860 protein-coding genes, 5 tRNA genes, 24 pseudogenes and 2 riboswitches (1 of these 891 running past the window's edge) are annotated in these 901,001 nt (G+C 71.9%); of the genes and pseudogenes, 412 read left to right on the top strand and 477 right to left on the bottom strand.

Annotated elements, in window-relative coordinates; genetic code table 11:
- Positions 1-864, top strand: partial view of a succinic semialdehyde dehydrogenase gene (locus L1857_RS27150; protein ID WP_249466667.1) — the 3' portion only. It extends 747 nt beyond the left edge of the window; 864 of the gene's 1,611 nt are visible here — the last part of the coding sequence; the start codon falls outside the window, past its left edge; its stop codon occupies positions 862-864.
- A 109-nt stretch (positions 865-973) separates the two neighbouring features.
- Here L1857_RS27150 and L1857_RS27155 read toward each other — a convergent pair whose 3' ends face one another.
- From L1857_RS27155 to L1857_RS27170, 4 genes are all read right to left on the bottom strand, one after another.
- Complete coding sequence (locus tag L1857_RS27155) at positions 974-3,985, bottom strand: helix-turn-helix transcriptional regulator (protein ID WP_116109936.1); 3,012 nt, start codon at positions 3,983-3,985, stop codon at positions 974-976.
- A gap of 63 nt (positions 3,986-4,048) precedes the next feature.
- Positions 4,049-4,225 (bottom strand): hypothetical protein, encoded by a 177-nt coding sequence (locus L1857_RS27160; RefSeq protein WP_167481465.1) that lies wholly within the window; start codon positions 4,223-4,225, stop codon positions 4,049-4,051.
- A gap of 166 nt (positions 4,226-4,391) precedes the next feature.
- Complete coding sequence (locus tag L1857_RS27165) at positions 4,392-4,592, bottom strand: DUF397 domain-containing protein (protein WP_094008286.1); 201 nt, start codon at positions 4,590-4,592, stop codon at positions 4,392-4,394.
- A gap of 55 nt (positions 4,593-4,647) precedes the next feature.
- The gene (locus tag L1857_RS27170; RefSeq protein ID WP_094008287.1) at positions 4,648-5,499 is read right to left on the bottom strand and encodes a helix-turn-helix domain-containing protein; all 852 of its coding nucleotides are present in this window, start codon (positions 5,497-5,499) and stop codon (positions 4,648-4,650) included.
- 194 nt (positions 5,500-5,693) lie between these two features.
- On the opposite strand from L1857_RS27170, the gene L1857_RS27175 reads away from it, so the two are divergent.
- Positions 5,694-6,059, top strand: a complete 366-nt coding sequence (locus L1857_RS27175) for a hypothetical protein (RefSeq protein WP_116109937.1) — start codon at positions 5,694-5,696, stop codon at positions 6,057-6,059.
- Between the two features lie 197 nt (positions 6,060-6,256).
- On the opposite strand, the gene tesB is transcribed toward L1857_RS27175, so the two are convergent.
- The 5 genes from tesB to L1857_RS27200 all read right to left on the bottom strand — a co-directional run bounded on the left by tesB (position 6,257) and on the right by L1857_RS27200 (position 11,875).
- The gene (gene tesB, locus L1857_RS27180) at positions 6,257-7,195 is read right to left on the bottom strand and encodes an acyl-CoA thioesterase II (protein ID WP_094008289.1); all 939 of its coding nucleotides are present in this window, start codon (positions 7,193-7,195) and stop codon (positions 6,257-6,259) included.
- 24 nt (positions 7,196-7,219) lie between these two features.
- A complete protein-coding gene (gene pyk, locus L1857_RS27185) occupies positions 7,220-8,644 on the bottom strand; it encodes a pyruvate kinase (protein ID WP_116109938.1) in 1,425 nt (474 codons plus the stop codon).
- A 143-nt stretch (positions 8,645-8,787) separates the two neighbouring features.
- Entirely contained in the window at positions 8,788-9,456 is a 669-nt protein-coding gene (locus L1857_RS27190; protein WP_094008291.1) for a DUF2461 domain-containing protein, read from the bottom strand.
- A gap of 72 nt (positions 9,457-9,528) precedes the next feature.
- The gene (locus tag L1857_RS27195; protein WP_094008292.1) at positions 9,529-10,722 is read right to left on the bottom strand and encodes a glycoside hydrolase family 18 protein; all 1,194 of its coding nucleotides are present in this window, start codon (positions 10,720-10,722) and stop codon (positions 9,529-9,531) included.
- A 127-nt stretch (positions 10,723-10,849) separates the two neighbouring features.
- Positions 10,850-11,875: a 6-phosphofructokinase gene (locus L1857_RS27200; RefSeq protein ID WP_094008293.1), complete on the bottom strand. Its 1,026-nt coding sequence runs from the start codon at positions 11,873-11,875 to the stop codon at positions 10,850-10,852.
- Positions 11,876-12,128: 253 nt separating this feature from the next.
- Between L1857_RS27200 and L1857_RS27205 the strand changes: the two genes are divergently transcribed.
- On the top strand, positions 12,129-13,214 hold the full coding sequence (locus L1857_RS27205) for a 3-deoxy-7-phosphoheptulonate synthase (protein ID WP_094008294.1): 1,086 nt from the start codon (positions 12,129-12,131) through the stop codon (positions 13,212-13,214).
- 229 nt (positions 13,215-13,443) lie between these two features.
- Here the strand turns inward: L1857_RS27205 and L1857_RS27210 are convergent, their stop codons facing one another.
- Positions 13,444-13,944: a polyadenylate-specific 3'-exoribonuclease AS gene (locus L1857_RS27210; RefSeq protein WP_094008295.1), complete on the bottom strand. Its 501-nt coding sequence runs from the start codon at positions 13,942-13,944 to the stop codon at positions 13,444-13,446.
- Positions 13,945-13,965: 21 nt separating this feature from the next.
- Complete coding sequence (locus L1857_RS27215) at positions 13,966-14,727, bottom strand: lysophospholipid acyltransferase family protein (RefSeq protein WP_116109939.1); 762 nt, start codon at positions 14,725-14,727, stop codon at positions 13,966-13,968.
- 188 nt (positions 14,728-14,915) lie between these two features.
- On the opposite strand from L1857_RS27215, the gene L1857_RS27220 reads away from it, so the two are divergent.
- From L1857_RS27220 to L1857_RS27230, 3 genes are read left to right on the top strand one after another with little or no spacing between them, the layout of a single operon-like run.
- Positions 14,916-15,686: an alpha/beta hydrolase gene (locus L1857_RS27220; RefSeq protein WP_094008297.1), complete on the top strand. Its 771-nt coding sequence runs from the start codon at positions 14,916-14,918 to the stop codon at positions 15,684-15,686.
- On the top strand, positions 15,683-16,156 hold the full coding sequence (locus L1857_RS27225; RefSeq protein WP_094008298.1) for a hypothetical protein: 474 nt from the start codon (positions 15,683-15,685) through the stop codon (positions 16,154-16,156). The genes L1857_RS27220 and L1857_RS27225 overlap by 4 nt, the downstream gene beginning before the upstream one ends.
- Positions 16,153-17,259, top strand: coding sequence for a glycerate kinase (locus tag L1857_RS27230; RefSeq protein ID WP_116109941.1), 1,107 nt, complete (start codon positions 16,153-16,155; stop codon positions 17,257-17,259). Before L1857_RS27225 ends, L1857_RS27230 begins: the two co-directional genes overlap by 4 nt.
- On the opposite strand, the gene L1857_RS27235 is transcribed toward L1857_RS27230, so the two are convergent.
- From L1857_RS27235 to L1857_RS27245, 3 genes are read right to left on the bottom strand one after another with little or no spacing between them, the layout of a single operon-like run.
- Positions 17,256-17,966 (bottom strand): MBL fold metallo-hydrolase, encoded by a 711-nt coding sequence (locus L1857_RS27235; protein WP_116109942.1) that lies wholly within the window; start codon positions 17,964-17,966, stop codon positions 17,256-17,258. The genes L1857_RS27230 and L1857_RS27235 overlap by 4 nt on opposite strands.
- Before the next feature lie 18 nt (positions 17,967-17,984).
- The gene (locus L1857_RS27240) at positions 17,985-18,740 is read right to left on the bottom strand and encodes a DUF427 domain-containing protein (protein ID WP_094008301.1); all 756 of its coding nucleotides are present in this window, start codon (positions 18,738-18,740) and stop codon (positions 17,985-17,987) included.
- Positions 18,741-18,768: 28 nt separating this feature from the next.
- Positions 18,769-19,344, bottom strand: coding sequence for a TetR/AcrR family transcriptional regulator (locus L1857_RS27245; RefSeq protein WP_094008302.1), 576 nt, complete (start codon positions 19,342-19,344; stop codon positions 18,769-18,771).
- 104 nt (positions 19,345-19,448) lie between these two features.
- On the opposite strand from L1857_RS27245, the gene L1857_RS27250 reads away from it, so the two are divergent.
- From L1857_RS27250 to L1857_RS27270, 5 genes are read left to right on the top strand one after another with little or no spacing between them, the layout of a single operon-like run.
- Positions 19,449-19,643, top strand: coding sequence for a DUF2795 domain-containing protein (locus L1857_RS27250; RefSeq protein WP_094008320.1), 195 nt, complete (start codon positions 19,449-19,451; stop codon positions 19,641-19,643).
- Positions 19,644-19,648: 5 nt separating this feature from the next.
- The gene (locus tag L1857_RS27255; RefSeq protein WP_094008321.1) at positions 19,649-20,659 is read left to right on the top strand and encodes a DNA topoisomerase IB; all 1,011 of its coding nucleotides are present in this window, start codon (positions 19,649-19,651) and stop codon (positions 20,657-20,659) included.
- A 28-nt stretch (positions 20,660-20,687) separates the two neighbouring features.
- Entirely contained in the window at positions 20,688-21,344 is a 657-nt protein-coding gene (locus tag L1857_RS27260; protein ID WP_094008303.1) for a HemK2/MTQ2 family protein methyltransferase, read from the top strand.
- On the top strand, positions 21,322-21,525 hold the full coding sequence (locus L1857_RS27265; RefSeq protein WP_094008304.1) for a CDGSH iron-sulfur domain-containing protein: 204 nt from the start codon (positions 21,322-21,324) through the stop codon (positions 21,523-21,525). The genes L1857_RS27260 and L1857_RS27265 overlap by 23 nt, the downstream gene beginning before the upstream one ends.
- 28 nt (positions 21,526-21,553) lie before the next feature.
- Positions 21,554-21,841, top strand: coding sequence for a hypothetical protein (locus L1857_RS27270; protein WP_094008305.1), 288 nt, complete (start codon positions 21,554-21,556; stop codon positions 21,839-21,841).
- A 2-nt stretch (positions 21,842-21,843) separates the two neighbouring features.
- Here L1857_RS27270 and L1857_RS27275 read toward each other — a convergent pair whose 3' ends face one another.
- From L1857_RS27275 to L1857_RS27285, 3 genes are read right to left on the bottom strand one after another with little or no spacing between them, the layout of a single operon-like run.
- Entirely contained in the window at positions 21,844-22,830 is a 987-nt protein-coding gene (locus L1857_RS27275) for an iron-containing redox enzyme family protein (protein WP_162830985.1), read from the bottom strand.
- A 41-nt stretch (positions 22,831-22,871) separates the two neighbouring features.
- Positions 22,872-24,008 carry a carboxylate-amine ligase gene (locus L1857_RS27280; protein ID WP_116109944.1) on the bottom strand — a complete coding sequence of 379 codons (1,137 nt, stop codon included), beginning with the start codon at positions 24,006-24,008 and terminating at the stop codon, positions 22,872-22,874.
- Positions 23,933-25,423, bottom strand: coding sequence for an FAD-dependent oxidoreductase (locus tag L1857_RS27285; RefSeq protein WP_249466670.1), 1,491 nt, complete (start codon positions 25,421-25,423; stop codon positions 23,933-23,935). Before L1857_RS27285 ends, L1857_RS27280 begins: the two co-directional genes overlap by 76 nt.
- A gap of 623 nt (positions 25,424-26,046) precedes the next feature.
- Between L1857_RS27285 and L1857_RS27290 the strand changes: the two genes are divergently transcribed.
- Positions 26,047-27,258, top strand: coding sequence for an IS256 family transposase (locus L1857_RS27290; RefSeq protein ID WP_429728364.1), 1,212 nt, complete (start codon positions 26,047-26,049; stop codon positions 27,256-27,258).
- A 295-nt stretch (positions 27,259-27,553) separates the two neighbouring features.
- Positions 27,554-28,783 carry an IS256 family transposase gene (locus L1857_RS27295; RefSeq protein WP_094008309.1) on the top strand — a complete coding sequence of 410 codons (1,230 nt, stop codon included), beginning with the start codon at positions 27,554-27,556 and terminating at the stop codon, positions 28,781-28,783.
- 181 nt (positions 28,784-28,964) lie between these two features.
- Here the strand turns inward: L1857_RS27295 and L1857_RS27300 are convergent, their stop codons facing one another.
- On the bottom strand, positions 28,965-30,026 hold the full coding sequence (locus L1857_RS27300) for a DNA polymerase ligase N-terminal domain-containing protein (RefSeq protein WP_116113894.1): 1,062 nt from the start codon (positions 30,024-30,026) through the stop codon (positions 28,965-28,967).
- Between the two features lie 66 nt (positions 30,027-30,092).
- Here L1857_RS27300 and L1857_RS27305 point away from each other — a divergent pair, with 66 nt between their 5' ends.
- Genes L1857_RS27305 through L1857_RS27325 form a run of 5 tightly spaced genes read left to right on the top strand, consistent with a single transcriptional unit; the run spans position 30,093 to position 36,218 of the window.
- Complete coding sequence (locus tag L1857_RS27305) at positions 30,093-31,376, top strand: ATP-grasp domain-containing protein (protein ID WP_205413385.1); 1,284 nt, start codon at positions 30,093-30,095, stop codon at positions 31,374-31,376.
- 6 nt (positions 31,377-31,382) lie between these two features.
- Positions 31,383-33,407, top strand: a complete 2,025-nt coding sequence (locus tag L1857_RS27310; RefSeq protein ID WP_116113899.1) for a CocE/NonD family hydrolase — start codon at positions 31,383-31,385, stop codon at positions 33,405-33,407.
- A 34-nt stretch (positions 33,408-33,441) separates the two neighbouring features.
- Positions 33,442-34,344 (top strand): alpha/beta hydrolase fold domain-containing protein, encoded by a 903-nt coding sequence (locus L1857_RS27315; RefSeq protein WP_116113902.1) that lies wholly within the window; start codon positions 33,442-33,444, stop codon positions 34,342-34,344.
- The gene (locus tag L1857_RS27320; protein ID WP_249466674.1) at positions 34,341-35,618 is read left to right on the top strand and encodes a cytochrome P450; all 1,278 of its coding nucleotides are present in this window, start codon (positions 34,341-34,343) and stop codon (positions 35,616-35,618) included. The genes L1857_RS27315 and L1857_RS27320 overlap by 4 nt, the downstream gene beginning before the upstream one ends.
- A gap of 36 nt (positions 35,619-35,654) precedes the next feature.
- Complete coding sequence (locus tag L1857_RS27325; protein ID WP_116113908.1) at positions 35,655-36,218, top strand: hemerythrin domain-containing protein; 564 nt, start codon at positions 35,655-35,657, stop codon at positions 36,216-36,218.
- 115 nt (positions 36,219-36,333) lie between these two features.
- On the opposite strand, the pseudogene L1857_RS27330 reads toward L1857_RS27325, so the two are convergent.
- From L1857_RS27330 to L1857_RS27350, 5 genes and pseudogenes are all read right to left on the bottom strand, one after another.
- Positions 36,334-36,974, bottom strand: a pseudogene (locus L1857_RS27330) (UdgX family uracil-DNA binding protein).
- Complete coding sequence (locus L1857_RS27335) at positions 36,974-37,438, bottom strand: SRPBCC family protein (RefSeq protein WP_094007568.1); 465 nt, start codon at positions 37,436-37,438, stop codon at positions 36,974-36,976. Before L1857_RS27335 ends, L1857_RS27330 begins: the two are co-directional and overlap by 1 nt.
- Positions 37,439-37,492: 54 nt before the next feature.
- Positions 37,493-38,170 carry a PAS and ANTAR domain-containing protein gene (locus L1857_RS27340; RefSeq protein ID WP_094007567.1) on the bottom strand — a complete coding sequence of 226 codons (678 nt, stop codon included), beginning with the start codon at positions 38,168-38,170 and terminating at the stop codon, positions 37,493-37,495.
- A 137-nt stretch (positions 38,171-38,307) separates the two neighbouring features.
- Positions 38,308-39,497, bottom strand: a pseudogene (locus L1857_RS27345) (zinc-dependent alcohol dehydrogenase).
- A 37-nt stretch (positions 39,498-39,534) separates the two neighbouring features.
- Positions 39,535-39,903: a cold-shock protein gene (locus L1857_RS27350; protein WP_094007565.1), complete on the bottom strand. Its 369-nt coding sequence runs from the start codon at positions 39,901-39,903 to the stop codon at positions 39,535-39,537.
- A gap of 133 nt (positions 39,904-40,036) precedes the next feature.
- Here L1857_RS27350 and L1857_RS27355 point away from each other — a divergent pair, with 133 nt between their 5' ends.
- A complete protein-coding gene (locus tag L1857_RS27355) occupies positions 40,037-40,297 on the top strand; it encodes a DUF4235 domain-containing protein (RefSeq protein ID WP_094007564.1) in 261 nt (86 codons plus the stop codon).
- Between the two features lie 266 nt (positions 40,298-40,563).
- On the opposite strand, the gene L1857_RS27360 is transcribed toward L1857_RS27355, so the two are convergent.
- From L1857_RS27360 to L1857_RS27370, 3 genes are all read right to left on the bottom strand, one after another.
- Positions 40,564-41,763 carry a PucR family transcriptional regulator gene (locus L1857_RS27360; protein ID WP_094007563.1) on the bottom strand — a complete coding sequence of 400 codons (1,200 nt, stop codon included), beginning with the start codon at positions 41,761-41,763 and terminating at the stop codon, positions 40,564-40,566.
- A 128-nt stretch (positions 41,764-41,891) separates the two neighbouring features.
- The gene (locus L1857_RS27365) at positions 41,892-42,368 is read right to left on the bottom strand and encodes a (2Fe-2S)-binding protein (protein WP_094007562.1); all 477 of its coding nucleotides are present in this window, start codon (positions 42,366-42,368) and stop codon (positions 41,892-41,894) included.
- A gap of 10 nt (positions 42,369-42,378) precedes the next feature.
- Positions 42,379-44,703: a molybdopterin cofactor-binding domain-containing protein gene (locus L1857_RS27370; protein WP_116113917.1), complete on the bottom strand. Its 2,325-nt coding sequence runs from the start codon at positions 44,701-44,703 to the stop codon at positions 42,379-42,381.
- A 264-nt stretch (positions 44,704-44,967) separates the two neighbouring features.
- Between L1857_RS27370 and L1857_RS27375 the strand changes: the two genes are divergently transcribed.
- Positions 44,968-46,353, top strand: a complete 1,386-nt coding sequence (locus L1857_RS27375) for a hypothetical protein (RefSeq protein WP_116113919.1) — start codon at positions 44,968-44,970, stop codon at positions 46,351-46,353.
- A gap of 33 nt (positions 46,354-46,386) precedes the next feature.
- Here L1857_RS27375 and L1857_RS27380 read toward each other — a convergent pair whose 3' ends face one another.
- The 9 genes from L1857_RS27380 to mftA are packed head-to-tail and all read right to left on the bottom strand — an operon-like array spanning position 46,387 to position 55,725.
- Positions 46,387-47,502, bottom strand: a complete 1,116-nt coding sequence (locus tag L1857_RS27380) for an NDMA-dependent alcohol dehydrogenase (RefSeq protein WP_094007575.1) — start codon at positions 47,500-47,502, stop codon at positions 46,387-46,389.
- Positions 47,503-47,543: 41 nt separating this feature from the next.
- Positions 47,544-48,221, bottom strand: a complete 678-nt coding sequence (gene mftE, locus L1857_RS27385; protein WP_249466677.1) for a mycofactocin biosynthesis peptidyl-dipeptidase MftE — start codon at positions 48,219-48,221, stop codon at positions 47,544-47,546.
- Positions 48,218-49,576 carry a mycofactocin biosynthesis glycosyltransferase MftF gene (mftF, locus tag L1857_RS27390; RefSeq protein ID WP_249466680.1) on the bottom strand — a complete coding sequence of 453 codons (1,359 nt, stop codon included), beginning with the start codon at positions 49,574-49,576 and terminating at the stop codon, positions 48,218-48,220. The genes mftE and mftF overlap by 4 nt, the downstream gene beginning before the upstream one ends.
- The gene (locus L1857_RS27395; RefSeq protein ID WP_249466682.1) at positions 49,573-50,358 is read right to left on the bottom strand and encodes a mycofactocin-coupled SDR family oxidoreductase; all 786 of its coding nucleotides are present in this window, start codon (positions 50,356-50,358) and stop codon (positions 49,573-49,575) included. Before L1857_RS27395 ends, mftF begins: the two co-directional genes overlap by 4 nt.
- A 38-nt stretch (positions 50,359-50,396) precedes the next feature.
- The gene (locus L1857_RS27400) at positions 50,397-52,322 is read right to left on the bottom strand and encodes a mycofactocin system FadH/OYE family oxidoreductase 2 (protein ID WP_249466685.1); all 1,926 of its coding nucleotides are present in this window, start codon (positions 52,320-52,322) and stop codon (positions 50,397-50,399) included.
- Positions 52,319-54,127: a mycofactocin system FadH/OYE family oxidoreductase 1 gene (locus tag L1857_RS27405; protein WP_249466688.1), complete on the bottom strand. Its 1,809-nt coding sequence runs from the start codon at positions 54,125-54,127 to the stop codon at positions 52,319-52,321. The genes L1857_RS27400 and L1857_RS27405 overlap by 4 nt, the downstream gene beginning before the upstream one ends.
- Positions 54,124-55,332, bottom strand: coding sequence for a mycofactocin radical SAM maturase (gene mftC, locus L1857_RS27410; RefSeq protein ID WP_116111356.1), 1,209 nt, complete (start codon positions 55,330-55,332; stop codon positions 54,124-54,126). The genes L1857_RS27405 and mftC overlap by 4 nt, the downstream gene beginning before the upstream one ends.
- Before the next feature lie 22 nt (positions 55,333-55,354).
- Positions 55,355-55,636: a mycofactocin biosynthesis chaperone MftB gene (mftB, locus tag L1857_RS27415; protein ID WP_116111357.1), complete on the bottom strand. Its 282-nt coding sequence runs from the start codon at positions 55,634-55,636 to the stop codon at positions 55,355-55,357.
- A complete protein-coding gene (gene mftA, locus L1857_RS27420; RefSeq protein ID WP_094007552.1) occupies positions 55,621-55,725 on the bottom strand; it encodes a mycofactocin precursor MftA in 105 nt (34 codons plus the stop codon). Before mftA ends, mftB begins: the two co-directional genes overlap by 16 nt.
- An 85-nt stretch (positions 55,726-55,810) precedes the next feature.
- Here mftA and mftR point away from each other — a divergent pair, with 85 nt between their 5' ends.
- On the top strand, positions 55,811-56,407 hold the full coding sequence (gene mftR, locus L1857_RS27425) for a mycofactocin system transcriptional regulator MftR (RefSeq protein WP_094007551.1): 597 nt from the start codon (positions 55,811-55,813) through the stop codon (positions 56,405-56,407).
- 4 nt (positions 56,408-56,411) lie between these two features.
- Here the strand turns inward: mftR and L1857_RS27430 are convergent, their stop codons facing one another.
- From L1857_RS27430 to L1857_RS27470, 9 genes are all read right to left on the bottom strand, one after another.
- The gene (locus tag L1857_RS27430) at positions 56,412-56,795 is read right to left on the bottom strand and encodes a hypothetical protein (RefSeq protein ID WP_116111358.1); all 384 of its coding nucleotides are present in this window, start codon (positions 56,793-56,795) and stop codon (positions 56,412-56,414) included.
- 3 nt (positions 56,796-56,798) lie between these two features.
- Positions 56,799-57,431: a TetR/AcrR family transcriptional regulator gene (locus L1857_RS27435; RefSeq protein WP_116111359.1), complete on the bottom strand. Its 633-nt coding sequence runs from the start codon at positions 57,429-57,431 to the stop codon at positions 56,799-56,801.
- A gap of 277 nt (positions 57,432-57,708) precedes the next feature.
- A complete protein-coding gene (locus tag L1857_RS27440) occupies positions 57,709-58,578 on the bottom strand; it encodes an NUDIX domain-containing protein (protein WP_116111360.1) in 870 nt (289 codons plus the stop codon).
- A 12-nt stretch (positions 58,579-58,590) separates the two neighbouring features.
- Positions 58,591-59,526, bottom strand: a complete 936-nt coding sequence (locus L1857_RS27445; RefSeq protein WP_116111404.1) for an ROK family protein — start codon at positions 59,524-59,526, stop codon at positions 58,591-58,593.
- A gap of 14 nt (positions 59,527-59,540) precedes the next feature.
- Positions 59,541-59,921 carry a hypothetical protein gene (locus L1857_RS27450; RefSeq protein WP_094007547.1) on the bottom strand — a complete coding sequence of 127 codons (381 nt, stop codon included), beginning with the start codon at positions 59,919-59,921 and terminating at the stop codon, positions 59,541-59,543.
- On the bottom strand, positions 59,918-61,060 hold the full coding sequence (locus L1857_RS27455) for an ArsA family ATPase (RefSeq protein WP_249466691.1): 1,143 nt from the start codon (positions 61,058-61,060) through the stop codon (positions 59,918-59,920). Before L1857_RS27455 ends, L1857_RS27450 begins: the two co-directional genes overlap by 4 nt.
- A gap of 13 nt (positions 61,061-61,073) precedes the next feature.
- Positions 61,074-61,517: an SRPBCC family protein gene (locus L1857_RS27460; RefSeq protein WP_094007545.1), complete on the bottom strand. Its 444-nt coding sequence runs from the start codon at positions 61,515-61,517 to the stop codon at positions 61,074-61,076.
- 27 nt (positions 61,518-61,544) lie between these two features.
- A complete protein-coding gene (locus tag L1857_RS27465) occupies positions 61,545-62,336 on the bottom strand; it encodes a metallophosphoesterase family protein (RefSeq protein ID WP_116111362.1) in 792 nt (263 codons plus the stop codon).
- Between the two features lie 20 nt (positions 62,337-62,356).
- The gene (locus L1857_RS27470) at positions 62,357-62,758 is read right to left on the bottom strand and encodes a polyketide cyclase / dehydrase and lipid transport (RefSeq protein ID WP_094007543.1); all 402 of its coding nucleotides are present in this window, start codon (positions 62,756-62,758) and stop codon (positions 62,357-62,359) included.
- 113 nt (positions 62,759-62,871) lie between these two features.
- Between L1857_RS27470 and L1857_RS27475 the strand changes: the two genes are divergently transcribed.
- Genes L1857_RS27475 through L1857_RS27485 form a run of 3 tightly spaced genes read left to right on the top strand, consistent with a single transcriptional unit; the run spans position 62,872 to position 66,368 of the window.
- A complete protein-coding gene (locus tag L1857_RS27475; RefSeq protein WP_094007542.1) occupies positions 62,872-64,668 on the top strand; it encodes an AMP-dependent synthetase/ligase in 1,797 nt (598 codons plus the stop codon).
- Positions 64,669-64,689: 21 nt separating this feature from the next.
- Positions 64,690-65,466, top strand: coding sequence for an MEDS domain-containing protein (locus L1857_RS27480; protein ID WP_240323253.1), 777 nt, complete (start codon positions 64,690-64,692; stop codon positions 65,464-65,466).
- On the top strand, positions 65,463-66,368 hold the full coding sequence (locus L1857_RS27485) for a sensor histidine kinase (RefSeq protein WP_249466694.1): 906 nt from the start codon (positions 65,463-65,465) through the stop codon (positions 66,366-66,368). Before L1857_RS27480 ends, L1857_RS27485 begins: the two co-directional genes overlap by 4 nt.
- A gap of 254 nt (positions 66,369-66,622) precedes the next feature.
- Here L1857_RS27485 and L1857_RS27490 read toward each other — a convergent pair whose 3' ends face one another.
- The 14 genes from L1857_RS27490 to L1857_RS27555 form a co-directional block, all read right to left on the bottom strand.
- Positions 66,623-67,123: a nuclear transport factor 2 family protein gene (locus L1857_RS27490; protein ID WP_249466698.1), complete on the bottom strand. Its 501-nt coding sequence runs from the start codon at positions 67,121-67,123 to the stop codon at positions 66,623-66,625.
- Positions 67,120-67,596 carry a hypothetical protein gene (locus L1857_RS27495; protein WP_116111366.1) on the bottom strand — a complete coding sequence of 159 codons (477 nt, stop codon included), beginning with the start codon at positions 67,594-67,596 and terminating at the stop codon, positions 67,120-67,122. Before L1857_RS27495 ends, L1857_RS27490 begins: the two co-directional genes overlap by 4 nt.
- Entirely contained in the window at positions 67,593-68,831 is a 1,239-nt protein-coding gene (locus L1857_RS27500) for an MCE family protein (RefSeq protein WP_116111367.1), read from the bottom strand. The genes L1857_RS27495 and L1857_RS27500 overlap by 4 nt, the downstream gene beginning before the upstream one ends.
- A complete protein-coding gene (locus L1857_RS27505) occupies positions 68,828-70,018 on the bottom strand; it encodes an MCE family protein (protein ID WP_116111368.1) in 1,191 nt (396 codons plus the stop codon). Before L1857_RS27505 ends, L1857_RS27500 begins: the two co-directional genes overlap by 4 nt.
- Positions 70,015-71,202 (bottom strand): MCE family protein, encoded by a 1,188-nt coding sequence (locus tag L1857_RS27510; protein WP_094007535.1) that lies wholly within the window; start codon positions 71,200-71,202, stop codon positions 70,015-70,017. The genes L1857_RS27505 and L1857_RS27510 overlap by 4 nt, the downstream gene beginning before the upstream one ends.
- Positions 71,199-72,230, bottom strand: coding sequence for an MCE family protein (locus L1857_RS27515; protein ID WP_094007534.1), 1,032 nt, complete (start codon positions 72,228-72,230; stop codon positions 71,199-71,201). Before L1857_RS27515 ends, L1857_RS27510 begins: the two co-directional genes overlap by 4 nt.
- On the bottom strand, positions 72,227-73,270 hold the full coding sequence (locus L1857_RS27520) for an MCE family protein (RefSeq protein ID WP_094007533.1): 1,044 nt from the start codon (positions 73,268-73,270) through the stop codon (positions 72,227-72,229). The genes L1857_RS27515 and L1857_RS27520 overlap by 4 nt, the downstream gene beginning before the upstream one ends.
- Entirely contained in the window at positions 73,267-74,589 is a 1,323-nt protein-coding gene (locus L1857_RS27525; RefSeq protein ID WP_116111370.1) for an MCE family protein, read from the bottom strand. Before L1857_RS27525 ends, L1857_RS27520 begins: the two co-directional genes overlap by 4 nt.
- Positions 74,586-75,449: an MlaE family ABC transporter permease gene (locus L1857_RS27530; protein ID WP_162831107.1), complete on the bottom strand. Its 864-nt coding sequence runs from the start codon at positions 75,447-75,449 to the stop codon at positions 74,586-74,588. Before L1857_RS27530 ends, L1857_RS27525 begins: the two co-directional genes overlap by 4 nt.
- Positions 75,449-76,243, bottom strand: coding sequence for an MlaE family ABC transporter permease (locus L1857_RS27535; protein WP_094007530.1), 795 nt, complete (start codon positions 76,241-76,243; stop codon positions 75,449-75,451). The genes L1857_RS27530 and L1857_RS27535 overlap by 1 nt, the downstream gene beginning before the upstream one ends.
- 99 nt (positions 76,244-76,342) lie before the next feature.
- Positions 76,343-77,104: a glucose 1-dehydrogenase gene (locus L1857_RS27540; RefSeq protein ID WP_116111373.1), complete on the bottom strand. Its 762-nt coding sequence runs from the start codon at positions 77,102-77,104 to the stop codon at positions 76,343-76,345.
- The gene (locus L1857_RS27545) at positions 77,104-78,618 is read right to left on the bottom strand and encodes an aldehyde dehydrogenase family protein (protein WP_116111374.1); all 1,515 of its coding nucleotides are present in this window, start codon (positions 78,616-78,618) and stop codon (positions 77,104-77,106) included. Before L1857_RS27545 ends, L1857_RS27540 begins: the two co-directional genes overlap by 1 nt.
- Positions 78,615-79,505, bottom strand: coding sequence for a 3-oxoacyl-ACP reductase (locus tag L1857_RS27550; protein ID WP_249466700.1), 891 nt, complete (start codon positions 79,503-79,505; stop codon positions 78,615-78,617). The genes L1857_RS27545 and L1857_RS27550 overlap by 4 nt, the downstream gene beginning before the upstream one ends.
- A 53-nt stretch (positions 79,506-79,558) precedes the next feature.
- Entirely contained in the window at positions 79,559-79,750 is a 192-nt protein-coding gene (locus L1857_RS27555; RefSeq protein WP_116111376.1) for a ferredoxin, read from the bottom strand.
- Between the two features lie 105 nt (positions 79,751-79,855).
- Between L1857_RS27555 and L1857_RS27560 the strand changes: the two genes are divergently transcribed.
- The 3 genes from L1857_RS27560 to L1857_RS27570 are packed head-to-tail and all read left to right on the top strand — an operon-like array spanning position 79,856 to position 83,620.
- Positions 79,856-81,037, top strand: a complete 1,182-nt coding sequence (locus L1857_RS27560; protein WP_249466701.1) for an acyl-CoA dehydrogenase family protein — start codon at positions 79,856-79,858, stop codon at positions 81,035-81,037.
- 10 nt (positions 81,038-81,047) lie between these two features.
- Positions 81,048-82,094 (top strand): acyl-CoA dehydrogenase family protein, encoded by a 1,047-nt coding sequence (locus L1857_RS27565; RefSeq protein WP_116111378.1) that lies wholly within the window; start codon positions 81,048-81,050, stop codon positions 82,092-82,094.
- Positions 82,091-83,620: a long-chain-fatty-acid--CoA ligase gene (locus tag L1857_RS27570; protein WP_249466704.1), complete on the top strand. Its 1,530-nt coding sequence runs from the start codon at positions 82,091-82,093 to the stop codon at positions 83,618-83,620. Before L1857_RS27565 ends, L1857_RS27570 begins: the two co-directional genes overlap by 4 nt.
- A 65-nt stretch (positions 83,621-83,685) precedes the next feature.
- On the opposite strand, the gene L1857_RS27575 is transcribed toward L1857_RS27570, so the two are convergent.
- On the bottom strand, positions 83,686-86,313 hold the full coding sequence (locus tag L1857_RS27575; RefSeq protein WP_116111405.1) for a bifunctional acetate--CoA ligase family protein/GNAT family N-acetyltransferase: 2,628 nt from the start codon (positions 86,311-86,313) through the stop codon (positions 83,686-83,688).
- A gap of 616 nt (positions 86,314-86,929) precedes the next feature.
- On the bottom strand, positions 86,930-88,099 hold the full coding sequence (locus tag L1857_RS27580) for an acetoin utilization protein AcuC (protein WP_094007522.1): 1,170 nt from the start codon (positions 88,097-88,099) through the stop codon (positions 86,930-86,932).
- Positions 88,100-88,203: 104 nt separating this feature from the next.
- On the opposite strand from L1857_RS27580, the gene L1857_RS27585 reads away from it, so the two are divergent.
- The 3 genes from L1857_RS27585 to galE all read left to right on the top strand — a co-directional run bounded on the left by L1857_RS27585 (position 88,204) and on the right by galE (position 91,144).
- A complete protein-coding gene (locus tag L1857_RS27585; RefSeq protein WP_020421072.1) occupies positions 88,204-88,899 on the top strand; it encodes an iron-dependent transcriptional repressor DtxR in 696 nt (231 codons plus the stop codon).
- Positions 88,896-90,068 (top strand): galactokinase, encoded by a 1,173-nt coding sequence (gene galK / locus L1857_RS27590; protein WP_249466706.1) that lies wholly within the window; start codon positions 88,896-88,898, stop codon positions 90,066-90,068. The genes L1857_RS27585 and galK overlap by 4 nt, the downstream gene beginning before the upstream one ends.
- Before the next feature lie 86 nt (positions 90,069-90,154).
- Positions 90,155-91,144: a UDP-glucose 4-epimerase GalE gene (galE, locus tag L1857_RS27595; RefSeq protein WP_249466707.1), complete on the top strand. Its 990-nt coding sequence runs from the start codon at positions 90,155-90,157 to the stop codon at positions 91,142-91,144.
- Between the two features lie 893 nt (positions 91,145-92,037).
- On the opposite strand, the gene L1857_RS27600 is transcribed toward galE, so the two are convergent.
- Complete coding sequence (locus L1857_RS27600; protein WP_249466710.1) at positions 92,038-93,117, bottom strand: DUF4192 domain-containing protein; 1,080 nt, start codon at positions 93,115-93,117, stop codon at positions 92,038-92,040.
- A 261-nt stretch (positions 93,118-93,378) separates the two neighbouring features.
- Here L1857_RS27600 and L1857_RS27605 point away from each other — a divergent pair, with 261 nt between their 5' ends.
- Both L1857_RS27605 and L1857_RS27610 read left to right on the top strand, forming a co-directional pair.
- A complete protein-coding gene (locus tag L1857_RS27605; protein ID WP_249466714.1) occupies positions 93,379-94,305 on the top strand; it encodes a serine hydrolase in 927 nt (308 codons plus the stop codon).
- 55 nt (positions 94,306-94,360) lie between these two features.
- The gene (locus tag L1857_RS27610) at positions 94,361-95,410 is read left to right on the top strand and encodes a DUF2293 domain-containing protein (RefSeq protein WP_116111384.1); all 1,050 of its coding nucleotides are present in this window, start codon (positions 94,361-94,363) and stop codon (positions 95,408-95,410) included.
- A 206-nt stretch (positions 95,411-95,616) separates the two neighbouring features.
- Here the strand turns inward: L1857_RS27610 and L1857_RS27615 are convergent, their stop codons facing one another.
- The gene (locus L1857_RS27615) at positions 95,617-96,045 is read right to left on the bottom strand and encodes a CBS domain-containing protein (protein ID WP_094007516.1); all 429 of its coding nucleotides are present in this window, start codon (positions 96,043-96,045) and stop codon (positions 95,617-95,619) included.
- Between the two features lie 35 nt (positions 96,046-96,080).
- Positions 96,081-97,505 (bottom strand): MocR-like pyridoxine biosynthesis transcription factor PdxR, encoded by a 1,425-nt coding sequence (pdxR, locus tag L1857_RS27620; protein WP_249466715.1) that lies wholly within the window; start codon positions 97,503-97,505, stop codon positions 96,081-96,083.
- 79 nt (positions 97,506-97,584) lie between these two features.
- On the opposite strand from pdxR (L1857_RS27620), the gene L1857_RS27625 reads away from it, so the two are divergent.
- On the top strand, positions 97,585-98,145 hold the full coding sequence (locus L1857_RS27625) for a TIGR03086 family metal-binding protein (RefSeq protein ID WP_116111386.1): 561 nt from the start codon (positions 97,585-97,587) through the stop codon (positions 98,143-98,145).
- A 29-nt stretch (positions 98,146-98,174) separates the two neighbouring features.
- On the top strand, positions 98,175-100,184 hold the full coding sequence (locus L1857_RS27630) for a prolyl oligopeptidase family serine peptidase (protein WP_116111387.1): 2,010 nt from the start codon (positions 98,175-98,177) through the stop codon (positions 100,182-100,184).
- On the opposite strand, the gene L1857_RS27635 is transcribed toward L1857_RS27630, so the two are convergent.
- Positions 100,133-101,440: an MFS transporter gene (locus tag L1857_RS27635; protein WP_116111388.1), complete on the bottom strand. Its 1,308-nt coding sequence runs from the start codon at positions 101,438-101,440 to the stop codon at positions 100,133-100,135. The genes L1857_RS27630 and L1857_RS27635 overlap by 52 nt on opposite strands.
- A gap of 297 nt (positions 101,441-101,737) precedes the next feature.
- Here L1857_RS27635 and L1857_RS27640 point away from each other — a divergent pair, with 297 nt between their 5' ends.
- Complete coding sequence (locus L1857_RS27640) at positions 101,738-102,565, top strand: LysR family transcriptional regulator (RefSeq protein ID WP_249466719.1); 828 nt, start codon at positions 101,738-101,740, stop codon at positions 102,563-102,565.
- On the opposite strand, the gene L1857_RS27645 is transcribed toward L1857_RS27640, so the two are convergent.
- Together L1857_RS27645 and L1857_RS27650 are read right to left on the bottom strand one after the other, a co-directional pair.
- Positions 102,547-103,311, bottom strand: coding sequence for an SDR family oxidoreductase (locus L1857_RS27645; protein ID WP_249466722.1), 765 nt, complete (start codon positions 103,309-103,311; stop codon positions 102,547-102,549). The two genes, L1857_RS27640 and L1857_RS27645, sit on opposite strands and share 19 nt — an antisense overlap.
- A 53-nt stretch (positions 103,312-103,364) precedes the next feature.
- Positions 103,365-104,252: a DNA-processing protein DprA gene (locus tag L1857_RS27650; RefSeq protein WP_116111391.1), complete on the bottom strand. Its 888-nt coding sequence runs from the start codon at positions 104,250-104,252 to the stop codon at positions 103,365-103,367.
- 135 nt (positions 104,253-104,387) lie between these two features.
- Between L1857_RS27650 and L1857_RS27655 the strand changes: the two genes are divergently transcribed.
- Positions 104,388-105,209: a ComF family protein gene (locus L1857_RS27655; RefSeq protein ID WP_162831108.1), complete on the top strand. Its 822-nt coding sequence runs from the start codon at positions 104,388-104,390 to the stop codon at positions 105,207-105,209.
- 128 nt (positions 105,210-105,337) lie between these two features.
- Here the strand turns inward: L1857_RS27655 and L1857_RS27660 are convergent, their stop codons facing one another.
- The 3 genes from L1857_RS27660 to L1857_RS27670 form a co-directional block, all read right to left on the bottom strand.
- On the bottom strand, positions 105,338-108,160 hold the full coding sequence (locus tag L1857_RS27660) for a vitamin B12-dependent ribonucleotide reductase (protein ID WP_094007509.1): 2,823 nt from the start codon (positions 108,158-108,160) through the stop codon (positions 105,338-105,340).
- Between the two features lie 29 nt (positions 108,161-108,189).
- Complete coding sequence (nrdR, locus tag L1857_RS27665; protein WP_027936105.1) at positions 108,190-108,672, bottom strand: transcriptional regulator NrdR; 483 nt, start codon at positions 108,670-108,672, stop codon at positions 108,190-108,192.
- A gap of 261 nt (positions 108,673-108,933) precedes the next feature.
- The gene (locus L1857_RS27670; RefSeq protein ID WP_116111393.1) at positions 108,934-109,398 is read right to left on the bottom strand and encodes a LysM peptidoglycan-binding domain-containing protein; all 465 of its coding nucleotides are present in this window, start codon (positions 109,396-109,398) and stop codon (positions 108,934-108,936) included.
- Positions 109,399-109,644: 246 nt separating this feature from the next.
- On the opposite strand from L1857_RS27670, the gene lexA reads away from it, so the two are divergent.
- Entirely contained in the window at positions 109,645-110,346 is a 702-nt protein-coding gene (gene lexA / locus L1857_RS27675; RefSeq protein WP_116111394.1) for a transcriptional repressor LexA, read from the top strand.
- Positions 110,347-110,541: 195 nt separating this feature from the next.
- Here lexA and L1857_RS27680 read toward each other — a convergent pair whose 3' ends face one another.
- Genes L1857_RS27680 through L1857_RS27690 form a run of 3 tightly spaced genes read right to left on the bottom strand, consistent with a single transcriptional unit; the run spans position 110,542 to position 113,522 of the window.
- On the bottom strand, positions 110,542-111,555 hold the full coding sequence (locus L1857_RS27680; protein ID WP_116111395.1) for an SdiA-regulated/phytase-like domain-containing protein: 1,014 nt from the start codon (positions 111,553-111,555) through the stop codon (positions 110,542-110,544).
- A gap of 37 nt (positions 111,556-111,592) precedes the next feature.
- Entirely contained in the window at positions 111,593-113,023 is a 1,431-nt protein-coding gene (hflX, locus tag L1857_RS27685; RefSeq protein WP_116111396.1) for a GTPase HflX, read from the bottom strand.
- Positions 113,024-113,066: 43 nt separating this feature from the next.
- On the bottom strand, positions 113,067-113,522 hold the full coding sequence (locus tag L1857_RS27690; RefSeq protein ID WP_116111406.1) for an ArsR/SmtB family transcription factor: 456 nt from the start codon (positions 113,520-113,522) through the stop codon (positions 113,067-113,069).
- Between the two features lie 101 nt (positions 113,523-113,623).
- On the opposite strand from L1857_RS27690, the gene L1857_RS27695 reads away from it, so the two are divergent.
- On the top strand, positions 113,624-114,943 hold the full coding sequence (locus L1857_RS27695) for an MFS transporter (RefSeq protein WP_116111397.1): 1,320 nt from the start codon (positions 113,624-113,626) through the stop codon (positions 114,941-114,943).
- Here L1857_RS27695 and dapF read toward each other — a convergent pair.
- Genes dapF through L1857_RS27710 form a run of 3 tightly spaced genes read right to left on the bottom strand, consistent with a single transcriptional unit; the run spans position 114,849 to position 117,271 of the window.
- Positions 114,849-115,682 carry a diaminopimelate epimerase gene (gene dapF, locus L1857_RS27700; protein WP_116111398.1) on the bottom strand — a complete coding sequence of 278 codons (834 nt, stop codon included), beginning with the start codon at positions 115,680-115,682 and terminating at the stop codon, positions 114,849-114,851. The two genes, L1857_RS27695 and dapF, sit on opposite strands and share 95 nt — an antisense overlap.
- Before the next feature lie 9 nt (positions 115,683-115,691).
- Positions 115,692-116,591, bottom strand: coding sequence for a tRNA (adenosine(37)-N6)-dimethylallyltransferase MiaA (gene miaA / locus L1857_RS27705; RefSeq protein WP_249466725.1), 900 nt, complete (start codon positions 116,589-116,591; stop codon positions 115,692-115,694).
- Positions 116,588-117,271, bottom strand: a complete 684-nt coding sequence (locus L1857_RS27710) for a class III extradiol dioxygenase subunit B-like domain-containing protein (RefSeq protein ID WP_249466728.1) — start codon at positions 117,269-117,271, stop codon at positions 116,588-116,590. The genes miaA and L1857_RS27710 overlap by 4 nt, the downstream gene beginning before the upstream one ends.
- 247 nt (positions 117,272-117,518) lie before the next feature.
- Between L1857_RS27710 and L1857_RS27715 the strand changes: the two genes are divergently transcribed.
- Entirely contained in the window at positions 117,519-118,829 is a 1,311-nt protein-coding gene (locus tag L1857_RS27715; RefSeq protein ID WP_094007500.1) for a DUF349 domain-containing protein, read from the top strand.
- A gap of 50 nt (positions 118,830-118,879) precedes the next feature.
- Here the strand turns inward: L1857_RS27715 and L1857_RS27720 are convergent, their stop codons facing one another.
- Positions 118,880-119,875 (bottom strand): glycoside hydrolase family 113 protein, encoded by a 996-nt coding sequence (locus tag L1857_RS27720; protein WP_249466731.1) that lies wholly within the window; start codon positions 119,873-119,875, stop codon positions 118,880-118,882.
- A 63-nt stretch (positions 119,876-119,938) separates the two neighbouring features.
- Between L1857_RS27720 and L1857_RS27725 the strand changes: the two genes are divergently transcribed.
- Entirely contained in the window at positions 119,939-120,538 is a 600-nt protein-coding gene (locus tag L1857_RS27725) for a TetR/AcrR family transcriptional regulator (protein WP_249466733.1), read from the top strand.
- Here the strand turns inward: L1857_RS27725 and L1857_RS27730 are convergent.
- Both L1857_RS27730 and L1857_RS27735 read right to left on the bottom strand, forming a co-directional pair.
- Positions 120,487-121,209: a DinB family protein gene (locus tag L1857_RS27730; protein ID WP_116111403.1), complete on the bottom strand. Its 723-nt coding sequence runs from the start codon at positions 121,207-121,209 to the stop codon at positions 120,487-120,489. The genes L1857_RS27725 and L1857_RS27730 overlap by 52 nt on opposite strands.
- Positions 121,210-121,213: 4 nt before the next feature.
- The gene (locus L1857_RS27735; RefSeq protein ID WP_233157416.1) at positions 121,214-122,398 is read right to left on the bottom strand and encodes an MFS transporter; all 1,185 of its coding nucleotides are present in this window, start codon (positions 122,396-122,398) and stop codon (positions 121,214-121,216) included.
- 503 nt (positions 122,399-122,901) lie between these two features.
- Between L1857_RS27735 and L1857_RS27740 the strand changes: the two are divergent.
- A pseudogene (locus tag L1857_RS27740) lies at positions 122,902-123,474 on the top strand (LysR family transcriptional regulator); the annotation flags it as partial.
- 329 nt (positions 123,475-123,803) lie between these two features.
- On the opposite strand, the gene L1857_RS27745 reads toward L1857_RS27740, so the two are convergent.
- The 3 genes from L1857_RS27745 to L1857_RS27755 form a co-directional block, all read right to left on the bottom strand.
- A complete protein-coding gene (locus L1857_RS27745; RefSeq protein ID WP_116115535.1) occupies positions 123,804-124,265 on the bottom strand; it encodes an Rv2732c family membrane protein in 462 nt (153 codons plus the stop codon).
- Positions 124,262-125,746, bottom strand: a complete 1,485-nt coding sequence (miaB, locus tag L1857_RS27750; RefSeq protein WP_249466736.1) for a tRNA (N6-isopentenyl adenosine(37)-C2)-methylthiotransferase MiaB — start codon at positions 125,744-125,746, stop codon at positions 124,262-124,264. Before miaB ends, L1857_RS27745 begins: the two co-directional genes overlap by 4 nt.
- A 78-nt stretch (positions 125,747-125,824) precedes the next feature.
- Entirely contained in the window at positions 125,825-126,061 is a 237-nt protein-coding gene (locus L1857_RS27755; RefSeq protein WP_094007494.1) for a hypothetical protein, read from the bottom strand.
- Between the two features lie 258 nt (positions 126,062-126,319).
- On the opposite strand from L1857_RS27755, the gene L1857_RS27760 reads away from it, so the two are divergent.
- The 4 genes from L1857_RS27760 (at position 126,320) to L1857_RS27775 (ending at position 129,608) form a co-directional block, all read left to right on the top strand.
- The gene (locus tag L1857_RS27760; protein WP_198958323.1) at positions 126,320-127,048 is read left to right on the top strand and encodes an amino acid ABC transporter ATP-binding protein; all 729 of its coding nucleotides are present in this window, start codon (positions 126,320-126,322) and stop codon (positions 127,046-127,048) included.
- A 56-nt stretch (positions 127,049-127,104) separates the two neighbouring features.
- Positions 127,105-128,016 carry a glutamate ABC transporter substrate-binding protein gene (locus tag L1857_RS27765; RefSeq protein ID WP_094007492.1) on the top strand — a complete coding sequence of 304 codons (912 nt, stop codon included), beginning with the start codon at positions 127,105-127,107 and terminating at the stop codon, positions 128,014-128,016.
- An 87-nt stretch (positions 128,017-128,103) separates the two neighbouring features.
- Complete coding sequence (locus tag L1857_RS27770; RefSeq protein WP_094007491.1) at positions 128,104-128,751, top strand: amino acid ABC transporter permease; 648 nt, start codon at positions 128,104-128,106, stop codon at positions 128,749-128,751.
- Entirely contained in the window at positions 128,748-129,608 is an 861-nt protein-coding gene (locus L1857_RS27775) for an amino acid ABC transporter permease (protein WP_116112582.1), read from the top strand. Before L1857_RS27770 ends, L1857_RS27775 begins: the two co-directional genes overlap by 4 nt.
- Positions 129,609-129,669: 61 nt before the next feature.
- Here L1857_RS27775 and ggh read toward each other — a convergent pair whose 3' ends face one another.
- The 5 genes from ggh to L1857_RS27800 are packed head-to-tail and all read right to left on the bottom strand — an operon-like array spanning position 129,670 to position 135,187.
- Entirely contained in the window at positions 129,670-131,061 is a 1,392-nt protein-coding gene (gene ggh, locus L1857_RS27780; protein ID WP_249466741.1) for a glucosylglycerate hydrolase, read from the bottom strand.
- Positions 131,062-132,138, bottom strand: coding sequence for an ABC transporter ATP-binding protein (locus L1857_RS27785; RefSeq protein WP_116112577.1), 1,077 nt, complete (start codon positions 132,136-132,138; stop codon positions 131,062-131,064).
- A gap of 9 nt (positions 132,139-132,147) precedes the next feature.
- Positions 132,148-132,996 carry a carbohydrate ABC transporter permease gene (locus tag L1857_RS27790; protein WP_094007487.1) on the bottom strand — a complete coding sequence of 283 codons (849 nt, stop codon included), beginning with the start codon at positions 132,994-132,996 and terminating at the stop codon, positions 132,148-132,150.
- Positions 132,993-133,868, bottom strand: a complete 876-nt coding sequence (locus tag L1857_RS27795) for a carbohydrate ABC transporter permease (protein ID WP_116112574.1) — start codon at positions 133,866-133,868, stop codon at positions 132,993-132,995. Before L1857_RS27795 ends, L1857_RS27790 begins: the two co-directional genes overlap by 4 nt.
- On the bottom strand, positions 133,868-135,187 hold the full coding sequence (locus L1857_RS27800; protein WP_116112571.1) for an ABC transporter substrate-binding protein: 1,320 nt from the start codon (positions 135,185-135,187) through the stop codon (positions 133,868-133,870). Before L1857_RS27800 ends, L1857_RS27795 begins: the two co-directional genes overlap by 1 nt.
- A gap of 77 nt (positions 135,188-135,264) precedes the next feature.
- Between L1857_RS27800 and L1857_RS27805 the strand changes: the two genes are divergently transcribed.
- On the top strand, positions 135,265-136,428 hold the full coding sequence (locus tag L1857_RS27805) for an ROK family transcriptional regulator (RefSeq protein WP_116112568.1): 1,164 nt from the start codon (positions 135,265-135,267) through the stop codon (positions 136,426-136,428).
- Positions 136,429-136,462: 34 nt separating this feature from the next.
- Here L1857_RS27805 and L1857_RS27810 read toward each other — a convergent pair whose 3' ends face one another.
- Genes L1857_RS27810 through L1857_RS27825 form a run of 4 tightly spaced genes read right to left on the bottom strand, consistent with a single transcriptional unit; the run spans position 136,463 to position 140,252 of the window.
- Positions 136,463-137,218 carry a succinate dehydrogenase/fumarate reductase iron-sulfur subunit gene (locus L1857_RS27810; RefSeq protein ID WP_094007483.1) on the bottom strand — a complete coding sequence of 252 codons (756 nt, stop codon included), beginning with the start codon at positions 137,216-137,218 and terminating at the stop codon, positions 136,463-136,465.
- The gene (locus L1857_RS27815) at positions 137,215-139,128 is read right to left on the bottom strand and encodes a fumarate reductase/succinate dehydrogenase flavoprotein subunit (RefSeq protein ID WP_116112565.1); all 1,914 of its coding nucleotides are present in this window, start codon (positions 139,126-139,128) and stop codon (positions 137,215-137,217) included. The genes L1857_RS27810 and L1857_RS27815 overlap by 4 nt, the downstream gene beginning before the upstream one ends.
- Positions 139,129-139,158: 30 nt before the next feature.
- Positions 139,159-139,965, bottom strand: a complete 807-nt coding sequence (locus tag L1857_RS27820; RefSeq protein ID WP_094007481.1) for a hypothetical protein — start codon at positions 139,963-139,965, stop codon at positions 139,159-139,161.
- Positions 139,962-140,252 carry a hypothetical protein gene (locus L1857_RS27825; protein ID WP_017983947.1) on the bottom strand — a complete coding sequence of 97 codons (291 nt, stop codon included), beginning with the start codon at positions 140,250-140,252 and terminating at the stop codon, positions 139,962-139,964. Before L1857_RS27825 ends, L1857_RS27820 begins: the two co-directional genes overlap by 4 nt.
- A 236-nt stretch (positions 140,253-140,488) precedes the next feature.
- On the opposite strand from L1857_RS27825, the gene edd reads away from it, so the two are divergent.
- The 5 genes from edd (at position 140,489) to L1857_RS27850 (ending at position 147,489) form a co-directional block, all read left to right on the top strand.
- Complete coding sequence (gene edd, locus L1857_RS27830) at positions 140,489-142,357, top strand: phosphogluconate dehydratase (protein ID WP_094007480.1); 1,869 nt, start codon at positions 140,489-140,491, stop codon at positions 142,355-142,357.
- Positions 142,358-142,365: 8 nt separating this feature from the next.
- A complete protein-coding gene (eda, locus tag L1857_RS27835; protein ID WP_205413343.1) occupies positions 142,366-142,989 on the top strand; it encodes a bifunctional 4-hydroxy-2-oxoglutarate aldolase/2-dehydro-3-deoxy-phosphogluconate aldolase in 624 nt (207 codons plus the stop codon).
- A 545-nt stretch (positions 142,990-143,534) separates the two neighbouring features.
- Positions 143,535-144,971, top strand: coding sequence for a lipase maturation factor family protein (locus L1857_RS27840; RefSeq protein WP_116112560.1), 1,437 nt, complete (start codon positions 143,535-143,537; stop codon positions 144,969-144,971).
- A 9-nt stretch (positions 144,972-144,980) separates the two neighbouring features.
- Positions 144,981-146,498: an aminotransferase-like domain-containing protein gene (locus tag L1857_RS27845; protein WP_116112557.1), complete on the top strand. Its 1,518-nt coding sequence runs from the start codon at positions 144,981-144,983 to the stop codon at positions 146,496-146,498.
- Complete coding sequence (locus L1857_RS27850) at positions 146,416-147,489, top strand: pyridoxal phosphate-dependent aminotransferase (protein WP_240323326.1); 1,074 nt, start codon at positions 146,416-146,418, stop codon at positions 147,487-147,489. Before L1857_RS27845 ends, L1857_RS27850 begins: the two co-directional genes overlap by 83 nt.
- On the opposite strand, the gene L1857_RS35465 is transcribed toward L1857_RS27850, so the two are convergent.
- Both L1857_RS35465 and L1857_RS35470 read right to left on the bottom strand, forming a co-directional pair.
- Positions 147,478-148,089, bottom strand: coding sequence for an MFS transporter (locus tag L1857_RS35465; protein WP_275895913.1), 612 nt, complete (start codon positions 148,087-148,089; stop codon positions 147,478-147,480). The genes L1857_RS27850 and L1857_RS35465 overlap by 12 nt on opposite strands.
- A 65-nt stretch (positions 148,090-148,154) precedes the next feature.
- A pseudogene (locus L1857_RS35470) lies at positions 148,155-148,607 on the bottom strand (MFS transporter); the annotation flags it as partial.
- A 65-nt stretch (positions 148,608-148,672) separates the two neighbouring features.
- Between L1857_RS35470 and L1857_RS27860 the strand changes: the two are divergent.
- Complete coding sequence (locus L1857_RS27860) at positions 148,673-149,662, top strand: ArsR/SmtB family transcription factor (protein ID WP_249466744.1); 990 nt, start codon at positions 148,673-148,675, stop codon at positions 149,660-149,662.
- Positions 149,663-149,922: 260 nt separating this feature from the next.
- Here the strand turns inward: L1857_RS27860 and L1857_RS27865 are convergent, their stop codons facing one another.
- From L1857_RS27865 to L1857_RS27875, 3 genes are all read right to left on the bottom strand, one after another.
- Positions 149,923-150,459, bottom strand: coding sequence for a regulatory protein RecX (locus tag L1857_RS27865; RefSeq protein ID WP_094007475.1), 537 nt, complete (start codon positions 150,457-150,459; stop codon positions 149,923-149,925).
- Between the two features lie 3 nt (positions 150,460-150,462).
- Positions 150,463-151,503, bottom strand: a complete 1,041-nt coding sequence (gene recA, locus L1857_RS27870) for a recombinase RecA (RefSeq protein WP_017983956.1) — start codon at positions 151,501-151,503, stop codon at positions 150,463-150,465.
- 205 nt (positions 151,504-151,708) lie between these two features.
- Positions 151,709-151,903, bottom strand: a complete 195-nt coding sequence (locus L1857_RS27875) for a DUF3046 domain-containing protein (RefSeq protein ID WP_094007474.1) — start codon at positions 151,901-151,903, stop codon at positions 151,709-151,711.
- 42 nt (positions 151,904-151,945) lie between these two features.
- Here L1857_RS27875 and L1857_RS35475 point away from each other — a divergent pair, with 42 nt between their 5' ends.
- Positions 151,946-152,071 (top strand): hypothetical protein, encoded by a 126-nt coding sequence (locus L1857_RS35475; RefSeq protein WP_255407935.1) that lies wholly within the window; start codon positions 151,946-151,948, stop codon positions 152,069-152,071.
- Here the strand turns inward: L1857_RS35475 and L1857_RS27880 are convergent, their stop codons facing one another.
- Positions 152,072-153,922 carry an Hsp70 family protein gene (locus L1857_RS27880; RefSeq protein ID WP_094007473.1) on the bottom strand — a complete coding sequence of 617 codons (1,851 nt, stop codon included), beginning with the start codon at positions 153,920-153,922 and terminating at the stop codon, positions 152,072-152,074.
- A gap of 111 nt (positions 153,923-154,033) precedes the next feature.
- On the opposite strand from L1857_RS27880, the gene L1857_RS27885 reads away from it, so the two are divergent.
- Complete coding sequence (locus L1857_RS27885) at positions 154,034-158,653, top strand: ATP-dependent helicase (RefSeq protein ID WP_249466747.1); 4,620 nt, start codon at positions 154,034-154,036, stop codon at positions 158,651-158,653.
- Positions 158,654-158,733: 80 nt separating this feature from the next.
- Positions 158,734-159,234, top strand: coding sequence for a peptide deformylase (gene def / locus L1857_RS27890; protein ID WP_094007471.1), 501 nt, complete (start codon positions 158,734-158,736; stop codon positions 159,232-159,234).
- 364 nt (positions 159,235-159,598) lie between these two features.
- Here the strand turns inward: def (L1857_RS27890) and L1857_RS27895 are convergent, their stop codons facing one another.
- The 4 genes from L1857_RS27895 to L1857_RS27910 form a co-directional block, all read right to left on the bottom strand.
- Complete coding sequence (locus L1857_RS27895) at positions 159,599-160,615, bottom strand: GNAT family N-acetyltransferase (RefSeq protein WP_249467490.1); 1,017 nt, start codon at positions 160,613-160,615, stop codon at positions 159,599-159,601.
- Between the two features lie 184 nt (positions 160,616-160,799).
- A complete protein-coding gene (locus tag L1857_RS27900) occupies positions 160,800-161,525 on the bottom strand; it encodes a VOC family protein (protein WP_249466750.1) in 726 nt (241 codons plus the stop codon).
- A gap of 40 nt (positions 161,526-161,565) precedes the next feature.
- Positions 161,566-162,330 carry a maleylpyruvate isomerase N-terminal domain-containing protein gene (locus L1857_RS27905; protein WP_094007468.1) on the bottom strand — a complete coding sequence of 255 codons (765 nt, stop codon included), beginning with the start codon at positions 162,328-162,330 and terminating at the stop codon, positions 161,566-161,568.
- Positions 162,327-162,839 (bottom strand): SAV_6107 family HEPN domain-containing protein, encoded by a 513-nt coding sequence (locus L1857_RS27910; RefSeq protein ID WP_116112544.1) that lies wholly within the window; start codon positions 162,837-162,839, stop codon positions 162,327-162,329. Before L1857_RS27910 ends, L1857_RS27905 begins: the two co-directional genes overlap by 4 nt.
- Positions 162,840-163,235: 396 nt before the next feature.
- Here L1857_RS27910 and L1857_RS35890 point away from each other — a divergent pair, with 396 nt between their 5' ends.
- Entirely contained in the window at positions 163,236-163,475 is a 240-nt protein-coding gene (locus L1857_RS35890; RefSeq protein WP_488153998.1) for a copper resistance protein CopC, read from the top strand.
- A complete protein-coding gene (locus tag L1857_RS35895; RefSeq protein ID WP_488153999.1) occupies positions 163,472-163,795 on the top strand; it encodes a copper resistance protein CopC in 324 nt (107 codons plus the stop codon). Before L1857_RS35890 ends, L1857_RS35895 begins: the two co-directional genes overlap by 4 nt.
- On the opposite strand, the gene L1857_RS27920 is transcribed toward L1857_RS35895, so the two are convergent.
- Together L1857_RS27920 and L1857_RS27925 are read right to left on the bottom strand one after the other, a co-directional pair.
- Positions 163,764-164,666 carry a DUF2268 domain-containing putative Zn-dependent protease gene (locus L1857_RS27920; RefSeq protein ID WP_094007465.1) on the bottom strand — a complete coding sequence of 301 codons (903 nt, stop codon included), beginning with the start codon at positions 164,664-164,666 and terminating at the stop codon, positions 163,764-163,766. The two genes, L1857_RS35895 and L1857_RS27920, sit on opposite strands and share 32 nt — an antisense overlap.
- 47 nt (positions 164,667-164,713) lie before the next feature.
- Entirely contained in the window at positions 164,714-165,283 is a 570-nt protein-coding gene (locus L1857_RS27925; protein WP_116112588.1) for a DUF5134 domain-containing protein, read from the bottom strand.
- Between the two features lie 147 nt (positions 165,284-165,430).
- On the opposite strand from L1857_RS27925, the gene L1857_RS27930 reads away from it, so the two are divergent.
- Together L1857_RS27930 and L1857_RS27935 are read left to right on the top strand one after the other, a co-directional pair.
- Entirely contained in the window at positions 165,431-165,931 is a 501-nt protein-coding gene (locus L1857_RS27930) for a YbaK/EbsC family protein (protein ID WP_094007464.1), read from the top strand.
- The gene (locus tag L1857_RS27935; protein WP_116112539.1) at positions 165,928-166,497 is read left to right on the top strand and encodes a GNAT family N-acetyltransferase; all 570 of its coding nucleotides are present in this window, start codon (positions 165,928-165,930) and stop codon (positions 166,495-166,497) included. The genes L1857_RS27930 and L1857_RS27935 overlap by 4 nt, the downstream gene beginning before the upstream one ends.
- On the opposite strand, the gene L1857_RS27940 is transcribed toward L1857_RS27935, so the two are convergent.
- The 4 genes from L1857_RS27940 to L1857_RS27955 form a co-directional block, all read right to left on the bottom strand.
- Positions 166,482-167,375, bottom strand: a complete 894-nt coding sequence (locus tag L1857_RS27940; RefSeq protein ID WP_249466753.1) for a DMT family transporter — start codon at positions 167,373-167,375, stop codon at positions 166,482-166,484. The two genes, L1857_RS27935 and L1857_RS27940, sit on opposite strands and share 16 nt — an antisense overlap.
- Before the next feature lie 363 nt (positions 167,376-167,738).
- Positions 167,739-169,400: a DUF885 domain-containing protein gene (locus L1857_RS27945; RefSeq protein ID WP_249466756.1), complete on the bottom strand. Its 1,662-nt coding sequence runs from the start codon at positions 169,398-169,400 to the stop codon at positions 167,739-167,741.
- 31 nt (positions 169,401-169,431) lie between these two features.
- Positions 169,432-170,316 (bottom strand): methylenetetrahydrofolate reductase, encoded by an 885-nt coding sequence (locus tag L1857_RS27950; RefSeq protein ID WP_094007460.1) that lies wholly within the window; start codon positions 170,314-170,316, stop codon positions 169,432-169,434.
- Positions 170,317-170,375: 59 nt separating this feature from the next.
- Positions 170,376-171,383: a bile acid:sodium symporter family protein gene (locus L1857_RS27955; protein WP_116112527.1), complete on the bottom strand. Its 1,008-nt coding sequence runs from the start codon at positions 171,381-171,383 to the stop codon at positions 170,376-170,378.
- Between the two features lie 72 nt (positions 171,384-171,455).
- Between L1857_RS27955 and L1857_RS27960 the strand changes: the two genes are divergently transcribed.
- The gene (locus tag L1857_RS27960; protein WP_094007458.1) at positions 171,456-172,322 is read left to right on the top strand and encodes a LysR family transcriptional regulator; all 867 of its coding nucleotides are present in this window, start codon (positions 171,456-171,458) and stop codon (positions 172,320-172,322) included.
- Positions 172,323-172,428: 106 nt separating this feature from the next.
- Here L1857_RS27960 and L1857_RS27965 read toward each other — a convergent pair whose 3' ends face one another.
- Together L1857_RS27965 and L1857_RS27970 are read right to left on the bottom strand one after the other, a co-directional pair.
- Positions 172,429-172,737, bottom strand: a complete 309-nt coding sequence (locus L1857_RS27965) for an AzlD domain-containing protein (RefSeq protein WP_094007457.1) — start codon at positions 172,735-172,737, stop codon at positions 172,429-172,431.
- A complete protein-coding gene (locus L1857_RS27970; RefSeq protein WP_094007456.1) occupies positions 172,734-173,396 on the bottom strand; it encodes an AzlC family ABC transporter permease in 663 nt (220 codons plus the stop codon). The genes L1857_RS27965 and L1857_RS27970 overlap by 4 nt, the downstream gene beginning before the upstream one ends.
- A 70-nt stretch (positions 173,397-173,466) precedes the next feature.
- Between L1857_RS27970 and L1857_RS27975 the strand changes: the two genes are divergently transcribed.
- The 3 genes from L1857_RS27975 (at position 173,467) to L1857_RS27985 (ending at position 175,245) form a co-directional block, all read left to right on the top strand.
- A complete protein-coding gene (locus tag L1857_RS27975) occupies positions 173,467-174,024 on the top strand; it encodes a helix-turn-helix domain-containing protein (protein ID WP_094007455.1) in 558 nt (185 codons plus the stop codon).
- A gap of 192 nt (positions 174,025-174,216) precedes the next feature.
- On the top strand, positions 174,217-174,471 hold the full coding sequence (locus L1857_RS27980) for a hypothetical protein (RefSeq protein ID WP_205413341.1): 255 nt from the start codon (positions 174,217-174,219) through the stop codon (positions 174,469-174,471).
- A 57-nt stretch (positions 174,472-174,528) separates the two neighbouring features.
- A complete protein-coding gene (locus tag L1857_RS27985) occupies positions 174,529-175,245 on the top strand; it encodes an alpha/beta fold hydrolase (protein ID WP_249467491.1) in 717 nt (238 codons plus the stop codon).
- On the opposite strand, the gene L1857_RS27990 is transcribed toward L1857_RS27985, so the two are convergent.
- Together L1857_RS27990 and L1857_RS27995 are read right to left on the bottom strand one after the other, a co-directional pair.
- The gene (locus L1857_RS27990) at positions 175,242-175,415 is read right to left on the bottom strand and encodes a hypothetical protein (protein ID WP_162831171.1); all 174 of its coding nucleotides are present in this window, start codon (positions 175,413-175,415) and stop codon (positions 175,242-175,244) included. The two genes, L1857_RS27985 and L1857_RS27990, sit on opposite strands and share 4 nt — an antisense overlap.
- A 29-nt stretch (positions 175,416-175,444) precedes the next feature.
- Positions 175,445-176,197: a helix-turn-helix domain-containing protein gene (locus tag L1857_RS27995; RefSeq protein WP_249466759.1), complete on the bottom strand. Its 753-nt coding sequence runs from the start codon at positions 176,195-176,197 to the stop codon at positions 175,445-175,447.
- Between the two features lie 10 nt (positions 176,198-176,207).
- On the opposite strand from L1857_RS27995, the gene L1857_RS28000 reads away from it, so the two are divergent.
- Positions 176,208-176,645 (top strand): VOC family protein, encoded by a 438-nt coding sequence (locus L1857_RS28000; protein WP_094004409.1) that lies wholly within the window; start codon positions 176,208-176,210, stop codon positions 176,643-176,645.
- Between the two features lie 93 nt (positions 176,646-176,738).
- Positions 176,739-176,962: pseudogene (locus tag L1857_RS28010) on the top strand (hypothetical protein); the annotation flags it as partial.
- 36 nt (positions 176,963-176,998) lie between these two features.
- On the opposite strand, the gene L1857_RS28015 reads toward L1857_RS28010, so the two are convergent.
- Positions 176,999-178,170, bottom strand: a protein-coding gene (locus L1857_RS28015) for an IS3 family transposase (protein ID WP_369806867.1) whose coding sequence is annotated in 2 segments (ribosomal slippage) — positions 176,999-177,882 and positions 177,882-178,170 — 1,173 coding nt in all. Because the reading frame shifts where the segments join, the coding sequence is not laid out codon by codon here.
- 269 nt (positions 178,171-178,439) lie between these two features.
- Between L1857_RS28015 and L1857_RS28025 the strand changes: the two genes are divergently transcribed.
- On the top strand, positions 178,440-179,651 hold the full coding sequence (locus tag L1857_RS28025) for an IS256 family transposase (RefSeq protein ID WP_429728364.1): 1,212 nt from the start codon (positions 178,440-178,442) through the stop codon (positions 179,649-179,651).
- 70 nt (positions 179,652-179,721) lie between these two features.
- Here the strand turns inward: L1857_RS28025 and L1857_RS28030 are convergent, their stop codons facing one another.
- Positions 179,722-180,687, bottom strand: a complete 966-nt coding sequence (locus L1857_RS28030; RefSeq protein WP_116115564.1) for an IS481 family transposase — start codon at positions 180,685-180,687, stop codon at positions 179,722-179,724.
- 150 nt (positions 180,688-180,837) lie between these two features.
- On the opposite strand from L1857_RS28030, the gene L1857_RS28035 reads away from it, so the two are divergent.
- Entirely contained in the window at positions 180,838-181,923 is a 1,086-nt protein-coding gene (locus tag L1857_RS28035) for an IS630 family transposase (protein WP_094009240.1), read from the top strand.
- On the opposite strand, the gene L1857_RS28040 is transcribed toward L1857_RS28035, so the two are convergent.
- The gene (locus L1857_RS28040) at positions 181,920-182,714 is read right to left on the bottom strand and encodes a PIG-L family deacetylase (RefSeq protein ID WP_094004408.1); all 795 of its coding nucleotides are present in this window, start codon (positions 182,712-182,714) and stop codon (positions 181,920-181,922) included. The two genes, L1857_RS28035 and L1857_RS28040, sit on opposite strands and share 4 nt — an antisense overlap.
- A gap of 79 nt (positions 182,715-182,793) precedes the next feature.
- Between L1857_RS28040 and L1857_RS28045 the strand changes: the two genes are divergently transcribed.
- Together L1857_RS28045 and L1857_RS28050 are read left to right on the top strand one after the other, a co-directional pair.
- Positions 182,794-183,864 carry a polyprenyl synthetase family protein gene (locus L1857_RS28045; RefSeq protein ID WP_249466765.1) on the top strand — a complete coding sequence of 357 codons (1,071 nt, stop codon included), beginning with the start codon at positions 182,794-182,796 and terminating at the stop codon, positions 183,862-183,864.
- 110 nt (positions 183,865-183,974) lie between these two features.
- Positions 183,975-184,760 (top strand): LLM class F420-dependent oxidoreductase, encoded by a 786-nt coding sequence (locus L1857_RS28050; RefSeq protein ID WP_094004406.1) that lies wholly within the window; start codon positions 183,975-183,977, stop codon positions 184,758-184,760.
- A 39-nt stretch (positions 184,761-184,799) separates the two neighbouring features.
- Here L1857_RS28050 and L1857_RS28055 read toward each other — a convergent pair whose 3' ends face one another.
- A complete protein-coding gene (locus L1857_RS28055; protein ID WP_094004405.1) occupies positions 184,800-185,168 on the bottom strand; it encodes an Rv2175c family DNA-binding protein in 369 nt (122 codons plus the stop codon).
- A 123-nt stretch (positions 185,169-185,291) separates the two neighbouring features.
- Between L1857_RS28055 and L1857_RS35800 the strand changes: the two genes are divergently transcribed.
- The 4 genes from L1857_RS35800 to L1857_RS28070 all read left to right on the top strand — a co-directional run bounded on the left by L1857_RS35800 (position 185,292) and on the right by L1857_RS28070 (position 189,424).
- Complete coding sequence (locus tag L1857_RS35800; protein WP_429727929.1) at positions 185,292-186,371, top strand: protein kinase domain-containing protein; 1,080 nt, start codon at positions 185,292-185,294, stop codon at positions 186,369-186,371.
- Complete coding sequence (locus L1857_RS35805; RefSeq protein ID WP_429727931.1) at positions 186,368-187,327, top strand: Stk1 family PASTA domain-containing Ser/Thr kinase; 960 nt, start codon at positions 186,368-186,370, stop codon at positions 187,325-187,327. The genes L1857_RS35800 and L1857_RS35805 overlap by 4 nt, the downstream gene beginning before the upstream one ends.
- Before the next feature lie 166 nt (positions 187,328-187,493).
- Entirely contained in the window at positions 187,494-188,813 is a 1,320-nt protein-coding gene (locus L1857_RS28065) for a wax ester/triacylglycerol synthase family O-acyltransferase (protein WP_275895932.1), read from the top strand.
- 32 nt (positions 188,814-188,845) lie between these two features.
- Positions 188,846-189,424 carry a 2'-5' RNA ligase family protein gene (locus L1857_RS28070; RefSeq protein ID WP_094004402.1) on the top strand — a complete coding sequence of 193 codons (579 nt, stop codon included), beginning with the start codon at positions 188,846-188,848 and terminating at the stop codon, positions 189,422-189,424.
- 7 nt (positions 189,425-189,431) lie between these two features.
- Here L1857_RS28070 and L1857_RS28075 read toward each other — a convergent pair whose 3' ends face one another.
- The 6 genes from L1857_RS28075 to gltB (L1857_RS28100) form a co-directional block, all read right to left on the bottom strand.
- Positions 189,432-190,823, bottom strand: coding sequence for a class II 3-deoxy-7-phosphoheptulonate synthase (locus L1857_RS28075; RefSeq protein ID WP_094004417.1), 1,392 nt, complete (start codon positions 190,821-190,823; stop codon positions 189,432-189,434).
- Between the two features lie 241 nt (positions 190,824-191,064).
- Positions 191,065-193,233, bottom strand: a complete 2,169-nt coding sequence (locus tag L1857_RS28080; protein WP_094004400.1) for an MMPL family transporter — start codon at positions 193,231-193,233, stop codon at positions 191,065-191,067.
- A gap of 93 nt (positions 193,234-193,326) precedes the next feature.
- Positions 193,327-193,860, bottom strand: a complete 534-nt coding sequence (locus tag L1857_RS28085) for a GNAT family N-acetyltransferase (protein ID WP_116114419.1) — start codon at positions 193,858-193,860, stop codon at positions 193,327-193,329.
- Positions 193,861-193,907: 47 nt separating this feature from the next.
- A complete protein-coding gene (locus tag L1857_RS28090) occupies positions 193,908-194,837 on the bottom strand; it encodes a trypsin-like serine peptidase (protein ID WP_116114421.1) in 930 nt (309 codons plus the stop codon).
- 112 nt (positions 194,838-194,949) lie between these two features.
- Positions 194,950-196,458, bottom strand: a complete 1,509-nt coding sequence (locus tag L1857_RS28095) for a glutamate synthase subunit beta (RefSeq protein ID WP_249466768.1) — start codon at positions 196,456-196,458, stop codon at positions 194,950-194,952.
- Positions 196,451-201,025 carry a glutamate synthase large subunit gene (gene gltB / locus L1857_RS28100; protein WP_116114426.1) on the bottom strand — a complete coding sequence of 1,525 codons (4,575 nt, stop codon included), beginning with the start codon at positions 201,023-201,025 and terminating at the stop codon, positions 196,451-196,453. Before gltB (L1857_RS28100) ends, L1857_RS28095 begins: the two co-directional genes overlap by 8 nt.
- A 522-nt stretch (positions 201,026-201,547) precedes the next feature.
- On the opposite strand from gltB (L1857_RS28100), the gene L1857_RS28105 reads away from it, so the two are divergent.
- The 3 genes from L1857_RS28105 to L1857_RS28115 are packed head-to-tail and all read left to right on the top strand — an operon-like array spanning position 201,548 to position 204,289.
- Positions 201,548-202,471: an ABC transporter substrate-binding protein gene (locus L1857_RS28105; protein ID WP_429727935.1), complete on the top strand. Its 924-nt coding sequence runs from the start codon at positions 201,548-201,550 to the stop codon at positions 202,469-202,471.
- A complete protein-coding gene (locus tag L1857_RS28110) occupies positions 202,464-203,492 on the top strand; it encodes a FecCD family ABC transporter permease (protein ID WP_094004395.1) in 1,029 nt (342 codons plus the stop codon). The genes L1857_RS28105 and L1857_RS28110 overlap by 8 nt, the downstream gene beginning before the upstream one ends.
- Positions 203,489-204,289, top strand: coding sequence for an ABC transporter ATP-binding protein (locus tag L1857_RS28115; RefSeq protein WP_116114427.1), 801 nt, complete (start codon positions 203,489-203,491; stop codon positions 204,287-204,289). Before L1857_RS28110 ends, L1857_RS28115 begins: the two co-directional genes overlap by 4 nt.
- On the opposite strand, the gene L1857_RS28120 is transcribed toward L1857_RS28115, so the two are convergent.
- Positions 204,255-205,103 carry a CPBP family intramembrane glutamic endopeptidase gene (locus L1857_RS28120; RefSeq protein ID WP_240323420.1) on the bottom strand — a complete coding sequence of 283 codons (849 nt, stop codon included), beginning with the start codon at positions 205,101-205,103 and terminating at the stop codon, positions 204,255-204,257. The two genes, L1857_RS28115 and L1857_RS28120, sit on opposite strands and share 35 nt — an antisense overlap.
- A gap of 69 nt (positions 205,104-205,172) precedes the next feature.
- On the opposite strand from L1857_RS28120, the gene L1857_RS28125 reads away from it, so the two are divergent.
- The 3 genes from L1857_RS28125 to L1857_RS28135 all read left to right on the top strand — a co-directional run bounded on the left by L1857_RS28125 (position 205,173) and on the right by L1857_RS28135 (position 207,730).
- Positions 205,173-205,808 carry a TetR/AcrR family transcriptional regulator gene (locus L1857_RS28125; protein WP_094004393.1) on the top strand — a complete coding sequence of 212 codons (636 nt, stop codon included), beginning with the start codon at positions 205,173-205,175 and terminating at the stop codon, positions 205,806-205,808.
- 75 nt (positions 205,809-205,883) lie between these two features.
- The gene (locus L1857_RS28130; RefSeq protein ID WP_116114429.1) at positions 205,884-206,666 is read left to right on the top strand and encodes an SDR family oxidoreductase; all 783 of its coding nucleotides are present in this window, start codon (positions 205,884-205,886) and stop codon (positions 206,664-206,666) included.
- Positions 206,663-207,730, top strand: a complete 1,068-nt coding sequence (locus L1857_RS28135; RefSeq protein WP_094004391.1) for an NAD(P)H-dependent amine dehydrogenase family protein — start codon at positions 206,663-206,665, stop codon at positions 207,728-207,730. The genes L1857_RS28130 and L1857_RS28135 overlap by 4 nt, the downstream gene beginning before the upstream one ends.
- Here L1857_RS28135 and L1857_RS28140 read toward each other — a convergent pair.
- From L1857_RS28140 to L1857_RS28185, 10 genes are all read right to left on the bottom strand, one after another.
- The gene (locus tag L1857_RS28140; RefSeq protein ID WP_116114433.1) at positions 207,723-208,025 is read right to left on the bottom strand and encodes a hypothetical protein; all 303 of its coding nucleotides are present in this window, start codon (positions 208,023-208,025) and stop codon (positions 207,723-207,725) included. The two genes, L1857_RS28135 and L1857_RS28140, sit on opposite strands and share 8 nt — an antisense overlap.
- A gap of 44 nt (positions 208,026-208,069) precedes the next feature.
- Positions 208,070-208,999, bottom strand: coding sequence for a prolipoprotein diacylglyceryl transferase (lgt, locus tag L1857_RS28145; protein WP_240323421.1), 930 nt, complete (start codon positions 208,997-208,999; stop codon positions 208,070-208,072).
- Between the two features lie 37 nt (positions 209,000-209,036).
- The gene (locus L1857_RS28150) at positions 209,037-209,204 is read right to left on the bottom strand and encodes a hypothetical protein (RefSeq protein ID WP_167481566.1); all 168 of its coding nucleotides are present in this window, start codon (positions 209,202-209,204) and stop codon (positions 209,037-209,039) included.
- Between the two features lie 274 nt (positions 209,205-209,478).
- Positions 209,479-210,156 (bottom strand): MOSC domain-containing protein, encoded by a 678-nt coding sequence (locus tag L1857_RS28155; protein WP_116115279.1) that lies wholly within the window; start codon positions 210,154-210,156, stop codon positions 209,479-209,481.
- A complete protein-coding gene (locus tag L1857_RS28160) occupies positions 210,153-210,656 on the bottom strand; it encodes a DUF3291 domain-containing protein (RefSeq protein WP_094004387.1) in 504 nt (167 codons plus the stop codon). Before L1857_RS28160 ends, L1857_RS28155 begins: the two co-directional genes overlap by 4 nt.
- 51 nt (positions 210,657-210,707) lie before the next feature.
- Complete coding sequence (gene trpA / locus L1857_RS28165) at positions 210,708-211,481, bottom strand: tryptophan synthase subunit alpha (protein WP_429728422.1); 774 nt, start codon at positions 211,479-211,481, stop codon at positions 210,708-210,710.
- A 14-nt stretch (positions 211,482-211,495) separates the two neighbouring features.
- Positions 211,496-212,719, bottom strand: a complete 1,224-nt coding sequence (gene trpB, locus L1857_RS28170; RefSeq protein WP_094004385.1) for a tryptophan synthase subunit beta — start codon at positions 212,717-212,719, stop codon at positions 211,496-211,498.
- A complete protein-coding gene (gene trpC, locus L1857_RS28175; protein WP_094004384.1) occupies positions 212,716-213,525 on the bottom strand; it encodes an indole-3-glycerol phosphate synthase TrpC in 810 nt (269 codons plus the stop codon). The genes trpB and trpC overlap by 4 nt, the downstream gene beginning before the upstream one ends.
- 145 nt (positions 213,526-213,670) lie before the next feature.
- Complete coding sequence (locus L1857_RS28180) at positions 213,671-214,222, bottom strand: Trp biosynthesis-associated membrane protein (RefSeq protein WP_116115285.1); 552 nt, start codon at positions 214,220-214,222, stop codon at positions 213,671-213,673.
- Complete coding sequence (locus L1857_RS28185; RefSeq protein ID WP_249466774.1) at positions 214,200-215,762, bottom strand: anthranilate synthase component I; 1,563 nt, start codon at positions 215,760-215,762, stop codon at positions 214,200-214,202. Before L1857_RS28185 ends, L1857_RS28180 begins: the two co-directional genes overlap by 23 nt.
- 94 nt (positions 215,763-215,856) lie before the next feature.
- On the opposite strand from L1857_RS28185, the gene L1857_RS28190 reads away from it, so the two are divergent.
- A complete protein-coding gene (locus L1857_RS28190) occupies positions 215,857-216,471 on the top strand; it encodes a TetR/AcrR family transcriptional regulator (protein ID WP_094004381.1) in 615 nt (204 codons plus the stop codon).
- Between the two features lie 244 nt (positions 216,472-216,715).
- Here the strand turns inward: L1857_RS28190 and hisI are convergent, their stop codons facing one another.
- Both hisI and hisF read right to left on the bottom strand, forming a co-directional pair.
- Positions 216,716-217,147 (bottom strand): phosphoribosyl-AMP cyclohydrolase, encoded by a 432-nt coding sequence (hisI, locus tag L1857_RS28195; protein ID WP_249466778.1) that lies wholly within the window; start codon positions 217,145-217,147, stop codon positions 216,716-216,718.
- Complete coding sequence (gene hisF / locus L1857_RS28200; protein WP_116115291.1) at positions 217,144-217,917, bottom strand: imidazole glycerol phosphate synthase subunit HisF; 774 nt, start codon at positions 217,915-217,917, stop codon at positions 217,144-217,146. Before hisF ends, hisI begins: the two co-directional genes overlap by 4 nt.
- Positions 217,918-217,951: 34 nt before the next feature.
- Between hisF and L1857_RS28205 the strand changes: the two are divergent.
- Together L1857_RS28205 and L1857_RS28210 are read left to right on the top strand one after the other, a co-directional pair.
- Positions 217,952-218,764, top strand: a pseudogene (locus L1857_RS28205) (DMT family transporter); the annotation flags it as partial.
- 54 nt (positions 218,765-218,818) lie between these two features.
- Positions 218,819-219,199, top strand: a complete 381-nt coding sequence (locus L1857_RS28210) for a PPOX class F420-dependent oxidoreductase (RefSeq protein ID WP_094004377.1) — start codon at positions 218,819-218,821, stop codon at positions 219,197-219,199.
- On the opposite strand, the gene priA is transcribed toward L1857_RS28210, so the two are convergent.
- On the bottom strand, positions 219,183-219,923 hold the full coding sequence (gene priA / locus L1857_RS28215) for a bifunctional 1-(5-phosphoribosyl)-5-((5-phosphoribosylamino)methylideneamino)imidazole-4-carboxamide isomerase/phosphoribosylanthranilate isomerase PriA (RefSeq protein ID WP_094004376.1): 741 nt from the start codon (positions 219,921-219,923) through the stop codon (positions 219,183-219,185). The genes L1857_RS28210 and priA overlap by 17 nt on opposite strands.
- Positions 219,924-219,974: 51 nt before the next feature.
- Positions 219,975-220,604: an imidazole glycerol phosphate synthase subunit HisH gene (gene hisH, locus L1857_RS28220; RefSeq protein WP_094004375.1), complete on the bottom strand. Its 630-nt coding sequence runs from the start codon at positions 220,602-220,604 to the stop codon at positions 219,975-219,977.
- A 163-nt stretch (positions 220,605-220,767) separates the two neighbouring features.
- Here hisH and L1857_RS28225 point away from each other — a divergent pair, with 163 nt between their 5' ends.
- On the top strand, positions 220,768-221,097 hold the full coding sequence (locus L1857_RS28225; protein ID WP_233157134.1) for a hypothetical protein: 330 nt from the start codon (positions 220,768-220,770) through the stop codon (positions 221,095-221,097).
- 442 nt (positions 221,098-221,539) lie between these two features.
- Here the strand turns inward: L1857_RS28225 and L1857_RS28230 are convergent, their stop codons facing one another.
- Positions 221,540-222,439: a transketolase family protein gene (locus tag L1857_RS28230; RefSeq protein ID WP_249466782.1), complete on the bottom strand. Its 900-nt coding sequence runs from the start codon at positions 222,437-222,439 to the stop codon at positions 221,540-221,542.
- Positions 222,440-222,442: 3 nt separating this feature from the next.
- A complete protein-coding gene (locus L1857_RS28235; protein ID WP_116115548.1) occupies positions 222,443-223,141 on the bottom strand; it encodes a thiamine pyrophosphate-dependent enzyme in 699 nt (232 codons plus the stop codon).
- Between the two features lie 52 nt (positions 223,142-223,193).
- On the opposite strand from L1857_RS28235, the gene soxR reads away from it, so the two are divergent.
- Positions 223,194-223,655, top strand: coding sequence for a redox-sensitive transcriptional activator SoxR (gene soxR, locus L1857_RS28240; RefSeq protein ID WP_116115551.1), 462 nt, complete (start codon positions 223,194-223,196; stop codon positions 223,653-223,655).
- Between the two features lie 75 nt (positions 223,656-223,730).
- Here the strand turns inward: soxR and L1857_RS35810 are convergent, their stop codons facing one another.
- On the bottom strand, positions 223,731-224,480 hold the full coding sequence (locus L1857_RS35810; RefSeq protein WP_429727944.1) for a DUF2695 domain-containing protein: 750 nt from the start codon (positions 224,478-224,480) through the stop codon (positions 223,731-223,733).
- A gap of 341 nt (positions 224,481-224,821) precedes the next feature.
- Here L1857_RS35810 and L1857_RS28245 point away from each other — a divergent pair, with 341 nt between their 5' ends.
- Entirely contained in the window at positions 224,822-225,250 is a 429-nt protein-coding gene (locus L1857_RS28245) for a GNAT family N-acetyltransferase (protein WP_094004369.1), read from the top strand.
- On the opposite strand, the gene L1857_RS28250 is transcribed toward L1857_RS28245, so the two are convergent.
- On the bottom strand, positions 225,243-225,824 hold the full coding sequence (locus L1857_RS28250) for a TetR/AcrR family transcriptional regulator (RefSeq protein WP_094004368.1): 582 nt from the start codon (positions 225,822-225,824) through the stop codon (positions 225,243-225,245). The genes L1857_RS28245 and L1857_RS28250 overlap by 8 nt on opposite strands.
- A 185-nt stretch (positions 225,825-226,009) precedes the next feature.
- Here L1857_RS28250 and L1857_RS28255 point away from each other — a divergent pair, with 185 nt between their 5' ends.
- Positions 226,010-228,181, top strand: coding sequence for an MMPL family transporter (locus tag L1857_RS28255; RefSeq protein ID WP_094004367.1), 2,172 nt, complete (start codon positions 226,010-226,012; stop codon positions 228,179-228,181).
- Here the strand turns inward: L1857_RS28255 and L1857_RS28260 are convergent.
- From L1857_RS28260 to hisD, 4 genes are read right to left on the bottom strand one after another with little or no spacing between them, the layout of a single operon-like run.
- A complete protein-coding gene (locus L1857_RS28260) occupies positions 228,178-228,336 on the bottom strand; it encodes a hypothetical protein (protein WP_167481565.1) in 159 nt (52 codons plus the stop codon). The genes L1857_RS28255 and L1857_RS28260 overlap by 4 nt on opposite strands.
- A complete protein-coding gene (gene hisB, locus L1857_RS28265) occupies positions 228,333-228,932 on the bottom strand; it encodes an imidazoleglycerol-phosphate dehydratase HisB (protein WP_094004366.1) in 600 nt (199 codons plus the stop codon). Before hisB ends, L1857_RS28260 begins: the two co-directional genes overlap by 4 nt.
- Positions 228,929-230,026 (bottom strand): histidinol-phosphate transaminase, encoded by a 1,098-nt coding sequence (locus L1857_RS28270; protein WP_094004365.1) that lies wholly within the window; start codon positions 230,024-230,026, stop codon positions 228,929-228,931. The genes hisB and L1857_RS28270 overlap by 4 nt, the downstream gene beginning before the upstream one ends.
- Positions 230,023-231,348 carry a histidinol dehydrogenase gene (hisD, locus tag L1857_RS28275; protein WP_094004364.1) on the bottom strand — a complete coding sequence of 442 codons (1,326 nt, stop codon included), beginning with the start codon at positions 231,346-231,348 and terminating at the stop codon, positions 230,023-230,025. The genes L1857_RS28270 and hisD overlap by 4 nt, the downstream gene beginning before the upstream one ends.
- 49 nt (positions 231,349-231,397) lie before the next feature.
- On the opposite strand from hisD, the gene L1857_RS28280 reads away from it, so the two are divergent.
- A complete protein-coding gene (locus L1857_RS28280) occupies positions 231,398-232,192 on the top strand; it encodes a carbon-nitrogen hydrolase family protein (protein ID WP_094004363.1) in 795 nt (264 codons plus the stop codon).
- A gap of 209 nt (positions 232,193-232,401) precedes the next feature.
- Positions 232,402-232,524, top strand: coding sequence for a hypothetical protein (locus L1857_RS35480; RefSeq protein WP_255407852.1), 123 nt, complete (start codon positions 232,402-232,404; stop codon positions 232,522-232,524).
- Between the two features lie 13 nt (positions 232,525-232,537).
- Here L1857_RS35480 and L1857_RS28285 read toward each other — a convergent pair whose 3' ends face one another.
- Together L1857_RS28285 and L1857_RS28290 are read right to left on the bottom strand one after the other, a co-directional pair.
- Positions 232,538-233,503: an IS481 family transposase gene (locus L1857_RS28285; protein WP_116115564.1), complete on the bottom strand. Its 966-nt coding sequence runs from the start codon at positions 233,501-233,503 to the stop codon at positions 232,538-232,540.
- Positions 233,504-233,656: 153 nt separating this feature from the next.
- On the bottom strand, positions 233,657-234,274 hold the full coding sequence (locus L1857_RS28290) for a LuxR C-terminal-related transcriptional regulator (protein ID WP_249466785.1): 618 nt from the start codon (positions 234,272-234,274) through the stop codon (positions 233,657-233,659).
- 84 nt (positions 234,275-234,358) lie between these two features.
- Between L1857_RS28290 and L1857_RS28295 the strand changes: the two genes are divergently transcribed.
- Complete coding sequence (locus tag L1857_RS28295) at positions 234,359-235,429, top strand: type VII secretion protein EccE (RefSeq protein WP_249466789.1); 1,071 nt, start codon at positions 234,359-234,361, stop codon at positions 235,427-235,429.
- 110 nt (positions 235,430-235,539) lie between these two features.
- On the opposite strand, the gene L1857_RS28300 is transcribed toward L1857_RS28295, so the two are convergent.
- Entirely contained in the window at positions 235,540-236,580 is a 1,041-nt protein-coding gene (locus L1857_RS28300) for an ROK family transcriptional regulator (protein ID WP_094004359.1), read from the bottom strand.
- Positions 236,581-236,678: 98 nt separating this feature from the next.
- On the opposite strand from L1857_RS28300, the gene L1857_RS28305 reads away from it, so the two are divergent.
- Positions 236,679-237,746, top strand: a complete 1,068-nt coding sequence (locus L1857_RS28305) for a dihydrofolate reductase family protein (RefSeq protein WP_116114913.1) — start codon at positions 236,679-236,681, stop codon at positions 237,744-237,746.
- A 7-nt stretch (positions 237,747-237,753) separates the two neighbouring features.
- Here L1857_RS28305 and L1857_RS28310 read toward each other — a convergent pair.
- A pseudogene (locus L1857_RS28310) lies at positions 237,754-238,233 on the bottom strand (FAD-dependent oxidoreductase); the annotation flags it as partial.
- On the opposite strand from L1857_RS28310, the pseudogene L1857_RS28315 reads away from it, so the two are divergent.
- A pseudogene (locus L1857_RS28315) lies at positions 238,234-238,500 on the top strand (TetR/AcrR family transcriptional regulator C-terminal domain-containing protein); the annotation flags it as partial. It abuts the pseudogene before it with no gap.
- 346 nt (positions 238,501-238,846) lie between these two features.
- On the opposite strand, the gene nadC reads toward L1857_RS28315, so the two are convergent.
- From nadC to nadA, 3 genes are read right to left on the bottom strand one after another with little or no spacing between them, the layout of a single operon-like run.
- Positions 238,847-239,695, bottom strand: coding sequence for a carboxylating nicotinate-nucleotide diphosphorylase (gene nadC / locus L1857_RS28325; protein ID WP_249466792.1), 849 nt, complete (start codon positions 239,693-239,695; stop codon positions 238,847-238,849).
- Positions 239,692-241,338: an L-aspartate oxidase gene (locus L1857_RS28330; protein ID WP_162831261.1), complete on the bottom strand. Its 1,647-nt coding sequence runs from the start codon at positions 241,336-241,338 to the stop codon at positions 239,692-239,694. The genes nadC and L1857_RS28330 overlap by 4 nt, the downstream gene beginning before the upstream one ends.
- Positions 241,335-242,342, bottom strand: a complete 1,008-nt coding sequence (gene nadA, locus L1857_RS28335; protein ID WP_094004357.1) for a quinolinate synthase NadA — start codon at positions 242,340-242,342, stop codon at positions 241,335-241,337. The genes L1857_RS28330 and nadA overlap by 4 nt, the downstream gene beginning before the upstream one ends.
- A 110-nt stretch (positions 242,343-242,452) precedes the next feature.
- On the opposite strand from nadA, the gene L1857_RS28340 reads away from it, so the two are divergent.
- The 3 genes from L1857_RS28340 (at position 242,453) to L1857_RS28350 (ending at position 244,343) form a co-directional block, all read left to right on the top strand.
- A complete protein-coding gene (locus L1857_RS28340; RefSeq protein WP_198958161.1) occupies positions 242,453-243,091 on the top strand; it encodes an NUDIX hydrolase in 639 nt (212 codons plus the stop codon).
- Between the two features lie 33 nt (positions 243,092-243,124).
- Complete coding sequence (locus tag L1857_RS28345; protein ID WP_094004355.1) at positions 243,125-243,838, top strand: LON peptidase substrate-binding domain-containing protein; 714 nt, start codon at positions 243,125-243,127, stop codon at positions 243,836-243,838.
- A 244-nt stretch (positions 243,839-244,082) separates the two neighbouring features.
- A complete protein-coding gene (locus L1857_RS28350) occupies positions 244,083-244,343 on the top strand; it encodes a WhiB family transcriptional regulator (protein WP_094004354.1) in 261 nt (86 codons plus the stop codon).
- A gap of 52 nt (positions 244,344-244,395) precedes the next feature.
- Here L1857_RS28350 and L1857_RS28355 read toward each other — a convergent pair whose 3' ends face one another.
- The 4 genes from L1857_RS28355 to L1857_RS28370 form a co-directional block, all read right to left on the bottom strand.
- Positions 244,396-244,992 (bottom strand): DUF2567 domain-containing protein, encoded by a 597-nt coding sequence (locus L1857_RS28355; protein ID WP_094004353.1) that lies wholly within the window; start codon positions 244,990-244,992, stop codon positions 244,396-244,398.
- Between the two features lie 119 nt (positions 244,993-245,111).
- Complete coding sequence (bioD, locus tag L1857_RS28360; RefSeq protein WP_249466795.1) at positions 245,112-245,828, bottom strand: dethiobiotin synthase; 717 nt, start codon at positions 245,826-245,828, stop codon at positions 245,112-245,114.
- 50 nt (positions 245,829-245,878) lie between these two features.
- The gene (locus L1857_RS28365; protein ID WP_116114899.1) at positions 245,879-248,191 is read right to left on the bottom strand and encodes a SulP family inorganic anion transporter; all 2,313 of its coding nucleotides are present in this window, start codon (positions 248,189-248,191) and stop codon (positions 245,879-245,881) included.
- Between the two features lie 484 nt (positions 248,192-248,675).
- Positions 248,676-249,302 carry a MerR family transcriptional regulator gene (locus L1857_RS28370; RefSeq protein WP_094004350.1) on the bottom strand — a complete coding sequence of 209 codons (627 nt, stop codon included), beginning with the start codon at positions 249,300-249,302 and terminating at the stop codon, positions 248,676-248,678.
- A gap of 88 nt (positions 249,303-249,390) precedes the next feature.
- Here L1857_RS28370 and L1857_RS28375 point away from each other — a divergent pair, with 88 nt between their 5' ends.
- Positions 249,391-249,789 carry a hypothetical protein gene (locus L1857_RS28375; protein WP_116114909.1) on the top strand — a complete coding sequence of 133 codons (399 nt, stop codon included), beginning with the start codon at positions 249,391-249,393 and terminating at the stop codon, positions 249,787-249,789.
- A gap of 4 nt (positions 249,790-249,793) precedes the next feature.
- On the opposite strand, the gene L1857_RS28380 is transcribed toward L1857_RS28375, so the two are convergent.
- Positions 249,794-251,014, bottom strand: coding sequence for a cytochrome P450 family protein (locus L1857_RS28380; RefSeq protein ID WP_094004349.1), 1,221 nt, complete (start codon positions 251,012-251,014; stop codon positions 249,794-249,796).
- Positions 251,015-251,085: 71 nt separating this feature from the next.
- Positions 251,086-251,492 (bottom strand): annotated as a pseudogene (locus tag L1857_RS28385) (SRPBCC family protein).
- 62 nt (positions 251,493-251,554) lie between these two features.
- On the opposite strand from L1857_RS28385, the gene L1857_RS28390 reads away from it, so the two are divergent.
- Complete coding sequence (locus tag L1857_RS28390) at positions 251,555-252,178, top strand: nucleoside/nucleotide kinase family protein (RefSeq protein ID WP_094004348.1); 624 nt, start codon at positions 251,555-251,557, stop codon at positions 252,176-252,178.
- A 240-nt stretch (positions 252,179-252,418) separates the two neighbouring features.
- Here L1857_RS28390 and L1857_RS28395 read toward each other — a convergent pair whose 3' ends face one another.
- The 4 genes from L1857_RS28395 to L1857_RS28410 form a co-directional block, all read right to left on the bottom strand.
- Positions 252,419-253,573 (bottom strand): glycosyltransferase family 4 protein, encoded by a 1,155-nt coding sequence (locus L1857_RS28395; RefSeq protein WP_094004347.1) that lies wholly within the window; start codon positions 253,571-253,573, stop codon positions 252,419-252,421.
- Between the two features lie 114 nt (positions 253,574-253,687).
- Entirely contained in the window at positions 253,688-254,743 is a 1,056-nt protein-coding gene (locus L1857_RS28400) for a C40 family peptidase (protein ID WP_249466798.1), read from the bottom strand.
- 1,009 nt (positions 254,744-255,752) lie between these two features.
- Positions 255,753-255,983: a hypothetical protein gene (locus L1857_RS28405; protein ID WP_094004345.1), complete on the bottom strand. Its 231-nt coding sequence runs from the start codon at positions 255,981-255,983 to the stop codon at positions 255,753-255,755.
- A 135-nt stretch (positions 255,984-256,118) separates the two neighbouring features.
- Positions 256,119-257,489 carry an NYN domain-containing protein gene (locus L1857_RS28410; RefSeq protein ID WP_167481493.1) on the bottom strand — a complete coding sequence of 457 codons (1,371 nt, stop codon included), beginning with the start codon at positions 257,487-257,489 and terminating at the stop codon, positions 256,119-256,121.
- Positions 257,490-257,573: 84 nt separating this feature from the next.
- On the opposite strand from L1857_RS28410, the gene L1857_RS28415 reads away from it, so the two are divergent.
- Together L1857_RS28415 and L1857_RS28420 are read left to right on the top strand one after the other, a co-directional pair.
- Positions 257,574-259,283, top strand: coding sequence for a DEDD exonuclease domain-containing protein (locus tag L1857_RS28415; protein WP_249466801.1), 1,710 nt, complete (start codon positions 257,574-257,576; stop codon positions 259,281-259,283).
- A 54-nt stretch (positions 259,284-259,337) separates the two neighbouring features.
- The gene (locus L1857_RS28420; RefSeq protein WP_094004343.1) at positions 259,338-259,625 is read left to right on the top strand and encodes an Lrp/AsnC family transcriptional regulator; all 288 of its coding nucleotides are present in this window, start codon (positions 259,338-259,340) and stop codon (positions 259,623-259,625) included.
- 59 nt (positions 259,626-259,684) lie between these two features.
- On the opposite strand, the gene qcrB is transcribed toward L1857_RS28420, so the two are convergent.
- From qcrB to ctaE, 4 genes are read right to left on the bottom strand one after another with little or no spacing between them, the layout of a single operon-like run.
- A complete protein-coding gene (gene qcrB / locus L1857_RS28425; RefSeq protein ID WP_094004342.1) occupies positions 259,685-261,355 on the bottom strand; it encodes a cytochrome bc1 complex cytochrome b subunit in 1,671 nt (556 codons plus the stop codon).
- A complete protein-coding gene (gene qcrA, locus L1857_RS28430; RefSeq protein ID WP_094004341.1) occupies positions 261,352-262,515 on the bottom strand; it encodes a cytochrome bc1 complex Rieske iron-sulfur subunit in 1,164 nt (387 codons plus the stop codon). The genes qcrB and qcrA overlap by 4 nt, the downstream gene beginning before the upstream one ends.
- 5 nt (positions 262,516-262,520) lie before the next feature.
- Positions 262,521-263,339: a cytochrome bc1 complex diheme cytochrome c subunit gene (gene qcrC / locus L1857_RS28435; protein ID WP_094004340.1), complete on the bottom strand. Its 819-nt coding sequence runs from the start codon at positions 263,337-263,339 to the stop codon at positions 262,521-262,523.
- A 54-nt stretch (positions 263,340-263,393) separates the two neighbouring features.
- Positions 263,394-264,023, bottom strand: coding sequence for an aa3-type cytochrome oxidase subunit III (ctaE, locus tag L1857_RS28440; protein WP_094004339.1), 630 nt, complete (start codon positions 264,021-264,023; stop codon positions 263,394-263,396).
- A gap of 96 nt (positions 264,024-264,119) precedes the next feature.
- Between ctaE and L1857_RS28445 the strand changes: the two genes are divergently transcribed.
- Genes L1857_RS28445 through trpD form a run of 3 tightly spaced genes read left to right on the top strand, consistent with a single transcriptional unit; the run spans position 264,120 to position 266,079 of the window.
- Positions 264,120-264,551 (top strand): hypothetical protein, encoded by a 432-nt coding sequence (locus tag L1857_RS28445; protein ID WP_094004338.1) that lies wholly within the window; start codon positions 264,120-264,122, stop codon positions 264,549-264,551.
- 41 nt (positions 264,552-264,592) lie between these two features.
- Complete coding sequence (locus tag L1857_RS28450) at positions 264,593-265,003, top strand: response regulator (protein ID WP_094004337.1); 411 nt, start codon at positions 264,593-264,595, stop codon at positions 265,001-265,003.
- Between the two features lie 50 nt (positions 265,004-265,053).
- The gene (trpD, locus tag L1857_RS28455; protein ID WP_094004336.1) at positions 265,054-266,079 is read left to right on the top strand and encodes an anthranilate phosphoribosyltransferase; all 1,026 of its coding nucleotides are present in this window, start codon (positions 265,054-265,056) and stop codon (positions 266,077-266,079) included.
- 1,000 nt (positions 266,080-267,079) lie between these two features.
- Here trpD and L1857_RS28460 read toward each other — a convergent pair.
- Both L1857_RS28460 and ctaC read right to left on the bottom strand, forming a co-directional pair.
- On the bottom strand, positions 267,080-267,499 hold the full coding sequence (locus tag L1857_RS28460) for a cytochrome c oxidase subunit 4 (RefSeq protein ID WP_094004335.1): 420 nt from the start codon (positions 267,497-267,499) through the stop codon (positions 267,080-267,082).
- A 52-nt stretch (positions 267,500-267,551) separates the two neighbouring features.
- Positions 267,552-268,493 carry an aa3-type cytochrome oxidase subunit II gene (ctaC, locus tag L1857_RS28465; RefSeq protein ID WP_162830552.1) on the bottom strand — a complete coding sequence of 314 codons (942 nt, stop codon included), beginning with the start codon at positions 268,491-268,493 and terminating at the stop codon, positions 267,552-267,554.
- A gap of 166 nt (positions 268,494-268,659) precedes the next feature.
- Between ctaC and asnB the strand changes: the two genes are divergently transcribed.
- Positions 268,660-270,594 carry an asparagine synthase (glutamine-hydrolyzing) gene (gene asnB / locus L1857_RS28470; RefSeq protein WP_116110485.1) on the top strand — a complete coding sequence of 645 codons (1,935 nt, stop codon included), beginning with the start codon at positions 268,660-268,662 and terminating at the stop codon, positions 270,592-270,594.
- Positions 270,595-270,669: 75 nt separating this feature from the next.
- Here asnB and L1857_RS28475 read toward each other — a convergent pair whose 3' ends face one another.
- On the bottom strand, positions 270,670-271,659 hold the full coding sequence (locus L1857_RS28475) for a carbohydrate kinase family protein (protein WP_094004332.1): 990 nt from the start codon (positions 271,657-271,659) through the stop codon (positions 270,670-270,672).
- A gap of 140 nt (positions 271,660-271,799) precedes the next feature.
- Between L1857_RS28475 and L1857_RS28480 the strand changes: the two genes are divergently transcribed.
- Positions 271,800-271,970, top strand: coding sequence for a hypothetical protein (locus L1857_RS28480; protein ID WP_167481492.1), 171 nt, complete (start codon positions 271,800-271,802; stop codon positions 271,968-271,970).
- A 61-nt stretch (positions 271,971-272,031) separates the two neighbouring features.
- On the opposite strand, the gene L1857_RS28485 is transcribed toward L1857_RS28480, so the two are convergent.
- Positions 272,032-272,403, bottom strand: a complete 372-nt coding sequence (locus L1857_RS28485) for a HesB/IscA family protein (protein WP_094004331.1) — start codon at positions 272,401-272,403, stop codon at positions 272,032-272,034.
- A gap of 174 nt (positions 272,404-272,577) precedes the next feature.
- Here L1857_RS28485 and L1857_RS28490 point away from each other — a divergent pair, with 174 nt between their 5' ends.
- The 3 genes from L1857_RS28490 to cobT (L1857_RS28500) all read left to right on the top strand — a co-directional run bounded on the left by L1857_RS28490 (position 272,578) and on the right by cobT (L1857_RS28500) (position 275,345).
- Positions 272,578-273,234 carry a DUF3043 domain-containing protein gene (locus L1857_RS28490; protein ID WP_162831030.1) on the top strand — a complete coding sequence of 219 codons (657 nt, stop codon included), beginning with the start codon at positions 272,578-272,580 and terminating at the stop codon, positions 273,232-273,234.
- A 62-nt stretch (positions 273,235-273,296) separates the two neighbouring features.
- A complete protein-coding gene (locus tag L1857_RS28495; protein WP_116110487.1) occupies positions 273,297-274,286 on the top strand; it encodes an aldo/keto reductase family protein in 990 nt (329 codons plus the stop codon).
- 15 nt (positions 274,287-274,301) lie between these two features.
- Positions 274,302-275,345, top strand: a complete 1,044-nt coding sequence (gene cobT, locus L1857_RS28500; RefSeq protein WP_094004328.1) for a nicotinate-nucleotide--dimethylbenzimidazole phosphoribosyltransferase — start codon at positions 274,302-274,304, stop codon at positions 275,343-275,345.
- 7 nt (positions 275,346-275,352) lie between these two features.
- On the opposite strand, the gene L1857_RS28505 is transcribed toward cobT (L1857_RS28500), so the two are convergent.
- Positions 275,353-275,835, bottom strand: a complete 483-nt coding sequence (locus tag L1857_RS28505; RefSeq protein WP_240323161.1) for a TipAS antibiotic-recognition domain-containing protein — start codon at positions 275,833-275,835, stop codon at positions 275,353-275,355.
- Between the two features lie 42 nt (positions 275,836-275,877).
- On the bottom strand, positions 275,878-276,153 hold the full coding sequence (locus L1857_RS28510) for a MerR family transcriptional regulator (RefSeq protein WP_240323162.1): 276 nt from the start codon (positions 276,151-276,153) through the stop codon (positions 275,878-275,880).
- Positions 276,154-276,285: 132 nt separating this feature from the next.
- Here L1857_RS28510 and L1857_RS28515 point away from each other — a divergent pair, with 132 nt between their 5' ends.
- Entirely contained in the window at positions 276,286-277,224 is a 939-nt protein-coding gene (locus tag L1857_RS28515) for an amidohydrolase family protein (RefSeq protein WP_249466804.1), read from the top strand.
- A gap of 239 nt (positions 277,225-277,463) precedes the next feature.
- On the opposite strand, the gene L1857_RS28520 is transcribed toward L1857_RS28515, so the two are convergent.
- On the bottom strand, positions 277,464-278,567 hold the full coding sequence (locus L1857_RS28520) for a branched-chain amino acid aminotransferase (protein WP_116110489.1): 1,104 nt from the start codon (positions 278,565-278,567) through the stop codon (positions 277,464-277,466).
- A gap of 60 nt (positions 278,568-278,627) precedes the next feature.
- Between L1857_RS28520 and L1857_RS28525 the strand changes: the two genes are divergently transcribed.
- A complete protein-coding gene (locus L1857_RS28525) occupies positions 278,628-278,936 on the top strand; it encodes a hypothetical protein (protein WP_094004326.1) in 309 nt (102 codons plus the stop codon).
- Here the strand turns inward: L1857_RS28525 and L1857_RS28530 are convergent.
- Complete coding sequence (locus L1857_RS28530) at positions 278,905-279,873, bottom strand: hypothetical protein (RefSeq protein WP_249466809.1); 969 nt, start codon at positions 279,871-279,873, stop codon at positions 278,905-278,907. The genes L1857_RS28525 and L1857_RS28530 overlap by 32 nt on opposite strands.
- A gap of 108 nt (positions 279,874-279,981) precedes the next feature.
- Here L1857_RS28530 and L1857_RS28535 point away from each other — a divergent pair, with 108 nt between their 5' ends.
- Complete coding sequence (locus tag L1857_RS28535) at positions 279,982-281,487, top strand: leucyl aminopeptidase (RefSeq protein ID WP_249466814.1); 1,506 nt, start codon at positions 279,982-279,984, stop codon at positions 281,485-281,487.
- Positions 281,488-281,579: 92 nt separating this feature from the next.
- The gene (locus L1857_RS28540) at positions 281,580-281,771 is read left to right on the top strand and encodes a hypothetical protein (RefSeq protein WP_205413225.1); all 192 of its coding nucleotides are present in this window, start codon (positions 281,580-281,582) and stop codon (positions 281,769-281,771) included.
- Between the two features lie 2 nt (positions 281,772-281,773).
- Here L1857_RS28540 and L1857_RS28545 read toward each other — a convergent pair whose 3' ends face one another.
- Positions 281,774-282,115, bottom strand: a complete 342-nt coding sequence (locus L1857_RS28545; protein ID WP_094004322.1) for an oxidoreductase — start codon at positions 282,113-282,115, stop codon at positions 281,774-281,776.
- A 138-nt stretch (positions 282,116-282,253) separates the two neighbouring features.
- Between L1857_RS28545 and lpdA (L1857_RS28550) the strand changes: the two genes are divergently transcribed.
- The 7 genes from lpdA (L1857_RS28550) to lipB all read left to right on the top strand — a co-directional run bounded on the left by lpdA (L1857_RS28550) (position 282,254) and on the right by lipB (position 289,389).
- Positions 282,254-283,627, top strand: coding sequence for a dihydrolipoyl dehydrogenase (gene lpdA, locus L1857_RS28550; protein ID WP_094004321.1), 1,374 nt, complete (start codon positions 282,254-282,256; stop codon positions 283,625-283,627).
- Between the two features lie 41 nt (positions 283,628-283,668).
- Entirely contained in the window at positions 283,669-285,480 is a 1,812-nt protein-coding gene (gene sucB / locus L1857_RS28555; protein ID WP_116110493.1) for a 2-oxoglutarate dehydrogenase, E2 component, dihydrolipoamide succinyltransferase, read from the top strand.
- Between the two features lie 66 nt (positions 285,481-285,546).
- Positions 285,547-286,617: a serine hydrolase gene (locus tag L1857_RS28560; protein ID WP_116110494.1), complete on the top strand. Its 1,071-nt coding sequence runs from the start codon at positions 285,547-285,549 to the stop codon at positions 286,615-286,617.
- Between the two features lie 16 nt (positions 286,618-286,633).
- Positions 286,634-287,086, top strand: a complete 453-nt coding sequence (locus tag L1857_RS28565) for an ArsR/SmtB family transcription factor (protein WP_094004316.1) — start codon at positions 286,634-286,636, stop codon at positions 287,084-287,086.
- A gap of 41 nt (positions 287,087-287,127) precedes the next feature.
- Complete coding sequence (locus tag L1857_RS28570; RefSeq protein WP_094004315.1) at positions 287,128-288,006, top strand: TIGR01777 family oxidoreductase; 879 nt, start codon at positions 287,128-287,130, stop codon at positions 288,004-288,006.
- Positions 288,003-288,635: a phosphatase PAP2 family protein gene (locus L1857_RS28575; RefSeq protein WP_116110496.1), complete on the top strand. Its 633-nt coding sequence runs from the start codon at positions 288,003-288,005 to the stop codon at positions 288,633-288,635. Before L1857_RS28570 ends, L1857_RS28575 begins: the two co-directional genes overlap by 4 nt.
- 10 nt (positions 288,636-288,645) lie before the next feature.
- Positions 288,646-289,389, top strand: coding sequence for a lipoyl(octanoyl) transferase LipB (gene lipB, locus L1857_RS28580; protein ID WP_429727963.1), 744 nt, complete (start codon positions 288,646-288,648; stop codon positions 289,387-289,389).
- A gap of 28 nt (positions 289,390-289,417) precedes the next feature.
- On the opposite strand, the gene L1857_RS28585 is transcribed toward lipB, so the two are convergent.
- A complete protein-coding gene (locus tag L1857_RS28585; RefSeq protein ID WP_116110498.1) occupies positions 289,418-290,350 on the bottom strand; it encodes an LLM class F420-dependent oxidoreductase in 933 nt (310 codons plus the stop codon).
- 182 nt (positions 290,351-290,532) lie between these two features.
- On the bottom strand, positions 290,533-291,126 hold the full coding sequence (locus L1857_RS28590; protein WP_094004311.1) for a TetR/AcrR family transcriptional regulator: 594 nt from the start codon (positions 291,124-291,126) through the stop codon (positions 290,533-290,535).
- 128 nt (positions 291,127-291,254) lie between these two features.
- On the opposite strand from L1857_RS28590, the gene L1857_RS28595 reads away from it, so the two are divergent.
- The 4 genes from L1857_RS28595 to L1857_RS28610 all read left to right on the top strand — a co-directional run bounded on the left by L1857_RS28595 (position 291,255) and on the right by L1857_RS28610 (position 294,511).
- Positions 291,255-291,752 carry a hypothetical protein gene (locus tag L1857_RS28595; RefSeq protein ID WP_094004310.1) on the top strand — a complete coding sequence of 166 codons (498 nt, stop codon included), beginning with the start codon at positions 291,255-291,257 and terminating at the stop codon, positions 291,750-291,752.
- Between the two features lie 19 nt (positions 291,753-291,771).
- Positions 291,772-292,716 carry an oxidoreductase gene (locus L1857_RS28600; RefSeq protein WP_116110500.1) on the top strand — a complete coding sequence of 315 codons (945 nt, stop codon included), beginning with the start codon at positions 291,772-291,774 and terminating at the stop codon, positions 292,714-292,716.
- A gap of 36 nt (positions 292,717-292,752) precedes the next feature.
- Entirely contained in the window at positions 292,753-293,754 is a 1,002-nt protein-coding gene (gene lipA, locus L1857_RS28605) for a lipoyl synthase (RefSeq protein ID WP_116110501.1), read from the top strand.
- A gap of 100 nt (positions 293,755-293,854) precedes the next feature.
- The gene (locus L1857_RS28610; protein ID WP_094004307.1) at positions 293,855-294,511 is read left to right on the top strand and encodes a DedA family protein; all 657 of its coding nucleotides are present in this window, start codon (positions 293,855-293,857) and stop codon (positions 294,509-294,511) included.
- Between the two features lie 181 nt (positions 294,512-294,692).
- Here L1857_RS28610 and L1857_RS28615 read toward each other — a convergent pair whose 3' ends face one another.
- The gene (locus tag L1857_RS28615) at positions 294,693-295,400 is read right to left on the bottom strand and encodes a copper homeostasis protein CutC (RefSeq protein ID WP_116110502.1); all 708 of its coding nucleotides are present in this window, start codon (positions 295,398-295,400) and stop codon (positions 294,693-294,695) included.
- A 19-nt stretch (positions 295,401-295,419) separates the two neighbouring features.
- The gene (locus tag L1857_RS28620; RefSeq protein ID WP_249466817.1) at positions 295,420-297,345 is read right to left on the bottom strand and encodes an acyl-CoA dehydrogenase family protein; all 1,926 of its coding nucleotides are present in this window, start codon (positions 297,343-297,345) and stop codon (positions 295,420-295,422) included.
- 154 nt (positions 297,346-297,499) lie between these two features.
- On the opposite strand from L1857_RS28620, the gene L1857_RS28625 reads away from it, so the two are divergent.
- The 3 genes from L1857_RS28625 to L1857_RS28635 all read left to right on the top strand — a co-directional run bounded on the left by L1857_RS28625 (position 297,500) and on the right by L1857_RS28635 (position 300,503).
- Complete coding sequence (locus tag L1857_RS28625; protein WP_094004304.1) at positions 297,500-298,369, top strand: patatin-like phospholipase family protein; 870 nt, start codon at positions 297,500-297,502, stop codon at positions 298,367-298,369.
- Positions 298,370-298,486: 117 nt separating this feature from the next.
- Positions 298,487-299,707: a L,D-transpeptidase gene (locus L1857_RS28630; RefSeq protein WP_162831031.1), complete on the top strand. Its 1,221-nt coding sequence runs from the start codon at positions 298,487-298,489 to the stop codon at positions 299,705-299,707.
- A 40-nt stretch (positions 299,708-299,747) separates the two neighbouring features.
- The gene (locus L1857_RS28635; RefSeq protein WP_249466820.1) at positions 299,748-300,503 is read left to right on the top strand and encodes an SIR2 family NAD-dependent protein deacylase; all 756 of its coding nucleotides are present in this window, start codon (positions 299,748-299,750) and stop codon (positions 300,501-300,503) included.
- Positions 300,504-300,836: 333 nt separating this feature from the next.
- Here the strand turns inward: L1857_RS28635 and L1857_RS28640 are convergent, their stop codons facing one another.
- Positions 300,837-302,237, bottom strand: coding sequence for an MFS transporter (locus L1857_RS28640; RefSeq protein WP_249467498.1), 1,401 nt, complete (start codon positions 302,235-302,237; stop codon positions 300,837-300,839).
- A 364-nt stretch (positions 302,238-302,601) separates the two neighbouring features.
- Positions 302,602-306,192, bottom strand: a complete 3,591-nt coding sequence (gene dnaE / locus L1857_RS28645) for a DNA polymerase III subunit alpha (RefSeq protein ID WP_094004301.1) — start codon at positions 306,190-306,192, stop codon at positions 302,602-302,604.
- Between the two features lie 138 nt (positions 306,193-306,330).
- Here dnaE and L1857_RS28650 point away from each other — a divergent pair, with 138 nt between their 5' ends.
- The 4 genes from L1857_RS28650 (at position 306,331) to L1857_RS28665 (ending at position 309,886) form a co-directional block, all read left to right on the top strand.
- Positions 306,331-306,903, top strand: coding sequence for a TetR/AcrR family transcriptional regulator (locus tag L1857_RS28650; RefSeq protein WP_116110506.1), 573 nt, complete (start codon positions 306,331-306,333; stop codon positions 306,901-306,903).
- Positions 306,904-306,972: 69 nt separating this feature from the next.
- Complete coding sequence (locus L1857_RS28655) at positions 306,973-307,728, top strand: SDR family oxidoreductase (protein ID WP_094004299.1); 756 nt, start codon at positions 306,973-306,975, stop codon at positions 307,726-307,728.
- A gap of 56 nt (positions 307,729-307,784) precedes the next feature.
- Positions 307,785-308,702, top strand: a complete 918-nt coding sequence (locus tag L1857_RS28660; protein ID WP_116110539.1) for an asparaginase — start codon at positions 307,785-307,787, stop codon at positions 308,700-308,702.
- Positions 308,703-308,707: 5 nt separating this feature from the next.
- Complete coding sequence (locus tag L1857_RS28665) at positions 308,708-309,886, top strand: aminotransferase class V-fold PLP-dependent enzyme (protein ID WP_162831035.1); 1,179 nt, start codon at positions 308,708-308,710, stop codon at positions 309,884-309,886.
- Positions 309,887-309,890: 4 nt separating this feature from the next.
- On the opposite strand, the gene L1857_RS28670 is transcribed toward L1857_RS28665, so the two are convergent.
- From L1857_RS28670 to L1857_RS28680, 3 genes are read right to left on the bottom strand one after another with little or no spacing between them, the layout of a single operon-like run.
- On the bottom strand, positions 309,891-310,307 hold the full coding sequence (locus L1857_RS28670) for an FtsX-like permease family protein (protein WP_249466823.1): 417 nt from the start codon (positions 310,305-310,307) through the stop codon (positions 309,891-309,893).
- Positions 310,280-312,190, bottom strand: a complete 1,911-nt coding sequence (locus L1857_RS28675) for an ABC transporter permease (RefSeq protein WP_249466826.1) — start codon at positions 312,188-312,190, stop codon at positions 310,280-310,282. Before L1857_RS28675 ends, L1857_RS28670 begins: the two co-directional genes overlap by 28 nt.
- Complete coding sequence (locus tag L1857_RS28680) at positions 312,187-312,894, bottom strand: ABC transporter ATP-binding protein (RefSeq protein ID WP_116110508.1); 708 nt, start codon at positions 312,892-312,894, stop codon at positions 312,187-312,189. Before L1857_RS28680 ends, L1857_RS28675 begins: the two co-directional genes overlap by 4 nt.
- 120 nt (positions 312,895-313,014) lie before the next feature.
- Between L1857_RS28680 and L1857_RS28685 the strand changes: the two genes are divergently transcribed.
- Together L1857_RS28685 and L1857_RS28690 are read left to right on the top strand one after the other, a co-directional pair.
- Positions 313,015-313,812 (top strand): sensor histidine kinase, encoded by a 798-nt coding sequence (locus L1857_RS28685; RefSeq protein WP_249466830.1) that lies wholly within the window; start codon positions 313,015-313,017, stop codon positions 313,810-313,812.
- Entirely contained in the window at positions 313,809-314,465 is a 657-nt protein-coding gene (locus L1857_RS28690; protein ID WP_116110510.1) for a response regulator, read from the top strand. Before L1857_RS28685 ends, L1857_RS28690 begins: the two co-directional genes overlap by 4 nt.
- Here L1857_RS28690 and L1857_RS28695 read toward each other — a convergent pair.
- Positions 314,432-316,744, bottom strand: a complete 2,313-nt coding sequence (locus tag L1857_RS28695) for a beta-xylosidase/alpha-l-arabinosidase (RefSeq protein ID WP_116110511.1) — start codon at positions 316,742-316,744, stop codon at positions 314,432-314,434. The two genes, L1857_RS28690 and L1857_RS28695, sit on opposite strands and share 34 nt — an antisense overlap.
- A complete protein-coding gene (locus L1857_RS28700) occupies positions 316,741-317,727 on the bottom strand; it encodes a LacI family DNA-binding transcriptional regulator (protein WP_429728426.1) in 987 nt (328 codons plus the stop codon). Before L1857_RS28700 ends, L1857_RS28695 begins: the two co-directional genes overlap by 4 nt.
- A 193-nt stretch (positions 317,728-317,920) precedes the next feature.
- Between L1857_RS28700 and L1857_RS28705 the strand changes: the two genes are divergently transcribed.
- From L1857_RS28705 to L1857_RS28715, 3 genes are read left to right on the top strand one after another with little or no spacing between them, the layout of a single operon-like run.
- Entirely contained in the window at positions 317,921-319,207 is a 1,287-nt protein-coding gene (locus tag L1857_RS28705; RefSeq protein ID WP_094004290.1) for an extracellular solute-binding protein, read from the top strand.
- Positions 319,204-320,136 (top strand): carbohydrate ABC transporter permease, encoded by a 933-nt coding sequence (locus tag L1857_RS28710; RefSeq protein ID WP_240323166.1) that lies wholly within the window; start codon positions 319,204-319,206, stop codon positions 320,134-320,136. Before L1857_RS28705 ends, L1857_RS28710 begins: the two co-directional genes overlap by 4 nt.
- Positions 320,136-320,954 carry a carbohydrate ABC transporter permease gene (locus tag L1857_RS28715; RefSeq protein ID WP_116110541.1) on the top strand — a complete coding sequence of 273 codons (819 nt, stop codon included), beginning with the start codon at positions 320,136-320,138 and terminating at the stop codon, positions 320,952-320,954. The genes L1857_RS28710 and L1857_RS28715 overlap by 1 nt, the downstream gene beginning before the upstream one ends.
- Positions 320,955-321,051: 97 nt before the next feature.
- Here the strand turns inward: L1857_RS28715 and L1857_RS35485 are convergent, their stop codons facing one another.
- On the bottom strand, positions 321,052-321,180 hold the full coding sequence (locus L1857_RS35485; protein WP_275895898.1) for a hypothetical protein: 129 nt from the start codon (positions 321,178-321,180) through the stop codon (positions 321,052-321,054).
- Positions 321,181-321,252: 72 nt separating this feature from the next.
- Positions 321,253-321,507 (bottom strand): helix-turn-helix domain-containing protein, encoded by a 255-nt coding sequence (locus L1857_RS28720; RefSeq protein ID WP_205413227.1) that lies wholly within the window; start codon positions 321,505-321,507, stop codon positions 321,253-321,255.
- A gap of 248 nt (positions 321,508-321,755) precedes the next feature.
- Between L1857_RS28720 and L1857_RS28725 the strand changes: the two genes are divergently transcribed.
- From L1857_RS28725 to L1857_RS28735, 3 genes are read left to right on the top strand one after another with little or no spacing between them, the layout of a single operon-like run.
- Complete coding sequence (locus tag L1857_RS28725) at positions 321,756-322,646, top strand: alpha/beta fold hydrolase (RefSeq protein WP_249466833.1); 891 nt, start codon at positions 321,756-321,758, stop codon at positions 322,644-322,646.
- Positions 322,643-323,794: a macrolide family glycosyltransferase gene (locus L1857_RS28730; RefSeq protein WP_116110514.1), complete on the top strand. Its 1,152-nt coding sequence runs from the start codon at positions 322,643-322,645 to the stop codon at positions 323,792-323,794. The genes L1857_RS28725 and L1857_RS28730 overlap by 4 nt, the downstream gene beginning before the upstream one ends.
- The gene (locus L1857_RS28735) at positions 323,791-324,639 is read left to right on the top strand and encodes an alpha/beta fold hydrolase (RefSeq protein ID WP_249466834.1); all 849 of its coding nucleotides are present in this window, start codon (positions 323,791-323,793) and stop codon (positions 324,637-324,639) included. Before L1857_RS28730 ends, L1857_RS28735 begins: the two co-directional genes overlap by 4 nt.
- Here the strand turns inward: L1857_RS28735 and L1857_RS28740 are convergent.
- From L1857_RS28740 to L1857_RS28765, 6 genes are all read right to left on the bottom strand, one after another.
- Positions 324,575-325,450, bottom strand: coding sequence for an ADP-ribosylglycohydrolase family protein (locus L1857_RS28740; protein WP_198958157.1), 876 nt, complete (start codon positions 325,448-325,450; stop codon positions 324,575-324,577). The two genes, L1857_RS28735 and L1857_RS28740, sit on opposite strands and share 65 nt — an antisense overlap.
- Positions 325,451-326,331: 881 nt before the next feature.
- Positions 326,332-328,479, bottom strand: coding sequence for a glycoside hydrolase family 15 protein (locus tag L1857_RS28745; protein ID WP_249466838.1), 2,148 nt, complete (start codon positions 328,477-328,479; stop codon positions 326,332-326,334).
- A gap of 74 nt (positions 328,480-328,553) precedes the next feature.
- Positions 328,554-329,270, bottom strand: coding sequence for an SAM-dependent methyltransferase (locus L1857_RS28750; protein WP_162831032.1), 717 nt, complete (start codon positions 329,268-329,270; stop codon positions 328,554-328,556).
- A gap of 254 nt (positions 329,271-329,524) precedes the next feature.
- Positions 329,525-329,596 (bottom strand) — tRNA-Val (locus tag L1857_RS28755).
- Between the two features lie 43 nt (positions 329,597-329,639).
- Positions 329,640-330,104, bottom strand: coding sequence for a peroxiredoxin (locus L1857_RS28760; protein ID WP_094004281.1), 465 nt, complete (start codon positions 330,102-330,104; stop codon positions 329,640-329,642).
- Positions 330,105-330,166: 62 nt separating this feature from the next.
- Positions 330,167-330,598: a DUF3052 domain-containing protein gene (locus L1857_RS28765; protein WP_094004280.1), complete on the bottom strand. Its 432-nt coding sequence runs from the start codon at positions 330,596-330,598 to the stop codon at positions 330,167-330,169.
- A 368-nt stretch (positions 330,599-330,966) separates the two neighbouring features.
- On the opposite strand from L1857_RS28765, the gene aceE reads away from it, so the two are divergent.
- Together aceE and L1857_RS28775 are read left to right on the top strand one after the other, a co-directional pair.
- On the top strand, positions 330,967-333,774 hold the full coding sequence (gene aceE, locus L1857_RS28770; RefSeq protein WP_116110518.1) for a pyruvate dehydrogenase (acetyl-transferring), homodimeric type: 2,808 nt from the start codon (positions 330,967-330,969) through the stop codon (positions 333,772-333,774).
- A 73-nt stretch (positions 333,775-333,847) separates the two neighbouring features.
- Positions 333,848-335,059 (top strand): alpha-hydroxy acid oxidase, encoded by a 1,212-nt coding sequence (locus L1857_RS28775; RefSeq protein WP_116110519.1) that lies wholly within the window; start codon positions 333,848-333,850, stop codon positions 335,057-335,059.
- Between the two features lie 249 nt (positions 335,060-335,308).
- Here L1857_RS28775 and L1857_RS28780 read toward each other — a convergent pair whose 3' ends face one another.
- The gene (locus L1857_RS28780) at positions 335,309-336,898 is read right to left on the bottom strand and encodes a restriction endonuclease (RefSeq protein WP_240323167.1); all 1,590 of its coding nucleotides are present in this window, start codon (positions 336,896-336,898) and stop codon (positions 335,309-335,311) included.
- A gap of 210 nt (positions 336,899-337,108) precedes the next feature.
- On the opposite strand from L1857_RS28780, the gene L1857_RS28785 reads away from it, so the two are divergent.
- Entirely contained in the window at positions 337,109-338,722 is a 1,614-nt protein-coding gene (locus tag L1857_RS28785) for an L-lactate permease (protein ID WP_116110520.1), read from the top strand.
- Here the strand turns inward: L1857_RS28785 and L1857_RS28790 are convergent.
- A complete protein-coding gene (locus L1857_RS28790) occupies positions 338,703-339,332 on the bottom strand; it encodes a nicotinamide mononucleotide transporter family protein (RefSeq protein WP_094004275.1) in 630 nt (209 codons plus the stop codon). The two genes, L1857_RS28785 and L1857_RS28790, sit on opposite strands and share 20 nt — an antisense overlap.
- Positions 339,333-339,578: 246 nt before the next feature.
- On the opposite strand from L1857_RS28790, the gene L1857_RS28795 reads away from it, so the two are divergent.
- From L1857_RS28795 to L1857_RS28815, 5 genes are all read left to right on the top strand, one after another.
- The gene (locus L1857_RS28795; protein ID WP_249466841.1) at positions 339,579-340,790 is read left to right on the top strand and encodes a PucR family transcriptional regulator; all 1,212 of its coding nucleotides are present in this window, start codon (positions 339,579-339,581) and stop codon (positions 340,788-340,790) included.
- Between the two features lie 373 nt (positions 340,791-341,163).
- On the top strand, positions 341,164-342,069 hold the full coding sequence (locus L1857_RS28800; protein WP_162831033.1) for an ACP S-malonyltransferase: 906 nt from the start codon (positions 341,164-341,166) through the stop codon (positions 342,067-342,069).
- Complete coding sequence (locus L1857_RS28805) at positions 342,066-343,043, top strand: beta-ketoacyl-ACP synthase III (RefSeq protein ID WP_116110523.1); 978 nt, start codon at positions 342,066-342,068, stop codon at positions 343,041-343,043. Before L1857_RS28800 ends, L1857_RS28805 begins: the two co-directional genes overlap by 4 nt.
- 62 nt (positions 343,044-343,105) lie before the next feature.
- A complete protein-coding gene (locus L1857_RS28810; protein WP_017984121.1) occupies positions 343,106-343,351 on the top strand; it encodes an acyl carrier protein in 246 nt (81 codons plus the stop codon).
- A 42-nt stretch (positions 343,352-343,393) separates the two neighbouring features.
- Positions 343,394-344,641, top strand: coding sequence for a beta-ketoacyl-[acyl-carrier-protein] synthase family protein (locus tag L1857_RS28815; RefSeq protein WP_094004271.1), 1,248 nt, complete (start codon positions 343,394-343,396; stop codon positions 344,639-344,641).
- Positions 344,642-345,242: 601 nt separating this feature from the next.
- On the opposite strand, the gene L1857_RS28820 is transcribed toward L1857_RS28815, so the two are convergent.
- From L1857_RS28820 to L1857_RS28830, 3 genes are all read right to left on the bottom strand, one after another.
- Positions 345,243-345,827, bottom strand: a complete 585-nt coding sequence (locus L1857_RS28820) for a hypothetical protein (protein ID WP_233157125.1) — start codon at positions 345,825-345,827, stop codon at positions 345,243-345,245.
- 994 nt (positions 345,828-346,821) lie between these two features.
- Positions 346,822-347,313: a DUF3145 domain-containing protein gene (locus L1857_RS28825; protein WP_027934727.1), complete on the bottom strand. Its 492-nt coding sequence runs from the start codon at positions 347,311-347,313 to the stop codon at positions 346,822-346,824.
- Between the two features lie 171 nt (positions 347,314-347,484).
- A complete protein-coding gene (locus L1857_RS28830) occupies positions 347,485-348,939 on the bottom strand; it encodes a S8 family serine peptidase (RefSeq protein WP_116110524.1) in 1,455 nt (484 codons plus the stop codon).
- 187 nt (positions 348,940-349,126) lie between these two features.
- Between L1857_RS28830 and L1857_RS28835 the strand changes: the two genes are divergently transcribed.
- Positions 349,127-350,470: a hypothetical protein gene (locus tag L1857_RS28835; RefSeq protein ID WP_116110525.1), complete on the top strand. Its 1,344-nt coding sequence runs from the start codon at positions 349,127-349,129 to the stop codon at positions 350,468-350,470.
- On the opposite strand, the gene L1857_RS28840 is transcribed toward L1857_RS28835, so the two are convergent.
- Both L1857_RS28840 and L1857_RS28845 read right to left on the bottom strand, forming a co-directional pair.
- The gene (locus L1857_RS28840; protein ID WP_240323168.1) at positions 350,467-351,294 is read right to left on the bottom strand and encodes an alpha/beta fold hydrolase; all 828 of its coding nucleotides are present in this window, start codon (positions 351,292-351,294) and stop codon (positions 350,467-350,469) included. The genes L1857_RS28835 and L1857_RS28840 overlap by 4 nt on opposite strands.
- 43 nt (positions 351,295-351,337) lie before the next feature.
- Positions 351,338-352,732, bottom strand: coding sequence for a dihydrolipoyl dehydrogenase family protein (locus L1857_RS28845; protein WP_116110526.1), 1,395 nt, complete (start codon positions 352,730-352,732; stop codon positions 351,338-351,340).
- Between the two features lie 36 nt (positions 352,733-352,768).
- On the opposite strand from L1857_RS28845, the gene L1857_RS35490 reads away from it, so the two are divergent.
- Entirely contained in the window at positions 352,769-354,031 is a 1,263-nt protein-coding gene (locus tag L1857_RS35490) for a histone-like nucleoid-structuring protein Lsr2 (RefSeq protein ID WP_162831034.1), read from the top strand.
- A gap of 280 nt (positions 354,032-354,311) precedes the next feature.
- Here the strand turns inward: L1857_RS35490 and L1857_RS28855 are convergent, their stop codons facing one another.
- On the bottom strand, positions 354,312-355,640 hold the full coding sequence (locus L1857_RS28855) for an NtaA/DmoA family FMN-dependent monooxygenase (RefSeq protein WP_116110528.1): 1,329 nt from the start codon (positions 355,638-355,640) through the stop codon (positions 354,312-354,314).
- Entirely contained in the window at positions 355,637-356,731 is a 1,095-nt protein-coding gene (locus L1857_RS28860) for an LLM class flavin-dependent oxidoreductase (protein ID WP_116110529.1), read from the bottom strand. The genes L1857_RS28855 and L1857_RS28860 overlap by 4 nt, the downstream gene beginning before the upstream one ends.
- 89 nt (positions 356,732-356,820) lie before the next feature.
- On the opposite strand from L1857_RS28860, the gene L1857_RS28865 reads away from it, so the two are divergent.
- Positions 356,821-357,231: a secondary thiamine-phosphate synthase enzyme YjbQ gene (locus L1857_RS28865; RefSeq protein ID WP_116110530.1), complete on the top strand. Its 411-nt coding sequence runs from the start codon at positions 356,821-356,823 to the stop codon at positions 357,229-357,231.
- On the opposite strand, the gene L1857_RS28870 is transcribed toward L1857_RS28865, so the two are convergent.
- Positions 357,216-358,253, bottom strand: coding sequence for an ABC transporter permease (locus tag L1857_RS28870; RefSeq protein ID WP_116110531.1), 1,038 nt, complete (start codon positions 358,251-358,253; stop codon positions 357,216-357,218). The two genes, L1857_RS28865 and L1857_RS28870, sit on opposite strands and share 16 nt — an antisense overlap.
- Before the next feature lie 109 nt (positions 358,254-358,362).
- Here L1857_RS28870 and L1857_RS28875 point away from each other — a divergent pair, with 109 nt between their 5' ends.
- Positions 358,363-359,061 (top strand): HAD family hydrolase, encoded by a 699-nt coding sequence (locus L1857_RS28875; protein WP_116110532.1) that lies wholly within the window; start codon positions 358,363-358,365, stop codon positions 359,059-359,061.
- Positions 359,062-359,108: 47 nt separating this feature from the next.
- Here L1857_RS28875 and L1857_RS28880 read toward each other — a convergent pair whose 3' ends face one another.
- Positions 359,109-360,860: a proline--tRNA ligase gene (locus L1857_RS28880; protein WP_094004248.1), complete on the bottom strand. Its 1,752-nt coding sequence runs from the start codon at positions 360,858-360,860 to the stop codon at positions 359,109-359,111.
- 106 nt (positions 360,861-360,966) lie between these two features.
- Here L1857_RS28880 and L1857_RS28885 point away from each other — a divergent pair, with 106 nt between their 5' ends.
- A complete protein-coding gene (locus L1857_RS28885; protein WP_116110533.1) occupies positions 360,967-361,317 on the top strand; it encodes a VOC family protein in 351 nt (116 codons plus the stop codon).
- Between the two features lie 232 nt (positions 361,318-361,549).
- On the opposite strand, the gene L1857_RS28890 is transcribed toward L1857_RS28885, so the two are convergent.
- Positions 361,550-362,287: an IclR family transcriptional regulator gene (locus tag L1857_RS28890; RefSeq protein ID WP_094004246.1), complete on the bottom strand. Its 738-nt coding sequence runs from the start codon at positions 362,285-362,287 to the stop codon at positions 361,550-361,552.
- A 111-nt stretch (positions 362,288-362,398) separates the two neighbouring features.
- Here L1857_RS28890 and L1857_RS28895 point away from each other — a divergent pair, with 111 nt between their 5' ends.
- Positions 362,399-363,703: an MFS transporter gene (locus L1857_RS28895; RefSeq protein WP_094004245.1), complete on the top strand. Its 1,305-nt coding sequence runs from the start codon at positions 362,399-362,401 to the stop codon at positions 363,701-363,703.
- Positions 363,700-364,590 (top strand): 2-hydroxyacid dehydrogenase, encoded by an 891-nt coding sequence (locus tag L1857_RS28900; RefSeq protein WP_116110534.1) that lies wholly within the window; start codon positions 363,700-363,702, stop codon positions 364,588-364,590. Before L1857_RS28895 ends, L1857_RS28900 begins: the two co-directional genes overlap by 4 nt.
- Here the strand turns inward: L1857_RS28900 and L1857_RS28905 are convergent, their stop codons facing one another.
- Together L1857_RS28905 and ku are read right to left on the bottom strand one after the other, a co-directional pair.
- Positions 364,591-364,794 carry a hypothetical protein gene (locus L1857_RS28905; RefSeq protein ID WP_094004243.1) on the bottom strand — a complete coding sequence of 68 codons (204 nt, stop codon included), beginning with the start codon at positions 364,792-364,794 and terminating at the stop codon, positions 364,591-364,593.
- 92 nt (positions 364,795-364,886) lie between these two features.
- Positions 364,887-365,744: a non-homologous end joining protein Ku gene (ku, locus tag L1857_RS28910; RefSeq protein WP_198958150.1), complete on the bottom strand. Its 858-nt coding sequence runs from the start codon at positions 365,742-365,744 to the stop codon at positions 364,887-364,889.
- A 180-nt stretch (positions 365,745-365,924) separates the two neighbouring features.
- On the opposite strand from ku, the gene L1857_RS28915 reads away from it, so the two are divergent.
- Together L1857_RS28915 and L1857_RS28920 are read left to right on the top strand one after the other, a co-directional pair.
- Positions 365,925-368,210: an ATP-binding protein gene (locus L1857_RS28915; RefSeq protein ID WP_116110544.1), complete on the top strand. Its 2,286-nt coding sequence runs from the start codon at positions 365,925-365,927 to the stop codon at positions 368,208-368,210.
- Complete coding sequence (locus L1857_RS28920; protein ID WP_116110535.1) at positions 368,207-368,839, top strand: DUF6226 family protein; 633 nt, start codon at positions 368,207-368,209, stop codon at positions 368,837-368,839. The genes L1857_RS28915 and L1857_RS28920 overlap by 4 nt, the downstream gene beginning before the upstream one ends.
- Here the strand turns inward: L1857_RS28920 and L1857_RS28925 are convergent.
- Positions 368,832-370,220, bottom strand: coding sequence for a sialate:H+ symport family MFS transporter (locus L1857_RS28925; RefSeq protein WP_094004241.1), 1,389 nt, complete (start codon positions 370,218-370,220; stop codon positions 368,832-368,834). The genes L1857_RS28920 and L1857_RS28925 overlap by 8 nt on opposite strands.
- Positions 370,221-370,313: 93 nt before the next feature.
- Between L1857_RS28925 and L1857_RS28930 the strand changes: the two genes are divergently transcribed.
- From L1857_RS28930 to L1857_RS28945, 4 genes are all read left to right on the top strand, one after another.
- Positions 370,314-370,979, top strand: coding sequence for a FadR/GntR family transcriptional regulator (locus tag L1857_RS28930; protein WP_249466844.1), 666 nt, complete (start codon positions 370,314-370,316; stop codon positions 370,977-370,979).
- 99 nt (positions 370,980-371,078) lie between these two features.
- The gene (locus tag L1857_RS28935) at positions 371,079-372,812 is read left to right on the top strand and encodes a pyruvate dehydrogenase (protein WP_249466847.1); all 1,734 of its coding nucleotides are present in this window, start codon (positions 371,079-371,081) and stop codon (positions 372,810-372,812) included.
- Between the two features lie 596 nt (positions 372,813-373,408).
- Positions 373,409-373,741, top strand: a complete 333-nt coding sequence (locus tag L1857_RS28940; RefSeq protein WP_094004238.1) for a YnfA family protein — start codon at positions 373,409-373,411, stop codon at positions 373,739-373,741.
- Between the two features lie 40 nt (positions 373,742-373,781).
- Positions 373,782-374,897, top strand: coding sequence for a glycosyltransferase family 9 protein (locus L1857_RS28945; RefSeq protein WP_205413427.1), 1,116 nt, complete (start codon positions 373,782-373,784; stop codon positions 374,895-374,897).
- 353 nt (positions 374,898-375,250) lie between these two features.
- Here the strand turns inward: L1857_RS28945 and L1857_RS35630 are convergent.
- Positions 375,251-375,355 (bottom strand): annotated as a pseudogene (locus tag L1857_RS35630) (hypothetical protein); the annotation flags it as partial.
- A complete protein-coding gene (locus tag L1857_RS28955) occupies positions 375,328-376,131 on the bottom strand; it encodes an acyl-CoA thioesterase (RefSeq protein WP_116115098.1) in 804 nt (267 codons plus the stop codon). The pseudogene L1857_RS35630 and the gene L1857_RS28955, both read right to left, overlap by 28 nt.
- A gap of 73 nt (positions 376,132-376,204) precedes the next feature.
- Here L1857_RS28955 and L1857_RS28960 point away from each other — a divergent pair, with 73 nt between their 5' ends.
- Both L1857_RS28960 and L1857_RS28965 read left to right on the top strand, forming a co-directional pair.
- On the top strand, positions 376,205-376,618 hold the full coding sequence (locus L1857_RS28960; protein WP_094004236.1) for a DnaJ family domain-containing protein: 414 nt from the start codon (positions 376,205-376,207) through the stop codon (positions 376,616-376,618).
- 2 nt (positions 376,619-376,620) lie between these two features.
- Complete coding sequence (locus L1857_RS28965; RefSeq protein ID WP_249466850.1) at positions 376,621-377,742, top strand: amidohydrolase family protein; 1,122 nt, start codon at positions 376,621-376,623, stop codon at positions 377,740-377,742.
- Positions 377,743-378,202: 460 nt separating this feature from the next.
- Here the strand turns inward: L1857_RS28965 and L1857_RS28970 are convergent, their stop codons facing one another.
- Both L1857_RS28970 and L1857_RS28975 read right to left on the bottom strand, forming a co-directional pair.
- Positions 378,203-378,568: an RNA-binding S4 domain-containing protein gene (locus tag L1857_RS28970; RefSeq protein WP_020422842.1), complete on the bottom strand. Its 366-nt coding sequence runs from the start codon at positions 378,566-378,568 to the stop codon at positions 378,203-378,205.
- Between the two features lie 2 nt (positions 378,569-378,570).
- Positions 378,571-379,860 carry an MFS transporter gene (locus L1857_RS28975; RefSeq protein WP_094004234.1) on the bottom strand — a complete coding sequence of 430 codons (1,290 nt, stop codon included), beginning with the start codon at positions 379,858-379,860 and terminating at the stop codon, positions 378,571-378,573.
- A 157-nt stretch (positions 379,861-380,017) separates the two neighbouring features.
- On the opposite strand from L1857_RS28975, the gene L1857_RS28980 reads away from it, so the two are divergent.
- The gene (locus tag L1857_RS28980) at positions 380,018-380,236 is read left to right on the top strand and encodes a hypothetical protein (protein WP_094004233.1); all 219 of its coding nucleotides are present in this window, start codon (positions 380,018-380,020) and stop codon (positions 380,234-380,236) included.
- Here the strand turns inward: L1857_RS28980 and paaE are convergent.
- The 6 genes from paaE to paaZ are packed head-to-tail and all read right to left on the bottom strand — an operon-like array spanning position 380,214 to position 385,924.
- Complete coding sequence (paaE, locus tag L1857_RS28985; protein WP_116115101.1) at positions 380,214-381,296, bottom strand: 1,2-phenylacetyl-CoA epoxidase subunit PaaE; 1,083 nt, start codon at positions 381,294-381,296, stop codon at positions 380,214-380,216. The genes L1857_RS28980 and paaE overlap by 23 nt on opposite strands.
- A 1-nt stretch (position 381,297) precedes the next feature.
- A complete protein-coding gene (gene paaD, locus L1857_RS28990; protein ID WP_094004231.1) occupies positions 381,298-381,789 on the bottom strand; it encodes a 1,2-phenylacetyl-CoA epoxidase subunit PaaD in 492 nt (163 codons plus the stop codon).
- Positions 381,783-382,667, bottom strand: a complete 885-nt coding sequence (gene paaC / locus L1857_RS28995; protein WP_249466854.1) for a 1,2-phenylacetyl-CoA epoxidase subunit PaaC — start codon at positions 382,665-382,667, stop codon at positions 381,783-381,785. The genes paaD and paaC overlap by 7 nt, the downstream gene beginning before the upstream one ends.
- Positions 382,668-382,674: 7 nt before the next feature.
- A complete protein-coding gene (gene paaB, locus L1857_RS29000; protein ID WP_017984160.1) occupies positions 382,675-382,962 on the bottom strand; it encodes a 1,2-phenylacetyl-CoA epoxidase subunit PaaB in 288 nt (95 codons plus the stop codon).
- On the bottom strand, positions 382,959-383,903 hold the full coding sequence (paaA, locus tag L1857_RS29005) for a 1,2-phenylacetyl-CoA epoxidase subunit PaaA (RefSeq protein ID WP_116115105.1): 945 nt from the start codon (positions 383,901-383,903) through the stop codon (positions 382,959-382,961). The genes paaB and paaA overlap by 4 nt, the downstream gene beginning before the upstream one ends.
- Positions 383,903-385,924, bottom strand: coding sequence for a phenylacetic acid degradation bifunctional protein PaaZ (paaZ, locus tag L1857_RS29010; RefSeq protein WP_249467499.1), 2,022 nt, complete (start codon positions 385,922-385,924; stop codon positions 383,903-383,905). Before paaZ ends, paaA begins: the two co-directional genes overlap by 1 nt.
- Before the next feature lie 82 nt (positions 385,925-386,006).
- Between paaZ and L1857_RS29015 the strand changes: the two genes are divergently transcribed.
- From L1857_RS29015 to L1857_RS29035, 5 genes are all read left to right on the top strand, one after another.
- A complete protein-coding gene (locus L1857_RS29015) occupies positions 386,007-386,798 on the top strand; it encodes an enoyl-CoA hydratase/isomerase family protein (protein ID WP_249466858.1) in 792 nt (263 codons plus the stop codon).
- Between the two features lie 89 nt (positions 386,799-386,887).
- Complete coding sequence (gene paaI / locus L1857_RS29020; protein WP_162830612.1) at positions 386,888-387,271, top strand: hydroxyphenylacetyl-CoA thioesterase PaaI; 384 nt, start codon at positions 386,888-386,890, stop codon at positions 387,269-387,271.
- A 13-nt stretch (positions 387,272-387,284) separates the two neighbouring features.
- On the top strand, positions 387,285-388,631 hold the full coding sequence (gene paaK / locus L1857_RS29025; RefSeq protein WP_116115111.1) for a phenylacetate--CoA ligase PaaK: 1,347 nt from the start codon (positions 387,285-387,287) through the stop codon (positions 388,629-388,631).
- 22 nt (positions 388,632-388,653) lie between these two features.
- Positions 388,654-389,268, top strand: coding sequence for a TetR/AcrR family transcriptional regulator (locus tag L1857_RS29030; protein WP_094004224.1), 615 nt, complete (start codon positions 388,654-388,656; stop codon positions 389,266-389,268).
- A 76-nt stretch (positions 389,269-389,344) separates the two neighbouring features.
- Entirely contained in the window at positions 389,345-390,529 is a 1,185-nt protein-coding gene (locus L1857_RS29035; RefSeq protein ID WP_249466861.1) for an MFS transporter, read from the top strand.
- Positions 390,530-390,944: 415 nt separating this feature from the next.
- Here L1857_RS29035 and L1857_RS29040 read toward each other — a convergent pair whose 3' ends face one another.
- Positions 390,945-391,607, bottom strand: coding sequence for an IS5 family transposase (locus L1857_RS29040; protein WP_429728429.1), 663 nt, complete (start codon positions 391,605-391,607; stop codon positions 390,945-390,947).
- Here L1857_RS29040 and L1857_RS29045 point away from each other — a divergent pair.
- Positions 391,591-392,874 carry an ISL3 family transposase gene (locus L1857_RS29045; protein WP_116115555.1) on the top strand — a complete coding sequence of 428 codons (1,284 nt, stop codon included), beginning with the start codon at positions 391,591-391,593 and terminating at the stop codon, positions 392,872-392,874. The genes L1857_RS29040 and L1857_RS29045 overlap by 17 nt on opposite strands.
- Before the next feature lie 15 nt (positions 392,875-392,889).
- Here L1857_RS29045 and L1857_RS29050 read toward each other — a convergent pair.
- A pseudogene (locus tag L1857_RS29050) lies at positions 392,890-393,228 on the bottom strand (IS5 family transposase); the annotation flags it as partial.
- A 297-nt stretch (positions 393,229-393,525) separates the two neighbouring features.
- On the opposite strand from L1857_RS29050, the gene L1857_RS29055 reads away from it, so the two are divergent.
- Both L1857_RS29055 and L1857_RS29060 read left to right on the top strand, forming a co-directional pair.
- Positions 393,526-393,933 (top strand): hypothetical protein, encoded by a 408-nt coding sequence (locus L1857_RS29055; protein ID WP_094004222.1) that lies wholly within the window; start codon positions 393,526-393,528, stop codon positions 393,931-393,933.
- A gap of 66 nt (positions 393,934-393,999) precedes the next feature.
- Positions 394,000-395,190: an RtcB family protein gene (locus tag L1857_RS29060; RefSeq protein ID WP_249466865.1), complete on the top strand. Its 1,191-nt coding sequence runs from the start codon at positions 394,000-394,002 to the stop codon at positions 395,188-395,190.
- Here the strand turns inward: L1857_RS29060 and L1857_RS29065 are convergent.
- A complete protein-coding gene (locus tag L1857_RS29065) occupies positions 395,180-395,620 on the bottom strand; it encodes an Lrp/AsnC family transcriptional regulator (RefSeq protein WP_116113938.1) in 441 nt (146 codons plus the stop codon). The two genes, L1857_RS29060 and L1857_RS29065, sit on opposite strands and share 11 nt — an antisense overlap.
- Positions 395,621-395,744: 124 nt before the next feature.
- Here L1857_RS29065 and L1857_RS29070 point away from each other — a divergent pair, with 124 nt between their 5' ends.
- Entirely contained in the window at positions 395,745-396,287 is a 543-nt protein-coding gene (locus L1857_RS29070; protein WP_094004219.1) for an RBBP9/YdeN family alpha/beta hydrolase, read from the top strand.
- 1 nt (position 396,288) lies between these two features.
- Here the strand turns inward: L1857_RS29070 and L1857_RS29075 are convergent, their stop codons facing one another.
- The 4 genes from L1857_RS29075 to L1857_RS29090 all read right to left on the bottom strand — a co-directional run bounded on the left by L1857_RS29075 (position 396,289) and on the right by L1857_RS29090 (position 398,559).
- Positions 396,289-396,849 (bottom strand): DUF4865 family protein, encoded by a 561-nt coding sequence (locus L1857_RS29075; RefSeq protein ID WP_094004218.1) that lies wholly within the window; start codon positions 396,847-396,849, stop codon positions 396,289-396,291.
- Between the two features lie 14 nt (positions 396,850-396,863).
- Positions 396,864-397,580, bottom strand: coding sequence for a class I SAM-dependent methyltransferase (locus L1857_RS29080; RefSeq protein ID WP_249466870.1), 717 nt, complete (start codon positions 397,578-397,580; stop codon positions 396,864-396,866).
- Positions 397,581-397,623: 43 nt separating this feature from the next.
- On the bottom strand, positions 397,624-398,004 hold the full coding sequence (locus L1857_RS29085) for a hypothetical protein (RefSeq protein ID WP_162831222.1): 381 nt from the start codon (positions 398,002-398,004) through the stop codon (positions 397,624-397,626).
- Between the two features lie 78 nt (positions 398,005-398,082).
- Positions 398,083-398,559 carry a MarR family winged helix-turn-helix transcriptional regulator gene (locus L1857_RS29090; protein ID WP_116113940.1) on the bottom strand — a complete coding sequence of 159 codons (477 nt, stop codon included), beginning with the start codon at positions 398,557-398,559 and terminating at the stop codon, positions 398,083-398,085.
- A gap of 38 nt (positions 398,560-398,597) precedes the next feature.
- Between L1857_RS29090 and pip the strand changes: the two genes are divergently transcribed.
- Entirely contained in the window at positions 398,598-399,572 is a 975-nt protein-coding gene (pip, locus tag L1857_RS29095) for a prolyl aminopeptidase (RefSeq protein WP_116113943.1), read from the top strand.
- Here pip and L1857_RS29100 read toward each other — a convergent pair.
- Both L1857_RS29100 and L1857_RS29105 read right to left on the bottom strand, forming a co-directional pair.
- Positions 399,553-400,539 carry an LLM class F420-dependent oxidoreductase gene (locus L1857_RS29100; protein ID WP_094004214.1) on the bottom strand — a complete coding sequence of 329 codons (987 nt, stop codon included), beginning with the start codon at positions 400,537-400,539 and terminating at the stop codon, positions 399,553-399,555. The genes pip and L1857_RS29100 overlap by 20 nt on opposite strands.
- A 443-nt stretch (positions 400,540-400,982) precedes the next feature.
- Positions 400,983-401,393 (bottom strand): MerR family transcriptional regulator, encoded by a 411-nt coding sequence (locus tag L1857_RS29105; RefSeq protein WP_116113946.1) that lies wholly within the window; start codon positions 401,391-401,393, stop codon positions 400,983-400,985.
- Positions 401,394-401,445: 52 nt separating this feature from the next.
- Here L1857_RS29105 and L1857_RS29110 point away from each other — a divergent pair, with 52 nt between their 5' ends.
- The gene (locus L1857_RS29110; protein WP_116113949.1) at positions 401,446-402,369 is read left to right on the top strand and encodes an SDR family NAD(P)-dependent oxidoreductase; all 924 of its coding nucleotides are present in this window, start codon (positions 401,446-401,448) and stop codon (positions 402,367-402,369) included.
- Here the strand turns inward: L1857_RS29110 and L1857_RS29115 are convergent.
- The 4 genes from L1857_RS29115 to L1857_RS29130 form a co-directional block, all read right to left on the bottom strand.
- Complete coding sequence (locus L1857_RS29115; RefSeq protein ID WP_249466873.1) at positions 402,356-402,988, bottom strand: HD domain-containing protein; 633 nt, start codon at positions 402,986-402,988, stop codon at positions 402,356-402,358. The two genes, L1857_RS29110 and L1857_RS29115, sit on opposite strands and share 14 nt — an antisense overlap.
- Before the next feature lie 7 nt (positions 402,989-402,995).
- Positions 402,996-404,393, bottom strand: coding sequence for an FAD-binding oxidoreductase (locus L1857_RS29120; protein ID WP_094004209.1), 1,398 nt, complete (start codon positions 404,391-404,393; stop codon positions 402,996-402,998).
- 69 nt (positions 404,394-404,462) lie between these two features.
- Positions 404,463-407,438 carry an ATP-binding protein gene (locus L1857_RS29125; RefSeq protein WP_249466879.1) on the bottom strand — a complete coding sequence of 992 codons (2,976 nt, stop codon included), beginning with the start codon at positions 407,436-407,438 and terminating at the stop codon, positions 404,463-404,465.
- Positions 407,439-407,484: 46 nt separating this feature from the next.
- Complete coding sequence (locus L1857_RS29130; RefSeq protein WP_249466887.1) at positions 407,485-408,873, bottom strand: aminotransferase-like domain-containing protein; 1,389 nt, start codon at positions 408,871-408,873, stop codon at positions 407,485-407,487.
- A 37-nt stretch (positions 408,874-408,910) separates the two neighbouring features.
- On the opposite strand from L1857_RS29130, the gene L1857_RS29135 reads away from it, so the two are divergent.
- Positions 408,911-409,792 carry a DMT family transporter gene (locus tag L1857_RS29135; RefSeq protein WP_094004206.1) on the top strand — a complete coding sequence of 294 codons (882 nt, stop codon included), beginning with the start codon at positions 408,911-408,913 and terminating at the stop codon, positions 409,790-409,792.
- Here L1857_RS29135 and ligD read toward each other — a convergent pair.
- The 4 genes from ligD to L1857_RS29155 form a co-directional block, all read right to left on the bottom strand.
- Complete coding sequence (gene ligD, locus L1857_RS29140; protein WP_205413387.1) at positions 409,779-410,735, bottom strand: non-homologous end-joining DNA ligase; 957 nt, start codon at positions 410,733-410,735, stop codon at positions 409,779-409,781. The two genes, L1857_RS29135 and ligD, sit on opposite strands and share 14 nt — an antisense overlap.
- Before the next feature lie 41 nt (positions 410,736-410,776).
- The gene (locus L1857_RS29145; RefSeq protein ID WP_249466890.1) at positions 410,777-413,638 is read right to left on the bottom strand and encodes a helix-turn-helix transcriptional regulator; all 2,862 of its coding nucleotides are present in this window, start codon (positions 413,636-413,638) and stop codon (positions 410,777-410,779) included.
- 23 nt (positions 413,639-413,661) lie between these two features.
- Positions 413,662-414,654, bottom strand: coding sequence for an NAD(+)/NADH kinase (locus tag L1857_RS29150; RefSeq protein ID WP_116113963.1), 993 nt, complete (start codon positions 414,652-414,654; stop codon positions 413,662-413,664).
- Positions 414,655-414,720: 66 nt separating this feature from the next.
- Entirely contained in the window at positions 414,721-415,098 is a 378-nt protein-coding gene (locus tag L1857_RS29155) for a hypothetical protein (protein WP_094004203.1), read from the bottom strand.
- Between the two features lie 173 nt (positions 415,099-415,271).
- Between L1857_RS29155 and L1857_RS29160 the strand changes: the two genes are divergently transcribed.
- Positions 415,272-416,807 (top strand): alkaline phosphatase D family protein, encoded by a 1,536-nt coding sequence (locus L1857_RS29160; protein WP_116113964.1) that lies wholly within the window; start codon positions 415,272-415,274, stop codon positions 416,805-416,807.
- 10 nt (positions 416,808-416,817) lie between these two features.
- Here L1857_RS29160 and L1857_RS29165 read toward each other — a convergent pair whose 3' ends face one another.
- From L1857_RS29165 to L1857_RS29175, 3 genes are all read right to left on the bottom strand, one after another.
- Positions 416,818-418,008 carry an RNA polymerase sigma factor gene (locus L1857_RS29165; RefSeq protein ID WP_116113967.1) on the bottom strand — a complete coding sequence of 397 codons (1,191 nt, stop codon included), beginning with the start codon at positions 418,006-418,008 and terminating at the stop codon, positions 416,818-416,820.
- Entirely contained in the window at positions 418,005-418,358 is a 354-nt protein-coding gene (locus L1857_RS29170; protein ID WP_116113969.1) for a YciI family protein, read from the bottom strand. Before L1857_RS29170 ends, L1857_RS29165 begins: the two co-directional genes overlap by 4 nt.
- A 204-nt stretch (positions 418,359-418,562) precedes the next feature.
- The gene (locus L1857_RS29175) at positions 418,563-419,564 is read right to left on the bottom strand and encodes an Lrp/AsnC family transcriptional regulator (protein ID WP_116113972.1); all 1,002 of its coding nucleotides are present in this window, start codon (positions 419,562-419,564) and stop codon (positions 418,563-418,565) included.
- Positions 419,565-419,675: 111 nt separating this feature from the next.
- Between L1857_RS29175 and L1857_RS29180 the strand changes: the two genes are divergently transcribed.
- On the top strand, positions 419,676-421,007 hold the full coding sequence (locus L1857_RS29180) for an MFS transporter (RefSeq protein ID WP_116113975.1): 1,332 nt from the start codon (positions 419,676-419,678) through the stop codon (positions 421,005-421,007).
- Positions 421,004-422,368 (top strand): CHASE3 domain-containing protein, encoded by a 1,365-nt coding sequence (locus tag L1857_RS29185; protein ID WP_249466894.1) that lies wholly within the window; start codon positions 421,004-421,006, stop codon positions 422,366-422,368. Before L1857_RS29180 ends, L1857_RS29185 begins: the two co-directional genes overlap by 4 nt.
- Here L1857_RS29185 and def (L1857_RS29190) read toward each other — a convergent pair.
- On the bottom strand, positions 422,340-422,957 hold the full coding sequence (def, locus tag L1857_RS29190; RefSeq protein ID WP_116113977.1) for a peptide deformylase: 618 nt from the start codon (positions 422,955-422,957) through the stop codon (positions 422,340-422,342). The genes L1857_RS29185 and def (L1857_RS29190) overlap by 29 nt on opposite strands.
- Positions 422,958-423,030: 73 nt before the next feature.
- On the opposite strand from def (L1857_RS29190), the gene L1857_RS29195 reads away from it, so the two are divergent.
- Positions 423,031-423,447, top strand: coding sequence for a CBS domain-containing protein (locus tag L1857_RS29195; protein WP_094004262.1), 417 nt, complete (start codon positions 423,031-423,033; stop codon positions 423,445-423,447).
- Positions 423,448-424,039: 592 nt separating this feature from the next.
- On the opposite strand, the gene L1857_RS29200 is transcribed toward L1857_RS29195, so the two are convergent.
- The gene (locus tag L1857_RS29200; RefSeq protein WP_094004196.1) at positions 424,040-424,255 is read right to left on the bottom strand and encodes a dodecin; all 216 of its coding nucleotides are present in this window, start codon (positions 424,253-424,255) and stop codon (positions 424,040-424,042) included.
- A 537-nt stretch (positions 424,256-424,792) separates the two neighbouring features.
- Between L1857_RS29200 and L1857_RS29205 the strand changes: the two genes are divergently transcribed.
- Together L1857_RS29205 and L1857_RS29210 are read left to right on the top strand one after the other, a co-directional pair.
- The gene (locus L1857_RS29205) at positions 424,793-425,428 is read left to right on the top strand and encodes a nitroreductase family protein (RefSeq protein ID WP_249466899.1); all 636 of its coding nucleotides are present in this window, start codon (positions 424,793-424,795) and stop codon (positions 425,426-425,428) included.
- 4 nt (positions 425,429-425,432) lie between these two features.
- A complete protein-coding gene (locus L1857_RS29210; protein WP_094004194.1) occupies positions 425,433-425,915 on the top strand; it encodes an NUDIX hydrolase in 483 nt (160 codons plus the stop codon).
- 511 nt (positions 425,916-426,426) lie between these two features.
- On the opposite strand, the gene L1857_RS29215 is transcribed toward L1857_RS29210, so the two are convergent.
- The 3 genes from L1857_RS29215 to L1857_RS29225 are packed head-to-tail and all read right to left on the bottom strand — an operon-like array spanning position 426,427 to position 427,690.
- Positions 426,427-426,921, bottom strand: a complete 495-nt coding sequence (locus L1857_RS29215; protein WP_240323390.1) for an SRPBCC family protein — start codon at positions 426,919-426,921, stop codon at positions 426,427-426,429.
- Positions 426,896-427,252, bottom strand: coding sequence for an ArsR/SmtB family transcription factor (locus L1857_RS29220; RefSeq protein WP_094004260.1), 357 nt, complete (start codon positions 427,250-427,252; stop codon positions 426,896-426,898). The genes L1857_RS29215 and L1857_RS29220 overlap by 26 nt, the downstream gene beginning before the upstream one ends.
- A 30-nt stretch (positions 427,253-427,282) precedes the next feature.
- On the bottom strand, positions 427,283-427,690 hold the full coding sequence (locus L1857_RS29225; RefSeq protein WP_116113871.1) for a RidA family protein: 408 nt from the start codon (positions 427,688-427,690) through the stop codon (positions 427,283-427,285).
- 94 nt (positions 427,691-427,784) lie between these two features.
- Between L1857_RS29225 and L1857_RS29230 the strand changes: the two genes are divergently transcribed.
- On the top strand, positions 427,785-428,189 hold the full coding sequence (locus L1857_RS29230) for an MmcQ/YjbR family DNA-binding protein (protein WP_094004192.1): 405 nt from the start codon (positions 427,785-427,787) through the stop codon (positions 428,187-428,189).
- The gene (locus L1857_RS29235) at positions 428,186-431,311 is read left to right on the top strand and encodes an ATP-binding protein (RefSeq protein ID WP_116113868.1); all 3,126 of its coding nucleotides are present in this window, start codon (positions 428,186-428,188) and stop codon (positions 431,309-431,311) included. The genes L1857_RS29230 and L1857_RS29235 overlap by 4 nt, the downstream gene beginning before the upstream one ends.
- Here the strand turns inward: L1857_RS29235 and L1857_RS29240 are convergent.
- From L1857_RS29240 to L1857_RS29250, 3 genes and pseudogenes are all read right to left on the bottom strand, one after another.
- A pseudogene (locus L1857_RS29240) lies at positions 431,289-432,067 on the bottom strand (ABC transporter permease). The gene L1857_RS29235 and the pseudogene L1857_RS29240 overlap by 23 nt on opposite strands.
- Positions 432,067-433,026: an ATP-binding cassette domain-containing protein gene (locus L1857_RS29245; RefSeq protein WP_116113866.1), complete on the bottom strand. Its 960-nt coding sequence runs from the start codon at positions 433,024-433,026 to the stop codon at positions 432,067-432,069. Before L1857_RS29245 ends, L1857_RS29240 begins: the two are co-directional and overlap by 1 nt.
- Positions 433,027-433,203: 177 nt before the next feature.
- Positions 433,204-434,628, bottom strand: coding sequence for an MFS transporter (locus L1857_RS29250; protein ID WP_116113863.1), 1,425 nt, complete (start codon positions 434,626-434,628; stop codon positions 433,204-433,206).
- Positions 434,629-434,713: 85 nt separating this feature from the next.
- Here L1857_RS29250 and L1857_RS29255 point away from each other — a divergent pair, with 85 nt between their 5' ends.
- Complete coding sequence (locus tag L1857_RS29255; protein ID WP_116113860.1) at positions 434,714-435,112, top strand: MarR family winged helix-turn-helix transcriptional regulator; 399 nt, start codon at positions 434,714-434,716, stop codon at positions 435,110-435,112.
- A 60-nt stretch (positions 435,113-435,172) separates the two neighbouring features.
- A complete protein-coding gene (locus L1857_RS29260; RefSeq protein WP_116113858.1) occupies positions 435,173-436,162 on the top strand; it encodes a YihY/virulence factor BrkB family protein in 990 nt (329 codons plus the stop codon).
- On the opposite strand, the gene L1857_RS29265 is transcribed toward L1857_RS29260, so the two are convergent.
- Together L1857_RS29265 and L1857_RS29270 are read right to left on the bottom strand one after the other, a co-directional pair.
- Positions 436,163-437,497: an MFS transporter gene (locus L1857_RS29265; protein ID WP_249466907.1), complete on the bottom strand. Its 1,335-nt coding sequence runs from the start codon at positions 437,495-437,497 to the stop codon at positions 436,163-436,165.
- A 465-nt stretch (positions 437,498-437,962) separates the two neighbouring features.
- Positions 437,963-438,754 (bottom strand): alpha/beta fold hydrolase, encoded by a 792-nt coding sequence (locus tag L1857_RS29270; protein WP_116113853.1) that lies wholly within the window; start codon positions 438,752-438,754, stop codon positions 437,963-437,965.
- A gap of 65 nt (positions 438,755-438,819) precedes the next feature.
- Between L1857_RS29270 and L1857_RS29275 the strand changes: the two genes are divergently transcribed.
- The 3 genes from L1857_RS29275 to L1857_RS29285 all read left to right on the top strand — a co-directional run bounded on the left by L1857_RS29275 (position 438,820) and on the right by L1857_RS29285 (position 440,754).
- Positions 438,820-439,776, top strand: coding sequence for a sigma-70 family RNA polymerase sigma factor (locus L1857_RS29275; RefSeq protein ID WP_249466916.1), 957 nt, complete (start codon positions 438,820-438,822; stop codon positions 439,774-439,776).
- 103 nt (positions 439,777-439,879) lie between these two features.
- Positions 439,880-440,296, top strand: coding sequence for a hypothetical protein (locus tag L1857_RS29280; RefSeq protein WP_249466919.1), 417 nt, complete (start codon positions 439,880-439,882; stop codon positions 440,294-440,296).
- A gap of 83 nt (positions 440,297-440,379) precedes the next feature.
- Complete coding sequence (locus tag L1857_RS29285) at positions 440,380-440,754, top strand: STAS domain-containing protein (protein ID WP_094004182.1); 375 nt, start codon at positions 440,380-440,382, stop codon at positions 440,752-440,754.
- Here L1857_RS29285 and L1857_RS29290 read toward each other — a convergent pair.
- Positions 440,751-441,209 carry a DUF2269 family protein gene (locus L1857_RS29290; RefSeq protein WP_094004181.1) on the bottom strand — a complete coding sequence of 153 codons (459 nt, stop codon included), beginning with the start codon at positions 441,207-441,209 and terminating at the stop codon, positions 440,751-440,753. The two genes, L1857_RS29285 and L1857_RS29290, sit on opposite strands and share 4 nt — an antisense overlap.
- Positions 441,210-441,339: 130 nt before the next feature.
- Between L1857_RS29290 and L1857_RS29295 the strand changes: the two genes are divergently transcribed.
- Positions 441,340-442,287 carry a GlxA family transcriptional regulator gene (locus L1857_RS29295; RefSeq protein ID WP_249466923.1) on the top strand — a complete coding sequence of 316 codons (948 nt, stop codon included), beginning with the start codon at positions 441,340-441,342 and terminating at the stop codon, positions 442,285-442,287.
- Between the two features lie 8 nt (positions 442,288-442,295).
- Here L1857_RS29295 and L1857_RS29300 read toward each other — a convergent pair whose 3' ends face one another.
- Complete coding sequence (locus L1857_RS29300; protein ID WP_205413384.1) at positions 442,296-442,502, bottom strand: SRPBCC family protein; 207 nt, start codon at positions 442,500-442,502, stop codon at positions 442,296-442,298.
- Between L1857_RS29300 and L1857_RS29305 the strand changes: the two genes are divergently transcribed.
- Positions 442,501-443,112 carry a TetR/AcrR family transcriptional regulator gene (locus L1857_RS29305; protein ID WP_094004179.1) on the top strand — a complete coding sequence of 204 codons (612 nt, stop codon included), beginning with the start codon at positions 442,501-442,503 and terminating at the stop codon, positions 443,110-443,112. The genes L1857_RS29300 and L1857_RS29305 overlap by 2 nt on opposite strands.
- Here the strand turns inward: L1857_RS29305 and L1857_RS29310 are convergent, their stop codons facing one another.
- The 3 genes from L1857_RS29310 to L1857_RS29320 are packed head-to-tail and all read right to left on the bottom strand — an operon-like array spanning position 443,113 to position 445,750.
- Positions 443,113-443,580 (bottom strand): flavin reductase family protein, encoded by a 468-nt coding sequence (locus L1857_RS29310; protein ID WP_094004178.1) that lies wholly within the window; start codon positions 443,578-443,580, stop codon positions 443,113-443,115.
- Complete coding sequence (locus L1857_RS29315) at positions 443,577-444,515, bottom strand: alpha/beta hydrolase (protein WP_094004177.1); 939 nt, start codon at positions 444,513-444,515, stop codon at positions 443,577-443,579. The genes L1857_RS29310 and L1857_RS29315 overlap by 4 nt, the downstream gene beginning before the upstream one ends.
- The gene (locus L1857_RS29320) at positions 444,512-445,750 is read right to left on the bottom strand and encodes an acyl-CoA dehydrogenase family protein (protein WP_094004258.1); all 1,239 of its coding nucleotides are present in this window, start codon (positions 445,748-445,750) and stop codon (positions 444,512-444,514) included. Before L1857_RS29320 ends, L1857_RS29315 begins: the two co-directional genes overlap by 4 nt.
- A gap of 215 nt (positions 445,751-445,965) precedes the next feature.
- On the opposite strand from L1857_RS29320, the gene L1857_RS29325 reads away from it, so the two are divergent.
- Genes L1857_RS29325 through L1857_RS29335 form a run of 3 tightly spaced genes read left to right on the top strand, consistent with a single transcriptional unit; the run spans position 445,966 to position 448,247 of the window.
- Positions 445,966-447,363 (top strand): APC family permease, encoded by a 1,398-nt coding sequence (locus L1857_RS29325; RefSeq protein WP_116113846.1) that lies wholly within the window; start codon positions 445,966-445,968, stop codon positions 447,361-447,363.
- Positions 447,364-447,374: 11 nt separating this feature from the next.
- Complete coding sequence (locus tag L1857_RS29330) at positions 447,375-447,773, top strand: cupin domain-containing protein (protein ID WP_094004175.1); 399 nt, start codon at positions 447,375-447,377, stop codon at positions 447,771-447,773.
- A 9-nt stretch (positions 447,774-447,782) separates the two neighbouring features.
- Positions 447,783-448,247: a GNAT family N-acetyltransferase gene (locus tag L1857_RS29335; RefSeq protein ID WP_240323389.1), complete on the top strand. Its 465-nt coding sequence runs from the start codon at positions 447,783-447,785 to the stop codon at positions 448,245-448,247.
- 381 nt (positions 448,248-448,628) lie between these two features.
- Here the strand turns inward: L1857_RS29335 and L1857_RS29340 are convergent, their stop codons facing one another.
- The gene (locus L1857_RS29340) at positions 448,629-449,270 is read right to left on the bottom strand and encodes a CoA transferase subunit B (RefSeq protein ID WP_037323002.1); all 642 of its coding nucleotides are present in this window, start codon (positions 449,268-449,270) and stop codon (positions 448,629-448,631) included.
- 2 nt (positions 449,271-449,272) lie between these two features.
- Positions 449,273-449,989: a CoA transferase subunit A gene (locus L1857_RS29345; RefSeq protein WP_094004162.1), complete on the bottom strand. Its 717-nt coding sequence runs from the start codon at positions 449,987-449,989 to the stop codon at positions 449,273-449,275.
- Between the two features lie 147 nt (positions 449,990-450,136).
- On the opposite strand from L1857_RS29345, the gene L1857_RS29350 reads away from it, so the two are divergent.
- A complete protein-coding gene (locus L1857_RS29350; protein ID WP_094004161.1) occupies positions 450,137-450,913 on the top strand; it encodes an IclR family transcriptional regulator in 777 nt (258 codons plus the stop codon).
- Between the two features lie 7 nt (positions 450,914-450,920).
- Here the strand turns inward: L1857_RS29350 and L1857_RS29355 are convergent, their stop codons facing one another.
- The 5 genes from L1857_RS29355 to L1857_RS29375 form a co-directional block, all read right to left on the bottom strand.
- Complete coding sequence (locus tag L1857_RS29355; RefSeq protein ID WP_094004160.1) at positions 450,921-451,610, bottom strand: IspD/TarI family cytidylyltransferase; 690 nt, start codon at positions 451,608-451,610, stop codon at positions 450,921-450,923.
- Between the two features lie 184 nt (positions 451,611-451,794).
- Entirely contained in the window at positions 451,795-453,270 is a 1,476-nt protein-coding gene (locus L1857_RS29360; protein WP_249466926.1) for a CYTH and CHAD domain-containing protein, read from the bottom strand.
- A gap of 15 nt (positions 453,271-453,285) precedes the next feature.
- A complete protein-coding gene (locus tag L1857_RS29365; RefSeq protein WP_116113841.1) occupies positions 453,286-454,566 on the bottom strand; it encodes an MFS transporter in 1,281 nt (426 codons plus the stop codon).
- 185 nt (positions 454,567-454,751) lie between these two features.
- Complete coding sequence (locus L1857_RS29370) at positions 454,752-456,566, bottom strand: glycoside hydrolase family 3 protein (protein WP_240323387.1); 1,815 nt, start codon at positions 456,564-456,566, stop codon at positions 454,752-454,754.
- A gap of 51 nt (positions 456,567-456,617) precedes the next feature.
- On the bottom strand, positions 456,618-456,869 hold the full coding sequence (locus L1857_RS29375) for a hypothetical protein (protein WP_162831218.1): 252 nt from the start codon (positions 456,867-456,869) through the stop codon (positions 456,618-456,620).
- 159 nt (positions 456,870-457,028) lie between these two features.
- On the opposite strand from L1857_RS29375, the gene L1857_RS29380 reads away from it, so the two are divergent.
- Positions 457,029-458,312 carry an ISL3 family transposase gene (locus L1857_RS29380; RefSeq protein WP_249466930.1) on the top strand — a complete coding sequence of 428 codons (1,284 nt, stop codon included), beginning with the start codon at positions 457,029-457,031 and terminating at the stop codon, positions 458,310-458,312.
- On the opposite strand, the gene L1857_RS29385 is transcribed toward L1857_RS29380, so the two are convergent.
- Genes L1857_RS29385 through L1857_RS29395 form a run of 3 tightly spaced genes read right to left on the bottom strand, consistent with a single transcriptional unit; the run spans position 458,276 to position 462,701 of the window.
- Positions 458,276-461,227, bottom strand: coding sequence for a P-loop domain-containing protein (locus L1857_RS29385; RefSeq protein WP_116111742.1), 2,952 nt, complete (start codon positions 461,225-461,227; stop codon positions 458,276-458,278). The two genes, L1857_RS29380 and L1857_RS29385, sit on opposite strands and share 37 nt — an antisense overlap.
- Before the next feature lie 59 nt (positions 461,228-461,286).
- Positions 461,287-461,769, bottom strand: a complete 483-nt coding sequence (locus L1857_RS29390; protein WP_094004158.1) for a DUF3237 domain-containing protein — start codon at positions 461,767-461,769, stop codon at positions 461,287-461,289.
- A gap of 14 nt (positions 461,770-461,783) precedes the next feature.
- Complete coding sequence (locus L1857_RS29395) at positions 461,784-462,701, bottom strand: LysR family transcriptional regulator (RefSeq protein WP_116111741.1); 918 nt, start codon at positions 462,699-462,701, stop codon at positions 461,784-461,786.
- A gap of 108 nt (positions 462,702-462,809) precedes the next feature.
- Between L1857_RS29395 and L1857_RS29400 the strand changes: the two genes are divergently transcribed.
- Genes L1857_RS29400 through L1857_RS29430 form a run of 7 tightly spaced genes read left to right on the top strand, consistent with a single transcriptional unit; the run spans position 462,810 to position 469,027 of the window.
- On the top strand, positions 462,810-463,775 hold the full coding sequence (locus L1857_RS29400; RefSeq protein ID WP_116111740.1) for a cyclase family protein: 966 nt from the start codon (positions 462,810-462,812) through the stop codon (positions 463,773-463,775).
- Positions 463,776-463,783: 8 nt separating this feature from the next.
- A complete protein-coding gene (locus tag L1857_RS29405; RefSeq protein ID WP_094004155.1) occupies positions 463,784-464,905 on the top strand; it encodes an FAD-dependent oxidoreductase in 1,122 nt (373 codons plus the stop codon).
- Positions 464,906-464,918: 13 nt separating this feature from the next.
- Complete coding sequence (locus L1857_RS29410; protein WP_094004154.1) at positions 464,919-465,857, top strand: VOC family protein; 939 nt, start codon at positions 464,919-464,921, stop codon at positions 465,855-465,857.
- Positions 465,858-465,867: 10 nt separating this feature from the next.
- Positions 465,868-466,818, top strand: coding sequence for a fumarylacetoacetate hydrolase family protein (locus tag L1857_RS29415; RefSeq protein ID WP_116111739.1), 951 nt, complete (start codon positions 465,868-465,870; stop codon positions 466,816-466,818).
- Positions 466,815-467,501 (top strand): SDR family NAD(P)-dependent oxidoreductase, encoded by a 687-nt coding sequence (locus L1857_RS29420; RefSeq protein WP_240323291.1) that lies wholly within the window; start codon positions 466,815-466,817, stop codon positions 467,499-467,501. Before L1857_RS29415 ends, L1857_RS29420 begins: the two co-directional genes overlap by 4 nt.
- 52 nt (positions 467,502-467,553) lie before the next feature.
- Positions 467,554-468,693 (top strand): alpha/beta hydrolase family protein, encoded by a 1,140-nt coding sequence (locus L1857_RS29425; RefSeq protein WP_116111738.1) that lies wholly within the window; start codon positions 467,554-467,556, stop codon positions 468,691-468,693.
- A gap of 16 nt (positions 468,694-468,709) precedes the next feature.
- The gene (locus tag L1857_RS29430; protein ID WP_094004150.1) at positions 468,710-469,027 is read left to right on the top strand and encodes a hypothetical protein; all 318 of its coding nucleotides are present in this window, start codon (positions 468,710-468,712) and stop codon (positions 469,025-469,027) included.
- Between the two features lie 199 nt (positions 469,028-469,226).
- On the opposite strand, the gene ybiA is transcribed toward L1857_RS29430, so the two are convergent.
- From ybiA to L1857_RS29445, 3 genes are read right to left on the bottom strand one after another with little or no spacing between them, the layout of a single operon-like run.
- The gene (gene ybiA / locus L1857_RS29435) at positions 469,227-469,766 is read right to left on the bottom strand and encodes a riboflavin biosynthesis intermediates N-glycosidase (protein WP_094004149.1); all 540 of its coding nucleotides are present in this window, start codon (positions 469,764-469,766) and stop codon (positions 469,227-469,229) included.
- Between the two features lie 18 nt (positions 469,767-469,784).
- A complete protein-coding gene (locus tag L1857_RS29440; RefSeq protein WP_240323290.1) occupies positions 469,785-470,255 on the bottom strand; it encodes a zinc-binding dehydrogenase in 471 nt (156 codons plus the stop codon).
- A gap of 35 nt (positions 470,256-470,290) precedes the next feature.
- Complete coding sequence (locus tag L1857_RS29445) at positions 470,291-470,785, bottom strand: alcohol dehydrogenase catalytic domain-containing protein (RefSeq protein ID WP_249466933.1); 495 nt, start codon at positions 470,783-470,785, stop codon at positions 470,291-470,293.
- A 71-nt stretch (positions 470,786-470,856) separates the two neighbouring features.
- Here L1857_RS29445 and L1857_RS29450 point away from each other — a divergent pair, with 71 nt between their 5' ends.
- From L1857_RS29450 to L1857_RS29460, 3 genes are read left to right on the top strand one after another with little or no spacing between them, the layout of a single operon-like run.
- On the top strand, positions 470,857-471,204 hold the full coding sequence (locus L1857_RS29450; protein WP_233157116.1) for a winged helix-turn-helix transcriptional regulator: 348 nt from the start codon (positions 470,857-470,859) through the stop codon (positions 471,202-471,204).
- A gap of 49 nt (positions 471,205-471,253) precedes the next feature.
- Positions 471,254-472,438 (top strand): MFS transporter, encoded by a 1,185-nt coding sequence (locus L1857_RS29455; protein ID WP_249466937.1) that lies wholly within the window; start codon positions 471,254-471,256, stop codon positions 472,436-472,438.
- A 36-nt stretch (positions 472,439-472,474) separates the two neighbouring features.
- The gene (locus L1857_RS29460; RefSeq protein WP_116111736.1) at positions 472,475-472,840 is read left to right on the top strand and encodes a hypothetical protein; all 366 of its coding nucleotides are present in this window, start codon (positions 472,475-472,477) and stop codon (positions 472,838-472,840) included.
- Between the two features lie 56 nt (positions 472,841-472,896).
- Here the strand turns inward: L1857_RS29460 and L1857_RS29465 are convergent, their stop codons facing one another.
- Complete coding sequence (locus L1857_RS29465) at positions 472,897-473,673, bottom strand: SAM-dependent methyltransferase (RefSeq protein WP_158224397.1); 777 nt, start codon at positions 473,671-473,673, stop codon at positions 472,897-472,899.
- Entirely contained in the window at positions 473,670-474,356 is a 687-nt protein-coding gene (locus L1857_RS29470; RefSeq protein ID WP_094004144.1) for a histidine phosphatase family protein, read from the bottom strand. Before L1857_RS29470 ends, L1857_RS29465 begins: the two co-directional genes overlap by 4 nt.
- A gap of 275 nt (positions 474,357-474,631) precedes the next feature.
- Between L1857_RS29470 and L1857_RS29475 the strand changes: the two genes are divergently transcribed.
- Both L1857_RS29475 and L1857_RS35815 read left to right on the top strand, forming a co-directional pair.
- The gene (locus L1857_RS29475) at positions 474,632-475,795 is read left to right on the top strand and encodes a hypothetical protein (RefSeq protein WP_094004143.1); all 1,164 of its coding nucleotides are present in this window, start codon (positions 474,632-474,634) and stop codon (positions 475,793-475,795) included.
- A 71-nt stretch (positions 475,796-475,866) separates the two neighbouring features.
- Positions 475,867-476,286, top strand: a pseudogene (locus L1857_RS35815) (IS982 family transposase); the annotation flags it as partial.
- A gap of 28 nt (positions 476,287-476,314) precedes the next feature.
- Here the strand turns inward: L1857_RS35815 and L1857_RS29480 are convergent.
- From L1857_RS29480 to L1857_RS29490, 3 genes are all read right to left on the bottom strand, one after another.
- Complete coding sequence (locus tag L1857_RS29480; protein WP_158224396.1) at positions 476,315-477,172, bottom strand: SAM-dependent methyltransferase; 858 nt, start codon at positions 477,170-477,172, stop codon at positions 476,315-476,317.
- Between the two features lie 149 nt (positions 477,173-477,321).
- Positions 477,322-477,873: a TetR/AcrR family transcriptional regulator gene (locus L1857_RS29485; protein WP_094004141.1), complete on the bottom strand. Its 552-nt coding sequence runs from the start codon at positions 477,871-477,873 to the stop codon at positions 477,322-477,324.
- Positions 477,854-478,906 (bottom strand): hypothetical protein, encoded by a 1,053-nt coding sequence (locus L1857_RS29490; protein ID WP_094004140.1) that lies wholly within the window; start codon positions 478,904-478,906, stop codon positions 477,854-477,856. The genes L1857_RS29485 and L1857_RS29490 overlap by 20 nt, the downstream gene beginning before the upstream one ends.
- Positions 478,907-479,069: 163 nt before the next feature.
- Between L1857_RS29490 and L1857_RS29495 the strand changes: the two genes are divergently transcribed.
- The 6 genes from L1857_RS29495 (at position 479,070) to L1857_RS29520 (ending at position 484,989) form a co-directional block, all read left to right on the top strand.
- Entirely contained in the window at positions 479,070-480,137 is a 1,068-nt protein-coding gene (locus tag L1857_RS29495; protein WP_094004139.1) for a sensor histidine kinase, read from the top strand.
- The gene (locus L1857_RS29500; RefSeq protein ID WP_094004138.1) at positions 480,134-480,898 is read left to right on the top strand and encodes a LytR/AlgR family response regulator transcription factor; all 765 of its coding nucleotides are present in this window, start codon (positions 480,134-480,136) and stop codon (positions 480,896-480,898) included. The genes L1857_RS29495 and L1857_RS29500 overlap by 4 nt, the downstream gene beginning before the upstream one ends.
- Positions 480,898-481,242 (top strand): hypothetical protein, encoded by a 345-nt coding sequence (locus tag L1857_RS29505; RefSeq protein WP_094004137.1) that lies wholly within the window; start codon positions 480,898-480,900, stop codon positions 481,240-481,242. Before L1857_RS29500 ends, L1857_RS29505 begins: the two co-directional genes overlap by 1 nt.
- Positions 481,242-482,981, top strand: a complete 1,740-nt coding sequence (locus tag L1857_RS29510; RefSeq protein ID WP_094004136.1) for a sodium/solute symporter — start codon at positions 481,242-481,244, stop codon at positions 482,979-482,981. Before L1857_RS29505 ends, L1857_RS29510 begins: the two co-directional genes overlap by 1 nt.
- A 77-nt stretch (positions 482,982-483,058) precedes the next feature.
- Complete coding sequence (locus L1857_RS29515) at positions 483,059-483,394, top strand: DUF485 domain-containing protein (protein WP_094004135.1); 336 nt, start codon at positions 483,059-483,061, stop codon at positions 483,392-483,394.
- On the top strand, positions 483,391-484,989 hold the full coding sequence (locus L1857_RS29520) for a solute symporter family protein (protein WP_116111733.1): 1,599 nt from the start codon (positions 483,391-483,393) through the stop codon (positions 484,987-484,989). Before L1857_RS29515 ends, L1857_RS29520 begins: the two co-directional genes overlap by 4 nt.
- A 268-nt stretch (positions 484,990-485,257) precedes the next feature.
- On the opposite strand, the gene L1857_RS29525 is transcribed toward L1857_RS29520, so the two are convergent.
- Positions 485,258-486,208, bottom strand: coding sequence for an ArsR/SmtB family transcription factor (locus tag L1857_RS29525; protein ID WP_116111732.1), 951 nt, complete (start codon positions 486,206-486,208; stop codon positions 485,258-485,260).
- Positions 486,209-486,395: 187 nt separating this feature from the next.
- Between L1857_RS29525 and L1857_RS29530 the strand changes: the two genes are divergently transcribed.
- Positions 486,396-487,010: an RICIN domain-containing protein gene (locus L1857_RS29530; protein ID WP_094004132.1), complete on the top strand. Its 615-nt coding sequence runs from the start codon at positions 486,396-486,398 to the stop codon at positions 487,008-487,010.
- 48 nt (positions 487,011-487,058) lie between these two features.
- On the opposite strand, the gene L1857_RS29535 is transcribed toward L1857_RS29530, so the two are convergent.
- The 3 genes from L1857_RS29535 to L1857_RS29545 are packed head-to-tail and all read right to left on the bottom strand — an operon-like array spanning position 487,059 to position 490,695.
- Positions 487,059-489,224, bottom strand: a complete 2,166-nt coding sequence (locus L1857_RS29535) for a xanthine dehydrogenase family protein molybdopterin-binding subunit (protein WP_116111731.1) — start codon at positions 489,222-489,224, stop codon at positions 487,059-487,061.
- Positions 489,221-490,213, bottom strand: coding sequence for an FAD binding domain-containing protein (locus tag L1857_RS29540; protein WP_116111730.1), 993 nt, complete (start codon positions 490,211-490,213; stop codon positions 489,221-489,223). Before L1857_RS29540 ends, L1857_RS29535 begins: the two co-directional genes overlap by 4 nt.
- A complete protein-coding gene (locus L1857_RS29545) occupies positions 490,210-490,695 on the bottom strand; it encodes a 2Fe-2S iron-sulfur cluster-binding protein (RefSeq protein WP_116111729.1) in 486 nt (161 codons plus the stop codon). The genes L1857_RS29540 and L1857_RS29545 overlap by 4 nt, the downstream gene beginning before the upstream one ends.
- 96 nt (positions 490,696-490,791) lie before the next feature.
- On the opposite strand from L1857_RS29545, the gene L1857_RS29550 reads away from it, so the two are divergent.
- On the top strand, positions 490,792-491,454 hold the full coding sequence (locus L1857_RS29550; protein WP_116111728.1) for a TetR/AcrR family transcriptional regulator: 663 nt from the start codon (positions 490,792-490,794) through the stop codon (positions 491,452-491,454).
- 261 nt (positions 491,455-491,715) lie between these two features.
- On the opposite strand, the gene L1857_RS29555 is transcribed toward L1857_RS29550, so the two are convergent.
- Positions 491,716-492,429 (bottom strand): FadR/GntR family transcriptional regulator, encoded by a 714-nt coding sequence (locus L1857_RS29555; RefSeq protein WP_116111746.1) that lies wholly within the window; start codon positions 492,427-492,429, stop codon positions 491,716-491,718.
- A gap of 158 nt (positions 492,430-492,587) precedes the next feature.
- Here L1857_RS29555 and L1857_RS29560 point away from each other — a divergent pair, with 158 nt between their 5' ends.
- Genes L1857_RS29560 through L1857_RS29590 form a run of 7 tightly spaced genes read left to right on the top strand, consistent with a single transcriptional unit; the run spans position 492,588 to position 502,861 of the window.
- Positions 492,588-494,189: an ABC transporter substrate-binding protein gene (locus L1857_RS29560; protein WP_116111727.1), complete on the top strand. Its 1,602-nt coding sequence runs from the start codon at positions 492,588-492,590 to the stop codon at positions 494,187-494,189.
- Positions 494,190-494,204: 15 nt separating this feature from the next.
- Positions 494,205-495,164, top strand: coding sequence for an ABC transporter permease (locus L1857_RS29565; protein ID WP_094004126.1), 960 nt, complete (start codon positions 494,205-494,207; stop codon positions 495,162-495,164).
- Positions 495,164-497,140: a dipeptide/oligopeptide/nickel ABC transporter permease/ATP-binding protein gene (locus L1857_RS29570; protein WP_249467504.1), complete on the top strand. Its 1,977-nt coding sequence runs from the start codon at positions 495,164-495,166 to the stop codon at positions 497,138-497,140. Before L1857_RS29565 ends, L1857_RS29570 begins: the two co-directional genes overlap by 1 nt.
- The gene (locus L1857_RS29575; RefSeq protein ID WP_094004125.1) at positions 497,137-498,093 is read left to right on the top strand and encodes an oligopeptide/dipeptide ABC transporter ATP-binding protein; all 957 of its coding nucleotides are present in this window, start codon (positions 497,137-497,139) and stop codon (positions 498,091-498,093) included. Before L1857_RS29570 ends, L1857_RS29575 begins: the two co-directional genes overlap by 4 nt.
- Positions 498,090-499,013, top strand: coding sequence for a dihydrodipicolinate synthase family protein (locus L1857_RS29580; RefSeq protein WP_094004124.1), 924 nt, complete (start codon positions 498,090-498,092; stop codon positions 499,011-499,013). Before L1857_RS29575 ends, L1857_RS29580 begins: the two co-directional genes overlap by 4 nt.
- Positions 499,010-500,983 carry a beta-galactosidase gene (locus L1857_RS29585; protein WP_116111725.1) on the top strand — a complete coding sequence of 658 codons (1,974 nt, stop codon included), beginning with the start codon at positions 499,010-499,012 and terminating at the stop codon, positions 500,981-500,983. Before L1857_RS29580 ends, L1857_RS29585 begins: the two co-directional genes overlap by 4 nt.
- 15 nt (positions 500,984-500,998) lie before the next feature.
- Positions 500,999-502,861: a sialidase family protein gene (locus tag L1857_RS29590; protein WP_116111724.1), complete on the top strand. Its 1,863-nt coding sequence runs from the start codon at positions 500,999-501,001 to the stop codon at positions 502,859-502,861.
- A 276-nt stretch (positions 502,862-503,137) separates the two neighbouring features.
- Here the strand turns inward: L1857_RS29590 and L1857_RS29595 are convergent, their stop codons facing one another.
- Complete coding sequence (locus tag L1857_RS29595) at positions 503,138-504,628, bottom strand: Glu/Leu/Phe/Val family dehydrogenase (protein WP_249466940.1); 1,491 nt, start codon at positions 504,626-504,628, stop codon at positions 503,138-503,140.
- A 109-nt stretch (positions 504,629-504,737) separates the two neighbouring features.
- Between L1857_RS29595 and L1857_RS29600 the strand changes: the two genes are divergently transcribed.
- The 5 genes and pseudogenes from L1857_RS29600 to L1857_RS35820 form a co-directional block, all read left to right on the top strand.
- Positions 504,738-506,213, top strand: a complete 1,476-nt coding sequence (locus L1857_RS29600) for a PucR family transcriptional regulator (protein WP_249466943.1) — start codon at positions 504,738-504,740, stop codon at positions 506,211-506,213.
- A gap of 104 nt (positions 506,214-506,317) precedes the next feature.
- Positions 506,318-507,184 (top strand): carbon-nitrogen hydrolase family protein, encoded by an 867-nt coding sequence (locus tag L1857_RS29605; RefSeq protein WP_198958144.1) that lies wholly within the window; start codon positions 506,318-506,320, stop codon positions 507,182-507,184.
- Positions 507,185-507,196: 12 nt separating this feature from the next.
- Positions 507,197-508,570 (top strand): APC family permease, encoded by a 1,374-nt coding sequence (locus tag L1857_RS29610; RefSeq protein WP_094004118.1) that lies wholly within the window; start codon positions 507,197-507,199, stop codon positions 508,568-508,570.
- A 466-nt stretch (positions 508,571-509,036) separates the two neighbouring features.
- On the top strand, positions 509,037-510,344 hold the full coding sequence (locus L1857_RS29615) for a hypothetical protein (RefSeq protein WP_162831142.1): 1,308 nt from the start codon (positions 509,037-509,039) through the stop codon (positions 510,342-510,344).
- A 197-nt stretch (positions 510,345-510,541) separates the two neighbouring features.
- Positions 510,542-510,979: pseudogene (locus L1857_RS35820) on the top strand (hypothetical protein); the annotation flags it as partial.
- Between the two features lie 51 nt (positions 510,980-511,030).
- Here the strand turns inward: L1857_RS35820 and L1857_RS29620 are convergent.
- The 7 genes from L1857_RS29620 to L1857_RS29650 form a co-directional block, all read right to left on the bottom strand.
- Complete coding sequence (locus tag L1857_RS29620; protein ID WP_162831141.1) at positions 511,031-511,366, bottom strand: hypothetical protein; 336 nt, start codon at positions 511,364-511,366, stop codon at positions 511,031-511,033.
- A 41-nt stretch (positions 511,367-511,407) separates the two neighbouring features.
- Positions 511,408-511,611, bottom strand: a complete 204-nt coding sequence (locus L1857_RS29625; RefSeq protein WP_116111721.1) for a hypothetical protein — start codon at positions 511,609-511,611, stop codon at positions 511,408-511,410.
- Between the two features lie 132 nt (positions 511,612-511,743).
- Positions 511,744-511,820, bottom strand: a tRNA-Arg gene (locus tag L1857_RS29630).
- Between the two features lie 82 nt (positions 511,821-511,902).
- The gene (locus L1857_RS29635) at positions 511,903-512,640 is read right to left on the bottom strand and encodes an SDR family oxidoreductase (RefSeq protein ID WP_116111720.1); all 738 of its coding nucleotides are present in this window, start codon (positions 512,638-512,640) and stop codon (positions 511,903-511,905) included.
- A 75-nt stretch (positions 512,641-512,715) separates the two neighbouring features.
- Complete coding sequence (locus L1857_RS29640; RefSeq protein ID WP_249466946.1) at positions 512,716-513,624, bottom strand: NADP-dependent oxidoreductase; 909 nt, start codon at positions 513,622-513,624, stop codon at positions 512,716-512,718.
- Between the two features lie 113 nt (positions 513,625-513,737).
- Positions 513,738-515,135, bottom strand: coding sequence for a dihydrolipoyl dehydrogenase (gene lpdA / locus L1857_RS29645; RefSeq protein ID WP_116111718.1), 1,398 nt, complete (start codon positions 515,133-515,135; stop codon positions 513,738-513,740).
- Positions 515,136-515,201: 66 nt separating this feature from the next.
- Complete coding sequence (locus L1857_RS29650) at positions 515,202-515,606, bottom strand: nitroreductase family deazaflavin-dependent oxidoreductase (RefSeq protein ID WP_116111717.1); 405 nt, start codon at positions 515,604-515,606, stop codon at positions 515,202-515,204.
- A gap of 169 nt (positions 515,607-515,775) precedes the next feature.
- Here L1857_RS29650 and L1857_RS29655 point away from each other — a divergent pair, with 169 nt between their 5' ends.
- Complete coding sequence (locus L1857_RS29655) at positions 515,776-516,828, top strand: LacI family DNA-binding transcriptional regulator (RefSeq protein WP_094004110.1); 1,053 nt, start codon at positions 515,776-515,778, stop codon at positions 516,826-516,828.
- A 303-nt stretch (positions 516,829-517,131) separates the two neighbouring features.
- Here the strand turns inward: L1857_RS29655 and L1857_RS29660 are convergent, their stop codons facing one another.
- Both L1857_RS29660 and L1857_RS29665 read right to left on the bottom strand, forming a co-directional pair.
- On the bottom strand, positions 517,132-518,361 hold the full coding sequence (locus L1857_RS29660) for an IS256 family transposase (RefSeq protein WP_094008309.1): 1,230 nt from the start codon (positions 518,359-518,361) through the stop codon (positions 517,132-517,134).
- A gap of 819 nt (positions 518,362-519,180) precedes the next feature.
- Positions 519,181-520,119: an MCE family protein gene (locus L1857_RS29665; protein WP_162831219.1), complete on the bottom strand. Its 939-nt coding sequence runs from the start codon at positions 520,117-520,119 to the stop codon at positions 519,181-519,183.
- Between the two features lie 117 nt (positions 520,120-520,236).
- Here L1857_RS29665 and L1857_RS29670 point away from each other — a divergent pair, with 117 nt between their 5' ends.
- Positions 520,237-520,854 carry a TetR/AcrR family transcriptional regulator gene (locus L1857_RS29670; protein ID WP_094004109.1) on the top strand — a complete coding sequence of 206 codons (618 nt, stop codon included), beginning with the start codon at positions 520,237-520,239 and terminating at the stop codon, positions 520,852-520,854.
- Here the strand turns inward: L1857_RS29670 and L1857_RS29675 are convergent.
- Entirely contained in the window at positions 520,841-521,503 is a 663-nt protein-coding gene (locus L1857_RS29675; protein ID WP_094004108.1) for a histidine phosphatase family protein, read from the bottom strand. The two genes, L1857_RS29670 and L1857_RS29675, sit on opposite strands and share 14 nt — an antisense overlap.
- A gap of 34 nt (positions 521,504-521,537) precedes the next feature.
- Entirely contained in the window at positions 521,538-522,710 is a 1,173-nt protein-coding gene (locus L1857_RS29680) for a S8 family peptidase (protein ID WP_249466949.1), read from the bottom strand.
- Positions 522,711-522,924: 214 nt separating this feature from the next.
- Here L1857_RS29680 and L1857_RS29685 point away from each other — a divergent pair, with 214 nt between their 5' ends.
- On the top strand, positions 522,925-523,830 hold the full coding sequence (locus tag L1857_RS29685) for a hypothetical protein (RefSeq protein ID WP_094004106.1): 906 nt from the start codon (positions 522,925-522,927) through the stop codon (positions 523,828-523,830).
- A 3-nt stretch (positions 523,831-523,833) separates the two neighbouring features.
- Here the strand turns inward: L1857_RS29685 and L1857_RS29690 are convergent, their stop codons facing one another.
- The 3 genes from L1857_RS29690 to L1857_RS29700 form a co-directional block, all read right to left on the bottom strand.
- Complete coding sequence (locus tag L1857_RS29690) at positions 523,834-524,187, bottom strand: hypothetical protein (protein ID WP_116113886.1); 354 nt, start codon at positions 524,185-524,187, stop codon at positions 523,834-523,836.
- Positions 524,188-524,356: 169 nt separating this feature from the next.
- Positions 524,357-525,529, bottom strand: coding sequence for an MFS transporter (locus L1857_RS29695; protein ID WP_429728432.1), 1,173 nt, complete (start codon positions 525,527-525,529; stop codon positions 524,357-524,359).
- A gap of 20 nt (positions 525,530-525,549) precedes the next feature.
- On the bottom strand, positions 525,550-527,178 hold the full coding sequence (locus tag L1857_RS29700) for an acyl-CoA synthetase (protein WP_116113928.1): 1,629 nt from the start codon (positions 527,176-527,178) through the stop codon (positions 525,550-525,552).
- Positions 527,179-528,046: 868 nt separating this feature from the next.
- Here L1857_RS29700 and L1857_RS29705 point away from each other — a divergent pair.
- Positions 528,047-529,705 (top strand): bifunctional 3'-5' exonuclease/DNA polymerase, encoded by a 1,659-nt coding sequence (locus tag L1857_RS29705; RefSeq protein WP_249466950.1) that lies wholly within the window; start codon positions 528,047-528,049, stop codon positions 529,703-529,705.
- Here the strand turns inward: L1857_RS29705 and hrpA are convergent, their stop codons facing one another.
- Positions 529,706-533,578 carry an ATP-dependent RNA helicase HrpA gene (hrpA, locus tag L1857_RS29710; protein ID WP_116114078.1) on the bottom strand — a complete coding sequence of 1,291 codons (3,873 nt, stop codon included), beginning with the start codon at positions 533,576-533,578 and terminating at the stop codon, positions 529,706-529,708.
- Positions 533,579-533,622: 44 nt separating this feature from the next.
- On the opposite strand from hrpA, the gene L1857_RS29715 reads away from it, so the two are divergent.
- Positions 533,623-534,498: a phosphotransferase family protein gene (locus L1857_RS29715; protein ID WP_116114076.1), complete on the top strand. Its 876-nt coding sequence runs from the start codon at positions 533,623-533,625 to the stop codon at positions 534,496-534,498.
- Here the strand turns inward: L1857_RS29715 and L1857_RS29720 are convergent.
- Entirely contained in the window at positions 534,431-535,594 is a 1,164-nt protein-coding gene (locus L1857_RS29720; RefSeq protein ID WP_249466952.1) for a lactate 2-monooxygenase, read from the bottom strand. The two genes, L1857_RS29715 and L1857_RS29720, sit on opposite strands and share 68 nt — an antisense overlap.
- Positions 535,595-535,664: 70 nt before the next feature.
- On the opposite strand from L1857_RS29720, the gene L1857_RS29725 reads away from it, so the two are divergent.
- Complete coding sequence (locus tag L1857_RS29725; protein WP_116114071.1) at positions 535,665-536,303, top strand: HNH endonuclease family protein; 639 nt, start codon at positions 535,665-535,667, stop codon at positions 536,301-536,303.
- Positions 536,304-536,337: 34 nt separating this feature from the next.
- Positions 536,338-537,312 (top strand): MerR family transcriptional regulator, encoded by a 975-nt coding sequence (locus tag L1857_RS29730; RefSeq protein WP_094004099.1) that lies wholly within the window; start codon positions 536,338-536,340, stop codon positions 537,310-537,312.
- Here L1857_RS29730 and L1857_RS29735 read toward each other — a convergent pair.
- The gene (locus L1857_RS29735) at positions 537,233-538,414 is read right to left on the bottom strand and encodes a cation:proton antiporter (RefSeq protein WP_116114065.1); all 1,182 of its coding nucleotides are present in this window, start codon (positions 538,412-538,414) and stop codon (positions 537,233-537,235) included. The genes L1857_RS29730 and L1857_RS29735 overlap by 80 nt on opposite strands.
- 71 nt (positions 538,415-538,485) lie before the next feature.
- On the bottom strand, positions 538,486-538,806 hold the full coding sequence (locus L1857_RS29740; protein WP_094004097.1) for a hypothetical protein: 321 nt from the start codon (positions 538,804-538,806) through the stop codon (positions 538,486-538,488).
- Positions 538,807-538,964: 158 nt separating this feature from the next.
- On the opposite strand from L1857_RS29740, the gene L1857_RS29745 reads away from it, so the two are divergent.
- Positions 538,965-540,179, top strand: coding sequence for a Bcr/CflA family multidrug efflux MFS transporter (locus L1857_RS29745; protein WP_249466955.1), 1,215 nt, complete (start codon positions 538,965-538,967; stop codon positions 540,177-540,179).
- Positions 540,180-540,216: 37 nt separating this feature from the next.
- Here the strand turns inward: L1857_RS29745 and L1857_RS29750 are convergent, their stop codons facing one another.
- The 5 genes from L1857_RS29750 to L1857_RS29770 all read right to left on the bottom strand — a co-directional run bounded on the left by L1857_RS29750 (position 540,217) and on the right by L1857_RS29770 (position 543,779).
- Positions 540,217-540,540: a hypothetical protein gene (locus tag L1857_RS29750; RefSeq protein ID WP_116114060.1), complete on the bottom strand. Its 324-nt coding sequence runs from the start codon at positions 540,538-540,540 to the stop codon at positions 540,217-540,219.
- A gap of 11 nt (positions 540,541-540,551) precedes the next feature.
- On the bottom strand, positions 540,552-540,938 hold the full coding sequence (locus L1857_RS29755; RefSeq protein ID WP_094004094.1) for a hypothetical protein: 387 nt from the start codon (positions 540,936-540,938) through the stop codon (positions 540,552-540,554).
- Between the two features lie 150 nt (positions 540,939-541,088).
- Entirely contained in the window at positions 541,089-541,916 is an 828-nt protein-coding gene (locus L1857_RS29760) for an NBR1-Ig-like domain-containing protein (RefSeq protein WP_249466958.1), read from the bottom strand.
- 182 nt (positions 541,917-542,098) lie between these two features.
- Positions 542,099-542,278 carry a hypothetical protein gene (locus L1857_RS29765; RefSeq protein WP_240323394.1) on the bottom strand — a complete coding sequence of 60 codons (180 nt, stop codon included), beginning with the start codon at positions 542,276-542,278 and terminating at the stop codon, positions 542,099-542,101.
- Between the two features lie 280 nt (positions 542,279-542,558).
- Positions 542,559-543,779, bottom strand: a complete 1,221-nt coding sequence (locus tag L1857_RS29770; protein WP_116114055.1) for an NAD(P)/FAD-dependent oxidoreductase — start codon at positions 543,777-543,779, stop codon at positions 542,559-542,561.
- 133 nt (positions 543,780-543,912) lie between these two features.
- Here L1857_RS29770 and L1857_RS29775 point away from each other — a divergent pair, with 133 nt between their 5' ends.
- The gene (locus L1857_RS29775; protein WP_017984299.1) at positions 543,913-544,113 is read left to right on the top strand and encodes a hypothetical protein; all 201 of its coding nucleotides are present in this window, start codon (positions 543,913-543,915) and stop codon (positions 544,111-544,113) included.
- Here L1857_RS29775 and L1857_RS29780 read toward each other — a convergent pair whose 3' ends face one another.
- A complete protein-coding gene (locus L1857_RS29780; protein WP_094004092.1) occupies positions 544,114-545,118 on the bottom strand; it encodes a glycoside hydrolase family 172 protein in 1,005 nt (334 codons plus the stop codon).
- A gap of 59 nt (positions 545,119-545,177) precedes the next feature.
- Between L1857_RS29780 and L1857_RS29785 the strand changes: the two genes are divergently transcribed.
- Genes L1857_RS29785 through L1857_RS29795 form a run of 3 tightly spaced genes read left to right on the top strand, consistent with a single transcriptional unit; the run spans position 545,178 to position 547,053 of the window.
- Positions 545,178-545,999 (top strand): ABC transporter ATP-binding protein, encoded by an 822-nt coding sequence (locus L1857_RS29785; RefSeq protein WP_094004091.1) that lies wholly within the window; start codon positions 545,178-545,180, stop codon positions 545,997-545,999.
- A gap of 11 nt (positions 546,000-546,010) precedes the next feature.
- A complete protein-coding gene (locus L1857_RS29790; RefSeq protein ID WP_094004090.1) occupies positions 546,011-546,667 on the top strand; it encodes an O-methyltransferase in 657 nt (218 codons plus the stop codon).
- Positions 546,664-547,053, top strand: coding sequence for an NUDIX hydrolase (locus L1857_RS29795; RefSeq protein ID WP_094004089.1), 390 nt, complete (start codon positions 546,664-546,666; stop codon positions 547,051-547,053). The genes L1857_RS29790 and L1857_RS29795 overlap by 4 nt, the downstream gene beginning before the upstream one ends.
- On the opposite strand, the gene L1857_RS29800 is transcribed toward L1857_RS29795, so the two are convergent.
- From L1857_RS29800 to L1857_RS29830, 7 genes are all read right to left on the bottom strand, one after another.
- On the bottom strand, positions 547,043-548,659 hold the full coding sequence (locus L1857_RS29800) for a transglycosylase domain-containing protein (protein ID WP_116114047.1): 1,617 nt from the start codon (positions 548,657-548,659) through the stop codon (positions 547,043-547,045). The genes L1857_RS29795 and L1857_RS29800 overlap by 11 nt on opposite strands.
- Before the next feature lie 39 nt (positions 548,660-548,698).
- Complete coding sequence (gene gcvT, locus L1857_RS29805; RefSeq protein ID WP_429728026.1) at positions 548,699-549,775, bottom strand: glycine cleavage system aminomethyltransferase GcvT; 1,077 nt, start codon at positions 549,773-549,775, stop codon at positions 548,699-548,701.
- A gap of 2 nt (positions 549,776-549,777) precedes the next feature.
- Positions 549,778-552,600 carry an aminomethyl-transferring glycine dehydrogenase gene (gene gcvP, locus L1857_RS29810; protein WP_116114044.1) on the bottom strand — a complete coding sequence of 941 codons (2,823 nt, stop codon included), beginning with the start codon at positions 552,598-552,600 and terminating at the stop codon, positions 549,778-549,780.
- Positions 552,601-552,724: 124 nt separating this feature from the next.
- Positions 552,725-552,817, bottom strand: a riboswitch (glycine riboswitch).
- Between the two features lie 33 nt (positions 552,818-552,850).
- Positions 552,851-553,615, bottom strand: coding sequence for a 3-oxoacyl-ACP reductase (locus L1857_RS29815; protein ID WP_094004086.1), 765 nt, complete (start codon positions 553,613-553,615; stop codon positions 552,851-552,853).
- Between the two features lie 32 nt (positions 553,616-553,647).
- Entirely contained in the window at positions 553,648-554,343 is a 696-nt protein-coding gene (locus L1857_RS29820; RefSeq protein WP_116114041.1) for a gamma-glutamyl-gamma-aminobutyrate hydrolase family protein, read from the bottom strand.
- Positions 554,324-555,655, bottom strand: coding sequence for a glutamine synthetase family protein (locus L1857_RS29825; protein ID WP_429728434.1), 1,332 nt, complete (start codon positions 555,653-555,655; stop codon positions 554,324-554,326). Before L1857_RS29825 ends, L1857_RS29820 begins: the two co-directional genes overlap by 20 nt.
- 44 nt (positions 555,656-555,699) lie before the next feature.
- Positions 555,700-556,167, bottom strand: a complete 468-nt coding sequence (locus tag L1857_RS29830; protein ID WP_094004083.1) for a hypothetical protein — start codon at positions 556,165-556,167, stop codon at positions 555,700-555,702.
- 25 nt (positions 556,168-556,192) lie between these two features.
- Here L1857_RS29830 and L1857_RS29835 point away from each other — a divergent pair, with 25 nt between their 5' ends.
- Both L1857_RS29835 and L1857_RS29840 read left to right on the top strand, forming a co-directional pair.
- Positions 556,193-556,792 (top strand): TetR/AcrR family transcriptional regulator, encoded by a 600-nt coding sequence (locus L1857_RS29835; RefSeq protein WP_249466961.1) that lies wholly within the window; start codon positions 556,193-556,195, stop codon positions 556,790-556,792.
- Entirely contained in the window at positions 556,785-557,597 is an 813-nt protein-coding gene (locus tag L1857_RS29840; RefSeq protein ID WP_116114033.1) for an amidohydrolase family protein, read from the top strand. Before L1857_RS29835 ends, L1857_RS29840 begins: the two co-directional genes overlap by 8 nt.
- A gap of 338 nt (positions 557,598-557,935) precedes the next feature.
- Here the strand turns inward: L1857_RS29840 and L1857_RS29845 are convergent, their stop codons facing one another.
- From L1857_RS29845 to L1857_RS29880, 8 genes are all read right to left on the bottom strand, one after another.
- On the bottom strand, positions 557,936-559,003 hold the full coding sequence (locus L1857_RS29845) for an FAD-dependent oxidoreductase (RefSeq protein WP_116114030.1): 1,068 nt from the start codon (positions 559,001-559,003) through the stop codon (positions 557,936-557,938).
- A 544-nt stretch (positions 559,004-559,547) separates the two neighbouring features.
- Complete coding sequence (locus tag L1857_RS29850; RefSeq protein ID WP_116110683.1) at positions 559,548-560,228, bottom strand: SRPBCC family protein; 681 nt, start codon at positions 560,226-560,228, stop codon at positions 559,548-559,550.
- A gap of 412 nt (positions 560,229-560,640) precedes the next feature.
- The gene (locus tag L1857_RS29855; protein WP_094004078.1) at positions 560,641-561,498 is read right to left on the bottom strand and encodes an FAD binding domain-containing protein; all 858 of its coding nucleotides are present in this window, start codon (positions 561,496-561,498) and stop codon (positions 560,641-560,643) included.
- Positions 561,495-563,933 carry a xanthine dehydrogenase family protein molybdopterin-binding subunit gene (locus tag L1857_RS29860; RefSeq protein ID WP_116110682.1) on the bottom strand — a complete coding sequence of 813 codons (2,439 nt, stop codon included), beginning with the start codon at positions 563,931-563,933 and terminating at the stop codon, positions 561,495-561,497. The genes L1857_RS29855 and L1857_RS29860 overlap by 4 nt, the downstream gene beginning before the upstream one ends.
- Position 563,934: 1 nt before the next feature.
- A complete protein-coding gene (locus tag L1857_RS29865) occupies positions 563,935-564,477 on the bottom strand; it encodes a (2Fe-2S)-binding protein (RefSeq protein ID WP_094004076.1) in 543 nt (180 codons plus the stop codon).
- Between the two features lie 212 nt (positions 564,478-564,689).
- Entirely contained in the window at positions 564,690-565,802 is a 1,113-nt protein-coding gene (locus L1857_RS29870; RefSeq protein WP_094004075.1) for an XdhC family protein, read from the bottom strand.
- Complete coding sequence (locus L1857_RS29875) at positions 565,795-566,904, bottom strand: vWA domain-containing protein (RefSeq protein ID WP_094004074.1); 1,110 nt, start codon at positions 566,902-566,904, stop codon at positions 565,795-565,797. The genes L1857_RS29870 and L1857_RS29875 overlap by 8 nt, the downstream gene beginning before the upstream one ends.
- 10 nt (positions 566,905-566,914) lie before the next feature.
- Positions 566,915-568,405, bottom strand: a complete 1,491-nt coding sequence (locus tag L1857_RS29880) for an FAD-dependent monooxygenase (protein WP_249466964.1) — start codon at positions 568,403-568,405, stop codon at positions 566,915-566,917.
- Between the two features lie 63 nt (positions 568,406-568,468).
- Here L1857_RS29880 and L1857_RS29885 point away from each other — a divergent pair, with 63 nt between their 5' ends.
- The 3 genes from L1857_RS29885 (at position 568,469) to L1857_RS29895 (ending at position 571,489) form a co-directional block, all read left to right on the top strand.
- Entirely contained in the window at positions 568,469-569,074 is a 606-nt protein-coding gene (locus L1857_RS29885; protein WP_116110679.1) for a TetR/AcrR family transcriptional regulator, read from the top strand.
- Positions 569,075-569,166: 92 nt separating this feature from the next.
- Entirely contained in the window at positions 569,167-569,790 is a 624-nt protein-coding gene (locus tag L1857_RS29890; protein WP_116110687.1) for a class I SAM-dependent DNA methyltransferase, read from the top strand.
- Between the two features lie 181 nt (positions 569,791-569,971).
- Entirely contained in the window at positions 569,972-571,489 is a 1,518-nt protein-coding gene (locus L1857_RS29895; RefSeq protein ID WP_116110678.1) for a 2-isopropylmalate synthase, read from the top strand.
- On the opposite strand, the gene L1857_RS29900 is transcribed toward L1857_RS29895, so the two are convergent.
- Positions 571,486-572,355, bottom strand: coding sequence for an AAA family ATPase (locus L1857_RS29900; RefSeq protein ID WP_094004070.1), 870 nt, complete (start codon positions 572,353-572,355; stop codon positions 571,486-571,488). The genes L1857_RS29895 and L1857_RS29900 overlap by 4 nt on opposite strands.
- Positions 572,356-572,440: 85 nt before the next feature.
- On the opposite strand from L1857_RS29900, the gene L1857_RS29905 reads away from it, so the two are divergent.
- Positions 572,441-572,824 (top strand): tautomerase family protein, encoded by a 384-nt coding sequence (locus tag L1857_RS29905; protein ID WP_094004069.1) that lies wholly within the window; start codon positions 572,441-572,443, stop codon positions 572,822-572,824.
- A 54-nt stretch (positions 572,825-572,878) separates the two neighbouring features.
- Here the strand turns inward: L1857_RS29905 and L1857_RS29910 are convergent, their stop codons facing one another.
- The 10 genes and pseudogenes from L1857_RS29910 to L1857_RS29955 form a co-directional block, all read right to left on the bottom strand.
- The gene (locus tag L1857_RS29910; protein ID WP_116110686.1) at positions 572,879-573,442 is read right to left on the bottom strand and encodes a nucleotidyltransferase family protein; all 564 of its coding nucleotides are present in this window, start codon (positions 573,440-573,442) and stop codon (positions 572,879-572,881) included.
- A gap of 65 nt (positions 573,443-573,507) precedes the next feature.
- Positions 573,508-574,305, bottom strand: a complete 798-nt coding sequence (locus L1857_RS29915) for an IclR family transcriptional regulator (RefSeq protein ID WP_094006286.1) — start codon at positions 574,303-574,305, stop codon at positions 573,508-573,510.
- 10 nt (positions 574,306-574,315) lie between these two features.
- Entirely contained in the window at positions 574,316-574,720 is a 405-nt protein-coding gene (gene pcaC / locus L1857_RS29920) for a 4-carboxymuconolactone decarboxylase (RefSeq protein ID WP_094006285.1), read from the bottom strand.
- On the bottom strand, positions 574,717-575,478 hold the full coding sequence (gene pcaD, locus L1857_RS29925) for a 3-oxoadipate enol-lactonase (RefSeq protein ID WP_116110676.1): 762 nt from the start codon (positions 575,476-575,478) through the stop codon (positions 574,717-574,719). Before pcaD ends, pcaC begins: the two co-directional genes overlap by 4 nt.
- Positions 575,475-576,809, bottom strand: a complete 1,335-nt coding sequence (gene pcaB, locus L1857_RS29930) for a 3-carboxy-cis,cis-muconate cycloisomerase (protein ID WP_116110675.1) — start codon at positions 576,807-576,809, stop codon at positions 575,475-575,477. The genes pcaD and pcaB overlap by 4 nt, the downstream gene beginning before the upstream one ends.
- On the bottom strand, positions 576,802-577,347 hold the full coding sequence (gene pcaG / locus L1857_RS29935; RefSeq protein ID WP_249466967.1) for a protocatechuate 3,4-dioxygenase subunit alpha: 546 nt from the start codon (positions 577,345-577,347) through the stop codon (positions 576,802-576,804). Before pcaG ends, pcaB begins: the two co-directional genes overlap by 8 nt.
- Positions 577,344-578,087, bottom strand: a complete 744-nt coding sequence (pcaH, locus tag L1857_RS29940; RefSeq protein ID WP_094006281.1) for a protocatechuate 3,4-dioxygenase subunit beta — start codon at positions 578,085-578,087, stop codon at positions 577,344-577,346. Before pcaH ends, pcaG begins: the two co-directional genes overlap by 4 nt.
- 19 nt (positions 578,088-578,106) lie before the next feature.
- Positions 578,107-579,282, bottom strand: a complete 1,176-nt coding sequence (locus tag L1857_RS29945) for a thiolase family protein (RefSeq protein WP_094006280.1) — start codon at positions 579,280-579,282, stop codon at positions 578,107-578,109.
- Positions 579,279-580,007 carry a CoA-transferase subunit beta gene (locus L1857_RS29950; protein ID WP_094006296.1) on the bottom strand — a complete coding sequence of 243 codons (729 nt, stop codon included), beginning with the start codon at positions 580,005-580,007 and terminating at the stop codon, positions 579,279-579,281. The genes L1857_RS29945 and L1857_RS29950 overlap by 4 nt, the downstream gene beginning before the upstream one ends.
- A gap of 122 nt (positions 580,008-580,129) precedes the next feature.
- Positions 580,130-580,936 (bottom strand): annotated as a pseudogene (locus tag L1857_RS29955) (CoA transferase subunit A); the annotation flags it as partial.
- An 86-nt stretch (positions 580,937-581,022) separates the two neighbouring features.
- Between L1857_RS29955 and L1857_RS29960 the strand changes: the two are divergent.
- From L1857_RS29960 to L1857_RS29980, 5 genes are all read left to right on the top strand, one after another.
- A complete protein-coding gene (locus tag L1857_RS29960; RefSeq protein WP_167481586.1) occupies positions 581,023-581,190 on the top strand; it encodes a hypothetical protein in 168 nt (55 codons plus the stop codon).
- Positions 581,191-581,225: 35 nt separating this feature from the next.
- Positions 581,226-582,200: a 2-hydroxyacid dehydrogenase gene (locus L1857_RS29965; RefSeq protein WP_116110672.1), complete on the top strand. Its 975-nt coding sequence runs from the start codon at positions 581,226-581,228 to the stop codon at positions 582,198-582,200.
- Between the two features lie 10 nt (positions 582,201-582,210).
- Entirely contained in the window at positions 582,211-582,903 is a 693-nt protein-coding gene (locus L1857_RS29970) for an HAD family hydrolase (protein WP_233157325.1), read from the top strand.
- Positions 582,904-582,954: 51 nt separating this feature from the next.
- Entirely contained in the window at positions 582,955-583,548 is a 594-nt protein-coding gene (locus L1857_RS29975) for an acyl-CoA-like ligand-binding transcription factor (RefSeq protein WP_249466970.1), read from the top strand.
- Positions 583,549-583,615: 67 nt separating this feature from the next.
- Entirely contained in the window at positions 583,616-585,064 is a 1,449-nt protein-coding gene (locus L1857_RS29980) for an FAD-dependent monooxygenase (protein WP_249466975.1), read from the top strand.
- A gap of 46 nt (positions 585,065-585,110) precedes the next feature.
- Here the strand turns inward: L1857_RS29980 and L1857_RS29985 are convergent, their stop codons facing one another.
- Both L1857_RS29985 and L1857_RS29990 read right to left on the bottom strand, forming a co-directional pair.
- Entirely contained in the window at positions 585,111-585,419 is a 309-nt protein-coding gene (locus L1857_RS29985) for a HesB/IscA family protein (RefSeq protein ID WP_094006275.1), read from the bottom strand.
- A 133-nt stretch (positions 585,420-585,552) separates the two neighbouring features.
- Positions 585,553-585,936, bottom strand: coding sequence for a hypothetical protein (locus tag L1857_RS29990; RefSeq protein WP_094006274.1), 384 nt, complete (start codon positions 585,934-585,936; stop codon positions 585,553-585,555).
- Positions 585,937-586,060: 124 nt separating this feature from the next.
- Here L1857_RS29990 and L1857_RS29995 point away from each other — a divergent pair, with 124 nt between their 5' ends.
- On the top strand, positions 586,061-586,507 hold the full coding sequence (locus tag L1857_RS29995) for a GtrA family protein (protein ID WP_116110669.1): 447 nt from the start codon (positions 586,061-586,063) through the stop codon (positions 586,505-586,507).
- Between the two features lie 293 nt (positions 586,508-586,800).
- Complete coding sequence (gene shbA / locus L1857_RS30000; protein ID WP_205413243.1) at positions 586,801-587,469, top strand: RNA polymerase sigma factor ShbA; 669 nt, start codon at positions 586,801-586,803, stop codon at positions 587,467-587,469.
- Here the strand turns inward: shbA and L1857_RS30005 are convergent.
- Genes L1857_RS30005 through L1857_RS30015 form a run of 3 tightly spaced genes read right to left on the bottom strand, consistent with a single transcriptional unit; the run spans position 587,466 to position 589,309 of the window.
- Complete coding sequence (locus L1857_RS30005) at positions 587,466-588,449, bottom strand: TIGR03557 family F420-dependent LLM class oxidoreductase (RefSeq protein WP_116110668.1); 984 nt, start codon at positions 588,447-588,449, stop codon at positions 587,466-587,468. The two genes, shbA and L1857_RS30005, sit on opposite strands and share 4 nt — an antisense overlap.
- Positions 588,428-588,757: a WhiB family transcriptional regulator gene (locus L1857_RS30010; RefSeq protein ID WP_094006271.1), complete on the bottom strand. Its 330-nt coding sequence runs from the start codon at positions 588,755-588,757 to the stop codon at positions 588,428-588,430. Before L1857_RS30010 ends, L1857_RS30005 begins: the two co-directional genes overlap by 22 nt.
- A 60-nt stretch (positions 588,758-588,817) precedes the next feature.
- Complete coding sequence (locus L1857_RS30015) at positions 588,818-589,309, bottom strand: GNAT family N-acetyltransferase (protein ID WP_116110667.1); 492 nt, start codon at positions 589,307-589,309, stop codon at positions 588,818-588,820.
- 60 nt (positions 589,310-589,369) lie between these two features.
- Here L1857_RS30015 and L1857_RS30020 point away from each other — a divergent pair, with 60 nt between their 5' ends.
- Both L1857_RS30020 and L1857_RS30025 read left to right on the top strand, forming a co-directional pair.
- Positions 589,370-590,524, top strand: a complete 1,155-nt coding sequence (locus L1857_RS30020; protein WP_116110666.1) for a saccharopine dehydrogenase family protein — start codon at positions 589,370-589,372, stop codon at positions 590,522-590,524.
- A 79-nt stretch (positions 590,525-590,603) separates the two neighbouring features.
- Positions 590,604-591,269, top strand: a complete 666-nt coding sequence (locus tag L1857_RS30025) for a TetR/AcrR family transcriptional regulator (RefSeq protein WP_116110665.1) — start codon at positions 590,604-590,606, stop codon at positions 591,267-591,269.
- A 22-nt stretch (positions 591,270-591,291) separates the two neighbouring features.
- On the opposite strand, the gene L1857_RS30030 is transcribed toward L1857_RS30025, so the two are convergent.
- Positions 591,292-591,792 (bottom strand): metallophosphoesterase family protein, encoded by a 501-nt coding sequence (locus L1857_RS30030; RefSeq protein ID WP_116110685.1) that lies wholly within the window; start codon positions 591,790-591,792, stop codon positions 591,292-591,294.
- A gap of 96 nt (positions 591,793-591,888) precedes the next feature.
- Between L1857_RS30030 and L1857_RS30035 the strand changes: the two genes are divergently transcribed.
- Positions 591,889-593,673: a VanW family protein gene (locus L1857_RS30035; protein WP_249466980.1), complete on the top strand. Its 1,785-nt coding sequence runs from the start codon at positions 591,889-591,891 to the stop codon at positions 593,671-593,673.
- Positions 593,674-594,088: 415 nt separating this feature from the next.
- Here L1857_RS30035 and L1857_RS30040 read toward each other — a convergent pair whose 3' ends face one another.
- The gene (locus L1857_RS30040; protein WP_094006267.1) at positions 594,089-594,811 is read right to left on the bottom strand and encodes a TetR/AcrR family transcriptional regulator; all 723 of its coding nucleotides are present in this window, start codon (positions 594,809-594,811) and stop codon (positions 594,089-594,091) included.
- 129 nt (positions 594,812-594,940) lie between these two features.
- Between L1857_RS30040 and L1857_RS30045 the strand changes: the two genes are divergently transcribed.
- Positions 594,941-595,129, top strand: coding sequence for a DUF5302 domain-containing protein (locus L1857_RS30045; RefSeq protein ID WP_094006266.1), 189 nt, complete (start codon positions 594,941-594,943; stop codon positions 595,127-595,129).
- A gap of 45 nt (positions 595,130-595,174) precedes the next feature.
- On the opposite strand, the gene L1857_RS30050 is transcribed toward L1857_RS30045, so the two are convergent.
- Positions 595,175-596,140: an MBL fold metallo-hydrolase gene (locus L1857_RS30050; RefSeq protein WP_116110663.1), complete on the bottom strand. Its 966-nt coding sequence runs from the start codon at positions 596,138-596,140 to the stop codon at positions 595,175-595,177.
- Between the two features lie 83 nt (positions 596,141-596,223).
- Here L1857_RS30050 and L1857_RS30055 point away from each other — a divergent pair, with 83 nt between their 5' ends.
- Entirely contained in the window at positions 596,224-597,180 is a 957-nt protein-coding gene (locus L1857_RS30055) for a LysR family transcriptional regulator (protein WP_249466989.1), read from the top strand.
- Here the strand turns inward: L1857_RS30055 and L1857_RS30060 are convergent.
- Together L1857_RS30060 and L1857_RS30065 are read right to left on the bottom strand one after the other, a co-directional pair.
- Entirely contained in the window at positions 597,132-598,040 is a 909-nt protein-coding gene (locus L1857_RS30060; RefSeq protein WP_116110661.1) for a serine hydrolase, read from the bottom strand. The two genes, L1857_RS30055 and L1857_RS30060, sit on opposite strands and share 49 nt — an antisense overlap.
- Positions 598,037-599,110 carry a Glu/Leu/Phe/Val family dehydrogenase gene (locus L1857_RS30065; protein WP_249466992.1) on the bottom strand — a complete coding sequence of 358 codons (1,074 nt, stop codon included), beginning with the start codon at positions 599,108-599,110 and terminating at the stop codon, positions 598,037-598,039. The genes L1857_RS30060 and L1857_RS30065 overlap by 4 nt, the downstream gene beginning before the upstream one ends.
- 154 nt (positions 599,111-599,264) lie before the next feature.
- Here L1857_RS30065 and L1857_RS30070 point away from each other — a divergent pair, with 154 nt between their 5' ends.
- Positions 599,265-599,981 (top strand): alpha/beta fold hydrolase, encoded by a 717-nt coding sequence (locus L1857_RS30070; RefSeq protein ID WP_094006261.1) that lies wholly within the window; start codon positions 599,265-599,267, stop codon positions 599,979-599,981.
- A gap of 6 nt (positions 599,982-599,987) precedes the next feature.
- Here L1857_RS30070 and L1857_RS30075 read toward each other — a convergent pair whose 3' ends face one another.
- Together L1857_RS30075 and L1857_RS30080 are read right to left on the bottom strand one after the other, a co-directional pair.
- A complete protein-coding gene (locus tag L1857_RS30075; RefSeq protein WP_094006260.1) occupies positions 599,988-600,734 on the bottom strand; it encodes a tryptophan 2,3-dioxygenase in 747 nt (248 codons plus the stop codon).
- Positions 600,731-602,083: a TrpB-like pyridoxal phosphate-dependent enzyme gene (locus tag L1857_RS30080; protein WP_116110659.1), complete on the bottom strand. Its 1,353-nt coding sequence runs from the start codon at positions 602,081-602,083 to the stop codon at positions 600,731-600,733. Before L1857_RS30080 ends, L1857_RS30075 begins: the two co-directional genes overlap by 4 nt.
- A 63-nt stretch (positions 602,084-602,146) precedes the next feature.
- On the opposite strand from L1857_RS30080, the gene mtnA reads away from it, so the two are divergent.
- Together mtnA and L1857_RS30090 are read left to right on the top strand one after the other, a co-directional pair.
- A complete protein-coding gene (mtnA, locus tag L1857_RS30085; protein WP_198958261.1) occupies positions 602,147-603,121 on the top strand; it encodes an S-methyl-5-thioribose-1-phosphate isomerase in 975 nt (324 codons plus the stop codon).
- A gap of 57 nt (positions 603,122-603,178) precedes the next feature.
- Positions 603,179-604,126, top strand: coding sequence for an aminoglycoside phosphotransferase family protein (locus L1857_RS30090; RefSeq protein WP_249466995.1), 948 nt, complete (start codon positions 603,179-603,181; stop codon positions 604,124-604,126).
- On the opposite strand, the gene L1857_RS30095 is transcribed toward L1857_RS30090, so the two are convergent.
- Complete coding sequence (locus L1857_RS30095) at positions 604,068-604,838, bottom strand: alpha/beta fold hydrolase (RefSeq protein WP_158224443.1); 771 nt, start codon at positions 604,836-604,838, stop codon at positions 604,068-604,070. The two genes, L1857_RS30090 and L1857_RS30095, sit on opposite strands and share 59 nt — an antisense overlap.
- 55 nt (positions 604,839-604,893) lie before the next feature.
- Between L1857_RS30095 and L1857_RS30100 the strand changes: the two genes are divergently transcribed.
- Complete coding sequence (locus L1857_RS30100) at positions 604,894-605,709, top strand: AraC family transcriptional regulator (RefSeq protein ID WP_158224442.1); 816 nt, start codon at positions 604,894-604,896, stop codon at positions 605,707-605,709.
- Here the strand turns inward: L1857_RS30100 and L1857_RS30105 are convergent, their stop codons facing one another.
- Together L1857_RS30105 and L1857_RS30110 are read right to left on the bottom strand one after the other, a co-directional pair.
- Positions 605,710-606,330, bottom strand: a complete 621-nt coding sequence (locus L1857_RS30105) for a response regulator (RefSeq protein ID WP_094006255.1) — start codon at positions 606,328-606,330, stop codon at positions 605,710-605,712.
- Positions 606,327-607,514: a GAF domain-containing sensor histidine kinase gene (locus L1857_RS30110; RefSeq protein ID WP_369806803.1), complete on the bottom strand. Its 1,188-nt coding sequence runs from the start codon at positions 607,512-607,514 to the stop codon at positions 606,327-606,329. Before L1857_RS30110 ends, L1857_RS30105 begins: the two co-directional genes overlap by 4 nt.
- A 158-nt stretch (positions 607,515-607,672) precedes the next feature.
- On the opposite strand from L1857_RS30110, the gene L1857_RS30115 reads away from it, so the two are divergent.
- From L1857_RS30115 to L1857_RS30135, 5 genes are read left to right on the top strand one after another with little or no spacing between them, the layout of a single operon-like run.
- Positions 607,673-608,461 (top strand): ABC transporter ATP-binding protein, encoded by a 789-nt coding sequence (locus L1857_RS30115; RefSeq protein ID WP_094006253.1) that lies wholly within the window; start codon positions 607,673-607,675, stop codon positions 608,459-608,461.
- The gene (locus tag L1857_RS30120) at positions 608,458-609,228 is read left to right on the top strand and encodes an ABC transporter ATP-binding protein (protein ID WP_094006291.1); all 771 of its coding nucleotides are present in this window, start codon (positions 608,458-608,460) and stop codon (positions 609,226-609,228) included. The genes L1857_RS30115 and L1857_RS30120 overlap by 4 nt, the downstream gene beginning before the upstream one ends.
- Complete coding sequence (locus tag L1857_RS30125; protein ID WP_094006252.1) at positions 609,229-610,107, top strand: branched-chain amino acid ABC transporter permease; 879 nt, start codon at positions 609,229-609,231, stop codon at positions 610,105-610,107. It abuts the gene before it with no gap.
- A gap of 7 nt (positions 610,108-610,114) precedes the next feature.
- A complete protein-coding gene (locus tag L1857_RS30130) occupies positions 610,115-611,254 on the top strand; it encodes a branched-chain amino acid ABC transporter permease (RefSeq protein ID WP_094006290.1) in 1,140 nt (379 codons plus the stop codon).
- A complete protein-coding gene (locus tag L1857_RS30135) occupies positions 611,251-612,501 on the top strand; it encodes an ABC transporter substrate-binding protein (protein ID WP_094006251.1) in 1,251 nt (416 codons plus the stop codon). Before L1857_RS30130 ends, L1857_RS30135 begins: the two co-directional genes overlap by 4 nt.
- 152 nt (positions 612,502-612,653) lie before the next feature.
- On the opposite strand, the gene L1857_RS30140 is transcribed toward L1857_RS30135, so the two are convergent.
- Together L1857_RS30140 and L1857_RS30145 are read right to left on the bottom strand one after the other, a co-directional pair.
- Positions 612,654-613,970, bottom strand: a complete 1,317-nt coding sequence (locus L1857_RS30140) for an ABC transporter permease (RefSeq protein ID WP_249466998.1) — start codon at positions 613,968-613,970, stop codon at positions 612,654-612,656.
- A 1-nt stretch (position 613,971) separates the two neighbouring features.
- Positions 613,972-614,727 (bottom strand): ABC transporter ATP-binding protein, encoded by a 756-nt coding sequence (locus L1857_RS30145; protein ID WP_116110654.1) that lies wholly within the window; start codon positions 614,725-614,727, stop codon positions 613,972-613,974.
- A gap of 66 nt (positions 614,728-614,793) precedes the next feature.
- Here L1857_RS30145 and L1857_RS30150 point away from each other — a divergent pair, with 66 nt between their 5' ends.
- The 3 genes from L1857_RS30150 to L1857_RS30160 all read left to right on the top strand — a co-directional run bounded on the left by L1857_RS30150 (position 614,794) and on the right by L1857_RS30160 (position 617,013).
- The gene (locus tag L1857_RS30150) at positions 614,794-615,336 is read left to right on the top strand and encodes a TetR/AcrR family transcriptional regulator (protein WP_094006248.1); all 543 of its coding nucleotides are present in this window, start codon (positions 614,794-614,796) and stop codon (positions 615,334-615,336) included.
- Positions 615,337-615,445: 109 nt separating this feature from the next.
- Positions 615,446-616,243 (top strand): 2-keto-4-pentenoate hydratase, encoded by a 798-nt coding sequence (locus tag L1857_RS30155; RefSeq protein WP_094006247.1) that lies wholly within the window; start codon positions 615,446-615,448, stop codon positions 616,241-616,243.
- Positions 616,240-617,013, top strand: coding sequence for a 2-keto-4-pentenoate hydratase (locus tag L1857_RS30160; protein WP_162830667.1), 774 nt, complete (start codon positions 616,240-616,242; stop codon positions 617,011-617,013). The genes L1857_RS30155 and L1857_RS30160 overlap by 4 nt, the downstream gene beginning before the upstream one ends.
- A 1-nt stretch (position 617,014) precedes the next feature.
- On the opposite strand, the gene L1857_RS30165 is transcribed toward L1857_RS30160, so the two are convergent.
- The 3 genes from L1857_RS30165 to L1857_RS30175 all read right to left on the bottom strand — a co-directional run bounded on the left by L1857_RS30165 (position 617,015) and on the right by L1857_RS30175 (position 620,682).
- Positions 617,015-619,021: a phage holin family protein gene (locus tag L1857_RS30165; RefSeq protein ID WP_094006246.1), complete on the bottom strand. Its 2,007-nt coding sequence runs from the start codon at positions 619,019-619,021 to the stop codon at positions 617,015-617,017.
- Positions 619,018-619,599, bottom strand: a complete 582-nt coding sequence (locus tag L1857_RS30170; RefSeq protein WP_094006245.1) for a DedA family protein — start codon at positions 619,597-619,599, stop codon at positions 619,018-619,020. Before L1857_RS30170 ends, L1857_RS30165 begins: the two co-directional genes overlap by 4 nt.
- 297 nt (positions 619,600-619,896) lie before the next feature.
- The gene (locus L1857_RS30175) at positions 619,897-620,682 is read right to left on the bottom strand and encodes an MBL fold metallo-hydrolase (RefSeq protein WP_116110652.1); all 786 of its coding nucleotides are present in this window, start codon (positions 620,680-620,682) and stop codon (positions 619,897-619,899) included.
- Between the two features lie 477 nt (positions 620,683-621,159).
- Between L1857_RS30175 and gltB (L1857_RS30180) the strand changes: the two genes are divergently transcribed.
- The 4 genes from gltB (L1857_RS30180) (at position 621,160) to L1857_RS30195 (ending at position 629,847) form a co-directional block, all read left to right on the top strand.
- Positions 621,160-625,689: a glutamate synthase large subunit gene (gene gltB / locus L1857_RS30180; RefSeq protein ID WP_249467001.1), complete on the top strand. Its 4,530-nt coding sequence runs from the start codon at positions 621,160-621,162 to the stop codon at positions 625,687-625,689.
- Positions 625,682-627,133 carry a glutamate synthase subunit beta gene (locus tag L1857_RS30185; protein ID WP_116110650.1) on the top strand — a complete coding sequence of 484 codons (1,452 nt, stop codon included), beginning with the start codon at positions 625,682-625,684 and terminating at the stop codon, positions 627,131-627,133. The genes gltB (L1857_RS30180) and L1857_RS30185 overlap by 8 nt, the downstream gene beginning before the upstream one ends.
- Positions 627,134-627,573: 440 nt before the next feature.
- Positions 627,574-628,968 carry a Dyp-type peroxidase gene (locus L1857_RS30190; RefSeq protein WP_116110649.1) on the top strand — a complete coding sequence of 465 codons (1,395 nt, stop codon included), beginning with the start codon at positions 627,574-627,576 and terminating at the stop codon, positions 628,966-628,968.
- Positions 628,969-629,061: 93 nt separating this feature from the next.
- Positions 629,062-629,847: a DeoR/GlpR family DNA-binding transcription regulator gene (locus L1857_RS30195; RefSeq protein ID WP_094006240.1), complete on the top strand. Its 786-nt coding sequence runs from the start codon at positions 629,062-629,064 to the stop codon at positions 629,845-629,847.
- 187 nt (positions 629,848-630,034) lie between these two features.
- Here the strand turns inward: L1857_RS30195 and L1857_RS30200 are convergent, their stop codons facing one another.
- Positions 630,035-631,510: a cobyric acid synthase gene (locus L1857_RS30200; protein WP_116110648.1), complete on the bottom strand. Its 1,476-nt coding sequence runs from the start codon at positions 631,508-631,510 to the stop codon at positions 630,035-630,037.
- Positions 631,507-632,439, bottom strand: a complete 933-nt coding sequence (locus tag L1857_RS30205; protein ID WP_162831046.1) for a cobalamin biosynthesis protein — start codon at positions 632,437-632,439, stop codon at positions 631,507-631,509. The genes L1857_RS30200 and L1857_RS30205 overlap by 4 nt, the downstream gene beginning before the upstream one ends.
- Before the next feature lie 36 nt (positions 632,440-632,475).
- Between L1857_RS30205 and cobU the strand changes: the two genes are divergently transcribed.
- From cobU to L1857_RS30220, 3 genes are read left to right on the top strand one after another with little or no spacing between them, the layout of a single operon-like run.
- The gene (gene cobU, locus L1857_RS30210) at positions 632,476-633,096 is read left to right on the top strand and encodes a bifunctional adenosylcobinamide kinase/adenosylcobinamide-phosphate guanylyltransferase (protein WP_094006237.1); all 621 of its coding nucleotides are present in this window, start codon (positions 632,476-632,478) and stop codon (positions 633,094-633,096) included.
- A complete protein-coding gene (cobT, locus tag L1857_RS30215; RefSeq protein ID WP_116110646.1) occupies positions 633,093-634,118 on the top strand; it encodes a nicotinate-nucleotide--dimethylbenzimidazole phosphoribosyltransferase in 1,026 nt (341 codons plus the stop codon). Before cobU ends, cobT (L1857_RS30215) begins: the two co-directional genes overlap by 4 nt.
- Positions 634,119-634,140: 22 nt before the next feature.
- Positions 634,141-634,872, top strand: a complete 732-nt coding sequence (locus tag L1857_RS30220; RefSeq protein ID WP_094006235.1) for an adenosylcobinamide-GDP ribazoletransferase — start codon at positions 634,141-634,143, stop codon at positions 634,870-634,872.
- Here L1857_RS30220 and L1857_RS30225 read toward each other — a convergent pair.
- Entirely contained in the window at positions 634,855-635,010 is a 156-nt protein-coding gene (locus tag L1857_RS30225; RefSeq protein ID WP_240323187.1) for a hypothetical protein, read from the bottom strand. The two genes, L1857_RS30220 and L1857_RS30225, sit on opposite strands and share 18 nt — an antisense overlap.
- Before the next feature lie 89 nt (positions 635,011-635,099).
- Here L1857_RS30225 and L1857_RS30230 point away from each other — a divergent pair, with 89 nt between their 5' ends.
- Positions 635,100-635,420 carry a hypothetical protein gene (locus L1857_RS30230; protein WP_240323186.1) on the top strand — a complete coding sequence of 107 codons (321 nt, stop codon included), beginning with the start codon at positions 635,100-635,102 and terminating at the stop codon, positions 635,418-635,420.
- Between the two features lie 83 nt (positions 635,421-635,503).
- On the opposite strand, the gene cobC is transcribed toward L1857_RS30230, so the two are convergent.
- The 4 genes from cobC to L1857_RS30250 are packed head-to-tail and all read right to left on the bottom strand — an operon-like array spanning position 635,504 to position 640,395.
- Positions 635,504-636,517, bottom strand: coding sequence for an Rv2231c family histidinol phosphate aminotransferase CobC (cobC, locus tag L1857_RS30235; RefSeq protein ID WP_116110645.1), 1,014 nt, complete (start codon positions 636,515-636,517; stop codon positions 635,504-635,506).
- Positions 636,510-637,844, bottom strand: a complete 1,335-nt coding sequence (locus L1857_RS30240) for a cobyrinic acid a,c-diamide synthase CobB (protein WP_249467004.1) — start codon at positions 637,842-637,844, stop codon at positions 636,510-636,512. Before L1857_RS30240 ends, cobC begins: the two co-directional genes overlap by 8 nt.
- Positions 637,838-638,452 (bottom strand): cob(I)yrinic acid a,c-diamide adenosyltransferase, encoded by a 615-nt coding sequence (gene cobO / locus L1857_RS30245; protein ID WP_116110643.1) that lies wholly within the window; start codon positions 638,450-638,452, stop codon positions 637,838-637,840. The genes L1857_RS30240 and cobO overlap by 7 nt, the downstream gene beginning before the upstream one ends.
- A complete protein-coding gene (locus L1857_RS30250; protein ID WP_249467011.1) occupies positions 638,452-640,395 on the bottom strand; it encodes a putative cobaltochelatase in 1,944 nt (647 codons plus the stop codon). The genes cobO and L1857_RS30250 overlap by 1 nt, the downstream gene beginning before the upstream one ends.
- An 83-nt stretch (positions 640,396-640,478) precedes the next feature.
- Positions 640,479-640,538, bottom strand: a riboswitch (cobalamin riboswitch).
- A 57-nt stretch (positions 640,539-640,595) separates the two neighbouring features.
- Between L1857_RS30250 and cbiE the strand changes: the two genes are divergently transcribed.
- Both cbiE and cobM read left to right on the top strand, forming a co-directional pair.
- Entirely contained in the window at positions 640,596-641,756 is a 1,161-nt protein-coding gene (gene cbiE, locus L1857_RS30255) for a precorrin-6y C5,15-methyltransferase (decarboxylating) subunit CbiE (protein WP_116110641.1), read from the top strand.
- Positions 641,753-642,532: a precorrin-4 C(11)-methyltransferase gene (cobM, locus tag L1857_RS30260; RefSeq protein WP_249467512.1), complete on the top strand. Its 780-nt coding sequence runs from the start codon at positions 641,753-641,755 to the stop codon at positions 642,530-642,532. The genes cbiE and cobM overlap by 4 nt, the downstream gene beginning before the upstream one ends.
- 565 nt (positions 642,533-643,097) lie before the next feature.
- Here the strand turns inward: cobM and L1857_RS30265 are convergent.
- Positions 643,098-644,165 (bottom strand): cobalt-precorrin-5B (C(1))-methyltransferase, encoded by a 1,068-nt coding sequence (locus tag L1857_RS30265; protein WP_249467016.1) that lies wholly within the window; start codon positions 644,163-644,165, stop codon positions 643,098-643,100.
- Positions 644,166-644,176: 11 nt separating this feature from the next.
- On the opposite strand from L1857_RS30265, the gene L1857_RS30270 reads away from it, so the two are divergent.
- Genes L1857_RS30270 through L1857_RS30280 form a run of 3 tightly spaced genes read left to right on the top strand, consistent with a single transcriptional unit; the run spans position 644,177 to position 648,811 of the window.
- On the top strand, positions 644,177-644,926 hold the full coding sequence (locus L1857_RS30270; protein WP_233157323.1) for a cobalt-precorrin-6A reductase: 750 nt from the start codon (positions 644,177-644,179) through the stop codon (positions 644,924-644,926).
- A complete protein-coding gene (bluB, locus tag L1857_RS30275) occupies positions 644,923-645,585 on the top strand; it encodes a 5,6-dimethylbenzimidazole synthase (protein ID WP_094006226.1) in 663 nt (220 codons plus the stop codon). Before L1857_RS30270 ends, bluB begins: the two co-directional genes overlap by 4 nt.
- Before the next feature lie 16 nt (positions 645,586-645,601).
- On the top strand, positions 645,602-648,811 hold the full coding sequence (locus L1857_RS30280; RefSeq protein ID WP_094006288.1) for an arabinosyltransferase domain-containing protein: 3,210 nt from the start codon (positions 645,602-645,604) through the stop codon (positions 648,809-648,811).
- Between the two features lie 37 nt (positions 648,812-648,848).
- On the opposite strand, the gene L1857_RS30285 is transcribed toward L1857_RS30280, so the two are convergent.
- The 3 genes from L1857_RS30285 to L1857_RS30295 are packed head-to-tail and all read right to left on the bottom strand — an operon-like array spanning position 648,849 to position 652,002.
- A complete protein-coding gene (locus L1857_RS30285; RefSeq protein WP_249467020.1) occupies positions 648,849-650,339 on the bottom strand; it encodes a precorrin-2 C(20)-methyltransferase in 1,491 nt (496 codons plus the stop codon).
- Positions 650,336-650,959, bottom strand: coding sequence for a precorrin-8X methylmutase (locus L1857_RS30290; RefSeq protein WP_249467025.1), 624 nt, complete (start codon positions 650,957-650,959; stop codon positions 650,336-650,338). Before L1857_RS30290 ends, L1857_RS30285 begins: the two co-directional genes overlap by 4 nt.
- Positions 650,956-652,002, bottom strand: a complete 1,047-nt coding sequence (locus L1857_RS30295; protein ID WP_116110635.1) for a nitrite/sulfite reductase — start codon at positions 652,000-652,002, stop codon at positions 650,956-650,958. Before L1857_RS30295 ends, L1857_RS30290 begins: the two co-directional genes overlap by 4 nt.
- A gap of 112 nt (positions 652,003-652,114) precedes the next feature.
- On the opposite strand from L1857_RS30295, the gene L1857_RS30300 reads away from it, so the two are divergent.
- The 5 genes from L1857_RS30300 to L1857_RS30320 are packed head-to-tail and all read left to right on the top strand — an operon-like array spanning position 652,115 to position 658,492.
- The gene (locus tag L1857_RS30300; RefSeq protein ID WP_116110634.1) at positions 652,115-653,020 is read left to right on the top strand and encodes an ABC transporter ATP-binding protein; all 906 of its coding nucleotides are present in this window, start codon (positions 652,115-652,117) and stop codon (positions 653,018-653,020) included.
- The gene (locus L1857_RS30305; RefSeq protein ID WP_094006287.1) at positions 653,017-653,862 is read left to right on the top strand and encodes an ABC transporter permease; all 846 of its coding nucleotides are present in this window, start codon (positions 653,017-653,019) and stop codon (positions 653,860-653,862) included. Before L1857_RS30300 ends, L1857_RS30305 begins: the two co-directional genes overlap by 4 nt.
- Complete coding sequence (locus L1857_RS30310; protein WP_094006221.1) at positions 653,859-654,092, top strand: helix-turn-helix transcriptional regulator; 234 nt, start codon at positions 653,859-653,861, stop codon at positions 654,090-654,092. The genes L1857_RS30305 and L1857_RS30310 overlap by 4 nt, the downstream gene beginning before the upstream one ends.
- A gap of 51 nt (positions 654,093-654,143) precedes the next feature.
- The gene (locus L1857_RS30315; RefSeq protein ID WP_249467028.1) at positions 654,144-657,737 is read left to right on the top strand and encodes a cobaltochelatase subunit CobN; all 3,594 of its coding nucleotides are present in this window, start codon (positions 654,144-654,146) and stop codon (positions 657,735-657,737) included.
- A complete protein-coding gene (locus tag L1857_RS30320; protein ID WP_116110632.1) occupies positions 657,734-658,492 on the top strand; it encodes a LamB/YcsF family protein in 759 nt (252 codons plus the stop codon). The genes L1857_RS30315 and L1857_RS30320 overlap by 4 nt, the downstream gene beginning before the upstream one ends.
- Positions 658,493-658,661: 169 nt before the next feature.
- On the opposite strand, the gene L1857_RS30325 is transcribed toward L1857_RS30320, so the two are convergent.
- Positions 658,662-659,897, bottom strand: a complete 1,236-nt coding sequence (locus L1857_RS30325) for a cytochrome P450 (RefSeq protein ID WP_116110631.1) — start codon at positions 659,895-659,897, stop codon at positions 658,662-658,664.
- Positions 659,897-660,643: an alpha/beta fold hydrolase gene (locus L1857_RS30330; RefSeq protein WP_116110630.1), complete on the bottom strand. Its 747-nt coding sequence runs from the start codon at positions 660,641-660,643 to the stop codon at positions 659,897-659,899. Before L1857_RS30330 ends, L1857_RS30325 begins: the two co-directional genes overlap by 1 nt.
- 85 nt (positions 660,644-660,728) lie before the next feature.
- Here L1857_RS30330 and L1857_RS30335 point away from each other — a divergent pair, with 85 nt between their 5' ends.
- The gene (locus L1857_RS30335; RefSeq protein WP_116110629.1) at positions 660,729-661,139 is read left to right on the top strand and encodes an NlpC/P60 family protein; all 411 of its coding nucleotides are present in this window, start codon (positions 660,729-660,731) and stop codon (positions 661,137-661,139) included.
- A gap of 149 nt (positions 661,140-661,288) precedes the next feature.
- Here the strand turns inward: L1857_RS30335 and L1857_RS30340 are convergent, their stop codons facing one another.
- On the bottom strand, positions 661,289-661,534 hold the full coding sequence (locus tag L1857_RS30340; protein WP_116110628.1) for a hypothetical protein: 246 nt from the start codon (positions 661,532-661,534) through the stop codon (positions 661,289-661,291).
- Between the two features lie 157 nt (positions 661,535-661,691).
- On the opposite strand from L1857_RS30340, the gene L1857_RS30345 reads away from it, so the two are divergent.
- The 4 genes from L1857_RS30345 to L1857_RS30360 all read left to right on the top strand — a co-directional run bounded on the left by L1857_RS30345 (position 661,692) and on the right by L1857_RS30360 (position 668,041).
- Positions 661,692-664,043 (top strand): Tex family protein, encoded by a 2,352-nt coding sequence (locus L1857_RS30345; protein ID WP_249467033.1) that lies wholly within the window; start codon positions 661,692-661,694, stop codon positions 664,041-664,043.
- 28 nt (positions 664,044-664,071) lie between these two features.
- Positions 664,072-664,515, top strand: a complete 444-nt coding sequence (locus L1857_RS30350; RefSeq protein ID WP_116110626.1) for a DUF6401 family natural product biosynthesis protein — start codon at positions 664,072-664,074, stop codon at positions 664,513-664,515.
- Positions 664,516-664,601: 86 nt separating this feature from the next.
- Complete coding sequence (locus L1857_RS30355; RefSeq protein WP_116110625.1) at positions 664,602-667,430, top strand: AfsR/SARP family transcriptional regulator; 2,829 nt, start codon at positions 664,602-664,604, stop codon at positions 667,428-667,430.
- Complete coding sequence (locus L1857_RS30360; RefSeq protein ID WP_116110624.1) at positions 667,427-668,041, top strand: SDR family oxidoreductase; 615 nt, start codon at positions 667,427-667,429, stop codon at positions 668,039-668,041. The genes L1857_RS30355 and L1857_RS30360 overlap by 4 nt, the downstream gene beginning before the upstream one ends.
- On the opposite strand, the gene L1857_RS30365 is transcribed toward L1857_RS30360, so the two are convergent.
- Complete coding sequence (locus tag L1857_RS30365; protein ID WP_094006209.1) at positions 668,035-668,502, bottom strand: Lrp/AsnC family transcriptional regulator; 468 nt, start codon at positions 668,500-668,502, stop codon at positions 668,035-668,037. The genes L1857_RS30360 and L1857_RS30365 overlap by 7 nt on opposite strands.
- A gap of 79 nt (positions 668,503-668,581) precedes the next feature.
- On the opposite strand from L1857_RS30365, the gene L1857_RS30370 reads away from it, so the two are divergent.
- Positions 668,582-669,595, top strand: coding sequence for a Glu/Leu/Phe/Val dehydrogenase dimerization domain-containing protein (locus L1857_RS30370; protein WP_240323182.1), 1,014 nt, complete (start codon positions 668,582-668,584; stop codon positions 669,593-669,595).
- 56 nt (positions 669,596-669,651) lie between these two features.
- Here L1857_RS30370 and L1857_RS35495 read toward each other — a convergent pair whose 3' ends face one another.
- Positions 669,652-669,804: a winged helix-turn-helix transcriptional regulator gene (locus tag L1857_RS35495; RefSeq protein ID WP_240323181.1), complete on the bottom strand. Its 153-nt coding sequence runs from the start codon at positions 669,802-669,804 to the stop codon at positions 669,652-669,654.
- Between the two features lie 132 nt (positions 669,805-669,936).
- On the opposite strand from L1857_RS35495, the gene L1857_RS30375 reads away from it, so the two are divergent.
- Positions 669,937-671,148 (top strand): IS256 family transposase, encoded by a 1,212-nt coding sequence (locus tag L1857_RS30375; RefSeq protein WP_429728364.1) that lies wholly within the window; start codon positions 669,937-669,939, stop codon positions 671,146-671,148.
- Positions 671,149-671,169: 21 nt separating this feature from the next.
- Here the strand turns inward: L1857_RS30375 and L1857_RS30380 are convergent, their stop codons facing one another.
- A complete protein-coding gene (locus tag L1857_RS30380; RefSeq protein WP_116115513.1) occupies positions 671,170-671,424 on the bottom strand; it encodes a winged helix-turn-helix transcriptional regulator in 255 nt (84 codons plus the stop codon).
- A gap of 56 nt (positions 671,425-671,480) precedes the next feature.
- Between L1857_RS30380 and L1857_RS30385 the strand changes: the two genes are divergently transcribed.
- Together L1857_RS30385 and L1857_RS30390 are read left to right on the top strand one after the other, a co-directional pair.
- Positions 671,481-672,101 (top strand): NAD(P)-dependent oxidoreductase, encoded by a 621-nt coding sequence (locus tag L1857_RS30385; protein WP_116115515.1) that lies wholly within the window; start codon positions 671,481-671,483, stop codon positions 672,099-672,101.
- 648 nt (positions 672,102-672,749) lie between these two features.
- A complete protein-coding gene (locus L1857_RS30390) occupies positions 672,750-673,316 on the top strand; it encodes an NADPH-dependent FMN reductase (protein WP_094006206.1) in 567 nt (188 codons plus the stop codon).
- Positions 673,317-673,784: 468 nt separating this feature from the next.
- On the opposite strand, the gene L1857_RS30395 is transcribed toward L1857_RS30390, so the two are convergent.
- The 5 genes from L1857_RS30395 to L1857_RS30415 form a co-directional block, all read right to left on the bottom strand.
- Positions 673,785-674,516, bottom strand: a complete 732-nt coding sequence (locus L1857_RS30395; protein ID WP_240323474.1) for an aminotransferase class III-fold pyridoxal phosphate-dependent enzyme — start codon at positions 674,514-674,516, stop codon at positions 673,785-673,787.
- A 113-nt stretch (positions 674,517-674,629) separates the two neighbouring features.
- Positions 674,630-675,841 carry an IS256 family transposase gene (locus L1857_RS30400; RefSeq protein ID WP_429728364.1) on the bottom strand — a complete coding sequence of 404 codons (1,212 nt, stop codon included), beginning with the start codon at positions 675,839-675,841 and terminating at the stop codon, positions 674,630-674,632.
- Between the two features lie 43 nt (positions 675,842-675,884).
- Positions 675,885-676,445 (bottom strand): aminotransferase class III-fold pyridoxal phosphate-dependent enzyme, encoded by a 561-nt coding sequence (locus L1857_RS30405; protein ID WP_240323245.1) that lies wholly within the window; start codon positions 676,443-676,445, stop codon positions 675,885-675,887.
- Positions 676,446-676,450: 5 nt separating this feature from the next.
- Positions 676,451-677,815 carry an FAD-binding oxidoreductase gene (locus tag L1857_RS30410; RefSeq protein ID WP_116111262.1) on the bottom strand — a complete coding sequence of 455 codons (1,365 nt, stop codon included), beginning with the start codon at positions 677,813-677,815 and terminating at the stop codon, positions 676,451-676,453.
- Between the two features lie 95 nt (positions 677,816-677,910).
- Positions 677,911-678,348, bottom strand: coding sequence for an Hsp20/alpha crystallin family protein (locus L1857_RS30415; RefSeq protein ID WP_094006203.1), 438 nt, complete (start codon positions 678,346-678,348; stop codon positions 677,911-677,913).
- A gap of 112 nt (positions 678,349-678,460) precedes the next feature.
- Here L1857_RS30415 and L1857_RS30420 point away from each other — a divergent pair, with 112 nt between their 5' ends.
- Positions 678,461-679,069 (top strand): hypothetical protein, encoded by a 609-nt coding sequence (locus L1857_RS30420; protein WP_116111261.1) that lies wholly within the window; start codon positions 678,461-678,463, stop codon positions 679,067-679,069.
- A gap of 261 nt (positions 679,070-679,330) precedes the next feature.
- On the opposite strand, the gene L1857_RS30425 is transcribed toward L1857_RS30420, so the two are convergent.
- The gene (locus L1857_RS30425) at positions 679,331-681,742 is read right to left on the bottom strand and encodes a DivIVA domain-containing protein (protein ID WP_249467038.1); all 2,412 of its coding nucleotides are present in this window, start codon (positions 681,740-681,742) and stop codon (positions 679,331-679,333) included.
- Positions 681,743-683,581: 1,839 nt separating this feature from the next.
- On the opposite strand from L1857_RS30425, the gene L1857_RS30430 reads away from it, so the two are divergent.
- Complete coding sequence (locus L1857_RS30430; protein ID WP_116111259.1) at positions 683,582-684,973, top strand: serine/threonine-protein kinase; 1,392 nt, start codon at positions 683,582-683,584, stop codon at positions 684,971-684,973.
- Positions 684,974-685,019: 46 nt separating this feature from the next.
- Here L1857_RS30430 and L1857_RS30435 read toward each other — a convergent pair.
- The 5 genes and pseudogenes from L1857_RS30435 to L1857_RS30455 all read right to left on the bottom strand — a co-directional run bounded on the left by L1857_RS30435 (position 685,020) and on the right by L1857_RS30455 (position 689,500).
- Positions 685,020-685,759 (bottom strand): annotated as a pseudogene (locus L1857_RS30435) (HAD family acid phosphatase).
- Positions 685,760-685,809: 50 nt separating this feature from the next.
- The gene (locus L1857_RS30440) at positions 685,810-686,955 is read right to left on the bottom strand and encodes a class I SAM-dependent methyltransferase (protein ID WP_094006188.1); all 1,146 of its coding nucleotides are present in this window, start codon (positions 686,953-686,955) and stop codon (positions 685,810-685,812) included.
- Positions 686,956-687,909, bottom strand: a complete 954-nt coding sequence (locus tag L1857_RS30445) for a class I SAM-dependent methyltransferase (RefSeq protein ID WP_094006187.1) — start codon at positions 687,907-687,909, stop codon at positions 686,956-686,958.
- Between the two features lies 1 nt (position 687,910).
- Complete coding sequence (locus L1857_RS30450) at positions 687,911-688,690, bottom strand: enoyl-CoA hydratase/isomerase family protein (RefSeq protein ID WP_094006186.1); 780 nt, start codon at positions 688,688-688,690, stop codon at positions 687,911-687,913.
- 45 nt (positions 688,691-688,735) lie between these two features.
- Positions 688,736-689,500, bottom strand: coding sequence for an ABC transporter ATP-binding protein (locus tag L1857_RS30455; protein WP_249467515.1), 765 nt, complete (start codon positions 689,498-689,500; stop codon positions 688,736-688,738).
- Between the two features lie 299 nt (positions 689,501-689,799).
- On the opposite strand from L1857_RS30455, the gene L1857_RS30460 reads away from it, so the two are divergent.
- From L1857_RS30460 to L1857_RS30470, 3 genes and pseudogenes are all read left to right on the top strand, one after another.
- The gene (locus L1857_RS30460) at positions 689,800-690,336 is read left to right on the top strand and encodes a cysteine dioxygenase (protein WP_094006184.1); all 537 of its coding nucleotides are present in this window, start codon (positions 689,800-689,802) and stop codon (positions 690,334-690,336) included.
- Complete coding sequence (locus L1857_RS30465) at positions 690,336-690,728, top strand: rhodanese-like domain-containing protein (RefSeq protein WP_116111257.1); 393 nt, start codon at positions 690,336-690,338, stop codon at positions 690,726-690,728. The genes L1857_RS30460 and L1857_RS30465 overlap by 1 nt, the downstream gene beginning before the upstream one ends.
- 309 nt (positions 690,729-691,037) lie before the next feature.
- Positions 691,038-691,142, top strand: a pseudogene (locus L1857_RS30470) (rhodanese-like domain-containing protein); the annotation flags it as partial.
- Positions 691,143-691,359: 217 nt separating this feature from the next.
- Here L1857_RS30470 and L1857_RS30480 read toward each other — a convergent pair.
- From L1857_RS30480 to L1857_RS30495, 4 genes are read right to left on the bottom strand one after another with little or no spacing between them, the layout of a single operon-like run.
- Positions 691,360-692,514 (bottom strand): glycoside hydrolase family 16 protein, encoded by a 1,155-nt coding sequence (locus tag L1857_RS30480; protein WP_116111256.1) that lies wholly within the window; start codon positions 692,512-692,514, stop codon positions 691,360-691,362.
- A gap of 29 nt (positions 692,515-692,543) precedes the next feature.
- Positions 692,544-693,860 carry an MFS transporter gene (locus L1857_RS30485; protein ID WP_094006181.1) on the bottom strand — a complete coding sequence of 439 codons (1,317 nt, stop codon included), beginning with the start codon at positions 693,858-693,860 and terminating at the stop codon, positions 692,544-692,546.
- 31 nt (positions 693,861-693,891) lie between these two features.
- Positions 693,892-694,824, bottom strand: coding sequence for an NAD-dependent epimerase/dehydratase family protein (locus L1857_RS30490; RefSeq protein ID WP_116111254.1), 933 nt, complete (start codon positions 694,822-694,824; stop codon positions 693,892-693,894).
- Positions 694,821-695,624 (bottom strand): IclR family transcriptional regulator, encoded by an 804-nt coding sequence (locus tag L1857_RS30495; protein ID WP_094006179.1) that lies wholly within the window; start codon positions 695,622-695,624, stop codon positions 694,821-694,823. Before L1857_RS30495 ends, L1857_RS30490 begins: the two co-directional genes overlap by 4 nt.
- Before the next feature lie 59 nt (positions 695,625-695,683).
- Between L1857_RS30495 and L1857_RS30500 the strand changes: the two genes are divergently transcribed.
- The 3 genes from L1857_RS30500 to L1857_RS30510 are packed head-to-tail and all read left to right on the top strand — an operon-like array spanning position 695,684 to position 698,436.
- Positions 695,684-696,850 (top strand): mandelate racemase/muconate lactonizing enzyme family protein, encoded by a 1,167-nt coding sequence (locus L1857_RS30500; protein WP_116111253.1) that lies wholly within the window; start codon positions 695,684-695,686, stop codon positions 696,848-696,850.
- A 3-nt stretch (positions 696,851-696,853) separates the two neighbouring features.
- Positions 696,854-697,741, top strand: a complete 888-nt coding sequence (locus tag L1857_RS30505) for a dihydrodipicolinate synthase family protein (RefSeq protein ID WP_116111252.1) — start codon at positions 696,854-696,856, stop codon at positions 697,739-697,741.
- Complete coding sequence (locus L1857_RS30510) at positions 697,738-698,436, top strand: SDR family NAD(P)-dependent oxidoreductase (RefSeq protein WP_233157315.1); 699 nt, start codon at positions 697,738-697,740, stop codon at positions 698,434-698,436. Before L1857_RS30505 ends, L1857_RS30510 begins: the two co-directional genes overlap by 4 nt.
- A gap of 159 nt (positions 698,437-698,595) precedes the next feature.
- Here the strand turns inward: L1857_RS30510 and glgP are convergent, their stop codons facing one another.
- Positions 698,596-701,154 carry an alpha-glucan family phosphorylase gene (gene glgP, locus L1857_RS30515; RefSeq protein WP_249467040.1) on the bottom strand — a complete coding sequence of 853 codons (2,559 nt, stop codon included), beginning with the start codon at positions 701,152-701,154 and terminating at the stop codon, positions 698,596-698,598.
- A 38-nt stretch (positions 701,155-701,192) separates the two neighbouring features.
- Here glgP and L1857_RS30520 point away from each other — a divergent pair, with 38 nt between their 5' ends.
- Complete coding sequence (locus L1857_RS30520; RefSeq protein ID WP_249467041.1) at positions 701,193-702,629, top strand: neutral zinc metallopeptidase; 1,437 nt, start codon at positions 701,193-701,195, stop codon at positions 702,627-702,629.
- A 4-nt stretch (positions 702,630-702,633) separates the two neighbouring features.
- Here L1857_RS30520 and L1857_RS30525 read toward each other — a convergent pair whose 3' ends face one another.
- Positions 702,634-703,134, bottom strand: a complete 501-nt coding sequence (locus tag L1857_RS30525) for a MarR family winged helix-turn-helix transcriptional regulator (RefSeq protein WP_094006173.1) — start codon at positions 703,132-703,134, stop codon at positions 702,634-702,636.
- Positions 703,135-703,211: 77 nt separating this feature from the next.
- On the opposite strand from L1857_RS30525, the gene L1857_RS30530 reads away from it, so the two are divergent.
- The gene (locus L1857_RS30530) at positions 703,212-703,511 is read left to right on the top strand and encodes a thiamine-binding protein (RefSeq protein ID WP_020420187.1); all 300 of its coding nucleotides are present in this window, start codon (positions 703,212-703,214) and stop codon (positions 703,509-703,511) included.
- Between the two features lie 70 nt (positions 703,512-703,581).
- Entirely contained in the window at positions 703,582-704,496 is a 915-nt protein-coding gene (trxA, locus tag L1857_RS30535) for a thioredoxin (protein WP_198958260.1), read from the top strand.
- Between the two features lie 96 nt (positions 704,497-704,592).
- Here trxA and L1857_RS30540 read toward each other — a convergent pair whose 3' ends face one another.
- The 3 genes from L1857_RS30540 to L1857_RS30550 all read right to left on the bottom strand — a co-directional run bounded on the left by L1857_RS30540 (position 704,593) and on the right by L1857_RS30550 (position 706,879).
- A complete protein-coding gene (locus L1857_RS30540; protein ID WP_094006171.1) occupies positions 704,593-704,955 on the bottom strand; it encodes a DUF3817 domain-containing protein in 363 nt (120 codons plus the stop codon).
- A 131-nt stretch (positions 704,956-705,086) separates the two neighbouring features.
- Complete coding sequence (locus tag L1857_RS30545; RefSeq protein ID WP_233157314.1) at positions 705,087-706,226, bottom strand: sensor histidine kinase; 1,140 nt, start codon at positions 706,224-706,226, stop codon at positions 705,087-705,089.
- Entirely contained in the window at positions 706,217-706,879 is a 663-nt protein-coding gene (locus L1857_RS30550; protein WP_094006170.1) for a response regulator transcription factor, read from the bottom strand. Before L1857_RS30550 ends, L1857_RS30545 begins: the two co-directional genes overlap by 10 nt.
- 86 nt (positions 706,880-706,965) lie before the next feature.
- On the opposite strand from L1857_RS30550, the gene L1857_RS30555 reads away from it, so the two are divergent.
- The 6 genes from L1857_RS30555 to L1857_RS30580 all read left to right on the top strand — a co-directional run bounded on the left by L1857_RS30555 (position 706,966) and on the right by L1857_RS30580 (position 713,213).
- On the top strand, positions 706,966-708,204 hold the full coding sequence (locus tag L1857_RS30555) for a retropepsin-like aspartic protease (protein ID WP_116111248.1): 1,239 nt from the start codon (positions 706,966-706,968) through the stop codon (positions 708,202-708,204).
- Positions 708,205-708,308: 104 nt separating this feature from the next.
- Positions 708,309-709,292 (top strand): LacI family DNA-binding transcriptional regulator, encoded by a 984-nt coding sequence (locus L1857_RS30560; protein WP_116111247.1) that lies wholly within the window; start codon positions 708,309-708,311, stop codon positions 709,290-709,292.
- Complete coding sequence (locus L1857_RS30565; protein ID WP_116111246.1) at positions 709,289-710,314, top strand: class I mannose-6-phosphate isomerase; 1,026 nt, start codon at positions 709,289-709,291, stop codon at positions 710,312-710,314. Before L1857_RS30560 ends, L1857_RS30565 begins: the two co-directional genes overlap by 4 nt.
- The gene (locus tag L1857_RS30570; protein ID WP_094006166.1) at positions 710,314-711,081 is read left to right on the top strand and encodes an ATP-binding cassette domain-containing protein; all 768 of its coding nucleotides are present in this window, start codon (positions 710,314-710,316) and stop codon (positions 711,079-711,081) included. Before L1857_RS30565 ends, L1857_RS30570 begins: the two co-directional genes overlap by 1 nt.
- 88 nt (positions 711,082-711,169) lie before the next feature.
- Entirely contained in the window at positions 711,170-712,204 is a 1,035-nt protein-coding gene (locus L1857_RS30575; RefSeq protein ID WP_116111245.1) for an ABC transporter permease, read from the top strand.
- Between the two features lie 34 nt (positions 712,205-712,238).
- On the top strand, positions 712,239-713,213 hold the full coding sequence (locus tag L1857_RS30580; protein ID WP_094006164.1) for an ABC transporter substrate-binding protein: 975 nt from the start codon (positions 712,239-712,241) through the stop codon (positions 713,211-713,213).
- 45 nt (positions 713,214-713,258) lie between these two features.
- Here the strand turns inward: L1857_RS30580 and L1857_RS30585 are convergent, their stop codons facing one another.
- Positions 713,259-713,969 carry an isocitrate lyase/PEP mutase family protein gene (locus L1857_RS30585; RefSeq protein WP_116111244.1) on the bottom strand — a complete coding sequence of 237 codons (711 nt, stop codon included), beginning with the start codon at positions 713,967-713,969 and terminating at the stop codon, positions 713,259-713,261.
- Positions 713,966-714,430, bottom strand: coding sequence for a carboxymuconolactone decarboxylase family protein (locus L1857_RS30590; RefSeq protein WP_116111243.1), 465 nt, complete (start codon positions 714,428-714,430; stop codon positions 713,966-713,968). Before L1857_RS30590 ends, L1857_RS30585 begins: the two co-directional genes overlap by 4 nt.
- Positions 714,431-714,475: 45 nt before the next feature.
- Here L1857_RS30590 and pdxR (L1857_RS30595) point away from each other — a divergent pair, with 45 nt between their 5' ends.
- On the top strand, positions 714,476-715,834 hold the full coding sequence (gene pdxR / locus L1857_RS30595; RefSeq protein ID WP_116111242.1) for a MocR-like pyridoxine biosynthesis transcription factor PdxR: 1,359 nt from the start codon (positions 714,476-714,478) through the stop codon (positions 715,832-715,834).
- On the opposite strand, the gene meaB is transcribed toward pdxR (L1857_RS30595), so the two are convergent.
- Together meaB and L1857_RS30605 are read right to left on the bottom strand one after the other, a co-directional pair.
- A complete protein-coding gene (meaB, locus tag L1857_RS30600; RefSeq protein ID WP_249467046.1) occupies positions 715,814-716,782 on the bottom strand; it encodes a methylmalonyl Co-A mutase-associated GTPase MeaB in 969 nt (322 codons plus the stop codon). The genes pdxR (L1857_RS30595) and meaB overlap by 21 nt on opposite strands.
- Positions 716,782-717,969, bottom strand: a complete 1,188-nt coding sequence (locus tag L1857_RS30605; protein ID WP_094006159.1) for an acetyl-CoA C-acetyltransferase — start codon at positions 717,967-717,969, stop codon at positions 716,782-716,784. Before L1857_RS30605 ends, meaB begins: the two co-directional genes overlap by 1 nt.
- 118 nt (positions 717,970-718,087) lie before the next feature.
- Here L1857_RS30605 and mce point away from each other — a divergent pair, with 118 nt between their 5' ends.
- Positions 718,088-718,531 carry a methylmalonyl-CoA epimerase gene (gene mce, locus L1857_RS30610; protein ID WP_094006158.1) on the top strand — a complete coding sequence of 148 codons (444 nt, stop codon included), beginning with the start codon at positions 718,088-718,090 and terminating at the stop codon, positions 718,529-718,531.
- Here mce and L1857_RS30615 read toward each other — a convergent pair.
- Both L1857_RS30615 and L1857_RS30620 read right to left on the bottom strand, forming a co-directional pair.
- Positions 718,528-719,118: a TetR/AcrR family transcriptional regulator gene (locus L1857_RS30615; RefSeq protein WP_094006157.1), complete on the bottom strand. Its 591-nt coding sequence runs from the start codon at positions 719,116-719,118 to the stop codon at positions 718,528-718,530. The genes mce and L1857_RS30615 overlap by 4 nt on opposite strands.
- 82 nt (positions 719,119-719,200) lie before the next feature.
- Positions 719,201-719,575, bottom strand: a complete 375-nt coding sequence (locus tag L1857_RS30620; RefSeq protein ID WP_094006156.1) for an SPW repeat protein — start codon at positions 719,573-719,575, stop codon at positions 719,201-719,203.
- A gap of 178 nt (positions 719,576-719,753) precedes the next feature.
- On the opposite strand from L1857_RS30620, the gene ccrA reads away from it, so the two are divergent.
- The 5 genes from ccrA to L1857_RS30645 all read left to right on the top strand — a co-directional run bounded on the left by ccrA (position 719,754) and on the right by L1857_RS30645 (position 724,638).
- Positions 719,754-721,091: a crotonyl-CoA carboxylase/reductase gene (ccrA, locus tag L1857_RS30625; protein WP_249467051.1), complete on the top strand. Its 1,338-nt coding sequence runs from the start codon at positions 719,754-719,756 to the stop codon at positions 721,089-721,091.
- Between the two features lie 14 nt (positions 721,092-721,105).
- Positions 721,106-722,167 carry a coiled-coil domain-containing protein gene (locus tag L1857_RS30630; protein WP_116111239.1) on the top strand — a complete coding sequence of 354 codons (1,062 nt, stop codon included), beginning with the start codon at positions 721,106-721,108 and terminating at the stop codon, positions 722,165-722,167.
- A gap of 556 nt (positions 722,168-722,723) precedes the next feature.
- Positions 722,724-723,173, top strand: coding sequence for a universal stress protein (locus L1857_RS30635; protein WP_017984484.1), 450 nt, complete (start codon positions 722,724-722,726; stop codon positions 723,171-723,173).
- Positions 723,174-723,179: 6 nt separating this feature from the next.
- Positions 723,180-724,133, top strand: coding sequence for an adenylate/guanylate cyclase domain-containing protein (locus L1857_RS30640; RefSeq protein ID WP_094006153.1), 954 nt, complete (start codon positions 723,180-723,182; stop codon positions 724,131-724,133).
- Between the two features lie 160 nt (positions 724,134-724,293).
- Positions 724,294-724,638, top strand: coding sequence for a DUF4190 domain-containing protein (locus tag L1857_RS30645; protein ID WP_116111238.1), 345 nt, complete (start codon positions 724,294-724,296; stop codon positions 724,636-724,638).
- Between the two features lie 259 nt (positions 724,639-724,897).
- On the opposite strand, the gene L1857_RS30650 is transcribed toward L1857_RS30645, so the two are convergent.
- The 3 genes from L1857_RS30650 to L1857_RS30660 form a co-directional block, all read right to left on the bottom strand.
- A complete protein-coding gene (locus tag L1857_RS30650; protein WP_116111237.1) occupies positions 724,898-726,139 on the bottom strand; it encodes an aldehyde dehydrogenase family protein in 1,242 nt (413 codons plus the stop codon).
- Between the two features lie 51 nt (positions 726,140-726,190).
- Positions 726,191-726,919, bottom strand: a complete 729-nt coding sequence (locus L1857_RS30655) for a M50 family metallopeptidase (RefSeq protein ID WP_094006151.1) — start codon at positions 726,917-726,919, stop codon at positions 726,191-726,193.
- A gap of 461 nt (positions 726,920-727,380) precedes the next feature.
- Complete coding sequence (locus L1857_RS30660; RefSeq protein ID WP_094006150.1) at positions 727,381-728,328, bottom strand: DNA-3-methyladenine glycosylase family protein; 948 nt, start codon at positions 728,326-728,328, stop codon at positions 727,381-727,383.
- 238 nt (positions 728,329-728,566) lie between these two features.
- On the opposite strand from L1857_RS30660, the pseudogene L1857_RS30665 reads away from it, so the two are divergent.
- The 4 genes and pseudogenes from L1857_RS30665 to L1857_RS30680 all read left to right on the top strand — a co-directional run bounded on the left by L1857_RS30665 (position 728,567) and on the right by L1857_RS30680 (position 731,188).
- Positions 728,567-729,345, top strand: a pseudogene (locus L1857_RS30665) (ribosomal RNA small subunit methyltransferase A).
- Positions 729,346-729,427: 82 nt separating this feature from the next.
- The gene (locus L1857_RS30670) at positions 729,428-730,348 is read left to right on the top strand and encodes a S1C family serine protease (RefSeq protein WP_429728072.1); all 921 of its coding nucleotides are present in this window, start codon (positions 729,428-729,430) and stop codon (positions 730,346-730,348) included.
- A gap of 84 nt (positions 730,349-730,432) precedes the next feature.
- Positions 730,433-731,040: pseudogene (orn, locus tag L1857_RS30675) on the top strand (oligoribonuclease).
- A gap of 72 nt (positions 731,041-731,112) precedes the next feature.
- Positions 731,113-731,188: transfer RNA gene (locus L1857_RS30680), tRNA-His, on the top strand.
- A gap of 518 nt (positions 731,189-731,706) precedes the next feature.
- On the opposite strand, the gene L1857_RS30685 is transcribed toward L1857_RS30680, so the two are convergent.
- A complete protein-coding gene (locus tag L1857_RS30685; protein ID WP_429728074.1) occupies positions 731,707-732,747 on the bottom strand; it encodes a L,D-transpeptidase in 1,041 nt (346 codons plus the stop codon).
- On the opposite strand from L1857_RS30685, the gene L1857_RS35825 reads away from it, so the two are divergent.
- A complete protein-coding gene (locus L1857_RS35825; RefSeq protein ID WP_429728476.1) occupies positions 732,662-732,922 on the top strand; it encodes a hypothetical protein in 261 nt (86 codons plus the stop codon). The two genes, L1857_RS30685 and L1857_RS35825, sit on opposite strands and share 86 nt — an antisense overlap.
- Positions 732,923-733,079: 157 nt before the next feature.
- Positions 733,080-733,152 (top strand) — tRNA-Lys (locus tag L1857_RS30690).
- A gap of 15 nt (positions 733,153-733,167) precedes the next feature.
- Here the strand turns inward: L1857_RS30690 and L1857_RS30695 are convergent.
- The 6 genes from L1857_RS30695 to L1857_RS30725 all read right to left on the bottom strand — a co-directional run bounded on the left by L1857_RS30695 (position 733,168) and on the right by L1857_RS30725 (position 738,443).
- Positions 733,168-734,388, bottom strand: a complete 1,221-nt coding sequence (locus L1857_RS30695) for a site-specific integrase (RefSeq protein WP_116111234.1) — start codon at positions 734,386-734,388, stop codon at positions 733,168-733,170.
- 208 nt (positions 734,389-734,596) lie between these two features.
- Positions 734,597-736,093, bottom strand: a complete 1,497-nt coding sequence (locus L1857_RS30705) for a replication initiator (protein ID WP_240323243.1) — start codon at positions 736,091-736,093, stop codon at positions 734,597-734,599.
- Positions 736,094-736,104: 11 nt separating this feature from the next.
- Positions 736,105-736,356 (bottom strand): hypothetical protein, encoded by a 252-nt coding sequence (locus tag L1857_RS30710; RefSeq protein WP_240323242.1) that lies wholly within the window; start codon positions 736,354-736,356, stop codon positions 736,105-736,107.
- 40 nt (positions 736,357-736,396) lie between these two features.
- The gene (locus L1857_RS30715) at positions 736,397-737,203 is read right to left on the bottom strand and encodes an FtsK/SpoIIIE domain-containing protein (RefSeq protein ID WP_116111233.1); all 807 of its coding nucleotides are present in this window, start codon (positions 737,201-737,203) and stop codon (positions 736,397-736,399) included.
- 11 nt (positions 737,204-737,214) lie between these two features.
- Positions 737,215-737,853, bottom strand: a complete 639-nt coding sequence (locus tag L1857_RS30720) for a hypothetical protein (RefSeq protein ID WP_240323241.1) — start codon at positions 737,851-737,853, stop codon at positions 737,215-737,217.
- Between the two features lie 254 nt (positions 737,854-738,107).
- Complete coding sequence (locus L1857_RS30725; RefSeq protein WP_094004792.1) at positions 738,108-738,443, bottom strand: hypothetical protein; 336 nt, start codon at positions 738,441-738,443, stop codon at positions 738,108-738,110.
- Between the two features lie 164 nt (positions 738,444-738,607).
- On the opposite strand from L1857_RS30725, the gene L1857_RS30730 reads away from it, so the two are divergent.
- Entirely contained in the window at positions 738,608-739,357 is a 750-nt protein-coding gene (locus tag L1857_RS30730) for a helix-turn-helix domain-containing protein (protein WP_116111231.1), read from the top strand.
- 5 nt (positions 739,358-739,362) lie between these two features.
- Positions 739,363-739,833, top strand: a complete 471-nt coding sequence (locus L1857_RS30735) for an NUDIX hydrolase (protein WP_094004790.1) — start codon at positions 739,363-739,365, stop codon at positions 739,831-739,833.
- Here the strand turns inward: L1857_RS30735 and L1857_RS30740 are convergent.
- Together L1857_RS30740 and L1857_RS30745 are read right to left on the bottom strand one after the other, a co-directional pair.
- Positions 739,802-740,380 (bottom strand): HD domain-containing protein, encoded by a 579-nt coding sequence (locus tag L1857_RS30740; protein ID WP_094004789.1) that lies wholly within the window; start codon positions 740,378-740,380, stop codon positions 739,802-739,804. The genes L1857_RS30735 and L1857_RS30740 overlap by 32 nt on opposite strands.
- Positions 740,381-740,395: 15 nt before the next feature.
- On the bottom strand, positions 740,396-740,695 hold the full coding sequence (locus tag L1857_RS30745) for a winged helix-turn-helix domain-containing protein (protein WP_233157174.1): 300 nt from the start codon (positions 740,693-740,695) through the stop codon (positions 740,396-740,398).
- 128 nt (positions 740,696-740,823) lie between these two features.
- On the opposite strand from L1857_RS30745, the gene L1857_RS30750 reads away from it, so the two are divergent.
- Positions 740,824-741,069, top strand: coding sequence for a helix-turn-helix domain-containing protein (locus tag L1857_RS30750; protein ID WP_116111230.1), 246 nt, complete (start codon positions 740,824-740,826; stop codon positions 741,067-741,069).
- Between the two features lie 152 nt (positions 741,070-741,221).
- On the opposite strand, the gene L1857_RS30755 is transcribed toward L1857_RS30750, so the two are convergent.
- The 6 genes and pseudogenes from L1857_RS30755 to L1857_RS30780 all read right to left on the bottom strand — a co-directional run bounded on the left by L1857_RS30755 (position 741,222) and on the right by L1857_RS30780 (position 747,263).
- Positions 741,222-743,159 carry a hypothetical protein gene (locus tag L1857_RS30755; RefSeq protein ID WP_162831105.1) on the bottom strand — a complete coding sequence of 646 codons (1,938 nt, stop codon included), beginning with the start codon at positions 743,157-743,159 and terminating at the stop codon, positions 741,222-741,224.
- A 1,115-nt stretch (positions 743,160-744,274) separates the two neighbouring features.
- Positions 744,275-744,592 carry a 2-oxo acid dehydrogenase subunit E2 gene (locus L1857_RS35830; protein WP_233157320.1) on the bottom strand — a complete coding sequence of 106 codons (318 nt, stop codon included), beginning with the start codon at positions 744,590-744,592 and terminating at the stop codon, positions 744,275-744,277.
- A gap of 198 nt (positions 744,593-744,790) precedes the next feature.
- Positions 744,791-745,309: pseudogene (locus L1857_RS35835) on the bottom strand (E3 binding domain-containing protein); the annotation flags it as partial.
- Positions 745,276-745,692 (bottom strand): hypothetical protein, encoded by a 417-nt coding sequence (locus L1857_RS30770; RefSeq protein WP_094006146.1) that lies wholly within the window; start codon positions 745,690-745,692, stop codon positions 745,276-745,278. The gene L1857_RS30770 and the pseudogene L1857_RS35835, both read right to left, overlap by 34 nt.
- Before the next feature lie 196 nt (positions 745,693-745,888).
- Positions 745,889-746,120 (bottom strand): annotated as a pseudogene (locus tag L1857_RS30775) (hypothetical protein); the annotation flags it as partial.
- A gap of 324 nt (positions 746,121-746,444) precedes the next feature.
- Positions 746,445-747,263, bottom strand: coding sequence for an MBL fold metallo-hydrolase (locus L1857_RS30780; RefSeq protein WP_116111229.1), 819 nt, complete (start codon positions 747,261-747,263; stop codon positions 746,445-746,447).
- Positions 747,264-747,354: 91 nt separating this feature from the next.
- Here L1857_RS30780 and L1857_RS30785 point away from each other — a divergent pair, with 91 nt between their 5' ends.
- Positions 747,355-747,963, top strand: coding sequence for a helix-turn-helix domain-containing protein (locus tag L1857_RS30785; RefSeq protein WP_116111228.1), 609 nt, complete (start codon positions 747,355-747,357; stop codon positions 747,961-747,963).
- An 83-nt stretch (positions 747,964-748,046) separates the two neighbouring features.
- Here the strand turns inward: L1857_RS30785 and L1857_RS30790 are convergent, their stop codons facing one another.
- Positions 748,047-748,634: a TetR/AcrR family transcriptional regulator gene (locus L1857_RS30790; protein WP_094006143.1), complete on the bottom strand. Its 588-nt coding sequence runs from the start codon at positions 748,632-748,634 to the stop codon at positions 748,047-748,049.
- Positions 748,631-750,055, bottom strand: a complete 1,425-nt coding sequence (locus tag L1857_RS30795) for an FAD-binding protein (RefSeq protein ID WP_249467054.1) — start codon at positions 750,053-750,055, stop codon at positions 748,631-748,633. The genes L1857_RS30790 and L1857_RS30795 overlap by 4 nt, the downstream gene beginning before the upstream one ends.
- A gap of 183 nt (positions 750,056-750,238) precedes the next feature.
- Here L1857_RS30795 and L1857_RS30800 point away from each other — a divergent pair, with 183 nt between their 5' ends.
- Positions 750,239-752,560, top strand: a complete 2,322-nt coding sequence (locus L1857_RS30800; RefSeq protein WP_116111226.1) for an ATP-binding protein — start codon at positions 750,239-750,241, stop codon at positions 752,558-752,560.
- Here L1857_RS30800 and L1857_RS30805 read toward each other — a convergent pair.
- Positions 752,544-753,755 carry a cytochrome P450 gene (locus L1857_RS30805; protein ID WP_116111263.1) on the bottom strand — a complete coding sequence of 404 codons (1,212 nt, stop codon included), beginning with the start codon at positions 753,753-753,755 and terminating at the stop codon, positions 752,544-752,546. The two genes, L1857_RS30800 and L1857_RS30805, sit on opposite strands and share 17 nt — an antisense overlap.
- A 162-nt stretch (positions 753,756-753,917) precedes the next feature.
- On the opposite strand from L1857_RS30805, the gene map reads away from it, so the two are divergent.
- Complete coding sequence (gene map / locus L1857_RS30810; RefSeq protein ID WP_116111225.1) at positions 753,918-754,697, top strand: type I methionyl aminopeptidase; 780 nt, start codon at positions 753,918-753,920, stop codon at positions 754,695-754,697.
- 13 nt (positions 754,698-754,710) lie between these two features.
- On the opposite strand, the gene L1857_RS30815 is transcribed toward map, so the two are convergent.
- Positions 754,711-755,676, bottom strand: a complete 966-nt coding sequence (locus L1857_RS30815) for an IS481 family transposase (RefSeq protein WP_249464895.1) — start codon at positions 755,674-755,676, stop codon at positions 754,711-754,713.
- A 432-nt stretch (positions 755,677-756,108) separates the two neighbouring features.
- Here L1857_RS30815 and L1857_RS30820 point away from each other — a divergent pair, with 432 nt between their 5' ends.
- The 4 genes and pseudogenes from L1857_RS30820 to L1857_RS30835 all read left to right on the top strand — a co-directional run.
- Positions 756,109-757,635 carry a TROVE domain-containing protein gene (locus tag L1857_RS30820; protein ID WP_249467057.1) on the top strand — a complete coding sequence of 509 codons (1,527 nt, stop codon included), beginning with the start codon at positions 756,109-756,111 and terminating at the stop codon, positions 757,633-757,635.
- Positions 757,636-757,771: 136 nt separating this feature from the next.
- Entirely contained in the window at positions 757,772-758,386 is a 615-nt protein-coding gene (locus L1857_RS30825; RefSeq protein WP_249467060.1) for an excalibur calcium-binding domain-containing protein, read from the top strand.
- Entirely contained in the window at positions 758,383-759,012 is a 630-nt protein-coding gene (locus L1857_RS30830) for a class F sortase (protein ID WP_249467063.1), read from the top strand. The genes L1857_RS30825 and L1857_RS30830 overlap by 4 nt, the downstream gene beginning before the upstream one ends.
- Before the next feature lie 297 nt (positions 759,013-759,309).
- Positions 759,310-759,402 (top strand): annotated as a pseudogene (locus L1857_RS30835) (hypothetical protein); the annotation flags it as partial.
- 141 nt (positions 759,403-759,543) lie between these two features.
- Here L1857_RS30835 and L1857_RS30840 read toward each other — a convergent pair.
- Both L1857_RS30840 and L1857_RS30845 read right to left on the bottom strand, forming a co-directional pair.
- Positions 759,544-760,164, bottom strand: coding sequence for an SAM-dependent methyltransferase (locus L1857_RS30840; protein WP_094006135.1), 621 nt, complete (start codon positions 760,162-760,164; stop codon positions 759,544-759,546).
- Positions 760,151-761,167 (bottom strand): NAD(P)/FAD-dependent oxidoreductase, encoded by a 1,017-nt coding sequence (locus L1857_RS30845; RefSeq protein WP_116114951.1) that lies wholly within the window; start codon positions 761,165-761,167, stop codon positions 760,151-760,153. The genes L1857_RS30840 and L1857_RS30845 overlap by 14 nt, the downstream gene beginning before the upstream one ends.
- Before the next feature lie 128 nt (positions 761,168-761,295).
- Here L1857_RS30845 and L1857_RS30850 point away from each other — a divergent pair, with 128 nt between their 5' ends.
- Entirely contained in the window at positions 761,296-762,372 is a 1,077-nt protein-coding gene (locus L1857_RS30850) for a carboxylate-amine ligase (RefSeq protein ID WP_116114953.1), read from the top strand.
- On the opposite strand, the gene L1857_RS30855 is transcribed toward L1857_RS30850, so the two are convergent.
- The 8 genes from L1857_RS30855 to L1857_RS30890 form a co-directional block, all read right to left on the bottom strand.
- Positions 762,359-762,964, bottom strand: coding sequence for a bifunctional 4-hydroxy-2-oxoglutarate aldolase/2-dehydro-3-deoxy-phosphogluconate aldolase (locus L1857_RS30855; protein ID WP_249467066.1), 606 nt, complete (start codon positions 762,962-762,964; stop codon positions 762,359-762,361). The genes L1857_RS30850 and L1857_RS30855 overlap by 14 nt on opposite strands.
- Positions 762,951-763,706 carry an IclR family transcriptional regulator gene (locus L1857_RS30860; protein ID WP_116114957.1) on the bottom strand — a complete coding sequence of 252 codons (756 nt, stop codon included), beginning with the start codon at positions 763,704-763,706 and terminating at the stop codon, positions 762,951-762,953. Before L1857_RS30860 ends, L1857_RS30855 begins: the two co-directional genes overlap by 14 nt.
- Positions 763,706-764,605: a sugar kinase gene (locus tag L1857_RS30865; protein ID WP_116114959.1), complete on the bottom strand. Its 900-nt coding sequence runs from the start codon at positions 764,603-764,605 to the stop codon at positions 763,706-763,708. Before L1857_RS30865 ends, L1857_RS30860 begins: the two co-directional genes overlap by 1 nt.
- 306 nt (positions 764,606-764,911) lie before the next feature.
- Complete coding sequence (locus tag L1857_RS30870) at positions 764,912-765,715, bottom strand: helix-turn-helix domain-containing protein (RefSeq protein ID WP_094006129.1); 804 nt, start codon at positions 765,713-765,715, stop codon at positions 764,912-764,914.
- 22 nt (positions 765,716-765,737) lie between these two features.
- On the bottom strand, positions 765,738-769,736 hold the full coding sequence (locus L1857_RS30875) for a SpoIIE family protein phosphatase (protein WP_249467069.1): 3,999 nt from the start codon (positions 769,734-769,736) through the stop codon (positions 765,738-765,740).
- A gap of 41 nt (positions 769,737-769,777) precedes the next feature.
- Complete coding sequence (locus L1857_RS30880; RefSeq protein ID WP_249467072.1) at positions 769,778-770,143, bottom strand: STAS domain-containing protein; 366 nt, start codon at positions 770,141-770,143, stop codon at positions 769,778-769,780.
- A gap of 87 nt (positions 770,144-770,230) precedes the next feature.
- Positions 770,231-770,644 (bottom strand): DUF6292 family protein, encoded by a 414-nt coding sequence (locus L1857_RS30885; protein ID WP_094006126.1) that lies wholly within the window; start codon positions 770,642-770,644, stop codon positions 770,231-770,233.
- A gap of 166 nt (positions 770,645-770,810) precedes the next feature.
- A complete protein-coding gene (locus tag L1857_RS30890; RefSeq protein ID WP_094006125.1) occupies positions 770,811-771,179 on the bottom strand; it encodes an STAS domain-containing protein in 369 nt (122 codons plus the stop codon).
- A 148-nt stretch (positions 771,180-771,327) separates the two neighbouring features.
- Here L1857_RS30890 and L1857_RS30895 point away from each other — a divergent pair, with 148 nt between their 5' ends.
- From L1857_RS30895 to L1857_RS30915, 5 genes are read left to right on the top strand one after another with little or no spacing between them, the layout of a single operon-like run.
- The gene (locus L1857_RS30895; protein WP_116114964.1) at positions 771,328-772,197 is read left to right on the top strand and encodes an STAS domain-containing protein; all 870 of its coding nucleotides are present in this window, start codon (positions 771,328-771,330) and stop codon (positions 772,195-772,197) included.
- Positions 772,197-772,574 (top strand): STAS domain-containing protein, encoded by a 378-nt coding sequence (locus tag L1857_RS30900; RefSeq protein ID WP_094006123.1) that lies wholly within the window; start codon positions 772,197-772,199, stop codon positions 772,572-772,574. The genes L1857_RS30895 and L1857_RS30900 overlap by 1 nt, the downstream gene beginning before the upstream one ends.
- Positions 772,571-772,996 carry an anti-sigma regulatory factor gene (locus tag L1857_RS30905; RefSeq protein ID WP_094006122.1) on the top strand — a complete coding sequence of 142 codons (426 nt, stop codon included), beginning with the start codon at positions 772,571-772,573 and terminating at the stop codon, positions 772,994-772,996. Before L1857_RS30900 ends, L1857_RS30905 begins: the two co-directional genes overlap by 4 nt.
- Positions 772,993-773,991, top strand: a complete 999-nt coding sequence (locus tag L1857_RS30910; RefSeq protein ID WP_116114965.1) for a SpoIIE family protein phosphatase — start codon at positions 772,993-772,995, stop codon at positions 773,989-773,991. The genes L1857_RS30905 and L1857_RS30910 overlap by 4 nt, the downstream gene beginning before the upstream one ends.
- Entirely contained in the window at positions 773,988-775,283 is a 1,296-nt protein-coding gene (locus L1857_RS30915; RefSeq protein WP_094006120.1) for a PP2C family protein-serine/threonine phosphatase, read from the top strand. The genes L1857_RS30910 and L1857_RS30915 overlap by 4 nt, the downstream gene beginning before the upstream one ends.
- 4 nt (positions 775,284-775,287) lie before the next feature.
- Here the strand turns inward: L1857_RS30915 and L1857_RS30920 are convergent, their stop codons facing one another.
- Positions 775,288-775,719, bottom strand: coding sequence for an ATP-binding protein (locus L1857_RS30920; RefSeq protein ID WP_094006119.1), 432 nt, complete (start codon positions 775,717-775,719; stop codon positions 775,288-775,290).
- A gap of 235 nt (positions 775,720-775,954) precedes the next feature.
- On the opposite strand from L1857_RS30920, the gene L1857_RS30925 reads away from it, so the two are divergent.
- The gene (locus L1857_RS30925; protein WP_094006118.1) at positions 775,955-776,320 is read left to right on the top strand and encodes an STAS domain-containing protein; all 366 of its coding nucleotides are present in this window, start codon (positions 775,955-775,957) and stop codon (positions 776,318-776,320) included.
- Positions 776,321-776,376: 56 nt separating this feature from the next.
- Positions 776,377-776,811 carry an SRPBCC family protein gene (locus L1857_RS30930; protein WP_094006117.1) on the top strand — a complete coding sequence of 145 codons (435 nt, stop codon included), beginning with the start codon at positions 776,377-776,379 and terminating at the stop codon, positions 776,809-776,811.
- A 25-nt stretch (positions 776,812-776,836) separates the two neighbouring features.
- On the opposite strand, the gene L1857_RS30935 is transcribed toward L1857_RS30930, so the two are convergent.
- The 5 genes from L1857_RS30935 to L1857_RS30955 form a co-directional block, all read right to left on the bottom strand.
- The gene (locus tag L1857_RS30935) at positions 776,837-778,426 is read right to left on the bottom strand and encodes a phytoene desaturase family protein (protein WP_116114357.1); all 1,590 of its coding nucleotides are present in this window, start codon (positions 778,424-778,426) and stop codon (positions 776,837-776,839) included.
- Positions 778,427-778,437: 11 nt separating this feature from the next.
- Positions 778,438-779,514, bottom strand: a complete 1,077-nt coding sequence (locus tag L1857_RS30940) for an NAD-dependent epimerase/dehydratase family protein (protein WP_249467075.1) — start codon at positions 779,512-779,514, stop codon at positions 778,438-778,440.
- 232 nt (positions 779,515-779,746) lie between these two features.
- Positions 779,747-780,391, bottom strand: coding sequence for a TetR/AcrR family transcriptional regulator (locus tag L1857_RS30945; protein ID WP_094006115.1), 645 nt, complete (start codon positions 780,389-780,391; stop codon positions 779,747-779,749).
- Positions 780,392-780,551: 160 nt separating this feature from the next.
- Complete coding sequence (locus tag L1857_RS30950) at positions 780,552-781,349, bottom strand: SDR family NAD(P)-dependent oxidoreductase (protein ID WP_116114353.1); 798 nt, start codon at positions 781,347-781,349, stop codon at positions 780,552-780,554.
- A gap of 37 nt (positions 781,350-781,386) precedes the next feature.
- Complete coding sequence (locus tag L1857_RS30955; RefSeq protein WP_094006113.1) at positions 781,387-781,806, bottom strand: CBS domain-containing protein; 420 nt, start codon at positions 781,804-781,806, stop codon at positions 781,387-781,389.
- Positions 781,807-781,926: 120 nt separating this feature from the next.
- Here L1857_RS30955 and L1857_RS30960 point away from each other — a divergent pair, with 120 nt between their 5' ends.
- Positions 781,927-782,355 carry a cupin domain-containing protein gene (locus tag L1857_RS30960; protein WP_094006197.1) on the top strand — a complete coding sequence of 143 codons (429 nt, stop codon included), beginning with the start codon at positions 781,927-781,929 and terminating at the stop codon, positions 782,353-782,355.
- Positions 782,356-782,666: 311 nt separating this feature from the next.
- On the top strand, positions 782,667-783,413 hold the full coding sequence (locus L1857_RS30965) for a GAF and ANTAR domain-containing protein (RefSeq protein WP_116114351.1): 747 nt from the start codon (positions 782,667-782,669) through the stop codon (positions 783,411-783,413).
- A gap of 7 nt (positions 783,414-783,420) precedes the next feature.
- Here L1857_RS30965 and L1857_RS30970 read toward each other — a convergent pair whose 3' ends face one another.
- Positions 783,421-783,897, bottom strand: a complete 477-nt coding sequence (locus L1857_RS30970) for a GNAT family N-acetyltransferase (protein ID WP_167481442.1) — start codon at positions 783,895-783,897, stop codon at positions 783,421-783,423.
- A gap of 32 nt (positions 783,898-783,929) precedes the next feature.
- Here L1857_RS30970 and L1857_RS30975 point away from each other — a divergent pair, with 32 nt between their 5' ends.
- Positions 783,930-785,030, top strand: a complete 1,101-nt coding sequence (locus tag L1857_RS30975; protein WP_116114349.1) for an FUSC family protein — start codon at positions 783,930-783,932, stop codon at positions 785,028-785,030.
- Here L1857_RS30975 and L1857_RS30980 read toward each other — a convergent pair whose 3' ends face one another.
- Complete coding sequence (locus L1857_RS30980; RefSeq protein ID WP_249467078.1) at positions 785,031-786,068, bottom strand: glycosyltransferase family 9 protein; 1,038 nt, start codon at positions 786,066-786,068, stop codon at positions 785,031-785,033.
- A gap of 153 nt (positions 786,069-786,221) precedes the next feature.
- Here L1857_RS30980 and rfaE2 point away from each other — a divergent pair, with 153 nt between their 5' ends.
- The 4 genes from rfaE2 (at position 786,222) to L1857_RS31000 (ending at position 789,470) form a co-directional block, all read left to right on the top strand.
- Complete coding sequence (gene rfaE2, locus L1857_RS30985) at positions 786,222-787,727, top strand: D-glycero-beta-D-manno-heptose 1-phosphate adenylyltransferase (RefSeq protein ID WP_249467081.1); 1,506 nt, start codon at positions 786,222-786,224, stop codon at positions 787,725-787,727.
- On the top strand, positions 787,724-788,524 hold the full coding sequence (locus tag L1857_RS30990; RefSeq protein ID WP_116114345.1) for a glycosyltransferase family 2 protein: 801 nt from the start codon (positions 787,724-787,726) through the stop codon (positions 788,522-788,524). The genes rfaE2 and L1857_RS30990 overlap by 4 nt, the downstream gene beginning before the upstream one ends.
- A gap of 5 nt (positions 788,525-788,529) precedes the next feature.
- Positions 788,530-789,243 carry a methyltransferase domain-containing protein gene (locus L1857_RS30995; RefSeq protein ID WP_116114343.1) on the top strand — a complete coding sequence of 238 codons (714 nt, stop codon included), beginning with the start codon at positions 788,530-788,532 and terminating at the stop codon, positions 789,241-789,243.
- 68 nt (positions 789,244-789,311) lie between these two features.
- Positions 789,312-789,470, top strand: coding sequence for a hypothetical protein (locus L1857_RS31000; protein WP_167481443.1), 159 nt, complete (start codon positions 789,312-789,314; stop codon positions 789,468-789,470).
- A 125-nt stretch (positions 789,471-789,595) separates the two neighbouring features.
- On the opposite strand, the gene L1857_RS31005 is transcribed toward L1857_RS31000, so the two are convergent.
- Positions 789,596-790,015 carry a MarR family winged helix-turn-helix transcriptional regulator gene (locus L1857_RS31005; RefSeq protein ID WP_094006107.1) on the bottom strand — a complete coding sequence of 140 codons (420 nt, stop codon included), beginning with the start codon at positions 790,013-790,015 and terminating at the stop codon, positions 789,596-789,598.
- A gap of 75 nt (positions 790,016-790,090) precedes the next feature.
- Between L1857_RS31005 and L1857_RS31010 the strand changes: the two genes are divergently transcribed.
- Positions 790,091-790,696: a maleylpyruvate isomerase family mycothiol-dependent enzyme gene (locus L1857_RS31010; protein ID WP_116114341.1), complete on the top strand. Its 606-nt coding sequence runs from the start codon at positions 790,091-790,093 to the stop codon at positions 790,694-790,696.
- Here the strand turns inward: L1857_RS31010 and L1857_RS31015 are convergent.
- The 3 genes from L1857_RS31015 to L1857_RS31020 form a co-directional block, all read right to left on the bottom strand.
- Positions 790,693-791,154 (bottom strand): DUF4383 domain-containing protein, encoded by a 462-nt coding sequence (locus L1857_RS31015; protein WP_094006105.1) that lies wholly within the window; start codon positions 791,152-791,154, stop codon positions 790,693-790,695. The two genes, L1857_RS31010 and L1857_RS31015, sit on opposite strands and share 4 nt — an antisense overlap.
- Positions 791,155-791,215: 61 nt before the next feature.
- Complete coding sequence (locus L1857_RS35505) at positions 791,216-791,344, bottom strand: hotdog family protein (protein WP_275895931.1); 129 nt, start codon at positions 791,342-791,344, stop codon at positions 791,216-791,218.
- A gap of 638 nt (positions 791,345-791,982) precedes the next feature.
- Positions 791,983-793,008 (bottom strand): glycosyltransferase family 4 protein, encoded by a 1,026-nt coding sequence (locus tag L1857_RS31020; RefSeq protein ID WP_249467084.1) that lies wholly within the window; start codon positions 793,006-793,008, stop codon positions 791,983-791,985.
- Positions 793,009-793,110: 102 nt separating this feature from the next.
- On the opposite strand from L1857_RS31020, the gene L1857_RS31025 reads away from it, so the two are divergent.
- The 3 genes and pseudogenes from L1857_RS31025 to L1857_RS35845 all read left to right on the top strand — a co-directional run bounded on the left by L1857_RS31025 (position 793,111) and on the right by L1857_RS35845 (position 795,258).
- A complete protein-coding gene (locus L1857_RS31025; RefSeq protein ID WP_240323417.1) occupies positions 793,111-794,313 on the top strand; it encodes an FAD-dependent oxidoreductase in 1,203 nt (400 codons plus the stop codon).
- A 364-nt stretch (positions 794,314-794,677) separates the two neighbouring features.
- A pseudogene (locus L1857_RS35840) lies at positions 794,678-795,067 on the top strand (DDE-type integrase/transposase/recombinase); the annotation flags it as partial.
- A 47-nt stretch (positions 795,068-795,114) separates the two neighbouring features.
- Positions 795,115-795,258, top strand: coding sequence for an integrase core domain-containing protein (locus tag L1857_RS35845; RefSeq protein ID WP_429728441.1), 144 nt, complete (start codon positions 795,115-795,117; stop codon positions 795,256-795,258).
- A gap of 252 nt (positions 795,259-795,510) precedes the next feature.
- Here the strand turns inward: L1857_RS35845 and L1857_RS31035 are convergent, their stop codons facing one another.
- A complete protein-coding gene (locus L1857_RS31035) occupies positions 795,511-796,104 on the bottom strand; it encodes a TetR/AcrR family transcriptional regulator (RefSeq protein ID WP_249467087.1) in 594 nt (197 codons plus the stop codon).
- Between the two features lie 48 nt (positions 796,105-796,152).
- On the opposite strand from L1857_RS31035, the gene L1857_RS31040 reads away from it, so the two are divergent.
- The 4 genes from L1857_RS31040 to L1857_RS31055 all read left to right on the top strand — a co-directional run bounded on the left by L1857_RS31040 (position 796,153) and on the right by L1857_RS31055 (position 798,070).
- Positions 796,153-796,626, top strand: a complete 474-nt coding sequence (locus L1857_RS31040; protein WP_094006102.1) for a hypothetical protein — start codon at positions 796,153-796,155, stop codon at positions 796,624-796,626.
- A 78-nt stretch (positions 796,627-796,704) separates the two neighbouring features.
- Positions 796,705-796,875 (top strand): hypothetical protein, encoded by a 171-nt coding sequence (locus tag L1857_RS31045; RefSeq protein WP_167481593.1) that lies wholly within the window; start codon positions 796,705-796,707, stop codon positions 796,873-796,875.
- An 80-nt stretch (positions 796,876-796,955) separates the two neighbouring features.
- Positions 796,956-797,861: a PfkB family carbohydrate kinase gene (locus tag L1857_RS31050; RefSeq protein ID WP_249467091.1), complete on the top strand. Its 906-nt coding sequence runs from the start codon at positions 796,956-796,958 to the stop codon at positions 797,859-797,861.
- On the top strand, positions 797,858-798,070 hold the full coding sequence (locus L1857_RS31055; RefSeq protein ID WP_143266202.1) for a hypothetical protein: 213 nt from the start codon (positions 797,858-797,860) through the stop codon (positions 798,068-798,070). The genes L1857_RS31050 and L1857_RS31055 overlap by 4 nt, the downstream gene beginning before the upstream one ends.
- A 229-nt stretch (positions 798,071-798,299) precedes the next feature.
- Here L1857_RS31055 and L1857_RS31065 read toward each other — a convergent pair.
- Both L1857_RS31065 and L1857_RS31070 read right to left on the bottom strand, forming a co-directional pair.
- A pseudogene (locus L1857_RS31065) lies at positions 798,300-799,576 on the bottom strand (erythromycin esterase family protein).
- A complete protein-coding gene (locus tag L1857_RS31070; protein WP_094006099.1) occupies positions 799,525-799,914 on the bottom strand; it encodes a hypothetical protein in 390 nt (129 codons plus the stop codon). Before L1857_RS31070 ends, L1857_RS31065 begins: the two are co-directional and overlap by 52 nt.
- Positions 799,915-800,061: 147 nt before the next feature.
- On the opposite strand from L1857_RS31070, the gene L1857_RS31075 reads away from it, so the two are divergent.
- The 3 genes from L1857_RS31075 to L1857_RS31085 are packed head-to-tail and all read left to right on the top strand — an operon-like array spanning position 800,062 to position 803,267.
- On the top strand, positions 800,062-801,267 hold the full coding sequence (locus L1857_RS31075; RefSeq protein ID WP_116114333.1) for a site-2 protease family protein: 1,206 nt from the start codon (positions 800,062-800,064) through the stop codon (positions 801,265-801,267).
- A 36-nt stretch (positions 801,268-801,303) separates the two neighbouring features.
- Positions 801,304-801,744, top strand: a complete 441-nt coding sequence (locus L1857_RS31080; RefSeq protein WP_094006097.1) for a hypothetical protein — start codon at positions 801,304-801,306, stop codon at positions 801,742-801,744.
- Entirely contained in the window at positions 801,741-803,267 is a 1,527-nt protein-coding gene (locus L1857_RS31085) for a glycoside hydrolase family 13 protein (protein WP_116114331.1), read from the top strand. Before L1857_RS31080 ends, L1857_RS31085 begins: the two co-directional genes overlap by 4 nt.
- Here the strand turns inward: L1857_RS31085 and L1857_RS31090 are convergent.
- Positions 803,259-803,579 carry a four-helix bundle copper-binding protein gene (locus L1857_RS31090; RefSeq protein ID WP_116114329.1) on the bottom strand — a complete coding sequence of 107 codons (321 nt, stop codon included), beginning with the start codon at positions 803,577-803,579 and terminating at the stop codon, positions 803,259-803,261. The genes L1857_RS31085 and L1857_RS31090 overlap by 9 nt on opposite strands.
- On the opposite strand from L1857_RS31090, the gene L1857_RS31095 reads away from it, so the two are divergent.
- On the top strand, positions 803,578-803,904 hold the full coding sequence (locus tag L1857_RS31095; RefSeq protein ID WP_094006095.1) for a DUF8129 domain-containing protein: 327 nt from the start codon (positions 803,578-803,580) through the stop codon (positions 803,902-803,904). The genes L1857_RS31090 and L1857_RS31095 overlap by 2 nt on opposite strands.
- A gap of 118 nt (positions 803,905-804,022) precedes the next feature.
- Complete coding sequence (locus L1857_RS31100) at positions 804,023-805,108, top strand: IS630 family transposase (protein WP_094009240.1); 1,086 nt, start codon at positions 804,023-804,025, stop codon at positions 805,106-805,108.
- Here L1857_RS31100 and L1857_RS31105 read toward each other — a convergent pair.
- Entirely contained in the window at positions 805,105-805,626 is a 522-nt protein-coding gene (locus L1857_RS31105) for an NUDIX hydrolase (protein WP_094006094.1), read from the bottom strand. The two genes, L1857_RS31100 and L1857_RS31105, sit on opposite strands and share 4 nt — an antisense overlap.
- Before the next feature lie 50 nt (positions 805,627-805,676).
- Here L1857_RS31105 and L1857_RS31110 point away from each other — a divergent pair, with 50 nt between their 5' ends.
- Positions 805,677-807,254, top strand: a complete 1,578-nt coding sequence (locus L1857_RS31110; RefSeq protein ID WP_249467094.1) for a RecQ family ATP-dependent DNA helicase — start codon at positions 805,677-805,679, stop codon at positions 807,252-807,254.
- Between the two features lie 43 nt (positions 807,255-807,297).
- Here the strand turns inward: L1857_RS31110 and L1857_RS31115 are convergent, their stop codons facing one another.
- Entirely contained in the window at positions 807,298-808,884 is a 1,587-nt protein-coding gene (locus L1857_RS31115; protein ID WP_094006092.1) for an IS1634 family transposase, read from the bottom strand.
- A gap of 147 nt (positions 808,885-809,031) precedes the next feature.
- On the opposite strand from L1857_RS31115, the gene L1857_RS31120 reads away from it, so the two are divergent.
- Entirely contained in the window at positions 809,032-811,623 is a 2,592-nt protein-coding gene (locus tag L1857_RS31120; protein WP_283258026.1) for a bifunctional FO biosynthesis protein CofGH, read from the top strand.
- A 67-nt stretch (positions 811,624-811,690) separates the two neighbouring features.
- On the opposite strand, the gene L1857_RS31125 is transcribed toward L1857_RS31120, so the two are convergent.
- Positions 811,691-812,203: an FBP domain-containing protein gene (locus L1857_RS31125; protein WP_094006090.1), complete on the bottom strand. Its 513-nt coding sequence runs from the start codon at positions 812,201-812,203 to the stop codon at positions 811,691-811,693.
- A gap of 47 nt (positions 812,204-812,250) precedes the next feature.
- On the opposite strand from L1857_RS31125, the gene L1857_RS31130 reads away from it, so the two are divergent.
- The 4 genes from L1857_RS31130 to L1857_RS31145 all read left to right on the top strand — a co-directional run bounded on the left by L1857_RS31130 (position 812,251) and on the right by L1857_RS31145 (position 816,307).
- Positions 812,251-813,069 (top strand): inositol monophosphatase family protein, encoded by an 819-nt coding sequence (locus tag L1857_RS31130; protein ID WP_249467097.1) that lies wholly within the window; start codon positions 812,251-812,253, stop codon positions 813,067-813,069.
- Positions 813,070-813,682: 613 nt separating this feature from the next.
- A complete protein-coding gene (locus L1857_RS31135) occupies positions 813,683-814,096 on the top strand; it encodes a pyridoxamine 5'-phosphate oxidase family protein (protein WP_233157309.1) in 414 nt (137 codons plus the stop codon).
- A gap of 19 nt (positions 814,097-814,115) precedes the next feature.
- Positions 814,116-815,621 (top strand): GAF domain-containing sensor histidine kinase, encoded by a 1,506-nt coding sequence (locus tag L1857_RS31140; protein ID WP_240323475.1) that lies wholly within the window; start codon positions 814,116-814,118, stop codon positions 815,619-815,621.
- The gene (locus tag L1857_RS31145; protein WP_249467099.1) at positions 815,618-816,307 is read left to right on the top strand and encodes a response regulator; all 690 of its coding nucleotides are present in this window, start codon (positions 815,618-815,620) and stop codon (positions 816,305-816,307) included. Before L1857_RS31140 ends, L1857_RS31145 begins: the two co-directional genes overlap by 4 nt.
- A gap of 800 nt (positions 816,308-817,107) precedes the next feature.
- Here the strand turns inward: L1857_RS31145 and L1857_RS31150 are convergent.
- Positions 817,108-818,268, bottom strand: coding sequence for a kynureninase (locus tag L1857_RS31150; protein WP_116115413.1), 1,161 nt, complete (start codon positions 818,266-818,268; stop codon positions 817,108-817,110).
- 132 nt (positions 818,269-818,400) lie between these two features.
- On the opposite strand from L1857_RS31150, the gene L1857_RS31155 reads away from it, so the two are divergent.
- Positions 818,401-820,188, top strand: coding sequence for an AMP-dependent synthetase/ligase (locus L1857_RS31155; RefSeq protein WP_249467102.1), 1,788 nt, complete (start codon positions 818,401-818,403; stop codon positions 820,186-820,188).
- A 4-nt stretch (positions 820,189-820,192) separates the two neighbouring features.
- Here the strand turns inward: L1857_RS31155 and L1857_RS31160 are convergent, their stop codons facing one another.
- Positions 820,193-821,086: an SDR family NAD(P)-dependent oxidoreductase gene (locus L1857_RS31160; RefSeq protein WP_249467105.1), complete on the bottom strand. Its 894-nt coding sequence runs from the start codon at positions 821,084-821,086 to the stop codon at positions 820,193-820,195.
- A 413-nt stretch (positions 821,087-821,499) separates the two neighbouring features.
- On the opposite strand from L1857_RS31160, the gene L1857_RS31165 reads away from it, so the two are divergent.
- A complete protein-coding gene (locus tag L1857_RS31165) occupies positions 821,500-822,717 on the top strand; it encodes an MFS transporter (protein ID WP_429728104.1) in 1,218 nt (405 codons plus the stop codon).
- Positions 822,718-823,162: 445 nt separating this feature from the next.
- Here L1857_RS31165 and L1857_RS31170 read toward each other — a convergent pair whose 3' ends face one another.
- Positions 823,163-823,426 carry a hypothetical protein gene (locus tag L1857_RS31170; protein ID WP_240323470.1) on the bottom strand — a complete coding sequence of 88 codons (264 nt, stop codon included), beginning with the start codon at positions 823,424-823,426 and terminating at the stop codon, positions 823,163-823,165.
- Between L1857_RS31170 and L1857_RS31175 the strand changes: the two genes are divergently transcribed.
- The 4 genes from L1857_RS31175 to L1857_RS31190 all read left to right on the top strand — a co-directional run bounded on the left by L1857_RS31175 (position 823,332) and on the right by L1857_RS31190 (position 829,744).
- Entirely contained in the window at positions 823,332-824,564 is a 1,233-nt protein-coding gene (locus tag L1857_RS31175; protein WP_429728444.1) for a GGDEF domain-containing protein, read from the top strand. The genes L1857_RS31170 and L1857_RS31175 overlap by 95 nt on opposite strands.
- A 549-nt stretch (positions 824,565-825,113) precedes the next feature.
- Complete coding sequence (locus L1857_RS31180) at positions 825,114-827,276, top strand: phospholipase (RefSeq protein ID WP_249467108.1); 2,163 nt, start codon at positions 825,114-825,116, stop codon at positions 827,274-827,276.
- A gap of 85 nt (positions 827,277-827,361) precedes the next feature.
- On the top strand, positions 827,362-829,080 hold the full coding sequence (locus L1857_RS31185) for an LCP family protein (RefSeq protein WP_249467110.1): 1,719 nt from the start codon (positions 827,362-827,364) through the stop codon (positions 829,078-829,080).
- A 190-nt stretch (positions 829,081-829,270) separates the two neighbouring features.
- A complete protein-coding gene (locus L1857_RS31190) occupies positions 829,271-829,744 on the top strand; it encodes a helix-turn-helix domain-containing protein (protein WP_094006079.1) in 474 nt (157 codons plus the stop codon).
- 365 nt (positions 829,745-830,109) lie between these two features.
- Here L1857_RS31190 and L1857_RS31195 read toward each other — a convergent pair whose 3' ends face one another.
- Positions 830,110-831,585, bottom strand: a complete 1,476-nt coding sequence (locus tag L1857_RS31195) for a flavin-containing monooxygenase (RefSeq protein ID WP_094006078.1) — start codon at positions 831,583-831,585, stop codon at positions 830,110-830,112.
- Positions 831,586-831,721: 136 nt separating this feature from the next.
- Here L1857_RS31195 and L1857_RS31200 point away from each other — a divergent pair, with 136 nt between their 5' ends.
- Positions 831,722-832,276, top strand: coding sequence for a TetR/AcrR family transcriptional regulator (locus L1857_RS31200; protein WP_094006192.1), 555 nt, complete (start codon positions 831,722-831,724; stop codon positions 832,274-832,276).
- A gap of 230 nt (positions 832,277-832,506) precedes the next feature.
- A complete protein-coding gene (locus tag L1857_RS31205; RefSeq protein WP_094006077.1) occupies positions 832,507-832,986 on the top strand; it encodes a hypothetical protein in 480 nt (159 codons plus the stop codon).
- Between the two features lie 273 nt (positions 832,987-833,259).
- Here L1857_RS31205 and L1857_RS31210 read toward each other — a convergent pair whose 3' ends face one another.
- Positions 833,260-833,496 (bottom strand): hypothetical protein, encoded by a 237-nt coding sequence (locus L1857_RS31210; protein ID WP_240323188.1) that lies wholly within the window; start codon positions 833,494-833,496, stop codon positions 833,260-833,262.
- 33 nt (positions 833,497-833,529) lie between these two features.
- Complete coding sequence (locus L1857_RS31215) at positions 833,530-833,751, bottom strand: DUF3618 domain-containing protein (protein ID WP_094006076.1); 222 nt, start codon at positions 833,749-833,751, stop codon at positions 833,530-833,532.
- Positions 833,752-833,852: 101 nt separating this feature from the next.
- Here L1857_RS31215 and L1857_RS31220 point away from each other — a divergent pair.
- Positions 833,853-833,926 (top strand) — tRNA-Leu (locus tag L1857_RS31220).
- A 22-nt stretch (positions 833,927-833,948) separates the two neighbouring features.
- Here the strand turns inward: L1857_RS31220 and L1857_RS31225 are convergent.
- The 6 genes from L1857_RS31225 to L1857_RS31250 all read right to left on the bottom strand — a co-directional run bounded on the left by L1857_RS31225 (position 833,949) and on the right by L1857_RS31250 (position 837,885).
- The gene (locus tag L1857_RS31225) at positions 833,949-834,146 is read right to left on the bottom strand and encodes a nuclear transport factor 2 family protein (protein ID WP_240323189.1); all 198 of its coding nucleotides are present in this window, start codon (positions 834,144-834,146) and stop codon (positions 833,949-833,951) included.
- Between the two features lie 261 nt (positions 834,147-834,407).
- Positions 834,408-835,199, bottom strand: a complete 792-nt coding sequence (locus tag L1857_RS31230) for an aminotransferase class IV family protein (protein ID WP_116110688.1) — start codon at positions 835,197-835,199, stop codon at positions 834,408-834,410.
- A 39-nt stretch (positions 835,200-835,238) separates the two neighbouring features.
- Positions 835,239-836,621: an alkaline phosphatase PhoX gene (locus L1857_RS31235; protein WP_249467113.1), complete on the bottom strand. Its 1,383-nt coding sequence runs from the start codon at positions 836,619-836,621 to the stop codon at positions 835,239-835,241.
- A 101-nt stretch (positions 836,622-836,722) separates the two neighbouring features.
- Complete coding sequence (locus L1857_RS31240; protein ID WP_094006072.1) at positions 836,723-836,935, bottom strand: KTSC domain-containing protein; 213 nt, start codon at positions 836,933-836,935, stop codon at positions 836,723-836,725.
- Positions 836,935-837,381 carry an SRPBCC family protein gene (locus L1857_RS31245; protein ID WP_116110690.1) on the bottom strand — a complete coding sequence of 149 codons (447 nt, stop codon included), beginning with the start codon at positions 837,379-837,381 and terminating at the stop codon, positions 836,935-836,937. Before L1857_RS31245 ends, L1857_RS31240 begins: the two co-directional genes overlap by 1 nt.
- Positions 837,382-837,396: 15 nt before the next feature.
- Entirely contained in the window at positions 837,397-837,885 is a 489-nt protein-coding gene (locus L1857_RS31250; protein WP_116110691.1) for a GNAT family N-acetyltransferase, read from the bottom strand.
- On the opposite strand from L1857_RS31250, the gene L1857_RS31255 reads away from it, so the two are divergent.
- Positions 837,878-838,297: a nuclear transport factor 2 family protein gene (locus L1857_RS31255; protein ID WP_240323190.1), complete on the top strand. Its 420-nt coding sequence runs from the start codon at positions 837,878-837,880 to the stop codon at positions 838,295-838,297. The two genes, L1857_RS31250 and L1857_RS31255, sit on opposite strands and share 8 nt — an antisense overlap.
- Before the next feature lie 37 nt (positions 838,298-838,334).
- Here L1857_RS31255 and L1857_RS31260 read toward each other — a convergent pair whose 3' ends face one another.
- Together L1857_RS31260 and sigK are read right to left on the bottom strand one after the other, a co-directional pair.
- The gene (locus tag L1857_RS31260; protein WP_116110692.1) at positions 838,335-839,057 is read right to left on the bottom strand and encodes an anti-sigma factor; all 723 of its coding nucleotides are present in this window, start codon (positions 839,055-839,057) and stop codon (positions 838,335-838,337) included.
- Positions 839,054-839,647: an ECF RNA polymerase sigma factor SigK gene (gene sigK, locus L1857_RS31265; protein ID WP_116110693.1), complete on the bottom strand. Its 594-nt coding sequence runs from the start codon at positions 839,645-839,647 to the stop codon at positions 839,054-839,056. Before sigK ends, L1857_RS31260 begins: the two co-directional genes overlap by 4 nt.
- 83 nt (positions 839,648-839,730) lie before the next feature.
- Between sigK and L1857_RS31270 the strand changes: the two genes are divergently transcribed.
- On the top strand, positions 839,731-840,072 hold the full coding sequence (locus L1857_RS31270) for an antibiotic biosynthesis monooxygenase family protein (RefSeq protein WP_116110694.1): 342 nt from the start codon (positions 839,731-839,733) through the stop codon (positions 840,070-840,072).
- Here the strand turns inward: L1857_RS31270 and L1857_RS31275 are convergent.
- On the bottom strand, positions 840,060-841,847 hold the full coding sequence (locus L1857_RS31275; RefSeq protein ID WP_249467116.1) for a bifunctional sugar phosphate isomerase/epimerase/4-hydroxyphenylpyruvate dioxygenase family protein: 1,788 nt from the start codon (positions 841,845-841,847) through the stop codon (positions 840,060-840,062). The two genes, L1857_RS31270 and L1857_RS31275, sit on opposite strands and share 13 nt — an antisense overlap.
- A gap of 65 nt (positions 841,848-841,912) precedes the next feature.
- Here L1857_RS31275 and L1857_RS31280 point away from each other — a divergent pair, with 65 nt between their 5' ends.
- Together L1857_RS31280 and L1857_RS31285 are read left to right on the top strand one after the other, a co-directional pair.
- Entirely contained in the window at positions 841,913-842,551 is a 639-nt protein-coding gene (locus tag L1857_RS31280) for a TetR/AcrR family transcriptional regulator (RefSeq protein ID WP_094006064.1), read from the top strand.
- Positions 842,552-842,663: 112 nt separating this feature from the next.
- Positions 842,664-844,001 carry an MFS transporter gene (locus L1857_RS31285; protein ID WP_094006191.1) on the top strand — a complete coding sequence of 446 codons (1,338 nt, stop codon included), beginning with the start codon at positions 842,664-842,666 and terminating at the stop codon, positions 843,999-844,001.
- Here L1857_RS31285 and L1857_RS31290 read toward each other — a convergent pair.
- Positions 843,998-844,276 carry a hypothetical protein gene (locus L1857_RS31290; RefSeq protein WP_240323191.1) on the bottom strand — a complete coding sequence of 93 codons (279 nt, stop codon included), beginning with the start codon at positions 844,274-844,276 and terminating at the stop codon, positions 843,998-844,000. The two genes, L1857_RS31285 and L1857_RS31290, sit on opposite strands and share 4 nt — an antisense overlap.
- A 111-nt stretch (positions 844,277-844,387) precedes the next feature.
- Between L1857_RS31290 and L1857_RS31295 the strand changes: the two genes are divergently transcribed.
- Positions 844,388-844,570: a hypothetical protein gene (locus L1857_RS31295; protein ID WP_240323192.1), complete on the top strand. Its 183-nt coding sequence runs from the start codon at positions 844,388-844,390 to the stop codon at positions 844,568-844,570.
- Between the two features lie 253 nt (positions 844,571-844,823).
- Positions 844,824-845,216 (top strand): DUF2237 family protein, encoded by a 393-nt coding sequence (locus L1857_RS31300; protein ID WP_094006063.1) that lies wholly within the window; start codon positions 844,824-844,826, stop codon positions 845,214-845,216.
- Here the strand turns inward: L1857_RS31300 and L1857_RS31305 are convergent.
- Positions 845,200-845,772 carry a hypothetical protein gene (locus L1857_RS31305; protein WP_249467123.1) on the bottom strand — a complete coding sequence of 191 codons (573 nt, stop codon included), beginning with the start codon at positions 845,770-845,772 and terminating at the stop codon, positions 845,200-845,202. The two genes, L1857_RS31300 and L1857_RS31305, sit on opposite strands and share 17 nt — an antisense overlap.
- A gap of 54 nt (positions 845,773-845,826) precedes the next feature.
- On the opposite strand from L1857_RS31305, the gene L1857_RS31310 reads away from it, so the two are divergent.
- On the top strand, positions 845,827-846,882 hold the full coding sequence (locus tag L1857_RS31310) for a J domain-containing protein (RefSeq protein ID WP_116110697.1): 1,056 nt from the start codon (positions 845,827-845,829) through the stop codon (positions 846,880-846,882).
- Here L1857_RS31310 and L1857_RS31315 read toward each other — a convergent pair whose 3' ends face one another.
- Positions 846,883-847,170 (bottom strand): winged helix-turn-helix domain-containing protein, encoded by a 288-nt coding sequence (locus tag L1857_RS31315; protein ID WP_094006060.1) that lies wholly within the window; start codon positions 847,168-847,170, stop codon positions 846,883-846,885. It abuts the gene before it with no gap.
- Between the two features lie 72 nt (positions 847,171-847,242).
- Here L1857_RS31315 and L1857_RS31320 point away from each other — a divergent pair, with 72 nt between their 5' ends.
- Positions 847,243-847,500, top strand: a complete 258-nt coding sequence (locus L1857_RS31320; protein ID WP_094006059.1) for a helix-turn-helix domain-containing protein — start codon at positions 847,243-847,245, stop codon at positions 847,498-847,500.
- An 812-nt stretch (positions 847,501-848,312) separates the two neighbouring features.
- Here the strand turns inward: L1857_RS31320 and L1857_RS31325 are convergent.
- A complete protein-coding gene (locus L1857_RS31325) occupies positions 848,313-848,744 on the bottom strand; it encodes a TIGR03667 family PPOX class F420-dependent oxidoreductase (protein WP_116110698.1) in 432 nt (143 codons plus the stop codon).
- A gap of 93 nt (positions 848,745-848,837) precedes the next feature.
- On the opposite strand from L1857_RS31325, the gene pepE reads away from it, so the two are divergent.
- Entirely contained in the window at positions 848,838-849,548 is a 711-nt protein-coding gene (pepE, locus tag L1857_RS31330; RefSeq protein WP_094006055.1) for a dipeptidase PepE, read from the top strand.
- Here pepE and def (L1857_RS31335) read toward each other — a convergent pair.
- A complete protein-coding gene (gene def, locus L1857_RS31335; RefSeq protein ID WP_198958257.1) occupies positions 849,517-850,164 on the bottom strand; it encodes a peptide deformylase in 648 nt (215 codons plus the stop codon). The genes pepE and def (L1857_RS31335) overlap by 32 nt on opposite strands.
- 46 nt (positions 850,165-850,210) lie before the next feature.
- On the opposite strand from def (L1857_RS31335), the gene L1857_RS31340 reads away from it, so the two are divergent.
- The 4 genes from L1857_RS31340 to L1857_RS31355 all read left to right on the top strand — a co-directional run bounded on the left by L1857_RS31340 (position 850,211) and on the right by L1857_RS31355 (position 852,288).
- Complete coding sequence (locus L1857_RS31340) at positions 850,211-850,618, top strand: winged helix-turn-helix domain-containing protein (RefSeq protein ID WP_116110699.1); 408 nt, start codon at positions 850,211-850,213, stop codon at positions 850,616-850,618.
- A 135-nt stretch (positions 850,619-850,753) separates the two neighbouring features.
- Positions 850,754-850,981 (top strand): hypothetical protein, encoded by a 228-nt coding sequence (locus L1857_RS31345; RefSeq protein WP_094006053.1) that lies wholly within the window; start codon positions 850,754-850,756, stop codon positions 850,979-850,981.
- Positions 850,982-851,031: 50 nt separating this feature from the next.
- Entirely contained in the window at positions 851,032-851,925 is an 894-nt protein-coding gene (locus tag L1857_RS31350; RefSeq protein WP_094006052.1) for a PaaX family transcriptional regulator, read from the top strand.
- Between the two features lie 195 nt (positions 851,926-852,120).
- The gene (locus tag L1857_RS31355) at positions 852,121-852,288 is read left to right on the top strand and encodes a hypothetical protein (RefSeq protein ID WP_240323193.1); all 168 of its coding nucleotides are present in this window, start codon (positions 852,121-852,123) and stop codon (positions 852,286-852,288) included.
- Positions 852,289-852,331: 43 nt separating this feature from the next.
- Here L1857_RS31355 and L1857_RS31360 read toward each other — a convergent pair whose 3' ends face one another.
- Complete coding sequence (locus L1857_RS31360) at positions 852,332-852,901, bottom strand: TetR/AcrR family transcriptional regulator (protein ID WP_167481481.1); 570 nt, start codon at positions 852,899-852,901, stop codon at positions 852,332-852,334.
- A 154-nt stretch (positions 852,902-853,055) separates the two neighbouring features.
- Here L1857_RS31360 and L1857_RS31365 point away from each other — a divergent pair, with 154 nt between their 5' ends.
- Positions 853,056-853,841, top strand: a complete 786-nt coding sequence (locus L1857_RS31365) for an SDR family NAD(P)-dependent oxidoreductase (RefSeq protein ID WP_094006057.1) — start codon at positions 853,056-853,058, stop codon at positions 853,839-853,841.
- Between the two features lie 56 nt (positions 853,842-853,897).
- Here the strand turns inward: L1857_RS31365 and L1857_RS31370 are convergent, their stop codons facing one another.
- Entirely contained in the window at positions 853,898-854,107 is a 210-nt protein-coding gene (locus tag L1857_RS31370; RefSeq protein WP_116110701.1) for a hypothetical protein, read from the bottom strand.
- An 88-nt stretch (positions 854,108-854,195) separates the two neighbouring features.
- On the opposite strand from L1857_RS31370, the gene L1857_RS31375 reads away from it, so the two are divergent.
- Positions 854,196-855,026, top strand: coding sequence for an alpha/beta fold hydrolase (locus tag L1857_RS31375; RefSeq protein ID WP_094006050.1), 831 nt, complete (start codon positions 854,196-854,198; stop codon positions 855,024-855,026).
- Positions 855,027-855,058: 32 nt separating this feature from the next.
- Here L1857_RS31375 and L1857_RS31380 read toward each other — a convergent pair whose 3' ends face one another.
- Positions 855,059-855,742 (bottom strand): TetR/AcrR family transcriptional regulator C-terminal domain-containing protein, encoded by a 684-nt coding sequence (locus tag L1857_RS31380; protein ID WP_158224440.1) that lies wholly within the window; start codon positions 855,740-855,742, stop codon positions 855,059-855,061.
- 82 nt (positions 855,743-855,824) lie between these two features.
- On the opposite strand from L1857_RS31380, the gene L1857_RS31385 reads away from it, so the two are divergent.
- Positions 855,825-857,207: an MFS transporter gene (locus L1857_RS31385; RefSeq protein ID WP_116110702.1), complete on the top strand. Its 1,383-nt coding sequence runs from the start codon at positions 855,825-855,827 to the stop codon at positions 857,205-857,207.
- A 54-nt stretch (positions 857,208-857,261) separates the two neighbouring features.
- Here L1857_RS31385 and L1857_RS31390 read toward each other — a convergent pair whose 3' ends face one another.
- Positions 857,262-857,453 (bottom strand): DUF2795 domain-containing protein, encoded by a 192-nt coding sequence (locus L1857_RS31390; protein WP_094006047.1) that lies wholly within the window; start codon positions 857,451-857,453, stop codon positions 857,262-857,264.
- A 104-nt stretch (positions 857,454-857,557) separates the two neighbouring features.
- Between L1857_RS31390 and L1857_RS31395 the strand changes: the two genes are divergently transcribed.
- Both L1857_RS31395 and L1857_RS31400 read left to right on the top strand, forming a co-directional pair.
- Entirely contained in the window at positions 857,558-858,175 is a 618-nt protein-coding gene (locus tag L1857_RS31395; protein ID WP_116110703.1) for a flavodoxin family protein, read from the top strand.
- A gap of 146 nt (positions 858,176-858,321) precedes the next feature.
- Entirely contained in the window at positions 858,322-859,293 is a 972-nt protein-coding gene (locus L1857_RS31400) for a zinc-binding dehydrogenase (protein ID WP_162831049.1), read from the top strand.
- A 735-nt stretch (positions 859,294-860,028) separates the two neighbouring features.
- On the opposite strand, the gene L1857_RS31405 is transcribed toward L1857_RS31400, so the two are convergent.
- Complete coding sequence (locus tag L1857_RS31405; protein WP_115944516.1) at positions 860,029-861,672, bottom strand: thiamine pyrophosphate-binding protein; 1,644 nt, start codon at positions 861,670-861,672, stop codon at positions 860,029-860,031.
- Between the two features lie 22 nt (positions 861,673-861,694).
- The gene (locus tag L1857_RS31410) at positions 861,695-862,696 is read right to left on the bottom strand and encodes a glutathione S-transferase family protein (protein ID WP_094008642.1); all 1,002 of its coding nucleotides are present in this window, start codon (positions 862,694-862,696) and stop codon (positions 861,695-861,697) included.
- A 95-nt stretch (positions 862,697-862,791) separates the two neighbouring features.
- On the opposite strand from L1857_RS31410, the gene L1857_RS31415 reads away from it, so the two are divergent.
- Positions 862,792-864,156 (top strand): WS/DGAT/MGAT family O-acyltransferase, encoded by a 1,365-nt coding sequence (locus L1857_RS31415; protein ID WP_094008641.1) that lies wholly within the window; start codon positions 862,792-862,794, stop codon positions 864,154-864,156.
- Positions 864,157-864,194: 38 nt separating this feature from the next.
- Here L1857_RS31415 and L1857_RS31420 read toward each other — a convergent pair whose 3' ends face one another.
- From L1857_RS31420 to L1857_RS31430, 3 genes are all read right to left on the bottom strand, one after another.
- Positions 864,195-865,169, bottom strand: coding sequence for an aldo/keto reductase (locus tag L1857_RS31420; protein ID WP_116110707.1), 975 nt, complete (start codon positions 865,167-865,169; stop codon positions 864,195-864,197).
- 396 nt (positions 865,170-865,565) lie between these two features.
- Positions 865,566-866,957 carry an amidase gene (locus tag L1857_RS31425; RefSeq protein WP_094008639.1) on the bottom strand — a complete coding sequence of 464 codons (1,392 nt, stop codon included), beginning with the start codon at positions 866,955-866,957 and terminating at the stop codon, positions 865,566-865,568.
- Positions 866,958-866,966: 9 nt separating this feature from the next.
- On the bottom strand, positions 866,967-867,953 hold the full coding sequence (locus tag L1857_RS31430; RefSeq protein ID WP_429728447.1) for a D-2-hydroxyacid dehydrogenase: 987 nt from the start codon (positions 867,951-867,953) through the stop codon (positions 866,967-866,969).
- A 99-nt stretch (positions 867,954-868,052) separates the two neighbouring features.
- Between L1857_RS31430 and L1857_RS31435 the strand changes: the two genes are divergently transcribed.
- The 4 genes from L1857_RS31435 to L1857_RS31450 all read left to right on the top strand — a co-directional run bounded on the left by L1857_RS31435 (position 868,053) and on the right by L1857_RS31450 (position 870,965).
- On the top strand, positions 868,053-868,793 hold the full coding sequence (locus L1857_RS31435) for a maleate cis-trans isomerase family protein (protein ID WP_116110709.1): 741 nt from the start codon (positions 868,053-868,055) through the stop codon (positions 868,791-868,793).
- 42 nt (positions 868,794-868,835) lie between these two features.
- The gene (locus L1857_RS31440; RefSeq protein WP_094008637.1) at positions 868,836-869,552 is read left to right on the top strand and encodes a maleate cis-trans isomerase family protein; all 717 of its coding nucleotides are present in this window, start codon (positions 868,836-868,838) and stop codon (positions 869,550-869,552) included.
- Positions 869,553-869,555: 3 nt separating this feature from the next.
- On the top strand, positions 869,556-870,221 hold the full coding sequence (locus L1857_RS31445) for a GntR family transcriptional regulator (RefSeq protein ID WP_094008636.1): 666 nt from the start codon (positions 869,556-869,558) through the stop codon (positions 870,219-870,221).
- Positions 870,222-870,302: 81 nt separating this feature from the next.
- Entirely contained in the window at positions 870,303-870,965 is a 663-nt protein-coding gene (locus L1857_RS31450) for a hypothetical protein (RefSeq protein ID WP_094008635.1), read from the top strand.
- Positions 870,966-870,993: 28 nt separating this feature from the next.
- Here L1857_RS31450 and L1857_RS31455 read toward each other — a convergent pair whose 3' ends face one another.
- From L1857_RS31455 to L1857_RS31465, 3 genes are all read right to left on the bottom strand, one after another.
- Complete coding sequence (locus tag L1857_RS31455; protein WP_249467131.1) at positions 870,994-875,295, bottom strand: HAD-IC family P-type ATPase; 4,302 nt, start codon at positions 875,293-875,295, stop codon at positions 870,994-870,996.
- 758 nt (positions 875,296-876,053) lie between these two features.
- Positions 876,054-877,112 (bottom strand): tartrate dehydrogenase, encoded by a 1,059-nt coding sequence (locus tag L1857_RS31460; RefSeq protein ID WP_094008633.1) that lies wholly within the window; start codon positions 877,110-877,112, stop codon positions 876,054-876,056.
- Entirely contained in the window at positions 877,109-878,572 is a 1,464-nt protein-coding gene (locus L1857_RS31465; RefSeq protein WP_094008632.1) for an NAD-dependent succinate-semialdehyde dehydrogenase, read from the bottom strand. Before L1857_RS31465 ends, L1857_RS31460 begins: the two co-directional genes overlap by 4 nt.
- Before the next feature lie 95 nt (positions 878,573-878,667).
- Here L1857_RS31465 and L1857_RS31470 point away from each other — a divergent pair, with 95 nt between their 5' ends.
- The 4 genes from L1857_RS31470 to L1857_RS31485 all read left to right on the top strand — a co-directional run bounded on the left by L1857_RS31470 (position 878,668) and on the right by L1857_RS31485 (position 884,093).
- On the top strand, positions 878,668-879,927 hold the full coding sequence (locus tag L1857_RS31470; protein ID WP_094008631.1) for an aspartate aminotransferase family protein: 1,260 nt from the start codon (positions 878,668-878,670) through the stop codon (positions 879,925-879,927).
- Positions 879,928-879,939: 12 nt separating this feature from the next.
- Positions 879,940-880,440, top strand: coding sequence for a DUF3830 family protein (locus L1857_RS31475; protein ID WP_094008630.1), 501 nt, complete (start codon positions 879,940-879,942; stop codon positions 880,438-880,440).
- A 717-nt stretch (positions 880,441-881,157) separates the two neighbouring features.
- Positions 881,158-882,531 carry an FAD-binding oxidoreductase gene (locus tag L1857_RS31480; protein ID WP_116110712.1) on the top strand — a complete coding sequence of 458 codons (1,374 nt, stop codon included), beginning with the start codon at positions 881,158-881,160 and terminating at the stop codon, positions 882,529-882,531.
- An 8-nt stretch (positions 882,532-882,539) separates the two neighbouring features.
- Entirely contained in the window at positions 882,540-884,093 is a 1,554-nt protein-coding gene (locus L1857_RS31485) for an acetolactate synthase large subunit (protein WP_116110713.1), read from the top strand.
- 627 nt (positions 884,094-884,720) lie between these two features.
- Here L1857_RS31485 and L1857_RS31490 read toward each other — a convergent pair.
- Both L1857_RS31490 and L1857_RS31495 read right to left on the bottom strand, forming a co-directional pair.
- Complete coding sequence (locus L1857_RS31490) at positions 884,721-886,883, bottom strand: 3-hydroxyacyl-CoA dehydrogenase NAD-binding domain-containing protein (RefSeq protein ID WP_162831051.1); 2,163 nt, start codon at positions 886,881-886,883, stop codon at positions 884,721-884,723.
- Positions 886,884-886,885: 2 nt separating this feature from the next.
- Positions 886,886-888,097: an acetyl-CoA C-acetyltransferase gene (locus L1857_RS31495; RefSeq protein ID WP_116110715.1), complete on the bottom strand. Its 1,212-nt coding sequence runs from the start codon at positions 888,095-888,097 to the stop codon at positions 886,886-886,888.
- 127 nt (positions 888,098-888,224) lie between these two features.
- Here L1857_RS31495 and L1857_RS31500 point away from each other — a divergent pair, with 127 nt between their 5' ends.
- Complete coding sequence (locus L1857_RS31500) at positions 888,225-889,400, top strand: TetR/AcrR family transcriptional regulator (protein WP_094008620.1); 1,176 nt, start codon at positions 888,225-888,227, stop codon at positions 889,398-889,400.
- Between the two features lie 6 nt (positions 889,401-889,406).
- On the opposite strand, the gene L1857_RS31505 is transcribed toward L1857_RS31500, so the two are convergent.
- A complete protein-coding gene (locus L1857_RS31505; RefSeq protein ID WP_233157516.1) occupies positions 889,407-890,045 on the bottom strand; it encodes a TetR/AcrR family transcriptional regulator in 639 nt (212 codons plus the stop codon).
- A gap of 81 nt (positions 890,046-890,126) precedes the next feature.
- Here L1857_RS31505 and L1857_RS31510 point away from each other — a divergent pair, with 81 nt between their 5' ends.
- The 6 genes from L1857_RS31510 to L1857_RS31535 all read left to right on the top strand — a co-directional run bounded on the left by L1857_RS31510 (position 890,127) and on the right by L1857_RS31535 (position 898,577).
- Positions 890,127-891,506 (top strand): MFS transporter, encoded by a 1,380-nt coding sequence (locus tag L1857_RS31510; protein WP_116110716.1) that lies wholly within the window; start codon positions 890,127-890,129, stop codon positions 891,504-891,506.
- A complete protein-coding gene (locus L1857_RS31515; protein WP_249467134.1) occupies positions 891,503-893,623 on the top strand; it encodes an MMPL family transporter in 2,121 nt (706 codons plus the stop codon). Before L1857_RS31510 ends, L1857_RS31515 begins: the two co-directional genes overlap by 4 nt.
- Before the next feature lie 115 nt (positions 893,624-893,738).
- The gene (locus tag L1857_RS31520) at positions 893,739-895,037 is read left to right on the top strand and encodes an acyl-CoA dehydrogenase family protein (RefSeq protein ID WP_116110741.1); all 1,299 of its coding nucleotides are present in this window, start codon (positions 893,739-893,741) and stop codon (positions 895,035-895,037) included.
- Positions 895,038-895,056: 19 nt separating this feature from the next.
- Positions 895,057-896,265, top strand: coding sequence for an acyl-CoA dehydrogenase family protein (locus tag L1857_RS31525; protein WP_094008617.1), 1,209 nt, complete (start codon positions 895,057-895,059; stop codon positions 896,263-896,265).
- 95 nt (positions 896,266-896,360) lie between these two features.
- Positions 896,361-897,134: a sulfite exporter TauE/SafE family protein gene (locus L1857_RS31530; RefSeq protein ID WP_116110718.1), complete on the top strand. Its 774-nt coding sequence runs from the start codon at positions 896,361-896,363 to the stop codon at positions 897,132-897,134.
- A 63-nt stretch (positions 897,135-897,197) separates the two neighbouring features.
- Positions 897,198-898,577, top strand: a complete 1,380-nt coding sequence (locus L1857_RS31535; RefSeq protein WP_116110719.1) for an FAD-binding oxidoreductase — start codon at positions 897,198-897,200, stop codon at positions 898,575-898,577.
- On the opposite strand, the gene L1857_RS31540 is transcribed toward L1857_RS31535, so the two are convergent.
- Both L1857_RS31540 and L1857_RS31545 read right to left on the bottom strand, forming a co-directional pair.
- Positions 898,564-899,421: an alpha/beta fold hydrolase gene (locus L1857_RS31540; protein WP_116110720.1), complete on the bottom strand. Its 858-nt coding sequence runs from the start codon at positions 899,419-899,421 to the stop codon at positions 898,564-898,566. The two genes, L1857_RS31535 and L1857_RS31540, sit on opposite strands and share 14 nt — an antisense overlap.
- A gap of 17 nt (positions 899,422-899,438) precedes the next feature.
- Positions 899,439-900,011 carry a TetR/AcrR family transcriptional regulator gene (locus tag L1857_RS31545; RefSeq protein WP_116110721.1) on the bottom strand — a complete coding sequence of 191 codons (573 nt, stop codon included), beginning with the start codon at positions 900,009-900,011 and terminating at the stop codon, positions 899,439-899,441.
- 88 nt (positions 900,012-900,099) lie between these two features.
- Here L1857_RS31545 and L1857_RS31550 point away from each other — a divergent pair, with 88 nt between their 5' ends.
- Together L1857_RS31550 and L1857_RS31555 are read left to right on the top strand one after the other, a co-directional pair.
- Positions 900,100-900,381 (top strand): ArsR/SmtB family transcription factor, encoded by a 282-nt coding sequence (locus L1857_RS31550; protein WP_116110722.1) that lies wholly within the window; start codon positions 900,100-900,102, stop codon positions 900,379-900,381.
- A complete protein-coding gene (locus L1857_RS31555) occupies positions 900,378-900,767 on the top strand; it encodes a VOC family protein (protein WP_094008612.1) in 390 nt (129 codons plus the stop codon). Before L1857_RS31550 ends, L1857_RS31555 begins: the two co-directional genes overlap by 4 nt.
- Positions 900,768-901,001: the final 234 nt, after the last annotated feature.

Raw genomic sequence — 901,001 nt, forward strand, 5'->3', positions numbered from 1 at the left:
ACCGGGTCGACGCCGACGGGCAAGGCGCTGGCGGAGAAGGTCGCGAAGCGGCTCACCGGCTACTCGCTGGAGCTGGGCGGCAAGAACCCGATGATCGTCCTGCCGGACGCGAACGTCGCCAAGGCCGCGGCGGGCGCCGTCTCGGCGTGCTTCTCCTCGGCGGGGCAGTTGTGCGTGTCGGTGGAGCGGATCTACGTGCACGAGAACATCCGCGCGGAGTTCACCCAAGCGTTCGTGGCGCGGACGAAGGCGTTGAAGCTGGGCGCCGAGCTCGGGTTCGGCGCGGACATGGGTTCGCTGACGAGCGCCGCCCAGCTGGCGGAGGTGAGCGCCCACGTGGAGGACGCGCGCGCCAAGGGGGCGACGATCCTCACCGGCGGCCGGGCCCGCCCCGATCTGGGGCCGCTGTTCTACGAGCCGACGGTGCTGACGGACGTGACCGAGGACGTGGCGCTGTTCCGGGAGGAGACGTTCGGCCCGGTGGTGTCGATCTACGGCTACACGGACCTGGACGAGGCGATCGAGCGCGCGAACGACACCGAGTACGGCCTGAACGCGAGCGTGTGGTCCGGCAGCGCGGCGGCGGGATGGGCGGTGGCGTCCCGGTTGAAGGCCGGGACGGTCAACGTGAACGAGGGCTACGCCGCCACTTTCGGGACCGTCGGGCTGCCCATGGGAGGCATGAAGGAAAGCGGCTTCGGGCGGCGCAATGGCAAGGAAGGGCTGCTGAAGTACACGGAGGCGCAGTCGATCGCCGTGCAGCGCGGCATCCGGCTGCGGCCGCCGCGGGTGGTGCCGGGGAAGGTCTGGGCCCGGGGGATGACGGTGGGGCTTCGGTTGCTGGGCAAGCTGCCGGGCCGCTGATTCTCCTTGTGCAGAAGCGTTCGGCCGACGTGAGGCGCTTCCACCCGCGGGGCGGGGACTGTTGTCGGCTCACCTCGGGTGGGTGGTCGCTGGGGTCACCGCCGGCGCGTCAGGTCAGCAGGCCCCTGTCGTAGGCGATGGCTACCGCTTCGGCTCTCCGGCTGGCTCCCAGTTTCGCCATCACGCGGGACAGGTGAACGCTCACCGTTTTCTCGCTGATGTACAGCTCTTCGCCGACCTGTCGGTTCGTTCGGCCCAGCGCCACTCGTTCCAGGACGGCTCGTTCGCGTTCGGTCAGCGGGTCGATCGTGGGACGGGTGGCCGGTTTCGGCTCCACGCCCGGGATCTCGATGCGGGCTCGCCGCGCGACCTCCCGCACCGCGTCGCGGAGGGGTTCGGCTCGCAGGCGGTCGGCGACGTCGTGGGCGGCCAGCAGTTCCTTCGCGGCCAGGCCCGCGTCGCCCTGGGCGGCCAACAGCGCTTCCGCGTGGTGCCAGCGGCAGATCGCCTGTTCGTACACCGCCCCGTAGTCGAACTCGGCCACCGCCGCGGCCCACAGCGCCGGGTCGGCCGGGCCCTCCAGGCCGCTCGCGGCGGCTTCGGCTCGCGCCAGCCACGCTCGCGCCTCCGGGCCGAGCGTCTGGGCCCGCGGCTTGCCGTTCTCGCCGGCGTACCGGACGTGCTCGATGAGCTTCCGGCCCGCGATGACCGCCTGCTCGGCCACGCCGTGGTCACCACGCTTCCGGGCGCTCACCGCCCACGCCGTGGCCGCCTCGACCCCCAGTGCGCCGAGGCGGACGGTGCCGAGCAGGTACCCCTCGTCGAACGACAGCAGGAACTCGGTGACCTTCCGCACCCACGCGATCGCCTGCTCGTACTCGCCTTCCCACAACGCCAGTTCGGCGCCCGTCGCGCCGCTCACGACCGCCGTCAGCGGCTCGGCCCGCCAGTGCGGACGCAACTCCCCCAGGTACTTCCGCGCGGTGTCCACCCGGCCCCGCGCGACCGCGAACGGCAGCCAGGACGACGTCATCCGCGCCGCCAGCACACTCGACACACCCCGGGCCGGCGCGTTCGTGCTCGCCATCGCCGGCCAGTCGCCGGTGAGATACCGCAGCGTCAGGTGCCGCGCGCGCATCTCCAGCCCGTAGATGCTCCACGTCAGCCCGGTCTGCTCGGCCCGCTCGATGCCGCGCTGGTAGATGTCCATCGCCGGGCCGTACTCGCCCAGGTCCTCGTAGCTGAACGCGAGGAAGCAGAGGGCGCGCAGCTCGACGTTCAGCGCGCCGGAGTCGCGGGCCTTGTTCTCGGCCTCGCGAAGACGCTCGCGCGCCTCGCCCGGCTCGCCCGCGCCGTCGGCCAGCGCGCCCAGCGTCACCAGGGCCGCGGCCTCCGCACCCGTGGCGCCGACAGCCTGCGCGTCGGCGACCGCGGCGTGCGCGTTCCACTGCGAGTCCTCGTGCGTGCCGGCGCTGCGCAGGATCGCGGCCCGGGTGGCCAGCACCCACGCCCGCGTCTTGCTCGGCTCGCCCTCCGCGACCAGCTCCCACGCCCGGTTGATGGCGTTCAGTGCCTCGTGCAGCGTCCCCTCGGCGTTGAGCAGCGCCTCGGCGAGCCGTCGCCACGCCTTGGCCGCCTTCTCCCGTGGCACCCCGTACAGGTTCTGCACCGACGACCGGGCGTAGGCGATCGCGCGCTCCGGCTCCCCCGAGGTGCCCGCGAAGTAGGACGCCTCCTGCAGCAGCCGCAGCTCGCTGATGTCGGCAGGCCGGTCCTCCTTCGGCACCGCGTCCCAGATCTCCAGCGCCTGCTCGGTGTGCCGCAGCGCCGCACCGGGCGCGCCCAGCCGCTCGGCCTCGTCGGCGGCCTGCAGCAACGCGGCCAGCGCCGTCTTCAGGTCCCGGCTGCGCAGGCTGTGGTACGCGAGCTTCGCGTCGTGGCCGCGGCCCTGCGGGATGCGGCGGATGCGTTCGGCGTAGGCCGCGTGCATCCGGACCCGCTCCCCCGGCAGCAGGTCCCCGTACACCGCTTCCTGCAGCAACGCGTGCCGGAACGTGTAGGCGCCCCGCTCGATGACCAGCACGTGGTGGTGCACCGCTTCGCGCAGCGCCTCGTCCAGCTCCAGCTCACCCAGCCCGGTGACCTCGGCCAGCGCCGCGTGCGCCACCGAGTCACCGGCCGCCGAGATCGTCCGGACCACGCGCCGGGCCTCGGGCGAGAGCCGTTCCAGCCGGGACAGCAGCACCTCGGCCAGCCCCGCAGGCAGGTCCTCGCAGTCCACCCCCGCGGCCATCAGCTCCTCGGCGAAGAACGGGTTGCCCTCCGACCGCTCCGCGACCCATCCGACGATCTCGGGCGACACCGGCCCGTCGGCCAGCGCCTCGACGAACGCCCGTGCTTCCGCCGTGCCGAACGGCCGCAGCTCGATCTGCTCGACCGCGGGCAGGCGGACCAGCTCCACCAGCATCGCCCGCAGCGGGTGCCGCCGGTACACGTCCTCCTCCCGGTAGCTGCCGACCACCAGCAACCGCTGCCCCCGCAGCCGGTTGAGCAGGAACGACAGCAGGTTCCGGCTGGACGAATCGGCCCAGTGCAGGTCCTCCAGCACGAGCAGCACCGGCCGGTGCGCGGCGACCTGCGTCAGGACGCCCAGCACCGCGTCGAACAGCTGCAGCTGCCCGAGGTCCTGCTCCGGGCGCACCCGGTACGGCACGTCCCGCTCACCGGAGGTGTCCGGCACCAGGTGGTCACCGCTCACCAACGGCGGCGTGGCCCCCTGTGGCAGCAGCCGCGCGAGCGCCGGCCGGACCCGGACGGCCTCGGCGACCTCGGGATCGTCGTCCAGGCTCAGCGGCGACAACGCCTCGGCGAACGGCAGGTAGGGCAGGCCGCCTTCCCGCACGTCCAGGCAGCGCCCGCTGAGCACGAGCGCACCGCGGGACGCGGCGTGCTCGGCCAGCTCGGTGAGCAGCCGGGTCTTGCCCACCCCGGCGTCACCCGATACGAGGACCGCGCCCGCCTCACCCCGCTCGGCGGCGGCGAAGGCGGCACGCAGCCGTCGCATCTCGTCGGCACGGGCGACCAGTGGGATTCCGGAACCTAGGCGGGGCACGACCATCATTCTGTCGCACTCCACCGACAAAACCGGCACACTTTTCGCCGTGGGCGGACCCACACCTGCCCCCTACCGGGCCTGTACCAGCTCGGCCGCGCTCGGACGGCGCTGCTCCGGCACGCGGACCCCGGCCTTGTTCCTGGCCCGCCCGAACCAGCGGGGGCCGGGCCGGCTCGCCTTCTCCAGCTGCTCCCGGCGGTAGGCCACCTCGGCCATGACTGCGTCGAACATCAACTCGTTGCGCATCGGGAGTTCCCTCTTCCGGCTCTCTCAGTTCCTCTTGTGAACCTCAGAGTCGTCCTGAGGGCCGCCTCCCGGCATCGGACGATCACCTCGTCCCGGACGCGAAACGACCCCTTACCCCGCCTCATCCCCTGCTCGGCGGCGTAAGGGGTCGTCCGTTCGGCTTACCTCAGGCGCGGTCGAGCGCGCCGACGGCGCGGAGCAGGCCGCGCCAGCTGTCGGCGGACACGTGCAGCTCGCCCGCGCCGGGATTCTTGGAATCGCGGACGCCGACACCTCCGGTGATCATCGCGACCTCGACGCAGTCGTTCCCGCCACCGCTGTGGCTGCTCTTGCGCCACACCGGGGCAAATCGCTCCACATGGGACATTTCTCCCCGCTCCTCACTTCCCAGGCACACGTTGGGTACGGCTCACCGGCAACCGTTATCCGGAAAAACGTTCGGCGGCCGCGGCGATCACCTCGACCGAGTCGTCCGGTTTCAGAGCCGTCGCACGCAAATGATCGAACATGAGGATATAGCGGCGCACATCGGGGGGCAGCTCGAGGAAAAAACCACCCGAAGTGCTGTCCACGTACACCACATCGGGGTCGGCCTGCTCCGGGAATCCGAGGATCAGGAACGGTCCCTCCATCCCCGGGTGGGCGCCCGCCCCGAACGGGACCACCTGGATGGTGACGTGCGGCAGCTGCGCGACGGCCAGCAGCCGTTCGGCCTGGTGCGCCATCACCTCCGGCCCGCCGACGACGCGGTGCAGCACCGCCTCGTCGATGACGGCCCAGTACTCGGGCGGGTTCGGGTCGGTCAGCAGCTGCTGGCGGGCGGTGCGGGCGGCGACCCGGCGCTGGATGTCGGACTCCCCGGCGTCCGGCCGCATGGCGCGGATGACCGCGCGCGCGTACGGCTCGGTCTGCAGCAGGCCGGGCACGAGCAGCGCCTGGAACGCCCGCAGCGAGCTGGCGTCGGCCTCCAGCCCGACGAAGGTGCCGGTGAAGACCTCCTTGTAGGCCTGCCACCAGCCCGGTTTGCGGGCCTCGCGGGCGAGCTGGACGAGCGCTTCCCGCTCGTCACCGGTCATGCCGTACAGCTCCAGCATGTCGCGCGCGTCGCGTGGCGTGACGCCGACGTGGCCGGTCTCGATGCGGCTGATCTTCGACGCGGAACACTCGAGCTTCTCGGCGACCTCGTCGATCGTGAGGTCCGCGGCCTCACGCAACCGGCGCAGTTCACTCGCCAGCCGCCGCCGGCGAATCGTAGGACCCTGACCCCGACTCATGTCCGCTCCTCCACTCCGGCCCGCGCATTCCCCCCGGCGGCTCGTGGACAACCCGTTCCATCTAACCAGCAGAATCCGAAAACCCAGCCGGGGCAGCTCACCCCGTTGAGGTATCTTCGGCAGTTAGCGGTCTGCAAATTGCATAATGCCGCGGTAATCTTGCCCGCGCGAACTGAACTTCCCCAGGAGGCGGCGTGCTCGACCGCGACACCATCGTCGGTCCACTACAGACGTCCGTGCAGCGCCGGCTGGACGATCTCAGCCGATCGGTGGATCTCGCCGGCCCCGCCCAGGCCGCCGACCTCGCCGCCCGGGAGATCCCGCTGCTGGTGGAAGCGCTGCGTGCCACGCTGGCCACGCACGCCCCGGACGCGCGCGGCCACTGCCCGGTCTGCCGCGGCCGCGTGTCGCGGCTGTTCTTCCGCCGCCGCGGGCGGACGCCGTGCCGCGCCTACCTCGCGGCGCAGCTCAGCCTGGGTCCGGGGATCGAGGACGTGGTGCGGCCGCGGACGAAGCACCTCCGGCGCCGGCGGGCAGCTTCGCTGAGCCCGCTGGGCTGAGGGGCGCGCGGCCGTCGGAGGTGGGATCGAGGCGGCCCCCGCTGACCGGCCGACGCGGGAAGGATCACTTTCAGCGCGCACCAGCTCAGCGCAGCCGGGGCACCTCCGGCGATGGCCGGGTGCGCCAGCCTGGTCCGGCCCCTTCGCGGCGGTTCGGTGCGCGCTCGGTGGGGCCTCACACGCCTGCGGTGCCAGCCTCAGTCTCGCTGCGAGGATTGGCCGTCGGGCGGCACGACCCTCAGCAAACCCTCCTGCACGACCGTCGCGATGAGGTGGCCCTCCCGGCTGAAGAAGCGGCCCGTGGCCAGCCCGCGGCCGCCCGAGGCCGACGGGGACTCCGTGTCGTACAGGAACCACTCGTCGGCTCGGAAGGGGCGGTGGAACCACAGCGCGTGGTCCAGGCTGGCGCCCAGCACGCGGTCCAGGTCCCAGTACACACCGTGCCTCGCCAGGGGCGAGTCGAGCAGGGTCATGTCCGACGCGTAGGTCAGGACGCACACGTGCAGCAGCTGGTCGTCCGGCAGCACGCCGTCCGCGCGCATCCACACCTGGTTGCGGCCCGGCCGCTCGCCGGTCTGCCGGGTCACCCACGGCGGGTCGTTGACGTACCGGATGTCGATCGGCCGGGGACGTTTGCGCACGTCCGGCAGCGCCTGCGGGAACTCGGCGAGCCGTTCGGCGTACGTCGGCAGCGTCTCCGGCTCCGGGACGTCCGGCATCGCGTCCGCGTGCTCCAGCCCCGGCTCCACCTTCTGGAACGACGCGGACAACGCGAAGATCGCCTTGCCGTGCTGCACCGCCACCACGCGGCGCGTGGTGAACGACCGTCCGTCGCGGATGCGGTCGACCTCGTACACGATCGGCACCCGCGGGTCACCCCCGCGGATGAAATACGCGTGCAGCGAGTGCACCCTCCGCTCCGGCGGCACGGTCCGCCCGGCGGCGACCAGCGCCTGCCCGGCCACCTGCCCGCCGAACACCCGAACCGGCGAGTGCGGCGGGCTGACCCCGCGGAAGATGTCCTCCTCGATGCGCTCCAGGTCGAGCAGCGCGACGAGGTTGTCGAGGACGGCCTGCCCGCCGGCGCCTTCCTGGACGTCCAGTCCCGCGGCAGCGTCCCGAGCCAGCTCAGTCATGCGGAGAAGCCTACGGGGCACCCCTCAGGCGTGGTCGTCCTCACCGAGCTTGTGCACGCGGATCAGGTTGGTCGACCCGACGGTCCCCGGCGGGGAACCGGCCACGATCACCACCAGGTCGCCGTCCTGGTAGCGCCCGGTCTCCAGCATCGCGCGGTCGACCTGCTTGATCATGCGGTCGGTCGAGTCCACCGACGGCACCAGCTCGGTGTGGGTGCCCCAGGTCAGCGCCAGCTGGCTGCGCACGCTCTCCTCCGGCGTGAACGCCAGCAGCGGCAGCCGCGTGTGCAGCCGGGCCAGACGGCGGACCGTGTCACCCGACTGGGTGAACGCGACCAGCGCCTTGGCGTTGAGCCGCTCGCCGATGTCCTTCGCCGCGTAGGAGATGACGCCCCGCTTCGTCCGCGGCACGTGCGACAGCGGCGGCACGGCCGGGGTGTCGGCCTCGACGGCCTCCACGATCCGCGACATGGTCTGCACGGTCTCGATCGGGTAGCGGCCCACGCTCGTCTCACCGGAGAGCATGACCGCGTCCGCGCCGTCGAGCACCGCGTTGGCCACGTCGGAGGCCTCGGCGCGGGTCGGGCGCGAGTTGTTGATCATCGAGTCGAGCATCTGCGTGGCGACGATGACCGGCTTGGCGTTCTCCCGGGCGATCTGGATCGCCCGCTTCTGCACCAGCGGCACCTGCTCCAGCGGCAGCTCGACGCCCAGGTCACCACGGGCGACCATGACGCCGTCGAAGGCCAGCACGATCGCCTCGAGGTTGTAGACCGCCTCGGGCTTCTCCAGCTTCGCGATGACCGGGCGGCGGCCCTTGCCCACGCGGTCCATCACCTGGTGGACCAGGTCGATGTCGGCGGGCGAGCGGACGAAGGACAGCGCGATGAAGTCGGCACCCAGTTCGAGCGCGAACTCCAGGTCCTCGACGTCCTTGTCCGACAGCGCCGGCACGGAGACGTCCATGCCGGGCAGCGAGACGCCCTTGTTGTTGCTGACCGGGCCGCCCTCGGTGACCTCGCACACCACGTCCGGGCCCTCGACGCCCTTCACGACCAGGCCGACCTTGCCGTCGTCGACGAGCAGGCGGTCGCCCGGCTTGGCGTCCTTGGCCAGGCCCTTGTAGGTGGTCGAGACCCGGTCGTGGGTGCCGGCGACGTCCTCCACGGTGATGCGCACGACGTCACCGGTGCGCCATTCGACCGGGCCGCCCGCGAAGGTGCCGAGCCGGATCTTCGGGCCCTGCAGGTCGGCGAGGATGCCGACCGCGCGCCCGGTTTCGGCGGCGGCCTCCCGGATCAGGTCGTACACCTGCTTGTGGTCGCCGTGGCTGCCGTGGCTGAAGTTCAGCCGCGCCACGTCCATCCCGGCGTCGACAAGGGCTCTCACCTTGTCCGCGGTGGCGGTCGCGGGGCCCATAGTACAAACGATCTTCGCGCGTCGGCTCACGTCCCAATAGCGTAGTCGCTTACCCCGCGCACGTCTGTACCGATCTCTCGAACGGTTCAGGAAACGTTCACCAGTGAGCCGCGTCACGGCTGCTCAGAGGCCGGACAACGGGATCGGAGCCGAGTTCACCCGAACCGGGGAGGTCAGCGGCGGGGCTTCTCGCTGACGCCGACGTGGTCGCGTGCCCACTCGTTGAACGGGCGGACCTGCCGCCAGGCCTTGCGGACCCGGTCCAGGCACGCGCGCTCGTGCAGGGTGTCGTCCGGGTCCCAGGACTTCACGGCGTACAGGGAGCGGTGCTTGAGCAGCTCCAGCCGCGGGTGGTCGTCGGGGTAGCCGCGGGGCTTGGTCTTCATCGCGTCGCCGGTGACGGTCCAGCCGGCGCGGCGCAGCTTCGCCAGGATGTCCTCCAGCGCCTTGCCGTGGATGTCGGTGTCGACCGCCTGCCGGAAGCGGGCCAGCTGGTCGGACTGGAGGTGGAAGCAGCCGCCGCCGACGCGCATCCCCGCCGACGAGACCTCCACGTAGTAGGCGCCGCCGCCGCGGCCCTGCTCGATGACGCCGCCGCAGTGCGTCTTGTACGGGGTCTTGTCGTTCGAGAAGCGCACGTCGCGGTAGGGGCGGAAGACCTTGCCCTCGCCGAAGCCCGGGCCGAACTCCGGGGTGAGCTCGGCGAGCAGCGCCTCCATCGGGCCGCGCACGTCGGACCGGTAGATCTCGACGTGGTCCTCCCAGTACGGCTTGGAGTTGTCGGCGCTCAGGCCGTCGTAGAACTCGACCGCGTGCTCTCCGAATCCGGCGAACTTCGTCACCGCGCCACGATAATCCCCGGCACCGGCACCCCCGGCCGGGTCCGCCACGGGGACGGACCCGGCCGGGCGGGCTCAGGAGTTCATCGCGGTGATGAGCTCGCCGTCGGCGGTGTCGCCGGACAGCTCCCAGAAGAACGCGCCGCCCAGGCCCTGGCTCTTGGCGTAGCTCATCTTCCCGGCGATGGTCGCCGGGGTGTCGTAGCTCCACCACTCCGAGCCGCACTTGGCGTAGGCGGTTCCGGCGATCGTCCCGGTGGACGGGCAGCGCGCCTTGAGGATCTTGTAGTCCTCGACGCCCTGCTCGTACTTGCCCGGCGCCGGGCCGGTCGCGCTGCCGCCCGGGGCCGCCTGGGTGACGCCGGTCCAGCCGCGGCCGTAGAACCCGATGCCCAGCAGCAGCTTGCTCGCCGGCACCCCCTTCGACCTCAGCTTCTGGATCGCCGCGTCCGAGTGGAAGCCGGCGACCGGGATGCCGTCGTAGGAGGTCAGCGGCGAATGCGGCGCGGTCGGGCCGGCCGGGGTGAAGCCGCCGAAGTAGTCGTAGGTCATCACGTTGTACCAGTCGACGTAGCGCGCCGCGCCGCCGTAGTCCGCCGCGTCGATCTTGCCGCCGGACGACCCGTCCGCGGTGATCGCGGCTGTCACCAGCTGGCCGCCGAAGCGCGATCGCAGCGCGGACATCAGGGCCGGGAACGCGCCCGCGCCGCTGGTGTCGCAGGTGGCGCCGCAGGCGTTCGGGTACTCCCAGTCGATGTCGATGCCGTCGAACACGCCCGCCCAGCGCGGGTCGTTGACCAGGCGGTAGCAGGACTCGGCGAACGCGGCCGGGTTCCGCGCGGCCTGGCCGAACCCGCCGGACCAGTTCCAGCCGCCGAAGGACCACAGCACCTTCAGGTTCGGGTACATCTGCTTGAGCTTGCGCAGCTGCCCGAAGTTGCCGCGCAGCGCGCCGGCGTCCCACGTGTCGGCCACACCGTCGACGCTGGTGGCGGCCGAGTAGGCCATGTCGTAGGCGGCGTAGCCGTCGCCCACGGCGCACTGGCCGTTGGTGACGTTGCCGAACGAGTAGTTGATGTGGGTCAGCTTGGCCGCCGACCCGCTGGTGTGGATGTTCTTGACGTAGTACGCCCGGTCGTAGACGCCCCACTCGGCGAAGTAGCCGAGCAGCTTGCCCACGGGCGCCGCGGTCGCGGCGGGCGGTGCGGCGGTGATCGTCATCAGGACCGCGGCGAACAGTCCGCCGAGTGCGAGGCCGAGTCTGCGCATGATGCCTCCCTGAGGGCCGGAGGGGACACCTGCGACGGTAGGAGGTCTGAACCAATCCGACAATGGTTCAGACCACTGAACACGACGAAAGTAGGGGCGCGGCGGTCGTCCGCCGCGCCCCGCGCGATCAGCCGAAGAAGACCTCGGCCTCCTCGTAGCGCTCCGGCGGCACGGTCTTCAGCTCGGCGGTCGCCTCGGCGAGCTTGACCCGGACGATGTCGGTGCCGCGCAGGGCGACCATCGTGCCGAAGTCGCCGTCGGCGACCGCGTCCACGGCGTGCAGGCCGAAGCGGGTCGCCAGCACCCGGTCGTAGGCCGTCGGCGTGCCGCCGCGCTGGGTGTGCCCGAGCACCACCGCGCGCGACTCCTTGCCGGTGCGCGCCGCGATCTCGTCGGCCAGCCAGGTGCCCACGCCGCCGAGCTGAACGTGCCCGAACGCGTCCTTCTCCCCGGTCTTGAGCACCTCGGCGCCGCCCTCCGGCACCGCGCCCTCGGCCACCACGATGATCGGCGCGTACATCTTCTCGAAGCGGCGCTCGACCCACTCCACGACCTGCTCGACGGAGAACGGCCGCTCCGGCACCAGGATGACGTTGGCGCCACCGGCCAGGCCGGCGTGCAGCGCGATCCAGCCCGCGTGGCGGCCCATGACCTCGACGACCATCGCGCGGTAATGCGATTCGGCGGTGGTGCGCAGCCGGTCGATCGACTCGGTGGCGATGTGCACCGCGGTGTCGAAGCCGAACGTGTAGTCGGTGGCGGCGAGGTCGTTGTCGATCGTCTTGGGCACGCCGACCACGCCGACGCCGTCGTCGGTCAGCTTCTTAGCGACCCCGAGGGTGTCCTCGCCGCCGATCGCGATGAGCGCGTCCACGCCCTGCTCGGCGAGGACGGACTTGATCCGCTGCACGCCGTCCTCCTCCTTGTACGGGTTGGTGCGCGAGGAGCCGAGGATGGTGCCGCCGCGGTTGAGGATCTCCTCGACGTCGGCGAGGCCGAGCGGCCGGCTGTCGCCGGTCAGCGGGCCGCGCCAGCCGGAGCGGAAGCCGACGACCTCCCACCCGTGCGTCTCGATGCCCTTGCGGACCACCGCGCGGATCACCGCGTTGAGCCCGGGGCAGTCGCCGCCACCGGTCAGCACGCCGACACGCATCTGATCAGACCTCCGAAAAGTTGTGCTGGTCACCTGGCGATCGCCAGAGTAGCGGTAGTCACCCTTGATCGGTAAAGCGGCGGGAGCGGGTGCTAGGGTGTCGGACGTGCAGCGCTATTTCTGGTTTAGCGGGCCGGCCCTGGGTGGGCCAGCCGGCGGCCTCGCTGCGCGCTGACCTTCCACCCTGGAGCCGGAGATCGACCGGCTCGTCAGGGACTCGTGCGGGCCGGTCACCGAAAGGAAACCCCCGTACATGTCTCTCAGCGCAGGCCCCGCGGACGTCACCGAAGGCCTCGACAACCAGCGCACCCTCGGCGTCAGCCCGTTGATCTCGCCCGCCCTGCTGCGGCAGGAGCTGCCGGTGGACGCGGCGATCGCCAAGACCGTCGCGCAGGGCCGGGCCGCCGCCGTCGACATCCTGAACGGCGACGACGACCGGCTGATCGTGGTCGTCGGCCCGTGCTCGGTGCACGACCCCGCGGCCGCCCTCGACTACGCCCACCGCCTGGCCGAGCACGCTGCCGGCCTGCGCGACGAGCTGCACGTGATCATGCGGGTGTACTTCGAGAAGCCGCGCACCACGCTGGGCTGGAAGGGCCTGATCAACGACCCGGACCTGGACGGCAGCTACGCCGTCAACAAGGGCCTGCGGATGGCGCGCAAGCTGCTGCTGGACATCTCGGCGCTGGGCCTGCCGGTCGGGTGCGAGTTCCTGGACCCGATCACGCCGCAGTTCATCGCCGACACCGTGAGCTGGGGGTCGATCGGCGCCCGGACCGCGGCCAGCCAGGTGCACCGCCAGCTGTGCAGCGCGCTGTCCATGCCGGTCGGGATCAAGAACTCCACCGAGGGCGACGTGCAGGTGGCGGTGGACGCGACCCGCGCGGCCGCGGCGAGCCACGTGTTCGCCGGGATCAACAACGACGGCCTGGCGGCGCTGTTCACCACGGCCGGCAACCCGGACTGCCACGTCATCCTGCGCGGCGGCTCCGCCGGGCCGAACTACGACGCGGCGACGGTGGCCGACACCCTCGCGCGGCAGGCGAAGGCGGGGCTGCCGGAGCGGGTGATCATCGACGCGAGCCACGGCAACAGCGGCAAGGACCACGTGCGGCAGGGCGTGGTGGCCGGGGAGATCGCGGACCGGATCGCCGCCGGGGAGCGCGGGATCGCCGGGATCATGCTGGAGAGCTTCCTCGAAGCCGGGCGGCAGGATCTCGTGCTGGGTCGGGCCGGGGAGCTGGCGTACGGGCAGTCGATCACCGATGCTTGCCTGGATTGGCGGAGCACTGGGGAGCTGCTGGACCGGCTGGCTTCCGCTGTGGCTGCGCGGCGGTAGGGCGCTACGCGGGTTTCTCAATCGCCGGCTTCGCTTCGCTACGCCCCGATTGGTGCCCTCCCGAACCCGATCTTTCAGTGTTCGGTTGCCGAGAAGTCGCGTCAAGGCGGGAAAGCGTGCCTTGACCCGACTGCTCGGCAACCGATTTGGCTGGGGATCGGGTTGCGGGAGAGGGGTGGCTCGGGCGGTGGGGCCGGTTGCGTTGCCGGGTGGCGGTGCGGTGTGGCTGTTAGGCGGGGTAGCCCTTGCGGCGTCGTACCTCGTCGATGATGCGCCAGCGCTCCAGGTTGAAGCGGGCGTCGGCCAGGGCGTCGTGCGCGTTTTGCGGGGGTAGGGGCAGCTTGGGCTTGCCCACGTCCTCCCACCGCTGCCTCAGGTCGCGCGTGAACCGGGGCAGCTGGCGCGGCAGCTCGGGCATCGTGCCCCACAGCTGGGCCAGCGCGACGTGATCGTAAGCCGCGTACCAGGCCCACAGCTCGATCCCGCCGGGCGGGCGCCCGAAGAACTCCAGCAGGTCTTCCCTGATCCGGGCCCGGCTGCGCCACGCCTGGTCCGCCGGCGAGGGCAGCTTCGGCAGGACGTTCTCGCGCACCCACGGGCCGGCCTTGGCGGGGTCGAAGTCGGTGGAGACGGCGTAGAACTCGCGTCCCCGCTCATCCACGACACCGATCGACACCAGGTCGATCGTCACGCCGTCCTCGATGAATTCGGTGTCGTAGAAAAACCGCACCGGAGCACCTTAGACAGGCGCCTAGCCGGCCTTGGTCTGCGGTACCCGGTCGACGTCGGGCACGCCACTCTGCGTCGGCACCACCGCGCGCACCCCGGCGGCCTCGGCGGCCATCAGTTCCTTGGCCCTGGCCGCGTAGATGTCGACGTACTCCTGGCCGGACAGCTCCATCAACGCGTACATGATCTCGTCGGTGATGGACCGCTCGACGAACCGGTCCCCGGACAGGCCCGCGTACCGCGAGAAGTCCAGCGGCTTGCCGAACCGGATCTCCAGCCGGCGCGGGATCCACATCTTGGAACCGATCGGGTTGACCTTGTCGGTGCCGATCATGGCGACCGGGATGACCGGGACACCGGCCTCCAGCGCGACGCGGGCGACACCGGTCTTGCCCTTGTAGAGGCGGCCGTCCGGCGAGCGGGTGCCCTCCGGGTAGATGCCGAGCAGGTTGCCCTCACGCAGCAGCCGGATCGCGGTGTCCAGCGCCGCCTGCGCGGCCGAGCCGCCGGAGCGGTCGATCGGGATCTGGCCCGCGCCGGTGAAGAACCACTTCTTGAGGGTGCCCTTGACGCCCTTCTCGGTGAAGTACTCCTGCTTCGCCGGGAAGGTGACGCGGCGCTTGACGCGCAGCGGCATGAAGAACGAGTCGGCGACCGCGAGGTGGTTGCTCGCGAGGATGGCGCCCCCGGTGTCGGGGACGTTCTCCACCCCGGTCACCTTCGTGGGCCACAGGAGCCGGAGCACCGGCCCGAGCAGCACGTACTTCAGCAACCGGTACAGCACGCGACGTGCCCTCCTACCTGCCCGAACAGCCTGCCGCGTCCAGGGTAGGAAACGGCGTCCAACCGCACAACGGCCGCACCCGCAGTGGGCGGGAGGTCACAGCCGGGGGACGGCGCGCGACGGGCGGTCCCGGAGCGGGCCGGGGCATGCGACGATGGGGCCGCGTTCGGAGGAGAGGGGCGGATGCCATGCCTGTGCTCGCCGGTGCGGAACCGTTCGCGCACACCGGTTCGGCCGAGGTCGGGGTGCTGCTGTGCCACGGCTTCACCGGCACGCCGCAGAGCCTGCGGGGCTGGGCCGAGCACCTGGCCGCGCGGGAGTTCACCGTGCGGCTGCCGCGCCTGCCCGGCCACGGCACGACGTGGCAGGAGATGAACAAGACCGGCTGGCCCGAGTGGTACGGCGCGGTCGAGCGCGAGTTCCTCGACCTGCGGGAGCGCTGCCGGTCGGTGTTCGTGTTCGGTCAGTCGATGGGCGGGACGCTCGCGCTGCGGCTGGCCCAGCAGCACGGGGACGCGGTCGCCGGGCTGGTGCTGGTCAACCCGTCCGTCACGCGGCTGAGCTGGGACACCAAGCTGCTGCCCGTGCTGTCGCGGGTGGTGCCGTGGTCGCGCGGCGTCGCCAACGACATCGCCAAGCCGGGCGTCACCGAGCTGGCCTACGACCGGGTTCCGGTGCGGGCGGCGGCGAGCCTGGCCCGGCTGTGGAAGCTCGTGCGGGCCGACCTGCCCCGGGTGACGCAGCCGCTCCTCCTGCTGCACTCGCTCGTTGACCACGTCGTGGAACCCGAGAACGCGCGCATCGTGCTGTCCGGCGTGCGCAGCCGGGACGTGACGGAAGTGGTGCTGGAGAAGAGTTTCCACGTCGCGACCCTGGACCACGACGCGCCGCTCATCTTCCGGCGTAGTGTCGAGTTCGTGGAAGCGGTCCGTGACCCGGGGCAGGTGGGGGCCCGATGAACTCACGCGTACCCGATCCCGAGGACGTCGACGCCACCTTCGCGGCGATCGTCGCGGACCTGCGGGCCGAGGGGGTCGGCCTGATCGACGACGAGGCCGAGCGGACGCCCGCGCGGCCCGAAGCGGCCGAGCCGGAGAAACCCGCGGAGCCGGAGAAACCGGTCGCCGACGCGGGCTGGCGCGGTGGCGGCACCCCGTGGGAGGACACCGTGCTGGGCGACGACCCGGCCGGGGACGACGAGCACTACGTGCCGCCGGAGCCGCCGCCGTTGCCGCGGCCGGGCAAGGGCGCTTTCGTCGTGCTGCTGTTCTTCGTCGCCGGGCTGCTGTTGCTGATCGTGCCCGGGGTGGTCGGCGTGAGCACCACCGTCGCGACCCCGCTCGGGATCCTGGCGCTGGCGACCGCGATCGCGTTGCTGCTGCTGCGGGTCAAGCAGGGCCCGCCGGACGGCGACGGGGCGCAGGTGTGACGCGGGTCGTCGTCGCTCCGGACAAGTTCAAGGGCTCCCTGCCCGCCGAAGCGGTGGCCGCCGCGATCGCGGCCGGGCTGCGGCGCGGGCGTCCCGGGGCCGAGGTGCTGGAGTGCCCGATCGCCGACGGCGGCGACGGGACGGTGGCCGCCGCGGTGGCCGCGGGCTTCGAGTTCGTGCCCGTGCGGGCGAGCGGGCCGGTCGGTGAGCCGGTCTCGACGGGTTACGCGCGCCGGGACGGCACGGCGGTGATCGAGCTGGCGGCGGTGTCCGGGCTGGCTCTGCTGGACGAGCTCGCGCCGCTGACCGCGACGACGCTCGGGGTCGGGGAGCTGATGCGGGCCGCGCTGGACGCCGGTGCGTCCCGGCTGGTGCTGGGGCTGGGCGGCAGTGCGAGCACCGACGGCGGGGCCGGGTTGCTGCAGGCGCTCGGTGCGCGGCTGCTGGATTCCGCGGGCGCGGAGCTGCCGCCCGGCGGGGCCGCGTTGCGGCGTCTGGCACGGGTGTACCTGGACGGGCTGGACCCGCGGCTGCGGGACGTCGAGCTGCTGGTGGCCAGCGACGTGGACAACCCGCTGCTGGGTGAGCACGGCGCGGCCGCGGTGTACGGGCCGCAGAAGGGCGCGTCGCCGGAGGACATCGAGCTGCTGGAGTCGGCGCTGCGGCACCTGGCGGAGGTCGTGCGGGCGTCGGGGCTCGACGTGGCGAACGTGCCGGGGGCGGGCGCGGCCGGCGGCACCGGGTACGCGCTGGCGCTGCTCGGGGCGTCGTTCCGGCCGGGGATCGACGTGGTGCTGGAGCTGACCGGGCTGACGGAGAAGCTGCCGGGCGCGGACCTGCTGATCACCGGCGAGGGCTCACTGGACGAGCAGACGCTGCGCGGCAAGGGCCCGGCGGGCATCGCGGCGGCGGCCGCCGAGCGCGGCATCCCGGTGGTGGCGCTGGCCGGGCGCAACACGCTGTCGCCGGAGGCCCTCCGGTCGGCGGGCTTCACCGCCGCCTACGGACTGACCGACATCGAGCCGGACGTGCGGCGCTGCCTGGCTGAGCCGGCGCCGCTGCTGGCACGCCTCGCCGAGCGGGTGGCGCGGGAGCACCTCTAGCCGCCGAACAGCGTGTGCCACTCGTCAAGGTTGCGGGGGCGGTAGACGAAGTTGTTCTCCTTCACCGAGGACAACGACGCCGACGGCGCGGCCGAGTACTGGTGCCCGGGGTAGACCACCGGGTCGCCCGGCAGCTCCGCCAGCCACCGCAGGCTGTGGTACATCGCCTCGGCGTCGCCGCCCGGGAAGTCCGTCCGGCCGCAGCCCTCCAGGAACAGGGTGTCCCCCGCGACGAGACGGCCGTCGACCAGGAAGCACTGGCTGCCGGGCGTGTGGCCGGGCGTGTGCAGCAGCCGGATCGGGATGGCGCCGACCTCCACGACGTCGTCGTGGTCGTGCCCGGTCAGGTCGGTCGCCGACACGCCGGTGACCCGCTGGACCCACTCCGTCTCGTCGCGGTTGACGTGCACCGGCACGCTCTCCCGCGCCAGCAGCTCGGGCAGCCCGGCCAGCGTGAACCCCATCATGCTGCCGCCGACGTGGTCGGGGTGGTGGTGCGTGGCCAGCACCCCGGTGAGGCGCATGTCGTCGGCCGCCAGCACGTCCAGCAGGTCCCCCACGGCGTACGCGGGGTCCACGACCACCGCCTCCCGGGCCTCCCGGTCGCCGATCAGGTAGGCGAAGTTGACCATCTGGGTGGCCACCGGATCGCCCACCGCGAAGTCGCGGCCGGACAGCAGCTGGCGGAAGTACAAGCGGTCGCTCATGCTCCGCAGGGTAGGCCGTCAGGCGAACTTGGTCTTCGGGCGCTCCTGCTTCACGCCGTCCAGGTAGACGTCGACCTTTTCGTCGTAGAACGCGACCAGCCCCTGCACCTTCTGGCTCTCCGGCAGCGGCGTCCGGTAGTACCAGACCACGTCCTCGTGCAAAGCGTCCCCGACGCGCACCGAGTAGTACTCCGCCTCGCCCTTGTACGGGCAGCGGGTGATGGTGTCGCTGGGTTCGAGCAGGTCCAGCCGCACGTCGGTCTTGGGCAGGTAGTAGCGGGTCGGCAGGCCGGTCTCGAACAGCAGCCGCGGGCTGCGGGATTCGGCCACGGTCACGCCGTCGATCTCGATGCGCACGTGCCGTGAGCTGGCGAGGATGTCGACGCGCGTCCGCGGGTCGCGCGGGTGCACGAAGATCTCCTCGTCCTCCTCGAACCAGGCGTCCATCGCCGCGAAGTCGAGCCGCACGTGCCCCTTCAGCGCCTCCAGCGGCGAGTCCTGGTACTCCAGCGCCGCGCCGGCCGCCTCGCGGCCGCCCACCCGCACGGTGAACACATCGGCGTCGCCCCGGCTCGGCGAATGCGCCGTCTCGCCGGTGGCGACCAGGTAATCGCCGCGCACGTCCGCCCGCGGGACGTAGTAGGCCGGGTAGTACGGAACCTCCCACACCATGAGCGGGCGCAACGTGTCGGCGACGACCTGCCCGCCGAAGACCGCCCGTACGCGCTTGGTGCCCGGCTCGGTCCGGACCCGGCCACGACCATCGGTTGTCATACCGGTCGCAACCACGCCGGTCGCGGGCTTATTTCCGGTGCCGGGCCAGCAGGTCGCGCGCCATGTCGCGGGCCCGGAGGGCGGCATCGGTGTCACCCTCCGCGGCGGAGACGATCGCGCCCTTCATCAGCAGGTGCCAGGAGCGGGCGAGGTCCTCGGGCTCGGCCAGCCCGGCCTCACGCGCCAGCCCGGCCACGATGTCCCGGATGGTGTCCAGGTGCCGGATGCAGGCCCGGCCGAGCGGGTGGTCGGCACCCATCTCGAGCAGGACGTTGACGAACGCGCACGCGTCGAAGTCCTCGGGCGAGCGGAACCAGTCGTCGAGCACGTCGAAGATCGCCAGCAGCCGGCCCTCCGGCGTCTCGCCGCGGGCGCGGGCCTGCCGTTCGATCAGGCCGACGGTCCACAGCTGCTCGCGCCGGTCGAGGAAGGCCAGCACGAGGTCGTCCTTGGACGGGAAGTGCCGGTACAGGGTCGCCTTGGCCACCTGGGACCGCGCGATCACCTCGTCCACGCCGACGGCGCGGATGCCGCGGCGCGAGAACAGCTCGTAAGCGGTCGTCAGGATCCGCTCACGGGCACCGGCGGGCAGCGTGGTGGTCATGGCGCGCCGATGATAGCCCCGCCGGACCGGGTGCGGAACCGGCCGGACAGACCGGTCTGCCCGAGCACCCGTTTGCCGCAGTGGACGTGGGGTATCCGGCGGCCATGACCACGCCCGACCCGGAACGACTCCGCGCACTGCTGTCCGATGTGGACTTCCCGTGCGATCGGGCCGAGCTGATCCGCCAGGCCACGGCCCACGGCGCGGACGACAGCACGCTCGGGCACCTGGGCGCGATCCCCGACTCCACCTACCCCGACCTCGACGCCGTGACCAGCGCCTGCGGCGAAATCACCTGATGGCCATGCGGCTGCGCAAGAGCAAGCTCTCCGAGCCCGGCATCCGGCGGCGGCGCAGTGGCCGAGGCTTTCGCTATTTCACCCCCGAGGGGGAGCCGCTGCGCGACGAGGAGACCCTGCAGCGGATCAAGAGCCTCGCGGTGCCGCCGGCGTGGCGCGACGTGTGGATCTGCCCGTATCCGAACGGTCACATCCAGGCGGTGGGCACCGACGACGCCGGCCGCCGCCAGTACCGCTACCACGACCGCTGGCGCCAGGAGCGGGACGAGGAGAAGCACGAGCGCGTCGTCGAGCTGGCGAAGCGGCTGCCGCAGTGGCGCCGGCGGGTCGCCGAGGACCTGGTCAAGCCGGGTCTGGGCTGCGAGCGCGTGCTGGCGGCGGCGCTGCGGATGATCGACCGGGGCGTCTTCCGGGTCGGCAGCGAGGAGTACGCCGAGAACAACGGCACCTACGGGGCCGCGACCCTGCTGCGCGAGCACGTCACCGTCAAGCGGGACGAGCTGACCTTCTGCTACCCCGCCAAGGGCGGGATCGAACGCAACATCACGCTGAGCGACGCCGAACTGGCCGCGGCGGTGAAGGCGTTGCGCCGCGCGCGGACGGGAAGCGACCGGTTGTTCGTGTACCGCACACCCAACGGCTGGCACGAGGTGCACGCCGACGAGATCAACGAGCGCTTCAAGGAGATGGTCGGGGACGACTTCACCGTGAAGGACCTGCGGACGTGGAACGCGACCGTGCTCGCCGCCACCGCGTTCGCGGCAGCCGAAGAGGTGAAGTCCCAGCGCGGGCTGAAACGCACGCAGGCCGCCGTGATGCGCGAGGTGTCCGAGGAGCTGGGCAACACCCCCGCGGTGTGCCGGAAGTCCTATGTGGACCCGCGGATCGTGGAGGCGCACGCGCGCGGCAGGACCATCGCCTCGGCGGTGCACCGGCTCGGCCACACCGGCATCCGCGGCGACGAGGACCGGGAGGTGCTGGAGCGCGCGGTCGTCCGCCTGCTGGACAACGTTTGACTTCTCCTCCTGGTGGTACCTGCAACAGGTGAAACTGCTCAGACTTCCCGGGGTGTACCGGCCACAGGCGGACACCTGGCTGCTGATGCGCGCGATGCGGGAAGCGCGCCTGCCGGCCGGCGCGCGGGTTCTCGAGGTGTGCACGGGCACCGGCGCGCTGGCGATCGCCGCGGTCCGCAATGGAGCGGCGAGCGTGACCGCGGTGGACCGGTACCTGCCCGCGGTGCTGAGCGCGCGGTTCAACGCGCGGGTGCGCGGGCTCCCCGTGGAGGTGCGGCACGGCGACCTCTCGCGGACCATCGAGGGCGCGCCGTTCGACGTGGTGCTGGCCAACCCGCCGTACGTGCCGTGCGAGTCGGGCGAGGACCCCGACGGTGCGGCGCTGGCCTGGGACGCCGGCGTGGACGGGCGCAAGCACCTGGACTGCCTGTGCGACCGGGCCTACGACCTGCTCACCCCCGGTGGGACGATGCTGGTGGTCCATTCGTCGCTGTGCGGTACCCGCCAGACGGTGGAGATGCTGCGGGACAACGGGTTGAAGACCTCCGTGGTGGCGCGGGCGATCGAGCCGTTCGGCCCGGTGCTGCGTGGCCGCGTCGACTTCCTGGAACGCTCCGGGCTCATCGCGCCGGGGCAGCGACACGAGGAACTGGTGGTGATCCGTGCCGATCGGACGGAACGCTGAGCCCCGCAAGGTGACGCTCGTCGACGGCGGGCCCGTGCTCGTGGAGGGCCCGGTGGAGCTGGAGATGCCCGACGGGACGGTCGCGCGCTCGGACCGGTTCGTGGTGGCGTTGTGCGCGTGCCGCCGCAGCAAGCGGTACCCCTTCTGCGACACGAGCCATCGCAAGCGCGTGCGGAACTGAGGTTTCCCGCCCCCAGTAGGATGCGGCCGTGAAACCGCCGCTCGCAGTCCTGCTCACCGCGATGTCGCTCTGCGGCGGGCTGGTGGCCTGGGCGGCGGTGACCGCTTTGGAGGCGAAGCGCTGCCTGGAGGGACAGGACTTCAGCGCCGCGATCAGCGCGCGGGGCTGTGAGATCGGCACGGCGGCCGGCGGGACCGTCGTGGAGCCGATCCCCGGGCCACCGTTCGAGGCGGGAGTGGCGGGAGCCGCCGGGTTCCTCGTCCTGACCGTGGTGCTGGTGCTCACCCGCCGCGCGCGGCGGGTGAGCACCGGGTAGGTCTACAACGGCTCGCGCAACGCGCTGCGGCCCTCCTGCCAGGCGCCCAGCACGTGGTCGGCGAAGCGCTGCTCCACCAGGTCGGTGGCCTGGATGCCGAACACGATGTCGCCGGCCAGTTCCGGCTCGGTCGCCAGCAGGCCGCCGAGGACGTCACGCCGCATGATCTGCTCGTGCACCGCGTCGGCCTCGATGTGCTCGGTGTAGAAGTACCGGCACCGTTCGTCGGCGTCCAGGCGCCGCAACGCCTTCTCCATGCGCTGGGCACTGGGCGCGGTGGTGATCTCGGCGGCGGCGAAGTGCCCGGCCAGCGCGGCGCGGAACCGGCGGTGCAGGCCGAACAGCGACATCATGTTGACCACCGCGAGCATGCAGGCCGGGGCGTGTTCCAGGTAGTGCAGGTAGTCGGAGTTCAGCCCGGCGCCGTCGAGCAGGTCGGCGTAGAGCTGGGCGTGCACCTGGTCGGCGCGGCCGCCGCCGTACTCGTCGAACTCCACGGCCACCAATGCCGCCTTCGGCTTGCCGCGCAGCCGCGGGATCACCCACGCGTGCGGATCGGCCTCCTTGTGGTGGTAGATCGAGCGCAGCACGAAGTACTCGCGGAGGTGGTCCCAGGTGCCCTCGGCGGCGAGGAACTGCGACAGGCCGGTGCCGTTCACCGGCTCGACGAGCAGCGGCGCGAGCGCCTCCTCGACGTCGTCGCCGCCGGGCGTGTGCGCGCGCAGGGCGGCCAGGAACACCCGCTCCATGGCGGCGCGCAGGCGCAGCAGGTCGGGGTCCCACTCCCAGTCCGGGTCGACCCCGGTGAACCCCTGGTAGTGCAGTTCGTAGCAGACGTGCAGGGCGAGCTGGAGGTCCTCGCCGAAGGGGTCGGCGGCCACCGTCTCGGGCAGTTCCGGGAAGTCCCCGCGCTCGTCTCGGCCGAGGGCCTCGATCACGGCCGCGGAGAGCGGTCCCCTGGCTGCCGGGAGGGCAGCCGAAAGCGTCATGGCAGTCGTCACGACGGACGGTTACCCCGGCCCGGTGCTGGTCAACCCTGGTGGGTGAGGGTGGCGAGCAGCGCGGGCAGGCCGGCCGCGGCGGCCTTGCGCTGCCGTCGCGCGCCGCTGCCCTCGCGGCGCAGGCGTTCCAGGGTGATCGCCACCAGCTCCCGGTCACCGGTTTCGTCGAGCGCGGGTGCGACGTGGTCGACCAGTTCGGTGACGAGCTGCCAGGCCGGCATCCGGGTGGCGCGCAGCGGGTGGACTCCCTCGCCGTCGATCCCGTCCCGGGCCGCGGCCCACAACGCGGCCGCGGCGACCTGTTCGGACATTTCCGGCGGCGCGGTGTCCTCGGCGAGGGCGCGGCGCACCAGGGCGCGGGACAGCACGGCCTGCAGAACCGCCTCGTCCACTGTGGACGCGGCATCGGCGACGCGGAACTCCAGCGTCGGGAACGACGAGGACGGGCGGACGAGCCAGAACGACATCGACTCGTCGACCAGCGCACCGCAGTCCACCAACCGCCGCACCTCGGCGCGGTAGGCCGCGTGGTCGCGGAAGCGCGGCGGGATTCCCGCGCCGGGGAAGCGGGACTGCTGCACCATCCGCCAGCTGCCGTAGCCGGTGTCGCGGCCGCGGTCGAACGGCGAGTTCACCGACAGCGCGAGCAGCGTGGGCAGCCACGGGCGCAGGTGGTTCATGACCGCGACGGCTGCCTCCGGGCCGGGCACGCCGACGTGGACGTGGCAGCCGCACGCCTCGTAGTCGGCGACCATGCCGCGGTAGATCCGGTCGATGTCACCGAAGCGGCCGTCCTGGTTCTCCGATGTGGACGGTCCGGACAGGACCGGGGTGCCGCAGGAGGCGACGACGGCGCCGTGCACGCGGGCCGCGTCGGTGAGGGCCGTGCGGTTCATCACGAGCTGTTCGCGCAGGCGGCCGGCCTCGGTGCACACGCCGGTCGCGGTCTCCACCTGGGTGGCGCGCAGCTCGCGGTGCAGTTTCGCGCCGGGCGGCAGGGGCGGGTCGGCGGCCAGGATCGCGGCCGCGCGTGGCAGGGTCGCGCCGGTGGCGGGGTCGAGCAGCAGGAACTCCTCCTCGACGCCGATGGTCAGGCCGGCGGCAGTGGCCGGGTCGCCGGGCCCTGGATCACCGAGCCGTCCGTGGCGAATCGCGATCCGTGACATGCGCAGTCCCAGGTCTTCTCGGCGTTGTTGAACGCGACCACGCAGCCCAGGTGGGTGCAGCGGGCGCTGACCTCCCGCAGCTGCCCGTCCTCGCCGCGGTAGGAGGCGACGACGTCGGCGCCGCGGCGGGACACCTTGGCGGTGCCCGGGGCGAGGTCGTCGGGGGTGGCGGTGAGGGCTCGGGAGTATCCGGTGACGTACTGCTTGCCGACCTTGACGCCGTCCTCGGCCAGGGTGACCGAGGACTTCAGGTCGAAGCGGTTCGGGTCGTAGAGGCTCGCGGCGGGGTGGTCGCCACCGGTGATCAGCTGGGTCAGGACGAGCCCGGCGGAGGTGCCGCCGGTCATGCCCCACTGGCCGAAGCCGGTCGCCACCCACACGTTGCGGGTGGCCGGGTGGTAGCGGCCGATGTAGGGGACGTTGTCGAGGGTGGTCATGTCGTGGGCGGACCAGCGGTGGGTGGCCTTGGTGACGCCGAAGGTCGCGGCGGCCTCGGCGAGGCGGCGGTAGCGGGCCTCGACGTCGACCGGTTCACCCGTGCGGTAGTGCTCGCCGCCGACGATGACGTAGTGGCGGTCGACTTCGGTGTGGCCGCGGATGGAGCGGTGGGTGACCGCGTCGAGGTACACCCCGGGCGGCGCCTGCCCGTCCCCGGCGACGACGAGGTCGCGGGTGATGTCCAGGCGGGCCCAGTAGAGGCCGCGGTCGAAGATCGGGTAGTGGGTGGCCACGACGACGTCGCGGGCTTTCACCTGGCCGCGGTCGGTGTGCACGGTGGGTGTGGGCCGCTCGTCCAGCTTGCGGGCGCGGACCCGCTCGACGATGCGGCCGCCGAGCTGCTCGATCGCGTCGGCGAGGCCCAGCAGCCAGCGGCGGGGGTGGAACTGGGCCTGGTCGACGAACCGGACCGCGCCGACGGTGGTGATCGGCAAATCGACGTGCTCGACGAAGTCCGCGGGCAACCCGGCCTCGGCGGCGGCCTCGGCCTCCTGCTGGAGCTTGCCGAGCTGGGCGGTGTCGGTGGAATAGACGAAGCTGTCCCGCCGGACGAAGCCGCAGTCGATGCCCAGCTCGGACGACGTGCGGGCCACCCACTCGATCGCCTCCAGCTGGGCGCGCCCGTACCGCGTGGCGGCTTGCCTGCCCTTGCGGGAGGTGAGGGTGGCGTACTTGAGGGCGTGCTGGGCGGAGAGCTTGGCGGTGGTGTGGCCGGAGACGCCGGAGGCCACCTCGGCGGCCTCGAGGACGACGACTTGCCGTCCGGCGCGGGCGAGCCCGTAGGCGGTGGTGAGACCCGCGATGCCGGCCCCGATCACGACGACGTCCGCCTCGGCGGGCAGATCACGCCCACCCCGGTCCGGCGCCGGAGCGGTCTCCACCCAGAGGGAACGGGGTTCAGGCAGCTCGATGCTCACGGCCCAGATTGCCCCGGAGCAACGAAACCGAAACGCACCGGAGGGCGCGCAGCGCGGATCTTCGAACCCAAGGTAGCTGGGTGGTCATCCCGTCGCCTGACACGTGACGATCACTTTGAGCCAGGGCCGCAACCCGGGCTCTCTCCGGCGGCCGACCATGCCAACCTTGCGGGCCTGGCTCAAAGTGATATGCACAAACCGGAAGGCGACGGGATGACCACACAGCGACCACCTCGCCAAGGCGAGACGAGGCACCCCTTGGTCATCCCGGAGCCTGCCCGTCCGGCGAGGACATCTTTTGATCTTTAGAGGTGACGTTGGGCAGGCGAAGAGCCCGCCCTACGGGCGGATGGCGCCTACGGCGCCAAAAGGTCACCTTCCGACCACCCCCGCCCCCGATGCCTGATTGTGTTTCAGTCGCCGAGCAGGCGTGTCAAGGCGGGAAAGAGTACCTTGACACGCCTGCTCGGCGACCAAAGGGACTGTTTCAAGATCGGTGTTTCTGGCCCGACACGCCGGGCTGAGGTCCGGCGGGATGGGCACTGTGAGTGATGACATCTGGGGCTGTGACTCCACGTAAGAGTGAGAAGCGGTTGTCACCGGAGCAGGCCGCTGCGGTGGCGATGGTGGCCGAGGCCCGGCAGCGGGGGCTGGAGCTGACCGGCCCGAACGGGCTGTTGAAGCTGTTCACCAAGAACGTGTTGGAAACCGCGCTGAATGAGGAGATGACCGAGCACCTCGGACATGAGAAGCATCGTGCCGAGCCGGGGCGTGATTCGGCGAATGTGCGTAACGGGACCCGGAAGAAGACGGTGCTCTCGGACGCGGCCGGCGAGGTGGAGATCGAGGTTCCGCGGGATCGGGAATCCACGTTCGAGCCGCAGATTGTGAAGAAGCGGCAACGTCGGCTCACCGATGTGGACGAGATCGTGCTGTCCCTGTATGCGAAGGGGATGACCACCGGTGAAATCTCGGCGCATTTCGCCGAGATCTACGGCGCCTCGGTGAGCAAGGAAACGATCTCCCGCATCACCGACAAGGTCGTGGCGGAGATGCAGGACTGGGCCAGCCGTCCGCTCGACGTCGTCTACGCCGCGGTGTTCATCGACGCGATCGTGGTCAAGGTCCGCGACAGCCAGGTGGCCAACCGGCCTTTCTACGCCGCCATCGGTGTCACCGTGGACGGCCGTAAGGACGTGCTCGGCCTGTGGGCGGGCAGCGGCGGCGAGGGCGCCAAGTTCTGGATGAGCGTCCTGGTCGATCTGAAAAACCGCGGCGTGAAGGACGTGTTCTTCCTCGTCTGCGACGGTTTGAAAGGCTTGCCCGAGGTGGTGGAACAAGTCTGGCCGGCCGCGATCGTGCAAACCTGCATCATCCACCTCATCCGCAATTCGTTCCGGCTCACCTCCCGGAAATACACCGACGCGCTCAAACGGGACCTCAAAGCCATGTACGAGGCCCCCAACGCGACAGCGGCGGAAGTGGCGTTGCAGGAACTGGACGACAAATGGTCTGCGCAGTATCCGGCGCTGGTCCGACTGTGGCGCAACGCCTGGACCGAGTTCGTGCCGTTCCTCGATTACGACGTCGAGATCCGAAAAATGATCTGCTCGACCAACGCGATCGAATCGCTCAATGCCCGCTACCGGCGGGCGGTGCGAGCCCGCGGCCACTTCCCAACCGAGCAGGCCGCCCTGAAGTGCCTGTACCTTGTGACCCGCAGCCTGGACCCCACCGGCACAGGCCGCGCCCGATGGACGATGCGCTGGAAACCCGTACTCAACGCCTTCGCCATCACCTTCGGTGACCGCTGGCCGGCCGCCGAAACCTACTAACCGAACCGCCAGAAACACCGATCACGGGATAGACCCCGACCAAAGACCGGCTGTGGATCGGGGGCGGGGGAGGTCTGGTTGGGGTAGTCGGTCCACTTGCGTTGCCGGCCGCCGGTCATGCAGAAGGCTTCGGCCCTGGGCGTAGCCGGGCCGCTTGCGTTGCCGGCTTCCGGTGGTCGTGTCCCCGGTGGTGGTGGAAGTTCGGGTCTGTTCGGCGTGGCTGGCCGCGTGGAGGGGGCCATCGCGTGAGTCTCTGCAGGAACCCGCCAAGGAACCCGTAGAGAGGTATCACGCGATGGCCCTGGACCAGTCTGCCCTGCTCGAAGTTCTGGATGCACTCAAGGTCGCCGATGTTGGGGATCGTGTCCGTCAGGCGGCGGAGACGATCTATCAGGCGTTGATCGAGGCCGAGCTCACCGAGACCATCGGCGCAGCCCTGCACGAACGCACCGAGCACCGCACCGCTCAGCGCAACGGGCACCGCACCCGCACGCTGTCGACCACGGCCGGGGATCTGGAGCTGCGGATACCGAAGCTGCGCACCGGCTCGTTCTTCCCGTCGCTGCTGGAGCGGCGCCGTCGGGTGGACCAGGCCCTGTTCGCGGTGGTGATGGAGGCCTACTTGCACGGCGTCTCCACTCGCAAGGTCGATGATCTGGTCAAAGCCCTCGGCGCGGACAGCGGCATCTCCAAGTCCGAGGTGAGCAGGATCTGCGCCGACCTGGACACCGAGGTGGGCGCGTTCCGCGACCGGTCACTGGCCGAGCAGCCGTTTCCCTACGTGTTCCTCGACGCCACCTACTGCAAGGCCAGAGTCAACCATCGCGTCGTGTCCCAGGCCGTGGTGATCGCCACCGGCGTCCGCGCCGATGGATGGCGCGAAGTGTTGGGCTTCGCCGTCGGCGATTCCGAGGACGGCGCCTTCTGGACCGCCTTCCTCCGCTCGCTCAAGGCCCGCGGGCTGGGTGGGGTGCAACTGGTCATCTCCGATGCCCACACCGGCCTGACACAGGCCATCTCCGCGGTCCTGCTGGGCGCGGCCTGGCAACGCTGCCGGGTTCACTTCCTGCGCAACGTGCTGGCCCAGGTTCCCAAAGGCAGCTCCGAGATGGTCGCCGCCGCGATCCGCACCATCTTCGCCCAACCCAAAGCCGACATGGTGCGCGAGCAGCTCCACGTGATCGCCGGCATGCTCGGACGGCAATCCGCCAAGGTCGAAACCATGCTGCGCGACGCCGCGCCCGACCTGCTCGCCTTCGCCGATTTCCCCGTCGCGCACTGGAAGAAAATCTGGTCCACCAACCCGCTCGAGCGACTCAACAAGGAAGTCAAACGCCGCACCGACGTCGTCGGCGTCTTCCCCAACCCCGCCGCCCTGCTCCGCCTCGCCGGCGCTGTCCTCGTCGAGGCCCACGACGAATGGCAAACCAACGACCGCCGCTACCTCTCCGACAACACCATGGCCCTGCTCACCAACCCCACCACCCAGGACGAGGTAGCCACACACGAGTTGATGACGGCATGATCTAACCCAGCAGAGCCTCACGCACCGAGTTACACCACTCCACGGGACGCGACCCTTCCGTTCGCAGGGCTGCCGCGCGGTCAGGTTGATTGCCCGGCCACCTGCGTTGCCGGCTTCCGGTTCGTAGGGCTGCCGCGCGGTCAGCCGGGTACCGGCCCACTCCCCTTGCCGGCCCACCACCCTACTTCGCCACGGTCCGCCAGGCCTCACTCCTTCTTCCCGGCTCATAAACCGAATCCAGCCGCTTCGCGGTCACTCCGCCGAGGCCGTTCGCCAGGCTCGCCGCCAGTACGTCCGCTCCGCCGCCCTCGTACGAATCCGGCGTTCGCCAATACTCCCCCGCCAGCTTCAGCTTTCGCAGGCGCGCGCGGCGTTTCCGGTACGGCACCTCCAGCAACGACTTTCCATCAACGTGCAGCACGTCGAACGGCAGGAACAGCACCGGCGATCGCTCGGCCAAGCGCTTCACCGATCGTGCCTCCGCCGACACCCGCGTCTTCAGCGCCGTCCGGCTCGGGCGGCCCTCCTCCAGCACGATCAGCTCCCCGTCCAGCAGGACCTCCGTCGCCCCCAGTGACTCGCCGAGGGCGCGCAGCTCGGGGTACCGCACGGTGACGTCCTCGCCCGTCCGATCACGCACCGTGATCCGCCCGCCCTCCACCCGGACCTGCACCCGCTCGCCCTGCCAGCGGAACTCGTACGCCCATCCGTCGTCATCCGGCGGCAGCGCGCCGGACCGCGCCTGCATCGGCTTCACGAACTCCGGCAGCTCCTCCCCGCTGCCCCGGTCCACCCGCCGCACCAGCCAGTCCCGCGACTCGGAACCCTTGTGGCTGTTCACGAACACGAACCGGCCCCGCACCCGCGACCCGTGCAGGTCCACCTCGACCTTGTGGTCGTTCCAGTGCAGCACCTCGTACGTGCCGCGGTCCCAGATCAACATCTTTCCGCCGCCGTACTCGCCCTTCGGGATCTCCCCTTCGAAGGCCGCGTACTCCAGCGGGTGGTCCTCGGTGTGCACCGCCAGCCGGGGCGGCCCGGGGCGTTGCGGCAACCCCTTCGGCACCGCCCACGACACCAGGACCCCGTTCCGCTCGAACCGCACGTCCCAGTGCAGCCGGCGGGCGTGGTGCTCCTGGATGACGAACACGTCGTCGTCGCCCCGCGGCACCACCCGGTCGGGCATCGGTTCCGGCGTCCGCTTCGGATCGCGTTTGCGCCGGTACTCGCTGAGATCGGGCACGTGGCCGAGGTTACCCGCCTCACCCGGCGGTGTTTACCGAACTCCGACAACGGGGATCAGTTCGTGGTGAGTGAAACCGACATCTTCGTGCTGGGACTCGACGACGCGAACCTGCGCACCCTGCGACGCGTGCCGGGAGCGGAGAACTACCGCTACCACCAGCTCCTCACGCAGGCAGACGTGCAGGAGGGCGAGATCCCGATCGCCGACCTCATCGACAGAGCCGTGGCCGAGCTGGACGCCTTCGACGGCGAGATCGGCGCCATCGTGGGCTACTGGGACTTCCCGGTCACCACCATGGTGCCCATCCTGGGCCGCCGCTACGGCCTGCCCACCCCGAACCTCGAAGGCGTGCTCAAGTGCGAGCACAAGTACTGGAGCCGCCTGGAACAGCGGAAAGCCACCGACGCGATCCCGAACTTCGCGCTGGTCGACCTCGACGGCGACCCGAAACCACCGGCGGGACTGTCGTTCCCCATGTGGCTCAAGCCGGTCAAGTCGTTCTCCTCCGAACTGGCCTTCCACGTCAAGGACGAGGACGACTTCGTCAAGGCCGTCGAGGAGATCCGCGCCGGGATCGGGCGCGTGGGCAAGCCGTTCCAGTACATCCTGGACCAGGTGACCGGCGTCGACATCCCGCCGGAGATCGCCGAGGCGGGAGCGCTCGCCGCCCTCGCCGAGGAGGAGATGACCGGCCAGCAGGCGGCCACCGAGGGTTACGTCCACGACGGCGAGGTCGTCGTCTACGGCGCGCTGGACTCGCTGAACTACCCGGACAGCTCGTCGTTCCTGCGCCACCAGTACCCCTCGCAGCTGCCCGAGCCGATCGTGGCGAAGATGCTCGACGTCTCCAAGAAGGTCATCGAGCAGATCGGCCTGAACAACTCCACGTTCTCCATCGAGTTCTTCTGCCGGCCCGACACCGGCGAGGTGAAGCTGCTGGAGATCAACCCGCGGCACTCGCAGTCGCACGCCGAGATGTTCGAGGACGTCGACGGTGTGCCCGACCACTACAACATGATCGAGCTGGGACTGGGCCGCCGCCCGGAGATGCCGCACGACGAGGGCGAGTACAAGATCGCGGCCAAGTGGTACCACCGCCGCTTCACCGACGGTATCGTCAAACACGTCCCGACCCAGGAGGAAATGCAGCGGCTGCAGCGGGAGATCCCCGGCGTCGAGGTGGACATCGTGCCCGCCGAGGGCCAGCGTCTGTCCGATATGGACGCCCAGGACAGCTACAGCTTCGAGCTGGCGTTCGTCTACGTCGGCGCGGACAGCGAGGCCGAGCTGAAGGACAAGTACCAGCGCACGATCGACTCGCTGGAGTTCGAGTTCGAGGAGGGTTGATCGGATATGCGGGAGGTCCGCTCCCTGCCGTACGAGATCACCGAGGAAGAGCACGTCTGGATACCGGTGTCGGACGGTACCCGGCTGGCCGCGAAGATCTGGCGGCCGGTGTCCGCCGACGACGAACCGGTGCCCGGGATCCTCGAGTACATCCCGTACCGCAAGCGGGACCTGACCGCGGTCCGGGACTCCGTCCACCACCCCTACCTCGCCGGGCACGGGTACGCGTGCGTGCGCGTGGACCTGCGGGGCACGGGTGAGTCGGAGGGAGTCCTGACCGACGAGTACGTCGAGCAGGAGCAGCAGGACGCCGAGGACGTACTGGCGTGGATCGCCGAGCAGCCGTGGTGCGACGGGCGCACCGGCATGATGGGCATCTCCTGGGGCGGGTTCGCCGCGCTCCAGGTGGCCGCGCGGAAACCGCCGAGCCTGCGCGCCATCGTCATCTCGTCGTTCACCGACGACCGCTACTCCGACGACTTCCACTACATGGGCGGCTGCATGCTGTCGGACAACCTCGGCGAGGCCGGGACGATGTTCGCCTACAGCACCCTGCCGCCGGACCCGGCGCTGATCGGCGAACGCTGGCGGGACATGTGGCTGGAACGCGCCGAGGGCGTCGGCCCGTGGGTGGACACCTGGCTGGAGCACCAGCGCCGCGACGAGTACTGGTGCCACGCCTCGGTGTGCGAGAACTACAGCGACGTGCAGGTGCCGGTGCTGGCCTCCAGCGGCTGGGCGGACGGCTACTCCAACGCCGTGACCCGCCTGCTGGCGAACCTGTCCGTGCCGCGCAAGGGCCTGATCGGCCCGTGGTCGCACAAGTACCCGCACCTGGGCGAGCCGGGCCCGGCGATCGGGTACCTGCAGGAGGTCGTGAAGTGGTGGGACCACTGGCTCAAGGACCGCGACAACGGCGTGATGGACGGGCCGATGCTGCTGACCTGGATGCAGGACAGCGTGCCGCCGTCGACGTCCTACGAGGAGCGTCCCGGCCGGTGGGTCGGTGAGCCGCAGTGGCCGTCGCCGCACATCGACTGGCGCACGTATCCCCTGGCGCGGCACCGGATCGGGCGCCCGGACGAGGACGTGCCGGACACCGCGCTGCACGTCGAGTCGCCGCTGTCGGTGGGACAGTTCGCCGGCAAGTGGGCCTCCTACAACGCGCCGCCGGACCTGCCCTACGACCAGCGCGAGGAGGACGGCGGGTCGCTGGTGTTCGACGGTGACGAGCTGACCGAGACGTGCGAGGTCCTCGGCGCGCCGAAGGTGCGGCTGGAGCTGTCGGTGGACAAGCCGGTGGCGATGGTCGCGGCGCGGCTGTCCGACGTGCACCCGGACGGGCGCGCGACCCGCGTCACCTACGGGCTGCTGAACCTGACCCACCGCGACAGCAACCACGAACCGGCCCCGCTGGAGCCGGGCAAGCGCTACCAGGTGGAGCTGGAGCTCAACGGTGTCGCGCAGGCGTTCCCGCCCGGCCACCGGATCCGGCTCGCACTGTCCACTTCGTACTGGCCGCTGGCGTGGCCGGCACCGGAGCCCGCACGGCTGACCGTCCACACGAAGGGCAGCTCCCTGGCCCTGCCGGTGCGGCCGATCCGCGAGTCCGACGAGGTGAGCGGCCAGGTGTTCGGTGAGCCGGAGGGTTCGCCGCCGAGGACCACCACCGTGCTGCGGCCGGGCGAGCAGCGCTGGACGGTGTCGCGTGACCTGGTGGAGTACCGGTCGGCGCTGGAGATCGTGAAGGACTCGGGCACCGTGCGGCTGGACGACATCGACCTGGAGGTCTCGCGGCGCGCCTACGAGCGCTACAGCTCGGTGGCCGACGACTTCGCCTCGGTGTGCGGCGAGACGAAGTGGAGCATGACGTTCGCGCGCGGCGACTGGGAAGCCCGCACGGAAACGCGCACCGTGTTGTCGTGCACGCCGGAGGAGTTCGTGCTGCACGCCACACTGGACGGTTACGAAGGCGCGCACCGCGTGTTCTCCCGCAACTGGCACCGCCGGTTCCCCCGCGACCTGGTCTAGTTTCGCCCCGGAGGAGCAGGGGTAACCGCACCCGGTGGTCGGAAAGACGAGCCTGCACGCCAGACTGCTGATCGCCGAGATGCTCCTGACCGGGCGCAAGCGCACGTTCGCCGACGTGGACGCACTGCACGAGAGCATGGGGCCGCGGCAGCAGCGGGAGAACGCGCTGCCGCCCCCGGCGGTGCGCAAGCAGGTCGACCTCGACCGCACCGAGGTGCACGGTCACCCCGTGTACACGTTGCGGCCGCGGGCGAACGCGACCGGGCGGCACGTCCTGTACTTCCACGGCGGCGCGTACGTGCACCAGATCCAGGGCGACCACTGGAAGTTCTTCGCCCGGCTGATCGCCCGCACCGGCTGCGCGGTCACCGCGCCGCTGTACCCGCTGGCGCCCGGCAGCCACTACGACGACACGCTGTCGATGATCCACGCCACCTACAAGGAGGTGCTGGGCGACGCCGACCCGGCCGACCAGGTCCTGATGGGCGACTCGGCGGGCGGCGGGCTGTCGCTGGTGCTGGCGCAGGCATTGCGCGACGAGGGGCGGCCGCAGCCCAAGGAAGTCGTGATGCTCTCGCCGTGGCTGGACATCACGATGACCGATCCGGCGCTGCCCGAGTACGACCGGCACGACCCGTACCTGGGCGTGACCGGCCTGCGGGAGGCCGGGCGGCTCTACGCGGGCGGCTTGGATCCGGCGAACGAGCTGGTCAGCCCCATCAACGGCGACCTGCGTGGGCTGGGCGCCCTGAGCTGCTTCATCGGCACCCGGGACGTGCTGCTGGCCGACTCGCGCAACCTCTACCACAAGGCGGCCGTACAGGGCGTGCCACTGGAGTACTGGGAGTACGGCGGGATGTTCCACGCGTGGATGATCGCGGACATCCCCGAGGCGAAGCACGCGCTGGACCGGATCGCGGAGCTGGTGACCCGGTGAGCGGGCTGCCCACGGCGTCGGTGCCGGAGACGGTGAAGGTGCTGACCGGCGTCATCGGGCCCGTTCTCGCCGGTGGCGTGATCAAGCGGCGGCCGCGGGTGATGACCCTGCTGGAGAAGATGCAGGCCGACGCCTCCGCCGTGCGGACCCTGCAGAAGCTGCGCGCCCGCCACGGTGACGGGCTGTTGCGCCTGGCGGTGCCCGGCCGGTCGTTCGCGGTGGTGCTCTCCCCCGACGACGTCGGGCGGGTGCTGGCGGAGTCGCCGGAGCCGTTCACGCCGGCGAACCTGGAGAAGCGGAAGGCGTTGGCGCAGTTCCAGCCGCACGGGGTGCTGATCTCCGCGGGGCCGGACCGCGACCGGCGCCGGGAGTGGACCGAGCGCGCGCTGGAGACGAGCCGGCCGACGCACCACCTGGCGCCGTCGGTGCGGGCGAAGGTCGCCGACGAGTTCGCCGCGCTGGGGCCGGGGCAGCTCGACTGGGACACGTTCGCGCCGGTGTGGTGGCGGATGGTGCGCCGGGTGGTGTTCGGCGACCACGCGCGTGACGACCAGGCCACGACGGACCTGCTGGAACGGCTGCGGCTGGCGGCGAACTGGTCGTCCCTGATGCCGCGGCGCGGTCGGCTGCGGGCGGAGTTCCTCGGCCGGGTCCGGCCGTTGCTGGCCCGGGCGCCGGACGACAGCCTCGCCGGCGGCCTCGCGGCGGACGACGAGGTGGCCAGCCAGATCGGGCACTGGCTGTTCGCGTTCGACGCCGCCGGGATGGTCACCTTCCGCACGCTGGCCCTGCTCGCCACGCATCCCGCGCAGCGGCAGCAGGCCCGGCAGGACCTCGCGTCCGGTACCGATCTGGGCTACCTGCGGGCGTGCGTGCTGGACACGGTGCGGTTGTGGCCCACGACGCCGGCGATCCTGCGGGACACGACGAAGGAGCTGGACTGGCACGGCCACCGGGTGCCGGCGGGGACGGGCCTGCTGGTGTTCACCCCGCTGTTCCACCGCGACGATTCACGGTTGCCCTACGCGCACAGCTTCGCGCCGGAGATCTGGCTGGACGGGCGGGCGCAGGAGGAGCCGTCGCTGGTGCCGTTCAGCGCCGGGCCGGGTGAGTGCCCGGCGAAGAACCTGGTGCTGTTCACCGGCTCGACCGTGCTGGCCGCCCTGATCGGGGACCGGGACTACACAGTGGACTCCTCCCCCAAGCCGGGCCCGGGCCGCCCGCTGCCGGCCACGTTCGACAACTTCTCGTTGCGCCTGACCGGGCATCCGTGAGATTAGCTCCCCGATCGGGCGGGTATCGCCAGACGCATGACTGCCGCAGAGAAACCGGACCTGATCGCTGTGATCCTCTCCGATCACCGCCACATCGAACGCGTCTTCGCCGAGCTGGAGTCGGGCGCGGGCACCCCGGAGCACCGCCGTGACCTGGCCGACCACGTGATCGCCGAGCTGGTGCGCCACTCGGTCGCCGAGGAGCAGTTCATGTACCCGGCGGCGCGGAAGTACCTGGACAACGGTGACGAGCTGGTCGACCACGAGCTGGAGGAGCACGCCGAGGCCGAGGAGGTCATGAAGCAGCTGGAGGACGTGCCGGCGACCGACCCCCGGTTCGACGAGCTGATGCGCAGCCTGATGGACGACATCCGGCACCACATCGAGGACGAGGAGCAGGACCTGCTGCCGAAGCTGCAGTCCGCCTGCTCCCCCGACGAGCTCCGCGACCTGGGCGACAAGGTGGTGAAGGCGAAGAAGGTGGCGCCGACCCGCCCGCACCCGAGCGCGCCGGACCGCCCGCCGATGAACCTGATCCTCGACCCGGGGGCCGGATTGATCGACCGGATCCGCGACCGCCTCTCGGGCCGCACCACCTGAGAAAAAAGGAGCCCCCACCACGCGGTGGGGGCTTCCTTCATTTTCTTGCCTGCGGAACCCCCGCCCAGCTCAATCTCCGCCGATGCGAAGCGAGGCGGCCCCCCGCCCCCCGAAGTCACATCACCGACGGCACCGCCCGCAGGTCGCTCACCAGCGCCGCGAACGCCTCGTCCCGGTCCGGCGCTCGCAGCACCGACGACGGATGCACCGTCGCCAGCACCCGCTCCGGCGTCCCGGCGAACTCTTCCGGCGCCGCCAGCAACTCCCCCGATGAGCCGTCACCCGGAACGACGGCCCCATCAACGACGAAGCCGCGGTAGCCCCCAGCAAAACCACCACCGACGGCTGCACGGCCTCCAGCTCGGCGACCAACCAGGGCCGGCACGCCACGATCTCCCCACGCGACGGCTTCTTGTGGATCCGCTGCTTCCCCCGCTCGGCCGGCACGAACTTGAAGTGCTTCACCGCGTTCGTCACATACACCTGCGACCGGTCGACCCCGGCCTCCTCCAGTGCCCGGTCCAGCAGGCGCCCGGCGGGACCGACGAACGGCTCCCCGGCGACGTCCTCCTTGTCGCCCGGCTGCTCGCCCAGCATCATGACCTTCGCCGGCGCGGGACCGTCCCCGAAGACCGTCTGCGTCGCGTCGCGGTAGAGGTCGCATCCCTCGCAGCGCGACGCCGCCGAGCGGAGCCGGTCCAGCGCGCGGCTGTCCGGCACGAACTCGGCGGCGGTCCGCTGTGTCTTCGTGGCCATCAGCTGCCGGGACGGTCCACGTCGCCCCGCCAGGCGCCGGTCTCCCGGCCGCCGCGCTTCTCGATGAACGCCTTGAAGCGCTCCATGTCGCCGTGCACGCGGCGGTCCAGGATGCCCAGCTTGTCGGCGGCGTTCTCGACGAAGCCCTCGGGGTCGATGTCCATCTGCGCGGTCACCCGCGTCTTGTGGTCGTCCAGCCGGTGGAACGTGATGACACCGGCGTGGTTCGGGCCGGAGTCGGACCGCCACGCGACCCGCTCGTCGGGGTGCTGCTCGGTGATCGTGGCGTCGAACTCGCGCTTGGCGCCACCGATCTTGGTCACCCAGTGCGTGTGCGTGTCGTCGAGCTGGCGGATCTCCTCGACGCCCTCCATGAACTGCGGGAAGGACTCGAACTGGGTCCACTGGTTGTAGGCCGTGCGCACGTCGACGTTCACGTCGACGGACTCGGTGATCGTGCTCATTTCGGCAGGTCTCCTTTCACCCGGTCACGCTCCGGGTACCTCGAGACGCGCCGGTTACACGTCCTCCGGCACCGCCAATCGCGCCAGAATCGTTTCCAGGTGGGCCCGCGCCTGGGCAGGTGGCTCACCCGAGGCCTGCACCGCGTCGACGAGCCGGTCGGCGAGGTCGCGCAGCTTGACGTTGCTCTGCTGGGAGGCGCGGATGAGCAGCTCGAACGCGGCCGCCGGGTCGTGCCCGTACGCCAGCATGATCATGCCCTTGGCCTGCTCGATCGTGGCGCGCGAGGCCATCGCGCGCTGCAGCCCGGCGGCCTCGCCGGCCAGCTCGGACAGCTGCTCGGCCTCCCGGACGCGGGCGGTGGTCAGGTCGACGTAGTACCCGTGCACCCCGACGGTCTCGCCGTCCTCCCGCTCGACGTCACCGACCACGACGACCGCGCGGGTGCTCTCGTCCGCGGCGAGGATGCGCTGCTGCGCGCTGAACGGCTGCCCGGTGCGGCGGGCCTCGTCGAACACCGCCGCCAGCTGGCGGCGGTCCGTGGGGTGGCCGTGCTTGGTGACCAGGTCCAGGCCCGGTTCGACCGCACCCGGCTGGTAGCCGTACATCAGGTAGATCTCCGCCGACCACGTCCACGTCGCGGCACGGATGTCCCACTGGTACATCCCGACCTGATCGGCGCTCTGGCCTGCGGGCAGGTCGGACAAGGGGTCCGGCTTCCGGGGCGTGGACATGCGTGTACGGCTCCTGCAGTGGAGTTGCTTCGAACACGGGTGCCACGCTGCTGGACAATCCCAGGGAGCCAGATCATAGCCGGGTGATCATCCGGGGCCACGCTCCGCTGTCCGGAAATCCTCGCCCGCCGCCTCCGTCACGCCGAAGGCTGGAGCAGGATCTTGATCGCCCCGTCCTGCTTCTGCTGGAACATGCGGTAGGCGCGCGGCGCGTCCTCCAGCGGCAGCTTGTGGGTGGCGAGGTCCACCACGCCCAGCGGGTCGGCGTCGTCGCTGACCAGCGGCAGGACGTCGTCGATCCACCGGCGCACGTTGGCCTGGCCCATCCGCAGCTGGATCTGCTTGTCGAACAGCTCCATCATCGGCAGCGGGTCGAGCATCCCGCCGTAGACGCCGGACAGCGAGATCGTGCCGCCGCGGCGCACCGTGGCGATGGCCTGGTGCAGCACCGCGAGCCGGTCCACGCCGCCCTTCTCCATCAGCGTCGCGGCGATCGTGTCCGGCAGCAGCCCGACCATCTGGTGGGTGAGCTTGCCCAGCGGCGCGCCGTGGGCCTCCATGCCGACCGCGTCGATCACCGAGTCCGAGCCGCGGCCCGAGGTCATCTCCCGCACCGCGCCCGGCACGTCCTTCTCCGCCCTGGCGTCGATGGTGGTGACGCCGTAGCGTCCGGCCAGCGCCAGCCGCTCGGGCACCAGGTCGACGCCGATCACCTGGCCGGCGCCCCGGTGCCGCGCGATGCGGCAGCACATCTGCCCGATCGGGCCGAGCCCGAACACCACGACGCTGCCGCCGTCGGGGATCGCGGCGTACTCGACGGCCTGCCACGCGGTGGGCACGACGTCGGAGAGGTAGACGAACCGCTCGTCGGGCGGCCCCTCGGGCACCTTGACCGGCCCGTAGTGGGCCTGCGGGACGCGCAGGTACTCGGCCTGCCCGCCGGGCACCTGGCCGTAGAGCTTGGTGTAGCCGAACAGCGCGCCGCCCTTGCCCTTCTCGGTGACCTGGGTGGTCTCGCACTGGGACTGCAGGCCCTGATCGCACATGAAGCAGTGGCCGCAGGAGATGTTGAACGGCACCACGACCCGGTCGCCCGGTTTGATGTCGGTGACGCCGGAGCCGACCTCCTCGACGATGCCCATCGGCTCGTGCCCGAGGATGTCGCCCTCCCCATGAACGGCCCGAGCACCTCGTACAGGTGCAGGTCGGAGCCGCAGATACCGGTCGAGGTGATGCGGACGATCGCGTCCGTGGGTTCCTCGATCCGCGGGTCCGGGACGTCCTCGACGCGGACGTCGCGCTTGCCGTGCCAGGTAACAGCCTTCATGGGTGTTCGTGTGCCCGCACCCAGGTCACCGAAACATTCAGCCGCCGAGCCACCCGTGGTCGCGGACGAGTTCGAGGACGACGCGGCGGACCCGCAGGACCTCCTCGGCGGTGAGCGTCGGGACGCCGGTGAGCAGCGATTCCGTCAGCTCCTCGCGGAAGTCGCGCGCCGGGAACGCGTCGTCGCGGTCGTCGTCGGCGGCCTGGCGCACCAGGCGGACGTCGGACGCCTTGAGCCCGCGTTCGCCGTCCTCGACCGTGAACTCGACGACCACGCCGGGCGTGATCAGGCGTTTGTCCACGTCGAGGTCGTTGACGTGCATGAAGACGTCCTCGCCACCCCCTTCCGGCGTCACGAACCCGTACCCGCGCATCTCGTCGAACCGGACGACCTTGCCCCTGACCACCAGTGACCCTCCCGGCGAAAGTATCGCGCCAAGGTACGCCCCTCGCCGCCGCCGCACAACGGCGGAGTGTCAGCCTCCGGAACTCCGGGTACCCGGACGGGTGGAGCCGGGTCCACTGTGGAGAGGTGACGGGATGAAACTGCTGTACAAGCCGCTGAGCCTGGCCGTGAGCGCACTGGGCGGGATCCTCGCCGGAATGCTGTTCAAGCAGGCGTGGAAGGCGGTCACCGGCGAGGACGACGCGCCGGAGGCCACGTCGGGCGACCACTCCACCAAAGCGGTGCTCACCGCGGCGGTGCTGCAGGGAGCGATCTTCGGCGGGGTGAAGGCGGCGGTGGACCGCGCAGGCGCCAAGGCGTTCACCAAGGCCACCGGCAAGAAGCTCGACGGTTGAGCTCTTCTGACGGCGCCTGCCAGCCGGCACCGCCGCGGGTTCTCAGGAGCCCCCTCGCGAGGACAGCGCCGACGTGGTGGTTGGCACTGTCGCGCGAAGCGCGTCCACCAGGGGTGGTGGTCGGGCCGGCGGGCGGGAATTCATGAGGAGGCGATCCCACAGCGGGGGGCTGAGTCGGCCCAGCCGCGCGGAGCGCGTCCGTTGAGGGTGGTGGTGGGCTGGCGGGAGGGGCCGCCACCCGCACCGCGAGCAAGGCGATACGGGTGTCAATTTCGCACGGCTCTGCGGGCGGACTCGCCGAACATGGCGAGTGCCCGCAGTGCCGTGCCCAGCTCCGCGATGTCCGACGGGTCGCTCAGCGAGCGGCCCAGCACGTCGGTGATCCGCTTCAACCGGTGCCGCACCGTGTTGGGGTGGCAGTAGACCCGCTCGGCGATCTGTTTCGTGGACCCGCCGCAGTCGAACCAGGCGCGCAACGTCAGCAGCAGCACGTTGCCCTCCTCGACGGGCAGCTCCAGGATCGGCCGCAGCACCTGCCCGGCCAGCTGGGCCGACGCCTCCGGGTCGCTGGCGACCAGCCCGGCCAGCGGCGACTCGTGGAACCGGGCCACGTCCTTCGTCCCGGCCGGCAGGCTGGACAGCGCGACCCGCGCGAGGTGCAGGGCGCGCGCGGTGTCGCCGAGGCCGGTGAACACCGGGCTCATCCCCACCCGCCCGCGCGGGTTCTCCCGCAGCAGCTCCAGGACCTGGCCCGGATCGCGCACCGACACGACCCCGATCTGCAGCTCCGGCGTGAGCCGCCACGCCGACGCGTGGTGCCGTTCCCGCAGCCGGACCTCGATCAGCGGCAACGCCTCCTGCCCCAGCCCGGGGGTTTCCGCGGCGACGACGACGAAGCTGCCCTCCAGCGGCAGGTCGAGCATGCGCGCGATGTCCCACAGGGTGCCCTCGGTCGCGTTGCCGCCGGTGAACAGCGCCTCCACGAGCGCGAGCCTGCGGTTCTGCCGGGTGCGGCTGATCTCGGCCATCGTCGCGCGGTAGGTCGAGGTCAGCTCCTCGATGTAGTCGTCCATCAGGTCCCAGATGGCGGTGGTCGCCGAGACCAGGGTGGCGACGTCCTGCGCGGGCGCGGTCAGCTCGACGAAGCACTGCCACACCTCGGTGAACCCGATGCGGAACGCCCGCAGCAGTTCCGGCAGCGGGGCGCCCATCAGCGCGCGCTCGCGCCCGGTCGCGCGTGCCTTGGACAGGTCGGGGGCGCCGGGCTCGGCCAGGGCGCGGACGAGGAACTGGAGGTTGTCCCGGCACGAGGCGAACAGGTCGTCATGCGAGACGAACCGTTCCTCGCGGTAGACGGCCATCTCCTCGATGATCTGCGCGTAGGTCGCCTTGGTCATCTCCGGCAACCGCGGCAGGGCACGGCCGGCCAGACCGGCCACGGCGGGTTCGGCGCCCGTGTACCTCATGAGATGTCCGTCCTCCCCGTCGAGGGCTCGCGAGTGGACATCTAACACGAAAGTGTCCCAGGTTGCGCAGTGGCATGAAACGGCCCCGCAATCGCGGAGGATTGCGGGGCCGTGGTGCCGCATATGCACTACATCTTGGCAGCCGCGCTCTTCACGGCCTCCCGGATCCGGGAGTAGGTGCCGCAGCGGCAGATGTTGCGGATCTCGTCGAAGTCGGCGTCGCTGATCTCGCGTCCCTCGGCGCGGGCCTGCTTCACCTTGGCGATGGCGGCCATGATCTGGCCGGGCTGGCAGTAGCCGCACTGCGCGACGTCCCGGTCGATCCACGCCTGCTGCATCGGGTGCAGCTCGCCGGTGGCCGGGTCGGCGAGACCTTCGATCGTGGTGATCTCGTCGTCCGGGCCGATCGCCGACACCGGCACCGCGCACGGGTTGAACGCCTTGCCGTTGATGTGGCTCGTGCACGCCTTGCACACGTTGATGCCGCAGCCGTACTTCGGGCCGGTGATGCCGAGCAGGTCGCGCAGCACCCAGAGCAACCGGACCTTGTCGTCGGCGTCGACGGTGACCCGCTCGCCGTTGACCGTGAAAGTGTGTTGGGACAACGAAAGCTCCTCAGTACGTGTGGGCCAGGCCGTCGACCGGCGATTCGGGCACCGGTGGCACCTTCGGCTTCGGCTCGAAGCTCAGCGTGCCGTGGTTGATCGGGAAGCGGGTCGGCATCTTCCCCACCGCCCGGCCGTAGGCGCAGGCGGCGGCGGCGAACGAGCTGGCGACGGCCAGCTCCCCGGCGCCACCGGGTTCACCGGTGGTCGCGGGCATGACCACGACCTCCATCTCCGGCGGCGTGTTCCACTGCCGGGTGTAGAAGTAGTTGTCCCAGCTCGCTTCCAGCGGCAGGCCGTTGTCGATGTGCAGGCTCGACGTGAGCGCCATCGCGATGCCGTCGTTGACGCAGCCGATCGTCTGCGCCTCCAGGCCCTTCGGGTTGATCGGCAGACCGGCGTCCACGACCGCGACGGCCTTGGTGACGCGCGGTCCGGCGACCCCGTTGCGGATCTTGCGGTTGACCGTCTCCGGGCGGCAGTCGATCTCCATCAGGACCGCGCTGACGCTCTTGTACTCGTAGTGCAGCGCGATGCCCTGCGCGGTGCCGGCGGGCATCTTCCGGCCCCAGTCGCCGACCTCGGCGGCCTTGTCGAGAACCTTGCGGATGCGGTCGTCCTTGAGGAAGTTCCGGCGGAACGTCAGCGGGTCCTGGCCCATCTTCGCGGCCAGCTGGTCGACGATCAGCTCACGCGCGCACACCACGTTGGGCGAGTACACGTTGCGCATGCTGGAGGTGTGGAACTTCAGCGGCACCTCGTTGAGCAGCTGCGTGGTGGCGCCGAAGTTGTAGGGCATCTGCGTGGACAGCATGAACACCGTCTGGGAGAACCCGATGTCACCGACCGGGAGCTTCGCGGCGACCGCGGTGAGGATCTCGCCGAGGCCGTGGCCGAAGTCGGTGGTGACGCTGGTGTGCCGCTGCTCGTAGCTGACGACGTTGCCCAGCGCGTGGTTGACCCGGACGCGGGAGATGCACATCGGGTGGGTGCGGCCGTGGCGGGCGTCGTCGGCGCGGTGCCACATGAGCTTGACCGGCTTGCCCATCTTCTTCGAGATCTCCGCGGCCTCCAGCGCGGCGTCGCCGAACAGCTTGCGGCCGAAGGAACCACCGCCGGTGACGACGTGCACCTTGACCGCCGGGATCGGCAGGCCGAGCTTGAGCGCGATCTGCTCCTGGGTGGTGATCGGCGACTTCAGGCCGGACCAGATCTCGGCGCGGTCGGCCCGCACGTCGGCGATCGCGCAGTTGGTCTCCAGCGCGCTGTTGCTGGCGAAGGCGAACACGAACTCGGCGTCGATCGACTGGGTCAGCACCGGCGGCACGGTCATCGGGAGCTCGGCGGCGCGCAGCTTCCGCTCGACCGAGGCGTCGGTCTCACCGTCCACAGTGCCCGGTCCCCAGTCCACCTTCAGCGCCCGGATCGCGTCGATGCACTGGCCGAAGGTCTCGGCGCGCACCGCCACGCCGGTGGAGATCGTGGCGACGTCGGTGACGCCGGGCATCGCCTTGACCTCGGCGAGGTTGCGGACCGCCCGCACGGTGCCGTTGATCGTCGGCGGGCGGCAGACCATCGTCGGCTTGGCGTTCGGGACCTGCAGGTCCATGGTGAACTGCTTGCGCCCGGTGACCGCTTCGAGCGCGTCGATGCGGCCGGTCGGCTTGCCGATGATGCGGAACTCGGAGGTCTCCTTCAGCGTGGCGCTGGTTTCCTCGGTGCGGGCGCTCGCGGCGGCTTCGGCGAGGGAACCGTAGGTCGCGGTGCGGCCGGAGGCGGAGCGGATGACGCCGTCGCGCGCGGTGAGCGTCGAGGCGTCGACCTTCCACTGCTCCGCGGCGGTGGCCAGCAGACGGGCACGGGCGATGGCGGCGGCGGTGCGGACCGGGTTGTAGAGCGAGCGCACCGAGTTGGACCCGCCGGTGAGCTGGTTGAACACCAGTTCCGGGCGGGCGTCGGCGAGGTTGACGCCGACCTTGCTCAGCGGGAGGTCCATCTCCTCGGCGATGAGCATCGCGACGGTGGTGGTGATGCCCTGGCCGACCTCGGCGCGCGGCACCGCGAACGAGACCGTGTCGTCGCGGTTGACCTGGATCGCGATGAGGTTGGAGGTCGGCATCGCCGCGAGCGTGAGCGCGTCGCCGAGGTCCAGGATGTCGGCGGGCCCGGGGAGGGTGGGGATCGCGGCGTCGGCCGGGGCCGGGGCGGCGAGGTCCCCGCCGAGCTTCGCCGCGACCGCGAGGGTGGGCGCCGCGAGGAGGTAACCGAGGAACCGGCGCCGTTCCAGAGACGGCGCCCCGTCCCCGGACGCGGCCGATCGCCGTTGATGCGCCATGGAGAGTGTCCTTCCGAGATCCACGTTGATCGCGGTCACGATAGGAATCGGGCCACGCGGGGGTCAACGATCCGTAGCCGCGTCGGCGCATCTCTGTGACCGGATGACAGTCGCGTGCCACACAACTGTGACGCGGACACAGCCGAACGTCGTACTAGCCTGCGCCGGATGGTCTACTGATCGCGACGGTCGATCAATCGAACCGGTGGCAGGTTCGTGCCGTGGCGGCACCAACGCCCGGCTGCTCCCCCGACACTGGCGATCATGGACAAGCCCGCCGATCCACTGGCCGTGACGCTCGCGAACGCCTCGCTGCTCGGCGCCGGATACCTGATGCTCGGCCGTCGGCGGCTCGCGGTCCTCACCGGCCTGGTGACGATCGCGCTGGTCGCGGTCCTCGCCCTGGCGGTGCGGACCGTGTGGTTCGAGATCGTCGTGCTCGCGTGGTGGGCGGCGATGACCGGGCACGGCTGGTACCTGGCGCGCCGGGCCGATCGCCCGCCGAACGCGGCCCGGCAGCGGCTGATCGGCCTCGCCGTCGCGCTCCCGGTGCTGCTGGCCGCCGGGCTGCTGCGTTTCGACGCGGCCCGCATCGAGGGCGACGCCACCGAGGCGCACGGCCGCGGCGACTGCCCGGGCACGCTGGCCGCGCTCGACGGGCTGTGGGCCGGGCACACGCTGGCCGACGCGCCACTGACCGTCCGCGCCGCGGAAACCACCCGGGCCTGCCGTCTGCTGCTGGCGGCCGAAGCCCAGCTGGGCAAGGCCCTCGGCGGCGATCCGGCGAACCTGGAGCGCGCGTTCGCGACCCTGGTGGAGGTGCGCGGGATCCCGGGTCAGGACCAGCGGATCCGGGAGGTGCTGGACCGCTTCACCGCTCGCCTGCCCGTCCCCGACCCGTGCGACACCGCCGCGATCACCGACTGGTTGCGGCAGGGCGTCCGCGGCCCCGTGCTGGACCACGCCGCTGCCGTGGTCCCCCGGGTCGCGCCCGCCGCCCTCGCCGGATGCGCGGACCGGCTGATGGCCGCGAACGACTGGCCGCGGGCCCGCGACCGGTACCAGCAGATCGTCGACCAGTACCCCGGGCACGAGCTGACCGCGCGGGCCGGTGACGGCGTCACCCGCGCCACCCAGGCGATCGAGCTGGCGAACGTGCGCAATCTGCTGGAGGTCTCCTACCCCGGCGCCGAACCCGAGTACTGCGACCACCCGGCGCCCTACAGCGCCGCGGCACCCTACGGCGACGGGCCGAACCGGGCGCTGGTCTTCGGCGACGACGAGCACCTGAGCCGGTTCCCCGCGGAGTGGCGGGCCGGTGGCCCCACCGACGCGGTGGCGGTGATCTGCGCGGGCACGACGGACTACGGCGCACAGGTGCGGTCGTGCCCCTACGAGTCGGGACTGAGCCCGTACGGCTACCAGGACGTGTCCTTCCGGAAGATCGCGATCCCGGTGCGCGTGTACGAGGTGAAGACGGGGCGGCTGGTCACCGACACCCGGGTGGAGATCGGCGGCGCCTCCTGCCCGCCGGTGCTGCACTACCGGACCTACATCGACCTGGCGGTCGACATCCCGCCGAGCCAGGTGTACGTGACGCCCTCGGACGCCGACGTGCGCGCGGCGTTCCAGCCGCTGGTCGACCCGTGAGGGCGGGCAGGCCCGCCCTCACGGGGAACGCACTCAGTCCGCCGAGTGCATGAGCACGCCGCGGATGTTCTTCCCGTCGCGCAGATCCTGGTAGCCCTCGTTGACCTCTTCGAGCGAGTACCGCTTGGTCACCAGCTCGTCGAGCTTCACGTGGCCGGCCTGGTACAGGCGCAGCAGGCGGAGGATGTCGTACTGCGGGTTGGCCGAGCCGAACAGCGTGCCCTTGACCGTCTTCTCGAACAGGGTCATCACGCCGCCGGACAGGTGCACCGTCAGCTTCTCCGGGTTGGCCAGGCCGGTGATCACGACCGTGCCGCCCTTGCCGACCACGTTGAACGCGTCCGTCACGACCTGCTCGTCGACCGTGCCGACGGTGATCAGCGCCTGGTCGGCCATCTGGCCCCAGGTCAGCTCGGCGACCTTCGCGGCGGCCTCGTCCGCCGAGGCGAACGCGTGGGTGGCGCCCAGTTCCATCGCCTTCTCGCGCTTGAAGGCGACCGGGTCGACCGCGATCACGTTCGCGGCACCCGCGTGCGCGGCGCCCTGGACGGCGTTGATGCCGATCCCGCCGATGCCGTACACGACGCAGGTGTCACCCGCGCGGACGCCGCCGGCGTAGTTGGCCGTGGCCCAGCCGGTCGGTACACCGCAGCCCACCAGCACCGCCGTCTCCAACGGCAGCCAGTCGTCCACCTTGACCACCGAGTGCTCGGAGATCGTGGCGCGCTCGGAGAACGTGCCGAGCATGCACATGGCGCCGTAGTCGGTGCCGCCGCGGTGGAAGCGGAAGGTGCCGTCGGGCATGTGCCCGTCGAGGATCGTCGCGCCCATGTCGCACAGGTTCGAGCGGCCAGTGGCGCAGTAGCGGCAGTGGCCGCAGTTCGGGATGAAGCTGCACACGACGTGGTCGCCCGGCTTGACCTTGGAGACGCCCGGGCCGACGTCTTCGATGATCCCGGCGCCCTCGTGCCCGCCCACGATCGGGAACCGCGGCACGAGGTCGTTGTCGATCAGGTGCAGGTCCGAGTGGCACAGGCCGGCGGCCGTGTACTTGATCAGAACCTCGCCTTCGCGTGGACCGTCGAGCTCGAGTTCCTCGATCTCGAACGGCTTGCCCGCGGAGTGCAGGACTGCGGCCTTGGTCTTCACACCGATCACCTCTTTGTGACAGGGGTCTCATGCACCGACTGCTACATGATGCCATCTCTGGCAAGCGCCGCGGCAGCTTCAAGTAGAGCGTCCGTCCATCGACTGAGGGTGGCGCGCCCCGCTTCCGCGCTCGCCCCCGCGGGGTCACCCAGCACCCCGTTCGGACTCACCCCACGCACACCTTCGTCACGCAACCGTCCGATGAGTTCCGGCAACGGCCGCGTCTGGCCGGGCTCGAACCGGTTCGTGCGCACGGCTTCCGGCCGCAACGCGAGCATCACCGACGTCTCCAGCCGCCCGGCGTGCGTGTCGTCGGCCGGGCCGTCCGGGCACCACGCGCGCACGTTCCGGCCCTCGTAACGCAGTTTCGCCACCGCGCGGCGCAGCGGGAACGCGTTGCCGCCGTGCGCGGACACCAGCAGCACCCCGGCGAAGGCGTCCGCGGACCGCACCAGCTCGACCACGAGGAGTTCGGTGGCTTCCTGACCGATCGAGAGCGTACCGGGAAAATCGGCGTGCTCCCCGCTGGAGCCGTAGGGCAGGGCGGGCGCGACGACGACCTCCGGCCGGGCCGCGCCGAGGCGGCGGCACAGCTCGGCCGCGATCTCGGTGTCCACCGTGTACGGCAGGTGCGGACCGTGCTGCTCGGTGGCGCCCAGCGGCACGGCCAGCAGGCGGCGGTCGCCGAGTTCGGGCCAGGCGAGATCGGCGAGGTTCATAGCCGTTTTCCCGGCCAGTTGGAGAGATCGGGAATCAGCGGGCCGGGTTCGTCCTCGCGCAGGCAGCCACGCCACACCCCGGCGCCGTAGGCGAGGTCGTCGGCGGCGCGGGCCAGCAGCCACCGGAGCGGGTCGATGTCCGGCCGGGTGCGGGCCCAGTCGAGGAGGTGCCGGGCGTAGGCCAGGGCCAGGACGCGGCGGCCGCGCCGGGACAGCGCCAGCGACGGGATCGCGGCCGGGCCCCACGCACGGGTCAGGGCGTCGGCGAGGAAGCGGCCCGCGGCGACGTGCCCGCGCAGGGCGATGCCGAGCGCTTCCTTCGCCGGCACGTCGAGGGGTTTCAGCTTGCGGGGCAACAGAGCGGCGGTGCCGAGTGCGATCGCGACGCCGGTCTTCGGCCGTCCGGCGGCGAGCGCGAGCCAGGCCAGCGCGGTCCAGCCGGACACCCGCACCGGCGCGAGCGCTCGCCGCCCATGCCGTTTCGCGAGTGGCGCGGCGGAGGTGCCGTAGTTGTACCGCTGTTTCAGCCAGGCGCGCCAGGTGGTGCGTGGTTCGTGCTCCACTTCGGACTCCGGTTCGTAGCGCACGGAGCCGCCGGCATCGACGAGGCGCCAGATCAGGTCGACGTCCTCGCCGAACCGCAGGTCCTCGTCGAAGCCGTGGATCGCCTGCAGCGCCGAGGTGCGCACGACGAGTGCGGCGGTGGGCAGGTAGGTGATGCGGCCGCGGGGGCGGACCTGCGCCGGGATGGCACCCATGTCCAAAGAGGACTGAAGTTGTTCGTAGCGGGACAGGGCTTCCGGGCCGGGCGCGCTGCGCACCCGCGGCGCGACGGCCACCACGGCGGGGTCCTGGAACTGCGCGAGCAGCGGCCCGAGCCAGCCCGGTGCGGGCCGGGTGTCGGCGTCGAGGAAGGCGACCAGCTCGGTGGTGACCTTGCGCCAGCCGGTGTTGCGGGCGGCGGCCGGGCCACGCGGGACGGGATGCCGGTCGACGGCGTGCGGCACGGGCACGGCGGACCCGTCGTCGACGACGAGCGTCTCGCGGACGTCGGCCAGGCGCGGGAGGAGCCCGGCGAGGCGGTCGGCGTGGTCGCGGACCGGGACGACGACGGTGACGTCCTGCGGGGTCAGGTGCGCCTCGGGGTAGGTGGGGTGGACCATGCCGGCGAGGACGAGTTTGTCCGCGAGCCGCCGGTGGTGGGGCTGGTCGCCGACCGCCGCGCCGGCCGCCCACTGGGCGAACAGGCGCGCCCCGGCGGCGGAGAGCTTGATGACGCGCAGGGGCGAGCCCCCGAGGAGAACGCGCCCCCCGGCGACGGCCTTGGTGGAGGGATCCAGGTGGAGCACCGTCATGCCGTGAAACCCCCGTCCGCGTGGAGCACCGTGCCGGTGATCGCGCTCGCGTCGGGGCCGCACAGCCAGCACACCGCCGCGGCCACCTCGTCGGGTTCCAGCAGGCGCTCGGCGAGCTGGTGCTGCGCGAACTCCTCGACGTCGTCCAGTTCGTACAGTTCGGCCGTCGCCTCCAGCATCGGTGTGCGCGTCGAGCCCGGGGAGACGGCCGTCGCGGTGATGCCGGTGCCGCGCAGGTCCGTGGCGAGGCCCCGGATCAGCCCGACGACCGCGTGCTTGGCCGCGTTGTAGCCGGCCAGCCGCCACAAGCCGGTGTGCCCGGCGGCCGAGGCGAGCGCGACGAACCGTCCACTGCGCGGCCGCGGGCGGCGCAGCAGGGCCGGCACCGCCGCGCGGGCCAGGTGGAAGACGCCGTCCACCCCGGCGCCGAAGAGCGATTCCCATTCGGAATCGGTGGTCTCCCACAGCGGCCGCCCACCGGCCATGACCGCCGCGGCGGCGACCGCCGCGTCCAGCCCGCCGAACTCCCGCTCGGCGACGCCGACGGCCGCGTCGAGAGCCCGCTGGTCCCGCACATCCCCGACGACGTCGATCACCTGGGCCGGCCATTTCGCGGCGACCTCGGCGAGCTGCTCCCGACGCGCGAGCGGATAGCCCAGCCCGGGCAAATCCTCGGCGACGTCCACGGCGACCACCCGCCAGCCCTCCCCCGCAAGCCGATGCACGACGGCCGCCCCGATCCCGCGCCCGGCCCCCGTCACCACGGCGACGCGCGGGGTCACGTGATCATCTCCACGCGGGGAGCGTGCCACTTCAACCGTCACAACGACACCCCCACCCGATACCCCTCCACCACCGCCGCGTGCGCTCGCCTCGGCGTGACGCAGTCCCCCACCCTCAACACGCGAAACGGCGCCTCCCGCAGGGCGTGCCACAGCGTGTCCTCCGGTTCCTGGTGCGTCGCGCACACCACCCAGTCGCAGCGGGCCTCCCTGGTCTCGCCGGTCGTGTGCTTCAGCATCCGCAACGCCACGCCCCCATCCTCCGTCGCCGCGGCGGTGAGCACCATCTCGTCCGTCCGCTCCGCGATCCCGAGCGCGTGCGCCCGCCGTGCGAACAGCTCCCGGTCCAGCGTGAGCCCGAGGTCCTGCCCCACCACCATCCCCGGCGTCGACACCGTCACCCGGCACCCCCGCGCGGCCAGCAGCTCCGCCACCGACGTCGCCGGGTGGAAGCCCACCTCGTCGATCACCACCACCTCACCCGACGGCGAAACCCCGCCCAGCACCTCCCGCGCGTGCACCACCCGCGGCGATACCGCCCACTCCGGCAGCACCGGCCGGGCCCCCGTCGCCAGCACCACGGCGTCCGGCGCCTCGTCCAGCAACACCGCAGGCGTCGCCGCGCACCCTGTCGTCAAGTCGACACCCGCGCGCCGGCAGTCGGTCAGCAGGTTGCGCACCAGGTCCCCCAGCTCGGCCCGCCCCGGCGCGGTCGCCGCCAGCGCGATCTGCCCGCCCGGCTCACCGCGCTCCAGCACCGTGACGTGGTGTCCCCGCTCCGCCGCCGTCGCCGCCGCCGTCAGCCCCGCCGGGCCCGCGCCGACGACCAGCACCCGCTTCGGACGCGGCCCCGGCGGCGGCAGCGGCACCGCCTCCCGCCCGGCGCGCGGGTTCTCCACGCACCCCAGCCACCGGTTGAGTCCCATCCGCCCCACGCACTCCTGGTTGCAGGACAGGCACGTCCGCACCTCCCGCCCGGCCCGCGCCTTCGCCGCGAACGACGGGTCGGCAATCTGCCCGCGCACCACCCCGACCAGGTCGCACCGCCCTTCAACCAGCGCGCGCTCGGCCTCCTCGGGCGACTTGATCCGCCCGATGCCGACCACCGGCACCGGCACCGCCCGCCGCAACGTCTCGGACACCGGCAACGCGTACCCGCGCGGCACCGCCATCGACGGCTCGACCAGGTACAACGTCGAGGTCGCGACCCCGATCGAGGTGTTCAGGTAGTCGATTCCGGGCGCGATCATCCGCGCCACCTCGACCGCCTCGCCGAGCGTGATGCCGCCCTGGACCAGGTCGTCGCCGGACAGCCGCACCCCGAGCGCGCGGTCCGGGCCGATCGCCGCGCGCACCGCCGCGATGATCTCGAGCAGGATCCGGGCCCGGTTCGCCAGCGGCCCGCCGTAGTCGTCGGTGCGCATGTTCGTCGCGGGCGCCAGGAACCCGCGCACCAGCGACGACTGCGAGCACTGGATCTCCACGCCGTCGAACCCGCCCGCGGCGCAGTGCCGCGCGACCCGCCCGAACCCGGCGACGACCTCGGCGATCTCCGCGGCGGACATCGCCTTGGGCACCTCGCGGAACAGCGGATCCGGCACCGGCGAAGGCGCCCACACCGCGCGCCGCGTGTACCTCGACGACGCCTGCCCGCCGTTGTGGTTGAGCTGCGCGAAGATCGGCACCCCGTGCGCGTGCACCGCGCCGGTGATACGGCGGTAGCCGGGCACGACCTCCGGCCGGTACCCGTGGATCACCTTCTCGTAGGGCCAGTCCGAGGGGTGCACCACGTGTTCCTCGGTGATGATCAGCCCGGCGCCGCCCGCGGCCCGCTCGGCGTAGTACGCCGCGTGCTGCTCGGTGGGCAGGTTGCCGGTGGCGTAGTTGGTCAGGTGCGCGGCGAACACGATCCGGTTGCGCACCTCGACCGGCCCCAGCCGCAACGGCTCGAACAGCAGGCTCACAGCGCCACCGCCGCCCGGCGACCGTCCAGAACGGCTTCGTGGATGGTCCGGGGCGCCACCGCGTCACCGACCGTCGTCCCGGACAGCGCGGCATCCGGCAACCGGTGTCCACAATGGATCACGACACCACACGGCAGCTCCCGGCGTTCCCCGGTGAGCACGTCCTCCACCACCACGTGATCCCGGCGCACCACGCGAAGACGCGACCGCTTGACGAGCGTGACCCCCGCCCGTTGCAGACGCGCGTTCACCCCGGCGATGTCGCGCACCTGCGTCGCGATCACCGGATCCGGGCCGGCGATCGCCACCGGACGCGCGGCGGCCAGCAGTTCCGCGACACCCGCGCCGGTCCAGTCGCCGAGCGGATCGTGCACCACGACCGGCCCGTCCGGCAGCGTCGCACCGTCCAGCACGGCAACCACATCGAGCACGCGACCGCCCTCGACGGCGTAGTCACGCGGGCCGGGCCGGCTGCCGGTCGCCACGATCACCGGCCGCCCGTCCCCGGCGCGGGTCTCCACCCCGGTCGAGATCCGCACACCCAGCCGCCGGACCTCGGCCTCCAGCCAGTCCACCAGTCGCGCCAGCCGGTCCCGCCCGGCGAGCCGCGCCGCGACGCGCACCATCCCGCCGAGCCGGTCGGCCCGCTCGGTCAGCTCGACGTCGAACCCCCGCAGCGCGAGCACGCGCGCGGCTTCCAAGCCGGCCGGCCCGCCACCGACCACCAGCACTTCCCCGCCACCCGCGCCGGCCACGAGGTCCTCGGTCTCGTGCCCGCTGCCCGGTTCGCCGATGCAGCTGACGATCGGGTTGCGCGGGTCCCGCACGCGGCAGTTCTGGTTGCACAGCACGCACGGCCGCGGCGCGGTCCCCGCCCGCAGATGCCGGACCAGGTCCGGATCGGCGATCTGCGCGCGGGTCATCTCGACCAGCCCGGCGAACTCCAGCGCCCGCTCCGCGAGTGCTGGATCGACCACGCTGCCCTGGCACACCGTCAAGGTCCGCCCGGACACCGTCCGGCACAGATCGAGGTTGAACCCCGGTTCCGTCCGCAGATCGGGCCGGGCATCCGCGAACGCCGAACCGCGCACCGGCACCAGGTAGTCGATCCCACCGGGCACGGGAGCGGTCTCCGGCGTGATCCCGCCCCACGGCGCACCCTCGTCGCACGCCAGGCGCAGCCCGAGGATCCGGTCCCCGATCGCCTCCCGGACCGCCGCCAGCACCTCACACAGCAACCGCCCCCGGTCACCGTAGGCGTCCGTGCGCCGGTTGGTCAGCCCGGAACAGAACTGCCGCAGCAGCGAGTACTGGCCGGCGTCGATCTCCACACCGTCCACACCGGACCCAATGGCCAGTGCGGCCGCGGCGCGGAACCCGTCGACCACCGCCGCGATCTCCGGGCCCTCCATCTCCATCGGCAGTTCCCGGCTCACCGGATCCGGCACGCGCGACGGTGCCCACAGCGCAGACTGGTGGTAGGCCGACGAGCCCTGCCCGCCGGCGTGCCCGAGTGACGCGATCACAAGCGTCCCGTGTGGACGGCAGGCGTCCACGATGGACGTCCAACCAGGACCACACGAAGCGGCCAGCGGGGCACGCTCGTACGGCCAGTCGGAGGGATGCACGCTCGCCGTCTCGGTCACGATGACCCCGGCGCCACCCTCGGCCCGCCGCCGGTAGTAGGCGACGTGCCGGTCGGCGAGCGCCCGGCCCCGAGCCAGGTTGGTTTCGTGCGGACCGAAGAGGACCCGGCTCGGGGCGGTGCCGCCGCCGACCCGGACGGGGCCGGCGAGCCTGCTCATCGCGCGGGCTGGAACCCCGCGAGCGGGCTGGTGTCGCAGGCCCGGTCGGGCCGGGTGCCGCCCTCCGGCGGGCCGAACCCGATGCTGACCGGCACCTTGCCGGTCTTGCGAGCCTGGCGGGTCGTGCGGTGCGAGTGGTCGATGTGCGAGCGCGGCGCCGCGCTGACCCCGGCCAGCGCCAGTTCGCCGTGTCCCTTCACGCATTCCGGGTCCGGGCCGTCCAGCGGCAGCCCGGTGAAGAACTTCGCCGCCATGCACCCGCCCTGGCAGGCGTCGTAGGCCGAGCACGACGTGCACGCACCGCCGATCTGCGGGCCACGCAGCCGCTCGAACAGCTCGGAGGTCCGCCACACGCCGGCGAACCCGCCCTCGTCGCGGACGTTGCCGGCGAGGAACTCCTCGTGGATCGCGAACGGGCAGGCGTAGACGTCGCCGACCGGGTCGATCAGGCACACCACCCGTCCCGCACCGCACAGGTTCAGACCGGGCAGCGGGTCCGAGCCGAGCGCGTTGAGGTGGAAGAACGAGTCGCCGGTGAGCACCTGCTCGCCGTTGGCGACCAGCCAGTCGTAGAGCTGCAACTGCTGGTCGGCGGTGGGGTGCAGCTCGTCCCAGGTGTCCGCGCCGCGGCCGGACGGGCGCAGCCGTGTGATGCGCAGCTGGGCGCCGTAGGTGTCGGCGATCGCCTTGAACTCGTCGAGCTGACCGACGTTGTGCCGGGTCATCACGACGGAGAGCTTGAAGCCGCGGAACCCGGCGTCGGACAGGTTCCGCATCGCCCGGATCGCCGTGTCGTAGGAACCCGGGCCCCGGACGTGGTCGTTGACCTCGGCGGTCGCGCCATCGAGGGAAATCTGCACGTCCACGTAGTCGGTCGCGGCGAGCCACCGCGCCCGCTCCGGGGTGAGCTTGACGCCGTTGGTGGAGAACTTGACGCCCACCTGGTGGTCCACCGCGTACTCGACGAGCTCCCAGAAGTCGGCGCGCACAGTCGGTTCGCCGCCGCCGATGTTGACGTAGAAGACCTGCATGCGCTGCAGCTCGTCGATGACGGCCTTGCACTCCGCCGTGCTCAGCTCCCGCGGATCCCGGCGGCCCGACGAGGACAGGCAGTGCACGCACGAGAGGTTGCAGGCGTAGGTCAGTTCCCAGGTCAGGCAGATGGGCGAGGTCAGCCCCTGCTTGAAGTGTTCGACGAGCTTCATCGCACGCCCTTCTCGTCTGCGGTCAGCGCGGTTCGATCGTGCCGTTCTCGGCCAGTCCCGCCAGCGCCGTCAGGTAGGCCGGACGCTGGTCGTCCGGGACGCCGGCGGCGTCGAGGGTGGTGTGCACGTCGGGCTGGTCCCCGAGCGTGCGCACCACCTCGACCAGGATCTTCGTCTTCAGGAACGCCAGCCTCCGGGTGCCGAAGTCGTAGGCGAGCGCCCCGAACGGTTCCGGCCGCAACGCGACGCGCGGGGAGCACCGGTAGGCCTGGTCCGGATCGAACACGGTCAGTAGACGCCGCACATGCCGTCGATGGAGACCTCTTCGACGAGCAGGTCCTCCTCGACGAGCGAGTCCTCCGCGGTGGGGGAAACATTCTTGCTGTCGGACATGGGATGCTCCCTTCGGCGATCCGGCCGCTCCGGTGCGGCCGCGCTTCTCGGACGATAATGGCACCCAGTGCCGAATGGAAGAGGGATGACCGAAAAGGCGGAGCCGGCGCCCAGGGCGGGGCGCAAGCCGATCACGTCGCGGGCGGAGGTCGAGCACGTGGCGTTCGAGCTGTTCGCCACCCGCGGCTTCGACCGCACGACGATCGACGACATCGCGAAGGCCGCCGGCATCGGGCGGCGCACGTTCTTCCGCTACTTCCCGTCGAAGAACGACATCGCCTGGGGCGACTTCGACGGGCAGCTGGACCGGATGCGCAAGCGGCTCGCCACCTACCCGCCGGACCGCCCGCTGCCCGGTGTGCTGCGCGAGGCGCTGGTGGACTTCAACCGGGTCGACCCGGACGAGGCGGTGTGGCACCGGCAGCGGATGGAGCTGATCCTGACCACCCCGGCGCTGCAAGCGCATTCCACGCTGCGGTACGCGGACTGGCGGCAGGTGATCGCGGAGTTCGTCGCGGACCGGCTCGGGGTGGACGCCTCGGCGCTCGCCCCGCAGACCGTGGCCTACACCGCGCTGGGCATCGCGCTGGCGGCGTACGAGCAGTGGCTGCGCGACCCGCGGGCGGACCTGGCCGATCTGATGGCCGCCGGAGTGGACCAGCTGACCGCGGCGCTGACCTGAGTGGTCAGCGGGGCAGGCGGAGGAACTCCGTGGCCCGGTGCCACACCTCGCGCAGGTCCGGATCGCTCGCGGTCCACGTCGTGGAGCGGATCTCGCCCCGCCCGCGGTAGGTCCGCATGATCCGGCGGTGCACGGGCAGGCCGACGAAGCCGCGCATGGCGTCCTCGCTCCGCCACAGTGAGACCGAGCCGGTTCTGCGCCGCGAGGGTTCGGCCCAGAGCCAGTGCCCGACCGCGCCGTCGAGGGCCGGCCACAGGCGCGCCAGCTGTCTGCCCGCGCGGTAGATCCCCGGCAGGTCGCGCAGCCGGTCGGCGGTGAAGCCGGTGACGCTGACGAGCACGAGCCCGCTCGCGGTGGCGGGCCCGGGTGTCCACGAGGTGCGCAGCACGGTTCAGTCCTCCGGCAGGGTGGCGGGATCGGTGGCCAGGGCGCGCAGCCGCTCCAGGACGGCGCGGCGGGCGCGGGCGTAGGTGACCTCGTGCCCGACGAGGCGCGAGTGGATCACGGCCGACTCGCCGAGCGCGTCGATCTCGTAGGCGAGCTGGTCCGGGTCGGCGTCTTCGGTCAGCTCGCCCAGCGCGATCGCCTCGTCGACGAGCGAGCGGATGAACGCGAGCCAGTCGTGCAGCGCCTGCGCCGTTTTCGCCTGGACCGCGCCGGGCCGGTCGTCGAACTCGGTTTGCGCGGCGAGGAAGAAGCACCCACCGGGCAGCACACCGCCGGCGTAGAAGGCCATCCGCGCCTCGTGCAGCGCGAACACCCGCCGGATGCCGGGCGGCGTGCGCAGCGCGGGTGCCATGACGCGGTCCGTCCACTGGCGGCGCGCCTGGTCGATCGCGTCGAGCTGCAGGTGCTCCTTGTCCTTCCAGTGCGCGAACAGCCCGGACTTGCTGGTGCCGAGGTGCTCGGCGAGCCGCCCGAAGGTCAGGCCGTCCAGCCCGTGCACCGAGGCCAGAGCCACCGCCGCGTCGAGCACCGTCTCCCGGGTGCGCCGCCCGCGCTCGCGCCGCCGATCGATGTGCATGGGACCGACCGTACACTAGAAAACCGATCGGTCGGTCTTATTTCTCAGTGACGTGGTGGGCCGCGGATGGCACCTGGCGGCCGCTCCGGGGCTGAGCACGAAGATCCATCGTGCGGTCGATGGGCGCGGGTTGCCGATGCGGGTGCTGCTTCCCGCGGCGGGCGTCCTCCCGCTTCCGATGCCGAGGCCTACCGGCAGCGGAACGTGGTCGAACGCCGCTGCAACCGGCTCACCACCGCCGCCATCGTCCTCTGGCCCCGATGACTTAGGACACTCCCTAGTCCGCCACCAGGCCCAGCAGCTTCGCCGGGCCCAGCACGTTCGCGCCCTCGGCCTCGACTCGGGAGCGCAGCTCCCGGTCCGCCGTCACCACCACCACGTGGTCCCGCGGCCGGGCGTCCCGCGCCTTGCGGACGCTCTCCACGATCTGCGAGTCGCCGTCGCGGACCGCGGCGATCACCTCCACGTCGTCGGCCGGGGACACGTCCCGGGCCTGGCCCTCGACGACCATCTGCACCCGCGGCCACCACGACCACTCCGCCCCGCCGAGCCCGACGTCCGCGCTGCGCACCCCGTCGCGCACCAGCCCGGACAGCCGGTTCCGCAACCGCTCCGCCGCGCCGGCCCGGTCCCGCCACCAGCCGTCCGGCCGGGACCCGACCACGTTGGCCGCGTCGACCACCAGCACCAGCTCGCGCCCCAGCTGGGCGTGCAGCGCCGGCCACGCGGCGGCGAAATCGGCGTGCAGCGGGAACGACCCGACCTCCTCCGGCGGCACCCACCGCAGCTCGGCGCTCTCCTCGTCGACCACCCGCTCCCGCACCGGGTGCCGGGTGTTCGCGAGCACCGTCGTGTAGCTCCAGCCGCCGTGGTCGACCACCGACTCCGCGGTGGGCCGCACCGCGCCGACCGGCACCGCGGCCTCCTCCTCGGCCTCCCGCGTCGCCGCCTCGCGCGCCGACTCGTGGCCGCGCCGCGCGCCGCCCGGCAACGCCCACGTCCGGCCGTGGTGGGTCCACCAGGCCCGGTGCTGCAGCAGCACCCCCCGCTCGGGATCGGTCAGCAACAGGCCGGCGGCGCCGAACAGGCCCCAGTGCCGATGGCCGCGCTCGCAGTACACGAAGCCGTCGCCGTCATCAGGGGTCATCAGTCCAGCTTGTCATACCGCCCGGGCTTCGAGCGCGAGCGCGGCGGCCCCCACCAGGGCGGCGTCGTCGCCCAGCTGCGCGGTCCGGATGCGCGCCAGCGGCCGGTGCCTGCCGCCGGTGATCGCGGCCGCGTAGTGCTCACGAGCCTCGTCGAGGAACAGCGGCGCCGACTCCGACACCCCGCCGGCGATCACCACGATCTCCGGGTCGAACACGTCCGCGACCAGGGCCAGCCCCTCACCGAGCCACTTCGCCAGCTCGGCCACCGCCCGCTGCGCGACCGGGTCGCCGTCGCGCGCCGCCCCCGCCACCCGGCGCCCGGTCAGCGCGCCGGGGTCCAGCGCGATGTCCCGGGACAGGATCGTCGAGGTGCCCGGATACCGGGCCAGCAGCTCGATCGCGGTCGCGGCCAGCGCCGTCCCGCTGCAGTAGCGCTCCCAGCAGCCGTACTTGCCGCACGGGCACGCCCGCCCGTCCGGCACGACCGTCAGGTGCCCCAGCTCCGGCGCCACCCCGTTCGCGCCGCGGTACAGCTGGCCGTCCAGCAGCAGGCCCGCGCCGATCCCGGTGCCGATCGCCACCAGCGCCGCGACCTTGGCTCCACGCGCCGCGCCGAAGCGGTGCTCGCCGACCGCGGCGGCGTTGGCGTCGTGCTCCAGCGTCACCGGCAGCCCGACGCGCTTGGCGATCCGGTCCGCCACCGGCGCGTTCCGCCACGCCAGGTGCGGCGCGAACATCACGGTGCGCCGGTCGTTGGCGACGAACCCGGCGACCGCGAGACCGACCCCGGTGACGTCCCCGTGCCGGTTGCGCAGCTCGTCGATCACACCGGTGATCGCGTCCTCGAGCGCGTCCTCGGCGCTCGGCGTGCCCGCCCGCGCGGTGTCCAGGATCGAGCCGTACTCGTCCACCACCCCGGCACGGACACTCGTGCCGCCGACGTCCAGGCCGATCGCACGCACTAGCCGTCCCGCCACTGGACCGGGATGCGCTGCACCCGGCCGGACTCCGGCCGCGGCCGCGGCGGCGGCTGGAAGCCGGGCATGTGCACGCCCTCCTGCGGCTCCCACCGGTCGGCCAGCACGGCCCGCAGCAACGCGATGATCTGCGCCGCCTGCTCCAGCACCCGAGCCACGAACTCGGGCTTCTCACCGCGCACCACGGCGACGATCGCGCACAGCGGGCACCAGCCGCAGTCGCCGTCGCCCTCGGGCGTCTCGGGCTTGCCGTGCCCGGCGGCGACCACGCCGTCCAGCCACGGCGCGGCGCGTTCGGCGACCATCTCGACGAGCAGCCGGATCTCCTCGGCCAGGCTCGCCGCGGTCACCCCTTCGGTCGTCATCCGTCCTCCCCCGGCTTGGTCAGCGAGACGACGAGACCGTCCGCATCGGACTCGGCACCGGTGATCCGGCACGGGCGCAACGGTTCCGGCAACGCGACCAGGCGGCGGAACCCGTCCACGGTGACGGCCAGGTCGTCGTCCACGCGCGCCAGGTCCAGCTCGGCGCCGCGGTCCAGCGGCAGCGCCAGCCGCAGCCGGTACCCACCGTCCACTTCGGTCACGTGCAGCAGCGGCGCGGACCCGGAACCGTTGCCCGCCAACGGATCCCGCTCGCCGTACAGCTCGGTGGCGATCTCGCGCAGCGCGGGCAGCCCGACCGGTTCGGCTGCCCGGTGCTCGACCCGGGCCAGCTCCCAGGTCAGCTCGCCGAGCACCTCGTCCTGCTGGCGGCGGCGGGTGCGCATCCAGTTCGCCGCCGCGCCCCGCCACACGCCGGGCGCGGGCATCAGCCGGTTCACGATCAGCCCGTCGACGCGGATGCCGCGCAGCGCCAGCGAGCTGAGCGTGCGGCGCGCCTCGGCGACCACGACCCGCTCCGGCGTCAGCACCAGCCGCACGGTGGTGACGGCCGGATCGGTCAGCAGGTCACGCAGGGCGGACACGTGCGCCGCGAGGTCGCGGACCGACCGGGCCAGATCGCGCGACCCGGTGAGCGTGAGCTGCCAGCCGAACACCTTGTCCAGGTACCCGGAAACGGCCTCGGGAAGCGCGAGCAGCCGCAGGGTTTCCGCGGTCGGCCCGCAGTCCACCACCACGACGTCCCAGCGGCCGGCCTCGGCCAGCCGCTGCACCTCGGTCAGCGCGAGCAGCTCGTCCACGCCCGGCAGGACGCTCAGCTCCTCGGCGTCCAGCGCGTCCACCCCGGCGCCGGCGAGCGCGCCCTTGAGCCGGCCGCGCAGGTCCTGCCAGATGTCGTCGACCAGGCCGCGCGAGTCGACCTGCGCCCCGTGCAGCCGGGTGTCCACGTCGGACGGTTCGCGGCCCAGGCGCTTGCCGAACGCGTCGCCCAGCGAGTGCGCCGGATCGGTGGACACCACCAGCGTCTTGTACCCGCGCGCGGCCAGGCCCGCCGCCGTCGCCGCGGCGAGCGTCGTCTTGCCGACGCCTCCCTTGCCGGTGAACAGCAGCAGCCGCGTCATCGCCGCCCCGCCCTCAGGCGAGGTCCTCCACGCGGCGCTTGAGCTCCTTGAGCGCGGTGTCCATGACCATCTTCTCCGCCTTGCGGCGCAGCAGCCCGATCATCGGCAGCACCAGCTCGACCGACAGCGTGTAGGTGACCCGGGTGCGGCCCTCGCCGACCGGGACCAGCTCGTAGCGGCCGTCCTGCGCCTTCTGCATCTGCCCGCGCACCAGGTGCCAGCTCACCGAGCGGCCGTCGGCGGCCCAGTCGTACTCCAGCGTGTAGACGTCCTTGATCGGACCGGCGTCCAGGGTCAGCTTGACCTGCTTCGCGCGGCCGGTGTCGTCGGTGGCGAGCACCTCGGTCTCCCGGACCTGCTTGGCCCATTCCGGGTACGACGCGAAGTCCGCGATCACCGCCATGACCTTCTCCGGCGGCGCGTCGACCTCGATGGACTGCGTGGACTGGTCGGCCATGGCGGAGAGGTTACCGCCTGTCCCGCGTCACCACCGCAGGACGTGCGGGCGCTCGGTGACCTTGAAGTGGCCGACGTTACGGCATTCGGTGCGGCCGACCCGCAGCCTGGCCGACAGCGGCTGGTGCACGTGGCCGAACAGCGACCACCGCGGCTGCTCCGCGTAGACCAGCGCGCGCAGGGCCGACGAGCCCAGTTCGTGCCGCCGCGCCACCACGTCGTAGGTCAGCTCGGGCAGCGCGGGTGGCTGGTGGGTGCACAGCACGTCGATGTCGGTGAGCTTGCCGACGGCCGCGTCGAACTCCTCCTGGGTGCGCAGGTAGGGCCGCCACACCGGGTTGGACCGGCGGATCGTGGCCCCGGCGGGCAGCACCACCCCGCCGGCGAAGCCGAACCGCAGGCCGCCGATCTCGACGACCTCGCCCTCGACGAGCCGCACGTCGTCGCCGGCGAACTCCGGCCACAGGTCCGGCGAGTCGACGTTGCCGGCGATCGCGTAGGTCGGCGCGGTCATCGCCGCGAACATCGCGGAGTACTGCTCGCGGACGGCCTCCTCGACGGCGGCGGCCGGGTCGTCCAGGCTCGACCACAGGGAGCGCGAGAAGGCGATCGACTCCTCGCGGGTGCCCTCGCGGCGCAGCCGGGCGAACGTGGCGACCTTCTCCGGGCCGAACAACGTGCCGAGGATGCCCCGGTCGTGCTGGTGGTAGTCGACGAAGTCGAGCAGATCGCCGAGGACGATCAGCGCGTCCGCCCCCTCACCGGCCCGGGCCAGGGCCTCGGTGTTGCCGTGGACGTCCGAGACGACATGAACGCGCATGATGCCCCAGTTTAGCGACGCTAAGAAGTCCTCGGGGGCACGCCGGGCTCGCGGCCGTCTTCGAGGATCTCCTTCAACCCCAGCGCCACGGCCTTGGCCGCGCGGGCTCGCCGGTCGAACTCGCGGCGCAGCCGGCGCGGGCTCATCTCCGCGGCCGGGCTCGCGCGCAGGAAGTAGTGCAGCAGCGTGCCGTCCAGCGTGCGCTCCAGCCAGACCTCCATCGTGCCGACCAGGGCGCCCCGGACCGTCCAGCGCAGCCCCTCGTCACCGCGGTCGGTGTAGACCTCGAGCACCAGGTCGGGCCAGTACCGCCGCCACGCGGCCGGGTCGGCGAACACCGCCGCCACGGTGGCGGGCGGCACCGCGAGGAACGTCTCGTCGACGATGTCGATGCTGGGCGGCGCACCGTTGAGCGTGCTCACGCCGAGCAGAATGTCATGCCCGTGTTACCGCCGGTCCGCCCCCTTGGTCGTAAGGTGTCACCGACGCTAAGTTGTGACTGGCGAGTAACACCCCTGAACCACGGAGGTCCACCGTGCGCGAGTACAGCGCCCCGGCAGTGCAGCCGGTTGCCGATGACGAGAACCTCGCCGACATCGTGTGGGCGAACGCCGAGCGGTTCCCCGACGCGATCAGCTTCCGGCGCCAGGTGGACGGCTCGTGGCTGGACGTCACCGCCCGCGAGTTCGCCGCCCAGGTCATCGGGATCGCCAAGGGCCTGGTCGAGGCCGGGATCGAGCGGGGTGACCGGGTCGGGCTGATGTCCAAGACCCGGTACGAGTGGACGCTGATCGACTTCGCCATCTGGGCCGCGGGCGCGGTCACCGTGCCGATCTACGACACGTCCTCGCCCGAGCAGGTCGCCTGGATCCTGTCCGACTCCGGCGCCAAGGGCGTCTTCGTGGAGACCAGCGAGCACCTGGCCGCCGTCGACGAGGTCCGCGACCGGCTGCCCGACCTGCGGTACACCTGGCAGATCGAGGCGGCCCGGCCCGCGGTGGACGAGCTGACCACGCTGGGCGCCGACGTCGCCGACGACACCGTGCACGAGCGGCGCCGCCTGGTGCGGGCCGGCGACCTGGCCACCATCGTGTACACCTCGGGCACCACCGGCCGCCCCAAGGGCGTCGAGCTGACCCACCGCAACCTGCTCGCCGAGATCCGGGCCGACATCAACGCCTTCCCGCAGCTGATGGAGCAGGGCAACTCGCTGCTGTGCTTCCTGCCGCTGGCGCACGTGCTGGCCCGCGCCATCGCCGTCACCGCCGTCACCGCGCGCGTCACGCTGGGCCACACCTCCGACGTCAAGAACCTGGTCGCCGATCTGGGCACGTTCCGGCCGACGTTCGTGGTGGCCGTGCCGCGCGTGTTCGAGAAGGTCTACAACGGCGCGAAGCAGAAGGCCCACTCCGAGGGCAAGGGCAAGATCTTCGACGCGGCCGAGCAGGTCGCGGTGTCCTACAGCGAGGCGCAGGACACCGGTGGCGCCGGGCTGGGGCTGAAGGCGCGGCACCTCCTGTTCGACAAGCTGGTCTACGGCAAGCTGCGGGCCGCGCTGGGCGGCCGCTGCATCGCCGCGGTGTCCGGTGGCGCGCCGCTGGGCGCCCGGCTGGCGCACTTCTTCCGCGGCATCGGCGTGCCGGTGTTCGAGGGCTACGGCCTGACCGAGACCTCGGCCGCGGCGAACGTGAACACCCAGGACGCGTTCCGCGTCGGCACCGTGGGCCGCCCGGTGGCCGGCACCTCGGTGCGGATCGCCGACGACGGCGAGGTCCTGCTCAAGGGTGACGTCGTGTTCGGCGCCTACTTCAACAACGAGACCGCCACCAAGGAGGCGCTGGAGGACGGCTGGTTCCACACCGGCGACCTCGGCGAGCTCGACGACGACGGCTTCCTCAAGATCACCGGGCGCAAGAAGGAGATCATCGTGACGGCGGGCGGCAAGAACGTCGCCCCGTCCGGCCTCGAGGACACCATGCGCGCCCACCCGCTGATCAGCCAGGCCATGGTGGTCGGCGACCAGCGCCCGTTCATCGCCGCGCTGATCACGATCGACGAGGAGTTCTTCCCGGCCTGGAAGTCGCAGAACGGCAAGCCCGCCGACGCCACGGTCGCCGACCTGGCGCAGGACCCGGACCTGATCGCGGCCGTGCAGGGCGCCGTGAACGAGGCGAACAAGCAGGTCTCGCACGCCGAGTCGATCAAGAAGTTCGTCATCCTCGGCAACGACTTCACCGAGGCCGGCGGCGAGATCACGCCGAGCCTGAAGCTCAAGCGCAACGTGGTGACCAAGAACTACGCCACGTTCATCGAGAGCCTGTACCAGAAGTAACGAGACTACTACGCTGTGTCAGTGCTGCACGATCACCGGTGCTGGGCCTTCGAGTCCGCCGACGAGTTCCGGGCCCGCGCGCGGGAGTTCCTGCGCGACGGGCTCGCCCAGGGCACGCAGGTCTGGTTCGTCGCGCCCGGCGAGCCCGAGCTCGACGGGCTGGACGAGGCGTTGCGCACCGGCGCCGCGCGCGTCGTCTCGCTGGACGACACCTACGCCGTGGGCACGGTGGTCGATCCGGACGAGCAGACCCGCAGCTACGCCGAGGCGACCGAGGCCGCGCTCGCGGCGGGTTACACCGGGTTGCGGGTCGCCGCGGACTGCACGACGCTGGTGGCCACACCCGAGCAGCTGGACGCGTTCGCGCGGTACGAGCACACGGTGGACCGGTACGCGGCCGCGGGGACGTTCTCGGCGATGTGCGGGTACGACCGCGGCCGGGTCGACGACGAGGCGGTGGCGAGGGTGGCGTGCCTGCACCCGGTGGGCAACGCCGATCCCGGGTTCCGGCTGTTCGGCTCGGCTTCGGCGGCGGCCGCGCTCGCCGGGGAACTGGACCTCTACACCGAACAGCTGCTGGCCGAGGCGTTGCGGCGGGCGAACCCGCGGCCGGTCGACGGCCGTCTGGTGCTCGACGTGAGCGGTCTGCGGTTCGCCGACTACCGGAGCCTGACCCGGCTGGCCGAGCACGCCGCGAGCGAGGGTGCGACACTGGTGTTGCGCGATCCCTCGCCGGCCGTCACCCGCCTGGTCGAAGTGCTGGGGCTGCCGTCGGTGCGGGTGGAGGGGGTCGCGTGAGCGCGTTCGTGCACCCCGCGCTGTTCTACCGCTCCGACGAGGAGTACCTGGACACGCTCGTCCCGTTCGTCACCGACGGTCTCGCGCGGCGGGAACCGGTCGCGGTGGCCGTGCCCGGCGACCGGCTGCGGGTGCTGCGCCCGGCGGTCGGCAGCGACGACGTGCTGTGGCTGGACATGAACGAGGCCGGCCGCAACCCGGGCCGGATCATCCCGACGGTGCTGCGCCGGTTCGCCGACGCGCACCCGGACCGGCACGTGCGCATCATCGGCGAACCGATCTGGGCCGGCCGTTCGGCCACCGAGTACCCGGCGTGCGCACAGCACGAGGCGCTGATCAACCACGCGTTCACCGGCCGGGACGTCACGATCGTGTGCCCCTACGACACGGTGGCCCTGGAACCGGACGTGGTCGCCGACGCCAGGGCGACGCACCCGGAGGTGTGGGAGGCGTCGCGGCGGTACGTCAGCGGGGAGTACGCGCCGGACGACGTCGTGTCGCGCTACAACCAGCCGGTGCCCGCGGCGGCGCCGGTCGTGTTCCCGGTGACGGCCGACGCGGAGGTCCGGCAGGCCCGGCGCTGGGCGGCCGAGCAGGCGCGACGCCTCGGCCTGGACGACGACCGGCTGCCGGATCTGGAGCTGATCGTCACCGAGCTGGTGACCAACAGCCTGCGCCATGCCGGCGGCTCGTGCCGGGTCGAGCTGTGGCCCGCGGACGGCCACGTGTGCTGCGCCGTCCACGACGACGGTCACCTGGCGGACCCCCTGGCCGGACGGCACCCGCGCCCCCACGGCGAGCCGGGCGGGCGGGGCCTGCTGATGGTGCACCAGCTGGCCGACCTGGTGCGCACGTACACCCAGCCCGGCCGGACGACGCAGTACGCGCTGCTGCGCTTGTAGCCGGCGCGGCGATGGTGCAGGCGGTGCACCGCGCACGCCGCCGCGCGCAACCTCGGGCCGCAGCCGGCTGCCGGCAAGGCGGCCACCCCGCCGCTGCACGCCGCCGGTGAACCCAGCGGCACCGGCCGCGATGGCAAGCGCTCCGCCGCGCACGCCGTCCGCGAGCGCTGCCGAGCACCGCCGCGCGCACGGGCATCCCGATGGGATCCGCGCTCGCGCCGGCCGGGCACCATCCCGACGCACGCCGCCGGTGGTCACAGCGGTGTCAGCGCGGCGATCTTCCACGTACCGTCCACTTTGCGCGCCGTCACCGACAACGCTGCCGACGACGAGGTCTGCTGGCCCGTCGTGGTGTTGAGCGTCTGCTGCTCCAGGAACGCCAGCACCCGCGCCGTGCCGCCGCTCAGGTCCTGCACCCCCAGGGACGCCACCGTCGTCGTGCGGATCAGCTTCTGCGCGGCCGCCTGCTCCTGCGCCGCCGCGAAGGTGTCCCGGTACTGGGCCACCGCCTCGTCGACCAGGACCGTCGCCGCGGCGCGCTCGGTTCGCGCCAGGTTGCCGTAGTCGTAGGAAAACACCGCCTTCAGGGCCGCGCTGATCTGCTCCGCCGCCTCCGTCGTCGCCGGTGCGTCCGCGAGCGCGGCGTTCGGCGTGTGCCACCGGCCGGCCTGCACCGCGGCCCACCCGGCGAACCCGCCGGCCAGCACGATCACCGCCGTGAGCACCGACACCCACGTCGCCACGCGGGGAGTCACGACGACCCCTGCACGGACGTGATCTTCCACGTCCCGCCGGCCCGCGCCACGTCCGCCGTCAGATGGCTGCGGCCCGGCTTCGGCTCGTCGCCACCGGAGGCGATCGACACGTCCAGCACCGCGATCACCCGCGCCGCGTCACCCGTCAGCTCCGTCACGGCGATCTGCCGCAGCGACGCCGTCGCCACCAGTTTCGCCGCCGTGGCCCGGTCCACCTGCCCCTGCCGGTCCCCGCTCAGCGACGTGCCCAGCTGCCCGCTCGTCACCGCGATCCACCGGTCCAGCGCGGCGCCGGCCTCGCGGTAGTCGATCGTGTTCAACGCGACCAGCGCGTCGCCCGCGGCCGCGATCACCGCGTCCCGGTCCCGGGCACGCACCAGCCCGTCGTCGTGCGCCGCGCTCCACCAGCTCCACCCGAACCACGCCGCGGCCAGCACCGCGACCGCCGCCAGCGCGCCCAGCAACCGCGTCATCCCGGCAGCCCCAGCAGCTGCCCGAGCGAGCTCGCGGTCCCGCTGACCAGTCCCAGCACCCCCGGCAGCTGAGGCGACGAGGACTGCTCCGGCGCGGGCGCGGGGCCGGACGGCTTCGCCGGGTTGACCGGCTTGCCCGCGTACGGCGCGTTCTGCGCGCCCCGCACGCCCGTCGCGCTGCCCGGCGGTTCGGCGCAGTACGCCTGCCGGTTCGCCGGGACCTCGCGGGTGTCGTTCGCCGGACGCTGCTGCGTCGTCTCGTAGCCCTTGGTGCACGAGTGCGGGTCGAAGAAGTTCAGCACCAGCCCGAGGTGCCCCTCGCCGTTGGACCACACGGACCGGGTGAACGCCGAGATCACCGGGTAGGCCACCAGCAGCTCCTCGATCGCGTCCGTGCGCACCGAGGTGATCTGCGCGGTGGTGAGCAGGTTCGCGATCAGCACGCCGAGGTCGGTGCCGGAGGTCGCGAGGATCGTGTCCAGGTCCCGCGCGAGCCCGGGCGTGGTGTCGATGACCTTCCGCAGGTCCGGGTCGGCGCCCTTGAGCTGCTCGGCGATCGTGCGCAGCCCGGTCGCCATCGACGTGATGGTGTCGGCCTGCCGCTGCTGGGTGTCCAGCACGGTCCGGCCGTCCGCGAGCAGCCGCGTGGTCTGCGGCAGGTTCTCCGTCGCGGTGGTGGTGAACGAGTTCGCGGTGTCGAGCAGCTGTTGCAGGTCGTGGCCGCTGCCCGCGAACGCGTCGTAGGTCTCGTCCACGACCGTCTTCAGCGACTGCGTGTCCACACTGGACACGAGCCGGTCGAGGTTGGCCAGCACGGTGTCCGGCGACAGCGGGATGGCCGTGCGGTCGCTGGTGATCACCGACCCGTCCGCCAGGTAGGGCCCGTCCTCGTGCTTGGGCCGCAGGTCGACGTATTGCTCCCCGACCGCCGACCGGGTCGCCACGACGGCCTCGGTGTCGGCCGGGATCTTCTCGTCGGAGGTGATGTCCAGGTCGACCGCGACCCCCTCCTCGGTCAGGTGCAGCTTCGTCACGCGCCCGACCGCGACCCCGCGGTAGGTCACCTCGGCGCCTTCGAAGATCCCGCCCGACTCGGTCAGGTTCGCCGTCACCAGGTAACCGCTGGTGCCGAACAGCCGGCCCAGCCCGGCGTACTCGCCGCCGGCGTAACCGACCGACGCGAGCGCGATCAGCAGGAACGCGATCAGCTGGATCCGGTGCTTGCGCGTGATCACGGCGTTCCTCCGAGCAGGTTGCCGAGCAGGTCGGACAGCCCCGGCAGCAGGCCGGTCGCCGGCTGCGGCTGGGTCTGGGCCCCCGACGTGCCCAGCTGCGGCTGCGGGATCGGCAGCGGCGGCGCCGTGGCCTGCGTGCCGGTGACGTTGGTGCTCGGCAGCTGGATCGACGGGAACTTGCCGGAGTTGGCGATGTTCTGGAAGATCGCGTCCAGGTTGAGGTCCAGCCGCGCGGTGACGTTCGCGTAGTCGCCCTTGACCACGTCACCGGCCACGTCGGGCAGCGGGTAGGTCGGCAGGATCTTCAGCGCCTCCGGCAGGTCCGTGCCCGCTTCGGCCAGTTTGGACAGGGTGGGCGCGAGCGCCCGCAGGTCCGCCAGCAGCGACTCCCGGCTGGCGTTGATCGTGTCCACGGCCACCCCGGAGAGCCGGTCGAGCGACTGCAGCATCCCGACGAGCTGGTCCCGCTGCTGGGTCACCACGTCCATGCCGGGCGCGAGATCGTCCAGGGCGGTGGTCAGGTTCGCGGTCTGCGCGACCAGCGTGCCGGACAGCCGGTTGAGCCCGTCGATGGCCCGGATGATCTCCGACTTCTGCCCGTCCAGTTCGATCGCGATCCGGTCCACCCGCGCCAGCAGCGCCCGGATCTCCGCCTCGTTGCCGGTGAGCGCGTGGTTCAGCTCGCGGGTGATGTCGGCCAGCTGGTTGACGCCGCCGCCGTTGAGCAGCAGCGACAGCGCGCCCAGCACCTCCTCCACCTCGGGGTTGCGGTTGGTGCGGGTCAGCGGGATCACCGAGCCCTCACGCAACGTCCCGGCCGCCGGTTCCCCGGCCGGCTCGGCGAGCTGCACGAACTTCTCCCCCAGCAGGCTCGACTGGCGCAGCTGGGCGAAGGAGTTCTCCGGCATCTTCAGGTCGCCGTTGAGGCTCATGGTGACGATCGCCGACTTCGTGTCCGGCGCCAGCGTGATGGTGTCGACCCGGCCGATCGGCACGTCGTTGACCTTCACCGCGGCCTGCGGGACGAGGTCGAGCACGTCGGCGAACTGCGCGGTGATCCGGTACGGGTGGTCGCCGAGGTCCGCGCCGCCCGGCAGCGGCGTGTTGTACAGCCCGGAGAAGCCGGCCGTCCCGCAGCCGGCCACGAGCAGCAGCACCCCGCTCAGCACCCCGGTCAGCCGCCTCACGACCCGGCCTCCGGGATGTCGACCAGCGGCAGCAGGGGCAGCGGCGGCAGCTTGCCGCTGTTGATGTCGGCCAGCAGCTGCGGGATCGACGGCACCTTCGCGATGCCCTCGACCACCGGGGCGATCGCCTCGCACACGTCGCTGACCGTGGTCGGCAGCCCGACCGGCGTGGACGCCTTGATCAGCCGGCACAGCGTGGTGATCAGCGGGTTGGTGAACTCGTTGGCGTTGTAGCGGATCGCGATGCTGCCCGACGCCGCGTCGTAGGAGTTGATGAAGTTCGTCATGCCGGTCGGGCCGACGTCGAGCACCTCGGCCAGCGCCGCCCGCTGGTCCACCAGCACCTGCGTGATGCTCGCCAGCTTGTCCACATTGGACGTCAGCAGGTCCTTGTTCTCCGCCACGAAGCTCTGCACGTCGCCGAGCGAGGAGCCGAGGGCGGCCAGCGCGGCGCTGACGTCGTCGGAGTCCTCGGCGAGGAAGCCGGTGACGTTGCCCAGCCGCTGGTAGAACTCGTTGAGCTGCGCGTCGCTGCCGGCCAGCGCGGTGGTGAACGACTGCAGGTTCCGCACGGTGCCGAACAGGTCGTCCTTGGAGTTGTCCAGGGTGCGCGACAGGTTCGCCAGCTCGGTGACGGTGCTGTTGAGGTTCAGCCCGTTGCCGTCGAGGTTGGCCGCGGCGGTGTCCAGCAGATCGGACAGCGCCCCGTTGGCGTTGGCGCCGTTGGGGCCCAGGCTGGTGGAGAGCTCGTCCAGCGTGCCGTAGAGGTCGTCCAGCTCCATCGGCGTCGCGGTGCGCTCCCGCGGGATCACGGCGCCGGACGCCATCACCGGGCCGCTGTCGTAGGCCGGGGTGAGCTGCACGTACCGGTCGCTGACCAGGCTGGGCGCGACCACCACGGCACCCGCGTCGGCGGGGATCTGCACGTCGTCGTCGACCCGCATGTCCACGCGCACCACGGCACCTTCCGGGGTGACCCCGGTGATCTCGCCGACCTGCACGCCGAGCACCCGCACCGACGATCCGGCGTAGAGGCCGACGGTCTTGTCGAACAGCGCGGAGATCCGCGTGCCGCCGGTGTCCCGGAACACCAGGAACAGCCCGGCGGTCACGAGCAGCGCGACCACGCACCCGGTCGCGACCCAGCGGTAGACGCCGCGCGAGGCACGGCTGTCGAGCGTCATCCGCCCCCCAATCCCTGGTCCGGCGCGGAGATCGGCGGCGTGCAGCCCTCCGGGTTGATGGACAGCCCACCCGCCTTGATCACCGGCGGCAGCAGCCCGCAGATGTAGCCCTCGAACCAGCGCCCGTTCCCGGTCGCGTTCGCGCCGACGCGGGTGAACGGCGCGAGCAGCTCGAGGCTGCGGTTCAGGTTGTCCTGGTTGTTCTGCAGGATCGTGGTGACCTCGCCGAGCCGTTCCAGCGTCGGCCGCAGCTGCGCGCGGTTGTCGGCGACCAGGCCGGACAGCTGGGCGGCGAGCTGCTGGGTGCCGGTGAGCAGCGCCTTGATCGCGTCCCGGCGCCGCTGCAGCTCGCCGAGCAGCAGGTTGCCGTCGTCGATGATCGCGGTGAGCTGGGCGTTGCGGTCGGCGAGCGTGCGCGACACCTGGCTGGTGTTCGCCAGCAGGTTCGCCAGCTCCTGGTCGCGGGAGGACACCGTGCGCGACAACGCGGACAGGCCGGACAGCGTGTCCCGCAACGGTTGCGGCGTGTCCTTGAGCGCGTCGGCGACCACGTCGAAGCTCTGCGCCAGCTGGCCGGTGTCGATCTGATCGACCGTGGTGGACAGCTGCTGGAAGGCGTCCTGCAGCTGGAACGGCGTGGTGGTCCGCTCGACCGGGATCGGCTCGTCCGGGTCCAGCGCGCCCTCGCCCCTGGGTTTCAGCGCCAGGTACTTCTCCCCCAGCAACGTCTTGATCTCGATCGAGGCGGTCGAGTCACGGCCGACGCGGGTGTTCTCCACCTTGAACCTGACCAGCACCGTCTTGCCGGCCAGCGACACGTCGGTGACCTGGCCGACCTTCACGCCGGCCACCTGCACCTCGTTGTCCGGCGCGAGACCGGCGGACTCGGCGAAGTAGGCCTGGTAGGTGGTCCCGGTGCCGAGCAGCGGCAGCTCGTCGGAGAAGTAGGACACCAGCGTCACCAGCACGACGAGCACGAGCGTCACCGCCCCGACGGCGGCCTGGTTGCGGTCCTTGAGCGGCTTCATGACGTCTTGCACCTCTCCGGAAGCTCGGTCGCCGGAAGGGGGAGCAGCGGCAGCGTGATGTTCAGCGAGGTCACGCCGATCGTCCCGGTCAGGCCGCAGAGGTAGTAGTTGTACCAGCCGCCGTAGCTCAGGGTCCGGGTGAACTTCTCCAGGTTGCCGGGCAGTTTCGTCAGCAGCTCGTCGATCAGCTGCCCGGAGTCGGCCAGGGTGCCGGACAGCGTGCCGAGCGCGGCGATGTCCTGCTGCACCGGCGGGCGGGCGTCGGCGAGCAGTCCGGCGGTGGCGTCGGTGAGGTCGCCCAGCGCGGACACCGCGTCCCCGATCGGGCCGCGCTGGGCGGCCAGGCCGGACACCAGCTGCTGGGTCTGGTCGATCAGGTTCGACAGCTGCGGGCCGCGGTCGTTCACCGTGGTCAGGACGGTGTTGAGGTTGCCGATCACCTGGCCGATCACCTGGTCGCGGTCGGCGATGGCCTGGGTGAGCGACGCGGTGTGCGACAGCAGGCTCTCGATCGTGCCGCCCTCGCCCTGGAACACCTGGATGATCTCGTAGGAGAGCTGGTTGACCTGCTGCGGGTCGAGCGCGGCGAACAGCGGCTTGAACCCGTTGAACAGCACGGTGAGGTTGAGCGCGGGCTGGGTGCGCTCCGGCGGGATCATGCCGCCCGCCGCGAGCCGGTCGTCGCCGGGGACGTTGGTGCCCAGCGACAGGTACCGCTGCCCGACCAGGTTGCGGTACTTGACGGTCGCGGTGACCGAGCCGGGCAAGCGGTAGGCCGACTGGACGGTGAAGTGCACGTCGGCGTAGCTGGCGTCGCCGTCCTGCTCGACGGTGATGCTGTCCACCTGCCCGACCTTCACGCCGACGATCCGCACGTCGTCGCCCTCGTGCAGCCCGGAGGCGTCGGTGAAGCGCGCGGTGTAGGTGGAGGTGACCCCGAAGTCGGTGTTGGCGATGGTCGCGCCGAGGATCCCGGTCAGCAGCACCGTGACGGCCGCGAAGATCGCGATCTTGATCAGCGACGGCAGGAACCGGTTCACTGGACCTCCACCTCCGCCCCGCGGTAGAGCGGCCCGGCGAGCAGGGTCGCCCACCCGGGCACGTCCTGCGGCGCGGCCGGGGACAGCAGCGCCGCGACCAGGTCCTGCTCGGCCGGCGAGTTCGCCACCGAACCCGTGGTGGAGGACCCGCCCGCGATGATCCCGTTGCTGGGCAGCGGCACGCTCGCGCCCGGGCCGGCCGGCGGGTGGGTCGAGCCGTCCTGGATGGGCCCGCCCGGCGGGTACTGCGGCCAGCGGCCCGGCGGCGGCACCATCGGGTAGCAGCGCGGGCCACGCTTGTCGAGGTACTCCGGTTCGTCCTTGCCCGGCTCGTACTTGGTGCGGTCGGCGATGAACCGGATCGTCACGTGGTTCATCTTGTCGGTGCCGGCGCCGAAGGCCTGGTACGCGCGCGGCACGGCCTCGGCCAGCTGCTGCAGCAGGCACGGGTACTCCGGCGCGTACTTCGCCAGGACCTCCAATGTGGACTGCGAAGTGACCGTGAGGTTGATCAGGTTGGCCCGGTTGACGCGCAGGAAGCTGTCCAGGTTGTCGCTCGCGCCGGTCACCGACGCCCACACCTGGGCGAGGGTCTGCTGCTTGTCCACCAGGGTCTTCGTGGTGGTGGTCAGATCGGCCAGCGCCTGCAGGAAGTCCGGCGCGGCCCGGTCGTAGGTGTCCGCGACGTCCGCCAGCCCGGTGATGTCGGCCTTGATGTCGGGCAGCGACGGGTTCAGCCCGGCCAGGTACTCGGACAGGTTGACCAGCGTGGCGCCGAGCTGCTCGCCGCGGCCGTCGAGCGCGGTGGACACCGCGCTGAGCGTGCTGGCGAGCTTCTGCGGCTGGACGGCCTGCAGCAGCGGCATGACGTTGTTGAGCACCTGCTCCAGCTCGATCGCGGAGCTGCTGCGGTCCTGCGGGATGACGTCACCGGCGGCGATGTGCTGCGCCGCCGGATCGGGCGGGATCTGCAGCGCCACGTAGCGTTCGCCGAACAGGGTCTTGGGCAGCAGCCGCGCCGACACGTTGGCCGGGATCAGGGGCAGCTGGTCCGGGTCCAGGGCCAGGTCGAGCACGGCGTGGTCGCCGAGCGCGTCGATCGAGCGCACCTCGCCGACCACGACGCCGCGGATCTTGACGTCGGAGCCCTTGCGCAGCTGGTTGCCGACGTGGTCGGTCTCCAGCCGCACCATCGCGACCGGGGTGAACTCCTTGTTGTAGGCGGCCACCGTGGTGGCGAAGAACAGCCCGCACACGACGAGGAACACCAGGCCGAGCACCTGGTACCAGAGTCGCCGCAGCAGCACCGCCCGTCTCATCCCGCGATCCTCACCGTCGTGGTCGCGCCCCAGATCGCCAGGCTGAGGAAGAAGTCCAGCACCGAGATCAGCACGATCGAGGTCCGCACCGCGCGGCCCACCGCGACCCCGACGCCGGCCGGGCCGCCGCTGGCGGTGTAGCCGTAGTAGCAGTGCGACAGGATCACCAGCACGCTGAACACGATCACCTTGCCGAACGACCACAGCACGTCCTCGGGCGGCAGGAACAGCCCGAAGTAGTGGTCGTAGGTGCCCGCGGACTGGCCGTAGAGCCACACCGTGACCTGCCGGGACGCCAGGTAGGACGACAGCAGGCCGACCGCGTAGAGCGGGATCACCGCACCGAGCCCGGCGAGCACGCGCGTGGTGACCAGGTACGGCAGGCTGGGCACCGCCATCACCTCGAGCGCGTCGATCTCCTCGGAGATCCGCATCGCGCCGAGCTGCGCGGTGAACCCGCAGCCGACGGTCGCCGACAACGCGAGCCCGGCGGCCAGCGGCGCCACCTCACGCGTGTTGAAGTAGGCCGAGATGAACCCGGTGAGCGCGGCCGTGCCGAGCTGGCTGAGCGCGGCGTAGCCCTGCAGGCCGACGATGAGACCGGTGAACAGGGTCATGCCGATCATCACGCCGAGTGTCCCGCCGATCACGGCCAGACCGCCGGTGCCGAAACAGACCTCGGTCAGCAGCCGCAATGTTTCCTTGCGGTAGCGGCGAAGCGTGCGCGGCGCCCAGGCGAGCGCGCGGACGTAGAAGGAGAGCTGGCCGCCCAGTCCCTCCAGGACCGCGCCCGGGCGCGCGATCATCTCGAGTGTCCGGTCGGACACCCCCGGCTGTCTCTCCAGGGTTTCGGCGGTCATCACAGCGCTTTCGGCGGAACGATCCGCAGGTAGATGGCGGTCAGCACGACGTTGATGAGGAACAGCAGCAGGAACGTGATGACCACGGCCTGGTTCACCGCGTCGCCGACGCCCTTCGGGCCGCCGGCCGGGTTGAGCCCGCGGTAGGCGGCCACCACCCCGGCGACGAACCCGTACAGCACCGCCTTGATCTCGCTGACGTAGAGGTCGGGCAGCTGTGCCAGCGCGTTGAAGCTGGCCAGGTACGCGCCCGGGGTGCCGCCCTGCATGACGACGTTGAAGAAGTAGCCGCCGAGCACCCCGACCACGCTGACCAGGCCGTTGAGCAGCACGGACACGACCATCGCGGCGAGCACGCGCGGCACGATGAGGCGCTGGATCGGGTTGACCCCGAGCACCTCCATCGCGTCGATCTCCTCGCGGATCTTGCGCGCCCCGATGTCCGCGCAGACGGCACTGCCGCCGGCGCCGGCGACGAGCAGGGCGGTGATCAGCGGGGCGGCCTGCTGCACGATCGCCAGCGCGCTGGCCGCGCCGGTGAACGACTGCGCGCCGATCTGCTGCGTCAGCGAGCCCAGCTGCAGCGCGATCACCGCGCCGAACGGGATGGCGACGAGCGCGGTCGGCAGGATCGTCACGCTCGCGAAGAACCAGCACTGCAGGATCCACTCGCGGAACTGGAAGGGCCTGCGCGGGATCGCCCGCAGCACCTCCCAGGCCAGTGTGGACAGGCGGCCGACCTGGGTGAGCGCGGCGGTGCCCGGTATCGTGAGCGTTCCCGTGCGTGACCCCATCACACCTCCGCGACCCCAGCCTCGTTGCTCTGAGTCTTACTCCCTGGCGGGAAACCGCTTTGCGTTAGCGGTGTTTACTTCGTATTCCCGTGAAGTCGATCACCCCTGGATGTTCAGTGCGTGGGTGGCGGTGGCCCCGCCGTCGGCGACGAACTCGGCGCCGGTGCAGTAGGAACTCTCGTCGGACGCCAGGAACACCGCGAGCTGCGCGATCTCGTCCGGCTCGCCGACCCGGCCCAGCGCGACCTTCTTGCCGACCCAGGACGTGTCGATCTCGGCCCCGCCCGCGGCGTCGGACACCATCTTGGTGTCGATCATGCCGGGATGGACCGAATTGACCCGGATCCCCTTGCGCCCCAGCTCCAGCGCGGCCACCTTCGTCATCCCCCGGATCGCGAACTTGCTCGCGGTGTAGGCGACGAGGAACGGCATGCCGGCCAGACCCTCCACAGAGGACACGTTGATGATCGAGCCGCCACCGGCCCGCGTCATCGGTTCAACGACCGAGCGCATCCCGAGAAACGCCCCGATCTGGTTGATCCCGATGACGCGTTCGTAATCGGCCAGTGATGTGTGCGCCAGCTCCGAGAAGTGCAGGATTCCCGCGTTGTTCACCAGCACGGTGAGCCCGCCGAACTCGTCCCCGGCCCGCTGGACCGCGGCGGCCCAGTCGTCCTCGCGTGAGACGTCCAGGTGCTGGTAGACCGCGCCGATCTCCTCGGCGAGCGCCTTGCCGTCGTCGTCGGCGACGTCGGCGACCATCACCTTCGCGCCCTCCTGCGTGAAGCGCCGCGCCGCGGCCGCGCCCTGTCCGCGGGCCGCGCCGGTGATCAGCGCGGCCTTCCCGTCGAGGCGTCCCATCACATCATCTCGTCGGTCAGCGGCAGGTACACCGACTTCAGCTCGGTGTAGGCCTCGATCGAGGACTTGCCGCCCTCCCGGCCCAGCCCGGACTGCTTGAAGCCGCCGAAGGGCAGGTGCGGCTCGATCTGGAAGCCGTTGATGCCGATCGTGCCGGCCCGCAGCTTGCGGGAGACCCGGAACGCGCGCTGGACGTCGGCGGTGAACAGGCCCGCACCCAGGCCGTACTCGGTGTCGTTGGCCAGCCGCACGGCCTCGTCCTCCTCGGTGAACGGGACGACCGCGAGCACCGGGCCGAAGATCTCCTCCTGCGCGATGGTGGCGTGGTTGTCCACGTCGGCGAAGATGGTCGGGGCGACGAAGTTGCCACCCGCCAAGTCGCCGCCGAGCCGTTCACCGCCGGTGACCAGGCGGGCGCCCTCGGCCTTGCCCTTCTCGATGTAGCCGAGCACGCGTTCCAGCTGCCTGGGGTTGATCAGCGGGCTGGCCATCACGCCCGGGTCGAACGGGTCGCCGTAGGTCATCGCCTGCGCCATGCCCTGGGCCGCGCCGAGGAACTCGTCGTAGACGTCGCGGTGCACCAGGGCGCGGGTGTTGGCGACGCACGCCTGACCGGACAGCCCCATGGTGACGGCGCCGACGACCGTGGCGGCGGCCAGCGCGACGTTGGGCGCGTCGGCGAACACCAGCGCCGGGCTCTTGCCGCCGAGTTCGAGCGAGACCCGCTTGAGCGTGCCCGCGGAGGCCTCGACGATGTGCTTGCCCACCGCGCGGCTGCCGGTGAAGCTGACCTTGTCCACGGCGGGGTGGGTGATCAGCGCTTCACCGACCGGGTCGCCGGGGCCGGTGACGACGTTGAGCGTGCCGGCCGGCAGCCCGGCCTCCACGAGCAGCTCCACCATGCGCAGCACGGTGAACGTGCAGTACTCCGAAGGTTTGAGCACGATGGTGCACCCGGCCGCGAGCGCCGGGGCGACCTTCTGCGCGAACAGCAGGAACGGCGCGTTCCACGGCAGGATCGCCGCGACCACGCCGATCGGCTCGCGGAAGGTCATCGCCAGGTGGTCGCCGCCCTGGTACGGGGTCAGGGTCTCGCCGCCGAGCTTGTCGACCCAGCCGGCGTGGTGGTCGAACACGTCCGCCGCGGCGCCGACCGAGGTCGCGTAGATCGTGCTGCTGAACGACAGCGGCACCGAGTTGTCCAGTGCCTGCAACGCGCGCAGCTCCTCGGCGTGCTCGCGCAGCAGGTCGGCGTACCGGTGCAGCACCGCGACCCGGGTGCTCGCGCGGGAATGGGACCAGGCGCCGGACTCGAAAGCCACGCGCGCCGAGGCGACCGCGGCGTCGACGTCGGCCTCGGTGGCGATGGCGAACTCGCCGATCTCCTCGCCGGTGGCCGGGTGCCGGTGGGTCCAGGACTCGCTGCCGGTGCCCGGGCCCCACTGGCCGTCGAGGTAGAGCTGACCGGTCTTGAGGCCGACGGATTCGCGGTGCGGCTGCACGGTGAGTGTCATGGGAGCTCCAGGATCTCGGTGGCGGCGAACATGGTCTCGGGGTCACGGCCGGCGAAGTGCGCGCCCACGGTGGTGTCCAGCTCCTCGGCCGTCCACAGCGGACCGGTGGTGTCGAACCGCTGCTCGACGGCGGGCGGTTTGAGCAACGCGACCATGCCGCCGTGCACCACGAACACCTGGCCGTTGATGCGCTCCGCCTTCGCCGACGCGAGGAACGCGACGAACGGGGCGACGTGGTCCACCGACAGCGGGTCGGTGCCGCCGTCCGGCGCGTCGCCGAAGACGTCCGCGGTCATCGCGGTGCGCGCGCGGGGGCAGATGGCGTTGGCCCGCACGCCGTACCGCGCGGCGCCCCGGGCGGTGGCGACGGTGAGGCCCACGATCCCCGCCTTGGCCGCCGCGTAGTTGGGCTGACCGGCGGATCCGACGAGGAACGCCTCGGAGGCGGTGTTGACGATCCGCGCGAACACCGGTCGCCCGGTCTCCTTGGACTGCTTGCGCCAGTGCGCGGTGGCGTTGCGGGACAACAGGAAGTGGCCCCGCAGGTGCACCCGGATCACGGTGTCCCACTCGTCGTCGGACATCGAGAAGAGCATCCGGTCGCGCAGCACCCCGGCGTTGTTGACGACGACGTGCAGCCCGCCGAAGTGGCCGAGCGCGGCTTCGACGAGGGCGTCGGCGGTGGCGCGCTCGCCCACGTCCCCGGTGACGAGCAGCGCCCGGCCGCCCTCGGCCTCGATCTCGTCGACGACGGTCTTGGCGGTTTCGGCGACGTCGTTGACGACCACCGCGGCACCCGAACGGGCCAGCGCGAGCGCCTCCGCCCGGCCCAGTCCCGCCCCGGCGCCGGTCACGATCGCCACCCGCGGTTCCCTCGCACCATCCACGACGGCCAGACTAGAATCTGTTCTCGTTCCGGACAAGCCCCAGTTTCTGCCGTTTACCCGACCGTGAAGAGCGCATTCTTCGGGCAGGCCGCGATCGCCTGCGAAACACGTTCTACTTCAGATTCCGGCACCGACGAGTGGATGATGCGCAACTCCTCGTCCTCGTCCAGCTCGAACACGGCGGGCGCGAACCCGATGCACACCTCGTTCGCCTCGCACAGCGACCGGTCGACGGCGACCTCCATGGCTTTCCTCCTCGGCGGCGGAACTGATAGAAATAGAACGTGTTCTAGACTAGCGCCATGGACCGGTCTGCTTCCAGCAACGACCGGGCGGGCCGGAGGTGACGCATGCGGATCGGCTACACGCCCGACCAGGAGGAACTGCGCGGCGAACTGCGCGACTACTTCGCCCGGCTGATGACCCCGGAGCGGCGGGAGGCGCTGGCCGGGGACGGCGGCGAGTACGGGGATGGCAAGGCCTACAAGGAAATCGTGCGTGAGCTGGGCCGGGACGGGTGGCTCGCGATCGGGTGGCCGGAGGAGTACGGCGGGCAGGCCCGGCCGATGCTCGACCAGCTGATCTTCACCGACGAGGCGGCCGTGGCCGGGGTGCCGGTGCCGTTCCTGACGGTCAACACGATCGGCCCCACGATCATGCGGTTCGGCACGTCCGAGCAGAAGGCGTTCTACCTGCCCCGCATCGCCGCCGGGGAGCTGCACTTCTCGATCGGTTACTCCGAGCCGGAGGCCGGGACCGACCTGGCGTCGCTGCGCACCCGCGCGGTCCGCGACGGCGACTCCTACGTGATCACCGGCCAGAAGATGTGGACGAGCCTGATCGAGTACGCCGACTACGTGTGGCTGGCCGCGCGCACCGATCCGGACGCGAAGCGGCACAAGGGGCTGAGCATCCTGGTGGTGCCCACCGACGCGCCCGGGTTCTCCTGGACCAAGGTGCGCACCGTCGCCGGGCCCGGCACGAGCGCGACCTTCTACGACGGCGTGCGGGTGCCGGTGTCCGCCCGGATCGCCGACGAGAACGCCGGCTGGCCGCTCATCACGAACCAGCTCAACCACGAGCGGGTCGCGCTGACCTCGGCCGCGCCGGTCATCGCGGCACTGGACGAGGTGCGGAGGTGGGCGCGGGAGACCAAGCAGCCGGACGGCAGCCGGGTCATCGACGCCGGGTGGGTCCGCACGCACCTGGCCCGCGTGCACGCCCACGCCGAGTACCTGAAGCTGCGCAACTGGCGGATCGCGTGGGCGGCCGGGTCGGGCGAGCTGGGCGCGGCGGAGGCGTCGGCGACGAAGGTGTTCGGCACGGAGCTGGCGATCGAGGCGTACCGGCTGCTGATGGAGGTCGTCGGGCCGGGCGCGGTGGTGCGTGCCGGCTCCCCCGGCGCCGTGCTGCGCGGACGGCTGGAACGCGCGCACCGCTCGGCGCTGATCCTGACCTTCGGCGGCGGCACGAACGAGATCCAGCGCGACCTGATCGCCGCGACCGCCCTGGCCCTGCCCGTGACCCGCTGAGGAGGAACCCGTGGACTTCGCGCTGAGTGAGGACGTCACCGAGCTGGCCGCGCTCGTCCGGCGGATCCTGGGCGAGCGGGCGACGCCGAGCGCCCACGGCTCGGGTGGGTTCGACCGGGCGGCCTGGGCGGAGCTGGCGCGGGCGGGGGTGATCGACGCGGCGCTCCCGGCCGCGGTCGGCGGCGGTGGCCTGGGTCTGCTCGGGCAGTGCGCGGTGCTGACCGAGATCGGCCGGGCGGTCGTCGAGGTGCCGTACCTGCCGACCGTGGTGGCGGCGTCCGCGATCGCCGAGGCCGGCGACGGGCGGCTGATCGAGCGGTGGGTGGTGCCGGCGGTGCGCGGCCGGGCGGTGCTGGCCCTGGCCCTGCCGGACGCGGGTGCGCCGTGCGGGTTCACGGCGGACGGCGACGGCGGCGGCTGGCGGGTCTCCGGGGCGCAGACGGCGGTGCCGTTCGCCGCGTTCGCCGACGCGCTGGTCGTGTCCGCGCACACGCCGGAGGGCACCGCGGTGTTCGTGGTGGACGCGGACGGGGTGCAGCCGCAGAGCGTGGTCGACCACGCGGACGCCGGCCTGGTCGAACTGGCCGGGGCCCCGGCTACGCGCCTGGCTCTTCCCGAGGCGTGGGTGCGCGAGCGGGCGACGGTCGGGTTGTGCGCGCAGCAGCTCGGGGTGCTGGAGAGCGCGTTGCACCGCACGGCCGAGTACGCGCGCTCGCGGGAGCAGTTCGGGCACGCGATCGGGGCGTTCCAGGCGGTGCGGCAGCGGCTCGCGGACGGCTACATCGACGTGGAGGCCGTGCGGCTGACGCTGTGGCAGGCCGCGTGGCGCCTGTCCGAGGGGCTGCCGGCGGGCGAGGAGGTCGCGACCGCGAAGTACTGGGCCGCCGAGGCCGGGCACCGGGTCGCGCACACCGCGGTCCACGTGCACGGCGGCGTCGGCATCGACACCGAAGGCGACCTGCACCGGTACTTCGTCGCGGCCAAGCGGCTGGAGTTCACCCTCGGCGGGGCCACGGCGCAGCTGCGGGTGCTGGGCGACCTGCTCGCGGCGTCATGACGGTCACCGATCTGCTGCTGGCCCGCGCCGAGGACGACGGCCCGGGGTTGCGGTTCGAGGACGCGTCGTGGACGTGGCGGGAGCACGTGCAGCAGTGCGCGGATCACGCGGCGGCGTTGCGGTCGCTGCTCACCGGGCCGGTGAAGCACGTGGGTGTGCTGGCGGACAACGTGCCGTCGTTTTCGTTCCTGCTCGGCGGGTGCGCGTTCGCGGGTGCGGTGCTGGTGGGGCTGAACCCGACGCGCCGGGGTGCGGCGCTGGAGCGGGACATCCGGCTCGCGGACTGCCAGCTGGTGCTCACCGAGGGGCGGCACGCGTCGCTGCTGTCCGGCATCGACGTCCCGGTGCTGGACCTGGACGGGCCGGAGTGGGCTTCGTTGCTGGCCTCGTGCGCGGGGTCTCCGCTGTCCCCGGTGGCCGCGACGCCCGCGGATCTGCTGATGCTCATCTTCACCTCCGGCACCAGCGGCGATCCGAAGGCGGTGCGGTGCACGCACGAGAAGATCGCGTTCCCCGGGCAGATGCTCGCCACCCGGTTCGGGTTGTCCACATCGGACTGCGTCTACCTGTCGATGCCGATGTTCCACTCGAACGCGATCATGGCCGGCTGGTCGGTGGGGCTGGCCGCCGGGGCGACGCTGGCGATGCGGCGGCGGTTCTCGGCGTCCGGGTTCCTGCCGGACGTGCGGCGGTTCGGCGCCACCTACGCGAACTACGTCGGCAAGCCGCTGTCGTACGTGCTCGCGACGCCGGAGTTGCCGGACGACGCCGACAACCCGCTGCGGATCGTGTACGGCAACGAGGGCGCGGAAGCGGATCTGGCCGAGTTCGGGCGGCGGTTCGGCTGTCACGTGGTGGACGCGTTCGGCTCGACCGAGGGCGGGATCGGCTTCGCCCGGACGCCGGACACGCCGCCGGGTTCGCTGGGCCGGCTGCCCGAGGGCGTGTCTGTGCTGGACCCGGAAACCGGCTCGGTGTGCCCGCCCGGCGTGGTCGGGGAACTGGTGAACACCGCCGGCGCGGGTGCGTTCGCGGGCTACTACAAGAACCCGGAGGCGGACGCCGAGCGCCTGCGCGACGGGCGGTACCACACGGGCGACCTGGCGTACGTGGACGAGAACGGGTTCTGCTTCTTCGCCGGCCGGCTGGGCGACTGGCTGCGGGTCGACGGGGAGAACCTGGGCACCGCGCCGATCGAGCGGATCCTGTTGCGCCACCCGGCGATCGCGGAGGCGGCGGTGTACGCCGTGCCGGACCCCGCGGTCGGTGACCAGGTGATGGCCGCGCTCGTGTTGTCGGGGCCGCTGACGCCCGGCGAGTTCGGCTCGTTCCTGGCGGCGCAACCGGACCTCGGCCCGAAGCAGCTGCCCCGGTTCGTGCGCCTCGTCTCGGAACTCCCCCGGACGTCGACGTACAAGGTGGTGAAACGGCGGCTGGCCGCGGAGGGGACGGGCTGCTCGGACCCGGTCTGGTCACGTACCGGCAAGGATTGCGTGTACGCCCCCCGGCCGACGGTGCGGCCGTAGAGTGGCGGTATCGGTGCGGTTCACGCACTGAACCTGTTCCCCACCGCGGGCCTCTCCCCGGCGGCTCAGAACCGCACGTTGATCGGCCGCAGGCGCCGGGGTCCGGTGTCCGGCCGGGCGGGCGGCGGGCCCAGCACGATGCGCGCGTTGGCGACGAACGCCCCCTCCGGCGAGGCCATCACCGGGTCCAGCGTCAGCGCCCGCACCTCCGGGTGGTCCTCCGCCAGCGTCGCCACCCGCAGCACCATGTCCTGCAGCGCGGCCAGGTCCGCCGGCTCGTCACCGCGGTACCCGGTCAGCAGCGGGGCGCTCTTCGGCTCCCGGATGAGCGTCGCGGCGTCCACGTCGGTCAGCGGCACCGCCCGGTACGCCCGGTCCCCGAGCAGCGTGCTCACCAGCCCGGACAGCCCGAACGACACCAGGCTGCCGAACGACGGGTCGTCCTGCAGCCCGATCAGGCACGAGATACCCTTCGGCGCCATCTTCTGCACGTAGACGTCCTGCTCGCCGGACACCTCGCTCAGGTCCTCGTACCCGCGCCGCACCGCGTCGGGCGAGGCCAGGTCCAGTCGCACGCCCGCGAGGTCCGGCCGTCCGCGCAACCGCTCGTCCACGGCCTTCACCGTCACCGGGTAGCCCAGCTCCTCGGCGGCCTCGACCGCGCCCTCGGCGCTGGACACCATCCGGAACGGCACCACGTCGATCCCGTAGCACCCGAGCAGCCGCACGATGTCGGCGTCCTCCAGCACGACGTTCTTGTCACCGCCGGCCAGGATGTCCCGCACGACCTGCTCCGCCTGCTCGACGTGCAGCCCGTCGGGGCGGATCAGCGTGCCCTGCGGCCGCTGCCGCCACGCCGCGTACCGCACGACCTTCGCCAGCGCGTTCACCGCGCGCTCGGGGCTCGGGTAGGACGGGATCGACCCGCGGCCGGGGGCGCCGTCCGGGCCGGGCACGGCCAGCTCGGCCGGCACGCCCTCGGCGGCCAGAAACGTCGAGACGATCGGTTTGCCCTGGTCCAGCTCCTGCGCCGCCTCGCGCAGCGCCCGCGCGTAGGTGCTGCCCGGGATCGACAGCGGCGGCACGAACACCGCGACCAGCGCGTCGGTCTCCGGGTTGTTCAGCGCCTCCCGCACCGCGGCGGCGAAGTCGTCCGGACCGGCCTGCGGCCCGACGTCGACCGGGTCGAACGCCAGCCGCAGCCCCTGCGCGCGGGCGGTGTCGGCGGCGAGCAGGCCGATCGCGCTGGAGTTGCCGACGATCCCGATCCGCGGGCCCGCGGGCAGCGGCTGGTGCGCGAACACCAGGGCGGTGTCGAACAGCTGCGCCAGCGTCTCCACCCGCACCACGCCGGCCTGCTCGAACAGGGCCTGCACGCTCGACTCGTCGACCTCGGCGGAGGTCGCGGCCAGCTGCGGGCGGACGGCGTGCCGGCCGGACTTCACCGCGACGATCGGCTTGCTGCGGCCCAGCCGCCGCGCCAGCCGCGCGAACTTGCGCGGGTTGCCGAACGATTCGAGGTAGAGCAGGACGAGGTCGGTGTTGGAGTCGGTCTCCCAGTACTGCAGCAGGTCGTTGCCCGAGACGTCGGCGCGGTTGCCTGCGGAGACGAACGTCGACAGGCCCAGGCCGCGCGCCTCCGCGTCGGCGAGGATCGCCGTGCCCAGCGCGCCGGACTGGCAGAAGAAGCCGGCGCGGCCGCGTTTGGGCAGGCGCGGGGCGAGGGTGGCGTTGAGCCGCACGGCCGGGTCGGTGTTGAGCACGCCGAGGGCGTTCGGGCCGACCACGCGCATGCCGTGCGCGCGGGCCTCGCCGACCAGGCGCAGCTCGGCGTGCAGGCCGTGCGGTCCGGCCTCGCCGAACCCGGCGGTGACGATCAGCAACGTCTTGACACCCTTGGCGAGCGCACCGTCCAACACGGACTCGACCTGGTCGGCCGGGACCGCGACCACGGCGAGGTCCACCGGGTCCGGGATGTCCACAACGGACGGATAGGCGCGCACCCCGCGCACCGATCGGTGCTCCGGGTTGACCGGGTAGACGGTGCCGGCGAAGTCCGCGCCGAGCAGGTTCGACAGGACCGAGTAGCCGACCTTGGTGGGGTCGGCGGAGGCACCGATCACGGCCACCGACCGCGGGTGCAGCAGGTTGTAGACGCTACGCGCCTCGGCGGCCTGTTCCCGCGCCCGGGCGACGGCGAGGGACTCCTCGGTGGGGTCGATGTCGAACTCCAGGTGCAGCACGCCCTCCTCGATGGCGCGGCTGACCTGGTAGCCGGCGTCGCGGAAGACACGCACCATGGCGGCGTTCTCGGCGAGGACCTCGGCGACGAACCGGCGCAGACCGCTCTCGGAGGCGGCCGCGGCCAGGTGTTCCAGCAGGATCGACCCGACACCGCGCCCCTGGTGAGCATCGTCGACGACGAACGCCACCTCGGCCGACGGCCCGTGCCCGAGCCGCTCGTACCGCCCCACGGCGATGATGTCGTCGCCGAGCAGGGCGACGAACGCGACCCGGTCGTGGTGGTCCACGACGGAGAACCGCTCGAGATCCCGCTGCGGGATGCGCGGGTAGGCGCCGAAGTAACGCAGGTACCGGGTGCGCTCGGAAAGCTTGCCGTGGAAGGAGACGAGGGCGTCGGCGTCACTGGGGATGATGGGTCGCAAGTGGACGGTGCCGCCGTCGCTGAGCAGAACGTCGGCCTCCCAGTGGCGGGGGTAGTCATAGGGATCGCGGGGCCCGTGCTTGTCACGGTTCGCGCCACCACGCTCGGCGTCGAGCTCAGCCGCCCCACGCTCAGCACCACCGCGCTCGGCACCGGGCTCACCCGCCCCACCCCCAGCACGAGGCTCAGGGCCACCACTGCCAACACCATCGCGCCCAGCACCACCAGGCTCGGCACCCGGCCCAGCCGCACCACGCTCGGCACCACCGCGCTCAGAATCGGGCTCAGCGCCACCGCTCCCAGCACCAGCAGGCCCACCGCCACCGCGCTCTGCGCCAGGCTCAGCCGCACCGCGCCCAGCGCCACCAAGTCCAGCACCACCGCGGTCGGCACCAGCGGGCCCAGCGCCACCGCTACCCCTGGGGCCGGTCTCGCCCGGCTGCTTCCGGTCGCCGCCACCGCTCCGGCTCTCACCGGGCGCGGCGGCCGAGGCCCGGTGCGCGCCGGCCTCGCCGCGGGGCCCGCCGGTCCACCGCTGCTCCGCCCCGCTCAGGCCGCGAGCGGTCCCGCCGGGTTCGTCCTCGTGCGCGCCGCCGGGCGTGTCGGTCCTGCTCATCTCACGTCTATTCCTCGGCTCGGTCGGGTCAGTCCCTCGGGTCGTCGGGGTCGAGGCCGTGCAGCGGGAACACCGCGCGGCGCGTGTCCCGGATCGCGACGTCGACCGGGTCGTCCACCCCGTCGCCCCAGGCGCGGAACGCGGTGTCCCGCCCGTCGGTCATCTCCGGCGGCACCTCGGCGCTCGGCGCGGCCCTCAGGACCGTGCTGACCCAGTTGGGCGGCAGCGGCGTCTCGGGCTTCACGTCGCGGTCGAGCACCGTCGCCATCAGGTGCGTCCACGACCTCGGCACCACCCGGATCAGCTGGTACCCGCCACCGCCGACGGCGAGCCACCGGCCCTCGGTGTGGCGCTCGGCGAGGTCACGCAGAGTAGCGTAGATCGTCCGGTGTCCGTCGACCGAGAGCGCGAGGTCGGCCAGGGGGTCCTCCTCGTGCGAGTCCACGCCGCACTGGGTGACCAGGATCTGCGGCCGGAACACCTCGAGCAGGGACGGCACGACCGCGTGGAAGGCGCGCAGCCACCCGGCGTCGCGCGTGCCCGGCGGCAGCGGGACGTTCACCGACGTGCCCTCGGCCTCGCCGGACCCGGTCTCCGCGCTGTACCCGGTGCCCGGCCACAGGGTGAACGGGTGCTGGTGCAGCGAGACGGTGAGCACGCGGGGGTCGCCGTAGAAGGCGGCCTGCACGCCGTCGCCGTGGTGGACGTCGGTGTCGATGTAGGCGATGCGGTCGAAACCGTGGTCGAGCAGCCAGGAGACGGCGACCGCGCAGTCGTTGTAGACGCAGAAGCCCGCGGCGTGGTCGCGCATGGCGTGGTGCAGGCCACCCGCGATGTTCACCGCGCGGCGCGCCTCCCCGTCGGCGATCTTGCGGGCGCCGAGCAGGGTCGAGCCGACCACCAGGGCGGAGGCGTCGTGCATGTCGCTGAACACCGGGTTGTCGGCGGTGCCGAGGCCGTGGCCGACGTCCCAGCCCGCGGTCGGCGCCAGCTTGACCGCCGCCAGGTACTCCTCAGCGTGGATGCGGTACAACTCGGTATCGGTGGCGGGCTCGGGCACGAGCAGTTCCACGCCGTCGAGGACCCCCAGCTCGGTGGCGAGCCGCACGGTGAGGTCGAGCCGGACCGGGTTGAACGGGTGCTCACCGCCGAGGTCGTAACCGAGGAGGGCGGGATCCCAGACGACGGCGGGCTGCATGACGTCCGATGGTAGCCGTGAGGAGCGGGATTATCCTCCCGGTCACCTGGGGTGACCGTCGCCCGGAACGACTACCATGGATTGTCGCGGACGAAGGGGACATCGTGAACGATCTCATCGACACCACAGAGATGTACTTGAAGACCATCTTCGAGCTCGAAGAGGAAGGTGTCGTACCGCTGCGCGCCCGCATCGCCGAACGGCTGCAGCAGAGCGGTCCGACAGTCAGCCAGACGGTGGCCCGCATGGAACGCGACGGGCTGGTGCGCGTCGCCGACGACCGCCACCTGCAGCTCACCGACCACGGGCGGGAGCTCGCCATCGCCGTCATGCGCAAGCACCGCCTCGCGGAGCGGCTGCTGCTCGACGTGATCGGCCTGGAGTGGGAGCACGTGCACACCGAGGCCTGCCACTGGGAGCACGTCATGAGCGAGGCGGTGGAGCGCAAGCTGGTCCGGCTGCTCGACCACCCGACCACCTCGCCCTACGGCAACCCGATCCCCGGTCTGGACAAGCTCGGCGAGGGCGGGCTGCCCGCGCCGCCGGCCGAGGCCGACCTGGTGCGGCTGGACGACTTCGCGCGCTCCGGCGGCGGCAAGGCGGAGATCCGGCGCCTGGCCGAGCACATCCAGCTCGACGAGAAGCTGATGGTCGACCTGAAGAAGGCGGGAGTCGCCCCCGGCAGCGTCGTGTCGGTGCGCCGCGCGGACGGCGGCGGCACCGCCGAGCTGACCGGTGAGCTCGGCGCGGTCCAGGTGCCCATGTCGGTGCTGCACGCGGTTCTGGCGCAGGCCAAGTGAGCTCCGCGAGCGAGGCCGCGGAGGCGTTCCGGTCCGTGCACGGGCGGGCCCCGGCCGGGGTGTGGTCGGCGCCCGGCCGGGTCAACCTCATCGGCGAGCACACCGACTACAACGACGGCTTCGTGCTGCCGTTCGCCCTGCCGCACCGGCTGGCCGCCGCCGCGTCCCCGCGGACCGACCAGGTCCTCACCGTGTCCACCCTCGGCTCCGACGGACGCATCCAGGAAGCCGAGCCGGTCACGATCCCCGACCTGCGTCCCGGTGGTGTCGACGGTTGGTCCGCGTACCCGGCCGGTGTGGCGTGGGTGCTGCGCGACCACGGCGTCGAGCGCGGCGCCGACGTCGTGCTGGCCGGTGACGTCCCCACCGGAGCCGGGCTGTCCTCCTCCGCCGCGCTGGAGTGCGCGGTGGCGCTGGCCCTGCTGGGGCTGGCCGGTGAGGACGACCCGGGGCTGGAACGGCGGGCCGAGATCGCCCGCTGGGCCCAGCGCGCCGAGAACGACTTCGTCGGCGTCCCGACGGGCGTGCTCGACCAGACCGCGTCGCTGTGCTGCGCCGACGGGCACGTGCTGTTCCTCGACGTCCGCTCGGGCGACATGGAACAGGTGCCCTTCGACGCCGCGGCCGCGGGCCTGCGCATCCTGGCCATCGACACGCGCGTCAAGCACGCCCACAGCGAGAGCGGCTACGGCGAGCGCCGCAAGGGCACCGAACGCGCCGCCGACCTGCTCGGCGTCAAGGCGCTGCGGGACGTGGGCCCGGACGACCTGGCCGGCGCGCTCGCGCGGCTGCCCGCCGACCTCGGCCCGCTCGTCCGTCACATCGTGACGGAGAACCAGCGTGTGCTCGACGTCGTCGCCCTGCTCCGCGACGGCCGGATCGGCGACATCGGCCCGCTGCTGGCCGCCTCGCACGTCAGCATGCGCGACGACTACCGCATCTCCTGCCCGGAACTGGACCTCGCGGTGGACGTGGCCAACGCCAGCGGCGCCCTCGGCGCGCGGATGACCGGCGGCGGGTTCGGCGGCACCGCGATCGCCCTCGTGCCGGAGTCCGCTGTGGACACCGTGGAGGCGGCTGTCATGGCGGCCTTCGACCGCGCGGGCTACCGCGCGCCGCGTGCCTTCGTGGCGGTCCCGTCCCCCGGCGCACGGCGCGACGAGCTGTAGCCCGGGCGGGCCGAGCCTGTGCGTGGCTCACAGGTCGATGGTCCACACTGGCGGACACCTCCTTTTCGTTCTCGAGAAAGGCTTCGATGGCTTCCGACTCCTCCCGCCTCAAGCTGATCGTCACGGGCGGTGCCGGTTACGTGGGCAGTGTGTGCACGGCCCGTCTGCTGGAGGCCGGGCACGAGGTCGTCGTGGTGGACGACCTGTCCACCGGCCACGCGGACGCCGTCCCCGACGGCGCGCGCTTCGTCGAGGGCGACGCCGCCGACGCGACGGCGTCCCTGCTCGGCGAGGGCTTCGACGGCGTGCTGCACTTCGCGGCGAAGTCCCTCGTCGGCGAGTCGATGCAGGACCCGGCCAAGTACTGGCACGGGAACGTGATCACCTCCATCCGGTTGCTCGACGCGATGCGTGCGCACGGCACGCCTCGCCTGGTGTTCTCCTCGACGGCGGCGACCTACGGCGAGCCGGAGCGCAGCCCGATCCCGGAGACCGCGCCGACGATGCCGACCAACACCTACGGCGCGTCGAAGCTGGCCATCGACCACGCGATCACCAGCTACGCGCGGGCCCACGGGCTGGCCGCCGTGAGCCTGCGGTACTTCAACGTCGCCGGCGCCTACGGCCGCTACGGGGAGCGGCACACCACCGAAACCCACCTGATCCCGCTGGTGCTGCAGGTCGCCACCGGGGACCGGCCGCAGGTCAGCATCTTCGGCGAGGACTACCCCACCGACGACGGGACGGCCATCCGCGACTACATCCACGTCGCCGACCTCGCCGACGCCCACCTGCTCGCGCTGACGCACGCGCGGGCCGGTGAGCACCGCATCTACAACCTGGGCAACGGCACCGGGTTCTCCGTGCGCCAGGTCATCGAGGCCTGCCGGGCGGTCACCGGGCACCCGATCCCGGCCGAGGTGGCGCCCCGCCGGGCCGGCGACCCCGCGATCCTCGTGGCGGCCAGCGACCGGGCGCGCGAGGAGCTCGGCTGGAAGCCCGAGCGCGCCGACCTGGAAGTTATCGTCCGCGACGCGTGGCGCTTCACCCAGGAGCGGCAGGCGCTCGGGGGCTGAGGCGCCCGGTTCTGCCGGTGGTGCCGCGGCTCGCGGGGCGTGGTGAGCGGGATGCGGCTGGGGTTGTGGCGGCCGGTTGCCGGTGGTGCCGCCGGTCGGGTTTCCGGTGCGGGGCTGGCCCTTGGGTGAGCATGCCTGCCGACGTCCGGCGGGACCTGAACTGCCGGAGGCTCCCGCGCTGGTGCCGCAGCGCAGTAGCTCCCGACCGGCAGGCCCCTCCGAGGGCTGACGCCCTGGGCCGGCCCCGCGACAGCAGCCATCGGCTCCCCCGTCCAGGGCGCATGTCCCGGTGGGTCCCGCAGCTGCTGCTCGGAGGGTGAGGCTCTCGGCCGTGCCGATGCTCCTGCGGCTGGTGCCGCAGGACAGTGGCTCCCGGTAGGCAGCCGGGAGCGGCTCACACGGGGGGAGTCCGGTAACGACCACGCCGCGCGCAACCCGACAGCGGCCCACGCCGTACGCAGCCGGGGACCGGCCCACGCCGTACGTAGCCGGAAAGCACACACCGTCGGCAACCCGACCCCTACGCAACCAGGGAGCGGCCCGCGCCGCGGGCAACCCGACAGCGGCCGACGCCGTAGGGAACCTGGGAGCTGCCCACCCCGGGCGACCCAGGAGTGGGCCACGCCGTACGCAGCCGGGGAGCGGCCTACGCCGCAGGCAACCGGTTAGCGGACCGCGCCGTAGGCAGCCGGGGAGCGGCTCACACCGCAGGGAGGCAGGCCCAGGCAGCCGCCGCTCAGAGTTGAAGGGGCTGGGCTTCCCGGTGCGGCTGCGCTGGGGACGCATCCGCTGTGACTCCCTGTCGTCAGTCGCGTGTTGCGGTGATGTCCTGGCTGCGGTCCTGGGTGCAGGCCGCCAGCTCGACATTCCCTCCGGGGCCGGCGCTGCCGGGCTTACGGGGGTGGCGGCATCAAGCCTCCCTCCTGGCAGTGGCTCAGTCGGCGTAGTGCGTCGGGTGGGAGTTGGCGCGTCAGGCAGATCTGGAGCAGCTCCGCGAGGCGGTGGCCGGGGTGAGCGGCGAGGGCGTTGTCGAACGCGAGGGCGGCCAGGACGCCGTCACCGCGGCGGTAGGCCGCGTAGCCGAGCAGCACGGCCGCCTCGGCGCGTTCCGGGGGCGGGGTGCGGCGCACCAGTTCCAGCCAAAGGCGTTCGGCCGCGGCCGCCGGGGGTTCGCCGGGTGGTTCGGCCGTCGTGAGGCAACGGTCGCGCACCCTGAGGTCCGACAAGGCCATCGCCAGGGACACGACGTCCTCGTCGCTCAGGTCGAAATCACCCGCCACGGCCCGGGCCAGCGCGGCACGGACCACGGCGACGTGCCCGGCCGGCTCCGCCACACCGGACGACCCCATCGCGGGCGCATCCGGCCTCGCGTCGGCCGCTGCTGCCAGCAACCGATCCCGGCGCTCGATCGCGGCCGGGTCGTCCGGGTCGAGTTGCCGCGCCAGCTCCTCCCGGCTGCCGTAGGTCACCTGGCCGTTCGTCGCCATGGCCGCGGCCAGCACCGTCTCCCGATCGTCCGGCAGGACGCCCGGCCGGCAGTCCTCGTGGTAGCACCGCCACGGCGCGCCGCCGCGGATCTCCGGCACCCACAGGGCGTGGTCGACCGGCCGCCCGGCGGCCTCGCACTCGGCGACGAGCCGGTGGGCCAGGCGGTGGTGCGGCAGCGTGCCCGGCGGCGCGCGGTGGCCGGGACGGCAGCCGACGATGAGGACCGTCACCCCGGCGCCGGGATGTCGGAGCACGCAGCGCACGAGCTCGCGCACCGCGTCCGGCTCGCACGTCTCGTCCGGCAGATCCGCGCGGATCACCGGGATGATCCTGCGCCTCCTGCCCCGGCTGTGGTTGAGCAGGACGACGGACGGCCCGGGCCGGTACGACAGCAGGTGCGGAACCGCCGCGATGAGTTCGCCGGGGTCGGAGATGCGGACGGTGATCCGGCCGTCCGTGCCGGTGCTGGTGGTCGTGGAAGTCATGCACCCACTATGCGGCAGAAAACAGGCCGGGAAAGAACAGAACGAGATTCTGTGGATGACTGAGGACGATGTGGACAACTCGCCGGCCCCTGGAGCAGACGGCGGATTCTTGTCGGGGGTATGGGGTAAGGTGCGCGCCCCCGTGCCCGGTCCACAGTAGACCCGACCCGGTATGCCGATGACCGGCACGACATCGTGTGGTTTTACCGTACGGTTACCCGAGCGGGGCACGAATCCGCTTAGCTGGACGTTATGCCGGGCATGAAATGGCGTGTCGTGCTCGCCGGGGTCGGCGCGGGCGTGGCCACGGCCGTGGTCGTGACGTCGCTGACCGTCGGCAAGGCGGACACCGGCTCGGTGCCCGTCGCGGCGCCGAGCGCGCTGCCGTCGGCCGGCACCACAACGACACCGTCCAGCGCCCCGAGCAGCACAGCCCACTCGACGCTGAGCGAGGACGAGCGCGTGCGTCTCGCCGGCGCCGCGACCCGCGCGGTGACCGGCGAGGTGCCCGGGACCACCGTCGGCCTCGCCCTCTACGACACCGCCACCGGTGAACTGCTGGCATCCGCCAACGGGGACCGGCCGTTCTACGCGGCCTCGGTGGTCAAACTGCTGATGGCGCTCGACGTGCTGCACACCGGCGGGTGGCACGCCCCGAGCGACGCGCAGCGCGAGCGCATCGTCGAAATGCTGTCGCTCAGCCACGACGGTGAGGCGGACTCGTTGTGGAACTCCGGCGGGCGCGGGTCGATCATCACGCGGATGGCTGATTTGATGAACCTGCGAGGCACCCAGCCGCCGCGGGTTTCCGACCAGTGGGAGATGACCAGGACCACCCCGAACGACCTGGTGGCCATCTACCGGTACCTGACGAGCCAGGTCCCGCCCGAGGCCCGGCAGCCGATCCTCGACGGGCTGGCCGGGATCCGGACCCCGGCCGCGGACGGGTTCCCGCAGTACTTCGGCATCCCGGACGGCCTGCCGGGGCTGCCGCGCGCGGTGAAGCAGGGCTGGATGGAGATCAGCCGGGCCGTCGTGCTGAACACGACCGGGCTGGTCGGACAGCACTACCGCTACGTCGCGGTGCTGCTGACCGAACTGCCGCTCGGGACGAGCTACGCGACGGGGCGCGCCGCGCTGACGGCCGGGATCAGCGCGTTGCGGCCGACCGTGGCCGGCCTGCCCTGACCCCCTTCCGGGCGTCGCGGTTGCGAGCGGGGAGCATGGCTAGACTTCCGGGCCGATGGCCGGGAAACTGCACAACCGCGTCGCTTCGGTGGCTTGCGCCGCGCTCGCGCAGCGCAAGTACGTCGCTCCTGTCGACCTGTTCACCGCGCTCGGCTGGGTGCATCCGTCCCGCGTCGAAGAGTGGCGTCGTGGGCGGTTCAGTCCGCTCGCGAAGGAACTGCCCGTCGACAACGCGCGCATCGCCGAAGCCTTGCGGTGCCTCGATGTCTGGGCGCGGGAGAACGGGCTGACGCGGTCCGACAGCGCTTACGTCGCCGGCACCCGCGATCGCCGCGATCTGCGGTTCACCGACGACGACGGGCTCGACCGCCTGTGCCGCACGCACTGGCTCGCGCCGGGTCTGACGGAGAAGCAACGGGAACGCCTCACCGAGCGGCAGAACAAGGCGCCGGACCTGGCCGTGACCGTCGCCGGTACCTCGTGGACCTGCGCGGGGTGCGCCGGCCGGGGCGAGGCCGGTGAGCTGCACCTGCCCGAGGGCGAGGGCCACCTGTGCCTGGCGTGCGCCGACTTCGACCACCTGGTCTTCCTGCCCGCCGGCAACGCCGCGCTGTCCCGCCGCGCCAAGCAGGAAAGCACCCTCGCCGTGCTGGTCCTGCGGTTCAACCGGCGCCGCAAACGCCACGAGCGCCAGGGGATCCTCGTCGAAGAGGCCGCGCTGGAGCGGGCCGAACAGCAGTGCCTCGCCGACGAGGACGTCCGTGCCCGGCGGCGGGAACGGGACGCGCACCGCCGCGCCGCGCAGGACGTCGAGTTCCAGGCCGGCTTCGCCGACGCCATCCGGCGGCTGTACCCCGGCTGCCCGCCGGACCGGGCCCGGGCGATCGCCGAGCACGCCGGGACGCGGGGCAGCGGGCGCGTGGGGCGGTCGGCGGCGGGGCGGGCGCTGGACGAGGAAGCGGTGCGGCTCGCGGTGATCGCTTCGGTGCGGCACCTGGACACCGGCTACGACCGGATGCTCATGGACGGTGTGCCGCGCGCCGACGCCCGTGAGCGCATCCGGCCGGATCTCGACCGCGTGCTGGTGCGCTGGGCGCGGGCTTGAGCGCGGGGCGTCGGCCGCACGGCTGCGGAGGCGCGCTGGGTGCTCGACGCCGGTGGGTCTCGACTACGGGTGGCGCGACGTGCGTTGGGGTGGCGGGTGCGCCCCCTGGGGCGGCACGGACGCGTGCGGCGCGAGGGGTAGCGCACCGCGTGTGGAGGCGCCGGGAGTTGCGTCCCGTGCACCGGCCGTGGCGGGTGCGAGCGACCTCAGCCCTGCGCGATGTACGCCGCCAGCTGCTGCTGCGTCGCCTCCAGCTCTTCCATCCGGGTCTTCACCACGTCGCCGATGCTGACGATCCCGGCCAGCCGTCCGTCCTCGAGGACGGGGACGTGCCGCACCCGGCGCTGCGTCATCAGCACGCTCAGGTCGTCCACCGAATCGCGCGGGGTGCACGTCGCCACGACCCTCGTCATGATCTCCGACACCGGCCGCTCCAGCAGGGCCGGCCCGTGTTCGTGCAGCTGGCGCACCACGTCCCGCTCCGAGACGATGCCCTCGATGCCGCCCTCCCCGGCCACGACCATCGCACCCACGTTGTGCTCGGCCAGCCCGGCGAGCAGATCGGTGATGGACGCCTCGGGCCGCACCGTGGCCACCCAGTTCCCCTTGCTCCGCAGTACGTCGGCGATCCGCATCGGCAGCCTCCCAGCTGGACGTGACCCGGCTCACATCAGGTTAGAGCCCGGTCGCTGTCCGCGAAAGCCCGCAGCTCACGCAGTCCCGCTTCGATGTGGTCACGCGGGATCGCGCCGAACCCGAAGACGAGTCCGTCCAGGGCATCCCGCACCGCCGTGAAGTCACCCAGCGTGTAGATCCGCACCCCGGCCCGCCGCGCGGCTCGCACCATCGGACGTACCGGCGTCGCGCTGAAAGCACTCAGATGGAGTCCCGCCGACGACGGGATCAGCCGCAGCTCCGGGAACTCCCGCGCGACGACCCGGGACACCAGCTCGCGCCGGGCGGCGTACTCGCGGCGGGTGCGCCGGATGTGCCGCGCGAACTCGCCGCTGTCCATGAACTCCGCCAGCGCCGCCTGCGTGACGCTCGCCGAATGCCAGTCGGTCAGGTACTTCGCCTTCGCCAGGGCCGGCCGCAGCCCCGGTGGGGCGACCAGGAACCCGAGCCGCAACCCGGGCAGCAGCACCTTGGAAAACGATCCGATGTAGAGCACGCGCCCGCTGGAATCGATGCTGCGCAACGGTTCCAGCGGACGGCCGGTGTAGCGGAACTCGGTGTCGTAGTCGTCCTCCAGGATCGCCGCGTCGTGACGGCGCGCCCAGTCGATCAGGGCCACGCGCCGCGCCATCGACATCGGCACCCCGAGCGGGAACTGGTGCGACGGCGTCACGTACACCAGGCGGCAGTCGTCCGGGATGGCGTCGACCACGATGCCCTCGTCGTCCACCGGCACCCCGACCGGGCGCGCCCCCAGCGTGGCGAACAGCTGACGCGGCGGCGGGTAGCCCGGGTCCTCGACCGCGACCCGGGCGCCCGGCTCGATCAGCACCCGGGCGGCGAGGTCCACCGCCTGCTGCGATCCGTTGGTGACCAGCACGTCGTCCGCGGTGGCCCGGACCGCCCGGGACACCCCGATGTGCCGCGCGATCGCCTCCCGCAGGCCGGGGTGCCCCTGCGGATCGCCGTAGGTGAGCAGGTCGTGCCGGGACCGGCGCAGCTGCTGGGTCACCAGGCGGCGCCAGGTGTCGAACGGGAACAGCGACACGTCCGGCGCGCCCGAGCGGAAGTCGAACCGCGGCCGCTCGCGGAACCGGTCCGGCGGGCGGGGCACGTCGTCCCACACCGCGGTCGCGGTCAGCGACTCCGGGCCGCCCCGCGGCGGGTGGCCGTCCCGCCGGGCGCCCGCGCCGACGAACGTGCCCGCACCGACCCGCGATTCCAGGAAACCCTCGGCGACCAGGCGGTCGTAGGCCGCGCTGACCGTGTTGCGCGACACCGCCAGCCGCTGCGCCAGCTCGCGTGTGGGCGGCAGCGCGTCCCCGTCGCGCAGGCGCCCGTCGAGGATCGCCTCGCGGATCTGGCGGTAGATGGCATCCCGCCGGCCGCGGCCGGCCCCCAGCTCGATCTGGATGTCCATCTCCCGAGTCTAATTGGCCCACCTCACTACGCCGAGTTTTGGCCCTCCAGCAGGGCCGCTTGCGGCATACGGTGACCACATGGACATCCGAGACCTCGACCGGCGGGTCCTCACCACCGTCGACAAGATCGTTTCCGGCGTCACCGACCTCGGGCTGCGCACGCCGTGCACGGGGTGGACGCTCGGCGACCTGCTCATCCACCAGGTCAGTGAGAACCACGCCTTCGCCGTGGCCCTGCGTGACGGCGCGGCGCCGGATTGGTCGAGCGGCACCCTCGGCGACGACCCGTACCGCGCCTACGCCGACTCCGTCGACGCCTTCCTCGCCGCCTCCGCCGACGACACCGTGCTGGACCGTCAGGTGACCATCCGCGAATTCGGCACCTTCCCCGGTCCGGTCGCGCTCACCATGCACCTGGTCGACTCGGTCGCCCACGGCTGGGACCTCGCCCGCACCCTCGACGCGCCCTACGACCCGGACCCCGAAGCCGTGCACGTCGCGCTGCTGTTCGCCGAGCGGATGCGCGCCCGGCCCCGTCCCGGCGACGACGTCTTCGCCCCCGCCGTCGAGATCGCCGCGGGCGCCGCGGAGCTGGACCGGTTCCTCGCGCTGACCGGCCGGGACCCCGCCTGGCGTTGAAAACCATCCCCACCTGGCAGGATGGGGACATGGCCGACGAAGACCCGTACCTGTGGCTCGAGGACGTGACCGGCGAGCGGGCGCTCGACTGGGTTCGGCAGCGCAACGCCGAATCGGTCGCCGAGCTCACCGGGAGCACGCGGTTCGAGCAGCTGCGCGACGAAGCCCGCGAGGTGCTCGACGCCGACGACCGGATCCCCTACATCCGCCGCCGCGGCGAGTACTTCTACAACTTCTGGCAGGACGCCGCGCACCCGCGCGGGTTGTGGCGGCGCACCACGCTCGCCTCCTACCGCACCGAGCGGCCCGAGTGGGAGGTCCTGCTCGACGTCGACGCGCTCGCCGCGGCCGAGGGCGAGAACTGGGTCTGGCAGGGCGCTGCGGTGCTGCGTCCGTCGTACCGGCGCGGGCTGGCGGAGCTGTCCCGCGGCGGCGCGGACGCGGCCGTCGTGCGCGAGTTCGACCTCGAGGCGCGGGAGTTCGTCACGGGCGGGTTCGAGCTGCCGGAGGCCAAGAGCCGGGTCGGCTGGATCGACGAGGACCGCATCTACGTCGGCACCGACTTCGGCCCCGGGTCGATGACCACGTCCGGCTATCCGCGGATCATCAAGGAGTGGCGCCGCGGCACGCCGCTCGCCGACGCCGTCACGGTCTTCGAAGGCAAGCCCGACGACGTCGCGGTGTTCGCCTACCACGACCCGACGCCGGGCTTCGAGCGCGATTTCGTCGGCCGCTCCCTGGATTTCTACCGCACGGAGAAGTTCCTGCGCACCGCGGACGGCCTGGTCAAGCTCGACGTGCCCGAGGACGCGCAGACCACCACGCGCAAGGAGTGGCTGCTGATCCGCACCCGCAGCGCGTGGAGCGTCGGCGGACGGGAGTACGCGCCCGGCACGCTGCTCGCCGCGCGGTTCGACGACTACCTGGCCGGCGATCGCGACCTCACCGTCCTGTTCGAGCCGGACGGGCGCACCTCGCTCGAGGCGTGGGACTGGACGCGGAACCACCTGCTGCTGACCACCCTGGCCGACGTGCACACCGAGCTGCACGTCCTCACGCCCGGCGCGGACGGCTGGCGCCGGGAACCACTGGCCGGGGCGCCCGAGCTGGGCACCGCGGAGATCATCGACACCGATCCCGACCACAGCGACGAGTACCTGCTCAACACCAGCGGCTTCACGCAGCCCTCGACGCTCTCGTACGGGCACGTCGGCGGCGGCACCGAGGTGCTCAAGCAGGCCCCGGCCCGGTTCGACGCCACGGACATCACCGTCGAGCAGCACTTCGCCACGTCGAACGACGGCACGCGGATCCCGTACTTTGTGGTGCGGCCCCGCAACGGGGACGGGCCGACGATGCTCACCGGCTACGGCGGGTTCGAGGTGTCCCGCCTGCCCGCCTACAGCGGCGTGATCGGCCGGGGCTGGCTCGCGCGCGGCGGCACGTACGTGCTCGCGAACATCCGCGGCGGTGGCGAGTACGGGCCCGGCTGGCACACCGGCGCGATCAAGGAAAACCGGTACCTGGTCTACGAGGACTTCGCCGCGGTCGCCGCGGACCTCGTCGAACGCGGCATCACCACGCCGCAGCGGCTGGGCATCCAGGGCGGCAGCAACGGCGGCCTGCTGATGGGCGTCATGCTCACCCGCTACCCCGAGCTGTTCGGCGCGATCGTCAGCCAGGTGCCGCTGCTCGACATGAAGCGCTACCACCTGCTGCTCGCCGGGGCGTCCTGGATGGCCGAGTACGGCGACCCGGACGACCCGGCCGAGTGGGAGTACCTCGGGAAGTACTCGCCGTACCAGAACGTCCACAAGGGACGGGCCTACCCGCCCACGCTGTTCATGACGTCCACCCGCGACGATCGCGTGCACCCGGCGCACGCGCGCAAGATGATGGCGCGCATGCTCGAACAGGGGCACGACGTGCGGTACTACGAGAACATCGAGGGCGGGCACGGCGCCGCGGCCGACAACGAGCAGCTGGCCTACAAGTGGGCCCTGCTGTTCGAGTTCCTCTGGCAGAAGCTCAGCAGCTGACCGCTCGCCGCCACCGCCGCGGCGAGCACGAACGCCCAGCCGAACGAGCCGGTGGCCACCACCGCGCCCATCGCCGCGACGCCGACGGTCGCCCCGACCTGGCGGACGGCGTTGAGCAGGCCACCGGCCGTTCCGGCGTAGCCCTCGGGGGCGGCGGTCACCACGCCGGTGACGAGCGCGGGCAGCGCGAGGGAGACGCCGAACCCGAGCAGCAGGAGGCCGCACGCCAGCAGCGGGTAGGGCGCGTGGACGGTGGCGGCCAGGACGGCGGCACCGGCGGTCAGCAGCGTCAGCCCGGCGACGACCGGCAGGCGCGGGCCGCGGGCGGCGACGATCCGGCTGGTCAGCAGCGGGTTGAACGCGGTGGGCAGCGTGAGCGGCAGGAACGCCAGGCCGGTTTCGACCGGGGTGAGGTGACGCTCGTCCTGCAGCAGCAGGGTCACCGCGAACAACGCGCCGGAGAGCACGAAGTTGACCGCCGCGCCGGCGAACAGGTTCACGGCGACGCCCCGGGTGCGCACCAGGACCGGCGGCACGGACGGGTTCGCGGCGCGGCGTTCCCGGTGCACGAACAGGGCCAGGACCAGCAGGGCGAGGACGGCCGCGACGGGCTGGGCGTCGACGATGGCCTCGGTCAGCAGGCCGAGGAACACGCACGCGGCGAGCTGGGACTTGACGTCGAACCGGCGCCCGGGCGGTGCCGTCTCGCGGCCGCGGGTGAGAGCCAGCCCGAGGGCCGCGAGTGGCACGTTGACGAGGAACACCGCGCGCCAGCCGGCGAGGTCGACCAGTACCCCACCGGCGATCGGCCCGGCGGCGAGCGCGACGCCGGTGATCGCGGCCCAGGCGCCGAGCGCCTTCGCGCGGGCGGCCGGGTCCGGGTGCAGGCGGCTGATCAGGGCGAGCGAGCTGGGCAGGCACGCCGCGCCCGCGACGCCGAGCAGGACGCGCAGCACGACGAGGAGGGTCAGGTTCGGCGCGGCGGCCGAGACCAGGGAGAGGACGCCGAAGCTCGCCACGCCCCAGCGGAACACGCGCAGCGGGCCGAACCGGTCCGCGAGCGCGCCGCCGCCGAGCAGGAACGCGGCGAACGAGACGGTGTAGCCGTTGACCACCCACTGCTGCCCGGCGACCGAGCCGCCGAGGTCGGCGCGGATGCCGGGCAGCGCGACGGTGAGCACGGTGGTGTCCAGCAGGACGAGGAAGTAGGCGAGGGAGACTCCGAGGAGGCTGCCCCGGGTGGAGGTTGTGGTCACGGCGGCGACTCTCCGGTTTTCGGGGCTGCTGCTCAACGGGCTGAGCCTGATGCGGCGTTCGGTTTTCCCGGATGCGGGGTGGTTAAGGTGATTTTCATGGGGGTGGGGGTCGGAGTCGCCTGCCCGGCGGCACCCACTCTTGGGCGGCGCCGGGGCCGGAGTCCCGTGGCCAGCGGTACCACTCGCGGAGCTGCGGCGGTGCCGGCACCACATCGCGGTCCACTCGAAACCACCCAGAATCCGGTCGCCGACCTGCGCGTTCGCCTTTTCCGAATGCCTTCTCGGTAGAGTGATCGCATGGAGTTGCGGCAGTTGCGGGCCTTCGTCGCGGTCGCGGGGGCCGGTACGGTCACCGGGGCGGCCGGGCGGCTCGGGTTGTCGCCCGCGACCGTGTCCGAGCACGTGCGCTCGCTGGAGTCCTCGCTCGGCGTGGTGCTGTTCGATCGGAAACCGACCGGGATGGTGCTCGGCGAGCGGGGGCGCGTGCTGCTGCCCGAGGCGCGGCGCCTGCTGGACCAGGCCGAGTCGATCCGGCGCCTGGTGAGCGACGAGCGGACCCGGTTCACCATCGGCGCGCTCGAAACGCTCGTCGCCACGCGGCTGCCCGCGGTGGCCGCCCGGCTCGGGGACCGGCGGCCGGACGTCGATCTGGCGGTGCGGTCGTTGATGCGGCAGCCGTTGCTGCGCGCGGTGTCGGACGGGTCCCTCGACGCCGGGCTGCTGCTCGACACCGGAACGGCGTTGGGCACGCTGGGTTTCGACGGCGGTGATCTGTCCTTCGTGGACATCGACACGGTGCGGCTGTTCCTGGTGGCCCGGCCGGGGTACGACGGCGACGCCCTGCTGGTCACCCCGAGCGGCTGTTCGTTCCGGATGGCCGCCGACCGGCTCCTGGGCACCGGCGGGAAACGGCTGGAGTTCGACAGCGTCTCGACGATCCGCGCGTGGGTGGCGCAGGGCCTCGGAACCGCCCTGCTGCCCGACTTCGCGGTCGGCGGTGACCTCGCGGAGGGCACGCTCGTCGCGCTGCCGCTCGACGACCCGGCCGAGCTGGCGTTGCGCGTGGTGTGGCGCACCGATCGCGAGGACGGCCTGCGCGAGGTCCTCTACGCGATGGCGGCCTGAGCGGCCAGGAACTCCTCGAACGTGACGCGGCCCGTCGCGTTCGGGGTCAGGTGGTGGCCCGCCCGGTAGGCGCGGCCGGTGGCGCCGGGGAACGGCACCGGCACCAGCGCACGGCGTCGTCCCTTGCCGCGCAACGAAGCCCGGGCCAGGTCGGCGAAGTCGCGGACCTCCGGGCCACCCAGGTCGGGTGCCCGACCGGCGGGCTCACCGAGGGCGAGGTCCGCCAGGCGCGCGGCGACCTCGCCGGCGTCGACGGGCTGGACGCGGAACCCGGCGGGGTACAGGACGACCGGCAGGAACCGCTGGACCTCCACGAGGCGGCACACCAGGTCGTGGAACTGCGTGGCACGCAGGATCGTCCACGGCAGACCGGACGCGACGACGGCCTCCTCCGCGGCGAGCTTGGCCCGGTAGTACGGGAGCGGGATCCGGTCGACACCGACGATCGAGATGAACACGAGATGCGGGGTGTCGTGGCGCCGGGCCGTGTCGAGGAGCGCTTTCGTGGTGGCGACGTCCTTGCCGCCGAGGGTCGTGGCGCAATGCACGATCACATCCGCGCCACGCACCGCCGCGTCGATGCCGTCGTGGCTGCGGAGGTCGCCGGTGCGCCAGGCGTAGGGCGTGGCCGCGGGCGCCGCACGACGGCTCAGCACGCGCACTTCCCGTCCCGGCGCGAGAAGCCGCCGGGCCACCTGCCGGCCGAGCACACCGGTCCCACCGGTGACGAGGATCGTTTCGCTCATACCGACAAGACTCGGTAGCCGACCGGAACGTGACAAGGTGCCAGATGAGTCCCTCAGTCGATCGGCAGCAGGGGTGCTTGCTCGACACGCAACTGTTGTAGTAACGCCCTCAGCTCACGACGGTCGGCCACGTGACGGCCCCCTGCCGAGATCAAGCGCTGATTACCCGGCGATGCGCTGCCCATGCTGTCGAGCACGAAGACGGGACGGCTTCCGCGAAGCGCGACCTCCCCGGCCTTCAGCGTTCCCCCGGTGTCCCGCGCCTCGACGACGACCAGAGCACGACTCAGTCCCACGATGACTTGATTACGAGTCATGGCCGCCCCGGCCGTCCATCGCTGGGCCGGCGGGAACTGCGAGACGACCAGCATGTTCGCGCCCACCGCCGTGCCGAGCTCTCGGTAGGGCGCCTTCATCCGGAAGTGATCGATTCCCTCCGCCAGGACCGCGATCGTCGTTCCCCCCGCTTCGAGCGCCGCGAGGTGACCCGCCGTGTCCACGCCTTTCGCATACCCGGACACGACTGCGATGCCGAGGCGGGCGGCTTCCGCTCCGCAGGCCCGTGCCGCGCGAATTCCCCCGTCGCTCGCGTCGCGGGAGCCGCACACCCCTACGGCAGGCCGCTCCAGCAGCTCCATCGGCCCCAAGCAGAACAAGGCCGGTGGGGCACCGCTGAATCGACGCAAAGAATCTGGATACCGAGGGTCGTCACAGAGCAACGGGCGTACACCGCGTTCCCACAAACGCGCAGCCGTCGCCTCGGCGTTCTCACGATCCGGAGCAGGAAGATGGGCGATCAAATCCAGAATCTGTGATCGCCCCGAGCGCAAGAGGCTGCGCGTCGCGCGGCGCGCGCCACCCGCAGCGGGCCCTGCCAACAGGGCGAACGCCAACTCGCGCTCGCCGGCCGCCTGATCGCCAAGCGACACTCCTGTGCTCATTCATTCCACAATCGCTCGCAGGGGTACCGCGACGAAGTATAGCCTGTGCCCCGTTAGCGGAATCGACCTCACGGACGACCGTTCTGTGGAATGATCGGGGCCGCAGCGACGTTCACTCCTGGGAGGTTTCCCGACTTGTCCGCTTCATCGGGAATCACGCGTTATCGGCCCGACCACCGCGGAAATCGACTCGACGCCTGGTCGATCGAGCAATCCGGGTCCACGACGTTACTGAAAATCCGCGGCTCAAAGGAGATCGCGGAACACATCCTCGGTGCGCTCCCCCGCGCGGAGGCGCAAACGCCTGGGCGCGACTCCGAATGGACCTGCCTCTTTCGGATGGACTTCCGTCCTCCTGACGAGCTGACCGATTTTCTGAGACTCCTCGAGGAGGTTCTCGTACTCAGGGTCCGGGGGAGGTACTACCTCGATGGGGCCGTCGCTTTCGACTTCTACAAGATTCCAGATACCGACGGAACCCTGCGGGATTCACCGACCGCGATACTGATGCGTGCCGCCAAAGACTACGGACCGCACAGCGACGAGCAACGGCATGAGACCGAGCGGTTTCTCTGCAAGAGACTCAGCCGGATCGTTCGCGAACACCTGTGGTTCGACAAGGCGACCAAGATAGTTCCCGTGCCAGGACACGACAGCAAGGAGGTAAGCGCAAGTATGCGGATCGGCACCGCCGTCGCGCGTGAAACCGGACGAGAAATTGTCGAGGTGAAACGTCGCATTTCATCACGGCCGCCTGCCAAGGAAATGTCCCGCGCCGATCGCGCCTCATTCCGCTGGGAGTACAGAGTCGACGAAGACCTGGAGGGGCAGACGGTCCTCCTGATCGACGACGTTTACGAGACCGGACAGACCATGGACGGGGTCGCGGCAGCGGCGAAATACAGCGGGGCCAAGACGGTGGTCGGGCTCGCCGCGCTTCGGACCCTGAGCAACTGATCCGCCGCCGGGAATGCCCCGCCGTGAAAGCCGCTGTGGGGTGGGACGACCGTCCCACCCCACAGCAGACTTCGTTCTCGGGCGCCCCGAGGTGGGTCTGCTACACCACCTCAAACCCGGTCATGCGATCAGCTGCAGCCGGACGTGGCGCCGCAGCCCTCGCAGGCGTAGCAGGAGCCCGCGGGGCGCATCTTGGTGCCGCAGGTCATGCACAGCGGCGCGTCGGCCGCCTTGCCGAGGTGCAGCTCCATCAGCTCGGCCGTGCTGTGCGCCGGGTGGGGCTGCTCGGCCGGCTCGGCCTTCGCCGGGCTCGAGTCGACCGTGCTGCGCAGCGCCTCCAGGTCGACCTGCTCGGCCGGCTGCGCGCCGTAGCCCGTCTCCACCTGGGCGGCGCGCTCGGCCGCCGTGAAGATGCCCAGCTCGGCCCGCTTCTCGTACGGCAGGTAGTCCAGCGCGAGACGGCGGAACAGGTAGTCCAGCACGCTGGTGGCGATCCGGATGTCCGGGTCGTCGGTCATGCCGGCCGGCTCGAAGCGCAGGTTCGAGAACTTCGAGACGTAGAACTCCAGCGGGATGCCGTACTGCAGGCCCACCGAGATCGACATCGAGAAGGCGTCCATGACACCCGCCAGCGTCGAACCCTGCTTGCCCAGCTTCACGAAGATCTCGCCCAGCCCGTCGTCCGGGTAGGAACCCGCGTGCAGGTAGCCCTCGGCGCCGCCGACCGTGAACGACAGGGTCTGGCTCGGGCGCTTCTTCGGCAGCCGCTTGCGGATCGGCTTGTACTCGACGACCTTCTCCGGCGCTGAAGCTTCGGCCACCTCGGCCTTCTTCTTCGCGCTGGACAGCGGCTGCCCGACCTTGCAGTTGTCGCGGTAGATCGCCAGCGCCTTGAGGCCCAGCTTCCAGCCCTGGAAGTAGATCTCCTCGATGTCCTCGACCGTCGCCGTCTCCGGCATGTTCACGGTCTTGGAGATCGCGCCGGACAGGAACGGCTGCACGGCGGCCATCATCCGCACGTGGCCCATCGGCGCGATGGACCGCTCACCGATGGCGCAGTCGTACACCTCGTAGTGCTCCGGGCGCAGGCCCGGCGCGTCGACCACGTGACCGTGCTCGGCGATGTACTCGACGATCGCCTCGATCTGCTCGTCCTGGTAGCCCAGGGTCTTGAGCGACCGCGGGATGGTCTGGTTGACGATCTGCATGGACCCGCCGCCGACGAGCTTCTTGAACTTCACCAGCGAGAAGTCCGGCTCGATGCCGGTGGTGTCGCAGTCCATCATGAAGCCGATGGTGCCGGTCGGCGCGAGCACGCTGGCCTGCGCGTTGCGCCAGCCGTTCTTCGTGCCGATCTCGATGCCGTTGCGCCACTCCCGGGTGGCCAGGTCACGGATCGTGGCGTCGTTGGTGTGCATCGTGCGGATCGCGTCGTTGGCCGCCGCGTGCTTGCGCATGACGCGCTGGTGCGCCTCGGCGTTGCGGCTGTAGCCCTCGTACGCGCCGACCACGCCGGCCATCTCCGCCGAGCGGCGGTAGGAGGTGCCGGTCATCAGCGACGTGATGCTCGCGGCGAGCGCCCGGCCGCCGTCGGAGTCGTAGGCGTGCCCGGTGGCCATCAGCAGCGCGCCCAGGTTGGCGTAGCCGATGCCCAGCTGGCGGAACTTGCGGGTGGTCTCGCCGATCGACTCGGTCGGGAAGTCCGCGAAGCAGATCGAGATGTCCATCGCGGTGATGACGAACTCGACCGCCTTGACGAACAGCTCACCGTCGAACATGCCGTCGTCCTTGAGGAACTTCAGCAGGTTCAGCGACGCCAGGTTGCAGCTGGAGTTGTCCAGGTGCATGTACTCGCTGCACGGGTTCGACGCGGTGATCCGGCCCGACTCGGGGCAGGTGTGCCAGTCGTTGATCGTGTCGTCGTACTGCAGCCCCGGGTCGGCGCACTCCCACGCGGCCTGGGCCATCGAGCGGAACAGCTTCTTCGCGCCGACGGTGTCGATGACCTCGCCGGTCAGGCGAGCCCGCAGGCCGAACTCGGCGTCCGACTCGACCGCGCGCATGAACTCGTCGCTGACGCGCACCGAGTTGTTGGCGTTCTGGTACTGCACCGAGGTGATGTCGGCGCCGGAGAGGTCCATGTCGAAGCCGGCGTCGCGCAGGACGCGGATCTTCTGCTCCTCGCGCGCCTTGGTCTGGATGAACTCCTCGATGTCCGGGTGGTCGACGTCGAGGACGACCATCTTCGCGGCGCGGCGGGTGGCACCGCCGGACTTGATGGTGCCCGCGGAGGCGTCCGCGCCACGCATGAACGACACCGGCCCGGAGGCCGTGCCGCCCGAGGACAGCAGCTCCTTGGAGGAGCGGATGCGGGAGAGGTTGATGCCCGCGCCGGACCCGCCGCGGAAGATCATCCCCTCTTCCTTGTACCAGTCGAGGATCGACTCCATGGTGTCGTCGACCGCGAGGATGAAGCAGGCCGAGACCTGCTGCTTGGAGGAGGTGCCGACGTTGAACCACACCGGGGAGTTGAAGCTGAACACCTGGTGCAGCAGCATCCAGGTCAGCTCGTGCTCGAAGATCTCCGCGTCGGTGGCCGTCGCGAAGTAGCCGTGCTCGGTGCCCGCCTTGACGTAGGCGTGCACGACGCGGTCGATGAGCTGCTTGAGGCTGCGCTCGCGCTGCGGGCTGCCGACCGCACCGCGGAAGTACTTGCTGGTGACGATGTTGGTCGCGTTCATCGACCAGAACTCGGGGAACTCGACGCCCCGCTGCTCGAAGTTGATCGACCCGTCACGCCAGTTGGTCATGACGACGTCACGCTGCTCCCAGGTGACCTCGTCGTACGGGTGCACGCCCTCGGTGGTGAACACCCGGCTGATCTTCAGCCCCCGCTTGCCCTTCTTGGCGGCCTTGCCGCCCGTCGTGCCGGCACCCACGGTCTCCGTCATGGATTCGTCCCTCCCGCCACGCGCCGGGCTCACGCCCCGGCCGCGCTTTCGTCGCCGTGCTTGTCTGCCATGGCCTTGCGCAGGTCCGCGATCTCCTTCTCGAAGTCCTCGACCGAGGAGAAGGAGCGGTAGACGCTGGCGAACCGGAGGTAGGCGACCTCGTCGAGTTCCCGCAGCGGCCCGAGGATGGCCAGGCCGACCTCGTGGCTCGGGATCTCGGCGACTCCGGCCGCGCGGATCGACTCCTCGACCCGCTGGGCGAGCTGCTGCAGCGCGTCGTCGTCGACCGGCCTGCCCTGGCAGGCGCGGCGCACGCCCCGGACCACCTTGTCCCTGCTGAACTGCTCGGTGACCCCGGAACGCTTGACGACCGCCAGCACCATCGTCTCGGACGTGGTGAACCGGCGACCGCAGGCCGAGCAGGACCGCCTGCGGCGGATGGCCTGCCCCTCGTCCACCTCCCGCGAGTCGACGACCCGGGAGTCGGCGTGACGGCAGAACGGGCACCGCATCTTCCGAACACCTTCCCCTCTCGTGCCGCGGGCGACATCCACCCCGGCCCGCGCCGCCACGCTACGACCCGGAACCTGGTGATCAACATGTGGATATCCGGTGGGCAGACACCCACCGCCTGTGGACAACTCGTCCTCAGTCTACCCCAACTTGTGGACCAACTACAGCCATGTAACTACTAGATATAGCGGTGGACCTTAGATCGCGCGCGGGCGGGGCGCAAGGCGACACGAGCGACCGATGAGGTATGGCGGCGCCCCTCACGGGCCGGTGATCACGGAGCCGGATTCGACCGGCACGGTGAGCAACAGACCGGGCACGACCGACTCCGCCGGCAGCTGGTTCAGCTCCTCGATGCGTTCGACCACGGCACCGGTGTCGCTCCCCGGCGCGTACTGCCGCGCCAGATCCCACAGCGTCTCCCCCGGCGCGACCGCGACCGTGGCCGTCCGCTCCGGGACGTCCGGCGCGAACGATCCGGCGAAAACACCCAACCCGGTGACGGCGAGCGCGATCGCGACCCCCACGGCGGCGAGCCACGGCCACCGCGGCGCGACCCGGCGCGGGCACGCGGCGACCGGACCCGGACGGCGCCCGGCGACCACCCTGGCCCGTGTCGGCGGGCGCCGCGCCTCGGGGCGGCGCGGGCGCGGCGGCACCCGCACGTCCGTCGTGCCCTCCGGCGCGCGCCGGACCAGCGACTCCTGGTGTGTCAGTACCGACATGGCGGAACCTCCTCGCAGACCCCGACCTCCGGCCAGGGGCGCCGTCGGTCGAACAACCGTTCTATCGAACCTCCGTGCGAATGTGTACCACCCGGGTACGACAAAATCGAGCGCGCCCCGGCGTGTCGTCGAACAGTTGTTTGATGTTTGCTGTCGGGTGCACTACTGTGGGTGACCAGCAGAGGCGGACAGCGCCGGCCGCGCGGGTGCGCGTTCCCGGCCGCTCCAGAGCTGGGAGGCAGCACGGTGTCGCAAGAGACGGGCGAGACGATCCGCAGGCCGGGTGGCCGGTTCGGGGACGTGCATCCCCTCCCCGACCCGGAGGACGTCGAGGAGGGCCTCAGCCCTCGCCAGCAGCAGATCCTCGAGGTCATCAAGGCGTGGATCGAGCGGTTCGGCTACCCGCCCAGCGTCCGCGAGATCGGCGAGGCGGTCGGGCTGACGTCCACCTCGTCGGTGTCGCACCAGCTGCGCACGCTGCAGCGCAAGGGCTACCTGCGCCGGGACGCGAACCGCCCGCGCGCGGTGGGGGTGCTGACCGCCCAGGCCGAGGCCGAGACCACGCCGATGCCCAAGCCCGCGTACGTGCCGCTGGTCGGCCGCATCGCCGCCGGTGGCCCGGTGCTGGCCGAGCAGTCCATCGAGGACGTCTTCCCGCTGCCGAAGGACATCGTCGGCGAGGGCGAGGTCTTCCTGCTCAGCGTCACCGGTGACTCGATGGTCGACGCCGCCATCACCGACGGCGACTGGGTGGTCGTGCGCCAGCAGCCGACGGCCAACAACGGCGAGATCGTGGCGGCGATGATCGACGGCGAGGCCACGGTCAAGACGTTCAAGCAGAAGGACGGCCACGTCTGGCTGATGCCGCACAACGAGGCCTACGACCCGATCCCCGGCGACGAAGCCACCATTCTCGGCAAGGTCGTCGCGGTCATCCGCCGCCTCTGAAACGAGGTTGCACAGCAGCTCGCGTAGCGGCGCGGGTGGCGGAACCTCAGACGGCCTCCCGCTGTGGGATCGCCTCCTCATGAATGCCAATTCACCACGTCGGCGCTGTCCTCGCGAGAGGCCGCCTGAGAACCCGCGGCGGTGCGAGTTGCTTGCCGCCACAAGCGCCGATGATCGATCGGTCGTTCGAAACGATCAGCGGCCGGAGCGCTTCCGCAGCTTCGTCCAGGCGAACACGACGCCGCCCGCGATGACCACCGCCAGCAGCAGCCCGGGCACCGTGTCCACCCCGCCCTCGCCGGACGGGCCGGCGGCCTCCCCGCCGGAGCCGGAGGACTGGCCGCCCTCGTCGGCCGGCTCGGCGTCCGCCACCAGGGCGGTGGCCCCGCGCACCACGCGGATCGGCCCGGTGCCCTCGGAGGCCGACACGAGCGTGCCGTCCGGGTCGAAGGCGATCGCCTCCCCCTGCTGCTCGTCCGGCAGCGGCACGCGCACCGGCTCGCGCCGCAGCGCGGCCGCGACGTCCCGGTCGGGAGCGGCGAACAGGTAGGCGTCGGTGTAGGTCCGCAGCGCGACGATCTTGCCGTCCGCGCTCACGGCTCCCCCGGTGACCAGCACGGACCCGAACCCGGCGACCGGCCCGCCCGGGGTGTCCGTGGACTTGATGGTGAGGGAGCCGACCCGCTCCAGCGGTGTCGGCCCCGGACTGGCCAGCTTCTGGGCCGGCCGGTAGATCCCCGCCTCGCCCAGCGGGTTCTTCGTGACCAGGTACGGCGTTCCCGACGCGTCGAGCAGCAGTGCCTCCGCGTCGTGCTGCCCGTCGGGGTAGGTCAGGCGGTGGAGCGTCACCTTGCCCTGCGGCGTGACGGCCAGCAGGGCGACGGTGTCGCGTTGCTTGCGGTTGTCCCCGGTGTCGGCGAGCCAGAACGTGCCGTCCGCGGCCCGCGCGAGGTCCTCGACGTCGTACGGGTCGGTCGAACCGGAGATCACGCGCTGCACGGCGCAGTCCCGGCCCAGCACGAAGATCTGCACCTTCGTGCCGCCGTCGTTGATCGCGTACCACCGCGACCCGTCGCTCACCAGGCCGGACAGCTCACCGAGCCGCTTGTCGGACACCGAGCACACCGGCTCCGGGGCGGGTGCCTGCGCCGCGCGCGCCGGTCCGGCCAGCCCCAGCGCGAGCAGGACGGACAGGACCGGCACCAGCACAGCTCTACCGAGGCTCACCCGAGCCACGGTACCGATTTCAGGCGGGTGAGCCGTGGACCGCGTAGTCCTCCAGCGCGGACGCCACGTCCGGGCGAACGCGTGCGCTCAGCCGGGTGCCTTCCGGCAGGTGCTCCTCGGTGAGGACCTCCCCCTCGGAGTGCACCCGCGCCACCAGCTCACCCCGGGTGTAGGGCACCAGGGCGTCGACGACCACGTCGGGCCGCGGCAGCCGCTCGGCCAGGGCCTCGACCAGCTCGGCGACACCCTCACCGGTCTTGGCCGACACCACGATCGCGCCCGGCAGCAGGTGCCGGAGGCGGACCAGCGCCAGCTCGTCGGCCGCGTCCGCCTTGTTGATCACGATCAGCTCCGGCGGCAGCGGGCTCTCGTGGCTCCGGGTGATCTCGGCGAGCACCTGGCGCACCGCGTTGACCTGCTCCTCCGGCGCCGGGTCGGACCCGTCCACCACGTGCAGCAGCAGATCGGCGTCGGCCGTCTCGTCCAGCGTCGAGCGGAACGCGTCGACCAGCTGGTGCGGCAGGTGCCGGACGAACCCGACGGTGTCGGTCAGCGTGAACGTGCGCCCGTCCGGGGTGGCCGCCCGCCGGGTGGTCGGGTCCAGGGTGGCGAACAGGGCGTTCTCCACCAGCACACCGGCCCCGGTGATGGCGTTGAGCAGGCTCGACTTGCCCGCGTTGGTGTAGCCGACGATCGCGACGCTGGGCACCTCGTTGGCGACGCGGCGGCCCCGCTTGGTCGCCCGGATGGTGTCCATCGCGGCGATCTCGCGGCGCAGCTTCGCCACGCGCTTGTTGATGCGCCTGCGGTCGGTCTCCAGCTTGGTTTCACCGGGACCACGCAGGCCGACGCCGCCGTTCGCGCCGCCGGCCCGGCCACCGGCCTGCCGGGACAGCGACTCACCCCAGCCCCGCAGCCGCGGGATGAGGTACTGCAGCTGGGCCAGCTCGACCTGCGCCTTGCCTTCGCGCGAGCGCGCGTGCTGGGCGAAGATGTCGAGGATCAGCGCGGTCCGGTCGATCACCTTGACCTTGAGCCGCTCCTCCAGCTGCCGCAGCTGGCCGGGCGAGAGCTCGCCGTCGCAGATGACCGTGTCGGCCCCGGTGGCGACGACGATGTCGAACAGCTCGCGCACCTTGCCCGAGCCGATGTAGGTGGCCGGGTCGGGCTTGGAGCGCCGCTGCACGAGACCTTCGAGCACCTCGGAACCGGCGGTCTCGGCCAGGCGTGCGAGTTCGGCGAGGGAGGCCTCGGACTGCTCCGCGGTGCCCTCGGTCCACACGCCGACCAGCACCACGCGTTCGAGGCGGAGTTTCCGGTACTCGACCTCGGTGATGTCCGACAGTTCGGTGGACAGGCCGGCGACGCGGCGCAGCGAGGCGCGGTCGGAGAGTTCCAGCTCACCCGTCGAGGGGTCTGCCACGAGGTCTGTGTAGGTCAGTTCTGTCATCGTCCTTCCATGGTCCCACGGTTCGCGGGATTGTCCGAATCCTTTAGCGGCTCGGGTACGTCGCGACGTAGACCGCGAACTGCTCGTCGCCCTCCGGCGTGGAGCGGTTCCGGAACTCGTCCAGCAGGCCCGCCAGCCGTCGCTCGAACTCGCGGCGCTCGCCCGGGGCCACCCGGATCACCAGGCGGGACTGGTCCAGCTCGCCCCGGTCCAGCTCGGCGACCTCGGCGAGGTAGGCCTCGAGCATGGCCTCGGCCAGCGCCTCGCTGTCCTTCCCGGACAGGTCCCAGGACTTCCCGGTGGACAGGTACGGGATCTCCTTCGCGCCGCGGTTGCCCCGGCGGACCGGTTGCGGAGCCAGGAATCCGGTGTCGACGAGCTTGCGCACGTGGTGCAGGGTGGTGGCCGGGTCGCGGCCGAGGCGCTGCGCGATTTCCTTGTTCGTCAACGCCTCCGCATAGGTCAACCGGATGATGCGCAGGCGTATTCCCGAGGCCAGGGCGGCTGCCTCGGCCTCGGTCGCGGGGCGGCGGTCTCGCACCGGGTAAGCGTAACGCGGAAGTGATTGACGGATTCCAATCACTGCGTCACCCTATCGGGGTGCGCCGAAGAGACTCCCTGTGGTTCCACGCGGGCTTCCGCCTCCTGTGGGCCGGCGACACCGTCAGCCAGGCGGGCACGTTCGTCGGGATCACCGTGCTGCCCCTGCTGGCCGCGACCGTGCTGTCCGCGACCCCTGGCGAGATGGGCCTGCTCACCGCGGCCGAGAACGCCGCGTTCCTGCTGATCGGGCTGCCCGCCGGGGTGTGGGTGGACCGGATGAAACGGCGTCCGCTCATGCTGCGCGCCGCCTTCGCGCGCGCCGCGCTGCTGCTGACCATCCCGGTGGCGTGGTGGACCGGCTGGCTGACGCTGACCCAGCTGGTCGTGGTCGCGTTGCTGGTCAGCGTCGGGACGGTGTTCTTCGACGTCTCCTACCAGTCCTACCTGCCGTCGCTGGTCGGGCGGCAGCACCTGGTGGAGGGCAACGCCAAACTGCAGGCCAGCCAGTCGGTCGCGCAGGTGGCCGGGCCCGGGCTGGGCGGCGGGCTAACCCAGCTGTTCGGGGCGGCCAACGCGGTGCTCGCGACCGGCGTGGGCTACCTCGCGTCCGGGCTGTTCCTGTTGCGGATCAAGACTCCCGAGCCGGAGCCCGAGCCGCACGACGGCACCCCGCTGCGCACGCAGATCGCCGAGGGCCTGCGGTTCGTGTTCGGCAACCCGGCGTTGCGGGCGATCACGCTGTGCACCTCGACCGGCAACTTCGCCGGGACGATCGTCCTCTCGATGCAGGTCCTGTTCCTCACCCGCGACCTCGGGCTGAGCCCGTCCGGCGTCGGTCTGGTGCTCGCCCTCGGCAGCGCCGGCGGCGTGCTCGGCGCCCTGACCGCCGGGTTCTGGACCCGCGTCATCGGGCAGGCCAGGGCGATCTGGCTGGTGCCGCTGACCACCTGGCCGCTCCAGCTGCTGCTGCCGCTGTCCCAGCCGGGCTGGTCGGTGGCGCTGGGCGTGGCGGGCCTGGTCGCCAGCGGCTACGGCATCGTCGTCTACAACGTGGCGCAGGTCAGCTACCGGCAGGCGATCTGCCCGGACCGGCTGCTGGGCCGGATGAACGCGACCGTGCGGTTCGTGGTGTGGGGCACGATGCCGCTGGGCGGGCTCGCGGGCGGCGGGCTGGGCGAACTGATCGGCGTCCGGCCCACGGTGTGGGCCGGGTGCTCGCTCATGGCCGTGACGATGCTGCCGGTGCTGTTGTCGCCGTTGCGGAAGATGCGCGACCTGCCGGTCAGCCCGCCTTCTCCCACCACCGCGGATCCAGCTGACCCCGCGCCACGAACTCCGCCGGGCCCGTCAGTGTCGACGCCCCCCGCTCCACACTGACCTCGACCCGGCCGCCGGGAATGTCCACTGCGGACTTCCCGGTGTCGGTGCCGGCCAGGTGCAGCGCGGCCGCGACGGCCGCCACGGTGCCGGTGCCGCACGCGCGGGTCTCGCCCACCCCGCGCTCGTACACCCGCATCTTCAGGCGCTGCTCGCCGAGCGGGTTGACGAACTCCAGGTTGACGCCGTCGGGGAAGAAGTCGCTGTCGTAGCGGGGCGGGCGGGACAGGTCCAGCTCGTCGATGTCCTCGTCCACAATGGACACCAGGTGCGGGTTGCCGACGTTCACGGCGACGCCGGAGAAGTTGTGCCCGTCGACGATGGCGACCGACGCGCCGGTGATCGCGGCCGGGCCCATCTGCACCGTCACCGAGAGGTCCGGGTGCACCACCACCGGACGGTCGCCGGCCCGGGTGCCGATGACGAACTCGCGGCCGGGCACCAGGCCCGCTTCGACGAGGTAGCGCGCGAAGACCCGCGTGCCGTTGCCGCACATCTCGGCGATCGACCCGTCGGCGTTGCGGTAGTCCATGAACCACTCCCCCGCCGAATCGGACGCGGCGGGGATGTCCACGGCTTCCCTGCGGACGACCCGGAGGACGCCGTCGGCACCGAGCCCGCGCTGGCGGTCGCACAGCGCGGCGACCCGGCTCGCCGTCAGGTCCAGCCGGGCGTCGGGGTCGGGAAGCACCACGAAGTCGTTCTGGGTGCCATGCCCCTTGAGGAACTCGATAACCACACGATCAGACTACTGGTCCACCACGGCGAGCACCCGCTCGGCCACGTCAAGATCGGCACCGTCGAACCACCGGATCCGGGCGTCCCGGCGGAACCAGGATCGTTGCCTGCGAACGAATCGGCGCGTCGCCTGCTTGGTCGCCTCGGCCGCGGCGGCGAAGTCCCGGTCGCCGTCCAGCTCGGCGAGCACCTGCTGGTAACCCAGCGCGCGCGACGCGGTCCTGCCCTCCCGCAACCCGCGTGCCACCAGGGACTCCACCTCGTCGACCAGGCCCGCGGCGAACATCCGGTCCACCCGCAGCTCCACCCGCCGGTCCAGGTCCTCGGTGTCCCGGTCGATCCCGATCAGCACCGCGCCGTAGCGCGCCGGACCGGGTTCGGGCAGGTTCGCGGAGAACGGTTGCCCGGTGATCTCGATGACCTCCAGCGCGCGGACGATCCGGCGCGTGTTGGTCGGCAGGATCGCGGTGGCCGCGGCGGGATCGAGCCTGCTCAGCCTGCTGTGCAGGGCCGCGGCGCCGGCCTGCGTCGCCTCGGCCTCCAGGCGCGCCCGCACCGCCGGGTCGGTGCCCGGGAAGCGGAGGTCGTCGAGCACGGCCTGCACGTAGAGCCCGGAGCCGCCGGCCAGCACCGGCACCGTGCCCGCGGCCAGCAGGCGCTCGATGACGGCCCGCGCGTCGCGCTGGTAGGCGGCGACGGAGGCGGTCTCGGTGACGTCGAGGACGTCGAGCAGGTGGTGCGGTACGCCGCGCCGCTCCGCCTCGGGGACCTTGGCGGTGCCGATGTCCATGCCGCGGTAGAGCTGCAGGGCATCGGCGTTGACCACCTCGCCGCCGACCGCGCGGGCGATCGTGATGGCGAGGTCGGACTTCCCGGTGGCGGTGGGGCCGACGACGGCGATCGGCTTCATCCGCGCTCCCACACCGCGACGTGGTAGCCGACGCCGAACGGCGCCGCGGAGTAGAGCAACTCGGCGCGCCAGTCGTCGCCGGTGCCGGCCAGGACCTGCCACGGCGCGCGCCCGCCGGCGCCGAGTTCGGCGGCCAGTCCGGGGTCGAGCGCCCGCAGCGCGGCGGTGTCGGCGCTGCCCAGCGCGCGGGCGACGGCGTCGTCGAAGGCGGGGGCGCGGTCGTCCTCGCTGCCCGGGGACCTGGGGCCATGCCGGTTCGAACCGTCGCCGAGCACGAGCAGGCCGGTCCGGTCGCCGTGGGCGAGGTGCTTGCCCAGGCGCTCGCACTCGGCCGGGTCGCCGCCGGCGAGGTGCACGCGCACCGACCCGGCGTCCGCCTGCTCGCGCAGCCAGGCCGCGACCAGTGCGGGCAGCGGGAGGTCGGCGGGGGTCGCGGGCCCGGCGGTCAGCGAGACCGGAACGTCGACCCCGTATCCGCGGAACGACCCGGACGTAGCGGGTTCGATGACCCGTTCGTGGTCACCGGCGCCGACCGCGACCCACTCCCGGGTGGCGGCGGCGAGACGCGCCACCGCGGTGCGGCAGGCCGCGCGCAGCGCCTCCAGCTCGGCGTTCGCACCCGGGGACAGGGCGGGCACGAGCAGCGGGGGCTGCGGTACCACCACGGCTTGCACGATCACACCCGTCGAGGTTACCGGCAGCCACTCTCGGGCAACCCGCGGACACGGAGCGCAGCGAGATCGACGATCACAACGATCCCACGTGGTCCGGAAGTAGAATCACCCGCTCCGACCCCCCAACCGAGTACCACGAGCGGCGCTGAACTGCTTGAATGCGGCCAGAGGGAACGAAACCCGCATGACCCGGCCCCGCGCGCCCGCGGGGCGCCCGCCACCAGGCGGGCCGACAGGCGATAAGGAGCCTGCGATGTCCGACGAGAACACCGGCACCCCGGCACCCCACCAGGTGCCCCACGGCCACACGCCCGCCGCCGGTCACGGCGCGCCGGTCCCGCCGGCCGAGCCGCATCCCTCCCGCTGGGGCCGCGTGGACGACGAGGGCAACGTCTACGTCCGGACCGCGGACGGGGAACGCACCGTCGGCGTGTGGCAGGCCGGCTCGCCGGAGGAGGGACTGCTGCACTACGCGCGGCGCTTCGACGACCTGCGCACCGAGGTCGAGCTGCTCGGCACCCGGCTGTCGTCCGGCGCGGGCGACCCGAAGCACGCGCTCGCCACCGCCACGCAGTTGCGGGAGAGCCTGCCGACGGCGGCCGTCGTCGGGGACCTCGCGGCGCTGTCGGCGCGGATCGACCAGATCGTCGCGCACGCCGAGACCGCGCTGGCGGCGGCGAAGCAGGAGCGCGAACAGGCCCGCGCGGCCGCGGTCGGGCGCAAGCAGGCGCTCGCCGAGGAGGCCGAGAAGATCGCCGCCGAATCGGTGCAGTGGAAGGCCGCGGGCGACCGGCTGCGCGCGATCCTCGACGAGTGGAAGACGATCAAGGGCGTCGACCGCAAGACCGACGACGAGCTGTGGAAGCGCTTTTCCAAGGCGCGCGAGGGGTTCAACCGGCGCCGCGGGTCGCACTTCGCCGAGCTGGACAAGCAACGCGCGGCGGCGAAGGCCCGCAAGGAGGAGCTGATCGCGGAGGCCGAGGCGCTCGCCGACTCGACCGACTGGGGCCCGACCGCCGGGCGCTACAAGGAACTGATGGCGGAGTGGAAGGCCGCGGGCCGGGCGCCCAAGGAGGCCGACGACGCGCTGTGGCAGCGCTTCCGCGCCGCGCAGGACGCGTTCTTCGCCCGCCGCTCGGCGACGTTCTCCGAGCGTGACGCCGAGTTCGCCGCGAACGCCACGCGCAAGGAGGAGCTGCTCGTCGAGGCCGAGAAGATCGACCCGGGCGCGAACCTCGACGCGGCGAAGGCGCAGCTGCGGCGGATCCAGGAGCAGTGGGACGAGATCGGCAAGGTGCCGCGGGAGCGGATCCGCGAGCTGGACGGCCGGCTCAAGGCGGTGCAGGACCGCATCCGCGCCGTCGAGGACAGCCAATGGCGCCGGAGCGACCCGGAGGCCCAGGCGCGGGCCGCGCAGTTCCGCGAGCGGGTCGAGCAGTTCGAAGCGCAGGCCGCGAAGGCCCGCGCCGCCGGCGACGAGCGGCGCGCCAAGAAGGCCGAGGAGCAGGCGGCCCAGTGGCGGGAGTGGATGCAGGCGGCGGAGCAGGCGGTCGCGGACCGCTGAGTCGTTCGTGGTGACGGCCCCTTCCCGGGTGGGAGGGGCCGTTCTCGTGCTCAGTGCTCCCCGTAGTACTCGCCGATCGCGGCGAACGCGGCCTTCGGTTCCCAGGGCAGGCCGTCGCGGTCGGCGAACACCTTCACCACGCCGTAGCTGGCCAGGTCCAGGTCCTGGCACGGGTCGCCGCCGGGGCGGTGGACGTGGTCGTACAGCGCGAAGGTGAACACGAACGCGCTGTCCACCCCGGCGGCGTCGAACGTCTCCAGCAGCTCGCGCAGGTACGCGGCCTGGCCCTCCTCGTCGCGCTCGTAGACGCCGTTGAGCCGGACCGGGCCGTCGTCGTCGTACTCCACCGCGTCCAGACCACTCGCCCCCAGATCGCCCGCGCCGCGGTAGGTCGCGGCGCCGAACTCGGTGATCGCGACCGGTTTGCCCTGCGCGACGAGGACCCGGACCCCGTCGGCGAAGCGGTCGGCGATCTCGGCCGTCCGGTACAGGTCCACCGAGACGAAGTCGAACGGCGTCCAGTCGACGCGCTCCAGCTGCACGGACGCGTACGTCACCGGGCCGCCGAAGCGTTCCCGCACGACGGCCACCGCCCGGGCGAGGAAATCGTTGATCCGGCTGGCGACCTCGCCGATGTGCTCCCGGTTGTCCAGCAGTGACGCGACGCGCTCCCGGGCTCCCTCGCCGGGCAGGAAACCCTTGTTCATCAGGCTCAGCTCGGCGCCGGCGACGAACACGACCTCGGCTCCCCGCCTGCGGATCCGCTCGGCGCGCTCGGCGCAGTCCGCGAACAGCTTCAGCGTCTCCGCCTCGGTCAGCTCCAGCGGATAGGGCGAGAACCAGACCTCGAGGCCCAGGTCCGCGGCGCGGGTCGCGGCGAACTCCAGCCGTTCCGGGTCGCCGCCCGTGATCCGCACGGCGGTGCAGTGCAGGTCGTCGCGGATGGTCCGCAGCTCGCGCTCGACCAGCTCCGGGTCGAATCGCGTCCGGGAGCACTTCCCGTTCTGCACGAAACCGGTGTCGTAACTGATGCCCTTGGCCCGCATGTGTCATCTCCTCCAATAAGGTACTGGCGGTACCCTAGCAGAGATAAGGTACTGTGCGTACCCGTGGAGTCCAGGACACGGCGGCGGGGGCCCGCGCTGGAGGACGCGATCCTGCGGGCGGCGGCGGACGAGCTGACCGAGTCCGGGTTCGCGGGGCTGACCATGGACAAGGTCGCCGCGCGGGCCGGCACCAACAAGAACGCGATCTACCGCCGCTGGCCGAACCGGCTGTCCCTCGGGGTCGCGGCCTACCAGCGGCTCACGAAGTCGGTGCCGCTGCCGGACACGGGCAGCCTGCGCGAGGACGCGCTCGAACTGCTGCGCGGCGCCAACCGCCACTGGAGTTCCCCGCTGGGCGCGATCCTGCGCGAGCTGATCTCCGCGGCCGGCGGCGCTGCCGAACTGCTGTCGCGGCTGCAGGACCCGGGCGAGGACGCGGCAGCCCCGTGGCTGACGATCCTCGAACGGGCCGTTCAACGCGGCGAAGCGGCACCGGGAGCGCTGCGCCCGAGGATCGCCACGGTGGCGATCGTGTTGCTGCGCAACGAGTTCGTGGTGCGCGGCGTACCCACCGCCCCGGACGACGTGCTGGTCGAAATCGTGGACGAGGTCTACCTGCCGCTGGTCCGCGCCTCCAGCGCGGCGAGGTCCCGCACGGCGTAACGGCGGTGCTCGCACTCCTCGTTCATCACCACGCGCAGACATTTGCCCACCGGGTGCGGCTCCGCGGGGTAGCCGGGCGCCGGTGATCGGCGGCAGGGCCGGGACAGCTCCCCGTCGGTGAGGCCGTCGACGATGCGCCGCACCAGCCCCATCCGGTCCGCGCGGACTTCCAGGACCTCGTCGAGCGCCGGACGCGCGCCGACGTCGACACCGAGCAGTGTCTCCGGATCCGGGTAGGACGTCTGCGGCAGGGCCAGCCGGTGGTAGGGCATCGGCTGGTCCAGGATCGTCCGGCTCACCCAGGCGTCCGTCGCGAAGACCAGGTGCCGCAGGGTTTCCACGAACGACCACTCGCCGTCGACGCGCTCGTGGAGCAGCTCCCCGGGGAGCCGGCGTGCGCGGGCGAGGGTGTCCGCCCACAGCGACTCGATGGTGCCCCACATCGCCCGGAAGTCCGCGGGCGTCTCCATCGTCCGCAGTTGCACGCGCTCGGGGTGGCGGCGGTCGAGTTCGGCTTCCACGAAGTCCGTGACGTCCACGTCGTTGACCACGAACCGGGCCAGGTCGCCCGAGATGGACACGTCGTACAGTCGCGAGTCGGCGATCTTCAGCCCGCTCAGGTCGCAGGTGCGGAAGGTGGAGCCGGTGAGGTCGGTGTCCGCGATGTCCACCCCGTCATGATGGCGCCGTCCGGTGGCGTAGCGCCACGCCCGCGCCGGTCAGGAACGCCAGTCCCGCCGCGCTGCCGAGGATCACCGGCGGCGTGGTCACCTGCGTGAGGAGCGCGAACACGTACGGCGCGCAGAACCCGACGTAAGTCAGCGCCCACCACACCGACGCGAGCCGGGCCAGGCCCTCCGGCGGGGCGATCCGCGCGATCTCCGTGAGGCCGAACGTCACGCACAGCCCGTACCCGCACCCCAGCACCGCGTCGGCCAGCAGCGCCACCGCCGGCTGTGCCGACACCGCCGCGGCGAGGCCCAGCAGCATCCCGGTTCCGATGGCGGCCAGCCCGATCAGCGCGGGCAGCACGACGGCGCGCGCCGCGAGTTGTCGGCCGACCGGCTGGATCAGCAGCCCGGCCCCCAGCACGACCGCGATCGCCACGCCGGCGAACACCGTCTCGGCCTCCCCGAGACGCGACTCCACCACCGACGGCAGCACCGCGAACCCGGTCGCGGGCGCGGCGAACACCCACGGCGCCACCGGCACCACCGTCCGCCGGAACCGCGGGTCGCGGATGCCGGTCACCCGCTTGCCCGGCACCACCCGCGGCGCGGTCTCCGGCACCTTGAGCGCCGCGACCAGGACGACGGCGGACAGCACGAGGTGCGGCAGGTACGCCACGTCCAGCGGCGCCCACTGCGCGATCAGTGCCGCGACCAGGCCCCCGATCCCGAACCCGGCGGACAGGAACAGGCTGGCCCGCCGCGCGCCGGTCCCCTCGGCGGCGTCGTCGTGCGGCGGGTGCGACAGCTCCTTCACCCACGCGCTGCCCGCCGCCAGCACCGCGCCCATGGCGAACCCGGAGCCGAAGCGTCCCACGCCCAGCCACGGCACCCCCACCTCGCCGAGCAGCAGGGCCCCCGTCGCGAGCACCGACAGGACGACCGCCCCCAGCACGACGGGCCGCCGACCGAAGCGGTCCGCGCCGGGCCCGCCGAGCAGCAGCCCGGGCACCAGCCCGACGATGTAGATCGCGAACAGCCCGGTCACGGTCGCCGCGGACAGGCCCATCTCGCGCCGGTAGGCCCCCAGCAGCGGCGAGAACTGGTTGGCGCCCCACCCGGTGGCGGTGATGAGCCACGCCGCGCGCGGCCACACCCGCCGGGTCACGGGCAGCACGGCAGACTCGGTCATGGCATCGGTTCTAACGCGCGCGGGCGCGCGGGAACGGGACGTTCAGAAATTCCGAACGGGGCTGGCCGCGCCGAACGGCGAGCACGGCGGGGCAGACACGTCGGCTCGGGTGGTGGGCACGGGGGCAGAGCGAAGCCGCAGCGGGGTGGGGTGGGGTGGGGTGGAGCACGCAACGCGGCGGGCGGGCGCAGCGCGACAGAGGGAAGCGGGCAGGCGGGCGCGAAGCGAAGAAGCAGCGCGGCACACGCAGCGGGCGCGAGGCGCGCCGGCACCCGTAGCGCAGCGGGCGGGCGCGCGCAGCGCGGCAGACGCAAAGCGGGCACGGCACCCGCAGCGCGCCACACGCAACGCGGCGCGCGCAGCGCGACGCGGTCGCGGCAAGCGCTAAGCGCGGCAGGCGGAGGCGACGCGGCCGCACCAGGAGCTTGGTCACCTTGGCGTGGGCCCTCTCCGGGGCTTACCGTCGAGGCGTGGATCTGCGCCGCCTCGCCTCGTTTCTGGCGGTGGCCGAGGAAGGGCACTTCGGCCGGGCCGCGGCGCGCCTCTTCCTCTCCCCGCCGGCCGTCACCGCCCACATCCAGCAGCTCGAGCGTGACCTGGGGGTGCCGCTGTTCGAACGGTCGCCGGTCCGGCTCACCCCCGCCGGGCACCGCTTCCTGGGGCACGCCCGCGGCCTGGTCGACGCCGCCAACGCCGCCCTCGCCGACATGGCGGACCTCACCGAACAGGCCGACACCCTGCGCGTCGGCGTCATGGGGCACGGCTCGGCCGAGCTGACCCCGGCCGTCATCGCCGCGTTCCGGCACCTGCGGCCGCACGTGGAGCTCAAGCTCGAAGCGCTCACCTTCACCGAGCACACCAGCGCCCTGCTGGAGCACCGCGTCGACGTGGCCTTCGTCCGCCCCGCGGTCACCGACGAGCGCGTCACCGTCGACGTCCTCACCACCGAGGCCCGCATCGTCGTCATCCCGGCCCGCTCCGACCTGGCCGCGGCCCGCGAGCTGCACCTCGCCGACGTCCTGGACCTGCCGTTCGTCGCGCTGCCGCCGCACACCCCGCGGCCCTTCACCGACTACCTGTACTTCACCGAGGCCCGCGGCGGCGAGGCCCCGCGCCCCGGACCGGACCACGCGGTCACGCCGCAGGAGGTGCTGATGAGCGTGGCCGCGGGACGTGGCGCGGGCTCGGCGCTCAGCTCGTTCGCGCGCTTCACCGCTGGCCCGGGACGGTCTGCGTGCCGGTCGTGGACGCGCCGTGGGACCACAGCGTGCTCGCCACCCGCACCGGGGACCGCGACCCGGACGTCCAGTTGTTCCGCGGCCTCGCCCGGTCACTCGCGCCGCGGTTCCACTCAGCTGCGGGACCGTACTCAGGTGCGGGACCGTACTCAGGTGCGGGACCGTACTCAGGTGCGGGACCAGGCGGTGCGCATCCACTGGGCGGCCAGCAGGATCGTCGCGACCAGGGCGATCACCATGCCGATGCCGGGGCCGCGGCCGGTGGCGCCGTTGGCGACTGACGACTGCTGCGACCAGATCGCCAGCAGCCCGTCGACGGAGGCGAACCAGCCGCCCATCGCGCACACCCACGACAGCCACCAGCGGCGCGTCATCAGCGTCAGCGCCGAGGCCAGCACGCCGATCACCGTGGACGTGACCGCGAACAGCTGCGGGATGCCGCCGCTCTGCCCGAGCAGCACCTGCCAGCCCACGTGCGGGCCGACCCACGGCAGCAGCTGGCCCACCAGCAGCACGAACACCAGCACCGCGATGACGAACCCGCGGCGGCCCAGCTCGACCGTGCGGGACGCCTTGGTCACGACCTCGTCGACGTCGGTGCCCAGCCGGTCGTAGTCGCTCTCACTCACAGCCCGCACCCGCCCGTCGTCACCGGCTGGGGCGCCGGGCGGCCGAACGAGGGCAGCCCGAGGCTCACCCCGTCGGTCTTGGGCCGGCGGCCCGCCTCCACGTTGTCACCGGCGCGGGTGCGCCGGTGCGACAGCAGGTCGCCGTCGGCGACGAGGTGGTGCGGCGCCCCGTAGGTGACCACGGTCTCCACGATGTCACCCGGCCGCACGGACCGGTCGATCGCGGACCCGGTGGGCGTGAAGTGCACCAGGCGCCCGTCGCGGGCGCGCCCGCTCATCCGCCGGGTCTCGGTGTCCTTGCGGCCCTCGCCCTCGGCGACCAGCAGCTCGACCTTGCGCCCGACCAGCTTCTTGTTCTCGTCCCAGGCGATCTCGTTGACCAGCTCGACCAGCCGGTCGTAGCGCTCCTGCACGACCTGCTTGGGCAGCTGGTCCGGCAGCTCGGCGGCCGGGGTGCCGGGGCGCTTGGAGTACTGGAAGGTGAAGGCGCTGGAGAACCGCGCCTGCCGCACCACGTCCAGGGTGGCCTGGAAGTCCTCTTCGGTCTCGCCGGGGAACCCGACGATGATGTCGGTGGTGATGGCCGCGTCCGGGATCCGGTCCCGCACCTTGTCCAGAATGGACAGGAACCGGCTGGACCGGTAGGACCGGCGCATCTCGCGCAGGATCCGGTCCGAACCGGACTGCAGCGGCATGTGCAGCTGCGGGCACACGTTCGGGGTTTCGGCCATCGCGTCGATGACGTCGTCGGTGAACGCGGCCGGGTGCGGCGAGGTGAACCGGACCCGCTCCAGCCCGTCGATGCCGCCGCACGCGCGCAGCAGCTTGGAGAACGCGTCCCGCTCGCCGAACTCGACGCCGTAGGAGTTGACGTTCTGCCCCAGCAGGGTCACTTCCAGCACGCCCTCGGCGACCAGCGCCTCGACCTCGGCCAGGACCTCGCCGGGCCGCCGGTCGCGTTCCTTGCCGCGCAGCGACGGCACGATGCAGAACGTGCACGTGTTGTTGCAGCCCACCGAGATCGACACCCAGCCCGAGTAGGCCGACTCGCGCCGCGCCGGCAGCGTCGAGGGGAACGTCTCGAGCGATTCGAGGATCTCCACCTCGGCCTCGGCGTTGTGCCGGGCGCGCTCCAGCAGCACCGGCAGGGCGCCGATGTTGTGGGTGCCGAACACGACGTCCACCCACGGCGCGCGCTTGACGATCTCGCCGCGGTCCTTCTGGGCCAGGCAGCCGCCGACGGCGATCTGCATGTCCGGGTTGGCGTCCTTGGCCGGGCGCAGGTGCCCGAGGGTGCCGTAGAGCTTGTTGTCCGCGTTCTCGCGCACCGCGCACGTGTTGAACACGACGAGGTCGGGCGCGTCGCCGGCGCCCGCCGGAACGTAGCCCGCCTCCTCCAGCTGGCCCGCGAGCCGCTCGGAGTCGTGCACGTTCATCTGGCAGCCGAACGTGCGGATCTGGTAGGTTTTGCCACCGTTCATCGGGCACCGTGTTCGCTGGTAAGACAAGCCATGACGGCTACCAGCGTAACTCTTCGGGGTTGCCCGCCTTCGCGCGCGTCAGGTTCGCAGCGCGACGTACCAGCCTTCCGGGATCGGCCCGGGCAGCAGGTCCGGGATGAACGTGCAGATGTGGCCCGGCCAGGACGGCAGCTGCGACTGGCAGTCCGCCTGGGTGCGGTAGGGGCCGGCTTTGAGGCTCACCCCGTCGGCGTGGGCGGGGGCGGCGGCGAGCGTGCACAGCCCCGCGCCCAGCACGAGCGCGGCGGCCGTCGTGCGGAGGTTGCGTGCGGTCACGAATCGAGTATCGAACGTGACGACACCGAGCGCAGCGCGATGCCCCGTTCGAGCGAAGCGACCCCCTCCGAGCTGGGCCGCTCGCCTGACTACAGTAACCGGCACCCGGGGTCACCGTGCGTCCGGAACCGGCCAAAACGGATGACACCTAGGTTGCGTTTGATTCGATTTACGGGCGCGGGGCCGCGTCACGGTGTTAGATCGCCGAGTGAGCCGGGCTATGGAGGGCAGATGAGCACAGCTACGTCAGCACCAGCGATGATCAGGGCTGCGGGCGTGAACAAGTTCTTCGGTGACCTGCACGTGCTCAAGGACATCAACCTCGAGGTGCCCAAGGGGCAGGTCGTCGTGGTGCTCGGGCCGTCCGGCTCCGGCAAGTCGACCCTGTGCCGCGCGATCAACCGGCTGGAGCCGATCAACTCCGGCGAGATCGAGGTGGACGGTCAGCCGCTGCCCGCGGAGGGCAAGGCGCTGGCCGCGCTGCGCGCCGAGGTCGGCATGGTCTTCCAGTCGTTCAACCTCTTCGCGCACAAGACCATCGTCGAGAACGTGATGCTCGCGCCGGTCAAGGTCCGCAAGATCGGGCAGGAGGAGGCGCGCAAGACCGCGATGCAGCTGCTGGACCGGGTGGGCATCGCGAACCAGGCGGAGAAGTACCCGGCTCAGCTGTCGGGCGGTCAGCAGCAGCGCGCGGCGATCGCGCGGGCGCTGGCGATGAAGCCGAAGGTGATGCTGTTCGACGAGCCCACCTCGGCCCTGGACCCGGAGATGGTCCAGGAGGTTCTGGACACCATGACCGGGCTGGCCAGGGAGGGCATGACGATGCTCGTGGTCACGCACGAGATGGGCTTCGCCCGTCGCGCCGCGAACCGCGTGGTGTTCATGTCCGACGGGGAGATCGTCGAGGACGCGTCGCCGGACGAGTTCTTCACGAAGCCGAAGTCGGACCGCGCCAAGGACTTCCTCGGCAAGATCCTGACGCACTAAGTGAGTTCCGCGGCGCCCGATCGGCGCCGCCCGATCCCGGGAGAACAGGAATCCAGATGAAGATCCGCACCCTGGCAGCGGGCCTGCTGGTCGGCGCACTGACGCTGACCGCTTGCGGTAAGGAGGGCGCCCCCTCCGGCGGCACCGGGGACACCGGAACCGACGCCGCCGCGCTGCCGACCTACACGGTGGCCCAGAACGTGGACGTGGCCGGCTCGCCGACCTTCGCCAAGATCAAGGGCGCGGGCAAGCTGACCATCGGCGTGAAGGACGACCAGCCGGGCCTGGGCCAGAAGAACGCGACCACCGGCAAGTTCGAGGGCTTCGACATCGAGATCGCCAAGCTGGTCGCCGCCGGCCTCGGCTTCGACGAAAGCAAGATCACCTTCACCACGGTCGACTCGGCCGCGCGTGAGGCCGCGATCACCAACGGCAACGTCGACTACTACGTCGGCACCTACACCATCACCGACAAGCGCAAGCAGCAGGTCTCCTTCGCCGGCCCGTACTTCATGGCCGGTCAGGACCTGCTGGTCCGCAAGGACGACACCTCGATCACCGGACCGGAGACCCTGAAGGGCAAGAAGGTCTGCTCGGTGACCGGGTCGACCCCGATCCAGCGCGTGCGCGACCAGCAGCTGACCGAGGCGGCGAACATCGTCGAGTTCCAGAAGTACTCGCAGTGCGTCGAGAAGCTCATCACCAAGGAGGTCGACGCCGTCACCACCGACGACGCGATCCTCAAGGGCTTCGCCGCGCAGGACCCGGACAACCTGAAGGTCGTCGGCAAGACGTTCTCGCAGGAGCCCTACGGCATCGGCCTGCCCCGTGACGACGCCGCGCTGCGCGGCAAGGTGGACGACCTGCTGCAGGCCGCCATCGACGACGGCACCTGGCAGAAGATCTACGACGCCACGCTCGGCAAGTCGGGTTCGGCCGCCACGCCGCCGGCGATCCAGCGCTACTGACACTCCCTTGTGGCCGGTGAGCGCGGGTGCGCTCACCGGCCACTCCCTTTCCACTAGTTCCACACCAACCGCGGCGGGGAAGGCCCGATGGACGTCCTGCTCGACAACATGGACCTCTACGGTCCGTTCTTCTGGACCACGATCAAGCTGTTCCTGATCTCGGGAGTGGCGAGCCTGATCTTCGGCACGTTCCTGGCCGGCCTGCGGGTCAGCCCGGTCCCGGTGTTCCGCGCGGTCGGCGCCACGTACGTGACGCTGGTGCGCAACACACCGCTGACGCTGGTGTTCGTGTTCCTGGTGTTCGCCTACCCACTGCTCGACATCATCGACCTGTCGTACTTCACCGCCGCGGTGGTGTCGCTGACCCTCTACACCTCGGCGTTCATCTGCGAGGTCGTGCGGTCGGGCATCAACACCGTCCCGGTCGGGCAGGCCGAAGCCGCCCGCGCGCTGGGGCTGACCTTCACCCAGATCCTCGGCCAGATCGTGCTGCCGCAGGCCATCCGCTCGGTGGTGCCGCCGCTGATGAGCATGCTCATCGCGCTGCTGAAGAACACCACCATCGCCGCCGGGTTCTCCGTCGCCGAGGCCGGCGCGATCCGGCAGTACCTGTCCGAGCGCGGTGACAACCAGCTGATCGGCCTGCTGTGGGTCGCGCTCGGGTTCATCATCCTGGTCGCGGTCCTGTCCTTCATCCAGCGGGCCCTCGAGAAGCGCTGGAGCGTGGCGCGATGAGCAACGTCCTGTTCGACATCCCCGGCCCGAAGGCCCGCGCCCGCTACCGGGCGCTGGCCGTGCTGGGCACCCTGATCGTCGCCGCGGTGATCGCCTACATCATCTGGCGCTTCATCGACAGCGGCCAGTTCTCCGCCCGCCGCTGGGAGTGGCTGCAGTACGCCCAGGTCCAGCGCGACCTGGTGGACGCGCTGCTGGCGACCCTGCAGGCCTTCGCGCTCGGCGCCGTGCTGGCGCTGGTCTTCGGCGCGATCTTCGCCGCCGGGCGGCTGTCGGATCACGCGTGGGTGCGCGGTGTCTCGACCGCGGTCGTCGAGTTCTTCCGCGCCATCCCGCTGCTGATCCTGATGTTCCTCTTCTACTACGGCGCTCCGGTGCTGGGCGTGGCCCTGCCGCCGTTCGCCGCGGTGGTGCTGGGCCTGACCCTGTACAACGGCTCGGTGCTGGCGGAGGTGTTCCGCGCCGGCATCCTGGCGCTGCCCAAGGGGCAGAGCGAGGCGGCCTACGCGCTGGGCATGCGCAAGACCCAGGTGATGACGCTCGTCCTGATCCCGCAGGCGGTCCGGTCGATGCTGCCGACGATCATCAGCCAGCTGGTGGTGCTGCTCAAGGACACCGCGCTCGGGTTCCTGGTCACCTACCCGGAGCTGCTGTACTACGCCCGCTACATCGGCTCGCAGGGCTCGTTCGGCCGGCCGATCGTCCCGTCGACCCTCGTGGTGGCGGCGATGTACATCGCGTTGTGCCTGCTGCTCACCGCGCTGGCCACCTACATCGAACGCCGCCAGCGGCGCAGCAAGAAGCACGTGGAAACCCGGCGCCCGCCGACGACGGAGGAGGTCGTGGGCGTGGCCTGATCCGCGCGACAGCGAAGAGGGGCGTGGCGAGCGATCGCCACGCCCCTCTTGTTCGTCCGGGTCAGTCCGCGTCGGCGCAGAGCCAGTCGAGCACCACGGCCGCCGTCCAGCTCTGGTCGGTGCTGCCGAGCGGCTCGCCGGTGAACGGTTCGTAGTACTCACCGAACGCGCCGTCGTCGGTCAGGCGCAGGCCGGCTTCGCGCAGCTTGCGGGCCCGCTCGTGCCAGCCGCGGCGTTCGAACGCCCATCCGAACAGCCAGTTCACGACCGGCCACTGTGGACCGCGCCAGTACTGGCGCGGGTTGAAGCCGGGCCGCATGGGCGACACCGACGGCGGCACCGGCGCCAGCAGGCCGGGGTGCCCGCACCAGCGGTCGCTGTCCAGCAGCGACAGCAGCCGCAGCTGCACCTCGTCCGGCGCGCCCCCGCACAGCAGCGGCGAGAACCCGGCGATCGTCTGGGTGTCCAGCCACCGGTTGGCACGCAGGTCGCGATCCCGCGCCATGCCGGACACCGAGTGGCAGCTGGCCGCGACCGCCTCGCGCGCCCGCGCCGCCCAGTCCGCCAGGTCCGCGAGCTGCGACGCGGGCTGGCCGAACTCGGTGCCCAGCTCGATCAGCACGTCGCAGGACACCGCGAACAGCGCGGTGATGAACACGTCCCCGACCAGGAAGCTGGAGCTGCGCACGATCTCCTTCTGGTCGTAGCCCGCGCGGCGCATCTCCTCGATGAGCCACAGGTAGCGGTCGTACTCCTTGTCGGTGGGCCGCTCGCTCGGGTCGCCGATGATGCGCACGTCCTTGCGCACGTACGGCGGCAGCTCCTCCCCCGGGTTGACCGCCGCGTAGGGCACGTCCCAGCGCGGCGAGTTGTCCATTCCGGACTCCCAGCCGTGCACGATCGCGACCAGCCCGCTCGCCCCCGGGGTGCGGTACTCGACCAGCCAGCGGTGCCAGGAGTACAGCGCGGGCCAGATCGAGCGAGCGAACCGCTCGGCGTCGGCGCGGTCCTGCGGCGAGGAGGCGCGGGCGATCTCCAGCATCCGCTGCACGGCGATCGCGTGCACCGGCGGCTGGCAGATCCCGGACGTGCGCACGTTCCGCGGCCCGTCGACCGCGGTGTCGGTGCCCCACCGGTCCGGACCGGGGAAGTAGGCGTCGTCGTCGGTGAAGACGATGTGCGGCACCATGCCGTTGCGCCACTGCGCCTTGAACAGGGTCTCCAGCTCGGCGACCGCGCGCGGCAGGTCCAGCCGCGCCAGGCCGATCGAGATGAACGCGGCGTCCCAGCTCCACATGTGCGGGTAGAGCCGCGGCGCCGCGGTGACCACGGCGCCGGTGTCGTTGTCCCTCAGCACCCGGGCGGCCCGCGCCGCCAGGGTGGGCCTGGCGTAGCGGACCGGTCTACTGCCGCCGGCGGCTCCTTCCGGGGGTCGGCTGACGTCGACGGTCATCTACTTCGCCTCCAACAGGAGCTGGGTTTCCGGGTCATACCACCGGCACTGCTCCGGCGGCAGGCCCAGCTTCAGGGTCTGGCCGGGTTCGGCGCGGAAACTCGCCGGTGCCTGGACTTTCAGTACCTGCCCGCACAGCTCCGTGGTGAGCAGCGTCGAGGACCCCAGCGGCTCGAAGACCTGCACGTCGCCACGCAGGCCGTCCGATGCGGGTTCGACGGAGATCGACTCGGGCCGGATGCCGAGCCGCAACCGTTTGCCCTGGAACGTCTTCAGCGCGGCCGGGACCGGCAGGGTCTGGCCGCCGAAGTCGATCCGCGTGCCGTCCTCGCTGACGGTCCCGGTGAGGAAGTTCATCGGCGGGCTGCCCAGGAACCCGCCGACGAACTCGTCCGCCGGTTCGGTGTAGACGGCGACCGGGTCGCCGCACTGGGCGATGCGCCCCTCGCGCATGACGGCGACCCGGTCGCCCAGCGACAGCGCCTCGACCTGGTCGTGCGTCACGTACAGCGTGGTCACGCCGATCTCGTTGACCAGCTTCTTCAGCTCGGCGCGGAAGGACAGCCGCAGCAGCGCGTCCAGATTGGACAGCGGCTCGTCCATCAGCAGCACGTCGGCGTCCATCACGATCGCCCGCGCCACCGCCACGCGCTGCCGCTGACCGCCGGACAGCTTCGCCGGGTACCGGTCCAGGTAGGGCGTGAGCTGCAGCAGCTCCGCGGCCCACTCGACCTTCTTGCGCACCTCGTCCGCGGGCACTCCGTGCACGCGCAGGCCGAAGCCGATGTTGTCGGCGACCTTCTTGTTCGGGAACACCGCGTACGACTGGAACACCATGGACAGGTTGCGCCGCCGCGGTTCCAGGTAGGTGACGTCACGGCCGCCGATGACGATCTGGCCCGAGTCCGGCGTCTCCAGCCCGGCCACCATCCGCAGCAGCGTGGTCTTGCCGCAGCCGGACGGGCCGAGCAGGACCATGAACTCACCGTCGGCCACCTCGAGCGACACCTCGTCGGTGGCGCGCGCGGTGCCGCCCGGGTAGGTCTTCACGAGCTCGTGCAAGACGACCTCAGCCATGGCGCTCCCTCATCGCAGCGTGGTCCCCCACATGTTCACCAGGTACCGGCGCATCACGAAGATGAACACCAGCGCGGGCAGGATCAGCGCGAAGCCGCCGGCGAACCGGTAGGCCTGCGGCGCCTCCCCGAGCGAGGCCAGCACCTGGGCGGGCAGTGTCCGGTGCCCGAGCGTGATCACGGCGGCGCCGAGGATCTCGTTCCAGGACAACACGAACGTGAAGATCGACGACGCCGCCAGTCCGGGCAGCGCGAGCGGGAACACGACCCGGCGCGCCGCCTCGAACCGGCTGCAGCCGAACACGCGGGCGGCCTCTTCGACGTCGGTGGGCACCGAGACGAAGATGCTCGCGCTGATCAGCACGGTGGTCGGCATGGCGAGCGTGGTGTGCAGCAGCGTCACCGAGAACACCGTGTCGTAGACGCCGAAGTTCAGGAACATCGTCGCCAGCGGCACGGACAGCACCACGATCGGCAGCGCGCGGGCCAGCAGCATGAACACCTGGTAGGCGTCCTTGCCGCGGAACACCTGGCGCGCCAGCGCGTACCCGGCGGGCGCGCCGACCAGCAGCGACAGCACGACCGTGTAGACGCCGACGAGCAGCGAGTTGCCCAGCGCCGGGACGGTGCCGGTGGCCTGGATGAACGCCAGCAGCGTGTCGGCGGAGAAGGCGCTCGGGATCAGCGGCTTCGGGAACTCCAGCAGCGCCTGCGGCGAGGACACCGCGGCCAGCCCGATCAGGATCATCGGCACGACCATGAACAGGCTGATCAGCACGCACGCGACCTGGACGGCGATCGCGCGGCGACGACGACGGCGCAGCGGCGCCCGGTCGATCGGTGGCAGGGTCGTGGTCACCTGGCCGCCTCCCGCTGCCGCATGGTGCGCAGGTAGAACAGCGCCGTGGCGAGGGAGAGCGCCAGCACGACCAGCGCGGCCGCGCTGGCGACGGCCGGGTTCTGCAGGTTGACGTACCACTGGTAGGTCTCCCCGACCAGCAGCGGGAAGTCCCGCCCGGTCAGCGCCTGCGCGACCGCGAACGCCTGCAGCGCCAGGATCGTGCGCAGGATCAGCGCGACCTGCAGGCTCGGCTTGAGCTGCGGCAGCGTCACGTGCCACAACCGCTGCCACGCGGTCGCGCCGAACACCTGCGCGGCCTCGTCGAAGTCCTTCGGCACCATCTGGATGCCGGCCACCACGATGACGAACACCAGCGACGTGGCGCGCCAGATCTCGGCGATCACCACGGCCAGCAGCATGGTGGACGTGTTGGTGTAGGTCAGCCACTGCACGCCGGTGCCGGAGATCCCCCACGACACCAGCAGCGAGTTGAGGTAGCCGCGGCTGTCGAACACCGACAGCCACACCAGGCCGGCGGCCAGCTCGGACACCGCGAGCGGGATGGTCCACAGGTAGAAGTGGCCGGACAGGAACCTCGGCCGGGCCTGCACGAGCAGCGCCATCGCCACGGCCAGCACGAGCTGGACCGGCACCACGATGACGATCAGCAGCAGGGTGTTGCGCAGCGCTTTCAGGAAGTACGGGTCGCCGAAGAGCCGGTCCCACGCCGCGAGCGTGAACCCGGAGCCGTCGGTGAACGCCGAGATCAGCGCCTGGATCACCGGCCAGCCGAACAGGGCCAGCATGAACACGACCGACGGCGCGAGCAGCAGCCACGGCGAACCGGCCAGGCGACGCCTCTTCGGTGCTTCCAGGACGGCCACGGCCATCAGGCCACCTCGCAACGCTCGGCGGGCGGATCGGGCGCCCAGCACGGCACCTTCAGATCGTCGAACACCTTCTGCAACACCCGGGCCTGACTGTCCAAAGTCGACCGGATGTCCGCTCCGTCGAGGACGATCGCCTGGAAGGAGTCCTTGAACGCCTTGGTGACCTCGCCCTCGCGGGTGCCCAGGCCGACCGGCAGCAGGGACAGGATCGAGCCGGGCGCGTCCCGCTGGCGCTGCACCGCGCCGGCCTCCATCTGCAGGGCGGGCGGCAGGTCGGCGGGGATCGGCGCGTCCACCACCGGGAAGAACCCGTTCGACCGCAGCAGCCCGGTCTGCGCCTGCGGCGCCGACAGCGCCTGGATCACCTGCTCGGCCTGGCGGCGGTCGGTGCTGCCCTTGGGGATCGCGAGCCCGAGCACGACGGCCATGTAGCCCAGGCCGCGGGGGCCGCGCGGCGCGGGCAGCATGCGCCACCGCTGCGGCTGGCCGCCGGGTGCGGACACCAGGCGCGCGACGTGGTCCCAGCCGATCTTCGCCGCGCCCGCCTGCAGCGGCTCCTGCATGAAGTCGTAGGTGGTGCTGGACGGGCTGGTGTTGGCCCACAGCTCCTTGAGGTACTGCCACGCGGTGACGGCCTCCGGCGAGCGGAACGTGGTGATCTGGCCGCCGGTGAACGAGGGCAGCAGGTAGCCCTGCAGGAAGCGGTGGATCAGGCCCTTCGGCCCGCACGGCAGGCCCAGCATCGGCTGGTTGCCGTTGGCGCGGCGGGCGGCGATCGCCCAGTCCAGGAACTGGTCGTAGGTGAGGGTGTCCGGGTCCGCGCCCGGTGGCAGGTGGGCCAGGGCGTCCTCGTGCGCGGCGAGCACGAAGCTGGCCTGCGCCCACGGGACGTACCAGGACTGCTGGGTGCCGGCCTTGGCCAGCGCCAGGAACTCGTCCGGGATCCCGTGGCCGGCCGGCACGCCGGAGACGTCCTCCAGGTACTCGCCGGCGAGCGGGGCGAGGTCGCTGTGCGAGCCGCCGAGCAGGCCGACCTGGGTGCGCCCGGCGCCGACCTGGCTCTGCACCTGGCTGGCGAACGGGCCCTCCTCGATGGTGACGTAGCTCACCGATCCGGGGAAGGTCCCGGCCAGGAACGTCCGGAAGCGTTCGGCCTCGGCTACCGGCCGGAACTGCGTGGACAGGAAGACCATGCCGCCGCCGCCCGTGGTCGCGAATCCGACGCACCCGGCGGCCATGGAGGCGGCGCCGGCCAGGAAGACCCCCCGGAGGACGGTACGACGGGTGGGGCCGCTGCCGGTCAGGCTGGCCGCGCGCATTCAGTTCCACCCCGATGTCGCCGTCTACACTTCTGTCTGGTCATTGAACATAAGTCCTCGCGGGAGATCCTGTCAACATGCCCCCGGCACGCACCGGCTCGCCCACCTCGGCCGGCCACATCCTCGCGATCCTGCGCGACGAGGGACCGCTGACGCGGCAGCAGCTGCAGGACCGGACCGGCCTGTCCCGCGCGACCCTGGTCGAACGGCTCGACGTGCTGCAGCGGCTGAAGCTGCTGCGCCAGGTCGGGCACCGCGCGTCCAGCGGCGGGCGGCCCGCCGAGATGCTCGCCGCCGACGACGTGGGCCGGACCGCGCTGGTGGGCGACATCGGCCAGCGGCACGCGACGATCGCCGCGGTGGACCTGCGCGGCACCGTGTTCGGGCAGGTGCGTCGCCCGCTGCAGGCCGGGCACCGGCCGGCGGAGACGCTGTCGTTCCTGCTGGACGCCGGGCGCAGGCTGCTGGCCGAGGCCGGGCGCGCGGACAGCCTGTGCGCGTTCGGGCTGAGCGTGCCGGGGCAGATCGACCACGACACCGGGACGACGATCGCGCCACCGTCGATGTCGGAGTGGCGGGGGGTCCGGCTGCGCGACCCCTTCACCGACGCGCTGTCGGTGCCGGTGTTCCTGGAGAACGACGCGAACGCGCTGGCGTTCGGCGCGTACTGCGAGATGAACCGGCCGCGCGCGGCGCTGGTCGGGGTGAAGGTCGGCACCGGGATCGGCGCGGGGATGGTGATCTCCGGGCGGGTGCACCGCGGCGAGACCGGGTGCGCCGGCGAGGTGGGGCACATCCGCATCGAGGGTTCCGACCTGCGCTGCGACTGCGGGCGGCGGGGCTGCGTGTCGGCGATCGCCAGCGGCCAGGCGGTGATCCGCACGCTGCGGCCGACGGGGGTGCGCAGCGCGGAGGATGTGCTGCGCCGGGTGCGCGCCGGTCACCCCGAGGCGGTCCGCGTGACGCGCGAGGCGGGCCGGCTGGTGGGCACGGTGCTGGCGACCGTGGTGACGATCGTGAACCCGCGGTACGTGCGGGTCGGCGGGGCGATCGGGGTGCTGCCGCCGTTCCTGGAGGGACTGCGCGAGGTGGTGCTGGCCGGCGCGCACACCAGTTCACTGGACAGCCTCGACATCGGGCCCTGCACGCTCGGCGTCGACACCACGCTGACCGGCGTGGCGGGCCTCGTCGCGGACGAGGTCCTGGCCCCGGAGACGGTCGATGCGATGGCGGCGCTGTAGCCACCACCGCATCCTCGCCGGGGAAGTGCGGCTCCTAATCCGCCTTCCGCCGGAAGATCTTGCTGCCCAGCCAGACCACCGGGTCGTACCGGTGGTCCACCACGCGTTCCTTCATCGGGATCAGCGCGTTGTCGGTGATGTGGATGTTCTCCGGGCAGACCTCCGTGCAGCACTTCGTGATGTTGCAGTACCCGAGGCCGTGCTCGTCCTGGGCGGCGTGCCTGCGGTCGGCCACGTCGAGCGGGTGCATCTCCAGCTCGGCGATCCGCATCAGGAACCGCGGCCCGGCGAAGTTCTCCTTGTTCTCCTCGTGGTCGCGGATCACGTGGCAGGTGTTCTGGCACAGGAAGCACTCGATGCACTTGCGGAACTCCTGCGAGCGCTCCACGTCGACCTGCTTCATCCGGTACTCGCCCGGTTTCAGGTTCGCCGGCGGGGTGAACGCGGGGATCTCGCGCGCCTTCGTGTAGTTGTACGAGACATCGGTGACGAGGTCGCGGATCACCGGGAACGTCCGCATCGGCGTGACGGTGACGACCTCGTCCTCGGCGAAGACCGACATGCGCGTCATGCACAGCAGCCGCGGGCGGCCGTTGATCTCCGCCGAGCACGAGCCGCACTTGCCCGCCTTGCAGTTCCACCGCACCGCCAGGTCCGAGCACTGCGTGGCCTGCAGCCGGTGGATGATGTCGAGCACGACCTCACCCTCGTTGACCTCGACCGTGAAGTCCTGCAGCCCGCCGCTGTTCGCGTCGCCGCGCCACACCCGGAACGAAGCCTTGTAGCTCACGACTGCCTCCCCGGGTGGCCGGCCAGCTCTTCGTCGGTGTAGTACTTCTCCAGCTCGCTCAGCTCGAACAGCTCCAGCAGCTCGGGCCGCATCGGCTCCTGGTCCTTCGGCGTGACCGTGACCTCCAGCGCCAGTGGATCGTCCCCGGAGGCGCTGCACACCAGCAGCTTGTTGCGCCACCGGGAATCCATCTGCGGGTAGTCGTCCCGCGTGTGCCCGCCCCGGCTCTCGGTGCGCATCAGCGCGGCCCGCGCGACGCACTCGCTGACCAGCAGCATGTTGCGCAGGTCCACGGCCAGGTGCCAGCCCGGGTTGAACTGCCGGTGCCCCTCGACGGTGACGTTGCGGATGCGCTTCTTGATCTCGTCCAGCCTGGCCAGCGCCTGCTCGATCTCCTCGGCCTTGCGGATGATCCCGACCAGGTCGTTCATCGCCTGCTGCAGCTCGTTGTGCAGGGTGTACGGGTTCTCCTCGACACCCTCGGCGGGCGGGTCGAACGGCACCAGCGCGGTGCGGGCCGCCTTGTCGACATCGGACTGCGCGACCGCGGGACGGGTCTCCAGACCCTCCACATAGGACGCGGCGCCGAGACCCGCGCGACGGCCGAACACCAGCAGGTCCGACAGCGAGTTGCCACCCAGCCGGTTGGACCCGTGCATCCCGCCGGAGCACTCCCCCGCCGCGAACAACCCGCGCACGCCGGAGGCCGCGGTGTCCGGGTCGACCTCGATGCCGCCCATCACGTAGTGGCAGGTCGGGCCGACCTCCATCGGCTCGGCGGTGATGTCCACATCGGCCAGTTCCTTGAACTGGTGGTACATCGACGGCAGCCGCCTGCGGATCTCCTCCGGCGTCAGGCGGCTGGCGATGTCCAGGAACACGCCACCGTGCGGCGACCCGCGCCCCGCCTTGACCTCGGAGTTGATCGCCCGCGCCACCTCGTCGCGCGGCAGCAGGTCCGGCGTGCGGCGGTTGTTCTCCTGGTCGGTGTACCAGCGGTCGGCCTCCTCCTCGGAGTCGGCGTACTGGCCCTTGAACACGTCCGGCACGTAGTCGAACATGAACCGCTTGTCCTCGGAGTTCTTCAGCACCCCGCCGTCACCGCGCACGCCCTCGGTGACCAGGATGCCCTTCACGCTGGGCGGCCAGACCATGCCCGTCGGGTGGAACTGGACGAACTCCATGTTGATCAGGTCCGCCCCGGCGCGCAGCGCGAGCGCGTGCCCGTCGCCGGTGTACTCCCACGAGTTCGACGTGACCTTGAACGACTTGCCGATGCCGCCCGTCGCGAGCACCACGGCCGGCGTCTCGAACAGGATGAACCGGCCGCTCTCCCGCCAGTACCCGAACGCCCCGGCGATCCGGTCACCGTCCTTGAGCAGCTCGGTGATCGTGCACTCGGCGAAGACCTTCAGCTTGGCCTCGTAGTCGCCGAACTCGCGGAGGTCCTCCTGCTGCAGCGAGACGATCTTCTGCTGCATCGTGCGGATCAGCTCCAGCCCGGTGCGGTCGCCGACGTGCGCCAGCCGCGGGTAGGTGTGCCCGCCGAAGTTGCGCTGGCTGATCCGCCCGTCCGGGGTGCGGTCGAACAGGGCGCCGTAGGTCTCCAGCTCCCACACCCGGTCCGGCGCCTCCTTGGCGTGCAGCTCCGCCATGCGCCAGTTGTTGAGGAACTTGCCGCCGCGCATGGTGTCCCGGAAGTGCACCTGCCAGCTGTCCCGCTCGTTCGCGTTGCCCATCGCGGCGGCGCACCCGCCCTCGGCCATGACCGTGTGCGCCTTGCCGAACAGCGACTTGCACACCACCGCCACCGACAGCCCGCGCTGCCGCGCCTCGATCACCGCTCGCAGACCGGCGCCACCGGCGCCGATCACCACCACGTCATAACTGTGCCGCTCGACTTCCGCCATTGCCTGCCCACCTAGTCCTTGAAGTCCTTGTCAGTCCACGAAACGCAGATCGGGGATGGCGCCGCTGGCCACGAGCATCACGTAGAGGTCGGTGACCACGAGCGTCCCCAGGGTGATCCAGGCCAGCAGCATGTGCCGGTTGTTGAGCTTGGTGACCTGGGTCCAGAGCCAGTACCGCACCGGGTGGCGGGAGAAGTGCTTCAACCGCCCGCCGACCACGTGCCGGCACGAGTGGCAGGACAGGGTGTAGGCCCAGAGCATGATCACGTTGCCGAGCAGGACCAGGTTGCCCAGCCCGAAGCCGAACCCGCCGGTCTCGCCGTGGAACGCGACGATCGCGTCGTAGGTGTTGATCACCGAGATCAGCACCGCCACGTAGAAGAAGTAACGGTGGGCGTTCTGCAGGATCAGCGGCAGCCGGGTCTCCCCCGTGTAGCGGCCGTGCGGTTCGGCGACCGCGCACGCCGGCGGCGAGAACCACACCGACCGGTAGTAGGCCTTGCGGTAGTAGTAGCAGGTCAGGCGGAAGCCGAGCAGGAACGGCAGCGACAGGAACGCCAGCGGGATCCAGCCCGGCAGCTCGCCGAACGGCGTGCCGAAGTGGGCCGACCCCGGCACGCACGAGTCGCTCAGGCACGGCGAGTAGAACGGCGTCAGGTAGCCGTACTCCGGCACGTAGTAGGCGGTGCGGACGAACGAGCGGATGCCGGCGTAGATGACGAAGGCGGCCAGTCCGAGCGTGGTGAACAGCGGCGGGACCCACCACCGGTCGGTGCGCAGGGTCCGTGCGGTGATCCGGGCGCGCCCGCTAGCGGCGTCGGTAGCGGGAGCGCTCACCGCTGGTCACGGTGGTATCCGCCGACCCCTTCGTCGTCGGCCCCCTGCCAGAGGGCCGGGTCGTACGGGCCGTCGGGGATCTTCACGACGGCCGAGGGGTCCAGCGGCTTGGGCTGGACCGGGACGCTGGGCTGCTCCAGGTCGCTCGCGTCGATGTCCAGGCGGTCGACGTCGTTGGCCAGGCGGCGGACCGCGGAGGCGTCACCGTAGCGCGATCGCAGGGCACCGACGCACTGCTTGAGCTGGCCGATCGTGCGGCGGAGTTCGGCGAGTTCGGTGGTGGTCATGACTACCTCCGGGTCAGTTCGGCGGCGAGCCGGGGCTGCTACCGACTCTGCCGCTCCGCGTGCAATGTGACAAGTAGCACACCCTAGGTTGATGTTGTGATCGGGGTCACCTGAAACGATCTTCTTAATCGATTTTGACCCGGCCGATCCGCCAGCTACTGTGTCCACTGTCACGACCGTGCGACGCCAGCGAAGTCGTCAGCCGGACCAGCCGACGAGTTCCAGGTGGTTCTCCCGTGCACACACCCCGAACACCCGTCCACCCCGTCGTCGAGGAAGTCACCGAGCGCATCGCCGCGCGCAGTGCCGCCACCCGCAGCGCCTACCTGGCGCGCATGGCCGCCGCCCGCGCCGAGGGGCCCGCGCGCGCCGGACTCGCGTGCAGCAACCTCGCCCACGGCTTCGCCGCGTGCGGCGGTGAAGACCGCATCGCGCTGCGCGGGCTGCGCAAGCCCGGTATCGCGATCGTGTCCGCCTACAACGACCTGCTCTCCGCGCACCAGCCGCTGGACGAGTTCCCCGCGTGGATCAAGGACGCCGCCCGTGAAGCGGGCGGGGTCGCCCAGTTCGCCGGCGGCGTGCCCGCCATGTGCGACGGCATCACGCAGGGCCGCGCCGGGATGGAGCTGTCCCTGTTCAGCCGCGAGGTCATCGCGATGGCCACCGCGATCGCGCTGTCGCACGAGATGTTCGACGGCGCGCTGCTGCTCGGCGTGTGCGACAAGATCGTGCCCGGCCTGCTGATCGGCGCGCTGTCCTTCGGGCATCTGCCCGCCCTGCTGGTGCCCGCCGGGCCGATGACGTCGGGCCTGCCGAACAAGGAGAAGGCCCGCGTGCGGCAGCTCTACGCCGAGGGCCGGGCCACCCGCGAGGACCTGCTGGAGGCTGAGTCGGCGTCCTACCACTCGGCGGGCACCTGCACCTTCTACGGCACCGCGAACTCCAACCAGCTGGTCGTCGAGGTCATGGGCCTGCACCTGCCCGGCGCGAGCTTCGTGCACCCGGGCACGCCGCTGCGCCGCGCGCTCACCGAAGAGGCGGCGCGGCGGGTGGTCGCGTTGTCGCGGGCGGACGAGTACACGCCGCTGGCCGAGGTGATCAGCGAGCGTTCGGTGGTCAACGGCGTGGTGTCGCTGCTGGCCACCGGCGGGTCGACCAACCACACGATGCACCTGGTCGCCATCGCCGCGGCCGCCGGCATCGAGCTGACCTGGGACGACTTTTCCGACCTGTCGGCGGTGGTGCCGCTGCTGGCCAGCGTCTACCCGAACGGCAGCGCGGACATCAACCACTTCCACGCCGCGGGCGGGGTGCAGGTGCTCATCGGCTCGCTGCTCGACGCCGGGCTGCTGCACGAGGACGTCCGCACGGTGGCCGGGGACGGGCTGTCGCGGTACCGGTCGGAGCCGGTGCTGGACGGTGGCTCGCTGACCTGGCGGGAGGTGCCGGCGCGCAGCCTGGACGAGGACGTGCTGCGGCCGGTGAGCAACCCGTTCGCGGCCGACGGCGGGTTGCGGATGCTGTCCGGGAGCCTCGGGCGCGCGGTGATGAAGGTGTCGGCGGTCGCGCCCGAGCACCGGGTGGTGCGGGCGCCGGCGCGGGTCTTCACGTCGCAGGAGGCGTTCACCGCGGCGTTCCGGGCGGGTGAGCTGGACCGGGACGTCGTGGTGGTGATCCGCAACCAGGGGCCGCAGGCCAACGGGATGCCGGAGCTGCACGGCCTGACGCCCGCGCTCGGGGTACTGATGGACCGCGGGCACCGGGTCGCGCTGGTCACCGACGGCCGGATGTCCGGCGCGTCGGGCAAGATCCCGGCCGCGATCCAGGTGACGCCGGAGGCTGCCGCCGGCGGCCCGCTGGCGCGGGTCGCCGATGGAGACGAGGTGGTGGTCGACGCGGTCGCCGGGCGGCTGGACGTGCTGGTCGACGAGGAGTCGCTGGCCGCGCGGCCGTTGCGGGACGCGCCGCCGGATGAGGCATCCTGGGTCGGGACCGGCCGGGAGCTGTTCACCGCGCTGCGCCGCGCGGTCGGGCCGGCGGACCAGGGGGCCGGCGTGTTCGGGCCGATGACGCCGGGCCATTTCGGGGCTCCGGCGCGAGTGTGAGGAGAGACGTGAAGACAGGGCATGACGTGCTCGAGCTGTCGCCGGTGCTGCCGGTGGTCGTGGTGGACGACGCCGCGGACGCGGTGCCGCTGGCGAAGGCGCTGGTCGCGGGCGGGATCCGGGCGATCGAGCTGACGCTGCGCACGCCGGCCGGGCTGGCGGCGATCGAGCGCGTGGCGGCGGAGGTGCCGGACATCGTGGTCGGGGCGGGCACGGTGGTGACGCCGGAGCAGGCTCGCCAGGCGGCGGACGCGGGTTCGGCGTTCCTGGTGACGCCGGGCTGCACGGAGCGCCTGCTGGAGGCCGTGTCGGGGACGGGGTTGCCGTTCCTGCCCGGCGTGAGCACGGTCTCGGAGGCGATGCGCGTGGCCGAGCACGGGATCACGGCGCTGAAGTTCTTCCCGGCGGAGGCCAGCGGCGGCGTCGCGTACCTGAAGGCGCTGGCCGGGCCGCTGCCGCAGCTGCGGTTCTGCCCCACGGGCGGTATTTCCACGTCGAACGCGGGGTCCTACCTGGCACTGTCCACAGTGGGCTGCGTGGGCGGTTCCTGGCTGACACCCGCGGACGCCATCACGGCGGGCGACTTCGGGCGGGTCGAGCAGCTGGCCCGGGAGGCGGCCGCACTGCGCTGACCCGCGCCTGTCCCCGGGGTCCCGCCACCCGCGCTCGCAAAGCCGGGCAGCGGGGCCCCGGCACCGCGGCCCGGCCACCGCGCGCCGCAAGCCGGGCAGCGGGGCCCCGGCACCGCGCGGCGAGACCGCCACCCGGCGTCGGCAACCGCTGGCTGCCCCGTCCGGCGCACCGCGAGCCGCCACGCGCCGCCTCTCGCCGGCACGGTGCAATCGCCGCCGGCCCTCGGGCCGCACAGCCCAACCGTCGCCGCCGACGGAAACCGCACGGCCGCCACCAGCGGCATCGCGCCGCCACCAAATCGGCACCGCACCGGCGCCTCCGGCGGCAGCCCACCGCCGCCACCGGCGGCAACCCACCGGCCCCACCGGCAGCCCACCGCAGCCAAGGCGGCACCACACCGCCGCCGCCAGCGGCATCGCGCCGCCGCCACCGGCGCGACCTCCCCGGCCACGCCGCCCGGCTCCGGTTGGGGGTCCGGCCCTCCGGGTACTAGCCTCACGGCACTCGTCTCCGAAACCTCCGAAATCCCCCGAAGGAGATCGCCGTGGGATGGGAGTGGGCCGCCGATCCGGGATACTGGGCGGCGCGGCTGCTGTTTCAGCGGGGGCTCGCCGCGATCTACCTCGTCGCCTTCCTCGCCGCGGCTCTGCAGTTCAAACCCCTGATCGGCGAGCGCGGCCTGCTGCCCGTGCCCCGGTTCACCCGGCGGGTGCCGTTCCGCCGCGCGCCCAGCCTCTTCCACTGGCGCTACTCGGACCGTCTGTTCGCGACCGTCGCCTGGGCCGGGGTCGTCATCTCGGCCGCGCTCCTGCTCGGGCTGTTCGACCACACCCCCGTGTGGGTGACCATGCTGGCGTGGCTGGTGCCGTGGCTGCTGTACCAGTCGATCGTCAACGTCGGCCAGATCTGGTACTCGTTCGGCTGGGAATCGCTGCTGCTCGAGGTCGGGTTCCTGGCGATCTTCCTCGGCCCGGCCGACTCCGCGCCACCCGTGCTCGTGCTGTGGCTGCTGCGCTGGGTGCTCTTCCGGCTCGAATTCGGCGCCGGGCTGATCAAGATGCGCGGCGACGCGTGCTGGCGCGACCTGACCTGCCTGTACCACCACCACGAGACCCAGCCGATGCCCGGCCCGCTCAGCTGGTACTTCCACCACCTGCCCAAACCGCTGCACAAGGTCGAGGCCGCGGCCAGCCACTTCACCCAGCTCGTGGTGCCGTTCGCCCTGTTCGCGCCGCAACCGGCCGCGAGCGCGGCCGCGCTGCTGATGATCCTCACCCAGCTGTGGCTGGTCGCCAGCGGGAACTTCTCGTGGCTGAACGTCCTCACGATCACCATCGCGGTGTCCGTTGTGGACAACATCCCGGTTCCGGTCCCGGAACTCGCCCGGCCGCCGGTGTGGCACCACGCGCTCGTGCTCGGCCTGACCGTGCTGGTCGTCGTGCTCAGCTACCGTCCCGCGCGGAACCTGGTGTCCCGCCGGCAGGTGATGAACACCAGCTTCGACCGGCTGCACCTGGTCAACACCTACGGCGCGTTCGGCAGCGTCACCAAGGTCCGGCACGAGATCGTCATCGAGGCGACGGACGATCCCGCGCCCGGCGCGGACACGGTGTGGCGCGAGTACGAGTTCAAGGGCAAGCCGGGCGACCCGCGACGGCGGCCACCGCAGTTCGCGCCCTACCACCTGCGGCTGGACTGGCTGATGTGGTTCGCCGCGCTGTCCACCCGCTACGCCGAATCGTGGCTGCCCGGCCTGGCGGAGAAGCTGCTCACGGCCGACCCGGACACGCTCAAGCTGTTGCGGCGCGACCCGTTCGACGGCAAGCGGCCGGCCTGCCTGCGGGCGCGGCTCTACCGGTACCGCTTCACGACACCGCGCGAGCGCGGGGAGACTGGGGCGTGGTGGGTGCGCGAACCGCGGGGCCGGGTGCTGCCGACCACGAAGATCGGGCCGCACGGCGCGGTGGTCGCCGTCGACTGAGGAGGACGGATGCACGCCGGCAGGCTCGCGGAGCTGCTCGGACGGTGGTCGAGCGGGAGCGAAGCGCTCTACCTGAAGCTGGCCGCGCGGCTGGAGGCCCTGATCGAGCGCGGTGAGATCCCCGCGGACGGGCGGCTGCCGACCGAGCGGGCGCTGGCGGCGGAACTCGCGGTCAGCCGCAACACCGCGGTCGCCGCCTACGACGTGCTGCGCGACCACGGGGTGGTCGAGCGGCGGCGCGGCAGCGGCACGTTCGTGCGGCGGCCGCCGCGGCCCGGGCGCGGGGTGATCGCCGAGTTCAACCCGATGTTCCTGCACCTGCTCGATCCCGTGCCGGACCTGATCGACCTCACCTGCGCCGCGCCGCCCCAGCCCGCGTGCCTGCCGGAGGTCGTCGCCGAGGCCGCGCTCGGCGACTTCGGGATCGGCTACCACCCGTCCGGCCTTCCCGCGTTGCGGCAGGCGATCGCCGGCTTCTACGCGGCGCAGGGGCTGCCGACCGACCCCGGGCAGATCGTGGTGACCTCCGGCGCGCAGCAGGCGATTTCGCTGCTGACGCAGCTGTTCCTGCGCCCCGGCGACGCGGTGGTGGTCGAGGAGCTGACGTACCCGGGGGCGCTGGACGCGTTCCGCGGGAGCGGGGCACGCGTCCTCGGGGTGCCGCTGACCGCCGAGGGCGTGTCGGTGCCGGGACTGGCCGAGGTCGTCGCCGGGGCGAAGCTCGTGTACCTGGTGCCGGCGTTCCAGAACCCGACGGGCTCGGTGCTGCCGTCGCACGCGGCGCGGCGGGTGGTGGCGCTGTGCGAATCGCACGGGGTGCCGCTGGTCGACGACCAGGTCCTCGCCGACCTCACGCTGGACGGCCCGCGTCCCGCGCCGCTGGCCCGTCACGGCGGCGGGGTGATCAGCGTGGGCTCGCTGAGCAAGCTGATCTGGGGCGGGGTGCGGATCGGCTGGGTCCGGGCCGATCCACGGACGGCGGCCGACCTGGCGCGGCTGAAGGCGGTCGCCGACCTCGGGACGGACGTCGTCGCGCAGGCGGTCGGAGTCGCGCTGTTCGCGCGGCTCGACCGGTTGCGGAAGGAACGGCAGTGCGAGCTGCGGGAGCGGCGGGACCAGGTGGTGCGGGACCTGCGTTCGGCGTTGCCGTCGTGGGAGTTCCGGACCCCGCCGGGCGGGCAGACGCTGTGGATCCGGCTGCCGGGGGTGGACTCGCGGCGGTTCGCGCAGTTCGCGTTGCGGTACGGCGTCGCGTTGCTGGAGGGCACCTCGCTGGCCGCGCACGAGTCCAGCAGCGAGCACATCAGGGTGCCGTTCACGCTGCCGCGAGAGGCGCTGTCCGAGGCGGTGCGGCGGTTGCGGCGGGCGTGGGAGGACTATCCGGGAGCCAATGGGGGCGAATTGGCTCTGTCGGGCGCGGCCGCGGCGGGCGATGGTGATGGGCATGCGACGTTTCCCGCCAAGCGCGATGACGAGCCTGCTGGACGAGACTCCCCGGTACCACCTGGGCGAGAGCACCTGCGGTGACCTGACGGTCGCCGACGTGGTCGACGTGGGCCGGCTGGCGAAGTTCCCGCTCGGCTACGGCACGTCCGCCGGCGACGAGGAACTGCGGACGCTGCTCGCCGCGCGGCTCGGGGTGGCCGCGGACGAGGTGCTGATCACGACGGGTGCGGGGACCGCGTTGTTCCTCGTCGGGCTGCTGACCGAGGGCGAGGTCGTGGTGGTGCAGCCGGGGTACCCGCCGATGGCCGGGCTGGCGCAGGGGCTCGCGGAGCGGGTGCGGACGGTGCGGCTGCGGTTCGAGGACGGGTACCGGCTGGATGTGGCGGCGCTGCGGGCGGCGCTGACGCCGCGGACGCGGCTGGTGATGCTGGCGACGCCGCAGAACCCGGCCGGCGTGGCGCTCACGCGGGACGAGATCGACGCGGTGCTGTCGGCGACGGCCGAGGTGTGCCCGGAAGCGATGGTGCTGGTCGACGAGACGTACCGGGAGGCGGCGTACGCGGAGATCGAGTCGTTCGCGACGGTGTCCCCGCGGGTGATCACGTCCGGGTCGTTCTCGAAGGCCCACGGGGCGCCCGGGTTGCGGATCGGATGGCTGACCGTGCGGGACGCCGCCTGGTACGAGGAGCTGCGCCGGGCGAAGTTCACGAGTGCCGTGGCGTGCGGCACGCTGGACGAGTTCCTGGCGCTGGAGTTGTTGCGGCGCGCGGACGAGGTGCTGGCCGGGAAGCGGGACCGGATGCGGGCCGGGCTCGCCGCGGTGTCGGACTGGGTCGCGGAGCAGGGCAGCCGGGTGTCCTGGATCCGCCCGGACGCGGGAGCTTTCTGTTGCGTGCGCGTGAATTCCGGCGCCGGAGAGTTCTACGAGCGGCTGGCGGCGGCCGGGGTGGCCATCGCCCCGGGAGACTGGTTCGGCGACGACCCGGCCATCTTCCGGCTCGGCTTCGCCCACGAACCGATCGAACGACTGCACGAGGCACTCGACCTGATGAGCGAGGCGCTACAGGCCTGACCGGAGAGCCAGGAAGGCGATGGCGCGCAGCAGTCCCGCGACCGGATACGGGGCGCGGAGGCCGAACAGGTGCGCGACGAGCCCCCCGGCGAGCGCCCCGAACGGCATCAGCCCCCAGCCCAGCATCCGGTAGACGCTGTTGACCCGGCCGAGGAGCTCGGCCGGGACGAGCTGCTGGCGGAGGCTGACGGTGACGACGCTCCAGAGCGTGGTGACGAAACCGTTGGCGGCCAGCAGGAGGGCCAGCACCAGCGCGTTCGGGCTCAGGCCGATCGCCACGTAGATCACCGCGTTCGCCGCCAAGGCGGTGCGCAGCGCGCGCCGGGCGGGGATGTCGAGCAGCCCGGCGAGCAGGCTGCCCACGGCGGCACCGGTGAGGAGCAGGCCGTAGGCGCGGGGGCCCAGGTGGAGCGTCTGCGTGGCGAGCAGGACGAGTGTCGCGTTGCCGAGCTGCGCGCAGAAGGTGTTGACGCCCAGCAGGACGGCGAGGGTGCGGAGCAGCTCGTGCCGGGCCAGCCAGCGCATTCCGCCGGTGATCGAGACGCTGGGTCGTTCGGCGGGTGCGTGGCGGGGCAGTGTGGCCAGGAGCGCGGCGGACACGCGAAGGTCACGGCGTCGAGGGTGAGCGGCAGGGCGGCGGAGACGGCGAACAAGAGGCTGCCCAGCGGTGGTCCGGCGAACTGCTGACCAGTCGTGGTGATCGCCTGCTGGTAGCCGTTCGCCTTCCGCAGCAACGGTTTCGCGACGAGGTCCGGCAGGACCGCCTGTGCCGCGTTGCCGAACAGGACCTCGCACGCACCCAGCCCGAAGGCGATGATCGCCAGCGCGGGCAGGGTCAAGGCGTGCGACGCGGCGAGGACGGCGGCGGCTCCGGCGAGCAACGCCTGCACCGTCTGGGTGCGCCGCATCAGGGTGGTCCGGTCGTGCCGGTCGACGAGCACACCGGCCGGGAGGGACAGCAGCAACCACGGCAGGTAGGTCGCCGCGGACAGGACCGCGATCAGCCGGGGATCGGGTGTGCGGGTGACGGCCAGCAGCGGGATCGCCGCGGTGAACACACCGTCGCCGAGGGCGTCGACGGCGGCGGCCCACCACAGCCGCCAGTAGGTCCCTGTCATGCGGCGAGGATCTTGGCTTCGGCGAACGGGCGACACCGTTGAGCGCTGCGCTACATACTCGGGTCATGCCACTGACGGTCGAACTCGGCGTGTCCGAGCTGGCGGCGACCCGGTTTTCGATCTCACCGCTGTCCGAGACGATCGCGGGGCTGCAGCAACTGGCGGGGCGCGTGCGGCGGGCGGTGAACCTGCGGTGGGTGCGCTGGGCGGAGGACGAACTCGCCCGTGCACCGCTCGATCTGCCGATGGTGTGGCCGCTGATCGCCGGTGACCGGGCGAGCTGGCCGTCGTTCCTCGTTCCGGCTCCGCCGGGCGTGGTCCCTTCGCTCGAAGACGATCTGGCGGCGGTGCGCCGGACCACGGCGGGCCAGGTGCGCGCGAGCCTGCGCCGCGTCTTCGGCGACGATCTTCCGGACGGCGCCGGGGCATTGGCCGCCCGTCCGCGAGCGGGTCTGGGCGTGCTCACGGAAGAGCTGCGCGCGGCGTATGTGCGGCTGATCGCGCCGCACTGGCCCCGGATCCGGGCCGTCCTGGAGGCCGACATCGCCTACCGGGCCCGGCAGCTGGCGACCGGCGGCGCGGCCGCGCTGTTCGGTGGCCTGCACCCGGACCTGCACTGGCGCGAGGGACGCCTCGTGATGGACGGCGCGGACCGGGTCGTCGAGCTGGGCCCGGGCGGTCTGGTGCTGATGCCCGTCGCGCTCGGCCCGGCGCACGTCATGATCAAGGGGCACACCACGACCCAGACGACGGTCCGCTACCCGGTGCGCGGGGCGGGAACGCTGTGGGCGGCGCGGCCACCGTCCGGAAGCGCGGTCCGGCTGCTCGGCCGGGCGCGCGCCGAGCTGCTGGAAGCGCTCCGCTCCCCGGCGACGACGACCGGTCTGGCGGGCACGCTCGCCGTGACTCCCAGCGCGGTGTCCCAGCACCTCCGCGTCCTGCGGGAGAACGGTCTCGTCGCGCGGGAGCGGTCCGGGCGCAGCGTCCTGTACGCGATCACGCCCCTCGGTGAGGCGTTGATCGATGTCGCCGGTGCACCAGAGGACCAGCGGTGACTGCGTGAGGTCGTCGTTTCGAACGGCCGCGAGATGCGCTTCTCGCGGGGGGCGAAGAGCATTGGCGAGGACGCACGAGAAGGGATCCGCGGCTCCCGGCGCAGCCAACGAGAAGACCCACCGCAGGCTGCCGTGCGCACGGAAACACCTCGCGCAACCGAAGCCGCGGCGCACCGAACGACAAAAGCCCACCGCAGGCAGGCTGCGGTAGGCTTTGCCACTCCAGGGTGGCACCGCACTGGCGGGCCGGGAGGTGGGTCTCAGTCCAGGGTCGCGTCGTCCAGGGGGGTTGTTTCGGCGCCGGCTTTGTGGAGTTCGTCGCGCACCACGGTGTACGCCAGGCCCTGCGGGTAGCCCTTGCGGGCGAGCGTGCCGAGCAGGCGGCGCGTCGCGGTTTGTTCGTCCAGCGTCGTCATCGAGCGCAGGCGTTTGCGCACCAGCTCGCGTGCCCGCTGCTCCTCCGACTCGCGGTCGATCTCGCCCGCCGCCTGGGCGGCCACCTCAGCGTCGACGCCCTTGCGCTTCAGCTCGGCGACCAGCGCGGTGCGCGCCAGGCCCTGGTAGGCGTGGCGCGACCGCACCCACTGCTCGGCGAACGCGGCGTCGTCGATCAGGCCGGCGTCGTCCAGCTTGCCGAGCAGCTGCTCGCGGATCTCGTCGTCGAAACCCTTGCGCCGCAACGCCTGCCGCAGCTCGTCCTTGGTGCGGGCGCGGACGGCCAGGAGGTCGAAGCAGACCTCCTTGGCCTTCTTCCACGCCTCGTCCCGGGACAGCTCCTTCGGGTCGAACCTGGGCATCGATCAGAAGTCGACCGGAGCGGGCTCGGCCGCCTCGGCGTCGACCTGCGGCCCGATGCCCAGCTTCTCCTTGATGCGCTTCTCGATCTCGTTGGCGATGTCCGGGTTGTCGCGCAGGAACTTCCGCGCGTTCTCCTTGCCCTGGCCGAGCTGGTCGCCCTCGTAGGTGTACCAGGCGCCGGACTTGCGCAGGATGCCCTGGTCGACACCCATGTCGATCAGCGAGCCCTCGCGGGACACGCCGACGCCGTACAGGATGTCGAACTCGGCCTGCTTGAACGGCGGCGCGACCTTGTTCTTCACGACCTTGACGCGCGTGCGGTTACCGACCGCCTCGCCGCTGTCCTTGAGCGTCTCGATGCGGCGCACGTCGAGCCGGACGGAGGCGTAGAACTTCAGCGCCTTGCCACCGGTGGTGGTCTCCGGCGAGCCGAACATGACGCCGACCTTCTCGCGCAGCTGGTTGATGAAGATCGCGGTGGTGCCGGAGTTGGACAGCGCACCGGTGATCTTCCGCAGCGCCTGGCTCATCAGCCGGGCCTGCAGACCGACGTGCGAGTCACCCATCTCGCCCTCGATCTCGGCGCGCGGCACCAGCGCGGCCACCGAGTCGATGACCAGGATGTCCAGCGCGCCGGAGCGGATCAGCATGTCCGCGATCTCCAGCGCCTGCTCACCGGTGTCCGGCTGGGACACCAGCAGCGCGTCGGTGTCCACGCCGAGCGCCTTGGCGTACTCCGGGTCGAGCGCGTGCTCGGCGTCGATGAACGCCGCGATCCCGCCCGCCTTCTGGGCGTTGGCCACCGCGTGCAGGGCGACGGTCGTCTTACCGGAGGACTCCGGGCCGTAGATCTCGATGACGCGGCCGCGCGGGAGCCCGCCGATGCCCAGTGCGATGTCGAGGGCGATGGCGCCGGTCGGGATCACGCCGATGGGCGGGCGGGTCTCCTCGCCCAGCCGCATGACGGAACCCTTGCCGTACTGCTTGTCGATCTGGGCCAGGGCGAGCTCGAGCGCCTTGTCCTTGTCGGGTGCTGCTGGCATGGAAATCCACCTCGTCGTCAGAGCCTGTGGGGCTGGTATTCGGGTTTGTGTTCGCTGTGGGCCCGAGACTACGGGCGGGGTCCGACAATTCCGGGCGCCGAGACGAGGCTGTGGATCGTTGACCCCGATGTGGACAACACAATAGCCGAACACGTGTTCGAGGCAAGAGCGACACACCCGGCCGCGTGGATTTTCCGGGAAGAGGTCAGCGGCGCTCCGGCGGCACGTCGAACTCGGCGCACACCGCCCGCCAGATCTCCTTCGCCGGGGTCCCCTCGGCCAGCGCCTGCTCGACGGTGCGGCCGCCCAGGCCGCTGAAGACGTGGTCCTTCGCCAGGATCTCCGCCCGGCCGGACCCGAACTCGTCGGCCATCAGCTGGCGGAACACGGTGATGCGCATCGAACCCAGGGTAGCGACCGGCGGGCCGGGTACCGTGACGGCATGACCTCCGCGCAGGAGATGCCGTCCTGGGGTCCGACCGTGATGGCGGTGGCCTCGGCCGCCGTGCTGATCGCCGCGCTCGTCGTGGCCCTGCGTGCGCTGTGGAACATGCGGAACCGGAGGTAGCTACTCCCCCGGCTGCACGTGCTGCTCGAAGTAGGTGGCCAGGTCACCGGCCGACAGCGGTGTCTGCCCGGTGCCCGCCTTCTGGTAGATCACGCCGGCCAGCGGGCGGTCGGCGACCGTGAACACCAGCACCGCCGCGGTCCGCGCGGAGGCCGCCGAGTAGCTGCCGTCCAGGCCGTTGCCCTTCCACGCGGCCCGCACCTGGTTGCCGCCGACCGCGCCGAGCAGCCGGTCGGTGTACTCCTTCACCTTGGCCGCCGACACGCCGTGCAGGTAGGTGACCTGCGCCCCGGCCAGCGCGGGCGCCGAGCAGGTGGTCAGCACGCCGATGTCGGCGTTCTCCGGCGGCGCGATGTCCCCGGCGCCCGCGCCCGGGGCGCACTGGCCGTCGGCGACGGTCCCGGCCAGCTGGCGCAGGCAGCCGGTGAAGCCCTCCGGATCGGCGGGGCCGGGCTGCCGGCACTCGGCGGCGCTGAACGTGGTCGCCGACGAGCTGGACGAGGGCCAGAACAGGTAGGTGGCGCCGGCGGCCAGCAGCACCACCACGGCCGCGGCGATGCCGGCGATGAGCTTCTTCCGGTCCTTCTTCGGCGGCGCGGCCGGGGGCAGGCTCGGGAAGTTCGACGGCGCCGGCTGGAACCCGGCCCGCGGGTACGGCGAAGCGCCCGGGTAACCGCCCGGCGGGGTGCCCGGCACGGTGGCGACCGGCGGCGGCGGGAACCCCGGCGGCGTCCCGGTGGCCGCGACCTGCCCCTCGACGTTCTGGGTGCGCATGCTGATGCCGTCGCGGGCCACGTGGTGCGCGCCCAGCGCGACCGCGGTCTCCGGCTGGTCCAGGCTGGTGGGCACGATGCCGAGCTTCTCCGCGATCATCGACCCGACCAGCGGCAGCCGGCTCGACCCGCCGACCAGGTAGATGCCGGCCAGCCGGTCCGGGGACAGCCCGGCCGCGGCGACCGTGCGGCCCAGCAGCTCGACGCTGCGCAGCAGCGCCGGGCGGACCAGCGCCTCCAGCTCGCCGCGCGTCACCAGGACGTCGCTGAACGGCTCGGGCATCGGCACCTCGGTCTGCGGCAGCCGGGACAGCGCCTCCTTCGCGGCCTTGACGTCCTCCTGCAGCGCGCGCCGGGTGCGCCGGTCGGCGGTGGACTCCGGGCGCAGCAGCCGCTGCCACCGCTGCGGGTCCGAGTGCGAGACCTCGCGGCCGACGTGCACCATCAGCGCCTGGTCGACGTCGAGGCCGCCGAGGTCGGGCAGGCCGTCCTCGGCCAGCACGGTGAACCCGTTCTGGGTGGCGCCGACGACGGCGACGTCGAAGGTGCCCGCGCCCAGGTCGTAGACCGCGAGCGCCTGGCCGGGCGCGGCCGCGCGGCCGGGGAAGGACGCGAAGTGCGCGGCCGCGGCGACCGGCTCGGGCACGAGCAGCAGCGGGCCGGTCAGGCCGGCCAGCCGGGCCGCGGACAGCAGCACGTTGCGCCGGGTCGGGCCCCACTGCGCCGGGTGGGTGAGGCGGACCTCGTCGGGCAGGTCGCCGCCGAGCTGGCGGGTGGTCTCGTCGAGCACGCGGCGCAGCACCGCGGCCAGCGCCTCGTTGACCGGCACGACGTCCTGGCCGAGCAGCAGCGTCTGCTCGTCGACGCGGCGCTTGGGGTTGGGCTCGAAGCGGGTGGGGTCCAGGCGGGCCCGGCGCTCGGCGTCCCGGCCGACGACGAGGGTGCCGCCCTCCTCGGCGAACACGGCCGAGGGCATGGTGGCGGAGCCGTCCACCTCGACCACGCGCGGCGGCCGCCCGTGCGCGGACAGCACCGCCACGGTGTTGGACGTACCGAGATCCACCGACAGGATGCGCACAGCTCTTCCCCTCACGATCCACCCAGGCCAGGACGTGATGCTGCCACGCGGCCCGGGACCACGCGTGCGGCACCCGCGAGAAATTGTCGTACCCCCGGTCATGATGGATGCGTGACCGACGTGCTCGAGCTGTTCTCGCCCGCCACCCGCGACTGGTTCGCGGGTGCCTTCGCCGCGCCCACGCAGGCGCAGGAGGGCGCGTGGCGGGCGGCGCAGGCGGGCGAGCACGCGCTGGTCGTGGCGCCGACCGGCTCGGGCAAGACGCTGGCCGCGTTCCTGTGGGCGCTGGACCGGCTGGCGGTCGAACCACCGGCCGCCGAGGCCCAGCACCGCTGCCGGGTGCTCTACGTGTCGCCGCTGAAGGCGCTGGCGGTGGACGTGCAGCGCAACCTGCGGGCGCCGCTGGCCGGCATCAGGCAGGCCAGTCACCGGCTCGGGCGCACGCCGCCGGACATCACGGTGGGCATGCGCACCGGCGACACCTCACCGGCCGAGCGGCGGGCGTTCCTGAAGACCCCGCCGGACATCCTGGTGACCACGCCGGAGTCGCTGTTCCTCATCCTCACCTCGTCGGCGCGCGAGTCGCTGCGCGGCGTGCAGACGGTGATCCTGGACGAGGTGCACGCGGTGGCCGGCGGCAAGCGCGGCGCGCACCTGGCGCTGTCGCTGGAGCGGCTGGACGCGTTGCTGCCGAGGCCGGCGCAGCGGATCGGCCTGTCCGCGACGGTGCGCCCGATCGACGAGGTCGGCTCGTTCCTCACCGGCGGCCGTCCGGTGCGGGTGGTGCAGCCGAAGACGGCGAAGACGATCGAGGTGCGGGTCGAGGTCCCGGTCGAGGACATGGCGAACCTGGACGCGCCGGCGCCGGGCCCGCTGGAGCGGCTGGACGCGATGCTGCCCGCCGACGACGGCCCGCCGGACGAGCCGGCGGCGGTGCGCAGGCCGTCGATCTGGCCGTCGGTCGAGCAGCGGGTGCTGGAGCTGATCCGGCAGCACCGGTCCACCATCGTGTTCGCCAACTCGCGGCGGCTGGCCGAGCGGATGACGGCGCGGCTCAACGAGCTGGCCGCGGAGCAGACGGAGCTGTCGGCCGAGCAGCGGTTCCCGGCCGAGGCCATCGGCGAGTCCGGGCTCACCACGGGCGCCGAGGCGACGGTGGCGAAGGCGCACCACGGTTCGATGTCGCGCGAGCAGCGGACGCGCGTCGAGGAGGAGCTGAAGTCCGGGCTGCTGCCGTGCGTGGTCGCCACGTCGTCGCTGGAGCTGGGCATCGACATGGGCGCGGTCGACCTGGTCGTGCAGATCGAGGCGCCGCCGACGGTCGCGTCCGGGCTGCAGCGCGTCGGCCGGGCCGGGCACCACGTGGGCGCGGTGTCCACGGGGGTGATGTTCCCGAAGTTCCGGGGTGACCTGGTGTCGTGCGCGGTGGTGTCGGAGCGCATGACGGCGGGGGCGATCGAGGCGGTGCGCTACCCGCGCAACCCGCTCGACGTGCTGGCGCAGCACATCGTGTCGATGGTGGCGCTGGAGCCGTGGTCGGTGGAGGACCTGGCCGCCACGGTCCGCCGGGCCGCGCCGTTCACCGCGCTGCCGGACGACGCGTTGCTGGCGGTGCTGGACATGCTGGCCGGCCGGTATCCGAGCGAGGAGTTCGGCGAGCTGCGCCCGCGCATCACGTGGGACCGGGTGACGGGCGAGCTGCGCGGGCGGCCGGGGTCGCAGCGGCTCGCGGTCACCTCCGGCGGCACGATCCCCGACCGCGGGCTGTTCACGGTGATGACGCCGGGCGGCGACGGCAGCCCGGGCTCGCGGGTGGGCGAGCTCGACGAGGAGATGGTCTACGAGTCGCGGGTGGGCGACACGATCCTTCTGGGCACGTCGTCGTGGCGGATCACCGACATCACGCACGACCGGGTCATCGTGGTGCCGGCGCCGGGCGAGCCGGCGCGGATGCCGTTCTGGAAGGGCGACGCGCCGGGCCGGCCGCTCGAACTCGGCCGCGCGCTGGGCGCGTTCGTCCGTGAGCTGTCCAGTTCGGACGACGAGAAGGCACGCGAGCGGGCCCGCCAGGCGGGTCTGGACGAGCTGGCGTGCGACAACCTGCTGACGTACCTGACCGAGCAGCGCTCGGCGACGCGGCACGTGCCCAACGACCGCACGATCCTGCTCGAACGGTTCCGTGACGAGCTGGGCGACTGGCGGGTGGTGCTGCACTCGCCGTTCGGCGCGCAGGTCAACGCGCCGTGGGCGCTGGCGATCGCGGCGCGGCTGCGGGAACAGCGCGGGGTGGACGCGCAGGTGATGCACTCCGACGACGGGATCGTGCTGCGCCTGCCGGAGGCGCTGGACAGCGAGGGCGCCGAGGTCACGATCGGCACCGACGACGTGCTGATCGAGCCCGAGGAGGTCGAGCAGATCATCGTCGCCGAGGTCGGCGGCTCGGCGCTGTTCGCCGCGCGGTTCCGGGAGTGCGCGGCGCGGTCGCTGCTGCTGCCGCGGCGCGATCCGCGGCGGCGCACGCCGCTGTGGCAGCAGCGCCAGCGGGCCTCGCAGCTGTTGTCGGTGGCCGCGAAGTACGAGCGGTTCCCGGTGGTGCTGGAGGCGATGCGCGAGTGCCTGCAGGACGTCTACGACGTGGGCGGGCTGCGCGAGCTGATGGCCGACGTGCGGGCGCGGCGGGTGAAGGTCGCGGAGGTGGAGACGCCGTCACCGTCGCCGTTCGCGCGCAGCCTGATGTTCGGCTACGTCGGCATGTTCCTGTACGAGACGGACGCGCCGCTGGCCGAGCGCCGGGCGGCGGCGCTGTCGCTGGACTCCACGCTGCTCGCGGAACTGCTGGGCACCGAGGCGATCCGGGAGCTGCTCGACGCCGAGGTGGTCGACGAGGTCGAGCGGTCGTTGCAGCGGCTGGAGCCGGACCGGCACGCGCGCAACGCCGAGGAGACCGCGGACCTGCTGCGGTTCCTGGGTGATCTGTCCGACGCGGAGGCCGCCGCCCGGGGCGTGCGGCCGGAGTGGCTCGACGAACTGGTCGCGCAGCGGCGGGTGATCCGCGTGCGGATCGCGGGTGAGGACCGGAACCTGTCCATCGAGGACGCCGGCCGGGTACGGGACGCGCTCGGGGTGGCGCTGCCGATCGGCGTGCCGGAGGCGTTCACCGAACCGGTCGCCGATCCGCTCGGGGATCTGCTGGCCCGGTACGCCCGCGTGCGCGGACCGTTCTCCGCGCACCAGGCCGCGGACCGGTTCGGGCTCGGGCCCGCCGTGGTGACGGGCGTGCTCGACCGGCTCACCGCCGAGGGCCGCCTGGTGCGCGGCGAGCTGCGGCCGGTGGGGCACCCGGAGACCTCCGGGGCGGGCACCGAGTACTGCGACGCGGCGGTGCTGCGGCGGTTGCGGTGGGCGTCGCTGGCGCGGCTGCGGGCCGAGGTCGAGCCCGTGGAGCCCGCGGCGCTGGGCCGGTTCCTGCCGTCCTGGCACGGCATCGGGGCGCGGATGCGGGCCGCGCCGAGCGTCGACGACGTGTTGTCGGTGGTCGAGCAGCTCGCGGGCGCGCCGCTGCCGGCGAGCGCGCTGGAGTCGCTGATCCTGCCGAGCCGCCTGCCCGGGTACTACCCGGCGCTGATGGACGAGCTGATGACCGCGGGCGAGGTCGTGTGGTGCGGCGCCGGCGCGCTGGCCGGTGGCGACGGGTGGGTGTCGCTGGCGCCCGCGGACGTGGCCGACCTGCTGCTGCCCGAGGCCGACGAGGAGGCGCCGACCAGCCCGTTGCACGAGGCGATCCGCTCCGCGCTGGAGGGCGGCGCGTTGTTCTTCCGGCAGCTGGTCGACCGGGTGACGCCGCTGCTGGACAGCGCGCCGAACGACGCGGACGTGGTGGGCGCGCTGTGGGACCTGGTGTGGGCCGGCTCGGTCACCGGCGACACGCTGGCCCCGCTGCGGGCGCTGGTGTCGGGCAAGGGCGCGGCGCACAAACCGCGTCCGGCGGCGCCGCGCAGCCGGTACGGGCGGATGCGGGCGGGCCGTCCGGCGATGCCGTCGCGCACCGGGCCGCCGACGGTGGCGGGGCGGTGGGCGCTGGCGCCGCTGCGTGAGTCCGACCCGACGCGGCGCACGCACGCGCGGACGGAGGCGTTCCTGGAGCGGCACGGTGTGCTGACGCGGGGCGCGCTGGAGACCGAGCGGGTCACCGGCGGGTTCTCCGGGATCTACAAGGTGCTGCGGGCGATGGAGGACTCGGGGCAGGTGATCCGCGGCTACGTCGTGGAGGGCCTGGGTGCCGCGCAGTTCGCGGCACGCGGTGCGGTGGACCGGCTGCGGGCGTTGTCCGATCCGGGCGGGTCCCGGCGGCCGGACGCCATGACCGACGCGGTGGTGCTCGCGGCGACGGACCCGGCCCAGCCGTACGGCGCGGCGCTGTCCTGGCCGGCCGCGCTGGGTGACACCAAGCACCGTCCGGCGCGCAAGGCCGGGGCGCTGGTGGTGCTGGTCAACGGGGTGCCGGCGCTGTACGTCGAACGGGGCGGGCGGTCGCTGCTGTCGTTCACCGAGGACGAGCCGACGCTGAAGGCCGCCGCGCACGCCCTGTCCCGCGCGGTGCGGGAGGGCTGGCTGGGGCAGCTGGCCGTCCAGCGCGCCGACGGCGAGCAGGCGCTCACCTCGGCGCTGGCCGACGTGCTCCGGGACGCCGGGTTCCGCGCGACGCCGAAGGGACTGCGACTACGAGCCTGAGATCACTCGACCCTCCGTTGGCTCACTCCGGGCGAACACGATTTACTTTTCGTGACCCGATCGAGTGAGAGGACGACCTGATGGCGTTGCGGGAGCTGCGGTACTTCGGCGACCCGGTGCTCAAGACGGTCTGCGAGCCCGTGACCAAGTTCGACAAGGGGGTCGAGCAGCTGGTGACCGACCTGCTCGACACGGTGCGGCCGGCCGGGCGCGCCGGGCTGGCGGCGCCGCAGATCGGGGTGAGCCTGCGGGTGTTCAGCTACGAGGTGGACAACCTGTTCGGGTACGTGATCAACCCGGAGATCGTCGAGCTGTCCGAGGAGACGCACGAGATCAACGAGGGCTGCCTGTCCGTGCCGGAGCTGTGGTTCCCGACCCGCCGGGCGAAGCGCGCGGTCGTGAAGGGGGTCGACCTGCGCAACGAGCCGGTCACCGTGGAGGGCGAGGGCGTGCTGGCGCAGTGCCTCCAGCACGAAACCGACCACCTCGACGGAACGCTCTACCTGGACCGGCTGGAGAAGGACCGGAAGCGGGAGGCGCTGAAGCAGGCGCGGGACAAGGACTGGTTCTGGAGCCGCTGACGCCACCCCGACCCCGGCGGAGCCGAGCCGACGCAGCACCGCGGCCTGGCCACCACCCCGGCAAGGCCCGAACCGACGCGGCATCAGCAGGCACCACCCCGGCGAAGCCGAGCGACCCGGCACCACGGCCATGACCGGCGGGCTGCGCCCAGCAGCCATACCCCGGCGCCGATCCCGGCGAAGTCGCGCTGACCAGCACCAGCAGTCCTGCCCCGGAGGGGGCAGTGGCCACCCCGGCTCCCGAACGGCACGGTTGGACGGCCGCCACCGGCGGCACACCTCAGCGCCGTGTGCCGTGGAGCGCCGCACAGCGTTTCCCACCATGGGCGACGCTTGAATGCCGCGTGCGCGAGGGCGGCCGAAGCTACACCTCACCCAGCACGCGGGCCCCCGCCGCCGCCAGGCCGATCCGCAACAGCCCCTCCTCCTCCGGGGGCTCCGGCGCCAGCCCCGCCCGCTGGGCGGTGCGGTAGATCCCGTCCCGGCCCGGCAGTGACACCGCCACCAGGCGCCGGCATCCCCGCGCCGTGGCGATCTCCGCCAGGCGCTTCATCAGCGCGGTGCCCACGCCGTTGCCTTGCCAGGCGTCCTCGACCAGCAGCGAGACCTCGGCGATCTCGCCCGTCGCGCCCGGGATGAGCTGTCCCACGCCGACCACCTCGCGTCCGCACACCGCCAGCAGGCTCAGGCCCCGCGGCGGCACCAGCAGGCGGTGCAGCCACCGGCGCGGCATCGTGCGCATCCCGGTGTGGTAGCGCGCGAAGAGCGTCGTCATCGAGCACCGGGCGTGCATCGCGGACACCGCCTCCGCGTCGCCGGGCTTGCCTTCGCGCAGCACGATCGCCGCGCCATCCGCGCAGGTCAGCGCCAGCGGGCTGGTCACGTTGCGCCGGGCGCGGTCCAGCAGCCCCAGCAACGCCTCCGCGCGGGCCAGTTCCAGCTGCACGAACGGCGCCCACCGCCGCCGCGCCACCAGCGCCGTCTCCCCGTCCACCGCGAACACCACGCGATGACCGCCCTCGACGCGGGCCGGGTTCGCCTCGGCCAGCGGGACGACCGTGACCAGGTCCGCGGCCAGCACCTCGCGCAGCACCTCGGCCCGGCGGGACGGATCGTCGACCGCCCGGCCGGCCGCGGTGAGCGTCGCGGCGGAGGCGTCCACCAGCTCACGCACGTCGGCGTCCGTGATGGACGCGCACTCGCAGCCCTCGGCCCCGATCGCCGTGACCAGCTGCTCCTTGGTCAGCCCCGTCGCGGGCCGGATCACCACCTCGTCGAGCACGCCGCCGGGCACCGGCAGCACGGTCAGGCCGAGGATGTTGCACTCCAGGTCGGCCATCCGGATGGCGATGCGCGCCAGCATGCCCGGGTGGTCGTCCATCCGGATGCGGACGCGCCAGATCACCGAGCCGTCCGCCTCGGCGATCACCGGCCGCGGCACCGTCTGCGCTCTTCGCGTGCGAATCTCCATCGGGTAACGATCGCGCGCGGTTGTTGCCGGCCGTGGGCGCGGGTGTTTCGCCCTTGTCAGGGTGCCGCGCCGGAAGGCAACGGCGCCGAAACACTCAGCGCGGCGACAACACGCAGAACTCGTTGCCCTCGGGATCGGTCAGGACCTCCCAGGTGACCTCGCCCTGCCCGAGGTCGATCCGCCGCGCGCCGAGCCCGCACAACCGGTCCGCTTCGACGGCCGTGTCGCCGTCCGCGAACGGGGCCACGTCCAGGTGCAGCCGGTTCTTGTGGTCCTTGGGCTCGTCGCTGCGCAGGAACTCCAGCCACGGCCCGCGCCCGGTCGGCGCGCGCAGCCCGACGATCTCCGGCTCCTGGCTGGCGATCCGCCACCCGGTGGCGTCCGCCCAGAACCCCGCCAGCGCCAGCGGATCCCGGGCGTCCACGACGACCGCCGCGACGGCCTCCGTCGTGGTGTAGCCGGGCCGCGGTTCGAGCACGCAGAACTCGTTGCCCTCCGGGTCGGCCAGCACCACCCAGGGCACCTCGCCCTGCCCGATGTCGATCCGCCGCGCGCCCAGGGCCAGCGCCCGGTCCACCTTCGCCGCCTGGTCCTCCGGTGAGGCGCTGGGCAGGTCCAGGTGCACCCGGTTCTTCACCGCCGGGTCCTTCGCCTCGGGGACCGTGACGAAGACGAGGTCGATGCCGTCCGCGGGCGCCTCGACGTCGACCTCCTCGTCGTCTTCGAAGGTGATCGGCCAGCCCAGCAGTTCCGACCAGAACTCCGCCAGCTGCCTGCGCCGGTTCGCGTCGATCACGAGACTGTCCAGTCGCGTCGCCATGACGGCGACGATATCCGGCAACGCTTCCCCACGCCCGGATTTATTTCGTCGCCAGCCGCAGCAACGCCCAGAACTGGCCGATCGGATCGTCGCTGCGCTCCCAGGTCACCGATCCGTGCCCGAGCCGGCCCCACAGCCACTGGTAGACCGCCATCGGCGAGCCGGTGACGATCCCGTCGGCCCGTTCGGCGTCGGCGTCGGAACAGCGCCACGCGACCGTCTCGCCGGGCCCGGCGCGGGCGATCCAGTTGTGGCCGCCGGTGCGGATGGCGACCGTCCCGGTGGACGTGCCGGACAGCCCGAGCATCGGCAGCCGCTGCCCGAACCACAGCGCCAGGACCTCGTCCACGCCGTCGATGGCCACGTCGTCGCCGACCTCGGCCACGATCACGTCCGCGGCGTTCTGGACGTCGATCCGGTGCACGGTGGTCTCGTGCGCCATGCGGCGGCACCAGAACCCGTACGTGCGGTCCGCCGGCCACCAGCTGGCCGCGTACTCGGCCGGATCGTGCGAGGTCAGCTCGCGGTGCAGCGCCGCGAGCCCCTCCCGCAGGTACTCCTCGCCGCTCTGGCCGTCCGCCGGGTTCTCCTGCCAGACCCGGGGGCGCCTGCCCTCGGTCATCCAGCCGGTGGCGACCCGGTAGACGCCGCCGACGTGCCGGACCACCTCGCCGATCGTGAGACCGGGCGTGGTGGGCACCGGCGTGTCCGGCGCCGCTTCCCGCGCCGTCGCGGTGAGCAGCTCGGCCTCGGCGCCCAGTACGTCCAGCAGGCGGTCGTGGCCGACGAGTGCTTGCCCGCTCATCGCCGCCGGGGTGCCTTCCCCAGGGCAGGCGGCGCGTCGCACTGCCGCGCCCGGCCCGGCCTGGTCACCGGCTCCCGCCCGTGCACGAGGTTGCGAGCCAGCTCGACGAACGACGCGGCCTGGCGCAGCAACTCCTCCGCCCGTTCGGCGGTGACGCGACGGGTGTTGCCGGCCTGGGCGGCGGCGCGGGCGGCCGAGTGCGCGGCGAAGTACGCCGTCCAGTCGGTCAGCTCGGGTGCCGCCGTCTCGAGCAGCACCCACACGCTGGCCGGGCGGGCCCGGCCGCGGTGCGGACGGCCGCGCGCGGCGAGCACCGCGGCGCCCGCGCGGAGCGCGGCCAGGTAGGCCGCGATGAACTTGGGTGCCGGCTGGGCGGCGTGCCGGGCTTCGGCGATGCCCCGCCGGGCGTCGGCGAGCAGGGCCGTGGCGGCGGGTGCCGCCGGCGGACGGACCGGTAGCGGCAGCGCCGGCTGCCTCTCCTCGGCGTGGGATGCGACGGCAATGGACATTGCCCCTCCCTTGCGGACAACGTGCGGTGGCGGCCACCCGGTGCCGAAACGCTTCCCCCGTTCCGGCACCGGGTGTCCTGACCGGCGAGCGCTCACCGGATGTCGAACTCTTGTTCGATCGACTTCCAGAGTAGCTTCGAACACCTGTTCGTTCAAGTCCTCGAATGACGTGGTGTGCCGCACTCGACCGCGTTCGATCACACGATCGGGGAATGCCGAATCTCCGCCGGAACCGCACCGGGTGACGCGGCGACCTGCAGGACGTCACGCCGGGCCGGTCCGCCCCCAGCCCACCTGCCCGGTGTCACTCGCCCCGGCGGCGGAACTTCTCCGCGGCTCCGGACGACCTTGACCCGGGGGCCTCCCCACACCCGATTCCCCACGGAAGGTGCGTCCATGCTGCTGCGGCGTCTGTCCGTCCTGGCCGGTGCGCTGATCACCGCTCTCCTGGTCGCCGCGCCGGCCGCGCTGGCCCACACCACGTTGCAGAGCAGCGACCCGGCCGAAGGCGCGGCGCTGTCCGCCGCGCCGAGCCAGGTGAGCCTCAAGTTCGGCGGCTCGTTCACCCTGCCCGCCGAGCCGATCCGGATCACCGGCCCGAAGGTGCGCAGTGGACGGTCGGCCCGGCGACGGTGACCGACCGGACCCTCACCGCGCCGGTCCAGCCGTCCGGTCCGGCCGGGGCCTACGTGCTCACCTGGTCGATCGTCGCGGCCGACGGCGACCCGATCACCGGCCGGATCAACTTCTCGCTCACCGCGCCGGCCTCCACACCGTCGCCCTCGGCGGCACCGTCGTCGGCGCCGGTTCCCCCGGCGACCCAGGCCCCGCAGGCCGCCGAGCCGTCCGGCGGCGGGTTCCCGGTGTGGGCCTGGGTCGTCATCGCGGTGGTCGTGGCCGCCGCCATAGCCGGCACCGTCGCGGTCATCGTCCGGGGGCGGCGCTCCGCGAGCTGAGGGCGGTGTCGATGACCTCCCGGCTGTCCGCCAGCAGTGCCTGCGCCGCGGTGCGTCCCGTCGCGGCCAGGTACGCGTCGACCAGCCGGTTGCCGACGGCGTAACCGGCGCCGGTGGGCAGCCCGACCGGGGTGGCGCCGTACCGGATCGCGTGGGCGTCGCCGTGCACCCACGCGGTGAAGTTCTGCATCCCGGTCACCTCCAGGCCGGACACGACCTTGTCGAACACCGCGTCGTCGTGCAGGTGCGGCACGCCGACGCGGGCGTAGCCGAGCTCGTCGCCGTACAGCTGGCGCGCGAACGCGTCCGCCAGCCCCTCGGACACCACCTGCTCCCCCACCGTGACCGTCGCCGGGTTCCACACGACACCGCCGCGGGAGTAACGGAGGTTGTGGTTCAGCTCGTGGACCGCCGTCGCCTCCAGCCGCGCCAGGTTCTCCGGGTACGGCCAGAAGTTCAGGAAGATGTAGCCGGACACGCTGCCGTTGGCCGTCATGCCCAGGCTCGGGCCCAGGAAGTGCTCGTCCCCGGGATCGCCGAGAACGATGAGCACGGTGAGGTCGGGCACCGTGATGTCCGGGGTCGCGTCCAGCTGCACGGCGACCGCGTCGTGCAGCGCCCGCTCGATCCGGCCCCACGCGTCGGCCTCGCGCAACGCCTCCAGCGCCTCCAGGCACCGGTCCTCGTCGCGGTCGATCGGGAAGCCCGAGCCCATGCGGTGCATGGCGACGAGGTCGACCTCGCCCGGGAAGTAGCGGTACATGCCCGCCGCGGGCCGCAGCATCGCGTCGAGCAGCGCGGGCCGCTCCACTCGCGGGGCGCGCAGGATCCGCCGCATGGCGGGGTAGGTGTCCAGAACCGTGATCGTCATACGCGGGACGCTAAAGTCTCCCGCCACTGGAGACTCAAACCGATTTCCTACAGCATCGGCACGAGCATCGCCGCCATGCCGGCACCCATCACCGCCCGGGTGGCTCCGGCCCCGCCGCGGATCACGCGCCAGCCGGACACGGCGGTGTCGGCGGCGAAGTAGACCACCAGGCCGGCCATCACGGCGGGCAGCAGGAACCCGGCGGACGCGGCGGAGTGCCCGCCGTGGTCACCGCTCGTCGCGGGCGCGCCGTCCATGGCGCTGACCATCGCGAGCATCGCGACCGCACCCAGCAGGTGGTGCGTCGCCGCCGAACGCCACCGGGGCACGCCGGGCGCGGCGCGGAACAACGTCGCCGCGAACCACGCCGCCATCGCCACGAACACGACCTGCCACGCGAGCGCCGGAACCGAATTGCCCCACGGCACGGACATCAGCGCCATCGCCACGGCCATCACCGCGTGCGCGAGCGCGGATTCCCGGTCACCGGTCACCCCGTCGCGGCAGGCCGCCCACGACCGGGCGCCGGGCGCGAGCACCTGGGCCAGCGCGCCGATCGCGAGCACCGTGAACAGGCCGGCCAGCGACCAGCCGAGCCACGCCGGGGAGGAGAACATCGGCACACGATATCGTTGGCGGGCAAGGAAAAGCAGGTTCGCCGGGTGGGCGTGAAAAGACCCACGCCCGGGAACTCCGGGCCCGCCGCGGACGACTGACCGGGGATACGCGTCGCCGCCCGTCGCGGCGCGTGATCTCATATCGGTATGAGCAGCCTGGACCATCCGGCGGTCGCCAAGGTCGCTGCCGCGCTCGCCGAGGCGGGCAGGCACGACGCCGCTGCCGGCATCCGCATCCTGCCGGCCGAGGTGCGCACGGCCGCGCAGGCCGCCGAGGCCCTCGGAGTCGAGGTGGGCGCGATCGCGAACAGCCTCGTCTTCCGCGCGGTGTTCGCCGACCGGACCGCCCCGCTGCTGTCGCTGACCTCGGGCGCCCACCGCGCCAACACCGCAACCCTGGCCGCGCTGATCGGCGCCGAGTCGGTCGAGAAGGCGGATCCGGCGTTCGTGCGGGAGCACACCGGCCAGGCCATCGGCGGCGTCGCCCCGCTCGGGCACCCGGCGCCGGTGCTCACCCTCGTCGACACCGCGTTGCGGGCCTACGACACCGTGTGGGCGGCGGCCGGGCACGCGAAGTCGGTCTTCCCGACCACGTTCGCCGACCTCGTGGCCGTGACCGGCGGACAGCCCGCGGACGTGGCGTCATGACCACGTCCCTGCACTACGCGCGGCTGTCCGCCGACGACTTCCGCGCCCGGTTGCGGGAGGCGCTGGCGATCTACGTCGAGGCGATGCGCTACCCGCCGGGCACGGCCGAGCAGCGCGCCCCGATGTGGCTGACGCACGCGCTGCGCGAGGGCTGGCGCTGCATCGCCGCGCTCGACGCCGAGGGCACGATGCTCGGCATCGCCTACGGCTACCGGGGCGCGCCCGGCCAGTGGTGGCACGAGCAGGTGCGGCGCGGGCTGACCTCGGCCGGCGGCGAGCAGCTCGCGCAGCGGTGGCTGGCCGACTACTTCGAGCTGACCGAGATCCACGTCCGCCCCGCGAGCCAGGCCCGCGGGATCGGTGAGGACCTGCTGCGCCGCCTGCTCGACGGCGTGCCCAACCGGCACGTGCTGCTGTCGACGCCGGAGGGGCCGAGCCGGGCGTGGAAACTGTACCGGCGCATGGGGTTCGTCGACGCGCTGCGCGACTACCACTTCGCCGGTGATCCACGCCCGTTCGCCATCCTCGGCCGCGCCCTGCCCCTGGAGCCTCAGGACCGCAGGTAACCGACCAGCAGTCCGGCGGCCAGCAGCCCGGCGCCGCACCAGCCCTGGATGCCGAGGTCCTCGTGCAGGACGACGGCGGACAGGATCGCCGCGGTGAGCGGTTCCAGCAGCGTCGCCAGCGCGGCGATCACCGGCCGCGCGGCACCGAGGACGCGGAAGTACAGCACGTAGCCGAGCCCGGTGGGCACGACGCCGAAGTACACCGCGACCGCCAGCACGTCGAGCCGCAGCGGCAGCGCCATCCCGAGGACCAGCCCGGCGGGCAGCAGCAGCAAGCCGCCGGTGAGCAGGCCGAACGCGGTGGTGCGCTGGTAGTCCAGGCCCGCGACGGGACGGCGCAGTGCCAGGGCCAGCACGCTGAACCCGGCGCCGGCGGCCAGCGCGAACGCCACGCCGCCGAGCAGCCGCCAGCCGCCCTGCCCGGGCGTGGCGGACAGCAGCGCCAGCCCGGCCAGCCCGAGGGCGACCGACACCAGGGTCAGCGGACCGGGCAGCTGCCGGGCCCGCACGGCCGTGGCGGCGGTGACGAACACCGGCACGCTGCCGATGGTCACCATGGTCGCGGTGCCGACCGAGGTCAGCGTGACCGCCGCGAAGTAGGAGGCCTGGAACGAGCCGAGGAGCCCGCCGGCCAGGGCGATCCGGCGGACCACCGGCTTGGTCCAGACCATTCCGCGCAGGTTCCGGGTGACCCACAGGAACAGCACGAGCGCGGCGCCGCCGATCAGCAACCGGTACGTGGCAACGGAAATCGGGGACAGGCCACCGCGGGTGGCGAGCAGGGACCCGGACAGGCCACCGGTGCCCCACAGCACCCCGGCGACCAGCAAGGTGAACGACGAACGAGCGCGCACGGGCGCGTCGACGGAAACGGACATGAAGGATTCGCTCCAGCGTCTGATGTGGACAGTGCCGCGGACGCGGGGCGATGCGGCACCACGGAACCCGTGGTGCTTGGTGAAGCCGCAAGTGTGCGGCGTGCAGCGACCGCCCCGCTAGGCCGGGGGCGGCGGCGTGACCAGGAAGACCCGGTGCATCAGCACATCCTTCAGTCGTTGTTCATAAGCGGCGGAGCCGCTTGCGGTGGGCTGTCAACCGGCACCGCCGCGGGTTCTGAGGTGGCTCCTCGCGAGGACAGCGCCGACGTGGTGAATGGGCATTCATGAGGAGGCGATCCCACAGCGAGGGGCCGCCTCAGGTTCTGCTACCCGCACCGCCACGCAAGCCAAAGTAAAACTCCCCTAGTCGAGTTCGGCGAGTTGTTCGCGCAAGGTGTCCAGGCCCATGCCGCCCAGGCGGAGGGCCTTCGTGTGGAAGTCCTTGAGGTCGAAGGCGTCGCCCTGGCGCTTGCGCGCGTCCTCGCGCGCCTCGATCCACAGGCGCTCCCCCAGCTTGTACGCCGGGGCCTGGCCGGGCCACCCGAGGTAGCGGTCGATCTCGTCGCGCACCAGCGGCTCGTCGGTGATCGTGCGGGTCAGCATGAACTCCAGGCCGAGGGCGGGCGTCCACCGCTCGCCCTCGTGGAACCCGGTGCCGGACGGGATCTCCAGCTCCAGGTGCATGCCGAAGTCGACGATCACGCGTGCGGCGCGGAACAGCTGCTCGGACAACATGCCCAGCAGGTCGCCGTCGTCGGCGAGGTAGCCCAGGTCCTGCATCAGCCGCTCGGCGTAGAGCGCCCAGCCCTCGCCGTGGCCGGAGGTGAACGCCAGCAGCCGCTGGAACCGGTTGAGCGACCGCTCGTGCACCGCGGTGGCGATCTGCAGGTGGTGGCCCGGCACGCCCTCGTGGTAGACGGTGCTGACCTCGCGCCAGGTGGTGAACTCGTCGCGGCCCGGGGGCAGCGACCACCACATGGTGCCGGGGCGGGTGAAGTCCTCGTTCGGGCCCGTGTAGTACGCGCCGGCGCCACCGCCGGGCGGCGCGATCCGGCAGTCCAGGGCCATCAGCGGGTCCGGGATGTCGAAGTGCTTGCCGCGCAGCTCGGCCAGCGCGTTGTCGGACAGCTGCTGCATCCACCGTTGGAAGGCGTCGCGGCCCTGAACGCGGTAGCGCGGGTTCGCGTCCAGCGCGGCGGCGGCGTCGGCGAGGGTGCCGCCCGGCGCGATGCGCTCGGCGACGGCCTTCATCTCCGCCTCCAGGCGCAGGAACTCGGCCCAGCCCCACTCGTAGGACTCGCGCGGGTCGAGCTTGGCGCCGATGAAGTACCGCGACCAGAGCCGGTAGGCGTCCTCGCCGACGGCGTCCTTCGTGCGGGCCTTCGGCGCCAGCTCGGCGCGCAGGAACCCGGCGAGCTCGGCGTAGGCCTCCTGGGCGGCGCGGGCACCGCGGTCGAGGTCCTCGCGCACGGCACCCTCGGGCGCTCCGGCGACCAGGTTCTGGAAGAAGCCGGTCTCCCCGGACAGCCCGGCCCACGTCTCGGCCTGCTCGGCGACCTTGGTGACCTGGCGCAGCGCGGGCGCGTTGCCGGCCTCGACGGCGGCCAGCAGCGACGCGCGGATACCGTCGACCGCGTCCGGGACCTTGGCCAGGCGCTGGGCGATGGTGGCCCACTGCTCGGGCGTGTCGGTGGGCATGAGGTCGAACACCATGCGCAGGTCCTGCACCGGGCTCGCGATGACGTTGAGCGACGCGACGTCCAGGCCGGCGTCGTGGATCTCCAGGTCCAGCCCGATCCGCTCGGTGAACACCGCCTTGGCCGCGCGCTCCCCGGCGTCGGCCGGCTCGGCGGCGGTGACGGCGTCCAGCGCCCGCCGCGCCAGGGCGGCGCGGGCGGCGTGGCCCTCCGGCGAGTAGTCGGTCAGCTGGTCGTCGTAGCCCGGGATGCCCATCTCGGTGGCCGCGACCGGGTGCGCGGCGGCGAAGTCCTCGACGAACTGGTCACAGATCTGGTGCACGCCCATGGATGCAACCTACCGAACGCGGCAACCGGGTTTACGCACGCGCGGGCACCAGGCCGAGCCTGCGAACCACCTCACGCGTCGCCTTGGAGCGGTTGAAGGTGTAGAAGTGCAGGTCCGGCACGCCTTCGGCGATGAGCCGCTCACACAGCTCGGTGACCACGTCCAGCCCTTCGGCGCGGAACGCCTTGGGGTCGCCGGCCAGCGGTTCGAGCCGGTCGAGCAGGCGCCGCGGCGCGGGCGCGCCGGACAGGCGGATCGTGGTGTGCAACGTGCGCGGCGTGGTCAGCGGCATCACACCGGGGATGAGCAGCGCGTCACAGCCCGCGGCGGCGACCCGGTCGCGCAGCCGCAGGAAGTCCTCGGCCTCGAAGAACAGCTGGGCGATGCCGAAGTCGGCGCCGGCGCGGAACTTGCGCACCAGGTACTTGGTGTCGGTGTCCAGGTCCAGCGAGCGCGGGTGGCCGTAGGGGAACGCGGAGACGCCGACGCAGAAGTCGCCCAGCGAGCGGACCAGCGCGACCAGTTCCTCGGCGTAGCTCAGGCCCTGCGGGTGCGGCACCCACTCGCCGTACGGGTCGCCCGGCGGGTCGCCGCGCAGCGCGAGGATGTTCCGCACGCCGACGGCGGCGTACCAGCCGATGACGTTGCGCAGCTCGGCGACGGAGTGGTCGACCGCGGTCAGGTGCGCCATCGGCACCAGCGTGGTCTCGGTCGCCACCCGCGCGATGCTGCGGATGGTGCCGTCCCGGCTCGACCCGCCCGCGCCGTAGGTGATCGACATGTACGCGGGGTCCAGCGGCTCCAGCTCGCGGATCGACCGCCACAGCACGGCCTCGTCCGCCGCGTCGCGGGGCGGGAAGAACTCAATGGAGAACGCCGGGGACTCCCCTCGCAGGCGCTCGATCACCGACGTCATGCGCGCAATGGTAACCGGTGTCCGAAAGGTGGGAAACGAGGTCCGCCACTTGGGAACGGCTAACGCACCCCGGCCGCGGCGGGTTGGCCGGCTTCGGCCTGGGCGCCCCACCGCCGCGCGAGCACCGCGCAGATCATGAGCTGGGCCTGGTGGAACAGCATCAGCGGCAGCACGATCAGGCCGACCGTCTGCGCCGGGAACAGGACCGCGGCCATCGGCAGCCCGCTGGCGAGGCTCTTCTTCGACCCGGCGAAGATGATCGCGACGCGGTCCGCGCGGTCGAAGCCGAGCTTCGGCGTGACCAGCTTGAGGATCCAGAACACCGCGTAGAACAGCGCCAGGTTGACCACCACCAGCGCGCCGAGCGCGAGCGGGGTCAGCTGGTGCCAGATCCCGGCGACAACACCTTCGCTGAAGGCCGCGTAGACCACCAGCAGGATCACGGTGCGGTCGGCGCGGCCGAGGATCTTCTTGTGCCGCGTGAGGAAACCGCCGATCCAGCGCCGCGCGATCTGCCCGGCGACGAACGGCACGAGCAGCTGCAGCACGATCGAGGTCACGGCGTCGAGCGAGAAGCCGTTGCCGGTGCTGTGCAGCAGCAGGGCGACCAGCAGCGGCGTGACGACGATGCCCAGCAGGCTGGAGAACGACGCGGCGCAGATGGCGGCGGCCACGTTGCCCTTGGCGATCGAGGTGAACGCGATCGAGGAGTTCACCGTCGACGGCAGCGTGCACAGGAAGATGACGCCGGCCACCAGCGCGGGGGTCAGCACGCCGGGTTCGAGGAGTTTCGTGGCGAGGCCGAGCAGCGGGAACAGCACGAAGGTGGAGACGAGGATCACCAGGTGCAGCCGCCAGTGCTTGAACCCGGCCACGGCCTCGGCGGTGGACAGGCGCGCGCCGTAGAGGAAGAACAGGGCGCCGACGCCGATCGAGGTGACCCAGGAGGCGACCTCCGCGCCCTGGCCGCGCGCCGGTACCAGGCAGGCGATCCCGACCGCGGCGAGGATGCCGAGGATGAACGGGTCGATGCGGAGCTTGGCGAGGAGCGCGGCTGGGCTTTTCACGTCTTCGATCGTCCGCTGAAGTGCGCCGATTGTGAAGTATGATGAAGGGCATAACTGCTATCGCGATTCGCGATGGAGGTCGCGGTGCTCGATCCGGTGTGGCTGCGGACGTTCCTGACGGTGGCCGAGACGCGTAGTTTCACGCGCGCCGGGCAGCGGCTCGGGCTGCGGCAGTCGACGGTGAGCCAGCACGTGCGCAAACTCGAGGAGGCCACGTCGCAGCAACTCCTGCTGCGCGACACGCACTCGGTTGCGCTGACGCCCGACGGCGAGGCGATGATCGGCTTCGCCGGGACGATCCTGGAGGACATCGAGCGGGCGCTGGCCTACTTCGCCGGGCCGGAGCTGCGCGGGCGGGTCCGGTTCGGCGCCTCGGAGGACTTCGTGGTCGGGCCGCTGCCGGAGATCCTGCGCGAGTTCCGGCGGCTGCACCCGCTGGTCGACCTGGAACTGACGGTGGACCTGTCCGGCGTGCTGCACGAGAAGCTGCGCGCGGGCGAGCTGGACCTGGTGCTGGGCAAGCGCCGCGCGGGTGACGAACCGGGTAGTCCGTTGTGGACGGACCCGCTGGTGTGGGTGGGGCGCGAGGGGTTCACGCTGGAGCCGGGCGCGCCGGTGCCGCTGATCGCCTACCCGCCGCCGAGCATCACCCGCGCCCGGGCACTGGAGTCGTTGCAGGACAACGGGAAGCCGTGGCGGATCGTGTGCACGAGCGGCAGCCTGAACGGCCTGCGCGCCGCGGCCCTGGCCGGGCTGGGGGTCGTGGTGTTCGCGCGGAGCCTGATCCCGGCCGGGCTGGTGGAACTGCCGCCCGGCCACGGCCTGCCCGACCCCGGCGAGGTGCAGTTCCTGCTGACGACCCGGTCGGCCACACCACGCGGCCCCACGGCGGCCCTGTCGGAGGCGATCCGCGCGGAGGCCAGCAGGCTGCACGGGTAGGCCCGCGCTACGGATGCCCCAGCTCCAGAGGTCTCCAAGCAGCAGCACGCGGTGGAGTGCTGCATCAACCGGCTCAAACGCAACCGGGCAATGGCCACCGGCGGGGTCAGGGCACGCCGGCCAGCCGCAGCAGCGCCGTGACCGCCGCGGCGGTCACGACCACCACCAGGAACGGCGCCTTCCGCCAGGCGAGGACGCCGCCGACCGCGACCCCGATCGGGCGGGCGAACCCGGCGAAACCGTGCCCCTCCGTCAGCGCGCTCGTCGCCACCACGGCGACCAGCAGGACCGTCGCCGAGATCGTCATCAGGTTCTGCACCCTGGGCGGCATCCGGGTCTGCAGCAGCGGCCCGGCGAACCGGAACGCGAACGTGCCCACGGCCAGGACCGCGATCGCGATCAGCAGGGTCGTCATCGCCGCCCCACCAGCACCAGCACGCCGGCCAGCGCGAGCAGCACCGGCAGGCCCGCGGGCAGGACCGGCGTCACGGCGAGCGCGATCACCGCGCCGGCCAGCGCCGCGTGACGGGTCGGCCGGTCCCGCAGCGACGGCAGCACCAGCGCGAGCAACACGGCCGGGAACGCGGCGTCCAGCCCGAACGCGTCGGTGTCGCCGATGGCCGTGCCCGCGAACGCACCCGCGACCACCCCGACGTTCCAGCACACGAAGATGCTGATCCCGCACGCCCAGTACGCGGCGCGGCGGCGCCCGGCGTCCTCCTCCGCCATCGCGAACGCCACGTTCTCGTCGGTCATCAGGTGGCTGCCCAGGACGCGCCCGCGGCGGCCGAGCACGTCGCTGACCGCCATACCGAACGGCAGGTGCCTGCTGTTCACCAGCAGCCCGGCGACTGCCGCCGCGAACGGGCTGCCCCCGGCGGCCACCAGCCCGACGAACAGGAACTGGGACGCACCGGCGAACACCAGCAGCGACATCACCACCGGCAGCCAGGCGCCGAAGCCGGATCCGGTGCTGATGGCGCCGTAGGACACGCCGACGACCCCGTCGGCGAGCGCCACCAGGGCGACGTCGCGCACCAGGCGACGGTCGAGTGTTCGGTAGATCGTACGCATCGCCTTCTATACTGAACAGACGCACGACTGTTCGTCAAGCCGAACAACCGGACTTCTGGAGCGAACAAGCATGGCCGAGCGCGGCGCACCACTCGACGTCATCGCGGCTTCCCTGCGGCGCGAACGCGCCCGCACTGGGCTGTCCCTCACGGAGGTCGCCAAGCGGGCGGGTATCGCCAAGTCGACGTTGTCCCAGCTGGAGGCCGGCGGCGGCAACCCGAGCGTGGAGACGCTGTGGGCGCTGAGCGTGGTGCTCGACGTGCCGTTCGCGCGGCTCGTCGAACCGGTGCGGCCGCAGGTGCAGGTCATCCGCGCCGACGAGGGCCCGACGTTCTACTCCGAGCGCTCGGACTACGTCGCGACGCTGGTGGCGTCCTGCCCGCCGAACGCGCGCCGCGACCTCTTCCGGATCGCGGCCGAGCCGGGCCCGCCGCGCCGCTCGGACCCGCACATGCCGGGCGTGGTGGAGCACGTGGTCCTCAGCGCGGGCCGCGCCCTGGTCGGCCTGGTCGACGAGCCGGTGGAACTCGCCCCCGGTGACTACATCGCCTATCCCGGCGACGTGGAGCACATCTTCCAGGCCCTGGAACCCGGCACGCGCGCGGTGCTCGTCTCCGAGCACAGCTAGATGACAGGTCGAAGAGGTGGATTGTCCAGCGCCACTTCGACTCCACCGTGGGGCACTTCTGATCGGCCGACCGGACGCTGGCCCGGCTGGTCGCCGACGGCCACGCGGAGGTGGCCGGGGACCGGGCGCCGGACCGGCAGGAGCACCGCATCACCGCGGCCGGCCGGGCGGCTCTCGCCGAGTGGCTCGCCAGTGAGCCGGAGCGCCACGTCGAACGGGACCCGTTCCTGGCGCGTGTGTTCTTCGGCGACGGTCTCGACGACGACGGCCTCCGGCCGCTGCTCGCCCGGCACGGGAGGAGGTCCGGGCGCGGCTGGCGCGTTTCGAAGACATGCGATCCGCAACCACCGCGGCGCCCGGCTCCGCCTGGCGACGCTGGACAACGGGATCGCGCACCTGCGCACCGAACTCGCCTGGCTCGACGCGGTCGAGGAGGAGATCGCGTGACCGGCTTCCCCGAGGTGCACCCCGCCCGCACGGACACCGCGCACCCCGCCGCTGGTGATGTTGCACGGCGGCAACGCGGCGAACTGGATGTGGGAGCCGCAGGTCGCCGCCCTGACGGATCGGACGGTGCTCACCCCGGACCTGCCCGGGTTCGGGGAGCGGGGCGGCGAGGACTGGCCGGGTCTGGACGCGGTGGCCGACGACGTGGTGGCCCGGGTGAGCGCGCGCCGCGTGGACGGCCCGTTCGATCTCGTCGGGCTCTCGCTGGGCGCGGTGACGGCGGTGCGGGTGCTGGCCCGGCATCCCGGCCGCGTGCGCTCGGCGTTCCTGACCGGGGCGCCGCTCGCGCGGCCCGGCGCGGCGGTGCGCCTGGTCGCCCGGCTGCAGCTGCTGTTCTGGCGGGCGCCGTGGTTCTGGCGGGCCCTGGCCGCGGGGTTTGGGCTGCCGGCCGGGGCCCGCGAACGCTATGTGGCGCACGGGTTGTCGGTGCGCCGCGAGACCGCGTCCGCGATGTTCGCCGACGTGTACGCGCGCGGCGTGCCCGCGGGCGTGGGCGACTACGCGGGCCCGCTGCTGGCGATCGCGGGTGAGAAGGAGGACGTGGTGGTGCGCCGCTCCCTGGCGACGCTGGCCCGCATCGCGCCGCAGGCCCAGGTGCGGCTCGCGCCGGGCATGCACCACATCTGGAACGTGGAGGACACCGCGCTGTTCAACGAGGTCCTGCGAGCCTGGCTGACCGGCACGACGGACCCGCGGCTCCTCCCGGTGCGCTAGAACACGGCCACCGCGGCCGCCGGGTCCGGGGCCGCCAGCCCGTGCCGCTCGCGGACCAGCACCGCCGGCGTCACCCCGGCCAGCTCACGCGCCAGGTGGGCCTGGCCGGCGTACCCCGGCGTCCGCGAACACTCCCACCACACCCTGCTCGACGACCAAACTCCAGCCACCCCTGAACCAACTCCACCGCACAGCACACCTAGAACACGGCCACCGCGGCCGCCGGGTCCGGGGCCGCCAGCCCGTGCCGCTCGCGGACCAGCACCGCCGGCGTCACCCCGGCCAGCTCACGCGTCTCACGCGTCAGGTGAGCCTGATCGGCAAACCCGGCGGCCGCCGCGGAGTCCGCCAGCGACGTCGGGCGGGCGGCGTCCGCACTGCGCAGGAAACGCTGGAACCGCGCCACGCGCTGCAGCGCCTTCGGCCCCAGGCCGGCCTGCTGAACGACCAGCCGGCGCAACTGGCGGCCGGTCAGCGCCACCTCCTCCGCCACCGAGTCCAGCGACGCGCCGCGCCAGATCCGGCTCACCGCGTGGCGGACGCGCGCATCACCCGGCCGGGGACGCAGCACCGACGGGAACGACCCGTGCCACACCGACTCCGCGACCGCCCGCGCGGCGGCGTCCGGCAGCACCGCGGTCAGCGGCACCACCGCGTCCCGCACCTCGTGCCCGGGCAGGCCCAGCACCGCCGCGATCGCCTCGGTGCGCAGCCGCAGCCCGCGCAGCTCCGCGCCGGGCGGCAACCGGTGCAGCGCCGGCGACAACGTCGGCCCCACCAGGTAGGCCGCGCCGGTCGAGGCCACGATCACGTCCGCCGCCGCGTCCGGCACCACCCGCTGCACGAACTCGCCCGGCACCCGCTGCGCCCACCAGCAGCGCACGACACCGGAACCCACCCATTCGCGGTAGGTGTCCGTTTCGTTCAAGGCGTCCCCCGTCGCGGCTGCCATGCTGCCGAGTATGGAACAAAGCGTGCAGATCATCACGGTGTCCACCCAGGACCTCGATGCCGCCAGGGGGTTCTACGTGGACGGGCTCGGCTGGCAGCCCTTGCTGGACGTGCCCGGCGAGATCCTGTTCTTCCAGGTCGCCCACGGGGTCGCGCTCGGCCTGTTCGACGCCGTGAAGTTCGCCGAGGACCTGAACACCACCGACGTCACCGGCCCCGCCGGGCTCACCCTGTCGCACAACCTGCCCGGCCCGGACGAGGTGGACCGCCTCCTGGCGGCCGCGGAGCGGGCCGGCGCGGAGATCCTCAAACCCGGGCAGCGCGCCGCGTTCGGCGGCTACCACGGCCACTTCCGCGACCCGATCGGCCTCATCTGGGAGATCGCGCACAACTCCGGCTGGGCCGTGGACCCCGACGGCACGGTGCGGATCGGCCTCATCGAGGCCTAAAGCGTGTCCTCAAAGTCGGTGGTTCGAGCTGGTTCGATCTTGGGTTGTGGTGCGTGGGCACGAGCTGCCTGATGAGCAGTGGCAGATGATCACGCCAACGGCCGGTCCCGCGGCGGACCCACCACCAAGATCCACCTCGCCTGCGACGGTCACGGACGGCCCTTGTCGATCGTGGTGACCGGCGGCGCCGCGGCCGGGCCGGTGGACGCCCACCGGCCTTCGACCGCGCCAGCCACAAACGCCGCAACATCGTCGAACGATGCTTCGACCGCCTCAAACAGTTCCGCGCCACCGCCACCCGATTCGACAAGACCTGAGCTTGCCCCCGTTCGCCGGACACTTCGGGTGTGGGGTCAGTGATCTTGGTCTGACTCCGTGTGCAGGGCTTCAAACGTGACGGGGCTGTGCATTCCGATTTTGGAATGTCTCCGTTTCGGATTATACCAGCATTCTATCCATTCGAAGATGGCATTGGCAAGTTCCTCGCTGGTTTTCCACTGTTTGGAGTCGAGGAGTTCGAGTTGCAGGGTGCCCCAGAAGGATTCCATCATGGAATTGTCGTAGCAGTCGCCGACGGTGCCCATCGAGGCGAGCAGGCCAGCTGATCGGAGTCGCTGACCAAACGCCCAGGATGTGTATTGCGCGCCGTGGTCGGAATGTAGGATTGTGGTTCCGGTTTCGGGGTTTCGGCGGAGAATGGCCATGCCGAGTGCGTCGGTGACCAGTTCGGAGCGCATGTGGTCGGCGATCGACCAGCCGATGATGAGCCGGGAATAGGCGTCCATCACTGCCGCGCAGTACACCTTTCCGTCCTCGGTGGGGTGCTCGGTGATGTCGGTGATCCACAGGCGGTTTGGCTGGTCCACCGTGAAGTTGCGGTTGACCAGGTCAGAGGCCGGTTCTGCGGCGGGGTCGCGCACGGTGCAGCCTCGTCGGCGGCGCCGGTAGAGGCCCTGGATGCCGGCCTGTCGCATGAGTCGTGCGACCCGTTTGTGGTTGACCGGCAGGCCCAGCCCGAGCGTGAGCTCGGCGTGCACCCGCGGCCAACCATAGGTGCCGCGCGACTCGGCGTGAATGGACCGGATGTGCTTGAGTAACAATTCGTTCTCCTCGTCACGAGCGGCGGGCGGCCGCGTGTGCCACTCGTAATAGCCGGAACGGGAAACCTTCAACACCCGGCAGGCCACCGCGACATCAATACCGTCGTCGGCTAACTCGCGGACCAGCGGGTAGATTACTTTGGGAGGATGTTTTCCCGGGCGAAATAGGCCGCTGCCCGTTTAAGGATCTCGTTCTCCAACTCGAGCTGCCGGTTCTTCTTCCGCAGCTCGGCCAGTTCCTTCTTCTCCGCACTGGTCAGCCGCGCCGAACTACCGTTCTCATCGGCGTCCGCCTGGGCCATCCAGTTCCGCAGACACGACTCGCTGATGCCCAGGTCCTTCGCCAGCGCAGCGACCGGTTTGTCGCCCAGACGGGCCAACTCGACGGCGCGCTGACGGAACTCAGGCGGGTGTGGTGCAGGCACCGCAACATCCTCCCCGGTAACCGACGGTCACCTCAGGTTAGGTGTCCGGGCCACAGGGCCAAGCTCAACCGCCACCTCCTACCGGAGCACGATCGACCTCGCCACACCGCTCATCTGGCTTTGCGGGACTGTTTCAAGATCGGTGTTTCTGGCCCGACACGCCGGGCTGAGGTCCGGCGGGATGGGCACTGTGAGTGATGACATCTGGGGCTGTGACTCCACGTAAGAGTGAGAAGCGGTTGTCGCCGGAGCAGGCCGCTGCGGTGGCGATGGTGGCCGAGGCCCGGCAGCGGGGGCTGGAGCTGACCGGCCCGAACGGGCTGTTGAAGCTGTTCACCAAGAACGTGTTGGAAACCGCGCTGAATGAGGAGATGACCGAGCACCTCGGACATGAGAAGCATCGTGCCGAGCCGGGGCGTGATTCGGCGAATGTGCGTAACGGGACCCGGAAGAAGACGGTGCTCTCGGACGCGGCCGGCGAGGTGGAGATCGAGGTTCCGCGGGATCGGGAATCCACGTTCGAGCCGCAGATTGTGAAGAAGCGGCAACGTCGGCTCACCGATGTGGACGAGATCGTGCTGTCCCTGTATGCGAAGGGGATGACCACCGGTGAAATCTCGGCGCATTTCGCCGAGATCTACGGCGCGTCGGTGAGCAAGGAAACGATCTCCCGCATCACCGACAAGGTCGTGGCGGAGATGCAGGACTGGGCCAGCCGTCCGCTCGACGTCGTCTACGCCGCGGTGTTCATCGACGCGATCGTGGTCAAGGTCCGCGACAGCCAGGTGGCCAACCGGCCTTTCTACGCCGCCATCGGTGTCACCGTGGACGGCCGTAAGGACGTGCTCGGCCTGTGGGCGGGCAGCGGCGGCGAGGGCGCCAAGTTCTGGATGAGCGTCCTGGTCGATCTGAAAAACCGCGGCGTGAAGGACGTGTTCTTCCTCGTCTGCGACGGTTTGAAAGGCTTGCCCGAGGTGGTGGAACAAGTCTGGCCGGCCGCGATCGTGCAAACCTGCATCATCCACCTCATCCGCAATTCGTTCCGGCTCACCTCCCGGAAATACACCGACGCGCTCAAACGGGACCTCAAAGCCATGTACGAGGCCCCCAACGCGACAGCGGCGGAAGTGGCGTTGCAGGAACTGGACGACAAATGGTCTGCGCAGTATCCGGCGCTGGTCCGACTGTGGCGCAACGCCTGGACCGAGTTCGTGCCGTTCCTCGATTACGACGTCGAGATCCGAAAAATGATCTGCTCGACCAACGCGATCGAATCGCTCAACGCCCGCTACCGGCGGGCGGTGCGAGCCCGCGGCCACTTCCCAACCGAGCAGGCCGCCCTGAAGTGCCTGTACCTTGTGACCCGCAGCCTGGACCCCACCGGCACAGGCCGCGCCCGATGGACGATGCGCTGGAAACCCGTACTCAACGCCTTCGCCATCACCTTCGGTGACCGCTGGCCGGCCGCCGAAACCTACTAACCGAACCGCCAGAAACACCGATCACGGGATAGACCCGGCTTTGCGGACAGGCCCTAGCTGTACTTGGCCGTTAGGTTGGTGGCAGTCGGCTGGTGGGTGGGTGGCCGCCGAGTGCGTTGTGGCGGCGTTGAGTGTTGTAGTGCTCGAGCCAGGGCGCAAGCGCGGCGGCTCGTTCGGTGTTGCTGGTGAACACCTGCCGGTAGGCCCACTCGGTTTGCAGGGTGCGGTTGTAGCGCTCGACCTTGCCGTTTTGCCAGGGGCAGTGGGGCTTGATGAACTTCTGCCGGATGCTGTGCTCGGCACAGACGTGCCGGAGTGACCAGCGATAGGCCCAGGCGTTGTCGGTCATCAACCGCTCGATTCTGGTGATGCCATGCTTGGCGAAGTAGGCGATGGCCCGGGCGAGGAAAGCGGCGCAGGTGCCGCCCTTCTCGTCGGGCAGGATCTCGGAGTAGGCCAGCCGGGAGTGATCGTCGACCAACGAGTGGACGAAGTCGAAACCGATTCTGGCGTTGCGGTCGCGCGTGGCGTCCCGGTGAGCGCGGCCATGCGCTCGCCAGCCGCCGCCCTCGGGGATCCGACCGATTTTCTTCACGTCCATGTGCACTAGCTCGCCCGGGGTATTGCGCTCATACCGCACCGCGGTGGTCTTGCTGGCCCGGATGACCTGCCCGGTGAGTGGGTCCAGCGCCGACAGCCGAGGCGCGTTGTGGCGGGCCAGCACGCGCGACACCGTCCGCGCCGGCACTCCCAGCTGCGCCCCCAGCCAGTCCGGACCGCGACGCTCCCGCTGCCGCAGCTCGAGGATCTGCCGCTCGGTCTCGGCACTGGTCCGCCGCGGTGAGGAATGGGGACGTGAGGACCGGTCGTGCAGGCCGGCTTCGCCCTCGGCGGCGTGCCGGTCCAACCAGGTCTTCACGCACTTGCGTGAAATGCCCATTGCCTTCGCGATATGTGCCTGTGGCCACCCCTGACGATGCCGCTGGACGATCAGCAACCTGCCCAAGAACGTCGTACGGGCATTACGGTGTGACACGAGAGCCTCCGGCCTGGCGTGGGTCCTAGACAAGCCACACCCCAACCGGAGGCTCTCCCCATGTCAACACCAGCCAGCCGCTACCAACGTCCTGGCCAAGTACACCTAGTGTCCTGAGTCGTTAATTCGAGTTCAGCTGTAGGGTGCGGCATGCCGAATCCGAAGCTGCCTGAGTTGGCCTTGTCCGTTGATGAGGCACAGACGTTGCGGAACTGGGTGCAGCGGCGGAAGACGGCTCAGGCGTTGGCGTTGCGGTCGCGGATCGTGCTGCGGTGCGCCGAGGGCGGCTCGAACAGCGAGATCGCCGCGGAGTTGGGCGTCGGGCGCGCGATGGTCGCGAAATGGCGTTCCCGGTTCGTGGCCCAACGACTGGACGGCCTGGTCGACGAGCCACGTCCGGGGCGCCCGCGCACGATCACCGACGAGCAGGTCGAGGCGGTGATCACCAAGACGCTGGAGTCCACGCCGGCGAATGCGACGCACTGGTCGACCCGGTCGATGGCTGCGGAGTCCGGGTTGACCCAGACCGCGGTGACCCGGATCTGGAATGCGTTCGGTCTGCAGCCGCATCGCCGTGAGGCGTGGAAGTTGTCCAAGGATCCGTTGTTCGTGGACAAGGTCAAGGACGTGGTCGGGCTTTACCTCGCGCCGCCGGAGCGGGCGGTGGTGCTGTGCGTGGACGAGAAGTCCCAGATCCAGGCGCTCAACCGCACCGCCCCGATCCTGCCGATGATGCCGGGAACGCCGCAGCGTGCCACGCACGACTACACCCGCCACGGCACCTCCAGTCTGTATGCCGCACTGGACATCGCCACCGGCAAGGTCATCGGCCGGCTGCACGCGCGGCATCGTGCGATCGAGTTCAAGAAGTTCTTGATCGCCATCGACAACGAAGTACCCGCGGACCTGGCAGTGCATCTGGTTATGGACAACGTCTCGACCCACAAGACCCCGGTGATCAAACGCTGGCTGGCAGCTCACCCGCGGTTCACCGTGCACTTCACTCCGACCTCGAGTTCCTGGCTCAACCTCGTCGAACGCTGGTTTTCCGAGCTGACGACCAAAAAACTCCAACACGGCAGCCACACCAGCGTCCACGCGCTCAATCGCGACATCCGCGCATGGATCGAGACCTGGAACAACGAACCACGGCCCTACGTCTGGACCAAGACCGCCGACCAGATCCTTGACTCCATCGCACGCTACTGCACGCGAATTAATAACTCAGGACACTAGAGCCCCGCCATCAGGTCGGTCTCGGTGATGCCCGGCCCCTGGCCCGCGCGGATGAACCACTCGGTGCCGAAGGCGTGGGCGAACGCGTCATCGGGCATCGCCAGGAACAGTGACTGCTCGCTGATCTGGCTGGCGTGCGCGCGCATCGCCGCGCGTTTGGCCTCCAGCCACGGCGTCACGTCGACCGCGGCGGTGATCTCCGCGGCCGGTGTGCCCAGCTCGCCCAGGCCGTCGACGGCGGGAACCTGCACCCCGGTCTCGGCGGCCCGCGCGGCGAACGCCTCCAGCCCGGCCCGCATGTGGTCGCTGTTGATCGTGTTCTGGTACACCCGCGGCGTGCCGGCCAGCTCGGCCGCGCGCATCCCGACGCGGTGCACCTGGATGTGGTCCGGGTGGCCGTAGGTGCCGTGGTCGTCGTAGACGGTCAGCACGTCGGCCCGCTCCTCGCGCAGGATCGCCGCGAGCCTGGCCGCCGCCTCCTCCACCGGGGCCCGCCAGAACGAGCCGGGCAGGTCGTTCTCCGGGGTGCCCATCATCCCGGAGTCGCTGTAGCCGAGGAACTCCAGCCGCTTCGCGCCGAGGATCTCGGCCGCCGCCCGGGTCTCCTCGACCCGGCGCTGCCACAGCGGCTCCCCGTCGGCGAGGAACCCGGGCGGGACCTCGCCGTGCTCCCCGCGGGTCGCGACGACCAGCACGACCCGGTGCCCCTCCTCGAAGGCCTTGCGCATGACCCCGCCGCAGGCGATGCACTCGTCGTCGGGATGGGCGTGAAACGTCACGAGGGTGGGCACGGAAACGAGCCTACGGGCGCCGATCACATCCCGGCCACCCCGGACGGCGCGCCGCGCGGTTGTCGTCGACGATAGGCGCATGGACTTCGACGCCGACCTGCCCCAGCACCTGGAACGCCACCTGGCCGCGTTCCTCACCGAGGCGGGCGCGGCCGTCCGGGCCGAGCAGCCCGCGTTCGGCTCCGGCGTCGACACGCTCACCGATTTCGTGCTCGGCGGCGGCAAGCGGCTGCGGCCGACGTTCGCGTGGTGGGCCTGGCGCGGCACGGGCGGCGACCCGGACGGCCCGGACACCGAGGGCGTGCTGCGGGCCGTCGCCAGCCTCGAACTGGTGCAGGCGTGCGCGCTGATCCACGACGACCTCATCGACTCCTCCGACTCGCGCCGCGGCCGCCCCACGGTGCACGTCTCCTACGCCCGCGAGCACCGCGCGAACGGCTGGCTCGGCACGCCGGAGACGTTCGGCCTCGCCGCCGCCGTCCTGATCGGCGACCTGGCCCTGGCCTGGGCCGACGACATGTTCACCGGCGCCCCGCTGCCCGCCGCGACGCTGGACGCCGCCCGCCCGGCCTGGCGCGCGATGCGCACCGAGGTGCTCGCCGGCCAGTACCTGGACGTGCGCACGCAGGCCACCGGCGACACCTCGCCCGAGGCCGCGCTGCGGGTGTGCCGCCTCAAGACCGCCGCCTACACCGTGCAGCGCCCGCTGCACCTGGGCGCCGCGCTGGCCGGCGCGGACGAGGCGCGCATCACGACGCTCCGCGAGTTCGGCGACGACCTGGGCGTGGCGTTCCAGCTGCGGGACGATCTGCTCGGCGTGTTCGGCGACCCGTCGGTCACCGGCAAGCCCGCCGGTGACGACCTGCGCGAGGGCAAGCGCACGCTGCTGGTCGCGCTCGGCCTGCAGCTGGCCGAGGACCCGGAGCAGCACAAGCTCATCGCCGACGCGATCGGCGCCGACCTCGCCGAGGACGAGGTGGACACGGTGCGGCGCACGCTGACCGAGGTCGGCGCGGTGGAGGCGGTGGAGGAGCGGATCACCGCGCTCACCGGCACCGCGCTGGCCGCGCTGGAGCGCGCCCGGCTGGCCGAGCCCGCCGCGACCCGGCTGGCCGAGCTGGCCCGGCTCGCCACCCAGCGCACGTTCTGACGCAGTACACAGTGGACCGACACCTGGAGTGTGATCCAGGTGGAAGTCCGTGTGGGGCAAGCCTTCCGCCGGGCCGCGCGGGCGCCCCGGGATGTGGCTAGGCTGGCGGCATGACCGACACCACCAGGCCGATCCGGATCGGGCTGCAGCTCCAGCCGCAGCACGCCGACTACCGGACCATCCGCGACACCGCGTCCGCCGCCGAGGACCTCGGCGTGGACATCATCTTCAACTGGGACCACTTCTTCCCGTTGTACGGCGACCCCGACGGCCTGCACTTCGAGTGCTGGACCATGCTCGCCGCCTGGGCGGAGTCGACCTCGCGGGTCGAGATCGGCGCGCTGGTCACCTGCAACAGCTACCGCAACCCGGAGCTGCTCGCCGACATGGCGCGCACGGTCGACCACATCAGCGACGGGCGGCTGATCCTCGGCATCGGCTCCGGCTGGTTCGAGAAGGACTACACCGAGTACGGCTACGACTTCGGCACCGCGGGCGGCCGGCTGGACGACCTGGCCGAGGCGCTGCCGCGCATCGAATCCAGGCTGAGCAAGCTCAACCCGGCGCCCACCCGCAAGATCCCGGTGCTGATCGGCGGCGGCGGCGAGAAGAAGACGCTGAAGCTGGTCGCCCAGCACGCCGACATCTGGCACGGCTTCGGCGACCCCGAGGTGGTCGAGCGCAAGGTCGGCATCCTCAAGCAGCACTGCGCCGACGTGGGCCGCGACGCGGGCGAGATCGAGATCTCCACCGGCGTGGAGGGCGAGCCGGAGGAGCTGGGCCCGAAGCTGCGGGAGCTGGGCGTCAGCCTGTTCACCGTGGGTGTGGGCGGCCCGGACTACGACCTGGGCCGGCTGAAGAAGTGGATCTCCTGGCGGGACGCCCAGAACGGCTGAACCCGGCGGGGCGGTGCGGTCGCCGCACCGCCCCTGCCGTCAGAACGCCATCGCCTGGGCGCGGCGCTTGACCTCGGTGCCGTGGTTGGTGCGCAGGGCGTTGATCGGGGTGCTGCCGGGCAGCGTGTCGTCCGCCTCGTAGAGCCAGCGCAGCATCTCCGTGCGGCTGAACCCGGCGTCGGCGAGCACCGTCAGCAGGCCGGTCAGTCCCTTCACGGCCTGGCCGTCGACGAAGAAGTCGGCCGGGACCATCAGGTCGCCGTCGCGGCGCACGGCGAGCAGCTGGCCGTCTCGCAGCAGCTGCCGGACCTTGTTCACCGACAGGCCGATCAGCTCCGCCACTTCCGCGAGCGGCAGCACGGCCACGTCGGCGTCGAGAACGTCATCAGCGACTGGGATCGCACTCACGCAAGACAGGGTGCCACATCCGGCCTGGTTGTCCGCAATGTCGCGCGAACGGCGTAACGAAACCTCAACCGCGCCGCCCGGGGCGGGTCCACCGACTCCGGCCAAGTCCGTACGATCGGGCGCGTGACGAGCACGGACACCAGCCTGGCCGGGGCGCTCCTGGAGCGGCGTTACCGGGTCGACGGCCTCCTCGCGCGGGGCGGCATGTCGGCCGTCTACCGGGGGTCGGACACGAGGCTGGACCGTCCGGTCGCCATCAAGATCATGGACCCGCGCTTCGCCGACGACCGGTCGTTCGTCGACCGTTTCGAGCGCGAGGCGCGGCTGGCCGCGAAGCTGCACCACCCGAACGTGGTCACCGTGCACGACCAGGGCGTCGACGTGGCCGGGGACCGCTCGCACGTGTTCCTGGTGATGGAGCTGGTCGACGGCGGCACGCTGCGGGACCTGCTGGACCAGCGGGGCAGGCTGGACGTGCCGCTGGCGCTGAGCGTGGCCGAGCAGATGCTCTCCGCCCTGTCGGCCGCGCACCTGGCCGGGCTCGTGCACCGCGACGTGAAGCCGGAGAACGTGCTCATCGGCTCCACCGGGCATCCCCCGACCGGGGTGGTGAAGGTCGCCGACTTCGGTCTCGTGCGCGCCGTCGCGAGCGCGGGCACCACCAGTTCGAGCATCATCCTGGGCACCGTCGCCTACCTGGCGCCCGAGCAGGTCACCACCGGCGTGGCGGGCGAACGCGGCGACGTCTACTCGGCCGGCATCGTGCTCTACGAGATGCTCACCGGCCAGGTGCCCTACACCGGCGACACCGCCATCTCGGTCGCCTACCGGCACGTGAACGACGACGTCCCGGCGCCCAGCACGGTCCAGCCGGGCATCCCCGCGGTGCTGGACGACCTGGTGCTGCGTGCCACGCGCCGCGACCCGGAGGCGCGGCCCGCGGACGCCGGCGCGTTCCTGCAGGAGCTGCGCCGCGTGCGGGCGGCGCTGGGGATCGCGCCCGCGCCGATCCCGGTGCTGCCCCCCAAGGCGGTGCTGCCCCCCAAGGCGGTGCTGCCCCCCAAGGCGGTGCTGCCCCCAAGGCGGTGCTGCCGCCCAAGTCGGTGCCGGTCGCCCCGGTGGACCCCGAGAAGACCGTGCCCGCGTTCTCCCCGGTCGCGGCCACGAACCCGGTCACGGGCCCGCGCGGTACCCGGGCGATGATCCGGCCGCAGGCCGCGCCCGTGCCGCCGCCGGAGGAGGAGGACCAGCGGACGCTGGTCCAGCGGCGGCCGGTCGTGCTGTGGGCCGTCATCGCCGCGCTGGTGGTGGCGCTGGTCGGCGCCGGGGTGTGGTGGTTCAGCGTCGGTGAGAAGGGCGCGGACACCATCGCCGTCCCGCCGGTGTCCGGCATGGACCAGGCCACGGCCGAGAAGACCCTGCACGACGCCGGCCTGTCGGTGACCGTGGTGCGCCAGTTCAGCGACACCGTCGGCGCGGGCAAGGCCATCGGCAGCGATCCGCAGGCCGGGTCGTCGGTGCCGAAGAACAGCGCGGTCACCCTGGTGCTGTCCTCCGGCCGCCCGACGGTGCCCGACATCAGCCCGGGCACCGAGCTGGCGCAGGCGGAGGCGGCCGTCAAGGCGGCCGGGCTGACGCCGCGGCGGGACGAGGCCATCGACGGCTACAGCACCTCGGTACCGGCCGGGAAGGTGCTCGTGGTCGACCCGCGGCCGGGTACGCAGCTGACCATCGGCTCGCCGGTGCGGATCGGCCTGTCGCAGGGCGCGCCGCCGACCCCGGTGCCCAGCGTCGTGGGGCTGAGCCGCAACGAGGCGTTCCAGCGGTTGAAGGAGGCCGGGTTCGAGCCCTACGATGCCGGCACCGAGTTCGCCGAGGACGTGCCGAACGGCAGCGTCACCCGCACCACTCCGGCAGCCGGCACCACGATCGACGGCCAGGGCAGCAAACGTGTCGGCGTGTTCACGTCCTCCGCGGTCGAGGTCCCGTCCGTGCTCGGGCGGCCCGTGCAGGACGCAATCCAGCTGCTGTCCGACGCCGGCCTGCAGGCCGACGTCCAGGGCCGCACGCGGAACTTCTCGATCGTCGTCGGGCAGGATCCCGAGCCCGGCGAGTGGGTGGAACGCGGCAAGAAGGTGAAACTGCAAGTATTTCCTTGATCAACAAGGAGATGAGCGCGTTTTCGCGTCCACAAAGGACCGATACCCCATTCGAGTGAGAATCGGGAGCCGTTAGCGCTGCGGAAACAAATGGACTACCGTTTCGTCACGTCCGTTTGCTCAAGTAGCAGGCAATCCCGTGTCACCGACCGTAGAGGGGTCGTCTATGGCTCGCCGTCAGCTCAGTGGGCTGGACGTGGCTTTCCTTTGCCTGGAAGGAGAATCGACGCCCATGCACATGGGGGCGGCGGTGATCTTCCAACCGGACGGACCGATCGATCCCCACGCGGTGGCCGAGCTGCTCGCGCGCCGGGCGGCGCGGATGCCGCGCCTGCGCCTGCGGGTTCGCCCGTCGCTCTTCCCGCCGGGCGGCGCGGCCTGGGCGCCGGACCCGGCATTCGACCCGCGCAGGCACATCCACGTGCACCGGCTCACCGGGTTCTACGCCGACGACCCGCTCGCGGCGCACGCGGCCGAGTGGATCGAGCAGCCGCTGCCGATGGACCGGCCGCTGTGGGACGTGCACGTGGTGACCGGGCTGGCGGAAAACCGGTTCGCGCTGCTGCTCAAGCTGCACCACGCGTTCACCGACGGCGCCGGCGCGTTCGCGGTGGCCGCCGGGCTGCTGGACGAGCTGCCGATCACGCGGATGCTCGTCGAGGCGGCCGACCGGCCCGCCGATCCGCGGTCGCCGCTGGAGGCGCTGAGGGACGGCGTGACGGAGGCGGTCAGCCAGGCCGGGGAGAACGCGGCGATCGCGTCGGCGATCCTGCGGGCCGCCCGGCCGTACCCGTCGTCGCCGCTGAGCGCGCCGGATTCGGCCAGCAGGCGGCTCGGGTTCGTCCAGCTGCCGGTCGCCGACATCCGCGCCATCCGGGCCGCGCACGGCGGCACCCCCAACGACGTGGTCCTCGCGGTGCTGGCCGGGGCGCTGCGCGAGTGGATGATCAACCGCGGTCAGCGGCCGGACGCGCGCACCCTGCGGGGCCTGATCCCGGTGAGTCTGCGGGCGCGGGAGGGCGGCTGGGGCGCCAACCAGCTGTCCGGGTACCTGTGCGATCTGCCGGTGCACCTGGACGATCCGGTGCGGCGGTTGCGGGAGATCCGCTGGTCGATGAACCGGAACAAGGCCGCGGGGCCGCAGCGCGGGGCGGGTGCGCTGCCGGTGCTGGCCGACCGGTTGCCCCCGGGGCTGCACCGGCTGGCGGCGAAGGTGGCCGGAAAGGCGGCGGGGGTCCTGTTCGACACGGTGATCACGAACGTGCCGCTGCCGAAGCTGGACCTGTCGCTGGACGGCGCGCGGTTGTGCGAGATCTACCCGTTCGTGCCGCTGGCGCCGCGGCACGCGGTGGGCATCGCGGCCGCCACGTACGGCGACCACGTCCACATCGGACTGCAGATGAACGGCGACGCGGTGCCGGACACCGGTTCGCTGCGGGACGCGGTGCTGAAGTCGGCCGCTGCTCTGTACGAGCGGTCGATCTAAACATCCGGGGCGGCTTCAGTCATGATGAAGCCATGCCGGTCCCCGACGCGCAGTGGCTTCGCCGTGCCACGAAGAGTGCCATCGTCGTGCCCGTCCCCGAGACGGACCACCTGGTCACCCGGCACCGGCGGAGCGTGCCCGCCCACGTGACCGTGCTGTACCCGTTCGTCGCGCCGCGGGACATCGACGCGCGGACGGTGGCCGACCTGAAGGCGGCGCTGGTCGGGATCGAGGCGTTCGAGTGCGAGTTCTCGCAGGTCGGGTGGTTCGGGTCGGAGGTGGTGTGGCTGGCGCCGGAGCCGGACCAGCACTTCCGGGCGCTGACGCAGGCGGTGTGCGAGCGGTTCCCGGCGCACCCGCCCTACGGCGGCGAGCACCCCGACACGGTCCCCCACCTGACGGTGGTGGACCACCGCACGGGCGACGCCCACACCCGCCGACGCGCCGCGGCGGAGCTGGCCACGGCACTCCCGGTGCGAGCCTGGATCGACCGGGTCCACCTGGTCGCCGGCGACGACGAACACGGCCCGTGGCGCACCGTGGCGGAATTCGAGCTACCCGCGCCGCTCCAACGCCCGCGGGAGGCGGCCGAGGACAGGTTCGCGGTCTGAGCGGGCGTCAGCCCCGAAGCATCTCCGCCACGAGAAACGCCAGCTCCAGCGACTGCTGCGTGTTCAGCCGCGGATCGCAGGCCGTCTCGTACCGCCCGGCCAGATCCGAGTCGGAGATCTCCTGCGCCCCACCCAGGCACTCGGTGACGTCCTCGCCGGTCAGCTCGACGTGGATGCCGCCCGGGTAGGAGCCCAGCTTGTGGTGCACCTCGAAGAAGCCCTGGACCTCGTCGATGATGCGGTCGAAGTGGCGGGTCTTGTAGCCGGTGGAGGACTCGTGGGTGTTGCCGTGCATCGGGTCGCACTGCCAGATCACCTTGTGCCCGGTGGCCTCGACCTTCTCCACGATGGCCGGCAGGACGTCGCGGACCTTGCCGTTGCCCATGCGGGAGATGAGGGTGACGCGGCCGGGCTCGTTGCGCGGGTCGAGCCGCTCGACGTACTCCACGGCCTGCTCGGGCGTGGTGGTCGGGCCGATCTTGACGCCGATCGGGTTGGCGAGCAGCTCGGCGAGGGCGATGTGGGCGCCGTCGAGCTGGCGGGTGCGCTCGCCGATCCACAGGAAGTGCGACGAGAGGTTGTAGAGCTTCGGGTTGGCCGCGTTGGCGTTGTCCATCCGCAGCATGGCGCGCTCGTAGTCGAGCAGCAGGGCCTCGTGGCTGGCGAAGATCTCGGTGGAGTGCAGCGAGGTGTCGCTGACCCCGCACGCGGACATGAACCGCAGGCCGCGGTCGATCTCGCCGGCCAGGGCCTCGTAGCGTTCGCCGGCGGGCGAGGTGCGCACGAAGTCCTTGTTCCAGTCGTGCACCTGGGCGAGGTCGGCCATGCCGGCGCCGGTGAGGGCGCGGACCAGGTTCATCGCGGCGCCGGAGTTGGCGTAGGCGCGGATCATGCGGCCCGGGTCGGGGACGCGCAGCTCGGGCTTGGCGACGAGGGAGTTGACGATGTCGCCGCGGTAGACGGGCAGGCCGAGCGCGTCGGTGCTGCTGGAGCGCGGCTTGGCGTACTGCCCGGCGATGCGGCCGACCTTGACGACGGGCAGGCTGGCGCCGTAGGTGAGGACGACGGCCATCTGCAGGAGCGTGCGCAGGTTGGCGCGGATGTGCGGCTCGGTGTTGGACTCGAACGTCTCCGCGCAGTCGCCGCCCTGGAGCAGGAAGGCCTCCCCCCGGGCGACCATCGCGAGGCGGCTCTGGAGCCGGTCGATCTCGGCGGGCACGGTGATGGGCGGCACGGCCTCGAGCAGGTGGCGGACCCGGTCGACCGCGTCGGCGTCGGGCCACTCCGGCTGCTGGGCGGCCGGGCGGGACAGGGCGTCGTCCAGCCGGGCACGCAGTTCCGGCGGCAGGGGCGGCAGCTCGGGAAGGGTGTCGACGGGCACGTCCACGGTCCAGTTCACCACCCCAGGATATGGGGTGCGCTGGGACGATCCGCCCCGAGGTGGCGGGGGCCACCCCGAACGCAGAACTCGCGCACCCGAGCGTGGAACTCGCTGCCCCGGACGTGGGACTCGCGCGCCCCAGCGTGGAACTCGCGCGCGGCCGCGAGTCCCACGCTCCCGTCGGCGAGTTCCACGCTCCCGTCGGCGAGTTCCACGTTCAGCGTCGCGAGTTCCACGCTCCCGTCGGCGAGTTCCGCGGTCAGCCCTGGGGCACGCGCTCCGGCTCGGGTTCGGGCTTCGCCCGGTCGCCGTGGCCGGGCCACCACGCGGCGCGCCCGATGAGCGCCGTCAGGCTGGGCACGAAGAACATCGCCATCACGAACGCCGCCACCAAGATCCCGAACGACAGCGCGAACCCCATCTCCGCCAGCAGCGCGTTGCCCGCCAGCATCAGCGCCCCCAGCGAACCGGCCAGGATGACGCCCGCCGCGGCGATCGTCGGGCCCGTGTGGCGCACCGCCAGCGCCGCCGCCTCCCTCGGCGAATGACCGTTCTTCGCCTCTTCACGCAGCCGCGCCATCATCAGGATGTTGTAGTCCGTCCCCAGCGCGACCACGAACATGTAGATGATCAGCGGGATCATGAAGATCAGCCCGGTCTCGCCGATCGCGTTCTGGAACAGCAGCGTCGTCGCGCCCAGCGTCGCCGCGAAGCCGAGCCCCACCGACGCCATCACGTACCACGGCGACACCACACTCCTCAGCAGCAACGCCAGCACCAGCATGATCAGCACCGCCGCCACCGGGAACACCACCCGGTAGTCGCGGTTCATCGTGTCCTGGATGTCGACGTACACCGCCGTCTCACCGCCGACCAGCGCCCGCGCGCCCGGCGGAGCACCCTCGTGCGCGGCCGTCCGCAGCGGGCCCGCCACCGTGTCGATCGCGGCGTCCGAACTCGGGTCGTCGGTCAGGGTCACCGCGAAGCTGGCCGTCGCGCCGTCGGTGCTGACCTGCGGCTGCCCGACCTGCCCCACGCCCGGCACGGCCCGCAGCCGCTCCCCGAACGACGGCAGCGCCGCAGCGTCCAGCACGCCACTGTCACTGTGCAGGTAGACGCTCGTCGGCGAGGTCGTCCCCGGCGGCAGCCCGCGTTCCAGCTGCCGCAGCCCGACCTGCGATTCGGCGGTGTCCGGCATCGACCCGGACGCCAGGTCGAACGTCGGGTTGAAGTTGACCAGCCCGGCCGCCAGCGCCGCCATCACGACACCGGACACGGCCGCGAAGATCGCCGGCTTGCGCCCCAGGCTCCGCCCGATCGCCGTGAACCGCGCTCCGGTCGGCTCGGCCCGCCACGACTTCGACGGCCAGAACACCTTGGCGCCCAGCAGCGACACCACAGCCGGCACCAGGGTCAGCCCGGCCAGCAGCGTCACCGCGACCGCGATCGCCAGCGACGGCCCCATCGAGCGGAAGAACCCGAACAACGACAGGGCCATCGACAGGAACGCGATGATCACGACGGCGGCCGCGGACGTGATCGCCTCGCCGACGCGGCTCACCGCGGTGACCATCGCCTGCCTCGGTTCGTCCCCGGCCCGCAGCCGTTCGCGGAACCGGAACATCAGGAACAGGATGTAGTCGGTGCCGACGCCGAACAGCACCACGATCAGGATCGACGAGATCGACGCGTCGGTCTGCATCCCGAACAGCTTCACCACCCAGGAGATGAGGCCGTTCGCGATCTGCGACACGATCCCGATCAGGACGATCGGCAGCAGCGCGATCACCGGGCTGCGGAAGATCACCAGCAGCAGCACGAGGATCAGCAGCACGGTCGCGATGCCGACGACGGCGTCCGCGCTGCCCGACGCCTCCTGCACGTCGAGCTGCTGGGCCACGCTGCCGGTGGTCGCCGCCTTCAGGTCACCGCCGCCGAGCAACGCCTGGAGTTCGCCGCGGAACTGCTTCGCCGACTCGGTCAGCTGCTGCGCGTTGGCCGAGGACAGCTGCGGCATCTTCACCGCGGAGATCTGCACGACGTTGTCGGGTGCCGGGACGGCCGGCGAGATCAGCTCGACGTCCGGCAGGCGCTTGCCGGTCAGGCCGGCCACGACTTCGCCGGCCTTCTGGGTGTCGGCCGCGGTCAGCGGCGCGTTGTCGCCGCGGTAGAACACGACGAGCATCGACGGGGTGAACGCGGCCGGAAACGCTTCCTGGCCCAGGGTCATGGCCTGGATGGACTCGTAGTCCCGGGGCAGGGCGTCGCTTTCGTCCGTGCTTCGGGGCAGCGCCGGCGCGGTGAAGATCACCACCACGGCCAGCACGACCCAGGCGGCGATCACCCACCAGGGCCGATGCACGACCAGCCGCCCCAGCCGGGCGAAGACGCCGCGTTCGATGACGGGTTCTTGCCTCGCGGAGGTCATGCCCCATTCAACCGCCGCCGGCCTGAGAACCGGGATCAGGGGCCGCGCGGAGCGCGTCCGTTGAGGGTGGTGGTGGGCTGGCGGGCGGGCGGCCTAATTCCCTTGCCAGTCCTCGGCGAGCAGCCCGAGCAGCACCTCGTCCAGGAACTCGCCCATCACCCAGGAGGAGGAACGCAGTACGCCCTCACGGACGAAGCCGTTGCGCTCGGCGGCGCGCAGCATCGGGAAGTTGTCCGCCAGCGTCTCGATCTGCAGCCGGTGCAGGCCGCGCACGACGAAACCGTAGTGGCACAGCACGGCGACGACGTCGGTGCCGTAGCCCTTGCCGCGCGCGGACGGCAGCAGCCCCAGCCCGATGTGCGCGGACCGGTGGTGGGTGTCGATGCCCCACATCGTCGCCGTGCCGATCAGCGTGTCGCCCGCCAGCTCCACCACGGAGAACGGCACGTGCCCCGGGTCGGTGTCGTCCCCCACGAGGCGCGGGTCCTTCGTGTCCGGCCGGAGCGGCCGCCAGGGCCGGCTGTCCGCTCGCGAGCCGGTCACCACGTCGTCGTACAGCTCCGTGCGCAGGACCGGGATGTCGGCCTCGTGCCGGGCGCGCAGCCCGACCAGGTCACCCTTCAGCATGCGGGTTTCCTATCGGACCGGCCCGGTCCGGGGCAACCGAATAGGACCTACCGCGACGCGGCCGCGTTGTAGAGCGCCTCCGCGTCCGCGCCGAAGTACGGGCCGAACATCACGCCGGGCAGGAAGGTGTAGCCGAAGCTGTTCACCGAGTTCTGGATTCCGGTCCCGGTCGAGGTGTCGAAGTTCAGGAACCACGGGCCGCCGCTGGAGCCGCCCGTCATGTCGCACCGCATGCCCAGGTCGCCGGAGCCGAGCGCGTCGTTGAAGGTGCGGCCGGCGCAGTAGGTCAGTTCGCTGCCGTCGTAGGGCGGCTCGGCGGGGTAGCCGAAGCTGTACATCACCTGGCCGCGCGGCTGGTTGAAGGCGATGCCCTGCGCGCCCACCACATCGGTGAGGTACCGGCCGTTCAGCGGCGCCACCACCGCGGCGCCGACGTCGTAAGCCAGATCTTCGCTGGCCTGCCACTGCGGCGTGGTGAGGGTGGTCGTCGCGGCCCATTCGCCGTACGGGGCGTTGCCGTTGTCGTAGCCCGGCACGAAGATCCAGTCGGTGTGCCAGCTGCCCTGGTACTTCACGCAGTGCCCGGCCGTGATGACCACACTGCGGTTGGCGCTGGTGACCGCGTCCCCGCTGCACGAAGCCGGGGAGCCGTTGAAGGTGAAGAAGACCCGGCCCGCGGTGTGCGTCACCGCGCCGCCGCCGGTCCACGGGTCGCCGGTGCTGGCCTTCGAGGTCCGGGACGGGAGCAGGCGCGGGACCGCGGTCCGCACGTCGGCGGTGACGTTGCGCGCGGCGGTGAGCAGGTTGTCCAGCGGCTTGGCCGAGCGCATCTTCTCGGGCGTCCAGTACTCGGCCGCACCGGCGCCCTGCACGTGGATCGCCGGTCCGGGCGCCGCCGTGGCGGGCGCGCTGAACACGGCCGTGGTGACCGCGGCGACCGCCGCGAGGACCAGTGCCCGGATACCTGTTCGCTTCATGACGCTCACCCGTCTGCCGACCGTTCGTTGCCACCGAAAGTTAGGCGGCCACGACAGAGTGAACAATCGGCCGTTCGGGCCCAGGGTGAGCCCGAACGGCCGATGCGCGTGCTTACACCACAGCGAGCGGCAGCGCCGTCGGATGCACCGGCGCCGGCAGGTCCGACGCGCCGGTCAGGTAGGCGTCCACCGCGTGCGCCACCGAGCGGCCCTCGGCGATCGCCCACACCACCAGCGAGGCGCCGCGGTGGGCGTCGCCGCAGACGAACACGCCCGGGGCCTCGGTCTGCCAGTCCGGGCCGCACGAGATGGTGCCGCGCCGGGTCAGCCGGATGCCCAGGTCGTCGAGCAGCCGCATGTGCTCCACGCCCTCGAAGCCGATCGCGAACAGCACCAGGTCGGCCGGGATCTCCTCGATCTCGTCCGACACCGGCAGGACCTCGCGGCGCCCGGTCTCCGGGTCCTTGACGACCTTGACCCGCTGCAGCTCGATGGCGCGGACGTGCCCGTTCTCGTCGCCCACGAACCGGCGCACGGCGACGCCGAACTTCCGCTCGCCGCCCTCCTCGTGCGCCGGGTAGGTGCGCAGCACGTACGGCCACGTCGGCCACGGCGACCGGTCGTCGTCCCGGGTGGCCGGCGGCATCGGGTACTGGTCCAGCTGGGTCACCGACGCCGCGCCCTGGCGGATCGCGGTGCCGTAGGAGTCGGCGCCGGTGTCACCGCCGCCGATGATCACGACGTGCTTGCCGTGCGCGTGGATCGGCGACGGCCCGTCGCCCTCGCACTGCTTGTTGGCCGGCACCAGGTGCTCCATCGCCAGGTGGATGCCCCGCAGCTCCCGGCCCGGCGTGGTGGTGTCGTCGCGGCCGCGCAGCGCGCCCACCGCGAGCACGACCGCGTCGTAGCGCGCCCGCAGCTCCTCGACGGTGATGTCGACGCCCACCTCGCAGCCGGTGACGAACTGCGTGCCCTCCTTCTTGAGCTGGGCCAGGCGCTTGTCGAGGTGCTTCTTCTCCATCTTGAACTCGGGGATGCCGTAGCGGAGCAGCCCGCCGAGCCGGTCGTCCCGCTCGAAGATGGTCACGTCGTGCCCGGCGCGGGTGAGCTGCTGGGCGGCGGCGAGCCCGGCCGGGCCGGACCCGACCACGGCGACCCGCTGACCGCTGGCCACCTCGGCGACCTGCGGCTGGGCCAGGCCCAGCTCCCACGATTTCTCCGCGATCGTCGCCTCGACGCGCTTGATCGCGACCGGTCCGCCGGACAGCGGCGAGATGGACAGCGTGCAGCCCGCCTCGCACGGCGCCGGGCACAGCTTCCCGGTGAACTCCGGGAAGTTGTTGGTCGCGTGCAGCCGGTCGCTGGCCGCGGCCCAGTCGCCGCGGCGCACCAGGTCGTTCCACTCCGGGATGAGGTTGCCCAGCGGGCAGCCGGAGCCGGCCGAGTGGCAGAACGGGATGCCGCAGTCCATGCAGCGGGTGGCCTGGGTGCGCACCTGCTGGTCGCGCTCGGCGGGCTCGAGGTCGGCGTAGACCTCGCGCCAGTCCTCGGCGCGGTGCTCCTTGGGGCGCTTGGGCGGCTCGACCCGCTCGTACTTCAGGAAGCCCTTGGGGTCAGCCACGAGACGCCACCTCCATGATCGCCTCGTCGACGTCGCGCCCGGCGGCCTTGGCGGCCCTGGTCGCCTCCAGCACGCGCTTGTAGTCGCGCGGCATGACCTTGGTGAAGCTCGCCGACCGGCGCGGCCAGTCGCCGAGCAGCGACGCGGCGACCGCCGAGCGGGTGAGTTCGTGGTGTCGGGTCACGATGTCCTTCAACCAGTTCAGATCCTCGGGCTCGAGCAGGAGCAGCTCGACCATCTCGCGGTTGACGCTGCCCTCGTCGAGGTCGAGGACGTAGCCGATACCGCCGGACATGCCCGCGGCGAGGTTGCGGCCGGTCGGACCGAGCACCACGGCACGGCCACCGGTCATGTATTCGAAGGCGTGGTCGCCCACGCCCTCGGCGACGACGGTGGCGCCCGAGTTGCGTACGCAGAACCGCTCGCCCACCTGACCGCGCAGGAACATCTCCCCCGCGGTCGCTCCGTAGGCCAGCGTGTTGCCGGCGATGACCTGACGCTCGGCGGCGAACGTCGCGTCCGGGTGCGGCCGCACGATGATGCGGCCGCCGGACAGGCCCTTGCCGACGTAGTCGTTGGCGTCGCCCACCATCTCCAGCGTGACGCCGCGCGGCAGGAACGCGCCCAGCGACTGCCCCGCCGATCCGACGAGCCGGATGTGGATCGTGCCGTCGGGCAGGCCCTCACCGCCGTAGCGGCGGGTGATCTCCGACCCCAGCAGCGTGCCCACGGTGCGGTTGACGTTGCGCACCGGCAGTTCCAGCCGCACCGGGTGCGCGTCCTCCAGGGCCGCCTCGGACAGCTGGATGAGCGTGCGGTCCAGGGCGTGCTCGAGGCCGTGGTCCTGCTCGCGGATCTTGCGCCGGGCACCGCCGTACGGGGTGTCGGCCGGCATCTCGAAGATCGGCTTCAGGTCCAGGCCGCCGGCCTTCCAGTGGTCGACCGCCTCGTCGGTGTCCAGCACGTCGGCCCGGCCGATGGCCTCGTCCAGGGTGCGGAAACCCAGCTCGGCCAGCAGCTCGCGGACCTCCTGCGCGACGAACCGGAAGTAGTTCACCACGTGCTCGGCCTGCCCGGTGTAGCGCTTGCGCAGCTCCGGGCTCTGGGTGGCGACCCCGACCGGGCAGGTGTCGAGGTGGCAGACGCGCATCATGATGCAGCCGGCCACGATCAGCGGCGCGGTGGCGAAGCCGTACTCCTCGGCGCCGAGCAGCGCCGCGACCACCACGTCGCGGCCGGTCTTCATCGCGCCGTCGACCTGCACGGTGATGCGGTCGCGCAGCCCGTTCAGCATCAGGGTCTGCTGGGTCTCGGCCAGGCCGATCTCCCACGGCGTGCCCGCGTGCTTGAGCGAGTTCAGGGGCGAGGCGCCGGTGCCGCCGTCGTGACCGGAGATCAGCACGACGTCGGCGTGCGCCTTCGACACCCCGGCCGCGACCGTGCCGACGCCCAGCGAGCTGACCAGCTTCACGTGGATGCGGGCCTTCTCGTTGGCGTTCTTCAGGTCGTGGATCAGCTGCGCCAGGTCCTCGATCGAGTAGATGTCGTGGTGCGGCGGCGGCGAGATCAGGCCGACGCCCGGCGTGGAGTGCCGGGTGCGCGCGATCCACGGGTACACCTTGTTCGGCGGCAGCTGGCCGCCCTCGCCTGGCTTGGCGCCCTGCGCCATCTTGATCTGGATGTCGTCGGCGTTGACCAGGTACTCGCTGGTGACGCCGAACCGGCCGCTGGCGACCTGCTTGATCGCGCTGCGCCGCTCGGGGTCGTAGAGCCGCTCCGGGTCCTCGCCGCCCTCACCGGTGTTGGACCGGCCGCCGATGCGGTTCATCGCGATCGCGAGCGTCTGGTGCGCCTCGGCCGAGATGGAGCCGTAGGACATCGCGCCGGTGTTGAACCGCCTGCAGATCGACTCGACCGACTCGACCTCGTCGATCGGGACCGGCGTGCGGCCCTCCTTGCGGAACTTGAACAACCCGCGCAGCGCGCCGCCCTCGCGGGAGAGGCGGTGCACCTCTTCGGTGTAGCGCCGGTACACCTCGTCGCGGCGGGTCTTGCTGGCGTGCTGCAGCAGGAACACCGTCTCCGGCGTGAACAGGTGCAGCTCGCCCTCGCGGCGGTAGGCGTACTCGCCGCCGGTGTCGAGACGGCGGTGCACGCGGTCGGTCGGGTTGTCCGGGTAGGCCCGGCGGTGCCGGACGGCGACCTCCTCGGCGAGCACGTCGAGACCGACGCCGCCGAGCTTGGACACCGTGCCGGTGAAGTACTCGTCGAGCAGTTCCTGCGACAGCCCGAAGGACTCGAACACCTGCGCCGCGGTGTAGGCGCCGACGGTCGAGATGCCCATCTTGGACATGATCTTCAGGACGCCCTTGACCAGCGCGTTGACGTAGTTGCGCACCGCCTTGCGCGGCTCGATCCCGGTGATCGCGCCCTGCGCGATCATGTCCTCGATCGTCTCGAAGGCCAGGTACGGGTTCACCGCCGCGGCGCCGTAGCCGAGCAGCAGCGCGATGTGGTGGACCTCGCGGGCGTCACCGCTTTCCACCACGAGCGCCACGCGCAGCCGTTCCTTGGTGCGCACCAGGTGGTGGTGCACCGCGGAGACCAGCAGCAGCGACGGGATCGGCGCCATCTTGTGGTCGGAGTCCCGGTCGGACAGCACGAGCGTGCGCGCGCCGGCCGCGATCGCCTCGGACGCCTCGCGGCGCACCCGCTCGATCGCCTCCGCCAGCGCCTTGCCGCCGCCGTCCACTTCGAACAGTCCGGACAGGACGGTGCAGGCGAAGCCCGGCAGGTCGCCGTCGTCGTTGATGTGGATGAGCTTGGCCAGCTCGTCGTTGTCGATGACCGGGTACGGCAGCTGGATGTGCCGGCACGAGGCCGGGCCCGGGTCGAGCAGGTTGCGCTCGGGACCCATGATCCGGCTCATCGACGTGACCAGCTCCTCGCGGATCGCGTCCAGCGGCGGGTTGGTCACCTGCGCGAAGGCCTGCTTGAAGTAGTCGTAGAGCTGGCGCGACCGCTTGGACAGCACGGCGGGCGGGGTGTCGGTGCCCATCGAGCCCAGCGGCTCGGCGCCCTTCTCCGCCATCGGCGCGAGCAGGATCTTCAGCTCCTCCTCGGAGTAGCCGAAGGCGAGCTGACGGCGCAGCACCGAGTCGTGGCTCTGCGTGACGTGATCGCGGTCGGCCAGATCGGCCAGCTGCAGCAGGCCGGCGTGCAGCCACTCCTCGTACGGGTGCTGCTGGGCCAGCTCCGACTTGATCTCGTCGTCGGCGACGATGCGGCCGGCCTCGGTGTCCACCAGGAACATGCGGCCCGGCTTGAGGCGGCCCTTGGCGACCACCTGGTCCGGCGGCACGTCCAGCACACCGGCCTCGCTGGCCAGCACGACGCGGTCGTCGGCGGTGCGCCACCAGCGGCACGGGCGCAGGCCGTTGCGGTCCAGCACCGCGCCGACGAGCGCGCCGTCGGTGAACGTGACGCACGCCGGGCCGTCCCACGGCTCCATCAGGCTCGCGTGGAACTGGTAGAACGCGCGCCGCCGCGGGTCCATGGTGGTGTGGTTCTCCCACGCCTCCGGGATCATCATCAGCACGGCGTGCGGCAGGCTGCGGCCGCCCAGGTGCAGCAGTTCGAGGACCTCGTCGAACGACGCCGAGTCCGACGCGTCCGGCGAGCACACCGGGTAGAGCCGGGTCAGGTCGCCCGGGATGACACCCGACTCCAGCAGCGCCTCACGGGCCCGCATGCGGTTGCGGTTGCCGCGGATCGTGTTGATCTCACCGTTGTGCGCGACGAACCGGAACGGGTGCGCCAGCGGCCACGACGGGAACGTGTTGGTGGAGAACCGGCTGTGCACCAACGCGATCGCACTGGTCAGCCGCGGGTCGCGCAGGTCGCCGAAGAACGCCGGGAGCTGCTCGGGCGTGAGCATTCCCTTGTAGACCATGGTGCGCGCGGACAGCGACGGGAAGTACGTGCCGCACTCGGCGACCACGCTCTCGTGCTCGACGCGCTTGCGCAGGCAGAAGGCGAGCCGGTCCAGCTCCAGGCCGGCGGGGCGCACGCCGTCGGCGTCCGGCTTGCCCGCCACGAACAGCATGGCGAAGTGCGGCATCACCGACCGCGCGGTGGGGCCGATGTCGGCGGCGTCGGCGTCGACCGGGACCTCGCGCCAGCCCAGCACGTCGAGGCTCTCCTCGTCGGCCAGGCGCTCGATCAGCGCGACGGCCTTGCCGCGCGCCTCCTCCTCGGTGGGCAGGAACGCGATGCCGGCGGCATAGCGGTGGTGGCCCTGCGCGTCGGGTTCGGGCAGCTCGAAGCCGGCCTCCTCGCGGAGCAGCTGGTCGGGCAGCTGCACGAGGATCCCGGCGCCGTCGCCGGAGGTCGGTTCGGCGCCCGCGGCGCCCCGGTGGTCCAGGTTGATCAGCGCCGTCAGCCCGTCCGTGACGATGGCGTGGGTGCGCCGGCCCTGAATGTCGGCCACCATCGCCACACCGCAGGAATCCTGCTCCGTGGCAGGGTCGTACAGGCCCTGCTTGCCCGGGTTGGCGGAGAAGATCATGCGGGGACCTCCTTCGTCGTCTCAATGCTCAGTTCGGAAAGTTCCCCCGGTACTGCTGCAGGGACGACGATGGCCCTTGGATTAGCGCGACCTTAACACCCAGGAAACATGAGGGCACCCTCTCGGAGTGTGGATTTTCTCATCCGATCGGTAACGATCTGGCTGCGAGGAACGACATCGTTCTTGATGGGCTGCCTTCGGCGCCTCCGACCGAGCATACGCGTCGCGCGATCCCATCAAGATTACGCAGGATCCCGCCCCGGGGCCAGATTCGCCGGTGGTAGCGTTCCTCACGCTGGTCAGCGGCTTGCCGGCCAGTGACGCGGCGGCCGCGAAACCGGTGGGAACCCGGTGCTGTGCCGCAACTGTGATGACTCGGGTGCGCTCCGTGCACACCCGGTCGAGCCAGGTCGCCTGCCGCCGCGCCGACGCCTTTCGCCCCCGGCTCAGGGGTGCGGCGTCCGTAACGCCTGGGTGCGGGACGGGGCCCCGTGACGCCGGCCGGAAACCCGAGGTTTTCTTGTGTTCCGTCGTTTCGCACCACTGATCGCGGTCCTGCTCGTGCTGACCGGATGCGCCACCCGGCCGTCCGAGGACTCGGCCGCACCCCCCGAAACCGAAGGCGCCTTCCCGGTCACGGTCGCCGCGCCCGGCGCCCCGGCCGTGACGCTCGACAAGCAGCCGCAACGCATCGTGTCGCTGTCGCCGTCGGCCACCGAGACCTTGTTCGCCCTCGGCGCGGGGCCGCAGGTGGTCGCCGTCGATTCGGCGTCGAACTTCCCCGCACAGGCGCCGCGCACGCAGCTGACCGGCCTGAGCCCCGATCCCGAGGCGATCGCCGCCTACCGGCCCGATCTGGTCGTGGTCTACGCCGACACCACCGGCCTCGCCGGCGCACTGGCCCGGACCGGGACCAAGACGCTGGTGATGCCCGACGCGAAGACGCTCGACGACGCCTACACGCAGTTCGAGGTGCTGGGCAAGGCGACCGGGCACCAGGCCGAGGGCGAGAGCCTGGCCCGGCAGACCCGCGACGACATCGACAAGATCGTCGCGGACGCGCCGAAGCGATCGCTGACCTACTACTGGGAGCTGGACCAGACGTACTACAGCGTGACTTCGGCGACCTTCATCGGCCAGGTGCTCACCCGCTTCGGGCTCACCAACATCGCCGACGGCACCGACCCGAACGCCTCCGGCGGCTACCCGCAGCTGTCGGCCGAACGCATCCTGCAGTCCAACCCGGACCTGATCTTCCTCGCGGACAGCAAGTGCTGCGGGCAGAACGCGCAGACCGTCGCCGCGCGGCCGGGCTGGAACACGCTGAGCGCCGTGCAACGCGGTCAGGTGATCGCGCTCGACGACGACATCGCCTCCCGGTGGAGCCCGCGGATCGTCGAGCTCGTCCGCACCGTCGCCGCCGCGGTCGCCAAGACCGGTGCCTGACACCCGGACCCGGCTGCGCGCCCCGGTCCTGATCGCCGGGCTCGTGGTGCTCGCGGCCGTCCTGGTGTTCGCCGTGCTCGTCGGTGCGAGCGACCTGGGCTGGCAGCGGGTGCTCGCCGAGATCTGGGCGCAGGTCACCGGCGGGCAGTCGCCGCTGTCCGTGCGGGAGGCCGCGATCGTGTGGCAGCTGCGGGTGCCACGGGTGCTGCTGGCGGCGATCGTCGGCGCGGCGCTCGCGGTGTCCGGGGCGACGTTCCAGGGCGTGTTCCGCAACCCGCTGGCCGACCCGTACCTGCTGGGCGCGGCGGCCGGGGCGGGCATGGCGGCGACGCTCGTCGTGGTGCTCGCCCCGGCGGTCAGCGGCTGGGTCGTCGGCCCGCTGCCGCTGGCCGCGTTCGCCGGCGCGCTCGGCGGGGTCGGGCTCAGCTGGCTGGTGGGCCGCTCGGCCGGGGGCAGCACGAGCACGCTGCTGCTGGCCGGGGTCGCGGTGGCGTCGTTCCTCACCGCGATCCAGACGTTCGCGCAGCAGCTGAACACCGAGACGATCCGGCAGGTCTACACGTGGATGCTGGGCGGGCTCAACGTGAGCGGGTGGCGCGAAGTCCTGATCGCAGTGCCGTACGTGGCGGTGGCGGCGGTCGTGCTGTGCCTGTCCGCGCGGTTGCTCGACGTGCTCGCGCTCGGCGACGCGGAGGCGGCGTCGCTGGGCCTGCGACCGGGCCGGATCCGGCTGGTCGTGCTGGCGGCGGCGTCGCTGGCGACCGCGGCGGCGGTGTCGGTCAGCGGGCTGATCGGGTTCGTCGGGATCGTGGTGCCGCACGTGGTGCGGATGCTCGCCGGGGCCAGCTACCGGGTGGTGATCCCGCTGTCGCTGGTCGGCGGCGCGGCGTTCCTGGTGCTGGCCGACCAGCTGGCGCGCACGGTCATGCCGGGTGAACTGCCGCTGGGTGTGGTCACCGCGTTCACCGGGGCGCCGTTCTTCGCCTGGATCCTGCGCTCGTCGCGGAGGAGGTTGTCGTGACCGCGTTGTCGTTGCGCTCGGTGCGCGCCGGTTACGGCGATTGCCCGGTGGTGCACGGGGTTTCGGTGGAGGTGCCGGCCGGCGGGTGGCTGGCCGTCGTCGGGCCGAACGGGGCCGGGAAGTCCACTTTGCTCAAAACCGTGGCCGGACTCCTGCCGCCACAAGGAGAAGTGCTCATCGGCGGCCGGTCCCGGGTGCCGCGCAAGGAACTGGCGCGGCTCGTCGGGTACGCGCCGCAGGACCCGGCGGTGCCCGTGGGCCTGACGGTGACCGACTACGTGCTGCTCGGCCGCACGCCGCATCTGGGTCTGCTGGCGCGGGAAAGCCGGTCGGATCTGTCCATTGTGGAGGAGGTGCTGGCGCGGCTGGACCTGGGCGCGCTGGCGGGCCGCCGGGTGGACATGCTCTCCGGCGGCGAGCGGCAGCGCGCGGTGCTGGCGCGGGTGCTGGCCCAGCGGGCGAGCCTGCTGCTGCTCGACGAGCCCACGACGGGCCTGGACATCGGCCACGCGCAGGCGCTGCTGGAGCTGATCGACCGGCTGCGGCACGAGGACGGCATCACCGTGGTGTCGACCCTGCACGACCTGACGTTCGCCGCGCAGTACGCCGACCAGCTCCTCCTGCTCGACGCCGGCCACGCGGTGGCCGCCGGGCCACCGGCGGAGGTGCTGACGGCGGAGGCGCTGGCGGCGCACTACGGCGCGGCCGCGGAGGTGCGGACGAACGACCGCGGTGAACTGGCGGTGCTGCCGGTCCGCCCGCTCACACCAGGGGTAGCAGGACGGGGACGGCGTTGACGGCACCGTGGACTACCAGCAGCGGCCACATCATCCGGTACTCGCTCCAGAGGAATCCGAGGAACAGCCCGAGAACGCCCTGGTTGACGAACGCCGACGCGAGGTCGGCCGGCAGGTCACCGCTGCCGTGGATGGCGACGTGCCAGACGGCCCAGAGCAGTGACGCGAGCACGATCGCCGGCCACCGGCCGATGAGCGCCTCCCACCTGGACTGCAGCCAGCGGCGGTAGAAGACCTCCTCCAGCAGGCTGTTGACGAGGAACCCGACGACGAGCACGAGCACGAGCGTGACCAGGTCGACGGTGGTCGCGAAGTCGCTGGACGGCGTGGCCCACGGGCTGGCGTAGCTGAGGAGAACCCACGCGGCGACCGGGATCGCGGGCGCCCAGCGCCGCCCCACCTCCGGCCGCCCACCCGCCGGGCGCCAGGCCGTTCCCCAGCGCCGCAGGATCCAGAACATCGCCGCGGGAACCCCGAGCAGCAACAGCACCTTCAACAGGGTGTGGGCGGGCTCGCCACCGCCGGCCAGCCCCAGCGTCACCGCGAAGAGCACCGCCGAGGCCAGGAGAACACCCGCTTCGAGGCGGGGCCGGCGCTCGGCCGGCGTGATCGCGGCGCCCCGGAACGGCACCAGGCGTACCAGCACGACGCCGGCGAGTACGGGAATCCAGCGGAACCACATCGGCACGGTGTCGCCGGTGTCCGACGAGTACCGGACACCGGTGTCGCCGGTCAGCACGAACCACAGCGCCGACCCGGCGATCAGCAGCAATCCCCCGGCGAGCACGACCGAACCCGTGGCACGCCCCGGCACCGCTCCCTCAGATTTTTTTAGCACGCTTGTACGGTATAGGAAACCGTACGATTGTGCTATAACCTGGGTATGCCGAAGCTCGTCGACCACGACCAGCGACGGGCGGAACTGGTCCGGGTGGTCTGGGACGTCATCAGCCGGGACGGCATCGAGGGCGCCACCGTGCGGAAGATCGCCGAGCAGGCCAACATCTCGATCGGCGGGCTGCGCCACTACTTCGACAGCCAGCGCGGCCTGCTGCTCTTCGCAGCGAAGGCGATGGCCGACAAGGTCACCGCTCGCATCGCCGGCCACCTGCACGGCAATCTGCCCGGGCGTGACCGGGCGCTGCTGATGCTCGAGGAGCTGCTGCCACTGGACGCCGACCGGCGGGTGGACGCGGACGTCTGGCTCGCCTGCCTGATGCGCTCGCGCTTCGACGCATCCCTCGCCGAACTCCACACGGCAGGACTCCCCGGCGAACGGCACATCTGCCGGCTCGCGGTGGCGTACTTCTGCGGGCAACCACCTCCGGAGCGCATCGGGGACCCGCTCGCCGACGGTCACCTCGACCGGCAGGCCCGGCGCCTGCACACCTTCATCGACGGCCTGACCCTGCAGGCGGCGATGTACCCACGCGAGTTCCCGGCCGAGGAGATCCGGCGGCTCCTGCACGACGAGCTGGCCGCCCTCTTTCCCGAAGACCCCGGCCCGGCGGTTCCCTAGCGGGGTTCCGTTGCCCGGCACCAGGTTCTCCTCGGACCGCCCCGGACCGAACTAGAACCTGTTACAGTCGGCCGCATGATCCTCGATCGTTTCCGCGTGACCGGCAAAGTCGCCGTCGTCACCGGGGCCGGACGCGGTATCGGCGCGGGAGCCGCCGTCGCGCTGGCCGAAGCCGGTGCGGACGTGGTGATCTCCTCCCGTACGAAGACCGACCTGGACGCCGTCGCCGCGCGCGTGGCCGGAACCGGACGGCGCGCGCACGTCGTGCCGGCCGACCTCAGCGATCCCGCGGCCGCCGCCGCGCTCGCGCAGGCCGCGGTCGGCGAGTTCGGCCGGGTCGACATCGTGGTCAACAACGTCGGCGGCACCTATCCCCGGCCGCTGCTGGACACCACACCGGAGTTCCTGGAAGAGGCGTTCCGGTTCAACGTCTCGACCGCGCACGCGCTCACCACCGCCGCCGTGCCGTTGATGACCGACGGCGGCACGGTCGTCAACATCTCGTCGAACATGGGCCGGGTCGCCGGGCGCGGGTTCGCCGCCTACGGCACCGCGAAGGCCGCGCTCGCCCACTACACGCGCCTGGCCGCCTACGACCTCGCGCCACGCATCCGGGTCAACGCGGTCGCCGTCGGGTCGGTGGCGACCTCGGCGCTGGAGGTCGTGGTGAACAACCCGGAGATCAAGGCCAGGATGGAGGCGGACACGCCGCTGCGCCGGCTCGGCGAGGTCGAGGACATCGCGGCCGCGATCGTCTACCTGGCCTCGCCCGCCGGCTCGTTCGTCACGGGGAAGGTGCTGGAAGTGGACGGTGGACTGCAGGCGCCCAACCTCGAACTCGGATTGCCGGACCTGTGACGTACCGGGTGGTGCAGTGGAGCACCGGCAACGTGGGGCGGCACGCGATCGCGGGCATCGACGCGCATCCGGAGCTGGAATTGGCCGGCGTGTGGGTGTCGAACCCGGACAAGGCCGGCCGGGACGCCGGGGAGCTGGCCGGGCTGGGGCGGTCGCTGGGCGTCGCGGCGACCACCGACGCCGACGCGCTGCTGGCGCTGGAACCGGACTGCGTGGTCTACACGGCGATGGCCGACGACCGGCTGATGGAGGCGCTGGCCGACCTGCAGCGCATCCTGCGGGCCGGCGTGAACGTCGTGTCGAGCAGCCCGGTGTTCCTGCAGTTCCCGGACGGCGTGGTGCCCGGCGAGGTGTCCGCACCCGTGCGGGCGGCCGCGTCCGAGGGTGGCGCGTCGCTGTGGGTGAACGGTGTCGACCCCGGGTTCGCCAACGACTGGCTGCCGCTGGTACTCACGGGCGTGTGCGAGCGGATCGACGAGGTGCGCTGCTTCGAGATCCTGGACTACTCGACCTACGACAACCGCAAGGTCGTCTTCGACATCATGGGCTTCGGCGGCCCGTTGGACCAGACGCCGATGCTGCTGCAGCCCGGCGTGCTGTCGCTGGCGTGGGGCAGCGTGGTGCGGCAGCTGGCGGCCGGGCTGGGCGTGGAGCTGGACGCCGTGGAGGAGAGCTTCGAGCGGCTGCCGGCGCCGTCGGCGTTCGACGTCTCGTGCGGCACGATCGCCGAGGGCACGGCCGCCGCGCTGCGGTTCGAGGTGCGCGGCATGCGGGGCGGCCGTCCGGTGTGCGTGCTGGAGCACGTGACACGGCTGCGCCCGGACCTGGGGCCGGACTGGCCGCAACCGTCCGGGCAGGGCTGCTACCGGGTGCAGGTGACCGGCGAGCCGAACTACACGCTGGACCTGCGGCTGGTCGGCACGGACGGCGACCACAACACGGCGGGCCTCAAGGCGACGGCGATGCGGCTGGTGAACGCGATCCCCGCGGTGGTCGCGGCGCCGCCCGGCCTGCTGACGGCGCTGGACCTGCCGCTGGTCACCGGGCGCGGCCTGGTCAGCTAGACATCTGCGACAGGGCGAGGTAGAGCGCCACCGCCACCGCGAGGAAGCTCGCGAACCCGAGCACACCGCCGAGGATCAGCCCGGTGCCGAAGGAGCGCCACGGGGGCCGTGCGAGCCGGCACAGGCTGCCGGCGATCATCGCGCCGAACGTGACCCCGATGTAGGCGGAGGCGTATTCGCCCCCGTGCCAGCCGGCGACGAAGTCCCGCATCAGGGCGACCACGACGACGATCAGCAGTCCGGTCGCGAGCGCGAACCCCAGGAAGGCCACACCCGGCCGCCGGTCCTCGGTCATGATCACCAGTCTGGCGAGCGGGCCGGGACCGCGCCTGAGTAGAACTACTCGCGTTCCGGGGCGACCGTGTCGGTCTCGTCGTCCTTGCTGCGCAGCGTTTCCGGTTCCTCGCGTGGCCCGCGGCGCCGGGCGAGGAAGAAGTAGACCATCGCGCCGGCGAAGACCAGGATCGACGTCCACGTGTTGACCCGCAGGCCGAGGACGTGGGTGGCGTCGTCGGTGCGCATCAGCTCGATCCAGAACCGGCCCAGCGTGTACCCGGCGACGTAGAGGGCGAACGCGCGGCCGTGGCCCAGCCGCAGCTTGCGGTCGGCGTACACGACCAGCGCCGCGATGATCAGGTTCCAGATCAGCTCGTACAGGAACGTGGGGTGCACCGGGCTGTCGGCGAGCGGGATGTTGCCGAACGCGATGCCGTTGGGGCCCTGGTCGGGGATCGTCGGGTTGTTCGGGTCGAAGCGCTGGTAGATCTCCAGGCCCCAGGGCAGCGTGGTGTGCGCGCCGTAGAGCTCCTGGTTGAAGTAGTTGCCGAGGCGGCCGATGGCCTGCGCGACGATGATGCCCGGGGCGATCGCGTCGGCCATCGCGGGCAGCGGCACGCCCTTGCGGCGGCAGCCGATCCACGCGCCCACCGCGCCGAGGGCGATCGCGCCCCAGATGCCCAGGCCGCCGTCCCAGATGTAGAGCGCCTTGACCGGGTCCTTGCCCTCGCCGAAGTAGCGCCACCAGTCGGTGATGACGTGGTAGAGGCGCCCGCCGACGAGGCCGAACGGCACGGCCCACACGGCGATGTCGACGACCGTGCCCTTGGTGCCGCCGCGTTGCACCCAGCGGCGGTCGCCCCACCAGATGGCGAGGACGATGCCGGCGATGATGCACAGCGCGTAGGCGCGGATCGGGATCGGTCCCAGGTGCCAGACGCCGCGGTCCGGGCTCGGGATCGTCGCGAGGAACACAGCCGAGGCGGAATTCACGCGCTCACCGTAACGTGCGCGGTGTGAGGTGCGCGGATCAGCCCGCGCGGTTGAGGGCGGCCGACCCGAGCGCGAGCACACACCCGACGCCGAAGATCGCCGTGAGGTACCACGGCCCGCCCTGGGTGACGTTCCAGACCGCCACGAGAGCCGCGAGCACGGCGACGACGAGGTTGCGCACCTGCAGGGGAGAAGGCCGGGCCATACCCCCAGCCTGCCACGCCCGTTCCCGCCCCCCACGCCCTCCCCCCACCGCAGCCCGCACCCGCGGCAACGCAGAACTCACGCGCGGCAACGTGGGACTCGCTCGCAGGAACGTGGGACTCGCGGACAGGAACGTGGGACTCGCGCGCACGAACGCAGAACTCGCGGCCCGCGCGAGTCCCACGCTCACGTCCCCGAGTCCCACGCTCACGCGCGCGAGTTCTGCGCTCGGGCGCGTGAGGTCTGCGTTCGGCGGCGTGAGTTCTGCGCTGGGCTCAGTCCGCGGCGGCGGCGCGTCGCTTCAGGGCGCGGTGCACCTTGCGCTTGTCGGCCTCCGCGAGGGCCTCCACGCCGGCCAGGTCGGCCAGCAGCGCGGGCTCCGTGGTGAACGCGCGGAACGCCGTGCCGATCGTCACGCCGTGGCCGGGCCGGGACAGCACCGTCACCGCGTCCCCGGCCTGCACCGGTCCCGGCTCCAGCACCCGGAGGTACGCGCCGGGCACCGCGCGCCGGGTGAAGGTCTTCACCCAGCCGCGTTCACCCAGCCAACCGGCGAACGTCCGGCACGGGATGCGTGGCGAGGTCACCTCCAGCACCAGCGACTCGCCGATCCGCCACCGCTCCCCGATCAGCGCGCCGGTGACGTCCAGACCCATCGTGGTCAGGTTTTCGCCGAACACGCCCGGCGGCAGGTCGCGGCCCAGTTCCTCCGCCCAGACGTCCAGGTCCTCCCGCGCGTACGCGTACACCGCCTGGTCGTCGCCGCCGTGGTGCCGCAGGTCGCAGATCACGTCGCCGGTCACGCCACTGCCGCCGACGCCACGCGGACCGGGCGCGGCCACCGCCACCGGCCCCTCGACCGGGCGCTTGTCGATCCCGGTGACCCCGAGATCGGCTTCCCGCACTTCCCGCTTCGACCCGATGTTGACCGACAGCACCTTGCCCGTGCTCATGCCTTGCAGAACCAGTCGGCCTGTCCGGACTCGGCCACGGCACCGCCGGGCGGGAACGTCTCGCGGAAGGTGAACGCGTACGGCGTCGGCCCGTGCGCGCGCAGGTGCCGGATCCGGTCCTCGGCCTCGTCCGTGGTCGGGCGGTGTCCCGCGGGCACCCACCACAGCGCGGTGAACGCCTCAGGCATCCGCTCGAACCACTCGCGGCGGCGCTTGAGCACCGCCCGGTGCTCCCCCGAGTACACGTACGCGGCCAGGTCCTCGACCGAGCGCCACGTCGACATGTTGACGATGATCCCCGCGCTGGTGCCGGTGTCCCATTCGAAGGCGCGCACCGCGGTCGCGTTGCCGTCCTCGGTCTGCATGCGCCACACGAAGCCGGGCGCGGCGTCGGCGAGGGCGTTGATCGGGTCCAGCGCGTCCACGAAGTCCTTGAGCTGGGGCGAGGTCAGCGGTGCGACCAGGCGACCGATGTTCACCTGAGCGAGTTCGTAGGCCATGCGGCCAGTCTGCCGATCAACCCCGGCCGGGGCCATGTGTTTTTGGCCGTCTCACGCCGTGGCGACGGCCTGGCGGACACCCTCCGCCAGCTCACCGGCCAGCGCGTGCACCGGCTCGGTTCCACCCGCGGCGGCCGACACCAGCGCGGATCCGACGATCACCGCATCGGCGAACCCGGCGATCTCCGCCGCCTGCTCGCGCGACCGCACACCCAGCCCGACGCCGATCGGCAGGTCCGTGTGCGCCCGGGTGCGGCGGACCAGCTCGGCGGCGCCGCTGCTGACCTGGTCACGCGCGCCGGTGACGCCCATGACCGCGGCCGCGTACACGAACCCGGAGCCGGCCTTCACGGTCAGGTCGATCCGCTCCTCCGAGGAGGACGGCGCGACCAGGAAGATGCGGTCCAGACCGTGCTGCTCGGACGCGGCCATCCAGTCGCCGGCCTCGTCCGGGATCAGGTCCGGCGTGATGAGGCCCAGGCCACCGGCGGCGGCGAGGTCGCGCGCGAACTTCGCCACCCCGTACTGGCGCACCGGGTTCCAGTAGGTCATCACGACCGCCCGGCCACCGCGGGCCGACACCGATTCGACGACCTCGAACAGGTTTCGCAGCCGGAAGCCGTTCTTCAGCGCGGCGTCCGCGGCGAGCTGGATCGTCGGGCCGTCCATCACCGGATCGGAGTAGGGCACGCCGATCTCCACGAGGTCCGCGCCGCCGTCGATCAGGGCCGCGAGCAAGTCCTTCGAGCCCGGCACGGTCGGGTACCCGGCGGGCAGGTAGCCGACCAGCGCCGCCCGGCCCTCCGCACGCGTCTGCCCGAACATCTCCGACAGACCGCTCACGACTTCTCCACCAATCCGAAGTACGCCGCGGCGGTGTCCATGTCCTTGTCGCCGCGGCCCGACAGGTTGACCACGATGAGCCCGTCCCGGCCCAGCTCCTGGCCGAGCTGGATCGCTCCGGCCAGCGCGTGCGCCGATTCGATGGCCGGGATGATGCCCTCGGTGCGGGACAGCAGCGCGAACGCCTCCATCGCCTCGGCGTCGGTGATCGGCCGGTACTCGGCGCGGCCGCTGTCCTTGAGCCACGCGTGCTCGGGACCGACGCCCGGGTAGTCCAGGCCGGCGGAGATCGAGTGCGATTCGACCGTCTGGCCGTCCTCGTCCTGCAGCAGGTACGACATCGCGCCGTGCAGGTTGCCCGGCGTGCCCTTGGTCAGGGTCGCGCCGTGGCGGTTGCCGTCGACGCCCTCGCCGCCCGGCTCCAGGCCGACCAGGCGCACGTCCGGGTCGTCGATGAAGCCGTGGAAGATCCCGATCGCGTTGGACCCGCCGCCGACGCAGGCCGCGACCGCGTCCGGCAGCCGCCCGGTCTGCTCGAGGATCTGCGCGCGGGCCTCCTCGCCGATGACCTTGTGGAAGTTGCGCACCATCACCGGGAAGGGGAACGGCCCGGCGGCGGTGCCGAACAGGTAGTGCGTGGTGTCGGCGTTGGCGACCCAGTCGCGCAGCGCCTCGTTGATCGCGTCCTTGAGGGTGCGCGAACCGGTCTTGACCGGGATCACCTCGGCGCCGAGCAGCCGCATGCGCGCCACGTTCAGCGCCTGCCGCTCGGTGTCGACCTCACCCATGTAGACCACGCACTCCAGGCCCATCAGGGCGCACGCGGTGGCGGTGGCGACGCCGTGCTGGCCCGCGCCGGTCTCGGCGATGACCCGCTTCTTGCCCATCCGCTTGGTGAGCAGCGCCTGGCCCAGCACGTTGTTGATCTTGTGAGAGCCGGTGTGGTTGAGGTCCTCACGCTTGAGGAAGATCCGCGCGCCGCCGGCGTGCTCGGCGAACCGCTCGGCCTCGGTGAGCAGCGACGGGCGTCCGGCGTAGTCGCGCAGCAGGCGCTGGAACTGGGCCTGGAACTCCGGGTCGACCCGGGCCTTGTCGTACTCGGCGGACACCTCGTCGACGACGCCGATCAACGCCTCCGGCATGAACCGGCCGCCGTAGGGGCCCCAGTAGCCGCGCTCGTCGGGGTCGTGCTCGGTGTGGTGCTGCTCGTGTTCGCTCATCGGCTCGGCCTCGGGCAGGCGGGATGGGATCCGGCGGTGACCAGCTTCATCAGGGCACCCTTCGGGTCGCCGGAGGCCACCAGGCCCTCGCCGACCAGCACCGCGTCGGCGCCGTGCCCGGCGTAGGCCATCAGGTCGCCCGGGCCGCGGACCCCGGACTCGGCGATCTTCACCGTGTCGAACGGCAGGCCCGGCGCGAGACGCCCGAAGACGTCCCGGTCGACCTCCAGCGTGTGCAGGTTGCGGGCGTTGATGCCGATGACCTTGGCCCCGGCTTCGAGGGCGCGGTCGGCCTCCTCGGCGTTGTGCACCTCGACCAGCGCGGTCATGCCCAGCGACTCGACGCGGTCGAGCAGCGCCATCAGGGCGTTCTGCTCCAGCGCGGCGACGATCAGCAGGACCACGTCGGCGCCGTGCGCGCGGGCCTCGTGGACCTGGTAGGGGCTGACGATGAAGTCCTTGCGCAGGATCGGGATGTCGACCGCGGCGCGGACGGCGTCCAGGTCGGCCAGCGAGCCGCCGAACCGGCGCTGCTCGGTGAGCACGCTGATGACGCGTGCGCCGGCCGCCTCGTAGTCCTTGGCCAGCGCGGCGGGATCGGGGATGTCGGCCAGCGTGCCCTTGGACGGGCTGCGGCGCTTGACCTCGGCGATGACGCCGATCGACGAATCACGCAGCGCGGACATGGCGTCCCGCGGTGGCGGCGCCTGCGCGGCGAGCCGCTTCAGCTCGTCGAACGGGAGTGCCTTCTCCCGCTCGGCGAGATCTTCCCGGACGCCGGCGACGATGTCTTCGAGAACGGTCACGGCGCAACCTCACCGGTTGTCGCACATTCACTCGAAAGCTGGCTCACAAACACCTTCCCCTTCCCGCAGAAAAGATGCTAACCCGCCCACCTGTGCGGACCGGTTCCGGGTCGGACTTGCCTTGTCCGGTAGCGGAAATCGCCGCCTACCGATCAGTAGTCGGATCTTCGCCCTCGGAGAGCGCCTCCCACAGTTCCGCGTCCGGATCCTTCGCGGCCTTCTTGCGGCCGGCCGGGGCTTCGTAGCGCGCGCCCATCCTCGCCATGCGGCCCGCACCCTTGATGGCTGTCAACCCGGCGACGAGCATCAGAATTCCCGCCAGCAGGGCCAGTCCGCGCCCGGCGAAGATCTGCGCGACGGGCGCGCCCTCGGGGAAGCCCCCGAAGCGCCAGCCGTCGACGGCGATCCAGCCGGCGGCGATCCCGGCCAGCGCGACCACCACGCCCAGCACCCGCCGCAGCCAGCCGCCCGCGGCGATCAGTCCGGCGACCCCGGCCAGCGCGAGCACGGCCAGCGGCACCAGCGCCCCGGACTGCTCCGCCCCGGTGTGCCGGTCCAGCACCATCCCGCGGACACCGGCGTCACGCGGCTCGGCGGCCCAGACCAGCTGCGAGGAGCCCCACAGCGCTGCCGCGGCCAGCAGGAGCGCCGCCGCGACCATCCACAGTGGACGCTTACTGGACGCTGGCGACGTCATCGGCCGGGTCCAGCTTCCGCGGCGGCGCCATGGTCTGCGCGGCGGCGACCGCGGAGAGCACCGTGCGGGCCTTGTTCAGGCATTCGTTGTCCTCGTACTCGGGCACCGAGTCGGCCACCACCCCGCCGCCCGCCTGCACGTAGGCGATCCCGTCCCGGATCAGGGCGGTGCGGATCGCGATGGCCGTGTCGGCGTCACCGGCGAAGTCGAGGTAGCCGACGACACCGCCGTAGAGGCCGCGGCGCGTCGGTTCCAGCTCCTCGATCAGCTCCATCGCGCGCACCTTGGGCGCGCCGGAGAGCGTGCCGGCGGGGAAGCACGCCGCCACCGCGTCGAACGCGGTCTTGTCCTCGGCCAGCTCGCCGGTGACGGTCGACACGATGTGCATCACGTGGCTGTAGCGCTCGATGGCGAAGAAGTCGACCACCCGGACGGTGCCCGGCTTGCAGACCTTGCCCAGGTCGTTGCGGCCCAGGTCGACCAGCATCAGGTGCTCGGCGCGCTCCTTCTCGTCGGCCAGCAGGTCCTTGGCCAGCTGCGCGTCCTCCTCCGGGTCCGCGCCGCGCCAGCGAGTGCCGGCGATCGGGTGCGTGGTGGCGCGGCCGTCCCGCACGGTGACCAGCGACTCGGGGCTGGAGCCGACGATGTCGAACCCGTCCAGCCGCAGCAGGTACATGTACGGGCTGGGGTTGGAGGTGCGCAGCACGCGGTAGATGTCCAGCGCGTCGGCCTGGGTGGGGATCTCGAACCGTTGCGAGGGCACGACCTGGAACGCTTCACCCGCCTTGATGGCCTCGACCGCCTTCTCCACCGCGGCGAAGTAGTCGGCCTGCGTGCGGCGGCGCTCGAACCGCGGCGCCGGCCGGTCGAAGACGGCGGCCGTCGCGGGGGCGGCGGCGCCGAGCCGCTCGGTCATCTCCTCCAGGCGGCGGACCGCGTCGTCGTAGGCCGCGTCGACCCGCTCCGGGCTGTCGTCCCAGTTGACCGCGTTCGCGATGAGCGTGACCGTGCCCTCGTGGTGGTCCACGGCGGCCAGGTCGGTGGCCAGCAGCATGGTCAGCTCGGGGATGTCCAGGTCCTTCTCGGCCAGCTCAGGCAGCTTCTCCAGCCAGCGCACGGCGTCGTAGCCCAGGTAGCCGACCATCCCGCCGGTCAGCGGCGGCATGCCGGGCAACGGCTCGGTGTGCAGGGCGGCGACGGTCTCCCGCAGCACGGTCAGCGGGTCGCCCTCGGTCGGCAGGCCCACCGGCGGGGTGCCCTCCCACACCGCGCGGCCGTCCCGCACCGTCAGCGCGGCGGGGCTGCGGACGCCGATGAAGGACCAGCGCGACCACGACTGCCCGTTCTCGGCCGACTCGAACAGGAACGTGCCCGGGCGGTCGGCCGCGAGCTTGCGGTAGACCCCGACGGGCGTTTCGCCGTCGGCGAGCAGCCGCCGGACCACCGGGATCACGCGACGACCCTCGGCGAGGGCGCGGAACTCGTCGCGTGCGGGGCTCACCGAACCGAGGCCACCGTCGGTGGGATTCGCACTGACCATGGAGCCATTGTGCCGCCCGGGTCCGACACTCCGCGCACCGGGCATTAATTCAGGCTTTGTTGAATTCCGGCCGCGCCCGGGCCATCATTGCGGGGTGAGTACCGCCGAACAGCCTACGCCCGGCAAGCGGCGCGGCCGCCGCCCCGGCGGACAGGACACGCGGGCCGCGCTCGTGGCCGCCGCGCGGGAGGTCTTCAGCGAGAGCGGCTACGAGGGCGCCACCGTGCGCGCGATCGCCGCCCGGGCCGGTGTCGACGCCGCCATGGTCAACCACTGGTTCGGCGGCAAGGAGGGCCTGTTCGCCCAGGCGGTGCTGCAGCTGCCGTTCGACCCGATCCAGCTGTTGTCCGAGCTGCTGGACGGGCCGGTGGACGACCTGGGGAAGCGGATCGTGCGGCGGTTCCTCACCGTGTGGGACGCGACCGACGGCGGCGCGTTCCCGGCGCTGGTGCGCAGCATCGCCAGCCACGACCAGGCCGCGCTGAGCCTCAAGGACTTCCTGATCCGGCACGTGCTGGAGAACGTGGTCGGCCGGGTGTCGCCGGACCGGCGGGAACTGCGCGCGACGCTGTGCGCCTCCCAGATGGTGGGCATGGGGATGGCGCGCTACGTGGCGAAGTTCGAGCCGTTCTCGACCACGGACGTCGAGACGCTGGCAGCGGCCGTCGGGCCGACGCTGCAGCGCTACCTCACCGGCGACATCGACTAGCGCTGCACCGGCGGAGCCACCACCCGAGCAACCAGCACCGCCGCGGGTTTGGATATCGGCAGTCGCGCGGAGCGCGTCCGTTGAGGGTGGTGGTGGGTGCCGGGCGGGCGGTTCCTGGCGAGGACAGCGCCGACGTGGTGGTCGGCGCTGTCGCGCGGAGCGCGTCCATCAGGGGTGGTGGTCGGGCTGGCGGGTGGGAATTCATGAGGAGGCGATCCCACAGCCAGGGGCCGCCTGAGTCGGGTCAGTCGCGCGGAGCGCGTCGGTTGAGGGCGGTGGTGGGCTGGCGGGCGGGGCCGCTACCCGCACCGCTACGCAGGTCGGTTCCGTCATCGTCCAGCAGGAGGCGATCGGCGCCGTCGAAGCAGGTTCGGGTGCCGGTGTGGCAGGCCGGTCCGGTCTGGTCGACGCGCACCAGCAGCGTGTCGGCGTCGCAGTCGAGGCGGACCTCCCGCACGTGCTGCACGTGCCCGGACGTCTCGCCCTTGACCCACAGCTCCTGGCGGCTGCGCGAGAAGTACGTGCCGCGCCGCGTGGTCAGCGTGCGCTCCAGCGCCTCGTCGTTCATCCACGCCACCATCAGCACGTCGGAGGTCGCGTGGTCGACCACGACCGCGCACACCAGGCCATCCGCGGTGCGCTTGAGCCGCTGGGCCAGCTCGGGTGCCAGGCTCACCGGACCTCGACCCCACCGGCGCGCAGGGCGTCCTTGACCGCGCCGATCGTCAACTGTCCGAAGTGGAACACGCTGGCCGCGAGCACGGCGTCCGCCCCGGCCCGGACCGCGGGCAGGAAGTGCTCGACCGCGCCCGCTCCCCCGCTGGCGATCACCGGCACGGTGACCACCTTGCGGGTCTTCTCGATCAGCTCCAGATCGAACCCGGCCTTGGTGCCGTCGGCGTCCATCGAGTTCAGCAGGATCTCGCCGACCCCCAGCTCCTCGCCGCGCTGGGCCCACTCGACCGCGTCGATGCCCGTGCCGCGGCGGCCGCCGTGCGTGGTGACCTCGAACCCGGACGGGGTCGGCTCCGAGCCCTCGGGCACGCGGCGCGCGTCGACCGACAGCACGATGCACTGCGCGCCGAACCGCCGGGAGGCCTCGCGCAGCAGCTCGGGCCGGGCGATCGCCGCCGTGTTGAAGCTCACCTTGTCCGCGCCCGCGCGCAGCAGGCGGTCGACGTCGTCGCAGGTCCGCACGCCGCCGCCGACCGTCAGTGGGATGAACACCTGCTCGGCGGTGCGCCGGACCACGTCGAAGGTCGTCTCGCGGTTGCCCGAAGAGGCGGTCACGTCGAGGAAGGTCAGCTCGTCGGCGCCCGCCTCGTCGTAGGCCCGCGCCAGCTCGACCGGATCGCCGGCGTCCCTGAGGTCGGCGAAGTTGACGCCCTTCACCACCCGGCCCGCGTCGACGTCCAGACACGGGATCACCCTGACCGCTACACCCATGCCACCAGGGTAGATGTTGCCTAGAGTGGCGGGGGTGTGGTGGGGGTTGCTCTGCGCGGTGGCCGCCGCGGCCGCCTACGGGGTCGCCTCCGTCTTCCAGGCCGTCGCGGCCCGCGCGGTGGACGAGGGCGGGTCCGGTGTGGACCCGCGGCTGCTGGTGCGCGTGCTGCGGCAGTGGCGGTACGTGCTCGGTCTCGGCCTGGACGTGGCCGGCTTCGCGGCGCAGCTGATCGCGTTGCGGGTGCTGCCGTTGTTCGTGGTGCAGGCCGCGCTCGCCGCGAGCCTCGCCGTCACGGCCGTGGCGGCGCTCACGCTGGGCGCGCGGCTGTCCGGCCGGGAGTGGACCGCGATCGCTCTGGTCTGCGCCGGGCTGGCGGTGCTCGGGGTGTCCGCGCGGAGCGAGGGGTCCGAACCGGTGGGCACGGCGTTCCACGCCGGCCTGCTCGCGGCCGTCGCGGTACTGGCCGCGGCGGGCTGGATCGCCGGGCGGGCGCCGGAGCGCATCCGCACGCCGGCGCTCGGGCTGATCTCCGGGTTGTGCTTCGGCGTGGTCGCGCTGGCCGGGCGGGTGCTGGACGTGACGGGCGTGACCGCGGTGCTGACCGATCCCGCCGCGTACGCCCTCGCCGCGGGCGGGGTGCTCGCGATGCTGTTCTACGCCTCGGCCCTGCAGCGGGGGAGCGTCACGACGGGCACCGCGCTGATGGTGGTCGGCGAGACGGTGGTGCCGTCGCTGATCGGCGTGTTCCTGCTGGGCGATTCGACGCGGGCCGGGTTCGCGCCGCTCGCCGCGGCCGGGTTCGTCGTCGCGGTCGCGGCGGCGCTGGCGCTGGCCCGGTTCGGCGAGGTCGACAGTCCACGCGGACACCCGCCGGGCGGTGATCACGCTACCGTGGGGAGCATGTCGGAATTCGAGCGCTTGGCCGCCGAGAAGTACCTCCTGCTGACCACGTTCCGCAAGAACGGCACGCCCGTGCCGACACCGGTGTGGGCCGCCGGGCACGACGGCGAGATCGTGGTGTGGAGCGACCGGACGGCGGGCAAGATCAAGCGGATCCGCAACAACCCCGAGGTCACGCTCCAGGGCTGCGACCTGCGCGGCCGCGAGACCCACGGGCCGGTGGTGACCGGGCAGGCCCGGCTCCTGGACGACGAGGCGACCGAACGGGCGCGCTCGGCGATCGCGCGCAAGTACGGGATCGTCGGCCAGGTGACGATGTTCTTCAGCAGGATGCGGGGCCGTCGGAAGACGATCGGGCTGGCGATCAAACTCGCGGGCTGACCGCCTCCAGGGCCTGCGGCAGCGTGAACGCGCCCGCGTAGAGGGCCTTGCCGATGATGGCGCCCTCGACACCATCGGCCGCGAGACCGGCCAGCGCCCGCAGGTCGTCCAAACTGGACACCCCACCGGAGGCGATCACCGGGGCGTCGGTGCGGGCGGCGACCTCGGCGAGCAGGTCCAGGTTCGGGCCCTTGAGGGTGCCGTCCTTGCTGACGTCGGTGACCACGTAGCGCGAGGCGCCGTCGCGGTCCAGGCGCTCCAGGACCTCCCACAGGTCGCCGCCGTCGCTGGTCCAGCCGCGGCCCTTGAGCCGGTGGCCCTGGTCGGTGATGCGCACGTCGAGGCCGATCGCGACGCGGTCGCCGTGGGTGGCGATGACCTTCGCGGTCCACTCCGGGTCTTCCAGCACCGCGGTGCCGAGGTTGACGCGGCGGGCGCCGGTGGCGAGGGCGGCCTCCAGCGACGCGTCGTCGCGGATGCCGCCGGACAGCTCGACCTGGACGTCCAGCTCACCGACCACGCGGGAGATCAGTTCCTTGTTGTCGCCCTTGCCGAACGCGGCGTCGAGGTCGACGAGGTGGATCCACTCCGCGCCGTCCCGCTGCCAGGCGAGCGCCGCGTCGAGCGGGCTGCCGTAGGAGGTCTCCGTGCCGGCCTCGCCCTGGACGAGACGCACGGCCTGGCCGTCGGCCACGTCGACGGCGGGAAGGAGGGTGAACGTCACGCGGCCACTATAAGGAGCAACGACGCTGAGCCGGTCGGAGGGTGGGGCTGGTCAGAGGGTGCGCAGCCAGTTCTCCAGCAGGTGGGCGCCCGCGTCGCCGGACTTCTCCGGGTGGAACTGGGTCGCCCACAGCGCGCCGTTCTCCGCGGCCGCGACGAAGTCCTCGCCGTGGTGCGACCAGGTCACCTTCGGCTGCTGGCCGGGCAGGCCGGAGTCCAGCTCCCAGCGGCGGGCGGCGTAGGAGTGCACGAAGTAGAAGCGGGTGTCGGGGTCCAGGCCGGCGAACAGCTGCGAGTCCGCCGGGGCGCGGACGGTGTTCCACCCCATGTGGGGGACGATGTCGGCGTGCAGGCGCTCGACCGTGCCGGGCCACTCGCCGGTGCCCGCGGTCTCCACGCCGTGCTCGACGCCGCGTTCGAACAGGATCTGCATGCCGACGCAGATGCCCAGCACGGGACGCCCGCCGGCGAGGCGGCTGCCGATGATCTTCTCGCCGCCCACGGAGAGCAGGCCGGCCATGCAGGCCGCGAAGGCGCCCACGCCCGGGACGACGAGCCCGTCGGCCTCCAGCGCCGCATGCGGGTCGGCGGTCACCTCGACCTCGGCGCCGACACGCCGCACGGCGCGCTCGGCGGAGCGCAGGTTCCCCGATCCGTAGTCCAGAATCACGACGCGAGCCACGTGGCCAGTCTAGAGCTTGGCGTGGGTGGTTCCGCCGGGCGGCTCGGCGCGGGTGGTTCCGCCGGGCGGCTCCGCGATGGGTGGTTCCGCCGGGCGGCTCGGCGGCGTTTGATTGCGGGAGGAGGGGGAAGGCAGCGGGAGGGCGCCGCGGTAGGGAGTGACGATGTCGTCGCAGAGCGAAGCCCACGGGTCCGGTGAGCGGGCCAGGGAGCTGGCCAAGACGCTGGACGAGGTGGAGGGCGGCCGGCTGGGCCCGGACGAGGTGCGCGACCTGCTCGAGGGGCTGACCGCCCTGGCGACGGCGGTGACCCGCGTGCTCGACGACCTGCGCGGGTGCCCGGTGCTGCGGGAACGGGAGCACGAGCTCGGGCTGCTGGCCTTCCAGACGATCCGCAGCAAGCTGGAACAAGCCGCCGCGGCGGCCGAGGACCTGCAGGTCAGCGCCGAGGCGCTGTGCCGCCTGCTGCCGGAGCACACGCCGGAGAGCGGGTAGGCCGGCGCCGCGGACGCCTGGGACGATGTCCGCCACCGCCCACCGCCGGTCTCAGGTGGCCCGGCGCCTCGTCAACGGCGCGGCGTCCGGTCCCCGGCGGGCCGCTGAGCCCCAGGGCGGCGCCAGCGGCCCGGGGCCAGGCGGCGGAGCGGCCGATTGCTACCCGTGCGGGTGAGGCCCCTCGCGGGTGGCTCTCTCGGCGCAACAGCCGGACCCGCCCGGCCGCCCCACTCGCGGGACAGGCGAACGCCCGCCCGCGGGCCCATCCGCGCAACACCGAACGCCCAGCCCCACTGGCCCACCCCCGCAACACCGAACGCCCAGCCCCACTGGCCCACCCGCGCAACACCGAACGCCCAACCCCACCGGCCCATCCGCACAACACCCGAACGCACCCACCCGCACAACAAATGCACCAACGCGCGCCGAGCCGGCCGCGCGGTCAGGTGGCCCGCAGGAAGTCCTTCAGCGCGGCTGTGATGCTCGCCTCGTCGAGGTGGTGTGCCAGGTCGTGGTCCGCGACGTCGCCGTAGCGGCGGACTTCCGCGTCCCGGCGGGTGCCGAGTGCCCGGAGGCGGTGTGGCACCTCGACGAGAGCCTCGCTGACCTGGTGGGCCGACGTGCCGGCCAGGTACGGCTCGACCAGCACCACGTCCGCCACCCCGGTCTCGGCCACCGCGGTGCGCAGCGTCGCGGCGTCGAAGGGCCGGACGGTCTTCGCGTAGAGGACCGTCACGTCGAGGTCCTCGGTGGCGGCCAGCACGCGGTCCAGCATCGGGCCGACGGCCAGCACGACCCCGCGCCTGCCCGCCCGCATCGCTTGCAGGCCCGGTCCCGGGTGCGGGCGCGCGTTCGACTGGGCGCTCAGGCGCAGGTACACCGTGTCGTCGCCGGATAGCGCGTCGCGCAGCAGCGCGACCGCCTCGTCCGGGTGCCCGGGCACGTGCACCGTCCAGCCCGGGATCGTGTCCAGGAGCGCGACGTCGCCCGGCGACTGGTGGGTGCGGCCGGCGGTGGACATGTCGTACGAGCCGCCCCACGAGACGAGCACCGCGCCCGCGCCCTGGTGCGTCAGGTCCAGCTTGACCTGCTCGTAGGGCCGCTCCACGAGGAACGACGGGAACGTGTGCACCACCGGTCGCATCCCGGCCAGCGCCAACCCGCCCGCGACGCCGACCAGCGCCTGCTCGCGGATGCCGACGTTGATCACCCGGTCCGGGTGACGGCGCCGGGCGGCCTCCAGCGACGCCGCGGAGATGTCGGCCAGCACGACCGCGACGCGCGGATCCTCGTCCAGCACCTGCTCCATTGTGGACAGAAACGCCTCACGCATTCCGGGCATGACTCAGCTCCCCTTCGGCTCGACGACGGCGACCACGCACAGCGGCCGGTCCGGGTGTGGCGCGGTGAAGGCGGCGTACAGCGCGTCGTGATCGCGGCCGTTCACTGTGCGCGTGGCCCAGCCCTCGACGGCGAAGCGCTCCGCGATGCCGCCCGGCCAGCCGTGCGTCGCCGACTGGTTGTCGATCACCACCGCGGTCAGCTGCGCCAGCGACGCCCGCCCGGCGAGCGCGATCGCCTCGTGGTTGGAGCCCTCGTCGAGTTCGGCGTCCCCGGTCAGCACCACCACCTTCGGTTCCGTCAGTCCCCGCGCGCGCAGTCCGAACACGGTGCCCACGCCGAGCGCCAGCCCGTGCCCCAGCGACCCGCTGGAGATCTCCACGCCGGGCACGAGCACCCGGTCCGGGTGGTAGCCCAGCCGCGACTCGCTGCCCGCCCAGCCGGCCAGTTCCGCCGGGTCGAGGAACCCCTTCGCGGCCAGGACCGCGTAGTAGGCCATCGGCCCGTGTCCCTTCGACAGCAGGAACCGGTCGCGGGCCGGATCGTCCGGCGCCGCGGGCGAGACGTTCAGCACCCGGTCGTACAGCACCCACAGCACATCTACTGTGGACTCCGCCGCCCCGGAGTGCTTCTCGTCGCCGCGCATGGCGTCGATCAGCTCCGGCAGGTCGGCGTAGCCCAGCCCCCTGGTCGTGTTTCTCATGCTCCGACCGTGCAACCTCGACTTAGGTTGAAGTCAAGGCTAGGCTGGCGCCGTGACCAAGCTTGCCGACCACCTGACCATCGGCCAGGTCGCGGAGCGCAGCGGCGTGCCGCATACGGCGCTGCGGTTCTACGAGGACCGGGGCCTGATCTCGTCCGAGCGCTCGGCTGGGAACCAGCGCCGCTATCCGCGGTCGGTGCTGCGCCGGATCGCGTTCATCCGGGCGGCGCAGCGGGTGGGCCTCAGCCTCGAGGAGATCCACGACGCGCTGTCGACCCTGCCCCGCGACCACGCCCCGACGAAGGCCGACTGGGCCCGGTTGTCCCGCGGATGGCAGGACGAACTCGACGCCCGCATCGACGCGCTCCAGCGGTTGCGGGACCGGCTGACGGGTTGCGTCGGGTGCGGGTGCCTGTCGCTGCGCGTGTGCGGTCTCTACAACACCGACGACCGGATGGCGCAGTACGGACCCGGCGCGCGGGGGCTCAAGCCCGCCGCCGAGGGCGGCGCCTAGGCGCGATTCTGTTGCCGGCGTGCCGGGGCATCACATCCTTTCATTGCTCGGGGGCGATTCGGCGGGCTCGGGTGGTCAGGCCGCGTCTCCTCGCGTCGGCGGTGGTGGTGCGGCAGCGGCCATGCCGGGTGGCAGCCCGCCCCGTGCGGAGCAGGGCCTCGTCGAGCCGTGGCGGACTCCTGCGCACAGGGGCGGCGCCGCGCCTGTGCCGAGGTGGGGCGGCGGGGCGCCGAGCGCAGCCGGGGGTGGTGCCGCGCCCGAGCCGCGGTCGCGCGGTGGTGCGCCGAGCGCAGCCGGAGGTGGCGCCGCGCCTGTGCCGAGGTGGGGCGGCGGGACGCCGAGCGCAGCCGGGGGTAGTGCCGCGCCCGAGCCGTGGCGGGGCGATAGTGCGCCGAGAGCGGCCGGCGGTGGCGCCGCGCCCGAACCGCGGTCGCGCGGCGGGGCACCGGGCGCAGCCGGAGGTGGCGCCGCGCCTGTGTCGCGGTGGGGCGGCGGGACGCCGAGCGCGGCCGGGGGTAGTGCCGCGCCCAACCCGCCGTGGGGCGATAGTGCGCCGAGAGCGGCCGGTGGTGGTGCCGCGCCCGAGCTGTGGTCGCGCGGCGGGGCGCCGAGTGCCGGCGGCACCCCGCAGTCGCAACTGACCTTGCGTTTTCGGAGCGTTCGGTCGAGCGCAGCCACCCCTGGCGCACGCAGGGCGCGCCACCGCCGGGTCCAGCGCAGCGTGCCGTCGCAGCCGAAATCGGCCAGCAGGCGGCGCACGTAGCAGCTCAGGCATTCCCGCTCCTGCGGCGAGGTCCACAACTCGAGCAGTCCGGGGTTCGTCATCGGGGTCCTCCTTCGGTCCGTGCTCCCTGACTACCAGCGCCCACCGACAAAAACCCTGCGCCGCTTACCCCGATCGTGGGCGACTGGACGCGACCATGGACGAAAAGTCGATCATTCGGGTGGCGAAGCTGGGTTCCGGTGGCCGGCGAGGGCCTGCGCCCACGGTCCCGGCACGACGTGCACCTGGCGCGTGACCGTGGGACCGCGAGACCGGGTCGGCTCCCGGCACGGGAAACGGACGACGGCCACCGCTTCCAGGTGAGCGCGAACGGCGTCCGGCTCACCCGACTGGAGCGCTCCGCGATACCTGCGCCGTCACGGAAACTGAGCACAATGAACGGGTGCGGATCAGGCCAGCCGATGTCACCGACGCCATCGCCGTCTTCGCCCTGCTCAGCCAGACCGCCGACGGCCGTCCGCCCCAGCGGGCCGCGTTCGGCCACCACTACGAGCAGCTCATCGCGGCGATGACCTACGACGACACGGACTTCCTCGTGGCGGACCGCGACGGCGAGGTCGTCGGCTACGTGCTGGCCGCCCGGGTCCTGTCGCTGCACGCCGCCGGGCCGGTCAGCCAGCTGCTGGAACTCGTGGTCGCGCCCGAGCACCGCGGGCAGGGCATCGGCGGGATGCTCGTCGACGCGGTGGTGCGGCGGGCGCGGCGGGCCGGGGCCGTCGAGGTGAACGTCGTCGCCCGGCGCATTCCCGGCTACTTCCGGCGGCGCGGCTTCACCGAGACCGCGACCTGCCTGACGCTGCCGCTCACCTGAGCCCGGGGCGGCGGCGCGGCCGGCCGAGCAGCTTGCGCCCCACCTCGAGCAGCGACTCGCGCAGCGTGTCGTCGTCGTAGTGCGCCAGGTCGGGCGATCCGCCGGCCAGCGCGATCCCGGCGACGGCCGCGTGCGTGGCGACGACCCGCGCCGGATCGGGGTCGGGGCCGGTCAGGATCGTCATCATCCCGGCCATGCTGCTCTCCTTGCCGAAGAAGTGCTTCTCCAGCGCCCGCGCCACCCCGGGGTCGCTGGAGAACAACGCCACCAGCGCGCGGTGCCGGACCACGAGGTCGACGAACCCGGCCAGCATGTGGTCGATCCGCGCGCCCGGCCTGCGCTCCCGCGACGCCTCCGCGACGACCGCCCCCAGCTCGCGCAACCCCGGCTCGACCACGGCCTCGGTGATCTCGTCCTTGGTCTTGAAGTGGTAGTACACCGCCGCCTTGGTGACCCCGAGCTCGTCGGCGATCATCTGCAGCGACGTTCCCTCGACCCCGTGCGCGGTGAACAGCCGCAATGCCGTGGCCAGCAGGCGCGTTCGGGTGTCTTCGTGTCCGGCCACGGCTGCCATCGACTGGTGAACCTCCTCGTCAGCAGCCGAAGAGTACGCGACCGGAAATCGCCCTGCAAACGTTTGAGGCCCTAGCCGTGCGGCTAGTCACACACTAGCCGATCGGCTTGGCGAAGCACTTGCCGATCGGCTAGCTTCGAGAGTCACCGGATCGGATGTCACTCGACTGAATTGGAGCCGAGTACGTGGCCACCCTGCTCTACCGCCTAGCCCGGTTTTCGTTCCGCCGGCGCTGGCTCGTCGCGAGCGTCTGGACGGCGATCCTGCTCGTCCTCGGCGGCGGCGCGCTGACGCTGTCCGGCCAGATGTCGAACTCGGTGACCATCCCCGGCACCGAGGCGCAGCAGGCCATCGACCACCTGAAGGACAAGTTCCCGCAGGCGGCGGCCGGCAACGCCACCGCACGCGTCGCGATCGAGGCGCCGGCCGGGCAGACACTGGCCGATCCGGCGGCCCGGGCGACCGTCGAGGACCTCGTCGGCAAGCTGAAGACCGCGCCGGGCGTGGCGGCGGTCGCCGACCCGTACCAGGCGAAGACGGTCACCGAACGGATCGCGGTAGCCCAGGTGAGCTACAAGGTCCCCGCCCCGGAGGTCACCGACAGCGACCGGGAAGCGCTCAAATCCGCCGCCACCGCGGCCAAGAGCGCCGGTTTCACCGTCGAATTCGGCGGCGACGCGATCCAAGGCGTGCCGGCCACCGAGGCCACCGAGGGCATCGGCGTGATCGTCGCGGCCATCGTCCTGGCGATCACGTTCGGCTCGATCGTCGCCGCCGGGCTGCCGCTGCTGACCGCCCTCATCGGCGTCGGCGTGGGCATGGCCGGCGTGATGACCGTGTCCGGGTTCGTCGATCTGAACTCCAACACCCCGATCCTCGCGCTGATGCTCGGCCTGGCCGTCGGCATCGACTACGCGCTGTTCATCGTCTCCCGCTACCGGCACGAGCTGGCCGAGGGGCACGATCCGGAACTGGCCGCCGGGCGTTCGGTCGGCACCGCGGGCTCGGCGGTGGTGTTCGCGGGCCTGACGGTGATCATCGCCCTGGTCGGGCTCACCGTCGTGGGCATCCCGATCCTCGGCCAGATGGGCGTCGCCGCCGCGGCGACCGTGGCCGTCGCGGTCCTCATCGCGCTCACCCTGCTGCCCGCGCTGCTCGGTTTCGCCGGCCGCAAGGTGGCCGGCAAGCGCGCCCGCCCCAAGCACGACGGCAGGCCCGCGATGGGCGAGCGCTGGGCCCGGTACGTGGGCCGGCACCGGGTTCCGGTGCTGGTGACGGCCGTCGTGGGTCTGCTCGTGGTCGCGATCCCGGCGCTGAGCATGCAGCTCGGCCTGCCGACCGACGCGACGGCCGCGCCGGACTCGACCCAGCGCAAGGCCTACGACCTGATCAGCAAGGGCTTCGGCGAAGGCACCAACGGGCCGCTGATCGTCGTCATCGACTCCGCCGACGCGCCGGACCCGCGCCTGGCCGCCACCGAAGCCACCGACTCGATCTCCCGCCTGCCGGACGTCGCCGCGGTGACCCAGGCTCAGTTCAACGCCGCGGGCGACACCGCGCTGGTCACCGTGATCCCGAAGAGCGGCCCGAGCAGCGAGGAGACCGAACGGCTCGTCGCGAGCATCCGCGACCAGTCCGACCGGCTCTCCGGCGCCACCGGCGCGAAGCTGTCGGTGACCGGCCAGACGGCACTGCAGATCGACGTGTCGGAGAAGCTGGCCGGCGCGATGCTGCCCTACCTCGGCCTGATCGTCGGGCTCGCGTTCCTGCTGCTGATGCTGGTGTTCCGGTCGATCATCGTGCCGCTGAAGGCGACGCTGGGCTTCCTCGGCTCGGTCGTGGCGACCTTCGGCGCGGTGGTCGCGGTGTTCCAGTGGGGCTGGCTCACCGATCTGCTCGGCGTGGACTCGACCGGCCCGATCATGAGCATGCTGCCGATCCTGCTGATCGGGGTGCTGTTCGGCCTCGCGATGGACTACCAGGTGTTCCTGGTGACCCGGATGCGCGAGGACTACGTGCACGGCGCCGACGCCCGGGACGCCGTGGTGAGCGGGTTCCGGCACGGCGCCCGGGTCGTGGTCGCGGCGGCGTTGATCATGATCAGCGTGTTCGCCGGGTTCGTCGCGGCGGAGCTGTCACTGATCCAGTCGATCGGGTTCGCGCTGGCGTTCGGCGTCCTGGTGGACGCGTTCGTGGTGCGCATGACGATCGTGCCCGCGGTGATGTCGCTGCTCGGCAAGCACGCGTGGTGGCTGCCGAAGTGGCTGCAGCGCGCGCTGCCGAACGTCGACGTCGAGGGCGAGAGCCTCGCCAAGCACCTCGACGACCAGCGGGAGCTGGAAGAGGCCCGGAGCTAGGACACCAGCCAGGCGACCGCGCCGCCGACGGCCAGGAGTGCCGCGACCAGCAACAGGATCGCGAGCACCCTGGCCGTCTTCCACGTGCTGTAGACGCCGCCGACCAGGAAGCCGCCCAGCGCCAGCAGGAGGACGGCGACCAGTTCCTTGCTCACAGAACACCCTTCGTCGAGGGGATGCCGCCCGCGCGCGGGTCCGGCTCGGTCGCCGCGCGCAGGGCACGCGCCACGGCCTTGTACTGGGCCTCGGCGATGTGGTGCGGGTCGCGGCCGTGGATGACCCGCACGTGCAGCGCGATCTGCGCGTGGAACGACAGCGAGTCGAACACGTGCCGGGTCAGCACGAACGGGTAGTTCCCACCGATGGTGAACGTGTTGAACTGCTCCGGCTCGCCGACGTGCACGCAGTACGGGCGGCCGGACACGTCGATCGCGGCGTGCGCGAGCGTCTCGTCCATCGGGATCCACGCGTCGCCGAAGCGGCGGATGCCCGACTTGTCGCCGAGTGCCTGGCGGATCGCCTGGCCCAGCACGATCGCGGTGTCCTCGACCGTGTGGTGCGCGTCGATCTCGATGTCGCCGGTCGCGTCGATCTTCAGGTCGAGCGAGCCGTGCACGCCGAACGAGTTGAGCATGTGGTCGTAGAACGGGACCCCGGTGGACACCTCCACCTGCCCGGTGCCGTCCAGGTCTACCACCACGGTGATCGAGGACTCCTTGGTGGTCCGGGAAACCTTGCCGACGCGGCTCACCGCGGGACCTCCTTGCTCGCCGCCAGGAAGGCGTCGTTCTCCTCCGGGGTGCCGATGGTCACCCGCAGGTGACCCGCGATGCCGACGTCGCGGATCAGCACCCCGTTGTCCACGTAGGCCTGCCAGCTCGCCTTCGCATCGGCGAAGCGGCCGAACAGGATGAAGTTGGCGTCGCTGGGCACCGGCGCGAAGCCCAGGCCCAGCAGGCCCTCGGCGACCCGCTCACGCTCGGCCGCCAGCTTGGCGACCGTGGCCAGCGTCTCGTCCGCGTGCCGCAGGGCCGCGCGCGCGGCCGCCTGCGTCAGCAGCGACAGGTGGTAGGGCAGCCGCACCAGCTGCAGCGCGTCGATCACCGCCGGGGCGGCCGCGAGGTAGCCCAGGCGCCCGCCGGCGAAGGCGAACGCCTTGCTCATCGTGCGCGACACGATCAGCTGCGCCGGGTAACGCTCGATCAACTCGACCGCGCTGCGCTGCGACGAGAACTCCGCGTACGCCTCGTCCACGACGACGATGCCGGGCGCGGCGCGCAGCACCAGCTCCAGCTCGTCGAACGGGATCGAGCCGCCGGTCGGGTTGTTCGGGCTGGTCACGAACACGACGTCGGGCCCGCGCTCGGCGATGATCCGCGCCGCGGCCCCGGTGTCGAGCGTGAAGTCGTCGCGCCGGGGCGTGGGCACCCAGTCGGTGCGGGTGCCGGCCGCGATGATCGGGTGCATCGAGTACGACGGCTCGAAACCCAGCGCGCTGCGGCCGGGACCGCCGAAGGCCTGCAGGATCTGCTGCAGCACCTCGTTGGACCCGTTGGCGGCCCACAGGTTCCGCTCGGTCAGCGACACGCCCGTCGCGCCGGACAGGTACGCGGCGAGGTCCTGGCGCAGGGCGATCGCGTCGCGGTCCGGGTAGCGGTGCAGGCCGGCGGCCACCTCGCGGACGGCCTCGGTGACGTCGTCGACCAGGGCCTGCGGCGGCGGGTACGGGTTTTCGTTGGTGTTGAGCCGGACCGGGACGTCCAGCTGCGGCGCGCCGTAGGGGCTGCGGCCCCGCAGGTCCTCGCGCAGCGGCAGGTCCTCGAGACGGACGTCGTCGGAACTCACTCGGCTCCTCCCGGGAAGCGCGCGGTGACCGCTTCCCCGTGCGCGGGCAGGTCTTCGGCGTTGGCGAGCGCGACGACCTTGCCGGCCACCTCGCGCAGCGCCTGCTCGCTGTAGTCGATGACGTGGATGCCGCGCAGGAAGCTCTGCACGGACAGCCCCGACGAGTGCCGCGCGTAGCCGCCGGTGGGCAGCACGTGGTTCGAGCCCGCGCAGTAGTCGCCGAGCGAAACCGGCGCGTACGGGCCGACGAACACCGCGCCCGCGTTGCGCACCCGGGCCGCGACGGCGCGCGCGTCGGCCGTCTGGATCTCCAGGTGCTCGGCCGCGTAGGCGTCCACCACCCGCAGACCGTCCTCCACAGTGGACACCAGCACGGTGCCGGACTGCCTGCCGCGCAACGCCTCGCCGATGCGCTCGGTGTGCTTGGTGGCGGCGACCCGGGCGGTCAGCTCCTCGTCCACCGCGTCGGCCAGCTCTGCCGACGTGGTGACCAGCACGCTCGCGGCGAGCGGGTCGTGCTCGGCCTGGCTGACCAGGTCGGCGGCCACGTGCACCGGGTCGGCGGTCTCGTCGGCCAGGATCGCGATCTCCGTCGGGCCCGCCTCGGAGTCGATGCCGATCAGGCCGCGCAGCAGGCGCTTGGCGGCGGTGAGGTAGATGTTGCCGGGTCCGGTGACCAGGTCGACCGGGACCAGCTCGGCGCCGTCGGTGTCGGTGCCGCCGTAGGCCAGCAGCGCCACGGCCTGCGCCCCGCCGACCGCCCACACCTCGTCGACGCCCAGCAGCGCCGCGGCGGCCAGGGTCGTCGGGTGCGGCCGTCCGCCGAACTCGGCCTGCGGCGGCGAGCACAGCACCAGCGAGCCGACGCCCGCGACCTGGGCCGGGACGACGTTCATCACCACGCTCGACGGGTACACCGCGAGCCCGCCGGGGGCGTAGAGGCCGACGCGCTCGACCGGCACCCAGCGCTCGGTGACCGTGCCGCCGTCGACGACCGTCGTGGTCACGTCGGTGCGGCGCTGGTCGGCGTGCACCTTGCGGGCGCGGTCGATCGCCTCCTCCAGCGCGGCGCGCACGGCCGGGTCCAGGGTGGTCAGCGCGGCCTCGATCTCGGCGCGCGGCACGCGGACGCTCGCCGGGCGCACGCGGTCGAACCGCTCGGTGTACTCCAGGACCGCCTCGACCCCGCGCTCGCGGACCGCCTCGACCACCGGGCGGACCTGATGCAGCGCCGCGTCCACGTCGATCTCGGCACGCGGGAGCGTGGCTCGGAGTTCGGTGGCGGACGGCACGCGTCCACGCAGGTCGATGCGGTTCAACATGGGTCTAGGGTACGAGTTGGAACGTTGACGACGACCAGGGAGGTAGCCGGTGCTCCGGATCGGCTTGTGCCAGCTCACATCGAGTGCCGACCCCGCGGAGAACCTCGCCCCGATCCGCGAGGGCGTGGCGCGCGCGGCGGGCGAGGGGGCGCGGGTCGTGGTGTTCCCGGAGGCGGCGATGGCGCGGTTCGGGGTGCCGCTCGGGCCGGTCGCGGAACCGCTGGACGGGCCGTGGGCGAAGTCGGTGGCCGCGATCGCCGACGAGCACGGCGTGCTGGTGGTGGCCGGGATGTTCACGCCGTCGGACGACGGCCGGGTGCGCAACACGCTGCTCATCACCGGGCTCGGGCACCACCTCGGCTACGACAAGATCCACCTCTACGACGCGTTCGGGTTCCGCGAGTCGGACACGGTCGCGCCGGGCGCGTCGCCGGTGACCGTCGAGGTCGACGGCGTCACGCTGGGCTTCGCGACCTGCTACGACGTGCGGTTCCCGGAGCTGTTCCGCGCGCTGGCCGACCGGGGCGCGGCCGCGGTCGTGCTGCCGACGTCGTGGGGCGCGGGCGAGGGCAAGCGGGACCAGTGGGAGGTGCTGGTGCGGGCGCGGGCGCTCGACTCCGGCTGCTGGGTGCTGGGCTGCGGCCAGGCCGACCCGGCGGCGAGCGGGGTCGAGGTGAACCCGAAGGCGCCGACGGGCATCGGGTACTCGACGGTGGCGGACGGCTTCGGGCGCGTGCACGCCCAGCTGGGCGCCGGGCCGGAGTCGGTGGTCGTGGACATCGACCCGGAGGTCGCGGAAAAGGCCCGCAACGCGACGGGAGCGCTCGCCAACCGGCGGCTCTGAGGTGGGCGACTACCCGAAGCCGCACGACCCCGAGGCGCTGCAGCGTATGGCGCCGGAGTCGGCCCCGGTGGGCAGCACCGGCGCGCACGTGGTGGTCGACAACCTGGGGTACCGGGGCGTCACGGTCACCTGGCACCACCACTTCATCCTGACCACCGCGGCCGAGGAGGCCTGGAGCCGGGCGACCCGCACGGGCCGGACAGCGGCTGGTGCACACCATCGTGGTGACCGGCCGGACGCAGCCGACGCCGTGGTGGGACTGGTACACCACCCGGTTCGAGGAACGCCACGCCCGGTTGCGGGCGATGTGGAACCGGCAGCAGGGCGGCTAGGTGTACTTGGCCGTTAGGTTGGTGGCAGTCGGCTGGTGGGTGGGTGGCCGCCGAGTGCGTTGTGGCGGCGTTGAGTGTTGTAGTGCTCGAGCCAGGGCGCAAGCGCGGCGGCTCGTTCGGTGTTGCTGGTGAACACCTGCCGGTAGGCCCACTCGGTTTGCAGGGTGCGGTTGTAGCGCTCGACCTTGCCGTTTTGCCAGGGGCAGTGGGGCTTGATGAACTTCTGCCGGATGCTGTGCTCGGCACAGACGTGCCGGAGTGACCAGCGATAGGCCCAGGCGTTGTCGGTCATCAACCGCTCGATTCTGGTGATGCCATGCTTGGCGAAGTAGGCGATGGCCCGGGCGAGGAAAGCGGCGCAGGTGCCGCCCTTCTCGTCGGGCAGGATCTCGGAGTAGGCCAGCCGGGAGTGATCGTCGACCAACGAGTGGACGAAGTCGAAACCGATTCTGGCGTTGCGGTCGCGCGTGGCGTCCCGGTGAGCGCGGCCATGCGCTCGCCAGCCGCCGCCCTCGGGGATCCGACCGATTTTCTTCACGTCCATGTGCACTAGCTCGCCCGGGGTATTGCGCTCATACCGCACCGCGGTGGTCTTGCTGGCCCGGATGACCTGCCCGGTGAGTGGGTCCAGCGCCGACAGCCGAGGCGCGTTGTGGCGGGCCAGCACGCGCGACACCGTCCGCGCCGGCACTCCCAGCTGCGCCCCCAGCCAGTCCGGACCGCGACGCTCCCGCTGCCGCAGCTCGAGGATCTGCCGCTCGGTCTCGGCACTGGTCCGCCGCGGTGAGGAATGGGGACGTGAGGACCGGTCGTGCAGGCCGGCTTCGCCCTCGGCGGCGTGCCGGTCCAACCAGGTCTTCACGCACTTGCGTGAAATGCCCATTGCCTTCGCGATATGTGCCTGTGGCCACCCCTGACGATGCCGCTGGACGATCAGCAACCTGCCCAAGAACGTCGTACGGGCATTACGGTGTGACACGAGAGCCTCCGGCCTGGCGTGGGTCCTAGACAAGCCACACCCCAACCGGAGGCTCTCCCCATGTCAACACCAGCCAGCCGCTACCAACGTCCTGGCCAAGTACAGCTAGGACGGGCCCTCGAAGCCTGCGGATGAGGGTGGCCGGCGTGCTGCCTACGCCATGCCCTCCTCGATGGCCAGGCGCGTCAGTTCCGGGCGTCGGCGGCGGCCCGTCTTGTCTCGGATGCGGTCCAGGTACGACCGCACCGTCCGGACGCTGATCGACATGGCCTCGGCGATGTCGGCGTCCCGCTCGCCGGCCGCGACCAGTGACAACACCTGCCGCTCGCGGTCGGACAGCACGCTGCTCACCCCGGCCCGCGGGCGCGTCGAGTCGAGCAGGTAGGACGCCAGCGTCGGCGAGACGTACGAGTTCCCGGCGGCGATCTCGCGGATCGCGTGCAGGATGTCGTCGCCGTCGGCGTCCTTCGACAGGTACCCGCGGGCGCCGGCGGAGACCGCGCCCAGCACCTCCTCCTGGCCGGCGTGCGCGGACACCACCAGCACCTTGTGCCCCATCCGCACGACCTCCTGCACGGCCTGCGAATCGGTCACCCCACGCAGCTTGAGGTCCAGCACGACGACGCACCCGGCCGGTTCCTGGCTGCTCGCGAACGCGGCGACGGACTCGGCGACGGGCCCCAGCTCGATGTCACCAGCCCCGGACAGCACGTTCGCGACCGCGTAGCGGTACAGCGGGTGGTCCTCGATCACGCCGACCCGGATGGCCATCGGACCTCACTCCCTGTGGGCATTTTTCCCGGCAGCGAATGCCGGTTCCCCGTTTATTCTGTACCAGGAGCAAGGAGAAGCGAGTTGACCGCTGCCGACGCGGGGGTCTCCGCCGGTGGCGGGACCGCACCCGCCCCACCCCGGACCCGCCGGTTCACCATGGCGCCGTTCGTGCTGCCCATCGGCTTCGCCCAGATCGCGATCTGGGAATCCGCCCTGGTCGCCGCGCTGCTCGCGGTCCACGACGTGCTGCCCGCGAAGCTCGTGGTGACCGTGCTGGCGCTGCTGGTGATCGCCGCGACGTCCGTCCGGTTCGCGGGACGCCACCTCGCCGGCTGGGCGCTGACGTGGGTGTCGTACCGGTTGCTGCAGCACGACGAACGCCGCCAGGCCGCCGATCCGCTGTACGTCCTCGCCCACGACTTCCGGTTGCGCCAGCACGTCGACCGCGCCGGGAACCGCTTCGGGGTGGCCGGGGCCGGGGACGGCTGGACGACGGTGATCCGGCTGCGTGAGGGCGTCGAGCCGGACGTGCCGACGGTGCTGGACCTGCTGCGCGCGGCGTGCGACAACCCGGAGATCCCGCTGGCGGGCGCCCAGCTGCTGGTGCGGACCAGCTTCGGCGAGCGGACGTTCCTGATCGCGGTGCGGTACCGGGCGAGCGAGGCGCCGCTGGCGGCGCTGGCCCGGGGCGGCGGGGAGGCCGGCGAGCTGCGGGCGACGACCCGCGCGGCGCTGGCGCTGATGGGCGCGCTCGCCAAGGCCGGGTACGGCAGCACGCTGCTGGAGGCCGGTGAGCTGGCGGCCGAGCTGCGCGCCACCGTCGGCACGGACTCGCCGGCACCGGTGACCGACGGCTGGCGGTCGTGGTCGGCGGGCGGCACCGCCCAGGCCGGGTTCGCCCCGCTGACCCGGGACGACGTGCCCGTGCTGCTGACCTCGACGGCCCGCGGCGCGGCGCTGACGGTGACCTCGTACACCTTGCGGCGCAACCACTTCGGGCGGCTCGTGGAGGACGTCACGCTGCGCCTGGCCCGCTACGCCGGCACGCGGCGGCCGCCCCGCGCCCGTGATCTGGACGTGCCGGTGGTGCCGCTGTACGGCAGGCACGCCGCCGCCGTGCGGCGCACCCTCCCGCTCGCCCTGCCGCGCTGAGGAAGGCGTTCAGTGAGGTTGGGTATGCGGGTGGTGGGTGGGCCGTCGATGCTGGATGTGGGCGCGCGCGCTGCACGGTGATGATCCGCCGCTGCTTCGACAGACACGCCCTAAGCCATCAGCGGCGCCGGGTCGGCGAAGATGCCGGCCAGCACGCCCGTGCACGCGGCGACCGCCTGGACGTCCGGGCCGAACCGGGTGACCGTCACCAGGTCGGTCCCCGGCAGCGCGGTCGTCGCCGCGAAGGCGTGCAGCAGGGTCGCCAGGTGCTCCGGCGCGTCGGTGATGTTCTGGCCGCCGAGGACGACCTGGTCCGGGTTGACGATGTCGCGCAGCATCGCGACCGCCCGGCCCATCGTCGCGGCGCGGTCGGCCAGCGCGCCGCGGTCGGTCTGGTCGTTGACCGTCGCCTCCAGGCAGCCGGTCCGGCCGCACGCGCAGCGCACGTCCCCACCGACCGGCAGGTGCGCGACCGTCCCGGCCTGGCCGGGGCCACGGTGCAGGACACCGTCGACGACCAGCGCCATGCCCACGACCTGCCGGGCGTAGAAGTACAGCAGGCTCGGGTACTGCTTGCCCTCGCCGAACAGCAGCTCGGCGTGCGCCATCGCGGGCACGTGCCCGTCGACGTGCACCGGCAGTCCCGTCCCGCGCGCCAGCACGGCCTGGGCGGGGGCGCGGTGCCAGCCGAGCCGGTCGTGCGTGATCAGGCCGCGGGCGATGTCGACCTGGCCGCCGGTCGCGAGCCCGAGCCCGACGACCCGCCGCTCCCGCCAGCGGCGCAGGAACGCGCGCACCTTCGCGGCGAGGAACGCCAGCCCGTCCTCGGCGCTGCCCCGCGGGGTCGGGATCTTCTCGCTGCCGACGAGCCGCCCGCGCAGGTCCACGATGCCGAACGTGGTGGTGCGGACCCCGATGTGCACGCCGCACGCGGCCAGCACGCTGTCGTCGATGTCGACCGGCACGCGGGGCCGTCCCACGGCGCCCGCGCGGGCCAGGTCCGGCGCCTCCCGCACCAGCCGCGCCTCGGCGAGCGCGGTGACCTGGCGGCTGACCGTCGGCATGCTCAATGACGTCAGCTCGGCGATCGCGGCACGCGACAGCGGGCCCTCGCGCCGGATCGCGCCGAGCACCGCGGCGGCGTTCGACACTGCGCACCCCCAGGACGGCCATTTCGTTCCACCGTGCACGAAAGTAGCCGAGCCCGTCAAAGCGGCCCGCCATGCGGGACGGTGGCAGACTGCGGGACGTGAGCACGCGCCCCTACGTCCTTGCCTCCGCGGCGGTGTCCCTGGACGGCTACCTCGACGACACCAGCGACCAGCGGCTCCTGCTGTCCAACGAGGAGGACTTCGCGCGCGTGGACGACGTGCGCGCGAGCGTGGACGCGATCCTGGTCGGGGCCGGCACGATCCGCACCGACGACCCGCGGCTGCTGGTGCGGTCCGGGCGCGGGAACCCGGTCAAGGTCACGATGACCGAGAGCGGCGACCTCGACCCGTCGGCGAACTTCTTCACCACCGGCGACGTCGAGAAGCTGGTGTACACCTCGGCCGCGGCGGTGCCATCGGTGCGCGAGCGGCTCGGCGCGGTGGCGACGGTGGCCGACGGCGGGGACCCGCTCGACCTGCGGCACGTGCTGGCCGACCTCGCCGGGCGCGGCGTCGGGCGGCTGATGGTCGAGGGCGGCGGGGCGATCCACACGCTGTTCCTCACCGCGGGCGTGGTGGACGAGCTGCACCTGGCGATCGCGCCGGTGTTCGTGGGCGAGGCGGCGGCGCCGCGGTTCGTGGGCCCCGGCCGGTTCCCGCCCGGCCGGCTGCGGCTGACCGAGACGCGCCGCATCGGCGACGTCGTGTTCATGCGCTACCACCTGGGGCAGGCGGCGCGCGACCACGGCAGGCTGCGGGAGGCGATCGCGCTGGCGGAGAACTGCCCGCCGTCGGCGACGTTCCGGGTGGGCGCGATCGTGGTCTCGGCTGACGACGAGGTGCTCGCCACCGGGTACTCGGGCGAGACCGACCCGCACGACCACGCGGAGGAGGTGGCGATCGCCAAACTGGGCGGCGCGGACCTCACCGGAGCGACGATCTACTCGTCGCTGGAGCCGTGCAGCTCGCGGGCGTCGCGGCCGGTGTCGTGCACGCAGCACATCCTGAACGCCGGGATCCCGCGGGTGGTGTTCGCCTGGCGGGAGCCGAACCTGTTCGTGGACTGCGTGGGAGCGGAAACACTGCGCGCGGCGGGCCGCGAGGTGCGGGAGCTGCCCGAGCTGGCGGACCTGGTGCAGGCGACGAACGCGCACCTGCCGTTGTAGGACGGCGTCAGTCCGGCCGGAAGAACGCGAGCATCCGGTGGGCCGCGTCCGGTGCGGCCAGCATGTCCTGCATTCGCGCGGACTGCCGGGCGGCCGCGCTGGTGCGCTCGAACATCTCGTGCTCGTATTCCTTCACGGCGGCGGGAAAGTCGTCCGGGTGCGCGGCCAGCGCGAGGCCGAGCACAGCGCCGTCTAGCAGCGCCATGTTCGCGCCCTGCCCCACCGGCGGCATCAGGTGCGCGGCGTCGCCGATCAGCGTGACGCCCGGCGTCGACGGCCAGGTCAGGCCGAGCGGGAGCGTGCTGATCGCCCGGAGCCGGACCGTGTCGTCGCACGCGGCGATCAGGGCGGTGAACCGCGGGTCCCAGCCGGCGAACTCCTCGATCAGCCGGGCCCGGGCGGCGGCCGGGTCGTCCAGCGGGATCCCGCAGGTCACCGGCCAGTCCTCGGCGGTGTGGTGGAAGCTGAGGTAGACGCGCACGCGTCCGTGCCGGTGGTCGCCGCGGTCAACGCGTACGTGATCGGCGCGGTGCGGCGGGAGATCGCCGAGCGGCGGGCCGAGCGGGCCACCGGGATGGACAAGCAGCAGTGGCAGGCCGCCCACGGGCCGTACCTGGAGCGGACCCTGGCGACCGGCCGGTTCCCCGCGCTGGCCACGGTCGTCCGCGACGGCGCGCACCTGGACGCCGACGAGACCTTCCGAACCGGCCTCGACTTCCTCCTGGACGGCATCGAAGCACGCATCTCGCGGTGACGCGGGCTGGCGCGCACCGACAATGTCAACCGCGTCCGGGTTTCGAGTAGGCGCATCACGACCTCCCGGGTGCCCGCGTGCTTCAGCGCCTCGCGGGCCGCGTCGCGCACTGCGGTTCTCCGGGACTCCGTCCGGGCGTCGCCGGTCAGGTCGGACAGCGCCAGCCGCGCCCGCAGCCCCCTCCCGCGCCATCTCCGTCGCCGGTCCCTGGCCGCCACCACCCGGCGTGCCCAGCCCCGCCGCCTGCACGCGCACCCGGTCCACCTCGACGGCCGGATCGCCATCGCTCCAGCGCCTGCAGCACGCTGTCGTGCAGCACCCGCTCCGGCCGCGACCGCGCACAGGTTCAGCGGAGATCCATCCCCAGGTCGAGCGCGGGCGAGGAGTGCGTCAGCGCGCCGACCGACAGGTAGTCCACCCCGGTCTCGGCGTAGGGCCGCGCGTTCACCAGCCGCAGACCGCCGGAGGCCTCCAGCCGGGTTTTCGGCGACAGCTCGTCCCTGCGGCGCACGGCTTCCGCGCACCACTGTGGCGTGAAGTTGTCCAGCAGCACCTCGTCGGCGCCCGCGGCGAGCGCCTCGTCCAGCTGGTCCAGCGTGTCGACCTCGACCTCGCACGCCAGCTCGGGTGCGTGCTCCCGGGCCGCGGCCAGCGCGGCGGTGACCGAACCGGCGGCGACCACGTGGTTGTCCTTGATCAGCACCGCGTCCCCGAGACCCATCCGGTGGTTCACGCCACCGCCGCACCGCACCGCGTACTTCTCCAACAACCGCAAGCCGGGCAACGTCTTGCGGGAGTCGCGAATCGCGCAGCCGGTACCGTCCACAGCGGACACCCACGCCGCGGTCGCCGTGGCCACACCGGACAGGTGGCACAGCAGGTTCAGCGCCGTCCGCTCGGCGGTGAGCAGCCCGCGCACCGGCCCGCGCACGACCAGCGCGGGCTTGCCCGCCACGAGCGGGCTGCCGTCCTCGAGCCGGTCGAGCACCTCGTAACCGCTGCCGAGCACGGCGTCGAACACCGCGAGCGCGACCGGCACCCCGGCGAGCGTGCCGTCCACGCGCGGGGTGATCTCCGCGGTCGCGGTCGCGCCCTCCGGCACCGTCGCGGCGGTGGTCGCGTCCGGCCCGTACCGCAGGTCCTCCGCCAGCGCGGTCTCCACGACGCGGCGGGCGTCCTCCAGGTCCAGGGTCATGCCACTTCCTCCGTGCAGACGGGGTCGGCCAGCACCGGCTGGCCCGACGGGTTCAGCCTGATCAGCAGGCTGCGCTGCCACGTCACGTCGTCCCGCTCGGGGTAGTCACCGCGGACGTGGCAGCCGCGTGACTCGGTGCGCCGCGCCGCCGCGGCCAGCAACGCCTGCGCCACCAGGGTGAGCGAGGCGTTCTCGACGTCGGCGTGCGTCCGCAGTGGACCGTCCGAAGCGGACAGGTCCAGGACGGAGCCGGCCACGGCCAGCCCCTCGGCGTCCCGCCCGATCGCCGCGTACCGGCTCATCGCGCGCTGCACCGCGTCCCGCTCGGCGATCCGCACCCGCCCCCACGCGGGTGCCGCGGCCTGCTTCGGGTCACCCAGCAGGCCCGCGGCCAGATCCGCGGCCACCGCCTCGGCCGCGGCGGCGCCGGTGACCAGCCCCTCCAGCAGGCTGTTGGACGCCAGCCGGTTCGCGCCGTGCAGCCCGGTGCGCGCGACCTCACCAGCCGCGTACAGCCCGGCGACCCCGGTGCGGCCGTCGCTCCCGGCCACGATCCCGCCACACGCGAAGTGCGCCGCCGGGCTCACCGGGATCGGGTCCCGCGCCGGGTCGACGCCGATCGCGCGGCACGCCGCGAAGACCGTCGGGAACCGCTTCGCGAACCCGGGCACGCCGGTCGCGTCGAGGAACACGTGGTCGTCGATCCCGCCCGGCGCCGAGAGGAGCCGCCGCGTGATCGCGCCGGACACCACGTCGCGTGGTGCCAGGTCGCCCAGCGGGTGCACGCCCTGCATGACCGACGCGCCCGCGCCGTCGACCAGCACCGCTCCCTCGCCGCGCACGGCCTCGGTGACCAGCGGGCACCGCCCGCGCGCGCCCGGCGTGTACAGCACGGTCGGGTGGAACTGCACGAACTCCAGGTCGGCGGCCATCGCCCCGGCCCGCAGGCCGAGCGCGACCCCGTCGCCGGTGGCGATCTCCGGGTTCGACGTGGCCTGGTAGAGCTGGCCCATCCCGCCGGTGGCGAGCAGCACCCCGGGCGCGCGCAGCACACCCAGCCTGCCCTCCGGGTCGAGCACCGTCACCCCGGCCACGTCCCCGCGCGGCGTGCGCAACGCGTCGACCGCGATGTGCCGCTCCAGCACGGGCAGGCGGCGGCCGGTGGCCTCGGCGACGAGCGTGCGCTCGACCTCGGCCCCGGTCGCGTCGCCGCCCGCGTGGATGACGCGGAACGCGCTGTGCCCGCCCTCGCGAGCCCGCGCGAGCAGCCCCGCGGCGCCCGGATCGAACCGCGCGCCGGCCGACCGCAGCCAGGACACCGCGCGCGGGCCGCCGGCGAGGATCGCCGCGACCGCGTCGGCGTCGCACAGCCCGGCACCGGCGATCAGCGTGTCCTCGACGTGCCGGGCGACGGAGTCACCCTCGTCGTGCTGGTCCGGCAGCACCACGGCGACGCCGCCCTGGGCCCAGCGGGTGTTGCCGTCCTCGACCGCCGCCTTGGTCACCACCAGCACCCGCAGGCCGAGCTCCTGCGCGCGGATCGCCGCGGTCAGGCCGGCCACGCCGGTGCCGAGCACAACCAGATCGGCACGCGCCTCCCAGCAGGGAGTTTTCGTCTGACCGTCGATAACCGGGCCGGTCATTCGCCGCCGCCCGGCTGGCCGATCTCGATCATCCGCTGCACCGAGGCGCGGGCCCGGGCGGCGGTCTCCGGGTCGACGTGCACCTCGTCGGCGCCCTCGCGCAGCGCGCGCAGCAGGGCGGCCGGGGTGATCATCTTCATGTACGCGCACGACGCGCGGTCGTTCACCGCGCGGAAGTCGATGCCGGGCGCGGCCTTGCGCAGCTGGTGCAGCATGCCGATCTCGGTGGCCACCAGCACCGACTTCGCCTTCGTGGCACGGGCTTCGTGCACCATGTCCCCAGTGGACAGGATCTTCACCTTGTCCGCGGGCACCGCGCCCTCGCCGGCCAGGTACAGCGCCGAGGTGGCGCAGCCGCACTCGGGGTGGATGAACAGGTCCGCGTCCGGGTTCGCCGCGGCGCGCTCGGCCAGCTCGGGACCGTTGATCCCGGCGTGCACGTGGCACTCGCCCGCCCAGATGTGCATGTTGTCGCGCCCGGTCTTGCGCTTGACGTGCGCGCCGAGGAACTGGTCCGGGCAGAACAGGACCTCGCGGTCGGCCGGGATCGAGGCCACCACGTCGACCGCGTTGGACGACGTGCAACAGATGTCCGTCTCCGCCTTGACCTCCGCGGTGGTGTTCACATAGGACACCACGACCGCGCCGGGGTGCTGCGCCTTCCACTCGCGCAGCTGGGCGCCGGTGATGGAGTCGGCGAGCGAGCAGCCGGCGCGCGCGTCCGGGATCAGCACCGTCTTCTCGGGCGACAGGATCTTCGCGGTCTCGGCCATGAAGTGCACGCCGCAGAACACGATGGTCGACGCGTCGCTCGCAGCGGCGATCCGGGACAGCGCGAGGGAATCCCCGGTGTGGTCGGCGATGTCCTGGATCGCCGGAGCCTGGTAGTTGTGCGCCAGCAGCACGGCATCCCGCTCGCGCGCCAGCTTGCGCACCTCTTCCGCCCACGCCTCGTCCGGCTCCACGCCACCGTACGGGGTCAGGTCCACAGTCGCTGCAGTCATCGGCCCTCCTGGACCAGTCGCTGGTTTTCGCCTTACAATCGAAAACCGTGCGAAGTCATATTAACAGCAGCGCCCCCCTGGCACACGAGGTTTTGGCGGCGGTATTGCAGGTGCGTTACGCCACACTGCAGGTGCTGCTGTGGCGCCGCGCGCTGGATCCGCACGTCGGGCGCTGGTCGCTGCCCGGCGGGCGGCTGCGGCCGGACGAGGACGTCGAGACCTCGATCCGCCGCCAGCTCGCGGAGAAGGTGGACGTCCGGCAGCTGAGCCACGTCGAGCAGCTGGCCGTGTTCAGCGCCCCGGACCGGGTGCCCGGCCCGCGTGTGGTCGCCACGGCGTTCCTCGGCCTGGTCCCCTCCGACGTCGACCCCGAGGTCCCGGAGGACACCCGCTGGCACCCGGTGGACGACCTGCCGCGCACCGCGTTCGACCACCGCGACATCGTGCTGCGCGCCCGCGACCGGCTGCGCTCCAAGCTGTCCTACACCAACGTCGGTTTCGCGCTCGCCCCCCGCGAGTTCACCATCTCCGCCCTGCGCGAGCTGTATTCGGCGGCGCTGGGCTACAAGGTCGACGCCACAAACCTGCAGCGGGTGCTGTCCCGCCGCGGCCTGCTCTCCCCCACCGGGCACACCGCGCCGCCGGGCCGCAGCGGGGGGCGGCCGGCCGCGTTGTTCTCCTTCCCGGGGAAGGGCATCCAGGTGACGGACCCCTTCGCGGTGTTCCGTCCGCCGCCCAAACGACGTTGAGCGAGAACCACCGGATCGACGTACCGTGTAGCCGTGGATGCGGAGCGGCAGGAACGAGCGACAGAGACCATCCCCCTGTTCCCGCTGCAAACCGTCCTGCTGCCCGGCGCCACGCTGCCGCTGCACCTGTTCGAGCCGCGCTACCGGCAGCTCGCGGTCGACCTGCTCACCGGCACGGTCCCGGACCGCCGGTTCGGGATCATCGCGATCCGGACCTCCGCGGTGCGCGAGGTGGAGGACCTCGACCACGTCCACCCCATCGGCTGTGCGGCCCTGCTCGGGGACAGCGAGCGGCTGCCCGACGGGCGGTTCGACATCATCACGCGCGGCGAGCGCCGCTTCCGCGTCCTGGACATCGACACCAGCCGCGCGCCCTACCTGGTCGGCACCATCGAATGGGTCGACGACACCCCGGTGCCGCCCGCGGCCGAGCGAGCGGTGGCCGGCCTGCGCGACGCGGCGCTGTCGGCGCACGCCGCCTACTGCGACGCGGCCTGGCACCGCGACGCGTGGGCGGCCCCGGAGCCGGAGGTCGGGCCGGGCCCGCTGTCCTACCTGCTCGCCGCCGACTGCCTGCTGCCGCTGGCCGACCGGCAGCAGCTGCTCGAGGAGACCCAGCCGCTGCGCCGGCTGCGGATGGTCAGCCGCATGCTGCGCCGCGAGGCCGGCTTCCTGACGAAGCTGCGGGCCGTGCCCGCTCCCCCGCCCGAGCTGATCCAGCTCGGGCTGCCCGCCAGCCTGAACTGAGATGCTGGCCACAACGTTTTCGCAGGTAACCGGGAACATGGATCTTCCTGGTACCGTTGGACCTTCGGCGCTGGCAACAGCCCCTGCCACCAGCCCGTTCGGATCCCGGTGATTGATCCGAGCCCGGCGTGGCAACCCCAGATACCGCGGCAAGAACCAGATGGGCCCTTTTGCGTGCTCATCGCCCTTGCTGGTGCCTGGAGCGCCAGCTGAAAACGAAACGCATGGAAGGAGGCGGCACGCCATGAGCCGCGACGTGATCGACTGGCGTACGAGTGCCGCCTGCCGGGACGAGGACCCTGAGCTGTTCTTCCCCGTGTCCGAAATGGGCCCGGGCGCCCGGCAGGTCGCACGGGCCAAGGCGGTGTGCGCAAGCTGTCCGGTGCGCGCCGAATGCTTGGCCTACGCACTGGACACCGGTCTCGACAACGGCATCTTCGGCGGCACGACCGAGGGCGAGCGGCGGAGCCTGATCCGCTCGCGCCGTCGCGCCGAGGCGGCCTGAGACACGCCGGCGGCCGGGTTTCCCGTACTGGGGAACCCGGCCGTTCGCGTTCCTAGCCCAGCCTGCGGCCCAGGTCGTCGCGGCCGTTCCAGCCCGCGAGCAGGCCGTAGACCAGCGCGGCGCCCAGCGGCTGGGCCACCAGGACCCACATCGACTCGACGCGCGGCGCCCGCTCGATCACGTCACCGACGTCCGGCGTGGTGGTGACCGCGTAGGCGCTGTTGGCGAACGCCACACCCATCTGGACGCCGAGCCAGGCGGCGAGCAGGCCACCGAGCACCGCGGCGATCATGACCACCGGCCCGCGCCGCTCCCGCAGCATCCAGACGGCAACCCCGGTGACCACGCCGGCGCCGAGGCCGAGCAGCGCGTAGACCGCGAGGTCGTCGAAGCGGTGCCAGCTCTCCAGCTGCAGCGGGACCAGCTGGCCGCCGTCGAACACGCGCACCCGCTCGGGCGGCGCGAGCAGCGACCAGACCCAGCCCAGCGGGATACCGAGCACGCCGATCAGCGACAACAGGCTGACCGCGGGCAGCAGATCGGCCTTCACGACCACCCGCGGCCGCGGCGGCCGCCGGGTGAACAGCACAGCGGACAGCTCCGGGCCGGGGGCTCCCGGCCTGGCCTGCACCGGCGACGAGTCGGCCACCGCACCCCTTTCGTTCCCGGATGATCGCACCGGAACGAGATTAGCCGGTCTCCCCACTCGTGTACGCACCGTGTCGGTCGCGTCGCCCGATCACGGCGCGATGCGACGCCGGACACGTCTCAGGTGGACAGGCCCTTCTCGAACCGCTCGGCGTCGAAGTCGCCGCCGAACCACGGCGACAACCCGGCCCGGGCGACCTCCAGGAAGGCGTCGCGGCCCAGCCCACCCGCCCCCTCGGGGAGGGCGCCGAGCAGCGGCGATCCGGCCGCTACCGGCAGGTCCGAGACGTTGCACAGCGCGGCCAGGTCCGGCTGCGCGGGCCACGACCCGACGACGACGCCGAGCACGTTGAGCCCCCGCGCGGTCGCGACCTCGGCGGTCAGGGCCGTCGCGTTGAGGGTGCCGAGCCCGGCCTCGGCGACCACCAGCAGCGGAGCGGACAGCGCCCAGGCGACGTCGGCCAGGGTGGCGCCCTCGGCGTCGAAGCGGACCAGCAGTCCCCCGGCGCCCTCGACCAGCACCAGGTCGTGGCTCTCGGCCAGCTCGCTCGCCGCCCGCGCGGCCTCCGCCGGCCGGACGGGCGGGATCCCGCTGCGCCGCGCCGCCACCTCGGGGGCGAGCGGGTCGGGATACCGGCGCAGCTCACGGGTCGTGACGTCCCCGGCGAGGCGGGTCACCTCGTCGACGTCGCCCGGCTCCTCCGGCCCGACTCCGGTCTGCGCGGGTTTCAGCACGGCCACCCGGCGGCCCTCGGCACGCGCGAGCGCGGCGAGGGCCGCGGTCACCGCGGTCTTGCCGACGCCGGTTCCGGTCCCGGTCACCACCAGCACGCTCACGGGATCCGACATTAATACCGGCGCCGGCGGACCGGCTTTCCGGTGGGTGGCTACCGGGTGACCATCGGGTTGCCCTCCGCGGTCCCGCGCTCCGGCACCACCTCGTCGGTGGCGGACACGAACGCCCCCGCCTCCGCGTTGTAGAGGTGCACCTTCGCGGCGCCGACCTCGAAGTACATGCCGACCAGGTCGACCTCGCCGCGGGCCTCGGCGGCCGCGATCACCGGGTACTCCCGCAGCCGGTCCAGCTGCTGCAGGACGTTGTGCAGCGCCAGCTGGTCGGCCTCGGACGCGGGCAGGGAGTCCCCGACGCGGATCGGCGCGTGCGTCTCGGACCGCGCCAGGCTCGGCTCGGCGTGCTTGAGCCAGGACTTCAACGCCGGCGCGCCCTCCGGCGCACCGTTCAGCAGTGCCTTCATCGCACCGCACGACGAGTGCCCGCACACCACGATCTCGCGCACCTTGAGCACCCCGACCGCGTACTCGACGGCGGCGCCGATGGACGCGTCCGACCCGTCAGCGCACGTGGCGTGGTCGGGCACCAGGTTGCCGATGTTGCGCACGGTGAACAGGTCACCCGGCCCGCTGCTGGTGATCAGGTTCGGCACGATCCGCGCGTCGCCGCAGGTGATGAACAGCGTCTCCGGGTTCTGCCTGTCGGCCAGCTTGCCCAGGATCGGGCGGACCAGCTGCGACGTGCGCCGCTCGAACTCGCGCATGCCGCGCCGCATCGAGCTCCCCCGCGCCTGCCGCTGCTGCGGGACCTCGACCGGATCCGCCTGCTGGGCGCGCTGCCACTCCGACCAGGGGGCGAACCAGCGCGGCGCGATCCGCTGGGCCTTGGCCTTGTGCACGGTCGGCTCACCGGCCTTGCCCCGTTCGAACCAGGGGTGCCCGATCTCGTCGACGATCACCTGACCGCCGGCCTCCTCGTGGGAGTGCTGCCACTCCGACAGGGTCTCGAACGCGGCGTGGTCGAGGTAGTCCACGACGAGTTCGAGGGTCACCGTCGCGCCGCGCGGGATGGTGCCCAGCACCGAGGTCAGGCGCGGGATCGAGAGCGAGGACAACGCCCCCTCGACGACGACGCGCCACTTGTCGCCGTCGCGTTCGACGTGGATGCCGGACCACAGCAGGCGGCGCAGCATGATCAGCGCGGACGCGGCGATCCCGATCAGCACACCGGTGAGCAGGTCGATGCTCACGACGCCGAGCAGCGTGATCAGGTAGACCGGCAGGTCGCCGTGCCGCCGGAGCTCTCGGATCTGCGCCGGATTGACGAGTTTGGCGCCGACGTGGACCAGCAGCGCGGCGAGCGCGGCCAGCGGGATGTTGCGCAGCACACCGGCGAGCACGGCGACGAACAGGAGGATCCACAGGCCGTGCAGGATCGCGGACACGCGCGTCCGGGCGCCGCTCTGCACGTTGGTCGAGCTGCGCACGATCACGCCGGCGACCGGCAGGCCGCCGAACGTGCCGGACACCATGTTGGCCGCGCCCTGGCCGACCAGCTCGCGGTTGAGGTTCGCCCGCGGGCCGGTGTGCATCTTGTCCACCGCCACCGCGGAGAGCAGGGTCGCCACGCTCGTGACCAGCCCGATGGTCACGACGGCGACGCCGAAGTCGAACCACCCGGCGTCGGGGAACTCCGGCACGAAACCGAGGTCGAGCACGTTGTCCGGAACGTCCACACGGGACACGTTCAGGCCGGCGACGAGTGCCAGCACGGTGGCGATCAGGATCGCGGCCAGCGGGCCCGGGACCTTGCGAACCGCCGCGGGCAGTTTGCCCCACGCGAGCATGATGCCGAGGGTGACCAGCCCGATCAGGGTGGCGGCTCCGTGCGGGTCGAGGACCAGCGCGGGCAGCCCGAGCAGGTTGTCGACCGGCGAGCTCTGCGCGGTGCCGCCGAAGACGATCGGGAGCTGCGAGAGCACGATCGTGACGCCGATGCCGGCGAGCATGCCGTGGACGATGGCGGGGGACAGGGCCAGCGCGGCACGCGCGATCCGGCTCAGCCCGAGCAGGATCTGCAGTGCGCCGGCCAGCACGGTGATGGCGCAGGTGGCGGCCCAGCCGAACTCGTTGATGGTCTCCGCCACGATCACGGTGAGCCCGGCCGCGGGACCGCTGACCTGCAGCGGCGCCCCGCCGAGCGCGCCGGCCACGACACCGCCGACGATCGCGGCGATCAGGCCGGCGACGATCGGCGCGCCGGAGGCCAGTGCGATGCCCAGCGACAGCGGGATCGCGACGAGGAAGACGACCAGCGAGGCCGGCACGTCGTGGCGGAGGTTGTCCAGCGCGGACCGCCACGAGCGGGGCGGAGCGTGCTCACGCTCCTGGGCAGAGTTGTCAATCATTCACGCCTCCGGTGCGCAGGTTCCCGAACTTGGGGATGAACCGAGGAAAGGCCAGCCTCAGTGACGGCCTGTAGCACCACAGATACCGAAAAACGTCCGAGATGTCCGGTATGCAAAGAAGTTCTCACGTTTTGTTCACAAAGGGTCATGACTGATGCGTAACGGCGTATTGGCGCGCGGCCATCAGTGCGCGTGACCCGCGTCACCGGCGCGATCGATCCGGGTCGCAAAAAGTGACGAAGAGTGATCAACAGCGGCGCTAGTGGCTCCGCTCACACTGGATTAGGTGAATTATTCACGGCGGCAGCTATCAGGCTCTGGAGCGCTCTCGCGACCTGCCTCGCCGCCCTGGCGGCGTCGGCAGCATGACCGAGGTGGACCACGCGCGCGCCTGTAGCAGGCGGCGCGGGGTGACCGGCGGTGAGCGCCTTGCCCACGCCAAGCACATCCGGGGTCACCTGGGCGTGGCCGGCGCCCGGGCGGCCTACCCCGTGAACTGCCGGCGCGAGACCTGGGCGTGCGCCATCCGCCGCAGCGCCGCGAACAACGCGTCGCCCAGGACGGTGCCCACCACCGCGCCCTCCACGACCGCCTCGGTCGTGCCGAGCCGGGCCACCGCCGTGACGTCGGCTTCGGCGACCGAGTCCGCTGCCTCCGCGTAACGGTCCAGCGCGTCCAGCACCCACTCGTGCCCGACCTGACGCAGCGCGCACAGCACGCCGAGCAGGGACTCGACCACCGGCGACTCGGGGTGCACGTCCCAGCCCCGCCGCCGCGCCGTCTCCCCGATCCGGCCCATCGCCCACGCGCGGTCCTCGGCCGTCACCTCCAGCTTCGCCATCGGCAGGCCGTGCTGGGCCAGGCCGAGGATGCCGTGCGTCGACGTGCCGGAGTCGTCGATCGCCGCCAGCACCTCCCCCACCGCGGCGATCGACAGGCCCCCGATCTCCAGCAGGGCACGCACCAGCTTCAGCCGCCGCACGTGTGCCGCGCCGTAACGGGCCTGGTTGGGGCTGGTCAGCTCACCGGGCGGGAGCAGTCCCTCGCGCTGGTAGTACTTGATCGTCGCGACCGGGACACCCGACTCCCGGCTCAGCTCCGCCATCCGCATCCGGTGTTCCTCCTCTGGACATACCCCGCATGGGTAGAGTAACTTCCCATTTAAGATAGTACAGCTATCCGTTGTGGAGGCGATGACGATGACGACGCTGTCCCTGCGCTCAGCCACCACCCGCCGGGCCGTGCTGCACTACGTCGAGATGTGGATCGCCATGGGCCTGGGCATGGCCGTCCTCGGGCCGCTCGTCCGGCTGGGTTTCGACGCGGCCGGCTGGTCCGCGGTGCTGGACCGCACCGACTGGCGCGCCATGATCATGGCGACCGAGATGGCCCTGCCGATGGCCGCGTGGATGCGGGTCCGCCGGCACGGCTGGGGCTCGGTGGCCGAGATGACCGCGTGGATGTACGTGCCGTTCGCGGTGCTGCTCGTGCCGTACTGGGCCGGCGTGATCTCCGGCGGGGCGCTGATGGGCATCGGCCACGGCCTGATGGGCCTGGCCATGGCGGTGGTGGTCTACCGCCACCGCCACGACCACTGATCCGTCAGCCGAGCACGACCGGGAGCCTGTCCAAGCCGTGCACGAGCGTGCTCTCCCGCCACCGCAGCTCGCCCGGCTCGCCGTCGAGCCCGATCGCGGGGAAGCGGTCGAGCAGGCGGCCCAGCGCCACCTCCGCCTCGAGCCGGGCCAGCGGCGCGCCGACGCAGTAGTGGATGCCGTGGCCGAACGCCAGGTGACCACCGGCCGGGCGGGTCACGTCCAGGCGGTCCGGGTCGGGGAACCGCGCGCCGTCGCGGTTGGCGCCCACCAGTGAGATCAGCACGAACTCGTCGGCCGGGATCTCGACGTCGCCCACCGGCACCGGCTCGGCCGTGAACCGCAGGGTCGCGATGTTGATCGGCCCCTCGAACCGCAGGAACTCCTCGATCGCGCCCGGCAGCAGCGACGGGTCCGCGCGCAGGGCCGCGAGCTGGTCCGGGTGCCGCAGCAGCGCCAGCACGCTGTTGCCGATCAGGTTGACCGTGGTCTCGTGCCCGGCGACGAGCAGCAGGAACGCCATCGCCACCAGCTCCTCGGGCGAGAGCTGGTCACCCTCGTCCGACACGTGCACCAGATCGGACAGCAGGTCCTGGGTCGGGGCCGTGCGCTTGGCGTCGACCAGCGCGGTGAGGTAGGCGGCCATCGAGCGGGCCGCGTCGTGGAAGTTCTCCTGCGGGCCGGAGTTGAGCAGCGTGTTCGACCACTCGCGGAACTCGCCGCGCTCCGCCTCCGGGATGCCGAGCAGCTCGCAGATCACCGTGATCGGCAGCGGGTAGGCGAACGCGTCGAGCAGGTCGGCCCGGTCCCGCGTCGCCATTTCGTCCAGCAGCTCGTCGGTGATCTGCTCGATGCGCGGCCGCAGCCGGGCGACGGTGCGCGCGGTGAAGGCCTTGTTGACCAGCTTGCGCAGCCGCGTGTGGTCCGGCGGGTCGGTGTTGAGCATGTGGTGGCGCAGCAGGGTGTCCGGCTCGCCCGTGCCCGCCGTCCCGCCGGTCGCGGTCAAGCGGGCCTGGAACAGCTCCTGCGCCCGGTTGGCGTCCTTGCTCAGGCGGGGGTCCGCCAGCAGCGCCTTGGCCTCCGCGTATCCCGAGACCATCCACACCCGCAGCCCGCGGGGCATGATCGCGGGCCGCACCGGCCCCTCCTCGCGCAACGCGCGGTAGAGGGCGTGCGGGTCCTGGATGATGTCGTCGTCGAGCCTGATCGGTTCGTCCACCACGCGCATTCGTGGTCCTCCCAGTGACGTTCGTGCTCCGGCAAGGCGTCAACGGACCGCGGGCGCGAATGGTGCCCGCTTCACCGGGCGGCGAGCGCCCCGGCGAGCCGGTCCACCACTCCCTTCCAGTGCTCCCGCTGCGCGGCGCGCTCCTCGGGGCCGGCCAGCCACTCCTGGTGGAAGCGGACCACGGTCCCGTTGCCCGACGGGGAAACCCTCACCTGCACCGTCGAGTCGTGGTCCCAGCCCTTCGGCCGCCACGTCAGGCGGATGCGGTCGAGCTCGCGGTAACCGCGGCTCTCGCCGACCGTGCCGTCGGCGGTCTCGTAGCGCTCCCCCTTCCCCCGGGCACGGCGGCGCCGAGCCAGATCTCCGCGCCCGCGTCGCTGGTGAGGAACTCCCACACGGCGGTGGCCGGGTACGGCAACGTGCGCGAGACGCCGATCTGCCAGCCCGCGTCGGCGGTCCGGCCCACTTCCTTGGTCATGAGCTCATGATGGCAGGAGGCACCGACAGTTCCGGGACGTTCATGCGGCACGATGGGAGATCGTGCGGTACCGGCCCATCACCTTCGACCGCCTCGCCCGGGAACTGGCCGAGCGGGTGCTCGCGCTGGACGCGCCGTGGGTGCGCGTCGCCGTGGACGGCCCGGCCGGCACCACGACGCTCGCCGACGCGCTCGTCGACCCGCTGCGGGTGGGCGGACGCGCGGTGCAGCGGGTGTCCACCGTGGATTTCCTGCGCCCGGCGTCGCTGCGCTTCGAGTACGGGAAGGAGAACCCGGACTCCCGGTACTGGTCGTGGCTCGACGAGGGCGCGTTGCGGCGCGAGGTGCTGGACCCGTTGGGGCGCAACGGAAGCGGCTTGGTGCTGCCCGCGCTGTGGGACGCGGCCCGCGACCGGGCGACGCGCCGGGAGCGGGTGCCGCTGCCGCCGCCGGGGGTGCTGATCGTCGACGGGGAGATGCTGCTGGGGCGTGGCCTGCCGCTGGAGCTGACCGTGCACCTGCAGCTGTCCCCGGCAGCGCTGCGACGCCGCCTGCCCGAGGACGAGCAGTGGGCGCTGCCGGCGTTCGAGCGGTACGAGGAGGAGGTGCGCCCCGCGGAGACCGCGGACGTGGTGGTACGCGCCGACGACCCCCGGCACCCAGCGGTGCTGGAGCGGGCGGCGTGACACTCGCCGGGCGACGACCGGCCCAGTTCGGTCGGACACGTAGCTCGCCGGCTGGTGACCGGCCACAACCCGCGCAACCGCCCCACGCTCGCCAGGTAGCCACCGGCCCACACTCTGCCGCCCGTGCGCCGCTCGCCCAGTGGCGACCACCCCACGCGGCGCAAGGCCCGCCCGGTAGTCACCTCCCACTCGGCCGCCCACGCCGCGCGGCACAGCGCGGCCGAACCGCGCCCCGAGCGGTCAGGTCGTGGTGACCGGCTCGCCGCTCAGGAACGTGCGCAGGCGGGCACCCAGCAGGTCCCACCGCCACTGCTCGGTCACCCAGGTCCGGCCGGCGGCGCCCATCTTGCGCGCGCGGGAGGGGTCGGTGAGCAGCGGGGTGAGGGTCTCGACCAGCTGGTGGACGTCGCGGCCGTTGACGACGTGGCCGGTCACCTCGTCCAGCACCGTCTCCGGCGCGCCGCCCGAGTTGCCCGCCACGACCGGCAGGCCCGTCGCCGAGGCCTCCAGGTACACGATGCCGAGGCCCTCCACGTCCAGGCCCTTGCCGCGAGTGCGCGCGGGCATCGCGAAGACGTCGCCGGCGGCGTAGTGCGCGGGCAGCTCCGGCCACGGCACCGAGCCGGTGAAGACGACGTCGGCGGCGACACCCCGCGCGTCGGCCAGCCGTTCCAGGGACTTCCGGTACGGACCGCCGCCGACCAGCAGGAGTGCGACGTCCGGGACCCGGCGGCGCAGTTCCGGCAGGGCGTGGATGAGCATGTCCTGGCCCTTGCGCGGCACGAGCCGGGACACGCAGACGACGGTCGGCCGGTCGCCGAGGCCGTGCCGGGCGCGGATCTCGGCGCGGGCGGCGTCGTCCGGCTTGAACACATCCGGGTCGACGCCCGGCGGCAGCAGCTCGAGCCCGGCCGACGGACCGAACGCCGACGCGAACCGGCCGCGGGTGTACTTGCTGACGTAGGTGATCACGTCGGTCGTGTCGCCGATGCGGCGCAGCGCCTGGCGGGCCAGCGGCAGCATCGACCAGCCGACCTCGTGCCCGTGGGTGCTCGCGACGACGCAGTCCGCGCCCGCGGCCCGCAGCGGCTGGGCGAGCAGGGCCAGCGGGGCGGCGGCGCCGAACCAGACGGCCTGGCAGTCGTGCGCGCGCAGGATGTCCTTGGCGCGGCGGAGCACGTCCGGGGTGGGCAGCATGAGCGACGTGGGGTGCCGGACGACCTCGAACGGCGCGGCGGCGTCGAACTCGGGGTGCGAGCCGGAGGGCTTGTCCCAGGAGGGTGCGTAGACGACGAGCTGGTCCGGCGGCAGCAGGCGCGCGAAGGAGTTCAGGTAGTTCTGGATCCCCCCGGGCCGCGGCGGGAAGTCGTTGGTCACCAGCAGGGTCCGAAGCACGGGCTGGAGACTACTAGGGCGGACGGGCGGGTTCGCGGCCCTGTCGGGGCCGCCCGGAACGACGAAGGGGCGGCACCGGCCATGGCCGGTGCCGCCCCTCGTCGTGCTGCGACCTCAGCTCACCGCGACGCGGCGGGCCGAGACGTAGTTGTTCTGCAGCGGCGAGATCTTGACGACGTCCCCGGTCTCGGGGGCGTGCACCATCTTGCCGTCGCCCAGGTAGATGCCCACGTGGTGAATCGGCGAGCCGAAGAACACCAGGTCGCCGGGCTGCAGCTGGGCCCGCGAGACCGCGACCCCGGCCGAGGCCTGTGACTGGCTCGTGCGCGGCAGGGTGATGCCGGCCTTGCCGTAGGCGTACAGGGTCAGGCCGGAGCAGTCGAACGAGCTGGGACCGGTGTCGCCCCAGCCGTACGGGCTGCCGAGCTTGCTCAGCGCGACGTCGATCGCCGTCTGGGCGGCCGCCGTCGGGGCAGGCACGTTCGGCGCGTTGCCGCCGGTGTCCTTCTGCGCGGCCCGCTCGGACGTGGTGAGCCGCTGACGCACCTGGTCCAGCTGGTCGAGCTGGGCCTGCAGGGCGGCCTGCCGCGCGTGCAGGTCGTTCAGCAACGTCGCGGCCGCGTCCTTGGCGGCCTGCGAGCGGGTCTGGGCGTCGGCTGCCGCGGCCTGGGCGTTGGCAGCCGCCTGGACCGCCGCGTTGTAGTCGGCCAGCGCCTTGTTCTTCTCGTCGGCGAGCACCTCCAGAGCGGAGGAGCGCTCCAGGAAGTCCTGCGCCGAGGTGCCGTTCAGCAACGCGGACAGCTTGTTGAACTGCACGCCGCCGACGAACGAGGCGTCGGCGAACTGGTCGACCACGCCCTGGTACTGCTCCTTCGCGGCCAGCGCCTGCTGCCCGGCCGCGTTGGCGGCCGCCAGGTCGGCGTTGGCCCGGTCCAGATCGGCCTGCTTGGCGTCGAGGTCGGCCTGCGCCTGCATGGCCTCTTGGTTCAGCTGCTCGGCCTGGGCGGCGAGCTGGCGGTACTGCGCCAGTGCGTCCGCCGAGTTGGTGGGCTGCTGGGGGGTGGGGAGGGGGACCGCGCCGGCCGGGGCCGTGGGGAAACCGCCGACCGCGAGTACCGCGGCGGCGGCGAGGGCTCCTGCGACCACGCGCTTGATGGGTTGCGACTGCACGCCGCGCGTGTCTCCTTTGCACTCATGTCGCCGCCGGTCCGCCGCGCGGAGGCCGGGGGACCCTCCACACGGACCGGCGCGGGCGGACACAAGCACCCGAACCGGTCTACAGCGGTAACCCGGCATGTCCAGACGCAGGGGTAGCGCATCTGGGTTCATGCGTGGGTCCGGCACAGCTCCCCGACAAGCTGCTCCGGCGACAATCTCGCGTCGCCGCCGCGGGCGCGACGGCTGCCGGGCGCGAGATCTCGGCTAGGTTACGAAACCACCGCCTTCGCGTCCACCAGGCACCAGGTAAAAACTTTGCGTAACCACCTCCGATCCCGTTCGGACCAGCAGTTCCCCTGTGGGTGTGACCAGCGCAACAGTTTGTCGGAGCACAACTACTGACCGTTTGCCGTTCGAAGCGACCGTTTGTCTCCTTCGGCGCGTTGCGCCCGTGCGTTGGGGGTTGATGAACGGGCTGAACCGGTGGTGCACCCTTCGGCTCGTGCGTCGGCCCGCGCGCCGGCTATGAGCTTCGGGGCTGTCAGCGTGGCCCGGCACGTCGCCTCCGGCTCGGCCCGGCACGTCGCCCCCGGCTCGGCCCGGCCCGGCACGTCGCCCCCGGCTCGGCCCGGCCCGGCACGTCGCCCCCGGCTCGGCCCGGCACGTCGCCCCCGGCTCGGCCCGGCACGTCGCCCCCGGCTCGGCCCGGCACGTCGCCCCCGGCTCGGCCCGGCACGCCGGCCCCCGGCTCGGCCCGGCACGCCGGCCCCCGGCTCGGCCCGGCACGCCGGCCCCCGGCTCGGCCCGGCACGCCGGCCCCCGGCTCGGCCCGGCACGCCGGCCCCCGGCTCGGCCCGGCACGCCGGCCCCCGGCTCGGCCCGGCACGTCGCCCCCCGGCTCGGCCCGGCACCGCCCTCCGGCGCCGGGCGTCCGCTCGCCTGCGGCCCCTCGGAATCGCGCGGCCCGTCGGCAAACCTGCGCCGCGAGTGGCTTCGCCGCAGCTCCGTGCGCGGGTGACCGTCAGCCGGCGCGGCGCTCCGGTAGCCGTACGTGCGGGCGGCGCCCGCGGGAGATCGTCCGGGGCGGGGGTACCAGGCCGGCGTCCGCCAGCAGCTCGACCGCGGCCAGCTCCTCGCTGTCGAGTTCGACCACCGGGGGTGCGTCGACCACGGCGCTCAGCACGCAGTCACCGCAGGCGCGGCCCCGCAGCGTGCACCGGTTGCACTCGATGATCACGGTGTTGTCGTTCATGGTGTGCCTCCTCGGTTCCTACTGAGGTGCACGGTACGAGTGACCACCGACAATTTCGGGCGCGCGTATCGAACGAATGGACCAACGGTGCACCAGCAAACCGCTGACCAGCGGAAACTCCGCTGAAAAAATTCCTCAGACCCGTCCCAGACGAGCCAGCAGCACCGCCGAAGCCACCGGGTGCGCCCCCGATCGCCGCACCGAGTCGGCCACCGCGCGGTCCGTCGAGGCCACCACCAGCGGCCGCCCCTGGGGCTCGGCCGCCACGAGCGACCGGATCACGTCGTCCGCGATCACGCCCGGGTCGGAGAACAGCACGCGCACCCCGCGGGCGCTCACGGTCGGCACCGACATCACCTCGGCGCCGTCGAACACCACCGTGATCTCCGCGCCGGTCCGCGCCGCCAGCGCCCCGAGCTGCTGGACCAGCCGGTTGCGCTGGTCGGCCAGCGCCAGCTCCGGATAACCGGTCTTGGTCACGTTGTAGCCGTCGACGATCAGGTGGACGCTGGGCAGCGCGAGCAGCCGGTCCAGCACCGCCGGATCCCGCACCTGACGCCCGGCCCCGGTCCCCGACGACGCCCCCGGCACCGTGTCCGCGGGCCGCCGCGAGCTGGTGTCCAGCGACAGCTCCCGCCGCAACCCGGACACCGCGCCCTGCAGCGTGTCCACGAGCAGCGACAACCGCACCTCGTCGGCTTCCCGGGCCTCCTTCGCGGACTGGCGGGCGATCTCCGCGTCCGCCGCCGCCCGCTCGGCCCGGGCCCGCTCGGCGGCCGCCCGCTGGCGCTCACGCTCCAGCTGAGCGGTCACCGCGGCCACCTCCTGCTCCCGCCGCACGTCGGCCTGCGCCAGCAGCTCACGCGCCTCCTCAGCGGCGTCCTTGGCCTGCCGCAGCTGCGTGCCCTGCTCCCGCAGGCGGTTGCGGAGCTTGGTCAGCTCCTCCTCGCGCTCCTGGCGGGCCCGCTCGACAGCCTCCAGCGCCTGCGTCAGCTCCTCCCGCACCCGCGCCAGCTCCGCCTCCAGCCGCTGGCTGCGCGCCACCGCGGCGTCGCGCTCGGCGCGCAGCGCCGTCTCCGCCGCGTTCTTGACCACCAGCCGCACCCGGGTGGCCGCGCTGGCCTCGCCCAGCAGGACGGCCGCCACCGCGGCGGCCACCGGATCGGGGTCGTTCGGGTCGAGCGCGTCCGGCCGGTACTCACGCACCCACTCCAGGACGGCGGTGCGGAACGCCGTCGAGTCCTCCAGCGTTGTGAGGAGCGCCGCACCACCCAGCTTGGCCCGCTTCGCCGGCGCGAACTTCGCGACCGGGCGCAGCTGCTGCGGGATGTCGATGCGCGGGATCTTCCCCAGTGCCTCGGCGGCCAGCTCGGCGAGCCGGCCGCGCACCGGCTCGGGCAGATCGCGCCAGCTCACGGACCTGGCGTCCGGCTCCGGGCGCGGGCTCGCCGCGGCGGCCCGGAGACCGGGGTCTTCGGGCTCTTCGGCGTGCACTGAGGGAAACATCCATCCAGGGTAGTCCGCTTCGGTAACGATCACCGGTCGTGCCGTGATCCGGGATTGTCGGTCCCCCTCCCTAGGGTGCCGATCATGCACCTGGCGGACCGCGCGCAACTGACCTTCGACGAACTCGGCACGCCGTTGCGGGACACCACCTTCGTGGTGTTCGACCTGGAGACCACCGGGACCAAGCCGGGCCCGCACGGCATCACCGAGATCGGCGCGGTCAAGGTCCGCGGCGGCGAGGTGCTGGGTGAGTTCGCCACCCTCGTCGACCCGGGGATGCCGATCCCGCCGCAGATCGTCGCGCTGACCGGCATCACCTCGGCGATGCTGCACGACGCGCCGAAGATCGACCGCGTGCTGCCCGCGTTCCTGGAGTTCGCCAGCGGCGCCGTGCTGGTCGCGCACAACGCGCCGTTCGACACGTCGTTCATGCGCGCGGCCTGCCTGCACCACGGCTACGCGTGGCCCAGGCCGGCCGTGGTGTGCACGGTCCGGCTGGCGCGCCGCGTGCTGACCCGGCAGGACAGTCCCAGCTTCCGGCTGTCCGCGCTGGCGGCCCTGTTCGGCTCGCCGGTGACGCCGAACCACCGCGCGCTGGAGGACGCCCGCGCCACCGTCCACGTGCTGCACGCGCTGCTGGAGCGCGTCGGCAACGTCGGCGTGCAGTCCCTGGAGGAGCTGCTCGACTACCTGCCCGAGGTGACGCCGGCCCAGCGGCGCAAGCGCGGCCTGGCTGCCCACCTGCCGGAACGCCCGGGCGTCTACCTCTTCCGCGGCCCGGGCGACGAGGTTCTCTACGTCGGCACGGCGAGCAACCTGCGGCGCCGCGTGCGCCAGTACTTCACCGGTTCGGACAGCCGCGGCCGGATCCGCGAGATGGTCGCCCTCGCCGGGCGGGTGGACGGCATCGAGTGCAGCCACGCCCTGGAGGCCCAGGTCCGGGAGCTGCGGCTGATCGCCGCGCACCGGCCCGCCTACAACCGGCGGTCGAAGAACCCGCGCAAGTCGTGGTGGATCGTGCTGACCGACGAGGCCTTCCCGCGCCTGTCCGTGGTGCGGCTGCCCAAGGACGGCGCACTCGGGCCGTTCTCCTCACAGGTCACGGCCAAGATCGCGGCGGACGCCCTGGCCGGCGCCGTCGGTCTGCGCACGTGCACCCAGCGGATCTCCGCGCACTCGCCGTCCGGCCGGCCGTGCGCGCTCGCCGAGCTCGGCCGGTGCGGGGCGCCGTGCGCCGGACGGCAGAGCGTCGAGGAGTACTCCCCCGGCGTGCACGCGATCGCCGACCTGGTCGCCGGCCGCGGCACCCGGCCCCTGGACTCGGCTCGGCGCCAGCTGGACGAGCTGGCCGGGGCCGAGCACTTCGAGCAGGCCGCGCGGCGGCGGGACGAGCTCGCCGTGCTGGTGCGCGCCGTCGACCGGGCCCACCGGCTGTCGTCGCTGGCCGCCATCCCGGAACTGGTCGCCGCGGCCCCGGACGGCAACCGCGGGTGGGAGTTCGCGGTGATCCGGCACGGCAGGCTGGCCTCCGCCGGAGTGGCCCGCCGGGGTGTGCCGCCGATGCCGGTGGTCGAGCAGCTGGTGGCGTCGGCGGAGACGGTCGAGCCGGGCCCCGGGCCCCTCTACGGGGCGCCGCCCGAGGAGACCTCGATCCTGCTGCGCTGGCTCACCCGGCCCGGTGTGCGGCTGGTGCGCACCGCCGTGCCGTGGTCGGAGCCCGCGCACGGCGCCGGCCCGTGGCGCGGCTGGCTGGAGCAGGTCGCCACCGCCGTGTCGCTCGAGCAGGCCGGGTAGGGACGCGGGGAGCTACGATCGCCGCGCTACCCAATTCATGCGAGGAGGACGCGAGTGATCACCGCGATCGTGCTGATCCATGCCGTGGCGGACAGCATCCCGGAGACCGCGCAGGCGATCGCCGACATCGACGGCGTGGCGGAGGTGTACTCGTGCGCCGGCGACGTCGACCTGATCGCGATCGTGCGCGTGCACGCCCACGAGGAGCTCGCCGACCTCATCCCGGCCCGGATCGGCAAGGTGCCCGGCGTGATCGACACCGACACGCACATCGCGTTCCGGTCCTACTCCACCGCCGACACCGAGTCCGCGTTCGCGATCGGCATCGAGGACGCCGACTGACCGGACGAAACGAGAAAGGGCCCCCGGATCGCTCCGGGGGCCCTTCTCGTGACCGTGGACTAGTGGTCCGGCGTCTTCCAGCCCGCCGGGACCTCGCCCTTCTCGGGCAGCTCGCCCGGGACGTGGCCGTTGCCGTGCCCGTCGCCGCGGGCCCGGTCGAGCGCCGCGGTCTCCTCCACCGGGTCCGGCGCCAGCATCGTGCCCGGCACCGCGCGCCCGGCCGCGCCGAGCTTGTTCATCTTCTTCGGCACCGCCGCGCCCTGGTACTCCAGCGGGATGGCGTGGCCGTGGTCGTCCACACCGCCCAGCGGCTGGTGGATCTCGATGAACTCACCATGGGGCAGGCGCTTGATGATGCCGGTCTCGATGCCGTGCTCCAGCACCTCGCGGTCGGACCGCTGCAGGCCCAGGCAGATCCGGTAGGTGATGAAGTACGCCAGCGGCGGCAGCACCAGGATGCCGATGCGGCCGGCCCACGTCGTCGCGTTCAGCGAGATGTTGAACTTGTCCGCGATGATGTCGTTGAACCCGGACAGCTCGATCACCATGAAGAACGCCAGCGCCATCATGCCGATCGAGGTGCGGACCGGTGCGTCACGCGGGCGCTGCAGGAGGTTGTGGTGCGCGGTGTCGCCGGACAGCTTCCGCTCGATGAACGGGTAGGCGATCAGCAGCGCGAACAGGATCGGCATCCAGAGCGCACCGGCGAAGAACACCGCCGGGACCGTGTAGTTGCCCAGGTAGAGCTCCCACGCCGGGAAGATGCGCAGCAGGCCGTCGGCCCAGGCGAGGTACCAGTCCGGCTGCGAGCCCGCGGACACCTGCCCCGGGTTGTACGGGCCCAGGTTCCAGATCGGGTTGATCTGGAAGAGACCCGACATCATCGACAGGATGCCGGTGACGATGACGAAGAAGGCACCGGCCTTCGCGGCGAACACCGGCATGATCCGGACGCCGACGACGTTGGTCTCCTTGCGCCGCACGCCGGGGAACTGGGTGTGTTTCTGGTACCAGACCAGCGCCAGGTGCACCCCGACCAGCGCGAGCATGATGCCCGGAATCAACAAGATGTGCAGCGTGTACAAGCGCGGCACGATCTCGTCGCCGGGGAACTCCCCGCCGAACAACGCCCAGTGCAGCCAGGTGCCCATGATCGGCACCGAGAGCACGATGCCCGACATCGTGGCGCGGATACCGGTACCCGACAGCAGGTCGTCCGGCAGCGAGTAGCCGAAGAAGCCCTCGAACATGCCCAGGATCAGCAGCAGCGCGCCGATGACCCAGTTGGCCTCACGCGGCCTGCGGAACGCTCCGGTGAAGAAGATCCGGAACATGTGCACCATCATGGCCGCGACGAACACCAGCGCGGCCCAGTGGTGCAGCTGGCGGACGAACAGGCCGCCGCGGACCTCGAACGAGATCTCCAGGGTCGTCTGGAACGCGCGGGACATCTCGACGCCCTGCAGGTTCTTGAACGGCCCGTTGTAGACGACCTCGGTCATCGACGGATCGAAGAACAGGGTCAGGTAGACGCCCGTGATGATCACGACGATGAAGCTGTAGAGCGCGATCTCGCCGAGCAGGAACGACCAGTGGGTCGGGAAGACCTTGTTCATCTGGTGCCGCAGGCCCTTGGCCAGGCGGTACCGCTGGTCCATGTTGTTCGCGGCCTCGCCGGCGTGCCGCTCCAGGGCGCCGGACCCCCGGGTCGGCGTGGTGAGTGAACTCATGACTTGCGCTCCCAATAGGCGGGGCCGACCGGCTCGATGAAGTCTCCGCGCGCCACGAAGTACCCCTCATCGTTGACCGTGATGGGCAACTGCGCAAGCGCGCGGGTCGCCGGGCCGAAGATGGGCTTGGCGTACTGCAGGGCGTCGAACTGCGACTGGTGGCACGGGCACAGGATCCGGTTGGTCCGCTGCTCGTACAGGGAGGTCGGGCATCCGACGTGACTGCAGATCTTCGTGTAGGCGTAGTAGTCGCCGAAGTTGAAGTCCTCCTGGCCCGCGCGCTTGACGACCCGCTGGGCGTCCTCGGGACGCAGGCGGATCAGCATGACCGGGGTGTCCGTGCGCATGAAGACCGCGGACAGCGCCTCGTGGTCGCCGCGCTCGCTCTCCCGGAACGGGTAGACGGTCTCCATGCCGCCCGCGTCCAGGTCCTCCGGGCGCAGCAGGACGACCTCGTGCGGCTTGCCGGTGTAGCGGCGCAGGTAGACGGTCTCGCCCGGGTGCGCCGGCTTCCACGGCGTGTGGGCCAGGTTGTCCGGGGAATCGGGGTCGGCCCACGGGTTCTTGATGAACGAGGCGACCGGCAGGGCGACCAGGCCCAGGCCCATCACACCGGCGCCGAGGCCGGCGGTGCGCTTGACCAGGGAGCGGCGGCCGATGGTGCTGCGGTTACCCGCGTCGGCCAGCTGCGCGACGATGGTCTTGCGGTCGATCTCGGCCGAACCCTTGCCGTCGCCGTCGTGCCGCTCCTGCACCGCGAGCTCGTTCGGGATGAACCGCTTGGTGTAGAGCAGCACGCCGATGCCCAGCGCGAGGATCGACAGGCCGAGCGTGAAGCCCAGCACGGGCGTGTAGAGCGCGTACGTCTCGTACTCGCCGGTGTCCGGAGCCTTGTACTCCCACCACTCCGGCCAGCAGATGGTCACCAGGAAGCCCAGACCGGCCAGCGCCGCGATGGTGAACCACAGCGCGACGACCCGCTCCGCGCGCTTCTCGGCGCGGGTGCCCTTGACCGGCCACGGGTCCGGGTAGTCGACCAGCTCGACGCCATCGAGCTTCGTCCCCAGCTCCACCAGCTGGTCGCGGTCCATCTCGGCCAGTTCGGCCTCGGAAGGCTGGGGAACCCCCGGCTCGCGCCCGGCGCCCGGGTGCTCTTCCATGCTAGTCATGCCCTCGATCCAATCCACAAAGTCACGCCGACGATGGCGCCGATGCCGACGATCCACGCCACGAGCGCCTCCGAGGCCGGCCCCAGGCCGCCCAGGCCGTTGCCGCCCGGGTTGTTGTTCCCGTCGGACACGGACTTGACGTAGGCGACGATGTCCCGCTTCTCCTCGGGGGTGAGCTGCCGGTCGGAGAACTTCGGCATGTTCTGCGGACCGGTCAACATCGCCGTGTAGATCTGCTCTTCGTTGGCCGGGCCGAGCTCCGGCGCGAACTTGCCTGCCGACAGGGCGCCGCCCTGGCCGGTGAAGTTGTGGCACGACGCGCAGTTGAGGCGGAACAGCTCGCCACCGCGTGCCGGGTTGTCGCCGCGCAGCGCCTCACCGGTCTGGGCGGGCCGCTCCGGGCCGCCGCCGTTGGCCTGGATGTAGGCGCCGAGCGCGTCGATCTCCTCCGGGGTCAGCTTGGCCGGCTTGCGCTCGGCCTGCGCCTCCTGGCGGACCGCCGGCATGCGGCCGGACGAGGTCTGGAAGTACACGGCCGCGTCGCCGACGCCGATCAGGCTCGGCCCGCGGTCCTCCACGCCCTGCAGGTTCGAGCCGTGGCAGCTGATGCAGCTGTTGTTGTAGACCTGCTGGCCCAGGCGCAGCTGCGCCGGGTCGTCCTGCGCCTGCGCCGTCTGCGGCTGCGGCACCAGGAGGGCGTAGCCCAGGCCCGCGCCGACCAGCGCCACACCGAGCGCGAGCGCACCGGCGAGGCGGCGGCGCAGCTTGGTGCGGGCACCGAACCGGCGCCTGGAGGTGTTCTTGCTGGTGGTCATTCTTCGGCAACCCTTGCTGTCAGTTCAGGCCGGTCCATGGGGTGGCTGGCGCGGTCACGGGATGATGTAGATGACCGCGAACAGGCCGATCCACACGATGTCGACGAAGTGCCAGTAGTAGGACACGACGATCGCCGAGGTCGCCTGCGCGGGGGTGAACTTGCTCAGCTTCGTGCGGATGAGCAGGAAGACGAAGGCGACGAGACCACCGATCACGTGCAGACCGTGGAACCCGGTCGCCAGGAAGAACACGGTGCCGTAGGCCCCGGACGGGATGGTCACGCCCTCGTGGATCAACGTGACGTACTCACCGGCCTGACCGGCGACGAAGATCGCGCCCATGATCAGGGTGATGACGTACCAGCGGCGCAGCCCGTAGACGTCACCGCGCTCGGCGGCGAACACGCCGAGCTGGCAGGTGAACGACGACGCCACCAGGATGATGGTGAAGGGCAGCGCGTACGGGATGTCGAGGTGGATGGGCTCGTCGGTCGCCGGGTTGATCGGCGGCCAGACCCCCGTGTCGTTCTGCGCCTTGACCGTGAAGAACATCGCGAACAGCCCGGCGAAGAACATGAGCTCGCTGGAGAGCCACACGATCGTGCCGACACTGACCATGTTCGGCCGGTTCAGCGAGTGCACCCGCTGGCTGATGGTGGGAGCTGCCGTTGTCACGGGTCGCATTATGTCTCCCTGCGAAGCGACCTGCTTGGTCGGGTCCGGCACGCCGCGCCGGGGGTGTTGGTCACAGTGACGAACGCGGAGGGTGAGGATCAGGGCGTGGGATTCTTCGATCGGGTGCGTGACCTGCTGCGAAAGCGTGGCGGACCGGAGCTCACCGTGGACACCGAGGGTGTCGTCGTCGTGGCCGAGGCCTTCGACGTCGCCGAAGCCGACTCGTCGGTGCTTCGGAGATCACACCGCTGGCGGGCGGACGAACCGGCGATTCTGCGCCATCACCTCGTTCTGCCACCGGATCGGGTCACCGAGGCGGCGTCGGTGCTCGCCCAGGACGGGTGGCAGCTGCGCCCGGAAGCCGGCGGCGCGGGACCCGTCCGGGTGCACGCGCTGCGCGTGCAGAAGCTCGACGCGCTGCACTGCGCGCAGGAACGGGCCCGGATGGCCGGTCTGGCGCAGCGGCTGGACGGCGACTGGCTCGGCTGGGACGCGTTACAGCCGATGGGCCTGGGTGGAACCGGGCGGGACGGCTAGCATCGACACGACCAGTACAGCGACGAAGCCGGAGGGTCGACTTGTCCGAACAGTCCACGCGGATCCTGGTGTTCAGCCACCGACCAGAAGTGCGGGAGTCGATCATCACGGCGGTCGGCCGCAGGCCCGCCACCGATCTGGGCCGGGTCGACTACGTCGAGGCCGCCGGAGTGGCCGACGTGCTGGCCGAGATGGACGAGGGCGCGGTCGATCTGGCGATCCTGGACGGCGAGGCCCAGCCGACCGGCGGCATCGGGTTGTGCCGGCAGTTGAAGAACGAGATCGACGACTGCCCGCCGATCGTGGTCGCCGTCCGGCGCAAGGACGACCGCTGGCTGGCGACCTGGTCCCAGGCCGACGCCGTCCTGGTCCATCCGCTCGACCCGCTGACCGCGGCGGAGACGGTCGCGGACGTGCTGCGGGCCCGCCGGGTCCCGGTCGTCCGGGGCTGAGGCGCCGCGACGAACTCAGGCCGGTTCGCCGGTCTGGAGGAAAGGTGACCATGGGCACGCAGACTTGGCCCACGCTGCTCAACCAGCTGATCGCCGGCGCGGATCTGTCCGCGGAGGACACCGCGTGGGCGATGGACCAGGTGATGTCCGGGGAGGCCACCCCCGCCCAGGTCGGCGGCTTCCTGGTCGCGCTGCGCGCGAAGGGCGAGACGCCGGCCGAGATCACCGGTCTGGCCGACGCGATGCTCGCGCACGCCCGGCGGGTGCGGATCTCGCGGGACGCGGTGGACATCGTGGGCACGGGTGGTGACCGGTCGGGGTCGGTGAACATCTCGACGATGGCCTCGCTCGTGACGGCGGCGGCCGGGGTGCCGGTGGTGAAGCACGGCAACCGGGCGGCGTCGTCGAAGGCCGGGACCGCGGACGTGCTGGAGGCCCTCGGGGTGGCGATCGACCTGCCGCCCGAGGGGGTGCAGCGGTGTGTGGAGGAGCTGGGCATCGGGTTCTGCTTCGCGCCGGTGTTCCACCCCGGGTTCCGGCACGCGGGTGCGCCGCGCCGGGAGCTGGGGGTGCCCACGGCGTTCAACCTGCTGGGCCCGTTGACGAATCCGGCCCAGCCGACGGCCGGGTTGATCGGGTGCGCGTTCCCGGACAAGACGGAGGTGCTGGCGCGGGTGTTCGCGCGCCGGGGCACGTCGACGCTGGTGGTCCGCGGAGACGACGGCCTGGACGAACTCACCACGACGACGACCAGCTCGGTGTGGGTGGTGTCGGCCGGGACGGTGCGGGCGGCGTCGCTGGACCCGGCCGCGCTGGGCATCCCACGCGCGACGGCGGAGGACCTGCGGGGCGGCGACCCGGCGGTGAACGCGGAGGTCGTGCGGGAGCTGGTGGCGGGCAAGCCGGGCCCGGTACGGGATGCGGTGCTGCTCAATGCCGCTGGCGCGCTGGCGGCGCACGCCGGGTTCACGGAGTCGCTGGAGGATGACCTGACGGCGGGACTGCGCCGGGCGGCGGAGGCCGTGGATTCGGGTGCGGCTGCCGAGCTGCTGGCTCGGTGGGCGGCTTTCCGCTGAGTTTTCTCGGTTGGGGGTTGGGTGCGCGGCTGGGTCGGGCCTGGGTGCGCAGTGGGGCCGGTGGTGGCCGCGAGGCTGGACCAACGGCGGCCGCACGAGAGGACCGTTCGCGTAGGCGCGACTGGCGCCCGCACGACTGGGCCGGTGGTGGCCGCACGAGAAGACCACTCGCGCGGGCACCACTGGCACCCGCGCGACTGGACCAACCGCGACCGCACGAGAAAACCACCCGCGCAGGCACCACTGGCACCCGCACGACTGAGCCAGCGGCAGCCGCGCGACTGGACCCACCCCGACCGCACGAGAAAACCACCCGCGCAGGCACCACTGGCACCCGCACGACTGAGCCAGCGGCAGCCGCGCGACTGGACCCACCCCGACCGCACGAGAAAACCACCCGCGCAGGCACCACTGGCACCCGCACGACTGGGCACGTGATGGCCGCACGAGAGGACCGTTCGCGTGCGTGCGACTGGCGACCGCACGGCTGGACCAGTGGTGGCCGCACGGAAGGACCAACGGCGACGACCCGAGAAGCCCACTCGCGCAGGCGCCACTGGCAACCGCACGGCTGGACCAGCCGCGGCCGCACGAGAAGACCAACCGCGCCCCCACGACCGGCCCAACGGTGACCACATGAAGGGACCGTTCGTGCTGCGTGGAAGGGCCACTCGGCGAAGGAAGACCGCCCAGGGCCGCCTCAGCCAGACACTCAGCCCGCACCAGTCACAAAAGGGCGCCCCTCCGCCGAACGCCCAGCCCGCACCACGGACGAAGAGGGCTGCCCTCAGCCGAACACCAGCCTCACCAGGAACAAGACACGGCCGCCCTCAGCCAGGCACCCAGCCCACACCAGTCACAAAAGGGCACGACAGCCACGCAACCAGCCCGCACCAGCCGCAACAGGGCGCCCCTCACCCGAACACCCAGCCCGCACCCGGCACGCGAAAAAGGCCCGCCCGGCGTGCATCCGCCGGACGGGCCCCCCGCAGAACAAACATCACTCGTGGTTGGGCCCCGTGTGGTACTCGAACACCAGGCCGCCCACCGTGAGCAGAATCAGGATCCCCCCGACGACCAGCATCCAGATGTGGAAGAACGCCAGGCCGAGACCGACGAACGCGGCCGACGCGGCCAGCCCGACCGGCCAGTAGCTGCCCGGGCTGAAGAAGCCCATCTCGCCGGCGCCATCACTGATTTCGGCGTCGTCGCGGTCCTCGGGGCGCGGTTCGATCCGGCGGCCCACGAACCGCATGTAGCTGCCCGCCAGGAGGGACAGCCCGCCGGTCAGGATCAGGGCTACCAGGCCGACCGGCTCGACGCCGTAGCCACTGGCCAGGCCGGTCCACACGCCGTACACGATCGCGATGAAGAACGCGAAAGCGGTGACCAAGTCGAAAATCCGGGCTTCGACCTTCATGACGCTGTCCTCACTGTGCTCATGCTTCCAACACCCACGTGAACCAACCGGCTCAGCCGGACTGCGTCCGCAGCGTGCGGTCGGTGTTGAACGGCTTCGTCGTGGTCGCCTGCGGCGCGCACAGCTCGCCGCAGTTCAGCGCGGCCAGCGCCTCGGCGGTGGTGTTCGGCTGCCCGGTGGCCGGGTTGATCTGCGTGCGCAGCTGGATGTACCGGTCGAACTGGTCCGCGGGCAGCGCCCGGACCTCGAAGTTCATGCCCGAGTGGTAGGTGCCGCACAGCTCGGCGCAGCGGCCGACGAACGCACCGGTCCGGTCGATCGTGTTCTGGAACGACGGGTCCTGGTTGTTCTTCTCCGGGTCCGGGAACACGTCCCGCTTGAAGTGGAACTCCGGCACCCAGAAGGAGTGGATGACGTCGGCCGACCGCAGGTTGTACTGGATCCGCTTGCCGGCGGGCAGGACCAGGATCGGGATCTCGCTCGAGCTGCCGACGGTCTTGATGACCTGGCCGTTGGCGTCCTTCGGCGCGCTCGGGTAGTCGAACTCCCAGTTCCACTGGAACGCGATCACGTCGACCGTGACGTCCGGGTCCGGCTCCTCGGCCAGCACCTTGCTCTCGGTGGTCGCGGTGAAGAAGAACAGCACGCAGACCATCACGAGCGGCAGCACGACGCAGAACAGCTCGAGCGGCACGTTGTACTGGAACTGCCGCGGCAGGTCGCCCGGCCCGTGGGTCTTCTTCTTCCGGTGGAAGGCGACCGACCAGAAGATCAGGCCCCACACGATGACGCCGACGACGAGCGCGGCGATGACGGACCAGGTCCACAGGACACGCATGTCCTCGGACTCCTTGGTCACGCCGACGGGCCACCCGAACCGCAGCACCTCGTCACCGGAGCACCCGGTCGCCAGGAGCGCGACGAGCCCGGCCAGCGCGGCGACCTTACCCACTTTCGCCGAACGTGATGCCGGAGTGCGCTCATCCCTGCCCACTGCGCAGCGCCCTTTCAACCCAGGCCTCCTTGACGATTTCTGGCTTACCAGCGGGAGCCTAGCCGAGCTACCGCGATCCGCAGCCCAAGGGGTGACCGTTCGTGGCGGGGGCTGCGGGCATACTGGGCGCTCGACATCCGGCCACGACCTCGAGGTGTGAATATCCGTGTGCGGCCTGCTTGGACTGGTGTGTGCCACTGAGAACGACGCGGTCAACGCGCGTGACGCGGTCGGCGAAGCCATGCGCTGCCAGCGTCATCGCGGTCCCGACGAGCGCGACACCTGGACCGACGCCGAGGTCGTCTACGGCTTCAACCGGCTCGCGTTCATCGACGTCGAGCACGCCCACCAGCCCCTGACCTGGGGCCCGCCGGAGTCGCCGAACCGGTACACGCTGAACTTCAACGGCGAGATCTACAACTACCGTGAGCTGCGGGAACAGCTCACGGAAGAGCACGGTGCGAAGTTCGCCACAGAGGGCGACGGCGAGGCGATCGTCGCCGCCTACCACTACTGGGGCCGCTCGGCGGTGGCGAAGCTGCGGGGCATGTTCGCGTTCCTGATCTGGGACGCCGAGGAAAAGGTGATCTTCGGCGCACGCGACCCGTTCGGCATCAAGCCGCTGTTCTACACGCACGGGCCGGGCGGCACGGCGTTCTCCAGCGAGAAGAAGTCGCTGCTGGAGCTCTCCGGCGTGCTGGGGATCACCAAGCAGCTGGACCGGACCGCCCTGCAGCACTACCTGACCCTGCAGTACGTGCCGGAGCCGGAGACCCTGCACACGCGCATCCGCCGCATCGAGTCGGGCACGTCGTTCACCGTGTCCCCCGGCGGCGAGCCCAGGATCGAGCGCTACTTCTTCCCCGAGTTCACCGCCAAGCCGGTGCGCGGCGCCGCCGAGGCGAAGATCCTGCACGAGCGCATCCGCGACGTGATGCGCGACTCGGTCGGCAAGCACATGATCGCCGACCCGGACATCACCGTCGGCACGTTCCTGTCCGGCGGCATCGACTCGACCGCGATCGCGGCGCTGGCCAAGGAGCACAACCCGAACCTGATCGCGTTCACCACCGGGTTCGAGCGCGAGGGCTACTCCGAGGTCGACGTGGCGGCCGAGTCGGCGGCGGCGATCGGCGTGAAGCACGTCATCCGGACGGTGTCGGCGGACGAGATGATGGAGGCCCTGCCGCTCATCGTCTGGTACCTCGACGACCCGGTGGCCGACCCGGCGCTGGTGCCGCTGTGGTTCATCGCGCGGGAGGCGCGCAAGCACGTCAAGGCGGTGCTGTCCGGCGAGGGCTCGGACGAGCTGTTCGGCGGCTACACGATCTACAACGAGCCGCTGTCGCTGGCGCCGTTCGAGAAGGTGCCCGGCGGCCTGCGCAAGGTGATCGGCAAGGTGTCGGAGCGGATCCCGGAGGGCACCCGCGGCAAGGACCTGCTGCGCCGGGGCGCGCTGCCGCTGGAGGAGCGCTACTACGGCAACGCCCGCATCTTCCGCGACGACCAGCTGCGCGGCGTGCTGAAGACGTTCCAGGAGGGCGTCGGGCACCGGGACGTCACCGCGGAGCACTACCGCACGTCGGCGAACTGGGACCCGGTCGCCCGGATGCAGCACGTGGACCTGTTCACCTGGCTGCGCGGCGACATCCTGGTCAAGGCCGACAAGATGACCATGGCGAACTCGCTGGAGCTGCGGGTGCCGTTCCTGGACGCCGAGGTGTTCAAGGTCGCGGCCGGCATCCCGCTGGACCAGAAGATCACCAAGGAGACCACGAAGTACGCCCTGCGCCGCGCGCTGGAGGGCATCGTCCCGGCGCACGTGCTGAACCGCCGCAAGCTGGGCTTCCCGGTGCCGATCCGGCTGTGGCTGCGCGACGAGATGTACGACTGGGCGCGCGGCATCATCGCCGATTCCAGGACCGACGAGCTGCTGGACAAGCAGGCCGTGCAGCGCCTGCTCGACGAGCACCGGGCCGGCACGCTGGACCACAGCCGGCGCATCTGGGCGCTGCTGGTGTTCATGATCTGGCACGGCATCTTCATCGAGCACCGCATCAAGCCGGAGATCCCGGAGCCGGTCTACCCGGTGCGGATCTGACGCGCTGACCCCCGTGACGGGCCGTGGCCGGATGACCGGCCACGGCCCGTTTTTTCGCGAGCCGCGTGCGGGGGGTCAGGCGGGCAGCGCGGGAGCGATCTCCGCCGCCGCGTCCGGGCCGAACGCCGCGCCGATCCGGGACAGCGCCGACTCGCGGTCGAGGGTCCACTCCTGCGTGCCGACGGTCTCCAGCACCAGCACGGCGATCATCGAGCCGAGCTGGGCGGAACGCTCCAGGCTCAGGTCCGCGTTCAGGCCGGCCAGGAATCCGGCCCGGAAGCCGTCGCCGACGCCCGTCGGGTCGGCCTTGGTCAGCTCGGGCACCGCGCCGACCTCCAGCGCCACCCCGCCCTTGCCGACGATCTCCACGCCCTTCTCGCCGAGGGTGGTGATGCGGATGCCGACGTGGTCGAGCACGTCGGCCTCGGACCAGGCCGTCTTCTGGAGCAGCAGCTCCCACTCGTAGTCGTTGGTGAACAGGTACTTCGCCCCGGCGACGAACCGCCGCGCCTGCTCGCCGGTCATGCGCGCCAGCTGCTGGGAGGGGTCCACCGCGAAGTCGAACCCGCGCTGGCGGCACTCGTCGGCGTGCCGGAGCATGCCGTCCGGGTCGTCCGGGCCGATCAGCATCAGCCCGATCCCGCCCACGCGGTCGGCGATCGGGCCCAGCTCGATGTTGCGGGCCTCGGCCATGGCGCCGGCGTAGAAGGTGGCGATCTGGTTGAGGTCGTCGTCGGTGGTGCACACGAACCGGGCGGTGTGGGCCAGCTCCGAGATCAGCACGCCGGCCGTGTCCACCCCGTGGCGCTCCAGCCAGGACCGGTAGTCGGCGAAGTCCGCGCCCGCCGCGCCGACCAGCACCGGGCTCGCGCCGAGCACGCCCAGGCCGAAGGCGATGTTGGCGCCGATGCCGCCGCGCCGGACGACCAGGTCGTCGGCGAGGAAGCTCAGCGAGACGCGGTGCAGCTGGTCGGCGACCAGCTGCTCGGCGAACCGGCCGGGGAAGTGCATGAGATGGTCGGTTGCGATGCTGCCGGAAACGGCGATGCGGGCGTTGATGGCCACCGGTGCTCTGCTCCCTCTGGCTGGCTCGAACTGAAGTTACCGACGGGAAATACCCCGTCGGAGCTAAATCTGACCCGCTGACCGACACTACTAGCTGGTAGACCTGTCCGGCTCGCGCTGGTCGTCCTAGCGTCGCCTGCGTGAGCACCGTGACGGAACCGGAGACCATCGCCGAGCTGATCGACGACTGCGCCGACATCCCCGCCGAACTGCGCGCCGCGCACGCCTCGGCGCCCCGCCCGCCCGCGCCGCGGGACTGGGCCGTCGACGACGCCTGCCACGCACAGGTAGTCGGGCTGGAGGACTATTAGTTACGCGGACGCGAAAAGGGCGCCGGTCGAAGCTTCGACCGGCGCCCTTTCGTGTGATGGCTCAGTGGAACGAGTCACCGCAGGCGCAGGAGCCCGTGGCGTTCGGGTTCTCGATGGTGAAGCCCTGCTTCTCGATCGAGTCGACGAAGTCGATCACCGCGCCCTCGACGTACGGCGCGCTCATCCGGTCGACCGCCACGCGCAGGCCGTCGAACTCGCGGAACAGGTCGCCGTCGAGCGTGCGCTCGTCGAAGAACAGCTGGTAGCGCAGGCCCGCGCAACCACCGGGCTGGACCGCGATGCGCAGGTGCATGTCGTCGCGGCCTTCCTGGTCGAGCAGGGCCTTCGCCTTGCTCGCCGCGGCGTCGCTCAAGGTCACGCCGTGGGTGGCCTCGGCCTCGGCCTGCGTGCTGGTCTGCTCAGCGGCAGTCATAGCTCTCCCTCGGGGTCTTGCCGTGCACCGGGTGGGGGGTGCTCCTCCCTACTGGAAACACCAGTGCCACCCGATCTGTTCCCGGGCTGGTTTCCCGCCTTGGCGCTGATCCCATGGTTACACATCCCCGAGGGGGATGAACACGGACGCCGGTGTCTGGAATAAGCTGGTCGAGTGAGGTTTCTCCGTCGTAACAGCACGACCACCGCAGACAGCCCCGAAAGCGAGGCCGCCGAGGTGGCCGAAAGCGTCGAATCTCACACCCGGGGTTACACCCCGGCCAAGGGCAGGCCGACGCCGAAGCGCAAGGAGGCCGAGGGCAAGCGCCGCGGCCCGGTCGCGCCGCCGCCGCGGACCATGCGGGAGGCGATGAAGCGCAACCGCGAGCTGCGCAAGTCGAACCCGGTGAGCAAGGAAGAGCGGCGCCGCCTGGCCGGGGAGCGCCAGGAGCGGATGGCCGCCGGCGACGACCGCTACCTGCTGCCGCGCGACAAGGGCCCGGTCAAGGCGTACGTGCGCGACCTGGTCGACTCGCGCCGCCACTTCCTGGGCGCGTTCATGCCGCTGGCCATCGTCGTGTTCGTCGTGCTGCTGGTGCCCTACCCGGCGATCCAGCAGTACGTGACGCTGCTGTGCATGGCCGCCATCCTCGTGATGGCCGTCGAGGGCTACTTCAACGGCCGCCGCATCGCCCGGCTGGCCCGCGAGAAGTTCCCGAAGGAGAACATCAGCGGTCGGTCGCTGGGGTGGTACGCGTTCGTGCGGGCGAGCCAGATCCGCAAGCTCCGGATGCCGAAGCCGCGCGTCAAGGTGGGCGACAAGGTCTCCTGACCCCGGCTGGAGCCACTCCAGGTCGTTAGCAAGGCGAACCATTTCCGAGTAGGCTGCCGGCCATGGAGTTTCGCCGTCTCGGCCGCAGTGGCCTGTCCGTCAGTGAGATCGCCTACGGGAACTGGCTCACCCACGGGTCCCAGATCGCCGAGGAGCAGGCCCAGGCCTGCATCAAGGCCGCGCTCGACGCCGGGATCACCACCTTCGACACCGCCGACGTCTACGCGAACACCGTGGCGGAGTCGGTGCTCGGGCGGGGGCTGGCCGGTCAGCGCCGGGAGAGCCTGGAGATCTGCACCAAGGTGTTCTGGCCGACCGGCCCCGGCGGTCCGAACGACCGCGGCCTGGGCCGCAAGCACATCATCGAGTCCTGCCACGCGTCGCTGAAGCGCCTGCAGACCGATCACATCGACCTCTACCAGGCGCACCGGTTCGACCCGACCGTGCCGCTGGAGGAGACCATGTCGGCCTTCGCCGATCTGGTCCGCCAGGGCAAGGTGCTCTACATCGGGGTCTCGGAGTGGAACGCCGAGGAGATCACGCGCGGCGCGGCGCTGGCCCGCGAGCTGCGGATCCCGTTCGTGTCGAACCAGCCGCAGTACAACATGCTCTGGCGCGTCATCGAAGCCCAGGTCGTGCCCGCGAGCGAGCGGGAGGGGCTGAGCCAGATCGTCTGGTCGCCCATCGCGCAGGGGGTGCTGACCGGGAAGTACAAGCCGGGCCAGCCGCCGCCCGCCGGATCGCGCGCCACCGACGAGAACGGCTCGCGGTTCGTGCAGCGGTTCCTGCAGGACGAGGTGCTGGAGCGCGTCGCCCGGCTGGAGCCACTGGCCGCGCAGGCCGGGCTGACGCTCGCGCAGCTGGCGGTGGCGTGGGTGCTGCAGAACCCGAACGTCGCCTCCGCGATCGTCGGCGCCTCCCGGCCGGAGCAGGTGCACGAGAACGTCAAGGCGGCCGGCGTGAAGCTCGACGCCGACCTGCTCACCGAGATCGACTCGGTCCTGCTCGGCGTCGTCGAGGAGGATCCGCGCCTGACCGCCCGCGCGGGCTGACGATAAGTTGGCGCCGTGACTGACGTGTCGTTCGCCGACGTCCCCCAGCCCGACGAGCCCGCCCGCGCCGAGGCCCTGCGCCGGCACGCCGAGCTGCTCAAGCCGGTCGACTCGCTGGGTCAGCTGGAGGCGCTCGGCGCGTGGGTCGCGGCGTGCCAGGGCTCGGTGCCGCCGCGGCGGTTCCAGCGGCCCCGCGTGATCGTGTTCGCCGGGGACCACGGGATCGCCGCCAAGGGCGTCTCCGCCTACCGGCCGGAGGCCACCGCGCAGCTGGTGAGCACCCTGCTCAAGGGCTCCGGCCCGGTCGCGGTCGCCGCGGCCGTGGCCGGCGCCGGGCTGCGCGTCGCCGACATCTCGGTCGACGGGGAGACGCCGGTCGCCGAGTTCAAGGTCCGGGCCGGCTCCGGGTCGATCGACGTCGAGGACGCCCTCACCGAAGACGAGGTGCAGGCCGCGCTGCGGGCCGGGATGGCGATCGCGGACGCCGAGGTGGACGAGGGCACCGACCTGCTCGTCGCGGGCAGCGTCGGGGTCGGGGTGAGCACGCCGGCCGCGGTGCTGGTCGCCGCGCTGACCGGGGCCGAGCCGGTGGCCGTGGTGGGCCGCGGCTCGGGCATCGACGACAACGCCTGGATGCGCAAGGCCGCCGCGATCCGGGACGCGCTGCGCCGGGCCCGCGCCGTGCTGCCCGATCCGGTCGCGCTGCTCCGCACGGCGGGCGGCGCGGATCTGGCCGCGCTGACCGGTTTCCTGGCGCAGGCCGCGGTCCGCCGGACCCCGGTGCTGCTGGACGGCCTCGCGGTGGGCGCGGCCGCGCTGGTGGCCGAGGAACTGGCGCCCGGCGCGCGCTCGTGGTGGCAGGCCGCCCACCGCGACGCCGAGCCGGCGCACCGGATGGTGCTGGAGCACCTCGACCTGAAGCCGATCGCCGACCTGGGCATCCGGCTCGGCGACGGCACCGGCGCCGCGACGGCGCTCCCGCTGCTGGTCACGGCCGCCCGGATGCTCACGGACCTGCCCACGCACGCCGAAGCCGGAGTCGCGCCGCCGAACGCTTGATCCGGCGTCAGGTCCCGGCTTCCCCCTCCGCCAGCCCCAGACGGCGCCGCGCGTAGGCATCGATGGCCGCGGCCAGCCAGGCCGGGAGGTCCGGGTCGGCCTCCTCGGCCATCGACCGTTGCGGGTCGGTCACGTACAACCCGCCCAGAGCGGCGTACGCCCGGGGCGTGGGTTCCCAGTGCAGGCGCACGGACTCGTAGTGATCGGCGACCGCGTCGAGTGCGGCGGGCTCGTCCGGCGCGGCCCCGGTGCGCATCACCCGGGCGAGCCGCCGGAACAGGGCCGCACCCCGGGCGGCGGCGTGTTCGTAGTCCGCGGCGGTGAGACCGTCCTGCGCGGCTTCGGCGGCGTCGAAGGCCGCGTCGGTTCCCTCGCCGAAGGTCGCCCGCAGGGTGCGCCGCATGGCGGCCCGGTCCTCCCGCAAGCCGGCGAAGAACCGCTCGGGATCACGAATCCGGGCCTCGTCGAGGTCGGCGATGGTCTCCCGCACGGTGGCGATGACCTGGTCGAGGTGGCGCCGCTCGTCTTCCAGCTACGCCGGGTGCCCGCGCAGCGCGGCCGCCTCGACGGTCTGGCTCCGCAGCACCTCACCGATCTCCGCGAGCCCGAGGCCGAGGCGGCGCAGCATCATGATGCGCTGCAGCCGGAGCAGTTCCGCCCGGCCGTACCAGCGGTATCCGTTGCTGCTCACCGAACCCGGCGGGAGCAGTCCGATCGCGTCGTAGTGGCGGAGCATCCGCGCGGACACGCCGGAGGCCTTCGCGACCTGGCTGATCGAAAACCGCTCGTCCACAAGCTTGACCTTCACATCGTGTCAACTTTTACCGTGGTCGTCACACGCCGCCCACGGTGCGCGTGGCGATGGCGCAGGGCGCGGGACCGGAGGCGGCAGACGTGCGGTCGTCCAGCATCGGCCACGGCTCCCGGCGGACATCCCACGATGATGTACGCGCCCTTCCCCTACGTGACGGGCCCGCAGGACGCGGCGGCGTTCGTCGCCGACCGGGTGGCCGAGGGAGCCACCCACCTGAAGGTCCTGTACGACGACGGCACGGGCGGCGGTCCGATGCCCATGCCGTCCCTGGACGTGCCGACGATCGCCGCGCTCGTCGAGGCCGCGCACCGCGCCGGCCTGGTCGTGGCGGCACACGTGTCCACGGCCCGCGGTGCGGTGGACCTGCTGCCGACAGGCGTGGACGTCCTGGCCCACGTGCCCTTCGACCCTCTCACCGAGGGCCAGGTCGAGGCCATCGCCGAGGCGGGCGTCGCGGTGATCACGACCTTGGCGGTGGCCGACGGCTTCCCCGGCGAGGACGGTCCCGGGGTGCCGCTGCTCGCCCGGCCCGCGCTGGCCCGGCTCCTGGGTCCGGCCTGGTCGGGGGTCCTCGAACGGCAGGCGGACCGGTGGATGTCCCCGGAACTCCCGGACTTCACGGTGCCGGCCGGCAACGCCCGCCGGCTGCACGAGGCCGGCGTGCGTCTGCTGGTCGGCACGGACGCGCCCAACCCCGGGACCGTCCACGGCGCGAGCGTCCACCGCGAACTCGAACGCCTCGTGGCCGCGGGCATCGGCCCGGCCGCGGCCCTCACCGCGGCCACCGCGCGCACGGCCGACGTGTTCGGTCTCCGCGACCGGGGCCGGATCCGCCCGGGACTGCGCGCGGACCTGGTCCTCGTCGACGGGCGACCCGACCAGGACATCACCAGCACACAGCAGGTGGCGGCCGTGTGGAAGCAGGGCGTCCGCGCCGACCTCGGCACCTACGTCGGCTCGGCCGACGAGCGCGACGGACTGGCCGCTCTCCGCGCGCAGACCGAGAAGGTCATGGCCGCCGTCCGGGAGCGGCTGGCCGAGTTCCACGGCAACCCGAGGAGTTGAGACATGATCACTTCGGACCCGACGATCAAGTGCCCCTGCGCGGGCTGGTCCGTCAGTGGGTGCGCCCACCGGACGCGGAAGCGGTCCCGGCGCGCTTCCTGGATGCGGACAGGTTTCCAGCTCGACAGGCCCTCGTGGATCGACCCGCGAACCGTGCGCGTGCAGCGCCCACCACCCGTGGTGACGCGACAAGGGCCACCTCACCGGAACCGGCGGGGTGGCCCTTGTCGAAACAACGATCAGGACAGCTTGTGCATCCAGCCGTGCGGGTCGGGGCGCGTGCCGTCCTGGATGCCGGTCAGCTCGGCGCGCAGCTTCATCGTCACCTCGCCGGGCTGGCCGCCCGCGATGGTGAACTCGCCGCCGGCGTGCTTGACCCGGCCGACCGGCGTGATGACCGCCGCGGTGCCGCACGCGAACACCTCGGTCAGCTCACCGGACGCGGCCGACTTCTCCCACTCGTCGGTGGAGATGCGGCGCTCCTCGATGCCCAGGCCGTGGTCGGCGGCCAGCTTGATCAGCGAGTCGCGCGTGACGCCGGGCAGCAGCGAACCGGACAGTTCCGGCGTGACGATCCGGGCGTCCGCGCCCGAGCCGAACACGAAGAACAGGTTCATGCCGCCCATCTCCTCGACGTAGCGGCGCTCCACCGCGTCGAGCCACACCACCTGGTCGCAGCCCTGCTCGACGGCCTGCGCCTGGGCCACGAAGGACGCCGCGTAGTTGCCGGCGAACTTCGCCGCGCCGGTGCCGCCCGGGGCCGCCCGCACGTACTCGGTGGACAGCCACACGCTCACCGGCTTGACCCCGCCGGTGAAGTACGAGCCGGCCGGCGAGGCGATCACCAGGTACAGGTACTCGCTGGCGGGTGCGTTCACGCCGAGCCCCACCGAGGTGGAGATCATGAACGGGCGCACGTACAGCGTGTCGCCCGGGTTGGTGGGCACCCAGCGCTCGTCGACCGCCATCAGCTCGTGCAGGGAGCCGAGGAACAGCTCCTCGGGCAGCTCCGGCATCGCGATGCGCGCCGCCGACCTGCGGAAACGGGCCGCGTTGGCGTCCGGGCGGAACGCCGCGACCGATCCGTCCGGCTGCCGGTAGACCTTCAGGCCCTCGAAGATCGCCTGCGCGTAGTGCAGCACCGACGTGGCGGGGTCGAGCACGATCGGCTCGTAGGGGCCGACGTTCGCGTCGTACCAGCCGCGGTCGTTGCTGTACTTGATCGAGACCATGTGGTCGGTGAAGAACGTCCCGAAGCCCGGCTTCGCCAGTACCTCGGCTACACGCTCCGCCGAAGCGGGAGACGGGTGCGGGGTACGGGTGAAGGGCAACGTGGTCGTCATTCGACCAGGATAACGGTTAGTTGGACTTCCGAGAATCACCTACTCCCCTACCATGACCGCGTGACCGCCAACGTGCCGCAGCCCGCCACACCGAACTCGGTGTCCGCCGGACCCGCCTCCGACGTCAAGACGTTCCTCACCGCCATCCTGCTCACCTTCGCGGTGGGTGAGCTGACGCTCCTCGGCTACGCCCTGCTCGGGGTGTTCGGCGGGATCATCGGCCTGGTCGGCGGCATCTTCGGAATCGTGTGGTGGCGCAGCATCCACGACAAGAAGGTGTTCCCGCGCGACCTGCCTGCCAAGTCGGTGATCATCCTCGCGGTCGCCACCGCGCTGATCACCGTGGTGGCGTTCCTGCTCGTCGCGTGACGACGGTGCCCGCCGCGACGGCGGCGACCGTCCCCAGTAGATACACCGGCGGCAGCCAGGCCAGCAGCGTCACGGCCAGTACCGCCGCGATCACGGCGCGCACGGTGATCCCGGCGATCATCGACAGCACCGCGGTCACCAGCACCTCGGCCAGCGCGGCCGCGGCGGCCAGCAGCAGCGCCTGATCCGGGTCCAGCAGCACGGCCACCACCGCGGTGATCAGTCCACACGCGACGGACACCCGCGGCCAGGACAGTTCCGCCCGCGCCTCGCCCAGCGCGAGCAGCGCGGCGGGCACAGTGGACAGGACGACGACCCCGGCCAGCAACGGATCCAGCACCTGACCGTCCAGCGCCGCCAGCGCGTCGCGGACGGGCACCCCGGACAGCGCCAGCCGCACCGGGCCGAGCTGGTACAGCGCACCCGCGCCGATCGCCAGCACCGCCACCACCGAGCCCGCGAGCCAGGGCGGGTTGTGCCGGGGCAGCAACGGGAACAGCACCGCGCCCGCCGCGCACAGCCCGCCGATCGTGAACTGCGGCGCGGTCACCGGTTGCGCGGGCTCGATCGCGAAGCTCAGCGCCACGAACCCGGCCCCGGCGACCAGCAGGACACCCAGCAGCCACGCCCGCGCGTACCGGGCCAGCCGCAACCCGGCGGCGTCGGCGGCGGTGATCACGAGCGCGACGACCGCGCCCGCCCACGGCTGGTCCGGGAACAGGTAGGCGGCGAACACCGCGGCGAACAGCGGCACCAGCGCGAGCCGGGACACCAGGCGCGTCGCGGCCAGCAGCCGGGCCGGGTTCGGCTCCAGCGCGGGGGTCCGCGGCACGCAGAACGCCAGCAGCGCCGCCACCACCGCGCCACCGAGCAGCCACCAGCCGCCCGCCCGCGCGCCCACGGCCAGCGCGATCAGCAGCCCCGCCGCCAGCCGCACGCCCACCACCTGCCTCTCCCGCCGGGCTCCGTCCTCATTAGCATGGCTCACTACCCGGCCGGGTACCCGACCCGGCACGACCGTCGATGGATGCGCGAGGAGCCACAAGTGACCGTGCCGAAGTTAGCCCTGATCGAGAACACCGGCGCCGCGCTCGGCAAGAGCCGGGCCGAGGTCGTCGTGATCGGGACGCTGCAGGGCGACAAGGCCGTGACGCTGGCGCCGGGTGCCGAGGCCGTCGACGCGGCCTTCGACGGGAAGCTCGCCGAGCTGCTGGCGACCGTGGGCGCGACCGGCAAGGCCGAGGAGGTCGTCAAGCTGCCCACGCTGGGCAAGCTGCCCGCCGCGGTCGTGCTGGCCGTCGGCGTGGGCAAGGCCGCCGACGACGGCACCGTGACCGCCGAGCAGGTGCGCCGCGCCGCGGGCGCCGCCGGGCGCGCGCTGGCCGGCACCGCGCGGGCGGTGTGCACACTGTCCGCTGTCGACCTGCAGGCCGCGGTGGAGGGCACCGCGCTGGGCGCCTACAAGTTCACCGAGTACAAGTCCGAGCCCGGCGACGCGCCGGTGGCCGCGGTCGACTTCGTCTCGCCCGCCGAGGGCACCAAGCGGGCGCACACCGCGACGCTCAAGGCCGCGACGGCGATCGCCGAGGCCGTGATCATCGCCCGCGACCTGATCAACACCCCGCCGAACGACCTGTTCCCGGCCTCCTTCGCCGAGCGCGCCCGCAAGCTGGCCGAGGCCAACGACCTGGACTTCGAGGTGCTCGACGAAAAGCAGCTCAAGCGCAAGGGTTTCGGCGGCATCCTCGGCGTCGGCGGCGGCTCGTCCCGCCCGCCGCGGCTGGTGCGGGTGTCGTACAAGGGCCCGAAGGCGGCGAAGAAGGTCGCGCTGGTGGGCAAGGGCATCACGTTCGACTCGGGCGGCATCTCGATCAAGCCGGCCGCGAACATGGACCACATGACCTCGGACATGTCCGGGGCCGCCGCGGTGCTCGCCTCCGTGGTGCTCGCGGCCAAGCTCAAGTACCCGCTCGAGGTGACCGCCAACATCCCGCTCGCGGAGAACCTGCCCTCGGGCACCTCCTACCGCCCGGGTGACGTGCTGCGCATGTACGGCGGCAAGACCGTCGAGGTGCTCAACACCGACGCCGAGGGCCGCCTGGTGCTGGCCGACGCGATGGTCCGCGCCGCCGAGGACGACCCGGACTACCTGATCGAGACCTCGACGCTGACCGGCGCGCAGATGGTCGCGCTGGGCAACCGCACGGCCGGGATCATGGGCTCGGACGACTTCCGCGACCGGGTGGCCGCGATCGCGCAGGCGACCGGCGAGGGCGGCTGGCCGATGCCGCTGCCCGAGGAGCTGCGCGGCGACCTGGACTCGCGGCTGGCCGACCTGGCGAACGTGACCGGGCACCGCTGGGGCGGGATGCTCGCCGCGGGCATCTTCCTGCGCGAGTTCGTCGCCGAGGGCCTGCCGTGGGCGCACATCGACATCGCGGGCCCGTCGTTCAACACCGGCGGCCCGTGGGGCTACACCGGCAAGGGCGGCACGGGCGTCCCGGTGCGCACCATCGCCGCGGTGCTGGCGGACATCGCCGACCAGGGCTAGCCCGGGGTCACGGCGCGGCGGACGGTTTCGCGGAGGAGCGCTCGGCGGCGGTCGTGGACGTCGCCGGGCTCCCCGGCCGTCGCGGCGTAGACGTGGCTAGCCCGGCGCAGGAAGCTCGCTCGGCGGGCAGCGGTGGCAGGCCCGCGACCGCCGCCGTGCTCGCCTCCGCGCCGCACGGGATCACCGCCGAGGCCGAGGTGCTCCCCTCGGCCGGGGTGAACGAGCGCCTGGCGCGGGGCGACGTCCGCTACCGCTTCGTCCTCGATCCGTCCGACCTGGACTGACGTCAGCCCCCGGCGCGCTTCTGCCGCTCTGTGTATTCGCGCATGCGCTTGGGGTAACCGACTTTCGCGACCTCGTAGACCGGGATCGAATGCTTGCGCCCGAACTGCTGCGCGGCGTCCAGGCTGCCGATCCGCCGCCGCGTCCATTCGCCGTCGTGCGCGACCAGGACGACCGTGGTCTCGGTGACCGTCGTCCGCGGCTCCACGAACGCCTCGACGCCCCGCCGCGCGGCCGCCCAGCCCTCCAGATGACGCAGGTCAGCGTCGCTGGCACGGCGCAGCGTGCCCGGTTTCCCGGCGCCGCGCCTGCGCTTCAGACCGTCGAACAGACCCACCTCGACCACCTCATCTCCGCCGGCCCTCCCCCGCCATTATCCCGGCGATCAGAAGTGCGCCGATTAACACACCCGGCTACCTCGCAGGGCCGGACTCCGTAGTGACAAGATGATGAGGGTTTGGACGTAAAACGAGGAGTAAATGACGTGAGCGACGCTGGCGCCGACCTGGTGATCCTCGGTGGCGGATCCGGCGGCTACGCCGCGGCTTTCCGCGCCGCGGAGCTGGGCCAGTCCGTCATCCTGATCGAGAAGGACAAACTGGGCGGGACGTGCCTGCATCGCGGCTGCATCCCGACCAAGGCACTGCTCCACGCCGCCGAGGTCGCCGACACCGCCCGCGAGGGCGAGCAGTTCGGTGTGAAGACCACCCTGGAGGGCGTCGACATCGCCGGCGTCCACAAGTACAAGGACGGGGTCATCAGCCGCCTCTACAAGGGGCTGCAGGGCCTGGCGAAGGCCCACAAGGTCACCGTCGTCGAGGGCACCGGCACGTTCGTCGGCGGCACCACGGTCGAGGTGGACGGCACCCGGTACACGGGCAAGAACCTGATCCTGGCCACCGGCTCGTACTCGAAGACCCTGCCGGGCCTGGAGCTGGGCGGCCGGATCATCGCCAGCGACGAGGCGCTGACCCTGGACTGGATCCCGGAGAAGGTCGTCGTGCTCGGCGGCGGCGTCATCGGCGTCGAGTTCGCCAGCGTGTGGGCCTCCTTCGGCGTGGACGTGACGATCGTCGAGGCGCTGCCGCGGCTGGTCCCGGCCGAGGACGAGTTCGCCAGCAAGCAGCTCGAGCGCGCGTTCCGCCGGCGCAAGATCGGCTTCAAGACCGGCGTGAAGTTCACCGGCGCCAAGCAGGACGACAACGGGGTGACCGTGTCCCTGGAATCCGGTGAGACGCTGGAGGCCGACCTGCTGCTGGTCGCCGTCGGCCGCGGCCCGAACACCGCGGGGCACGGCTACGAGGAGGCCGGCGTCAAGATGGAGCGCGGTTTCGTCCTCACCGACGAGCGCCTGCGCACCAACCTGCCGAACGTCTACGCCGTCGGCGACATCGTGCCCGGCCTGCAGCTCGCGCACCGCGGCTTCGCCCAGGGCATCTTCGTCGCCGAGGAGATCGCCGGGCTGCAGCCGAAGGCGATCGACGAGGCGGGCATCCCGCGCGTCACCTACAGCCACCCCGAGGTCGCCTCCGTGGGCCTGACCGAGGCGGCGGCGAAGGAACGCTACGGCTCCGACGTGAAGACCTTCACGTACGACCTGGCCGGCAACGGCAAGAGCCAGATCCTCAAGACTTCCGGCGCGATCAAGGTGATCAAGGCGCCGGACGGGCCGGTCGTCGGCCTGCACCTGGTCGGGGACCGGGTCGGCGAACTGATCGGCGAAGCCCAGCTGATCTACAACTGGGAGGCCTTCCCGGAGGACGTCGCTCCGCTGATCCACGCCCACCCGACCCAGACCGAAGCCCTCGGCGAAGCACACCTCGCCCTGGCCGGCAAGCCACTGCACGTGCACAGCTGAGCCGGACCGCAGCCGACAAGATTCAAGGGAGTCAATTCACGATGGCCTTCTCCGTCACACTGCCGGAGCTCGGCGAGAGCGTCACCGAGGGCACCGTCACCCGCTGGCTGAAGCAGGAGGGTGACACGGTCGCGGTCGACGAGCCGCTGCTGGAGATCTCCACCGACAAGGTCGACACCGAGGTCCCGTCGCCGGTCGCCGGCACGCTGCAGAAGATCGTCGCCCAGGAGGACGAGACCGTCGAGGTGGGCGGCGAGCTCGCCGTGATCGACGACGGTTCCGGCGGCGGTTCCGCTCCGGCGCAGGAGCAGGCGCCCGCGCAGCAGGCCGAGCCGGAGCCCGAGCCGCAGCAGCAGGCCGCCCCGCAGCAGCAGGAGGCGCAGCCCGCCCCCAGTGGTTCCGCTCAGGGCGGTTCTGCCCAGGGCGGTTCTGCTCAGGGCGGTTCTGCCCAGGGTGGTTCTGCTCAGGGCACGCCGGTCACGCTGCCCGAGCTGGGCGAGAGCGTCACCGAGGGCACCGTCACCCGCTGGCTGAAGTCGGTCGGCGACACGGTCGCGGTGGACGAGCCGCTGCTGGAGATCTCGACCGACAAGGTCGACACCGAGGTCCCCTCGCCGATCGCCGGCACCCTGCTGGAGATCAGCGTGCAGGAGGACGAGACCGTCGAGGTCGGTGGCACGCTCGCCATCATCGGCGACGCGAGCGCCGCGCCCGCCCCGCAGCAGGAGCAGCAGAAGGCGCCGGAGCCCAAGCCCGAGCCGAAGCCGGAACCGAAGCCCGAGCCGGCCCCGGCCGCGCAGGCCCCCGCACCCCAGCAGCAGGCGCCCCAGCAGCCCGCGCCGCAGCAGCCGGCTCCGCAGCCGCAGGCCGCCCCGGCCGCGAGCGACGGCAACGGCAGCGGCCCGTACGTCACCCCGCTGGTCCGCAAGCTCGCCACCGAGCACGGCATCGACCTGGCGACGGTGACCGGCAGCGGTGTCGGCGGCCGCATCCGCAAGCAGGACGTGCTGGCGGCGGCCGAGGCGAAGCAGAAGCAGAGCGCTCCGGCTCCCGCCGCGCAGGCCCCGGCCGCCGCGCCGAGCGCCCCCGCGGCGAAGGCCCCCGCGGCCCCGTCGCCGGAGCTGGCCGCGCTGCGCGGCACCGTGCAGAAGGCGACGCGGATCCGCCAGGTCATCGCGCAGCGCACCCGCGAGTCGCTGCAGAGCTCGGCGCAGCTGACCCAGGTGTTCGAGGTGGACGTCACCAAGATCGCCCGGCTGCGTCAGCAGGCGAAGGCCGCCTTCCAGGAGCGGGAGGGCGTGAAGCTCACGTTCCTGCCGTTCTTCGCCAAGGCGACGGTCGAGGCGCTCAAGCAGCACCCGAACATCAACGCCTACCTGGACGAGGAGAAGAAGGAGATCACCTACTTCGGCGAGGAGCACCTCGCCGTCGCGGTGGACACCGACCGCGGCCTCCTCTCGCCGGTGATCCACAAGGCGGGCGAGCTGAACCTGGCCGGCCTGGCCCGGGCGATCGCCGACGTCGCGGCGCGCACCCGCGCGAACAAGATCAAGCCGGACGAGCTGTCGGGCGGCACCTTCACGGTGACCAACCTGGGCAGCAACGGCGCCCTGTTCGACACGCCGATCATCAACCAGCCGCAGTCCGGGATCCTGGGCGTCGGCGCGGTGGTGAAGCGGCCGGTCGTGGTCACCGACGCCGAGGGGCAGGACACCATCGCCATCCGGTCGATGGCCTACCTGGCCCTGACCTACGACCACCGCCTGATCGACGGCGCCGACGCGGGCCGGTTCCTGACCACGATCAAGAACCGCCTCGAAGAGGGCCACTTCGAGGACGAGCTGGGCCTGTAACCGCTTGACCGGGGACCCCCTCCGCCGGTATTCCGTAATTACGGAAAACTGGAGGAGAGGGTCTTCGTGCTTTCCCGGCGCACGCTGCTCGGCTCCGCGGCACTCGCCGGCGCGGCCACGCTCGCCGTGCCCGCGACCGCGGTCGCCGACACGTCCACCCCGCAGGGCTGGTTCGATTGGATCGCCCGGCACCGCGACCAGGTCGGCGCCTTGGCCGTGGACGCCGACGGGCGCCGGGTGGCGCACCGGCCGCACGCCCAGCAGGTCCTGGCGTCCACGATCAAGGTCGTGCACCTCGCCGCCTACGCCGCCGCGGTCGAGCATGGCCTGAACCCGGACGAGCCGGTGCTGCTCGGCGACTGGGAGGCGTTCTACCCGTTCGGCGGCGACGGCGGCGCCCACCTGTCCGCCCTCCGGGAACTCGGCATCCCGCACACGGACCGGGGCAACGCGCTCGACCCGGACGCGACGGTCCCGCTGGACCGGCTGGCCCGCGCGATGATCGTCTTCAGCGACAACGCCGCGGCCGACTACCTGCGCGACCGCCTCGGCGACCGGGCCCTGACCGCCGCGGCCGCCCGCGGCGGCTGGCTCCGGCCCGACCTCCGGTCGTTCTGCGGCGAGGTGCTCCTGCTGCTGTTCCCCGAGTTCCTCCCGCGCTCCCCCGCGCTGCGGCCCGCCGCGGGCGACCGGCTGGCGCGCCGGTTCGCCACCGAGCCGGCGTTCCGGGACGAGGTGCTCGCCCGCTTCCAGACCGCGCCGGGTGCCGACGCCCAGGTGGCCTGGACGCGCGGGCACGGGCGCGGGAGCGCGGCCGGGCTGTTCGCGATGCACCGCGCGCTCGCGGCCGGACGCTTCGGCGAGACCGTCGTGCGGCGGCACCTGGAGGAGCCCTTCGCCGCGCTCGTCCCGCCCGGCGCCGCGGCGGTCGCGTTCAAGGGCGGCAGCCTGCCGCGCGTGCTGACCGCCGGGATGACCGTGCGGTGGCCGGGCGGACGCGCCGCGACCCTCGCGCTCCTGCTCGACGACGTGGCCGACGTGGATTTCGCCCACCAGGGGCCGTTCGTGCGCGCCGGGCTCGCCGCACTGTCCACGCGGGAGGGTTTCGACGGGTTCGCGCGGGCACTGCGCGGCTGACCGTCATGCTGGGTCCGTGAACGACGACGTGCTCAACCGTCTGGCGGACCTGGAACGCCGGGTGGCCGCGCTGGAAAGCGGCGCCAGGGCGGACGGGACCGGTGTGGTCGCTTACCGCGGCCGCACCGAGGAGCCGCTCGAACTCGAGTGGGAGATCACCGTCACCCCGGCCCGCGCGCTGGCCCTGGACGACGGTCCGCGCGCGGAAGTCCTGGCGGCGCTGGGCAATCCGGCGCGCCTGGCGATCGTGCGGGCGCTGGCCGCGAGCGGGCCGCAGCCGGCCGCCGCCCTCCAGGAAGCCGCCGGCCTCGGCTCGACCGGGCAGCTCTACCACCACCTCAAAGCACTCACCGGCGCCGGGATCGTCGAGCCGGACAAGCGCGGCAGCTACCGGTTGCCCGCCCGCGCCACGATCCCGGTACTCGTGCTGCTGACCGCGGCCGCCGACGTCGCCGGGCAACTGCGGTGAGGGAACGTGCGCGAACCGGCGGCGTGCGCAACCATCGGGGTATGCGAGTACTGATCGCCGGCTCCAGCGGGCTCCTCGGCTCGGCGCTCGTCGCCGCGCTGCGCGACTCCGGGCACGACGTGCGCCGCCTGGTGCGGCGCCCGGCCCGGGCCGCGGACGAACACTCGTGGGACCCGCCGGCCGGGCGGATCGACGACCGCGCCTTCGAGGACGTCAGCACCGTCGTCAACCTGTGCGGCTCGCCGATGGGACTGCGGTGGAGCGCGGCCCGCAAGCAGATGATCCGGGACAGCCGCGTCGAGCCGACCGAGGTCCTCGCCGAAGCGGTCGCCGAGTACCGGATCCCGGCGCTGGTGAACGCCTCCGGCGTCGGCTACTACGGCGACACCGGCGACACGGTCGTCACCGAGGACTCGCCGCGGGGCGACGGCTTCCTGGCCGAGCTGTGCGAGGCGTGGGAGGAGGCGACGGCACCCGCGGCCGAGGCCGGTTCCCGCGTGGTCAACCTGCGCACCGGCCTGGTGCTCGCGAAGGGCGGCCTGATCGGGCCGCTGAAGCCGCTGTTCTGGCTCGGCCTGGGCGGGCGGCTCGGCGACGGCGGGCAGTACATGCCGTGGATCAGCCTGCGTGACCACGTGGCCGCGGTGCGGTTCCTCCTCGAACACGAGACGCTGTCCGGCCCGGTGAACCTGTGCAACCCGGAACCGGCGACCAACGCCGAGTTCACCCGCGCGCTCGGGCACGCGCTGCGTCGGCCGGCGCCGTGGTGGGTGCCCGGTTTCGCGCTGCGCGCCGCGCTCGGCGAGGTGGCCGACGAGATGGCGCTGATCTCGCAGCGCGCGGTCCCCGCGGTACTGGAGAAGGCCGGGTTCACGTTCGTGCACACCGACCTGGAGGGCGCACTGGCGGTGGCCCTGTGACCAGGTGGCTCCCGCTCGGCGGCGCGTTCTTCGTCCTGTTCCTCGGGCTGGGCGTGGCCGTCGCCCGGCCGCCGTACGCCGTCGACCGGGCCGTGGCGGGCCTGGTGCAGGGCTGGTGGCGGGACACCCCGGGCCGGGTGGCGCAGATCGTCAGCGACGTGTTCGGGCCGGTCGTGCCCGCGACGTTCGCGATCGCGCTGGCCATCGGGATCCTGGTGTGCTGGCGCCGCGGCATGCGCTACCAGGCCGGCGTCGGCCTGCGGGTGCTGGCCGTGCTCGCCACGACCCGGCTGGTGAGCGTGGTGTTCAAACCGCTGTTCGACCGTGACCGGCCGCGCGAGTACCCGGAGTTCAGCTACCCCAGCGGGCACGTGGTGTCGATCTCCAGCACCGGCCTCGCGGCGACGCTGCTGTGCCTGTGGCTGGCGCCGAAGCTGACGAAGTGGGTCGTGGTGTTCTTCTCGATCGCGATCGTGCTGTGCGCGGCCAGCCGGGTGGTGCTCGGGGTGCACTGGGTCAGCGACACCATCGGCGCCGTCCTCGGCGTGCTGGGCGTCGGGTTCGTCACCGGCTGGGCGGTGCGGTTGCTCCCGCCACAGCCCGTGCCGTCGCCGGCGCGGGCGGCGTAACCTGCCAGACGTGAGTCCACAGTCCTGCCGCGCCGCCGGCGCCCCCGTCACCGTCAAGAACGTCGGCACCATCGACTACCTGCAAGCCTGGGAGCTGCAGCGGGAGCTGGCGACCGCGCGGGCGGAGTGCGAAGAGGCGTCGGACACGCTCCTGCTGCTGGAGCACCCCTCGGTCTACACCGCGGGCAAGCGCACGGAGGAGTCCGACCGGCCCACCGACGGCACGCCGGTGATCGACGTCGACCGCGGCGGCAAGATCACCTGGCACGGGCCGGGACAGCTGGTCGGCTACCCGATCGTGAAGCTGGGCGACCCGATCGACGTCGTGCACTACGTGCGTCGCCTGGAGGAGGCGCTGATCCGGGTGTGCGACCAGTTCGGTGTCTACACCGGACGGGTCGAGGGCCGCAGCGGCGTGTGGGTGCCCGCCGACGAGCGCGGGCCGGAGCGCAAGATCGCGGCCATCGGCATCCGCGTGCAGCGCGGCGTGACGATGCACGGCTTCGAGCTGAACTGCAACGCCGACCTGACCGCGTTCGACAAGATCGTGCCGTGCGGGATCCGGGACGCCGGCGTGACGTCGCTGTCGTTCGAGCTGGAGCGGGACGTCCCGGTCGCCGAGGCGCTGCCCCTGGCCCGCGACGCGGTGCTGGCCGCGCTGGACGGCGAGCTGGCGGTGTCGGACGACCGGTGGCTGCGGCGCGAGGACTCGGCGCCCGCCGCGCCGGGCGTGACGTTCGCCCTCCGGCCCTGAGCCGCGCCCGGGGCCGGAGGACGCGCGGTCACAGCTGCGGGGCGACCTTCGACGCGATCAGCTCGAGGTGGTCCAGGTCGGACAGGTCCAGGACCTGCAGGTACAGCCGGGTGACGCCGGTGGCCTCGCGGTAGCGGCCGATCTTGTCGACCACCTCGTCGACGGTGCCGGCCAGGCCGTTCTGCTTCACCTCGCCGGTCTCGCGGCCGATCGCGGCGGCGCGGCGGGCGAACTCGGCGGCGTCCTTGCCGACGGCCACCACCTGCGCCGCGGACCGGATGATCTCCTGGGGGTCGCGGCCGATCTCGCGGCAGGCGGCGTCGACGCGCTCGAACTGGGCGGCGCCGGTGGCCGAGTCGACGAACGCGACGTTGAACTCGTTGGCGAAGCGCGCGGCCAGCGCCGGGGTGCGCTTCTTGCCGCCGCCGCCGATGATCACCGGCGGGCGCGGCGACTGGGCCGGCTTGGGCAGCCCGGGCGCGTCGGCGAGCTGGTAGTGCTTGCCGTCGAAGGAGAACGTCTCGCCCTCGGGGGTCTCCCACAGGCCGGTGATGATCTCCAGCTGCTCGGCGTAGAGGTCGAAGCGCTCCTTGATCTCCGGCATCGGGATGCCGTAGGCCTGGTGCTCGGCGTCGTACCAGCCGGAGCCGAGACCGAAGTCGACGCGGCCGCCGGACATCTGGTCGACCTGCGCCACGGAGATCGCCAGCACCGACGGGTGGCGGAAGGTGGCGGCGGTGACCAGCGTGCCCAGCCGGATGCGGGAGGTCTCGCGGGCCAGCGCGCCGAGGGTCACCCACGCGTCGGTCGGGCCGGGCAGCCCGGAGGCGGAACCCATCTTCAGGAAGTGGTCGGAACGGAAGAAGGCGTCGAAGCCGTTGTCCTCGGTCGCCTTGGCGACGCGCAGGAGATCGTCGTAGCTCGCGCCCTGCTGGGGCTCAGTGAAAATCCGAAGGTCCACGAGCCCACCCTAAGGAATATCCGGTGAACGGCTTGCGTGGCGGTGCGGGTGGCGGAACCTGAGGCGGCCCCTCGCTGTGGGATCGCCTCCTCATGAACGCCAGTTCACCACGTCGGCGCTGTCCTCGCGAGGAACCACCTCAGAACCCGCGGCGGTGCAAGCATGGCGGCGCGACGCAAAGGCTAGGCGGTGCGCCGAACCCGGTGCAGCAGCTGCACGATCACCGCTTCGATCTGGGCGCCGACCTTCTTCGGGTCCGGTGAGCTCGCGATCTCGGTCGCCGCGCTGTGCAGGGCTCCGAACAGCAGCCGCGCGGTGATCTCGACCGGGACCTCGTCCACCTCGCCCGCCTCGATCAGGTCCTCCAGGCTCGACCGGATCAGCCCGAAGCTCGCCCTGTCCTCGGCCTCCCGCCAGCGCTCCCAGCCCATCACCACCGGCGCCTCGTGGATCGCGATGCGCTGGTAGGCCGGGTCGAGGCAGCTGGAGATGAACTCGCGCAGCCCGGCCAGCGCCCGCTCCCACGGCGTGCCGCTGCCGCCCATGATCTCTTCCAGGCGCCCGAAGACCCGGCTCTCGACCTTCTCGAACGCCGCTTCGAAGAGCGCCTGCTTTCCACTGAAATGGTGATACAGGGCACCCTTGGTGACGCGGGCGCGCTTGGCGACCTCATCGAGCGAAGTGCTCGCGTAGCCCCGTTTGGTGAACAGCTCCACCGCGCTGTTCACCAGGGCCGACCGCGTGGACTCCGAATAGTCGAGACGCCTGGACCGCATTGTCACCACGCTCACAAGCTTACGCCGGTTTCCGTTTCCATACCCGTGGTATGTTCACTGTGTCGGCACCATACCGACAGTATGCTTCAAACCCAGAGTATGGCCGGGGTCACAACAGTGGAGGACCCATGAGCTGGAACGACTTCTACCGGCGGCGCGACATCCTGGACGCCGTCCTGACCGCGGCGGCCCGCGACCCGCGAGGCCCGCTGCCCTTCGAGGAGATCCCCGGAGCCGAGCAGGCCTTCGGCACGCGCGAGAACCTCATGGCCGCGCTGCACTACCGCTGGACCCAGCTGCTCAGCGGTCACCTGCGTGCCCAGACCGAGGGCGAGGACGACCACGTGGACGCGGTCAAGCGGGCGTTCACCGCTGCCGTGCGGCGCAACCGCGCGCTCTACGAGGTCGTCGCCACCCACCGGGACTCCTACCCCGCGCTGAAGACCGCGCACCGCGCCGAGCAGGCGATGCTCGCCGTCGCGGCCGGGCTGGCCGAGCCGGACGAGCCGGTGGAGGAGGTGGCCAAGGTCGGCGCCGCCTTCGAGGCCCTGCTGACCGAGGGCCCCGGCCTGCGTCCCGCGCGGCCGTTCAACCGCCTGCTGCGGATGCTGGCCCCGAGCGCGTGATCTTCCCTAGTATCCGGGCATGAAAACCTGGACCGAGGCCGACATCCCCGACCAGACGGGCCGCACGGTGCTCGTCACCGGCGCGAACTCCGGCCTCGGTCTGCAAACCTCCCTCGTGCTGGCCGCCAAGGGCGCGCGCGTGCTGATCGCCTGCCGCAACCCGGAACGCGGTGAGCAGGCGCTGCGCACCGTTTCCGCGGCCGCGGCGGTCGCCCCCGAACTGATCTCCCTGGACCTGGCCGACCTCGCGTCGGTGCGCGCGGCCGCGCAGCGCACCGAGGAGATCACCAGCGGCAGGCTCGACGTCCTGATCAACAACGCCGGCCTGATGGCCGCGCCCAAGAGCCGCACCAAGGACGGTTTCGAGCTGCAGTTCGGCACCAACCACCTGGGGCACGCGGCACTGACCTGGCTGCTCATGCCCGCCCTGCGGCGCGGCACGGACGCCCGGGTGGTGACGCTGTCCAGCCTCGCCGCCACCGGTGGCCGCGTCGACTTCGACGATCCCGGCTTCGAGCACCGGCGCTACAACCCGGCCGCGGCGTACGCGCAGTCGAAGATCGCCAACCAGATCTTCGCGCTCGAACTGGACCGCCGCCTGCGCGCCGCCGGTGACGACGTGATCAGCGTGGCCGCCCACCCCGGCTACACGGCGACCAGCCTGAACTCGAACATGGCCAACGCGCAGGGCCACCCGGTCGTGCGCGCGATCGTCGGCGGGGTGACCTTCCTGGGTGACCTGCTCATCGCGCAGGGTGTCCGGACGGGCGCGCTGCCGTCACTGATCGCGGCCACCGCGCCGGACGTCAACGGCGGTGACTACATCGGCCCGCGCCTGTTCCGCGGCATCCGCGGCAACCCCACCGTGGTGCCGCCGCTGCGCCCCGCGCTGGACCGCGAGACCGGCCGCAAGCTGTGGGAGCTGACGGCCAAACTGACCAGCGTGACCCCCGACCCAGCGTAGGTCGTCGCCCCCTGCCGAGAGCGTACGCTGGGGCGCGTGACTGTTGTGCCTGAAGGTCGGAAACTGCTGCGGCTCGAGGTCCGCAACAGTGAAACCCCGATCGAGAAGAAGCCGTCCTGGATCAAGACCCGCGCGAAGATGGGGCCGGAGTTCACCGAGCTCAAAGGCCTGGTCCGCCGGGAGGGCCTGCACACGGTCTGCGAAGAGGCGGGCTGTCCCAACATCTACGAGTGCTGGGAGGACCGCGAGGCGACGTTCCTCATCGGCGGTGACCAGTGCACCCGCCGCTGCGACTTCTGCCAGATCGACACCGGCAAGCCGGCCGCGCTGGACCGCGAGGAGCCGCGCCGGGTCGCCGAAAGCGTTCAGGCGATGGGCCTGCGCTACTCGACCGTCACCGGTGTCGCCCGCGACGACCTCGAAGACGGCGGCGCGTGGCTGTACGCCGAGACCGTCCGCCAGATCCACGCGCTCAACCCGGGCACCGGCGTCGAGCTGCTGATCCCGGACTTCAACGCCGACCCCGGCCAGCTGGCCGAGGTGTTCGGCTCCGCGCCCGAGGTGCTCGCGCACAACGTCGAGACCGTGCCGCGGATCTTCAAGCGCATCCGCCCCGGCTTCCGCTACGCGCGGTCGCTGGAGGTCATCACCCGCGCCCGCGAGGCCGGGCTGGTCACCAAGTCGAACCTGATCCTCGGCATGGGGGAAACCCCCGAGGAGGTCGAGCCGGCGATGCGCGACCTGGTGAACGCGGGCTGCGAGATCCTGACGATCACCCAGTACCTGCGCCCGTCGGTGCGGCACCACCCGGTGGACCGGTGGGTCAAGCCGGAGGAGTTCGTCGAGCACGCCAAGGTCGCCGAGGGCCTCGGGTTCGCCGGGGTGATGGCCGGGCCGCTGGTCCGCTCGTCCTACCGGGCCGGCCGGCTGTACGCCCAGACCAAGCGGCACCGCGGCGAGGAGCTGCCGGAAAACCTGGCCCACCTGGCCGAGGCCGGGCCCGCCGCGCAGGAGGCCAGCAGCCTCCTGACGCGCTGAAAGTCGGGGGAATTCCCTGACGAAAGTGCGCCGCGGGCCCGATACCGTGCACGGTAGTTTGAAGGGGTCAGCAGGGGCGTAACGGACAGGGGAATCGCACGTGGCGTTGGTAACCGACATCCTGGAATGGCTGCAGGCACTACCGCAGCCGGCGTTGGTCGGCGCGACGGGCGCGCTCGTGTTCGCCGAGTGCACGATCGGGCTGGGTTTCATCGCCCCGGGCGAGTCGGGACTGCTGGTCGCCGCGACCACGGCCAACACCGCGCCGCGGTTCCTGATCCTGTGGGCGGTGGTGTCGGTGTGCGCCACCCTCGGCGACTCGCTCGGGTACGCGATCGGGCGGAGGTTCGGGCCGCGGCTGCGGGAGACCAAGCTGATCCAGAAGTACGGCACCGACGCCTGGGACAAGGCGACCGACGTGCTGCACCGCAGAGGCGCGTGGGCGGTGTTCTTCGCGCGGTTCCTGCCGGTGATCCGGACGCTGACCCCGGCCGCGGCGGGCACTTCCGGCCTGGAGTTCCGGAAGTTCCTGCCGGCCGCGGCCGCGGGCGCGATCAGCTGGTCGCTGCTGCACATCAGCCTGGGCGCCGCCATGGGCGAGGCGGCCAAGCGCATCGAGGGCATGCTGAACACCGGCGGCCTGATCGTGGTCGGCGTCCTGGTCGCGGTGGGCGTGTTCTTCCTGCTGCGGTGGAAGAAGAAAAAGGCGATGGGCAAGCTCGAGCAGCGCACCACGGAGCCCAGCAAGGCCGAGTGAGGCAGCGCACGAACGCAGAACTCACCTCCCCGAACGCAGAACTCACCTCCCCGAGCGTGGGACTCGCGGTCACGAGCGTGGAACTCGCGGCAGCCGCGAGTCCCACGCTCCGGCGCGCGAGTCCCACGCTCCGGCGCGCGAGTTCTGCGTTGCGGCGCGCGAGTTCTGCGCTCGTGTGCGGTCAGCGGGCGGCGGCGATCAGCGCCTTCGCCGCGGCCACGTCGAGCGTCGCGTGCACACCGAAGTCCACGGTCGTCGTCGGCGTCGGTTCGGCCGGGCGGCGGGGTGCGGCGTGCACGTGCCGGACCCTGGTGGCGTCGAGCACCTGGCGGACGTTGTGCGGGCGGATCCCGCCGCACGCCATCACCGTCAGCCGGTCCCCGGCGGCCGCCGCCATCCGCCCCAGCACCGGCGCACCCTCCACCGCGGTCCTGGCCTGACCGGAGCTGAGCACGCGCCGCACGCCCAGCTCCGCCAGCACCTCCAGCGCCGCGAGCGGGTCCGCGCACACGTCGATCGCCCGGTGGAACGTCACCTCGCGGCCGTCCGCGGCGGCCACCAGCTCCCCGACCACGCCCCGGTCGACCTCGCCGGCCGCGGTCAGCGCCCCGACCACCACCCCCGGCGCCCCGGCCGCGACCGCGTGCCGGACGTCGGCGAGCATGGCGTCCACCTCGGCCGGCGCGTAGCGGAACCCGCCGTCCCGCGGGCGGATCAGCACGTGCACCTCGGCCCGCGCGCAGCGGGCCAGCGTGGCCGCGAGCAGCCCGGGGCCGGGCGTCAGTCCGCCGAGCGCCCCGGCGGCACACAGCTCGACGCGGTCCGCGCCGAGCCGGTCCGCGGCGATCGCACCATCCACCGTGTCCGTGCTCAGCTCGACGAAGGCCATCGCCGAGTAGTACCACGGCTCAGCCGGTCGCGTACCGCCGCGCGACGTTGTCCTCGGTGGACGCTCCCGCCCGCCAGTCGGCGATCCACGGCCCGGTGCCCTCGCTCGGGTCCAGCACACCCTCCTCGAGCCAGGTGTAGGCGCCGTCCAGGACCCGGTCGGTGAGCCGGCGGTCGGCGTCGTCGGTGTTGCGCCACAGGCCCTCGAACAGCACCTCGATCCGCACCCGCGCCTGACGGCAGAACACGTCGGCCAGCTCGTAGGCGGCCTCGCCCTCCCGCACGTCGTCCTCGCGCTGCATCTCCGCCCGCACGCACGCCGCGGACATGGCGAACAGCTCGGCGCCGATGTCGACGATCCGGCCCAGGAAGCCCTGCCGCTTCTCCAGCCCGGCCTGCCAGCGCGCCATCCCGTAGAACGTCGACCGCGCCAGCTTGCGCGCCGTGCGCTCGATGTAGCGCAGATGCGGCGCGAGCTGCCCGAACTCGGCGAACGACGTGGGCACCTGGCCGCGGCCGGTGACCAGCTGCGGCAGCCACTTCGCGTAGAACCCGCTGGCCTTGGCGGCGGCCTTGGCCTTGGCGGGCAGGTCCGCCTCCAGGTCGGCGAGCGCCCCGGCGGCGGCCAGGTGCGCGTCGACCGCTTCCCGCGCGATGAGCAGGTGCATGATCTCGGTGGAACCCTCGAAGATCCGGTTGATCCGCAGGTCGCGCACCAGCTGCTCGACGCCGGCCGCGCGTTCCCCGCGCGCGGCCAGCGACTGGGCGGTCTCGTACCCGCGGCCGCCGCGGATCTGCATCAGCTCGTCGGCGATCTTGCAGGACATCTCGCTGGCGTAGAGCTTCGCCAGCGCCGCCTCGATGCGGATGTCGTTGCGGCCCTCGTCGCTCATGTGGCCGGACAGCTCCTGCACGCTCTCCAGCGCGTACGTGGTCGCGGCGATGAACGAGATCTTGTTCGCCACCGCGGCGTGCCCGGCGATCGGCTTGCCCCACTGCACGCGCGCCGCGGACCACTCGCGGGCGATCTTGAGGCACCACTTGCCCGCGCCCGCGCACATCGACGGGATCGACAGCCGGCCGGTGTTCAGCGTCGCCAGCGCGATCTTCAGCCCCTTGCCCTCGCCGCCGACGACCGCGTCCGCGGGCACCCGGACCTGGTGGAAGCGGGTGACGCCGTTCTCGATACCGCGCAGGCCCATGAACGCGTTGCGCCGCTCGACGGTGATGCCGGGCGAGTCCATCTCGACGATGAACGCGGTGATCCCGCCCGGGTGCCCCTCGCTGCGCGGCACGCGCGCCATGACGACGACCAGCTCGGCGACGACCCCGTTGGTGGTCCACAGCTTGACGCCGTCGAGCAGGTAGCCGCCGTCCTCGGTCGGGGTCGCGGTGGTGGCCAGGCGCGCCGGGTCGGAGCCGACGTCGGGTTCGGTGAGCAGGAAGGCGGTGACCGCACCCTTCGCGCAGCGCGGCAGGAACTTCGCCTTCTGCTCGGGCGTGCCGGCCAGCTTGAGCGGTTCCGGCACGCCGATCGACTGGTGCGCCGACAGCAGCACGCCCAGCGTCGGGTGGACCGAGCCGAGCAGCGCGAGCGCGCGGTTGTAGGCGACCTGGGACAGCCCGAGCCCGCCGTACTCCTCGGGGATCTTGATGCCGAAGCAGCCCAGCTCGGCCAGGCCCTTCACGTACTCGTCGGGGATGCGCGACTCGCGTTCGATCACCGTGCCGTCGAGGGTCTCGGCGTACTCGCGCAGGCGGGTGAGGAACTGCTCGGCCTTCGCCGCGGCGGCCGGTTCGGCACGCGGGTGCGGGTGGACGAGGTCGAGCCGGAAGCGGCCGAGGTACAGCTCCTTGGCGAACGACGGCTTGCGCCAGCCGCTTTCCCGGGCCTCCTCGGCGACCGCGCGGGCTTCCTTCTCCGTCACCTTCGGCTGATCAGCCACCGGACACCTCCGCGCTACGCCGTCAATGGTTTGTGACCAGTGTTACTCGCTGGTAGTGCGGAAGGGAAGCCCCTTGCCCGAGGTGGTGAACGCCACCTGACCTCCGATGGCGACGCCGGGGAACGCGGAGCACCATGCGAGTGGAGGTGGTCCGATGCCCGAGGTCGACCTGCCCCGCCCGGTCGGGTTCGTGCTCGGCGGGGGCGGCAGCCTGGGGGCGATGCAGGTCGGGATGCTGCGTGCCCTCGGCGAGGCCGGGATCAAGCCCGACCTGGTGGTCGGCACGTCCGTGGGCTCGCTCAACGGCGCGGTGCTCGCGCTGGATCCGGACGACGCCGGCGAGCGGCTGCGCAAGACGTGGACCCACATGACCCGCCACGAGGCCTTCCCGGGCGGCGTCCTCAGCCAGGTCCGCACGCTGCGGCACAGCAAGACCCACCTGTTCCCGAACATCGGGCTGTCCACGATCGTCGACGACCACCTCGGTCCGGGCACCCGGTTCGAAGACCTGGCGCTGCCGCTGGGCGTGGTCGCCACCGAGGTGGACACCGCGGAGGCCCGGCTGTTCACCTCCGGCGACCTGCGGCCACCGCTGCTGGCGAGCGCGGCCATCCCGGGCATCTACCCGCCGGTCGAACACGACGGGCACCTGCTCTACGACGGCGGCCTGGTCGCGAACGTGCCGATGCGGCAGGCCCTCACGCTCGGCGCGCGGTCGCTGGTCGTGCTGGACTGCGCGTTCCCCGGTCAGATCCCGTCGCCGCCGCAGACGTTCGCCGAGGTGCTCATGTACACCGCGATGGTGAGCATGCGGAACCAGGCCGTGCTGGAGGCGCCGATCGCGGCCGCGGAGGTGCCGGTCGTCTACCTGCCCGGCCCGCGCCCGGTCCGCCTGAGCCCGTTGGACTTCAGCCGCACCGAAGACCTGACCGACCTCGCCTACCAGGCCGCGCGGATCTACCTGGACGGCCTCACCATCGACGGGCCGGGCCTCTACGGCGGCCCCGGAGTCAAGATCGGGTGAGCCCGCGGAAAAACGCGGTGATCCGGACCACTCCGGTACAACAAACCGGGTGCGGGCGCGTCTATCCGGCGCGGTAGTTTTGCTTGCTCACCCACCATTTTCCCAAAAAGAGACCACATGACAGTCAAGAAGACTTTACTTTTCTCCCGCAGGGCGCCGATCGCGGCCGGACTGCTCGCCGTGGCACTCTTTCTTCCGGCCTGCACTTCCGGCGATTCCGGCAATTCGAACAACGGCACGGCCGGGCCCGCGGGTTCGAGCCAGGCGGCCGCGGTGACCGTGTCGATCGAGCCCGCGAACGCGACGAGCATCAGCCCGGTCACACCGATCGTGGTGAAGGCGGCCAACGGCACGCTCACCGGCGTGACCGTCCAGAACACCGCCAAGCACACCACGGTGAAGGGCGAGTTCTCGGCCGACAAGACCACCTGGACCTCGTCGGAACCCCTGGGCTACGGCAGCACCTACGCCATCGACGCGCACGGCGCGGACAGCAGCGGCAAGACGGTCGAGCAGCAGGGCCAGGTGACCACGGTGTCGCCGTCGAAGCAGGCCAACCCGAACATGATCCCGGCGCCGGCCTCGGTGGCGCAGACCGGGGTCGGCGTCGGCCAGCCGATCGTCTTCCAGTTCACCTACGCGGTGAAGAACAAGGCGGACGTGGAAAAACAGCTGTCGGTGGTGTCGAATCCGCCGCAGGAGGGCAGCTGGTACTGGATCGACGACAAGAACGTGCACTACCGGCCGAAGGAGTACTGGCAGCCGGGCACCACGCTGACCGTTTCGGCGAAGATCTACGGTGTCGATTTCGGCAACGGCGTCTACGGCGCGGAGGACCGCACCGAAACCTACCACGTGCACGATTCCTGGATCGCGAAGGCCGACGGCAACACCGAGCAGATGCGGATCTTCCACAACGGCCAGGTGGTGAAGACCATGCCGATCTCGATGGGCAAGGACTCCACCCCGACCCACCTCGGCCCGCACGTGATTTCGTTCAAGGCCGAGAGCTACCACATGGACTCCTGCACCTACGGGGTCTGCAAGGGCGATCCGGGGTGGTACAGCTCCGACGAGAGGTGGTCCGAGCGCATCTCCAACGACGGCGAGTTCGTCCACGAGAACCCGAACAGCGTGGGCGCGCAGGGCAGTTCGAACGTCTCGCACGGGTGCATCAACCTCAACGCCGAGAACGCCGAGTGGTTCTTCCACAACCTGGGTCTCGGCGACGTGGTCGAGGTGACCAATTCCGGCGGGCAGCAGCTCCCGGTGTGGGACCTCTACGGCGACTGGGCGTTGTCGTGGGAGCAGTGGCAGCAGGGCAGCGCGCTGAAGTGAGCAGGTGGTGATCGCGGTTCCGGGACGGCACGATGGGGGCATGACCGCCCCGGAACTCGATCACGCGCGACTGCTCGTGGACGGCGCTTCGCGGATCGTCGCGCTCACCGGCGCCGGCGTCTCCACCGATTCGGGCATCCCGGACTTCCGGGGGCCGCAGGGGGTGTGGACGAAGAACCCGGCCGCGGAGAAGCTGTCGCACATCGACGACTACGTCGCCAGCCGCGAGGTGCGCGAGCAGTCCTGGCAGGCGCGGCTCGGCCACCCGGGCTGGTGGGCCCGGCCGAACGCCGCGCACCTGGCCCTGGTGGACCTGGAGCGGCAGGGCAGGCTGTCGGCGATCCTCACGCAGAACATCGACGGGCTGCACCAGAAGGCGGGCAACTCACCGGACCGGGTCGTCGAGCTGCACGGCACGATGGCCGACACGATCTGCCTGTCCTGCGACGACCGCCGCGACATGCACGAGACGCTGGACCGGGTGCGGGCCGGGGAGTCCGATCCGGAGTGCGAGGTCTGCGGGGGGATCCTGAAGTCCGCGACGGTGTCGTTCGGGCAGATGCTCGACCCGGAGGTGGTGGACCGCGCCCGGGAAGCCGCGATCACCTGCGATCTGATGCTGGCGCTGGGCAGCTCGCTGACCGTGCACCCGGCCGCCGGGCTGGTGGACGTCGCCGCGGCCGCCGGGGCGCCGGTGATCGTCGTGAACGCCTCCGAGACGCCCTACGACGACGTGGCGACCGTCGTGCTGCGCGAACCGCTGGGCGAGGTGCTGCCGAAGCTGGTCAGCCGCTGACCGGTTCGCCGTGGCTGGCGATCACCGTGGTCGCCACGAGCGCGGGGATCGGGAAGCCGATCACGATCGGACGGCACACCTGGCGGGTGGGCCCGGCTCCCCCTCGTCCGGGCCCACCGCGTGGGTGCCTTCTCACCGCCGTACGGTCCCCCGCGGACGCCGACGGTACCGGCCGGAGTGACCCTGAGTGTCCGATCTCGAGAGCCCGGAGCACGGTCCCCATCCCCGGGACCCGCTCCATCTCGCCACTGTCCGTAGCTGATACCCGGACCGTGAAGGCTAGACAAGGTTTACCCGGTCGCTCTCCGTAGAGCTAGCACCTTCGGGGAACTCTCACTCGTATGGAGCAGCAGTTGTGGCGCTGAGTAGTTGATCGTTCGAGCCCCGTGCTCGCCGGGTCCGCAGTTCCGCGATCGCGAGCGCCAGCGCGACGACGACGAACCCGACGGCGCACAGCAGCGACAGGGCGAGCGCGGCCGGGAAGTCGTTGTCCGAGGCGGGAAGGACCGCCCGGAACACGGACGCGAGCACCGCGGTGCCGATCGCCGTGCCGATCCGCTGCCCGGTCTGCAACGCTCCCCCGGCGACACCGGCCATGCGCGTCGGCACGCTTTCCAGCGTGAGGGTCGTGTTGGGCGAAATCACCATGCCACCCCCGATCCCGGCGACCAGCAGCGGCAACGCGACCACCAGCCCGAGGTCCTGCCCCGGCGCGAGCCACGCCAGCAGCGCCACGACGCCCAGCCCCAGCGCGACGAGGAACAGGCCGGCGACGGTGAGACGGCGGCCCCACCGCGCGACGAGACGCCCGGCCACGGCCGCGGACACCGCCGCGCCGACCGCGAACGGGGTCACCGCCAGCCCGGACTCCAGCGGCGTGTACCCCAGGCCCTGCTGGAAGAACATCGCGAACACCAGCCAGATCCCGGCGAACCCGCAGAAGTAGACCGCGCCGATCGCGGCACCCGGCGTGTAGCCGGGGGTTTCGGTGAACAACCGGACGTCCATCAGCGGCGGGCGGTCGTGCCGCACGACGCGTCGCTCCCAGCGGACGAACGCGAACCCGAGCACGGCCGCGACCGGGAACAGCCACCACAGCCGCCGCGGACCGTCCTGTTCGGACTCCACCAGCGGCAGGAGCACGCACAACACGGCGAGCCCGAGCAGCAGCACACCGAGGAAGTCGATCTCCGAGCGCAGCCGCGCGGGACGGCCCCGCGCGGGCGGCAGCAACCGCAGCGCCAGGACGAACGCGAGCGCGCCGATCGGCACGTTGACGAAGAACACCCAGCGCCAGCCGTGCTCCTCCCCGAACACGGCGAGGATGAGTCCGCCCAGCACCGGGCCGACCGCCGTAGAGATGCCCACGACCGACCCGAACAGGCCGAACGCCCGGCCGCGCTCGGCACCTTGGAACAGGTCCTGGATGAGACCGGAGTTCTGCGGCGTGAGCATCCCGGCCGCGCACCCCTGCAACAGCCGCGCGACCACCAGCACCTCACCCGTCGGCGCGGCCCCGGCGAACGCGCTCATCGCGACGAACGCCGCCAGCGCGATGAGGAACATCCGGCGCCTGCCCAGCGCATCACCCAGACGGCCACCGGAGACCAGGACCAGGCCGAAGGTGAGCGCGTACCCGGAAACGACCCACTGTGCGGTGCCGGCGTCCCCGCCGATGCCCCGCTGGATCGAGGGCAGGGCGACGTTGACGATGCTGACGTCCAGCAGGCCCATGAAGCCCGCGGTGAGACTGACGGCGAGGGCCTTCCAGCGGCGCGGGTCCGGTTGCCGGGTGAGGGTCACCTGTCCATGGTGACTTGTGGTTGCTGATGGCGCGCGCTTTGGAGCCGCTACGCGGGTGTTTGCGCTGCACGCGGCTGAAAGCGCCGGCTTCGCTTCGCTACGCCCGGATCTGCCCCTCCCGAACCCGGTCTTTCAGTGTTCGGTTGCCGAGAAGCGGCGTCAAGGCTGGAAAGAGTACCTTGACCCCGCTGCTCGGCAACCGATTTCGCTGGGGATCGGGTTGCGGGAGAGGTGTGGCTCGGGCGGTGGGGCCGCTTGCGTTGCCGAGTGGCGGTTTGGGTGGGTTGTTGTTCTGTCAGGTGCCTGCGGTGATGCCGGGGATGCCCTTCAGTTCGCCCATCAGCATGGAGCTGACCTTGACCGGGTAGTCGTAGAGGGCGAACGTCGTCTCGCGTTGTTTGCCCACCAGCTTCAGCCGGACGGGTGTTTCGCCGCGGTGGGCGAGCAGCGTCGACTTCAGCTCGCCGACCACGCTCTTGTCCAGGCGTTCCGCGGTGCACCGCAGCACGAGCGGGGGCTCGTCCTCCCCGTTGCCGATCTCGGACAGGTCCAGTGGTACCAGGCCGCCGCCGAACACCGACATCTTGTCCTCGCGCCAGTTGACCCGGCCCTTGACCAGGACGGCGTTGTCCTCGATCAGGTCCGCCGAGAACATGGCGTAGGCCTTGGGGAAGAACAGGACTTCCAGCGAGGCGTCCATGTCCTCCACCGTGCAGATGGCCCAGGGTTCACCCTTCTTGTTGACCCGCCGCTCCAGCGAGGTGATCAGGCCGGAGATGACCAGCTCACCTTCCTTGGGCGGGTTGTCCAGGATCGCCGCGATCGGACGCGGGGCGTGCTTGCGCAGGATCCGCTCGGCGCCGTCCAGCGGATGCGCCGAGACGTACAGGCCCAGCATCTCCCGCTCGTAAGCCAGCAACTGCTTGCGTGGCCATTCCTCGTCGCCGAACTTCAGGTGCGCCAGCGGCGACGACGACGGTGCGGCTTCGGCCGCGTCGCCGTCTCCGCCGAAGGCCCCGAACAGGTCGAACTGGCCCATCGCCTCCTGGCGCTTGAGCGGCACGACCGCGTCGACCGCGTCCTCGTGGACCTGGATCATCGACAGGCGGGTGTTGCCGAGCGAGTCGAACGCACCGGCCTTGATCAGGGATTCGATGACCCGTTTGTTGCAGGCCACCAGCTCCGACTTGTCGAGGAAGTCGGTGAAGGAGGTGTACTTGCCCTTCTCCTGACGGGTCTTGATGATCGATTCGACGACGTTGGCGCCGACGTTGCGCACCGCGCCCATGCCGAAGCGGATGTCGTTGCCGACCGCGGCGAAGCGCTGGCCCGACTCGTTGACGTCCGGCGGCAGCACCTTGATCCCGAGCCGGCGGCACTCCGACAGGTAGACCGCGGACTTGTCCTTGTTGTCACCCACCGAGGTGAGCAACGCCGCCATGTACTCCGCGGTGAAGTTCGCCTTGAGGTACGCCGTCCAGTACGACACCAGGCCGTACGCGGCCGCGTGGCTCTTGTTGAACGCGTACCCGGCGAACGGGAGGATCGTGTCCCACAGCGCCTGGATGGCCTCGTCGGAGAAGCCGCCGGGAACGAGGTCGCTGGCCTTCATCCCCGCGGCGAAGCCCTCGAACTCCTTGTCGAGGACCTCCTTCTTCTTCTTGCCCATCGCGCGGCGCAGCACATCCGCTCGGCCCATCGAGTAGCCGGCGACCTTCTGCGCGATGTGCATGATCTGCTCCTGGTAGACGATCAGGCCGTAGGTGTCGGCCAGGATCTCCTTCAGGGGCTCTTCCAGCTGGGGGTGGATCGGCTTGACCTGCTGCCGGTTGTTCTTCCGGTCGGCGTAGTCGTTGTGGGCGTTCATGCCCATCGGACCGGGCCGGTACAGCGCGCCGACCGCGACGATGTCGTCGAACACCGTCGGCTGCATGCGGCGCAGCAGGTCCCGCATCGGGCCACCGTCCAGCTGGAACACGCCGAGCGTGTCACCGCGGGAGAGCAGCTTGTAGGTCTCCGGGTCGTCGACGCCCAGGGTGTCCAGGTCGATCTCGATGCCGCGGTTGGCCTTGATGTTGTCGATCGCGTCGCCGATGACGGTGAGGTTGCGCAGGCCCAGGAAGTCCATCTTCAACAGGCCGATGGCCTCACAGGAGGGGTAGTCCCATCCGGTGATGATCGATCCGTCGTCGCGCTGCCACAGCGGGATGGCGTCCATCAGCGGCTCGCTGGACATGATGACCGCGCAGGCGTGCACGCCGGCGTTGCGGATCAGGCCCTCGATCCCGCGTGCGGTGTCGAAGATCGTGGAGACCTCTTCGTCGGTCTCGATCAGCGTGCGGACCTCGGCCGCCTCGCCGTAGCGCTCGTGCTGCGGGTCCACGATGCCCGACAGCGGGATGTCCTTGGCCATGATCGGCGGCGGCAGCGCCTTGGAGATCTTGTCCGCGATCGCGTAGCCCGGCTGACCGAAGTGGACCCGGGCGGCGTCCTTGATCGCCGCCTTGGTCTTGATGGTGCCGAACGTGATGACCTGGGCGACCTTGTCCGCGCCGTACTTCTCGGTGGCGTAGCGGATCATCTCGCCGCGGCGGCGGTCGTCGAAGTCGATGTCGATGTCGGGCATCGACACGCGCTCGGGGTTGAGGAACCGCTCGAACAGCAGCTTCTGCGGGATCGGGTCCAGGTTCGTGATGCCCAGGACGTAGGCGACCAGCGAACCCGCCGCCGAACCACGGCCCGGGCCGACCCGGATGCCGACCTTGCGGGCGTAGTTGATGAGGTCGGCGACGACGAGGAAGTAGGCCGGGAAGCCCTTGCCGATGATGACCTCGAGCTCCATGTCCAGCCGCTCGCGGTACCCCTCCGGTGCGCCGTCGGGGAACCGCCACGCCAGGCCGCGGTCGACCTCGGCGCGCAGCCAGGACGCCTCGTCGTGGCCCTCGGGCACCTCGAAGACCGGCATGCGGTCCTTGTGGGTGTAGACGTCTTCGTAGGACTGGACGCGTTCGGCGATGAGCAGGGTGGAGTCGGCGGCGCCGGGCACCTCGGTGTCCCAGTACTCGCGCATCTCCGCGGCCGACTTCAGGTAGTAACCGTCGCCGTCGAACTTGAACCGGTTCGGGTCGTTGAGCGTCTTGCCCGACTGCACGCACAGCAACGCCGAATGCGAGGCGGCCTGGTCCTTGGTGACGTAGTGCGAGTCGTTGGTGGCCAGCGGCTTGAGGTCGAGCAGCTTGCCGATCTCCAGCAGCCCCTCCCGCACCGACCGCTCGATCGGCAGGCCGTGGTCCATCAGCTCCAGGAAGAAGTTGTCCGCCCCGAAGATGTCCTTGTAGTCCGAGGCCGCCTGGATCGCCTCGGCCTTCTGACCCAGCCGCAACCGCGTCTGCACCTCACCCGACGGGCAGCCGGTGGTGGCGATGATGCCGGAGGCGTTCTCCGCGATCAGCTCCCGGTCCATCCGCGGCTTGCGGTAGTACCCCTGCATCGAAGCCAGCGACGACAGCTTGAACAGGTTCCGCAGACCCGTCGCGTTCTCCGCCAGCATCGTCATGTGGGTGTAGGCACCACCACCGGAGACGTCGCCGCCCTCACCGAACTCGTCCGAGCCCCGCTGCGACGCCTGCCCCCAGAACACCGGCTTCTTGTGGAACCGCGACTCCGGCGCGATGTAGGCCTCGATCCCGATGATCGGTTTCAGCCCGGCCTTGCGCGACTGCTGGTAGAACTCGTCCGCCCCGTACATGTTGCCGTGGTCGGTCATCCCGACCGCGGGCATGCCGAGACGACTCGCCTCGGCGAACAGCGGGGCGATCTTCGCCGCACCGTCGAGCATCGAGTACTCGGTGTGCACGTGCAGGTGGACGAAGGAATCGTTCGACACCAGCAAGAACCTCCCCTGTGTTGCGCGCTGACTCCCGGCCTGGAGGATCAGCGTAGCTCGCGGCACCGACAAAAAATCGCCGACGTGCCGAGCGAAGTTTATTTGACCTCTAGTTCCAGTTTGAGCTACGGTCGCGGCGTGGCGAGAGCGAAGGCCTTCGACGTGGACGTGGCCGTGGACCGGGCGATGGAGGTCTTCTGGGCGAACGGGTTCGGCGACACCACACCCCAGCAGCTGGTCGACGCGCTGGGCATCGGCCGCGGCAGCCTGTACAACGCGTTCACCAGCAAGCACGCCCTCTACGAGCGGGCGCTGCGGCGCTACTACGAGCGGGAGACCGTCCGGCTGATCGAGATCCTGGACGGGCCGGGGCCGGCCCGCGAGCGGCTGCGCGCGGCGGTCGGACTCGTCGTCGAGGCGGCCCGCGAAGACCGGCGGGGCTGCATGATGGCCAACGCCGCGGTCGAGTTCGGCGAGGCCGACGAGGTGGTCAACCACCTGGTGCGGCGCACCTTCGAACGGCAGGAGGCGGCCTTCCGCAGCACCATCGAGGAGGGGCAGCGAGCGGGCGACATCGATCCCGACGCCGACGCCGGCGCGCTCGCGGCGTTCCTGCTCACCACCATCAACGGCATCCGCGTGCTGGCCAAGGCCGACCCCGACCCGCGACGGCTGGCGGGCCTCGCCGAGACGGCGTTGCGCGCGCTCTGAACCCACCTGCTGGCGGCGCGCCGTGCGCTGCGCTCATTTTGTAACTCTAGTTCAAGAAAGAGAGAACACGTGGACCTGCAGCTGGAGGGCAAGACGGCGGTCGTGACCGGCGCGAGCAAGGGGATCGGGCTGGCGATCGTCCGGGCGCTGGCCGCCGAGGGCGTGACCGTGTTCGCGGCGGCACGCACGGTGAGCGAGGGCATCCCGGTCCGGGCCGACCTGACCACCCCCGAGGGGGTGACGCTGCTCGCCGAACGCGCCGGGGACGTGGACATCCTGGTCAACAACCTCGGCGGGGTGACCACGACCAGCATGCGGGCCGGCGGTTTCCTCGACATCGACGACGAGGCGTGGCAGCGGACGTTCGAGCTGAACCTGTTCGCCACCGTGCGGGTGACCCGGGCGCTGCTGCCCGGGTTGCTGCGGCGGCGTGGAGTCGTGATCAACATCTCGTCGATCGGCGCGCGTGCGGCGTTCCCGCCGGTGGACTACGGCACGGCCAAGGCGGCGCTGACGAACCTGACGAAGGCGCTGGCGGAGGAGTTCGGCTCGCGCGGCCTGCGTGCGCTCACGGTCAGCCCGGGCCCGACGCGGACCGCCAACTGGGCCGACCCGGACGGGTACGCGGGTGAGCTGGCGGCCGCCGCGGGCGTCCCGCTGGCCGAGTACCTGGCCGGCGTACCGGCCGCGATGGGCATCACGACCGGCAGGCTGACCGAGCCCGAGGAGACGGCCGCGCTGGTGACGTTCCTCGCCTCGCCGCGGTCGGGCAACCTGACCGGCGCCGACTACCTGGCCGACGGCGGGGTGATCAAGACCGTGTAGTGACGAGCATCCGCTTGACAGGGTGGAAGCGGCGCGGCGAGCCTCGGGGCGTGGTGATCCCTCTGGTTCAGGTAGTCCGCGACGGGCTCGTGGAAAGTGTCCACTTCGGATCGCGGGTCGTCCTCGGCCCCGGTGGCGAGGTGCTGGAGGCCGGGGGTGACGTCGACCAGCCGGGTTACCCCCGGTCGACGGCGAAGCTCATGCAGGCCACCGGCATGGTGCGGCTCGGTCTCGACCTGCCGCCCGACCTGCTCGCCCTGGCCGCCGCCAGCCACTCCGCCGAGGAGTTCCACCTGGCCGGCGCGACCCGGATCCTGGACGGGGCCGGGCTCACCGAGAACGACCTGCGGTGCCCGGCGCACCTCCCGCACGACCCCGTCCTGCACGACCGGTGGATCACCGAGGGCCGGGCGCCCCGGCGGCTCGCGCACTGCTGCTCGGGCAAGCACTCGGCCATGCTCGCCACCGCGAGGCTGAACGGCTGGTCCACCGGCGACTACCTCGACCCGGCGCACCCGCTGCAGGTGCAGCTCGCCGAGACGGTGGCCGAGCTGGCCGGGGAACCGGTCGCGCACACCGCCGTGGACGGGTGCGGCGCGCCGCTGTTCGCGATCTCCCTGCGCGGCCTGGCGCTGGCCGTCCAGCGGGTCGCCACCGCGCCGCACGGGACGGCCGAGCACCGCGTGGCCGAGGCGATCCGCAAGCACCCGGAGATGCTGGCCGGCCCGAACCGGGACGTCACCCAGCTCATGACGGCCGTGCCCGGGCTGATCGCCAAGGACGGCGCCGAGGCCGTGCAGATCGCGATCCTGCCGGACTGCACCACGGTCGCGGTCAAGATCGCCGACGGCTCCGAGCGCGGCCGCATGCCGGCGACCCTGGCGGCCCTGCGCCGCGTCGCGCCCGAGTACGACTGGGACGACGTGGTAAAGCGTTGTCCCCGCCTGGACGCGCCCAATATGGTCGGGCTGTGACAACACTGCGCGAAGAAGACGTCGACCGCCTCCGCCGCGACACCCCGGGCACGGACGCGGTCGTGCACCTCAACAACGCCGGTTCGTCGCTGCCGCCGCGGCAGGTCACCGACACCGTGCTCGACTACCTGCGGGAGGAGTCGGTGCGCGGCGGCTACGAGACCGCCGCCGCGCACGCCGACCGCATCCGGGGCGTCTACGACGGCATCGCCCGCTTCCTCGGTGCCGACGCCGCCGACATCTCGGTGACCGACAGCGCGACCCGCTCGTGGCAGGCCGTCTTCTACGCGTTCCGCTTCGCACCGGGCGACCGCATCCTGACCGGCCGTGCGGAGTACGCCAGCAACGCCATCGCCTACCTGCAGATCGCCCGCCGCACCGGCGCGGTGGTCGAGGTCGTCGAGGACGACGAGAGCGGCCAGCTGGACATCGCCGACCTGGAGCGCCGGCTGGACGACACCGTCAAGCTCATCGCGATCACGCACGTCCCGACGCAGGGCGGCCTGGTCAACCCGGCCGAGGAGGTCGGCGCGATCGCCGAGCGGGCCGGGATCCCGTTCCTGCTCGACGCGTGCCAGTCGGCCGGGCAGCTGGACCTCGACGTGCGCCGCCTGCGCTGCGACGCCCTGTCCGCCACCGGCCGCAAGTACGTCCGCGGCCCGCGCGGCACCGGTTTCCTCTACACGCACCCGCGGCTGCGGGAGCGGCTCGAGCCCGCGATGCTCGACCTGTACTCGGCCACCTGGACCGCGCCGGAGGAGTTCGAGATCGCGCCGGACGGCCGCCGCTTCGAGACCTGGGAACGCAACTACGGCCTCGTGCTCGGCCTCGGTGCCGCCGTCGACTACGCGCGGCGGGTCGGGCTCCCGGCCATCGAGGAACGGGTGACCGCGCTGGCCGCCCGGCTGCGGGCGGACCTGTCCCAGATCGCCGGGGTCACGGTGCACGACCAGGGCAAGCGCAAGTGCGGGATCGTCACCTTCAGCGTCGCCGGGACCGAGGCCGCGGAGGTCCAGCAGCGGCTGGCCGCGGCGAAGATCAACACCTCGATCACGCGCCCCACCTCCTACCAGTACGACCAGGAGGTGCGGAACCTGCCCGCCATGGTGCGGGCTTCGGTGCACTACTACAACACCGAGGACGAACTGCGCGCGCTGACCGAAACCGTGGAGCGGCTCGCGTAGCCGGTCACTCGCTGCGCAGGACGGCGGCGATGGGCGTCCGTGCGGCGCCCCGCGCCGGGATGACGGCCCCGGCCACCGCGATGACGATGCCGGCCAGCACCAGCCCGGCCGCCGTCGGCACGCGGTAGACGTCCACGACGAAGCCGAACACGTCGGACTGGGCCGCGCGCATCATCGCGGGGGCGACCACCCGGTGCGCGAGGATCCCGAGCGGCACGCCGACGAGGCCGCCGACGAGGCCCAGAGCGCCCATCGAGGTCACCATCATCACCGTGACCTGGCGGGGTGTCATGCCGATCGACTTCAGCATGCCGAGGTCGCGGCGGCGTTCCCGGGCGTCGAGGACGACGGTGTTGAACACGCCGAGCGCGGCGACGGCCCCCAGCACCAGCGTCAGCAGCGTGGCGGAGCCGACGAGCACCTGGGCCTGGCTCGACGTCCCGTCGCGCGGGGCAGCACCACCAGGCCCGGGTCGCCGTCCGCGACGGCGGCCCGGTACGCCTCCTGGTCCGTGCCGGGCGCGAGTTCGACCCGGTAGGTGTCGGCTCGTGCATCCGGGTCGAGCAGCGCCAGGGCCGTCCAGTCGGCGAAGATCGTGTCGGCGTTGTTGACCAGCACCACGCCGACGATCCGCATCGCGGCGCGCTGCCCGGCGAGTTCCACGGTGACGGTGTCACCGGTCGCGAGCCCGCGCTGGTGCAGGAACCTCGACGGGACCGCCACCTGCCCGGGTCCCGCCGGCCAGTGCCCGCTCGCGAGCCGCGGGGCGAGGGCGGCGGAGTCACCGCGGAAGAACTCGGCCCGCGCGGTCTGCTGCCCGCCGACCACGTTGACGTTCTTGGCGGCCACCGCCGCCACCCGCCGCGCACCGGGGGCCGAGCGCAGCAGGGCCTCGTCCTCGGCGTCGCTCAGCGCCGGCGTGACCGCGCCGCCGGGCGCCGGCCCGCCTGCCAGCACCTCGATCCGGTCCGGATAGGACGGACGCATCGCCGCGTTGTAGGCGTTCACCGACAACGTCACGCCGATCGCGAGCGTCACGGTGGTGACCCCGATGACGACCGCGGCCAGCGTCAGCCCGCTGCGCGCCGGGCGGGCCAACGGCACCCCGAGGCCGAGGCTCACCGACCGCGGCAGCCGCAGGCCGGACAGCCACCGCTGGACCACCAGCGCGCGGCCGGGCCGGGGTGCGCTGCCCGCGCTGATCGCCAAGGCCGCGGGCAACCGGCGGGCCCGCAGCGCGGACAGGAGCGCGGCCAGGACGACCACGGCGGGCAGGCCCAGCAACGCCACCACGGTCACCCACGGGTCGATGCCCGCCGCGCCCGCGCCGAAGACCTGGAACGCGTCGGCCAGCAGCGGCCGCGCGACCAGGTTGCCGAGCACCGTGCCCAGCACGCACCCGGCCGCGGACGGGACGGTGACCATCACCAGGTAGACCGCCATCACCTGGTTCGGGGTGAAGCCGAGCGCCTTGAGCATCCCGATGTCGCGGAACCCGGCCACGACCGCGCCGCCGACCACGTTGGCGACGATCAGCACCGCCACCACCAGCCCGAGGACCCCGAAGACGACCAGGAACGGCACGTACACCCCGACCTCGGCGACGAGCTGCTGCCGCACCGTGAGGGAGGACTGCGCACCCAGGAGTGCCCCGGGCGGCAGCCCGGCCGTCACGGCGGCCTGCCCCGCGGCGACGTCCTCCGCGGTCGCGTCCGGGGCGAACCGGTAGAGCATCTGGGTGGCGGTCGGCCGCAGCGCCGCGGCCTGCTCGGGGGTGACCCACGCGTCGGCGGACGCGCTCACCGTGTGGGCGAACCCGACGACGGTCAGGACGGGCTGCCCGGGGACCTCGATCCGCGAACCGAGGGGCACCAGGGTCGTGCCGGGGGCCAGGTTGAGGACGATCTCGCCCGGTGTGGTGGCCCACCGGCCGTCCCAGACGTCCACCCGGTCGACCGGGCCGCCGGGGTCGGCGCGGCCCACCGTGGTCAGGGCCGGGCCGACGAACTGCGTGCTCTGCGAGGTGTCGAGGGTGAGCTGGGCGAACGGCCCGGCCACCGCGTCGGCCCGGGCGCCGGCCCGCGTCAGCTCCTCGTCGGTCACCTGGGCGCGGTCGAACACGGCGACCAGGTCGGCGCCGCTCTGCCGTGCGTGCGCCCGGTCGAAGGGAGCCGACGAGGACACCAGCAACCCGAGCGCGAGCACGATCGTCGCCGTGGAGATCGTGACCACCAGGCCGATCACGGTGGTCTGCAACCGGCGCCGCCCGACCGCGGCCCGCGCGACCCGCCACACCGCGCTCACGGGGTCCGCTCCACACCGGTCTCGCGCGCGACCCGGCCGTCGACGACCTCGACCACGCGGCTCGCGCAGCGGGTGGCGAGCCGCTCGTCGTGGGTCACCAGCAGCAGCGTCTGCCCGATCTGGTTGAGGTCGAGCAGCAGGTCCATCACCTGCTCGCCGGCGCGGCTGTCCAGCGCGCCGGTCGGCTCGTCGGCCAGCAGCAGCGCGGGCCGGTTCATCAGGGCCCGCGCGACCGCGACGCGCTGCCGCTCACCGCCGCTGAGGCGGGCCGGGTAGACGTTGCGCCGTCCGGCGATGCCCAGTTCGCCGAGCAGTTCGAGCGCACGCTTGCGTGCCTGGCCCGCCGGGGTGCCGGTGAGCTGCGCGGCCAGCGCCACGTTGTCCAGCGCGGGCAGGTCGTCGAGCAGGTTGAAGAACTGGAAGATCATGCCGATCCGGCGGCGGCGGAACAGCGCCAGCCCGGTCTCGTTCAGCTTCCCCAGGTCCTCGCCGTGCACGACCACCGTGCCGGAGGTCGGGCGGTCCAGCCCGGCCACCAGGTTCAGCAGCGTGGACTTGCCGCTGCCGGAGGGTCCCATCACCGCGACCGCCTCCCCGGCGTGGATCTCCAGGGAGATCCCGTCCAGGGCAACCGAGTCGCTGTATTCCTTGCGCACGGCGGTCAGCCGCACGACCGCGCCGTCATCTCTGGTCACAGCGGCCATCCTGCGGGCCGCGGCCCGGTGCGGGCATCGGCCCGGGGAGGTAACCCGCCGCGCGGGTCATCCCGGGGATGTAGTCCGGAGGTGGATGCGGATCGCGCGCTGTCCTGGAAGAGTTGCCCCGTGGTGGAACTGGTTGTCGCGGCGGTGGCGTGCCTGGTGGCCGCGGTGCTCGCGGTCCGGCTCGCCCGCGCGCGGCGGGCGTTCGCCAGAGCACTGGAGGAACGCGGCTGGCTGCTGGAGCGCGAACGGGAAAGCGCGGCACGCAGCGCGGTGGACGCCGAACGGGCCCGGATCGCGCGGGAGCTGCACGACATCGTCAGCCACAACGTGAGCGTCATGGTGGTGCAGACCGGGGCCGCGCGCCGGGTGCTCGCGACCGAACCCGGGCAGGCCGCGACGGCGCTGGAAGCGGTCGAGGCGGCGGGCCGGGACACGATGACCGAGCTGCGGACCCTGCTCGGCGTGCTCGCACCACCCGCCGACGGGGACGAGCACGCCGACCTGTCCCCGCAGCCGAGCCTGAGCAGGCTCAGCCCGCTCATCGACCGCATCGCGTTCGCCGGGCTGCCGGTGGAGGTCCGCGTGTCCGGGGAACCGCGGCCGCTGCCCTCGGGCGTGGACCTGACGGCGTACCGGATCATCCAGGAGGCGCTCACCAACGCACTCAAGCACGGCGACGGGCGGCAGGCCGAGGTGACCGTGCGCTACGCCGACCGCTACCTGCGGGTCGAGGTGCTCAACAGCGGCCCCAGCGTGCTGACCGGGGACGCGCCGGCGTGGCCGGGCGAGACCGAGGAGGGACGCGGTCTGCTCGGGCTGCGGCAGCGCGTGGCGGTCTTCGGCGGCGACCTGGACGCCCGGCGGCGCCTCGGCGGCGGGTTCCGGGTGCGGGCGAAGATCCCGCTGGAACGGCCGTGACCGAACCGCGCGTGGTGATCGCCGACGACCAGGCGCTGGTGCGCACCGGCTTCCGGATGATCCTCGCCTCCGGCGGCATCGACGTGGTCGGCGAGGCGGCGGACGGCGCGGAAGCCGTCGCCACCGTCCGCGACCTGGACCCCGACGTCGTGCTCATGGACATCCGCATGCCGGCGATGGACGGCCTGGAGGCGACCCGCCGCATCCTGGCCCGCTCCCCCGGCTGCCGGGTGCTCATGCTGACCACGTTCGACCTCGACCGCTACGTCTACGACGCGCTCGCCGCCGGGGCCAGCGGCTTCCTGCTCAAGGACGTCACCCCCGAGCACCTGGTGGCCGCGGTGCGCCTGGTCGGCTCCGGCGACGCGCTGCTGGCGCCGTCGATCACCCGGCGGCTGGTGGAGCGCTTCGCCGCGGGGCAACCGCGCCCGGCGCTGCACCGCGACCTGGCCGTCCTGACCCCGCGCGAACTCCAGGTCCTCACCCTCGTCGCGCGGGGCCGGTCGAACGCCGAGATCGCCGCGGAGCTGACGCTCAGCGAGGCGACGGTCAAGACGCACGTGGCCCGCATCTTCGCCAAGCTGGCGTTGCGGGACCGCGCCCAGGCCGTCGTCCTCGCCTACGAGACCGGGCTCGTGTCACCCGGCGAGTGAACCGGGGTGGTCAGCACGCGGTCGGGCCCGGCCTCGCGCACCGGGCCGGTCAGCTCGAACGTGGCGTGGCAGGGCAGGTCACCCGCCGAGCGGCCGGCGAAGACCTCGATCGTGCCCGGTTCGACGATCCGGCGCAGGTCCAGGCCGGTGAACGCGAGCCGGTCGGCGTGCAGCCGGAACACCACGGTCCGGCTCTCCCCGGCCGCCAGGGTGATCCGCGCGAACCCGGCCAGCTGCCGCACCGGGCGGGTCACCTGCGCCAGCACGTCGCGCACGTACAGCTGCACCACCTCGTCCCCGGCGCGGTCACCGGTGTTGCGCACCCGCACCGAGACCTCGACCTCGCCGTCGGTGGGCACCTCGCGGGTGCTCACCGCCAGATCGGAGTACTCGAACGTGGTGTAGGACAGGCCGTGCCCGAACGGGAACAGCGGGCTCGGGTCGAGGTTGCTGATGCCCTCGCTGTTGCCGCCCAGCGGCGGCTGCAGGTAGGTGCTCGGCTGCGCGCCGGCCACCCGCGGCACCTGCACCGGGAGCCGTCCGCCGAAGTTCGTCCGTCCGGACAGGACAGCCGCCAGCGCGGGGCCGCCCTCCTCGCCGGGCATGAACGCCTGCACCAGGGCCGCCGCCCCCGTGTGGTTTCCCAGCGCGTACGGCCGCCCGGACACCACGACCACCACCACCGGCGTGCCGGTCGCGAGCAGTTCGGTCAGCAGCTCGTCCTGCACGCCGGGCAGCCGCAGGTCCGGCGCGTCGCAGCCCTCGCCGGAGGTGCCCTCGCCGAACAGGCCCGCCCGGTCGCCGACGACCGCGATGCACACGTCGGCGTCCCGCGCGGCTTCCACTGCTTCGGCGAAACCGGACCGGTCCTCGTCGCGGATCGGGCAGCCGGCCGCCGAGGTGATCACTGCGTCCGGCAGTTCCGCGCGCAGCGACTCCAGCAGCGACGGCGCCGCCACCCCGATGCCGTGCCCGGGATACCGCGGCAGCACGTGGTTCGGGTAGGAGTAGCAGCCCATGAACGCGAGCGGATCGTCCGCGCACGGGCCGACCACGGCGATCCGCTTCGCGCGCAACGGCAACTCGCCGTCGTTGGACAGCAGCACCACCGACTTCTCCGCCAGCTCCCGCGCGATCGCCCGGTTGCGCGGCGAGTCCAGGTCCACCGGACGCGCCCGCGGCGCCCAGTCCGCGTCGAGCAGGCCCAGCTCGGCCTTCTGCCGCAGCAGCCGCCCGGCCGCACGGTCCACAAGGGACTCCGGCACCTCGCCGGAGCGCACCAGCTCGACGAGTTCCTTGCCGTAGCAGAGGGTGTCGGGCAGCTCCACGTCGATGCCCGCGGCCAGCGCGAGCGCCCCGGCCTGGCCGGTGCTGTCGGCGACCCGGTGCATGCTGCCCAGGAACGCGATGGCCCAGTAGTCGGACACCACCACACCCTCGAAACCCCACTCGTCCCGCAGGATCCCGGTCAGCAGCGGCACGTTCGCCGCGGCGGGCACCCCGTCGAGGTCGACGTAGGCGTTCATCACCGACCGCGCCCCGCCCTCGCGGATCGCCATCTCGAACGGCGGCAGGATCACGTCCCGCAGCTCCCGCGGGCCGATCGACACCGGCGCGTGGTTGCGGGCCGCGCGTGACGCCGAGTACCCGGCGAAGTGCTTGAGCGTGGCGATGATGCCGTTGCGCTCCAAGCCCCGCACGTATGCCGCGCCCAGCGTGCCGACCAGGTACGGGTCCTCGCCCAGGGTTTCCTCGACCCGGCCCCACCGGTAGTCCCGCACGACGTCCAGCACCGGGGAGAGCCCCTGGTGCACCCCGCAGTTGCGCATGTCGTCGGCGATCGCCGACGCCATCCGCTCGACCAGCTCCGGGTCGAACGTCGCCGCCCACGCCAGCGCCGCCGGGTAGACCGTGGCGCCGTAGGTGGTGAAGCCGGTCAGGCATTCCTCGTGCACGATCGCCGGGATGCCCAGCCGGGTCTCCTCGACGATCTCCCGCTGCAGCGCCTCGACCCGCGCCGCGCCTTCGGCCGCGCTGACCGGCGCCGTGCCGAACACCCGCGTCAGGTGCCCGATGCCGTTCTCCCGCGCCTGTTCGAACGGCACCCCGCCGCGCGCGAACACGTCCTGCATCGGCGCGACGTTGCCGTTCAGCTGCTCGTTGCCCGGCCACGCGCTGCCCAGCTGCGCCACCTTCTCCTCGAGGGTCATCTCCGCCAGCAGCGCCTCGGCTCGGGCGGCGGCGGGCAGCGCGCTGTTCCGCCAGATCGGTTCCGTCATGGTGCTCCTCGCAGGTTCGTCGTCGAATCGCGCACCACCAGGTTGGTGGCCAGCTCCACGTGGTGTGAGTCGAGGGTTTCGCCCGCGGCCAGGCGCATCAGGGTGCGCAACGCGACGCGGCCCATGTCCTGCAGCGGCTGCCGCACGGTGGTCAGCGCGGGCGTGGCCAGCTCGGCGAGCATGGTGTCGTCGAACCCGACCACGGACAGGTCCTCGGGCACGCGCAGGCCCCGCCGCCGCGCGGCCTCCATCACGCCCAGCGCGGTCGCGTCGCTGCCGGCGAACACGGCGGTCGGCGGTTCCGGCAGGTCGAGCAGCCGGCCGCCCATCTCCAGGCCGTCCGGGTAGCCGAAGGCGCCGTGCAGGATCAGCCGCGGATCGACGGTGACACCGGCGTTCTCCAGCGCCGCGCGGTAGCCGTGCTGGCGGGCCTGGCTGCACGAGGCCTGCACCGGCCCGCCCGCGTAGGCGATGCGGCGGTGGCCCAGCCCCAGCAGGTGCTCGGTGGCCGACACCCCGCCGTTCCAGTTGGTCGCGCCGACGCTGGTCACCTCGACGCGCGGCAGGTTCAGCGGGTCGATCACCACGAGCGGCAACCCGGCCCGGTCGAAACCCTCGACCTGGGCGCGGGTCAGCTCGGAGGTGACCACGATCAGCCCCTCGCGCCCGGCCAGGCGCAGGCGCCGCGCCCAGTCGTCGTCCCCCTCCTCGGGCAGCCGCCCGACCACGACGTCCACCCCGGTCTCGGCGCCCGCCTCGGTGACCCCGCGCAGCACCTCGAGCGAGTACGGGCTGACCAGGTCGTCGAACACCAGGTCCACCACGCGCGCCGGGCCGACCGTGCGCCGCCCGGACTGCGGCACGTAGCCCAGTTCCCTGAGCACGTCCTGAACCCGCTGCCGGGTCGCCGCGGCCACGTCGCCGCGGCCGTTGAGCACCTTGGACACCGTCGGCAGCGAAACCCCGGCGGCTTCCGCGACCATCGCGAGCGTCGCGCGCTGGGAACCGGCAGGCACCGCACCCTCCAACCAGGTTGTTGCCGAAAAGTTTCAGGCGACTATAACGCTATTTTCCTTGGCGAAACAGCTCTTGACGCCCCGGTACCGGCGGCATATCTTCCGACACATACCAGAGTGTTTCCGAAAACTTTCGGACCTTCGATGGGGAAGGCGCATCATGACACTGGTCAAGCGGCGCACCGCCGTGATCGCGGCCGGGCTGGCCGCGGTTCTCTCCCTCACCACCGCGTGCGGCTCCAGCGGCCCCGCCGGCGGCAACGGCGCCACCGCGTGGGCGCTGACCGGCGGTGACGAACAGACGTTCCGGACGTCCTTCGAATCCTCCGGCATCGACGCGCAGTACTTCGGCAACGACGCCTACAAGCAGAAGATCCGCACCGCGATCGGCGCGAACGAGGCTCCGACCCTGGTCTTCAGCTGGAGCGGCGGCCTGCTGAAGTCCTGGGTGGACTCCGGCAAGATCATGGACCTGTCCGGTGAGGCCGCGAACGACCCGGCGTTCGTGAACCGCTTCCTGCCCTCGGTCGCCCGCACCGGGGTGATCGACGGCAAGACCTACGCCGTGCCGAACAACGGCATGCAGCCGGTCGTGTTGTTCTACAACAAGGAACTGTTCGACTCCATCGGCGCGCAACCGCCGAAGACGTGGGACGACCTGATGGCCCTGGTGCCACGCTTCACCGCGGCCGGCATCGCGCCGTTCGCGCTGGGCGGGCAGAGCAAGTGGCCGCAGCTGATGTGGGAGGAGTACCTCGTCGACCGCATCGGCGGACCCGAGGTGTTCGACAACATCGCCGCGAACAAGCCGGGCGCCTGGTCGGATCCGGCGATCATCCGCGCCAACACGATGATCCAGCAGCTGGTCGACGCCGGCGGCTTCGTCCGCGGCTTCAACTCCATCGCGACCGACAGCAACGCCGACACCGCGCTGCTGTTCACCGGCAAGGCCGCGATGTACCTGATGGGCTCCTGGGCCTTCCCCACCATCAAGCAGGCCGACCCCGAGTTCATCGCAGGCGGCAAGCTCGGCTGGACGACCTTCCCCACCGTGCCCGGCGGCAAGGGCGATCCGGCGAACATCGTCGGCAACCCGGCCAACTACTGGTCCGTCTCGGCCACCGCGAGCGAGGAGCAGAAGCAGGCGGCGCTGCGGTACCTGCGCGAGGACCTGATGAACGACTCCTACGTCGACTCGCTGCTCGCCGGCGGATCGGTGCCGCCGCTCACCGGCATCGAGGACAAGCTCGCGAAGACCGAGGACCCGCAGTACCTGTCCTATGTGTACGAAATGGCGAGCAAGGCGCCGAACTTCCAGCTGTCCTGGGACCAGGCGCTGTCCCCGGGCCAGGCCGACGCGCTGCTGACCAACCTGGAGCAGCTGTTCCTCAAGCAGATCACGCCGGAACAGTTCTCCGCCAACATGAACGCGACGATCGGGCGATGAGCACCGTGCTCGAACGGCGGGACCGGGCGCCGGCACGCACGCCGGCGCCCGGCCGGGGCCGGCTGCACACCGGCCCGAGCCCGCTGATGGCGGTGCCGGCGCTGGCGTTCTTCGCGGTGTTCGCGATCGTGCCGCTGGGCGGGGTCGCGGTGCTGAGCTTCATGGAGTGGGACGGCATCGGCGACCCGTCGTGGGCCGGCCTGGCGAACTGGGCGGCGGCCCTCGCCGATCCGGTGACCTACCACGCGATCTGGCTGTCGGTGCAGGTGATGGTGGTCAGCTGGCTGGTGCAGACGCCGATCTCGCTGCTGCTGGGGGTGCTGATCGCCGGACGCGGCCGGTACCGCGCGGTGCTCGGCGTGCTGTACTTCCTGCCGATGCTGCTGTCCGCGGCGGCCATCGCGATCGCGTTCAAGGCGCTGCTGGACCCGAACTTCGGCGCCAGCAGGGCGTTCGGCCTGGACTTCCTGTCGCAGGACTGGCTCGGCAGCCCGACGCTGGCGCTGTACGTGGTGGTCTTCGTGATCGCCTGGCAGTTCGTGCCGTTCCACACGCTGCTCTACCAGGGCGGGGTGCGGCAGATCCCGAGGTCGCTGTACGAGGCGGCCGAGCTGGACGGCGCCGGGCGGGTGCGGCAGTTCTTCCACATCACGCTGCCGCAGCTGCGCTACACGATCATCACGTCGTCGACGATGATGCTGGTCGGCTCGCTGACCTACTTCGACCTCGTGTTCGTGCTGACCGGCGGCGGCCCCGGCGACGCGACGCGGATGCTGCCGCTGGACATGTACCTGTCCGGGTTCTCCGGCAACGACATGGGGCGGGCGAGCACGCTGGCCGTCCTGCTGGTGGTCGCCGGGCTCGCGCTGGCGCTGGGGTTGTCGAAGCTGTCGAGTTTCCGCCGCGGCAGCCAGCTGGAGGGTGCGTGATGCGGACCCGTCCGAACTACCTGGGTGGCCTGGCCGGTTTCGCCTGGCTGGCGATCGTGCTGGTGCCGGTGTACTACGTGGTGGTGACGAGCCTGCGCAACCAGCGCGGGTTCTACGACGCGAACCCGTTGTCGCTGCCCGCTCCGCCGACGCTGAGCGCGTACGAGCTGGTGCTGCGCAACAACTTCTGGCGGTACTTCGCCAACAGCGTGGTGGTGACGCTGGCGACGGTCGCGATCGCCGTCGCGGTGGCGTTGATGGCCGCCTACTACGTGGTGCGCGGCACGACGTGGTTCTCGCGGTTCACCTACCGCGGCTACCTGCTGGGCCTGGCGATCCCCATCCAGGCGACGATCATCCCGGTGTACTACCTGATCACGCGGGCGCAGCTGTACGACACGCTGCTGGCGATCATCCTGCCGTCGGTGGCGTTCGCGATCCCGCTGTCGGTGATCATCCTGGCGAACTTCCTGCGGGACGTGCCGAACGAGCTGTTCGAGTCGATGCGGGTGGACGGGGCCGGGGACTGGCGGATGCTGTTCAGCCTGGTGCTGCCGATGATCCGGCCGGCCGTGGTGACGGTCGCGGTGTACGACGGGCTCAACGTGTGGAACGGGTTCCTGTTCCCGCTGATCCTCACGCAGAGCCCGGACCAGCGGGTGCTGCCGCTCGCGCTGTGGTCGTTCCAGGGGCAGTTCCGGGTGAACATCCCGGCGGTGCTGGCGGCGGTCGTGCTCTCGACGCTGCCGGTGCTGGCGCTGTACGTGCTCGGGCGGCGGCAGCTGGTCAGCGGCCTGACGGCGGGTTTCGGGAAGTGAGGCCGCCGCGAACTCCCGCTCGCCGGGAAACGCGACGAGGTGCGCCTCGGTGCGGTCGTCGAGGGAGCGGACGCGGCGTTCGAGGCGCCCCGGTGGATCACCGCCCGCGCACCACGCCCCGCACATCCGCCGCCGACGGCGCGCCCAGCGTTCGCGAGATCCCGCGCGCCGCGGCGGTCATCACCGGCACCACGGCCCGCGGCTCGCACTCGTCGAGGTGCACCACCAGTCCCCAGCGTGGCGACCACCTCGTCGCCCTGGCCGCGGATCGGTGCCGCGAACGCCACCGCCTCCGGCGTCAGCTGCTCAGGAACGGCTGGGCCAGCTCACGCAGCTCCAGCCCGCGCGGCACGAGCGCGGCCAGCTCCAGCAGGTGCAGCCCGATGCGGTAGCGGCCGTCGTCGTCGCGTTCGTGGGCGCCCCAGTTCATCAGCTCCCCGGCGAGCCGGTGCGCGGTGGTCAGGGAAAGCCCGGCGCGGCGGCTGATCTTGCTCAACGTCAGCAGGCTGCGGCCCGGGGTGAACGCGTCGAGCAACCGCCCCGCCGCCGTCATGGGAGTCGGTCTCCGCAAGGCCCTGTCCACGGCGGCTCCCTCGGGGGGCGGCGCTGACTCCGTCGGTTCCATCCTTGATCGTGTGCCGCCGCTGATACAACCGGCCTTCCGCATGGTGGAAGCCCTCTTGCGTGACGGTCACACGCGCGAGTGGTCAAGTTGGCTCGATGGAGTTTCCGTGGCGCGCCCGATCGCCACGACGTGATTACGTGGCGGACCCGAAACCGACCACCCGAGGAAGATCGCTTGTGACGGCAACGACCATCCGGCAGGAAACCGTCCCGCTCACGTTCGGCGGATTCGAGTACGCGGGCCGCATCGTGCGCGGGGGCGGCAGACTCGCGCCGATCGTCCTGGTGGGCGGCGCGTTCCAGCACAAGGACGCGTGGGGCCGGGTGGAACGCGACCTGCTCCGGCACGCCGACGTGATCACCGTCGACCTCCCCGGCTGGGGCGCGGCGGACCGGCTGCCGCCCGAGTACGGCGTGGATTTCCTCGCCGGCGCGCTGAACCACCTCCTCGGCCACGTCGCACCCGAGCCGGTGCACGTGGTCGGCGCCTCCTACGGCAGCGGTGTCGCGCACCGGTGGGCGCAGCTGCGTCCGGAACGGGTGCGCCGGCTACTGCTGGTGGGCACGATGACGCACGTGACCGGCCGGTTGCGCACCCGCATCGCCCGCAGCGTCGAGCTGGCCGAACAGGGCAGGCACGCGGAGTTCACCGCCGAGGTGCTGGACCTGATGCTGAGCCGCGAGCCGGGCGTGCGGCGGCAGGCCGCGGTCCGCCGGTGCCTGACCGGCCTGGTGGGCGCGATGACCGACGCCGACATCGCCAAGTACCTGGACAACACGCGGCGGCTGCTGGACCACCCCGGCGACGACGGCCGCGTCCTGCCCGTCCCCGTGCTGGTCACGACAGGCGAGCACGATCCGCTGACCACCCCGCGGCTGAGCCGGGAGGCCGCGGCGAGGTGCGCCGACGCCAGGTTCACCGCGATCCACGGCGCCGACCACCTCGTGCACCTGGAACGGCCGGCCGAGGTCGTGGACCTCGCGCTGCGGTTCTTCGCCGGGGAACCGTTGTCCGGCCTGCCCTACTGCACCCCGGTCGAGCACGTCGTCTGCGGGGTGGCGCGGTGAAGCACGTCCTGTTCGTCAACGTCGCCGACCACGGGCACGTCAACCCCACGCTCGCCGTGGTGTCCGAGCTGGTGTCCCGTGGCTGGCGGGTGAGCTACGCGGTCGGCGCGGACTTCGTCCCGCAGGTGCGCGCGGCCGGGGCGGAACCGGTGGTGCTGCCGGACGTCCGGGACGGCGGCCCGCCGCCGGAGGACCTGATGGCGGGCGTGGAGATGTACCACCGGGACGCCCAGGCGGCACTCCCCGTGCTGGAAACGCTCGATGATCTTCCGGACGTGATCGCCTACGACTTCGTCGCGTTCGCGGGCAAGGTCCTGGCGCGCAAGCTGGGCGTGCCGATGGTGCAGCTCTCGCCGACGCACGCGTTGTTCCCCGGCTGGGAGCGCATCGCGTTCGGCGTGACGAGCGTGTCGGAGCTGCCGGTGTACCAGCGGTTCCAGCGGTTCCTCGACGACCAGGGGCTCGGCTGTTCGGTCGAGGAGTTCCAGGCGATGGACGACCCGAAGGTGGTGTTCGTGCCGCGGGCGTTCCAGATCTCGCCGGAACTGCTCGGGCCGGAGCACACCTTCGCCGGTCCCGCGCTGGGCGACCGGTCGTTCCAGGGGTCCTGGCGCCCTCCGGTGGGCAAACCGGTGCTGCTGATCTCGCTCGGCTCGTGCTTCACCGACCAGCCCGGGTTCTTCCGCGCGTGCCTCGACATGGCCGCGGGCCTGGGGTGGCACACCGTGATGGCGATCGGGCGGCACGTCGATCCGGCGGCGCTCGGGCCGGTTCCGGACGGTGTCGAGGTCGCTCCGATGGTGCCGCAGCTGGACGTGCTGGCCGCCGCGTCGGCGTTCGTCACGCACGCCGGGATGGGCAGCCTGCTGGAGGCCCTGCACCACGGCGTGCCGATGGTCGCGGTCCCGCAGATGGCCGAGCAGCGGCTGAACGCGGCCCGGCTGACCGAGCTGGGCCTGGGCGTGACGCTCAACCGCGCGGAGGTGTCGGCGCAGGCGCTGCACAACGCGGTGCTGCGGGTGTCGTCCGACGCGGGGATCGCGGCGAACGTGCGGGGTATGCGGGAGATCGTGCGGGCGTGCGGCGGGGCGGTGGAGGCCGCGGACGTCATCGAGAAGACCGCGATCCGGGACGGAGCCGCGCTGTGACCACGCTGGAAAGCCCGGTGCGGAGCGTCGTGCTGGAGACCGACCGCGGCCGGTTCGCCGCGCACCGGGCCGGGTCCGGGGAGCCGGTGGTGCTGGTGGGCGGGTATCTGGGGTCCAAAGAGGACTTCGCGCCGCTGTTGCCGCTGCTGGCCGCCGCGGGGTACGCGGCGTGGGCGGTCGACCACCACGGCCAGCACGAGAGCCCGGGCCCCGACGACCCGAGCGCCTACACGCTGCCGGGCATGGCGCAGGACCTGCTGGCGGTGATCGGCGAGGTCGGCGAGGGCGAGCCGGCGCACGTGGTGGCGCACTGCGCGGGCGCCGCGGTCGCGCACGCCGCGGTCGTCGCCGCGCCGCGGGTAGTGCGCAGTTTCGCGCCGCTGGGCAGCTTGCTGTCCGGTTCGGACAAGGAGACCGCGTTCCTCACCTGGTGCGCCGACGCGGTGGCCACCGAGGGGGCCGCGGGCTTGCGTGGCTTGATCGACCACTGGGCCCGTGCCGAGCCGGACCGGCTGGACCTGATGACCACCCGGTTGTCGACCACCCGCACCGGTCACCTCATCGGGTTCCCGCGGCTGTTGTGCGGTCCGCGGGCGGGGGTCGGTGAGCTGGCCGGGTCCGGGGTGCCGTTGCTGTTCGTGCACGGCATGGACGACGAGTTCACCGGCTCGCACGAGGAGTACCAGCGCCTGGCTCGCCGCTTCGGCCGGGACGCGGTCGGCATCGACGGCGCGGGGCACTGCGTGCAGCTGGACCGTCCACAGGAGACGGCCGAGGCGCTCATCCGGTTCTGGCGCGCAGTTTCAGCAGACCGTCGGCCAGTTCCGGCAGCGGGAGGTCGTTGACCTCGGTGACCGTGCGGACGGCGTCCTCGGGGAACGCGTCCGCTCCGGTGCAGGCGCCCGCGATCGCGCCGGCCATGGCGGCGATGGTGTCGGTGTCCCCGCCGAGGCTCGCGGCGGTGCGGCAGGCGTGCCACGGGTCTTCGGCGTGGTGCAGGACCGCGAACGCGGCGGGCACCGATTCCTGGGTGGCGACGCTGGTGCCGATCAGGGCCGGGATGTCGGCGGCGGGCATGGTGCGGGACCACCGAATCCGGGCGGCGACGTCCCCGGCCGCGACCCAGTTCCCCCGCTGGGCGGCCAGTTCCGCGGCCGCGACGGCGAAGTCGATGGCCTCGGGCAGGCTCGCGCCGTCGATCCCCGCGCTGACCGCCGCGGCGACCGCGGCCGCCCCCGCCAGGGCGACGCCGGTGTTGTGGGTGACCCAGCTGGCCTCGACCACGCTGTCGACGAGCCGGCCGAGGTCGGCCGGAGTGGCGATCCCGACGGGGGCGATGCGCATGGCCGCGCCGTTCGTGGTGCCGTGCTTGCCGGCCTCTTCGAGGGAGGCCCCCGCGGCGACGGCGTTGAGCGCGGCGCGCGTGGAGGGCCCGAGCAGCCCCCGGATGCCGCGGCTGCGCAGGTCGCGCTCCCACGCCAGGAGCGCATCCGCGAGCCGGTGCGGATCGATCCGCCCATCCCCATCGATCAACAACCGCGCGACGATCACCGCCTGCTGCGTGTCGTCGGTGACCCCACCGGCCGGCAACCCCCGGGCCGCCGCGAAGCCGGTGACGGGCACGATCTCGGCCGGGGACAACCCTTCGGTGGGCATGCCGAGCGCATCCCCGATGGCAAGGCCCGCCAGGGCCGCGAGCGCACGTTCCCTCACCCCGCCACGATCTCACCGGCCGCGGCAGCGGAGCAACCAAAAGCAGCTGGGTGGTCATCCCGTCGCCTGACACTGGACGATCACCTTGAGCCAGGGCCGCAACCCGGGCTCTCTCCGGCGGCCGTCCATGCCAACCTTGCGGCCCTGGCTCAAGGTGATATGCACAAACCGGAAGGCGACGGGATGACCACCCGGCGACCACTTGCCCGAGGTGAGCCGACAACGGTCCCCCGTCATCCCGGAGCCTGCCCGTCCGGCGAGGACATCTTTTGATCTTTAGTCTTGCTTTTGGGCAGGCGGGGAGTCCGCCCTGCGGGCGGGAAGCGCCTCACGGCGCCGAACGGTCACCTTACGACCGCCCCCGCCCCCGATGCCTGATTGTGTTTCAGTCGCCGAGCAGGCGTGTCAAGGCGGGAAAGAGTACCTTGACACGCCTGATCGGCGACCAAAGACCGGCTGTGGATCGGGGGCGGGGGAGGTCTGGTTGGGGTAGTCGGTGCTGATGCGTTACCGGCCGCCGGTCTGCAGGGCTACCGCGTGGTCAGCCACCTACCACTCCACTCCCGCTGCCGGCCGCCGGTCATCCAGGGCTACCGCACGGCCAGCCACCTACCACTCCACTCCCACTGCCGGCCGCCGGTCATCCAGGGCTACCGCACGGCCAGCCACCTACCACTCCACTCCCACTGCCGGCCGCCGGCCATGCAGGGCTACCGCACGGCCAGCCACCTACCACTCCACTCCCCACTGCCGGCCGCCGGTCATCCAGAACCCTCCGGCCCCAGTGCGCAGCCTGCCCACTCCCGCTCCCGGCTTGCCGTCCGCTACCCCAGATACCGCTCCGCCACCACGTCCGGGTACTCCACCGGCCGTCCCCGCGCCACGGACCACGCCAGCCTCAGGTACTGCGCGTGCGTCCAGGCCAGCGGGGTCGCCGATGCGGTCGGCGTCCCGGGGCGTACGGCCGGGTACGGCGGGTTCCGGTCCCACACCTGCTCCGGCAGCAACCCCGTCTCCCCCGCGCACGCCGCCATGTCCCGCAGCCGCCCGGCCGCCGCGTCCCGGTCGCCGGCCAGTAGTTCGTATTCGCCGCGCTCGCCGGCGAAGATCGGCCACAACCGGCCGTACGTGCGGTGCAACTCGGGCCGGTTCACGTTCCACGGGCCGCCGTCGGCCTGTTCGCCGTAGCCGTCGCCGGAATACCGGTGCCAGTGCCGGCCCGACGGCGTCACCGTCGAGATCCGCTCGTCGACCACGGCCAGCGAGTTCACCACCACCGGGTCCTCCGGCGACCGTACCCCCAGCCGCACCAGCTCCAGGAAACCGGCGTCCACGACCGCTCGCTGGTCGGTCGGGTCCGGGTTGTTGTTGCCCAGGTTGTAGGTGGTTCCGGCGTCCGGGTCGCCGTCCTTGGTGAGCCGCACGAAGTACGGGCGCGGCGCGTACGGCCCGGTCGACGTGACCGTCCAGCCGTCGACCGCCGCGCGCCACCGGTCCGCCGCGCCCAGGAACCGGGCGGGGTCGCGTCCCGCGCGGCGCATCAGGTCGGCCAGGCACACCAGCCCGGCGATCACGGACGCGATCGTCGACGGCGAGTACCCGCTCTGCTCCTCCCACCGCTCCTGCTCGGTGTACGGCGAGGAGTACCCGTCCTTGGCGTAGGACAACAGGAAGTCCCCACCCCGCACCAGACTGTCCACAGTGACCACGTCATCCCGGTCGAGCAGCCAGGCCAGCAGCATCGGCGCGGCGGTCTCGTCGAGCTGGATCGACGTCCAGAACGGCTCCCCCGACACCTTCGTGTTCTGCGGCCAGTGCCCGTGCGGCTGCTGGATCCGCAGCAGGTAGTCCAGCGCCCGCTCGGCCGCCGCGCGATCCCCGGCGGCGAGCATCCCGGTCGCGATCTGGTACAGGTCCCGCGGCCACACCAGGTGGTAGGACCCGTACTCCGGCGCCACCGCCCGGTCGAACCCGAACGCCCACGGCATCGACGGCGACGCGATGAACGCCCCCGGGTTCCGCTTGTCCTCACTGCACGCCAGCGCCACCACGGACGTCAGGTAGATCCGCCGGTCAGCACCCTCCGGCGCCGCGGGCAGGCCACGCAGGTACTCCCGCCACCCCGCGGCGTACGCCGACGCGGCGGATCCGAAGCCCCGCGCCAGCGAACCACGCGCCGCGCGCACCGCGGCGTCCCCGTCGGTCCCGAAACCCAGCGCGACCAGCTCGCGGGTCCGCGAAGTGCCGTCGAGCCACAACCGCCCCAGCTGGACGACGTTGCCCGGCCCGGCCGTCGCGTAGCGCCGGTCCAGCCGTCCCCGGCCGGCCACCAGCTGGGTCCAGCCGTCGTTGACGCCCGCGTAGCCGACCGTCGACTCGCTGAACCCGCCACGGGCGAGGATGGCGCTGGCGGTGGAACCGTCGGACGCCACCAGCGCCCCGGCCTGCGGAAAGGCGCGGTCGGCCGTGCCTTCGCCGCCCAGCGCCGGATCGTGCAGCAGGTACACGCGCAACGGCCGCCGCGACCGGAACTCCACGTCGATCAGCACGGAGTCGCGGTCCGGGTCGGTGACGTACCGGGTGGTCAGCGTCCAGCCGGTGCCGCGCGCGGTCTGCCGGTACGCGGGCATCCCGGCGTCCGGCAGCTCGGTGCGGTGCTCGACGTCCGACACGCGCTCCACAAAGGACTCGCCGTCGGTGACCACGATCTGGGTCTCGCGGCTCGCCGGGGTGCTCAGGTCGGGGTGGTAGACCTCGGAGAGCCGCCCGTCCTGGAGGGTGAACCAGACCGGGCTGGCCGAGCGGGCCGTGCCGAACCCGAGCTTGTCCGCCGGGGTGAAGGTGGTGTCGGCACCCGGCCCGCCCGGCGCCGCACCGCCCTGGCCCGCGCTCGCGGGCACCGCCGGTGCCGCCACCGCCGTCGCCCCGACGAGCGCCGCCGCTCGCAGGAAATCCCGCCTCGAGGTAGTCATCGTGAACCTCCCACAACGTGATGCCCGGCCTGGGCAACATCTACCAGCGCCGCGGATCGCGGGAAAGGGGCCGGTCAGCCAAGCGGCGCGAGCAGGAGCGTGGCGAAGCCGAAGCAGTCCCGGTAGCCGCGCAGCCACCCGTCCCGGTGGGCGGCGGCGATGGCGAGCACGTCGGGCTGGTCGAGGCTGCGGGCGGCGAGTGAGCCGGTCCAGTTCCACTCGTAGTCGTCCAGCTCGTGGCGCGTGCTGAGGTGACCGTAGAGCGGCACCCAGCCGTCGGCGGTGATCGTGTCGACCGTGGTGGGGAGGTCCACGAGGTCGCCGAGGGCCTCGACAGCGGCCGCGCTCGGTTCGCGCTCCCAGTACCCCTCGCCGACGACGACCCGCCCACCGGGCGCGAGAACCTTCCGGGCCGCCGCGAGGGCAGGCAGGAGGCCGCCGAAGGCGTGGGTAGCGCCGACACAGAGCACGATGTCGGCCGGCCGCTCGGGCGCGAAGCCGGCCGCGTCGGCCTGGTGGAGCGTGAGCCGCTCCGCGAGGCCGCGGCGCTCGGCCTCCCGGCGGGCGTGGTCGAGGGCAGGCTCGGAGACGTCCACGCCTTCCGCCGTGACCCCGGGCGCCAGGGCGAGGGCGCGCAGCAGCCACTCGCCGCCACCGCACCCGAGGTCGAGAAGACGCTCGTCCCCGCGCGGCAGGGCCCGCTCCAGCAGGGCGCTCACCGAGGCGTCCCCGAGGGGCGCCGCGATGGGATGGTCGGCATGCGCGAGGCGCGAGATCAAGTCACGTTCCACGACGGCACCCTGCCCCGTGGCGGGATGGGGCGCACTCCAATTTCCGGCGATCGTCCGGGGGACCCGGCTCCGGCGGCACCCGATGACGGTGACAGAAGAACACCGCCCGGGGAACGCCGCCGGACGGAGCAACGGGTGCGCCCGTCCGGCGCCGCTTCGTGAAAAGGACCCGTGTGGGTGGGCCGAGTCACCCGGCGCCCGCCCCACAACGAGACAGGACGCCAGAACAGGCAGGCACCAGCCACCGAAAACGGTGGGCGCAGCAGGGTTCGAACCTGCGACCCCCTCCTTGTAAGGGAGGTGCTCTTCCGCTGAGCTATGCGCCCTCGAACCGGCGGCACCCCACACGAGGCGACGCCGGTGCGAGCATCACTGCGGCAGCTCGGCCACCGCTCGCTTCCAGGCGAGCTGGTCGCGCGGCTCACCCGGCTGGTTGACCTCGGCGTAGCGCACCACGCCGCTCTTGTCGATCAGGAAGGTGCCCCGGTTGGCCAGCCCGGCACCCTCGTTGAACACGCCGTACAGCTTGGCGACCTCACCGTGCGGCCAGAAGTCCGACAGCAGCGGGAACTGGTAGCCCTGCTGCTCGGCCCACGCCTTCAGCGAGAACGGTGTGTCGACCGACACACCGAGCACCTGGACGCCCTGGCCGTCGTACTCGGCGAACTCGTCGCGCAGCTGGCAGAGCTCGCCCTGGCAGATCCCGCTGAACGCGAACGGGTAGAAGACCAGCAGGACCGGCTTGTCGCCCTGGAACGACGACAGCGTCACCGGCTGTTTGTTGTAGTCGTTCAGGGTGAAATCCGGAGCAGCTGAACCGACCTCGACCGCCATCGAAGCACCTTTCGCATCGCCAACGTTGCACTTGCCGCACGCCCACCTTAGCGTGCGGCCGTTCAGCGCTGCTTCGACTTGGTCTTCGGCGGCACCAGCTTGGTCCCGGCCCAGTTCGGGCCGACGCTGATGTTCGACGTCTGCGCGAGCCCGACGGTGGGCACCGCCTCGGCGATCTCACTCGGCTGCACGTGCCCGGGCTGCCCGGTCTTGGGCGTCAGCACCCAGATGAAACCGTTCTCGTCGAGCGGCGACCGCGCGTCCATGATCGCGTCGACCAGGTCCCCGTCGTCCTCCCGCCACCAGAGCAGAACCACGTCGATGACCTCGTCGGCGTCCTCGTCGAGGAGATCGCCGCCGATATGTTCTTCGATCGCGGCACGCAGGTCGTCGTCGACGTCCTCGTCCCACCCGATCTCCTGAACCACCATGTCCGGCTTGATGCCAAGCCTCTCGGCGACGCTGCTGTACTCAGCGTCTCCAGCGGCGACCACTGCAGTCACTCCTCCAACTCACGACGCGGGCGGCACAGCGCCGCCGCGCTCGACATACGGATGGGTGTAGCGAACACGCCCGGAGCCTCCGGCGCAACCGTCCACACCGGATCTCTCTCAACTCGTAGCGCAGCGTAGGGCCTCGCCGGAGGTGTTCGCGACCGCAAAACGACCCTCGGCGGGACCCGTTCGGGCACACCTGGCCTAGGGTAGGCATAACGCGCGCGCGTGCGCGCGCGGACTTAGGTGAACGTTACCGCTCAGTAGCGATGACGGGAAGCCCGGACTAGACGACCATGACAGAGAGGGCACGGCCAGACTGAGGCATCCGTGCCCGCACGCGAAGTGACAACCGGCGAGGAGATCCCTTGGCCCCCCAGAACGACCAGGCCGCAGGCACCGGCGCCAGCACCGATCGGGCCCCGGCCCGGGTCCGCGTCATCCGTGACGGATTGGCGGCCCACCTGCCCGACATCGACCCCGAGGAGACAGCCGAATGGCTGGACTCGTTCGACGAGGCTCTCGCCCGGGGCGGCCAGCAGCGGGCTCGCTACCTGATGCTGCGGATCCTGGAACGCGCCCGCGAGCGCAACGTCGGTGTCCCGCCGCTGACCGCGACGGACTACGTCAACACCATCCCCACGGAGAACGAGCCGTGGTTCCCGGGCGACGAGGAGATCGAGCGCCGCTACCGGGCCTACATCCGCTGGAACGCGGCGATCATGGTGCACCGGGCGCAGCGCCCCGGCGTCAGCGTCGGTGGCCACATCTCCACCTACGCGTCGTCGGCGGCGCTCTACGAGGTCGGGTTCAACCACTTCTTCCGTGGCAAGGACCACTCCGGCGGCGGTGACCACGTCTTCATCCAGGGCCACGCCTCCCCGGGCATCTACGCCCGCGCCTACCTCGAGGGCCGGCTGTCCGAGCAGCAGCTCGACGGGTTCCGGCAGGAGCTGTCGCACGCGGGCGAGGGCGGCGGCCTGCCGTCGTACCCGCACCCGCGGCTGATGCCGTCGTTCTGGGAGTACCCGACGGTGTCGATGGGCCTGGGCCCGATGAACGCGATCTACCAGGCCCGGTTCAACCGGTACCTGCGCGACCGCGGCATCAAGGACACCTCCGACCAGCACGTGTGGGCGTTCCTCGGCGACGGCGAGATGGACGAGGCGGAGTCGCGGGGCCTCATCCACGTGGCCGCCGGGGAGGGCCTGGACAACCTGACCTTCGTGATCAACTGCAACCTGCAGCGGCTCGACGGCCCGGTGCGCGGCAACGGCAAGATCATCCAGGAGCTGGAGGCGTACTTCCGCGGCGCCGGCTGGAACGTGATCAAGGTCATCTGGGGCCGCGAGTGGGACGCGCTGCTGCACGCCGACCGCGACGGCGCCCTGGTCAACCTGATGAACGTCACCCCGGACGGTGACTTCCAGACCTACAAGGCCAACGACGGCGCCTACGTCCGCGAGCACTTCTTCGGCCGCGACCCGCGCACGAAGGACCTGGTCAAGGACCTGTCGGACGCCGACATCTGGAACCTCAAGCGCGGTGGCCACGACTACCGCAAGGTGTACGCGGCGTACAAGGCGGCGATGGAGCACCACGGCCAGCCGACGGTGATCCTGGCCCACACCATCAAGGGTTACGGCCTGGGCCCGGCCTTCGAGGGCCGCAACGCCACCCACCAGATGAAGAAGCTCTCGCTCGACGACCTGAAGCTGTTCCGGGACGCCCAGCGCATCCCGATCAGCGACGAGGAGCTGGAGCGCGACCCGAAGCTGCCGCCGTACTACCACCCGGGCGCGAACTCGCCCGAGATCGAGTACATGCTGGGCCGCCGCAAGACCCTCGGCGGGTTCGTCCCGGAGCGGCGCAACCGGGCGAAGCCGCTGGTCCTGCCGGGCGACAAGGTGTACGAGGCCGTCCGCAAGGGCTCGGGCAAGCAGGAGGTCGCCACCACGATGGCGTTCGTCCGGCTGGTGCGCGAGCTGGCCAAGGACGGCGAGATCGGCAACCGGATCGTGCCGATCATCCCGGACGAGGCCCGCACGTTCGGCCTGGACTCGATGTTCCCGACGGCCAAGATCTACAACCCGCACGGGCAGACGTACACGTCGGTGGACGCCAACCTGATGCTGGCGTACAAGGAGTCCGAGCACGGCCAGCTGCTGCACGAGGGCATCAACGAGGCGGGGTCGACGTCGTCGTTCACGGCGGTGGGCACGTCCTACGCCACGCACGGCGAGCCGATGATCCCGATCTACATCTTCTACTCGATGTTCGGCTTCCAGCGCACCGGTGACGGCCTGTGGGCGGCCGCCGACCAGATGGCCCGCGGTTTCGTGCTGGGCGCCACCGCCGGGCGCACCACGCTGACCGGTGAGGGCCTGCAGCACGCCGACGGGCATTCGCTGCTGCTGGCGCACACGAACCCGGCCGTGGTGGCCTACGACCCGGCGTGGTCGTTCGAGATCGCCCACATCGTCAGGGACGGCCTGCGCCGCATGTACGGCGAGGGCGGCCCGGACGGCAACGGCGAGAACGTCTTCTACTACCTGACGATCTACAACGAGCCGTACCGGCAGCCCGCCGAGCCGGCGAACCTGGACGTCGAGGGCCTGCTCAAGGGCCTGTACCGGTACGCCGAGGCGCCGTCGGGCGACGGTCCGGAGGCGCAGATCCTGGTGTCCGGCGTGACGATGCCGGACGCGCTCAAGGCGCAGCAGATGCTGGCCGAGGAGTGGGGCGTGCGCGCCGCGGTGTGGTCGGCGACGTCGTGGTCGGAGCTGCGCCGCGAGGCGGTGGAGATCGACCGGGACAACCTGCTGCACCCGGGCGAGTCGCCGCGCGTGCCGTACGTGACGCAGGCGCTGTCCGGCGCGACCGGGCCGGTCGTGGCGGTGTCGGACTGGATGCGCGCGGTGCCCGACCTGATCCGCCCGTGGGTGCCGACCGACATGGTCACCCTGGGCACCGACGGGTTCGGCTTCTCCGACACGCGTCCGGCGGCGCGGCGGTTCTTCCTGGTCGACGCCGAGTCGATCACGGTCGCCACGCTGGCCGCGCTCGCCAAGCGCGGTGAGGTGCCGCAGGACAAGGTGGCCGAGGCCGCGCGGAAGTACCGGATCGACGACGTGTCGGCCGCCGGTCCGCAGCTGACCGACGCCGGGAACGCCTGATCTGTCCGTTCACCGTGGAGGTCATCCCCGTCGCGGGGGTGGCCTCCACGGTTGTGTGCGCGAGGATGGTCCGATGACGCGACGCCGCCTGCCCAGGCCCAGTGAGCTGCAGCAGATCCTGCGACCCAAGCCGGTGAAGCTGAACCCGACCGACCGGCGCCTGTCCAACGCCCACACCATCGCCGACCTGCGCACCATCGCCCGCAAACGGACGCCGCGGGCGGTGTTCGACTACACCGACGGCGCCGCGGAGCTGGAGGACAGCCTGCGCCGCGCCCGGCAGGCGTTCCGCGGCGTGGAGTTCCACCCCAACGTGCTGCGCGGGGTGTCCGATGTGGACACGAGTGTGACGGTGCTGGACGAGCACTCGGCGCTGCCGTTCGCCTTCGCGCCGACCGGGTTCACGCGGATGATGCACCACGAGGGCGAACGGGCGGTGGTCCGGGTGGCGCAACGGGAACGCATCCCGTACGCGCTGTCGACGATGGGGACGACGTCGATCGAGGACGTGGCGAAGGCCGCACCGCACGCGCGGAAGTGGTTCCAGCTCTACGTGTGGCGCGATCACGCGGCGGGCGCGGAGCTGATGCGGCGGGCGGAGGAAAGCGGTTACGACACGCTGCTGCTGACGGTGGACACCCCGGTGGGCGGCGCGCGGATGCGGGACGTGCGCAACGGCCTGACCATCCCGCCGACGCTGACGCTGCGCACGTTTCTCGACGGCGCGATGCACCCGGCGTGGTGGTTCAACCTGCTCACCACGGAGCCGCTCGAGTTCGCGTCGTTCGGTTCGTGGGACGGCACGGTCGCGGAGCTGATCAACAGCCTGTTCGACCCGACGCTGAGCTTCGACGACCTGGCCTGGGTACGGGAGACGTGGCGGGGCAAGCTGGTCGTCAAGGGCATCCAGAACCCGGACGACGCGCGGGACGTGGTGAAGTACGGCGCGGACGCGGTGGTGCTGTCCAACCACGGCGGCCGCCAGCTGGACCGAGCACCCACCCCGCTGGAACTCCTGACCCCCACGCTGGACACGATCGGCGACGACGCGGAAGTCTGGGTGGACACCGGAATCCTGTCCGGGGGCGACATCGTGGCCGCGATGGCCCGCGGCGCGTCGATGTGCCTGATCGGCCGCGCATACCTCTACGGCCTGATGGCCGGGGGCGAGCGGGGAGTCCAGCGGTGCGTGGACATCCTGCGACAGGAGATCATCCGCACGATGCAGCTGCTGGGCGTACGCACGATCAGCGACCTACAACCAACCCACGCCACCCTGCGCTAAACAACGAAACCGCCACCCGGCACTGAAAGCCCCCACGGCCCACGAGCCGCCCCTCTCCCGCAACCCGATCCCCAGCCAAATCGGTTGCCGAGCAGCGGGGTCAAGGTACTCTTTCCAGCCTTGACGCCGCTTCTCGGCAACCGAACACTGAAAGATCGGGTCCGGGAGGGGCAAATCCGGGCGTAGCGAAGCGAAGCCGGCGCTTCCAGCCCTGCAGCGCAAACCCAACTTTGCGCACCACCCGCACGATCATCGTCCCGATAGCGGCCCCAGCAGTACGTCGAGATTCAAGTATTCGCTCAGCAGATGCTTGAGGTGCGGCCCCTCACTAAGTTGGATCCGTCCGTGACGAGCAACGAAATCGTGCGATGCTTTGCCAAAACGTGAAGTAGTGACCAGCACGCCTCGACTCGCGCGCTTGTCATCCATCACTCCGGCGAGCGCACGGACGGCATCTGGTTCAACAGTCCCCTTGTACCTCTTCGCTTGAATAACGCACACCCCACCCATGATCGGGTCTTCGTTGACAGCGATCGCATCGAGCCCGTCATCACGGGATGCCTGTGTAACCCAGGATTTCATCCCCATTGCCTCGAAGAGCTGTTTGACGAGAACCTCGAACTCGAAGGGCTTCATCTCCAAGAGCACCGGACGACCATCCAGGCCCGCTGCCACGTCATGGGCGTCCACCAGCCGATACTTCGACAAGTCCGGATCGAATATCGGTCGCACTGCCTCAAGGTCCCACGGGTGGGGCGACACGAGCGCGTTGAAGTACTTAAGGCATTCAGCGGGATCAAGTTCGGTGAGGACGAGTTCCTCAAACTGTTTGCGAGTCGCAGAAACGCTTACCAGGCAGGGGCGCTCGGGTTTACCGGTAGCTCTGTTACGCGTCGACACATGCGCGTTGACAGCCACCTCGTCCACGAGCTCACTCGGCCGGACTTCAAACACGTCGCGCATGGTCCTCAGGACGATCTGCGCAACCAGGTTCGCGTAAGCCTGCTTGATCTCCTTCACAAGCCGCGGCTTTGCGACGATCTCGTCTCGCGACTTGACATACGTGTATTCACGGTTCTGAGGAATCACGTCGACCCCGGGCAACTCCCGGATCATGAGCAACTTCTTCGAATCCGGCTGGTAGGCGACTTCGACGTCGACTGGCAGGTCGGCCGGCAACGGCGACCGTTCTATCAGCAACTCGAAATAGTCCTCGACCGCCTCCGGCAGTCCTGCCATCACTCGTTTCTCCAGGTCGTCTACCTGGGCGTTGTGTTGTTCCACTTCTTGTCGGCGAGATTCCTCACCCTGGCGATGCCGCGCCTCGGCAGCTGCCAGCGCAGTGAGACGTTCGTGCTCGCTATGCTGATAAAGCGCCATGTCGCGGGCGAAACTGGCCTTGGCCTGCTCGATTGCTCTGTTGTGAGTTCCCTTGAACAAACGGCCCACACCCGAAGGAGGCGGCGGCGCATACCGCTCCCATCGCGGTTGCCGCGCGGGGGTGGCGAGAGCGGACGGGGCTTCGAACGGCCGCGGCCTGAACGACCTGCGCATTTGGCGGAATGAAAACACTCCTCGATGACGAAGACCGTCCACCAGCACTCGGCCGAGTTCATTCATCCGGTCCTGTGCGGCGACGGTGTAGGCCGCCGCTTCGTCCTGTTGCTGCTTGACATGCAATTCCCGCTGTTCGCGGGCTTCCTGCGCCAATGCTCGTTCCCGAGCGCGGGCCGCCTGTTCGGCTTCCTTCGCCGCCTGCTTGAGCTGCCGCTGCCTTTCTCGCTCCTGCAACATCTGCTGATGCTGGAGCTCGGCGAAGAAACCACGTTTGCGTGCCACAGCACACCCCCACAACCCACCGATTCGACAAGCGACCGTATCCCAGATACAGCTTGATTGACGATGCGCCGAATCGGCGATCTTTCCACGTCAGCCGGACCCCATCTCGATCAGTGAAACGCCCCACTTGACCACACCCCGGCAGGACCGGACCATTCCTCCCCACACCAAGCGGAACCCAACTTCCGCGATGTGGAATCGAGGTCGGCCATGTTCGTGCAGGAACTCGCCCCGCTGGCCGGGTCGCTCGGCCTGTCCGCGCTGGTCGCGGCGCTCCCCCTGGGCACCGTGCTCGTCCTGCTCGGCGTGGTCCGCATGAAGGCCCACCAGGCCGGCCTGATCGGCCTGGCCGTCGCCCTGATCGTCGCCGTCACGATCTTCGGCATGCCGATCGGCCAGGCCGTCTCCAGCGGCTTCCAGGGCGCCGCGTTCGGGCTGTTCCCCATCATGTGGATCGTCGTCAACGCGCTGTGGATCTACCGGATCACCGTGCGCACCGGGCACTTCGACGTGCTCCGGCGGTCGTTCGGCCGGGTCTCCGACGATCCGCGCATCCAGGCGCTGATCATCGCGTTCTGCTTCGGCGCGCTGATGGAGGCGCTGGCCGGGTTCGGGGCGCCGGTCGCGATCAGCTCGGTGATGCTCGTGGCGCTCGGGTTCACCCCGGTGCGCGCGGCGGTCGTCGCGCTGGTCGCCAACACCGCGCCGGTCGCGTTCGGCGCCATGGGCACCCCGGTCGTCACCCTCGCGCAGGTCACCGGGCTGCCGCTGGACACCGTCTCCTCGATCGTCGGCCGTCAGACGCCGATCCTCGCGGTGTTCGTGCCACTGCTGCTGGTCTTCATCGTCGACGGGCGCCGCGGGCTGCGGGAAACCTGGCTGCCCGCGCTGGTGTGCGGCGCGGCGTTCGGGGTGGTGCAGTTCGCCGCCGCCAACTACGTCTCCGCCCAGCTGGCCGACATCGGCGCCGCGCTCGCCGGGGCGGCGGCCCTCGTCGCACTGCCCGCCGCCCGCAAGCCGGCCCGCGCGGAGGTCCGGACCGCCGTGCTGACCGGCGTCGCCACCGAGACGCTGGACCGGCCGGAGGACCGCGGCGAGGTCGTCCGCGCCTACCTGCCGTACGGGCTGATCATCGTGATCTTCTCGATCGGCCAGCTGCCGCCGGTCAAGCGGCTGCTCGACGCGGCCACCTGGAAGTTCGACTGGCCCGCGCTGTCGGTGGCGAACTCGGCGGGCAAGCCGGTCTCCGGGAACACGTTCTCGCTGCCGTTCCTGAGCACCGGCGGCACGCTCGTGCTGATCGCGGGCGTCCTCACCGCGGTGTTCCTGCGGGTCCGGGCGCGCGACGCGGTGCGCGAGTGGGGCGGCACGGTGCACGAGCTGCGGTTCGCGATCCTGACCGTGACGAGCGTGCTCGCCCTGGCCTACGTGATGAACCTGTCCGGCCAGGCCACCACGATCGGCTACTTCATCGCCGGCGCGGGCGCGGGCCTGGCGTTCCTGTCGCCCGTGCTCGGGTGGTTCGGCGTGGCGGTCTCGGGCTCGGACACCTCGGCCAACGCCCTGTTCGGCGCGCTCCAGGTGACGGCGGCGCACCAGGCCGGGCTGTCGCCCGAGCTGCTCGCCGCGGCCAACTCCTCGGGCGGCGTGCTGGGCAAGATGATCTCGCCGCAGAACCTCAGCATCGCGTGTGCGGCGGCGATGCTGCCCGGCGAGGAGGGCACGCTGTTGCGCAAGGTGCTGCCGTGGAGCCTGGGGCTGCTGCTCGTGATGTGCCTGATCGTGGTGGCGCAGGCGAGCTTCCTCAGCGGGATGCTGCCGTGAGTTCCGGGCGGCGGACGGCGGCGCGGTGCCAGCTCCACCAGCCGTGCACGACCAGGACGGCGAACACGAGGTAGACCGCCGCGGAGAAGTACAGGCCCGAGGAGATCTGCAGCGGTACGCCGATCGCGTCCACGACCAGCCACACCAGCCAGAACTCGACCAGACCGCGGCCCTGCGCGGCGAAGGCGACCAGCGTGCCGATGAAGATCGCCGCGTCCGGCCACGGCGCCCAGGACGCGTGCAGCGCGTCGAGCACGAGCGCCATCGCCACGGTGCCTGCCCCGAACGCCCCGGCCATCACCAGCCGTTCCACGGCGCGGCCGCGGCGCACGACCACCCCGTACACCGGGTCGCGGCGCCGGGTCCAGGCCCACCAGCCGTACACCGAGATCAGCAGGATCGCGACCTGCCGGGCCGCGAGCCCGCCCAGGTGGGCGGAGGCGTAGACGGCGAACAGCAGCACCGTCGCGCCGACCTGCACCGGCCAGGTCCACAGGGTGCGCCGCTGCGCCAGGAAGACCACGGCGAGCGCGCACAGCTGGCCGATCAGCTCCGCGATGGAGATCCACTGTCCGAAAACGGACAAACCGTGCTGCAACAGAACGTGCATGGCGCCTCCCGTCTGCCGCAACAACCTGCCACATCCGGCACTGATTCCCTCACCCCCAGTGAGCCCCGCTACACCGGTCGAAAATTACTTGCACGATCGAGTGAGAAGACTGGCGGAAAAATATCCACAAGGTCCATAGTGGACCTACCGGTGGGGACCGGGGAGATGAGGCCGCCCGGCGCTGCGAGAACCGCGTGCGCCGGGCGGCCTCGCGTTTACCGGGCAGCCGGTTAGAGTCGGTTCACGATGACCCAAACCAACAGCAGACGGCCGGCCAAGCACCACGGCCTCTCGGCGAAGACGCTGCGCAGGCTGGAGCGCGCCTCCGGGCGCCTCGCCTCGGCCAGCGTCGCCGCGATGGAGCAGCGGCTGCCCTGGTTCGGGCGTCTGCCCGCCGAGCAGCGGGCGAGCATCCTGCTGATCACCCAGACCGGCGCGGCCGGGTTCGTCGACTGGCTGCGCGACTCGCAGGAGGCGCTCAAGCTCACCACCGAGGCCTTCCGCGGCGCCCCGGAGGACCTGTCGCGGTGGATCAGCCTGCGGCAGGCCGTCGGGCTGGTGCGGCTGGCGATCGAGGTGTTCGAGGAGCAGCTGCCGGAATTCGCCGCCACCGAGGCCGAGCACGCCGCGCTCATCGAGGGCATCCTCCGGTACGGCCGGGAGATCGCCTTCGCGACGGCCAACTCCTACGCCGCGGCCGCCGAGGCCCGGGGTGCGTGGGACGCCCGGCTGGAGGCGCTGGTCGTGGACGGCATCGTCCGCGGCGACGCCGAGGAGGCGGTGCTGTCGCGGGCGGCGGCGCTGGGGTGGGAGCCGTCGGCGATGGCGACCGTGCTGGCCGGCCGTCCGCCCTCGGACGATCCGCCGAGCGTGGTGTTCGAGGTGCGGCGCCTGGCCGCGCGCCTGGGGCGGCCGGTGCTGCTGAGCGTCCAGGGGTCGCGGCTGATCGTCGTGGCCGGCGGGCCGACCGAGGGAGACACCAAGCAGAAGGAGGTGCTCGGCAAGCTGGCCGGCGCGTTCGGCGAGGGGCCGGTGGTGGCCGGGCCGACGGTGGGCAGCCTGGCCGAGGCGCACCGCAGCGCGGCGGAGGCGCTGTCCGGGTTGCGTGCGGTGGTGGGCTGGCCGGGGGCGCCGCGCCCGGTGCGGTCGTCCGACCTGTTGCCCGAACGCGCGTTGTCCGGCGACGCCGAGGCCGAGCGGCTGCTGATCGAGGAGATCGCGCAGCCGCTGGAGGCCGCGGGCCCGACGATGCTGCAGACGGTGGACGAGTACCTGGAGTCCGGCGGCGTGCTGGAGACGTGCGCGAAGAAGCTGTTCGTGCACCCCAACACGGTGCGCTACCGCCTGCGCCGGGCGGCCGAGCTGACCGGCCGGAACGCCACCGAGCCCCGGGACGCCCTGGTGCTGCGGGTGGCACTGACGGTGGGCCGGCTCGCCCGAGCACGCGGCCTCTGGTGACGTTCACACGCAACCGACGACCACGGTAGCTCCCAGGGCGCAGCTCACACAGCCTCCGGTGACATTGCACGTAGCCGACGACCGCGGCAGCCGACAGGGCGCCAGCTCGCGCGGCCAGTCCCCCGTCCACGCCCGCGAGTCCCACGTTCAGGAACGCGAGTCCCACGCTCGTGCGCGCGAGATCCACGTCCGGGCCCCGCGAGCCTGCCCTGGGTGACCGGTCTCACTTCCGCCCTGCCCGGAACCGACAACACATCAGCGCTGGAAGACGGCCTGCGGGCGCCATTTTTGTAGGGCCTCTACAAGATCGCCGCTCCGACTTGGTGAACGGCGGCATCCCGGGCCCGCCGGGGGAGCATGTTCCCTTAGAGGCGTGACAGCAGTGCTCGCTCCCGGACAGGGCTCCCAAGCGCCCGGCATGTTCTCCCCCTGGCTCGACCTCGACGGCGCCCGCGAGAAGCTCGCGCGCTGGTCCGAGCGCACCGGGCTCGACCTGGTCCACCTCGGGACCGAGGCCGACGCCGAGACCATCCAGGACACCGCGATCACGCAGCCGCTGATCGTCGCGCTCTCGCTGCTGGCCTTCAACTCCCTCGGTGACGTCCCGGACGACACCCCGGTCGCCGGCCACTCGGTCGGCGAGCTGGCGGCCGCCGCCGCGGCGGGTGTGCTCACCGCCGAGGACGCCGTGGCGCTGGCCGCCGTCCGCGGCGCCGAGATGGCCAAGGCCTGCGCGATCGAGCCGACGTCCATGGCGGCCGTCATGCTGGGCGACCCGGACGAGGTCGTCGCCTGGCTGGAGGGCCACGGCCTGACCGCGGCGAACCGCAACGGCGCCGGTCAGATCGTCGCGTCCGGGGCCAAGGACGCCATCGAGCGCATCGTCGCCGAGCCGCTCGAGGGCACGAAGGTCCGGCCGCTGAAGGTCGCCGGCGCCTTCCACACCTCCTACATGGCCCCCGCCGAGGAGGCCCTGCGCGCGCACGCCGCGTCGATCACGCCGAAGGACCCGGTCCGCCCGCTGCTGTCCAACGCCGACGGCACCGTGGTCACCAGCGGCGCCGAGTACCTGGAGCGGCTGATCAAGCAGGTCACCCGCCCGGTCCGCTGGGACCTCACCATGGACGGCCTGGTCGAGCTGGGCGTCACGGCGACGGTCGAGCTGCCGCCCGCGGGCACCCTGACCGGCCTGGTCAAGCGCCAGCTCAAGGGCACGGTCACCCAGACCGTCGCGCTGAAGACCCCCGCCGACCTGCCCGCCGCGAAGGAGATCCTGTGAGCCCGGTGTTGCGCCAGAAGCAGGGTCCGGCCGCCACCCGCATCCTGGGCGTCGGCAGCTACCAGCCGGACCGGGTCGTCACCAACGACGACCTGTCCCAGATCATGGACACCAACGACCAGTGGATCCGCGACCGGGTCGGCATCACCGAGCGCCGTTTCGCCGAGAAGGACGAGCTGCTGGTGGACATGGCGGTCAAGGCGGGCAACGCCGCGCTCGCCGACGCGGGCCTGCAGCCGTCCGAAGTGGACACCGTGATCGTGCCGAACTGCACGATGCCCGCGCCCATCCCGAACGCGGCCGGCCAGGTCGCCGACCGGATCGGGGTGAAGGCGGCCGGCGCGTTCGACCTCAACGCCGCGTGCGCCGGGTTCTGCTACGGCCTGGGTGTCGCCTCCGACCTGATCCGCGCCGGCTCGGCGGGCAAGGTGCTGGTGATCGGGGCGGAGAAGCTGACCGACGTGGTCGACCCGGTGGACCGGGCCAACGCGATCATCTTCGCCGACGGGGCGGGCGCGGCGGTGGTCGGCCCGTCCGACGAGCCGGGCATCGGGCCGGTGTCGTGGGGCAGCGCGGGCGATCTGGTCGACACCATCTACATGCGCGACCACAAGTACATCTACCAGGAGGGCCAGTCGGTCTTCCGGTGGGCGACCACGCAGATCGCGCCGATCGCGCTGAAGGCGGTCGAGCTGGCCGGGCTGGAGCCGTCGGACATCGACGTGCTCATCCCGCACCAGGCGAACCTGCGGATCGTCGACGCGATCGCCAAGCGGCTGAAGGCCAAGGGCGCGCGGGAGGACCTCGTCGTCGCCGACGACATCAAGTTCTCGGGCAACACCTCGTCCGCGTCGATCCCGATGGCGCTGGACCACATGCGGAAAGCGGGCACCGTCAAATCGGGTGACGTCGTGCTGATGGTTGGATTCGGCGCGGGCCTGTCCTACGCCGGACAGGTCGTCATCTGCCCGTGATACCACTATCGCCGGCAGGCGCGGAGCCTGCCGGTATCAACCACCAGAAGGGAACAACCATCGTGGCGGACAAGCAGGAGATCCTCAGCGGCCTCGCGGAGATCGTCGAGGAGGTCGCGGGTGTCGCGCAGGACGACGTGAGCCTGGAGAAGTCCTTCGTCGACGACCTGGACATCGACTCGCTGTCGATGGTGGAGATCGCGGTGCAGGCCGAGGACAAGTTCGGGGTCAAGATCCCGGACGACGAGCTGGCCAACCTGAAGACCGTCGGCGACGCGGTGGACTACGTCGCCGCGAACGCCAAGTAAGCACGAGCTGAATTCTTCGTCTGAACCTCGGGGAGACTCCTCATGAGCAACATCGACGTCGTGATCACCGGGATCGGCGCGACGACGCCACTCGGCGGGGACGTCGCGTCCACGTGGGAGGGCTTGCTCGCCGGCCGCAGCGGCATCCGGCGGATCGAGGCCGACTGGGTCGAGAAGTTCGACCTGCCGGTCAAGATCGGCGCCACGCTCGCCGAGGATCCGGCGGAGAAGTTGCCGCGCGTGCAGGCGCGCCGGCTGGACCGGTGTGAGCAGATCGCGCTCATCGCGGCCCGGCAGGCGTGGGCCGACGCCGGTTTCGAGCAGCCCAGCGAGGAGCACACCGACGTCGACCCGGACCGGCTCGGCGTGTCCATCGGCACCGGCATCGGCGGGCCGCTGACGCTGCTGGCGATGGACGACCTGCTCGAGCAGGAGGGTCTGCGGAAGGTCTCGCCGCTGACCGTGCCGATGCTGATGCCGAACGGGCCTGCCGCGCACGTCGGCATCGACCTCAAGGCCAGGGCCGGGGTGCACTCGCCGGCGTCGGCGTGTGCCTCCGGTGCCGAGGGCATCGCCAACGGCTACCAGATGATCCAGAACGGGCGGGCCGACGTCGTGGTGGCGGGTGGTGCGGAGTCCTGCATCCACCCGATCACCGTGGCCGGGTTCGCGCAGGCCCGGACGGTGTCGACGCGCAACGACGAGCCGGAGCGCGCGTCGCGCCCGTTCGACGCCGACCGGGACGGGTTCGTGCTCGGCGAGGGCGCCGGGGTGGTCGTGCTGGAGCGGGCCGACCGCGCGAAGGCCCGCGGCGCGCGGATCTACGGGCGGCTGGCCGGGTACGGCATCACCTCGGACGCGCACCACATCACCGGCAACCACCCGGAGGGAATCGGGCAGATCGCCGCGATGGCGAACGCGATGACCATGGCGGGCCTCACGTCGGCCGAGGTGGGGCACGTGAACGCCCACGCGACGTCCACGGTGGTCGGCGACATCGGCGAGGCCGCGGCGATCCGCAAGGCCGTGGGTGAGCACCCGGTGGTGACGGCGCCGAAGTCGGCGCTGGGGCACCTGGTCGGTGGCGCGGGGGCGGTCGAGGGCATCCTCACGCTGCTGTCGGTGTACCACGGGCTGGTGCCGCCGACGCTGAACCTGGAGAACCTGGACCCGAAGGTCGGGCTGGACGTGGTGGCCGGCGAGCCGCGGAAGGTCGAGTTGACCGCGGCGCTGAGCAACTCGTTCGGTTTCGGCGGCCACAACACGGCGCTGCTGTTCACCGGCGTGTGAGTTCGTTTTTGCGGGGACCCCGGCTGTGGGCGGCCGGGGTTCTTTGCTTTTTCGTGCCGGTTCGTGGACTCTGCCTCGGCAGGAGTAGCTGCTCTCGCCCGGGGGCGGTCGGACGGCTCTGGGGTGCCCAGGGGGCGGGTACCGCCCGGTCCTTCTGTGGGAGGCAGCCGCTTTTCCTGAAGTAGCCGGGCGTCAGTTGCCGCGCCGGCGGGTTCTGCCCAGGGGTGGCCACTCTCGCGCCGGCGTCGGCCAAGCTCCACCCGGGCGCCTCAACGCCGGGCAGGCAGCAGCCGCGCCCTTGGTACGGAAGCAGCCGCTTGTCCTTGAAGAGCCAGGCGTCAGTCCCCGCGCCGCCGGGTCCTCCCCAGGGGGACCACCCTCGCGCCAGCGCCAGCCAGCTCCACCCGGGCGCCCACAGTCGGCCAGGCACCAGCCCATCCGTCGCCCGCGCTCTTTGTACGGAAGCAACCGCGCTCCCTGAAGCAGCCGGGCGCCAGTCGCCCCGCCGCGGAGCCCCCAGGGGTGACCACTCTCGCGCCACGCGCTAGCCAAGCTCCATTCGGTCGCCTCGAAGCCGGGCAGGCGCCAGCCGGGCGTCCCGTCAGCAGCGGGACAGTTCGGGTGTGGTGGAGCCGGTCACGGTGTCCACCTTCCAGGCGCCGGACTCCAGGGCGAGCGGGAGCACGAGCCGCCAGTGCACGCAGGGTTCCGGGAGCTCGGCCGGGGCGTCCTTGACGTCCTGGGTGCTGGTGAAGCCGACCAGGGCGCGGAGTTCGTCGTCGGTGACCGGGTCGATCCGGTAGACGAGGATGCTGCCGTCCTTCGTGGTGCGGTAGTCGTTGAGCCAGGTGCTCTTCGGTTTGGCCTGGACGCGTTCCCGCGTGACGGCCGTTTTCCACAGCTCGTAGTCGCGGTTGTTGATCGAGTCGAAGTAGGTCTGCAGCAGCCCGCGGACCGTGGCGTTCTGCGGGTGCGCGGCGGCGTCCGGGGTGAGCTCGACGATGCCCGGGCCGGGTTGCTCGGCCAGCGGCCGGGCGGGCGAGGTCTGAGCGAGGATCGCGTCCGGGGCGGCTTCGGGCAGCCGGTACAGCTCGCGGGCCAGGAGACCGCCGCCGACCATGATCGACACCACGACGATGACGACGGGCACCAGCCATCGCGGCGGTGCTGCGGGAGGCGCCGGCATGGCTGTCACATCGGCAGCGTAGTAGCGATCGTTACCGAGTGCTGTCCCGCATCGGTGGCTGCCGGTTGGGGTTGGGCCGTTCCGGTGAACGGACTGAGCCGACCCGGCGGTTGGCCTCCGGGCTTGGCTGCTGCGAGTGGTCACGTCACGGGTGGATGAACGGACCATTCATCACCGCACGACTGGACACTTGGTGGTGGGGAAAGGCATGAACGGTCCATTCATCACCACGCGGCTGGACACCTCGTGAGCGCCGAGACATGAACGGTCCATTCATCGCTCCACGACTGGGCACCTCGTGGCGGCGAAGGCATGAACGGTCCATTCATCACCGCGCGGCTGGACACCTGGTGGCGGGGAACGCATGAACGGACCATTCACCGCCGCGCGGCTGGGCACCTCGCGGCCGACAAGGCATGAACGGTCCATTCATCGCTCCACGACTGGGCACCTCGTGGCGGCGAAGGCATGAACGGACCATTCATCACCGCGCGGCTGGACACCTGGTGGCGGGGAACGCATGAACGGACCATTCACCGCCGCGCGGCTGGGCACCTCGCGGCCGACAAGGCATGAACGGTCCATTCATCGCTCCACGACTGGGCACCTCGTGGCGGCGAAGGCATGAACGGACCATTCACCACCACACGGCTGGACACCTGGTGGCGGGGAACGCATGAACGGACCATTCACCACCGCATCGTTGGGCATCTCGTGCGCCAGCGAGGTGTCCACTCACGGCCCCACGAGTGGACACCTCGCGGCGGGCAAGGCATGAATGGACATTCATCGCCGCGCCTGGCGCCTCGGGGGCGCCAAGGTATGAATGGACCATTCACGGGCGCACGGCTGGGCACCTCGGGCGCACCAAGGCGTGAACGGTCCATTCCTGGGCCCGCGGCTGGGCACCTCGCGCCCTAGCGAACGGTCAGCACAACCGGAAACCCGAAACCCGAAACCCGAAACCCGGCCCGGAACCCCGAACCCCGGCAACTCACCCCACCCGATGCAGCCAGGTAACCGGCGCCCCATCCCCCGCGTGCCGGAACGGCTCCAGCGCCTCGTCCCAGCTCGAGGCCAGCAGCTCGTCCAGTTTGTGCGCCAGCTGCTCCCCCGCGCGGCACGTCGCGACCAGCGTGCGCAGCTGGTCCTCGCCCACGACGATGTCCCCGTTGGCGCTCGTGCGGCCGCGCCACAGCCCCAGCCCGGGCACGTAGCAGAACCGCTCGCCATCCACACCGGCGCTCGGCTCTTCGGTCACCTCGAAGCGCAGCATCGGCCACGCCTTCAGACCGGCCGCCAGCTTGGCGCCGGTTCCGGCGGGCGCGCTCCACGTGCACTCGGCGCGGAGCTGCCCTGGAGCGGCGGGTTGCGCCGTCCACTTCAGATCCACCCGGGTACCGAGGGTGCCCGAAATCGCCCACTCGACGTGCGGGCACACCGCAGACGGCGACGAGTGGACGTAAACCACGCCACGGGTGCTCACTGCTGACCTCCGCTACTCGACGAGGGGCGTCTTCCCCTACGACCTCGCGAGCCTCGGCGCGCCTGCCGTCAAACAACCTTGACGTGACTGCCCATATTGTGCACCCCGGCAGTGGCATTTCGCCACAGGAACCTCAGATGTCGCAGCACCACCACCGCGCGGAGGCCGCCATCACGGCCCCGCGAGCGCCCCCACCGCGGCAACAGTGTCCACCAGCCCGGCCCCCTTGTCGAAGCTCGAACCGCCCTCGTACGGCGCACCATCACGGTACTTGTACGCCGTCGACTTGATCGCGGTCTCGATGTCGCCCGGCGTGGCACCCGGCCGGGCCTGGAACAGCTGCGCCACGATCCCGGTGATCTGCGGCGCCGCCATCGACGTCCCGCTGATCACGTTGTAGGTGCCCAGATCCAGCGGGCCCGGGCCGTTCGACGGCTGCAACCCGGTCGCGCAGATCACCAGGTACGGGCGGCACGCCGACAGGATGTTCTCACCGGGCGCGGACACGTCCGGCCACGTCGACGGGTCCGTGGCGAGCCCGCGCGAGGAGTAGTCCGACACCGTGCCGTCGCGGGTGCCGGTGCCCTGGTCGTTGTACGAGGCCACGGAGATCACACCCGGCGTCGGGTCCTTGCCCGGCGGGTTCGACAGGTCCGCCGAACCGTCCCCGCCGTCGTTGCCGTTCGCCCACACCGTCACGACCCCCTCGGCCGCCAGGGCGCGCTGCAGCTTCACCGTCGCCGACTGCGGGTCGAACTCGCCGCCGCCGCTCGGGCCGTAGGAGTTGTTGATCACCTTGATCGGCGGGCACACCGTGGCGGGCACCCCGGCGCCGCACGGCGCGGCGTGGTTCTCCAGCACCCAGTTCAGCGCGGCGTCCGTACCCAGCACCAGGATCGCCAGGCCGGTCGAGATCGACACGATCTTCGCGCCCGGCGCCGACCCGCCCACGGACGATCCGCCGGCCAGCGTGTACGGCGCGCCCGCCGCGATCCCGGCGACGTGGGTGCCGTGCCCACCGAGCGCGGTCGCGTCGGTGTCGAGCGACGTGGGCACGTCGACGATGCACGAGGTGGTGGTGCCGCCGAGGCACAGGCTCTTGAGGTTGCGCACAACCCGGGTCGAGCCGTCGGCGCCGCGGAAGGCGGGGTGCGTCGGGTCGATGCCGGTGTCGATGATCGCCACCGACACCCCACGCCCGTCCAGCGGAGCGCCGTCCGCGCCGGTGAGGGTCGTGCGCGCTTCGGCGCTGCGGGTGGCCGTCGTGCCGGACGAGCCGAACGCGACGAGCGGGTCGTTGTTCTCCACGTAGCTGACCCCGGCCGCCTTGCGGACCGCGGCGACCTGCGCGGCGGTGCCCGTCGCGGCCACGACGCCGATGCGCGGGAACCGGGTGATCTCCCGCATCCCGGCCGCCTGGACAGCCCGCGCGGCGGTGCCCGCGTCCGCCGCGTGCACCAGCGTGGTGAGCGGAGTCGGCCCGCTCGCGGTGGCGAGCACCCGGCCCAGCGTGTCCGACACGGGCGCGAGCGGGGCCTGGGCGTTCGCCGCGGGGACGGCGCCGGCGAGCGGGACGACGAGAGTGGCGACGAAGGTCGTCGCCCACCGGACGGAGCGCCATCTCATCGGGATCTCCTGATCTGTCGAGCAGCCGTACGACCTACCAACGAGTAGCACACGGATGAGTGACGGTGGTCACGAACCGATCACCAACTGTGCAACAAGGGCGGGTGATTTTCACACCATCGAGCGGCCCAGGCCGGCCGGCGCGCTAGCGTATGCGCGCACGCGGACGGGACCGGGGAGGTGCGAGGTGCGGCTGATCCGCCTGGAACGACAACCCTCGCGCGTCGCCGAAGACGTGCGGGCCGCGCTCGCCGCGCTCGGCCGCGGTGACGACTTCGCGGGCGGTATCGCGCTGGCCGGGGCGCGGCCGCTGCCGGGCAGGCCGCCGGTCGAGGCGATCGTCGTCCTCCCCCGCGCCGTGCTCGTCGTGATCGGCGTCGACCTGCCGGACCCGGCGATCCGCCTCGACGCGCCCCTGACCGGGCAGTGGAAGGCCGACGGCTGGCCGCTCGTGGCCGACGGCGAGGTCGTCAACCCCGCCACGGAGGCCCTCGCGTTCGCCGGCGCCGTCGCCGAACGCCTGCGCCCGGACGTCCCGGAGCACCTGCCGATCGCCACGATCATCGCCGTCGGGCCGTTCGTCGAGGAGATCGAGCAGCCGCCGGCCGACCTCGCCGGCAACGTCCGCGTCCTGTTCCCGACGCAGAACAGCCTGCTCGCCGCGATCGCCTCGCTGACCCCGGCGCCGTGGCCGTGCACCCCGGCCCAGGCGCGCGCGCTGATCGACACCCTCGCCCCGGACACCAATCTGACCGGGGACGCTCTGGCCGCGGAAGGCTTCACCGTCACCGAGGAGTCGGCCACGGTGAAGCTGCCACCGGTCAAGCCGCGCCCGCGGCGGACGCGCCCCGCCGGGCCCGCGGCCGTGCCGCCGGTCGTCCCGCCCGCCGAGGTGACGATGCCGGTGCCCCGCGTCACCGCGGCCGCGCCCGTGCGCACGCCCCCGCCTCCCGGGCCCGTGCCGTGGCGGCCGGTCGGGGCGATCGCCGTGGCGCTGGTGCTGGTGGTCGTCGTGCTCGTCCTGGTGACGACCGGCGGGGACGACGAACCGGTCACCGCGCCCACGACCACCACCGCGGTCACGCCGGTGCGGCAGGCCGTGGCGGGCATCGAGTTCACCAAGCGCGCCTCGGGCACGGAACGCACCTGCGCCGCCCGCGCCTACGGGGACCTGCAGGCGCGGTTGCAGGCGGGCGGTTGCGCGGGCATGGAGCGCGGCAGCTTCGAGGCCACCGTGGACGGGCGGGTGGTCGCGGTGTCGGTCGCCGTGCTCACCTTCGGCAGCGACGAGCAGGCCGCGGCGTTCAAGCAGCTCGCCGACACCCCGGGCAGCGGCGGGATCACCGACCTGGCAACCGAGACGCACCAGTGGCCGCGGGAACCGGACACCGCCGGAGCCGCCTACCAGAGCGCGATCTCCGGGGCCGCCGTCCGGCTGGTGCTGGCCGCCTACCTGGACGGCCAGTCCTCCCCGGAGGACCCGGTCCTGCTGCGGGCGGCGGGCGCGGCGCTGGGCGTGCGGATCAGCTAGCCGATCGCCGCGGCGAGGATCTCCTCGGCGTGCGTCCACAGGAGGGCGCCGCCGGCACCGGGCACGACGCGCCGTTCGGCCCCCGGGATGCGAGAGGTGAGCAGCGCGCCCAGGTCCGGCGAGTGGACGCGGTCCCGCTCGCCGAACCACACCCGCACGGGCACCCGGATCGCGGACCAGTCCAGCCGCCACGGCGACATCGCGATGAGCGTGTCGGTCGCGTAGCCGGCGCCGTCGTTCGCGAACCCCTCGCGCAGAGCCGCGCGGTACCGGGCGAGGAACGCGGGGTCGGTGTACACCTCGCGATCGCCCGGGTCCGCGCCGTCCAGCACCATCCGTTCCATCCCGGCCGGGCCGAGTCCGGCGAAGAACGCCCGCGCGGCCGCCGGGTCCTGCCGCACTCGCGTGACGACGTCGCGCACCGGGCCGGGCAGCCGCGCGAACACCCGCGGGTCGGCGACCTCGTCGGCCGGGGAGACCAGCAGCAGCCGGGACGCGATCCCGCGCGCGGCGGCCGCGAGCCCGAAGACCGCGGCCTGCGAGTTCGCCACGACCGGCAGCGGCCCGCCGAGCCGCGTCACGAGACAGCCGAGGTCGGCGGCGGTGGACGCGGCCGACCGGCCGGGATCGTGCGTCGACGCGCCGATACCGGGGCGGTCCACCGTCACCAGCCGGACCCCGAGCCGGGCCAGGTGCTCGTCGCCGAAGGTCATCGCACGGCCGGTCGCCGCGCCGGCCAGGAACAGAACCGGGGCGCCGGCGCCGGTCTCGGACCAGGCGAGGACCCGGCCGCCGGGCAGCGACAGCTCGTGATCGACGGACACGCGGCCAGGGTCGATCACCGTGACCGCGCCCGGCAAGCGGTTTTCAGAGCCCGTACTCCTCCAGCAGCCGCAGCCACACCTCGCTGATCGTCGGGAACGACGGGACCGCGTGCCACAGGCGGCCCAGCGGCACCTCGCCCGCGATGGCGATCGTCGCCGAGTGCAGCAGCTCCGCCACGTCCTGGCCGACGAACGTGACGCCGACCAGGACCTCGCGCTCGGTGTCGGCGATCATCCTGGCCTTGCCCGCGTAGCCGTCCGCGTGCAGCGACGACCCGGCCACGGCGATGTCGACGTCGACCACCCGGTGCGGCGCGCCGGACTCCGGTTCGGTCAGCCCCACCGAGGCGACCTCCGGGTCGGTGAACACGACCTGCGGCACCGCGTGGTGGTCGGCGGTGGCGCTGTGCTTGCCCCACGGACGGGTGTCCACCGGCTTGCCGGTGGCGCGCGCGGCGATCACGTCACCGACCACGCGGGCGGCGTACTTGCCCTGGTGGGTCAGCAACGCCCGGCCGGTGACGTCACCCGCCGCATACAGCCAGTCCCCGTCCACTTCGGACACCAGCCCGCTGTCGTCCACGGTGATCGGCTTGCCCGGCGCGAGCCCGATGACCTCCAGCCCGAGGTCGTCGGTGGCGGGGCGCCGTCCGGTCGCGACGAGCACCTGGTCGGCGGTGACGACCGCGCCACCGGTCAGCTCCAGCCGGGCGGAACCGTCCACAAGGGAGGCTCGCGCCAGGCCGGATTCGGTGTGCACGCGCACGCCGTCGGCGCGCAGCCCCTCCGCGACGGCGTCACCGGCGAAGTCCGGGTACCGGGGCAGCGGGCGCGGGCCGGTGACGATCAGGTCCACCCGCGCGCCGAGCCGGGCCCAGGCCTGCGCCATCTCGACGCCGACCACCCCGCCGCCGACGACGGCCAGCCGTGCCGGGACCGTGCTGCTGGACGTCGCCTCGCGCGAGCCCCAGACCGGCACTTCGTCCAGGCCGGGGATCGGCGGAGTCTTCGGCACGCTACCGGTACAGACCACCACGGCGTGCCGCGCGCGCAGCACCCGGCCGCCGTCCACAGTGATCTCGCGCTCACCGGTGATGCGGGCGCGTCCGCGGATCGGCTCGATGCCGGCGCCGCGGGCCCACTCGGCCTGGCCGCTGTCGTCGCCCTTGCCGGTGAAGTAGTCACGGCGCTCGAACACCGCCGCCGGATCGAGGGCGTCACCCACCGGAACACCGGGCAGCCGCCTGGCCGCGGCGAGCGCGTTTCCCGGTCGCAGCAACGCTTTGCTCGGGATGCAGGCCCAGTAGGAGCACTCACCCCCGAAGCGTTCCTGCTCGACCAGCGCGGCGGACAGGCCGCCCTTGACCGCCCGGTCCGCCGCGTTCTCCCCCACCGGTCCGCCACCGATCACGATGGCGTCAAAAGTCTCCTCGGACATGGGTCACAGCGCACACCAGCCCGGCGGCCGGCGCAAGTGGGGCGGGTATTCTCAGCGGCAAATCGTAAGTACTGGAGGTTATCGGTGGCGAAGAACACCGCGGTGCAACTACTGGACGACCTGAACGGCGAACCGGCCGCGGAGACGGTGCGGTTCGGCCTGGACGGCGTCGAGTACGACATCGACCTCTCGGACTCGAACGCGAACAGCCTGCGGGAGCTGCTGGCGACCTACGTCGAGGCGGGCCGCCGCACGGGTGGCCGCAAGCGCCCGCCGCGCCGCCTCGCGCCGGTGAAGCGCACCCGTCGCGCGAACTCCCCTGCCACGACGGCGAAAACCACGGGCAAGGTTCCGGCGAAGACGGCCGCCGCGAAGACCACGGAACCGGCGGAGGCCGCTGCGAAGACCACGCGCCGGGGCACGGCCAAGAGCACCACCGCGAAGGCGGCCCGGACGGCGGCGGGCAAGTCCACGAAGAGCGCGGCGAAGAACGCCACCGGAGCCGCGTCGAAGAGCACGACCGCGACGGCGGCGAAGCCGGCCGCTCGCAAGACCGCCAGCAGCACCGCCGCTGCCGCGAAGAGCACCACGCCCGCGACGAAGCCGGCGACTCGCCGCAAGGCGGCCGCCCCCGCCGCCGTGAAGCCCGCCGCGGGCAAGGCCGCCACCGGCACCACGCCCGCGACCCGCCGCAAGGCGGCCACCGCCACCGCGGCGAAGCCCACCGAAGCCAAGACCACCGCGAGCAAGATCACCCCGGCGACGAAGCCCGCCGCCAGCAAGGCGACCGGTGGCGGCGGAACCGCCACCCCGGCAGCGAAGCCCGCTGCCGGTGGCAAGGCGGCCAAGTCCGCCACGGCCGATACCGGTGGCAAGCCCACCCCGGCGGCGAAGCCCGTCACCGACAAGGCAGCCACCGGCGGCAAAACCGCCACCCCGGCGGCGAAGCCCGCTGCCGATGGCAAGGCAGCCACGGCCGCCACGGCCGATCCCGGTGGCAAGTCCACCCCGGCGGCGAAGCCCGTCACCAACAAGGCAGCCACCGGCGGCAAAACCGCCACCCCGGCAGCGAAGCCCGCTGCCGGTGGCAAGGCGGCCAAGGCCGCCACCAAGCCCGCGGCGAAGCCGTCGCGCGCCAAGGCGAAAGCCGCCAACATCAAGCCGGTCGAGACGGCGCCGGCCAAGGAGAACGCCACCGCCAAGAAGCCGGCCGCCAAAAAGGCCGCCCCGGCGGAGAAGGCGCCGCGCAAGACCGTCCGCAAGGCGCCGCCCGTCGTGTTCTCCGCGGCAGGCAACTAGCTACACGCGACCCGTGGTGTCCGCAGGCAACGAGCAAGGCGCCGCCGTCATGTACTCAGCGGCAGGCAACTAGCCAGAGCCACCAGCGTGTCCGCAGCCGGCGGCCGGCTAACGCCACCCGTCGTGTTCTCGGCAGGCAACTGGCCAGGTGCCATCCGTGGTGTCCGCGGGCAACCAGCAAGGCGCCCGTGGCGTTCTCCGCGGGCAACCAGCCATACGCCGCCCAGCGGCGGTGCGTGGCAGGCCGGCTCGCCGCTCGTGGGGTGGTGAGCCGGTCACCTCACCGGTCGATGCCCAGGTGCTCCCGCAGCGTGGTGCCGCTGTAGTCGCCGCGGAAAACGCCCCTCTCCTGCAACAACGGCACCACCTTGTCGGCGAACGGGTCCAAACCCCCGGGCGTCACGTGCGGCACCAGGATGAAACCGTCGCTCGCGTCGGCCTGGACGTAGGTGTTGATCGCCTCGGCGACCGTCGCCGGGGCACCCACGAACGTTTGCCGTCCGCTGACCTCCACCACCAGGTCCCGGATCGACAGGTTCTTCGCCTCGGCCAGCTCCCGCCACTGCCGCACGGTCGCCACCGGGTCCCGGTACACCCGGGTCTGCGCGCGCCCCTTCGCGAGCGCGTCCGCCCCCACCACCGGCTCGACCTCGGGCAGCGGCCCCTCCGGGTCGTAGCCGGACAGGTCCCGGTTCCACACCTGCTCCAGGAACTTGATCGCCGTCTGCCCGCTGACCTGCTGGTACCGCACGATGCTCGCCAGCTCCTCGGCCTCGGCGTCGGTGTCGCCGAGCACGAACGTCGCCGCGGGCAGCACCAGCAGCTGGTGCGGCTCGCGCCCGTACGCGGGCAACCGGCGCTTCACGTCGGCGTAGAACTTCCGCCCCGCCTCCAGCGTCCCGTGCCGGGTGAAGATCGCGTCCGCCGTCGCCGCCGCGAACTCGCGTCCCTCGTCCGAGTCGCCGGCCTGCAGGATCACCGGCCGCCCCTGCGGCCCGCGCGGCACGGTGAACCGCCCCGCGATGTCGAACTGCGCGTCGTGCCGTTCGAACTCACCCGCCCGCGGATTCCGCACGAACACCCCGGACGACTTGTCCGCGGCGACATCGTCCGCGCCCCACGAGTCGAACAGCTCGAACGCGGTGTCCAGGAACAGCTTCGCCCGCTGGTAGCGCTGTTCCTCGGGCAGGTACCCGCCGCGGCGGAAGTTCTCCCCGGTGAACGCGTCCCACGAGGTCACCACGTTCCACCCGGCACGCCCCTCGGACAGGTGGTCGAGGCTCGCGAACTGGCGGGCCACCTCGTACGGCTCGTTGAACGTCGAGTTGATCGTCCCGGTCAGGCCGAGCCGGTCGGTGACCGCGGCGAGGGCGGCCAGCACGGTGAACGTGTCCGGGCGGCCGACCACGTCGAGGTCGTAGATCCGGCCCGCGTGCTCGCGCAGCCGCAGCCCCTCGGCGAGGAAGAAGAAGTCGAACTTCGCCCGCTCCGCGGTCCGCGCGAGGTGCGCGAACGAGGAGAACTCGATGTGGCTGCCCGCCTCCGGATCGCTCCACACGGTGGTGTTGTTGACGCCGGGGAAGTGCGCGGCGAGGTGGATCTGCTTCATCGCGTCGCTCCTGCGTAACGGTTGGCGGGACGCTCCAGGCCGAGCAGACCCCGCAGCGTGGTGGCCTCGTACTCGCGGCGGAACGCGCCGCGCTGCTGCAGTTCGGGCACGAGCCCGCGGGTGATGGCGGTCAGGTCGTGCGGCAGGGCGCCCGGGCGCAACCGGAACCCGGACAGGCCGGCGTCGCGCCAGGCCAGCAGCTGGTCCGCCAGCCGGGCGGGCGTGCCGGTGAAGACCAGGGCGTCGGAGGTGAACTCGGCGCGGTCGTCCAGGCGCGCCTTGCGGTCGCGGGCCGCCTGCTCGGTCTCGTCGAGGAACACCACGACGTCGCCGAACACCAGCAGGCCGTCGAGTTCCCGCGCCAGCGCACCCGCCTCCTCGACGTCGTGCGGGGTGACGAACACGAGGTCGGCCGAGCGGGCGGCGAGCCGGTGGACCTCGGCGAGGTGCGAGAGCACGGCGACCGGCGGCTGCCCCTGCGGCGGGCGCGGCGTGATCGACGGGCCCTTGACGCTGAAGAACCGGCCGGTGAAGTCGATGTAGTGCAGCTTGTCGCGGTCGATGAAACGGCCGGTGGCGACGTCGCGGATTTCCGCGTCGTCCTCCCAGCTGTCCCACAGGCGCCGCACGACCTCGACCCAGTCGCCGGCCTCCTCGACCAGGTCGGGCAGCGGGACCGGGAACTCGCGGCGACCGAAGTGCGCGGCGTCCTCCGGGCTGCTCGCGATCCGGACGCGCACCCCCGCCCGGCCCTGCGAGACGTAGTCGAGGGTGGCGATCGCCTTGGACAGGTGGAACGGCTCGGTGTGCGTGACGATCGCCGTCGGCAGGAACCCGATGTGCCGGGTCAGCGGCGCGACGCGGGACGCGACGAGCACCGCGTCCAGCCGCCCCCGCACGCGGTCGGTGCGGTCGGTCCCCGGTCCGAGCGAGTCCTCGATCGTCACGAAGTCCAGCAGGCCGCGTTCGGCCTCGACCACCAGATCGCCCCAGTACCGCGGGCGGAACAGCTCGTCCGGGCGCGCGTCCGGCTCCCGCCACGCGGCCGGATGCCAGCCCGCGCCCTCCAGTGCCACCGCGAGATGAACCATGCCTCGCTCCTTTCGCCTCCCCCCGTCCAGCGACCGGGTGGCGCGCGCTATTTCGCGTACCACCCGTTGGGACGCCTACCGTGGGAGGCATGTACTCCACGGAGATCGAGGTGACGACCGGCGGCCGCGCCGTCGTGCACGACCTGACCAAACAGGTCGAGGCGTTCCTGGCCGAGGCCGAGGCGTCCGACGGGCTGCTGCACGTCTTCGTGCCGCACGCCACCGCGGGGCTGGCGATCCTGGAGACCGGCGCGGGCAGTGACGACGACCTGCTCACCGCGCTGGACGAGCTGCTGCCGCGGGACAACCGGTGGCGCCACCAGCACGGCAGCAAGGGCCACGGGCGTGACCACGTGCTGCCCGCGCTGGTGCCGCCCTACGCGAGCGTCCCGGTGCTGGGCGGGTCGCCGGCGCTGGGCACCTGGCAGTCGATCTGCCTGGTGGACACCAACATCGACAACCCGGTCCGGCGCGTCCGGTTCAGCTACCTGGCCGGCTGAAGCTCCGGCGCCGCCTCCGCCGGCGCGGACCGCTTCGCGCGCCCCGGCCAGAGGACGACCACCAGGCCGGCGACCAGCATCGCGCCGAGCACCCAGATCCCGGTGGTGACGTCGGGTGCGTCCGGGGTGCCCTGCAGCAGGCTGCGGGTGCCCTCGGTGGAGAACCGGAACGGCGTCCACGACCACAGCAGGATCCGGTAGGCCGGGTTGAGCAGCTCCGGCACCTGCCCGGCGACGTTCGGCGCGAGCAGGTACAGCGGCGCGAGGATCGCCATCGCCCGGATGCCCAGCAGCCGCAGCAACGCGGTCTGCACGGCCGCGAACGCCGCCGCGGTCAGCAGGATGTAGCCGAGCACGTCCCAGCCCAGCGGCAGGGACGAGTCCCACAGCGCCAGGAACCCGGCGGCGACCCCGGTGATCAGTACCGCGGTGACGGTCACCTGCGTGAGGCGCGCGGTCAGGCCGACCCGCCGCCCGGCGCGCTGGGCGAGGACGACCAGCAGCGCGCCCGCGGCCAGGCTGCCCACCCACGCGAGGACGCTCACCGCGAGCGGCGCGGTCCGGCCGGCCGGGCTCGCCGGGTGCACGGTTTCCACCCGCACCGGGGCGGCCGGGGTGCCGGTCGCCTGGCTCAAGGCCGTCGAGAGCGCCTGCCCGGCGCCGGTGAGGGCCTGCTGGGCGATCTGCGTGCCGCTCGGGTTCACCGCGCCCGACACGACGACGCCGACCTGCCCGGGCGCCAGTTCCAGGACGCCGTAGACGTCCTTGTCGTCGAGCAGCCGCCTGGCCTCCGCGGGTGAGGTGACCTGCCAGCTCAGGGCCTCGCCGCTGTGGGTCGAAAGCTGCCCGGCCGCGGCGCGCAGCTGCGGCGGGGCGTTGTCGGGCACCGCGACCGCCACGGGCAGGCCGTGTGGTTCGACCGACGCCTGGACCCCGACGGTGAGGAATCCCAGCACCACCGCGATCACCGCACCGGCCAGGGCCGCCAGTCCGGCTGTCGGCCTCCGGGATGTGCCGGCCATGGGGACCTCCCTGAATAATTTCTGCACACGTTGAATTCATCCACGCTAGCCCGGCAGGGCGATCGAAGTCAACGCTTGATGAATAACGGTCTTGGTAGCGTCAGCGGATGTGACGAGCAGTGCGCACCGCCTGGTGCTGTGGGACATCGACCAGACCCTCATCGACCTGCGCGGCGCCGGCCGCGGCTGGTACCGGCAGGTGCTCGAAGAGGTGACCGGGGTCGCGATGACCGAGATGCCGGACTTCTTCGGGCGGACCGAGCGCGCGATCACCGCCGAAGTGCTGACGCGGCACGGGATCGAGCCGACCGAAGAGCTGATCCGGAAGATGTGGGCGGCGCTGACCGCGGTGTCCGAGCTGGCGCTGCCGGAGCTGGCGAAGCGCGGCCTGGCGCTGCCCGGCGCGGCGACGGCGCTGGCGGGGGTGGCCGAGGCGGGTGCGGTGCAGTCGCTGGTGACCGGGAACCTGCGGGAGGTCGCGTGGCACAAGCTGTCCGCGTTCGGGCTGCACACGCATCTCGACTTCGAGATCGGCGGCTACGGCGACCTGTCCGCGTACCGGCCGGACCTGGTGGCGTACGCGGTGGACCGGGCGCACGCCGCGCTCGGGCGGCCGTTCGAGCCGGCGTCGGTGATCGTCGTGGGCGACACACCGCACGACATCGACGCCGCACGTGCCCACGGCGCGGTCGCGGTCGGCGTGGCGACGGGCCGCTTCGATTCGGAGGCACTCCGGGAGGCCGGGGCGCAGGTGGTGCTGCGCGACCTCGGCGACACGAAGCTGGTGCTGTCCGCGGTGTTCGGCTGACCGAACGGGAAACGGCCCGCCGGGGCGGGCCGTTTCCGGAAGCTCGGTCAGCCGCGGACGAGCTTCACCAGGTGGTCCACCACGGCGTCCACCGCGATCTCCTCGCGGTCGCCGGACTTGCGGTCCTTGACCTCGACCACGCCCTTCGCCAGGCCGCGGCCGACGACCAGGATCGTCGGCACCCCGACCAGCTCGGCGTCGGCGAACTTGACGCCCGGCGTGGCCTTGCGGTCGTCCAGCAGGACCTGCACGCCGGCCGCGTCGAGGTCGGCGGCCAGCTTCTCGGCGCCCGCCGCGATCGACTCGTCCTTGCCCGCGATCACCACGTGCACGTCGTACGGCGCGATCTCGCGCGGCCACACCAGGCCCAGCTCGTCGTGGCTCTGCTCGGCGATCACCGCGACCAGGCGGGACACGCCGACGCCGTAGGAGCCCATCGTGATGCGGATCGGCTTCGAGTCCGCGCCGAGGGCGTCGACCTGGAACGCGTCGGTGTATTTGCGGCCCAGCTGGAAGATGTGTCCGATCTCGATGCCGCGCGCCGCGACCAGCGTGCCCTGCCCGTCCGGCGAGGCGTCGCCCTCGCGCACCTCGGCGGCCTCGATCGTGCCGTCGGGGTGGAAGTCGCGGCCGGCGACGAGGTCGACGACGTGGTGGTCGGCCTTGTCGGCGCCGGTGACCCACGCCGTGCCGGTGACCACGCGCGGGTCGACGAGGTAGCGAACCCCGTTGTCCTGCAACGCCTTCGGGCCGATGTAACCCTTGACGAGGAACGGGTTGGCGGCGAAGTCGGCCTCCTCGAGCAGCGCGACCTCGGCCGGATCCAGCGACGCTTCGAGGCGCTTCTGGTCGACCTCGCGGTCACCGGGGATCCCGATGCCGAGGATCTGCCAGTCCTTCTCGCCCGGCTGGCGGATCTTCACCATCACGTTCTTGAGTGTGTCCGCAGCGGTGAAGGTGCGGCCCAGATCGGTCTTGGTGTTGAGGTAGTCGACCAGCGTCTGGATGGTCGGCGTGTTCGGCGTGTGGTGCACCTGCGCGTCCGGCTTGTCCTCGGTGGACTGCGCGGGCGGCGGCGGGGTGACGACGGCCTCGACGTTGGCCGCGTACCCGGAGGCGTTGCTGCGGACGTAGGTGTCCTCACCCGTTTCGGAGACGGCGAGGAACTCCTCGGACGCCGAGCCGCCCATCGCGCCGGAGGTGGCCGTGACGATCACGTACTCCAGGCCCAGCCGGTCGAAGAGGCGGATGTAGGCGTCGCGGTGCAGCTGGTAGGACCGGGACAGGCCGTCGTCGTCGAGGTCGAAGGAGTAGGAGTCCTTCATGACGAACTCGCGGCCGCGCAGGATGCCCGCGCGGGGGCGCGCCTCGTCGCGGTACTTGGTCTGGATTTGGTACAGGATGACCGGGTAGTCCTTGTACGAGCTGTACTCGCCCTTCACGGTGAGGGCGAACAGCTCCTCGTGCGTGGGGCCGAGGAGGTAGTCGGCGCCCTTGCGGTCCTTGAGGCGGAACAGGGCGTCGCCGTACTCGGTCCAGCGGCCGGTCGCCTCGTACGGCTCGCGCGGCAGCAGCGCGGGGAAGAGGATCTCCTGCCCGCCGATCGCCGCCATCTCCTCACGGACGACCCGCTCGATGTTGCGCAGCACCCGCAGGCCCAGCGGCAGCCACGAGTACCCGCCCGGCGCGACCCGGCGGACGTAGCCGGCCCGCGTCAGCAGCTTGTGGCTGGGAACCTCGGCGTCGGCCGGGTCCTCGCGCAGCGTGCGCAGGAACAACGACGACATCCTGGTGATCACTGGGCTGCTCCTCGGCGTCGAAACACGGTGTGAACAGGGTAGTCAGGGGCGTCCAGCGGTTATCGGGCGGGCCGGAATTGTCGGTGCGGCGCGCTACCGTCCGGGCATGACTCTCGAACTGGGGATGGTGACCGTGGACTGCGCGGATCCACGGCAGATGGCGGCGTTCTGGTGCGGCGCGCTCGGCGTGCGGATCGACCAGGACTGGGGTGAGTACCTGGTGCTGACGCCCGCGCGCGAAGGCGGGGTGCGGCTGGGGTTCCAGCAGGTGCCGGAGGAGCGGGCCGGGAAGAACCGGCTGCACCTGGACCTGGCGACCACCGACCGGGAGGGCGAGGTCGCCCGGCTGGTCGGCCTCGGCGCGACGGCGCTCGGCGAGCACGAGGTGCCCGGCCTGGCGTGGACGGTGCTCGAGGACCCGGAGGGAAACCGGTTCTGCGTGGGCGAACCGCACTGAAGCGCGCCGAGCTGCCCCCGGCGGGGTGGGTTCCGCGTGGGCGAACCGCGCTGAGGCGCACCGAGCTGCCCCCGGCGGGGTGAGTTCCGCGTTCGGGCTGCGGCCGGGGAAAGGTGGTGCGCTCGGCCGCGGGGGTTGAGCGCGCTGCCGCCCGGCGAAGCAGGCGGCTGCGGGCGCGCCCGCGGCCGCCTCCCGAGGAAAGGCGCCCGGGACGGCACGGCAGAGCGCCCTCTCAGCGGGGCAGCACCGCGCCCAGCTCCCGCGCCGCCTCCTGGAGGGCCGGTACGAAGGCCTCCAGCTCGGCCACCGAGATCCGGTACGCGGGCGCCGCCGTGGACAGGGCGGCCATCGCCACGCCGTCGGGGCCCAGGATCGGCACTCCGACCGCCCGGATGCCGGGCTCGTGCTCCTCGTCGGCCATCGCGTAGCCGCGGGACCGCACCGAACGGATCTCCCGCGCGAACTCCTCCCGCGAGGTGATCGTCCGCGGCGCCAGCTCCGCCAGCTCCAGCGAACCCACCAGCTCCTCCCGCACCGGCGCGGGCGCGAACGCCACCAGGCACTTGCCCATCGCCGTGCAGTGCAGCGGCCCGCGCAGCCCCGGCTCGCCCCGGATCTGGATCTGCCGCGGGCCCTGCACGGAGTGCACGTAGACCTGCTCATGCCCGTCCAGCACCGCCATCAGCGTCGGCTCGCCGGTCTGCTCCGTCAGCGCCCGCAGCACCGGCAACGCCACCCCGGCGAACCCCCGCGCGTGCGACACCCGCTGCCCCAGCTCGAACAGCCGCAACCCCAGCGCGTACCGCTTCGACCCCGGATCACTGCGCGCGAAACCCTGCTCCTGCAACGAACTCAGCAACCGGTGCGTCGTGCTCACCGGGTACCCGGCCCGCCGCGCCAGCTCCGACACCCCGGCCCCGTCCGGGTACTCGCCGAGCAGCGACAGCACCCGCAGGGCCTTGCCCACCATGTCAGCCACGCACCACCCCTTGACGCCACCCGGTCAACGTTCCACACTCGATCAAGTACCGCATTGCGGAAGAGCTTTCCATATCACGGAAAGAACGGCAAGGAGGCCGCCTTGGAGAGCCCGCCACTGACCGGCACGACCGGCGCGTCCGCACAACTGGGCAGGCAGCGCTGGCTGCGCCTGATCCCGATCGTCTTCGTGACCTACAGCCTCGCCTACCTCGACCGCTCGAACTTCTCGATCGCGGCGGCCGGGGGCATGTCCGAGGACCTGGGCATCACGAGCTCGACCTCGGGCCTGATCGCGGCCTCGTTCTTCGCCGGCTACTTCCTGCTGCAGGTCCCGGGCGTGCTCTACGCCGACCACCGCAGCGTCCGCGACCTGATCTTCTGGTCGGTCCTGGCCTGGGGCGCGCTCGCCACGCTGCAGGGCCTGCTCAGCTCCGTCCCGCTGCTGATCGTCGTCCGCTTCCTGCTCGGCGCGGTCGAGGCGGCCGTGCTGCCCGCGCTGGTGGTCCTGCTCGCGCGCTGGTTCACCAAGGCCGAACGCGGCCGCGCCAACGCCTTCCTCATCCTCGGCAACCCGGTCACGGTGATGTGGCTGTCCGCCGCGTCGGGCTACCTCATCGAGGCCACCAGCTGGCGCGGGATGTTCATCATCGAGGGCGTGCCCGCCCTGATCTGGGCGTTCTACTTCCGCGCCCAGGTCCGCGACCGGCCAGCCGACGCGCCCTGGCTGGCCCCGGCCGAACGCGCGGCCGTCGACGCCGCCATCTCCGCCGAGCAGGCCGAACTCGCGACCACCACCGACACCACCGGCCGCCACCCGCTGATCGACGCCCTGCGCACCCCGGCCGTGCTGGTGTTGTCCGCGCAGTACCTGCTGTGGAGCGTCGGCGTGTACGGGTTCGTGTTCTGGCTGCCCTCGATCGTCAAGGCCGGGTCGTCCGCCGGTATCGGCGCCACCGGCCTGCTGTCGGCCGTCCCCTACGCCTTCGCCGTCGTCGCGATGCTGCTCAACTCGCGTGGTTCCGACCGCAGCAACCGGCGCATCCGCTACATCTGGCCGTGGCTGCTCGCCGGCGCGGTCACCTTCTACGGCTCCTACCTCGCCGGGCACGACGCCTTCTGGCTGTCGTTCCCGCTGCTGGTCCTCGCCGGGATCGCGATGTACGCGCCCTACGGCCCGTTCTTCGCGATGATCCCGGAGCTGCTGCCGCGCCGCACCGCCGGTGTCGCCGTGGCGCTGGTCAACTCCGCCGGCGCGCTCGGTGGCTTCCTCGGCACGTATCTGGTGGGCTGGTTGCGCACCGCCACCGGCACCGACGCCGCGGCGTTCCTGATGCTGGCGGGCACGATGGCCGCGTCCGCGCTGGTCCTGCTCGCCGTCCGCACCCCGAAGAGGAAGGTCGCATGACGCCCCGAGTTCTGCTGCCCTGGTCCGGTCTGGCCGTCCCGGACGGCCTGGACACCGCCGTCTATGACGGCACCGGCGCACCACCGGACCTGGAGCACGTCGAGTTCTACGTGCTGCCCTACGACAGCGGTCCGGAGCCGCAGGAACTGATCGCGAAGATGCCGTCTCTGAAGGCCGTGCAGTCGCTGTCCGCGGGGGTGGACAGCCTGCTGCCGCTGATCCCGGACGGCGTCACCCTGGCCAACGGGCGCGGCCTGCACGACCTCAGCGTCGCCGAGCACACCCTCGCCCTCGTCCTGGCCGCGCAGCGGGACCTGCCGCGCTGGTTCGCCCAGCAGCGCACCGGCTCGTGGGACCGCGAGCACACCCGCTCGCTGGCCGACGAGCGCGTCCTGCTGATCGGCTACGGCTCGATCGGCAAGGCCATCGAGCGGTACCTGGAAGCCGGGGAGGCCGACGTCGTGCGCGTGGCGAGCACCGCGCGCGACGGCGTGCACGGCATCGACGAGCTGCCGGAACTCCTGCCGGGCGCGAGCATCGTCGTGCTGATCCTGCCGGACACGCCGGCCACCCGCGGCCTGATCGGGGCGCCGGAACTGTCGGCCCTGCCGGACGGCGCGCTGGTGGTGAACGTCGGCCGCGGCACCGCGATCGACACCGCGGCGCTGACGAAGGAGGTCGCGGACGGCCGCCTGCGGGCGGCGCTGGACGTGGTGGACCCGGAACCGCTGCCCGCGGATCACCCGCTGTGGCAGCTGCCGGGCGCGATCATCACCCCGCACGTGGCGGGTGGTTCGGACTCGTTCCACCCCCGCGCGAAGCGGCTGGTGGAACAGCAGCTGGAGCGCTTCGCCCGGGGCGAACCGCTGGTCAACGTGGTGCGGTGATCAGGACGCCCGGGCGTACTCGACGACGTAGTCGGCCGTGCAGACGCAGTCACCGTCGACCTCGTCGCACCGGATCGTGAGGCTGTGCCGCACCAGGTCGGTGTCGGTGCAGTCCGGTTCGGTGCACTCGACCAGGGCGTCCACGTGCAGGACGAGGGTGCCGTGGCAGTGGTCGAGGTCCCGTGCGCAGCTGGGGCACTCCATGTCTGACACCTTCCGCCGGTTCGTGTTGCGGCACCTTGGTACCACCACGCCTCACCGGAAGGTGGGAGGAGGTCCCGGCGTGTCGGGTGAGGTCAGGCGCTCTTCGGCGAGCGGCGGGTGCGCGCCGAGGGGGCGGCGGGTTTCTTCGCGGCCGTGCGCTTGGCCGGTTTGCGCGCCTTCTTGGCCTCGCTGACGCTCGCCTCCAGGGCGGCCATCAGGTCGACCACGTCGGTCTGGGGCGCGCGCCCCTTCGGCCGGGTGGTCTTCTTGCCCGCGATCTTCGCCTCGATCACCGATTCCAGCGCCTCGCGGTACTGGTCGGTGTACTTGTCCGGGTCGAACACCGGCTCGGACAGCGACTCGATCAGCGAGCCGGCCATGCTCAGCTCCTGCGGCCGGACCTGAGGCAGCTCGTCGCGCAGGAACCCGAAATCCGGGGTGCGCACCTCGTCCGGCCACAGCATGGTGGTCATGACCATGACGTCGGCGTGCACGCGCAGCAGGGCCAGGGTCTCGCGCTGGCGCAGGGCGACCTTGGCGATGGCGACGTTGCCGGACTTGTGCAGCGCGTCGCGCAGCAGCACGTACGGCTTGACCGCGGCCTTCTGCGGCTCCAGGTAGTAGTGCCGGTCGAAGTGCAGCGGGTCGATGGCCTCCAGCGGCACGAACTCCAGCACGTCGATGACGTTCGAGCTGGACAGCGGCAGCTCCTTGAGGTCCTCGTCGGTGATCACGACCATCTCGCCGTCGTCGGTCTCGTACCCCTTGGCGATGTCGGCGTAGGGCACCTCTTCGCCGTCGATGGTGCAGAAGCGCTTGTACTGGATGCGCCCGCCGTCGGTGACGTGCACCTGGCGCAGGGACACGTTCTTGTTCTCGGTGGCCGCGTAGAGGTTGATCGGGATCGTGACCAGCCCGAACGACACCGAGCCCTTCCACATCGATCGCATCGCCGGGGCCCTCCGCTCCTGCCGACATAACCGCAGGTCGGACGTTACGCGAGAACCGGGCCGGCCACCAGGCGGCCAACCGGCGGCAGCGCGGCCGCCCGCGGGAGGGCAGCGCGAGTGCATCATCTCCGCACCATCACGACCCCACCGATCACCGCGCCGGAGAACTAGGCTGTGGCGGTGGCGGGCACACTTCCGAGCGAGCTCACCAGCTTCGTCGGCCGGCGGCAGGAGCTCGCGGACATCCGGCGGCTGCTGTCCGTCACGCGCCTGGTGACGCTGACGGGGCTCGGCGGGGTCGGCAAGACCAGGCTCGCGGTGCGGGCCGCGGTCGGGCTGAAACGCGCGTTCCCGGACGGGGTGCACTTCGCCGAGCTCGCCGCCCTGGACGACCCGGCGCTGCTGCCGCAGACCGTCGCCACCGCGCTCGGCCTGCGCGACGAGGCCGTCGAGCCCGCGGACCGGCTCGCCCAGTTCCTCGGCGACCGGCAGGTGCTGCTGGTGCTGGACAACTGCGAGCACCTCACCGACGCGTGCGCGACCCTGATCGGCAAGCTGCTCGCCGTGACGAGCGGGCTGCGCGTGCTCGCCACCAGCCGCCAGCGGCTCTCCGTCGAGGGCGAGCACCTGCTGCCGGTGGAACCGCTGAGCCTGCCCGAGCGGAGCGGGACGACCGAGGGCACCGAGGGCTGGGACGCGATGTCGCTGTTCGCCGACCGCGCCGCCGCGGTGTCGCCGGGGTTCGCGCTGACCGCCGGGAACGAGGCGCTCATCGCCGCCATCTGCCGCCACGTCGAGGGGCTGCCGCTGGCCATCGAGCTGGCCGCGGTGTGGCTGCGCACGCTGTCGCTGGCCGAGCTGAACGACCGCCTGACCGACCGGTTCGCGCTGCTGACCGAGGCCTCCCGCACCGCGCCGCCGCGCCAGCAGGGCCTGGAGGCGCTCGTCGACTGGAGCTACCGGCTGTGCCTGCCCGCCGAGCAGCGGGTGTGGGAGCGGCTGTCGGTGTTCCGCGGCGGGTTCGACCTGCCGGCGGCCGAGTACGTGTGCGTGGGCGAGGACATCGGCGGTGAGACGGTCCTCGGCCTGCTCGCCGGGCTGGTCGACAAATCAGTTCTGGTGCGGGTGCGGGAGACCTACGGGCACAGCGCGCGTTACCGGATGCTGGAAACGCTCGCCGAGTTCGGCGCGGCGCGCCTGGCCGAGCACGGTGATCCCGCCGAGTCCGCGCGGCGGCACCGCGACTTCTACCGCGCGCTCGCCCGCCAGTTCACCGCGGAGAAGATCACCGCGCGCCAGCAGGACTGGATCGCGCGGCTGCACAGCGAGCACGCGAACCTGCGCGCCGCGCTGGAGTCCTGGCTGGAGGAGCCGGATCCGCGGCCCGCGCTGGAAATGGCCGGGAACCTGTCGACGTTCTGGATCGCCGGCGGGCACCTGGTCGAGGGCAGCCGGTGGCTGGACCGCGTGCTCCGCCTCGACGGCGGGGCGTCAAGGGAACGGGCCCGCGCGCTGCACGCGTCGCTGCTCACCTGCACCTGGCTCGGGGTGCGCAAGGGGTTCGCGGGGCGGCTGCGGGAGTACCGGTCGATCGCGGCGGAGCTGGACGACCCGGTGATCAGCGTCGAGCTGCTGGTGTGCGAGGGCGTCAGCCGCTACTTCCTCGGTGACCCGCGACGGGCGTGCGAACTGCTGGAGAAGGCGCACGAGGCGTGCCGGGAGATCGGCAACGACGGGCTGTCCCTGCAGATCCTGCCGTACCTGGCGCTGGCGCGGTTCGTGCTCGGCGAACCGGATGCCGAGCAGGCGGGTGAGCAGGCGGTGGAACTGTGCGCGGCGCACGGCAATCCGCCCTGGTACACGGCGCTGGCGGTGTGGGTGCTGGGCCTGGCGCTGTGGCGGCGGGGCGATCTGCAGCGCGCGCAACGCCTGCAGCGCGACGCGATCCGGTTGCGCGAACCGGCGGGCGACCACTCCGGGATCGCGCTCAGCCTGGAGTCGCTCGCCTGGTGCGCGGCCTCCGAACGCCGCTACGATCGGGCCGCCCGGCTGCTCGGCGCGGCGGCGACCGCGTGGCGGCTGTCGGGCGCGGGACGGATCGAGCCGGCGCTGCAGCAGGTGTCCCAGACGCACGCCGCGCTGCCGGCTCGGGAAGCTTTGGGGCGGCAGGTGTTCGAGCAGGAGTTCGCGCTCGGGGCGTCGATGGCGTTCGGCAAGGCGGTGGCGTTCGCGCTGGACGAGCGGCGCACGCGCGCGGCGCCGGAAAGCCCGTCCCGCAACCCGCTGACCGCCCGCGAGTCGGAGATCGCCGCGCTGGTGGCGAAGGGGCTGAGCAACCGGCAGATCGCCGGGCAGCTGGTGATCTCCCAGCGCACGGCCGAAACCCACGTCGAGCACATCCTCGCCAAGCTCGGGTTCACCTCGCGCAGCCAGATCGCCGCCTGGATCACGGCGAACGAGTCATGACGGCGGAAGACCTGCGCGCCCGGGTGGCGGAGAGCTACGCGCGCCTGCGCATGCCTTCCTGGCCCGATCCGCACGCGGACCCGGACTTCCCGCGCGACGAGGAGTACTCGCGGGTGACCGATCCCGGGCGGTACCGCGTGGTGCACGCCCGCGCCCGCGTCTGGGCCGAGGTCCTGGGCACCCAGCCCGGTGTCTCGGTGGAGGCGCTCGCCCCGGGACGGCTCGGCGACGGGGAGCGGTTCGACCGAGGGGCCCGGATCACCTCCGCCCGGCCGGGCACGCTGCCGCTGCTGCTCCTGGAGCAGGACGCGCCGCTCGCGGTCCTGCACGTGGGCGTCGTCCGGCCGGAGATCGCGGTGTCGGTGCAGCCGGACTGCGGCTGCGACGCGTGCGACTGGGGCTCCGACGACCTGCTGGAGGCGATCGACGAGGCCGTCACCGCCGCCATCGGGCCGTTCGTGGCGCTGCACGGACGCGGCTGGGACGCGCAGTGGCACCCCGGCGGCGGCAGTTCCTCCGGCACGCACCACGAGCGGGCGCTCGAGCTGTGCCGCCGGCTCGCCGACGGCGAGGACGTTCCGCTCCCGGACGGCACCGAGGCCCACGTCGGCCGCTCGTGGTTCAGCTGACCTCCGCGGGCTCCCGTCGCCCGATCCGGCCCAGGCGGGCCGGCACGTCGAACCCGACCAGCAGCGCGGTGAGCAGCGTCAGGCCGGCCGCGAGCCAGCCCAGCGCCGGTCCGAGCCCGATGTGCCCGGCCACCTGGGCGCCCAGCAGCGGGGCGACCGCGCCACCGAGCGCGCCGACGTTGTAGGTGAACCCGAGGCTCGCCGCGCGCGAGCGCGTCGGGAAGTGGTCGCCGATGTACTTCGGCAGCAGCCCGGAGATGCCGGAACTGGTGCCCTGCAACACGAACAGCAGCACCCACACCAGCACGATGCTGCCCGGGCCGAGTGCGAACGCGGGGAACACGAACACCAGCGACAGCAGCAGCCCGCCGACGTAGGTGGTGCGCGTGCCGAACCGGTCGCCGAGGATCCCGGCCAGGCACGACCCGGCCGCGTACCCGAGCCCGGCCCAGGTCAGCGCGTTGGCCACCTGCCCGGCGTTGTAGTGCAGCTCCGTCTTCAGGTAGGTGGGCAGCAGCGACTGGATCGGCCACGAGTACAGGAACGCGCAGAACACGGTCAGCATCAGCCCCACCGCCACCGGCCACGCGCGGCCGCTGATCTGCGCGCCGAACACCACGAACCCGGCCACGCACAACGCGATGCACAGCGGGTACAGGTTCCCCGCGTGACCGGAAAAGATCAGCACCAGGCAAGTCGCGAGCACCAGCGTCACCACGACGTTCAGCGCGGTCCAGCGCCGGTCGAGCAGCGCGGACGCGCTCGTGGGACCGGCCTTGCCGGAGGCCACCTCCTCGGTCCAGTCCTGCGCCTCGGGCAGCGCGCGCCGCAGCCACAGCGCCACGAACACCGGCACGATCCCGAGCCAGAACAGCCAGCGCCAGCCGAGGTTCGGCACGATCAGGTCGTAGGCGCGGGCGGCCAGCACCGTGCCGATCGGGTAGGCCGACAGCAGGAACCCGGTGGCGCGGTTGCGCAGGCCCTTCGGCCAGCTCTCCATGACGTAGGTGCTGCTGGAGCCGTACTCCCCGGCCATGCCGAGGCCGACGATCGCGCGGAAGACGAACAACGACCAGTAGTCCCAGGCGAACCCGCACAGCGCGGTGCCGACGGCGTAGAGCACGATGGAGGCGATCATCGCGGGGCGGCGGCCGAAGCGGTCGCCGAACGCGCCGAGTGCGAGCCCGCCCAGCCAGCGCGACACGAAGGCGGCCGACACCAGCGTGGCGGCCGTGGCCAGCGACAGGTCGAACTCCTCGCTCAGCTCGGTGAGCACCAGCGTGATGATCACGAAGTCGAAGCCGTCGAGCAGGTAGCCCAGCCACGCCGCGCCGAACGCCTTCCACTGGCCGGGGCCCAGCCTGCGGTACCACGGGATCATGTTCCTCACCTCTGCATCGAGGGGTAGTCATGGGACGTTGGACGTCGTATGATGCCGCGGAACGTTAGCCGACGATTCCGGATGGTGGCAAGAGTGCGGACCCCGCGCAGCCAGGAGCTGGCCGACTCGATCGTCGAGCTGATCGACCGGCGCGGGCTCGGGCCCGGCGATCCGCTGCCGCCGGAACCGCGGCTGATGGCGGAGTTCGGCGCGGCGCGCAATTCCGTCCGCGAGGCGCTGCGCACGTTGCAGGCCCTGGGCATCGTGGAGATCCGGCACGGCTACGGCACGTTCGTCGGCGCGGCGAGCATGACCGCGCTCAGCCCGTCGCTGCTGTTCCGCACGCGCGCCCGCTCGCGCGACGACCTGAGCGGGCTGCGCGATCTGCTGGAGGTCCGGCAGATCCTGGCGACCGACCTGACCCGCAAGCTCGCCCGGCAGCGGGACGACGAGCTGCTGGCACAGCTCGCGGAGCGGGTGCGCCGGATGGCCGATCCGGCGACGTCGGCGGCCGCGGACGGCGAGTTCCACGAGCTGATCTGCACCGCGGCCGGCAACGAGCTGGCCGCCGAGCTGATCCGCCTGTTCTGGAGCGTCTACCGGCAGACCGAGGCGCTCATCGGGGCGCCGCGCACGCCCTCGGACGCGCTGGTGGCCAAGCACCAGCGGATCGTGGACGCCATCGCCGCGGGCGATCCGGAGGCGATCGGGGCGGCCGTGCGGCACCACTTCGACGAGGTCCGCGGCCGGCTCACCTGATTGTGTCGAATTCGATTTTCGCCCGTAACGAGTGAAGTCGGGTGGACGCCGGCACGGCTTCGAGAGGACCCTGGGCCCCAGGAGAGAAAGGGTGGGGCGATGGCGACAGTGGCCGAGCAGATGGTGCGGATCCTGCGGGACTGCGGGGTTCGCCGCATCTACGGGATCGTCGGCGACAGCCTGAACCCGGTCGTGGACGCGGTGCGGCGCACTCCGGGCATCGAGTGGGTGCACGTCCGGCACGAGGAGACGGCGGCGTTCGCGGCGGCCGCGGAGGCGCAGATCACCGGGCGGCTCACCGTGTGCGCGGGCAGTTGCGGGCCGGGCAACCTGCACCTGATCAACGGTCTGTACGACGCGCACCGCAGCGGCGCGCCGGTGCTGGCGATCGCCTCACACATCCCGTCCGGCCAGATCGGCACCGGGTTCTTCCAGGAGACGCACCCGGAGCAGTTGTTCGCCGAGTGCAGCCACTTCAGCGAGCTGGTGTCGCAGGCGGACCAGATGCCGCGGCTGCTGCGGATCGCGATGCAGACCGCGGTCGGGCGGGGCGGGGTGTCGGTGCTGAGCATCCCCGGTGACGTGGCGGAGCGGCGGGCCACCGGTTCGAGGGCCGAGACGGTGCACCTGGTCGAGCCGTCGCCGGTGGTGCCGCGGGAGGCGGCGATCGCGGAGCTGGCCGAGGTGCTCGACAGCGGCGAGAAGGTGATGCTGTTCGCCGGCGCGGGTTGCCGGGACGCGCACGACGAGGTGATGGCGCTGGCCGGCCGTCTGCTCGCGCCGGTGGGCCACTCGCTGGGCGGCAAGGAGTGGATCCAGTTCGACAACCCCTACGACGTCGGCATGAGCGGGCTGCTCGGGTACGGCGCGTGCTACGACGCGATGCACGAGGCGGATCGGGTGGTGCTGCTGGGCACGGACTTCCCGTACGACGGGTTCCTGCCGCAGGCGCACACGGTGCAGATCGACACGAACCCGGCGCAGCTGGGCCGCCGGACGCCGCTGGACCTGGCGGTGCACGGGTCGGTGAAGGAGACGCTGGCGGCGGTGCTGCCCCGGCTGCGGCAGCGCACCGACCGGTCCTTCCTGGACCGGATGCTGCGCGAGCACGCGCGGCGGCTGGAGAAGGTGGTCGACGCGTACACGCGGGACATCGAGCGGCACACGCCGATCCACCCGGAGTACGCCGCGGCGGTCCTGGACGAGGTCGCCGCCGACGACGCGGTGTTCACTGTGGACACCGGGATGGGCAACGTGTGGGCGGCCCGGTACCTGACGCCGAACGGGCGGCGGCGGGTGATCGGCTCGTTCCGCCACGGCAGCATGGCGAACGCCCTGCCGCACGCGATCGGCGCCGCGCTGTCCGCCCCGGGCCGCCAGGTGGTGTCCATCTCGGGCGACGGCGGTCTGGCGATGCTGATGGGTGATCTGCTGACGCTGTCGCTGTACGACGTGCCGGTGAAGGTGGTGCTGTTCAACAACGCCTCGCTGGGGATGGTGAAGCTGGAGATGCTCGTGGACGGCCTGCCGTCCTACGGCACGGACCACGCGCCGGTCGACTTCAGCGCGATCGCGGCGGCGTGCGGGATCTGGTCCACGAGGGTCGACCAGCCGGGCGAGGTGCGCGCCGCGCTGACCAAGGCGTTCGAGCACCAGGGCCCCGCACTGGTCGAACTGACCACCGACCCCAACGCGATGTCCATCCCACCCAAGATCACAAGCGAAATGCTGCGGGGCTTCGCGCTGGCCGCGAGCAAGACAGTGCTGAACGGCGGGGTGGGCAAGATGGTCGAGCTGGCGCGCAGCAACCTGCGCAACATCCCCCGCCCCTGAAGCCGCCACCGCTGGGCCCGCCGCCCCTGGGCTCGCCGCCCACCGGAGCCGCCACCTCTGAGCGCGGGCACCGGCCCCGCCCGCCTCCACACTCGACGCACAGGACACCCGCCCCACGCAAGAACCGCCCGCCACCCACACCAACCCCGCACTGCCGGGCCAGTTCCCCGCTCAAAGAAATCCACCCATCCCCACGCGCGCAGGTCCCCCGCCCCTGAACGCGCCGCCACCCTGGGCTCGCCGCCCACCGGAGCCGCCACCCCTGAGCGCGGGCACCGGCCCCGCCCGCCTCCACACTCGACGCACAGGACACCCGCCCCACGCAAGAACCGCCCGCCACCCACACCAACCCCGCACTGCCGGGCCAGTTCCCCCGCTCAAAGAAATCCACCCATCCCCACGCGCGCAGGTCCCCCGCCCCTGAACGCACCGCCACCCTGGGCTCGCCGCCCACCGAAGCCGCCACCCCTGAGCGCGGGCACCCGCCCACCTCCACACTCGACGCACAGGACACCCGCCCCGCGCGGACACCCGCCCCGCGCGGCACGCTCACCAGCCATCCCCCGCCGGCCGGACACCCCAACTAGGGTCGGGGCGTGCTGATTCTGCGCTCGATCGCGTTGTTCGTGCTCGCGGCGCTCGCCGAGATCGGTGGGGCCTGGCTCGTCTGGCAGGGTGTCCGGGAGCACCGCGGCTGGATCTGGGCCGGGGCGGGCGTCATCGCCCTCGGGCTGTACGGCTTCGTCGCCACCCTGCAGCCGGACGCCCACTTCGGCCGCATCCTCGCCGCCTACGGGGGTGTGTTCGTCGCCGGGTCGCTGGCCTGGGGCATGGTCGCCGACGGGTACCGGCCCGACCGGTTCGACGTCCTCGGCGCGCTCATCTGCCTCGCGGGGGTCGCGGTCATCATGTACGCCCCGCGCGGCTGAACACCGTTTCACCGGCCGCGCCCGGGGTAGTGGCACCGGTGTGGGGCACGTCGTGGCGCTGCGAGCGCTCAAACTCGGCGACTTCCTCGTGACCGTCCCGGCGCTGAAAGCGATCCGCCGCGCCTGGCCGCACCACGAGATCATGTTCGCGACCTCCGGCTGGCTCGGTCCGCTCGTCGAGCTGACCGGCTGCGTCGACACCGTGCTACCCACTCACGGCATGGCCCCGCTCGACCGCCGCGCCCACCACCCGGACGTCGCGATCAACCTGCACGGCACCGGCCCGCACAGCAACACCGTGCTCGACGCCCTCCACCCCGGCCGCCGCATCGGCCACAGTGGACACGGCTGGCCCGGTCCAGTGTGGATCGACGACCTCCACGAACGCGTCCGCTGGTGCCGTCTGCTCACCGAACACGGCATCCCCGCCGACCCGGGCGACCTCCACCTGCCTCCGCCCACGCGCGCCAGTCAGGCACCGGGCGCGATCGTCGTCCATCCCGGCGCCGCCTTCGGCAGCAAACGCTGGCCCGTCGACCGGTTCGCCACCGTCGCCCGTGCCCTTCGCGCGGCCGGGCACCGCGTGGTGATCACCGGTACCGTCTCCGAACGGGACCTCGCCGCCACTCTCGCGGCGCCGGTGGACCGCCTCGCGGGACGGACGGACCTGCTCGGTCTGGCCGCACTCGTCGCCGAGGCCCGGCTGGTGATCTCCGGCGACACGGGCATCGCGCACCTCGCCTACGCCTTCGGCACTCCGTCGGTCACGTTGTTCGGGCCCGTCCCGGCCCGGCACTGGGGACCGCCACCCGGCCCGCACCGCACGCTGTCAGCCGACGAGCTGCGCCGCGGGGACCCGTTCGCGCCCGATCCGGACCCCGCGTTGCTGCAGGTCCAGCCCGCCGACGTGCTCGCCGCGGCCGCCGAACTGGTTTGCGCACCAGCGGAAGTGGTAGCCGAGAGCGGACGAAGGGAGGCGACCGTGCCGGACGACAAGCACGACGAGCTGGCCGAGTCGAAGCAGGCACTGGCCGAGGCGAAGGAGGCGGCGCGCGCCGCGAACCTCACGCGGCCCCACGAGCAGGCCGAGCAGGAGGGCGCCCCGACCGAACACCCACCCCACCAGGAGGACGACGACCACTTCTCCCCGTCCTGAGGGGCGAGCTGTGCTGGTTGGGGCCGCGGCCGCCGTGGCGGCGGGTCAGGCCCATGGGCGCGGCCGCCGCACGTGGAGCGCACTGGGACCGCCTCGGCAAGGGTCAGGCCCGCCAGCGGGGCCCTATCGCACTGACGGCAGCGAGGCCGCCCGCCGCGGCGCTGCCCCTTGGCGGCTGGTCGGGCACCCCGCGGTGCCGCCCTTGACGGCCCTCGCCCACTCCGGCGAGCAGCACCTCCGGCGGCCCGTACGGGCGCGGCGGCGGCGTGAACACGGGCGTCATCACCGTGTGCGTGTCCGCAGCGCCAGCACAACCGCCCGCCGGAGAGTTCCTGCAGGTCGTTCGCGGTCTGGGCGACCGTCCTCGGGTTGCGTGCGAACGCCACCGCGATCGCCGTGCCCAGCGAGATCCGCGCCGTGGCGCCGGACGCTACCGCCTGCGGTTCCGGAACAGGCACTCCTGCGCGAGGCTCGCCAGCAGCACCCCGTCCCGCGTGCGCACGGTGCCGGTGTACCAGCCGCGGGCGCCCGCGACGCTCTGCGGCACCAGGTCCATGTGCACCCAGTCGTCGAGCCGGCCCGGCCGGTGGAACCACACCGCGTGGTCCAGGCTCGACGACGCGGACGCCTCTTCGTTGCCGAACGCCGCGACCCCCGACGAGATGTCCGACAGGTAGGTCAGGACACAGGCGTGGATCAGCGGGTCGTCGGGCAGGTCGAGCCGGCAGCGCGCCCAGAAACGCGTCGGCCACTGGCCGTCCGGGTAGGGCTGCGGCGGCAGCGCGCCCTGCATCGAGAACAGCCGCGGCATGCCGCCGCTGGGCAGCTGCTCCGGGTCGCCCTCGGGCCGCTCGGGGTGGGCCTCGCGGTCGACGCCCTCCTCCCGGCGGTGGAAGGACGCCGACATGTTGAAGATGACCTCGCCGTTCTGCACCGCGACGACCCGGCGGGCGGAGTAGCTACCGCCGTCACGGTCGCGGTCGACGTGGAAGATCGTCGGCCGGGTCGCGTCACCCGGCCGCAGGAAGTAGCCGTGCAGCGAGTGCGGCAACCGGTCCGCGTCCACGGTGCGGCCTGCCGCGGCGAGGGCCTGCGCCGCGACCTGACCGCCGTAGAGCGGCAGGGGGTCGTCGAACACGAGGTTGGCGCGGTAGAGGTCGCGGTCGATCTCCTCGAGGTCGAGCAGGTCGGCCAGGGTGGGCTCGTCCACCGCTTTCTCACTGACGGCGTGCATTACCGCACGGTAATACAGGAAGTGCGTCCAGGCAGGCGGTGGTAGACAGGTATCACAACGGGAGGAGGCGTCCGTGACCGAGCGCAAGCCCCCTGACGTCAGCTTCGAGACCTGGGTGGAAAAGCAGATCCGCGAGGCCGCCGAGCGTGGCGAGTTCGAGAACTTGCCCGGTGCGGGGAAGCCGTTGGCGTGGCTGAAGAAGCCGCACGACGAGAACGCGTGGCTGCGGGAGAAGCTGGCGCGGGAGAACATCACCTACCTCCCGCCGTCGCTGGCCCTGCGCAAGGAGGCGGCGCAGGCCAGGGCGGCGGCGGGCGCGGCGGATTCGGAAGCCGAGGTGCGGCGGATCCTCACCGAGATCAACGAGCGGATCGTCGCCGCGATCCGGCGCCCGCCGCCGGGGCCGCCGCTGAACCTGGCGCCGTTCGACGTGGAGCACATCGTCGCCGAGTGGCGTGCGGGCCACGCCTCGAGCGGGGGACACTGATCATGAACGCGCTCGCCGAGCACGTCGCCGCGGTGCCGCTGGTGGACCACCACGTGCACGGCGCGTTCACGGTCGAGCTGGAGCGGGCCGAGTTCGAGGGCCACCTCAACGAGGGCTCCCCCGATCCGATCCCGCCGTGGATGACGCAGTTCGACTCGCAGCTGGGCTTCGCGGTGCGGCGGTGGTGCGCCCCGGTGCTCGACCTGCCCGCGCACGCCCCCGCCGACGAGTACTGGCAGCGGCGCGCCGAGCTGGGCGTCGAGGAGGTGACCCGGCGGTTCCTCGGGGGCGCCGGGGTGAGCGACTGGATCGTCGACACCGGGTACGCCACCAGCTCGCTGCTCGGGCTGGAGGGCATGGAGTCGGCCTCCGGCGGGCGGGCGCACGAGGTGGTACGGCTCGAGGCGCTGGCCGAGGAGCTGGCGCTGGAGAACGTGTCCGGGCGCGACTACGCCGACGCGTTCACCGCCCGGCTGGCCGCGCGGGCGGAGAACGCCGTGGGGGCCAAGTCGATCCTCGCCTACCGCACGGGTTTCGACATCGACCTGACCCCGCCGTCGCCGGCCGAGGTGACGCTGGCGGCCGGCCGCTGGCTGGACACCGCGGGCGACGAGCCGCGGCTGGACGACGAGGTGCTGATCCGGTTCGGCCTGCACGCGGCGATCGCGCGGGGCCTGCCGCTGCAGCTGCACACCGGGATCGGCGACCGGGACCTCGACCTGCACCGCGTCAACCCGCTGCACCTGCTGGACTTCCTGCGCGCGACGCCGGACGTGCCGGTCCTGCTGCTGCACTGCTATCCGTACCACCGCGAGGCCGGGTACCTGGCGCAGGCGTTTCCGAACGTGCACTTCGACGTGGGGCTGGGCATCAACCACACCGGGGTGCGCAGCGTGGCGGTGGTGGCGGAGTCGTTCGAGCTGGCGCCGTTCGCGAAGCAGCTGTACTCGTCGGACGCATGGGGGCCGCCGGAGCTGCACTACCTGGGCGCGCTGCTGTGGCGCCGCGCGGTGGCCACCACGTTCGGCCGGTGGGTCGCCGAGGGCGACTGGTCGGAGGCCGACGCGCGACGCGTGGCGACCATGATCGCGCGCGACAACGCGCGGCGGGTCTACCGGCTCTGACCGCGGCGCGGGGTGCGGCCTCGGACGGGCAGCACGCTCCCCACGCGACGGGCTGCCGCCCCGGCGGCACGCCCCCGGCGGGTTGCCGCCCCGGACGGGGGCACGCTCTCGGTGCGCCTCCGGTGGAGGCGCCGGGGTGCGTCAGCACCGGCCAGCCGCCCCGCCGGCGCGGGGCACGACCGCAGGCGCCACTCGTGCCTGCCCGTGCAGGCGGCGGTCCCGCTTCGCGCGCGTCACCGGCACCAGCGCCACCGGCGCGGACGGCACGGTGCGTCGGCGCTGCCTACGGCATCGCCACCGGCCGGCCGGGCCAGGCGCGCGCGGATTTCCCGGCCGGGGCCACCCAGCACCTACCGCCCAGGCGTCAGCGGCTCGGCCAGCCCAGGCGCCAGCCGACCGGGCCAGGCCGAGCGCCAGCCGGCCAGGTCAGGCCCGCGTCGGCCCAGTCGCTTGCTCAGGCCTACCAGCCCTGGCCGCGCAGCCGGTCCAGCAGGCGGCGGTCCCGCTTCGTGGGGCGGCCCGCTCCGCGTTCGCGGCGGGCTACTGGGGTCAGTGCCTCCGGTGGGGGCGCCGGGGTGCGGTCGATGTAGCACGTCGCCGCGTCGGGGGCTCCCACTCGCTTTTCGATGACCCGCACGACCTCCACGATCCGCGTCCGGTCATGCACCCTGGCCCGCACGGTGTCGCCCGGGTGCACGCCCGTCGCGGGCTTCGCTGGGCGGTCGTTCACCCGCACGTGCCCGCCGCGGCACGCCGCGGCCGCGTCCGATCGGGTCTTGGTCAGCCGGACCGCCCACAGCCAGCGGTCCACGCGCGTGGACTCCATGGTCATCCATCTTGCCTCGCCGGCGCCTTCACCGGCAGGATCGCCGCCAGGCCGGCCGCCAGGATCAGCACGATCCCCGCCATGCCGGCCCGCTGGCTGTCGAAGATCGCGATGAACCCGCTGAACGCCAGCGGCCCCAGGAAACTCACCGCGCGGCCAGTCGTCGCGTACAGGCCGAACGCCTCACCCTCGCGCTCCGGCTCCACGATCCGCGCCAGGAACGTCCGGCTCGCCGCCTGCGCCGGGCCCAGGAACACCGACAACGCCAGCCCGCACACCCAGAACGTCGCCTTGCCGGGCAGCGCGGTCAGCGCGACCCCGATGATCACCAGCGCGATCAGCGACACCACGATCACCGTCTTCGGGCCGAGGCGGTCGTCCAGCCGTCCCCCGCTGACGGCGCCGATCCCCGCGGTCACGTTCGCCACGATCGCGAACAACACGACCTCGGTCTGGCTGAACCCGAACGTCCCGGCCGCGATCACGCCCCCGAAGGTGAAGATCGCGGTCAGCCCGTCCCGGTAGACGGCGCTCGCGGCGAGGAACCACAGCGTCCGCCGGTCGGTTCGCCACAGGTGCGCCAGCCGCTTGGCGAGCACCTTGTAGCCGGAGAAGAAGTTGCCCCGCGCCTGTCCGCGCAACGGCGGGTTCTCCGGCACGAACAACAGCACCGGCAACGCGAACACCAGGAACCACACCGCGACGAACAACGCCACCGCGCGGATGTTCAGGCCGTCCTCGGAGGTGACGCCGAACAACCCGACGTCCGGCTGCACGAACGCGAACAACACCACCGCCAGCGCGATGACGCTGCCGAAGTAGCCCATGCCCCAGCCGAACCCGGACACCCGGCCCATCGTCTTCGGCGTGGACACCTGCACGAGCATCGCGTTGTAGTTGACCTCGGCGAACTCGAAGAACACGCTGCCGACCGCGAGCAGGACCAGCCCGGCCAGGAGGTACGACGGTTCGTCCTCGACGAAGAACAGCCCGGCGGTGCAGGCGATCGCGACGGCGCTGTGGATCCCCAGCCACAGCTTGCGCCGCCCGCCGACGTCGCTGCGCTGCCCGGTCACCGGGGCCAGCAGCGCGACCGCGACCCCGGCGATCGTCAACGCGACGCCAAGCGCTTGCGATCCGCTCTCCGTGTCGGCGGCGACACCGTCGGTGAGGTAGACGCTGAAGACGAACGTGAGGATGACGGCGCTGAACGCGGACGCTCCCCAGTCCCAGAACGCCCAGCTCAGCACGGCTTTCCGGGCACCTGGCGCGGCGTTGGTGGTGGCGGTCACGGCATGATTGTCCACGAGCCGGATGAACCGCTCCGCCCGGCCGGGTGAACGGCGTCACCAACGCCAACTGGCAAATGTTGACAAGCTCACGACCGGTAACCCGGACCCCTCCCCCGGCGATACCAGGGGTATCCGGAAGATCGCGGGAGGGTTCGCAGTGGGTTTCGGCCAGTCCAAGACACCGGTCACCGACCGTCCGGTCTGGCTCGTCCTGACGGCGGTGTTCGCGGTGACCGCGGCGGTGCAGGCCTACCTGGCGCTCGCCATGGGGGTGTGGTTGTCCGGCGTGCTGGCGGTCGTGCTCGCGATCGCCGCGGCGGGGTCGTTCGCCGCCGCGGCGAAGGCGACGCCGATCACACGTCGAAGTCGACCGTGAGCTCGTCCGACACCGGCAGCGACTGACAGGTCAGCACGAACCCGTCGGCGACCTCGCTCTCCTCGAGCGCGAAGTTGCGGCGCATGTCCACCGCCCCGGCGGTCACCTTGGCGCGGCACGTGCCGCACACGCCGCCCTTGCACGCGAACGGCAGGTCCGGCCGCGCGCGCTGGGCGCTGTCGAGCACCGGCACGTCCCGCGGCACGGTGATCGTGGTGGACCGTCCGTCCAGGACGATCGTCGCCTGGCTGACGATGCCGTCGAGCGGTTTCTCCTCGTGCCGCACCGGCTCCGGCGGCACGTCGTCCACGTAGAACAGTTCCTGGTGGATCCGTTCCGCGGGCACCCCGGCCGAGCGCAGCCGGTCCTGGGCGACCGTGACCATGCCGAACGGGCCGCACAGCCACCAGTGGCCGACCGCCGAGACGTCCGGGATCAGCGCCAGCAGCGCCGACAGCTTCTCGCCGTCGAGCCGCCCGGTGAACAGCTCCGCCTCGCGGGGTTCGCGGGAGAGCACGTGCACCAGTTCGAGCCGGTCCGGGTAGCGGTCCTTGAGGTCGGCCAGCTCGTCGGCGAACATCACGGTGTCCGTGCGGCGGTTGCCGTACAGCACGGTGACCGTCGCCGCCGGGTCGCGCAGCACCGTCGCCGCGATCGACAGCACCGGCGTGATGCCCGATCCGGCCGCGATCAGCACGTGGTGCTCGGGCACCGACAGGTCCGGCGTGAAGTTCCCGGTCGGCGTGCCGACCTCGATCTCGTCGCCGGGCCGCACCTGGCGCACCAGCCACGTCGAGAACAGCCCGTCCGGCACCTCACGCACCCCGATGCGCGGCTTGCTGCCTTCGGCCGCGCAGATCGAGTACGACCGGCGTTCCTCGCGCCCGTCGATCGTCCGCCGCAGCGTCAGCGACTGGCCGGCGCGGAACGCGTAGGCCTCCGCCAGCTCGGGCGGCACGTCGAAGGTGACCGCGACGGCGTCGTCGCACAGGCGCGTCACCTCGGCCACGGTCAGCGTGTGGAAGTCGCCCCGCAGCCTGGACTTGGTGCTCGCGGTCACCTCAGATCTCCTTGACGTGCTCGAAGGGTTCGTCGCAGGACCGGCAGCGCCGCAACGACTTGCACGCGGTGGCCCCGAACTCCGACACCAGCTCGGTGTCCGCCGACCCGCACCGCGGGCAGGACACCCGCCGCACCGGCGGGCTCAGCGTCAGCGGGACCGGCCCGGACGGCCGCCGCGGCGCGCTGCCCGGGGGCGCGATACCCGCCTCAGCCAACGCCCGGCGGCCCCGCTCGCTGATCCAGTCGGTGCTCCAGGCCGGCTGCAGCACCGTGCGGACCTCGACGCGCGAGTACCCGGCGCCCTGCAACGCGTGCACCAGGTCGTCGCGCATGGTGTCCATCGCCGGGCAGCCGGTGTAGGTGGGCGTGATCGACACGGTCACCGCACCGTCCGATTCGGACACCTCGCGCAGCACGCCGAGGTCGGCCAGGGTCAGCATGGGCAGCTCGGGATCGCGGACGGTCTCCGCGACGGCGCGGGCGCTCACCATCTCGCCTCCGGATGGGCGCGGGCGACGCTCTGCAGCTCGGCCAGCAGGTAACCCATGGCCTCGGTGTGCCGGCCACCCCGTCCGGTCTGCCCGTTCACCCCGGCCTTCGCGGCGGCGTCCGGCCGGTCCAGCGAACCGGCGGCGAACACCTGCGCCAGCACGTCGTCGAACTCCGCGCGCACCTCCGCGGGGTCCACGGCGACACCGGCGGCGGCCAGGCGGGACTCGGTCTCGTGCGGCACGAACAGCTCGTCCACGAACGGCCAGATCTGCGCCAGCCCGGCCTGCATGCGCTCGTGCGAGAACGCGGTGCCGTCGCCGAGCCGCACGGCCCACTGGGCGGCGTAGTCGCGGTGGTAGGTCAGCTCCTTGACGCCCTTGTCGGCGATCGCGGCGAGCACCGGGTCCACCGACTCACGCAGCCGCTGGAACAACGCCAGCCGCCAGGTCGAGAACACCAGCAGCACCGCGATGAGCTGCCCGAAGTCGCCGCGCTCCAGCTCGGCGAGCCGGACGTTGCGGAACTCGTGCTCGTCGCGGAAGAACGCGTAGTCGTCCTCGCCGCGATCCGTGCCGTCGGCCTTGCCCGCGCGGGCCAGCAGCAGCCGGGCCTGGCCGAGCAGGTCGAGGCCGATGTTGGCGATCGCGACCTCGTCCTCCAGCTCGGGCGCGCGCGTGCACCACTGCTGCAGCCGGTGCGAGAACACCAGCGCGTCGTCGCCCAGCATCAGGCAGTACCGCGCCAGGTCCTCACCGTCCACACCGGACGGTACCGAGGTGTCCACCCCGGCGAGCGGCTCTTCGAACCCGGTGCCGAACGCCCACCGCGAGTCGTCGTGAGCGTCGATCAGTGCCTCGTAGGCGTTGTCAAAGGACATGGTCAGCTCACATGTGGGGGACGTTGTCGGGGATGTCGTAGAAGGTGGGGTGCCGGTACACCTTGTCGCCGGACGGCGCGAAGAACGGGTCCTTCTCGTCCGGGCTGGACGCGGTGATGTCGGCCGCCTTGACCACCCAGATGCTCACGCCCTCGTTGCGCCGCGTGTAGAGGTCACGCGCGTTGTGCAGGGCCATCTGGTCGTCGGCCGCGCGCAGCGACCCGACGTGCACGTGGTTGAGGCCTCGCTTGCCGCGCACGAACACCTCGTACAGCGGCCACTCGCTCTTGCTCACTTCGCCTCCGCCATCTTGCGCGCGTGCGCGGCCGCGGCCTCGCGGACCCACGCGCCGTCCTCGTGCGCCTGCCGCCGCCGCGCCAGCCGCTCGGCGTTGCACGGGCCGTTGCCTGCCACGACCTGCTTCATCTCGTCCCAGTCCACCGGGCCGAAGTCGTAGTGCCCGCGCTCGGCGTTCCACTTCAGATCCGGGTCGGGCAGGGTCACGCCGAGCGCCTCGGCCTGCGGCACCGTCATGTCCACGAACCGCTGGCGCAGCTCGTCGTTGGTGTGCCGCTTGATCTTCCACGCCATCGACTGCGCGGTGTTGGCCGATTCGGCGTCCGGCGGGCCGAACATCATCAGCGACGGCCACCAGAACCGGTTCACCGCGTCCTGCACCATGTCCCGCTGCGCCTGGGTGCCCTTCATCATCGTCATCAGCAGCTCGTAGGCCTGACGCTGGTGGAACGACTCCTCCTTGCAGATCCGGATCATCGCCCGGGCGTACGGCCCGTACGACGACCGGCACAGCGGCACCTGGTTGCAGATCGCGGCGCCGTCGACCAGCCAGCCGATCGCGCCGACGTCGGCGAACGTCAGCGTCGGGTAGTTGAAGATCGACGAGTACTTCTGCCGCCCGGTGATCAGCTTTTCGGTCAGGTCGGCGCGGTCGGCGCCCAGCGTCTCCGCCGCCGAGTACAGGTAGAGCCCGTGCCCGGCCTCGTCCTGCACCTTGGCGAGCAGGATCGCCTTGCGCCGCAACGACGGCGCGCGGGTGATCCAGTTGCCCTCCGGCTGCATCCCGATGATCTCGGAGTGCGCGTGCTGCGCGATCTGCCGGATCATCGTCTTGCGGTAGCCCTCCGGCACCCAGTCCCGCGGCTCGATCCGCTGGTCCTTCTCGATGGTGTGCTCGAAGTGCTGTTCGAGGTCCTTCTCGGACAACGTGGCGGTCATCAGTTCTCCTTCGCAACCAGCGTCAGCACGTCGTACTTGGCGACGGACTCCGAGTTCTGGTTGGTCACGTCGGCGTCCCAGCGCACCTCGCCGTAGTCGGCGTTCTCGCGCGGGGTGATCTGCTTGGCGGTCAGGGTCACGGTCAGCTCGTCACCGGGCTTGACCGGGGTCAGGAAGCGCAGGTTCTCCAGGCCGTAGTTGGCCAGCACCGGGCCGGGCTCCGGCGAGACGAACAGGCCGGCGGCGAACGACACGACCAGGTAGCCGTGCGCCACGATGCCGCCGAACAGCGGGTTCGCGGCTGCCGCCTCGGGGTCGGTGTGCGCGTAGAAGGTGTCGCCGGTGAACTCGGCGAAGTGGTCCACGTCCTCCTGCGTCACCGTGCGCGGACCGGCGACCACGGAGTCGCCGATCTTCAGCTCCGCCAGGGACTTCCGGAACGGGTGCACGTCGTCTGTGTTGCGCGGCGCGCCCTCGACCCAGCGGCCGGTGACCGCGCTGAGCACCTTCGGGCTGCCCTGCACGGCGGTGCGCTGCATGTGGTGCAGCACGCCGCGGATGCCGCCCATCTCCTCGCCGCCACCGGCGCGGCCCGGGCCACCGTGCACCAGGCCCGGCATCGGCGAACCGTGACCGGTGGACTCCTTCGCGTCGTCGGCGTCGAGCACCAGCAGGCGGCCGTGCCACGGCGCGACACCGAGGACGACCTCGCGCGCGAACTGCGCGTCGCCGGTCACGACCGACCCGGCGAGGCTGCCCTGGCCGCGGGCGGCGTAGCCGACGACCTGCTCGACCGAGGTGTAGGGCATCAGCGTGGAGACCGGGCCGAAGGCCTCGACCTCGTGCGGCTCGGCGCGCTCGGGGTCGCCCTTGAGCAGCACCGGGGAGATGAACGCGCCGCGCTCGGCATCGGCGTCGACCACCTCGACCCGCTCGGGGTCGCCGAACACGATGCTGGAGGCGTCCTGCAGGGCCTTCAGCGAGCGGCGGACCTCCTCGCGCTGCTCCAGGCTGGCCAGCGCGCCCATCCGGACACCCTCGGACGCCGGGTTGCCGATCCTGACCTTCGCCAGGCGCTCGGCGGCGGCCTCGGCGACATCGTCGAGCAGCTCCGCGGGCACGAACGCGCGCCGGATCGCGGTGCACTTCTGGCCTGCCTTGACGGTCATCTCGGTGACCAGCTGCTTGACGTAGAGGTCGAACTCGGCCGTGCCGGGCTTGGCGTCCGGGCCGAGGATCGAGCAGTTGAGCGAGTCGGCCTCGGCGTTGAACCGCACGGCCTGGCGGACGATGACCGGATGGGTGCGCAGCTTCTGCGCGGTGGACGCCGACCCGGTGAACGACACCAGATCCTGCTCGGTGAGGTGGTCCAGCAGGTCACCGGCGCTGCCGGAGATCAGCTGCAGCGTGCCCTCCGGGATCAGGCCGGATTCGATGATCAGCTCGACGATCCGCTCGGTCAGGTAGGCGGTCTGGCTGGCCGGCTTCACCAGGCTCGGCACGCCCGCGAGGAACGCCGGGGCGAACTTCTCCAGCGGGCCCCACACCGGGAAGTTGAACGCGTTGATCTGCACCGCGACGCCGCGCAGCGGGGTGGCGATGTGCTGGCCGAGGAACGTGCCGCCCTTGCTCAGCGGCTCCACGTTGCCGTCGACGTACACGGTGTCGTTGGGCAGCTCGCGCTTGCCCTTGCTGGAGTAGGCGAACAGCACGCCGATGCCGCCGTCGACGTCGAACTTGGAATCGCCGAGCGTGGCGCCCGTCTTCGCGGACAGCTCGTACAGCTCGTCGCGGTGTTCGCGCAGGTGGGAGGCCACGGCCTTGAGCAGCGCGGCCCGCTGGTGGAAGGTCAGCTCCCGCAGGGCGGGCCCGCCGACGCGGCGGCCGTGGTCGAGCGCGGCGGCCATGTCGATGCCGGCGGTGGAGATCCGTGCGACCTCGGCGCCGGTGACCGCGTCGTGCAGGGCTGCACCCTCGCCCTCCCCGGTCCGCCAGCCGCCGCTGACGTAGCTGCGCAGCATCCTCGTCGACTGCTGGGCCATCGTTCCTCGCTTCCCCGGATTTACCAACCGAACGTTCAGGAAGTCATGGTAGCGTCTCGGCATGGCTGACGAAAGCACCAGCGACGTTGTTTCCGTTTCCCGCGAAGGCGCCGTGGCCACCGTGACCCTGCTCCGGCCGGCGCTCACCAGCGAGCTGAAGACCGAGCTGCGGGACGCGCTCGAACTCCTGTCCGCGGACGAGACGGTCCGCGCGGTCGTGCTCACCGGCACCGGCCGGGCGTTCTGCGTGGGCCAGGACCTGGCCGAGCACGCCGACGCGCTGCGGGCCGACCCGGCGACGGCGTTCGCCACCATCGACGAGCACTACAACCCGATCGTCACCGCGCTGGCGACCATGCCGAAACCGGTGGTCGCGGCCATCAACGGCACGTGCGTCGGCGCCGGGCTCGGATTCGCCCTCGCCTGCGACCTGCGGGTCACCGCGGACACCGCGAAGTTCGGCACCGCGTTCACCGGCATCGGCCTGACCTGCGACTCCGGGCTGTCCGCCACGCTCGCGCGCGCGGTCGGCGCCGCCAGGGCGAGCGAACTCGTCCTGCTCGGTGAGACCTTCACCGCCGCGCAGGCCGCCGAGTGGGGCATTGCCGGACGGGTCGTCCCCGCCGACGAGGTGGCCGCGGCCGCCGCCGAGCTGGCCGCCCGCCTGGCCGCGGGCCCGACGCTCGCCTACGCCGAGGCCAAGCGCGCCCTGGCCGCGTCCTGGGGCGCGCCGCTGCCGGACGTCCTGCGGCTGGAGGGCGAAGCGCAGGCGCGGCTGGGGCTCACCGGCGACCACCGCGGCGCGGTCGAAGCCTTCCTGAGCAAGTCGAAGCCGGTGTTCCAGGGGTCTTGACAGTGCCACGGCGAGACGCACATTATTAACCGTCCATTCGGTCAGTAACGACGGAAGGCAGTGCTGCCGTGTCCCAAGCCGCGCAGGCGATGTTCGCCGACGACGTCGCGTCGAAGTCGCTCGGCATCGAACTCGTCGAAGCGGACGGTGGCCGGGCGGTCGCCCGCATGACGGTCACCGAGCAGATGGTCAACGGGCACGCGATCGCCCACGGCGGCTACATCTTCCTGCTGGCCGACACCACGTTCGCGTGCGCGTGCAACAGCCACGGCCCGGTGACGGTGGCGGCGGGCGCCGAGATCTCGTTCGTCGCCAGCGCCCGCCTCGGTGACCGGCTGGTCGCCACGGCCGAGGAACGCACGCGCTACGGGCGCAACGGCATCTACGACGTCACGGTGCACCGCGAGACCGGCACCGGTCGCGAGGTGATCGCCGAATTCCGCGGCCGCAGCCGCACGATCGGGAAGAACTGAGGAGCCGGTCCCCATGACGACCATGCACAGCGACGTGCCCCACGCGAAGCGTCTCGGCACCGCGCCGGCGCCGGACGACCTGACCGCCGCCGAGCGGATGAGCGTCGACGAGCTGCGCGCCACCCAGCTGGAGCGTCTGCAGTGGACACTCCGGCACGCCTACCGGAACGTGCCGTTCTACCGCCGCAAGTTCGACGAGGCCGGGGTGCACCCGGACGACTGCCGCGAGCTGGCCGACCTGGCGAAGTTCCCCTGCACCACCAAGCACGACCTGCGCGACAACTACCCGTTCGGCATGTTCGCCGTGCCGCAGGAGCAGGTGCGCCGCATCCACGCCTCCAGCGGCACCACCGGCAAACCGACCGTCGTCGGGTACACCGAAGCCGACATCGACACCTGGGCGACGGTGATGGCCCGCTCGATCTACGCGGCGGGCGGCCGTCCCGGGCACAAGGTGCACGTGGCCTACGGCTACGGCCTGTTCACCGGCGGGCTCGGCGCGCACTACGGCGTCGAGAAGCTGGGCTGCACCGCGATCCCCGCGTCCGGGGGCATGACCGCGCGGCAGGTGCAGATCATCACCGACTTCCGGCCCGAGGTCATCATGGTGACCCCGTCCTACATGCTGACGCTGATGGACGAGTTCGAACGGCAGGGCCTCGACCCGGCGAAGTCCTCGCTGCGGGTGGGCATCTTCGGCGCGGAGCCGTGGACCGAGCAGATGCGGCGCGAGATCGAGCAGCGGATGGACCTGCACGCCGTGGACATCTACGGCCTGTCCGAGGTGATGGGTCCCGGCGTGGCGCAGGAGTGCGTGGAGACCAAGGACGGCCTGCACATCTGGGAGGACCACTTCTACCCCGAGGTGGTCGACCCGGTCGAGGGCACCGTGCTGGCCGAGGGCGAGACCGGTGAGCTCCTGTTCACCTCGCTCACCAAGCAGGCGACGCCGGTGATCCGCTACCGCACGCGGGACCTGACCGCGCTGCGCCCGGGCACCGCGCGCCCGGCGTTCCGGCGCATGGACAAGGTGACCGGCCGCAGCGACGACATGATCATCCTGCGCGGGATCAACGTGTTCCCCACGCAGATCGAGGAGATCGTGCTCGCCACCGCGGGCCTGGCGCCGCACTTCCAGCTCAAGCTGACCAAACAGGACCGGATGGACCACCTCACCGTCCTGGTCGAGGCGCGGCACGACACCCCGGCCGACCGCCGTCGCGGTGCCGCGGCGGAGATCGCCGCGCGGGTCAAGGACGGCGTCGGGGTCAGCGTCGGCGTCGAGGTGCTCGACCCGGACACGCTGGAACGGTCGATGGGCAAGCTGCGCCGCGTGATCGACCAGCGGCCGCCGGCCTGAGACCGGTTGGGATACTGGGGCCATGACGACCGCACCCCCGGCCCGGCCCGCCCGGCGCGGCAGGCCGGGCTACGACCTGGAGTCCCTGCTGGCGGTCGCGGTCAAGCTGTTCAACGAGCGCGGCTACGACGGCACCAGCATGGAGGACCTGTCGCGCAAGCTCGGCATCACGAAGTCCGCCATCTACCACCACGTGCCGAGCAAGCAGGAGTTGTTGCGGCTGGCGGTGAACCGCGCGCTGGACGGGTTGTTCGAGATCGTGGCCGAACTGGATTCGGTCGACGGGCGCGCGGTCGACCGGCTGGAGTACCTGGTGCGGGGCAGCGTGCGGGTGCTGGTCGACCGGCTGCCGTTCGTGACGCTGCTGCTGCGGGTGCGCGGCAACACCAAGGTGGAGCGGGACGCGCTGGCCCGTCGCCGCGAGTTCGACCACATCGTGTCCGAGCTGGTCACCAAGGCCGTGGACGAGGGCGACCTGCGGCCGGACATCGACCCGCCCACCGCGGCGCGGTTGCTGTTCGGCATGGTCAACTCGCTGATCGAGTGGTACCGGCCGCGCGGCGGGCAGAGCGGGGAGCAGCTGGCGGAGACGGTGGCGGCGGTCGCGTTCGACGGGTTGCGCATCCGGTCCGCTTAGGACTCCGATGCCGGGTTTCCCGGGTGAACGGCCTCACACCGGGAATGCCGGGGGTGCTCGCGGTGTCGGCACTGTCATGCCGGAAGACCGCAACCTGCGGCTGATCATGGTGGTGCTCGCGTTCTCGTGCGGCACCACGGTGGCGAACCTGTACTACGCCCAGCCGCTGCTGGCCGGGATCGCGACCGCGTTCGGCGTGAGCCAGGGCAGTGCCGGGCTGGTGGTGACGCTGACCCAGCTCGGGTACGCGGCCGGGCTCGCATTGCTGATGCCGCTGGGCGATCTGGTGGAGAACCGGGCGCTGGCCTCGCGGACGCTGGTGTTCACCGCGCTGGCGCTGGTGGTCGCGGCGGTGGCGCCGGTGTTCGGGGTGTTCCTGGCGGCGTCGGTGCTGATCGGGGTGACCTCGGTGGTGGCGCAGATCCTCATCCCGTTCGCCGCGCACCTCGCGCCTGAGGAGCAGCGCGGCCGGTTCGTCGGCACCGTGATGACCGGGCTGCTGCTGGGGATCCTGCTGGCGCGGACGCTGTCCAGCCTGGTCGCCGGGGCGTTCGGGTGGCGCACGATCTACTTCGTGTCGGCGGTGCTGATGCTGGTGGTGGCGGTCGCGGTGCGCCGGATGCTGCCGCACCGCCGGCCTTCGCACGACGCGGGTTACCGGCGGCTGATGGGTTCGATCCTGACGCTGGCCCGGGAGGAACCGGCGCTGCGGCGGCGGGCGGTGTGCCAGGCGCTGATGTTCGGGGCGTTCTCGGCGTTCTGGACCTCGGTGGCGTTCGAGCTGGTCGGACGGCACGGGCTGTCCCAGACCGAGGTGGGTGTCTTCGCGCTCGTCGGAGCGGCGGGCGCGGCGGCCGCACCCCTGGCCGGCCGGCTGGGCGACCGGGGCCACGGCCGGATCGGCAGCGGGGTGGCGCTGGGGCTGGCCGCGGTGGCGATGGTGGTGGCCTGGCTCGGGGCGGGTTCGCTGGTGGTGCTGGCGCTGGCCGGGGTCGTGCTGGACCTCGCGGTGCAGGGCCACCAGGTGCTGAGCCAGCGGGAGATCTACGGCCTGCGGGCGGACGCGCGAGCCCGCATCAACACGGTGTTCATGACGACGATCTTCGTGGGCGGCGCGGTGGCATCGGCACTGGCGGGGAGTTTGTACGACGCTTTCGGCTGGGCCGGGCCCAGTCTCTTCGGCGCCGTGCTGCCGATGATCGGGCTGGCCATTTGGGCAACAGCAACACAAGAGAAGCTGGGTGGTCATCCCGTCGCCTGACACCGGAACGATCACCTTGAGCCAGGGCCGCAACCCTCGCTGGGTGGTGAGGTGACATGCCAACCTTGCGGCCCGGGCTCAAGGTGATATGCACAAACCGGAAGGCGACGGGATGACCGCCCGGCGACCACCCCGTCAAGGTGAGACGACGGGCTTTTCCGTCATCCCGGAGCCTGCCCGTCCGGCGAGGACATCTTTTGATCTTTTCCTGCGCTTCGCGCAGGGTCAAAGGCGCCTACGGCGCCTAACGGTCACCTTGGGTGACCTCCCCCGCCCCCTCACCTCGAGTGTGTATTGGTCGCCGAGCAGCGGCGTCAAGGCGGGAAAGAGTACCTTGACCCCGCTGATCGGCGACCAAAAGCGGGCTGTGGATCGGGGGCGGGGGAGGTCTGGGGCGTAGGAAGTGTCCTGTAAGTCATCGGAGCCAGAGGATGATGGCGGCGATGGTGAGTTCGGCTTGGTAGTAGGCGGCGCGTTTGGCGTAGCGGGTGGCTAGGTCGCGAAACTGTTTGAGCCGGTTGAAGCAGCGTTCGACCATGTTGCGCCGCTTGTAGGTCTCGGCATCGAAGGCGGGTGGTCGTCCGCCGCGTGAACCTCTGGCGACGCGGCGGGCGATCTGATCCTCCCGCTCGGGACTGACGAACCGGATCCGCCGATCCCGCATCGCTTGCCGAGTTGAGGGGTGCGAGTAGGCCTTATCCGCGACCACACGATCGGGTCGGCATCGCGGCCTGCCTGGCCCGATCCGGGCGACCGCGATGCCGTCGAGCAGCGGCAGCAGTTGTGGGTTGTCGCCGGCGTGGCCGCCGGTGAGCAGCACCCGCATCGGCAGCCCGCGGCCATCGACGGCGAGATGGATTTTGGTGCTCAGTCCTCCGCGGGAGCGTCCGAGTCCTTCCCCGTCGACCGCGAGCGCCTCGACGCCGGGTGCGCAGCCCCCTTTTTCCGGCTCTTTGTACTGATGTGTGGGTGGGTCTGCCCAGGTAGCGGAGGGGCACGTCGTTGCTGGGTCTAGGTTTCTGAGCTGTCGAGGAACAGAAACCGGATAGACGGAGAACGACGTGCCCGCTGCCAGGATATGGGGTCGGTTGCTGGGTGTGAATCCGGCGGTCGTGGAGTCGGTCGAGTTCGATGGGGCCGCGCAGGTGCTGGTGGCCGCGGTGCGGGTCCGGAGCCGGGATCGTGACCGGTGCGGGGTGTGCTCGCGGCGATGCCCGCGGTATGACGCCGGCCGGGGCCGGCGGCGATGGCGTGCACTGGACCTGGGAACTATTCAGGCGTTCGTCGAGGCGGACGCATCCCGGGTGCGGTGTCGCCAGCACGGGGTCGTGGTCAGTGCGGTGCCCTGGGCGCGGCACGGTGCTGGGCATACCCGCGCGTTCGACGACACCGTCGCCTGGCTGGCGACCGCGACGTCGAGGTCCACGGTCGCGCAGCTGATGCGGATCGCCTGGCCGACGGTCGGCTCGATCATCACCCGGGTCCGGGCCGATATCGACGCGAGGGTGGATCGCCTGGCCGGGCTGCGCAGAATCGGGGTCGATGAGATCAGCTATAAGAAGAACCATCGATATCTCACCATTGTTGTCGATCACGACACCGGCCGGCTGGTATGGGCGGCGGCGGGCAACGACAAACCGACGTTGGCCGTGTTCTTCGAGTTGCTCGGAGCCGATCGATGCGCGCAGATCACGCATGTCTCGGCGGACGCGGCCGCGTGGATCGCGCGGACCGTCGAACAGTACTGCCCGGACGCGATCCGCTGCGCTGATCCGTTCCACGTGGTCAAATGGGCCACCGATGCTCTAGACCAGGTTCGGCGCCAGGTATGGAATACCGCACGCCGCCAGCCTGGCGGAAGCCACAAAGACCGGCGTGGCCGCACCGCCTCAGCCGGTCCGGCTCAAGGCATGAAACGCGCACGATGGGCGTTGTGGAAGAACCCGGACAACCTCACCGATCATCAGCGTCACAAATTGACCTGGATCGCCAAGACCAACCCCCGGCTTTACCGCGCCTACCTGCTCAAAGAAGGCCTTCGACACGTCTTCGCCGTGGGCGGGCAGGCCGGAAAAGAAGCGCTGCAACGGTGGCTGTCCTGGGCAGTGCGCTGCCGGATACCCGAGTTCGTCAAGCTCGCCCGCACTATCCGGTCCGAGCTGCCGGCGATCCACGCGAGCTTGGATCACGGTCTGTCCAACGCGCTGATCGAATCGACCAACACCAAGATCCGGCTACTGACCCGCCTGGCCTTCGGGTTCAAACACGCCGACGCCCTGATCTCCCTCGCACTCCTCGCGCTCGGCGGCTACCGCCCCGAACTACCTGACCGCACCCACACATAGATCAACAGAGCCCTTTTTCCGGGCGCCAGCAGCGTGCTGGTGCGCCCGGACCACGCTCGAATCAACCGAAATGACCCACTCGACCTCGCCGACCGAGTCGTCTTTGACGATCACCTCGTCCAGAATCTTCTGCCAGGTGCCATCCGCGGTCCACAACCGCAACCGCTCGTGCGCGGTCTTCCACGGCCCATACCGTTCGGGCAGGTCACGCCACGGAGCGCCGGTGCGTAGCTTCCACAGAATCGCGTTGAGCACCTGACGGTGATCCCGCCACCGCCGACCCCGACCCGACACCGGCGGCAGCAGCGGCTCGATCCACGCCCACGCCCGATCCGTCACCTCACCCCGACCCACCACAACCCAAGATCAAACCAGAACCGCAGCTAGATCAATTACAGGACAGGACCTAGTCGGTCAACTTGCGTTGCCGGGCGGCGGTTTGCTGGGCTGCCGCGCGGGCAGGCGAGTGCCGGGCCACTGCCGTTGCCGGGCGCCGGTTTGCAGGGCTGCCGCGCGGCCTGTGGCGAGGTCGGTTCCGTTGCGTTGCCGGCCGGCGGTTCGGGTGCGTATCTTCCTGGTGCCGTCCCGTTCCTAGATCATCTGTGCTTCACTTCCCGTGACCATCCGGGCACGAAGAAGGGAACTCCTGGGGTGACGACCTGGCGCGATCTCGCGACGTTCATCCGGCAGCAGTACAAGGTGATCCGGGACGAACCGGACGAACTGCGCATCCGGGTGCGTTTCCAATCCGATCCCGAGGAGGAAGAGCGCACCCAGATCGTCGTCATCGCCCGGGAGGTTCTCGATCGGCGGGACGAGTGGATCCAGATCGCGACCCCGTTCGCGCGGGTGGACGAAGTGGACGTGGTCGGGGTCCTCGCCGAGGTGGGGCACACCACCGTCGTGGGCGGGGTGGTCGTCATGGGCGAGTACCTGGTGCTCCGGCACTCACTCCCGCTGGCGAACCTCGACATCAACGAGTTCGTCGACCCGCTCGCGCTGGTCACCAGCTCCGCCGAGCTGCTCGAGGAACAACTCACCGGGCGCGACGACTACTGAAATCCGGTTGCTCCGGGACCTTTCGCGGGTAACCCTGTGGATCCACTCCAGCGAAAGGATCTTCGGATGTTCACCGCCGTCGAGGGCGCCCGCGTGCCGATCCGCATGTGGGCCGACCCGGCGACCGTCGAGGACGCCGCGATGCGTCAGCTGCACAACGTCGCCAACCTGCCGTGGGTGCACGGTCTGGCCGTCATGCCGGACGTGCACTACGGCAAGGGCGCGACGGTCGGCAGCGTGATCGCCATGCGGGACGCGGTCTCCCCCGCCGCGGTGGGCGTGGACATCGGCTGCGGCATGAGCGCGGTCCGCACCTCGCTGACCGCCGACGACCTGCCCGACGACCTCGGCCGGCTGCGGCGCCGCATCGAGGACGCCGTTCCGGTCGGCTTCGCCATGCACCGCACCCCGGTCGACCCCGCGCACGTGCCCGGCACCGGCGGCTGGAACGAGTTCTGGCAGGCGTTCGGGCACCTGCACACCGGCGTGCAGAACCTGCGCGACCGGGCGCGGGCGCAGATCGGCAGCCTCGGCGGCGGCAACCACTTCATCGAGGTCTGCCTCGAGCAGGGCGGCCCGGACGCCGGCCGCGTGTGGCTGATGCTGCACTCGGGCTCGCGCGGGATCGGCAACGAGCTGGCCAAGCGGCACATCGACATCGCCCGCAAGCTGCCGCACAACGCGGACCTGCCCGACCGCGACCTGGCCGTGTTCGTCGCCGGCACCCCGGAGATGGAGGCGTACCGGCGCGACCTGTTCTGGGCGCAGGAGTACGCGGCCCGCAACCGCGCCACCATGGTCGCGCTCGTGCAGCAGGCGGTGGCCGACACGGTGCCCGGCGTGCGGTTCGACGAGCCGATCTCGTGCCACCACAACTACGTCGCCGAGGAGACCTACGACGGCGTGGACGTGCTGGTCACCCGCAAGGGCGCGATCCGCGCCGGCTCGGGTGACCTCGGGATCATCCCGGGCAGCATGGGCACCGGCTCCTACATCGTGCGCGGCCTCGGCAACGAGACCTCGTTCCACTCGGCGTCGCACGGCGCCGGGCGGCGCATGTCGCGGACCAAGGCCCGCAAGACGTTCACCGCGGCCGACCTCGCCGCCCAGACCAGCGGCGTGGAGTGCCGCAAGGACGAGGGCGTGGTCGACGAGATCCCGGCCGCCTACAAGGACATCGACTCGGTGATCCGGGCGCAGACCGACCTGGTGGAAGTCGTCGCGCACCTCAAGCAGGTGGTGTGCGTCAAGGGGTAGGCAGCGGCTTCGGCGGGTAGCTGCGCAACACGAGCGACGTGGTGACCGGCCCGAAGCGGGCCAGCGAGTCCACGACCTGCTCGAGCCGTTCGGCGTGCGTGCAGTGCACGTCGAACAGCAGGCAGTCCTCGCCGGTCACCCGGACCGTCGAGACGACGTCGGGAATCCGCTCGGCGAGGGCGAGCGCCTTCGCCAGCCGGGCGTGCGTGGTGCGCAACCGGACGACGGCGTGGATGTTCAACCCGACCGCGGCCGGGTCGACGACGGCGCGGTAGCCGAGGATGACGCCGCTCTTCTCCAGGCGCTGGATGCGCGCGGCGGCCGCCGGCTGGGACAGCCCCACCCGGCGGCCCACCTCGGCGCCGCTGAGCCGGCCGTCGGCCTGCAGCAACTCCAGGATCGCGCGGTCGATCTCGTCGAGTGATTCCATCGTTGTCGCCGCCACTTCCCTTGAGATCGCTTGCCACGCCCGTCACGCACAGCTGGTCCATTCACAATCCCCTCGGGCAGCGCCCGCGAGGGGCGGGCGCCACGAATGGAAGTGGCGGTGGACGTTGGTCGCGTACGTCATCATCCCCGGCATCGACGGATCGGACGAGAAGCACTGGCAGACCGCGTGGGAGGCGCGGTGGGGCGCCTCGGCCGTCCGGATCGCCCCGGCCTCCTGGGCCGAGCCGGACCTCGCGGACTGGGTGGCCGCAATCGGGGCCGCCCATACGGCCGCGGTGCGCCGCGACGACCGGGTTGTGCTGGTGGCGCACAGTCTCGGCTGCTGGGCGGCCGCCGAGTGGCTGGTCTCGGCACCACCGCACGGCGTCGCCGCCTTCCTGGTCGCACCACCGGATCCGCGGGGACCGGCGTTCCCCCGCCAGGCCGCGCCGGCGTTCGCAGACCTGCGGGCCCGGCCACTGCCCTGCCCCGGCCTGGTCGTCGCGAGCGACGACGACCCCTACTGCGACCCGGCGGCGTCCGCCGCGCTCGCCGACGCGTGGCGGGTCCCCCGGCGCGTACTCGCCGGGCACGGCCACCTCAACTCCGGCAGCGGCCTCGGCGAGTGGACGGCCGGCCTGGACCTCCTCGCCGAGGTCGCCGGCTGAGCTACCACTGCCGTCCCACGCGGACGGCGGCCAGTTCCGGCACCGACAGGTGCAGCACCTCGTACCGCTCGGTGGCCTCGCCGTCATCCTCGCCGAGGATGAACCGCGCCAGCTGCCAGTGGTGCGGGTCCAGCGCGAGCGCCACGCTGTGCACGCCGGACTCACGAGCGATCACGGACGCCCCGGCGAGTGCCTCTTCTACAGCGCTCGCCGGGTCGCCGTCCGGGATCGGCGTGATGAGACGGGAAGCCCGCCGCGGGACCGCGTCGAACACCGGGCCGCGCTCGAACGCCAGGCCCGTCCAGTGCCGCACCACCGGGCGGCCGAAATCCCGCACGATGTTGTGGAAACCGCCGCCACCGGCCAGGAACTCCGCCATCCGGCCGGTGTCGCGCCACAGGTAGAACGGCGCGTACTGGTTCGGGCTCTCCCGGACGAGGTACGCCTTCAGGCCGAGCCCCGCGCGGTCGTCCAGCGCGTGCCCGCGGTCGGCCACCCGCTTGCGGATGATGCCCATGTCGTAGTCGGCCGGCAGGCTGATCTCGTACTGCGTGGCGTACACCCGCGCGAGTGTACCTACTGGTATGTACGGAGCACGTAGCCGGTGTACTGGTACTCCGCGCCGTGCTCGCGCCGCATGGCGATCTCCCGCCGCGCCGCGGCGACCGCCTCGGCCATCGCCGGGTCACTGGTGTCGGCGGCGTCGGCGCGGGCTTCCAGGTGGTCGTAGAACTCGTCGAACCAGTCGCTGTCCGGCTGCGGCAGCACCGCGTCCACCCGGTAGCCGGCCGCTTCCGCCGCGGCGGTGTTCTGCGCGGTCGTCCGCAGTGGATACTGCGCGTCCCAGAACTCCCGGACCGCCGCGGACGGCTCGCCGGTGGACCATTCGCATTCGGTGAGCACGAGCGTGCCGCCCGGCTTGAGCAGCCGCTTCCACGTGCGCAGCGCGGTGTCGAACCCGAGGACGAACACCGCGCTCTCGGCCCACAGGAGGTCGAACGTGCCGTCCGGGAACGGCGGCTCGGCCATCGAGGCGTTGACGGTCTCCACGTCGAGCCCCTCGGCCGCCCGGGCGAGGTCGTCGAGGAACGGCTGGTGGGTGTCGAGGCCGGTCACCCGGGCACCGGCCTTCGCCAGCAGCAGCGCGGACCGGCCGGGGCCGCACCCGAGGTCGAGCACGCGGGGCCGCTCGGGCAGCGGCGCGGCGAGTTCGAGGAGGCGGAGGGTGGTGGCGTCCGACCCCGGCCCCTGCCGCGGCAGGCCGTGGAACAACGCGAAGAACGCTTCGGTCACGTGCGGCAGCCTCACGTCCGCCGCGGGGTGGCGCAACCGGATTTCACCCGGCCAGGTCGACCTCGGCGACGAGCACACCGTGGTGGTCCTGCAGATCGACGCACCAGGTGCGGGCGAGGCAGTCGAGGATGTGCAGCGGGAGCCGCAGCGCCGCGTGACCGGGCAGGGTGCCGCAGCGCAGCTCGCGGATCTCGGCCCGCAGGCTCACGCCCTCGGCGTACCGCAACCGGACGGTGAACGGCGGGTGGGCGTGGCGGCAGGCGAGACTGGCGAGGGTGTCGGCGACGACGAGCGCCCGCGCGACCGCTTCCTCGTCCTCCCCGCCCAGAAGCTCGCGGAGGTGCCGCCGGAGCCCGGCGAGGTGGGGCGCGCCCAGCAGGGGCACGCCGCTGGTTCTGTCGCAGATCTGGGCTGAATCCGGCAAGACGGTCCTCCGCTGTTCGTTCAACGGGCATGGAGCGTCGTTGTACCCCGATCAAGAGAACGCGAAACCTGCTCGTCGTCAGCGGAGCAGATCCGGTGCCGCGTCGGCGATCCGCTGCCGCATCGGGCGCTCACGCAAGGCCTCGATCGCCTCGTCGACCAGCCGGCTGAGCGGGTAGGCGAGCCCGGCTTCGAAATCCTTCGCCGCCGCGGAGGTCGCCGCCCACTCCGCGTCCAGCACCGGCAGCAGGTCCGCCGCCTTGGGCGTCAGGTGGACGATGCGGTGACGGGCGTCCGCACCCGGGCTCAGCGTCACCAGCTCCGCCTTCACCATCTGCGCGACCGTCTGGCTCGCCGCCGAATGGGTGACGCCGATGGCGGCGGCCAGGTCCCGGATCGGCTGCGGGCCGGCGGCCAGCGTCCGGATGACGGGCGCGAACCGCGGCCGGAACCAGTCCAGCCCGAGGTCGGCGTAGATGGCGGCGACGTCGCCGTCCAGCAGCTCCAGCAGGTGCCGCAGCCGGGTGGCGAGCAGTTCGGAGCCGGGAATTGTCACAGCGCTAATATAACAGCACTGTTGCATCTGGAGGGATCATGACCCAGCTCCACCCCGTCGCCGAACCCCACACCGAAGGCATGCTGGACGTCGGCGACGGCAACCGAATCCACTGGGCCGAGTGCGGCAACCCGGCCGGCAAGCCCGCCGTGTTCGTCCACGGCGGCCCCGGCTCCGGCGGCTGGACCAGCTCACGCGGCTTCTTCGACCCCGAGCGCTACCGGATCATCCTGTTCGACCAGCGCAACTGCGGCCGCAGCACCCCGCACGCGAGCGATCCGGCGACCGACCTGACCCACAACACGACCGAGCACCTGATCGCGGACATGGAACGGCTGCGCGAGCACCTGGACGTCGAGCAGTGGCTGCTCTTCGGCGGCTCGTGGGGTTCGACGCTGCAACTCGCCTACGCCGAGCGGCACCCGGAGCGGGTCAGCGAGATCGTGATCGCCGGGGTCACCACCACCCGCCGGCGCGAGATCGACTGGCTGTACAACGGGGTGGGCCGGTTCTTCCCGGCGGAGCTGGAGCGGTTCCGGGCCGGCGCCGGCGACGTCGAGGGCGACACCTTCGACATCCTCGCCGCCTACGCGCGCCTGCTGGCGGATCCGGATCCCGAGGTGCGGAACAAGGCCGCGCGGGACTGGAGCACGTGGGAGGACGCCGCGGTCTCGCTGGAACCCAACGGCGTGCCCAACTCCTACAGCGACCGGCCGTCCCGCGACCTGCTCGCGATGACCCGGATCTGCGCGCACTACTTCTCCAACGCCGCCTGGCTGGAGGAGGGCGTGCTGATCCGCGAGGCCCACCGGCTCAAGGGCATTCCAGGCAAGCTCATCCACGGCCGGTTCGACATCAGCAGCCCGGTGGAGACCGCGTGGGAGCTGACCCGGGTGTGGCCGGACGCCGAACTGATCGTGATCGACGACTCCGGCCACACCGGCAGCGACGCGATGCGTGCGGCGTGGCGCGCCGCACTGGACGAGTTCGCGGTCAGGCCAGCTCGGGGATGACCTTGTTCGTGAACAGCTCCACCGACGCGCGGTCGTAGGCGATGTCGGCGAAGTAGGTGATCGCGTAGGTCATGCCCAGGCCGCGCAGCTCGGTGAGCCGCTCGGCGATCTGCTCGGGGGTGCCGACCAGCGGACCGTTCGCGAACGAGTTCACGGTGCTCTCGAGCAGGTCGGCGGACAGGTGCGGCTCGAAGTGCGCGCGGATCCACGCGAGGCGGTCGGCCACGTCCTTCTCGGTCTCGCCGATGACGACGTGGTAGTTGGCCGAGCGGACGATGGCGTCGAAGTCGGTGCCCACGTCAGCGCAGTGCGCGGCGAGGACCTCGGACTTGTGCTTGAAGTCCTCGGCGCCCCCGGCGAAGTTGGTGTACTGGGCGTACCGGGCGGCGATCCGCAGCGTCTTCTTCTCGCCACCGCCGGCGATCCACAGCGGGATCCCGCCGTCCTGCAGCGGCAGCGGGTACGACAGGGCGCCGTCGACCTGGTAGTACTTGCCGTCCAGGGTCGCCGTGCCCTCGGCCCACAGCTGCCGCATGATCTGCACGCCCTCGTCGAGCATGCCGAGCCGCTGACCGGCGGGCGGGAAGCCGTAGCCGTAGGCCCGCCACTCGTGCTCGTACCAGCCGGCGCCGATGCCCATCTCGACGCGGCCGCCCGAGATGACGTCCGTGGTCGCCGCGACCTTGGCCAGGTAGGCCGGGTTGCGGTAGCTCATGCAGGTGCACATCTGGCCCAGCCGGACGCGGCTCGTGGTCGCGCCGAGCGCCGCCATCAGCGACCACGCCTCGTGCGTGGCCTCGGCCAGCGGGGCCGGGACGGTGTGGAAGTGGTCGTACACCCACACCGACTCGTACGGCCCGTTCTCGGCGTAGCGGGCGATGTCGAGCATGGTCTCCCACTGGCGGGCGGGCTCGATACCGGTCAGGTCCAGCCGCCAGCCTTGGGGAACGAAGAGTCCGAAGCGCATGCGGCCAGCGTAGCCGGGGTGCGGGTGACCACCGGCGGACGCCTGCGTGTCCTGTTTGGACGTTTTGACGGCTTCCTCAGCGGCTGATGCGGCCCGGCATCGGCTGCGGCTTGCTCGGCGGCGGCTGCGGGCTCGGTGGCCGGCGCTGCCACGGCCGTGAACTGGTCTTGCGCACCTGACCCCCCGGGACGGTCTCGACGACATTCGCTGGCGAAGACTAACCACACCCCGGGTGTGACTCACGCAGTGCACCCTCGTTCTGCGACGAGAGTTACCGGAGAGACTGGTGTTACCGCTGGTGTGATCCTTTTTGCATGGTTCGCGCCGGTCCGGAAGATCACGGCAGGCGCCCGGTCCGGGCGTCGAGGACGTCCGATTTCGTCACATCGGCCTGAGCGGGGTCAGGCCATGGGCCCGTCACCGACGGAGCGGGCACGACCGGGTCAATCCACAGTGGACCCGGCCGGCTCCCACAGGCCCGCGGCGCGGCCGGCCGCCACGTGCTCGGCGTACGCCGTCACCTTGTGCCGGATCACCGCGAGGCTCTCCTGCAGCTCCGCGATCCGCTCCCGCACCCGCTCCTCGTGCTCCCGCAGCAGCGCCAGCCGCTCGGGTTCGTTGCCCGGGCCCTGCCGCACCAGGGCCGCGAACCGGCGGATCGCCTCGAGCGGCATGCCCGACGCGCGAAACCGCGTGCAGTACTCCAGCCACTCGACGTCCGCCTCGCGGTAGACGCGGCGGCCGCTCGCGTCGCGGGAGACCGGGCTCGCCAGCAGGCCCTCCCGCTCGTACAGCCGCAGCGTGTGCACACTCAGCCCGGTGCGCCGCGCGACCTCGCCGATGCTCAAGTCCACCGGCCCAGCGTAACTTGACCTAGACGCCGGTCGAGCTCCTAGCGTCACGGCCATGATCCAGAAACCCCTCGGCACCGGCTTCGGTGCCCGCACCACCGCCGACGAGGTCCTCGCCGGGGTGGACCTCACCGGCAAGCTCGCCATCGTCACCGGCGGCTACTCCGGCATCGGCCTGGCCACCACCCGCGCGCTCACCCGCGCGGGCGCCCACGTCGTCGTTCCCGCCCGCCGCCCGGCGGCCGCGCGCGAAGCGGCCGAAGTGGACGAACTCGATCTCGCCGACCTCGGCAGCGTCCACCGGTTCGCGGAGAGGTTCCTCGCCTCCGGCCGCGCCATCGACATCCTCATCGCCGGCGCCGGCATCATGGCCGCCCCGGAAACCCGCGTCGGGCCGGGCTGGGAGTCGCACTTCGCGGTCAACCACCTCGGCCACTTCGCGCTGGTCAACCTCCTCTGGCCGGCCATCGCCCCGGGCGCGCGCGTGGTGGTGGTGTCCTCGGCCGGGCACCAGCTGTCCGGAATCCGGTGGGACGACGTCCACTTCGACGGCGGCTACGACCGCTGGCTCGCCTACGCCCAGTCGAAAACGGCCAACGCGCTCTTCGCGCGGCAGCTGGACGTCCTCGGCCGCGAGCGCGCCCGCGCGTTCTCCCTGCACCCCGGCGCGATCCTCACGCCACTGCAGCGGCACCTCGACACCGCGGACATGTTGGCCGCCGGCTGGATCGACGAGCACGGCAACCCCGCCGACCCCAGCTTCAAGACCCCGGAGCAGGGCGCGGCCACCCAGGTCTGGGCCGCCACCTCACCCCAGCTCGACGGCCTCGGCGGCCTCTACTGCGAGGACTGCGACATCGCCGAACCCACCGAAAGCACGGAGATGATCGCGGGCGTGCGCGACTACGCCGTGGACCCCGCCCAGGCCGAGCGGCTCTGGGCACTGTCCGCGGAGCTGACCGGCGTCACGGCGTTCTGAGCGACGCCAGCTCCCGCGCGAGGTTCACCTTGGCCGCGGCCTCCCACCGCAACCGCGCGGCCGCCGTGGCGTACAGCGGCTCCCGCGCCAGCAGGTCCGCGAGCACGGCCGACCGCCCGGCGCGCCACAACTCGGTCGAGATCGGGGCGTACTCGGCGCGCACCGCGGTGCGGTAGCGGTCGTAGGTGGCTTCGCCGGCGCCGAGGATCGCCAGGTCGGCGTCGAGCAGCGCCTGCGCGGTCAGGTCGCCGTCCGGAGCCGCGTGCGTCAGCGTGGCCAGCACCAGCTCCTCGACCCGCGACACGTGGCCGGCGGACACCCCGGCCCGGCGCAGCCACGAGACCGCCCACTCGGCGCTGCGCCGTTCGTCCTCACCGGGCCGCCCGTCGTACACGACGTCGTGTGCGGCGGCCAGGGTGAGCACCGCGCGCTCCTCCGGCGGCAACCGCAGCTCCGCCGCGAGCGCCGCCGAATCCCGCAGCACCGCGAGCACGTGCGCCGTGTCGTGGTAGCGGCGATGCGGCTCCGCGTACCGGGCGGCCAGGTCCGCCGCCGCGTCCGCCGCCACATCGCCGTCGCCACCGAGCGCCCGTACCGCGCTCACCCACTCCGTCCGCACGTACCCATCATCGCGCGGGACGGATGTTCTGGTTGACGTGGAAGACGTTCTCCGGGTCGTACTGGGCCTTGATCCGCGCCAGCCGGTCGTAGTTGCCGCGGTAGGACGCCCGCACGCGCTCCTGGCCCTCGTCGTCCATCATGAAGTTGACGTACGCCCCGCCGGCCGACGTCGGGTGCAGATCGGACCAGTAGTCCTTGGCCCAGCGGGTCATCTCGGCCACGTCCGACGGCTCCGGCGACACCCCGACGATCACCCCGGCCCACCCGCCGTCGCGGTAGCCGAACGCCGTCGACTCGGCCCGGACGCGCGCCGCGGCGCCGTCGATCGGGTACAGGTGCATCGTGGAGAACGGCGTCGGCAGCATCTGCCCGTACCGGACGTGCACGTCGATCGCCTCGTCGGTGATCTCCGAGAAGAAATCGGCCTTCCAGTACCACCGCAGCCCGGGCGGGTACAGCGCGTCGAAGGCGGTCTGCAGGACGTTGTGCGGCATCTCCTGCAGGCCCACCACCAGCGGCGAACCGTGGGTCTTCACCGGCTCCAGCACCTCGTCCGCGCGGTCGTGCGACCCGGTGTAGCACCAGACGATGCCGCACGCCTTGCGTCCCCACAGCTCCTCCGGGAACGGCGGCGCCGGCGGGATGGTCAGCAGCCCGAGCCAGCCGGACAGCTCCTCCGGCAGCGACGGCAGCAGCTCGCGGTACCAGCGCATCACGTCCGCGGTGTCGGCCAGGTCGTAGAGCACCGGCCCGCCGATGATGACGCCGCGCTCGCCGATGTCGTGCGCGCGGAACGTGAACGACGTGACCACGCCGAAGTTCCCGCCACCGCCGCGCAGCGCCCAGAACAGGTCCGGGTGGGAGGTCTCGTTCGCGGTCACGAGCGTGCCGTCGGCCAGCACCACGTCGGCCGAGAGCAGGTTGTCCACGGTGAGCCCGAACTTCCGGGACAGGTATCCGACCCCACCGCCGAGCGTCAGCCCCGCGACCCCGGTCGAGCCGAGGAACCCGCACGGCACGGCCATGCCGAACGGGACCGTGGCGTGGTCGACGTCGGCCCACGTGCACCCCGCGTCGGCGCGGACGGTGTGGTGCTCGGGGTCGACGGTGGTGCTGTGCAGCAACGCGAAGTCGATCACCAGGGCGTCGTCGGCGACGCCGAGGCCGCCCGCGTTGTGGCCCCCGCCGCGGACGGCGATCGTGATGTCGTGCGCCCGCGCGAACTTCACGCACGCGACGACGTCCGCGGTGTCGCGAACCCGGACGACCGCGGCGGGCCTGCGGTCGATCAGGCCGTTGTAGACGGCGCGCGCGGCGTCGTAGTTGGGGTCCTGCGGCAGCACGAGGTCTCCGCGCAGGGCGGCGGCGAGTTCGGAGAACGGCGCGGTGGCGATGGTGGTCATGGCTCCTCCTCGGGTGGGTCGCCACGACGCTAGGGACCGGGCGTTCGCGCAGCGTTCGCCCGCGCGGGCTCACGCCCGGACGCCGAGGTCGTGCTCGCACCGCCGCACCAGCGCGAGACTGCCCTGCGCCTCGGCGAGCCGCACCGCCGAGCGCAGCCGGGAGATCGCGGTGGCCGGGTCGTCGAGGGCGGCGCGCTTGCGCATCACCTCGGGCATCCACCACACGTCGTCGCGGGCCTGCCCGGCGACGATCGCGGCGTCCAGGGTCGCGCGGGCGGCGTCCGGCGCGGACAGGTCGGCCAGCAGCGCGAGCCAGTACGGCATCCGCGCGAACGAGCCCTCCGCGCGCAGGTTGTCGATGCCGCGCCGCGCGACGCCGGGCCGCCCGGTCCGCCAGCCGCCCAGCACCAGGCCCCATTCCCGGTAGTAGGCGAACCCGTATCGGTCGCACAGCTCGCCCAGCTCGCGCACGGTGTCGCCGAGCCGGTCCACCTCACCGCACATCTGGTAGGTGATCCCGGCGTAGGCCAGCGCGACGGCGAGGCTGTACGGGTGCTCGGTGGACCGGGCGAGGTCGACGGCGTCCTGGCAGGCGGCCAGCGCCTCGCCGGTGTGGCCGAGCAGCCAGTGCGGGTGCGCGGCCCACGCGGTGGCGTGCACGTCCGGGCGGGTGCCCACGGTCAGCGACGGGGCCTCCCGGGTCAGTTTCACGGCGAGGTCGAAGTGCCGCAGCGCCTCGGCGGGCCGCCCGAGGCTCGTCGCGGACCCGCCGAACGCGAAGTGCGCCGATCCACGCAGCTCGGAGTCCGGGTCGACGAGGTTCAGCACGGTCGTGGCGACCTGGTAGGCGTCGGCGGTGCGGCCCTGCACGAAGCGCGACGCCCAGAGCCCGACCATCGCGGTGAGCATCGAATCCCGCCGCCCCAGCCGCTTGGCGAGGGCGACCGTGCGTTCCAGGGCCTGCTGCAACTGCGGGGAGGCGTACCCGTGGCGGGCGTTCAGCGGTGCCGCCATCGTCTCCAGGATCGCCAGCTCCTGACGGGCGGACTCGGCGCTGTCCGGGTGCGCGCGCACGATGTCCAGGGCCTGCTGGTGCAGCCGGATCGCCTCGGCGTGGGCGAAGGTGCTGGAGGCGAAGGCCGCGGCGCGCCGGTAGAAACCGACCGCGCGGTCCGGCCGCCCGCCTCGCGCGTACTGCTCGGCGAGGCGGCCGGAGACCGGGTCGGTGTCGCCGGCGTGCAGCAGTTCCAGCGCCTGCGCGACGCGCTGGTGCAGCAGCCACCGGTTGGGCGGGCTGACCAGGTGGTAGGCGGTGTCGCGGAGCAGGTCGTGGCTGAAGTCGTAGCCGCCGCCGATCTCGTGGATGATGCGGCGCCGCCACAGCTCGTCGACGGCCTGGACGACGGTGTCCGGTTCCAGGTCGCTGGCCTCGGTGAGCAGCGCGAGCGTGAAGTCGCGGCCGACCGCGGCGGCGAGCCCGGCGATCTTGCGCGCGGCGGGGCCGGCCTGCTCGATGCGGTTGCGCAGCACGTCGGTGAGATCGCTGCCGGGCAGTGCCTTGCCGCGGACGGCTTCGACGACGTAGAGCGGGAACCCGCCGGTGGTGGCCTGCAGCAGCGCGCGGTCGGCCGGGGTGAGCGGCTGCCCGGAGATCAGTTCGGCCAGCCGGGCGGACTCGGTGACGTCTAGCGGGTTCAGGGGCAGCTCGGTGAGCAGGCCGGTGGCGCGCATGCGGGTGGTCCACTCGCCCAGTTGCGGCCACTCGCCGTCGGTGCGCAGGGTCGCGGCGACGAGGACCGGCGCGTCCGTGGTGAGACCGAGGCAGAACACCAGGAACGCCAGGGTTTCCTGATCGCACCACTGCAGGTTGTCCAGCACCAGCAGCGTCGGGCGGCCGGCGCCGGTGAGCGCCCGCGCGAGCCCTTCGAAGAACCGGTGCCGCTGCCAGGCGTCGACCATCGCGCGGGGGCCGGTGTCCGGCTCGCTCCGGGACCGGCCGGCGGGCACGAGCCGGTCCACCTCGGCGCGCCACACCGGTTCCAGGTTCGCGGTCGCGGCCCGCACCGCCGGCGTGCGCAGCCAGTCCGCGACCGGCGCCAGCGGCAGCCGCCCGGGCGTGCCGAAGCACTGCGAGGTGGCCACGATCGCGCCGTGCGCGCGGGCCGCGGCGGCGAGTTCGGCGACCAGGCGGCTCTTGCCGACCCCGGCGCCGCCGCTCACCAGCACCAGTCCGGGGCGCCCGGCCGCCGCGGTCTGCCAGACGCGCGACAGGACGGCCATCTCCCTGCCGCGCCCGACGAGCCCCGTGGTGCCGGGGCGCGGGCCCGCGGCGGGGCGGTCGAGCAGGCGCCGCAGCGCGCGGCGAGTCGCCTCGTCCGGGACGACGCCGAGTTCGCGTTCCAGAGTGGACGCGCACTGGTGGTAGGTGCTGACGGCGCTGGCCCGGTCACCCATCGCGGCCTGCAGGTCCATCAACGCGCGGTAGCCGTGTTCCTCCAGCGGCCGCAGCTGGATGCGGCGGCGGGCGGCTTCGGCGGCGCCGGGCAGGTCCCCGCGGCTCTTCCGCGCCTCGCACAGCAGATCGCACAGCCGCACGCAGGAGGATTCGAGTTCGGCGCGCGGCTGGATGACCCACTCGTCGGTGGTGCCGGGCAGGAATTCACCGTGGTAGAGCGCGATCGCGGCCGGGGCGTGGTCGAGGACGGCGTGGCCGGACTGGATCGCCGCGCAGGTGAGCTGGAAGTCGCGCACGTCCACGCGGATGGTCGCGCTGTCCCGCCAGCACAGGTCCTTCGGCGTCACCACCAGGCAGTCCTCGCCGAGGGTGTGACGCAGGTGGTGCAGTTCGCGGCGGAGGTTCGTCAGGGCCTGCGGTTCGGACGAGTCGGGCCAGAACAGCTCGGCGATGCGCTGCCGCGGCTGGGGCACGCCCGCGTGGACGACGAGGAACGCGACGAGCGCGACGGTGCGTGGCGAACGTGTCACCACCGAGCCGTCCGCTTCGTCGAGGATCGCCTGCTCTCCCAAGAGGGAGACCCGCAGCATCCAGACAGCCTAGACCGCGGCGGGGACCGGATCGACGACGAAATCCCTAAACCCCTTGCCGGGCCAGTGCGTTGCCGAGAATCCGCGCCCCTTCGGGAAAAGCGCCGGGGTTCGGGCCGGAGTAGTTGAGCCGCAGGTACACCCCGGGCGGCTCCGCGGGGAACCACTCGCTGCCCGGGTTCACCACCACCCCGGCCGCCTCGCAGTCGCGGGCCAGGCGCGGTGCGTCGGTGGCGTCGGGCAGCCGCACCCACAGGTTCAGCCCGCCCTGCGGCACGCCGTCCAGGCGCGCCGTCGGGACGTGTTCCCGCAGCGCCTCGACGAGCAGGTCGCGGCGCGCGGCCAGCTGGCGGCGCAGGCCCCGCAGATGCGTACGCCATCCGGGCTGCGTGACGACGTCGAGCGCGACCGCCTGCAGCAGCCCGCTCACGTACATCGACTCGCCCTGCGCGCTGGCCAGGATGCGTTCCCGGGCGGCGCCCCGCGCGACGATCCCGGCCACCCGCACCGCCGGGGACACGCTCTTCGTCAGCGAGCGCAGGTACACCACGTGCCCGCGGTCGTCGCGAGTGGCGAGCGGGACCACCTCCGCCGAGATCCCGAAGTCGTGCGCCCAGTCGTCCTCGATCAGGAACGCGCCGTGCTCGCGGACGACGCCGAGGACCCGGTCCCCCAGCTCCGGCGACCACCGGGCCCCGGTCGGGTTGGCGAAGTTCGGTTGCGCGTAGAACGCCCGCGCCCCGGTCCGGCGGAACGCGCAGTCCAGCTCGTCCGGATCCGGGCCGTGCGGCCCGCTGGGCACCGGCACCACCCGCACCCCGGCCTGCGCGGCGGCGAGGATCGCGCCCCAGTACGTCGGCGATTCCAGCACCAGCGGCGCCCCCGCCCCGACCAGCCCCCGGAACGCCGCGCTGAGCCCGCTCTGGCTCCCGGGGAACACGACCACGTCGCCCGGCGCCGCGCAGCCCAGCTCGGCGGCGAACCACGCCTGCAGCTCCGGCAACCCGGCGACCGGCGGCCGGCTGACCGCGGAACCGCCCCGGGCGGCACGGGTGAACGCGGCCCGCACCAGCCGTTCGGGCAGCAGCTCGCGGTCCGGGTAGCCCGAGTGCAGCGCGATCGCGTCGTTGGGCACCGAGCGCAACGCGGTCGACATCCGCGGCAGGCGGTGCGGCGGCGACCCGAGCGCCGCGGTCTGCCACCCGTAGTCGTTCGCGCGCGGCACCCGCACCGCCCGCACGAACGTCCCCACGCCGGGCCGGCTCTCCACCAGCCCGTGCGCGGTGAGCGTCCGCAACGCCTTCTGGACGGTCACCGGGCTCGCCGCGTACTCGGCGACCAGCGTCCGCGTGGACGGCAGCCGCGCACCCGGCTCGGCGGACGCGATCCACTCGCGGAGCCCGGCGACGATGCGGGAGCTGCTATCGTCAGACATGAGGCAGGATAGTAGCGCTACTCTCGCCGACCGTCCGGTGCTATCCCCCGCGCGGGCCGGTCTCGGCTGGGGTCTGCTCGGGGTCACGGCGTTCTCGTTCACCGTCCCGTTCACCCGGGTCGCCGTCGGCGCCATGTCGCCGCTGTTCATCGGCTGCGGCCGGGCCGTCGTCGCCGCCCTGCTCGCCGCCGGCGCGCTCGCGGTCACCCGGCAACGCCTGCCGCGGGGCGTGCAGTGGTTCCGCCTCGCGATCGTCGCCGCGGGCGTGGTCGTCGGGTTCCCCGTGCTGACCTCGTTCGCGCTGACCACCGCCTCGGCCAGCCACAGCGCCGTGGTGATCGCGCTGCTGCCCGCCGCGACCGCGGTGATCGCCGTGCTGCGCGGGCGGGAACGGCCACCGGTCCGGTTCTGGGTCACGGCGGCGGTCGGCGCCGTCGCCGCGGTCGGGTTCGCGTCCCTGCAGGGCGGTTTCGGCCGCCTGCACTGGTCCGACCTGCTCCTGCTCGGGGCGGTGCTCGCGGCCGGGATCGGTTACGCGGAGGGCGGTCTGCTGGCCCGCGAACTCGGCGCGTGGCAGACGATCTCGTGGGCGCTGGTCGCGTCCGCGCCGGTGATGATCGCCCTGACCGGGTTCGCGATGTGGCAGCACCCGCCGTCCGGCACCGCCGTGGACTGGGCCGCGTTCGCCTACCTCGGCGTGGTGAGCATGTTCCTCGGCTTCTTCGCGTGGTACCGGGGACTCGCGATCGGCCCGATGGCGCGGGTGAGCCAGATCCAGCTGGTCCAGCCGGTCCTGACCATCTGCTGGGCGGTGCTGTTCCTGCGGGAGGCGATCACCTGGCCCACCGCGCTCGGCGGCCTCGCGGTGATCGCGTGCGCCGGTCTCGCCGTGCGCACCAGGATGGTCAGGCGAGCGTGACCTCTTCCGGCCGCCGGTCCGGCCGCAGCCCCCGCCACGACGGCGCCCGCAACCGCCCGTCCGAGGTCCACTGCCGGAACTCCACCTCGCCCACCAGTTCCGGCTTCACCCAGTGCGCGTTGCGGGCGTACTCGCGGGGAACCGGGCTGTCGAACGGGCTGGTGCGGCGCGCGAGCGGGCGCAGGCGGGCCTGCAGATCGTCGAGCATGCGGTCGGTGAAGCCGGTGCCGACGTGCCCGGCGAAGCGCAGCCCGGTCTCGTCGTGCAACCCGAGCAGCAGCGCGCCGAACGTGCCCGACCGCCGCCCCTCGCCGGTGGTCCAGCCCGCGATCACCACCTCCTGCGTGCGGGTCAGCGGCGTCTTCACCCAGTCCGGCGACCGGACGCCGGGCTGGTAGGCCGAGCCGAGCCGCTTCGACACCAGCCCCTCCAGGCCGACCTCGCGGGCGGCGCGCAACAGCTCCGCACCCTCCACATCGGACGCCAGGAAATGCCGCCGCACCCGCACCTGCGGCCGGTCGATGCCCAGGCCCAGCAACCGGTCCCGGCGTTCCTCGTACGGCAGGCCGGTGCAGTCCCGCGTGCCTTCGCGGAGCAGGTCGAACGCGAAGAACACGACCGGCACCGAGGACAGCCGCGCGGGTGTCGGCGCGGACAGGTTCATCCGCTGTTGCAGGCGCCCGAAATCCGGCCTGCCGTCCTCGTCCAGCGCGACCACCTCGCCGTCGATCAGCAGCGTGCGGGTGTCCCGGCCGAGCACGGCCAGCTCCGGGTAGGTGGCGGTGACGTCACGCAGCCGCCGCGAGTAGAGCCGGACCTGTCCGCCGGACACCGCGGCCTGGCACCGCACCCCGTCGTACTTCCACTCGAACGCCCAGCCCTCGCTGTCCCGCACGGGTCCGGGAACGGCCAGCATGGGGGCGACGGGCTCGGGCAGCGGCATGTCCCCGATGCTGCGCCGGATCGGGTGCCGCCGCCAGTCGGTCACCCGAGCAGGCCACGCCGGTGCGCCAGGGACACCGCCTCGGCGCGGCTGCCCGCTCCCAGCTTCGCCATGACCCGCGACAGGTGCACGCTCGCGGTCTTCTCGCTGATGAACAACCGCTCGCCGACCTGGCGGTTGGTCAGCCCGTCCGCGACCAGTTCCAGCACAGCCCGTTCCCGCGGGGTCAGCACGTCGGTGGCGGGCGCGGCGGTCAGCCTGCCGCGCCGGGCCAGGTCCGCCACCGCCGACTCCAACGGCCGCGCACCCAGCTCGCCCGCGGCGTCCCGCACCAGCCGGACCTGCTCGGCCGCCGCGTCCCGCTCGCCGTGGGCCAGCAGCGCCGCGGCCCACCGCCATCGGGCGAGCAGCTGCCAGTACGGCAGGGGCGCGGCCTCCTCGACCGCGACCGCCCACGCGGCTGGCGCGTCCGCGCCGCGCAGGCGGTTCAGTTCCGCGGCGAGCCGCGCGGTCGGCGCGCGCGTGTCCGGGCTGCGTTCCTCCAGCCGGACCTGCATCGGCGACACCAGTTCGCCGCAGGCGGCCAGCTCCTCGCCCTGGCCGACCAGCTCGTCGGTGTCCGCGCCGCGGCGCCGGGCCTGCTCGGCGAGGTCGGCCAGCGCGGACACGCCGGTGACGACCGCCCACCGCATGTCGGCCAGGCTGGAGCGGGTGAGCGTGCTCAGCCGGTCGGTCACGGTGCGGATCTCCGCCACGGCGGTCGCCGGATCGCCCCGCCACTGCGCGGCTTCGGCCAGCGCGATCCCGAGCAGCACACCGGCCCGGGCGTCGTCGCGCTGGCCGGCCAGCCGCGCGGCGAGGTCCTCGACCTCGGCGAACCGCCCCTGCGCGACGAGGATCGGCGCGGAGTACGCCCCGATCCGGGCCCGCGCGAACCGCGGCGCGCCCGGCACCTCCGCGCGGTCCAGCGCGGTGTCCCAGTCGCCGAGCACGTACAGGTCGAACAGCTCGGCGGTGCGCCCGTCGACACCGACATCGCTCCAGCCGAGCCCGGTCCGCTCCGCGCGCTGCCACACCCGCGCCGCCATCCGCGCCGCCCCGCGCAGATCCCCGCTCACCAGCAGGTTGCAGGTGACGTTGTGCAGCGCCCGCAGCTCGACCCGGACCGCACCGATCTCGGCGGCCCGCTCCGCGGCGGCCAGGCCCAGACGCGTGGACAGCTCGATGTTGCCCTGCCAGTCCTCGAACGCGGCGAGCGTGACCATCCCGTCGGCCTCGACCTCCGGCGCCCCGGCCGCCCGCGCGTCGGCGATGGCCTGCTGGACGTGATCACGCAGCTCGTCGACGTCCACGTCCGGCACGCCCCACACCCAGGCGCGGGCCCGCAGCGCGAGCACCCGCGCGCGGACGACGCTGGCCGGGCGGTCGCGCACCAGCTCCCACGCCTCGGCGACGGCCTTGGACACCTCGCCGCGGTGCACGTCGAACGGGATCAACGCGATCGCCAGCTGGTGCCGGGTGTCGGCGGCCAGCTCGGGATCGTCCCGCAGGTCCGCCTCGGCCACCGCGGACCGGGCGTAGGTGACGGCCCGCTCCACCTCACCGGCCGCGGACGCCATCGCGGCCGCCGACCGCAGCAGCGCCAGCTGGTCCCGTCCGCAGATCCGCTCCGGCCCGTCCACCGCCTCCCACAGCTGCATCGCCTGTTCGAGGTGGTGCAGCGCGTCGCCCGGCGCGTCCATCCCGGCCGCCTGGTCCGCGGCGCGCACGGACGCGGCGAGCGCGGTCGGCAGGTCGTGGCTGCGGAAGCTGTGGTGCGCCAGCGCGGCCGCGGTGCCGTTCTCCCCGGCCAGGCGGGCGAACGCGGCGTGCAGCCGTACCCGTTCCCCGGGCAGCAGGTCGTCGTAGACCGCTTCGCGCAGCAGCGCGTGCCGGAACGCGTACCCGTCCTCCGCGGCGACGAGGACGTTGTGCAGCACGGCCTCGCGCAACGCGCTCTCCAGCGTGTCCTCGTCCAGGCCGCACACCGTGCGCAGGCTGGCGTGCGCGACGAGCTGCGCCGCGCCGGAGACCGCGCGGACCACGCGCTGCGCCTCCGGGCTGAGCCGTTCGACGCGGGCCAGCAGCAGTTCGGCCAGCCCGTCCGGCAGGGTCGCGCCGCGGCGCACGGCGGCGGTCAGCTCCTCGCAGAAGAACGGGTTGCCCTCGGAGCGTTCGGCGACGGTGTGCACGGTGGTGTCCGGCAACGCGCCCTCGGCGAGCGCGGACACGAAGGCGACCGTGTCGGCGGCGCCGAGCGGGGCCAGTTCGATCCGGGCCACCGCGGGCAGCCGGGACACCTCGGCCAGCAGCGGGCGCAGCGGGTGACGGCGGTGCAGGTCGTCGGTGCGGTAGGTGGCCACCACCAGCAGCCGCTGGGTGTCCAGCCGGGACAGCAGGAACAACACGAGGTCGCGGGTGGAGGCGTCAGCCCAGTGCAGGTCCTCCAGCGCGAGCAGCACCGGGCCGCGGGCGGCGAGGTCCACCAGCACCGCGTGCACCGCGTCGAACAGCCGCAGCCGCTCCATGGTCTGGTCGGCCCGTTCCGGCGGGGTCAGGCCGGGCAGCAGGCGGCCGAGCACGGGCCACCGCTTCGCGGCCTCCCGCTGCGCGCCCAGCGCCTCGGCGAAGGGCAGGTACGGCAACCCGGCCTCGCCGACGTCGAGGCACCGGCCGGACAGCACCGTCACCCCGTCGGCGCCGGCGACCAGTTCGCCGAGCAGGCGGGACTTGCCGACCCCGGCGTCACCGGCCAGCAGGACCGCACCCGCCCGCCCCTCGCGGGCGCGGCGCAGCGCGGCACGCAGGGTGTCCAGCTCGGGTTCGCGGCCGATCAGCGGAATCCCGGTGGCGAGGCGAGGCACGCCTCATGATCCCACGGGCACTCTCAGCGCGCGGGCCGTTCGTCGGCGAGAGCGGCGACCGAGTCGGCCAGCCCGAACCGGTCGCGCACCCGGCACAGGAAGTCCGGTTCGTCGAGGCGGATCAGCCGCGCCCGCCGGCTCGCCGCCTGCACGGTGATCCAGTCGCCCGGCTCCAGCACGCCCCGCAGCTGCCCGTCGACGCTCACCGCGGCCTCCCCGGAGTGCTCCAGCACCCGGATGCCGACCCGCTGGTGCGGCGCCAGCACCACACTGCGGTTGAAGACCATGTGCGGCGCGACCGGGGTGAACACCAGCGCGTCCAGGCCGGGCGAGACGATCGGGCCACCCGCGGAGAAGCTGTAGGCGGTGGACCCGGTCGAGGACGCCACGACGAACGCGTCGGTCGAGTAGACGGCGAACTGCCGCCCGTCGACGTAGACCGCGAGGCTCGCCTGCCGGTCGCGGGCCAGTTTCTCCACCACGATGTCGTTGAGTCCCAGCACGTCGAGCTGGATGCCGTCGCCGTCGGACGGGGCCCGGCGGGTGGTCGGCGGCGGCAGCGCCGGGCCGCGCCCGTAGCGCAGCATGGGCTCGATGACCTTCGGGATGCTCAGCGGCCGGGACGCGCACATGGTCAGCGTCATCCGCGAGTCCTCCTGGAAGGCGCCGTCGTTCACGGCGTCCAGCGCGGCCACCACGTCCTCGGTGGCGACCTCGGTGAGGAACCCGACGCGGCCCACGTTCACACCGAGCACCAGCGACTCGACCGGCGCGGCGACCCGCACCCCGCGCAGGAAGGTGCCGTCCCCGCCGACGGTCACGATCAGGTCCGGGTTGCCCGCCCGCTCGGCCTCTTCCTTCGCGTGCCGCCGGTGGCCGTCGAAGTCGTCCCACACGTCGATGTCGGTGCACGGGATGCCACGGGCGGCCGCCCAGGCGCGGACCTCACCGGCGGTGCGCCGCGCGGCCTCCTTGCCGCCGTGCACGACCAGCCCGATCCGGGAAACGGAAGCCATGTCCCTCCTCGCGACCGGAGGCACTCGGAATCCGGCCTCCTCGGTACCCAAGCTAGTCCCGGCGCGTCAGGACGCGAGCGGCTCGGCGCCTTCGGGCACCGCCACGAGCGCCGGTTTGGGCAGTTCGGCGCAGCTCACCCGCAGTTCGGCCGGCCGCGGGGTCGCCCAGGTGCCCAGCATCAGGAAGGTGACGGACTCGCCAGGGCCGAGGTCGAGCGCGTCGGGCAGCCGCCGGGTGAGGGTGCGGTCGTAGCGGTCGCCGAAGTCGACCCGGACGCCGGTCGCGAGGACGGGGCCGGTGTTGGTGAGGCGGTACCACTGCTGCGGCTGGGCGTCGAGGCGGAACGCGGGCACCGGGCCGGCACCGCGCCGCGGCCGGGCCGACCGGCGGCCGAACCAGAACGCCGTCGCCACGGCCACGACCAGCACGGCCACCTCGATCATCAATCGCACAACGCAGTGATCGTCCGTTCGGGGCACCGCGCTACCCGCGGTGATCGAACCGTGATGTGACATCCCCGATCATCAACGTCCCGTCCACCACGCATTCGGGCAGCGGTCACCCGGCCTGCTTAGCGTGTGCGCGCCTTCTCCCCGAACCCCCGAAAAGGTGACGCATGTCCGACCTCTCCCCCACGCGCCGTCAAGTCCTGATCGCCGGTGGCGCCGCGCTCGGCGCGGCCGCCTTCTCCGGCTGGGGCACCGCCTCCGCCAGCCCCGTCCGCGACCCGTTCACCCTCGGCGTCGCCTCGGGCGACCCGCTGCCCGACGGCGTGGTGCTGTGGACCCGGCTCGCGCCCGAGCCACTGGCCGCGGACGGCCTCGGCGGGATGCCGTCGAAGGTCGTGCCCGTGCAGTGGCAGGTGGCCGCGGACGAGCGGTTCCGGCACGTGGTGCGCGCCGGCGCCGAGATCGCTCGGCCGGAGTCCGCGCACACCGTGCACGCCGAGGTGTCCGGCCTGCGGCCCGGCGCCGAGTACTTCTACCGCTTCCGCGTCGGCAACGAGATCAGCCCGGTGGGCCGCACCAAGACGGCATCACGGCCGGGCGCGCGGCTGGACAAGTTCTCGTTCGCGTTCGCCAGCTGCCAGAACTACCCGGACGGCTTCTACACCGCGCACGCCCACCTGGCGCAGGAGGACCTGGACCTGGTGGCGTTCCTCGGCGACTACATCTACGAGGGCAACGGCCAGGGCAGCATCGGCCGCGGCCACACCCCGGTGGCGGAGACGTTCACCCTGGCCGACTACCGCGTCCGGCTGGCCCAGTACAAGGGCGACGCGGACCTGCAGGCCGCGCACGCCGCGTTCCCGTGGGCGGTCGTGTTCGACGACCACGAGGTGGAGAACAACTGGGCCGGCGACATCTCCCAGCCGGACACCGAGCCCGATCAGGACCCGGCCGTGTTCCGGCAGCGGCGGGCGCAGGCGTTCCAGGCGTACTGGGAGCACATGCCGCTGCGCCGCGCCCAGCACCCGACCGGGCCGGACATCCGCATCTTCCGCCGTCTCACCTTCGGCGACCTGGTGGACGTGCACCTGCTGGACACCCGCCAGTACCGCGACGACCAGGTCGCCGGCGACGCGCGGCTGGACCCGTCGCGCACGATCCTGGGCGCACAGCAGAAGGAGTGGCTGCTGCGCAACCTGTCCGGCCCCACCGCGCGGTGGAACGTGCTGGCGCAGCAGGTGTTCTTCTCCCAGCGCGACTTCACCTCCGGCACGGCGGACTCGTTCAGCGACGACGCCTGGGACAACTACTACGTCGAACGGAACCTGGTGCGCTCGCGGCTGGCCCAGGCGAGCAACCCGGTGGTCATCACCGGCGACGTGCACGCGAACTACGTGGCCGACGTGAAGGCCGACTTCGAGGACCCGGCGTCGCCGACGGTGGCGACCGAGCTGGTGGGCACGTCGATCACCTCGGGCGGGGACGGGACCGACCAGAACCCCGGTGACCGCGTGCAGCTGGCGGAGAACCCGCACATCAAGTTCATCAACCGCAAGCGGGGCTACGTGCGCAACACGATCACGCGGGAGTCGTGGACCGCCGACTACCGGATCGTGGACTACGTGACCCGGCCGGGCTCGCCCGTCCGGACGCGGGCCAGCTTCGCCATCGAAGCCGGCCGCGCGGGGGCGCAGCAGGGCTGATCCGGGGTCCTCACCCGCCGGTCTCGCGCAGCCGGCGGGTGAGGAACTCCCGCTCGGCCGCGTTCTCCGTCCGCCCCAGGGCTTCCTCGTAGGCGCGCGCCGCTTCCTCCCGCCGGTCCAGCCGGCGCAGCAGATCCGCCCGGATCGCGTGGCACAGGTAGTACTCCGCCAGGTCGAGCTCCTCGACGAGGGCCAGCCCGGCCGCGGGACCGTCGACCTCGGCCACCGCGACCGCCCGGTGCAGCGCGGCCACCGGGGAGGGCGCGACCACCAGCAGCTGGTCGTACAGCGCGACGACCTGCCGCCAGTCGGTGTCCGCGGCGGTCGGCGCATCGCTGTGCACGGCGTTGATCGCGGCCTGGATCTGGTACGGCCCGGGCTGCCCGCGGCGCAGGCACCGCCGCACCAGCTGCTGCCCCTCGGCGATCAGCGCCCGGTCCCACCGGCTCCGGTCCTGGTCGGCCAGCAGCACCAGCTCGCCGCCCGGCCCGGTGCGGGCGGCGCGGCGCGACTCGGTAAGCAGCATCAACGCGAGCAGCCCCAGCACCTCGGGCTCGTCCGGCATCAGCCCGGCGAGCACCCGCGCCAGCCGGATCGCCTCGGCGCACAGGCCTTCGCGCCGGGCGGTGTAGCCCTCGTTGAACACCAGGTACAGCACCGCGAGCACGGCCCGCAGACGGTCCGGCAGGTCCGTCTCGTCCGGCACCCGGTACGGGATGCGCGCGGCGCGGATCTTGCCCTTCGCGCGCACGATCCGCTGCGCCATCGTCTTCTCCGGCACCAGGAACGCGCGCGCGATCTCAGCCGTCGTCAGGCCACCCAGCAACCGCAGGGTGAGCGCGACCCGCGCGGCCGGGGCGAGCGCCGGGTGGCAGCACGTGAAGATCAGCCGCAGCCGTTCGTCGGGCACGGCACCCTCCTCCACCGGCTCGTCGCGCGCGTGCAGCAGGGCCGCGTGGGCCTGCCGGTCGTCGCGGGTGGCCTCGCGCCGCAACCGGTCGATGGCGCGGTTGCGGGCGGTGGTGATGATCCAGCCCGCCGGGCTGGGCGGCACGCCCTCCTCCGGCCAGCGCTGGACCGCGGTGGTGAACGCGTCCTGGACCGCTTCTTCGGCGATGTCGATGTCCCCGAAAACGCGGACCAGGACGGCCACCGCGCGCCCGTACTCCGCGCGGAAGACGCGGGCGATCTCGCCGGTCAACCGCAGGACCCGTCGACCAGCGGCCGGACCTCGATGGGCAGTGTGGTCGCCGCCGTGAGCTTGCGGCCCCACTCCAGCGCCTCGTCCAGGTGGGCGGCCTGGATGACGGTGAACCCGCCGACGTGCTCCTTGCCCTCCAGGTACGGCCCGTCGGTGACGAGCACGTCGTCGCCCTGGGCGCGCACGACGGTCGCGGTGGACGGCGGGTGCAGGCCGGCGTTGAACACCCAGGCGCCCGCGGCCCGCAGCTCCTCCTGGAACGCCGCCACGTCCTCCATGATCGGCTCCAGGATCTCCGGCGCGGGCGGCTCGCCGTCGGGCTGGTAGATCGTGAGCAGGTAGTGCGTCATGGTCCCTCCTCGGGGTCGGTGTCACCCTCTACACGAACGGCGTCCCGGCGGATCGACACCCGGCCGAAAACACTTTGACGCACACCCGGTCCGGGGACGACAGTGGAGCGCACCGAAACTCCACGCGACGCCCGCCCGTTCCGGCGCGCCCGGCTCCACACCGCGCGCCCGGCCCGGTCGCCGAGGCGCGCGTGCGCGGGCCCGCTATCGAACGGGCCGCCCCCGGCCGGCGCGGACCGAAGCCGTGCCGGCCGGGGTGATCACCGGCGCCACCGCCTTCAGGGTCCGCAGGATCGGCGCGGTTTCCAGGTGCGTGATGGCGGGCAGCGCGAGCCGGGTCGTCAGGTAGCGGTGCAGCGCGGCGGTGTCCGCGCACAACGCGTTCGCCAGCAGGTTGGTCCGCCCGGTCGTGGCGGCGACGACGGCCAGTTCCGCGTGCCCGGCCAGTTCCGTCGCGACCGCGTCCAGGTGCGCCGGCGGCACGGACATCCACAGCAACGCCGAAGCCGTGATGCCGAGCAGCGCGTCGTCGATCTCGACGTCGAAGAACAACGCGCCGCGCGCGCGGAGGTCCTCGACCCGCCGCGCCACGGTCGATGCGGACCAGCCGGTCGCCGACGCCAGATCGGTGTAGCTGGCGCGGCCGTCCTGCGCGAGCGCGGCCAGCAGCGTCCAGTCCGCCTCCCCGAGATCGACCGGTTCGCCGGACGGCGCCGGACGGCTCAGTTCCCGTTGCTGCGCGGGTGTCAGCGCGTCGAGGTGACCACGCCACGCGGTGGGCCCGCCGAGGTAGGTGTGCAGCAGGTAGTGGGCCGAGACCGACGTGACGCTCGCGGCGCGCGGGATGTCGCGCAGCAGCAGGGAGTTCCCCGCGCCCGGTTCGGCCCGGACGATCGCGACGATCTCCGTCCCGCCCGAGGTGAGCCGCACCCACGCCGTGTCGGTCCGCCGCGCGAGGGCGTGCGCGATGTCGTGCGCCGTGCTGGGCGCCGCGGTGAGGCGGACGATCCACTGCTGCCGGCGCGTCCCGGCGGCGTCCGGGAGGCCGGTCACGCGCAGCCCGGCTTCGCGCGCCAGCCGCTGGTGGCGCCGCACCACGGTCTGCGTCGACGTGCCCAGCACGGCGGCGATCTTCGTGAACGGCGCCCGCGCGTCGAGGTGGAGGGCGTGGAGCAGCCCGCGGTCGAGGTCGTCCAGCGCGGTCATATGCCGCACTGTAGCCCTTGCTGCGGAAGAATCCGGCAGATCTGGCCGAGCGAATGGAATTGCGATCGGTGGCCTTCCACCCTGTCGGCGACCGATCCGAAGGGAAGTTCCATGCGTGACCGAGCGGCGGCCCTGACCGCCCTACTGACCGCCGAGGCGATGAACCTGCTGGACTCGACGATCGTCCAGGTCGCCGCGCCCGCCGTGCACCAGAGCCTGCCCGGGCCGGTGTCGGACATCCCGTGGTTCAGCGCCGCCTACACCCTGCCGTTCGCCGTGCTGCTGATCACCGGCGGGCGGCTGGGCGACCTGGCCGGGCGCCGCCGGGTGTTCCGCATCGGCGTGACCGCGTTCCTGCTCACCTCGCTGGCCTGCGCGCTCGCGCCGGCTTCGGCCGCGTTGATCGTGTTCCGCGCCGCGCAGGGCGCCGCGGCGGCCGTGATCATCCCGCAGACCATCGGGCTGATCCGCGCGATGTTCACCGGTGCCGCACTGTCCCGGGCGCTCGGCGCGATCGGCCCAGTGATGGGACTCGCGGCCGTGTGCGGGCCGGTGCTCGGCGGCGTGCTGACCGAGGCGTGGTCCTGGCGCTCGGCGTTCCTGGTGAACGTGCCGCTGTCCGCGCTCGTCCTGCTGCTGGCCCGGAACCTGCCCGAGGACCGCGCCCCGGGACGCCCGCGCCTCGACCTGCCGGGCACGGCACTCGCGATCGCCGGCACCGGGCTGCTGGTCTACCCGCTGGCCGAGATGTCCACTCCGGACTACCCGCTCCTGGCGGGCGGTGTCGCCGTGCTCGTCTTCTTCGTCCTGCACCAGCGTCGCACCCGGACGCCGCTGGTCGAGCCGTCGCTGTTCGCCGGCCGCCGGTTCCCCGCCGCGCTCGTCACGTCCGCGTTGTTCTTCACCGCGACCTCCGGTCTGACCCTGGTCGTGGTCCTGCACGAGCAACTCGACGCCGGGGCGGGCGTGCGGGCCGCCGGGCTGACGCTCGTGCCGTGGTCCGCCGGGCTCGGCGTGGCGTCCTGGATCGCGGGCTCGATCCTGGTGCCCCGCTTCGGAAACCGCGTGATGCCGGCCGGGATCGCCGTGCTGGTCGCGGGTCTGGTCACCGCGTGCGTGGTGACCGCTCACGGCGTGTTCCTCGGCGCGCTCGGGGTCATCGGGATCGGCGCCGGCTTGTTCAGCCCGGCGTTCTTCACCGCGGCGCTGCACGCGGTGCGCCCGGCGGAAGTCGGCTCCGCCGCCGGGCTGCTCAACGCGGTGCAGCAACTCGGCGCCACAGTGGGCGTCGCGCTGCTCGGCGGCGTGTTCTTCGGCGGCGGAACCGTGGCGGCGTACCGGATCGCGATCGTTGTGATGATCGGCGCCGCCGGTGGTTCCGCGCTGATGGCGGGAAATCGGCGCTCTCGGTTTTCCCGGGACCGGGGTTATCGTGTTTCGTGACCATTCCGCGATTCCGGCCGCGGACGTTGCGGTGGCGGGTCTTCCTGCTCGTCGCCGGGTTGCTCGTGCTGCTCACGACCACCTCGATCGTCGCCACCGCGGCCCGGGTCCACGTGAGCGACGCGGGTTCACGCGTGCGGGACACCCTGCGCCCGGCGCAGGCCGCGGTGGCCGCGCTCGGCAAGGGTTACGTGGACATGGAAACCGGCGAACGCGGTTTTCTGCTGACGCGTGATCCGCAATTCCTGCAACCCTACGATTCGGGGCGCGCGGCGGTCAGCGAAGCGGAGAACCACATCGCGCGGCTGCTGGCGGACGACGCGGAAACGATCACCCTCCTCCGCGAAGCCCGCGCCGCGGGCACCGCCTGGCGCACGCAGTCGGCCGAGCCCGCGATCGCACTGGCCCGGCGGGACGGCACGCTCGCGGACAACCAGCCGGGCAAGGCGTTGTTCGACACCCTGCGTGCCCGGCTGGCCGCGCTGCAGAACCGTGTCGACCAGCTGATCGAGGCCGAACTGGCGTCCTCGCGCCGCGTGAACGCCACCGCGAACGTGACCACCGGGGTGTGCGTGGGGCTCGCCCTCGTGCTGGGCCTGGCGAGCGTGTTCATCCTGCGCCGGTCGCTCGTGGCGCCGCTGAACCGGCTCGTCGCGCAGGTGCGGGAGGTCTCCGGCGGCGATCTGCACCGCACGGTCGAGGCGGCCGGGCCGGACGAGCTGACCGGGCTGGGCGAAGCGGTCGAGGCGATGCGGGTGCGGATCCTGTCGGAGAGCGAACAGGTGGCGGCGGCCGCGAACCGGATCGCCCGGCTGGAGGAGACCGACCGGATCGCCCACACGCTCGGTGAGACCGCGATCCGCCGGCTCTACGGCATCACGCTGGACCTGCAGTCGGCGGCCGCCCGGTTCCCGCGGTCCGGGCCGGTGATGGCGACCGCGATCAGCGGCATCGATCGGACCATCGCGGCGCTGCGGACCTCGGTGTACGGCACGGCGGCGCCCACCCGGTCGTCCCTGCGCGCCCAGGTCAGCGAGGTGGTCGGGGAGCTGGAGACGACCCACGGCCGCGTGCCGGAGCTGGTGCTCACCGGCGATCTGGACGTGGCGCCGCCGGAGGAGGTCGTCGCCGAGGTGACCCAGGTGCTGCGCGCCCTCCTGCGCGCCGCCGCGGTGCCGGGCGGCGGCGCGGAGGAGGTCGAGCTGGTGCTGTCCGGTCAAGCGATCCGGCTGCGGGTGGCGTGCGTGGTGCCGGACTCGCGGGTGGCCGGGGTGGAGCGGGCGGTGGCGGAGGCGTCCGGGGACGCGGTCGTGCGCCGGGAGGCGGGCCGCGTCACGGTCGAGTGGCGGCGTCCGTGGTGACGACCGGGTAGGCCGGTTCGCTCATGTCCGCGAGGGCGGTTTCGCGGTCCTCGGGGGTGAGGTGGTCGAGGTAGAGGCGGCCGTTCAGGTGGTCGGTCTCGTGCTGGAAGCAGCGGGCGAGCAGGTCGCGGCCGGGCACGGCGACGGGGTTGCCGGCGAGGTCGAACCCGCGGACGGTGACCTGGGCGGCGCGCCGGACGACGGCCCGGGCGCCGGGCACGGACAGGCAGCCCTCGGGGTGGGCGCCGGTGTCGTCGCCGGTGATCTCGACGACCGGGTTGACGACGTGGCCGACGTGCCACGGCTCGTCGTCGCCGCGCTGGTAGCTCTCCGGGCAGAGGTAGACGAACACGCGCAGCGGGACGCCGATCTGGTTGGCCGCGAGGCCCACGCCGCGGGCGGTGCGCATGCTGACGAACATGTCGGACACCAGCTGCGCCAGGTCGTCGCCGAATTCGGTGACGTCGGCGCAGGGGTGGTGCAGCACGGGGTTGCCGACGGCGGTGATCGGGCGGGATTCGCCGCGCGCGTAGTGGTGGGCCAGGTCGCCGCCGGTGGCGACGTCGTAGTGGACCGCGATCTCGGACATGGGACGAGTAAACCAACCGCGGGCGGGTATGACGGCGAGTGCCCAGTTCGACGTGGACCGGAGGCAGGCGAAGATGACCAAGGCTCGCGATATCATGACGCCCGATCCCGAGTGCGTGCGTACCAGCGACACCGTGCTGGACGCCGCGAAGCGGATGGCGGAGCTGCAGGTGGGGGCGATGCCCATCTGTGGTGAGGACAACCGGTTGAAGGGCATGCTGACCGACCGGGACATCGTGGTGAAGGTGCTGGCGGAGGGCAAGGACCCGCGCGCGGTGAACGCCGGTGAGCTGGCGCAGGGAGAGGCCGTCACGATCGGCGCGGACGACAGCGCGGAGGAAATCCTGCGCACGATGTCGCAGCACCAGGTGCGCCGGCTCCCGGTGATCGACGGCCACGACCTGGTGGGGATCGTGGCGCAGGCGGACGTGGCCCGCTCACTGGACGAACCCCAGATAGGCGACCTGCTGCAGGCCCTGTCGGCGGACTGACGTCCGCGCGGCCGGGGACTGCTTCGGGGCGGGGGCTGCTCGAGTCGTCGGGCGGCCCCCGCCCAGGCGCGGCGTCTGCCGCTGCGGGCGCGGCCGACCGCGCCCGCAGCGGCACTCCCAGCCATGCGGCCCAGCAGCACACTCCCAGCCACGCGGCCTCGCAGGCCACCACGCGCCACCACCACTCCCAGGCACGCGGCTCCGCGCACGTCGCAACCGCCACGCGCCACGACCCGTTGCGGCCACGCGGCCCAGTAGCGCGCCGCACCCCACGCACACCCCCGCACAGCCTCCCCCGGGCCGGGCGCGCCCGGCCGAGGCACCGCAAGCGAAACTCCCGCCGCGAGCACCATTTCCCGTCAGCGGCAACGGAATCATCGACCCCGCCGAACCGGCCCCAAGCGCCAGAACCCCTTGCTCCAGTCGGGTGATTCAACGCATTCGACCCGATAGGGTGGCGATTTCCCAGCCGCTGCGGGATTTTGTCGGTCCCCGAACCTAACCTGGTGCCATGAACTCCAACGCCCTCACCGCAGCCCGGTTCGGTCTCAAGTGGACATTCCTGCGGCGCGCCCTGCACACCGTGGCCCGGTCAGTCCGCGTCCTCCAGCCGGAACCCGACCTTCAGCCCGACCTGGAAGTGCCCGATAGCGCCGTTCTCGATGTGGCCGCGGATCTCGGTCACCTCGAACCAGTCCAGTCCCCGCAACGTCCGCGCCGCACGCTCGATCCCCCCACGGATGGCGGCGTCCAGACTCTCACTCGACGAGCCGACGATCTCGGTGACGCGATAGGTGTGCCCAGCCATGACAGGCCTCCTTGCCCTAGGCGAATACCGGCCCCGGAATTGTCACCCGCCACGCGCGGCCCCGCATCCGCGCGCGATCTCACCGCGCGCGGCTCCCACGAGCCCATCCCCCCACCTGAAGTGGCGCCACACAACCACTCACCCGCCAGCCCGCGAGACGCACAGAAACCACGCGTCCCCCACTGCCCGCCACCCCACAGCACCACGCGTCCCCCACTGCCCGCCACCCCACAGCACCACGCGTCCCCCACTGCCCGCCACCCCACAGCACCACGCGTCCCCCACTGCCCGCCACCCCACAGCACCACGCGCCTCAAGCTGCCCCACACCACCCATCCTCACGTCGCTGCCCACCGACCACAGCCCACCCCAACCGCCCCCGCGCCTCCAACCGCGCCCACACCTCCCACCCCAAACCCACCACCCGCCGAACACCGAACCCGCCCCGGCACCGGCCCTCCCCCACCAACCCGTCGCGAACCGCCCGCCTCCGAAGCCGCCTCCTCCGGCTGAGCGGCTCGTGCCAGGATCGGGGGCATGACACCAGAGGAGCTGTTGACCACCACCCGCAGCGTGCGCAAGCGGCTGGACCTCTCCCGCCCCGTGCCGCGCGAGCTGATCGAGCGGGCGATCACCCTCGCCCTCCAGGCGCCCACCGGGTCGAACCGGCAGGACTGGCACTGGGTCGTGGTCACCGACGCCGACAAGCGCGCCCAGCTGGCCGAGCTGTACGCGAAGTCCTACAAGGCCTACCGCGACACGGGCCCGGCCCCGGAGGAGCGCTACGCCGGCGACGCGGACCGCGCGGCCACCCAGCACCGGGTGATGAACAGCGCCGACTACCTGGCCGAGCACATGGCCGAGGTGCCGGTGCTGCTCGTCCCGGCGATCCACGTCCCGGGCGGCAAGCTCCCCGAGGGCAACCAGGCCGGGCTGTGGGGCTCGATCCTGCCCGCGGTCTGGAGCTACATGCTGGCCGCGCGCACCCTCGGCCTCGGCACGGCCTGGACGTCGCTGCACCTGGTCTACGAGAAGGAGGCGGCTGAACTACTGAACATTCCGGACCACGTCCGCCAGGCGGCGCTGATCCCCACCGCGTTCTACACCGGCGAGACGTTCAAGCCGGCGAAGCGGCAGCCCCTGTCCGAGGTCCTGCACTACGACCAGTGGTGACCCGGTGCCCAGGAAGAGCGCGGCGTTCCTGCTCTACCGCCTGACCGGCGACGGCGGCCTGGAGGTGCTCATCGCGCACATGGGCGGGCCGTTCTGGGCACGCAAGAACGAGCGGGCCTGGTCCATCCCGAAGGGCGAGTACACCGACGAGGACCCGCTGGTCGCGGCACGGCGCGAGTTCGCCGAGGAGGTCGGCGAGCCCGTGCTCGCGGGCGAGATCCTGGAGCTGGGCGAGTTCCGCCAGTCCAGCGGCAAGGTCATCACGACGTTCGCCGCCGAGGGGGACTTCGACCCGGCCGGGTTCGCGAGCAACACGTTCGAGATGGAATGGCCCAAGGGATCCGGCCGCGTGCAGGAGTTCCCGGAGGTCGACCGCATCGAGTGGACCGGTCCCGATCGCGCGGCCGAGCTGCTGGTGAAGGGCCAGGTGCCGATCGTCGAGCGCCTGCGGGAAACCCTGCTCGCGCGCGGAGTTCTGCGCGCCTGAATGGCACGCGGCCGGCGCGCGACGCCATCGGCATCGCGCGTGTGCGGGAGCCCCGTTGGCAGGTAGCGCCTCGGGGTTTCCGCACATCGAGCGGCTGCCGCGAACCCCGTCCGCCTCAAGGAAGCCACGCCCGGAGAACCGGCCCGATCGAGTTCGCCGAACGCTCAGAGCGAGCCCATTGAATCGGGAGATCGAGCCACCGAATCCGGGGACGAACCGACCGAACAAGGAGACCGAGCCCACCAAACCCAGGCACCGAGCCCACCGAAACCCAGCGACCGAGCGCATCGAACCCGGAGGCCGAGCCCACCAAATCCAGACACCGAGCGCATCGAACCCGGAGGCCGGGTCCACCGAACCCAGACACCGAGCCCACCGAACCCAGCGACCCAGCCCAAATCCAGAGACAAGCCCACCGAATCCGAGGCCGATCCCACGGAGCCCACCGAACCCCGGACACCCGCAACGGCGGGGATACCACGGCGCACCGCGAATCCCCGCCGCCGACGGCTCACGCGAGCGAAACCGCCACCTGCTCCAGCTTGTCGAGCGACTCCTGCATCCCGCCCTCCATACCGGACTCGAGGTGCCCGTCGCGGGCTTCCTTGCTCGGGTACTCGGCCAGCACGGTGAGCGTGGTCCGCCCGTCGTGCTCGGTCAGGGTCAGCGTGTTCAGCGAGGACGCGCCCGGCATGCCCTCGAACACCTCCGTCGACACGATCCGCTCGTGCGGCACGACCTTCTGGTACTCGCCGTGGAAGGCGACCTCGAAACCGCCGTCCGCGACCATCACGTAGCGCCATCTCCCACCGGCCCGCAGATCGACCTCGACGGACGTCACCTCGCCACGCTCGCCCGCCCACCAGCGCTTCACCAGCTCCGGCGTGGTCCACGCCTGCCACACCAGGCGCGCGGGCGCGTTGAACTCACGCGTGATCCGAATCTGGTTGTCCGCCGGAAGCGTCACCTTCGCCGTACCGCTAGTCGTCACCGCGACCATCTCCATCCTCCAGTTCCTTGAGTTCTTCCAACACCGTGTCCAGACGGTCGAACCGCTCGTCCCACAACCGCTGGTAACCGCTGACCCACTCGTGGATGTCCTTCAACGGACGGGCGTTGATGCGGTACACCCGCTGCCGTCCCGAATCGCGAACCTCCACCAGCCCCACCTCCCGCAGGACCCGCAGGTGCTTGGACACCAGCGGCTGGGCGAGCCCGAGCACCGACACGAGGTCGTTCACCGGCTTCTCCCCGCCGGCCAGGAGGTCGAGGATCTGCCGCCGCCGCGGTTCGGCCACCGCGTTGAACGCGTCCGCTGTCGTCGCTGCCCGTGCCATGCACCCAATATATACCCATATGGGAATGCGTCAAGGAACCCAGGCAACTGCATCGATTTCGACCAGGTAGCGCGGGTCGAACAGCGACTGCACCCCGACGAGCGTGCTCGCCGGGCGCGTGGTCACCCCGGCGTGCAACGGCGCGAGGATCGCCTCGGCCAGCTCCGGCCGGTACCCCGCCACGTAGATCGTGTGCTTGACCAGGTGCTCCCGGCTGGTGCCGGCCGCGGCGAGCGCGACGTCGATGTTGCGCACGATCTGCTCCACCTGCGCGACGTGATCACCCTCCCCGACCGGTTCGCCGTGGGCGTTCCAAGCGACCTGCCCGGAGAGGAACACCAGGCGCGACGCGGGGACGGTGACGGACAGGCTGAACACTTGGGGCAGCGCGAAGAGCCCGGCCGGGTTGGCGTACTGCGGCATCTCACTCTCGGTCATCGCCGCAGCCTAGGACCGGCCACCCAGCGCGGCTATCTCGCGGAACCGGGCGGCAGCCACCGGCGACGGAGCAGCACGTGGCTAGCCTGGAGCCATGACGCCTGGCGAACTCAAACGACTGTGCCTGTCCCTGCCGGGTGCGCGCGAGGAGTTCCCGTTCGGCGAGGCCAACAGCGTCTTCAAGGTCGCGGGCAAGATGTTCGCCCTCAGCCCGCTGGAGTCGACGCCGCTGCGGATCAGCCTGAAGTGCGACCCGGACCTCGCGGTGCAGCTGCGCCGCGACCACCCCGCGATCACCGCCGGCTACCACCTCAACAAGCGGCACTGGAACACCGTCGTGCTGGACGGCTCGGTGCCCGAGGACCTGGTGCGCGAGATGATCGAGGACTCCTACGACCTGGTCGTGGCTGGGCTGCCGCGCCGGGAGCAGGAGAAACTCCAGTGGGTCGCGCTCGGCCAGGAGAAGGCGCCCCGCGGACCCACTAACCTACGCCGGTGACCGTCGAGCTGAGCCTGCTGTCGCGCGTCGCCTGCCGCGGGCGGGAGATCACCGCGCCCCGGCTGCGGAACCTCCTCGCGCTGCTCGCCGCCGACCTGACCACCGGCTGCGGCACGGGCCGGCTCGTCGACGGGCTGTGGCCGGACGAGCAGCCCGAGAACCCGGTGAAGGCGCTGCAGATCCTCGTCTCGCGCGCCCGCTCCCAGTTCGGCGCGGACCTGATCGCCAGCACGCCCACCGGCTACCGCCTCACCCTCGAACCCGCCCAGGTCGACGCCGCGGCGCTGCTTCAGCACGCCTCCGCCGCCCGCACCGACGATCCCGCGGCCGCGCTCGCCGAGGCGGACGCCGGGCTCGCGCTGTGGGACGGCTCCGCCGACGACGGCCTGGACCCGCTGTCCACCCTGCGCCGCGAGCGGCAGCCCGCCCACCGCTTCCTGGTCCGGGCCCGCGGGCTGGCGCTGTCCCGGCTGGGCCGCCACGCCGAGGCGCTCGATCCGCTCACCGCCGCCGCGAGAGACCGGCCGCGGGACGAGGAAGTCCTGCTGGAACTGCTGCGGTCGGAGTCGGCGACCGCCGGCCCGTCGGCGGCGCTGGCCCGGTTCGAGACCCACCGCCGCGCCCTGCGGGACGACCTCGGCACCGATCCGGGGCCGGAACTGCTGTCCTGGCAACGGGAAACGCTCGCCGGCGAGCAGCCCGTGGTCCGGCACGGCATCCCGCACGACCCCAACCCGCTGCTCGGCCGCGCGGACGACATCGCGGCGATCACGCACCTGCTGCGCCGCTCCCGGGTCACCTCGATCGTCGGTCCCGGCGGGCTGGGCAAGACCCGTCTCGCCCACGCGGTCGGCCGGGCCGCCGAACAACCGCTCGTCCACTTCGTCGCGCTGGCCGGCGTCCGCGCCGACGAGGACGTCGCCGGCCGCGTCGCCACCGCGCTCGGCGTCGGCGAGGCGCGCCGCACGCCCGGCCCGCGCCCGCCGGACGACCTGACCGGCATCGCCGAGGTCCTCGGCGCCGCACCGGCGCTGCTGATCCTGGACAACTGCGAGCAGGTCCTCGACGGCGTCGCCGAGCTGGTCGGGGCCCTGGTGTCGATGACCCGCGACGTGCGCGTGCTGACCACCAGCCGCGCACCGCTGGGGCTGTCGTCGGAGTCGGTGTACCCGCTGCCGGAGCTGGACCTGGACACCACGATCGAGCTGTTCACCCAGCGCGCCCGGGCCGCGCGGCCGGACGCGGACCTGCCCGCGGACGTCGTGACCGGCCTGTGCCGTCACCTCGACGGCCTGCCGCTGGCGGTGGAACTGGCCGCGGCGCGGGTGCGCGTGCTGTCCGTCCCCGAGATCGCCCGGCGCCTGTCCGACCGGTTCGCGCTGCTGCGCGGCGGCCCACGCGACGCGCCTCAGCGGCACCGCACGCTGCAGGCCGTCGTCGACTGGAGCTGGCACCTCCTCGACGAGCACGCGCAGGCGGCGATGCGCACGCTGTCGGTGTTCCCGGGCGGGTTCACCGAGGACGCCGCCCGGCACCTGCTGGGCGGCCACGACACCCTCGACGTCCTCGGTGAGCTGTCCGGCCAGTCGCTGCTCAAGGTCGTCGACACCCCGGTCGGCACCCGGTTCCGGATGCTGGAGACGGTGCGCGAGTTCAGCGCCGCCCGCCTCGCCGAAGCCGGCGCGACCGCGCGCGTCACCGACGATTTCCTCGCCTGGGCGCGGGATTTCGGTCTGGCGCACCACGAATCGGTGTTCGGCGCCGACCCGTACACGGCGAGCGAACGGATCCGCGCCGAGCAGGACAACCTCGTGACGGCGATGCGGCTGGGCATCGAGCGCGGGGACGGCCCGACGGTCGCGGCCACGGCGGCGGCGCTGGGCGCGCTGTGGACGGCCGACTCCAACTACTCCCGCCTGGCCGCGCTCACCACGGACGTGCCCGCGGTGCTCGCGCGCTTCCACCCGAAACCGGAGTTCGTCGAGGTGACCCGCACCGCGGCGACCGTATGCGTCACCGCGACCTTCATGCTCCAGGGCCCGCGCGCGGTGCGGTCGCTGCTCGTCCTGCGGCGGCTGCCCGAAGCGCCGCCGAGCACGCTGATCCGGGCACTGGCCACGGTGCTGGCCCGGTTCCCGGAGATCACGCGGTCCGGTCGCCGCGCGCTGGACGCCCTGTGCGAGAGCGAGCAGCCGCTGCTCGCCTACGTCGCGCGCGGCGTGGACAGCTACTGGTGGGAGACCGACGGCGACACCGCTCGCGCCCTCGCGTCGGCGCTGCGGATGCTGGACGCCGCCGAGGTTCCGGACGCGCCCTGGCTGCGGCTGATGGCGCGCGCCCGGCTCGGCGAGCTGCACCTGCAGCGGGGCGACGCCGGGGAGGCCACCCGGCACCTGAGCGCGGCGATGCGGCTGCTGCAGGATCTCGCGCCCTGGCCGGACACGATCGGCATCCGGTGGGGTCTCATGCTCGCCGCCCTCCAGGCCGGCGCGGTCGACGAGGCCGAACGCTGGCTCACCCGGTCCAGCCCGTCCACTGTGGACGACCGCTTCGACGTCGTCACGTTCGACCTCGGGGTGCGGGCGGAGATCGCGCTCGCCCGCAACGAGGTCGACCACGGGCTGGCGCTGTGGCGGCAGGCGGTCGCCCGGCAGCGCGACAACGGCGTGCTGCCCCTGCGCGAAGCGCCCGGCCTGGACTCCTGGACGCTGGAGCTGATCTCGGTGACGGTGATCGCGCACGCGCAGCACGGCCGGCTCGACCTGGTCGCCGACCTCGTCGCCGAACTCCCCGCGCTGGTGCCGCCGCTGTTCAGCGAGAGCGCGGCGAAACTGCCCGCCTACCTGATCGGGATGGCGGTGCGCGGAACGGTCCTGCTCGCGCTGGGCGTGCTGGCGCTGGACCGCGGCGACCCCGCCGGGGTGCGGATGGTGGCGCTGGCCGAGCGGCTGGGTTTCCTGCGGAACTTCCAGCCGACGATGTCGCCGGCCGGGATCCGGGCCGCGGCCGAGAACGCCGACGGGCCGGCGTACGCCGACGCGGTGTCGGAGTACGCCGGCCTGAGCCCGGACGAGCTGCGCCTGGCGGCGCTGGAGCTGGTCAGCGAGTCGGTTCGCGGTTGAACAGGGCCTTCGCCCACACGTAGCCGAGCAGGGCGATGCCCACCCCCAGCCGACCGCGGCCCAGCCGTACCAGCCGATCGGCGTGCCGGCGAGCAGACCGCGCAGGGTCTCGATGACCGCGGTGAACGGCTGGTACTCGGCGAACCAGCGGATGCCCGACGGCATCGAGTCCAGGGGCACGAAGGCGCTGGACAGGAACGGCAGCAGCAACGTCATCGGCATCACGATGTTGCTCGCCCCCTCGACCGTCTTGGAGAGCTGGCCGAGCGCGGCGGAGAACCAGCTGAGGCCGAGCGTGAGCAGCAGCAGGACGGCGGTCACGAGCAGCCAGTCCCCGATCCCGGCCGAGGTGCGGAAGCCCAGCAGCAGGGACACGCCGAGGACGATCAGCAGGCTCGCCACGGCCTGGATCACGTTGCCCAGGACGTGTCCGGTGAGGACGGACGCGCGGGCGATCGCCATGGTGCGGAAGCGGGCGACGATGCCCTCGGTCAGGTCGGAGCAGATCGCCACGGCGACCGGCATCGTGGCCGATCCGACGGTGAGCAGCAGCATTCCGGGCACCAGGTAGGCGAGGTAGTCACCGCTGGCCGGCCTCCCGGTGAGGCCGGCGCCGATCGCGCCGCCGAAGACGTAGTTGAACAGCAGGAGCATGAGGATCGGCATCGCGGCGACGCTCAGCGTCATCGACGGGTAGCGCAACGCGTGGCGGAGGTTGCGCCGCAGCATGGTGGCGGAGTCGGTGAGCGCGGGCATCAGCGGGAAACCTTCTCTTCGGTGGGGTGGCCGGTCAGGGCGAAGAAGACGTCGTCCAGGTCGGGCGTGTGCACGGCGAGGCCTTCGGGCTCGATGCCGGCGTGGTCCATGCGGTCGAGCAGCGCGCGCAGCGACCGGACCCCGCCGTCGCTGGGGATCTGCAGGGTGAGGGCCTCGTCGTCGCGGGAGACTTCGCCGAACGTGCGGGCGGCCAGGTCGAGGGTCGGGGCGTCGGCGAAGCGCAGTTCGACGTGCCCGCCGGGGATGCGGCGCTTGAGTTCCGCCGGGCTGCCCTCGGCGACGAGCGCGCCGTGGTCGAGCACCGCGATGCGGTCGGCCAGCTCGTCGGCCTCCTCCAGGTACTGGGTGGTGAGGAAGACGGTGACGCCGCGGTCGACGAGGTCGCGGATGATGTCCCACATGGTGTGGCGGCTGCGCGGGTCGAGGCCGGTGGTCGGCTCGTCGAGGAAGATGATGCGCGGCTCGCCGACCAGGCTCATCGCGAGGTCCAGCCGTCGCCGCATGCCACCGGAGTAGACGGCGGCGAGTTTCTTGCTCGCCTCGACCAGGTCGAAGCGTTCCAGGAGGTCCGCGACCCGGCGGCGGCCCTCGGCCTTGGGCAGGTGGTGCAGGTCGGCCATCAGCCGGAGGTTCTCCTCGCCGGTGAGCTTGTTGTCGACGGCGGAGAACTGGCCGGTGACGCCGATGGCGGCGCGGACCTGCCCGGCTTGGGCGACGAGGTCGTGCCCGGCGATGCGGGCGCTGCCGGAGTCGGCCCGCAGGTAGGTCGACAGGATCTGGACCATGGTCGTCTTGCCCGCGCCGTTGGGCCCGAGCAGGGCGAAGATCGAGCCGGCCGGGATGCGCAGATCGATCCCGCCGAGCACGACCTTGTCCCCGAACGCCTTGCGCAACCCGGCGACCTCGATGGCCGGGGTGGTCGTGGTGGTGGTGGTCAAAGCCCCCTCCTCGGTGTGAGTTCCGTTGCTGCGACGAGCATCGGAGGAGGCGGCTTCAGGCGGGCTTCACCACGGTTTCAGGGGTGCCGGCGGCGGTTTCAGGGCCTCACCAGGACCGCCCGGTGACACGAAGAGGGGCCCGTCCCCCCGAGGACGGGCCCCTTGATCCCCCTTGGGTCAGACTCGCGCGAGTTCCGGCTCCGGTGCGCGGCGCAGGCGCACCACGCCCGACGCCGCGATCAGCAGGCCCAGCGCGGCGATCCCGGTGATCACCGTCAGCGCCGGGGTCAAGCCGGTCAGCAGGGAGCCGCCGCCGCTGCCCGTGAGCACCGCCGTCACGATCGCGAGGCCGATCGCGCCGCCGACCTGCAGCGACGTGTTCAGCAGGCCTCCGGCCAGACCCTGCTCGTTGTCACTGATACCGGTCGTCGCCTGGATGTTCAGTGACGAGAAGGCCAGGGTGAAGCCGATGCCGAGCAGGATCATGCTCGGCAGCACCGAACCGGCGTACCCGGAGTGCTCGTCGACCCGCAGGAACAGCACGTACGCGATCACGTGCGCCAGCACGCCACCCAGGATGGTGCGCGACGTGCCGACCCGCTCGATCAGCGGCTCGATCCGGGGTGACCCGAACGCCACGATCAGCGCCGCGGGCAGGAACCCGAGCGCGGTCTCCAGCGCCGACCAGCCCAGCACGTCCTGCAGGTACAGCATCACCACGAACTGGAACCCGATGTAGGCCCCGAAGAACAGCGCCGCCCCCAGGTTGGCCCGCGCCAGCGGCCCGGAGCGCAAGATGCCCAGCCGCAGCAACGGGTGGCTGCTGCGCTTTTCGATCACCACGAACGCGGTCAGCAGCGCCACCGCGACGGCGAACGTGATCAGCGTCCGCGGCGCGGCCCAGCCGACCTCCGGCGCCTCGACGACACCGAACACCAGCAGCAGCGAACCGGCCGCGCCGGTGATCGCGCCGGGCAGGTCGTAGCCGCCCGCCGAGTGGTCCCGCTCGTACGACGGGACGACCTTGATCGCCGACACCAGCGCGATCAGCGCGATCGGCACCGGCAGCAGGAACGTCCACCGCCAGCCGACCTCGGTCAGCAGCCCGGAGAACACCAGGCCGGCGGAGTACCCGCTGGCGCCGAACACCGCGAAGATGCTGATCGCGCGGTTGCGGGCCGGGCCCTCCTGGAACGTGGTGGTGATGATCGACAACGCGGCCGGCGCGGTGAACGCCGCCGCCAGGCCCTTGATGAACCGGCTCGCGATCAGCAGGGCGCCGTTGTCGACGAGACCGCCGAGCAGCGACGCGACCGCGAACACGGCCACCGCGACGAGGAACACCCGCCGCCGGCCGAGCAGGTCCGCCGTGCGGCCGCCGAGCAGGAGCAACCCGCCGTAGCCGAGCACGTACCCGCTCACGACCCACTGCAGCGCGCTGGTGGACAGGCCGAGCTCGGCCTGGATGGACGGCAGCGCGACGCCGACCATCGAAACGTCGAGGGCGTCCAGGCCCACGACGGTGGACACGGTCAGCAGCACGGCCCACAGCCGCGCGTCCCACCGTGTCGACGTGGTGGACAGGTGCGCAGGAGAAGTCATGGCAGTCAGATTACATGCACGCGCATCTAATGCAAGAGGGTTTAATGCATTTGCATCAAATTCCCGCGCATGCTATGGTGCCGCCATGGGTGACGTCGCCGACGGACGGCTCGTGCAGCAGTGGCACGAGCTGATGGCCCTGCACGCGACCGTCTTCGGCGAGCTGGAATGCCGCCTGCAGGACCGGCACGGCATCGGGGTGAGCGAGTTCGAGGCCCTCGAGCGGCTCGCGACCTGCGACACCAAGTGCCGCTCCGCCGACCTCCTCGACGCGGTGCACCTGAGCCAGAGCGCCACCTCGCGCCTGGTCGCCCGCCTGGAGAAGGAGGGCCTGGTGGACCGCGCGATGTGCGAGCAGGACCGGCGCGGCGTCTTCGTCATGCTCACCGACGCCGGGCGGCGCCGCTACGAGGAGGCGAAGCCGACCCACCGCGCGGTGCTCCGCGACACACTCGGCCAGGCCCGCATCCCGAAGGCCGGTTGACCCGCCGCTCCACGGGGTAGCTCACCGCCACGCGCAGACGCCGACGGTGGGAGTGCAACCGTGAGCGAGCACAACAGGGAAAGCGTTGCCGGCCGGGCGAAGGCCGGCCTCGACCGCGTGGACGCGGTGCAGCGGGAACACAAGTCGCTGTCGGTGCCGGTCGCCGTGGTCCGGAAGTTCCTCGAGGACCAGTCCACGAACCTGGCGAGCATGATCGCCTTCTGGGCGTTCTTCTCGATCTTCCCGCTGTTCCTCGTCCTGATCACCCTGCTCGGGTTCTTCGTGCCGGACAACCTGAAGACCGACGTGCTCGGGCACGTGGGGCAGATGTTCCCGCTGCTGGACCCCGCGACGATGCAGGGCTTCGGCGGCTCGGTGTGGGCGCTGGTCCTCGGGCTGGTCACCGCGCTGTGGAGCGGGCTCGCGGTCGTGCGCGCGACGCAGACCGCGTTCAACTCGGTGTGGGAGCTGCCCTTCCACGCGCGGCCGAGCCTGCCCGAGCAGATCGGCCGCAGCGTGCTCGTGCTGGTGACGATCGGGCTCGGGCTCGTCGTCAGCACGCTGATCAGCGGGTTCGTCTCCAGCGGCACGGACCTGCTGAACCTGGGGTGGCTGGGCCGGATCCTCGGTTACGCCGTCGCGATCGTCCTGGACATCGGGTTGTTCGTCGCCGCGTTCCGGATCCTCACCGACCGCGAGGTCTCCACGCGTGACGTGCTGCCCGGCGCGGTGCTGTCCGGTGTCCTGTTCTGGGTCCTGCAAACGCTTTCGTCGCTGATCATCAGCCGCTACCTGCAGAACGCGCAGAGCACCTACGGCACGTTCGCCACGGTCATCACGCTGCTGTGGTGGTTCTACCTGCAGAGCATCATCACGCTGCTCGGGGCGCAGCTCAACGTCGTCCTCAAGGACCGGCTGCACCCGCGCGCGCTGGTCGGCGCCCCGGAGACCGACGCCGACCACCGCGCCTACGAGTCCTACGCGGAGGAACGCGCGTACCACGAGCAGGAGCGCGTGGACACCGAGTTCCCGCCCGAGCAACGCGGTTGACTACTCCGCGCCGGTCACGAACGCCTCCCGCTCGGCGGCCGGCCGCTCGCGCAGGGCGAGCACCGCGGCCAGCGTCACCAGGCAGGCCAGCAGCATGTACCCGGACACCGCGAGCGACGTGCCGGTCTCCCCGACCAGCCAGGTCGACACCAGCGGCGCGAACCCGCCGCCGAGGATCGCGCCGAAGGCGTAGGCGAACGAGACGCCGCTGTAGCGGATGCCGGCCGGGAACAGCTCGCTGTAGGCCGCCGCCTGCGGGCCGTAGGTCAGGCCGAGCCCGAAGCCGAGCACGATCACCGCGGCCAGCATGAGCGGCACCGAGCGGGTGTCGAACAGCAGGAAGAACGGGAACGTCCAGGCCCCCATCGCCAGCGTGCCGACGAGGTAGGTGCGGCGCCGGCCCCACCGGTCCGACCAGTGCCCGGCCAGCATCGTGAACACGCCCCAGGAGACGGCGCCGACCATGCCGATGGACAGCATCGTGGTGCTGGACAGCTTCAGCGTGCGGGTGCCGTAGGAGTTGATGAACGCGATCAGGATGTAGCCGACCATGTTGTTGGCGATGAACAACCCGATGGCGATGACGAGTTCGCGGCGGTTGGTGCGCAGCAGCTCGGCCAGCGGCGCGGACCGACGGGCGCGGCGGGCGCGCAGCTCGCTGAACACCGGGCTCTCCGACACGCGGGCCCGCACGAAGAAACCGACAGCGATGAGCACGACGCTGAGCAGGAACGGGATGCGCCAGCCCCAGCGGGCGAACTGGTCGTCGGTGGTCACCGCGGAGACGCTGAAGAACACCAGGTTGGCCAGCAGCAAGCCGATCGGCACGCCGATCTGCGGGAACGAGCCGAAGTAGCCGCGACGGCCGGGCGGAGCGTGCTCGACCGACATCAGCGCCGCGCCGCCCCACTCGCCGCCGGCGGACAGGCCCTGCAGCAGCCGCAGCACGACGAGCAGGATCGGCGCGGCGACGCCGATCGAGTCGTAGGCGGGCAGCAGGCCGACGCCGATCGTGGAGATCCCCATCAGCAGCAGGGTCGCGACGAGAACCGCCTTGCGGCCGACGCGGTCACCGAGGTGGCCGGCGACGATCCCGCCGATCGGCCGCGCCACGAAGCTCACGCCCAGCGTGGCGAACGAGGCCAGCAGCGCCGCGGTGCCGTCCAGCGAGGGGAAGAACTGCTTGCCGAACACCAGACTCGCGGCCGAGGCGTAGATGAAGAAGTCGTACCACTCGATCGTCGTGCCGACGAGGCTCGCGCCGACGACGCGGCGCAGCTGCCCGCCGTCGTGCGACCGGCTCGTCCGGGCCGAAGCCTCGGGCGTGTGCGTCATGGGCCATCCCTTCCCGCCATTGGAAAGAAGATCAAAGGTTTGATTAGTTCCCTGGCAACGTAGATGCCACACTGCCGGAAGACCAGGGGCGGGTGCAGACCTTTACCGTCCTGAGACCTTCGGCTGGGACCGCTTCCGGCGGGCCGGGGCGCACCGAGCCGGCACGGCCAGCGGGACCTTGAGCAGGCGGGGGCGCGTCCGCTTCCGGCAGGCCCGCGGCGCACCAGCCTGGCACAGGCCAGCCAGGGGACGCTGGGCAGGCAGGTGGGCACGTCCCCTGGCGGCAGATCCGCGGCGCACCAGCCTGGCACAGGCCAGCCAATCCCCCGGCACACCCCACCTGGCACAGCCCAGCCAGGGCCCTTCCGCAGGCGAGCAGCCCCCGGCGCAGACCGCCGGGCGCGCTGCCCGGCCCGGCCTCCGCCGTCCCCCACGCACCAGCCCGGCGCGGGCGAGCAACCAGAGTCAGAGGAAGTCCCGCAGCCGCGTGGCGAACGCGGCCGGGTCGGCGGCGAAACCGGTGTGGTCGCCGGGGAACCGGGCCGGTTCCACACCCAGCTCCGCCGCCAGCGCCTCCGACGTGCGTTCGCACAGCTGACCGGCGGATTCCTCCCCGATGCCGATCACCACCGGGCGGGTGCGCAGGACCTCGAAGTCCGGGATCCAGCGGGTGGTCGGGCGGTACATGCGCGCGTACTGGTAGTTCGCGTCGGCCAGGTCCCGCGGGCTCGGCTCCTGCGCGAAGAACTCCTGGAACACCGGCTCCGGGAGGTGGATGTCCGCCATCTCCAGGAACTTCCGCATGGCGCCCACCGGATCACCGGCGAAGTGCGTCGCGATGACCTCCCCGCCCTGGGCGCGGATCCGGTCGGCGTCCGGGAGCAGGTCGCTCAGCGGCGGCTCGTGCGCGATCACGGTCGTGACCAGGTCCGGGCGCGCCTGGGCGAGCGCGAGGGCGCTGACGGCGCCGCCGCTGGAGCCGAACACGACCGCGGGACCGGCGCCGGCGTGCTCGATGAGCCGGGCCAGGTCGTCGGCGCGGATCTCCGGCGTGGAGTCCTGCTCGGGGTCGTCCACCGGGCTGCGGTTGACGCCGCGCGGATCGGTGGTGAGCACCGTGTGGTCACCGGCGAGCAGGTCGGCGAGCGGGGCGAACGGGCGCGCGTCCATCGGGGCGCCGACGAGCACGACGAGCGGGCCCTGCCCGCGGATCTCGTGGTGGAGACGCGCGCCGGGAACGGGAAGTGTCCGGGACATCAGAATCCTCCTGGGGAAGCGGTTTCGAAGGTGGTGACCGCCGGCGTGGGGCAGAATCATCGCTCGTGACGGAACTGGCCGTGGACCTGGAGCTGGCGCGCACCGGGGACGACTCGGCGTTCACCCGGCTGGTCGAGCCGCTGCGGCGGGAGCTGCACGCGCACTGCTACCGGATGCTGGGGTCGGTGCACGACGCCGACGACGCGTTGCAGGAGGCGTTGCTGCGGGCGTGGCGGGGGCTGCCGGGCTTCGAGGGGCGCGCTTCGCTGCGGTCCTGGCTCTACACCGTGGCGACGCGCACCTGCCTGGACGCGGTGGAGCGGCGGGGCAGGCGGGCGCTGCCGATGGATCTCGGGCCGTCCAGCGATCACGTGGTCACCGGGGACGCGCCGCGCACGGACGTCGCGTGGCTCGGCCCGTACCCCACGGGTCCGGACACGCGCGCCGAACAGCGGGAGGCGGTCGAGCTGGCGTTCGTGGCCGCGTTGCAGCACCTGCCGGGCAACCAGCGGGCGGCACTGGTGTTGTTCGAGGTACTGGGGTTCTCGGCGGCCGAGATCGCGTCGATGATGAACACCTCCGCCGCCTCGGTGAACTCGGCGCTGCAACGGGCGCGGCGGATCATGCCGGCGCGGGAACCGGTGCCGGACGACGCCCGGGTGCGGGCGCTGGCGTCGGACTACGCCGGCGCGCTGGAGCGGGGCGACGCGGACGCGCTGGTGGCGCTGCTGACCGAAGACGTGACGTGGTCGATGCCGCCGATGCCGCACTGGTACCACGGGATCGACGCGGTGATGTCCTTCGCGCGCCGGTATCCCCTCGCGTCCTGCGGCTCCTGGCGGCACCGGATCGTCTCCGCGAACGGCCTGCCCGCGGTGGCCTCGTACCTGAGCCGGGAGGCTGCGTTCGAGAGCTGGTCGATCAACGTGCTGACCCCGCGGGACGGCCGGATCGCGGAGGTCACCTCGTTCGTGGCGCGGGAGCACTTCGCGGCGTTCGGCCTGCCGGACGAAGTGGACTGACCGCGCGGTCCTGAGTGGACCGGTTTACCGGAGATCACGCCTGGGTAAACCGAAGATCCTCCGGTTGACGAGTCAGCGGAGGAGGTGATGCACCGTGGACCACATGGTGCATCGGCCGGATCGGTTCACCAGTGTCGTGGACGGGCCGTCGGAACTGGCGGCGCTGCGGCGGCGAGTGCGGTTCATGCTCGCCGGCGTCGGCGAACACCACGTCGTCGACGCGCTGCTGGCGACCGACGAGATCGCCAGCATCGCCTGGCTGTCCACGCGCCAGCCGTTCACGGTGCGGCTGGGCTGGGCGGGCGCGGACACCATCCGGGTCGACGTGACGATCGCCGCCGAGCCACCCGCTCGCGGTGACCTCGGCACGTCGGCGGACGTCCTCGACGGCATCGCCGCTCGGTGGGGCATGACCCCGCGCCGCGGCGGCACGATGCTGTGGGCGGACGTTCCGGTCGCCGCCCCGGTCGCGCCGGACGGACCGGCGCTGGACGCGGTGCACGTGACGGAACCGGCCTGAGTGGTCGCCGGTGGTCCGGCTCCGGGCCACCGGCGGCTGCGGATAGAGTGTGCGGGCTCGAGCAGACCGTCGATGGAGGATCCGTGCCGCAGGCCTTCGCCACCCGCTGGACGCGCGAGGGGAGCGAAGTGATCGTCACCATCGTCGGCGAGGTCGACCTCACCACCGCGCCCCGCGTCCGCGAAGCAGTGAAGGACGCCCGCGACAGCGTCGGTCCGGTGCCGCTCACCACGGTCATCCTCGACCTGTCCGAGGTCGAGCACCTGGACTCCCTCGGCCTGGCCGTCCTGGTCGAGACGGCCGCCGAATGCCACTCCGCCGAGCAGGCGCTGGCGCTGATCTGCCCGACGCCGGTCGTCACGCGGCCGCTGGAGATGACCGGCCTGAACGGCATCCTGACGATCACCGCCTCACTGGACGAGGCACGCGACGCGGCCCGGCGGTACCTGGAGCACTAGGCACTGGTGGTGGACCCGGGCCGCACGATCATCAGCACCGTGACCGTGGCCCACAGGATGTTGAAGATCCCGGTGTACATCGCCAGCCGGGCCGGGGCCCGCGGTGGGAGTTCCGCCTGCTCGGCTACGCCGTCGAGGATGCCCTGCTGGCGCGGCAGCACCACCAGCACCAGCACGGCCGCCGCGATCGCGGTGAGCACGATGGACACGACCACCCACGCGTCGCCCGTCACGCCCAGGCTGCCGGCCGTCGCGAAGCCGAAGACCGGGATCGCGATGCCGACGGCGGCGTAGACCCGGCAGATGCGGTGCAGGGTGCGCAGGACCGCGAGGTCGTGGTCGGTGCCGGCGACGGCGCGGCGGGTCGCGGCGGGGAACATGCTGGCCGCGACCGTGACCGGGCCGATCGCGACGAGCGCCGCGAGCACGTGGAGGGAGAGCAGAACCTTCGTCACGGGCAGCGACGGTAACGGCCGCCGCCGATCTCCGGAACTGGCGCGATGGCCAACTTCCACCGGATTCTCGCCAGCGGGCCGACCAGGGCGGTCCTGGCGGAGCCGGGTGGCGAGGGCCTACGGTGTCGCCATGCACACCGTCGCCGTGCTGGCGCTGGACGGCGTGGTCCCGTTCGACCTGGCCACCCCGATCGAGGCGTTCACCCGCACCCGGTTGCCGGACGGCCGCCCGGCCTACCGGGTGCGGGTCTGCGCCCCGGGCCCGACGATCGACGCGGGCACGTTCACGCTGCAGGCCCAGTGGGGCCTCGACGCGCTCGCCGACGCCGACACCATCATCCTGCCCGGCTGCGCGAACCCGGCGGTGCCGGTGCCGGAGGACGTGCTGGACGCACTGCGCAAGGCGGCCGCGGACGGGACGCGCATCGCGTCGATCTGCGCCGGCGCGTTCGTCCTGGCCGCGACCGGGCTGCTCGACGGGCTGCGCGCGACCACGCACTGGGTCGCCGCGGACCTGCTCGCGCGGCGGCACCCGGAGGTCGAGGTCGACCCGGACGTGCTGTACGTGGACAACGGCCAGTTCCTCACCTCGGCCGGCGCGGCGGCGGGGCTGGACCTGTGCCTGCACCTCATCCGGCGCGACCACGGCTCCGCGGTGGCCGCCGACGCCGCGCGGCTGTCGGTGATGCCGCTGGAGCGGGAGGGCGGCCAGGCGCAGTTCATCGTGCACGACCAGCCGCCCGCGCCGCGGGGTTCGCTGCTGGAGCCGGTGCTGCGGTGGATGACCGACCACCTGGACCGGGACCTGACGCTGGCCGATGTGGCGGCCCGGGCCGGCATGAGCACGCGGTCGCTGAACCGCCACTTCCGCGAACAGACCGGGACGACGCCGCTGCAGTGGCTGCACCGCGAACGGATCCGGCAGGCGCAGTACCTGCTGGAGACGACGCGGCACCCGGTGGACCGCATCGCGGGCCAGGTGGGGTTCGGCTCACCGACCGCGTTCCGGGAACGGTTCCGGCGGGTGGTCGGCACGAGCCCGAACGCCTACCGGGCGGCGTTCCAGAAGCGGGACTGACGCTCGCCTCAGCCGCGCAGGGACTCGTAGGGCTTCATCGCCGGGTAATAGTCGGTGAACTCCGGGCGTGGCGCGCCGGTGCGGGCGGCCACCAGCAGGTCCAGGTAGTACTCCCAGCCCGGCCCGATCTCGCCGATGCCCTCGAAGAGAGCGATCCCCACCCCGCCATGCGCGGGACGGGGCCGTTCCGTCCAGTCCTGGTACTGTCCGCTCATGACGCCCCGGACCCGTCGCGCGCCGAGCGGCGCCGCCGTGCTGCGTGTCGAACTCACCGACGCCATCGTCGAGGTCGTGATCGACGAGCTGGCCGAGAAGGGCTACGCGCGCACCTCGATGGACGGTGTCGCCAAGCGGGCGGAGGCCGGGAAGAGCTCCCTGTACCGCCGGTGGTCCTCGAAGCAGGACATGGTGGCCGACGCGGTGTCCCAGCTGAGCGTTCCGCTGGTCGACATCCCGGACAGCGGCTCGCTGCGCGGCGACGTCGAGCGCGCGTTCGAGATGGTCGTCAAGTGGCTCAGCGACGAACGCCTGGGCCGGATCCTGCCCGACCTCACCGCCGAGGCCAAGCGCAACCCGGCGCTGGCCAAGGCGCTGTCCGAGCACCTGGAGAACCCGCGCCGCGCCAAGGCGGAACCGGTGCTGGACCGCGCGATCGCCCGCGGCGAGCTGCCGCCGGACGTGGACCGCGAGCTGGCGCTCGACATGTTCGCCGCCCCGATCTACTGGCGCTACACCGTCCGCCGCACCGAGATCACACCCGAGTTCCTGGCGACGCTGGTCGACTCGACGCTGGCGTTCCTCGGCGCGCGCCCGGCGCAGAAGTAGTCACCGCAGCACCCGGAACGTGCTGCGGTGGAACACCACCGGCTCCGCGCCGGGGAAATCGGTCAGCGCCGTGATGCCGAGCAGCGCGATGACGTGGTCCCCGGCATCGACCTCGCCCGTCAGCCGGCATTCGATCTGCAGCGCACTGTCCTCGACCAGCACCGCGCTGCCGCGAGCCACCCACGGCACACCGGCGAACCGGTCGCCCTCCGGCATCGCGAGGCTGCGGCAGATCGCGCCCTGCCCGGCCGACAGCACACTGACTCCCAGGGACGGCGCCCGGCGCAACTGCCGCCAGGTCCGCGAAGCCTTCCGCACGCACACCGACACCAGCGGCGGCTCCAGCGACACGGCGGTGAACGTGCTCGCGGCCATGCCCACCGGCTCGCCGCCGACCAACGCGCACACCGCGGCCACACCGCTCGGGAACTGGCCGAACGCCGCGCGCAGCGTCGTCCCGTCGATCACGTCCGCGCTCCTTCCCGCTCGGACGACCAGGCGTCGCGGAGGAACTCGATCGCCGGGTGGACCACCTCGGGGCTGCTGAACACCGCGGTCGCGTGATCGGCCCCGGGCACCACCTCCAAAGTGGACTGCCCGCCCGCGGCGAGCACGGCTTCGTGCAGCCGTCTGCTCTGCCCCAGCCCGCACCGGTGGTCGGCGTCGCCGTGGCTGATCCGGAACGGCGGCACCCGCGACGCCGCCGCCACCGCGCGCGACACCGCCGCCCCGGCCACCACGTCCGGCCGCGACGCCAGGGGAAACCCGAAGAACTGCGACCCGACATCCACCATGGTCCGCAGACCGGCCCGTGTGGGCTCGAAGGCGTCCTCGACGATCGTCGAGAAGTCCGTGACCGGGTAGTGCAGCACCACCGCGGACAGCCGCGCGGACACCGCGGGGTGGTCGCCGACCGGCCGTCCGATCCGGCCGGTGAGCGCGGCCAGCGCCATCAGGTAACCACCGGCGGAGCTGCCCCACCCGGCGATGCGCGTGGGGTCCAGCCGGTACCGGTGGGCGTGCACGCGCACCCACCGGATCGCGGCGAGCACGTCCTCGACGGGCTCCGGGTAGCGCGCCTCGCCGGCGAGCCGGTAGTCCAGCGAAGCCACCGCGATCCCGTGCCGCAGCAGGGCCGCCCACGGGCCCATTTCCTTGACTCCGCCGAGGAAACTGCCGCCGTGCGCGTAGACCACGACCGGCACCGGACCGGCCGTTTCGAGCGGGACGTGCAGGTCCAGCGTCAGCGGGCGCCAGCCGACCGGGATCGCGTACCTGACGCCGAGGTACGACTCGGCCCCGTCGAGCACCCGGACCGGCCGGACCGTCCGCAAGCGAGGGTCAGCGAGGTGGTGCGAGGCCGGTCGCGTGAACGGGACCTCGGACGGATGTGGGAGCGTCATGCCTTCCGCACCCCCGGCAGGTAGCGGCCGGCGTCCGGGATCTCACCGGTCAGCTCGGCGGCGCCGACGAACGCGTTCTTGGCGTCGATGCTGTCGTGGCTGGCGAACGTGCGCGCGTTGCGCCAGAACCGGTCCAGCCGGTACTTGTTGGCGGTGCTGCGCGCGCCGGTGAGGTCGTGCACGCGGGCGGTCACGTCCAGCGCCGCGGTGGTGCAGGCGACCTTGACCTTGAAGAACTCGGTCATCAGCGCGCGCAGGTCGGTCGTCGCGCCGGCGTTCGCCAGCTTCCGGCAGGTGTCCAGCAGATAGGCGCGGCCCGCGGCGAGTTTCGCGGCCATCTCGCCGATCTGCCGGTGCATCAACGGATCCGCCATCGCGGAGGGGAACATCGGCATGCTCGCCCGGTTCAGCCCGCGCAGGTACTCCAGCATCGCCGCATACGCACCTTCCCCGATTCCCTGCAGCAGCAACGCGTGTCCCGGCAGGACGAGGTCCACGAACACGACCTCCGACTCCGGCGCCGCGTAGTGCCAGCCGTCGGGCACGAACACCTCGGCGTAGGTGATGGTCTGGCTGATCGTGCCGCGCTGGCCCATGTTGTCCCAGTCGCCGTGCGCCTCCACGCCGGGCGCGTCGAGCCGGATCAGCGCGTGGTGCCGGGAGGTCGCGCCGTCCGGCTCGGTGATGCGGAAGCTGACGTTGGCCAGGTCGCGTCCGCCGCCGCCGCTGTTGGTGTTGAACGTCTTCACGCCGTTGACGACCACGCCGCCGTCGACCCGGCGTCCGGTGACCGGGCCGGTGCCGCCGGTTTCGGCGTTGGAGGCGACGATGCGCCGCCCCTGGAAGATCAGCTCGTCGGCGATCGCCTGCTTGGTGGAGGCGGGCAGCGGCGCGGACATCACCTCGCGGGCCTGCAGGGCGGTGGTCGCCCAGCACTGGCCGGTCGAGCCGTCGCCGGCGGTCACCTCCAGCGCCGCCTCGACCACCCGGTCCCAGCCGGCGAAGGTGCCGCCCGTCCACAGGCCGCCGAACTCGACGGGGACGTTCGCGCGCTGCAGACCGGCCTCGCCGAGCAAGCGCATCGCCTCGGTGGGATCGACGCCGAGCGCGTCCACCGCCACGCCCAGCTCGGCGATGCGCGGCCGCAGCGCCTTGGCGCGGGCGACGATCTCGTCGTAGCTCGCGGGGGCCGACGGCCAGGCGGGGATTTCACGGTTTTGCGTGGTCACGGACATGAACATCGTCCTCCCGGGAGTTTTCGATGAATGGACGATACGGTGTCGTCCCGTCCAAAGTAACTCGCCCGGAGCGGGCCAACAAGAGTCTGGACAGCCGGGGAACATCCGGCGTACGCTGCTTGGACGCGACGATACCGTATCGACCATTCGCGAGCGCTGTTCCGTGGCGTGGTGGGGGGACCGCCATTCACCCCGGATGTCCAGGAGTGCTCATGAACCCAGACGGAAACCACCAGTTGCGACCGAACGCGGTGGGCATCTTCGACATGATCCTCATGGTGATCGCGGTGACCGCGCCGCTCACCGCGGTCGCCTCTAACCTCTCGCTGAGCCTCGCGTTCGGCGCCGGCGTCGGCACGGTCGGCGTGCTCGTCCTGGTGCTGGTGATCCTGCTGGTGTTCTCCGCCGGTTACGTGGCCCTGAGCCGCCAGGTGGTCAACGCCGGCGCCTACTTCGCCTACATCGGGTTCGGCCTGGGGCGGCGGATGGGCGGGGCGTCGGCACTCGTGGCGACGCTGGCCTACAACCTCGCGGCGGCCGGGATGTCGGTGGCCGTCGGGTACTTCGGGCACCTCGGGCTGTCGGCCTACCTCGGCGTGGACGTGCCGTGGTGGGTGATCGCGCTGGTGGCCACCGGTGCCACCTGGGTGGTCGGCTACTTCGGCGTGACGATCGCGGGGAAGGTGAACGTCTTCGTCGCCGTCACCGAGTTCGCGATGCTGCTGGCGTTCGCGATCGCCGTGGTGGCGCGGCGGCCCGGCGGGTTCTCGGCCGGCGTGTTCGCGCCGGGCGCCGTGTTCGGCGGCAACTTCGGCCTCGCCGTGGTGTTCTGCATCCTGTCCTTCGCCGGGTACGAGGCGGCCGCGATCTACGGCGAGGAGGCCCGGTCGGCGCGGCGGAACGTCGGCCGGGCCACGTATTCCGCGCTGATCGTGCTGGCCGTGACGTTCGTCTTCGTCATGTGGGCGATCGCGGCGGCGTTCCCGGACGCGGTCGCGGTGGCGCAGGCCGATCCCGGTGCACTGCTGGTCGCCGCGATCACCGCCTACCTCGGCTCGTGGGCCGGGCCGGTGCTGAGCCTGATGATCACGTTCAGCTTCTTCGCGGCGGCGCTGTCCTTCCACGCGATCGCGTCGCGGTACATGTTCTCCCTGGCGCGCGACGGTTTCCTGCCGCGCGGGCTGAGCCGGGTGCACCCGCGGTGGCGGACACCGGTGCCGGCGGGGACCGTGCAGCTGGTGGTGTGCGTGCTGGTGGTCGTGCCGTTCGCGGTGGCGGGCGCCGATCCGATCGTGACCTTCTTCCCCGCGGTCTCCGGGATCACCGCGCTGGCGATCATCTACCTGATGGCCGCGTGCTCGGCGAGCATCGTCACCGCTGCCGCGCGCGGGCGGATCACCGGTCCGGTGTGGACGGTGCGGGTGGCGCCGTCGATCGCGTGCGTGGCACTGGTGAGCTGCGGGGTGGTCATCGTCGCGCACTACCCGGAGATCACCGGTAGTGATTCGCCCGTCATCAGCGCGCTGCCGCTGTCCCTCGTCGTCGCCGCGGTCTACGGCTGGTTCGCGGCGCGGACCCGGACCGTCACCGAGCAACCGGCCCTGGCCTGAAAGGAAGTCCCATGAGCTACACCCCGAATCCCGGCGACACGCTGGTGTTCGAGAACGACCGCGTGCGGGTGTGGTCGATGACCCTGCCGCCGCGCGGGATGTACGACTGGCACCAGCACCACCACGACCACCTGATCATCTGGCCGGACCCGGGCCGCGCGGAGGCGCAGCGCCTCGGCGAGGAGGAGTGGCCGGTGCGGCAGACGGCGGAGGCCGGGTACGTGGCGTTCAAGACCGTCGGCAGTGGCGGGCCCCTGACGCCGCACCGGATCCGCAACCTGGAGGACCACGCGGTGACGCACTACATTGTGGAGCTGATCAGCGAGCCGTCACCGAGCCCGGTGGAACTGCCGTCGGAGACGAACGACCGCGGGTCGGCGGTGGACGTGCGTACCGGCGAGCCGTTCTAGGAGGGTCACGTGCGAGTCGCCCTGCGCCCGGCGACGGAGGGCGACCGCGAGTTCTGCTTCCGGCTGCACGAAGCCGCGATGGGCGCCTACGTCGCGGCCGTGTGGGGCTGGGACGAGCGGGAGCAGCGCGCGTACCACGACCGCGGTTTCGCTCCGGGCCGGTGGCGGATCGTCACCGTGGACGGTGCTGACGCGGGGATGCTCAGCGTGGAGCACCGCCCCGGCTCGCTGTACCTGGGGCGGATCGAACTGCTGCCGGAGTTCCAGGGCCGCGGCATCGGGAGCCTGCTGATCACGGACCTGATCGCCGACGCGGACCGGCACGAGGTCGCGGTGGAGCTGGACGTGCTGGCCGTCAACACGCGGGCCCGCGCGCTGTACCGGAGGCTGGGTTTCCGCGAGGTGCGCCGGCACGGTGACGGCGATCGCAAGATCACCATGAGGTACCACGGAACGCGGACGGGAACCCGCTGATCTGGCGAACCCCTGATCCCGGCGAGCGGGGGGGGAGACCGGTGGTGACCCGCGGGGCCCCGACCGTGGCACGCGGTGGCGCGCAGGGCACGGTGGCAGGCACAGCACGCGCGGGTTGGGGCGCGGTGGCCCGAGCCGAGGGCCTGTGCAGCCCACATGGCTCGCGGTGGTGGCGCGGCGCGCGCAGCTCCCGGTGGCGGCACGGCACCACAGCTCGCGCCGACGGCACGGCACGCACAGCCCCCGATGGCAGCACGGCACGCACAGCCGCCTCGACGGCGTGGCCGATTCGCGCCCGCAGCGCCGCCACGCGCCGCCACGGCCCGCCCGCCGTGCAGCGCTGGTTGCGGCAGCGCAGCACAGCCGGCCCGCGCGGAAGCCCTAACCCGCCACCGGCTCCAGCACCTTCGCGCCCGTCTTCTCCCGCAGCTCCTCCTCCGTCACGCCCGGCGCGAGCCGCACCAGGCGGAGGCCCTCCGGGGTCACGTCCAGCACCGCCAGGTCCGTGATGATGCGGTCCACCACCCCCGCGCCGGTCAGCGGCAGCGTGCACGTCTCGACGATCTTGGGGCTGCCGTCCTTCGCCACGTGGTCGGTGATCACGATGATCCGCTTGGTGCCCGCGACCAGGTCCATCGCGCCGCCCATGCCCTTCACCAGCGCGCCGGGCACGGTCCAGTTCGCCAGGTCGCCGTTGGCGGCCACCTGCAGGGCGCCGAGGATCGCCAGGTCGATGTGCCCGCCGCGGATCATGGCGAACGACGTCGCCGAGTCGAAGAAACTCGCGCCGGGCTGGACGGTCACCGTCTGCTTGCCTGCGTTGATCAGGTCGGCGTCCTCCTCGCCCTCGAACGGGAACGGGCCCAGACCGAGGATCCCGTTCTCGCTCTGCAGGGTCACCCGCACGCCGTCCGGGATGTGGTTGGCCACCAGCGTGGGGATGCCGATGCCGAGGTTGACGTAGTCCCCGTCGCGCAGTTCCGCCGCCGCCAGCGCGGCCATCTCGTCGCGGCTCCAGCCCATGGTCACGCCTCCGTTCCGGCGAGCGCCCGCGGGCGCACCGTGCGCTTCTCGATCTCCTTCTCCCGCGGCGTGGCGACCACCAGGCGGTCGACGAACACACCGGGGGTGATCACCAGGTCCGGGTCGACGTAGCCGTCGAGCAGGACCTCGGTCTCCACCACCGTCACCCGGCCGCACGTGGCGACGACCGGGTTGAAGTTGCGGGCCGCCATCCGGTACACGAGGTTGCCCTCCCGGTCGGCGGTGTGGGCGTGCACCAGCGCCAGGTCGGCGACGATGCCGCGCTCCTGCACGTAGGTCTCGCCGTCGAACTCGGCGTGCGGCTTGCCCTCGGCGACGGGCGTGCCGACCCCGGTCTTCGTGTAGAACGCCGGGATGCCGGCGCCACCGGCACGCATCCGCTCGGCCAGCGTGCCCTGCGGCGCGAACTCGACCTCGACCGTGCCGTCCAGGTACTGCTGCGCGAACAGCTTGTTCTCCCCGACGTAGGACGCGATCACCTTGCGGACCTGCTTGTTCTCCAGCAGCAGCCCGAGCCCCTTGCCGTCCACGCCCATGTTGTTCGACACGATCGTCAGGTCGCGGACGCCGGAGTCGCGGACGACCTCGATCAGGTCGTAGGGGATCCCGGACAGGCCGAAGCCGCCGACCGCGATCGTCATGCCGTCCCGCAGCGCGCCGGCCATCGCGTCGGCGGCCGCGCCGAACACCTTGGACACGTGAACTCTCCTTCGAGCGTCCGTGGAATGAGCACCTGTCCGCAGTCAAGACGACCTGGGAAAACCCGGTCAAGCAGGCGCACTGGATCTCTCGTCAGATGAACATCCCGGGCGCGGGCGTTCACTGAGTGGACATACCATGGGGACATGCCACCTGCCCATGTGATCGGCCGCGCCGCGATCGTGCTGCGCGCGCTGTCCGCCGCGGGCGAGCCCGGCGCGTCGACGTCGGACGTGTCCCGCCTGACCGGGCTGGCGCGCCCGACGGTCCACCGGCTGCTCGCCGCGCTGGCCGACGAGGGGTTCGTCGACCGCGACCAGCGCAGCGGCCAGTGGTACCTCGGCCCGGAGCTGTACCTGCTGGGCGAGTCGGCGGCCGCGCGTTACGACGTGACGCAGCACGCGCGGGCGAGCGTGCACCGGCTCGCGGCGGCGACCGGGGAGAGCGCGTTCTTCTCCGCCCGCCGCGGCGACGAGACGGTGTGCCTGCTGCGCGAGGACGGTGACTTCCCGATCCGGTCGTTCGTGCTGTACGAGGGCGCGCGGTTCCCGCTCGGGGTGGTCTCGGCCGGGCTGGTCGTGCTGTCGCTGCTGTCCGACCGGGAGATCGACGAGTACCTGGCGCGGGTCGACCTGACGGAGCGGTGGGGCGAGGCGCACGCGCCGGGGCCGCTGCGCGAGCGGATCGCCGAGACGCGGGAGCGCGGGTACGCCGTCAACCCGGGTCTGGTGGTCGAGGGCAGCTGGGGCATGGCGGCGGCGGTGTTCGGCTCGTCCGGGGAGCCGGCGTGGGCGCTGACGCTGACCGGGGTGGAGTCGCGTTTCCGCGAGCCGCGGCGGGCGCAGATGGGCGCGCTGCTGCTCAAGGAGGCCCATGCGCTGACGACGGCACTCCGCGCGGACCGGCAGCGCACCGGGCTCTGAAGGACCGTCAGCGCGCCAGTATCCGGCCCGCCACCAGCAGGTCGTGCGGGTACGTCACCTTGATGTTCTCCACCGCGCCCGGCACCCACCGCACCGGCGTCCGCGAGTACCGCTCCATCACCGAGGCCGTGTCGGTGCCCGCGAAGCCCTCGCGCGCGGCCTGTTCGTAGGCCGCGACGAGCGGGGCGGCGCGGAAGCCCTGCGGCGTCTGCGCGCGGACCAGCGTGCCCGGCGGCCGGGCGCCCTCGTCGGTCACGATGTCGTCCGCCACCACACCGGGCATCGCGCCGCCGTGCTCGCGTGCCGTGCGCAGGACCTCGGTGATCAGGGCGGGCGTGACGAGCGGACGGGCGCCGTCGTGCAGCAGGACCGCGTCGACCGCGCCGGATTCGATGCGCCCGGCCAGGTGCCGCAGGGCGTTCAGCTCGGAGTCCTGCCTGCTCGCGCCGCCGTGCACGATCTCGGCCCGCGCGCCGAGCCCGGACAACGCCTCCTCGGCGAGCGCCCGGTCCTGCGGCCGGATGACGAACACCAGCACGCCGACCCCGGGCGTCCGGGCGAACGCCGCCAGCGACCACGCCACGATCGGCCGGCCCGCCAGCGGCAGGTACACCTTGTTCACGCCGGCACCGACACGCGTCCCGGCCCCGCTGGCCAGCACGACCGCGGCCGCCGTCGGGTTCTGCTCCGCAGCCATGCGCCGATCGTAGGCACCACCGGGTGGTCACGGTGCGCCCGGCAGGTCTCGCCGCTCGAAATCCGCGCGCAGGGCCGCACACCGGGCACGACCCCGCTCATACAGACGGCCGAACACGAACGCATCGGACACCGAATCACCCACCCGCTGCCGCAGGAGCTGCCCCACGCTCACCACCGCACGGTCACGGTGCGCCCGGCAGGTCCCGCCGCTCGAAATCCGCCCGCAGAGCCGCACACCGGGCACGACCCCGCTCATACAGACGCCCGAACACGAACGCATCGGACACCGAATCACCCACCTGTTCCCGCAGGAGTTGTCCCGCGCTCACCAGGTCGTGGTACTCGCCCAGTTCGCGCTGCAGCGACTTCACCGCCCGCCGCCACGGGCGCACCCGCTTGCCCAGTACCGGTCGCGCGGCATCCGCGACGTACCGCGCCGCCTTGGCCTTCTTGCGCACCTCGTGCAGGGCGGCGTCCGGGTCGCGGGCGTCGCGGACCGCCGCCATCGCCGCCGCCAGCCGCCGGTCCGCGCGGCGCAGTGCCTTCCGCAGCTCCCGGCGCCCGGATTCCGCCGAGGTCGTCAGCGGCGGGTCGGCCACCCACTCGTCGAGCGCGCCCAGCAGCCGCGCGTACCGCTCACTGGTCAGCTCCGCGAGCAGCGCCCGCCGCTCCCGTTCCGCGGCTTCGTCCAAACGCGACTCGAGCGTGCGGCGGGCGTGCTCGGTTTCCGGCTCGCGCGGGAACTTCGCCAGCTCGCCCAGCAGGGTCTCCCGCCGGACCTCGCCGTCCCGCGCCGGGGACAGCACCCGCCCGGCCCACTTCAGCTCGTCGGCCAGCGCCTTCACCCGCTCGCGCACGAAGAGCCGCCGGTAGCCGCGCAGCGCGCTGCGCAACCGCCGCAGCGCGACCCGCAGCTGGTGCACCGCGTCGCCGTCCCCGCGCCGGACGCCTTCGTCGTGCCGCCGGACCGCCTCGACCTGCGTGCGCACATAGGCCATCACGGTCTCCCCCGCGTTGCCCGGCGCACCGGCCGCGGCGAGGTCGTCGGCGAGCAGGCGCCGCAGCTTCGACGGCCAGTGCGCGGGCCGCACCCCGTCCGCGACGAGCGCCCGCGTGAGCGTGTCGAGCAGCCCGGGGTCCCCGGTGTCGAGTTCGACCTCGAGTTCACGCCAGCGGTCCAGGTGCGCGTGCTCGCCGGCCCGCTCGCCGTGGACGTGGTCGTCGGTCAGCACGGCCAGCCGCCGCCCGTCGGCGGCGGTCAGGTCGTGGGTGAACCGGTCGACGCGCAGGTGGGCGATCTCGACGAGGTCCGCACCACCGGTCCACTCGCGCGCGGCTTCGGCGAGTTCCGCGGGCAGGTGGTCGCCCGGGGGCAGCTGGGTCTCCTCGCGGGCGCCGTCGGCGGCGGGACGCTTGAGGTGCCAGCCCGCGTCCTCGCCGCCGGTGCGCCTGCGCAGGGTCACGCCCGCCCGCGCCAGGCGGAGGTCGCGCGTGTCGTAGTAGGTGTTGTCCAGCCGGGATTCCCGCGGCGGGGCCTGGTCGGCCACCGGCCCCACGCCGGCCAGCCGGGGCACCGGCCGTCCGTCGTCGAAGTCGAACTTCCGCTCCCGCTCGGTGACCGTTTTCGCGCCCATGTCCGGGAATTCCCCGGCGGTCACCGGCGGAAACCCCGCCTACCGCACGCCGCGGATGGGCAGGATCAGCACCGCGCCCACCGCGGCCGCCGCCGCGCCGAGCAGGAACAGCGCCGGGAAGTTCTGCGGCATCGCCGCGGTGGCGCCGATCGACAGCACCGCCGGGGCCACCGCGGGCACCACCGAGCCGGGCAGGTTGTTCGCGATGTTCATCAGCCCGAGGTCCTTCGCCGGGTTCGCCGGGTCCGGCAGCACCTCCGTCACCAGCGCGATGTCGACCGCGAAGTACACACCCTGCCCGAGCCCGACCACCGCGATCGCGGCCAGGAAGAACGGGAACGAGTCCGCGACGGCCGCCAGCACGAGCCCGGCCGCGAAGATCGCCGCGGACGCGATCACGAACGGCTTGCGCCGGCCGAGCCGGTCGGACGCCTTCGCCGCCACCGGGGCGAAGATCAGCGCCGCCGCGGTCAGCACCAGGGTCGACAGGAACACCGCGCCCGCCACCTCGGCCGGCGGGAAGTGCAGCACGACCATCAGGTAGAACGCCTGGTACGCCTGCACCGCCGCGACCCCGAGGAACAGCAGGAACCGGCTCAGCCACGCCCAGGAGAAGTTCGCGTGCCGCACCGGGTTGAGCCAGAACGTGCCGAGCAGGTCGCGCCACCCGAACGCCGGCCGGTCCGCCTTGTGCAGCCGCGGATCCTTCAGCACCACCGCGAACAGCACGCATCCGGCGACCGCGATGGCCGCGGGCAGCAGGATCATCGCCGGCAGGTTCGGCGACACCAGCTGCGCCACGAACAACCCGATCACCACACCGACCGGCAGGCTCAGCCCGACCACGGCGGACGCCGGTCCTCTTCGGTCCGGCGCGAACTGGTCCGGGATCACCGCGGTGATCGCCACCGTCGCCGAGGTCAGGCCGATCGCGGTGACGATCCCGGCGAGGGTCAGGGTCAGCGTGCTGGTGCCGGCGAGCATGCCGAGCGCGCCGAGCGCGAACAGCGCCGCGGCCAGCAGCAGGTAGGGCCGCCGCCGCCCGAGCCGCCCGGTGGTGCGGTCGGACAGCCGCCCGAACGCCGGGAACGCCACGAGCGCGCACAGGGCGCTGACGCCGGTGACGATCGAGACGGTGGTCGTGGCGCCGACCGGGTCGATCAGCGTCGCCTTGAGCGACAGCGTCAGGACCGCGGGCACCAGCTGGGCCATCACCGCGCCGATCGCCGCGAACCCGAGGAAGAACAGGAAGCTGCGCCCCGGGTTGGTCCAGCTGCGCGGCGTCGTCGTGGTGGTTCCGGGCAGGGAGGACGTACTCATCGTCGGCACCTTTCGCCTCGTTGCGAACTGCGGGAAGGATGACAGCGGCACCGGCGCCGGTTAAGGCGCGCGGTCAACCAATGGAACGGTTTCCGGAACGTCCACATGCGAGGCGAGCAACGCGCCAGTGCCGCCACGAACGCCTCGCCGTGGTGCGCAGGTCGTCGCGGGGTGGATCGGCATCGTCAGCCCTCCCGCCGGGACACGGCGCGGGGCCGCCAGTTCGTGGTCTCGAGCCCGTGGCCGAGCGGGAACACCGGGTCCTCGGTGCCGCCCGGCAGGTCCTCGGGGTGCGCCTCGACCGCGGCCATCGACCGGGGCAGCTCGAACGGCAGCCGGCCCTCCGGGCGGGCGTGACCGAACACGACGTCGAGCACGGCGTCGTCGGTGGCGCCGAAGTCGGCCACCAGCGCGGCGGTGTGCTCGGCGAGTTCGGGGATCACGGCCGGCCGGTCGAGGAACACGTCGACCACCGTCGGGACCGTGGCGGCCAGCTCCAGCAGGTGCGCGCGCTCGTCCTCGGGCAGGTCCAGCCGCCCCTGGTGGAAGAACGCCTCGGGCAACGTCCGGCGCGGCTCGTACGGGGCCGCGATCCGGACCAGGGCGTAGTCGGCCTCCACCGGAGTGTCCACAATGGTCGCGTATGCGGCGGCTGTCCGGGGGTCGACGCCTTCGACGTAGAGCCGGCACCCGGAGGGCAGGGGCAGCACGGAGTCGGTCAGCAGGGTCATCGCGCGCCGCTGCGCCGCCGCACCGGCCGCGGCGAGGTCCTCCCGGCCGACGGTCGTCACGGCGATTTCCTCGTTCACGTAGGGGTTTTCGAACAACCCCAGCCGGAACAGGACGGTCAGCACGCGGCGCACGGACTCGTCGATCCGGGCCTCGCTCACGCGCCCGCTGATCACCAGATCCGCGATCACCTCCGGGCACCACTCGCCGCCGAACTGGTCCACACCCGCGTCGAGCAGCATCAGCGCGCGCTCGGCGCGGTCCAGGTGCTCCGCGCCCCACGCGCGCGCCGGCCACACCGTCCCGCCCGGCAGCACCGAGTCCGTGAGCAGCCCGAAGTCCGTGCAGACGACGCCGTCGTAGCCCTCGTCCCGGCGCAGACGGCCGGCCACCACCTCGCGGTCGAAGGCGAACCCGACCTCGGCGAGACCGGGCACGCCGACCGGGCGCCCGTAGTACGGCATGACGGCGGCGGCCCCGGCGCGCAGGGACGGGCGGAACTGGTCGAGGTGCTGCTCGAACCGCCCGGCCGGGTAGACCTGGTCCGGGCTCGCGGCGAAGTGCGCGTCCTCGCCGCCGGCCTGCGGGCCCGCGCCCGGCCAGTGCTTGACCATGCTCGCCACGGATCCGGGGCCGAGCCGCGGGCCCTGCAGCTCCTCGACGTAGGCCCCGGCGAGGCGGCCGACCAGGTCCGGATCGGCGCCGAACGTGCCGACGGTGCGCGCCCAGCGCGGCTCGGTGGCGAGGTCGGCCATCGGGTGGGTGGCCATGCGGATGCCGACCGCGGTGTACTCGGCCCGGATGGCACGGGCGAAGTCGCGGACCAGTTCCTCGTCACCGATCGCGCCGAACCCGAGCGGTTCCGGCCAGCGCGAGCAGCCACCATCGGCGACCGAGGTGAGCGGGTTGTCGTTGGCCGAGTGGCGCGGATCGGAGGAGATCAGCACGGGGATGCCGAGACGGCTGCGGGCGGCGAGGTCCTGCAGGCGGTTGTGCCAGCGGGCCAGCGGCCCGGCGGCGACCGGGGCCATGAGGGTGAGGCAGCGCAGGTGTTTGTCGCGCACGGATTCGGTGGTCGGGGCGGTGGGCATGATGCCGGCCGACTCCTCGACGAACCCGCCGTCCGGCGTCACGGCGACCGGCGCGTGACACAGCAACCCGGTCTTCTCGGCGAGGGTCATCCGGCCGATGAGGTCGCGCACGCGCTCCTCGACGGGACGGTCCGGATCCTTGTAGGGCACCAGCATGGTGGCGAGCATGACGCCCGCCACCAGCGGCGATCCATCACCGTGCCATTGGTTGGCACACCTCGTCGACGACGACTACCTCGGCGCGGCCCGGTCGAGCACATCCAGCTCGGTGACGAGGGCGTGATAGGCCGCCGGGCTTGCCTGGAGGAGGTCGTCCAGGACACTTGTCCAGTCCTCGCGGCTCAACCGACGAGCGATCTCGCCCTGCGACCGGACGGCCGGAGTCACGAGGTTGAACAGCCCGTAGGGAATCTCCTTGCCAGGTCCCTCGGGCATTTCGAGCAGGATCATCGGTGGCCAAAGCGCCTCGACCTGCTCCATCACCTCCGTCAGGGTACGTAGTCGTCCAGCGCCGAACCCCAGAAAAGGGGCTCTTTGTACTGATGTGTGGGTGGGTCTGCCCAGGTAGCGGAGGGGCACGTCGTTGCTGGGTCTAGGTTTCTGAGCTGTCGAGGAACAGAAACCGGATAGACGGAGAACGACGTGCCCGCTGCCAGGATATGGGGTCGGTTGCTGGGTGTGAATCCGGCGGTCGTGGAGTCGGTCGAGTTCGATGGGGCCGCGCAGGTGCTGGTGGCCGCGGTGCGGGTCCGGAGCCGGGATCGTGACCGGTGCGGGGTGTGCTCGCGGCGATGCCCGCGGTATGACGCCGGCCGAGGCCGGCGGCGATGGCGTGCACTGGACCTGGGAACTATTCAGGCGTTCGTCGAGGCGGACGCATCCCGGGTGCGGTGTCGCCAGCACGGGGTCGTGGTCAGTGCGGTGCCCTGGGCGCGGCACGGTGCTGGGCATACCCGCGCGTTCGACGACACCGTCGCCTGGCTGGCGACCGCGACGTCGAGGTCCACGGTCGCGCAGCTGATGCGGATCGCCTGGCCGACGGTCGGCTCGATCATCACCCGGGTCCGGGCCGATATCGACGCGAGGGTGGATCGCCTGGCCGGGCTGCGCAGAATCGGGGTTGATGAGATCAGCTATAAGAAGAACCATCGATATCTCACCATTGTTGTCGATCACGACACCGGCCGGCTGGTATGGGCGGCGGCGGGCAACGACAAACCGACGTTGGCCGTGTTCTTCGAGTTGCTCGGAGCCGATCGATGCGCGCAGATCACGCATGTCTCGGCGGACGCGGCCGCGTGGATCGCGCGGACCGTCGAACAGTACTGCCCGGACGCGATCCGCTGCGCTGATCCGTTCCACGTGGTCAAATGGGCCACCGATGCTCTAGACCAGGTTCGGCGCCAGGTATGGAATACCGCACGCCGCCAGCCTGGCGGAAGCCACAAAGACCGGCGTGGCCGCACCGCCTCAGCCGGTCCGGCTCAAGGCATGAAACGCGCACGATGGGCGTTGTGGAAGAACCCGGACAACCTCACCGATCATCAGCGTCACAAATTGACCTGGATCGCCAAGACCAACCCCCGGCTTTACCGCGCCTACCTGCTCAAAGAAGGCCTTCGACACGTCTTCGCCGTGGGCGGGCGGGCCGGAAAAGAAGCGCTGCAACGGTGGCTGTCCTGGGCAGTGCGCTGCCGGATACCCGAGTTCGTCAAGCTCGCCCGCACTATCCGGTCCGAGCTGCCGGCGATCCACGCGAGCTTGGATCACGGTCTGTCCAACGCGCTGATCGAATCGACCAACACCAAGATCCGGCTACTGACCCGCCTGGCCTTCGGGTTCAAACACGCCGACGCCCTGATCTCCCTCGCACTCCTCGCGCTCGGCGGCTACCGCCCCGAACTACCTGACCGCACCCACACATAGATCAACAGAGCCAGAAAAGGCTCAGCCCTCGACTTCGCGAACCGCTCACTCCCAGGATCGGCAACGACGGCCGCGGCAATGCACCGGATCTCTTCGGACAACGCGCGTACACGCTCGCGATCGCGCAGTTCGGCCGTGACTCCGAGGAGCCTCGCCATCTGCTTCATTCGCCGCGCGGGCTGTCCGAGAGACGCGATTTCACGCACTATCTCCTCGATCAGCTCACTACTCCTGCCTTCACGAGCGACGACGAGGAGCGCGTCGATCCGCTGCGAGAGATCGTCCGCTCGCCGGGCAAGCACCGTGGCGTGGGTGACTACGCCAGCGGCCAGGTGTGCCCTGATCAGGTCGAGCCGAGCTCGCCGTTGCATTGACGAATACTCCACCAATCCGAGAGCATGTTCTGCCAGTTCCAGATCGTCATTGACGAGCGCGGCCTCCGCAATCAGCGCCCAGCCCGCGGACCGCGCAGCACCGTCTTGGAACGAGCGGACCAGCTTCTCGGCCCGCTCGAAATCCCCCATGTCGGCCACTGTGCGCACCCAGTGCAGGGACTGCCGTTCGTCCCGCGGAGGGACACTGCTGCGGGCGACCGTCTCGGCGAGGACGAGGAGCCGCGTGCCGCGCTCGAAGTCCTCGGCACGCAGAGCCGCCGCCGCGACTTCGAGAACACTCTCCGCGTCCGCGGTGGCCGGCGCACAAACACGCACCAGTTCTTCGGCCCGCGCGAGGTCACCACGGACCGCCTTGGCCGCCGCGATCGCCAGTAGTGCTTCCGGATTCCGGCTGGACAACCGCTCCGCGACGCCTTCGGCTTCGGCCAGCAAGCGCGAGGCACGATCGTGATCCGGCAGTACCTGGCTCACCGCTGCGAGCCGCCTGCACAACCGAAGATCGTCCGGTGTGTCACGCGCGAGCGCCACACCGCGCTCACCTTCTTCGCGCGCGACCTCCGTGATGAGCCATTCCACCCAGGCCTCACGAGCGTCCTCGTCCCGGATCGATTGGATCAGCTGCACCGCCCGGTCGCGGTGACCGAGTGTCACCATGTCGCGTACAACGTTTCCGAACCGGTTGGTGTTCGTCCCGAATCCACGGTGCTTCCGGAGCAAGTTCTCCGCTTCGTCCAGCAACTCCTCCGAGCGGACACGTTCACCCACCTTCAGGGCCGCGACCGCTGCGGCACTCAGTGCCTCGTAACGCCAGTCGTTCGTGTCCGAAACGAGCATCTCCTCGGCCAGCCCGAAAAGCGACCGGGCAAGTTCGTGTTCTTCGCTCTCGGCCGCCTGCGCCGCGAGTGCCGCGAGCGCCTGCGCCTTCTCGGTCCGGCTCTCCACCAGATCGACGGTACGGCGGGCCCGGTCGAAGTCACCCGCCATGGCACACGCCTCGGCAAGCGCCCGGATCGGCCTCGCACTGAAGTACTGGTTCAAGCCGCCCGCGATCCGCTCCGCTCGATCCAGCAGATGCGCCGCCCGATCCGGTTGTCCTCCAGCCCGGCAAACGCGATGAGCAGCCAGGACAGCGTCGATCCGGCGCGCCGGATCGGGGATCGCCTCGATCATCGCGAGGGCACGCTCGTACTGACCCACCCTGATCCACCCTGCGGGGATGGTGTGCGGGATCCGGCTGCTGCCCCTGTGCAAGTGCGACCGGTGGACGGCGAGTCGCGTGAGAGCGATCAGATCCGGGTTCTCCGCGGCGAGGAGACAGTCCTGCGTGGCGATGATCTCGGCGAGCGATGCCCCGTCACCACCCGTTCGCGCCAGCATTCGCCGATGCCTGCCCGGGTCGGTAGCACAAGCGATCATCCGCTCGGTGAGCCCGGCTTCGGACAGCATGGCGAAGTATCCCCGGAAGAGATAGTCAGGCGTGTTCTCGGGCCATTGCTGCCGCGCATAGCGGGCCGCCCATTCGTGCAAACGAGAACGATACTCCTCAAGCTTCGGGCCCAGCATCGAACGCGCAGTGGTTTGAAGTCGTTCGTGAGCCAGCAGATACACGTCATGCCCGCCAGAGGAAACACTACCCCGGCGCGTGAAGCTCCGACCGGCGGAAGTGCCGAGATGGTTGTCGATCGCCCATTCGGACACACCGATCAGCTCTGCGAGATCCGGTGTCGACAGTCCGCCCCCCGCTGCCGTCAGGAGCCCGAGCAAGTCCTGTTCTACCCGGGAACCCCGCATCAGGTGCTGGAGGTCGCCTTCCATGACTACCCGTACCGCCTCAGCCTTCGCAGAGGGTTGCAACGGGCGGATGATCTCCGGGGCACGAAGCGGGTGGCGTTCGGCGACGTCCTTGGGCAAAGGAGGGTTCGGACGACTGGAGACGATCACCCGCATTCCGTGACGGGGCTGTTCCGGAAGCAACGCTGCGATGCTGCGTGATTCACGACCCCGGTCCTCGTCGAGTCCGTCGACGACCAACACCAACCGCTCGCCACGCACCTCACACTGCCGCGCCGCTTCGGTCAGCAGCGCCAACAGGTGCGTGTCCCTCGTGAATTCCGTCAAGTGGGAGGCCGGTGGCACCTCCATCATCGCCCACAACTGCTCCAGCACGTTGTCGACGAATGCACGCCGGTCGCTGTGTGGCCCGAAACTTGCCGTCACGAAGAACGACACCACGCGCACTCCCGACGGCGGGTTCAGAACAAAAGTCGACAGCAACGCCGACTTCCCCGACCAAGCCCGAGCACGCAACCACAGGTAGGAGGTCGCGCCATGGACACAGAACTCGGCCAGTTCGTCGAGCTCGCGGTCGCGGTCGTTCAGTTCCTTCGGTGCGATCCGTTCGACCTGCGACCGGTAACCAGTAACAACCGGAGTTCCCGAGTGCACGTACACTCCGCCGTGCACCGAACCTGCCTGAACCACCGGCCCATGGAATTCGCCCGCAGCCGCGTTCTGCTCCATCCGCCTATGATCCCGCACAACCCGCCTGTCCAGGCCGGAATCGCTCGAGGCACACCCGTTCAGCGCACCGCGTAGACGTCCAGCACCACCGCGTCCGGGCGGCGCAGCGCCGAGCTCACCGCCACCACGTGGTTCAGCCACGCGTAGTCCGGCGAGTCCTCGGCGGTTTCGAAGGTGATCGCGGTGCGGAAGCGGTACGTGGACGGCTCCGGGGACTGCCCGGCGAGCAACGCGGCCATCACCTCGGGCGGGCCGTGCCGCACGCCGCGGCTGGTGATCGACACCAGCGATCCGTCGTCGGCGCGTGCGGTGTAGCGCGCCTCGACGCGGACCCAGCCGTCGCTCTGCAGGATCTGCCAGTCCGCGCCGCCGGGCAGGACGTCCGCGGTCAGTCGCGGGCCCTCGAAGCGGCCGCCGGTGATCGGCACGATCCGGCGGCGGCCGTGGGGCGTGCCGCCGAGGTCGAGCACCTCGTCCAGCGTCACCTCCGCCCTGGCGAGGAACTCCAGCTCCGGCCGCGGTGGCTGCTGCGGGGTCACCATGACCGGGCAAACTATCAGGAATCCTGACCCAGGACAGCCGTCGCGCGGAGGACCACCTCTCGCAGGTAGCGGTGCTCCGGGTCGTCGTCGTACATCGGGTGCCACCACATCGCCTCACGCAGCGGGCCGACCTCGAACGGGCACGGCAGCACCCGCATGCCCAGCTCGGCGGGCACCGCCGCGGCCAGCCGCCGCTGCAGCAGCGCGACCCGGCCGGTGCCGCGCACCAGGCTCGGCACGGTCAGGAACGTCTCGGTCACCACCTGGACGTGCAGCTCGATGCCGAGCATCCGCATCTGCCGCGCGGCGGGCGTCGACGCGGTGGGGCCGTGGTAGGTCACCACCCACGGCATCGCCTCGAGCTGCTCGACGGTCAGCTCCTCGCCGACCTCGGCGTTGTCGCTAGAGACCAGGCAGACCCAGTCGTCGAGGTAAAGCTCGCGGTAGGGCAGGTCGGTGATGAACCCGTGCGGCATCAGCAGCAGGTCGTGGTTGACCAGCGCCTGGGCCGCCTGCTCGACCAGCGACGGGGTGTTCGCGGTGAGGCGCAGGCGCGTGCCGGGCGCCTCCGCGGCGAGCAGCGCGGCGATCTCCGAACCCAGCACCGCCACGCCGTAGTCACTGATCAGCAGCGAGAACTCCCGCGTCGAGGACGCCGGGTCGAAGTCCGGTTCGGCGGCGAAGACCCGTTCCACACCGGTGATCGCGACCCGCACGCGTTCCGTGAGCTGGACTGCCAGCGGCGTGAGCCGGTAGGAGTTGCCGACGCGGATCAGCAGGTCGTCACCGAAGTGGCGGCGCAGCTTGCCCAGGTGCGCGGACACCGCGGGCTGGCTCAGGCCCATGCTGGCGGCCGCCCGCGTCACACTGCGTTCCTGCAGCAGGGCGTGCAGCGCGACCAGCAGGTTCAGGTCCAGGCTCGCCAGGTTCACCAGCGCAGGCTACATCAGCGCGGCTGATACCACGCATCACCGATTTCGTCTTCCCTGATACCGCCGCGGTGCCCGACAGTGGTCTTCGTCGCTCGAGGAGGAACCGACGTGATCCACGACCGCACCGATCCCGAAGGCGCGATCGCCGCCGCGGCCAAGCGCTGCTCCAACTGGGGCCGCTGGGGAGCCGACGACGTGCTGGGCACCCTGAACTTCCTGGACGAGGCCAAGCGCCGCGAAGGCGCCGCCCTCGTCCGGCAGGGCAAGAGCTTCTCGCTGGCGCAGCGGTTCGAGGCGGACGGCCCGCAGAAGGGCTGGCGCCGCCGCACCAACCCGGTGCACACGATGCTCGACACCGGGCTGGACGCCGAGCGCGGCCAGGGCTTCCCGCACGGTCTCGGTGGCGCGGACGACGTCGTGTTCATGCCGCTGCAGGCTTCGACGCAGTGGGACGGGCTCGGCCACATCTTCGACCACGGCACCGCCTACAACGGCCGCCGCGCGGGTGACGTCGTGACCAGCGAGGGCGACCAGGTCACCGGCATCGAGACCACCGCGGGCCGGATCGCCGGCCGCGGGGTGCTGCTCGACGTCGGGCGCGCGATCGGCACCGACGGCGAACTGCCGGACGGGTTCGCGATCACGGTCGAGCACCTGGAGGCCACGATCGCCGCGCAGGGCGGGACCGCCCGGGTCGGCCGCGGCGACCTGCTGCTGGTGCGGACCGGCCGGCTCACCCGCGCCCGCCGCGAGGGCTGGGGCGACTACGCCGGCGGCGACGCGCCCGGCCTGTCGTTCACCACCGCGGACTGGCTGCACGGCACCGAGATCGCCGGGATCGCCACCGACACCTGGGGGTTCGAGGTGCGGCCCAACGAGTTCGACGTCGCGTTCCAGCCGCTGCACCAGGTCTGCATCCCGCACATCGGCCTGTTCCTCGGCGAGATGTGGGACCTCGACGCGCTGGCCGCCGACTGCGCCGCCGACGGGGTGTACGAGTTCTTCCTCGCCGCCGACCCGATCCCGGTGACCGGCGCGGTCGGCGCCCCGGTCGCGCCCGTCGCCGTCAAGTAGGAGTTCCCATGCCAGCCGTGAACAACGTCCTGGTGGTCGGCAGCGGCCTCGCCGGGACGGCCACCGCGATCGGTCTCGCCGCGCACGGCGTCGCCGTCGACCTGGCCGAGATCAAACCCGACATCGCCGCCATCGGCTCCGGGATCACCTTGCAGGGCAACGCCTTGCGCGAACTGCGCAACCTGGGCGTGTGGGAACGGGTGCGCGCCGAAGGCTTCGGCTTCGACAGCCTCGGCCTGCGTGCCCCCGACCCCGCGGGCACCCTGCTCGTGGAGATCCCGGACGCCCGCACCGGCGGCCCCGACCTGCCCGCCACGATGGGCATGCCGCGCCCGGCGCTGGCGCGGATCCTGCTGGACCGCGCCGCCGAAACCGGGGTGAAGACCCGCTTCGGCGTCACCGTCACCGAGCTGAACCCCGACGGCGACGTGGTGCTCTCCGACGGCTCCACCGGGCGCTACGACCTGGTGGTCGGCGCCGACGGCATCCGCTCGTCGGTCCGCCGGATGCTCGGCATCGAGCTGGAGACCCGCGCCACCGGCATGGGCATCTGGCGCGCGTTCGGCCCGCGCCCGGCGTCGGTCACGCGCACAGACCTGTTCTACGGCGGGCCGTGCTACATCGCCGGCTACTGCCCGACCGGGGAGAACTCGCTCTACGCCTACGTCGTCGAAGACGCCCAGGACCGCTCCGCGCTGACCCCGGACGAGCGGCTCGCCACGATGCGCGAGCTGGCCGCGGCCTACCACGGCCCGTGGGACGAGATCCGCGAGACGCTCACCGATCCGTCCCGGGTCAACTACACCTGGTTCGAAACCCACGTGCTGCCGCCGCCGTGGCACCGCGGGCGCGTCGTGCTCATCGGCGACGCCGCGCACTCCTGCCCGCCCACCCTCGCGCAGGGCGGCGCGCAAGCCCTCGAGGACGCCGCGGTCCTCACCGAACTGCTGCTCGCCGCGGACACGCTCGACGAAAACCTGTGGCGGGCCTTCACCGACCGCCGCTACGAGCGCGCGAAGGCCGTCGTCGACGCGTCCAACCAGCTCGGCCAGTGGCTCCTCGACCACGAACAGGGCGACGTGCCGGGCCTGATGGGCCGCGTCGCCGCACTCGTCACCCAGCCCGCCTGACCCAGGAGGACCCATGACCGACCGACTCATCACCCACCTGCGCCACGTCGACCTGGCCGTGCCGGACCTGGCCCGGCAGCAGGACTTCTTCACCGGCGCCTGGGGCCTGACCACCGAGCACACCGACTCCGGCATCGCGTTCCTGGCCGCCGAGGGATCGCCCGAGCAGTACGTGATCCGGCTGCGCCAGGCCGCCGACAAGCGCATCGACCTGATCTCGTTCGGCGCCGCCACCCCGTCCGATGTGGACACCTTGGCCGCCCGGCTGGCGTCGTCCGGCGTGAAGCTGGTGAGCGAGCCCGGCGCCATCGACACCCCCGGTGGAGGCTACGGGTTCCGGTTCTTCGACAACGAGGGCCGCACCATCGAGATCAGCGCCGACGTGGCCGTGCGCGCGCACCGCAAGATCGAGGAGGGCGAGTCCGTCCCGGTGCGGCTGTCGCACGTGGTGATCAACTCCGCCGACCCGGAGGGCACTCGCGCGTTCTACGAGAAGCACCTCGGGTTCCGGCTCTCGGACATCCTGATGCACCCGCGGATGGGCGAGATGATGTGGTTCATGCGGGTGAACTCGTGGCACCACAGCATGGCGATCGCCCGCTGCCCGCACCCGTCGCTGCACCACGTGTCGTTCGAGATGCGCGGGCTGGACGAGTACATGCGCGGCACCGGGCGGCTGCTGCGCGCCGGGGTGGAGAAGATCTGGGGGCCCGGCCGCCACCTGGCAGGCAACAACACGTTCAGCTACTTCCTCGACCCGCACGGCAACACGATGGAGTACACCACCGAGCTGGAGCTGATCGACGAGGACACCTGGCACCCGCACCTCTACGACTTCAGCGACCCCGAGGTGTCCGACCAGTGGGGCACGGCGAACGCGATGAACGAGTTCGTCGCGCAGAAGTCGTTCAACGATCCGGACAAGGGCCTGTTCGTCGCCCCGCCGGTGTGAGGAGTTCCTGATGCGTTTCGCCACCTACTCACTCGATGGCGTGGTCCGGGCCGGTGTCGTCGCCGGCGACGGCATCCACCCGCTGCCGCCCGAGGTGACGGTGCTCGACCTGGTGCGATCGGGTCTGCCCGCCGCGCTGGAGGCGGGTGCCGCCGCCCTGGGCGAACCGCCGGTGCCGCTGGACCGCGTGCGGCTGCTGCCGCCGCTGGCGCCGCCGACCGTGCGGGACTTCGTCGCGTTCGAGGAGCACGTGGAGGGCGTGGTCGCCAGCGTCTCCGGCGGATCCGGGGTCGTGCCGGAGTGGTACGAGGCGCCCACGTTCTACTTCACCAACCCGTACGCGCTGCTCGGCGCCTTCGACGACGTGCCGGTGCCGCCGGGTTCGCGGCTGTTCGACTTCGAACTGGAGGTCGCGGCCGTGGTGGGGCGGGACGGGTCGTCGCTGACGCCGGAGCAGGTGGAGATCTTCGGGTACACGGTGTTGAACGACTGGTCCGCCCGCGACCTGCAGCGGCGGGAGATGAAGGTGCAGCTCGGCCCGGCGAAGGGCAAGGACTCCGCGACGACGCTCGGGCCGTGGCTGGTGACGGCGGACGAGCTGGAGTCCTATCGCGACGGTGACGGGTTCCTGGAGCTGGACCTGCGGGTGTCGGTGAACGGCGACCTGATCGGGCAGGACCTGTTGTCCAACATGGGCTGGCCGTTCGAGGAGCTGGTCTCCTACGCCTCGCGCGGCACCTGGGTGCGGGCCGGGGACGTGCTCGGGTCCGGGACCTGCGGCAACGGCGGTTGCCTCGCCGAGCTGTGGGGCCGGGGGCGGGACGTGCCGCCGCTGAAGCCGGGGGATGTCGTGGAGATGACCGTCGAGGGCATCGGCACGATCCGGAACACCGTCGTCGCCGGGGTGGACCTGCCTCCGGTGCGGGCGGCGCGCCCCCGCCCGCGGAAGCGCACGCGATGAGGGTCGCCGGCAAGGTCGTCATCGTGACCGGCGCCGGACGGGGACAGGGCGCGGCGGAGGCGCGGCTGCTGGCCGAGGAGGGCGCGCGGGTGATCGGCGTGGACCTCGATCCGTCGCCGGCGGAACCGTTGCCCGGGGTCGAGTACGCGCGGCTGGACGTCACCGACGCCGCGGGCTGGTCCGCGCTGGTGTCCGGGTTGGACCGGGTGGACGGGCTGGTCGCCAACGCCGGGATCACCTGGCGGGCGCGGCTGGGCGAGGTCGATCCGGACGATCTGGCGCGGGTGCACGACGTGAACGTGGGCGGCGTGGTGCGGGCGATCCAGGCGGTGCTGCCGGTGATGCCCGCGGGCGGGTCGATCGTGACGGTCGGCTCGGTGGCCGCGCTGACCGGGCACTACCCCGTCGCGTACACGGCGAGCAAGTGGTCCCTGCGCGGGCTGACCCGGGCGGCGTGCCTGGAGCTGGGCGCGCGCGGGATCCGCGTCAACGCCGTGCACCCGGGCTACATCGAGACGCCGATGACCGCGTCGGCTCCGGCGGCGTTCCGGGAGGCGAACATCGCCGAGACGCCGCTGCGCCGCACCGGAACCGTGGACGAGGTCGCGCCGCTGGTGGTGTTCCTGCTCTCGGACGACGCGTCGTTCATCACGGGCGCGGAAATCCCGGTGGACGCGGGCTGACCGCGCACGGCGGCGTGAAATCGATCAGTGACACACTTCGGAAAGGCTTTTGATGTTCGAGTACTTCCCCGGCAACTACGTCTGGAACCTGGGCGTCGTCGCGACGCTGAACAGCGGCGGGCTCATCGACGAGGTCGACCGCGCCTGCCGTCCGATCAAGGAGGCCGCGCAGCGCGGTGAGGACGCCGGCACCGCCGACTTTCTGACGGCGTGGACCGCGCTCACCGACCAGCTCGTGGAGCAGGCAGAGGAAGCGGAAGCGGCCGGGCACACCCGCACCGCGCGGCAGTTGTACGCGCGGGCCACGAACTACCTGTGCCAGGCCGAGCGGATGCAGAGCGCGTCGGCGCCCGGGCGGCTGGACACCTACCGGCGGGTGCTTGCGTTGCAGGAGAAAGCGTTTGCGCCGGGCGTGTCGCGGGTCGAGATCCCGTACGAGGGCACGACGCTGCCCGCGTACTTCAGCGCGGCGCCGGTCGAGGGCCCCGCGCCGGTGATGATCATGTGGAACGGGCTGGACTCGACCAAGGAGCACATGTACTCCTCCGGGCACTGGGCGGAGCTGGCGGCGCGCGGGATCTCGTGCCTGATGGTGGACTGCCCCGGGTCGGGCGAGGCGTTGCGGCTGCAGGGCCTGACGGCGCGCGTGGACACGGAGGCGTGGGCGGCGGCGTGCGTGGACTACCTGGTGGGCCGGTCCGATGTGGACTCGTCGCGGATCGGCCTGGTCGGCTGGTCGCTGGGTGGTTATTACGCACCCCGCGCCGCGGCGTTCGAGAAGCGGCTCGCGCTGGTGGTGGCGTGGGGCGCGAACCACGACTGGGGGGCCGTGCAGAGGCGCCGCCTGGAGCGCGAGGGCGAGCGGCCGGTGCCACACTACTGGGAGCACGTGCTGTGGGTGTGGGGGCACTCCGACCTGGAGGAGTTCATCCGCTTCGCGGACGCGGTCAACCTGGACGGCGTGGTGGAAAAGATCGACGTCCCGTTCCTCATCTGCCACGGCGAGAACGACCGGCAGATCCCGCTGGCGTACGCCCACCGCTCGTACGAGCAGGCAACGGCCAGCCCACGGCGCGACCTGCGGATCTTCACCCCGGCCGAGGGCGCGACGGAGCACATCGGGCTGGACCACCTGCCGTACGTGAGCAGCTACATCGCCGACTGGGTGGCGGACGTGTTCGAGGGTCGCTGACCGGCATACTCCGGAGGTGACGGACGACGAGTGGCGGCAGCACGTGGAGGGCTGGCGACGCCTCCTGGCCGAACTGGAAGCAGAAGGCTGGCAAGCCACGCTGACCTCCCCGGCGGCCCCGGTCCAGCTCGAAGGCCGCTTGCCCGAGGGCGAGCGGTTCTACTTCCGGGCCCGCCACGCCCACGTGCTCCTCTCCGTCGGCGGCGACGATCCCGCTGATGTCGGCGCTTGGGAAGGCGAGGTTCCGTTCGAGGGCGCCAGCTACCTGGCAGCAGAAGACGGCGCTCCCGTCATCCGGCTACTGCTTGCCCGCTACCGCGCGGACAAACAGTAGCCCCGGCCCGCAGCTGGGCTTCGCGCCCGGCGGGGCGAAGCCCAGTCGTTTCCGGCCCTGCCAGTGCAGGCCTCCGCGGCGTGCGGGCCGTCCGGCCCGATCACCCGCAGGCCACCGACCAGCGCCTGGGCGGTGCCGTGAGTCGCACCTGCCGCACCTCAGCCACCGGGCATCCGGCCGCGAGAGCGGATCACCCATCTCAACCTCGCAGCTGCGCCCGCGCGTCCATCAGCGCGAAGCCCAGCAGGTTCAGCCCCGGCCAGCGCTCCGGATCCCCGGCGCGCGGGTCGTCCGCCGCGGCGCCGATACCCCAGATCGCATCGACCGGGCTGGCCTCCACCAGCACCCGCGGGCCCGTGCCCACCAGGAACCGCCCCAGGTCGGGGTTCTGGCCGAACTTCGCGACCGAACCGGCGACCACGATGTCGTACCGGGACGCCTCCCAGCGGGCCGGATCGAAGCCCGCCACCTGGCGGCCCAGCTCCTTCGCCCGCCCGGGGTGCGGGGCGCGCAGCACCTCCTCGGCCACCGCCGAGTCGCCGAACAGCAGCGCCTTGCGCCACATCATGTAGTGCTCCGCCGTGGCGAACTCGCGCCCGTCCACGGTGAACCGCGCCGGCCACCACTGGCTCAGGCACCCGCGCCCCGCGCTGCCGTCCGGCTCCGGCCGGTGACCCCAGAAGAACAGGTACTCGACTCGCTCACCCCGTCGCACCCGCTCGATCAACTCCGCTCGCACAACCGGCAGTATCGCCGATCAGAAGCCGGAGATCACCGTCTTTCCGACGGTCCGCCCGGTCTCCGTCAGCTCGTGCGCCTGCCGCAGCGTCGAAGCGTTGATCGGCTTCAGCTCGGTCGTCAGCGTGGTCCGGACCGCGCCCGCCTCGACCAGTTCGGCGACGTGCGCGAGCAGGTCGTGCTGGGCGATCAGGTCCCAGCCGTGCAGCGGCCGGGTGAACATGAGCTCCCAGTGGAAGCTGATGCTCTTCCCCTTGAGCGGCAACAACTCCAGCCCCTCCGGCTCGTCGATCGCGGTGATCGCGCCGCCGGGGCGCAGCAGCTCGGCGAACTCCTCGATTCGGCCGGCGGTGTTCGGGGAGAACACGTAGTCCACGCCGTCCGGCGCCACCTCCCGCACGCTCGCGACCAGCTCCCGGTGGTCGGCCACGTGGTGGGCGCCCAGCGAGCGCACCCAGTCCCGCGACTCCGGACGGGACGCGGTCGCCACCACGGTCAGCCCGGTCAGCGCCCGCGCCAGCTGGATCAGGATCGACCCGACCCCGCCCGCGCCGGCGAGGACCAGCAGCGTGCCGGTGCTGTCCGGGCCGGCCCGGAACCGGTCGTGCAGCGTCTCGTACGCGTGATGCTGGTCAGCGGCAGCGCCGCGGCCTGGGCGAACGACAGGCTCCGCGGCTTCGGGCCCACGATGCGCTCGTCGACGACGTGGTACTCGGCGTTCGTGCCCGGCCGGTCGATCGTGCCCGCGTAGTAGACCTCGTCGCCGGGCTGGAAGAGGGTCACCTCGGCGCCGGTCGCGGTCACCACGCCGGCCGCGTCGAAGCCGAGCACCCGCGGCTCGCCGCCCGGGTCGGAGCCGGCGCGCACCTTCGTGTCGACGGGGTTGACCGACACCGCCTCGACGCGCACCAGGAGGTCGTGCGGCCCCGACTCCCGGACCGGCAGCTCGACGTCCTCGAGAGCGGCGGGATCGGTGATGGGGAGGGGCTTGCGGTAGGCCACCGCGCGCATGGTCGTCATGGCGGCGACGGTAGTAGGAAGGTAGTAGTTACCTGCAAGGCGCACAAGTTCCCATCGGATACCATCGCAGCGTGCAGACTTGTGGTCCGAAGGACGTCTACGCCGCCGCGTGCCCGTGCCGGGACATGCTCGACCTGCTGGCGAACAAGTGGAGCGCGCTCGTGCTGGGCGCGCTGGAGGGCGGCCCGCAGCGGTTCGGCGCGTTGCGGGCGCGGCTGCAGGGCATCAGCCCGAAGGTGCTGACCCAGACGCTGCGCAAGCTCGAGTCGCACGCGCTGATCGAGCGCGAGGTGTTCCCAGAAGTGCCGCTGCGGGTGGAGTACCGGCTGACCCAGCTCGGCGCCGACGCGGCCGTCCCGCTGGCCGCGCTGCGCACCTGGGTGGAAGCCAACATCGACCGCTTTCCGCAGCCCGCCTGAGAAACTCGCGCTTGACCTCCAGCTCACTTCAGCTTCTAGCGTCGTCGGCATGACGGATGTGACGGCGACCGCGGTGCGGATACTGCCCAGGACACTCCTGCTCACGCTGCTCGGCGTCAGCACGATGACCATCATGGCCAGCGCCACCATCACGCCCGCCCTGCCGGGCATGGAACACCACTTCGCGGGTACGCCGCACGCCGCGCTGCTGGTCCGGCTCGTCCTCACCCTGCCCGGCCTCGCGATCATGCTCGCCGCGCCGGTGCTCGCCCGGCTGAGCGGCCGGGCCGGGCGGGTCCGGGTGCTCGTGGCCGGCCTCGCTCTCTACATCACCGGTGGCGGGTCGGGCCTGGTGCTCGACTGGCTGCCCGGTCTGCTGGCCGGGCGCGCGGTGCTCGGCGTCGGCATCGCGGCGATCATGGTCACCTCGACCGCCCTGCTCGCCGACCACTACCCCGCCACCGAGCACGGCCGAGTGCTGGGCCTGCAGGGTGCCGCGATGGGGTTCGGCGGTGTCGTCGCCCTGCTGCTCGGCGGGGTCCTGGCCGACCTGAGCTGGCGCGGGCCGTTCGCGGTCTACCTGCTCGCCCTGCCGATGCTCGTGCTCGTCCTCCGGTTCGTGCCCGAGGCGCCGACGACCGCGCCGTCTCCGGACGGTCCACAACGGACACCGCGGCTGTTCGGCCTGTACGCGCTGATGTTCCTCGGCGTCGTCGTCTTCTACACCGTCCCCACGCAGGCCCCGTTCTGGCTGGGTGAGATCACCGGCACCGGCCCGGTCGTGGTGGGCGTGCTGATCGCCGCGATGAACCTGGTCATGACGCTGGTCGGCCTGAACTTCCGGCGGCTGCGCGCCCGCTGGGACTTCCGGGTCCTCGCCGCGGCGATCTTCGCCGCCTACGCGGCCGGCCTGGTCGTCGTCGGCCTCGCCGGCGGGATCTGGATGGCGGCGATCGGCATGCTCATCACCGGCATCGGCATCGGCCTGCAGAACCCGGTGATGAACGGCTGGGTGGTCGCCTCGGTGGACCCCGCGGCCCGCACCCGCGCGCTCGGGATTCTCACCTCGGCGCTGTTCCTCGGCCAGTTCGCCTCGCCGCTGATCGCGCAACCGGTGGTCGACGGCGTCGGGCTCGGGAACACCTTCGTGCTCGCCGGCGCGCTCGGCCTGGTGATTTCCGTGGTGCTGGTTTTCCGGCGCGGCAGGGCAACCTCGGATTCCCCGGCGGCGTAAGGAGCTTCGTAAGCCCACCGACAGGGAGGAAAGGGCATGCGCGTCAAGGGAATCATCATGGGGGCGGCGACCGGGGCGGTCGGGCTGGAGATGTTCGCGACGCCCGCCGCGTCCGCGTCCGGCCCGGTGGACTGCGACCCGAACCCGGGTTCGACCGGCTCGTGCGGGTGGATCAACGTGGAGCCGGACGTGGTCCACCGCGGCGACGTGGTGGACGTGGAGGCCAGGTGCCTGAACGCGGAGGCCTACCCGGTGTCGGACGTGCTGCTGAACTTCACCCCGACCGCCGAGCCCACCCACTGGTCGGCAACGGTCTCCCGCAAGGCGAGGCCCGGCGAGCACACCGCAACGATCACGTGCCCGGAAAACACCTACACGACAACGTTCTTGGTGGTCCGATAAGGACGGACGCGAGGCCGCCGGACGGTTCCGCCTCACGATCCGGACCGTTCGGCGGATCACCTTAGTGGCTTGTAGCCGACTCCGGCAAGGCTTCCTCGACGAGCACGCTGGTCGTGAAGTGCGCGGGGGATGCTCGACCGCCAATCGGCCGCCGGAACCAGGCCCGGCGGAACGAGTTCGAGCCCCCGGAAGAACTCCGATATCTGCCCGGCCGTCCTCGGGATCACCGTGGCCGAATCCCGCGTGTAACGCCGGACCAGTTCGGCGCGGTCATCGGGACTGGCCGACGCGTCGTCGACCACTCCGTGCGAGATGACGAGGTAGCTGCCCGGCGCCAAGGCCTCAACCCAGTCGTGGACCGGTGACGCGGGCTGGTCGATGAAATGCAGTACCGCGTTCATGAGCAACGCGGTGGGCTCCGCGAGGTTCAGCGGCCCATCCAGCCGCCGGAGCACCTCCGCCGGGCGACGAAGGTCACCGGAAATCACCTGAGCCTTCGCGTAACCGCTGGTCAGGCCGGACAGCGCGTCGACGACGTCCGGGTCGTTGTCGACGTACACGACGCGTGCGCCGGAGGCGAGTTCGTGGACATTGCCCCCAGGCGTCGGGTAGCCGGCGCCGACATCGAGGAACTGACGGATCCCCTGCTCGTGGCAGAACCTGACCGCCCGTTTGAGGAACTCGCGGCTGAGCTGCGCCCACTCCACGATGAAGGGAATCAACGGGTAGACCGTCTCCTCGGCGAATGCCTGTTCCACGTCGCCGTAGTGCCTTCCGCCGAGGTAGAGGCTGTAGAGCCGGGGGGCACTGGGTCTCTGCGCGTCCGAGGTCAAGGTGGGGCTGCTCCTTCGCTCGCCATGATGGCTGCGGCCAAGTGGGCCGTGTCGTTGTGGGTGACCTGCACCCAGCGATGGTGTCGCTCCCGGATCCCGGGGACGAGGGGCTGCCGCTCCCAGCGGGTGATGCCAGTCGGAGTGACCTCGAACCCGGCGTGCACCCGTGCCTCTGGCGGCAACCGGAGAAAGAGATGAGCCGCTGTGGTGACGGTTTCCCCATGCCCGATGACGAGGATCCGCTCTCCCCGATGCCGATCGAGCAGCCGGGTGAGCCCTGCGGTGACGCGGACGAGATAGTCCTTCCACGTCTCCGCTCCCGGCGCGACGGCGATGTCCAGCCCGTCCTCGGGCCCCGCGCGGACCTCGGAGAGCACTTCCCGCCAAGGACGGCCGTCGGCCTCGCCGTAGTCGGGATCGCGCAGGTCGTCGGAGACGGTGAGTGGGAGGCCGAGCCGCGCTGAGACGACTTCCGCGGTCTCCGCGACGCGCCGCACCGAAGTGGCGTACAGCGCGGCGAACGGCTTGACGTCGTGCTCCTGCGCGAGCGCAGCGGCCAGCCGGGCGGCTTGCCACCGGCCCAGCTCGGTCAGTCCGGTACATCCGCGGGGGCCTCCGACGATCCCCTCCCGGCCGCACCGGGACTCCCCATGGCGCGCGATAACCAAACCAGTGCTCTCCATCCTGGCCCTCCCGCCGGATTCCGCAGCCTTGACGAACCGCCCTGCGTGGCGTACGCGCAGGGCAATACCGCTTCGGCCACACCCGGAATGGCAACGGGACGGGCACAATGTGTTCGGCAACGCCGCGTCGTACGGCGCTGCCGAGCAAAACGGTAAATACCGTCCGTCATCCCGTCTAGGCCTGGTTGGGTGGATCAGTTTTCACCACGCCTCACATTTGGTTAACCTCTCGTCCGAGGTTCCGAATCGATCGGCACCTGACCGGACGAAGGTCGGTGAAGAACGTGAACGCCGCTCGGCGACAGCCGGGGACCGCGGAAGGAAACTGGGTACTGGTCGACACCCGGCCCGACGACCCTCAGCGCGACAGGCACCGCGGGCGCAAGGTCGGACTCCTCCTCGCCGTGGGCCAGGCGAGCTACCACGGAGTCGCACCGCGGAACGCACTCGACCACCGCCTCGCCCAGCATCTACTCAGGTACCGGCTGGAGCAGGCCGTGCGTGAGGGGAACCGGGTCGAAGCGGACCGGGTGATCTACGCGGGCCGCGAGTGGAAAGTCCGCGTCCTGCCTATCACTTCACCCATCACCGGAACGGTGGTTGCGGCTGTGGGGTGCTACATCGACGCCGCCACGGACTGGGCAACGGTGCCGCCCCCGCTCGTGGGCAGTTGGGAGTGGCGGATCACCGAAGCGGGAGCCGATCACGAGAACACGATCGCATGGACCGACGAGCTGTTCGAGCTGTACGGCTTGGCGCCACCGGAGGAGGAATCCCAGCCGGGCACGCCGAGGGAGCCCGCGGTTCGTCGGCGCTTTCCACACGGCCGCTGGTGGGACGGCACCTACTTCCTGAACAACCTGGTGATGGACTCGTGGCGCCCCGCGGTGCAGGAGTTCCGGGACCGGCTTCTGCACGACAGCGGCGGTGGTCTGCACCTCTGCAGCTTCAAGGCCCAGCACCGGGTGACCGGTCAACCGGTCGCGCTTCGCCTGGCCGGCCGGGCGGCTGCCGGCATGCCGGGGTGGTTCCACGGCATCGTCACCATGGACGTCGGTGCGCGCAAGAACGCGACCTTTCCGACACCTCGACCACTGGCCCAGGCCTTTCTCGAAGCGTCCCGCGATCCGCTGATCGTCGTGGATCGGATGCTGGAGGAGCTGGACTCCGCGAACTCGCACTTCGACGGGTTGAACCTCGCGGTGCCGACCGACCACCACGTGCGCAAACTGGTACACCCGTTCGACGTACCCGCCCTGACCAAGCTCCTGAGGGAAGCCGGAGCAGCACCGGAACGCCCGGTGGGTCCGCAACGGCTGCGCCTCGCCACGTTGTCCGCGGACGTGTGGCGCGAATTCGAGATCCTGGCCGTCGGCGACGCACCCACCAGCGGAGGCGAGGTTCGTTACGTCGTGTGCCGGATCAGCGAGCCCTCGTGATGGGCTAGACGAGTATTGCGTAATTCGAGGTGGTAGCCGAAGACGGACCAACGGTGTTCAAGATCAAATAGGTCACCCTGGCCGTGGCCCATGCGCTGCAGGGGTTCACCTCGGACGCCCGGTGGCTGCGGTTCCTGCCTACCCGGATACTGGTGTCTTCCGGAGCCCGCCCGGCCAGTCCGGCGACAAACGTCGTCCGCGCAATGCGTTACCACCGATCGAGCAGGTCATGCGCTGGTTGGCGACGGACACCGCCCTGTGGACCGGCAACACCTGGATCGTTGGCTCTACCCCGGTCGAATGCGGACACTCTCTGCCCACCGTGAAGCACAGCTCATCGAGTCGGTCAACGACACACTCAACGGCCAGTTGGCCTGGAACGGCACGGGGAGCCCACCACCGAGGGCGTCGGCGTCCGCATCGCCCAACGTCTCCTGAGCCTGACCGCGGCGATCTGGCACAACCGCACCACCGGCCAACCCGTCACCTGATCCCTAACCGCCTACGACCATGACACAGTTACGCACTACTCGTCCAGGTATCCACGCGAGCCACAGCACCGCGCATCGTGCGCTTGGCCCAGTCGGTGTGCCTGACGTGGTTTCCCGGCTCGGGCAGGCAGTCCGGGAGGTACGTGACCGGGGTGACCAGTGTCATCCCGTCGAAGAACCGCTCGACCTGCGACACGTTGCGCAACACGAACGGAGTGCCGATATCCCGTTCGTACACTTGCGAAAGCGCAATGAAAGGCGCGAGAGCTTCCGAGGGGAGATCTTCACCGCAGCCCAGGGAAAGCGCGAAGCAGCTGCCGGGCGCCAACCGGTCGGTGTACTGCCTCACCACGTCGTAGAGGTCCTCACCGTCGCGAAGTTGCACGAACGACAGAACGCACAACATGCCCAGCCAGACCGGCTCACTGAAATCCAGCTGGGCGCGCACCGCTCTGTCGTCGAAGATCATCTCGGGTTCACGGAGGTCGGCGTGCACCACCGCGGTGTTCGCGTTCCCCGCGAGCAACCGCCGGTACTCCTGCACCGGCGCCTGTTCGTAGTCGACGTAGACGACCCGCGCGTCGGGCTGGCCCGGCTGCGCGACCTCGTGCACGTTGCCCCAACGGGGAAATCCACAGCCCAGTTCGAGGAACTGGCGGACACCCGATTTCAACGCGTACCGCACGGACCGGACGAGGAACTGGCGGTTGAACCGCGCGACGTTCTCCGGGACGTCGCGGTGCTCCGGCGGAAATTCCGCCAGCATCCGGCGAGCCGCTTCCCGGTCGTGCTCGGTGAGGCCGCTACCCCCCAGCTGCACGTCGTAGACACCGCCACAGGTCGCCCGGTCCACAGTGTGGCGAGGACCGTAGACGATCTCGGTCACGTCGCCGTCCGGATCAGTCGCCATCGGCTCCCCCGATCCCCCGTTGGTTGTGGAACATCAACTTGTACCTGTCAAATCGGCGGCCGAACAGGCGGAAGAGAATCGGCTTCCCGCGCCACCTCGACACGGGACCGCTCCTGACGGCCGGGTCAGCCGTGCCACGGGCCGGAACCTCGGTGATTCGCGCGGTCACCGGTGCTCACCTCCCTTCGTAGCCGGGTCAGCCGTGCCGTCAGCCCGGCGATCAAGAACTCCAGCCCATCGCCCCGGGACAGGCAGGTCTCTACCAGTACCGCATGCGCGGCGAGCTCGCTCTCCGCGGCGAAGCCGGCCCGGTCCAGTTCCGCGACCACGGCCTCCAGCAGCGGCGCGGCCGGCCCGCTGCCGGTGGCCACCGCCCGTCCGACGCCCGGGTACCGGGCGACCGTCTCGCGCATCCGGGCGGCGAGCAGGCGGATCCAGTCCGCCCACGCGCCGCCGTCGGGGAGGCTGATCGCGGCGCACACCTCCGCCACGACGGCCGCCTCCACGTCCGCCCGGTTGCCCACGTGGTAGCGGATCACGTTGGCCCGCGCGCCGACCGCGGCCGCGAGGTCGCGCATCGTCCAGCCGGACAGGCCCCGCCGCCGGGTCAGGTCCAGTGCGGCCGTGACGACCACCGAACGCGTGATCGGCGCGCGCTCACGGACGGGCGTCGACATCCCGGACCTCGATGCCGCTCTCGCTGTACCGGACCTCGATCTCCGCACCGCCGCGGGTGCGGAAATCGATGCGCGGGCGGAGCCGCGGGGGGCCGAACTCGAACTGGTGCCGCCCGCTGTGCCCGGCGGGGAACGCGCAGAGCGGCGGGTGCTCGGCGTCCGGGTCGAGAACCGCCTGCAGCAGCGCGGGGCCGCCCCGCCGCGGCGGCGGGATCAGGCACTGCGGCCGGATCACGACGTCCCGGCCGCGGTCGTCCCACAGCACCCAGTGGTGCTCGTCGCCGGCGATCTGCACCCGGGCGCAGTGCCGCCGGTCGGCGCCGCCGTGACCGGGTTCGAGGACGCACTCGGCGTCCATCCTCGGCACGAGCCGCGCGCCGGGCACGGCGGCCAGCTCGCGCAACGCCTCCTCCGGCAGGGTCGTGACCGCCCCGCAGACCCCGGGGCTCTCGTAGTGGCGCAACACGTCCTGCGTCGGCCGGAGCAGCCGCTGGTCCCGCAGGTCGGCCACGTGCAGACCGGCCCAGAGCCGCAGACCCGCGTGCTCCTGCTGCCCGGGCCGCCAGCGCACACGCCCCAGCTGCTCGGGGGCGACGAGCGCGAACCGGGCGATCCGGCGCAGGTCCCACAGGACGCTGGTGAGGACGGCGGGCCCCAGTTCGCGCCAGTCCCGCTCCACCCGCAGGTCCCGCACCACCACCGCGCGCGGCGGACCGGCGGTGACCTGGGCGTCCAGGGCGCCGGTCAACGTGGCGGTCGCGAGGTCGACGTGCTCGGACAGAAAGGCGCGCACCGCGTCGGCGAGACCGTTGAACAACGCGACGTCGATCTGCCCGAGTGTGCGCTCGGCGAGGTCCACGACGGCGTACTCCACGTGGCCCACCTCGTCCCCGAACGCCAGGCACGCGGACGAGGTCCACAGCTCGACGCAGTCGTCCAGCAGGGATGGTGTGGTCCACCAGTAGTAGCGACGGACGTGGCTGATCTCGAGTGCGACGAGGTCGCGCACGGAGTGGACGAAGCCCGATGTCACAGCAGGATCCCGTTCGACGAGGGGTCACGGCTGCCACACCCCATGATCGCGGGGACGGGCTCACCTCTTTCTATACCAGGACCGCCGCCCCCGCCAACACCCGTACGGGGCAGGTTCGCCCCGTAGTATCGATCGGCACTCGTCGTGGGTGTTGGGAGGTTCGGTGGTCGCCGAGGAGGAGTCGGCTGGGGTGCGTGCGCTGTGGCGTGCCCGGCGCGCGCCGGACGCCGCCGACGTGCTCGCCGCCGCCCGGCGCATTGCCGGGCACCTCAGCGACGGGCTGACCGGGCCGGGCACCCGCGCGGCGGCCAAGGGCGTCCGGTCCCTGCTCGGCGTGCCCGCCGCCGGCCTGGCCGACCTCTCCGGCGCCATCACCTGGGCCGGCCATCCCGCCGACGAGGACGCCGCCCGGGAACTCGTCTCCGCCGTCCTGCACAGTGAGACCCCAGGCGGGAAGGCGCCGCTGCGGGCGGTGCCCCTCGACGTCGACGACGAGCTGGCCGGCGTGCTCGTCGTCGAAGGCGAGGCGCCGCGCGGGGCCGTGCAGGAGGTCGCGAAACTCGTGTCCGCCGCGCTGGAGCGGGGCAAGCTGGAGGCCTCCGCCGAACGGGCCGCCCAGTCGGAACTGCGGGCGCTGCGCGCGGAGATCTCCCCGCACTTCGTCTACAACGCGCTCACCGTCATCGCCTCGCTGGTGCGCTCCGACCCGGACCGCTCCCGCGAGCTGATGCTCGACTTCGCCGACTACATCCGGCACAGTCTCGCCAAGCACGGCGAGTACACCGCGCTCGCGGACGAGTTCCACGCCATCGAGACCTACCTCGCGCTGCAGCGGGCCGTCCTCGGCGACCGGTTGCGCGTACAGATCCGCGTCGCGCCGGACGTGCTCGCCGTGCCGGTGCCCTACCTGGTGCTGCAGCCGCTGGTCGAGAATGCCATCCGGCACGGGATCGAGCCGCTCGGCAGGCCCGGCACGGTGTCGGTGCGCGGCGAGGCGGAAGGGAACGACTGCGTGATCAGCGTGGAGGACGACGGCGTCGGCATGCCCCCCGCGGACGCCGAAGCGGTGCTCTCCGGCGACGGCGAGCGCGTCGGGCTGGCCAACGTCGACCGGCGCCTGCGCACCGTGTACGGCCCGTGGTACGGCCTGGTCGTGGAGACCGCGCCGGGCGCGGGCACGCGGGTCGTGGTGCGGGTGCCGATGTTCCAGCCCGGGGTGATCCTGCCGTGACCGGGCTGCGCGTGCTCGCGGTGGACGACGTCCCGCCCGCGCTCGAGGACATCTGCCAGCTGCTGCGGGAGGCCCCCGAGGTGGCGGAGGTGACCGGCGCCGGTGACGCGCTGACCGCGCTGCGGATGATTCAGAACGAGCGGTTCGACGCGGTGTTCCTGGACATCTCGATGCCCGGCCTGGACGGGCTGGAGCTGGCCGGGCTGCTGGCGAAGCTGAGCGAACCGCCGGTGATCGTGTTCGTCACCGCGCACGACGGCCACGCGGTGACCGCGTACGGCATCGGCGCGGTGGACTACCTGCTGAAACCGGTGCGCGCGGAACGGTTGTCGGCCGCGCTGGGGAAGGTGCTGCGGATGCTGCCCGCGGGCGCGGCTCGGTCCCCCGAGCTGGCCGACGCGCTGGCCGCGCTGCCGGTGGAGTCGCGCGGGCGGACGCGGTACGTGCGGCGCAGCGAGGTGCTGTTCGTCGAGGCACACGGCGACTACGTCAAGCTGCACACCGGCGGCGGGGTGCACGTGGTGCGGATGCCGATCTCGCGGCTCGCCGAGTACTGGGAGGGCAGCGGGTTCGTGCGGGTGCACCGCGGGTTCCTGGTGGCGCTGGACGCGGTGCGCGAGCTGCGGAGTGATTCGGTGGGCGGGCTGCTGGCGCACACGGCGGCCGGGGACGTCCCGGTGAGCCGCCGGCACGCCCGTGAGCTGCGGGAACGCCTGTTGCGGGCAGCGCAGCGCAGCGAGCTGAACCAGCGGGGGCGTTGATGCCCAACCGCCGCGTCGCCGTGATGAGTCCGCAGACCCGGCTCGCCCATGCGCGCCGGCGGCAGCGGGGGCGTTGGCGGCTGCCCCGCCTCGAAGCCGCGGACGCCGAGCGCGCCCTGCGGAACTACCGCCGGCAACGCCGCCGCGCGGTCGCCGCTCTCCTGCTGCTGTTCGCGATCCTCGCCGGGCTGCCCGCCCTGTTCGCGCTCTGGCCCGCGCTCGACCACACGCGCCTCGGCGGGGTGCCGGTCTCCTGGCTGATCCTGGCGGTCGGGCCCTACCCGCTGCTCATCGTGCTCGGACACTGGCACCTCCGCCGCGCGGAACGGGCCGAGAGGCGCTGATGGTCGGCCTCTTCGCGGTCGCCCCGGTCGTCCTCGTCACGCTGCTCATCGGGCTGCGCGGGGTCGCCGCGATGCGCACCACCTCCGACTTCCTCGTCGCCTCCCGGCGGGTCACCCCGCTGCTCAACTCGGCCGCCGTGTCCGGCGAATACCTGTCCGCGGCCTCGTTCCTCGGCGTCGCCGGGCTCGTCGTCAAGGACGGTGTCGGCGCGCTCTGGTATCCGGTCGGCTTCACCGCCGGGTACATCGCCATGCTCGTCCTCGTCGCCGCGCCGATGCGCCGCTCCGGCGCGCTCACCGTGCCCGACTTCGCCGAAGCCCGCCTCGCCTCGCCCGCGCTGCGCCGGCTCGCCGCCGTCGTCGTGCTCGTCATCGGCGCGCTCTACCTCGTGCCCCAGTTCCGCACCTCCGGCCTGGTGCTGAGCGTGGTCAGCGGCACGCCCTACTGGGTCGGCGTCGTCCTCGCCGGGGCCGCCGTCGCCACCACGCTCGCGCTCGGCGGGATGCGTGCGGCGACCTACGTGCAGGCCTTCCAGTTCGTGCTGAAGGTCGTGCTGTTCGCCGTGCCCGCGCTGTGGCTGGCGATCACCGCCGGCGCCGCCGTCCGCGACGAGGCCCTGCACCCCGCCGAGTTCACCCAGCTGCGCCAGGACACCCACGTGGTCTTCCGCGTGGACGTCACCCTGGAGGCCCCCGAGCCCATCCAGGCCAGGGAACCCGACGGCACCCCGGTCACGCTCGCCACCGGCCCGCACACCTTCGCCGCCGGGGAGGAACTCGTCTTCCTCGCCGGGCAACCGGTCCCCCGGGTCCAGGGCGTCGCCGCGCCGGGCGCCCCGGGGTGGGAACGGCCGCTGCTCAACCTCAACAACGAAGGCCACCCGCTGCTGGGCACGCTCGCCGTGCTGGTCGCGATCGTGCTGGGCACCATGGGCCTGCCGCACGTGATCATGCGCTTCCACACCAGTCCGGACGGCCGGGCCGCCCGGCGCACCGCCGCCCTGACCGTGGCCCTGCTGTCCGCGTTCTACGTCTTCCCCGGCGTCTACGGCGTGCTCGGCCGGGTCCTGGTGCCGCACCTGTACCTGTCCGGCGCCACCGACACCGCGGTCGTCGCGCTGCCGCTGCAGGTCGACACCGGCTGGGCGGGCACGCTGTTCACCGGGCTGCTCACCGCGGGCGCGTTCGCCGCGTTCCTCGCCACCTCGCTCGGCCTGCTGCTGGCGGTGTCCGGCGCGATCGCGCACGACCTCGCGCCGGGCGGGCTGGCCCGGCTGCGCGGCACCGTGGTCGCCGCCGCGGCCGCGGTGGTGCTGCTCGCGTTGTTCGCCGTGCACCTGGACGCGGGCGTGCTCGTCACGTGGGGGTTCACCGTGGCGGCGTCGACGTTCTGCCCGCTGCTCGTCCTCGGGATCTGGTGGCCGCGGCTGACGGCGCGCGGCGCGATCGCCGGAGTGCTCACCGGGCTGCTCGCCTCCTCCGGCGCGATCCTCGCGACGATGGCCGGGGCCGAGGTGGACGGCGTGCTCGCGATCCTGCTCGCCCAGCCCGCGCCCTGGTCGGTTCCGCTGGCTTTCGGCACCATGGTGGTGGTGTCCCTGCGTGGACGGCCGCCGGCCTGGGCGATCACCGCCATGTTGCGGCTGCACCTGGACGAGAACCCGCCGCGGCAGGCCGCGCCGCGCCGCCGTTCGACCGGTTTCCGCTACCGCTCGTCGACCGTTCGTCGCGCCCGCTGACGGTTGGTCGTCACGGCGCGGCACCACTCGTGGTGACCTCCTAACGTGTCCGCCACCACACGACAAGGAGGTCTCCAGTGGCGGCCACTGAGCACGATCTCGGCCACGAGGAGTGGACGCGCGTTCACTCCAGCCCCGAATTCGCGCAGTTGCGCCGAAGGCTGCGGGGCTTCGTCTTCCCGATGACCGCGTTGTTCCTGGGCTGGTACCTGCTCTACGTCCTGCTCGCCGACTACGCGCACGGGTTCATGTCGATCAAGCTGGTCGGCAACTTCAACGTCGGGCTGCTGCTGGGATTGCTGCAGTTCGTGTCCACGTTCCTGATCACCGGTCTGTACGTCCGCTTCGCGAACCGGAAGCTGGACCCGATCGCCGACCGCATCCGTGACGAAGTCGAGGGAGGCGCGCGATGACCCTCGCCGCGGGAGTCGCGGGCAGCAGCCCCGCGCTCAACATCAGCATCTTCGGCCTGTTCGTGGTCGTCACCCTGGTGATCGTGCTGCGCGCGAGCCGGAACACGAAGACCGCGTCGGACTACTACGCGGCCGGGCGGGCGTTCACCGGTCCGCAGAACGGCGTCGCGATCGCCGGTGACTACCTGTCGGCCGCGTCGTTCCTCGGCATCGCCGGTGCCATCGCGGTCTACGGCTACGACGGGTTCCTGTACTCGATCGGCTTCCTGGTGGCGTGGCTGGTCGCGCTGCTGCTGGTCGCCGAGCTGTTGCGGAACACCGGCAAGTTCACCATGGGTGACGTGCTGGCGTTCCGGATGCGGCAGCGGCCGGTGCGCGCGGCGGCGGCGACGTCCACGCTCGCGGTGAGCTTCTTCTACCTGCTGGCGCAGATGGCCGGCGCCGGTGTGCTGGTTTCGTTGCTGCTGGGCGTGTCCAGCGGGATCGGGCAGTCGGTGGTCATCGCGGTCGTCGGCGTCGTGATGATCATCTACGTGCTGGTCGGCGGCATGAAGGGCACGACCTGGGTGCAGATCATCAAGGCGGTCCTGCTGATCGCGGGTGCCGCGCTGATGACCGTGTGGGTGCTGGCCAAGTACGGGCTCAACCTGTCGGCGCTGCTGCAGGGCGCGGTCGACCGGTCCAACGAAGCGGTGCTGAACCCGGGTGCGCGCTACGGCGCCACCGAAACGTCCAAAATCGACTTCCTGTCGCTGGGTTTGGCGCTGGTGCTGGGCACCGCCGGGCTGCCGCACGTGCTGATGCGGTTCTACACCGTGCCCACCGCGAAGGAAGCACGCCGCTCGGTGGTGTGGGCGATCGCGCTGATCGGCCTGTTCTACCTGTTCACGCTGGTGCTGGGCTACGGCGCGAACGCGCTCGTCGGCGCGGACGCGATCCGGAAGGCGCCGGGGTCGGAGAACGCGGCGGCCCCGCTGCTGGCGCTGGAGCTGGGCGGCCCGGTGCTGCTCGGGTTCATCGCCGCGGTCGCGTTCGCGACGATCCTCGCCGTGGTGGCCGGCCTGACGATCACCGCGTCGGCGTCGTTCGCGCACGACATCTACGCCAACGTGATCAAGAAGGGCCAGGTGGACACGAAGAACGGTGAGGTGCGGGTCGCCCGGATCACCGCGGTGGTGATCGGCGCGGTCGCGATCGTCGGCGGCATCCTGGCGAAGAACCAGAACGTCGCGTTCCTGGTGGCGCTGGCGTTCGCGGTGGCGGCGTCGGCGAACCTGCCGACGATCCTGTACTCGCTGTTCTGGAAGCGGTTCAACACCTCGGGTGCGCTGTGGAGCATCTACGGCGGCCTGGCGATCACGATCACGCTGATCGTGTTCTCGCCCGCCGTGTCCGGGACGCCGAAGTCGATGCTGCCCAACGCCGACTTCGACTGGTTCCCGCTGCAGAACCCGGGCCTGGTGTCGATCCCGGCGTCGTTCCTGCTCGGCATCATCGGCACGCTGCTGTCGAAGGAGCACGACGAGCACAAGCACGCGGAGATGGAGGTCCGCTCGCTGACCGGCGCCGGCGCCGAGAAGGCGACGGCGCACTAGCGGCCGCGCCTCGCCCGAGCCCCCGGCACCCCTGCCCTGGTGCCGGGGGCTCGTTTGTGCCGGGGGCCGTTCCCGCGGGCGGACTCGCCGCCCGGCGGGTGCGGCGCACGACCCACGAGCCGGGCGCCGGGGTACCCGGCTTCGCGCCACCCCGGCGCACTCCCGCCGAGGCGCAACGCCCACCGAAACCAGGCCTGACGCGCCCCTCGCGCCGCCGCGGTGCGGGCCCAGCAGCCCGGCGCAACCCCGCCGACTCCGGATCAGAAACTCACGCCGACGCGCCGTCCACCAGTGCGATTCCCAGCGGGGTCAGTGAATGACGCACCGTGTTGCGGTTGCGGTGGCTGGCTATCAGGCCCGCCGCGCGCAGCACCGACATGTGCTTGCTCGCCGCGGATGGGGTCACGCCCAGGCGCGCCGCCAGGTCCGACGTACTGCAGCCCGCGGCCGCCAGGGTCATCGCCGCCGCGCGGGTTGGGCCCAGCAGCGCGGCGAGGGCCCGCGGGGTGGCGTGCGGGGCGCGGCGGACGCGCGGGTCCTCCGCCAGGGCGGGGTATCCAAGGCGCACCGGGCCGGCCGAACCGGGCACGAGCCACGGCTGCACCGCGAAGTACGTGGGCACCAGCAGCACCCCGGCCGTCCGCCGTGGTGCGCCCGGGCTCGCCACACCGGTCACCAGGTACGGCGGCTCCCACCGCAGCACCGGGCGCAGCGTGGCCAGCAGCCCGTCCACCCCGCCGTCGGCCAGCGCCTGGATGCGCGCCTGCCGGTCCACCTCGACCCGGGCGCGCACGCTGTCCCAGTGCGGCGCCAGCGCGGCCATGAAGTACTCCCGCAACGCCTGCACCAGCCGCGACAACGCGGCGTCCGCGCCGGACCGCAGCGCCGCGGCCCACGGCGGCAGGCCGCGCGGCTCCGGCAGCCCCGCCAGCGCGGTCCGCACCCGGTCCGGCGGCGTCTCCAGCACCGCGGCGAGCCCGGACGCCAGGTCACCGCCTGCGGGCAGCAGGAACTCCGGCACCTCCCCCGAGCCGTAGAGCCACCGCAGCACCGGGAACGACTCCGGCAGCCGCCCGCGGACCCGGCGGCGCCACCAGCCGAACGCCACCTCGTCGTCGTCCCGCAGCAGCCGCACGCTGCTCGCCAGCTCCCAGCACGGATCGGCCACGTTGCACAGCCCGACGCGGGTCAGATCGCGCGACTTCAGCTCCAGGCGCACCGGCGATCCTTTCCGCGACGAACGTCAGCACTGGGGAGATCGTTCGCGATGCCGGTCCGTTACACCGCTGAACAGCGTTGTTGAGCGGCCAGGAAATGTGGTCGACGCCGGAGCGCCCGCGTGGGGAAGATCCAGTCTCCGGGGTGCGGCCGGAGGATTCCGCGCCCCGTCACGGAATGGGGAATTCATGAGAAGACTCAAGCGGCCGTTCGCGGCCGCGGCGCTGCTGGCCGGCCTGCTTTCGCTGTTCGTCGCGCCCAGCGCGGGCGCCGCCCAGCAGAACGGCGAGCCGGTCACGTCGCTGGACGGGCTGGTGCTGCGTCCGGCGCACCCGAACCAGGTCAAGGGCGGCATCACCACGATGGCCGACGAGCAGGCCTACCTGCTCGGCCCGGCCTCGGACCCGACGCGCTGCCTCGACGCCGACCTCAACACCATCAACCGCAACGGCACCAAGGTGCAGCTGTGGGCCTGCGACGAGTACGCGGCCCAGCAGGGCTGGTACATCCGGCAGATCCCCGAGGGCTACTACCGGCTCCAGAACGCCTACAGCGGCCGGTACCTCGACGCCGACCTGAACACGATCAACCGCAACGGCACCGTCGTCCAGCTGTGGGACTACGTCCCGGGCGCGAAGAACCAGTGGTTCGCGGTCAGCGAGATCCCCGAGGGCTACCTGCGGCTGCAGAACGTGCACAGCGGCCGGTACCTCGACGCGGACCTGAACACCAGCAACCGCAACGGCACCGTCGTGCAGCTGTGGCAGTACGTGGCGGGCGCGAAGAACCAGTGGTGGTTCTGACGGCCTGACGAGTGCCGGGCGCCGCACCGGCGCCCGGCACTCACCGGGTCAGAGCACCTTGTCCAGCGTGATCGGCAGGTCGCGCACCCGCCGCCCGGTCGCGTGGCGGACCGCGTTCGCGACCGCCGCGGCGACCCCGGTGATGCCGACCTCACCCGCGCCGACGACGCCCAGCGGCATCGTCGGATCCGGGTCGTCCAGCATGGCCACGTCGATGCGCGGGATGTCGGCGTGCACGGGAACGTGGTACTCGGCGAGGCTGGGGTTCATGATCCGCCCGGTGCGCGGGTCGACCAGCGTCTCCTCGGACAACGCCATCCCGATGCCCATCACGATCCCGCCGCGCAGCTGGCTCGCCGCGGTCTTCGCGTTGACCACCGTGCCGATGTCGAACACCCCGAGCCAGCGCGAGATCCGCACCTCACCGGTGTCCGGGTCCACCCGCACCTCGCAGAACTGCGCCCCGGACGCGGCCCGCACCAGCCGCCGGTCACGCAGGAACCGGCCCATGAACCGGGCCTGCCCGGCGATCCGGCCGAGCCGGGTGTCCGAGCCGACGGACACCTCCACGTGCGGCACCCCCGCCCGGCGCACGGCCGCCACCAGGTCGTCCCCGGACCTCGTCCGCAGCCGCCGCTTCAGCTTCTCCGCCGCTTCGACCACACTGGCCGCCACGCTCGCGGTCTGCGTCGAACCGCCCGCGGTGGACGCCATCGGCAACGCCGAGTCGCCGTACTCCACGCGCACCGCGTCCACCGGCACCCCGAGCGCGTTCGCGGTGATCTGCGCCTGGGCGGTCGCCGCGCCCATGCCCATCTCCTGGAAGCCGCAGCGCAGCAGCACCGTGCCGTCGGCCGAGAGCCGCACCGTGACGTTGGCGGGGAAGAGCCACGCCGGGTGGTAGGCGGTGGCCACGCCCATGCCGACGAGCCACCGGCCGTCGCGCATCGAGCCCGGCTCCGGGGTCCGGTCCCGCCAGCCGAACCGCCGCGCGCCCAGCTCGTAGGCCTCGCGCAGCCTGCGGTGCGTGAACTCCTTGCCGTCCAGCGGGTTGCGCTCCGGCTCGTTGCGCAGGCGCAGCTCGATCGGGTCCACGTCCAGCTCGACGGCCAGTTCGTCGATCGCCGACTCGACGGCGAACGTGCCGATCGACTCGCCGGGCGCCCGCATCGCCGTGTTCGGCACCAGGTCCAGCTCGACCGTGCTCGCCTGGACCAGGATGTGCTCCGCGGCGTAGAGGTGCCGCGACTGCGAGGTGACCTGCTCGGGCATGCCGCCGACGCGTCCGGTCCGGCTCACGCTCGTGTGGATCAGCGCGGTCAGCCTGCCGTCTTGGTCCGCGCCGAGCGCGACGCGCTGGATCGACGGCGTCCGGCCGCCGACCGTGCGGTACACGCCTTCCCGGGTCAGCGCGAGCCGCACCGGCCGTCCGGTCGCGCGGGCGGCCAGCGCGGCGAGGATCGTGCCCGGCCAGACCATGCCCTTGCCGCCGAAACCGCCGCCGACGAACGGCGCGATCACCCGGACGTTGCCGACGGGAACGCCGAAGCGGATCGCGAGGTGCGTGCGGCACCAGTCGATGGACTGGGTCGCGTCGTGCACGGTCAGCCGGTCGCCGTCCCACTCCGCGATGGTCGCGTGCGGTTCGATCGCGTTGTGGTGGTGCGGCGGCGTGGTGTACCGGTGGTCCACGGTCACCGGCGACGCGGCGAACGCCTTCTCCGCGTCGCCCTTCTTCGCCTCGCCCGGGGAGACCGGGTTGTTCGGCTGCTTCTTCGCGTGCGGCGCCGCCGCGGCGAAGTCCACTGTGGATGGTGAAGGAGCGTACTCGGCCCGCACCAGCGACGCCGCTTCCTTCGCCGCGGCCGAGGTTTCCGCGACCACGACGGCGATCGGCTGCCCGTCGAAGTGCACCTCGTCGGTCTGCAGGTAGTTCACCGAGGTGCCGGAGGCGAGCGTGCTGAGGTTGAGCGGGTTCACCTTCGGCGCCGGCTTCAGCGGGGGCGCGTCGTGGTGGGTCAGCACCGCGATCACGCCGGGTACGGCGCCGGCCGCCGTGGTGTCGAGGCGGGTGACGCGGCCGCGGCTGATCGTGGCGTGCACGAGCGCGGCGTGGGTGAGGCCGGGGCGGAGGTGCTCGGCCGCGAACCGGGCCGCTCCGGTGGTCTTGGCCGGGCCGTCGCGGCGGTCCAGCGGGGCGCCGATCACGCTCATGCCGCACCTCCGCCGGTCGCCAGCTGACGCAGGGTCGCCACGATCGTGCGGGTGGCCAGGCCGACCTTGAACGCGTTGGCCTCGCGGGTCACCGCGGGCGCGAGTTCCGCTTCGGCGGCTCGCCGGAAGGTCTCGTCGGTCGCCGGCTCGCCGATCAGCAGGCGTTCGGTCTCGGCCGCGCGCCACGGTTTCGTGGCGACACCGCCCAGCGCCACCCGCGCCTCGGCGATCTCCCCGCCCTCGACGCGCAACGCGGCGGCGACCGAGACGAGGGCGAAGGCGTAGGAGGCGCGGTCGCGGACCTTGCGGTACCGGGAGTTCGCGGCCACCGGCACCGGCGGCAGCTCGACGGCGGTGATCAGCTCGTCGGGCGCCACAGTGGTGTCCAGGTGCGGGGTGTCGCCGGGTGTGCGGTGGAAGTCACCGATCGGGATCCGCCGGGTCCCGCGAGTGCTCTCGACCTCGACGACGGCGTCCAGCATCACCAGCGCGACGGCCAGGTCGGACGGGTGGGTGGCGATGCAGGAGTCGCTCACGCCCAGGACGGCGCCGGCGCGGGCGAACCCGTCGAGCGCGCCGCATCCGCTGCCCGGGGTGCGCTTGTTGCACGGCGCGGCGTCGTCGTAGAAGTACAGGCAGCGGGTGCGCTGCATCAGGTTGCCGCCGGCGGTCGCCATGTTCCGCAGCTGGGCCGACGCGCCGTGCAGGATCGCGTGGGCCAGCACCGGGTACCGGGCCCGGATCACCGGGTGCGCGGCGAGGCGGCTGTTCCGCACGAGCGCGCCGATGCGGACACCGCCGCCGGGCAGTTCCTCGACGCCGGTCAGTGGCAACCGGCTGACGTCGACCACGGTGCCCGGCCGCTCGATGCCCTCCCGCATCAGATCGACGAGGTTCGTGCCGCCGCCCAGGAACTTCGCGTCGCCCCCGGCGACGGCCGCGAGCGCGGACGGCACGTCCGGGGCGCTGACGTAGGTGAACGATCTCATTCCGCGACCTCCCGGATCGCCTCGACGATGCCGTTGTAGGCGCCGCAGCGGCACAGGTTGCCGCTCATGCGCTCGCGGATCTCCTCGTCGCTCAGCTCGGGGGAGGTGGTCAGGTGCTCGGTGACCGCGCTCGGCGCGCCCTCCTTGTGCTCGGCGAGCATGCCCACCGCGGAGCACAACTGGCCCGGCGTGCAGTAGCCGCACTGCAGGCCGTCCGCGCGGACGAACGCCGCCTGCAGCGGGTGGCCGAGGCCCTCGACCGTGGTGATCTCCCGACCGTCGTACTGCACCACCAGGGCGAGGCAGGAGTTGATGCGGTCACCGTCGGCCAGCACCGTGCACGCCCCGCACGCGCCCTGGTCGCAGCCCTTCTTCGTGCCCGTCAGGCCCAGCTCCTCGCGCAGCGCGTCGAGCAGGCTCACCTGGGGCTGGACGTCCAGCCGTTGCGCGGACCCGTTGACCCGCAGTGACACCTCGACCATGTCGGCTCCTCCCGGTTTGTTCCGAAGCTAGCAGGACGCCGTCCTCTTAACAAGAGGACGGCGTTCTCTAATCGGGGGTCGTAGACTGATCCGGCGATGTCGAAAGAGTTCCTCCGCGCGCGGCGCCCGGAGCACAAGCAGCAGCGACGCGAGGCGATCCTCGCGGCGGCGCGGGAGCTCGCGCTCACGTCGGGTGTGCGGAACGTGAGCCTGGGCGGTGTGGCGGCCGCGGTCGGGCTCGCGAAGTCGAACCTGGCGCGGTACTTCACCACCCGTGAGGAGATCTACCTGGAGCTCGCGCGCCAGGAGTTCGACGCCTGGGAGACGGCTGTCCTGGCACGCATCGGCGAGGCGTCCTCACCCGATGCGGTGTTCGACGCCCTGGTCGACACACTCGAAGAGCGCCCCCTGTTCTGCGACCTGCTCTCCCACAGCTCGACGACGCTGGAGCACAACGTCACAGTCGAGGCGGCGCGCGCCTTCAAGCTCCGGACGGCGGAGGCGCTGGCGAAGGTGGCGTCGGCCGTCGCACGGGCCCGCCCGGACCTGACCGAGGAGGAGGCACGCGAACTGGTCGCCGCGGCGGCCGGGTTCGCCGCGCTGCTGTACCCGGCCGCGAACCCACCACCGGTGATGGCGAAGCTCTACGCGGAGGACCCGGTGATCGCCGCGCTGTGCATCAAGTTCGCCCCCACGGCAAAACGCATGCTGCGCGCACTGGCCGCAGGCCTACCAACACTGCGCCCACCCCACGACTAAAAAAAGATCGCCCCCACCAACCACAAAACCGCCACCCGGCAACGCAAGCCAACACCCCCACGAGCCACCCCTCTCCCGCAACCCGATCCCCAGCCACATCGGTTGCCGAGCAGCGGGGTCAAGGTACTCTTTCCAGCCTTGACGCCGCTTCTCGGCAACCGAACACTGAAAGATCGGGTTCGGGAGGGGCAATCCGGGCGTAGCGAAGCGAAGCCGGCGCAGTAAATACACGCGTAGCGCAAGAAACCCGCGTAGCGCCCCCTACAAACCCGGAGCAGCAGCCCCAAACCCCCCGTACTTGCCAGCCTTCGCACGCTTCCGCACCTCATCGAAGTGCCGATGCACAGCCTCCTCGGCAGCATCCGCATCCCCAGCCACCAGGGCATCCACGATCGCCTGATGCCGCTTCGCCGTCGAAACCGCCGACCCCGCCGGCCCACCCAGCTCGGACTCCGCCGCCCGGTACACGTCCCAGAACAACCGCGTCAGCTCACGAGCGAGATCGAACCCCGCCTCCGCGCAGATCAGGTCGTGGAACTCGCGGTCGGCGGCCGCGCTGTCCGGTCCCTTGCTCCGCATCCGCGTCACGCACTCGCGCAGCGCGGAGATCAGCTCCGGCCGGTGCCGCCGGGCCACCCGGCGGGTCAGCTCGGTCTCCAGCATCTCCCGCACCTCGAGCAGGTCCCGCAGCCGGCCCGTGGTGCCGGCGCCCGGGGTGCGGGTGCGGAACAGCAGCCACGTGCGCAGCGCCTCGGACCCGGCGGACCCGACGAACGTGCCGTACCCGTGCCGCACCTCGACGATCCCCAGCGCCCGCAGCGCGCGGATGGCCTCCCGGATGGAATTGCGGCTCACCCCGATGTCGGCCATCAGGTCCAGTTCGGTGGGCATGGGCGAGCCGGGCGGGAGGTCCCGCTCGATGATCAGGTCGATGATCCGTTTGCTGATCTCGTCGCCGAGCTGAGGGCGTGCCACGTCCAACTCCCCGCCTCTGACCGCCGAATTTCCGGACATCCTACGTCAGACCCCTTGACCACGGGTCGCGCCGCTGTTTACTCTCACCCGGTCGATGGACGTCCTACGTCCTACTTCCTGCTCCGGCCTGATCAACGACGCACAAGTCAGGAGACGTCATGTCGCACAGCTTGTCCGGTCTCAGCCGCCGCGATTTCCTGCGGTACACCGGACTGGCCGGCACGGCCGCGGCCTTCTCGGTCACCCTGGGGGCCTGTGGCGGACCGGCATCCACCAACAGCACCGGCAGCTCCACCGGCACGCTCACCGCGGTCATCGGCTACGGCAACAACCAGACCTGGGACCCGCTGCAGACCGCGTCGGCGTTTTCGATGGCCGCCAACCTGCACTGCTACGAATCGCTGGTCGAGGGCGACCCGATCACCCGCGACCCGTTCCCCGGCCTGGCCAAGGCGCTGCCGTCCGACCTCACCGGCACCAGCCTGGAGTTCGAGCTGCGCGACGGCGCCAAGTGGCACGACGGCACCCCGGTGACCGCCGACGACGTCGTCTTCACCTACGCCCGCGTGCTGGACCCCAACGAGAAGGTGCTGGTCCACAGCTTCTTCGCGGACTGGCTGGCCGAGGTGCGCAAGACCGGCGAGAACTCCGTGGAGTTCGTGCTCAAGCACCCGTTCCCGTACGCCCTCAAGCGCATCCAGACCGCCAAGATCTGCCCCAAGCACGTCTTCGAGGGCAAGTGGAAGGACGCCGCGGGCGGCAAGGTCGTCGGCTCCGGCCCGTACAAGGTCGTCGAGCAGGCCCCGCTGTCCTACACCCGCTTCGAGAAGTTCGCCGAGTACAACGGCCCGCGCCCGGCGGCCTACCAGTCCATGCTGTGGAAGTCGATCGTGGACGCCGCGCCGCGCGTCGCGGCCATCTCCGGGGCCAATCCGGAAGCGCAGATCGTGGACAACATCCCGCCCGCCAACGCCGACCAGCTGCGCAGGTCCGGCCGCACGGTCGAGTTCGCCGACGGCGGCAACAACCTGTTCCTGATGTTCAACACCGCCCACGCTCCGTTCGACGACAAACTCGTGCGGCAGGCCCTGCACTACGCCATCGACAAGCAGAAGATGATCCAGATCGGCCTGCAGGGCGCGGGAACCGCGGCGACCTCGTTCATCAACCCGAAGCTGCCCGCCTCCCAGCCCGCGGCCAACGACTTCACCTACAACCCGGACAAGGCCAGGCAACTGCTGCGGCAGGCCGGGGTCACGAACCTGGCGATCACCCTGTCCACCACGAACACCTCGCTGGTCACCGACTGCGTCAAGGTCATCAAGGAGGGCTGGGACGCGATCGGCGTGACCACCACGCTGGACTCGCAGGACACCAAGGCGCTGTTCTCCAAACTGGACAGCGGCAAGGACTTCGAGGTCGTCGCCACCACGAACAACCCGCTGCAGTTCGGCAACGACCCGGACCTGCTGACGCGCTACTACTACGACAAGACGTCGGTGCTGATGACCACCTACGCCCGCTGGACCGGCCCGGAGTCGCAGGCCCTGCTGGACTTGCAGAACCAGGCCGCCGGGGAGAACGACGAGACCCGCCGCAACCAGCTCACCAAGCAGCTGCTCGACATGATCTCCGACCAGGCGGTCATCTACCCCGTGGTGTTCACCCAGCTCGGCACCGCGTGGAACGCGCAGAAGATCACCGGGGTGCGGGCGCAGGGCTACCCGGGCATCTACCTCAACCAGGCCAAGCCGGCCTGAGCGGGGAGCACTGCCATGGCCGTCGTCGTGCGGATGCTGCTCGCCCGCATCCTCGCCCTGATCCCGCTGGTGCTCGGGGTGGTCCTGTTCGTCTTCATCGTCATGCAGTTCTCCCCGGTGGACACCGCGGTGGCCGCGCTCGGCGACGCCAACCCCACGCCGGAGCAGCTCCAGCAGTTCCGCCAGGAGAACGGCCTGCTCGACCCGCTGCCGGTGCAGTACGTGCACTTCGTGTGGAACCTGCTGCAGGGCGACTTCGGCACGAGCGTGATCACGCGGGAGCCGGTCGGGCAGGTCATCGCCACCGCGCTGCCGCTGACCGTGCAGCTCACCCTGCTGGGACTGCTGCTCGCGATCGTCGCCGGGCTCGTGCTCGGCGTGACCTCGGCGCTGTTCCGCGACCGCTGGCCGGACCAGCTCATCCGGATCGTCACGCTGGCCGGCGTCGCCGCGCCCGCGTTCTGGATCGCGGTGCTGCTGGTCCAGTGGCTCGCGGTGGGCGAGGGCCTGTTCCCCACCAGCGGGTACGTCAGCCCGGCCGACTCGGTCGGCGGCTGGCTCAACTCGCTGACCCTGCCGGCGATCTCGCTCGCGCTGCCGGTGGCCGCGCAGCTGACGCGCATCATCCGCACCTCGATGGTCGAGGAGCTGGACAAGGACTACGTCCGCACCGCACGCGGCGGCGGGCTGCCGCCGGTGGTGGTCGTGGGTCGCAACGTGCTGCGCAACGCGCTGATCAACCCCCTCACCGTGCTCGGCCTGCGGGTCGGCTACCTGCTGGGCGGCGCCGTCGTGATCGAGACGATGTTCGCGCTGCCCGGGATGGGACAGAACATGATCCAGGCCGTCAAGGACGGCGACACCGCGAAGGTCCAGGGCTTCGTGATCACCATCGCGGTCGGGTTCGTCCTGGTCAACCTGATCGTCGACGTGCTGTACCTGATCGTGAACCCGCGCCTGCGGAGCCGGTCGTGATGCGCCAGCTGTACCGGCCCGGGCTCACCAAGCGGCTGTCCCGACCCGGCATCCGGTTCCGCCGGCTCAACACCGCGTCGTGGATCGCGGTGTCGGTGCTGGCCGTGCTCGCGCTGGTGGCGCTGATCGGCCCGCTGCTGGTCAAGGACCCCTACGCGCTGGGCACGGAGGTCACCGGGCCGAACGGCGCGCACTGGTTCGGCACCGACCAGTCCGGCCGGGACATCTTCTCCCGGGTGGTGCACGGCGCCCGCTGGTCGCTGGCGATCGGGCTCGGGGCCGCCGCGATCGCGCTGGTCGCCGGTGCGGCGATCGGCGCGCTGGCGGCCACCTCCCGGCGCGGGGTGGATTCGGTGATCATGCGCGTGCTCGACGTGCTGATGGCCTTCCCCGGCATCGCGCTCGCGGCCGTGCTCGTCGCCGTGTTCGGCCGCGGCATCGGGGTGCTGATCCTGGCGATCGCGTTCGTCAACGTGCCGCCGGTCGCGCGCGTGGTGCGGGCGAACGTGCTGGCGCAGTACAGCGAGGACTACGTCGCCGCCGAGCGCATCATCGGCGCGCGCCGGTTCTTCATCCTGGTCAAGCACGTGGCGGTGAACTGCGCCGCGCCGATCCTGGTGTTCTGCACGGTGATGGTGGCCGACGCGATCGTGTTCGAGGCGTCGTTGTCGTTCATCGGGGCCGGGATCCAGCCGCCCGACCCGTCGTGGGGCTCGGTGCTCGCCGACGGCAAGGACATGGTGCTCAACGGCGGCTGGTGGGCCACGTTGTTCCCCGGTCTGCTGATCCTGTTCACGGTGCTGGCGCTGAACGTGCTGTCGGAAGGCATCTCGGACGCGTGGGCGGCGCCCTCGGCCCGCACCGCGAAGGCGGCGGAGGTCGCCAAGGCGGTCGTCGCCGAGGAGGCGGCCGAGAACGTCGCGCCGGTGCTGCCCATCCGGGGCCTGCGCGAGGTGGGCGAGCGGCTGTCCCGCCGATCGCGCCCCCTCGACGGCCGCGAGCCGCTGCTGTCGGTGGAGGGGCTGACGATCTCCTTCCCGGAGCGGCACAACGGCGTCAACGTGGTCGACGACGTGTCGTTCACCGTGCGGCCGGGTGAGGTGCTGGGCCTGATCGGCGAGTCGGGGTGCGGCAAGTCGCTGACCGCGCTGTCGATCGTCGGCCTGCAGCCGCGGACCGCGCGGTTGTCCGGCCGGATCCGCTTCGAGGGCGCGGACCTGCTGACCGTGACACCGGCCGCGCGGCGGCGCCACCTCGGGCACGACATCGCGATGATCTACCAGGACGCGCTCAGCTCGCTGAACCCGGCGATGACGATCCACGCGCAGCTCAAGCAGTTCACCCGCCGCGGCGGCACGCGCACCCCGCGCGAGCTGGTGGAGCTGGTCAACCTGGACCCGGACCGCACGCTGCGGGCGTATCCGCACGAGCTGTCCGGCGGGCAGCGGCAGCGGGTGCTGATCGCGATGGCGTTGTCCCGCAGCCCGAAGCTGATCGTGGCCGACGAGCCGACCACCGCGCTGGACGTGACCGTGCAGGCGCAGGTCATCGCGTTGCTGCTGCGGTTGCAGGAGGAACTGGGCTTCGCGCTGGTACTGGTGTCGCACGACCTCGCGCTGGTGTCGGACGTGGCCGACCGGGTGGTCGTCATGTACGGCGGTCAGGTCGCCGAGGCCGGCACGACCGCGCAGGTCGTCGGCGCGCCACGGCACCACTACACACGCGGACTGCTCAGCGCGGTGCTGTCGCTGGAGGAGAACGACGCCCGGCTCACCCAGATCAAGGGCGTCGTCCCGGCCCCCGCGGACTTCGCGCCGGGTTGCCGGTTCTCCGACCGCTGCCCGGCCGCGCGAGCGCACTGCCGCACCGAGGCGCCGGTGGTCGCGGGCACCGGGATGGACCACCTCGTCGCGTGCCACCACCCCGCCGAGCCCATCGCGGAACCGGAGGTCCTGGTGAAGGGAGCGCCGGCATGAGCCTGCTGGAACTCGACGGCGTGCACGTGGTGCACAAGATCCGCTCGTCCGGCCTGTTCGGGCACGACTCGGTGCACGCCCTGACCGACGCGACGCTGACCGTCCGCCCCGGCGAGACGATCGGCGTGGTCGGCGAGTCCGGGTGCGGCAAGACGACGCTGGCGAAGGTGGTCGTCGGGCTGCAGAAACCCACCCGGGGCGTGGTGCGCTACCGCGGGAAACCGGTGTCGGACCAGCGCGAGTTCGGCCGCGACATCGGCATGATCTTCCAGGACCCGTCGACCGCGCTGAACCGGCGGATGTCGATCGCCCGGATCGTGCGCGACCCGCTGGACGTGCACCGCGTCGGCACCCCGGCGCAGCGGGCCGAGCGGGTGCGGGAGCTGATGGAGCTGGTCGGCCTGCCGCCCAGCGTCGCGGACGCGGTGCCCGGCCAGCTCTCCGGCGGGCAGCGGCAGCGCGTGGCCATCGCCCGCGCCCTCGCGCTCGAACCGTCGCTGCTGGTCGCCGACGAGCCGACCTCCGCGCTGGACGTGTCGGTGCGCGCGCAGATCCTCAACCTGCTGCTCGACCTGCGCGAACGGCTGGGGCTGGCGATGATCTTCGTGTCGCACGACATCCAGACCGTGCGGAAGATGAGCGACCGCATCGTCACGATGTACCTGGGCCGCATCGTCGAGGACGCCCCGGCGGCGGCGATCCCGGGCGACGCGCACCACCCGTACACGCGGGCGTTGTTCTCCGCCACCCCCAGCCTGCTGAACCCGATCGAACCGATCGTCCTGACCGGGCCGGTGCCGTCCGCGGTCAACCCGCCGAGCGGGTGCGCCTTCCGCACCCGCTGTCCGAAAGCGACGGACGAGTGCGCCACCGCGGTGCCCCCGGCCGCCGACGCCGGCGACGGGCACACCTACCACTGCATCCACCCCGAGATCGAAGTGAGCGTGCGATGACTCGATTCACCGGCATCATCCCCCCGCTGTGCACCCCGTTCCGGGACGACTTCACGATCGACGTGGACTCGCTGCGCCGGCACCTGGACGTCCAGCTGGACGCGGGCGTGCACGGGGTGTTCGTGCTGGGCTCGTCCAGCGAGGTGGCGTTCCTGCCGGACCGGCAGCGGCGGGTGGTGATCGAGACGACGGTGGAGCACGTCGGCGGCCGCGTCCCGGTGCTGGCCGGGTGCATCGACATGACGACACTGCGGGTGGCCGAGCACATCCGGGTCGCCGAAGAAGCCGGCGCGGACGCGCTGGTCATCACCGCGCCCTACTACACCCGCACCCACACCGCCGAGATCGAGCAGCACTTCCGGCTGCTGCACGAGCGGGCCTCGCTGCCGATCTTCGCCTACGACATCCCGGTCGCGGTGCACTCGAAGCTGGACCGGGACATGGTGCTGCGGCTGGCCGCGGACGGGGTGCTGGCCGGGCTCAAGGACTCCAGCGGTGACGAGGCCGGGTTCGGCGCGCTGCTGCTGGACCGCCGGGAGCGCGGGCTGTCGGAGTTCGCCGTGTTCACCGGTTCGGAGCTGGTGGTGGACCTCGCGCTGCAGATGGGCGCGGACGGCGCGGTGCCCGGACTGGCCAATGTGGACCCGGCGGGGTACGTGACGATCTGGGACCGGTTCCGGGCGGGCGATTTCGCCGCGGCCCGGCGCGAACAGGACCGGCTGATGCGGCTGTACGACATCACGTGCGCCGCCCCGCCGGAGCGGATGGGCCGCGGCTCGGCCGGGCTGGGCGCGTTCAAGGCGGCGATGAAGATGCGCGGGTTCATCGACAACTCGGTGATGGCGCCGCCGCAGCTGCCGCTCAACGACGAGGAGCTGTTGCGCATCAAGGGCGCGCTGACCGAGGCGGGCCTGCTGTGATCCACTACGGCGCGGACTACAACCCCGAGCACTGGAGCGAAGACGTCTGGGACGAGGACGTCAAGCTGATGACCGAGGCCGGGGTCACGCTGGTCACGCTGGGCGTGTTCTCCTGGGCCAAGGTCGAGCCGCGGCCGGGCGAGTACGACTTCGGCTGGGTCGACGCGGTGATGGACAAGCTCGCGGCCGCCGGCATCAAGGTGGCGCTGGCGACGATGACCGCGTCGCCGCCACCGTGGCTGACCCACCGCCACCCCGAGGTGCTGCCGGTGCGCGAGGACGGAACCCGCCTCTCCCCCGGTTCGCGGCAGCAGTTCTGCCCGTCCAGCCCGGTCTTCCGGGAGCACGCGGCACGGCTGGTGGAGCAGCTGGCGAACCGCTACGGCGACCACCCGGCGCTGCACATCTGGCACGTCGGCAACGAGTACGGCTGCCACATCCGGGCCTGCTACTGCGACACCTCCGCCGAGGACTTCCGGTCCTGGCTGCGCGACCGGTACGGCTCGGTGGAGGCGCTGAACGCGGCGTGGTCGACCACCTTCTGGTCGCAGGGCTACTCGGACTGGGCGGAGATCCAGCCGCCGCGGGTGGCGCCGTCGTTCCGCAACCCCGCCCAGCAGCTGGACTACCAGCGGTTCTCCTCGGACGCGTCGCTGGCCTGCTACCGGGTGGAGGCCGACGTCCTGCGCCGGGTGACGCCGGACGTCCCCCTGACCACGAACTTCGTCGGGCTGGTGCAGAAGGCGCTGGACTGGCACGCGTGGGAGCCGCACGAGGACGTCGTGTCGCTGGACTCCTACCCCGAGCCCTACGACCCGCGCGGGCACGTCGAGGCGGCGTTCGGGTACGACGTGGTCCGGTCGCTCAAGGGCGGGCAGCCGTGGATGCTGCTGGAACACGCACCGAGCGCGGTGAACTGGCGCACGCACAACGGCGCCAAGGCCCCCGGCGTGATGCGGCAGGGCGTGCTGCAGGCGGTGGCGCGGGGGGCGGACGCCGCGATGTTCTTCCAGTGGCGGCAGAGCCGCGGTGGCGCGGAGAAGTTCCACTCGGCGATGGTGCCGCACGCCGGCGCGGGCACCCGCGTGTTCGCCGAGGCCCGCGCGCTCGGGCAGGACCTGGCGGCGCTGTCCGACGTGGCGGGCACCCGCGTGCGGTCGGACGTGGCGTTCCTGCACGACTGGAACAGCTGGTGGGCGCTGGAGCTGGACGCGCACCCGTCGGCCGACGTCACCCAGCTCGACGCGCACCTGGCGCACTACGCGCCGTTCTTCGACGCTGGCATCTCCTGCGACGTGGTGCGACCGGACCGCCTGGCCGGGTACCGGCTGGTCGTGGTGCCGAACCTGTACCTGCTCGACCCGGAGACCGCCGACGGCCTGCGGCGGTACGTCGAGGGCGGCGGGCACCTGGTGGTGTCGTTCTTCTCCGGCATCGTCGACTCCTGCGACCGGGCCCACCTCGGCGGCTACCCGGTGGCGCCGCTGCGGGAGGCGCTCGGGGTGTCGGTGGAGGAGTTCTGGCCGCTGGCACCGGGCATCTCGGTTCCGCTGAGTCCGGAGTGGACCGGGAGCGTGTGGTCGGAGGCCGTTTCGCTGGCGGGCGCGGACGCCGTCGCGACTTTCGGTGACGGTGACCTCGCGGGCTTCCCCGCGGTGACCCGCCACGCCTACGGCAGGGGCGTCGCCTGGTACCTCGGCACCCGGCTCGACCCGGCCGGGATGCGCGCGCTGGTCGACCGGGCCGCCGCGGAAGCGGGCGTGGCACCGGTCCTGCCCGGCCTGCCCGCCGGGGTCCAGGCCGTGCGCCGCGAGGGGCCCGGCCGGAAGTTCCTGTTCCTGCTCAACCACAACACGGAAGCGGTCGCGGTGGACGCCGGAGTCCCGGCGCCCGACCTGCTCACCGATTCGCCGCCCGCGACCCGGCACACGCTGCCACCGCGGGGCGTCGCTGTCCTCCGGATCGACTAACCGAAGGGAAGGCACATGAGATCGTTCGCAGCGTGGCGCGCGGTCCCGCTCCTCGTGGCGGTACTGCTCGCCGGTCTGCTCGGCGGCGGGGGCCCGGCCTCCGCCGACACCGCCAGACCGGGATTCGACCAGCAGGCGCTGTTCAACCCCAAGCAGGAGCAGGGCTACTTCTGCTTCCGCATCCCGGCCATCGTCAAGAGCACCAAGGGCACCCTCCTCGCGTTCGCCGAGGGCCGGGTCAACGACTGCGGCGACGCCGGTGACATCGACCTCGTCCTCAAGCGCTCCACCGACGGCGGCCGGACCTGGTCGCCGCTGGAGGTCATCAACTCCGGGGACGGCGACACCCACGGCAACCCGGTGCCGATCGTCGACCAGATCACCGGCCGGATCGTGCTGATCTCCACCTACAACGCGGGCCACACCGGCGGCAAGAACTGCGAGATGCCGTGCTTGCGGACCCCGCACGCGCAGTACAGCGACGACGACGGGCGCACCTGGTCCACCCCGGTGAACATCAGCGCCCAGGCGAGCAGGCCGGAGTGGAACGCCTGGTACGCCTCCGGTCCGGTGCACGGCATCCAGCTCACCAAGGGGCCGCACCGCGGGCGCCTGGTGTTCGGCGTGAACGCCGAAACCGCCGTGGGCGCCGACCCGGTGGCCAACCACGGCGCGCTCGTCTACAGCGACGACCACGGCCAGACCTGGCGCATCGGTGCGGTGGACACCTATTCGTTCCCGGCGAAGAGCCCCTACCCGCAGCGGCCCCAGGAGATCAGCGTCGTCGAGCTGGCCGACGGGTCGATCTACGCCGGCGGGCGCGAGCAGGGCGGTACCGACATCGGCAACCGCGACTACGCGATCAGCCGCGACGGCGGGGAGACGTTCAGCCAGCCGTTCCGGACGATTCCCGACCTGGTCACGCCGATCGTGCAGGGCTCGCTGCTGCGGCTGGACCGGCCGGGACCGGACCGGATCCTGTTCGCGTCGCCGTCGGACACCGACCGGCGGCGGTGGATGATGATCCGCTCGTCCTACGACGGCGGCCGGAGCTGGGAGAACGCCGAGCAGGGCACGCGGGTGACCGACGAGTGGTCCGGGTACTCGGACATGGTCCAGATCAGCGGGCGGTACGCGCGGACCACCGAGATCGGCCTGATGTACGAGGGCGGCCCGGTCGACGCGCGCGACGAGATCCGCTTCGCCCGCTTCACCGAGGACGTGCTGGGCTGGCGCAACTCGCCCGGCCCGACGACGCGGGACGTGTCCGGGGAGCGGTCGGACGCCTACCTGATCGGCGGCCCGGTTCCGGTGCCCGGCCGCTACGGTGACGCGCTCGACCTGGACGGGGTGGACGACTTCGTCCGCGTGCCCTACGACAGCTCCCAGGTCGTCGGCGCCGAGGACTTCACCTGGACCGGCTGGGTGCGGTACGGCGCGTCGACCGCCAACCAGGTGTTCTTCTGGATGGGCGGCATGGGTTCGACCGCGCCGCAGATCTGGCTGCGCGGCGAGCCCGGGGCGAACCGCCTGATCGCCTCGATGACGACCGCGGCCGGCTCCAAGCAGATCACGTCGGCGGGTGCGTTCAACGACCAGCAGTGGCACCACGTGGCGCTGCAGCGCACCGGCGGACAGCTGGTGTTGTGGGTGGACGGCGTGCAGGTGGCGGCCGGCCCGGCCGCGGCCGGATCGGTGACCGAGCGCGTGTCGTTCCAGTTCTGGCTGGGCCGCCGCCTCGACGGAGGCATGGGACTGGACGGCACCCTGGACGACGTCCGGCTCTACCGCAAGGCGCTGTCACCGTCCGAACTGACCGCGGTACGCACCGAAAACGCCCCGGTACGGGACGCCCTGGTGCTGCGGCTGCCGTTCTGAGCCGCGGAGTCCCGGCCCCGTACTCGCGGGGCCGGGACTTCAGTACGCGTCCAGCGTGGCGGTCGCCGCCTGCTGCCGCGGCGTGACCGGTCCGGCCGCGCCGTCGTCGGGGTGGCCGAGCAGGACCGCACCGTCCGGCGCGAGGACCCGCGTCGCCTCGCGGCCCTCCAGGATGAGAGGACGAGCCGCGGGAGCTGATCGAGGCCATCCCGCGGGTGGCCGGGTCGGTCACCCGCGAAGGCCGCGGCGTGCGGGTCCATGCGCTGCTCCCGGTGCTCAGGGGTAGAGGCCGCGCAGGCGGTGCGCCTCGGCGACCCGCTCGACGGCCAGCGTGGTGGCGGCGGTGCGCAGCGGCCTGCCGGTGGCGGTCGCGTGCGCCAAGACCTGCTCCCAGGCCTGCAGCATCCGCCGCCGCAGCCGGTTCTCGACCTCGTCGGCGCTCCACCAGTACGCCTGGTTGGCCTGCACCCACTCGAAGTACGACACGATCACCCCGCCCGCGTTGGCCAGGATGTCCGGCACCACCAACTGACCGTTGGCGGTGAACACGGCGTCCGCGTCGGGTGTCGTCGGGCCGTTCGCACCTTCGACGATGACCTTGGCCCGTACCCGGGGGGCGTTGGCCGCGGTGAGCACTCCCTCGACCGCTGCCGGGACGAGCAGGTCGGCGTCCCACTCCAGCAGGTCGGCCGGGCTGATCGCGTCGGCGCACGGGAAGCCGACCACGGAGCCGGTCGCGTCGACGTGCGCCTCCAGGGCGGGGATGTCCAGACCCCCGGGGGCCGCGATCGCGCCATACTGGTCACCGGCCGCGACGACGCGCAGACCCGCCTCGGCGAGGAACCGGGCCGCGCCGCGCCCGACCTTGCCGAAGCCTTGGACGGCCGCGGTGGCCCGCGTGGCCGCCACGCCGCGGTGCGCCAGCGCCGCCAGTCCGATGTGGACCACGCCGCGGGAGGTGGCGCTGGATCGGCCGCGAGAGCCGCCGAGGCTCATGGGCTTGCCGGTCGCGACGCCGAGCACGGTGTGGCCCTGCTGGACGGAGAAGGTGTCCATCATCCAGGCCATGGTGTCCTCGTCGGTGCCGATGTCCGGGGCCGGGATGTCGCGCTCGGGGCCGATGAGCGGGCTGATCTCACTGGTGTAGCGGCGGGTCACGCGCTCCAGTTCGGCGCGGCTGTGGTGGCGGGGGTCGACGCGGATACCACCTTTCGCGCCGCCGTAGGGCACGTCGAGCAGCGCGCACTTCCACGTCATCCACATCGCCAATGCGCGGACCTCGTCGAGGGTGACGTGGGGGCTGTAGCGCAATCCGCCCTTGGCGGGTCCGCGGGAGAAGTTGTGCTGCACCCGGTGTCCGATCAGCACCTCGGTCTCGCCGGTGTCGCGGCGCAGCGGGATGCTGACCGTCACCTCACGGCGTGGGTTGGCGAGCATGTCGTACATGCCTTGGTCGTAGCCCAGCAGGGCCACCGCTTCCCGCAGTTGCGTACGGGCGTCGTCGAGCGGGTTCGCCGGCGGGTTCCCGCCCAGGCCGCTGACGTGCGGGACGCCCATGCTCTCGGCCCGGCCGGTGACCGCGGACGCCGGCATCCCGACCGCGATGCTGGACCGGAAGTCGCTCAGGGAGTTGCCGTCGACATCGGCCAGCACGCCGCCCGCAGCCGCGTGAACCGGCAGCGTGGTCCCGACACCGCGGGGGACCGCCGGGTGCCTGCGTTCCTGTGGTAGCGAGGGGCCGCCGGCGGCGGTCGCGGGATCGGTCATCACGTGCTCCAAGTCGCTGGGGGTCGACCTCATCGTCGGCGACCGGCGACCACGGCGGCATGTCCGAACAGCACTGTCCGACCCGGACTGCTTGTGCAACCATGTCGGCATGGTGACGGTCGGCGACCTCGTCGCGGTGGCATCGCTCAACCTCGTCCCGGCTCATCTGGCGGACGCGTCGGCGGTGCTGCGCTGGGCGGCCACCAGCGAGCTGCCCGATCCCACGCCCTTCCTGGAGGGTGGCGAGGTGCTGCTGACCACCGGACTGCAGACCGCCGAGTGGGACCAGGAGTGGTCGCGGTACGTCGACCGGCTCATCGCGGCGCGGGTCGCGGCGATCGGCTTCGGCACCGGGCTCACCCACGAGGCACTCCCGGCTGGCCTGGTCGCGGCGTGCCGCGACCAGGGGATGAACCTGGTCGAGGTACCGAGGGCCACAACCTTCGTGGCGATCAGCCACACCGTCGCCTCGCTGCTGGAGTCCGCGGCCGACGCCCAGGCCCGGGCCCAGCTCGACGCCCAGCGCAGGCTGACCCAGGCCGCGCTGCTGCACGACACCCCGACCCACCTGGTCGCCACGCTGGCCGAGGTGCTCGACGGAGCGGCGACGCTGCTCGGACCGGACGCCGTCCCGCTCACCGGCCCGCGGTGCGACGAGGTGGACGTCGCGGTCGTGCACGCCGAAGTGGAGCGTCTGCGCCCCAGTGGCCGCCGCGCCGCCGCCACTGTGCAGACCCGCGCGGGGACACTGGTCGTGCAGCCCATCGGCATCAGTGGACGGCCGTCGTCGCACCTCGCGGTGCAGGTCCCCGGGCGGCTGGGTGACACCGAGCGAACCACGGTCGCGGCGGCTGTCGCGCTGCTGGGCCTGACCGCCGAGACCCGCCGGGAACGCCGCGACCAGGTACGCAGGCTCCGGGTGCGCGCGCTGGAGTTGCTGGTTCAGGGCGATGTGCGTTCGGCGACCATCGTGCTGGACGCGGCTGGGGACCCGCCGGGGTTGGTACCCCCGCGCGTCGTCGTGGCGCGCGCGTCCGGCGGCGCCGACGCCGTGGAGGAGGGGCTGTCGGTCCTCGAGCGGGCAGGCGATTTCGCCGCGCCCGTCGAGGACGAACTGTGGCTGCTCGCCCCGCCGGCGCGGATCGACAGCGCCGTGGCCGCCCTGACCGGCCTCGGGCTCCTGGTCGGCGTGGGCGACACGGTCGCCGTGACGGACGTGCGACGAAGCGTGGCCAACGCGGGCCACGCACTGGCCACGGCCTCGCCCGCCGCTCCGGTGGTGCGCTGGAGCACGGTGGTGGACGAGGGTGCGCTCACCGTGCTCGACCCGGAGCGGGCGACCGCGTTCGCGCGGTCGTTCCTGTCCCGCCTTGGCGAGGACCCCGATCTCCTCGAGACGCTGAGCAGTTTCCTGCGGCACAACGGCTCACGCCTCAAAGTCGCCCAGGAGCTGGCCGTGCACCGCAACACGGTCGGCAATCGGATCGACCAGATCGAGCGTGCACTGGGCGCCTCCCTCGACGCGCCGCAGACCAGGGTCAGCGCGTGGATCGCGGTGCAGGTGGCCACCGAGTGGGCGCGCTGACCGATGTTCAGTATGCACAACGGCCCGGCGGGCAAGAGTGCACAACTGCCCTGTTGCGGTCGGCGCCGACCCCATAGCGTGCCGCCCAACCACAAGGAGAGGTCATGAGGGTGCTACCCGTGCTGATGGCGCAGACACCGCCGATGCCACCAGGTGACGCCGTCGCCAGGCTGCACGACCACGTGCTCGACCAGGTCGGTGAATTTCCCGGTACCCGGCTCGTCGTCTACCCGGAGTTCCACACCTGCGGGACCGCTGGGTCCCGGTCCGAGCGCCACCGCCAGTACGAGGAGATGGCCGAACCGCTGGACGGGCCCCGCGTGCGGGCGCTGCGCGACATCGCCCGGGAAGCAGGTGTCTGGCTCATCCCGGGGACCGTGGTCGAGCGTGGACCGCGCGGGGAACTGTTCAACACCGCTCTGGCCATCGCGCCCGACGGCACGCTGGCCGCCCGCTACCGCAAGATCTTCCCCTGGCGGCCGGTGGAGCCGTTCACTCCGGGCGCCGAATTCGTCACCTTCGACATCCCCGAGGTCGGCCGCCTCGGCCTGGCGGTCTGCTACGACCTGTGGTTCCCCGAGGTCATCCGGCAGCTGGCGTGGCTCGGCGCGGAGTGCGTGGTGCTCCCCACTCAGACCTCCACCACCGACCGCGAGCAGGAACTCGTGCTCGCCAGGGCCGCGGCGATCCAGAACCAGGTGTTCGTGCTCAGCGTCAACGCGTCCGGCCCGGTGGGAACCGGGCGGACCATCGCCGTGGACCCGGAGGGCCTCGTCCGCTGCCAGACCTCGGGCAGCAGCCCGGAGACCCTCACCGACGTCCTCGACCTCGACGCGGTCACCCGCGTGCGCGCGCACGGCACCTGCGGACTGAACCGCATGTGGTCCCAGGCGCGGCCGGGCGACCCCGTGGTGCCGCTACCGCTTTACGACGGCCGTATCGAGCCGAGCCGGTGGGAACCCCTGCCCTGAACGGAGAGACCCATGCCGACTGAATCCCCGGGCCTGCGGCGAACGCTCACGCTGTGGCCGCTGGTCTTGTTCGGAATCGCCTACGTGACACCGTTCGTCGTCCTGACGACCTTCGGTATCTTCGCCGAGGCGAGCAACGGCACTCTCGCCGCCACCTATGCCCTGGCCACCGGCGCGATGATCTTCACAGCGCTGAGCTACGGCAAACTCGCCGGGCTCTACCCGCAGGCGGGCTCCGCCTACACCTATGCCCGCCGCGCGATCGGCGCGAAGGTCGGGTTCATGACCGGCTGGGCGCTGCTGCTGGACTACCTGTTCCTGCCGATGGTGGTGTGGCTCTTCGGCACCGCCTACCTCACCGACCAGTTCCCGATGGTGCCCGGCTGGGTGTTCCTGCTCGCGTTCATCGTGCTCACCACCACGCTCAACGTGATCGGGATAAGCGTCGCGACGAGGGTCAACCTGGCTCTGATCAGCTTCCAGGTCTTGGTGCTCGTGTTCTTCGTCGTGTTCTCTTTGGACGCCGTCGTCGAAACCTCGGGTGTGGCGGGCCTGGCGAGCGCGGAACCGTTCTGGAATCCGGCCTCGACCCTGGCCGCGGTCTCCGGCGGCGCCGCGCTGGCCGCCTACAGCTTCATCGGGTTCGACGCCGTGAGCACCTTCGCCGAGGAGACCGTCGAACCGCGGCGCACCGTTCCCCGCGCCATCGTGCTGACCGCCGCCGGGGCGGGCGGCATCTTCATCCTGGTCGCCTATGCGGTCCAGCTGGTGCACCCCGGCGGGGTCTTCGCCAACGCCGACAGCGCCGCGCTCGACATCGCCAAGGAAATCGGCGGCGACCTCTTCGGCGCGGTGTTCCTGGCCACGGTGATCGTCGCCCAGTTCACCGCAGGCATCCCCATCCAGGCCGCGGGCGCCCGCCTGATGTACGCGATGGGCCGAGACGGCGTCCTGCCGAAGAAGCTCTTCGCCGCGATCCACCCGCGCTTCCGGACGCCTTTCCTGAACATTCTGATCACCGGCGCGATCGGCCTGCTCGCCCTCGTCCTCACGGTCACCACGTCGACCTCGTTCATCAACTTCGGGGCGTTCATGGGCTTCTCCGTGGTGAACATCGCCGTCATCGCCCAATACTTTCGCGACCGGCGTACCGTGCGCCGCAATCCCGTCACGTGGATCATCCTGCCCCTGTTCGGCCTGTTCTTCGTAGGCTGGCTGATCATCAGCCTGGACGGCAAAGCCCTTGTCCTCGGCGCCGTCTGGGCGGCCGTCGGCCTCGGCTGGCTCGCCTACCTCACCCGGGGATTCCGCCTCGCACCGCCCGAACTCGACCTCGACGACACCAGCCACGCCGGCAGTACACAGCCCCGCGGCACGGTCCGCTGAGACGCGCCATACGCGACCGCGTACGTTTCGCCGCGTTGTGGCCGTACAGTCCGCGCACCAGGTCGTGACAGCCGTTCGCCATCCACGACCGGCGCTCCTCGCCGTGGGGAACGGCCGTCCTGCAGCCGCTCGGTTCGTCACGGTCACGATGGGCTCGTCATCGGGCTGACTTTCCTGTTCGGGTTCGGCAACGTGCTGAACCTCGCCCAGCTGCGAACCCGAGTTCCATTCCCCTGGGCTTGGTACATCTTTCGTGTTTATGGGTCCATTGGTTCCTCGCGCTCACTCGATCAGGGAGATCTCGACGCTCGGGCGCATGGACGGACGGATGAGTGTGAACTCCGTCTGTGTTCAAAGGAACAGGTGGGCTCACAAGCACACCCGGCCGCAGATCAGGCGCACCTTTGTTCATGCCCGTCTCCGCACAGAGTCCTAACCTGGAGAACTTTCTCACCCAGGAGCAGTGATGCATATTCTAAAATCGAGAGAAACAAACGGTCTTCGCACCCGTGGCGCGATGGTTGGTTTACTCGCCGGATGCATGCTGATTTCCACCGGATCGACCATGGCGTCGGCGGCAGAAACATCTGGCGACAATTTGCCGAACACCAAGAACGAAGTCCTCGTGCATGAAATCAAAGCGGGATGCACAGAGAATCCAGAAAGTATTGTCTGCAAGACGGATGAAAAATATTGGGCCAACGTCGATTCCCGCGCCAAATCCGTTATCGCGAAACTGGAAGCGGATAAGGATTTCATGGCGAGTGTCATGCCGAGCAAGCCGGGAATCCCACCGACGAAACCGATTGATCCAAAGCTCACCGCTGGGCTCGTAGTGGACAAGGCGCTCGCGCATCCCGAGTTCAAGAAGTATGCAAGCCGTTTGAAGCCATCAGCATCGAGCATAGCCGCATGGGCCGCTAGTGTCGCCACCACGGGAACGGTCGCAGTACTGACGGGTCAAGCCAGCGGACAGGATGTGGCCGAGACGGCGGTTTCCGGGGTACCCGTTGTCGGGCAGCTCTACGGCTTCTCGCAAGCCGCGAGCAAGGACGACGCCGAAGGCATGATCACGAACTCGATCGCACTCGCAGGAATTGCCGCGGCAGTTGCCGGCAACCCAGTTACCGGGTCGGCCGCCTCCGTGGGCCTAGCCGCCTATGAACTCGGCAAACTCTTCAAGGAAAAGCTGATCGACCAACAGAGCGGCAGAGACTGGACTTCCAATCCACCCGAGGATATCGACGAACTGTACGAGGCCGGCGCGCATATCTCCTGGACCGAGCACGACAACGCAACAGTGGACCTCGGCAGCGGACAGGACTCGCAAACCATAATCTTCGACTCTCGGCGGCCGGAAACCCTTGTGACCGACCAACCGCGAGTCAGCTACACGCTCAACGGAAGCGAAAACCCAGGAATCACCGGCGGTCCGATCGTCATCAGCGGAAAGATGGGCGGCTCATTCGACGTCAAGGATATTTCTTTTTCCCAGGCCGGAAGGACGGTGCCCGGGAATTGCGAAGACAACATCATCACGACCATGGGCACAGTTACCATGGATGAAGATGGAGGATTTTATCGAACTCTATTCTGTGCACCAAAAGAGGATGTGACCGTCACGCAGGACAACCCCGTTTCCGTGAAAATCACTTATGAAAAATACGGGGAGACTACTGCCGCTCCCGCCGACATGTCCATGTCATTCGAGGTAACCCCGGAAAACGGAGGCCCGGTCACCGCTGGGGTCCCCAATTTCAGCGTGCAGCTGTAGTGTGCCGGACGACAGCATTTGACCCCGTTCGCGCGGGGCGTCGCGCGGGAACCGTCACCGGCCACGAGAGGTCGGTGACGGTTCCACGGATCAGCCCATTTTCGGATGTCTCGCACGAGGTAGGAGAGGGGCCGCAGCGGATCACCCGCGAGGAGCTGCCACACCCGTCCGGTCGAACCTCGTGATGCCACGGGGCGGTCGGCGTCGCCCGCGCCCAGCAACTGGCTGGCCAGGCCACTGACCAGCCGCACCATGAGGAAGCTGCCGCGGATGCCCTGACCGCGAGTCAGGGCGACCCCCAGCCCGACCGGATCTCCGGTCCGGGCCTGTGCCACGGCGTCGCCGGGTACCTGTTCTGCGACTCCTGCAGTCGGCGCATGAACGGTAAGACACGTCGCGGGATTCGTCGCTTCGCGGGGGCGAGAAGTCGGGACGGTGACGACCCTGCCGGCCCGCGCCACCTCGACATCGAAGGCGGTGCTCCGGACCCGGCCGCCCTGGTGTCCCTGGCCACGAAGCGCTCAATGCGGAACGTATGCAGCGGCCACCCCTGCGTCACCGCATCCAGCGCGGCCTGGCGCCAGGGCCGGCCCGCAGCGGTGGACACGCCCGCCGTCAGAGGACTGCCGAGATAGGTCACGAGGTCGAGCACGCTGGAGCGCGACCGGCTGCGCCGTCGAGCGACCTCACGCCGCCTGTCTGCCCTGGCTGATCATGTCTGCGAGTCTTGACCATACGTGTTCCTCGAAACGCCTCAAGGTCGTTTCATCCTGCGCTCCCTCGGCAACCACGACGACCAGACCCCATACGACCTCGCGGCAGTGATTGGTCCTGGTGATGAGCAAATCAGCAGCCAGCTCGTCTTCGCGGACAATCCGGAAGGCATGACCAGAATCGCCTTCACCAACACGTCGGAAAGGTTCTCGTTCCTCGACGCGGAGGCCGACGAGGAAGCCGCGCTGAGCCGCCGGCTGGGCCGAGCCCAGGGCGCAGTCCGGAACTCGTGGCAAGCTCGACGTCACCGCGGCTGGCCCGGAGCAGATCGTCGGCCCGCTAGACCAGTTCATCGCCCAGCCGGGGTGCCCTTGGCGTCGCGGGCGTAGGTGGTGCGGACGCCGTTGTCGGTGACCTTGGTGATGCCGAGGGCGGACTGCACGAACTGGTGCGTGTAGGTGGTCGCTCCGGCCTTCTCGACGATGGTGTTGGGCTGGGTCTGGTCGGTCGTGCCGTAGCCCGCCGAGAAGACCTGTTGCCCGTTGGAGGTCACTGACCTGCCGAGTCACCCTGGCCGGCCCGACGATCGCCGCAGCAAGCCTGGCCGCCCAGGACGCCGCCACGGCACAGCAACGCGGCAACGGCGGAGCGGACCAGGCGCTGGGACGACCTGGTCCCATGCTTGTGGTGCCCCCGGCAGGACTCGAACCTGCGACCTAGAGATTAGAAGGCTCTTGCTCTATCCGGCTGAGCTACGAGGGCCTGGCGCCGACGACCACAGGCCGTCCTGACCTGCAGTTTAGTCAACGTCACTTCCCCTATCGCCGGACGGCGGGGGAACGTTTCAACCTCGGCCGATGAACGGCATCTTCGTCGCCGTCACCGTCATGAACTGCACGTTCGCGGTGAGCGGGAGGGCCGCCATGTACCGCACGGCCTCCGCGACGTGTCTCACATCGAACGTCGGTTCGGGCAGTTCGCGGCCGTCGGCCTGGCGGGCGCCCCGCGCGATGCCCGCGGTCATCTCCGTCGCCGCGTTGCCGATGTCGATTTGACCACACGCGATGTCGTACGCGCGCCCGTCCAGCGACAGCGACTTCGTCAGGCCGGTGATGGCGTGCTTCGTCGCCGTGTAGGCCGCGCTGCCGGGGCGCGGGGTGTGCGCGGAGATGGAGCCGTTGTTGATGATGCGGCCGCCGCGCGGGTCCTGGTGCTTCATGATCCGGAACGCCTCCCGCGCGCACAGGAACGCGCCGGTCAGGTTCACCGCCACGGTCTGCTGCCACGCCTCGACCGGGATCTCGTCCGGGTCGCCAGCCGGGCCGAACGTGCCGGCGTTGTTGAACAGTACGTCGACCCGGCCCCAGCGGGCCGTCACCGCCTCGAACAGGGCGCTGACCTGCGCGGGGTCGGCGACGTCGGCCGCGTGCACCAGGGCGTCCGGCGCGCCGGCGGCGGTCTCCGCCAGCGCGTCGGCCCGGCGACCGGCCAGCGCGACGCGGTAGCCGTCCTCCAGCAGCGCCCGCGCCACGTGCCGGCCGATGCCGGAACCCGCACCCGTCACGACCGCCACCCCACCCATGCGCACCTCCCGCTCAGACCCGAACCTGCGACCCAGAGATTAGAAGGCTCTTGCTGCCCAGCCGGGCACCTCCCGCTACACAGTCAACACGACCTTGCCACGTCCGTGCCCGGTCTCGATCTCCCGGTGCGCGTCGGCCGCCTCGTCCAGGGGGTACGTCCGCCGCACCAGGAAGCTCAGCTCGCCCCGGTCGTACATGCCGGCCAGCTCGGCGAGCCGCTCGGCCGACCGCTGCCCGCGCACCAGCTGCACGCCCAGTGACTCCGCCCGGCCGTGGTCCACCAGGGTGACGACGCGACGTCGCTCCTTCACCAGGGCGAGTGAAAGATCGAGCGCCGGACCACCCGCCCCGTCCAGGACCGCGTGCACCCCACCGGGTGAAAGCGCTCGCAGCCGGTCCTCCAGGCCATCGCCGTAGACGACCGGCGTCGCCCCGAGTGAGCGCACGTACTCCTGGTTCGCCTCGCTCGCGGTGCCGATCACGGACGCGCCCCACCGCCGCGCCAGCTGCACCGCCGCCGTGCCGACCGAACCCGCCGCCGCGTGGATCAGCACCGTCTCCCCCTGGCCGACGCCGAGCTGCCGCAACGCCAGGTACGCCGTCTGGGTTCCGGCGGTGAACCCACCCGCGACGGTCCACGGCATCCCGGCCGGCTTGGCGGTGATCTGGTCCTGCCCGACCACCACGTACTCGGCGTAGCAGCCCAGCACGTTGAAGCCGAGCACCTCGTCACCGACCGACCACGCGACCCCGTCCCCGGCCTGGTCGACCACGCCGGCGAACTCGTTGCCGGGGATCCGCGGCCAGGTCAGGCCCGTCGCGTACGGCGGCTCCCAGCCGCCCCGGACCGCCGCGTCGAACGGCTGGACCCCCGCCGCCCGCACGCGGACCCGGACCTGTCCCGGACCCGCCTGGGGGTCCGGGAGGTCCATGGTGCGCAGAACGTCGGGACCACCGGGTTCGGTGAACGCCGCTGCCTTCATGAAGTGCCTCCTCGATTCGACCTGCGAGATCAACGGTGACACCTCCAGTTAACTAGAGGTCAACGACGAAAAAAGCTCCCCGCGCCCGTGGACGCGGGGAGCCTCGTCGTGACTCAGAAGTTGATCATGTGTCCGGCGAGGCCGTGGATGGCCTCCTTGACCGCCTCGCCGAGGGTCGGGTGCGCGTGCACGTTCCGGGCCACCTCGTGCACCGTCAGGTCCCACTGCTGCGCCAGCGTCAGCTCCGGCAGCAGCTCGGTCACGTCCGGCCCGATCAGGTGGGCGCCGAGCAGCTCGCCGTACTTGCCGTCGGACAGGATCTTGACGAAACCACCCGAGTCGGCCAGGCCGTGGGCCTTGCCGTTGGCCGTGAACGGGAACTTGGCGACCTGCACGTCGTAGCCCTGCTCACGCGCCTGCGCCTCGGTCAGGCCGAAGCTCGCGACCTGCGGCTGGCAGTACGTCGCGCGCGGGATCATCGTGTAGTCGAGCTCCATGGTCTCCGCGCCGCCGATCGTCTCGGCCGCGACGATGCCCATCGACTCCGCCGCGTGGGCCAGCATCAGCTTCGCGGTGACGTCACCGATCGCGAAGATGTGCGGCACGCTCGTGCGGCAGCGCCCGTCGACCGCGATGGCGCGGCGCTCGGTCAGCTCGACGCCGGTGTTCTCCAGCCCGTAGCCCTCGACGCGCGGCTGGAAGCCGATCGCCTGCAGGACCTTGTCGGCCTCCAGCGTCTGCTGGCTGCCGTTGCTGGACACGGTGACCTTGACCTTGTCGCCGCTGTCGTCGATGCTCTCGACCTTCGTGCCGGTCAGGACCTTGATGCCGAGCTTCTTGTAGCGCTTGGCCAGCTCCTTGGACACGTCCGCGTCCTCGAGCGGCACCATGCGGTCCAGGAACTCGACGATCGTCACGTCCACGCCGTAGTTGTGCATGACGTAGGCGAACTCGACGCCGATCGCGCCGGCGCCGGCGATGATGATGCTGCCCGGCAGCTCACGGGAGAGGATCTGCTCCTCATACGTCACCACGCGCTCGGACAGCTGCGTGCCCGGCAGCAGCTTGGTGGTGGCGCCGGCGGCGATGATGCAGTGGTCGAAGGTGACGGTCTCGGTGCCGTTCTCACCGGTGACCTCGATGGTGTGCGCGTCGGTGAACTTGCCGCGTCCGGTGAACTCCTGGATGTTGTTCTTCTTCATCAGGAAGTGCACGCCCTTGACGCGGCCGTCGGCGACCGAGCGGCTGCGGTCGAACGCGGCGCCGTAGTCGAAGGTGATCGGCCCGTCCGAGCTGATCCCGAAGGTCTTGGCCTCCTTGGTGACCAGGTGGGCCAGCTCCGCGTTGCGCAGCAGCGCCTTCGACGGGATGCACCCGACGTTCAGGCACACGCCGCCCCAGTACTTCTCCTCGACGATCGCCGTCTTCAGGCCGAGCTGCGAAGCCCGGATCGCCGCGACATACCCGCCGGGCCCGGCACCCAGCACCACAACGTCGAAATGCGCACTCATACCCGCCACCCTATGCCCTCGCGGGCGAGCCGGTCGTGGGTGCTCGGACCCACGACCGGCCCCTGATCAGGCGCGCTCGAGGATCACGACGGGGATCTTGCGGTCCGTCTTCTTCTGGTACTCGTCGTAGTCCGGCCACACCTTCGCCATCTTCGGCCAGAGCACCTCGCGCTCGGAGTCGGTGGCGGTGCGGGCCTTCGCGGTGAACTTGTCGGCCTTGACCTGCACCTTGACCCCGGGGTTGGCCTGCAGGTTGAGGTACCAGCCGGGGTGCTCGGGCGCGCCGCCCTTGGACGCGACGATCACGTAGTCGCCCTCGTGCTCCTGGTAGATCAGGGCGAACTTGCGCTCCTGACCGGTCTTGCGGCCGATGGTGGTGAGGATCAGGATCGGGGCGCCCTTCTCCCAGTCGTGACCGACTTCACCATCGGTCTCCTCGTAGCGGCGGACGTGTTCGTCACCGAAGAGCATGCGGGGTCCTTTCGTCTCGACAGAGTTCTCCGTGAATGCGCAACGCGGGGCGCGGCGGGGGTATTTCCGGGGTCACTTTCGGTGATCCCCACTCGCTCGGGTGGTCCTGACCAGGCAAAAGCCGGAAATCGACCTAGAATTCGGCCCAACGCCGACCGCGGGAGGAACGATGAGCGACCGGCAGCACGTGACGCTCGAGGACGTGGCGAGGACCGCCGAGGTCTCGCTCGCGACGGCGTCGCGTGCGCTCAACGGCACCACCAGAGTGCGCGACGACCTGCGGGAGCGGGTCCTGTCGGCCGCGGCGGAGCTGGCCTACACGCCCAACGCGCACGCGCAGGCTCTCGCCGGCGGGTCGCGCCGGACGGTGGGCGTGATCTGCCACGACATCAGCGACCCGTACTTCGCGGCGATCACCCGTGGGGTGATGCGGGTGGCCGACAGCCACGGCCTGCTCGTGATGCTGGCCGGCACGTTCGCCGATCCGGATCGCGAGCTGGCGTGCGTCTCGACGCTGCGGGCGCAGCGGGCGTCGGCGATCCTGCTGACCGGTTCGGCGTTCGAGGACCGGGCGTGGGAGCGGCGGATGGCGGCCGAGCTGGAGCCCTACCGGCGCGGGGGCGGGCGGGTGGCCGTCGTGACGCGGCACCGGTCGCTCAAGGCGGACACGATCGCGCCGGACAACCGGGGCGGCGCGCGGGCCCTCGCCGAGGCGATGCACCGGCTGGGCCACCGGCGGTTCGCGGTGGTGACGGGGCCGCCGCAGCTGACCACAGTGGCCGATCGGGTGGCCGGGTTCCGGGAGGGGCTGGCCGGGGCCGGGGTGGAACTGTCCGATCGGGACGTGTTCGCCGGTTCGTTCGACCGGGACGGCGGCTACGACGCGACGCGGGCCCTGCTGGCGGCCAAGCACAAGGCGACGTGCGTGCTGGCGGCGTCCGATGTGATGGCGGTCGGGGCGGTGAGCGCGCTGCGTGCGGCGGGGCTGTCGGTGCCGGAGGACGTGTCCGTCACGGGGTTCGACGACGTGCCGCTGGTGCGGGATTTCGTGCCCGGGTTGACCACCGTGTCGTTGCCGCTGGAGCGCATCGGGGCGGAGGCGCTGGAGCTGGCGCTGGACGAGAGCGGGGCCACCGGTGGCCGCGGCCGCGTGCGACGCCTGTCGGGGGAAGTGCTGGTCCGCGAGAGCACGGCGAAGCCCCGCCGCCGGCGGCGGGGTTAAGCGGCTCTGGGGGCGGGGCCCGGGGCTGCGGGGGCCGGGGGCTCCGGGGCTGCGGGGCCCGGGGGCTCCGGAGCTGCGGGGCCCGGGGCTCCGGAGCTGCGAGGCCCGGGGCTCCGGGGGCTCCGGGGGCTCCGGGGGCGGGGCAGGCCCGGAGGCTCCGGGGGCTGCGGGGCGGGCTTCGGTGCACGAGAGGGCCAGTCGCGGCAGCACGAGAAGGCCAGTCGCTCACCATTGCGCGAAAGGGCCACTGGTCGCGTCCCGTGGAGTGGTGTAACTCGGTGCGTGAGGCTCTGCTGGGTTAGATCATGCCGTCATCAACTCGTGTGTGGCTACCTCGTCCTGGGTGGTGGGGTTGGTGAGCAGGGCCATGGTGTTGTCGGAGAGGTAGCGGCGGTCGTTGGTTTGCCATTCGTCGTGGGCCTCGACGAGGACAGCGCCGGCGAGGCGGAGCAGGGCGGCGGGGTTGGGGAAGACGCCGACGACGTCGGTGCGGCGTTTGACTTCCTTGTTGAGTCGCTCGAGCGGGTTGGTGGACCAGATTTTCTTCCAGTGCGCGACGGGGAAATCGGCGAAGGCGAGCAGGTCGGGCGCGGCGTCGCGCAGCATGGTTTCGACCTTGGCGGATTGCCGTCCGAGCATGCCGGCGATCACGTGGAGCTGCTCGCGCACCATGTCGGCTTTGGGTTGGGCGAAGATGGTGCGGATCGCGGCGGCGACCATCTCGGAGCTGCCTTTGGGAACCTGGGCCAGCACGTTGCGCAGGAAGTGAACCCGGCAGCGTTGCCAGGCCGCGCCCAGCAGGACCGCGGAGATGGCCTGTGTCAGGCCGGTGTGGGCATCGGAGATGACCAGTTGCACCCCACCCAGCCCGCGGGCCTTGAGCGAGCGGAGGAAGGCGGTCCAGAAGGCGCCGTCCTCGGAATCGCCGACGGCGAAGCCCAACACTTCGCGCCATCCATCGGCGCGGACGCCGGTGGCGATCACCACGGCCTGGGACACGACGCGATGGTTGACTCTGGCCTTGCAGTAGGTGGCGTCGAGGAACACGTAGGGAAACGGCTGCTCGGCCAGTGACCGGTCGCGGAACGCGCCCACCTCGGTGTCCAGGTCGGCGCAGATCCTGCTCACCTCGGACTTGGAGATGCCGCTGTCCGCGCCGAGGGCTTTGACCAGATCATCGACCTTGCGAGTGGAGACGCCGTGCAAGTAGGCCTCCATCACCACCGCGAACAGGGCCTGGTCCACCCGACGGCGCCGCTCCAGCAGCGACGGGAAGAACGAGCCGGTGCGCAGCTTCGGTATCCGCAGCTCCAGATCCCCGGCCGTGGTCGACAGCGTGCGGGTGCGGTGCCCGTTGCGCTGAGCGGTGCGGTGCTCGGTGCGTTCGTGCAGGGCTGCGCCGATGGTCTCGGTGAGCTCGGCCTCGATCAACGCCTGATAGATCGTCTCCGCCGCCTGACGGACACGATCCCCAACATCGGCGACCTTGAGTGCATCCAGAACTTCGAGCAGGGCAGACTGGTCCAGGGCCATCGCGTGATACCTCTCTACGGGTTCCTTGGCGGGTTCCTGCAGAGACTCACGCGATGGCCCCCTCCACGCGGCCAGCCACGCCGAACAGACCCGAACTTCCACCACCACCGGGGACACGACCGGGCCACTCACCGCCGCACGAGTGGACCAGTCGTAGCGGTGCGAGAGGACCAACCGCACGTGAGCGCGCGAGTGGACCACTCATAGCTACGCGAGAGGACCACTCGCGACCGCACGAGAGGCCCACTGGCGCAGCATGAGTGGACCAGCCACCACCCCACGAGAGGCCCACTCACGGCAGCGCGAGTGGACCAACCACACCCACGCGAGAGGGCCAGTCGCTCGCCATCGCACGAAAGGGCCACTCATCGCCGCGCCAAGGGGTCAGTCGCGGCCGTGCGAAAGGACCAACCGCACGCGAGCGCGCGAGTGGACCACTCATAGCTACGCGAGAGGACCACTCGCGACCGCACGAGAGGCCCACTGGCGACCGCACGAGAGGCCCACTGGCGCAGCATGAGTGGACCAGCCACCACCCCACGAGGGGGCCGACCGCTCACCATCGCGCGAGAGGGCCAGTCGTGGCCGCGCGAGAGGTCCAACCACACGTGACCGCGCGAGTGGGGCTACTCATCTCCCCGCGCGAGGGCCAGTCACCGCCGTATGAGAGGGCCAACCACAGCCGTATGAGAGGGCCAGTCACCGCCGCGCGAGAGGGCCAGCCACCGCCGCGCGAGAGGGCCAGCCACCGCCGCGTGAGTGGGCCATCCGTGCGTGGTGAGTGACCACCAGCAGCCTCTCGATCGGCAACCGCCCAGCTCAGTAGCAGCTAGACACCACCGGCAGGCACACGTACGTGTCACCCCAATGCCCCTGCCCCGTCGCGGTCGTGGCGTAGCGGATCAGCGGTGCCAGCCGTGCGATGCCCTCGGCCAGTGCGTCCTGGTTTCGCTGCAACATCGCGGTCAGGCGGTCCAGCGAAGCCAACACCGGACGCAACCCGACATCGTTGTCATCAATCACCCCGCGCACCTGCCGCGACAACTCCTGCGCCCCCGCCAGCAACGTCGAAATCGCCCGCGCGCGGGCCGCCACCTCCGCCAGCACCAGGTTCCCGTCCGCCAGCAGCCGCACCAGCGCAGCGTCCCGGTCCGCCAGTGTGCGCGAGACCGCCGCCGTGTTCCCCAGCAGCCGCGACAACGCCGCATCCCGCGACGCGATCGTCTCCGACAGCTGCGACAACCCCGCCAGCGCACCCCGCACCGACGGCCCGCCCGGCAACGCCTCCGCCAGCACCTCGAACGACCGCGCCAGCCCCTCCGTGTCCAGCGCGCCAACCGTCGCCGACAGGTCCCCGAACGCGTCCAGCACGTCGTACGGCGCGACGGTCCGCTCGCGCGGGATCACCCCGTCGAGTGGCGCCGAACCGAGCGGGTCCAGCGCCAGGTACTTCTGCCCCAGCAACGTCTTGATCTTGATCGCCGCCGTCGTGCGGTCACCCAGCCAGGTGTCCTCGACCTCGAACCTCACGCGCACGGACCCACCGTCCAGCCCGACGTCCACCACCTCGCCGACCTTCACACCGGCCACCCGGACCTCGTCACCGACCACGAGCCCCGCCGCCTCGCTGAACTCCGCCTCGTACGCCACCCCCGTCCCGATGATCGGCAGCGAATCCGCGTGCGCAGCCGCGACGAACGCCAGCACCAGCACCACGAGACCGGCAATTCCGATACCGGCAGGATCCCGATCACGCACCCCGCAGCCCCTTCCGCCGGGTTACGCTCTTAACACGTGCCTCCGATCGAATGACGTATCCACCGACATGTCGGAAAAGAACAACTCCCTCGGGTGACCCATGTCAGCATGTCGCCCATGACCGACTCCGAGCCCCGGTGGCGGAGACTCGAACCGGACCAGCGCAGGGAACAGATCTTCGCCTGCGCCGCCCGGCTCTTCGGCGAGCGCCCGTACGCCGAGGTGTCCACATCGGACATCGCGGCGGCGGCCGGCGTCGCCCGTGGGCTGATCAACCACTACTTCGGCACCAAACGCCAGCTCTACCTGTCGGTGCTGCGCCGCACGATGACGATCCCGACCGCGGCGCTGGACATCGTCACCGACGGCCCGCTCGAGGAGAAGGCCCGCGTCGCGGTCGACTGGTTCCTCACCCTCGTCACCAAACAGGGCAAGACCTGGCTGGTGGCGACCGCCCCGGATGGCCTGGGCAGCGATCCCGAGGTCGAGGCGATCCTCGTCGAGGCCGAACGCCGCTCGGCCGCGCGCGTGCTGGAGGCGCTGGGCGTGAAGGTCGACCCCGCGCACTCCGAGGCCTGCAACGCGCTGATCCGCGCCTACGGCGGCATGGTCAAGGCGGCGGGCCGCGAGTGGCTGCTGCGCGGCGACCTCGACCGCGACCAGGTGCACACGCTGCTGTCCCGCTCGCTGGTGACGCTGATCGAGGAGGTGTTCCCCGCGGTCACCGATAGGTGAGCAGCCGGGCGGCCCGCCCCTCGAAGTGCGCGTGATCGTTGAACGACACGAGCGTGACCCCGCCGCGTCCGGACACCAGCTTGGTGATCCCGCAGTTCACCGTCACCCGGTTGAGCCGCAGCAACCCCATCGCGGGGTCACCGAGCAGGTGCCCGGCCAGCGTGCCGATCACCCCGCCGGAGGTGAACACCACCGCGCTCTCCCCCTTGCGCAGCACGCCGACCAGGTCGGCCAGCGCGCCACGCACCCGCTCGGCGAACCGCGGCCAGGTCTCCGCGCACGGGCTGTCGTCGCCGGCGCGGACCCACGCGGCGAGCGAGGCGTCCAGCACTTCCTGGTAGCCGCGCGGGTCGTTCGCGTCCTGCCGCGCGCCGCCGCCGTGCCGGGCGACGATGTCCACGTGGTCGTACTCGTTCCAGCGCGGATCCTCCTTGGCCGCGGCGCCCGCCCCGAGCCAGTCCAGGACGATCTCCGCGGTGGCGCGCTGACGGGCCATCGACCCGGTCCGGCCCTCGGTGACGCGGATCTTGCGGCGCAGCAGCTCGGCGCCGACCACCGCGCCCTGCTCGATGCCGGTGCTGGACAGCCGGTCGTAGTCGGCCGCGCCGAAGGAAGCCTGACCGTGCCGGATCAGGTGGATGGCGCCCATCGGCCGTCCTTTCGCTCGCCGTGCCCGCCGCAGCCTAGCCAGCGGTGTTGAGGAGACGGTTGGGCGTGCCCGAGGTTGCGCCCGAGATCTTGCCCGGCGTGGCGGACGCGATCAGGGCGTCGGCGACCTGCGCCGGGGTCGCGTCCGGGTGCCCGGCCAGGTAGAGCGCCGCGGCGCCGGCCACGTGCGGGGTGGCCATCGAGGTGCCGCTGATCGTGGTGGTCGCGGTGTCGCCGGTGCCCCACGACGAGGTGATGTTCACGCCCGGCGCGTAGAGGTCGACGACGCTGCCGTAGTTGGAGAAGCTCGCCTGCCGGTCGGTCTGGTCGCTGGCGGCGACGGTGATCGCCTCGGTGACGCGCGCCGGGGAGTCGTCGCCGGCGTCGGCGCCCTCGTTGCCGGCGGCGATGGCGAAGGTGACGCCCCTGGCGATCGCGCCGCGGACGGCGTCGTCGAGCACGGGGTCGGCGCTGCCGCCGAGGCTCAGGTTCGCCACGGACGGCCCGCTCGCGGTCTGCGCCACCCAGTCGATGCCGGCGACGACCTGGTCGGTGGTGCCGCTGCCCTGCGCGTCGAGCACGCGTACCGGGACGATCCGCACGCCCTTGGCCACGCCGTACTCGCTGCCGCCGATGGTGCCTGCGACGTGGGTGCCGTGGCCGTGCTCGTCGGCGGGGTCGTCGTCGTTGTCGATGAAGTCCTTGCCGCCGGTCACGCGGCCGCCGAAGGTTTCGTGGCTCACCCGCACACCCGTGTCGACGACGTAGCCGGTGACGTCGCCGGCCGGGGTGGCGTAGCGGTAGGACGAGTCGAGCGGCAGGTTGGCCTGGTCGATGCGGTCCAGCCCCCAGGACGGCGGGTTCTGCTGGACGTCGGTGATGCGCAGGACGTGGTTCTGCGCGACGTAGGCGACGTCGGGGTTGGCCGCGAGGCGCTTGGCCTGCGTTTCGCCGGCGTTGACCGCGAAGCCCCGCAGCGCGGCGCTGAAGGTCCGGGTGGTGGCGCCGCCGTAGCGACTGGTCAGGTCGCCGGCCCGCGAGGTGGCGTTCTGCTTGAGGACGACGAGGTAGCTGTCCGCCACCGAGCCGGGGGTGCCGGCTCCGAGGATCCGGCCCTCCCGCGCCTGGGCGGGCCCGGCCCAGGCGGTCGTGGCGACCACCGCCGCGGCGGCCGCCGCCAGTCCGGACCACATCGCGCGCTTCCGCATGAGCCGCCGTCTCCTCTCCCCGACCGGGTGGTGCGATCTCATGCAATCCCGGGGGCCAGAGCAGGGGCAATGATTCACAGTTACCAGTACTCACCCAATTGAGCTATCTGCGAACCACCCGAAGGGATGAGACGTAGATCGTCGTTCTCGGCCGAGTAGAAGTCACTGACTGCTACCATCAGCGCTGGCGAAGTCGATTTCCAGGTGGTAACAGGTGTCCACGTCCGAGCGCGCGGTGCCGAGCCCGTTCGCCAGGAGACTCCGGTCCGCGATCGCCCGCAGTGGGCTCAGTCTCGATCGCATCCAGGCCCGCCTGCAGGCCAGCGGCGTGCCGATCAGCGTCACGGCCCTGAGCTACTGGCAGTCCGGCAAGCGGCAGCCCGAGCGGCAGAGCTCGATCTCGGCGGTGCGGGTGCTCGAGGACGTCCTCGGCCTGCAGCGCGGCGAGCTGCTGTCCCTGCTCCCGCCGCCGCGCCCGCGCGGGCTGCCGTCCCGCAGGCAGGCGGACGGGGTCGTGAAGTTCCCGATGGAGGCGCTGCGGATCCTGCTGGAACGGGTCGGCGCGCCGCACGCGCTGGAGCAGCAGCACCGGCTCAACCTGCTCAACCTGCACGACCGCTGCGAGATCGCGGCCGGCGGACGGCAACGCTCGCTGACCACGCGGTCGGTGTTCCAGGCGACCGCCGACCAGCAGGACCGGTGGATCCTGGTGTACGACCACGGCGGCGCGCCCGCGCCGGCGCTGCACCAGCTGCGCAACTGCCGCAGCGGGCGGGTCGAGATCGATCCCGAGCACGGCCTGACGGTCGCCGAGCTGCTGTTCGACCGCCCGATCCACCGCGGCGAGACTTGCCTGATCGAGTACACGCTGACCAACAGCGGGCCGCCGTACCCGGACTGCGAGAACACCTACTACCGCGAGTTCCGCCGCCCCATCCGCGAGTACCTGCTGGAGATCCGCTTCGACGAGGCCGACGCGCTGCGCGGGTGCTGGCAGTACGCGCGCCGGGGCTCCGCGGAGACCGAGGAGCGGCGGGAACTGCACCTCGACACGGCGGGCGGGGTGCACGCCGTGGCGCTCGACTACGGCCCCGGGGTGTTCGGCATCTCCTGGGAGTGACCCTCAGGCGCCGAGGCGGGGCAGGCGACGGCTGTTCCACTGGTCGGCGATCTTCACCACGACCAGCGCCAGCATGCACAACGCGGTGGGCGGGACGGCCTTCATCAGGGCGAACGCGATCATCCCCAGCGCGGACACCGCCGTCAGGCCGAGCAGCACCACCCGCCAGACCCGGGCCCAGCCGCCGGCCGTCCGGTCCAGCAACCGCCGGGCCGCCGCGTCCTGGCGGCCCGCCGGCGGACTGTCCACGATGGCCGGTGCGGCCGCGGCCAGGAACCGTTCGTCGAGCACGATCTTGCGCCGTTCCGGCGACGGCTCGTTGCGCGTGGCGTCGCTCGGCGGTTGTACGGTAGGCACGTTGATGCCTTCCTCTCCGGACGGACGTCGGCAACCGCGCGGCTCCCTGTGGCAGCAGGGCATGCCGCGACATCACTCATGGTGCAGAACCGGCTCGTTACCGTCACCCCGATCGCGGTACTCAGCGCCGACCGGCAATCCAGCGTCGCCGAACGGCTCGCGTCCGCCATCAGGTCAGCGCGGCCAGGACGGCGGCGATCCCGGCGAGCACCGCGAGCAGGATCAGGGCCGTGGCGTACCCGCCGACGCGTTCGGCGAGCACGATCGCCCCGCCGGGCGCGATGGCCGTGGCCGCCGTGATCGGCGCGTTGAACAGCCCGTTGAGCGCCCCGAACCGGGCCGTCAGCCAGCGGTCGGCGACGGCCGTGGCCTGCACGAGCGTGAAGGCGCCGCGGGCCATGCCGAGGATCACCGCGACCGCCAGCAACGCGCCAGCGGGCCCGGGCAGCAACGCGAGCAGGACGAGCGCGGCGCAGCTCGCGGCGAGGACGCCGGTCGTGCGCGCGGCGGGCGCGCTGCTGCGCGGCACGGCGGCGAACACCAGCCGCCCGAGGACCTGGCCCGCGCCGACCAGCCCGAGCGCGACCGCCGCGAGCGCGTGGCTCAGGCCCCGTTCCACGAACAGCGGCACGACCACGATCGCCGACGCGTACAACCCGAGAGCGGCCAGCGTCATCGCCGTCTGCAGGAGCCGGAACCGGGCCGAGCGGGTCACGTGGCGCACCGGGGTGGCCGCGGGGCGCGTGCGGTGGTCCGGCCAGGCGGGGGTGAGCAGCAGCCAGTGCACCGGCAGGTTGACCACGACGAAGACCGCGGCGTAGACCAGGTAGCTCGCCCGCCAGCCGACCTGGTCCACCAGCAACGCGGTGAGCGGCGCGAACACGGTGCTCGCCAGGCCGCCGACCAGCGTCACGATGGTCAGCGGACGGGCCCGGCGGTCGCCGTACCAGATGGTGATCGCCGCGAACGCCGGCGGGTACAGCTGCATCGCCTGCGCCACGCCGACGACTCCCCAGGCGAGGAAGAACAGCGGGCGGCTCGGCGCCGTGGCCACCAGCACGAGCGCGACGGCGGCGAGCACCGACCCGGCGGTCATCACCAGCCGTGGCCCGTACCGGTCGATCATGCGCCCGAGCGGGATGCCCGCACCCGCCGCGACCAGCAGGCCGGCCGAGAACGCGAGCGTGATGGTGCTCGGTGTCCACCCGGTGGTGCCCGCGATCTGCGCGGTGGCGACCGGGAGCGCGTAGTAGAGCGCGCCCCAGCTGATCACTTGCGTGCCGCACATCCCGACGAGCGCCCGGCGGAGGTGTCGTTCCCCTATAGTGGACACCGCCCACATCATAGAGGAAGATTGGGGAGTCAGCTGAGCTTGTTGCGGAGCACCTTCCCGGTCGCGTTGCGCGGCAGCTCCGGCACGAACTCGACGTCGCGCGGCACCTTGTAGCGGGCGAGGTTGCCCTTGACGTAGTCGCGGATGGCGTCGGCGTCGAGCTTGGAGTCCTTCTTCGTCACCACGATCGCCTTGAGGCGCTGGCCGAAGTCGGCGTCGGGGACGCCGATCACGGCGGCTTCGAGCACGTCCGGGTGCTCGACGAGCAGGTTCTCCACCTCGACCGGGAACACGTTCTCGCCGCCGGAGACGATCATCTCGTCGTCGCGGCCGTCGATGAACAGCAGGTCGTTCTCGTCGAAGTGGCCGACGTCGCCGGTGGAGAGCAGGCCGTCGATGATCTCCTTGTGGCGGCCGTCGGTGTAGCCCTCGAAGGACAGGCCGCTGCCGACGAAGACGCGCCCGGTGACGTGCGGCTCGGTGATGCGGTTGCCCTGCTCGTCGTACAGCTGGACCTTGCAGGTGACCGGCGGGCGGCCGACGGTGCCGGGGGCCTTGCGCCAGTCCTCCGGGGTGGCGACGGTGGCGACCGCGACCTCGGTGGAGCCGTACAGGTTGTAGATCACGTCGCCGAACGCCTCGGTGGCGCGGTTGCCGAGGTCGGGGGACAACGCCGAGCCCGCGACGAAGATGATCCGCAGCGACGACGTGTCGTACTTGCCCAGGATGTCCGGCCCGAGGTCGACGATGCGCTGCAGCATGGTCGGGACGAGGACCAGCGCGGTGCACCCGTGGTCGGCGACGCCCTTCAGCGTGGCTTCGGGGTCGAACCGGCGGCGCAGCACGACCTTGCAGCCGAGTGCGAACGACAGGATGAACTGCGAGATGCCAGTGCCGTGGAAGATGGGCGCGCCGAGGAACGTGGCCTCGCCGGCGCGCAACGGGATGCGGTCGAGGAACTGGACGGTGGCCAGCACGGAGGTCCGCTCGCGGGGCGCGCCCTTCGGGGTGCCGGTGGTGCCGCTGGTGAGCAGCACGAACCCGCCGCGCTGGGGCGGTGGGGGCAGCGGGCGGTCGTCGGTGCTGGCGATCAGCTCGTCGAGGACGGGGATGTGGTCGGCGGGGTCGGGTTCGTCCACCCAGGCCAGGTAGCGGTCGACGGTGTCCGGGATGCCGGAGAGCAGTTCGGTGAACTCCTGGTCGTGGACGAGCACCTGGACCTTTTCCCGCGCGGCGACGTCGGTGAGCTGCGGTTTCGCGAAGCCGGTGTTCATCAGCAGGAGGCGCGCGCCGACCTTGCCCGCGGCGATCATGACGGTGACCAGACCGCGGTGGTCGCGGCACAGCGCCGCGATCACGGTGCCCGGCCGCACGCCGCGGTCCGCCCAGGCGCGGGCGAGCGCGTTGGAGCGCAGGTCGAGCTCGCGGAAGGTGAGCGGCCCCAGCTCGTCGACCAGCCCGATGGCGTTCGGATCGCGCCGGGCGGAGGTCTGCGCCGCGGCGGCGAACGGACCCACCTTGCGGGTCGCGATCACGCTGCGCAGACCTTCGTCCAACCGGGGAAACGGGACGAGCCCGGCGCGCCACATGACCTCCAGGCCGCGCGCGGTCTCCGCCACCTTGCCGGGGAGCACGGACAAGCGGGGCGGAATTCGCATGGACAGCACCTCCATTGGGCCGACCGTACTGGGAGTATGTGTGGTTACTGGACAGTAGCCGAAGGGCGTGGGGGTGCGCCAGGGTGGCGGGGCGGAACGGGCGAAAGGGATAAATAGGGCGGGTCGGGCGTGGGTGGGGCGCAGGGTGGGGTGGGAGTGGCCGGGCGCGGCAGCGCTGGTGCGGCAGGCGAGCGCGGCAGCGCTGGTGCGGCAGGCGAGCGCGGCAGCGCGGGTGCGGACACCACAGGCAGGTGCGGCACACGGGCAGGCACGGCAGTGCGGCGTTGCGGCATGCGGCGTTGCGGCAGCGGGGAGCTGACAGGGCGGCGTCGAGGCGGGCGCGGCAAAGCAACAACAGCGGAGCATGACAACGCGCCGTGCGGTGTGGAGCGTGGCGGCAGGTCGGCAGCCGGGCGGGCATGGCTGGGCGGGTCGCGGACTGGTTGAGTGGCTCGACAATCGGGCCGGCCGGGCGGGTGGACGAGTGGGCGGGTGGACGAGTGGCTCGACCACCAGACCAGGCGGGCAGCTGGCAAGACGGCAGCACGGGGCCAGCGCGGGGCCGCGCGGACAGCGCGGCAGCCTGGAGTAGGCACGGCATAGCACCGCGTGGCAGCGCGAGCGCTGCGGGCGCAGCGCCACCATGGCGCGCGCAGCCGCGGTGGTGCTGCGCCACCTAGTGCGGCGTCGCGCAGCCCCCCGCACTAGGTGTCACGCAGCGCCGTGCCCTTGTTGAATCCACACCCGGCACGGCGAAGAACCCCACCCGCGACGGGAACGCCCCACCCACGAGCAGGAAGGCACGCCCCGCTCCCGTCCCCAAGCACACCCTCCCGAAACTGTCGGTCCCCCGGCGCACAATGGGCCCGTGCAGGTGATCGTCACGCGGGAGGAGGATGGCAGCTTCCTCATCGCAACACCCGAGGGCCGCCGGGGGGCGCCGGGCGACCAGCTCGCCGGCTACCTCGCCCAGCTGGAGCGCGCCCACGCACCGCGGTGGGTCTTTCCCTCCGTTCCCCAGCTCTACCCGCTCCTCCTGCGCGCGAACCTCCGCCTGCAGCGCTGCCACGACCTCGCCCTCACCGAAGGTCTGCTCCTCGCCGCGGAAGGCAAAGCCGGTCAGCCCAAGGCGCTGCCCGCCGCCTGGGCACGACTCCACGGCCAGGAACCGCCCCCGGACGCGCCCACCCACGCCGACGTCCAGCCCGCCCTCTTCGAGACCCGCGCCTCCGGCCTCCCGCCCGGCACCAGCGTCGCCGACGCGGCCGCGGCCGTTCTCGCCGATCAGGAGCGCCGCATCAGGCACGTCGAGCACCCCGAGCGCTTCCGACTGCTCGTCGCGGCGGAGTCGGCCAGCGCGCTCGTCGCCGAGGAGATGCGGGCCGACGGGCTGCCCTGGCGCGCCGACGTGCACGACGCCCTCCTGACCGAGCTGCTCGGCCCCCGCGTGCCGGCCGGTCAACGGCCCAAGAAACTCGTCGAGCTGGCGGCGCGCATCACCGAAGCCTTCGGCGGCAAACCCGTCAACCCGGACAGCCCGCAGACCATCGTGCGTGCCTTCGGCCGCGAGGGCATCTCCATCCCCTCCGCACGGGCGCACGTCCTGCGCGACATCGACCACCCCGCCGTCCCGCTGCTCATCGAGTACCGCGAACTCTCCCGCCTGCACTCGGCCAACGGCTGGATGTGGCTCGACGAGTGGGTCGCCGACGGGCGGTTCCGGCCGGAGTGGGTGGTCGGCGGCGTCGTCTCCGGACGGTGGGCCAGCAGCGGCGGCGGCGCCCTCCAGATCCCGAAGACCCTGCGCGTGTGCGTGAAAGCCGACCCCGGCTGGAAGCTCGTCGTGGCCGACGCCGCCCAGCTCGAACCCCGCGTGCTGGCCGCCCTGTCCGGCGACCGCCGCCTGGCCGAGGCCTCCGCCTCCACCGACCTGTACGCCCGCCTGTCCGAAGCCATGTTCGCCGGCACCATGACCGCCGAGGAAGGCCGGCCCCGCGCGAAGATCGCCATGCTGTCCGCGATGTACGGCGGCACCGCCGGCGAAGCCGCGTCACTGCTCGCCCTGCTGCGGCAACGCTTCCCGGACGCGGTGTCCTATGTGGAGCGCGCCGCGCAGGCCGGGGAACGCGGCGAGCGCGTGCGGTCGCGGCTCGGCCGGGTCTCCCCCGCGCCGAGCGAAGCGTGGCGGGCCCTCACCGGCGGCGCGAACTCCGACGAGACCCGCGCCCGCCAGGCGGCCCGCAACTGGGGCCGCTTCACCCGCAACTTCGTCGTCCAGGCGAGCGCCGCCGACTTCACCGCCGTGCTGCTCGCGACCCTGCGGCGCAAGCTGCCCACGCCCGCGCACCTGGTGTTCTTCCAGCACGACGAGGTCATCGTGCACACCCCCGAGGACCTGGCGCCCCAGGTCGAGGCCGCCATCGGCGAGTCGGTCCCGGAGGCGGCCGCGCTCACGTTCGGCCCCGCCTGCCCCGTGCACTTCCCGATGCAACCGGCCACAGTGGACACCTACGCCGACGCGAAGTAGCTACGCGGCGGCCTTGTCCAGCGCGCGGATCACCCGCTTCAACGACACCGGGTGCGCCGTCCCCAGGGTCTGCGCGAAGAAACTCACCCGCAGCTCCTCGATCATCCACCGCACGTCGAGCAGCTCCGGCCCCGGCGTCACACCCGGCGGGAGCGCCGCGACGGCCGCCTCGTACTCGCCCGTCACCCACTCGACGTCGCGCAGCAGCTCGACGTCCTTCGCGCCCATCGACGGCAACTTCTCCAGCCGCCGCCCGATTCCGCGCAGGTACCGGACCAGGTGCGGCAGCCGGTCGAAACCCGTGCCGGTCACGAAACCCGGGTACACCAGCCGCGACAGCTGCTGCCGCATGTCCGCCAGCGACTCCGCCGGACCGCGGGCACCCTCCAGCGCGACCTCGGCCTCGTTGGCGGCCGTCAGGATCTTCTCGACCTCGGTGAGCACGTCCAGCACCGTCGGGTTCAGCGCACCGCGCACCTTCTCCAGCAGCACCGCGAACCCGGCCTCGTCCCACGCCGGGCCGCCGTGGTCGGCCATCAGCTTGTCCACCGCGCAGTCCACGCAGTCCTCCAGCAGCGCCGCCACACCGCCGTGCGGGTTGCGGCTCAGCGCCAGCTTCGCCTGGTTGCTCAGCGAACGGTTGATGAACTTCATCGGCGAGGGCAGGTTGAGCCGCAACAGTTTCCGCGTGCCCTGCCACATCCGCTGCCGCTGCTGCACCGGCGTGTCCAGCATCCGCACGGCCACCGTGTCGCCCTCGTCGACCAGCGCCGGGTACGCCTTGACCTGGTGCCCGCGCCGCTTCCCGGCGAACACGCGCGGCAGCTCCCCGAACGCGGGCGTGGTCAGCCCGGCCCGCTCGATGCTGTCCGCGGCCGCCGAGATCGTCGCCCGCACCTCGCCGCTCAGCTCTTCCTTCAGCACCGCCAGGTCCTTGCCCTCGGCGAGCTTGCGGCGCTTGTCGTTCACCACCCGGAACGTCATCCGCAGGTGGTCGGGCACCGCGTCGAGCTGCCACGCGTCCGGCGGCACCGCGACCCCGCGCAGGGCCTCCAGCTCGCGGGCCAGCACGTCGAGCAGCGGGCCGTCCTCGGGGCCGACCCTGGACAGCACCTGCGCGGCGGTGTCCGGCGCCGGCACGAAGTTGCGCCGCAGCTGCTTGGGCAGCGACTTGATCAGCGCGGTCACCAGCTCCTCGCGCAACCCCGGGACCTGCCAGTCGAACCCGTCCGGGGTGACCTGGTTGAGCACCGCGACCGGGATGTGCACGGTGACCCCGTCGGCGTCGGCGCCCGGCTCGAACTGGTAGGTCAGCGGGAACCGCAGCGAGCCCTGCGTCCAGGTGTCCGGGTAGTCCGATTCGGACACCTGCTCCGCGGCCTCGTTGAGCAGCATGGTCTTTTCGAAGTTGAGCAGGTCCGGCTGCTTGTCGCGGACCTTCTTCCACCAGCTGTCGAAGTGCCGCGCGGAGACGACCTCTTCGCCGACGCGCTGGTCGTAGAACTCGAACAGCGTCTCGTCGTCGACCAGCAGGTCGCGGCGCCGGGCCCGGTTCTCCAGGTCCTCGACCTCGTCGAGCAGCGCCCGGTTCTCCTTGAAGAACTTGTGGCTGGTGTCCCAGTCGCCCTCCACGAGCGCGTGGCGGATGAACAGCTCGCGCGAGGTTTCCGGGTCGATGCGCCCGTAGTCGACCTTGCGCCCGACGACCAGCGGCACCCCGTAGAGCGTGACCCGCTCCGAGGCCATCACGGCGCCGCGCTTGCGCTCCCAGTGCGGTTCCGAGTAGGTGCGCTTGACGACGTGCTGCGCCAGCGGCTCGATCCACTCCGGCTCGATGCGCGCGTTGACGCGGCCCCACAGCTTCGAGGTCTCCACCAGCTCGGCCGACATCACCCAGCGCGGCTGCTTCTTGAACAGCGCCGAGCCGGGGAAGATCGCGAACCGGGTGCCGCGGGCGCCGAGGTAGTCGCCCTTCTCCGGGTCCTTGAGCCCGATGTGCGACAGCAGCCCGGCGATCAGCGCGGTGTGCACGCGCTGCGGGTCGGCCGGCTCGGAGTCGAGCGTGACGCCCAGCGGTTTGGCGAGCTGCCGCAGCTGGCTGCAGATGTCCTGCCACTCCCGCACGCGCAGGTAGTTCAGGTACTCCGCCTTGCAGCGCTTGCGGAACTGGCTGTTGGACAGCGTCTTCTGCAGCTCCCGCAGGTACTCCCACAGGTTCAGGTAGGCCAGGAAGTCCGAGGACTTGTCGGCGAACCGGGCGTGCTGCTGAGCCGCGGCCTCCTGCTTGTCCGCCGGCCGTTCGCGCGGGTCCTGGATGGACAGTGCGGCGGCGATGATCATCACCTCGCGCACGCACCCGGCACGCGCGCCCTCCAGCACCATCCGGCCCAGCCGCGGGTCGACGGGCAGCTGCGCGAGCTGACGGCCGATCTCGGTGAGCCGCCGCTCCTTCGCGGACTCCTCCAGCGCGCCGAGTTCCTGCAGCAGCTGGACACCGGCGGTGACCTGGCGGCGGTCCGGCGGGTCGACGAACGGGAACGCGGCCAGGTCGCCGAGGCCGAGCGAGGTCATCTGCAGGATGACCGACGCGAGGTTGGTGCGCAGGATCTCCGGGTCGGTGAACTCCGGCCGGGACAGGAAATCCTCTTCGCTGTAGAGCCGGATGCAGATACCGTCGGAGGTGCGGCCGCAGCGGCCCTTGCGCTGGTTGGCCGAGGCCTGCGAGACCGGCTCGATCGGCAGCCGCTGCACCTTGGTGCGGTGGCTGTAGCGGGAGATGCGCGCGGTGCCGGGGTCGATGACGTACTTGATGCCCGGCACGGTCAGCGACGTCTCGGCGACGTTGGTGGCGAGCACGATCCGCCGCCCGGTGTGGCGGCTGAACACGCGGTGCTGGTCGGCCGCGGACAGCCGCGCGTAGAGCGGCAGCACCTCGGTGTTCCGCAGGTCCATCCGGTTCAGCGCGTCCGCGGTGTCGCGGATCTCCCGCTCGCCGGAGAGGAACACGAGGATGTCGCCCGGCCCCTCGGCGCACAGCTCCTCGACGGCGTCGGCGATGGCGGTGACCTGGTCGCGGTCCTCGGACGCCGGGTCGTCCGGGTCGACGATCGGGCGGTAGCGCACCTCGACCGGGTAGGTGCGGCCGGACACCTCGACGATCGGCGCGTCGTCGAAGTGCTTGGAGAAGCGCTCCGGGTCGATGGTCGCCGAGGTGATGATCACCTTCAGGTCGGGGCGCTTGGGCAGGAGTTGCTTGAGGTAGCCGAGGATGAAGTCGATGTTGAGGCTGCGCTCGTGGGCCTCGTCGATGATCAGGGTGTCGTAGCGGCGCAGCATCCGGTCGCTCTGGATCTCGGCGAGCAGGATGCCGTCGGTCATCAGCTTGACCATGGTGTCGTCGCCGGAGGAGTCGGTGAAGCGCACCTTGTAGCCGACCGTGCTGCCCAGCTCGGTCTTCAGCTCCTCGGCGATGCGCTCGGCGACGGTGCGGGCGGCCAGGCGGCGGGGCTGGGTGTGCCCGATCTGGCCGCGCACGCCCAGACCCAGCTCGAGGCAGATCTTGGGCAGCTGGGTGGTCTTGCCCGAGCCGGTCTCGCCCGCGACGATCACCACCTGGTGGTCGCGGATCGCGGCGGCGATGTCGTCCTTGCGCTGGGAGACCGGCAGCTCGTCGGGGTAGCGGATCTCCGGCGCGCGGCGGCGCTGCACGCGGGCCTCGGCGGCGTCGATGTCGGCGGCGATCTCCCGCGCGACGCGGTCCTTGTCGCGCGCCCGGCGGGCGCCGTCGAGCCGGCGGCGCAACCGGTGCTCGTCGCGCAGCATCAGGCCGGGCAGGCGGGCCCGGAGGTCTTCGAGGGGGGATCGCGTAGACATACGGCTCCCAGGATAGCTCCGCGCGATCCGGCTAGCCTGCGAATATGTCCGCACCACACCTGGAGTGGCTCCGGGAGCTGGGCCTGGACGGGCTGCGCCGCCGCGCGTTGCCCGGCGGGTACCGGGGAGCGGTCTGGTCGCTGGACGACCGGTACGTGCTCAAAGCGGGCGGACGGCCCGCGGTCGAGGCCGCGCTGGCCAGGCTGGTGCCCGGGATCGCGCCCGAGGTGATCGCGGTCACCGAGGACGCGTCGGTGTCGGTGTTCGTGCCGGGCACCAGTGTCGAGGTGCTGCTGGCGGAGCTTCCCGCCGCCGACGCCCGCGAGCTGGGTCACGCGGCCGGGCGCACGCTCGCCCGGATCGGCGAGGTGCGGTTCGAGCGGCCGGGCTGGTTCGCCGACGGCGAGTTGCGGCTGGGCGAGCTGCCCGGCGACCTGGCCGAGTTCGTGCGCGACTGCCTGTCCCGGCGGCACCCCGACTGGCCGCTCACCGCGGCCGAAGAGCGCGGGCTCCTCGCACGGGCCCGGGAGTGGGCGCCGCTGGTGCCCTCCGGCGCGGCGCGCCTGGTGCACTCCGACTTCAACCCGAAGAACCTGATCGCCGCCCGCACCGGCGACGGCTGGCGGGTGACCGTGCTGGACTGGGAGTTCGCGCACAGCGGCAGCCCGCTCACCGACCTGGGCAACGTGCTGCGCTTCGGCGACAGCCCGTTCACCGAAGGCGTCCTGGCGGGCTACGGTCCGCGGCCGCAGGGCTGGCGCGAAGCCGCCCGGGCGCTGGACCTGTTCGCGCTCGCGGACTTCCTCACCCGTCCGCCCCGCGAGCCGCTGGCGTCGCGGCTGCTCGGTGTGGTCAGGACCGCTGCAGGGACTCCGGGCCCAGCTCGGCGATCGAGTGGTGGCCGGTCAGCGCCAGGCTGATGTCGAGGTCCGCGAGCAGGCTGCGCAGCACGTGACGCACGCCGTCCTCGCCCGCGTGGCCCAGGCCGTACACCCAGGGCCGCCCGACGAGCACGGCCTTCGCGCCCAGTGCCAGTGCCTTCAGGATGTCCGCGCCGGTCCGCACGCCGGAGTCGAACAGCACCTCGATGCGGTCGCCCACCGCGGTCGCAATCGGCGGCAGCGCCTCCAGCGACCCGATCGCGCCGTCGACCTGCCGTCCGCCGTGGTTGGACACCACGATGCCGTCCATCCCGGCGTCCACCGCGCGCCGCGCGTCGTCGACGTGCTGGATGCCCTTCAGCACGATCGGGCCGTCCCAGTGCTCGCGCAGGAACGGCAGCTGGTCCCAGCTGTGGTCGGTGCCGGTGAACAGCGACACCCACCGCAGGATCGCCGACGGCATGTCGTCCTCGGGCGCCTTCTCCAGCAGCGCGCGGAAGGCCGGGTCGGACAGCGGCGTGGCCAGGCCCTCGCCCTGGAGGAACGGCAGGTAGGCGGAGTCGAGGTCGCGCGGGCGCCAGGCCAGGGTCCAGGTGTCGAGCGTGACGACGAGCGTGGTGTAGCCGGCCCGCTTCGCGCGGGTCAGGATGCTCGCGGTGACGTCGGAGTCCGACGGCCAGTACAGCTGGAACCAGCGCGGGCCGTCGCCGGAGGCCTCGGCGACCTCCTCGATCGTGCGCGACGCGGCGGTGGACAGGATCATCGGCAGGCCCAGCGCCGCCGCGGCCCGCGCCGTCGCCAGCTCCGCGTCCGGGTGCACGATCGACTGCACCCCGACGGGCGCGAGCAGCACCGGCGCGGGCAGTTCGGTCCCGAGCACGGTGGCCGACGTGGTGCGGGCGGTCGCGTCGGTGAGCATGCGCGGCACGAGCTTCCACTTGCCGAACGCCACGCGGTTGGCGTCCATCGTGGCGCCGGAGCCCGCGCCGCCCGCCACGTAGCCGTAGGCCTCCGGGGTCAGCACCGCGCGGGCCGACTCCGCCAGGCGCGTGGGGTCGGTCGTGAACGGCGGCTTCGTCCCGCCGAGCCCGTGCAGGTAGATCTCGTTCTGGTAGCCACCGAACCGCTCGGCCACGCGCACCTCCTCGTCGACACGCCGGAGACCGCAGCGTACCGCCGGTACTTGATCACATAGCCTCAGCCGCGTGAAGGCTCGGGTGTGGGTGCCGTTCCTGGTCGTGGTGGCGGTCGCGGTTCTGGTGGTGGTGTGGCGGCCCGGTCCGGTGCCGCCGTCGAAGGCGAACCCGGGCACCGATCCGGGAGTGGCGCGGCAGCAGCTCGCCGAGCTGCCGGTCAAGCCGCGCGGCACCCTCAACGGCTACTCCCGCGAGAAGTACCCGCACTGGGACACCGTCGAGGGCACCTGCAACACCCGCGAGGAGGTGCTCAAGCGCTCGGGTGAGAACGTGGTGGTGGGCAAGGACTGCTCGCCCACCTCGGGCACCTGGGTCAGCCCCTACGACGGCGCGACCTGGACCAAAGCGTCCGATGTGGACATCGACCACCTGGTGCCGCTCGCGCAGAGCTGGGTCAGCGGGGCGTCGGCGTGGACGCAGGCTCAGCGCGAGGCGTTCGCCAACGACCTGGTGCGCCCGCAGCTGTGGGCGGTCACCGACAACGTCAACCAGGCCAAGAGCGACAAGGCGCCGGACGAGTGGAAGCCGCCGCTGGAGTCGTTCTGGTGCACCTACGCCATCGACTGGATCGAGGTCAAGCACCACTACCAGCTGTCCGTCACGACGGCCGAGCGGGCGGCGCTGACCGACATGCTGACCCGCTGTTGACCTTCGACCTCCTCGAAGCCGCAGAATCGGCGCCATGCTGACCATCAGCGCGTTCGCGCGGCGGGCCGGGCTCACGCCCAGCGCGCTGCGCTTCTACGACGACTGCGGCGTGCTCGCGCCGGCCCGCGTCGACGCGGTCACCGGCTACCGCTACTACCGCGAGGACCAGGTCGAGCGGGCCGTCCGGCTGCGCGAGCTGCGTGCCGCGGGCCTGCCGCTGGCGCAGGTCACGACGGTGCTCGACGGGCCGCCCGCACAGGCGCGTGCGGTGCTGGAGGCGCACCGGCGGCGGCTGCGGGAGGACTTCCGGGCCGCGTCGGAGGCGGTCGGCCGCCTGCTGCCGGGGCCGGTCCGGGTCGCCGGCCTCGACCTGGCGAGCGCGATCCGGCAGGTCGCGCCCGCCGCGGGCGCGCCGCTGGACTTCGTGCTGATCGAGGCCGACGGCGACGAGGTCCGCGTCGTCGCCACCGACCGCTACCGGCTCGCGCTGCGGGTCCTGCGTCCCGTGCACGGCGGCACCGGCCGGTTCGTGACGCCCGCGCGGGAGCTGGCCGCGCTCGGGCCGTGGCTCGCGCGGCAGGACGAGGTGACCCTCGACGACACGACGCTGCCGCTCGTGGACGAGACGTTCCCGGACTACCGCGCCGTGCTCGACGCGCTGCCGGCGCCGGAGCAACGGGTCGTCGTCGACCGCGCGGCGCTCCGGGACGCGCTGCCCGCGACCGGCCCGGCCGAGCTGGTCCTCGGACCGGACCGGCTGACCGTCGGCGGCACGACGGTGCCCGCCATCACCGGCGACGACCTGCGCATCGGCTTCGACCCGGCCGTGCTGGGCGCGGCGCTCGAAGCGGGCGTCGGGCCCGACGTGCTGCTGGAGTTCGCCGGGCCGCTGCGGGTCGCCCGCGTGCGATCGGCCGATCAGGGCTCGTTCACGACACTGGTGATGCCGGTCGCGCTCGGAACAGCCGGGCCAGGCTCTCCGACCGCAGCACCGCCAGCGGGCCGATGATCGCGAGCAGCAGCACGTAGCCCGCCACGAACGGCGCGACCCGGGAGTCCAGCCCGGCCGCCGCCGCCAGCGTCGCCAGGACCAGCGAGAACTCGCCGCGGGTGAGCACGGTGAGGCCGATGTTCAGCCCGGCCTGGCCGTCGAAGGAGTGCAGCTTCGCCGCGATCGCGCCCGCGGCGAGGTTCAGCACGAGCGTCAGCGCCACGGCGATCAGCACCGGCACCACGACCGTGCCGACGGCGCCGGGGTCGATGCTGAGCCCGAAGATGAAGAAGAACAACGCGCCGAACGCGTCCCGCAGCGGCAGGACCAGCTTGTGGATGCGCGGCGCGACCTTCGACCCGCCGAGCATCATGCCGACCATGAACGCGCCGATCGCGTCGGAGACGCCCAGTTCCTCGGCGATCGCGGCACCCAGCACGGCGACCCCGACGAAGCACACGGTCAGCAGCTCGTCGTCGGCCGACCCGAACAGCTTCGACACCAGCCGGCCACCCCACCGGGCCAGCGCGGCCAGCGCCAGCAGGAAGCCGAGGGCCTTGCCGAAGTCGGCGAGCGCGGGCCAGAACGAGTCGGCGCCGGACAGCACCGGCTGCAGCAGCGCCAGGTACAGCGCGAGGAACAGGTCCTCGATCACGATGATGCCCATGATCAGGCGCGATTCCGGGTGGCGCGTGCGGCCGGTTTCGACGAGCAGCTTGGTCACGATCGCCGACGACGAGATGCCGATCGCGCCCGCGATCACCAGGGCTTCGCTGGAGCCCCAGCCGAGCAGGAACCCGAAGGCCAGCCCGCCGCCGATGTTGAGCGCGAGGTAGACCAGGCCGGACACGGCGAGCTTGCGGCCGCCCTTGGCGAGGTCGTCGAGCGAGAACTCCAGGCCGAGGTAGAACAGCAGGAACACCAGGCCGAGCCCGGCGAGCACGCTCAGCTCGCCGGGGTCGTGCACCAGGGACAGGCCGGGCGTGTTGGGGCCGAAGATGAACCCGGCCAGCATGAACAGGGGGATCGTGGGCAGCCCGATGCGGGCGCCGGCTCTGGCCAGCACGCCGGCGGCGAGGAAGGCGCCGCCGACGGCGAGCAGGGCGTGTCCGGTGTGCATGTCGTGAAGTCCCTCCAGGGCAGGGCGAAGCGCACCGCGGTGCGACGCGGTGTGCGGATGGGTCCGGGGCCTTACCTGGAGGGCGGCGCGCGGGCGCCGAGAGCGGTGCCCGGCTCGTGGGTGAGCGGCGCGACGGCGGGCGCGGGCGGGTCTTCCGCATGCGCGTCCGGTGGTCGCGGCGCGGCGATCGGCGGCAGGTCCGCGACCGGCAGCGGAGTGGCCGTGACGTGCGGCAACGGTTCCGCCGCGAGGGCGGCGATGCCGTCCGGCACGGGTGGGTGCGGGTGGTTCTCCGGCGTCGTCGGCGTGACGAGGCTGAGCAGCAGCAGCGCCAGGACGAGGAGGGCGCGGACGGACCGGTGCCGGGAAGGTGATCCCAGCTTCCGCCGCACGGTACTCCCCTCGACATCGGTCCGGTATGTCCAGTATACCAGACAGTAGAGTCCACAGTGGACTGATCGACCTCGGGTGTTCCGCGCCACAACAGGGAATGCGGATGCGATCTCCGGTGTTCGGTGTTGCCGGGTGGATCCGGTCGAGTGGAGGCGGTTTGAGCACGACAGCGGTCACGGCACCGGTGAAGACCAGGCCCGGAACCCTGCGGTACGCGCTGATCCTCGGCGGGCTGTCGGCGTTCGCGCCGCTGTCGATCGACATGTACCTGCCCGCGCTCCCCCGGATGGCGGACGACCTGCACAGCTCCGCGCCGACGCTGCAGCTGACGCTGACCGCGTTCATCATCGGGCTGGCGCTCGGGCAGCTGATCGCCGGGCCGCTGTCCGACTCGCTCGGCCGCCGCCGTCCGCTGCTGGCCGGGCTGGTGCTCTACGCCGTCGCGTCGGTCCTGTGCGCGGTGAGCCCGACCGCGGAACTGCTGGTCGCGGGGCGGTCGGTGCAGGCGCTGGGCGCGGCGGCCGGGATGGTGATCGCGCGGGCGTGCGTGCGCGACCTGTTCGCCGGCACCGCGATGACGAAGTTCTTCTCGATGTTGATGCTGGTCAGCGGTCTCGCGCCGATCCTGGCGCCGGTGATCGGCGGGCAGGTGCTGCGGCTGACGTCGTGGCGCGGGGTGTTCGTGGTGCTGGCCGTGTTCGGCGCGCTGCTGCTGGTGGCCGCGGCGGTGGCGATGCCCGAGACGCTGCCGACGCAGCGCCGCCGCCCGGCCCGGATCGGCTCGACGCTGCGCGGGTACGGGGTGCTGCTGCGGGACCGGTCGTTCGTCGGGTACGCGCTGTCGGCCGGGCTGATGTTCGCCGGGCTGTTCGCCTACATCTCCGCGTCGTCGTTCGTGCTGCAGGAGCTGTACGGGCTGAGCCCGCAGGAGTACAGCCTGGTGTTCGGCGCGAACGGGCTGGGGATCGTGATCGCCGGGCAGGTCAACGGGCGGATCGTGGGCCGGGTGGCCGAGCGGACGCTGCTGACGGTCGGCCTGTGCGCCTCGGCCGTCGGTGGGATCGGGGTGCTGGCGGCGGCGGTGGCGGGGCTGCCGCTGGGGGTGCTGCTGGTGCCGCTGCTGGTGATGGTGTCGAGCATCGGGCTGGTCATGCCGAACGCGTCGTCGCTGGCGCTGGCCGAGCACCCGCACAACGCCGGGGCGGCGTCCGCGCTGCTCGGGGTGATGCAGTTCGTGGTCGGCGGGCTGGCCACCCCGCTGGTGAGCATGGGCGACGAGGCGAGCGCGGTGCCGATGGGGGCGGTGATGGCGTCGTTCGCCGTGGTGGCGCTGGTGGTGTTCGCGACGCTGACCCGCAGGCGGACGGCCTGACACCGGGCCGCCCGGTTCGGGCGGCCCGGCGCGCCCCTCAGCGGGCGACGGTCTTGACGACGCCGCCGTTGTACTCGAAGTCGATGCCGCCGCCGCACTCGACGTGCTTGCCGTTCTTGAAGTAGACGGTGATGTTGCCCTTGCACTCGAACGCCTGGAAGCCGGTCCAGGTGCGGGTGCCCGGCTGCAGGCAGAGCGCGTCCTTGCCGGGGCGGCGGATGTAGCCGGAGTAGCCCGGGCCGCAGGTGGTGACGATGTCCTGGTCGGCCACCACCGCCGAGGCAGGCGCGGGGGTGGCCGACGCCGTCGCGGGCAGGGCCGCCGCGGTCGTGGCGATGGCCGCGAGCAGGAGGGTGCGCATGTCGTGGCCTTTCAGTAGCAGCGGGCGGAGGAGATGGCGTAGGTGTAGTTGTTGGACAGGTTCGAGGTCACGTCGAACGCGATCTCGTAGCCGATCGGCGGCTCGCCGAACACGTCGGTTCGCACGGTGTGCTCCTTGCCCGGCGCGATGACGCCCTTCCACAGCTGCTTCTTCCACTTCACGTCCCGGATCACCAGCGCCAGGCCGCGGAAGTCGTGGTTGTGGACCTTGATGTGGATGACCTGGTCGGCCAGCACCCGGGCGGTGGTGGTCTGGCCGCCCATGAGCGAGCCGCCTGCGCACACCTTCTCCGCGGCCGACGCCTGCGGTGCCACGAGCAACGGGAGCGCCGCCGCGAGGGGCAGCGCGGCGGCCAGCGTCCTGATCGATTTCCGCATCCGGGATCTCCTTCGTCGGGTGTTACTGGCGCCGACGCTAGAGAGGTCTGGACCACCGGCGGAAGATCCGCACCGGCCACCCCGCGTCCGGTGGCCAAATCCGGATGTCCACGCAGGTCAGCGCTTTGGCCACCGGGGTGGGTGGCCAACTCAGCCGGCCACCCGGACGAAGAAGTACGCCGCGTGGGCGCCGGGCAGGAGCAGCCGGCCCGCGCGGTCGGTCATCTTGAAGTACACCTGGCAGTACCCAGGCTCGTCCGGCGCACGCACCTCGACCGAGACGCGCACGGACTGGCCGGGCGGTGTCTCCGGCACGGGCACGACCGCGGGCGTCTGGCAACCGTCGCCGGGGCCGAAGCCGGCCTCGCGGCGCAGGGCGCGGTCCACCCACGGCACGGTGCCGGTGTTGCGGAACTCCCACGTCTTGACGAACCGCGCGCCGGTCGGCACCACGGTGCCGTCGGGCACGGTCACGTCCGCGATGAACTCGGACGCGTCGCCGGGGATCAGCGGCGGGAGGGTGGCGGCCTGCGTGGTCACGGGCTCCGGCGTGCGCAGCACCGCGACCCCGGCGACGACGCCGATCGCCAGCACGACGGTCGCCGCGGCGGCGAGGACCACCAGGCGACCCCGGCGGCGCGGGGCGGGCGACCGTTTCGCCGCGCCGTCACGGACCCGTTCCCAGTCGGCGCGCCAGCGGGCCCGGACCTCGTCCTCGTGCTCGCCGAGCACCCCGACGGCGAGCACGCGCACGAACTCCCAGGTGGTGTCCCAGGACGGCAGCCGCTGCCCGCGCGCGGCGGCCGAGAGGGCGGACTTCGAGGCGAGCGCGCCCAGCTCGGTGCGCATCCGGTCGTAGGAGGGATCACCCGCCGAGCGCTTGAGGGCCCACAACCGGTGCGCGAACGCGGCCACCGGACCGGCCGCCGGATCCGGACAGCTGGCGACCCGGCCCCGCCTGGCCCCTTCGTTGATCACGAGGATCGAGGGTATTGGCGCATTGCTCCGATCGGGTGCATCCGGGGGCCAGGTTCAGCCGAGCAGGTGGCTCTCGCGCAGGGGCGGCGCGCTCGGTTGAGCCGGTCGCGGGGGCCGGGCAGCTGGCGCCCCAGGGCCCCTCGTTGATCACAAGGACCGAGGGGGTGCACCCCCGCCCAGGGTCAGCCGACCACCTGGCTCTCGTGCAGATGTGCCACCAGTTCGTCGCGGGGTGGGCCCGCTGGGGGTGGTGGTTCGAGGCTGGCCAGGATGCGCGCGATGCGCTCGTGCAGGGCGTGGTCCTCGTCGAACGTCGTGACCCGGTCCAGTCGCCCGATTCGCCGGATGGTGCGTCGCAGCACCAGGTCGTCGTGCGGGGCAACGGCCTGGTTCGGCGGCGACCGCGCGGCGCAGTGCCCATTCGACGAGCGGGCGGCGCGCCCACCGGTAGACCAGGTCTTCGTCGCCCGGTTCGCGGGTGCCGTGCAGCTTCCCACTCGGCCAGCAGCTTCCGGCCGCGGGGGCCCGGAACAACGCGTTCCTCACCCGGGCGGCAGTGGGATGCCGAGAAGGGCGCCACGCCGGCCGGGCTCGCGGAGATCGTGCGAGCTACCCGGCGGTGATCGACCACTACGGGCGGCCTCACCCGAGCGCGGCCAGGTCTCCCTCGCGCAGCTGGTCCGCCGTCACCGTCGTCTCGCCGTCGACCAGTGCCTTCAGCGTGTCGCCGTCGTCCCACATGTTCACGTTCATCGCCGCCGTGACGTGGCCGTTCCGCAGCCAGAACGCGGTGAACTCGCGCTTGCCCAGGTCGCCGCGGACCACCAGTTCGTCCCGCTCCGGGTCGGCCAGGCCGCGGTACTCGCAACCGAGGTCGTACTGGTCGGTGAAGAAGTACGGCGTGCGCGTGTACTGCTCCTGCCCGCCGGCCAGGTTCGCCGCCACGTGCGCTCCCTGGTTCTTCGCGTTCGCCCAGTGCTCGACGCGCACGCGGCGCCCGTAGCGCGGGTGCCACTGCGCCGCGATGTCGCCCGCCGCGTACACGCCCGGCGCCGCCGTGCGCAGGGACGCGTCCACGGCCACGCCACCCGAGTCGGCCAGCTCCAGCCCGGCCGCGTGTACCAGGCCGACCCGGGGCGCGGCGCCGACGGCGACCAGCACCACGTCCGCGGGCAGCTCGCTACCGTCGGCCAGCCGCACGCCCGCGACCCCGCTCGGACCACCGGTGACCCGCTCGATCCCGCTGCCCAGCCGCCACCGCACGCCGTGCTCGGTGTGCAGCTCGGCGAACACCTCGCTGATCTCCGGCCCGAGCGCCCACAGCGGCCCGGGCAGCACGTCCACCATCGTGACCTCGGCGCCGTGGTGCCGCGCCGCCGCCGCGGCCTCCGTCCCGATCCAGCCGGTGCCGATCACCACCACCCGCGGCGAGCCGGTGAACGCCGACCGCAGGGCGAGCGCGTCGTCGAGGGTGCGCAGCGTGTAGACGCCGGGCAGGTCCACCCCGGGCACCGGCAGCGTCCGCGGATGCGACCCGGTCGCCAGCAGCAGCCGGTCGTAGGAGTGCCGCCCGCCGCGCGCGTCCAGCACCGCCCGCGCCCCCAGTTCGATCCGGGTCGCGCTGGTGCCGGAGCGCAGGTCGATGCCGTTCTGCGCGTAGAAGTCCGCGTCCCGCACCCAGTCCGGCTCGTCGCCCTCGCCCAGGAGGATCCGCTTCGACAACGGCGGCAGCTCGTAGGGCCGGTGCGCCTCCGCGCCGAGGACCACCACGTCGCCGTCGTAACCGTTCTCGCGCAGGGCCGCCGCGGCCGACGCACCGGCCAGCCCGGCGCCGACGATCAGGATCCGCTTCGGCTCGGACATGGGCCGCTCCTCATCCGTGTGATCCGTGCCACCCGACGCTACTGCGGACACTTTTTCCGCGCCACCGCGTCACGCCCGCCCCGCTGCGCCGTCCCTCTGTCACCCGCAACACCACCGAAGGAAGGCGACGGACGTGGCGGCTCGAGACGAATGGTCGATCAGCTGCCGGGACCTGGCCGGCAGGCGGCGTGACCTGACGGTGTTCGTGAGCAGCGGACGGGTGGTCCTGGTGGCTCCACCGGGCGAAGCCGCGGTGCTCGAACCGCTGGACGTCGGCCGGCTGCGCGCGGCACTGCGCGACGCGGTCGTCGTGGTCGGCGAACGGTCCCAGTAGTCACTCCAGATCCGCGACGGCCGCGGCGACGTCCACCGGCGGCACCGGCTGGGCCCGCTCGCACACCGTGAACGCGGCCGCGCAGTAGTCGTCCACGCGCTCGACCAGACCACCCCGGTCGGCGCCGATCTGCTGCAGCGTCACCCGCAGGTCCGTGCTGAACATGATCGGATCGAGCACGTGCCAGCGGTAGAACCCGACGTACTTCGGGATCGGGCCGCGGCCGGACACCTCCAGCGGCGCACCCGCGTACAGCCCGGCGTGCGGGCCCATCCCCCACGCCGAACCCACGTAGTCCTCCAGCCCGGTCCCGCAGATCGTGGGGTACTCGCGGTCCCCGTCGCGGTAGATCTTCACCTCGCCCTCGCCGTACCACTGGCCGCCGTCGATCGGCCGCACCCCGCCGACCCAGCCGAGGAACCGGCCCGGGCCGCGCAACCCCTCGGTCACCACGAAGTCCCGCTTCGACACCGTCGGGTTCTCGCGGCGGAAACCCACGTGCAACCGCCCCGACGGGGATTCGCCGAGGGTGTAGTCGATCTGGAAGTACAGGACGATCGGGTCCGGGTTGCCGTTGACCAGGTCGACGCGGATGCGCTCGCCGAAGGCCATCGGCAGGTAGCTGTTGAAGCCGCGGGCCTCCGGCATGCTGGTCAGCGCGCTGGAGTAGGCGACCGGGCGGCCGTGCGGTGAGCCGAAGAAGTCCAGGCACGGCACCGAGACGCTGGGGTAGGACAGGCCGCCGTAGCGGACTTCGAGGTGGACGGCTCGCATGCGGGCCGGCCGGTCCGGCGGGAACGTCATCCAGATGTGCCGGATCGTGCCCGGCCCGGCGAGGTCGGCGAGGGTGACGCGCTCACCGCCCTCGATGACCCGGCTGGGGGCGCCCTTGCGGCCGCCGCCGGCCCGGCCGCCCGCGCCGCGCTCGCCGGTCGGGTTCTCGAAGGTGACCGCCCGCGAGTCGAGCACGGGCGTGACGCGGGTCAGATCCGTGACGTCGAACACCCTGCCAAGGTAAGCACGGTCCGTACCGTTTGCCTAACTTGTAGGTTAGCCTAACCTCTATGACCCAGACCGTGGATCTTGTCGCCGAGCCGACCACCAGCACCCGGCTGCACGGTGACGGCCTGACGTTGGGGTACGACGGACGGGTCGTCGCCGAAGATCTCTCGGTCACCATTCCGGACCGGTCGTTCACCGTGATCGTCGGGCCGAACGCGTGCGGCAAGTCCACGCTGCTGCGGGCGCTGAGCCGGCTGCTGAAGCCGCGGCAGGGCATGGTCTACCTGGACGGCGAGGTCATCACGTCGCTGCCGGCCAAGCAGGTCGCGCGCAAGCTGGGGCTGCTGCCGCAGAGCTCGATCGCGCCGGACGGCATCACGGTGGCCGACCTGGTGTCCCGCGGCCGGTACCCGCACCAGCGGCTGCTGCGGCAGTGGTCGCGCGAGGACGCCGAGGTGGTCGAGCGCTCGATGGCCGCCACCGGCGTGACCGAGCTGGCCGACCGCATGGTGGACGAGCTGTCCGGCGGGCAGCGGCAGCGCGTGTGGCTGGCGATGGCGCTGGCGCAGGAGACCGAGCTGCTCCTGCTCGACGAGCCGACCACGTTCCTGGACATCGCGCACCAGATGGACATCCTCGACCTGTGCGCGCAGCTGCACGCCGAGCAGGGCCGCACGCTGGTCGCGGTGCTGCACGACCTCAACCACGCGGCCCGCTACGCCACGCACCTGATCGCCATGCGCGGCGGTGAGGTGCTCGCGACCGGCACGCCGGAGGAGGTCGTGACCGCCGAGCGCGTCGAGGAGATCTTCGACCTGCCGTGCTCGGTCATCCCGGACCCGGAAACCGGAACTCCGTTGGTCATCCCGAAGGCCCGCCGGTAGTTTCGGCTCTTGTGAGCCAGGACGTGTGGAGCGCGGTCGACGACTACGTCGGCCGGACGCTCATCCCAGCCGACCCGGTGCTCGACGACGTGCGGGCCGCCACGGCCGACGCCGGGCTGCCGCCGATCGCGGTGTCCCCGCCCCAGGGCAAGCTGCTGCACCTGCTGGCGCGGATGCACGGCGCCCGCTCGATCCTGGAGATCGGCACGCTCGGCGGGTACAGCACGATCTGGCTGGCGCGGGCGCTGCCGCCGGACGGCAGGCTGGTGACGCTGGAGGCGGACCGCAAGCACGCGCAGGTGGCGGAGAACAACCTCGACGCGGCGGGGTTCGGCGAGATCGTCGAGGTGAAGGTCGGCAAGGCGCTGGACACGCTGCCGTCCGTCGAGGGGCCGTTCGACCTGATCTTCATCGACGCGGACAAGCCGAACAACCCCGAGTACTTCCGGTGGGCGCTGCGGTTGTCGCGGCCGGGCTCGGTGATCATCGTGGACAACGTGGTGCGGGACGGCGCGCTCGCCGACGCCGGCAGCACGGACCCCGCGATCGTCGCCACGCGGGAGATGCACGAGCTGATCGCCGCCGAGCCGCGGGTGGAGGCGACCGTGGTGCAGACGGTGGGCTCGAAGGGTTACGACGGGTTCACGCTCGCGCTGGTGACGCGGTGATCGACAAGGTCGCCTGGCTGCGGGTGGAGGACGGCCGCGTGCTGGCGGCGCGTTCGCACGGCAAGTCGGCGTGGTACCTGCCGGGCGGCAAGCGCGAGCCGGGCGAGAGCGACGTGGCGACGCTGGTGCGGGAGGTCGCCGAGGAGCTGGCGGTGTCGATCGACCCGGCGACCGCCGTGCACACCGCGACGATCGAGGCGCCCGCCGACGGGCAGGCGCAGCTGCTGCGGATGACCTGCTACACGGCCGACTACCAGGGCACCATCACGCCCTCGGCCGAGGTCGCGGAGGTGGCCTGGCTCGGCTACGCCGACCGCCACCGCGGCTCCCGCGCGTTCCAGCAGGTGTTCGAGGAGCTGCGCCGCCGCGGGGACCTCACCGCGTAGCCGGCTCCGGCGACATCACCTCGCGCCAGATGTCCGCGGGCAGGGTGGCGCCGGTCAGGGGCACGCCCTGCCAGTCCGTGCGGGGGCGTTCCTCGTCGCCGCCGACCCACACCACCGTGGCCATCGACGCGCTCGCGCCGGCCATCCACGCGTCGGACGTGCCGTACTCGCCCGGGGCCGCGTCAGCCTGCAGAACGGCCTCGCGCGGCAGGGCGGGCACCGGCGGCGTGTCCCAGCGCCACACCACCTCGTCGCCGCGGCGCACCTCGGCCACGAAGTGCGGCGTGACCCGCAGACCGCCGTTCGCGAAGGTCGCGTGCACGCCCGCCAGGTCCAGCGGCCGCAACCGGTAGGTGCCCTCGGCGATCGAGGACGCGATGTGCACCCCGTCCGGCGCCGTCAGCGTCCGCGTGCCGTCCAGGAACTCCGGGATCCCGGCGTCGTAGGCGGTCTGCCGGATCTTCGGCCCGGTCACGACGGGCGGATCATCCGCACGGGCGCGGAACTCCGCCACGCGCACGACCGGCCGGAACGCCGTGCCCGGACGGCGCGGGGTCACGGCGTAGTCCGTGACACCCCAGTTCCCGCCGGCGTAGGCGGCCACCCCGCCGTCGCCCGGCGACACGGACACCACCGCCGCCCGCAGCTCCGCGGGCTCTCCCGTGAGCCGGTCCCGCGCCGCCCGCTCGGCGCGGCCCTGGGCGGCCCGGTCGAGGGTAGTGCGCACGGCCAGTCCCTCCCGGCGCAGCCGTGTCAGCGGCCACCCCTGCGCCTCCAGCTCGGTGAGCACCTGCTGGCGGATGTGGGAGTCGCTGTAGGAGCTCCGCCCGGCGCGCGTCTCGTGCGGATCGAGGACCCGCGGGTACGTCATCGTGGACCGTTCGGCCGCCGACACGTACCCGCGCTCGGCGAGCTTGTTCGCCGCGTAGGTCCAGCGTCGCGCGGCCTGCTCGGGACCGGCGGTCGCCGGGTCGTGCCCGTACGGCGCCTGCAGCAGGCCGGCCAGGAACGCGGCCTCGCTCCAGGAGATGTCGGCGAGCGGTTTGCCGAAGTACGCCTGCGCGGCGGCCGCCGGACCGTGCGTGTTGCGGCCGAAGGAGATGATGTTGACGTAGCTTTCGAAGATCTGTTCCTTGCTCTGCCGGTCGGTGATCTTCGTCGCCAGCACCAGCTCCTTGAACTTGCGGAACAGGGTCGCGTCGTCCTCGCCGGTGGAGTTCTTGACGTACTGCTGGGTGATGCCCGACCCGCCGCCGACGCCGGTGACCATCGCACGCGCGATGCCGGTCGGCTCGAACCCGCCGTTGGTCCAGAACGTGGGGTCCTCGACAGCGACGATCGCGTCGACCAGCTTGCGCGGGATCAGCGCGTAGGGCGTGAACGTGCGGTCACCGTCCGGCGGCACGACCCGCATCAGCTCGCCGCCGTCCGCGTACTGGATCACCACGGTCTTGTCGAGGTCGGCCAGCACCTCCTGCGGGCTGCGCACGTCCCACACCAGGTACCCGATCGCGAACGCGATCGCCGGGACGCCGACGAAGAGCCCGGTCAGGACGTACGCGACCCGCCGGGCCCGCCGCCACCACCGCCTGCGTTGCTTCTCCACGCACTACAGACGTCTGTTGGTGATCTTTCGTTGCGCGGGTCAGTCCCGCTGGTAGAACGGCAGCGGAACCACCTCGACCGGCTCGACCCGGCCGCGGATGTCGACGGCCAGCTTCGTGCCCGGCTCGCTCAGCGCGACCGGCACGTAGGCCATCGCCACCGGGTAGCCCAGCGTCGGCGACAGCGCGCCGCTGGTCACCTCGCCCACCGGCTCCTCGCCGGAGAGCACGCGGTAGCCGTGCCGCGGCGCCCGCCGGCCGCCACCGCGCAGGCCCACCAGCACCTCGGACGGCTCCTGCCGGCCCGCCAGCGCCGCCTTGCCGACGAAGTCCGGCTTGTCGAGCTTGACCACGCGGCCCAGGTTCGCCTCGAACGGCGACCGCTGCGTCGACAACTCGTTGCCGTACAACGGCATGCCCGCCTCCAGCCGCAGCGTGTCGCGGCAGGCGAGCCCGGCGGGCACCAGCCCGTGCGGCTGTCCGGCGTCGGTCAGCAGGTGCCACACCGACGTCGCCTCCTCAGCCGGGACGTACAGCTCGAAGCCGTCCTCGCCGGTGTAGCCGGTGCGTGCGAGCAGCACCTCGTGGCCCTTCACGGTCGCCGGCACGCTCGCGTAGTACTTCAGGCTCGCCAGGTCGGCGTCGGTGACCGCGCCGACCACGTCCACCGCCTTCGGGCCCTGCACCGCGATCAGCGCGACCTCGGCCGAGCGGTCGGTGACCCGCGCGTCGAAGCGGGACGCGCGCTCGGTCAGCTCGGCGGCCACGGTCGGCGCGTTGCCGGCGTTGGCGACCACGAGGAACTTCTCGTCCGCCAGCCGGTACACCACGAGGTCGTCGATGACCCCGCCCGCGTTGTCGCAGATCATCGTGTAGCGGGCGCGGCCGGGCTTGACCGCGGACAGCTTGCCGACGAACGCGTAGTCCAGCGCGTCGGCGGCCTGCGGGCCGGTCACCTCGATCTCGCCCATGTGCGAGAGGTCGAACAGCCCGGCCGTCTCGCGCACCGCGCGGTGCTCGGCCAGCTCGCTGCCGTACCGCACCGGCATCTCCCAGCCGGCGAAGTCGGTGAACAGCGCGCCCAGTCCCTTGTGGACGGAATGCAGTGCGGTCCGCATGATCAGCTCCCGTAGGCTTCGATGGACGGGCACGAGCAGACGAGGTTGCGGTCACCGTGGGCGCCGTCGATGCGCCGGACCGGGGACCAGTACTTGTTCTTCGGCGAGACCCCGCCCGGGTAGACCGCGGTCTTGCGGTCGTAGGGCAGGTCCCAGTCGCCGGTGAGCATCTCGGCGGTGTGCGGCGCGTTGCGCAGCGGGCTCCGCTCGATCTCCCACCGGCCCTCGGCGACGTCCTCGATCTCCCGCCGGATGGCGATCATCGCGTCGCAGAACCGGTCCAGCTCGCTGACGTCCTCGCTCTCGGTCGGCTCGACCATCAGCGTCCCGGCGACCGGGAACGACATGGTCGGCGCGTGGAAGCCGTAGTCGACCAGGCGCTTGGCGACGTCGTCGACGGTCACGCCGGTGCGCTTGGTCAGCGCGCGCAGGTCGAGGATGCACTCGTGGGCCACCAGGCCGGTGCGCCCGGTGTAGAGCACCGGGTAGTGCGGGGACAGCCGCGCGGCGACGTAGTTCGCGGCGAGCACGGCGACCTTGGTGGCGCTGGTCAGCCCGGCGCCGCCCATCATGCGGATGTAGGCCCACGAGATGGGCAGGATCGACGCGGACCCGAACGGCGCCGCCGAGATCGGGCCGACGCCGGTGGCCGGGCCCGCGCCGTCGGCGAGCGGGTGGTTGGGCAGGTAGGGCGCGAGGTGCGCGCGCACCGCGACCGGGCCGACGCCGGGGCCGCCGCCGCCGTGCGGGATGCAGAACGTCTTGTGCAGGTTCAGGTGCGACACGTCGCCGCCGAACTCACCCGGCTTGGCCAGGCCCAGCAGCGCGTTGAGGTTCGCACCGTCGACGTAGACCTGCCCGCCGGCCTCGTGCACGACGCGGGCGATCTCGCCGATGCCCTCCTCGTACACGCCGTGCGTGGAGGGGTAGGTCACCATGATCGCGGACAACGCGTCGCGGTGCTGCTCGGCCTTGGCGCGCAGGTCGTCCAGGTCGACGTCACCGTTGTCGTTGCAGGCGACCACCACCACGCGCATCCCGGCGAGCACCGCGGACGCGGCGTTGGTGCCGTGCGCCGACGACGGGATCAGGCACACGTCGCGCTCCGGCTGGCCGTTGGCGCGGTGGTAGGCGCGGATGGCGAGCAGCCCGGCCAGCTCGCCCTGGCTGCCGGCGTTGGGCTGCAGGGACACCTCGTCGTAGCCGGTGACCTCGGCGAGCCAGCCGCACAGCTGGTCGATCAGCTCGCGGTAGCCGGCCGCGTCCCCGGCCGGGGCGAACGGGTGCAGGCCGGCGAACTCCGGCCAGCTGATCGGCTCCATCTCGGCGGTCGCGTTGAGCTTCATGGTGCACGAGCCGAGCGGGATCATGCCGCGGTCCAGCGCGTAGTCCTGATCGGACAGACGGCGCAGGTAGCGCAGCATCGCGGTCTCGGAGCGGTGGCTGTGGAACACCTCGTGGGTCAGGAACTCGCTGGTGCGCGCCAGCCCGGTGGGCAGCGCGGTGCGGCCGTCCGCGATGCCCGGCGCGGCGCCGAACGCCCGCAGCACGCGGTCCACGATCTCGGGGGTGGTGACCTCGTCGCAGGCGATCCGCACGTGGTCGTCGTCCACGCGGCCGAGGTTGATACCCGACTCGCGCGCCGCGGCGACCACGGCGGCGGCCCGGCCCGGCACCCGCGTGAGCACGGTGTCGAAGAAGCCCTCGTGCACGACCTCCACACCCGCGGTCCGCAGCGCTTCGGCCAGCCCGGCGGCCAGCCCGTGGACCCGCCGCGCGATCTCCGTGAGCCCCTCCGGCCCGTGGTAGACGGCGTACATCGCGGCCAGCACCGCGGGCAGCACCTGGGCGGTGCAGATGTTCGAGGTCGCCTTCTCGCGGCGGATGTGCTGCTCACGAGTCTGCAGCGCGAGCCGGTAGGCGGTGTTGCCGTCCGCGTCCACCGAGACGCCGACCAGGCGGCCGGGCAGCGACCGCTCCAGGCCCTTGCGCACCGACAGGTACCCGGCGTGCGGGCCGCCGTAGCCGAGCGGGACGCCGAAGCGCTGGGTGGTGCCGGCGGCGATGTCGGCACCGAACTCGCCGGGCGCGGTGACCAGCGTCAGCGCCAGCAGGTCCGCGGCCACGGTGTAGAGCGCGCCCGCGTCCTTGGCGACCTTGCCGATCGCCTCGTAGAAGCCCCGGCCGCGCAGCACGCCGGACGCGCCGGGGTACTGCACGACGACACCGAAGAAGTCCTCCGGCAGCCCGGTGCCCAGGTCCCGCACGTCGACCTCGATGCCGACCGCCTCGGCCCGCGTCCGCACCACCGCGATGGTCTGCGGCAGGCACTCGGCGTCCAGCACGACGCGCGACGACTTCGCCTTCGACGCGCGGCGCATGAGCAGGACGGCCTCGGCGACCGCGGTGGACTCGTCGAGCAGGGAGGCGTTGGCGATGTCCAGGCCGGTCAGGTTCGAGACCATCGTCTGGAAGTTGAGCAGCGCCTCCAGCCGCCCCTGCGAGATCTCCGGCTGGTACGGCGTGTACGCGGTGTACCAGGCCGGGTTCTCCAGCACGTTGCGGCGGATCACCGGCGGGGTGACGGTGTCGCTGAAGCCGAGGCCGATCATCTGGGTCATCGGGCGGTTCTTCGCCGCCAGCGCCCGCAGCTGCGCGGTCGCCTCCTGCTCGGAGGCCGGCGGCAGGTCCAGCCCGCCCGCGGTGCGGATCGACGCCGGGACAGCGGCCTCGACCAGCGCGTCCAGGCTCCCGAACCCGCACTCGGCGAGCATCTTGGCCTGTTCGTGCTCGGAAGGTCCGATGTGGCGATCGGCGAAGGACATCGGGAGCTCCTCATCTACGGGTGCGGGAACTCCCCCTCTGTCATCGGCACCTGAGAGTTTCACCGCGCTCGCGGCTTTCACCTTGGGTGAGACGCGATGCGCGCGCCTGCTTTCCAGAGTGGCCTGGCGCGGAGCGGTAACTGGTACCTGAGAGATTGGCGGGGAAGTTGCTCCTTCGGCGCCCCAGCTGACCTGGGGACTCTCCCGCTCCGGCTCGTGACGGCCTGCTGTTCAGTTGTCCGGCTTCAGTCTACAGCGGGGTAACGTACGCGCCCGAGATACCGCCGTCCACCAGGAACTGCGACGCCGTGATGAACGACGCATCGTCGCTGGCCAGGAAGGCCACGGCGGCGGCGATCTCCTCCGGCTCGGCGAAGCGGCCCAGCGGCACGTGCACCAGGCGCCGCGCGGCCCGCTCCGGGTCCTTGGCGAACAGCTCACGCAGCAGCGGCGTGTTCACCGGACCGGGGCACAGGGCGTTGACGCGGATGCCCTCGCGGGCGAACTGCACGCCCAGCTCGCGGGTCATCGCCAGGACCCCGCCCTTGGACGCGGTGTAGGAGATCTGCGAGGTCGCCGCGCCCATCACCGCCACGAAGGAGGCGGTGTTGACGATCGAGCCCTTCCCCTGCCGCCGCATGTGCGGGATGGCGTACTTGCAGCACAGGTACACCGAGGTCAGGTTGACCTGCTGGACCTTCTGCCAGGCATCCAGGCCGGTGGTGAGGATCGAGTCGTCCTCCGGCGGGGAGATACCGGCGTTGTTGAACGCGACGTCGAGCGAGCCGAAGCGGTCCACCGCGGCCTGGAACAGGGCCTCGACCTGCTCCTCGCTGGTGACGTCGGTGGCGACGAACTCGCCGCCGACCTCGTCCGCGGCGGCCTTGCCGGCCTCGGCGTCGATGTCGGCGATCACCACCTTCGCGCCCTCGCTCGCCAGGCGGCGGGCGGTGGCCAGGCCGATCCCGCTGCCGCCGCCGGTGATCACGACGACCCGGCCGTCGAACCGCTGCATCCCTGTTCCTCCGTACTCCTCGGGTGGACCGGTCACCGGCACGCGGCGACCAGGGCCGCGAACAACCGGACTTCCTGCGTGTCCTGTTCCGGGTGCCACTGCACGCCGACCACGAAGCCCGCGCCCGGCACCTCCACGGCCTCGACCGTGCCGTCCGCGGCCCAGCCGACGGCCCGCAGGCCGTCGCCGAGCCGGTCGACGGCCTGGTGGTGGTAGCACTGGCACTTGGTCTGCGCGCCGAGGATCGCGGCGACGCGGCTGCCCGCGGCGAGCGTGACGTGCGTCGGGCCGTAGACGCCCGGGGACGGCTGGTGCTCGGTGTGGCCGACGCGGTCCGGCAGGTGCTGGATCAGGCTGCCGCCCAGCGCGACGTTGAGGACCTGCATGCCGCGGCACACGCCGAGCACCGGCAGGCCGCGGTCGAGGGCGGCGCGCGCGAGGGCGAACTCGAAGGCGTCCCGCTCGGGGCGGGTCACCGTCTTGTCCTGCGGCTGCTGCCCGTAGCGCGCGGGGTCGACGTCGGCGCCGCCGGAGAGGACCAGCGCGTCCACGGCGGACAGGACGTCGCTGTCCCCTGCCGGGAGCAGGACGGGAATTCCGCCCGCCTGCTTGACCGAGTCCACATAGGAACGCGGGAGCAGGGCTGCCTCGGTGTGCCAGACGCCCCAGCTCGCCTTCTCGGTGTAGGTGGTGAGGCCGATGATGGGCTCAGAGGCGTTCGAAGCCACGCTGGCGCTCCCAGTCGGTGACGGCGGCGTCGAAGGCGGCGAGCTCGACCCGGGCCGCGTTGAGGTAGTGCTCGACGACGTCCTCGCCGAACGCCGCGCGGGCCACCTTGCTGTCGGACAGCAGCTCCGCCGCCTCGCGCAGCGTGGCCGGGACCCTCGGCTTGTCCGAGTGGTAGGCGTTGCCGGCGAACTCGTCCTCCAGCGGCAGCTCGTTCTCGATGCCGTGCAGGCCGGCGGCGATGAGCGCGGCGACGGCGAGGTAGGGGTTGACGTCGCCGCCCGGCACCCGGTTCTCCACCCGCAGCGACGGCCCGTGCCCGACGACGCGCAGCGCGCAGGTGCGGTTGTCGGTGCCCCACGCGACGGCGGTCGGCGCGAAACTGCCGGGCACGAAACGCTTGTAGGAGTTGATGTTCGGCGCGAGGAAGTAGGTCAGCTCGCGCAGGCAGGCCAGCTGCCCGGCGATGAAGTGCCGCATCAGCGTCGGGTCTTCGGCGAACACCGGCGTGCCGTCCGTGCCGCGCAGGCTGAGGTGGATGTGGCAGGAGTTGCCCTCGCGCTCGTTGTACTTCGCCATGAAGGTGAGGCTGCGGCCGGTCTGGGCGGCGATCTCCTTCGCGCCGGTCTTGTAGATGCTGTGGTTGTCGCAGGTGCGCAGGGCCTCGTCGAAGCGGAACGCGATCTCGTGCTGGCCAGGGTTGCACTCGCCCTTGGCGGACTCGACGTACATGCCGGCGCCGGCCATGTCGTTGCGGATGCGGCGCAGCAACGGTTCCAGCCGCGCGGTGCCGAGCATCGAGTAGTCCACATTGTACTGGTTGGCGGGCTCGAGGTCGCGGTAGCCGCGGCGCCAGGCCTGCTCGTAGGTGTCGTCGAAGACGATGAACTCCAGCTCGGTGCCGACGTAGGCGGCGAGGTTCCGCTGCGCCAGCCGGTCGAGCTGGCCGCGCAGGACCTGCCGCGGGGAGGCGGTGACCTCGCCGCCCTCGACGCGTTCGACGTCGCACAGGACGAGCGCGGTCCCCTCGTGCCAGGGCACGCGGCGCAGCGTGGACAGGTCGGGGCGCAGCACGAAGTCGCCGTAACCGCTTTCCCAGGAGGAGATCGCGTAGCCGTCGACGGTGTTCATGTCCACGTCGACGGCGAGCAGGTAGTTGCAGGCTTCGGTGGCGTGGGTGACGACCTCGTTGAGGAAGTACTCGGTCGAGCAGCGTTTGCCCTGGAGACGGCCCTGCATGTCGGTCATCGCGACGAGGACGGTGTCCACGGTGCCCTCCTCGGCCAGTTCCCGGAGCCGGCCGAGGGTGAGCATGCCCTTGTTCATGGGTCAAACCTTTGGGGGCGGGCGGTGCGCTGTCAAGCGAGCGCGCGGAGGAGCCGCACGTACGGGCTCCAGCGGGCGGGACGGGCGACCGTGCCGGTGGCCTCCCGCTCGGCGCGGTCGAGGAGGTCCTCGAGCGCGGCGTCGTGCGCCGGACGCCAGAAGAGCGGGTACGTGAGCATCGCCGAGCGCCGTAGCCGGACCACGATGACGTGCCGCAACTCGCTCGTGCCGTCCGGGCCGGGCCGGACGCTGAACTCGTGGTAGCCGTCGAAACCACGCGGACGCAGGAACCGGCACCGGAGCAGGCGGCCGGGTACGTGGTCTTCGACGCGGTAGCGGACCGGGCCGTGGCCGCCGACCGCGCCCGGGGTGAGGTCGAGCCGCATCGGGGGCCAGTACCGCGGCCACAGGCGGTCGTGCGCGCCGCCGAGCGAGTCGAGCAGCTCCCCGATCACCGCCTGGTCGGCCCGGATCCGTCGCGCATGCAGGTTGACCACCATGTATTGGAGAGTAGTCTCTAGAAGCGTGGGCAGGCCACCTCGTTTTCCCGTCGACGATCTGCTGGACGCTGCCCTCCAGCTGTTCGCCGCCGGCGGGACCGAGGCGGTGACCATGTCGGCCCTGGCGCGTGCGGTGGGGGCGCCGAGCGGGTCGGTGTACCACCGGTTCTCCGGCCGTCCGGCGTTGCTGGCCGCGTTGTGGCTGCGGACGGTGCGGCGGTTCCAGAGCGACTACCGCGCGGTCCTGGGCGACGAGCCGTCGGTGGCGGACGTGGTCGAGGCGACGGCTTCGGTGGTGCGCTGGTGCCGCTCGAACCCCGCGGCGGCGCAGGTGCTGTACGCGGGCAAGCGGGCGCTGGGGTTCGACACGTGGTCGGCGGAGGACCGGGCGGCGGCCGACCGGACGGACGCCGACCTCGACGGCATCCTGCGGACCGCGCTGCGGCCGGTGCGTGCGGCGACCGGGCTGGGCACCGACGAGCTGTTGCTGGTGCTGATCGATCTGCCGTACGCGGCCGTGCGGCGGTATCTGGCGCAGGGGCGGCCGCCGCCGGTTTCCGCCGCGGGGCTGGTGGCCCGGGCCGCTCGCACGTTGTTGACCGGCGAAGGGAAGAACGATGGCTGACGTGATCGACGTGTGGATGCAGCAGCCGAACCAGCGTTTCATGGACCAGCCGTGGCTGGAGACGCTGCTGCGGTGGACGGACATGTCGCGCCGGGTGCCGCGGCTGTCGGCGACGCTCGACGCGATGGACGAGGCCGGGGTGCGGGTCGGGCTGCTGTCGGCGTGGCACGGGCCGGGCGGGGCGCTGATCACGAACGACGAGGTGGCCGACGTGGTGTCGGCGCACCCGGACCGGTTCGCCGGGCTGGCGTCGGTGGATCTCACGGATCCGGTGCGGGCGGTGCGGGAGGTCCGGCGGTGCGTGCGGAACGGGTTCGTCGGGGTGCGGGTGGTGCCGTGGCTGTGGAACCTGCCGCCGAACGACCGGCGCTACTACCCGGTGTACGTGGCGTGTGTGGAGGAGGACGTGCCGTTCTGCACGCAGATCGGGCACACCGGGCCGCTGTGCCCGTCGGAGCCGGGGCGGCCGATCCCGTACCTGGACGAGGTGCTGCTGGACTTCCCGGAGCTGGTCGTGGTGGGCGGGCACGTGGGCTACCCGTGGCTGGCGGAGGTCCTGTCCCTGGCGACGAAGTACCCGAACTTCTACGTGGACACCTCGGCCTACGCGGTGCACCGGCTGCCCGCGGAGCTGGTGGAGTTCATGCGGGGACGCGGCCGGACGCGGGTGCTGTTCGGCAGCAACTACCCGATGCTGACCCCGGCCCAGGCCCTCAAGCGACTGCCCGACCTGGAGCTGGGAGCGACCCCGGAGGACCTGTTCCTGAGCGGCAACGCCCGGCGGGTGTTCGCGCTGCCGAATTAGTACGCGGGTGCGAGGGCCGGGTTACGGCCGGTGCGGGCTGCCCGCACCGCGCACTGACCCGGCCAGCCCCCTACTACCCACTCCCGCCACCACCGACCCGCCAACTCACCGTGCTCTCGCGCTACCGCACAGCCCCACGTGCACTGAGCCCCGCCAGACACAACCGGCACCCCACTGCCCCCACTCCGTAGCGGCGCCACTGGCCCGCCCAGCCCTGCGCTAACGAACCCGCACGTGCAGTGAGCCCCGCCAGACCGAACTCGGCCAGCACCCGCACTACCCACTCCCCTCCCCCCACTGGGCTCGTGCTGCCGAGATGGCCCGTGCGGTGTCCGAGGTCAGCTTGCGGTGGGCAGCGCCTCGCGCTGGGTGGAGAGCAGCCGGCGAATCTCGCGGACGGCTGCGCGGCCCGCGCGGTTCGCGCCGATCGTGCTCGCGGAAGGGCCGTATCCGACCAGGTGCAGGCGCGGCTCAGCGGCTACGCGGGTGCCCTCCATGCGGATGCCGCCGCCGGGTTCACGCAGGTGCAGCGGAGCCAGGTGGTCCAGGGCGGCGCGGAAACCGGTCGCCCAGAGGATCACGTCCACGCGCTGTTCACTGCCGTCCGGCCACACCACGCCCGTCGGGGTGATGTGGTCGAACATCGGCTTGCGGTCGAGGATTCCGCGGGCCTCGGCGTCGCGCACCTGGGGCGTCCGCATCAGGCCGGTCACGCTGACCACGCTCGCCGGCGGCAGGCCCGCCCGGACCCGGCGCTCGACCTTCGCCACGGCTTCGCGGCCCAGTTCGGGGCCGAATTCGACGTCCTTGAACACCGGCGGGCGGCGGGTGACCCACGTGGTGCCGCTCGCGAGGTCCGCGATCTCGATCAGCAGCTGCACGGCCGACGTCCCGCCGCCGACGACCAGGACGTGCCGGCCGCGGAACTCCTCTGCGCTGCGGTAGTCGGCGGTGTGCAGCTGGCGTCCGGTGAACGTCTCCTGGCCGGGGTAGTGCGGCCAGAACGGGCGGGTCCAGGTGCCGGTCGCGTTGATCACGGCGCGGGCGGCCCAGCTGTCGCCGGCGCTCTCGACGAGGAGCCGCTCACCCTCGTCCCGCACGGCTGCCACCTCGACCGGGCGCCGGACCGGCAGGTCGAACGCGCGCTCGTAGCGGTCGAAGTATTCGGCGACGACCTCCGAGGCCATCCGGTGCTCGTCCTGCTCGGCGAAGGCCATGCCGGGGAGGTCGTGGAACTTGTGGACCTTGTCCAACCGCAGCGACGGCCACCGGTGCCGCCACGCGCCGCCCGGCCCCGCGTTCTGGTCGAGGACGACGAACTCCAGACCGGCCCGCCGGAGGAAGTAGGCGGCCGACAGCCCAGCCTGCCCCGCCCCGATCACCACGACGTCGGTTTCGCTGCGCACACCGGGTACAACCGCCCGGACGGCACGCCACTTCCCGAGCGTGGCACGCAGCACGTCCGGCACACGACGCAGAGACGCGAAACGCACAGCCCTCGCGAGACGGGAGGCACGGAGCGCGGAGCGAGACGGACGCGCGGTGGCGCAGTGGCGCGAGGCGCACGGGGTTTGCGCGGCGCCGGGGCGCGGGAGGGCGCGGCGCCAAGGGCGCGGGGCTCGCGCAGAGCGCGGGGCTCGCGCGGACGGCGAGGCGGGAGGCGCGCGGTGCGGAGGCGCGCGGGGTGCGGAGGCGCGCGGGGTGCGGAGGCGCGCGGTGCGGGGGCGCGAGGCATGCGAAGCGCGAAGCGGGACGCGCGGAACGCGCGGCAAGCGCGGAACGCGGGGGCGCGCCAGGCCGGGGGGTGGGCAGTCATGCAGGGCGGGCAGGCGCGCCGAGCGTTCAGGTGTGCGTGCGGCCGCGTCTTGGGCTGCCTGGGGCGTGGACCGCCCCTGGTGTACCCGCGGGGCGCGCCGAGCGGGTGTGGGCCCGCTCGGCGCGGGCGGCGGGTCAGCGGCGGCGGATCAGCCGCACGATCGCCACGATGCCGAGCACCGCGGCGACCCCGGCGAGCACTGGGGCCAGGCGTTTGGTGACGGAGCTGCCCGCGTACTCGAAGAGGTCGATCGCCTCGGCTTCTTGTGGCTGGGGCTTGACCGTTTCGAGCTTGGGCTTGTCCGGGGCCGGCTCGGTGGTCACCCCGGACTCGGCCGGCTTCTCCTCCGCCGCCGGGGTCGCGGGGGCCTCCGGCGTGCCGAGGCGGTCGGCCAGGTTGGCGGCGAACTGGTCCAGGATCTTGCCGCCGACCTCGGAGATCATGCCGCGGCCGAACTGCGCCGGGCGGCCGGTGACGTTCAGGTCCGTGGCCACGGTGCCCTTGGTGCCGCCGTTGTCCTCGGCCAGCGTCACCGTCACGGTCGCCGCCGCGGTGCCGGCGCCGCGGGAGTCCTTGCCGGAGGCCTTGATCACGATCTTGCGGGCCTGCTCGTCGGTCTCCAGGAACTCGCCGGAGCCCTTGTACAGCAGGGAGATCGGCCCCAGCTTCACCTTGACCGTGCCGGTGAACGTCTCACCCTCGACCTTGGTCAGGGTCGCGCCCGGCATGCAGGGGGCAACGCGTTCCGGGTCGGTGACCGCCTTCCACACCTCTGCTGGCGGGGCCGGAACGGTGAATTCATGGTCGAGCCGCACGGGCCGACCTCCCTTCTCCAGAAAGCTGCAAGTCCCTCGGAGCCACCTTAGTGCCGGAACCGGCATGTCGGTGGCTTCAAGGGACCCGGATCGGTGGCTATGGGCGCGGTGGGGGCTGTGCGCATGGTGGGTGGGTGTGCGCGGTGAGGGCTGTGGGCGCGGCGGCGGCTGCGCGCCCGGTGAGTGGGAATGAGCGCGTGAGGCCGTGCGCATGTTGGGCGGGTGTGCGCGGTGGGGGCTGCGGGCCCGGTGAGTGGGTGGGCGCGTGAGTGGCGGTGCGCATGGTGGTCGTGCGTGCGTCCAGCTGTGCGGGTGGGCGGTGGGTGACTACTCGCCGCGGCTGGGGGCGTCCGCCTGGTGCGGTCGTGCGTGGGTGGCCACCCCGAGCTGCGGGGGTGGCCACCCACGCGGCTCAGACCGCGGCCAGCGCTGCCGAGACCGCTCGGCCCGTCAGGACCTTTGCCAGCTCCTGGCGGTACTCGACGTCCGCGTTGCCGTCCGCTGTGGGGCTCGTGCCCTCGGCGGCGTGGGCGGCCGCCGCGCGGATCGTCTCGTCCGACGCTGCCTGGCCGATCAGGGCCTGCTCCACCGCGGTGGCGCGCACCGGCACCGACGCCATGTTCGTCAGCGCCACCCGGGCCTCGGCGATCGTGTCGCCGTCCGTGCGGACCGTGGCCGCCACCGCGACCATCGACCACGCCTGGGCGACCCGGTTGAACTTCTCGTAGTGCGCCTTCCAGCCGGTGTGCTTCGGCACGCGGACCTCGACCAGGATCTCGCCCGGGTCCAGGACCGTGGTGAAGAAGTCCTGGAAGAACTCCGCCGCCGGCACGGTCCGCCTGCCGCTGCTGCTCGCGATCACCATCTCCGCGTCCATCGCCAGCGCGGGCGCCAGCAGGTCGCCCGCCGGGTCCGCGTGGGCGATCGAACCGCCGAACGTGCCCCGGTGCCGCACCTGCGGGTCGGCCACCGTGTCGGTCGCCCTGGCCAGCAGCGCGGCGTGCTCGGCGACCAGCTGGTCGCGCTGCACGTCGTAGTGCGTGGTCATGGCGCCGATGACGATCGCGTCGCCGTCGTCGCGGACGCCCCGCAGCTCGGTGATCTTGCCGAGGTCGATGAGCGTCGTCGGTGCGGCCAGCCGCATCCGCAGCACCGGCAGCAGGCTCTGCCCGCCAGCCAGGACCTTGGCGTCCTCACCGGCCGCGGCCAGTGCCTGCACCGCCTCGTCCACAGTGGACGGGGCGACGTAGTCGAAGGCAGCGGGGATCACTGCGCACCTCCCGAAGCGTCGATGGAACCCAGTCCGCCGCCGGCCTCCGCGCCGACGCCACCGGCGTCGGTGCGGCCGCGGTGGATCGCCGACCACACCCGCATGGGCGAGCACGGCATCTCGATGTCGTTCACCCCGAAGTGCCGCACGGCGTCCACCACCGCGTTGACCACCGCCGGGGTGGAGGCGATCGTGCCGGCCTCGCCGACGCCCTTGACGCCCAGCGGGTTCGACGTCGCCGCCGTCTCCGTGCGGTCGGTGACGAACGAGGGCAGGTCGGCCGCCGAGGGCAGCAGGTAGTCGGCGAACGTGCCGGTGGTGAGCGTGCCGCTCTCGTCGAACACCGCCTCCTCGTAGAGGGCCTGCGCGATGCCCTGGGCGAGACCGCCGTGCACCTGCCCCTCCACGATCAGCGGGTTGACCACCTTGCCCACGTCGTCCACGCACACGTACGAGCGCAGCCGCACCCGCCCGGTCTCGGTGTCCACCTCGGCGGCGCACAGGTGCGTGCCGTGCGGGAACGAGAAGTTCTCCGGGTCGAACACGGCCTCGGAGTCCAGCGTGGGCTCCATGCCGTCGGGCAGGTTGTGCGCGGCGAACGTCGCGAACGCCACGTCCTGGATCGTCGTCGACGTGTCCGTGCCGCGGACGGTGAACTTGCCGCCCTCGAACTCCAGGTCGTCCGGCGAGCACTCCAGCAGGTGCGCGGCGATCGCGCGGGCCTTGTCGACGACCTTCTCGGCGGCCTTGACCACCGCGATGCCACCGACGGCCAGCGACCGCGACCCGTAGGTGTCCATGCCCTTGTGCGAGGACTGCGTGTCACCGTGGATGACCTCGATGTCCTCGAACGCCACGCCGAGCCGGTCGGCCACGATCTGGCTCCACGCCGTCTCGTGCCCCTGACCGTGCGCGGACGCGCCGGTGACGACCTCGACCTTGCCCGTGGGCAGCATCCGGATGGCGGCGTGCTCCCAGCCGCCGGCGGCGTAGTCGAGCGACCCGAGCACCCGCGACGGCGCCAGGCCGCACATCTCGGTGAACGTCGAGATGCCGATGCCCAGCTGCACCGGATCCTGGCGCTCGCGGCGTTCCCGCTGCTCGCGGCGCAGGCCCTCGTAGTCGAACAGCTCCTTGGCGCGCTCGGTGGCGGCCTCGTAGTTGCCCGAGTCGTAGGTCAGCCCGCACACCGTGGTGAACGGGAACTCCTCGTGCTTGATCCAGTTCTTCTCGCGGAGCTCCAGCGGGTCCATGCCCAGCTCGGCGGCCAGCTCGTCCATCATCCGCTCGATCGCGAACGTGGCCTCCGGCCGTCCGGCGCCGCGGTAGGCGTCGGTGAGCGTGGTGTTGGTGAACACGTTCGTGCAGGCGAAGTGGTAGGCCGGGATCTTGTAGATCGCGTTGAACATGAACGCGCCCAGGATCGGCACACCCGGCCCGACCAGGCCGTTGTAGGCGCCCATGTCGGCCAGCAGCTCGACCTTGAGGCCGGTGACCGTGCCGTCGCGGTTCGCGCTGATGGTGATGTCCTGGATCTGGTCGCGCCCGTGGTGCGCGGTCTGCATGGTTTCCGAGCGGGTCTCGGTCCACTTGACCGGCTTGCCGAGCTTCTGCGCGATGAGGACCGCCATGGTCTCCTCGGGCAGCACGGCGATCTTGCCGCCGAACCCGCCGCCGACGTCCGGCGCGATGACCCGCAGCTTGTGCTCGGGGATGCCGAGCGTCAGCGCCGTCATCGTCTTGAGGATGTGCGGCACCTGGGTGGCCGACCACATGGTGATCTGGGCTCCGGTCGGGTCGACCACCACCGAGCGCGGCTCCATGAACGCCGGGACCAGCCGCTGCTGCCGGAAGCGGCGTTTGAGCACGACCTCACCGCCGGCCAGCGCCTCCTCGACGTTGCCGCCGGTGCCGGCCTCGGCCGAGTCGAAGACCCACGTCGCCTGCTTGTTGGTGCCCAGCTCCTCGTGGACCAGCGGCGCACCGTCGGCGAGCGCGTTCTCCAGGCCGAGGACCACGGGCAGTTCCTCGTAGTCCACGTCGATGGCCTCGAGCGCGTCGGCGGCCTCGGCCTTGCTGCGGGCCACGACCACCGCGACGCCCTCGCCGGCGAAGTTGACCTGGTCGGCGGCCAGCACGGGCCGTCGCGGCTGCTTCATGTCCGGGGTGATCGGCCACGCGCACGGCATGCCGATGGCGCTGTCCGGATCGAGGTCGCGGGCCGTGTAGACGGCCACCACACCCGGCATGTCCCGCGCCGCGGCCGTGTCGATGGAATTGATCCGGGCGTGGGCGAACGGGCTGCGCAGGATCGCCACGTGCAGCATCCCGGGCAGCGTGATGTTGTCCGTCCAGCGGGTGCGGCCGGTGATGAGCCGCGCGTCCTCCTTGCGGGCGCGCGCCTTGCCGACCTCGGGCTCGATCGTCGACGTCATGTCACTCGCCCCCGCCCGCGAACGCGCTGGGCGCGCGGCTGACGTCGTCACCGGACACGCGCTCGGCCTCCGGGCCCGCGCCCGGGCTCATCCGCTGCGCGGCGTCGCGCACGGCCCGGACGATGTTCTGGTAACCCGTGCAGCGGCACAGGTTTCCTTCCAGCCCCTCGCGCACGGCGTGCTCGTCGGGGTTGGGGTTGTCGGCGAGCAGGTCGATCGACTGCATGATCATGCCCGGCGTGCAGAACCCGCACTGCAGGGCGTGGTTGTCGTGGAACGCTTCCTGCACGGGGTGGAGCTTGCCGTCGCGGGCCAGGCCCTCGATGGTGGTCACCTCGGCACCGTCGGCCTGCACGGCGAGGACCGAGCAGGACTTCACGCTGTGCCCGTTGAGGTGCACCGTGCAGGCACCGCAGTTGCTGGTGTCGCAGCCGACGACGGTGCCGACTTTCCCGAGCGTCTCCCTCAGGTAGTGAACGAGCAACGTGCGGGGTTCGACCTCGTCGGTGTAGCTGGTTCCGTCCACGTTGACGGTGATGCGCATGAGGCCTCCAGTGGTGGGAGCTGGGTGATCGGCTTCACACGCGAGCGTGCTACGTCCGTGCCGATCGGACAAGTCCTGGTTGGGTGACACTTCACCCCTTCTCCCGCACCTGCGCGGAAATCCCTGCTGTCCCACCGCAAACGCGGAACTGCCTCGTACGAACTGACCACTCGCACAGGTGCGAAAGGGCCAGTCGTGCACGTGCGAGAGGGTCAGCCGTGGATGCGCCCGGACAGTTCGGTGAGCCGTTTCCCGCCGCCGCCCCACCGCAACGCGATGATCTCCGCGGCGATCGACACCGCGGTCTCCTCCGGTGTGCGGGCCCCGAGGTCGAGCCCGATCGGGGAGGCCAATCGCGACAGTTCCTCCTCCGTCAACCCCGCCTCCCGCAAGCGGGTGAGGCGGTCCTCATGGGTGCGCCGCGACCCCATCGCCCCGATGTAGCCGACGTCCAGCCGCAACGCGACCTCCAGCAACGGCACGTCGAACTTCGGGTCGTGGGTGAGCACCGCGATCACCGTCCGCCGGTCGATCCGGCCGGCCTCCGCCTCGGCCTTGAGGTAGCGGTGCGGCCAGTCCACGACCACGTCGTCGGCCTCCGGGAACCGCGACGCGGTGGCGAACACCGGACGCGCGTCGCACACCGTGACCTGGTAACCGAGGTAGGCGCCCATGCGTGCCATCGCCGCCGCGAAGTCGATCGCGCCGAACACCAGCATCCGCGGCTGCGGTTCGAAGGAGTTGACGAACACCGCCATGCCCTCGCCGCGCCGCTCGCCCTCCAAGCCGTAGTGCAGTGTTCCGGTGCGCCCGTTGGCGAGCAGGCCGCGCGCGTCGTCGGCGACCGCGTCGTCGATCCGGTCGGTACCGAGCGTGCCCGCGGTCCGGTCCGGCCACACGATCATGTGCCGCCCGCGCCGCTCCGGGTCCTCGTGCTCGATCACGGTGACGACGGCGACCGGCTCGCCCCGGTGCACCGAGTCCACGACGTCGCCCAGCTCGGGCAGGGTCTCCCGGTCGATCCGCTCGACGTAGATGTCGATGATCCCGCCGCAGGTCAGGCCGACCGCGAACGCGTCGTCGTCGCTGACGCCGTAGCGCTGCAGCACCGGCTCGCGGTCGGCCACGACCTGCTGCGCCAGCTCGTACACCGCGCCCTCGACGCAGCCGCCGGACACGCTGCCGACCGCCGTGCCGTCCTCGGTGACCAGCATCGCCGCACCCGGCGCGCGGGGCGCCGACGAGAAGGTGGCCACCACGGTCCCGACGCCGACGGCCTCGCCCTCGCGCCAGCGCTTGTACAACTCGTCCAGTACGTCATGCATCGCGGATCTCCAGCAGCAGTCGTTCCAGGGTGGCCAGGCTGTGGCCGGCCAGCAAGCGGTCGACGTGCGGGAGCGCGGCCGCGATGCCGGACTGCACCGGAGCGTAGCCTTCGCGTCCCGCGTGCGGGTTCACCCAGAACACCGCGTGCGCCAGACGGCGCATCCGCGCCATCTGCTCGCCGAGCAGGCCGGGATCCCCGCGTTCCCAGCCGTCGGAGAACACCGTGACGACGGCGCGGCGCGCGAGCCCGCGCTGTCCCCAGCGGTCCAGGAAGATCCGCAGTGTCTCGCCCAGCCGCGTGCCGCCGGCGAAGTCGGGGACCGCGGTGCCGGCGGCGAGCATCGCGCGTTCCGGGTCGCGCTGCCGCAGCTGCCGGGACACCCTGGTCAGCCGGGTCCCGAGGGTGAACACCTCGACCGCGGCCGGCGCCCGGCGCACCACGACGTGCGCGAACCGCAGCAGCGAGTCGGCGTACGGGCTCATCGAGCCGGACACGTCGAGCAGCAGCACCACCCGCCGCGGCCGGTTCGACCGGTTCCGGTGCACGAGCCGCACCGGTTCCCCGCCGCCGGCCAGCATCGCGCGCAGCGTCCGCCCCGGGTCGAGCGAACCGCGGCGCGCCGGCCTGCTGCGCAGCGACTTCCGCATCGGCGGTTGCGGCCGCAGCACCGCCATCAGCTCCCGCAGGTGCTCCCGCTCGGCCTTGGACAGCTCGGCGAGATCGCGTTCGCGCAGCACCTCCGCGTCCGTCGCCGCGACGCGCAGCTCGTCGTCGTCCGACTCGGCCTCCCCCTGGCCCGCGGACTGGGACACCAGGGCCGCCATGCGGGACCGCTGCTCGCGGCGGACCGTGGCCGGCCGCGGTTCCGGTGGCGCGGCGGCGAACCACTGCGCGAACGCGTCGTCGTAGCGGATCAGGTCGTCCGGGTCCGAGCACAGTGTCAGCCGGCCCGCCCAGTACAGCTGGTCCGCCTCGCCGACGTCGAGCCGCTCGACCGCGTCGAGGTAGGCCTGCACCCGCTGCGGCCCGCACGCGACGCCGGCTTCGCGCAGCGCGGTGGCGAAGCCGACGAATCCCGCCAGCGGATCCCGGGTGCTCACCCGCCCATTGTTACGCGAAAATCCGATGCGAGGGGTCGCGCGTGCCGAACCAGGTCGCGAACGCCTTCGTCAAGCCGTCGGTGCCGCCGTCCTCGGACGCCCACGCGACGTGCCCGTCCGGCCTGATCAGGGCCTTGAGTTCGGGCTGCTGGACGCACTTGCCGGGCACCACGCGCACCCGGTCGTCGTCGATCCGCGCGCCGATCAGCACGGCCCGCCCGTCGTGGCAGTGGTCGGCCAGCCGGCTGCCGTCGCTGAACTCGAAGTCCGGCGCGCTGCGGCCGACGAGGTCGTGGTCGCCGTCGACCGGGTAGCGGTGCAGCACCCCGGACAGCTTCTTCGCCAGGTACGTCGACCCGTCGCCGCTGGTGAGCAGGTCGGTGAGCACCGAGCGCAGGGCCTTGGTGTGCGGATCCGGCCGCATCGCCGCGATCTGCGCCCGGGTCCACTCCAGCACCCATTCGCCGATCGGGTGCCGTTCGACGGTGTAGGTGTCGAGCAGCCCCTCCGGCGCGGTGCCGCGGATGGTCGCGGCGAGTTTCCAGCCGAGGTTGACCGCGTCGCCGATGCCGAGGTTGAGCCCCTGCCCGCCGAACGGCGAGTGCACGTGCGCCGCGTCCCCGGCGAGCAGCACCCGGCCCCGGCGGTAGGTGGTGGCCTGGCGGGCGTTGTCGGTGAACCGGGTCACCGACCGCAGCGCGGTGACGGTGACGTCCACTCCGGACACTCGCCGGATGCTGTCCTGCAGTTCCGCCGCCGTGACCGGCGTGGTGCGGTCGGCGGGCGGGCCGTCGAACTCGACGGTCAGGATCCGCCCGGGCAGCGGGCCGTGCGCGTAGACGCCGGTGTTCGTGCGGTGCCAGCCCAGGCCGAGCGCTTCGGCGCCGTCGAGGTCGGCCAGCGCCTGGCGTCCGGTGATCTCCGGATCGGTGCCCGGGAAGGCGAACCCGGCCAGCTTGCGCACCAGGCTGCGGCCGCCGTCGCAGCCCACCAGCCAGCCGGCGCGGACCCGGTCACCGCCGAGGAAGACGGTCACGCCGTCGTCGCCGGCGTCGAACCCGGTGACCTCGGCGCCGCGGCGCACGACCGCACCCAGCCCGGTCGCGTGCTCCTCGAGCACCTTCTCGACGGCCTGCTGGCCCACCAGGGTCAGGCGGGCCGCGGGTCCCGCGTCCCGGAACGCGGGATCGGTGAGGTCGACCAGGTCCGCGCCGACCATGATCCCGCCGAAGTGCCCGGCGAGCGGCGGCGGCGAGTTCCGCAGCGCCGCCCCGACCCCCAGCGCCCGGAGCGCCCGGTCGCGCTCGTCCTCGAGCCGGTCCAGCAGGCCGCGCCGGTACAGCGCCTCGGCCGTCACGAGGTTGATCGCGCCGGCCTTGAGGGTCGGATCGATCTCGGTCCGGCGTTCCACGACCAGCACGTCCACCCCGCCGAGCCGCAGCTCGCACGCCAGCGTCAGGCCGACCGGCCCGCCCCCGGAGATCACCACGTCGAAGTCCATGACGCCATGCTGCCGGAAAATCTTGTACTCGGTCAAATCTTTTATTCGGCATAGGATCAGCGCGTGGGACTGCGCGAGGAGAAGAAGCTGGCCACGCGACGGCGCATTTCGGACGTGGCCACCGGCCTGTTCGCCGTGCGGGGCTTCGACAACGTGACGGTGGCCGAGGTCGCCGAGGCGGCCGGGGTGTCGAAGATGACGGTGTTCAACTACTTCCCGCGGAAGGAGGACCTGTTCCTCGACCGGCACGCCGACCGGCTCCGCGACCTGGAGCGGGTGATCCGGGAGCGCCCCGCCGGCCAGGACGTGGTGACCGCGCTGCGGCGGTATCACCACGAGCTGGTGGCCCAGCGGCACCCGCTGGCCGGCACGCTGCCCGGCACGCCGGGGTTCCTGAAGATCCTCCACGCCAGCCCCGCTCTGGTCACCCGGACCTACGAGCAGTCCCGGGAGATCGCCGACCTGCTCGCCCGGCTGCTCGCCGAGGAGACCGGCGATCCACTGGAGGCGCGGCTGACGGCGAACCTGCTGGCCGCCACCATCGACTCGATCTTCGACCACGTGTGCCGGCGGTTGCTGGACGGCGACGATCCGGACGACGTGCACCGCGACCAGCCCGCGGTGATCGACCGCGCCTTCGATCTCGTGGAGCACGGACTGCTCCGCTGATTCTTCTTGCACGGCAACGATTTTCCCGGCGGCGCGTCGCACCGCCGGGCGCGGGCGGACCCGATACGGTCGCCCGCGTGACCTACCTCGACATGACTCGCGCGGCCTACGACACCGTCGCGATCGACTACGCGAAGACACTGGAGGACAACCTGGCGCAGAGCCCGATGGACCGGGCGATGCTGGGGGTCTTCGCCGAGCACGTGCTGGCCGACGGCGGACAGGTGGCCGACGTCGGCTGCGGGCCGGGCCGGATCACCATCCACCTGGACTCGCTGGGCGTGCCGGTGTTCGGGATCGACCTGTCGCCGGGGATGGTGGCCGAGGCGCGGCGCCGGTACCCGCACCTGCGGTTCGAGGTCGGCGCGATGGCGGAGCTGGACCTGCCGGACGACAGCCTCGGCGGGCTGCTCGCCTGGTACTCGATCATCCACACGCCGCCGGAGCTGCTGCCGTCGGTGTTCGCCGAGTTCGCGCGGGTGCTGGTGCCGGGCGGGCACCTGCTGATGGCGTTCCAGGTCGGTGACGAGCGCAAGCGCGTGGAGCAGGCGTACGGGCACGCCGTGTCCGCCGACGCCTACCGCCTGCCGCCGGACCGCATTGCCGATCTGCTGGCACAGGCCGGGTTCAGCGTGACGGCGCGGACGGTTCGCGACCCCGCCCACGAACTGGAGTCGGTCCCGCAGGCCTACCTGCTCGCCCGGCTCAACGGCTGAGGGCCGCCCGGCGCGCGCTCCGTGGCCGGGGCGCGCGCCGGGCGAGTTGTGGTACTTTCCAGCCCGTGATCACCCGCGTTCTCTTTCTGCTTCACCGCCACGGCGGGGCCTGACCGGACCGGCTCCCCGCCGTGGGAGCTGTGTTGCGCCGGTCGCCCCGCGACCAGAAGGAAACGCGAACATGTACCGCTGGAACCCCCAGCGCCCCTCCCCCATGCCCTCCCACCGCTACCGCGACGTGTACTCCCGCGTGCCGGTCCCACTGTCCGAACGCGACTGGCCGGGCAACCGGCTGACCCAGGCACCGCTGTGGGTCCCGGTGGACCTGCGCGACGGCAACCAGGCACTGGCCGAACCGATGGACCCGGAACGCAAGCGGCGCTTCTTCCGGCTCATGGTCGAGATGGGGTACAAGGAGATCGAGGTCGGCTATCCGTCGGCCTCGCAGACCGACTACGACTTCGTCCGGCTCATCGCGGAAACCGGGCTCGCGCCGCAGGACGTCACGATCGTCGTGTTCACCCCGGCCCGGCGCGACCTCATCGAACGCACCGTCCAGTCGGTCGCCGGGATGCCGAACCCGGTGGTGATCCACATGTACGCCGCGACCGCGCCGGTCTGGCGCGAGGTCGTCCTGGGCCGCGACCGCGACGAGCTGACGGCGATGATCGCGGCCGGCGGTACGGACATCCTGCGGCTGACCGGGGACCGCAAGGACGTCCGGTTCGAGTTCTCCCCGGAGGTCTTCAACCTGACCGAGCCGGACTACGTGCTCGACCTGTGCTCGGCGATGACCACGTTGTGGGAGGCGAGTCCCGACCGGCCGGTCATCCTCAACCTCCCCGCCACGGTCGAGGTCGCCACCCCGAACGTCTACGCGGACCAGATCGAGTACGTCCACCAGAACCTCGACCGCCGCGACTCGGTGATCCTGTCGGTGCACCCGCACAACGACCGCGGCACCGGGATCGCCTGCGCGGAACTGGCCCTGCTCGCCGGGGCCCAGCGCGTCGAGGGCTGCATCTTCGGCAACGGCGAGCGCACCGGCAACGTCGACATCGCCACGCTGGCGCTGAACCTGCACGCCCAGGGGATCGACCCGATGATCGACTTCTCGGACATCGACCGCGTCCGGCGGGAGGTCGAGTACTGCACGCGGATGCCGGTGCACGAGCGGCATCCCTACGTCGGCGACCTGGTGCACACCGCGTTCTCCGGCACGCACCAGGACGCGATCCGCAAGGGCTTCGCCGAGCACCGGGCACGCGCGGCGGCGACCGGCGTCCCCGCGGACGAACTCGAATGGCGCGTGCCGTACCTGCCGATCGATCCGGCTGATCTGGGCCGCACGTACGAGGCGGTCATCCGGGTCAATTCGCAGTCCGGCAAGGGCGGCATCGCCCACCTGCTGAGCAGCGAGTACGGGATCGAACTGCCGCGGCGGCTGCAGATCGACTTCGCCCGGCACGTCCAGCGGCACACCGACCGCACCGGCGCGGAGGTGACGGCCAAGGAGTTGTGGCAGCTGCTGCAGGAGGTCTACCTGGACTCGCCCGCGGTGACCGGCGAAGTGCTGGAGCACACGTCCTGCACCACGGACTCCGGTGAGGTGCTCACGTTCGTCGAGTACGCGACGCCGGACGGGCGCGGGTGGATCGGCGGGCGCGGCATCGCGGAGGCGCTCGCCCGGGTCGGCTAGGACAGCACCGTGTCGAGCTTGGCGCGGACGCGGTCGAGGTCCTCGGAGTACTTGAGCACCGCGCCGAGGGTCCGGGCCGCGGCCTCCGCGTCCAGCTCGCTGCGGTTGAGCGTCAGCAACGCCTGCGCCCAGTCCAGCGACTCGGCGATGCCCGGCGGCTTCAGCAGCTCCAGCTCACGCAGCCGGCGGACGGCCGCGGCCACCTGCGTCGCGAGCCGTTCGCCGACTCCGGGCAGCCGGCGGCGTAGGATGGCGACCTCGCGGGCCAGGTCGGGGTGCTCCAGCCAGTGGTAGAGGCAGCGCCGTTTCAACGCGTCGTGCACCTCGCGGGTGCGGTTGGAGGTCAGCAGCACCAGCGGCGGCCGCGCGGCGCGGATCTCGCCGAACTCCGGGATCGTGACCGCGTTTTCGTCGAGCAGCTGCAGCAGGAACGCCTCGAACTCGTCGTCGGCGCGGTCGATCTCGTCGACCAGCAGCACGCACGGCGACTCCTTCAGCGCCCGCAGCAGCGGCCGGGCCAGCAGGAACCGCTCGGTGAACAGCGACTGCTCGGCGGCGTCGACGTCCAGGTGCTCGCTGCCGGCCTCCAGCGCGCGCAGGTGCAGCAGCTGGCGCGGGAAGTCCCATTCGTACAGCGCCTGTGCGGCGTCGATGCCCTCGTGGCACTGCAACCGCACGAGCGGCAGGCCGAGCGCCTCGGACAGCGACACGGCCAGCGAGGTCTTCCCCGTGCCGGGTTCGCCTTCGCAGAACAGCGGGCGCTGCATGCGCAACGCGAGGAACGCGGCGGTGGCGACGCCCTCGTCGGCGAGGTAGCCGACCCGGTCCAGCTCCGTCGCCAGCTCTTCGGGTGAGTTGACCTTCACGCCTCCACCCTAAGGGGTGCGCGCGTGGTTGACAGCCACTCCGGGCGAGATTACCTTTGCTCACAAATCTACTTTGGGAGTTGAGATGCCACATCTGACCGTCCACGTCCTGGAGAGCGACCTCGCCGGGCGGGAGACCGAGTTGATCGAGGGCCTGACCGAGGCGATCGTCGCGGTGTACGGGGAATGGGCGCGGGAGATCGCGGTGGTGCGGCTGGCCGGGGTGCCCGCGAACCGGTGGGGCATCGGGGGCAAGCCGGCGGAGGCGCCGGCGCCGGCGGTGACCTTCGGGATCCGGGAGGCCGCCTTCGAGCGCCCGGACGCGGACGACCTCGTGGCGCGGCTGGTGGCCGGGGTGACGGACGCGATCGTGGCGGTGTTCGGGGAACGCGTGCGGCCGGGGGTGACGGTGGAGCTGGTGGGGACACCCGCGGGGCGGACCGGCGTCGGTGGGGTGGTGGCGGCTTAGGTAGAGGGGTTGGTGAGCGCTTTGCCGCGGGGCCGGGTCGGTGGCCGTCGGGGCCTAGGACTTCAGGTCCGCCGGGGTGTCGACGTCCTGGCCGCCGCCCAGGTCGGCGCATTCCACCAACCGCAGGTCGGCACGGCCGCGGAGCCAGTCGCGGGCTCCGCGGTCGCCCGTCGCGCTCTCGGCGATCTCCTGCCACCAGCGGCGGCCGAACAGCACGGGATGTCCGGGCACGCCGTCGAAGGCGGCGCGAGCCACCACGTCGGGCGAGGCCAGCGCACGCAGCCTCGCCACGATCCGCGCGTCCACCCCGGGCAGGTCGACCAGGTGCACCAAGACGGCCGGAGCTTCCGGCAACGCGCGCAATCCGGCCCGCAGTGACGCGCCCATGCCGCTGGCCCAGTCCGGCGCCTCCACAGCCAGCGACGGATCAGGCAACAACGCACGCACCTCCGCGGCCTGCGCGCCCACCACCACGCGCACCGGATCGCAGCCGCCGTCGGTGAGGGCGCGCAAAGCCCGGTGCAGCAAGGGCTCCCCGTCGAGCTCGACCAGGGCCTTCGGGCGCCCCATCCGCCGCCCGGCACCCGCCGCCAGCAACAGGCCCGCGCACTCAGCCACGGCGCCCACTCACCACCAGCGCCGTCGGGCCCCCGGCACCGGCCGTCAACGACAGACCCGCGCAGTCAGCCACGGCGTGCCTGAACCGGTGCCACGGCCAGGTCACCCTCGATGCGCTTCGCGGCGGCCAGCAGCGGTGGCACCATCTCCTCGATCACCGTCTCCCTCGGCGTCCGGCTCGCGTGCGTCGACACGTTCACCGCCGCCACGACCCGGCCCTGCCGGTCCCGGATCGGCGCCGCGACCGATCGCAGCCCCTCCTCCAGCTCCTGGTCGACCAGCGCCCACCCCTGCTGCCGCACCGCGGCCAGCTCCGCCCGCAGCGCCGCCGGGGAGGTCAGCGTGTGCGAAGTCAGCCGCTGCAGCTCGGCCTGCTCCAGGTACCGGGCGAAACCCTCGTCGTCCAGCCCGGCGAGCAGCACGTGCCCCATCGACGTGGCGTACGCCGGGAACCGGGTGCCCACGTTGATGCTCACCGTCATGATCCGCGACACCGCCACCCGCGCCACGTAGACGATGTCGGCCCCGTCGAGCACCGACACCGAACTCGACTCGCGCACCTCGGCCGACAGCCGTTCCAGGTGCGGCTGCGCGACCTCGGGCAGCGTCATGCTGGACAGGAACGCGTACCCCAGCTCCAGCACCCGCGCGGTCAGCGAGAAGTACTTGCCGTCCGTGCGCACGTACCCGAGGTCGACGAGCGTCAGCAGGAACCGCCGCGCCGCCGCCCGCGTCAGTCCGGTCGAGCGCGCCACATCGGACAGCGTCAGCTCGGGCGCTCCGGCGCCGAACGCGCGGATCACGGCCAGACCGCGTTCCAGCGACTGGACGTGGTGCGCGCCGCGCTCGGCTGGTTCTGCCATACCTGTCAACCTAGCCGGTGGTGCGTGGCTGGGCGGTGGGCTCTCCCATCTCGGCCAGGGTCTTCTGCGCGATCGCGAACGCCTCGTTCGCCGCCGGCACCCCGGCGTACACCCCGGTGTGCAGCAGGACCTCGCCGATCTCGTCGGCGGTCAGGCCGTTGCCGACGGCGGCGCGGACGTGCATCGCGATCTCGCCGTGGCAGTGCAGCGCGGTGAGCACGGCCAGCGTGACGCAGCTGCGGGTCTTGCGGTCCAGCCCGTCACGCGTCCAGATCGACCCCCACGCGGCGCGGGTGATGTAGTCCTGGAACTTCTGGGTGAACTCGGTCGCGTTCGCGGTGGCGCGGTCGACGTGCGCGTCGCCCAGCACCTCGCGCCGGACCCGCATGCCCGCGTCGTACAGCTCGTCGCTCATCGCGCCCCCTTCAGGTGCTCCAGGACCAGCTCGGTGAACTTGCCCGCCTGCTCGTAGCTGCCCAGGTGGGCCGCGTGGCCGAGGACCTCGAACCGCGCGCCCGGGATCGCCTCGGCGATGGCCTGGCCGTGCGACGGCGGCAGCGCGGCGTCGTCGGCTCCGGAGATCACCAGCGTCGGCGCGCTGATCGCGGCCAGCCCGGCGGTCAGGTCGAGCCCGGCGATCGCCTCGCAGCAGGCCGCGTACCCCTCGGCGGGGGTCGTCGCGGTCATCTGCCGCAGCTCCGCGGCCAGTTCGGGGTGCGCGGCGATCCAGTCCGGCGTGAACCAGCGGCCGATGCTGCCCGCGGCGATCTGCTCCATGCCCTCGGCCCGGACCTGCTTCGCGCGCCCGGTCCACATGTCGACGTTGCCCGGTTTGACCGAGGTGAACGTCAACGCCAGCGACCGGATGCGCTCCGGCGCGTGCTGCCCCAGCCAGGCGCCGGTCATGCCGCCCAGCGACAGGCCGACGAAGTGCGCGGACTCCACGCCGAGCGTGTCCAGCAGCTCGACGACGTCACCCCCGAGGTCGGCGATCGAGTAGGGGCCGGGCGGCACCGGCGACCGCCCGTGGCCGCGGGTGTCGTAGCGGACCACGCGGAACCCGTTGTCCGTCAACGGCTTCACCTGCGGGTCCCACATACGCAGGTTGCTGCCGATGGAGTTGCTCAGGACGACGACCTCACCATCGCCCGCGGTCTCGTAGTGGACCTTCACGGAGTTCCCTTTCGCTTCTCGTGCGCGGCCAGCGCCCGTTCGACGAAGACGCGCGCGCTCCCCAGGTAGCCGGCCGGGTCGAGCAGCTCGCCGATGCGCTCGCGGGTCAGGTGCTTGCCCACCAGCTCGTCCGCGGCCAGCAGGTCGGCCAGCTCGCCCTCGCCGGCCAGCGCGCGGCGGGTGCACGCGCTGACCGCGTCGTGCGCTTCGAGCCGGCCGGTCGAGGCCGCCAGCGCGGTCGTGACGCGTTCGGACAGCAGCGCGCCGCGCGTGATGTCCAGGTTGGCCCGCATCCGGTCCGCGTCGACCTGGAGCCGGTCCAGGCTCGTGCGCAGCCAGTGCACCGCGGACCCGGTGCTGCGGAACAGTTCCGTGAGCGGCCGCCACTCGGCGTGCCACGAACCGGCGGCGCGCTGGTGCTCCTGCGCCATCGCGCCGAGCAGGGTCGCGACCAGCCCGGGCGCCTGTTGCGCGGCCGCGTTCGCCGCCACCGCGGCGACCGGGTTCCGCTTGTGCGGCATGGTGGACGAGCCGCCGCTGCCCTCGGCGACCTCGGCGATCTCCCCGACCTCGGTCTGCGCCAGCAGCACCAGCGACCGGGAGATCCCGGCGACCACCCCGGACAGCTCGCCGAGCGCACCGGCCAGCTCGGCGATCCGGGTGCGCTCGGTGTGCCACGGCAGCACGGGTTCGGCGAGCCCGAGACGGCGGGCGAACGCGGCCAGCACCTCCGGACCCTGTTCGCCCAGTGAAGCCAGCGTGCCGGTCGCCCCGCCGAGCTGCACGGCGAACCGCTGCGCACGCAACCGGTCCGCGGCCGCGTCGAGCCCGGACAGCCAGCCCGCGACCTGGAACCCGAACGTCACCGGCAGCGCCTGCTGCAGCAACGTCCGTCCCGCTTGGACAGTCCCGGCGTGCGCACGCGCCAGCTCCGCGAGCCGGTCCGCGCACGCCTCAGCCTCGGCGATCAGTACTTGCGCAGCCCGCGCGGACACCAGCATCGCGGCGGTGTCCACAATGTCCTGACTGGTGGCGCCGAGGTGCACGACCCGGCCGGCCTCGCCGCCCACCTGCGCGGTCAGCTCCCGCACGAGCGGCGCGGCCGGATTGCCCACGCCGACGGACTGCGCACCGATCGCGGCGGCGTCGAACTGGCCGTCCCGGGCCACCGCGGCGATCCGGTCCGCGTGCTCGCGCGGGATCACGCCCGCGTCCGCCTCCGCCCCGGCCAGCGCCGCCTCCGCGTCGAGCAGGCCACGCAGCCAGGCGGCGTCGGACACCTCGGCGCGCACCGGCCCGGCGGCCAGCATCGGGTCGAACAGGTCAGACATCGAAGAACACTGTCTCAGCCTCACCCTGCAGCCGCACGTCGAAGCGGTACCCGTCGTCGGTCTTGTCCGCGATCAGCGTGCCGCGCCGCTCCGCCGGCACCGAGTTCAGCACCGCGTCGGCGGCGTTGGCCTCGGTGTTCTCCGGGAAGTAGATGCGCGTGACGACCCGGTGCAGCAGCCCGCGCGCGAACACCGACACGTCGATGTGCGGCGCCTGCAGGTCACCGTCCTGGCCCGGGATCGCGCCCGGCAGCAGGGTCAGGATCTCGTAGCTGCCGTCCGGTTTCGTCGGGCAACGGCCGAACCCGCGGAACCCCGGCACGCGGCCGCGCGGGTCGTCCGGGTGGTCGAAGCGGCCCTGCGGATCGGCCTGCCAGGTCTCGATCATCGCGTCCGGGACCGGGTTGCCCTCGCCGTCGGTGACCACGCCCCGGATCCACACCGCGCCGGGCGTGCCCTCGGGCACCACCGTCGGGCCGTCTTCCCAGGGCAGGCCGATCGCGAGGTAGGGGCCGACGGTCTGCGACGGAGTGGTCATTCGTCTTCCTCTTCCTCGTTCTCGAACACCGACTGCTCGCGCCCGCGCACCACGATGTCGAACTCGAAGGCCAGCGCCCAGTGGTCGGTGGTGCGGCTGTAGTCGAACCGCGAGATCATCCGCTGCCGCGCCTTCTCGTCCGGGATGGAGTTGAAGATCGGGTCCTGGAAGAACAGCGGGTCGTCCGGGAAGTACATCTGCGTCACCAGGCGCTGCGTGAACGCCTGCCCGAACACCGAGAAGTGGATGTGCGCGGGCCGCCAGGCGTTGTCGTGGTTCTTCCACGGGTAGGCGCCGGGCTTGATGGTGGTGAACTCGTAGCGGCCTTCCGAGTCGGTGATCGTGCGGCCGACGCCGTCGAAGTTCGGGTCCAGCGGGGCCGGCCAGTTGTCGCCGATGTGCCGGTAGCGGCCGCCCGCGTTGGCCTGCCAGATCTCGATCAGCGAGTTCGGGATGCCCCGGCCGTCGCCGTCGAGCAGGCGGCCGTGCACCAGGATGCGCTGGCCCTGCGGCTCCTCGGCGTGCTGGCGGGTCAGGTCGTTGTCGAACTCGCCGAGGCGGCCGGGGCCGAGCAGCGGGCCGGTCACCTCGGTGAGCATCTGCGGCAGCAGAACGAGCGGCTGCTTCGGGTACCGCAGTTGCGTCGAGCGATAGCCCGGCGAGTTCAGCGGCGCGTGCGTGCCCTCCGGGTCCCGCCGGTAACGCGGCAGGATCAGCTTGTCACTCGTCGGTGCTGCCATAGCACGGTTTCCTTTCTCCTCACGCTTCCAGCACGACCGCGAGCCCCTGGCCCACGCCGATGCAGATGGCCGCCAGGCCGTAACCACCGCCGCGGCGGCGCAGCTCGTAGGCCAGCGACGCGAGAATGCGCCCGCCGGAGGCGCCCAGCGGGTGGCCGATGGCGATCGCGCCGCCGTTGACGTTCACGATCGACGGGTCGAGCTTGGGCCAGTCGGCGAAGCAGGACAGGCACTGCGCGGCGAACGCCTCGTTCAGCTCGACCGCGGCCAGCTGCTCCCAGCCGATCCCGGCGCGCTCCAGCGCGATCTCCGCCGCCCGCACCGGGCCGATGCCGAACACGTCCGGGTCCACACCCGCCGCGCCCCGCCCGGCGATGCGCGCCAGTGGCGTCTTGCCGAGCCGGTCGGCCGCGGCCTGGTCGCCCAGCAGGACGGCGGAGGCGCCGTCGTTCAGCGGGGAGGCGTTGCCGGCGGTGATGGTGCCGTTCTGGCGGAACGCGGGCTTGAGCTTGCCCAGCTTCTCCAGCGTCGAGTCGGCGCGGATGCCCTCGTCGCGGGTCAGGTCGGTGCCGGGGACGGGCACCACGTGGTCGTCGTAGAAGCCGGCGTCCCACGCCTTCGCCGCGTTCTGGTGGCTGCGCAGCGCGAACTCGTCCTGCGCCTCGCGGGTGATGCCGTACTTCTCGGCCAGCCGCTCGGTGCTCTCGCCCAGCGAAATCGTCCACTGCTCGGGCATCTCCGGGTTGACCATGCGCCAGCCCAGGGTGCTCGAATGCAGCGTCTGGTTCGCCGGGGAGTACGCCTTCTCCGGCTTGAGCAGGATCATCGGGGCGCGGGTCATCGACTCCACACCGCCCGCGACGACCAGCGAGGCGTCGCCGGTCGCGATGGTGCGGCTGGCCTGCATCACCGCGTCCAGGCCGGAACCGCACAGCCGGTTCACCGTGGTGCCGGGCACCGAGGTCGGCCAGCCCGCGAGCAGCGCGGCCATGCGCGCCACGTTGCGGTTGTCCTCGCCGGCCTGGTTGGCGTCGCCCAGCACGACCTCGTCGACGGTGCCCGGGTCGAGGTCGTTGCGGGCGGCCAGCTCACGCAGCACGTGCGCGGCCAGGTCGTCGGGGCGGACCCCGGCCAGGGCGCCGCCGTAGCGGCCGAACGGGGTCCGGATCGCGTCGAGAACGAATGCGTCGCTCACTTGGCCGCCTTCAGTTCACGCAGGGCCTGGAGTTCGGCCTCGGTGGGCGGGGGCGTGGTCTCCAGCTCCGGGGCCACCTTCAGGTCCCAGCCGGTCGCCTCCTTGACCTGCTCGACCGTGACGCCCTCGTGGACCTGGGTCAGCACGAGCTCGGCGGTCTCCGGGTCGGGCCGCATCACGCCCAGGTCGGTGATCACCAGGGTCGGGCCCGCGCCGGGCAGGCCCAGCTTCTCCCGCTCGCCCTTGCCGCGGCCGTGGCCGAAGGAGGTGATGAAGTCGACCTGCTCGACGAAGCTGCGCTTGCTCTGCCGCACCACGACGTAGACCTCGTGGCAGCTCGCGGCGATCTCCGGGGCCCCACCGGCACCGGGCAGGCGGACCTTCGGGTCGGCGTAGTCGGTGCCGATGACGGTGGTGTTGATGTTGCCGAACTTGTCCAGCTGGGCCGCGCCGAGGAAGCCGACGTCGATGCGGCCGGGCTGCAGCCAGTAGTTGAACACCTCCGGCACGCTGATCACGGCGTCGGCGGTGTCGGCGAGGATGCCGTCCCCGATCGACGCGGGCAGCCGGGTCGGCTTCGAGCCGAGCGTGCCCGACTCGTAGATGAGCACCAGGTCCTCGGCGTGGGTGCGGCGCGCGAGGTTGGCCGCGGTGGAGGGCAGGCCGATGCCGACGAACACCCGCTGGCCACCGGTGAGGGCGCGGGCCGCGGCGATCGACATCATCTCGTCGGACGTGTACGTCCGCTCGACCGTCGCTGTCACTGGGCCACCTCCTGCGTCTTGCGGGACACCCGCACCCGGTCGGCATCCACGAGCGGGGCTTCGCCATGGTCGCTCGTGGCTGCCTCCGTGCCGAACACCTTCTCGTCCAGCCAGCGCTGGAACGAGTCCCTCTCCCGCCCAATGGAATCCCAATACGCGTAATACTCGTTGTCGCGCTCCGAGTACCCGGCCGCGTAGGACGGATGCGCCCCGTTCGGGACCTCGGCGACCGCCGTGACGGCCCAGGTCGGCAGGATGACCTGACCGGGCATCGGGGTCAGCTCGTCGACGATCTCCTCGACGGTGACCAGGCTGCGCTTGGCGGCCAGCACCGCCTCCTTCTGCACGCCGACCAGGCCCCACATCTGCACGTTGCCGGCGCGGTCGGCCCGCTGCGCGTGGATGATCGAGACGTCCGGGTTGATCGCCGGCACCGCGGCCAGCTCCTCGCCGGTGAACGGGCAGGTGATCGTCTTGATCGTGTCGGTGTGCTTGGGCAGGTCCGTGCCGCGGTAGCCGCGCAGCACCGCGAACGGCAGCCCGGAGGCGCCGGCGACGTAGCGGTTGGCCATCCCCGCGTGGCTGTGCTCCTCGATCTCCAGCGGCACCGGCCAGGAGTTCTGCACCGCGTCGCGGAAGCGGTGCAGCGAGCCCACGCCCGGGTTGCCGCCCCAGGAGAAGATCAGCTTCTTCGCGCACCCGGCGCCGATGAGCTGGTCGTAGACGATGTCGGGCGTCATCCGCACCAGCGTCAGGTCCCTGCGCCGCTGGCGGATGATCTCCTGCCCCGCCGCGTGCGGGATCAGATGGGTGAATCCTTCGAGGGCGACCGTGTCCCCGTCGTGCACCAGCTGGGCGACGGCGTCACGGAGCGACGTTATCTCGGCCATTGAGCTGCTTCCGTTCGCATTACGCACACAAGTTCTACATATGAACATAGCGGGCGGTCCGGAGCCGCGCAAGGAAGGGTGGACGCATGAGTGGACCCGAAATCGATCCGGTGACGGCCGAGAGCGAGCAGCAGGACGCCGACATCGGCGGCGAGCACACCGAACCCACCTACCGCGACCAGGACCCCGAGGTCGGCACCGACGAAGCCGAACCGGAGGGCAAAGGCGGCCCCGGAGGCATGGACCCCGAATAGCGCGCGCGGCCACCGATCCTGCGAAGCTGGAGCCCATGCGAATCGTGGTGACGCGGCGGGTTCCGGAAGCAGCGATGGTGGTGCTCCGCGAGGCGGGCGAGGTCTGGGTGTCCGGCGAGGACCGGCCGCTGCGCCCCGACGAGCTGCGCGAAGCGGTGCGCGGCGCGGACGCGGTGGTGTGCATGCTGCACGACCGCGTCGACGGCGCGGTGGCCGACGCGGCCGGGCCGCAGCTGAAGGTCGTGGCCAACGTCGCGGTCGGCCACGACAACATCGACGTGCCCGCACTGGCCGAGCGGGGCGTGACGGTCACGAACACGCCCGGCGTGCTCACCGACGCGACCGCGGACCTCGCGTTCGGCCTGCTGCTCGCCGTGACGCGGCGCATCGGCGAGGGCGAGCGGCTGCTGCGGGCGCGCCGGCCGTGGTCGTTCCACCTCGGCTTCATGCTCGGCTCCGGCCTGCAGGGCAAGACGCTCGGCATCGTCGGGCTGGGCCAGATCGGGCAGGCGATGGCGCGCCGCGCCAGGGCGTTCGGCATGCGGATCGTCTACAGCGGACGGTCGCGGGCGAAGCCGGAGGTGGAGTCGGCGCTGCACGCGGAGCACCTGTCGTTCCTGGAACTGCTCCGGACCGCCGACGTGGTGTCGCTGCACTGCCCGCTGACCGCGGAGACGCGGCACCTGATCGACGCCGAAGCGCTGGGCGCGATGAAGCACAGCGCGTTCCTGATCAACACCACGCGCGGGCCGGTCGTGGACGAGGCCGCGCTGGCCGACGCGCTGCTGCGGCGCGAGATCGCCGGCGCCGGGCTGGACGTGTTCGAGAAGGAGCCGGAGGTCGAGCCGCGGCTGCTGGAGCTGGACAACGTAGTCGTCACCCCGCACCTGGGGTCGGCGACCGTGGAGACCCGCACGGAGATGGCGCTGCTGGCGGCGCGCAACGTGGCGGCGGTGCTCTCCGCCGAGGGGGCCGTTAATGAGGTGCGGCCGGACGGTGATCGCTCCTAGTCTTCGCGGCGTGCGACTGAGCGGACAGGTCCTGATTCTCGACGCCGACGACACGTTGTGGGAGAACAACGTGGTCTTCGAGCGGGTCATCGACGACTACCTGGACTGGATCGCGCATCCGACCCTGGACCGCGCCGCGGTGCGCGGCATCCTGGACGACATCGAACGGGCGAACGCGGTCACGCACGGCTACGGGACGAAGGTGTTCCTGCACAGCCTGGCGGAGTGCTTCGAGAAGCTGAACTCCCGGCCCGCGACGTCCGCGGAGCGGGACCGCATCGAGGAGCTGGCGGCGGCGCTGATCCACCACGAGATCGAGCTGATCCCCGGTGTCGCCGAGACGCTCGACGAGCTGGGCTCGCGGCACGAGCTGATGCTGCTGACCAAGGGCGACCAGGAGGAGCAGCAGCGCAAGATCGACGCCTCCGGGGTGGCGCACCACTTCCGCGAGGTGCACATCGTGCCGGAGAAGGACGTCGAGGTGTACCGCGGCCTGGCGGCGGCGCGGATGCTCGCGCCGGAGTCGACGTGGATGATCGGCAACTCGCCGAAGTCGGACATCCGCCCGGCACGCGCGGCGGGGATGAACGCGGTGTTCATCCCGAACGCGCACACGTGGGTGCTGGAGCACGACGAACTGGACGATGCCGACGAGCGGGTGCTGCGGCTCGGGACGTTCACGGAGCTGCTGCACCACTTCTAAGTTGCGTGGCACGCATATTTGCGTGCCACGCAAGTTCTGTACCGTGGAGTCATGGGCCTGCGGGAGCGGAAGAAAGCCGAGACGCGCTCGGCGATCAGCTGGGCGGCGATCCGGCTGACCGTCGAGCGCGGGTTCGACAACGTGAAGGTCGAGGACATCGCCGACGCCGCCGGCGTCTCCCCGCGCACGTTCAACAACTACTTCTCCAGCAAGGGCGAGGCGATCGTGGCCCGCCACGCCGACCGCATCCGCAACTTCGCCGGGGCACTGCGCGACCGCCCGGCGGACGAGCCGCTGTGGGACGCGATCAGCGTCGCGGCCACGGCCCAGTTCGGCCCGGACCCCGCCGCGGCCGAAGCCCCGGTGGCCGATCCGGCGACCTGGACGTCCGGCGTGCGCGCGATGCTCGCCGAGCCCGCCCTGCAGGGCGATCTGCTCAAGGCCGGCGCGCTCGCGGAGGCCGAGATCGCCGCGGCGGTCGCCGACCGCACCGGCACCTCGGTCGAGCGGGACCTGTACCCGCACCTGGTGGCGTCCGCGGTCGTGGCCGCCGTGCAGACCGCGATCGGCCACCACCTCCGCACCGAACGCCCGGTGCCCGACCTGCTCACCGAAGCGCTCGCGCGGCTCTCCGCGGGCCTGTAACTCCACTGTGGACGATCAGCCCGGGCGTGCTCCCGGGCCGCTGTCCCCTGCCCGGAAGGACTTCCCCATGATCGACGTCGTCATCGCGGGCGGCGGGCCCACCGGCCTCATGCTCGCCTGCGAACTCGCACTGGCCGGCGCTCGCCCCGTCGTCCTGGAACGCCTCGCCGAGCCCGGCATCGAGCGGCGGGCGAACGGCCTGGTCGGCGAGGTCGTGCGCATGATGGACCGGCGCGGCCTGTACGAGCGGCTGACCGGCACCCCCGGCGCTCCGGAGCCCGTCCGCGGGTTCGTGTTCGGCGCCTTCCCGCTGCCACTGGCCGACCTCCACCACAACCTCTACACGCTGCCGGTGCCGCAGCGGCGCATCGAGGAGGTGCTCACCGAACGCGCGGCCGAACTCGGCGTCGACGTCCGTCGCGGGCACGAGGTCACCGGGCTGGTCCAGGACGAGGACGCGGTGACCATCGAGGTCGGCGGGCGCGAGCCGGTGCGGGCGCGGTTCCTCGTCGGTGCGGACGGCGGGCACAGCGTGGTGCGCAAGCTGGCCGGCATCGGATTCCCCGGCGTGACCTCCGACGAAGCCGTGTCGTACTCGGCGGACGTCTCGGTCCCGCCCGAGATCCTCGGCCCCGACGGCGAACTGGTGGTGCCCGGTTTCGGCGTCGTGCCGCCGTTCCAGCACCTGCGCACCGAGCGCGGAATGATCACCTGGGCACCGTTCCCCGGCCGGAACCCGACGCTCAACACCATGGAGTGGGGCCTGCCCGCGGACGGTGAGGCGTCCCTGGCGGAAGTGCGCGCCAGCGCGGCCCGCATGCTCGGCGTGGACCTGCCGCTCGGGCCGCCGACGGATGAGGGACCGCACCTGATGCGGCGCCTGTTCGGCGGGAACACCCGGATCGCCGAGCGCTACCGGGACCGCCGGGTTTTCCTGCTCGGCGACGCCGCGCACGTCCATTCCGCGATCGGCGGCCCCGGCCTCAACCTCGGCCTGCAGGACGCGGTCAACCTCGGCTGGAAGCTCGCGGCGGCGGTGCGCGGCGACGTGGACGTGCTGGACACCTACGAGTCCGAGCGGCGCCCGGTCGCCCAGCGCGTCGCCATGCACACGCAGGCGCAGTCGCTGCTGCTCCGGCCGGGCGGCGAGGTGACCGCGTTCCGGGAACTGTTCGCGGAGCTGCTGGCCCTGCGCGGCACCCGGCAGCACCTCGCCGACCTGCTGGCGGGCGCGGACATCCGCTACGACATGGGCACCACCGGAGAACTGGTCGGGCAGTTCGCGCCGGACCTGGTGGACCAGCGCGACCTCACCCACAGCGGCCGGGCCCTGCTGCTCGACCCGACCGGGCTGCTCGACGCCGCGCCGTGGCGGAAGTCCGTCGACGTCGTCGAGATGCCCGATCTGGACTGCGCGTTCCTGCTGCGGCCGGACTGCTTCGTCGCCTGGGCGGGCGCCGACCAGGACGGCCTGCACGAAGCGCTCACGAGGTGGTTCGGCCCCGGAACGCACTGAGGGAGGACACCGTTTCCGGCATCCTCCCTCAGCGGAAGTCCTGCGATCAGGCGGTCGGCGCCTCGGCCTGGGGCAGGACGGCGAAGTTCAGCTGCCCCTGCTCGTCCTGCTGGACGTCGAGCACCTTGTCGTCCAGGAAGATCGCGGCCTGCGGCTCCAGGAACACCTTCGCACCCCCGTCCGCGCCCACGACCTGGTCCCCGTCCTCCGGAGCCGGTGCCACGGACAGCGCCAGCTGGGCGCCGCTGTCCTGCTGGGCCTGCACGGCGAAGCGCAGGCCACCACTGTCGGTCTGGCCCTCCTGTGCCGTCAGGGCGCTGATGGCCTCGGCGGCGGCATCGGTCAAAGCGAGCATCGTGTCAGTCCCTTCGCGTCACGTGCACTCGTACCTCCGACCGTAGGGGCACGCTTCGGGGCACGCTGTCCAGCACCCGCCGTCACCGCCGATCACGGTGGGTTTCGCCAGGTCAGCGCAGATGTGACGGCCGTCACACCGGGTCTTCGTCCGGCGGTGTCCGGATCGCGTCGGGCACCGAGCCCGGCGGGTTGTCCGCCTTCTGGTCCACCGCGTCGCCGAGGTTCTGGCCAGGGTCGGGGGCCTCGGCGCGGACACCGGTCTCGTCCGCCGGCACGTCCTCCGGCTGGACGTCCGGGCGCTCCTGCGCCAGCCGTCCGTCGAGGCTCTCGCCCTCGCGCACCTCGTTCGGCGTCGTGCCGAACCGGTCGGAGGCCATGTACCGCTCCGGCGGCTCGACGCCCTCCTCGAGCGGGTCGACGCGCAACCGGTCCTCGTCGAGGTCCTCCGCGCTGTTCAGCGCGGCCGGGTCGCTCTCCACCGCGTCGGGGACGGGATGGCCATGAGCCTCACTCATCGGTCCTCCTCACCTGCTGGTTCCAGCGGTGGCGATACCCGAGCGGCAGGCCGGGCAAACCCGAGATCAAGCTCACGTGCTTGTAGAGTACAAACAATTGCTGAGCATAGGTAAGTTCTGAACCATGACCGCGACGTGGATCAGCGGGCCGGTGGCTCGGGCGGCGCCCGCCGCACCCCGCCCGGCCGAGCACCACGCGGTCGCCTGGTACGTCGTCGCCGGGGTGCTGACGACCGGCCTGCAGGAAGTGCTCTTCCTCGGCGCGCGCCCGCTGCTGGGCGCGGTGGTCGCGAACACGCTGGCCATCGCGCTGACCACGATCGCCAACACCGAGTTCCAGCGGCGCGTGACGTTCGCCGGCCGTCCCGCCTCACCCGTTCGGCTGCACCTGCAGTCCGTGGGGACGTTCGCCTTCTACGCGGGCTACGGCTCGCTCGTGCTGTTGTCGTTACATCTGTTCACCCCGAGCCCCTCGGCCACGCTGCAGGCGGTGACCCTGGCGGCGGCGAGCAGCCTGGGCGGTATCGTCCGGTTCGCGTTGCTGCGCTGGTGGGTCTTCCCGAACCGGTGACCTGCGTGTTGTCACACCGCCAAGTGGTGTGTCACTTGTGCGCTCGCCTGTTCGCCGGTGCTCGGTTCGCGCGTCTGGAGAACGCGATCGAGCGGGGTGTTGCGGCAAATGGGGTATGTCTAGTTGAAATCTGGACTGTCGGGCGACCACCACTTACGATTACGCACAGTCGCGTCGGTGACGGGTCGGCAGGGACCTAGAGGGAGTACCCGTTCACCGAGAGTAACTCGAAACGCGGGCCCCCGACGGCGACCGGTCGACGGGTCATCGTTGTTGTCGTTGGGGAGCCGACCATGCGAACGAGTGTCCCGCCCAGCACTGCCACCCTCAGATCCGCGCCCGAGGCGCCGGGGCTGACACCCCAGGCCTTTCCTCGGGCCTCACAGCGGCTCACGAAGGAAGAGCTCGACCCGGTCGTCCGCGAGGCGGCCACCGGTGAGCGCGGAGCCGTGGACCGCCTGATCCAGATGATCACCCCGGTCGCCGTCCGCTACTGCCGCGCCCGGCTCGGTGGCCGCGACCTGTCCTACCTGTCGGCGGACGACGTGGCGCAGGAGGTCTGCCTGGCCGTCCTGCACGCGCTGCCGCAGTACCAGGACCGGGGCGGATCCTTCCTCTACCTGGTGCACGCCATCGCGTCGAACAAGGTCGCCGACGCCTACCGCCTGGTCTCCCGGGACCGGTCGGACCCGGTCGCCGAGCTGCCGGAACGCCCGCTGGCCGACAACGAGCCGGAGAAGCACGCGCTCGACGTCGACCTCGGCGACCGGCTGACCAGGCTGCTCGCCACGCTTCCGCAGCTGCAGCAGGAGATCCTGACGCTGCGGATCGCCGTCGGGCTGTCGGCGAACGAGACGGCCGAGGCGCTGGGCATCTCGGCCGGCAACGTCCGCGTCACGCAGCACCGCGCGCTGGGCAAGCTGCGCGCGATGGTCACCCGCGACGGCGACCTGCTCGGCTAGTCGCCGTAGGCCTGGGTCAGGGCGGGCAGCAGCTCGTTCGAGGCGAACTCGAAGAACCCGTCCTGGTGCTCGCCGCCGATCTGGACCAGCGCCAGATCGGTGAAGCCGGCGTCGGCGAAGGCCTGCGCGCTCTTCACGATCGGCTCGACGTCCGGCCCGCACGGGATGGACTGCGCGACCTCGTCGGGCGTGACGAACTGGGTCGCGCCGGCGAACCCGGACGTGCCGGGCAGCTCGGCGTTGACCTTCCAGCCGCCGCCGAACCAGCGGAACTGCTCGTGCGCCCGCTGCTTGGCCGCCTCCGGGTCGCGGTCCCAGCACACCGGCAGCTGCGCGTACTTGCGTGAGGTGTCCTGCCCCAGCTGCGCGCGCTCCTCGTCCCACGCGTGCAGCAGCTCGGGCTTCGGCTCGGTGGCGATCAGCGCGTCGGCCACCGGGGCGAAGCGCGACACCGACTGCCTGCCGGACACGGCGACCCCGATCGGGGTGCGCCGCTCGGGCAGGTCCCACAGCTTCGCCGAATCGACCCGGTAGTGCTGACCCGAGTAGTTGACGTACCCGCCGTCGAAGAGGTCGCCGATGATCGCCAGCGCCTCGCTCAGCATCTCGTGCCGCACGTTCACCGGCGGCCACCCGCGGCCGACGACGTGCTCGTTCAGGTTCTCGCCCGCACCCAGCCCCAGCGTGAACCGGTCGTCCGACAGCAGGGAGATGGTCGCCGCCTTCTGCGCCACCACCGCCGGGTGGTAGCGCATGAGCGGACAGGTCACGAAGCTGAGCAGCTCGACGCGTTCGGTCACCTGCGTGACCGCGCCCAGCACGCTCCACGCGTACGGGGCATGACCCTGTTCGTCGAGCCAGGGCGAGTAGTGGTCGCTGCACACCTCGAACGCGAACCCCGCCTCCTCGGCGGCCGCCGCGTGCCGGACCAGCTCCTTCGGCCCGGCCTGCTCGGTCATCAGGGTGTAACCGAAACGCACTCCTGCTCCTTCTCAGCGCTGGACAGCAGCTGCTTGCGTCGCGTGATCATCGCCCGGCGCTCGGTCTCGTCGAGCCCGCCCCAGACGCCGAAGGGCTCCTCGGCGGTGAGCGCGTGGTGCCGGCACTCGACGATCACCGGGCAGGACATGCAGATCTGCTTGGCCCGCGCCACCCGGTCCGCCCGCGCGAAGCCCCGCTCGCCATCGGGGTGGAAGAACACCGAACTGTCCAAGTTCCGGCAGTTGCCGTGCCGCTGCCACTCCCACGTTTCGGCAACAGGCACCGGGAGCCGTGACGTGTCCGCCATCTCGACCTCACCTCCGCGACCATCTCAGTTGCGCGCAGGACTACCCCGGTTTTTCGGCCACTACACCTGCCGGCCCAGCGCCAGCCGCTTCTCGAACCAGTGATCGGCGTACAAGCGTTGCTCAGGGGCCGCGATCTCGCGGTAGCCGTGTTTGGCGTAGAGGCTGCGAGCCTCCACCAGATCGTGCCGCGTGTCCAATCGCATCCGGGTGGAACCCAGCCGCTGAGCTGCGATTTCGGCGGCGCGGAGCAGTTGGTCGCCACCGCCCTGGCCGCGCGCGGCGGGACGGACGAACATCCGGGTCAGCTCGGTGGTCGTGACGTCGAGCACTCTGATGCCGACGCAGCCGGTCACCACATCGTGGGACCGGGCGAGCAGGAAGAGGCCGGTGGGCGGGACGAGGTCGTCACTGGGGTCGTCGGCCATCGCGGCGTCGAGTTCGGCCTCGCTCGCGGGCCGGCCGTAGTAGCGGCTGGCGACGTCGTCGAAGTAGGCGCGCAGGATCGCCTGCGCGGCGGGGTCGGTCACCAGGACCGGGTCGATCGTCCACACGGGTCCATACTGGTGCCGCGGTAAAGCGAATATCAGTCGGAACCGGTTAGGGTGGCCGGCATGGCTTACGACGTGGTCCTGTTCGGCGCGACCGGCTTCACCGGCCGGCTCACCGCGGAGTACCTGGCCCGGCACGCCCCCGACGACTGTCGCTGGGCGCTCGCCGGCCGCAGTCGCACCAAGCTCGAAGGTGTGCGGGATGCGCTGGGGCCGAAGTTCGCCCAGCTGCCGCTGCTCTACGCCGACGTCACCGACCCCGCGTCGCTGAAAGCGGTGGCCTCCTCCGCGAAGGTCGTGATCACCACGGTCGGCCCGTACGTGCAGTACGGCGAGCCGCTGGTGGCCGCGTGCGCCGAGGCCGGCACCGACTACGTGGACCTGTGCGGCGAGCCCGAGTTCACCGACCTGATGTACGTCCGCCACCACGCCCGCGCCGCCGAGACCGGCGCCCGCATCGTGCACGCGTGCGGCTTCGACTCGATCCCGCACGACCTGGGCGTCTACTACACCGTCCAGCAGCTGCCGGACGACGTGCCGATCCGCGTGCGCGGCCAGGTGCGCGTCGGCGCCACGTTCTCCGGCGGCACCTACGCCTCCGCGCTCGGCGCCGCGTCCCGGCTGCTGCCGATGCTCCAGGCCGCCCGGGAGCGCCGGAAGCTGCAGCACCGCCCCGAAAACCGCCGGGTCCGCGCGGTCACCGGGACCCCGCGCCGCGACGGGGAGACCGGCCACTGGCTGGTGCCGCTGCCGACGATCGACCCGCAGATCGTCGTCGGCTCGGCGCGCGAGCTGCCCGAGTACGGGCCGGACTTCACCTACAGCCACTACGCGGCGGTCAAGCACCTGCCGGTGCTGGCGGGCGGGCTCGCCGGGCTGGGCGCGGCGGTCGCGCTCGTGCAGCTCCCGCCGGTCCGCAAGGCACTGGGCAACCTGCGCAAGCCCGGCGAGGGCCCCAGCGAGCAGCGGCGCGCGAAGTCCTGGTTCAGCGTGCGGTTCACCGCCGACGGCGGCGGCAGGCGCGTGGTCACCGAGGTCTCCGGCGGCGACCCCGGTTACGACGAGACGGCGAAGATGCTCGCCGAGTCCGCGCTGTGCCTGGCGCACGACGACCTGCCCGCCCGCGCCGGGCAGCTCTCCCCCGCCGCCGCGATGGGCGACGCGCTGCTGACGCGGCTGAAGAACGCGGGGCTCACGTTCCGGACCCTCCCGTCCTGAACCACCCGGACGGGGGATAGCGCCGACACGAACCCCGACCTGCTTAAACACAGTTCAAGCCGGGCCTTACAGTGATCGTATGGCTCGATTGACGCGCGCGGAAAGTCAGGCGCACACGCGCCGCCGTCTCCTGGTCACCGCCACCGAACTCTTCCTCCGCGACGGCTACACCGCGACGTCGCTGGAACGGGTGGCCGAGGAGGCCGGGTTCTCCAAGGGCGCCGTCTACTCCAACTTCCGCAACAAGGACGAGCTGTGCCTGGCCGTCCTGGACGGGGTGCGCGCGGAGAAGGCGGCGTCGGTGGACGCGACCCTGTCCCGCACGGACAGCCTCGAGGAGCTGCTGGCGGCCTTCGCGGTGTGGGCCGCGGGGACCGGGGGCGACCAGGCGTGGATCCGGCTGGAGGCGGAGTACCTGCTCAACTGCCGCCGCGACCCGGACCTGCTGACCCGGCTGGCGAAGAGCAACGCCGAGATCGCCGACCTGGTGACCGAGTTGCTGAACACCAACGCGCGACGGCTGGGCGTGCGGCTGCCGATGGACGCCCGGCAGGCGGCGTACGCGCTGTTCAGCATCACGCTCGGGCTGGGCCTGCTGCGCTCGGTGGACCCGGCCATCGGGGTCGAGTCGTTCACGTCGGTGGTGCGGCTGCTCGCCCAGCCGGCGGAGGTGACCGTGCCGGAAGCACGAACGGCGACCCACACGCCGACGGGCGGCGCGGATTCCTCGGCGCACCGGGACTGAGCGCAGTCCGGCCGGGCGGCGGTCAGCGGGGCGGCAGCGCGTGCAGTTCCACCTGGTCCAACCGCCCCGCGTGGATCCGCGCCGTCAGATACGTGTGCTCCGGCTGGCGGCGCCGGTCCGTGGGCGAACCGGGGTTGAGCAGCCGCAGGCCGGACTCCGCCACGGTGTCCCACGGGATGTGGCTGTGCCCGAACACCAGCACGTCCACATCCGGGTACTCCCGCGCGCACCGCGCCTCCCGGCCCTTCGCCGGGCCCGTCTCGTGCACCACGGCCAGGCGCACGCCCGCCAGGTCGGCCCGCGCCACCTCCGGCAGCCGCGCGCGCAGCTCGGGCCCGTCGTTGTTGCCGTACACCCCGATCAGCCGCCGGCTGCGCGACTCCAGCTCGTCCAGCAGCGCGACCTCCACCCAGTCCCCCGCGTGCACCACCACGTCGGCCCGGGACACCTCCCGCCACAGCTGTTCCGGCAGATCACGCGCCCGCTTGGGCACGTGCGTGTCGGACATGATGAGGAGCCGCATGGTCACCGGTCTATCACGCTGGGCCACCCGAAGCAGGGCACCGATTCCCCCGCCCGTAACCTTCATCCGGGTTGTCCGGATCAGGAGGGGTGAGCCTTGACGCAGGAACCCGCGTGGCCCACGACCGACGACGAGCGGACCGAGGTCATGACCCCGGTCACCGACGTGCTGCCGAAGGTGACGCAGGAGCCACCGCGCCGGAAGCGGACCGCCCGGCGCGCCGGGATCATCGCCGCATCGGTGCTCGGCGTGCTCGCCGCGCTGTACGCCGTCGACCTGCTGATCAGCCAGGGCACCGTGCCGCGCGGGGTCACCGTCGCCGGTGTCGAAGTCGGCGGGCTCAAGCGCACCGCGGCCGAGGACAGGCTGCGCGACGAGATCGAGCCGCGGCTGACCGCGACCATCCCGGTCCGCGCCGGTGACACCACCGCCGCGATCGACCCGGGCACCGCCGGCCTCACCCTCGACTGGCCGTCCACATTGGACCAGGCCGGCGACCAGCCGCTCAACCCGTTCACCCGCATCGCGTCGTTCTTCAGCGACCGCGAGGTCGGCGTGGTGACCCACGCGGACGAGGACAAGCTGGCCGCGGCCATCGAGGAGCTGCGGGCCCGCACCGACCGGCTGCCCGTCGAGGGCACGATCCGGTTCGAGGAGGCCCAGCCCGTCGCGGTGGCGCCGCAGCCCGGCCAGCAGCTGGACGCCGCGGGCGCCAAGAACGAGGTGCTGCGGCACTGGGCGACCGGTCAGACGCTGACCCTCCCGGTGACGACCACGCCGGTGCAGGTCTCCCCCGAGGCCGTCCAGGCGACGCTGGAGGGGTTCGCCAAGCCCGCCGTGTCCACGCCGCTGGTCATCCGCGGCGAGGGCGCCGACGCGACCCTGTCGCCGGAGGCCGTGGCCGCCGCGCTGTCGTTCGAGCCCGGCGACGCCGGCACCCTGGTGCCGAAGGTCGACCACAACAAGCTCATCGAGGCGGCCGGCCCGCAGCTCAAGCCCTCCGAGAAGGAGGGCAAGGACGCCCAGATCGTGTTCGAGGGCGGCCGTCCCACGGTGCAGCCGTCGGTGGACGGCAAGGGCGTCGACTGGAACCCGACCCTGCAGCCGGTGTTCGACCTGCTCAAGACGCCGGGCAAGCACGAGCTGGTCGCCAAGTACCACACCACCCCGGCGAAGGTGACCACCGAGCAGGCCAACCAGCTCGGCATCACCGAGGTCATCGGCGAGTTCACCACCGGCGGGTTCGCCGCCGACTCGGGCGTGAACATCCGGACCGTGGCGCAGAAGGTCAACGGCGCGATCGTCAAGCCGGGCGAGACGTTCAGCCTCAACGGGTTCACCGGCCCGCGCGGCAAGGCCCAGGGGTACGTCGAGGCCGGCGTGATCGAGAACGGCGCCCCGGCCCGTGAGGTCGGCGGCGGCATCTCGCAGTTCGCCACGACGCTGTACAACGCGGCCTACTTCGCCGGGCTGAAGGACGCCGGGCACAAGGAGCACAGCTACTACATCAGCCGCTACCCCGCCGCACGGGAGGCGACGGTGTTCCAGAGCGCCGGTGGCGCCAGCGTCATCGATCTGAAGTTCACCAACGACTCCGACACCGGCGTGGCCATCCAGACCATCTGGACGCCCTCGTCGATCACCGTCAAGTTGTGGGGCACGAAGCGGTACACGGTGGAGTCGATCCCGGGGCCGAAGACGAACTTCGTCCCGCCGCAGGAGAAGCCCGGCCCAGCGGAGAACTGCCACGCCTCCAACGGCGCGCAGGGCTTCACCACGAGCGACACCCGGGTGCTGCGCGACGCGAAGACCGGCCGCGAGGTGAAGCGCGAGACCCGCACGGTGCACTACAACCCGCAACCGAAGATCGTCTGCCCCTGACGGGCGCGAAAGGGCCGCACCGTCTCCCGGTGCGGCCCGGGACTGGGTTTCCGGTTCCGATCTTCCGGGAGCAGTTGTGTGCCTGCGCGGAGGCTGAGGGGTCCTGGGGTCCTGCCACGCAGCGGTTGCGGCCAGGCGGATGAGCCGCTGCCGGCCGAGGTAGCTTACCTAGGAAAAGCGCGCCCGGTGCGGTCCAACAAGAAGGGGCCGCACCGGCTCCCGGTGCGGGCCCGGGAGTCGGACTGAGTTTCCGGTTCCGCTCCCGGGGAACAGTTGTGCGCCTGCGCGGCGGCCGCTGCCGTGCGAATGAGCCGCTGCGGGCCGAGGAGGCTTATCTAGGAAATTGCGTCCTCGCGCCGATGCGGTCCCACAAAAAGGGCCGCACCGACTCCCGGTGCGGCCCCTTTTCGCTAAGTCAGGACGCGCGCTTGATCTCCTCGAGCCGCACCTGCACGCCGTCCAGTACGCGGTCGACCGCGTAGTCGAACAGCTCGGCGAAGTAGTCGCGGTTCTTCTCCGGGTCGTGCAGCCGCTCGTGCACCGTCTCGGCGAGGGTGGCCAGCCCGGACAGGTTCGGGTCCGGCGGCGGCGCGCCCCACCCACCGGAGATCTGCGCCTTCGCCTCGTCGGCCTTGCGCTGGTCGTCCTCCAGCGAGATGAACAGGCAGGCCTGGCTGACCAGCAGCCGGCACACCATGGCGGCCTCGTCCTGCTCGAACCCGGCGCGCAGGAGTGTCCTCATCGCACGGTCCACAGTGGGCCCACCGGCCTTGACCGACGGGCCGTTGAGCGCCACCCGGCGCGCCACGCCCGGGTAGCGCATGAACACCACCCGCAGGTTGGTGAGGAACTGCCGCCACCAGGGCCGCCACTCCAGCTCGGCCGGCGGGAGCTCGTACATCGCGATGACGCGGTCGACGACCGCGGTCACCACCGTGTCCCGGTCACCCACGTGGTGGTAGATCACCGCCGGATAGGCGTCCACCGCGCCGGCGAGCTGGCGCAGCGTCCACGACTCGACCCCGTGCCTCGCGGTCAGCTCGAGCGCCGCGTCGATGATGCGATCCGGGGTGACCGCGGGAAGCCCCGCCGCGTCACGGGAACGCGGGCGGCCGGGCACGGGAGCAGACTTCGCCATGGCGTAACCCTAGCTCCCCCGTGTTGGCGCGCCAGTCAACACCGCCGCCAATCGTGATGAAAACGGCTCGCCAAGGGGAACCGGTCCTGGGAGGCTGGACGGGCAAGCGCGTGACATCCAGGAGGTCGCATGTCCGAGAACAGTTCACCGGGCGAATCCGAAGACGACGTCAAGCGCAGGTTCCGCGAGGCTCTCGAACGCAAGCAGGCCAACGCCCAGTCCTCCGGCCGCCACGACGGCGGCGGCGGCAAGGGCGGCCACGTGCACGGTCACGGCCCCGCGGCCAGCAAGCGCACCTTCCGGCGCAAGAGCGGCTGAGCGGACGGCGTGGGTGCCCGCCGCGGCACCCACGCCGTCACCCGGTCAGGGCGTGAAGGTCTCCAGGTGGTCGACCACGACGAACCGCGACGCCGGGGACGCCGCGGCCACCGCCGACCGCAGCGCCGCCAGGCCGCCCCAGTCGCGGGCCGGTTCGGTCAGCGGGTGGTCGAAGTCGTCCCAGTGCGTCGGGACGACGTACGGCGGCTGCCCGAGCACGCGCAGCAAACGGCCCACGTAGTCGGCGATCTTGCCGCCACCGGCGGGCAGCAGCACGACATCCGGACGTAAACCCTCCAGTTCCGACTCGACGTAGTTCGAGCCGCCGAAGTCGATCACGCTGCCGCCCCACGCCGAGGTCACGTGGTACGCGAGCGTGCCACCCTCGACCAGATCCTGAATATATTTCGGCTTGGGCAGGTGTCCGAGCCCGAAACCCGGCCGCGTCCCCGGAAACGGCACCGCGGCGCGTGCGCCGGACGCCGAATGCAGCGAGCGCAGGATGCGGATCGTGTACCCGTCGAAGGTGAGGAACTCGCCACCGCTCGCCACCGCCAGCTGGTCCTCCGGCGCCCCCAGCGCGGCCATCAGGTTCAGGTGCGTCTCGGTCCCGTACACGGTGGCGCCGGTTTTCCGCGCCAGGTAAGGGACATCGGTCAGGTGGTCGTAGTGCCCGTGCGTCACCAGGATGTGGTCGGCCCGCAGCTCGCCGCTGTCCACGTAACGGTCGATGAGGCCCGTGTCCACGGTCAGCCGGGTCTTCGGGTCCGCCCCCTCCGGCGAGTAGGTCCCGGTGCGGAACCGGGTCAGCCACGGGTCGATCAGGACCGTCTTCGTGGCCGTGCCGTCGGCGCTGGGCATCCGGATCTCCCAGCTGTTGTTGCCCCACCAGCGCAGCGTGAGTCCCCCACCGGTCGCGGCCCGGGCGGCCGCGGGCGCCGCGCCGGCGAGGACGGCGGCGGCCCCCAGGCCCACCCCGAACACCCCGCGCCTGCTCAGTCGATCAGTCATGGCGCCACCCCAGCACGGAACTGGTACGGCTGTCCAAGACCAGACCGGCCCGCTCGCGATACGCCGGCCGATATCGTCGCAGCGTGGACCCCCTGCGCGCGTTGCGTTACTTCGTCGTGGTCGCCGAAGAACTCCACTTCGGCCGCGCCGCGGACCGGCTCGGGATCGCCCAGCCGCCGCTGAGCCAGCGCATCCGCAGGCTCGAGGACGACCTCGGCGCGCGGCTGTTCGACCGCGACAGCAGGCGGGTGGAGCTGACCGAGGCCGGGCAGATCCTGCTCGCCGAATCCCGCGACCTGCTGGCGCGGTGGGAGCGGATGCGCACGCTGGTCGGCAAGGCGCACCGGGGCGAGATCGACGCGCTGCGGGTCGGGGTGCCGCCGGAGCTGGCCGGGCGGGTGCTGGCCGATCTGCTGACCGCGTTCGGCCGCGCGTGCCCGGACGTGCGGCTGGACCTGCAGGAGCTGACGACGACCGAGCAGGTGCGGCTGCTGGCGGACCGCGAGCTGGACGCCGGGCTGCTGCAGCACCCGGTGGACGTGTCCGGGCTCGAACTGGGCCCGGCGGTGCAGACGCCGCTGGGGGTCGTCCTGCCGCGGGATGCGCCGCTGGCGGCGCGGTCGGAGCTGGCGCTGGGCGACCTGGCCGGGCACGGGCTGGTGCTGTTCCCGCGCGCCGCCGCGCCCGGCCTGTACGACGCGACGCTGCGGACCTGCTGGGAGCAGGGGTTCCGGCCGTCGCACGTGCGGCACGCGCGGAACCCGGAGTTCGTGCTGGGGCTCGTGCTGTCCGGCCACGGCGTGGCGTTCGACCAGGGGCTGGTGGCGCGCAAGGAGCCGCGGGTGGTGTGGCGGCCGCTGGTGGCCGGATCGCTGTCGTGGCGGATGTCGGTGGCCTGGCCCGCGGTCAACCCGCATCCGGAGGCGGCGCGGCTGGCGGAGGTCGTCGCGGACGTGCTGGCGCGCGACGGCGTGACCACGCTCGCGCCGGTTCAGGACCCGGTGCAGCGGCCGTGGAGCGTGGTGTTCGGGCGGTCGTGAGCGATGTCCTCGATGGCGGCTCGCGCGGCCGCGCCGACGGCGTGGTCGACGTCCGGCAGGCGGGACTCCAGCGTCGGCGCCCTGGTGAACACCGCGACGGCGTAGCGGGCGCCGTCCGGGTACTCGGCGACGCCGATCTCGTTGCGCACGGCGAGCAGTGAGCCGGTCTTGCCCCACACCCGGACCTGGGGCGGGAAGGCGGCGGTGAGGCGGTGCCAGTTGACCTGCTGTCCCATGAGCTGCCGGACCCAGCGGCACGCCTCGGGCGGGCCCGCCGTGTCACCGGCGATGGCGGCCAGCAGGGTGGTCATGTCGCGCGGGGTGGTCGCCGAGGTCCGCAGCGGGTCGAGGGCTCGGGTGGCGAACACCTCCGCGACGGGCAGGGCGGGGAAGCGGCGGGCGAAGTCGGCGGCGTCGCGGGCGCCGATGTCCTCGGCCATCGTGGCGACGACGTCGCGGGGCGAGCCGATGACGCGGGTGCGGGCCAGGCCCAGCTCCCGGAGCAGGGAGCGCACGTTGTCCAGGCCGACGCGGTCGAAGAGCAGGTCGGCGGCGGTGTTGTCGCTGACCGAGAGCGCGAAGAAGGCCGCGTCGCGCAGGCTCAGCTCGACGTCGTCGGCGCAGCCCGCGGTTCCGGTGCCGCCGAGCCGGTCGGCGGCGGTGACGCGGAGGCGGTCGGCGGGGTCCAGCTGCCCGGCGGCGACCTGACGGGCCAGCTCCAAGACGAGCGGGACCTTGACCACCGAGGCGAGCACGACCGGCTCGTCGGGGCCGAGACCGGACTCGCCGGTACAACCGAGGCAGCGGGCGTGCAGCCAACCGCGCACGCCCGCCGCGTCGAAGATCTTCCCCGGTGTCACACGGTAAGGATGGACCGCAGCCTGCCGACCTCCGACATGCGGCGCTCCGCCAGCCGGTCGGCGGCCGTGGCCGGCGGCACGCCCTCGGCCTTGGCCAGCTCGAACACGGCCTTCGTGGTCTCGAAGATCCCGGCGGCCGTGCGCTTGGCCCGCTCGAAGTCGAAGCCGTGCAGCTCGTCGCTCACCTGGATCACGCCGCCCGCGTTGACCAGGTAGTCCGGCGCGTACAGCACGCCACGGTCCTCCAGCGACTTCTCGATCCCGGGATGGGCGATCTGGTTGTTCGCGGCGCCGCACACGACCTCGGCGCCCAGCTCGGGCACGGTCGTGTCGTTGAGCGCCCCGCCCAGCGCGCACGGCGCGAACACGTCCAGCGGCATCCGCAGCAGCGTCGCGTTGTCCGCCACGACCTCGACGGCCGGGTACGCGGACTTCACCCGCTCGATCGCCGCCGGGTTGACGTCGGTGACCGACACCCGCGCGCCGGCCTCGACCAGGTGGCCGACGAGGATGTGCCCGACCTTGCCGACGCCGGACACACCGACGTGCCGCCCGGCCAGGTCCGCGCTGCCCCACCGGAACTCGGCGGCGGCCCGCATGCCCTGGAACACGCCGAACGCGGTCAGCACCGAGGAGTCGCCCGCGCCGCCGTGGTCGGGGGAGCGGCCGGTCACGAAACGGGTCTCGCGGGCGATGACGTCCATGTCGGCGACGTAGGTGCCCACGTCGCAGGCGGTGTAGTACCGCCCGCCGAGCGACTGCACGAACCGGCCGTAGGCACGCAGCAGCGCCTCGGTCTTGGTGGTCGACGGGTCGCCGATGATGACGGCCTTGCCGCCGCCGAGGTCGAGCCCGGCGAGGGCGTTCTTGTAGGCCATGCCCCTGGACAGCGCGAGGACGTCGTCGAGGGCGTCGCTTTCGCGGCTGTAGGGGTAGAAGCGCGTGCCGCCGAGCGCGGGGCCCAGCGCGGTCGAGTAGATGGCGATGATCGCCTTCAGGCCGCTCGCCTGGTCCTGGCAGAACACGACCTGTTCGTGACCGCTTTCGCGGCCGAACACTCCATCCGTCACGGTGGTGACTCCTCATCTGCGACCCGCCCGGCGACGTTCGTGGCGCCGCGGAGGGGTTCCGGTTGTGGGTGGAGCTCCCGGGAAGGTCGTTCCCGTCGGCTCCTGAGGAGAAACTTAGCGCTCTTCGGGCGAAAAGCCATGGGAAGATCGGCTGATGCACGTGCGCACCGGTGGTTCGGACGGTCCGGTCCTGCTCGCCCTGCACGGCCTCGGCGCGACCGGGGCGGTGTGGGACGGCGTGGTGGAGCGGTGGCCGGGCCGCTGGATCGTGCCCGACCTGCCGGGGCACGGCCGGTCGGAGCCGCTGCCCCGGTACTCGTTCGGGGCGCTGGCGGCCGCGGTGGCCGAGGCGGTGCCGGCCGGGACACCGGTCGCGGTGCTCGGGCACTCCCTCGGCGGGGTGGTGGCCCTCACCCTGGCGAGCGGTTGGTTCGGGGTGCGGGTGAGCGGGGCTTGCGGACTCGGCATGAAGGTGCGCTGGACCGACGAGGAGCTGGCGCGGGCCGCCGACCAGGCCACGCGCCCGGCGAAGGTGTTCGGCTCCCGCGACGAGGCGGCCGAGCGGTGGCTGAAGGTGTCCGGCCTGCACGGCCTGGTGCCCGTGGACTCGCCGGTCGTGGACAGCGGGCTGGCCGAGGGGTGGCGGCTGGCGCTGGACCAGGCCGCGTTCGGCGTGGGCGCGCCGGACCTGGACGGGTTGCTGGCCGCGGCGCGGGCCCCGGTGATCCTCGCGGCGGGCGAACACGACCCGATGTGCCCGGCCGCGCACCTGCCCGGCGACGCGGTGCTCCTGCCCGGGCTGGGGCACAACGCACACGTGGAGGACCCGGCCGCGCTCGACCCGCTGCTGGCCCGCCTGCGCGCGGGCTGACCCCGGCTACAGGTCGGCGCGCACCGCCCACAGGTCCGGGAACAACGGCTGGAACAGCGTGCCCCGCAGGTACTTCGCGCCGGACGAGCCGCCGGTGCCCGCCTTGTCGCCGATCGTGCGTTCCACCATCTTCACGTGCCGGTAGCGCCACTCCTGCACGCCCTCGTCCAGGTCCACCAGGTGCTCGGCCACCGACGCCGGGCCGCCGTCGTCGGTGTAGACCCCCAGCAGCAGCTTCCGGCGGTCGCCGGTGACGTCGTAGCCGTGCACCGACAGGTAGATCAGGAACGAGTCGAACAGCGACGGCCGCGCCATCGCCGCGGCGATCCGCTCCCGCGCCGGGCTGCCCTCCGGGTAGTGCGCGACCATCCTCGGGTCGCGCCTGCCGAGCACCGCCTCCAGCTCGCGGAACTGCGCCGACTGGAACCCGCTGGCCGCGTCCAGCCGGGTGCGGAAGCTGGTGAACTGGCTGGGCGTCATGGTCTCCAGCACGTCGATCTGGGCGACCACGACCTTGAGGATCGTCAGCACCCGCCGCAGCGTGCGGACCGCGTGCGCGGTGTCCCCGGCTTCCAGCCTGACCCGCAGGTGCGCGAGCTCGTGCAGCATCTGCTTGAACCACAGCTCGTACACCTGGTGGACCACGATGAACAGCAGCTCATCGTGTTCCTCGGACCGCGGGTGCTGCGCGGCCAGCAGGTCGTCCAGCGCCAGGTAGGACGTGTAGGTCAGGGACGCGTGTTCGTCCGTCACGGCAGCCCCGCCAGCGACTCGGCGAGCACCGATTCGGGCAGCTCGTTGTCGGTCATCCGCCCGGCCAGGAACGCGGCGTAGGCGGGCAGGTCGAGGTGCGCGTGCCCGCACAGCGCGGTCAGGATCGCCTTCTCCTCCCCGGTCTCCTTGCAGCGCAGGGCTTCCTGGACGCACGCCGCCAGCGCGTGCGTCGGCTCGGGCGCGGGGATGATGCCCTCGGTGCGCGCGAACCGGACCCCGGCGGCGAAGCACTCCTGCTGTCCCACCGCGAGCGCCTCGATCAGGCCCAGCTCGTAGATGTGCGACAGCAGCGGCGCCATCCCGTGGTAGCGCAGGCCACCGGCGTGGATCGGGTCCGGGATGAAGTCGTGGCCCAGCGTGTGCATCTTCAGCAGCGGCGTCAGGCCCGCGGTGTCACCGAAGTCGTAGGCGTAGCGGCCGCGGGTCAGCGACGGGCACGCGGCCGGTTCGACCGCGCGGATCACCGGCGCGATCCGCCCGGCGAGCTTCTCGCGCAGGAACGGGAACGCCAGCCCGCCGAAGTTGGAGCCGCCGCCGGTGCAGCCGACGATCACGTCCGGCGTGTCCCCGGCCTGCGCGAACTGCAGCAGCGCCTCCTCGCCGATCACCGTCTGGTGCAGCAGCACGTGGTTGAGCACGCTGCCCAGCGCGTAGCGGGTGTCCGGGTCGGCGGCGGCCTGCTCGACGGCCTCGCTGATCGCGATGCCCAGGCTGCCCGTGGAGTCCGGGGCCTTCTCCAGCACGGCGCGCCCGGCCGCGGTCTCCTTCGACGGGCTCGGGTGCACCGTCGCGCCGAAGGTCTCCATCATGATCTTGCGGTAGGGCTTCTGATCGTAGGAGGCGCGCACCTGCCAGACCTCGCACTCCAGCCCGAACGTCGCCGACGCGAAGGCCAACGCGCTGCCCCACTGCCCGGCGCCGGTCTCGGTGGTCAGCCGCCGGATGCCCTCCGCCGCGTTGTAGAACGCCTGCGGCACCGCGGTGTTCGGCTTGTGCGAGCCGACCGGGCTGACGCCCTCGTACTTGTAGTAGATCCGCGCGGGCGTGCCGAGGGCGCGCTCCAGGCGCCGTGCCCGGTACAGCGGCGAGGGACGCCACAGCCGGTAGACGTCCAGCACCTCACCGGGGATGTCGACAAAGCGATCTTGGGTGACCTCCTGGGCGATGAGCGCCTGCGGGAACAGCGGCGCGAGGTCGTCCGGGCCGACCGGTTCCCGCGTGCCCGGGTGCAGCGGCGGTGGCGGCGGTTCCGGCAGGTCGGGGATCACGTTGTACCAGGTCGTCGGCAGGTCCGACTCGTCGAGCAGGTACTTCGTCCGGCTGGTCATCGGCGGGCCCCCTTCGTCGTGGCGGCTCCCCAGCTTGGCTCGCGATGGCGTTCAATGGAAGACGTGCGCAGAACCATCGACTGGGTGAACGGTGCGATCGAGATCATCGACCAGGTCGCCCTGCCGGGCGAGTACCGGACACTGCGGCTGACCACCGTGGACGAGCTGATCGGCGCGATCCAGCGGCTGGCCGTGCGCGGCGCGCCCGCGCTCGGCGGCGCCGGAGCGCTGGGCACGGCGCTGGCGGCCTTCGCCCACGACGACCCGGCCGAGGTCCGCGCCGACGCGGAGCGGCTGGCCGGCGCCCGCCCGACCGCGGTCAACCTGAGCTGGGGCGTGTCGCGGGCGCTGGCCCGGCTCGGCGACGGCCCGGAGGCGGTCCTCGCCGAAGCGCTCGCCCTGCTCGACGAGGACGAGCGGCTCAACCACGAGGCGTCCGCGCGCGCCGCCGAGCTGATCCTGGAGAAGTGCCCGCGCCGCCCGCTGCGCCTGCTCACGCACTGCAACGCCGGGCGGCTGGCGACCGTCGGCTGGGGCACCGCGCTCGGCGTGGTGTGGCACCTGCACGCCGCCGGGCACCTGGAGTACGTGCTCGCCGACGAGACCCGCCCGCTGCTGCAGGGCGCGCGGCTGACCGCGTGGGAGCTCGCCGAGGCGGGCGTGCCGTACCGGGTGCTGCCGGATTCCGCGGCGGCCGCGGCGATGGCGCGCGGGATGGTGGACTGCGTCGTGGTCGGCGCGGACCGGATCGCGGTCAACGGCGATGTGGCGAACAAGATCGGCACCTACGGCCTGGCGCTGGCGGCCGCGCGGCACGGGCTGCCGTTCGTGGTGGTGGCCCCCTCGTCCACTGTGGACCCGGAATTGCGCTCCGGCGATTCCATCGTGATCGAGGAACGGGCAGCGGAGGAGATCACGACCGTTTCCGGCACTCCGGTGGCCCCGCCCGGGACGAAGGTGTTCAACCCGGCGTTCGACGTGACCCCGGCGGAGCTGATCACCGCGGTGGTCACCGAAAAGGGCCCGCTGGCGCCCTGAATTCCGGTGGCCGCCGCGCACCGGAAAATCGCTGGCCGGCACGGCTATTTTCGGGGTGTGGGACTACCGGCGGCGGAGACCGAGGCACAGTTCGAGGCGCTGACGCCGGCGGATCTCGCCGCCGGGGCCGGTGCGCTGGCCCGGCGGCTCGGGGTCCGCGGCGAGGTGAGCCGGTTCGCGACGGGGTCGCTGCCGGTCTACGCGTGCGGTGACGCGCTGGTCCTCAAGCTCTACCCGCCCGTGTACCCCGCGGACTTCACGACCGAGAGCCGGGTGCTGCGGGCGGTCGACGGCCGGCTGCCGGTCCCCACCCCGCGCGTGCTGGACACCGGTGAGCTGGACGGCTGGCGGTACGTGCTGATGTCCCGGCTGCCCGGCGTGGCCCTCGGCGAGGTGCCGGTCGCCGAGCAGATCCGGCTGGCGCCCGCGCTCGGCGAGGCGCTGGCGGCGCTGCACGGGCTGGAGGTGCCGGATCTGGGGCCGTCCAGCTGGGCCGGGTTCGTCACCGAGCAGACGGCCTCGGCGGTGGCGCGGCAGCCCGGCCTGGCCGGGGTGTGGGCGCGGCAGATCCCGTCCTTCCTGGACTCGGTGGACCTCGGCTCGCCGCCGCCGGTGCTGCTGCACACCGAGGTGATGGCCGAGCACGTGCTGGCCGTGCCCGACGGCGACGGCTGGCGGCTGTCCGGGGTGTTCGACTTCGAACCCGCCATGCGGGGCGCGCCGGAGTACGAGTTCGCGGCCGTGGGCGTCTTCGTGACCCGCGGCTCGCCCGAGTACCTGCGCGCCCTCCTGACCGGGTACGGACTGACCCCGGACGACGGCTTCCCCCTGCGGTGCCTCGCGTACCTGTTGCTGCACCGCTATTCCGACCTGAAGTCCTACTTCGCGCACCTGCCCGCGCCCGCGGAGCCGACACTGGCGGCGCTGGCTCACACCTGGTGGCCGGTCAGCCGTGCTCGCCGAGGAACGAACGCAGGAGCGCAGCCGTTTCGGCCGGGTGCGTGACCGGCGGGGTGTGGGCGACGCCGTCGAGCAGCTCGACCGGTTTGGCACCGGGCAGCGCGGCGGCGAGTGCGGCGCCGGCCCCGGGCGGGATCGGCTGGTCGGCGGCGCCGTGCACGACGAGTGCCGGTGCGGTGATCTCCGCGAGCCGGTGCGCCGCGCTGTCCGCGCCCATCAGCACGGAGACCGCGCGGCTCAACCGGCCGGCCGGCTGCCGTCGCAGGCGGGGCAGCCAGTGTGCTTCCGCGGCGCGCGAGCCCAGGAGCAGTTCCAGCACCGCCGAACCGGTTTCGGTGACTGCACCGGCGGCGAAGCCGTCCCGGATCCGCGCCATCTGCGCCAGGGCGGCGCCGGGAAACGCGTCCGCGGCGCTGTCGATGAGGCTCAGGCTCGTCACGCGCTCCGGGGCCAGCAACGCGGCCCGCAGCGCGGTGAAGCCGCCCTGGGAATGCCCGACCAGGTGCGCGGCGGGCACGTCCAGCGCGTCGAGGATGCCCACCGCGTCGCGTGCGGCGTCCCAGTAGGTGAAGGGCAGGCCGTCGTCCGCGGTGGCGCCGTGCAGCCGGAAGTCGAACCGGATGCAGCGGAACCCGGGCAGGACGACGTCATCCCACATGGTCGAGTCCATGAGGTTGCCGTGCAGGAAGAGGACGGCGGGACCGTGGCCCGAATCGGTGACCGCGAAGCGCTGCCCCCGGGTGGTTATCGTGTTCATGATGACCATTCCAGCCCACGGCCACCCCGGCCACCAGGTGGTTTGCGGACCGGCCATGGTCGAAACACGACAGCCCGTCCTCGGCGTCGGTTACGCCCCCGCGCGCGGGGGAACCGTCGAGCTGCGGCGGTTCCCGGAGACCGGCGTGCTGCGCGGGCCCGTGCACCGGCAACCGGTCCGCCCGGACTTCCACGTCGTCGGCCTGGTCACCGGCGGCACCGGGCGGCACGCCGTCGACTTCCACGCCGAGCCGCTGACCGAGGGCAGCGTGTTCTGGCTGCGCCCCGGACAGGTGCACCGCGTCCTCGACGCCGCCCGCCTCAGCGGGGTGCTGGTGCTGTTCACCGCTTCGGCGCTCGCTCCCGGCACGCCGGTGGCCGCGTTCGCCGATGACGCGCTGCGGCCGAGCCAGTGGTCCGCCGACGCGCGCGACGCGCTCACCCGGACCGCGTTGCGGCACCTGGAACTCCTGCTCGCCGCGCCCGCCCCGGCCCGCGACCTCGCCGACGCGCTCCGGCTGGCGCTCGGACCGCTCGTCGCCGCCGCACCGGCCGCCCCCGGCCCGGCCACGGCGGTCTTCGAGCGGTTCGCGGCCGCGGTGGAGGCCGAGCACCGGCGGCGGCACCACGTCCGCGACTACCAGCAGACGGTCCACGCGAGCGCGCGCACCATCGACCGGGCGGTCCGGCGAGCCAGGGGCGTCAGCGCGAAACGCTTCCTCGACGAGCGGATCGCCCTGGAAGCGCGGCGGCGGCTGGCCACCAGCGACACCACCGTCGCCGCGCTGGCCGCCGAACTCGGCTTCACCGAGGCGACGAACTTCGTCAAGTTCTACCGGCGGATGACCGGCACCACCCCGCGCGCCACCTGACTACAGCAGCCCGGCCTCGGACGCCTTCCCGATCGCCTCCACGCGGTTGCGCGCCCCCAGCTTGTGCAGCGCCGACTGCAGGTACGTCTTCACCGTGTTCCGCGTCAGCCCGGTGGTCTCCGCGATCTCCGGGTTCGTCTGCCCCTGCGCGGCCAGCCGCAGCACCTCGTACTCCCGCCGCGTCAGGCCGCTGCGCGCCAGCGCGTCCGACCGCGACGAGTGGTCCGGCATGATCCGCGGATCCACCACCCGCTCCCCGCGCAGCACCCGCCGCAGCGCCGACACCAGATCGGTGCCGGCCACGTCCTTGAGCAGGCACCCGTGGGCGCCGGCGTCCAGCGCGGCCAGCAGCCCCTGGTGGTCGCCGTGCGCGGTGAACACCACGATGCGGCCGGCCGGGTGCACCTGGCGCAGCCCGGCGATCACCTCCGGGGCGAGCATGTCCGGCAGCCGCAGGTCGAGCAGGATCAGGTCGGGCCGCAGCTCGCCGACCCGCAGCAGCGCGATCCGGCCGGACTCCGCGCTGCCGATCAGCTTCAGCGACGGCTCGGCCCGCAGCAGCAGGGTGACGCCGTCGCGGACCACGGGGTGGTCGTCGACCACCAGCACCGTCGCCGTCATGGCACTTCGGGCACCCACGCCCGCAGCGTGCAGCCACCGTCCTCGTCCCGCACCAGGCTGACCCGCCCGCCCAGCCGCGCGGCTCGCTCGGCCAGCGAGCGCAGCCCCATCCCGGTGCCGGGCGCGTCCTCGGCGTCCTGGCCGGTGCCGTCGTCGGCGACCACGACCTGCACCCCACCCCCGCTCGGGCCGAGGCTGACCACCACCGAGCAGGCGTGCGCGTGCTTCTCGACGTTGAGCAGCCCCTCCCGCACCGCGCACACCAGCAGTGCGGTGCGCTCGGCGTCCAGCGGCCGCACCGGCGCCAGCTGCACGAACCGGGCCGGCAGCCCGCAGCGCGCCTCGAACGAGCGGCAGTGCTCGGCCAGTTCCACCGGCAGCGCCCGTTCCGGAGTGGACTCCGACAGCGACAGCAGCGACTCGCGCAGCGCCCGCGAAGCCGCCGACACATCGCCTTCCAGCCGGCACAACCGGCCCTCCAGCACCGGGTCCCCGGCCACGTCCTGGTGCAGGTTGCGCACCTGCACCCCGATCGAGAACAGCAGCGCCCCGACCGAATCGTGCAGCGCGCTCTGCATCCGCCGCCGCTCGGCGGAAATGGCGTCGGCGCGGTCGGATTCGGCGACGCTGGCCAGCTTGAGCGCGGAGGCGGCCTGGTCGGCGATGCCCTCCAGCCGCCGCACCGCGTCGTCGCCGAAGTCGGCCGGCTCGCGCATCGCGGCGTAGGCGATGGCGAGTATCTCCGGCTTGCCCCGCACCCGGCTGATGATCGGCACGGTCAGCAGCGCCGCGAGCCCCTCGCCCGCGACCTGCGCGTCGAACTGGTGCGTGATCGTCGGCGCGCTCAGGTAGTCCGACACCCGCACCGGTTTGCCGGAGGCCAGCACCCGGCCGCCGACGCCCTGACCGGTGGGCACCACGAGGTTCTGGATCGCGTCGGTCCGGTTCCCGGCCATCCACCGGATGACGGCGGTGCCGGGCCGCTCCAGCTCGCCCACGAACGCGGCGTGCACGCCCAGTGACTCCCGGATCAGGTGCGCCGTGCCCTGCAGGGCTATCACCCGGTCGAGGGTCCCGAGGAGACCCTCGCGCTCGCGCAGCAGCTCGTCGAGCACGTTGCTGTGCTCGACGGCACGGTCCGCGGCGACGCGCTGCTCTGCGGTCACGCGCCCACGATCGCACATTCGATCCATTCCGGACATCCCCTCCTGGAGAGGGCACGGTTGGGCAAAAGTCCGGCAAACCTCTCCAGGTGGGGGTGTCGGACCGGCGAGGGCCGATCAAGGATTGCCGCCACCGAGAGTGACGCCCGTCACGCGATCGGAGGAGGTGTGCGCCCACGGTGTTGAACGTCCGCGATCTGCACGTCCGCTACGGCCGCTCGGTCGCCGCGCTGCACGGCGTCGACCTGGCGGTTCCCGACGACGGGGTCCTCGCCGTCCTGGGCAGCAACGGCGCAGGCAAGTCCACGCTGCTCCGGACGATCTCCGGCACGCTCAAACTGCACCGCGGTGTCGTCACGCGCGGTGAGGTCCGGCTCGGCGAGACGCGGATCGACAAGCTCGATCCGGCGTCCATCGTCCGGCTCGGCGTGGTCGGCGTGCCGGAGGGCCGCCAGATCTTCACCCGCATGTCCGTCGACGAGAACCTGCGCGCCGGCGGCATCTCGACCTCGGCCGAGCAGCGGGTCAAGGCCCGCAAACGCGTGCACGAGCTGTTCCCGGTGCTGGCCGAGCGCGCCCGGCAGCGCGCCGGGCTGCTCTCCGGCGGCGAGCAGCAGATGCTCGCGATCGGCCGGGCGCTGATGTCGGCACCGCACGTGCTGCTGCTCGACGAGCCCTCGCTCGGCCTCGCGCCCAAGGTGGTCGAGCAGATCAGCGGCATCATCCGGGAGATCCACGCGCAGGGCACCTCGGTGGTGCTGGTCGAGCAGAACGCGGTGATGGCGCTCAACGTCGCCGACCACGCCGTGGTGCTCGAGGTCGGCCGGGTCGCGCTGGCCGGCGGGTCCGACGAGCTGTCCCGCAGCGAGGACGTCCAGCGCCTGTACCTGGGCGGGCACGCCGAGACGCACGCCGTCCAGGAGGCGGCCGGCCCGCGCAAGCACTCCCTGTCGAGGTGGGGCGGATGATCCCGGAACTGCGCGTCGAGCACCTCACGCTCCGCTTCGGCGGCCTGACCGCCCTCGACGACGTGTCCTTCACCGTGCGGCCCGGTTCGCTGCACGCCCTCATCGGCCCCAACGGCGCCGGGAAGTCCAGCTGCTTCAACGTGATCAGCGGCCTCTACCACGCCACCGAGGGCCGCGTGCTGCTCGGTGACACCGAGCTGACCGGCATGCGCCCGCACAAGATGGCGAAGCTCGGCATCGGCCGCGCCTTCCAGAACGCGGCGCTCTCGCCCGGCTCGACCGTGCTGGACAACGTGATGCTCGGCAGGCACGCCCTCACCCGCGGCGGGTTCCTGGAGTGCGCCCTGCGCGCGCCGTGGACCGTGCGGGCCGAGCGCAAGCACACCGAGCGGGCCAAGGAGATCTGCGACTTCCTCGGCATCGGCAGGCTGCTCCACACCCCGGTGGCCGCGCTGCCCTACGGCGAGGTCAAGCGCGTCGACATCGCCCGCGCGCTCGCCGTGGAACCGGTGCTGCTGCTGCTGGACGAGCCCGCCGCCGGGATGAACGCGGCGGAGACCTCCGACCTGGCGGCCACGATCCACGACGTGCGCGACGAGCTGGGCATCTCGATCCTGCTGGTCGAGCACGACATGGGCCTGGTGATGGGCATCGCCGACCGGGTCACCGTGCTCGACTTCGGCCGCCGCATCGCCGACGGCCCGCCGCACGAAGTGCAGTCCGACCCGGAGGTCATCCGGGCCTACCTGGGAACGGAGGCCGCGTAGATGGACACGTTCCTGCAACTGGCGGTGAACGGCCTCGGCAAGGGCGCGGTGTACGCGCTGCTCGCGCTGGGGTTCGTGATCATCTTCAAGTCCACCGAGGTGATCAACTTCGCGCACGGCTCGCTGGTGCTGTTCGGCGGCTACCTGGTGGTCGCCACGCGCGAGTCACTGGGCTGGGTCGGCGCGTCGCTGGTCGGGATCGTCAGCGCCGGGCTGCTCGCCCTGGTCGTGGAGCGGCTGCTGCTGGCCCGCACCAAGCTGGCCGATCCGAACAGCCTGGCGCTGCTCACCATCGGCATCGACGTGATCGTGACCGAGGAGATCGTGCGGCGCCTCGGCGTCGGCGTGCCGTTCCTCGGCGAGGCGTGGGACGCCAAACCGATCCAGGTCGCCGGCATCACGCTGTTCCGCACGCACCTGGTGGCGATGGCGGTGGCCGCGGTGCTGATCACCGCGTTCTACCTGGCGTTCAAGTTCTCCAACTGGGGTGTCGCGATGCGCGCCCAGGCGGAGAACCGGGAGGCGGCCGCGCTGATGGGCATCCGCAGCCGCCAGGTGACCACGACCGCGTGGCTGGTCGCCGGCCTGCTCGCCGGGGTCGCCGTGCTGTTCCTGGCCACCCAGGACTTCTCCGGCGCGGGCCTGTCCCGCGGCACGCACTCGATCGCGCTCGCCGCGTTCCCCGCCGCGATCCTCGGCGGGCTCGACTCGACCGCGGGCGCGATCGTCGGCGGGCTGGTCGTCGGGCTCGTCGAGGCCCTGTCCGCGGAGTACATCTCGTTCGACTTCTCCAAGAGCGCGGTGTTCCTGGTGATGCTGCTGGTGCTGGTGGTCCGGCCGTCCGGGCTGTTCGGAACGAGGGAGATAACCCGTGTCTGAGCTTGCGATGCGGGCCACGGTCACCGACGCGCCCGCGAAGGCCCCGGCGAAGCCGCTGCGCTGGCTGCGGCTGCTCGCCTGGCTGGTGCTGCTGGCCGTGCTGCTGGTGCTGCCGCTCTACCTCGGCGCGGAGTGGCTCAAGGCGGGGCAGTGGATGATGGTCGGCGCGGTCGGCGCGATCGGGCTGACCATGCTGGTCGGGCAGGCCGGTCAGCTGTCGCTGGCGCACGCGTTCTTCCTGCTCGCCGGCGGCACCACGTACACGGTGCTGGCGAGCGGCACCGAGGACGGGCGGGTGATCGGGTTCGGCGTGGACCCGCTGCTGTCGCTGCTGGCCGCGGTCGCGTTCACCGCCCTGCTGGGACTGGCGTTCGCGCCGGTGTCCGGGCGGCTGCGCGGCATCTACCTCGGGGTCGCGTCGCTGTCGCTGGTGTTCCTCGGGCTGTTCCTCGGGCAGTCGGCGGAACGGTTCACCGGCGGCACCTCCACCGGGCGCACCCCGGCGCCGTTCGAGCTGTTCGGGTTCACCTTCGACAGCTCGGGCGGGCTGGTGATCCTCGGTGTGCCGTTCCGGCAGGCCGAGAAGATGTGGTACCTCTACCTGGCCCTGACGGTGATCGCGTTCGCGCTGGCGCGCGGCGCGGTCAACAGCCGGGTCGGCCGGTCCTGGCGCGCGGTGCGCGACCACGAGGCCTCCGCCGCGGCGATGGGCGTCAACGTGGCACGGGCGAAGGCGGGCGCGTTCGCGGTGTCCTCGGCCTACGCCGGGCTGGCCGGCGTGATGACCGTGCTGTGGTTCGACATCCTCAAGCCGGACGAGAACGAGTTCGGCACGTACGGCATCAACGTCTCCATCGCCTACCTGGCGATGGTCATCATCGGCGGTCTCGGGTCGATCGGAGGCGCGCTGGTCGGCGCGCTCATCGTGTTCGGCCTGCCGCAGGTGCTCTCGCTCTACTCGACGCAGCTGGGGATCTTCACCGGGAGCGGCGAGGGTGCGTTCACCCCGATCCTCGTCAGCACCTTCGTCTACGGCGCCGCGATCATCCTCGTCGTGCTCTTCGAGCCGGGCGGGCTCGCGGCGATCGGGCGCCGGATCACCGGCGGCCTGCACAGGGAACGAAAGAAGGAAGGAACGTCCCGATGAAGCGACGGCTTTCCCTGGTCCTCGCGGCGATGCTGGCCATCGCCGCGTGCGGCACCAAGGCGGGCGATCAGGGATCGTCCGGCTCGGACGCCTCCGGCGTCAAGACCGATCTCGGCGTCACCGCCAACGAGATCACCCTGGGTGTCATGACCGACATGACGGGCCCGTTCAAGAACCTCTCGATCGGCATCACGCACGGCAACCAGTTGTGGGTCAACGACTTCAACGCGGCCGGCGGCGTGTGCGGGCGGCAGGTCAAGCTGGAGATCGTCGACCACGCCTACAAGGCCGACACCGCCAAGACCCTGTACCCGCAGCTGGAACCGAAGGTGCTCGGGTTCGTCCAGATCGTCGGGTCGCCGATCATGGCGGCGCTGAAGCAGAACATCAAGGCCGACAAGACGACCGCGACGCCGGCGTCCTGGTCCTCGGAGCTGCTGGACAACCCGTACGTGATGATCGTCGGCACGACCTACGACGTCGAGATGATCGACGGCATGTCCTACCTGCAGGAACAGGGCATGATCAAGGACGGCGACACGGTCGGCCACATCTACATCGACGGTGAGTACGGCATCAACGGCCTGCGCGGCGCCCGGTACTACGCGCAGAAGCACGGCATGAACCTGCGCGAGGTCAAGATCACCTCGTCGGACAACGACCTGACCAACATCGTCACCGGCCTGCGTGGTGAGGGTGTCAAGGCGATCATGCTGACCACCACCCCGGCGCAGACCGGTTCGGTGGCCGCGGCGAACAAGGCGCTCGGGCTGAACGTGCCGCTGCTGGGCAACAACCCGACGTTCGACCCGGTGCTGCTGAACAGCCCGGCGGCCAACGCGCTCGACCGGCTGTACGTCGTGGCGAGCAGCGTGCCGGTGGCCGCGGACGTGCCGAAGGCCAAGGATGTGCTGGCCAAGTACAAGGCCGCGGGATTCCCGGAGCCACCGAACGCCGGTGTGCCCTACGGCTACGCGGTGGCCGAGGTGTGGGGCGCGGTGCTGCGGAAGGCGTGTGACAACAAGGACCTGACCCGGGACGGCATCCTCAACGCGCTGCAGCAGACCACCTCCGCCGACACCGGTGACCTGGTCGCGGCGCTGGACTTCTCCAAGCCCGGCGCGCCGCCGACCCGCGAGGTGTACGTGGCCCAGCCGGACGCGAGCGTCGAGGGCGGCATCAAGTACGTGAAGCCGCTGTTCGAGGCCCCGGACGCGAAGGACTACAAGGCTCCGCACGAGAAGTGAGGCACGGGCGCCCCGGTCCGCGGACCGGGGCGCCCTCCTGGAAACGACGATCGAACCGCGGTCGCGTGCGCTGAGCGCGAGTCCCACGCTCGGTCGCGCGAGTCCCACGCTCAGGCACGCGAGTCCCACGCTCAGGCACGCGAGTTCCACGCTCAGTGGACGGTCACGGCGCGCACCACCCGGCCGCCGGCCGCGACCGTGGCGCCCAGCGCGATCACCACGCCGAACACCACGCTGAGCAGGTACGGGCCGGCGTCGAACGCCGCCGCCGCGCTGCCGGTCTTGACGACGGCGAACGGGATGACGCACACCACCGCGCCGGCCACCGCCGCCACCACGCTGACGACCGTCGCGAGACCGATCTCCCGCAGCAGCATGCCGCGGGTCTGCCCGGCCGTGGAACCGATCAGCGACATCGCCGAGAACTCTTCGCGCCTGCGGCCGAGCGCGGCCACCAGGTTGTTGGTCAGCGCGATCGCCATGAACACCGCGATCAGGACCACCACCAGGTAGTTGATCGAGGCCAGCACCTGCGCGGTGCCGCCCCCGGCGGAATGCCGGTTCTCGATGCCCTGCATGGCGAGCGTGCCCGCGGAAACCCCGACGAGCAGCGTGAGGAACGTGACCGCGGGCCGCACCCGCTCCGGGGCCGCGGCGAGGTTGATGGCCGCCAGGTGCCCCGCCGCGCCGCGCGGGGACAGGACCGCCAGGACGCGGTTGCCCACGCCCACGAGTTCCGGCGCCAGCATCGACAGTCCGATCGCGACGAACACGGTGGCCGGGCCGGTCATCGCGGTGGTCGCGATGCTGTCGGCCGGCAGGCCGAAAACCGCCGAGGCGGAACCGATCCCGGCCACCAGCAGCACGGCCGCGGCCACCCGCCGCGGGCGGGCCGACCGCCGCGCCACCGCGGGCGGCGGGCCACCGACCGGGCTGCGCCCGGCCGTCCCGCGGCTGCCGATCCACGCCGCCGCCGCGCTCGCGACGAGCACGACGACGGCCCCGGCGAGCGGCAGCCCGAGACCGGGCGAGTAGGCCGAGGCCGGGTCGGTCAGGCCGGACGACCGGACCGCGGCCAGCACGATCCAGCCCAGCAGGTAGCCGGCGCCCAGGCCGGGCAGCAACGCCACGGTGGCGACGGCGAACGTCTCGGCCGAGACCATGACCCGGATCTGCTTCGGCGTCGCCCCGATCAGGCGCAGCCCGCCGATCTCGCCCGCCCGGCCGGCGAGGGTCACGGTGACGGTGGAGACCGTCGCGAACACCACGATCGCCACCACCCAGCCACCCATGATCAGCGGGAACTGGGTCAGGAACGACCGGTCGGCCACGGTCGTGGTGTCCGCGAGCCCGGTCGCGAGCAGTGCCGTCATCGCGGTGACCAGCGCCATCCCGATCACCGCGATCAGGCCGGTCGCGACCGCCGCGCCGCGGTGGTGGCGGAACAGCCGCAGCGCCAGGCCCACCACGTCAGCTCACCCCCATCGCGGCGCGCTCGGCCGACTCGACCAGCGTCGCCATGCGGCTCGCGACCGCCGCCGCGGACGGGCGGTCGAGGCGGTCGACGATCAGGCCGTCGGCCAGGAACAGCACCCGGTCGGAGAACGACGCGGCGACCGGGTCGTGGGTGACCATGATGATCGTCTGGCCGCGGTCGGCGAGGCCGCGCAGCAGGCCGAGCACCTCCCGCGCACTGCGGATGTCCAGCGCGCCGGTGGGCTCGTCGGCGAAGACGACCTCGGGGTCGGTGATCAGCGCCCGCGCCACCGCGACGCGCTGCTTCTGCCCGCCGGAGAGCTGGTCCGGCCGGTGACCGCCGCGGTTGGCCAGGCCCACGCTCGCCAGCAGCGCGTCGGTGCGCCGCGGGTCCGTGCGGCGGCCGTCCAGCCGCAGCGGCAGCTCCACGTTCTCGCGGGCGGTGAGCGCCGGGAGCAGGTTGAACGCCTGGAAGACGAACCCGATGCGGCGGCGGCGCAGCTCCGCCAGCCGGGTCTCGTCCAGCCCGGCGAGGCTCACGCCGTCCAGCTCGACGGTGCCCGCGGTCGGGGTGCGCAGCCCGGCCGCGTTGTGCAGCAACGTCGTCTTGCCCGAGCCGGACGGGCCCATGATCGCCAGGAACGAGCCCTTGGCGGCGTCGAGGTCGACGCCGCGCAGCGCGTCGACCGGTCCGGCCTCTCCCTCGAATCTGCAGCGCAGCCCCCTGATGCGCACGGCAGGTGTGCCCATGGTGAATCCCCTTCGATGGTTTGAACGTACGTTTAAAACGAACGTTTATCTGATACGATAGCAGACGTGGGACACCGGGAGAACCTGCTGACGGCGGCGCGGGATTGTCTGTTGCGCGTCGGCTACGCGCGCACGACGGCGCGAGACCTGGCAGCCGCGTCGGGGGCGAACCTGGCGTCGATCAACTACCACTTCGGGTCGAAGGACGGGCTGCTCACGCGCGCGCTGCACGACCTGAACACCGAGTGGGGCGAGCTGCTGTTCGAAGCCCTCGGCGAGGGCGACACGAACGAGGCGCGGTGGGGCCGGATCATCGAGTCGATCCAGGCGAACCGGCAGCTGTGGTTCGTCAACTTCGAGGGGGTGGCCTACCTCCAGCACGACGAGCGCATCCGGGAGATGAACGCGCAGGCCCAGCAGGCCGCGCGGACCGCGCTGGCCCGGGCGTTCGGCGGCCTGGCGCCGGACGCGGATCCCGCGCGGGTCCGGATCGTGGGGGCGCACTACTACTCGCTGCTCGTCGGGGTGGCGCTGCAGTGGCTGACGGACCCGGACCAGGCCCCCACGGCAGCGGAGATCGTGGCGGCGGACCAGCACGTGGCGGTCTGAGGCGCGGATAGCTCGCAGCGCGGCGCACCACCGGGGCCCGCCCGACCGTGTGCCGCCCAGCGGGACGTTCTTCTTGCGATCCCCGCGGGCGCGCACGAGAGTTTCGACCATGGATGCCACAGCGGTGCGGGAGGCGGCCGACCTCCTGCTGCAGGCCTACGCGGCGGGCAAGCCCATCGCGCCCCTGATCGAGACCTACCCGGGCGCCACCGTCGAGGATGCCTACCGGATCCAGCTCGACCAGGTGCGCGTGTGGACCGAGGGCGGCGAGGAGGTCAAGGGCCACAAGGTGGGCCTGGCCTCGGCCGCGATGCAGCGTCAGATGGGCGTCGACCAGCCCGACTACGGGCACCTCACCGGCGGCATGTTCCACCTGGAGCACCAGCCGATCCCCGTCGCGCGCTTCCTGCAGCCGCGGATCGAGCCGGAGATCGCGTTCGTGCTCGGGCGGAAGCTGTCCGGGCCGGGCGTGACCGTCGCCGACGCCGTGCGCGCCGTCGACTTCGTGGTTCCGGCACTGGAGATCGTGGACTCCCGCATCGAGGACTGGCGCATCTCGATCGTCGACACCATCGCCGACAACGCCTCCTCCGGCGGCGTGGTGCTGGGTAGCAGGCCGACCGCACTGTCCACCGTGGACCTGCGCCTGGCCGGCTGCACCCTGCACGCGGGCGGTGAGCTGGTGGCGACCGGGGCGGGCGGCGCCGTGCTCGGGTCGCCGCTGAACGCGCTGGTGTGGCTGGCGAACACGGTCGGCCCGCTGGGCATCGACCTGGAGCCGGGGCACGTGGTGCTGCCCGGGTCGATGACGCGGGCGATCCCGGTGCGCCCGGGCGAGACGGTGGTGTCGACGGTGGCGGGGCTGGGCAGTGTGACGGCCGTGTTCGGGCCGGAGGAGGACGCGTGACCGAGTGGAGCATCGCGGAGGCGGCGCGGGTGCTGCTGGCCGCGGAGGACGCGGGAACCGCACGCGGCCCGCTCACCGAGGAGTGGCCCGGCCTGGATGTGCGCACCGCGTACGCCGTGCAGGACGAGGCGTTGCGGTTGCGGCTGGCCCGGGGCGAGAAGCTGATCGGGCTCAAGCTCGGGCTGACGTCGAAGGCGAAGCAGGAACGCATGGGCGTGGACCGCCCGGTGATGGCGTGGCTGACCGACGCGATGGTGTTGCCCGCCGCGGACCCGCTGCCGAAGCTGATCCACCCGCGCGCCGAGCCGGAGATCGTGTTCGTGCTGGGCTCCCGCTTGGCGGGCCCCGGTGTCACGGCGGCGACCGCGATGGAGGCGGTGGACCGCGTCTACGGCGGGATCGAGGTCATCGACTCGCGGTACGAGGACTTCCGGTTCGCCGCCGCCGACACGATCGCCGACAACGCGTCGTCGAGCGTGTTCCGGGCCGGGCCGGTCGGGGTCGCGCCCGCCGGGCTCGATCTGTCCCTGGAGGGGTGCCTGCTGGAGGTCGACGGAGCGATCGTGGACAGCGCGACGGGAGCCGCGGTACTCGGCCACCCCGGCGAGGCACTCGCGCTGGCGGCGAACTCGCTGGCGGAGCGCGGGCTGGCGCTGGAGGCCGGGTGGGTCGTGCTGACCGGCGGCCTCACCGACGCGGTGCCGATCTCCCCCGGTTCACGAATCGCGGCGCACTTCACGAGCCTGGGTTCGGTGACGCTCGCGGGCTGACTCACTCCGGCTCCGGGTGGCCCAGCTTCGTCAGCCACAGCCGGAACAACCGGTGCAGCGATTCGGCCCCCACCAGCTCGCCCGGCGGCTCGAACTCCTTGGGATGGATCAGGAACCCGCGCTCCTGCTCCCCGCCGAGCCCGCCGTGCGACCCCACGTGCACCTCGAACGGCGAGGCCTCCCCGGTCTCGGGATCCCACCGGCTGTTGATCATGATGTCGGCGCAGTGCGGGAAGGTGTCCACCCGCCGGATCAGGTCCGGAGCGTGCTTCCCGTACAGCGCCAGCGGATCCTCGCCGAGCACCTCCCCGGAAGCCAGCCGGTGCACACCATCGCGGCCCAGCACCACCGGCCCGTGCTCGTCACTGCGCACCAGCATGAACCCGACCCCGGGGTGATCCACCAGCGCGGGCAGCAACTCCGGGTACTCGCGCTCGATCGTCTCCAGCGAAACCCGGCCCTCGTGCTCGGTGAACGACACCATCCCGACGTGCCCGGACACCACCACGACCACCCCGGGCGCCACCCGCATGACCTCGTGCCGCGCGTCCTCCTTGGGCCGGTGCTCGATCCGCCGCGCGCCGGTCACCCGCTCCCGCAGCCGCGTCGCCACCGGACCACCGGCGACCGGCTCCGGCGCCGGCCCGCCGCACAGCCGTCCGACCAGGTCCTCCAGCGACTCGCCGAACCGGTGCGCGAACGCCCACCCCTGCGTCTGCCCGTGATCCGACAGCACCACCAGGTGGTAGGGCCGGGGCCCGAGCCGCGACGCCCGGTGCAGCCGCCCGATCTGCTGGTCGATCGCGCGCAGCACGGCGAGCGTGTCGAACCGTTCGATGCCGGAGTGGTGGGCGACCTCGTCGTAGCCGAGGAAGTCCGCGTACACCACGGGCCGGCCGTTGAGCATGTCCTCCAGCACCGCGGACACCACGACGTCGCGTGAGATGACCGTGGTGCCGGTCCGGGCGATCGGGTAGATCCCGCCGCGCGGCACCCGCGGCACCACGCCCGCCCGCCGCTGTCGTGCCGAGGCCGAGACCTCGCGGATGATGTCGGCCAGTGCGGAACCCAGGGTGCGCAGCGCGTTGACGGGGTTGGCGAAGTAGGCGTAGTAGCCCGTGCCGACGCGGTCCTCGCGGCGGCGGCGCAGGCCCTTGGGCAGCAGCACCGACACCGCGCTCATGGTGAGGCTGACGTGCGGGGCGTCGCCGGTGAACAGGTTGCCGTGGCCGGCGCCGTCGACCGCGAGCAGGCCGCGGCCGTCGGAGTGCCGACGCTCGATTTCGGCCGCGTCGCGCGGGTGGGCGCAGGCCATCACGTGGTCGCGGTCCTTTTCGTACCAGCGGAACCCGAGGATGTCGTGGTTGGAGCCGTGCAGGATGCCGCACACGCTCGCGCCGGTCTGGGAGCTCCAGTCGGTCTGCCAGCGCACCAGCGCGTGGCTGTCCTCGGCGAGCCAGCGGGCCAGCGTCGGCATGTCGCCGTCCCGGACCGCGCGGCGGACGACGTCGTAGCCGAGCCCGTCGACCTGCAGGAAGATCAGCCCGGCCGGGACGTCGGCCGCGAGCTCCGGGCAGCGGCGCGAGCGGCGGCGGGCCCGGCGGAAGAACACCTCGTCCTCGTCGAGGGCGAGCACGCTGGACACGACACCGCTCACCGCGGACACCCCGACCACGACGAGGAACCCGGTGCGCAGCCCGGTGACCTCCACGCCGGGCACCACGGCGAACGCGGCGACCGCGCCCGCGCCGAGCAACAGGAAGCTGCCGATGCCGAGCGTGAACAGCGCCAGCGGCAGGGCCACCCGCAGCACCTGCGGCCACACGACGGCGGTCAGCAGGCTCAGCAGCAGGCCGCACACCAGTGGCTGCCACCAGTCCGGCATCGCGAAGCCGTCGAGCAGGTCGTCCATGCCGACCAGCGCGAGCGACGTGGTCAGCCACACGAGGGCGAACCGCGCGAGCGACCGTCCACGCCGGAGAAGCCGGCCTCCTTCAGCGGTTGTCATCCCACCCTCGCCCTTTCCCTGCGGCGCTTGGCCACCAGGTTGATCACACCAGTCACCAGCAGCACGAGCACGGCGGCCAGCAGGGTCGCGACCAGCGGCGAGTCGAACAGGCCGCCGCTGACCACGCCGAGCAGCGCGTACGCGACGGCCCACAACACGCACGCGACCGCCGTCGCCGGCACCAGCCGGCGCCACGGGTAGCCGACCGCGCCGGCGGCCAGCAGCACCGGGATGCGCCCGGCAGGCAGCAGCCGCCCGACGATCACCAGCTGCCACCCCTGCCGCGCGAACCGCTCCCGCGCGGCGACGAGCCGTTCCGGCTTCTGCCCGCGCGCCAGCCACCGGACCGCCGCGTCGCTGCCCAGCCGGGCGACCGCGAAGGTGACGACATCGCCGATCATCGCCCCGGCGGTGGACAGCAGAAGCACCAGCGGAAGCGAGAGGTGCCCGGTCGTCATGGCGATGGCGGCCGCTCCCCCGACGACGGCCCCGGTGGGAACGATGGGCACGATCGAGCCGATCAGGACGCCGAGGAAGAGGGTCGGGTAGCCGACGCTGGAGAGGTCGGTCCAGTTCACGGGGCCACCCCATCACGCGGTGCCAGGAGGTGCCGCCGGGGCACGCCGATCAGCCTCGCGGCAAAACGTCACAGGCCACGGATTTTTCACCCGGTCCGGCGATGTTTTTGGGCTCGAGCGGCCCCCGGGCGGCGGGCGGTGCCCAGGGGCGGGGCAGCCGCCGCGCTCGGCTCAGCGGGCGGAGCGTGTCGGCTCAGCGGGCGGAGCGTGTCGGCGCAGCGCCGAAGCCCCCGGCAGCAGCCCAGGCACCGCCGGCAGCGCCCGAAGCCCCAGCAGCAGCCGGGCCAGTCAGCGGCCTCACCGGGGCACCTCGTGCGGTTTCACCCTCTCTCCGGGCTCCGTCACCGCCACCACGGTCTCCAAACCCCGTTCCGCCACCGTCGCCGCGAAGGTTCTCGGGGGGTCCACCAGCAGGCGCCGCATCCGGGGTGTTCGCGCCACGCCCGGCACCGCCAGCGTGCCCCAATGCACCGGCACCGCCACGCGGGGCCGGACCCGGGCGACCGCCTCCGCCGCTCGCGCCGGGTCCAGGTGGCCCGGCCCGAGGTTCGGCCCCCAGCCCCACACCGGCAGCAACGCAACATCCACAGGGGCCAGCTCGGCCATCCCGTCGTGCAGGTCCGTGTCCCCGGCCACGTACACCCGCACCCCCGGCGCCTCCACCACATGACCACTCGCCCGCGCCTGCGGGCCGTGCGTGAACCGCGGCCCCCAGCGGTGCCCCGAATGCTCCGCCCGCACCGCCGTCACCCGCAGATCACCCAGCGACAACCGCTCCCCGATGTCCAGTTCCGCGACCTCGGCGAAGCCCCGCCGCCGCAACCAGCCGCCCGCGCCGCGCGGCACCACCACCGGCACGTGCCGCCCCAGCAACCGCAGCGACGGCACGTGCAGGTGGTCCCCGTGGAGGTGGGAGATCAGCACCAGATCGACGTCGGCGTACGCGGCGGGATCCAGCGGCGGCGCGACCCGGACCAAACCGCCCACCGTGCGCGTCAGCACGGGATCGGTCAGCACGACCCGGCCAGCGATCTCCATCCGGACCGTCGAGTGGCCGAGGAAACGCAGCACCAGACCCTCCACATCCCGAGTATCCCGGCCTCCGGCCGCACCGCGTCCGTAACACCTTGATTACTTGATCGGACATCCACCCGAACCGGTGAAGTGATCACGCGCGCACTTTTCCGCAGGTCAACGCTGGTGCAACGGTACTTCCACACCGGGGGCTGTCGCGTCAACGGCCGTATGGCATATGCCACGAGGTCCGGTCGACGTATGTCGATAACGGCGAATTCACACTACTGTCATAAGACCCGGCGAACCCGGGGGTAACTGGCGCGCCGCGGGAACCCGCCCACCACGACCCGGGAACCTCGCTGACGCGCGCCAGCGGCCCGAAGACGTGCCGACCGGCGGCCACCCGACGACGTGTGGCCGGTGTACCGAGTTCTGCCCTCGTTCAGGCGACTCGTACTTCTGCTCTCGACTGACCATCGCGCAGGAGGGCTGCTGTGTTAACAGCAGCCCGCGCCGCGCCCACGTGTGAGGAGACGGCCAGCCGTGACCCGCCACAGTGTTCGCAAGCCGGAAGGCTTGTACGACGCGCAATACGAGCACGATGCCTGCGGTGTCGCGTTCGTCGCCGATATGTCCGGCCGACGCAGCCACGACATCGTGTCCAAGGCCCTGACTGCCCTGCGCAACCTCGAACACCGTGGCGCCAGAGGAGCCGAACCCGAGACCGGTGACGGCGCGGGCATCCTGATCCAGGTCCCGGACGCGTTCTTCCGCGAGGTCGTCGGCTTCGACCTGCCCGAGGCCGGCCACTACGCCGTGGGCACCGCGTTCCTGCCGGTCGACGAAACCGCCCGCGGCCGCGCGATGAGCGCCATCGAGGGTCTGGTCGCCGAGGAGGGCCTGCGGGTCCTGGGCTGGCGCGAGGTTCCGGTGGACACCGAGCACGTCGGGCCGACCGCGGCCTCGACCATGCCGCACTTCGCACAGCTGTTCCTCGCCTCGCGCGAAGGTGTGCGCACCGGGCTGGACCTGGAGCGCGCCGCGTTCTGCGTGCGCAAGCGCGCCGAGCACCTGCTGGCCGACGAGGACGTGTACTTCCCGAGCCTGTCCGCCCGCACCATCGTCTACAAGGGAATGCTCACCGAACCGCAGGTGCCGCGGTTCTTCCCGGACCTGACCGACGAGCGCGTGACGAGCGCGATCGGCCTGGTGCACTCCCGCTTCTCCACCAACACGTTCCCGTCCTGGCCGCTGGCCCACCCGTACCGGTACGTGGCGCACAACGGCGAGATCAACACGCTGCGCGGCAACCGGAACTGGATGGACGCGCGCGAGTCGATGCTGTCCACCGACCTGATCCCGGGCGACCTCAAGCGGATCTACCCGATCATCACCCGTGGCGCGAGCGACTCGGCCAGCTTCGACGAGGTCCTGGAGCTGCTGCACCTGGGCGGCCGCAGCCTGCCGCACGCGGTCCTCATGATGATCCCGGAGGCGTGGGAGAACCACGAGGAGATGGACCAGGCGCGCCGCGCCTTCTACGAGTTCCACTCCACCCTGATGGAGCCGTGGGACGGCCCGGCGCTGGTGTCGTTCACCGACGGCACCCAGATCGGCGCCGTGCTGGACCGCAACGGCCTGCGCCCGGCGCGCTACTGGGTCACCGAGGACGGCCTGGTCGTGCTCGCCAGCGAGGTCGGCGTGCTGGAGCTGGACCAGTCGACGATCGTGCAGAAGGGCCGGCTGGAGCCGGGCCGCATGTTCCTCGTCGACACGGCGCAGGGCCGGATCATCGACGACGAGGAGATCAAGGGGCAGCTGGCCGCCGAGCACCCCTACGGCGACTGGGTCGACCAGGGCCTGGTGCGCCTGGAAGAACTGCCCGAGCGCGAGCGCGAGGTGCCCACCCACGCGTCGCTGGTGCGCCGTCAGCAGGCCTTCGGCTACACCGAGGAAGAGCTGGACACGCTGCTGTCGCCGATGGCGAAATCCGGCGCCGAGCCGATCGGCTCGATGGGCAACGACTCGCCGCTGGCGCCGCTGTCGTCCGGCCCGCGGCCGATCTTCGACTACTTCATCCAGCTGTTCGCCCAGGTCACCAACCCGCCGCTGGACGCGATCCGCGAGGAGCTGGTGACCTCGCTGGGCACCCAGCTCGGCGCGCAGCCGAACCTGCTGGAGGCCACCGGCGAATCGTGCCGCCGCGTCGTCCTGCCGTTCCCGGTGCTGGACAACGACGAGCTCGCCAAGCTGGTGCACATCAACGACGACGGCGACCTGCCGGAGTTCACCGCCGTCACCATCCACGGCCTCTACGACGTGCACGGCGGCGGCGACGCGCTGCTGGCTCGGCTGGAGGAGATCCGGACCGAGGTGTCCAACGCGATCTCCGAGGGCGCGCGGCTGATCGTGCTGTCCGACCGCGGGGTCGACGCCGACCACGCGGCCATCCCGTCGCTGCTGCTCACCGGCGCGGTGCACCACCACCTGGTGCGGCAGAAGACCCGCACGCAGGTCGGGATCATCGCCGAGACCGCCGACGCCCGCGAGGTGCACCACATCGCGCTGCTGCTGGGCTACGGCGCCGCCGCGGTCAACCCGTACCTGGCGATGGCCACGGTCGAGGAGCTGGCCCGGGACGGCAAGATCCCGGGCGTCACCGCGCAGCAGGCGACCCGGAACCTGATCAAGGCGCTGGGCAAGGGCGTCCGCAAGACCATGTCGAAGATGGGAGTGTCCACTGTGGCCTCCTACACCGGCGCGCAGATCTTCGAGGCGCTCGGCCTGTCGCAGGAGGTCATCGACACCTGCTTCACCGGCACCACCTCGCGGCTGGGCGGTGTCGGGTTCGACGTCCTGCACGAGGAGGTCCGGCAGCGGCACGCCCGCGCGTTCCCGCGCGACGGGTTCCGCCCGAACCACCGCGAGCTGGAGATCGGCTCGGACTACCAGTGGCGGCGCGAGGGCGAGCCGCACCTGTTCAACCCGCACACGGTCTTCAAGCTGCAGCACTCCACCCGCACCGGCCGGTACGAGGTGTTCAAGGAGTACACGAACGCCGTCGACGAGCAGTCGAAGAAGCTGTTCACGCTGCGCGGCCTGTTCGAGCTGAAGGAGGGCGTGCGGCCGCCGGTGCCGATCGAGGAGGTCGAGCCGGTCTCCGAGATCGTCAAGCGGTTCGCCACCGGCGCCATCTCCTACGGCTCGATCTCGCAGGAGATGCACGAGACGCTGGCGATCGCGATGAACCGGCTGGGCGGCAAGTCCAACACCGGTGAGGGCGGCGAGGACCCGGAGCGGCTGTACGACCCGGAGCGGCGCAGCGCCGTGAAGCAGGTCGCCAGCGGCCGGTTCGGCGTCACCAGCGAGTACCTGGTCAACGCCGACGACATCCAGATCAAGATGGCGCAGGGCGCCAAGCCCGGTGAGGGCGGCCAGCTGCCCGGCGCGAAGGTGTACCCGTGGATCGCCAAGACCCGGCACTCCACGCCGGGTGTGGGCCTGATTTCCCCGCCGCCGCACCACGACATCTACTCGATCGAGGACCTGGCGCAGCTGATCCACGACCTGAAGAACGCCAACCCGGCCGCCCGCATCCACGTGAAGCTGGTGTCCGAGGTCGGTGTGGGCACGGTCGCGGCGGGTGTGTCCAAGGCCCACGCGGACGTCGTGCTGATCTCCGGTCACGACGGCGGCACCGGCGCCTCGCCGCTGTCCTCGATCAAGCACGCCGGTGGCCCGTGGGAGCTGGGCCTGGCCGAGACGCAGCAGACGCTGCTGGCCAACCGGCTGCGCGACCGGATCGTGGTGCAGACCGACGGCCAGCTCAAGACCGGCCGCGACGTGGTGATCGCCGCGCTGCTGGGCGCCGAGGAGTTCGGGTTCGCGACCGCGCCGCTGGTGGTGTCCGGCTGCATCATGATGCGGGTTTGTCACCTGGACACCTGCCCGGTCGGCGTGGCGACGCAGAACCCGAAGCTGCGTGAGAAGTTCAACGGCAAGGCCGAGTACGTGGTGAACTTCTTCGAGTTCATCGCCCAGGAGGTGCGCGAGTACCTGGCGCGGCTGGGCTTCCGGTCGATCGAGGAGGCCGTCGGGCACGCCGAGGTGCTCGACACCCGCCCGGCCGTGGACCACTGGAAGGCGCGCGGGCTGGACCTGTCGCCGATCTTCCACGTGCCCGAGCTGGAGCCGCGGGCCGCGCGGCACCAGGTCGTCAAGCAGGACCACGGCCTGGAGAAGGCGCTGGACAACACGCTGATCCAGCTCGCCGAGGGCGCGCTCAGCTCCGGCGACAAGGTGCGGCTGGAGCTGCCGGTGCGCAACGTCAACCGGACCGTGGGCACCATGCTCGGATCGGAGCTGACCAAGCGCTGGGGCGGCGAGGGCCTGCCGGACGACACGATCGACGTGACCTTCACCGGCACCGCCGGGCAGTCGTTCGGCGCGTTCATCCCGAAGGGGATCACGCTGCGGCTGTTCGGCGACGCCAACGACTACGTCGGCAAGGGCCTGTCCGGTGGCCGCATCATCGTGCGCCCGCCGAAGGAGGCCAGGCTCGCGTCCGAGCAGAACATCATCGCCGGCAACGTGATCGGCTACGGCGCCACCGGCGGGCAGATCTTCCTGCGCGGCAAGGTCGGCGAGCGGTTCTGCGTGCGGAACTCCGGCGCGCTGGCCGTCGTCGAGGGCGTCGGTGACCACGGCTGCGAGTACATGACCGGTGGTCGCGTGGTCGTGCTCGGGCCGACCGGGCGCAACTTCGCCGCCGGCATGTCCGGCGGGATCGCCTACGTGCTGGACCTGTCGCCGCTGCGGGTGAACCCGGAGATGGTCGACGTCGACCCGCTGGACGACGAGGACGTCGAGTTCCTGCGGGACGCGGTCGAGGCGCACTTCGTGGAGACCGAGTCGCCGGTGGCGCGGGCGCTGCTGGCCGACTGGGAGACCACGATCGGGCGGTTCGGCAAGGTCATGCCCAAGGACTACAAGCGGGTCCTGGCCGCGCGGGCGGAAGCCGAGCGCGACGGCCGGGACGTGAACGAAGCCATCATGGAGGCCGCACATGGCTGACCCGAAGGGTTTTCTGACGACGCCGCGCGAGACGCCGAAGACCCGGCCGGTGCCGCTGCGGCTGCTCGACTGGCGCGAGGTGTACGAGGACTTCGCGTCGAACAAGCTGGAGCAGCAGGCCGGGCGCTGCATGGACTGCGGCATCCCGTTCTGCCACCAGGGCTGCCCGCTGGGCAACCTGATCCCGGAGTGGAACACGCTGGTCTGGAGCGACGACTGGCGGGACGCGATCGAGCGGCTGCACGCCACGAACAACTTCCCGGAGTTCACCGGGACGCTGTGCCCGGCGCCGTGCGAGACCGCGTGCGTGCTGGGGATCAACAACGACCCGGTGACGATCAAGCGGGTCGAGATCTCCATCGTGGACCGCGCCTGGGAGGAGGGCTGGATCACGCCCGAGGTCCCGAAGACGCGCACCGGCAAGAAGGTCGCCGTGGTGGGTTCCGGTCCCTCGGGCCTGGCGGCGGCGCAGCAGCTGACCCGCGCCGGGCACGACGTGGTCGTGTTCGAGCGGGCGGACGCGATCGGCGGGCTGCTGCGGTACGGCATCCCCGAGTTCAAGATGGAGAAGCGGCGGCTGGACCGGCGCCTGGAGCAGATGCGGGCCGAGGGCACCGAGTTCCGCACCGGGGTGAACGTCGGGGTCGACATCACCGCCGAGCAGCTGAAGTCGGACTACGACGCCGTGGTGCTGGCCGGTGGCGCGACCGCGTGGCGGGACCTGCCGGTGACCGGTCGCGAGACGACCGGCGTGTACCAGGCGATGGAGTACCTGCCGCTGGCGAACCGGGTCGCGTCGGGCGAGCTGGAGTCGTCGCCGATCACGGCCGAGGGCAAGCACGTCGTGGTGATCGGTGGCGGCGACACCGGCGCGGACTGCGTCGGGACCGCCCACCGGCAGGGCGCGCTGTCGGTGACGCAGCTGGAGATCATGCCCCGCCCGCCGGAGACCCGGTCGGAGGCCCACCCGTGGCCGATGTACCCGATGATCTACCGGGTGTCGTCGGCGCACGAAGAGGGCGGCGAGCGGCTGTACTCGGTGAGCACGCAGGAGTTCCTCGCCGATGAGCAGGGGAATCTGCGCGCGCTGCGCTTGGTCGAGGTCCGCAACGAGGGCGGGAAGTTCGTCGAGGTCGAGGGCACCGAGCGGGAGCTGCCCGCGCAGCTGGTGCTGCTGGCGATGGGTTTCGTCGGCCCCCAGCGTGAAGGCCTGATCGAGCAGCTCGGCGTCGAGCTGGACGCGCGCGGCAACGTCGCGCGGGACTCGGATTTCCGGACGAGCGTCGACAACGTGTTCGTGGCGGGCGACATGGGCCGCGGCCAGTCACTGATCGTGTGGGCGATCGCGGAGGGCCGCTCCGCCGCGGCCGGGGTGGACGCCTACCTGACCGGCCGGAACGTCCTCCCGGCCCCGATCGCACCCACGGACCGGCCGATCGCCTAGGACCAGGGGTGACCGCCGCGGCAACGGAGCCGCGGCGGCCCACCCCGCACCCAATTCTTCGCCACACAACACCAACCGCCACCCGGCAGCGCACAGCAACAACCCCCCGAACCACTCCCCCTCCCGCACCCGATCCCCAGCCCACATCGGTTGCCGAGCAGCGGGGTCAAGGCACGCTTTCCCGCCTTGACGCGACTTCTCGGCAACCGAACACTGAAAGATCGGGTTCGGGAGGGCTACCAATCCGGGCGTTGCGAAGCGAAGCCGGTGCAGTAGACACCCGCGTAGCGGCCCCCCGCTAATCCGATCGAGTGAAAACACGCCCATTTCGTACTTGACCGCCCTCCGCGGCGACTTAGGAGCAGGTGACGGCGCCGCACACGATCAGGGGCCTCGCGGCGCCGCCACCGTGACTGGGGTCAATCCACGAGGGGGCGTTCATGCCTGTCGACCTGTCCACCACGCTGTCCTGGAAGTCGGCCAGCGGCGAAGCGGCCGCCATGCTGGCCGAGCTGCAGCCGAACATCCTGAAGGCGCACGTCCGGGACCGCCTCACCGTGCTGTTCCTCGGCTTCGGCGACGCCGCCGAAGCACGTACCTTCCTGCGGGGCCTGAGCGGGCTGATGAAGTCCGCCAAGGCGCACCTGGAGGAAGTCGAGGCGCACAAGCGCACCAAGGCCGCCGGCACGCCTTATCTGGGCGTCGGCCTGTCCGCGCACGGCTACGCCACGCTCGGCGTCACCGCGCCGGCCGATCCGTCGTTCACCGCGGGCGCGAAGGCCGCCGTCGAGAAGCTCGCCGACCCGGCCGTCACCGAGTGGGAAGGCCACTACCAGCAGACGATCGACGCCGTGGTCCTCATCGGCGACGCCACCGCCGGACCGGTCCGCACCCTGCGCCGTCAGGTCGAGGCGCTGCGCCCGGCGTCGGTCACGATCCTCGGCGAGGAGTCCGGCCTCGGGATGGCCAACGCCAACGGCGACGGCATCGAGCACTTCGGCTACGTCGACGGGCGCAGCCAGCCGCTGTTCCTCACCGAGGACATCGACGCCGAGCGGGACACCACCGACGGCGTCAGCGAGTGGGACCCGTCGGCGCCGCTGGAGCAGATCCTCGTGCCCGACCCGGCCGCGCCGGACCCCACCGTCCACTTCGGAAGCTACTTCGTGTTCCGCAAGCTGGAGCAGAACGTCCGGCTGTTCAAGGAGGCCGAGCGCGACCTGGCGCACGACCTCGGGCTGCGTGGCGAGGACCGGGAGCGGGCCGGCGCGATGCTGGTCGGCCGGTTCGAGGACGGCACCCCGCTGACCGGGCAGAGCGCGCCCGGCTCGCACCACCCGGTGGGCAACGACTTCAGCTACGACAGCGACAAGCTGGGCCAGAAGTGCCCGTTCCACGCGCACATCCGCAAGACCAACCCGCGTGGGTCCGGCGGGGCGGAGGCACCGGAGGAGGAGCGCAAGCACCTGATGGCCCGCCGCGGCCAGACCTACGGCCGCCGCCACGACGACCCGAACGCCGACCTGCCGCCGCGGCTGCGCCCGGCCAAGGACGTCGGCCTGCTGTTCATGGCCTTCAACTCGAGCCTGGGCAACCAGTTCGAGTTCACGCAGCAGATCTGGGCGAACAACCCCGCCTTCCCGTTCCCGCCGGACGGTTCCCAGCCGGGCCTGGATCCGGTCATCGGACAGGGCATTCGGGAACCGCAGAAATACCCGCCGGAATGGGGCCACAACAACGTGGCCGAGGCCGCCGATCCCATTCCGCAGGCGGTCACCATGAAGGGCGGCGAATACTTCTTCATGCCGTCGCTGGCGTTCCTGCGGAGCCTGTGAGGAAAATTCCGACAGCCCGCCGGGTGCGCCGCCCGGCGGGCCGGTCTCATGATCAGTGTTCACAATGCGCGCGCGAGCGGGTATGACTGATGCGTGGACAGGCATGAGCGGTTGAACACGCTGCTCGAAATGATCGGCCAGCAGGGCCGGGTCGAGGTGGATCAGGCGGCGGAGAAGCTGAGCGTCTCCCCCGCGACGGTCCGCCGCGATCTCGATCATTTGGCAGGCCGCCAATTGCTCACGAGAACGCGCGGTGGCGCCCTCGCCGGTAATGTCGCCTACGACCTCCCCGGCAGGCACCGCGCCGCCCAGCACACCGTGGAAAAGCGCCGCATCGCCGAGGCCGCGGCCCGTCTGGTGGATCGCGGAATGGTGATCGGGTTCAACGGCGGCACCACCACGACCGAGGTGAGCCGCGCGATCGCGACCCGGCCGGAATTCAACGACCGCGGCAGTTCCCCGGCGCTCACCGTGGTCACCAACGCGGTGAACATCGCGTACGAGCTGACCGTGCGGCAGAGCATCCGGCTGGTCAGCACGGGCGGGGTGGCGCGGCCGCAGTCGTTCGAGCTGACCGGGCACCTGGCCGGGATGGTGCTGGAGGAGGTCAGCCTCGACCTGGCGTTCCTCGGGGTGGACGCGGTCGATCCGCTACGGGGCGCGTACGCCCACCACGAGGCCGAGGCGGCGATCGTCAAGCTGCTCGCGCACCGCGCCAAGAAGGTCGTGGTGGTCACCGACAGCTCGAAGCTCGGCGGCTACGCGTTCGCCCGCATCTGCCCGACGCTCGACATCGACCTGCTGATCACCGATTCGGCGGCGGAGCCGGACCTGGTGTCGGCCTTCGAACTGGAGGGCGTGCGGGTCACGCTCGTCTGAGGGCGCGAGTCCCACACCCAGGCCCGCGAGTTCCACACCCAGGCCCGCGAGTTCCACGTTCAGCGGCGGGGCGGGGCGCGGTCCGGTGGGGAACTCCCCAGCAGGAATGCAGAACTCGCTCGCGGGAACGTGGGACTCGCTCGCGGGAACGTGGAACTCGCGGACGGGAACGTGGGACTCGCGGGGGTCAGCCCACGCGGGGCAGGCCCTCCGGCGCGCCCCGCTCGATCAACCGCAGCAGGGCGCCGGTGTCCAGGCACTGCTCGACCGCGTCGGCGAGCCGGTCCAGCATCGACTCGCGCAGGGCCGCGAACCCGGGCGCCCCCGCCGCCGGTGACCAGGACACCCCGGCCTGCGCCGCCGCCTCCGCCAGCCACGCCCGGCGGAACCCGTCGTTGTCCAGGGTGCCGTGCCAGGTCGTGCCCCACACCGACCCGCGCCGCCAGCCGTCCAGGAACGGCTCGGCGCCGTCCCCGGTCGCCGTCGCGCTGCCGTGGTGGATCTCGTAGGCCGCCACCTCGTGCCCGCGCCACCGCGCGACCGGCCGCCCGAGCACCTTCTCCGCGCTGAACGACACCCGCGTCGGCAGCAGACCGAGCCCGGGCACGGTCCCGGCGCCGGACTCGACGTCGTCCACAATGGTTTCCGCGAGCATCTGGTAGCCGCCGCAGATCCCCAGCACCGGCTGCCCGGCGGCGGCACGCGCGGCGAGCGCGGGCTCCAGGTCGCGCTCCCGCAGCCACCGCAGATCACTCACCGTGGCGCGGGTGCCGGGCAGCACGACCAGGTCCGCGGCGCGCACCGTGTCGGGGTCCGCGGTCAGCGTGACCGTCACGCCCGGTTCGGCGGCGAGGGCGTCCACATCGGTCGCGTTCGAGGCGCGCGGGAACCGCACGACCGCGACCCGCAGCCCGCCCGTGGCCTGCTGTTCGTGCCGCCAGCCCGCGACGGCGAGCGCGTCCTCGGAATCGATCCACACCCCGTCCAGCCACGGCAGCACCCCCAGCACCGGCCGGTGCGTCAGCTCCGCGATGCGGTCCAGACCCGGCCGCAGCAGCGCCTCGTCGCCGCGGAACTTGTTCACCACCCAGCCCGCGAGCAGCGCCTGGTCCTCGGGTTCCAGCAGCGCGACCGTCCCGTACATCGCGGCCAGCATGCCACCGCGGTCGATGTCGCCGACGACCACCACCGGCAGCCCGAACCGCCGGGCCAGCCCCAGGTTCACGTAGTCGCCCTGGCGCAGGTTGATCTCGGCCGGGCTGCCCGCGCCCTCGCACACCACGACGTCGAACCGCGTGCGCAGCTCGTCGAACGCCTCGAAGGCGAGGCGCGCCAGCTCGCGGCGGCCGGTGGCGAACTCGCCGGCCTCCAGCGTCCCGAACGGCTTGCCGAGCGCGATGACGTGGCTGCGCCGGTCGCTGCCCGGTTTGAGCAGCACCGGGTTCATCGCGGCCTCCGGCTCGACCCCGGCGGCGACCGCCTGCAGCCACTGCGCGCGGCCGATCTCCGCGCCGTCCGCGCAGACCATCGAGTTGTTCGACATGTTCTGCGCCTTGAACGGCGCCACCCGCAGCCCACGGCGCGCCAGCCAGCGGCAGATGCCGGCGGTGACCAGGCTCTTCCCGGCGTCCGACGTGGTCCCGGCGACCAGCAGGCCCCTCATCGCGCCACCACCGCGGCCAGGGCGAGCGCGGCCAGCCCGGCCGCGCGCGACAACCGCACCGCCCGGCGCAGGTCGGCCACGCCGGGCGCGGGGCCGTCACCGAGCGTGCCGCGGTCCTCGGTCCGGCCGCCGTAGCTGTTCACCCCGCCCAGCCGCACGTCGAGCGCGCCCGCGAAGGCGGCCTCGATCTGCCCGGCGTTGGGGCTCGGGTGCTGTCCGGCGTCCCGCCGCCACACGCGCAGCGACCGCCCCGGGCGGCCACCCACCACACGCGCGCAGAGTGCCGTGATCAGCGCCCCGGCGCGGGCGGGTACCAGGTTGGCGAGGTCGTCCCCGCGGGCGGCGGCCCAGCCGAACCGCTCGAAGCGCGGGGTCCGGTGCCCGACCATCGCGTCGAGCGTGTTGAGCGCCCGGTACCCGAGCAGCCCCGGCACCCCGGCCACCGCGCCCCACAGCAGAGGCGCGACGACCGCGTCGCTGGTGTTCTCGGCGATCGACTCGGTGGCGGCCCTGGCCAGGTCCTTGTCGTCCAGGACGGAGGCGTCGCGCCCGCACAGGTGGCCCAGCCGCTGCCGCGCGGCGGGCACGTCACCGGACTCCAGCCGCACCGCCATCGCCTCGCCCTCGTTCGCCAGGCCGCGGCCGCCGAGGACGGTCCAGGTCGCCAGCGCGGTCACCGCGACACGCGCGGCCGGGCGCCGGCGCGTGGCGGCCTGGGCGAGCGCCCCCAGCCCGGCGGCGGCGCCGACGCAGGTCGCGGCGTACGCGGCGCCGCGCGCCCGCGAATCGGCCCAGACCCGCTGCTCCAGGGCTTTCGCGGCGCGCCCGAACAACGCGACCGGATGGCCGCGCCGCGGATCACCGAGGGCCGCGTCCAGCGCGTAACCGGCCACGAGACCGAGCGCGGTCAACGATCTTGCATACACCACACCCGGGACGGTAGCTCGTGCACGAGAATGCCGGGTATGACCAAGCTGACCCAGCGGCTGGCCGCCTCACTGGAGGCCGCCGCCCGGCTGCTCCGCCGGTACGGGGACGACGAGGTGAAGGTGCTGGTCCTGGGCGGGGTTCGCTCGGGCAAGTCGCGCCACGCCGAGCGTCTGATGGCCCGCCATCCCGAAGTCGTCTACGTCGCGCCGGGCCCGGTGCCCAGCGGCGACGATCCCGAATGGGCGGCGCGGATCGCGCTGCACCAGGCCCGCAGACCGGCGAACTGGCGCACGGTGGAGACCGGTGACCTCGCCACGACGGTCCGGAAGGCGTCGCGGCCGCTGCTGATCGACTGCCTGGGCACCTGGGTCACGCGCGTGCTCGGCGACGTCGGCGCGTGGGAGGCCAAGCAGGGCTGGGAGCTGCGGCTGGACGAGCGCATGGAGGAGTTCCTCGACGCGTGGCGGGACGCGCACGTGCCGATCGTGGCGGTGACGAACGAGGTCGGCATGGGTGTGGTGCCCGCGACAGCCTCCGGGCGGTTGTTCCGTGATGTGCTGGGGGCGCTCAACGACCGCGTCGCGGCCCAGGCGGACAGCGTCCAGCTGGTGGTCGCGGGGCGCGTCCTGCACCTCGGCGAAAGGGCTCTGCTGTGACCGGATTCGACATCCCGGCGCCCGACGCGGCCGCGCACGCCACCGCGCTGGAGCGGTTGGACGCGCTGGTCAAGCCGGTCGGCGCGCTGGGGCGGCTGGAGGAGCTGGCCGCGTGGCTGTGCGCCGCGTCCGGGCAGGTCCCGCCGCCGCCGATCGAGCGGCCGCGGGTGGTCGTGTTCGCCGGGGACCACGGGGTGAGCCGGCTGTCGGCGTACCCGCGCGAGGTGACCGCGGCGATGGTGCGGGTGTTCCTGGCCGGCAAGAGCGGGGTGAACGTGCTGGCCCGCGAGGCCGGCGCGGGAGTCCGGGTGCTGGACATCGCGGTGGACGACGACCTGTCGGACGTGCCCGCGGAGGTGCGCGCGTGGAAGGTCCGGCGCGGCTCGGGGTCGATCGAGGTCGAGGACGCGCTGGCGCCGGGCGAGGCTCGCCGGGCCTTCGAGGTGGGCCGCCGGGTCGCCGACGCCGAGGTGGACGACGGGGCGGACCTGCTCATCCCGGGTGACATGGGCATCGGCAACACGACGGTGGCGGCGGCCCTGGTCGCCGCGGCCCTCGGGGTGCCCGCCGAGGAGGTCGTCGGCACCGGGACGGGCGTGGACGAGGCCGGGCGGGCGCGGAAGGTGGCCGTGGTGCGGGCCGGGGTCGAGCGGGCGGGCGCGCGCGTGGCGGACCCGTTCGAGCTGCTGACGGCGCTGGGCAGCGCCTGCGCCGCCGCGACGGCCGGGTTCCTGGTGCAGGGCGCCGTGCGCGGGGTGCCGGTGTTGCTGGACGGCGTGTTCTCCGGCGCGGCCGCGGTGGTGGCGGCGGAGATCGCGCCGGAGGCCGCGCGGTGGTGGCTGGCCGGGCACCGGTCGACCGAGCCGTCGCAGGCGTTCGCGCTGAAGGCGCTCGGGCTGACGCCGATCCTGGACCTCGGCTTGCGTCTCGGCGAGGGCAGCGGGGCGGTCCAGGCGATCCCGACGCTGCGCGCGGCGCGGGCGATCATCGCGGACATGGGTCTGCTGGCCGACCTTGCCTGACCGGGTTTCCGACGCGCTGCGGATGGCGCTGGGCACCCTGACCGCGCTCCCGGTGCCCGCGCCGCGCGTCATCGACCGGCGGGTGGCGGCCGGGGCGATGCTGCTGGCGCCCCTGGCCGCCGTGCCGCTCGCGGTCCTGGCCGGGCTGGTCGTCCTGGCCGGCGACGCACTCGGGCTGCCCGTGCTGGCCGTGGCCGGCCTGGCGGTCGGCGCGGTGGGTCTGGCCAGCCGGGGGCTGCACCTGGACGGCCTGGCCGACACCGCCGACGGTCTCGGCGCGTCCTTCGACCGCACCCGCGCGCTGGAGATCATGCGCCGCGGCGATTCCGGGCCCACCGGCGTCGCCACGCTGGTCCTCGTCCTGATCATCCAATGTGGAGCACTCGGCGGCGCGATCTCCGCGGGGCACGGGGTGACGGCGGCGGTGGCCGGCACGCTCGCGAGCCGCTGGGTGCTGGCGCTGTGCTGCACGCGCGGGGTGCCCTCCGCGCGCCCCGAGGGCCTGGGCGCCACGGTTGCCGGGAGCATCCGTCCGCTGTGGACGGCCGCGACACTCTGCGCCGCCGCCGGGCTGGCCACGCTCGCCCCCGGCCTGGAGTGGTGGCGGGGCCCACTCGCGGTGGCGGCGGCCGTCCTCGCGGCGGGCCTCGTGTTGTGGCGCTGCACCACCCGGCTGGGCGGCATCACCGGGGACGTGCTCGGCGCCTGCGTGGAGTTCGCCGCCGCCGCGAGCTGGCTAGCGCTCGCGCCGTAACACGAGGAGCAGCGCGGCCGCCGTCAGCACCGCCCCGAACCAGACGACGCTGGTGACCCCCAGGTGGTCGGCGAACAACCCGCCGAACAACGCCCCCAGCGCGATGGACGTGTTGTAGGCCATGGTGTTGAGCGGCATCGCGGCCTCGAACGTCTCCGGCCCGGCCGCGAGCGTCAGGTTGACCTGCGCTCAGCCCGGCCCAGACGAGGAACGTGGTCCGCCAGTCGGTGAGGCTCTCCACGACCGTGCCGAGTGGAATCCCGGCGACGGTCGCGATGGAGCCGGACATCACGATCGCGGCCGCCCGGCTCGCCTGGCGTTCCGGCACGATGCGCATCGCCATGCTCACGCCGATCGCCCAGAACACGCCGCTGGCGAACCCCATCACCAGCACCGCGAGCAGCGCGGACAGCAGGACGCGCCGGTCGGCCCGCCGGGTCCAGGCGACGAGGAACGGCACGCCCAGCCCGGCCGACACGCCCTGCAGGGTGACCATCAGCCCGGCGACGCCCACGGTGACACCCAGACCGGGCGGACTTCCTGGGTGACCACGCCTGGAAGCCTGCTTGACCGCGATCAATGAGTCCAACACATGTTCGTCATCCCACGATGACTCAGCGCGAGTGATCCCTCAGCGCAGACGCCGTAGCGCGTCCAGGAAGCCGTCGGTCACCGCCGGGTCCCGCACGGCGATGCGGAGCCAGTCCCCGTCCAGGCCGGGGAACGTGTCGCCCCGGCGGAGGGCGTAGCCGGCTTCCCGCAGGCGCAGGCGTAGCTCGGCCGCGCCGGGGATCCGCACCAGCACGAACGGGCCCCGCGGCGTGCCGGCCACCTCGACGCCCAGCGAGCGCAGCCCGCTGACCAGGTACTCCCGGTCCTGCTCCGCCCGCACCGCCAGCTTGTCCGCCTCGTCCAGAGCGGATGGGCGGCTGCAGGTGACCACAGCCCGCGCGGCGAGCGTCGACACCGACCACGGGGGCTGCACGGCCCGCAGCGCCTCCACAACGGACGGTTCGGCCAGCACGTACCCGGCGCGCAGGCCCGCGATCCCCCACGTCTTCGTCAGGCTGCGGATCACCACCACGCCCGGAAGCCGTTCCCCCGCCAGGCTTTCCGGCTCACCCGGCACCGCGTCCAGGAACGCCTCGTCCACCACCAGAATCCGGCCCGGCCGCACCAGCGCACGCAACGCCGCCGCCGGATGCAGCACCGACGTCGGATTGGTGGGGTTGCCGACGAACACCAGATCCGCGTCCGCGGGTACCGGTCCGAGCGCGAAACCGTCCGAAGCGGACAGTACGACCCGGTCCACCGCGTGCCCCGCCGCGCGCAACGCCGCCTCCGGCTCGGTGAACTGCGGGTGCACGACCACCGCGTGCCGCGGCCGCAACGCGTTGGCCAGCAAGGTGAACGCCTCCGCCGCGCCGGCCGTAACCAGCACGTCCGGCACTTCCCGGCCGTGCCGCGCGGCCACCGCCTGGGCAGCCGCGTCAACCGAGGGATACGCGGCCAGGTCATCCAGCGCCGCGGCCAGTTCGGCGCGCAGCCACGCCGGTGGCGCCGGCAGCCGCACGTTCACCGCCAGGTCCACCAGGCCGTCCCCGACCTCGCGATCCCCGTGGTGGTGCAGGTCGTAGTCAGCCATGCGCGTGCACCGCCGCCGCGAACCGCCGCGCCAGCGCGGGATGCCCGGCCCAGTGGACGTGCAGGTAGGACGCGTGCAGCGTGGGCGAGGCGAACCCCTCCGCGGCGCCGTCCCACTCCCACGCCGCCACCGCGCCCGCGCGGGGCGTCACCACGGTCCGGTGGAACTCGTGCCCGGTCACCCGCTCCCCGGCCCGGGCCAGCAGGTGGTCCTGCACGGCGGAAGCCGTGCGGTACCCCAGCGCGCCCCGCCGGGTCATCACCGCCGAGGCGTCCAGCGCCCCGACCATCGGCAGCCCGTCCAGCTCCCGGCACAGGTACAGCAACCCGGCGCACTCGGCCACCACCGGCATCCCGCGCCGGATCGCCGCGGCCAGCTCCTCGCGCAGCGGCGCGTTCGCCGACAGGTCCTCGACGTGCACCTCGGGGAACCCGCCCCCGAAGTACAACCCGGCGCACCCCTCGGGCAACGCCTTGTCGTGCAACGGATCCAGGTCCACGACGTCCACACCGGACGCCGCCAGCAACTCCACCGTCTCGGTGTACCGGAACGTGAACGCCGGCCCCGCGGCCGCCGCCACCACCCGCCGCGGCCCCGAGTACGACCCCGTCGGCTCCCACGCCGGCGCAGTCAGAGACGGAGCCGACCGCGCCACCCGCACGATCGCCTCCAGATCCACCCCGTCGGACACCCACGCGGCCAGCTTCGGCAACAGCTCCCGCGACTCGGCGTCCCGCTCGGCCGCCGGCACCAGCCCGAGGTGACGGCTCGGCGCGTGGATGTCGTCGCTGCGCCGCAACGCGCCCAGCACCGGAATCCCGGTGCGCACCAGGGCCGCGCGGATCTCCTCCTCGTGCCGCGGCGACCCCAGCTTGTTGAGGATCACCCCGGCGATCTGCACGCCCGGCTCGAAGTGCGCGAACCCGAGCACCATCGCCGCGACGCTGCGGCTCGCCGCGGACGCGTCCACCACGAGCACCACCGGCGCGCCCAGCAGCCGCGCGACGTGCGCCGTCGACGCGTAGCCCTCGGTGCCGAGCTGCCCGTCGAACAGCCCCATCACGCCTTCGATCACCGCGATGTCCGCGCCCGCGGAACCGTGCCGCAGCAACGGCGCCAGCAGGTCCTCGCCCTGCAGGAACGGATCGAGATTCCGCGGCGGCCGGCCGGTGGCGAGCGAGTGGTAGCCCGGATCGATGAAATCCGGCCCGACCTTGTGCCCGGACACCGTCAGCCCACGCGCCCGCAGCGCGGCCATGAGCCCGGTGGCGATCGTCGTCTTGCCGTGCCCGGACGCGGGCGCGGCGATGACGACGCGGTTCACCATTCGATGCCCCGCTGGCCCTTTTGCCCGGTGTCCATCGGGTGCTTGACCTTCGTCATGCGGGTGACCAGGTCGGCGGCCTCGATCAGCTCCTCCGGGGCGTTCCGGCCGGTGATCACGACGTGCTGACGGCCCGGCCGGTCGCGCAGCGCGGCGACCACCTCGGCGGTGTCGATCCAGCCCCAGTGCAGCGGGTAGGTGAACTCGTCCAGCACGTAGAAGTCGTGGCGCCCCTCGGCGAGGCGGCGCTTGATCTCCGCCCAGCCCTCGCGCGCGTTGGCGGCGTGGTCCTCGTCGGACCCGGGCTTGCGCGACCAGCTCCAGCCCTCGCCCATCTTGTGCCACTCGACGGGCCCGCCCTGGCCGCTGCTCTCGTGCAGGGCACCCAGCGCGCGGAACGCGTTCTCCTCGCCCACCTTCCACTTCGCCGACTTGACGAACTGGAACACGCCGATCGACCAGCCCTGGTTCCACGCCCGCAGCGCCATCCCGAACGCGGCGGTCGACTTGCCCTTCATCTCACCGGTGTGCACGGCCAGCAACGGCCGGTTGCGGCGCTGGCGGGTGGTGAGCCCGTCGTCGGGTACGACCAGCGGTTTCCCCTGCGGCATCAGGCAGCCCTCCTGCGCACCTCGGTGGCCAGCGCGTCGGCGGCGACCTCGCCCAGCGGCACGTGCTCGCCGCCCAGCCGCGCGGCCAGTTCCGCCGCGAGACCCAGGCGCATCCGCCCGGCCTCGCAGTCCATCACCACGGACGCGATTCCCGCGCCGGCCAGCATCTCGGCGGCCCGCTGCGAGCGCTCGACCGCGTCCGCGCCGCTGGTGGCCCGTCCGTCGGTGACCACGACCAGCAGCGGACGGCGACGCGGGTCACGCACCGCCTCGACCCGCAGCACCCGCGCGGCCTCCAGCAGTCCTTCCGCCAGCGGCGTCCGCCCACCGGTCGGCAGCGCCTCCAGCCGCACGGCGGCGGCCTCGACGCTGACGGTCGGCGGCAACGCCAGCTCCGCGGCACCGGCGCGGAAGGTGACCAGCCCGACCTTGTCCCGCCGCTGGTAGGCGTCCAGCAGCAGGGACAGGACCGCGGCCTTCACCTCGCGCATCCGCGACTTCGCGCCCATCGAGCCGGACGCGTCGACGCAGAACAACACGAGGTTGCCCTCGCGGCCCTCGCGCAGCGCGAACCGCAGGTCGCCGGGGCGCAGCACCAGGCCCGCGCCGTCGCGCCCGCGGGTTTTCTGGTGCGGCGCGGCGGCCCGCACGGTCGCGACCAGGTGCGGCCGCCCCGCGCGCGTGCCGGGCGGCCGGACGCCGATGGTCCGTCCGGCGTCGGTCACCGCGCGGGATCGCTTGCCGTGCGCCCCTTCGCCGAGACCGGCGACGCTGAACATCCTGGCGCGATAGGGCTTTCCCGCGCCGACGGACTGCTGCTCGCTCCCGCCGCCGCCCGGCTCACCGCCGCTGTCGTGCTGCGACCCCTGCGGGGTTTCCGCCGGGGCATCGGAGCCGGAGCCGGGGCCGTCGTCGTCCGGCGGGCCCGGGTCCTCGGGCGGCTCGGCGTCGCGCAACGCCTGCTCCAGCTGTTCCTCGTCGATGCCCGGCGCGTCGAACGGGTTGCGGCGGCGCCGGTGCGGCAACGCGAGCCGCGCCGCGACGCGGATGTCCTCTGTGGACACCTCGGTGCGCCCGCTCCACGCCGCGTGGGCGACCGCGGTGCGGGCGGTGACGATGTCCGCGCGCATCCCGTCCACCTCGAAGGCCGCGCACACCTCGGCGATCTGCCGCAGCGCTTCGTCGGTCAGCTCGACCGACGGCAGGAGCTTCTGCGCGGCCGCGATCTCGGCCGCGAGCTGGGCGTCGTCGTCGGCGTAGCGGGCGGCGAAGGAGTCCGGATCGGCCTCGTAGGCCAGCCGGCGGCGGATCACCTCGGCGCGCTGCTCCGGATCGCGGCTCGCGGCCACCTCGACGGTGAGGCCGAACCGGTCGAGCAGCTGCGGCCGCAGCTCGCCCTCCTCCGGGTTCATGGTGCCGATCAGCACGAACCGCGCCGCGTGCGACACCGACACGCCCTCGCGCTCGACCGTCGCGCGGCCCATCGCCGCCGCGTCGAGCAGCGTGTCGACCAGGTGGTCGTGCAGCAGGTTGACCTCGTCGACGTAGAGCAGGCCGCGGTGCGCGGCGGCGAGCAGGCCGGGCTGGAAGTCGGTGACGCCCTCGGTCAGCGCGCGTTCCAGGTTGAGCGAGCCGATCACGCGGTCCTCGGCCGCCCCCACCGGCAGCTCGACCAGCCGGGCGGGACGCCGCGCGGCGCGGGTGTCGTGCGGGGCGTCCGGGCAGTCCGGGTCGGGCGCGGCGGGGTCGCACGAGAAGCGGCACCCCTCGACGACGCCGACCTCGGGCAGCAGGCCGGCCAGCGCGCGCACCATCGTCGACTTCGCGGTGCCCTTCTCGCCACGCACCAGCACGCCGCCGATGGCCGGGGAGATCGCCGAGAGCACCAGTCCGAGCCGGAGGTCCGGCATCCCGACGACGGCGGTGAACGGATACGGCCTCAAGCGAACTCCTTCGCCACGCGCGGGTGTCCTCGCCCGCCTGAACAGGGCACGTGCTCAGAGCACGTAACGGCCACCGAAGCTCTGGCTCCCGGCCCGCGGGCCGGTCACAGTGGCGGGACCGCCCCGGAGTCGCACCGGGTTCCTGCGGCGACCGTCGCCAGGATCATCGCATACGGTCTCCCCCCGTGAGGATCGTCGTTGTGGGTGTCCCGGCCGACGGGTGGGCCGGGCTGACCGAGCCCGCGCGCGCCGAGATCGCGGCGGCCGAGGTGCTGTTCGGCGGCCGCCGGCAGCTGGACCTGGTGCCGCTCGACGTGGACAAGGTGCCGTGGCCGAGCCCGCTGCTGCCCGCGCTGGACGGCCTGTTCGCCGAGCACGCCGGGCGCCGGATCGGCGTGCTGGCCAGCGGCGATCCGCTGCTGTCCGGCATCGGGACGACGCTGGTCAGGCGGTTCGGCGCGGACTCCGTGCGGATCGTGCCCGCGGTGTCGTCGGTGGCGCTGGCGCGGGCACGGATGGGCTGGTCGGCGGAGGAGACCGAGGTGGTCAGCGTCGTCGGGCGCAGCGTGCACCGGGTGAGCCGGGCGCTCGCGCCGGGGGCGCGGCTGGTGGTGCTCAGCTCCGACGGCGGCACGCCCGCGCAACTGGCGCAGGTGTTGGTGGCAAGGGGTTTCGGCGAGAGCAAGCTCACGGTGCTGGAGCAGCTCGGCGGTCCGGCCGAACGCCGCGTCGAAGGCTTCGTGCGAGACTGGTCACACCCGGCTGGGGATCCGTTGAACGTCGTGGCGGTCGAGTGCGCGGGCCCGGCGTTGCCGACGCTGCCCGGGCTGCCCGACGACGCGTTCGAACACGACGGGCAGATCACCAAGCGGGACCTGCGGGCGTGCGCGCTCGCCCGGCTCGCGCCGGTGGCCGGTGAGCTGCTGTGGGACGTGGGCGCGGGCGCGGGGAGCGTCGGGATCGAGTGGTCGCGGGCGCATCCGGCGAACCGCGCGATCGCCGTCGAGCGCAGTGCCGGACGGGCCGTACGCATCCAGCGCAACGCGGACCGGCTGGGGGTGCCCGAACTGCGGGTGGTGACGGGTGCGGCGCCGGAGGTGCTGGCGGACCTGCCCGCGCCCGACGCGGTGTTCGTCGGCGGCGGGCTGGCGTCGCTGGACGCCTGCCTGGCGGCGCTGCGGCCCGGCGGGCGGCTGGTCGCGCACGCGGTGACGCTGGAATCGGAGCAGGTCCTGGCGAGCGCGTACCGGCGGCACGACGGCGAGCTGATCCGGATCGCCGTCGAACACGCCGCCCCGCTCGGCGGGTTCACCGGCTGGACCCCCGCCCGGACCGTGACGCAATGGAGTTTCGTGAAATGACCGTGTTCTTCATCGGCGCCGGGCCCGGCGCGGCGGACCTGATCACCGTGCGCGGGCGCGACCTCCTGGCGCGCTGCGGCGTGTGCCTGTACCCCGGCAGCCTCACCCCGCCGGACCTGCTCGCCCACTGCCCCGCGGACGCGCGGCGGATCGACACGGCGGACCTGTCGCTGGACCAGATCGTCGGCGAGCTGGTCGCGGCAGACCGCGCGGGCCACGACGTGGCGCGGCTGTGCTCGGGCGACCCGTCGATCTACAGCGCGGTGGCCGAGCAGATGCGCCGCCTCGACGCGGCCGGTGTGCCGTACCAGGTGGTGCCCGGGGTGCCGGCGTTCGCCGCCGCGGCCGCGGAGCTGGGCCGCGAACTGACGGTGCCGACGATCGGGCAGAGCCTGGTCATCACGCGAGTCCAGGCCCGCTCGACGGCCATGCCGGCGGGCGAGACGCTGGCGAACTTCGCCGCCACCGGCACGACGCTGGCCGTGCACCTGGCGGTCAACCGGATCGAGCAGGTGGTGGCGGAACTGCTCCCGCACTACGGCGCCGACTGCCCGGTGGCCGTGGTGCACTGCGCGAGCCAGCCGGGGCAACGCATCCTGCGCGGCACGCTGTCCGGCATCGCGCCGGAGGTGCGCGCCGCGGGAATCGACCGCGCGGCGGTGATCTTCGTGGGCCGCGTGCTGGCGGCCGAGAAGTTCCCGGACAGCTACCTGTACTCGGCGGCGCGGGACCGGTCGGAGAAGATCCGGACCGTCCCGAATCCGGGTATCGATTAGAAAAAGGCGGTTGCCGCCACGATTCACCGCTCGCCACGACGTGCTCCTCCCGCCCCGTTCCGGGCGGCGGCAGGAGCTGGCCGCGGACAGCCGGTCGGCGGGGTTCGACGCGCTCCTCGCCGATCCGGAGAACCAGCGAAAGCTCGCCCTCATCCGGGCCACACCCAGCAGCGCCGCGAGCCCCTACGACACCCACCCCGCCCACCGCCGAACGGGTTGCCGTCCTCGAAGCGATGCCCGGCAACGCCACGATCGCCGACCGTCCGGACCGCGACCTGGTGCGCCATGCCGAGGCGACGTTCGAAGCGGTCCTGCAGGGCATGCTCGTGGACGGCGCCACAGCGAAGTTCCGGATGGACTGGCCGCTGCTGACGCACCTGGCCGTGCGGCACGAAGCGGTCCGGGCGGTCGGTCAGCTGCTCGACTCCGCGGGCTGGACGATGCGGCAGCAACCGGCGACCCTCGGGACCGTGCTCGGCGCGTTCGAGGCCGGCCGCCTCGCCGGGCACACGGACCTGCGCCAACTCGTCGCCGACGGGGAGTTCCGCTGGGCTGGCGACCGCCGTCAGCTACCCGCACCCCTCGGCGGTTCGCTGACCCCCACCACGGTCCCGGCGCGGTCGATCACCAGCACGTCCACCGCGACCGGCGCCGGGTCCAGCACCGATGCCGCGAACGCGCGTGCCCGGTCGGCCACCACGTCGCCGATCGGGAAGCCCGCCTCCTGCGACAACTGCAGCGCGTGCAGCGCCGTGTTCGCCGACTGGATCCGGCCGGCGAGCCCCTCGGGCGCGAGCGAGGCCAGCAGCGCCAGGTCCACCTGCGACCGCTTCGAGTGCAGGTCCAGGTGCCCGGCCGCGAGCTTCGACATCTTCGCGAACCCGCCCGCGATCGTCAGGCGCTGCACGGGATGGCGCTTCACGTACTTGAGCACCGCGCCCGCGAAGTCGCCCATGTCCAGCAGCGCCGTCTCCGGCAACCCGTACCGCTGCGCGACCACCCGCTCCGACGTGCTGCCCGTCGCACCGGCCACGTGCGAATGCCCCAGCGCCCGCGCCACATCGACCCCGCGCCGGATGCTGTCGATCCACGCCGAGCACGAGTACGGCACGACCACCCCGGTCGTGCCGAGGATCGACAAGCCACCGATGATCCCCAGCCGCGGGTTCCACGTCTGCCGCGCCAGCTCCTCCCCCTCGGGCACGGAGATCTCCACCACGACGTCCCCGGAATCGCCGAACGCGGCCGCCACCCGCCGCACCGCCTCGGTCATCAGCCGCCGCGGCACCGGGTTGATCGCCGGCTCGCCCACCGGCAGCGGCAGCCCCGGCAACGTCACCGTGCCCACGCCGACCCCGGCGCGGAACGTCACCCCGCTGCCCGGCTCGCCACGACGCACCGTGGACAGGATCAGCGCGCCGTGCGTCACGTCCGGGTCGTCGCCCGCGTCCTTGATCACCCCGGCCGTCGCCGAATCCGCGTCCAGGCGCTCGGTGGCCAGCGCGAACGCCGGGCGCCGGCCCTGCGGCAGCTCCACCTCCACCGGGTCCGGGAACTCGCCGGTGAGCAGCGCGGTGTACGCGGCCGTGGTGGCCGCGGTCGCACACGCTCCGGTGGTCCACCCGTACCTCATCACCAGGCAGTATGGCTGGCGTGACGCAAGTACTCGTGCTCGGAGGCACCGGTGAGGCCCGCGCGCTGGCCGCCGGGCTCGTCCACCGCGGCGTCGCGGTCACGTCGTCGCTGGCCGGACGCGTCGCCAACCCGCGCCTGCCGGCCGGCGAAGTGCGCGTCGGCGGCTTCGGCGGACCGGACGGCCTCGCGCGGTGGCTGACCGAGCACGGCACCGCCGCCGTGGTGGACGCCACACACCCGTTCGCCGAACGCATCGGCGCGTCCGCGGCAACGGCCACGAGCCAGGCGGGCGTCCCGCTGCTGCGCCTGCAGCGCCCCGGCTGGCAGCAGGGCCCGGGCGACGACTGGCACTGGGTGGACACCCTCGACGAGGCCGCGACGGTGGCCGAACGGCTGGGCGACCGGATCTTCCTCACCAGCGGCCGCCAGGGCCTGTCCGCCTTCGCGCGCTGCACGCGGCCGTACTTCCTGGCCCGCTGCGTCGACCCGCCGGAACCGCCGCTGCCGCCGCGCCTGGACGTCCTGCTCGACCGCGGCCCCTACACCGTCGAGGGCGAGACCGCGCTGCTGCGCGAGCACCGCATCGACGTGCTGGTCACCAAGGACAGCGGCGGCGACATGACCACCGCGAAGCTCGTCGCGGCCCGTCAGGAGGGTGTGCCGGTGGTCGTCGTGCGGCGCCCGCCGCGGCCGCCGGCGCACACCGTCGCGGACGTGGATGCCGCGCTGCGCTGGGTGTCGGCGATCCTGGACGCATGATCGAGGAGTTCTACGAGGTCCTGCGGCGACGGCGGGACGTGCGGGCGGAGTTCACGGGCGAGCCCATCGACGACGACGTGCTGGCCCGCATCCTGGAGGCCGCGCACTCCGCGCCCAGCGTCGGCCTCACCCAGCCGTGGGATTTCGTGCTCGTCGAAAGCACCCGGACCCGCACCGCGTTCCGCGATCACGTCCTCGCCGAGCGAGAGGTGTTCGCCGCGTCGCTGCCCGCGCAGCGCCGCGAGACGTTCGCCCCGATCAAGATCGAGGGCATCCTCTCCGCGACGCTCGGCGTGGTGGTGACCTACGACGAAAGCCGCGGCGCGCCGGACGTGCTCGGCCGTCACGCGATCGCCGACGCCGGCCTGTACTCGGTGTGCCTGGCGATCCAGAACCTCTGGCTCGCCGCCACCGCCGAGGGCCTGGGCGTGGGCTGGGTCAGCTTCTACCGCGAGGATTTCCTGCGTGACCTGCTCGGCATCCCGGCCGGAGTGCGGCCGGTCGCCTGGCTCTGCCTCGGCCCGGTGAGCGAACTCCAGGAGATTCCGGACCTGGAGCGGCACGGCTGGCGGAGGCGGCGGCCGCTGGCGGCGGCGACGCACCGTGAGCGGTTCGGCACACCCCCATCCCGAAGCGAGCGCGAGGAAGCATCGCGATAGCGTTCTCCCAATGTGGATGGCCAGCAGGACACCTACTGTCGCACCGGATGAGGCGGCCGACCCGGACCAGCGGGGCGCGTCGGAGAGCACCTCACCGGAGCGACCTCGCACGTTCTTGTGGCGGCTGCTCGCCGTCGTACTGGGTCTGTTCGCCGCGGGCTGCGCGGTCGCCTACCCGTTGATGCCGGTCGTCCAGGACACGGCGAAGATCGTGTGGCCGGCGGGCAGCGACACCCGCCCGGTGAACGCCCCGCTCGTCGGCTACTGGGCGCAGGACCTGCAGGTGGCCCTGCCGTGCGCGACGATCCAGTCCCTGGACGGCCGCACCGCGGGCGCGGGGCTGCTGTTCTCCACCGTGCCGCCGGCCCGCGCGGGCAACGGCGCCGGGATGCAGCTCAACGTCCAGGACGGCCTGCTCACCGCCACCAGCCGCGGCCAGCAGGTCGCGCGCCAGCCGCTGCCCGCCACCGGGTGCGACGTGCGGGTGAGTTCGACCGCCACGCACACCACCCTGTCGGTGGCCGGCACCCCGGTCTACGACTCCAGCGGCGACGCCCGGCCGCGCGTGCTGGGCATCTACACGGACATCTCGTCGGCCCGGGACCCGATCGCGGGCCTGTCGGTCGGCATCACCCCGGACACCCGCTACCAGTCCTCCCCCACCGGGCTGAAGGTCGGCGTCGGCGTGTTCGCCCTGCTGTCGCTGATCGGCTGCCTCATCGCGGTCAACCGGCTGGACTCGGGCACCGCGCGCCGCGCGCCGCGGTGGGCCCCGATCGGCTGGTGGAAGCTCACCAAACGGGACGTCACCGTCTTCGGCGTGCTCGGCGCGTGGGTGTTCATCGGGCCGGTCACCTCCGACGACGGCTACATCCTGACCATGGCCCGGGTCGCCGACCAGGTCGGCTACCTGACCAACTACCACCGCTGGTTCGGCGTCGCGGAGGCGCCGTTCGGGTGGAACGACCACATCTACGAGCTGATGGCGACGCTGTCCACGGTGCCGCCGTGGATCCGGCTGCCGTCGTTCCTGCTCGGCGTCCTGAGCTGGCTGCTGATCTCGCGTGAGGTGCTGCCGCGGCTGGGCAAGGAGGTCCGGATCAGCCCGGCGGCGGGCTGGGCCGCGGCCGTGGTGTTCCTGGTGTGGTGGCTGCCGTTCAACAACGGTGTCCGCCCCGAGCCGTGGGCCGCGCTGGGCTCGCTGATCGCGCTGTGCGCCGTGGAGCGCGCGCTGGTCACGCGGCGCCTGCTGCCGCTGTGCCTGGGCCTGATCGGGGCCGCGTTCGCGCTGGCCGCGACGCCGACCGCGCTGATCGCGGTGGCGCCGTTCCTGGTCGCCGCGAAGCCGCTGTTCCACCTGCTGCGCAGCCGCGCCCGCGACTCCGGCTGGCTCGCGGTGCTGGCGCCGATCGCGGCGGCCGGGTTCATCGTGCTGATCGTGGTGTTCGCCGACCAGACGTTCTCCACGGTGATGGAGGCGACCCGCCTGCGCGGCTCGGTCGGCCCCAACAAGTCCTGGTACGAGGAGCTGTCGCGCTACGAGCTGCTGTTCGAAAGCAGCGCGGACGGCGCGCTGACCCGCCGGTTCCCGGTGCTGCTGCTGATCCTGTGCACCGGCACCTGCCTGGTGGTGCTGCTGCGGCGCGGCCGCATCCAGGGCGCGGCCCTGGGCCCGGCCCGGCGGCTGATCGGCACCGTGGCGCTGTTCTTCCTGCTGCTGGCCCTGACCCCGACCAAGTGGACGCACCACTTCGGCGCGTTCGCCGGTGTCGGGGCGGCGATGGCGGCGCTGACCGCGCTGGCGACGAGTTCGACGGTGCTGCGGTCGCGGCGCAACCGCGCGGCGTTCACCGCCGGGCTGCTGGTGGTGGCCGCGCTGGCGGCGACCGGCCCGAACGCGTACTGGTTCGTGTCCAGCCTCGGGGTGCCGTGGTGGGACAAGGCGCCGTCGATCAAGGGCTGGCACCTGTCCACCGCGCTGCTGGCGGCCGCGGCGGTGGCGGCGGTGTTCGCGTTCGTGGAGAACGTGCGCATGCAGCGGCCGGGTGCGCCGCCGCCGGTGCAGGAGCGGCGCGGGCGTGCGCTGCGGCTGGGCGCGACGTCGCTGGTCGTGGTGTGCGGCGCGGTCGTGGTGTTCGAGGTCGCCAGCATGGCGAAGTCGATCCAGAAGCAGATGTCGACGGGTAGCTACAGCCTCGCCGCGGCGAACGTGGACCACCTGTTCGGCAAGAGCTGCAACCTGTCCGATCGCGTGATGGTCGAGCAGGACCCGGTGTCGAGCATGCTGAAGCCGGTGTCCGCGGTGACCGTGCCGGCCCGGACGCCGGCGCAGGAGAACTCGACGCTGCCGCGGCCCGAGGACGAGGGCAACGAGAAGACCTCGGCGGGCTTCCACACCGACGGCAACGGCGACGACGACCCGCTGAACGCACCGCCGCACGGCTTCACCACGGCGACCGTGCCGATGTGGAGCAGCTACCACGAGGGCTCGGCGACCGGCCGGCTGCGCACCGACTGGTACGCGCTGCCGGACCAGCACGCCGGTGCGCAGGTGACGATCGCCGCCGCGGCGCCCCCGGGCAAGGCGACGAGCGTGGCGCTGGAGTTCGGCAAGGACACCCCGGCCGGTGTCGAGGTGGTCCGGTCGACCACCGTGCTGGCGCCGAACGTCGGCACCGGAGCGACGACGGACGAGACGAAGTGGGCCGACGAGCGGCTGGACATCGGCGACCTGCCCGCGGACGTCAACCGGGTGCGCGTGGTGGCCAAGGACGACGACATCACCGGTGACGGCTGGGTCGCGGTGAGCGCCCCGCGCGTGCCGACGTTCACCACGCTGACGCAGCGGGTCGGCAGCGCCCCGGTCTACATGGACTGGCCCGCGGCGTTCGTGTACCCGTGCATGAACCCGGTCGCCTCGCACGACGGCATCTCGCAGATCCCGGCGTACCGCATCACCGCGGGCGATCTGGCCGCGGAGGCCGGGGTGGCGGACAACATCGGCGGCGGGCCGAACGGGTGGATCGAGGAGCTGGCCGACCAGCCCGAGGTGCCGAGCTTCCTGGAGGGCGACCGGTCCGGCCGGTCGTGGGGACGCCTGCTGCAGATCGAGCCGTTCACCGATGGCGTGGCACCGCAGGTGGAACACGGCACGGAGACGATGTGGGGCTGGCAGAGCCCCGGCCCCGGGCCGCAGCAACCGAACGGCTCGACCCCGACGCGGTGACGAAGAAGGCCCCTCCAGCCGGAGGGGCCTTCTTCCATCAGTAGGACCGGGGTGTCCACACCTGCCCGTGCGTCACCCGGGTCCGGGACGACCCGACGATCACCAGGCACCGCATGTCCACCGCGGCAGGATCGAACTCCCCCAGCGTGGTCACGAGCACCGATTCCTCGGCCCCGCCGACGTCCCGCGCCACCACCACCGGCGTCTCGGCGGCCCGATGCCGCAGCAGCACCTCCCGGGCCCGCACCAACTGCTCGGTCCGCGTCCGCGAAGCCGGGTTGTACATCGCCACCACGAGATCGGCCGCCCCCGCAGCCTCCAGCCGCCGCTCGATGACCTCCCACGGCTTCAGCCGATCCGACAGCGACAGCACGCAGTAGTCGTGCCCCAGCGGCGCCCCGGCCCGCGCCGCCGCCGCGGAAGCCGCCGTCACCCCGGGGATCACCCGCACCGGCACCGGCTCTTCCAGCTCGGCCGCCTGCTCCAGCACCGCGGACGCCATCGCGAACACGCCGGGATCGCCCGAGGACACCACAGCCACCCGCGCCCCAGCGGCGGCCAGCGAAAGCGCATGCCGGGCCCGGTCGGCCTCGACCCGGTTGCCCGACGCGTGCCGCACCTGCCCGGCCCGCTGCGGCACCTTCGCCACGTACGGCCCGTACCCGACGATGTGCTCCGCCTCGGCCAATGCCGCGGACGCTTCCGGCGTCAGCCACTCCGGCCCGGCCGGCCCCAGCCCGACCACCACGACCTCGCCACCGTCCACCTGAGCCGCCGCCGGAGCGGCGGCCGGCTCCTTCCGCGACGCGTAAGCCGGGCTCGGCACCAGCGCCAGCGAGAAGTACGGCACCGTCGACGGATCGACGTCGGCGAACGGCTCGACCCGCTGGTTGTCCCACGTCGCCCGCTCGACGTAGTACGCCTCGTCCAGCCGCCCCGACTCGGCCAGCGCCTCGCGCACCGACGAGAACGTGCGGCCCAGCTTCATCACCGCCGCGGCCTGCGTGTCCGCCAGCCGCCGCGCCAGCTCCGGCGCGGGCAGCGTCCCGGGCAGCACCGTCAGCACCTCGTCGCGCTGCACCAGCGGCTTGCCGAGGACCGCCGAGGCCGCCGACACCGACGTCACGCCGGGCACCGCCTCGGCCTCGTACCGGTCGCACAGCCGCTCGTGCATGTACATGTACGAGCCGAAGAAGAACGGGTCGCCCTCGCACAGCACCACCACGTCCCGCCCGGCGTCCAGGTGCTCGGCGAGCCGTTTCGCGCTCAGCTCGTAGAACTCGGCGATCGCGCCCTCGTACCCGCCCGGGTGGTCGGTGCCCTCGGTGGTCACCGGGTACATCAGCCGTTCCTCGATCTGCCCCTCGCGCAGGTACGGCTCGGCGACCGACCGCGCGATGCTGCGCCCGTGCCGCGCGCAGTGGTAGGCGATCACGTCGGCCTCGCCGATCAGCCGCGCCGCCTTGACCGTCATCAGCTCCGGGTCGCCCGGGCCGAGCCCGACACCCCACAGCTTGCCCGTCTTCATTCGATCTCGCTCGCGAGCGCGTTGATCGCCGACACGGCCATGGCGCTGCCGCCCCGCCGCCCGTGCACCACCAGGTAGGGCGCGGGCGCGCGCTTGACCAGCTCCTCTTTGGACTCCGCGGCGCCGACGAACCCGACCGGCACGCCGATGATCGCGGCAGGCACCCCGGCGCCCTCGTCGATCATCTCCAGCAGCCGGAACAACGCGGTCGGCGCGTTGCCGATCGCCACCACCGAACCGGCCAGCTCGTCCCGCCAGAGCTCCAGCGCGGCCGCGGACCGGGTCGTGCCCATCCGCTCGGCCAGCGCGGGCACCCGCTCGTCGGACAGCGTGCACAGGATCTCGTTGGACGCGGGCAAGCGCTTGCGGGTCACGCCGCTGGCGATCATCTGCGCGTCGCACAGCACCGGTGCGCCGTCGCGCAACGCGGCCCGGGCCGATTCGACCAGGTCCAGCGAGTAGGCGAGGTCGTCGACCAGGTCGACCATGCCGCACGAGTGGATCATGCGGACCGCGACCGGCTCCAGGTCCTCCGGCAGGATCGCGAGGTCGGCCTCCTCGCGGATCGTGGCGAACGAGTGGCGGTAGATCTCCGCCCCGTCGCGGATGTAGTCGATCACGCTGTTCCCTTCTGGTATCCCTCGCTGCCCGCGAGCACGTCGACGTGCGGCTCGTGCGGTCGCCCGCACCGCCGTTCGCATCCGGAGAAGTGCATCCGCACCCCGGCGGGAACGCGGGGCATCATCGCCCGCGCGTCGGCCCGCACGTCGGCCCGCGACTTCGCGCAGCCCGGCCGCCCGATGCACGCGCTGATCCCCAGTCCCGGCGCGGCCGGATCGGTCACCAGGCCCGGCGCGTCCAGGCCGCGGGGCACCACGACCGACCGCCACGGCGTCACCACGATCTCCCCCAGCGCCCGCAGGTCCGCGGCCGCGAGCTGCCCCAGCACCGGCGCGCCCACCACCCCGGCGAGCCCGTCGCCGCGGGTGAACGGCCCGATCGGCACACCCGGTGACGTGGGCAGACGCTCGCCGGACGGCAGGTCCAGCTCCCGCACCCGCCACGCGCTGCCCCGGACTTCCAGGAACCACAACGCCTTCCGCACGAGCGCGTCGACCGCCCCGGCGAACGGCACCCGCTCGCCGGTGTCCCGGCCCGCGAGCAGCACCGCGCCGGTCGAGGAGTCCAGCGCCCGCCAGCACACGTCCGCGTCCTCGCCGGACACGTCACCGCGGCCGTCGTCGAGGGCGAACAGGAACCGGCCCGGCAGGGCGGCCAGCTCGGGCCGCGCGCACACCGCCCGGTCCAGCTCGGCCACCACTTCCCGGACGTCGACCAGCCCGCCGGTGAGCCCGCTCAGCGGCGAGGCCAGGTAGTTGCGCACCCGCTCGTGCGCGGGCGCGGGCAGCAGCCCGGCGGCCGACAGCCGCGCTACCAGCTCACCGGTGTCCCGCGACAGGCCCCGCAGCTGGATGTTGCCGCGCGAGGTCAGGTGCACCGACCCGTCACCGAGGTCCTCGGCGCAGGAGGCCAGCACCCGCGCCTGCTCCGCGCTCACCCGCCCGCCCGGCAACCGGATCCGGGCGAGGGCGCCGTCGGCGGACTCGTGCGTGGCGAACACACCCGGGCACGCGTCGGGGCGGACACGTGCGGGAGGGGCCATGCGCTCACTGTAAACGGCGCCAGGAGCGCTAACTATTACCTGGATCATATGTAGTAGGTCTGCTACATTCCATCACACAGGCGTAGCACTGGGGAGAACACCTATGACAGCGATGAGCCAGGTCGCGACGCGACCACCGGAGCCGCCGGGCGACGAGCCCGCGCTCGACGTCCGCGACCTCCGCATGCGGTACGGCGCCAACGACGTGCTCAAGGGCGTGACCTTCCAGGCCGCCCAGGGCGAGGTGCTGGCGCTGCTCGGCCCGAACGGCGCGGGCAAGACGACCACCATCGAAATCCTGGAAGGCTTCCGGATGCGGTCGGCCGGCGAGGTGCGGGTGCTCGGCGTCGACCCGGCCCGGGGCACCGAGGCCTGGCGCGCGCGGCTGGGCATCGTGCTGCAGTCCTGGCGGGACCACGGCAAGTGGCGCGTACGGGAGCTGCTGGCCCACCTCGGCTCGTACTACGTCGACCACCGGCGGCCGTGGGACGTCGACGAGCTGGTCGAAACCGTCGGCCTCACCCCGCACGCGCACAAGCGGGTCAGCCGGCTCTCCGGCGGGCAGCGGCGGCGGCTGGACGTCGCGATCGGCATCGTGGGCCGCCCCGACCTGCTGTTCCTGGACGAGCCGACCGCCGGGTTCGACCCGGAGGCCCGCCGCGAGTTCCACGACCTGGTCCACCGGCTGGCCGACGAGTCGGACACCACGATCCTGCTCACCACCCACGACCTGGACGAGGCCGAGAAGCTCGCCGACCGGATCCTCATCCTGGCCGGCGGCACGATCATCGCGAACGGCTCGGCCGAGCAGCTCAGCCGCGAGATGTCCACCGACGCCGAGGTCCGCTGGACCCGCGACGGCCAGCGGTACGTGCACTCGACCACCGACGCGACGAAGTACGTGCGCGAGCTGTTCGCCCAGTACGACGAGGAGATCGAGGACCTGGAGGTGCGCCGGGCGAGCCTGGAAGACACCTACATGGCGCTGCTGCGCAAGTTCGAAGGAGGCGCCCGATGAACGGCACCGCACTGCGGGTCGGGTTCCGGCGCGGCCTGATCGAGCTGCGGCAGAGCTTCACGACCGTCCAGGACCTGTGGGGGTACTTCTTCCCGACGGTGGTGTTCCTGGTGGTGATGACCCTGATGAAGGGCTCGGTCATCCCCGGCACCACGTTCTCCCGCGGCTCGATGACGCTGCCCAGCCTGATCGGCGCGAGCGTCGGGTTCAGCGGGCTGATCAACACGATGCAGCTGCTCACCGTCGAGCGCGAGGACGGCACCCTGCTGCGCGCCAAGGCCCTGCCGCACGGCATGACCGGGTATCTGGTCGGCAAGATCGTGATGGTCTCGGGGATGACGCTGACCGGCATCGCGCTGCTCATCGTGCCCGGCCTGATCATGTTCGACGGCCTGGAGATCGACGCCATGACCTGGGTGACCCTGGCCTGGGTGCTGGTGCTCGGCCTGGTCGCGACGCTGCCGATCGGGGCGGTGTTCGGTTCGCTGTTCGAGAACCCGCGGACGATGGGCGTGGTGATGCTGCCGGTGATGGCGCTGGTCGGCACGTCGGGCATCTTCTACCCGATCGGCGAGCTGCCCACCTGGGTGCAGGGCATCGCGCAGGTGTTCCCGCTGTACTGGCTGGGGCTGGGCATGCGGTCGGCGTTCCTGCCGGACACCATGGTGCTGGTGGAGATCGGGCAGTCGTGGCGGACCTGGGAGACGCTGGGCGTGCTCGGCGCGTGGGCGGTCGCGGGCCTGGTCCTGGCGCCGATCGTGCTGCGTAGGATGGCGCGGCGCGAGTCCGGGTCGACCGTGGCCGCACGGCGGGAGAAGGCACTACAGCGGATGCCGGGATGAGTGAGTCGATCTACAACCGCATCGCGATGCTGCGCGCCGAACGCGGCATCTCGCGGCGGCAGCTGGCCGAGGCGGTCGGGGTGCACTACCAGACGATCGGCTACCTCGAGCGCGGCGAGTACAGCCCGAGCCTGTACCTCGCGCTGCGCATCGCGGAGTACTTCGAGGTGCCCGTGGAGGTGATTTTCTCCACGCGGCCCTTCCCCCGTCTCGGCGAACGGACTGCTTGACTGCGGGCCCGCTCAACGGACAGTGTTGGGGGGACCTAGGAGGGAACCCGCGTGATCCTGCTGCTGTCCACTTCGGACACCGATCTGCTCAGCGCCCGCACCAGCGAGGCCGGGTACCGGCTGGCGAACCCGGCCCGGCTCGACCTCGCCGAGCTGCCCGGCTTGCTGGAGGGCGCCGACGTCGTCGTGGTCCGCATCCTGGGATCGGCGCGGACCTGGCAGGAGGGCCTGGACGCGGTCCGGGCCAGCGGCAAGCACGTGGTCGTGCTCGGCGGTGAGCAGACGCCGGACGCGGAGCTGATGGCGTTGTCCACCGTGCCGGCCGGCATCGCCACCGAGGCGCACGCCTACCTCGCGCAGGGCGGCCCGGCCAACCTCACCCAGCTGCACCGGTTCCTGTCCGACACGCTGCTGCTCACCGGCGACGGCTTCGAGCCGCCCGCCGAGCAGCCCGCGTGGGGTGTGCTCCAGCGCACACCGCGCCGCACTGGCGATTCGCAGGGCGGTCCGGTGGTGGCGATCCTCTACTACCGCGCGCACCACCTGTCCGGGAACACCCGGTTCGTCGAGGCGCTGGCCGAGGCGGTCGAGGACGCGGGCGGGCAGGCGCTGCCGATCTACTGCGCGTCGCTGCGCTCGCGCGAGCCGGAGATGATGGCCGAGCTGCGCAAGGCCGACGCGCTGCTGGTCACCGTGCTCGCCGCGGGCGGCACGCGGCCCTCGGAGGCCGGCGCCGGGGGTGACGACGAGGCGTGGGACGTCGCCGAGCTGGCCGCGCTGGACGTGCCGACGTTGCAGGCGCTGTGCCTGACCAGCGACCGCGCCACCTGGGCGGACAACGACGACGGCCTGTCCCCGCTGGACGCCGGCAACCAGATGGCGGTGCCGGAGTTCGACGGCCGCCTGATCACCGTGCCGTTCTCGTTCAAGGAGATCGACGACGACGGCCTGCCGCACTACGTGCCGGACCCGGAGCGCGCCGCGCGGGTCGCGGGCATCGCGCTCGCGCACGCCCGCCTGCGGCACACCCCGCCGGAGCAGCGCAAGATCGTGCTGATGCTGTCGGCGTACCCGACGAAGCACTCCCGCGTCGGCAACGCGGTCGGCCTGGACACCCCCGCCTCGGCGATCGAGCTGCTGCGCCGCATGCGCGCGCAGGGCTACGACCTGGGCGACGAGCCGTTCCCCGGTGTGGAGCCGACCGGCACCGACCAGCCGGACGGCGACGCGCTCATCCACGCGCTGATCGCCGCGGGCGGCCAGGACCCGGAGTGGCTGACCGAGGAGCAGCTGTCCGGCAACCCGATCCGCGTCCCCGCCGCGCGGTACCGCGAGTGGTTCGCCGCGCTGCCCTCGGACCTGCGTGCGGACATCGAGGAGCACTGGGGGCCGCCGCCGGGCGACCTCTACGTCGACCGGTCGTCCAATCCGGACGGTGACATCGTGCTGGCCTCGCTGCGGGCAGGCAACGTGGTGCTGATGATCCAGCCGCCGCGCGGGTTCGGCGAGAACCCGGTGGCGATCTACCACAACCCGGACCTGCCGCCGAGCCACCACTACCTCGCCTGCTACCGCTGGATCGAGGAGGAGTTCGGCGCGCACGCGGTGGTCCACCTGGGCAAGCACGGGTCGCTGGAGTGGCTGCCGGGCAAGAACGCCGGGCTGTCGCCGTCCTGCGGCCCGGACGCGGTGCTGGGCAACCTGCCGCTGATCTACCCGTTCCTGATCAACGACCCGGGCGAGGGCGCGCAGGCCAAGCGGCGCGCGCACGCGACGATCGTCGACCACCTGATCCCGCCGATGGCGCGCGCGGAGAGCTACGGCGACCTGGCCCGGCTGGAGCAGCTGCTCGACGAGCACGCGAACATCGCGGCGATGGACCCGGCGAAGCTGCCCGCGATCCGGCAGCAGATCTGGACGCTGATCCAGGCCGCCAAGCTCGACCACGACCTGGGCATCTCGGAGCGCCCGCACGACGCCGAGTTCGACGACTTCCTGCTGCACATCGACGGCTGGCTGTGCGAGGTGAAGGACGCGCAGATCCGCGACGGCCTGCACGTCCTCGGCGCCGCGCCGGCCGGTGAGGCACGGGTCAACCTGGTGCTGGCGATGCTGCGGGCGCAGCAGATGTGGGGCGGCAAGGCCGGTGCGGTGCCGGGCCTGCGGTCGGTGCTCGGTCTGCGGGAAGGCGCGCCGACGTCCGAAGTGGACGCCATCGAGGCGTCGGCCCGGGCCCTGGTCGAGGCGATGGAGAAGCGGGACTGGTCGCCGGACGCGGTCGCGGAGGTGGCTTCCGATCCGGAGGTCGCGCGGGTGCTGGCGTTCGCGGCCACCGAGATCGTGCCCCGGCTGGCCGGCACGTCCGGTGAGATCGACGCGGTGCTGCACGCGCTGGACGGCGGGTACATCGCGGCCGGGCCGAGCGGGTCGCCGCTGCGCGGGCTGGTCAACGTGCTGCCGACCGGCCGCAACTTCTACACCGTGGACCCGAAGGCGATCCCGAGCCGGCTGGCGTGGGAGACCGGGCAGGCGCTGGCGGAGTCGCTGCTGCGGCGGTACCGCGAGGACACCGGTGAGTGGCCGAAGTCGGTCGGCCTGTCGGTGTGGGGCACCTCGGCGATGCGGACCTCCGGTGACGACGCGGCGGAGGTGCTGGCGCTGCTGGGTGTGCAGCCGGTGTGGGACGACGCGTCGCGCCGGGTGACCGGGCTGGAGCCGATCCCGCTCGCCGAGCTGGGCCGTCCGCGCATCGACGTGACCGTGCGGATCAGCGGGTTCTTCCGGGACGCGTTCCCGCACGTGGTGGACCTGCTCGACGACGCGGTGCGGCTGGCGGCGTCGCTGGACGAGCCCGCGTCGGACAACTTCGTGCGCGCGCACGTGCAGGCCGATCTGGAGGCGCACGGCGACGAGCGGCGGGCGACGACGCGGATCTTCGGCTCGAAGCCCGGCGCGTACGGGGCGGGGATCCTGCCGCTGCTCGATTCGGGCAACTGGCGCGACGACGCCGACCTGGCCGAGGTCTACGCGACGTGGGGCGGGTACGCCTACGGACGGGACCTGGACGGCGTCGAGGCGCGGCCGGCCATGGAGAGCGCGTACCGGCGCATCGAGGTCGCGGCGAAGAACACCGACACGCGTGAGCACGACATCGCCGACTCGGACGACTACTTCCAGTACCACGGCGGGATGATCGCGTTCACCCGCGCGTTGACCGGCCAGGCCCCGGCGTCGTACGTGGGCGATTCGACGAGCCCGGACGCGGTGCGAACGCGGTCGCTGTCGGAGGAGACGGCCCGCGTGTTCCGCGCCAGGGTGGTCAACCCGCGCTGGATCGCGGCGATGCGCAAGCACGGCTACAAGGGCGCCTTCGAGCTGGCGGCCACTGTGGACTACCTGTTCGGCTTCGACGCCACCGCCGGGGTCGTGCAGGACTGGATGTACGAAAAGCTGTCCCAGTCGTACGTCCTCGACCAGCAGAACCAGGAGTTCCTCGCGAAGGCCAACCCGTGGGCGTTGCGCGGCATCATCGAGCGGCTGACCGAGGCCGCCGACCGCGGCCTGTGGGCGGAGCCGGATCCGGAGCTGCTGGGGCAGTTGCGCGAGGTGTACCTGCGGACCGAGGGTGAGCTGGAGGACGAGTGACCGGGGTGGACCTGAACGCGGATCTCGGCGAGGGATTCGGGGTCTGGCGCCTCACGGAGGACGACGCGCTGCTGGAGATCGTCTCCAGCGCCAACGTGGCGTGTGGTTTCCACGCGGGTGACCCGAGCGTGCTGCGGCGCGTGACGGCGGCGGCCGCGGAGCGGGGTGTCGCGGTCGGTGCGCAGGTGGCGTACCGGGACCTGGCCGGCTTCGGGCGCCGGTTCCTGGACGTGACGCCGGCCGAGCTGACCGACGACGTGCTGTACCAGATCGGCGCGCTGGACGCGTTCGCCCGGGTGGCGGGGACGCGGGTGGCGTACGTGAAGCCGCACGGCGCGCTCTACAACGCGATCGTGCACCACGCGGAGCAGGCCGCGGCGGTGGTGGAGGCGGTGCGGTTGTTCGACCCGTCGTTGCCGGTGCTGGGGTTGCCGGGTTCGGAGTTCCTGCGCCAGGCGGAGGCGGCCGGGTTGCGCCCGGTGCGTGAGGCGTTCGCCGACCGGGCCTACACGCCGGCCGGAACGCTGGTCTCGCGGCGAGAGCCGGGCGCGGTGATCCACGACCCCGACGAGGTGGTCCGGCGATGCGTCCGCATGGCAACGAAGGGCGTGATCATCGCGGTGGACGGCAGCGAGGTGAAGGTGCAGCCAGAGTCGATCTGCCTGCACGGAGACACCCCAGGCGCCGTGGAGATCGGCCGCCGGGTGCGGGCCGCACTAACACAAGCCGGAGCCACAATCCGACCCTTCGCATAACTCACAACACAACCGCCACCCGGCAACGCAGAGCAACAACCCCCGAACCACTCCCCCTCCCGCACCCGATCCCCAGCCCAAATCAATGAAAGATCGGGTCCGGGAGGGGCAGATCCGGGCGTAGCGAAGCGAAGCCGGCGCAGTGGATACCCGCGTAGCGGAAATCCGATCACCAGCGCAAAGGCAAGTGCGTCACCCCGTTGATGAAGTTCGACGTCAACCGCCGCACCTCACCCTCCACTCGCACCTCGGGCAGCATCCTCACGAACTCCCGGAAGAACACCCGCATCTGCAACCGCCCGAAATGCGCCCCCAGGCACAAATGCGGCCCCTGCCCGAACGCCAGATGATCATTGGGCGTCCGCGCGACATCGAACCGATACGGATCCGGAAACTGCCGCTCGTCGAAATGGGCCGAAGCGAAGTACACCACAACCTTGTCCCCCGCAGCGATCCGCTGCCCACCCAGCTCGGTATCCACCGCAGCCGTCCGCCGGAAGGTCAGCACCGGCGGGTGCCACCGCAGCATCTCCTCCACCGCTGAGGGCACCAGCGACGGATCCGCCCGCAACCGCCGGTACTCGCCCGGGTACTGCACCAACGCCAGCACCCCGCCCGGCAACGCGCCGCGCACGGTGTCGTTCCCGGCGATCACCATGAGGAAGAAGAACATCCGCAGCTCGGCGTCGTCCAGCGAGCGTCCGTCCACAGTGGCCTGGACGAGCGCGGTCATCAGGTCGTCGGCCGGGTCGCGCCGCTTGGCCTCCGCCAGCTCCTGCGCGTAGGCGAACATGTCGGCGAGCATCGCCGGTGACCGCGGATTGATCGGTTTCCCGTCGGGGCCCCGCACGATCTCGGCGTGCTCCGGGTCCTGGTAGCCGATGACGCGGTTGGTCCACTTCAGCAGCAGGCCGCGGTCCTGCGGTGGCACCCCGATCAGATCGGCGAGGTTGAGCAGCGGGAAATCGTCGGTGACCTCGACCGGCAGATCGCACCGGCCGCGCGGCACCACCGCCCCGATCAGCGCCCGCGCCCGCTCGGCGATCTGGTCGGCCGAGCGTTCCAGCCGCCGCCGGGTGAACACCGCGGACACGATGCGGCGCAACCGGTTGTGCTCCGGCGGGTCCATGTTCAGGATCATGCGCCGGATGAAGGTGAGGTCGTCGGGCTCGGGGTCGCGGATCTGCGTCGCGCCGAGCCACGACGAGAACACCTCCGGCGTGCGCAGCACGTGCTTCACGTCGGCGTACCGGGTCACCGCCCAGTAGCCGGGTCCGGACGGCCAGCCGAGCACCTCGTGTTCGTCCTGCCACGCGACCGGTTCGGTGTCGCGCAGGCGGCGCAGGTCGTCGTGCGGCACGCCGCGGGCGAACACCCTCGGGTCGAAGACGTCCACATCGGACATCAGTGCTCGTCCAGGAACACTTCGATCATGTTGGCCACGGTCACCGGCACCTCTTCGGCCGCGTAGTGCCCGGCGTCCGGCAGGACCTCCAGCTCGAGCTTCGGGTACCACTGCCCGAAGGTCACGAGCATGACGTCCTCGCTGAGCGCGGGATCGTGCTCGCCGACGACGACCTTGATCGGCACCTCGTTGCCCGCGATCCGGTCCGAGAAATCGGTCTTCGCCCACGCCTCCAGGTACTCGGCGAACGCGGTCCGGTCGGAGTTCTCCAGCGAATGCCGGACCATGCCGTCGAGCCACGAGCCGGGGTGGCGGCCGCCGGTGGTGAAGTCGATGATCGCGCGGCGGCTGGCCGGATCGTCGGCGGCGCTGCTGAACAGTCGCCAGGTGTCCTCGTCCATCGGCACGCCGCTGGCCGGGACCGGGGAGATCCCGAACAGCGACCGGACGCGGCCGGGCGCCTCGGCGAGGACGTACTGCATGACGCTGCCGCCCATCGAGTGGCCGACGAGGGAGAACCGGTCGTGGCCGAGTTCGTCGGCGAGCAGCAGCACGTCACCGGCCGCCTCGGCGACGGTGTGCGCGCCCGCCTCGTCCTTGCGCGTGCCGTAGCCGCGGTAGTCGGGGAAGAGGTAGGTGAACCGCTCGGCGTCGAGGTGCGGGGTGAGTTCCTGCCACGCCTTCGACGACCCGAACCAGCCGTGCAGCACGAACACGACGTGCTCACCGGTGCCGACCCGCTCCATGTGCGCCTCCCAGTCCTCGCTGACCCGTTGCAGTGGCGAGCTTGGCACACTCGCGGCGCGTTGGCACGACGCGCAGAATGATCTTGTGGACTCCCTGCTCACCCGGCTGCCCGCGTGGCTGACGACGGTGCCCTACGACGGCTCCCGCATCCCCGGTTCCGCCGGTGACCCGGCCTCGGGCGCGAACTGCCAGGTCTACGCCTACGCAGTGCTCCGGCACTTCGGCCGGGCGGCGCCGGACCTGCGCTCCCGCGAGCTGTGGCACGACACGGCCTGGACGTCGCGGGTGACCGAGCCGGAGCCGCTGGACCTGGCGTTGTTCAACCGCACCGCCGACCCGTTCGGCGCGCACGTGGGCATCTGGACGGACGACGACCGGGTGCTGCACCTGTGCGCGGAGATCGGCAGCCCCGCGGTGTGGACGCCGGCACAGTTCGCGACACGCGAGCGCTACCGCACGCTGATCGGGTTCAAACGCTGCCACCGGCGCCACTGAACGCCGCCGACGAGGACCACTCCGCACAGCACACCGGCCGGTGCGACGAACCCGCCGCCACCCGGTCCGGTCCTGCCCCGCCCGGGCGCACCTCGGCGGCCCCCACCGCCACCGTGGCTGGGAACGCAACCGGCGCCGCTTCAGCACGGTCAGGGGCACTCCTCCGCGTGGTTCTGCCACCGCATCGCCGCGTGCAGGGCCTCGATCAGCCGCTCGTCGTCGGGCACGCTCGGCTCGCCGCCCAGCGGGATCCAGCGCTCGCACACCTTGCGATCGTCCTCGTACCCGGTCAGCAGCATCCCCGGGTACGACAACGTCACCGGCTCGCCGTCCGGCCCGTCCACGTCGACCCGCCGGAGGTGCATCGCCACCCGCACCTGCCGCTTCCCGCCCATCCGCACCTGCCCGACTCGACCCCGGTACCCCGAGGTCGCGGCCGGGCTCGCGTTGGTTACCGCGCCGATCCTCCCGATTCGGCAACGGCGGGCCCCCCTTGCGTGTCCCGCCGGGGACGGCGCAGGCAGAATTGGCCCCCGCAACCGCGAGCAGGGAGTGATCAGCATCGTGACAGTGGCCGTGCAGTCGATCGAGCAGAAGATCGCCGAGGAGCTCGGCGTCCGCGAAGGGCAGGTCAAGGCCGCCGTGGACCTGCTCGACGGCGGGGCGACCGTGCCGTTCATCGCGCGGTACCGCAAGGAGGTGACCGGCGCCCTCGACGACGCCCAGCTGCGCACGCTCGAAGACCGGCTGCGTTACCTGCGGGAGCTCGACGAGCGCCGGACCGCGATCCTCGAATCGATCGGCAGCCAGGGCAAGCTCACCGAGGAGCTGGCCGAGGCGATCCGCGCCGCGGACACCAAGGCCCGGCTGGAGGACATCTACCTCCCCTACAAGCCCAAGCGCCGCACCAAGGCCCAGATCGCCCGCGAGGCCGGCCTGGAACCGCTGGCCGACGGCCTGCTGAACGACCCGAACACCGACCCGCAAGCCGCCGCGGCCGTGTTCGTCGATCCCGAGAAGGGCGTGGCGGACGCCCAGGCCGCCCTCGACGGTGCCCGCGCGATCCTGGTCGAGCGCTTCGGTGAGGACGCCGACCTGATCGGCGAGCTGCGGGAGAAGATGTGGACGCAAGGCTACTTCTCCTCGAAGGTCCGCCAGGGCAAGGAAACCGAGGGCGCGAAGTTCGCCGACTACTTCGACTTCGCCGAGCCGTTCACCAAGATGCCCTCGCACCGCGTGCTGGCGATGCTGCGCGGCGAGAAGGAAGACGTCCTCGACCTCACCGTCGAGCCCGAAGAGCCTTCCGATGAGCCGAAGGTCGGTCCCTCGGACTACGAGCGCCGCATCGCGCAGCGGTTCGGCATCACGAACGAGGGCCGCCCGGCCGACAAGTGGCTGCAGGACACGGTGCGCTGGGCCTGGCGCACGAAGATCCTCCTGCACCTGGGCATCGACCTGCGGATGCGGTTGCGGCAGAAGGCCGAGGAGGACGCGGTGAACGTGTTCGCCGCGAACCTGCGTGACCTGCTGCTGGCCGCGCCCGCCGGCACCCGCGCCACGATGGGACTGGACCCGGGCTTCCGCACCGGGGTGAAGGTCGCCGTCGTGGACGCCACCGGCAAGGTCGTCAACACCCACACGATCTACCCGCACCAGCCGCAGAACCGCTGGGACCAGTCCATCGACGAGCTGGCGAAGCTGTGCGCCGCCCACTCGGTGGACCTGATCGCGATCGGCAACGGCACCGCGTCCCGGGAGACCGACCGGCTGGCGATCGAGCTGATCAAGCGGCACCCCGAGCTGAAGCTGACCAAGGCCGTCGTGTCCGAGGCGGGCGCGTCGGTGTACTCGGCGTCGGCGTTCGCCTCGCAGGAGCTGCCGGACCTGGACGTCTCGCTGCGTGGCGCGGTGTCGATCGCGCGGCGCCTGCAGGACCCGCTGGCCGAGCTGGTGAAGATCGACCCCAAGTCCATCGGGGTCGGGCAGTACCAGCACGACGTGTCCGAGGTGGCGCTGTCCCGGTCGCTGGACGCGGTGGTCGAGGACTGCGTGAACGCGGTCGGCGTGGACGTCAACACCGCCTCCACCCCGCTGCTGACCAGGGTCTCCGGCATCACCGCCGGCCTGGCCGAGAACATCGTCAACCACCGCGACACGCACGGCCCGTTCCGGTCGCGCTCGGCACTGAAGGATGTCCCGCGGCTGGGCCCGAAGGCGTTCGAGCAGTGCGCCGGCTTCCTGCGGATCCGCGGCGGCGACGACCCGCTGGACTCCTCCAGCGTGCACCCCGAGGCCTACCCGGTGGTGCGGCGGATCCTGTCCAAGACCGGCACCGAGCTGCGGGAGCTGATCGGCAACGAGCGGGTGCTGCGCAAGCTGCGCCCGGAGGACTTCGTCGACGAGACCTTCGGCCTGCCGACGGTCACCGACATCCTCGCCGAGCTGGAGAAACCCGGCCGCGACCCGCGCCCGGCGTTCAAGACCGCGACCTTCGCCGAGGGCGTGGAGAAGATCGGTGACCTCAAGCCGGGCATGCGGCTGGAGGGCGTGGTCACCAACGTGGCCGCGTTCGGCGCGTTCGTCGACATCGGCGTGCACCAGGACGGCCTGGTCCACGTGTCGGCGATGTCGAAGAACTTCGTCAAGGACCCGCGTGAGGTGGTCAAGCCGGGCGACATCGTCAAGGTGAAGGTGCTCGAGGTGGACATCGCCCGCAAGCGGATTTCGCTGACCCTGCGCCTGGACGACGAGGTCGGCGGCGGCCGCGCCAAACCCGCTGGTGGCGGCGGTGGCGAGCGCCGCGGCGGGCAGCCGCGCAAGGGCGGTCAGCCCAAGCGCCGCGAGCCGTCCGGCGGTGGTGGCGCGCTGGCCGATGCCCTCCGAAAGGCTGGCTACGGTCGCTAAACCGCCGTTCGGGGTCCATCATCGAAGGGTGCGGTGGGCCGATTCCCTGGCAGATCGATCCGCGCGGCGGTGGCTGCGCGGAATCGCCGGGCGGCTCGACTCCGGCTGGCGAGCGCTGGCCGGAGACCCTTCGTTGTGGCGGACGTTCGACCGCCACCTGGCCGCGGTCGACGACGCGGTGCGCTGCGAGGCGGACATGGTCTCCCGCCAGGAGCCGGTGTCGCGGCTCGTCCTGCTGGCCGGTCACGCCCACGACGTGTGGACCGAGGCCGAGGAGCTGGACTGGCGCCCACCGGCGAACCCCGGCGGCTGGACCGAGCGGGAGTGGACGGGGTTGCGCCTGCTCGCCTGTCTCCGCCTGGCGGCCGACGAGCCACGCGGCCCGAAGCTGCCCGCCGACGCGGAGTTCGCCCGCACCCGGCCGGTCGAAACCGGTGAACAAGTGAACAATCGGCGCGAATACTTTCGCTGAATTTCGGGCGAAAGCCGCCGAACGGTACTGGTGAATCGTTGACGGGTTTGCCTACGATCGGATTTCCTTTTTTCCGGTCGGGGGCGATGCCGTTGGTGTTCTTCCGCATCCTGGGGCCGCTCGAAGTGGCGGTGGGGGCTCGTCCCGCGCCGCTCGGCGGTCCGAAACCGCGCCTGCTGCTGGCCGCGCTCCTGCTCCAGCCCGGCGTCGTGGTGTCCGCCGACGCGCTGACCGACGTGCTGTGGCCGGGGCGCGCGCCGCGGTCGGCGGCCGCGAACCTGCGCACCTACGTGCACGGCCTGCGGCGGGTGCTGGGCGACCGGATCGAGGGCCGCGCGGGCGGTTACCTGCTGCACGCCGGGCCGGACGAGCTGGACGCGACGGTGGCCGAGCGGCTCGTGGCGCGGGCGCACGCCGAGCGGGCGCCCGCGCTGCTCGACCGGGCCGCGGCGCTGTGGCGCGGTGCGGTGCTGGAGGACCTGCCGCACCACCACACGTGGTCGTCGGCCGTCGCGCGGCTGAGCGAGCTGCGGTTGTCGGTGCAGGAGGAACGTCTGCGGTTCCACGTGGCGGCCGGGCGGCACGCGGACGCCATCGTCGAGCTGCGTGGCCTGCTGGCCGAGCAGCCGCTGCGCGAGGAGCTGTGGCGGCTGCTCGTCGTCGCGCTCGGTGCGAGCGGGCGGCAGGGCGAGGCGCTGGCCGCCTACGCCGAGGCCGAGCGCGTGCTGCGGGCGGAGCTGGACACCGAGCCGGGTCTGGGGTTGCGGCAGGCGGTGGCCGGCTTGGACGCTCCGGCGCCGGTGTGCCAGCTGCCGCTGGACCTGCCCGACTTCACCGGCCGGGAGAGCCGGCTCGCGGAACTGACCGGCCTGCTCGACGGCGAGCGTCCGGCGGTCGTGGTGTTGTCCGGCCCGCCCGGCGCGGGGAAGTCGGCGCTGGCGGTGCACGCCGCCCACGCCGCGCGCGGCCGTTACCCGGACGGCCAGCTGTACGTGGACCTGCGTGGCACGTCCGAGTCGCCGCGGCGGCCGCTGGACGTGCTGGCCGAGCTGCTGCACGCGCTCGGCGTGCCCGACACCGGAATTCCGCGCGGGCTCGGCGAACGGTCGGCGCTGCTGCGGTCGCGGCTGGCCGGGCGTCGGGTGTGCGTGGTGCTCGACGACGCGGGCAGCGCCGGGCAGGTGCGGCCGCTGCTGCCCGGCGCGGGTGCGTGCGCGGTGCTGGTGACCAGCCGGGGGCGGCTGCCCGATCTGACCGTCGCGCGGCACGTCGACGTCGGGGTGCTGACCGGCGCGGAGGCCACGGAGCTGCTGGCCCGGATCGCCGGGGCCGGCCGGGTGGCGGCCGAACCGGAGGCGGCGGCCGCGATCGTCGAGCCGTGCGGACGGCTGCCGCTGGCGATTCGCATTGCCGGGGCACGGCTTTCGCACCGGCGCGAGTGGACACTTCGCACGCTCGCCGTCCGGTTGGCCGACGAGCGGCGGCGCCTGGACGAGCTGCGCGTCGGCGATCTCGCGGTGCGGGCGAGCCTCGCGTTGAGCTACGACCAGCTGCCGGGCAGCTGCGCGCGGGCGTTCCGGGCGCTCGGCGCGTTCGGGCCGTTCCCCGGCTGGGTGGTCGGGGCGCTGCTCGGCCGGGAGCACGCGGACGACGTGCTGGAGGTGTTGGTCGGCGCGCACCTGGTGGACCTGGTGGGCGAGCCGCCCCGGTACCGGCTGCACGACCTGGTGCGCTGCTACGCGCGGGAACTCGGTGAGCCGGACTCCGATGCCGTCCGCCGCGTCGTCGAGGGGTACCTCTCGCTCGCCACCGAGGCGGCGGAACGGATGCCGGTGCGCTTCTTCGGCGCCGCACCGGAGCCGAGGCCGGCGGACCTGTGGTGTCCGGGCCGGGTCGAGGATCCGGTGGCGTGGTTCGCGGGCGAGCGACCGGTCCCCCTCGTCGAGCTGGCGGTGGACCACGGCTTCGACGCGCTGGCGTGGCGGCTGGTCACGGCGTTCACCCCGTACTTCGACCTGCGCGGGCACCACGAGGACTGGCGCCGCACGCACGAGCTGGCGCTGGGCGCGGCCGAGCGCGCGGGCGATCCACGCGGGCGGGCGGTGGTGCTGCGCAGCCTCGGGCAGCTGGAGGTCTACCAGGACGACTACACCGCCGCGCGTGCGGCGTTCGAGCGGTCGCTGGCATTGTTCCGGGGCATCGGCGACGACCAGGGCGCGGCGGTCGCGCTGGCCGGGCTGAGCACGATCCGGCGCGTCTCGGGAGAGCACGAGATGGCGCTGCGGCACTGCCACGACGCGCTGGAGTTGTTCACCCGCAGCGGCGACCGGCACGGCGAGGCCGTGGTGCGGCTCGCGATCGGGTCGGTGTGGCTGGCGCGCGGCTGTCACGCGACCGCCGAGCGCTGGTTCACCGACGCGCGTGAGGCGTGCGTCGAGATCGGCGACCGGCACCGCGAGGCGCACGCGCGGCACCGGATGGCGTTGCTGCACCAGCAGCGCGGCAACCTCGGGCGGGCCCGCGAGGAACTGGACCGGGCCATCGCGATCTTCGGCGAGCTGGGCGACGACCACTGCGTCGGCTACGCGCACCAGAGCCTCGGCGAGCTGTGCCTGCGCAGCGGCGACCTCGCGCACGCGAAGCTCCTGCTGGTGAACTCGCTGTCGGTGCACCGGCGCGACGGCGACCGGCGGTCGGAGGCCGAAGCCGGGCAGCTGCTGGGCGAGGTGCACGAGCGGCTCGGGCAGGTCCTCGAGGCCCGCGGCCTGTTCCGGCGATCGCTGGAGATCTGGTCGGAGCTGGGCGCCGAAGAAGCGGCGGCCGCGCTGCGGGAACGGTTGAGTCACCACCCATTGACCATGATCGCCGGCGGGTCCATCCTGGTGCCCTCCGAGAGAGCCGGGAGGGAGCCATGAGCACCTTCGTCGTGGTCGGCGGCAACGGACGGACCGGACGCCGGGTCGGGGAACGGCTCGCCGGTGGCGGTCACCGGGTGGTGGTGGCGAGCCGGAGTTCGGAGCCGCCGCTGGACCTGACGACGAAACCCGATCCGGCGATCTTCGCCGGCTCCGAGGGGGTCGTCATCGTGGCGGAACCGCCGAAGGAGCCGGACGCGGCGGAGGCGGCGATGCACGGGGGTGTCGCGGCGATCGCGGAGATCGCGGCGCGCGAGGACATCCCGGTGGTGCTGGTGTCCCAGATCTACCTCACGCGGCCGGCCGAGCACCCGGAGATGAGCGCCCGCATCGAAGCCCGCGCGCGGGGCGAGCAGGCGCTGCGCGAGAGCGGCGCGCAGTACACGATCATCCGGCCGAGCTGGCTGCACGACCTGCCGGCCGGCGGGGTGCGCATCGAGCAGGGCGACACCGGCGAGGGCCGGGTCAGCCGGGAGGCGGTGGCCGACGCCGTGGTCGCGGCGCTGTTCGACCCGGCGGCGTCGGGCAAGACGTTCGAGCTGTACGACGACGAGGACTCGCCCCGTCCGGACTGGCCGTCGGTGTTCGCCGCGCTGCACCCCGATCAGTGACGCGCCTCCGGTAGCGGGTCCAGCACCTGCTTGCTGTGGTGCTGGTAGATGATCGACGTCCGGAAGGTGACCATCTCCCGGCGGCTGGTGAACCGTTCGAGCAGGAACGCGTGCAGGTGGTCGATGTCCTGCGCGGTGACGTGCACGAGGAAGTCGTCGCTGCCCGCGATCGTGAAGACCGAGATGACCTCGGGCAGCTGCGCCAGCGAGCGTTCGAACGCGTCCACCACGTCACGCGTCAGCGGCCGGATCTGCGCCGCGACGATCGCCTGCACGCCGCGGTTGAGGGCGTTGTAGTCGATGTCGGCGTGGTAGCCGCGGATCACGCCGCGCTTGCGCAGCAGGCGGATCCGTTCCAGGCAGGTCGACGGTGCGATGCCGACCTTGCGGGCGATGTCCCGGTTCGACTGCCGCGCATCCTCCTGCAGAAGCCGCACGATCGCCGAATCAAGTTCGTCCATGTTCGCAGCTCCGATGTTCGTGCCGAATATCGTTCGGCGGCGACGCTTCGTCGTTGTGCATCAGCCTAGCTTTCCCGGCATGGAGCATGAAGAGGTGAAGGTCCGCCGCGGTCCCCGCTCGCGGCTGCCGATCGTCGTCGCGATCCACTCCCGCGCCCTCGGCCCCGCGGCCGGCGGCATCCGGCTGCGCCGCTACCCGGACTGGCGGGACGGCCTGGCCGACGCGCTGCGCCTGTCCGAGGCGATGACCGCCAAGAACGCGGCCGCCGGGCTGGACTTCGGCGGTGGGAAGAGCGTGATCACGCTGGGGCCCGGTGTGGAGCTGACGCCGTCGCTGCGGGAGGCGGCGCTGCTCGACGTGGGCGAGCTGATCGAGTCGTTCGGGGGAACGTACTTCGGTGGTCCGGACGTCGGGACGGGGCCGGACGACATGGTGGTGGTGCGGCGCTCGACGTCGCGGGTGTTCTGCCTGCCCGTGGAGCACGGTGGGACGGGCTCGTCGAGCATCCCGACGGCGCTGGGGGTGTTCGCCGCGGTGCGGGCGGGGGCGCGGCACGTGTTCGGGAGTCCGGAGCTGAGCGGTCGCACGGTGGTGATCAGCGGGCTGGGCTCGGTGGGGGCGCTGGTGGCGCGGCACGTGGCGGCGGCGGGGGCGCGCGTGGTGGTGTCCGATGTGGACCCCGTGAAGCGCGATTCGGCGTACGAGTGGGTGGATCCGGAGAAGGCGCTGCGGACGCCGGCGGACATCCTGGTGCCGGCCGCGGTGGGTGGTGTGCTGTCGCCGGAGCTGGTGCCCGAGCTGGCCGCGCCGCTGATCGTCGGGCCGGCGAACAACCAGCTCACGGCGGATCCGGTGGCGGACGAGCTGGCCGCGCGGGGGATCGTGTGGGTGCCGGACTTCATCGCCAGCGCGGGCGGCGCGGTCTACACGCTGCTGCGCGAGGTGGAAAGACTGGACGAGGCGGCGGCGAACGCCCGAGTGGAGTCGATCGGCGCGACGGTGTCCGCGGTGCTGGACACCGCGCGGGACAAGGGAACGACACCATTGCGGGAAGCCCGCCAACGGGTCGAGACCCGGTTGACGGGGCGATGAGGGGTGGCTGGCGCAGCTTCCCCCAGTGCCCACCCGCCCAACGTCACCTTCAACGGTCAGCGCAACTTCTGGTCGTAAGCCTCACGGGCGTCCAGCATCTCCTCCCAATGCTCACCCGCCCAGGCACACACCGCCTTCATCGGTTCCAGCATGCTGCGCCCCAGTGGCGTGAGCTCGTACTCGACGCGGGGTGGCGGGGACTGTTTCAAGATCGGTGTTTCTGGCCCGACACGCCGGGCTGAGGTCCGGCGGGATGGGCACTGTGAGTGATGACATCTGGGGCTGTGACTCCACGTAAGAGTGAGAAGCGGTTGTCACCGGAGCAGGCCGCTGCGGTGGCGATGGTGGCCGAGGCCCGGCAGCGGGGGCTGGAGCTGACCGGCCCGAACGGGCTGTTGAAGCTGTTCACCAAGAACGTGTTGGAAACCGCGCTGAATGAGGAGATGACCGAGCACCTCGGACATGAGAAGCATCGTGCCGAGCCGGGGCGTGATTCGGCGAATGTGCGTAACGGGACCCGGAAGAAGACGGTGCTCTCGGACGCGGCCGGCGAGGTGGAGATCGAGGTTCCGCGGGATCGGGAATCCACGTTCGAGCCGCAGATTGTGAAGAAGCGGCAACGTCGGCTCACCGATGTGGACGAGATCGTGCTGTCCCTGTATGCGAAGGGGATGACCACCGGTGAAATCTCGGCGCATTTCGCCGAGATCTACGGCGCGTCGGTGAGCAAGGAAACGATCTCCCGCATCACCGACAAGGTCGTGGCGGAGATGCAGGACTGGGCCAGCCGTCCGCTCGACGTCGTCTACGCCGCGGTGTTCATCGACGCGATCGTGGTCAAGGTCCGCGACAGCCAGGTGGCCAACCGGCCTTTCTACGCCGCCATCGGTGTCACCGTGGACGGCCGTAAGGACGTGCTCGGCCTGTGGGCGGGCAGCGGCGGCGAGGGCGCCAAGTTCTGGATGAGCGTCCTGGTCGATCTGAAAAACCGCGGCGTGAAGGACGTGTTCTTCCTCGTCTGCGACGGTTTGAAAGGCTTGCCCGAGGTGGTGGAACAAGTCTGGCCGGCCGCGATCGTGCAAACCTGCATCATCCACCTCATCCGCAATTCGTTCCGGCTCACCTCCCGGAAATACACCGACGCGCTCAAACGGGACCTCAAAGCCATGTACGAGGCCCCCAACGCGACAGCGGCGGAAGTGGCGTTGCAGGAACTGGACGACAAATGGTCTGCGCAGTATCCGGCGCTGGTCCGACTGTGGCGCAACGCCTGGACCGAGTTCGTGCCGTTCCTCGATTACGACGTCGAGATCCGAAAAATGATCTGCTCGACCAACGCGATCGAATCGCTCAATGCCCGCTACCGGCGGGCGGTGCGAGCCCGCGGCCACTTCCCAACCGAGCAGGCCGCCCTGAAGTGCCTGTACCTTGTGACCCGCAGCCTGGACCCCACCGGCACAGGCCGCGCCCGATGGACGATGCGCTGGAAACCCGTACTCAACGCCTTCGCCATCACCTTCGGTGACCGCTGGCCGGCCGCCGAAACCTACTAACCGAACCGCCAGAAACACCGATCACGGGATAGACCCGGGTGGCGTGCCGGGCTGGCTGGTGCGGCGGACGAGGCCGTGGCGTTCGAGCCCGCGCAGCGACTTGGTGAGGGCCTTGGGCGTGACGCGGCGCAGCGGCACGCGGAGTTCCGAGAAGCGCCGGGGGCCGTCCTCGAGGCAGGCGATCACCAGTGGCACCCACTTGTCGCCGAAGCGGATCGGCGCCAGGTCCGAGGGGCAGAGTTCGTCGAACATGTCCGGCGGCAGGGGTTTGCGCATGCTGCCACGGTAGCCGGTATCCGGGTGGAAACCGGGGTGCTGGCTACGGTCGCGGTATGAGCAGAATCGTGGTTTTCGGCGCCGGCGGGCGCGCGGGACGGCAGGTGGTCGCGGAGGCCGCGCGGCGCGGTCACGAGGTGACGGCGGTGGTCCGTGACCCCGGGAAGCACCAGGCGCCGGAGGGAGTCGACCTGGTGGCTGGTGACGTGACCGATGTGTCCTCGGTGGCGGCGCTGGTGAAGGGCCAAGACGCGGTGATCTCGACGGCCGCGGTGTACGGGGAGGGCACCGATCCGCACGGTTTCTTCACGTCCTCGGCCCGCGCGCTGGTCGAGTCGGGGCCGGCGCGCCTGATCGTCGTCGGCCTGTCCGTCCTGGCGCCCGATGCGACGGGCCAGCGGCCGGTGGACGCCCCCGGTTCCCCACCCGAGTTCCGCCCGTTCTGCGAAGCACACGCGGCGGGGCTGGAGGTACTGCGCGAAAGCCCCGTGGACTGGCTGTACGTGAGCCCGGCGGGCGATTTCGACCACGAGGGCCCCCGCACGGGCGGCTACCGGGTGGCAGCGGCCGCCGACCTCGCCGACCGTGTCTCGTATGCGGACTTCGCCATAGCCCTGATCGACGAGGCAACGAAGCCGGCGCACCGACGGCAACACCTGCTGGTGACCACCAGCTGACCGAACCCGTCCGCCGGGTGGCGCTGACCCGGATCGTCGTCGGGTGTCCCTGACCGGATCACCGGGCCAGGCACACCCGGCGGCGCGGTCTCTCTCCGGCCATCGGCCGGGCCACGACCACCCGAGGGCGAGGTCACCCCCACCACCACCGGCCGACGGCGAGGTCACTCCCGCCCACGCCGCGTCCGACCAGCACCACCGGATCGACGATCTCACTCCCACCACCGGCCGGCGCCACCGGAGGGCGAAGTCACCTCCACCACCGGCCCGGCCACCACCAGATCGACGAGATCCCCACCCACGCGACCTGCGGCCAGCACCACCGGATCGACTGGGTTACTCGCCCACGACACCCGCCCCGTCACCCCCACTCGACCGGCGCGCCAAACCGGCAGCACCCACCGCCAGCGATACCCCGCCCGGCACCACCCTCGCGGCCCTCCACAACTTGTCCCAGCGAAACCCCGCGCGGCACCACCCGCCGGCCAGCATCTCCCGGCCGCCGACACCTCCCCGCGCGGCACCAACGGAGACATCTGCCGGTCAGCCGCGCTTGATCGCCCAGACCACGGCACATCTACCGATCGATGTGTTTGCTGCTCATCGCCTCTTGACCTCAAGTAATGTAGAGGTTTCATCCTAGGGCGCATGGAACCTCTTGATGTTGCGGTGATCATCGGAAGCACCCGGGACGGCCGGTTCGGCCCGGTGGTGGCGAAGTGGTTCGCCGAGCAGGCGGCCGCCCATGGCGAGTTCCGGGTCGACGTGATCGACCTGGCCGACGCCAACCTCCCGGCCGCTCTGTCCGGCCGGCCGACCCCCGAGGTGGCGGCGGTGAGCGAGCGCCTGGAGAAGGCGGATGCGTTCGTCGTGGTGACTCCGGAGTACAACCACAGCTACCCGGCATCGTTGAAGACGATGCTGGATTGGCACGGCACGCAGTGGCAGGCGAAGCCGGTGGCGTTCGTGTCGTACGGCGGGTTGTCCGGCGGCTTGCGCGCGGTGGAGCACCTGCGCCCGGTCTTCGCCGAACTGCACGCGGTGACCATCCGGGAGACCGTGAGCTTCCACGGCGCCTGGAGCCAGTTCGACGACCGGGGTGAGCTGGTGAACCCCGAAGGCCCGACGGCAGCGGCCAAGGCGCTGCTCGACCAGCTGGCATGGTGGTCCCACACTCTCCGAGACGCCCGACGCACACGCCCCTACGCGAGCTGAGCCCCAGCGAAGCCGTCGACGGGGACGACTGGGGGTCGTCCCCGTCGACGCTCGCGCGAACCGTCGCAAGTGGACCGCCGCCACGCCCCGGTTTCACACACCCTCGAAAGAGGGTTCGGTTCAAGCACCGCCCCAGATCGGCCCACCGTCAGCCCAGCCGGAACCACCCACGATCAACGCCAGCCCGAATCACCCAGGCGCCATCACCACGAGCCCGACACCAGCGCCCACTCGGATCAAGCCGTGCTCAGCCCAGTCCCGGTCATGCCCCCGGCCACACCCAGGACCACCAGCCCGACGCCAACACCGATCAACCCGCCTCAGCCCGATCCGGGCCATCCCCACCAGCGCACTCGCGATCACCAGCCCGGTACCGGCGCCCCCACCGATCAACCCGCCTCAGCCCAGCCGGGGCCATGCTCCCGCCGTCAGCGCCAGCCGCGTCCCCGGCATCGGCCTCGACCCGGATCACCCGGCCTTCAGCGCCAGCTCATCGAGTCCGGCGGCGAACGCCCCGGCGATCTCCTCGATCTCCGGGCGCTGGATGGTCAGCGGCGGCGACACGGCCAGGGCCTTGGCCAAGGTCCGGGTCAGCACCCCGCGCTGGCGGATGAGCAGACTGAGATCGGCCACGGCTGACGGCAAGCGCTCGAACAGGTCCGGCTGCAGCTCGACGGCGGCAAGCAGCCCCACACCCGCCCTGACCTCGCGGACGAGAGGGTGCGCGGCCAGCGGCTGCAGCGCGGTGGCCAGCTCACCCTCGAGGAGCCGGCCCCTCTGAACCAGGTTGCCGCGCTCGAGGATGTCGATGTTCGCCAGCGCCGCGGCACAGCACGCCGGATGCCCGGAGTACGTGGCACCGTGCCGCAAGGTCGTGCCGGACCGGCCCCAGAACGGTTCGGCGACCCGGCCATGCACGACGACACCGCCCAGCGGCAGATATCCGCTGGTCACCCCCTTGGCGAAGGTGATCAGGTCCGGCTCCACGCCCCACCGTTCGACCCCGAACCACGTGCCGAGCCGGCCGAACCCGCAGATCACCGCGTCCGCGATGACCAGCACCCCGTACTCCCGGCACACGTCCACCACGCCCTGCACGTAGCCCTCCGGCGGCGCGAGGACGCCACCCGCGCCGATGACGGGCTCGAACAGGAACGCCGCGACCCGCTCCGGGCCGATCCGCCGGATCTCATCGCGCAACGCGTCCACCGAGTCGTAAGCGACGCGCGACGAGGACGGCAGGATTTCGCCGAAGCCGGTTCGGTTCGCTTCGATCCGGGTCTATCCCGTGATCGGTGTTTCTGGCGGTTCGGTTAGTAGGTTTCGGCGGCCGGCCAGCGGTCACCGAAGGTGATGGCGAAGGCGTTGAGTACGGGTTTCCAGCGCATCGTCCATCGGGCGCGGCCTGTGCCGGTGGGGTCCAGGCTGCGGGTCACAAGGTACAGGCACTTCAGGGCGGCCTGCTCGGTTGGGAAGTGGCCGCGGGCTCGCACCGCCCGCCGGTAGCGGGCATTGAGCGATTCGATCGCGTTGGTCGAGCAGATCATTTTTCGGATCTCGACGTCGTAATCGAGGAACGGCACGAACTCGGTCCAGGCGTTGCGCCACAGTCGGACCAGCGCCGGATACTGCGCAGACCATTTGTCGTCCAGTTCCTGCAACGCCACTTCCGCCGCTGTCGCGTTGGGGGCCTCGTACATGGCTTTGAGGTCCCGTTTGAGCGCGTCGGTGTATTTCCGGGAGGTGAGCCGGAACGAATTGCGGATGAGGTGGATGATGCAGGTTTGCACGATCGCGGCCGGCCAGACTTGTTCCACCACCTCGGGCAAGCCTTTCAAACCGTCGCAGACGAGGAAGAACACGTCCTTCACGCCGCGGTTTTTCAGATCGACCAGGACGCTCATCCAGAACTTGGCGCCCTCGCCGCCGCTGCCCGCCCACAGGCCGAGCACGTCCTTACGGCCGTCCACGGTGACACCGATGGCGGCGTAGAAAGGCCGGTTGGCCACCTGGCTGTCGCGGACCTTGACCACGATCGCGTCGATGAACACCGCGGCGTAGACGACGTCGAGCGGACGGCTGGCCCAGTCCTGCATCTCCGCCACGACCTTGTCGGTGATGCGGGAGATCGTTTCCTTGCTCACCGACGCGCCGTAGATCTCGGCGAAATGCGCCGAGATTTCACCGGTGGTCATCCCCTTCGCATACAGGGACAGCACGATCTCGTCCACATCGGTGAGCCGACGTTGCCGCTTCTTCACAATCTGCGGCTCGAACGTGGATTCCCGATCCCGCGGAACCTCGATCTCCACCTCGCCGGCCGCGTCCGAGAGCACCGTCTTCTTCCGGGTCCCGTTACGCACATTCGCCGAATCACGCCCCGGCTCGGCACGATGCTTCTCATGTCCGAGGTGCTCGGTCATCTCCTCATTCAGCGCGGTTTCCAACACGTTCTTGGTGAACAGCTTCAACAGCCCGTTCGGGCCGGTCAGCTCCAGCCCCCGCTGCCGGGCCTCGGCCACCATCGCCACCGCAGCGGCCTGCTCCGGTGACAACCGCTTCTCACTCTTACGTGGAGTCACAGCCCCAGATGTCATCACTCACAGTGCCCATCCCGCCGGACCTCAGCCCGGCGTGTCGGGCCAGAAACACCGATCTTGAAACAGTCCCTTCGATCCCGGCGACACCGGTGCCGATGCCGTTGGTGCCGTGGTAGGAGTTCGTCCGGCTGATGACGTGCACCCGCTCGGGCTGCCCCTGCACCACGTGGTAGCGGCGCGCGATCTTGACGGCGCTGTCGATCGCCTCGCCACCGCCGGTGGTGAGGAAGACCTTGGCGTCCGGCATCGGCGCGAGCCCGGCCAGCCGCCCCGCGAGGGCGCGCGCCGGTTCGTTGGCGAAGTCACCGAAGATCGAGTAGCCGGCGAGCTTGCGCATCTGCTCGGCGGCCGCCTCGGCGATCTCCGCCCGGCCGTGCCCCACGTTGGCGTACCAGAGGCTCGCCGTGGCATCCAGGTAGCGGTTGCCGGTCGTGTCGTAGACCCACACGTCCTCGCCGCGCTCGAGGACGAACTCGTCGTCCTGGACGACCGCCATGTCCGAGAACGGATGCCACAGTGCTGTGTCCATGCCCCTCACGGTAGCGGGCGGACGACCTTGCCGGGGTTGAGAATTCCCAGCGGGTCGAACGCCTGCTTGACCGCTTGGTGAACGGACACGCCCACCTCGCCCAGCTCCCTTTCCAGCCAGTCTCGTTTCAGCATGCCCACGCCGTGCTCGCCCGTGATCGTGCCGCCCAGCCGGAGACCGAGCGCCATGATCGCGTCGAACGCGGCCTGCCCGCGTCGCACCGAGTCCGGGTCCGCGGCGTCGAAGACCACGTTCGGGTGCATGTTGCCATCCCCCGCGTGCCCGCACGTCGGGATCAGCACGTCGTGCTCACGGGAGATGGCGGTGACTCCTTCGAAGAACTCCGCCAGCCGTGAACGAGGCACGCACACGTCGTCGACAAGCCGGTCACCGAGCTGTTCCATCGCGACCCCAGCCAACCGTCGCGCCGCGATGAGCAGGTCCGCCTCGGTGCGGTCGCTCGCCACGAGCACTTCGGTCGCCCCGCAGGACCGCGCGACCTTCGCGAACGCCTCGAGGTCGTGCGGTGCCGCGGGGCCCCGATCGGACTGGGCGATCAACACGGCCTCGACATCGTCCGGAAACCCCAGGTCGCGGTACGCCGCGACCGCGTCGATCGTGGGCTTGTCCATCAACTCGAGCACCGACGGACGCTGCCCGCTGCTCAGGTATTCCGTTACCGTCCGGCACGCCGCCGGCGGCGCCGCGAAGAACGCGACCGCCGTCAACGGCGCCTCCGCCACCGGCCTCAGCGCCACGGTCACCTCGGTGATCACCCCGAGCGTGCCCTCCGAGCCGGTGAACAGCCGCACCAGGTCGTACCCGGCTACACCCTTGGCGGTGCGGCGGCCCGTCCGCAGTACTCGCCCGTCGGCGAGCACCACTTCCAGTTCACGGACGAAGTCGCTGGTGACGCCGTACTTCACGCAGCACAGCCCACCGGCGTTGGTGGCGACGTTGCCACCGATCGTCGACGACTCCCATGAGCCGGGGTCGGGCGGGTAGAACAGGCCCTTGTCCTCGACCGCGTGGGACAGGACCGCGTTCACGACCCCCGGCTGCACAGTTGCCGTGTGGTTGATCTCGTCGATGTCCAGGATGCGGGTCATCCGCTCCAGCGAGAGCAGGATCGCCCCGTCGACCGCGTTCGCTCCGCCTGACAGTCCCGTCCGGGCACCCTGTGGGACGACAGGGATCCGGTGCCGGGAAGCGACACGCAGAATTCGTGCTACTTCTTCGGTGTCGGTCGGCCGTGCCAGCGCCACCGGCACGCCGGCGGTGCCGAAACCGGCTTGGTCGAATCGGTAACCGGCCAGCACGTCCGGGTCGGTCGTGACGAAATCAGCCTCGAGCTCGGCGATGAGTCCCACGAACTCACCGTATCGGGCGAAGGTCGGCGAGAGAACCGGGTGATGCCCGGGCGCTCGCCCGCGTGCATCCGGGCATCACCCCCTCTGGAGTGGTCTCAGGCGGTGATCTCCTTGCGGTTCTCACCACTCTCGATAGCAATCTTGCGCGGTTTGGCGGCCTCGGCGACCGGGATCCTCAGCGTCAGCACCCCGGCCTCGTAGCCCGCCTTGATGTTGTCGGTGTCGAGCGTGTCGCCCAGGAAGAGCTGACGGGAGAACACCCCGAGCGGCCGCTCGGCCACCTGCATCTCGACGTTGTCACCAGTGGCGGAGGGGCGCCGCTCCGCCTTGACGGTCAGTACGTTGCGTTCGATGTCCAGCTCGATCGCGTCCGGGTCCACGCCGGGCAGGTCGAACACGACCACGAACTCGTCACCCGCGCGATAGGCGTCCATCGGCATCACCGCGGGGCGCGACCACGTTCCGGGCCCCTGGCCGAACACCTGCTGGGTCAGGCGGTCCAGTTCACGGAAGGGATCGGTGCGCATCAACATCTGGCCACACCTCCTCTGGTCTCGTTCACCTTGGACGTTGACGTCGCACACCACAGTTATAGCGCGTCGTCGCTCCGTTGACAAGTCACAATGTCATCGGCATGATGACATTGTGCCGCCCTACGAGAACATGCATCACGCGCTGGAACTGGTGGAGGGTGTCCTCGGCGAAGCCACCGCCGGGGACGACCCGAGGAAGGTGCTCGCCGCACTCGAGGTGCTGCGAGCTCTGCGGGACGAGCTGACGGCCTGGGAACCGCAGCTCATCGAGGCCGCACGCGAGGCGGGGGCCAGCTGGGCGGAGCTGGCGCCGGCGCTCGGTGTGGCGAGCAGGCAGGCGGCCGAGCGTCGCTACCTGCGGCTCCGGGATGCCGCGGGCAGCGCCAACACGGCCGACGAGCGGGTACAGGAGACCCGGGACCGCCGCGCGGAAGAGAAGGCGGTCACCCAGTGGGCGCGCGAGAACTCGGCATCGCTGCGCCGGCTGGCCGGGCAAATCAGCGCGCTGAAAGGAGTGCCGGGAGTCGGCAAGGTCCGGCGGGCACTGGCCGAGGACGACGCTGCGGCCCTGCTGACGCCGCTGACGGGGGTGAGCCAGTACCTCGACCACGCATACCCCCAACTGGCGGTCGAGATTTCGGCTGTCAGCGAGCACATGGACCGGGTTCGTCGGGAGACCCAGGAGAGGAGGCAATCGTCCCGGGCGGGCAGCAGTTCCTGACCGACGGCGAGGGAGTGGGATAGAACGGACTCAGCTCGGCAAGGTGGGGTCGGCCGTGGAGCCCGGGAAGCCTGCCTGGCCGGGGAGGTGGGCCGGAGCGCTTCACCGCTGACCTTGCGTGAACCGAGCAGGAGCGAGGTGTCGCATTGGGTGAAGCGGGCGTGGCTTCCACCAATCGTCACCCAGGGCTCAGCCTGCAACCCATCTCGGGGCGCACGGGACCAGCAGGCTATACGTCTGACGGGTACGTGTAACCCCACGTCAGAGAGCAGCCCTCAGCAAAGGCGTCTCAGGGCACGACTTCCGCTGGGGACTTCTCGGGGCGGAGGCTTGTTCCGGGACCGCGATCTCGACGCGCGGGACCGACGGAGCCTTGCCTGCCGAGGCGGCGGCCTCTTCGGGCTGGCCGGCATGTCCCTCGATAGCGGGAGCCGTGCTGGCTGAGGCGGGAGCCGGGTCGGCCGAGGCTTGCGGCTGGGCCGTTGTTGTGGCGGTTTCGCTCAGGGGTGAGGTCTCCGGCAGGTGGGGGGTCGCCTCGTCCACGCGCGCGGCCTCCACTGGGCGTCGGGCTGTCTCGGGCAGCCGTGGGGCCGCCTCGCCCACGCGCGCCGCCTCCGCCGGGCGACGGGCTGTCTCGGGCAGGTCTGGGGTTGCCCCGTCCCCGTGCGCCGCTTCCGTACGGCGACGGGCTGTTTCGGGTAGCCGTGGGGCCGCCTCGCCCGCGTGCGCCGCCTCTACCGGGCGACGAGCTGTCTCCGGTAGGCCTGGAGCCGCCTCACCCACGTGCGCCGCCTCCACTGGGCGTCGGGCTGTGTCCGGCAGGTGTGGGGTTGCCTTGCCCAGGCGCGTCGTCTCTGCCGGGCGTTTCGTCTCGGTCAGGAGTGGGGTTGCCTCGGTCAGGAGGGTGTTGACCGCGCGGAGGCGCTCGGCCGTGTCCTCCCGGATCTTGCTCAGTTCGGTGACCTTCGCGGTGGCCTCGTCGGTGCGTCGGCGCGCTTCGGCGGTTGCTTCGGCCAGCAGTTTTTCGGCTTGGGCGCTGGCGCGGGTGACCTTGTCCTCAGCGCGGGCGGTCGCCGCTGCGACCAGGGCGCTCGCCCGGTCGGTGGCCTCCGCGACCATGGTGTCCGCGCGCCTCGTTGCGTCGGCCAGGAGGGAGTCGGCGCGCGTGGTCGCGTCGGTGAGCTTCGCGTCGGCTCGAGCGGTGGCCTCGGCGACCAGCGACTCGGCCCGGGACTGGGCGTCGGCGCTGAGCTTCTCCGCCTGGGCGACCAGCTCATCGGCCTTCGCGCGGGCGTCGGCCTCCCGCTCGGCGGCCTTGGCCTGCAGGGCTTCGGCTTCCGCCCGAGCCGAGGACAGCGTCTGTTCGGCCTCGGCGCGGGCCGAGGTGGACGTCTCCTCGGCTTCGGCGCGGGCGGAGGCCAGCAGCTCCTCGGCGCGCGTGCGGGCCGAGGCCACCGTGGTCTCCGCCTCGGCGCGGGCGGAGGCCAGCAGGTCGTCCGCGCGCGTGCGGGCCGACGTCACCGTGGTCTCCGCCTCGCTGCGCGCGGAGGTCAACAGGTCATCGGCGCGGGTGCGAGCTGAAATCGTGGCGGCCTCGGCTTCGGCTCGGGCAGAACGCAGCAGGTCGTCGGCGCGAGTGCGGGCAGAGGTCAGCAGGCGATCAGCCTCCGCGCGGGCCGAGGACAGCGTCTCCTCGGCCTGGGCGCGGGCGGTGGTCAACGTTTCCTCTGCCTCCGCACGAGCCGATGTCAGCGTTTCGTCCGCTTCGGCGCGCGCTGACGTCAGCGTCTCTTCCGATTCAGCGCGGGCCGACGACAACAAGCGATCAGCCTCCGCGCGGGCCGAGGACAGCGTCTCCTCCGCCTCGGTGCGGGCTGACGTCAGCGTTTCGTCCGATTCAGCGCGGGCCGAGGTCAGCAGGCGATCAGCCTCGGCGCGGGCTGAGGTCAGCGTCTCTTCCGCTTCGCTGCGGGCGGAACTCAGCAGGTCATTGGCCTTAGCCTGGGCGGTTGAGACCAGTTCGTCCGCTTTGGCGCGGGCCTCGGCTTCACGTTCGGCGATCACCCGCAGCGACGTGGCGCGGCGGACGGCCATCGCCTCTTCGAAGTCCCTCTCGATCTCGGCGCGGCGGCGGGCGGCCTGCTCATCCAGCTTGTGCCTGCTCTGCGTGGCCTGACGCGTCATCAGGTCCACCTCGGCCTGGGTGCGGCGCATCAGTTCGGCCTGCTCCTCGGCCATCTGCCGACGCCGGGCGTCCAGCTCGGTGACCAGGCGCTCGTGCCGTTCCCGCAGGCGACCGGCCGCCTGCTCGGCCGCGGCCCAGCTCCGCTCGGCCGCCAGCCGGGCCCGTTCGGTGACCTCCGCGGCTTCGTCCTCGGCCAGCTCCACCATCCGCAGCAACCGCTCGGTCAGCCCCTCCGCCTCGATCGGCGTCCGGCTGATCCGGTCGATCTTCGCGCACAGGGCGTCGTTCTCCGAGCGCAGTTCCTCCATCTGCGCGGCGAGACGCTCGACGGCGGCCGCGGCCGCGTCCCGATCGGCGATCACCATCCGCAGGTCAGCCTCGACGGCGCGGACGTACGCCTGCACCTGGCGAGCATCGTAACCACGCCACGAGCGGTCGAAATCCGTCCGCAGTGGCACCAGATCCTCGCGAGCGTCCACGGCCGTCATCCGCACCTCCCGAAGAGACTGTCCTGAGTGGACAAAACTGGTGAAAGCCTGCCACTGCCCAGCATCCTCTCATCCGCGCCCGCCGTCCACCCGCGGGCCCGGCGAATCGAATTTCTCCTGTGACGTCTCCGGATTGCTTCCCGGGAGCCGGCGTTCCAACCGGATGGCGGCACGCGCCGTGGGCGGAACTCATGCACGGCAACGAGCATCCGTCCGGTTCACCTGCGCGTATTGCCGAGGCCGACGTTCGGATGCCTCGCGTTCGAGCCGGTGATCACCCTGTGCAAGCGGGCGTTCGCGGGCGCCCATCCCGCGGAGCTCGGCAACGGCGGTGCCGGCGATGAACCTTCAACTCCCGGTCGAGGCAAAGTCTGGCGCGGCTGCGGAGCCCACGCGACCGAGGCCGAGGGGCAGGCACTCACCCCGGCCGACGCCGAGTCGGACGCAACCGCGGAGCACCCGCAGGTGAGATCGAGGGGCAGGCGCTCGCGCCGATCGAGGCAAAATCGGGCACGACCACGGAGCACGCAGCCGGGGGTGGGCTCACTCCGGTCGAGGCAAGGGTTGGGCGCGGCAGCGGAGCCCCGCAGCCAAAGCCGAAGGTCAAGCGCTCATCCCGATCGACGCAAAGTCGATGCAACCGCGGAGCACCCGCAGCCCGGATCGAGGGTCAGGCGTTCGCGCCCATCGAGGCAAAATCGGGCACGACCACGAAGCTCGCAGCCGGGGGTGGGGCTCACTCCGGTCGAGGCAAGGTCGGGCGCGGCAGCGGAGCGCCCGCAGCCAAAGCCGAAGGTCAGCGCCCACCCCAACCGGCGCAAAACCGGGCACGACCACGGAGCACGCAGCCGAGGATGGGGCTCACGCCGGTTGAGGCAACATCGGGCGGCGCCGCGAAGCCCCTGCAGCCAAAGCCGAAGGTCAAGCGCCCACCCCGACCGACGCAAAGTCGGACGCGACCGCGGAACACCCGCGGGCGAGATTGCGGGTCAGGCGTTCGCTCCGATCGAGGCAAAATCGGGCAGGGCCTCGGAGCTCGCAGGCGAGATCGAGGGGCAGGCCCTCGCCCCGAGCGACGGAAAACCGCGCGCAGCCGCGGAGTTCGCGGCCGCGGGCAAGGGGTTCACTTCGATCGAGGCAAGGTTGGGTGCGGCTGCGGAGCCCCTCAGTCGAGGCGGGGCAGGCGTTCACTCCCCGCAAGTCCGAAAGGCCCTGGCGGGTGCAGCGCGGCATCCCCGGGCGGGAGGACGGGCACTGCGTGAAGTCGGCGTCCCGCGAAGGGGGCAGCGCGGGTGGCGCGCGCCGAGCTGGGGTTTCGTGGGCGCTGTCTGAACGCAACCCGAGGTGCGGGCGACTCTTCCCAGGTCACGGGCGCCGCGGGTATCGATCTCGGGCCGCGGAGGAGTCGGGGGGGGGCTCGGGATCGGGTGCGCGGCTCGGTTCCTCGCCCACGCGACGGGCTCGGTGTCACGGCCACCGGCACGTTCGCGGCAAGGAGCGGCTGCTGGTGGCCGGGGGCACGCTCAGGGCGGCGCCGTCCCGGGCAGCCGCCGGGTGACGCGTCTACTCGCGTTGCCGTGGCGCGCCTGCCGGCGGCATCTCTGGCCGGTCCGGCGCCGCCGCGCGATGGCGGCCTGCACGGCGTCGTGCCGTCACTGCGTGTCGTGTCTGGTCGCGAGCCGCGGTGGGCTTCACTCGCCGGATGCCTCAACACCCACTTGACTCTTTCGGGCAAGTTCACGGGCCGCCCGGACGCCGAGGGCCGGCTCGACTTCGGACTGCGCCGGTTTCGAGGTGTTTGCCGCGCGGCGCCAGGAGCCGACACCGTAGCCTTGCCGGGTGACGGAGACCGAGGGGCAGGACAACGCGCGCACGATCGCCGGCCGTTACCGGCTGCAGCGTCACATCGGCGGGGGCGCGATGGGCGTCGTCTGGGAGGCGACCGATCAACTACTCGACCGAACCGTTGCGGTGAAACAACTTCTGCTACCGCCGCGGCTCACCCCGGAAGAGGCCGAGCAGGCCCGCAAACGCTCCTTCCGCGAGGCCCGCCTGGCCGCCCGACTGCAGCACCCGCACGCCATCACCGTGTTCGACGTGGCCGACGACGACGGCAAACCCGTCCTGGTGATGGAATACCTCCCCTCGCACAGCCTGGCCGAGGTCCTCGCCGAGCGGGGCAGCCTCCCGCCGGGCGAGGTCGCCCGCATCGGCGCCCACGCGGCCTCCGCGCTGGCCGCCGCCCACGCCGCCGGCATCGTGCACCGCGACGTCAAACCGGGCAACATCCTGCTCGGCGAGGACGGCACCGCGAAGATCACCGATTTCGGCATCTCCAAGGCCGCCGACGACGGCACCCTCACCGGCAGCGGCCACTTCGCCGGCACGCCCGCCTTCCTCTCCCCCGAGGCCGCCCGCGGCGAGCAGCCCGGCCCGGAGTCCGACGTCTACTCCCTCGGCGCGACGCTCTACACCGCGGTCGAGGGCCGCATGCCCTACGGCGACACCGAGAACCAGATGGCGCTGCTCTACGCGGCCGCCGCCGGCCGGATCGCCCCGCCGGAGCAGGCCGGGCCGCTCACCGGCGTGCTCACCCGCATGCTCCAGGTCGACCCCAAGGCCCGCCCGACGATGGCCGAACTGGCCGCTGAACTGGGCAAACTCGCCATGATGACGGCCACCACGAAGGTCGACCCGGTGCCGCCGCCCCAGCCATCCCGGCGAAGACTCGCCTACGCCGGCGCCGCGCTGGCCGTCGTCGCCGCCGTGGTCGTGGCGCTCGTCGTCCTGCTGCCCTCCTCGACCGGGGACACCGCCGCGCCCGCCGACACGTCCTCGGCCGCGCCCGCCCCCGAGTCCAGCAGCGCGGCGCCGCCGTCGACCAGCGTCACCACCGTGACCAAGACGGCGACCAGCAACCCCGCCCCGGCCGGCGGCTCGCCGGTGCAGGCGGTCAGCGACTACTACGCGATGATGCCGGGCAACACCGACGCCGGCTGGACCCGCCTGGGCCCCGCGCTGCAGGCCCAGGGCAAGGCGAGCTACGTCAGATTCTGGTCCACCATCACCTCGGTGAGCATCGTCGGCGGACCACGCCAGGTCGACGCCGACACCGTCGAGGTCACGGTCGACTTCGTCAAGGGCGGCTCGCACTCCCGCGAGCGGCACCACCTGGGCATGATCCAGCGCGACGGCACCTGGCTGATCAACACCGACACCCTCGTCCGGTAGGACGCATCGCGGTGCGCGAACCGGGCGAGGGCGGCGTGATCCCGCCTCAGGGCAGGTAGTACATCGGGTTCGGCAGCTTCACCGCGCGCTCGGCGTGGCCGCCGTCGAGGTCGCTGTACTGGTCGCCGAGGTTGAGCACGATCGTCGCCCCGGTCGACTCGATGTGCGCCCGCGTGCCGGACTTGTACTGCACGGTGGTGCAGGTCAGCCCGCACGGCAGGTAGTCCGGCGCGCTGGTCTCCGGCTTGAAGAACGCCGCGGCCGGGGCCGGGTAGCCCTCGTTGGCGAGGTTCTTCAGCGACGCCGGGCCCTGGTGCTCCTTGCGCCCGGTCAGGAAGTAGACCCGCACGCCGTGCTGCGCGGCCCAGTTCGCCAGCTCCAGCGTCGGCCGGATCGCCGCGAACGCGCCGTCGTCGATCGCCTTCTCCTGCTCGACCGGGTCGAAGCCGAAGTCGTTGTCGGCCTCCCAGCCGTAGGTGACCTCGGAGGTGTCGTCGATGTCGAGCACGATCGCCGGGTTGCGCACGCCCTGCTGCAGGCGGATCGCGAGGTAGCGCTGGGCCTGGTCGACCTGGCGGCGGACGTCGGCGGCCCACCGGCTGTCGCCGGACTCGTGGTGCTTGCCGGCGGCGTCGACCCAGTTGCCGTAGTACTCCTGCACGTCCAGCTTGACCTGGCCGAGGTTGTCCGGTTCGTGGTTGCCACCCGAGGTCGCGAGCGCGGTGCTGCCCCGGCAACGGTCGCGCCGATCGCGGCCGCGGCGGCCAACTTGACCAAACCGGACATTTTTTCACGCAGCATGAATCCTCCTCGTGAACGATGCACGAGACGGGAACCTACCCGGGGATGCGCTCCGCGCGACAGAGGAAGAAGTGGGGTGTGCGGCCGATGCGCGTGAGCACCACCGTGGCCTCCTGGTCGCCCGCGAGCTTGAGCCGCTTGCGTAGCGCGTCCGGGTCGACGTCCAGTCCGCGGACCAGGATCTCCAGCCGTCCGACCGCACGGGCGCGCAGCAGCGTGCGCAGGGATTTCTCCTGGTAGGGACCGTGTTCGCGGACGCGGAACGCCCGCACGCCCGGCGGCGGCACGTCGCCGGTCAGGTAGGCGATGCGCTCGTCGAGCTGCCACAACCCGTGCCGGGCCGCGTAGTGCTTCACCAGCCCGGCCCGCACGACCGCGCCGTCCGGGTCGATGATCCACTCGCCGGGCGCGGCGGCCCCGGCGTCCGACGGGTCCCGGTCGGTGATCGTCCATTGTGTACCGTCCGAGCGCAGCACGGTCGCTCGCCGCGAGGCGGTGGCCAGGCCCGCGCTCCACACGCACGCCTCCCGCACCTGGCCGTCGAGCGACACCAGCTCGATCTCCGCCGCCCAGGGCACCGCCGCCGGATCCAGGCCGGGCGCGCACTTCACGGCCAGGTCCCGGCCCGCGTAGACCGCCGCGAGCTCGTCCAGCGGCGGCGCGAAGTCGGCAGGCCGCCAGGTCCGGCGCCCGGACGAATCGCGGCGGGCCGGATCGGCGACGATCACCGCGTCCCGGCTGACCGGCCGCAACGCGTCGGCCCGGACCAGCGGCACCCCCGGGCAGTTGTGCCGCGCCATCGCCAGCCGCACCGGGTCCAGGTCGGAACCAACACACCTGTGCGCGACCCGGGCCAGCTCGGCCAGGTCGGCGCCGATCGAGCAGGTCACGTCGTGCACATCGCGCCCGGCCAGCCGCTCGGCGCGGTGCCGGGCCACCGCGGGCACGCTCGCCTGCTGCAGCGCGTCACCGGTGTAGAGCCAGGACGGGTCGAGCTTGCCCCTGCGCCGCAGCAGCACCGTCTCCAGCACCGCGGCGAACCGCTCGCCCACCAGCTTGCGCACGGCGGCCACGTCCGCGACCCGGTCGGTCAGCGGCAACGCGTCACACGAGGCCAACGCACGTGCGCCTTCCTCCGAGCGGAGGAAGGCGACGTCGTCGAGGGTGAACGCGTAGGGCACTTACGGTTTGGTGCCGGTGATCATCACGTTGTAGAACAGCTCGCGCGGCAGGACCTTGGACAGCACCTTCTTGTCCAGCGCGGACAGCCGCAGCCACAGGTGGTAGGCGAACATCCGCCACCGCACGGTCAGCTTCTCCTGCGGCACCGCCGCCTCGAACGTGCGGATCGGCCACCCGGCCAGCGCCGCGGAGAACTCCTCGGTGACCGCACGGACGTCGACCGCCCCGGCGCCCAGCGCCATGCGCTCCAGCTCCGACGGGTCGAACGTGTGGATGTCGACCACGGCCTCCAGCGCCGCCGCGCGCGAGGACTCGTCCAGCTCCTCCTGCGGGCGCCGCCAGCCGCTCAGCGCGGGCACCTTGGTGACGTTGGTGGTCAGCCACCAGGTCAGCTGGCCCAGCTTGCGCGCGTAGAAGTTGCCGATCTTCGTCGGCTCACCGGCGAAGACGAACCGGCCGCCCGGCTTGAGCACCCGCAGCACCTCGCGCAGCGCGCCCGGCACGTCCGGGATGTGGTGCAGCACCGCGTGCCCGACCACCAGGTCGAAGCTGTCGTCCGGGTACGGGATGCGCTCGGCGTCGGCGACCCGGCCGTCCACATCCAGGCCCAGGTTGCGGGCGTTGCGCAGCGCGACCTCCACCATGCCCGGCGAGAGGTCGGTGACGAACCCCTTCTTGATCACACCGCCCTGCATCAGGTTGAGCAGGAAGAAGCCGGTGCCGCTGCCCAGCTCCATCGCGGTCGGGTAGGGCTGGCCCTCCTCACCGGCGACGGCGTTGAACACGTCGGTGGCGTAGGAAATGCAGCGCTCGTCGTAGGAGATCGACCACTTCTCGTCGTAGGTGCCGGCCTCCCAGTCGTGGTAGAGGATGTTGGCCAGCTTGGGGTCCGAGTACGCCGCCTGGACCTCTTCCTCGGTCGCGTGCGGGTTCGGCGCGGGGTCCGTGGTCACGTCACTTCCCTTCGAAGGTGGCCTTGCCGGGGCCGTTCTCCACGAAGGAGGTCATACCCGCGGTCTGGTCCTCGGTCGCCCACAGCGCCGTGAACAGCTGCGTCTCCAGCTTCAACGCGCTGGCCAGGTCCATGTCCAGACCGCCGTCGATCGCGGCCTTGGCCTGCGCCAGCGCGACCGCCGGGCCGTTGACGAACTGCCCGGCCCACTTCTGCGCCGCCGAATAGACGTCGTCCGGGGCGACCAGCTGGTCCACGATGCCCAGCGACAGCGCCTCCTCGGCCTTGGCGAAGCGGCCGGTGAACACCAGGTCCTTGGCCTTGCTCGGGCCGATCAGCCGGGACAGCCGCTGCGTGCCGCCCGCGCCGGGGATGATGCCGAGCAGGATCTCCGGCTGGCCGACCTTCACGTTGTCGCCGGCGATCCGGTAGTCCGCACCCAGGGCCAGCTCGAGCCCGCCGCCCAGGGCGTACCCGGTGATCGCGGCGACGACCGGCTTCGGAATCGCGGCGACCGCGGCCACCGTGTTCTGCAGCTTCGCGCCGAAGGACCGCATCTCGACGTAGGAGCGGGTGACCATCTCCTTGACGTCGGCGCCGCCGCAGAAGGTCTTCTCCCCGCCGTAAAGGATCACCGCGCGCACGTCGGACCGCTCGGCCGCCTCCTGCGCGGCCACCGCGAGCTCGGCCGTGACCTGGCCGTTGATCGCGTTGACCGGGGGCCGCTCCAGCCGGATCGTGCCGATCCCGCCGTCCACCTCGAGCCGTACGAACTCGCCCACGCTGGCCTCCTCCTTGATCGTGCCTACCGGCTGGTAGGGGTGACCTTACCGGCGACGCGCGAAGAAGCGGTCACCCGAGCGTTCGAGGACGAGGTCCTGGTCGAACGTCTTGGACAGGTTCTCGGCGGTGAGCACGTCGTCGATCAGGCCCGCTACCACTGCCCGGCCTTCGCGCAGCAGCAGCGCGTGGGTGAAGCCTGGCGGAATTTCCTCGACGTGGTGTGTGACGAGCACCATGGCCGGCGCGTCCGGGTCGAGCGCCAGCTCGGACAGCCGGGCCACCAGGTCCTCGCGGCCGCCCAGGTCGAGGCCCGCGGCGGGCTCGTCGAGCAGCAGCAGCTCGGGGTCGGTCATCAGGGCGCGGGCGATGAGGGTGCGCTTGCGCTCGCCCTCGGACAGGGTGCCGTAGTCGCGCCCGGCCAGGTGCCGGATGCCCATGACGCCCAGCAGCTCCTCGGCGCGGCCGGTGTCCATCGTGTCGTACTGCTCGCGCCAGCGGCCGATCACCGCGTAGCCGGCGCTGACCACGACATCGCTGACCTTCTCGTCGCCCGGCACGCGCGAGGCGATCGCCGCGGAGGTGAACCCGATGCGCGGGCGCAGGTCGAAGATGTTGGTGCGGCCGATCTGCTCGCCCAGCAGGTGGACCGATCCGGTGGTCGGGTGCAGCTCGGCGGCCGCGAGCCGGAGCAGGGTGGTTTTGCCGGCGCCGTTGGGACCCAGCACCACCCAGCGCTCGTCCAGCTCCACCGTCCAGTCGAGGCCGGCCAGGAGGTCGTTGGTCCCGCGGCGGACCCCCACCCCGGCCATCCGCACCACGAGATCGTCAAGGTCGTTCGGCTCGCTCACGGGCCCATTGTGGCCGCCGGGCGCCGCCGGAGTCCCGCCGCCCCCGTACCACTTGGTGAGACGTCACAGCGGGTAGCCGGATCCCGTGGCACGATGCGCTTCGTGAGCACCTCCCGGTACCCGCGGCGCCGCTTCTGGCGCAATCGTGCCGTGGACCTGGTGCTGGTCGCGTCGTGCGGGTGTAGCCCGACGCGGCATGGTCGCTGAGCCGTGCCGCGTCCTGCCGTGCCCCATGATCGCGACCAACCCCTGGAGTTTCCGTGACCTCCGTCCTGCGTTCGTCCGAGATCCACCCCCGTCTGATCGGCAGCGCGCTCGAGGATCTGCTGCACCCCGAGCGGCTGTTGTGGACGCCGACCCAGCTCGCCGGCCTGACCCGCACCGTCACGCTCGAACTCGGCGACGAGATCAGCCGGTTCCTGCACTTCGACGCCGACCAGCGGTGGTGGGCGCGGCTCGCCCTGACCGAGGGCATCGAGCTGTGGGTGCTGACCTGGCTGCCCGGGCAGGGCACCAAGCCGCACGACCACGGCGGCGCGGCCGGCTCGTTCACCGTGCTGCGCGGCGAGCTGTCCGAGGAGTACCGCTACCCGGGCGGACCAGTCCGGCAGCGCACGCACGTCGCGGGCGACGGAATCGGATTCGGTGCCGGGCGGGCGCACCAGGTGACTGGCGCGGGCGCGGCGCCGTCGGCGAGCATCCACGCGTACTCGCCGCCGCTCGTGCCGACGCGCGAGTACGCCAGTCTGGCCGACGTGCCCGCCGAGATCCCGCCGCTGCCCGGCATCGTGGCCTGATGGACGTCGAGGAGATGCTGGCCTCGGCCCGGTCCACGCTGGAGCGGGCCGAGCCGGCCGACGCGTGGCGGCTGCAGGCCGAGGGCGGGCTGATCGTGGACATCCGGCCGCTCGGCTACCGCGAGGCGGAGGGCGAGATCCCGGGCGCGGTGCCGGTGGAGCGGATCCACCTGGAGTGGCGCCTCGCCCCGGCCAGCGACCACCGGCTGCCCGGCGTGCACCCGGACCTGCCGGTGGTCGTGGTCTGCAACGAGGGCTACGCGTCCAGCCTGGCGGCTGCTGACCTGCGCCGGCTCGGGTTGACCCGGGCGACGGACCTCGTGGGCGGGTTCCGGGCCTGGCGGGCGGCCGGGTTGCCGGTGCAGCCGGGCGGCACGCCCGCGGTGCCCTGAGCCGCCGGGGGGACTTGGTGGGGCCGGGCGACGGAGCTGGCGGCGGGCTCCGCGCCTGGCGCGGCTGTCGGGGGCAAGCCCACGGGCCACTAGGCCGCGGGGCGGAACCTTGGGTTGAGCCGAGTGACGGACCTGGTCGGGGGATTCCGCGCCTGCCGCGCGGCGGGATTGCCGGTGCAGCCGGCGGCATACCCGCGATGCCCTAGACCCCGGGGGGAACTTGGTTGGGCCAGGCGACGGACCCGGCGGCGAGCTCCCCGCCTGGCGCGGCGCGGCTGCCGAGCGGCACGCCCGCGGTCCACTAGGCCGCGCCGGCTCGGGTTGAGCCGGGCGACCGACCTCGTGGGCGGGTTCCGGGCCTGGCGGGCGGCCGGGTTGCCGGTGCAGCCGGGCGGCACGCCCGCGGTGCCCTGACGGGGTGCCGGGTCGCCGTGCATCGGAGCGCGCGGCGGCATGCCCGCGTTCCCCGGCGCGGTGCGGGCGTGCCGATCACCTGGGCCGGCACGCCCGCGCTCCTAACCCGCCGGGAGGAACTTGGCTCGATCCGGGCGACGGACCTGGTCGGCGGGTTCCGCGCCTGGCGTGCCGCGGGGCTGCTGCCGGTACAGCCGGGCGGCACGCCGGCGGTACCCTAACCCGCCGGGACCCACTTCACCGCGTCTGCCCTGGCGGTCGCGGCTCCCGCCGTCAGTGTGACCGCGCTCGACGTGCCCGCCGGGAAGTCCCACGTGCCGAGCTTGAGCCAGCCGCCACTCGTGTAATCCGCGGTGACCGTGCTCGTCACCCCGTTGTGGACCACCGCCACGCGCGCCGCCGGGTCGTTGCCGGACGACGGGACCCGGTAGATCCAGACGTCATAACTTCCCCCGGCGCGCAGGTTCGGCCGCCAGGTCGCCGTCGAACCGGGGGTCTGGCTGTAGCGCGAGCCGTTGCCCACCGTGAAGCCGGGCAGCGAGCTGTCCTGCCACGTGCCGGTCTCCGAGTAGCCGTAGCCGGCGGGCGTGTCGTTGTCGACGTAGTACTCGCGCTGGTAGTACCGGACGTAGTCGAACTGCGCGGTCGCCGGCAGCTTGCTCTCGTCGACCGTCTCGTAGGCGATCGAGGTCAGCCAGACGTTCACGTAGTCGTGCGTGTCCAGACTCGGCGGGTAGGTCGCCGTGTTCGTCAGCACGCCGTCCACGTAGAACGCCACGCGACTTTCGGTCCAGTCGAAACCGTAGGTGTGCCACCCGGCCGACGTGTCGAACCCCGGACTGGTCCACTTGCGACCGACGTCGGTCTTCGTGCCGTCCGGCTTCCACGCGTTGACGCCCTGGCTGATGCTGCCGGGCGCACTGGAGTTGATCTCGAACTGGTCGATCTCGGTGCGCCGGTCGGGGTTGAACGTGGTGCTCCCGTCACCGGCCATCGCCCAGAACGACGTGTGCCAGCCGGAACCGACGGGGGTCTTCGCCCGCGTCTCGTAGTAGCCGTAGCGGAAGGACTGCTTGCTCACCACCCCGCCCGCGGTGTAGGCGTAGCTGCCGACCTGCTCCTTGCGCAGGTTCAGCGTCAGCACCCCGCCGCCCTCGGTGACGTTCGCCGGCAGCTGCGCGCTCTTCACCTTCTGGTCGGTCCGGTAGTTCCACTTGGCGGTGTCCACAGTGGAGTCGTTGAACTCGTCGGCGAACACCAGCGTGTAGCCGGGCCCGGCGGGGGTGGTGACCGGCCCGGCCGCGGTGGCGGCCGGAGCGGTCACCACGGCGGCCGCGACGAGCACGGCGGAGATCAGGGCATACCTCGGCATTGCGGGTCCTCCTTGACCGATGGGGAACTTCAGGCCACGACGCGCGCCTTGGGGCCGGCCGTCTCCCGCACCACGCGCAGCACCGTGACCAGCGTGATCGCGGCCGTGAGCATCACGTAGAACGCCGGGGAGAGCCGGTAGCCGCTGGCCGAGATCAGCCACGTGGCGATGTAGGGAGCCGTGCCGCCGAACAGCGACACCGCGATGTTGTACGGGATCGCGATCGCGCCGGAGCGGATGCGGGGCGGGAACAGTTCGGCCATCGTCGCCGACACCGCGCCGTCGTAGGCCGCGATCAGCAGGCCCAGCACCACCATGCCGAGCACGGCCAGGAACGTGTTGCCCAGCGACATCAGCAGCAGCGACGGCCAGGTCAGCACGATGAACCCGGCGGTGCCGGCGATCAGCAGCGGACGACGGCCGATCCGGTCGGACAACGCACCGGCGAACGGCACCGCGACGGCGACCACGGCCAGGCACACCGTCGAGGCGATGAACGACTGCACCTTCGTGAAGTGCAGTGTCGTCTGCAGGTAGCTCGGCATGAACGTCTGCAGCGTCCAGTGCGCCACACCCTTGATCACGACCAGCCCGGCCAGCACCAGCATCGCCTTGCCGCCGGTGCGGAAGGTCTCCCGCACCGGGCTCTCGGTGACCTCGCCCTTGGCCTCCAGCTCGCGGAACTCCGGCGTGTCCTGCAGCTTGAGCCGCAGGTAGAGACCGGCCAGGCCGAGCGGGAGCGCGAGCAGGAACGGCAGCCGCCACGCCCACGAGGTCATCGTGGCGTCCCCGAACGACGCGGTCAGCAGCAGCGCCAGTCCCGAGCCGAACACGAACGCGGCGAAGCCGAAGGTGTCGGCGAAGCTGGAGAAGAACCCGCGCCGGTGCTTCGGCGCGTACTCGTACAGCACCGTCACTGCGCTGGAGGTCTCACCGCCCGCGGCGAAACCCTGCACCAGGCGGGCGACCACCAGCAGCAGTGGCGCGAGCGCGCCGACCGCGTGGTAGGTGGGCAGCACGCCGATCGCGAACGTGGCCAGCGACGTGGTGAGCACGACGATCGCGAGCACCCGCTGCCGCCCGATCCGGTCGGCGAGCGGCCCGAAGAACAACCCGCCCAGCGGCCGGATCACGAACCCGGCTGCGAAAACCGCGAACGTCGACAGCAACGCCGCGGCCGGGTCACCGGCGGCGAAGAAGTTCGCGGCGATGACGGTCGACAGGGTGCCGTAAATACCCATGTCGAACCATTCCACGAAATGTCCCGCGCCCGCGGCGAGCAGCACTTTCCGGCGGGGCACCGGGTCGGCGCTCACGGTTTCGGGCACAGCGACCTGTTCAGACATGACGACCTCGTTGTCCGTGTCGGAGTGGGGATCAGCGCGGTTCCGCTTCCGCGATCATGCGGGAGACGGGGAATTCGACGGTGAAGCCGAGGAGTTCGCGGGCCTTCGCGTTGGACGTCGTGTAGTGCACGGCGGGACCGGGTAGGCGAACGTCCACATAGTTCAGTCCGGCTCGGTGCGCCAGCTCCGGGACCAGCCAGTCGAAATCGACCGAATCGTCCGCACCGAGCCCGATGACCTCGCCGTCCAGGCCCGGCGTTTCGACGGCGGCGACGACACCGCTCGCCAGGTCACGAGTGTCCAGGATGCCCATCCGGAACGGCGTGCCGTCCTCGCCCCGCGACAGCACCAGCTTGGTCGTGCCGTCGTCGTGCGGTTCCAGGGCGGCGACCGCGGCCGCGTTGCCGAACGCCCGCTGCTGTTCGATCTTGCGGTGCAGGAAGAACCGCGGGCCGGAGAAGAAGCTGTCCGGGTCGAGCAGCTCGGCCGCGTCCTGGAAGTGGGAGAACCGCAGCACCACGGCTTCCAGCCCGCGCGTGCGGCGGTAGAAGTCCACAGTGTCCTCGGCGAGCTTCTTGGTCAGCCCGTACGCGCTCGTCGGCGCGCGCGGGTGGTCCTCGTCGAGCGGCTGGTAGACCGGGTTGCCCTCGGGGTAGACCTCGCCGGTGCTGGCGAGCACGAGCTTCGCGCCCGCCAGAGCCGCCGCTTCGGCCACGTTCGCGGTGCCGAGCACGTTGGTCTCGAACAGCGCGGCGTCGTCGGTGCGCTGCCAGGACATCCGGGCGGCCAGGTGCACGACGACATCGGTGTCCGCGCACGCGGCGATCAGACCGTCCCGATCGGACAGTGGCAGGCTCACGGGCGGCGCGACGTCGATGGGCACCACGGTGTGGCCGCGCTCCGCGAGCCGTCCGGTCAGCGTGCGGCCGAGGCGTCCCGCGGCGCCGGTGACCGCGATCCTCATCGGACCTCCCGCACCGGCGTGTGCGCCGGGCCGAGGTAGCCCAGGCCGATGCTCACGCTGTCGGCCGCCTCCACGATGGTGCGGCCCAGGTCGGCCTCCCGCTCGTCGAGCGCGATCGCGGACAGCGCCCCGGACAGCGAGATCGCGGCGACGACCGCGCCGGTGTGGTCCCGCACCGGCGCGGCGATGCACGCGCGGCCCAGTGCCAGCTCCTCGATCTCGGTCGAGTAACCGCGGCCGGTCACGCGGGCCAGGTCGGCGTCCAGTGCCTCGAACGTCGTGATGGTGTGCCCGGTGAAGCCCTGCAGCGGCTCCGGGCCCAGCAGGTCCCGGCGCTGTTCCGGCGACAGGCCGAGCAGCAGGCTCTTGCCCATCGCGGTGGCGTGCAGCGGGTTGCGTTGCCCCATCAGCGAAAACGACTTCTGCGCCAGCTGACCTTCGACGTTGAGCAGGTAGAACAGCTCGGCGCCGCGCCGCACGGCCACGTTCGCCCCGAGCCCCAGTTCCCAGGCCAGCCGCTGCGCGACCGGACGCGCCTGCCGGTAGATGGGGTCGTTGTTGAGCGCGATGCCGGCCATCGTCAGCACCGCCGGGCCGAGCTCGTAGAGCTGGCTCACCGGATCGCGGCGCACCAGCTCGACCGACTCCAGCGTCGCGAGCAGCCGGGACGTGGTGGAGATGCCGAGCCCGACCTCGGCCGCCACGTCGGACACCCGCAGCGCGGGCCGGCCCAAGGTGAAGGCGTTCAGCACGGCCGAGGCCCGCTCCACGCTCTGATTGCCACCGCTTTCGGAAACCATGACACGAAGTATGCGGAGACTTTGCACATTACGCAAGTCCCATGCAAAGATTGGTAACCATGCGCATAGCCGAGGTGAGCACGTACGTCGTAAAGCTGTCCGGGCCGCAGGCCTACCTGGGCAAACTGGAGGACGGCAGTGAGCTGAGCGAGGACCGCGGCTACGTCGTGCGGGAGCCGTGGCGCAGCCTCTACTCCGGCCGGTTCGAGACGATGCTCGTCCGCGTCACCGCCGAGGACGGCACCACCGGCTGGGGTGAGGCGCTCGCGCCGGTCGCGCCCGAGGTGCCGGCCGCGATCGTCGACCGGATGCTCGCCGGGTGGCTCACCGGCCACGAGATCACCGGCGTCCGCCCGCTCTGGCTCGGCCTGCGGGACCTGATGCGCGAGCGCGGACACCTGGTCGGGCACCAGGCTGACGCGCTGGCCGCCGTCGACATCGCCCTGTGGGACCTCTACGGCAAGCTGACCGGCCTGCCGGTGGCCGACCTGCTCGGCGGCGCGGTCCGCACGCACGTCCCGGCCTACGTCTCCGGCCTGCTCCGCCCGACCGACGCCGAGCGCGCCGCACTGGCCGCCGAGTGGGCCGGGAAGGGCGCGACGCTGGTCAAGCTCGCGCTCGGCAAGGGCATCGAGGCCGATCTGGCGACCTTCGACGCGGTCGCGCAAGCCGCGCCGTCGATGCGGATCGCGGTGGACGCGCACTGGGCGTACCGGATCGGCGAAGCCGCCGAGCTGGGCCAGGAGCTGGACCGGCGCAAGGCGTTGTTCTTCGAGGCCCCGCTGGTGCCCGAGGACGTCGACGGGCACGCCGAGCTGGCCGCCCGGATCCGGACGCCGGTCGCGGTCGGCGAGGCGATGCGCAACCGGTACGAGTTCGCCGACTGGCTCGGCCGCCGGGCCCTGCGCCTGGCACAGCCGGACGTGGCCCGCACCGGCATCACCGAGGCGATGTCGATCGCGGAACTCGCGTCGGCCCACCACGTGCCGGTCGCGTGCCACCACTCCGTGGGGCTCGGGATCGCCCTGGCGGCCGGGATCCACGTCTCGGCGGCCAGTGCGGACACCCCGTTCTTCGAGTACCAGCCGGACACGATCCCGGTCGCGCAGAGCATCCTGCGCAGCCCGCTGACCGCCGGGCCGGCCGGGTTCGCCGTGCCCACCGGCCCCGGCCTGGGCATCGACGTGGACGCCGAGAAGATCACCGAACTCGCGAAGGAGAACTGACCCGTGCCGGACACACCCACCGGTCTCATCCCCATCCTGGCCACCCCGTTCACCGCTCGCGGCGAACTCGATCTGCCGTCGCTGCGGTCGCTGGTGGAGTTCCAGCTGTCCTGCGGGGTCGACGGGCTCGCCGTGTTCGGCATGGCCAGCGAGGGGTTCGCGCTCACCGCGGCCGAGCGGGCGGTCATCCTGCGCGAGGTGCGGGCGATGACTTCGCTGCCGGTCATCGCGGGGGTCAACGGCACCAGCACGGTGACGGCGCTGGAACAGGTCCGGGCCGCGGGCGACGGCGGGGCGGACCAGGTGATGGTGCTGCCGCCGTTCCTCGCCAAGCCGTCGCCGGCGCAGGTCGTCGAGTTCTTCACCGAGGTCGCCGCGGCCGGGGTGCCGGTGATGATCCAGGACGCGCCCGGGGTCACCGGTGTGGCGATCGACGTGGCGACGGTGGCTGCGCTCACCGGCGTCCCCGGCATCACCTCGATCAAGGTGGAGGCGCCGCCGACGCCGTCCAAAGTGGCCGCGGTGCGCGAGCGCACCGGATTGACCGTCCTGGGTGGACAGAACGCGCAGGCGCTGATCGAGGAGTACGACAACGGCGCGGTCGGCACCATGCCGGCGTGCGAGTTCGCCGATCCGCTGCGGTCCGTTCTGGACGATCTGGCGAGCGGGCGGCGGGCCGAGGCGCGGGCGGCGTTCACCCGGCTGCTGCCGTTGATCCACCTCGGCGTCCGGCCGGGGCAGGCGTGGGCCGTGCACAAGGAGGTCCTGCGGCGGCGCGGGGTCATCGAGTCGGCCGCAGTGCGGTTGCCGGCGCGGCCGCTGGAGCCGGGCACGGAGAAGGCGCTGACCGAGATCCTGGACGAGCTGGCGCTGCCGGCGTGGCGCGGATGAGGGGCGTGCTGGTCGTCGGCGGCGGCTCGGACATCGGGCGGGCGATCGCCGCGGCGTTCCCGGACGACCACGTGGCCGGGGCCGGGCTGGAGCCGGTCTCGGACCCGGCGTTCGACTCGTTCGTGGTCGCCGACTGCGCGACCCCGGCGGGTGCGGAGGCCGCGGTGGCGGCGCTGGAGCGGCTGGACGTGCTGGTGCTGGCGGCGGCGGCACAACCGGTGGCGGCCGCCGCGGAGGCGACCGACGAGCAGTGGCGCTCGGCGATCGCGAACACCCTGGACGCGGCCTTCTACCCGGCGCGGGCGGCGCTGCGGGTGATGCCGGCCGGGGGCAGCATCGTGGCGGTGACCTCGGTGAACGGCTTCCTCGCCGCGCCCGGCCTCCCCGGCTACGCGGCGGCGAAAGCCGGGGTGGACGGGCTGGTGCGGCAGCTGGCGCTGGAGTACGGGCCGCGCGGGATCCGGGTCAACGCGGTCGCGCCGGGGATGATCGGCTCGGCGGACCTGCCCGCCGTCGCGGAGGGCTACCCGCTGCGCCGCACGGGCGAGCCGCGGGAGGTCGCCGACGCGGTGGCGTTCCTGGCGTCGGCGCGGGCGTCGTTCGTCACCGGCGCGGTGCTCCCGGTCGACGGCGGGTTGTCGATCGCCTCGCCGGCCGCGTTCCTGCGCCCGGACCTGCGCGCCCGGTTCCTCTGAGTGCGGATCTCGCCCGCGCGAACGTTCAACTCGCGCCCCGGAACGTGGAACTCGCGCCCCGGAACGTGGAACTCGCGCGCGCGAACGTTCAACTCGCGCCTGTCGCGAGTCCTGCGCTCCCGCGCGCGAGTCCTGCGCTCGCGCACGCGAGTTCTGCGGTCAGGCCAGTACCACCTTGCCCAGCTCGGCCGGGGTCGCCAGGAGGTCGTGCCTCGGGAGGATCCGCACGGTGTACCCGAGCGAGCCCGCCCGGGGCAGGCGCAGCGTCGCGGTGTACTCGCCCTCCTGGGAGGGCTGCATCGGCACCGTCATGGGCTCCGCCAGCTCATCCGTGTCGCCGACGCGGCCGACCACCGTCTGGACCTCCACTTCGGACGGTGCCAGCCCGGCCAGGTCCACCTTCGCCCGGACGCGGACCTCGTCGCCGACCACCAGGCGTTCCTGCGCCTCCACGGTCAGCTCGGTGTCCAGCACCCGCACCTGCCGCCACACCGCGTCGGCCCGGCGCCGGTACTCCGCCAGCGACCGGGCGCCGGCGTAGCCGTCCGCGGCCGCCGCCGCGCTGGTCACCGCCGCCGGGTGGTAGGCCGTCTCCACGTACTCGCGCACCATCCGCGACGCCTGCACCCGCGGCCCCAGCACGTCCAGCGTGTGCCACACCATCGACATCCACCCGCGCGGCACGCCCGCGGAGTCCCGCTCGTAGAACAGCGGCGCCACCTGCTGCCCCAGCAGGTCGTACAACGCGGCCGACTCCAGCTCGTCCCGGCGCAGCGGGTCGGTGATCCCGTCCGCGGTCGGGATGGCCCAGCCGTTGCTGCCGTCGTAGCACTCGTCCCACCAACCGTCCTTGATGGACAGGTTGAGCCCGCCGTTGAGCGCCGACTTCATGCCCGACGTGCCACACGCCTCCAGCGGCCGCGTCGGGTTGTTCAGCCACACGTCGCAACCGCGGTAGAGGTAGCGCGCCATCGACATGTCGTAGTCGGGCAGGAACACCATTCGTCGACGGATCGCAGTGTCATCAGTGAACCGCACGACCTGCTGGATCAGCGCCTTGCCGCCCTCGTCGGCGGGGTGCGACTTGCCCGCGACCACGATCTGCATCGGCCGCTCGTCGTCGAGCAGCAGCGCCCGCAGCCGTTCCGGATCGCGCAGCATCAACGTCAGCCGCTTGTACGTCGGCACGCGGCGGGCGAACCCGACGGTCAGCACGTCCGGGTCGAACACCTGGTTCACCCAGCCCAGCTCCAGAGCCGAGGCCCCGCGCTGGAGCCACGCGTTGCGCACCCGCCGCCGCACCTCGAGCACCAGCTTCTGCCGCAGGTCCCGCCGCAGCGCCCACAGTTCCTCGTCGGACACGCCCATCTGGCTGGGCAGCTTGCCCGATTCACCACTGCGCCCCCACACGCTGTTGTCACTGTGTTTGCCGTCGAGCAGCGCGGTCAGCTCCCGCGCCACCCACGTCGGGCCGTGCACGCCGTTGGTGACCGACGAGATCGGCACCTCGGCGTCGTCGAACCCGGGCCACAGCCGCGCGAACATCCGCCGCGACACCCGCCCGTGCAGCTGGGACACGCCGTTGGACCGCTGCGCCAGGCGCAGGCCCATGTGCGCCATGTTGAACATGCCCGGGTTGTCCTCGGCGCCGAGCGCGAGGATCCGCGGCAGCTCCAGCCCGGGCAGCAGGCGGCCGTCGCCGAAGTAGTGCTGCACCAGGTCCACCGGGAACCGGTCGATGCCCGCCGGCACCGGGGTGTGCGTGGTGAACACCGTGCCCGCGCGCACCGCGGACAGGGCCTCGTCGAACGCGAGCCCGTGCTCGCCGATCACCTCGCGGGCCCGCTCCAGGCCGAGGAACCCGGCGTGCCCCTCGTTGGTGTGGAACACCTCCGGCTGCGGGTGGCCGGTCAGCTCGCAGTAGCGCCGCACCGCGCGCATGCCGCCGATGCCGGCCAGGATCTCCTGGCGGATGCGGTGGTCGGCGTCGCCGCCGTAGAGCCGGTCGGTGACGCGGCGCAGGTCCTCGTCGTTGGCCTCCACGTCGGTGTCCAGCAACAGCAACGGCACCCGCCCGACCTGCGCCTGCCACACCTGCGCGTACAGGTCGCGCCCGCGGGGCATCGCGACGTGCACCAGCACCGGTTCGGAGTCCTCGCCGGTCAGCAGTTCCAGTGGCAGCGCGCTCGGCTCGATCACCGGGTAGTGCTCGACCTGCCAGCCGTCCAGCGACAGCGACTGCCGGAAGTACCCCGACCGGTACAGCGGGCCGACGCCGATCAGCGGCACGCCCAGGTCGGAGGCGGCCTTGAGGTGGTCACCGGCGAGCACGCCGAGGCCGCCCGAGTAGTTCGGCAGCGCCTCGTGCACGCCGAACTCCATCGAGAAGTACGCGATCGCATCCGGCGACTGCTCCCCCTGCGGGCGCTGCTGGTACCACCGGTCCTCAGTGAGGTAGCGCTCCAGGTCCTCGCTCATCGCGCGGACGCGGGTGAGGAAGTCCTCGTCCCCGGCCAGCTCCTCCAGCCGCGCCGGCGGCACCGCGGTGAGCATCCGGAGCGGGTCCCGCACGCGCCGGAACAGGTCGTCGTCCATGGACGCGAACAGGTCGCGGGTCGGCGGGTGCCACGTCCAGCGCAGGTTGGTGGCCAGCGCGCGCAACCCGGCCAGCGGCTCGGGCAGGCTCGCGCGGACGGTGAACCGGCGGATTGCTCTCATGGGGATCGACGATATCGGTAAGGTGCGCTGCGACAAGCGTGACGAACATCGAGGGGGCCGGGGTGCGGCGATCGCTGGTGGCGCTGACCGGGGTGGTGGCGCTGGGGCTGGCCGGTTGCAGCGACGGGAAGAGCGCCTCGGTGTCCGAGGGTGACGTCGCCGGGCTGCCGATCACGCACTTCCAGAGCGGGCTCAAGCCGACCGCGCCCGAGCCGGACCTCGAAGTGACCAACGTCAGCAGCACCGAGGCGGACCGGGTGGCCGTCGCCACCATCGCCGACGTCGAGGACTACTGGGCCGACACCCTCCCGGCGAGCTTCGACATGCCGTTCGAACCGGTGAAGTCGCTGCTGTCCTACGACTCCGAGGGCGAGAACCAGGAGAACGGCTGCGGCGACACCAAGGGCAACGCGAACGCCTTCTACTGCAGCATGGACGACTCGGTGGCGTGGGACCGCGGCGTGCTGCTGCCCACGATGATGGACCAGTTCGGGCCGCTGTCGGTGGTCACCGTGCTGGCCCACGAGTTCGGCCACGCGGTGCAGTACCGGCTCGGCGACAAGGCAGGCATCAGCCGGAACACGCCCACGATCGTGAAGGAGCAGCAGGCCGACTGCTTCGCCGGCGCCTACTACCGCTGGGTCGCCGAGGGCAAGAGCAAGTACTTCGCGGTGTCCACCTCCGACGGGCTGAACTCCGCGCTGTCGTCGCTGTTCCTGGTGCGGGACAGCGCGGGCACCGCGGCGACCGACCGGTCCGCGCACGGCACCGGGTTCGACCGGACCTACGCCTTCCAGATCGGCTTCGAGCAGGGGCCCCGGGAGTGCGCGGGCATGACGCTGGACAACATCCAGCCGCGCCTGACCGAGCGGCCCTTCGACACCGGTGACCGGGACGGCGACATCGAGGTCGACCAGGACGCGATCGACCTGCTGGAGGACAGCCTCGACGCGGCCTTCGCCGGTGCCAAGGTGCAGGCGCCGGAGATCGTCGACGGCGGCGCGTCCTGCCCCGACGGCACGTCCACCCCGCCCGCGACGTACTGCACGAGCGACCACACGGTGCGGATCGACCTGCCCGCGCTGGCCGAGCTGGGGCAGCCGGTGGACCAGGAGGGCGAGTTCACCGGGTCCAGCAGCGGCGGGCATGGCGACTTCGCCGCGTTCTCCGAGGTCGCGTCCCGGTACGCGATGGGCATCCAGAAGGGTGTCGGCGCGTCGCTGGACAACGCCAACGCCGGGCTGCGCACCGCGTGCCTGGTCGGGGCGTGGGCCGCGGTGGCCGCGCAGGAGGGTCAGCAGATGCGGCTGTCGGCGGGCGACCTGGACGAGGCGATCTCGGACCTGCTGCGACCGGATTCGCTGGTCGCGGCCGACGTCGAGGGCAAGCCGGCGGCCAGCGGGTTCAACCGCGTCGAGGCCATGCGCACCGGGTACCTGCAGGGCTCGGGGCCGTGCAGCACCCAATACGGCTGAGCCGTCAGCCGATGAAGTCGCCGGTGGCCTTGCGCACCTTGGTGAGCAGCTCGGACAGCTGCTCGGTCTGCTTCGCGGTGAGGCCGACGAGCCCGAAGTCGATCGCGGTGACCGCCTTCGTCGCCTCCTCCAGCCGGGCGTGACCGTCGTCGGTGATCTCCACCAGCGTGGTGCGCCGGTCGGTCGGGTGCGGCACCCGCTTGACCAGGCCGTCCTTCTCCAGCCGGTCCACGATGTTGGTCACGCTGGTCGGGTGCAGCTGGAGCCGCTCGCCCATCACCCGCATCGGCAGCGCCCCGCGGCGGGCGAACGACAGCAGCACGAGCGCCTCGTAACGGGCGAAGGTCAGGCCGTGGGGCTTGAGCGCGCCGTCGACGGCCGACTGGACGATCTGCTGCACGCGCATCACGCCGGTGACCGCCGCCATCGTCGCGGACGGCCCGATCCGGTCCTCCCACAGCTGCGCGGCGCGGGCGATCGGGTCGAAAGGCAGCGGGCGGTTCATGGCAGGGAAGCTACCAGCGGGTTCTTGACCGAGGGGGCAGGGTAGTGCGCAAAGTGTCGCAAGCGTGAGGAGAGCCGATGATCGTCGCGTTCAGCGTGAGCCCGTCCGGCGGTGACCCGGACGGCGGGGTCAGCGAAGCGGTCGCCAGGGCGGTGAAGGTCGTCCGCGATTCGGGCCTGCCGAACTCCACCAACGCGATGTTCACCAACGTCGAGGGGTCCTGGGACGAGGTCATGGACGTGGTGAAGCGGGCGGTGGAGGCGGCCGGTGAGGGGGCGGCCCGGGTGTCGCTGGTGCTGAAGGCCGACATCCGGCCGGGCTTCGACAGCGGTCAGCTGGAGGCGAAAGTGGAGCGGCTGGAGGAGCACCTCCGGTGAACCGCCGGACAGTACATGCCAGGATGGAAGCGTGACAAATCCACGCGCATCAGCAGCGAAGTCAGCCGCCATGTCCGCCGCGCTGTCCGGCGCGGTGGATCTGTCCGCGCTCAAAGCCAGGGCCGAGGCCCAGCGCAACGCCCCGCCGCCGTCGAGTGGCGCCCCGGCCGGGGGTGGCGGCGCCGGTGCCGCGGTCATCGACGTCACCGAGGCCACGTTCCAGGCCGAGGTGGTCGAGCGGTCGCTGCAGCAGCTCGTCGTGGTGGACCTGTGGGCCGAGTGGTGCGGGCCGTGCAAGCAGCTGAGCCCGGTGCTGGAGCGGCTGGCCGAGCAGTCCGGCGGCGCCTGGGTGCTGGCGAAGGTCGACGTGGACGCCAACCCGCGGATCGCGCAGGTCTTCGGGGTCCAGTCGATCCCGACGGTGGTGGCGATCGCCGGTGGGCAGCCGGTCAACGCGTTCTCCGGCGCGCTGCCCGAGAACGAGATCCGGCAGTGGCTGGACCAGCTGCTGGAGGCGCTGAAGGGCAAGCTGCCGGGCATCCCGCCGTCGGGCGCCGGTGGCGCCGAGGAGGCCGAGGACCCGCGCTTCACCGAGGCCGAGGCCGCGTTCGAGCGCGGTGACTTCGCCGCCGCCGAGGCCGCCTACCAGCGGATCCTGGACACCGAGCCGGCCAACGAGCTGGCCAAGGCCGGTCTGGCGCAGGTGCGGTTCGCCGCCCGCGCCGCCGAGGCCGACCCGGCGGCGGTCGCCCGCGCCGACGCCTCCCCGGACGACCTGGAGGCCCAGTTCGCCGCGGCCGACTACGAGGTGGCGACGGGCAAGGTCGAGGACGGGTTCGCCCGGCTCATCGAGGCGGTGCGCCGCACCGCGGGCCCGGACCGCAACCGCGTGCGCGAGCACCTGGTGAGCCTGTTCGAGCTGTTCGACCCGGCGGACGAGCGCGTCGCGGCGGCACGCCGGAACCTCGCGTCGGCCCTGTTCTGAGACGAGGCGGGCTCCCCGCGCCGCGGGGAGCCCGCCTGACGACAGCACGAAGCGCCGCCGTCACATGTCGTGGCGGCGGCGCTTTCGCGTGGGAGATCAGGCGGAGACGGTGTCCCGCACGATGAGGCCGGTGCCGCCGTAGGTGAGGCGCTCCGGGCCGTCCAGCTTGCCCGTGCGCAGCGCCCACGTCTCGAACCACCAGGTGAACAGCGGCGGGATGCTGGCGAGCAGCGCGGTGATCACCACGCGCGGGCGCCAGCCCAGCGGCTTGAACACGGCCAGCGTGACGATCAGGTACACGACGAAGACGACGCCGTGGACCATGCCGAGCACCGGCACGCCGCCCTCGTTCGGGGCGTCGACGACGTACTTCAGGAACATCCCGATCAGCAAACCCGCCCAGGACAGCGCCTCGGCGACGGCGGCCACGCGGAACACGAGAGCGGCCTTGCTGGTCACTGCTTTCCTCCTTGTGAGAAGCACATGAGAAAACGTCCGACTCCGGTTACGTCAACCACGCTGTCGGACGCTTCGGTACCCAGTGTGAGGCGTGATGGTCCTCACTGGAACTCCGGGGGTCGTGATCATCATCACGAGCGGCCGTCCACAGAGGATTCCGGTAGCCACACCGTCACGTGGAGTCCGCCGGACGGCCGGGCTTCCAGCGTCACGCGTCCGCCGTGGGCGGTGGCGACGGCGTGCACGATCGACAACCCGAGCCCCGCGCCGGATTCGCCGCGCACGCGCGCGCCCGCGCCGCGGACGAACGGTTCCAGCAGCCGCTGCGCATCGTCCGGCGCCACGCTCCCGGTGTTCGAGACGCACAACACAACCTGCCCGTCGGCGCTGCCGGTGGTCACCTCGATCCGGCCGCCGGGGTGGTTGTAGCGGACGGCGTTGTCGACGAGGTTGCCCACCAGTCGTTCCAGCAGCACGGGTTCGCCGTCGGTGAGCGCGGGCGCCAGCTCGGACCGCACGTGCAGCGAGTGGGCGGCCGCCGCGCCGTCGAGCGCGGCGGCCGCCAGAGCGGCCAGGTCCACCCGCTGGCGCGAGTTCGAACCGGTCTGGCTGCGTGCCAGCACCAGGAGGCCGTCGAGGGTGCGCCGGCTGTGCTCGACCGCGGTGGCGATGTCGCCGGTCATCGCCAGCAGCTCGGCCCGGCTGGGGTCGCCGTCGAGTGTGACGTCGATCGCGGTGCGGACGGTGGTCAGCGGGGTGCGCAGCTCGTGCGCGGCGTTCGCGGTGAACATGCGCTGGCTGTGCAGCACCCGGTCGCGCTCGGCGATGCCCTGCTGGATGCGGTCGAGCATCCCGTTGATCGTGGTGGCCAGGCCGGCCAGCTCGTCCGCGGGCGCGGAGACCGGGACGCGCTCGGCGAGGTTCTCCGCGGACAGGCGCCGCGCGGTCGCCGAGATGGCGCGGATCGGGCGCAGCACCCGGCCCGCCACCAGCCAGCCGAGCACCGCGGCCAGCAGGACCACCACGGTGAGCGCGATCGCGGCCTGGCCGAGGAACTCGGACAGCGCCACGTCCCGCACCTGGTCGGCGGTTCCGGTGAGGTCGGGCGGGGCCGGCGTGGGATCGTCGGGCGTGCGGATGATGAGCAGCGAGATCCGCCGCTCCAGCTTCGAGCGCAGCAGCAGGTAGGTCAGCGCGGTCAGCACGACACCGGCAGCCAGGACCAGCCCGGTGTAGAGGAGCGTGAGGCGGCCGCGAGCGCTCAGGTGCACCGGCTGATCCGGTAGCCGGCGCCGGTCACGGTCTCGACGACCGGCGGGTCGCCGAGCTTGCGGCGCAACGTGCCCACGGTGATACGGACGGCGTTGGTGAACGGGTCGGCGTGCTCGTCCCACACCTTGTCCAGCAGCGTCTCCGCGCTCACCACGTCCCCGCCCGCGGCCAGGAGCTGTTCGAGCACGCCGAACTCCTTGGGCGTGAGGTGCAGCAGCAGGCCGTCGCGTTCGGCGGTGCGGCGCGCGGGGTCGAGGACCACGCCGGCGGCCCGCAGCACCGGCGGGCGGGCCGGGGTGCTGCGCCGGGCCAGCGCCTGGACGCGGGCGACCAGCTCGGCGAAGGCGAACGGCTTGCCCAGGTAGTCGTCGGCGCCGAGGCCGAGCCCGTCGACGCGGTCGGCGACCGAGCCGGAGGCGGTGAGCATCAGGATCCGCGCCGTGCCGTCCTGGGCCAGGCGGCGGCACACGGTGTCGCCGTGCACCACCGGCAGGTCGCGGTCCAGCACGACCACGTCGTAGGGCGTGACCGCGCACTTCTCCAGGGCGGCGGCGCCGTCCGCGGCGACGTCCACCGCGAAGCCGTGCCGGCGCAGGCCGGCGACGAGGTACTTGACCAGGGCCGCCTCGTCCTCGACCACCAGAACCCGCACCCGGCCATCTTGGCCGCGGGTGGATATGGATCGCGTATGGCTCGGGCATCGGCTGATCATCGGGTCCGCTCGGTAGGTGTTGCGGCATGACTCTCCGCCGACGCGATTTCCTGTGGCAGGCCGGTCTGGCCGCCGCGACCGTCCCCCTGATGACCTCCGGGCTCGCGAGCGCCGCCAGCGCCGATCCGGACCAGCTGTTCCGGGCCGGGTCGTTCGACGCCGCCGACCGCGGCTACGCCAAGCTGCTCCGCAAGGACCCCGCGAACGCCAGGGCGGCGGCCCAGCGCGGCTACATCGCCTTGCTGCACAACCGTTTCCCGGACGCCGAGCAGTTCCTCTCCCGCGCGCTGGAACTGAATCCCGGCGACGCCGACACCACCCGGAAGCTGGTGGAGTGCTTCGTGCGGCAGGACCGGCACGACCGCGCCGTGCCGCTGCTGGGTGGCTCACCGTTCGGCAAGCTCTACACGCAGCTGGCCGGCAAGCCGTGGGAAGTCCGCGGCGCGCAGGCGGTCCGGCTCCCGTTCCAGGACCTCGATCCGCTGCCGACGATCGACGCCTCGGTCAACGGCGGCGAGCCGCGCCGGTTCGTGCTCGACACCTACGGCACCCTCGACCTGGACCAGGCGGTCGCCGACGAGCTGGGTCTGCGCTCGGTCGCCACGGTGTCCGGTTTCGCCGGCGGCCAGCCGGTCACCCTCCACCTCGGCATCCTGGAGTCGATCCGCTTCGGCGATCTGGAGATCCGCAACATCCCTATGCAGTGGTCGAACCAGCGCAAGCCGCCGCGGCCGGACGGCACGACACCCGCGGGCGTGATCGGCACGACGGTCTTCTACCACCTGCTGACCACGATGGACTACGCAGGCCGCGCCCTGGTGCTGCGCCGGAAGGACACGGCGTTCCGGCCCCGGGGCGAGCGGCTGCCGCTGTGGCTGGCCGGTGACCACTACCCGTGCTCGATGGGCAGCCTGAACGACTACGGGCCGAAGATCGTCACGCTGGACACCGGCGGCATCGCCCACGGCCTGGACACCACGGTCGAGATCGCCGAGCGCGCGGGCATCGCGGTGGACCACGCCAACCCCGGCGAGCTCAACGGCAGGCCGGTCTACCCGATCGTCGCCGAGCGGGTCTCGATGGGCCGGGCCGTCGCCCACGACGTGCGCGGATCGGCGAGCGACGGTCCCGTCATGGGCACGCCCGGCCCCGGGCAGTCGGCGATGTTCGGGTTCGACATCGTCGCCAACTTCACCCACGAGTTCTTCAAGCCCTTCGCGCTCACCTTCGACTACACCGGCATGAACTGCTACCTGGAGCGGTGACCCCGGCCGGGCGGCGGTTGACACACCGCCGCCCGGTGGTGTGAAATCCACCCGCTATGACAACGTTGTCGCCGGGTCCGGGGAAGGCGTCGCGGCGCGCCACGATGAACGACGTCGCCCGGCTGGCCGGGGTGAGCATCAAGACGGTCTCCCGGGTGGTCAACGACGAGCCGGCGGTGCACCCGGAGACCGCCGAACGCGTGCTGGCCGCCATCGACGAGCTCGGGTTCCGGCGCAACCTCGGCGCCCGCAACCTGCGGCGCGGCTCGACCACCGGCACCATCGGCCTGGTCGTCGAGGACGTGGGCAACCCGTTCTACTCCGAACTCACCCGCGCGGCCGAGAAGGTCGCCACCGCCTTCGGCAGGCACGTGCTGTCCGGCTCGTCGGAGGAGGACTCCGACCGCGAACGCGAACTGACCCTCGAATTCTGCTCCCGCCGGGTCGACGGGCTGCTCATCGTCCCGGCCGGCACCCAGCACGGCTACCTGCTGCCGGAGATGCGCGCGGGCACGCCGGTGGTGTTCGTGGACCGCCCGGCCGGGGACATCGCCGCCGACACCGTGCTGGTCGACAACCTGGGCGGCACCGTCGAGGCGGTCGCCCACCTGGCCCGGCACGGGCACCGCCGCATCGCCTTCGTCGGCGACCGGCCGGACATCTACACCGCCGCCGAGCGCCTGCGCGGCTACCGCGAGGGGTGCGCCCGCGCCGGGCTGCGCTTCGACGAGCGCCTGGCGATCCTGCGCCCGCCCACCCGGCAGAGCGTCGCCGACGCGGTGGCCCGCCTGCTCGCCGATCCCGATCCGGCCACCGCGATCATCGCCGGCAACAACCGCGTCACCGTCCACCTGCTGCGGGCGCTGGCCCACGTCACGCCGCGCCCGGCCGTCGTCGGTTTCGACGACTTCGAACTGGCCGACCTGCTCGACCCGCCGGTGACCGTCGTCGCGCACGACGTGAGCCGTCTCGGGTCGGCGGCGGCCGAGCTGTTGTTCGCCCGCATCAACGGCGATGCCTCCGCACCGAGAAAGGTTGTCCTGCCCGTGCACCTCGTTCCCCGCGGCTCCGGTGAGGTGGCCCCGTGACCGCCCCGATCAAGCTCCCGGCCAACCAGCCGGCCCAGTTCTACCGCGGCGGCGCGGCCATCGCCGAACTCCGCGGAGCATCCACTCAGGACTCGGCGTTCGGTCCCGAAGACTGGGTCGCCTCGACCACGACCCGCTTCGGCCAGGAGGAGGCCGGGCTGACCCGGCTGCCCGACGGCCGCTGGCTGCGGGACGCCGTCCGCGACGACCCGAAGTCCTGGCTCGGCGCCGAGCACGTGGCCGCGTTCCACGACTCCACCGCGCTGCTGGTCAAGCTGCTCGACGCGGGCCAGCGGCTGCCGGTGCACTTCCACCCCACCGACGCCTTCGCGCGCGAGCACTTCGACTCGCACTTCGGCAAGACCGAGGCCTGGATCGTGGTCGGCACCAGCGGCGACGACCCGCGCGTCCACCCCGGCTTCCGGGACACCGTCAGCCCGGCCACGGTCGGCGAATGGGTGCGCGAGCAGGACACCGACGCGATGCTCAGCGCGCTGAACAGCGTCCCGGTCCGCCCCGGCGACACGGTCTACATCCCGGCCGGTCTGCCGCACGCGATCGGCGCGGGCGTGTTCGTCGTCGAACTCCAGCAGCCGACCGACTTCTCGCTGACCATCGAGTGGCGGAACTTCCTGGACGACCCGGACCAGGGGCACCTCGGCCTCGGGTTCGACACCGCGCTGCGGGCCCTGGACACCTCCGGCTGGGACGACGACCGGCTGGCGAGCATCGTCAAGCACACCGCGGACGAGCCCGGGTCCACTGTGGACCTGCTGGCCGCCGGGTCGGCGGAGTTCTTCCGCGCCGACCAGCTGCGCCCGTCCCCCGCCCTCGCGCTCGACCCGTCGTTCGCCGTGCTGGTGGCGCTCGACGGCCGGGGCACGCTGCGCACCGAGCACGGCGGGGAGATCGCCGTGGCGAAGGGCGAGACGCTGGTGGTGCCGCACGCCGCCGGGCAGCTCGAACTGGCCGGCGACCTGACCGTCATCCGCTGTCGTCCCCCGGCGCCCGGAGCGCGCTGATGAGCGACACCGTCCTGCTGGACGCGCGGAACCTGGTCAAGCACTACGGCTCGGTGGAGGCCCTGCGCGGCGCCTCCTTCCAGGCCCGCGCGGGTGAGGTGACCGCACTGATCGGGGACAACGGCGCGGGGAAGTCCACCCTCGTCAAGTGCCTGTCCGGTGCGGAGCAGCCGACCTCCGGCGAGATCCGGCTGGACGGCAGGACGGTGTCGCTCGACTCACCGGTGACCGCGCGGCGGCTGGGCATCGAGACGGTGTACCAGGACCTCGCGGTCGCCCCGGAACTCGATCCGGCGGCGAACCTGTTCCTCGGCCGGGAAATCCGCCGGAAAGGCATCCTCGGCCGGCTCGGCATGCTCGACAAGGCCGAGATGCGGCGGCGCGCGGTCGAGGAGTTCCAGCGGCTCGGGGTGACGTTGCAGAGCACCGACGTGCCGATCGGCTCGCTGTCCGGCGGGCAGCGGCAGAGCGTCGCGGTGGCGCGGTCGGTGGTGTGGGCGTCGAAGGTCGTGTTCATGGACGAGCCGACCGCCGCGCTCGGCGTGGTGCAGCGCGAACGGGTGCTGGACGTGATCCGGCGGGTCCGCGACGAGGGCATCGCGGTGGTGCTGATCAGCCACAACATGCCCGAGGTGCTGTCGGTGGCCGACCGGGTGGAGGTGCTGCGGCTGGGCACGCGCGTGGCCCGGTTCGTGGCGGCCGAGACCAAGCTCGAGGACCTGGTGGCGGCGATGACCGGCGCACTGACCCACGAGGAGGCGGCATGAGGACTGCTTGCAGGTCCGAATCATCGAACACCACGCTCGCCGACGCAGAAACACCGCCGCGGCTTGCCGCGTCCGCCAAGGAGGCGGCGTGAGCACGGCGGTGCAGACCGAGGTGAGCGGCGGGATCGGCAAGCGGTCCCTCGGGCAGCGGCTGATCGGCGCCAACACGTTCTGGATCGCGCTGGTGCTGCTCGCGCTGATCGCGGTGTTCACCGTGCTCGCGCCGAACGAGTTCGCCACCGTGTTCACGTTCCAGACGCTGCTGATCGAGACGTCGGTGCTGCTCGTGCTGTCGGTCGGGATGACGTTCGTGATCATCACCTCCGGCATCGACCTGTCCGTCGGCTCGGTGCTGATCTTCTCCGGCATGGTCTGCGGCAAGACGATGGAGGCGCTCTCCGGCGGCAACGCGAGCGCCGCCGGCTGGGGCGTGATCACCGTCGGGCTGATCGCCGCGGTGCTGGCCGGGACGGCGTGGGGGCTGATCAACGGGTTCCTCATCGCGGTGGCGAAGATCCCGCCGCTGATCGTGACGCTCGGCTCGATGGGCGCCGCGCTGGGTGCGGCGTACCTGCTCAACGGCGGTTCCGACGTGCGCAGCGTGCCCACCACGCTGAACCGCACGCTCGGCTACGGCACGTCGTTCGGCGGCATCCCGAACCTGGTGCTGGTGGCCGCGGTGATCACGCTGATCGGCGCGTGGCTGCTGCACACCACCCGCTTCGGCCGCTACACCTACGCCGTCGGGTCGAACGCCGAGGCCGCGCGCCGGGCCGGGATCGCGGTGACCGCGCACCTGCTCAAGGTGTACCTGCTGACCGGGTTCCTGGCCGGGGTCGCGGGCTTCCTGTCGCTGGCCTACTACGCCTCGACCACGATCACCGCGCACACCAACGACAACCTCAACGCGATCGCCGCGACCGTGATGGGCGGGACGAGCCTGTTCGGCGGGGTGGGATCGGTGCTGGGCACGGTGATCGGGGTGTTCATCCCGGCCGTGCTGAAGAAGGGCTTCAACATCACGCACGTCCAGGACTTCTGGCAGATGATCGCGGTCGGCGCGGTGCTGGTGGCCGCAGTGTGGTTCGACCAGCGGCGCCGCCGCGCACGCAATTCCCGGTGACATCCCAATACAGCGAGGTAGGGAGAGGGATCGGATGAGGTTCGCGAGGATCGCCGGACTGGCGGCGGCCGCGGTGTTGCTGGCCGCCTGCGGGTCCGGCCAGGTCGGCGGCTCCGGCGGCGCGCCGGTGGAGAACAACAAGCGGCTCACGCTCATCCCGGGCGTGCAGGCGGAGCCGTTCTACATCTCGATGCAGTGCGGCGCGCAGGCCGAGGCGCAGAAGCTGGGCTACACGCTGGACACCTCGGCGCCGCAGAAGTTCGACGCCGCGCTGCAGACGGAGAAGGTCAACGCGCTGGGGTCGAACCCACCGGCCGCGCTGCTCATCGCGCCGACCGACGACACGGCGATGCTCGCGCCGATCCAGCAGGTCGCCGCGCGCGGGGTGAAGATCATCGAGGTCGACACGTCGTTGAAGGACACCAGCGTGGCGCAGTCGTCGATCTCGTCGGACAACACGGCGGGCGGTCAGCTCGCGGCGGACACGCTGGCGCAGCTGGTCGGCGGGAAGTCCGGATCGGTGCTGGTGCTGGACACGATCGCGGGCACCTCGACGACGAACGCGCGCGCGGCCGGGTTCTCCGAGCAGCTGAAGAAGTACCCGAACCTGAAGTCGGTGGGCATCCAGTTCACGCAGAACGAGCCGGGGGAGGCCATGTCGAAGGTGACCGCGGCCCTGGCGTCCACTCCGGACCTGGTGGGGATCTTCGCGACCAACCTCAACACCGGCGAGGGCGCGGCGGCGGGCCTGCGCGGCGCCGGCAAGGCGGGCCAGGTCCAGCTGGTCGGGTTCGACGCGAGCCCGTCCGAAGTGGAGGGTCTGCGCAACGGCGAGTACCAGGCGCTGATCGCGCAGGACCCGGCGATGATCGGGCAGCAGGGCGTCCAGCAGGCGGTCGCCGCGCTGGAGGGCAGGCCGGTGACGCGCAACCTCACGGCGCCGCTGCACTCCCTCACCAAGGCGAACATGGACGCCCACAGCCAGTACTTCTACAAGCAGTCCTGCTGAGGGAGCCGGGGAGGTGCGCCCCTGGGGGTACGCACCTCCCCGGCGTCACCGCAGCGTCTTCAGGTGCTGGGTCAGCCACCCGCGGGTCGCGCGCCACAGCCCGGCGCCGAGCGAGACCCGCGCGACGCCGAGCCCGGCCAGTTCGGCGACGGGACCGTTGGCGTTGACCGCCGCCGGGCTCACCGCCCGCACGAACTCGCCCAGGACTTCGCGGTCCCGCAACAGGATCGGGTACACGCAGTCCGCACCCGCCGCGAGATACGCCCGCGCCCGCTCGATCGCCTCGGGCAGCACGGCACGCGGGTCGGCGGCGCCCAGGAACACGTCGATGCGGGCGTTGATCACCAGGTCCCGGCCCGCGGCCTCGCGCACCGCCGCCAGCCGGGCCGCCTGCTCGTCCACCGGTCGCAGGCCGCCGCGCGGGTGGTCGGTGTCCTCGTAGTTGCAGCCGACCGCGCCGGTGTCCAGCAGCCGCGCGGCGAACTCGGACCCGGACAGCCCGTAGCCGCTCTCGGCGTCCACCGTCACCGGCACCGACACCGCGCGGGCGATGCGCGCGGCGGCGGCGAACATCTCCCCGGCGGGCGCGGCCTCGCCGTCCGGATAGCCGAGCGCGGCGGCGACCGCGACCGAGGACGTGGCCACCACCGGGAACCCGGCCTCCTCGACCAGCCGCGCCGTGTCGGCGTCCCACGCGTTCGGCAGGATCAGCGGGTCGCCCGGGACGTGCAGCGCCCGCAGCGCCTCGGCGGTCACCGGGGGTTCGCCGGGAGCGGCTTGTGGCTGGTGACCCCGAGCCGGTTGAAGGCGTTGATCACCGTCGCCGCCCAGGCGACCGCGACGTACTGCTCCTGCGTGAACACGCTGGTCGCCTGCTGGTAGACGTCGTCGGGCACGTCCTGGTGCTGCGGCAGCCGGGTCATCGCGTCGGTCAGCGCGAGCGCGGCCCGCTCCTGCTCGGTGTAGAGGTCGGTCTCCCACCACGCGCTGAGCATGAGGATCCGCCGCTCGCTCTCCCCCAGCTTGCGGGCGTCCCGGGCGTGCAGGTCGAGGCAGTAGGCGCACCCGTTGAGCATCGACGCGCGGATCTTCACCAGCTCGATCAGCCGCTGGTCCAGTCCCGCGTCCGCGGCCGCCTTCTCGACGACGGTGTGCAGGTGGAGGATCGACTGGTAGGCCTCGGGCAGCGCGGCGGACAACTGGATTCGCTCGGTCATACGACCAAACTAACCCGCGCTGGCCCACGGGTATGGTCCAGTTTCGTGACAGGTTCGTGGTCCAGTTCCGATCTGCATCTCGACTGGTCGCCGTCCGAGGGGCGGCGCGGGCTGGCCGACGCGTTGCGGCGCGCCGTCCGCGAAGGCCGGCTCGCCCCCGGCACGGCGCTGCCGTCCACGCGCGCGCTCGCGGCCGACCTCGGCATCGCCCGCGGCACCGTCACGCGCGTCTACAACGACCTGACCGCCGAGGGGTACCTGCGCACCAGGCAGGGCGCGCCGACCCGGGTGGCCGCGGACACGCGCACCCCGGCCGAACCACGCGAGAAGTCCGGGCCGCCCACCTCCGCCTGGTTCCGGGACGCGCGCTGGGACCTGTTCCCCGGGCGGCCGGACCTGTCGGCGTTCCCGCGTGCGGCGTGGGCGTCCGCCACGCGCCGGGTCGTGCAGTCGATGCCCGCGGGCTCGTTCGACTACGGCGATCCGGCCGGGCCGGCCGCGCTGCGCGAAGCACTGGCCCGGTACCTCGCGCGCAGCCGCGGCGTGCTCGCGGAGCCGGACCGGATCGTGGTGTGCGGCGGCTACTCGCACGCGATCGGCGTGCTGGGCCACCTGTTCGACGAGATCGCCTTCGAGGACCCGTCGCTGCCGGAGTTCCGCGAGGGCGCGGCCCGGGGCGGCGCGAAGATCGTGCCGGTGCCGGTGGACGAGCGCGGGATCCGGGTGTCCGACCTGGACAGTCCGGTGGCGGTCGTGACGGCCGCGCACCAGTACCCGCTCGGGGTCACGCTCGCGCCGGAACGCCGCTCCGCGCTGGCCGGCTGGGCGGCGGCGGGCGGCCTGGTGATCGAGGACGACTACGACGGCGAGTTCCGGTTCGACCGCCAGCCGGTCGGGGCGGTGCAGTCGCTGGCGCCGGAGCGGATCGTCTACGCGGGCGGGGTCAGCAAGACGCTCGCGCCGGCGTTGCGGATCGGGTGGCTGGTCCTGCCGCGGCGCCTGGTCGGCCCGGTGCGCGACACGATGGCGGCGCTGGGCTGGCGGTCGCCGGTGGTGGACCACCTGGTCCTCGCCGACCTGCTGAACTCCGGCGCCTACGACCGGCACGTCCGGCAGCGCCGCGTCGCCTACCGCCGCCGCCGGGACCGGCTGCTCGCGGCACTGCCGCCGGAGTTCGTGCCGGAAGGCATCTCCGCCGGGCTGCACCTGGTGCTGCGCGTGCCCGGCGAGGCTGCGGTGCTGCGCGCGCTGCGCCGCCGGTCGGTGGCGGTGGACCACCTGAGCCGCTACTGGATGGGCTCCGGTCCCGGCGGGCTGGTGATCGGCTACGCGACCCCGGCCGAGCACGCGTTCGGCCCCGCGGTGGAGGCGCTGGTGGACGGGCTACGCGCGGTCGGACCGTAACGCGGCCAGCAGCTCGTCCGCGGCGGTGTAGGGGTCCAGCTCGCGGTCGACGACCTTCTTCGCCACCGACGGCAGGTGCCCGCCGCCGTGCAGGTCGGTCAGCCGCGCCTGCAGCTCGCGCAGGGCGATCGCGGCCACCTCGCTCGCGGCCCGCTCGGCGCGGCGGCGGGCCAGCTCCCCGTGCGCGGCGAGCCAGTCGTGGTGCTCGGACAGCGCCTTGACCAGGTCCGGCACGCCCTCGCCGCGGGCGGCGACCGTGCGCACGATCGGCTGCCGCCAGCTCTCGCCGCGGATCTCCCGGCGCGCGAAGGCGATCATCTGCTTCAGGTCGCGCACCACGATCTCCGCGCCGTCGCGGTCGGCCTTGTTCACCACGAACACGTCGGCGATCTCCAGCACCCCGGCCTTGGCCGCCTGGATCCCGTCGCCGAGCCCGGGCGCCAGCAGGACCACCGTGGTGTCGGCCAGCTTCACGACGTCCACTTCGGACTGTCCAACACCGACGGTCTCGATCAGCACGACGTCGAACCCGGCGGCGTCGAGCACCCGCACCGCCTGCGGCGTCGCCCAGGACAGCCCGCCCAGGTGCCCGCGGGTGGCCATCGACCGGATGAACACGCCCGGATCGGTCGCGTGCTCGGTCATCCGGATCCGGTCGCCGAGCAGCGCGCCGCCGGAGAACGGCGACGACGGGTCGATCGCCAGCACCCCGACCCGCTTGCCCTCCGCGCGCAACGCGGACAGCAGCATGGACGTCGAAGTCGACTTGCCGACCCCGGGCGGTCCGGTCAGGCCGATCACCCGCGCCCGCCCGGTGTGCGGCGTGAGCGCCGCGGCCACCTCGCGCAGGCGCGGGTGCGCGTCCTCGACCAGCGAGATCAGCCGGGCGACCGCGCGCGGCTGTCCCTCCCGCGCGCGGTCGACGAGCTCCCCGACGTCCAGTGGCACTACAGCGCGGGCACCTTGATCAGCAGCGCGTCACCCTGGCCACCGCCACCGCACAGCCCGGCCGCGCCGAGACCGCCACCGCGGCGGCGCAGCTCGTGCACCAGGTGCACGGCCAGCCGGGCGCCGGACGCGCCGATCGGGTGGCCGAGCGCGATGGCGCCGCCGTCGACGTTCACGATCTCCGGGTCGATGCCCAGCGCCTTGGTCGACACCAGGCCGACCGCGGCGAACGCCTCGTTGATCTCCACCAGGTCCAGCGCGCTCGCGTCCAGCTTCGCCTTCGCCAGCGCGGCCTTGATCGCGTTGGACGGCTGCTCGTGCAGGCTCGCGTCCGGCCCGGCGACCACGCCGTGCGCGCCGATCTCGGCCAGCGGCTCCAGACCCAGCTCCTCGGCCTTGGCCCGGCTGGCGACGATCACCGCGGCCGCGCCGTCGGAGATCTGCGACGCCGAACCCGCGGTGATGGTGCCGTCGGCGGCGAAGGCCGGGCGCAGCTTGGCCAGGCTCTCGGCCGTGGTGTCGGCACGCACGCCCTCGTCGGTGTCGAACACGACCGGGTCGCCCTTGCGCTGCGGGATCGACACCGGCGCCAGCTCGGCCTTGAACCGCCCGGCCTCGGTCGCGGCGACCGCGCGCTGGTGCGAGCGGGCCGCGAAGGCGTCCTGGTCCTCGCGGGTGATGCCGTAGCGGGAGTTGTACTTCTCCGTCGACGCGCCCATCGCGCACTGGTCGAAGGCGCAGAACAGGCCGTCGTAGGCCATGTGGTCGAGCAGCGTGGTGTCGCCGTACTTGAAGCCGGAGCGCGACTTGGGCAGCAGGTGCGGCGCCTGGGTCATCGACTCCTGGCCGCCCGCGACCACCAGGTCGAACTCGCCGGCGCGGATGAGCTGGTCGGCCAGCGCGATCGCGTCCAGGCCGGACAGGCACACCTTGTTGATGGTCAGCGCGGGCACGTCCATCGGGATGCCGGCGGCCACCGCGGCCTGCCGCGCCGGGATCTGGCCGGCGCCTGCGGTGAGCACCTGGCCCATGATCGTGTACTGCACCTGGTCCGGGGAGACCCCGGCCTGCTCGAGCGCGGCCTTGATGGCGATCCCGCCGAGCTGCGCCCCGGTGAAGTCCTTCAGTGAACCGAGCAGACGCCCGATCGGGGTACGCGCCGCACCCAGGATGACGGAACCGGACACAACAGCCTCCAACAGACGAACGACGGCGGTCGATCCGACGATACCCGGAGCGGCCGTCCAGTACAGGTGTGAGCCGCGGCACCCACGCACCGCGGTGCCAAGCCTTATCCTCACCACTATGAATGACGCGCTGAAGCCGTTCGTGACGACCATCGACCACGTCGGCATCGCCGTCGCCGATCTGGACGCCGCGATCGACTTCTACGCGGACAACTTCGGCATGATCGCCACGCACTCCGAGGTCAACGAGGAGCAGGGCGTGCGCGAGGCGATGCTGCACGCGCCGGGCGACGAGAACGGCCCCGCCGTCCAGCTGCTCGCGCCGCTGCGGCCGGACTCGACGATCGGGAAGTTCCTCGACACCAAGGGCCCCGGTCTGCAGCAGGTCGCCTACCGCGTCACCGACGTCGAGGCCGCCGCCGAGGCGCTGCGGGCCAAGGGGCTGCGCCTGCTGTACGACAAGGCCAAGCGCGGCACCGCGAACAGCAAGGTCAACTTCGTGCACCCGAAGGACGCCGGCGGCGTCCTGGTCGAGCTGGTCGAGCCCGCCGCGTCGCACTAACCCGGCGCGGGCCGGGCCATCAGCGCGTCGGCGATGAAGTTCAGCTCCCGCTCCATCAGGTCCGGCGGATCGTCCCCGCCGTGCCGCGCCACCGAGTGCCGGTAGCTGACCGCGAGCGCCAGCAGCCCGGCCGCGCTGTCCACGTCGGCCACCGGCAGTGCGCCGTCCCCGGCGGCGATGATCACCGTGCGCACCTGGCGGACCAGCTGCTGGAACCGGTCGTGCAGCGCGTCCCGCACCGCGCGGTGGGTGTCCGCCTCCCGCCACAGCAGGTGGGACAGCATCCGCGACCGGGCCAGGCGCGCGTCGAGCTCGGACACCAGCCGCCGCAGGCTCTCCGCGATGTCCCCGGGCACGACGACGCGGGTGGCGTCGATCTGCTCGTCGGGCAACCGCTTGATCAGCGCGCTCAGCAGGTCGGACTTGCGGCGGAAGTAGTAGTGCACCAGGCCCTTCGGCACGCCGGCGCGCTCGGCGATCCGGGAGGTCGGAGTGGCGTCGAAACCGCTTTCCGCGAACAGGTCCTCGGCCGCGCGGAGGATCCGCTCCTTGGCCGGGAGGTCGTCCCCGTGTTCGGTCCGCGCCACTCCGCCCGCCTCTCGTACAGCTCGCCGGCCCACAACGCTAACCGAAAACCGGCTCGTCGTGGGCCGACCGGTGTGACTGCCCTCAGTGCGCGGTCGTCATCCCACCGCGGTGCACCGCGTTCGCCACCGGCAGGGCCGCCAGCCCGGCGATCGCGGTCAGGGCGCCGATGATCCACGAGGACCACGCCGCCACGTCCAGTGCCGTGTAGGTCATCACCCACGGCGCGATGAACAGCAGCGCCCCGAGGATGACCTGGACCCCCTCGCCGTAGACGAGGCCCGGCATGGACAGCGAAAGCAGGCCGTCCAGCGCGATGAGGGCGCCCAGCACGATCATCGTCCACATGGTCGCGGTGTCGGTGTCGGCCCACAGTGGCGTCAGCACCGCCACCACCCCGAGCACGACCTCGGCCCAGTCGTGCGGACGGGTCCACGCCCGCTTCGAACGATCAGCCATTCGTGATCACCTCCGAACCCGATCCGGGAGACCACGCGGCGCGGTCTCCGCACTGCCATGGTGCGCCTTGATTGGCCGGCCGGTCAATCACACCCGGATTACGGTCAAATCGGACAGTGGCGGAGGACGTTACTGGCCAGTAATGTCATCTCCTCCGACCCAGCGCAGGGAGACCGACATGACGATCACGGACATCCGGGACGCGATCCTCACCGGCGAGACCGCCGAGGTGGGCGCCCTGCCGGTGCCCGAGGCCTACCGCGGCGTGACCGTGCACGCGGACGAGGTCGCCATGTTCGACGGGATCCCCTCCCGCGACAAGGACCCGCGCAAGTCGCTGCACGTGGACGAGGTGCCCACGCCCGAGCCGGGGCCCGGTGAGGCGCTGATCGCGGTGATGGCCAGCGCCATCAACTACAACACCGTGTGGACGTCGATCTTCGAGCCGATCCCGACGTTCAAGTTCCTGCAGCGCTACGGCAGGCTCTCGCCGCTGGCCAAGCGCCACGACCAGCCCTACCACGTGGTCGGCTCGGACGCGGCCGGCGTCGTGCTGCGCACCGGGCCGGGCGTGCACCGGTGGCAGCCGGGCGACGAGATCGTCGCGCACTGCCTCAACGTCGAGCTGGAGGGCCCGGACGGGCACAACGACACGATGCTCGACTCCGACCAGCGGATCTGGGGGTTCGAGACGAACTTCGGCGGGCTGGCCGAGCTGGCGCTGGTCAAGGCCAACCAGCTGATGCCCAAGCCGGACCACCTGACCTGGGAGGAGGCCGCCTGTCCCGGGCTGGTCAACTCCACCGCCTACCGGCAGCTGGTGACCACGAACGGCGCGAACCTGAAGCAGGGCGACGTCGTGCTGATCTGGGGCGCCTCCGGCGGGCTCGGGTCGTACGCGACGCAGTTCGCGCTCAACGGTGGCGCGATCCCGGTGTGCGTGGTGTCCAGCCCGGAGAAGGCGGCGATCGTCCGCCGGATGGGTGTCGAACTGGTGATCGACCGGACCGCGGAGGGTTACCGGTTCTGGCGGGACGAGAACACGCAGGACCCGAAGGAGTGGCAGCGCTTCGGTGCGCGGATCCGGGAGCTGACCGGCGGTGAGGATCCGGACATCGTGTTCGAGCACCCGGGCCGGGAGACGTTCGGCGCGTCGGTGTACGCGGCACGCAAGGGCGGCACGATCGTCACGTGCGCCTCCACCTCGGGATACCTGCACCAGTACGACAACCGGTACCTGTGGATGAACCTGAAACGGATCATCGGGTCGCATTTCGCGAATTACCGCGAGTCGTGGGAGGCCAACCGGTTGATCGCGAAAGGCCTGATCCACCCGACGCTGTCGAAGACGTATCCGATGACCGAGACCGGGCAGGCCGCGCTGGACGTGCACCGCAACGCCCACCAGGGCAAGGTCGGTGTGTTGTGTCTCGCCCCCGAGGAGGGTTTGGGCGTGCGCGACGCGGAGAAGCGGTCGAAGCACATCGACCGGATCAATTTGTTCCGCGGCGCCTAAGTAGTCTGGGCCGTATGAGCCTTGGCGACGAACGAGAGCTTGTACCGCTCGGCGCGGGTTTCGACCTGGCCAAGCGCGGTTACGACCGCCACCAGGTCGACGAGCACCTCGAACGGCTGGACAGCGACCTGAAAATGCTCGCCGCCGACCGGGATGCCGCCATCTCGCAGGCCGGCGACCTCGCCCGGCAGCTCGAGCAGGCTCGCGGGGAGATCGAGAACCTGCGCGGCCAGGTCGAGCGGCTGGGCCAGCCGCCGACGACGGTCGAGGGCCTGTCCGAGCGGTTGCAGCGCATGCTGCGGCTGGCGCAGGAGGAGGCGGCCGACACGCGGGCCCGCGCGGAGGCCGAGGCCGGGCACATCCGGGCGAAGGCCGAGTCGGACGCCAGCGCCATGCGCGCCCGCTACGAGCAGCTGCTGGCCGAGCTGGACGCGCGGCGCAAGGAGATGGAGGCCGAGCACCGCACGGTCCTGGAGACCGCGCGCGCCGAGGCCGAGTCGATCACGACCAAGGCCAAGGAGGAGCGCGACCGGCTGAATCGCGAGGCCGAGCAGCGCCGCACCCAGGTCGAGGAGGACTTCGAGATCGCGATGGCGGCGCGCCGCACCGAGGCGATGCGGGTGCTGGCGGAGCAGGAGGCGACGAGCAAGGCGGAAGCCGAGCGCCGCGTCCGCGAGGCGACGGACGAGGCCGCGGCGATCCGCAAGAAGGTCGCGGAGGAGGAGGCCGCCGCGAAGGCCGAGATCGAGCGCCGCCGCCGCGAGTCGATCGAGGACGCCAACCGGCGCAAGACGGAGTCGATCACCGAGGCGAACGCCCGCCTGGCGGAAGCGTCGGACGAGGCGGCCCGCCGCGTGCGGGAAGCCACGGAGGAGTCGACGCGCCGCATCAACGCGGCGGCCGACCGGGTCGAGGCGTTGCGGAAGCTGCGCGCCGCAATCGCCGAACAGGTCAAGGCAGCGCGCGAAGTGCTGGTAGAGGCCGACTCAGTCCTCGGCGAGGCCGAACCGGTGATCGAGCCGCTGCCGGAGGAACGCGAGGCCGCCCCAGCGGGAAAACCGTCGGGACGGCAGTGAAGCCCGGCGGAGGAGCCACTGCCGAGCGGCAGTGACACCTCGGCGACGAGCCACTCCCGAGCGGCAGTGACACCTCGGCAACGAGCCACTCCCGAGCGGCAGCGACACCTCGACAGGGATCCGGACGGGCGTCCCTCTTCGGCCGGAACCCCTCCCTCCCCGCAGGGAGTGAGGCCAGGCGGGGACTGAGCCACTGCCTGAGCCGGCCTGCCGTCATGCAGGTCCCGCCGGTGGTCAGGATGCGCCCCACTCGCAGCACAGCGCGGCCCGGAAGAGCTGGCGCCTCGGCCGGACCCACACAGCGCCCCGCTCCGGCCAGCACCGGACCAGCTGGACTGGCCCTCCGGCCCCGCCGCCCACCAGCCCTCCGCTGTCGAGCACCTGTCACCGGGGCGGTTGTCCCCAGGTGACGAGGCGCGCGGGGCATGCTGTCACGGCCCGCCGAAGAACGGGCAAACCTCACCGGTGGCGGGGCTGCGCAGAAACCGACTGGCGAGTAACCTAGGGCGCCACTTGCGAAAGCGCACAGGCGCGCACCCTTGCCGGAGGTATTGGGATGGCTGCATACCGGACCGTGGTTGTCGGTACGGACGGGTCTGATTCATCGTTCCGCGCGGTCGACCGGGCGGCGGCCGTGGCCGCGGACTCCGGCGCCACGCTCGTCATCGTGTGCGCCTACTACCCGGCGAGCAGGCAGGACGTGGAGAAGGCCCAGGACGTCCTGGGCGAGGAGGCCTACCAGGTGGTCGGCTCGGCGCCGGCCGAGGACACCCTCCGCAGCGCCCGCGACCGCGCCCTCAAGGCAGGCGCGGGCTCGACCGAGACCATCGCCGTGGTGGGCGAGCCGGTCGAGGCGCTGCGCAAGGTCGTCTCCGACAAGTCGGCCGACCTGCTGGTCGTCGGCAACCGCGGGCTGAACACGCTCACCGGGCGCCTGCTCGGGTCGGTGCCGTCCGAGGCGGCGCGCAAGTCGGGGGTCGACGTCCTGATCGTGCACACCACGTAGGCCGGCGTGGACTCCGAGCGCCTCGAGAGCATCCTGCTCGGCGGCAAGCGCCGCTACACCCGGCTCGAGGTGGCCGACAAGGCGGGTGTGCCCATCGAACGGGCCACCCGCCTCTGGCGTGCGCTGGGGTTCGCCACGGTCGGCGACGACGAAGTGGTCTTCACCGACGCCGACATCGACGCCGTGCGCACCGCCGACCAGCTGATCTCCTCCGGGCTGCTCGACCAGGGCCTGGAGGCGCCGGTGGCCCGCACGCTCGGCCTGCACCTGTCGCGGCTCGCGGAGTGGCAGGTGCGGATGCTGTGGACGCTGATCACCGAGAACGAGGGCCTCGGCCGGGACGACGCGCAGATCGTCACGCTCGTCGAGCGCCTGCTGCCGGAGTTGCAGCGGGTGCAGGACTTCGTGTGGCGGCGGCACCTGGCGGCCTTCGCCGGGCGGGCGCTGGCGTCGCCCGAGGAGGACCTGGAGGCGCGGACCGAGGTCGTCGGGTTCGTCGACATGGTCGGCTACACGCGGCTGACCCGGCGCCTGGCCGAGAGCGAACTCAGCGCCGTGCTGGAAAGCTTCGAGCTGCTCGCGACCGAGGTCATCGCCGACCACCACGGCCGCGTGGTGAAGATGATCGGCGACGAGGTGCTGTTCGTGGCCGACGCGCCGGCCGACGCGGCCGGGATCGCGCTGACGCTGACCGAGCGCACCGCGGCCGACGCCGAACTGCCGGAAGTGCGGGCCGGCCTGGCGGCCGGCCGGATCCTGAGCCGCTTCGGCGACGTGTACGGATCGGTCGTGAACGTGGCCGCGCGGCTCACGTCGGTAGCGCGCCCCGGAACGGTGCTGATCGACCGCGAACTGGCGGGCGAACTGGCCGACCTGCCGGGTTTCGCCGTGCGCTCCCGCCGCCCGGTGACCGTGCGCGGCTACACGCGGCTGCACCCATACGTGCTCCGGCGCGGCTAGCCAGGGCCGAAAGCCCGCACTTGCCAGCCGCGTAGAGCCGTCCTCGAATGCGAACAGCCGTGATCATGGATAACGGTTCGAGGACATCGTTCAATGATGCGTCACACCAGAGGCCCGACCACCGATACCGCCCGGGAGAACATCAGCGAGGAGTCACCGAATGACCCAGCCCTACGGCCAGTGGCCGCCGCAACAGCAGCAGCCCTACCAGGCGCCCTACCCACCACAGGGCTGGCAGCAGCAGTATCCCCAGTACCAGGTGTACCCGCAGCAAGCGCCGGTGTTCGTACCGCAGAACAGCATGGGTACCGCGGCGTTGGCGCTGGGCATCATCGGGTTGTTCGTGATGCCGTTCCTCGGTGTGCTGGCGATCGTGTTCGGCTCAATCGGAATCAGCCGGGCCAATCAGCGGCTCGCCACGAACGGTGGCGCCGCGACCTGGGGCTTGATTCTCGGAATCTTCGAGGTCGTGGTGCTCGTCGTCTACCTCGCCGTCTGGGTGTGAAGACCATGAACGACTGATCGGGTTCCTTGACGCCCGATTCACTGACGACAGCTTCGAGGCCCGCACGAAGATGCTCGTAGAGCTTGACGAGCCTCCCCGGTTGTCCGCCGTGAAGCCGGGGGACGGCCGTGGACCGCCCTCGACAACCAGCCGTCCTCAGACGCTCGGCCGATGTGCGGCGGATATCGCCTGAGCTGCGACAACAGTTCCGGAAGCCCCTTTGGCTCCCACGCCCCCCCCCGATTCGGGTTTCCCGAGGTCAACGCCCGTCGGGCAGGACCGCGTACTGGCGCACGTACAGGTCGGTGTAGGTGACCGGCCCGCGGGGGCCCGGCACCCGGTCCAGGTTGATGCCGGTCTCCGGCACGGCGAGGAGCTTGAAGCCGTCGAGCAGGCGCGTCGGGGCGTTCCAGAACACGCCGGTTCCGGTGTAGCCGTCGAGGAAGGCCGTCGCGGTCTCGGCGTTCTCGGTGGCGATGCCCGCCGCCAGGCCGGAGGTCTGCTCGTTGGCGATCGAGACCGCCTCGGCCACGCCGCTGACCTGCGCGACGGTCACGGTGGCCTCGTGGTCGGAGTCGAGCGCCCACTCGTAGCCGATGGCGTGCTCGTGCGGCGGCAGGGACGGCGTCACCTTCCGCGCGGCCAGCGCCTCGGAGATGACCGGCCACAGCTGGTCGTGCACCGCGGAGTGGATGAGCAGCAGGTTCAGCCGGTTGCAGACGCCCAGCCGGTCCAGGCTGTTGAACACCAGGTCGCGGACCTTGTCGGCGTCGGCGGCCTCGTCGACGTACAGCACGCCACCGCCGTCGGCGTGGGCGAGCGTCCGGACGCCGTGCTGGGCGGCCTCCAGCGCGAGCGCGCGCGTGCTCTCCCCGCTGCCGCGCAGGATGACCAGCGGCACCAGGTCCGGGAACCGGACCAGGGCCGCGGCGGCCCCCCGCTCGACGCGCGGCACCAGCTGCACGACGGCGGGGTCGATACCCGCGTCGGACAGCGCCGGGGCGATGACCACCTCGAGCAGTCGCTGCGCGGAGCCCAGCGCGGCCGAACCGGTGCGCAGCACCCCGCCATTGCGGGACTTGACCAGCTGCGACGCGACGTCGACCGTCACGTTGGGCCGGGCCTCGTAGTTCGCGCCGATGACGCCCACCGGGCGGCGCCGCTCGACCAGCCGCAGGCCGTCGGGCAGCGCCTTCACCGGGATCGCGCGCTCCGGGTGGGGCGAGCCGGCCAGCAGGCGCAGCTGCTCGGCCATGCCGGTGAGCCGCTCCTCGGTGATCGTGAGACGGTCGAGCAGTCCGGCGCTCATGCCTTCCTGCTCCGCGCGCGCCACGTCGGCCCGGTTGGCCTCCAGGACGCTCTCGCGGGCGTCGAGGAGACGGCCGGCCATGGCGGTCAGCGCCGCGTCGATGGCCTCGTCCGACGCGGTGGCCAACGACGGGGCCGCCGCCTTGGCCGCCCGTGCGCACTCCTCAACAGCCTTCGCCACCTCGTCGGACACCGCTACCTCCACGCTGGAAACTGGGAGCCTCCAGTGTGCCGCACGGGCAGGTCAGGGCTGCAGTGCGGGTTCGAGCAGCCAGACGCCGCCGACGAACAGGCACGTGACCGCGATCACGCCGAGCATGAGCATCCACAGCGCGGCCGGGACGCCGGTCAGCCGGGCGAGCTGGTCCGCGTCGGAGTCCCGCGCCGCGCCGCGCCGCCGTTTCATCTGCAGCTCGATGACCGGCCGGAGCCCGCCCAGCAGCAGGAACCACGTGATCAGGTAGATGAACCACGCTTGCACCTGCGGCCCGGCGACCAGCGCGACCACCGCGAGCCCGCCGGCGGTGAGGACCACGGACAGCACGCCGTAGGCGTTACGGACCATGACCAGGACGCCGAGCAGCAGCAACGCGGCGAGCGCGAGCAGCACCGTGATGCGGCCCGCGGCCAGCAGGCTCGCGAAGGCCAGGCCGAGGATCCCGGGCGCCGGATAGCCCGCGAGGGCGGTCAGCACCATGCCCGGGCCCTCGGGCTTGCCCCGGGAGACCGTGACGCCCGAGGTGTCGGAGTGCAGCTTGATCCCCTGCAGACGACGCCCGGCCAGCACCGCGACCAGCGCGTGACCCGCCTCGTGCACGATCGTCACCACGTTGCGGGCCATCCGCCAGGGCGCGCCGGACAGCACCAGCAGGAGCGCCACACCGCCGGTCACCAGCGGCACCGGAATGGACGGATCCGGCTGCGCCCCGAAGAGACCCGCCAGCACGTCGAACTCTGCCGTCGCCTCGTTCACGCGCGAAGCTCACCACATGTGGGGTGCACTCCCTGTAATCACCCCCATCGCGTTCACAGCTCCTTCACTGGTAGTTGGGTGCGGGACCGGACCCGCCTCGCAACACGGCCGCACGCCGCAGCTCCGCCCGGCCGTGTTGACAGAGCGGCGCCCCATCAGACCCCGCGCGGCAGCTCCGCCCGGGCGTGTTGACAGAGCGACGCCCCGCCGGGCCGCGTGCGACGGCTCTCCGGGCCGAGGTGACAGAGCGAGGCCCCGTCAGGCCCCACGCGTCAGTTCCCCGCCCGAGGGGACAGAGCAAGGCCCCGCCACCTCACATGCAGCGGCTCCTCCCCAACCGAGGTGAGAGAGCGAGGCCCTGCCATCCCCGCACGCGGCGGCCCCTCTCACCGAGGTAGCAGCGTGGGCGCTCTGCCAGGCACGGTGGCAGCTCCCGCCCACGTGACGGTGCGGGCGATGTGTCAGGCGGCTTGCGTTGGCGCCTCCGTCGCTGCCCCGGCCGCGCTGGGCATCGGGTGGTGGGTGCGGTCCACTCGGAACAGGAGGGCTGCCCAGCTGCGGTACGGGGCCCACGCATCGGCGATCGAGGCGAGTTCCGTGGTCGATGCGGCGGGGCGGTCGTAGGCCCGGCGCATCTCCTCGAGCAGGTATCGCTCGTCCGTGGGGAAGACGTCCGGGTGGCCGGCGCCGCGGATCAGGATCAGCTGCGCCGAGAACGCCCCCACACCAGGCAGGGCGCGCAGTGCGTCCAGGGCATCCGCGGGATCCGCCGCGCGCAAGGCATCCGGGTCGAGGACGCCGGTCAGCGCGGCTTCGGCGACCACGCGCAGACGGTCCACTTTGATCTCCGGCAGCCACGACGGCGCGGGCATCTCCAGCAACTCCGCCGGCGCCGGGAACGACCACAACGGACGCCCGTCGACATCGAGCTGCTCACCGTGCCGTTCAGCGATGCGTTGTTTGAACAACGCCGCCTGCGTGAACCGGATCCGCTGGCCGATGATCGCCCAGCAGGCGGCCTCGTACGGCGACGTGAACAGCACCGGCCGCAACCCGGGATACCGCGCCTGCAACGCACCCACCACCGGATCTCGCTCACCGACCGCCGCGAAACCGGAGCCGTCCACGTCCAGTGACAGGATCCGCGCCACGTGCCGCGCCGCCTCCTCGACATCCGCTTGCCCCGCCACCACAGTGACTTCGACGGACCCCGGCGCCCGCTGCCGCACCCGCACCCCCGTATGCACCCACCTGCCCGGCAACGGGAAGGCCAGCCGGAGCGTGCCCGGCTCCTCCGCCGCGTCCGGGCGCGACGCCGGCGCGAACCCCTCCAGGAAACCGGCCGCCGCCGCGAGGTCGAACGGCCCCGGCACAGCGATCTCGACGGTGCCCGTCACACTGCTCGTCATCGTTGCTCTCCTTCGGTTCGACGATGATGGGATGACGGTAGCGGGACCCACCGACAATTCCGGGAAAACCAGTTGCCCGCCTCGCTACGGTGGGGCCATGGGTATGTTCTCGCAGTCCTGCATGGTGTTCGCCCGCTTGCGGCGCGCCTGACGCAGTGGCTGCCCTTCCACACCGAGTTCCCCACCGCCGGCCGCTGCGTCATGAGCTTCCTGCCCGCTCTCATGACGTGGAGTTCCCATGCCCTCGGCACCCCGTGCCGGGCGATCCGCCGGCGTGCATTTCCTTGCCACACCGGCGATCGCCGCACAACTCGTCCAATCCTGCACCGTCGGCGGTGACGATCTCGTCCTGGAGATCGGCGCCGGACAGGGCGCCCTCACCCGTCACCTCGCCGCCACCGGCGCGCGCATTCTCGCCGTCGAGCGAGATGACCACTTCGTGCGCCGCCTGACCACCCATTTCGGTGATCGGCCGAACGTTCGCGTCGTGCACGGCGACGCCCGCGACATTCCCCTGCCCGAAGGAAGTTCCTGCTGGTGGCCAATCTCCCGTACGCGCTGTCGACCACGATCCTGCGTCGCATGCTCACCGCCCGCACCGCGCTCCACCGTGCCGCGGTGATCGTCGAATGGGGCTTCGCCAAACGGATCTGCGCGACCGTGCCCCGCCAGCTCGAACAGGCGTGGTGGGCCGCCCGCTTCGACCTCGAACTGGTGACCCGGATCGGCCCGCACCACTTCTCCCCGCCACCGCGCGTCGACTCCGCGCACCTGGCGATCCGCCGCAACTCGTTCCCCCGCTCGGCCGAACGAGCACTGTGGACAGTCCTGTCCAGCGCCTACCGCCACCCCACCGCACCGGCGGACCGGCTGTTCGACCGGCGCGCCCTGCGCCGCGCCGGAATCCAGCCGACCGAACCCGCCGCCACCGTCCCGCCCCACGCCTGGGCACGCCTGGCGCGCGACCTGTCCCCCGGCCGCACCTGGCCGGCCCTGCCGAAACGGCTCCGGGAGTGACGAACTCTCAGGAAAATCTTCTCAGGAGATTTCCGGGTCGCTCCACAGGATTCTCACAAGAACGCGGACCAACCTCATGAGCATGAACGAGAACGAGTTCCGGGCGAGCCAGGCCGGCGGGGTCCCGCCGACCTACAGCCACCCCCACTACCAGCAGCCGGTCGCGGCCGCGCCGGTGCTCACGCCCCCGCGGCCCAAGAAGAAGCGCGTCGCCGCACTCGTCACCGCCGGCACCCTCGCCGCGGCCGTGATCGGCGGCGCCAGCGGAGCCGCCGTCGTGGCCCTCGACAGCGGCACCTCCACGGGCACGGCCACGTCCGCGACCACGGTGTCCAGCACCACGAACACCGACGTCAGCGCCGTCGCCGCCAAGGTCCTGTCGAGCGTCGTGCAGGTCAACGTCACGACCCGCCAGGGCGAGGCCATCGGATCCGGCGTGATCCTGACCGCCGACGGCAAGATCCTCACCAACGCGCACGTTGTGTCCGACGCCGTCGGCGACGTCACCATCACCCTGTCCGACGGCACCGAGTACCAGGCCAGCGTCCTCGGCGCGGACACCAAGGCCGACATCGCCGTCCTGCAAGCCAAAGGCGCCAGCGGCCTCACCGCCGCCACCCTCGGCGACTCCGGCAAGGTGCAGGTCGGCGAACAGGTCGTCGCCATCGGCTCCCCCGGCGGACTGCAGAACACCGTCACCTCGGGCATCGTCAGCGCCGTCGACCGCGACCTCTCCGACATCTCCAGCGGCGAGCCGGACACCCCGTTCGGGCAGACCGCCAACACCGCCAGCGACAGCCCCAGCTACACCGCCATCCAAACCGACGCCTCCATCAACCAGGGCAACTCCGGCGGACCACTCGTCAACATGAACGGCGAGGTCATCGGCATCAACTCCGCCCTCTACAGCCCGTCGGCCACCTCCACCGGATCCGTCGGCATCGGCTTCGCCATCCCCATCGACGACGCCAAGACGATCATCGCGCAGATCGAGAACAGCTGACACACCCGGAACGGGCCGCGGTCGGGGCGGCCCGTTCCGCTGTGCCGGACGGTCCCCGCGCGCGGCCCGCGTTAGGGTTTCCCGGTGACCGACCGTCTTGTCTGGATCGACTGCGAGATGACAGGGCTGGACCTCGCGAAGGACGCCCTGATCGAAATCGCCGCCCTGGTGACCGACGCCGACCTCAACATCCTCGGCGACGGCCTCGACCTCGTCATCCACGCCGATGACGACGTGCTCGCCGGCATGCCCGACGTCGTGCGCGAAATGCACGCCAAATCCGGGCTCACCGACGAAGTCCGCCGCTCCGTCACCACCCTCGAGGAAGCCGAACAACGCGTCCTCGACTACATCCGGACCCACGTCCCCGAAGCCAACAGCGCCCCCTCGCCGGCAACTCCATCGCCACCGACCGCGGATTCATCGCCCGCGACATGCCGGCCCTCGACGCCCACCTGCACTACCGCATGGTCGACGTGTCCTCGGTCAAGGAACTCGTGCGGCGCTGGTACCCCCGCATCTACTACGCCAAGCCCGAGAAGGGCCTCGCGCACCGGGCACTCGCCGACATCAAGGAATCCATCAGCGAACTCGACTACTACCGGCGCACCGCGTTCGTGCCCCTGCCCGGCCCCAGCACCGACGAAGCCCGCGCCGCGGCCGCCGAAGTGCAGCTCAAACACACCAAGTGACCCCCCGCGTGCCCCCGCTCGCGGGCACGCTACGATATCCCGGCTGGTGGCGATCGCAAGACGCCCCACGTGGTGGGTGTAGCTCAGCTGGTAGAGCACCTGGTTGTGGTCCAGGAAGTCGCGGGTTCAAGTCCCGTCACTCACCCCATGGCCCCACCCTGCTCGGTCGCTTCGCGGCCTCGCCGGGTGGGGTTCGTCATTTCCTCCGGGGGCCGAGCCCCCGGGCCCCCACGGTGCGAGCTCCTCGCCCTGGCGAGCCCTGGGCACGAATGGCGGGGACCAGCGTTGCCCGGACGAGGTCGCTGGGGCGACCTCATCGGGCCTCGGCGGGCGCGGGTGCGAGTGGCCTGGGGCTGGTCGCTTCGCGGCCTCGCCGGGTGGGGTTCGTCATTTCCTCCGGGGGCCGAGCCCCCGGGCCCCCACGGTGCGAGCTCCTCGCCCTGGCGAGCGCTGGGCACGAATGGCGGGGACCAGCGTTGCCCGGACGAGGTCGCTGGGGCGACCTCATCGGGCCTCGGCGGGCGCGGGTGCGAGTGGCCTGGGGCCGGTCGCTTCGCGGCCTCGCCGGGTGGGGTTCGTCATTTCCTCCAGAGGCCCCCGCAGCCCCAGGGCGCGAGCTTCCTCGCCCTGGCGAGCGCTGCGCGACCTCGTCGGGGCGTCGCGCCTTTAGCTGCTTGTGGGGGTTGTCCAGGCTGTCCAGGGGAGTTGCCAGACCGACCAGCCGTCGGTCGGTTCCAGGGGCTGGCCGCCGCTGTTCGTGACCGTGAACAGGTCGCCCTTCTTCGACAGGTCCATCAGCCACTTCGCGTTCGCGTCCGACAGGTTGATGCAGCCGTGCGACACGTTCCGGCGCCCCTGCGAACCCACCGACCACGGCGCCGAGTGGTAGAAGATCCCGCTGTTCGACAAGCGCACCGCGTACTTCACGAACGTCCGGTAACCGCCCGGAGTGTCGGCCGGGACACCGTACGTGCCGGAATCCATGGTGTAGCCGTTGTGCTCACTCATCACCGTGTACGTGCCCACCGGCGTCGTGTTACCCGGCTTGCCCATCGAGATCGGCAACGTCCGCACCTCGGCGTCGTTCACCATCACCTTCGCCTGGTGCGACGCCCCATCGGCGACCACGACCACCTTGTCACCCACTGTGATCTTCGCCGCACGGTCCTCCAGCCCGTACGCGCCGCCACCCAGCGGCTTGCCGTAGATCGCGGCCTCCACGGAGATCTTCGTGCCCGGTTGCCAGTAGTCCTTCGGCCGCCAGATCACCATGCTGTCGCTCATCCAGCGGAACGCGCCCTCGGTGACCGGCTCGGTCACCACCTTCAGCGCCCGCTCCGCCGCCGCCCGGTCGGCCACCTTCGAGTTGAACGTGAAGATCAACGGCATCCCGACGCCGACCATCTCCCCGTCCTGCATGTTCAACGAGACGGAGATCGTCTTCCGCGGCTTCGCCACCGTGGTGAACGTCGAGGTCGAGGTGACCTGCTTGCCGTCCCCGCCCACCGCGACCGCCGTCAGCGTGTACTGCTTGCCGTAGCCGAGACCGTCGGCGAACTCCCACGACGTGCCGTCCGCCGACAAGGCACCCGGGACGGCCTCACCCTCGGGGTTGCGCAGCGTGACCTCGGTCAACCTGCCGCCGGTAGCCGTCACCGAAACGGGTTCACCTGGCGCGACGTCCGCGGCACCGGACGACGGAACCACGGCGATCGACGCCGGCCGAGCAGCTTCCGCCGAAGCCGAGGCTGACGCCCCTGAACCGCTGGTACCGCCGTTGCCAGCCTCCGCCGTGCAGCCGGCCAGCAACCCGGCCGCCAGCACCAGGCAAGCCCATCTGCCCGCAACCACCGAACGCCGCATGATGCCCCCAATCCGGTGAAGATCGCCCGCTTCGTTCTCCTGCGCCCAGTCTGCCCGATCTCGCCGAGACGAGGGGCAAAGACCTGCCGAAACGCGAGAGGGGACCCCCGTGAACGGCCTCCCGCGGGCGTGCTAATCTTTTCTCCGTCGCCAGGGAGACCAGGCGGCCGAGGCCAGCGCCATTAGCTCAACTGGCAGAGCAGCTGACTCTTAATCAGCGGGTTCGGGGTTCGAGTCCCTGATGGCGCACAGTCACCCCAGGTCCTAGGGCCTGGGGTTTTTGCTTTCTGATCTTGGTGCCGTTTTACTGCCGTTTTTGGCGACGTCCAGCACGCCGAGCACTACTGCCGGGCGCCGGGACGGCAGGTTGCGGCCGATGTAGGTGTCTGTGGTTTGCGACACACGCGAGTGGCCGAGAAGGTCACTCGCTTCCCGGGCCGGAAGCGCGTCAGTGACCAGTGTCGCCACCGTCCGGCGGAACGTGCGAGGCGTGAACCAGTCGCCGATGCCGTGACGCTTGCGGAATGCCCGCCAGTCACGTCGAAGGTTGCTGGCCTCGCGGAGCCCGCCGAGCGTGTTTGGGAAGACCCAGCCGGTCAGTTCTTCGGGCCTGATGCCCTGCCTGGCGGCCACCCGGGCACGACGATCGAGCAGCATGTCAACGAGCCAGTCGGCCAGCGGAACGCCACGAAGCGCGTTGGCGCTCTTGCCCTCGTTGATCTTGGCGCCGTCCGCCTTCGTGCGGACCATGTTGCCCTCGACCCAGGCGACCTTCTTGCCGAAGTCGATGTTCTCCCAGCGGACGGCGATCCCTTCCCCGGTCCGCTCCCCAGTCCCGCCGTAGAACCGCATGATGTCGGCCAGGTCCTGCCGCTGTGCGATCTCGTCCGCGTCTGCCTTCGCGAAGATGTCCAGGACTTCATCAGCCGTGAGCGCCCTGGCCGGCTTCTTGCGCTTCCGATTCTCGACCGGCCGCGCGTCACGAACCGGGTTCACTTTGAGCGCCTCGTGCCGGACGGCCAGGCCGCACACTCCGGACAGGATCGCTCGGACAGTTCGCGCTGTACTGGCCGAGTACTCCTTGTTGATCGTCTGAACGATCGCGTCGACACGCCCCGCAGTGAGTTCGGAGATCGACAGGCCCTCGATCCGCGGCCTCACGAGCGTGCGCCAGCGCTGCTCGTAGGTGTCGAGTGAAGTCCCGCTCCGATTGCCCAGATCGACTTGCTCCCGGAACTCCTCCAGCCACTTCTCCCCCACCACCACGGCTTTGGTGTCGGGTTTGATCTGCCCTGACCCGATCTGACGATCAAGGAGCCGTTCTCGGAGCTTGTTCTCCGCAGCAGCCTTGGTAGCTGCCCAGCAGCGCACCTTACGCACACGTCCATCGACGTCCCGGTACTGGCACGAGGCCATGAAGCTCGATCCGTCCTTCTTGGCACTGATCTTGCCGTACGTCCCGACCGGCAGCCGCGGTCGCGCCATCCCGTCTGTTCCCCCTTAGGCAGCGTCGTCGAGCGATTCGAACCAGGCAATGACGTCGGCAGTCTTGTAGCGCAGGTACTTGCCGACGCGCTTGCCCTTCGGCCGTAGCCACGGGTCCGCCAGTCATACAGCGTGTTGACTGGGACGCCGAGGTACTCGGCGACGTCTTCCACCGTCCAGAGCCTTTCCATGTCTCGTGTCCTTTCACTTACAGGGCAAGGGTTTCCTCCGCCTCTTCGCATGCGATGCGTTTCCGCTCCCGCGCCTTGGCCGCGGCCGTGTTCGCCAGGGCGGCGTCACCGATGGTCAGCCAACCGATGCCGTCGAAGATCCAGTTGAGAGTGACGGCGGACTCGTCGCCGTCCTGGTCCGCATCGGCCGGCAGTGCGTCTTCGGGGCGTTCGCCGCGCTGGAATGCCTTACGGACGGCCCTCAGCGCTGTGAGAGTGGTGGAGTAGCGGCGGCTCTTGGTGGAGAAGTGACCGCCGAAGCCGAGCATGTGCGCCCATTTCCGGAGCTTGCCCCAGCCTTCGGCCCACTCGGTGCGCTGCTGCTTGCTGGTGTAGTAGAAGGGCCGCTGCCCGAGCCGCCAGCAGGCGACGAGCTGCCGGGACTGGTGGTTGTCGCGCTCGGCGTGCATGTTGGCGTCGAGCTGCGTGAGCCGCCGGGAGACGTGCCCGGCTTCCTCGGTGGCCTTCGTGGCGTACTTCGCGAGATAGGCCGGCACCGCCGTAGTTGTCAGCGCACCGCGGTCATCGTGATCACTCGCGTGAAGGTGAACGGGGCGGATGTCGCGCTGCTTGCCCCAGGTGAGGGTCCAGCCGGTGCGTCGCCGAGGGTGGGGTGCCGTGGTGAAGCGCGTGACGGTCGCAGCAGTGTCGATAAGGCTGCTCAGCAGCTCCGGCGTGATACTCGGGTCCGGCGCGATGATGGTATCCGGATCGTTCGGGTCAAGGCCATCGAGCCTGATCAGGGCGTGGAAGTGCACGACGCCGCGCCGCTGGTACTCGGCGACTTTGGCGTACGAGAGCCGGACCTGGACGCCTCGGTCCTTGGCCGCAGCCTTGAGGTACCGAGTGAACGTGATCGTGGTGCGCCGCCACAGCTCCCCGGCATGAAAGTTCCAGACGGCTTGGGCTTCATAGTCGTAGCAGTCCCGGCAGATCGGCTCCCCCACGCACGAGTCATCCTCGCCATGCCGCACGCGGCGCTCAGTGGAGCGACCGTGCGGGCAGAGCGGCGCGTACCGCCGAGGGCGACAGGGCTTGACCTGCCCGTTGCTGACCACGCGGGTGTGCACGGCCCCAAAGGCCGGCGCGGTGAGCGTGACGAAGAAGCACGGATGCTCGGTGACGGTCTCCGGCACGCCCTTCCCGCCGACGAGACCCGCTTTCACGAGCTGGTAGGTGTCGGCCCGGTAGGTCTCCGCACACGCGGGGCAGACCGAGGCCCGCCGGTTCTTGCAGGCGACGTAGAGCAGCCCGTCCGGCATGTCGTCGGTGACCCGCTCGACGTCACCGCCGCCCCATTCCGCTTCCACGCGCAGGCGGACCGGCCGGGAGCAGGCAGCCGCGGGCATGACGTGCGCGAGCCACCAGCGATACTCCGAGCTGGTGGCGCGGCGGAGGATGTCCGGCTCGGCGACGGCTCCCAGCCCCACCACGGTCTTGGTGGTGGGGCTGAGGGTCATGGTCGAGACGGTCACGGATGCTCCGGTCAGGCGAACAGGTAGGCGTAGGTCTCGACGTCGCGGGTGGTGGCCCAGCGCCAGCCCGCTAGAAGTTCGCCGGTTGGCGCGTAGGCGGGCAGCAGCGCGTAGGGGTCGAACGCGGAAATCGGCAGGGCGATGAAGCCGCCGATCTCGGGCGCGTGCGCGAGGCGGGCGACGTCGACGGCGTTGTTGTCGCCGGTGACGAAGACCCACAGCTGCTCGGGAGTGAGAGCCATCGGTTTGGTCGCGGTCAGCATGAGGGCAGTCCTCTCCTGCGAATCGAATTGCGAATGGGGATTAAGCGGTCTTGCGAGTGCGGATTTGGCGCGCGTATTCGACGAGCGAGTGAATGTGCGCGTCGGTGAGATAGGCGGTCTTCATCCGGCGTGGGATGCCGCCTTCGGCGAGCAGCAGGGCGACGCCCCGTTCCTCCGGCGCGATGTTGGAGGCGTCGAATCCCTGCGCGGCCCAGCCCCGGCCGAGGATGATGTCCGAGCTGGAATCAGTAGTGCAGCGATAAGCCATGCGGTACCCGAACAGGTCCCGCAGCGAAGTAGGGATGATGTCGGCAGAAGGCCGCTGAGTCGCGGCTACCACGATGATCCCGGCAGCCCGGCCCCGCGCCACGAGGTCGCGCAGCAGGCGGACGAACTGTTCTTGCTGGTCCTTGGTGCCCATCGTGGCCGAGAACAGGGCCAGTTCATCGATGACAACCATGATCACGTCGATCGGGTCGTGGCGGTCGATCTTGCGCCGCCGGACCCGGTCCAGCTCGACGTAGCGGCGGTCCATCTCCGCCTGCAACCGCTCCAACGCGGTCAACGCGCGCTCGATGTCGGGACCGACGAACAGGTCGGCCACCTCGCGCCACAGGCCCAGCTCGACCTGTTTGCCGTCGAAGAGCCACAACGACAGGTCCGGGCACAACGCCCCATGAGCAACGATGTTGTTCAACCCGACCGACTTCCCGGCACCGGGCTCACCAGCGAGCAGAATGTTGCGCCAAATCAGCTCGATACCGACGCCGTAGCCGTCTTCGTAGATACCCAGGTGCACCGGGTCGTAGATCGACAGCCCAGCCACCGGAATCGTGTTCTTCCGCATGACCGGCCCCCTCAGTCGATGTAGTCGGACAGGTCGTCAGCGACCACCGCAGCCGACCGAGGCGCAGGCTTCTCCTGAACAGGCAGCGGCGTGACCGTGGCAGCCGCGATGGGCTCGGTCCCCTCACCGCGGGACTTGCGAACAAGAGACGCCACCTTCGCCAGGGGCGAGTCAATCGGCGTCGAGCGGTCCAACGGGTCACGACGGATGACCTCGACCGCGAACAGGGTGGACAGTTTGCGCACCCGGTGCACCCGCGCATCACGGGCATAGCAGGCGGGCGCGATGTACTCGAGGACCGCTTCCAGATCACCGGCCGAGGAGCCCGCACGGCTCCACAGCCAGATCCGCTCCCCGGTCTTCGTGGGCCGCGCCCAGAGCATGAACGGCAGCGCGCCGTCCAGGTTCATCGTCCGAGCGCGAGCCTGCCGCAGGCAGGTCCGCAGCCGGTGCCGGTCGACCAGGCACCAGAACCGGGAGAACACGAACCAACGGGTCTGCGGCACCAGCACCACGACCACCACGGTCCCGGTGAAGATCAGCCAGGCGTAACCCTCGCCGACCTGGTGGTACAGCCACGCCATGCCCATGAGGAACACGGCGGTCAGAAAGATCTCTGCGCGCCAGCGCAGCAGCACGCCCAGGCCCACGACGAACCAGTGCTGCTTCGGCGCGTGCCAGAACTCCATGACATCGATACGGCGCGCACCACGCGCCCGGCGGATAGACTTCGCCACGACTCCTCCAAGGTGGAGACGAAAGAGGCACGGGTCCGGACAGGAACCGCCAAGAACCAGACCGGTCCCGTGCTTCTCTTCGAGGGGAATGACTAGCGGCCGAGGGTGTTCCGCTCGACCAGGTCCCGGCTGTCATGCCGGGTGAGCACTTCAGACGTTCGTCGCAGTCAGGAAGCGGAGTTCGCCGACGTCTTCGAACCGGAGACAGCCTTGATGTCGACTGCACGGAAAGCCACGCCGTTGCGGCCGTTCTGTGCCCACGGAATCGCCTGCAGCTCAACGGGCGTCACGACAGTGCCAGTGGTGACCTTGGGGGCCTGCGGGGCCGCGACGGTCACACTGATCACCTCCGCACCCGAGCCATCCATGGCAACCAGCTGCACAGTCCACATCGGAACGTTCGTGCTGCGCTCGACCCGCTGAATCCCGTTCTGATCCGTCTTCGGCTGAGCCTCCCGGCCCACCGTGAACGTCACCTGCGAAGTGTCGATGACCAGACGCATAACCTGTCCTCCAAGGGTGATCAGTTCCGCACCGCTCCATAGCGCTCTTCGGTGCGTCCCTGACGATGCCGCCGAGGACGGGGACGGCTTCACCGCACGAAAGGACATCTAGGGACGTCTCTGGTAGCGTGAAGACGTCCCTAGGCGTACTTGGGGGAGGGTCGATGGCCAACGAGCGTTTGCGTGACGCCCTGCTGTCGCGGGGGCTCACCCCGGACGAGCTCGCCGCGCGTATCGCAGTGGACCCGAAGACGGTCGAGCGCTGGATCACCAAGGGCCGCACGCCCTATGCGAAGTCGCGGCACAAAATCGCCGCGATCTTGCAGGAGAGCGAGAGCTACCTGTGGCCGGACGCGCTGTCCGAGGCTAAGGCGAGCGAGGTCAGCAACTCCGAGATCGTGAAGGTCTACGCCCACCGCAATTCGGTGCCGGCCGATCTGTGGGACAAGCTGCTGGCGCGAGCCACGACGTACGTGGACATGCTGGTCTACGTGGGCATGTTCATGACCGAGAAGCCCGGCCTGCTGGAGCTGCTGCGGAGCAAGGCCGAGGCAGGCGCGCGAATCCGGCTGTTGTTTGGCGACCGGGACGCCCCGGCGGTGATCCAGCGCAGCACCGACGAGGGCATCGGACCGCACACGATCTCGGCGAAGATCGACCACGCGCTGGCCTACTTCCGCAAGCTCGACGGCGTACCCGGAATCGAGATCCGGACGCACGGAACGGTGCTGTACAACAGCATCTTCCGGTTCGACGACGAGATGATCGTCAACCCGCACGTTTACGGCAAGATGGCCGCGCACGCCCCCGCGCTGCACCTGCGGCGGTTGTCGGCGGGCGACCTGTTCACCACCTACGCGGACAGCTTCACCGCCGTGTGGGAGCACGCTCAACCGCACAAGTGGGAGGACTGAGGCTCGTGCCGAAGAAGGACTACTACGACGACCCCGACGCCCCGGCCGCCAACAGCATCGTGCCCGCGGTCGCCGCTGTGGTGCGTAACGAGGCCGGCGACATCCTGATGATCGAGCGCACCGACAACGGTCTGTGGGCGCTCCCCGGCGGAGCCCAGGACCTCGGCGAATCGGTGGTGGACGCCGTGCGGCGCGAGGTCGAGGAGGAAACCGGGCTGACGGTCGAGGTGACCGGGATCAGCGGCATCTACTCCGACCCCAAGCACGTGATCGCCTACGACGACGGCGAGGTCCGGCAGGAGTTCTCGATCTGCTTCCACGCCCGCCCGCTCGCAGGGTCGCTGCGGCCCAGCTCGGAGTCACGGCAGGTGCACTGGGTCGCGCCGGAGCGCCTGGACGAGCTGGACATCCACCCCTCGATGCGGCTGCGCATCGATCACGCGATCAAGAACCCGCAGGACGTCCATTTGGGTTAGCCGCCGAGACGGCGGAAAGACGGCCCTTCGTGCGCTCGACGGCTGCCAGCAGCTCAGGAGTGGCACCGGTGATGAACCGAGTCACGAGATGGTCAGGGCCGTAGCGCCGCTTGATCTCCGCAATGCGGTCTTCGGCGTCGACGGTCTCGCCATCGGGCGAGGTGGTGAGGTCGCAGTACCAAAGTGCGTCGCGGATCGAGCCGCGTTCGTCGTGGAAGTCGGCCAGCTCGTCAGTCAGCCCCCGCAGTTCGGCTTCATAGACGGCGTAGGAGTGATGTGCGACGAGGTGCACAAGCCGTTCGGGGGCATCGACCTTGGCCAGGTAGGTAGCGCCGTCGATGGGGTGAAAGCCAGTGTCAACCAGGTCAGGGGCATACCCGATGTCGTGAAGGACGGCCGCGGCTTCCAGCAGTTCAGCGTCCGATCCGGCAATCGACGCGAGGGTGCGCGCCTGCCGGGCTACGCCCTGGACGTGGGCCCATCGTCGAGGCAGCGCGTCACGCAGCTTCGCCTCGGAGAGGTCATATGCCCACGAGATCAGCGACATCCGCCCACCGTAACGTCAAGATTCAGCGGACGCACGAGGCCCGCGAACGAAGGTGCCCTTGGAGCGGACAGTCACGACCAAGCCCAGGTCCCTCAGGATGCTGGTCGCGTGGCGGGCGGTGCCCAGCGAGACGCCGTACTCGGCGGCCAGCCGCCGTTCGGCCGGCAACGGCGTGTTGGGCTTCAGTCGGCCCGCAGCGATGAGCCTGGCCAGATGATCGGCCAGCTGCTCGTAGATGTACTTGTCCGGGTTGCTGCCCGGATCAAAGACGATGCGTTGGTCGACGGCTTGGCTGCCATCGAGGTCATCGCTCATGCTCCCTCCTGCCTGTCGGCGATACAGGTCGCGCCCCGCCGCGTGGCAGTGCCGCACGTAGCAGCGGGGCACGAGCGCCAGGATATCCGATTTTGGGATATCCGTGGGCTCTCCGGTCGCCTTGACAGGTGGAGAAGTCGATCTACTCGGCCGAGTACCAGCAACTCTGCCGCCTCCTGCGCGAACTACGGCAGGAAGCCGGCCTCACACAGGTGCAGCTAGCAGAGCGCCTAGGGGTACCGCAGTCGTTTGTGAGCAAGTATGAAACCGGCGAACGACGGTTAGATGTAGTCGAGTTGCGACACATTGTGGAATCTATCGGGGCTTCTTTTGCAGACTTTGTCAGCAAAATCGACTCCCACCTGAGGCCATGAACAAGACGCACAACTGATTGAGAGGGCAGGCACGTTCGCGTTCACCCGCGCTACTTGTCACGGCAGGCGGGTGAATAAAACCGCCATACACGTCGAACAAAGCTCTCCAGCCGCTCACACGATCCGACGAGCGAGCCTACTTCGAGGTCTACTTAATATTTCGCGCGAAATTCAGGAAAATTTAGGAAGATCCAACGGTTGATCGCTTCGATAATTGCAGGGTGATGGCGAGTCGCATTTCTATTCATACTTGGCGCATTGCCAAACCCTTCAATAAACGGACCATCGTAGGTACGTCCAAATATACGGTTTCTCCTGTCACCACCCGAATCAAGGTACGCATTCGCCTCCTCAAGCGTGCGGCCAGCTGCCAAGAATAGTCCGGTAACAAAGGTCGCAACAAAGCGGCCCGCTAGCTTACTAGGCGCGTTCTGTTCAATCTTCCCGAGGACCCTGGCACAGGTGCTCCTTATTAGCTCGGGATCTTGCTCAGCGAACCCCGCGCACATAATGCAGCTCCACACTAGTTCAGCCACTTCTGGGACCAAAAGCTTTTCAAACCGACTAGGGTCATCCTGGGCAAAAACCCATGAGGTTGCCGCCTCCAGAGACGCCAGCGGCCAGACTTCAAGATAGCCTACCGAGATCATGCGCAGCTGGATACAGAGCAAGACAGCCAAAGCATCTCGCAGCGGATGTCGATTTCGCTCCGAATCGAGCTCGGCATAATCAGAGATAATCCCATTGATCCATTCTATTACTACCTCTGCAAAATCTGCCGTATTTTCCTCCGTTAGACGCACTTCGGTCCAAAGAACGTCTTGCAACCCCTTGAAGCCAATTCCAATACCAGGAAGGATCAATTCCGTGGGGTCGTTGAAAGAAATGCGAACTAGCGGATGAACAGCGATAAGAGGGTGCACACCCTCAAAAAATGCTTGCAGAAGCTCTTGTCGTGCATACTTGTTCCCCACTCGAACAGTCGGCGCAAGCGCTCCCACAAGCTGTTCAGTCGCCGCCAAAGAGATATGCGGGCGTCCAGTCTCTAGCGCCTTAACGATCAATGATCCGAGCATGTCAATGCAATCTTGCGCGTCGGAAATAGCGCCAACCTGAAGGTATCTGTGCACCAGTTTGCCGATGTTGCTGCACGCAGCCGCAGGAATCAACGATTCGTCATTATTCCACATCATCTCAATTATTTGCTCATAGGTGCGGACTATCAGGCTCCTCACGGCGGAGTACTGCCGAGACCGCGTGTTAGAAGTGGCAACGTCGACCAATTTCTCTAGGCAGTGTCTCGCAGCCTGATCGAAGTCCGCCCCTCGATCATTCGCGACACGAGCGAGATCCTTATGCGCTTGTAGTACAACCTGAATCGGTCCGTTCTGGCCTCCGACTTTTCCGTCGCAGTCATCGACATAAGCTCGAAAGAGCTTGACCATTTCACTAGCGAATGCGGCAGAAAGCGACGGCTTGTGCTCAGTGAACCCAGCCCGCATCCCGGCTTCCAGATGTCTGAGTGATCCTGCCAGCCACCTCAGAACTGCCTCTTGCGAAAGAAGATCGATGTTCTCATCGCTCTGATCTTCGAGCTTTAGCCAGGCTCGAGCATTCCTGCGATGAACTTTCCTTCCCGTCCAGAAGGCCTTAGAAATGAAGGTCGCTTGCCGTTCCGCAATGGCCAGGTAATCGGCCGACTTAAGCAAGATCCTTGCGTACAACCAAACAAGCGAAAACCCGCCCGCAGTGATCAGACCAGCGCCAATCGCAACTTGAGGTTCAGGGCGAATACTGCTTAGACAGAACAGTCCTGCAGAAATAAGTACCAGAAGTAAGCAGACAAGCCAAGGCCCGCGTCGCCGCATGGTATCCGCCGTGTAGCCCGGAGCAATTGACGCAGACCGCTCTTGAGGGATTGCCATGGCTGCAAAAACCAAGCTACTGAATACATTTGCAGCACCAATAGTCGCAACGATCTCGCCGACATCGTCCACACCATCTGCTACCCACGGATAGCTGATAACGAATACCGCAACACCAGCACACGTAAGCACAATGGCGAAGGTGGCGAACGCGATCTCCATCATCGAAGCGGACGCCTGCATTATTAATCTATTGAAAGCCAGTCGAATTTTCGGCTTCCGCTTACGTATCAGTCTCCGGAGTGCTGCTTGATGAGCTATGCTTCCCAAATCGCGGAACATACTTTCTGCGAGTGGGTCCCAACCGTCGAGATTCGACTCATCTCCGCCGTGTTTTGATGGCAATTCTGCTCATTTCCGAGTAGCGCGACCTTGTGAGAACTTTCTTTACGTCTTCAAGCCGCCCTGGCGGGCGGGCGCGCGGGCCGAACTGGCGCGCGGCCGCGCTGGGCCGCTCCGCTCTGCACGGCCGCGCTGAACGCCGTCGGCCGGCGCGCGCACGCCACGGGGGCGCAGAACACGTGAGGAAGTACCCAGCGTCGGCGGCTGGCGGAGGATGCACCTTCCCCGCGATCGCCGCATGGTCAAAGCCGGGCCGGGCGCTGTCAACCCCGCTTCGCGCCGATCACGCCCGCGGTGGTCGGCTTGAGCACGCACAGTCACGGGACGTACGTCGCTTGTCGGGCGTGATCGGTTACAGGGTTGACAGCACCCGTCCCGGCTGTGGGCGGCTGTGGATCGCGGGGAAGGTGCTGCGTGGTCGGTGCCCGGCGTCGGGTTGGCGGCCGCAGCCCGCTCGGGTGCCCGTTAACTGCCGCTAATGAGCCGTGGACAGCCGGATCGGATCCAGTCCGACCAAGAGTCCCATCCGGAGAAGTGCCAGGTCAGCGGCATCAACCAGGAGCAACCAGCACCACCGGGATCAGTCGATCCAAGATCAGCGGGTTCGGGGTTCGAGTCCCTGATGGCGCACAGTCACCCCAGGTCCTAGGGCCTGGGGTTTTCTGCTTTTCTGGATCGGGCGCGCCTTCGGGTGGTGACCGCAGCCGGCTCCGTTCTCACTGTCGTGCCGACAGGCTGCGGGGCGATCTGACAGCTGGTCCGGCGGTGCCGCCCCGCTGCGGCGGTCGTACGCCACCGTCCTGCCCGACCGTCGCTCTGCCGGACAGCCTGTCCCAGCCCAACGTCGGCGAGTTGGCGTGCCAGCGGCTCATCGCCCGCATCCCCTCGGCGCAGGGGGCTCGCCGAGGTCGGCGCGTTCGCGCGGTGGTCCGGGCTCCTCACTCGATGACGCGCAACGGGTGTTCGAGCAGGCCGGTGAGCGTGGCCAGGAACTGAGCGGCGAGCGCGCCGTCGATGATGCGGTGATCGGCGGTGATCGTGTACCGCATGCGCCACGGCTCACCGAGTGCGGCGCCGAACGCGAGGATGGCGCCCTGGCGCGGGTTGATGATGGCGGGGAACTGGTCGACCCCGAACATGCCGAGGCTGCTGACCGTGACCGTGACCGGGGACCGGTCGGCGACGCGGACCACCGGCACCACCAGGCCGCTCGGCGACGACACCGCGATCCCGACGTGGATTCCCTCGTGCAGCACGGTTTCGCCGCGGCCCTCCGGGGAGTACGAGGCGTCGATCCCCGGGTGCGCCCGCAGTGGGGCACGGTGGCGCTGTCGGCAAGACGGGTCGCCACGGCGTGGCGGACGGCGTCGGCGTCGGCGACGGGTTCGGCGGGAGCGGTAGCGGTCTTCGATGTCGGACCGCACGATGCGTCCCCGCGGTCCGCTGCCGGTGATCCCGGCGAGGTCGATCCCGTGTTCGCGGGCGAGCCGCCGCACGAGGGGCGTGGCCGCCAGGCGGCTGTTTCCCGCGCGACGCGGCCGGTGCTGCGGGGCACCGGTGCCGGTGTGTCGCGTGTGGTCGGTGGCTGGTCGCCGCTGCCGTCGTCGAGGCGGGCGATCGGGGCACCGATGGGCACCGCGCTGCCTGCGGGCACGAGGACCGCGCAAGCGACCGTGGCGAACCTGCGGGGTAGCCGCGGGCTTCGGCCCACCGGATCCCGCTCTGCGGAACCTGGTGGCCGAACTCAGCGAAGGCAACGCGCACTTCCGCGCCTTGTGGAGGCCCGCCAGGTGAGCGGCAAGTCCCGCGAACCCAAACACCTCGTGCACCGCCACGCGGTGCCGCGCCCACGCGAGCCGACCGCACGCCCACCCAGGCGCAGCGCGACCGGTTCGCGCGCTGACCCTCCCCCTTCCCCTCCGGTTCCGGCTGCCGCGGATCAGCTCGCGTCGGAGCGGGCGTAGGCCTTGCATTCGCCGAGTGGCGCGCCGCCGCCGTCCAGCAGGCAGACCGAGACGATGGCGGCGCCGCCGGCGACGTCGGCGGTGAGGTCGATCTGGAAGGGTTTGATCTGGTCTCCGCACTGGGCGCTGGTGCTGCGCTCGTCCAGTTGGGCAAGGTCAGCGGTGTAGGCGACCGCGTAAGCCCTGCGACAGCCGCTGCTGCTCAGCGATCGCAAGTTGCCGTCGAGCCGCACGGCCCGTGCGTACCAGGTCATGGTGCCGGCGGCGTAGGTGGCGCCGTAGGAGACGTTGAACGGGTTGGTGGGGTAGGTCGCGGCGGTCGCCTGCGGCGTGGCCAGCGCCAGCCCGGCCAGGGCGACCGCGCACAGGGCAGCCTTCGTTCGTGTCGGCATGGGTGGGTCCTTCCCCAGTGGTGGCCCGCCCGGGTGGCGAGACTCGGTTGCAGCGTGGGCGCCCGGCGAGGATTGGGCACGAGAATCGACCATCTTCACCCGACCGGCCTAGGGAGTGTCCGGTAAGTCTTCGGGGCGAGAGGACGATGGCGGCGGTGGTGAGTTCGGTCTGGTGGCAGGCGGCGGGTGTGGCATCGCGGGTGGCCAGGCCGGGGAACTGTTTGAGCCGGTTGAAGCAGTGTTCGACCACGTTTCGCTGCCGGTAGGCCTCGGCATCGGAAGCAGGAGGACGCCCGCCGCCATCCAGCAGCGGCAGCAGTGGCGGGTTGTCGCCGGCCTGGCCGCCGGTAAGCAGCATCCGCATCGGCAACCCGCACCCATCGACCCGCACGATGGATCTTCGTGCTCAGTCCGCCCCGGGACCGGCCGCCAGATGCCATCCGCGGTCCGCAACCGCAACGGTTCATGCGCGGGCGGTCTTCCAAAGACCGTAACTCAGGCAGGTCACGCCATGGCGCCCCGATCCGTCAACTCACCCCGACCCACCACCACCCAAGATCAGCCATGCCTACAGGTAGATCAATTACCGAGACTCCCTAGGCGCGCTGCGCGGCGGCAGCCCCGGACCGCCGGCTGGTGGGGCTCGACCAGGTCCTGGCGGCCCGAACGGCCGGGAGCGGATCGGCCGGTCAGGGCCTGCTGATGGTGCTCGCCCTCCCGGCCGCCATCGCGAGCGCGGCCGACAGGCTCGGTCAGCCGATCTGTGGTGCCAGGTATTCCAGCGCATAACCGTCGCCGGAAGGGGTTACGCGCGCGATGCCCGGTGAGTCGAGGTGGGCGCCGGCTACGAAGTGGTCTGGTTGGGTCAGTCGTTCGAGGAGCGCCGCCCGCGCGGCGCGGGCCTGGGACTGGTCGCCGTCGAGCTCCCAGGACACGTTCGGCTGCTCGAATTGGAGCGTGGGCACGTGCACGGTGTCGCCCCAGGCGAGCAGGTGGCCGGCGTCGCTCCTGACCTCGTAGACGGTGTGCCCGGGCGTGTGGCCCGGTGTCGGGATCGCGGTGGTCCAGTCGTTGATCGCGACCTGCTCCGACACGGGCACGACCCGGTCGCGGATCGGCGCGAGCCGTCCCGTGAACACCGAGGTGTCGCCCGCGCCGATCCACACGCGCTCGAGTCCGGGGAACGCCTCTGCACCATCCGGCGCGATCAGGCCGCTCACGTGGTCTTCGTGCCTATGGGTGATGGCGACATCGGTGACATCCGCGCGGTCGATTCCCGCTTCGTCGAGCGCGTCGTAGATCAACCCCATCGTGGGGTCGTGCCAGACGTTGGACGCGCCGGTGTCGATGAGAACCGATCGCGTGCCGTCGGTGACGTAAAAAGCGTTGACCGACAGCCGCAAGTTGTCGCCGGCCAGCGGGACGGCGGCCGGCAGCTCATCGAGCGCGCACCCGTCCTCGTCGCGGAGCCGGGTCGGCGGCATGTCGATGTACCCGTCCCGCAACGAGATCACCTGCAGATCACCGAAATCAAAGGTGGCGTGGTGGCGGCCACTCGAGATCAAACGCATGAAACCCCCATGTCTCCAATAGAAGAATCTGTCTTCTTTAGAAGAGACCCTACACTGTCCGCAGCGAAGTAGCCATGGATCGAGGAGCACGGTGGTCGAGCAAGACGGAAACGCGGCCGGACCACAGCACGGTGACGACCTGGCCGGCGCGTTCGGCGGCAACGTGCGGCGGCTCCGCGAGGAGGCGGGCCTGACGCTGGAGCAGCTGTCCGCGCAGTCATCGGTCAGCCGGGCGATGCTGTCCAAGGTCGAACGCGGTGAGAAGAGCCCGACGATCGGCGTCGCGTCGAGGATCGCCCACGCGCTCGACGCGTCGCTCTCGGACCTGGTCGGTGCGCCGGCTGCCGCCTCGTCCGGCGTGGCCGTCGTCATGCGCAAGAACGAACGCCCCGTGTTCCGTGACCCGGAAACCGGCTTCGAGCGGCACATGGTGTCAGCGGCCCCGGGCGCGGGAGGAGCCGAGATGATCGTCCACCACCTCCCCGCGCAGGTCTCCACCGGGCTGCTGCCCGCGTATCCGCCGGGCACGGAGAAACAACTCGTGGTGCTCGACGGCACCCTCACGGTCGCGATCGGCGGGATCAGCGAGACCCTGCACAGCGGCGACTCCCTGTTCTTCCAGGCCGACGCGGACCACGGGTTCGCCAACCGGACGGACGCTCCCTGCGAATACCTCATGGTCATCACGCGCCGGAGCTGATCGAGATTCCCGGGCGGGCCCGCCTGTCACAGCGGTATCGTGCGGCTGCGGCGGGCCCGGGAGTCCACATCGGACCGTGGCAATCAGCCGCCGAGGTCGGCCGCCAGTCCGTTCAGGATCAGTGCCACGTCCTGGTCCCACAGCCGTCCCAGGCACTCGGCCGGGATCGTCTGGTGCAGCTCGTCCTGTTGCGCCAGTTGCCAGCACAGCGCGCGGACCGCCCGTCGCGCCACCTCCGGCGCCCGCGACCGGATTCCGGCTTCCTCCAGCGCCACGACCAGCGGCACCCCGATCGCCGGCGGCGGGCCGTTCCGCGCGGTCTGCAGCGCGATTTCGCAGGCCACCCCGGGATACCGGCCCAGCACCGAGTGGATTTCCCGGGCCAGATCGGCCAGGCAGCACCGCCAGCCGCGACCGCCGGGCGGGACCAGCACCAGCCCGGCGATCCGTTCGACCACGGCGGCCGTGATCGCGCCGCGAGCGCCCACGTGGTGGTAGACCACCGCCGGGTACACGCCCAGGCGGTCGGCCAGCTCGCGCATCCGCCAGCCACGCAGGCCCTTGTCCGCGGTCAGCGCCACCGCCTCGTCGAGCACCAGCTCCGGGGTGATCCCCGCCCGGTGCAGCGAGACCCGCTGCCTGTTCATCCGCGCGTTCCCGGCCAGTGTCATCGCACCGCGGCCGTGATCCCCTGGCCCGGCGCGAGGATCAACGCCGGATCGAACAGCCGCTTGGCCCGCACCACGTCCTCCCAGTCGTCGCCGTAGTGGCGCTGCCAGTCCGCGGCCGTGAAACCGTGCGTGCCGATCGGGTAGACCACGCCGCCGGCCGCGGTCGCGTCCGCGATCCACTCCCGGTTGCGCACCAGCATCGCCTCCGCGTAGCCGGCGTCCGCGTCGTGCTCGGCGGCGTTGAGCACGTCGAACAGCCACACCAGCCCGTCCGGCTCGGGCCGCGGCAACCGCAGCCGGGGCCGCCGGAACGCGCTCGCCCGGTGCGGGAACAGCAACACGAAACCCTCGCCGTGCGGTGCGGACCAGTCCAGCGGGGTCATGCGGTCGAGGGTGGCGCCGACGAACTCCCGGACCCGCGAACCGGGCAGGAACACGTCGAACCACGGCTTCCGCCGCTCGTCCCAGCCGGCCTGCCGCCACTGGTCGATGATCGCCGAATACTTCAGCACGTGGTCCAGGTAGCCGGACACCTCGTGCTGCACCGGACCGGCCCAGCCCAGCCGGCCGGGCACGTCCGGCGGCGGCGCGCCGTCCGCGTACTCGTACCAGGCCGCGTGCACCAGGAACGTCGGCCCCGGCGGCACGATCATGCAGTAGACCTCGGTCGCCAGCCCGCCGGAGATCAACGCGCGCATCGCGGCGAACGCCCCGTCGATGCCGGGATGCGGCAGCACCCAGGAGTGCACCCACGCGGGCATCGGCGCCACCACCAGCTCGGCGCGGGTGATGATCCCGGCCTGCCCGAGCCCGCCGAGCGCCGCCGCGAACAGCTTCCGGTTCTCCGCCTCCGACGCCCACACGACCTCGCCCCGGCCGGTGACGACCTGGATCCGCTCGACGAAGTCGATCTGCGCCCCGGCCTCGAAGTTCGGGCTGATCCCGCCCGCGCTGAGGGTGCCGCCGACGGACAGCGGCACGTACCCGGTCAGCCCGCCCGCGAAGCGCAGCCCCGATCCGGCGAGCGTGGCCGCCAGATCCGACCACAGCACCCCGGCGTCGGAGTCGGCGCGGTCCCCGTCGGCCCGGTGGATCGTGTTCAGGCTGGTCATGTCGATGACCAGACCGTCCGGCGCGAGTGCCTGCCCGTTGGTCTGGTGGCGGGTGCCCTGGGCGGCGACCGGGATGGCGTGGTCGTGGCAGAGCCGGACCATCTTGGCGATGTCGTCCACCTCGGCCGGCCGCAGCACCGCGCTGGGCCGTCGGGTCACGAGCCGGCCCAGGTCACGGGAGGCGGCCTCGCGCGCGGCGTCGTCGACGAGCAGGTCACCGGCCAGCGGAGGCGCCGGGACCGCGGCCCCGGACGGGCGGGTGGTCCACTCGCGGCCGCCGGGGTCCCAGCCGATGGCTGTGTGGGTCATCGGTCTTCCTCTCGCGTCGTCCGGAACTCCACCGTGGCGCGGCGGCGGCTCCGGCACATCCGGGCGTTCCACAAACCTGGCCCGGCCTCACGTACGTGAGGCCACGAGGGGTGACAGCGACCGCGGGCGTCCCTTACAGTTCACCGCGACCGGTTGAACGGCGTTTAACCTTGTGGGGCGGCGGTGATCAGGCGAGCGGAGCTGGCGAGCGCTGGGCTGACCAGTCTGGTCGGGCGGGACGAGCTGCTGCGCTCGCTCGCCGGGCTGCTGCGGGACGACGTCCGCCTGATCACGCTGACCGGCCCGGCCGGGGTGGGCAAGACCCGGCTGGCCGTGACGCTGGCCCAGCGCACCGGCAGCGCGTTCGACGTCACCGCCGTGGTCCACCTGGCCGACCTCAATCCCGCCAGCAACGCGGCGGAGGCGGTCGCGCAGTCGATCGTCACGGCGCTGGGCATCACCGACCACCACTCGCAGCGGCCGGCGCTGCAGGTGCTCGTCGAGCGGTTGCACGAGCAGCGGGCCCTGCTGGTGGTGGACAACGCCGAGCACCTGCTCGACGCGGTCGCCGACGTGGTGGTCACGCTGCTGGACGAGGTCCCGGGCCTCAGCGTGGTGGCCACCTCGCGGCACCGGCTGGAACTGGTCGGCGAACGGATCATCACCGTGCCCCCGGTGAGCATCCCCGAGGTCCACGCCTCCCCGGAACGGGCGCACACCAGCGAGGCCGTGGTGCTGCTGCTGGAGCGCGCCACCGCCGCCGGCTACCCCGCCATCCCGCACGACGGGCCGGTCTTCGCCGCGGTGGTCGAGCTCGCGCGCTGGTCCGGCGGCCTGCCGCTGGTCATCGAACTCATCGCCGCGCAGATGGGCTCCGGCCTGTCCCCGGACAAGATCCTGCAGCGGCTCGACGGCGGCAGGCTGCTGACCGCGACCGCCCGCCGCACGCAACCGCACCACCGCACCCTCACCCAGGCCCTGGACGTGTCGTGGGCGCTGTGCAGTCCCGCGCAGCAACGGCTGTGGGCCCGGCTGGCGGTGTTCTCCGGCGGGTTCGACCTGGAGGCGGCCGAGGAAGTCTGCGGCGGCGACGACGCGGTCGGCACCGGTGAGGTGATGACGCTGGTCAAGGGCCTGGTGCGGCAGTCGATCGTGCTGATGAGCCCGGACGGGCGCTACACGCAGCTGCAGCCGTTGCGCGAGTACGGGTTGCGTCACCTGGACGCGCTCGGGGAGACCCGGCGGGTGCGCGACGCGCACTGCGGGTGGGTGCGGCGGCTCGTGGCGGACGCGGCCGCGCAGTGGTTCGGGCCGCAGGAGCTGGAGTGGCTGGCCAGGGTCTACCGCGAGATGCCCAACATCCGCGCCGCGGTCGACTGGTGCGCCGGCTCCGGCGAGGTGGAGACCGGGCTGGCGATCGTGACCGACGTGATGCGCACGCGGATCCCGTTCTTCTACGCGCAGCAGGCCACGACGTGCGCCTGGATCGAAAACCTGCTGCGCGCCGGGCCCGGTGAACCGAGCATGGTCCGGGTCGCCGCGCTGGCCTCGCTCGGGTTCACGCTGACCGCGATCGGCGACCGGTCCCGCGGCGAGCACTACCGTGACGCGTGCCTGGCGATGGCCCGGGAACTCGGCGCCGAGGACGCGCCACCGGTGCTCTACGTCGAGGGCACCTACCGGGTGCTCAGCCTGGGCGACACCGCGGGCCTGCCGCTGCTGCGGCGGGCCCGCGACGGGTTCCGCGCGGCCGGCATGGCCGGGGACGGGCAGATGGCGGCGCTGATCCTGTCGGTGGCGGCGGGACTGCTCGGGCCGTCCGAGATCGCCGACGCCGCCTCCGACGAATGCCTGGCCGACGCCGAAGCGCACGAGTCGCCGTGGGCGGCCAGCTGGGCACTGTGGACACAAGGGCTCCCGGCGCGCACGCACCCCCGGTACGTGCTGCACGAGTGCCTGCGCCCGCAGGTCGAGATGGGCGATCGGTGGGGTTCGACGTGGACCGTCGAGGCCGGGGCGTGGTGGCGGTCGCGGGCCGGGCAGCCCCGGGAGGCCGCCCGGTTGCTCGGCGGTTGTCTCGGCCTGCAGCAGCGCCACGGCGTCGGGCTCGGCGGGCTGGTGCCGTTCCGGCGGCAACGGCGTCTGGCCGAGGAGCGGATCGTGGCCGCGATCGGGGAGGCCACCTTCCGCGCCGCCTACGCCGAAGGCACCCAGCTCAGCACCGAGGAGGTCTACGACCTCGCGTTGCGGCCGGTGGAGGTGAACACCGTCGACGTCCGTCCGGACGTGACGCTGCGGGCGCTCACCGCGGCCGAGACCAGGGTCGCCGCGCTCGTCGCGGATGGGCTCAGCAATCCGCAGATCGCCGCCGAGCTGGCCGTCTCGCGGCGGACCGTCGAGACGCACCTGACGAAGATCTTCGCCAAGCTGCGCATGAACCGGCGGGCGCAGCTGGCCACCTGGTACACCCAGCAGACCGCCGCGCCCGCTAGACGGGCCACGTGACGGGAAGCGCTTTCACCCCGCGGATGACGCCGTAGGTGCGTTCGGCCACGAAGCCCTCCGGCAGCGCGAAGTCCGGGATCGCCGCGAGGAACTCCTCGCAGATGACCCGCAGTTCGACGCGGGCGACGTGCAGGCCGAGGCAGCGGTGCGCGCCCGCGCCCCAGCCGAGGTGCGGCCGGCGCGGGCGGCCCAGCCGGAACTCGTCGCCGTCCGGGAAGTGGTCCTCGTCGCGGTTGCCCGAGCCCCAGGTCAGCAGCATCCGGTCACCGGGGCGGAGCGGGACGCCGGCCAGTTCCGTCTCGCGCACCACCGTGCGGCCGGTCGCCGCGACGGCGGACTCGTGCCGCACGCTTTCCTCGACCAGCTGCGGGATCAACCCGGGATCGGCGGCCACGCGCCGCCGCAGATCCGGCCGCTCGGCGAGTTCCAGCAGAATGCTGGCCAGCTGGTCGGTGGTGGTCAGGTTGCCGGCGGCGATGAGCAGGAACGTGAACTTGAGCAGTTCGTGGTCGCTCGCGAGCCTGCCGTTGATCTCGCTGTTGACCACCGAGGTGAGCACGTCGGACCCGGTCTTCCCGCGGCGGGACCGGATGTGGGCCAGCAGGAACTCGGTGTACTCGCGGCCGATCGCCTCCGCCGTGCGCGGGTTGTCGGCCGCGGCCAGGCCGTGCACGAGCGCGGCCAGCGTCGGGCGCTGTTCCTCCGGCAGGCCCAGCAGGGACGCGATCACCAGCGGCGGGATCTTCGCGCACAGCTCCGGCACCAGGTCCGCCTGCCCGCGTGGAGCCAGCCCGGCCACGACTTCCCGGGACACGCGGCGGATGTAGTCCTCGTGGGCCGCCGCGGCGGGCGGGGTGAAGAACGGCTGCAGGTGCCGTCGCCAGCCGGCGTGCTCGTGCAGGTCCTGCTCGAACAGCGGCGCGATCACCTCGCCGGTCTCCGGCGCCACGACGACCGCGCCGACCTCCGCGGCGGAGGAGAAGGTGTCCCCGTGCTTGGCGACGTGCCGGAGGTCGTCGAACCGGGTGACCACGAACATGCCGCCGTGCGCCTCGCTGTGCGCCACCGGGCAGGACTTCCGGAACTGCGCCAGGGTTTCGTGGATGGTCGCGGCCTGGGCGGGGTCGAGGTGGTCGAAGGTGCGGGCCCGCTCCCGCACCGGATCGGCGACGGCCGGGTCACTGATCTGGCTCACGTCGGTCAACAATCCACACTCGCCCAGCTCGGGGCAAGGAAAAGCCTCCGTCCGGCCTAGTGTGATCCACCACTGGGCACGCAGCGTGACTGGTATTACTATACCGGAGGTGTGCTAGGGTGGCGGTATAATAATACCGAACACCGTGACGTGAGGTTTTTCGTGATCGAACTGAAGACGCCCGCCGAGATCGACCGCATGCACGTGGCCGGGCGGTTCGTCGCCGAGGTGCTCACCGAGATCGGCCGGCTCGCCGATGTGGGTGTCAACCTCCTGGACCTGGAGCACCACGCGCGCGGCATGATCAAGCGGCGCGGGGCGGAGTCGTGCTACTGGGACTACGCGCCGTCCTTCGGCAAGGGCCCGTTCCGCAACGTGATCTGCCTGTCGGTCAACGACGCCGTCCTGCACGGCCTGCCCCACGACTACACGCTGCGTGACGGGGACGTGCTCACCGCGGACCTCGCGGTCGGCATCGACGGCTGGGTGGCCGACTCGGCGCGCACCATCGTCGTGGGGACCGCCGCCGAGGAGGACCTGCGGCTCATCCGGGCCACCGAGGAAGCACTGGAGGCGGCCATCGAGGCGGCCCGCCCGGGCAACCGCCTCGGCGACATCTCGGCGGCGATCTGGGCGGTGGCCTCCGGCTACGGCTACCCGGTCAACACCGAGTTCGGCGGTCACGGCATCGGCCGCACCATGCACGAGGACCTGCACGTGCCCAACAAGGGCCGGGCCGGCCGCGGCCTGAAGCTTCAGCCGGGCCTCACCCTCGCGCTCGAACCGTGGTTCGCCCGCACCACCGATCGGATCGTGTACGACCCGGACGGCTGGACGATCCGCTCGGCCGACGGCTCCCGCACGGCCCACTCCGAGCACACGGTCGCCATCACCGAGGACGGCCCGCGGGTGCTCACCCGGCGGGAATCGGAAGGCGGCTAGCTGTACTTGGCCGTTAGGTTGGTGGCAGTCGGCTGGTGGGTGGGTGGCCGCCGAGTGCGTTGTGGCGGCGTTGAGTGTTGTAGTGCTCGAGCCAGGGCGCAAGCGCGGCGGCTCGTTCGGTGTTGCTGGTGAACACCTGCCGGTAGGCCCACTCGGTTTGCAGGGTGCGGTTGTAGCGCTCGACCTTGCCGTTTTGCCAGGGGCAGTGGGGCTTGATGAACTTCTGCCGGATGCTGTGCTCGGCACAGACGTGCCGGAGTGACCAGCGATAGGCCCAGGCGTTGTCGGTCATCAACCGCTCGATTCTGGTGATGCCATGCTTGGCGAAGTAGGCGATGGCCCGGGCGAGGAAAGCGGCGCAGGTGCCGCCCTTCTCGTCGGGCAGGATCTCGGAGTAGGCCAGCCGGGAGTGATCGTCGACCAACGAGTGGACGAAGTCGAAACCGATTCTGGCGTTGCGGTCGCGCGTGGCGTCCCGGTGAGCGCGGCCATGCGCTCGCCAGCCGCCGCCCTCGGGGATCCGACCGATTTTCTTCACGTCCATGTGCACTAGCTCGCCCGGGGTATTGCGCTCATACCGCACCGCGGTGGTCTTGCTGGCCCGGATGACCTGCCCGGTGAGTGGGTCCAGCGCCGACAGCCGAGGCGCGTTGTGGCGGGCCAGCACGCGCGACACCGTCCGCGCCGGCACTCCCAGCTGCGCCCCCAGCCAGTCCGGACCGCGACGCTCCCGCTGCCGCAGCTCGAGGATCTGCCGCTCGGTCTCGGCACTGGTCCGCCGCGGTGAGGAATGGGGACGTGAGGACCGGTCGTGCAGGCCGGCTTCGCCCTCGGCGGCGTGCCGGTCCAACCAGGTCTTCACGCACTTGCGTGACATGCCCATTGCCTTCGCGATATGTGCCTGTGGCCACCCCTGACGATGCCGCTGGACGATCAGCAACCTGCCCAAGAACGTCGTACGGGCATTACGGTGTGACACGAGAGCCTCCGGCCTGGCGTGGGTCCTAGACAAGCCACACCCCAACCGGAGGCTCTCCCCATGTCAACACCAGCCAGCCGCTACCAACGTCCTGGCCAAGTACAGCTAGCTGTAGTGCCCGACGAGGTTGGTGACGCGTGGAGGTAGGCCCATTCATCGGCCAGGGCCGCCTTGATCAACCCGACGCACCGACACACTGTCCACGATCCCTGCCGCCAGCACGCCGCAAAAATCGGTTCGGATCCGGGAGTTGCGGCGTATCCTGATCTTCGCACGCCGGTCACCTCGGACAGGCCCGGTGCGCAGGCGAGGGTTACTTCCGGTTCACCAGGTTCGACTCCTGCGCCTCCGCAAGGAGGTGGAAACCTTCACCGACTCCTTCTCGGGCCTGTCCGAGGTCGCCGGCTCCCCTTTTTCCCCTGCGAGGCCGGCATGTCCAAGTTCAACCTGCTCCGCCGAAGACCGGCGAACCGGTCCCCGATCGTCACGGCCGCGGTGCCCGGTGTCGTCAACCACCAGGGCGGCACCGGTTACGCCCGCGACACCAAGTCCGAGCTGTTCCTGCTCGCGGTCGCGAACATGGTCGGCGAGGACACCTTCTACGAGCAGGCGGGCGACCGGGACAGCCGCTACGCCGAGCTGGTCCGCCGCGCCGCGCTCGGCGATCCACAGTGGACGGCGCGGTTCCTGCGCTGGCTGCGCACCGAGGCGAACATGCGCTCCGCCTCGCTCGTCGGCGCGGCCGAGTTCGTCAAGGCACGCCTGGACGGCGGCGCCGACGACGGGCCGTCCAACCGCGCCGTCGTGGCGAGTGTGCTGCGGCGGGCGGACGAGCCGGGCGAGCTGATCGCGTACTGGTTCAGCCGCTACGGCCGCCGCCTGCCCAAGCCGGTCAAGCGCGGGGTCGCCGACGCGGTCGGGGCGCTGTACGACGAGCGGTCGGTCCTGAAGTGGGACAGCGGTAGTCGCGGTGTGCGATTCGCCGACGTGCTGCGCCTGGTGCACCCGCAGCCGCGGGACGCCGTGCAGGACGCGCTCTTCGGGCACATCCTGCGTGGCGGTACGGCGCCGGAGCTGACCGTGCTGGCCCGGCGGCGGACGCTCATGGCGCTCCCGGTGGAGCGTCGGCGAGCGGCCCTGGACCCCGCGGAGCTGCGGACCGCCGGCATGACGTGGGAGGCGCTGGCCGGGTGGCTGCAGGGCCCGCTGGACGCGGCGGCGTGGCAGGCCGTCATCTCGGGCATGGGGTACATGGCGCTGCTGCGCAACCTGCGCAACTTCGACGAGGCCGGGCTGCCGGACGAGGTGGCCGACCGCGTCGCGGCCCGGCTCGCCGATCCGGCGGAGGTGGCGCGGTCGCGGCAGTTCCCGTTCCGGTTCCTGTCCGCCTACCGCGCGGCGCCGTCGCTGCGGTGGGGGCCGGCGCTGGAGCGCGCCCTGCACGCGTCGCTGTCCAACGTGCCCTCCCTGCCGGGGCGGACGCTGATCCTGATCGACCGGTCCGCCTCCATGTGGATGAGCGGCAGGCGGTCGGCGGTCACGTTCGCCGACCAGGCCGCCCTGTTCGGGTGCGCGCTGGCGGTGCGGGCGCAGCGGCCGACGGTGGTGGTGTACGGCTGGGACAGCCGCGAGGTGCGGGTTCCGCGCGGCGGGTCGCTGCTGCCGTTCGTCGACAGCCTCGACAAGTTCCCGGCCACCAACACCGCGGCGGCGGTGCGCAGGCACTACCGCCGCCACGACCGGGTCGTCATCGTCACCGACGAGCAGTCGGCCACGGCGGACGCGTCGATGGGTGTGCCGGACCGGGTTCCGCTGTACGTGTGGAACGTCGCCGGGTACGCCACCGGCAACACGCCGTCCGGGCTGGGCACGCGGCACACGTTCAGCGGGCTGACCGACGCGGCCTTCCGGATGATCCCGCTGCTGGAGTCCGGCCGGGACGCGGACTGGCCGTTCTGACCCGCGAACAAGGTCCGAATACCGACATTATCGGGAAAACAGTTTCCGGAATTGCGCGAGTAACGTTCGTTCATTCCGGAACGACAAAGCGGCTGAATCTTCCCCGAGATCGTTTCCCCGGAAAAGGACGTCCCCCATGCGCATGATCAGTCGCGTTCTCGGCACGGCCGCAGTGGCGGGTATCGCACTGCTGGGTCCGGCACCTGCGGTTTTCGCGCAGCCCACCGACAAGTACGACTGCAGCGATTTCACCTACCAGGAAGAGGCGCAGGCCGTTCTCGACCAGGATCGGTCGGATCCGTACGGCCTCGACGACGACAACGACGGCAAGGCCTGCGAAACCCTGCCGAGCAAGGGCGGGCAGCCGTCCACGCCGTCCACGCCGTCCACGCCGTCCAGCACCGTCACCCAGGCCCCGCCGGTCGTCACGAGCACCAAGGCCGCCCCGGCGGACCTGGACTGCGCCGACTTCGCGACCCAGGCGCAGGCCCAGGCCGTCCTCGACGCCGACCGCAGCGACCCGCACCGCCTGGACGCCGACCACGACGGCATCGCGTGCGAGACCAGGTTCGGGGAGAAGAACACCACCGGCGGCGGTTCGCAGGTGAAGGTCAAGCCGGTCGGTGGCGTGGACACCGGCGGCGGCGACGAGGGCACCGACGCGGGCCCGGCCGTCGCGGTCGGGGCGCTCGTGCTGGTCGGCGGCGGCGCCGGCACCATGCTGCTCCTCCGGCGGCGCGCCGGCCGATGAGCACCACGCGCTGGCGCCGATGGCTCGCGTTCGCGGCCATCGGCGCCGCCCTCACCGCCTGCGGCTCCCCGGCCGAGCCGCAGCCCGCGCCGGCCGCGCCGCCGACATCGGCGCTGCCGGCGCAGACCACCACGCCGGTCACCACCCCGGTCGACGGACCCCTGCCACACTCCCGGCCGGTCACACTCGAGGTGCCCTCGATCGGGGTCCGCACCGGCCCGATCATCGACCTCGGCCTGACCGACGACGGCGCGCTGGAGGTCCCGGAGGACGCCGTGACCACCGGCTGGTTCACCGGCAGCCCATCACCGGGGGAGACCGGGCCCGCGGTGCTCGCCGCGCACGTCGACTACAACCACGTGCCCGGCACCTTCCACCGCCTCAAGGACACCAAGCCCGGCGACCAGGCGATCGTGCACCGCGCCGACGGGACCACCGCCGTGTTCACCGTCTACCGCGTCGAGCGATACCCGAAGTCGCGGTTCCCGACCGACGACGTCTACGGCGACACGGCCGGGCCGGAGCTGCGGATGATCACCTGCGGCGGCGACTTCGACCGCTCGACCCGCAACTACGCGGACAACGTCGTGGCCTACGCGCGCCTGTCCCAGACCTACCGCAGCTGAGCCACGCCAGCGCCTCCGTCGGCGTCAACCCGGCGCCGCCGAACAACGGGAGCGGCGGCAGCACTGCGGTCCAGTCCTGGGTGAGCGCGTACCTGGCGGTCACCGCGACCCCGGTGAGCACCCCCACCACCCCGCCGAGCAGGGACAACGCGCTGAACGACGATTCCGACAACCGCTGCGCCGCCGGCGCCTCCGCCCGTGCTTCGCCCGCGCGACGCGATCCTCTACAACGAGCCGCGCGGCTCGGTGCGCACGGAGGTGAACGGGGCGCTGGTCGTGGAGAACACCGGCCCGCCGGTGCCGGCCGAGGCGCTGCCCGGCCTGTTCGAGCCGTTCCGCCGCCTGACCGGCGACCGCACGTCCCACACCAACGGCGCCGGCCTCGGGCTGTCGATCGTCCGCTCGATCACCACCGCCCACGGCGGTTCCGTGCGGGCGGACCCGGGGCCGCGCCGGTGGCCTGCGGGTCACGGCCGACCCGCCCGAGGCGTGACCGCGGAGCCGGTGACCGCGGCTCCGTGGTGGCAAGCCCTAGCGTCGCGCCCGCACCACCGCGTCGTGGATGGTCACCGGGTTGCCGTCCGGGTCGGTCGCGGCGCGGGGCCGCGCCTCGGCGACCTCCACCGTCCACCCGGCGGGCAACCAGCTCGCCACCTCCTCCGCGCTGCTGAACCGCTCGGGCACGTTCGGCCGCCCCATCGTGGTCTCCAGGTCGCGCGCGTCGTGGTGCACCAGCAGCAGCGTGCCGCCCGGGGTGACCCACTCGGCGAGCCGCCCGGCCAGCTCACGCAGCTCCGCGTTGCGCAGGTGCAGGAACTGCGCCGAGATCAGGTCGAAGCGGCGGTCACCCGGGTCCCAGGTCCGCACGTCGGCCCGCACCCACTCGATCCGCTCCCCGACTCCGGCCTGCGCGGCGTGCTCGGCCCCGCGCCGCAGCGCGGTCTCGGACAGGTCCAGCGCCGTCACGCGCCAGCCGCGCCCGGCGAGCCAGCAGCTGTCGGCTCCCTCGCCGGCCCCGATGTCCAGCGCCGCGCCCGGCGGGAGGTCCGCGGCCTCGGCGACCAGCTGCGGGTTCGGCCGTCCACTCCAGACCGCGGTGTGCGAGCGGTACCGCTCCTCCCAGAACTCCTCGCCGTACTCATCGGATCCCATGGCGCCGCACCCCTCCCACGAGTTCGCCGACCTCGCCCTCACGGGCGAACACCCCGGCGCGGTGCGCGGCGACCGCCTGCCGGGTGTCCTCCGCGACGAGGTCGGCGTTGATCGCCGCACCCGCCGTCAGCCCGCCGGACGCCGACACGATCACCTGCGCGGTCACGTTCGCGACGTTCCCGGCGACCCACACGCCCGGCACCGCGGTGGCACCGGTCGGGTCGGCCGCCACGTACGTGCCGACCACGTGGCCCTGCACGACCTGCTCGGTCACCTCGAGGCCGAGCGCGGTGAGCAACCCGGCGCGCGCGGTGAACCGGGGCGCGACCACGACCACCTGCCGCGGCACGACCTCCCCGGAGGCCATCCGCACGCCGGTCAGCCGGTCCTCGCTCACCTCGACGGCCGCGACCTCGCCTTCGACCACGCGGATCCCGCGCGCGGCCAGCTCCTCGCGCTGCTCGTCGGTCGCCTCGGGCGCGTGGTGCCGGAACACCGTCACGTCCGCGCTGAGCTGCCGCCACAGCAGTGCCGCGTGCACGACCAGCGGGTTGCTGCCGATCACGCCGATCGCCTGGTCACGCGCCTCCCAGCCGTGGCAGTACGGGCAGTGCAGCACGTCGCGCCCGAACCGCTCGGCGACCCCGTCGATGTCCGGCAGCTCGTCGACCAGCCCGGTCGTCACGAGCAGGCGGCGCGCGTGGACCGACCGGCCGTCGTCCAGGGTCACCTCGAACCCGTCCCCGGTCCGGGCAGCCGCGGTCACCGTGCCCGTCACGACCTCGCCGCCGTACCCGGCCACCTCGTCGCGGCCGATGGCGACCAGCTCGGCCGGCGGGGTGCTCTCCCGGCCCAGGTAGTTGTGCACGTGCCCGGCCGGGGCGTTGCGCGGCCGGCCCGCGTCGACCACCAGCACCGACCGGCGCGCCCGGGCCAGCGCGAGTGCCCCGGCCAGGCCTGCCGCGCCGCCACCCACCACCACAACGTCGTACTTCTCGTCCATGGCGGCGACTATCCGCGCGCCCGGTTGAGGTGACAAGAAAATTTGCCGGGATGGCAAAGAGCCTGCCGTCCGGGCTTGAAGAGCCGGGGAGCGGGTAAACAGCGGCCACCGAGTGGAGAGGGCGAGGCTTGGACCAGATACCGACGTTCGGTGTGGAAGAGGAGTTCCTGCTCGTCGACGATCAGGGACACCTGTCGGACCGTGGTCCGGAGGTGGTGGAGGCCGCCGAGCGGCCGGACGGCGACGTGCAGCGCGAGCTCGCGCGCAGCCAGGTCGAGCTGGCGACGCAGGTGTGCCACGGCGCGGAGGAACTGCTCGACCAGCTCACGCACTTCCGCTCGCGGCTGGCGGGCGAGGCCGCGAAACGGCAGCTGCGCCTGATCGCGACCGCGACGCCGCTGCTCGCCGAGGAGCACCCGCCGGGGCTCACGCCCACCCCGCGGTACCGGCGCATGGGCGAGCACTTCGGCCTGATCGCGCGCACCGGCACCACCTGCGGTTGCCACGTGCACGTCAAGATCCCGGACCGGGCCACGGGTGTGCGGATCAGCAACCACGTCCGGCCGTGGTTGCCGGTGCTGCTCGCGCTGACCGCGAATTCGCCGTTCGACAGCGGCCACGACACCCGGTACAGCAGCTGGCGGCACGTGCTGTGGTCGCGCTGGCCGTCGGCGGGCCCGCCACCGCTGTTCGGCTCGCTCGGCGAGTACGAGTCCCGCGTGGCCGCGATGCTCGAATCCGGCGCGATGCTGGACCGGGGCATGATCTACTGGGACATCCGGCTGTCCGAGAAGCGTCCGACGCTGGAGTTCCGCATCAGCGACGTCGCGGCGACCGCGCGCGAGGCGACGACGCTGGCGGTGCTGGTGCGGGGTCTCGTGCTGACCGCACTGTCCGAACTGGACTACCCGCCGCCGCCGCTGCCCGTCGAGGTGCTGCGGGCCAACCTGTGGCGCGCGGCCCGCGACGGCCTGGAGGGCTCGGCCCTGCACCCGGAAACCGGCCGCCTCACCCCGACTCCCGTGCTGGTCGGCCAGCTCGTCGAGCGGATTCGCCGCGCCCTCACCGAAACCGGCGACCTCGGCTTCGTGGTGGAATCGCTGAACTGGGTGCGCGAGCACGGCAACGGGGCCCAGCGTCAGCGGCGTGCCTTCGCCGCCAACGAGTCGCTCACCGACGTCGTGGACCTGCTCAGCCTGCGATAGCTCGCTTCAGCGCGGCCAGCGCGCCGGGGTCCGCCAGTGCCGAACCGACCGCGACCGCGCGGCATCCGGCGGCGAGGAAATCGGCGGCGTTGCCGGCGTCGATCCCGCCGGTGGCGACGAACCGCACCGACGGGAACGGCGCGAGCTGCGCGGTGATCCAGTCCGCGCCCAGCTGGCGGGCGGGAAACGCTTTCAGCCACGTGTTGCCCAGGGCCAGCGCGTGCGCGATCTCGGTCGCCGTCGCCACGCCCGGCAGGTGCGGCAGGCCGAGCCGCTGCGACTCGGCGACCACGTCCGGGTGCAGTCCGGGCGCCACGGTGAACTCGGCGCCGGCCTCCCGCACCGCGCTCAGCTGGTCCACTGTGGTCACCGTGCCCGCGCCGACGCTTCTGCCCCGCTCGGCCGCCGCCTCGACGGCCGCGCGCAGCGAGGGCATCGCGTCCGGCGTCTGCACCGGGATCTCCACCAGCTCCACACCGAATTCCCAGGCACGCGTGCACATGTCCACAGTGGCCTGTGGATCGAGGCCGCGGAAGATGCCCAGCACGGGGTTGCGGTCGAGGTGCGCGGCGAAGAAGTCAGCGGCGTCCATGGTCGTCTCCTCCCCAGCCCAGTGCCCGGGAGACCCGGTGGGCGGCGGTCCGGTACTCGTCGAGGTGGGCACGCAGCTCGGCCAGCGGGGCGACGACCTTGAGCGCGGTGACGGACAGGCTGTGCGTCACCTGGCCGCGCGCGTCGTACACCGGCAGTGCCACGCAGTTCAGGAAGTCCTCGTGCTCGCCGTCGTCCTCGGCCCAGCCGCGCTCGCGGACGCGGTCCAGCTCGGCGGACAGCTCCTCCGGGCCGGCGACCGTGGTCGGCGTGAAGCGCTGGTAGTCGCACAGGGACAGCCAGCGCGCGCGATCCGGCTGGTGGGCGAGGATCGCCTTCGCGACACCGGCGGTGTGCAGGATCGCCGGCAGCCCGATGCGCGAGCCCATCGCCACGCTGCCCCGGCCGTCGATCTTGTCCACGTACACCACGCGGTCGCCGGCCAGTTCCGCGAAGTGGACGGTGTGCCCGGAGCGTTCGCTCAGCTCCTGCAGGATCGGCCGGGCCAGCGCGCGGGCCTCGACCTGGTCCAGGGCGAGCTGGCCGTAGGCGATGAGCTGGAACCCCATGGCGTAGCGGTGGTCCGGAACGCGGCGGACGAAGCCGCCCTCCTCCAGGGTCTGCAGAATCCGCAGCGCGGTCGACTTGTGGACACCGAGGTGGTCGGCGATCTCGCCGAGCGTGCGGTGGCGGCGGGAGACGAACGCGACGATGCCGATGGCGCGGGCGACGGTCTGGGACATCAGCCGAGTTCCGGGACGATCTCGGACGCGGGCGGCAGCTCGGCGAAGTCCGACGGCTCTTCGAGCACGCGCGCGGCGGCGTAGTGGCCCAGCCTGAGGCGGGTCATCTCGTCGCGGTCGTCGAGGAATCCGCTGAGCCACCCCGCCGCGAACGCGTCCCCGGCGCCGACGGCGTCCACCACGTCGACCTTTGTGGACGGTGCGCGGTGGACTCCGCTCGGCGTGAAGCTGACCGCCTCGATCGCCGCGTCCTTGACCACCAGGTAGCGCGGCCGGTCGAGGAAGGCGCGCACGCTCTCCGCGTCGGTCGTGCCCCACAGGGCCTCCGCTTCGTCGCGGCCGACGAAGACGATGTCGCTGTCCTGGGCCAGTTCGCGCAGGACCTCGGGCACGTCCCCGTCCCACAGCTGGGGGCGGTGGTTGACGTCGAAGCTGACCAGACCGGGGCCGCGGACGAGAGCGCGGGTGGCTTCGCGGGCCTGGCCGGAGAGGGCGGCGGTGATGCCGGAGACGTGCACGAGGCGCGCGGGCCGGGCGGTCCAGCGCGCGATGTCGGCGGTGGTGATGGCGGAGGCGGCCGAGCCGGCGCGGTAGTAGTAGACGCGGGTGCCGGCCGGGGTGGGGTCCTTGAAGTAGACCGCGGTGGGGCGGTGCTCGTCGCGGCGGACCAGGGAGGTGTCGACGCCGTGGCGCTGGAGGTCGTCGAGCACGAGGTCGCCGAGGGGATCGGCGCCGAGTGCGCTGGCCCAGGCCGCCCGGTGCCCGAGGCGGGCCAGCAACGCCGCGACGTTCGACTCCGCACCGCCGGGCCGCAGCAGGAAGCGGCTGCCCGAGACCAGACGACCACCCGCCTCGGGCGTGACCATGACCATGGTCTCGCCGACCGTCAGCACGTCCACTGGATGGCCTCCGTTGCGTATGTTGCAATGCGGTTGTTCTTTTTGCAATATATCAGGTGGAGGGGTGTGGTGGTGCGGACCGTTGCCACCCCTCGCGGGCCCGCCGTGTCAAGCGGCGCGCGCACCGCCCAACCACCGCGGCGATCCCGGGGGCAGCCAGCCGTCGCCGAGCTGGGCCTGGTCAGGACCGCCGCGCGCACCGCCCCACTCCACCCCCACGGCAACCCCCTCCCGGGGGTGGCCTCGCGTCGCGAAGCTGGGCGTAGTCACGAGCGGGGCAGCCAGCCGTCGCCGAGCTGGGCCCGGTCAGGACCGCCGTGCGTAACGTCCGGGGGGCTCTCCCACCACGGCGGTGAATTCGCGCGTCAGGTGGGCCTGGTCGGCGTATCCGAGGTCCGCCGCGAGCGCCGCCCAGTCCACCGTCTCCGCCCGCGCCGCGCGCTCGGCCGCGTCGTAGATCCGGTACCGCCGCAGCACCCACTTCGGGCTCACGCCGACGTGGTCGGCGAACGCGCGCTGCAGCTGCCGCACGCTCAACCCGCCCCGGGCGGCCAGGTCCTCGACCCGCCGCAGGTCACGGTCGCGGGCCGCGAGTTCGGCGAGGGCGGTCGTGTCCTCCGATGGCTGACGCTCGTCCGGCACCAGCGGGGCGAGGGCCGCGTCGACCAGCTTCGCGATCTCGGCGCCGTCGGTGCCGTCCGCGAGCGCCGCCATCACCGCGGGTTCGGCCGGGTGCAGCGCCGGGAACCCGTCGGCGAGCGGGCGGACCGTGTCGGTGATCGTGGCCAGCGGCCGGCCCAGGAACGGCCGGAACCCGCCGGGCCGGAACATCACCCCCAGCGCCCGGCCCCGCCCGGACAGCCGCCGGGTGAGGCGCTCGGTCCGCACGCCGGTGACCGTGCCGCCGTCGTCGGCGAACACGACGTTGACCACCGGGTGCACGAGGACGTCCTGCTCGTACACCTCGGGCAGGTCCCACGAGACGAACCAGTAGCGGTCGACGAACCGGTCCACCCCGGGCGAGGGCGGGAACCGGGTCAGCTCGAAGCGCCGCAGCCCCGCCCTCGGGTGCAGGATGCCGCGGCTGTCCCGCTCGACCGGCTCGACCACGCCTGCGAGGGTAGTCGCGCCGTCAGTCCTTCCAGGTGCGCCTCATGCGGACTCGGCTGCCCTGCTCGCCGGGCGTGATGTCCACCTCCGTCATCAGCGCGCGCATCAACCCGACCCCGCGGCCGCGGATTCCGGGGTCGGCGGGTGGCGGTCGCCAGGTGCCGTCGTCGGTGATCACGACCTCCACGCCACCCTCGTCGGCCGCCGCGGTCAGCGTCAGGGTGCCCTCGCCGCTTCCGGAGTACCCGTGTTCGATCGAGTTGGTGCACGCCTCGTCCACGGCGAGGATCACGTCCTGCGCCGCCTCGTCCGGGACGTCGGACTGGGCCAGCCACTGCCGCAGGTCCCGCCGCATCTCGACCAGGCTCCGCGGCACCGCGGGCAGGTCCAGGCGCAACGGCCCGGGCGGGTGCACGTACACCAGCACCGCCACGTCGTCGTTGTGCCCGGCCGGCGGCAGCAACCGGTCCAGCAGGTGCTCGGTGATCTCGGCCGACTGGCGGCGCGGCACCTCCCGCAACGCCACCCGCGCGCCCTCGATCGCCTCGTCGATCGGCTGGCCGTGCCGCTCCACCAGACCGTCGGTGTAGAGCAGCAGCACCGAACCCGGCCGCAGCGGCACCGTCGCGCGTGGGCGATCCGCCGACCGGCGCACCGCCAGCGGCACCGACAACGCCTGGTCCAGCAGCTGATCACTGCCGTCCGCGTGGCTCAGCACCGCCGACGGGTGCCCGGCACTGGAGTACGTCACTACCCCGGCCTCCGGATCCACCACCGCGCAGAACACGGTGGTGCACAAGGCACCCGGGATCTGCCGCGCGAACCCGTCCAGCTGGTCCAGCGCCCGCGCCGGATCACCGTAGCTGAGCAACAACGCGCTGCACGCGCTGCGCAGCTGCCCCATCACCGACGCCGCCGCCAGCCCGCGCCCCACACAGTCCCCGACGACCACCGCGATCCGGCCGTCCGGCAACCGCGCCACGTCGTACCAGTCGCCGCCGACCTCCAGCGGCCGCACCGCCGGCTCGTACCGCACCGCGAACCCGCCCGGCAAGTCCGTGGGGCCCAGGATGGCGTGCTGCAACGTCAACGCGACCGCCCGCGCCTCGTCGTAGCTGCGGGCCCGGCCGAGCGCCTGCGCGAGCTGGGCCACGAGCATCCCGAACAGCGCCCGCTCCTCCGCACCGAGCACCTGGTCCGCCCGCTCGGCCCACACCACCGAATCGCCGCTGCCCAGCGCCGCGCCGAGTTCGCGGCCCGCCTCGGGCGGCCAGATCTGCCCGGGCGGCTGGCGGCGCGCCCGGTCCAGCCGCTCGTACAGCTCCGGCTCCAGCTCGTCGAACGAGCCGGCCTCCGGATCACCGGCGACCAGACCGCCGCTCTCCACCGTCGGCCACACCGCCGCCACCACGCGCGTCGCGCCGAGGATCACCCGCAGCGCGGACACCCCGGCGTGCAGCACCTCGGACACGTCGGTCGCGGCCGCCAGGTCCGCGGCGAACGCGGCCAGCACCGCCTCCCGGTCCGCCGCCTTCTTCTCGACCGTGACGTCCCGCAGCGTCCCGACCAGCCAAGCGCGCCCGTCACCCTCGGCGACGCGCGTGAGGGTCAGCGCGGCCCACGCCTCACCGCCGTCCGGACGCCGGACCACGACCGACACCTCACGGCCGTCGCCGAGGTGGCGCACCAGGTCCCCGGCCGGCACGCGGGCCGCGTCCTCGCCCAGCCACGGGTACGGCCACGCCATCGGCAGGCTGTCCGCGCCGTACCCGGTGATCGCGGTGAACGCGGCGTTGACCTCGACCACGCCACCGCCGCTGTCGGCGACGAACACTCCTTCCCGCAACGACTCGAACAACGCGCGCCGGAACTCCGACTCGCGCCGGCGCAGACCGGACAGCACCAGGTTCGCCCGCACCCGCGCGAGCAGTTCCGCGCCGGAGAACGGTTTCGGCAGGTAGTCGTCGGCGCCGGCGTCCAGACCCGACACCGCCGCCTCGACCCCGGCCCGCGCGGACAGGAACAGCACCGGCACCGACTTCGTGGCCGGTTCCGCGCGCAGCGCCCGGATCAGCCCGAACCCGTCCAGCCGCGGCATCATCACGTCGGACAGCACGAGGTCCGGCCGGTGCCGCCGCGCCAGCTCCAGCCCCTCGACGCCGTCCCGCGCCAGCAGGACGCGACCCACCGGGCGCAGCATCCGCGCGATGAACCGGCTCAGATCCGTGTTGTCCTCGACCACCAGCAACGTCGGCCCGGACCCGTCCCCGGTCGCCGGCTCCGGCTCGCTGTCGGCCCGCCACTGCAACGCTTCGTCGCGGTAGGCGGGCGCGACCGTCAGCGCGCGGTCGGTGGGCGGTGGCGCGACCGCCGCGAGCGGCAACCGGACCGAAAACGTGCTTCCGGTCCCCTCCACCGAATCCGCCGACACCGTGCCGTCGTGCAAGCGCACCAGTTCCCGCACCAGCGCCAGCCCGATCCCGGCGCCCTCGTGGGACCTGCCCTCGCGCCCGCGGGCCCGGTGGAACCGCTGGAACAGCCGGGGCAGCTCGTCGGCCGGGATCCCGACCCCGGTGTCGGCGACGGTCAGCTCGGCGTGCCCGTCCGACTCGCGCAGCCGGACCGCGACCCCGCCCTCCCGGGTGTACTTCAGCCCGTTGGACAGCAGGTTGAGGACGACCTTCTCCCACATGTCCGGATCGACCTCCACCGCGCGCGACAACGGCGGGCAGTCGATCTCGAACCGCAGCCCGGCGCGCCGCACGGCCGGGGCGAAGCTCTCCGCGATCTCGGTGGTCAGCGCGGCCAGGTCGTGCGGCGCGGCGGCCGGCTGCAGGCGTCCCGCCTCGATCTTGGCGAAGTCGAGCAGGTCGTTGACCAGCCGCCGCAACCGTCCGGCGTTGCGGTGCACCAGCTCCAGCCGTTCGCGCTGACCGGGCGGCAACGGCTCGTCGGTGTCGGCGAGCGCGTCCTCGGCCGGGCCGGCGATGAGGGTCAGCGGGGTGCGGAACTCGTGGCTGACGTTGGCGAAGAACTCGCTCTTCGCGCGGTCCAGTTCGGCCAGCGCCTCCGAGCGCCGCCGCTCGCTCTCGTAGGCGAGCGCGTCGGTGATCAGGCTCGACACCTGTCCACCGAGCAGTTCGAGGAACGCGCGGTAGTCCGCGTCCAGCGCCTGGTAGGCCGACACCCCGAGCACGAGCGCGCCCACCGGCTCGGCCCGCCCGGCGGCGACCAGGGGCAGCACCACCGCCTGGTCCGGCGCGGCCGTGCCGACCACCACCGGCTGCACGAACTCCGGCCCGAACCGGTGCCGCAGCCCGTCGCACACCCGGGTTTCGCCGTCCCACAACGGCCACACGGCGGCCCCGCCGCGATCCAGCACCGCGGGCGCGGCCCGTTCCCCCGGCCCCACCCCGTAGGCCGCGGCCAGCGTCGCCCGCCCGTCGTCGAACAGGTAGGCCAGCGCGAACGGCAGGTCCGCGCCGTGCCGGCTCAGCGCGGTGACCGCCGAGCGCGCGGTCTGCGTCACCGACCCGGCGGCGGACACCTCGCCGAGGTCGTTGAGCACCGCCAGCCGGCGCTGCCGGATCACCTGCACCGTGGTGTCCTGCACCGCGACCAGGATGCCGAGCACCGCGCCGCGGTCGTCGGAGATCGGGCTGTAGGAGAACGTCCAGTACGTCTCCTCCAGGTAGTTGTGCCGGTCCAGGAACAGCAGCTGGTTCTCCGAATACGTGGCGCCCCGGCCGGTCATCACGTGCCGCGTCAGCGGGCCCAGCTCGGCCCACGCCTCGGCCCAGCACTCCGACGCCGGGCGACCGAGGTAGCGCGGGTGCTTCTCCCCCATCGCCGGGCGGTAGGCGTCGTTGTAGAAGACCGTCAGCTCCGGCCCCCACCACACCAGCATGGGAAACCGCGACGAAAGCACCAGGCGCAGCGCGGCGTGCAGCTCCGCGGGCCAGTCCTCGACGGGGCCGAGCGCGCTCGCCGACCAGTCGCGGCCGGCGACCATCGCCCCCATTTCGCCCAGTGTGTCCAAATAAGACGTATCAGCGGGACGCGTCATCGACCGGGCCAGCCCTCACCCAGTGCGCACTCGACCGTCTCGGACACCGTGAACACCTGCCGCAGATCGGCCGCCTCCAGCGCGCGCAACACGACGCGGCTCGACGCGACCAGGCGCAGCGGAGTGCCCGCTTCGGCGCACCGCTGCTCGGCCTCGACCAGCAGGGACAACCCGGCGGAGCCGAGGAAGTCCACGCGGGACAGATCGACGATCACCGGCTGCGGCGGCGTGGCCGCGCGGCGGGCCTGGTCCATCTCGCTGATCATCGCGGGCGCGGAACACAGGTCCACCCCGCCGGACACGGTCACCACGACGGCGTCCCCGGTCACCCGGTGCCGCACCGAGAACGCTTCTTCGGTCACCGAAACCTCCCGGACACGCGTAGGGGCACCTGCGGGTGCGTTCAGCCTAGTGCGGGTCCGGGAAGTCGGCACGATCTGCTTGCGGCGTCAGCCGGCCAGCGCGGGTGCGGCGTAGGCGGCCAGCCGTTCCCCGACGTCCGCCGGATCCCACGCCGGCGGCTGGAGGACACCGGTCGCGACGCCGTCGCACAGGTCCTCGGCGAACCGCGCCACCACCCGCGGCGCGGGCAGCACGTCGGTGCCGAGGTAGGCCAGGACGATCAGGTCCTCACCGCAGTGCGATTCGACGACCAGCGACCAGCCGGTGTCCTCGCTCCAGATGAGGGCCGCGTCGCGGTCCGGGAACTCCGGAAGGCGCCGTTCCAGCGCCAGGTACGCGTTGGCCGGTGGTGGATCGATCTGCACGAAGTAGGCGTTGCCGCCCAATCCCAGAGCCTCGGTCACCAGTCGCACGTACCGCCGCAGTCCCCGCGCCTGCGCGTCCTCGTATTCCAGGTACATCTGCCCTCGCACTTCGCCCACCGGAAAGCCGGCGGGGCGCCACTGCTCGACACCGCGCCGGAAACCGGCCCCTGACGGGTTTGAAACCGCTCATGGCCCAGCCGGGCTACCCCCGGCTGGCGAATCCCAAACCTGCCATTCACCGTGGGTGGGCGTGAGGGCTTGGTCACGCCCGGGCGGTGGGTGACTCCTCACCCTCGATGGTGAACGACCCCAGCAGCCCGGTGATGTCCAGGATCCGCCGCGCGTAGCGGTCCACGTTCGCCAGCTTCACCGTGCCGCCCCGCTCCTCCGCGCTGGTCTTCGCCCTGATCAGAGCGCTGATGCAGGCCGAGTCGAAGAAGTTGAGGCCCGCGAAGTCGAGCACCAGGTGGACCACCCCGGATCCGAGCAGCTTCTCCACGGCCTGGTCCAGCTGGTCCACCGCGCCGTGGTCGATCTCGCCGAGCAGCAGCACACGTCCGCTGTCCCCGCTGGCCTCCGTGCGCACCACGGAAGCCGTGGCGGACCTGGTCGCGCCTTCGTCCGTCGTCATGGTTCGAACTCTCTCCAAAATCGTGGCGTCGGCTTCGGCCCCGGTTGTCGCCCGGCGCCCGTGTGCAATAAGTTTGCCGCAAAGCAACGAACTTCGTGGATTGTGCTCGCGTGCCCGCGACCGTCCACCATGCTGGAGCCTGGGAGCGATGACGACAACCTCCGACCGCCAGATCACCGCCGTGGTCAGCGATTTCCTTGACGCCCAAAAGGAAACGATCGTCGCGCAGTGGGCTGCCTCACCGTTCTTCCGCTCCGTGGCGCAGGATTCCGACCAGGCCGCCGGCGACAGCGCCGAGGTCCTGCGCGGGGTGCGCCGGGCCATCGCGGCCGGTGACGCGGACAGCCCGGCCGCCGAGGGCTTCAACGACCTGCGTTCGCTGCTCACCGCGCTCGCCTCGCAGCTGGACGGCAACGAGGGCGTGAGCGCGCGCACCGCCGTCGAGGTGAGCGACCTCAAGAAGCCGCTGCTGCGCCTGTGGCAGCAGGAGGCCGATGCGGACCTGCTCACCGCGGGCGCCTTGCTGCTCTCCAGCGCTGTGGACACCCTGCGGATCGTGCTCGTCGAGTCCGCGCTGGCCGCGGCCAAGGAGACCCTGGCCATCCAGCGCGACCAGCTGACCGAGCTGTCCACCCCGGTCATCAAGCTGTGGGACGGCGTGCTGGCCATCCCGCTGATCGGCACCCTGGACAGCATGCGCAGCCAGGTCGCCACCGAGAGCCTGCTGCAGGCGATCATGACCCAGCAGGCCAAGGTCGCGATCCTGGACATCACCGGCGTGCCGACGGTGGACACGATGGTGGCCCAGCACCTGCTCAAGACCGCGATGGCGGCCCGGCTGATGGGTGCCGAGTGCGTGATCAGCGGCATCCGCCCGCAGATCGCGAACACGATGGTGCAGCTGGGCATCGACCTCGGCGAGGTCGCCACCCGGGCGCGGCTGGCCGACGCGCTGGCCTACGCCCTGAGGCGGCTGGGCCTGGAGGTCGGGTCGTCCGCGGGACCGGGCGTGGTCTGATGGCGGGCGTCCCCATCGTCAACCTGAGCGGTGTGCTGCTGGTCACCATTCAGGAGGAGCTCCTCGACCAGTCGGTGGCCGAGTTCGAGGCCGAACTCACCGAGAAGGTCGTGGAGACCCGCGCCCGGGGCGTGCTCATCGACGTGTCCGTGCTGGACATCATCGACTCGTTCCTCGCCCGCACCCTGCACGACATCGCCGCCATCACGTCGCTGATGGCGGCGCGCACCGTCGTGGTCGGCATGCGGCCGGCCGTGGCGATCACCCTGGTCGAACTCGGCCTGACCCTGCCCGGCCTGCTCACCGCGCTCTCCGTCGAGGAGGGTCTCTCGCTTCTCGCCCCGCCGGCGGGGCCCGTGCGGACGGCGCTGCGGTGACACGCGCGCCTTCGACGAGCACGGTCGCCATCCACGACGAGTACGACATCGTGCATGTGCGGCACGCCGCCCGGGAGGCGGCGTCCACCGCGGGGTTCAGCCTCGTGCAGCAGACCAAGCTGGTCACCGCCGCCAGTGAACTGGCCCGCAACGCCCTGGTCTACGGGGGCGGCGGGCAGGCGGAAGTCGCCGTCGAGGACCTCGGCGGCAACCCGACCGTGCGGATGACCTTCACGGACAAGGGTCCGGGCATCCCGGACGTGGAGGCGGCCATGGCGGACGGGTTCACCACCGGTTCCGGCCTCGGCCTGGGCCTGGGCGGCGCCAAGCGGCTGGCCGACCAGTTCCGGATCGAGTCCGTGCCCGGCCGCGGGACCAGGGTGGAGATCAGCATGTCCGTCCGCCGGAACACCGGCCCGTGACCCGCGACGACCTGGTCGTGACCGAACCGAGCCACGTCGGCCGCGCCCGGGTGATCGCCGCGTCGGCCGCCGCCCGCGCCGGGCTGCCCCTGGACCGGGTGCACCGGGTGTCGCTGGCCGCCACCGAGCTGGCCTCCAACCTGCTCAAACACGCCGGGCGCGGGGTGTTCAGCGTGGTGCCCGCGCTGGGCAGGCTGGACGTGCTCGCGGTCGACTGCGGACCGGGAATCGGCCGGATCGAGGACAGCATGCGCGACGGCTACTCGACCACCGGCACCCTCGGCGGCGGCCTCGGCGCGGTGCGCCGCGCGGCGGACGTGTTCGACGTCTACAGCCGCCGTGGCCAGGGCACCTCGGTGCTCGCGCGGTGGCACGGGGAGCCGTCGCCGGTGCCCGGCGGGCTGCGGATCGGCAGCGCGATCCTCACCGCTCCGGGCGAATCGGAATGCGGCGACCGCTGGACGGCGCTGACCGCGGACGATAGCGTGACCATCGCGCTGAGTGACGGCTTGGGCCACGGCCAGTTAGCGGCCAGGGCCAGTGACGCGGCGATCTCCACCGTCGCGGCACACACCGAGCTGCGGCCGGCTCGTATCCTGGAGCTGATGCAGCCGTCCCTCGCTTCCACCCGCGGCGCGACCGTGGCCGTCGCGCAGCTGACACCGGCGGAGGGGCGCATGCGGTTCTGCGGGGTGGGCAACGTGTCCACCCGGTTCTACCCGGACCAGGACACGTCCGTGCAGCGCATCGTGTCCCGCCACGGCATCGTCGGCGTCGCCGCCCGGCCGCGGCCCTCCGATTCGGTGTACCCGTGGTCGCCCCGCAGCTGGCTGGTCCTGCACACCGACGGCATCTCGGACAAGTGGAGCAGCAGCGACTGGCCCGGGCTGTTCAACCACGACCCGGCCACCGTCGCCGGCTGGATCCTGGGCCAGCGCGGCCGCGGGCGGGACGACGCGTGCGTGGTGGTCGTCGCGGGAGGTGGCGCACGGTGACGGAGGCCACCACCGAGGATCTGCTGCGCGAGCTGCGCGAGACCATCGCCCGGCAGGAACGGGAGCTGCGGCTGCACCAGTCGGAGCTGGAACAGACCAACGCGGGCCTGCTGGCCCTGCACGCCGAGGTGGAGCTGCAGCGCCAGCGCTCGGCGTTCCTGGACGAGGTCAGCCGCAGCGTGTCCGCCTCGCTGCGCGGCCGGGAGGTCGTGGAGGCCCTGGTCGGGCTCATCGAGCGGGAGAACCTGGCCGACTGCGCCGGCGTGTGGCTGGTGACCAGCGAGAACCGCGCCCTCAGGCGGCTGCCCCGGCCGGAGAGCGCGCCGGACGCGGACGTGAAGCGGGTCGCCACCGGGCACCAGCCGCACATCGAGCCGAAGCGGCTGCTGCTGCCCCTGACGGTCGGCCCGCACCTGCTCGGCGTGCTCGAGCTGCACCGGGACAGCGAGTTCACCGGCGACGAGGTGTCCTTCCTCACCGCGGTCGCCGCGCGGTCCGCGGTCGGCCTGCGCAACGCCGGCGAGTACGAGCGGGAGCGCGAGCTGGCCGAGCGGCTGCAGCACGCGATGCTGCCCACCCTGAGCGCCCCGGACGACCTGGAGCTGTGCGCGCGGTACCGGCCGGCCGCGACCGGGGTGAACATCGGCGGCGACTGGTTCGACGCGTTCACCCGGGCCGACGGCACGATGGTGCTCACCGTGGGGGACGTCACCGGGCACGGTCTCGACGCCGCCGTGGTGATGGGGAAGCTGCAGAACGCGCTGCGCGCCTACACCGCCGAGGGGCACGGCCCGGCGGAGGCGCTGCGGCTGGCCCACCACCTGCTGCGCGGCCTGGACAGCACGCTGTTCGCCACCGCCGTGGTCGCCGACCTGGAACTGGACACGGGCCGGATGCGCTGGGCCAGCGCCGGGCACCTGCCGATGCTGACCTGCGGCGCGGACGGGGTCCGGTACCTGGAGCGGCCGAACGCGCCGATGCTGGGTGTGCCGTTCGCGTTCGACATCGCCGAGTACGAGGAGACCATCGCCCCGGGCAGTGACCTGCTGCTCTACACCGACGGTCTGGTGGAGCGGCGGGCCGAGGTCCTCGACGACGGACTGGACCGGCTGACCGGCGCGTTCGCCGGCGTCGCCGCGCTGCCCACGGACGAGGCGGGCGACCGGATCCTGTCCGAGATGCTGGGCGAGGACGAGCACGACGACGACGTGTGCCTGCTGCTGTGCCGCTGGTCGGCGCAGCCGGAGGGACGGTCCCCGCGCGGCGCGCGGCACCTGCCCGCGCACCGCTGAGCGGTCACCGCGGGAGGGCGAACTCGGCCCACACCCACTTGCCCTCCGCGCCGGTCTCGTAGCCCCAGGACTCGCTGAGCGCGTCGACGATCACCAGGCCGTTGCCGCGCACCGAGTCCTGGCCGACCGGTCGCGGCACCGGGACGTGCGTGTCCTCGTCCCACACGCGCAGCACCACCCGGTCGTCGTTCTGCCGCAGCACCACGGTGACCTCGCCGCGCCCGTGCTCGACGGCGTTGGTGACCAGTTCGGACGTGGCGAGCACGATGTCCTCCCGGGTGTCCGGCGGCACCTCCCACGCCCGCAGCGCCGAGGTGGCGAAGTCCCTGGCCCGACCAGCCGCCGGTGCCTCCTCCGGCAACCGCGTCACGGCCCGCCGCCACTCGGACGGCCTGCTGCGGTGCTGCGTCGGTCGGCGCGCGCCGTCGGTCCTCACAGTGTCCTCCCGCCAGCGGTCCTTGCTCGCGTATCGGCTGTGTCGGAGGTTCCCCGGAGGTGGCCGGTTAACCACTTTCCGCCCCGATCCTCACCCGCCGTGCATCCCGGTTAGGATCGGCGGACGGTTGAGCCGCCAGCCTGTTGCCGTGGCGGCTATCCCGGTACCGGTGCAGCTTCCTTGTGGTCCGCCGACGGCAGGACGCGGTGAACGACGACAGTAGGAGGTATCTCGGGTGACCACCGAGTTGCGTGTCACGCGTCGCCTCGTCGACGGTGCCATCGTGGTGTCCGCCGCGGGCGACGTGGATCTGACCAGCGCGCCGGACCTGGACAGCGCGGTGCAGTCCGCCTGCGCCGACACCCAGCCGCCGGGGCCGGTGGTGGTCGACCTGTCCGAGGTGACCTTCCTGGGGTCGATCGGGCTGAGCTTGCTGGTCAACGCGCAGCAGAAGTGCGAGGAGAACTCGGTGGAGCTGCGGGTGGTGGCCACCAGCCGGGCCGTGCTGCGGCCGCTGCAGGTCACCCGGCTCGACGAGCAGCTGCGGATCACGTCGTCGGTGGACGAGGCCGTGGCGCCGCCCGCGACCGAAGCGAGCTGATTGCCCCGGCTCGCGCGGGGTACTCGCTGCCGGTGGACCGAGCCGGGGAGCGAGACATGATCGTGGTGAGCAAGCGGATTCCCGTCCCGCCCGAAAAGGTGTTCGCCGTCCTCGCCGACGGCTGGACCTACGCGGGCTGGGTGGTCGGCGCCGCCCACATCCGGCAGGTGGACGGCCACTGGCCGCAGGTGGGTTCCCGGATTCACCACAGTGTCGGGCCGTGGCCGGTGAGCGTGCAGGACGTGAGTTGTGTGCTCGCGGTCGAGGAGAACGAGCTCCTCGAACTGGAGGCCCGCATGTGGCCGATGGGCGCCGCGAAGATCACGCTGACCCTGACCCCGGACACCGAGGGCGGCACCGAGGTCCAGATGGCGGAGAAGCTGGTGCGGGGCCCGCTGAGCGTGTTCCCGGAGCCGGTCCAGGCCGGGCTGCTGGCGCCGCGGAACACCGAAAGCCTCAACCGCCTGGCCGACATCGCCACGAACCGCTGACGGCGCGCTCGTCGCTTCACCGGCCTCACGAGTAGATCGCCCGGTGGGCTGCCTTGATCATCCCCCCGTACAGCCCGCCCACCAGCCCGTTCCGGGCCAGCGCCGCCCGGGCCGCGTTCGCTCCCGGGGCGCCGTGCACGGCCCCACCGGGATGAGCCGAGGCGCCCGCCAGGTACAACCGGTCGACGGGCGTGTCCGCCCTGGCCAGCCCGGGCACCGGCCGGAACACGAACTGCTGGTGGATCGCCGCGGTGCCGGCGTTGATCGCGCCCTCCGCGAGGCTCGCGTTGTGCGCCTCCAGCTCGCCCGGCCCCTGCACGCACCGCCCCTGGATCAGGCTCGTGAAACCGGGCGCTCGCTGCTCGACGATCTCCTGCATCCGGTCGGCGTACCGCTCCAGCCTGCTCCGGTCCCACTTCTCGCCCCGGGGGACGTGCGTGTACGCCCACACCGACTCCGTTCCCGCGGGCGAGCGGGACGGATCGGTCGTCGTCATCTGGCCGAGCAGCAGGAACGGCCGCTCGGGCACCCGGCCGCGGGCCAGGTCCGCGCCGTAGGCGGTCAGCCCGTCGAGATCGGCGTCCAGGTGCACCACGCCCGACCGGCGCGCCTGCTCGGCCGTCCACGGGATCGTCCCGGACAGGGCCCAGTCGACCTTGATCGTGGCGTTGTCCCACTGGAACCGGTCCAGGTCGGACACCAGCCGCGCGGGCAGGTGTTCCTCCCCGACCAGCTCCCGGTACAGCGCCGGCGCCGGCACGTCCGCCAGCACCGCCCGCCTGGCCCGGACCGGTTCGCCGTGCTCGTCCCGCACGCCCATCGCCCGGTTGCCGGCGACGAGCACGTTCCGCACCCGGCGGTTGCACTCGACCCGGCCGCCGCGGTCGGCCAGGCGGCGGACGAGGGCGGTGACGATCCGGTCCGCGCCGCCTTCCGGCACCGGGAACCCCACGTCCTGCCCGGCCATCCCCAGCAGCCACCCGAACACACCGCTGCCGGCGTTGTCCGGGCCGAGGTCGGTGTGCAGGGCGTTGCCGGCGAACAGCAGCCGCGCGCCTTCGCCGTCGAACAGTTCCTCGCCGAGGCGCCGCACCGGCAGCGTCACCATCCGGACGAGCCGGAGGGCTTCCGCGACTCCGATCTTCCGCACCAGCTTCGACGCCGACCGCACCGGCGGAAACGGGCGCAGGACCGATTCCAGCAGGTCGTGCCGCACGCGCTGCCACTGGTCGAACGCGTCGCGCCAGGCGTCGCCGTCCGCGGCGGCGAAGGCCGCGACCGAGGCGGCCGTCTCGTCGAGGTCCCGGGACAGCGCCACGGCCCGGTCGTCGGGCAGGACGTGCGCGAGCACCAGCGGCGCGTGCTGCCACACCAGGCCGTAGGAGTCCAGGCCGAGTTCCCGCAGCACCGGCGACGCGTAGCCGAGCGGGTAGAACGCGCTGTACAGGTCGCTGAGGAACCCGGGCGCGGTGATCTCGGCGCTGCGCACCGCCCCGCCCGGCTCCGGCTCGGCCTCGAGCACGAGCACGCTCCAGCCGGCGTCGGCGAGCACGTTCGCCGCCACGAGCCCGTTCTGACCCGCGCCCACGACGACCGCGTCGACAGTTTCGGTCACGAGGCTCCCTTCTAGGCCTGCGTCTGGCGGCTGGGCCGGCCCAGCCTGATCCCAGCCAACCGCTCCAGCCACGATTCCGCAGCGCGCGGCGCCAGCGGCCCGCTGCCGGTGCCGCTGCCGTCGCGCATGCCGGCGACCAGTTCGGCGAGCGCCTCCTTCGCGTCGTGGCGGGGTTCCCAGCCCAGCTGGGCGCGGGCGCGGGTGGTGTCGATCAGCGGCGCCTGGTCGGCGAGGGTGAGCCAGCCCGGGTGCATCGGCTGCAGCCCGAGCCGCCAGGTCGGCAGGGCGAGGCCGGTGACCAGCCGGCGCGGCACCGGCACCCGGAAGCCGCCGAACAGCTCGGCGAGGTCGTGGACGCCGAGGACGGGTTCGGCGGCGAGGTTGAAGGCGCCCTCCGCGTGGTGGTCGAGCATGAGGCAGATGGCGTCGGCGACGTCGGCGGCGTGCACGGCCTGGACGCGCAGACCGTCCCACAGCGGCACCGGGAGCAGGCGGTTGCCGATCACCGCGGGCGGCAGGAGGGGGCTCAGGGTCCAGCGCGCGAGCTGGCCGCCGGAGTCGTACTGGGCGACGGCGCACGGCCGGAACACCGCGACGCGGACGTCCGGGTGCTGGCGGGCGAACAGTTCGACGAGTCGTTCGAGGCGGGCCTTGTCGCGGCTGTAGGCGCTGCCGGGGACGCCGGTGCGGGGCCAGTCCTCGGCGACGCGGGTCCAGCGCGGGGCGGGCGTGTAGGCGGCGACGGAGGAGGCGCAGACGAGCCGGGGAACCCCGGCGCCGGCGACGGCTGCCAGGACCTCCTGGGAGCCCTCGATGTTGGTCCGGTTGCGCGGCGGCTCGTCCACGGCGGGGTGGATGGCCCAGGCGAGGTGGACGACGGCGTCCGCCCCGGCGAAGACCTTCGGCAGGAGGTCCGGGGCGTCGTCGGAGTCGAGGTCGCAGGGGACCCAGTGGGCGCGGTCGTAGGGTGGACGGCCGTCCGGGACGCGCCGCGCCAGCCCGACGACCTCCCAGTCCGGCCTGCGGGCGGCCGCGCGCAGGAACGCGGTGCCGAGACTGCCGGACGCCCCGGTGACGACGACCTTCATGGCGGACGTGTTCCACCCGGGCGCGCCGGCTAACCCCGGGTACCGGAACTTCTCCGCGCCATGGGCGCGGCGCGTGTGCCCTCGGCAAAGCGGGCGCGCGGAGCCGCCACCATCCGAACCGGGCGGCGCAGCGGGCGCGGCGCCCCATCCGGGGCGCGTAGCCTCACCCGCCTCAGCCCTCCCACGGACCGGGCGCGGACAGCCGCCCCCCAGCCGGGGCGGCGCCCCAGGGTCAGTCCTCCGGCAGTGTGGGTGCCCCGGGTGTCGCCACCGTGGCGAGGCGCGTGCGGATCGCTCGGTGGGCGTAGTCGTAGCGGGATGGGTCGTCGTGCAGGAGGGCGTCTTCCGCGGCCGCCCGGGTGAGCGCGTCCAGCTCGAAGGCCAGCTGCCCGGCGTCCACGTCCGCGGCGATCTCGCCCATCTCCTGCGCCTCGGCGATCGTCGTGCGGTAGAGGGTCTGCCAGTCGCGCCGGCCGGCGGCTATCGCGTCGCGTACGCGGCCCGGGCGCGCGTCGAACTCGGCCGCCGTCGCGATGAAGAAACACCCGCCCTCGAACACCGGCTGCCGCACGTACGCCAGCCACGCCTCGGCCAGCGCCCACACCCGCCGGATCCCCGCCGGGGCCTTCCGCGCGGGCTTCACGACCTTGCCCACGAACACCTCGATCGCCGCGCGCACCGTGGCCAGCTGCAGCTCTTCCTTCGACCCGAACTGCGCGAACACCCCGCTCTTGCTCACGTCCAGCTCGGTCGCCAGCCGCCGCACGGACAGGCTCTCCAGCCCCTCCACCGACGCGATGTCCATCGCCCGGTCCAGGATCACCCGCCGCGACCGCAGCCCGCGCTGCACCCGCTTGTCGACACGCGCTTCCGCCACCCGGCCAGTCTATCCCGGACGACCGTCCACTGCTGAGCGGTTCCCGCCGCCGCGTTGCCCGCTCGACCAGGCGAAACTCAGCGTACAGCCGTCCACCAGGCCAACGAGCGAGATGTCCGGAGGACCTCACCGCGGTGCTCCTGGTGCGGTCCACAGAGGACTAATCGCCCGAACCCGGTTCGGCCATCCGGCGGTGCATCGCCGCCTTCACGGTGTCCGGCACGGCGCGCGCGGCCGCGGCCTGGACCTTGTTGCGCGCCGAACCGGCGATCACCTTGTCCTTGCCCGCCATCATCGCCGCGAACCCCTGCTCGGCGACCTCCGCCGGATCGTCCTTGGGGCCCTGCGCGATCTTGGTGTCGGTCATCCCGGCGCGCTCGAAGAACTCGGTGTCCGTCGGCCCCGGCAGCAACGCCGTGACCGTCACCCCGCTGTCCTTCAGCTCCTCGCGCAGCGCCTCGGCGAACGACGCCAGGAAAGCCTTCGTCGCGTTGTACACGGCCTGGAACGGGCCGGGAGTCATCGCCGCGACCGACGAGGTGAACAGCACCCGCCCCGCGGCCTGCTCGACCATCCCCGGCAGCAGGCGCCGGGTCAGGTGCACCGCCGAGGTCACGTTCAGGTGGATCACGTTCAGCTCGTCCCGCAGCGTCCCGTCGACGAAGGCGCCGCCCACCCCGACCCCGGCGTTGACGGCCAGCGCGGCCAGCGGGCGGTCCACCGACGCCACCGCGGCGACCAGGTTCTCGACTCCGTCGTAACTCGCGAGATCGCCCCGCACGGCCAGTACCTGCGCCCCGAGCGCCATCAGCTCGCGCTGGGCGTCGTCGAGTTCCGCGTTCTCCGCGGCGATCACGAGGTCGTAGCCGTGCGAGGCGAACTGCTTCGCCAGCTCGCGGCCGATCCCGGTGGAGGCACCGGTGACGACCGCCAGCGGTCTCGTCAGTGCGTTGGTCATGCCGGGCGGTTACCCCGATCCGGACCGCCCACTCGGGTCACGCGTTGCCGCGCGCCGCGCTGATGTCACCGAGCGCCGATGACGGGTCGCGCTCGATCGCGGCGTCACCGACCGACACGACACCCACCGGCTGGTCGTGGTCGACCACCGCGATCCGCCGCACGGCGTGCTGCCGCATCCGCTGGACGGCGGCGTCGGCCGGCTCCTCCGGGCTCGCGGTGACCAGCTCGCCGCTGCACACCTCGCCCAGCGTGCAGCTCGCCGGGTCGTCCTTGTCCGCCAGCGCGCGAACCACCAAATCGCGATCGGTCACGATGCCGGCCAGCCGGTCGCCGTCGCGGACCAGGACGTTGCCGATGTCCTTCTCCCGCATGGCTTGCGCGGCCTGCCGCACCGGGGTGTCCGCGGACAGCGTCACCGGGTTGCGGGTCATCACGTCGCGCACGAGCTGCGCCATGGTTTTCCGACCTCCTCGCAGTGGGTTGTCATCCCTTCCCCCGATGCCGTTCCCCGATCGGGGCCGCCGAAACCGGCTACCGTGGACGAGAGCACTTCACCGGAGCAGGAGGACGCGCCCGTGACCGACGCCTGGCACCGCCCGTTGCGGCACATCAAGGGCAGCGAGCTGACCGGCGACACCGCGCAGACCAGCGGGATGCGCCGTCTGGAGGCCGTGTCCGGCAAGACCGCGGGCTCGGAGAAGGTCTGGATGGGCGAGACGCACGTGGGCCCGCACACCAATTCCGGTGACCACCACCACGGTGAGGCCGAGACGGCGATCTACGTGAAGTCCGGGCACCCGGTGTTCGTGTTCGCCGATGGCGACGAAGAGATCCGGCTGGAGACCGAGCCAGGCGACTACGTCTTCGTGCCACCGTGGGTTCCGCACCGCGAGGAGAATCCCGGCGACGAGGACGCGGTCGTGATCATCGCCCGCAGCAGCCAGGACGGCATCGTGGTCAACCTGCCCAGCCTCTGGTCTCCGGTGGACGAACCGGATTCCTGAGCCGAGCCGGCTCAACCCCACTTCTCCGGGCTCTGTTGGGCGCCACCCCGGCGCCACGTATGATCCTCGCCAGCGTCAAGCAGCCGGCGCCCGCGCCGTCCGAACGGCGGACGGCACCACAGAGGCGAAGGGCTTGACGATGAACGAACTCCGGCGGATACATCCGCGCTCATCCGCAGTGGGAAGGCTCCGGTTCTGATCCTCCCCGGATCCCGGATCACCCACCCCATCACGGCACCCGTCCCCCGCTCGCTGCCCGCGCGGCGGTCCGGCGGCATGCCGGGCAGCGCACACGCGGAGAGAACCGACACATGACCAGACCCGAGCGGCCCGCGCCACTGGCCAGACTCGACGACGTCACCCTCGCACTGGAGAACCTGCGCGTCGGCCTCGACGACGAGGAGCCCCTCGACGCGGTACTGCGGCGGCTCGCCGAAACCGCGGTGAACGCGATCGCGGACGCCGACGCGGTCAGCGTCACCCTGCTCGACGACGCCGGCCCGCGCACCGCCGCCATCACCGACGACGAGCTGATCGGGATCGACCAGGCCCAGTACGCGGCGGGCGACGGACCGTGCCTGCTCGCCGTCACCACGCGCGAACCGGTCCGCGCGATGTCCAAACCGGACAGTGAGGGCTGGGCCGAGTTCGCCGCCGCCGCACAGGATCGCGGGGTCCTGACGTTCCTCGCCGTGCCGTTGCTGCTCGGCAGCGGCACCCGCGACGGCGACGAGCTGGTCGGTTCGCTGAACCTGTACAGCCGGATCGACGGCGCCTTCGACCCGTTCGACCAGAAGCTGATGCGGTTGTTCACCGGCGCCGCCTCCGCGGCCATCAGCAACGCGCGGCGCTGGTACCACGCGCGCCAGCAGATCCGGCACCTGGAGAACGCGCTCACCTCGCGGGCCGAGATCGACCAGGCCAAGGGGGTGCTGATGGCGGTGCACGGCATCAGCGCGGCCGAGGCGTTCGACCGGCTGGTGGACCAGTCGCAGCGGCAGAACATCAAACTCCGCCAGGTGGCCATCGATCTGCTGGAATCCGTGCGGTCACGCTGAGCCCCGGTCAGCCGCGGCGCATGGCGACCCGGGGCCACCGGTCCAGCCCGCGGGCGGCCTCCCGCGCGCGGATCCGGCGCAGCCCCGGCGTCAGCTCGTCCCCGGCCAGCCGCACGAAGCCGCACCGCTCGTAGTACGGCGCGTTCCACGGCACCTCCGCGAACGTGGTCAGCGTGAGCGCGGGGAAACCCGCCCGCGCGGCCTCCTCGATCAGCGCCCGCCCGATGCCGCGCCGCGCGACGGCGGCGTGCACCGACACCTGCTCGATGTGCAGCGCCCCGTCCACCGGCTCCGCGACCAGGTACGCCACCGGCTCCGGGTCGGCGGCCACCCAGGCGAACGGGTAGCGCGCCAGCTCCTCCGGCGCGGGCAGCTCGTCGTCGGCGATCTCGGGCATCCCGACGTCGCGGAAGCACTCCCCCGCCGAGCGTTCGATCTCCGGCAGCCGGTCGAAATCGGCCGCGGTGGCCGTCCTGATGCGCATGGCGACCAGTGTGACCGGGTATCGCCAGATCGATGACACGAATTTTGTCCCCCTGGTCCTGGTTCTCGCGGGCGCTGCGCTTCCCCGGGCGCGAGCGCGAGGCGATCGTGCAGGCGCTGAAGATGGCGCTCGCCGCGGTGCTCGCCTGGCTCGTCGCGCGCCTGGTGATCCCGTCGCCGCAGTCGTTCATCGCGCCGTACGCCGCGGTGTTCCTGATGACCGCCACCGTCTACCGCTCGCTGACCAACGCCGCGCAGCAGACGGCCGCGCTGCTGCTCGGGCTGGCCGTCGCCTACGCCGCGGCCCACCTGATCCCGCAGCCGGTGCTGGCGCTCGCGGCCGCGGTGTTCGTCGGGATGCTGCTCGGCCAGTGGCACCGGTTCGGCAGCAGCGGGATCTGGGTCGGGGTGACCGCGTTGCTGATGATCTCCTACGGCACCGCAGGGAACCTGCTCTACCTGGCCGAACGCATGGCCGAGAGCGTCCTCGGCGCGGCGATCGGGCTCGCGGTGAACACGGTGATCCTGCCGCCGGTCCACCTCCGGCACACCCGCGACGCGGTGACCGCGCTCGCCGCCGAGGTGCGCGACCTGCTGCGCTCGATCGCGGGCGACCTGCGCGACGAGTGGGACTCCGACACGGCGTCCCGGTGGCTGCGGCACGCCCGGCGTCTCGATTCGACGGTGCGGAAGGCCGACGAGGCGGTCAGCTGGGGGCGGGAGAGCGTGCGGTTCAACATCCGCTGGCTGGTGCACCGCCGCCGCGGCCGCAGCCCCCTGCCCTCGTCCTTCGAGTCGCCGCTGAGCGTGCTCACAGAAGTCTCCGAGCAGGTGAAACGCATCACCGAGGCGCTGCTCACGGCGGCGCAGCAGGACGAGGCCGACCGCGAGTTCACCCCCGGGTACGCGCGGCTGCTCGGCCAGCTGGCGGGGGCCGTCGCGTGCCTGGACCAGACCGACGACCGGCTCACCGATCTGCCCGGCTACCTGGACGAGCTGGCCGCGCGCCACCGCGAGCTGGACGGCCGGGTGCGGCTCGACCAGGTCACGACGGTGACCCGGCAGGCCGAGGACGCCGCGCTGCTCGCGGTGGCCCGCTCGATGCGCGTGCTGGAGACGGCCGCACCGCGGTGATCACCGTCCGGCGAGCAGTTCCTCCAGCTCGCCCAGCACGTCGTCCACCGACACCGTCGCCACGAAGGAATCGTCGTGCGCGCAGCGGGGCAGGTCCTCGCGCGTGCAGTCCACGCCGCACACCGGGCAGTTCGACATCCACGAGATCAGCACCCGGTGCCGCGACCGGCCGAGCGGCCCGGCGTTGACCACGTTGCCCATCCAGTACACGCTGACCGTCGGCGCGCCGACCGCCGCCGCCAGGTGCCGCGGCCCGCTGTCGTTGCCGGCGAACGCCGAGCACCGGTCCAGCACCCCGACCAGCGCGGACATGCTCAGCGACGTCAGCGGCCGCACCGGCGGCCCGGCCATCCCGGCCACCCGCTCCACCAGCTCACGCTCGTCGGGCGCCCCGATCACCACCACTCCCCGGCCGCTCGCCGCGAGCTTGGCCGCGATCTCGGCGAACCGCTCCGCGGGCCACCGCCGGCGCGGGTCACCGGCCCCGGGGTGCACCACGACCAGCGGCTCCGGCAGCCCGTCGAGCGCCGGAGCCGCCGCCGCGCGGTCCGCGTCGGTCACCACGATCGACGGCTCCAGCTCCACCGGCCGCGCCCCGGCCAGCCCGACGACCTCCAGCGCCCGCAGCACCTCGTGCTGGTAGTAGCGGAACGGCAGCCACCGGTCCGCCTCCGCCGCGTCCGGGGTCCGCGCGCCGACCAGGTACCGCGGTTCCAGCTTGCGCAGAAAGGGATTCGAGTTCCGCCCGCCGCCGTGCAGCTGCACCGCCAGGTCGACCGGCTTCAGCGCGTCGAACCACGCCCGCTGCTCGGCCTCGTCGAACGGCTGGCCCGCGGGCTCGTGCACGTTCTCGTACGGCGGCAGCGGCCGCACCTCCGTCACCGGCGACGGGCGCCCGGCGAACAGCTCACGGTGCAGTTCCGTGCCCAGCAACACGATCTCGGCGTCCGGGTAGGCGCCGCGCAGCGCGGCCATCGCCGGCACCGCGAACAGCAGGTCCCCCAGACCACCGCCGCGCAGCACGGCGATCCTGCGCACATCCGGCCACTTCGCTTCGATCGGGCCGACGGCCGGCCCAAGCTCCGAGTTCACCACGCCCGCAAGGTGCCCGTTTCCGCAGGCAGCAAACAGAAATGTTTCGCAGCCCAAGATCCGGCTACTGGTGGAGCAGGAGAAGAAGCGGAGGTGGACATGGCAGGCGAGACCAAGGACGTGGCCCCCATCACGCCGGACCTCGTCCGGCTGCTGTCGGAGACCGCGCCCACGGTCGTGGTGCTCGGCGACGCGATCCTGGACGTGTGGCTGTCCGGCCACTGCGAACGCATCTGCCGCGAGGCCCCGGCGCCCGTCGTCGACGTGGGGGCGCGTGCCCTGTCGCCGGGCGGGGCGGCGAACACCGCGGCGAACCTGGCCGCGCTGGGCGCGCGGGTCCGGTTCGTCAGCGTCGTCGGCGACGACGAACCCGGCCGGGAACTGGCCGCGCTGCTGGACTCCCACGGCGTCGACACGGCGAACCTGCTCACCGCACCGGCGCGGCGCAGCATCAGCAAGCAGCGCGTGGTCGCCGACGACCAGGTGATGCTGCGCTTCGACGAGGGCGACCGCGACGACCTGCCCGCGGTCCAGACGAACCGCCTCACCCAGGCGCTGGAAAAGTCGCTGGCCGGCGCGGACGCGCTCATGGTGTGCGACTACGGCAACGGCCTGCTCGGCAAGCCCCTGCGGGACGCGGTGGCGCGGCTGCGCGCGGACATCCCGCTGCTGGTCGTCGACGCGCACGACTTCGAGCACTGGCAGCAGGCCCGCCCCGACCTCGTCACGCCCAACGCCGCCGAGGCCGCGCACCTGCTCGGCGCCGAGCTGCCCGAACCGGGCGAGGAGCGGGCGCGCCTGTTCGAAGACGAGCGGCGGACGCTGCTCGACAAGACCGGCGCGGCGGCCGCGGTCGTGACCATGGACCGGCACGGCGCGATGTTGCTCACCGGCGAGGGCCGCGGCTACCGCACGTGGGCCGATCCCGCGCCGGAAAGCCAGGCCAGCGGCGCCGGGGACACGTTCGCGGCCGCGCTCGTGCTGACCCGGGCCGCGGGCCTGCCGACCACGAGCTGCATGGAGCTGGCGCAGGCGGCGGCGAACGTCGTGGTGCACAAGGACGGCACGGCGATCTGCACGCCCGCCGAGCTTTCCCTGGCGCTGAGCCGGGAACGCGAGGCCGCGGTGCCCGCCGGCGAACTCGCCCGCGCCGTCGCCGCACACCGCGAGGCCGGGCGGCGGGTCGTGTTCACCAACGGCTGCTTCGACGTGCTGCACCGCGGGCACATCACCTACCTCAACGAGGCCAAGCGGCTCGGGGACGTGCTGATCGTCGCGGTCAACTCCGACGAGAGCGTGCGCCGGCTCAAGGGCGCGGACCGGCCGGTGAACACGGCGCAGGACCGCGCGGCCGTGCTGTCCGCGCTCAGCTGTGTGGACCACGTCGCGGTGTTCGAAGAGGACACCCCGATCGAGTTGCTGAAGCTCCTCGAGCCGCAGCTCTACGTCAAGGGCGGCGACTACACGGAGAACATGCTGCCCGAGGCGCCGACCGTGCGCGCCTACGGTGGCGAGGTCCGCGTGCTCGGCTACGTCGCGGACCATTCGACGACATCGGTCATCGAGAAGATCCGGACCTCGGCCCCGGTCGGGGAGGGCGCGTGAGGGTCGACGTCCTCATCCCGACGCGCGAGCGGCCCGCCGAGCTGGCCGTGACGCTGTCCGGCCTGGCCGCGCAGGACTTCCCGGACTTCGCCGTGCACGTGGCCGACCAGTCCGATGGGGACGCGTCCTACGACTCCCCACCGGTCCAGGCGATGGTGCGGGTGCTGCGGCACCGCGGGCACCCGGTGCACCTGAGCCGGAACCTGCCCCGGCGCGGGCTGGCACAGCAGCGGAACCACCTGCTGGACCAGTCCAAAGCGGACTACGTGCTGTTCCTGGACGACGACGTGTGGCTCGAACCCGGGGCGATCACCCGCCTGCACTCGGCGATCACCGAGCTGGGCTGCGGCATGGTCGGCAACGCCGTCACCGGACTGTCCTACCTGGACGATCGGCGGCCGGACGAGCTGGAGCCGTACGAGGAGTGGGAGGGCAGCCCCGAGCCGGAGCAGATCACGCCCGGCACGCGCGAATGGCAGCGCTGGACCCTGCACAACGCGGCCAACCCGACGCACCTGTCGGAGCGGGTGTGGCACCGTCCGAAGTGGACAGCCTACAAGGTGGCCTGGGTCGGCGGCTGCGCGATGTTCGACCGCGAGGCGCTGGTGAACGTCGGCGGGTTCGAGTTCTGGCAGCAGCTGCCCCCGGAGCACTGCGGTGAGGACGTGCTGGCCCAGATGAAGGTCGCGGCCAAGTACGGGGCGGCGGGCATCCTGCCCACCGGCGCCGTGCACCTGGAGTCACCGACCACGGTGGTGAACCGGGACACCGAAGCCTACGACGTCGTTCCCCCGTGAGGATCATGAGCGAGCCCGTTTCCGAGCAGCGCCTCCGGCTCCGCGACGCATTCCTGAGCCGGGCGGCGGACGAACTCTTCAAACACGACGAGCGGTTGCGTGGCCTCGACCTCGGGGTCCGCTTCGACCGCGGCGTGGCGCACCTGACCGGCGAGGTCGGCGAACGCGCGCACCTGGACACCGCGCGCGAGCTGATCGGGCGGCTGGACGGGGTGTTCGCCGTGTGGGACCGCGTGCGGGTCGGCGGGCGGGACCCGCTGATCCTGGACCTGGGCTGCGGCGGGCAGAAGCAGTACCCGGGCAACCTGGGCGTGGACCTGGTGACCACCCGCGAGGTGGACGTGGTGGCCGACCTGTCCGGGCCGCTGCCGTTCGCGGACTCGTGCGCGGACCGGGTGTTCCTGGTGCACATCCTGGAGCACCTGATCGACTTCCTGCCGCTGGTGGACGAGGTGCACCGGGTGCTGCGGCCGGACGGCATCGCCTACGTGCTGTCCCCGTGGTGGCGCTACGTGAACGCGGTGGCCGATCCGACGCACGTGCGGCTGCTGGACGTGCAGACGATCAAGGGCATCTGCCGGCGGCCGGGGTCGTCGCGCACGTGGTTCCCGCTGCACGCGGGCTGCGACGGGGCGAGCATCTTCGCCGAGCTGCGGCCGGTCAAGGACGGTTCGGCGGAGGAACCGGACGCGGGACACATGTCCCGATTCTTCGACTGAGTGACCTGACTCGCACCGGCGCCCTCCCGTCGGCGGGGGTGGACCGCGCGATGCCTACCGTGACCCGCATGACGACCCACAGGATTCCGGCGGGTGCGATCAACCTGTGGCCGGAGCAGCCCGAGAGCACGACCCGGACCGGCGGCACCGAGAACCGCGGGCTGGTGTGGTCGGCGCTCTGGCAGCACGACGAGACCGAGCAACCCACCTCCGACGCGCAGTCCTGAGCGCCGCGTCCCGCCCTGGCCTGGTCCGTGGCCGGGGCGCGGGCAGGTGGCGCATCAGGGACGCGGACGGTTCGGTTGACGGCTGGCGCGGTTCACCCCCGGCCGCGACCCTCTTCGGCTGCGGCTCAGCGGTAGGGATCGGTGATCTCGCACAGCTTCTCCAGCGTCTCCCGCAGCTGGGTCAACCGCCGCTTGCCCACGTGCTTCTCCCACTCGGCCTCGATCCGGGCTATCTCGGCTTCCGCGTGCGGTACCGCCTCGCGGGCCTTGTCCGTGCCGTGGATCAGGCGCGCCCGGCCGTCGCGCGGGTCCGGCATCCGCTGCACGTACCCGGCCCGCTCCAGCTGGTCGACCAGGAACCCGGCGGTCTGCTTGGTCACCTGCGCCGCCTCGGCCAGCTCCGTCAACCGGCTGCCGCCCGGGTTGAGCCGCTGCAACAACCGCGCCTGCGCGAGCGTCAGGTCGAACCCCGCGGCGCGGATCGCGTCCATCACCCGGTTCTCCAGGTGCCGGTACGGGATGTAGAGCAGCAGTCCGGTGTTCACGCCCGCTCCTTGACGATAGTCAGAGGCTTTGATTAAAGTAGTCAGACTATCTTACCACTTTCGGGCGAGGTTCCCATGGACCACAACGACAAGTGGCTGGCGATCGACGCGGAGCGCACGCGGCTGGCCGACCTCTTCGAATCCCTGACCGACGCCGAGCGGGCCCACCCGTCGCTGTGTGACGACTGGACCGTCCACGACGTCGTGACGCACGTGGCGCTGGCCCCCTACCTCAGCGTCGGCGCCGCCCTCAAGGCGGCGATCCGGGCACGCGGCAGCTTCAACCGCATGGTCCACGACCTGACCAAGCGGGAGGCGGCGCGGCACTCACCGGCCGAGGTGGTGGACATGCTGCGGGGCGCGATCGGCGTCCGCCGTCTCGCGCCCCGGCAGTCCCTCGACAACGCGCTGATGGACGTGCACGTCCACACGCAGGACATCGCGATGCCGCTCGGCAGGCGCCTGCCGATGCCTGCCGACGCGGCGGTCGCGGCCGCGGACCACCTGTGGGACATCGGTTTCCCGTTCCACGCCCGCAAACGCCTGGCCGGCCACCGTCTCATCGCAACGGACGCCGACTGGAGCGCGGGCGAGGGCGCGGAGGTCCGCGGTCCGATCCAGGCCCTGGTCATGCTGCTGGCCGGCCGCACCGCGACCATCCCGCAGCTGACCGGGATCTAGGCGGCGCGGTTCTCCCGGCCGCGCTCGACGGCGGTGAGCCCCCAGCCGAGCGCGATCATGCCGACCCCCAGGGCCAGGTGCAGCCAGTTGTCGGCGTTGTTGAGCGGGACGAAGTTCGCGCCGCTGTTCTGGTCGATCACCAGCCCGTAGACCCACAGCAGCAGGTACACGAAGCCGCCCAGCACCAGGAAGCCGCGCGCGCCGCCCGGCGTGCGGGCCAGTGCCAGGCCGACGATGCCGAACAGCAGGTGCACGAGGTTGTGCAGGATGGACACCGCGAAGACACCCAGCAGCATCGCGCGGGAGTGGTGGCCGGCGAAGGTGAGGTCACCGTAGTTCGTCGTGATGCCCGGGATGAACCCGAGGATCCCGACCAGCAGGAACACGGCGGCGACGATGGTGGCCGCGGCCTGCACCGGCCTGCGAGCCGTGGTCGCGGTTGCGGAACGCCCGGTCATGACTACTCCTTAGGGACGAAGTGACCCCCGGATAGCCCCCCCGCAACGTTTCGAAACCAGTTCACGCGCGGCGGCGGACGAGATTCATCGCGACGAGACCCGGCACGACCTGGCCGTCCTGGTTGAGCAGCTCGCCGCGGGTGTGGACGAGCCCGCGGTCCGCCTTGGAGCGCGACGCCCGCGCCGACAAGGCTGGCGTTGCGGGAGCGGTAGTGGTCGGCGAATCTGCAGGCCCGCGGTGTGCCGGCCGCTGGCGATGAGCCCGCCGAACGGCCCCGCGCTCGCCCACTCCGGCCCGGAGCGCTGGGGCACGTCAGCGAACGACCGGGCGGTGGCTCGTTCCGACAGCACTACCCCTGGCCGCAACCCGCGGCCCGCCCCGCCCGGCGTGGACGAGCCCGTGGTCCGCCTTGGAGTGCGACGCCCGCGCCGACAGGATGGTGGCGCGCAGCCGCAGCGAGCCCGGCCGCACCGGCGCGGGCAGGCGCAGCCGTCCACGCCGGGCGAAGCGAGGCTGGCGTTGCGGGAGCGGTAGTGGTCGGCGAATCTGCAGGCCCGCGGTGTGCCAGCCGCGCTGGCGATGAGCCCGCCGAACGGCCCGCGCTCGCCCACTCCGGCTCGGGGCGCTGGGGCGCACGTCAGCGAACGCCCGGGCGGTGGCTCGTTCCGACAGCACTACCCCTGGCCGCAACCCGCGGCCCGCCCGCACGCATCGACAGCCCCAGGCGTAGCTCACCCGCAGGCCCCCGGGCCGCCGTTCACCCCGCCGCGGCCTGCCATCCGGCCGGGAACGGGCTCAGCGCACCGGCCGTCCGCCGGTACCCCGGGTCAGCGGGCGGGGCTGCTCAGCGCGTGCGCGGCCGCCAGCGCCTCCGCCGTCTCCGCGGCCATCCGTCGCACGTCGAAGTCCTCGACGGCCTTCTCCCGGGCCGCGCGGGACAGCTTCCGCCGCAGCGCCACGTCCGTGCTCACCCGGTCCAGCGCGTCCGCCAGGGCTCGCGCGTCCCCGGGTGGGACGATCATCGCCGCGCCGGCCAGCTCCGCCACCGTCTCCCCGACGGCCGTCGTCACGCAGGGCAACCCGTGCGCCATCGCCTCCAGCACCGCCAGCGACAACGTGTCCCGCCGCGACGGCAGGCAGAACACGTCCAGCCCGCGCAGGAAAGCGCTCACATCGCGCAACCGCCCCAGGAAGCGCACCGGCAGCCCGCGCGCCCGCTCCGCCAGGTCCCGCCCGTCCCCGGCGACCAGCACCCGCACCTCGCGCCCCCGCCGCCGCAGCGCCGCCACCGCGGGCAGCAGGTCCAGCCCCGTCACCCCGCCGATCGCGCCGATCACCACCGGTGTCCGGTCCGACGGGCCGACCGGCTCCGGCGGCACCTCCACACCCGGCCGGATGCGGGTCACCCGCTCGGCCGGCGTGCCCAGCTCCCGCAGCCTCGCCTCGACGATCCGCGACGGCGCCAGCGCACCGGCCAGCCGCCGGTAGCAGTCCCAGACCGCGCTCGACGCCGGCGCGCCGCCGGTGCGGTGCAGCGTCGCCACGGTCGGCGCGACGGCCTCCGCGGCCTGCAACGCGGCCAGGTTCGCCCCGGCGTCGGCCAGGTTGACGTGCACGACGTCCGGCGAAAGCGCTCGCAGCGCGTCCTCGATCTGCGGCGCCCACACGCTGCGCACCGCCGGCGCCACGATCTGCTTCGGCACCCGCTCCGGGAACGCGCCGGCGAGACCGTCGCCCACGACGATGCTCGGCGCCACCCACGGCGGCAGGAACCGCAGCAGCCGCCGGACGTAGACCTCCGCGCTGCCGAACACCTCGTTGTCCACCACCAGTGCCACGCTCAGGCGTCGCATCGCCACCTCACGTAGTCGGCATATCGGACAGTTACCCGTTCCGTGATCAGGCACACCTAACCGGCCGGTCAGCACCCTGACCGATCGGTTAGCATGGTCGTTGTGGAACACGTGACATGCTGTGTAGTAGGCGGGGGCCCGGCCGGGATGATGCTCAGCGTCCTGCTGGCCAGGGCCGGAGTCAAGGTGACCGTACTGGAGAAGCACGGGGATTTCCTGCGGGACTTCCGCGGGGACACCGTTCATCCGTCGACGCTGCGCCTGTTGGACGAGCTCGGCCTGGGCCAGAAGTTCGCGGCGGTGCCGGGCCCCGAACTGACCGAGATGCGGATGCGGGTCGCCGGCGAAACCGTGGTGGCGGCGAACTTCGGCCGCCTGCCGGGCCGGCACAAGCACATCAGGATGGTCCCCCAGTGGGACTTCCTGGACCTGCTGGCCTCCGCCGAGCCGCTGGACCTGCGCATGAACACCGAGGTCACCGGTCTGCGCCGGACGAACGGCCGGGTGACCGGCGTGACCTACCGGGACGCCGACGGCGAGGGTGAGCTGTCCGCGGACCTGGTGGTCGCGTGCGACGGCCGGGATTCCCTGGTGCGCCGGGAGGCCGGGCTGCGACCACTCGAATTCCCCCTGCCGATGGACGTGTGGCAGGTGCGGATTCCCGCGCCACCGCACGAAGAGCGCGACGGCCGGGTGTTCGGGGTGTTCGGGAACGGGCAGGTCGCGGTGACGATGGACCGCGGCGAGTACCACCAGACCTCGTACCTGATCCGCAAGGGCGAGGACGCCCAGCTGCGCGCCCGTGGCCTGGAGTGGTTCCGCGGACGGCTCGCCGAACTGTTCGGCTGGGACGCCGAGGTGCTGGCCGACATCCGGTCGTGGGACGACGTGAAGCTGCTCGAGACGTCGATGGGCCGGCTGCCGCAGTGGTACGTCGACGGCCTGCTGTGCCTGGGCGACGCCGCCCACACCATGTCGCCGGTGGGTGGGGTCGGGGTGAACCTCGCGATCCAGGACGCCGTCGCGGCCGCCCGGATCCTGGCCGGGCCGCTGTCTGCCGGCCGGGTGTCCACACAGGACCTGGCGAAGGTCCAAAAGCGACGCGAGTTCCCGACGCGGGTGGCGCAGCGGGCGCAGCTGGGCGAGCACGAGATGCTGCTCAAGCCCGCGCTCGACGGCACCCTGACCCGCGTGCCGCCGCCGCTGCGCGCGGTACAACGGATCCCGGCGCTCGCGGTGGTGGCCGCCTACCTCGGCGGGATCGGCGTGCGCCCGGAACGCGCACCCGCCTTCGCGCGGCGCTAGGTGTTGTGGCTTGTGAGGTTGTGGACGGCGTGTTGGGTTGATTGTGGGGAGGGCCTCGGGGCGGAGTGGGTGTTGTGACGCATCCACTACCAGCCCTGGAGGTCCTCGATGGGTCACGCTGACGCACGCACCACGGTGCATGCCCGGCAGTTGATCGTGCAGCGTTGGCTGACCGTTCCTCCCGCCCACATCACAGCCCCACCCGCCTGCCTGTACCGAAGCCGCGATCCTGGCGTTGCGTCAGCAGTGCCATCGGGGTGCGGTGTTCCTCGCTGGGCAGCTCGGGCTGGTGGCCTCCACCGTCGGTCGTGTCCTGCGCCGGCACCAGGCGCCACCCCTGTCCACGCTCGACCCGATCACCGGGATGCCGGTGCGGCGGCGGCATTCGTGCATCCGCTACGAACGCCGTTCCCCGGGCGAGCTGCTGCACATCGACATCAAGAAACTCGGGCGAGTGCCTGACGGCGGCGGCTGGCGGGTGCACGGCCGCAGCGAGCAGGTCCGCGGCCGCGGTATCGGCTACGACTACCTGCACGTCGCCCTCGACGACCACACCCGCCTGGCCTACGTCGAAGCCCTGCCCGACGAACGCGACACCGCCGCCGCCGCCTTCCTGCACCGCGCCGTGGCCTGGTTCCGCCACCACGGCATCACCGTGCTGCGAATCCCGACCGACAACGCCCTGGCCTATCGCCGAGGCACCTGCTGGGCCGCGGTCTGCACCGCCCTCGGGCTGCGCCGCCGCTACATCAAACCGGCTGCCCCTGGACCAACGGCACAGCCGAACGCTCCAACCGCACCCTGCTCACCGAATTCGCCCACGCCCAGCCCCGGACCTCCCACACCCACCGCCCGGCACCCTTGCCCGCCTGGATCCAGCACTACAACACTGAACGCGCACACTCCGCCCTAACAGGCCACCCACCCATCACCCGACCGCCCTGACCCTCCACAACGTGCCAGGTCACAACACCTAGCTGCCGGGCCTGCGCGGAGGCGGCCTGCCTTCCCGACCGCGGGGTGCGGCTGCTACGCCCGCCCTACCGCACCCCGCGCGCGCAAACCGGTCCAGCAACTGATCGAGCCGGGCCAACACGATCCCTGATCGCCTACGGCCGCGCCACCGCCTTCGCGCGGCGCTGGTTCCCGCACTGGTGTGAAAGGACCTTCCGGCGAGGTAGGCGAATGCGCCCCCGGCTAGGAGATCGCCGCCAGGACGAATCGCTCCAGCTCGTCGGCCGCCGCGTCCAGGTCCAGCTCGGGGTGCGCGAGCCAGTGCGACACCACGCCGTCGATCGCGCCGCCGATCGCCAGCGCGACCGTCCGAGTGTCGAACTCGCGCAGCTCCCCGGCGCGCTGCCCGTCCTCCAGCAGGCCGGCCAGCACCTGCCAGCGGCCGCCGGCGTCGTGCGAGCCGGGCGCCTTGAGCCTCGTCCCGTTCGCGTCGTCCAGCAGCACCTCGGTGATGAGCCGGACGTGCCGCCGGTGCGCCGACTGGTACCCGATCATCGCCCGCACGTAGGCCGTGACCGCGGACCGCGCGTCCGGCTGCCCGTCCACCCGGTCCCGCACGTAGTCGCCGAACTGCCGGAACACCTGCTCCAGCGCCGCCTGCGCGAGGTTCTCCTTCGACGAGAAGTGGTACAGCACCGCGGCCTTGGAGATGCCGGCCGCCTCGGCGATCGCGGACAGTGACGTGCCGCGGTAGCCCTTGCTGGAGATCAGGTCGATGGTGCACTCGATGATCTGCTCCCGGCGGGCACGCTCGGTGAAGGTCATGGGCCGGGACATGCCCCGATCCTAGAGGTTGCCCGCTCGCCCCGGGGGTATCCGGCCGGAATGCTGAGTTCGATCCTGCGGGGCGCCGCCGCCGGGGCGGCCGGGGCCACCGCGCTCAACGCCGCGACCTACGTCGACATGGCCGTCCGCGGGCGCCCGGCGAGCTCGCTGCCGGAAGAGGCGGTCGAGAAGATCGCGCGCACCCTCGGGGCCGGGATCCCCGGCGACGAGGAGCGCAAGCAGGCCAGGGAAACCGGTCTCGGGGCGCTGCTCGGGCTGGTCACCGGGACCGCGGTCGGCGCGGCCTACGGCGCGGCGCACGGCGCGGGCTGGCGGCCGGACGTGCTCCGCGGCGGCCTCGCGGCGAGCGGAGCCGCGCTGGTCGCCGCGAACGGGCCGATGACCGTCCTGCGCATCACCGACCCGCGCCGCTGGAGCGTCGCCGACTGGATCAGCGACCTGGTCCCGCACGTGGCCTACGGGTTCGTCACCGCCGCCACGTTCGCCGCCACGGTGCGGAAACGCCGCCGCTGACCCACCCGTCCGGGGGAGGTGTATGCGGAACGGCCCGGGGGTATTCCGGCGGCAGGGTTGGATCCGGGGAGGGACACCATGGGCAGGCACCGCATCGACGACGCCGGCACGGACCTGAAGTGGGGCGGTCCGGCCCTCGTCACCGAAGCCCGGCACGTGGCCCGCAGCAGGCACGCGCGGCCCGAGGACGAACCGGCGACCCAGCAGCTGGAAGGCGCTCTCACCGGAGAGGTCGCCGTCGCCCCCTGACCGGCGGACAGCGCAGCCGCGAACGGATTCCGCCCGTTCGTGTCGGTTAGTGCGAATCGGGATCGGGTACTGCTCCGGCCGTGAGACCAGAGGTGGTCGTGGTCGGGCAGATCGCTCGTGACCTCGTCCTGCGCGTGGCGGACGCCCCGGCGGCCGGCGAGTCGGCGGCGGTGCGCTCACGCGACGAGGTGCTCGGCGGAAAGGGCGCGAACCAGGCCGTCGGCGTCGCCCAGCTCGGCGTGCCGGTCGCGTTGCTCTCGGTGGTCGGCGACGACCGCGCCGGGCACGACCTGCTGACCCACGCCGCGGCCGACCGCATCGACGTCTCCCACTGCGTCGTCCGCGAGCACGCCCGCTCGGCCCTCATCGTCAACGTCGTCGACGACCACGGCCAGTGGCGCTACCTGGAGGACGTCCCCGAGGACGTCCTCGTCGCCGAACACGACGTGCTCGCCGCGGCGGGACTGCTGCGGGACGCGCCGTCGGTCATCCTCCAGCTGCAGCAGCCGGCCCGCACCGCGATGACCGCCGCCCGCCTCGCCCGCGAGGGCGGCGCCCGGGTGGTCCTCGACGGGGTCCCGGCGGACCGGGACCTGCTGGCGTGCGCGGACATCCTGCGCGCCGACGCCAGGGAAGCGGAAATCCTCACCGGACGGCCCGTGGCGGACGTGGCCGAAGGGGTCAAGGCGGGCGTGATGCTGCTCGCGCACGGGCTCGATCTGGCGGTACTGGAAGTCGCCGGCCACGGCAACGTGTTCGTCAGCCGGGCCGGCTACGAGTTCCACCCGCACGGCGACGCGCACGTCGTCGACACCACCGGTGCGGGAGATGCCCTGGTCGCGACCCTGACCTGCGCGCTCGCGCGCGGTCAGGACCTGCGCACCGCCGCACGGGCGGCGGTCGCGGCAGCGGCGAGCACCACCGAACACGCCGGGGGCCGACCCCGGCTGAACCCCGGCATCCTCGAGTCGCGGAAGCAGTCATGACCCTCAGCCAGCCCCGACCGGCCACCCGAATACTGATCGCCCCGGACCGCGCCGCACCCCCGGTGCCGTGCGAGGAATGCGGTTACTCCGCGCTGCGGATCGCCAAGCTCGTCAACGAGGCCGATGAGCCGTTGGCGACCTTGCTGGTCTGCACCAACTGCCGGACGCACACGCCTCTGCCGGAGTTGCCTGAGCCGCGGCGGCCGTAGGCGTAGCCGCTACGCGGGTGGCTGAAGAGCGCCGGCTTCGCTTCGCTACGCCCGGATTGGTGCCCTCCCGAACCCGATCTTTCAGTGTTCGGTTGCCGAGAAGCGGCGTCAAGGCGGGAAAGAGTACCTTGACCTCGCTGCTCGGCAACCGATTTGGCTGGGGATCGGGTTGCGGGAGAGGGGTGGCTCGGGGGGTTGTTGCTTGCGTTGCCGGGTGGCGGTGTCGTTGTCAGGTGGCTCCGATTGGTGCGTGTAGTGGTACCACCGCACTGGAGAAGTCGCAGAACAGGAATGCGTCGTAGCGGCGGTCCAGCCTGGTGGGGACGTAGTTTCCGAGCTTTTCTCTCGTCGGGTCGTACACCACGCCGATGGCCCGGTGGCCACGCACCTGCCGCGTCCACTCGCCGGCTTCCTCAAGTAAGAACAGTGAGTCGGCATCAGGCACGGCCTCGTGGAGCAGTGACTCGACGCTGTCCTCCCGCGCGGGCGGCACCGGCATGTCTCCGGCGGCGCGCCCCAGTGCGAACCCGCCATCACGGTGCCCCGGTGCGTGCCGAAGCCCACCGCGAACGACTCCTCCGGGTGACGCTCCCGCACCAGCTGCCCGACGTTGAGCATCCCCGCCGCGGCCATGTCCGTCGCCCGCGCGTCGCCGATGTGCGTGTTGTGCGCCCACACCACGGCTTTCGCCGAGGGGCCGTACGCCTGCGTCAGCCGGTCGAGCGTGTCGGTCATGTGCTCGTCCCGCAGGTTCCACGATTCCACGTCACCGCGGACCATCGTCCGGTAGTACCGCTCGGCCCCGGCGACGATCTCCGCGTTCTGCCGCGCCACGAACGCGGGGTCCAGACCAGGCACCTCATCCGTCTCCCGCATCGACGCGAGCAGCCGCAGCACGTCCCGCTCGCAGTTCTCCGGCACCAGCCGCGTGGAATACGCGTAGTCGTGCGGGTCCTCGGCGAACGGCTCGAAGCACCGCATCGCCGACAACGCCGTCTCCACCTGGCCCGGCTGGTGCTCGCGCAGGTACCCCAGGATCTCCCGCAGCGAGTCCCACAGGCTGTAGACGTCCAGGCCGTGGAACCCCACCGGCCGGTCGCCGAACCGCGCCGCGTTGTACGCCGTCAGCCACCGGGCGAACTCCACGACGTCGTCGTTGGCCCACATCCACCGCGGCCACCGGTCGAAACCGGACAGCACCGCCTCCGGATCCCCGCGCCCGCCCGCCACGCAGCAGTGCAGGCGGTGGCAGTCCGGCCAGTCGCCCTCGACGGCGACGAACGAGAACCCCCGCTCGACGATCAGCCGCTTGGTGATCTCCGCGCGCCAGCGGTAGAAGTCCGCCGTGCCGTGCGAAGCCTCCTCCAGCAGCGCGTACCGGGCGTCACCGATGCGGTCGATCAGCGGGTCGAGGTCCTCCACCCGGCCCAGGCCGATGGCGTCCGCGCGCGGGGTCAATACGAAAGCTCCTTCGCGGCGGCCTGGGCGGTGGCCAGCTCCTGGCACAGCCGCACCGTGACCTCCTGCGCCCTGGCCAGCGCGGCCGTGGCGTCGAACACCGAGGTGATCAGCGTTTCGTAGCCGCCCTGATCACCCGGCACGTCCAGATTGCCCAGCCACAGCTGCCGTTCCAGCCACGTGCCCAGTTCGGGCAGGCTCCGGGCGACGTTCTGCGAGAGCAACTTCAGCGATCCGAGCACCCGGTAGATCTCCGCGGCCCCGTCGATCCCGGTGTCGCCGCCGACACCGGAGGCGCGGTGGTACAACCCGCGCGTCGCCAGCTGGGCCTGTTCCGCCAGCCCACCGCAGCTGGCCGTCACCTCACTGTTCCGTGACACGTCCATGTTCGCCGGTCCCCTGTCTCACGCCGGTCGTAGTGCTTCAGCCTTCCCGGTCACCGCCGAAACCAAACCGTGTCGGCCGAAACGTTCAGTAACGGTTCGGTGCGGGTAGGTGGTTGCGGGGGATTCGGACGAGAGGGGAGAGGTGCGATGGCGTCGACCGTGTGGCTGGGCCGGTTCGAAGGCATCCGGGTGGGTCTGCATTGGAGCGTCTTCGGCATGGCCGCGGTGCTGGTCGCCGCGCTCTCGTTCACGCAGTGGGCGCCGCTCGCCCCCGGGCAGGGGGTGTTCGCCTACGGCGTGGCGAGCCTGATCACGGCGGCGCTGTTCGTGGTGTCGCTGTGCGCGCACGAACTCCCGCACGCCCTGGTCGCGCGCCGGTCCGGCCTGGAGGTCCGCGAGGTGACCCTGTGGCTGCTCGGCGGGGTCACCCGGCTGCGTGGCGAACCGCGCTCGCCCGGGGTGGAGTTCCGCGTCGCGTTCGCCGGGCCGTTGATGAGCCTGCTGCTCGCCGCGATCTTCGGTTTCGCCACCTGGATGACCTCCCCGATGGGCAACTCGCTGTCCGGCGCGGTGCTCGGCTACCTCGCGGTGCTCAACCTGGTTCTGGGTGTGTTCAACCTGATCCCGGTGGCGCCGCTGGACGGCGGCCGCGTGCTGCGCTCGATCCTGTGGGGCGCGTGGAGCGACCGGCACCGCGCGACGCTCGGCAGTGCCCGGGCGGCCCGCGTCCTCGGCTTCGTCGTGTGCGCGTTCGGCGTGCTCACCCTGCTGCGCGGGCCGATCGGGCTCGGCGTGTGGCCGTTGTTGGTCGGCCTGTTCATCGTCCACCTGGCACTGGCCGAGGAACGCGACGCCGAACTGGGCACCAGCCTGGCCGCCATGCGGGTGCGCGACGTGATGACGATGCGCCCGGCCACCGCGCCCGCCGCGACCACTGTGGCGACCTTCCTCCGCGACCACGCCATGCTGCGCCAGCATTCGGCCTATCCGCTCGTCGACCCGGTCGGCCGGTTCGCCGGGCTGGTCACGCTGACCCGCATGCGGGCCGTGCCGCCGGAGCAGCGCCCCAACACCCTGCTCGGCGAAATCGCCTGCCCGCCAACGGAAATCCCGCGCGCCACCCCGGACGAGCCGTTGCTCGCGCTGCTGGCCCGGATGTCCGGGTGCGCCGACGGCCGGGCGCTGGTGTTCGACGCCGACCGGCTCGTCGGGATCGTGTCGCCGTCCGACATCAGCCGCGCGGTGACGCTCCGCGGTCTGGGCGTGGACTGGCACGGCGGCGCGGACGTCGCGGTCACGCGGAGCCCGTCCAGTCCGCCGCTGGGCCGCCCGGCGACGCAGCGCTGGCCGTGAGTTTCGGCACGCGCGAGCACGGGAATCCGATCAGCGATGAGCCACGAAAACACCCAGCGGGACGTCCGGCGCCTGGCCGGCCGTCTCGTGGACGATCTCGGCAGGCAGGACCTGACCGCGGTGTCCCGCGCGCTGCCCAGGATGATCGGCGCCGACGCACCGGAGGCGGGTCTGCTCCGGCCGCTGTGCGCCGAGCTGGTCACCGTGATCGCCCGCGAGGTGCGGGCCCGCGCGGCACCGGAGGGCGCCGACCTGTTCACCGTCGAGCTGTCCGACGAGGGCGACGCGGGCGTGCCGATCGACGAGCTGCAGCCACCGCTGCGGGCCGTGCTGCGCGCCGTCCTCGCCGAGCTCAACCACGACACCGACGGGGTGGACGCGCAGCTGGAGTTCATCGCCGGGGACCCGGATCCGTGCGGGCAGATCGACGCGCTGATCCACCTGGTGTCCTGGGCCCACGACCTGCCGCGCACGTGAGCGGCGCGTGGTGGCGGGACGCCGTCATCTACCAGGTCTACATCCGCAGCTTCGCCGACGGCAACGGCGACGGTGTCGGGGACCTGGCCGGCATCCGCGCGAAACTCCCCTACCTGGCCGGTCTCGGCGTGGACGCGCTGTGGATCACGCCGTGGTACCCGTCCCCGATGGCCGACGGCGGCTACGACGTGGCCGACTACCGCGACATCGACCCGGTGTTCGGCACGCTCGCCGACGCCGAAGCGCTGATCGGTGAGGCGCACCGGCACGGGTTGCGGATCATCGTCGACATCGTGCCCAACCACACCAGCTCGGCGCATCCGTGGTTCCGGGCCGCGGTGGCCGCCGGGCGTGGTTCGCCCGAGCGGGAGCGGTACGTCTTCCGCGACGAGCCGAACGACTGGCGCAGCGTCTTCGGCGGCCCGGCGTGGAGCCGGGTCGACGACGGCCAGTGGTACCTGCACCTGTTCGACGCCTCGCAACCGGACCTGAACTGGGACCACCCGGAGGTGCGCGCCGAGTTCCTGGACGTGCTGCGGTTCTGGCTCGACCGCGGGGTGGACGGGTTCCGCATCGACGTGGCCCACGGCCTGGTCAAGGACCCGGCGCTGCCCGATCTCGGCCTGGACCACGAGGGCCTGGTGGAGCCGCCGGACCGCAGCGACCACCCGCACTGGGACCGGCCCGGCGTGCACGAGATCTTCCGGTCCTGGCGCGAGCTGGCCCGCCACTACGGCGACGACCGGATCTTCGTGGCCGAGGCGTGGGTGGACAGCCCGCGGCGGCTGGCCCGGTACGTGCGGCCGGACGAGCTGCACACCGCGTTCAACTTCGACTTCCTGCGCTGCCCGTGGGACGCGGGCCGGCTGCGGTCGGTGATCGACTCCAGCATCGGCGAGCTCGCCGCCGTGGGTGCGCCGGCGACCTGGGTGTTGTCCAACCACGACGTGAAACGGCACGTCACGCGGTACCGCGGCGGGTTGCCGCGGGCGCGGGCGGCACTGTTGATGATGCTCGCGCTGCCCGGCGGGGCGTACCTGTACCAGGGCGAGGAGCTGGGCCTGGAGGAGGTCGAGGACCTGCCCGAGGAGGTGCTGCGGGACCCGACGTGGGAGCGGTCCGGGCACACCAAACGCGGCCGCGACGGGTGCCGGGTGCCGCTGCCCTGGTCTGGCGCGGAGCCGCCGTTCGGGTTCTCCAGCGGCACGCCGTGGCTGCCGCAGCCGGCCCACTGGGCGGCGAAAACCGTGGCCGCGCAGGAGAACGATCCGTCTTCGATGCTGTGCCTGTACCGGGACGCGCTGCGGATCCGCAAGGAGCACCCGGCTTTCGGTGACGGGGCACTGTCGTGGTTGGACAGTGCGCTGGACGTGCTGGCCTTCCGCCGCGAGCCGGGGGTGGTGTGCGTGGTGAACCTCGGTGCGGTGCCCGTGGCGCTGCCGCCGCACCGGAAGATCCTGCTGGCCAGCGGTGACCCGGCGGAGGACCTGGCCCCCGACTGCGCGGTGTGGCTGTCAGCGTAGGTGCTGGCGGAGCTGCTGACAGGCGTCCTCGCAGCTGCGGCAGGCCTCGGCGCAGACCGCGCAGTGCTCGTGGTGCCCGGCGTGCTTCTCGCACTCCTCGGCGCACGCCCGGCAGGCCTTCTCGCACAGGGCGAGCAGCTCGGAGGCGATCCCGGCCGGGTCGCCGCGCCGGGACAGCACGCGGGCGGTCGCGGCGCAGATGTCGGCGCAGACGGCGGTCAGCTTGACGCACCGGACCAGCGCGGCCGGATCCGGTCCGGAGAGGCAGGCGTCCCGTTTGCCCGGCCGTCGCGGGGGTAGGTCTTGGCACATGTCCGAACTACCGCTGCCCGAATACGACGAGCTGCCCCTGGCCTCGCTGCAGCACCGGATCCGGTCGCTCGACGAGGAGCAGCTCGACCAGCTGATGTCCTACGAGCTCAAGCACGCCAACCGGCTGCCGGTGCTGGAGCTGATGCGCGTGCGCAAGCAGCAGCTGCACGAGGGCGCCGAGCCCTCGCACGGCGAGCACACCGAGATCCCCGAGGTGAGCGGCCACGCGGGCGGCTCCCCGGCGAGCCGGCAGACGGCGGCCGAGCCGAACACGCCGCTGCGCCACGGCGTCGCGGACCAGACCCCCCACCGCGGCCGCCGCTAGGGGCTTCCGGCGCCGGCCACGTGCGCGTTCCGCGGGTGGCGGCGCGGGGAGCGCCGCCACCCCGTGCCGCCCCCTAGTGTCCTGAGTCGTTAATTCGAGTTCAGCTGTAGGGTGCGGCATGCCGAATCCGAAGCTGCCTGAGTTGGCCTTGTCCGTTGATGAGGCACAGACGTTGCGGAACTGGGTGCAGCGGCGGAAGACGGCTCAGGCGTTGGCGTTGCGGTCGCGGATCGTGCTGCGGTGCGCCGAGGGCGGCTCGAACAGCGAGATCGCCGCGGAGTTGGGCGTCGGGCGCGCGATGGTCGCGAAATGGCGTTCCCGGTTCGTGGCCCAACGACTGGACGGCCTGGTCGACGAGCCACGTCCGGGGCGCCCGCGCACGATCACCGACGAGCAGGTCGAGGCGGTGATCACCAAGACGCTGGAGTCCACGCCGGCGAATGCGACGCACTGGTCGACCCGGTCGATGGCTGCGGAGTCCGGGTTGACCCAGACCGCGGTGACCCGGATCTGGAATGCGTTCGGTCTGCAGCCGCATCGCCGTGAGGCGTGGAAGTTGTCCAAGGATCCGTTGTTCGTGGACAAGGTCAAGGACGTGGTCGGGCTTTACCTCGCGCCGCCGGAGCGGGCGGTGGTGCTGTGCGTGGACGAGAAGTCCCAGATCCAGGCGCTCAACCGCACCGCCCCGATCCTGCCGATGATGCCGGGAACGCCGCAGCGTGCCACGCACGACTACACCCGCCACGGCACCTCCAGTCTGTATGCCGCACTGGACATCGCCACCGGCAAGGTCATCGGCCGGCTGCACGCGCGGCATCGTGCGATCGAGTTCAAGAAGTTCTTGATCGCCATCGACAACGAAGTACCCGCGGACCTGGCAGTGCATCTGGTTATGGACAACGTCTCGACCCACAAGACCCCGGTGATCAAACGCTGGCTGGCAGCTCACCCGCGGTTCACCGTGCACTTCACTCCGACCTCGAGTTCCTGGCTCAACCTCGTCGAACGCTGGTTTTCCGAGCTGACGACCAAAAAACTCCAACACGGCAGCCACACCAGCGTCCACGCGCTCAATCGCGACATCCGCGCATGGATCGAGACCTGGAACAACGAACCACGGCCCTACGTCTGGACCAAGACCGCCGACCAGATCCTTGACTCCATCGCACGCTACTGCACGCGAATTAATAACTCAGGACACTAGAGCCGCTCGCGCACGCGGCGCAGCGTCTCCCGCACGTTGGCCTCCGTCGCGGCGTCGATCGCGTCGTCCAGGGTGAGCCACTTCAGCGGCGCGTCCGGTTTCTCCGGCCGCGCCGCTTCCGGCTGCCCGGTCGCCAGCACGTACCGCAGGTCCGCGTGCTCGTGCGCGGGCTCGGCGCCCTTCGCCGGCACCGGGACGACCACCGCGTGCAGCAGATCCGCCGTCGGCCACGGGCGCAGGTCCGCCAGCCCGGTTTCCTCCCGCCCTTCGCGCAGCGCGATGTCCAGCGGGTCCGTCTCCCCCGGATCGCCGTGCCCGCCGACCTGCAGCCACGCCTGCTGCCGCTCGTGCCAGCGCAGCAGCACCCGGCGCGTCGGCGGGTGGACGATCACCGCGGAACCCGTGACGTGCAACGGAATGTCCCGCGCGAACGGGTCCGCCACGCTCGCCAGCAGCTCCCGGATCCGCGCCACATCGGCGTTCTCGGCGTCGTCCCGCGCCGTGTATCCCTCCAGCATGCCCGCAGCCTACGGTGTTTCCGCACCCCGCATGCGGGAACACCCCGCCGGTGTCCAGACACGACGAACTCCGCCGCACCGCACGTGACACCTTCGGCTGGGCGGAGCTGCGCGACGACCAGCTGACCGCGATGGAGGGCCTGCTCGACGGCCGTGACGTGCTCGCCGTCATGCCCACCGGCTCCGGCAAGTCCGCGATCTACCAGATCCCCGCGCTGCTGCTGGACGGGCCGACGCTCGTCGTGTCGCCGCTGACCGCGCTGCAGCGGGACCAGGTCGGGCAGATCGCGGACAGCGACGCCCCGGACGCGGTCGCGGTCAACTCCGCCCAGCCCGCCCGCACCACCAACAAGGCGTGGGACGCGGTCACCCGCGGCGACGCCGAGTACCTGTTCCTCGCGCCGGAACAGCTGGCCAAGGACGAGGTGCTGGAGCAGCTGGACGAGATCCGGCCCAGCCTGTTCGTCGTCGACGAGGCGCACTGCGTGTCCGCCTGGGGCCACGACTTCCGCCCGGACTACCTCCGCCTCGGGCAGGCCATCGAACGCCTCGGGCACCCGCGCGTGCTGGCCCTGACCGCGACCGCCGGCGGGCCGGTGCGCGACGACATCGTCGCCCACCTCGGCCTGCGCGACCCGGTGCGCGTGGTGTCCGGATTCGACCGGCCGAACCTCTACCTCGCGGTGCACCGCGCCACCACCGAGGAGGACAAGCGGGCCGCCGTCCTGCGCTGGGTGCGCGACGCCCCGAAGCCCGGTCTCGTCTACGCCGCGACCCGCAAGGACAGCGAACGCTACGCCGGGGAACTGGGCGCGGTCGCCTTCCACGCCGGGATGCCGGCGGCCGACCGCAAACGCGTGCACGAGGATTTCCTCGCCGGCCGGGCCGACGTGGTGGTGGCGACCTCGGCGTTCGGCATGGGCATCGACAAGCCGGACGTGCGGTTCGTGGTGCACGCGTCGGTGCCGGAGTCGGTGGACTCCTACTACCAGCAGATCGGCCGCGCCGGCCGGGACGGCGAGCGGGCCGACGCGCTCCTGTTCTACCGGTCCGAAGACCTGGGCCTGCAGAAGTTCCTCACCTCGCGGCGCTTCGACGACGAGGGCACCCGCGAAGTCGCGGAGGCGTTGCGCGACCACGACGACCCGCACGACCTCGACCTGTCGCACCGCCGCGTCATGAACAACCTGAACCTGCTGGACCAGGCCGGGTTGGTGGAGGACACCGGCGCGGGCTTCCGGTACACCGGCGGCGATCCGGCGGAGGCCACCGAGCGCGCCGCCGAGGTGGCCGCGCAGCGCAGGAAGCTCGACCGGTCCCGCGTCGAGGTGATGCGGGAGTACGCCGAGACGTCGGCGTGCCGCCGCCAGTTCCTGCTCGGCTACTTCGGCGAGGCGCTGGACGAGCCGTGCGGCTTCTGCGACACCTGCGACGCGGGCACGGCCGCCGCGCAGGCCCCGTCCGACGGCGAGTTCCAGCCGGGCACCCCGGTCCGCCACGCGGAGTGGGGCTCGGGCCAGGTCGTCCGCCGGGAGGCCGACAAGGTCACCGTGCTGTTCGACGAGGCCGGCTACCGCTCGCTGTCGCTGCCCGCGGTGCGCGCGAAGAACCTGCTGACCGAGGAGTGACACCCGCCCGCGAGTCCCACACTCCCGCCCGCGAGTCCCACGTTCAGGGCGCGTAGGCGTCCAGCCCGAACAGGTCGAACAGCTTCTGCTGCACGGCGTCGCGGCAGGTCAGCAGCCGCCGGGTGCGCGGGCGGCCGCCGGTCGACGGGTAGCGCAGCACCGTCTCGCCGATGCGTGACAGCAGGTCCAGCAGCTCCCGCACCGACAGGTCCAGCCCGGCCCGGTCGGCTTCCTGCCGCATCACGTGCGTCACCGCCGTCGCCAGCACGCTCACCAGCGAATGCACCGCGATCCGGTGTTCGGTCCAGTGCCGCCGCGGTGCGGACGCCGCCACGAACGGGCCGTTGAGCTGCCGGAACGTCGAGTCCAGGTGGTAGCGCGCGCGGTAGGCGGTGATGACGTCGGCGACCGGCCAGTCGTGGTCGGTCACCAGCAGCTGCTTGCCGAAGTACTCCTCGTCCAGGCGCGACCGGGCGTTCTCGTCGACTCGCCACTCGAGCCGCAGCTCGGCCGGGCGCGTCCCGGTCAGCCGGGTGGACAGCACGCGGTCGACCCACCGCACCCGCGTGATCCGCGCGATCTCCGTCAGCACCTGTTCGCGTGGCCGCCGGTTGGTGCCGGCCGCCAGCGCCAGGGCCAAGCCGTCGAGCTGCCGCGTCGCGCTGCTCAGCGCCTGCGCGAACCCGCGCGCCTGCGCCGCGTGCAGCTTCGCCGAGTGCGTGAGCACCACCCGCCGCGTCGCGCCGGACACCACCGCGTGCGTGTCGAGCGCCGTCACTCCGGCGAAGCGGTCCGGGTCGACCGATCGCCGCGCCGACGCCGGCCGCGTCAGCAGCTCGGGGTGGTCCCCCAGCGGCAACGCGCCGACGAAGTGCCTGCCGTCGTCGAGGTCGAGCTGCGCGTGCTGGCCCGTCTCGAACACCAGCGTCACCGGCCCGGCCACGCGCGCGGCGAGCCGGTCCGCCGCGAGCCCGAACGGGACCGCGCCCTCCCGCGGGTACACCGCCGACGCGACCGGGATCGAACCGTCCCGGGTGACCACCGTGCTCAATCCGACCGGGGACGCCGCCGCGGTCTCCGATTCGGCGTAGGTCGCGAAGTTCGGCACGTCCACCGCGAGCAGGATCGGCTCGCCGAGGTGGTCCCGCACCCGTGCCGACACCGCCTCCTCGATCCGCACCAGCTGCGGCCGCGTCAACCGCCGCATCGCGCGCCAGAACTCGTCGTCGCGCACCGCGGCCGCCGCGATCCGCGGCCGCACGAACCGGCTCGCCGCGCTCTCCGCCCACCACTGCGCCAGATCCGTGCCCGGCGCGGTCGCGCGGTGCAGCACGGACAACGCGAAGTACGTCCCGATCGAAACTTTCGCCTTGCGCGATCCCAGGACCGCGTCGATGGCCGGACGCACCTGGAGCCGCTCCAGGGTGGACCACACCGCGGCGACGTCACCGAACGCCAGGTGGCGCGTACCGTCGGGGGAACCGGCCGCGCCGTCCAGAGCCGCGGCGATGTCCTCCGCGGTGCCGAGATAACGCTGCGACGTGATCCGCGGCGCGCCGTTCACCCGCCCGGTGTGCGCGAGGTAGTAGTAGGTCCTGCCGCCGACCCGCTTGCCGATCACCGAAGCCACACTTTAGGTAATACGCCTGCCCGTCCCCCGGCGCAATGACGACGGCCACGGTGAGCAGCGGAAACAGGGGTGCCGCCGACCGGTGTGGCCGATCTTGCGCGGCCTGGTCCTGGCACCGCCGACCAGGCCGGTCCTAGCGTTTCGGGTATGGCAACCGCTCCCACCGCCTCCGCGATGCGCCGCGCGCTGGCCCGCGCCCGCGACGGCAAGACCCTCGACATCACCGAGGCGACCGTGCTGTTGCACGCGCGCGACGAAGACCTCGAAACGCTGTCCGAGCACGCCTCCCGCATCCGCGACGCCGGACTGGCCGAAGCCGGCCGCGCCGGCGTCATCACCTACAGCCGCAAGGTGTTCATCCCGCTGACCCGGCTGTGCCGCGACCGCTGCGGATACTGCACTTTCGCGACGGTTCCGGGCAAACTGGACGCCCCGTTCCTGTCGCCGGACGAGGTGCTGGAGATCGCCCGGCAGGGCGCGGCGATGGGCTGTAAGGAAGCCCTGTTCACCCTCGGCGACCGCCCCGAGGACCGCTGGAAGCAGGCCCGTGAGTGGCTCGACGCGCACGGCTACGACGACACGCTGTCCTACGTCCGTGCGATGGCGATCCTGGTGCTGGAGCAGACCGGTCTGCTGCCGCACCTCAACCCGGGCGTGCTGACCTGGCAGGACCTGCAGCGCCTCAAGCCGGTCGCGCCGTCGATGGGCATGATGCTGGAGACCACCGCGACCCGGCTGTGGAGCGAGCGCGGCGGCCCGCACTACGGCTCGCCGGACAAGGACCCCGCCGTGCGGCTGCGGGTGCTGGAGGACGCCGGGCGGACGTCCGTGCCGTTCACCACCGGCATCCTGATCGGCATCGGCGAGAACTACGAAGAGCGCGCGGACGCCCTGTTCGCCATCCGCAAGGTGGCCCGCCAGTACGGCGGCATTCAGGAAGTCATCGTGCAGAACTTCCGCGCCAAGCCGGACACGAAGATGCGTGCCACGCCGGACGCCGACCTGCAGGAGCTGGCCGCGACGATCGCCGTCGCGCGGCTGGTGTTCGGCCCGAAGATGCGCATCCAGGCGCCGCCGAACCTGATCGGCAGCCAGTACGACCTCATGGTGCGCGCCGGGATCGACGACTGGGGCGGGGTTTCCCCGCTCACGCCCGACCACGTCAACCCCGAGCGCGCGTGGCCGCAGATCGACGAGCTGGCGCGGCAGACCGAGAAGGCCGGCTACACGCTGCGCGAGCGGCTGACGATCTACCCCGAGTACCTGCTCGCCGGCGAGCCGTGGCTGGACCCGCGCCTGGCCGGGCACGTCGCCGCGCTGGCCGACCCGGCGACCGGCCTGGCGCGCGAGGACGCGGTGCTCGAGGGCCGCCCGTGGCAGGAGCCGGACGGCGGCTGGCAGGACCAGGCCGGCACCGGGCGCACGGACCTGCACGTCGAGGTCGACACCACCGGCCGCACCGAGGACCGGCGCAGCGACTTCGACTCGGTGTACGGCGACTGGCGGGAACTCGCGTCGCAGGTTCCGTCCGCGCCGCGCCGGATGGACACCGACATAGCGGAAGCCCTGCGCCGCGCGGAACGCGACCCCGCGGGACTGTCCGATCAGGACGCGTTGGCGCTGCTGCACGCGGACGGCGCCGAGCTGGAGGCGCTGACGTCGCTGGCCGACGGGTTGCGCCGGGACGTCAACGGCGACGACGTGACGTTCGTCGTCACGCGCAACATCAACTTCACCAACGTCTGCTACACCGGCTGCCGGTTCTGCGCGTTCGCGCAGCGCCGCACGGACGCCGACGCCTACACGTTGTCGCTGTCGCAGGTCGGGGATCGGGTCGACCAGGCGTGGGAGGCCGGGGCGACGGAGATCTGCATGCAGGGCGGCATCCACCCGGACATGCCCGGCACGGCGTACTTCGACCTGGCGGCCGAGGTGAAGCGGCGGCAGCCGGACATCCACCTGCACTCCTACAGCCCGATGGAGGTCGTCAACGGCGCGTCCCGGACGAACCTGTCCATCCGGGACTGGCTGACGCGCGCGCACGAGTCCGGTGTGGACTCGCTGCCGGGCACGGCGGCGGAGATCCTGGACGACGACGTGCGGTGGGTGCTCACGAAGGGCAAGCTGCCGGCGTCGAGCTGGATCGAGGTGGTGTCCACGGCGCACGAGCTGGGCATCCCGACGACGTCGACGATGATGTACGGGCACGTCGACACGCCCGCGCACTGGGTCGGGCACATCAAGCTGATCGCCGACCTGCAGCGGCGGGCGCTGGAGAAGACCGGGCGGCGCGGGTTCACCGAGTTCGTGCTGCTGCCGTTCATCCACCAGAACGCGCCGATCTACCTGGCCGGGCTGTCCCGCCCGGGCCCGACGAAGCGCGAGAACCGGGCGGTGCACGCGCTGGCGCGGATCCTGCTGCACGGGTTGATCGACAACATCCAGTGCTCGTGGGTGAAGCTGGGCGAGGACACCTGCCGGGACGTGCTGAACGGCGGCGTGAACGACCTCGGCGGGACGCTGATGGAGGAGACGATCAGCCGCATGGCGGGCGCGGACAACGGCTCGTACAAGACGATCAGCGAGCTGGCGGCCATGGTCGCCCCGATCGGCCGCCCGCTGGTCCAGCGCACCACGACGTACGGCCGCCCGTCCCCGGAGCGCGTGGCAGCGGCCCTGGCGTCCGACGGAGTGGCCCAGGCCGTCCGGCGACCACTGTCGCTGCCGATCGTGAGCTGACGCGCCGGAGGGGCGAGCACCGCGCTCACCAGCGTGTTCGCCCCTCCGGCACCGTGTTTCGGCTGCCTCAGGTCACGTTGTCCGTCGTCACCTCGTCCAGGAAGCGGGCGACGTTCGCCAGCATCCGCTCCACCCGCTGCTCCAGCGGCGCCCGGTCCACCGGGTTGTGCACCGCCGGGCGGCGTTTGCCCCGCAGGTACTGCCCGCATGCCAGGTCGGCGCACGCGTAGGTGCCGACGGTGTTGCCCTGCTTCCCCGCCGCGCCGACCCGCCGGGCCGCGAACAGCGACACGTCCGTCGCCGCGTGGATCGTTCCGCAGAACGCGCACAGCGAGGACTTCAGCGAGCTGCGGTGCTTGGCCGCCGCCCGCAACGCGACGCCCACCACGTTCTCCCCGTACGGCGCCACGAGATAGGCGTTCTGGGCGGCCTTCGGATCGCGCCAGCCGAGGAAGTCCACTTCGGACCAGTCCAGTCCGGCCAGTCCCGGCGGCAGGGACAACCGTTGCGCCTCCCCCTTCGAACAGTTGATGAACGACTTGCGAATGCTGGTTTCGTCGAGGGGTTGCACGGCGGACATGATCCGTCGCGCCACGCGCGCGGGCAAGTCAATTAGGATCGACGACGATGAGCACGAAGATCGCGTGGCCGGTGCCCACCCCGGACCTGCCCGGCGACGTCCACCCCGCACTCGCCGCGATGGCCCGCGCCGCCAGCGCCGCCTACGGGGACGCCCGCCGCCGGCACACCCGCACCGAGCTGGCCGAGGAGGTCGCCGACGGCGCGGACGGCACCCCGACCATGCGCGTGGACGAGATCGTCGAGGCCGCGATCGCCGAGGAAGCGCACCGGCACCGCGTCAACCTGCTCAGCGAGGAAGTCGGCTTCGTCGACAACGGCTCCGCGGTGACGCTCGTCGTCGACCCGGTCGACGGCTCGAACAACGCCGCCAACGGGGTCCCGCTGAGCTGCTTCGGCGGCACGGTCGCGGTCGACGGACAGGCCACCGAGGCGCTCACCGTGTGGCTCGACACCGGCCGCGCCTGGCACGCCCGCGCCGGCGAGCCGGTCCCGTTCCGCACCACCGGCCGCACCGAGCTGACCGGCGCGACGGTCAACCTGCTCCGCCCCCACCAGCGCACCGCGGAGGCGTGGATGCGCGTGGCCGACCGGGCGCGGCGCGTGCGGATCCTGTCCACCACGGTCCTGGAGTGCGCGCTGGTGGCCGAGGGTTCGGTGGACGCGTTCTGCGACCCGGGCTCGGACACCCACCGCCTGGTCGACCTCGCGACGGCGATGGTCACGGTGCCCGCGGCCGGCGGCGCGGTGATCGACGTGCACGGCCGCCCGCTGGAGATCGACCCAGACCTGACGCGCCGCTGGTCCGGCATCGCCGCCGCGAGCCGCGCCCTGGCCGACGAGCTGGCCGCGACGATCCTCGGCTGACCGCTGCGGCGAGGCCACGCCGCCCCGTGCCCCTCAGCGGCCACCACCACTCGGCCGCCCCGTGCCCACCGGCGACCGCGCTGCCCAGCACCGCCCCCTGTCGCACTCAGCAGCCACCACCACTCGACCACCCCGCGCCCACCGGCGACCGCGCTGCCCAGCACCGCCCCCTGTCGCACTCAGCAGCCACCACCACTCGACCACCCCGCGCCCACCGGCGACCGCGCTGCCCAGCACCGCCCCCTGTCGCACTCAGCAGCCACCACCACTCGACCACCCCGCGCCCACCGGCGACCGCGCTGCCCAGCACCGCCCCCTGTCGCACTCAGCAGCCACCACCACTCGACCACCCCGCGCCCACCGGCGACCGCGCTGCCCAGCACCGCCCCCTGTCGCACTCAGCAGCCACCACCACTCGACCACCCCGCGCCCACCGGCGACCGCGCTGCCCGGCACCGCCCCTGTCGCGCACGGGGCCGCTGGCCCGCCCCAGCGTCCCGCCGCCCCAGGACCACCAACCGACCGGCCACCCCTCCGCCCCGCCCCCAGCGGCCACCCCCTCCCGGGCCCAATGGCCCTACCGGCCCCAGCCGGCCGGGGTGATCGTGGGGCCGTGACGTTCCCCGCGCGCGAGAGATCGGTCGCTTCGATGCTCGATCCGTTCGGACTGGAAGTGCTGGGGCGGGAGCAGTGCCTGGAGCTGCTCGCCGCCGCCGGGATCGGGCGCGTCGTCTTCACCACGCGCGGCCTGCCCGCCGTCCAGCCGGTGCGGTTCGTGCTGGCCGACGACGCCGTCGGCTTCGGCGCCCCGGCCGCTAGCCCGTTGTTCGCCGCCGCGCACGACGGCGTGGTCGCGTTCGAGGCCGACGCGTTCGACCCGCACCTGGAGTCCGGCTGGTGGGTGACGGTGCTCGGCCGGGCACGGGCCACCCGTGAGCGCGCCCGCGCGTGGCCGGCGAGCACCGCCGATGACCGTTGGATCCGGATCCCGCTGGAAGTAGTCTCGGGACGGCGGCTCGCGGGGTAGAGCTGCTGGAAGGGCAGTGGTGATCGGACCGGGCGCACGCGGACTTGTCGAGGCCGTCGTCGGGGTCGCGGCGGACCTCAGCCTGCCCGAGATCCTGACCAAGATCGTCACCAGCGCGCGCGACCTCACCGGCGCCGCGCACGCGGTCATCCAGGTGCCGGACGCCGCCCCCGTGCGGTCCGGCGATCCGGCCGCGCCCGGCGCGTCGCTGACCATGCCGCTGCACGCCCGCGGCGGCCGGTTCGGCGAGCTGCGGCTGCGCAAGGAGGGCGGCTTCACCGGCGCCGACCGGGAAGCCGTCGTCACGCTGGTCGCCGCGGCCGGGATGGCCATCGACAACGCCACCCTCTACGAGCGGACCCGCAGCCGCGAGCGCTGGCTGGAGGCCTCGCACGAGGTCACCGCCGCCCTGCTGACGGGCGAGAACCCGCAGCGCACGCTGCGCCTGATCGCCGAGCACGCCCGGGTCGTCGCCGGTGCCACCGCCGCCGCGGTCGCCGTCCCGCGCGAGGACGACCCCGGCACCCTGGTGTTCGAGGTGGTCGCCGCCGGTGAGCACGCCCCGCCGGGCCTGACCGGCCTGACGGTTCCGGTCGAGGGCACCGCGAGCGGCGAGGCGTTCCGCACCGGGGAGGCCGTCGTGGTGCGCGACTACGGCCGCTACGTCGCCAAGGAGCAGGCCAAGGTCAACATCCAGATGCCCGAGCAGGTCACCGAGCTGGACTCGGCGGTCGCCGTGCCGCTGATCGTCGGTGGCGAGACCCTCGGCGTGCTGCTGGTCGCCAAGTTCGGCGACGCCGCGCCCTTCACCGACGACGAGGTCGGCCTGGCCCGCACGTTCGCCGGTCACGCCGCCCTGGCCATGGAGTTCGCCCGCGCCGAGGAGGACCGGCAGCGGCTGGCCGTGTTCACCGAACGCGACCGCATCGCCCGCGACCTGCACGACCTGGTCATCCAGCGGCTGTTCGCCACGGGCCTGGGGCTGGAGGGGCTGCGGCCGCTGGTCACGCAGCCCGAGGTCGCGGACCGGCTGACCGGTTTCGTGCACGAGCTGGACCGCACGATCCGGGAGATCCGCAACAGCATCTTCTCCCTCACCCAGCCGGAGGAGACCGGCGAGGGGCTGCGTGCGGAGCTGCTGCGGGTGGCGCAGGACTGCACGCCCGCGCTGGGTTTCACGCCCCGCGTGGGGTTCACCGGGCCGGTGGACACCGCCGTGCCGCCGCCGGTGCGGGCGGATCTGGCGGCGACGGTGCGGGAGGCGTTGTCGAACGTCGCCCGGCACGCCCGGGCCCGTGCGGTGTCGGTCGAGGTGGCGGTGGACGGGGCGGGCCGGTCACTGACGCTGACGGTCGCCGACGACGGTGTCGGCATCCCGGACGAGCCGGGACGGCGCAGCGGGCTGGTCAACCTGGGCGAGCGCGCGGCGCGGTGGCGGGGCCGCTGTTCCGTCGGGCGCGGCGGCGAACGCGGGACGACACTCGTGTGGACGGCCGACCTGAACGGCGCGGGAGGGGTGCGATGACGATCTCGGTGTTCCTGCTCGACGACCACGAACTGGTGCGGACCGGGTTGCGGACGGTGCTGGAGTCCGAAGGCGACATCCGGGTGGTCGGCGAGGCCGGCACCGTCGCCGACGCGCTGCACCGGATCCCCGCCCTGACACCGGATGTGGCGATCCTCGACGTGCGCCTGCCGGACGGCGAGGGGATCGGCGTGTGCCGCGAGATCCGGTCTTCCGTGGAGCCGGCGCCGGCGTGCCTGATGCTTACCTCGTACTCCGACGACGAGGCCCTGTCCGGGGCGATACTGGCCGGGGCCGCGGGGTACCTGCTCAAGCAGGTGTCCGGCATGAACCTGGTGGACGCGGTGCGGCGGCTGGCGGCGGGCCAGTCGTTGCTGCGCCCGGAGCTGACCGCCCGGGTGCTGGAGCGGATGCGCGGCGCGGACGAACCCGGGTATGCGCAGCTCAGCCCGCAGGAACGGCGGGTGCTGCGGCTGATCGCGGATGGTCTGACCAACCGGCAGATCGGGGAGCAGCTGCACCTGGCCGAGAAGACGGCCAAGAACTACGTGTCCTCGGTGCTGCACAAGCTGGGCTTCGAACGGCGCACGGAAGCGGCGGTGTACGCCACCCGGCGGCGGGACATCCGCGGTTCGCAAACAGGGCCATTGGACCCTGTTCGGAGCTTGCGTGATCGGCGATGGTGAAGGGGTCACAACAGAAGATTCTCGGCCGCGCCGGTCGCCGCGAGCTGAGATAACCGGCCGGAGCAGCGGCCTCCCACCCCTCCCGCTGCTCCGGTCAACTATTGTCTGTTGTGGACGGTGGGGGTGGGTTGCCCCGGATGGGACTCACCGGGGCGGAGATCTCCGAAGCGGTGCACGACGCCGGCTGGCGGTACGTGTTGTCGAGCCTGCGCACGTCCTGGCAGGGGCGGGACTAGAGCGTCCGCCCACACGGCGGCGCACACCGCTCTCGGGCAAGGGCAGGCCCTCGCCGCACTCCGCGCCCCGGCTGACCCGCACGCCACCCAGCAGTGGCACGCCCCCGCCGAACCCGCGCACCGCGGGCGAGGCACATCCCCGTCCCGATCCGCCCGGCCCCACACCCATTGAAAGGACCGCTCAACCCCACACGACCGACCCCTCCACCGACCACCACAGCCCACTCACCCTCACCGGCCACCCCGCCCACCATTGAAAGGACCGCTCAATCCCGCGCGACTGGCCCCTTCATCGCCCACCACAGCCCACTCACCCGACCAGCCACCCCACCCACCATTGAAAGGACCGCTCAACCCCACGCGACTGGCCCCTTCACCGACCACCACGATCCACTCACCCCCACCGACCACCCCACCCACCGTTGAAAGGACCGCTCAACCCCACGCGACTGGCCCCTTCATCAACCACCGCAACCCACCCACCCGACCAGCCACCCCACCCACCGTTGAAAGGACCGCTCAACCCCACACGACCGGCCCCTCCACCGACCACCGCAACCCCGCCTACCGCAGCCCGCGCAACTCCTCCGCCGCCCGCAGCACGTCCGCGTACCGCACGTACAACCCGGCCAGCCCGAACCGCAGCACCTCGGGCGGCCGGAAGTCCCCGATCACCCCGCGCGCGATCAGCTTCCCCATCGCCGCCTTGGCGTCCGGCCACGCGACCGAGATCTGGTTCCCCCGCGAAGCCGGCGTGACCACCCGCGCCCCGGGCACCAGCTCGTCCAGGCACCGCAGGAAGAACTCCCCCAGCGCGAGCCCCTTCGCGCGCACCTGGTCGATCGTCACGTCGCGCCACACGTCCAGCGCCGCGTCCAGCGCCAGCATCGACAGGATGTCCGGCGTCCCGGTGCGGCCGCGGCTGATCCCGGCCCGGCCGGCGTACCCCGGCGTCATCCCGAACGGATCGGCGTGCCCGGCCCACCCGGTCAGCGGCTGGTCGAAGTCCGCGAGCCACTTCCGCGCCACGTAGAGGAAAGCCGGCGATCCCGGGCCACCGTTGAGGAACTTGTACGTGCACCCGACCGCGAGATCGACCTCCGCGGCGTCCAGCGGCACCGGCACCGCCCCCACCGAATGGCACAGGTCCCACACCACGACCGCCCCGGCCGCGTGCAGCGCCGCGGTGATCCCGGGCAGGTCGTGCAGCTCCCCCGTCACGTAGTCGACGTGGTTGACCAGCACCACGGCCGTCCGCGAATCCGTCTCGGCGGCCAGCGCACCGACCGGCACCCGGCGCACGGAGTGACCGGTCATGCGCGCCGCGCTCTCGGCGATGTAGCCGTCGGTGGGGAACGTGCCCGCGTCGACCAGGATCTCCGGCCGTCCCGGGTTCAGCCGCGCCGCCGCGACCACCGCCTTGAACAGGTTCACCGTCGTCGAATCGCCGACCACCACCTGGCCCGGCCCCGCGCCCACCAGCGGCGCGATCCGGTCGCCGATCCGCTCCGGCGCGTCCCACCAGCCCTCGTCCCACGACCGGATCAGCCGTCCGCCCCACTGTTCGCCGATCACCTGGGCCATCCGCGGCGCGACCCCGCGCGGCGGCGCGCCCAGTGAATTCCCGTCCAGATAGGACACTTCCGGGTCGAGATCGAACTCCGCGCGCTTGCCGGCCAGGGGGTCCAGCGCGTCGAGTTCGGCCGCTTCGTCTCGCAGCGACATCGTGTCCCTTTCTCTCTATCGCCCTGTGTCGGCGGTCACATACAGTGGTGTCTCCGCCAGCTGATCACGAGGAGGTCGCAGTTGACCAGCCACCCGTCCGTCGCTGAGCAGGCCGAGGGCTTGACCATTCCCATGCTCCTCCGTCGCAACGCCGCGGAGTACGGCGACCTGCCCGCGCTCACGTCGCTGGACGACCCGGACCGCCCGACGCTCACCTGGTCCGCGTTCCGCGACGAGGTCGCGGCGGTCTCCCGCGGCCTGGCCGACCTGGGCCTGCGCCGCGGCGAGCGGATGCTGATCATGGCCCCGAGCACGCCGGACCACCTGATCGCCGACCTCGCCGCCACGCACCTGGGCGCCATCTCGTGCACCGCGTACGCGACGCTGAGCCCCGAGCAGATCTCCTACGTGGCCCGGCACAGCGCGACCCCGGTCGTCGTGCTGCAGGGCATGGACGAGCTCAAGCGCTGGCAGCAGATCCTGCACGAGCTGCCCGCGCTGCGCCGCATCGTGATGATCGACGCCGACGCCGTGCCGGCCGGTGACGAGCGGTTCGTCAGCCTCGCCGAGCTACGCGCCCGGGGCGCCGAACTGCACGCCGCCGACCCGCGGGTGTTCGAGGACGGGTGGGCGGACATCCGTCCCGGGGACCCGATCGCGATGATCTACACCTCGGGCACCACCGGCGACCCGAAGGGCGTCGTGCTGTCCCACCACAACGTCATCTTCGAGGCCTACGCCGTGCACGCGCTGCACGAGACGCCGCTGCACCCGACCAACATCGCGTACCTGCCGCTCGCGCACATCGCCGAGCGGGAGATCTCGATCTACATGCCGATCGTGTACGCCGGTCACGTGCACACGCTGGCCGATCCGACGCAGGTCGCGGGCGCGCTGGGCCGCGTCCACCCGCAGGGTTTCTTCGGCGTGCCGCGGGTGTGGGAGAAGATCGCCGCCGGGCTCAAGGCGATGCTGCCGAACCTGCCGGAGGACCGGCGCACCGCGCTGCTGCAGGCCAACGAGCTGCTCCAGCAGGGCTACAAGCTGCGCAACGCCGGGCAGGAGGTGCCGCCGGACCTGGCCGCGAAGATCGCGGAGACCGACCGGACGGTGCTGGCCCCGGTGCGCGCGCTGCTCGGGTTCGACAAGCTGCACTTCTGCTCCAGCGGCGCGGCCGCGCTGCCGGTCGAGGTCCTGTACTTCCTCGCCGGGCTGGGCGTGGAGATCCACGAGGTGTGGGGCCTGTCGGAGACCTCCGGCGCGATCACGTCGAACTCGGCGAAGGCGTTCCGCGCCGGCACGGTCGGGCGCCCGCTGGCCGACACCGAGATCAAGGTCGACGCCGACGGTGAGCTGCTGGTGCGCGGGCCACTGGTGTTCCTGGGCTACCTTCAGGAGGACGGGTCGATCGCCTCGGCCGTGGACGCCGACGGCTGGTTCCACACCGGCGACATCGGGACGATCGACTCCGACGGCTTCGTCACGATCACCGACCGCAAGAAGGAACTGATCATCACCTCGGGCGGCAAGAACATCGCGCCGACCCGCATCGAGGGGCTGCTCAAGGAGCACCCGCTGATCGGCCAGGCGGTGGCGATCGGCAACGACAAGCCGTTCGTGACGGCGCTGATCGTGGTCGACGACGAGTTCCTGCCGGCGTGGGCGGCGCAGCAGGGCATCCAGGGCAGCGACCCGGTCGTGCTCGCCGAGCACCCGGCCGTGCGCGAGGAGATCCAGCGCGCGGTGGAAGCGGCCAACGCGCGGCTGTCCCGGGTCGAGCAGATCAAGAAGTACCAGGTGCTGGCCACGCCGTGGACGCCGGAGAGCGGCGAGGTCACCCCGACGCTCAAGCTCAAGCGCCGGATCATCAACGACCGCTACGCGGCCGACATCGCCGCTCTCTACACCGCCGACCAGTAGACCGTCAGGCCGAGCGGAGGGGCGTGGTCCACTTGCGGAGGCGCGGTGGAACACGCTTCTCCAGGCCGTACGGCTCGAGGTGGGCGCTGAACACCTCGTCGAACGCCTCCCGCACGGTCTCGGTGTCCCACGTCTGCCGCTCCAGGATCGGCGCCTTGAAGTAGGGCTGGCCGACGATGTGCAGCTGCGGCCCGTTGCAGCGCACCAGCTGCCCGGTGATGCCCTCCGCCTCGTCGCTCAGCAGGAACTGCACGACGGGCGCGATCCGGGACGGCGTCCGATCGGGGGGACAGTTGCGCAGCGAACGCTCCGACTTCCAGACCATCCGGGTGTGCGCCAACGGGCAGACGGCGTTCACCCGGATGCCGCAATCTTCCAGATCCAGTGCCCACGAATAGGTGAGCGACGCCACAGCTCCTTTGGTCGCCGCGTACACGCCGAGCTTGCGCTGGCCGAGCGAAGCGCCCGAGGAGATGTTCACGATCGACCCGCCGCGACCGCCCGCGACCATGGCCTTCACCGCCGCGATCCCGGTGTACATCACGCCCAGGACGTTGACCTCGACCAGCTCCCGGACCTCGTCCGGGTCCTCCTCCCAGGGCAGCGCCTCGTAGTTCAGCCCGGCGTTGTTCACCAGGCCGTCGATCGCGCCGAACTCGGAGACGCACAGGTCGACGATCGCCTGGGCCTGCGCCGGGTCGGTCACGGTGTGCCCGCTGGCCACCGCCCGCCCGCCGTGCTCGCGGATGTTCGCCGCGGTGCGTTCGGCCAGGCCGGCGTCGACGTCGTTGACCACGACCGCGGCCCCGGCCTGGGCCAGGTGCACCGCGAACGCCTCGCCGAGACCGCGCCCGGCGCCGGTCACCACTACGGCCCGGTCCTGCATCAGCATGCTCATCGGTTTTCTCCCCACCGGCCAGTCCCCGAGCTCCAGCCCGTCCTCGGCTGTCTCCCTGGCCTGTGAGTCCAGTCTTCGCGCCCGGAGGGCCCGGCGGCGGGAGCGCACCGACGAACGGTCCGCTCACTGCGCTGAACGAGTGACGCCTGATCGGCCGGACTGACCGCACCGCCGGTCACGCGGGACGAAATCTTCCACCGTTCGTCGTAATCCGAAGGTTAGAAGGTCTACCACCGTATGGGCCCAATGAGGCGATACGGTCGCGCTGTGACTGTTCGCCTGCGTGTAGTGAGCGGCATACTGATTGTTGCGGAACGTGTCACTTGAGTGACCGGCGTCACAGGAACCGGGCGGGCAGCGACAGAGTCAGTGAGCGCAGGCAGCCACCCGACGAGGGGGAAGTGGGGAGAGGTGTGAAGACCACGACTCGCCCATCCGTGGGTGCGGCGCTCGCCAACCGCGAGTTCCGCACCGTGTGGCTGGCCGAGGCCCAGTCGGTGCTCGGCGACCAGCTGACCACGGTGGCGCTGGCCCTCACCGTCTACCACCGCACCGGCTCGGCGCTGTGGTCCGCGGTCGCCTACGCCCTCACCTTCCTGCCCGCGCTGGCCGGCGGGCTCGGGCTGGCCCAGCTGGCCGACCGCTACCCGCGCCGCACCATCCTCGTGGTCACGGCCGCGCTGCAGGCGGTCTTCATCGCCATCATGGCGATCCCCGGCATGTCGGTGGTGTGGCTGTGCGTGCTGGTCATGCTCGCGCGACTGGCCGGCGCCCCGTCCAACGCGGCCCAGAACGCGCTGACCCGCGAGATCTTCACCGACGACGAGCTGTACCTGCGCAGCCAGGACATCCGCGGCATCACCACCAACACCACCATGCTGGCCGGGCTCGCGCTGGGCGGCGTGATCGTCACCGCCGCCGGCCCGTCCCTGGCGCTGGCCCTGGACGCGCTGACGTTCGCGATCAGCGCGCTGGCCCTGCACCGCTGGGTGCGCCCGCGACCCGCGGCCGGGGACGGCGACGGCTCGTGGTTCGGCGCCATCAACTGGGTCGCGAAGCAGCGCAGGCTGCGCGTGCTGCTCGGCCTGTCCTGGCTGGTCGGCCTGGCCATGGTGCCCGCCGGGCTGGCCGCCCCGCTGGCGCGCGAGATCGGCGCGCCCGACCAGGCCGTGGGGTGGCTGCTGGCGGCGGACCCGCTGGGGTTCGCGCTGGGCGTGTTCGTCCTGTCCCGCTACGTCTCGGCCTCGGCGCGCCGCCGGACGGTCGGCGTCCTCGCGGTCGTCCCGACGGCGCTGCTGCTGGCGTTCGGGCTGCAGCCCGGCCTCGTTCTCGCCCTGGTCGTCCTCGCCCTTGCCGGTGCGGCGGGCGCGTACATCATCACCGTCGGGGCCACGTTCATCACGTGGGTGCCCAACGAGCTTCGTGGCGGAGCGGGCGGCCTGTACCGGACCGGCCTGCGGGTCGCGCAGGGCGTCGGGGTCGCGCTCGGCGGCGTGCTCGCGCAGTGGTCCGGTGCGGCGACCACGGCCATCATGATCGCGGGTGCGGCCGGGGTGGTCCTCGGCGTGCCCCTCGCGATGGCGTGGGGACGAGTGCTGGGCACGGACAGCGATGCGGCCCGCACCGACTGACGGCAGCGGTTGCTGCATTCGGAAGATCAGAAGTCACGGTCGCGCACGACGATTCACCTCACGTTTTTCCGGCGGAAACGAACACAAATCGACGGCACCTCAGAAGTCGCGGTCGCGCACGACGAACACCTCTCCCACGGGAACGGAAACGAACGCTATTCACAGCGGGGGATCAGAAGTCGCGGTCAGACACGAGGAACACCTCCATTCGGTGCCTGTGGCCGGGACGCGTTGCGTCCGTACAGCCGCTCGTGGCGGAGGTACGCGGCGCTTCGCGTGCGGTGAGATGATACCTGTTGATGGAAAGTACCCGGCGTCGTTCCGGGCACAGCAAAGTTACCCGGCGGCGGTACGCGATGTCGAGGGAAGGTGAGCCGATGCCTCCGCACCACGCGCGTCGGCGATCGCCTACACTCCACGGCGATCCGGACCCCAGGGAGGGCGTTCAGCCCATCGAAGAGCGCAATTCGGTACCCCGCCAGGCCGCGCCCGGGAGGGCGGAGCCGAACACAAAGCGTGATGCGTTGAGCACGCGCCGCGCCATGCTGCCGCGGAATTGGGCATTGTGGCGTCGTCCGAAGCGATTCGTCGCTTTCCTGCTCGTCGCCGAACTGATTGCGGTCGGGTGGCTGGTCGTCGCATTCGTGAACGCGAGCGCGCCGAGCGGTCTCGATTGGCTGCGGTTCGCGATTCTCACCGTCGGCGCCACGGCGCACATTCAACTGACCCGGCGCCAGGAAGAACGTCGGCGAAATGCGGGTGGGCGGGTCCTGATCGACCTGACCGCGGTCTGGGTGGTGCCGGCCGCGATTATTCTTCCGGTGCCGTTGACGATCCTGGTCGTCGGTCTGGTCCGGGTGCAGCGCTGGTTCGTCGCGCGGCGGCCGGCGCACAACTTCGTGTACTCGACGGTGGCCCACATGCTGGCGGCGACGCTGGCCCACCAGGTGTACGTGGAGCTGGGTCCGCACGACTGGGGTTCGCTGGACATCACCGGTTCGCTCGTCGAGTTCGGCTGGATGCTGGTGGCCGGGCTCATCTACGAGGGCGTGCAGATCCTCTACATCGGTTCGGTGATCGCGCTGGCCGCGCCGGAGAAGGCGAACGCGCGGACGGTGCTGGGCAGCCCGGCGGACAACGTGCTGGAGGCGATCACGATCGGCCTCGGCGCGGTCACGGCGATCCTGCTGGTGATCATGCCGCCGACGGTGGCGATCATGGCCGTGGTGACGGTGGTGTTCAACCGGCTCGCCGAGATCGAGCAGCTGCAGGCCGACGTGCGCACGGACCCGAAGACGCAGGTCGCGAACATGCGCGGGTGGACGGAGTCGGCCGAGCGGGCGCTGACGCGGGCGGGCAAGGCGGCCGATCCGCTGGCGATCCTGATGATCGACCTGGACCACTTCAAGTGGATCAACGACACGTTCGGCCACCCCGCGGGTGACGACGTGCTGCGGCACCTGGCGCAGCTGCTGGACGAGGTGACCCGCCCGAGCGACGTGGTGGGCCGCTTCGGCGGTGAGGAGTTCCTGGTGCTGCTGCCGGACACGGACCAGGCGGCGGCGACGGTCGCCGGGGAGCGCATCCGCTCGGCGGTGGCCGGACTGCGGATCAGGACGACCAACAAGCGCGGCGACCAGACGCTGGTGGCGGACCGGACGGCCTCGATAGGGGTCGCGGTGTTCCCCGACCACGGCGACACCCTGGCGACGCTGATGCAAGCCGCGGACGCGGCGGTCTACGAGGCGAAGGAGGGTGGGCGGAACCAGGTCCGGATAGCCCGCGCGCCGCAGGATCCGGCGCCGGTACCACCCCCGTCGCGCGAGGCCAAGCACATCGCCCACTGACGGGCCGGTTTCCCCCATTGGGCATTCAGGCGCCCGCGAATAGCGGGGAATCGCACATCTTCACACGGGTCTAACGGCCCTTGTGCGTCGCGCTGGCCAGCGGAAGAAACGTCTCATTCGCGCGCGCCTTTCGCACCCCCGTATGCCATGCCCGCACCCCAGGGATTCCGGCCAGCTACGCCCCACTCGAAATCCCCTTCCACACACCGTCGACAGCCCGCTCGCCACCACGGCCGCCCCCCACCTCCGATACGTGCACCCACCACATCGACTCCCCCTCAGCCGGCCCCACCCCGCCACCCCAACACCCGCCCCCACGACATGCCCACCCACACACCGCCGAAAGTCCCACTCGCGCACCCACGAACCGTCCACTCGCACACCCACCACCCGCACCGCACCCCCTCCCACCAGGCCGTTCCCGCCACCCCGCCACCCCGACTCCCAAACCTCCCACCCGTCACCCACTAGAGTGGCGCCCTCGAAGAACCACGATCAGGGAATTCCCTGGTGGCCGCCGAGGCCGCTCCCCTGCCACTCTGGGAGGCGATGATCACCCCAGCGACCTTCACCGACCACCCGCCACCCGGGACCAGCACCCCACCGGTGCCCCGGGTGCGCCGCCGTCTGGCCACCTCCGGCTGGCTGCTGGTGCTGTCGCTGGCCGTCCTCACCTTCGGGTTCGTCGCCTCGCGGCCGGCCGCCCCGCCGGACGCCGGCCCGCCCACCGGCGGCGCCCTCGCCGCCCAGCAGGCCATCGAGGCACTCGTCCATCCCGGCCCGCAACCGAACGCCCTCGCCCTCCTGCCCACGGACTTCACCCAGGTCACCGGCGTCGTCCCCGGGCAGATGACGGCGCGCGACGGCACCGTCCGCGCGGTGCACGTCGACGGCGGCTGCTCGACGCCGTGGGGCGACGACAACACGAAGTGGGACTACGCGGTCCCGTGCAAGGCGCACGACCTGGGCTACGACCTCCTCCGCTACGCCGCCGCGGTCGGCCACCCCCTCGGCCCGGACGTCCGCGAGGCCCTGGACCAGCGCCTGTCCGACGACATGCACGCCGCCTGCGACCTCAACCCGATGGACTCGCCCCGCACGTGCCGGGTCGTCGCGAGCCTCTACTCCGCCGGGCTCGTCGTGAACTCCTGGCACCAGCGCTGGGGCCCGCCGGTCGGCGATCCGATCGGCCCGCTGCTGGCCGGGGTCGCCGTGATCGGGTGCCTCCTGATCTTCCGCCTCCGCGGCTGGCTGCAGCACCGGCACGCCCGCGTCAGCACACCCGCCCCGGCCGCGGCCCCGGCCCGGTCCGCGCCGCTGTCCCCCTGGGTCACGCTCGGCGTGGGCGCCCTGGTCCTGCTGATCCTCGGCGAATCGGCCATCGCGCTGGCCCGCTGGGCCGGCGTGGGCGCCGAATGGCTGTGGCCGTTCACGTGGGTGGCGCAACTCGCCCCGGTGTTCTTCTTCGCCGGCGGCCGCGCCAACGCCGCGGGCTGGCGCGCGACCCGGGACAGCGGCGGCGGGTACCGCCAGTACCTGGCCCACCGGGCCAGCTGGCTGCTGCGCCCGGCCCTGATCTTCGTCGTGGTGGCACTGCTCGTGCCGCTCGCGCTCGAACTGCTCGGCATCCCCGAGGGCACCAACGCCGCGATCATGCGGATCGCCCTGCACCCGCTGTGGCTGCTGGGCCTCTACCTGCTCACCGTGGTCGCCACCCCGCTGATGCTCGCGCTGCACCGGCGCGCCGCGGCGGCCTCGGTCGCCGGCCTGCTCGCTTTGGTCGTGCTGGCCGAGATGGCCGCGCGTGCCCTCGGCTCGCCGGTCCCGCGCTACCTGGCGGCGTTCGGCCTGGCCCTGCTCGCCCAGCAGGTCGCGTTCGGGCGCATCCGCGCCTCCAACCGCCTGCTCCTGGCCGCCGTCACCGCCGTGGGCATCACCGGCCTCGCCCTGCTCACGACCGTCGGCGGGCTCAGCAGGGACCTGCTCGGGGCGCCGGGCGCGCCGCCCGCGCTGTCCGGGCCCACCGTGCCGGTCCTGCTGCTCGGCGCCGCCCAGATCGGTCTGCTCGGGCTGGCCGCGAAGCCACTCGCCCGGCTGACCACCCGTTCCGCCGGAGTGGCCCGATTGGCGATGCGCGCCCCGATGAGCCTGTACCTGGGCTTCCTCGCCGCGATGCTGCTGGTCGTGGCCCTGGTCTACCTGCCGGACCACCCGGCGGCGATCTTCACGTGGCTGGGCGACCCGCGCACCTGGTTCGCGCTGGCGCTGCTCGCGGTGCCCGCGCTGATGGTCTTCTGGTGGTTCGAGCGCCACCCGCGCGAGACCGCCGTCCCGGTCGCGAACCAGCCCGGCTCCGGCGGCTGGCTCGCGCACGCGGCGACCATGCTCGGGATCGGGTTCGCCGTGGTCGGGCTGTTCGGGTTCGCGCTGACCCGGTTCGGTGGCGGCGACGGCACGATCATGGGACTGGCGGTCGACCCGATCCAGAACCTTATCCAGCTGCTGATCGGGGTATTCCTCCTGCACACGGTGCGGACGGGGCTCAGCGAAGCACGCAGCACGTGGGTCGTGACGGGCCTGGCGTGCGTCCCGGCACTGCTGTCGGCGGCCGAGCCGGTGACGATGGCGGTGCACGGCGTGACAGCCCTGATCGCGCTGGCGGCGGTGGCCAGCACGCTCGTATCCACCAAGGCGGTGGTGCACAACACGTAATCGAGTGTTGTGAACCACTTCCGGTTGGCCGTATGCGACGCTACGGCCGAGTAGGTGAACGACTGTGGCGAAAGGAGCACCTGGCGTGGACGACCCGCGGAACGATCGTGGGACCGGCCGGCCCGCACGGCCGCGACAGCCGCGCCAGATCGACGCTCGTCACGAAGGCCCGGTCCGGCGCACACCCGCCGACCGAGCCGGCCGCACCTCCGCCGGCCGCCCGCCAGTGGACCGCGCTGGGAAACCGGTCGGCGACCGGCCGTCGGCGGGGCGCCCGCCGGCAGGCCGGGCCGCACGGCCGCCCGCCGCCCGCGACCGCGCCGCACCGGCCCAGGTCCGCCGCCGCCCGCCGCCACCGCGCCGCCACCAGTCGCACCGGGGCGCGAAGGTCGCGGTCGGGCTGGTGTCCCTGCTGGTCATGAGCCTCACCGGCTACGCGTGGGCGGCCATGCAGGGCCTGGTCAACGGGCTCACCACCACGGACGTAATCGACGCGAACCAGCCGGCCGACGGCGCCCGCGACATCCTCCTGGTCGGCATGGACAGCCGGACCGACGCGCAGGGCAACCCGCTGCCGGAGGACCTCCTCGCCCAGCTCCGCGCCGGGGTCGCGGACGGTGAGGAGAACACCGACACGCTGATCATGGTCCACATCCCCAACGACGGCAGCAAAGCGGTCGCGATCTCGCTGCCGCGCGACTCCTACGTCACCATCCCCGGCTTCGGCAAGCACAAGATCAACTCCGCCTACGCCAGGGCGAAGGCCGCGGAGCGCAAGAAGCTGCAGGACGAGGGCGAGACCGACGCCAAGTCCATCGAGGTGCAGAGCAACCAGGCCGGGGCGAAGACCCTCATCAAGACCGTCGAGCAGCTGACCGGCTCGACGATCGACAACTACGCCTCGGTCAACCTGCTCGGCTTCTCCGAGATCACGCAGGCGATCGGCGGCGTGGACGTGTGCCTCAAGGAGAACGTCAACGACCCGTACTCGGGCGCGAAGTTCACCAAGGGCCAGCACACGATCTCCGGTGTCGAGGCGCTGGAGTTCGTCCGCCAGCGGCACGGCCTGCCGCGCGGCGACCTGGACCGGGTCGTCCGCCAGCAGGTGTTCATGGCCGGCATGGCGCGCAAGGTGCTCTCCGCGGGCACCCTCGCCGACCCGGGCAAGCTGAACGGCCTCACCGAGGCGATCAAGAAGTCCGTCGTGCTCAACCAGGGCTGGGACATCATCGGCTTCGCCCAGCAGATGAAGGGCCTCACCGGCGGGCAGCTGGAGTTCCGCACCATTCCGGTGGTCAACATGGACTACAGCACCCCGGAGGACGGGCAGGCGATCCAGGTCGACCCGGACGAGATCCGCGAGTTCGTCCAGGGCCTCACCGCGCCGGCCGGGTCCACCCAGCCCGCCGAGACCGGGGCGGCGAAGTCGGCGATCACTGTGGACGTCCGAAACGGAACCGGCCGCGCGGGGCTCGCCTCGACGGTCCTGCAGAGCCTGACCGGCAAGGGCTTCACCGGCGGCCAGACGTCGAACACCACCTCGCGCAAGTCCACCGTGGTCCGCTACCCGGCAGGCGGCCAGGAGGCGGCCCAGCAGGTCGCCGACGCACTCGGCTCGGGCGCGACGATCGAACCGGACCCGACGGTCACCAGCGGGCACGTCGTCGTGCTGATCGGCAGCGACTACTCGACCACCCCGTCACGGGTCGTCCAGCAGGCGGCCGCGGCGCAGCCCACGACCCAGGCCCCGGCGCCGGGCAGCGACGAGCCGATCACCGCCGACGGCGTCACCTGCGTCAACTGACCACACCGTCCAGCCCACCCCGGGTTAGCCCGATCGGCCTAATAACGGCGGTCAAACGAAACGGTCTGGGCAAAGTCGCGTAAGGAACCCGCACTCAGCGACTTACATACCCGTGAACACCGCTGGAGTTCGACCGGACGTGCCAGAGCAGGGGTGCGGCACGACGCGTGGTCAAGGCAGGGGACGGGGAGTGCGCATCGACAATGACCTCTACCAGCGAATCCTGGGGGAGGAACTTCGCAAGCTGCGTCGGCGACGGGGCTGGACGCGCAAGGAACTGAACCAGCACCTGCAGAGCGACATCTCGCTGCAGACGCTGGCGACCTACGAACTGGGCACGCGGCAGTGCTCGGTGGTGCGGCTCGTGGAGCTGTGCATCGCGATGGACGAGCTGCCGCAGGACCTGCTCGCCCGCGTGCACCGCCGCGTGTTCGCCGACGAGCCGGGCAAGGTGCGGCTGGACCTGACGCGCATCGTCGCCGACGAGCGGGCCGAGCTGCTGCCGCTGCGCCGGTGGGCGGAAGACCGACTGCGCCAGCCCGGCGCCCCGGGCGAGGTGCGCCTCGACCGGTCGGCGATGTCGTGGATGGCGCAGCTGTGCGGCCTGACGGTCCCCGAGCTGCTGGACCGCCTGCGCGCAATCTCCGGCGTGGAGGACGACTGACCACGAAGGAGCGGCACACGATGCCACCTCGCCGGCGAGCGGAAGCCACGGACCGGGAGTGGTTGCTACGACGGAGATCCCGGGCAAGCGCCCCGGAGGAGATGGCCGCTCCCGCCGGGGCGGCAACGCCGCCGGGGTGACAAGCCGCCGGACCGGCAACCCGCCGGCCAGCCAACCGCCGGGGCGGCGAGTCGCCGGGGCGGCGCGTCGCCGGGCGATCCGGTGGCGATGAACCGTCACCGGCGCAGCCGGTGGCCTCCCGCCTCCGGCGCGGCCAAGCGTCGCGAAGCGCGGCCACACGCGGCGAACCGTGGCCAAACGCGACGAGGCGCGGCGCCCATCGGCACGCCGCGCCTCGCCACGAATCAGTGGTGTCCGACCAGCTCGAAGTCGGACGGGCGGAGCTTGCGCGTGTTCAGCCAGTACCGCCACGTGAAGCCGGGCCAGATGGTCCGGTTCACGCCCTTCGCGTCGAGGTACCAGCTCTTGCAGCCGCCCTGCGTCCACACGCCCTTGGCCAGCTTGTGCTGGATCTCGGCGTTGAACCGCTCCTGCACCTCCGCCCGCGGCTCCAGCGCACCGGCCCCGGTCCGCTCGACCAGCCGGATCGCCTCGGCGACGTACCGGATCTGCGACTCGATCATGAACACGACCGAGTTGTGCCCCAGCCCGGTGTTCGGCCCGAGCAGGAAGAACATGTTCGGGAACCCGTTCACCGTGATCCCCAGGTGCGTCCGCATGCCCTCGCTCGCCCACTCCTTGTTGAGCTTGCGGCCCTCCACCCCGATGATGTCGAGGTTGTCGAACGCGTCGGTGACGTGGAAGCCGGTGCCGAAGATGATCGCGTCGACCTCGTGCTCCACGCCGGCCGTGTCGATCACCCCGGTCTCGGTGACCTCGGCGACGCCGTCGGTGATCACGTCGACGTTGTCCCGGTTCAGCGCCGGGTAGTAGTCGTTGGAGATCAGGACCCGCTTGCAGCCCATCACGTAGTCCGGCGTCAGCTTCGCGCGCAGCGCCGGGTCGTCGATGTGCCGGTCGATGTTGGACTTCGCGAGCTTCTGCGCGACTTTCATCAGGCCCTGGTGCCCGTTGAACCCGATCGCGCGGGCCTCCAGCATCCAGTACAGGAGGTTGCGGTAGGCGCGCTGCGTGCCGGGGATCTTCGCGAACACCGCCTTGGCCCAGTCCGGCATCGCGTGGTCCGGCTTCGGCATGACCCAGGCCGGCGTGCGCTGGAAGACGTGCAGCCGCTCGACCTCGGGCGCGATGGCCGGGATGAACTGGATCGCGCTGGCACCCGTGCCGACGACCGCGACGCGCTTGCCGCGCAGGTCGTAGTCGTGGTCCCACTGCGCCGAGTGGAAGGTCCTGCCCCGGAACCGCTCGATGCCCTTGAGGTCGGGGATCTGCGGCAGGTGCAGCGCGCCGACGCCGTTGACCAGGAACTGGCCGCTGAACGTGTCACCGTTCTTCGTCGTAACGTGCCATCGGTTCTCGTCGGGGTCCCAGCGGGCGCCGGTCATCTCCTGGCCGAACCGGGTGCGGGCGTAGAGGTCGTACTTGCGGGCCACGCCGCGCAGGTAGTCCCAGATCTCCGGCTGCGGCGAGAACGAGCGGCTCCAGTTCGGGTTCTGCTCGAAGGAGAACGAGTACATGTGCGACTGGATGTCGCACGCGCAGCCCGGGTAGGTGTTGTCGCGCCAGGTGCCGCCGACGTCGTCCGCCTTCTCCAGGATGACGAAGTCCTCGCGGCCCTCCTTGCGCAGCTGGATCGCCATGCCCAGGCCGGAGAACCCGGTGCCGACGATGATCACGCCCGTTCGCGTGTGCTCTGCCATGTACCTTCCTCCACACTGAGCATTAGGTGTTACCGCGAGTCCATCTTACTCGGAGTAGGTTACCTCCGGTAGAGTCAGTTTCATGACCGGGCCGACCCGCCGCAAACGCATGCCGAGAGCCCAGCGCGAACGGCAGATGCTCGAGGTCGCGGAGGCGGTGTTCGCCGAGCGCGGGTTCGCCGCGGCGTCGATGGACGAGATCGCCGAGCGCGTCGGCGTGTCCAAGCCGATGCTCTACGAGTACTTCAACTCCAAGGAAGGCCTGCTGCTGGCGTGCGTCGCGCAGGCCAGGGCCGAGCTGCGCGAGGTGACCGAACGCGCGGTGGCCGGCGAAACGGACGCCCGCGAGGCGCTGCGCAGCGGGCTGCGGGCGTTCTTCGTGTTCGCCCGGGAACGCCGGCAGGGCTGGTCGCTGCTGCGCCACGAGCTGGCCCTGATCGGCACGTCGGCCTCCGACGCGCTGGAGGACACGAGGCGGCAGCAGACCGACCTCATCGCCAAGCTCATGGCGCAGTACTTCGACGCGGGCGAGACGGGGCACCTGCTGCTCGAGGCGACGGCGGAGCTGGTGGTCGGGGCGAGCGAGCGGCTGGCCATCTGGTGCGAGCAGCACGATGAGGTGACACCCGATATGGCTACCGACCTCGCCATGGAGGTGCTGTGGGCCGGACTGGGCCTTCGCGCTCAGTGATCGGACGTACTCGCAGCTCGTTGCTCCATATGGCCGTCACGCATCGCACATTTCCGCCCAGAACTTGTCACGCAGAGTTCTGTTGATGTATCGATAGAAGCTGACAGAGCGTTAAGCAAATGGCGGCAGAAGCACGCCCGATCGGATGAATGCGATCGGCGTCATGAAGAGGCTTCGGATTGCTCCCTCAGTGTGGAGTTGCAGCCGAGAGCGGCAGGGGTGTGAGACTCATGGCGGTACCGATCACGGCGATCTACGTGCCGGAGGACGACGACTGGGCGGTGACCGTGACCGGTCAGGGCAAGAGCCTGACGGCGCGGGCGCCCGGGATCATCGCGGCGCGGGACCGGGTCGACCAGTTCGTCGAGGAGCTGGGCGCGGAGGCGAAGGGGGCCACCGTCGTCCACCTGCTCAACGGGAGTGCGCTGGAGTTCACGGCGGCGTACATGACCGCGCGGCTGTCCCGGCCGGAGCCGGCGCCGATCGAGGTCCCGGAGCCGGCCGCGCCAGCGGAGGGGGCGGCGACGGCGGAGGCACCGGCTGAAGTACCAGAGCAGCCGGCGCCCAAGCCGGACAAGAAGCCGAAGGCGAAGCTGACGGCGAACATCGGGGACGCGCTGACGACCGCGAAGCCGGCGGCGCCGCAGCCCGCGGCCGCCTCGGCGATCAAGGTGACCGCGGCCGCGAGCACACCGGCCGCGCGGGCCTGAGCCCTCAGCGGAAGAGCTCGCGCACCAACGCGCCGCGAGGAGCACGCCAGCCGCGATCAGCGGAAACTTGACCTTGGGGTCGTCGAGCTCGGCGCGCAGGGTCGTCTTACGGCGCCGCGGCCCCTCGGCGTGACCGTGGCCGCGACAAGCACACCGGCCGCGATCAACGGCAACTTGACCCTGACCTTCGCTCACCGGGTCGTCGCGCGGTGCCGGAGCCGCGGCCACCTCGTCGAACAAGGTGACCGCGGCCGGTCGCCCGGGCCTGAGCCCTCAGCAGAACAGCTTGCGCACCAGCAGCGCCGCAACGAGCACGCCGGCCGCGATCAACGGAAACTTGACCTTGGGGTCGTCGAGCTCGGCGCGCAGGGTCGTCTTACGGCGCCGCGGCCCCTCGGCGTGACCGTGGCCGCGACAAGCACACCGGCCGCGATCAGCGGAAACTTGACCCTGACCTTCGCTCACCGGGTCGTCGCGCGGTGCCGGAGCCGCGGCCACCTCGTCGAACAAGGTGACCGCGGCCGGCCGCGCGGGCCTGAGCCCTCAGCGGAACAGCTTGCGCACCAGCAGCGCCGCAACGAGCACGCCGGCCCCGATCAGCGGAAACTTGACCTTGGGGTCGTCGAGCTTGGCGCGCAGGGTCGTCTTGGCGTTGTCGGCCAGCCGCTTGGGGCTGGCCTTCTCGCCCAGCTGGTCCAGCGTCGACGCGAGCGCTTCGCGGGCCTTCACGATCTCCCGCTCGATGGTGTCCGGGTCGCGAGCCACAGGTCCTCCTCACCTTCGCAGGGCACAACCGTAGATCACCGCCCCCGGCGGGCGGCACCGGCCACGCCGTACCGGGCCCGGGCGCTAGGCTGGGGGCGTCGGGGCCCGTAGCCCAATTGGCAGAGGCACATGGTTTAGGTCCATGCCAGTGAGAGTTCGAGTCTCTCCGGGCCCACTCACCGGCACCATCGCGCAGGTCACTCGTCCCCGGCGAGGGCTTGCGCGACGCTGAGGCTGTCCTCGTAGACGTGGTACCGGGTGATCAGCCCGTCCTCCACCGTGAGGTGCACGGCGCACCGCGCGGTGTAGGGCTGGTCCGTGGCCCGCACGGTGTGCTGGATCTCGCCCAGCACGACCGCGTCCCGCCCCTCGACGAGGACCTGGAACTCCGCCACCGCCGCACGGGTGCCCGCGTCGCCACCGGTGAACTGGTAGTCCCGCCGGATGCCGCCGTTCTCGCCCAGAACGAGGAAGACCAGACCGGATCACCGCCGTCCGCGGGCACCATGTGCGTGGGAACGTGACGGCGTCGTGGTGGGCCACCGCGTTCCGGGCGTGGACGAAGACGAACCCGCCCCCGGCGACGAACTGTTCGTGGGCGTCGGGGCCCGGAGCGCGGCAACGGCCGCGCGCCGCCGTCCGGGGTCGGACTCGTTCTACGGCGCGACGAGCGGCTCCGCCGCGTAAGCGCGGTGCAGTAGCTCCACAAAGGACTCCGGCGTGCCCAGCTCCACGTCCTCGATGCGGCTCACCGCCACGCCCGGTGTCCACGAGTTCATCACCACCGCTCCCCGCAGCGACGACAAATCAGGAACTGTCACGACCTGCGAGCGCTGCGCCACGCCGAGCCGGTCCAGCTGGCGTCGCAGGATTCCCATCGTGACGCCGCCCAACATCGGCCCCTCCGGCCACACCACCGCTTCCCCGTCCCAGAACGCCAGGTTCCAGATCGACGCCTCGGTGAGCCGGCCGTGGCGGTCGACGAACGCCGCGTCGTCGAAGCCGCGCTTGGTGGCCTGCTTCGGGTAGTACGTCTTGGCCACCTCGCCGACGTGCTTGATCGCCGGCAGGACCCGCTCGTACTCGAACGTCGCCAGGCTCAGCGGGCCCGCGGGGCCGTCGGTGGCCGGTCCGGTGCGGACCAGCACCCCGGGCTCGGCGTCGGCCGTCGAGAACTCCGGCGAGTACACCGTGGCGACCAGGGAGACGTCCGCCGGCCCCTCCGTCAACGCCGCCCGCAGGTAGGCGGTCACCGCCTCGTCGGGCAGTGCGGTGCCGAACATCTCGACTGAAGCGTTGCGCAGCCGGGCCAGGTGCAGGTCGAGGCCGCGGATCCGGCCGCCCCGCACCTGCATCGCGGTGAAGTGCGCGTATCCGGCGAAGGCGAGCGGCGCCAGGTCCTCGCTGGTCGCCGCTCGCCCGTTGCGATGAACGACGAAAGTGCTCATGCACCGCACGTTAGGCCTTCACACCGGTGTGAAGGTCAACTACCGGTCCCAGGGCCCGGTGATCGCGAACACGTGGCCGGGGCTCTGGATGCAGGCGAACAGGATCCGCCCGTCCTGGCTGAACACCGGACCGGTGAACTCGCTGTCGTTGAGGTCGTTGCGCGCCATCGGGTACGACTTGCCGTCCTTCGTGACACCCACCAGGTGGCTCAGCCCCTCGCCGTCCTCGGCGAGGATCAGGCCACCGTGCGGGGACACGGTGATGTTGTCCGGCCCGTCGTAGTTCGTGTCGGCCTCCGGGTCGGGGTTCACGCCGTAGATCGTCTTCAGCTCGATCGTCTCGGAGCGCGGGTCGTAGAACCACACCTGGCCGTCGTGCTCGTTGACGCTGCCGTCGCTGATCCGCGCGTAGCTGGCGACGAAGTACGCCCCGCCGTCGCCCCAGTAGGCGCCCTCCAGCTTGCGGCTGTGCGTCACCTGGCCGGGCGCGAACTGCTTGCGCACCGACACGGTCCGGGCGTCGCGATCGGGCACGTCGACCCACCGCACCTTGTACCGGGTGCCCGGCGTGGTCGCCTCGGACAGGTCGCCGATGTGCCTGCTGCCCTTGAACGCGCTCATCGCCTGCAGCTTGCCCGCCGTGTCGCCGCCCGCGGACAGCACCAGCGCCCGCAGCGCGCCCTTGCCGCCGCGGAAGCCCTTCGGCGGCAGCCACCGGAAGTACAGGCCGTTCGGGCCGCTCGCGTCCTCGGTCAGGTAGATCTCGCTGGTCTTCGGGTCGACGGCGACGGCCTCGTGCGAGTAGCGGCCGAGGAACTTCAGCGGGACCGGTTCGAGGTTCGCGTCGCGGTCGAAGGCGTCCACCTCGAACACGTAACCGTGGTCCTTCTGGAACACGCCACCGGCGCGCTGCTCGGTCTCCTCGCAGGTCAGCCAGGTTCCCCAGGGGGTCTCGCCGCCGGCGCAGTTGTTGTGCGTGCCGGCCAGGCTGACGTACTCGCTCTTCCGGTTGCCCTCGTGGTCCACGACGATGGTCGTGGTGCCGCCGCCTGCGCCGGGGTCGTAGGTGAGGCCGGGCAGCGCGGGTGTGCGGTGCGGCTCGCTGCCGCCGATCTCGTGGTTGTTGATCAGCACGAAGTCCCGGCCGCGGCGGAAGCACGCCATGCCGTCGGGATCGCTCGGGGTGAACTGGCCGGTTTCCAGCTTGGTCACGCCGGACTGGGCGATCACCTGGTACCGGAAGCCCTCCGGCAGCGCCAGCAGGCCGGCCGGATCGTCGACGAGCGGGCCGTAGCCGGCGCCGCGGGTGACCTGCGCGGCCGCGGCAGGCGCCGCGATCGCGTCGACGCTGCCCGCGACGATGATGCCCAGACCGCTCGCCGCGCCGGTGCGCAGCAGATCACGCCGGGAAAGTGAAGCCATGCCGACCTCCTGTGGTGGGAACCGTGCCAAGGATCAAAACCGCCGATTCCGACCCCGGCGGGGCCCGCGGACGACACCCAGGCGAACGGAGGGCGAACGGTTCAGGCGAGCCGCTCGTGCGGGTAACGGTCGCGGATGCACGCCTGGAAGTAGCGGCCCTTGCTCTCCGCGGCCAGCAACGCGCGGTAGATAGCGCTTTCCACGCCCAGGTACCGGTAAATGCCGTGGTGCAGGAATTCCACCTCGAGAATGCGCCGCGCCGCGTCGTACCCGACCGACGCGAGCGCGCTCGAGGAAACCGGATGGCGGCGCACTAGGGGCGACCCGTTTCGAGCAGGTCCTTCAACCGGCGCAGATCGTGGCGGTTCGCGCGTGCCATCGCCGCGCGCAGCACGCGGGCGCCGGCTTTCGCGAAGCCGCTCGGCTCACCGCGGTTGCGCAGGACCATGCGCGTGTGGTCCTCGTCCACGGATTCCCAGGTGTAGGTGGTTTCCATCGGGAACGGGCCCTGCGCGGTGCGCATCACGAGCCGTTCGCCGGGCGCGAGTTCGACCACCTCGTAGGTGTACCGCAGGGTGCGGCCGAGAAACCGCGCCACGAAACCGATCCGGGAGCCCTCGTGCAGCGGCGGCCGGGTCTCCCATTCGATGTCCAGGATGTTGGCGTACCACTCGGGCGCGTTCGACGGATCGCCCGCGTAGGCAGCCACCGTTTCCCGCGGGCGCGCGATGACGATTTCAGTGCGCACGTCGACCGGCACGAATTCGAGGGTAGGTCATCCGAGCCGTTTTTCGAACCACAGACCGCTGTGCGGATCGTCGCCGTAGTGGGGAATTTCCGAGTAACCGCTCGTACGGTACATCTGGATGGCCTCGGACAGCTCGGGGTGCGTGCCGAGCCGGACCGCGGACATCCCACGGGCCAGCGCCGCGCCCTCGAGTTCGGCGAGCAGGCGGCGGCCGAGGCCGAGACAACGGACGTCGCGGTCGAGCCAGACGTGCCGGATCTCGCCGATCCCCGGTTCGAACGTACGCAGCGCGCCGCACCCCACGGCGCGGCCGTCCTCGCGGGCGAGGAGCAGGACTCCCCGGTCGCCGCGGATCTCGCCGGGCGCAACCAGATCCGCGGTGTCGAACCCCTCCGGGAACCGGGCGTCGAGTTCGGCCGCGTAGGCGTGCAGGCAGCGCCGGCCGTCCGAGGACTCCGGATCGGCCGGGCCGATCGTGATCGCGGCCAGGCGGAGCAGGCGGTCGGCGGTGCCCATCGCGTCGATCAGGCGCCGGCGCTGGTCGCCGTGGGACGCCCTGCTCGCCGAGGACGTCGAGCTGAACCAGCCGATGGTGCCGCCGACGCGAGGCAGGCGGGCGTGGGGACGGGAGGCCGAGCGGCTGCTGGGCTTCCTGCCGGACCTGCGCGGCGAGGTGCTGTCCTGGGCGGGCCGGGAGGACCGGCTGTTCATCGAGCTGCGGCTGAGCGGCACGCTGCGCGGCAAGCCGCTGGCCTTCCGCGCCGTCGACGAGCTGTGGCTGAACGCCGACGGCTGGGTGACCCGGCGGGACTCCTTCTTCGACTCGATGCCCGTCGCGCGGGCCGTCGCCGCGAGTCCCGGCGCGTGGCTCGCCTGGTGGCGCTCCGGGCTCGGCCCGCTCACCGGCCGGCGGCGGTTCCAGCGGTGATCCCGGTGGCCGGAGCACCCCGGCCACCGGGAACCCGTTACGCCGGCACCGTGAAGACCACCACCGGCGCCGACGTCGGCCGCTCGGAGCCGCCGGCCGGTTCGACGGTCACCGCGACCGTGCGCACCCCCGCCAGGCCGGTGAACATCAGCGGCGCCCCGGTGGTCCCGGCGTGCCCCATCACACCGGCCGAGCGCGGACCCGACGCGTCGATCGTCCACGCCTGGTAGGTCACGTCCGCCGGCTGGTCCGGCATGCCGGACATGGTCAGCATCGCCCGGTCCCGGCTGGGCGACACGACCAGCCGCGCCTCGCCGGCGATGCCCGCGTCCGTGCCGGACACCGTCCGCACGTCCGGCGCCGACAGCAGCTCCGTCAGCGCCGCGTACTGCGCCTGGGCGGTGTCGAGCTGCCGCTCGGCCCGCACCGCGAGGACTCCGCTGACCGCGGCGACCGCGATCGCGATCACGGCGGCCGCGGCGAGCAGGCGTGTCGTCCAGTTCCGGGAACGCGTCGCCGTCCGGCGGGCCGGTGGTTCCTGCCGGACCTGGCGCACCTGCTTCAGCACGCGATCCCGCAGCGCCGGGGGCGGTGTCTCGGACACCGCGGCACCCAGCCGCGCCGTCGTCGCGCGCAGCTCGGCCACCTCGCGCTCGCAGTCCGGGCACTCGGCCAGGTGCTCCTCGAACCGGCGCCGCTCCAGCTCGTCGAGCGCGTCGAGGGCGTAGGCGCCGGTCAGCATGTGGACGTCCGGGTTCACCGCGTCACCCCCAGGCAGTCGCGCAGGCGGATCAGGCCGTCCCGCATCCTCGTCTTGATCGTCCCCAGTGGACTCTGCAGCAGGTCCGCGACCTCGGGGTAGGTGTGGCCGCCGTAGTAGGCGAGCATGATCGACTCGCGCTGCAGCTCGGTGAGGCCGTCCAGGCAGCGGCGCACCTGCTCCCGCTCCAGGCGGGCGGTGACCGCCTCCAGCACCTCGTCGAACTCGCGTCCCGGCGCCGTCGCCCCGGCCCGCTGCTCGCGGTCGGTGCGCGCCTGGGCCGACCGCACCCGGTCGACCGCGCGGCGGTGCGCGAGGGTCAGCGCCCAGTTCAGCACGCTGCCCTGCGCGCTGTCGTAGCGCGCCGCGGTCCGCCACAACTCGACCAGGACCTCCTGCGCGACCTCCTCGGACTGGGCGACGTCGCGCACCACGCGCCGCACCACGCCGAAGACCGGGCCGGCGACCACCTCGTAGAGCTGCTCGAACGCGGCCTCACTCCCCCGCACGACCTGGGCCATCAGGTCCTCGGGCGACGGGCCCGCGGGGCCCTGGGCGGCCGGGCGTATCGCCCGGACCGAGTCGTCCATCCCGTCATCCTCCCTCACGCCGACAGATCGTGTTCGGAGCGAACGCGGGACCGGATGGGTCGGATCACTGGTTGGATGCGGGGATGAGCTTCTACGTGCGCGCCCGCTTCGAGGTCCACGACCAGCAGGAGTTCGAGGAGGTCGCCCGCGCGCTGCGCGACCAGGCCGCGACCGAACCGGGCACGCTCACCTACCGGTGGTTCTCCGGGGCGCCGGGCAGCTACGTCGTCATCGAGGAGTACACCGACGTGGACGCCGCCTTCGCGCACAACGACCGCGGGGCGGCCCTGCTCGCACGGGGCGGCGAGTGCGCGGACATGGTGGAAGCCGAGATCTACGGCGACATCACCGGTGAGCTGTGGGACTGGGTGGCGGCGAACCCGGTGTTCACCGCCTACGCCGAGGTCTTCGCTCAGCCGGACTGACGCGCGAGCCGCAACCGGCGGTGGGCGGCCATGCGCACCGGCGCGTTCGCCGCGCCGTAGCCGCGGTAGCCGCCGATCCGCTGGACCACCTCGAAGAACACCCGCGCCCCCAGCACCTCGGTGTAGAAGTGCAGGAACTCGCCGTGCTCGTCGCGGTCGTAGAGCACCGAATACTCGCGCAGGGCGGTGAGCAGATCCGGCGGCGGGGCCAGCCGGGCGTCCAGGTCGTCGTAGTAGTTGTCCGGGATCGCCAACAGGGGCGCGCCGGCCGCGTGCATCGCCTTGGCGGTGGCCAGCACGTCGTCGCTGGTGAAGGCGATGTGCTGCGGGTCGGGCACGCCGGGCGCCCACTCGCCGCGGCGCAGCAGCGCGACGTTCAGCGCGATCCGCACGGTGTTCGAGGGGTTGGTCACGGCGCGGCTGCGGATCAGGCCGAACGGCGCGGCGAACTCGGTCGGCATCTCCGGGTGCAGCCCGAGCACCGTGCGGTAGAACAACGCGGCCTCGTCGAAGTTGTCGAACGGCTGGCTCAGCGAGACGTGGTCGGTGCCCAGCAACCCGGCGCCCGTGGCGGTGTCGCCGGTCGGCGTGAAGTCCGACAGCCAGCCGTCGCGGCAGAAGAACACCGCCGTGCCGTCCGGGGCGGCCACCGCCGACAGGTCGGCCTCGCCGGCGCGGTGCTCCCGCGGCAGCACCGGCGCGTGGAAGGACTCCGCCCGCCGCGCCGAGCGCGCCGGGTCCGCGCTCGCCACGGCCAGTGCGCTGATCTCGGCCGGCCCGCCGGTCGCGTTCAGCAGGACCCGCGCCTCGCCCTGGGTCCACAGCTGCACCGGCTTCGACCGGTGCTGCCCGGTGTGCGCGAACCCCATCGCGCTCAGCGCCGCGGCCAGCCGCGGCCCGGTGGCCTCGTCCACGGCCAGTTCGGTGAACGCGTGCCCGGTCAGTTCCGGCGCGGCGATCGCGGGCTCGCCCAGCGACTCCTCCAGCCCGAGCAGCGACCGCATCGCGTCGACCGCCGCGCGGCCCGGATCGGCCTGCCGGAACACGTCGTTGAAGACCTCCAGCGACAGCGGCCCGGAGTAGCCGGTCGCCAGCACGTGCCCGACGAACGCGGTCAGGTCGAACGCGCCCTGCCCGGGGAACAGCCGGTGGTGCCGGCTCCACTGCAGGACGTCCATGTGCAGCCGGGGCGCGTCGGCCAGCTGGAGGAAGAAGATCTTCTCGCCCGGGATCGTCCGGATCAGCGCGAGGTCGCTGCCGCGGGAGAGCACGTGGAAGCTGTCCAGGCACAGCCCCACTGCCGGGTGATCGGCCCGCCGCACGATGCGCCACGAGTGGTCGTAGGTGTCGACGAACCGGCCCCACGCCAGCGCCTCGTATGCGATGCGCATACCGCGCCGAGCTGCACGTACACCGAGTGTATGCAATTGTTCAGCGGCCAGGTCGTCGTCGTCCACGGCGTCCGGCGACACCGACGAGCACACCAGCATGGTGTCGGCGCCGAGCTGCTCCATCACGTCGAACTTGCGCTCGGCGCGGCGCAGGTTCGCCTCGAACACCGGCGGCGGCACCGCCTCGAAATCCCGGAACGGCTGGTACAGGTCCACCGACAGCCCGAGGTCGTCGCAGCGGCGCCGCACCTCGGCCGGCGACAGCGGCGAGACGATCAGGTCGTTCTCGAAGATCTCGACCCCGTCGAAGCCGGCGGCGGCCGCCGCGGTCAGCTTGTCCTCCAGCGTGCCGGACAGGCACACGGTCGCGATCCCTCGCCTCATGGCCGGGACTCCTCTCGCACGGACCGGTGTTGGTTGAACCAGTCGGTGAGTCCTACGGTGCGCATATGCCGACCGAAAGCGCCGAACGCCTGCGCGACGCCGAGCGCACCCGCGCCGAAATCCTCGACGTGGCGACCCGCGAGTTCGCCGACCAGGGCTACGCCGGGGCGCGCGTCAACGAGATCGCCGCGAAGACCCGCACCACCAAGCGGATGCTCTACTACTACTTCGGCAGCAAGGAAGGCCTCTACGTCGCGGTGCTCGAACGCGCCTACGCCGGCATCCGCGCCCGCGAGCAGGAACTCGACGTCGACCACCTCGACCCGGTCGAGGCCCTGCGGCAGCTGGCCGAGCTGACCTTCGACCACCACGAGTCCCACCCGGACTTCATCCGGCTGGTCAGCATCGAGAACATCCACAACGCCGAGCACATCGGCCGCTCCGAGGTGCTGTCGACGCTCGCGAACCCCGCGCTGGACGTGCTGACCCGCATCCTCCAGCGCGGCCGGGCCGCCGGGACGTTCCGCGCGGACGTGGACGCGCTGGACGTGCACATGATGATCAGCGCGTTCTGCGTCTTCCGCACCGCCAACCGGCACACGTTCAACGCCATCTTCAAGCGCGACATGCTCGACCCCGGCCGGCGCGAGCACTACCGCACGATGCTCGGCGACCTGCTGGTCGAGTACCTGACCGCGCACTGAGCGTTTCGTCCCCTTCTCCGGGTTGACAAGCCGTGGACCACTAACTCACCATCTGGTACGTAACCAAACGGTACATTAATCCGGCACGCAACGGAGCGACAGGAGCGTGGACGTGGTCGAGCACGGAAAGCCCCGGAAGGCCGCGGTGGCTGCCTGGGTGGGCAGCGCACTGGAGTACTACGACTTCTTCATCTACGGCACCGCCGCGGCACTCGTCTTCGGCAAGATCTTCTTCCCCAGTTCGGACCCGGCGGCGGGCACGCTGCTGGCGCTGGCCACGTTCGGCGTCGGCTACGTCGCCCGCCCGATCGGCGCGTTCATCCTGGGCCACGTCGGTGACCGGTTCGGCCGCAAGAAGGTCCTGGTCTTCACCGTGCTGCTGATGGGTGTCTCGACGTTCCTGGTCGGCTGCCTGCCGACCTACGAGCAGGTCGGCGTGCTCGCCCCGGTGCTGCTGGTGATCCTGCGCCTGCTGCAGGGCCTGTCCGCGGCCGGTGAGCAGGCCGGCGCCAACTCGATGTCGCTGGAGCACGCGCCGGAGCACCGCCGCTCGTACTACACGAGCTGGACGCTGTCCGGCACGCAGGCCGGGCAGATCCTGGCGACCGCGGTGTTCCTGCCGGTCGCGGCGATGCCGACGGCCGCGCTGCAGAGCTGGGGCTGGCGGATGCCGTTCTGGGCCAGCGCGCTGGTCGTCGTCGCCGCGTTCGTCATCCGGCGCAAGCTGGACGAGACCCCGGTGTTCGAGCGCGAGGTCGCCGGCCAGGAGCAGGCGAAGCTGCCGGTCGCGGTGCTGTTCCGGGACCACTGGGCCGACGTGCTGCGGGTCGTGTTCGCGGCCGTGATCGCCGCGGTCAGCACGATCTTCACGGTGTACGCGCTGTCCTACGCGGTCAACTCCGCCGGGCTCGCGCGCACTCCGATGCTGTGGGTCGGCGTGCTCGCCAACATCGTCGCGCTGGGCGCCATCCCGCTGTGGGCGATGCTGGCGGACCGGGTCGGGCGCAAGCCGGTGTTCATCGGCGGGTCGCTGGGCTGCGCCCTGTTGATCTTCGCCTACCTGGGCGCGATCTCGGCTGGCAACTACGTGCTCGTGTTCGTCGTGGGAATCCTGATGTTCGGTGTCGTCTACAGCGCGACCAACGCGGTGTGGCCGGCGTTCTACGGCGAGATGTTCCCCGCGCGGGTGCGGCTGTCCGGTATGGCGATCGGCACGCAGATCGGGTTCGCGATCGCCGGGTTCACGCCGAGCATCGCCGCCGCGATCGCCGGTGACAAGAGCGCGAACTGGGTCGGCGTCGCGATCTTCACCGCGGGCCTGTGCCTGGTCAACGTGATCGCGGTGCTCACCGGCCGGGACAACTACCGGGTCCCGACCGCCGACCTGGGCCGCAAGGACCTGGACGGCGGCCGGGTGCCGATGACCTCCGCGGGCGGGGCGACCGCCTAGGACTTCGCGGCTTCGGCGGAGCGGCTCGGAAAACCGGCGCGGTGCGGGCCGCCTCCGTCGACCGGCAGGACCGCGCCCGACACCCATCGCTGGACGTCCTGTTTGGACATCCCGTTCTTCGCCAGCAGCTGGGTGTGCTCCGGGCCGAGCACCAGGCCGTAGGAGGCTTCGCGGAAGATCAGCGCGCCGGTGCGGGACATCGTGTCGGCCAGGTCCCACAGCACCTGCTCGTGGTCGTGGGTGTGCCGGTTGTCGACGTACTCGACGGTGCGCAACAGCACGACGGTGACCGCGCTGTTGTCCGGCGCCAGGCCCGCGGAGACCGACAGCGGCTCGCCCGCGCGAGCGGCGGTTCGCTGGCGGGCGGGCTCGGGCAGACCGGCGGGGTGCTGCAGTCGGTGGTGCTGGTGGCGGTCGCCGCGGCGGGCCCGCACGTGTCGATGCTGGTGCTCGCCGCCGGGTACGTGTTCGCCGCGCTGATCATCTTCTACCTGGCCATCCCCACCACCGGCCGCTCGCTGACGGCGATCAGCGCCGGCCACGACGCCGTCGAGCGGGTACGGGCATGATCGGGGTGTGTGCGTTCAGCGGCCGAGCGAGCGGTGCGGCGACGCACAGCTTCGGTCGGGTGGCCGTGATGCCAGAGCACCGGCGGAGCCAGGAGCCTAGTTGCAAGTCGCCTCCAACGGCGCGGGACTCGACCAGCCCGACCTACCCGAACCACCCCTGACAGCGTCGAGCGGGTCGAGGCATCGGCGCCGAACACGGTGACGTCGAGTACGCTCTGTGCGAGGACGATTGGAAACGACAGCACGGACTGCCATGACGACCGATCGCAATGTTCTGGGCGGCGAACTCGAGCCCTGCGGCACCGATCCGATGACCGGGTACTACCGGGACGGGTGCTGCACCACCGGTGACGACGACCTCGGCAGCCACACCGTGTGCACCGTGGTGACCAAGGAGTTCCTGGAGTACCAGCGCGGGGTCGGCAACGACCTGTCCACGCCCCGCCCCGAGTACGGCTTCCCCGGGTTGCGGCCCGGCGACCGCTGGTGCGTCGTGGCCGCCCGGTGGCTGCAGGCCTACGAGGCGGGTGTGGCCGCGCCGGTGGTGCTGGCCTCGACGCACGAGCGGGCGCTGGACGTCGTCCCGTTGGAGGCCCTGCAGCGGCACGCGGTGGACGTGCCCGCGGACCCTAGCTCGCTGACCTGACCGAGCGCCGCACGAGCACGACGGTCAGGGCGATTGACCCGAGCACGGCGGGCACCTCGAACAGGAGCGGGTGCCGGTCGGCGAAGTCCGGTTCGAGGACGTCGCTGGTCAGGATCGTCACCGCGGTCCCGACCGGCACGCGGTCGCCCGGGTCGGTGCGGATGGTGAGGGTTTCGCCGCCGCAGGCGAGGGTGTGCACGAAGCCGTAGTGGTGGTAGCGGGCGCCGGTCTCGATCATGACCCGGTCGGTGACCGTGCAGGTCTCGGTGTGGCCGAAGGCGTGCAGCGCGAGGCCGCGGCCGGCGACCGTGAGCGCCGCGAAGAGCAGGGCCGCGCTGATGAGCCCGGCGACGAGCGCCCACCAGCGGCCGTGCGCGCGGCGGGCGGTGCCCAGTGCGAAGGCCGCCCCGCCCGCGAGTCCGAGCGCGATCGCGGCGAGGGTGCTGTGCGGTGGGAGGACGAAGAGGGCGGCCCCGAGGACGATCGCCGCGAGCCCGGCGGGCGCGACGTAGCGGCCGGTGCGGATGCCCAGCCTGTCCGTGATGTCGAGGACCATCGGCTGACTCTAGCCACATGTGGCGCGAAAACGGAGACCACATAAAGTAACCGCGTGCGCGGCGAGGGCTACTACGACCTGCTCGGGGTGGACCGGCATGCCTCGACGGCGGAGATCAAGTCCGCCTACCGCCAGAAGGCGCGGACCGTGCACCCGGACGCCGGTGGTTCCCCCGACGAGTTCCAGGCGTTGCGGCAGGCCTACGAGGTGCTGGTCGACCCGTTGCAGCGCGCGGCGTACGACCGGGCGCTGGACCGCGCGGCGGCGACCGCCACCCCGGTCCGGGCGCGGCGGCCGGGGCGGAAGCTGGGTGAGGACCCGAGTTTCACGGCCGAGTTGCCGGTGCTGGACCCGGACGCGCTGGAGTGGTGGGACGCGGCGCGGGAGAAGGCGCGGACGGCGGACCGGGCCGCGCCCGGGCACGCTCCGGCGGTGTTGCTGCTGGCGTGGTTGCTGCTGGTGGTGCTGCCGATCATGGCGGGTGCGCTGGCGGTCGCGGTGTGGCTGGTCCTGGCGTCGGCGGTGGCGATCTGGCTGGTGTGCCAGCATCTGGAGGTGGCGCGGGCCGAGCGCGCGGTGGACGACGAGTTCGGCGGCACGGTCGTGTTCGGCTCGCCGGGCTCGGAGCCGGACCAGTGGGGCGAGCGGCTGACGGCCGAGTTGCTGGAGCGGTACCTGACGCGTCTGCCGGGGGCGCGGATCTTCCACGGGTTGGCGTGGCCGGGTTCGGTGTTCGCCGACATCGACCACGCGGTGCTCGCCGGGCGGCGGCTGGTGCTGATCGAGTCGAAGACGTGGCTGCCCGGGCACTACGCGGCGGACGAGCACGGCGAGCTGTGGCGGGACGAGCGTCGTTTCCGCGGCGGCGCGACACAGCTGCCGGAGGCGATCGAGGCCTTCCGCGCGCTGCTGCCCGGGGCGGAGATCCGCGGCGCGCTGATCGTGTACCCGAGCCGCACGGGCGAGATCACCACCGACGAGGACTTCGACGTGCCCGCCCCGCCGATGACGCCGGACCAGTTCGTGCAGGTGATCGGCGACTGGCTGGCCGCGGAGGCCGCGCGCGTGGACGTGCGGCTGCTGCGGAAGGTGCGCGCGCAGGTCGTCTAGTCAGGCCACGTCCAGGAACGGTTCGAGGCAGTAGATCGCCACGCGATCGGGCCGCCCGGCGACGAACGTCCCCTTCGAGGGGATGGTCCGCACCAGCCCACGGTCGCGGAGGACTTTCGTGGCGTGGCGGCACGTGCCCAGCGAGACGCCGTACTGCCGGGCCAGCGTCTGCTCCGCGGGAAGCGGCGTGTTGACCGCGAGCTCACCCGACTCGATGCGCCGGGCGAGATCGTCGGCGACGAGGTCGTAGAGGTAGGCGGGACCGGTGGCGGGAAGTTCTCTGCTCACCCCTCCAAGGTAGCATAGAAAAGACAAAAAGTAGGGCACGAGCGACCATTGGTAGGCTGCGCAGTTGTGACGATGGAGGAGGTCCTGGACGCCCGGCTGCGCGCCCTGGCAACCCGCGTGCGGCGGCTGCGGCGGGACCGGGACCTGAGCCAGGCCGACCTGGCGGACCGGGCCGGGGTGTCCCGATCGGTGGTCGCCGAACTGGAACGATCACGACTCGCACAAGGCGCGCCACGGCCCACACGCAACATCACGCTGGACACGCTGTTCCGCCTCGCCGAGGCGATGGGGGTGCACCCAGCGGAGCTGCTGGATGAGGGGAAGGGTTAGACGGGGAGGCGGCGGTCGGCAAGGCGAGTGGGGCGGCAGCGGCGGGCCGTGCGGCAACCCTGCAACCGGCGGCCGGCAACGCAAGCGGCCCGGCAATCAACCGGACCGCGCGGCAGCCCAACAAGCCGCAAGCCGGCAACGCAAGCGGCCCGGCACTCGGCTGACCGCGCGGCAGCCCTGCGAACCGGCGCCCGGCAACGCAAGCGGCCCGGCACTCGGCTGACCGCGCGGCAGCCCTGCGAACCGGCGCCCGGCAACGCAAGCGGCCCGGCACTCGGCTGACCGCGCGGCAGCCCTGCGAACCGGCGCCCGGCAACGCAAGTGGACCGACTACCCCAACCAGACCTCCCCCGCCCCCGATCCACAGCCGATCTTTGGTCGCCGATCAGGCGTGTCAAGGTACTCTTTCCCGCCTTGACACGCCTGCTCGGCGACCGAAACACAATCAGGCATCGGGGGCGGGGGAGGTCGGAAGGTGACCTTTTGGCGCCGTGAGGCGCTTTCCGCCCGTAGGGCGGGCTCTCCGCCTGCCCAACGTCACCTCTAAAGATCAAAAGATGTCCTCGCCGGACGGGCAGGCTCCGGGATGACGGGGGAATGCAGGCACCTCACCTCGGGCAGGTGGTCGCCGGGTGGTCATCCCGTCGCCTTCCGGTTTGTGCATATCACCTTGAGCCAGGGCCGCAAGGTTGCGTAGCTCGGCCGCCGGTTGGCGGCCCGGGTTGCGGCCCTGGCTCAAGGTGATCGTTGCATGTCAGGCGACGGGATGACCACCCAGCTACCTTGGGTGCAAAGCACGGCGCTGCGCGCCGTCAGTATCCCCGTACCGCGTTGATCCTCACCCGCAATACCTGGGGATACTGCTCCGAAAACCCCGCCAGGCTTCCGCTTACCCGCTCCATCGCCTTGCCGTACTTCGCCACGTACGAGGCGTCCTCGTGTGCCGGGGGTTGTGTGTCGGCCGGTCGGGCCAGTCCGCGGAACACCACGACGTCCGAACCCTGCCCGTCGCTGTTGAAGTGGAGCGCCACCTGCGGCCGGTCCCGGATGTGGTCCAGCCGCTTGGCGCGCGCGGCGTTGTACACCAGGAACTCGCCGTCCCGCCACACGAACCACACCGGGTTCGGCTGCGGGGTGCCGTCCGCGCCCGTCGTGGTGAGCCAGACGACCTGCTCGGTCTCGAGCCGTTCGCGGACCCGCCGTCCGAACGGGCTCGACGGGTCGGGGAGCACGTCGCCTGCCATGCCGCCAGCGTAGTGGCCGGGCTCACTTCCGGCGCAACTTCACCGACCGCCCGTGATAGGCATTCGGGGATCGAGCGCCGGAAAGGATCATCGATGCGTCTGCTGCTGCTGTCCAACTCGACCGCGCCCGGACGCGGCTACCTGGAGCACGCTACCGACGCGCTGGGCGAAGTGCTCCAGGACGTGCGCCGCCTGGTGTTCGTGCCGTTCGCGCTCGCCGATCACGACGGTTACACGGCGATCGTCGCCAAGGCGCTCGCCCCGTTCGGCATCGAGGTCGCCGGCGCCCACCAGGATGACCCGATCAGGTTGCTCAACTCCGCGCAGGCCGTGTTCACCGGCGGCGGCAACACCTTCCGGCTCCTGCGCGAGCTCTACCGCCGCGAGCTCCTCGCCCCGATCCGCGACCGCGTCGCGCACGGGACCGTCTACATCGGATCGAGCGCGGGCACGAACGTCGCCTGCCCCACCATCCGCACCACCAACGACATGCCGATCGTGCAGCCGCCCGCGTTCGACGCGGCCGGGTTCGTGCCGTTCCAGATCAACCCGCACTACCTCGACCCGCAGCCGGAATCCACCCACATGGGCGAAACCCGCGAGGAGCGGATCGACCAGTTCCTGGAGGAGAACGACGTGCCGGTGCTGGGGATGCGCGAAGGCACCTGGCTGCGCCGCGAGGACGACACCCTCACCCTCGGCGGTGACGAAGCCGGCGCCCGCCTGTTCCGCCGCGGCGCCGGCCCGGCGGAGCTGCGGCCGGGCGCGGACCTCAGCGACCTTCTGGCGAGCGAGATCGCCTGAGCTCGTCCGCCAGCTCGGCGCGCCGGGCCAGAACCTCGTCCCGCGACCTGGCCATGTCGCGCAGCACCGACTTGCGCTTGCGCAGTGGCAACCGGTCCACGTACAGGCCGCCGCCGAGGTGGTCGGTCTCGTGCTGCAGGCACCGCGCGAAGTAGCCCCGCCCCTCGACGACCAGCGGCTCCCCGAACTGGTCCACCCCGCGCACCACAGCGTGGTCGGCGCGCGGCAGCTTCGCGTACGGGCCGGGGACGGACAGGCAGCCTTCCGGCGCCTCGATCAGCCGCCGGTCGCCGACCGGCTCCTCGTCGAGCACCGGGTTGAGGATGTGGCCGATGTGCCGGTCGCCGTACTCGTCCCAGCAGTCCCACACGAACAACCGCAGGTCGACGTCCACCTGGTTGGCCGCCAGTCCGGCGCCCTCGGCCACGTACAGGGTGGCGAACATGTCGTCGATCAGGGCCGACAGCTCCGGCGTGCCGAACTCGGCCGCCGGGCGGCACGGACGAGCGAGGATCTCCTCGCCGATCTCGGTGATCCGCCGCGGCGAGCCACGGCGCGCTTCCGGCAGCACCCGCGGGCAGTCCCCGACCGGCTGCCCCTGCACGTAGACGGCCATTCCGCCTCCCTTGCCAACGACTTTGCAAACTAGCACACTTTGCAAAGTGGAGAACCGACCCGAGTCGAAGCTGCCCGACCACCCCGTCCGCCTCGCGCTGCTGGACCTGCTCGCCGAACTGGGCACCGTGACCGCGAACGAGGCGAGCCGCCGCCTCGGGTACAGCTCCGGCCTGTGTTCGTTCCACCTGCGACAGCTGGCGCGGGCGGGCCTGATCGAAGAGGCGCCGCGCGGCCGGGGGCGAATCAAACCGTGGCGGCTGCGGTGGGATTCCGCGGAATCCCACGCGCCAGATGATCAAACCTTTTCGGCCGTCCTGCACCTGACTCCGCGCGAGCTGGCCGAACTCACCGCATCCGTGCGGGAATTGATCAAGCGTTTTCCCGAACGGGCATCCGGACACGCCGAATCCCGGCCGGTCGAAGTCAATTTCTCCGCGTTTCCGCACCCGTGAACCACGCCGGCCAATAACCGGTTCAACGGAGTTTCAGCAGCCGAGACACACGTTTGCTACGTTCGGATGACGACGCTTCATGACCGCTCCGACCCGTGCCTACCATGGTTCAACTGCGACCCACGGGATGCGATCATGACAACGCACATGGATTTCCGCCCCGCGGACAGCTGCTTCGGCTGCCTGGTCCCCCACGAGCAGACCCCCGCCGACGAGGAATGGTGTTTCGACGCGCAGGGCCACCCGCTTTGCGGGCAATGCGCCCGCGACGAGCAGATCATTCACGAACCGTGGACCGGCCCGCCGGACGGGCATCGCGCCGAATGGGATTTGGTGCAGGACCTGTCCTATTTCCTCCATTGACCCGCCGCGCACGGCACGCGACTCCGCGTGGGCTAACCTGAGCAACGCCAATGGCGTCGAGGTCAGCTTCGCGGGAGGTGAGCGCGATCGCGGACACCACGGCCCGCCCCACCGTGAGCAGGCGGCGCGAGGTGAGCCACACGAGCGCGCGGTCGGTCCTGATGACCGTGCTCGGTGAGTTCGTGCTGCCCCGTGACCGGCCGGTGTGGACCTCCACCCTCGTCGACGTCCTCGCGATGTTCGGCATCGAGGAGAAGTCGGCGCGCCAGGCGCTGGCCCGCACCGCCGCCGAGGGCTGGCTGGTGTCGCAACGCCACGGCCGTCGCGTGCGGTGGTCGCTGACCACGCCGGGCCGGCGGCTGCTGAGCGAGGGCGCGGAACGCATCTACGGTTTCGGCCGCGACCACACGCCGTGGGACGGCACGTGGCTGATGCTGCTGGTGTCGGTGCCGGAGACGAAGCGGGACCTGCGGCACAGCCTGCGCACGCGGCTGACCTGGGCCGGGTTCGGTTCGCCGACGCCCGGTGTGTGGATCTGCCCGGACCCCAGCCGTCACGACGAGGCGAACTCGATCGTGCGCGAACTGGGGCTGGACGCCGAAGCGATGTCGTTCGTCGCCTCGTACGGCCGGATCGGCGACGAGGACGCGATGGTCGCGCGGGCCTGGGATCTGACCGCGCTGGAAGAGCGCTACGAGGACTTCATCGACGAGTTCGCCGCGCTGGCGCCCGCTTCGGGCGAGGCGGTGCTGCACGCACAGACCCGCCTCGTGCACGAGTGGCGCCGCTTCCCGTTCCTCGACCCGCGCCTGCCGGGCCGCCTGCTGCCCGACGGCTGGAGCGGCGCCAAGGCGGCGGAGCTGTTCCACCGCCGGCACGTCGAGTGGCGCCCGGTCGCGCAGCGGCACTGGGACCAGCTGGTCGGCGCGGAGGAAGCGGCCTAGGTGTACTAGGCGCTGTTTCGGTGCTGGCAGCGGGCTGGTGTCCGGCAGCGGATCCGCACCGCGCTGCAAACCGTCGCCGACGCGGCCGGGCCGGCCACCTGGGATGTCAGCGTGGACTCCACCATCGCCAGAGCGCACCTCTTCCGGGCCGGGTGATCACGCGTGGGTTCGTCCCGGTCTTGGCGGGTATCCGGGGTGCCCCGGCTGACTGGGGGCCGGCCCAGAACCCGGCCTGACCCGGATCAAGGCGGCGATCCCAGCAACCGGCACAAACGCAACCGGGCCGTGGCCACGCGCTACGACGAGCTGGCCGTGCGCTACGAAGCCACCGGCCAGATCGCCGCGATCAACGAATGGCTCTGACCGGCTTCGATACAGGCCCTGGCGGGCCGGCAGGTTGTCTTTTCTAGACGCTGGGCTTCAGCGACTGCTGGCCGACGCCGGTCAGCAGTGTGTCCACGACGAGCGTCGCCAGTTCGTCCACGTCTCGGGCGTCGGCGGGCTGGGGCTGCGCGGCTTCGTGGATCAGCGCGTAGTAAGTGCGCCGAGCCCAGGTCAGGTCGGTGTCGGGCCGTAGGACACCTGTGTGCTGGAGCCTCCGGAAGAGGCGGTCGCACTGGTCGAGCACGTCCGCATGTACGCGTGCAGTCTCGGAATCCTCGGGCTTGACGGCGTTCATGGCGAACCCCCAGCCGATCTTGACTCGAAGCACGTTCGCGGTCACCTGATACAGCGCGACCAACGGCGGGGCAGTCTCAGGCCGAGCACTGGTGACGGCGTCGTGGAACTGCTGAGTGGCCCAGGCTGTCATGGCATCGACGAGGGCCTCGCGGCTGGTGAACCGGCGATGCACCGTCGTCCGGGCGACACCCGCGGCTTCCGCGATCTGTTCCATGGTGGCCGCGGGATTGGCGCTCAGCACGCGTTCCGCGGCCTCGAGGATCGCCTTCGCTGTCCGTTCGGCGTCTGCGCGCATCGGCCGTCCTCGCCTCTCCTGCTCCACGTGATCTTCTCGTACCCCGCCCCCAGGCTACAGGACAGTCGCCATTCATCCACAACTTGCAACATCTGTGTTGCATGTACTAGCCTAGTCGCATCACTGATGACGTCAATCGAACGTGGAGGACCTCATGGATTTGCAGCTGGACGGCAAGGTCGCTGTCGTGACCGGCGCAAGCCGAGGAATCGGATTGGCCACGGTTTCGGCCTTGCTCCGCGAAGGAATGCGGGTGCTGGCAGCAGCACGGACCATCACACCCGAGCTCCAGGCCACAGGGGCGCTCAGCATGTCCGTCGACCTGTCCACCCCCGACGGCCCTGCTCAGCTCATCGAACGGGCAGAGGCCGAGCTTGGGCGGCTCGACGTGCTGGTCAACAACGTCGGGGGCGGTGACGGCGGTGGCCAGACCGGCGGGTTCCTCACCTTCACCGATGAGCAGTGGAGCAGCGCGTTCGACTTGAACTTCCTGGCGGCAGTCCGCACCACGCGGGCCGCGCTCCCTCATCTTTCGAAGAGCCGCGGCGCGATCGTCAACATCTCCTCCAACGGTGCGCGAATCCCGCATGCCGGTCCGATCACCTATACCACCGCCAAAGCTGCGCTCACCGCCTTCGGGAAGGCGGTAGCGGAAGAGTTCGGCCCGCGAGGAGTGCGCGTCAACACCGTCTCACCCGGCCCGGTCCGGACCCACATGTGGGAATCCCCGGACGGCTATGGAGCTGAGCTCGCCGAATCCCTGGGCCTGAGCCGGGAGCAACTGATGGACAACCTCCCCGCGACCATGGGGATGGTCACCGGCAGGCTCGTGAATCCCGCGGAGGTCGCCGACCTTGTTGCGTACCTCGCTTCACCGCTCGCGGGCAGCACCACCGGGGCGGACCACCTCATCGACGGGGGCGCGATCAAGTCCGTGTGACGCGCCGACGTCTCCCATCCAGCCGTCCGCCCGATGCTGTGCGTGGCCTCCGGCACCTAGTCCGGCAGGTTCCCGTCGCCACCGAGGCTCGCCACCATGCGGCGCAAGACGTTGACGGTGGTCACGAAGTCGGCGGGGTCACCCCTGGTGCGTCCGCTCGTGGACCCGCGCGTTGCGCGTCCACTCGCCCGGCGCCGGTACGCCTCACCGCTGCCCGCGCCGATCGGCTGGGCGGCCAGTTCCACGTCGGGGTACTCCTCGATCATGAGCCGACGGTAGAAACTCCAGCAAACTTGAGGTCGACGCACGGGATGTGCGGCGGGATTGTCGGTGGCGGGTCGTAGGGTTTCGGGCGTGATGGATTACCTGAGCATCCCGACCGCGAACGGCACGTTCGACGCGATCGCGGCCGGGCCGGCCGACGGCAGGCCCGTGCTGCTGCTGCACGGTTTCCCGGAGGCGGCGATCTCGTGGGAGTACCAGGTCGCGGTGCTGGGCGACCGGGGTTTCCGCGCGGTGGCGCCGGACCAGCGCGGTTACTCGCCCGGGGTGCGGCCGGAGCAGGCGGCCGAGTACGGCGTGGACGAGCTGGTGGGGGACGTCCTGGCGATCGCCGGGGCGCTGGAGTGGTCCCGGTTCGACCTGGTGGGCCACGACTGGGGCGGCGCGGTGGCGTGGTGGACGGCGTCGGAGCACCCGGAGCGCCTGCGGACGCTGACGGCGGTGTCGACGCCGCACCCCGGGGCGTTGAGCCACGCCATGCGCACGGACGAGGACCAGCAGATGCGGTCGCAGTACATGCGGGACTGGCGGTCGAGTTCCACGGAACGCCAGATGCTGGCCAACAACGCCGAGGCGTTGCGGCGGATGTTCGAGTGGAAGGTGCCACCGAGCCGCGTCGACGAGTACATCCGGCGGCTGTCCGAGCCGGGCGCCCTGACCGCGGCGCTGAACTGGTACCGCGCGAGCCGCCCGAGGGCCACCATCGAGAAGGTGTCGGTGCCGACGCTGTACGTGTGGAGCACGGAGGACGTCGCGTTCGGCTCGACGCCCGCCCTGGAGACCGAGAACTGGGTCACCGGGCCGTACTCGTTCCAGATGCTGGAGGACGTGACGCACTGGATCCCGGAGGAGGTGCCCGAGGTGCTGACGGCGTTGCTGCTGGAGCACCTGAACGCCTTCTGACCGGTCCACCCGCCCCGGGGCGAACAGCGTGGTCAGCCGGCTTCCCGCTCGGTGTCCAGCCGGTCCAGGATGGCGCCGAGCCCGAGGTCGAACCGGGACGTGAACCGCCCGGCGGTGAGTTCGCCCGCCACCGCCACCAGGTCCGGGTACTGGTCCGCGGGCAAACCGGCCAAAAACGCGTCCACCTGGTCCAGCCGCTCGCGCCCACCGGGCCCCTTGCCGAACGCGGTCTCCTGGATGGCGAAGCCGACGACGTAGTTGAGGAAGACGATGTAGCCGTGGCTCGCGAGCCGGTCGCCGAAGCCGTGGTCGCGCAGCGCGCCGATGACGTGGTCGGCGAGCCGCAGCCCGTTCGGGCCGAACAGCGGCTGACCCAACAGCAGCCGCGGGGCCGCCGGATGCGTGACCAGGGCGCTGCGCAGCCCGTGGCCGATGTCCTCGAGCTGCTGGCGCCACCCAGCCCGGCGGGACGGCAACCGGCATTCGCCCACCACGTGGTCGACGACGAGCGCGAACAGCTCCTCCTTGCCCTTCACGTGCCAGTACAGCGACGGTGACTTGATCCCCAGCCGGGCCGCCAGCTTGCGCGTGCTGAACTGCTCCACGCCGTCGGTGTCCAGGAGTTCCAGCGCTGCCCGGACTATCCCGGCCCGGTCCAGACGTCCCTCACCGGTGGCGTGCTCCGGCCACGGATAGTGCCAACCCTGCGCGGTCATCATCCCTCCTCGCCGGAGCCTACCATTGCAAGACCACGTCTATCAGTGATAGATAGTCCCTATCGGCGATAGGGAGGGTCTCGTGGTGGAACGACAAGCGGAACGGACGGACGGGCGGGTTGACTGGCTGCCGCTGGCCGGGATCGTGCTCGCGGTGTTCATGCTCATGCTGGACGCGACCGTGGTGACGGTCGCCCTCCCGGCGATGGGCCGGGACCTGGACGGCGGGCTCGGTGACCTGCAATGGGTGGTGAACGCGTACACGATCGCCATGGCCGCCGTGCAGCTCACCGCGGGAGCGCTCGCGGACCGCTACGGGCGGCGCAGGCTGTTCCTGCTCTCGGTGACCGCTTTCGCCGTGGCGTCACTGGCCTGCGGACTCGCGCCCACGGTCGGGGTCCTCGTCGCCGCGCGCGTCACGCAGGGACTGGCCGGCGCGGTCATCTTCGCGACCACGCTCGCCCTGATCGGGCAGTGCTACACGGGCGCGGCACGCGGCACGGCCTTCGCGGTCCGCGGCACGGCCGCCGGCGTCGCCGTCGTGCTCGGTCCCGTTGCCGGGGGCCTGCTGACCGAAGGGCTGGGCTGGCGGTGGATCTTCTTCCTCAACCTGCCGGTCGCGCTCGCCGCCGTGGTCATCGGCTGGATCCGCTTGCCGAGCGTGGAAGAACTCGCCCGGGGACGCCGGATCGACGTCCGCGGACCCGTGCTGTGGGCCGTCTCGCTGGTCTCGCTGGTCTACGCCCTGCTGCACGCCGGTGAACGGGGCTGGGCCGACCCGGAGGTGCTGATCTGCCTCACGGTCGCCGCCGTCAGCCTGGCGGTGTTCCTCGCCGTCGAGCACCGGCATGCCCACCCGATGCTCGACCTGAGCCTGTTCGGCAGCCGCCGGTTCGTGGGCACCCAGATCGGGCCCTTCGCGGTCCAGGGCAGCGTGTTCGCCCTGTTCGTCTACTTCTCCGTCTACTTCACGGATCAGCTGGGCTACAGCGTCGTCGAGACGGGCCTGGCGTTCCTGCCCGTCGTGGCCCCGATCATGGTCGCCGGAGCGGTCGTCGGGGCGGTTCTGGAGCGCATCCCGCCGTGGCTCGGCGTCGGCGGCGCACTCGGGCTCATCGGCCTCGGTTTGCTGCTCATGCTGGGGATCACACGGGACACCGGGTCGGCACACCTGGTCGCCGGCATGATCGTCGCCGGGTTCGGTTGCGGCGTCGCACTTCCCGCGCTCGGCTCGCTGGCGGTCGACGTGCCGCCGAGGCGGATCGGCGTCGCCGCCGGTGTCAACAACACCGCGCTCCAGCTCGGGTTCGCCCTCGGGGTCGCGGTGTACGGCGCGGTGCTGGGTGCCTTCCCGGCCACCGCCTTCGCCGACGGTCTCGACCACCTCATCACCCTCGGCGCCGCGGTCGCGCTGGCCGGAGCCGCCACCACCGCGGCCCTGCTCCGGCGGCCGCGCGCGGCATGAGAGCGGCAGTGCGGCGCCGCGGGTGTGCACGGCGCCGCATCGACACGTCCGGCGTCAGGTCTTGGAGAACTCCGCACTCACGGCGTTCGGGCCGTCGTACTCGCGGTCCGGCAACTGCCGCAGGTGGTCCAGCACGTCGTCCGGCGCACCCTGGCTCTGCGCGTGGTCGACCAGCGCGTCGCGCGTGCACGGGTAGTCCACGCCCGACAGGAACTTCTGCATCTGAATCGGATTCGGGGCCGACACGGTCGAACTCCTTCCTCTGGTGGTTCGTTCGCCCCGGGGGCTACCCACACGCCGGGCCGTCAGTCGTCCTGTTTCGCGGATCGACCGGACGGGAAGCCCGTCCCATGCGCGCGACCATCCTGAACTGCACGTTGAAGCCCTCGCCGGAGCCGTCGAACACCGACGCGCTGGCCGAGGTCGTGGCCGCCGGCCTGCGTGAGCTGGGCACCGACGTCCGGAGCATCCGCCTGGTCGACCACGACATCAAGCCCGGCGTCAGCAGCGACATGGGCGACGGCGACGAGTGGCCCCGCATCCGCGAGGAGATCCTGCGCTCGGAGATCCTCATCATGGCCTCGCCGACCTGGGTCGGGCACCCCTCGTCCCTCGCGCAGCGCGCGATCGAGCGCATGGACGCGATGCTGTCCGAGACGGGCGAGGACGGTACACCGGTTGCATACAATCGCGTCGCGGGCGTGGTCGTGACCGGTAACGAGGACGGCGCGCACCACGTCATCAGCGAGATCAACGGCGCGCTCGGCGACATCGGCTTCACCATCCCCGGCCAGGCCTGGGTGTACTGGAACATGGGTCCCGGACCGGGCCCGAGCTACAGCGACACCGACCACGGCCACCAGTACGTCCACCAGGTGGCCGGCCTGATGGCGAAGAACCTCTACGCGGTGGCCGTCGCCCTGCGCGAGCGTCCGATCCCGGCGGAGATCTCCCGCGGCGAAGACTGACGGCCGCTCTCCCCACACCGTCCAAACGGGACGAATAGTCCGTGACGCAGCTCGCGCGTTACGCCGCTCGGGTGAACGCCGTTCGTGACGCCCCCGGAATTGTCGGACCCCCTGATTAACGTGGCGTTGTCTGAAGGGGGACGAACATGCGAGCAGTCGTGGTGGACGGTCCGGGCGGACCGGAGGTGTTGCGGGTACGGGAGATTCCCACGCCCGAGGTGCGGGACGGCTGGGCCCTGGTGCGGGTCGAGGGGTTCGGGCTGAACCGGTCGGAGCTGATGACCCGGCAGGGGCTTTCGCCGAACGTGCGGTTCCCGCGGGTCCTGGGCATCGAGTGCGTCGGCGTCGTCGTGGACTCCGTGCGGCTGGCGCCGGGAACCACGGTGGCCGCGGTGATGGGCGAGATGGGCCGGGAGTTCGATGGCGGGTACGCGGAATACGCGCTGCTGCCGGAGGATCTGCTGATCCCGGTGGAGACCGATCTGCCGTGGGACGTCTTCGCCGCGCTGCCGGAGACCTACCTGACGGCGTGGGGATCGCTGGCCACGTTCGGCGCGACTTCGCCGGGGCAGAGCCTGTTGGTCCGCGGTGGCACGTCGTCGGTGGGGATGGCGATGTTGTCGCTGGCGCGGGAGCGCGGGCTGGTGACGATCGCGACCACGCGCAACCGGGAGAAGGTGGCGGCACTGGAGAAGGCCGGGGCGTCACACGTCGTGGTGGACGGCGGGGACATCGCCGCCGGTGTTCGCGCACTGTGCCCGGAGGGCCCGGACTACGTGCTGGACCTGATCGGAGCGCCGACGGTGGCGGACTCGCTGCGGCTCGCCGCGCGCGGCGGAACGGTGTGCGTCACCGGCATGCTGAGCGGCGAGTGGTCGATCCCGGACTTCCAGCCGACGGCCGTGATCCCCTCCGGCACGAAGCTGACGGCGTTCCAGAGCAACGACATCCAGGGCAAATCCGGCGGCGAGGCACTACAGGCCATCGTCGACGGCGTGGCGCGCGGCGTGTACCAGCCGAACCTCGACCGGGTCTTCCGGCTGGACGAGATCGTCGAGGCCCACACCTACATGGAGAACAACCAGGCCACCGGCAAGGTGGTGGTCCGCAATGCCTGACCGGACACGCACCGCACGAAACCACCTCCACCGATGGCCCCGGTGGCGAGATTGCTTCCGCCTGCCCGGATCCACGACCAGCGGGGCCCGGCGACCCTCACCGCGACCGCATCGCCCGATACCACCGCGGCGACGTATTCACCGGTGGCTTCAACGACGCCCGCACCACCAGCACATTCGGCTCATCACTGCGCACGAACTCCCCCAGCAACCGCCAACGCCCACACCCAACGGAGAACAACCAGACCACCGGAAAGGTGGCGGTCCCCGGCAGCCCGGATCCACGACCAACCGGGCCCAGCAACCACCCTCACCGCGACCGCATCGCCCGATACCACCGCGGCGACGTATTCACCGGTGGCTTCAACGACGCCCGCACCACCAACACATTCGGCTCATCACTGCGCACGAACTCCCCCAGCAACCGCCAACGCCCACACCCAACGGAGAACAACCAGACCACCGGAAAGGTGGCGGACCGCGGCAGCCCGGATCCACGACCAACCGGGCCCAGCAACCACCCTCACCGCGACCGCATCGCCCGATACCACCGCGGCGACGTATTCACCGGTGGCTTCAACGACGCCCGCACCACCAACACATTCGGCTCATCACTGCGCACGAACTCCCCAGCAACCGCCAACGCCCACACCCAACGGAGAACAACCAGACCACCGGAAAGGTGGCGGACCGCGGCAGCCCGGATCCACGACCAACCGGGCCCAGCAACCACCCTCACCGCGACCGCATCGCCCGATACCACCGCGGCGACGTATTCACCGGTGGCTTCAACGACGCCCGCACCACCAACACATTCGGCTCATCACTGCGCACGAACTCCCCCAGCAACCGCCGGAACGCACGGCCGAAACCCTCCACCCGGCCGGCGTCCACGCCGAACGACCGCGCCAGACCGACGAAGTCCGGCGTGTGCAGGTTGACCCCGCGGTGCGGCAGGCCCTCCCGGTCCTGGTCGAACCGCAGCATGCCGTAACCACCGTCGTCGACGATGATGACCGTCACCGGCAGCGACTCCTGCGCCAGCGTGGCCAGATCGCCGCACCCGTACAGGAACCCGCCGTCGCCGCTGATGCACACCACCCGGCCCGCCCCGGTGGCCGCCGCACCCAGCGCGGCCGGGAAGCCGAACCCGAGCGTGCCCCAGCCCATGGGGTAGGCGAACCGGTGCGGCGCCGCCACGCGGTGGAACCCGCCCGCCCAGTAGCCGGCGATGCACATGTCAGCCACCAGCATCGCGCGGTCGGGCAGGGTCTCTTCCAGCGTGCGCAGGAAATCCGCGGCCTGCGGCTCCTCGCTGCGGATCCGACGGCGCACCTGGTCCGACACCCGCTGCAGTCGCTCGGTCAGCTCCGCCAGCCCGGGCCGCGCCGGCAGGCCCTGCAGCAACTGGGGCACCACGTCTCGTGCGTCGCCGACCAGGGTGATGTCGGGCGGGTAGTTCTTGGCCGCGTCCTTGGGGTCGACGTTGATCACGATGAGCTTCGGCGGCTTGGGCATCAGCCAGTTCTGCGTCATCAGGCCGTCGAAATCCGTGCCGATGCCGAGCACCACGTCGGCCTCGTCCCACAGCGCGCCCACCTCCGGGGCGTGCACGGGGGTCGGCGCGGCACAAGGGTGCGCCGGCGGCAGCAACCCGCGCGCGGCGAACGTCGTGATCACCGGCGCGGCGAGCTTCTCCGCCAGCTGCCCGATCACGGCGCCGGCCTCGGCTCGCACCGCGCCGCCACCGGCCCAGATCAGCGGCCTCGACGCCATCGCCAGCATGCGCCGGGCAGCGTCCAGATCCGCCAGTGCCAGCGCCGGGAAAGCGTCCGTCGGCTCCGGGTCGGCGCCGCGGGAACCGTTGTGCCGCAGGAAATCCGTGGGGATCCCGACGTACACCGGACCGCTCTGCGGCCGCATCGCCAGCCGGGCGGCGCGCAGGACCGTGGGCGCCAGGTCCTCGGGTGTCTCGACGGTGACCGCCGCCTTGGTGACCGGCGCGAACAGCGCGGCCTGGTCGCTGGTCTCGTGCAGCACACCGCGCACCATGCCGGGCCGCCGCAGTCCCGCCGGGATGTCGGTGGCGATCACCAGCACCGGCGAACCCGAGGCCATCGCCTCCCCGACCGCGGCGATCGTGTTCGCCGCGCCCGGCCCGGTCGTCACGATCGCGACGCCGAGCTTGCCGGTCGCCCGCGCGAACCCGTCCGCGGCGTACCCGGCGGTCTGTTCGTGCCGGACGCCGATCAGCCGGAGCGGGCTGTCGGCCAGCGCCTCCCAGATCGGCAGGTTGTGCACGCCCGGAAGACCGAACGCGACCTCGGCCCCGAGCTCGAGCAGCGCGTCCACGAGGTGCTGGGCGCCGGTCTTCGTCACGCCGTCAGAGTATGGCACCCCGTCACCACTGCGGGGGCACGACCTCGTCCTGGGGCGGTGGCCCCGGTGGTGTGCCGTCGCCGAACGGCCGTCCGCCCAGGTCGGCGCGCCCGTGCGGCTCGGCCCACGCGGAAAGGTCCGGACCACCGGGCACGATCCGCGTCGGGTTGACCTGCTCGTGCACCTGGTAATAGTGCCGCTTGATGTGGTCGAAGTCCACGGTGTCGCCGAAACCGGGGGTGGTGAACAGATCCCGCGCATACGCCCACAACACCGGCATCTCGGTCAGCTTGTGCCGGTTGCACTTGAAGTGCCCGTGGTAGACCGGGTCGAACCGGACGAGGGTGGTGAACAGCCGGATGTCGGCCTCGGTGATCGTGTCCCCGACCAGATAACGCTGCCGCGACAACCGGTCCGACAGCTCGTCGAGCCGGGCGAACAGCCGCCGGTAGGCGTCGTCGTAGGCGGGCTGCTTCGTGGCGAAGCCCGCCTCGTACACGGCGGCGTTGACGTCCCGGTGCACCGCGCGGTTGATCTCGTCGATCTCGTCGCGCAGCTTCTCCGGGTACAGATCGGGCGCGCCGTCGCGGTAGTGGGCGACCCACTCGGTGTCCAGGTCGAGCGTGATCTGCGGGTAGTCGTTGGTCACCAGCTTGCCGCTGGGGATGTCCACGATCGCCGGCACGCTGATACCGCCGTCGTAGTCCGGGTCGGCGGCGCGGTAGGCCTCGCCGAGGAACTCGATGCCCAGCACGGGATCGCGCCCACCGGGGTCGAGCGTGAACCGCCAGCTGCGCTCGTCCTGGATCGGGTCGGCGATCGCGACGGACAGCGCTTCCTCCAGTCCCATCAACCGGCGCACGATCAGTGCGCGGCTGGCCCACGGGCACGCGCGGCTGACGACCAGCCGGTAGCGGCCCGCCTCGACGGGCCAGCCATCCGCGCCGTCGGCCGTGATCCGTGCCGTGAAGCGGTTCGGCGATCGCTTGAACTCGCCCCTTTCCGGGTCCGTCGGGATGGTCATTCCCTCAGCGTAGATTGTGCTCCGGGCCGTAGCAGTGCGCGTAGACTCCATGACCCTGGGCACGCAAGCGCCCCGGACCGGAGAGGTGGTCACCGATGCCGTTGATGCCCTTCACCGACTCGATGTTCCTGCTGGTGGAAAGCCGCGAGCACCCGATGCACGTCGGTGGCCTGCAGCTGTTCCAGACCCCCGACGGCGCCGACCACACCTATCTGCGCAGCCTGCGTGAGGACCTGGTCAAGAACACCGACGTCCGCCCGCTGTTCCGGCAGCGGGTGGCCCGCCCGGTGAACACGCTCGGTTACGCGGCCTGGGCGCGCGACGACGATCTCGACCTCGACTACCACTTCCGGCATTCCGCGCTGCCGTATCCGGGCCGGGTCCGCGAGTTGCTGGAGCTGACCTCGCGCTGGCACAGCACGCTGCTCGACCGGCACCGTCCGCTGTGGGAGATCCACCTGGTCGAAGGCCTGCAGGACGGCCGGTTCGCGATGTACAGCAAGGTGCACCACGCGCTGATGGACGGCGTTTCGGCGCTGCGGCACCTGCAGGGCACGTTGTCCGACGATCCGGACGACCGCAGCTGCCCGCCGCCGTGGGGCTCGCGTCAGATGCCGCGCGGCAAGCCGCCGCGTAACGCACGGTCACTGCTGCGCATGGGCACCGGCTCGCTGAAGCAGATCGCGGGAATCGCGCCGGCGGCGGCGAAGGTGGCGCGGGAGGCGTTCCGCGAGCACACGCTGCTGCTGCCGATGCAGGCCCCGAAGACGATCTTCAACGTCCCGATCGGCGGCGCACGCCGGTTCGCCGCGCAGTCGTGGCCGCTCAAGCGGGTGCGCGCGATCGCCACCGCCACCGGGACCTCCCGCAACGACGTGGTGCTCGCGATGTGCTCCGGCGCGCTGCGGGACTACCTCATCGAACAGCGCGCGCTGCCGGACGCGCCGCTGATCGCGATGGTGCCGGTGTCGATGCGCAAGCCGACCGACACCGGTGAGGCGGCGGGCAACCAGATCGGCGCGGTGCTGTGCAACCTCGGCACGGACAAGCCGGATCCGGCGTCGCGGCTGATGACGATCCACCAGTCGATGCGCGAGGCGAAGCGGATCTTCAAGGAGCTGACGCCGCTGCAGGCGCTGCTGCTGTCCGGCATCAACGTGGCGCAGCTGGGCATTTCGCCGGTGCCCGGGGTCGTGACCAACACGCGACCGCCGTTCAACCTGGTGATCTCGAACGTGCCCGGGCCGCGCAAGCAGATGTACTGGAACGGCGCGAAGCTCGACGGCATCTACCCGGCGTCGGTGCTGCTGGACGGGCAGGCGCTCAACATCACGCTGACCAACAACGGGGACAACCTGGATTTCGGGATCACCGGTTGCCGCCGGTCGGTGCCGCACCTGCAGCGGATCCTGACGCACCTGGACACCGCGCTGGAGGAACTGGAGTTCGCCGCGCGCTGACGGTGGCGGGGGCCGTGGGCCGGCCCCCGCCTCTCGCGTCAGGCGACGCCCTCCGGGCTGGCGCCCTCGACCTGGACGCCGCGCGAGGTGATCTCCTCGATGCGGGCGAGGTCGTCACGGGTGAGGTCGAGGTCCGCCGCGGCGACGCTGTCCTCGATGTTGCGGGCCCGCCGCGCGCCGACGATCGCCACGTGGACGCCCGGCTGGTGCAGGGTCCACGCGATGGCGAGCTGGCTGACGGTGGCGCCCTTCTCGGCCGCGAGGTTCTTCAGCTGCTCGACGACCTCGAGGTTCTTCTGGAGGTTCGCGCCCTGGAACGCACCGGACTTGGCGCGCCAGTCGCCGGGCTCGAACGTGGTGTGCGGCGTGAGGGCGCCGGTGAGGAGGCCGCTGCCGAGCGGGCTGTAGACGAGGACGCCGATGTTGTGTTCGCGGCAGTACGGGAGCGGGTCGTCCTCGATGGCTCGGCGGAACAGGTGGTAGGGCGGCTGCAGGGTCTCGACCGGGCGGGTGCGGTCGAACGCGGCCAGTTGTTCGGTGTCGTAGTTGGACACGCCGACGTGGCGGATCTTGCCCTGGTCGACGAGTTCCTGCAGGGCCGAGGCGGTTTCGTCGGCCGGGGTGTCCGGGTCGGGCCAGTGGACCTGGTACAGGTCGATGTGGTCGAGGGCGAGGTGGCGCAGGCTTTCCTCGACGCCCTTGCGCAGCCAGTCGCGGCGGGCGTCGCGGGGCCGGTCGCTGCCCGGGTTGATGCCGCCCTTGGTGGCGATGACCAGGTTGTCGCGGTCGCGCTTCAGCTCGTCGCGCAGGGCACGGCCGAGGAGGGCTTCCGACTTGCCGAAGCCGTACGCCTGGGCGGTGTCGAAGAAGTTGACGCCCAGCTCGCGGGCGTGCTGGATGGCCTGGACGGCCGCGTCCTCGTCGAAGGAGCCCCAGTCGCCGCCGAGCTGCCAGGTCCCGAAGGCGATCCGGGAGACGTCGAGTCCGCTCTTGCCCAAAGTCGTTCTCCGCATGGGTCCAGCACAACACACGGCGAACGAAGCCGCATCGCGGAGCGGGGGAGGTCCTTTGTGGAGCGGGTGGCGGCGGTGGGTGGATGACGGGACCGTTCATCACCCAGCGAGGTTCCCACTCACGCAGGCCCTCCCCAAGCCGGCCGAAGCACCCACCTCACGCGGCGGTGAATGGAGCATTCATCGCCGCGCGAGGTGCACGTCTCATCGGGTTGTTAGTGGCGTGCCAGAGTGGGCTTCTCGTCGGTGGTCCGTTCACTCGACACCGACTGGAACACCCGCCAACACACCGCGAAGGATCGGCCCCCCTCATCCCGAAGCAGCAACGCCCACCTCACCGCGAAGCAGCAACAGACGCCCCACCCCGGAGCACCAAGCCAGCCCACGCGGCAAACCTCAACGCCCCGCCGGCCGATCCGTCGGCCACGGGCGAACCTCCTCGACCAGCCGCGCGACCGCAAGTACCAGATCATCCGAGTGCCGCGGCCCCACGATCTGCAACCCCACCGGCAGCCCGTCCGCCGTGAAACCCGCCGGTACGCTGATCGCCGGTTGTTGGGTCATGTTGAACGGGTACGTGAACGGCGTCCAGTCCGGCCAGCCGCTCATCCCGCTCCCCGGCGGCACCTCGAAACCCGCCTCGAAGGGCGGGATCGCGACCGTCGGGGTGATCAGCACGTCGAACCGGCTGTGGAACTCGCCCATCAGGATTCCCAGCGACGCCCGCTCCGCGTTGGCCGCCAGGTAGTCCGCCGCCGAGTACGTCTTCCCCTGCTCCCACACCCGCCGCAGGCCCGGGTCCACCTTCGCCTCGGAACCGGGCGGGAACGTGTCCAGCCACTGCGCCGCGCCGGTCGACCAGAGCACGTCGAACGCCTCCCGCGGGTCGGCGAAGCCCGGGTCCGTCTCCTCGACCCGCAACCCGGCCTCGTCCAGCGTCGCGACCGCCGACGTGACGATCCGCCGCACCTCCGGATCCACCGAAGCCCACCCCAGCGTCGGCGAGAAAGCCGCGAACAACCCCCGCACGTCCCGCCGCACCGCCTCCCGGTACGCGCCCGCCGGCGGCTCCAGCGCGTTCGGGTCCCGGTGGTCCGGCAACGCGAGCACGTCCAGCAACAACGCCACGTCCGACACCGACCGCGCCATCGGCCCGGCGTGCGACAACGCCCCGAACGGGCTCGCCGGCCACAACGGGATACGACCGTATGTCGGCTTCAGCCCGACGATCCCGCAGAACGACGCCGGGATCCGCACCGACCCGCCACCGTCGGTGCCCACCGACAGCTCACCCATCCCGGCCGCCACCGCCGCGCCGCTGCCGCCACTCGACCCGCCGGGGGTCTTCGCCGGGTTCCACGGGTTGCGGGTCACGCCGGTCAGCGGGTTGTCGGTCACGCCCTTCCACGCCAGCTCCGGCGTGGTCGTCTTGCCGAGCAGGACCAGCCCGTTCTCCCGCAGCCGCGCGGTGACCGGGCTGTCCACGTCCCACGGCTGGTCCGGATCGATGCACGTCGAACCGCGCAGGGTCGGCCAGCCCTGGGTCAGGAACATGTCCTTGATCGAGGTCGGCACCCCGTCCAGCGAGCCGATCGGATTGCCCTCGCGCCACCGCGCCTCCGACGCCTTGGCGCCCTCGCGGGCCACCTCCGGGTCGACCAGGCAGAACGCGTTGCACTCCCTGTCCCGCTCCTCGATCGAGCGCAGCGCGGCCTCGGTCGCTTCGACCGGGCTGATCTCGCCGGTCGAATACGCGGCGACCAGCTCACTCGCCGTCAACAGGGTCATCGGAACTCCTCACCGATCGGACGGCACGTACCCCAGCTGCTTGTCCACGACATTACGAAGAGGGGCGCCAGTCTGCCAGCGGTGGAAGTTGTCCGCGAACACCTCGACCAGCGTGTCCCGCCACCCGATGAAGTCACCGGACATGTGCGGCGAGACCAGCACGTTCCGCATCGTCCACAGCGGACTGTCCACCGGCAGCGGCTCGGTGTCGAACACGTCCAGCGCGGCACCGGCGATCCCGCCGGTCCGCAGCGCCTCGACCAGGTCAGCGGTGACGACCAGCTCACCCCGGCCGACGTTGACGAACCGCGCGGACGGCTTCATCGCGGCGAACGCGGCCGCGTCGAACAGGCCCTTCGTCTGCTCGGTCAGCGGCGCCACGGCGGCGACGTAGTCGTACCCGGGCAGGTGGTCCACCAGCCGGCCGGAGGCGTGCACGTCGCCGAAGTCGGGGTCTCCCGAGCGCGCCCGCCGTCCGGCACCCGCGACGCGCATCCCGACCGCGCGCAGCATCCGCGCGATCGCCCTGCCGATCGGCCCGGTGCCCACGACCAGCACCGACCGCCCGGCGATCCGCTCGGTCTCGCGGTGCTGCCAGCGGCTCGCGCGCTGCAGGTCGAGCGAGGTGTGCAGGTCCTTGGCGAAGGTGAGGATCACCCCCAGCACGTACTCGGCGATCGAATCGTCGAAGACGCCCCGCGAGTTGGTGAGCACGACGTCGCTGTCCCGCATCCCGGGGAACATCACCGGGTCGACCCCCGCGCTGGCGATGTGCAGCCACCGCAGCCGGTTCGCGGCGTGCCACGCGTCGGGCACCGCACGGGAGAGGAAGTCGTAGACGAACAGGGCGTCGGCGTCCCGCAGCGCGTCGGCCAGGCCGGCCTCGCCGGTGTAACGCACCACGGCCGCGGATTCGATGGGCTGCATGGCTGGCGATTCGGTGAGGTTCCGGGCCTGGTCGTCACCGCACAGCACCGCCAGCACCGGTTTCTCCATGCCGATCACCGTTGACACGGTAAGAGCCGGTCGTATGATTGTCAACAATCCGAGGAGCCACCCCGGAGGCTTCCTTCAGAACGTCCCGGAGGCTGAGCCTTGGATTTCGACTTCCCTGTCTTCGACGGGCCACTGGCGCAGCGAGGCATCGGAGTCATCGCACCCTTCGACCTGGCCCTCGAGCGCGAGCTCTGGCGCTGGATCCCGATGGAGGTGTCGCTGCACCTCGCCCGCACCCCGTACGAGCCGGTGCCGGTCAGCATGGAGATGGCGCAGCTGGTCAGCAACCACCAGCACCTGGCCGCCGCGACCCGCGACGTCCTGCACGTCGAGCCGGAGGTGGTCGCCTACCTGTGCACGTCGGGCAGCTTCGTCAACGGCCTCGACTACGAGCGGTCGTTATGCAAGGCGATCTGCGACGCCGGCGCCCCGGACTCGGTCACCACGTCGGGCGCGCTGGCCGAGGTGCTGCACCTGCTGGACGTCCACCGCGTCGCGGTCATCACCCCGTACGACGCGGACCTGACGCAGAGCCTGCACGACTTCCTCGCCGAGCTGAACGTGGACACCGTCTCCAGCGACCACCTCGGGCTCGGCGGCGGGATCTGGAAGGTCAGCTACCGCACGATCGCCGAGCGGATCCTGGGCGCCGACCACCCGGACGCCGAGGCGATCTTCGTGAGCTGCACGAACCTCCCGACGTACGACGTGATCGAACCGCTGGAGGTGGCCCTGGGCAAGCCCGTGCTGACCGCGAACCAGCTGACGATGTGGGCCTGCCTGAGACGCATGGAGCTGCCGATCGTCGGACCCGGCAAGTGGCTGCGCGAAGTGTCCTGAACCCGCTACCGTAGGATTGTCGACAATACTGGAGGTTTGTGCATGGCGACCGTCGGCTTCATCTACCCGGACCACGCCGCGGAGGACGACTACCCGTTCGCCGAGCGGCTGCTGGGCTACCGGATCTCGCTGCCGGTCGAGCACATCTACGGCACCGACCTGCACGCCGTGCCCGAGCTGCTCGACCTGGGCAGCGAGACGCGGTTGGCCGAGGGCGCCGCGCTGCTCGCCAAGCACGAGCCGGACGCGGTGGTGTGGGCCTGCACCAGCGGCAGCTTCGTCTACCGCTGGCAGGGCGCGCACGAGCAGGTGGAGAAGCTGTCGGCGGCCGCGGGCAAGCCGGCGTCGAGCACGTCCTTCGCGTTCGTGCGGGCCGCGCAGGCGCTCGGGCTGACGCGGGTGTCGGTGGCCGCGAGCTACCCGGACGACGTGGCGAAGCTGTTCGTCGAGTTCCTCGGCGCGGGCGGGATCGAGGTCGTCGCGATGTCGAGCGAGGACATCGACACGGCCGCCGAGGTGGGCCGGCTGAGCCCCGAGGCCGTCGTCGAACTGGCGGTGGCGCATGATCACCCGGCGGCCGACGCCGTCCTGGTCCCGGACACGGCGATGCGCACGCTGGGTGTGCTGGGCGCGATCGAGGAGCGGCTGGGCAAGCCGGTGCTCACCGCGAACCAGGTGACGATCTGGGAAGGGCTCCGGCTGACCGGCCAGGTGCCCCGGTGCGAGCAGCTGGGCAGACTGTTCGCAGAAGGCAGGTGAACGATGGCCCTGACCGACATCGAACCGGTGAGCCGGGAGTCGACCGCGGCGATCATCGCGCGGCAGCTCCGCGAGGCGATCATGAACGGCACGTTCGCGCCGGGCACGCAGCTCGGGGAGACCGAGCTGGCCGGCCGGTTCCAGGTGTCCCGCGGCCCGCTGCGCGAGGCCATGCAGCGGCTGGTGTCGGAGGGCCTGCTGCGCAGCGAGCGGCACCGCGGGCTGTTCGTGATCGACCTCGAACCGGAGGACGTGCACGACATCTACTCGGCGCGGTTCGCGATCGAGCGGGCGGCGCTGATCCGGGTGCTGCGGCACGGTGATCGCGAGGGCCTGGCCGTCCGGCTGATGGACGCGGTCGAGGACATGGCATCGGCCACCGACGGGGACGAGGTCTCGGCGGCGGACGTCCGGTTCCACGAAGAGCTGGTGGCGGCGTCGGGGTCCAAGCGGCTCGGCCGGATGGCGCGCACGCTGCTGATCGAGACGCGGATGTGCCTGTCCGCACTGCACCGCACCTACGCGACGAACGAGGAGCGGGTGACCGAGCACAAGCGCATCGCGGAGGCGATCGGCGCCGGCGACGAGGAGCTGGCGGTGTCGCTGCTGGAGGCGCACATGGAGGACGCGGTGCGACGCCTCGCCCCGGGCACGAGCCTGCACGCCTGATTCGTGCCGCCGTAACGGAAAGCCACCGGTCGGCGATCTTCGTTCCGTCCGCGCGCGACGCGGCGTTACGAGGAGGTTCGCGTGCGCGGGTGGCTGTTGGTTGCGCTGTTGGCCTTGTCGGCGTGCACGGTGACACCGCCGCCGGAGCAGCCGGAGGACGCGGCTCCTACAGCGCCGGGGTCCGCGCGACCGCTGCCCACACCCGAGGACCAGCAGCGGTTGGTGTCGGTGATGCTCACCGACGACGACGGGGCACTGCTGGATCTCGATCGCGCCTCCGGGGCGGTGCCGTTCGCCGAGCCGGATGACAAGGGCTACGCGCTCGTCGAGAAGTGCGCCGACACCCTGACCTCCGACGCGAACATCGTCGCGGCCGAGCGCGCACAGTGGCAGAACGAGGACTACGCCGTCACCGAGCTGGCTGTCCGTTACGAAGTGATCGAGGCGTCGGCGGCGGTGTGGGAGGTGCGGATGACTTCCGGGTGCCGGGGCGACGTCGGGCCCGGCCGGATCGTCACCGTGCAGGTCCCGCCCTTCTCGGACATCGACGCCGGGGTCGCGTTCTGCACCATCGGCGAGGACGACCTGTCCCAGTGCGTCGTGGTCGAGGCCGTGGGTGATCTGGCCGTCGCCGCCGAGGTCAAGCAGCTGGGCAACACCAACCGCGCTCGCCTGGGCTCCGCCCAGGTCTTCGTGCAACGGCTGGCCATCGAGCTGGGCCAGCGCCTGGAACGGGCCACGTGAACCGGCCCGCGCCCACCCGGGCCTGACCTCACTCCTCGATCGTCCGGCCGACCACCGCGCCCAGCGCCGTCGCCGCGCCCGCACTGCCCAGCGCCATCCCCCAGCCGATCGGGCCGAGCGGGGTGCAGCCGAAGAACTGGCTCACGCCCGGCGTCTGGATGACCGCCGCGAGCAGCGCCACCGAACCGAGCGACGTCGCCAGCACCGACCGGTTCCAGCCGCCCGTCAGCAGGGTCTGCCCGAGCTGCGTGCCGACCAGCCCGGCCAGCGCGACCGTGCTCGCCCGGCGGCCGCGGCCCGTCGCGCGCGCCAGCATCCACGCGGTCGTCGCGCCGAGGGTCGTCACCCCGGCCCGCACGCCGATGTCCTTCTGCAAGCGCTTCCCGAGCGAGCTCTCCGGCCCTTCCCGCAGCAGGTCGGCGCCGTCCTCGGGCCGCCGCAGCGCGATCGCCAGCGCCGGCGCCAGGTCGGTCAGCAGGTTGACCAGCAGGAACTGCCGCGCCCCGAGCGGGGAACGGCCGGTCAGGGTCGCGCCCAGCACGCTGAACCCGATCTCGCCGAGGTTCCCGCCGAGCAGGATCGCCAGCGCCTCCCGCACCGATGCCCACATCGCCCGGCCCTCGACGAGCGCCGAGATGATGGTTTCCAGCCGGTCATCGGTCACCACCAGGTCGGCCGCGGCCCGCGCGGCCGGGGCGCCGTGCCCGCCGAGCGCGATACCGACGTCCGCGAGCCGGATCGCGGGCGCGTCGTTCGCGCCGTCGCCGGTCATCGCGACCGTGTGGCCGTGTTTCTGGTACGCCTTGATGATCCGCACCTTCTGCGCCGGGCTGCACCGCGCCACCACGTCCACGGTCTCCAAAGTGGACGCCAGCTGCTCGTCGTCCATCGCGTCCAGCTCGGCGCCGGTCACCACGTGCAGGTCGGCGCCGTCCTCGCTGACCTTGCCCGCGATCGCCTCGCCGGTGTCCGGGTGGTCCCCGGTGATCATCACGATCTGCACGCCGGCCGCGCGCAGGTCCGCCGCCGCGGCCGCGGCGCTCCCCCGCACCGGGTCGGCGATCGCCACGAAACCCTTGAACCGCAGGTCCCGCACCGCGTCCTCGTCGAGGTTCGCACTGTCCGGTGTGGACTCCGCGACCGCGAGCACCCGCTGCCCCGCCTTGGCCAGCTTCTTCATCCGCCCGGCGAGCTTCTTCCGCTGCGCCTCGCCCAGATCGCACCGCGGCAGCACCGACTCCGGCGCGCCCTTGACGCTCAGCACCAGCCCGCCGTCGCCCCGCATCAGCGAGGCGTGGTAGCCGCGCGAGGGCTCGAACGGCACCGCGTCGACCAGCTCCCAGCCGTTCGTCTGCACGGAAACCCGTTGCGCGCCTTCGACGATCGCCCGGTCCGTCGCGTGCGGCAGGTCGGACGGGTCGTCGGCGTGCGGGGTCGCCCGCAACGCGGCGAGCAGCACCGACTCGGTCGCCTCGTCCAGGTCCTCGATCTTGCGACGCTGGTGGCCGTCGTCGACCTCGTGGACGGTCAGCGTGCCCTCGGTCAGCGTCCCGGTCTTGTCGAAGCACAGCACGTCGACCCGGCCCAGCGCCTCGATGCTGCGTGGGTTGCGGACCAGCGCGTTGTGCTCGGCGAGCCGGCGCGCGGCGGCCAGCTGCGCGGCGCTGACCAGGAACGGCAGCCCCTCCGGCACCGATGCGACGGCCAGGTTCACCGCCGCGGACAGGCTCTGCCGGAGCGGCACCCGGCGCAGCAGACCGGCCCCGGCGACCGCGACCGCCGACCCGATCGCCAGCGGCATCGCCTTCGACGTCAGCTCGGCCAGCCGGGTCTCGACACCGGTGACCGGCGCGTTCTCGCGCGCCATCGCCATGCTGCGGCCGGCCTCGGTGTCCGCGCCGGTCGCGACGACGACGCCGATGGCCTCCCCGACCGCGATCGTCGTGCCCTCGTAGAGCATCGACGCGCGCTCGGCGACGTCCCCGGCGATCACCGGCGCCGGGTCCTTGGACACCGGCAGGGACTCACCGGTCAGCGACGACTCGTCCGCCTCGACGCCGTCGGCTTCGAGCAGGCGGCAGTCGGCGGGCACGACGTCGCCGGAGGTCAGCTTGATGACGTCGCCGGGCACCAGGTCGTCGGCGCTGACCACACGCTCCCGGCCGTCCCGGATCACGGTCGTGCTGATCGCCGACCGGCTCAGCAGCTCGGCCAGCTGCTTCTCGGTGTGCACCTGCTGGACGCTGCCGACCAGCGCGGACACGCCGGTGATTCCGGCGACGAGCGCGGCGTCCACCGGCGACCCGACCGACGCGGACAGCGCGGCGCCGCCGATCAGGACCGGGGTGAGCGGGTTGGACAGCTCGTTGATGAACGCCTGCATCAGGCTGGTCCGGCCGCCGCTGCCGGTGCCGCGGGCCCTGGCGCGCTTCTGGGCGGCGTCGTCGCTGAGGCCGTCCGGATCGGTGTCGAGGCGGTCCAGCACGACGTCGACCGGCATCAGGTGCCAGGGCGCGGCGTCCCCGGCGAGGCTGGTGTCGCGGTCGGCGAGCCGCTTCGCGCGGCGGTGCGCGTTGGTCAGGGCGACGGCCGCGCCCAGGTTCACCGCCCGCATCGCGCGGTTGGCCGGGCTGCGGCGCCCGGGCTGCAGCGCGGCGACCGCGCCGACGCCGGTCGCGCCCTGCGAGAGCCAGATGCTGTCGCGGTTGACCTCGCGGGCGGCGGCGATCGCGTCGACGACCAGGGCCGCCACGCCGATCTCCTCGCCGATCAGCAGGTGCGCGCCCCACGGCGGCGGGTCGCCGGGGCGCTGCGTGCCGATGCCGCAGTCGGCGGCGCCGAGCGCGCGGCGGTCGTCGGACACCAGCATCACCACGTGCTCGTCGCCCTGCAGCTCGCGCACGGTCGAGACGAGACGGTCGCCGCCGGGCATCAGCCGATCGGCTTCGAACGCGGCGTGGCCGCCGTTGGCGCTGATCACCTCGATGTTCGAGCGGCGCGCGGCGGCGATCACCGCCGCCACGCCCGGCGGCACCTGCCTGCCGAGCCCGATGACCGCGGCGAGCTGCTGGTCGTGCACCAGGCCGAGGACCGCGGCCGCGCCGCGCTTCTCCAGCTGCTCGCGCTCGTGGGCGCCCTGGTCGACGCCCAGCTCGTCGAGCGGGCCGAGGCGCCAGCCGTTGTCTTCGTGGACCTTGCCCGGGGTGTGCGCGTCGAACAGCTGCCACGCGCGTTCGACCAGCTCGCGGGAGTCGCCGTCGCCGAGCGGGATGAGGTCGTTGAGAACCATCCGGCCGGTGTCGAAGGCCTGCTCGTCGAGGACCAGGGTGTCGATGGTGTCCAGGTGGCGGAGCACGCCGCGGTCCATGACCAGCACGCCCTCGGTCGCCAGCACGCGGCCCAGGCGCGCGCCGAACGCGGTGCGCCCGGCCTCGGCGGCCTTGGGCAGCGCGGCCAGGCCGATGCCGATCGCGCGGCGCGGGCGCGTGAACGGCAGGGACACGGCGGCCGCGGCGGCGCCGAGGTTGAGAATGCGCTGCTCGTACTGTTCGACCGGGCCGTCCGGGATCTCGCGCGGGCGCTCGACGACGACCGGGCCGGCGGCGGCGTCCTCCGGGCCGTGGATCAGGCGGCTCTCGGCCTGGCACCACAGCCGTTCGTGCGCGCGGGCCTCGCGCCACTGCTCGGCGCGCTGGATGATGTCGACGATCGTGCCCTCGCCACCGGAGGCCAGGCCCTGCGCGAACGCGCCGAAGGCCGAGGTCGCGGTGTCGGCCTTCTCGCGGCTGCCCACGCGCTCGGCGGCGATCTCGCGCAGGCGCGGGTGCAGGTCGACGACGGTGGGCAGCGCGGCGATCTCGGTCGGGATCGGCGCCCACGGCGCGAGGCGGGTGATGAGGGACAGCCCCAGGCCGAGGGCGTCCGCCGCCAGGGTCGGCAGGAGGCGCGTGCCGCGCAGGCCGTCGGCCGGGTGGTGCAGCTCGTCTTCTTTGATCTCCTCGCCGACGCCGTTGGGGGCGCTCTCGGCCTCGGCGACGACGCGGATCAGCTCGTCGCTGTCCGGGGCGGGGTCGGTCACGCCGATGATCACCCGGGAGGAGGGCGCGTTGACCCGGGCCCACGCGACGCCCGGCTGACGCTGCACGGCCTGCTCGATGCGCTGCGCCACGGCTTCACCGCCCGGCCCGTGCACCCCGTGCGCCTCGATGTGCAGCCGGCCTGGGCAGGACCACACCCGGCGGCGGGGCCTGCTCAGCGGGGACAACACCACCCCGGCGAGGCCCTTCACCGCCGACACCGGACCGGGCACCCGGACACCCAGCAACTCCATGAACCACTCCCGCACCTCGACTTCTCAGGTGCCTGGGTTGCCCATTCCGGGTGAAGATATGCCTGCCGCCGCAGGTCGGCCCCGGGTTCCCCGGCCAGGCCGGGAGGCGCTGCCGACTCGCGCCCAGGCGGCGAGTTGCCCACTCAGGAGCGCGAGTTCCACGTTCGAGACGGCGAGTTGCCCGCTCGGGGCGGCGAGTTCCACGTTCGGGACGGCGAGTTGCTCACTCGGGGCGGCGAGTCCGCCGACGCGGCACCGCCCGGCCCGGCCGGTGGCGGGCGGGCCCGGCAGACCGAGCAGCGCCGGACGGCAGGCCGGACCGCGCCTACCGCCGCGCGGCGGCGGGTGGCAGAGCAGGCAGCGCCGGCCGCCGCGCAACGTTCGGTGGCCAACAGCACCTACCGCCGCGCAGCGCCACGTGCAGACCAGCCAGCACTACCGCCGCACAGCGGCGGCGGGCCGCGCCGCGCGGGTCCCAGGCCGGAGAGCGCCTACCGCCGCGCAGCGGCGGTGGCAGGCCGGGCAGCGCGAGTCACAGGCCGGGCAGCGCGAGTCACAGGCCGGGCAGCGCGAGTCACAGGCCGGGCAGCGCGAGTCACAGGCCGGGCAGCGCGGGTCACAGGCCGGGCAGCGCGGGTCGCAGGCCGGGCAGCGCGGGTCGCAGGCCGGGCAGCGCCTACCGCCGCGCGGTGTCGGCCACCTGCCCCGCCGTGCGGCGGGTGCCGCCTGCCATCGGGGGCGACAGGCGGCACCCGCGATCAGGCGAGCGCCGCCGTGATGGCGGTTCCCAGTTCGGTCGTCGTCGACTTGCCGCCCAGGTCCGGGGTGGCCACCTCGCCGGCCGACAGAACCTCCTCGACCGCCCTGTGCACCGCCGCCGCGGCTGTCTTCTCGCCGAGGTGCTCCAGCATCATCGCGCCCGCCAGGATCTGCGCCACCGGGTTCGCGATGCCCTGCCCGGCGATGTCCGGGGCACTGCCGTGCACCGCCTCGAACATCGACGGGAACTCGCCCTCCGGGTTGACGTTGCCGGACGGCGCCATGCCCAGCCCGCCCGTCACCGCCGCCGCCAGGTCGCTCAGGATGTCGCCGAACAGGTTCGACCCGACGACCACGTCCAGCCGATCCGGGTGCTGCACCATGCGCGCCGCCAGCGCATCGATGTGCGTCTGTTCGCTGTGGACGTCCGGGTACTCCGCCGCGATCTCGGCGAAGATCTCGTCCCAGAACGGCATCGTGTGGATGATCCCGTTCGACTTGGTTGCCGAACACACCCGCCCGCTGCGGGTCCGGGCCAGCTCGAACGCGAACCGGATGATCCGCGACACCCCGGCCCGCGTGAAGATCGACTCCTGCACGACGAACTCGCCCGGCTGCCCCGGGTTGTGCCGCCCGCCGATCTGGGAGTATTCGCCCTCGGTGTTCTCCCGGACGATCACCATCTCCAGCTCGTCGGCCTCCCGGCCGGCCAGCACCGACGTCGTCCCGGGCAGCAGCCGCACCGGCCGCAGGTTCACGTACTGCGCGAACGCCCGCCGGATGGGGATCAGCAGCCCCCACAGCGACACGTGGTCCGGCACCCCGGGGAACCCGACCGCGCCGAGCAGGATCCCGTCGAACGGCCGCAACTGGTCGATGCCGTCCTCCGGCATCATCCGGCCGGTCTTGGTGAACCGCTCGCAGCTCCAGTCGAACTCCGTCCACTCCAGACGGAACCCGTGCAGCTCACCCGCGCGGTCGAGGACCTGGCGCGCCTCGGCGGTGACGTCGACCCCGATGCCGTCACCGGGGATGCTCGCGATCCGGTAGGTGCTCACAGGCTCACCGCGATGTACTTGGTCTCCAGGAACTCGTCGATGCCGACGGTGCCGCCCTCGCGGCCGAGGCCGGACTGCTTGACCCCGCCGAACGGCGCCGCCGGGTTGGACACGATGCCCTGGTTCAAGCCGATCATGCCGGCCTCCAGCGCCTCCGACACGCGCAGCGCCCGCTTCAGGTCATTGGTGTAGACGTAGCTGACCAGGCCGTACTCGGTGTCGTTCGCGGCCGCGACGGCCTCGTCCTCGTCGTCGAACACGCTGATCGGCGCGACCGGGCCGAAGATCTCCTCGCTCGCCATCCGCGCGTCCCGCGGCACCTCGGTCAGCACCGTGGCCTGGTAGAAGTTCCCCGGACCGTCCACAGTGGTCCCGCCGGTGAGCACCTTCGCGCCGCGCGAAGTGGCGTCGGCGACCAGCTCGGTCACCTTCGCCACCGCGTCGGAGTCGATGAGCGGGCCGACCACCACGCCCGGCTCGGTGCCGCGGCCCAGCGGCAGCGCGGACATCCGCTCGGTCAGGCGCCGGGCGAACTCGTCGGCGACCCCGCGCTGCACGTAGAACCGGTTGGCCGCGGTGCACGCCTCGCCGATGTTGCGCATCTTGGCCTGCATCGCACCCTCGACCGCCGCGTCCAGGTCGGCGTCGTCGAAGACCAGGAACGGCGCGTTGCCGCCCAGCTCCATCGACGTGCGCAGCACCTTGTCCGCGCACTGTTCGAGCAGCTTGCGGCCGACCGCGGTGGACCCGGTGAACGACAGCTTGCGCGCCCGGCCGTCCTTGATCATCGGCTCCATCACGCCGCCCGGGTCGCTGGTGGTGACGACGTTGAGCACGCCCGCGGGCAGACCGGCCTCGGTCAGGATCGCGGCCAGCGCGAGCATCGACAGCGGCGTCTGCTCGGCCGGCTTGATCACCATCGTGCAGCCGGCGGCGATCGCCGGACCGATCTTGCGGCCGCCCATCGCCATCGGGAAGTTCCACGGCGTGATCAGCAGGCACGGCCCGACCGGCTGCTTGGTGACCAGGAACCGGCCGGACCCGTTCGGCGCGACCTGGTAGCCGCCGTCGATGCGCACGGCCTCCTCGGCGAACCAGCGGAAGAACTCGGCGGCGTAGGCGACCTCGCCCTTCGCCTCGGCCAGCGGCTTGCCCATCTCCAGGGTCATCAGCAGCGCCAGCTCGTCGACCCGCGAGTTGAGCAGTTCGTAGGCGCGGCGCAGGATTTCGCTGCGCTCGCGCGGCGCCGTCTTCGCCCAGTCGGCCTGGGCGGCGACCGCGGCGTCGAGGGCGGCCTTCCCGTCCTCGGGCGAGGCGTCGGCGACCTCGCAGAGGACCCGGCCGGTCGCGGGATCCTCGACGGCGAAGGTCCGTCCACCGCTCGACGGGACCCACTTCCCGCCGATGAACAGCTCCTTGCCGACGGCGTCCACGACACCCGATTCGGTCAGCTCGCCCATCAGTCCTCCTGATCAACCTTGCGCCTGTCCACGGGCCATGCTAGACAGATTGTCAACAATCTACAAGCTCACTCCGCGTTAGGAGTTCCGCCGTCATGGCCCAGCTCTCCCCCCTGCTCAAGCAGGCCACTCCGGTCGTCGTCGAGCACGGCGAAGGCGCTTACCTCTACGACACCGACGGCAACCGCCACCTCGACTTCACCGCCGGGATCGGCGTGACCAGCACCGGCCACTGCCACCCGAAGGTGGTCAAGGCGGCGCAGGAGCAGGTCGGCAAGCTGATCCACGGCCAGTACACGACCGTGATGCACCAGCCGCTGCTCAAGCTGGTCGAGCGGCTCGGCGACGTGCTGCCCACCGGCCTGGACTCGCTGTTCTTCGCCAACTCGGGCAGCGAGGCCGTCGAGGCGGCGCTGCGCCTGTCCCGGCAGGCCACGAAGCGGCCGAACGTCATCGTCTTCCAGGGCGGGTTCCACGGCCGCACGGTCGCCGCCGCCTCCATGACCACCTCCGGCACCCGGTTCAGCGCGGGCATCTCCCCGCTGATGGGCGGCGTGCACGTCGCCCCCTTCCCCTACGCCTACCACTACGGCTGGGACGAGCAGACCGCGACGAAGTTCGCGCTGCGCGAACTGGACTACCTCTTCCAGACGATCAGCGCCCCGAACGAGACCGCCGCGTTCTTCGTCGAGCCGATGCTCGGCGAAGGCGGGTACGTGCCGGCGAACCCGGAGTTCATGGCCGGGCTGCGCGAGCGCGCGGACCAGCACGGGATCCTGCTGGTGATCGACGAGATCCAGACCGGTTTCGGGCGCACCGGCCGGTTCTGGGGCCACGACCACTTCGGCGTGCGGCCGGACGTGGTGCTGATCGCGAAGGGCCTGGCGAGCGGTTTCCCGCTGTCCGGCATCGCGGCTTCGCAGGAGCTGATGTCCAAGGCGTTCCCCGGTTCGCAGGGCGGCACCTACGGCGGCAACGCGGTGTCCTGCGCGGCCGCGCTGGCCACCCTCGACGTGATCGAGGAGGAGAACCTGGTCGAGAACGCGGCGGCGCGCGGCAAGCAGCTGCTGGAGGGCGCGCGGCTGATCGGCGACAAGACGCCGGAGATCGGCGAGGTGCGCGGGCTCGGCCTGCTCGTCGGGTCGGAGTTCACCAAGGCCGACGGCACCCCGGACACCGCGACCGCGGCGGCGGCGCAGCAGGAGGCGGCGCGGCGCGGGCTGCTGCTGCTCACCTGCGGCGCGTACTCCAACGTCGTGCGGATGATCCCGCCGCTCGTGGTCACCGCCGAGCAGATCGACGACGCGCTCGCGATCTGGGCCGAGACCGTCGCGGCCGTCACCGGTTCCAAGTAGGGAGAAGGCACGTTGGCCCGCTACATCACCATTTCGCTCGACAAGCGCGGCGTGTCCTGCCGTGCCGTGCTGCTGGACGCGGAGGCGCCGCGGACCTGCCAGGCGGTGTGGGACGCGTTGCCGCAAAGCGGTTCGGCCTACCACGCGAAGTACGCCCGCAACGAGGTCTACACGCTGGTTCCGCCGTTCGCCGACCCGAAGCCGGGCCGGGAGAACCCGACGGTGACACCCATTCCCGGCGATGTCGTCTATTTCGGATTCGAGGCGTGGGAAATCGGAAATCCCGCCTACGGGTACGAGGACAGCAGCGAGGCGCACAGCGATCGGGGCGCAACCGATCTGGCCATCTTCTACGGCCGGAACAACCTGCTCATCAACGGGGACGCCGGCTGGGTTCCGGGCAACGTGTTCGCCACGATCGTGGAGGGGCTGCCGGAAATGGCGGCGGCCGCCCAGGACCTCTGGCTGCGCGGCGTCGAGGGCGAAACCCTCTCCTTCGCCCGCGCGGAGTGACCCTCGACCTGCGGTCGTTAGGGGCAGAACCCTGGTCCCCCGTCACTCGTTAGCGTGATCATAGGGGGATCACCTTACGTGGCAATGTCTTCACCCGTTCGGGCGGGCATCACCCGGGTGTGGCGAATCAAGATCGTCATCACCCCAGGTGGGCCCGCCCGGCGGGGCTACGAGGGCGTCCTGACACCCCCGGTCGCGAACCCGAAAGTGTTACGTGTTTAGGCTGGGCGGATTTTCCACCCCGCTATTCGCGAGGCACCACGCTTTCCGGAGCGGTTTGACACCTCCCGGCGGAACTGAAAATCTTCCCCTGCTTTCGAAAGCAACCAGGGAAAAAGAAGATTTGATTCCGCAAAGGAGCCCCTCTCCAATGTTCGCTGCGCACTTCCACCACGGCCACGACATCGTTTCCAACATCCTGGCCGGTCTCGCGCACGTCCTCGGCTGGCTGGTCTGACCCGCTCGACTGAGAACGCGGGGCCGGTACGTTGGCGCGGACCGGCCCCGCACCCTTTCCGGCACCGGTAAGCGGTTCTCCTCAGCAATGCACGTCTGCTCGTTGTTCGGCGAAACCCACCTACCGGCGAGGACCTCACCGGTAGGCGGCTCGCGTGACCTCGATCCTCCGCCAAACATGAATCGCCTTCACTTCCTGCCCTCCGCCCTCCCGTACTAGGCTTCCGTCAACGGCAGGCGCAGGAAAGGACGGGGTACGTCATGGGCGACGTCACCGCGCGGATCGCCGAGATCGTCGGCGAGCGCAACCTCCTCACCGGGGACTCCATCCCGGACGACTACGCGAAGGACGAGTCTCTGACGGTCGCCGCCGCGAAACCGGCCTACGTCGTCAAACCCGGCACCGCCGAGGAGGTCGCCGCGCTGCTGGCCCTCGCCGCCGAGAACGACCTCCCGGTCACCGCGCGCGGCTCGGGCAGCGGGTTGTCCGGCGCGGCCCGGCCGCGGGAGGACGGCCTGCTCGTGTCGTTCGAGCGGATGAACGCGGTCCTGGAGATCGACACCGCGAACCAGGTCGCCGTCGTCCAGCCGGGCGTCACGCTCAGCGAGCTGGACGAGGCGACCCAGGACGCCGGCCTCGCCTACACGGTCTACCCGGGCGAACTGAGCGCGAGCGTCGGCGGCAACGTGGGCACCAACGCCGGCGGCATGCGCGCGGTCAAGTACGGCGTCGCGCGGCACAACATCGTGGGCCTGCAGGCGGTCCTGCCGACCGGCGAGATCATCCGCACCGGCGGCAAGACGTCCAAGATCTCCAGCGGTTACGACCTGACCCAGCTGATCATCGGCTCGGAGGGCACGCTCGCGCTGGTCACCGAGGTGATCGTCAAGCTCCACCCGCGCCTGGCGCACGCCGCGACACTGCTCGCCCCGTTCGGCGACCTCGACCAGGTGATGCGGGCGGTCCCGGAGATCATCGCCAGCGGCCTGACGCCGAACATCCTGGAATACATCGACAACCTCACGATGGCGGCGATCACCTACAACGAGAAGCTGGAGCTGGGCGTCCCGGAGGAGGTCCGCAACGCCACGCAGGCGTATCTGGTGGTGGGGCTGGAGAACCGCGACGGCGACCGGCTGGACGGCGACGTCGAGCGTGCCGGCGAGCTGCTCGGCGAGCTGGGCGCGTCCGAGGTGTACGTGCTCAACGGCGGTTCGGCCCGCAAGCTCATCGAGGCGCGGGAAAAGGCGTTCTGGACGGCGAAGGCCGCCGGCGCGGACGACGTGATCGACGTCGTGGTGCCGCGGTCGGAGATGCCCGGCTTCCTGGCGAAGGTCCGGGAACTGGCCGCGGCGGCCGAGGCCGGCGCGATCGGCTGCGGGCACGCCGGGGACGGCAACGTCCACTTGGGAATCTTCTGCAAGGACCCGGAGAAGCGGCACCGGCTGCTGCACGACATCTTCGCCGCGGGGATCGCGGCGGGCGGCGCCATCTCCGGCGAGCACGGCATCGGGCAGGCGAAGAAGGACCACTTCCTCGCGCTCGAGGACCCGGCCAAGATCGCGTTGCTGCGCCGGATCAAGCAGGCCTTCGACCCGAAGGGCATCCTGAACCCGGATGTCCTGTTCGACTGAGGAGTGAGATGAACGGCGCGCAGTCCCTGATCCGCACGCTCGTCGACGCGGGTGTCGACGTGTGCTTCGCCAACCCGGGCACGTCGGAGATGCACTTCGTCGCGGCGCTCGATTCGGTGCCCGAGATGCACGGTGTGCTGGCCCTGTTCGAGGGTGTGGTGACCGGCGCGGCCGACGGTTACGCGCGGATCGCGGACAAGCCGGCCGCGACGCTCCTGCACCTGGGGCCGGGGCTGGGCAACGGCCTGGCGAACCTGCACAACGCCCGCCGCGGGCACGTGCCGGTGGTGAACGTGATCGGTGACCACGCGACCTACCACAAGAAGTACGACGCGCCGCTGGAGTCGGACATCGAGGCGATCGCCGGTTCGCTCAACGGCTGGGTGCGCCGGTCGGCGAACAGCGCGGAGGTCGGCGCGGACGCCGCGTTCGCCGTCGCCGCCGCGCAGGAGGCGCCGGGCAAGGTGGCGACGCTGATCCTGCCCGCGGACGTGTCCTGGGGTGACGGTGGTGTCGCGGTGCAGCCGGTGCCGCCGCGCACACCGCAGACCGTCGCCGAAACCACGGTGAAGGCCGTGGCGGAGGTGTTGCGCACCGGCGAGCCGGTCGCGTTGCTGGTGGGCGGCCCCGCCTGCCGCGAAGCCGGCCTGCGGGCGGTCAGCCGGATCGCGACCGCCACCGGCGCGAAGCCGTTCGTGGAAACCTTCCCGGCCCGGTTGGAGCGCGGCGCCGGACTGCCCACGATCGAGCGGCTGGCGTACCTGGCCGAGCAGGTGCAGTGGCAGCTGGAGGGCATCAAGCACGTCATCGTGGCGGGGACCAAGGCGCCGGTGTCGTTCTTCGCCTACCCCGGCAAGCCCAGTGATCTGGTGCCGGACGGCGCCCAGGTGCACACGTTGGCGGAGCTGGACCAGGACGTGGTCGCCGCACTGGAAGCCCTGGCCGACGAGGTCGCGCCCGAGGTGGACCCGGTGCTGCAGGAGCCGGCTCGCCCCGCGCTGCCGAGCGGCCCGCTCACGGTGCAGAACTGGGTCGAGGTGATCGGCGCCCTGCTCCCCGAAGGCGCGATCATTTCGGATGAGGCCAACACGTCGGGCCTGCTGCTCCCCGGCGCCACCGCGGGCGCCCCCCGCCACGACGTGCTCACCCTGACCGGCGGCGCGATCGGCCAGGGACTCCCGGTGGCGGTGGGTGCCGCGGTCGCCGCCCCGGACCGCCCGGTGATCGCACTGCAGGCGGACGGCAGCGCGCTGTACACCATTTCGGCGCTGTGGACGATGGCGCGGGAAAACCTGAACGTGACGACGGTGATCCTGAACAACCACGCCTATGCCATCCTGCGTATGGAACTACAGCGGGTGGGAGCCGAGGCATCCGGCCCGAAGGCGAAGGACCTGCTGGACCTGGCCCGCCCCGACATCGACTTCGTGAAGATCGCCGAAGGCATGGGCGTCCCAGCAACAAGGGCGACGACGGCGGAGGAACTGGCCGACCAGTTCCGCAACGCACTCAACAAGCCAGGACCGCACCTCATCGACGCGGCGGTGCCACCCCTGCTTTGACGGCAAAGCCGGAGCTTTGAACACAGTGAAGCTGGGTGGTCATCCCGTCGCCTGACACGCAACGATCACCTTGAGCCAGGGCCGCAACCCGGGCTCTCTCCGGCGGCCGACGGTGCCAACCTTGCGGCCCTGGCTCAAGGTGATACGCACAAACCGGAAGGCGACGGGATGACCACCCGGCGACCACCTGCCCGAGGTGAGACGACAACGGTCCCCCGTCATCCCGGAGCCTGCCCGTCCGGCGAGGACATCTTTTGATCTTTAGAGGTAACGTTGGGCAGGCGAAGAGTCCGCCCTTCGGGCGGTTAAAGCGCCTCACGGCGCCGAACGGTCACCTTCCGACCACCCCCGCCCCCGATGCCTGATTGTGTTTCAGTCGCCGAGCAGGCGTGTCAAGGCGGGAAAGAGTACCTTGACACGCCTGATCGGCGACCAAAGCAGGCTGTGGATCGGGGGCGGGGGAGGTCTGGTTGGGGTAGTCGGTGCTGCTGCGTTGCCGGGCGCCGGTTGTGCAGGGCTGCCGCGCGGCCCTGGGGGTGGTCGGTGCTGCTGCGTTGCCGGGCGCCGGTTGGGTTCAAAGAAAAAAGCGCCCTCCCCTGTTGGGAAGGGCGCCTTTCCTTCTCAGTCCTACTCGAACTTTTCGCCTGCTTCGGCCTTCTTCACCAGCGACTCCGGCGGCTGGAAGTGCTCACCGTACTTCTCCGCCAGCTCCTTCGCCCGCGCCACGAAACCGGGCAGGCCACCCTCGTACTGGTTGATGTACTGGATGACACCACCGGTCCACGCCGGGAACCCGATGCCGAAGATCGAGCCGATGTTGGCGTCCTGCACCGACAGCAGCACGCCCTCGTCGAAGCAGCGGACCGTTTCCAGTGCCTCGGCGAACAGCATGCGCTCCTGCAGGTCCTTGAACGGCACGTTGGCGCCGCCGGACTTGAACGCTTCCCGCAGGCCCGGCCACAAGCCGATGCGCTTGCCGTTCTCGTCGTAGGAGTAGAAGCCCGCACCGCTGGAGCGGCCCTTGCGGTCGAACTCGTCGATCATCCGGTCGATGACCGCCTCGGAGGCGTGTCCCTGCCAGGTGCCGCCCGACGCCTCGATCGCCGCCTTCGTTTCCTCGCGGATCTTCCGCGGCAGGGTCAGCGTCAGCTCGTCCATCAGCTGCAGCGGCGGCGCCGGGTAGCCGGCCTGCGAACCGGCCTGCTCGATCGACGCGGGCTCCACACCCTCGCCCAATGCCGCGACCGCCTCGTTGATGAACGTGCCGATCACCCGGCTGGTGAAGAAGCCGCGGCTGTCGTTGACCACGATCGGTGTCTTCTTGATCTGCAGGGTGTAGTCGAAGACCTTCGCCAGGGTGGCGTCCGACGTCTTCTCGCCGCGGATGATCTCCACCAGCGGCATCTTGTCCACCGGCGAGAAGAAGTGGATGCCGATGAAGTCCTCCTGCCGCTGCACGCCCTGCGCGAGGCCGGTGATGGGCAGCGTGGAGGTGTTCGAGCCGAGCACGGCGTCCGGGTTGACGATGTTCTCGATCTCGCCGAAGACCTTGTGCTTGAGCTCCTGGCTCTCGAACACGGCCTCGATCACGAAGTCCACCCCGGCGAAGTCCGCCGGGTCGGCCGTCGGCTTGATGCGCGCCAGCAGCGCGTCCGACTTCTCCTTGGTGGTCTTGCCCCGCGACAGCGCCTTCTCTTCGAGCTTGACCGCGTAGCCCTTGCCCTTCTCGGCCGCCTCCAGCGAGACGTCCTTGAGCACGACCTCGATCCCGGCCTTCGCCGACACGTACGCGATCGCGGCCCCCATCATGCCCGCGCCGAGCACGCCGACCTTCCGCGCCTGGTACTTCTCGTACCCGTCGGGGCGGGAGCCGCCGGAGTTGATGTGCTGCAGGTCGAAGAAGAACGCCTTGGTCATGTTCTTCGCGACCTGACCGGTGACCAGGCTGACGAAGTAGCGGGTCTCGATCTGCGTCGCGGTCTCGACGTCGACCTGCGCACCCTCGACCGCCGCGGCCAGGATGGCACGCGGGGCGGGCATCGGCGCGCCCTTGAGCTGCTTGCGCAGGTTGGCCGGGAACGCGGGCAGGTTCGCCGCGAACTTCGGGTTCGACGGGGAGCCGCCGGGAATCTTGTAGCCCTTGACGTCCCACGGCTGCTGCGCCTCGGGATTGGCCTTGATCCACTCCTTGGCCTTGGGCAGCAGCTCGTCCACACTGGACACGACCTCGTGCACGAGGCCGAGCTCCAGCGCCTTGGCCGGCTTGTGCCGCTGGCCCTGCACCAGCACGTTCAGCACGGCGCTCTGGATGCCGAGCAGCCGCACGGTGCGCACGATGCCGCCACCGCCGGGCAGCAGGCCCAGGGTCACCTCGGGCAGGCCGACGACCGTGCCCGGCACGTCCGCGACGATCCGGTGGTGCGTGGCGAGCGCGATCTCCAGGCCACCGCCGAGCGCGGCGCCGTTGATGGCGGCCACGACCGGCTTGCCGAGGGTCTCCAGCTTGCGCAGCTGGGCCTTCATGGCGTTGGTGCTCGCGGTGATCTCGGCCGCGTGCTCCGGCGTGGCCTGGATCAGGTCACGCAGGTCACCGCCCGCGAAGAACGTCTTCTTCGCCGACGTGATCACGACCCCGGTGATCGAGTCCTTTTCGGACTCCAGCCGCTCGACCGTGTTCTTGAAGGACTCGCGGAAGTCGGCGTTCATCGTGTTGGCCGACTGGTTGGGGTCGTCCAGGGTGAGCACGACGACGCCGTCGGAATCCTGGTCCCAGCGAATAGTGTTGGTCATGATCACACCCGCTCGATGATCGTCGAGATACCCATTCCGCCGCCGATGCACAGCGACAGCAGCGCGCGACGCGCCTGGCGCCGCTCCAGCTCGTCGACCATCGTGCCCAGGATCATGGCACCGGTCGCGCCGAGCGGGTGGCCCATCGCGATCGCCCCGCCGTTGACGTTGACCTTCTCGTCCGGCAGCTTCAGGTCCTTCATCCACTTGAGCACGACCGACGCGAACGCCTCGTTCAGCTCGAACAGGTCGATGTCGTCGGTGGTCATCCCGGCGAGGTCGAGGACCTTCCTGGTGGCCGGCGTCGGCCCGGTCAGCATGATCGTCGGGTCGGACCCGGTGATGGTGGCCGCCACGATGCGGGCCCGCGGGGTCAGGCCCAGGTCCTTGCCGACCTGCTCGTTGCCGATCAGCACCAGCGCGGCGCCGTCGACGATGCCGGAGGAGTTGCCGCCGGTGTGGACGTGGTTGATCTTCTCGACCGAGTGGTACTTCTGCAGCGCCACCGCGTCGAAGCCACCGAACTCGCCGATCGTCTCGAACGCCGGCTTGAGCTTGGCCAGGCTCTCCAGCGTGGTGCCGGGGCGGCGGTGCTCGTCGTGGTCGAGGATCGTGACACCGTTGATGTCCTTGACCGGCACGACCGACTTCGCGAAGTAGCCGCCGGACCAGGCCGCCTCGGCCTTCTCCTGCGAGCGCACCGCGAAGGCGTCGACGTCCTCGCGGCTGAAGCCCTCGATGGTGGCGATCAGGTCCGCGCCGATGCCCTGCGGCACGAAGTACGTGTCGTAGTTCGTGGCCGGGTCGGTGAACATCGGGCCGCCGTCGGAGCCCATCGGCACGCGCGACATCGACTCGACGCCACCGGCGATGATCAGGTTCTCCCAGCCGGAGCGCACCCGGGCGGCGGCCTGGTTGACGGCCTCCAGACCCGAGGAGCAGAAGCGGTTGAGCTGGACACCGGCGACGGTGTCGGGCAGGCCGGCGGCCATCGCCGCGGCGCGCGCGATGTCGGCGCCCTGGTCACCGACCGGCGAGACGACGCCGAGGATGATGTCGTTGATCGCGGCCGGGTCCAGGCCCGGGTGCCGGGCCTGGAGTTCGTGAATCAGTCCGGTCACGAGGTCGATCGGCTTGACCCCGTGCAGGGACCCGCCCTTGTTCTTGCCACGAGGCGTCCGGATCGCCTCGTAGATGTATGCCTCGTTGCTCACACCGACGGTCCTTCCTGCTTACTGCATCCGTCTGGGTCTGACGCTAATTGCCACTAACATACTCCGGCTGATTCCCCTGGTGTCAACCGTTTGCAGGGGGTCTCACTCCGGCTAGAGTGGGATCACCATGTCGAGTACGTCCCGTCGCCCCGACCGCAAGGCCCAGCTGGCCGGCCTGGCCGCCGAGCTGTTCCGCGCCCGCGGCTACCACGGGGTGGGCATCAACGACATCGCCGCGGCGGCCGGCATCACCGGTCCCGCCGTGTACCGGCACTTCGCGGACAAGCAGGCGATCCTGGCGTACGTGCTGCTCGACGGCGTGCGGGAGATGGAGGACGCGACCGCGGCCGCGTTGTCGACCCTGCGCCGGCCGGACGGCGCGCAGGTGGAGCGGCTGCTGCGGGGCATCGCGGAGTCGTCGGTGGAGCGGCGGGACGTGGCGGCGCTGTGGCGGTGGGAGGGGCGGCACCTGTCGCCGGAGGACCAGCGCGAGATCGGCCGCCGGTCGGCGGCGTTGCTCACGTCGTGGGCCAAGGAGCTCATGAACCTGCGCCCCGACCTGGGGCCTGCGGACGCGGAACTGCTGTGCTGGGCGGCGATGAGCGTGTTCGGCAGTGTTTCGGTCCACCGGACGTCGGTGGCGCGGAAGCGGTTCGCCGAGCTGCTGGCTTCGCTGGCCCGCCGGGTGCTGCACGTGCGGCTGCCGGACGATGTCGCCGAGCCGGCGCCCGCACCGGCCGGGGTCGGGGTGGTTTCGCGGCGGGAGCAGATCCTGTCGGCGGCGGCGGAGTTGTTCCAGCGGCGCGGCTTCCACGCGGTGAGCATGGAGGACATCGGCGCGGCGGCCGGTATCGCGGGCCCCAGCGTGTACCGGCACTTTTCGAGCAAGGCGGCGCTGCTGGGGGCGATCGCGCGCCGGGCGGCGGACCGGTTGCTGCTGGACGCGGAACGGGTGCGGCTGAGCAGCGCGGACGAGACGGAGGCGCTGCGCGGGCTGATCGATTCGTACGTGCGGGTGCTGACCGGTTCGGCGGAGCTGGCGGTGTCGTTCTCGGCCGACGCGGTCAACTACGCCGAGGAAGAGGGCGCCGAGCTGCTGCGCATCCAGCGGGACTACGTGGCGCAGTGGGTCAGCCTGCTGGGCGCCGCGCAGCCGTCGCTGAACCCCCGCGAAGCGAAGATCACGGTGCACGCGGCCCTGACGATTGCGAACGACCTGTCGCGCACCCGGAGAGTCAATTCGAGACCGGGACTGGCCGCCGAGCTGCGGGTCCTGATGGCGGCGGTACTGGACCTGGGCTAGCCGGCCTCACGGATCGGGCAGGAACTGACGCACCAGGGCGTCGGCGGCCCAGTCCGTCCACTCCCGCGCGCTCCAGCCCCGCTGGTGCACGAGCAGGTGGTAGACCTCGGGCGAGAGGGTCGCCAGCGCGATGTCGGCCGCCCGCTCCGCGTCGATCCCGCCCCGGAGCTCGGTCTTCGCCACCAGCCGCTCGGCGAACGCGGTCATCACGGTCCGCCGCTGATCCAGGTTGACCTGCCACATCTCGGCGATCTCCGGGTCCACCGCGGCGGCGGACCGGACGACCTCGAGGATGTCCGCGACGCGCGCGAAGATCGTGCCCGCGCCGGCCACCATGAGCCGCAGCTGCTCGGCGGGCGGCGCGGCCATCGCCTCGGCCACCCACGGCCGGTCCAGCGTCGGCACCGGCTCGGTGTCGCCCGCCACGTGGACGTCCAGCAGCTCGCCGAGGATCGCCCGCTTCGTGGCGAACGTGAAGTACAGGGTCTGCACCGCGACGCCGGCCTCCTTCGCGATGGCCTGCATGCTCGTCGCCGCGTAGCCCTGCCGCACGAACAGCGCCTTCGCCGCGTCGAGCATCCGCGCCCGCGTCCGCGCGGCCTTCGCCGCCCGCACCCCGGTCTTCCCCGGTACCCGCTCCGCCACCACGCCTCCTCCTTGACTAGAGCAACACTCTAGCGGAACACTCACTAGAGCAATGCTCTAGTGAAATTGGAGGAGGCACTCGTGGACGGAAGACGCGGGGCCCTGCTGCTCATCACCGTGGTCGAGCTGGTGGTCCTGCTCGACGCGACGGTCGTCAACATCGCGCTGCCCGCCATCGGGGCGAGCCTCGGGCTGGGCGAGGCCGCGCTGAGCTGGGTGACCAACGCGTACCTGCTGGCCTTCGGCGGCTGCATGCTGCTCGGCGGACGGGCGGCCGACCTGCTGGGACCCCGGCGCGTGTTCCGCGCCGGTCTGGCGCTGTTCACCGTGGCGTCGGCCGCGGCCGGTCTCGCGCCGACGGCCACGGTGCTGATCGCGGCCCGCGTCGCGCAGGGCGTCGCGGCGGCCGTCGTCGTGCCGGCGCAGCTGGCCCTGCTCACGGCGACGTTCACCGCGCCGGACGCGCGACGGCGGGCGTTCGGGGTGTGGAGCGCGATGGGCGCCTCGGGCGCGGCGATCGGCACCGCCCTCGGCGGCGTGCTCACCCAGGCCCTGGGCTGGCCGTCGATCTTCCTGATCAACGTGCCGGTCGGCGTCGTGGCGCTGGGGCTCGTCGCGCGGTTGCTGCCGGCGGATCCGGTGGTCACCGGGCCCCGCCGGCTGGACATCCGCGGAGCGGTGACCGGCACGGCGGCGCTGGTGCTGCTCGGCTACGGCCTGCCCGCGCTGCACGGCGACCCGGCCACGGCAGTCGTCACCCTGGTCGCCGGGGCCGTGCTGCTGGTCGTGTTCCTGGTCGTCGAAGCCCGCGCGGCCGAACCGGTGATGCCACTGCGGCTCTACCGGATCCGCGAGGTCAGCGTCACCGCGGTGATCAACGCGCTGGTGGGTGCGGCCCACGTGCCCGCGTTCGCGTTGCTGGCCCTCTACTTGCAGAACACGCAGCAGTACACGCCCGTGCAGTCCGGGCTGGCCGTCCTGCCGGTCGCGGTGGTGGGCATCGTCGCGGCGCGAACGGCGCTGCCTGGCGTGCTCGCCCGGATCGGCGGCCCGGGCGCCCTGGCGCTCGGGCTCGCGCTCCAGACCGTCGCACTGGCCTGGTACGCGCTGCTCCCGCCCGCGGCGGACTACCTGACCGACATCCTGCTCCCGTCGCTGATCTTCGGCGCCGGCCTGCCCACCGCGTTCGCGGGCGCGACGGTGCCCGCCGTCACCGCCGTCGGCCAGTCCGACGCCGGGATCGCGGGCGGGATCGTCGGCACCGCCCAGCGGGCCGGCTCCGGGCTGGGCGTCGCCGTCGTCCTGGTGCTCGCCGAAGCCGTCACCACGAGCCGCGGGTACCTGGCCGGTCTGCACGCCGGTTTCCTGACCACCGCCGCCTTCGCCACGGCCGGATCGGCACTCGCCCTCGCCCTGCTCCGCCCCACCCGCACCCCGCAGCCCGCCGGAGAGGCACCATGACCACGTCCACCACCGCCCCCGGCGGCGCACTGTCCACTTTGGCCCGGCGGCTCCTGCGGCACCGGGTTCGCGCACTGGTCCTCGCCGCGTTCTTCGCGGTACTGGCCGGCGTGTTCGGCAGCGGCGCCGCCGGCGAGCTGTCCAGCGGCGGCTACACGGCCCCCTCGTTCGAGTCGGTGCGGGCGGACCGGATGCTCGCCGACCGGTTCCACGCCGGGGCGCCGGACTTCGTGCTCGTGGTCCGCGCCGGCGACGACGTGTCCGCGCACGCGGCCGCGGGCACCCGCCTCACCGAGCGGCTGGCCACCACCCCCGGCGTGCGGTTCGCCCACTCCTACTGGACGACCGGCGATCCCGCCCTGCGGTCGGCGGACGGCCGGAGCGCGCTCGTCGTGGCGAAGCTGAGCGGGGACGACACCGAGATCAGCCACACCGCCCGCGCACTCGCCAAGGACCTGGGCGGACGTCACGACGGCCTGGACGTACTCGCCACGGGCTCGGCCACCGTCAACGAGGAGGCGGACCGGCAGAGCGCCGCCGACCTGACCCGAGCCGAGCTGATCGCCGCGCCGCTGACACTGCTGATCCTGCTGGTGGCGTTCGGCTCGCTCGCCGCGGCCGCGCTGCCGGTGCTGATCGGGGCCGTCACCGTCGCCGGCACCCTCGCCATCCTGCGGCTGCTCACCACCGTCACCCCGGTCTCGATCTTCGGGCTGAACATCGCCACCGCGCTCGGCTTCGGGCTCGCCGTCGACTACAGCCTGTTCCTCGTCACGCGCTACCGGGAGGAACTGGCAGCCGGGCGCGACACCGCGGAGGCGATCGTCACGATGCTGCGAACCGCCGGGCGGACGGTCCTGTTCTCCGCGGTCACGGTCGGCCTGTCCCTGTCCGCGCTGCTGGTGTTCCCGATCTACTTCCTGCGGTCGCTGGCCTTCGCCGGGATCGCGGTGGTCGCGCTCGCCGCGCTCGCGTCCATCCTGGTGCTGCCACCGGTGCTCGCCCTGCTCGGGCACCGGCTGGACCGGTTCGACCCGTTCGCCCGGCTGCGCCGCCACCGGCTCGGCCTGTGGCGACGGCTCGCGGTGCGGGTGATGCGGCGGCCGGTGCTGGTGGGGGCGTCCGCGGCCACGGTGCTCGTCGCGCTGGCCCTGCCGTTCGGCCAGGCCCAGTTCGGCCTGCTCGACGACCGGGTGCTGCCCCGGGACAGCCCGGCGCAGATCGCCGGCGACGCGGTGCGGACGGAGTTCCCCGGCGGCGGGGCCGCTCCGGTCGTCGTGGTGCTGCCGGACGCGGACCCGCCGGCCGTGGCCGCGTACGCCCAGAGCGTGGCCGGCCTGCCCGGAACGGCACGAGTCGACATCGGGGCGTCTTCGGGGCAGGGCGGATGGCTGTCGGTCGCCTCGACCGCCGAACCCAACTCCGCGGCGGCGGAGGAACACGTCCGTGCCGTGCGCGCCCTGCCCGCCCCCGGTCCCGCCCTGGTCGGCGGGGACGCGGCGGTCCTGACCGACACCAAGGACATGCTGGCCGAACGCATCCCGTGGGCCGCGTTGATCATCGTGGTGAGCATGCTCGTGCTGCTGTTCCTGTTCTCCGGCAGCGTGGTGATCCCGTTGAAGCAGCTCGTGCTCACCGTGCTCAGCCTGACGGCGTCGTTCGGCGCCATGGTGTACGTCTTCCAGGACGGCCACCTCAAGTGGCTGGTCGGCGACTTCGTCCACACCGGACAGCTCGAGGTGACGGTGCCGATCCTGATGTTCTGCATCGCCTTCGGCCTGTCCATGGACTACAGCGTGTTCCTGCTGTCCCGCATCCGGGAGGAGTACCTGGCGCACGGCGACAACACGCGCGCGGTGGCGGCGGGCCTGGAGCGCACGGGACGGCTGGTCTCGGCCGCCGCGCTCGTGGTGGCCGTCGTCCTCGCCGCGGTGGCCACCTCCGGGTTGAGCGTGCTCAAGCTGCTGGGAGTCGGGCTCGCACTGGCCGTGCTGGTGGACGCGACCCTCGTGCGCGGGCTGCTGGTGCCGTCGGCGATGCGGCTGCTGGGAGCGGTGAACTGGTGGGCGCCCGCGCGGCTGCGCCGGTGGCACGACCGCTTCGGCCTGCACGATTGACCGGGGCGGTGGCGTTCACCGGCCTCCATGCGCTAACCTACTCGTGAGTAGGTAACGGCGATGGGAGTGCGACGTGGCGGCGCTCAGGGAGAACGGCGGCCGGAAGCGGGACGTGATGGGCTTCGGCCTGGCCGCCCTCTCCCGGCTCGCGGGCAGCAGGACGCTGGAACGCAGCGGGTTGCGCGAGCCGGTGCAGAACCTGGTTTCGGCGGCGACGAGGAACGGTTTCAAGGTCGCCGGCGCGGCCAGCCGGACGTTCTCCTCCTCGCGCAAGCGGGGCGGTGACGCGACCCGCCCGGCCCCGGCCGAGGACAAGGGTCTGTTCGACCTCACGCCGTCCGAAGACCAGCAGATGATCGTCGAGACGGTCGGTGAGTTCGCGGCCGAGCAGCTGCGCCCGGCGGCCGCCGAGGCGGACGAGAAGCTCAGCCCGCCGGACGGTCTGCTCACCAGGGCCGCCGAACTGGGCGTGACGCTCATCGGCATCCCGGAGGAGCTGGGCGGCGCGGGTGCCGAACGCTCGGTCGTCACCAACGCGCTGGTCGCCGAGGCACTCGCCCACGGCGACCTCGGCCTGGCGGTCGCGGTGCTGGCGCCGTCGGCGGTCAGCAACGCGCTCGTCCTGTGGGGCGACGCGCAGCAGCAGGCCGACTACCTGCCGGAGTTCGTCGGCGAGAACGTGCCGGCCGCGGCGCTGGCCCTGCTGGAGTCCAAGCCGCTGTTCGACCCGTTCAAGCCGGCCACCAAGGCCCGCCGCACGCCCGGCGGCTACCAGCTGGACGGCGTGAAGTCCCTGGTCCCGCGCGCGGCGCAGGCCGAACTGTTCGTCGTGTCCGCCGACCTCGAGGGGCGCGGGCCGGCACTGTTCCTCGTCGAGTCGTCGACGGCGGGCGTGTCGATCGAAGCCGAGCCGGCGATGGGCCTGCGCGGCGCGGCGACCGGGAAGCTGCACCTGGAGAAGGTGTCGCTGCCCGCGGGCGCGCTGCTCGGCGGCGGCTCGCCGGAGGTGTTCACCGAGGCGGTGCGGCTGTCCCGCCTGGGCTGGGCCGCGCTGGCCACCGGCACCGCGAAGGCCGTCCTGGACTACGTGATCCCGTATGTGAACGAGCGCACCGCGTTCGGCGAGCCGATCAGCCACCGCCAGGCGGTCGCGTTCTCGGTCGCGGACATCGCGATCGAGCTGGAGGGCATGCGGCTGGTCATGCTGCGCGCCGCGGCGCGGGCCGAGCAGGGCAAGCCGTTCGCCCGCGAGGTCGCGCTGGCCCGCAAGCTGGCCGTGGACAAGGGCATGCGCATCGGCAGCGCCGGTGTGCAGCTGCTGGGCGGGCACGGGTTCGTGAAGGAGCACCCGGTCGAGCGGTGGTACCGCGACCTGCGTGCGATCGGTGTGCTCGAGGGCGTCGTCCTCCTCTGACAAGCCTGGGAAGGTCATCATGATCAATCTGGAAACCCCGAAGAAGGCCCGGGCGCTGATCAATCAGGCGTACCAGGCGGCGTCGGAAGTGCTGCGGCCGATCTCGCGGAAGTACGACCGCGCCGAGCACGAGTACCCGGTCGAGCTGGACATGTTCGCCGCGGTGCTGGACGGGCTGAACTCCTCCGGCGAGGGCGGCGCGGGCGCGGCGGGCGTGCGGCGCGACGAAAAGGAGAAGGCGACCGGGAACCGCAACGGCGGCAACCTGGCGACGGTGCTCGGCGCGATCGAAATGTGCTGGGGCGACGTCGGTCTGCTGCTGTCGATGCCGCGGCAGGGGCTGGGCAACGCGGCGATCGCGTCGGTGGCGAACGACGAGCAGCTGAAGCGGTTCGCGAAGACGTGGGCCGCGATGGCGATCACCGAGCCGGGCACGGGTTCGGACTCGGCGAACATCACCACGACCGCCACCGAAGACGGCGACAGCTACGTGCTGAACGGCGAGAAGATCTTCGTGACCGCGGGTGACCGCGCGGACGCCGTGGTCGTCTGGGCCACTTTGGACAAGTCGCTCGGGCGCGCGGCGATCAAGTCGTTCGTGGTGGAGAAGGGCACGCCGGGCTTCGAGGTCGTGCGGCTGGAGCACAAGCTCGGGATCCGCGCGTCGGACACGGCGGTGCTGCGGTTCGACAACTGCCGCGTGCCGAAGGAGAACCTGCTCGGCTCGCCGGAGATCAACACGTCCAAGGGGTTCGCGGGGGTCATGCAGACCTTCGACAACACGCGCCCCCTGGTCGCGGCGATGGCGGTCGGCCTGGCGCGGGCGGCGCTGGAGGAGACGGCGAAGATCCTCGCCGAGGCGGGTGTCGTGGTGGACTACGACCGCCCCGCGCACCACCAGCACGCCGCGGCGGCCACGTACCTGGAACTGGAAGCCGACTACGAGGCGGCGTACCTGCTGACGCTGGAGTCGGCGTGGATGGCCGACAACCGCAAGCCGAACTCGCTGCAGGCCTCCATGGCGAAGGCGAAGGCCGGCCGTTCGGTCGTGGAGATCACGCTGAAGTGCGTCGAGCTGATCGGCACGCTCGGCTACACGGAGGACATGCTGCTCGAGAAGTGGGCCCGGGATTCGAAGATCCTGGACATCTTCGAGGGCACGCAGCAGATCCAGCAGCTGATCGTGGCGCGCCGGCTGCTGGGGAAGACGAGCGCGGAGCTGAAGTAGGTTGTGAGACAAGGGAAACCGCCCGTCCGGAAAGCCGGACGGGCGGTTTTCAAGATCGCTCGTGACGGCAGAAGCACGTGGGTTACCGTGCCCGGATGATGACGGCTCGGGTGTTCGCCGCTGGTGGGGGCATTGGGGTTCTCGGCGGGATGGTCGGCCTCGGGGGCGCCGAGTTCCGCCTGCCGCTGCTGATCGCGGTCTTCGGGTTCGCCGCGCTGCACGCGGTGATCCTCAACAAGGCGATGAGCCTGGTGGTCGTCGTCACCGCACTGCCCGTCCGGCTGTTCGCCGTGCCGTTCGCGGAGGCCGGCGCGCGCTGGGACGTCCTCGTCACCCTGTTGCCGGGCAGTGTGGCCGGCGCGTGGCTCGGCGCGACGTGGGCCACCCGGATGCGGGCGGCGCTGCTGTACCGCGTGCTGGCGATCCTGCTGGTGGTGATCGCCGGCGTGCTCCTCGCCACCCACTTCGGCTCGCTCGAACCGTTCGCGCTGCTGCCGGCGGCCCGGACCGTCGCCGGGGTCGCGGCGGGGGTGGCCATCGGGGTGGTCGCCGCGCTCATGGGCGTGGCCGGCGGGGAGCTGCTGATCCCGACGATCGTGTTGCTGTTCGGAGCGGACATCAAGCTCGCGGGCAGCCTCTCGCTGGCGGTCTCCCTGCCGACGATGCTGGTCGCCTTCGTGCGCTACAGCAGGGACCGGAGTTTCGCCGTACTGCGCGAGAACGGCCGTTTCGTCGCGGTGATGGCCGCCGGTTCGATCGCGGGCACGGTGCTCGGCGGACTGCTGCTCGGCGCGGTGCCGGACGGCGTGCTGATCCCGCTGCTGGCCGCGCTGTTGCTCCTGTCGGCGGCCAAGGTGTGGCGGCACTGACTCCGCTGTAACGCGGCCCTCCCGGATACGACTCTCCCTACTACCCCGGAGGGAGGCACTTAGATGACTGGTTACCTGGTCGAGCCGGCCTCGGTGGAGGGTTTGCGCGCCCGCTTCGACGGGCGGGTCGTCACCCCCGCAGACCACGACTTCGACAACGTCCGCGGCGTCTTCAACGCCATGATCACCGCCCGCCCGCAGGTCATCGCGCAGTGCGCGACCGTGCGGGACATCAAGTCGGCCTTGGAATTCGCCCGGGACCGCCACCTCCCGGTCGCCGTGCGGGGTGGCGGGCACAGCGTCGCCGGGGCGTGTCTGGTCGACGGCGGCCTCGTCATCGACTTGCGGCGCCTCAACGCCGTCACCGTCGACCCCGGCGCGAAAACCGCGACGGCCGACGGTGGCGCCACCTGGGGCGACTTCGACCGGGCCTGCCAGCCGCACGGCCTGGCGACCACCGGCGGCCGCGTCTCGACCACCGGCGTCGCCGGCCTGACGCTCGGCGGCGGGTCCGGCTGGCTCGAGCGCAAGTTCGGCCTCGCCTGCGACAACCTGCTCTCCGTCGACCTCGTCACCGCCGCCGGACGCGAGGTCACCGCCAGCGAGCACGAAAACGCGGACCTCTTCTGGGCCCTGCACGGCGGCGGCGGCAACTTCGGCATCGCCACCCGGCTCACCTTCCGCCTGCACGAGCTCCCCGAGTTCTCGATCGCCCTGATGCTGTGGCCCGCCGACCAGGGACGCGCGGTCGCCGGCGTCTACCGCGACCTGATGCACGCCGCGCCGGACGAGATCGGCGGCGGCCTGCTCTTCCTCACCGGCCCGCCCGAGGAGTTCGTGCCCGGCCACCTCGTCGGCAAGCTCTGCTGCGGCGTGCTGGTGACCTGCATCGGCCCGGAAACCCGGCTGCGCGAGCTCATCGGACCGCTCCTGGCCACCGCACCGCAGGGCCGCGTCATCACCGACATCCCCTACGCCGACCTGCAGTGCATGCTCGACGACCCGCCCGGCTTCCGGAACTACTGGTCCGACGAGAACCTGCGCGAACTCCCCGACGAAGCCCTGGACCGGTTCTGCGAACGCGCCGAGGACATGGTGGTGCCGTCACCGTCGCAGCACGCGCTGCTGCCCTGGGGCGGCGCGGTCGCCTCCGGCCAGGAGTGGCCGGGGTTCGACCGCGACACCAAGTGGGCCGTGCACCCGCTGGGCCTGTGGGCCGAACCGGCCGACGACGACCGCGCCATCGCCTGGGCCCGCAACCTGCGCGCCGACATGCGGCCGTGGGCGTGCGGCGACGTCTACCTCAACTTCATCGGCGACGAGGGCGCCGACCGCGTCGTCGCCGGCTACGGGCCGGAGAACTACCAGCGCCTGCAACGGATCAAGGCCGAGTACGACCCGGACAACGTCTTCAACCGCTGGCACAACATCAAACCCGCCTAGCTTCGACGAGCGCGGTGAGCGCCCCGGCGAACTGCGCGGGCCGCTCCACGGACCCGAGGTGGCCGCCGGGGAACTCGGTCAGCGGCAGTCCGAGCCCGGTGGCGAGCGCCGCGGCGGCCCGGTAGGGCAGCTGCCCCCGCGAGTCGATTCCGGCCGCGGGCACCAGCCGCCGGCCCACCGCGCCGAGCGCGGCCAGGTCGACCTCCGTGCTGGTGAACGGAACCAGGACGTGCTCCAGGAACAGCGGCTGGAGTTCGCGGAGATGGGCGAACAACTCCAGCAGCTCCGGCGTGGGCGGTTCCGGGCTGGTCCCGGCGTAGCCGTCGAGCCAGTCACCGGGGTGGCGCAGCTCCGGCGAGTCTCCGCCGGGCGCCGGCGTGGTCATCGCTTCGGTCATGAGCCGGCCCGCTTCGTCCATCTCCCCGGCACGCGCGGCCGTCCGGACCGCTTCGAGCGCGTCGCGGTGGCGTGCGGCGTCGGGCAGCAGGCGGAGCACCGGGGGCTCGTGGACGATCGCGAGGCGGAGGCGGTCGGGATGGCGGGTCAGCAGTTCGAGGGTGGTGATCGCGCCGGCGCTGAAGGCGAACACGACCGGCGGCTCGTCGAAGAGCGCCTCGATGAGACCGAGGACGTCCTCGGCGTAGTCCTTCGGGTGCTGGTCGCCGTCCGGGCGCGCGGAGACCAGGCGGCTGGACATCGCGACGACGCGGTAGTGGGCGGCCAGGTGCGCGGTGAGCGCGTCGAGGACGCCGGCGTGGCCGGAGCCGCCGGGCAGGAGCAGCAGCGGTGGGCCGTCGCCGCGCTCGTAGTAGTCGATGGGGGTGCCGTCGAGCGTGATGCGCATGGGTTTCTCCTGTCGGATCACTGGATCTTCGTCCAGTTGTCGAGGGTGTGGTGGAGCATGTCGACCGCGCGCCGCCACGAGACGTCGACGCCGTGGTCGGCGGTGAAGCCGCCGGTGGCCTCCAGGTCGCTGAAGCCGTGCAGGGTGCTGCGCAGGAACCGGACCGCGTCGGTGGCGTCCGGTTCGGACAGGTCGTAGCCGCGCAGCAGCGCGTAGCAGACCTCGATGATGCGGGCCACGCCCGGCGTCGCGGCGGCCCGCTCGGGCGACACGGGGTACCGGGTCGCCGCGTAGCGGCCGGGGTGCCCCGTCGCCAGAGCCCGGTAGGTGTCGGCGAAGGCGGTCAGCGCTTCCCGGCGGGAGCGTCCCGCCACGGCCACGCCGAGTGCGTCCGCCCATTCGGTGAGCGCCCGCAGCGCCACGCGTTCCCGCAGGTCGGCCAGGCTCCGGATGTGGGTGTAGAGGCTGGCGTCGCGAACGCCGAAGCGCTTCGCGAGCGCCGCCAGCGTGACGTTCTCGAAGCCGATCTCGTCGGCCAGGTCGGCGGCGGCGGACACCAGGGCGTCCGGGGTGATCCTCCCACGTGGCATTTTTCCTAACCTTCCTAGGATGAATCCTAATATACACAGGAGACGGTCGGCTTGACAGGCAAGTATCCACTTGCCTATCGTTTCGGCTGTGGGTGACGTCTTCAAAGCCCTGGCCGATCCCACGCGCCGGACGATCCTCGACGAACTGACCAGCCGCGACGGGCAGACGCTGTTCGAGCTGTGCGCGCGGCTGGTGTCGATCCACGGGTTGAGTTCGTCCCGGCAGGCGGTGTCGCAGCACCTCGACGTGCTCGAGTCCGCCGGTCTGGTCGAGACCCGGCGCGAGGGCCGGTACAAGTTCCACTACATCAACACCGAACCGCTCGAACCGATCGTCGAGCGGTGGCTCAGGAAGCGGGGACAGACGTGAGGATCAACCTGGCGAGCGTGCTCGTCGACGACCAGGAGAAGGCGCTGCGGTTCTACACCGACGTGCTGGGTTTCGTGACGAAGCACGACATCCCGATGGGCGCGGACCGGTGGCTGACCGTGGTGTCGCCGGAGGACCCGGAGGGCACCGAGCTGCTGCTGGAACCGAGCGGCCACCCGGCGGTGAAGCCGTTCAAGGACGCGCTCGTCGCCGACGGCATCCCGTGGACGATGTTCGCGGTCGAGGACGTGCAGGCCGAGTACGAGCGCATGCGCGGCCTGGGCGTGCGGTTCACGCAGGAGCCGACCGACATGGGCACGGTGATCACCGCGGTGTTCGACGACACGTGCGGCAACCTGATCCAGATCGGGCAGATGAAGTCCTAGCGGGCCGCCGCGCAGCCGCGTGTGAAACCTACGCGGCTCGCACCGCCGGCCGGATACGCGGCCGTGAGGCTTGACGGTCGGCCGGCGAGTGGGCAGTTTCTCGCGAGGACGGCGCCCGCGCGGCCGGGGGCGCTGCCGCGGAGCGCGTCCCTCAGAGGTGGCGGTCGGGCCGACGGGCGGGAGTTCTGGAGGAGGCGATCCCACGGCGAGGAGCCACCGGAGTACGGCCCGCCA

Origin of the sequence: Amycolatopsis thermalba (assembly GCF_023376025.1) — a bacterium.
Lineage (GTDB): Bacteria > Actinomycetota > Actinomycetes > Mycobacteriales > Pseudonocardiaceae > Amycolatopsis_E > Amycolatopsis_E thermalba.

What these genes read in the sequence shown, in the direction of transcription:
- L1857_RS27155 (WP_116109936.1), bottom strand. Translation starts at nt 3,985, where the DNA reads ATGATGGTCGTGCCCCGCCTAGGTTCCGGAATCCCACTGGTCGCCCGT.
- L1857_RS27160 (WP_167481465.1), bottom strand. Translation starts at nt 4,225, where the DNA reads ATGCGCAACGAGTTGATGTTCGACGCAGTCATGGCCGAGGTGGCCTAC.
- L1857_RS27165 (WP_094008286.1), bottom strand. Translation starts at nt 4,592, where the DNA reads ATGTCCCATGTGGAGCGATTTGCCCCGGTGTGGCGCAAGAGCAGCCAC.
- L1857_RS27170 (WP_094008287.1), bottom strand. Translation starts at nt 5,499, where the DNA reads ATGAGTCGGGGTCAGGGTCCTACGATTCGCCGGCGGCGGCTGGCGAGT.
- tesB (WP_094008289.1), bottom strand. Translation starts at nt 7,195, where the DNA reads ATGACTGAGCTGGCTCGGGACGCTGCCGCGGGACTGGACGTCCAGGAA.
- L1857_RS27195 (WP_094008292.1), bottom strand. Translation starts at nt 10,722, where the DNA reads ATGCGCAGACTCGGCCTCGCACTCGGCGGACTGTTCGCCGCGGTCCTG.
- L1857_RS27200 (WP_094008293.1), bottom strand. Translation starts at nt 11,875, where the DNA reads ATGCGTGTCGGCGTGCTGACCGGTGGCGGCGACTGCCCCGGGCTCAAC.
- L1857_RS27205 (WP_094008294.1), top strand. Translation starts at nt 12,129, where the DNA reads ATGTCTCTCAGCGCAGGCCCCGCGGACGTCACCGAAGGCCTCGACAAC.
- L1857_RS27220 (WP_094008297.1), top strand. Translation starts at nt 14,916, where the DNA reads ATGCCTGTGCTCGCCGGTGCGGAACCGTTCGCGCACACCGGTTCGGCC.
- L1857_RS27225 (WP_094008298.1), top strand. Translation starts at nt 15,683, where the DNA reads ATGAACTCACGCGTACCCGATCCCGAGGACGTCGACGCCACCTTCGCG.
- L1857_RS27235 (WP_116109942.1), bottom strand. Translation starts at nt 17,966, where the DNA reads ATGAGCGACCGCTTGTACTTCCGCCAGCTGCTGTCCGGCCGCGACTTC.
- L1857_RS27240 (WP_094008301.1), bottom strand. Translation starts at nt 18,740, where the DNA reads ATGACAACCGATGGTCGTGGCCGGGTCCGGACCGAGCCGGGCACCAAG.
- L1857_RS27245 (WP_094008302.1), bottom strand. Translation starts at nt 19,344, where the DNA reads ATGACCACCACGCTGCCCGCCGGTGCCCGTGAGCGGATCCTGACGACC.
- L1857_RS27250 (WP_094008320.1), top strand. Translation starts at nt 19,449, where the DNA reads ATGACCACGCCCGACCCGGAACGACTCCGCGCACTGCTGTCCGATGTG.
- L1857_RS27255 (WP_094008321.1), top strand. Translation starts at nt 19,649, where the DNA reads ATGCGGCTGCGCAAGAGCAAGCTCTCCGAGCCCGGCATCCGGCGGCGG.
- L1857_RS27275 (WP_162830985.1), bottom strand. Translation starts at nt 22,830, where the DNA reads ATGACGCTTTCGGCTGCCCTCCCGGCAGCCAGGGGACCGCTCTCCGCG.
- L1857_RS27280 (WP_116109944.1), bottom strand. Translation starts at nt 24,008, where the DNA reads ATGTCACGGATCGCGATTCGCCACGGACGGCTCGGTGATCCAGGGCCC.
- L1857_RS27290 (WP_429728364.1), top strand. Translation starts at nt 26,047, where the DNA reads ATGGTGGCCGAGGCCCGGCAGCGGGGGCTGGAGCTGACCGGCCCGAAC.
- L1857_RS27295 (WP_094008309.1), top strand. Translation starts at nt 27,554, where the DNA reads ATGGCCCTGGACCAGTCTGCCCTGCTCGAAGTTCTGGATGCACTCAAG.
- L1857_RS27310 (WP_116113899.1), top strand. Translation starts at nt 31,383, where the DNA reads ATGCGGGAGGTCCGCTCCCTGCCGTACGAGATCACCGAGGAAGAGCAC.
- L1857_RS27325 (WP_116113908.1), top strand. Translation starts at nt 35,655, where the DNA reads ATGACTGCCGCAGAGAAACCGGACCTGATCGCTGTGATCCTCTCCGAT.
- L1857_RS27335 (WP_094007568.1), bottom strand. Translation starts at nt 37,438, where the DNA reads ATGAGCACGATCACCGAGTCCGTCGACGTGAACGTCGACGTGCGCACG.
- L1857_RS27340 (WP_094007567.1), bottom strand. Translation starts at nt 38,170, where the DNA reads ATGTCCACGCCCCGGAAGCCGGACCCCTTGTCCGACCTGCCCGCAGGC.
- L1857_RS27355 (WP_094007564.1), top strand. Translation starts at nt 40,037, where the DNA reads ATGAAACTGCTGTACAAGCCGCTGAGCCTGGCCGTGAGCGCACTGGGC.
- L1857_RS27360 (WP_094007563.1), bottom strand. Translation starts at nt 41,763, where the DNA reads ATGAGGTACACGGGCGCCGAACCCGCCGTGGCCGGTCTGGCCGGCCGT.
- L1857_RS27370 (WP_116113917.1), bottom strand. Translation starts at nt 44,703, where the DNA reads ATGGCGCATCAACGGCGATCGGCCGCGTCCGGGGACGGGGCGCCGTCT.
- L1857_RS27375 (WP_116113919.1), top strand. Translation starts at nt 44,968, where the DNA reads ATGGACAAGCCCGCCGATCCACTGGCCGTGACGCTCGCGAACGCCTCG.
- mftE (WP_249466677.1), bottom strand. Translation starts at nt 48,221, where the DNA reads ATGAACCTCGCCGATCTCGCCTGGCCCGAACTCGGCGACCGCCGCCTG.
- mftF (WP_249466680.1), bottom strand. Translation starts at nt 49,576, where the DNA reads ATGACGGTGCTCCACCTGGATCCCTCCACCAAGGCCGTCGCCGGGGGG.
- L1857_RS27405 (WP_249466688.1), bottom strand. Translation starts at nt 54,127, where the DNA reads ATGAGCAGGCTCGCCGGCCCCGTCCGGGTCGGCGGCGGCACCGCCCCG.
- mftC (WP_116111356.1), bottom strand. Translation starts at nt 55,332, where the DNA reads ATGAAGCTCGTCGAACACTTCAAGCAGGGGCTGACCTCGCCCATCTGC.
- mftA (WP_094007552.1), bottom strand. Translation starts at nt 55,725, where the DNA reads ATGTCCGACAGCAAGAATGTTTCCCCCACCGCGGAGGACTCGCTCGTC.
- mftR (WP_094007551.1), top strand. Translation starts at nt 55,811, where the DNA reads ATGACCGAAAAGGCGGAGCCGGCGCCCAGGGCGGGGCGCAAGCCGATC.
- L1857_RS27435 (WP_116111359.1), bottom strand. Translation starts at nt 57,431, where the DNA reads ATGCACATCGATCGGCGGCGCGAGCGCGGGCGGCGCACCCGGGAGACG.
- L1857_RS27440 (WP_116111360.1), bottom strand. Translation starts at nt 58,578, where the DNA reads ATGACCCCTGATGACGGCGACGGCTTCGTGTACTGCGAGCGCGGCCAT.
- L1857_RS27450 (WP_094007547.1), bottom strand. Translation starts at nt 59,921, where the DNA reads ATGACGACCGAAGGGGTGACCGCGGCGAGCCTGGCCGAGGAGATCCGG.
- L1857_RS27455 (WP_249466691.1), bottom strand. Translation starts at nt 61,060, where the DNA reads ATGACGCGGCTGCTGCTGTTCACCGGCAAGGGAGGCGTCGGCAAGACG.
- L1857_RS27460 (WP_094007545.1), bottom strand. Translation starts at nt 61,517, where the DNA reads ATGGCCGACCAGTCCACGCAGTCCATCGAGGTCGACGCGCCGCCGGAG.
- L1857_RS27465 (WP_116111362.1), bottom strand. Translation starts at nt 62,336, where the DNA reads ATGCGCGTTCATGTCGTCTCGGACGTCCACGGCAACACCGAGGCCCTG.
- L1857_RS27495 (WP_116111366.1), bottom strand. Translation starts at nt 67,596, where the DNA reads ATGACGCGGTTGCTGGGCGCGCTGGCGGCGGTCGCGGTGCTGGCCGCG.
- L1857_RS27510 (WP_094007535.1), bottom strand. Translation starts at nt 71,202, where the DNA reads ATGACGCTCGACAGCCGTGCCTCGCGCGGCGTCTACCGCTGGGTCGCG.
- L1857_RS27515 (WP_094007534.1), bottom strand. Translation starts at nt 72,230, where the DNA reads ATGAAGCCGCTCAAGGACCGCAACCAGGCCGCCGTCGGGGCGGTGACG.
- L1857_RS27525 (WP_116111370.1), bottom strand. Translation starts at nt 74,589, where the DNA reads ATGAGACGGGCGGTGCTGCTGCGGCGACTCTGGTACCAGGTGCTCGGC.
- L1857_RS27530 (WP_162831107.1), bottom strand. Translation starts at nt 75,449, where the DNA reads ATGACCGCCGAAACCCTGGAGAGACAGCCGGGGGTGTCCGACCGGACA.
- L1857_RS27535 (WP_094007530.1), bottom strand. Translation starts at nt 76,243, where the DNA reads ATGGGGTCACGCACGGGAACGCTCACGATACCGGGCACCGCCGCGCTC.
- L1857_RS27540 (WP_116111373.1), bottom strand. Translation starts at nt 77,104, where the DNA reads ATGGGACGCCTCGACGGGAAGGCCGCGCTGATCACCGGCGCGGCCCGC.
- L1857_RS27545 (WP_116111374.1), bottom strand. Translation starts at nt 78,618, where the DNA reads ATGACACTCACCGTGCAGCCGCACCGCGAATCCGTCGGCCTCAAGACC.
- L1857_RS27555 (WP_116111376.1), bottom strand. Translation starts at nt 79,750, where the DNA reads ATGGAGGTCGCCGTCGACCGGTCGCTGTGCGAGGCGAACGAGGTGTGC.
- L1857_RS27560 (WP_249466701.1), top strand. Translation starts at nt 79,856, where the DNA reads ATGCGGATCGGCTACACGCCCGACCAGGAGGAACTGCGCGGCGAACTG.
- L1857_RS27570 (WP_249466704.1), top strand. Translation starts at nt 82,091, where the DNA reads ATGACGGTCACCGATCTGCTGCTGGCCCGCGCCGAGGACGACGGCCCG.
- L1857_RS27580 (WP_094007522.1), bottom strand. Translation starts at nt 88,099, where the DNA reads ATGCAGCCCGCCGTCGTCTGGGATCCCGCCCTCCTCGGTTACGACCTC.
- galE (WP_249466707.1), top strand. Translation starts at nt 90,155, where the DNA reads ATGGCTTCCGACTCCTCCCGCCTCAAGCTGATCGTCACGGGCGGTGCC.
- L1857_RS27600 (WP_249466710.1), bottom strand. Translation starts at nt 93,117, where the DNA reads ATGACTTCCACGACCACCAGCACCGGCACGGACGGCCGGATCACCGTC.
- L1857_RS27605 (WP_249466714.1), top strand. Translation starts at nt 93,379, where the DNA reads ATGAAATGGCGTGTCGTGCTCGCCGGGGTCGGCGCGGGCGTGGCCACG.
- L1857_RS27610 (WP_116111384.1), top strand. Translation starts at nt 94,361, where the DNA reads ATGGCCGGGAAACTGCACAACCGCGTCGCTTCGGTGGCTTGCGCCGCG.
- L1857_RS27615 (WP_094007516.1), bottom strand. Translation starts at nt 96,045, where the DNA reads ATGCGGATCGCCGACGTACTGCGGAGCAAGGGGAACTGGGTGGCCACG.
- pdxR (WP_249466715.1), bottom strand. Translation starts at nt 97,505, where the DNA reads ATGGACATCCAGATCGAGCTGGGGGCCGGCCGCGGCCGGCGGGATGCC.
- L1857_RS27625 (WP_116111386.1), top strand. Translation starts at nt 97,585, where the DNA reads ATGGACATCCGAGACCTCGACCGGCGGGTCCTCACCACCGTCGACAAG.
- L1857_RS27630 (WP_116111387.1), top strand. Translation starts at nt 98,175, where the DNA reads ATGGCCGACGAAGACCCGTACCTGTGGCTCGAGGACGTGACCGGCGAG.
- L1857_RS27640 (WP_249466719.1), top strand. Translation starts at nt 101,738, where the DNA reads ATGGAGTTGCGGCAGTTGCGGGCCTTCGTCGCGGTCGCGGGGGCCGGT.
- L1857_RS27645 (WP_249466722.1), bottom strand. Translation starts at nt 103,311, where the DNA reads ATGAGCGAAACGATCCTCGTCACCGGTGGGACCGGTGTGCTCGGCCGG.
- L1857_RS27650 (WP_116111391.1), bottom strand. Translation starts at nt 104,252, where the DNA reads ATGAGCACAGGAGTGTCGCTTGGCGATCAGGCGGCCGGCGAGCGCGAG.
- L1857_RS27660 (WP_094007509.1), bottom strand. Translation starts at nt 108,160, where the DNA reads ATGACGGAGACCGTGGGTGCCGGCACGACGGGCGGCAAGGCCGCCAAG.
- nrdR (WP_027936105.1), bottom strand. Translation starts at nt 108,672, where the DNA reads ATGCGGTGCCCGTTCTGCCGTCACGCCGACTCCCGGGTCGTCGACTCG.
- L1857_RS27670 (WP_116111393.1), bottom strand. Translation starts at nt 109,398, where the DNA reads ATGTCGGTACTGACACACCAGGAGTCGCTGGTCCGGCGCGCGCCGGAG.
- hflX (WP_116111396.1), bottom strand. Translation starts at nt 113,023, where the DNA reads ATGACAGAACTGACCTACACAGACCTCGTGGCAGACCCCTCGACGGGT.
- miaA (WP_249466725.1), bottom strand. Translation starts at nt 116,591, where the DNA reads ATGAAGCCGATCGCCGTCGTCGGCCCCACCGCCACCGGGAAGTCCGAC.
- L1857_RS27715 (WP_094007500.1), top strand. Translation starts at nt 117,519, where the DNA reads ATGTCCGACGAGAACACCGGCACCCCGGCACCCCACCAGGTGCCCCAC.
- L1857_RS27720 (WP_249466731.1), bottom strand. Translation starts at nt 119,875, where the DNA reads ATGCGGGCCAAGGGCATCAGTTACGACACCGGTTTCGTGCAGAACGGG.
- L1857_RS27735 (WP_233157416.1), bottom strand. Translation starts at nt 122,398, where the DNA reads ATGACCGAGTCTGCCGTGCTGCCCGTGACCCGGCGGGTGTGGCCGCGC.
- miaB (WP_249466736.1), bottom strand. Translation starts at nt 125,746, where the DNA reads ATGAACGGTGGCAAAACCTACCAGATCCGCACGTTCGGCTGCCAGATG.
- L1857_RS27760 (WP_198958323.1), top strand. Translation starts at nt 126,320, where the DNA reads ATGATCAGGGCTGCGGGCGTGAACAAGTTCTTCGGTGACCTGCACGTG.
- L1857_RS27765 (WP_094007492.1), top strand. Translation starts at nt 127,105, where the DNA reads ATGAAGATCCGCACCCTGGCAGCGGGCCTGCTGGTCGGCGCACTGACG.
- L1857_RS27770 (WP_094007491.1), top strand. Translation starts at nt 128,104, where the DNA reads ATGGACGTCCTGCTCGACAACATGGACCTCTACGGTCCGTTCTTCTGG.
- L1857_RS27775 (WP_116112582.1), top strand. Translation starts at nt 128,748, where the DNA reads ATGAGCAACGTCCTGTTCGACATCCCCGGCCCGAAGGCCCGCGCCCGC.
- ggh (WP_249466741.1), bottom strand. Translation starts at nt 131,061, where the DNA reads ATGACCGTCGACGTCAGCCGACCCCCGGAAGGAGCCGCCGGCGGCAGT.
- L1857_RS27785 (WP_116112577.1), bottom strand. Translation starts at nt 132,138, where the DNA reads ATGGCTGAGGTCGTCTTGCACGAGCTCGTGAAGACCTACCCGGGCGGC.
- L1857_RS27795 (WP_116112574.1), bottom strand. Translation starts at nt 133,868, where the DNA reads ATGGCCGTGGCCGTCCTGGAAGCACCGAAGAGGCGTCGCCTGGCCGGT.
- L1857_RS27800 (WP_116112571.1), bottom strand. Translation starts at nt 135,187, where the DNA reads ATGCGCGCGGCCAGCCTGACCGGCAGCGGCCCCACCCGTCGTACCGTC.
- L1857_RS27805 (WP_116112568.1), top strand. Translation starts at nt 135,265, where the DNA reads ATGCCCCCGGCACGCACCGGCTCGCCCACCTCGGCCGGCCACATCCTC.
- L1857_RS27815 (WP_116112565.1), bottom strand. Translation starts at nt 139,128, where the DNA reads ATGGCGGAAGTCGAGCGGCACAGTTATGACGTGGTGGTGATCGGCGCC.
- L1857_RS27825 (WP_017983947.1), bottom strand. Translation starts at nt 140,252, where the DNA reads ATGACCACCACCGAACTCGCCGAACTCCGCCGCACGATCGGCCAGCTC.
- L1857_RS27845 (WP_116112557.1), top strand. Translation starts at nt 144,981, where the DNA reads ATGCACGCCGGCAGGCTCGCGGAGCTGCTCGGACGGTGGTCGAGCGGG.
- L1857_RS27850 (WP_240323326.1), top strand. Translation starts at nt 146,416, where the DNA reads ATGCGACGTTTCCCGCCAAGCGCGATGACGAGCCTGCTGGACGAGACT.
- L1857_RS27860 (WP_249466744.1), top strand. Translation starts at nt 148,673, where the DNA reads ATGCCACTGACGGTCGAACTCGGCGTGTCCGAGCTGGCGGCGACCCGG.
- L1857_RS27865 (WP_094007475.1), bottom strand. Translation starts at nt 150,459, where the DNA reads ATGCCCAGGTTCGACCCGAAGGAGCTGTCCCGGGACGAGGCGTGGAAG.
- recA (WP_017983956.1), bottom strand. Translation starts at nt 151,503, where the DNA reads ATGCCAGCAGCACCCGACAAGGACAAGGCGCTCGAGCTCGCCCTGGCC.
- L1857_RS27875 (WP_094007474.1), bottom strand. Translation starts at nt 151,903, where the DNA reads ATGCGCATCACCGTGTTCCGCCAGCTGATGGCCGACGAGTTCGGGTCC.
- L1857_RS35475 (WP_255407935.1), top strand. Translation starts at nt 151,946, where the DNA reads ATGACCTCCGCGCAGGAGATGCCGTCCTGGGGTCCGACCGTGATGGCG.
- def (WP_094007471.1), top strand. Translation starts at nt 158,734, where the DNA reads ATGGCGTTGCGGGAGCTGCGGTACTTCGGCGACCCGGTGCTCAAGACG.
- L1857_RS27895 (WP_249467490.1), bottom strand. Translation starts at nt 160,615, where the DNA reads ATGGACGACCACCCGGGCATGCTGGCGCGCATCGCCATCCGGATGGCC.
- L1857_RS27900 (WP_249466750.1), bottom strand. Translation starts at nt 161,525, where the DNA reads ATGGCGACGCGACTGGACAGTCTCGTGATCGACGCGAACCGGCGCAGG.
- L1857_RS27905 (WP_094007468.1), bottom strand. Translation starts at nt 162,330, where the DNA reads ATGAGCGGGCAAGCACTCGTCGGCCACGACCGCCTGCTGGACGTACTG.
- L1857_RS27910 (WP_116112544.1), bottom strand. Translation starts at nt 162,839, where the DNA reads ATGTCCATTGCCGTCGCATCCCACGCCGAGGAGAGGCAGCCGGCGCTG.
- L1857_RS35890 (WP_488153998.1), top strand. Translation starts at nt 163,236, where the DNA reads ATGCTGCTGCGGCGTCTGTCCGTCCTGGCCGGTGCGCTGATCACCGCT.
- L1857_RS27920 (WP_094007465.1), bottom strand. Translation starts at nt 164,666, where the DNA reads ATGACGATCACGGTTCTGGACACCTACCCCGCCATGCGGCGGATCCTG.
- L1857_RS27925 (WP_116112588.1), bottom strand. Translation starts at nt 165,283, where the DNA reads ATGTTCTCCTCCCCGGCGTGGCTCGGCTGGTCGCTGGCCGGCCTGTTC.
- L1857_RS27930 (WP_094007464.1), top strand. Translation starts at nt 165,431, where the DNA reads ATGAGCAGCCTGGACCATCCGGCGGTCGCCAAGGTCGCTGCCGCGCTC.
- L1857_RS27935 (WP_116112539.1), top strand. Translation starts at nt 165,928, where the DNA reads ATGACCACGTCCCTGCACTACGCGCGGCTGTCCGCCGACGACTTCCGC.
- L1857_RS27940 (WP_249466753.1), bottom strand. Translation starts at nt 167,375, where the DNA reads ATGTCCGTTTCCGTCGACGCGCCCGTGCGCGCTCGTTCGTCGTTCACC.
- L1857_RS27945 (WP_249466756.1), bottom strand. Translation starts at nt 169,400, where the DNA reads ATGGGCGTGCACCAGATCTGTGACCAGTTCGTCGAGGACTTCGCCGCC.
- L1857_RS27950 (WP_094007460.1), bottom strand. Translation starts at nt 170,316, where the DNA reads ATGACGTCGGTGATCGAGCGCCTGCGAGGGGAGTCCCCGGCGTTCTCC.
- L1857_RS27960 (WP_094007458.1), top strand. Translation starts at nt 171,456, where the DNA reads ATGGAGGTCGCGGTGCTCGATCCGGTGTGGCTGCGGACGTTCCTGACG.
- L1857_RS27965 (WP_094007457.1), bottom strand. Translation starts at nt 172,737, where the DNA reads ATGACGACCCTGCTGATCGCGATCGCGGTCCTGGCCGTGGGCACGTTC.
- L1857_RS27970 (WP_094007456.1), bottom strand. Translation starts at nt 173,396, where the DNA reads ATGCGTACGATCTACCGAACACTCGACCGTCGCCTGGTGCGCGACGTC.
- L1857_RS27975 (WP_094007455.1), top strand. Translation starts at nt 173,467, where the DNA reads ATGGCCGAGCGCGGCGCACCACTCGACGTCATCGCGGCTTCCCTGCGG.
- L1857_RS27985 (WP_249467491.1), top strand. Translation starts at nt 174,529, where the DNA reads ATGTTGCACGGCGGCAACGCGGCGAACTGGATGTGGGAGCCGCAGGTC.
- L1857_RS27995 (WP_249466759.1), bottom strand. Translation starts at nt 176,197, where the DNA reads ATGGCAGCCGCGACGGGGGACGCCTTGAACGAAACGGACACCTACCGC.
- L1857_RS28000 (WP_094004409.1), top strand. Translation starts at nt 176,208, where the DNA reads ATGGAACAAAGCGTGCAGATCATCACGGTGTCCACCCAGGACCTCGAT.
- L1857_RS28025 (WP_429728364.1), top strand. Translation starts at nt 178,440, where the DNA reads ATGGTGGCCGAGGCCCGGCAGCGGGGGCTGGAGCTGACCGGCCCGAAC.
- L1857_RS28035 (WP_094009240.1), top strand. Translation starts at nt 180,838, where the DNA reads ATGCCGAATCCGAAGCTGCCTGAGTTGGCCTTGTCCGTTGATGAGGCA.
- L1857_RS28045 (WP_249466765.1), top strand. Translation starts at nt 182,794, where the DNA reads ATGGACTTCGACGCCGACCTGCCCCAGCACCTGGAACGCCACCTGGCC.
- L1857_RS28050 (WP_094004406.1), top strand. Translation starts at nt 183,975, where the DNA reads ATGACCGACACCACCAGGCCGATCCGGATCGGGCTGCAGCTCCAGCCG.
- L1857_RS35805 (WP_429727931.1), top strand. Translation starts at nt 186,368, where the DNA reads ATGATCCGGCCGCAGGCCGCGCCCGTGCCGCCGCCGGAGGAGGAGGAC.
- L1857_RS28065 (WP_275895932.1), top strand. Translation starts at nt 187,494, where the DNA reads ATGGCTCGCCGTCAGCTCAGTGGGCTGGACGTGGCTTTCCTTTGCCTG.
- L1857_RS28070 (WP_094004402.1), top strand. Translation starts at nt 188,846, where the DNA reads ATGCCGGTCCCCGACGCGCAGTGGCTTCGCCGTGCCACGAAGAGTGCC.
- L1857_RS28080 (WP_094004400.1), bottom strand. Translation starts at nt 193,233, where the DNA reads ATGACCTCCGCGAGGCAAGAACCCGTCATCGAACGCGGCGTCTTCGCC.
- L1857_RS28085 (WP_116114419.1), bottom strand. Translation starts at nt 193,860, where the DNA reads ATGCTGAAGGGTGACCTGGTCGGGCTGCGCGCCCGGCACGAGGCCGAC.
- L1857_RS28090 (WP_116114421.1), bottom strand. Translation starts at nt 194,837, where the DNA reads ATGAAGCGAACAGGTATCCGGGCACTGGTCCTCGCGGCGGTCGCCGCG.
- gltB (WP_116114426.1), bottom strand. Translation starts at nt 201,025, where the DNA reads ATGATCTTCTCCGCCAACCCGGGCAAGCAGGGCCTGTACGACCCTGCC.
- L1857_RS28125 (WP_094004393.1), top strand. Translation starts at nt 205,173, where the DNA reads ATGCCGAAGCTCGTCGACCACGACCAGCGACGGGCGGAACTGGTCCGG.
- L1857_RS28130 (WP_116114429.1), top strand. Translation starts at nt 205,884, where the DNA reads ATGATCCTCGATCGTTTCCGCGTGACCGGCAAAGTCGCCGTCGTCACC.
- L1857_RS28140 (WP_116114433.1), bottom strand. Translation starts at nt 208,025, where the DNA reads ATGACCGAGGACCGGCGGCCGGGTGTGGCCTTCCTGGGGTTCGCGCTC.
- L1857_RS28150 (WP_167481566.1), bottom strand. Translation starts at nt 209,204, where the DNA reads ATGGCCCGGCCTTCTCCCCTGCAGGTGCGCAACCTCGTCGTCGCCGTG.
- L1857_RS28155 (WP_116115279.1), bottom strand. Translation starts at nt 210,156, where the DNA reads ATGAGCACGGGCAAGGTGCTGTCGGTCAACATCGGGTCGAAGCGGGAA.
- L1857_RS28160 (WP_094004387.1), bottom strand. Translation starts at nt 210,656, where the DNA reads ATGGCCTACGAACTCGCTCAGGTGAACATCGGTCGCCTGGTCGCACCG.
- trpA (WP_429728422.1), bottom strand. Translation starts at nt 211,481, where the DNA reads ATGTTCGGGCAGACGCGTGCGGAGGGCCGGGCGGCGCTGGTCGGCTAC.
- trpB (WP_094004385.1), bottom strand. Translation starts at nt 212,719, where the DNA reads ATGAGCGAACACGAGCAGCACCACACCGAGCACGACCCCGACGAGCGC.
- L1857_RS28180 (WP_116115285.1), bottom strand. Translation starts at nt 214,222, where the DNA reads ATGACGTCGCCAGCGTCCAGTAAGCGTCCACTGTGGATGGTCGCGGCG.
- L1857_RS28185 (WP_249466774.1), bottom strand. Translation starts at nt 215,762, where the DNA reads ATGGTCAGTGCGAATCCCACCGACGGTGGCCTCGGTTCGGTGAGCCCC.
- hisF (WP_116115291.1), bottom strand. Translation starts at nt 217,917, where the DNA reads ATGGGTGTAGCGGTCAGGGTGATCCCGTGTCTGGACGTCGACGCGGGC.
- L1857_RS28210 (WP_094004377.1), top strand. Translation starts at nt 218,819, where the DNA reads ATGTCGGAATTCGAGCGCTTGGCCGCCGAGAAGTACCTCCTGCTGACC.
- L1857_RS28225 (WP_233157134.1), top strand. Translation starts at nt 220,768, where the DNA reads ATGTCGTCGCAGAGCGAAGCCCACGGGTCCGGTGAGCGGGCCAGGGAG.
- L1857_RS28230 (WP_249466782.1), bottom strand. Translation starts at nt 222,439, where the DNA reads ATGCCCGGAATGCGTGAGGCGTTTCTGTCCACAATGGAGCAGGTGCTG.
- L1857_RS28235 (WP_116115548.1), bottom strand. Translation starts at nt 223,141, where the DNA reads ATGAGAAACACGACCAGGGGGCTGGGCTACGCCGACCTGCCGGAGCTG.
- L1857_RS35810 (WP_429727944.1), bottom strand. Translation starts at nt 224,480, where the DNA reads ATGACGAACCCCGGACTGCTCGAGTTGTGGACCTCGCCGCAGGAGCGG.
- L1857_RS28250 (WP_094004368.1), bottom strand. Translation starts at nt 225,824, where the DNA reads ATGGCAGCCGTGGCCGGACACGAAGACACCCGAACGCGCCTGCTGGCC.
- hisD (WP_094004364.1), bottom strand. Translation starts at nt 231,348, where the DNA reads ATGTTGAACCGCATCGACCTGCGTGGACGCGTGCCGTCCGCCACCGAA.
- L1857_RS28290 (WP_249466785.1), bottom strand. Translation starts at nt 234,274, where the DNA reads ATGGCCATCCGGGTCGGCGTGATCGAGGACCACCCGCTGTACCGCTAC.
- nadC (WP_249466792.1), bottom strand. Translation starts at nt 239,695, where the DNA reads ATGACCCTGGACCTGGAGGACGCCCGCCGCGTCGTGGAGACCGCGCTG.
- L1857_RS28330 (WP_162831261.1), bottom strand. Translation starts at nt 241,338, where the DNA reads ATGACCGGCCCGGTTATCGACGGTCAGACGAAAACTCCCTGCTGGGAG.
- nadA (WP_094004357.1), bottom strand. Translation starts at nt 242,342, where the DNA reads ATGACTGCAGCGACTGTGGACCTGACCCCGTACGGTGGCGTGGAGCCG.
- L1857_RS28350 (WP_094004354.1), top strand. Translation starts at nt 244,083, where the DNA reads ATGAGCCGCGACGTGATCGACTGGCGTACGAGTGCCGCCTGCCGGGAC.
- L1857_RS28365 (WP_116114899.1), bottom strand. Translation starts at nt 248,191, where the DNA reads ATGATTGACAACTCTGCCCAGGAGCGTGAGCACGCTCCGCCCCGCTCG.
- L1857_RS28370 (WP_094004350.1), bottom strand. Translation starts at nt 249,302, where the DNA reads ATGCGGATGGCGGAGCTGAGCCGGGAGTCGGGTGTCCCGGTCGCGACG.
- L1857_RS28375 (WP_116114909.1), top strand. Translation starts at nt 249,391, where the DNA reads ATGACGACGCTGTCCCTGCGCTCAGCCACCACCCGCCGGGCCGTGCTG.
- L1857_RS28380 (WP_094004349.1), bottom strand. Translation starts at nt 251,014, where the DNA reads ATGCGCGTGGTGGACGAACCGATCAGGCTCGACGACGACATCATCCAG.
- L1857_RS28405 (WP_094004345.1), bottom strand. Translation starts at nt 255,983, where the DNA reads ATGAACGACAACACCGTGATCATCGAGTGCAACCGGTGCACGCTGCGG.
- L1857_RS28410 (WP_167481493.1), bottom strand. Translation starts at nt 257,489, where the DNA reads ATGTTTCCCTCAGTGCACGCCGAAGAGCCCGAAGACCCCGGTCTCCGG.
- L1857_RS28415 (WP_249466801.1), top strand. Translation starts at nt 257,574, where the DNA reads ATGCACCTGGCGGACCGCGCGCAACTGACCTTCGACGAACTCGGCACG.
- qcrB (WP_094004342.1), bottom strand. Translation starts at nt 261,355, where the DNA reads ATGAGTTCACTCACCACGCCGACCCGGGGGTCCGGCGCCCTGGAGCGG.
- qcrA (WP_094004341.1), bottom strand. Translation starts at nt 262,515, where the DNA reads ATGGAAGAGCACCCGGGCGCCGGGCGCGAGCCGGGGGTTCCCCAGCCT.
- qcrC (WP_094004340.1), bottom strand. Translation starts at nt 263,339, where the DNA reads ATGACCACCAGCAAGAACACCTCCAGGCGCCGGTTCGGTGCCCGCACC.
- ctaE (WP_094004339.1), bottom strand. Translation starts at nt 264,023, where the DNA reads ATGCGACCCGTGACAACGGCAGCTCCCACCATCAGCCAGCGGGTGCAC.
- trpD (WP_094004336.1), top strand. Translation starts at nt 265,054, where the DNA reads ATGGGCACGCAGACTTGGCCCACGCTGCTCAACCAGCTGATCGCCGGC.
- L1857_RS28460 (WP_094004335.1), bottom strand. Translation starts at nt 267,499, where the DNA reads ATGAAGGTCGAAGCCCGGATTTTCGACTTGGTCACCGCTTTCGCGTTC.
- L1857_RS28485 (WP_094004331.1), bottom strand. Translation starts at nt 272,403, where the DNA reads ATGACTGCCGCTGAGCAGACCAGCACGCAGGCCGAGGCCGAGGCCACC.
- L1857_RS28495 (WP_116110487.1), top strand. Translation starts at nt 273,297, where the DNA reads ATGGAGTTTCGCCGTCTCGGCCGCAGTGGCCTGTCCGTCAGTGAGATC.
- L1857_RS28515 (WP_249466804.1), top strand. Translation starts at nt 276,286, where the DNA reads ATGATGTACGCGCCCTTCCCCTACGTGACGGGCCCGCAGGACGCGGCG.
- L1857_RS28520 (WP_116110489.1), bottom strand. Translation starts at nt 278,567, where the DNA reads ATGACGACCACGTTGCCCTTCACCCGTACCCCGCACCCGTCTCCCGCT.
- sucB (WP_116110493.1), top strand. Translation starts at nt 283,669, where the DNA reads ATGGCCTTCTCCGTCACACTGCCGGAGCTCGGCGAGAGCGTCACCGAG.
- L1857_RS28570 (WP_094004315.1), top strand. Translation starts at nt 287,128, where the DNA reads ATGCGAGTACTGATCGCCGGCTCCAGCGGGCTCCTCGGCTCGGCGCTC.
- L1857_RS28590 (WP_094004311.1), bottom strand. Translation starts at nt 291,126, where the DNA reads ATGCGGTCCAGGCGTCTCGACTATTCGGAGTCCACGCGGTCGGCCCTG.
- L1857_RS28595 (WP_094004310.1), top strand. Translation starts at nt 291,255, where the DNA reads ATGAGCTGGAACGACTTCTACCGGCGGCGCGACATCCTGGACGCCGTC.
- L1857_RS28600 (WP_116110500.1), top strand. Translation starts at nt 291,772, where the DNA reads ATGAAAACCTGGACCGAGGCCGACATCCCCGACCAGACGGGCCGCACG.
- L1857_RS28615 (WP_116110502.1), bottom strand. Translation starts at nt 295,400, where the DNA reads ATGGCCTTCGTCGAGCTGAGCACGGACACGGTGGATGGTGCGATCGCC.
- L1857_RS28625 (WP_094004304.1), top strand. Translation starts at nt 297,500, where the DNA reads ATGCCCGAGGTCGACCTGCCCCGCCCGGTCGGGTTCGTGCTCGGCGGG.
- L1857_RS28630 (WP_162831031.1), top strand. Translation starts at nt 298,487, where the DNA reads ATGACAGTCAAGAAGACTTTACTTTTCTCCCGCAGGGCGCCGATCGCG.
- L1857_RS28635 (WP_249466820.1), top strand. Translation starts at nt 299,748, where the DNA reads ATGACCGCCCCGGAACTCGATCACGCGCGACTGCTCGTGGACGGCGCT.
- L1857_RS28640 (WP_249467498.1), bottom strand. Translation starts at nt 302,237, where the DNA reads ATGGGCCTGCTGGACGTCAGCATCGTCAACGTCGCCCTGCCCTCGATC.
- L1857_RS28680 (WP_116110508.1), bottom strand. Translation starts at nt 312,894, where the DNA reads ATGGCCGCTGTGACCAGAGATGACGGCGCGGTCGTGCGGCTGACCGCC.
- L1857_RS28695 (WP_116110511.1), bottom strand. Translation starts at nt 316,744, where the DNA reads ATGACGGAACCGATCTGGCGGAACAGCGCGCTGCCCGCCGCCGCCCGA.
- L1857_RS28700 (WP_429728426.1), bottom strand. Translation starts at nt 317,727, where the DNA reads ATGGTCGCGGAAGCCGCCGGGGTTTCGCTGCCGACGGTGTCCAAGGTG.
- L1857_RS28705 (WP_094004290.1), top strand. Translation starts at nt 317,921, where the DNA reads ATGACACTGGTCAAGCGGCGCACCGCCGTGATCGCGGCCGGGCTGGCC.
- L1857_RS28710 (WP_240323166.1), top strand. Translation starts at nt 319,204, where the DNA reads ATGAGCACCGTGCTCGAACGGCGGGACCGGGCGCCGGCACGCACGCCG.
- L1857_RS28715 (WP_116110541.1), top strand. Translation starts at nt 320,136, where the DNA reads ATGCGGACCCGTCCGAACTACCTGGGTGGCCTGGCCGGTTTCGCCTGG.
- L1857_RS28720 (WP_205413227.1), bottom strand. Translation starts at nt 321,507, where the DNA reads ATGACGGCGGCGGGGCGGTTGCTCGACGCGTTCACCCCGGGCCGCAGC.
- L1857_RS28740 (WP_198958157.1), bottom strand. Translation starts at nt 325,450, where the DNA reads ATGCCCACCGAAGGGTTGTCCCCGGCCGAGATCGTGCCCGTCACCGGC.
- L1857_RS28745 (WP_249466838.1), bottom strand. Translation starts at nt 328,479, where the DNA reads ATGACTACCTCGAGGCGGGATTTCCTGCGAGCGGCGGCGCTCGTCGGG.
- L1857_RS28760 (WP_094004281.1), bottom strand. Translation starts at nt 330,104, where the DNA reads ATGGCGGTCGAGGTCGGTTCAGCTGCTCCGGATTTCACCCTGAACGAC.
- L1857_RS28775 (WP_116110519.1), top strand. Translation starts at nt 333,848, where the DNA reads ATGACGCGACGCCGCCTGCCCAGGCCCAGTGAGCTGCAGCAGATCCTG.
- L1857_RS28785 (WP_116110520.1), top strand. Translation starts at nt 337,109, where the DNA reads ATGTTCGTGCAGGAACTCGCCCCGCTGGCCGGGTCGCTCGGCCTGTCC.
- L1857_RS28790 (WP_094004275.1), bottom strand. Translation starts at nt 339,332, where the DNA reads ATGCACGTTCTGTTGCAGCACGGTTTGTCCGTTTTCGGACAGTGGATC.
- L1857_RS28795 (WP_249466841.1), top strand. Translation starts at nt 339,579, where the DNA reads ATGACCCAAACCAACAGCAGACGGCCGGCCAAGCACCACGGCCTCTCG.
- L1857_RS28815 (WP_094004271.1), top strand. Translation starts at nt 343,394, where the DNA reads ATGAGCAACATCGACGTCGTGATCACCGGGATCGGCGCGACGACGCCA.
- L1857_RS28820 (WP_233157125.1), bottom strand. Translation starts at nt 345,827, where the DNA reads ATGCCGGCGCCTCCCGCAGCACCGCCGCGATGGCTGGTGCCCGTCGTC.
- L1857_RS28830 (WP_116110524.1), bottom strand. Translation starts at nt 348,939, where the DNA reads ATGAGATGGCGCTCCGTCCGGTGGGCGACGACCTTCGTCGCCACTCTC.
- L1857_RS28845 (WP_116110526.1), bottom strand. Translation starts at nt 352,732, where the DNA reads ATGTCCGAGGAGACTTTTGACGCCATCGTGATCGGTGGCGGACCGGTG.
- L1857_RS28855 (WP_116110528.1), bottom strand. Translation starts at nt 355,640, where the DNA reads ATGAAGCAGATCCACCTCGCCGCGCACTTCCCCGGCGTCAACAACACC.
- L1857_RS28860 (WP_116110529.1), bottom strand. Translation starts at nt 356,731, where the DNA reads ATGGTTCATCTCGCGGTGGCACTGGAGGGCGCGGGCTGGCATCCGGCC.
- L1857_RS28865 (WP_116110530.1), top strand. Translation starts at nt 356,821, where the DNA reads ATGTACTCCACGGAGATCGAGGTGACGACCGGCGGCCGCGCCGTCGTG.
- L1857_RS28870 (WP_116110531.1), bottom strand. Translation starts at nt 358,253, where the DNA reads ATGGCCGGCACATCCCGGAGGCCGACAGCCGGACTGGCGGCCCTGGCC.
- L1857_RS28885 (WP_116110533.1), top strand. Translation starts at nt 360,967, where the DNA reads ATGACTCTCGAACTGGGGATGGTGACCGTGGACTGCGCGGATCCACGG.
- L1857_RS28890 (WP_094004246.1), bottom strand. Translation starts at nt 362,287, where the DNA reads ATGGTGGGCAAGGCCCTGCGGGTGCTGTCGCTGCTCGGCGAGTACCCG.
- L1857_RS28900 (WP_116110534.1), top strand. Translation starts at nt 363,700, where the DNA reads ATGACGCCCCGAGTTCTGCTGCCCTGGTCCGGTCTGGCCGTCCCGGAC.
- L1857_RS28905 (WP_094004243.1), bottom strand. Translation starts at nt 364,794, where the DNA reads ATGGAGTGCCCCAGCTGCGCACGGGACCTCGACCACTGCCACGGCACC.
- ku (WP_198958150.1), bottom strand. Translation starts at nt 365,744, where the DNA reads ATGCGATCGATGTGGAAGGGCTCGGTGTCGTTCGGGCTGGTCACGATC.
- L1857_RS28920 (WP_116110535.1), top strand. Translation starts at nt 368,207, where the DNA reads ATGACGGCGGAAGACCTGCGCGCCCGGGTGGCGGAGAGCTACGCGCGC.
- L1857_RS28925 (WP_094004241.1), bottom strand. Translation starts at nt 370,220, where the DNA reads ATGATCCCGTGGTACCGCAGGCTGGGCCCCGGCCAGTGGAAGGCGTTC.
- L1857_RS28935 (WP_249466847.1), top strand. Translation starts at nt 371,079, where the DNA reads ATGGCGACAGTGGCCGAGCAGATGGTGCGGATCCTGCGGGACTGCGGG.
- L1857_RS28955 (WP_116115098.1), bottom strand. Translation starts at nt 376,131, where the DNA reads ATGCACGCCGTCAGTGAGAAAGCGGTGGACGAGCCCACCCTGGCCGAC.
- L1857_RS28965 (WP_249466850.1), top strand. Translation starts at nt 376,621, where the DNA reads ATGAACGCGCTCGCCGAGCACGTCGCCGCGGTGCCGCTGGTGGACCAC.
- L1857_RS28970 (WP_020422842.1), bottom strand. Translation starts at nt 378,568, where the DNA reads ATGGAGTCCACGCGCGTGGACCGCTGGCTGTGGGCGGTCCGGCTGACC.
- paaD (WP_094004231.1), bottom strand. Translation starts at nt 381,789, where the DNA reads ATGGTGAGCGCCCGCGCCGTCGCGGAGACCGTCCGCGATCCCGAGCTG.
- paaC (WP_249466854.1), bottom strand. Translation starts at nt 382,667, where the DNA reads ATGTCCTTTGACAACGCCTACGAGGCACTGATCGACGCTCACGACGAC.
- paaA (WP_116115105.1), bottom strand. Translation starts at nt 383,903, where the DNA reads ATGACCGCCACGTTGTCCGAGAAGGACCTCGAACAGCACTTCGAGCAC.
- paaZ (WP_249467499.1), bottom strand. Translation starts at nt 385,924, where the DNA reads ATGCTGCGCAGCTACGTCAGCGGCGGCTGGCGGACCGGGGAGGGCGAG.
- L1857_RS29015 (WP_249466858.1), top strand. Translation starts at nt 386,007, where the DNA reads ATGGCTGACGAAAGCACCAGCGACGTTGTTTCCGTTTCCCGCGAAGGC.
- paaI (WP_162830612.1), top strand. Translation starts at nt 386,888, where the DNA reads ATGTTCGCCGACGACGTCGCGTCGAAGTCGCTCGGCATCGAACTCGTC.
- paaK (WP_116115111.1), top strand. Translation starts at nt 387,285, where the DNA reads ATGACGACCATGCACAGCGACGTGCCCCACGCGAAGCGTCTCGGCACC.
- L1857_RS29030 (WP_094004224.1), top strand. Translation starts at nt 388,654, where the DNA reads ATGACGACCGCACCCCCGGCCCGGCCCGCCCGGCGCGGCAGGCCGGGC.
- L1857_RS29035 (WP_249466861.1), top strand. Translation starts at nt 389,345, where the DNA reads ATGCCGGAAGACCGCAACCTGCGGCTGATCATGGTGGTGCTCGCGTTC.
- L1857_RS29060 (WP_249466865.1), top strand. Translation starts at nt 394,000, where the DNA reads ATGTTCACCGCCGTCGAGGGCGCCCGCGTGCCGATCCGCATGTGGGCC.
- L1857_RS29065 (WP_116113938.1), bottom strand. Translation starts at nt 395,620, where the DNA reads ATGGAATCACTCGACGAGATCGACCGCGCGATCCTGGAGTTGCTGCAG.
- pip (WP_116113943.1), top strand. Translation starts at nt 398,598, where the DNA reads ATGACCCAGCTCCACCCCGTCGCCGAACCCCACACCGAAGGCATGCTG.
- L1857_RS29100 (WP_094004214.1), bottom strand. Translation starts at nt 400,539, where the DNA reads ATGCGCTTCGGACTCTTCGTTCCCCAAGGCTGGCGGCTGGACCTGACC.
- L1857_RS29110 (WP_116113949.1), top strand. Translation starts at nt 401,446, where the DNA reads ATGATCCAGAAACCCCTCGGCACCGGCTTCGGTGCCCGCACCACCGCC.
- L1857_RS29120 (WP_094004209.1), bottom strand. Translation starts at nt 404,393, where the DNA reads ATGACCACCATCGCCACCGCGCCGTTCTCCGAACTCGCCGCCGCCCTG.
- L1857_RS29125 (WP_249466879.1), bottom strand. Translation starts at nt 407,438, where the DNA reads ATGCTGCGGGTCTCCCTCTTGGGAGAGCAGGCGATCCTCGACGAAGCG.
- L1857_RS29130 (WP_249466887.1), bottom strand. Translation starts at nt 408,873, where the DNA reads ATGTCTGACGATAGCAGCTCCCGCATCGTCGCCGGGCTCCGCGAGTGG.
- ligD (WP_205413387.1), bottom strand. Translation starts at nt 410,735, where the DNA reads ATGCCGCTGCCCGAGCCCGTCGCCCCCATGCTGGCCGTTCCCGGACCC.
- L1857_RS29150 (WP_116113963.1), bottom strand. Translation starts at nt 414,654, where the DNA reads ATGGCTTCCGTTTCCCGGATCGGGCTGGTCGTGCACGGCGGCAAGGAG.
- L1857_RS29155 (WP_094004203.1), bottom strand. Translation starts at nt 415,098, where the DNA reads ATGATCGAGGTGGCCGTGCTGGTCGTGGCCGTGGCGACGGCGTTCTGG.
- L1857_RS29160 (WP_116113964.1), top strand. Translation starts at nt 415,272, where the DNA reads ATGTCCGACCTCTCCCCCACGCGCCGTCAAGTCCTGATCGCCGGTGGC.
- L1857_RS29170 (WP_116113969.1), bottom strand. Translation starts at nt 418,358, where the DNA reads ATGACGCACTACCTGCTCACGATCTACCAGCCCGACGGCGAGCCGCCC.
- L1857_RS29175 (WP_116113972.1), bottom strand. Translation starts at nt 419,564, where the DNA reads ATGACCGCGCTGGACGACCTCGACCGCGGGCTGCTCCACGCCCTCCAC.
- L1857_RS29180 (WP_116113975.1), top strand. Translation starts at nt 419,676, where the DNA reads ATGCGTGACCGAGCGGCGGCCCTGACCGCCCTACTGACCGCCGAGGCG.
- def (WP_116113977.1), bottom strand. Translation starts at nt 422,957, where the DNA reads ATGTCCGAGATCGCGGTCCACTACGACGTCGCCACCGGCGGCGACCTG.
- L1857_RS29195 (WP_094004262.1), top strand. Translation starts at nt 423,031, where the DNA reads ATGACCAAGGCTCGCGATATCATGACGCCCGATCCCGAGTGCGTGCGT.
- L1857_RS29200 (WP_094004196.1), bottom strand. Translation starts at nt 424,255, where the DNA reads ATGGCTGGGCACACCTATCGCGTCACCGAGATCGTCGGCTCGTCGAGT.
- L1857_RS29205 (WP_249466899.1), top strand. Translation starts at nt 424,793, where the DNA reads ATGACACCAGAGGAGCTGTTGACCACCACCCGCAGCGTGCGCAAGCGG.
- L1857_RS29215 (WP_240323390.1), bottom strand. Translation starts at nt 426,921, where the DNA reads ATGGAGATGGTCGCGGTGACGACTAGCGGTACGGCGAAGGTGACGCTT.
- L1857_RS29220 (WP_094004260.1), bottom strand. Translation starts at nt 427,252, where the DNA reads ATGGCACGGGCAGCGACGACAGCGGACGCGTTCAACGCGGTGGCCGAA.
- L1857_RS29225 (WP_116113871.1), bottom strand. Translation starts at nt 427,690, where the DNA reads ATGACCGAGAGTGAGATGCCGCAGTACGCCAACCCGGCCGGGCTCTTC.
- L1857_RS29230 (WP_094004192.1), top strand. Translation starts at nt 427,785, where the DNA reads ATGACGCCTGGCGAACTCAAACGACTGTGCCTGTCCCTGCCGGGTGCG.
- L1857_RS29250 (WP_116113863.1), bottom strand. Translation starts at nt 434,628, where the DNA reads ATGACTTCTCCTGCGCACCTGTCCACCACGTCGACACGGTGGGACGCG.
- L1857_RS29255 (WP_116113860.1), top strand. Translation starts at nt 434,714, where the DNA reads ATGGGTGACGTCGCCGACGGACGGCTCGTGCAGCAGTGGCACGAGCTG.
- L1857_RS29265 (WP_249466907.1), bottom strand. Translation starts at nt 437,497, where the DNA reads ATGACGCACACGCCCGAGGCTTCGGCCCGGACGAGCCGGTCGCACGAC.
- L1857_RS29270 (WP_116113853.1), bottom strand. Translation starts at nt 438,754, where the DNA reads ATGTCCCGGACACTTCCCGTTCCCGGCGCGCGTCTCCACCACGAGATC.
- L1857_RS29280 (WP_249466919.1), top strand. Translation starts at nt 439,880, where the DNA reads ATGGTGCATCGGCCGGATCGGTTCACCAGTGTCGTGGACGGGCCGTCG.
- L1857_RS29295 (WP_249466923.1), top strand. Translation starts at nt 441,340, where the DNA reads ATGCACACCGTCGCCGTGCTGGCGCTGGACGGCGTGGTCCCGTTCGAC.
- L1857_RS29305 (WP_094004179.1), top strand. Translation starts at nt 442,501, where the DNA reads ATGACGCCCCGGACCCGTCGCGCGCCGAGCGGCGCCGCCGTGCTGCGT.
- L1857_RS29300 (WP_205413384.1), bottom strand. Translation starts at nt 442,502, where the DNA reads ATGAGCGGACAGTACCAGGACTGGACGGAACGGCCCCGTCCCGCGCAT.
- L1857_RS29315 (WP_094004177.1), bottom strand. Translation starts at nt 444,515, where the DNA reads ATGACGCTCCCACATCCGTCCGAGGTCCCGTTCACGCGACCGGCCTCG.
- L1857_RS29320 (WP_094004258.1), bottom strand. Translation starts at nt 445,750, where the DNA reads ATGTCCGTGACCACGCAAAACCGTGAAATCCCCGCCTGGCCGTCGGCC.
- L1857_RS29325 (WP_116113846.1), top strand. Translation starts at nt 445,966, where the DNA reads ATGAACCCAGACGGAAACCACCAGTTGCGACCGAACGCGGTGGGCATC.
- L1857_RS29330 (WP_094004175.1), top strand. Translation starts at nt 447,375, where the DNA reads ATGAGCTACACCCCGAATCCCGGCGACACGCTGGTGTTCGAGAACGAC.
- L1857_RS29340 (WP_037323002.1), bottom strand. Translation starts at nt 449,270, where the DNA reads ATGGGCTGGAGCCGCGACGAGATGGCCGCGCTGGCGGCGGCGGAACTG.
- L1857_RS29350 (WP_094004161.1), top strand. Translation starts at nt 450,137, where the DNA reads ATGCCACCTGCCCATGTGATCGGCCGCGCCGCGATCGTGCTGCGCGCG.
- L1857_RS29355 (WP_094004160.1), bottom strand. Translation starts at nt 451,610, where the DNA reads ATGGCTGCGGAGCAGAACCCGACGGCGGCCGCGGTCGTGCTGGCCAGC.
- L1857_RS29365 (WP_116113841.1), bottom strand. Translation starts at nt 454,566, where the DNA reads ATGAGTACGTCCTCCCTGCCCGGAACCACCACGACGACGCCGCGCAGC.
- L1857_RS29385 (WP_116111742.1), bottom strand. Translation starts at nt 461,227, where the DNA reads ATGGAGCAGAACGCGGCTGCGGGCGAATTCCATGGGCCGGTGGTTCAG.
- L1857_RS29390 (WP_094004158.1), bottom strand. Translation starts at nt 461,769, where the DNA reads ATGGTGACCCCGCAGCAGCCACCGCGGCCGGAGCTGGAGTTCCTCGCC.
- L1857_RS29405 (WP_094004155.1), top strand. Translation starts at nt 463,784, where the DNA reads ATGCCAGCCGTGAACAACGTCCTGGTGGTCGGCAGCGGCCTCGCCGGG.
- L1857_RS29410 (WP_094004154.1), top strand. Translation starts at nt 464,919, where the DNA reads ATGACCGACCGACTCATCACCCACCTGCGCCACGTCGACCTGGCCGTG.
- L1857_RS29415 (WP_116111739.1), top strand. Translation starts at nt 465,868, where the DNA reads ATGCGTTTCGCCACCTACTCACTCGATGGCGTGGTCCGGGCCGGTGTC.
- L1857_RS29420 (WP_240323291.1), top strand. Translation starts at nt 466,815, where the DNA reads ATGAGGGTCGCCGGCAAGGTCGTCATCGTGACCGGCGCCGGACGGGGA.
- L1857_RS29425 (WP_116111738.1), top strand. Translation starts at nt 467,554, where the DNA reads ATGTTCGAGTACTTCCCCGGCAACTACGTCTGGAACCTGGGCGTCGTC.
- L1857_RS29445 (WP_249466933.1), bottom strand. Translation starts at nt 470,785, where the DNA reads ATGACGACCATGCGCGCGGTGGCCTACCGCAAGCCCCTCCCCATCACC.
- L1857_RS29455 (WP_249466937.1), top strand. Translation starts at nt 471,254, where the DNA reads ATGACGGATGTGACGGCGACCGCGGTGCGGATACTGCCCAGGACACTC.
- L1857_RS29460 (WP_116111736.1), top strand. Translation starts at nt 472,475, where the DNA reads ATGCGCGTCAAGGGAATCATCATGGGGGCGGCGACCGGGGCGGTCGGG.
- L1857_RS29470 (WP_094004144.1), bottom strand. Translation starts at nt 474,356, where the DNA reads ATGGAGAGCACTGGTTTGGTTATCGCGCGCCATGGGGAGTCCCGGTGC.
- L1857_RS29485 (WP_094004141.1), bottom strand. Translation starts at nt 477,873, where the DNA reads ATGTCGACGCCCGTCCGTGAGCGCGCGCCGATCACGCGTTCGGTGGTC.
- L1857_RS29505 (WP_094004137.1), top strand. Translation starts at nt 480,898, where the DNA reads ATGCCCAACCGCCGCGTCGCCGTGATGAGTCCGCAGACCCGGCTCGCC.
- L1857_RS29510 (WP_094004136.1), top strand. Translation starts at nt 481,242, where the DNA reads ATGGTCGGCCTCTTCGCGGTCGCCCCGGTCGTCCTCGTCACGCTGCTC.
- L1857_RS29520 (WP_116111733.1), top strand. Translation starts at nt 483,391, where the DNA reads ATGACCCTCGCCGCGGGAGTCGCGGGCAGCAGCCCCGCGCTCAACATC.
- L1857_RS29530 (WP_094004132.1), top strand. Translation starts at nt 486,396, where the DNA reads ATGAGAAGACTCAAGCGGCCGTTCGCGGCCGCGGCGCTGCTGGCCGGC.
- L1857_RS29535 (WP_116111731.1), bottom strand. Translation starts at nt 489,224, where the DNA reads ATGAGCGTGATCGGCGCCCCGCTGGACCGCCGCGACGGCCCGGCCAAG.
- L1857_RS29540 (WP_116111730.1), bottom strand. Translation starts at nt 490,213, where the DNA reads ATGAGATCGTTCACCTACGTCAGCGCCCCGGACGTGCCGTCCGCGCTC.
- L1857_RS29545 (WP_116111729.1), bottom strand. Translation starts at nt 490,695, where the DNA reads ATGGTCGAGGTGTCACTGCGGGTCAACGGGTCCGCGCAACGGCTGGAC.
- L1857_RS29550 (WP_116111728.1), top strand. Translation starts at nt 490,792, where the DNA reads ATGTCGAAAGAGTTCCTCCGCGCGCGGCGCCCGGAGCACAAGCAGCAG.
- L1857_RS29560 (WP_116111727.1), top strand. Translation starts at nt 492,588, where the DNA reads ATGTCGCACAGCTTGTCCGGTCTCAGCCGCCGCGATTTCCTGCGGTAC.
- L1857_RS29565 (WP_094004126.1), top strand. Translation starts at nt 494,205, where the DNA reads ATGGCCGTCGTCGTGCGGATGCTGCTCGCCCGCATCCTCGCCCTGATC.
- L1857_RS29570 (WP_249467504.1), top strand. Translation starts at nt 495,164, where the DNA reads ATGCGCCAGCTGTACCGGCCCGGGCTCACCAAGCGGCTGTCCCGACCC.
- L1857_RS29575 (WP_094004125.1), top strand. Translation starts at nt 497,137, where the DNA reads ATGAGCCTGCTGGAACTCGACGGCGTGCACGTGGTGCACAAGATCCGC.
- L1857_RS29580 (WP_094004124.1), top strand. Translation starts at nt 498,090, where the DNA reads ATGACTCGATTCACCGGCATCATCCCCCCGCTGTGCACCCCGTTCCGG.
- L1857_RS29590 (WP_116111724.1), top strand. Translation starts at nt 500,999, where the DNA reads ATGAGATCGTTCGCAGCGTGGCGCGCGGTCCCGCTCCTCGTGGCGGTA.
- L1857_RS29595 (WP_249466940.1), bottom strand. Translation starts at nt 504,628, where the DNA reads ATGACCGATCCCGCGACCGCCGCCGGCGGCCCCTCGCTACCACAGGAA.
- L1857_RS29600 (WP_249466943.1), top strand. Translation starts at nt 504,738, where the DNA reads ATGGTGACGGTCGGCGACCTCGTCGCGGTGGCATCGCTCAACCTCGTC.
- L1857_RS29605 (WP_198958144.1), top strand. Translation starts at nt 506,318, where the DNA reads ATGAGGGTGCTACCCGTGCTGATGGCGCAGACACCGCCGATGCCACCA.
- L1857_RS29610 (WP_094004118.1), top strand. Translation starts at nt 507,197, where the DNA reads ATGCCGACTGAATCCCCGGGCCTGCGGCGAACGCTCACGCTGTGGCCG.
- L1857_RS29615 (WP_162831142.1), top strand. Translation starts at nt 509,037, where the DNA reads ATGCATATTCTAAAATCGAGAGAAACAAACGGTCTTCGCACCCGTGGC.
- L1857_RS29635 (WP_116111720.1), bottom strand. Translation starts at nt 512,640, where the DNA reads ATGGGTGGGGTGGCGGTCGTGACGGGTGCGGGTTCCGGCATCGGCCGG.
- L1857_RS29640 (WP_249466946.1), bottom strand. Translation starts at nt 513,624, where the DNA reads ATGAAGGCAGCGGCGTTCACCGAACCCGGTGGTCCCGACGTTCTGCGC.
- lpdA (WP_116111718.1), bottom strand. Translation starts at nt 515,135, where the DNA reads ATGAGTGCGCATTTCGACGTTGTGGTGCTGGGTGCCGGGCCCGGCGGG.
- L1857_RS29650 (WP_116111717.1), bottom strand. Translation starts at nt 515,606, where the DNA reads ATGCTCTTCGGTGACGAACACGTCCGCCGCTACGAGGAGACCGATGGT.
- L1857_RS29655 (WP_094004110.1), top strand. Translation starts at nt 515,776, where the DNA reads ATGAGCGACCGGCAGCACGTGACGCTCGAGGACGTGGCGAGGACCGCC.
- L1857_RS29660 (WP_094008309.1), bottom strand. Translation starts at nt 518,361, where the DNA reads ATGGCCCTGGACCAGTCTGCCCTGCTCGAAGTTCTGGATGCACTCAAG.
- L1857_RS29670 (WP_094004109.1), top strand. Translation starts at nt 520,237, where the DNA reads ATGACCGACTCCGAGCCCCGGTGGCGGAGACTCGAACCGGACCAGCGC.
- L1857_RS29675 (WP_094004108.1), bottom strand. Translation starts at nt 521,503, where the DNA reads ATGGGCGCCATCCACCTGATCCGGCACGGTCAGGCTTCCTTCGGCGCG.
- L1857_RS29680 (WP_249466949.1), bottom strand. Translation starts at nt 522,710, where the DNA reads ATGCGGAAGCGCGCGATGTGGTCCGGACTGGCGGCGGCCGCCGCGGCG.
- L1857_RS29695 (WP_429728432.1), bottom strand. Translation starts at nt 525,529, where the DNA reads ATGTGGGCGGTGTCCACTATAGGGGAACGACACCTCCGCCGGGCGCTC.
- L1857_RS29700 (WP_116113928.1), bottom strand. Translation starts at nt 527,178, where the DNA reads ATGCGAATTCCGCCCCGCTTGTCCGTGCTCCCCGGCAAGGTGGCGGAG.
- hrpA (WP_116114078.1), bottom strand. Translation starts at nt 533,578, where the DNA reads ATGTCTACGCGATCCCCCCTCGAAGACCTCCGGGCCCGCCTGCCCGGC.
- L1857_RS29715 (WP_116114076.1), top strand. Translation starts at nt 533,623, where the DNA reads ATGTCCGCACCACACCTGGAGTGGCTCCGGGAGCTGGGCCTGGACGGG.
- L1857_RS29730 (WP_094004099.1), top strand. Translation starts at nt 536,338, where the DNA reads ATGCTGACCATCAGCGCGTTCGCGCGGCGGGCCGGGCTCACGCCCAGC.
- L1857_RS29735 (WP_116114065.1), bottom strand. Translation starts at nt 538,414, where the DNA reads ATGCACACCGGACACGCCCTGCTCGCCGTCGGCGGCGCCTTCCTCGCC.
- L1857_RS29750 (WP_116114060.1), bottom strand. Translation starts at nt 540,540, where the DNA reads ATGCGCACCCTCCTGCTCGCGGCCATCGCCACGACCGCGGCGGCCCTG.
- L1857_RS29755 (WP_094004094.1), bottom strand. Translation starts at nt 540,938, where the DNA reads ATGCGGAAATCGATCAGGACGCTGGCCGCCGCGCTGCCCCTCGCGGCG.
- L1857_RS29770 (WP_116114055.1), bottom strand. Translation starts at nt 543,779, where the DNA reads ATGTCCGAGCCGAAGCGGATCCTGATCGTCGGCGCCGGGCTGGCCGGT.
- L1857_RS29785 (WP_094004091.1), top strand. Translation starts at nt 545,178, where the DNA reads ATGACCCAGACCGTGGATCTTGTCGCCGAGCCGACCACCAGCACCCGG.
- gcvT (WP_429728026.1), bottom strand. Translation starts at nt 549,775, where the DNA reads ATGCGGACCGCACTGCATTCCGTCCACAAGGGACTGGGCGCGCTGTTC.
- gcvP (WP_116114044.1), bottom strand. Translation starts at nt 552,600, where the DNA reads ATGTCCTTCGCCGATCGCCACATCGGACCTTCCGAGCACGAACAGGCC.
- L1857_RS29815 (WP_094004086.1), bottom strand. Translation starts at nt 553,615, where the DNA reads ATGCAGCGGTTCGACGGCCGGGTCGTCGTGATCACCGGCGGCGGCAGC.
- L1857_RS29825 (WP_429728434.1), bottom strand. Translation starts at nt 555,655, where the DNA reads ATGCTCACCCTCGGCCGGCTCCGGGAACTGGCCGAGGAGGGCACCGTG.
- L1857_RS29830 (WP_094004083.1), bottom strand. Translation starts at nt 556,167, where the DNA reads ATGGTGGTCAACCTGCATGCGCGACGGATCCGGGCCGACCAGGCGGTG.
- L1857_RS29840 (WP_116114033.1), top strand. Translation starts at nt 556,785, where the DNA reads ATGGCTGACGTGATCGACGTGTGGATGCAGCAGCCGAACCAGCGTTTC.
- L1857_RS29860 (WP_116110682.1), bottom strand. Translation starts at nt 563,933, where the DNA reads ATGACGTCGACGATCGAGCCCGAGGTCGGCAAGGCGCGCGCCCGCAAG.
- L1857_RS29865 (WP_094004076.1), bottom strand. Translation starts at nt 564,477, where the DNA reads ATGCGCATCACCGTCAACGTGGACGGAACCAGCTACACCGACGAGGTC.
- L1857_RS29870 (WP_094004075.1), bottom strand. Translation starts at nt 565,802, where the DNA reads ATGCATGACGTACTGGACGAGTTGTACAAGCGCTGGCGCGAGGGCGAG.
- L1857_RS29880 (WP_249466964.1), bottom strand. Translation starts at nt 568,405, where the DNA reads ATGGACTTCGACGTGGTGATCTCCGGGGGCGGGCCGGTCGGCCTGACG.
- L1857_RS29890 (WP_116110687.1), top strand. Translation starts at nt 569,167, where the DNA reads ATGACTCGCGCGGCCTACGACACCGTCGCGATCGACTACGCGAAGACA.
- L1857_RS29895 (WP_116110678.1), top strand. Translation starts at nt 569,972, where the DNA reads ATGTACCGCTGGAACCCCCAGCGCCCCTCCCCCATGCCCTCCCACCGC.
- L1857_RS29905 (WP_094004069.1), top strand. Translation starts at nt 572,441, where the DNA reads ATGCCACATCTGACCGTCCACGTCCTGGAGAGCGACCTCGCCGGGCGG.
- L1857_RS29915 (WP_094006286.1), bottom strand. Translation starts at nt 574,305, where the DNA reads ATGGCAGAACCAGCCGAGCGCGGCGCGCACCACGTCCAGTCGCTGGAA.
- pcaC (WP_094006285.1), bottom strand. Translation starts at nt 574,720, where the DNA reads ATGAGCGACGAGCTGTACGACGCGGGCATGCGGGTCCGGCGCGAGGTG.
- pcaB (WP_116110675.1), bottom strand. Translation starts at nt 576,809, where the DNA reads ATGTCTGACCTGTTCGACCCGATGCTGGCCGCCGGGCCGGTGCGCGCC.
- pcaG (WP_249466967.1), bottom strand. Translation starts at nt 577,347, where the DNA reads ATGACCACTCCGTCGCAGACCGTCGGCCCCTACCTCGCGATCGGCCTG.
- pcaH (WP_094006281.1), bottom strand. Translation starts at nt 578,087, where the DNA reads ATGGCAGCACCGACGAGTGACAAGCTGATCCTGCCGCGTTACCGGCGG.
- L1857_RS29950 (WP_094006296.1), bottom strand. Translation starts at nt 580,007, where the DNA reads ATGATGTCGATCGCCGCGGCCCGCGCCCTCACCGGTGGCCAGCGGGTG.
- L1857_RS29960 (WP_167481586.1), top strand. Translation starts at nt 581,023, where the DNA reads ATGAGTGGACCCGAAATCGATCCGGTGACGGCCGAGAGCGAGCAGCAG.
- L1857_RS29965 (WP_116110672.1), top strand. Translation starts at nt 581,226, where the DNA reads ATGCGAATCGTGGTGACGCGGCGGGTTCCGGAAGCAGCGATGGTGGTG.
- L1857_RS29975 (WP_249466970.1), top strand. Translation starts at nt 582,955, where the DNA reads ATGGGCCTGCGGGAGCGGAAGAAAGCCGAGACGCGCTCGGCGATCAGC.
- L1857_RS29980 (WP_249466975.1), top strand. Translation starts at nt 583,616, where the DNA reads ATGATCGACGTCGTCATCGCGGGCGGCGGGCCCACCGGCCTCATGCTC.
- L1857_RS29985 (WP_094006275.1), bottom strand. Translation starts at nt 585,419, where the DNA reads ATGCTCGCTTTGACCGATGCCGCCGCCGAGGCCATCAGCGCCCTGACG.
- L1857_RS29990 (WP_094006274.1), bottom strand. Translation starts at nt 585,936, where the DNA reads ATGAGTGAGGCTCATGGCCATCCCGTCCCCGACGCGGTGGAGAGCGAC.
- L1857_RS29995 (WP_116110669.1), top strand. Translation starts at nt 586,061, where the DNA reads ATGACCGCGACGTGGATCAGCGGGCCGGTGGCTCGGGCGGCGCCCGCC.
- shbA (WP_205413243.1), top strand. Translation starts at nt 586,801, where the DNA reads ATGCGAACGAGTGTCCCGCCCAGCACTGCCACCCTCAGATCCGCGCCC.
- L1857_RS30010 (WP_094006271.1), bottom strand. Translation starts at nt 588,757, where the DNA reads ATGGCGGACACGTCACGGCTCCCGGTGCCTGTTGCCGAAACGTGGGAG.
- L1857_RS30020 (WP_116110666.1), top strand. Translation starts at nt 589,370, where the DNA reads ATGGCTTACGACGTGGTCCTGTTCGGCGCGACCGGCTTCACCGGCCGG.
- L1857_RS30025 (WP_116110665.1), top strand. Translation starts at nt 590,604, where the DNA reads ATGGCTCGATTGACGCGCGCGGAAAGTCAGGCGCACACGCGCCGCCGT.
- L1857_RS30030 (WP_116110685.1), bottom strand. Translation starts at nt 591,792, where the DNA reads ATGCGGCTCCTCATCATGTCCGACACGCACGTGCCCAAGCGGGCGCGT.
- L1857_RS30040 (WP_094006267.1), bottom strand. Translation starts at nt 594,811, where the DNA reads ATGGCGAAGTCTGCTCCCGTGCCCGGCCGCCCGCGTTCCCGTGACGCG.
- L1857_RS30045 (WP_094006266.1), top strand. Translation starts at nt 594,941, where the DNA reads ATGTCCGAGAACAGTTCACCGGGCGAATCCGAAGACGACGTCAAGCGC.
- L1857_RS30050 (WP_116110663.1), bottom strand. Translation starts at nt 596,140, where the DNA reads ATGACTGATCGACTGAGCAGGCGCGGGGTGTTCGGGGTGGGCCTGGGG.
- L1857_RS30070 (WP_094006261.1), top strand. Translation starts at nt 599,265, where the DNA reads ATGCACGTGCGCACCGGTGGTTCGGACGGTCCGGTCCTGCTCGCCCTG.
- L1857_RS30080 (WP_116110659.1), bottom strand. Translation starts at nt 602,083, where the DNA reads ATGACCAGCCGGACGAAGTACCTGCTCGACGAGTCGGACCTGCCGACG.
- L1857_RS30095 (WP_158224443.1), bottom strand. Translation starts at nt 604,838, where the DNA reads ATGAACACGATAACCACCCGGGGGCAGCGCTTCGCGGTCACCGATTCG.
- L1857_RS30100 (WP_158224442.1), top strand. Translation starts at nt 604,894, where the DNA reads ATGGTCGAAACACGACAGCCCGTCCTCGGCGTCGGTTACGCCCCCGCG.
- L1857_RS30105 (WP_094006255.1), bottom strand. Translation starts at nt 606,330, where the DNA reads ATGACGGCGACGGTGCTGGTGGTCGACGACCACCCCGTGGTCCGCGAC.
- L1857_RS30110 (WP_369806803.1), bottom strand. Translation starts at nt 607,514, where the DNA reads ATGTGCGATCGTGGGCGCGTGACCGCAGAGCAGCGCGTCGCCGCGGAC.
- L1857_RS30120 (WP_094006291.1), top strand. Translation starts at nt 608,458, where the DNA reads ATGATCCCGGAACTGCGCGTCGAGCACCTCACGCTCCGCTTCGGCGGC.
- L1857_RS30125 (WP_094006252.1), top strand. Translation starts at nt 609,229, where the DNA reads ATGGACACGTTCCTGCAACTGGCGGTGAACGGCCTCGGCAAGGGCGCG.
- L1857_RS30130 (WP_094006290.1), top strand. Translation starts at nt 610,115, where the DNA reads ATGCGGGCCACGGTCACCGACGCGCCCGCGAAGGCCCCGGCGAAGCCG.
- L1857_RS30135 (WP_094006251.1), top strand. Translation starts at nt 611,251, where the DNA reads ATGAAGCGACGGCTTTCCCTGGTCCTCGCGGCGATGCTGGCCATCGCC.
- L1857_RS30145 (WP_116110654.1), bottom strand. Translation starts at nt 614,727, where the DNA reads ATGGGCACACCTGCCGTGCGCATCAGGGGGCTGCGCTGCAGATTCGAG.
- L1857_RS30155 (WP_094006247.1), top strand. Translation starts at nt 615,446, where the DNA reads ATGGATGCCACAGCGGTGCGGGAGGCGGCCGACCTCCTGCTGCAGGCC.
- L1857_RS30165 (WP_094006246.1), bottom strand. Translation starts at nt 619,021, where the DNA reads ATGACAACCGCTGAAGGAGGCCGGCTTCTCCGGCGTGGACGGTCGCTC.
- L1857_RS30185 (WP_116110650.1), top strand. Translation starts at nt 625,682, where the DNA reads ATGGCTGACCCGAAGGGTTTTCTGACGACGCCGCGCGAGACGCCGAAG.
- L1857_RS30190 (WP_116110649.1), top strand. Translation starts at nt 627,574, where the DNA reads ATGCCTGTCGACCTGTCCACCACGCTGTCCTGGAAGTCGGCCAGCGGC.
- L1857_RS30200 (WP_116110648.1), bottom strand. Translation starts at nt 631,510, where the DNA reads ATGAGGGGCCTGCTGGTCGCCGGGACCACGTCGGACGCCGGGAAGAGC.
- cobU (WP_094006237.1), top strand. Translation starts at nt 632,476, where the DNA reads ATGACCAAGCTGACCCAGCGGCTGGCCGCCTCACTGGAGGCCGCCGCC.
- L1857_RS30220 (WP_094006235.1), top strand. Translation starts at nt 634,141, where the DNA reads ATGGCGCTGGGCACCCTGACCGCGCTCCCGGTGCCCGCGCCGCGCGTC.
- L1857_RS30225 (WP_240323187.1), bottom strand. Translation starts at nt 635,010, where the DNA reads ATGCCGCTCAACACCATGGCCTACAACACGTCCATCGCGCTGGGGGCG.
- cobC (WP_116110645.1), bottom strand. Translation starts at nt 636,517, where the DNA reads ATGGCTGACTACGACCTGCACCACCACGGGGATCGCGAGGTCGGGGAC.
- L1857_RS30240 (WP_249467004.1), bottom strand. Translation starts at nt 637,844, where the DNA reads ATGGTGAACCGCGTCGTCATCGCCGCGCCCGCGTCCGGGCACGGCAAG.
- cobO (WP_116110643.1), bottom strand. Translation starts at nt 638,452, where the DNA reads ATGCCGCAGGGGAAACCGCTGGTCGTACCCGACGACGGGCTCACCACC.
- cobM (WP_249467512.1), top strand. Translation starts at nt 641,753, where the DNA reads ATGACCGTGTTCTTCATCGGCGCCGGGCCCGGCGCGGCGGACCTGATC.
- L1857_RS30265 (WP_249467016.1), bottom strand. Translation starts at nt 644,165, where the DNA reads ATGAGGTACGGGTGGACCACCGGAGCGTGTGCGACCGCGGCCACCACG.
- L1857_RS30270 (WP_233157323.1), top strand. Translation starts at nt 644,177, where the DNA reads ATGGCTGGCGTGACGCAAGTACTCGTGCTCGGAGGCACCGGTGAGGCC.
- bluB (WP_094006226.1), top strand. Translation starts at nt 644,923, where the DNA reads ATGATCGAGGAGTTCTACGAGGTCCTGCGGCGACGGCGGGACGTGCGG.
- L1857_RS30280 (WP_094006288.1), top strand. Translation starts at nt 645,602, where the DNA reads ATGGCCAGCAGGACACCTACTGTCGCACCGGATGAGGCGGCCGACCCG.
- L1857_RS30285 (WP_249467020.1), bottom strand. Translation starts at nt 650,339, where the DNA reads ATGAAGACGGGCAAGCTGTGGGGTGTCGGGCTCGGCCCGGGCGACCCG.
- L1857_RS30295 (WP_116110635.1), bottom strand. Translation starts at nt 652,002, where the DNA reads ATGGCCCCTCCCGCACGTGTCCGCCCCGACGCGTGCCCGGGTGTGTTC.
- L1857_RS30300 (WP_116110634.1), top strand. Translation starts at nt 652,115, where the DNA reads ATGAGCCAGGTCGCGACGCGACCACCGGAGCCGCCGGGCGACGAGCCC.
- L1857_RS30305 (WP_094006287.1), top strand. Translation starts at nt 653,017, where the DNA reads ATGAACGGCACCGCACTGCGGGTCGGGTTCCGGCGCGGCCTGATCGAG.
- L1857_RS30310 (WP_094006221.1), top strand. Translation starts at nt 653,859, where the DNA reads ATGAGTGAGTCGATCTACAACCGCATCGCGATGCTGCGCGCCGAACGC.
- L1857_RS30325 (WP_116110631.1), bottom strand. Translation starts at nt 659,897, where the DNA reads ATGTCCGATGTGGACGTCTTCGACCCGAGGGTGTTCGCCCGCGGCGTG.
- L1857_RS30330 (WP_116110630.1), bottom strand. Translation starts at nt 660,643, where the DNA reads ATGGAGCGGGTCGGCACCGGTGAGCACGTCGTGTTCGTGCTGCACGGC.
- L1857_RS30340 (WP_116110628.1), bottom strand. Translation starts at nt 661,534, where the DNA reads ATGGGCGGGAAGCGGCAGGTGCGGGTGGCGATGCACCTCCGGCGGGTC.
- L1857_RS30355 (WP_116110625.1), top strand. Translation starts at nt 664,602, where the DNA reads ATGCCGTTGGTGTTCTTCCGCATCCTGGGGCCGCTCGAAGTGGCGGTG.
- L1857_RS30360 (WP_116110624.1), top strand. Translation starts at nt 667,427, where the DNA reads ATGAGCACCTTCGTCGTGGTCGGCGGCAACGGACGGACCGGACGCCGG.
- L1857_RS30365 (WP_094006209.1), bottom strand. Translation starts at nt 668,502, where the DNA reads ATGGACGAACTTGATTCGGCGATCGTGCGGCTTCTGCAGGAGGATGCG.
- L1857_RS30370 (WP_240323182.1), top strand. Translation starts at nt 668,582, where the DNA reads ATGGAGCATGAAGAGGTGAAGGTCCGCCGCGGTCCCCGCTCGCGGCTG.
- L1857_RS30375 (WP_429728364.1), top strand. Translation starts at nt 669,937, where the DNA reads ATGGTGGCCGAGGCCCGGCAGCGGGGGCTGGAGCTGACCGGCCCGAAC.
- L1857_RS30380 (WP_116115513.1), bottom strand. Translation starts at nt 671,424, where the DNA reads ATGCGCAAACCCCTGCCGCCGGACATGTTCGACGAACTCTGCCCCTCG.
- L1857_RS30385 (WP_116115515.1), top strand. Translation starts at nt 671,481, where the DNA reads ATGAGCAGAATCGTGGTTTTCGGCGCCGGCGGGCGCGCGGGACGGCAG.
- L1857_RS30390 (WP_094006206.1), top strand. Translation starts at nt 672,750, where the DNA reads ATGGAACCTCTTGATGTTGCGGTGATCATCGGAAGCACCCGGGACGGC.
- L1857_RS30400 (WP_429728364.1), bottom strand. Translation starts at nt 675,841, where the DNA reads ATGGTGGCCGAGGCCCGGCAGCGGGGGCTGGAGCTGACCGGCCCGAAC.
- L1857_RS30405 (WP_240323245.1), bottom strand. Translation starts at nt 676,445, where the DNA reads ATGGACACAGCACTGTGGCATCCGTTCTCGGACATGGCGGTCGTCCAG.
- L1857_RS30415 (WP_094006203.1), bottom strand. Translation starts at nt 678,348, where the DNA reads ATGTTGATGCGCACCGATCCCTTCCGTGAACTGGACCGCCTGACCCAG.
- L1857_RS30425 (WP_249467038.1), bottom strand. Translation starts at nt 681,742, where the DNA reads ATGACGGCCGTGGACGCTCGCGAGGATCTGGTGCCACTGCGGACGGAT.
- L1857_RS30455 (WP_249467515.1), bottom strand. Translation starts at nt 689,500, where the DNA reads ATGGCCGGGGTGGGGGTCCGCCGCGGGACCAACGACCTCCTGGCCGGC.
- L1857_RS30465 (WP_116111257.1), top strand. Translation starts at nt 690,336, where the DNA reads ATGGACGTCGAGGAGATGCTGGCCTCGGCCCGGTCCACGCTGGAGCGG.
- L1857_RS30480 (WP_116111256.1), bottom strand. Translation starts at nt 692,514, where the DNA reads ATGCCGAGGTATGCCCTGATCTCCGCCGTGCTCGTCGCGGCCGCCGTG.
- L1857_RS30485 (WP_094006181.1), bottom strand. Translation starts at nt 693,860, where the DNA reads ATGTCTGAACAGGTCGCTGTGCCCGAAACCGTGAGCGCCGACCCGGTG.
- L1857_RS30490 (WP_116111254.1), bottom strand. Translation starts at nt 694,824, where the DNA reads ATGAGGATCGCGGTCACCGGCGCCGCGGGACGCCTCGGCCGCACGCTG.
- L1857_RS30495 (WP_094006179.1), bottom strand. Translation starts at nt 695,624, where the DNA reads ATGGTTTCCGAAAGCGGTGGCAATCAGAGCGTGGAGCGGGCCTCGGCC.
- L1857_RS30500 (WP_116111253.1), top strand. Translation starts at nt 695,684, where the DNA reads ATGCGCATAGCCGAGGTGAGCACGTACGTCGTAAAGCTGTCCGGGCCG.
- L1857_RS30510 (WP_233157315.1), top strand. Translation starts at nt 697,738, where the DNA reads ATGAGGGGCGTGCTGGTCGTCGGCGGCGGCTCGGACATCGGGCGGGCG.
- glgP (WP_249467040.1), bottom strand. Translation starts at nt 701,154, where the DNA reads ATGAGAGCAATCCGCCGGTTCACCGTCCGCGCGAGCCTGCCCGAGCCG.
- L1857_RS30525 (WP_094006173.1), bottom strand. Translation starts at nt 703,134, where the DNA reads ATGAACCGCCCGCTGCCTTTCGACCCGATCGCCCGCGCCGCGCAGCTG.
- L1857_RS30530 (WP_020420187.1), top strand. Translation starts at nt 703,212, where the DNA reads ATGATCGTCGCGTTCAGCGTGAGCCCGTCCGGCGGTGACCCGGACGGC.
- trxA (WP_198958260.1), top strand. Translation starts at nt 703,582, where the DNA reads ATGTCCGCCGCGCTGTCCGGCGCGGTGGATCTGTCCGCGCTCAAAGCC.
- L1857_RS30555 (WP_116111248.1), top strand. Translation starts at nt 706,966, where the DNA reads ATGACTCTCCGCCGACGCGATTTCCTGTGGCAGGCCGGTCTGGCCGCC.
- L1857_RS30560 (WP_116111247.1), top strand. Translation starts at nt 708,309, where the DNA reads ATGAACGACGTCGCCCGGCTGGCCGGGGTGAGCATCAAGACGGTCTCC.
- L1857_RS30570 (WP_094006166.1), top strand. Translation starts at nt 710,314, where the DNA reads ATGAGCGACACCGTCCTGCTGGACGCGCGGAACCTGGTCAAGCACTAC.
- L1857_RS30580 (WP_094006164.1), top strand. Translation starts at nt 712,239, where the DNA reads ATGAGGTTCGCGAGGATCGCCGGACTGGCGGCGGCCGCGGTGTTGCTG.
- L1857_RS30590 (WP_116111243.1), bottom strand. Translation starts at nt 714,430, where the DNA reads ATGACCGAGCGAATCCAGTTGTCCGCCGCGCTGCCCGAGGCCTACCAG.
- mce (WP_094006158.1), top strand. Translation starts at nt 718,088, where the DNA reads ATGAATGACGCGCTGAAGCCGTTCGTGACGACCATCGACCACGTCGGC.
- L1857_RS30620 (WP_094006156.1), bottom strand. Translation starts at nt 719,575, where the DNA reads ATGGCTGATCGTTCGAAGCGGGCGTGGACCCGTCCGCACGACTGGGCC.
- ccrA (WP_249467051.1), top strand. Translation starts at nt 719,754, where the DNA reads ATGACGATCACGGACATCCGGGACGCGATCCTCACCGGCGAGACCGCC.
- L1857_RS30630 (WP_116111239.1), top strand. Translation starts at nt 721,106, where the DNA reads ATGAGCCTTGGCGACGAACGAGAGCTTGTACCGCTCGGCGCGGGTTTC.
- L1857_RS30635 (WP_017984484.1), top strand. Translation starts at nt 722,724, where the DNA reads ATGGCTGCATACCGGACCGTGGTTGTCGGTACGGACGGGTCTGATTCA.
- L1857_RS30645 (WP_116111238.1), top strand. Translation starts at nt 724,294, where the DNA reads ATGACCCAGCCCTACGGCCAGTGGCCGCCGCAACAGCAGCAGCCCTAC.
- L1857_RS30660 (WP_094006150.1), bottom strand. Translation starts at nt 728,328, where the DNA reads ATGACGAGCAGTGTGACGGGCACCGTCGAGATCGCTGTGCCGGGGCCG.
- L1857_RS30670 (WP_429728072.1), top strand. Translation starts at nt 729,428, where the DNA reads ATGAACGAGAACGAGTTCCGGGCGAGCCAGGCCGGCGGGGTCCCGCCG.
- L1857_RS30695 (WP_116111234.1), bottom strand. Translation starts at nt 734,388, where the DNA reads ATGGCGCGACCGCGGCTGCCGGTCGGGACGTACGGCAAGATCAGTGCC.
- L1857_RS30710 (WP_240323242.1), bottom strand. Translation starts at nt 736,356, where the DNA reads ATGCTGACCGCGACCAAACCGATGGCTCTCACTCCCGAGCAGCTGTGG.
- L1857_RS30715 (WP_116111233.1), bottom strand. Translation starts at nt 737,203, where the DNA reads ATGCGGAAGAACACGATTCCGGTGGCTGGGCTGTCGATCTACGACCCG.
- L1857_RS30725 (WP_094004792.1), bottom strand. Translation starts at nt 738,443, where the DNA reads ATGCGTCTGGTCATCGACACTTCGCAGGTGACGTTCACGGTGGGCCGG.
- L1857_RS30730 (WP_116111231.1), top strand. Translation starts at nt 738,608, where the DNA reads ATGGCCAACGAGCGTTTGCGTGACGCCCTGCTGTCGCGGGGGCTCACC.
- L1857_RS30740 (WP_094004789.1), bottom strand. Translation starts at nt 740,380, where the DNA reads ATGTCGCTGATCTCGTGGGCATATGACCTCTCCGAGGCGAAGCTGCGT.
- L1857_RS30745 (WP_233157174.1), bottom strand. Translation starts at nt 740,695, where the DNA reads ATGAGCGATGACCTCGATGGCAGCCAAGCCGTCGACCAACGCATCGTC.
- L1857_RS30755 (WP_162831105.1), bottom strand. Translation starts at nt 743,159, where the DNA reads ATGATGGAGATCGCGTTCGCCACCTTCGCCATTGTGCTTACGTGTGCT.
- L1857_RS30770 (WP_094006146.1), bottom strand. Translation starts at nt 745,692, where the DNA reads ATGCCGACACGAACGAAGGCTGCCCTGTGCGCGGTCGCCCTGGCCGGG.
- L1857_RS30780 (WP_116111229.1), bottom strand. Translation starts at nt 747,263, where the DNA reads ATGCGTTTGATCTCGAGTGGCCGCCACCACGCCACCTTTGATTTCGGT.
- L1857_RS30790 (WP_094006143.1), bottom strand. Translation starts at nt 748,634, where the DNA reads ATGACACTGGCCGGGAACGCGCGGATGAACAGGCAGCGGGTCTCGCTG.
- L1857_RS30795 (WP_249467054.1), bottom strand. Translation starts at nt 750,055, where the DNA reads ATGACCCACACAGCCATCGGCTGGGACCCCGGCGGCCGCGAGTGGACC.
- L1857_RS30820 (WP_249467057.1), top strand. Translation starts at nt 756,109, where the DNA reads ATGTCCAAGTTCAACCTGCTCCGCCGAAGACCGGCGAACCGGTCCCCG.
- L1857_RS30825 (WP_249467060.1), top strand. Translation starts at nt 757,772, where the DNA reads ATGCGCATGATCAGTCGCGTTCTCGGCACGGCCGCAGTGGCGGGTATC.
- L1857_RS30830 (WP_249467063.1), top strand. Translation starts at nt 758,383, where the DNA reads ATGAGCACCACGCGCTGGCGCCGATGGCTCGCGTTCGCGGCCATCGGC.
- L1857_RS30840 (WP_094006135.1), bottom strand. Translation starts at nt 760,164, where the DNA reads ATGGGATCCGATGAGTACGGCGAGGAGTTCTGGGAGGAGCGGTACCGC.
- L1857_RS30845 (WP_116114951.1), bottom strand. Translation starts at nt 761,167, where the DNA reads ATGGACGAGAAGTACGACGTTGTGGTGGTGGGTGGCGGCGCGGCAGGC.
- L1857_RS30855 (WP_249467066.1), bottom strand. Translation starts at nt 762,964, where the DNA reads ATGGACGCCGCTGACTTCTTCGCCGCGCACCTCGACCGCAACCCCGTG.
- L1857_RS30860 (WP_116114957.1), bottom strand. Translation starts at nt 763,706, where the DNA reads ATGTCCCAGACCGTCGCCCGCGCCATCGGCATCGTCGCGTTCGTCTCC.
- L1857_RS30875 (WP_249467069.1), bottom strand. Translation starts at nt 769,736, where the DNA reads ATGGGGGCGATGGTCGCCGGCCGCGACTGGTCGGCGAGCGCGCTCGGC.
- L1857_RS30885 (WP_094006126.1), bottom strand. Translation starts at nt 770,644, where the DNA reads ATGTACCTGGAATACGAGGACGCGCAGGCGCGGGGACTGCGGCGGTAC.
- L1857_RS30890 (WP_094006125.1), bottom strand. Translation starts at nt 771,179, where the DNA reads ATGACGACGGACGAAGGCGCGACCAGGTCCGCCACGGCTTCCGTGGTG.
- L1857_RS30895 (WP_116114964.1), top strand. Translation starts at nt 771,328, where the DNA reads ATGACGACAACCTCCGACCGCCAGATCACCGCCGTGGTCAGCGATTTC.
- L1857_RS30900 (WP_094006123.1), top strand. Translation starts at nt 772,197, where the DNA reads ATGGCGGGCGTCCCCATCGTCAACCTGAGCGGTGTGCTGCTGGTCACC.
- L1857_RS30930 (WP_094006117.1), top strand. Translation starts at nt 776,377, where the DNA reads ATGATCGTGGTGAGCAAGCGGATTCCCGTCCCGCCCGAAAAGGTGTTC.
- L1857_RS30940 (WP_249467075.1), bottom strand. Translation starts at nt 779,514, where the DNA reads ATGAAGGTCGTCGTCACCGGGGCGTCCGGCAGTCTCGGCACCGCGTTC.
- L1857_RS30950 (WP_116114353.1), bottom strand. Translation starts at nt 781,349, where the DNA reads ATGACCAACGCACTGACGAGACCGCTGGCGGTCGTCACCGGTGCCTCC.
- L1857_RS30955 (WP_094006113.1), bottom strand. Translation starts at nt 781,806, where the DNA reads ATGGCGCAGCTCGTGCGCGACGTGATGACCCGCAACCCGGTGACGCTG.
- L1857_RS30965 (WP_116114351.1), top strand. Translation starts at nt 782,667, where the DNA reads ATGACCAGACCCGAGCGGCCCGCGCCACTGGCCAGACTCGACGACGTC.
- L1857_RS30970 (WP_167481442.1), bottom strand. Translation starts at nt 783,897, where the DNA reads ATGCGCATCAGGACGGCCACCGCGGCCGATTTCGACCGGCTGCCGGAG.
- L1857_RS30975 (WP_116114349.1), top strand. Translation starts at nt 783,930, where the DNA reads ATGACACGAATTTTGTCCCCCTGGTCCTGGTTCTCGCGGGCGCTGCGC.
- rfaE2 (WP_249467081.1), top strand. Translation starts at nt 786,222, where the DNA reads ATGGCAGGCGAGACCAAGGACGTGGCCCCCATCACGCCGGACCTCGTC.
- L1857_RS30995 (WP_116114343.1), top strand. Translation starts at nt 788,530, where the DNA reads ATGAGCGAGCCCGTTTCCGAGCAGCGCCTCCGGCTCCGCGACGCATTC.
- L1857_RS31000 (WP_167481443.1), top strand. Translation starts at nt 789,312, where the DNA reads ATGACGACCCACAGGATTCCGGCGGGTGCGATCAACCTGTGGCCGGAG.
- L1857_RS31010 (WP_116114341.1), top strand. Translation starts at nt 790,091, where the DNA reads ATGGACCACAACGACAAGTGGCTGGCGATCGACGCGGAGCGCACGCGG.
- L1857_RS31015 (WP_094006105.1), bottom strand. Translation starts at nt 791,154, where the DNA reads ATGACCGGGCGTTCCGCAACCGCGACCACGGCTCGCAGGCCGGTGCAG.
- L1857_RS31020 (WP_249467084.1), bottom strand. Translation starts at nt 793,008, where the DNA reads ATGCGACGCCTGAGCGTGGCACTGGTGGTGGACAACGAGGTGTTCGGC.
- L1857_RS31035 (WP_249467087.1), bottom strand. Translation starts at nt 796,104, where the DNA reads ATGTCCCGGCCCATGACCTTCACCGAGCGTGCCCGCCGGGAGCAGATC.
- L1857_RS31040 (WP_094006102.1), top strand. Translation starts at nt 796,153, where the DNA reads ATGCTGAGTTCGATCCTGCGGGGCGCCGCCGCCGGGGCGGCCGGGGCC.
- L1857_RS31045 (WP_167481593.1), top strand. Translation starts at nt 796,705, where the DNA reads ATGGGCAGGCACCGCATCGACGACGCCGGCACGGACCTGAAGTGGGGC.
- L1857_RS31055 (WP_143266202.1), top strand. Translation starts at nt 797,858, where the DNA reads ATGACCCTCAGCCAGCCCCGACCGGCCACCCGAATACTGATCGCCCCG.
- L1857_RS31070 (WP_094006099.1), bottom strand. Translation starts at nt 799,914, where the DNA reads ATGGACGTGTCACGGAACAGTGAGGTGACGGCCAGCTGCGGTGGGCTG.
- L1857_RS31075 (WP_116114333.1), top strand. Translation starts at nt 800,062, where the DNA reads ATGGCGTCGACCGTGTGGCTGGGCCGGTTCGAAGGCATCCGGGTGGGT.
- L1857_RS31080 (WP_094006097.1), top strand. Translation starts at nt 801,304, where the DNA reads ATGAGCCACGAAAACACCCAGCGGGACGTCCGGCGCCTGGCCGGCCGT.
- L1857_RS31095 (WP_094006095.1), top strand. Translation starts at nt 803,578, where the DNA reads ATGTCCGAACTACCGCTGCCCGAATACGACGAGCTGCCCCTGGCCTCG.
- L1857_RS31090 (WP_116114329.1), bottom strand. Translation starts at nt 803,579, where the DNA reads ATGTGCCAAGACCTACCCCCGCGACGGCCGGGCAAACGGGACGCCTGC.
- L1857_RS31100 (WP_094009240.1), top strand. Translation starts at nt 804,023, where the DNA reads ATGCCGAATCCGAAGCTGCCTGAGTTGGCCTTGTCCGTTGATGAGGCA.
- L1857_RS31105 (WP_094006094.1), bottom strand. Translation starts at nt 805,626, where the DNA reads ATGCTGGAGGGATACACGGCGCGGGACGACGCCGAGAACGCCGATGTG.
- L1857_RS31120 (WP_283258026.1), top strand. Translation starts at nt 809,032, where the DNA reads ATGGCAACCGCTCCCACCGCCTCCGCGATGCGCCGCGCGCTGGCCCGC.
- L1857_RS31125 (WP_094006090.1), bottom strand. Translation starts at nt 812,203, where the DNA reads ATGTCCGCCGTGCAACCCCTCGACGAAACCAGCATTCGCAAGTCGTTC.
- L1857_RS31130 (WP_249467097.1), top strand. Translation starts at nt 812,251, where the DNA reads ATGAGCACGAAGATCGCGTGGCCGGTGCCCACCCCGGACCTGCCCGGC.
- L1857_RS31145 (WP_249467099.1), top strand. Translation starts at nt 815,618, where the DNA reads ATGACGATCTCGGTGTTCCTGCTCGACGACCACGAACTGGTGCGGACC.
- L1857_RS31150 (WP_116115413.1), bottom strand. Translation starts at nt 818,268, where the DNA reads ATGTCGCTGCGAGACGAAGCGGCCGAACTCGACGCGCTGGACCCCCTG.
- L1857_RS31155 (WP_249467102.1), top strand. Translation starts at nt 818,401, where the DNA reads ATGCTCCTCCGTCGCAACGCCGCGGAGTACGGCGACCTGCCCGCGCTC.
- L1857_RS31160 (WP_249467105.1), bottom strand. Translation starts at nt 821,086, where the DNA reads ATGAGCATGCTGATGCAGGACCGGGCCGTAGTGGTGACCGGCGCCGGG.
- L1857_RS31180 (WP_249467108.1), top strand. Translation starts at nt 825,114, where the DNA reads ATGATCACCCCAGCGACCTTCACCGACCACCCGCCACCCGGGACCAGC.
- L1857_RS31195 (WP_094006078.1), bottom strand. Translation starts at nt 831,585, where the DNA reads ATGGCAGAGCACACGCGAACGGGCGTGATCATCGTCGGCACCGGGTTC.
- L1857_RS31200 (WP_094006192.1), top strand. Translation starts at nt 831,722, where the DNA reads ATGCTCGAGGTCGCGGAGGCGGTGTTCGCCGAGCGCGGGTTCGCCGCG.
- L1857_RS31205 (WP_094006077.1), top strand. Translation starts at nt 832,507, where the DNA reads ATGGCGGTACCGATCACGGCGATCTACGTGCCGGAGGACGACGACTGG.
- L1857_RS31230 (WP_116110688.1), bottom strand. Translation starts at nt 835,199, where the DNA reads ATGAGCACTTTCGTCGTTCATCGCAACGGGCGAGCGGCGACCAGCGAG.
- L1857_RS31235 (WP_249467113.1), bottom strand. Translation starts at nt 836,621, where the DNA reads ATGGCTTCACTTTCCCGGCGTGATCTGCTGCGCACCGGCGCGGCGAGC.
- L1857_RS31250 (WP_116110691.1), bottom strand. Translation starts at nt 837,885, where the DNA reads ATGGGCACCGCCGACCGCCTGCTCCGCCTGGCCGCGATCACGATCGGC.
- sigK (WP_116110693.1), bottom strand. Translation starts at nt 839,647, where the DNA reads ATGGACGACTCGGTCCGGGCGATACGCCCGGCCGCCCAGGGCCCCGCG.
- L1857_RS31270 (WP_116110694.1), top strand. Translation starts at nt 839,731, where the DNA reads ATGAGCTTCTACGTGCGCGCCCGCTTCGAGGTCCACGACCAGCAGGAG.
- L1857_RS31275 (WP_249467116.1), bottom strand. Translation starts at nt 841,847, where the DNA reads ATGAGGCGAGGGATCGCGACCGTGTGCCTGTCCGGCACGCTGGAGGAC.
- L1857_RS31280 (WP_094006064.1), top strand. Translation starts at nt 841,913, where the DNA reads ATGCCGACCGAAAGCGCCGAACGCCTGCGCGACGCCGAGCGCACCCGC.
- L1857_RS31300 (WP_094006063.1), top strand. Translation starts at nt 844,824, where the DNA reads ATGACGACCGATCGCAATGTTCTGGGCGGCGAACTCGAGCCCTGCGGC.
- L1857_RS31305 (WP_249467123.1), bottom strand. Translation starts at nt 845,772, where the DNA reads ATGGTCCTCGACATCACGGACAGGCTGGGCATCCGCACCGGCCGCTAC.
- L1857_RS31320 (WP_094006059.1), top strand. Translation starts at nt 847,243, where the DNA reads ATGGAGGAGGTCCTGGACGCCCGGCTGCGCGCCCTGGCAACCCGCGTG.
- L1857_RS31325 (WP_116110698.1), bottom strand. Translation starts at nt 848,744, where the DNA reads ATGGCAGGCGACGTGCTCCCCGACCCGTCGAGCCCGTTCGGACGGCGG.
- pepE (WP_094006055.1), top strand. Translation starts at nt 848,838, where the DNA reads ATGCGTCTGCTGCTGCTGTCCAACTCGACCGCGCCCGGACGCGGCTAC.
- def (WP_198958257.1), bottom strand. Translation starts at nt 850,164, where the DNA reads ATGGCCGTCTACGTGCAGGGGCAGCCGGTCGGGGACTGCCCGCGGGTG.
- L1857_RS31345 (WP_094006053.1), top strand. Translation starts at nt 850,754, where the DNA reads ATGACAACGCACATGGATTTCCGCCCCGCGGACAGCTGCTTCGGCTGC.
- L1857_RS31350 (WP_094006052.1), top strand. Translation starts at nt 851,032, where the DNA reads ATGGCGTCGAGGTCAGCTTCGCGGGAGGTGAGCGCGATCGCGGACACC.
- L1857_RS31360 (WP_167481481.1), bottom strand. Translation starts at nt 852,901, where the DNA reads ATGCGCGCAGACGCCGAACGGACAGCGAAGGCGATCCTCGAGGCCGCG.
- L1857_RS31365 (WP_094006057.1), top strand. Translation starts at nt 853,056, where the DNA reads ATGGATTTGCAGCTGGACGGCAAGGTCGCTGTCGTGACCGGCGCAAGC.
- L1857_RS31370 (WP_116110701.1), bottom strand. Translation starts at nt 854,107, where the DNA reads ATGATCGAGGAGTACCCCGACGTGGAACTGGCCGCCCAGCCGATCGGC.
- L1857_RS31380 (WP_158224440.1), bottom strand. Translation starts at nt 855,742, where the DNA reads ATGACCGCGCAGGGTTGGCACTATCCGTGGCCGGAGCACGCCACCGGT.
- L1857_RS31395 (WP_116110703.1), top strand. Translation starts at nt 857,558, where the DNA reads ATGCGCGCGACCATCCTGAACTGCACGTTGAAGCCCTCGCCGGAGCCG.
- L1857_RS31400 (WP_162831049.1), top strand. Translation starts at nt 858,322, where the DNA reads ATGCGAGCAGTCGTGGTGGACGGTCCGGGCGGACCGGAGGTGTTGCGG.
- L1857_RS31410 (WP_094008642.1), bottom strand. Translation starts at nt 862,696, where the DNA reads ATGACCATCCCGACGGACCCGGAAAGGGGCGAGTTCAAGCGATCGCCG.
- L1857_RS31415 (WP_094008641.1), top strand. Translation starts at nt 862,792, where the DNA reads ATGCCGTTGATGCCCTTCACCGACTCGATGTTCCTGCTGGTGGAAAGC.
- L1857_RS31420 (WP_116110707.1), bottom strand. Translation starts at nt 865,169, where the DNA reads ATGCGGAGAACGACTTTGGGCAAGAGCGGACTCGACGTCTCCCGGATC.
- L1857_RS31425 (WP_094008639.1), bottom strand. Translation starts at nt 866,957, where the DNA reads ATGACCCTGTTGACGGCGAGTGAGCTGGTCGCCGCGTATTCGACCGGC.
- L1857_RS31430 (WP_429728447.1), bottom strand. Translation starts at nt 867,953, where the DNA reads ATGGAGAAACCGGTGCTGGCGGTGCTGTGCGGTGACGACCAGGCCCGG.
- L1857_RS31440 (WP_094008637.1), top strand. Translation starts at nt 868,836, where the DNA reads ATGGCGACCGTCGGCTTCATCTACCCGGACCACGCCGCGGAGGACGAC.
- L1857_RS31445 (WP_094008636.1), top strand. Translation starts at nt 869,556, where the DNA reads ATGGCCCTGACCGACATCGAACCGGTGAGCCGGGAGTCGACCGCGGCG.
- L1857_RS31455 (WP_249467131.1), bottom strand. Translation starts at nt 875,295, where the DNA reads ATGGAGTTGCTGGGTGTCCGGGTGCCCGGTCCGGTGTCGGCGGTGAAG.
- L1857_RS31465 (WP_094008632.1), bottom strand. Translation starts at nt 878,572, where the DNA reads ATGGGCGAGCTGACCGAATCGGGTGTCGTGGACGCCGTCGGCAAGGAG.
- L1857_RS31470 (WP_094008631.1), top strand. Translation starts at nt 878,668, where the DNA reads ATGGCCCAGCTCTCCCCCCTGCTCAAGCAGGCCACTCCGGTCGTCGTC.
- L1857_RS31480 (WP_116110712.1), top strand. Translation starts at nt 881,158, where the DNA reads ATGGGCGACGTCACCGCGCGGATCGCCGAGATCGTCGGCGAGCGCAAC.
- L1857_RS31485 (WP_116110713.1), top strand. Translation starts at nt 882,540, where the DNA reads ATGAACGGCGCGCAGTCCCTGATCCGCACGCTCGTCGACGCGGGTGTC.
- L1857_RS31490 (WP_162831051.1), bottom strand. Translation starts at nt 886,883, where the DNA reads ATGACCAACACTATTCGCTGGGACCAGGATTCCGACGGCGTCGTCGTG.
- L1857_RS31500 (WP_094008620.1), top strand. Translation starts at nt 888,225, where the DNA reads ATGTCGAGTACGTCCCGTCGCCCCGACCGCAAGGCCCAGCTGGCCGGC.
- L1857_RS31515 (WP_249467134.1), top strand. Translation starts at nt 891,503, where the DNA reads ATGACCACGTCCACCACCGCCCCCGGCGGCGCACTGTCCACTTTGGCC.
- L1857_RS31520 (WP_116110741.1), top strand. Translation starts at nt 893,739, where the DNA reads ATGGGCTTCGGCCTGGCCGCCCTCTCCCGGCTCGCGGGCAGCAGGACG.
- L1857_RS31525 (WP_094008617.1), top strand. Translation starts at nt 895,057, where the DNA reads ATGATCAATCTGGAAACCCCGAAGAAGGCCCGGGCGCTGATCAATCAG.
- L1857_RS31530 (WP_116110718.1), top strand. Translation starts at nt 896,361, where the DNA reads ATGATGACGGCTCGGGTGTTCGCCGCTGGTGGGGGCATTGGGGTTCTC.
- L1857_RS31535 (WP_116110719.1), top strand. Translation starts at nt 897,198, where the DNA reads ATGACTGGTTACCTGGTCGAGCCGGCCTCGGTGGAGGGTTTGCGCGCC.
- L1857_RS31540 (WP_116110720.1), bottom strand. Translation starts at nt 899,421, where the DNA reads ATGCGCATCACGCTCGACGGCACCCCCATCGACTACTACGAGCGCGGC.
- L1857_RS31545 (WP_116110721.1), bottom strand. Translation starts at nt 900,011, where the DNA reads ATGCCACGTGGGAGGATCACCCCGGACGCCCTGGTGTCCGCCGCCGCC.